Origin of the sequence: Pseudomonas sp. P5_109 (genome assembly GCF_034009455.1) — a bacterium.
Classification (GTDB): Bacteria; Pseudomonadota; Gammaproteobacteria; order Pseudomonadales; family Pseudomonadaceae; genus Aquipseudomonas.
Genome location: NZ_CP125380.1, coordinates 3,595,092 through 4,517,837, shown reverse-complemented (window position 1 = coordinate 4,517,837; position 922,746 = coordinate 3,595,092). Strand labels below are relative to the sequence as shown.

The 922,746-nt window shown below is 60.5% G+C and carries 784 protein-coding genes, 4 tRNA genes, 17 pseudogenes and 2 riboswitches (2 of these 807 running past the window's edge); of the genes and pseudogenes, 371 read left to right on the top strand and 434 right to left on the bottom strand.

Translation table 11 applies throughout. The features are described from left to right. Positions 1–1,466, bottom strand: the 5' portion of a protein-coding gene (locus QMK54_RS20150) for a M10 family metallopeptidase C-terminal domain-containing protein (protein WP_263295966.1). It extends 760 nt beyond the left edge of the window; 1,466 of the gene's 2,226 nt are visible here — the first part of the coding sequence; it begins with the start codon at positions 1,464–1,466; its stop codon lies beyond the left edge, outside the window. Positions 1,467–2,239: 773 nt separating this feature from the next. Between QMK54_RS20150 and QMK54_RS20145 the strand changes: the two genes are divergently transcribed. The 3 genes from QMK54_RS20145 to QMK54_RS20135 all read left to right on the top strand — a co-directional run bounded on the left by QMK54_RS20145 (position 2,240) and on the right by QMK54_RS20135 (position 5,197). Continuing rightward, on the top strand, positions 2,240–3,598 hold the full coding sequence (locus QMK54_RS20145; RefSeq protein ID WP_110661136.1) for an MATE family efflux transporter: 1,359 nt from the start codon (positions 2,240–2,242) through the stop codon (positions 3,596–3,598). 220 nt (positions 3,599–3,818) lie between these two features. Further along, a complete protein-coding gene (locus tag QMK54_RS20140) occupies positions 3,819–4,490 on the top strand; it encodes a phosphoribosyltransferase (RefSeq protein WP_320401218.1) in 672 nt (223 codons plus the stop codon). Between the two features lie 137 nt (positions 4,491–4,627). Next, the gene (locus tag QMK54_RS20135) at positions 4,628–5,197 is read left to right on the top strand and encodes a YceI family protein (RefSeq protein WP_110661138.1); all 570 of its coding nucleotides are present in this window, start codon (positions 4,628–4,630) and stop codon (positions 5,195–5,197) included. A gap of 890 nt (positions 5,198–6,087) precedes the next feature. Here the strand turns inward: QMK54_RS20135 and QMK54_RS20130 are convergent. After that, positions 6,088–9,468 carry an Ig-like domain-containing protein gene (locus QMK54_RS20130; RefSeq protein WP_223588082.1) on the bottom strand — a complete coding sequence of 1,127 codons (3,381 nt, stop codon included), beginning with the start codon at positions 9,466–9,468 and terminating at the stop codon, positions 6,088–6,090. 391 nt (positions 9,469–9,859) lie between these two features. Here QMK54_RS20130 and QMK54_RS20125 point away from each other — a divergent pair, with 391 nt between their 5' ends. Further along, entirely contained in the window at positions 9,860–10,582 is a 723-nt protein-coding gene (locus tag QMK54_RS20125; RefSeq protein ID WP_110661978.1) for a GNAT family N-acetyltransferase, read from the top strand. A 137-nt stretch (positions 10,583–10,719) separates the two neighbouring features. Here QMK54_RS20125 and QMK54_RS20120 read toward each other — a convergent pair whose 3' ends face one another. Beyond that, positions 10,720–11,160 (bottom strand): hotdog fold domain-containing protein, encoded by a 441-nt coding sequence (locus QMK54_RS20120; RefSeq protein WP_103395578.1) that lies wholly within the window; start codon positions 11,158–11,160, stop codon positions 10,720–10,722. Positions 11,161–11,324: 164 nt separating this feature from the next. Between QMK54_RS20120 and QMK54_RS20115 the strand changes: the two genes are divergently transcribed. Next, positions 11,325–11,945, top strand: coding sequence for a TetR/AcrR family transcriptional regulator (locus QMK54_RS20115; RefSeq protein ID WP_223588084.1), 621 nt, complete (start codon positions 11,325–11,327; stop codon positions 11,943–11,945). Positions 11,946–12,258: 313 nt separating this feature from the next. On the opposite strand, the gene QMK54_RS20110 is transcribed toward QMK54_RS20115, so the two are convergent. Then, entirely contained in the window at positions 12,259–12,885 is a 627-nt protein-coding gene (locus QMK54_RS20110) for a TetR/AcrR family transcriptional regulator (protein ID WP_110663139.1), read from the bottom strand. Between the two features lie 85 nt (positions 12,886–12,970). Between QMK54_RS20110 and QMK54_RS20105 the strand changes: the two genes are divergently transcribed. Next, complete coding sequence (locus tag QMK54_RS20105) at positions 12,971–13,576, top strand: NAD(P)H-dependent oxidoreductase (protein ID WP_320401217.1); 606 nt, start codon at positions 12,971–12,973, stop codon at positions 13,574–13,576. Between the two features lie 22 nt (positions 13,577–13,598). Here QMK54_RS20105 and QMK54_RS20100 read toward each other — a convergent pair whose 3' ends face one another. Then, positions 13,599–14,717: a P1 family peptidase gene (locus tag QMK54_RS20100; RefSeq protein WP_110662133.1), complete on the bottom strand. Its 1,119-nt coding sequence runs from the start codon at positions 14,715–14,717 to the stop codon at positions 13,599–13,601. A gap of 167 nt (positions 14,718–14,884) precedes the next feature. Further along, the gene (locus QMK54_RS20095) at positions 14,885–15,988 is read right to left on the bottom strand and encodes an extracellular solute-binding protein (RefSeq protein WP_320401216.1); all 1,104 of its coding nucleotides are present in this window, start codon (positions 15,986–15,988) and stop codon (positions 14,885–14,887) included. 110 nt (positions 15,989–16,098) lie between these two features. Between QMK54_RS20095 and QMK54_RS20090 the strand changes: the two genes are divergently transcribed. Next, a complete protein-coding gene (locus QMK54_RS20090; protein ID WP_320401215.1) occupies positions 16,099–16,872 on the top strand; it encodes a helix-turn-helix transcriptional regulator in 774 nt (257 codons plus the stop codon). 4 nt (positions 16,873–16,876) lie between these two features. Here QMK54_RS20090 and QMK54_RS20085 read toward each other — a convergent pair whose 3' ends face one another. Further along, on the bottom strand, positions 16,877–17,218 hold the full coding sequence (locus QMK54_RS20085) for a DUF6124 family protein (protein ID WP_320401214.1): 342 nt from the start codon (positions 17,216–17,218) through the stop codon (positions 16,877–16,879). Positions 17,219–18,000: 782 nt separating this feature from the next. On the opposite strand from QMK54_RS20085, the gene QMK54_RS20080 reads away from it, so the two are divergent. Beyond that, positions 18,001–20,889, top strand: a complete 2,889-nt coding sequence (locus tag QMK54_RS20080) for an RHS repeat-associated core domain-containing protein (RefSeq protein ID WP_320401213.1) — start codon at positions 18,001–18,003, stop codon at positions 20,887–20,889. 286 nt (positions 20,890–21,175) lie between these two features. On the opposite strand, the gene QMK54_RS20075 is transcribed toward QMK54_RS20080, so the two are convergent. Continuing rightward, on the bottom strand, positions 21,176–22,117 hold the full coding sequence (locus tag QMK54_RS20075; protein ID WP_320401212.1) for a class I SAM-dependent methyltransferase: 942 nt from the start codon (positions 22,115–22,117) through the stop codon (positions 21,176–21,178). A 262-nt stretch (positions 22,118–22,379) separates the two neighbouring features. Here QMK54_RS20075 and QMK54_RS20070 point away from each other — a divergent pair, with 262 nt between their 5' ends. The 8 genes from QMK54_RS20070 (at position 22,380) to QMK54_RS20035 (ending at position 31,326) form a co-directional block, all read left to right on the top strand. After that, the gene (locus tag QMK54_RS20070; protein WP_110660845.1) at positions 22,380–22,997 is read left to right on the top strand and encodes a cytochrome b/b6 domain-containing protein; all 618 of its coding nucleotides are present in this window, start codon (positions 22,380–22,382) and stop codon (positions 22,995–22,997) included. Then, a complete protein-coding gene (locus QMK54_RS20065) occupies positions 22,994–23,779 on the top strand; it encodes a molybdopterin-dependent oxidoreductase (RefSeq protein WP_110660846.1) in 786 nt (261 codons plus the stop codon). The genes QMK54_RS20070 and QMK54_RS20065 overlap by 4 nt, the downstream gene beginning before the upstream one ends. Positions 23,780–23,832: 53 nt before the next feature. Continuing rightward, positions 23,833–24,117 (top strand): pentapeptide MXKDX repeat protein, encoded by a 285-nt coding sequence (locus QMK54_RS20060; protein WP_110660847.1) that lies wholly within the window; start codon positions 23,833–23,835, stop codon positions 24,115–24,117. Positions 24,118–24,172: 55 nt separating this feature from the next. Beyond that, on the top strand, positions 24,173–26,434 hold the full coding sequence (locus QMK54_RS20055) for a hypothetical protein (RefSeq protein WP_320401211.1): 2,262 nt from the start codon (positions 24,173–24,175) through the stop codon (positions 26,432–26,434). Between the two features lie 313 nt (positions 26,435–26,747). Next, the gene (gene fae / locus QMK54_RS20050) at positions 26,748–27,260 is read left to right on the top strand and encodes a formaldehyde-activating enzyme (protein ID WP_075948975.1); all 513 of its coding nucleotides are present in this window, start codon (positions 26,748–26,750) and stop codon (positions 27,258–27,260) included. Positions 27,261–27,270: 10 nt separating this feature from the next. Further along, positions 27,271–28,305: an aldo/keto reductase gene (locus QMK54_RS20045; RefSeq protein WP_320401210.1), complete on the top strand. Its 1,035-nt coding sequence runs from the start codon at positions 27,271–27,273 to the stop codon at positions 28,303–28,305. Beyond that, entirely contained in the window at positions 28,302–29,735 is a 1,434-nt protein-coding gene (locus tag QMK54_RS20040; RefSeq protein ID WP_320401209.1) for an NAD-dependent succinate-semialdehyde dehydrogenase, read from the top strand. The genes QMK54_RS20045 and QMK54_RS20040 overlap by 4 nt, the downstream gene beginning before the upstream one ends. 226 nt (positions 29,736–29,961) lie before the next feature. Next, positions 29,962–31,326, top strand: a complete 1,365-nt coding sequence (locus QMK54_RS20035) for an MFS transporter (RefSeq protein ID WP_320401208.1) — start codon at positions 29,962–29,964, stop codon at positions 31,324–31,326. Between the two features lie 136 nt (positions 31,327–31,462). On the opposite strand, the gene QMK54_RS20030 is transcribed toward QMK54_RS20035, so the two are convergent. Next, on the bottom strand, positions 31,463–32,338 hold the full coding sequence (locus QMK54_RS20030; protein ID WP_223596458.1) for a LysR substrate-binding domain-containing protein: 876 nt from the start codon (positions 32,336–32,338) through the stop codon (positions 31,463–31,465). Between the two features lie 268 nt (positions 32,339–32,606). Here QMK54_RS20030 and QMK54_RS20025 point away from each other — a divergent pair, with 268 nt between their 5' ends. Both QMK54_RS20025 and QMK54_RS20020 read left to right on the top strand, forming a co-directional pair. Further along, the gene (locus QMK54_RS20025; protein ID WP_320401207.1) at positions 32,607–33,014 is read left to right on the top strand and encodes a response regulator; all 408 of its coding nucleotides are present in this window, start codon (positions 32,607–32,609) and stop codon (positions 33,012–33,014) included. Positions 33,015–33,074: 60 nt separating this feature from the next. Continuing rightward, complete coding sequence (locus QMK54_RS20020; RefSeq protein WP_223596456.1) at positions 33,075–33,737, top strand: HAD-IA family hydrolase; 663 nt, start codon at positions 33,075–33,077, stop codon at positions 33,735–33,737. A 109-nt stretch (positions 33,738–33,846) separates the two neighbouring features. Here the strand turns inward: QMK54_RS20020 and QMK54_RS20015 are convergent, their stop codons facing one another. Both QMK54_RS20015 and QMK54_RS20010 read right to left on the bottom strand, forming a co-directional pair. After that, a complete protein-coding gene (locus tag QMK54_RS20015; RefSeq protein WP_320401206.1) occupies positions 33,847–34,506 on the bottom strand; it encodes an isoprenylcysteine carboxylmethyltransferase family protein in 660 nt (219 codons plus the stop codon). Positions 34,507–34,619: 113 nt separating this feature from the next. After that, a complete protein-coding gene (locus tag QMK54_RS20010; protein ID WP_110659763.1) occupies positions 34,620–35,567 on the bottom strand; it encodes a GlxA family transcriptional regulator in 948 nt (315 codons plus the stop codon). A 124-nt stretch (positions 35,568–35,691) separates the two neighbouring features. On the opposite strand from QMK54_RS20010, the gene QMK54_RS20005 reads away from it, so the two are divergent. Continuing rightward, positions 35,692–36,483, top strand: coding sequence for an SDR family NAD(P)-dependent oxidoreductase (locus QMK54_RS20005; RefSeq protein WP_223595382.1), 792 nt, complete (start codon positions 35,692–35,694; stop codon positions 36,481–36,483). Positions 36,484–36,585: 102 nt separating this feature from the next. Further along, entirely contained in the window at positions 36,586–37,518 is a 933-nt protein-coding gene (locus QMK54_RS20000; protein WP_223595380.1) for a pyridoxal-phosphate dependent enzyme, read from the top strand. A gap of 53 nt (positions 37,519–37,571) precedes the next feature. On the opposite strand, the gene QMK54_RS19995 is transcribed toward QMK54_RS20000, so the two are convergent. After that, positions 37,572–37,892, bottom strand: a complete 321-nt coding sequence (locus QMK54_RS19995; protein ID WP_110659766.1) for a DUF2388 domain-containing protein — start codon at positions 37,890–37,892, stop codon at positions 37,572–37,574. Between the two features lie 190 nt (positions 37,893–38,082). On the opposite strand from QMK54_RS19995, the gene QMK54_RS19990 reads away from it, so the two are divergent. Continuing rightward, the gene (locus QMK54_RS19990) at positions 38,083–39,192 is read left to right on the top strand and encodes an NAD(P)/FAD-dependent oxidoreductase (RefSeq protein WP_320401205.1); all 1,110 of its coding nucleotides are present in this window, start codon (positions 38,083–38,085) and stop codon (positions 39,190–39,192) included. A gap of 72 nt (positions 39,193–39,264) precedes the next feature. Beyond that, positions 39,265–39,861: a DinB family protein gene (locus QMK54_RS19985; protein ID WP_110659768.1), complete on the top strand. Its 597-nt coding sequence runs from the start codon at positions 39,265–39,267 to the stop codon at positions 39,859–39,861. Positions 39,862–39,871: 10 nt separating this feature from the next. On the opposite strand, the pseudogene QMK54_RS19980 reads toward QMK54_RS19985, so the two are convergent. Both QMK54_RS19980 and QMK54_RS19975 read right to left on the bottom strand, forming a co-directional pair. Beyond that, a pseudogene (locus QMK54_RS19980) lies at positions 39,872–40,096 on the bottom strand (LysR family transcriptional regulator); the annotation flags it as partial. Between the two features lie 564 nt (positions 40,097–40,660). Further along, entirely contained in the window at positions 40,661–41,560 is a 900-nt protein-coding gene (locus QMK54_RS19975) for a LysR substrate-binding domain-containing protein (RefSeq protein ID WP_320401204.1), read from the bottom strand. A 165-nt stretch (positions 41,561–41,725) separates the two neighbouring features. On the opposite strand from QMK54_RS19975, the gene QMK54_RS19970 reads away from it, so the two are divergent. From QMK54_RS19970 to QMK54_RS19960, 3 genes are read left to right on the top strand one after another with little or no spacing between them, the layout of a single operon-like run. Further along, positions 41,726–42,742, top strand: a complete 1,017-nt coding sequence (locus QMK54_RS19970; protein WP_320401203.1) for an aldo/keto reductase — start codon at positions 41,726–41,728, stop codon at positions 42,740–42,742. 2 nt (positions 42,743–42,744) lie between these two features. Beyond that, positions 42,745–43,542 carry an SDR family NAD(P)-dependent oxidoreductase gene (locus QMK54_RS19965; protein WP_320401202.1) on the top strand — a complete coding sequence of 266 codons (798 nt, stop codon included), beginning with the start codon at positions 42,745–42,747 and terminating at the stop codon, positions 43,540–43,542. Between the two features lie 26 nt (positions 43,543–43,568). Continuing rightward, positions 43,569–43,979 carry an SRPBCC family protein gene (locus QMK54_RS19960; protein WP_223595371.1) on the top strand — a complete coding sequence of 137 codons (411 nt, stop codon included), beginning with the start codon at positions 43,569–43,571 and terminating at the stop codon, positions 43,977–43,979. 141 nt (positions 43,980–44,120) lie between these two features. Here the strand turns inward: QMK54_RS19960 and QMK54_RS19955 are convergent, their stop codons facing one another. Next, positions 44,121–45,524 (bottom strand): sensor histidine kinase, encoded by a 1,404-nt coding sequence (locus tag QMK54_RS19955; RefSeq protein WP_223595369.1) that lies wholly within the window; start codon positions 45,522–45,524, stop codon positions 44,121–44,123. Then, positions 45,502–46,185, bottom strand: a complete 684-nt coding sequence (locus QMK54_RS19950; protein ID WP_103395605.1) for a response regulator transcription factor — start codon at positions 46,183–46,185, stop codon at positions 45,502–45,504. Before QMK54_RS19950 ends, QMK54_RS19955 begins: the two co-directional genes overlap by 23 nt. Positions 46,186–46,318: 133 nt before the next feature. Here QMK54_RS19950 and QMK54_RS19945 point away from each other — a divergent pair, with 133 nt between their 5' ends. Further along, positions 46,319–46,669 carry a hypothetical protein gene (locus QMK54_RS19945; protein WP_320401201.1) on the top strand — a complete coding sequence of 117 codons (351 nt, stop codon included), beginning with the start codon at positions 46,319–46,321 and terminating at the stop codon, positions 46,667–46,669. Between the two features lie 179 nt (positions 46,670–46,848). Next, on the top strand, positions 46,849–47,778 hold the full coding sequence (locus tag QMK54_RS19940; RefSeq protein ID WP_110662443.1) for a hypothetical protein: 930 nt from the start codon (positions 46,849–46,851) through the stop codon (positions 47,776–47,778). A 229-nt stretch (positions 47,779–48,007) separates the two neighbouring features. On the opposite strand, the gene QMK54_RS19935 is transcribed toward QMK54_RS19940, so the two are convergent. Then, positions 48,008–48,613 (bottom strand): glutathione S-transferase, encoded by a 606-nt coding sequence (locus tag QMK54_RS19935; protein WP_320401200.1) that lies wholly within the window; start codon positions 48,611–48,613, stop codon positions 48,008–48,010. Positions 48,614–48,983: 370 nt separating this feature from the next. Between QMK54_RS19935 and QMK54_RS19930 the strand changes: the two genes are divergently transcribed. From QMK54_RS19930 to QMK54_RS19920, 3 genes are all read left to right on the top strand, one after another. After that, complete coding sequence (locus QMK54_RS19930) at positions 48,984–49,388, top strand: TraR/DksA family transcriptional regulator (RefSeq protein WP_007907888.1); 405 nt, start codon at positions 48,984–48,986, stop codon at positions 49,386–49,388. 243 nt (positions 49,389–49,631) lie between these two features. Next, positions 49,632–51,239, top strand: a complete 1,608-nt coding sequence (locus tag QMK54_RS19925) for a methyl-accepting chemotaxis protein (RefSeq protein WP_413787342.1) — start codon at positions 49,632–49,634, stop codon at positions 51,237–51,239. 129 nt (positions 51,240–51,368) lie between these two features. After that, entirely contained in the window at positions 51,369–51,572 is a 204-nt protein-coding gene (locus tag QMK54_RS19920; protein WP_110660385.1) for a hypothetical protein, read from the top strand. 5 nt (positions 51,573–51,577) lie between these two features. Here QMK54_RS19920 and QMK54_RS19915 read toward each other — a convergent pair whose 3' ends face one another. The 3 genes from QMK54_RS19915 to QMK54_RS19905 all read right to left on the bottom strand — a co-directional run bounded on the left by QMK54_RS19915 (position 51,578) and on the right by QMK54_RS19905 (position 52,538). Further along, the gene (locus tag QMK54_RS19915) at positions 51,578–51,814 is read right to left on the bottom strand and encodes a DUF2789 domain-containing protein (protein ID WP_103395758.1); all 237 of its coding nucleotides are present in this window, start codon (positions 51,812–51,814) and stop codon (positions 51,578–51,580) included. Between the two features lie 130 nt (positions 51,815–51,944). Continuing rightward, positions 51,945–52,175, bottom strand: a complete 231-nt coding sequence (locus tag QMK54_RS19910; RefSeq protein ID WP_007973761.1) for a hypothetical protein — start codon at positions 52,173–52,175, stop codon at positions 51,945–51,947. Positions 52,176–52,337: 162 nt separating this feature from the next. Further along, the gene (locus QMK54_RS19905; RefSeq protein WP_110660384.1) at positions 52,338–52,538 is read right to left on the bottom strand and encodes a hypothetical protein; all 201 of its coding nucleotides are present in this window, start codon (positions 52,536–52,538) and stop codon (positions 52,338–52,340) included. 435 nt (positions 52,539–52,973) lie between these two features. On the opposite strand from QMK54_RS19905, the gene QMK54_RS19900 reads away from it, so the two are divergent. The 4 genes from QMK54_RS19900 (at position 52,974) to QMK54_RS19885 (ending at position 55,297) form a co-directional block, all read left to right on the top strand. Continuing rightward, a complete protein-coding gene (locus tag QMK54_RS19900; protein WP_181432065.1) occupies positions 52,974–53,423 on the top strand; it encodes a hypothetical protein in 450 nt (149 codons plus the stop codon). Then, positions 53,423–53,626 (top strand): hypothetical protein, encoded by a 204-nt coding sequence (locus QMK54_RS19895; RefSeq protein ID WP_110660382.1) that lies wholly within the window; start codon positions 53,423–53,425, stop codon positions 53,624–53,626. Before QMK54_RS19900 ends, QMK54_RS19895 begins: the two co-directional genes overlap by 1 nt. Before the next feature lie 118 nt (positions 53,627–53,744). Next, a complete protein-coding gene (locus QMK54_RS19890) occupies positions 53,745–54,758 on the top strand; it encodes an ABC transporter substrate-binding protein (protein ID WP_320401199.1) in 1,014 nt (337 codons plus the stop codon). A gap of 101 nt (positions 54,759–54,859) precedes the next feature. Next, positions 54,860–55,297, top strand: coding sequence for a DUF3995 domain-containing protein (locus QMK54_RS19885; RefSeq protein WP_110660380.1), 438 nt, complete (start codon positions 54,860–54,862; stop codon positions 55,295–55,297). Between the two features lie 142 nt (positions 55,298–55,439). Here QMK54_RS19885 and QMK54_RS19880 read toward each other — a convergent pair whose 3' ends face one another. From QMK54_RS19880 to QMK54_RS19850, 7 genes are all read right to left on the bottom strand, one after another. After that, the gene (locus QMK54_RS19880; RefSeq protein WP_110660379.1) at positions 55,440–55,802 is read right to left on the bottom strand and encodes a Na+/H+ antiporter subunit G; all 363 of its coding nucleotides are present in this window, start codon (positions 55,800–55,802) and stop codon (positions 55,440–55,442) included. Further along, positions 55,799–56,077 carry a K+/H+ antiporter subunit F gene (locus QMK54_RS19875; RefSeq protein ID WP_103395616.1) on the bottom strand — a complete coding sequence of 93 codons (279 nt, stop codon included), beginning with the start codon at positions 56,075–56,077 and terminating at the stop codon, positions 55,799–55,801. Before QMK54_RS19875 ends, QMK54_RS19880 begins: the two co-directional genes overlap by 4 nt. Beyond that, positions 56,074–56,562, bottom strand: a complete 489-nt coding sequence (locus tag QMK54_RS19870; protein WP_110660378.1) for a Na+/H+ antiporter subunit E — start codon at positions 56,560–56,562, stop codon at positions 56,074–56,076. Before QMK54_RS19870 ends, QMK54_RS19875 begins: the two co-directional genes overlap by 4 nt. Continuing rightward, complete coding sequence (locus QMK54_RS19865; protein WP_110660377.1) at positions 56,559–58,244, bottom strand: monovalent cation/H+ antiporter subunit D; 1,686 nt, start codon at positions 58,242–58,244, stop codon at positions 56,559–56,561. Before QMK54_RS19865 ends, QMK54_RS19870 begins: the two co-directional genes overlap by 4 nt. After that, positions 58,241–58,585, bottom strand: coding sequence for a Na+/H+ antiporter subunit C (locus tag QMK54_RS19860; RefSeq protein ID WP_007986256.1), 345 nt, complete (start codon positions 58,583–58,585; stop codon positions 58,241–58,243). The genes QMK54_RS19865 and QMK54_RS19860 overlap by 4 nt, the downstream gene beginning before the upstream one ends. Then, positions 58,585–61,503 (bottom strand): monovalent cation/H+ antiporter subunit A, encoded by a 2,919-nt coding sequence (locus QMK54_RS19855; RefSeq protein ID WP_223595359.1) that lies wholly within the window; start codon positions 61,501–61,503, stop codon positions 58,585–58,587. Before QMK54_RS19855 ends, QMK54_RS19860 begins: the two co-directional genes overlap by 1 nt. Before the next feature lie 237 nt (positions 61,504–61,740). Then, the gene (locus QMK54_RS19850; protein ID WP_223595356.1) at positions 61,741–62,676 is read right to left on the bottom strand and encodes a DMT family transporter; all 936 of its coding nucleotides are present in this window, start codon (positions 62,674–62,676) and stop codon (positions 61,741–61,743) included. A gap of 84 nt (positions 62,677–62,760) precedes the next feature. Here QMK54_RS19850 and QMK54_RS19845 point away from each other — a divergent pair, with 84 nt between their 5' ends. After that, positions 62,761–63,324, top strand: coding sequence for an XRE family transcriptional regulator (locus QMK54_RS19845; protein WP_320401198.1), 564 nt, complete (start codon positions 62,761–62,763; stop codon positions 63,322–63,324). A 14-nt stretch (positions 63,325–63,338) separates the two neighbouring features. Beyond that, the gene (locus tag QMK54_RS19840) at positions 63,339–64,745 is read left to right on the top strand and encodes an FAD/NAD(P)-binding protein (RefSeq protein WP_320401197.1); all 1,407 of its coding nucleotides are present in this window, start codon (positions 63,339–63,341) and stop codon (positions 64,743–64,745) included. Between the two features lie 16 nt (positions 64,746–64,761). On the opposite strand, the gene QMK54_RS19835 is transcribed toward QMK54_RS19840, so the two are convergent. From QMK54_RS19835 to QMK54_RS19815, 5 genes are all read right to left on the bottom strand, one after another. Continuing rightward, on the bottom strand, positions 64,762–65,496 hold the full coding sequence (locus QMK54_RS19835) for a substrate-binding periplasmic protein (protein ID WP_320401196.1): 735 nt from the start codon (positions 65,494–65,496) through the stop codon (positions 64,762–64,764). A gap of 1,358 nt (positions 65,497–66,854) precedes the next feature. Continuing rightward, positions 66,855–68,303, bottom strand: coding sequence for a curlin (locus QMK54_RS19830; protein ID WP_110662228.1), 1,449 nt, complete (start codon positions 68,301–68,303; stop codon positions 66,855–66,857). 27 nt (positions 68,304–68,330) lie between these two features. Then, positions 68,331–68,792 carry a curlin gene (locus QMK54_RS19825; protein WP_223588101.1) on the bottom strand — a complete coding sequence of 154 codons (462 nt, stop codon included), beginning with the start codon at positions 68,790–68,792 and terminating at the stop codon, positions 68,331–68,333. 60 nt (positions 68,793–68,852) lie between these two features. Further along, complete coding sequence (locus QMK54_RS19820) at positions 68,853–71,102, bottom strand: Ig-like domain-containing protein (RefSeq protein ID WP_223588103.1); 2,250 nt, start codon at positions 71,100–71,102, stop codon at positions 68,853–68,855. A gap of 35 nt (positions 71,103–71,137) precedes the next feature. Next, positions 71,138–72,484 (bottom strand): hypothetical protein, encoded by a 1,347-nt coding sequence (locus QMK54_RS19815; RefSeq protein WP_223588106.1) that lies wholly within the window; start codon positions 72,482–72,484, stop codon positions 71,138–71,140. Positions 72,485–72,766: 282 nt separating this feature from the next. Here QMK54_RS19815 and QMK54_RS19810 point away from each other — a divergent pair, with 282 nt between their 5' ends. The 5 genes from QMK54_RS19810 to QMK54_RS19790 all read left to right on the top strand — a co-directional run bounded on the left by QMK54_RS19810 (position 72,767) and on the right by QMK54_RS19790 (position 81,333). After that, positions 72,767–74,212, top strand: coding sequence for a sensor histidine kinase (locus tag QMK54_RS19810; protein WP_223593460.1), 1,446 nt, complete (start codon positions 72,767–72,769; stop codon positions 74,210–74,212). Between the two features lie 185 nt (positions 74,213–74,397). Further along, positions 74,398–77,205, top strand: a complete 2,808-nt coding sequence (locus QMK54_RS19805; protein ID WP_223593462.1) for a multicopper oxidase domain-containing protein — start codon at positions 74,398–74,400, stop codon at positions 77,203–77,205. Positions 77,206–77,222: 17 nt separating this feature from the next. Next, entirely contained in the window at positions 77,223–78,335 is a 1,113-nt protein-coding gene (locus tag QMK54_RS19800) for an SCO family protein (RefSeq protein WP_320401195.1), read from the top strand. Positions 78,336–78,437: 102 nt separating this feature from the next. After that, positions 78,438–79,931: a HAMP domain-containing sensor histidine kinase gene (locus tag QMK54_RS19795; RefSeq protein WP_320401194.1), complete on the top strand. Its 1,494-nt coding sequence runs from the start codon at positions 78,438–78,440 to the stop codon at positions 79,929–79,931. Continuing rightward, positions 79,900–81,333 (top strand): sigma-54-dependent transcriptional regulator, encoded by a 1,434-nt coding sequence (locus QMK54_RS19790; RefSeq protein WP_110659085.1) that lies wholly within the window; start codon positions 79,900–79,902, stop codon positions 81,331–81,333. Before QMK54_RS19795 ends, QMK54_RS19790 begins: the two co-directional genes overlap by 32 nt. 27 nt (positions 81,334–81,360) lie before the next feature. Here QMK54_RS19790 and QMK54_RS19785 read toward each other — a convergent pair whose 3' ends face one another. Further along, the gene (locus QMK54_RS19785) at positions 81,361–81,738 is read right to left on the bottom strand and encodes a hypothetical protein (protein WP_110659087.1); all 378 of its coding nucleotides are present in this window, start codon (positions 81,736–81,738) and stop codon (positions 81,361–81,363) included. 171 nt (positions 81,739–81,909) lie between these two features. On the opposite strand from QMK54_RS19785, the gene QMK54_RS19780 reads away from it, so the two are divergent. Next, positions 81,910–82,716, top strand: coding sequence for a class I SAM-dependent methyltransferase (locus QMK54_RS19780; RefSeq protein ID WP_320401193.1), 807 nt, complete (start codon positions 81,910–81,912; stop codon positions 82,714–82,716). A gap of 133 nt (positions 82,717–82,849) precedes the next feature. On the opposite strand, the gene QMK54_RS19775 is transcribed toward QMK54_RS19780, so the two are convergent. The 19 genes from QMK54_RS19775 to QMK54_RS19685 all read right to left on the bottom strand — a co-directional run bounded on the left by QMK54_RS19775 (position 82,850) and on the right by QMK54_RS19685 (position 105,700). Then, complete coding sequence (locus QMK54_RS19775) at positions 82,850–83,548, bottom strand: N-acetyltransferase (protein ID WP_223593466.1); 699 nt, start codon at positions 83,546–83,548, stop codon at positions 82,850–82,852. Between the two features lie 304 nt (positions 83,549–83,852). Continuing rightward, on the bottom strand, positions 83,853–84,647 hold the full coding sequence (locus QMK54_RS19770) for a ChbG/HpnK family deacetylase (RefSeq protein ID WP_320401192.1): 795 nt from the start codon (positions 84,645–84,647) through the stop codon (positions 83,853–83,855). Further along, positions 84,619–85,836, bottom strand: coding sequence for a GNAT family N-acetyltransferase (locus QMK54_RS19765; RefSeq protein ID WP_223593468.1), 1,218 nt, complete (start codon positions 85,834–85,836; stop codon positions 84,619–84,621). Before QMK54_RS19765 ends, QMK54_RS19770 begins: the two co-directional genes overlap by 29 nt. A 4-nt stretch (positions 85,837–85,840) precedes the next feature. Beyond that, on the bottom strand, positions 85,841–86,530 hold the full coding sequence (locus QMK54_RS19760) for an N-acetyltransferase (protein WP_320401191.1): 690 nt from the start codon (positions 86,528–86,530) through the stop codon (positions 85,841–85,843). Positions 86,531–86,617: 87 nt separating this feature from the next. Beyond that, a complete protein-coding gene (locus QMK54_RS19755; protein WP_320401190.1) occupies positions 86,618–88,537 on the bottom strand; it encodes a hypothetical protein in 1,920 nt (639 codons plus the stop codon). Continuing rightward, positions 88,534–89,838 (bottom strand): lipopolysaccharide biosynthesis protein, encoded by a 1,305-nt coding sequence (locus QMK54_RS19750; RefSeq protein ID WP_223593475.1) that lies wholly within the window; start codon positions 89,836–89,838, stop codon positions 88,534–88,536. The genes QMK54_RS19755 and QMK54_RS19750 overlap by 4 nt, the downstream gene beginning before the upstream one ends. After that, a complete protein-coding gene (locus tag QMK54_RS19745; protein ID WP_110659201.1) occupies positions 89,835–90,836 on the bottom strand; it encodes a polysaccharide deacetylase family protein in 1,002 nt (333 codons plus the stop codon). Before QMK54_RS19745 ends, QMK54_RS19750 begins: the two co-directional genes overlap by 4 nt. A gap of 12 nt (positions 90,837–90,848) precedes the next feature. Continuing rightward, positions 90,849–91,985, bottom strand: coding sequence for a glycosyltransferase (locus QMK54_RS19740; protein WP_320401189.1), 1,137 nt, complete (start codon positions 91,983–91,985; stop codon positions 90,849–90,851). Continuing rightward, positions 91,978–92,946 carry a glycosyltransferase gene (locus tag QMK54_RS19735; protein ID WP_223593479.1) on the bottom strand — a complete coding sequence of 323 codons (969 nt, stop codon included), beginning with the start codon at positions 92,944–92,946 and terminating at the stop codon, positions 91,978–91,980. The genes QMK54_RS19740 and QMK54_RS19735 overlap by 8 nt, the downstream gene beginning before the upstream one ends. Next, the gene (locus QMK54_RS19730; protein ID WP_110659198.1) at positions 92,943–94,310 is read right to left on the bottom strand and encodes an O-antigen ligase family protein; all 1,368 of its coding nucleotides are present in this window, start codon (positions 94,308–94,310) and stop codon (positions 92,943–92,945) included. Before QMK54_RS19730 ends, QMK54_RS19735 begins: the two co-directional genes overlap by 4 nt. After that, a complete protein-coding gene (locus QMK54_RS19725) occupies positions 94,307–95,401 on the bottom strand; it encodes a glycosyltransferase family 4 protein (RefSeq protein WP_320401188.1) in 1,095 nt (364 codons plus the stop codon). Before QMK54_RS19725 ends, QMK54_RS19730 begins: the two co-directional genes overlap by 4 nt. Next, complete coding sequence (locus tag QMK54_RS19720) at positions 95,398–96,990, bottom strand: GumC family protein (protein WP_320401187.1); 1,593 nt, start codon at positions 96,988–96,990, stop codon at positions 95,398–95,400. The genes QMK54_RS19725 and QMK54_RS19720 overlap by 4 nt, the downstream gene beginning before the upstream one ends. Positions 96,991–97,006: 16 nt before the next feature. Beyond that, the gene (locus QMK54_RS19715) at positions 97,007–98,044 is read right to left on the bottom strand and encodes a polysaccharide biosynthesis/export family protein (protein WP_320401186.1); all 1,038 of its coding nucleotides are present in this window, start codon (positions 98,042–98,044) and stop codon (positions 97,007–97,009) included. Between the two features lie 22 nt (positions 98,045–98,066). Beyond that, positions 98,067–98,714, bottom strand: a complete 648-nt coding sequence (locus QMK54_RS19710) for a CpsD/CapB family tyrosine-protein kinase (protein WP_223593488.1) — start codon at positions 98,712–98,714, stop codon at positions 98,067–98,069. After that, positions 98,715–99,461 carry a sugar transferase gene (locus QMK54_RS19705; RefSeq protein WP_110659193.1) on the bottom strand — a complete coding sequence of 249 codons (747 nt, stop codon included), beginning with the start codon at positions 99,459–99,461 and terminating at the stop codon, positions 98,715–98,717. It lies immediately after the preceding gene. A gap of 212 nt (positions 99,462–99,673) precedes the next feature. Then, positions 99,674–100,678 (bottom strand): NAD-dependent epimerase, encoded by a 1,005-nt coding sequence (locus QMK54_RS19700; RefSeq protein WP_110659192.1) that lies wholly within the window; start codon positions 100,676–100,678, stop codon positions 99,674–99,676. After that, on the bottom strand, positions 100,675–102,027 hold the full coding sequence (locus QMK54_RS19695) for a UDP-glucose dehydrogenase family protein (protein ID WP_223593490.1): 1,353 nt from the start codon (positions 102,025–102,027) through the stop codon (positions 100,675–100,677). The genes QMK54_RS19700 and QMK54_RS19695 overlap by 4 nt, the downstream gene beginning before the upstream one ends. Positions 102,028–102,563: 536 nt before the next feature. Then, positions 102,564–104,534: an acyltransferase family protein gene (locus tag QMK54_RS19690; protein ID WP_241511324.1), complete on the bottom strand. Its 1,971-nt coding sequence runs from the start codon at positions 104,532–104,534 to the stop codon at positions 102,564–102,566. A 125-nt stretch (positions 104,535–104,659) separates the two neighbouring features. Then, positions 104,660–105,700: an AraC family transcriptional regulator ligand-binding domain-containing protein gene (locus QMK54_RS19685; protein ID WP_320401185.1), complete on the bottom strand. Its 1,041-nt coding sequence runs from the start codon at positions 105,698–105,700 to the stop codon at positions 104,660–104,662. A 71-nt stretch (positions 105,701–105,771) separates the two neighbouring features. Here QMK54_RS19685 and QMK54_RS19680 point away from each other — a divergent pair, with 71 nt between their 5' ends. Then, positions 105,772–106,686 (top strand): LysR family transcriptional regulator, encoded by a 915-nt coding sequence (locus QMK54_RS19680; protein WP_223593494.1) that lies wholly within the window; start codon positions 105,772–105,774, stop codon positions 106,684–106,686. A 136-nt stretch (positions 106,687–106,822) separates the two neighbouring features. On the opposite strand, the gene QMK54_RS19675 is transcribed toward QMK54_RS19680, so the two are convergent. Beyond that, on the bottom strand, positions 106,823–107,743 hold the full coding sequence (locus QMK54_RS19675; RefSeq protein ID WP_223593496.1) for a LysR family transcriptional regulator: 921 nt from the start codon (positions 107,741–107,743) through the stop codon (positions 106,823–106,825). Between the two features lie 94 nt (positions 107,744–107,837). On the opposite strand from QMK54_RS19675, the gene QMK54_RS19670 reads away from it, so the two are divergent. The 5 genes from QMK54_RS19670 to QMK54_RS19650 all read left to right on the top strand — a co-directional run bounded on the left by QMK54_RS19670 (position 107,838) and on the right by QMK54_RS19650 (position 115,855). After that, entirely contained in the window at positions 107,838–108,677 is an 840-nt protein-coding gene (locus QMK54_RS19670) for an AraC family transcriptional regulator (RefSeq protein WP_110662889.1), read from the top strand. Between the two features lie 1,112 nt (positions 108,678–109,789). Further along, positions 109,790–111,616 carry a DUF1302 domain-containing protein gene (locus QMK54_RS19665; protein ID WP_223593500.1) on the top strand — a complete coding sequence of 609 codons (1,827 nt, stop codon included), beginning with the start codon at positions 109,790–109,792 and terminating at the stop codon, positions 111,614–111,616. Between the two features lie 11 nt (positions 111,617–111,627). Next, a complete protein-coding gene (locus QMK54_RS19660; protein WP_320401184.1) occupies positions 111,628–112,965 on the top strand; it encodes a DUF1329 domain-containing protein in 1,338 nt (445 codons plus the stop codon). A 158-nt stretch (positions 112,966–113,123) separates the two neighbouring features. After that, complete coding sequence (locus QMK54_RS19655; protein ID WP_320401183.1) at positions 113,124–114,473, top strand: DUF1254 domain-containing protein; 1,350 nt, start codon at positions 113,124–113,126, stop codon at positions 114,471–114,473. Next, the gene (locus QMK54_RS19650) at positions 114,470–115,855 is read left to right on the top strand and encodes a DUF1254 domain-containing protein (protein WP_223593506.1); all 1,386 of its coding nucleotides are present in this window, start codon (positions 114,470–114,472) and stop codon (positions 115,853–115,855) included. Before QMK54_RS19655 ends, QMK54_RS19650 begins: the two co-directional genes overlap by 4 nt. A gap of 701 nt (positions 115,856–116,556) precedes the next feature. Here QMK54_RS19650 and QMK54_RS19645 read toward each other — a convergent pair. Beyond that, positions 116,557–118,530 (bottom strand): alkyl/aryl-sulfatase, encoded by a 1,974-nt coding sequence (locus QMK54_RS19645; RefSeq protein WP_320401182.1) that lies wholly within the window; start codon positions 118,528–118,530, stop codon positions 116,557–116,559. Positions 118,531–118,666: 136 nt separating this feature from the next. Here QMK54_RS19645 and QMK54_RS19640 point away from each other — a divergent pair, with 136 nt between their 5' ends. From QMK54_RS19640 to QMK54_RS19620, 5 genes are all read left to right on the top strand, one after another. Further along, a complete protein-coding gene (locus QMK54_RS19640; protein ID WP_320401181.1) occupies positions 118,667–119,335 on the top strand; it encodes an ABC transporter ATP-binding protein in 669 nt (222 codons plus the stop codon). Position 119,336: 1 nt separating this feature from the next. Further along, positions 119,337–121,808: an ABC transporter permease gene (locus QMK54_RS19635; protein WP_320401180.1), complete on the top strand. Its 2,472-nt coding sequence runs from the start codon at positions 119,337–119,339 to the stop codon at positions 121,806–121,808. Continuing rightward, positions 121,798–122,871: a lipocalin-like domain-containing protein gene (locus tag QMK54_RS19630; protein WP_320401179.1), complete on the top strand. Its 1,074-nt coding sequence runs from the start codon at positions 121,798–121,800 to the stop codon at positions 122,869–122,871. Before QMK54_RS19635 ends, QMK54_RS19630 begins: the two co-directional genes overlap by 11 nt. Positions 122,872–122,988: 117 nt before the next feature. Then, positions 122,989–123,567 carry a hypothetical protein gene (locus QMK54_RS19625; protein WP_110662025.1) on the top strand — a complete coding sequence of 193 codons (579 nt, stop codon included), beginning with the start codon at positions 122,989–122,991 and terminating at the stop codon, positions 123,565–123,567. A 393-nt stretch (positions 123,568–123,960) separates the two neighbouring features. Continuing rightward, on the top strand, positions 123,961–124,227 hold the full coding sequence (locus QMK54_RS19620) for a hypothetical protein (RefSeq protein WP_320401178.1): 267 nt from the start codon (positions 123,961–123,963) through the stop codon (positions 124,225–124,227). Positions 124,228–124,552: 325 nt separating this feature from the next. On the opposite strand, the gene QMK54_RS19615 is transcribed toward QMK54_RS19620, so the two are convergent. The 3 genes from QMK54_RS19615 to QMK54_RS19605 form a co-directional block, all read right to left on the bottom strand. Next, complete coding sequence (locus QMK54_RS19615; RefSeq protein ID WP_320401177.1) at positions 124,553–125,959, bottom strand: VOC family protein; 1,407 nt, start codon at positions 125,957–125,959, stop codon at positions 124,553–124,555. Positions 125,960–126,233: 274 nt separating this feature from the next. Continuing rightward, complete coding sequence (locus QMK54_RS19610) at positions 126,234–127,190, bottom strand: alpha/beta fold hydrolase (protein ID WP_110661108.1); 957 nt, start codon at positions 127,188–127,190, stop codon at positions 126,234–126,236. A gap of 22 nt (positions 127,191–127,212) precedes the next feature. After that, complete coding sequence (locus QMK54_RS19605; RefSeq protein ID WP_223593521.1) at positions 127,213–128,667, bottom strand: flavin-containing monooxygenase; 1,455 nt, start codon at positions 128,665–128,667, stop codon at positions 127,213–127,215. Positions 128,668–128,866: 199 nt separating this feature from the next. On the opposite strand from QMK54_RS19605, the gene QMK54_RS19600 reads away from it, so the two are divergent. Further along, entirely contained in the window at positions 128,867–129,940 is a 1,074-nt protein-coding gene (locus QMK54_RS19600) for a diguanylate cyclase (protein WP_110661110.1), read from the top strand. A 187-nt stretch (positions 129,941–130,127) separates the two neighbouring features. On the opposite strand, the gene QMK54_RS19595 is transcribed toward QMK54_RS19600, so the two are convergent. The 3 genes from QMK54_RS19595 to QMK54_RS19585 form a co-directional block, all read right to left on the bottom strand. After that, complete coding sequence (locus QMK54_RS19595) at positions 130,128–130,997, bottom strand: isocitrate lyase/PEP mutase family protein (RefSeq protein WP_007975765.1); 870 nt, start codon at positions 130,995–130,997, stop codon at positions 130,128–130,130. A gap of 142 nt (positions 130,998–131,139) precedes the next feature. Then, entirely contained in the window at positions 131,140–132,174 is a 1,035-nt protein-coding gene (astA, locus tag QMK54_RS19590) for an arginine N-succinyltransferase (RefSeq protein WP_320401176.1), read from the bottom strand. Between the two features lie 49 nt (positions 132,175–132,223). Beyond that, positions 132,224–133,240, bottom strand: coding sequence for an arginine N-succinyltransferase (locus QMK54_RS19585; RefSeq protein ID WP_320401175.1), 1,017 nt, complete (start codon positions 133,238–133,240; stop codon positions 132,224–132,226). Between the two features lie 564 nt (positions 133,241–133,804). Between QMK54_RS19585 and QMK54_RS19580 the strand changes: the two genes are divergently transcribed. Both QMK54_RS19580 and cobF read left to right on the top strand, forming a co-directional pair. Beyond that, entirely contained in the window at positions 133,805–134,377 is a 573-nt protein-coding gene (locus QMK54_RS19580) for a histidine phosphatase family protein (RefSeq protein WP_110663263.1), read from the top strand. After that, positions 134,377–135,132 carry a precorrin-6A synthase (deacetylating) gene (gene cobF, locus QMK54_RS19575; protein WP_320401174.1) on the top strand — a complete coding sequence of 252 codons (756 nt, stop codon included), beginning with the start codon at positions 134,377–134,379 and terminating at the stop codon, positions 135,130–135,132. Before QMK54_RS19580 ends, cobF begins: the two co-directional genes overlap by 1 nt. A 107-nt stretch (positions 135,133–135,239) precedes the next feature. Here the strand turns inward: cobF and ftrA are convergent, their stop codons facing one another. Further along, the gene (gene ftrA / locus QMK54_RS19570; RefSeq protein WP_223596049.1) at positions 135,240–136,214 is read right to left on the bottom strand and encodes a transcriptional regulator FtrA; all 975 of its coding nucleotides are present in this window, start codon (positions 136,212–136,214) and stop codon (positions 135,240–135,242) included. Positions 136,215–136,315: 101 nt separating this feature from the next. Here ftrA and QMK54_RS19565 point away from each other — a divergent pair, with 101 nt between their 5' ends. Beyond that, a complete protein-coding gene (locus tag QMK54_RS19565) occupies positions 136,316–136,750 on the top strand; it encodes a rhodanese-like domain-containing protein (protein WP_223596051.1) in 435 nt (144 codons plus the stop codon). A 162-nt stretch (positions 136,751–136,912) separates the two neighbouring features. On the opposite strand, the gene QMK54_RS19560 is transcribed toward QMK54_RS19565, so the two are convergent. Further along, on the bottom strand, positions 136,913–137,554 hold the full coding sequence (locus tag QMK54_RS19560; RefSeq protein ID WP_110661595.1) for a type 1 glutamine amidotransferase: 642 nt from the start codon (positions 137,552–137,554) through the stop codon (positions 136,913–136,915). A gap of 330 nt (positions 137,555–137,884) precedes the next feature. Between QMK54_RS19560 and QMK54_RS19555 the strand changes: the two genes are divergently transcribed. From QMK54_RS19555 to QMK54_RS19545, 3 genes are all read left to right on the top strand, one after another. Continuing rightward, positions 137,885–138,664, top strand: a complete 780-nt coding sequence (locus QMK54_RS19555; protein WP_110661597.1) for an ABC transporter substrate-binding protein — start codon at positions 137,885–137,887, stop codon at positions 138,662–138,664. Between the two features lie 205 nt (positions 138,665–138,869). Continuing rightward, entirely contained in the window at positions 138,870–139,982 is a 1,113-nt protein-coding gene (locus QMK54_RS19550) for a M14 family metallopeptidase (RefSeq protein WP_320401173.1), read from the top strand. A gap of 211 nt (positions 139,983–140,193) precedes the next feature. Beyond that, a complete protein-coding gene (locus QMK54_RS19545) occupies positions 140,194–140,910 on the top strand; it encodes an alpha/beta hydrolase (protein ID WP_110661601.1) in 717 nt (238 codons plus the stop codon). 3 nt (positions 140,911–140,913) lie between these two features. Here the strand turns inward: QMK54_RS19545 and QMK54_RS19540 are convergent, their stop codons facing one another. From QMK54_RS19540 to QMK54_RS19525, 4 genes are all read right to left on the bottom strand, one after another. Beyond that, positions 140,914–141,480, bottom strand: a complete 567-nt coding sequence (locus QMK54_RS19540) for a hypothetical protein (protein ID WP_110661603.1) — start codon at positions 141,478–141,480, stop codon at positions 140,914–140,916. Positions 141,481–141,762: 282 nt separating this feature from the next. Beyond that, a complete protein-coding gene (locus QMK54_RS19535) occupies positions 141,763–142,434 on the bottom strand; it encodes a glutathione S-transferase family protein (protein ID WP_110662573.1) in 672 nt (223 codons plus the stop codon). 83 nt (positions 142,435–142,517) lie between these two features. Then, entirely contained in the window at positions 142,518–143,435 is a 918-nt protein-coding gene (locus QMK54_RS19530) for a DMT family transporter (protein ID WP_223596055.1), read from the bottom strand. A 58-nt stretch (positions 143,436–143,493) separates the two neighbouring features. Next, positions 143,494–144,288 carry a hypothetical protein gene (locus tag QMK54_RS19525; RefSeq protein ID WP_223596065.1) on the bottom strand — a complete coding sequence of 265 codons (795 nt, stop codon included), beginning with the start codon at positions 144,286–144,288 and terminating at the stop codon, positions 143,494–143,496. 1,236 nt (positions 144,289–145,524) lie between these two features. Here QMK54_RS19525 and QMK54_RS19520 point away from each other — a divergent pair. Further along, a complete protein-coding gene (locus tag QMK54_RS19520; RefSeq protein WP_320401172.1) occupies positions 145,525–146,847 on the top strand; it encodes an Nramp family divalent metal transporter in 1,323 nt (440 codons plus the stop codon). Positions 146,848–147,155: 308 nt separating this feature from the next. Here QMK54_RS19520 and QMK54_RS19515 read toward each other — a convergent pair whose 3' ends face one another. From QMK54_RS19515 to QMK54_RS19505, 3 genes are read right to left on the bottom strand one after another with little or no spacing between them, the layout of a single operon-like run. Beyond that, entirely contained in the window at positions 147,156–148,337 is a 1,182-nt protein-coding gene (locus QMK54_RS19515; RefSeq protein WP_320401171.1) for an acetyl-CoA C-acetyltransferase, read from the bottom strand. Positions 148,338–148,348: 11 nt separating this feature from the next. Continuing rightward, entirely contained in the window at positions 148,349–149,014 is a 666-nt protein-coding gene (locus QMK54_RS19510; protein ID WP_057399619.1) for a CoA transferase subunit B, read from the bottom strand. A 36-nt stretch (positions 149,015–149,050) separates the two neighbouring features. Then, the gene (locus tag QMK54_RS19505) at positions 149,051–149,749 is read right to left on the bottom strand and encodes a CoA transferase subunit A (protein ID WP_110662269.1); all 699 of its coding nucleotides are present in this window, start codon (positions 149,747–149,749) and stop codon (positions 149,051–149,053) included. A 265-nt stretch (positions 149,750–150,014) separates the two neighbouring features. Here QMK54_RS19505 and QMK54_RS19500 point away from each other — a divergent pair, with 265 nt between their 5' ends. Next, positions 150,015–150,917, top strand: coding sequence for a LysR family transcriptional regulator (locus QMK54_RS19500; RefSeq protein ID WP_110662270.1), 903 nt, complete (start codon positions 150,015–150,017; stop codon positions 150,915–150,917). Between the two features lie 133 nt (positions 150,918–151,050). Here the strand turns inward: QMK54_RS19500 and QMK54_RS19495 are convergent. Together QMK54_RS19495 and QMK54_RS19490 are read right to left on the bottom strand one after the other, a co-directional pair. After that, positions 151,051–151,894 (bottom strand): annotated as a pseudogene (locus tag QMK54_RS19495) (NAD-dependent protein deacetylase). 125 nt (positions 151,895–152,019) lie between these two features. Beyond that, positions 152,020–153,066 (bottom strand): class I SAM-dependent methyltransferase, encoded by a 1,047-nt coding sequence (locus QMK54_RS19490; protein ID WP_223596061.1) that lies wholly within the window; start codon positions 153,064–153,066, stop codon positions 152,020–152,022. Positions 153,067–153,519: 453 nt separating this feature from the next. Between QMK54_RS19490 and QMK54_RS19485 the strand changes: the two genes are divergently transcribed. Continuing rightward, complete coding sequence (locus tag QMK54_RS19485) at positions 153,520–154,350, top strand: DUF692 domain-containing protein (protein ID WP_320401170.1); 831 nt, start codon at positions 153,520–153,522, stop codon at positions 154,348–154,350. A 3-nt stretch (positions 154,351–154,353) separates the two neighbouring features. After that, positions 154,354–155,130, top strand: coding sequence for a DUF2063 domain-containing protein (locus tag QMK54_RS19480; protein WP_320401169.1), 777 nt, complete (start codon positions 154,354–154,356; stop codon positions 155,128–155,130). A 717-nt stretch (positions 155,131–155,847) separates the two neighbouring features. Here QMK54_RS19480 and QMK54_RS19475 read toward each other — a convergent pair. Both QMK54_RS19475 and QMK54_RS19470 read right to left on the bottom strand, forming a co-directional pair. Beyond that, complete coding sequence (locus tag QMK54_RS19475) at positions 155,848–157,158, bottom strand: ATP-binding protein (RefSeq protein ID WP_110661684.1); 1,311 nt, start codon at positions 157,156–157,158, stop codon at positions 155,848–155,850. Next, a complete protein-coding gene (locus tag QMK54_RS19470) occupies positions 157,155–157,895 on the bottom strand; it encodes a response regulator (RefSeq protein ID WP_008050458.1) in 741 nt (246 codons plus the stop codon). The genes QMK54_RS19475 and QMK54_RS19470 overlap by 4 nt, the downstream gene beginning before the upstream one ends. Positions 157,896–158,201: 306 nt before the next feature. Here QMK54_RS19470 and QMK54_RS19465 point away from each other — a divergent pair, with 306 nt between their 5' ends. The 3 genes from QMK54_RS19465 to QMK54_RS19455 all read left to right on the top strand — a co-directional run bounded on the left by QMK54_RS19465 (position 158,202) and on the right by QMK54_RS19455 (position 160,091). Beyond that, entirely contained in the window at positions 158,202–158,465 is a 264-nt protein-coding gene (locus QMK54_RS19465; protein ID WP_110661686.1) for a DUF2790 domain-containing protein, read from the top strand. Between the two features lie 48 nt (positions 158,466–158,513). Next, positions 158,514–158,726 carry a hypothetical protein gene (locus QMK54_RS19460; protein WP_110661688.1) on the top strand — a complete coding sequence of 71 codons (213 nt, stop codon included), beginning with the start codon at positions 158,514–158,516 and terminating at the stop codon, positions 158,724–158,726. A gap of 147 nt (positions 158,727–158,873) precedes the next feature. Further along, positions 158,874–160,091: a cytochrome c biogenesis protein DipZ gene (locus QMK54_RS19455; protein ID WP_223593169.1), complete on the top strand. Its 1,218-nt coding sequence runs from the start codon at positions 158,874–158,876 to the stop codon at positions 160,089–160,091. A 17-nt stretch (positions 160,092–160,108) separates the two neighbouring features. Here QMK54_RS19455 and QMK54_RS19450 read toward each other — a convergent pair whose 3' ends face one another. Beyond that, the gene (locus tag QMK54_RS19450) at positions 160,109–160,570 is read right to left on the bottom strand and encodes a GNAT family N-acetyltransferase (protein ID WP_320401168.1); all 462 of its coding nucleotides are present in this window, start codon (positions 160,568–160,570) and stop codon (positions 160,109–160,111) included. Between the two features lie 68 nt (positions 160,571–160,638). After that, positions 160,639–161,616 (bottom strand): AraC family transcriptional regulator, encoded by a 978-nt coding sequence (locus QMK54_RS19445; protein ID WP_320401167.1) that lies wholly within the window; start codon positions 161,614–161,616, stop codon positions 160,639–160,641. Positions 161,617–161,795: 179 nt separating this feature from the next. Here QMK54_RS19445 and QMK54_RS19440 point away from each other — a divergent pair, with 179 nt between their 5' ends. Both QMK54_RS19440 and QMK54_RS19435 read left to right on the top strand, forming a co-directional pair. Beyond that, positions 161,796–162,065: a DUF4242 domain-containing protein gene (locus QMK54_RS19440; protein WP_223593155.1), complete on the top strand. Its 270-nt coding sequence runs from the start codon at positions 161,796–161,798 to the stop codon at positions 162,063–162,065. 45 nt (positions 162,066–162,110) lie between these two features. Further along, positions 162,111–162,923, top strand: coding sequence for a class I SAM-dependent methyltransferase (locus QMK54_RS19435; protein ID WP_320401166.1), 813 nt, complete (start codon positions 162,111–162,113; stop codon positions 162,921–162,923). A gap of 150 nt (positions 162,924–163,073) precedes the next feature. On the opposite strand, the gene pcsA is transcribed toward QMK54_RS19435, so the two are convergent. Then, complete coding sequence (gene pcsA, locus QMK54_RS19430; protein WP_110662524.1) at positions 163,074–163,796, bottom strand: phosphatidylcholine synthase; 723 nt, start codon at positions 163,794–163,796, stop codon at positions 163,074–163,076. Positions 163,797–164,053: 257 nt separating this feature from the next. Between pcsA and QMK54_RS19425 the strand changes: the two genes are divergently transcribed. Further along, positions 164,054–164,776, top strand: a complete 723-nt coding sequence (locus tag QMK54_RS19425; protein ID WP_320401165.1) for a tellurite resistance TerB family protein — start codon at positions 164,054–164,056, stop codon at positions 164,774–164,776. A 268-nt stretch (positions 164,777–165,044) separates the two neighbouring features. Next, positions 165,045–167,000 (top strand): DNA ligase D, encoded by a 1,956-nt coding sequence (gene ligD / locus QMK54_RS19420; protein ID WP_320401164.1) that lies wholly within the window; start codon positions 165,045–165,047, stop codon positions 166,998–167,000. A gap of 141 nt (positions 167,001–167,141) precedes the next feature. Here ligD and QMK54_RS19415 read toward each other — a convergent pair whose 3' ends face one another. From QMK54_RS19415 to potE, 7 genes are all read right to left on the bottom strand, one after another. After that, positions 167,142–167,816: a DUF3313 domain-containing protein gene (locus tag QMK54_RS19415; RefSeq protein ID WP_110661973.1), complete on the bottom strand. Its 675-nt coding sequence runs from the start codon at positions 167,814–167,816 to the stop codon at positions 167,142–167,144. A gap of 47 nt (positions 167,817–167,863) precedes the next feature. Then, complete coding sequence (locus QMK54_RS19410) at positions 167,864–169,132, bottom strand: OmpP1/FadL family transporter (RefSeq protein WP_320401163.1); 1,269 nt, start codon at positions 169,130–169,132, stop codon at positions 167,864–167,866. Between the two features lie 68 nt (positions 169,133–169,200). Beyond that, entirely contained in the window at positions 169,201–170,814 is a 1,614-nt protein-coding gene (locus QMK54_RS19405; RefSeq protein WP_223593145.1) for an arylsulfatase, read from the bottom strand. 200 nt (positions 170,815–171,014) lie between these two features. Next, the gene (locus QMK54_RS19400) at positions 171,015–171,554 is read right to left on the bottom strand and encodes an HD domain-containing protein (RefSeq protein ID WP_110661976.1); all 540 of its coding nucleotides are present in this window, start codon (positions 171,552–171,554) and stop codon (positions 171,015–171,017) included. Beyond that, entirely contained in the window at positions 171,554–171,955 is a 402-nt protein-coding gene (locus tag QMK54_RS19395; RefSeq protein ID WP_110661977.1) for a hypothetical protein, read from the bottom strand. Before QMK54_RS19395 ends, QMK54_RS19400 begins: the two co-directional genes overlap by 1 nt. Positions 171,956–172,146: 191 nt before the next feature. After that, a complete protein-coding gene (locus QMK54_RS19390; protein WP_110662121.1) occupies positions 172,147–174,432 on the bottom strand; it encodes an Orn/Lys/Arg decarboxylase N-terminal domain-containing protein in 2,286 nt (761 codons plus the stop codon). After that, positions 174,429–175,838 carry a putrescine-ornithine antiporter gene (gene potE, locus QMK54_RS19385; protein ID WP_110662120.1) on the bottom strand — a complete coding sequence of 470 codons (1,410 nt, stop codon included), beginning with the start codon at positions 175,836–175,838 and terminating at the stop codon, positions 174,429–174,431. The genes QMK54_RS19390 and potE overlap by 4 nt, the downstream gene beginning before the upstream one ends. A 184-nt stretch (positions 175,839–176,022) precedes the next feature. Between potE and QMK54_RS19380 the strand changes: the two genes are divergently transcribed. Both QMK54_RS19380 and QMK54_RS19375 read left to right on the top strand, forming a co-directional pair. Then, entirely contained in the window at positions 176,023–176,352 is a 330-nt protein-coding gene (locus QMK54_RS19380; RefSeq protein WP_320401162.1) for a hypothetical protein, read from the top strand. A 121-nt stretch (positions 176,353–176,473) separates the two neighbouring features. Beyond that, on the top strand, positions 176,474–176,890 hold the full coding sequence (locus tag QMK54_RS19375) for an organic hydroperoxide resistance protein (protein WP_110662118.1): 417 nt from the start codon (positions 176,474–176,476) through the stop codon (positions 176,888–176,890). 596 nt (positions 176,891–177,486) lie between these two features. Here the strand turns inward: QMK54_RS19375 and QMK54_RS19370 are convergent. The 5 genes from QMK54_RS19370 to QMK54_RS19350 form a co-directional block, all read right to left on the bottom strand. Then, positions 177,487–177,996: a copper chaperone PCu(A)C gene (locus QMK54_RS19370; RefSeq protein WP_320401161.1), complete on the bottom strand. Its 510-nt coding sequence runs from the start codon at positions 177,994–177,996 to the stop codon at positions 177,487–177,489. A 1-nt stretch (position 177,997) separates the two neighbouring features. Continuing rightward, on the bottom strand, positions 177,998–178,603 hold the full coding sequence (locus QMK54_RS19365) for an SCO family protein (RefSeq protein ID WP_110663101.1): 606 nt from the start codon (positions 178,601–178,603) through the stop codon (positions 177,998–178,000). A 337-nt stretch (positions 178,604–178,940) separates the two neighbouring features. Further along, the gene (locus QMK54_RS19360) at positions 178,941–179,825 is read right to left on the bottom strand and encodes a ChaN family lipoprotein (RefSeq protein WP_320401160.1); all 885 of its coding nucleotides are present in this window, start codon (positions 179,823–179,825) and stop codon (positions 178,941–178,943) included. A gap of 54 nt (positions 179,826–179,879) precedes the next feature. After that, entirely contained in the window at positions 179,880–180,647 is a 768-nt protein-coding gene (locus tag QMK54_RS19355) for a heme ABC transporter ATP-binding protein (protein WP_320401159.1), read from the bottom strand. After that, positions 180,647–181,630, bottom strand: coding sequence for an iron ABC transporter permease (locus QMK54_RS19350; protein WP_320402934.1), 984 nt, complete (start codon positions 181,628–181,630; stop codon positions 180,647–180,649). Before QMK54_RS19350 ends, QMK54_RS19355 begins: the two co-directional genes overlap by 1 nt. Positions 181,631–181,959: 329 nt before the next feature. On the opposite strand from QMK54_RS19350, the gene metE reads away from it, so the two are divergent. After that, the gene (gene metE / locus QMK54_RS19345) at positions 181,960–184,248 is read left to right on the top strand and encodes a 5-methyltetrahydropteroyltriglutamate--homocysteine S-methyltransferase (protein WP_320401158.1); all 2,289 of its coding nucleotides are present in this window, start codon (positions 181,960–181,962) and stop codon (positions 184,246–184,248) included. A gap of 462 nt (positions 184,249–184,710) precedes the next feature. Here the strand turns inward: metE and QMK54_RS19340 are convergent, their stop codons facing one another. The 15 genes from QMK54_RS19340 to QMK54_RS19270 all read right to left on the bottom strand — a co-directional run bounded on the left by QMK54_RS19340 (position 184,711) and on the right by QMK54_RS19270 (position 200,017). Further along, positions 184,711–185,385, bottom strand: a complete 675-nt coding sequence (locus tag QMK54_RS19340) for a class I SAM-dependent methyltransferase (protein ID WP_320401157.1) — start codon at positions 185,383–185,385, stop codon at positions 184,711–184,713. A 111-nt stretch (positions 185,386–185,496) separates the two neighbouring features. Further along, entirely contained in the window at positions 185,497–185,715 is a 219-nt protein-coding gene (locus QMK54_RS19335; RefSeq protein ID WP_110662087.1) for a DUF4287 domain-containing protein, read from the bottom strand. Positions 185,716–185,825: 110 nt separating this feature from the next. Beyond that, positions 185,826–186,347: a cytochrome C gene (locus tag QMK54_RS19330; RefSeq protein ID WP_110662088.1), complete on the bottom strand. Its 522-nt coding sequence runs from the start codon at positions 186,345–186,347 to the stop codon at positions 185,826–185,828. Positions 186,348–186,567: 220 nt separating this feature from the next. Then, complete coding sequence (locus QMK54_RS19325) at positions 186,568–187,089, bottom strand: methylamine dehydrogenase light chain (RefSeq protein ID WP_007978110.1); 522 nt, start codon at positions 187,087–187,089, stop codon at positions 186,568–186,570. Positions 187,090–187,107: 18 nt separating this feature from the next. Continuing rightward, the gene (gene mauD / locus QMK54_RS19320) at positions 187,108–187,734 is read right to left on the bottom strand and encodes a methylamine dehydrogenase accessory protein MauD (RefSeq protein ID WP_110661145.1); all 627 of its coding nucleotides are present in this window, start codon (positions 187,732–187,734) and stop codon (positions 187,108–187,110) included. Between the two features lie 5 nt (positions 187,735–187,739). Then, positions 187,740–188,279, bottom strand: coding sequence for a MauE/DoxX family redox-associated membrane protein (locus QMK54_RS19315; protein WP_320401156.1), 540 nt, complete (start codon positions 188,277–188,279; stop codon positions 187,740–187,742). Between the two features lie 11 nt (positions 188,280–188,290). After that, positions 188,291–189,439: an amine dehydrogenase large subunit gene (locus tag QMK54_RS19310; protein WP_320401155.1), complete on the bottom strand. Its 1,149-nt coding sequence runs from the start codon at positions 189,437–189,439 to the stop codon at positions 188,291–188,293. A gap of 170 nt (positions 189,440–189,609) precedes the next feature. Beyond that, complete coding sequence (locus QMK54_RS19305; RefSeq protein ID WP_320401154.1) at positions 189,610–190,158, bottom strand: hypothetical protein; 549 nt, start codon at positions 190,156–190,158, stop codon at positions 189,610–189,612. Further along, positions 190,155–190,391 (bottom strand): hypothetical protein, encoded by a 237-nt coding sequence (locus QMK54_RS19300; RefSeq protein WP_320401153.1) that lies wholly within the window; start codon positions 190,389–190,391, stop codon positions 190,155–190,157. The genes QMK54_RS19305 and QMK54_RS19300 overlap by 4 nt, the downstream gene beginning before the upstream one ends. Continuing rightward, positions 190,388–191,227: a tetratricopeptide repeat protein gene (locus QMK54_RS19295; RefSeq protein WP_320401152.1), complete on the bottom strand. Its 840-nt coding sequence runs from the start codon at positions 191,225–191,227 to the stop codon at positions 190,388–190,390. Before QMK54_RS19295 ends, QMK54_RS19300 begins: the two co-directional genes overlap by 4 nt. Positions 191,228–191,282: 55 nt before the next feature. Then, positions 191,283–192,647: a phosphatidylserine/phosphatidylglycerophosphate/cardiolipin synthase family protein gene (locus QMK54_RS19290; protein ID WP_320401151.1), complete on the bottom strand. Its 1,365-nt coding sequence runs from the start codon at positions 192,645–192,647 to the stop codon at positions 191,283–191,285. Continuing rightward, positions 192,644–193,480: a tetratricopeptide repeat protein gene (locus QMK54_RS19285; RefSeq protein WP_320401150.1), complete on the bottom strand. Its 837-nt coding sequence runs from the start codon at positions 193,478–193,480 to the stop codon at positions 192,644–192,646. The genes QMK54_RS19290 and QMK54_RS19285 overlap by 4 nt, the downstream gene beginning before the upstream one ends. A gap of 55 nt (positions 193,481–193,535) precedes the next feature. After that, the gene (locus QMK54_RS19280) at positions 193,536–195,725 is read right to left on the bottom strand and encodes a phospholipase D-like domain-containing protein (protein WP_320401149.1); all 2,190 of its coding nucleotides are present in this window, start codon (positions 195,723–195,725) and stop codon (positions 193,536–193,538) included. A gap of 17 nt (positions 195,726–195,742) precedes the next feature. Then, positions 195,743–198,103: a type VI secretion system tip protein VgrG gene (tssI, locus tag QMK54_RS19275; protein ID WP_320401148.1), complete on the bottom strand. Its 2,361-nt coding sequence runs from the start codon at positions 198,101–198,103 to the stop codon at positions 195,743–195,745. A 423-nt stretch (positions 198,104–198,526) separates the two neighbouring features. Continuing rightward, positions 198,527–200,017, bottom strand: a complete 1,491-nt coding sequence (locus QMK54_RS19270; RefSeq protein ID WP_320401147.1) for an ATP-binding protein — start codon at positions 200,015–200,017, stop codon at positions 198,527–198,529. A 332-nt stretch (positions 200,018–200,349) separates the two neighbouring features. Here QMK54_RS19270 and QMK54_RS19265 point away from each other — a divergent pair, with 332 nt between their 5' ends. The 9 genes from QMK54_RS19265 (at position 200,350) to feaR (ending at position 208,259) form a co-directional block, all read left to right on the top strand. After that, on the top strand, positions 200,350–201,513 hold the full coding sequence (locus tag QMK54_RS19265; RefSeq protein ID WP_320401146.1) for an acyl-CoA dehydrogenase family protein: 1,164 nt from the start codon (positions 200,350–200,352) through the stop codon (positions 201,511–201,513). A gap of 31 nt (positions 201,514–201,544) precedes the next feature. Next, on the top strand, positions 201,545–201,916 hold the full coding sequence (locus QMK54_RS19260) for a hypothetical protein (RefSeq protein ID WP_057715413.1): 372 nt from the start codon (positions 201,545–201,547) through the stop codon (positions 201,914–201,916). Positions 201,917–201,919: 3 nt separating this feature from the next. Beyond that, positions 201,920–202,390 (top strand): nuclear transport factor 2 family protein, encoded by a 471-nt coding sequence (locus tag QMK54_RS19255; RefSeq protein ID WP_223593112.1) that lies wholly within the window; start codon positions 201,920–201,922, stop codon positions 202,388–202,390. Further along, complete coding sequence (locus tag QMK54_RS19250) at positions 202,387–203,535, top strand: amidase (RefSeq protein WP_223593110.1); 1,149 nt, start codon at positions 202,387–202,389, stop codon at positions 203,533–203,535. The genes QMK54_RS19255 and QMK54_RS19250 overlap by 4 nt, the downstream gene beginning before the upstream one ends. 23 nt (positions 203,536–203,558) lie before the next feature. Continuing rightward, a complete protein-coding gene (locus QMK54_RS19245) occupies positions 203,559–204,842 on the top strand; it encodes an aromatic ring-hydroxylating oxygenase subunit alpha (protein ID WP_110661755.1) in 1,284 nt (427 codons plus the stop codon). Then, positions 204,839–205,339: an aromatic-ring-hydroxylating dioxygenase subunit beta gene (locus tag QMK54_RS19240; RefSeq protein WP_320401145.1), complete on the top strand. Its 501-nt coding sequence runs from the start codon at positions 204,839–204,841 to the stop codon at positions 205,337–205,339. Before QMK54_RS19245 ends, QMK54_RS19240 begins: the two co-directional genes overlap by 4 nt. A 10-nt stretch (positions 205,340–205,349) precedes the next feature. Then, on the top strand, positions 205,350–206,090 hold the full coding sequence (locus tag QMK54_RS19235; protein ID WP_320401144.1) for an SDR family NAD(P)-dependent oxidoreductase: 741 nt from the start codon (positions 205,350–205,352) through the stop codon (positions 206,088–206,090). 144 nt (positions 206,091–206,234) lie between these two features. Further along, on the top strand, positions 206,235–207,185 hold the full coding sequence (locus QMK54_RS19230) for a PDR/VanB family oxidoreductase (RefSeq protein WP_320401143.1): 951 nt from the start codon (positions 206,235–206,237) through the stop codon (positions 207,183–207,185). A 153-nt stretch (positions 207,186–207,338) separates the two neighbouring features. Then, positions 207,339–208,259, top strand: a complete 921-nt coding sequence (gene feaR / locus QMK54_RS19225; RefSeq protein WP_223593101.1) for a transcriptional regulator FeaR — start codon at positions 207,339–207,341, stop codon at positions 208,257–208,259. A gap of 442 nt (positions 208,260–208,701) precedes the next feature. Here the strand turns inward: feaR and QMK54_RS19220 are convergent. Next, a pseudogene (locus QMK54_RS19220) lies at positions 208,702–209,759 on the bottom strand (IS110 family transposase). 614 nt (positions 209,760–210,373) lie between these two features. Next, complete coding sequence (locus tag QMK54_RS19215; RefSeq protein ID WP_085728180.1) at positions 210,374–211,003, bottom strand: response regulator transcription factor; 630 nt, start codon at positions 211,001–211,003, stop codon at positions 210,374–210,376. Positions 211,004–211,262: 259 nt separating this feature from the next. On the opposite strand from QMK54_RS19215, the gene hpaC reads away from it, so the two are divergent. Beyond that, on the top strand, positions 211,263–211,775 hold the full coding sequence (hpaC, locus tag QMK54_RS19210; RefSeq protein WP_103395704.1) for a 4-hydroxyphenylacetate 3-monooxygenase, reductase component: 513 nt from the start codon (positions 211,263–211,265) through the stop codon (positions 211,773–211,775). Between the two features lie 100 nt (positions 211,776–211,875). Here hpaC and QMK54_RS19205 read toward each other — a convergent pair whose 3' ends face one another. The 14 genes from QMK54_RS19205 to QMK54_RS19140 form a co-directional block, all read right to left on the bottom strand. Continuing rightward, on the bottom strand, positions 211,876–212,277 hold the full coding sequence (locus QMK54_RS19205) for an ExbD/TolR family protein (protein ID WP_110662335.1): 402 nt from the start codon (positions 212,275–212,277) through the stop codon (positions 211,876–211,878). 1 nt (position 212,278) lies between these two features. Continuing rightward, the gene (locus QMK54_RS19200) at positions 212,279–213,001 is read right to left on the bottom strand and encodes a MotA/TolQ/ExbB proton channel family protein (RefSeq protein WP_110662336.1); all 723 of its coding nucleotides are present in this window, start codon (positions 212,999–213,001) and stop codon (positions 212,279–212,281) included. A gap of 84 nt (positions 213,002–213,085) precedes the next feature. Beyond that, positions 213,086–213,898 (bottom strand): energy transducer TonB, encoded by an 813-nt coding sequence (locus tag QMK54_RS19195; RefSeq protein ID WP_320401142.1) that lies wholly within the window; start codon positions 213,896–213,898, stop codon positions 213,086–213,088. 57 nt (positions 213,899–213,955) lie between these two features. Beyond that, positions 213,956–214,750, bottom strand: a complete 795-nt coding sequence (locus QMK54_RS19190) for an ABC transporter ATP-binding protein (protein WP_320401141.1) — start codon at positions 214,748–214,750, stop codon at positions 213,956–213,958. Between the two features lie 11 nt (positions 214,751–214,761). Then, positions 214,762–215,523, bottom strand: a complete 762-nt coding sequence (locus QMK54_RS19185) for an ABC transporter permease (protein ID WP_110661669.1) — start codon at positions 215,521–215,523, stop codon at positions 214,762–214,764. A 9-nt stretch (positions 215,524–215,532) separates the two neighbouring features. After that, positions 215,533–216,294 (bottom strand): ABC transporter permease, encoded by a 762-nt coding sequence (locus QMK54_RS19180; RefSeq protein WP_223593084.1) that lies wholly within the window; start codon positions 216,292–216,294, stop codon positions 215,533–215,535. A gap of 237 nt (positions 216,295–216,531) precedes the next feature. Continuing rightward, entirely contained in the window at positions 216,532–218,994 is a 2,463-nt protein-coding gene (locus QMK54_RS19175) for a TonB-dependent receptor (RefSeq protein ID WP_320401140.1), read from the bottom strand. Positions 218,995–219,274: 280 nt separating this feature from the next. Then, on the bottom strand, positions 219,275–221,545 hold the full coding sequence (locus tag QMK54_RS19170; protein ID WP_223593080.1) for a TonB-dependent receptor: 2,271 nt from the start codon (positions 221,543–221,545) through the stop codon (positions 219,275–219,277). A gap of 384 nt (positions 221,546–221,929) precedes the next feature. Then, positions 221,930–222,988: an ABC transporter substrate-binding protein gene (locus tag QMK54_RS19165; RefSeq protein WP_110661677.1), complete on the bottom strand. Its 1,059-nt coding sequence runs from the start codon at positions 222,986–222,988 to the stop codon at positions 221,930–221,932. A 36-nt stretch (positions 222,989–223,024) separates the two neighbouring features. Next, positions 223,025–224,077, bottom strand: a complete 1,053-nt coding sequence (locus tag QMK54_RS19160) for an ABC transporter substrate-binding protein (RefSeq protein ID WP_110661679.1) — start codon at positions 224,075–224,077, stop codon at positions 223,025–223,027. A gap of 20 nt (positions 224,078–224,097) precedes the next feature. Further along, positions 224,098–225,258, bottom strand: a complete 1,161-nt coding sequence (locus QMK54_RS19155; RefSeq protein WP_320401139.1) for an LLM class flavin-dependent oxidoreductase — start codon at positions 225,256–225,258, stop codon at positions 224,098–224,100. A 536-nt stretch (positions 225,259–225,794) separates the two neighbouring features. Beyond that, a complete protein-coding gene (locus QMK54_RS19150; protein WP_320401138.1) occupies positions 225,795–227,663 on the bottom strand; it encodes an ABC transporter ATP-binding protein in 1,869 nt (622 codons plus the stop codon). Further along, positions 227,656–229,437, bottom strand: a complete 1,782-nt coding sequence (locus QMK54_RS19145) for an ABC transporter ATP-binding protein (RefSeq protein ID WP_320401137.1) — start codon at positions 229,435–229,437, stop codon at positions 227,656–227,658. The genes QMK54_RS19150 and QMK54_RS19145 overlap by 8 nt, the downstream gene beginning before the upstream one ends. A gap of 152 nt (positions 229,438–229,589) precedes the next feature. Beyond that, positions 229,590–230,855 carry an acyl-CoA dehydrogenase family protein gene (locus QMK54_RS19140; RefSeq protein ID WP_320401136.1) on the bottom strand — a complete coding sequence of 422 codons (1,266 nt, stop codon included), beginning with the start codon at positions 230,853–230,855 and terminating at the stop codon, positions 229,590–229,592. A gap of 433 nt (positions 230,856–231,288) precedes the next feature. On the opposite strand from QMK54_RS19140, the gene QMK54_RS19135 reads away from it, so the two are divergent. From QMK54_RS19135 to QMK54_RS19100, 8 genes are all read left to right on the top strand, one after another. After that, on the top strand, positions 231,289–232,344 hold the full coding sequence (locus QMK54_RS19135; protein ID WP_320401135.1) for an ABC transporter substrate-binding protein: 1,056 nt from the start codon (positions 231,289–231,291) through the stop codon (positions 232,342–232,344). Positions 232,345–232,359: 15 nt separating this feature from the next. After that, positions 232,360–233,106 (top strand): class II aldolase/adducin family protein, encoded by a 747-nt coding sequence (locus QMK54_RS19130; protein ID WP_110662565.1) that lies wholly within the window; start codon positions 232,360–232,362, stop codon positions 233,104–233,106. Positions 233,107–233,590: 484 nt separating this feature from the next. Next, a complete protein-coding gene (locus QMK54_RS19125; protein WP_223594284.1) occupies positions 233,591–234,790 on the top strand; it encodes an LLM class flavin-dependent oxidoreductase in 1,200 nt (399 codons plus the stop codon). A gap of 10 nt (positions 234,791–234,800) precedes the next feature. Further along, complete coding sequence (locus QMK54_RS19120) at positions 234,801–236,372, top strand: ABC transporter substrate-binding protein (protein WP_320401134.1); 1,572 nt, start codon at positions 234,801–234,803, stop codon at positions 236,370–236,372. Beyond that, the gene (locus tag QMK54_RS19115; RefSeq protein WP_223594272.1) at positions 236,365–237,426 is read left to right on the top strand and encodes an ABC transporter permease; all 1,062 of its coding nucleotides are present in this window, start codon (positions 236,365–236,367) and stop codon (positions 237,424–237,426) included. The genes QMK54_RS19120 and QMK54_RS19115 overlap by 8 nt, the downstream gene beginning before the upstream one ends. Before the next feature lie 10 nt (positions 237,427–237,436). After that, complete coding sequence (locus tag QMK54_RS19110) at positions 237,437–238,282, top strand: ABC transporter permease (protein WP_110660388.1); 846 nt, start codon at positions 237,437–237,439, stop codon at positions 238,280–238,282. Then, positions 238,279–240,093, top strand: coding sequence for an ABC transporter ATP-binding protein (locus QMK54_RS19105; protein WP_320401133.1), 1,815 nt, complete (start codon positions 238,279–238,281; stop codon positions 240,091–240,093). Before QMK54_RS19110 ends, QMK54_RS19105 begins: the two co-directional genes overlap by 4 nt. A gap of 229 nt (positions 240,094–240,322) precedes the next feature. Beyond that, on the top strand, positions 240,323–240,781 hold the full coding sequence (locus QMK54_RS19100; RefSeq protein WP_320401132.1) for an REP-associated tyrosine transposase: 459 nt from the start codon (positions 240,323–240,325) through the stop codon (positions 240,779–240,781). A 133-nt stretch (positions 240,782–240,914) separates the two neighbouring features. Here QMK54_RS19100 and QMK54_RS19095 read toward each other — a convergent pair whose 3' ends face one another. The 6 genes from QMK54_RS19095 to QMK54_RS19070 all read right to left on the bottom strand — a co-directional run bounded on the left by QMK54_RS19095 (position 240,915) and on the right by QMK54_RS19070 (position 249,891). Continuing rightward, positions 240,915–242,000 (bottom strand): LLM class flavin-dependent oxidoreductase, encoded by a 1,086-nt coding sequence (locus tag QMK54_RS19095; protein WP_320401131.1) that lies wholly within the window; start codon positions 241,998–242,000, stop codon positions 240,915–240,917. A 40-nt stretch (positions 242,001–242,040) separates the two neighbouring features. Next, on the bottom strand, positions 242,041–244,623 hold the full coding sequence (locus QMK54_RS19090) for a TonB-dependent receptor plug domain-containing protein (RefSeq protein WP_320401130.1): 2,583 nt from the start codon (positions 244,621–244,623) through the stop codon (positions 242,041–242,043). A 141-nt stretch (positions 244,624–244,764) separates the two neighbouring features. Continuing rightward, on the bottom strand, positions 244,765–246,351 hold the full coding sequence (locus QMK54_RS19085; protein ID WP_223594262.1) for an ABC transporter substrate-binding protein: 1,587 nt from the start codon (positions 246,349–246,351) through the stop codon (positions 244,765–244,767). A 4-nt stretch (positions 246,352–246,355) separates the two neighbouring features. Beyond that, positions 246,356–247,564, bottom strand: a complete 1,209-nt coding sequence (locus tag QMK54_RS19080; RefSeq protein WP_320401129.1) for an LLM class flavin-dependent oxidoreductase — start codon at positions 247,562–247,564, stop codon at positions 246,356–246,358. 15 nt (positions 247,565–247,579) lie between these two features. Next, entirely contained in the window at positions 247,580–248,803 is a 1,224-nt protein-coding gene (locus QMK54_RS19075) for a lipase family protein (protein ID WP_110661801.1), read from the bottom strand. A gap of 14 nt (positions 248,804–248,817) precedes the next feature. Beyond that, positions 248,818–249,891 (bottom strand): ABC transporter substrate-binding protein, encoded by a 1,074-nt coding sequence (locus QMK54_RS19070; protein ID WP_320401128.1) that lies wholly within the window; start codon positions 249,889–249,891, stop codon positions 248,818–248,820. Between the two features lie 424 nt (positions 249,892–250,315). Between QMK54_RS19070 and QMK54_RS19065 the strand changes: the two genes are divergently transcribed. Both QMK54_RS19065 and QMK54_RS19060 read left to right on the top strand, forming a co-directional pair. Further along, on the top strand, positions 250,316–251,398 hold the full coding sequence (locus tag QMK54_RS19065; RefSeq protein WP_320401127.1) for a sigma-54 dependent transcriptional regulator: 1,083 nt from the start codon (positions 250,316–250,318) through the stop codon (positions 251,396–251,398). Positions 251,399–251,744: 346 nt separating this feature from the next. Then, a complete protein-coding gene (locus tag QMK54_RS19060) occupies positions 251,745–252,041 on the top strand; it encodes a DUF6124 family protein (RefSeq protein WP_110661798.1) in 297 nt (98 codons plus the stop codon). A gap of 192 nt (positions 252,042–252,233) precedes the next feature. On the opposite strand, the gene QMK54_RS19055 is transcribed toward QMK54_RS19060, so the two are convergent. The 6 genes and pseudogenes from QMK54_RS19055 to QMK54_RS19035 all read right to left on the bottom strand — a co-directional run bounded on the left by QMK54_RS19055 (position 252,234) and on the right by QMK54_RS19035 (position 259,732). After that, positions 252,234–253,265 (bottom strand): phosphotransferase enzyme family protein, encoded by a 1,032-nt coding sequence (locus QMK54_RS19055; RefSeq protein WP_223594252.1) that lies wholly within the window; start codon positions 253,263–253,265, stop codon positions 252,234–252,236. A gap of 10 nt (positions 253,266–253,275) precedes the next feature. After that, positions 253,276–254,556 (bottom strand): aspartate aminotransferase family protein, encoded by a 1,281-nt coding sequence (locus QMK54_RS19050; protein WP_320401126.1) that lies wholly within the window; start codon positions 254,554–254,556, stop codon positions 253,276–253,278. Next, positions 254,549–255,862 (bottom strand): amino acid permease, encoded by a 1,314-nt coding sequence (locus tag QMK54_RS19045; protein WP_320401125.1) that lies wholly within the window; start codon positions 255,860–255,862, stop codon positions 254,549–254,551. Before QMK54_RS19045 ends, QMK54_RS19050 begins: the two co-directional genes overlap by 8 nt. 366 nt (positions 255,863–256,228) lie before the next feature. After that, entirely contained in the window at positions 256,229–257,482 is a 1,254-nt protein-coding gene (locus QMK54_RS31255) for a methyl-accepting chemotaxis protein (protein WP_411740863.1), read from the bottom strand. Between the two features lie 144 nt (positions 257,483–257,626). After that, positions 257,627–258,136 (bottom strand): annotated as a pseudogene (locus QMK54_RS31250) (cache domain-containing protein); the annotation flags it as partial. A 273-nt stretch (positions 258,137–258,409) separates the two neighbouring features. Continuing rightward, a complete protein-coding gene (locus QMK54_RS19035; RefSeq protein ID WP_320401124.1) occupies positions 258,410–259,732 on the bottom strand; it encodes a hypothetical protein in 1,323 nt (440 codons plus the stop codon). A gap of 282 nt (positions 259,733–260,014) precedes the next feature. Between QMK54_RS19035 and QMK54_RS19030 the strand changes: the two genes are divergently transcribed. Both QMK54_RS19030 and QMK54_RS19025 read left to right on the top strand, forming a co-directional pair. After that, positions 260,015–260,404: a c-type cytochrome gene (locus QMK54_RS19030; protein ID WP_320401123.1), complete on the top strand. Its 390-nt coding sequence runs from the start codon at positions 260,015–260,017 to the stop codon at positions 260,402–260,404. A 136-nt stretch (positions 260,405–260,540) separates the two neighbouring features. Continuing rightward, complete coding sequence (locus tag QMK54_RS19025) at positions 260,541–262,031, top strand: aldehyde dehydrogenase family protein (RefSeq protein WP_223594240.1); 1,491 nt, start codon at positions 260,541–260,543, stop codon at positions 262,029–262,031. A 1,051-nt stretch (positions 262,032–263,082) separates the two neighbouring features. Here QMK54_RS19025 and QMK54_RS19020 read toward each other — a convergent pair. The 4 genes from QMK54_RS19020 to QMK54_RS19005 all read right to left on the bottom strand — a co-directional run bounded on the left by QMK54_RS19020 (position 263,083) and on the right by QMK54_RS19005 (position 268,031). Next, entirely contained in the window at positions 263,083–265,470 is a 2,388-nt protein-coding gene (locus QMK54_RS19020; RefSeq protein WP_110662546.1) for a DUF3772 domain-containing protein, read from the bottom strand. 108 nt (positions 265,471–265,578) lie between these two features. After that, on the bottom strand, positions 265,579–267,009 hold the full coding sequence (locus tag QMK54_RS19015; RefSeq protein WP_320401122.1) for a heavy metal sensor histidine kinase: 1,431 nt from the start codon (positions 267,007–267,009) through the stop codon (positions 265,579–265,581). 8 nt (positions 267,010–267,017) lie between these two features. Beyond that, complete coding sequence (locus QMK54_RS19010) at positions 267,018–267,689, bottom strand: heavy metal response regulator transcription factor (RefSeq protein WP_046040381.1); 672 nt, start codon at positions 267,687–267,689, stop codon at positions 267,018–267,020. An 84-nt stretch (positions 267,690–267,773) separates the two neighbouring features. Next, positions 267,774–268,031, bottom strand: a complete 258-nt coding sequence (locus QMK54_RS19005; RefSeq protein WP_320401121.1) for a DUF2790 domain-containing protein — start codon at positions 268,029–268,031, stop codon at positions 267,774–267,776. A 341-nt stretch (positions 268,032–268,372) separates the two neighbouring features. Between QMK54_RS19005 and QMK54_RS19000 the strand changes: the two genes are divergently transcribed. From QMK54_RS19000 to QMK54_RS18990, 3 genes are read left to right on the top strand one after another with little or no spacing between them, the layout of a single operon-like run. Continuing rightward, entirely contained in the window at positions 268,373–269,338 is a 966-nt protein-coding gene (locus QMK54_RS19000; RefSeq protein WP_110662469.1) for a Bug family tripartite tricarboxylate transporter substrate binding protein, read from the top strand. A 1-nt stretch (position 269,339) separates the two neighbouring features. After that, positions 269,340–269,825 carry a tripartite tricarboxylate transporter TctB family protein gene (locus QMK54_RS18995; protein ID WP_110662468.1) on the top strand — a complete coding sequence of 162 codons (486 nt, stop codon included), beginning with the start codon at positions 269,340–269,342 and terminating at the stop codon, positions 269,823–269,825. A gap of 15 nt (positions 269,826–269,840) precedes the next feature. Then, positions 269,841–271,349, top strand: a complete 1,509-nt coding sequence (locus QMK54_RS18990; protein WP_320401120.1) for a tripartite tricarboxylate transporter permease — start codon at positions 269,841–269,843, stop codon at positions 271,347–271,349. Positions 271,350–272,204: 855 nt separating this feature from the next. Here QMK54_RS18990 and QMK54_RS18985 read toward each other — a convergent pair. Continuing rightward, a complete protein-coding gene (locus QMK54_RS18985; RefSeq protein ID WP_223594885.1) occupies positions 272,205–273,092 on the bottom strand; it encodes a LysR substrate-binding domain-containing protein in 888 nt (295 codons plus the stop codon). A 161-nt stretch (positions 273,093–273,253) separates the two neighbouring features. Here QMK54_RS18985 and QMK54_RS18980 point away from each other — a divergent pair, with 161 nt between their 5' ends. Further along, entirely contained in the window at positions 273,254–274,555 is a 1,302-nt protein-coding gene (locus tag QMK54_RS18980) for an FAD-binding oxidoreductase (protein ID WP_320401119.1), read from the top strand. 54 nt (positions 274,556–274,609) lie between these two features. After that, positions 274,610–275,698 carry a polyamine ABC transporter substrate-binding protein gene (locus QMK54_RS18975; RefSeq protein ID WP_320401118.1) on the top strand — a complete coding sequence of 363 codons (1,089 nt, stop codon included), beginning with the start codon at positions 274,610–274,612 and terminating at the stop codon, positions 275,696–275,698. 184 nt (positions 275,699–275,882) lie between these two features. Here QMK54_RS18975 and QMK54_RS18970 read toward each other — a convergent pair whose 3' ends face one another. After that, positions 275,883–276,401, bottom strand: a complete 519-nt coding sequence (locus QMK54_RS18970; protein WP_110659860.1) for a carboxymuconolactone decarboxylase family protein — start codon at positions 276,399–276,401, stop codon at positions 275,883–275,885. A 133-nt stretch (positions 276,402–276,534) separates the two neighbouring features. Here QMK54_RS18970 and QMK54_RS18965 point away from each other — a divergent pair, with 133 nt between their 5' ends. The 4 genes and pseudogenes from QMK54_RS18965 to QMK54_RS31240 all read left to right on the top strand — a co-directional run bounded on the left by QMK54_RS18965 (position 276,535) and on the right by QMK54_RS31240 (position 279,946). Next, a complete protein-coding gene (locus QMK54_RS18965) occupies positions 276,535–277,350 on the top strand; it encodes an AraC family transcriptional regulator (protein WP_320401117.1) in 816 nt (271 codons plus the stop codon). Positions 277,351–277,564: 214 nt separating this feature from the next. After that, positions 277,565–278,239, top strand: a complete 675-nt coding sequence (locus QMK54_RS18960) for a DUF2238 domain-containing protein (protein WP_320401116.1) — start codon at positions 277,565–277,567, stop codon at positions 278,237–278,239. Between the two features lie 72 nt (positions 278,240–278,311). Further along, positions 278,312–279,088, top strand: a pseudogene (locus QMK54_RS31245) (MCP four helix bundle domain-containing protein); the annotation flags it as partial. Next, complete coding sequence (locus tag QMK54_RS31240) at positions 279,083–279,946, top strand: methyl-accepting chemotaxis protein (protein WP_371925841.1); 864 nt, start codon at positions 279,083–279,085, stop codon at positions 279,944–279,946. The pseudogene QMK54_RS31245 and the gene QMK54_RS31240, both read left to right, overlap by 6 nt. 157 nt (positions 279,947–280,103) lie before the next feature. Here the strand turns inward: QMK54_RS31240 and ilvD are convergent, their stop codons facing one another. Then, positions 280,104–281,786, bottom strand: coding sequence for a dihydroxy-acid dehydratase (gene ilvD / locus QMK54_RS18950; RefSeq protein ID WP_320401115.1), 1,683 nt, complete (start codon positions 281,784–281,786; stop codon positions 280,104–280,106). Between the two features lie 468 nt (positions 281,787–282,254). Between ilvD and mqo the strand changes: the two genes are divergently transcribed. From mqo to QMK54_RS18935, 3 genes are all read left to right on the top strand, one after another. Then, positions 282,255–283,901, top strand: coding sequence for a malate dehydrogenase (quinone) (mqo, locus tag QMK54_RS18945; protein ID WP_320401114.1), 1,647 nt, complete (start codon positions 282,255–282,257; stop codon positions 283,899–283,901). 542 nt (positions 283,902–284,443) lie between these two features. Further along, positions 284,444–285,685: a molybdopterin-dependent oxidoreductase gene (locus tag QMK54_RS18940; protein WP_320401113.1), complete on the top strand. Its 1,242-nt coding sequence runs from the start codon at positions 284,444–284,446 to the stop codon at positions 285,683–285,685. Between the two features lie 10 nt (positions 285,686–285,695). Further along, positions 285,696–286,343 carry a c-type cytochrome gene (locus QMK54_RS18935; RefSeq protein WP_223594902.1) on the top strand — a complete coding sequence of 216 codons (648 nt, stop codon included), beginning with the start codon at positions 285,696–285,698 and terminating at the stop codon, positions 286,341–286,343. A 591-nt stretch (positions 286,344–286,934) separates the two neighbouring features. On the opposite strand, the gene QMK54_RS18930 is transcribed toward QMK54_RS18935, so the two are convergent. The 10 genes from QMK54_RS18930 to QMK54_RS18885 form a co-directional block, all read right to left on the bottom strand. Beyond that, complete coding sequence (locus tag QMK54_RS18930) at positions 286,935–287,723, bottom strand: glycosyltransferase family 2 protein (protein WP_110662371.1); 789 nt, start codon at positions 287,721–287,723, stop codon at positions 286,935–286,937. 229 nt (positions 287,724–287,952) lie between these two features. Next, entirely contained in the window at positions 287,953–289,533 is a 1,581-nt protein-coding gene (locus QMK54_RS18925) for an arylsulfatase (RefSeq protein WP_320401112.1), read from the bottom strand. 192 nt (positions 289,534–289,725) lie between these two features. Beyond that, positions 289,726–290,358, bottom strand: coding sequence for an SDR family NAD(P)-dependent oxidoreductase (locus QMK54_RS18920; protein WP_110662970.1), 633 nt, complete (start codon positions 290,356–290,358; stop codon positions 289,726–289,728). Further along, a complete protein-coding gene (locus QMK54_RS18915) occupies positions 290,355–290,999 on the bottom strand; it encodes a TetR/AcrR family transcriptional regulator (protein WP_110662968.1) in 645 nt (214 codons plus the stop codon). Before QMK54_RS18915 ends, QMK54_RS18920 begins: the two co-directional genes overlap by 4 nt. A 205-nt stretch (positions 291,000–291,204) precedes the next feature. After that, a complete protein-coding gene (locus QMK54_RS18910; RefSeq protein ID WP_110662922.1) occupies positions 291,205–292,029 on the bottom strand; it encodes an SDR family NAD(P)-dependent oxidoreductase in 825 nt (274 codons plus the stop codon). Positions 292,030–292,059: 30 nt separating this feature from the next. Next, the gene (locus QMK54_RS18905; protein ID WP_320401111.1) at positions 292,060–292,476 is read right to left on the bottom strand and encodes a MaoC family dehydratase; all 417 of its coding nucleotides are present in this window, start codon (positions 292,474–292,476) and stop codon (positions 292,060–292,062) included. 14 nt (positions 292,477–292,490) lie between these two features. Further along, entirely contained in the window at positions 292,491–292,931 is a 441-nt protein-coding gene (locus QMK54_RS18900) for a MaoC family dehydratase N-terminal domain-containing protein (protein ID WP_110662918.1), read from the bottom strand. A 29-nt stretch (positions 292,932–292,960) separates the two neighbouring features. Further along, positions 292,961–294,145, bottom strand: a complete 1,185-nt coding sequence (locus QMK54_RS18895) for a lipid-transfer protein (protein ID WP_223594908.1) — start codon at positions 294,143–294,145, stop codon at positions 292,961–292,963. A gap of 27 nt (positions 294,146–294,172) precedes the next feature. Continuing rightward, complete coding sequence (locus QMK54_RS18890; protein ID WP_320402933.1) at positions 294,173–295,273, bottom strand: acyl-CoA dehydrogenase family protein; 1,101 nt, start codon at positions 295,271–295,273, stop codon at positions 294,173–294,175. Between the two features lie 285 nt (positions 295,274–295,558). Then, positions 295,559–298,381, bottom strand: coding sequence for a LuxR C-terminal-related transcriptional regulator (locus tag QMK54_RS18885; protein WP_320401110.1), 2,823 nt, complete (start codon positions 298,379–298,381; stop codon positions 295,559–295,561). Between the two features lie 215 nt (positions 298,382–298,596). Between QMK54_RS18885 and QMK54_RS18880 the strand changes: the two genes are divergently transcribed. The 12 genes from QMK54_RS18880 to QMK54_RS18825 all read left to right on the top strand — a co-directional run bounded on the left by QMK54_RS18880 (position 298,597) and on the right by QMK54_RS18825 (position 315,936). After that, complete coding sequence (locus QMK54_RS18880) at positions 298,597–299,400, top strand: enoyl-CoA hydratase/isomerase family protein (RefSeq protein ID WP_320401109.1); 804 nt, start codon at positions 298,597–298,599, stop codon at positions 299,398–299,400. A gap of 51 nt (positions 299,401–299,451) precedes the next feature. Further along, a complete protein-coding gene (locus QMK54_RS18875) occupies positions 299,452–301,008 on the top strand; it encodes an acyl-CoA synthetase (RefSeq protein ID WP_110660998.1) in 1,557 nt (518 codons plus the stop codon). A 4-nt stretch (positions 301,009–301,012) separates the two neighbouring features. Continuing rightward, entirely contained in the window at positions 301,013–302,536 is a 1,524-nt protein-coding gene (locus QMK54_RS18870; RefSeq protein ID WP_320401108.1) for a long-chain fatty acid--CoA ligase, read from the top strand. Positions 302,537–302,755: 219 nt separating this feature from the next. Beyond that, the gene (locus tag QMK54_RS18865; protein WP_150718276.1) at positions 302,756–303,895 is read left to right on the top strand and encodes an acyl-CoA dehydrogenase family protein; all 1,140 of its coding nucleotides are present in this window, start codon (positions 302,756–302,758) and stop codon (positions 303,893–303,895) included. Positions 303,896–303,923: 28 nt separating this feature from the next. Continuing rightward, positions 303,924–305,123 (top strand): lipid-transfer protein, encoded by a 1,200-nt coding sequence (locus tag QMK54_RS18860; protein ID WP_320401107.1) that lies wholly within the window; start codon positions 303,924–303,926, stop codon positions 305,121–305,123. A 167-nt stretch (positions 305,124–305,290) separates the two neighbouring features. Further along, positions 305,291–307,123, top strand: coding sequence for a DUF1302 domain-containing protein (locus QMK54_RS18855; RefSeq protein ID WP_223594927.1), 1,833 nt, complete (start codon positions 305,291–305,293; stop codon positions 307,121–307,123). 26 nt (positions 307,124–307,149) lie between these two features. Further along, complete coding sequence (locus QMK54_RS18850; RefSeq protein ID WP_320401106.1) at positions 307,150–308,517, top strand: DUF1329 domain-containing protein; 1,368 nt, start codon at positions 307,150–307,152, stop codon at positions 308,515–308,517. 129 nt (positions 308,518–308,646) lie between these two features. Continuing rightward, positions 308,647–310,848 (top strand): helix-turn-helix transcriptional regulator, encoded by a 2,202-nt coding sequence (locus QMK54_RS18845; protein ID WP_320401105.1) that lies wholly within the window; start codon positions 308,647–308,649, stop codon positions 310,846–310,848. A 132-nt stretch (positions 310,849–310,980) separates the two neighbouring features. Next, a complete protein-coding gene (locus QMK54_RS18840; protein ID WP_110662486.1) occupies positions 310,981–312,330 on the top strand; it encodes a coniferyl aldehyde dehydrogenase in 1,350 nt (449 codons plus the stop codon). A 29-nt stretch (positions 312,331–312,359) separates the two neighbouring features. Continuing rightward, positions 312,360–313,442 carry a Zn-dependent alcohol dehydrogenase gene (locus tag QMK54_RS18835; protein ID WP_110662487.1) on the top strand — a complete coding sequence of 361 codons (1,083 nt, stop codon included), beginning with the start codon at positions 312,360–312,362 and terminating at the stop codon, positions 313,440–313,442. Between the two features lie 145 nt (positions 313,443–313,587). Beyond that, positions 313,588–314,781, top strand: a complete 1,194-nt coding sequence (locus QMK54_RS18830) for an acyl-CoA dehydrogenase family protein (RefSeq protein WP_320401104.1) — start codon at positions 313,588–313,590, stop codon at positions 314,779–314,781. A gap of 12 nt (positions 314,782–314,793) precedes the next feature. Then, positions 314,794–315,936, top strand: coding sequence for an acyl-CoA dehydrogenase family protein (locus QMK54_RS18825; protein WP_223595633.1), 1,143 nt, complete (start codon positions 314,794–314,796; stop codon positions 315,934–315,936). Between the two features lie 374 nt (positions 315,937–316,310). On the opposite strand, the gene QMK54_RS18820 is transcribed toward QMK54_RS18825, so the two are convergent. Next, positions 316,311–316,940, bottom strand: a complete 630-nt coding sequence (locus QMK54_RS18820) for a dihydrofolate reductase family protein (protein ID WP_223595638.1) — start codon at positions 316,938–316,940, stop codon at positions 316,311–316,313. 216 nt (positions 316,941–317,156) lie between these two features. Here QMK54_RS18820 and QMK54_RS18815 point away from each other — a divergent pair, with 216 nt between their 5' ends. Next, positions 317,157–317,873: a class I SAM-dependent methyltransferase gene (locus QMK54_RS18815; RefSeq protein WP_110662123.1), complete on the top strand. Its 717-nt coding sequence runs from the start codon at positions 317,157–317,159 to the stop codon at positions 317,871–317,873. 882 nt (positions 317,874–318,755) lie between these two features. Here QMK54_RS18815 and QMK54_RS18810 read toward each other — a convergent pair. Next, positions 318,756–319,802, bottom strand: coding sequence for an ornithine cyclodeaminase (locus QMK54_RS18810; protein WP_110660777.1), 1,047 nt, complete (start codon positions 319,800–319,802; stop codon positions 318,756–318,758). A 599-nt stretch (positions 319,803–320,401) separates the two neighbouring features. Here QMK54_RS18810 and QMK54_RS18805 point away from each other — a divergent pair. From QMK54_RS18805 to ctlX, 6 genes are all read left to right on the top strand, one after another. Further along, complete coding sequence (locus QMK54_RS18805) at positions 320,402–321,181, top strand: transporter substrate-binding domain-containing protein (RefSeq protein WP_320401103.1); 780 nt, start codon at positions 320,402–320,404, stop codon at positions 321,179–321,181. Between the two features lie 59 nt (positions 321,182–321,240). Then, positions 321,241–321,966 (top strand): ABC transporter permease, encoded by a 726-nt coding sequence (locus tag QMK54_RS18800; protein WP_110660775.1) that lies wholly within the window; start codon positions 321,241–321,243, stop codon positions 321,964–321,966. Then, positions 321,963–322,673 carry an ABC transporter permease gene (locus QMK54_RS18795; protein ID WP_320401102.1) on the top strand — a complete coding sequence of 237 codons (711 nt, stop codon included), beginning with the start codon at positions 321,963–321,965 and terminating at the stop codon, positions 322,671–322,673. The genes QMK54_RS18800 and QMK54_RS18795 overlap by 4 nt, the downstream gene beginning before the upstream one ends. Before the next feature lie 56 nt (positions 322,674–322,729). Beyond that, a complete protein-coding gene (locus tag QMK54_RS18790) occupies positions 322,730–323,491 on the top strand; it encodes an ABC transporter ATP-binding protein (RefSeq protein WP_320401101.1) in 762 nt (253 codons plus the stop codon). A 12-nt stretch (positions 323,492–323,503) separates the two neighbouring features. Further along, complete coding sequence (locus QMK54_RS18785; protein WP_007974731.1) at positions 323,504–323,983, top strand: Lrp/AsnC family transcriptional regulator; 480 nt, start codon at positions 323,504–323,506, stop codon at positions 323,981–323,983. 252 nt (positions 323,984–324,235) lie between these two features. After that, entirely contained in the window at positions 324,236–325,174 is a 939-nt protein-coding gene (ctlX, locus tag QMK54_RS18780; RefSeq protein ID WP_320401100.1) for a citrulline utilization hydrolase CtlX, read from the top strand. 65 nt (positions 325,175–325,239) lie between these two features. On the opposite strand, the gene QMK54_RS18775 is transcribed toward ctlX, so the two are convergent. The 3 genes from QMK54_RS18775 to QMK54_RS18765 all read right to left on the bottom strand — a co-directional run bounded on the left by QMK54_RS18775 (position 325,240) and on the right by QMK54_RS18765 (position 329,392). Then, positions 325,240–326,106 (bottom strand): patatin-like phospholipase family protein, encoded by an 867-nt coding sequence (locus tag QMK54_RS18775; RefSeq protein ID WP_223595640.1) that lies wholly within the window; start codon positions 326,104–326,106, stop codon positions 325,240–325,242. Between the two features lie 167 nt (positions 326,107–326,273). After that, positions 326,274–327,674, bottom strand: coding sequence for a GABA permease (gabP, locus tag QMK54_RS18770; protein WP_110657883.1), 1,401 nt, complete (start codon positions 327,672–327,674; stop codon positions 326,274–326,276). Between the two features lie 551 nt (positions 327,675–328,225). Continuing rightward, positions 328,226–329,392 carry an MFS transporter gene (locus QMK54_RS18765; protein WP_048392538.1) on the bottom strand — a complete coding sequence of 389 codons (1,167 nt, stop codon included), beginning with the start codon at positions 329,390–329,392 and terminating at the stop codon, positions 328,226–328,228. A 94-nt stretch (positions 329,393–329,486) separates the two neighbouring features. Here QMK54_RS18765 and QMK54_RS18760 point away from each other — a divergent pair, with 94 nt between their 5' ends. Then, entirely contained in the window at positions 329,487–330,380 is an 894-nt protein-coding gene (locus tag QMK54_RS18760) for a LysR family transcriptional regulator (RefSeq protein WP_320401099.1), read from the top strand. A gap of 383 nt (positions 330,381–330,763) precedes the next feature. On the opposite strand, the gene QMK54_RS18755 is transcribed toward QMK54_RS18760, so the two are convergent. From QMK54_RS18755 to QMK54_RS18740, 4 genes are all read right to left on the bottom strand, one after another. Next, positions 330,764–331,639, bottom strand: coding sequence for a hypothetical protein (locus tag QMK54_RS18755; protein WP_320401098.1), 876 nt, complete (start codon positions 331,637–331,639; stop codon positions 330,764–330,766). Positions 331,640–331,844: 205 nt separating this feature from the next. Beyond that, positions 331,845–332,459, bottom strand: a complete 615-nt coding sequence (locus tag QMK54_RS18750; RefSeq protein WP_110657887.1) for a LysE family translocator — start codon at positions 332,457–332,459, stop codon at positions 331,845–331,847. A gap of 297 nt (positions 332,460–332,756) precedes the next feature. Next, positions 332,757–333,245 (bottom strand): GNAT family N-acetyltransferase, encoded by a 489-nt coding sequence (locus QMK54_RS18745; protein WP_223595642.1) that lies wholly within the window; start codon positions 333,243–333,245, stop codon positions 332,757–332,759. 309 nt (positions 333,246–333,554) lie between these two features. Next, on the bottom strand, positions 333,555–334,928 hold the full coding sequence (locus QMK54_RS18740; protein ID WP_218498467.1) for a transposase: 1,374 nt from the start codon (positions 334,926–334,928) through the stop codon (positions 333,555–333,557). Here QMK54_RS18740 and QMK54_RS18735 point away from each other — a divergent pair. The 6 genes from QMK54_RS18735 (at position 334,927) to QMK54_RS18710 (ending at position 340,995) form a co-directional block, all read left to right on the top strand. Beyond that, positions 334,927–335,403, top strand: a complete 477-nt coding sequence (locus tag QMK54_RS18735) for a hypothetical protein (RefSeq protein ID WP_320401097.1) — start codon at positions 334,927–334,929, stop codon at positions 335,401–335,403. The genes QMK54_RS18740 and QMK54_RS18735 overlap by 2 nt on opposite strands. Positions 335,404–335,646: 243 nt before the next feature. Next, positions 335,647–336,861, top strand: a complete 1,215-nt coding sequence (locus QMK54_RS18730) for an SfnB family sulfur acquisition oxidoreductase (RefSeq protein WP_320401096.1) — start codon at positions 335,647–335,649, stop codon at positions 336,859–336,861. A gap of 10 nt (positions 336,862–336,871) precedes the next feature. Then, entirely contained in the window at positions 336,872–338,245 is a 1,374-nt protein-coding gene (locus tag QMK54_RS18725) for an LLM class flavin-dependent oxidoreductase (protein WP_320401095.1), read from the top strand. Then, positions 338,242–338,907, top strand: a complete 666-nt coding sequence (locus QMK54_RS18720; RefSeq protein WP_223595650.1) for a methionine ABC transporter permease — start codon at positions 338,242–338,244, stop codon at positions 338,905–338,907. The genes QMK54_RS18725 and QMK54_RS18720 overlap by 4 nt, the downstream gene beginning before the upstream one ends. Positions 338,908–339,005: 98 nt before the next feature. Next, complete coding sequence (locus tag QMK54_RS18715) at positions 339,006–339,776, top strand: MetQ/NlpA family ABC transporter substrate-binding protein (RefSeq protein ID WP_110657897.1); 771 nt, start codon at positions 339,006–339,008, stop codon at positions 339,774–339,776. Positions 339,777–339,948: 172 nt separating this feature from the next. Further along, complete coding sequence (locus QMK54_RS18710; protein ID WP_320401094.1) at positions 339,949–340,995, top strand: methionine ABC transporter ATP-binding protein; 1,047 nt, start codon at positions 339,949–339,951, stop codon at positions 340,993–340,995. 31 nt (positions 340,996–341,026) lie between these two features. On the opposite strand, the gene QMK54_RS18705 is transcribed toward QMK54_RS18710, so the two are convergent. Genes QMK54_RS18705 through msuE form a run of 4 tightly spaced genes read right to left on the bottom strand, consistent with a single transcriptional unit; the run spans position 341,027 to position 345,103 of the window. Then, positions 341,027–342,130, bottom strand: a complete 1,104-nt coding sequence (locus QMK54_RS18705) for a sigma-54 interaction domain-containing protein (protein ID WP_223595654.1) — start codon at positions 342,128–342,130, stop codon at positions 341,027–341,029. A 12-nt stretch (positions 342,131–342,142) separates the two neighbouring features. Further along, positions 342,143–343,330 carry an acyl-CoA dehydrogenase family protein gene (locus tag QMK54_RS18700; protein WP_320401093.1) on the bottom strand — a complete coding sequence of 396 codons (1,188 nt, stop codon included), beginning with the start codon at positions 343,328–343,330 and terminating at the stop codon, positions 342,143–342,145. A 55-nt stretch (positions 343,331–343,385) separates the two neighbouring features. After that, positions 343,386–344,531 (bottom strand): FMNH2-dependent alkanesulfonate monooxygenase, encoded by a 1,146-nt coding sequence (gene ssuD / locus QMK54_RS18695; protein WP_110657904.1) that lies wholly within the window; start codon positions 344,529–344,531, stop codon positions 343,386–343,388. An 11-nt stretch (positions 344,532–344,542) separates the two neighbouring features. Next, positions 344,543–345,103 (bottom strand): FMN reductase, encoded by a 561-nt coding sequence (gene msuE, locus QMK54_RS18690; protein WP_223595658.1) that lies wholly within the window; start codon positions 345,101–345,103, stop codon positions 344,543–344,545. 390 nt (positions 345,104–345,493) lie between these two features. On the opposite strand from msuE, the gene QMK54_RS18685 reads away from it, so the two are divergent. The 3 genes from QMK54_RS18685 (at position 345,494) to QMK54_RS18675 (ending at position 348,055) form a co-directional block, all read left to right on the top strand. Continuing rightward, positions 345,494–346,267, top strand: a complete 774-nt coding sequence (locus tag QMK54_RS18685) for a ParA family protein (RefSeq protein ID WP_223595663.1) — start codon at positions 345,494–345,496, stop codon at positions 346,265–346,267. Between the two features lie 114 nt (positions 346,268–346,381). After that, positions 346,382–346,978, top strand: coding sequence for a DJ-1/PfpI family protein (locus tag QMK54_RS18680; protein ID WP_223595661.1), 597 nt, complete (start codon positions 346,382–346,384; stop codon positions 346,976–346,978). Between the two features lie 270 nt (positions 346,979–347,248). Continuing rightward, entirely contained in the window at positions 347,249–348,055 is an 807-nt protein-coding gene (locus QMK54_RS18675) for a lytic transglycosylase domain-containing protein (protein WP_110662236.1), read from the top strand. Positions 348,056–348,101: 46 nt separating this feature from the next. Here the strand turns inward: QMK54_RS18675 and mhpT are convergent, their stop codons facing one another. After that, a complete protein-coding gene (gene mhpT, locus QMK54_RS18670; protein WP_110662237.1) occupies positions 348,102–349,319 on the bottom strand; it encodes a 3-(3-hydroxy-phenyl)propionate transporter MhpT in 1,218 nt (405 codons plus the stop codon). 346 nt (positions 349,320–349,665) lie between these two features. Between mhpT and QMK54_RS18665 the strand changes: the two genes are divergently transcribed. The 3 genes from QMK54_RS18665 to QMK54_RS18655 all read left to right on the top strand — a co-directional run bounded on the left by QMK54_RS18665 (position 349,666) and on the right by QMK54_RS18655 (position 351,558). Next, on the top strand, positions 349,666–350,973 hold the full coding sequence (locus QMK54_RS18665; RefSeq protein WP_320402932.1) for an OprD family porin: 1,308 nt from the start codon (positions 349,666–349,668) through the stop codon (positions 350,971–350,973). 81 nt (positions 350,974–351,054) lie between these two features. Beyond that, positions 351,055–351,189 carry a hypothetical protein gene (locus QMK54_RS18660; RefSeq protein WP_320401092.1) on the top strand — a complete coding sequence of 45 codons (135 nt, stop codon included), beginning with the start codon at positions 351,055–351,057 and terminating at the stop codon, positions 351,187–351,189. Positions 351,190–351,432: 243 nt separating this feature from the next. After that, positions 351,433–351,558 (top strand): hypothetical protein, encoded by a 126-nt coding sequence (locus QMK54_RS18655; protein WP_320401091.1) that lies wholly within the window; start codon positions 351,433–351,435, stop codon positions 351,556–351,558. A gap of 660 nt (positions 351,559–352,218) precedes the next feature. Here the strand turns inward: QMK54_RS18655 and QMK54_RS18650 are convergent. Next, on the bottom strand, positions 352,219–352,707 hold the full coding sequence (locus tag QMK54_RS18650) for a MarR family winged helix-turn-helix transcriptional regulator (protein WP_110663343.1): 489 nt from the start codon (positions 352,705–352,707) through the stop codon (positions 352,219–352,221). Positions 352,708–352,921: 214 nt separating this feature from the next. Here QMK54_RS18650 and QMK54_RS18645 point away from each other — a divergent pair, with 214 nt between their 5' ends. From QMK54_RS18645 to QMK54_RS18630, 4 genes are all read left to right on the top strand, one after another. Continuing rightward, the gene (locus tag QMK54_RS18645; RefSeq protein WP_110662549.1) at positions 352,922–353,752 is read left to right on the top strand and encodes a p-hydroxycinnamoyl CoA hydratase/lyase; all 831 of its coding nucleotides are present in this window, start codon (positions 352,922–352,924) and stop codon (positions 353,750–353,752) included. Positions 353,753–353,835: 83 nt separating this feature from the next. Beyond that, the gene (locus QMK54_RS18640; RefSeq protein ID WP_320401090.1) at positions 353,836–355,284 is read left to right on the top strand and encodes an aldehyde dehydrogenase; all 1,449 of its coding nucleotides are present in this window, start codon (positions 353,836–353,838) and stop codon (positions 355,282–355,284) included. 90 nt (positions 355,285–355,374) lie between these two features. Then, the gene (locus QMK54_RS18635; protein ID WP_223595409.1) at positions 355,375–357,258 is read left to right on the top strand and encodes a feruloyl-CoA synthase; all 1,884 of its coding nucleotides are present in this window, start codon (positions 355,375–355,377) and stop codon (positions 357,256–357,258) included. After that, the gene (locus tag QMK54_RS18630) at positions 357,255–358,496 is read left to right on the top strand and encodes a thiolase family protein (RefSeq protein WP_110660109.1); all 1,242 of its coding nucleotides are present in this window, start codon (positions 357,255–357,257) and stop codon (positions 358,494–358,496) included. The genes QMK54_RS18635 and QMK54_RS18630 overlap by 4 nt, the downstream gene beginning before the upstream one ends. Positions 358,497–358,563: 67 nt before the next feature. On the opposite strand, the gene QMK54_RS18625 is transcribed toward QMK54_RS18630, so the two are convergent. Beyond that, complete coding sequence (locus QMK54_RS18625) at positions 358,564–359,481, bottom strand: LysR family transcriptional regulator (protein WP_110660110.1); 918 nt, start codon at positions 359,479–359,481, stop codon at positions 358,564–358,566. Positions 359,482–359,606: 125 nt separating this feature from the next. Here QMK54_RS18625 and QMK54_RS18620 point away from each other — a divergent pair, with 125 nt between their 5' ends. The 6 genes from QMK54_RS18620 (at position 359,607) to QMK54_RS18595 (ending at position 365,328) form a co-directional block, all read left to right on the top strand. Then, positions 359,607–360,365 carry a 5-oxoprolinase subunit PxpA gene (locus QMK54_RS18620; protein ID WP_110660111.1) on the top strand — a complete coding sequence of 253 codons (759 nt, stop codon included), beginning with the start codon at positions 359,607–359,609 and terminating at the stop codon, positions 360,363–360,365. A 59-nt stretch (positions 360,366–360,424) separates the two neighbouring features. Further along, entirely contained in the window at positions 360,425–360,670 is a 246-nt protein-coding gene (locus QMK54_RS18615) for an acetyl-CoA carboxylase (RefSeq protein WP_110660112.1), read from the top strand. Positions 360,671–360,680: 10 nt separating this feature from the next. Continuing rightward, the gene (locus tag QMK54_RS18610; protein WP_320401089.1) at positions 360,681–362,054 is read left to right on the top strand and encodes an acetyl-CoA carboxylase biotin carboxylase subunit; all 1,374 of its coding nucleotides are present in this window, start codon (positions 360,681–360,683) and stop codon (positions 362,052–362,054) included. Continuing rightward, positions 362,051–362,923: a 5-oxoprolinase subunit B family protein gene (locus QMK54_RS18605; protein WP_223595403.1), complete on the top strand. Its 873-nt coding sequence runs from the start codon at positions 362,051–362,053 to the stop codon at positions 362,921–362,923. The genes QMK54_RS18610 and QMK54_RS18605 overlap by 4 nt, the downstream gene beginning before the upstream one ends. Further along, positions 362,920–363,894 carry a biotin-dependent carboxyltransferase family protein gene (locus QMK54_RS18600; RefSeq protein WP_223595401.1) on the top strand — a complete coding sequence of 325 codons (975 nt, stop codon included), beginning with the start codon at positions 362,920–362,922 and terminating at the stop codon, positions 363,892–363,894. Before QMK54_RS18605 ends, QMK54_RS18600 begins: the two co-directional genes overlap by 4 nt. Positions 363,895–364,005: 111 nt before the next feature. Further along, positions 364,006–365,328 carry an allantoin permease gene (locus tag QMK54_RS18595; protein WP_320401088.1) on the top strand — a complete coding sequence of 441 codons (1,323 nt, stop codon included), beginning with the start codon at positions 364,006–364,008 and terminating at the stop codon, positions 365,326–365,328. A 78-nt stretch (positions 365,329–365,406) separates the two neighbouring features. Here the strand turns inward: QMK54_RS18595 and QMK54_RS18590 are convergent. The 3 genes and pseudogenes from QMK54_RS18590 to QMK54_RS18580 form a co-directional block, all read right to left on the bottom strand. Continuing rightward, positions 365,407–365,571, bottom strand: a pseudogene (locus tag QMK54_RS18590) (taurine dioxygenase); the annotation flags it as partial. A 73-nt stretch (positions 365,572–365,644) separates the two neighbouring features. Next, a complete protein-coding gene (locus tag QMK54_RS18585) occupies positions 365,645–366,673 on the bottom strand; it encodes an AraC family transcriptional regulator (RefSeq protein WP_320401087.1) in 1,029 nt (342 codons plus the stop codon). A 214-nt stretch (positions 366,674–366,887) separates the two neighbouring features. Beyond that, on the bottom strand, positions 366,888–367,925 hold the full coding sequence (locus QMK54_RS18580) for an AraC family transcriptional regulator (RefSeq protein WP_320401086.1): 1,038 nt from the start codon (positions 367,923–367,925) through the stop codon (positions 366,888–366,890). Between the two features lie 570 nt (positions 367,926–368,495). Here QMK54_RS18580 and kynB point away from each other — a divergent pair. Beyond that, positions 368,496–369,140 carry an arylformamidase gene (gene kynB, locus QMK54_RS18575; protein WP_320401085.1) on the top strand — a complete coding sequence of 215 codons (645 nt, stop codon included), beginning with the start codon at positions 368,496–368,498 and terminating at the stop codon, positions 369,138–369,140. Between the two features lie 66 nt (positions 369,141–369,206). Here the strand turns inward: kynB and antC are convergent, their stop codons facing one another. Genes antC through antA form a run of 3 tightly spaced genes read right to left on the bottom strand, consistent with a single transcriptional unit; the run spans position 369,207 to position 372,130 of the window. Continuing rightward, positions 369,207–370,229, bottom strand: coding sequence for an anthranilate 1,2-dioxygenase electron transfer component AntC (gene antC, locus QMK54_RS18570; RefSeq protein ID WP_320401084.1), 1,023 nt, complete (start codon positions 370,227–370,229; stop codon positions 369,207–369,209). 18 nt (positions 370,230–370,247) lie between these two features. Beyond that, positions 370,248–370,739: an anthranilate 1,2-dioxygenase small subunit gene (gene antB / locus QMK54_RS18565; protein ID WP_110661014.1), complete on the bottom strand. Its 492-nt coding sequence runs from the start codon at positions 370,737–370,739 to the stop codon at positions 370,248–370,250. A 2-nt stretch (positions 370,740–370,741) separates the two neighbouring features. Beyond that, entirely contained in the window at positions 370,742–372,130 is a 1,389-nt protein-coding gene (gene antA / locus QMK54_RS18560) for an anthranilate 1,2-dioxygenase large subunit (protein ID WP_110661015.1), read from the bottom strand. Positions 372,131–372,504: 374 nt separating this feature from the next. Here antA and QMK54_RS18555 point away from each other — a divergent pair, with 374 nt between their 5' ends. After that, on the top strand, positions 372,505–373,512 hold the full coding sequence (locus tag QMK54_RS18555; RefSeq protein ID WP_110661016.1) for an AraC family transcriptional regulator: 1,008 nt from the start codon (positions 372,505–372,507) through the stop codon (positions 373,510–373,512). Between the two features lie 185 nt (positions 373,513–373,697). Here QMK54_RS18555 and QMK54_RS18550 read toward each other — a convergent pair whose 3' ends face one another. After that, the gene (locus QMK54_RS18550) at positions 373,698–374,171 is read right to left on the bottom strand and encodes an Lrp/AsnC family transcriptional regulator (protein WP_320401083.1); all 474 of its coding nucleotides are present in this window, start codon (positions 374,169–374,171) and stop codon (positions 373,698–373,700) included. Positions 374,172–374,357: 186 nt separating this feature from the next. Between QMK54_RS18550 and kynU the strand changes: the two genes are divergently transcribed. From kynU to QMK54_RS18530, 4 genes are all read left to right on the top strand, one after another. Then, positions 374,358–375,608, top strand: a complete 1,251-nt coding sequence (gene kynU, locus QMK54_RS18545; RefSeq protein WP_320401082.1) for a kynureninase — start codon at positions 374,358–374,360, stop codon at positions 375,606–375,608. A 99-nt stretch (positions 375,609–375,707) separates the two neighbouring features. Continuing rightward, complete coding sequence (locus tag QMK54_RS18540; RefSeq protein ID WP_320401081.1) at positions 375,708–377,021, top strand: OprD family porin; 1,314 nt, start codon at positions 375,708–375,710, stop codon at positions 377,019–377,021. 86 nt (positions 377,022–377,107) lie between these two features. Then, on the top strand, positions 377,108–378,517 hold the full coding sequence (locus tag QMK54_RS18535) for an amino acid permease (RefSeq protein ID WP_223595389.1): 1,410 nt from the start codon (positions 377,108–377,110) through the stop codon (positions 378,515–378,517). Positions 378,518–378,720: 203 nt separating this feature from the next. Continuing rightward, positions 378,721–379,152, top strand: coding sequence for a glycine zipper domain-containing protein (locus QMK54_RS18530; protein ID WP_223588317.1), 432 nt, complete (start codon positions 378,721–378,723; stop codon positions 379,150–379,152). Between the two features lie 186 nt (positions 379,153–379,338). Here QMK54_RS18530 and QMK54_RS31235 read toward each other — a convergent pair whose 3' ends face one another. The 6 genes and pseudogenes from QMK54_RS31235 to QMK54_RS18505 form a co-directional block, all read right to left on the bottom strand. Beyond that, positions 379,339–380,169 (bottom strand): methyl-accepting chemotaxis protein, encoded by an 831-nt coding sequence (locus QMK54_RS31235; RefSeq protein WP_413787376.1) that lies wholly within the window; start codon positions 380,167–380,169, stop codon positions 379,339–379,341. A gap of 27 nt (positions 380,170–380,196) precedes the next feature. Continuing rightward, positions 380,197–381,222 (bottom strand): annotated as a pseudogene (locus QMK54_RS31230) (cache domain-containing protein); the annotation flags it as partial. Positions 381,223–381,349: 127 nt separating this feature from the next. Beyond that, a complete protein-coding gene (locus tag QMK54_RS18520; RefSeq protein WP_320401079.1) occupies positions 381,350–382,870 on the bottom strand; it encodes an aldehyde dehydrogenase family protein in 1,521 nt (506 codons plus the stop codon). 126 nt (positions 382,871–382,996) lie between these two features. Next, the gene (gene phnX / locus QMK54_RS18515; protein WP_110662077.1) at positions 382,997–383,824 is read right to left on the bottom strand and encodes a phosphonoacetaldehyde hydrolase; all 828 of its coding nucleotides are present in this window, start codon (positions 383,822–383,824) and stop codon (positions 382,997–382,999) included. Positions 383,825–383,863: 39 nt separating this feature from the next. Beyond that, the gene (locus QMK54_RS18510; RefSeq protein WP_110662076.1) at positions 383,864–385,207 is read right to left on the bottom strand and encodes an MFS transporter; all 1,344 of its coding nucleotides are present in this window, start codon (positions 385,205–385,207) and stop codon (positions 383,864–383,866) included. A gap of 277 nt (positions 385,208–385,484) precedes the next feature. Further along, positions 385,485–386,651: a 2-aminoethylphosphonate--pyruvate transaminase gene (locus QMK54_RS18505; RefSeq protein ID WP_110662075.1), complete on the bottom strand. Its 1,167-nt coding sequence runs from the start codon at positions 386,649–386,651 to the stop codon at positions 385,485–385,487. A gap of 375 nt (positions 386,652–387,026) precedes the next feature. Between QMK54_RS18505 and QMK54_RS18500 the strand changes: the two genes are divergently transcribed. The 5 genes from QMK54_RS18500 to QMK54_RS31225 all read left to right on the top strand — a co-directional run bounded on the left by QMK54_RS18500 (position 387,027) and on the right by QMK54_RS31225 (position 392,429). After that, the gene (locus QMK54_RS18500) at positions 387,027–387,779 is read left to right on the top strand and encodes a hypothetical protein (RefSeq protein WP_413787341.1); all 753 of its coding nucleotides are present in this window, start codon (positions 387,027–387,029) and stop codon (positions 387,777–387,779) included. Positions 387,780–387,911: 132 nt separating this feature from the next. Further along, positions 387,912–388,754, top strand: coding sequence for a DUF6502 family protein (locus tag QMK54_RS18495; protein ID WP_320401078.1), 843 nt, complete (start codon positions 387,912–387,914; stop codon positions 388,752–388,754). After that, on the top strand, positions 388,751–390,373 hold the full coding sequence (locus tag QMK54_RS18490) for a DUF5666 domain-containing protein (RefSeq protein ID WP_320401077.1): 1,623 nt from the start codon (positions 388,751–388,753) through the stop codon (positions 390,371–390,373). The genes QMK54_RS18495 and QMK54_RS18490 overlap by 4 nt, the downstream gene beginning before the upstream one ends. Before the next feature lie 102 nt (positions 390,374–390,475). After that, positions 390,476–391,225, top strand: coding sequence for a hypothetical protein (locus QMK54_RS18485; protein WP_103392924.1), 750 nt, complete (start codon positions 390,476–390,478; stop codon positions 391,223–391,225). Positions 391,226–391,526: 301 nt separating this feature from the next. Next, entirely contained in the window at positions 391,527–392,429 is a 903-nt protein-coding gene (locus tag QMK54_RS31225; protein ID WP_413787340.1) for a hypothetical protein, read from the top strand. Positions 392,430–392,583: 154 nt separating this feature from the next. On the opposite strand, the gene QMK54_RS18475 is transcribed toward QMK54_RS31225, so the two are convergent. The 7 genes from QMK54_RS18475 to QMK54_RS18445 all read right to left on the bottom strand — a co-directional run bounded on the left by QMK54_RS18475 (position 392,584) and on the right by QMK54_RS18445 (position 398,634). Next, entirely contained in the window at positions 392,584–392,790 is a 207-nt protein-coding gene (locus tag QMK54_RS18475; protein ID WP_320401075.1) for a co-regulatory protein PtrA N-terminal domain-containing protein, read from the bottom strand. Between the two features lie 81 nt (positions 392,791–392,871). Then, on the bottom strand, positions 392,872–393,525 hold the full coding sequence (locus QMK54_RS18470) for a hypothetical protein (protein WP_320401074.1): 654 nt from the start codon (positions 393,523–393,525) through the stop codon (positions 392,872–392,874). Positions 393,526–394,287: 762 nt separating this feature from the next. After that, a complete protein-coding gene (locus tag QMK54_RS18465) occupies positions 394,288–395,097 on the bottom strand; it encodes a DUF2092 domain-containing protein (RefSeq protein WP_320401073.1) in 810 nt (269 codons plus the stop codon). 167 nt (positions 395,098–395,264) lie between these two features. Then, complete coding sequence (locus tag QMK54_RS18460; RefSeq protein ID WP_320401072.1) at positions 395,265–396,158, bottom strand: polysaccharide deacetylase family protein; 894 nt, start codon at positions 396,156–396,158, stop codon at positions 395,265–395,267. Then, positions 396,158–397,030, bottom strand: coding sequence for a GNAT family N-acetyltransferase (locus tag QMK54_RS18455; RefSeq protein ID WP_320401071.1), 873 nt, complete (start codon positions 397,028–397,030; stop codon positions 396,158–396,160). The genes QMK54_RS18460 and QMK54_RS18455 overlap by 1 nt, the downstream gene beginning before the upstream one ends. A gap of 113 nt (positions 397,031–397,143) precedes the next feature. Beyond that, positions 397,144–397,596: a thiol-disulfide oxidoreductase DCC family protein gene (locus tag QMK54_RS18450; protein WP_320401070.1), complete on the bottom strand. Its 453-nt coding sequence runs from the start codon at positions 397,594–397,596 to the stop codon at positions 397,144–397,146. Between the two features lie 144 nt (positions 397,597–397,740). After that, positions 397,741–398,634, bottom strand: coding sequence for a LysR family transcriptional regulator (locus QMK54_RS18445; protein WP_110657762.1), 894 nt, complete (start codon positions 398,632–398,634; stop codon positions 397,741–397,743). A gap of 258 nt (positions 398,635–398,892) precedes the next feature. Between QMK54_RS18445 and QMK54_RS18440 the strand changes: the two are divergent. Together QMK54_RS18440 and QMK54_RS18435 are read left to right on the top strand one after the other, a co-directional pair. After that, positions 398,893–399,096: pseudogene (locus QMK54_RS18440) on the top strand (alpha/beta hydrolase); the annotation flags it as partial. A 45-nt stretch (positions 399,097–399,141) separates the two neighbouring features. Then, complete coding sequence (locus QMK54_RS18435; RefSeq protein WP_320401069.1) at positions 399,142–400,353, top strand: MFS transporter; 1,212 nt, start codon at positions 399,142–399,144, stop codon at positions 400,351–400,353. A gap of 74 nt (positions 400,354–400,427) precedes the next feature. Here QMK54_RS18435 and QMK54_RS18430 read toward each other — a convergent pair whose 3' ends face one another. From QMK54_RS18430 to QMK54_RS18415, 4 genes and pseudogenes are all read right to left on the bottom strand, one after another. Next, positions 400,428–400,982: a YdeI/OmpD-associated family protein gene (locus QMK54_RS18430; protein WP_320401068.1), complete on the bottom strand. Its 555-nt coding sequence runs from the start codon at positions 400,980–400,982 to the stop codon at positions 400,428–400,430. A gap of 347 nt (positions 400,983–401,329) precedes the next feature. Further along, positions 401,330–401,549, bottom strand: a pseudogene (locus QMK54_RS18425) (transposase); the annotation flags it as partial. Between the two features lie 35 nt (positions 401,550–401,584). Then, a complete protein-coding gene (locus tag QMK54_RS18420) occupies positions 401,585–401,995 on the bottom strand; it encodes a DUF4440 domain-containing protein (RefSeq protein ID WP_223590334.1) in 411 nt (136 codons plus the stop codon). Further along, positions 401,976–403,343, bottom strand: coding sequence for an MFS transporter (locus QMK54_RS18415; RefSeq protein ID WP_320401067.1), 1,368 nt, complete (start codon positions 403,341–403,343; stop codon positions 401,976–401,978). Before QMK54_RS18415 ends, QMK54_RS18420 begins: the two co-directional genes overlap by 20 nt. Positions 403,344–403,448: 105 nt before the next feature. On the opposite strand from QMK54_RS18415, the gene QMK54_RS18410 reads away from it, so the two are divergent. Both QMK54_RS18410 and QMK54_RS18405 read left to right on the top strand, forming a co-directional pair. Continuing rightward, a complete protein-coding gene (locus QMK54_RS18410; protein WP_223590367.1) occupies positions 403,449–404,336 on the top strand; it encodes a LysR family transcriptional regulator in 888 nt (295 codons plus the stop codon). Positions 404,337–404,505: 169 nt separating this feature from the next. Next, positions 404,506–405,486 (top strand): methyl-accepting chemotaxis protein, encoded by a 981-nt coding sequence (locus QMK54_RS18405; protein WP_413787339.1) that lies wholly within the window; start codon positions 404,506–404,508, stop codon positions 405,484–405,486. A gap of 82 nt (positions 405,487–405,568) precedes the next feature. On the opposite strand, the gene QMK54_RS18400 is transcribed toward QMK54_RS18405, so the two are convergent. The 8 genes from QMK54_RS18400 to QMK54_RS18365 all read right to left on the bottom strand — a co-directional run bounded on the left by QMK54_RS18400 (position 405,569) and on the right by QMK54_RS18365 (position 415,165). Continuing rightward, positions 405,569–408,442 (bottom strand): multicopper oxidase domain-containing protein, encoded by a 2,874-nt coding sequence (locus tag QMK54_RS18400; RefSeq protein WP_320401066.1) that lies wholly within the window; start codon positions 408,440–408,442, stop codon positions 405,569–405,571. A 378-nt stretch (positions 408,443–408,820) separates the two neighbouring features. Beyond that, entirely contained in the window at positions 408,821–409,399 is a 579-nt protein-coding gene (gfa, locus tag QMK54_RS18395; protein WP_223590329.1) for an S-(hydroxymethyl)glutathione synthase, read from the bottom strand. Between the two features lie 143 nt (positions 409,400–409,542). Beyond that, positions 409,543–410,025 (bottom strand): HIT family protein, encoded by a 483-nt coding sequence (locus tag QMK54_RS18390; RefSeq protein WP_320401065.1) that lies wholly within the window; start codon positions 410,023–410,025, stop codon positions 409,543–409,545. Positions 410,026–410,072: 47 nt separating this feature from the next. Then, positions 410,073–410,864 carry a 2-oxo-tetronate isomerase gene (otnI, locus tag QMK54_RS18385; RefSeq protein ID WP_320401064.1) on the bottom strand — a complete coding sequence of 264 codons (792 nt, stop codon included), beginning with the start codon at positions 410,862–410,864 and terminating at the stop codon, positions 410,073–410,075. 34 nt (positions 410,865–410,898) lie between these two features. Further along, on the bottom strand, positions 410,899–411,549 hold the full coding sequence (locus QMK54_RS18380) for an aldolase (RefSeq protein ID WP_320401063.1): 651 nt from the start codon (positions 411,547–411,549) through the stop codon (positions 410,899–410,901). Then, positions 411,546–412,844, bottom strand: coding sequence for a 3-oxo-tetronate kinase (gene otnK, locus QMK54_RS18375; protein ID WP_320401062.1), 1,299 nt, complete (start codon positions 412,842–412,844; stop codon positions 411,546–411,548). Before otnK ends, QMK54_RS18380 begins: the two co-directional genes overlap by 4 nt. 20 nt (positions 412,845–412,864) lie before the next feature. Next, entirely contained in the window at positions 412,865–413,839 is a 975-nt protein-coding gene (gene denD, locus QMK54_RS18370) for a D-erythronate dehydrogenase (protein ID WP_320401061.1), read from the bottom strand. Positions 413,840–413,854: 15 nt separating this feature from the next. Further along, the gene (locus QMK54_RS18365) at positions 413,855–415,165 is read right to left on the bottom strand and encodes an MFS transporter (protein ID WP_110657791.1); all 1,311 of its coding nucleotides are present in this window, start codon (positions 415,163–415,165) and stop codon (positions 413,855–413,857) included. Between the two features lie 159 nt (positions 415,166–415,324). On the opposite strand from QMK54_RS18365, the gene QMK54_RS18360 reads away from it, so the two are divergent. Continuing rightward, positions 415,325–416,110 carry a FadR/GntR family transcriptional regulator gene (locus QMK54_RS18360; RefSeq protein ID WP_413787338.1) on the top strand — a complete coding sequence of 262 codons (786 nt, stop codon included), beginning with the start codon at positions 415,325–415,327 and terminating at the stop codon, positions 416,108–416,110. Positions 416,111–416,533: 423 nt separating this feature from the next. Here the strand turns inward: QMK54_RS18360 and QMK54_RS18355 are convergent. Together QMK54_RS18355 and QMK54_RS18350 are read right to left on the bottom strand one after the other, a co-directional pair. Next, positions 416,534–417,591 (bottom strand): annotated as a pseudogene (locus QMK54_RS18355) (IS110 family transposase). Between the two features lie 510 nt (positions 417,592–418,101). Continuing rightward, entirely contained in the window at positions 418,102–418,644 is a 543-nt protein-coding gene (locus tag QMK54_RS18350) for an adenylate kinase (RefSeq protein WP_320402930.1), read from the bottom strand. A gap of 471 nt (positions 418,645–419,115) precedes the next feature. On the opposite strand from QMK54_RS18350, the pseudogene QMK54_RS18345 reads away from it, so the two are divergent. After that, a pseudogene (locus QMK54_RS18345) lies at positions 419,116–421,624 on the top strand (putative bifunctional diguanylate cyclase/phosphodiesterase). A gap of 70 nt (positions 421,625–421,694) precedes the next feature. Here QMK54_RS18345 and QMK54_RS18340 read toward each other — a convergent pair. Beyond that, positions 421,695–422,423 carry a Crp/Fnr family transcriptional regulator gene (locus QMK54_RS18340; RefSeq protein WP_223590300.1) on the bottom strand — a complete coding sequence of 243 codons (729 nt, stop codon included), beginning with the start codon at positions 422,421–422,423 and terminating at the stop codon, positions 421,695–421,697. 340 nt (positions 422,424–422,763) lie between these two features. Further along, complete coding sequence (locus QMK54_RS18335; protein ID WP_320401059.1) at positions 422,764–431,436, bottom strand: GH36-type glycosyl hydrolase domain-containing protein; 8,673 nt, start codon at positions 431,434–431,436, stop codon at positions 422,764–422,766. Between the two features lie 401 nt (positions 431,437–431,837). On the opposite strand from QMK54_RS18335, the gene QMK54_RS18330 reads away from it, so the two are divergent. Beyond that, the gene (locus QMK54_RS18330; protein WP_110661350.1) at positions 431,838–433,355 is read left to right on the top strand and encodes a sensor domain-containing diguanylate cyclase; all 1,518 of its coding nucleotides are present in this window, start codon (positions 431,838–431,840) and stop codon (positions 433,353–433,355) included. A gap of 688 nt (positions 433,356–434,043) precedes the next feature. Here QMK54_RS18330 and QMK54_RS18325 read toward each other — a convergent pair. From QMK54_RS18325 to QMK54_RS18315, 3 genes are read right to left on the bottom strand one after another with little or no spacing between them, the layout of a single operon-like run. Further along, on the bottom strand, positions 434,044–434,631 hold the full coding sequence (locus tag QMK54_RS18325) for an ATP-binding protein (RefSeq protein ID WP_223590296.1): 588 nt from the start codon (positions 434,629–434,631) through the stop codon (positions 434,044–434,046). Positions 434,632–434,636: 5 nt separating this feature from the next. Next, a complete protein-coding gene (locus QMK54_RS18320) occupies positions 434,637–435,770 on the bottom strand; it encodes a response regulator (protein WP_223590292.1) in 1,134 nt (377 codons plus the stop codon). 48 nt (positions 435,771–435,818) lie between these two features. Then, a complete protein-coding gene (locus tag QMK54_RS18315) occupies positions 435,819–440,681 on the bottom strand; it encodes a HAMP domain-containing protein (RefSeq protein ID WP_223590289.1) in 4,863 nt (1,620 codons plus the stop codon). A gap of 291 nt (positions 440,682–440,972) precedes the next feature. Here QMK54_RS18315 and QMK54_RS18310 point away from each other — a divergent pair, with 291 nt between their 5' ends. Both QMK54_RS18310 and QMK54_RS18305 read left to right on the top strand, forming a co-directional pair. Further along, a complete protein-coding gene (locus QMK54_RS18310) occupies positions 440,973–441,614 on the top strand; it encodes a response regulator transcription factor (RefSeq protein ID WP_110658273.1) in 642 nt (213 codons plus the stop codon). A 186-nt stretch (positions 441,615–441,800) separates the two neighbouring features. Continuing rightward, positions 441,801–442,100 carry a hypothetical protein gene (locus QMK54_RS18305; RefSeq protein ID WP_110658274.1) on the top strand — a complete coding sequence of 100 codons (300 nt, stop codon included), beginning with the start codon at positions 441,801–441,803 and terminating at the stop codon, positions 442,098–442,100. Between the two features lie 54 nt (positions 442,101–442,154). Here the strand turns inward: QMK54_RS18305 and QMK54_RS18300 are convergent, their stop codons facing one another. From QMK54_RS18300 to QMK54_RS18290, 3 genes are all read right to left on the bottom strand, one after another. Then, the gene (locus tag QMK54_RS18300) at positions 442,155–442,808 is read right to left on the bottom strand and encodes a hypothetical protein (RefSeq protein WP_110658275.1); all 654 of its coding nucleotides are present in this window, start codon (positions 442,806–442,808) and stop codon (positions 442,155–442,157) included. A gap of 277 nt (positions 442,809–443,085) precedes the next feature. Then, positions 443,086–443,364, bottom strand: a complete 279-nt coding sequence (locus QMK54_RS18295; protein ID WP_320401058.1) for a DUF2790 domain-containing protein — start codon at positions 443,362–443,364, stop codon at positions 443,086–443,088. A gap of 298 nt (positions 443,365–443,662) precedes the next feature. Next, a complete protein-coding gene (locus QMK54_RS18290) occupies positions 443,663–444,613 on the bottom strand; it encodes a LysR substrate-binding domain-containing protein (protein ID WP_110658277.1) in 951 nt (316 codons plus the stop codon). 132 nt (positions 444,614–444,745) lie between these two features. Here QMK54_RS18290 and QMK54_RS18285 point away from each other — a divergent pair, with 132 nt between their 5' ends. The 5 genes from QMK54_RS18285 to QMK54_RS18265 all read left to right on the top strand — a co-directional run bounded on the left by QMK54_RS18285 (position 444,746) and on the right by QMK54_RS18265 (position 449,038). Next, on the top strand, positions 444,746–445,915 hold the full coding sequence (locus tag QMK54_RS18285; RefSeq protein WP_110658278.1) for a M20 aminoacylase family protein: 1,170 nt from the start codon (positions 444,746–444,748) through the stop codon (positions 445,913–445,915). A 59-nt stretch (positions 445,916–445,974) separates the two neighbouring features. Beyond that, positions 445,975–446,763: an ABC transporter substrate-binding protein gene (locus tag QMK54_RS18280; RefSeq protein WP_320401057.1), complete on the top strand. Its 789-nt coding sequence runs from the start codon at positions 445,975–445,977 to the stop codon at positions 446,761–446,763. Positions 446,764–446,850: 87 nt separating this feature from the next. Beyond that, complete coding sequence (locus QMK54_RS18275) at positions 446,851–447,540, top strand: histidine ABC transporter permease HisQ (protein ID WP_320401056.1); 690 nt, start codon at positions 446,851–446,853, stop codon at positions 447,538–447,540. Continuing rightward, entirely contained in the window at positions 447,537–448,250 is a 714-nt protein-coding gene (locus QMK54_RS18270) for an ABC transporter permease (RefSeq protein ID WP_320401055.1), read from the top strand. The genes QMK54_RS18275 and QMK54_RS18270 overlap by 4 nt, the downstream gene beginning before the upstream one ends. A gap of 20 nt (positions 448,251–448,270) precedes the next feature. Further along, a complete protein-coding gene (locus QMK54_RS18265; RefSeq protein ID WP_320401054.1) occupies positions 448,271–449,038 on the top strand; it encodes an ABC transporter ATP-binding protein in 768 nt (255 codons plus the stop codon). 93 nt (positions 449,039–449,131) lie between these two features. Here QMK54_RS18265 and QMK54_RS18260 read toward each other — a convergent pair whose 3' ends face one another. The 6 genes from QMK54_RS18260 to QMK54_RS18235 all read right to left on the bottom strand — a co-directional run bounded on the left by QMK54_RS18260 (position 449,132) and on the right by QMK54_RS18235 (position 457,342). Continuing rightward, positions 449,132–450,622 carry a DUF1254 domain-containing protein gene (locus QMK54_RS18260; RefSeq protein WP_320401053.1) on the bottom strand — a complete coding sequence of 497 codons (1,491 nt, stop codon included), beginning with the start codon at positions 450,620–450,622 and terminating at the stop codon, positions 449,132–449,134. A gap of 14 nt (positions 450,623–450,636) precedes the next feature. Next, entirely contained in the window at positions 450,637–452,103 is a 1,467-nt protein-coding gene (locus tag QMK54_RS18255; protein ID WP_320401052.1) for a DUF1254 domain-containing protein, read from the bottom strand. A gap of 195 nt (positions 452,104–452,298) precedes the next feature. Then, positions 452,299–453,600 (bottom strand): MFS transporter, encoded by a 1,302-nt coding sequence (locus QMK54_RS18250; protein WP_223590271.1) that lies wholly within the window; start codon positions 453,598–453,600, stop codon positions 452,299–452,301. 47 nt (positions 453,601–453,647) lie between these two features. After that, entirely contained in the window at positions 453,648–454,805 is a 1,158-nt protein-coding gene (gene tcuB, locus QMK54_RS18245) for a tricarballylate utilization 4Fe-4S protein TcuB (RefSeq protein ID WP_320401051.1), read from the bottom strand. Then, positions 454,792–456,246 (bottom strand): FAD-dependent tricarballylate dehydrogenase TcuA, encoded by a 1,455-nt coding sequence (gene tcuA, locus QMK54_RS18240; RefSeq protein ID WP_320401050.1) that lies wholly within the window; start codon positions 456,244–456,246, stop codon positions 454,792–454,794. The genes tcuB and tcuA overlap by 14 nt, the downstream gene beginning before the upstream one ends. A gap of 160 nt (positions 456,247–456,406) precedes the next feature. After that, the gene (locus QMK54_RS18235; RefSeq protein WP_320401049.1) at positions 456,407–457,342 is read right to left on the bottom strand and encodes a LysR substrate-binding domain-containing protein; all 936 of its coding nucleotides are present in this window, start codon (positions 457,340–457,342) and stop codon (positions 456,407–456,409) included. Between the two features lie 397 nt (positions 457,343–457,739). On the opposite strand from QMK54_RS18235, the gene QMK54_RS18230 reads away from it, so the two are divergent. The 9 genes from QMK54_RS18230 to QMK54_RS18190 all read left to right on the top strand — a co-directional run bounded on the left by QMK54_RS18230 (position 457,740) and on the right by QMK54_RS18190 (position 467,457). Beyond that, complete coding sequence (locus QMK54_RS18230) at positions 457,740–458,516, top strand: transporter substrate-binding domain-containing protein (RefSeq protein ID WP_223590260.1); 777 nt, start codon at positions 457,740–457,742, stop codon at positions 458,514–458,516. A gap of 64 nt (positions 458,517–458,580) precedes the next feature. Further along, a complete protein-coding gene (locus QMK54_RS18225; RefSeq protein ID WP_027923846.1) occupies positions 458,581–459,258 on the top strand; it encodes an amino acid ABC transporter permease in 678 nt (225 codons plus the stop codon). Next, positions 459,255–459,989 carry an amino acid ABC transporter ATP-binding protein gene (locus QMK54_RS18220; protein WP_317851663.1) on the top strand — a complete coding sequence of 245 codons (735 nt, stop codon included), beginning with the start codon at positions 459,255–459,257 and terminating at the stop codon, positions 459,987–459,989. The genes QMK54_RS18225 and QMK54_RS18220 overlap by 4 nt, the downstream gene beginning before the upstream one ends. Before the next feature lie 20 nt (positions 459,990–460,009). Next, entirely contained in the window at positions 460,010–461,245 is a 1,236-nt protein-coding gene (locus QMK54_RS18215) for a cysteine desulfurase-like protein (RefSeq protein WP_223590257.1), read from the top strand. A 36-nt stretch (positions 461,246–461,281) separates the two neighbouring features. Beyond that, positions 461,282–462,151: a MurR/RpiR family transcriptional regulator gene (locus QMK54_RS18210; RefSeq protein WP_320401048.1), complete on the top strand. Its 870-nt coding sequence runs from the start codon at positions 461,282–461,284 to the stop codon at positions 462,149–462,151. Between the two features lie 54 nt (positions 462,152–462,205). Beyond that, complete coding sequence (locus QMK54_RS18205) at positions 462,206–463,102, top strand: allantoinase PuuE (protein ID WP_223590252.1); 897 nt, start codon at positions 462,206–462,208, stop codon at positions 463,100–463,102. 57 nt (positions 463,103–463,159) lie between these two features. Then, positions 463,160–464,596 (top strand): dihydropyrimidinase, encoded by a 1,437-nt coding sequence (gene hydA / locus QMK54_RS18200; RefSeq protein ID WP_223590249.1) that lies wholly within the window; start codon positions 463,160–463,162, stop codon positions 464,594–464,596. Further along, positions 464,593–465,339: a fumarylacetoacetate hydrolase family protein gene (locus QMK54_RS18195; protein WP_320401047.1), complete on the top strand. Its 747-nt coding sequence runs from the start codon at positions 464,593–464,595 to the stop codon at positions 465,337–465,339. Before hydA ends, QMK54_RS18195 begins: the two co-directional genes overlap by 4 nt. Positions 465,340–466,005: 666 nt before the next feature. Next, positions 466,006–467,457: a DUF1254 domain-containing protein gene (locus QMK54_RS18190; RefSeq protein WP_320402929.1), complete on the top strand. Its 1,452-nt coding sequence runs from the start codon at positions 466,006–466,008 to the stop codon at positions 467,455–467,457. Positions 467,458–467,614: 157 nt separating this feature from the next. Here QMK54_RS18190 and QMK54_RS18185 read toward each other — a convergent pair whose 3' ends face one another. Genes QMK54_RS18185 through QMK54_RS18170 form a run of 4 tightly spaced genes read right to left on the bottom strand, consistent with a single transcriptional unit; the run spans position 467,615 to position 469,437 of the window. After that, complete coding sequence (locus QMK54_RS18185; protein WP_223590240.1) at positions 467,615–467,794, bottom strand: DUF1289 domain-containing protein; 180 nt, start codon at positions 467,792–467,794, stop codon at positions 467,615–467,617. Positions 467,795–467,796: 2 nt separating this feature from the next. Further along, positions 467,797–468,168 carry a hypothetical protein gene (locus tag QMK54_RS18180; protein ID WP_320401046.1) on the bottom strand — a complete coding sequence of 124 codons (372 nt, stop codon included), beginning with the start codon at positions 468,166–468,168 and terminating at the stop codon, positions 467,797–467,799. Positions 468,169–468,208: 40 nt separating this feature from the next. Continuing rightward, entirely contained in the window at positions 468,209–469,141 is a 933-nt protein-coding gene (gene dmeF / locus QMK54_RS18175) for a CDF family Co(II)/Ni(II) efflux transporter DmeF (RefSeq protein WP_320401045.1), read from the bottom strand. A 20-nt stretch (positions 469,142–469,161) separates the two neighbouring features. Beyond that, positions 469,162–469,437, bottom strand: a complete 276-nt coding sequence (locus QMK54_RS18170; protein ID WP_320401044.1) for a metal/formaldehyde-sensitive transcriptional repressor — start codon at positions 469,435–469,437, stop codon at positions 469,162–469,164. Between the two features lie 342 nt (positions 469,438–469,779). Here QMK54_RS18170 and QMK54_RS18165 point away from each other — a divergent pair, with 342 nt between their 5' ends. Genes QMK54_RS18165 through QMK54_RS18150 form a run of 4 tightly spaced genes read left to right on the top strand, consistent with a single transcriptional unit; the run spans position 469,780 to position 474,021 of the window. Then, on the top strand, positions 469,780–470,931 hold the full coding sequence (locus tag QMK54_RS18165; protein ID WP_320401043.1) for an efflux RND transporter periplasmic adaptor subunit: 1,152 nt from the start codon (positions 469,780–469,782) through the stop codon (positions 470,929–470,931). After that, positions 470,928–471,614, top strand: a complete 687-nt coding sequence (locus QMK54_RS18160) for an ABC transporter ATP-binding protein (RefSeq protein WP_223590232.1) — start codon at positions 470,928–470,930, stop codon at positions 471,612–471,614. The genes QMK54_RS18165 and QMK54_RS18160 overlap by 4 nt, the downstream gene beginning before the upstream one ends. Beyond that, entirely contained in the window at positions 471,614–472,825 is a 1,212-nt protein-coding gene (locus tag QMK54_RS18155) for an ABC transporter permease (protein WP_320401042.1), read from the top strand. The genes QMK54_RS18160 and QMK54_RS18155 overlap by 1 nt, the downstream gene beginning before the upstream one ends. After that, positions 472,825–474,021 (top strand): ABC transporter permease, encoded by a 1,197-nt coding sequence (locus QMK54_RS18150; protein ID WP_320401041.1) that lies wholly within the window; start codon positions 472,825–472,827, stop codon positions 474,019–474,021. Before QMK54_RS18155 ends, QMK54_RS18150 begins: the two co-directional genes overlap by 1 nt. Before the next feature lie 409 nt (positions 474,022–474,430). On the opposite strand, the gene QMK54_RS18145 is transcribed toward QMK54_RS18150, so the two are convergent. From QMK54_RS18145 to QMK54_RS18060, 18 genes are all read right to left on the bottom strand, one after another. Continuing rightward, positions 474,431–475,564 carry an aminotransferase class V-fold PLP-dependent enzyme gene (locus QMK54_RS18145; RefSeq protein WP_320401040.1) on the bottom strand — a complete coding sequence of 378 codons (1,134 nt, stop codon included), beginning with the start codon at positions 475,562–475,564 and terminating at the stop codon, positions 474,431–474,433. Positions 475,565–475,786: 222 nt separating this feature from the next. Further along, complete coding sequence (locus QMK54_RS18140) at positions 475,787–476,695, bottom strand: MurR/RpiR family transcriptional regulator (RefSeq protein ID WP_223590222.1); 909 nt, start codon at positions 476,693–476,695, stop codon at positions 475,787–475,789. 118 nt (positions 476,696–476,813) lie between these two features. Next, entirely contained in the window at positions 476,814–477,578 is a 765-nt protein-coding gene (locus QMK54_RS18135; RefSeq protein ID WP_110661020.1) for an ABC transporter ATP-binding protein, read from the bottom strand. Between the two features lie 18 nt (positions 477,579–477,596). After that, the gene (locus QMK54_RS18130; protein ID WP_320401039.1) at positions 477,597–478,709 is read right to left on the bottom strand and encodes a M14 family metallopeptidase; all 1,113 of its coding nucleotides are present in this window, start codon (positions 478,707–478,709) and stop codon (positions 477,597–477,599) included. Between the two features lie 9 nt (positions 478,710–478,718). After that, positions 478,719–479,417 (bottom strand): ABC transporter permease, encoded by a 699-nt coding sequence (locus QMK54_RS18125; RefSeq protein ID WP_110661022.1) that lies wholly within the window; start codon positions 479,415–479,417, stop codon positions 478,719–478,721. A 13-nt stretch (positions 479,418–479,430) separates the two neighbouring features. Next, entirely contained in the window at positions 479,431–480,120 is a 690-nt protein-coding gene (locus QMK54_RS18120; RefSeq protein WP_320401038.1) for an ABC transporter permease, read from the bottom strand. Positions 480,121–480,219: 99 nt separating this feature from the next. Continuing rightward, on the bottom strand, positions 480,220–480,996 hold the full coding sequence (locus QMK54_RS18115; RefSeq protein ID WP_320401037.1) for an ABC transporter substrate-binding protein: 777 nt from the start codon (positions 480,994–480,996) through the stop codon (positions 480,220–480,222). Positions 480,997–481,309: 313 nt separating this feature from the next. Further along, positions 481,310–482,098 carry an SDR family oxidoreductase gene (locus QMK54_RS18110; protein ID WP_223596089.1) on the bottom strand — a complete coding sequence of 263 codons (789 nt, stop codon included), beginning with the start codon at positions 482,096–482,098 and terminating at the stop codon, positions 481,310–481,312. Between the two features lie 266 nt (positions 482,099–482,364). Then, positions 482,365–483,912 (bottom strand): amino acid ABC transporter permease/ATP-binding protein, encoded by a 1,548-nt coding sequence (locus QMK54_RS18105; RefSeq protein WP_320401036.1) that lies wholly within the window; start codon positions 483,910–483,912, stop codon positions 482,365–482,367. A gap of 64 nt (positions 483,913–483,976) precedes the next feature. Continuing rightward, positions 483,977–484,771 (bottom strand): ABC transporter substrate-binding protein, encoded by a 795-nt coding sequence (locus QMK54_RS18100; RefSeq protein WP_110658421.1) that lies wholly within the window; start codon positions 484,769–484,771, stop codon positions 483,977–483,979. Between the two features lie 44 nt (positions 484,772–484,815). Next, positions 484,816–485,886 carry an isopenicillin N synthase family dioxygenase gene (locus QMK54_RS18095; RefSeq protein ID WP_110658422.1) on the bottom strand — a complete coding sequence of 357 codons (1,071 nt, stop codon included), beginning with the start codon at positions 485,884–485,886 and terminating at the stop codon, positions 484,816–484,818. Between the two features lie 14 nt (positions 485,887–485,900). After that, entirely contained in the window at positions 485,901–486,752 is an 852-nt protein-coding gene (locus QMK54_RS18090; protein ID WP_320401035.1) for a sugar phosphate isomerase/epimerase family protein, read from the bottom strand. 361 nt (positions 486,753–487,113) lie between these two features. After that, a complete protein-coding gene (locus QMK54_RS18085) occupies positions 487,114–487,521 on the bottom strand; it encodes a response regulator (RefSeq protein ID WP_223596095.1) in 408 nt (135 codons plus the stop codon). A 480-nt stretch (positions 487,522–488,001) separates the two neighbouring features. Continuing rightward, positions 488,002–488,457 (bottom strand): VOC family protein, encoded by a 456-nt coding sequence (locus QMK54_RS18080; protein WP_223596096.1) that lies wholly within the window; start codon positions 488,455–488,457, stop codon positions 488,002–488,004. A gap of 76 nt (positions 488,458–488,533) precedes the next feature. Further along, positions 488,534–489,229: an arsenical resistance protein ArsH gene (arsH, locus tag QMK54_RS18075; RefSeq protein ID WP_223596098.1), complete on the bottom strand. Its 696-nt coding sequence runs from the start codon at positions 489,227–489,229 to the stop codon at positions 488,534–488,536. An 11-nt stretch (positions 489,230–489,240) separates the two neighbouring features. Next, positions 489,241–489,711, bottom strand: coding sequence for an arsenate reductase ArsC (locus tag QMK54_RS18070; RefSeq protein WP_223596100.1), 471 nt, complete (start codon positions 489,709–489,711; stop codon positions 489,241–489,243). Between the two features lie 28 nt (positions 489,712–489,739). Continuing rightward, positions 489,740–491,023 carry an arsenic transporter gene (locus QMK54_RS18065; protein ID WP_223596102.1) on the bottom strand — a complete coding sequence of 428 codons (1,284 nt, stop codon included), beginning with the start codon at positions 491,021–491,023 and terminating at the stop codon, positions 489,740–489,742. 23 nt (positions 491,024–491,046) lie between these two features. Then, positions 491,047–491,394 (bottom strand): metalloregulator ArsR/SmtB family transcription factor, encoded by a 348-nt coding sequence (locus tag QMK54_RS18060; protein ID WP_223596104.1) that lies wholly within the window; start codon positions 491,392–491,394, stop codon positions 491,047–491,049. 153 nt (positions 491,395–491,547) lie between these two features. Here QMK54_RS18060 and QMK54_RS18055 point away from each other — a divergent pair, with 153 nt between their 5' ends. Beyond that, positions 491,548–492,048, top strand: a complete 501-nt coding sequence (locus tag QMK54_RS18055) for a GNAT family N-acetyltransferase (protein WP_223596105.1) — start codon at positions 491,548–491,550, stop codon at positions 492,046–492,048. Positions 492,049–492,100: 52 nt separating this feature from the next. Here QMK54_RS18055 and QMK54_RS18050 read toward each other — a convergent pair whose 3' ends face one another. The 8 genes from QMK54_RS18050 to QMK54_RS18015 form a co-directional block, all read right to left on the bottom strand. Further along, complete coding sequence (locus tag QMK54_RS18050) at positions 492,101–492,943, bottom strand: DUF2950 domain-containing protein (protein ID WP_223596112.1); 843 nt, start codon at positions 492,941–492,943, stop codon at positions 492,101–492,103. An 80-nt stretch (positions 492,944–493,023) separates the two neighbouring features. Further along, positions 493,024–494,565 carry a DUF3300 domain-containing protein gene (locus QMK54_RS18045; protein WP_110661531.1) on the bottom strand — a complete coding sequence of 514 codons (1,542 nt, stop codon included), beginning with the start codon at positions 494,563–494,565 and terminating at the stop codon, positions 493,024–493,026. Positions 494,566–494,725: 160 nt separating this feature from the next. After that, on the bottom strand, positions 494,726–496,003 hold the full coding sequence (locus QMK54_RS18040) for a flavohemoglobin expression-modulating QEGLA motif protein (RefSeq protein WP_320401034.1): 1,278 nt from the start codon (positions 496,001–496,003) through the stop codon (positions 494,726–494,728). A gap of 72 nt (positions 496,004–496,075) precedes the next feature. Next, on the bottom strand, positions 496,076–497,614 hold the full coding sequence (locus QMK54_RS18035; RefSeq protein ID WP_320401033.1) for a DHA2 family efflux MFS transporter permease subunit: 1,539 nt from the start codon (positions 497,612–497,614) through the stop codon (positions 496,076–496,078). Beyond that, the gene (locus tag QMK54_RS18030; protein ID WP_223596110.1) at positions 497,607–498,674 is read right to left on the bottom strand and encodes an HlyD family secretion protein; all 1,068 of its coding nucleotides are present in this window, start codon (positions 498,672–498,674) and stop codon (positions 497,607–497,609) included. The genes QMK54_RS18035 and QMK54_RS18030 overlap by 8 nt, the downstream gene beginning before the upstream one ends. Then, positions 498,667–499,131 (bottom strand): MarR family winged helix-turn-helix transcriptional regulator, encoded by a 465-nt coding sequence (locus QMK54_RS18025; protein ID WP_110663207.1) that lies wholly within the window; start codon positions 499,129–499,131, stop codon positions 498,667–498,669. The genes QMK54_RS18030 and QMK54_RS18025 overlap by 8 nt, the downstream gene beginning before the upstream one ends. Before the next feature lie 654 nt (positions 499,132–499,785). Then, a complete protein-coding gene (locus tag QMK54_RS18020; protein WP_320401032.1) occupies positions 499,786–501,912 on the bottom strand; it encodes a TonB-dependent receptor family protein in 2,127 nt (708 codons plus the stop codon). 108 nt (positions 501,913–502,020) lie between these two features. Then, the gene (locus QMK54_RS18015; RefSeq protein WP_413787375.1) at positions 502,021–502,248 is read right to left on the bottom strand and encodes a Mut7-C RNAse domain-containing protein; all 228 of its coding nucleotides are present in this window, start codon (positions 502,246–502,248) and stop codon (positions 502,021–502,023) included. Between the two features lie 127 nt (positions 502,249–502,375). Between QMK54_RS18015 and QMK54_RS31220 the strand changes: the two are divergent. Next, positions 502,376–502,480 (top strand): annotated as a pseudogene (locus QMK54_RS31220) (dihydrofolate reductase); the annotation flags it as partial. A gap of 25 nt (positions 502,481–502,505) precedes the next feature. Here the strand turns inward: QMK54_RS31220 and QMK54_RS31215 are convergent. The 4 genes and pseudogenes from QMK54_RS31215 to QMK54_RS17995 form a co-directional block, all read right to left on the bottom strand. Continuing rightward, positions 502,506–502,778 (bottom strand): annotated as a pseudogene (locus tag QMK54_RS31215) (gamma-glutamylcyclotransferase); the annotation flags it as partial. A 174-nt stretch (positions 502,779–502,952) separates the two neighbouring features. Continuing rightward, the gene (locus tag QMK54_RS18005) at positions 502,953–503,912 is read right to left on the bottom strand and encodes an alpha/beta hydrolase (protein ID WP_320401030.1); all 960 of its coding nucleotides are present in this window, start codon (positions 503,910–503,912) and stop codon (positions 502,953–502,955) included. Between the two features lie 16 nt (positions 503,913–503,928). Beyond that, the gene (locus tag QMK54_RS18000) at positions 503,929–505,341 is read right to left on the bottom strand and encodes an NAD(P)/FAD-dependent oxidoreductase (protein ID WP_320401029.1); all 1,413 of its coding nucleotides are present in this window, start codon (positions 505,339–505,341) and stop codon (positions 503,929–503,931) included. 135 nt (positions 505,342–505,476) lie between these two features. After that, positions 505,477–505,947 (bottom strand): annotated as a pseudogene (locus QMK54_RS17995) (hypothetical protein); the annotation flags it as partial. A gap of 172 nt (positions 505,948–506,119) precedes the next feature. Between QMK54_RS17995 and QMK54_RS17990 the strand changes: the two are divergent. Together QMK54_RS17990 and QMK54_RS17985 are read left to right on the top strand one after the other, a co-directional pair. Next, on the top strand, positions 506,120–507,076 hold the full coding sequence (locus tag QMK54_RS17990; protein WP_320402927.1) for an AraC family transcriptional regulator: 957 nt from the start codon (positions 506,120–506,122) through the stop codon (positions 507,074–507,076). Continuing rightward, entirely contained in the window at positions 507,073–507,360 is a 288-nt protein-coding gene (locus tag QMK54_RS17985; protein WP_320401028.1) for a hypothetical protein, read from the top strand. Before QMK54_RS17990 ends, QMK54_RS17985 begins: the two co-directional genes overlap by 4 nt. A gap of 727 nt (positions 507,361–508,087) precedes the next feature. On the opposite strand, the gene QMK54_RS17980 is transcribed toward QMK54_RS17985, so the two are convergent. Beyond that, positions 508,088–508,789, bottom strand: a complete 702-nt coding sequence (locus tag QMK54_RS17980; RefSeq protein ID WP_223590924.1) for an EthD domain-containing protein — start codon at positions 508,787–508,789, stop codon at positions 508,088–508,090. A 268-nt stretch (positions 508,790–509,057) separates the two neighbouring features. On the opposite strand from QMK54_RS17980, the gene QMK54_RS17975 reads away from it, so the two are divergent. The 3 genes from QMK54_RS17975 to QMK54_RS17965 all read left to right on the top strand — a co-directional run bounded on the left by QMK54_RS17975 (position 509,058) and on the right by QMK54_RS17965 (position 515,294). Further along, positions 509,058–510,215 carry a two-component system response regulator gene (locus QMK54_RS17975; protein WP_320401027.1) on the top strand — a complete coding sequence of 386 codons (1,158 nt, stop codon included), beginning with the start codon at positions 509,058–509,060 and terminating at the stop codon, positions 510,213–510,215. A gap of 51 nt (positions 510,216–510,266) precedes the next feature. After that, positions 510,267–514,664 (top strand): response regulator, encoded by a 4,398-nt coding sequence (locus QMK54_RS17970; RefSeq protein WP_320401026.1) that lies wholly within the window; start codon positions 510,267–510,269, stop codon positions 514,662–514,664. Between the two features lie 102 nt (positions 514,665–514,766). Further along, positions 514,767–515,294 carry a GNAT family N-acetyltransferase gene (locus tag QMK54_RS17965; protein WP_223590939.1) on the top strand — a complete coding sequence of 176 codons (528 nt, stop codon included), beginning with the start codon at positions 514,767–514,769 and terminating at the stop codon, positions 515,292–515,294. Between the two features lie 57 nt (positions 515,295–515,351). On the opposite strand, the gene QMK54_RS17960 is transcribed toward QMK54_RS17965, so the two are convergent. The 5 genes from QMK54_RS17960 to QMK54_RS17940 all read right to left on the bottom strand — a co-directional run bounded on the left by QMK54_RS17960 (position 515,352) and on the right by QMK54_RS17940 (position 520,045). Then, positions 515,352–517,091: a dipeptidase gene (locus QMK54_RS17960; protein ID WP_223590909.1), complete on the bottom strand. Its 1,740-nt coding sequence runs from the start codon at positions 517,089–517,091 to the stop codon at positions 515,352–515,354. A gap of 159 nt (positions 517,092–517,250) precedes the next feature. Further along, positions 517,251–517,550 carry a hypothetical protein gene (locus tag QMK54_RS17955; RefSeq protein WP_110662799.1) on the bottom strand — a complete coding sequence of 100 codons (300 nt, stop codon included), beginning with the start codon at positions 517,548–517,550 and terminating at the stop codon, positions 517,251–517,253. 168 nt (positions 517,551–517,718) lie between these two features. After that, a complete protein-coding gene (gene gltS, locus QMK54_RS17950) occupies positions 517,719–518,933 on the bottom strand; it encodes a sodium/glutamate symporter (protein WP_320401025.1) in 1,215 nt (404 codons plus the stop codon). 190 nt (positions 518,934–519,123) lie between these two features. Then, positions 519,124–519,684, bottom strand: a complete 561-nt coding sequence (locus QMK54_RS17945) for a YSC84-related protein (protein WP_223590905.1) — start codon at positions 519,682–519,684, stop codon at positions 519,124–519,126. A gap of 202 nt (positions 519,685–519,886) precedes the next feature. Next, positions 519,887–520,045, bottom strand: coding sequence for a hypothetical protein (locus tag QMK54_RS17940; protein ID WP_181431978.1), 159 nt, complete (start codon positions 520,043–520,045; stop codon positions 519,887–519,889). Positions 520,046–520,213: 168 nt separating this feature from the next. On the opposite strand from QMK54_RS17940, the gene QMK54_RS17935 reads away from it, so the two are divergent. Next, complete coding sequence (locus QMK54_RS17935) at positions 520,214–522,262, top strand: acyltransferase family protein (protein ID WP_320401024.1); 2,049 nt, start codon at positions 520,214–520,216, stop codon at positions 522,260–522,262. A 115-nt stretch (positions 522,263–522,377) separates the two neighbouring features. Here the strand turns inward: QMK54_RS17935 and QMK54_RS17930 are convergent, their stop codons facing one another. Further along, a complete protein-coding gene (locus QMK54_RS17930) occupies positions 522,378–523,448 on the bottom strand; it encodes an acyltransferase family protein (RefSeq protein ID WP_223590893.1) in 1,071 nt (356 codons plus the stop codon). Between the two features lie 258 nt (positions 523,449–523,706). After that, positions 523,707–524,813 (bottom strand): acyltransferase, encoded by a 1,107-nt coding sequence (locus QMK54_RS17925; protein WP_320401023.1) that lies wholly within the window; start codon positions 524,811–524,813, stop codon positions 523,707–523,709. 339 nt (positions 524,814–525,152) lie between these two features. Here QMK54_RS17925 and QMK54_RS17920 point away from each other — a divergent pair, with 339 nt between their 5' ends. Next, positions 525,153–525,629: a VOC family protein gene (locus tag QMK54_RS17920; RefSeq protein WP_223590888.1), complete on the top strand. Its 477-nt coding sequence runs from the start codon at positions 525,153–525,155 to the stop codon at positions 525,627–525,629. Positions 525,630–525,699: 70 nt separating this feature from the next. On the opposite strand, the gene QMK54_RS17915 is transcribed toward QMK54_RS17920, so the two are convergent. Continuing rightward, positions 525,700–526,068, bottom strand: coding sequence for a hypothetical protein (locus tag QMK54_RS17915; RefSeq protein ID WP_223590886.1), 369 nt, complete (start codon positions 526,066–526,068; stop codon positions 525,700–525,702). A gap of 209 nt (positions 526,069–526,277) precedes the next feature. Between QMK54_RS17915 and nirB the strand changes: the two genes are divergently transcribed. The 3 genes from nirB to QMK54_RS17900 all read left to right on the top strand — a co-directional run bounded on the left by nirB (position 526,278) and on the right by QMK54_RS17900 (position 529,767). Further along, positions 526,278–528,839, top strand: coding sequence for a nitrite reductase large subunit NirB (gene nirB, locus QMK54_RS17910; protein ID WP_320401022.1), 2,562 nt, complete (start codon positions 526,278–526,280; stop codon positions 528,837–528,839). Continuing rightward, positions 528,839–529,225, top strand: a complete 387-nt coding sequence (gene nirD / locus QMK54_RS17905) for a nitrite reductase small subunit NirD (RefSeq protein ID WP_320401021.1) — start codon at positions 528,839–528,841, stop codon at positions 529,223–529,225. The genes nirB and nirD overlap by 1 nt, the downstream gene beginning before the upstream one ends. Positions 529,226–529,326: 101 nt before the next feature. Beyond that, on the top strand, positions 529,327–529,767 hold the full coding sequence (locus tag QMK54_RS17900) for a CBS domain-containing protein (protein ID WP_223590866.1): 441 nt from the start codon (positions 529,327–529,329) through the stop codon (positions 529,765–529,767). A gap of 71 nt (positions 529,768–529,838) precedes the next feature. Here the strand turns inward: QMK54_RS17900 and QMK54_RS17895 are convergent, their stop codons facing one another. Then, positions 529,839–530,633: a helix-turn-helix domain-containing protein gene (locus QMK54_RS17895; protein WP_110657074.1), complete on the bottom strand. Its 795-nt coding sequence runs from the start codon at positions 530,631–530,633 to the stop codon at positions 529,839–529,841. 129 nt (positions 530,634–530,762) lie between these two features. Here QMK54_RS17895 and QMK54_RS17890 point away from each other — a divergent pair, with 129 nt between their 5' ends. The 8 genes from QMK54_RS17890 (at position 530,763) to QMK54_RS17855 (ending at position 543,933) form a co-directional block, all read left to right on the top strand. Further along, positions 530,763–531,578 (top strand): carbon-nitrogen hydrolase family protein, encoded by an 816-nt coding sequence (locus tag QMK54_RS17890; protein ID WP_320401020.1) that lies wholly within the window; start codon positions 530,763–530,765, stop codon positions 531,576–531,578. Positions 531,579–531,684: 106 nt separating this feature from the next. Beyond that, positions 531,685–532,785, top strand: a complete 1,101-nt coding sequence (locus tag QMK54_RS17885; RefSeq protein ID WP_320401019.1) for a polyamine ABC transporter substrate-binding protein — start codon at positions 531,685–531,687, stop codon at positions 532,783–532,785. 52 nt (positions 532,786–532,837) lie between these two features. After that, a complete protein-coding gene (locus QMK54_RS17880) occupies positions 532,838–534,472 on the top strand; it encodes an amidohydrolase (protein WP_223590857.1) in 1,635 nt (544 codons plus the stop codon). 183 nt (positions 534,473–534,655) lie between these two features. Continuing rightward, positions 534,656–535,981, top strand: coding sequence for an alginate export family protein (locus tag QMK54_RS17875; RefSeq protein WP_320401018.1), 1,326 nt, complete (start codon positions 534,656–534,658; stop codon positions 535,979–535,981). Positions 535,982–536,127: 146 nt separating this feature from the next. Then, a complete protein-coding gene (locus tag QMK54_RS17870) occupies positions 536,128–537,462 on the top strand; it encodes an APC family permease (protein WP_223590851.1) in 1,335 nt (444 codons plus the stop codon). Between the two features lie 232 nt (positions 537,463–537,694). Beyond that, entirely contained in the window at positions 537,695–541,498 is a 3,804-nt protein-coding gene (locus QMK54_RS17865) for a M10 family metallopeptidase C-terminal domain-containing protein (protein ID WP_320401017.1), read from the top strand. 760 nt (positions 541,499–542,258) lie between these two features. Next, on the top strand, positions 542,259–543,005 hold the full coding sequence (locus tag QMK54_RS17860) for an EcsC family protein (protein ID WP_320401016.1): 747 nt from the start codon (positions 542,259–542,261) through the stop codon (positions 543,003–543,005). Between the two features lie 67 nt (positions 543,006–543,072). Next, on the top strand, positions 543,073–543,933 hold the full coding sequence (locus QMK54_RS17855) for a hypothetical protein (RefSeq protein WP_320401015.1): 861 nt from the start codon (positions 543,073–543,075) through the stop codon (positions 543,931–543,933). A 104-nt stretch (positions 543,934–544,037) separates the two neighbouring features. Here the strand turns inward: QMK54_RS17855 and QMK54_RS17850 are convergent, their stop codons facing one another. From QMK54_RS17850 to QMK54_RS17815, 8 genes are all read right to left on the bottom strand, one after another. Beyond that, on the bottom strand, positions 544,038–545,087 hold the full coding sequence (locus QMK54_RS17850) for a tyrosine-type recombinase/integrase (RefSeq protein WP_320401014.1): 1,050 nt from the start codon (positions 545,085–545,087) through the stop codon (positions 544,038–544,040). A 1-nt stretch (position 545,088) separates the two neighbouring features. Continuing rightward, positions 545,089–545,331: a DUF4224 domain-containing protein gene (locus tag QMK54_RS17845; protein ID WP_320401013.1), complete on the bottom strand. Its 243-nt coding sequence runs from the start codon at positions 545,329–545,331 to the stop codon at positions 545,089–545,091. Continuing rightward, positions 545,321–545,863, bottom strand: a complete 543-nt coding sequence (locus tag QMK54_RS17840; protein ID WP_320401012.1) for a hypothetical protein — start codon at positions 545,861–545,863, stop codon at positions 545,321–545,323. The genes QMK54_RS17845 and QMK54_RS17840 overlap by 11 nt, the downstream gene beginning before the upstream one ends. A 51-nt stretch (positions 545,864–545,914) precedes the next feature. Beyond that, positions 545,915–546,232, bottom strand: coding sequence for a pyocin activator PrtN family protein (locus QMK54_RS17835; RefSeq protein ID WP_320401011.1), 318 nt, complete (start codon positions 546,230–546,232; stop codon positions 545,915–545,917). Positions 546,233–546,390: 158 nt separating this feature from the next. Beyond that, complete coding sequence (locus tag QMK54_RS17830; RefSeq protein WP_320401010.1) at positions 546,391–546,675, bottom strand: phage antirepressor KilAC domain-containing protein; 285 nt, start codon at positions 546,673–546,675, stop codon at positions 546,391–546,393. 10 nt (positions 546,676–546,685) lie between these two features. Continuing rightward, positions 546,686–547,276: a hypothetical protein gene (locus QMK54_RS17825; RefSeq protein WP_320401009.1), complete on the bottom strand. Its 591-nt coding sequence runs from the start codon at positions 547,274–547,276 to the stop codon at positions 546,686–546,688. Positions 547,277–548,194: 918 nt separating this feature from the next. Beyond that, positions 548,195–549,577, bottom strand: coding sequence for an AAA family ATPase (locus QMK54_RS17820; RefSeq protein ID WP_320401008.1), 1,383 nt, complete (start codon positions 549,575–549,577; stop codon positions 548,195–548,197). Positions 549,578–549,609: 32 nt separating this feature from the next. Next, positions 549,610–550,341 (bottom strand): S24 family peptidase, encoded by a 732-nt coding sequence (locus tag QMK54_RS17815; RefSeq protein ID WP_320402926.1) that lies wholly within the window; start codon positions 550,339–550,341, stop codon positions 549,610–549,612. Positions 550,342–550,420: 79 nt separating this feature from the next. Here QMK54_RS17815 and QMK54_RS17810 point away from each other — a divergent pair, with 79 nt between their 5' ends. The 30 genes from QMK54_RS17810 (at position 550,421) to QMK54_RS17665 (ending at position 576,532) form a co-directional block, all read left to right on the top strand. Next, positions 550,421–550,681, top strand: coding sequence for a hypothetical protein (locus QMK54_RS17810; protein WP_320401007.1), 261 nt, complete (start codon positions 550,421–550,423; stop codon positions 550,679–550,681). A gap of 335 nt (positions 550,682–551,016) precedes the next feature. After that, a complete protein-coding gene (locus tag QMK54_RS17805; RefSeq protein ID WP_320401006.1) occupies positions 551,017–551,535 on the top strand; it encodes a phage regulatory CII family protein in 519 nt (172 codons plus the stop codon). After that, positions 551,528–551,755: a TraR/DksA family transcriptional regulator gene (locus QMK54_RS17800; protein ID WP_320401005.1), complete on the top strand. Its 228-nt coding sequence runs from the start codon at positions 551,528–551,530 to the stop codon at positions 551,753–551,755. Before QMK54_RS17805 ends, QMK54_RS17800 begins: the two co-directional genes overlap by 8 nt. Beyond that, the gene (locus tag QMK54_RS17795) at positions 551,745–553,961 is read left to right on the top strand and encodes a VapE domain-containing protein (RefSeq protein ID WP_320401004.1); all 2,217 of its coding nucleotides are present in this window, start codon (positions 551,745–551,747) and stop codon (positions 553,959–553,961) included. Before QMK54_RS17800 ends, QMK54_RS17795 begins: the two co-directional genes overlap by 11 nt. Then, the gene (locus QMK54_RS17790; protein ID WP_218495633.1) at positions 553,954–554,319 is read left to right on the top strand and encodes a hypothetical protein; all 366 of its coding nucleotides are present in this window, start codon (positions 553,954–553,956) and stop codon (positions 554,317–554,319) included. Before QMK54_RS17795 ends, QMK54_RS17790 begins: the two co-directional genes overlap by 8 nt. Before the next feature lie 526 nt (positions 554,320–554,845). Further along, positions 554,846–555,193, top strand: a complete 348-nt coding sequence (locus QMK54_RS17785) for a phage holin family protein (RefSeq protein ID WP_320401003.1) — start codon at positions 554,846–554,848, stop codon at positions 555,191–555,193. After that, positions 555,190–555,921 (top strand): hypothetical protein, encoded by a 732-nt coding sequence (locus tag QMK54_RS17780; RefSeq protein ID WP_320401002.1) that lies wholly within the window; start codon positions 555,190–555,192, stop codon positions 555,919–555,921. Before QMK54_RS17785 ends, QMK54_RS17780 begins: the two co-directional genes overlap by 4 nt. A 189-nt stretch (positions 555,922–556,110) precedes the next feature. Then, positions 556,111–556,608 (top strand): hypothetical protein, encoded by a 498-nt coding sequence (locus QMK54_RS17775; RefSeq protein WP_103393064.1) that lies wholly within the window; start codon positions 556,111–556,113, stop codon positions 556,606–556,608. A 37-nt stretch (positions 556,609–556,645) separates the two neighbouring features. Further along, positions 556,646–558,646 carry a phage terminase large subunit family protein gene (locus QMK54_RS17770; protein WP_320401001.1) on the top strand — a complete coding sequence of 667 codons (2,001 nt, stop codon included), beginning with the start codon at positions 556,646–556,648 and terminating at the stop codon, positions 558,644–558,646. Positions 558,647–558,649: 3 nt separating this feature from the next. Then, entirely contained in the window at positions 558,650–558,871 is a 222-nt protein-coding gene (locus tag QMK54_RS17765; protein ID WP_103393066.1) for a DUF6148 family protein, read from the top strand. After that, positions 558,868–560,478: a phage portal protein gene (locus QMK54_RS17760; protein ID WP_320401000.1), complete on the top strand. Its 1,611-nt coding sequence runs from the start codon at positions 558,868–558,870 to the stop codon at positions 560,476–560,478. The genes QMK54_RS17765 and QMK54_RS17760 overlap by 4 nt, the downstream gene beginning before the upstream one ends. Before the next feature lie 2 nt (positions 560,479–560,480). Further along, complete coding sequence (locus QMK54_RS17755) at positions 560,481–561,836, top strand: S49 family peptidase (protein WP_320400999.1); 1,356 nt, start codon at positions 560,481–560,483, stop codon at positions 561,834–561,836. Between the two features lie 41 nt (positions 561,837–561,877). Continuing rightward, complete coding sequence (locus tag QMK54_RS17750; RefSeq protein WP_320400998.1) at positions 561,878–562,291, top strand: hypothetical protein; 414 nt, start codon at positions 561,878–561,880, stop codon at positions 562,289–562,291. A gap of 39 nt (positions 562,292–562,330) precedes the next feature. Further along, on the top strand, positions 562,331–563,275 hold the full coding sequence (locus QMK54_RS17745) for a Mu-like prophage major head subunit gpT family protein (RefSeq protein ID WP_103393070.1): 945 nt from the start codon (positions 562,331–562,333) through the stop codon (positions 563,273–563,275). 35 nt (positions 563,276–563,310) lie between these two features. After that, a complete protein-coding gene (locus QMK54_RS17740; protein ID WP_320400997.1) occupies positions 563,311–563,553 on the top strand; it encodes a hypothetical protein in 243 nt (80 codons plus the stop codon). Continuing rightward, on the top strand, positions 563,543–563,731 hold the full coding sequence (locus QMK54_RS17735; protein WP_218495645.1) for a hypothetical protein: 189 nt from the start codon (positions 563,543–563,545) through the stop codon (positions 563,729–563,731). Before QMK54_RS17740 ends, QMK54_RS17735 begins: the two co-directional genes overlap by 11 nt. A 34-nt stretch (positions 563,732–563,765) precedes the next feature. After that, a complete protein-coding gene (locus tag QMK54_RS17730) occupies positions 563,766–564,011 on the top strand; it encodes a hypothetical protein (protein WP_218495646.1) in 246 nt (81 codons plus the stop codon). A gap of 4 nt (positions 564,012–564,015) precedes the next feature. After that, positions 564,016–564,468 (top strand): hypothetical protein, encoded by a 453-nt coding sequence (locus tag QMK54_RS17725; RefSeq protein ID WP_223594486.1) that lies wholly within the window; start codon positions 564,016–564,018, stop codon positions 564,466–564,468. 12 nt (positions 564,469–564,480) lie between these two features. Next, a complete protein-coding gene (locus QMK54_RS17720; RefSeq protein ID WP_320400996.1) occupies positions 564,481–565,236 on the top strand; it encodes a hypothetical protein in 756 nt (251 codons plus the stop codon). After that, positions 565,233–565,583: a hypothetical protein gene (locus tag QMK54_RS17715; RefSeq protein ID WP_103393076.1), complete on the top strand. Its 351-nt coding sequence runs from the start codon at positions 565,233–565,235 to the stop codon at positions 565,581–565,583. The genes QMK54_RS17720 and QMK54_RS17715 overlap by 4 nt, the downstream gene beginning before the upstream one ends. Before the next feature lie 65 nt (positions 565,584–565,648). Further along, on the top strand, positions 565,649–565,840 hold the full coding sequence (locus QMK54_RS17710) for a hypothetical protein (RefSeq protein ID WP_320400995.1): 192 nt from the start codon (positions 565,649–565,651) through the stop codon (positions 565,838–565,840). A gap of 61 nt (positions 565,841–565,901) precedes the next feature. Beyond that, on the top strand, positions 565,902–566,225 hold the full coding sequence (locus QMK54_RS17705; RefSeq protein WP_320400994.1) for a hypothetical protein: 324 nt from the start codon (positions 565,902–565,904) through the stop codon (positions 566,223–566,225). 143 nt (positions 566,226–566,368) lie between these two features. Then, positions 566,369–568,264, top strand: coding sequence for a hypothetical protein (locus QMK54_RS17700; protein ID WP_320400993.1), 1,896 nt, complete (start codon positions 566,369–566,371; stop codon positions 568,262–568,264). Positions 568,265–568,273: 9 nt separating this feature from the next. Beyond that, entirely contained in the window at positions 568,274–568,924 is a 651-nt protein-coding gene (locus tag QMK54_RS17695; RefSeq protein WP_320400992.1) for a DUF2460 domain-containing protein, read from the top strand. After that, positions 568,921–569,784 (top strand): DUF2163 domain-containing protein, encoded by an 864-nt coding sequence (locus QMK54_RS17690; RefSeq protein WP_320400991.1) that lies wholly within the window; start codon positions 568,921–568,923, stop codon positions 569,782–569,784. Before QMK54_RS17695 ends, QMK54_RS17690 begins: the two co-directional genes overlap by 4 nt. Then, positions 569,781–570,239 (top strand): NlpC/P60 family protein, encoded by a 459-nt coding sequence (locus QMK54_RS17685; RefSeq protein WP_320400990.1) that lies wholly within the window; start codon positions 569,781–569,783, stop codon positions 570,237–570,239. Before QMK54_RS17690 ends, QMK54_RS17685 begins: the two co-directional genes overlap by 4 nt. Beyond that, positions 570,223–572,760 carry a phage tail protein gene (locus QMK54_RS17680; protein ID WP_320400989.1) on the top strand — a complete coding sequence of 846 codons (2,538 nt, stop codon included), beginning with the start codon at positions 570,223–570,225 and terminating at the stop codon, positions 572,758–572,760. Before QMK54_RS17685 ends, QMK54_RS17680 begins: the two co-directional genes overlap by 17 nt. Before the next feature lie 12 nt (positions 572,761–572,772). After that, positions 572,773–575,727, top strand: coding sequence for a hypothetical protein (locus QMK54_RS17675; protein WP_320400988.1), 2,955 nt, complete (start codon positions 572,773–572,775; stop codon positions 575,725–575,727). 98 nt (positions 575,728–575,825) lie between these two features. Then, positions 575,826–576,251, top strand: a complete 426-nt coding sequence (locus QMK54_RS17670) for a cell wall hydrolase (protein ID WP_320400987.1) — start codon at positions 575,826–575,828, stop codon at positions 576,249–576,251. An 86-nt stretch (positions 576,252–576,337) separates the two neighbouring features. Next, complete coding sequence (locus tag QMK54_RS17665; RefSeq protein ID WP_320400986.1) at positions 576,338–576,532, top strand: hypothetical protein; 195 nt, start codon at positions 576,338–576,340, stop codon at positions 576,530–576,532. Between the two features lie 109 nt (positions 576,533–576,641). Here the strand turns inward: QMK54_RS17665 and QMK54_RS17660 are convergent, their stop codons facing one another. After that, complete coding sequence (locus QMK54_RS17660) at positions 576,642–577,013, bottom strand: hypothetical protein (RefSeq protein ID WP_320400985.1); 372 nt, start codon at positions 577,011–577,013, stop codon at positions 576,642–576,644. 266 nt (positions 577,014–577,279) lie between these two features. Here QMK54_RS17660 and QMK54_RS17655 point away from each other — a divergent pair, with 266 nt between their 5' ends. Continuing rightward, positions 577,280–578,074 carry a DNA adenine methylase gene (locus tag QMK54_RS17655; RefSeq protein WP_320400984.1) on the top strand — a complete coding sequence of 265 codons (795 nt, stop codon included), beginning with the start codon at positions 577,280–577,282 and terminating at the stop codon, positions 578,072–578,074. 162 nt (positions 578,075–578,236) lie between these two features. Here the strand turns inward: QMK54_RS17655 and QMK54_RS17650 are convergent, their stop codons facing one another. From QMK54_RS17650 to QMK54_RS17630, 5 genes are all read right to left on the bottom strand, one after another. Continuing rightward, a complete protein-coding gene (locus tag QMK54_RS17650; protein ID WP_320400983.1) occupies positions 578,237–579,907 on the bottom strand; it encodes an ATP-dependent nuclease in 1,671 nt (556 codons plus the stop codon). 154 nt (positions 579,908–580,061) lie between these two features. Further along, positions 580,062–580,724, bottom strand: coding sequence for a hypothetical protein (locus tag QMK54_RS17645; protein ID WP_320400982.1), 663 nt, complete (start codon positions 580,722–580,724; stop codon positions 580,062–580,064). Then, the gene (locus tag QMK54_RS17640; protein WP_320400981.1) at positions 580,724–581,599 is read right to left on the bottom strand and encodes a nucleotidyltransferase; all 876 of its coding nucleotides are present in this window, start codon (positions 581,597–581,599) and stop codon (positions 580,724–580,726) included. Before QMK54_RS17640 ends, QMK54_RS17645 begins: the two co-directional genes overlap by 1 nt. Positions 581,600–581,834: 235 nt before the next feature. Further along, on the bottom strand, positions 581,835–582,044 hold the full coding sequence (locus tag QMK54_RS17635) for a hypothetical protein (RefSeq protein WP_320400980.1): 210 nt from the start codon (positions 582,042–582,044) through the stop codon (positions 581,835–581,837). Positions 582,045–582,251: 207 nt separating this feature from the next. Beyond that, positions 582,252–582,339: transfer RNA gene (locus tag QMK54_RS17630), tRNA-Ser, on the bottom strand. A gap of 123 nt (positions 582,340–582,462) precedes the next feature. Here QMK54_RS17630 and QMK54_RS17625 point away from each other — a divergent pair. Then, a complete protein-coding gene (locus QMK54_RS17625) occupies positions 582,463–583,134 on the top strand; it encodes a Bax inhibitor-1/YccA family protein (protein WP_103393095.1) in 672 nt (223 codons plus the stop codon). A 59-nt stretch (positions 583,135–583,193) separates the two neighbouring features. Here QMK54_RS17625 and QMK54_RS17620 read toward each other — a convergent pair whose 3' ends face one another. Together QMK54_RS17620 and QMK54_RS17615 are read right to left on the bottom strand one after the other, a co-directional pair. Then, positions 583,194–583,523, bottom strand: a complete 330-nt coding sequence (locus QMK54_RS17620; RefSeq protein ID WP_110657088.1) for a YceK/YidQ family lipoprotein — start codon at positions 583,521–583,523, stop codon at positions 583,194–583,196. A 56-nt stretch (positions 583,524–583,579) separates the two neighbouring features. Then, positions 583,580–584,017, bottom strand: coding sequence for an Lrp/AsnC family transcriptional regulator (locus tag QMK54_RS17615; RefSeq protein ID WP_015094848.1), 438 nt, complete (start codon positions 584,015–584,017; stop codon positions 583,580–583,582). 136 nt (positions 584,018–584,153) lie between these two features. Here QMK54_RS17615 and QMK54_RS17610 point away from each other — a divergent pair, with 136 nt between their 5' ends. Continuing rightward, entirely contained in the window at positions 584,154–585,047 is an 894-nt protein-coding gene (locus QMK54_RS17610; protein WP_110657089.1) for a DMT family transporter, read from the top strand. Between the two features lie 15 nt (positions 585,048–585,062). On the opposite strand, the gene QMK54_RS17605 is transcribed toward QMK54_RS17610, so the two are convergent. Both QMK54_RS17605 and QMK54_RS17600 read right to left on the bottom strand, forming a co-directional pair. Then, entirely contained in the window at positions 585,063–586,112 is a 1,050-nt protein-coding gene (locus tag QMK54_RS17605; RefSeq protein ID WP_223590935.1) for an FUSC family protein, read from the bottom strand. A gap of 35 nt (positions 586,113–586,147) precedes the next feature. Next, entirely contained in the window at positions 586,148–587,773 is a 1,626-nt protein-coding gene (locus tag QMK54_RS17600) for an NADP-dependent glyceraldehyde-3-phosphate dehydrogenase (RefSeq protein WP_320400979.1), read from the bottom strand. Positions 587,774–588,038: 265 nt separating this feature from the next. Here QMK54_RS17600 and QMK54_RS17595 point away from each other — a divergent pair, with 265 nt between their 5' ends. From QMK54_RS17595 to QMK54_RS17585, 3 genes are all read left to right on the top strand, one after another. After that, on the top strand, positions 588,039–588,425 hold the full coding sequence (locus QMK54_RS17595; protein WP_320400978.1) for a c-type cytochrome: 387 nt from the start codon (positions 588,039–588,041) through the stop codon (positions 588,423–588,425). 117 nt (positions 588,426–588,542) lie between these two features. Further along, positions 588,543–589,841: a D-arabinono-1,4-lactone oxidase gene (locus tag QMK54_RS17590; RefSeq protein WP_413787374.1), complete on the top strand. Its 1,299-nt coding sequence runs from the start codon at positions 588,543–588,545 to the stop codon at positions 589,839–589,841. A gap of 74 nt (positions 589,842–589,915) precedes the next feature. Beyond that, entirely contained in the window at positions 589,916–591,124 is a 1,209-nt protein-coding gene (locus QMK54_RS17585) for a DSD1 family PLP-dependent enzyme (RefSeq protein WP_320402924.1), read from the top strand. Between the two features lie 105 nt (positions 591,125–591,229). On the opposite strand, the gene QMK54_RS17580 is transcribed toward QMK54_RS17585, so the two are convergent. Continuing rightward, positions 591,230–592,177: a transporter gene (locus QMK54_RS17580; protein ID WP_110657101.1), complete on the bottom strand. Its 948-nt coding sequence runs from the start codon at positions 592,175–592,177 to the stop codon at positions 591,230–591,232. A gap of 208 nt (positions 592,178–592,385) precedes the next feature. Between QMK54_RS17580 and QMK54_RS17575 the strand changes: the two genes are divergently transcribed. The 11 genes from QMK54_RS17575 (at position 592,386) to QMK54_RS17525 (ending at position 603,229) form a co-directional block, all read left to right on the top strand. Beyond that, positions 592,386–593,426 (top strand): AraC family transcriptional regulator, encoded by a 1,041-nt coding sequence (locus tag QMK54_RS17575; protein ID WP_320400977.1) that lies wholly within the window; start codon positions 592,386–592,388, stop codon positions 593,424–593,426. 265 nt (positions 593,427–593,691) lie between these two features. After that, on the top strand, positions 593,692–594,579 hold the full coding sequence (locus QMK54_RS17570) for a Dyp-type peroxidase (RefSeq protein WP_110659647.1): 888 nt from the start codon (positions 593,692–593,694) through the stop codon (positions 594,577–594,579). Positions 594,580–594,595: 16 nt separating this feature from the next. Then, a complete protein-coding gene (locus tag QMK54_RS17565) occupies positions 594,596–595,564 on the top strand; it encodes a Gfo/Idh/MocA family protein (protein ID WP_223590848.1) in 969 nt (322 codons plus the stop codon). Between the two features lie 231 nt (positions 595,565–595,795). Then, on the top strand, positions 595,796–596,548 hold the full coding sequence (locus QMK54_RS17560) for a GntR family transcriptional regulator (RefSeq protein WP_320400976.1): 753 nt from the start codon (positions 595,796–595,798) through the stop codon (positions 596,546–596,548). After that, on the top strand, positions 596,545–598,275 hold the full coding sequence (locus tag QMK54_RS17555; protein ID WP_223590839.1) for a fumarate reductase/succinate dehydrogenase flavoprotein subunit: 1,731 nt from the start codon (positions 596,545–596,547) through the stop codon (positions 598,273–598,275). The genes QMK54_RS17560 and QMK54_RS17555 overlap by 4 nt, the downstream gene beginning before the upstream one ends. Positions 598,276–598,301: 26 nt before the next feature. Beyond that, positions 598,302–598,547, top strand: coding sequence for a ferredoxin family protein (locus QMK54_RS17550; protein WP_007946457.1), 246 nt, complete (start codon positions 598,302–598,304; stop codon positions 598,545–598,547). 280 nt (positions 598,548–598,827) lie between these two features. Beyond that, a complete protein-coding gene (locus tag QMK54_RS17545) occupies positions 598,828–600,252 on the top strand; it encodes an ABC transporter substrate-binding protein (protein ID WP_320400975.1) in 1,425 nt (474 codons plus the stop codon). A 115-nt stretch (positions 600,253–600,367) separates the two neighbouring features. Beyond that, positions 600,368–601,150: an ABC transporter permease gene (locus tag QMK54_RS17540; protein WP_160386270.1), complete on the top strand. Its 783-nt coding sequence runs from the start codon at positions 600,368–600,370 to the stop codon at positions 601,148–601,150. Further along, a complete protein-coding gene (locus tag QMK54_RS17535; protein ID WP_223590834.1) occupies positions 601,150–601,998 on the top strand; it encodes an ABC transporter ATP-binding protein in 849 nt (282 codons plus the stop codon). The genes QMK54_RS17540 and QMK54_RS17535 overlap by 1 nt, the downstream gene beginning before the upstream one ends. After that, positions 601,995–602,957 carry a HEAT repeat domain-containing protein gene (locus QMK54_RS17530; RefSeq protein ID WP_320400974.1) on the top strand — a complete coding sequence of 321 codons (963 nt, stop codon included), beginning with the start codon at positions 601,995–601,997 and terminating at the stop codon, positions 602,955–602,957. Before QMK54_RS17535 ends, QMK54_RS17530 begins: the two co-directional genes overlap by 4 nt. Next, positions 602,954–603,229, top strand: a complete 276-nt coding sequence (locus QMK54_RS17525; protein ID WP_320400973.1) for a DUF971 domain-containing protein — start codon at positions 602,954–602,956, stop codon at positions 603,227–603,229. The genes QMK54_RS17530 and QMK54_RS17525 overlap by 4 nt, the downstream gene beginning before the upstream one ends. Positions 603,230–603,330: 101 nt before the next feature. Here QMK54_RS17525 and QMK54_RS17520 read toward each other — a convergent pair whose 3' ends face one another. Continuing rightward, positions 603,331–604,050, bottom strand: coding sequence for an AAA family ATPase (locus tag QMK54_RS17520; RefSeq protein WP_320400972.1), 720 nt, complete (start codon positions 604,048–604,050; stop codon positions 603,331–603,333). 1,480 nt (positions 604,051–605,530) lie between these two features. Here QMK54_RS17520 and QMK54_RS17505 point away from each other — a divergent pair. The 6 genes from QMK54_RS17505 to QMK54_RS17480 are packed head-to-tail and all read left to right on the top strand — an operon-like array spanning position 605,531 to position 612,648. Next, a complete protein-coding gene (locus QMK54_RS17505) occupies positions 605,531–606,772 on the top strand; it encodes an MFS transporter (protein WP_223590807.1) in 1,242 nt (413 codons plus the stop codon). Then, a complete protein-coding gene (locus QMK54_RS17500) occupies positions 606,756–606,878 on the top strand; it encodes a hypothetical protein (RefSeq protein WP_263296078.1) in 123 nt (40 codons plus the stop codon). The genes QMK54_RS17505 and QMK54_RS17500 overlap by 17 nt, the downstream gene beginning before the upstream one ends. A 38-nt stretch (positions 606,879–606,916) precedes the next feature. Continuing rightward, positions 606,917–607,534 (top strand): transcriptional repressor LexA, encoded by a 618-nt coding sequence (gene lexA, locus QMK54_RS17495; RefSeq protein ID WP_007987463.1) that lies wholly within the window; start codon positions 606,917–606,919, stop codon positions 607,532–607,534. Next, on the top strand, positions 607,534–608,151 hold the full coding sequence (gene imuA, locus QMK54_RS17490; RefSeq protein ID WP_223590804.1) for a translesion DNA synthesis-associated protein ImuA: 618 nt from the start codon (positions 607,534–607,536) through the stop codon (positions 608,149–608,151). Before lexA ends, imuA begins: the two co-directional genes overlap by 1 nt. Before the next feature lie 7 nt (positions 608,152–608,158). Next, on the top strand, positions 608,159–609,574 hold the full coding sequence (locus QMK54_RS17485) for a DNA polymerase Y family protein (RefSeq protein ID WP_320400970.1): 1,416 nt from the start codon (positions 608,159–608,161) through the stop codon (positions 609,572–609,574). Continuing rightward, on the top strand, positions 609,550–612,648 hold the full coding sequence (locus QMK54_RS17480; protein ID WP_320400969.1) for an error-prone DNA polymerase: 3,099 nt from the start codon (positions 609,550–609,552) through the stop codon (positions 612,646–612,648). The genes QMK54_RS17485 and QMK54_RS17480 overlap by 25 nt, the downstream gene beginning before the upstream one ends. Before the next feature lies 1 nt (position 612,649). Here QMK54_RS17480 and QMK54_RS17475 read toward each other — a convergent pair whose 3' ends face one another. From QMK54_RS17475 to QMK54_RS17440, 8 genes are all read right to left on the bottom strand, one after another. Further along, positions 612,650–613,636, bottom strand: a complete 987-nt coding sequence (locus tag QMK54_RS17475) for an alpha/beta fold hydrolase (RefSeq protein ID WP_320400968.1) — start codon at positions 613,634–613,636, stop codon at positions 612,650–612,652. A 316-nt stretch (positions 613,637–613,952) separates the two neighbouring features. Continuing rightward, complete coding sequence (locus QMK54_RS17470; RefSeq protein ID WP_110659207.1) at positions 613,953–614,615, bottom strand: flavin reductase family protein; 663 nt, start codon at positions 614,613–614,615, stop codon at positions 613,953–613,955. A gap of 12 nt (positions 614,616–614,627) precedes the next feature. Next, entirely contained in the window at positions 614,628–616,115 is a 1,488-nt protein-coding gene (locus QMK54_RS17465) for an amidohydrolase family protein (protein WP_320400967.1), read from the bottom strand. Continuing rightward, on the bottom strand, positions 616,112–617,308 hold the full coding sequence (locus QMK54_RS17460; protein WP_110659205.1) for an amidohydrolase family protein: 1,197 nt from the start codon (positions 617,306–617,308) through the stop codon (positions 616,112–616,114). Before QMK54_RS17460 ends, QMK54_RS17465 begins: the two co-directional genes overlap by 4 nt. A gap of 125 nt (positions 617,309–617,433) precedes the next feature. Continuing rightward, a complete protein-coding gene (locus QMK54_RS17455; protein WP_320400966.1) occupies positions 617,434–618,495 on the bottom strand; it encodes an extracellular solute-binding protein in 1,062 nt (353 codons plus the stop codon). A 14-nt stretch (positions 618,496–618,509) separates the two neighbouring features. After that, positions 618,510–619,298 (bottom strand): ABC transporter permease, encoded by a 789-nt coding sequence (locus QMK54_RS17450; protein ID WP_110659203.1) that lies wholly within the window; start codon positions 619,296–619,298, stop codon positions 618,510–618,512. Beyond that, positions 619,295–620,212, bottom strand: a complete 918-nt coding sequence (locus QMK54_RS17445) for an ABC transporter permease (RefSeq protein WP_103393125.1) — start codon at positions 620,210–620,212, stop codon at positions 619,295–619,297. The genes QMK54_RS17450 and QMK54_RS17445 overlap by 4 nt, the downstream gene beginning before the upstream one ends. Position 620,213: 1 nt before the next feature. Beyond that, positions 620,214–621,299, bottom strand: coding sequence for an ABC transporter ATP-binding protein (locus tag QMK54_RS17440; protein ID WP_110659202.1), 1,086 nt, complete (start codon positions 621,297–621,299; stop codon positions 620,214–620,216). 140 nt (positions 621,300–621,439) lie between these two features. Between QMK54_RS17440 and QMK54_RS17435 the strand changes: the two genes are divergently transcribed. Together QMK54_RS17435 and QMK54_RS17430 are read left to right on the top strand one after the other, a co-directional pair. After that, positions 621,440–622,129 carry a GntR family transcriptional regulator gene (locus tag QMK54_RS17435; protein WP_007973313.1) on the top strand — a complete coding sequence of 230 codons (690 nt, stop codon included), beginning with the start codon at positions 621,440–621,442 and terminating at the stop codon, positions 622,127–622,129. Positions 622,130–622,282: 153 nt separating this feature from the next. After that, on the top strand, positions 622,283–624,394 hold the full coding sequence (locus tag QMK54_RS17430; protein WP_320400965.1) for a PAS domain-containing sensor histidine kinase: 2,112 nt from the start codon (positions 622,283–622,285) through the stop codon (positions 624,392–624,394). Positions 624,395–624,430: 36 nt separating this feature from the next. Here the strand turns inward: QMK54_RS17430 and QMK54_RS17425 are convergent, their stop codons facing one another. Beyond that, complete coding sequence (locus tag QMK54_RS17425; RefSeq protein ID WP_110662010.1) at positions 624,431–624,952, bottom strand: DUF4142 domain-containing protein; 522 nt, start codon at positions 624,950–624,952, stop codon at positions 624,431–624,433. Between the two features lie 218 nt (positions 624,953–625,170). Between QMK54_RS17425 and QMK54_RS17420 the strand changes: the two genes are divergently transcribed. After that, positions 625,171–625,398 (top strand): hypothetical protein, encoded by a 228-nt coding sequence (locus tag QMK54_RS17420; protein ID WP_110662011.1) that lies wholly within the window; start codon positions 625,171–625,173, stop codon positions 625,396–625,398. A gap of 115 nt (positions 625,399–625,513) precedes the next feature. Next, a complete protein-coding gene (locus QMK54_RS17415) occupies positions 625,514–625,675 on the top strand; it encodes a hypothetical protein (RefSeq protein WP_181432128.1) in 162 nt (53 codons plus the stop codon). 135 nt (positions 625,676–625,810) lie between these two features. Here QMK54_RS17415 and QMK54_RS17410 read toward each other — a convergent pair whose 3' ends face one another. The 5 genes from QMK54_RS17410 to QMK54_RS17390 all read right to left on the bottom strand — a co-directional run bounded on the left by QMK54_RS17410 (position 625,811) and on the right by QMK54_RS17390 (position 630,358). After that, positions 625,811–626,890: an SMP-30/gluconolactonase/LRE family protein gene (locus QMK54_RS17410; RefSeq protein WP_320400964.1), complete on the bottom strand. Its 1,080-nt coding sequence runs from the start codon at positions 626,888–626,890 to the stop codon at positions 625,811–625,813. Continuing rightward, positions 626,887–628,032, bottom strand: a complete 1,146-nt coding sequence (locus QMK54_RS17405) for a sterol desaturase/SRPBCC family protein (protein ID WP_320400963.1) — start codon at positions 628,030–628,032, stop codon at positions 626,887–626,889. Before QMK54_RS17405 ends, QMK54_RS17410 begins: the two co-directional genes overlap by 4 nt. A 106-nt stretch (positions 628,033–628,138) precedes the next feature. Then, positions 628,139–629,002 carry a LysR family transcriptional regulator gene (locus tag QMK54_RS17400; RefSeq protein WP_223590749.1) on the bottom strand — a complete coding sequence of 288 codons (864 nt, stop codon included), beginning with the start codon at positions 629,000–629,002 and terminating at the stop codon, positions 628,139–628,141. 266 nt (positions 629,003–629,268) lie between these two features. Beyond that, positions 629,269–629,583, bottom strand: a complete 315-nt coding sequence (locus QMK54_RS17395) for an SCP2 sterol-binding domain-containing protein (protein ID WP_007976511.1) — start codon at positions 629,581–629,583, stop codon at positions 629,269–629,271. 64 nt (positions 629,584–629,647) lie between these two features. Beyond that, positions 629,648–630,358: a histidine phosphatase family protein gene (locus QMK54_RS17390; protein ID WP_110662637.1), complete on the bottom strand. Its 711-nt coding sequence runs from the start codon at positions 630,356–630,358 to the stop codon at positions 629,648–629,650. Positions 630,359–630,559: 201 nt separating this feature from the next. Here QMK54_RS17390 and sohB point away from each other — a divergent pair, with 201 nt between their 5' ends. Further along, positions 630,560–631,582, top strand: coding sequence for a protease SohB (sohB, locus tag QMK54_RS17385; protein WP_110662636.1), 1,023 nt, complete (start codon positions 630,560–630,562; stop codon positions 631,580–631,582). A 955-nt stretch (positions 631,583–632,537) separates the two neighbouring features. On the opposite strand, the gene QMK54_RS17380 is transcribed toward sohB, so the two are convergent. Further along, positions 632,538–633,125, bottom strand: a complete 588-nt coding sequence (locus QMK54_RS17380) for a hypothetical protein (protein ID WP_110659114.1) — start codon at positions 633,123–633,125, stop codon at positions 632,538–632,540. A gap of 289 nt (positions 633,126–633,414) precedes the next feature. Here QMK54_RS17380 and QMK54_RS17375 point away from each other — a divergent pair, with 289 nt between their 5' ends. Further along, on the top strand, positions 633,415–637,302 hold the full coding sequence (locus tag QMK54_RS17375) for a dermonecrotic toxin domain-containing protein (protein WP_320400962.1): 3,888 nt from the start codon (positions 633,415–633,417) through the stop codon (positions 637,300–637,302). Positions 637,303–637,354: 52 nt separating this feature from the next. Here the strand turns inward: QMK54_RS17375 and QMK54_RS17370 are convergent, their stop codons facing one another. Continuing rightward, positions 637,355–637,849 carry a DUF934 domain-containing protein gene (locus QMK54_RS17370; protein ID WP_110659110.1) on the bottom strand — a complete coding sequence of 165 codons (495 nt, stop codon included), beginning with the start codon at positions 637,847–637,849 and terminating at the stop codon, positions 637,355–637,357. Then, on the bottom strand, positions 637,833–639,491 hold the full coding sequence (locus QMK54_RS17365) for a nitrite/sulfite reductase (protein WP_223592242.1): 1,659 nt from the start codon (positions 639,489–639,491) through the stop codon (positions 637,833–637,835). Before QMK54_RS17365 ends, QMK54_RS17370 begins: the two co-directional genes overlap by 17 nt. A 523-nt stretch (positions 639,492–640,014) precedes the next feature. Here QMK54_RS17365 and QMK54_RS17360 point away from each other — a divergent pair. Continuing rightward, positions 640,015–641,100 carry an ABC transporter substrate-binding protein gene (locus tag QMK54_RS17360; protein WP_110659106.1) on the top strand — a complete coding sequence of 362 codons (1,086 nt, stop codon included), beginning with the start codon at positions 640,015–640,017 and terminating at the stop codon, positions 641,098–641,100. 6 nt (positions 641,101–641,106) lie between these two features. Here the strand turns inward: QMK54_RS17360 and QMK54_RS17355 are convergent, their stop codons facing one another. Next, the gene (locus tag QMK54_RS17355; RefSeq protein WP_103393137.1) at positions 641,107–641,325 is read right to left on the bottom strand and encodes a DUF2970 domain-containing protein; all 219 of its coding nucleotides are present in this window, start codon (positions 641,323–641,325) and stop codon (positions 641,107–641,109) included. A gap of 133 nt (positions 641,326–641,458) precedes the next feature. Here QMK54_RS17355 and QMK54_RS17350 point away from each other — a divergent pair, with 133 nt between their 5' ends. Further along, positions 641,459–648,094: an NEL-type E3 ubiquitin ligase domain-containing protein gene (locus tag QMK54_RS17350; RefSeq protein ID WP_320400961.1), complete on the top strand. Its 6,636-nt coding sequence runs from the start codon at positions 641,459–641,461 to the stop codon at positions 648,092–648,094. A 120-nt stretch (positions 648,095–648,214) separates the two neighbouring features. Here the strand turns inward: QMK54_RS17350 and metH are convergent, their stop codons facing one another. Further along, positions 648,215–651,925, bottom strand: coding sequence for a methionine synthase (gene metH, locus QMK54_RS17345; RefSeq protein WP_110659101.1), 3,711 nt, complete (start codon positions 651,923–651,925; stop codon positions 648,215–648,217). Between the two features lie 156 nt (positions 651,926–652,081). On the opposite strand from metH, the gene QMK54_RS17340 reads away from it, so the two are divergent. Both QMK54_RS17340 and nfuA read left to right on the top strand, forming a co-directional pair. Beyond that, the gene (locus tag QMK54_RS17340) at positions 652,082–654,391 is read left to right on the top strand and encodes a fatty acid cis/trans isomerase (RefSeq protein WP_320400960.1); all 2,310 of its coding nucleotides are present in this window, start codon (positions 652,082–652,084) and stop codon (positions 654,389–654,391) included. Positions 654,392–654,624: 233 nt separating this feature from the next. Continuing rightward, positions 654,625–655,209, top strand: a complete 585-nt coding sequence (nfuA, locus tag QMK54_RS17335; protein ID WP_007912592.1) for a Fe-S biogenesis protein NfuA — start codon at positions 654,625–654,627, stop codon at positions 655,207–655,209. Between the two features lie 193 nt (positions 655,210–655,402). Here the strand turns inward: nfuA and cobM are convergent, their stop codons facing one another. From cobM to QMK54_RS17315, 4 genes are all read right to left on the bottom strand, one after another. Then, the gene (gene cobM / locus QMK54_RS17330; RefSeq protein WP_320400959.1) at positions 655,403–656,149 is read right to left on the bottom strand and encodes a precorrin-4 C(11)-methyltransferase; all 747 of its coding nucleotides are present in this window, start codon (positions 656,147–656,149) and stop codon (positions 655,403–655,405) included. Positions 656,150–656,232: 83 nt separating this feature from the next. After that, on the bottom strand, positions 656,233–656,646 hold the full coding sequence (locus QMK54_RS17325) for a cobalamin biosynthesis protein (RefSeq protein WP_223592248.1): 414 nt from the start codon (positions 656,644–656,646) through the stop codon (positions 656,233–656,235). After that, entirely contained in the window at positions 656,643–657,350 is a 708-nt protein-coding gene (locus QMK54_RS17320) for a CbtA family protein (RefSeq protein WP_320400958.1), read from the bottom strand. Before QMK54_RS17320 ends, QMK54_RS17325 begins: the two co-directional genes overlap by 4 nt. 11 nt (positions 657,351–657,361) lie before the next feature. After that, positions 657,362–657,553: a CbtB domain-containing protein gene (locus QMK54_RS17315; protein WP_110663347.1), complete on the bottom strand. Its 192-nt coding sequence runs from the start codon at positions 657,551–657,553 to the stop codon at positions 657,362–657,364. A 120-nt stretch (positions 657,554–657,673) separates the two neighbouring features. Beyond that, positions 657,674–657,900: riboswitch (cobalamin riboswitch) on the bottom strand. 222 nt (positions 657,901–658,122) lie between these two features. Next, a riboswitch (cobalamin riboswitch) is annotated at positions 658,123–658,336 on the top strand. 101 nt (positions 658,337–658,437) lie between these two features. On the opposite strand from QMK54_RS17315, the gene cobW reads away from it, so the two are divergent. The 4 genes from cobW to QMK54_RS17295 all read left to right on the top strand — a co-directional run bounded on the left by cobW (position 658,438) and on the right by QMK54_RS17295 (position 665,128). Next, a complete protein-coding gene (gene cobW, locus QMK54_RS17310; RefSeq protein WP_320400957.1) occupies positions 658,438–659,505 on the top strand; it encodes a cobalamin biosynthesis protein CobW in 1,068 nt (355 codons plus the stop codon). 3 nt (positions 659,506–659,508) lie between these two features. Continuing rightward, a complete protein-coding gene (gene cobN / locus QMK54_RS17305; protein WP_320400956.1) occupies positions 659,509–663,393 on the top strand; it encodes a cobaltochelatase subunit CobN in 3,885 nt (1,294 codons plus the stop codon). A gap of 62 nt (positions 663,394–663,455) precedes the next feature. Next, positions 663,456–664,463, top strand: coding sequence for an ATP-binding protein (locus tag QMK54_RS17300; protein WP_110657591.1), 1,008 nt, complete (start codon positions 663,456–663,458; stop codon positions 664,461–664,463). Positions 664,464–664,582: 119 nt separating this feature from the next. Then, positions 664,583–665,128, top strand: coding sequence for a vWA domain-containing protein (locus QMK54_RS17295; protein ID WP_181431986.1), 546 nt, complete (start codon positions 664,583–664,585; stop codon positions 665,126–665,128). A gap of 120 nt (positions 665,129–665,248) precedes the next feature. On the opposite strand, the gene QMK54_RS17290 is transcribed toward QMK54_RS17295, so the two are convergent. Continuing rightward, entirely contained in the window at positions 665,249–666,472 is a 1,224-nt protein-coding gene (locus tag QMK54_RS17290) for an NADH:flavin oxidoreductase/NADH oxidase family protein (protein ID WP_110657585.1), read from the bottom strand. Positions 666,473–666,548: 76 nt separating this feature from the next. Here QMK54_RS17290 and QMK54_RS17285 point away from each other — a divergent pair, with 76 nt between their 5' ends. Beyond that, positions 666,549–666,953 (top strand): MerR family transcriptional regulator, encoded by a 405-nt coding sequence (locus QMK54_RS17285; protein WP_110657583.1) that lies wholly within the window; start codon positions 666,549–666,551, stop codon positions 666,951–666,953. 72 nt (positions 666,954–667,025) lie between these two features. Here the strand turns inward: QMK54_RS17285 and QMK54_RS17280 are convergent, their stop codons facing one another. From QMK54_RS17280 to wecB, 5 genes are read right to left on the bottom strand one after another with little or no spacing between them, the layout of a single operon-like run. Beyond that, positions 667,026–668,108, bottom strand: coding sequence for a GGDEF domain-containing protein (locus tag QMK54_RS17280; RefSeq protein WP_320400955.1), 1,083 nt, complete (start codon positions 668,106–668,108; stop codon positions 667,026–667,028). After that, positions 668,092–668,970, bottom strand: coding sequence for a DUF4434 family protein (locus tag QMK54_RS17275; RefSeq protein WP_320400954.1), 879 nt, complete (start codon positions 668,968–668,970; stop codon positions 668,092–668,094). The genes QMK54_RS17280 and QMK54_RS17275 overlap by 17 nt, the downstream gene beginning before the upstream one ends. Next, positions 668,970–672,134, bottom strand: a complete 3,165-nt coding sequence (locus tag QMK54_RS17270) for an NfrA family protein (protein ID WP_320400953.1) — start codon at positions 672,132–672,134, stop codon at positions 668,970–668,972. Before QMK54_RS17270 ends, QMK54_RS17275 begins: the two co-directional genes overlap by 1 nt. Beyond that, positions 672,131–674,305 (bottom strand): cyclic di-3',5'-guanylate-activated glycosyltransferase NrfB, encoded by a 2,175-nt coding sequence (gene nrfB / locus QMK54_RS17265; protein ID WP_110657576.1) that lies wholly within the window; start codon positions 674,303–674,305, stop codon positions 672,131–672,133. Before nrfB ends, QMK54_RS17270 begins: the two co-directional genes overlap by 4 nt. Continuing rightward, positions 674,302–675,456, bottom strand: a complete 1,155-nt coding sequence (gene wecB / locus QMK54_RS17260; RefSeq protein WP_110657574.1) for a non-hydrolyzing UDP-N-acetylglucosamine 2-epimerase — start codon at positions 675,454–675,456, stop codon at positions 674,302–674,304. Before wecB ends, nrfB begins: the two co-directional genes overlap by 4 nt. Before the next feature lie 370 nt (positions 675,457–675,826). Between wecB and QMK54_RS17255 the strand changes: the two genes are divergently transcribed. The 8 genes from QMK54_RS17255 (at position 675,827) to QMK54_RS17220 (ending at position 682,530) form a co-directional block, all read left to right on the top strand. Continuing rightward, positions 675,827–676,675, top strand: coding sequence for a transporter substrate-binding domain-containing protein (locus QMK54_RS17255; RefSeq protein ID WP_223592270.1), 849 nt, complete (start codon positions 675,827–675,829; stop codon positions 676,673–676,675). A gap of 51 nt (positions 676,676–676,726) precedes the next feature. After that, positions 676,727–677,389, top strand: a complete 663-nt coding sequence (locus tag QMK54_RS17250) for an amino acid ABC transporter permease (RefSeq protein WP_033063194.1) — start codon at positions 676,727–676,729, stop codon at positions 677,387–677,389. 8 nt (positions 677,390–677,397) lie between these two features. Then, entirely contained in the window at positions 677,398–678,060 is a 663-nt protein-coding gene (locus QMK54_RS17245; protein WP_110657570.1) for an amino acid ABC transporter permease, read from the top strand. Beyond that, complete coding sequence (locus tag QMK54_RS17240) at positions 678,057–678,851, top strand: amino acid ABC transporter ATP-binding protein (protein WP_110657568.1); 795 nt, start codon at positions 678,057–678,059, stop codon at positions 678,849–678,851. Before QMK54_RS17245 ends, QMK54_RS17240 begins: the two co-directional genes overlap by 4 nt. A gap of 30 nt (positions 678,852–678,881) precedes the next feature. Further along, entirely contained in the window at positions 678,882–679,271 is a 390-nt protein-coding gene (locus QMK54_RS17235) for a RidA family protein (protein ID WP_034147161.1), read from the top strand. 172 nt (positions 679,272–679,443) lie between these two features. Next, positions 679,444–680,208: an IclR family transcriptional regulator gene (locus QMK54_RS17230; RefSeq protein WP_110657589.1), complete on the top strand. Its 765-nt coding sequence runs from the start codon at positions 679,444–679,446 to the stop codon at positions 680,206–680,208. A 39-nt stretch (positions 680,209–680,247) separates the two neighbouring features. Beyond that, positions 680,248–681,465, top strand: a complete 1,218-nt coding sequence (locus QMK54_RS17225; protein WP_110657566.1) for an amino acid deaminase — start codon at positions 680,248–680,250, stop codon at positions 681,463–681,465. 129 nt (positions 681,466–681,594) lie between these two features. Continuing rightward, on the top strand, positions 681,595–682,530 hold the full coding sequence (locus QMK54_RS17220) for a sugar kinase (protein WP_320400952.1): 936 nt from the start codon (positions 681,595–681,597) through the stop codon (positions 682,528–682,530). 159 nt (positions 682,531–682,689) lie between these two features. Here the strand turns inward: QMK54_RS17220 and QMK54_RS17215 are convergent, their stop codons facing one another. From QMK54_RS17215 to QMK54_RS17160, 12 genes are all read right to left on the bottom strand, one after another. Continuing rightward, positions 682,690–682,965: a peptidylprolyl isomerase gene (locus tag QMK54_RS17215; RefSeq protein WP_007898282.1), complete on the bottom strand. Its 276-nt coding sequence runs from the start codon at positions 682,963–682,965 to the stop codon at positions 682,690–682,692. 54 nt (positions 682,966–683,019) lie between these two features. Beyond that, positions 683,020–685,557, bottom strand: coding sequence for a PAS domain-containing protein (locus QMK54_RS17210; RefSeq protein WP_320400951.1), 2,538 nt, complete (start codon positions 685,555–685,557; stop codon positions 683,020–683,022). A gap of 193 nt (positions 685,558–685,750) precedes the next feature. Continuing rightward, positions 685,751–687,706, bottom strand: coding sequence for an acetoacetate--CoA ligase (locus QMK54_RS17205; protein ID WP_320400950.1), 1,956 nt, complete (start codon positions 687,704–687,706; stop codon positions 685,751–685,753). A 212-nt stretch (positions 687,707–687,918) separates the two neighbouring features. After that, positions 687,919–688,692: a 3-hydroxybutyrate dehydrogenase gene (locus tag QMK54_RS17200; protein ID WP_110662403.1), complete on the bottom strand. Its 774-nt coding sequence runs from the start codon at positions 688,690–688,692 to the stop codon at positions 687,919–687,921. Between the two features lie 7 nt (positions 688,693–688,699). Next, positions 688,700–690,091, bottom strand: coding sequence for a GntP family permease (locus tag QMK54_RS17195; RefSeq protein WP_110662402.1), 1,392 nt, complete (start codon positions 690,089–690,091; stop codon positions 688,700–688,702). Between the two features lie 285 nt (positions 690,092–690,376). Next, positions 690,377–691,792 carry a sigma-54 interaction domain-containing protein gene (locus QMK54_RS17190; protein WP_320400949.1) on the bottom strand — a complete coding sequence of 472 codons (1,416 nt, stop codon included), beginning with the start codon at positions 691,790–691,792 and terminating at the stop codon, positions 690,377–690,379. Positions 691,793–691,920: 128 nt separating this feature from the next. Next, positions 691,921–693,498 (bottom strand): ABC transporter ATP-binding protein, encoded by a 1,578-nt coding sequence (locus QMK54_RS17185; RefSeq protein WP_223592278.1) that lies wholly within the window; start codon positions 693,496–693,498, stop codon positions 691,921–691,923. A 13-nt stretch (positions 693,499–693,511) separates the two neighbouring features. Then, positions 693,512–694,534, bottom strand: coding sequence for an ABC transporter permease (locus QMK54_RS17180; protein WP_223592279.1), 1,023 nt, complete (start codon positions 694,532–694,534; stop codon positions 693,512–693,514). Then, the gene (locus tag QMK54_RS17175; RefSeq protein WP_320400948.1) at positions 694,534–695,595 is read right to left on the bottom strand and encodes a microcin C ABC transporter permease YejB; all 1,062 of its coding nucleotides are present in this window, start codon (positions 695,593–695,595) and stop codon (positions 694,534–694,536) included. Before QMK54_RS17175 ends, QMK54_RS17180 begins: the two co-directional genes overlap by 1 nt. Further along, positions 695,595–697,463 carry an extracellular solute-binding protein gene (locus tag QMK54_RS17170; RefSeq protein ID WP_223592285.1) on the bottom strand — a complete coding sequence of 623 codons (1,869 nt, stop codon included), beginning with the start codon at positions 697,461–697,463 and terminating at the stop codon, positions 695,595–695,597. The genes QMK54_RS17175 and QMK54_RS17170 overlap by 1 nt, the downstream gene beginning before the upstream one ends. A 135-nt stretch (positions 697,464–697,598) precedes the next feature. Then, entirely contained in the window at positions 697,599–697,880 is a 282-nt protein-coding gene (locus QMK54_RS17165; protein ID WP_007984657.1) for a peptidylprolyl isomerase, read from the bottom strand. Positions 697,881–697,987: 107 nt separating this feature from the next. Then, positions 697,988–698,869 carry an esterase/lipase family protein gene (locus QMK54_RS17160; protein WP_110660363.1) on the bottom strand — a complete coding sequence of 294 codons (882 nt, stop codon included), beginning with the start codon at positions 698,867–698,869 and terminating at the stop codon, positions 697,988–697,990. A 337-nt stretch (positions 698,870–699,206) separates the two neighbouring features. Between QMK54_RS17160 and QMK54_RS17155 the strand changes: the two genes are divergently transcribed. After that, positions 699,207–700,271 carry a hypothetical protein gene (locus QMK54_RS17155; RefSeq protein ID WP_320400947.1) on the top strand — a complete coding sequence of 355 codons (1,065 nt, stop codon included), beginning with the start codon at positions 699,207–699,209 and terminating at the stop codon, positions 700,269–700,271. A 57-nt stretch (positions 700,272–700,328) separates the two neighbouring features. On the opposite strand, the gene QMK54_RS17150 is transcribed toward QMK54_RS17155, so the two are convergent. Then, positions 700,329–701,408, bottom strand: a complete 1,080-nt coding sequence (locus QMK54_RS17150; protein ID WP_223592288.1) for a 3-deoxy-7-phosphoheptulonate synthase — start codon at positions 701,406–701,408, stop codon at positions 700,329–700,331. A gap of 626 nt (positions 701,409–702,034) precedes the next feature. Between QMK54_RS17150 and QMK54_RS17145 the strand changes: the two genes are divergently transcribed. From QMK54_RS17145 to QMK54_RS17095, 11 genes are all read left to right on the top strand, one after another. Continuing rightward, on the top strand, positions 702,035–702,793 hold the full coding sequence (locus QMK54_RS17145; protein WP_320400946.1) for a carbon-nitrogen hydrolase family protein: 759 nt from the start codon (positions 702,035–702,037) through the stop codon (positions 702,791–702,793). Continuing rightward, entirely contained in the window at positions 702,793–703,266 is a 474-nt protein-coding gene (locus tag QMK54_RS17140; RefSeq protein ID WP_110660367.1) for a GNAT family N-acetyltransferase, read from the top strand. The genes QMK54_RS17145 and QMK54_RS17140 overlap by 1 nt, the downstream gene beginning before the upstream one ends. A gap of 97 nt (positions 703,267–703,363) precedes the next feature. Beyond that, positions 703,364–704,005, top strand: a complete 642-nt coding sequence (uvrY, locus tag QMK54_RS17135; protein WP_008015884.1) for a UvrY/SirA/GacA family response regulator transcription factor — start codon at positions 703,364–703,366, stop codon at positions 704,003–704,005. Positions 704,006–704,007: 2 nt separating this feature from the next. Beyond that, positions 704,008–705,831: an excinuclease ABC subunit UvrC gene (uvrC, locus tag QMK54_RS17130; RefSeq protein WP_103393169.1), complete on the top strand. Its 1,824-nt coding sequence runs from the start codon at positions 704,008–704,010 to the stop codon at positions 705,829–705,831. Between the two features lie 32 nt (positions 705,832–705,863). Further along, on the top strand, positions 705,864–706,424 hold the full coding sequence (gene pgsA / locus QMK54_RS17125) for a CDP-diacylglycerol--glycerol-3-phosphate 3-phosphatidyltransferase (RefSeq protein WP_110659118.1): 561 nt from the start codon (positions 705,864–705,866) through the stop codon (positions 706,422–706,424). Positions 706,425–706,487: 63 nt separating this feature from the next. Continuing rightward, a tRNA-Gly gene (locus tag QMK54_RS17120) sits at positions 706,488–706,563 on the top strand. A gap of 46 nt (positions 706,564–706,609) precedes the next feature. Then, positions 706,610–706,683 (top strand) — tRNA-Cys (locus tag QMK54_RS17115). 195 nt (positions 706,684–706,878) lie between these two features. Further along, positions 706,879–706,965, top strand: a tRNA-Leu gene (locus tag QMK54_RS17110). A gap of 322 nt (positions 706,966–707,287) precedes the next feature. Next, a complete protein-coding gene (locus QMK54_RS17105) occupies positions 707,288–707,722 on the top strand; it encodes a DUF2511 domain-containing protein (protein ID WP_181432020.1) in 435 nt (144 codons plus the stop codon). An 813-nt stretch (positions 707,723–708,535) separates the two neighbouring features. Further along, on the top strand, positions 708,536–710,083 hold the full coding sequence (locus QMK54_RS17100) for a phospholipase D family protein (RefSeq protein ID WP_320400945.1): 1,548 nt from the start codon (positions 708,536–708,538) through the stop codon (positions 710,081–710,083). Positions 710,084–710,232: 149 nt separating this feature from the next. Next, positions 710,233–710,838: a hypothetical protein gene (locus QMK54_RS17095; protein ID WP_223595496.1), complete on the top strand. Its 606-nt coding sequence runs from the start codon at positions 710,233–710,235 to the stop codon at positions 710,836–710,838. Between the two features lie 111 nt (positions 710,839–710,949). Here QMK54_RS17095 and QMK54_RS17090 read toward each other — a convergent pair whose 3' ends face one another. Both QMK54_RS17090 and QMK54_RS17085 read right to left on the bottom strand, forming a co-directional pair. Continuing rightward, positions 710,950–711,144, bottom strand: coding sequence for a hypothetical protein (locus QMK54_RS17090; protein ID WP_110659126.1), 195 nt, complete (start codon positions 711,142–711,144; stop codon positions 710,950–710,952). 92 nt (positions 711,145–711,236) lie between these two features. Beyond that, positions 711,237–712,079, bottom strand: coding sequence for an SDR family oxidoreductase (locus tag QMK54_RS17085; protein ID WP_320400944.1), 843 nt, complete (start codon positions 712,077–712,079; stop codon positions 711,237–711,239). A gap of 179 nt (positions 712,080–712,258) precedes the next feature. Here QMK54_RS17085 and QMK54_RS17080 point away from each other — a divergent pair, with 179 nt between their 5' ends. After that, positions 712,259–712,924, top strand: coding sequence for a TetR/AcrR family transcriptional regulator (locus QMK54_RS17080; RefSeq protein WP_320400943.1), 666 nt, complete (start codon positions 712,259–712,261; stop codon positions 712,922–712,924). 11 nt (positions 712,925–712,935) lie between these two features. Here the strand turns inward: QMK54_RS17080 and QMK54_RS17075 are convergent, their stop codons facing one another. From QMK54_RS17075 to QMK54_RS17030, 10 genes are all read right to left on the bottom strand, one after another. After that, a complete protein-coding gene (locus tag QMK54_RS17075; protein WP_110659132.1) occupies positions 712,936–713,358 on the bottom strand; it encodes a hypothetical protein in 423 nt (140 codons plus the stop codon). Between the two features lie 74 nt (positions 713,359–713,432). Then, entirely contained in the window at positions 713,433–713,717 is a 285-nt protein-coding gene (locus QMK54_RS17070; RefSeq protein WP_110659134.1) for a hypothetical protein, read from the bottom strand. A 206-nt stretch (positions 713,718–713,923) separates the two neighbouring features. Then, the gene (locus tag QMK54_RS17065; RefSeq protein ID WP_007975977.1) at positions 713,924–714,154 is read right to left on the bottom strand and encodes a hypothetical protein; all 231 of its coding nucleotides are present in this window, start codon (positions 714,152–714,154) and stop codon (positions 713,924–713,926) included. A gap of 130 nt (positions 714,155–714,284) precedes the next feature. Beyond that, positions 714,285–714,506 carry a hypothetical protein gene (locus tag QMK54_RS17060; RefSeq protein ID WP_110659136.1) on the bottom strand — a complete coding sequence of 74 codons (222 nt, stop codon included), beginning with the start codon at positions 714,504–714,506 and terminating at the stop codon, positions 714,285–714,287. A 72-nt stretch (positions 714,507–714,578) separates the two neighbouring features. Further along, positions 714,579–715,604, bottom strand: coding sequence for a DNA topoisomerase IB (locus QMK54_RS17055; protein WP_223595505.1), 1,026 nt, complete (start codon positions 715,602–715,604; stop codon positions 714,579–714,581). Between the two features lie 67 nt (positions 715,605–715,671). Further along, positions 715,672–716,751 (bottom strand): molybdenum ABC transporter ATP-binding protein, encoded by a 1,080-nt coding sequence (modC, locus tag QMK54_RS17050; RefSeq protein ID WP_320400942.1) that lies wholly within the window; start codon positions 716,749–716,751, stop codon positions 715,672–715,674. 3 nt (positions 716,752–716,754) lie between these two features. Further along, a complete protein-coding gene (gene modB, locus QMK54_RS17045; RefSeq protein WP_223595510.1) occupies positions 716,755–717,435 on the bottom strand; it encodes a molybdate ABC transporter permease subunit in 681 nt (226 codons plus the stop codon). Then, complete coding sequence (modA, locus tag QMK54_RS17040) at positions 717,436–718,203, bottom strand: molybdate ABC transporter substrate-binding protein (protein WP_320400941.1); 768 nt, start codon at positions 718,201–718,203, stop codon at positions 717,436–717,438. A 126-nt stretch (positions 718,204–718,329) separates the two neighbouring features. Beyond that, positions 718,330–719,397: a nitronate monooxygenase gene (locus QMK54_RS17035; protein WP_320400940.1), complete on the bottom strand. Its 1,068-nt coding sequence runs from the start codon at positions 719,395–719,397 to the stop codon at positions 718,330–718,332. A 104-nt stretch (positions 719,398–719,501) separates the two neighbouring features. Then, positions 719,502–721,955 (bottom strand): autotransporter, encoded by a 2,454-nt coding sequence (locus tag QMK54_RS17030; protein ID WP_320400939.1) that lies wholly within the window; start codon positions 721,953–721,955, stop codon positions 719,502–719,504. Between the two features lie 179 nt (positions 721,956–722,134). On the opposite strand from QMK54_RS17030, the gene QMK54_RS17025 reads away from it, so the two are divergent. Further along, positions 722,135–723,118 carry an MDR family oxidoreductase gene (locus QMK54_RS17025; RefSeq protein ID WP_320400938.1) on the top strand — a complete coding sequence of 328 codons (984 nt, stop codon included), beginning with the start codon at positions 722,135–722,137 and terminating at the stop codon, positions 723,116–723,118. Here the strand turns inward: QMK54_RS17025 and ada are convergent, their stop codons facing one another. The 5 genes from ada to QMK54_RS17000 all read right to left on the bottom strand — a co-directional run bounded on the left by ada (position 723,119) and on the right by QMK54_RS17000 (position 726,264). Beyond that, positions 723,119–724,183 carry a bifunctional DNA-binding transcriptional regulator/O6-methylguanine-DNA methyltransferase Ada gene (ada, locus tag QMK54_RS17020; RefSeq protein WP_320400937.1) on the bottom strand — a complete coding sequence of 355 codons (1,065 nt, stop codon included), beginning with the start codon at positions 724,181–724,183 and terminating at the stop codon, positions 723,119–723,121. Between the two features lie 87 nt (positions 724,184–724,270). Then, on the bottom strand, positions 724,271–724,951 hold the full coding sequence (alkB, locus tag QMK54_RS17015) for a DNA oxidative demethylase AlkB (protein WP_320400936.1): 681 nt from the start codon (positions 724,949–724,951) through the stop codon (positions 724,271–724,273). Continuing rightward, positions 724,941–725,645 carry a 2OG-Fe(II) oxygenase gene (locus QMK54_RS17010; protein ID WP_320400935.1) on the bottom strand — a complete coding sequence of 235 codons (705 nt, stop codon included), beginning with the start codon at positions 725,643–725,645 and terminating at the stop codon, positions 724,941–724,943. Before QMK54_RS17010 ends, alkB begins: the two co-directional genes overlap by 11 nt. Before the next feature lie 117 nt (positions 725,646–725,762). Next, entirely contained in the window at positions 725,763–725,930 is a 168-nt protein-coding gene (locus tag QMK54_RS17005) for a hypothetical protein (RefSeq protein WP_223595527.1), read from the bottom strand. Positions 725,931–725,961: 31 nt separating this feature from the next. Beyond that, the gene (locus tag QMK54_RS17000; protein ID WP_110662529.1) at positions 725,962–726,264 is read right to left on the bottom strand and encodes a DUF1883 domain-containing protein; all 303 of its coding nucleotides are present in this window, start codon (positions 726,262–726,264) and stop codon (positions 725,962–725,964) included. 201 nt (positions 726,265–726,465) lie between these two features. Here QMK54_RS17000 and QMK54_RS16995 point away from each other — a divergent pair, with 201 nt between their 5' ends. Both QMK54_RS16995 and QMK54_RS16990 read left to right on the top strand, forming a co-directional pair. Then, complete coding sequence (locus tag QMK54_RS16995; protein WP_223595529.1) at positions 726,466–726,822, top strand: hypothetical protein; 357 nt, start codon at positions 726,466–726,468, stop codon at positions 726,820–726,822. Between the two features lie 72 nt (positions 726,823–726,894). Further along, the gene (locus tag QMK54_RS16990) at positions 726,895–727,125 is read left to right on the top strand and encodes a hypothetical protein (protein ID WP_223595531.1); all 231 of its coding nucleotides are present in this window, start codon (positions 726,895–726,897) and stop codon (positions 727,123–727,125) included. A gap of 11 nt (positions 727,126–727,136) precedes the next feature. Here the strand turns inward: QMK54_RS16990 and QMK54_RS16985 are convergent, their stop codons facing one another. Beyond that, positions 727,137–727,418 (bottom strand): hypothetical protein, encoded by a 282-nt coding sequence (locus QMK54_RS16985; protein WP_110662526.1) that lies wholly within the window; start codon positions 727,416–727,418, stop codon positions 727,137–727,139. A 455-nt stretch (positions 727,419–727,873) separates the two neighbouring features. Beyond that, entirely contained in the window at positions 727,874–728,062 is a 189-nt protein-coding gene (locus QMK54_RS16980) for a hypothetical protein (protein WP_110660849.1), read from the bottom strand. A gap of 289 nt (positions 728,063–728,351) precedes the next feature. Here QMK54_RS16980 and galU point away from each other — a divergent pair, with 289 nt between their 5' ends. Continuing rightward, on the top strand, positions 728,352–729,191 hold the full coding sequence (gene galU / locus QMK54_RS16975; RefSeq protein ID WP_007975949.1) for a UTP--glucose-1-phosphate uridylyltransferase GalU: 840 nt from the start codon (positions 728,352–728,354) through the stop codon (positions 729,189–729,191). Between the two features lie 130 nt (positions 729,192–729,321). Continuing rightward, entirely contained in the window at positions 729,322–730,680 is a 1,359-nt protein-coding gene (gorA, locus tag QMK54_RS16970) for a glutathione-disulfide reductase (RefSeq protein ID WP_320400934.1), read from the top strand. Here gorA and QMK54_RS16965 read toward each other — a convergent pair. Continuing rightward, positions 730,677–731,687 carry a DNA-binding protein gene (locus tag QMK54_RS16965; protein WP_320400933.1) on the bottom strand — a complete coding sequence of 337 codons (1,011 nt, stop codon included), beginning with the start codon at positions 731,685–731,687 and terminating at the stop codon, positions 730,677–730,679. The two genes, gorA and QMK54_RS16965, sit on opposite strands and share 4 nt — an antisense overlap. 161 nt (positions 731,688–731,848) lie before the next feature. After that, positions 731,849–731,941, bottom strand: a pseudogene (locus QMK54_RS16960) (outer membrane lipoprotein carrier protein LolA); the annotation flags it as partial. Between the two features lie 38 nt (positions 731,942–731,979). Here QMK54_RS16960 and QMK54_RS16955 point away from each other — a divergent pair. The 3 genes from QMK54_RS16955 to ahpF all read left to right on the top strand — a co-directional run bounded on the left by QMK54_RS16955 (position 731,980) and on the right by ahpF (position 735,322). Continuing rightward, positions 731,980–732,918, top strand: coding sequence for a site-specific integrase (locus tag QMK54_RS16955; RefSeq protein WP_320400932.1), 939 nt, complete (start codon positions 731,980–731,982; stop codon positions 732,916–732,918). A gap of 138 nt (positions 732,919–733,056) precedes the next feature. After that, complete coding sequence (ahpC, locus tag QMK54_RS16950) at positions 733,057–733,620, top strand: alkyl hydroperoxide reductase subunit C (RefSeq protein WP_110660853.1); 564 nt, start codon at positions 733,057–733,059, stop codon at positions 733,618–733,620. 139 nt (positions 733,621–733,759) lie between these two features. After that, positions 733,760–735,322 (top strand): alkyl hydroperoxide reductase subunit F, encoded by a 1,563-nt coding sequence (gene ahpF, locus QMK54_RS16945; RefSeq protein ID WP_223595535.1) that lies wholly within the window; start codon positions 733,760–733,762, stop codon positions 735,320–735,322. A gap of 175 nt (positions 735,323–735,497) precedes the next feature. On the opposite strand, the gene gloA is transcribed toward ahpF, so the two are convergent. After that, on the bottom strand, positions 735,498–736,019 hold the full coding sequence (gene gloA / locus QMK54_RS16940; protein ID WP_320400931.1) for a lactoylglutathione lyase: 522 nt from the start codon (positions 736,017–736,019) through the stop codon (positions 735,498–735,500). A 144-nt stretch (positions 736,020–736,163) separates the two neighbouring features. On the opposite strand from gloA, the gene QMK54_RS16935 reads away from it, so the two are divergent. Beyond that, positions 736,164–736,682: a DUF4946 domain-containing protein gene (locus tag QMK54_RS16935; RefSeq protein WP_320400930.1), complete on the top strand. Its 519-nt coding sequence runs from the start codon at positions 736,164–736,166 to the stop codon at positions 736,680–736,682. 163 nt (positions 736,683–736,845) lie between these two features. Here QMK54_RS16935 and QMK54_RS16930 read toward each other — a convergent pair whose 3' ends face one another. From QMK54_RS16930 to QMK54_RS16920, 3 genes are all read right to left on the bottom strand, one after another. Then, positions 736,846–737,211 carry a histone-like nucleoid-structuring protein, MvaT/MvaU family gene (locus QMK54_RS16930; protein WP_008051761.1) on the bottom strand — a complete coding sequence of 122 codons (366 nt, stop codon included), beginning with the start codon at positions 737,209–737,211 and terminating at the stop codon, positions 736,846–736,848. A gap of 233 nt (positions 737,212–737,444) precedes the next feature. Next, positions 737,445–738,977, bottom strand: a complete 1,533-nt coding sequence (locus QMK54_RS16925; protein ID WP_320400929.1) for an EAL domain-containing protein — start codon at positions 738,975–738,977, stop codon at positions 737,445–737,447. 112 nt (positions 738,978–739,089) lie between these two features. Next, positions 739,090–739,962: a LysR family transcriptional regulator gene (locus tag QMK54_RS16920; protein ID WP_110660786.1), complete on the bottom strand. Its 873-nt coding sequence runs from the start codon at positions 739,960–739,962 to the stop codon at positions 739,090–739,092. Between the two features lie 77 nt (positions 739,963–740,039). Between QMK54_RS16920 and QMK54_RS16915 the strand changes: the two genes are divergently transcribed. Beyond that, complete coding sequence (locus tag QMK54_RS16915; protein ID WP_320400928.1) at positions 740,040–740,984, top strand: DMT family transporter; 945 nt, start codon at positions 740,040–740,042, stop codon at positions 740,982–740,984. 250 nt (positions 740,985–741,234) lie between these two features. Then, on the top strand, positions 741,235–742,311 hold the full coding sequence (gene hppD / locus QMK54_RS16910) for a 4-hydroxyphenylpyruvate dioxygenase (protein WP_103393203.1): 1,077 nt from the start codon (positions 741,235–741,237) through the stop codon (positions 742,309–742,311). A gap of 142 nt (positions 742,312–742,453) precedes the next feature. Here hppD and rarD read toward each other — a convergent pair whose 3' ends face one another. The 3 genes from rarD to QMK54_RS16895 form a co-directional block, all read right to left on the bottom strand. Next, the gene (rarD, locus tag QMK54_RS16905; protein ID WP_320400927.1) at positions 742,454–743,335 is read right to left on the bottom strand and encodes an EamA family transporter RarD; all 882 of its coding nucleotides are present in this window, start codon (positions 743,333–743,335) and stop codon (positions 742,454–742,456) included. A gap of 190 nt (positions 743,336–743,525) precedes the next feature. Further along, positions 743,526–744,539: an aldo/keto reductase gene (locus tag QMK54_RS16900; protein ID WP_320400926.1), complete on the bottom strand. Its 1,014-nt coding sequence runs from the start codon at positions 744,537–744,539 to the stop codon at positions 743,526–743,528. Positions 744,540–744,734: 195 nt separating this feature from the next. Beyond that, positions 744,735–746,045: an MFS transporter gene (locus tag QMK54_RS16895; protein ID WP_320400925.1), complete on the bottom strand. Its 1,311-nt coding sequence runs from the start codon at positions 746,043–746,045 to the stop codon at positions 744,735–744,737. 170 nt (positions 746,046–746,215) lie between these two features. Between QMK54_RS16895 and QMK54_RS16890 the strand changes: the two genes are divergently transcribed. The 3 genes from QMK54_RS16890 to QMK54_RS16880 all read left to right on the top strand — a co-directional run bounded on the left by QMK54_RS16890 (position 746,216) and on the right by QMK54_RS16880 (position 750,149). Then, a complete protein-coding gene (locus QMK54_RS16890) occupies positions 746,216–747,337 on the top strand; it encodes a sugar diacid recognition domain-containing protein (RefSeq protein ID WP_110662276.1) in 1,122 nt (373 codons plus the stop codon). Between the two features lie 223 nt (positions 747,338–747,560). Further along, positions 747,561–748,703, top strand: a complete 1,143-nt coding sequence (locus tag QMK54_RS16885; protein ID WP_320400924.1) for a glycerate kinase — start codon at positions 747,561–747,563, stop codon at positions 748,701–748,703. 258 nt (positions 748,704–748,961) lie between these two features. Continuing rightward, on the top strand, positions 748,962–750,149 hold the full coding sequence (locus QMK54_RS16880) for a pyridoxal phosphate-dependent aminotransferase (protein ID WP_320400923.1): 1,188 nt from the start codon (positions 748,962–748,964) through the stop codon (positions 750,147–750,149). Between the two features lie 4 nt (positions 750,150–750,153). On the opposite strand, the gene QMK54_RS16875 is transcribed toward QMK54_RS16880, so the two are convergent. The 10 genes from QMK54_RS16875 to QMK54_RS16830 all read right to left on the bottom strand — a co-directional run bounded on the left by QMK54_RS16875 (position 750,154) and on the right by QMK54_RS16830 (position 762,342). Then, positions 750,154–751,131, bottom strand: a complete 978-nt coding sequence (locus QMK54_RS16875; protein ID WP_320400922.1) for a D-glycerate dehydrogenase — start codon at positions 751,129–751,131, stop codon at positions 750,154–750,156. Between the two features lie 21 nt (positions 751,132–751,152). After that, on the bottom strand, positions 751,153–752,451 hold the full coding sequence (locus QMK54_RS16870) for an MFS transporter (protein ID WP_223596486.1): 1,299 nt from the start codon (positions 752,449–752,451) through the stop codon (positions 751,153–751,155). A 103-nt stretch (positions 752,452–752,554) separates the two neighbouring features. Beyond that, on the bottom strand, positions 752,555–753,541 hold the full coding sequence (locus tag QMK54_RS16865) for a sugar kinase (protein ID WP_320400921.1): 987 nt from the start codon (positions 753,539–753,541) through the stop codon (positions 752,555–752,557). Continuing rightward, entirely contained in the window at positions 753,534–754,316 is a 783-nt protein-coding gene (locus QMK54_RS16860; protein ID WP_223596488.1) for a sugar phosphate isomerase/epimerase family protein, read from the bottom strand. Before QMK54_RS16860 ends, QMK54_RS16865 begins: the two co-directional genes overlap by 8 nt. Before the next feature lie 183 nt (positions 754,317–754,499). Then, positions 754,500–755,525, bottom strand: a complete 1,026-nt coding sequence (locus QMK54_RS16855) for a LacI family DNA-binding transcriptional regulator (RefSeq protein ID WP_110658405.1) — start codon at positions 755,523–755,525, stop codon at positions 754,500–754,502. Between the two features lie 140 nt (positions 755,526–755,665). Continuing rightward, positions 755,666–756,274: a LysE family translocator gene (locus tag QMK54_RS16850; RefSeq protein WP_320400920.1), complete on the bottom strand. Its 609-nt coding sequence runs from the start codon at positions 756,272–756,274 to the stop codon at positions 755,666–755,668. A gap of 38 nt (positions 756,275–756,312) precedes the next feature. Then, the gene (locus QMK54_RS16845; protein ID WP_110658403.1) at positions 756,313–757,167 is read right to left on the bottom strand and encodes an AraC family transcriptional regulator; all 855 of its coding nucleotides are present in this window, start codon (positions 757,165–757,167) and stop codon (positions 756,313–756,315) included. A 76-nt stretch (positions 757,168–757,243) separates the two neighbouring features. Continuing rightward, complete coding sequence (locus tag QMK54_RS16840) at positions 757,244–757,885, bottom strand: DUF1345 domain-containing protein (RefSeq protein WP_320400919.1); 642 nt, start codon at positions 757,883–757,885, stop codon at positions 757,244–757,246. Between the two features lie 185 nt (positions 757,886–758,070). After that, positions 758,071–761,169, bottom strand: coding sequence for an efflux RND transporter permease subunit (locus QMK54_RS16835; protein ID WP_320400918.1), 3,099 nt, complete (start codon positions 761,167–761,169; stop codon positions 758,071–758,073). A gap of 15 nt (positions 761,170–761,184) precedes the next feature. Then, positions 761,185–762,342: an efflux RND transporter periplasmic adaptor subunit gene (locus QMK54_RS16830; RefSeq protein ID WP_110658408.1), complete on the bottom strand. Its 1,158-nt coding sequence runs from the start codon at positions 762,340–762,342 to the stop codon at positions 761,185–761,187. Positions 762,343–762,634: 292 nt separating this feature from the next. On the opposite strand from QMK54_RS16830, the gene QMK54_RS16825 reads away from it, so the two are divergent. The 3 genes from QMK54_RS16825 to QMK54_RS16815 all read left to right on the top strand — a co-directional run bounded on the left by QMK54_RS16825 (position 762,635) and on the right by QMK54_RS16815 (position 765,029). Beyond that, positions 762,635–763,336 (top strand): response regulator transcription factor, encoded by a 702-nt coding sequence (locus QMK54_RS16825; RefSeq protein ID WP_007985461.1) that lies wholly within the window; start codon positions 762,635–762,637, stop codon positions 763,334–763,336. Positions 763,337–763,340: 4 nt separating this feature from the next. Continuing rightward, positions 763,341–764,642, top strand: a complete 1,302-nt coding sequence (locus QMK54_RS16820; protein WP_110658400.1) for an ATP-binding protein — start codon at positions 763,341–763,343, stop codon at positions 764,640–764,642. Positions 764,643–764,753: 111 nt separating this feature from the next. Further along, the gene (locus QMK54_RS16815; protein WP_110658399.1) at positions 764,754–765,029 is read left to right on the top strand and encodes a hypothetical protein; all 276 of its coding nucleotides are present in this window, start codon (positions 764,754–764,756) and stop codon (positions 765,027–765,029) included. Positions 765,030–765,074: 45 nt separating this feature from the next. Here the strand turns inward: QMK54_RS16815 and QMK54_RS16810 are convergent, their stop codons facing one another. The 3 genes from QMK54_RS16810 to QMK54_RS16800 form a co-directional block, all read right to left on the bottom strand. Then, on the bottom strand, positions 765,075–765,836 hold the full coding sequence (locus tag QMK54_RS16810; RefSeq protein ID WP_320400917.1) for a transcriptional regulator: 762 nt from the start codon (positions 765,834–765,836) through the stop codon (positions 765,075–765,077). Further along, positions 765,836–766,318: an RNA polymerase sigma factor gene (locus QMK54_RS16805; protein WP_241511285.1), complete on the bottom strand. Its 483-nt coding sequence runs from the start codon at positions 766,316–766,318 to the stop codon at positions 765,836–765,838. Before QMK54_RS16805 ends, QMK54_RS16810 begins: the two co-directional genes overlap by 1 nt. A 66-nt stretch (positions 766,319–766,384) precedes the next feature. Then, positions 766,385–766,927: a tetratricopeptide repeat protein gene (locus QMK54_RS16800; protein ID WP_110658396.1), complete on the bottom strand. Its 543-nt coding sequence runs from the start codon at positions 766,925–766,927 to the stop codon at positions 766,385–766,387. 250 nt (positions 766,928–767,177) lie between these two features. Between QMK54_RS16800 and QMK54_RS16795 the strand changes: the two genes are divergently transcribed. After that, the gene (locus tag QMK54_RS16795) at positions 767,178–767,951 is read left to right on the top strand and encodes a methyltransferase domain-containing protein (protein ID WP_320400916.1); all 774 of its coding nucleotides are present in this window, start codon (positions 767,178–767,180) and stop codon (positions 767,949–767,951) included. A gap of 124 nt (positions 767,952–768,075) precedes the next feature. Here QMK54_RS16795 and QMK54_RS16790 read toward each other — a convergent pair whose 3' ends face one another. The 5 genes from QMK54_RS16790 to QMK54_RS16770 all read right to left on the bottom strand — a co-directional run bounded on the left by QMK54_RS16790 (position 768,076) and on the right by QMK54_RS16770 (position 772,587). After that, positions 768,076–769,029: a D-2-hydroxyacid dehydrogenase family protein gene (locus tag QMK54_RS16790; protein ID WP_110658394.1), complete on the bottom strand. Its 954-nt coding sequence runs from the start codon at positions 769,027–769,029 to the stop codon at positions 768,076–768,078. Positions 769,030–769,042: 13 nt separating this feature from the next. After that, the gene (locus QMK54_RS16785) at positions 769,043–770,068 is read right to left on the bottom strand and encodes an alpha/beta hydrolase (protein WP_320400915.1); all 1,026 of its coding nucleotides are present in this window, start codon (positions 770,066–770,068) and stop codon (positions 769,043–769,045) included. A gap of 85 nt (positions 770,069–770,153) precedes the next feature. Then, positions 770,154–770,588, bottom strand: a complete 435-nt coding sequence (locus QMK54_RS16780; RefSeq protein WP_320402923.1) for a YqaA family protein — start codon at positions 770,586–770,588, stop codon at positions 770,154–770,156. Further along, on the bottom strand, positions 770,588–771,034 hold the full coding sequence (locus QMK54_RS16775; RefSeq protein ID WP_110658392.1) for a DUF411 domain-containing protein: 447 nt from the start codon (positions 771,032–771,034) through the stop codon (positions 770,588–770,590). The genes QMK54_RS16780 and QMK54_RS16775 overlap by 1 nt, the downstream gene beginning before the upstream one ends. 557 nt (positions 771,035–771,591) lie before the next feature. Further along, positions 771,592–772,587 (bottom strand): aldo/keto reductase, encoded by a 996-nt coding sequence (locus QMK54_RS16770; RefSeq protein WP_320400914.1) that lies wholly within the window; start codon positions 772,585–772,587, stop codon positions 771,592–771,594. Positions 772,588–772,704: 117 nt separating this feature from the next. On the opposite strand from QMK54_RS16770, the gene QMK54_RS16765 reads away from it, so the two are divergent. Next, positions 772,705–773,631, top strand: coding sequence for a LysR family transcriptional regulator (locus tag QMK54_RS16765; RefSeq protein WP_320400913.1), 927 nt, complete (start codon positions 772,705–772,707; stop codon positions 773,629–773,631). Between the two features lie 7 nt (positions 773,632–773,638). On the opposite strand, the gene QMK54_RS16760 is transcribed toward QMK54_RS16765, so the two are convergent. Further along, positions 773,639–773,776, bottom strand: a complete 138-nt coding sequence (locus QMK54_RS16760) for a hypothetical protein (protein ID WP_181432155.1) — start codon at positions 773,774–773,776, stop codon at positions 773,639–773,641. A 156-nt stretch (positions 773,777–773,932) separates the two neighbouring features. On the opposite strand from QMK54_RS16760, the gene QMK54_RS16755 reads away from it, so the two are divergent. Continuing rightward, positions 773,933–774,121, top strand: coding sequence for a hypothetical protein (locus QMK54_RS16755; RefSeq protein WP_007983579.1), 189 nt, complete (start codon positions 773,933–773,935; stop codon positions 774,119–774,121). A gap of 8 nt (positions 774,122–774,129) precedes the next feature. Here QMK54_RS16755 and QMK54_RS16750 read toward each other — a convergent pair whose 3' ends face one another. Further along, complete coding sequence (locus QMK54_RS16750; RefSeq protein WP_110662520.1) at positions 774,130–774,501, bottom strand: fe2+ zn2+ uptake regulation protein; 372 nt, start codon at positions 774,499–774,501, stop codon at positions 774,130–774,132. Between the two features lie 653 nt (positions 774,502–775,154). Between QMK54_RS16750 and QMK54_RS16745 the strand changes: the two genes are divergently transcribed. Continuing rightward, entirely contained in the window at positions 775,155–777,500 is a 2,346-nt protein-coding gene (locus QMK54_RS16745; RefSeq protein WP_320400912.1) for an acylase, read from the top strand. Positions 777,501–777,557: 57 nt separating this feature from the next. On the opposite strand, the gene QMK54_RS16740 is transcribed toward QMK54_RS16745, so the two are convergent. Beyond that, complete coding sequence (locus QMK54_RS16740) at positions 777,558–778,559, bottom strand: FecR family protein (RefSeq protein WP_320400911.1); 1,002 nt, start codon at positions 778,557–778,559, stop codon at positions 777,558–777,560. Between the two features lie 227 nt (positions 778,560–778,786). Further along, positions 778,787–783,625, bottom strand: coding sequence for a dermonecrotic toxin domain-containing protein (locus tag QMK54_RS16735; protein ID WP_320400910.1), 4,839 nt, complete (start codon positions 783,623–783,625; stop codon positions 778,787–778,789). A 234-nt stretch (positions 783,626–783,859) separates the two neighbouring features. Between QMK54_RS16735 and QMK54_RS16730 the strand changes: the two genes are divergently transcribed. Continuing rightward, entirely contained in the window at positions 783,860–784,900 is a 1,041-nt protein-coding gene (locus QMK54_RS16730; protein ID WP_320400909.1) for an Ldh family oxidoreductase, read from the top strand. A 132-nt stretch (positions 784,901–785,032) separates the two neighbouring features. Here the strand turns inward: QMK54_RS16730 and QMK54_RS16725 are convergent, their stop codons facing one another. After that, entirely contained in the window at positions 785,033–785,350 is a 318-nt protein-coding gene (locus tag QMK54_RS16725; protein ID WP_110659552.1) for a DUF883 family protein, read from the bottom strand. Positions 785,351–785,514: 164 nt separating this feature from the next. On the opposite strand from QMK54_RS16725, the gene QMK54_RS16720 reads away from it, so the two are divergent. Beyond that, positions 785,515–785,769 (top strand): hypothetical protein, encoded by a 255-nt coding sequence (locus QMK54_RS16720; RefSeq protein ID WP_057400121.1) that lies wholly within the window; start codon positions 785,515–785,517, stop codon positions 785,767–785,769. 9 nt (positions 785,770–785,778) lie between these two features. Here QMK54_RS16720 and QMK54_RS16715 read toward each other — a convergent pair whose 3' ends face one another. Continuing rightward, positions 785,779–786,687 carry a LysR family transcriptional regulator gene (locus QMK54_RS16715; protein ID WP_320400908.1) on the bottom strand — a complete coding sequence of 303 codons (909 nt, stop codon included), beginning with the start codon at positions 786,685–786,687 and terminating at the stop codon, positions 785,779–785,781. Positions 786,688–786,771: 84 nt separating this feature from the next. On the opposite strand from QMK54_RS16715, the gene QMK54_RS16710 reads away from it, so the two are divergent. The 6 genes from QMK54_RS16710 to QMK54_RS16680 all read left to right on the top strand — a co-directional run bounded on the left by QMK54_RS16710 (position 786,772) and on the right by QMK54_RS16680 (position 793,535). Further along, on the top strand, positions 786,772–787,695 hold the full coding sequence (locus QMK54_RS16710) for a carbon-nitrogen hydrolase family protein (protein ID WP_320400907.1): 924 nt from the start codon (positions 786,772–786,774) through the stop codon (positions 787,693–787,695). A 135-nt stretch (positions 787,696–787,830) separates the two neighbouring features. Next, entirely contained in the window at positions 787,831–789,495 is a 1,665-nt protein-coding gene (locus tag QMK54_RS16705; RefSeq protein ID WP_320400906.1) for an AMP-binding protein, read from the top strand. Positions 789,496–789,511: 16 nt separating this feature from the next. Then, positions 789,512–790,273, top strand: a complete 762-nt coding sequence (locus QMK54_RS16700) for an SDR family NAD(P)-dependent oxidoreductase (protein WP_223592368.1) — start codon at positions 789,512–789,514, stop codon at positions 790,271–790,273. 12 nt (positions 790,274–790,285) lie between these two features. Beyond that, entirely contained in the window at positions 790,286–791,479 is a 1,194-nt protein-coding gene (locus QMK54_RS16695; RefSeq protein WP_223592366.1) for an acetyl-CoA C-acyltransferase, read from the top strand. 141 nt (positions 791,480–791,620) lie between these two features. Beyond that, positions 791,621–792,748 carry an acyl-CoA dehydrogenase gene (locus tag QMK54_RS16685; protein WP_223592364.1) on the top strand — a complete coding sequence of 376 codons (1,128 nt, stop codon included), beginning with the start codon at positions 791,621–791,623 and terminating at the stop codon, positions 792,746–792,748. A 13-nt stretch (positions 792,749–792,761) separates the two neighbouring features. Further along, positions 792,762–793,535, top strand: coding sequence for an enoyl-CoA hydratase (locus QMK54_RS16680; RefSeq protein WP_008023124.1), 774 nt, complete (start codon positions 792,762–792,764; stop codon positions 793,533–793,535). A 108-nt stretch (positions 793,536–793,643) separates the two neighbouring features. Here the strand turns inward: QMK54_RS16680 and QMK54_RS16675 are convergent, their stop codons facing one another. The 3 genes from QMK54_RS16675 to QMK54_RS16665 all read right to left on the bottom strand — a co-directional run bounded on the left by QMK54_RS16675 (position 793,644) and on the right by QMK54_RS16665 (position 796,963). Further along, complete coding sequence (locus QMK54_RS16675) at positions 793,644–794,795, bottom strand: acyl-CoA dehydrogenase family protein (protein WP_223592362.1); 1,152 nt, start codon at positions 794,793–794,795, stop codon at positions 793,644–793,646. A 3-nt stretch (positions 794,796–794,798) separates the two neighbouring features. Further along, entirely contained in the window at positions 794,799–795,905 is a 1,107-nt protein-coding gene (locus tag QMK54_RS16670; RefSeq protein WP_320400905.1) for an enoyl-CoA hydratase/isomerase family protein, read from the bottom strand. Positions 795,906–796,069: 164 nt separating this feature from the next. Next, on the bottom strand, positions 796,070–796,963 hold the full coding sequence (locus QMK54_RS16665) for a LysR family transcriptional regulator (RefSeq protein WP_110662080.1): 894 nt from the start codon (positions 796,961–796,963) through the stop codon (positions 796,070–796,072). A 101-nt stretch (positions 796,964–797,064) separates the two neighbouring features. On the opposite strand from QMK54_RS16665, the gene QMK54_RS16660 reads away from it, so the two are divergent. Continuing rightward, a complete protein-coding gene (locus QMK54_RS16660) occupies positions 797,065–798,156 on the top strand; it encodes a polyamine ABC transporter substrate-binding protein (RefSeq protein WP_110662079.1) in 1,092 nt (363 codons plus the stop codon). Between the two features lie 21 nt (positions 798,157–798,177). Further along, positions 798,178–799,137 (top strand): agmatinase, encoded by a 960-nt coding sequence (speB, locus tag QMK54_RS16655; protein WP_320400904.1) that lies wholly within the window; start codon positions 798,178–798,180, stop codon positions 799,135–799,137. Positions 799,138–799,251: 114 nt separating this feature from the next. Here the strand turns inward: speB and QMK54_RS16650 are convergent. Beyond that, positions 799,252–799,377, bottom strand: a pseudogene (locus QMK54_RS16650) (aldo/keto reductase); the annotation flags it as partial. Between the two features lie 172 nt (positions 799,378–799,549). Continuing rightward, positions 799,550–800,602 (bottom strand): aldo/keto reductase, encoded by a 1,053-nt coding sequence (locus QMK54_RS16640; RefSeq protein WP_320400903.1) that lies wholly within the window; start codon positions 800,600–800,602, stop codon positions 799,550–799,552. A gap of 158 nt (positions 800,603–800,760) precedes the next feature. Here QMK54_RS16640 and zapE point away from each other — a divergent pair, with 158 nt between their 5' ends. The 3 genes from zapE to QMK54_RS16625 all read left to right on the top strand — a co-directional run bounded on the left by zapE (position 800,761) and on the right by QMK54_RS16625 (position 803,096). Continuing rightward, entirely contained in the window at positions 800,761–801,879 is a 1,119-nt protein-coding gene (zapE, locus tag QMK54_RS16635) for a cell division protein ZapE (RefSeq protein ID WP_320400902.1), read from the top strand. Between the two features lie 26 nt (positions 801,880–801,905). Then, positions 801,906–802,487, top strand: a complete 582-nt coding sequence (locus QMK54_RS16630) for a DinB family protein (protein ID WP_110661075.1) — start codon at positions 801,906–801,908, stop codon at positions 802,485–802,487. Between the two features lie 117 nt (positions 802,488–802,604). Further along, positions 802,605–803,096, top strand: a complete 492-nt coding sequence (locus QMK54_RS16625; RefSeq protein WP_320400901.1) for a GNAT family N-acetyltransferase — start codon at positions 802,605–802,607, stop codon at positions 803,094–803,096. 637 nt (positions 803,097–803,733) lie between these two features. Here the strand turns inward: QMK54_RS16625 and QMK54_RS16620 are convergent. The 3 genes from QMK54_RS16620 to QMK54_RS16610 form a co-directional block, all read right to left on the bottom strand. Then, positions 803,734–803,943: a hypothetical protein gene (locus QMK54_RS16620; RefSeq protein ID WP_110661072.1), complete on the bottom strand. Its 210-nt coding sequence runs from the start codon at positions 803,941–803,943 to the stop codon at positions 803,734–803,736. Between the two features lie 156 nt (positions 803,944–804,099). After that, positions 804,100–805,836, bottom strand: a complete 1,737-nt coding sequence (locus tag QMK54_RS16615; protein ID WP_223592354.1) for a phosphoethanolamine transferase CptA — start codon at positions 805,834–805,836, stop codon at positions 804,100–804,102. 199 nt (positions 805,837–806,035) lie between these two features. Next, on the bottom strand, positions 806,036–806,218 hold the full coding sequence (locus QMK54_RS16610; protein ID WP_110661070.1) for a DUF6026 family protein: 183 nt from the start codon (positions 806,216–806,218) through the stop codon (positions 806,036–806,038). A gap of 249 nt (positions 806,219–806,467) precedes the next feature. On the opposite strand from QMK54_RS16610, the gene gnd reads away from it, so the two are divergent. Both gnd and zwf read left to right on the top strand, forming a co-directional pair. Continuing rightward, positions 806,468–807,472 (top strand): phosphogluconate dehydrogenase (NAD(+)-dependent, decarboxylating), encoded by a 1,005-nt coding sequence (gene gnd, locus QMK54_RS16605; protein WP_347232999.1) that lies wholly within the window; start codon positions 806,468–806,470, stop codon positions 807,470–807,472. Then, the gene (zwf, locus tag QMK54_RS16600; protein ID WP_110661068.1) at positions 807,469–808,983 is read left to right on the top strand and encodes a glucose-6-phosphate dehydrogenase; all 1,515 of its coding nucleotides are present in this window, start codon (positions 807,469–807,471) and stop codon (positions 808,981–808,983) included. Before gnd ends, zwf begins: the two co-directional genes overlap by 4 nt. A 114-nt stretch (positions 808,984–809,097) precedes the next feature. On the opposite strand, the gene nhaB is transcribed toward zwf, so the two are convergent. From nhaB to QMK54_RS16585, 3 genes are all read right to left on the bottom strand, one after another. After that, positions 809,098–810,600 (bottom strand): sodium/proton antiporter NhaB, encoded by a 1,503-nt coding sequence (gene nhaB, locus QMK54_RS16595; protein WP_320400900.1) that lies wholly within the window; start codon positions 810,598–810,600, stop codon positions 809,098–809,100. A 78-nt stretch (positions 810,601–810,678) separates the two neighbouring features. Further along, on the bottom strand, positions 810,679–811,968 hold the full coding sequence (locus QMK54_RS16590; RefSeq protein WP_223592343.1) for a hypothetical protein: 1,290 nt from the start codon (positions 811,966–811,968) through the stop codon (positions 810,679–810,681). A gap of 284 nt (positions 811,969–812,252) precedes the next feature. Then, complete coding sequence (locus QMK54_RS16585) at positions 812,253–812,519, bottom strand: hypothetical protein (protein ID WP_110662460.1); 267 nt, start codon at positions 812,517–812,519, stop codon at positions 812,253–812,255. A 342-nt stretch (positions 812,520–812,861) separates the two neighbouring features. Between QMK54_RS16585 and QMK54_RS16580 the strand changes: the two genes are divergently transcribed. Beyond that, positions 812,862–814,187, top strand: a complete 1,326-nt coding sequence (locus QMK54_RS16580; RefSeq protein ID WP_320400899.1) for a sigma-54 dependent transcriptional regulator — start codon at positions 812,862–812,864, stop codon at positions 814,185–814,187. Between the two features lie 1,065 nt (positions 814,188–815,252). Here QMK54_RS16580 and QMK54_RS16575 read toward each other — a convergent pair. From QMK54_RS16575 to pnuC, 8 genes are all read right to left on the bottom strand, one after another. Beyond that, complete coding sequence (locus QMK54_RS16575) at positions 815,253–816,560, bottom strand: transporter (protein ID WP_223592341.1); 1,308 nt, start codon at positions 816,558–816,560, stop codon at positions 815,253–815,255. 45 nt (positions 816,561–816,605) lie between these two features. After that, complete coding sequence (locus QMK54_RS16570) at positions 816,606–817,367, bottom strand: hypothetical protein (protein WP_110662172.1); 762 nt, start codon at positions 817,365–817,367, stop codon at positions 816,606–816,608. Positions 817,368–817,393: 26 nt separating this feature from the next. Next, positions 817,394–818,074, bottom strand: coding sequence for a C39 family peptidase (locus QMK54_RS16565; RefSeq protein WP_110662173.1), 681 nt, complete (start codon positions 818,072–818,074; stop codon positions 817,394–817,396). 61 nt (positions 818,075–818,135) lie between these two features. Beyond that, entirely contained in the window at positions 818,136–818,963 is an 828-nt protein-coding gene (locus tag QMK54_RS16560) for a heme utilization protein (protein WP_110662174.1), read from the bottom strand. 65 nt (positions 818,964–819,028) lie between these two features. Further along, on the bottom strand, positions 819,029–819,631 hold the full coding sequence (locus tag QMK54_RS16555; RefSeq protein ID WP_320400898.1) for an adhesin: 603 nt from the start codon (positions 819,629–819,631) through the stop codon (positions 819,029–819,031). Between the two features lies 1 nt (position 819,632). Beyond that, positions 819,633–820,079 carry a hypothetical protein gene (locus QMK54_RS16550; RefSeq protein ID WP_223592329.1) on the bottom strand — a complete coding sequence of 149 codons (447 nt, stop codon included), beginning with the start codon at positions 820,077–820,079 and terminating at the stop codon, positions 819,633–819,635. A gap of 344 nt (positions 820,080–820,423) precedes the next feature. Beyond that, on the bottom strand, positions 820,424–820,948 hold the full coding sequence (locus QMK54_RS16545; RefSeq protein WP_223592320.1) for an AAA family ATPase: 525 nt from the start codon (positions 820,946–820,948) through the stop codon (positions 820,424–820,426). Then, positions 820,945–821,508, bottom strand: a complete 564-nt coding sequence (gene pnuC, locus QMK54_RS16540; RefSeq protein ID WP_320400897.1) for a nicotinamide riboside transporter PnuC — start codon at positions 821,506–821,508, stop codon at positions 820,945–820,947. The genes QMK54_RS16545 and pnuC overlap by 4 nt, the downstream gene beginning before the upstream one ends. Positions 821,509–821,742: 234 nt before the next feature. On the opposite strand from pnuC, the gene QMK54_RS16535 reads away from it, so the two are divergent. Together QMK54_RS16535 and QMK54_RS16530 are read left to right on the top strand one after the other, a co-directional pair. Further along, entirely contained in the window at positions 821,743–822,573 is an 831-nt protein-coding gene (locus tag QMK54_RS16535; RefSeq protein ID WP_110661090.1) for an undecaprenyl-diphosphate phosphatase, read from the top strand. Next, the gene (locus QMK54_RS16530) at positions 822,570–822,998 is read left to right on the top strand and encodes a DUF1294 domain-containing protein (RefSeq protein ID WP_320400896.1); all 429 of its coding nucleotides are present in this window, start codon (positions 822,570–822,572) and stop codon (positions 822,996–822,998) included. The genes QMK54_RS16535 and QMK54_RS16530 overlap by 4 nt, the downstream gene beginning before the upstream one ends. 11 nt (positions 822,999–823,009) lie before the next feature. On the opposite strand, the gene QMK54_RS16525 is transcribed toward QMK54_RS16530, so the two are convergent. Next, positions 823,010–823,369, bottom strand: coding sequence for an MmcQ/YjbR family DNA-binding protein (locus QMK54_RS16525; protein ID WP_320400895.1), 360 nt, complete (start codon positions 823,367–823,369; stop codon positions 823,010–823,012). After that, positions 823,366–824,274, bottom strand: a complete 909-nt coding sequence (locus tag QMK54_RS16520; RefSeq protein ID WP_110661087.1) for a LysR substrate-binding domain-containing protein — start codon at positions 824,272–824,274, stop codon at positions 823,366–823,368. Before QMK54_RS16520 ends, QMK54_RS16525 begins: the two co-directional genes overlap by 4 nt. A gap of 131 nt (positions 824,275–824,405) precedes the next feature. On the opposite strand from QMK54_RS16520, the gene QMK54_RS16515 reads away from it, so the two are divergent. Together QMK54_RS16515 and QMK54_RS16510 are read left to right on the top strand one after the other, a co-directional pair. After that, positions 824,406–825,017: an FMN-dependent NADH-azoreductase gene (locus QMK54_RS16515; RefSeq protein WP_223592307.1), complete on the top strand. Its 612-nt coding sequence runs from the start codon at positions 824,406–824,408 to the stop codon at positions 825,015–825,017. A gap of 169 nt (positions 825,018–825,186) precedes the next feature. Then, a complete protein-coding gene (locus tag QMK54_RS16510) occupies positions 825,187–826,224 on the top strand; it encodes an alpha/beta hydrolase family protein (protein WP_103393273.1) in 1,038 nt (345 codons plus the stop codon). Positions 826,225–826,322: 98 nt separating this feature from the next. Here the strand turns inward: QMK54_RS16510 and QMK54_RS16505 are convergent, their stop codons facing one another. Beyond that, complete coding sequence (locus tag QMK54_RS16505) at positions 826,323–827,510, bottom strand: MFS transporter (protein WP_223592305.1); 1,188 nt, start codon at positions 827,508–827,510, stop codon at positions 826,323–826,325. Between the two features lie 226 nt (positions 827,511–827,736). Continuing rightward, complete coding sequence (locus QMK54_RS16500) at positions 827,737–829,323, bottom strand: ABC-F family ATPase (RefSeq protein ID WP_103393275.1); 1,587 nt, start codon at positions 829,321–829,323, stop codon at positions 827,737–827,739. 472 nt (positions 829,324–829,795) lie between these two features. Here QMK54_RS16500 and lpxO point away from each other — a divergent pair, with 472 nt between their 5' ends. Beyond that, positions 829,796–830,695 carry a lipid A hydroxylase LpxO gene (gene lpxO / locus QMK54_RS16495; RefSeq protein ID WP_110661828.1) on the top strand — a complete coding sequence of 300 codons (900 nt, stop codon included), beginning with the start codon at positions 829,796–829,798 and terminating at the stop codon, positions 830,693–830,695. Between the two features lie 125 nt (positions 830,696–830,820). On the opposite strand, the gene QMK54_RS16490 is transcribed toward lpxO, so the two are convergent. Then, positions 830,821–831,681, bottom strand: coding sequence for a Ku protein (locus tag QMK54_RS16490; protein ID WP_223594537.1), 861 nt, complete (start codon positions 831,679–831,681; stop codon positions 830,821–830,823). 192 nt (positions 831,682–831,873) lie between these two features. Between QMK54_RS16490 and QMK54_RS16485 the strand changes: the two genes are divergently transcribed. Continuing rightward, positions 831,874–832,221 (top strand): hypothetical protein, encoded by a 348-nt coding sequence (locus QMK54_RS16485; protein WP_320400894.1) that lies wholly within the window; start codon positions 831,874–831,876, stop codon positions 832,219–832,221. Between the two features lie 67 nt (positions 832,222–832,288). Next, positions 832,289–833,437 carry a PQQ-dependent sugar dehydrogenase gene (locus QMK54_RS16480; protein ID WP_320400893.1) on the top strand — a complete coding sequence of 383 codons (1,149 nt, stop codon included), beginning with the start codon at positions 832,289–832,291 and terminating at the stop codon, positions 833,435–833,437. A gap of 217 nt (positions 833,438–833,654) precedes the next feature. Here the strand turns inward: QMK54_RS16480 and QMK54_RS16475 are convergent, their stop codons facing one another. Further along, entirely contained in the window at positions 833,655–833,990 is a 336-nt protein-coding gene (locus QMK54_RS16475; RefSeq protein WP_223588849.1) for a DUF2834 domain-containing protein, read from the bottom strand. Positions 833,991–834,237: 247 nt separating this feature from the next. Here QMK54_RS16475 and ilvA point away from each other — a divergent pair. After that, positions 834,238–835,233, top strand: a pseudogene (gene ilvA / locus QMK54_RS16470) (threonine ammonia-lyase, biosynthetic); the annotation flags it as partial. A gap of 75 nt (positions 835,234–835,308) precedes the next feature. Here ilvA and eco read toward each other — a convergent pair. Then, a complete protein-coding gene (eco, locus tag QMK54_RS16465; protein WP_320400892.1) occupies positions 835,309–835,791 on the bottom strand; it encodes a serine protease inhibitor ecotin in 483 nt (160 codons plus the stop codon). A 281-nt stretch (positions 835,792–836,072) separates the two neighbouring features. Here eco and QMK54_RS16460 point away from each other — a divergent pair, with 281 nt between their 5' ends. Continuing rightward, a complete protein-coding gene (locus QMK54_RS16460) occupies positions 836,073–836,339 on the top strand; it encodes a DUF1652 domain-containing protein (RefSeq protein ID WP_110662426.1) in 267 nt (88 codons plus the stop codon). Here QMK54_RS16460 and QMK54_RS16455 read toward each other — a convergent pair. The 13 genes from QMK54_RS16455 to QMK54_RS16395 form a co-directional block, all read right to left on the bottom strand. Next, complete coding sequence (locus tag QMK54_RS16455; protein WP_320400891.1) at positions 836,336–836,731, bottom strand: hypothetical protein; 396 nt, start codon at positions 836,729–836,731, stop codon at positions 836,336–836,338. The two genes, QMK54_RS16460 and QMK54_RS16455, sit on opposite strands and share 4 nt — an antisense overlap. A gap of 91 nt (positions 836,732–836,822) precedes the next feature. Next, on the bottom strand, positions 836,823–837,089 hold the full coding sequence (locus QMK54_RS16450) for a DUF2790 domain-containing protein (RefSeq protein ID WP_110662424.1): 267 nt from the start codon (positions 837,087–837,089) through the stop codon (positions 836,823–836,825). A gap of 237 nt (positions 837,090–837,326) precedes the next feature. Continuing rightward, complete coding sequence (locus QMK54_RS16445; protein ID WP_320400890.1) at positions 837,327–838,271, bottom strand: carbohydrate kinase; 945 nt, start codon at positions 838,269–838,271, stop codon at positions 837,327–837,329. Between the two features lie 13 nt (positions 838,272–838,284). Then, entirely contained in the window at positions 838,285–839,781 is a 1,497-nt protein-coding gene (xylB, locus tag QMK54_RS16440; RefSeq protein WP_320400889.1) for a xylulokinase, read from the bottom strand. 145 nt (positions 839,782–839,926) lie between these two features. Next, the gene (locus QMK54_RS16435; RefSeq protein ID WP_320400888.1) at positions 839,927–841,399 is read right to left on the bottom strand and encodes a mannitol dehydrogenase family protein; all 1,473 of its coding nucleotides are present in this window, start codon (positions 841,397–841,399) and stop codon (positions 839,927–839,929) included. A 16-nt stretch (positions 841,400–841,415) separates the two neighbouring features. Then, complete coding sequence (locus tag QMK54_RS16430) at positions 841,416–842,519, bottom strand: sn-glycerol-3-phosphate ABC transporter ATP-binding protein UgpC (RefSeq protein ID WP_320400887.1); 1,104 nt, start codon at positions 842,517–842,519, stop codon at positions 841,416–841,418. 132 nt (positions 842,520–842,651) lie between these two features. Next, the gene (locus QMK54_RS16425) at positions 842,652–843,482 is read right to left on the bottom strand and encodes a carbohydrate ABC transporter permease (RefSeq protein ID WP_223588832.1); all 831 of its coding nucleotides are present in this window, start codon (positions 843,480–843,482) and stop codon (positions 842,652–842,654) included. An 8-nt stretch (positions 843,483–843,490) separates the two neighbouring features. Beyond that, on the bottom strand, positions 843,491–844,417 hold the full coding sequence (locus QMK54_RS16420; RefSeq protein ID WP_413787337.1) for a carbohydrate ABC transporter permease: 927 nt from the start codon (positions 844,415–844,417) through the stop codon (positions 843,491–843,493). Positions 844,418–844,562: 145 nt separating this feature from the next. Further along, entirely contained in the window at positions 844,563–845,873 is a 1,311-nt protein-coding gene (locus QMK54_RS16415; RefSeq protein ID WP_320402921.1) for a sugar ABC transporter substrate-binding protein, read from the bottom strand. 341 nt (positions 845,874–846,214) lie between these two features. After that, the gene (locus QMK54_RS16410; protein WP_320400886.1) at positions 846,215–847,120 is read right to left on the bottom strand and encodes an AraC family transcriptional regulator; all 906 of its coding nucleotides are present in this window, start codon (positions 847,118–847,120) and stop codon (positions 846,215–846,217) included. 150 nt (positions 847,121–847,270) lie between these two features. Then, complete coding sequence (locus tag QMK54_RS16405) at positions 847,271–848,176, bottom strand: phospholipase (protein WP_223588827.1); 906 nt, start codon at positions 848,174–848,176, stop codon at positions 847,271–847,273. Between the two features lie 189 nt (positions 848,177–848,365). After that, a complete protein-coding gene (locus tag QMK54_RS16400; protein ID WP_223588825.1) occupies positions 848,366–849,658 on the bottom strand; it encodes a glycosyltransferase in 1,293 nt (430 codons plus the stop codon). A 73-nt stretch (positions 849,659–849,731) separates the two neighbouring features. Further along, on the bottom strand, positions 849,732–850,094 hold the full coding sequence (locus tag QMK54_RS16395; protein WP_110658436.1) for a response regulator: 363 nt from the start codon (positions 850,092–850,094) through the stop codon (positions 849,732–849,734). A 258-nt stretch (positions 850,095–850,352) separates the two neighbouring features. Here QMK54_RS16395 and QMK54_RS16390 point away from each other — a divergent pair, with 258 nt between their 5' ends. The 5 genes from QMK54_RS16390 (at position 850,353) to QMK54_RS16370 (ending at position 856,897) form a co-directional block, all read left to right on the top strand. After that, the gene (locus QMK54_RS16390) at positions 850,353–853,844 is read left to right on the top strand and encodes a response regulator (protein ID WP_320400885.1); all 3,492 of its coding nucleotides are present in this window, start codon (positions 850,353–850,355) and stop codon (positions 853,842–853,844) included. Further along, the gene (locus tag QMK54_RS16385) at positions 853,844–854,677 is read left to right on the top strand and encodes a protein-glutamate O-methyltransferase CheR (RefSeq protein ID WP_320400884.1); all 834 of its coding nucleotides are present in this window, start codon (positions 853,844–853,846) and stop codon (positions 854,675–854,677) included. The genes QMK54_RS16390 and QMK54_RS16385 overlap by 1 nt, the downstream gene beginning before the upstream one ends. Next, a complete protein-coding gene (locus QMK54_RS16380; protein ID WP_110658433.1) occupies positions 854,674–855,267 on the top strand; it encodes a chemotaxis protein CheB in 594 nt (197 codons plus the stop codon). Before QMK54_RS16385 ends, QMK54_RS16380 begins: the two co-directional genes overlap by 4 nt. Beyond that, the gene (locus QMK54_RS16375) at positions 855,261–856,442 is read left to right on the top strand and encodes a hybrid sensor histidine kinase/response regulator (RefSeq protein ID WP_320400883.1); all 1,182 of its coding nucleotides are present in this window, start codon (positions 855,261–855,263) and stop codon (positions 856,440–856,442) included. The genes QMK54_RS16380 and QMK54_RS16375 overlap by 7 nt, the downstream gene beginning before the upstream one ends. 77 nt (positions 856,443–856,519) lie before the next feature. Then, positions 856,520–856,897: a response regulator gene (locus QMK54_RS16370; protein WP_110658431.1), complete on the top strand. Its 378-nt coding sequence runs from the start codon at positions 856,520–856,522 to the stop codon at positions 856,895–856,897. Between the two features lie 4 nt (positions 856,898–856,901). On the opposite strand, the gene QMK54_RS16365 is transcribed toward QMK54_RS16370, so the two are convergent. The 3 genes from QMK54_RS16365 to QMK54_RS16355 form a co-directional block, all read right to left on the bottom strand. Beyond that, positions 856,902–858,572, bottom strand: a complete 1,671-nt coding sequence (locus tag QMK54_RS16365; RefSeq protein WP_320400882.1) for a response regulator — start codon at positions 858,570–858,572, stop codon at positions 856,902–856,904. Then, the gene (locus QMK54_RS16360; RefSeq protein WP_320400881.1) at positions 858,569–860,071 is read right to left on the bottom strand and encodes an ATPase domain-containing protein; all 1,503 of its coding nucleotides are present in this window, start codon (positions 860,069–860,071) and stop codon (positions 858,569–858,571) included. Before QMK54_RS16360 ends, QMK54_RS16365 begins: the two co-directional genes overlap by 4 nt. Positions 860,072–860,184: 113 nt before the next feature. Beyond that, the gene (locus QMK54_RS16355; protein WP_320400880.1) at positions 860,185–861,240 is read right to left on the bottom strand and encodes a tetratricopeptide repeat protein; all 1,056 of its coding nucleotides are present in this window, start codon (positions 861,238–861,240) and stop codon (positions 860,185–860,187) included. A gap of 196 nt (positions 861,241–861,436) precedes the next feature. Between QMK54_RS16355 and QMK54_RS16350 the strand changes: the two genes are divergently transcribed. From QMK54_RS16350 to QMK54_RS16335, 4 genes are all read left to right on the top strand, one after another. Then, the gene (locus tag QMK54_RS16350; protein WP_320400879.1) at positions 861,437–865,720 is read left to right on the top strand and encodes a hypothetical protein; all 4,284 of its coding nucleotides are present in this window, start codon (positions 861,437–861,439) and stop codon (positions 865,718–865,720) included. An 88-nt stretch (positions 865,721–865,808) separates the two neighbouring features. After that, positions 865,809–867,944, top strand: a complete 2,136-nt coding sequence (locus tag QMK54_RS16345; RefSeq protein WP_320400878.1) for an FUSC family protein — start codon at positions 865,809–865,811, stop codon at positions 867,942–867,944. After that, positions 867,934–868,134 (top strand): DUF1656 domain-containing protein, encoded by a 201-nt coding sequence (locus tag QMK54_RS16340; protein WP_008001544.1) that lies wholly within the window; start codon positions 867,934–867,936, stop codon positions 868,132–868,134. The genes QMK54_RS16345 and QMK54_RS16340 overlap by 11 nt, the downstream gene beginning before the upstream one ends. Before the next feature lie 4 nt (positions 868,135–868,138). Further along, positions 868,139–869,086, top strand: coding sequence for an HlyD family secretion protein (locus QMK54_RS16335; RefSeq protein WP_110658425.1), 948 nt, complete (start codon positions 868,139–868,141; stop codon positions 869,084–869,086). 479 nt (positions 869,087–869,565) lie between these two features. Here the strand turns inward: QMK54_RS16335 and QMK54_RS16330 are convergent, their stop codons facing one another. The 4 genes from QMK54_RS16330 to mexE all read right to left on the bottom strand — a co-directional run bounded on the left by QMK54_RS16330 (position 869,566) and on the right by mexE (position 876,845). Beyond that, the gene (locus tag QMK54_RS16330; RefSeq protein WP_320402920.1) at positions 869,566–870,624 is read right to left on the bottom strand and encodes an IS110 family transposase; all 1,059 of its coding nucleotides are present in this window, start codon (positions 870,622–870,624) and stop codon (positions 869,566–869,568) included. Positions 870,625–870,978: 354 nt separating this feature from the next. After that, a complete protein-coding gene (locus QMK54_RS16325; protein WP_320400877.1) occupies positions 870,979–872,400 on the bottom strand; it encodes a TolC family protein in 1,422 nt (473 codons plus the stop codon). Then, positions 872,400–875,579, bottom strand: coding sequence for an efflux RND transporter permease subunit (locus tag QMK54_RS16320; RefSeq protein ID WP_223588804.1), 3,180 nt, complete (start codon positions 875,577–875,579; stop codon positions 872,400–872,402). The genes QMK54_RS16325 and QMK54_RS16320 overlap by 1 nt, the downstream gene beginning before the upstream one ends. Before the next feature lie 12 nt (positions 875,580–875,591). Beyond that, positions 875,592–876,845, bottom strand: a complete 1,254-nt coding sequence (gene mexE, locus QMK54_RS16315) for a multidrug efflux RND transporter periplasmic adaptor subunit MexE (protein WP_320400876.1) — start codon at positions 876,843–876,845, stop codon at positions 875,592–875,594. Between the two features lie 354 nt (positions 876,846–877,199). On the opposite strand from mexE, the gene QMK54_RS16310 reads away from it, so the two are divergent. After that, complete coding sequence (locus QMK54_RS16310) at positions 877,200–878,207, top strand: Ldh family oxidoreductase (RefSeq protein ID WP_223588801.1); 1,008 nt, start codon at positions 877,200–877,202, stop codon at positions 878,205–878,207. 112 nt (positions 878,208–878,319) lie between these two features. Here QMK54_RS16310 and abaF read toward each other — a convergent pair whose 3' ends face one another. From abaF to QMK54_RS16260, 10 genes are all read right to left on the bottom strand, one after another. Continuing rightward, the gene (gene abaF, locus QMK54_RS16305; RefSeq protein WP_223588799.1) at positions 878,320–879,714 is read right to left on the bottom strand and encodes a fosfomycin efflux MFS transporter AbaF; all 1,395 of its coding nucleotides are present in this window, start codon (positions 879,712–879,714) and stop codon (positions 878,320–878,322) included. Positions 879,715–879,782: 68 nt separating this feature from the next. Further along, positions 879,783–880,700, bottom strand: a complete 918-nt coding sequence (locus QMK54_RS16300) for a dihydrodipicolinate synthase family protein (RefSeq protein ID WP_102701650.1) — start codon at positions 880,698–880,700, stop codon at positions 879,783–879,785. Between the two features lie 126 nt (positions 880,701–880,826). Further along, positions 880,827–881,855 (bottom strand): trans-3-hydroxy-L-proline dehydratase, encoded by a 1,029-nt coding sequence (locus QMK54_RS16295; RefSeq protein ID WP_110662499.1) that lies wholly within the window; start codon positions 881,853–881,855, stop codon positions 880,827–880,829. Positions 881,856–882,012: 157 nt separating this feature from the next. Continuing rightward, complete coding sequence (locus QMK54_RS16290) at positions 882,013–882,735, bottom strand: amino acid ABC transporter ATP-binding protein (protein ID WP_320400875.1); 723 nt, start codon at positions 882,733–882,735, stop codon at positions 882,013–882,015. After that, on the bottom strand, positions 882,728–883,378 hold the full coding sequence (locus QMK54_RS16285) for an amino acid ABC transporter permease (RefSeq protein ID WP_110659585.1): 651 nt from the start codon (positions 883,376–883,378) through the stop codon (positions 882,728–882,730). Before QMK54_RS16285 ends, QMK54_RS16290 begins: the two co-directional genes overlap by 8 nt. Positions 883,379–883,388: 10 nt before the next feature. Then, a complete protein-coding gene (locus QMK54_RS16280) occupies positions 883,389–884,054 on the bottom strand; it encodes an amino acid ABC transporter permease (protein ID WP_110659584.1) in 666 nt (221 codons plus the stop codon). After that, positions 884,047–885,825, bottom strand: coding sequence for an aconitase family protein (locus QMK54_RS16275; protein WP_320400874.1), 1,779 nt, complete (start codon positions 885,823–885,825; stop codon positions 884,047–884,049). Before QMK54_RS16275 ends, QMK54_RS16280 begins: the two co-directional genes overlap by 8 nt. A 10-nt stretch (positions 885,826–885,835) precedes the next feature. Continuing rightward, positions 885,836–886,654, bottom strand: coding sequence for a transporter substrate-binding domain-containing protein (locus QMK54_RS16270; protein WP_110659583.1), 819 nt, complete (start codon positions 886,652–886,654; stop codon positions 885,836–885,838). 352 nt (positions 886,655–887,006) lie between these two features. After that, on the bottom strand, positions 887,007–887,690 hold the full coding sequence (locus QMK54_RS16265) for a GntR family transcriptional regulator (RefSeq protein WP_320400873.1): 684 nt from the start codon (positions 887,688–887,690) through the stop codon (positions 887,007–887,009). A 106-nt stretch (positions 887,691–887,796) separates the two neighbouring features. Then, positions 887,797–888,711, bottom strand: a complete 915-nt coding sequence (locus tag QMK54_RS16260) for a LysR family transcriptional regulator (RefSeq protein ID WP_095942189.1) — start codon at positions 888,709–888,711, stop codon at positions 887,797–887,799. Between the two features lie 268 nt (positions 888,712–888,979). Between QMK54_RS16260 and QMK54_RS16255 the strand changes: the two genes are divergently transcribed. The 4 genes from QMK54_RS16255 to pgm all read left to right on the top strand — a co-directional run bounded on the left by QMK54_RS16255 (position 888,980) and on the right by pgm (position 895,232). Then, entirely contained in the window at positions 888,980–890,002 is a 1,023-nt protein-coding gene (locus tag QMK54_RS16255; protein WP_110659582.1) for a zinc-dependent alcohol dehydrogenase family protein, read from the top strand. A gap of 553 nt (positions 890,003–890,555) precedes the next feature. After that, on the top strand, positions 890,556–892,031 hold the full coding sequence (locus QMK54_RS16250) for a hypothetical protein (protein WP_110659581.1): 1,476 nt from the start codon (positions 890,556–890,558) through the stop codon (positions 892,029–892,031). 40 nt (positions 892,032–892,071) lie between these two features. Beyond that, positions 892,072–893,472 (top strand): PLP-dependent aminotransferase family protein, encoded by a 1,401-nt coding sequence (locus QMK54_RS16245; RefSeq protein WP_110659580.1) that lies wholly within the window; start codon positions 892,072–892,074, stop codon positions 893,470–893,472. A gap of 113 nt (positions 893,473–893,585) precedes the next feature. After that, entirely contained in the window at positions 893,586–895,232 is a 1,647-nt protein-coding gene (gene pgm, locus QMK54_RS16240; RefSeq protein WP_110659579.1) for a phosphoglucomutase (alpha-D-glucose-1,6-bisphosphate-dependent), read from the top strand. 230 nt (positions 895,233–895,462) lie between these two features. On the opposite strand, the gene QMK54_RS16235 is transcribed toward pgm, so the two are convergent. Further along, positions 895,463–896,158 (bottom strand): pirin family protein, encoded by a 696-nt coding sequence (locus QMK54_RS16235; RefSeq protein ID WP_110659578.1) that lies wholly within the window; start codon positions 896,156–896,158, stop codon positions 895,463–895,465. Between the two features lie 245 nt (positions 896,159–896,403). Here QMK54_RS16235 and QMK54_RS16230 point away from each other — a divergent pair, with 245 nt between their 5' ends. Next, positions 896,404–898,878, top strand: coding sequence for a UvrD-helicase domain-containing protein (locus QMK54_RS16230; RefSeq protein ID WP_320400872.1), 2,475 nt, complete (start codon positions 896,404–896,406; stop codon positions 898,876–898,878). A gap of 458 nt (positions 898,879–899,336) precedes the next feature. Here QMK54_RS16230 and QMK54_RS16225 read toward each other — a convergent pair whose 3' ends face one another. Continuing rightward, complete coding sequence (locus QMK54_RS16225) at positions 899,337–899,609, bottom strand: DUF1652 domain-containing protein (RefSeq protein WP_008050083.1); 273 nt, start codon at positions 899,607–899,609, stop codon at positions 899,337–899,339. A gap of 265 nt (positions 899,610–899,874) precedes the next feature. Here QMK54_RS16225 and QMK54_RS16220 point away from each other — a divergent pair, with 265 nt between their 5' ends. From QMK54_RS16220 to QMK54_RS16205, 4 genes are all read left to right on the top strand, one after another. Further along, positions 899,875–900,690 carry a helix-turn-helix transcriptional regulator gene (locus QMK54_RS16220; protein ID WP_110659187.1) on the top strand — a complete coding sequence of 272 codons (816 nt, stop codon included), beginning with the start codon at positions 899,875–899,877 and terminating at the stop codon, positions 900,688–900,690. 50 nt (positions 900,691–900,740) lie between these two features. Then, the gene (locus tag QMK54_RS16215) at positions 900,741–902,147 is read left to right on the top strand and encodes an NAD(P)/FAD-dependent oxidoreductase (protein ID WP_110659186.1); all 1,407 of its coding nucleotides are present in this window, start codon (positions 900,741–900,743) and stop codon (positions 902,145–902,147) included. A gap of 43 nt (positions 902,148–902,190) precedes the next feature. Further along, on the top strand, positions 902,191–902,532 hold the full coding sequence (locus QMK54_RS16210; protein ID WP_223588784.1) for a cupin domain-containing protein: 342 nt from the start codon (positions 902,191–902,193) through the stop codon (positions 902,530–902,532). 71 nt (positions 902,533–902,603) lie between these two features. Next, the gene (locus QMK54_RS16205; protein ID WP_223588781.1) at positions 902,604–903,689 is read left to right on the top strand and encodes a polyamine ABC transporter substrate-binding protein; all 1,086 of its coding nucleotides are present in this window, start codon (positions 902,604–902,606) and stop codon (positions 903,687–903,689) included. Between the two features lie 45 nt (positions 903,690–903,734). On the opposite strand, the gene QMK54_RS16200 is transcribed toward QMK54_RS16205, so the two are convergent. Together QMK54_RS16200 and QMK54_RS16195 are read right to left on the bottom strand one after the other, a co-directional pair. After that, on the bottom strand, positions 903,735–904,394 hold the full coding sequence (locus QMK54_RS16200) for an MliC family protein (protein WP_223588778.1): 660 nt from the start codon (positions 904,392–904,394) through the stop codon (positions 903,735–903,737). Between the two features lie 162 nt (positions 904,395–904,556). Continuing rightward, entirely contained in the window at positions 904,557–904,784 is a 228-nt protein-coding gene (locus QMK54_RS16195; RefSeq protein ID WP_223588773.1) for a YgdI/YgdR family lipoprotein, read from the bottom strand. Between the two features lie 209 nt (positions 904,785–904,993). On the opposite strand from QMK54_RS16195, the gene QMK54_RS16190 reads away from it, so the two are divergent. Genes QMK54_RS16190 through QMK54_RS16180 form a run of 3 tightly spaced genes read left to right on the top strand, consistent with a single transcriptional unit; the run spans position 904,994 to position 910,864 of the window. Then, positions 904,994–906,646: a VRR-NUC domain-containing protein gene (locus QMK54_RS16190; RefSeq protein WP_320400871.1), complete on the top strand. Its 1,653-nt coding sequence runs from the start codon at positions 904,994–904,996 to the stop codon at positions 906,644–906,646. Then, complete coding sequence (locus QMK54_RS16185) at positions 906,643–908,931, top strand: ATP-dependent DNA helicase (RefSeq protein ID WP_320400870.1); 2,289 nt, start codon at positions 906,643–906,645, stop codon at positions 908,929–908,931. The genes QMK54_RS16190 and QMK54_RS16185 overlap by 4 nt, the downstream gene beginning before the upstream one ends. 13 nt (positions 908,932–908,944) lie before the next feature. Then, a complete protein-coding gene (locus QMK54_RS16180) occupies positions 908,945–910,864 on the top strand; it encodes a PAS domain-containing sensor histidine kinase (RefSeq protein ID WP_223588766.1) in 1,920 nt (639 codons plus the stop codon). On the opposite strand, the gene QMK54_RS16175 is transcribed toward QMK54_RS16180, so the two are convergent. From QMK54_RS16175 to QMK54_RS16160, 4 genes are all read right to left on the bottom strand, one after another. Further along, positions 910,842–912,203: a cation:proton antiporter gene (locus QMK54_RS16175; protein ID WP_110659177.1), complete on the bottom strand. Its 1,362-nt coding sequence runs from the start codon at positions 912,201–912,203 to the stop codon at positions 910,842–910,844. The two genes, QMK54_RS16180 and QMK54_RS16175, sit on opposite strands and share 23 nt — an antisense overlap. Beyond that, the gene (locus QMK54_RS16170) at positions 912,203–912,814 is read right to left on the bottom strand and encodes a Yip1 family protein (RefSeq protein WP_110659175.1); all 612 of its coding nucleotides are present in this window, start codon (positions 912,812–912,814) and stop codon (positions 912,203–912,205) included. The genes QMK54_RS16175 and QMK54_RS16170 overlap by 1 nt, the downstream gene beginning before the upstream one ends. Before the next feature lie 74 nt (positions 912,815–912,888). Further along, entirely contained in the window at positions 912,889–913,746 is an 858-nt protein-coding gene (locus tag QMK54_RS16165) for an SDR family oxidoreductase (RefSeq protein ID WP_320402919.1), read from the bottom strand. Between the two features lie 209 nt (positions 913,747–913,955). Next, positions 913,956–915,110, bottom strand: a complete 1,155-nt coding sequence (locus tag QMK54_RS16160; protein WP_320400869.1) for a PatB family C-S lyase — start codon at positions 915,108–915,110, stop codon at positions 913,956–913,958. Positions 915,111–915,433: 323 nt separating this feature from the next. On the opposite strand from QMK54_RS16160, the gene fdnG reads away from it, so the two are divergent. The 6 genes in view from fdnG to selB are tightly spaced (at most 51 nt apart) and all read left to right on the top strand, a layout consistent with a single transcriptional unit that may run on beyond the window. Beyond that, on the top strand, positions 915,434–918,499 hold the full coding sequence (fdnG, locus tag QMK54_RS16150) for a formate dehydrogenase-N subunit alpha (protein WP_320400868.1): 3,066 nt from the start codon (positions 915,434–915,436) through the stop codon (positions 918,497–918,499). Next, on the top strand, positions 918,500–919,435 hold the full coding sequence (gene fdxH, locus QMK54_RS16145) for a formate dehydrogenase subunit beta (protein ID WP_320400867.1): 936 nt from the start codon (positions 918,500–918,502) through the stop codon (positions 919,433–919,435). It abuts the gene before it with no gap. After that, positions 919,432–920,097 carry a formate dehydrogenase subunit gamma gene (locus QMK54_RS16140; protein ID WP_320400866.1) on the top strand — a complete coding sequence of 222 codons (666 nt, stop codon included), beginning with the start codon at positions 919,432–919,434 and terminating at the stop codon, positions 920,095–920,097. Before fdxH ends, QMK54_RS16140 begins: the two co-directional genes overlap by 4 nt. Before the next feature lie 3 nt (positions 920,098–920,100). Continuing rightward, positions 920,101–921,027 (top strand): formate dehydrogenase accessory protein FdhE, encoded by a 927-nt coding sequence (gene fdhE, locus QMK54_RS16135; RefSeq protein ID WP_320400865.1) that lies wholly within the window; start codon positions 920,101–920,103, stop codon positions 921,025–921,027. A gap of 51 nt (positions 921,028–921,078) precedes the next feature. After that, positions 921,079–922,509, top strand: coding sequence for an L-seryl-tRNA(Sec) selenium transferase (selA, locus tag QMK54_RS16130; RefSeq protein ID WP_320400864.1), 1,431 nt, complete (start codon positions 921,079–921,081; stop codon positions 922,507–922,509). Continuing rightward, a protein-coding gene (selB, locus tag QMK54_RS16125) for a selenocysteine-specific translation elongation factor (RefSeq protein ID WP_320400863.1) crosses the window boundary here: on the top strand, positions 922,506–922,746 show its start. Its footprint extends 1,667 nt past the window's final position; the window shows 241 of its 1,908 coding nt (coding positions 1–241); the start codon lies at positions 922,506–922,508; the stop codon falls past the right edge of the window. The genes selA and selB overlap by 4 nt, the downstream gene beginning before the upstream one ends.

Here is a 922,746-nt window from a genome sequence, read left to right as displayed (position 1 = left end):
GCCAATCCCTCTGCTGCGTAGGACAGGGTATCGATGCCCTCACCGCCGTCCAGAAAGTCGTCGCCAAGACTGCTGATCAGCAAGTCATTACCGGTGCCGCCCGATAATACGTCGTCTCCCAGGCCGCCATTCAGAGTATCGTTTCCGGCGCCCCCCTTGAGGATGTCATAGTTGTCGCCACCATCGAGCTTGTCGTCGCCAATGCCGCCCTCCAGTGTGTCGTTACCATTGCCACCGAACAAACTATCGTTACCGCTGCCACCCACCAGCAGGTCGTAACCATCGCCGCCCTCAAGGGTGTCAGCGCCGCCTTCGCCGAACAGGCGGTCGCTGGACGAGGAGCCAACGAGACGGTTGTTGCCAAGGCCACCGAACAAATCGCTTTTGCCAGTGGCGAACTGACTAGAGTTGGCCGTGCTGGTATTGAGGAGCAGGTTGCTCGTTGTCAGGTCGGCGATCGATACTCCCGTGAGCACCAGCTCAGCCGAGTAGCCGCCGTTCCAATTTGTGATGACATCGCCACCTTTGTCGTCCCCCGCCTCAACCAGGCGCTTGAGGCTATCGATATCACTGATCCCGAGCGCGCGGACATCGAGCTTGTCCTGCTCCGCGAGACTGAAATCGACGACTCGGGTCGCGTCGTAATAATTGCTTCCCTGCTGAGCGATGAATACGTCGCTACCAGCCCCGCCGATGAGCTGATCGCTCCCGGTGCCACCGTTCAGGATATCGTTGCCACTACCGCCTTCGAGCACATCTCCATCGGCGCCACCGTTCAGGGTATCGTTGCCGGCACCACCGACCAAAAGGTCATTCCCAGCCATGCCGAAGAGGGTGTCATTGCCGCTTTCGCCAAAAAGGCGGTCGCCGGACGAGGAACCTGTAAGCCTGTCATTACCCAACCCGCCGAACAGGTCGCTCTTTGAGGTAGCGGTCAGAATATCGTCTTTGACGGTCGTATTGAGAAGTACATTGGACGCATCCAACTCGCCAATCCCGGTGGCCCAAAGATTGTTCAGCGTGGTCGTCGAATAATAACCGTTAGTATTGATCGTTAATAAAAGCTTGTCATAGTAATTGACTTCAAACAGGCGATTAAGCGTATCGATGTCGGAGATGCCGACCTGACGAAGATCCAGCCGATCTGCGGATACGTCAAAATCCGTGATGGTTTGCTCTATATAATTGGCGCCACGATTTATGACGAAAGTATCTGCCCCTGCGCCGCCTGTAAGGACGTTATTACTGCTAGTGCCCGCGTCCAGGATATCGTTGCCGTTGCCGCCATACAGGTTGTCCGCCCCACTGCCACCATAGATCGTATCGTTACCATCATCGCCATAAATGGTATCGTCACCATTATCGCCATAAATCACTTCGGCGATGTTGCGGCCATAAATTATATCGTAGCCAGTGGTTCCATAAATGGTGGACCCGTTTACCGTCTTTCCATTAACTGTTGCCAATTAGACTCTCCTGTCTTTACTGCTAAAAAAGCGGCTTCTGCCACGGGCTAAATTCCAAGCAGTAACTCGAGGCGCAACCCATCCTCGTACATGCTCATGTCAAACGCTTGCTTGGTTTGAAAAGTCGGTTCGCCTACTATTCTCAATCCTGCTGCAGTTGCGTGGTTACAATCCAAAGCCGACGTTGGCGACTAGCCAAGTTCGATCAATAGTCGACTATTAGATGTAACTACGAACCAAGGGGATTCACTACACCCGTTCACAGATGGCAGATGGCAGATGGCAAGTAGGGGGCGTAAATCGACCCGGCTTCCACATTGGCTTTGGAAAAAAATGCCCCGTACGTGGGTGCCGCAGGGGCTTTTTGACGCCATTTCACTACGCCTGACTACCCTGACCTCATTGTTCAGAATGGATCAGCAGAATTTTTTCGGCTGTTACTCCTCATGCGGTCCCTGTGCCGAGATAACATCAAAACGATATCACTGGGGGTATGGACTGTGTCAAGTGGATTACACATGGAGGATAGATCGCCACGACTGTGACACGCACCAAGCCGAGCGGAGATGGGGTCCGTTTGGCTAAGCCGCACGAGATCAGCGCGGTAGTGAGGCATTTCGAGCTTCATGTAGGACTCGCGACGATGAAACTTCAGGCCTTTCACCTCAGGTCGCTGGAAATATAAACACAGACCTGAGATGGTCACGCCCTTGGTTTCAGCCACCAACGCTATCCTTAATTATCGCTCCCGCCGTCGAGATGGATCTTCGCCCATGCAAACCCCCAGCCCCCAGCGCCCCCTCTGGAAAACCTACCTGTTTTTCCTCGCCCCGATGGTCCTGTCTAACTTCCTGCAATCGATGTCCGGCACGGTCAACAGTATCTACATCGGCCAGATGCTCGGCACCCAGGCGCTGGCGGCGGTGTCGGGGATGTTCCCCATCGTGTTTTTCTTCATCGCCCTGGTGATCGGCCTCGGTGCGGGCGCGGGGGTGTTGATCGGCCAGGCGTGGGGGGCGCGGGAGACGCATCTGGTGAAGGCGATTGCCGGGGCGACGGTGTTGTTGGGGGTGTTGATCGGGTTGGTGGCGGCGGTAGTGGGCAGTGTGTTTGCGCGGTCGGCGTTGGAGGGGTTGGGGACGCCGGCAGATGTGCTGGACGATGCGGTGGCGTATGCCCATGTGATGTTGTGGATCATGCCGTCGCTGTTGGTGTTTGTGTTGTTCACGCAGTTGTTGCGCGGGGTCAGCGATACGTTGTCGCCGTTGTTGGCGCTGGTGGTGTCGACCATTGTCGGGCTGGCGCTGACGCCGGCGTTGATTCGCGGGTGGTTGGGTTTTGCGCCGATGGGCATTCAGAGTGCGGCAATTGCCGGGTTGGTGGGTAATCTGGTGGCGATGGGGTTGCTGGCGTGGCGCTTGATTGGCAAGGGCCATCCACTGGCGCCGGACCGCGAGTTCTTTGCGGCGATGAAGCTGGACATGGCGATCCTCGGCAAGGTGTTGCGTATCGGTTTGCCCACCGGGTTGCAAATGGTGGTGTTGTCGTTGTCGGAGCTGGTGATTCTGGCGCTGGTGAACCAGCACGGCTCCCAGGCGACGGCGGCGTATGGCGCGGTGACGCAGATCGTCAATTACGTGCAGTTCCCGGCGCTGTCGATTGCGATCACGGCCTCGATCCTCGGGGCGCAGGCGATCGGGGCGGGGCGCATCGAGCGCATCGGGCCGATCCTGAAGACCGGGCTGATGATCAATGTGTGTCTGACCGGTGGCCTGGTGGTGCTCGGGTACTTGTTGTCGAGTTGGCTGCTGGCGTCCTTCCTCACTGAAGAGGCGACGCTCAACATGGCCGAGCACCTGTTGCACATCATGCTCTGGAGCCTGTTGGTGTTTGGCTTCCAGGCGATCATCGGCGGCATCATGCGCGCCAGTGGCACGGTGATGGTGCCGGTGGCGATTTCCATTGTCTGCGTGGTGGGGATTCAGTTGCCGGCGGCGTATCTGCTGGATGCGAAGTTCGGGCTGCAAGGGGTGTGGATGGCGTTTCCGGTGGCGTATCTGGGGATGCTGGTGTTGCAGACGCTGTATTACAAGCTGGTGTGGCAACATCAGAAGATCGAGCGGTTGGTGTAGGCGGGACGCAGCGGGAGGGGCATGCTGTTCACTGAACTTTGTGGCGAGGGGGCTTGCCCCCGTTCGAGTGCGAAGCGCTCGCAAAAAATTGTACTGATCGCGATATTTTTGGGGGCTGCTGCGCAGCCCAACAGGGGCAAGCCCCCTCGCCACAAAACCCTCGCCACAAAAGGACGGTGTGACTGAAAAAGACAGGCGCAATCGCCTGGGGAGGTTTCCGATGAGCCCCTTGTCCCATTCCATCCTGCAAGACCGGCCAGCGGCCGGGCGGCGTTTGATCGAGCCGCTGCTGCCTTACGCCAATCGCCCCGACGTCATCGTTCTGGCCTTGCCCCGTGGCGGCGTGCCGGTGGCTTATGCAGTGGCCACGGCCCTGAAGGTTCGCCTGGACCTGATGCTGGTGCGCAAGCTCGGCGTGCCGTCCCGTCCGGAGTACGCCATGGGGGCGATTGCCGGCGGCGGTATCCAGATTCGTAACGAAGAGGCACTGCGCGTGCACCCGATTGATCGCGCCGCGTTCGACGCCGTGGTTGAGCGGGAAACCCGCGAGCTGCTGCGCCGCGAGAAGGTCTACCGGGGTACACGGCCGCCGGTGCAACTCAAGGATCAGGTGGTGATCCTGATCGACGACGGCCTGGCCACTGGCGCGTCGATGCGGGCGGCAATCCAGGCGCTGCGGCTGCAGGCGCCTGCGCGCATCGTGGTGGCGGTGCCGGTGGCGCCGATCGAGACAGTGGAGGCCCTGCGCAGCGAGGTGGATGAACTGGTCTGCCCGTTGATGCCCGAGTGGTTCACCTCGATTGGCCATTGGTACGTGGACTTTTCCCAGACCCGGGATGCCGAGGTGATCGAACTGTTGCAGCGGGCGTGGCAACGCGGGGAGTGCGGATAGCGCGGACGGCCAGTGGCAGGTGGTCGCAAATCAGCGCGTGAAGTGGAATAAACGCCGGTTGTTTGCTTTAGTCCATCTGGTACCGGCCTTCGTATGCGGCACGCCAACTCAAGACGGGAGCCCTCCCGGAGAGTGTCATGAACCTTAGATCCGCGCGTTGCGTCGCTCTGGCCGGCACGTTGGTGTTCGGCCTGGTGCCGTTCGCTGAAGCCGTGGAATACAAGGAAGTCAACGCCAAGGCCAGTACCTTGAGTTTCACCTATCAGCAGATGGGTACGAAAAACTACGGCACCTTCGGCAAGTTCGAGGCCAGGCTCGACTTCGACACCGATAACCCAAGTGCCGCCCACGCCGCGCTAACCATCGATCTCAAGAGCATCGAAGCCGGCAGCAATGACTCCAACACCGAGCTGCAAAAACCGGCGTGGTTCGACACGGCGACCTATCCGGTGGCGACCTTCGAGTCGACGTCCATCAAGGCCCTTGGCGATAACCGCTACACCATTACCGGAAAGCTGTCCTTGCGCGGGCTCACTCGGGAGGTGAGTGTGCCTGTGCAGCTGAAATCGGAGAGCTCCATAGGCATCTTCGTTGGCGATCTGGTGCTCAAGCGTGACGACTTCAAGATAGGCGAGGGTGAGTTGGCGGACAGCATGGTGTCCAACGAGATCAAAATCCGCTTTCGCATGGTGGCGCCGCAGCGCTGACTGGAGCCTGCTCGCGAACGCGTTCTGACAGTCATCGCAAAAAAGGTTCTTCACACAATCCCGGGAAACACCCCCGATAACGCAATACCTGTAGGAGCCGGCTTGCCGGCGATGGACCCAAGCGCGCTGCGTTTATCCATTTCACACGCGTTATCGTTCACGACCATCGCCAGCAAGCCGGCTCCTACAAGAGGCCGCGTCCGGGTCGAAATGATGTGAACGCCAAACTGTAGGAGCCGGCTTGCTGGCGATGGCCTCAAATGCGCCGCGGTTATCCAGGTCACACGCGTTTTCGTTCACGACCATCGCCAGCAAGCCGGCTCCTACAAGACACCGCGTGACGTTCAAACCCTGTAGGAGCCGGCTTACCGGCGATGGACCCAAGCGCGCTGCGTTTATCCATTTCACACGCGTTTTCGTTCACGATCATCGCTGGCAAGCCAGCTCCTACAATGGGCCGCGTCCGGGTCGAAATGATGTGAACGCCAAACTGTAGGAGCCGGCTTGCTGGCGATGGACCCAAGTGCGCTGCGTTTGTCCAGGTCACACGCGTTATCGTTCACGACCATCGCTGGCAAGCCAGCTCCTACAATGGGCCGCGTCCGGGTCGAAATGATGTGAACGCCAAACTGTAGGAGCCGGCTTGCTGGCGATGGCCTCAAATGCGCCGCGGTTATCCAGGTCACACGCGTTTTCGTTCACGACCATCGCTGGCAAGCCAGCTCCTACAAGGGACCGCGTGTCGTTCAAACCCTGTAGGAGCCGGCTTGCCGGCGATGGACCCAAGCGCGCTGCGTTTATCCAGTTCACACGCATTATCGTTAACAGTGAAAGTCCCAAAAAAAAGCGCCCGGTCCACATTGCATGGACCGGGCGCCGATCAAGCCGCTCTAGTGCACTGGCACTGTCACGGTTTTGCCGAAGGCTGATGTGATGGTCGCTGTCGGGCTAGTCGATGGCGGACTGCCGACGGTCGTCACGGCTATGTTCCAGCGTGCGCCGGTAGCCGTAGGCGTCAGGGTGGCGGTGCCAAGGTTCACCGTACCGGTTGTGGTCGTGGCAGTCGCCGTGATGCTGTTGCCCGGGCCACGCGAGGTGGTGCCGGACAGCACCCAGTAGTAACGGCCGTTGCTGCGAGCGGTGACGGTAGCGCTGGTAACGATCAGGTTCTCGACCACCGCTGCCGAGACCGCCACGGATACCGTTGCCGGTGTCGATTCCGCACCCTTGGCATCGGCGGCCTTGTAGGTGAAGGTCGCGGTGAACGGTGCGGGGACCGTGGCCGGTGGCGTGTAGATCACGCGCGTGCCATCGGTGCTGACGCTGCCCTTGCCGGAGTCCGGTTGCTCCAGGCCCACCACTTTAAGCGGCACGTTGCCGTCAGGGTCGGAGTCGTTGGCCAGTACGTTGATGGTCACCGGTTGGCCGTTGCTCGTGGCGCTGTCGGGGTTGGCGATTGGTTTTTTGTTGTCGCCATCGTTGTTGCGTGTATCGCCACTGCGGAAGGTTGGCAGCGCGGCGGAGTTCACATAGTTGACGCCGTCCCAGCCGGGCAGGGGCGTTGGCATCAACTGGAACTGGCCAGGGTGCTCGATATCCCAGCGCAGCAGCATGGAGTTGTCCTCGTGCTGGGTGTTGTGGCAGTGCTCCATGTAGGTCCCGGCGAATTCACGGAAGCGGATCGCCATTTCCACCTCAGTCGAACTGTCGATGCCTTCACCGATGCGATAGACGTCCTTGCGTGCCCATTTTTCCCATTCAGGCGGCGCCTTGCCGTCGCGGGTGAGGATGGTGCCTTCTTCGAAGTGCACATGAACCGGGTGGTTCCAGCCGTTGCCGCCGTTCTTGATTTTCCACACTTCCAGGGTGCCGTCGCCGGAGAAGCCGGCATCGGTCGGACCGTTGGCCAGTTGCGGCGCGGCGCTGATCCGCCGTGGGTCCATGTTGTAGCCCAGACCACCGTCGGACTTGATGGTCCAGGGGGCTTCGTCGGTGCCGTCGGAGCGGCCGAAGATGAACTCGCGATGCCGTGCCACCTTGAGCTTGGCCTGCATCGCCGGGTCGTCGCGGTTGATCGTCAGCGGGATCATGACCTTGCCCACCGGTTTACCCGGTTTGGCGGGTTCGTAGTCGGCGGGGTTCATGCTCACGTCCTGGCCGGCATAAGGCTGCACCACCATCTGCATGAACTTGCCCACCACCGGGTCGCCCTTGTCCCATTCCAGCCCTTTGCTGCCTTGCTTGAGCACTGCTTTGTACTTCTCGGACAGTACGTCGGCCAGGCTCAGCGGAGTTTTTTCCGGCTGCTTGCCGGTCTGGTGCTCCATCAGGTTGACGAAGTACAGCTTGTCGCCGACAGAGATCCCGTTTTTCGCGAAGTTGACGATGATGTCGAAGCGCTCGGCGATGCCCATGGTGGGCAGGATGGCGTTGTGGTTCTGCACATTGCCGTCACCGTCCAGGTCCATGCTGCCGTCGAACGGCACGGCGTGTTCCATGAGGTTGCCGTCGTTGGCGATCATGTGGAACGGCACGCGGGTATACGACACGCCGGAACCTGCCGGGCCGGGGAATTCGCCACCGGTGCCGGCGACTTCACGCACCAGCGCGATCTTGAGGTAGCGCGACACCGAGCCGTTGAGGATGCGGAAGCGATAGCTGCGCGCGCGCACTTTCAGGCGCGGCTGGTACTGCCAGTTGACCAGGATCTGATCGCCGAGGAAGCCATCGGTGTTGAACGGGTTGAACCACAGTTGGCCATTGGCGTCCCAGGCCTTGTCGGCGATCATCAGGTTGACGTCATAGTCGCGGTTGCCCCAAGGCAACGCCGAACCGCTGGGCAGACGCAGATTGACGCCGTCCTGGAAGGCTTCGTTACCGCGGTCCAGGGCGCTGTAGTAATTCATCATCACCGCGTTGCCTTTGTAGACGTTCTGCGCGGTGAAATCGAGCATGTGGTCATGGAACCAGTGGGTACTCATGGTTTCATGCCAGTCGCCACGAATCTTGATGCTGCCGTTGTTGCACGTCTTCAGGCCCGGAGTGGCGTCGTTGACATACAGGGTTTCGCCCGGGGCGCAGGGGAACGCCGCGCGTGGGTCTTCAGCCTTGGTGTTGATGGTGTCGTAACCGGCCAGTTGCATCGGCCAGCGATAGTCGTAGTACTGGCCCGGAAAGAAAAACGCATTGGCAAAGCCGTCGCTTTCGGCCGGGGAGTGACCGTTGTGTTCGTGGGTTGTAATAGTGTGCAGGCCAAACCCCATGTTGGCCGCCGGATCGATCGGCAGGGCGTTGTAGTGCCGCATCAGCGTCGGTTGACCGTAGCGCACCATCAGCAGTTTTACCGGAAAGGTGCCGTCGAAAGTCCATAGCGCCTTGTGGTTCTGGATCGGCATGTTGGGGTGAAAGCGTGTATCGATGCCTTTGGTGGTGCCTATCGTGGTCGGAATGTCCGAGGTCTGGTAGTACAGCCCGCCAGGCCCGAACTCACCGACGGCGTAGTTGTGCAGCTGACGGCGGTCGCGCATGCCGCCGTTGAGCTTGGCGCCCGCTTGCACGGTCTTGAACGCGACCTGTGGGTAGAACTCGTTCCAGCGCTGGTGCGACCAGCCTTTTCCTGGCGGACGACCTTCAGCCGGCGAGCCGACAGGTTGGCGGTTGAGGAAAGCTTCGATCTGCGCTTTCCACGGGTTGCGGTCCAGTACGTTGGAATACTGTGACGGGAACGGGTACAGCCCCGGCTGGCGCATAAAGGCTTCCAGCGCCGTGGCCGAAGGGCCGCTGCGGGCGATGCTGTTCGGGTCCTGATTGGGCGCGGGGCCGACGGTCGGAACCGGGAAGGTCAGGGGCGGCGCGGGCAGTGTCGGGTCGAGCTTTTCCGTGCCGAATTCTTCGAACAGCAGCAGTTGCTGAGTGTACGGCTGCGCCCCGAACAATGGGCTGGGCTTGCCATTGGTGGGGATCTTGAACGAAGTCTGCAGGGCTGGCGGCAGCACGTTATCGGCTGTTGGCGTGCCGCGGTTGCCATACACACCGTTGGGATAGGCGATGGAACCCTGGTTAGAGGGTGGCAAGGTCAATATGGCATCCAGTGCGGCCTTGGGGTCGGCCGCAGGGTTGGAGTACGCCGAGGGGTCGGTCGGTGGGGGTTGGTTGACATCGTCAAGCGGTACGGCGTTGGCGTTGCCGAAGCTGACGTTGATCAACATCACAGCGGCGATGCCCGGTTTGCTGAAAAAACAGAGCGATTTGGGGGCAGGCAGGCTTTTCATCTTGTTTCCCTCGGGGCGCGCCGGTGTGGCTGACGTTCGCAAAGCGGTCGATGCAAGAGGTGCGCCAAACGAGGGGAGGCTTGGAGAAGGTGCAAGTTTGATTTGTATCAAAAGGTTTAAGGCTGTGGTGATCGCGCCGCAGTGGGTGGGAATCCTCAAAATCGGGGGCCTTCACCCACCCATTTTCCCCACCCATGCCACTGATCGGCGTGGTGGTGGACGCTATCGGCGCGATTAGCGAAAACGCCGGCTCGCCCAGCACAAAGTGTGCCTGCTTCACTGCTGTCAGCCTCGAGCACGCAACGCCTCGACGGCAGGGGTAATACAGCGGACCGCGGGTATCAGGCGCGCTATCATAGGCGGCCCTCGACCTTTAGAGCCTGTCACCGCAATGCCCCTGATCAGCCATTTCAAGACCCCGTGCCCCGAGCACATCAATAGCCAGATCCTGCAAATGGTGGTCGACAACCTGACCGACATCAGCATGGTCGCGATCCCGCCCAGCAACCTGCTGTACAACCTTTATCAATACGCGATTGGCTATGAGGTGCACCTGTATCTGCAGGCGCTGAACGGTGAAAAGGGCATTGCCGTCGAGCTGATCGTTGCCACCGACGAAGACGACCCGGACAAGGTGATCGGCTTTGTGCTGTACCTGCCGGTGCAGGACGATCCCGAGGCATGCGGCGTGGCGTACATGGCAGTGCAGGGCGAGTATCGGCGCCAGGGCGTGGCCCGGCGGATGCTGCGGGAAATGGTCGGCCGCTATCCCCATGCCGAGCTGACTTGCGCGGTGGCCAAGGTGCCGTATTTCGAGGCGATGGGCTTTGAGGTGGTGGGTGTGCGTGCGACCCAGGTGTTGATGAACACCCGCGATCACGTCACCGATGGCTTGATGGCATTGCTGGATGTGGCGTCGATCTACAGTTCGCTGGAAGTGCGGCAGATTCATACCTACCTGCTGCAAAAACACGGAAAACGGGCCATGACCGATGCGGAAAAACAGCGCGACCGGCACCTGGACCAGTTGACGCGCAAGGCCCAGGAGTTTGTGCGGGAGCGGCTCGGGGAAGATGCCGTACCGGCTAGCGGACCTCGATTGCGGCTGGTCTGAGCACACTCTCCCATACACCATAACTCCACCTGTGGGAGCGGGCTTGCTCGCGAAGGCGGTTTGTCAGCCAACATATGGGCGACTGATACACCGCTTTCGCGAGCAAGCCCGCTCCCACATTTAACGGCGGTCAGTCTTCACGCCAGCTTCACATTCATGGTAATCCGCGCCGTGAACACCTTCTTGCCTTCGGCATCGTGAATGTCCACTGGCACGATCTTGTCGCCTTCGGTGGTCCAGTCCACTGCATCTCCCTCGGCTATCGCCGTCACATCGCTCTTGGCCTTGGCCAGGTATTCCACGGTCATGCCTTTGGGAATCCAGCGCGCGCCGGCGGGAATTGAAACGTCGGTCATCATCCCGGCGGCGAGTTCCGCGGCGTTGCACATGGCGATCGCATGCACCGTACCCAAATGATTGGTGATCTCCCGGGCAAATGGCACGTGCACGGTGGCGCTGCCTTTGCGCAAATCCTTGACCAGCGGGTTGATGGTGGAGAAGTAGGGCGCCACCTGGCAGGCCATTTTGCTGAACGCTTCTGGCCCTGCGCTGTTGAACATGCTGAGGAACTGACTCATTTTTTTGCCTCTAGAGGATGTCGGTTTGCAGAATGTTGCTCCGTTACAGAATATTGTTCTGTAACGGAACAGTATTCTGTCGAGGAGAAATCTGTCAACCTAGCGCGAATAGTTCGCTGGCCACGGCCAGCCTCCATAGATGACTTTCTGGATTGTTTTTCTGCATGGAAACCGCCGATCTGCTCGAACGCTGTTACCCCGGACGACGCGCCGAACTCAAGCGCGACATCTTCAGAAAGGCCCTCGGCCTGTTCAACGAACAGGGGATCGAGGCCACGACCATCGAAATGATTCGCGCCGAATGCGACACCAGTGTCGGCGCGATCTATCACCATTTCGGCAACAAGGAAGGGCTGGTGGCGGCGCTGTTTTTTACCGCCCTCGACGATCAGGCCCGATTGCGTGACAGCTACCTGGCTGAGGCCCAGACCACACAAGCGGGGGTGCACGCGCTGGTGCACAGCTATGTGGATTGGGTCGACAGCCAGCCGGAGTGGGCACGGTTCCAGTACCACGCACGGTTTGCCGTCACCAAGGGGCCGTTCAAGGACGAGCTCGCCACCCGCAACAAGGCGCGCAACAAGCAGTTGCTGACATGGCTGGGCGCTCACGGCGATGAACTGGGGAGTTTTCCGGGGGAATTGATGCTGTCGTTGATCATCGGCCAGGCAGACAGTTACTGCCGCGCCTGGTTGTCGGGCCGGGTCAAGGGTAGTCCGAAGGCGTACCGGGACATGCTGGCGCAAGCGGCGTGGCGGTCCCTATGCACGACCGAGCCCCAATGAAAATCCCCTTGTGGGAGCGGGCTTGCTCGCGAAAGCGGTGTGTCAGCCAACATCCAGGGCGACTGACACGACGCCTTCGCGAGCAAGCCCGCTCCCACATTGGAGATGTGTTGTTGGGTAGATGTTTTTCAGAGGCAAAAAAAAGAGCCTCAAAGCTCTTTGATGGGGAGGAAGTAGAGCCGTTGAGGCTCAAGATGCGCATGAAGCAGGCGGTGAGCTTGGTAGGGGTTCAGATCACTCACCACCTACGCAGCGGCTTGTTGAGCAACCAAGCGGCTGCGTAACTCCATCCTAGAAAGACCGAGCGTTTCACTCAAGTACCGCTAGTCGTGTTGCTGCGTGTGCTTCTTTCGACCATCGCTTTGATGATTTCAAACAGTTCGTCCTGTGCCTGCCCTGCGCTGATCTCGTCATTCGCAGCGGCGTGGGACAAGGCTTCGGCGGCGCCGAGCATCGCGTGCAATCCGGCTGGCCTGGTGCCTCCCGCCGCAGCGAAGGGGGAGAGCACGTTTCGGCACTTTTCGAGGAAGATCGCTTCGTACTCGCGCTTGATCTTTTCCAGTTCCGGCGAACCCGCCAGCGCGGCGATCACGCCGGGTATCTCATTGCCCTGAAGCAGCACGCAATCGACGTACGAGGTGGCAATCACCCGTGCGGTGTTGGCCAGGGTCGGTTCGCAATGTTCCAGCGCGGCATCCATCAACGCAGTCTGGCGCGTGTCGAAATCCTGGTAGAGCGCGGCCAGCAATCCGGATCGAGTGGTGAAGTGATCGTAAACCACCGGTTTGGTAATCCCGGCCAACTCGGCGAGGCGGCCCAGGGTCAGGGCGTCCGTGCCTTCCTTGCGCACGAGTTGCCAGGCAACGTCCAGCAACTGCCGCAGTCGATCTTCCCGCGACATCCGGCGACGCGGCTGTTCTTTTGATTCGATGGTTGACATGGCTATGTACCAAAAGTAACTTACTATTCGTAACTTACCAAGAGTATATAGGGTCCGCCCCGTGCTCTCAATCAGGAGTTCCAGCATGCACACGCTTATCGTTGTCGCTCATCACGATCCTCTTTCGCTTACCCATGGCGTGGTCACGCGGATTGCTGACGGCCTGGCCCTGGCCGATCCCGATAACACGGTGGAAATCGCCGATCTCTGGGCCGAAGGTTTCGACCCGAGGTTCGGGCCTGCGGATTGGGCGGTGCATCACCGGGAGGCATCACCGCCGGCCGATGTGATCGCCGAGCAGGCACGGATAGATCGCGCCGACGCGGTGATACTGGTCTACCCGGTGTTCTGGTGGTCGATGCCGGCGCTGCTCAAGGGCTGGATTGACCGAGTGTTCGCCAATGGCTGGGCTTTCGATTTCGGGGCGGATGCCAAGCTGGTGAAAAAGCTGGATCGTCTGCGGGTACACCTGATCGGAGTCGGGGGAGCCGACGCGCGAACCTATGCCCGACATGGATATGCAGACGCCATGAAGACTCAGATTGACCATGGCATTTTCGATTACTGCGGTGCGCAGGTCGTGACGTCGCAATTGCTGCTGGAGTCGGAAATTCAGGATCCGGCCGTGCACTTGCAGGTCGCACACGCCTTGGGTCGTGGCCTGTATCGGCAAGATGTCGAGGCGGTATGAGCCACATACCGCCCCGATATCACTAGACCTGTTCGCCCGGCCAGCCGGCGCGACGCAACGCCTTGAGCAGGGTGTCGGCATCCAGCCCCGATACCGCATGCCCGTTGCCTTCGGTCGTTTCGCCGGCAAGCAGGGCGTTGATGATGGCTTCTTCCACGGCCTCGGTGGCGGCCAGGAACAGCTCGCTGATGTGGTCGTTGTTGACCATGCTCAGGTGGTCGGTGGTCGGCGCTTTCTTGCTCTCGTAGGCGGCCGGTGGCACATCATTGCCGGTGGCGAACGCGATGAAGATGTCGCCGCTGTGGTCTTCGTTGCCGCCGCCGGTGCGGGCCAGGCCGAGGCTGGCGCGCTGGGCCAGGCGGGTGCACTGGTGCGGCAGCAACGGCGCATCGGTGGCCAGGCAGACCACGATCGAACCCATGCCCGGATGAGGCAGCGAGGCCTTGAGGAACGGCGAATCGGCCTGTTCCATGTAGCGCCCGACCGGGTAACCGTCGACCCGCAGTTCGTTACGGATGCCATGGTTGGCCTGGACAATCGCCCCCACCGTCCAGCCGCCCTGGGCACTGTTCAAGCGTCGCGACGCGGTGCCGATACCGCCCTTGAATTCGTGGCAGATCATGCCGCTGCCACCGCCGACATTGCCTTCGGTCACCGGGCCGCTCTCGGCGCTGCGCACGGCCTGGGCCACGTGCTCGGGCTTGACGTGAAAACCGTTGATGTCGTTGAGCAGGCCGTCGAAGGTTTCCAGCACCACCGGCATGTTCCAGTAGAGGCGCCCGTCATCGGGTTGCTGCTCGCGATCGAGGACGATCAGCGCATCGCGCACCACGCCCAGGCTGTGGGTGTTGGTGAAGGCGATGGGGCTGGTCAGCAAGCCTGCTTCGCGAATCCACTCCAGCCCCGTGGCATCGCCATTGCCGTTGAGCACATGCACACCGGCAAAGCACGGTTGCTGGCTGGTGGAACCGGCGCGCGGCTCGATGACGGTGACACCCGTGAGGATGTCGCGGCCACTGGCGGTGCGTCCCCGCACATTGCTGTGGCCGACCCGTACGCCGGGGACGTCGGTAATGGCGTTGAGCGGGCCGGGTTGCAGTTGGCCGAACTGGATGTTGAGGTCGCGGGCGCGTGGTTTCATGGGTTTTCTCATCGTTGATTCATGGCAGAAAAAGGGTGTTTCGGGCAACGCAATTCCAATGTGGGAGCGGGCTTGTTCGCGAAGACGTAGTGTCAGTCGCTATCAATTTTTGCTGATCCACCGCTTTCGCGAGCAAGCCCGCTCCCACAGGGTTTTGTGGTGTCCGGTCATTGACCGTTCTTGACCTTGCTCCAGATCCGCGTCCGCACCCGTTCCGTAGCTGGCGGCAGTGGCTGGAGGGTGAACAGGGTGGCCATGGCTGCGGCTGGCGGGTAGACGGCCGGGTTGCTGCGGGTCGCTTCGGCCACCAGCGTGGTCGCGCTGCGGTTGCCATTGGGGTAGTTGAGGTGGTCGCTGACCGGGGCGATGACTTCAGGGCGCATCAGGTAGTCGATGAAGGCCAGGCCTTGTTCCGGGTGCGGGGCGTCCTTGAGCAGCACCAGCGTGTCGAACCACACCGGCGCGCCTTCCTTGGGCAGGCTGTAGGCGATCTTCACACCGTTGCCGGCCTGCTCGGCGGTGGTCTTGGCTTCGAGCATCGCGCCGGACCAGCCGACCGCTACGCAGATGTTGCCGTTGGACAGGTCGCTGATGAATTTCGACGAATTGAAGTAGGCGATGTGCGGACGCAACTTGAGCAGCAGCGCTTCGGCCTTCTTGTAGTCTTCGGGGTTGGTGCTGTTGGGCGGCAGGCCGAGGTAGTGCAAGGCGACCGGCAGCATCTCCGACGGCGAATCGAGCATGGCCACGCCACATTCACCGAGCTTGGCCAGGTTCTCCTCCTTGAACACCAGGTCCCAGGAGTCCACCGGCGCCTTGTCGCCCAGCACCGCGCGCACTTTGTCGATGTTGTAGCCGATGCCGTTGGTGCCCCACAGGTAGGGCACGGCGTACTGGTTACCCGGATCGTTGTTGGCCAGTTTCGCCAGCAGATCGGTGTCCATGTTCTTGAAGTCCGGCATCTGCGCACGGGGCAGTGGGGCGAGGGCGCCCGCCTTGATCAGCGTGGGCAAGCTGAAGTTGCTCGCCACCACCACGTCGTAGCCGCTGCGGCTGGTGAGCAACTTGCCTTCGAGCACTTCGGCGCTGTCGAAGGTGTCGTAGACCAGCGCAATCCCGGTGTCTCGCTTGAAATCCTGCAGGGTAGTCGGGCCGATGTAGTCGTACCAGTTGTACACGTGCACGGTCGGCGCATCGACGGCAAAGGCCGACAGCGACACCGCCAGGCTGGCGCCAAACCCCAGATTGAAATACAAGCGGTGACGACTCATGATGCGGCACTCCTGGCCTGTTGCGGCCGGTGGTAATCAGGAGATTGCAGCGTATCGACCGGGGTGCTCTTCACCCATTCCCATCATGGGTTACTCAAAAGGGGTAGTGCGTGGACGCGTTGTTGAAAGAGTTGCCGGTGCACCAGGGGCTGGCGCGGGTGTTCACGGCGGTGGGGCGGGACGGCTTCTGGCGGGCGCTGGTCGATACCCTGCGCTTGCTGGTGCCGCTGGACAACGCGCTGGTGGCGCTGATGCGCCCGGGCCATGTGCCGCGTCTGCTGATTGATTTCGATGCCAAGGGCAATGCTGACGAGCAGGAAGAACTGGCGGACTACCGCGCCGGCATGTACCTGCTCGATCCGTTCTATCAGGCCGCCTGCGCGGGCATCGCCGACGGCTTGCACAGCCTCGAATCGGTGGCCCCCGACCAGTTCCAGCACAGCGAGTACTACCTGAGTTACTTCAGTACCGTGGTGGGTGGGGACGAGTTGCAGTTCATGGTCAACGTCGATGGCGCCGTGCTCGGCTTGTCACTCGGGCGCTCGACGCGCTTCAGCCTCGAGGAGCAGGGCCGCTTGATTTGCGTGCGTGACTGGGTGCTGGCAGCGATGCGCCGACACCTGGATTTGCTGCCGCTGGAAGGGCCGGTCGCCGAACCACCGGCCGGCGATCTGGCGACCTTGCTCGATCGCTTCGACGCACGCCTGACGCTGCGCGAGATCGAAACGGCGCGCCTGATCCTCCAGGGTTTCTCCAGCAAGGCCATCGCGCAGCAACTGGGCATCTCCCCGGAAACGGTGAAAGTGCACCGGCGCAATGTCTACCACAAGCTCAACGTCAACGGGCATGGCGAGTTGTTTGCGCTGGTGCTGCAGCCGCGTTGAGCTCTCATGGCGCGTGTTGTTGCCGATCCACCATCGCCTTGGCAATCTCCAGCAAATGCCAGATCGAAAACACCAGGGCCCGATCAGCGCCCTTGAGTTGATCGCCACACTGATACGCCGTGACCGAAGCGCAACGCAGCAGGTCGGCGATATAGAGCTGGGTATCTTCAAAGCTCACGTCGTTGCTGACGTTGTAAAAGCGCAGTTCATCGGGGCGGGCGGGGTGGTCGCCGGTCAGGTGGAAATCAATCGCACGGTAGAGCGCTGATCGATCCCTGAGTCGGTCTTCAGTGACGGTTTCGTTGGTGGAGGTTTCGGGAGGTGGATCGGGTACGGATTTTTCCATGAGTGTTGCTCCTATTGCTGCATGGGAGCCATCACTTATCGCCTACTAAACGATTGGGTGGCGGCTGTACGCAGGTTAGTAGGCCGGTCAATAGGAAAAACCGGTGCACCCGAAAGTGCCCCACGCACAGCCACCATATTCTGCATGCGGCAAAATGTGCCGGACATGAGCATGGAATCGCTATGCGCCTATTGTTCCGGGCTACTAAACCCGATCAATGATGAGCAGTGACGGACCGAGACTAGCCATGGAAAATGGCAGGCGCAAGCGAGCGAAATGATCTAGGAAATGTCCTGCAAAAGAAAGGGAGCAGGCCTGCAAAGCCGCTGATTTTCCTGTACGAAAACTTCCCTGCCAGGTGTGGTGATCACCTGTGGCGAGGGAGCTTTTGTGGCGAGGGGGCTTGCCCCCGTTCGACTGCGCAGCAGTCGTAAAACCAGCAACCTCGTTTTTTCTGACACACCTCATTGAATGATTTTAGGGCCGCTTCGCGCCCCAACGGGGGCAAGCCCCCTCGCCACAAAAGTACGGTGACCTTCAGCTCGTCAGCGTTTGTTCAACCCCCGCGCCAACCGATCCCACCCAACTGAATCATCGTCACCATGATCTGGCTGACAAACCACTGATATCCATTCGGCGCGATCCATTGTGGGAGCGAGCCTGCTCCGGGCGGCGTTCCGACGATGGCCATTTCACGGACATCGACCTGTAACTTCTTACAGTTTCGGGGCGGTGAAAAAAGGCTCAGTCTTCGTTGATCAAAGTGAAAGGCCGTCAATGCCGTGAACGCTCACCACCACGCCGCGACACCGACGCTGTCGGTCATCGATCCGCGCGCCCTGGCGATTCGTGGCGTCGGCTATTACCGCCATCCCGACAGCCCGGAGATTGACCCACGCATCACCCGGCAACGCTTCGACGCGGCGGGGCGGTTGGTTGAATCCTGGGATCCACGGTTGTGGGGCACGGCGCCAAAGCCGAACCTGACCACGGTATACGGCTTGAGTGGTCAACCGTTGCTGACGGACAGCGTCGATGCCGGGTGGCAGTTGAGCTTGGCGGATCAGGCGGGTTTGCCTGGTGCGTTCTGGGATGCACGCGGGAGTCAACGCCACACCGGTTTCGACGAACAACAGCGGCCGATCACCGTCACCGAACAGGCTGTGGGAGAACGGCCACGCGTGTTGGAGCGCTTGACCTACGGTGACTCCGGTCCTGCGTTCGCCGGGCACAACCAGTGCGGGCAGTTGATCCGCCATGACCACCCGGCAGGCACTCAATGCACTATTGACTACGGTCTTTTGGGTGCAGTGCTGGTTGAAGAGCAACGCTTTCTCGCTGATCTCGAAACACCTGATTGGCCCTTGGACCTCGATGAACGCGAGACGTGGCTGGAAGCTCAATCGTTCATCACCCTCCACACCTTCAATCCCGGCGCAGAGCTTCAGCGACAAACCGATGCAATGGGCAACGTTCGTACCTTTGGCTATGACGTAGCGGGCAAATTGAGTGAGGCCTGGCTGCAACTGACTGCCTCTGGAAAACCGCCACAACGGCTGGTTAGCGACATCCATTACAACGCCCAGGATCAGGTCGAACGTGAAACCGCTGGCAATGGTGTAGTGACCCGTGCCGCGTACGCTGCCGATGACGGGCGTCTGATCAGGCTGATGGCGGCGGTCGGTAACCAGAAACCCTTGCAGGATCTGAACTACGTCTACGACGCGGGGGGCAACATCGTCGAGCTGCAAGACCAGTCCCAATCCGTGACCCATTTCAACAACCAGCGCATCGAGCCGATCAACCGTTACCGCTACGACAGCCTGTATCAACTGGTCGAAGCCAAAGGATGGGAGGTCAGTCAGCCGAGCCACGGTCCGACGTTGCCGGAGCTGCAGCCCACACCGCTGGACCCCAATCAACGGCGCAATTACACCCAACGCTTCGAGTATGACCGAGGCGGGAATTTGATCACTCGCCGGCACAGCGATGCGCCGGGCTTTTTGATGTTCACCTCGGCACGCAGCAACCGTAGCCTCGCGCAACGTGACGACGGTTCGCTACCGGGGGAGCCTGAAATCGCCTTGGGTTTCGACGCCGCTGGCAATCAACAGGAACTGCAACGCGGGCAAGCCATGGCCTGGGACAGTCGCAACCAACTACACCAAGTCACGTTGGTCAACCGCGAAAGCGAGCCCGATGATTACGAATGCTATCGCTACTCCCATCCCGGCCACCGCTTGCGCAAAGTGGGATTCGCCCAAAGCAGCGGCCGCATCCTGCGCAGCGAAATCCGTTACCTCCCGGGACTGGAAGTCCATCGCCAGGCCGGTGGCGAAGAACACCACGTTATCAGTTTCGAAGCGGGGCGCAGCAAGGTGCGGGTGCTGTTCTGGCCCCAAGGTGAGCATGATGATCAATGGCGCTACAACCTCAGCGATCACTTGGGCTCCAACATTCTGGAACTTGACCATGAGGCGGGCGTACTGACGCAGGAATACTATTACCCCTTTGGCGGTACGGCGTGCTGGGCGGGAAGCAGTGTTTTGGTGGCTAAGTACAAGACCATTCGTTATTCGGGCAAGGAACGGGATGCAACTGGGCTTTATTACTATGGCTTCCGGTATTACGCGCCGTGGATGCAGAGATGGATAAGTCCAGATCCGGTCGAGGATGGGTTAAATGTATTTCAGATGGTTGCTAACAACCCACTTAATTTAATAGACCGTAACGGCTTGACGGGGGAGACCGCCAAGAGGAAATGGAGAGCGGCATATGACCGCGTGCTGGCGACTAATGTTGGAGTTCGGGTTAGAACAGTCACTTCCGGGGTAATTGCCGTCGATGTAGTAGGTGGGAATGACCTTTTCGAACGTTTGGGCATCGGACTAGAGCGCGCCGTGGATGATGTTAGAAAGCTGTCCTACCTGTCTATTGACTCTTCTTTACAAGGAAAAATCGCGGGCGGAGACCGGTTGTTTTATCTATATCGAGAGTCGGGCGCGGCTATCAAGGAAGAAGCCAGGCTTGAGAGTGCCGGAACGCTAGCCTATATCAATGGTGGTTTCTTCAATATGGGAGGGGGATTCATAAAAAATGCTCCAGATTATGCCTCTATCGGTAGAAATTTAATTGATGGCGAACAAAAAGAAAGTGTCTTGGAACCACTGAGGTATAGCGATGATTACACGAAGGTTTCTATGCATGACGGCTCCTGGATTCGCTCCGGGCCTCTATTGGCAGTAGGCGAAACAGCCACCTTTTCTCAAGGAAGGCTCAAAAATCCGTTGTACCAATTCTCCTCTGGGAGTAACAAACCTGGTTGGTTTGGACATGCCAGCGAACCCAATTCTCGCTCTGGTATAAGCATGGGCGGCGACGAAAACCCCGAATCGCGTACACGATTGGCAATGGGGGGAACCTGGGGACGAGATGCTACATCACCAGGCTACACTATGCCCGAATGGGCCTTGGTTATGACCAGGCTTAATAGCTTGAACAGAGCCAGCTTCTCGACTCAGGCAGTGAACCTTGATGGAGGTAACTCAAGCGCTTTGGGCGTGATCAGCTCTTCAGGAGAGTCGTTGATGACTCGGTCTCAGACTGATGGTCTGGACAAGTCTGTCGGGAATTTCATAGTGTTTTATCGTAAATCTACCGGATCTATTTGAAGATTGATTGCTGGACAAATGGTCTGTGCATTCGGGTTGCCAACAGCAACTGTTAGAGTTTCCAGTAAGTATCATGCGGAGAGCATCATTGGTCGGTTGGTACTTTCAGATGAACTAATTTAAGCATGAAACATAACCCGTCTACTGAACTGATGTGATAAATGTTATCAACTATCAGCAATGATGAATCGAAGCGCGCCACAGAGAAAACCCAAGGGACCTTCGCTTTTGGATTTTTCTTGGCAAGCGTTGAACGGAGGGTAAATACCGTTCGCGATAGCTCTCTTTATTTTTCCTGCCTGAACACCAACGCCTTTAACCCACACTCTAAATCCGCATCGGGAAACTCCGGAGGGTTCTCCAGCCGCTGCTCGAACCGCAGGCTCGGTGCTTCGCGGGTGACACCGTCGATCAGAAAGTCGGCACCAAACGCCGGGTCGTTCATACAGGCCAGCACAGTGCCATTTTCAGTGAGCAGTTCGGGTAGCCGGCGCAGCACGCGCTGGTAGTCCTTGGTCAGCAGGAAGCTGCCTTTCTGGAACGACGGCGGGTCGATGATCACCAGGTCGTACGGGCCTTTGCCGATCACTTTGCCCCAGGACTTGAACAGGTCGTGGCCGAGGAAGCTCACCTTGCTCAGGTCGTGGCCGTTGAGCCGGTGGTTGTCGCGACCACGGCTCAGGGCCGGGCTCGACATGTCGAGGTTGACCACATGCGTCGCGCCACCTTCGATGGCCGCCACCGAGAAGCCGCAGGTGTAGGCGAACAGGTTCAGCACCCGTTTGCCCTCGGCATTGGTGCGGACCCAATCGCGGCCGTAGCGCATGTCGAGGAACAGCCCGGTGTTCTGTTTGCGGCCCAGGTCCACCCGGTATTTCAACCCACCCTCGGTGATGGTCATTTCCTCGATGACGTCGCCGAGCAGCCACTCGGTGGTGCTTTGCAGCAGGTAGCGGTGTTGCAGCAGCAGGGTATGCGCGGCGGATTTTGCCCACTGTTCAGACTGGGTGATAGCCATCAGCACCTGCTTCAAGTCTTCCAGTTGCGCAGCCTCCGGTTCCTTGAACAGCGCCACCAGCACCACGCCCTGCAGCCAGTCCACGGTCACTTGCTCCAGCCCCGGCCAGCAGCGACCACGGCCGTGAAACAGGCGACGGGTTTCGGCGGGGGCGGCTGACAGGGCGGTCAGCAGGTGCTCATGTAGGGTGGCGAGGGCGTCTGGGTTCATTGGATCGGGTCGGTGGCGTGGAAAGGGGCGGCATTTAACCATAATTGCGCAGTCGGCGGACCACACAACCCCCATTGTGGGAGCGGGCCTGCTCGCGAAGGCGTCGTGTCAGTCGCCATTAATGTTTGCTGGCACACCGCTTTCGCGAGCAAGCCCGCTCCCACAAGTAGTTATCACATTAAATTTAACTTTACGTGAGGATTTGGCGATCTTCCGGCTCCCATACTCGGCTCCAACGAACAACAACAAACGGGAGCCGGACATGTCGCAGAGCACTGCTTCACCCAAGCCCAGTCATCCACGCTGGCTCCGCCTGACCCACTGGCTCAACGCCCTGGCGGTGCTGGTGATGGTCACCAGCGGTTGGCGCATCTACAACGCCTCGCCGATCTACGAATTCAGTTTTCCCAAGGCGATCACCCTCGGTGGCTGGCTGGGCGGCGCGCTGCAATGGCATTTCGCGGCGATGTGGTTCCTGGCGATCAACGGCCTGATCTACCTGGCCTTCAACCTGTTCAGCGGACGCCTGAAACGGCGTTTCTTCCCGGTTTCGCCCAAAGGCGTGCTGCATGACCTGTGGGCTGCCTTGCGCGGAAAACTGGGGCATGCCGACCTCAGCCATTACAACCAGGTGCAGCGCGTCGCCTACCTGTTCGTGATGGTCGACATCACGCTGCTGGTGCTCTCCGGGCTGGTGTTGTGGAAGTCGGTGCAGTTCCCGTTGTTGCGTGAATTGCTGTTCGGTTACGAAGGCGCGCGTCGTGTGCATTTCTTCGCCATGGCGCTGTTGGTGGCCTTTGTGGCGGTGCATCTGCTGATGGTGGCGCTGGTGCCGAAAACGCTGTTGGCCATGATCGTCGGCCGCAAGGAGCAGGTATGAAAAAGCGCATTCAGATCCCGGGGCTGGACGAAGCATCGATCCTCACCGATGCCCACAAGATCCTCGCCCCGCAAATCGAAGACCGCTCGCGCCGCTCGTTCCTGCTGCGCGGCCTGACCCTCGGCGGCGTGGCGATGTTGTCCGGTTGCAACATCACCGACAACGAAAGCGTCGAGACCGCGTTGTCGTCCATGTCGCGCCTCAACGATCGGGTCCAGGGCTGGCTGTTCAATCCCAATGCGCTGGCGCCGACCTATCCCGAATCGATGATCACCCGGCCATTTCCGTTCAATGCCTTCTACGGCATCGACGAAGCACCGACGGTGGAAGAGGAGGGTTATCGGCTGGAGGTCACCGGCCTGGTCGCCGACAAGCGCAGTTGGCGCCTCGAAGAACTGCGCGCCATGGCCCAGACCGAGCAGATCACCCGGCACATTTGCGTCGAAGGCTGGAGCGCGATCGGGCGTTGGGGCGGCGTGCGCTTCAGCGATTTCCTCAAGCGCATCGGCGCTGACACCGATGCCAAATACGTCGGCTTCAAATGCGCCGACGACTACTACACCAGCATCGACATGGCCACCGCGCTGCATGCACAGACTCAGTTGACGCTGACTTACGACGGCGCCGTGCTGCCCCGCGAGTATGGCTTCCCGATGAAGCTGCGCATGCCCACCAAGCTCGGCTACAAGAACCCCAAACACATCCAGGCGATTTTCGTCACTAACACCTATCCAGGTGGCTACTGGGAAGACCAGGGCTACAACTGGTTCGGTGGCAGCTGATGAACGTGCGAACCATTCACCGTCCACAAACCCGTGCTTCAAGGAGATTCATCATGAAAAAGTTGACCACCGTTGTCCTGTCCATGTGCCTGGCCGTTGGCGCCGCCAGTGTTTTTGCCGCCGACACCATGAGCAACGACAGCATGAGCAAGGATTCAATGTCCAAGGACGCCATGTCCAAGGATGCGATGAAGAAGACCGATTCGATGTCCAAAGATGCAATGTCCAAGGACGCGATGAAGAAAGACGCGATGTCCAAGGACTCCATGAGCAAGGACGGCATGAAAAAAGATGCCACGTCCAAAGATGCGATGAAAAAGGACGCCATGTCGCAGTAAATATCAGCAACCTCCAGTGGGAGCAAGTTCGCCTCCACTGGGGGAGCGGTAAGCGATGGGGACGGTGTGCCGCAGCCAACAAACAATTAGTTACCATACCAGACTTGCCGAAAGTGCACGCGCAACCAAAACTGCAGGTTTAAAGTGTTGTACACAATTCGCGGTAGAAAAAAACAACATGTTCCCATCTGGTATTTCATCTTCAAGTCGTGCGCCCATTGATAATCAATCCGGCGCATTGGCAGTGACGGCAACATCCTCCGAACACTATTTTCATTCTTCTTTTTTTCCCGCCAAAGGCGATCTGGTGTTAGGTCAGCCATCCGTTGCAAGCAAGCAAGACTCAGTGTGGACGCCCGGTCGTCTGCGGGAAAGTCTGTTGTCAATGTTTAATATAATGTTTGAGCAGCCTGAGCTGTTTGGTTTTCAAGACGCGAAGTGCACGAAAATAAACGATAGGCCAGATTCGATCGTGGATTTGGTGGGCACGATGGATATGGTCTTGAAGGAGGAAAGGCAGCGTAAAAAATCCAGTGTGAATAGCGAACCTGTCAGGCAACCCGATAGTAAGAGTATTCACAATGCTAACGTTGATTTGACGGGGGAGGTAGTCGGTGAGAGTGCTTGCGTCAGAAACTTTTGTAATGGTTTTCTTGAAGCGATGAATGAGATTGAGGGAAGTATACGAGGCTCCAATTCAAGTGATGAAGTCGTATTGACGGACTACCACGGTATTTTTTTACGCAGTAATCTTGACCAATTATTTTCAGGGTTGTGTGAGCACTCTCGTTACATTCCGGCAGCCAAGCTTCTCGAAACTGCAAGCAATCAGAAAGAACCCGTCGATGGAACATCATGGCAACGTATTCATAAACCCGCCGCCCATTTATTCTCGACTATCAGTAAGGACATGATTGATGGGTTTATTCGGCAGCCAAGCAAGCCAGAGCCTACAGCCCGCATTCATTATTTTCTGGATGACATCCAGATGCATGATGTGGTTGACAGGACTGGTGCAGATGCCAATGGAGCAACGTCTGAGGAACTGCGTCATCTATATCAATACAAGGATGAGTTGGGCGATAGAGTGAGGTTCTATCAAGATAACCTGGTGGTACCAGCGCCGTGGGAGCAGGATCCGAAATTGTGGAGTCGATGCGCAATCGATGCCACTGTGGCTTCAGCGCCGTCAGCACCTGAAAAAGCGATAGCCACAAGCGTTCAAGCTGACTCAAAGGGAAAAATGAGTGCATCGGTTTCATCCCCGCTGACAGATATTTATTATTTGAATTTTCGTGATTTCGATCTTGGAGACGAGTACGCCAAACGTAATGTAGGTTTTCCGGCGGAAATTAGTAAGTCGTATCATGAAGAAAAATGGGAGGTTATTATTACTCAGGAAGAATATGCCTCTCTTTTAGCCTATAAAAAGGGATTTGATAAGCATATAGATCCTTGCATGGGTGTGGTGAATTCAGAGAGGAAGGGTTTTAATACAGTAGTGTCCTACATAGTGTCCGCGTTGGATAAATTGAGGGAGTTGGGTCAATTGGAATATTGCAACGGGTTTCGCATATACAGGTTTTTTGCGAAATATCCGGAGCTGCCAATTAAATTTCTTGAGGCAAGCTATTTGCACAGTTCTATTGTGCCGATAAAGCAGCTTCCTGATTTTCCTGAAGAAAAAGCAGCGAGCCCTGATCAGGTATTCGACTTCAAGAAAAATGATAAAGATGAGTATGAATTCATCCGGAAAAGTGATGGCGAAAGCTGCCAGCTGAATGGCGTGTTTACCTATGTCATCCTTCCAGATGAGCCTGATCATGTTTATTGCGGTGTGGGAAATGGTCAGCAGAATTCGAAAGGGGAGCCGAACGAATATCGGCATCGTAATATTTACTACGTAGAAGGTCACAGTTCACTGGCTCAAGGTAAAGATGTGCTGTTTGCTGGTGAATTTTTGTGTTTGGACGGTCAACTGAAACTCTGGACTAATGGCAGTGGTCATTATGAGCCAATAGCTGAGCTTCGTTTAACTAATCTAACGGAAGTGGTTAAGCGCATACTTCCTGATAACTTGTTTAGAGATCACGATGGGCTGACGGCAACTGAAATTCAGGCGCTCAACGCGTATATACAGATTCCGGAGAGTGACGAAGTCATTTTGACGGATAGCGACTCCGCACCTGCCGACTCTGATTCCGACTCCGACTCTATAACCGATGCAGATGTCTACAGGAAATCAATGATGGATAGAGGGTTGGGACGCCGGGTGCGCGTACGGTCTGTTGGTCCGACAAACGCAGGCGCAGTATGAAGAAAAAATGAGATGAAGTAATCGCTCCCATCGACGCCGCCACGAGCTGAGTACTCTGATGGTATGACTTGAAGTCATACCATCATGACTTTTAATGGTTACAGCCCCGCCAACCCCCGGTGTTAAAAAATCGCAAACCAGCTCATCAACAACAAAAAAGAGCGTTTGCAACCATGACTCATCATCACTGCCGCGTCTTCGCCAGCTTGCTGCTGCGCTCTTCAAACCCAGACATCTGCCACGCCAGGCCTCGTGCTTGCGTGCGCTGCTGAACACCCAAACAAATCCCTCTGCGTCCCAAAGAGTAATGATCATGAAAGAACTCGACCTGTACATCGGTGAAGGTTTCGAAGGCCCTGGCGTGAACGCCGCGCACATCAACATTCTGATCGGGCCGCGTAACGGTCCGGCAGGCCAGGCGTTCGCCAACAGCCTGGCCTCGCCAAGCCAGGGTCATTGCCCGTTCATGGTGATCGCCCAGCCGAACATTCCGGTCAAGCCGATGACCCTGTATGTGAACAAGGCTGCGATCGGCAGCGACCTGCATGGCAACGCCACCTGGGGCGCATCCCAGGCCGGTATTGCCAAGGCTGTTCTCGAAGCGCTGCTCGACGGCACCTTGCCGCCGGAAGCCGAGGACGAGTGGGCCATCGTGACGGCCAACTGGGTCAACCCGGCCTGCGACGACCTCGATGCGGTGTACCTGAACAACTACAACGCCTGCCGCACCGCGATCCGCGCCGCCCTGACCGGCAAGCCGGAAACCGCGCAGCTCAAGGATGTGGTCAATCACATCAGCAACCCTTTCTACACGCCAAAAGCCTGAGGTCCGCGCCATGCAATACATCCGTTTGGGCAACTCCGGCCTCGAAGTCTCCCGCCTGTGCCTGGGCACCATGAACATGGGCACCCCGGACTGGAAACCGTGGATCTTCGATGAGAAGAAAAGCGAGCCGATCGTCAGGCACGCGCTGGACAACGGCGTGAACTTCATCGACCTGGCGGACTTCTATTCCGCAGGTGTCGGCGAAGAAGTGGTAGGGCGCATCGTCAAGCGCCTGGCCCATCGCGAAGACCTGGTGATCACCACCAAGGTCGGCTACGGCACCCGCAGCGGCATCAACGCCAGCGGTCACTCGCGCAAGCACATCATGGACAGCATCGATGCTTCGCTGATGCGCCTGGACATGGATTACGTCGACGTCTTCATGCTGCATTACTTCGACGTCAACACCCCGGTCGAAGAAACCATGAGCGCCATGAACGACATCGTGCGTTCCGGCAAGGCCCATCACATCGGCGTGTCGACCATGCTCACCGGGCAGTTGGCAAAAATCCTCATGGCCTGCGAGCGCAATGGCTGGGTCAAGCCGATCAACATGCAGTTGCAATTGAACTGCGCCTACCGCGAAGAAGAGCGTGAGATGATCCCGTTCTGCCGCGACCAGGGCTTGGGTGTTTCGGTGTTCAGCCCGCTGGCCCGTGGCCTGCTGACCGGCGACGCGCAGTCGACCCGCAACCAGACCGATTTCTTCACCCAGCAGATGTACAGCGACGAAGCCTCGTTCGAAATCGCCCATTCGGTGCAGCGCGTGGCCCGTGCCCGTGGTGTGTCCAACGCACAGATTGCCCAGGCGTGGGTGGCCAACCATCCGGGCGTGGATTGCATGCTGGTCGGGGCCGACACCACTGAACAATTCGACAGTGCCCTGGCGGCCCTGGAGACCAAACTCGATGCCGAAGAGCTGCATGAGCTGGAGCGTAACTACACGCCGTGCGACGTGATCAACGATTACACCGCCGGTAAACGTATCCTGCGTTCGGCCCGCCCGGGTCTGGAACGCTTCAACCTGACCGAGGCCGTGGCATGAGCACGTTGATCCGTCACGGCAATTTCATCGATGGCCAATGGTCCAGCGGCGGTGCGACTTATCCGGTGCTGAACCCGGCCAATGGCGAGCTGATCGCCGAGGTGCAAGAGGCCGGCGCTGAAGAGACTGATTTGGCCATCGCAGCCGCCAACCGCGCCTTGCCGGCCTGGCGCAAGCTGACCGCCAAGGAACGTAGCCAGCGCCTCAAGCGCTGGAGCGAGTTGATGCTGAGCAATCAGAAAGAACTGGCCACGCTGCTCAGCCGCGAACAGGGCAAGCCATTGGCTGAAGCCATGGGCGAAGTGGTCTACGCCGCCAGCTTCCTGGAGTGGTTCGGCGAAGAAGCCAAGCGTGCCTACGGCGATGTGATCCCGAGCCACAAGGCCGATGCACGGATCATCGTGGTCAAGGAAGCGATTGGCGTGGTCGCGGCGATCACCCCGTGGAACTTCCCGTTGGCCATGGTCACCCGCAAGGTCGGTCCGGCGCTGGCAGCCGGTTGCACGATGATCCTCAAACCGTCGGAGGAAACCCCGTTGTCGGCGTTCGCCCTGGCGGTGCTGGCCGAGCAGGCCGGGATTCCGGCCGGTGTGTTCAACATCGTCTCCGGTGATGCCGTGGCGATTGGTGGTGCGCTGCAAGCGTCGAGCGTCGTGCGCAAACTGTCGTTCACCGGCTCGACCCGCACCGGCAAGTTGCTGATGCGCCAGGCCGCCGACACCCTGAAAAAGGTCTCGCTGGAGCTGGGTGGCAACGCGCCGTTCATTGTGTTCGACGACGCCGATCTGGACGCGGCCGTCAAAGGCGCGATGGCCTCGAAGTTTCGCAACACCGGGCAAACCTGTGTCTGTGTAAACCGCTTCTTCATTCAGGATAGTGTGTACGAAGCCTTCACCGGAAAACTGGCCGAAGCGGTCGCAGCGATGCGTGTCGGCAGCGCCCTGGACGGAGAAACCGAGCAAGGTCCGTTGATCAATAGTGCAGCGCTGGCCAAGGTCGAACTGCACGTGAGCGATGCGGTGGAGAAGGGTGCCAAGGTTCTGTGTGGTGGCCGTCGTCATGCCCTGGGCGGCACGTTCTACGAGCCGACCATTCTTGCCGAAGCCAGCAGCGACATGCTCATCGCCCAGGATGAAACGTTCGGTCCGGTGGCTGCCTGCTTCCGCTTCAAGGACGAGGCCGAAGTGCTGCAACGGGCCAACGACACACCGTTCGGTCTGTCGGCCTACTTCTACAGCCGCGACATCGGCCGCGTCTGGCGCATGGCCGAAGGGTTGGAGGCGGGCATGGTCGGGATCAATGAAGGGATTATTTCCACGGAAGTGGCGCCGTTCGGCGGTATCAAGGAATCGGGCCTGGGTCGCGAAGGTTCGAAGTACGGTCTGGATGACTACCTGGAAATCAAATACCTGTTGATGGGTGGTCTCTAACCCCAGCCAACCCCCTGTAGGAGCGGGCCCTGTGGCGAGGGGGCTTGCCCCCGTTGGGTCGCGAAGCGGCCCCGGCATTTCCGGCCTTTAATCGGATGTTCCGGGTTTACGGTCGCTTCGCAGCCGAACGGGGGCAAGCCCCCTCGCCACAAAGGCTTGCTCCCACATTGGGTAATCAGTATTAGCAGTTTTCTTTCTCCATCAAGAACAACAATTGGAGATTTACATGTCCGTTAAACCGGTAAAAATCGACGACCTGCCCATCGGCCGTTTTCACATCAAGATCGCCGGCCTGACCTTCGGCGCGCACTTCACCGACGGCTACATCCTCGGCCTGATCGGTATCGCTTTCACCCTGCTGAGCCCACAGATGCAGCTGGACGCATTCTGGCAGGGCCTGATCGGTGCTTCGGCCTTGATCGGCCTGTTTCTCGGCAGCCTGTTCTTCGGCTGGATCTCCGACAAGGTCGGCCGGCAGAAAATCTTCCTCGTCAGCTTCGTGCTGATCACCATCGCCTCGGTGATGCAGTTCTACGTTGAATCGGCCATGGCGTTGTTCCTGTGCCGGGTGCTGATCGGTATTGGCCTGGGCGGTGACTACAGTGTCGGCCATGCGATGCTCGCCGAGTTCGCGCCGAAGAAACACCGCGGTGTGATGCTCGGTTCGTTCAGCGTGGTCTGGACGCTAGGTTATGTCGCCGCCACCTTCATCGGTACCGCCATGCTCGGCCTTGGCGATGATGCCTGGCGCTGGATGCTCGCCTCGTCGGCAATTCCGGCGGCACTGATCCTGATAGCCCGTATCGGTACTCCGGAGTCGCCGCGCTGGCTGGTCAATCAGGGCCGCATCGCCGAGGCCCGGGCCGTCGTCAAGAAACACCTGGGCGAACACGTCGAACTCGACGAAACCCCGTCCACCGAAACCCGTTCCGGCTACGCGGTGCTGTTCAGCCGTGAATACCGCAAGCGCACGGCGTTCAACTGCCTGTTCTTCGTGTGCATCGTGATGCCGTACTTCGCCATCTACACCTTCCTGCCGTCGATCCTGCAGACGATGGGCCTGGCCGAAGGGTTCGGCACCGAACTGATGTTGAACATGTTGCTGATCCTCGGCGCGATGATCGGCATCTGGTGCACCGTCAAGTTCACCCGACGCGGCTTCCTGATCAACTCGTTCATCATCCTCGCCGTGGCGTTGTTCCTGTTGGCTGTGTTGCCGGGTAGCGCGGCGTGGCTGATGGTGCTGGTGTTCGGCGTGTTCACCCTGGTGTTGTCGGCGGTGAGTAACCTGGTGGGCGTGTTCCCGGCCGAAAGTTTCCCGACCGAAGTGCGTGCCAGCGGTATCGGCCTGGCCACGGCGGTGAGTCGCCTGGGTTCGGCGATCAGCACCTTCCTGTTGCCGGTGAGCGTGGCGGGGATTGGCATGAGCCCGACCATGGGCATTCTCGCGGCGATCCTGGCCATTGGCGGGTTGTTGTCGTGGGCCTGGGCTCCGGAGACCAAGTCGCTGACCCTGAGCCAGGCGGGCAAGGCGCAGAGTCCGGTGGAGGGTGGTGCGAAGGTAGCGGCGAAAGGGGCTACCCCGGTCTAACAGGCGGTCGCCGATCCAATTGTAGGAGCGAGCTTGCTCGCGATGGACTTCAACAAAACGCTGGGTGCCTGACACACCAATGCGCTCTCTAGTCCATCGCGAGCAAGCTCGCTCCTACACAGGGGATGCCGGTGACTTAAGGCTTACTGACCAACCCCAACCACTCGGTAAACAACCGCACCTTCGACAAGCCCTGCTTGTCATTAGCGATATCCAGCCAATAGCCATACGGCCCGACCACTTCCACCGGGGTGATCGGCAGCAGGCTGCCATTGGCCAGTTCCTTTTCGATCATCTGCCGGTCGATCACCGCCAGCCCGCCGCCCGCCAATGCGGTGTGGATCACCTGGTCCAGGGTGCTGAATTCCAACCCTTGCCCCGCGTCGACATCCTCACGGCCCATGGCCGCCAGCCAGTTCTCCCAGACCTTCAGGCGCTTGCCGTCGTGCAGGATGTGCAGCAACGGAAATTGCCGCAGGTCCGGCGGCTCGCCGTTGCTGAACAGCTCCGGACTGGCCACGGCGATGTGCCGTTCCATGACCAGCAAGCGGCTGCTGCAATGGCTGGCGGCTTCGAGGCCGAAGCGGATGTGGCAGTCGATTTCCGCGAGGCTGTCGTGGCCCAGCGAGTTGGTCACGCTCAGGCTGATGTCGGGATAGCGTTGCACGAACGCCCGTAGGTGCGCCGACAGCCAGCGTGTCGCCCAGGTCGGTGGCGCGACGATGCGCAGGCGTTGCCGAAGATTGGGTACGCGTACGGCTTGCAGGGCGCGTTCGATATGGTCGAAAGCCTCGCTCAGGTGTGGGGAAAGGGCGGTGCCCGAGTCGGTCAGTGACAGGCCCTGGGGGGTGCGGATGAACAGCGCGACGCCGAGGTAGTCTTCCAGTTGTTTGATCTGCCGGCTGACGGCGCCCTGGGTAACATTCAGACTCAATGCCGCCTGACTGAAACTGCGATGCCGGGCGACTTCTTCGAAGATTCGCAACATGTTGAGCGAGGGCAGTTGACGCATGAAGAAAGGGCTCCGCACCGGCCTCCAGTGTTGCGTGGGGCAGGTTGAATGTACGACATTTCAGAAGGCCCTATCTGACTATCAGTGATGGGCTGATGCAAGTGTTGTTTGAGATGACGCCATCGCTGGCAAGCCCAAGGATGTAAAAAGCCCGGATCGGTCACCTGCTGTATCAAAAATGAATTTCCGCGGAGTCCGCTGCTCATACCTTTAAGGTAGCGGATTAGAGCCCGCGAAATCATTGAGGCAATCAGGGAGCGGCACGGTCATGAGTCGAATACCGACGGCGGGTGGAGATCTTCCTGGTGGATTGATTCTGGTGGTTGAGGACGATCCGCTGATCCTCGAGTTCCTCTGTGAGATTCTTCAGGAGGAAGGTTTTGTCGTCGAGCCGCAGATCAGTGCGGACGCAGCAATTATCTATCTGGAGCAGCATGCGCCGCAGGTGGGCATGCTGCTGACGGATATCACCATGCCCGGCACGCTCAATGGCGCGGACCTGGCCAACCAGTTCGGCGATCGCTGGCCGGACAAGCCGATCATGATCATGTCCGGTTTCGAAACCCCTGAAAGCGCGGGCGTGCGACACGAGGTCGCTTTCATCAAGAAACCCTGGATGATCGGCGGGCTGCTCGATTGCGTGGGCCAGACCTTCAAGTCCAAACGACTCAACTGACCCGCGCGCAGATGCTACATTGCCGGGCAAATCCGTCCGGCACCTGCGAGGTCATTTTCCTTGTCCGATCACTCTGTATTCAACGCGACTTACCGTGCCTTTCTGTTCGACATGGATGGTACGGTCCTGACGTCCATTGCCGCCGCCGAGCGGGTCTGGACAACCTGGGCCGTGCGCCATGGTGTCGACGTCGAGACTTTTCTGCCGACCATTCACGGTGCCCGCGCCATCGACACCATCCGGCGCCTGAACTTGCCCGGGGTGGATGCCGAGGCTGAAGCCGCGTGGATTACCGAAGCGGAAATCGAGGATGTCGACGGGGTATTGGAAGTGGCTGGCGCAGCACGTTTCCTCAAGTCATTGCCGGTTCATCAATGGGCCATCGTCACTTCCGCCCCACGGGAACTGGCGTTGCGGCGGATGGCGGCAGCGGGCATTCCCGAGCCCGGGGTGATGGTCACGGCCGAAGACGTCACGGCGGGTAAACCCGATCCGGCGGGGTACCAACTCGCAGCCCGGCGCCTGGGCGTCGAACCTGGGCAGTGTCTGGTTTTTGAAGACGCCACGGTGGGGATTCTGGCGGCCGAGGCGGCGGGGGCGGATTTGATGATTGTCACGGCGACTCCTGAGCAGCCTGTTGAGACGCCTCATGCGACGTTGGCGGGTTATGAAGCGGTGCGGGTTCTGGTGGATGCCGCTGGACTGCGCCTGCTCACCGTCTAATGTGGGAGCGGGCTTGCTCGCGAAGGCGGTGTGTCAGGCAATTGCAATGTCGACTGACACTCCGCCTTCGCGAGCAAGCCCGCTCCCTCAGGGGGGGAAAAGGGTTGTTTCAGTAGAGTCCGGGGATCAGTCGCCAGGTGCGGCTGTAGTAGGCGTCGTATTCGCTGCCGAACTGCGCCCGCAACAAGGCTTCCTCCGAATGAATCCGGGCGATCAGCGGGATCAGCGTCAATGCGGCCAGCAACAGGCCGACGCTCGATCGAAAGGCCAGCGCCCAGCCCACGGCAATGACCATCATCCCCAGATAACTGGGGTTGCGCAGGTTGCGGTAAATACCTTCGGTGACCAGGCGATGCCCCGGCTGGATGGCCACCAGTCCGCTGAAGCGCTTGCCCAGCACAAACACCGGCCACAACCGCAGCGCGCCGCCGACGATGAACAGCAGCGCCCCGAGCCAGCGCACGCCTTCACCACCGAAGGTCCAGAAATCGATGCGGTCGGTGTAGGCCGGCACAAATCCGCTCAGCAAACCGATCACGCCGAAGGCCGGAATGACCCAGCGATTGGCCCGGTCTTCGCGTTCCCCCGAACTCAGGTTGACCTCGGTGAACAGTGACGCGACGGCCATGATCAGGGTGGCGAGGGCAACGACGACCAGTGAGCCGTGGCTGAAATAAGCCGCGAAACCACCCAGTCCCCAGATCGCCAAGGCGAGGTAGGCGAGGGTGCTGACGACAGCGAAAAACGCCAGTTTGGCCGAGATTTTCATAAGTACCTCACACGAGGATTAGCACCTACCTTCATTGTAGGAGCTGGCTTGCCAGCGATGGCGTTTCCAGAACTCAACCCATCCTTCAGAGGCAATCGCCGGCAAGCCGGCTCCTACACAGATATCTCTGCCCTGGCATTGCGCCGAATCACCTGTGGGGGTTGACCGAAAACCCGCAGGAAGGTTTCGCGCAGGCGACGACGGTCGCTGAACCCGGTTTCCAGGGCGATCTGGTCGAGGGTCAGGCGTCCGCGTTCAAGCATCTGTCGCGCCGCTTCCAGACGCAGGTTTTCGATGGCCTTGGCCGGCGATTGCCCGGTTTCGGCGCGAAACGCCCGGCTGAATTGTCGGGGGCTGAGATTGGCCACTTGTGCCAGTTGTTCCACCGAAAGCGGCTGGGCGAGGTGTTCCCGGGCGTAGCCGAGCACGGTTTGAATGCGGTCGGATTTCGGCTCCAGCTCCAGCAGCGCCGAGTGCTGCGACTGGCCGCCCGCGCGGCGGTGGTACATCACCAGTTTCTGCGCCACGGCCCGGGCCAGCTCGGCACCGTGGTCCTTTTCCACCATGGCCAGTGCCAGGTCGATACCCGCTGTCATGCCGGCGGAGGTCCAGATCGAACCGTCGATCACATAGATGCGATCGGCCTCGACCTTGATCGCTGGAAACCGCGCCTGCAGTTCCCGGGCGTAGGCCCAGTGGGTGGTGGCCCGCCGCCCGTCGAGCAGGCCGGCCTGGGCCATGACGAATGCCCCGGAGCAGATCGACGCCGTCCTGCGCGCCGTGTTGATGCTGGCCCGCAGGTAATCCAGCACGGCCTCGGGTGCCTGTTCGACGATGGAGTCGCCGCCGACCACGATCACCGTGTCGAACATGCGCCCGTCGAATGCCTCGGTGCCGACGCTCAAGCCGCCGGAGGCGCGCAGGTTGTGGCCGTGTTCGGACAACACGCGCACGTCATACAGAGCCTCTGCGGCACTGAAATTGGCGTACTCGAACACCGGCATGGCGGCCAGCGCCATGGACTGGAACCCCTCGAAAACCACGAACGCCACGCTGATCATCGGCCTGTCCTCAAATGCTTGTGTCCTAAAAACGTACTTTAAACGTCATTTGAGACAAGCGTAAGTGCCTTTATAACAGTGTGCACCCGGCGAATCTCTCGCCTCACCGTAGAGGAATTGCACCATGGCACTCTCATCCAAAGGCACCGCACTGATCACCGGCGCTTCTTCGGGCATTGGCGCGGTGTATGCCGATCGCCTCGCCCGGCAGGGTTACGACCTGATCCTGGTGGCCCGCAGCCAGGGCAAGCTCAACGCCCTGGCCAATCATTTGAGCGACGAAACCGGGCGCACCGTGGAGGTGGTGGCCGCCGACCTGACGAACAGGGTGGATTCGCTGCGGGTCGAACAGATCCTGCGCAGCGACGCCAGCATCAGCTTGCTGGTCAACAACGCCGGGGTCGGTGGCGTCATGCCGCTGCTCGGCAGTCCCGTGGACGACATGGAGGCGATGATCAGCCTCAACGTGACGGCGTTGATGCGCCTGGCCTATGCCGCCGTACCCGGCTTCGTCGCCCGGGGCAGCGGCACCGTGATCAATATCGCCTCGATCGTCGCCACCGCCCCGGAAATCCTCAACGGCGTGTACGGCGGGACCAAGGCGTTCGTCCTGGCGCTGAGTCAGTCGATGCAGCATGAGCTGGCGGACAAAGGCGTGCGCATCCAGGCGGTGCTGCCGGGGGCGACCGCCACCGATTTCTGGAGCGAGGCCGGCAACCCGGTGGAAAATCTGCCGAAGGAAATCGTCATGTCCGCCGAGGACATGGTCGATGCCGCGCTCGTTGGTCTGGCGGCCGGCGAAGTGGTAACCATCCCGGGCCTGCACGATGGCGACCAGTGGGACCGTTACGAAGCCCAGCGCCAGACGCTGTCCGGGTTGTTTGGCAACTGCGAGGCGGCGCCGCGTTATCGCTGAGACGATTGCCCCGGGTCCGGGTGAACTAAGCTTGGGAGAGAGGACCGTTCACCACTGGCTCGTGGTAGCTCGACGAGCCGGTGGCGTGTAACAGGAGCCCATATGCTGCACATCCGCACGCCCCTGATCCTGCACCCTGGCCTGTCGACCCCGACACGGCGTATCTGGCTGAAACTGGAAAACCTGCAACCTGGCGGCTCGTTCAAAATACGTGGCATCGGATTGCTGTGCAGCCGGGCGGCGCAGCAGGGCAAGCGCAAGGTGGTCTGTCCCTCCGGCGGCAACGCGGGGCTGGCCACGGCCATGGCCGCGGCATGCCTGGGGCTCAAGGCCTGCATCGTGGTGCCGCACACCACCCCGCAAAGTACCCGGACGCGGATCAGCAATACCGGCGCCGAGGTGATCGTGCACGGCAAGGTCTGGGACGAAGCCAATCAACGGGCACGGGAACTTGCCGAGGACCCGCGCTGTGAATTTGTGCCAGCCTTCGACCACCCGCTGTTGTGGGAAGGGCACAGCACCATGGTCGATGAAATCCTTGAAGACTGCCCGCCGGTGGATGTGCTGGTGACATCGGTCGGCGGCGGTGGCTTGCTGGCGGGGCTGCTCACCGGCCTGATTCGTCATCGGCACACCGATTGCCGCATCGTCGCCTGCGAAACTGCAGGCGCGGCGTCGTTCGCCGCGGCGGTGGCGGCCGGGTACCCGGTCAAACTGCCGAAAATCGACACGGTCGCCACATCCCTGGGCGCCGCGCAAGTGGCGGCCTGGCCAGTCAGGCACATCGGCGCTTTTTCCCATGAATGCGTGGTGCTCAGTGATGATGACGCGATCATGGGCGTGGTGCGCTACGCCAATGATTTGCGCCAGCTGGTCGAGCCGGCGTGCGGGGTGTCATTGGCGATTGCCTACCTGGATCACCCGGCGATTGCCGACGCCCGTGACGTGGTGATCGTGGTCTGCGGCGGGGTGAGTATCAACGCGCAACTCGTGGCCGGGTGGGCACGCATGTCCACTGGCACGCAAGCCAGGTAGGGCTGCAAACGCTATCCCGGTGTTACAAGCCCCACCGCTGGCGATGACGGTCTTCAGTGATCGGTGGCAACGCCTTCCTGGACGAGGATGGCGCGGGCCAGGTCTTCGTCGCTTACGTTGTTGAGCGCAGGATTGTCCTGACGGACTTTTTTCAACACCGCCTCCAGATAAGCACCACGAATCGCACCGCCACTGGCCACGAAGCTGGAGGCGTCATCCCGGGCGGGAATCATGAGTTTGTGGTCTTTGAACGTCGAGTACAGCGAGGCGGAAACCCCGGCGGAAGTGGCGACGTCACCCGCATCCACTTTGGCCAGAGCCGAGCCTGCGGGCAAACAAAGTACCAGCGTAGAAATGATAAACAGACGGCGCATGACGGTGTCCTCCGACAGCATGAAGCATAAGGGAAGTACCACATAGTTTAGGATGCGCGGCGGCCACCGAGAGTTCCCTGATGCTGTCGACTCTGCGTTTGGACGGGTGGTTTCATGGCCTTGCCGCTGGCGATTTTCTCCGGCCTGATCGACTATCGACAGCCAGAACAGGTGTGAGAGGTCAGGGACGTTGAACGTCGATATCCAAAGCGTGGTGATCGGGGCCGGTGTCGTCGGGCTGGCGGTAGCCAGGGCCCTGGCCATGAGCGGCCGGGAAGTGCTTGTGGTCGAGGCCGGTGCGGGCATCGGCACGGGTGTCAGCTCACGAAACTCGGAAGTGATTCACGCCGGCATCTATTACCCGAGCGGCAGTCTCAAGGCCCGGTTGTGCGTGGAGGGTAAGCAGCGTCTCTATGCGTTTTGCGATGAACATGGCGTTGAATACCGGCGCGTCGGCAAGCTGATCGTGGCCACTGATGAGCAGCAGTATTCGGCTTTGCAGCGTCTGTTGGAGCAGGGGCGCCTCAATGGTGTCGATGACCTGCAATGGCTGGATGGCCCGCAGGCCCGGGCGCTTGAACCGGCGTTTTCCTGCGTCGCGGCGCTGTGGTCGCCGTCTACCGGCATTGTCGATTCCCACGCCCTGATGCTGGCGCTTCAGGGCGATGCCGAAAGGTTTGGCGCGACGCTCGCCCTGCACACGCCGTTGCTGTCGGCCCGTTGCAGGGAGCAGGGCTTCGAACTGCACATGGGCGGCAGCCAACCCATGACCCTGCGCTGCCGCGAATTGATCAACTGTGCGGGGCTGTCCGCTCCCGAAGTGGCGCGCGCTATTGTCGGTCTGCCTGGGTCATTCATTCCCGAGGCGCATTTGTGCAAGGGCAGTTATTTCAGTTTCAGCGGCCGGGCGCCGTTTCGCCACCTGGTGTATCCGGCCCCGGAGAGCGCGGGACTGGGCGTGCACATGACGCTCGACCTGGGTGGGCAGGCGCGCTTCGGGCCGGATGTGGAATGGGTCGAGCACATTGATTACCGCGTCGAACCCCGCCGGGCCGAGGGGTTTTATCAGGCGATCCGCCGTTATTGGCCAGATTTGCCGGACAACAGCCTGCAACCGGCCTACAGCGGCATTCGCCCGAAAATCACCGGGCCGACGGAACCGGCCGCCGACTTTCTTATCAGCGGATGCGCCGAACATGGCGTGCCGGGACTGGTGAATCTGTTCGGCATCGAATCACCGGGGCTGACCAGTTCCCTGGCGCTCGCCGGGCACGTGGTGAAGCGCCTGAACGACCGATGATCAGTGCTGGCGCTGCTTTGCGGTCATCGGGTCTATGCTAGGGAGTGCGCTTACTGCCATCGGAGAACTCTGATGATCACCGTACGCACTGCCTGTCTGCTGGCCGATTACAAACGCTGGGCCAATCAGCGCCTGTTTGACAGCCTTGCGGCACTTCCTCCGGGCGAAGTCAAAAAAGAACGGGTGTCGGTGTTCAAAAACATGATCGGCACCCTCAATCACGTCTATGTGGTCGATTGCATCTGGCGGGCGCACCTTGAAGGCCGGGGGCATGGCTTCAAGACTTCACACGACCTGCTGCATGCCAACCTGTCCGAACTGCGCATGGCGCAAAAAGAAATCGATCGCTGGTACTGCGACTGGAGCGCCCGGCAAACCGATGCCTCCCTGGACAAGCCCGTGGAGTTCACCTTTGTCTCGGGCGAAAACGGCGTCATGAGCGCCGGCGCGATGCTGATGCACGTGGTCAACCACGCCAGCTATCACCGTGGCTGGGTGGTGCAGATGTACTTCGAGATCCCGGCCATGCCACCGGTCACCGACATGCCGGTGTACCTGCGCGAATCGGAACCGGTGGTCCTGCACTCGATCAATGCCCCGACAGTGGCGCCGCCATGTGCTGTGCAATTTTCGAGCGCAACCAGCGTTCTGCCGGATCGTTATCGTTGACCCCGTTCCAGTCGTCGGACAGGCCGATGCGAAACACATCGCGGCTGGTGGACGGCTCGAAATCCTTGGCATGGCTGACCGCCCCGGAAATGGTGTCCATCGCCGGCTGCAGTTCCTTGAGAATCTGCAACGCCCGCGGGGTTGGCTCCAGGGTTCGTCCGTTGCGCACCGGCAACGGGTCGTCGAACAGATCGCGCAACTTGGCCAGCGACGCGCTGACGGCGGGTTGGCCGAGGGCTCGCAGGGGGCGGAGGTGTTTTCAGTAAAGCACCAAGCCCTGCGCAATCTGCAGTTCGCTGATGACCTGTGGGAGCGGGCTTGCTCGCGAAGAGGGCGTGTCAGTGACTTCAATGTTGCCTGACCTGCCGCTTTCGTGAGCAAGCCCGCTCCCACACTGGATCTCCAGCGAGCAAGAATACTGGGTACGACATCAATCAACGGTGGGAGCGGGCTTGCTCGCGAAGAGGGCATATCAGTGACTTCAATGTTGCCTGACCTGCCGCTTTCGCGAGCAAGCCCGCTCCCACACTGGATCTCCAGCGAGCAAGAATACTGCGTACGACATCAATCAACGGTGGGAGCGGGCTTGCTCGCGAAGAGGGCGTGTCAGTGACTTCAATGTTGCCTGATCTGCCGCTTTCGCGAGCAAGCTCGCTCCCACACTGGATCTCCAGCGAGCAAGAATACTGGGTACGACATCAATCAACGGTGGGAGCGGGCTTGCTCGCGAAGAGGGCGTGTCAGTGACATCAATGTTGCCTGACCTGCCGCTTTCGCGAGCAAGCCCGCTCCCACAGGTTCATGGGGTGGATTCAGGTTCTGTCAGCACCTTCCTGAATGTCTCCACCAGCGGCCGCAGGTTGATCCGGTGCCACGCCACCCACAGCGGACGGGTGAGGGCAATCCACGGCACTTCCCGCAGCACCACGCCTGGCGGGGCATTGCGGCTCAAGCCTTTCTGAATCATGGCGATGCCCAGGCCCGAGGCCACCAGAGCCATTGCCGTGAAGGGGCCGGTGGCTTCCATGCGGATATCGGGGGTGAAGCCTGCGCGGATACAGGCGCTGACGAAGTTTTCGCGGCTGGTGATGTTCTGGTGGTGTTGCACGCCGATCCACTCCTGGCCGGCGAGATCCTCCGGAGTCAGCACGCTCTGCTGCGCCAGTGGATGGTGCTCGGGCAGGGCCAGCAGCATCGGGTCGTCCAGCACCTGAAAACCCAGCAAGTCCGGGTCGTCATCCGTCGGCGGCTCACTGACCAGGGCAATATCGAGGCTACGCTGGCGCAAGCCCTCAAGTTGGTCGGCCGAGCTTTGGTTGTACAGCGCCACGTGTACGTTCGGCCGGTCGATCCGCAATACGCGCAAGGCATTGGGCAGCACGCCAGCGTGCATGGCGTTTTCGATGTAGCCGATGCACAAGCCGCCTTCTTCGCCGCGCCCCAGGCGTTTGCCGAGGGATTCCAGGCGACTGGCGTGGGTCAGCAGGGCGCGGGTTTCGGCGAGGAAGGTCTGGCCGTCGCGGGTCAGGCGGATGCGTTGCTGGCTGCGCTCGAACAGGGTCAGACCCAGGCGTTCTTCGAGCTGGGCGATCTGCCGGCTCAGGGGCGACTGGGAAATATGCAGGCGTTCGGCGGCACGCCCGACGTGTTCTTCCTCGGCGACGGCGACGAAGTAGCGCAATTGGCGGATGTCGATCATATCAGACCTTCAGGGACTCAAGTGCTGCGGATTATGTCTTGGACGGTCCGATCCTCGCAATCTAGGATCTGCTCAACGGTCATCCGCAAAGCGGTGACGCCCTTGCGGCGCCATCGCCGGCAAGCCGGCTCCTACAGGGTTACTGATAATCGAGAGGATTCATCCATGAGCTTGAAAGACAAACTGCCCGGCGCGCTGGGCTTCGGCACCGCACCACTGGGCAACATGTTCCGCGCTATCCCGGAAGAGGAAGCGCAGGCGACTGTCCACGCCGCCTGGGACGCCGGCGTGCGGTACTTCGATACCGCGCCGTTCTACGGTTCGGGCCTGTCGGAGATTCGTCTTGGCGCCGCGTTGTCGCGCTACAACCGTGACGACTATGTGCTCAGCAGCAAGGTCGGCCGGGTGATTCTCGATGAAATCGAAGACGCCGCTGCCCGTGACCTCGGCGAGAAGAGCGGGGTGTTCGAACACGGCCTGCCGAACAAGATCGTCAACGACTACAGCGCCGACGCGACCCTGCGTTCGATCGAGGACAGCCTCAAGCGCCTGCAAACCGATCGCCTGGACATCGTCTGGGTGCATGACATCGCCCAGGATTTCTACGGCGATCAGTGGCTGGAGTACTTCAACCAGGCCCGTACCGGTGCCTTCAAAGCGCTGACCCGCCTGCGTGAAGAAGGCGTGATCAAGGGCTGGGGCCTGGGCGTGAACAAGGTTGAGCCCTGCGAGCTGACCCTTGATCTGAGCGAGGCGCGACCGGACGGTTTTCTGCTGGCGGGTCGCTACACTCTTCTCGATCATGATCGCGCCTTGCAGCGCTTGATGGACGCCGCCCTGGCGCAGAACGTTGAGATCGTGGTCGGCGGTCCCTACAGCTCGGGCATCCTGGCCGGTGGCGCACACTTCGAGTACCAGAAGGCCAGCCCGGCGATCACCGGCAAGGTCGAGCAGATCAAACGCATCGCCGCGGCCCACGGTGTCGATATCAAGGCAGCAGCGTTGCAATTCTCGTTGGCTAACCCGGCGGTGGCGGCGGTGATTCCGGGTTCCAGCCGCCCGCAGCGGATTGCCGAAGACGTGGCGGCGTTGTCGGCGGTGATTCCCGCGGCATTCTGGCAAGCGATGCGTGAGGCGAAGCTGGTTTCCGAGCGCGCACCCTTGCCCCTCATTGGAGCTTGAGCATGAAGATTGATTTGAGCGGAAAATTGGCAATCGTCAGTGGCAGTACCGCCGGCATTGGCCTGGGCATCAGCCAGGCACTGGCCGAGGCGGGCGCCACGGTGGTGGTAATCGGCCGCGACACGGCCAAGGTCGAGCAGGCGCTGGCGAGCATTCGTCAACGCGTTCCCGCTGCGCAATTGCGTGGGGTGACCGCCGACCTCGGCACCGCCGAAGGCGCCGAAATATTGTTCGCCGCCGAACCTCGGGCCGACATCCTGGTAAACAACCTCGGGATCTTCAACACGGTGGATTTCTACGACGCCCCGGACAGCGAATGGGCGCGCTTCTACGAAGTCAACGTGATCTCCGGCGTGCGCCTGTCGCGGCATTACACACCGGACATGGTCAAGCAGGGCTGGGGGCGGGTGATCTTCCTGTCTTCGGAATCCGGCGTGGCGACGCCGGCGGACATGATCAACTACGGCGTGACCAAAAGCGCCAACCTGGCCGTGTCCCATGGATTGGCCAAACGCCTGGCCGGCACCGGTGTGACGGTCAATGCGATCTTGCCCGGCCCGACCTTTACCGATGGCCTTGAGGAGATGCTCAAGGACGCCACCGCTGAATCCGGGCGCAGCGCCCGGGACGAAGCCGATGCATTCGTGCGCAAGGCCCGGCCGACGTCGATCATCCAGCGCGTGGCGGATGTCGAGGAAGTCGCCAACCTGGTGGCCTACATTGCTTCGCCGTTATCCTCGGCCACCACCGGCGCTGCCTTGCGGGTCGACGGCGGTGTGGTCGACAGCCTGGCCATCTGAACCTTATTGATTAGAGAGAGCATTTCATGGCAACTGCATCAGCAACGATCGAAGTCCCGGCCTCGGCCGATCAGGTCTGGCAATTGATTGGCGGATTCAACTCGCTGCCGGACTGGCTGCCGTTCATTCCCAAGAGTGAACTCAGCGAAGGCGGGCGCGTGCGCCGACTGGAAACCAGCGATGGCGCGGTGGTGGTCGAGCGTTTGCAAGTGTTTGACAACGCGGGTCAAACCTACAGCTACTCGATTTTGCAGGCACCCTTTCCGGCGACTGATTATCTGGCGACGATCAAGGTCGAGGCGCAAGGCGAGGGCGCGCGGGTGACCTGGTCCGGGCGGTTTGAACCGGTGGGTGTGAGCAACGAGGAAGTGGAGGCGTTGTTTACCGGCATCTATCAGGGTGGGCTTGAGGCGCTGCGGGCCAATTACCCGGCTTGATCCACGCAGCGGAAATCACCACCAATCCCCTGTAGGAGCGAGCCTGCTCGCGATGGACGCAAGGTCGACGCGTTGAATCAGACTGCACGCGTTATCGTTGACGTCCATCGCGAGCAGGCTCGCTCCTACAGGGATTCAATTTCAGGCTTGAGGAATCAGGCTCTCCCGACAATCGAGCACCAGCCGCGCGCCACCCAGTTCGCTGCTGCCCACCTCAAGTGTAAAACCGTGCAGGCTGACAATCGCCGCGACGATGGACAGTCCGAGCCCGAAGCCGCTTTTCTGATTGCCCGCCTCGGCGCGATAGAAGCGCTGGAACACCGCCTCGCGTTCTGCCTCGGGAATGCCCGGGCCGGAGTCGAGCACTTCGATCCGCGTGTGCCCGCCGGCATTGACCCCGCGCAAGATCACCGCGCCACCGGGCGGGGTGAATTTGATCGAGTTGCTCAGCAGGTTCGCCAAGGCTTCGAACAGCAGTGCCCGGTCGCCATTGAGGGGTGGCAAGGAGGCGGGCAGGTGCAGTTGGAACACCAGCCCATCGTCTTCGGCCAGGGGCAGATAGAACTCATGCAGCTCCTGCAACAACGCCACCGGGTCCACTTGCACGAAACCGGAGCGGCGCTGGCGGTCTTCCAGTTCGGAAATCCGCAGCAAACCACGGAAACGCGCCATCAGCGTATCGGCCTCGGCCAGTACCAGATCCAGTTGCATGGCCTGCGGCGAGCCTTCGCCGGCTTGCTGTTGCATGCGGTAAAGCTGCGCGCGCAGACGAGTCAGGGGCGTACGCAGGTCATGGGCGATGTTGTCGCACACGCCCTTGACCTCGTTCATCAGGCGCTCGATGCGTTCGAGCATGGCGTTGACGATGGCGGCGAGCATGTCCAGTTCGTCACGCCGATTGGACAGTGGCAACCGCCGGCTCAGGTCACCCGCGACGATGGCTTCGGCACTGGCCTGAATCCCGCGAATGCGCCGCAACGGCCGGCGTCGCAGCAAGTACCAGCCGACGATGCCCGGAATGATGGTCAGGGTCACTCCCCAGAACAGGGCGTGAAGAATGATCCGGGTCACGGCGAACAGCGAACCGTTGTCGCGCACCAGCACCAGCCAGCGGCCGTCGAGGGTGCGGGTCGCCACGGCGTCGCAACTGTCGGCGGGCAGCGTCTGGTCGTCGGTGTCGTCGGAGGCATCGCAGTCGCGCAGCATGTGGATCTTGCCATCGAGCGGCAGGCCGTCCGGAATGTAGCGCAGGGCACCGCTGAGGTAGCGATGTTGGGCATCGAACAGGCCGTAGGCGTCGATGCCACGGATGTCGAAGGTCATGCTGACGGCGAGGGCGTCCACCAGTTGCTCGCCGGAGAAGCGCGAAAACAGGTGCTGGCGCTGCATCAGCGAATGCTTGGCGAGGTTGTCCAGGTAAGCGGAAACCTCGTAGTACATGACCCCCATGAGAATCCCGCTCCAGATCACGAACAGCGAGCTGTAGAGCGCCAGCAGTCGGCTGCTGGAGGAGCGCCAGCCTTTAGACGGGTTCGGCAATGACATAACCCGAGCCTCGCACGGTCCGAATCAGTGGGACATTGCCAGGCGGGTCGATCTTCTTGCGCAGACGACCGATGTGGACATCGATCAGGTTGGTGCCGGGGTCGAAGTGGTAACCCCAGACCTCTTCGAAAATCATCATCCGCGAGAGGATTTGCCCGGTGTTGCGCATCAAGAATTCCAGCAGCTTGTACTCGGTGGGCAACAGCGTCAGCAGTTGACCGTCGCGGCTGGCTTCGTGGCTGATCAGGTTCAGCTCCAGGTCCGCCACCCGCAGCGTGGTGGCCTGGGCGGTCACGGTGTTCTGCCGGCGCAGCAGGACTTCGACCCGGGCGGCCATTTCATCGGTGGCGAAGGGTTTGGTCAGGTAGTCGTCACCACCGGCGCGCAAGCCGCGCACGCGCTCATCGACGTCGGACAGTGCGCTGATCATCAGGATCGGCGTGGCCACGCCCATGGTCCGCAGCGTGGTGACAATCGCCAGGCCATCGAGCTCGGGCAACATGCGATCGAGGGTGATCAGGTCATAGTTGCCGCTGACCGCACGCTCCAGCCCTTCGCGGCCATTGTCGACCCAGTCGACGTCGAGGCCGTGGTTACTCAGTTCGGCGACAATTTCCCGGGCGGTCACGGCGTCGTCTTCGATGGTCAAGATGCGGGTCATAAGGCTGGCCTGATAAGCAGTTCAATACGAAGTTGCAAGCATTTTGCCAAGAATTGTCCGCGACTTAATAAATTAACTTTCATCTGGCTGGGGTCGCTGTTCGATACGTTGATATCATTGGGCCATAACTTCGATGGGGGGCTGCATTGTGCGTAAATCGATCCGGTATGGCTGGATGCCGATTTGTCTGTTGCTGCTCAGTGTTTTCAGTTCAGCGGCCTGGGCTGGCAATACACCCTGCTCCGGCAAGAAGGGTGGAATCGATCGATGTGATGGCGACCTGTTCCTGTGTAACGACGGCTCCATCAGCGGCTCGAAAAAAAGTTGCTCGGCCATGTTCGGCGGTCAGACCCAGGCACGTCCACAAGCGTTTATCCAGGACACGCAAGGCTGCTCCTGTGGCACCGGTTCGTTTTGTACCGGCCCCAGAGGGGGCGTTTACTGCCTGACCCCCGGTGGCAACAAGAGCTATAAGCGCAAATAACCCATGCATAAAACCCGTCAGGGCAACCTGTTCGTTGCAATATGCATGGGTTCAGGAAGTTCAAACTTCCTAAGTGATTGAAGCACAACGGTTTATTTAAAGTGCGCGACTGGCACGGTGACTGCAATTCCTTCCTTGAAGAGTTGTAACACCATCTTTCTGCCTGGAGCGATAAAACAATGAATAGATCCTCTGATGGTTTCTATCCTGCCATGGACGAGTCCACCACGCTGTCCGGCGTGTCCTGGGGAGCGATTTTCGCGGGTGCCGCTGCTGCGGCGGCGTTGTCGCTGATCCTGGTGTTGCTCGGTTTCGGCCTGGGTTTTTCGGCGGTATCGCCCTGGGCCAATGAAGGCGTGAGCGCCAAAGGCCTGGGGATCTCGACCATTGTCTGGCTGGCTTTTACTCAGATCATCGCTTCCGGACTTGGCGGTTACATCGCCGGGCGGCTGCGGGTGAAGTGGGCGTACATGCATGGCGATGAAGTTTACTTTCGCGACACGGCCCATGGTTTTCTGGCCTGGTGCGTGGCGACGCTGGTGACGGCCACGCTGGTCGCCGGCTCGGTCAGCAGCCTGGTGGGCGGTGGCGTGCAGGCCGGGGCGAACATGGTCGGTGGAGCGGCGAGTGCCGCGACGCAAGCCGTGGGCACTGCGGCGGGCAATACCAATAGCGATCAATACGGTTACTTCGTTGACAGCCTGTTCCGTGATGATCGTCCGGGTGCCGTCAGCGATGATGCGGCCCGGGGTGCCGTCACCCGGATCTTTGTACGTTCCCTGAGCATGAATGGACTGGCCAGCGAAGACCGGACTTATCTGGCGCAACTGGTCGCGCAGCGGACCAACCTGACTCAGGCCGACGCCGAACGTCGTGTCGATGAGGTGTATGCCCGCACCCAAAAAGCCGTGGCCGATGCCAAGCAAGCCGCACAAGAGGCTGCCGACACGGCCGCCAAAGTGGCGGCGTGGACCACGCTGTGGATGTTCGTTGCGCTGTTGGCCGGTGCGTTTTTCGCCAGCCTTGCCGCGACCTTCGGCGGTCGCCGTCGGGATGCGGTGGTGTATCTGGAAACCGACGCTTACGTCACCACGATTCCTGTTCGCTAACCCAGGAGAATCATCATGCGTTCATTACTGCTGTTCTTTCTCGGCGTGCCGATCCCGATCATTATTTTGATTGCGTTGTTTGTGCATTGATTCAACTGCCGCTTCTTCCCTTGGGTGAAGCGGCGTTTTTGCTGAAGCCATCGCGAGCAAGCTCGCTCCTACAGGGATATGCGGGCTTGCTCCGGGCGGCATTCCGACGAAGACGTTAGATCAGGCAAAGCGAATCTATCTATTCGATCGGTGTACTCAAAAACACCTCAAGTCCTTCGGCATACGCAGTGAATGCGGCGATTCGCGGAAACTGCGCCGCACTCACCTGGTCCGGCACCACCAGGTTGGTGAAGCTCCAGGCTACGGCGAGGGTGATGCCGTCCTGCTCAATCGAGCCGTCAGTCTTCAGCGGCTGTTTTTCCAGCTCCCGTTCCAGCGCCGAATAGGCCGCCACCAGCTGTCCTTCGACCCGCTGCACCCAAGGTTCGAATTGAATTTCCGCCGGCCGCAGGTTGCGCTCGTAGTAAAGCTGCACGGATTTTTCGCTGGCGGCCAAGGCCAGGCCAACCAGGCGCAACGCGCGCAGGCGCTGACTCGCTTCGACAGGCATCAGGCTGTTGTCGGCCAGGGTTTGCAGGTAATCGATGATCAGTGTCGAATCCATCAACACTTCACCATCCTCCAGCACCAGGGTGGGCGCCTTGACCACCGGGTTGATCAGCTGGAATTGTTCGAAGTGGCGGAACACCGAGACCGATTGATGTTCCAGGGTGATTCCCAGGCATTTGGCAGAAATGGCGACGCGCCTGACATAGGGCGAGTCCAGCATACCGATCAGCTTCATGGTCCTTTCCTTTATATGGCCATTTCGGGAGGGACAACCTTAGCTGAGGTTCGCAGCCCTGCAAATGACAGTGAATATTGCCCGGTGCAGGCCGTTTGTCTTCTATATACCTCCGCTCGATTGAATTTCTTGCTATAAACGCACTCCGATTACCGCCTCAAAGCCTGCCGTAGAGCATTTTCAGGGCTTTGTCGGACAAATTCGCTGTCTTTTCAGTTGCTGAGGCCTCAAGTCGGCCTTAGACTGCCGCCCCTCGTAAATTGAGTGCCGGGTGGCGCTTGGAACAAACGGCGCCTTTCCGATGGCCTGCCCAGGTCTGCCGGAACGCTCCCTTATTCGCCTTAATGCACGTTTTTTTATAGAGATATCAATGACAAAGGACAAGTTGCTGGCCATGCCGGCGGATGACTACATGAATGCCGAGCAACATGCTTTTTTCTCCGAGCTGTTGCAGAACATGAAAGTCGAAACCCATGAGCGCATCGAACAGAACCGCATCGCCATCGAAAGCCTGGACACCCCGGCCGATCCGGCAGACGCGGCTTCGGTCGAAGAAGAGCGCACCTGGCTGGTAAACGCGATCGATCGCGATCAGCGCATGCTGCCTCAGTTGGAACAAGCCCTTGAGCGCATCAAGGAAGACAGCTTCGGCTGGTGCGACGACAGCGGCGAGGCGATTGGCCTCAAGCGCCTGCTGATCAGCCCGACCACCAAGTACTGCATCGAAGCTCAAGAGCGTCACGAGCAAATCGACAAGCACCAGCGTCAGGCCTGATTCTGCGAGGCAGCCCCTTTTTAACGGGGCGGCCCTGAAAAGATCGCAGCCTGCGCCAGCCCCCTGCGCAATTGAAGCAGGGCGCTGGCGCAAGCTGCGATCTTTGTTTTGTGCTGTCTGCGATTTCCCCCCCCCGGTTCTTCTATTGATCTGTTGCAACGTTCGCGACTAAAGGCTCATGGATAATGGCTTTATGGTGGCGTTTAATGCGAAGACAACAATTAGAAGTTTTCCGGGGTGACGATGATGACGAGAGACGGGTCTCTGGTTGCGGCAGTGCCTGCGCCAGTGCTGTTGCCGAAAAGCCGCTGGCTGGCACCGACGCTGCAAAGCATCGCCCTGATGCTGTTGTTATGTGGCATGACGCTGGGTGAATGGTCGCTCTACCTTGGCCTGCCCCTGGCCGTATTGATTATCTGGCTGCCTCGCCTGCGTTCGCGCGCGACCCCTGAGGCTGCTTCCCCCGACAACCCCGACGCCATCGGCGAGTTGACTCGCGATCTTTCCTACACCACCAGCCATAACGCGCTGTCAGCCGCCGGTGTGGCGTTTTCGGTTCGGCAACTGGCGGACAAGCTGCAATCGCAGCTCACGGCGGCGGCACAGATCGTCAGCAACGCCGAGGTCATGATCACCACCGAACAAGCCACCTCGACACTCAGCCGCCAGGCGCTCAGTGCCGCCAGCGAGGCTCATCAAAGTGGTGCGGTCGGGCGTACGGAGCTGATCGAGTCCATCGCGCGCATGCATCAGCTCAGCCAGCGCGCCAGTAACAGCCGTGAACTGATCGAAGCCTTGAGCCTGCGCAGCGATGATATCCAGCGCGTGACCCTGGTGATTCAGTCCATCGCCAGCCAGACCAACCTGTTGGCGTTGAACGCAGCCATTGAAGCGGCGCGGGCGGGGGAGCACGGTCGCGGGTTTGCAGTGGTGGCCGACGAGGTCCGCGGGCTCGCCGCACGTACGGCGACCGCGACGGGAGAAGTGGGCGAGATGGTCGCCGATATCCGGCAACGCACGGCGCAGGTGGTGGAGCAGATCCGCCAACTGTCCAGCGACCTCGACACTGGCGTCGAACAAGTCGAACGGACGGGACAGCACCTGGAGAACATTGCTCGTCTGGCGGCCAGTGTCGAGTCCCAGGTCGGGGAAATCGCCCAAGGGGCCGACACCAACCGTGAGCAACTCGACAGCCTGTTTCACGCCATCGAACAGATGCGCAGCGATCTGGCGGTCAGCGACCAGCAGACTCAACGCCTGGCCCAGGCGGCGGTGCAAATGGAAGGGCAGGCCGAAACCATCAGCGAGCGTCTTGCCGAAGTGGGGCTGGATGACTATCACCAGCGAATCTATGACCTGGCCCGGGAAGGCGCGAGTCAGATTGCTGCGCGTTTCGAGGCGGATATCGATGCCGGTCGAATCAGTCTCGACGATCTGTTCGACCGCCATTACCAGACTATTGCCCATACCAGCCCGGCCAAGTACCAGACGCGTTTCGACCGCTACACCGATCAGGTTCTGCCAACGATCCAGGAGCCGTTGTTACCGCGCCACGAAGGATTGGTGTTCGCCATCGCCTGCACCCAGCAGGGTTATGTGCCGACCCATAACAACGCGTTCAGCCAACCGCTGACCGGGGACGCACAAATCGATGCCGTGCAGAACCGCACCAAACGCAAGTTCGCTGACCGTACCGGGATTCGCTGTGGCAGCCATCAGAAGGCCGTGTTGCTGCAAACCTATACCCGCGACACCGGCGAGCTGATGCACGATCTCTCGGTGCCGATCATGCTCAAGGGCAGGCATTGGGGCGGTTTGCGCCTGGGCTACAAGCCGCAAAAGCCACGCTAGAAACCCCGGGCCGGCGGGTGATTGTTACAAATCCTGTAATGAATCTGTGCAGGGTTTGGCTGTTTCCTCGACGGAAAACTAATTAACATACCTATTAATTAGGTTGCTAATGAAGCTCGGGAGATCAGCATGCAAGGCAAAGTTGATATCGCGGTCATGATCGGCAGCGGAGTGCCTGCCAATCTGCGCTCCATGGGGCGCAAGGTCTGCTGGGTGGTGCTGCTCAATGGCGAGCGCCGGGGCACGGCGTTCTCCAGTCGCGAAGAGGCGCAAGAGTGCAAGGCTGCCTGGTTGGCGCAATTGAACGCCGAAAGGCCTGACAGCCTGCATTGAGGTTGTCAGTGCGTTTGGTGCATGCGCAGGTTCAGGTCGTCGACCACTCGGGCCCAATCCGCGTCTTCGCGCAATTGTTCCTTGAGGAAGCCGGCCTGTTGCGGTGACCAGAATTCGGCGTCGATGAGTTTCTTGTCATCGGGCAGGGAATGGCTGGCAATGAAGTCGTCGATCGCTTTCTGGCTGGAGTCCAGGCCGAGCTGGTCGAACAGGCCTTTCAAGTCGTGTGTCGGTGATTCCATGTTCATCTCCTTGCAGGTCTCGGTCGGGTCGAGGGCGAAGCGCGGTACCCTGGCTTCGAGGGCGCCGCACCAGCGAAGTTCGAACGCGATGTTCAAGCGCAACGATGAGCATAGACCGCCAAACCGACGATCAGGCTTTCAATGCCCCCGCATCGACCGCTGCCTTGAGTTCCCTGGCCGATTCCTGAGCCGCAATGGCGGCGACATCCGGGGTCTTGAACCAGCGATCTTTTTCGACCTGGTGATAGGTTACGGTCTTGAGCGGTGGTTTGGCGCGCATGACAATCACGGCCTGGAATTCACCTTCGACTTCTCTGGCTTCGCCCCGGATAAAAAACTCGCCGATATCAAATTCCGTCACGTTGCAGACTTCCCCTGGAAAAACATTATTGTTGTCGACGCAACCCGATTTTTTGCGGATTGGTTTTATATGGCGGGCAGTATGGCAGTAGTTGCCCGTCGACGGCTGAGATAAGTCGACGGGCAGACGAAACGTCGAAGGCAGTGAGCGCGGTGGGGCATGTCAAGGGTGTGATTCAAGAAACCGGGCAAGGGCACAGGCTTCGTTATGACTGGCTCGGAAACCTCTGACGCAGCCTGTAGAAATATCCTTGATATGAAAGAAAGCATTCCCCGCCATCACCACCTGAAATCGCGGGCGATTCGGGGCGCCGTGAAGCGGTTCAGGCTCCAAGGGATAAGCAAAGTGTGTCAACGTGCACATATGAAGTCCTTTTCATGGTTTTAACGACGTATGTACGTCGTTTTGGCTAGTCTCCAAGAGCATCGCTGCTCTAGAATCACCCTCACTGGTGGGTGAGTGATGTTTATCTAAAGCAATTTTTTGCGGACGATATGTAGGAAAAGATTTTATCTTGATGAGATTTTTCCCCGAAGTTGATAGTCCATAATTTTCTGGCAGCAGGAAGGGTGTTTTCCTTCAGCCTGTGACGAACGCCAGTCAGGACGACGCGAGTGACGTTCCAGTAGTCTTCTCAAGCTTCGTGAAGGGTGAGCGCTCTGCTCATTCAGGACTTCAATCCGGGTTCTTCGGCTACAACCGTCGGCATTGCCGCTTTTTTGGCTATGCGTCTGTTTTTCGCGCATGGCACCATTTTTCAGATGTGGGGATGTTTCCTTGGCAGTAAGTAATCTCGATATGCATGCTTTGTTCGTGCTGGGTGATTTGCGCGCAAAGCTGGTCAAGCAGTTTCAGTCACGTTTCGTTTACATCACCGAACAGAACGCTGAAGGCATTTACATTGCCGAAATCGACACCGAATCAGCCCTGGTGGTGGACGACAAACCCGGACTCAAACTCAAGGTCGGCGATCATTTCAGCGCGTCAGTGTTGCCCAGTCGCGAAGGCGGCAAGCTGGACATCAAATTCCGCGACATCAAGCTGACGGTTTACGGCATTGGCGATTACGCCTTCGTGACCACGGCCGACGGTCAGGGGGTCGTATTCAAGGAAGGTCACAGCGTGGTGATGGTATTTGCCGCGCATCAACAGTTGCAGGAAGGCCTGACCAAGACCCTGAAAGCCGTGACCACCAAAGTGGCCAAGTGGCGCAAGGGCGAACTGGTGACCTTCAAGGCCAGCGAGTGATGACCCTGACCCGCGCCGACTTCCACGAACATAACCTGGCCAGCGCTCAAGACGAAGCGCGGCAGCTGTTCGAGCAGAAGACCATTCTGCAGGGAGCCTGGCTGAATTGGGTGGCGTCACGGCTTTACCAGCTGCAACCGGCGCCTTACGCCAGCATGGTCAGGCGGGAGCTGATGCGTTTGCAGGAAACTTCCGAAAATTGATCCACGCACCTCGAAAGCAGGAACCTCTACTACAGTCATTGGACTGAGTATTCAGAGGCTTCGCGGTCTACTGCCAGGCCATCCTGCTATTGCTGTGAACAGCACGAGGTGCAAAAGCATGAACGGATTTCGACGGTTGCTGGCCGCTGTCCTGGCCACTTTCGGTTTGCTGGCGATACCCGCCCCGGTGTTTGCCGCACAGGCGCCGATCCACTTCGCCGACCTGAACTGGGAAAGTGGCAGCCTGATTACCGATGTCCTGCGCATCATTGTCGAGAAGGGCTACGGGCTGCCGACCGATACCTTGCCGGGTACCACCATCACCCTGGAAACCGCGCTGGCCAACAATGACATCCAGGTCATTGGCGAAGAGTGGGCCGGTCGCAGCCCCGTGTGGGTCAAGGCGGAAGCCGAAGGCAAGGTCGTCAGCCTCGGCGACACGGTCAAGGGCGCTACCGAAGGCTGGTGGGTGCCGGAGTATGTGATCAAGGGCGACCCGGCCAAGGGCATCAAGCCGCTGGCGCCGGACCTGCGCAGTGTCAGCGACCTGCCGAAATACAAGGACGTGTTCAAGGATCCGGAAGCCCCGACCAAGGGACGCTTCCTCAACAGCCCCATCGGCTGGACCTCGGAAGTGGTCAACAAGCAGAAGCTCATGGCCTATGGGCTGGATGACAGCTACGTGAATTTCCGCAGCGGTTCGGGCGCGGCACTGGATGCCGAAATCAGTTCGTCGATTCATCGTGGCAAGCCGGTGCTGTTTTACTATTGGTCGCCCACGCCGTTGCTCGGCCGCTTCAAGCTGATCCAGCTCGAAGAGCCACCGTTCGACGCCGAAGCCTGGAAGACCCTGACCGACGCCGACAACCCCAACCCACAGCCAACCCGCTCCCTGGCCTCCAAGCTGTCGATCGGTGTGTCCACTCCGTTTCAGAAACAATATCCGCAGATTGCCGAGTTCTTCGCCAAGGTCGAGTTTCCGATCGATCCCCTGAATAAAGCGCTGGCCGAAATGAGCGAGAAACATACACCGCCACGTCAGGCCGCGGAGGCCTTCATGAAGGCTCATCCGGACGTCTGGCGGGCCTGGCTGCCCAAGGACGTGGCGGATAAAGTCTCCGTCGGAATGTGAGCGGGCGCGGGTATGCACTTTTGGTCTTGCACTTGCTCGCGCACTTCGGGAAAAGCCGACTAGCCTGTTCTGTTCATATCCCTTTCAAGGATCTCTGAACCATGACCTTGTTGTTGGCTCAGTGGCTGGTGACGATCTTCGCGGCGATCAGTCTGGTGCATGTGTATTGGGCGCTGGGTGGTGAGTGGGCGGCGGTGGCGGCGGTCCCGCAAGTACCGCAGGAGGGCAGCGCGCAACTGCGACCGGCGTTCAAGCCACGCGGCTGGATCACCCTGGTGGTGGCCGGGATGTTGCTGTTGATTGCCGTGCTGGTGTGCTTTCGGGTGGGTTGGTGCCTGCCACCCTTGCATCACTGGTCATTGCAGTGGTTGATCAGCGCGATTGCGATTTTGCTGTTTGCCCGGGCCATTGGCGATTCGGAGCTGGTGGGGTTTTTCAAGGAGGTCAAAGGCTCGAAGTTTGCCCGGCTCGACACCTGGGTTTACTCGCCGTTGTGTGTGGTGCTGGGGGCGGGGTTGTTGGCGGTGGCCTGGATTTGAGACAGGCCGGTCATGATGTATTGGCTGGTCTATAGCCTTCGCGAGCAAGCCCGCTCCCACAGTGATCGAGGGTGACCACACATAACCTGTGGGAGCGGGCTTGCTCGCGAAGAGGCCGGCCCAGTCAATACAAATCCTTGGTCTAACTACCGCTCTCGGTCCGCCGACTGCTCACCTCGGCCGGCACATCATCCCCAGCCATGCGTTTGCGGAACAGCGCCGCCCGGGCCAGCAGCAAGGTGGTCACCGGCACGGTAATCGCCAGCAGGATCGGAATCAGCCAGGCGTGCAGTACCGGCGCGGACTTGAGCGCCGAAAAGTAGATGATCGAAGCCAATGCCACGCACCAGGCCCCGAGTGTCGAGGCCAGGGCCGGCGGGTGCATGCGCTGGAAGTAGTCTTTCATGCGCAGCAGGCCCGTGGCACCGATCAATGCGAACAGGCTGCCGAGCACCAGCAGGATCGCCACCGGGACTTCCACCCACAACGACAATGGCGTATTCATTCGATCACCTCACCACGCAGCAGGAATTTCGCCAGGGCGAACGAGCCGACGAAACCAAACAGTGCAATCAGCAGCGCCGCCTCGAAGTAGGTGTCACTGGCATAACGGATACCCAGCGTCAGCATCATCAGCATCGCGACGATGTACAGGTAGTCCAGCGCCAGGACCCGGTCCTGGGCCGACGGCCCCTTGAACAGGCGGATCAGGGTCAGGATCATCGCCAGGGAAAAGAAGAACAGGCTCAGCAGGATCGCGTTCGACAGCAACGGGCTCATTCGAAGATCTCCATCAACGGACGTTCGTAGGTCGCCTTGAAGTGCTGGATGAACAGCGCCTCATCGTCCAGGTCGAAGACATGCAACAGCAGGATGCTGCGGTCCAGCGCCAGCTCCGACCAGACCGTACCGGGCACCACCGTGGTGATCATCGACAGCGCGGCCAGGCCGTTGGCGTCGCGCAAGTCCAGTGGCACCTTGATGAATCGCGAGCGGGGCGGGCGGCGACCGGCGTTGAGTACGTTCCAGGCCACGGCGAGGTTGGACACCAGCACATCACGCCCGACCACCAGGACCAGGCGCAGGATCACCCCGGGACGACGGATGCGCACCGGCAGCGGGCGCAGCCTGCGCATCATCAGCGGCGCACAAAACCCCAGCGCCGCCCCCAGCAGCAGATTGCCGGGGCTTGTCGACAGGTTCAGCAACAGCCACAGCAGCCCCAAGGCCAGCGACAGCAAGGGCGCAGGAAACAGGCGCTTCATGGTTGCACCTCCTGCGGGGTCGCCTTGGCCGTCGGGTTCGGTACGACGCGCGTGTCGAGCACCGCCATCACGTATTGCTGCGGGTTGTACAAGGCATCGGCGGCGGCCTGGGTGTAACGCAGCAGCGGGTCGGCCTTGAAGGTCAGCGCAATGCTCAAGGCCAACAGTGCAAAGATCGGCACGCATTCGAAGCGTCGCAGCAGGGGGGAGGGACGTTCCGCTGGCGTCCAGAAGCGCTGGATACCCAAGCGCGAGAACGCGATCAGCGATGCCAGGCCGGACAAGATCAACAACGCCAACAGGCCCCACGCCGCGTTGGAAATCGGTTCGTCGCCGCTGTTGCCCAGGCCGAGCGGATTGAGCAGCGCACCGATCAGCCCGAGTTTGCCGATAAACCCGGAGAGCGGCGGCATGCCGATGATCAGCAAGGCGCAGGCGATGAAGCTCAAGCCGAGAAACGCCATGGTCCAGGGAATCACCTGGCCGACCACGGCTTTTTGTTCGTCGTCGAGGTTGATGCCTTTGGGCGGATGCAGGGATTCCAGTGGCCGGGGCAGCAGTTCGGTTTCATCTTCGAGCAGGACTTCGTTGGCCGAGCGCGAGCGCTCGATCAGTTCGGCCAGCAGGAACAGTGCGCTCAACGCCAGGGTCGAGCTGAACAGATAGAACAGCGCCGCGCCGACCAGGTTCGGCTGGGCGAAACCGATGGTCGACAACAGAATGCCCGCCGACACCAGGATGCTCAGGCTGGCCATGCGCTCCAGGCGTTGCGCGGCGAGGATCGCAATGGCGGCGCAGACGATCGTCGCCATGCCGCCGTAGATCAGCCATTCACCGCCAAAGAATGCCGACGCCCCGGCCTGGGCGGAGAACAGCAACGTCCACAGGCGCAGCAAGGTGTAGATGCCGACCTTGGTCATGATCGCGAACATCGCCGCCACCGGCGCGCTTGCTGAGGAATAGGCCGGCACCAGCCAGAAGTTCAGCGGCCACATGCCGGCCTTGGCCAGGAACGCGACGGCCAGGATCCCCGCGCCGGCGTGCAGCAAGCCGCGATCGGCTGCGGACACCAGGGGGATTTTTACCGCCAGGTCGGCCATGTTCAGGGTGCCAGTGACGCCATAGATCAGCGCCGCGCCAATCAGGAACAGCGACGAAGCCAGCAGGTTGATCGAGATGTAATGCAGCCCCGACGACACCCGCGCCCGGCCCGAACCGTGGAGCATCAGCCCGTAGGACGCGGCCAGCAACACCTCGAAGAACACGAACAGGTTGAACAGGTCGGCGGTGAGGAACGCGCCGTAAAGGCCCATCAACTGGATCTGGAACAGCGCGTGAAAGCTCGAACCGGCGCTGTCCCAGCGGGCCATGGCAAACAGCAGGGCACTGACACCGATGATGCCGGTCAGCACCAGCATCAGCGCCGACAGGCGATCGACCACCAGCACCAGGCCGAACGGCACTTGCCAGTTGCTCGGCAGGTACACACCGATGGAGCCGGGCACGCCGGTGGTTTGTGTCCATTGCAACAACGCCACGGCAATGCCCAGCCCGAGCAGGCTGGAGAACAGATTGATTTTCGCCTTGAGCGGGCGGTGCTTCTCGCCGAGCATCAGCATGATTGCGGCGGTCAGCAGCGGCAGCAGAATGGGCGCGACGATCAGGTGGGTCATCGCCATCATTCCTTAGGCTCCCGGCCATCTACATGGTCGGTGCCGGTCAGGCCCCGGGACGCCAGCAACACCACCAGGAACAGCGCGGTCATGGCGAAGCTGATGACGATCGCGGTCAGCACCAGGGCTTGCGGCAACGGGTCGGTGTAGTGCAACAGGTCCTGCGGTACGCCGTCCTTGATGATCGGCTCCTTGCCGATGAACAGGCTGCCCATGCTGAAGATGAACAGATTGACGCCGTAGGACAACAGGCACAGGCCCATGACCACCTGGAACGTCCGTGGGCGCAGGATCAGCCAGACACCGGACGCGGCCAGTACGCCGATGGCGATTGCGATGACTTCTTCCATCAGACGGCTCCCTTGGCGGCAACGGATTTGGGCTGGGCAGCGGTTTTGTGACCCCGTACCGACTGGTGGGCGAGGGCGGTGAGGATCAACAGGGTCGAGCCGACCACCACGCCGTACACGCCGATGTCGAAGAACAGCGCGCTGGCCAGGTGAATGTCACCCAGCAGCGGTAACGAGAAATGCCAGGTGTGGGTGGTCAGGAACGGATAACCGACCACCATCGCACCCAGCCCGGTGGCGGTGGCGAACAACAGCCCGGTACCCATCCAGCGCAGCGGCCGCAGGCTCATTTGCGCTTCGACCCACTGCGTGCCGGCGACCATGTATTGCAGGATGAACGCCACCGACATCACCAGCCCGGCGACAAAGCCGCCGCCCGGTTGATTGTGCCCGCGCATGAACAGGTAGAACGACACCACCAGCGCCACCGGCAACAGCAGGCGCACCAGCACCGCCGGCACCATCATGAAGCCGAGCGCGGTGTCGCTGGCGTGACGCGGGTTGACCAGGTCGGTGACCACGTCCGGCGCGAGCAAGCGTTGCTGGGCCGGCAGTTGCAGGCTTTCTTTCGGCGGACGGAAGCGGCGCAGCAGGGCGTACACGGTCAGGGCCACGGCTACCAACACGGTGATTTCACCGAGGGTGTCGAAACCACGGAAGTCCACCAACATCACGTTGACCACATTGCTGCCGCCGCCCTCGGGCAAGGCGCGACTCAGGTAGAACGAGGAAATGTCGTTGGGAGTCTGGCGCGTCAGCATGGCGTAGGCCAGCAACGCCATGCCGACACCGACCGCGGTCGACAGCAGCAAGTCGCGGATCCGCCGCACCCGCGCCCGGCGCAGGCTGCTCGGCAACGGCGAGACTTCTTCGATCCGTCGTGGCAGCCAGCGCAGGCCCAGCAGGATCAGCACCGTGGTCACCACTTCGACCGCCAGTTGCGTCAGGGCCAGGTCCGGCGCGGAAAACCAGACGAAGGTGACGCAGGTCATCAGGCCGCAGACGCTGACCATGGTCAGGGCCGCGAGACGGTGATACTTGGCTTGATAGGCCGCGCCAAGGGCGCAGGCGATGGCCAGCAACCACAGGGTGACGAAGACGATCGACCCGGGGATTTTCGGCCGGTCGCCCCAGTGCAGGCTGCTGTGCAGCATGGGGATCAACCCGGCCAGCACGGCGGCGAGTACCACCAGGAACAACTGCATTTGCAGGCGCCGGGTGCCAATGCGCGGCTCCAGGCGACGGGCCAGGCGCATGCTGGCGACCAGTGCCCATTCGAACAGGTGCTTGCCGTCCAGGCGGCCAATCACGGGCGGGCGGTTGAAGCGTCCACGCTTGAGTTGATTGCGCAGCAGCAGATAGAGCGCGGTGCCGCAGGACAAGGCGATCAGGCTCATGATCATCGGCGCGTTCAGGCCGTGCCAGATGGCCAGGCTGTACTCGGGCAGTGTGCCGCCGACCACCGGTTGCGCCGCCGCCGCGAGCAGCGGGCCGACCACTTGCGCGGGGAAAATCCCCACCAGCAGGCAGGTGAACACCAGCAATTCCACCGGCGCGCGCATCCAGCGCGGTGGCTCGTGGGGGGTATGAGGCAAGTCGGTCGCGGGCGGACCGAAGAACACATCCACGGTGAAACGCAGGGAGTAGGCCACGCTGAAGGTACCGGCAATCGTTGCCACGATCGGCAGGCTCAACTCGACCCAGCGCGTGGCATTGATGAATACGGTTTCGGCGAAGAACATCTCTTTGGAGAGGAAGCCGTTGAGCAACGGCACACCCGCCATCGAGGCGCTGGCGACCATGGCCAGGGTGGCGGTGAACGGCATCAGTTTGTACAGGCCACTGAGCTTGCGGATGTCGCGGGTGCCGCTTTCGTGGTCGATGATCCCGGCGGCCATGAACAGCGAAGCCTTGAACGTGGCGTGGTTGAGGATATGGAATACAGCGGCGACGGCAGCCAGCGGGCTGTTCAGGCCGAGCAACAGGGTGATCAGGCCGAGGTGGCTGATGGTCGAGTAGGCCAGCAAGCCCTTGAGGTCGTTCTGGAACATCGCGCAATACGCCCCGAGCAACAGGGTGCAGGCGCCGGCGCCGCTGACGATGTAGAACCATTCTTCACTGCCGGAAAGCGACGGCCATAGCCGCGCGAGCAGAAACACCCCGGCCTTGACCATGGTCGCCGAGTGCAGGTACGCCGATACGGGCGTCGGCGCGGCCATGGCGTGGGGTAGCCAGAAGTGGAAGGGGAATTGCGCGCTTTTGCTCAAGGCGCCGATCAGGATCAGGGGCAACAGAATGGGGTAGAGGGCATGGGCACGAATCTGCTCGCCGGCGGCCAGGACCTTGTCCAGGTCATAGCTGCCGACCACATGGCCGAGCAGCATGACCCCCGCCAGCAGGCACAAACCGCCCGCGCCGGTCACCATCAGCGCCATGTAGGCGCCGCGCCGTGCATCGGCGCGATGGTGCCAGTAGCCGATCAACAGGAACGAGAAGAGGCTGGTCAGTTCCCAGAAAAACACGATCTGGATCAGGTTGCCGGAGATCACCAGCCCGAGCATGGCGCCCATGAAGGCCAGGAAAAACGCGAAGAAACGCGGCACCGGATCGTTCGGCGACATGTAGTAGCGGGCGTACAGCGAAACCAGGGTGCCGATGCCCAGCACCAGCATGGAGAACAGCCAGGCGAATCCGTCCATGCGCAGGACGAAGTTCAGGCCCAGGCTGGGCAGCCAGGTAAACTCTTCGCGGATGACGCCGCCATGGGCGATCTGCGGGTACAGGAACGCGACCTGGGCGGTGCCGATCAGGGCGATCAGGCCAGCCAGCAGGGATTCGGCGTTACGGGCGTTGTGCGGCAACACGGCCGCCAAACAGCTGCCTATGAAAGGCAGAAGCAGTAGAACTATCAGGGACATAGGCTTCTAATCTGCGGAAGTTTGTGAAGCATCATACGTGCCAGCTCCCGGATCACCAAACGCCAAGCTGTCGCAGAATCCTACACGGTAGACGGAAAAGTCCTGATTCACATTGTTTAAGAGAGGGGGCGCCTGTGCCGGCCCCTTCGCGAGCAAGCCCGCTCCCACAGACGCGGTCAAATGTGGGAGCGGGCTTGCTCGCGAAGGCGGCCTATCCAGCCATGCAGAACCAGCGGTCTATCGCTGAGTTTCCTCTTCCAGCGCTTCCTCCGCCGCAGCCGCCTTACCCTTGGTCTTCAACTCACTGACTATCACCGCCGCCACAATCAACCCGGCGCCGACCAAGGCAATCGCCGGCAGGCGTTCCCCGGCAATGCGCCCGACAATCCCGGCCCAGACCGGCTCGCCGGCATAGATCAGCGTGGCGCGGGTCGGTGACACGCTTTTCTGTGCCCAGTTCATCGCTACTTGAATCGCCGCGCTGGCCGCACCGAGGCCCAGCGCGCTGCACAGCAGCAACCAGGAGAAGTTCGGAATCGCCTCGTTGGTCGGCACCACCATCAAGAACGACAGCACCGAAGTGACCGCCAGTTGCACCACCGTCACCCGACGCACGTCGACCTGGCCGGCATAGGTGCTGATCAGGATGATCTCGGCCGCAATGGCCACGGCACTGATCAAGGTGGCGATTTCACCGGGGCTGAAGTTGAACGATGCACCGGCCGGCCCGGACAACAGCATCAGCCCGGTAAAGGCCAGCATGATGCCGATGCTCGGCATCAACCCCGGGCGTCGCCCCAGCACCAGCCATTGCAGCAACGGCACAAAAGGGACGTACAGCGCAGTAATGAACGCCGACTGGCTGCTGGGAATGCTTTGCAGGCCGACCGTCTGCAAACCGTAGCCGAGCATGATCGCCACGCCGATAAACGACCCGGCCTTGAGTTCGAACCAGGTCAGGTCGCGCAGGTGACGCCAGGAAAACAGCGCGACGATGCTCGCGGCGGCGGCAAAGCGCAGGCCGACGAAAAACATCGGGCCGCTGACGGTCATCGCGTGCTGGACCAGCAGGAAGGTACCGCCCCAGACCATGGTGATCAGCACCAGCACGCACTCGGCCTTGCTGAACCTTGTAAAACGGGAAGAAGCCTTTGGGGAGTTCACCGACGTCATGACCTTGCACGCTACTGGAGGGGGACGCACAATGCGTCGAATGTTGCGCAGTATACTGCCCAACCCCACTCAGTGAGCAATATAGTGCACAAAGATTCTACCCAGCGGGCATCAGTCCTCCAGCACGTCAGTCAAAACGTCCGTCGTTTGCGTCATGCCGCCGACCTGAGCCAGACGGCGCTCGCCGAAAAGTCCGGTGTCAGCCGGCGAATGCTGGTGGCGATCGAGGCGGGGGAAAAGAACGTCAGCCTGACCACCCTCGATCGGGTGGCCGAAGCCCTCGACGTCGCCTTCAGTGATTTGATCCAGGCGCCCGACGCCCGCGATCCCAGCCGTATCAACGAGCTGGCCTGGACCGGCACCATCCCCGGCAGCAAGGCGGTGTTGCTCTCCAAGGCCCAGGCCAGCCGTGAAGTCGAGCAGTGGGAGTGGTGCCTGCAACCGGGCGAGGTGTATCCGTCGGAACCGGACGCCGATGGCTGGAGCGAGCAGATTTATGTCTTCGAAGGTTGCCTGACCGTTATGCTCGGCGACCAGCCACAGCATATCGCCACCGGTGAATTCTTCATGTTCGCCAGCAACCAACCGCACTGTTATCGCAACGATGGGGCGGTGGCGGCGCGTTTTGTGCGCAATGTGGTGATCTGAACAGGGAGAGCAGGATGGGCCAGACCTTGACCAATGACGCCGAGATCCTGATTGTCGGTGGCGGCCTCAGTGGCGCGATGCTGGCGGCGCAGTTGATGCGTTTGCCAGGCCGGCGCCGGGTGCTGGTGATCGAGCCCCGGGCCGAGTTGGGGCGGGGCGAAGCCTACAGCGCGGTGGAGTTGGGCCATACGCTCAATGGCAACGCGGCACGGATGAGTGTCGACCCGGACAACCCCGACGACCTGACCCAATGGTTGACCGAATACATCGAGGCGGGCGGCTGGCCGGAATCGGACCGGCAGCACGTGCCGATCAGCGAACTGTTTCCACCGCGAGGGATTTTCGGCCTGTACGCCCGGCAGCGCCTGGCAGAAGCGCAGGCGGTGGGCGCACTGAACGGTTCGACGGTCGAGCATGTGCAGGCCGAGGTGGTCGATTTGCAAGCCGATGCCGACGCCGTACGGTTGACCTTGAGCGATGACCGATGCTTGCAGGGCGCTTTTGCGGTACTGGCCACCGGAATGTTTCCCGCCGCGCGCACGCCACAAACCCGGTCCAGTGGCTTGAACGCCGCCGCCCTCGATCCTTGGGACGTAGCGGCCATGCAGCGGCTCGATCCGCAATCGACGGTCATGATCATCGGCTCGGGCCTGACCATGGTCGACGCCGTGGTCTCCCTCGAACAGGCCGGGCATCGCGGGCCGATCGAAGTGTTTTCCCGCCATGGCCTGCTGCCCCATGTGCGCCGCCAGCCACCGGCCTGGGTGGATTTTCTCGCCGAGGACCAGGACATCCGCACACCCCGGCAGTTGATGCGTGAACTGCGTCGACACTGTCGGGACGCCATCGCCCAGGGCATTGACTGGCAGGCACCACTGGACACGGTGCGGGCCCATATCGGCCGCTTATGGCATCAGGCGACGGATGCGCAGCGTCGGCAGTTCGTGCGACATGTACGGCCGTGGTGGGAAAGCCATCACCACCGCTCGCCACCCTTGAGTGCCGAACTGGTGGAGCGCCTATATAAAGAAGGGCGGCTGTGTATTCACGCGGCTTCGTTCAAGGGGCTCGAGCCTTCAACGGGCGACGGCGTCAGTATCCGCCTGCGGCGGCGCGGCGAGGCGCAGACCTGTGTGGTCAACGGTGCCGCCCTGATCAACTCCAGCGGTATCGAATACGACTGGCGCCGGGTCGCGCGACCGTTGCCCCGGCAACTGCTCGCCCGTGGCCTGGTGCGGCCCGGGCCGTTGGCATTGGGCATTGCCGCAGAGGTTGATGGCGTCGTCCTGAACGCCGAGGGCCAGCCCGTCAGCCGATTGTTCGCCATGGGCCCGCCGTTGCGCGGCATGTGGTGGGAAAGTACCGCCGTCACCGATGTGGCGAGCCAGGCCAAGGCGTTGGCCGGGCGGCTGGTGCGCTAGCCGTCCGTTCTGGTCTTCAGCGCGGTGTGTTGGGGCTCAGCCAGCGTTGCTTGAGTTGCTCCAGGCTTCCGTCCTGTCGCATCTGGTCCAGTGCTTGTTGCCAGCGCGCCACCTGGTGGGCATCGGTCTGCAGGGAAAACGCAATGTAGCTGCCTTGCCGCATCAGCGGGATCTGGTAGTGCAGTTGACTGGGCGGCACGCCTTCTTCACGGGCCAGGGTGGCAATGGACAAGGTGTCGGCCACCACATAGTCGGCACGCCCCAGACGCGCCAGGTGCATCATCTGCTCGGGTGTTTCGACGCCATACAGATTGTTCAAACCCTGCTGCTGCAAGTAGTTGTAGGCCAGCCATTTACGCGGCACTGCAATCGCGCCGTGGCTGCCGGCTTCCAGCAGGCTGCGCACTGGCTGGCGGGTGCTGTCGGCGGAATACAGGGCCGTTTCGACGTCCAGCAATGGGCCGACCCATTGGTACAGGCCGTCGCGCTCGGCCGTGCGCAATACGGTGAACACCCCGGTGGCCGGTTCGCTGTTGGCGACATGCAGGGCCCGCAGAAATGGCAGTTGTTGCAGGTGCACGCGATCCCCGGTGCGCTTGGCCAGTGTCCGCACCACGTCCACGCCAAAACCCGTCAACTCGCCGCCTTGCTGGAAATGCAATGGTGGATGGTTGTCGGTCAGCAGGTTCAGGTCAGCCGCGCATGCGCTGAAGGTGAGGAAATACAGCAGGCAAACGGCAAAGCGCTTCATGAATCGTCCTTGATGAAATGAAGCGCAGAGCTTAGTACGGGGGGCTGTGGCTGTCCTGCACAATTGTCGGACTTTTTTGGCTTACTTTGGGACTTTGGGGGGGGGGGGTTGAGTACATATCCGTTTTTTCGGTAACGGCGGCTTATGGTTTCGCCCTTACGGCGAGTCCCTTTTGGCAAACGCCCCAAAAGGAACCAAAAGGTCTCGCCCCTTGCGTACGGCCCCTCGCTAAGGCTCGGGGTTCCTTCGCTCCGGTATCCATCCGGGGACACTGCCCTCCGGTCGGCTTCGCTTCGACCTACATGCAGCGTGTTCGACTGCGTCGAACGGCGCTGCGCGCCAATCCCCGGATGAACACCTCCACTCAGCCTCCCGAGGGTGCGGGTGGATCAAGATCAAGAGCTGCAGGCGAGCTAACGCTCGGCCTGATGAGTGGTGAGGGGCGTGGGTGTACGCCGCTCTGCCTTTGCTCTTTTGTGGGAGCGGGCTTGCTCGCGAAGGCGGCCTGTCGGCCGACCAATTTCTTTCAGATGTACTCAATCCCTGTAGGAGCTGGCTTGCCAGCGATGACGGCCTACCAGCCAACCAATCCCTCGCAGGTACACGCCACTCAAACTGTGGGAGCGGGCTTGCTCGCGAAGACGACCTACCAGCCAACCAATCCCTCGCAGGTACACGCCACTCAAACTGTGGGAGCGGGCTTGCTCGCGAAGACGACCTGCCAGCCAACCAATCCCTCGCAGGTACACGCCACTCAAACTGTGGGAGCGGGCTTGCTCGCGAAGACGACCGACCAGCCAACCAATCCCTCGCAGGTACACGCCACTCAAACTGTGGGAGCGGGCTTGCTCGCGAAGACGACCTGCCAGCCAACCAATCCCTCGCAGGTACACGCCACTCAAACTGTGGGGGCTTGCTCGCGAAGACGGCCTGCCAGCCAACCAATCCCTCGCAGGTACACGCCACTCAAACTGTGTGGGCTTGCTCGCGAAGACGACCTGCCAGCCAACCAATCCCTCGCAGGTACACGCCACTCAAACTGTGGGAGCGGGCTTGCTCGCGAAGACGGCCTGCCAGCCAACCAATCCCTCGCAGGTACACGCCACTCAAACTGTGGGAGCGGGCTTGCTCGCGAAGACGACCTGCCAGCCAACCAATCCCTCGCAGGCATACCCGGCCCAACTGTAGGAGCTGGCTTGCCAGCGATGGCGCCCCGCCAGCCGCCCAATAATCTGCAGCCATGCCACTCAATGGATTTCGCCTGATCCAGGCACCGCTCCAATAACCTTTCCCTCAATCCATCCAACAAAAAAAACCGCGGCCCCCCTCCCGAGGCCGCGGTTCTACTTGTCGCACGATTACTGCTGCAGCACGGTTGCCTGGTTGGCCGAACCATACTGCTGCACGGTAGCGGTCTGGTTCATGCCGCTTTGGTCGACGCTGGCGATGTTGCCGGTGCCGCCTTGGGTCACGTACGCCACGTTCATGGTGTCGGCCTGTTTGACGGTGATCATGTTGTCGCTGCCGTACACCTGCTCGGTGTAGGCGCGGTTGCTGCTGCCTTCCTGATTGAACTCGGTGCTGTTGCCTATCCCGGTAGAGCTGCCGATGGCCAGGTTGGTCTCGCCGCGTTGATCGGAGATCAGGATGTTGTCACTGCCGTTCTGGTCGAAGTACAGCTCGTTATACGAATCGGCCTGGCTGATGGTGGTTTTGTTGCCGGTGCCGTTCTGGTTCGTCTTGACGATTTGGCCAATGCCGTTCTGGGTGAAGTTGGCGACGTTCTCGTTGCCGTTCTGGTTGATGGTCGCACGCTGGTTGCTGCCGAACTGGCCGCCGGTCTGCGGGCCTTTCCAGTTGCTGGCGTAGACCTTGTTGCCGTCACCTGTGGTGTTGACGTTGAGCACCTGGTTCGTGCCGTTCTGGTAGGTGAAATGCACGTTGCTGTTGCCTTGTTGATACAGCGCCAGGGTCGAGTTGGTGGATTCGTACTGGTCGGCATAGATGGCGTTGAGGTTGCCGACCTGCATCACCGAAGCCACGTTGTTATCGCCAAAGCTCTGGTCGACGATGGTTTCGTTGGTGTTCCCGTATTGATTGATGGTGGCTTGGCTGGCGACCTGAGTCTCTTGCCAGACTTCGGTGCCGTTGCCGTTGCCGTACTGGTTGATGCTCAGGTTGCCGCCCTGGCCGTTGCGCTGGTCGCCATAGGCATAGTTGCCGTCGCCGTTCTGGTTGATGTCCATCCGGGCACCGTTGTGCAGCACCTGTTCGGCGGTGCCGTAGTTCTCGTTACCGTGCTGGGTGACCGTCGCTTTGTTGTCGACGCCCACCTCCGTCTGTTCGATGTTGACCTCGTTATTGTCACCGAACTGGAAGCTTTTGGCGGATGTACCGTCCTGGCTGTCCTGATAGATGAGCGAGAAGTTGCCGTTACCTTCCTGTTGTTGCAAGGCATCGCTGATACCCACGCCGATTGACTGGCTGGCATGGGCGGAGTTGTACGTGCCGGTCTGCAGCTGATTGATGTTGCTGCCGTTGTCGGATAACTGCTCGGCGTAACCAGCGTTGTAACTGCCGGTCTGCAGCTGATTGATGGTGCCGGTGGCGTTGTCCTGAACCGCAGCCGCATCGTTGCCTTCACCCCACTGCTTCTGGCTGGTCGTGCTGGCCGGGGCAAGGTTCTGTTTCACATTGGCGATATTGGCGGTGCCGTCCTGGAATTGGTCGGACACGCTGTCTTCGGCCAACGCATGGGCACTGACCATGACCAGGATGGCTGCGGTGAGGGGCGTCAATTTGAACATGATTGAGTCTCCATGGGGTGCAGTGCTTCAGCGATATTGTTTGACCGAAACGCTCATGCCGTTCCCGGACTGGTTCACGGCGCTTTGCAGCCCCGTGCCGGCCTGGTCGATGCTGGCGCTGTTGTAGTTGCCGTTCTGCGAGATCTGCGCGCGGTTGTGGCTGCCTGTCTGGGTAATCGAGGCATCGTTACCGGAGCCTTGTTGATTGATCATTGCCATCAAGTCGCTTCCTTGTTGCAGGATGTAAGCCTCCTGATTGCTTCCCGACTGGACGATGGTGCCGAGCAACGACTGACCGTTCTGTTGCAGCATCGCGACGTTGGCCTGACCGTTCTGGTCGATCAGCGCGTGCTGGCCCACCGGTGGTGGCAATTCACCAAGATCGCCACCGGGGCCCAGGTCATCGTTTTCCATCAAATCGTCGGCGCGCACGCCTGCACTGCAGCAGAGCAAAAGCAGGCAGAGCAGGGCGGCGGTCGATGTCTTCATGGTCTTGTCCTCAGGGTTCAAACCGGCCCCATCAACCTGCGTGGCTGATGGGGCGCGGGCTCAGTTGGCGATCACCGGCACCGTCCGCACGGAGCCTTGGGACGAGCTGATCGTCGCGGTCGGGTTCGCCGACGGAACCACCGTGGTGATGTTGTTCACCGTCAACCGCCAGCGACCGTTCACCGGTACGGTGGTGGTGCCCAGCGTCACCAGCCCGGTAGGGGTAGTGACCTTGATGGTGATGGTGTTGCCGGTGGTCACCGATGAGGTGCCGGCAAAGTCCCAGGTGAAGCGGTTGTTGGAACGGGCGCTCACCGTTGCGGTGGTCACTGCGAAGGTTTCCGCAGCAGGCCGTGGCGAGACCTGCACCGTGACCGTGGCCGGCGCTATCGACACGGCGCCGAAGCTGTCCCGGGCAAAGTAGGTGAAGGTCGTGGTGAAGGCCGTGGTGACGTTGCCCGGAGGGGTGTAGGTGAGCACGGTGCCGTTACTGCTGACGGTGCCGCGATTTGCCGGTGGTTGAGTAAAGCTGGCGACCGCCAATGGCAGGTTGCCTTCCGGATCGGTGTCGTTGGCCAGCACGCTGATCGGAATCGCCACTCCCAGTGTCGTGACGGCATCGGCGACTGCCACCGCAGGCCGGTTAGGCGCCACGGTAATGGTCACGGTTGCCGCCGTCGTCGAGGCCAGGCCTTTAGAGTCCTGGGCCTTGTAGGTGAAGGTCGCGGTCAGCGGCGCATTGACCACGGCGGGAGGGGTGTAGACCACCGCCGTAGTACCGCTCAATGCCACGGTGCCCTGGCCGGTGGCCGGTGGGGTCAGCGCGGTAATGGTTAGCGGCGTATTACCGTCCGGGTCCCTGTCGTTGGCCAGCAGGTTGAGGGTGATCGGTACGCCGAAGCTGGTGCCGCCGGTATCGGCGACAGCGATCGGTGCCTGGTTCGCGCCGGTGTCCGGCGCAGTGCCGACGACGACGACCGGCTCGGTGTCACTGCCGCCAGCGGCGGATTTGATGGTCACAGTGGCCGGTGGTTGGGGCAGGTCAGACACCGTCAGGCGTTGCAGGGTGCCGGATTTCGTCAGCCGTCCGTATCCCTGGGCGACCATGTCCGGTATCACCACTTCGTCTGTGGAGGTGGCCTCGATCAGCAGGCTGTGGTTGCTCCAGCTGTATTGAGCGGTCTGGATTTTCACCACGTCCGAGAGCTTGCTCGACACCGCGGTCGGGCGGGTGGTACCGGCCGGGTTGGTGGCGGTGACCACCACGACCGGAGGCACGGTGCCGTTGGTCAGCAGATGCTGGGCGAAGAACGTACCGTTGTTATCGCTGACCATGTTGGTCTGGCAAGGCGATTGTGGCGGCCCGGGTACCAGGGCGATGCTTTCGCGCAAGCACAGGGTCGAGCCATTGCCGGCTTTGGCGAATACTTCGACCCGGGTGCTGTTGCCACCCGTGCCGGCGGTGCGCCGGTAGGTGGCACGGCTCATCTCCACCGCGGTTTGTGCGCGGCTGTCGAGTACCTTGCCGGCCACGGTGAAGAGGTTGGTCTGGATGGTCCCGGCCGGGCCCTGGATGCGTACGAAGTTGGTGTTGTTGGGGCTGCCGGTCACGGCCTCGGTGAGGTTCGGGTCGCCGATGAAGGTTTCGACGGCGCCGGTGTCCGGATTCACCGCGGTGTAGGGGCCGTTGACACTACGCAGGAACGGTCCGAGCGCACCGTTGACTGCACCGGTGAAAACCCCCGGTGCACCGATGCCGACGTCCCGGGTGATGTTGATCGCACGGCGGCCGGGGGTGGTGACGTTGACCGTTTCCACACCATAGGGGTGGGTAATGGTGTAGGTCCCGGCAGTAGGAATATTGATCCGCATGCGAATCCGCGCGAAGCTGATCTGGTCGCCATCCAGCGGGTTGCCGCCAGCAAATGCAGCCTCGATCCCGGCGACATAGGCGTCCATGCCATAGCCGGCGGCATTGTTGGGGATGGTGGTCTCGGCAAGGAACCAGAAGGCTTCGTCCGGCCAGTTATCCGGGAACACCATCGGCAGGGTGTCATCGAAAATGCCGGGTGTCGGCAGCAGGGTACACATGTAGGCCGGCGGCACACTGGCTCCCACCCGTGTGCTCACGGCGCGGGACTGGCACAGTTCCATCGACAGCAGGTTTTTGTCCTGATACCAGATCGGGAATTTCCCGGTGGCAAAGGTGTAAGGGCCGGGATCGACGGCGGCGAGTTGCGCGAAGGCACTGCCGGACAGCGATAGAGTCAGTCCCAGGGCGTTGACCGCCAAGCGTGGCCATTTGTTCATGATGCCTCCTGATGAGGATCTGGGCATGTGAGCGTTCATTGCACGATGACCACTTCTTCGGTATCGCTGCCGCCATTGGCTGACGTCACACGAACCTGGGCTGGCGGAAACGGCGTGATGCCGGTGGCCAGGCTTTTTACGGCGCCGTCGCCAATCAGGGCGCCGATGGCAAGACCGGTGCCGGTGGTAGCGGTGAGCACCGGTGGCGATGTTTCATCGCTGGTCGAGGCGGTGATGCTGATTTGCCCGGTGCTCAGGCTGTACTCGGCACGTGAGATGGTCACCAGGTCAGTCAGCGGCATGGGCAGGACGGTCGGCGTGCTGCTGGGTATGGCCAGGTGGTTGTCGGCGGTCACCTGCAAGGTACTCGGCAGCGCCGGGTTGGTCGGCGACTGCGCATACCAGTGGCCGGTGGTGTCCGCTTCGGAGAGGTTCAGGACCGGATTGTTGCTGGTCAGGGTCACGCTGGCCGGTGGCGGCGGGGCCATCACGAACACATCCTGCTGGGCCACCGGTGCGCTGGCGCCGGCATGTCGCGAGTAGGTGCTGCGTTCGGCGATCACCGGGGTCGGCCGGACTACCGTCGACAACTTGCCGGAAACGGCGAAGAGGGTGGTGCGCAAGTCCAGGCCATTGGGACCTTCGATGCGCACGTAGTTGGTGTTGAACGGGCTGCCGGTGACGGCCTCGTTGAGGTTCGGATCGCCGACGAATCTCTCCGCCTGGCCAGTGGTCGGGTTGGTCTCGGTGTACGGGCCGTTGACGCTGCGCAGGAACGGTCCGACGTCGCCCTTGAGTGCGCCGTTATAGGTTTTTGGCGCACCGATGCCGATGTCCCGGGTCATGTTGATCGCCCGCCGGCCGGGGGTGTCGACGTTGAATACTTCGACGCCGTAGGGGTGGGTGATGACATAGGTGCCGGCGGCGGGCACGTCGATGCGAATACGGATACGGGCGAAGCTGATCTGGTCGCCCTCCAGCGGATCACCGCCACTGAAGGCTGCTTCGAGCGCCGAGACATAGGTCAGGTCGATGCCTCGGGTGGCATCGACAATGGTCGTTTCGCCTGTGGCCCAGAACGCTTCGTCGGGGAAATTGGTCGGGAAGACCAACGGTTTGGTGTCGTCGAAAATACCGGGGTTAGGGATCAGCGAGCACATGTAAGTCGGGGCGCCAGGCGTGCTGGCAACCCTGGAACTGACAGCCTTTGATAAGCACAGGTCAAGTGTTCTACCGTGTGCATCCTGGTACCAGGCGGCGAAATTGCCATTGGCTGGCAGGTAGGGACCGGGGTCTACGGCAAACAGCGCAGCCTGGGCGATGCCTTGGGCTAGAGCGGTCACGACCAGGGCGGTCGCGGTTTTGCACAGTAAAGGGTGCATGAGTATTCCCTCTATCGAAGTACCTGCCCCTTGGGGATGGGCCAGTTGGCTGGGAGGATGGCAACTTCCATACCAATCAGCGAAAACGCCCGTAAGAGGCCCGGAATAGGGGGGTTGGCGCAGACACGGGTGACAGACCGGAAAGTTATTAAGCGGGCGGTTGTCCCCAACATTGGGGGTGATGTGGGCGCAGGGGCGGGTGGGGAATCGCAACCCCCAGATTCGGGCAAATTGCCATGAGTGGGCTATAAACCTATAGGGGGAAAACCGGGAACCAAGCCCATGACGACGATTGCCAAAATACTTGCGACCGATAGCGAAGTTCGCTTGAAAACACGCAAGCAGCCGTTCGATCTGCTGCGCTGGTTTTCGCTGGTCAGTATGGCGGTGATTGGCACGGTGGCAGTGGCGCTGGGGACGGTGTCCACGCGGTTCGTGGTTACCGAAAGCGTGCAGCGCGATGCGCTGTTGACCTCACAATTCGTCCAGGCGATTGCCCTGGCCGAAGTGCGCCATGTATCGATTCCCAACGTGCGGACCATGGGCGAGTTGCTCGACCCACGAAAAGACCAGGACTTGGGTGACGTCGACCCGCTGGCCCGCGCCAGTGCCCGTGATGAATTCCTCGACCATATCGGAAATTTGCCGGACGTGATCCTGGCCAATATCTATGCCCCCGATCGCATGGTGATCTGGTCGACCAACCCGGCCTTGATGGGCACCACGATTCATGACGATGAAGACCTCGAACGGGCATTCAACTCGAAGACCTCCGTGTCGGCCAGCTACCACGATGTGGACAAAGCCCGCACGGAACAGAAGTTCGTGGTGCCACCCAAGTACCTCTTCCTCGAAAACTACATTCCCCTGTTCGACGCCGATGGCACCACCGTCACGGCGATGGTCGAGATCTACAAGGAACCGCAGGACCTGATCAACCGCATGGAGCGCGGCCTGGTGTTGATCTGGCTGGCGACAGCCCTCAGTGGCGGCCTGATTTACCTGGGCCTGTACTGGATCGTGCGGCGTGCGGCGATCCAGTTGGCGACGCAGCAGAACCAATTGATCACCAACGAAACGTTCGTCGCGCTGGGGGAGATGTCCTCGGCGGTCGCCCACAGTCTGCGCAATCCGTTGGCGACCATCCGCTCAAGCGCCGAGCTGGCGATAGAGTTCGACGACGGTCCGGCACACGGGAACATCAACGACATCATTGGTCAGGTCGATCGCATGTCGAATTGGGTACGGGAGTTGCTCCAGTCCCTGCGACCGCTCAATGACGAGGCGGAACCGGTGAACCTGGTGGCCGCACTGCATGACAGCCTGCTGGCTTACGAGCGTCAGATCGCCAAGGCCAGGGTCAACGTGGTGTTCGAGCATGACCAGACGCCCATGGTCCTGAGCCAGCACGTGCAACTGACCCAGATCCTCAACAGCCTGCTGTCCAACGCGATTGAAGCCATGGACAGCGGTGGTACGCTGACCATCCGGATCGAGCCGCGCGATGCCCAGGATGTCAGCGTGACGGTGAGCGATACCGGCAAAGGCATGAGCGAAGAACAGCGAGTCATGGCCTTCCGCCCATTCTTCACCACCAAACAGAGCGGGCTGGGGGTCGGGCTGGTGCTGGTCAAGCGAATCATGGAGCGTTTTGGCGGTGTAGTGACCCTCGATAGCCGTGAAGGTGAGGGCACCACTGTCCGTCTGTCGTTTAAGCTGGTCCCCTGAAAACGGGGAGGAACTATCCCCGTTAGCGGGGGTCACTCCCCAGTCATTTCCCGGCTCATGGCACATTGATGTTGATAAGCCATTGTTTTGTCGAGTGTTAATACTTTTGTATAAAACAGTTACAAAACTGGCGAGGTCCTTGCAAAGCCACCATCACCCCCTTCACGACATCGAGGCGGCTGGTGATGGAAAGAAAAGCGCGGCACAACTTCAAACGTTTAAGACTGTTAACGCCTTTGGGCGTCTTGCTGACGATGGCGCTGAGCACAGCGACTCTGCGCGCCAGCCCCATCGATGACGAGCGACAGCCGGAACCTTCCGACCCTTCGGCGTATTACGACGAACCCGCGGATGAACCGGCGGCGCTCAATGCCATTTTGAGCATGCCGGAAGCCAACCAGGATTCCTTCGACTTGCCTGACGGGAACAAAGGCTCGCGGGATACCACCCGGGTGGAAAACAAACTTCCGCCGGCACAACAAACCAGTTTCAACTACCCCACCAATGGCAAGCCCAGCCCGTTGTTCGGCGCGCAGCCATTTACCCAGCAACTGGTGTTGTTCGAGGAGTTCGGGCCGGAAAAACTCGACCCCACCACGCCCTCGGCGCCGCTGCCGTTTCCACCACCGGCCATTGGCCCCTTGCCGCAACAGGACCCTACCAGCGCGGCGCGTAGCGCACCGCCGACCGCGGCGCTCGATACCTTCCTGCGCCAACCGGGGCTGACACCGTTTCCGAGCCAGTTTTCCAATGCGGTCGACCGCAATCCGTGGCAGGCGCAGATCGAGTATTTCCTCAACCGTCATATCGGTGCTTCCGCCGAAGGTCGTCCACCAGGAAAGGGCTGGTCCCATCAGCGCTGGAACGAGTTCTATCCGCAGACCGCCTACAAAACCGTGCAGACCGGCGCACGGGTCAATGGCGGTATCCGGGATGACCGGCAAATGCACCACTATGCCGTGGGCGAGTTCGGCCCCGGCGGCCTGTATCACAACGTCGCCGGTGTACCGGTAACGGAGGGCACCGCCAAGGGCGTCGATACGCGCTTCCATCCGGCGATGCCGGTGCAGAACCACAACTCGGTGTGGACCTTCGACGGCACCTTGCCGCCAAAACTGCTGATGGTCAGGTATGGCCAACCGGTGCTGATGCGCCACTACAACGGCTTGCCCATCGACCCGTCAGCGAACATGGGGTTCGGCCTGCACACCATCACCACCCACGAACACAACGGCCATTCCCCGGCCGAAAGCGACGGTTATGCCAACGCGTTCTTCTTTCCGGGGCAGTACTACGACTATCGCTGGCCGATCCAGTTGGCCGGCTATGACAGCATCAATACCGACGCTCAGGACCCGCGTGCGGCGTTCCCTTGTGCGCCGGGCGAAACCCTGTGGACCAACGATGGCAGCCCGGGCCGGAAAACCTGCGACCACGGCACCATCAAGATCCGTGGCGACTGGCGCGAAACCATGAGTACCCACTGGTTCCACGACCACATGCTCGATTTCACCGCGCAGAACGTCTACAAGGGCAACGCGGCGATGATGAACTACTACAGTGCCCTGGACCGTGGCAACGAGTCGGTGAACGACGGCGTCAACCTGCGTTTCCCCAGCGGCAGCGCCTTGCCTTGGGGTAACCGTGACTACGACGTCAACCTGGTTGTGGCCGACAAGGCCTGGGATCAGAGCGGCCAGTTGTGGTTCAACCCGTTCAATACCGACGGCTTCCTCGGTGACCAGGTGCTGGTCAACTGGCAGTGGAAACCGACCCTGGACGTGCGCGCCCGCAGCTACCGGTTTCGCATCCTCAACGGTTCGGTGTCGCGCTACTACAAATTTGCGCTTGTGCGTGAAATCAAGGGTTCCAGCGGCGAGTTCCAGGGCCCCAAAGGCTCCGGTGTGTCCTATGCCCGGGTGCCGTTCCACATGATCGCCAACGACGGTAATATCATGGAACACAGCGTGCCCTTCGACGGCACCATGGACCTGGACGCCGACGGCGACAAACAGAACCACAACGCCATCCTGCCCACCCAGGGCATTGCCGAGCGGTTCGACATCATCGTCAACTTCGCGAAAAACGGCATCAAGCCAGGCGACAAGATCTTCCTCGTCAACTTGCTGGTGCATGACGACGGTAAAGGCCCGAAAGAGCCGGTAGCGCTGGCGGACGTGCTCTCGGAAAAATACCTGGCGGTGATCAAGCAATCCAGCAAGGGACCGCAGTGGGACAAGGGTGATCCGGCGGTGGGCAAGATCCTGCAGCTCAACGTCAAGGCCTACACCGGCCAGGACCTGGCCATGGACCCAGCGCTGTACGAACCGGCCAAACCGGGCAAGGCTGAAGGCCTGGTGATGATCCCGCTGAAGATCCATCGCGACAACGCGGCCGACAAGGCGCTGCTGGCCCAGGCCCGCCATCGCACCTTCACCTTCGGCCGCTCCGACGGCACCGATGAGGCGCCCTGGACGGTCAAGACCGATGGTGGCTTCGGCTTCCACATGGACCCACGTCGCCTGAACACCGCCACTCAGTTGGCCAGCGGCCCGACCGATGCCGGCATCAAGGGTTTCGGCACCCTGGAGGTGTGGAACATCAAGCTCGGCGGCGGTGGCTGGAGCCACCCGGTGCATGTGCACTTCGAGGAAGGGATCATCCTCAGTCGCGGCGGCAAGGCACCACCGGAATGGGAAAAATGGGCGCGGAAGGACGTGTACCGCATCGGCACGGAAAAGGATGGCCTGGACAGTGTAGAGATGGCGATCAACTTCCGTGAATTCGCCGGGACCTACATGGAGCATTGTCACAACACCCAGCACGAGGACAACTCGATGCTGCTGCGCTGGGACATTGAACATCCGGGGCAATTCCAGTTGATGCCGACGCCGCTGCCGAGCTGGGATGGTGTGCGCTACGTGAATACTGCCGCGCTGCCAACCTTCCGTACCGGCGATGGTTACGGTCCGAAAGTGTCCGTCAAGAAATGAACCAGGAGGGTGTCGACATGAACACGAAGCTGCATTCACCACGCTCACGAGCTTTGGGCACGCACCTGGTGCTGGTGTTGGTGACCGGTTTGCTGTCCAGCCAGCTGCTGGTCGCCAGCCAGCCATTGTCGACGCCCGCGCCTGCTGGGCAGGCCACTTCCGAAACCGCCGTCGTTGAAGCCGACACTCCCTGGGGGGGCGACTATTTCCCCAACACCCTGCTGACCGACCAGGACGGTCACCAGATGCGTTTTTTCGATGACATGATCAAAGGCAAGGTGGTGGTGATCAACTTCATCTTCACCTCGTGCAGCGACTCCTGCCCCCTGGAAACCGCGCGCCTGCGCCAGGTGCAGAAACTGCTGGGAGACCGGGTCGGCAAGGACATCTTCTTCTACTCCATCAGCATCGACCCCTTGAGCGATACCCCCGAGGTGCTCAAGGCCTATGCGCAACGGTTCCAGGTCGGGCCCGGATGGAAGTTCCTCACCGGGGAGTTCGCCGACGTCACCGATCTGCGCAAGAAACTGGGGCTGTTCATCGAAGGCGTCGATAACGGCCGCAACAAGGACCACAACCTGAGCCTGATCGTCGGCAACCAGGAAACGGGGCGCTGGATGAAAGCCTCGCCGTTCGAAAACCCGTGGATCCTGGCCGACCAACTGGCCAATACCTTGCAGAACTGGAAGCAGCCCAGTGTCGAGGAAAGCTACGTCAATGCACCGCAAATCCGTCCGCCAAGCAATGGCGAAGAGCTGTTTCGCACCCGCTGCGCGTCTTGCCACAGCCTCGGCCCGCTGGACGGGCAGGGCATCGGCCTGCGCAGCATCGGCCCGGACCTGATCGGCGTGACCCATCAGCGTGATCCGCAGTGGCTCAACCGCTGGATCCGCGAACCGGATCGCATGCTCGCGGAAAAGGACCCGATTGCGATGGAACTGTTCGAACGCTACAACAGGATCTCGATGCCCAACCTTCGGCTGGACCAGAAGTCCGCCCAGTCCATCATCGAGTTCCTGCAGGCAGAAACCGACCGCCAACATCCGCCGGTGGAGCCGTTGGTCAGCGGTAACGAGGAGCCCGAACATCATCACGCCGTCGAACAACGGGACGTACCGCCGGTGCAATAGTGTCGAAATAGTTACCTGGGCCAGTCAATTGCTATCAATGTTACCTACACTGATTTGATACACGGCTGGAAAGGCTCGATTTCAAGGACTAAGGACACAGCCATGCAGATACTAGAACAACAAAAAGTACCTGCGCCGCAAGCTCCCGCAGCAACGCGCAAGGGGTGGCGGCCGCAGTTCAACCTGCTGCGCTGGTTCTCTCTGGCAAGTTTTTTCATCATTGCCGCGGTGGCGCTGGGGCTGGGTTACATCTCCACGCGCTTTGTGGTCGATGAAAGCATCGAGCGCGATTCGATGCTGACCGCGCAGTTCATCCAGGCCATAGGCGGGGCCGAAATCCGCCATGCCGGGATTACGCCGAACAGAACCATGGGCGAAATGCTCGACCCGCGCCTGGACCATGCCTATGCCGACGTCAGCCCGCAATCCCGGGCCGCCGCGCGTAGTGAGTTTCTCGACCATGTGGAGCATCTGCCGGACATCCTGCTGGCGACCGTGTACGCCCAGGACCGCACCGTGGTCTGGTCGACCAACCCGGAGTTGATCGGCGTGCGCATCGAAGACGACGATGAGCTGGATGAATCCTTCGAAATGAAATCGCCGGTGTCCACCAGCTACCACGAGATCGATGAGCAGCGTCCCGAGCAGCGCCTGCTGCACGAACCGGAATACCTGTTCGTCGAGAACTACATTCCGATGTTCAACGCCGACAAAAGCAAAGTGATTGCCATGGTGGAAATCTACAAGGAGCCGGTGGACCTGGTGGAACGTATCCAGCGTGGCTTCAAGGCGATCTGGCTGGCGACCCTGATTGGCGGGGCGGCGATCTACCTGGGGCTGTTCTGGATCGTGCGGCGTGCGGCGATGCTGTTGCAGAGCCAGCAGAAACAGTTGATCGCCAACGAAACCTTTGTCGCCCTGGGGGAAATGTCCTCGGCGGTCGCCCACAGCTTGCGCAATCCGCTGGCGAACATCCGTTCCAGCGCCGAACTGGCCCAGGACATCGCCAGCCAGCCCGCACAGAAAAACATTGGCGACATCATCAGTCAGGTCGATCGCATGTCGCGTTGGGTCCGTGAATTGCTGGTGTCGTTGCGGCCGATGAATGACGACTTTGAAACGGTCGACCTGGTGCTGGCCCTCGAAGACACCTTGAGTGCCTTCGAGCCCCTGATCAAGCGTTCGGACGTCGAAGTGCGCTTCCCTTCTGTCAGCGTGCCACCGGTCGTCAGCCACCAGGTGCTACTCACGCAAATACTCAATAGCCTGTTTGCCAATGCACTCGAAGCCATGCCCAAGGGCGGCGTGCTGACGATCGAGGTCGATTCCTCGGTGACCGGCTACCTGAGCATGATCCTGACCGATACCGGCAAGGGCATGTCCAAACAACAGCAGCAAATGGTCTTCAAGCCGTTTTTTACCACCAAACAAGGTGGATTGGGCGTGGGCCTGGCACTGGTCAAAAGAATAATGGAGCGGTTTGACGGCTCGGTCGAACTGACCAGCCGGGAGCAGGAAGGAACCCGCGTTTGTCTCAATTTCAAAGTGGCAACGGGAGGGGTATATGGATCACAGCATTCTGCTGGTCGAGGATGATGAAATCCTCGCCGAGAATATTCAGACTTACCTGGAGCGCAAGGACTTCGAGGTGACCGTCTGCCACTCGGCTGAAGATGCACTGGAGCAGTTGGGATCTTTCGCGCCGGACGTGGTACTGACCGACAACTCGTTGCCGGGCATGAGTGGTCACGACCTGATCCAGAAGCTGCGCGTCAGCGCGCCGGATCTGAAAGTGATCATGATGACCGGCTACGGCAACGTCGAAGACGCCGTGGTGGCGATGAAAGAGGGCGCTTTTCACTACGTCACCAAACCGGTGGCCCTGCCCGAGCTCAAGCTGCTGCTGGACAAAGCCCTGGCCACCGACCGCATGGAGCGCACGCTGTCGTTTTACCAGGAGCGCGAGGCCCAGAAGTCCGGGGTTCAGGCCCTGATTGGCGAGTCGGCACCGATGGTGTACCTCAAGGGCACCATCACCCAGCTGCTCGACGCCGAACGGCGGATGGCTAATAGCGATCTGCCGCCAGTCCTGGTGGAAGGCGAGACCGGTACCGGCAAGGAACTGGTGGCCCGTGCCTTGCACTTCGACGGCCCCCGCGCCAAAGGCCCGTTCATTGAGTTCAACTGCGCGTCGATCCCGTCCAATCTGGTGGAATCGGAACTGTTCGGCCACGAGAAGGGCGCCTTCACCGACGCCAAGGACCGTCGCATGGGGCTGGTGGAAGCGGCCGATGGCGGCACACTGTTCCTCGATGAAATCGGTGAAATGGACCTGCTGTTGCAAGCCAAGCTGCTCAAACTGCTGGAAGACCGGACCATTCGCCGGGTCGGTTCGGTGAAGGAGCGCAAGGTCGACCTGCGGGTGATCAGCGCCACCAACTGCAATCTCGAACAGATGGTCCAGCAAGGCAAATTCCGCCGCGACCTGTTTTTCCGCCTGCGCATCATTTCGATCAAGGTGCCGCGCCTGTATGCCCGTGGCGCCGACATCCTGCTGCTGGCCCGGCACTTCCTGGCAGCCCACGGCAAACGCTACGGCAAGCCGAACCTGTATTTCAGCAATCAGGCCGAAGAGTTGCTGCTCAGCTACAGCTGGCCGGGCAACGTGCGCGAATTGCGCAACATGCTGGAGCAAACCGTGTTGCTGGCGCAAAGCGACACCATCGCCGCCCATCAGTTGAACGTCTGCCTGAGCCTGGTGGATGAGCCACCGATGTTTCATCACGAGCCGCAGCATTTCAGCGAGCAGCGTCCATCCTACAACGGCAACGAATCGATGAACCTGCCGGAAGTGGAGCGCGACATGGTGCGCAAGATGCTCGACAAGACCGACTGGAACGTCACCAAATCGGCGCGCCTGCTGGGTCTTAGCCGTGACATGTTGCGCTACCGGATCGAAAAGCTTGGCCTCGCCCGTCCGGACAAACGCCAGTGGTAGGGAAACTGATTGAGAACGCCCCCTGGTTCATTGCAACACCGGGCCCTGCCTCAGGCAGGACAGCATGCAACCGGGATTCTCGACTTCCTGGTTCACGTAGACGCCACGCTCCGGATCGTAGGAGCGGATAAACACGCGAACCGTGGCGTCGGCCACGGTCGGCAGGCGCGAGTCGTAGAACACGTGCTCGCCTGAAACCGGAATGAAATCCCCGGGTGCGGTCGGGATGTACGAACCCGGCGGCACAGTGCTCATGGACTGCGGCACGGGGTGGGCGAAGGGTTGGTCGGCGCCGTAGTAGTTGAATTCACTGTTGTAGTTGGTGGTAGGCATGTCGTCGGCGTGGACGACAGCGGTCGCGCTCAGGCTGACGGCGAGCACAAGCATCAGGTTGGTTTTTTTCATGGCAGCACCTGCGAAATCGGTTTAACCGCATTTCCCCAAGGTCATTAACTATAGCTGCCGCCGTGGGCCGCTGGCGCCGCTGCGCGCATTACAACTTCGCAACACCTGCCAGGATGACGTTGATCTAGACTCCGACCGGTCAAATCGACCAGCCGAACCCTGGAGCGTGCAATGGAACTGCCGACAAAAGAACAAGCCATCGCCAGCAACCGCGAGGCCTGGAATGACTCCGCCCGTCACCACAAAGACTCCTGCGAATGGCAAGTCTTGCTGGAGGGCGTGGCACACGCGGATTTTTCCTGCCTGGATGACACCCTGACCGCTTTGCTGACCCAGACCGGTGTCGACGGCAAGGAAGTGGTGCAACTGGGTTGCAACAATGGCCGCGAAAGCCTGTCGCTGTTCGCCCTGGGGGCGCGCAGCGTGGTGGGCGTCGACCAGTCCGGCGCGTTTCTCGAGCAGGCACGGGAACTGGCGTCGCGCTCGCCCCATGCGCCGCAATTCATCGAAGCGGACATTCACCACTTGCCTGCGCAACTGCAGGAGCGCTTCGACCTGGCACTGATCACCATCGGCGTGCTGAACTGGATGCCGGACATCGGCGAATTCTTCCGCCATGTGGCGCGCACGCTGAAACCGGGTGGCGCGCTGGTGGTATACGAAACCCACCCGTTCCTGGAAATGTTCGACCCCGAGGCAGACGATCCCTTGCGCCCGGCCAGTTCCTACTTCCGTCGCGAACCTTTCGTGCAGCACGAACCAATCGTCTACGAAGGCAAGGTCGAACAGCCGGCCGCGCCGTCCTACTGGTTCGCCCACACCCTGGGCGACCTCTTCAGCGCCGCCATGGCGGCAGGGCTGCAGATCCGTCACTTCAAGGAATACCCGCACTCCAACCGCGAAGAACTCTATGACGGCTATCAACAGCAGGTGGCGCAGTTGCCGTTGTGTTTTACGTGGGTGGTGGTGAAGGGCTGAGGAATGTGTTGCTCAGACTGACGCCTTCGCGAGCAAGCCCGCTCCCACATTTGATCTGTGTCGTTCACAAATCCAGTGTGGGAGCGGGCTTGCTCGCGAAGGGCGCGCCGCGGTAAATCGGACAAACCCGAAATCAAGCCTCAGCCGAAGCCGCCGCCGTCACCACCGGCCGTCCCGGTTTGCGCAGCGGATCCAGGCGTGAGCCGCTGTAGCGGGTTTCGCGGAAAAAGCGCCAGCGGCCGAACAGGCCGTAGACATGGGTGACGCGGCCCTGTTCCTGATAGCCCATGCGAATGTGCAGTTTCAGCGCCGGGATGTTGTGGGTCTCGCAGACGTCCACCACCTTGTTGCAGCCTTGCAGCGCCATGGCTTCCCAGAGGGCCACCTGGACATCCACGGACAGGCGGGTGCCGAAGTAGGCGCGGGTCATCTCGCCGCCGAATTCGAAGAATTCGCCTTCCTTCACCGGGAACCAGCAGCCGTAATAGTGGCGATCGAAGTAGTCCCGGGTGCTGCCCCAGATGAACCCGATGGCATGCCCTTCGTCATCCAGGTACATGTGCCCGGTGTGACCTTCGGCGGCGAGCTCGGCCATGGTCCCGACGCGGTCGCCGAAGTTCTTCGCGAATGCGCTGGCGTTCTCCGGGGTGATCGTCACCTGGCGCACGGGAGAGTAGGGCCGCAGCTTGTGCGGCGGCACCGGGCTGACCAGGTCGCGCTCCATCCACAGCAACTCCCAATGGAAGAACACATAGCGTTTCCACAGCGTACCGAACGTGCGACCCAGGCCCTTGCGTTTGATGTGTTCTTGAAGCTTGTCGAGTACGCTCATGAAGCCCTCCTTTGTCGAGGATTGATGGTGCGTGATGAAGGTATTGATGGGTATAGATCACCGATGGCCAGTGCATGGCCATCTCCTTGCCAGCATTGTGTTTCAAGTTATGTATCAGACTTGACACAATTTTCAGGCGTCAAAAAGCTGCTCGTCCCGAACGAATTCGGGAGCAAAACAGCCGATTGAAAGGTGTACTACCTGTGGGAGCGGGCTTGCTCGCGAAGGCGCTGGCTCAGTCAACAAAGATGTTGAATGTACCGGCCTCTTCGCGAGCAAGCCCGCTCCCACAGGGGATTTCGGGTTATTCCAGGACGGCCTGTGCGCGGAGGGGCGTGGCTTCGCCAGCGGCGCTATAGGCCACCCGCGGCACACCCGGCAAACGCTGTTCCAGCAACGCACTCAAGGACTCTCCGGGTTCCAGATAGGCATCGCCGAAGTCGGCGCCGAGCTGGTTCGGGTGGGCGACGATTTCCAGCAGTCCGTCGGCTGGCGGCTCGGCGTTGCGCAGGTCCACCGGGGTGCACACGTAGTCGGCGGTGGCACCGGCCAGGTTGATCAGGCGACGGTTGAGCAGGTCCTTGAACAGGCGCTTGGGCAGGCTGAGGTTTTGCCCCAGGTTACGCGCCAGGCGCACTGGCACCCCCTGGCGGGCGGCGAAGCGCGCGACGATCTCGCCGATTGGCCAGATGTTGTGCACGTGTTGATGGGAGTCCAGGTGACTGGGACGCAAGCCGTTGTCCAGGCAGCGCTGCCACTGGGCTTCGAGTTCTTCGAGCACGGCGTGGCGATCCCGGCGCCGGAGCCAGAGGCGGGTGCGGGACAGGTTGAGATCGAACACGCCGTCGTCGTCGCAAAAGGTTGGGCGCTGCACAATGTTCCGGCTCAACGGACGGCCGTAAGTCAGGTTGAAGTGCAGGCCGATGCGACCTTCGAGCAGCGGATGCCGGGCCAGGACGCAGGCGGCTTCGAACGCCGGCATGTTGGCCATGGCGGTGGCGGAGCTGATGAGTCCGGCCTGGAATGCGCCCAGGATCACCGCGTTTTCGCAGGCACTGAGGCCAAAATCGTCAGCGTTGACTATCACTTGCCGAGGCATGTTCACCCTCCTTTTGTTTTTCCGTAGGCGCAGGCGTTTTGACAGCCGCTGTCGCGACGGGCGCCGGGGTTGCGATTGCGGCCGCCGCGCGCCGGGCGCGCCAGAGCTGCAATCGGGGTTTGAAGCGTTGCCAGACCCGCAAGGCCAGTCCCAGCACCAGTCCACCCGGGCGCCAGGAGTAAAAACTCCAGCGCCAGTGTTGCAGTTGCCCGGTCATGCGTTCGTGCAGTTGATGGCTGGAGTTTTCCAGGCTGACCCGTGACGCATCGATCCACTGCCAGTGGTCTTCCAGGCCCCAGCGAATCCACTCTTCGAGCAATACCCGGCCGCTGCCCAGGTCGGCGTACTGCGGCAGGAACGCCAGGTTGTAGTCGTACAGCCGGCCCTGTTCCAGCAGGCCGAGGCGATAGCTGATGCAGCGCCCCTCCAGCTCCAGGACCACCACCCGTACCAGGCCGCGGGCCGCCAGGGCGGTGAAGGCACGATCCATCCACTGGCGATGGCGTGCGTCGGAAAAGATCCCGACCCCTTCATCGCCTTTCCAGCTCACCGCTTCGACTTCACTGATTTCCTGCAACAGTGGGCCCATGGTCAGGGCGTCGGGGATAATGCGTCGCACCTGGGCACCGCACGCGGCGATGCGTTTGCGTGCGCGGCGCAATTTGTAGCGCGGGTCACCGGAGACTTCCTGATGGTCGGCCTCGCTGATCAGGTGCACCGGCACCCGGCAGCTGAGGCGTTGTTCGGCGGTCGAGCTGTGCGCCTGCCAGGGCGCCAGGGCCTGTGCATCGGCCGTGGCGCCTGCCAGTTCGTTGAGTTGCAGCACGGAGTGGGGCAGGCGTTGACGGATCTGCGTCAGCGCCTTGTGCATGGAGTCGCCGTCCAGCCTCGTCAGCAGGGCGAGGCGGTCAGCGAGGGGATAACCCAAATGATGCAGGACCCGAAATGGCAAACGCGCGAAGCGTTCCACGGACGCCACCAGCGGCAGGCACAGCACCAGTTCCTCACCCTGCCAGCCGAGCAATACGTGCAACGGCTCGCCGGGTTTGAGTGCCTGTTCCGATGCGCATAACCAGGCCAGGGTGTTGAACGGTGTGTGGTCCGTTACACGCTGGCGCAGCGCTTCGTAAGCCGCTGTCGGAAAGTCGTGGGCACACAGTGACGTGCGCCATTCGAATCGTACGGTCATGAGATCACGTCGCCTCGGCAGTGGCAGGTTCACGCACCGGTTTGCGCAAGGTATCCAGGCGCGAGCCGGTGTAGCGTGTTTCGCGGAAGAAGCGCCAGCGGCCAAACAGTTCGTAGACGTTCATGATGCGTCCCTGTTCGCTGTAGCCGGTGCGTATATGCAGCTTGAGCGCGGGGATGTTGTGCCACTCGCACACGTCCACGACCTTGTTGCAGCCCTGGGCGTACATGGCTTTCCACAGCTCGGTCTGCAGGTCCATCGACAATTTGGTGCCCCAGTAGGCCCTGGTCAGCTCACCGCCGAACTCGAAGAATTCGCCCGGCTTTACCGGGAACCAGCAGCCGTAGTAGTGCTTGTCGTGATAGTTGCGCGCGGCACCCCAGATGAACGCCACCGCGTCACCCTTGTCGTCCAGGTGCATTTGCCCGGTGTAACCCTCCCGGGCCAGTTCGGCCATGGTCTCTACCCGGTCACCGAAGTAGCGGGTGAAGGCCACGGCGTTTTCCGGGGTGATGCTGACCACCCGTAGCGGCGGGTAGGCCTTGAGTTTGTACGGTGGCACCGGGCTGACCAGGTCGCGCTCCATCCACAGCAGTTCCTGGTGGGAAAACACATAGTGCTTCCAGGCTTTTTTCAGGGTGGCGCTCAGGCCTTTTTGTCTGATGTGTTCGCTGAGTTTATGCATTGCACTCATGTTGTTGGCTCCTGACGGGATTGCCCGTGAGTGGAGTGATTCCTGCGCGCGGCGAAATGCCGACGCGGCCAAGCACAAGAAGGGCGGTCATGAGGCGATCCAGCTGAGGGCGAACAGGGTTTGCCCGGGCAGTTCGAAGCTCACGCGACCGTCCCGGCAGTTGAACGGTGCGTCGCGGCTGCGGTTGTCGGCGCCGAAATAACGCAAGGAACCCTTGCCCAGCGGACAGGCCGCACCGCTGAGGTCGACACGCTGCAAGCGCGTGCCCTTGTTCACCCCCAGCAGCGTGCGCTTGAGGTCGTCGGCCATGGCCAGCACATCGACTTCGAAGGCGTCGTTGTCCAGGCGCACCACATTGTGCAGCCAGTGTTGCTGGATGAACTGCTGGGCCAGGCCGACTGGTTTGAGTTCGAAATGATCGTTGCCGAGCACCCGCAGCATGCCTTTGGGGTACTCGGGCTCGTCGGCGGCCTGGAACCAGCCGAGCATGTCGAGCAGGCCGTCCTGGGAGGCATTGATCACCACCGAGGCCCACCACAATGACGCGTAGTGGGTTTCCTGGTCGTAAGGGCTGAGGCTGGCCCCGCTGGACATGTTGGTCTGGTCGAGCAACAAGGCCTTGCGCGGCCGACCCTGGGCGTCGAGCCCCACCAGTTCAGCGGCACGGCGTACGCTGTCGCGGTAGACGCGGGTGGCGAGCAGGTCGCGGATCATCCATTCGTGCCAGGCCAGGGCGTCAATCTGCTCGCCGTTGTCTTGCAACAGGCGCCGGGCCCAATCGATGCCGCGCCGCTCGCTGGCGTGGTCAGCCAACGGGCCGTTGATAAAACGCGAGCTGGCCGGGATGGCGATGCGCACGCCGGCCCTGGCGTTGTCCGGGTTGCTGCGCACCTGCCGGGCCATGCTGTTGAACACGGTCTGGAAACTGGCGTAGTCCGGGTAGTTGAGGTTCGGCTCGTCGGCAAAACCGATGTAGTGCGTGCCCTTGCCACCCAGGGCGCGTGTTGCGGCCAACCAGGCTTCGAGGCCGCCATTGCTGGTGCTGTCGGCGCGCAGTTCGGCCTGGCGCTGGCTGCCGGCCAGCAAGGTGATGTCCTGGGTGATGCCGAAACGGTCCTGGTACAGGCGCCGGAACGCGTCCTCGTAGTGCGGCCGCGTGGCCATGATGTCGACGAGGCTGTAGTAAGTCGCCGCCTGCGGTTTGAGCGCATCGAGCACGGCAAAACTGGAAGGCGGTGGCATCACGTAGGGGAGGGCGATGCCCAGGTTCGGCGTGTTGCCGAGCAGTTCCTTGTGCAGGGTCAGCCGGGTCCGGCCATCGTCCTCGCGCAGGGGCTTGAGCTGTTGCGGATTCTGCGCGAACAGATTGGCCGTGCCATCGAGCCAGAACGCCGCTTTGCCGCTGCCTTGCAGGCGCAGGCGCCAGACCTGATCGCTATTGGCGACCGGCAGCTCGGCCTTGTCGAACTGCCAGTAGGCACGGTAGGGCTTGAGGGTCAGCGTCAGTTGCTGGCCATCCCCCAGGCGCTGGGCTTGCAGGGCGCTGACACCGTCGTGGAACTTGCCGGCGAGCACCGCGTGTTCCCCGGCCGCGACCTTGAAATACAGCTCATCGCCGTCACGGGTTTCCGCGCTGAAATGCACCTTGGCCGGGGCGAACAGCGCCACCGTGCGTTCGTCGTGTTCCACGCGGTAGCGGCGGAAACTGTAGCCCGGAATCTCCAGGCGATAAGGGCTGGCGCCCGGTGCCAGTGGCCAGCGCTGGGTGCCCTGGGTCTCGGCGGCGGCGATCGCCCGCTCACCCTCGAGCTTGCCCTGGCCATCGAGCAGGTACAGGTGCTCTTCATTGGCTCCGGCCTGCCACGCCGGCACCCATTGCACGGTCAGGGTGTCGGGGCGATCGGTTTGCAGGTACAGGCTGCCGTCACGGATATCAGCCCAGCGCATCGGCCCGGCGTAGGCATCGACGGTCAGGCCAAGGCTCACCAGCAGGGCGAAATACTTCATGCCGACTTCCGCTGCAGGACCAACAGCATCGGCGCGATATCGCTGGGCAGGATGATCAGGGTTTGCCAGAACGGCACCTGGCTCAGGCGGCAATACATCACCAGCAGCGCGACCGTCACCGCCAGGTAGGCAATGGACGAGGCTGCCGCCGCGCCGACGATGCCGTAGGCCGGGATCAATACCAGGTTCAGCGCCAGGTTGAGCAAGGCACCGAGGCCCATCAACAGGGAAATCGAACCGGGCCGATTCTTGCCCAGCAAATCCAGGCGCAGGATGCTCGCGTAGCACAGCCCGAGCAGGCCCGGCAGCAGCGCGAGCAACGCCGGATAGGCCGGTTGATAGGCCACGCCGAACAGGGTGACGATCAGCCACTCGCCGATCAGAGCCATGCTCAGGCAAGCGCCGAGCATCACCGTGGCCGTCAGGCGCAAGGCCAGCGGCGTGACTTTGTCGATGCCTTCTTCCTGTTGCAGCAGGCGTTTCATCAGCGGCGTGGTCACCGCTTCCGGGACGATCAGCAGCAACTCGGCGGCGGCACTGGCCATGGCGTAATGACCCAGCGCGGTGCTGCCGAGCAGGGCGCCGATGAACAGGTAGTCGGAGCGCAGGATCACTTGCTGGAACAGCAGGTCCGGATGGCTGCGGGCACTGTAGCGCAGCAGTTCGTTCTGGCTGGCGCGGTCCCATTGCAGGGTCAGCGGCTGGTTGCGCTTGAGCCACAGCCAACCGACCAGCACCACCAGGCTGATGCCCGCCAGCCAGCTGATCAGCGCCGCTTCCAGTGCCGCGCTTTTCCACATCCAGAACAGGGCGAGGAACAGCAGCAGCGGCGCCAGCGATTCGATCAGGCGCAAGGCATTGAAGGCGACCACGCCGCCGGAAGCGTTGTGCAGGGTCAGCAAACCGCTTTTGAGCACGGTCAGCGGCACCGCCAGCAGCAACAGCCAGGCGAGCAGGCCCAGTTGCGTGGTGATGTCCAGTTCACTGCCGAACTCGCGGGTCAGCGCCACCACCAGCAAGGTCAGCAACGCCGCCAACAGGCAACCGAACACCAGCACCTGGCTGAGCAGCAGGCCCATCGGTCGTTGCTTGGCCGCCTGATAGCCCACCGCCGAATTCAAGCCGCCGCTGGTGGCGGCGCTGATCAGGTCGGGCAGGGTGCTGAGCAAGGCAAACAGACCCCGTTCGCTGGGGCCGAGAATCCGCGCCAGCAGCACGTTGCGCAGCAAGCGCAGGGCGATCATCGCCAGCTTGGTGCCCATGCTCAGGGCCAGGTGCTTGAGGTAATTGCTGCGGCTCATGGACGTGCCCCACGGTAGATGCGCCAGGACAACAGCTCGGGATTGCGCGCGGTACGCTGGCTGACGCCGAAGCGTGGCAGCGCCAGGGGATCCTCGGTTCCCCGATAAATGCCGGTGCCGGTGCCCAGGGCAAACGGGAAGTCATGCCGGGCCACCTGTTGCCGCACCCGCGCATCGTTGTCGCCATTGGGGTAGCAATACACCGGCAACGGCCGGTTGCAGCCGTGGCGCAGCGCATCGCGACTGCGGCTCAGTTCTTCTTCCAGGCGTTGATCGTCGAGACCGGTGAGGATGGCGTGGCTGGCCCCATGGGGGCCGAAGCGCACCAGGCCCGAGGCTTCCAGGTTGCGCACTTGCTGCCAGTCCAGCGCCTGGGGCAACGAGTCTTGCGGGCATTCGTCGGTCAGGCGATTGAGGTCCTGCGGCGACAGGGTTTTCAGGTTCTGCAAATAGTGCAGAAGCGCCAGGCTGCGGCGGTGCTCATCCGGGTCATCGCACAGGGTCGGTAACGGGCGGCCGAGATGTTTCAGGCATTCGACCAGGTGTCGGCGCGCGGTTTCGCCATGGCTGTTCCACAGGGTTTCGCCGATGCTTTCCCACCAGAACCGCTGGCGGCTGCCGATGAAATCGGTAGACAGGAAGATGCTCGCCGGCACCTGGTATCTGTGCAGAAACGGGAAGGCATTCACCGCGTTGTCGCGCCAGCCGTCGTCGAAGGTCAGCGCCACTTTCGGCCGCTCCGAGCGCAGCGCACCCGGTTGCAGAATGTCCATCAGCGGCACGCAGTCGAAGTGTTTTTTCAACCACACCAGCAGATGTTCAAAAGCCTTTGGCCCGACGCACAGTTCATTGCGGTGGGGCAGTGCGGCGGCCTGGTCGCTGGCGAGCACCCGGTGCAGCATCAGGATCACCCCGGCGCCGTGCAATTGATTGCGCCCGACCGGGGAGTTGAGGTACAGCCAGCCACTGGTGCGTTTTAACAGTTGCTTGATCGCCATGGCACACGCCTCTCATCGATTTTGCTCGGGGTTCCATTGGGCATAACGCTGGCCGCGCAGGAACTGCCACAGGCCGATGCTCATTCCGGCAAGGGTCACCAGAAGGAACGCGGCGAGGCTAAAGGGTTTGGGCAAGCGGTGTTGCGAATCCAGCAGGCCGGCAATGGCCACCGTGTAGCCGAGCAGTTGTGCGATCAGGCTCAGGCGATAAAAGCCGTGGTCCTCCCACAGCCAGAAATTGCTCAGCAGCAACGGCAGCAACAGGATCGGCGCCAGACGCCGGATCAGCTTGTGGCTGATCAAGGCAAGCGCATACAGGCCGTGGGTCAGCGGATTGAGCAGCTCACGGCGCTGGGCCAGGCTTTGCAGGCCACCGACCGTGACGCGCTGGCGGCGGCGCAATTGCTTGTCGGCTTCGTCCACGCCCTGGTCGATCACCCGGGCCTCTGGCACGTAGACAATCTTTTTGAACGCCACCGGCGCACAGGTACTGATGAAGAAATCGTCGTTGACCTCCGCCGGCACGTTCTGGAACAACTCGCGGCGCAGGGCGAGCAATGCGCCGTCGGCGGAAACCATGCAGCCGGTGCGATTTTCCACGTAGCGCAGCCAGCCTTCGTAGTGCCGATACAGGCTGTCGCCGATGCTCAAGCCCTTGCCAGTCACCGGGATCACCATGTGCCCGGCGCAGCCACCGACTTGCGGGTCGTTGAGCGGCGCGAGCAAGTGGCCGAGGGTGTCGGTGGACCATTGGTTGTCGGCGTCGGTGAACACCAGGATCTCGCCGCTGCTGATCGCGACCCCGGCATTGAGCGTCGCCGCCTTGCCCTGGCGGGGCAGGTCGAGCACGCTGATGCGCGGGTCTTCGATCTTGCGTGCGCAGGCCACGGTGTCGTCGGTCGAACCGTCGCTGGCGAGGATGATGTGCAGCGAACGGGCCTGGTAATCCTGGGCCAGCACGGTGCGCAGTTTTTCTTCGATATGCCGCGCCTCGTTGTGCGCGGCAATCACGATGCTCACGTCCATCGGTTGTGCCGGTCCGTGGCGCGGTGCGGGGTACAGCGGTGCCAGCAAGGTCAGCAACAGGGGATAGCCGAGGTAGGCGTAAACCGGCAGCAACAGGCACAACCAGAAAATGAATTCAGCCACGGGCGGGCCTCCTGGCATTCCAATGACAAAGACTGAGGATGAACGCGGCGCCCGCCAGGTGCAGGCGCACCCAGTGCAGGCCCCACAGTTGCAGGGTCAGGAGCGTGTCGTGGTGTTTGGCGCTTTGACGCAGGCTCAGCACCAATGCTGGCAGGCTGGTCAGCATCAGCATGAATACGGCGTGATGGGGGAAGCCGTTGAACAACGCGGAGATCGCCATGAAATCGAGAATCCAGGCACCGATCGACAGCAGCGGAAAGCGCAGCAAGCGCAGGCTCGGGCCATGGGTACGCAGCAGTTGCAGATGACTGCCCTGGCGCCACAATTCCTTGCCCATCCATTCCCGCCAACTGCCTTCGTAGCCCCAGTGCAACGCCACGCTCTGGTTGACCGAGAGCAGCTTGGCGCCCGCGTCGGCCAGGCGCATGGTCAGCTCCTTGTCCTCACCGGTGCGCAGTTGTTCGTTGAAACCGCCGACCTTGTCGAACCAGCCACGGCGCATCAGCAGGTTGGAACTGGGCAACCATTGCACGGCATGCGGCGACCGGGTGTTGGGGCGCAAGGTGCGACGCTGCCAGGCATCGGCGTACCACGGCGCTTCGGCCGGGGTGTGCAGGTCCAGGCCGATGACATCGGCCTGGCCGCCGGACTCGAGGTCGAGCAGCAGCTTGAGCCAGTTCTCGGGCATCTCGATGTCGGCATCGATAAAGGCCAGCCATTCACCACTGGCAATTGCCGCGCCGCGATTGCGCAAGGCGCCGATGAGCAGGCCGGGCAGCACCAGCACCTGGGCGCCGAACTGTCGGGCAATCTGCGGGCCCTGGTCGTCGGAGCCGTTATCGACCACGATCAACTCGCATTCGACGTTGGCGGTGTCGGCGGCATGTTGTGCCGCGAGCAGGGTCCGGGCGATGTGCCGGGCCTCGTTGTACATGGGGATGACGATACTGATGCGGTTCATACCCTGACCTCTTTGCGCGGGGCTTCTTCGGCTTTCATGCGCAGCACGCTGGTTAACGCGAGCATGATCCACAGGTACTTGTGGTTCGGTGCGCTGAGGAACATCAGGAACAAGGTCAACGACAGAAAACTCATGCTCAGGTGGGTCATTACAGCGGCCTGCGCGGCGTCCCCTCGCAACAGCCAGGCGCGGCGCGCGCGCATCAGGTTGTACAGCCCCAGGGCCAGCATGCCGACGAACATCAGGCCGGCGGGAATCCCCAGTTCACTGAAGATTTCCAGGTAGGTGTTGTGGGCGCGACGGTACAGGTCTTCGGTCTCGCCCTTGATGGAAAAGGCCTTGGCGTAGCCGGTGGTGGCGTAGTGCAGCGGGAACGTGCCGGGGCCGGTGCCGAGCAAGGGGTTCTCGGCGATCATGCCGCTGCCGACCACAATGTAGGAGGCACGGCGGCCCAGGGACGGGTCCTGGCTCTTGGCCCCGGAGCTCAAGATGCTCAGCGACTGGATACGCTCCACGTAACCGGCCGGCATCGCGTACAGCCCCAGCGGAATCACAATCGCCAGGCCGAGCATGGCAAAGCCCAGGTGACGCGGACGAATGCGTGGCAACTGCGCACGGTAATGCCACGCGCCGATCAACAGGCTGAGGAACAACACCACCAGCCCCGAACGGGATTCGGTCTTGGTCATGCCGCCCAACAGCAGGAGCGTGCAGCCGCCCCAGAACAACCGGTGCAACAGGTTCGGGCTGCGCACCACCAGCAACAGCGCCATGGGCACGGCGAAGGCGATCATCAGGGCAAAGTTGTTCGGGTCCTTGAGCAAGCCGGACGCACGGCCCGCGTCCTGGTACTTGGCCGAGAACATGGCCATGGCGCAGGTCACCGCGACACTGATGGCGACCAGCCGGGCGAACATGTCGAGGTTCAACTCACGCCCGACCAGCAGGGTGATGACAAACAGGATCAGGCCGACGCTCAGCTCGCGCAGGTGGCCCAGGGAGATGCCCATGTCGTCGGTGTTCAACAGGCTGAGCAGGTACAGCAGCATGAACCCGACCAGCAAGCGCCAGATATTGCTGCGCAGGCGATCGGCCGGCAGTTGGTGGATCGCCAGTTGCAGCATCAGGATCAGCGCCAGCGAGGCGCCGAGGAACTTGGAGCCCGACAGCATGTTGTCCTTGAACAGGCCCTCGAACGGCAGGATGGCGGCAATGCCCAGCAGGCCCCAGGTCGGCTTGCGGTACAGCACCGTGACCCCCACCAGGCCCAGTACCGCTCCCGGCGCCAGATACGGATAAGGGCTGGCCAGCAAACCGAGGCAGACCAGGCCGAGCAAACTGACGATCGAGAGCGGAAAAATCACGCGCGTGCCTCCCGTGCAGTACGGATGTAAAGCTGCGACCAGCGTTCGGCCAGGGCCTTGAGGTCGTAGCGATCGCGTTGCGTACGTTTTGCGTTGTCGACCAACTCGCCGGCCATGGCCGGGTCACGCAGCAGCGTGCCGATCTGGCGGGCGAGGGCGGCGCTGTCGGTGGGCGCGGCCAGCAGGCCGTTGTGGCGGTCTTGCAGGACATCGGGAATCCCGCCGACGCCGAAGGCCACCACCGGCACCCCGGCCTGCATCGCTTCGAGCAGAATCATCGGCGTGCCTTCGGTGCGCGAGCTGATCACCAGCGCATCGAGTCGCCGCCACCAAGCGCGCATGTCGTTCTGGTAGCCCGGCAATGTGATGCGCGCCTGCAATCCGGCCGCGTCGATGCGCGCCTGCAGGCTTTCGCGCTCCGGCCCGTCGCCGAGCATCACGGCATCCAGTTGCGGGTACTGCTGACACAACGGGATCAGCGCATCGAGAAACAGATCAGGGCCTTTTTCACTGCTCAGGCGCCCGACGTAGCCGGCCAGCCAGCGTTGCCGTTCGCCACTTTGCGGCTGCAAGTCGTTGGCCGCCGGCAGGCCGTTGGGGATCACCTGCAACTTGTCCGTGCGCACGTTGGCCTGGCGGTGCAGCAGCGCAATGCTTTCGGCGACACACACCACGCGGTCCACCGAGGCCGTGCGGCACAGTTGCAGGCTCAGCCAGGTGTAGAACTTCTGCTTGCGGCTGCGTGGGGTGAAGCCGTGCTGGGTGATCACCAGCGGCAGGCGCAACAGCGTGGCGCCGACCCAGCCGAACAACAGGCCCTTGAAGTTGTGCGTATTGATCAGTGGCCGCTGGTCACGGCGCTGGCGCAAGTGCCCCAGCAACGCGCCGAGGCCCGCACAGCCGAGGCAATCCACGCCGGCCTCGCGAAAACGCGCGATCAGCTCGGGCGGCGCATCGAGAAACAGCACCTGGTGCTGCCCCGGCGTCGCCAGGCAATGATCGAGCAGCATCCGCTCGGCCCCATAAAAGCCGCCGCTGCTGAGCAAGTGAATGATCGGCAGGTCGAGGGTGGTACCGAGCGGCGCGTTCAATTGCGCACCCAATGCACGAGGGCCGGAACGCTCCAGTTCCGGTGCGGATTGTTGGGCAGGGTGCTTTGATCGTTGATCACCAGCAGTACCGGCAAGCCCAGTTCATGGGTGATTTGCGCAGGGTGCTTGAAGTGGTGGTCGAAGAACTCACGCACGTAGACCAGGGCAATCGCCAGCAGCAGACCGGTGAACAGCCCGAACGGGATGATCAGCATCGGTTTGGGAAACGCCGCCTCGGTCGGCTCGAACGGCGGGCTGAGCACCCGTGCGTTGGACAGGTCGTTGTCCAGCGCGCGCGCGGTGCTGCTTTCGGCGAAGCGCTGGGCATAGGTGGAAAACGCCGCGTGCAGCGCATCGATCTCGGTGTCCATCTGCCGCAGCTTGCTCTGGGTTTCCTGCAACTGGTGGATGCGGTTCTTGAACTCGGCAATGCGCGCGGTTTTCTGGTCGATGACCGAGCTGATCGTCGCCAGGTCGCTGGTGCGCTCCTGAATCCGGTTGCTGACAATCTTCAGGAATTGCCCACGGGTCCGGGTGATTTGCTCGCGTGCCAGTTGCATCGGTTCACTGCCGGGCTGAAAGATCGCCAGGTCGCTCATGTAGCGGCTTACCAAGGTCGTCAGTTGCTCACCCAGTTGCTTGATCTCGCGGTCTTCGAAAGCGACGTTGTCGACCGTGGTGGTGAAGGTGTAGGGGAAGGTGTAGTCGTTGAACCTGGCGTTGTTGGCGGTGGCCAGATTGGTTTTCAGGTAATCGAGCCAGCGCTGGCTTTGCAACAGTCGGTCCTGATACAGATTGAGCGCTTGCTCCTCGGTGTTGATCGCGTTGAGGCGGAAAGTGATTTCTTCCTTGGGATCGGACGAGCCGATGCGTTCGAGCAAGGCCAGGCGATTGGCTTCCAGGCCATCGAGACGCACCTGGTATTGCAGTTTCTTGGTTTCGTAGAAACTCTGCGGCAGGTCGATCGATTGCATTTCCTGGCGGCTGACCAGGTAGTTCTGCAGCAGGGCGGCGACGAATTTGGTGCCTTGCGCCGGGTCAGGGAAGCTGTAGACGATCGAGATCACGTTGGAGCCCGGCAAGGTTTCCACCTTGAGGGCGTCGGACGCCTCCTGCGTGAGGGCATCGAGCACGGTGTCGCGGACCGGATCGGTCTGCAACCCGAGCAGGCTGCGAGCCGGGTTGATCACGTGCTCGCGAACGGGATTGAGCACAAACTTCTTGAACGGCTGCACCAGCAGTTTGTTGAAGACGCTCACTGGCGGCGTGTACTCACCCTTTTCCCGCAGCTCGCCGATGGTCTGGCGGATCAACGCCGGCGAACGCAGGATATTGCTCTCGGTCTCCATGTCCGCCAGCGATGGCGGAATGAAGGAAGCGTTTTCCTGATTGAGGGTGCTGGTGGCATCCCCCTGGGAGATTTTCTTGGACTGCACGATCACCTGGGCGGTGATATCGAAGCTCTGCTTGAGCATCAGCGGCAAGACCACGGCGATCACTGCAAAGACCAGGAAGACTCGCTTCACCAATTGCTTATTGGCGAAGAAGATCCTGAAGAACTCGTGCAGGTAATTTTCCTTTGGATTCATGGCGGTCACCTGAGAGTTAGTTGCTGCTGCTGTTGTCGTTTTTGTTGTCGACGCGGTAGCTGAAGCTGAACCCCACGCCCTGGAACAACACGACGTCCGCCAGTTGCCGTGCGAGCTCACCGGCGCTGGCCAGCTTGGTCTTGGGCACGTACAGCATGTCGTCTGCTTGCAGGTAGGCGATCTGCGAGGCATCGCCCGACAAGGCCTTCTCTACGTCATAACGATGAGCGACCACCTGGTTGCCGTTGCGCCGCATGATCATCACCGAGTCCAGCCGTGCCTTGATGTTCGAACCTCGGGCCATGGTCAGGGCTTCGAGCACCGACACCGGACGGCGGATCGGGTAGGAGCCCGGCTGGCCGACTTCACCCAGTACATAGATTTCGTTGCCGGCGGTGGACTTGAGCAACACATCCACGGTCATGCGGCCCGGCAAGGTGGCGTAGCGTTTGTTGAGGAAGGCCTCCAACTGGTTGACGGTCATCCCTTGCAGCGGCACGGCCCCGATCTCCGGAAAACTGGCGTAGCCGTCGGTGCCCACGGTGATCTCCCGGCTCATGCCGGTGCCGGGGTGGTTGAGCACGGACTTGAGGTTCTGTTCATTGGTCAGCGGGGTCACCAGGACCACCGACAGCTGATTACGGTTGGGCTGGAACAGTTGCTTGCGATCGTAGGCGCGTTGAATCGCCTCCCGTGCCTGATCGCGGGTCAGGCCTTCGATTTTCACCGTGGTGTTGGCGCCCGGCAGTTCGATGGTGCCGTCAGGCAGCACCAACTGGTTGCCGTTGAGCTGGCTGGCGGCGGTGAAATTCAGCGCGATCATGTCCCCGGATTGCACGCGATAGGCGTCCGAACCACTGGTGCTGATGTGGAAAATCACGTCCAGCACGTCTTGCGGCCGCAGGGTCTGCTCGACCTTGGGCACGTCGGTGGCCTGGGCATTGGCCGGCGGGGCCGTGAGGATCTGCACCGGCATGCTTTGCGATACATCGGTGGAAGTGCTGGAGCAACCTGCGAGGGGCAGCATCAGCAGGACAAGCATCTTGGCGTTCATGGCGTCATCCTTATCTGGTTGCTCACAGGTTTTTGTACAGCCACTTGGGCATGTAGTACTTGCGTCGGTTGAACACGCTGCCGACCAGTTTCGCTCCGGCCTGGCTCAGGCGCTGGGCCGCGGCCTGGGCCACTTCCCAGCGGGTGTCTTCGCAGCGCACGACCATGACCACACCGTCCACCTGGGTGCTGATGACCAGGGTGTCGGAATCCGAATACACCGCATCGCCGTCGATCACCACGAAGCGGTATTGACTGCCGAGTTGATCGAGCACCGGGCTCAGCTGTTCAGGTGTCAGGTGTTCGTTGCCACGGGAGTGGCGGCCGAATGGCAGGACGTGGAACGGCAGGCTGGACACGTTCACCACACAGTCCTGCAACAAGGGCGGGCTCTGGGTGTTGAACAACAAGTCGCGAAGCCCACGTTCCCGGGTCAGCCCCAACTGTTGCGTGAGGTTGGTCGCCGACTGGCTGGCATCCACCAGCAGCACCAGGCCGCTGCTCATCTGCGCCAGTTGACTGGCCAGCGCGAGGGCGCTGGTGGTGGTGCCTGCGCCGGGGTTGGCGGCAGTCAGGAACAGGATCCGCAGGTCCTGGTCAAGCACGGTCGATGTCAGGTTGGACTCGCTCGGGCTGGCAATGCTGAGGCTTTTAGCAGTTGAACCGTCCATTTAACTCGCTCCGTGGCCGCTGAACACTTTGAAAGGGGTTTTCAACAAGATCTTCAGATCAAGCAGCAGGCTCTGCTCGGCGATGTAGGTGAGGTCCAACTCAACGCGCTGGTCGAAGTCGATATTGCTGCGTCCCGAGATTTGCCACAGGCCGGTCATTCCGGGGTAGATGCTCAGGCGAGCGAGGTGATTGTCCTTGTAGCGGTAGGCATTGAACGAAGTCGGCCGGGGGCCTACCAGACGCATGTCGCCGGTCACCACGTTGAACAGGTTCGGCAGCTCGTCGAGACTGGTGCGCCGCAGGAAACCACCGATACCGGTGATGCGCGGGTCCTTGTCGATCTTGAAGTCGATGGCGTCGGCGCCGTGCTTGTTCAGGTGCCGCAAGGACTCCTTGAGCTCTTCGGCGTTGGTGACCATGGTGCGGAACTTGTACATGCCGAACAGGCGGCCGCGGTAACCGGTGCGTTTCTGCACGAACATCACTGGCCCCGGGCTGGTGCATTTGATGGCCAGCGCCAATCCCAGCAGCACCGGCGCAATCAGCACCAGGATTGTCAGCGCACCGGCGCAGGCCAGTACGCGGTTGGTGCGCGACAAGGTCCACGAGCGGCCACCATCGCGACCGGTAATCCAGCTACGGCCCTGCATGTGAATAGCGGCGTCCATGCGCATGCGGTGCTCGGGATCCAGGCGCTTGTCCCTGCGCATTTTGTCCAGGGGCACACTTCTCTCATGTCCAGTCATAAATCCTCCGCATAGTTCAGCCGCGTGCGGCGTGGGCGATAGGCAGCTACATAATTAATTGCGTAATTAATTATTTAGTTGTTTCTTGGTTACTACTTAGGTCTTATTACTTAGGTCTTATTACTTGGATCTAATTGCTTAGATCTTATTACTTAGGCCTTACTACTTAGGTCTTATTTGTTCGCTGTCTGGTTAATTACTTGGTTAATTAGTTAGTAGTAAGAGCGGAACCAGGCAACGAAGCGCCCAAGTCCCTCATCCAGCTCGATCCGTGGCTGGAAATCGGTCGCGCGGGCCAGGTCGCTGGCATCGGCGCAGGTGTTGAGGACATCGCCCGGTTGCAGGGGCAGCAGTTCGACCCGGGCTTTTTGCCCCATGTGTTTTTCCAGCAATGCCAGGTAGGCCTTGAGCTCTACCGGGTGCTGGCCGCCGATGTTGAAAATCCGCCAGGGCGCCATGCTTGTGGCCGGGTCCGGGTGCTCGCGGTCCCATTGCTCGTTGGCTCGCGGTGGACTCTCGATCAGGCGCGTGATGCTCTCGATAATGTCGTCGATGTAGGTGAAGTCCCGCTGGTGCTCGCCGTAGTTGAACAGTTTCAGTGGCCGTTCTTCGGCGATGGCCCGGGCGAACTGGATCGGCGACATGTCCGGCCGGCCCCAGGGGCCGTATACCGTGAAGAAGCGCAGCCCGGTGCAGGGAATACCGAACAGGTGGCTGTAGCTGTGGGCCATCAACTCGTTGGCTTTCTTGGTCGCGGCGTACAGCGACAGCGGATGATCGACACCATCCTGTACCGAGTAGGGTGTGTGCTGGTTGGCGCCATACACCGAACTGGACGAGGCGTAGATCAAGTGTTTGACCGGGTGCTTGCGGCAGCATTCGAGGATGTTCAGGAAGCCGCTCAAGTTGCTGTCCAGGTAGGCCCGGGGATTTTCCAGGGAGTAACGCACACCGGCCTGGGCCGCGAGGTGGATGACGATCTCCGGTTGTTCCCGGGCAAACAGTGCCTCCATGGCCGACGTATCGGCCAGGTCAACCGTTGCGAGCTGGAAAGGGCGTGCCTGCTCCTGCACCCAACGCACGCGATCGTGCTTGAGTTGCGGGTCGTAGTAGCTGTTGAAGTTGTCGAGGCCGAACACCTGGTGGCCATCGCGCAATAGTCGCAGCACGCAATGGGCACCGATAAAACCGGCCGCTCCGGTGACGAGAATCTTCATGGACGCACGGCCTCGGGCACGATGTGGCGCAAGCCAATCCCGCTGTAATGCAGGCCGGCAGCAGCCACCTGTTCCGGGTTGTAGAGGTTGCGCCCGTCGACGATCACCCGATGACGCAGTTTGCTCGCCAGCAGGTCGAAATCGACCACGCGGAAGTTTTTCCACTCGGTGCAGATCACCAGGGCATCAGCGTCTTCGAGCGTGTCATCGCGGGTAGCGCACAGATGCAGGTCGTTGCGGTAGCCGTAAATACGCCGGCATTCGGACATGGCTTCCGGGTCGTAGGCATGCACACTCGCGCCTTCGGCCCAGAGTGCCTCCATCAGGTAACGGCTGGGTGCTTCACGCATGTCATCGGTGTTGGGCTTGAACGCCAGGCCCCACACGGCGATGGATTTGCTGGCCAGTCCGCCGGGAAATTGCGCCTTGAGTTTGCTGATCAGGATATGCCGCTGGTGGTCGTTGACCTCGGTCACGCTACGCAGCAGACGCAAGGGCATGCCACTGTGCTCGGCGGTGTGCAGGAGGGCGCGCAGGTCCTTGGGGAAGCAGGAACCGCCGAAGCCGCAACCAGGGTAGATGAAGTGGTAACCGATGCGCGGGTCCGAACCGATGCCTTTGCGCACGGCTTCGATATCGGCTCCCAGCAACTCGGTGAGGTTGGCCAGTTCGTTCATGAAACTGATGCGCGTGGCCAGCATCGCGTTCGCCGCGTACTTGGTCAGCTCGGCGCTGCGGTTGTCCATGAACATCAGTTTTTCGCGATTGCGGCAGAACGGCGCGTAGAGGTCGCTCATCTGGCTGCGGGCTTCTTCGTCAGCGGTACCGACGATGATCCGGTCCGGGCGCATGCAATCGGCCAGGGCACTGCCTTCCTTGAGAAACTCCGGGTTGGACACCACCCGTACCTTCAGCGAGCCCTTGCCACGGCGCTGCAATTCTTCAACAGCGGTGGCACTGACCTGGTCCGCCGTGCCGACCGGCACCGTGGACTTGATGATCAGGGTGCGGTCGGCCTCCATGAAACTGGCGATCTGCCGGGTCACGTTGAGCACATGGCTGAGGTCGGCCGAACCGTCTTCGTCGGCGGGCGTACCGACGGCGATGAAGATCAAGTCGGCGTGCTCCACCGCATCGCTGGCCTGGGTGGTGAAGAGCAGGCGACCGGCCTTGATGTTTTCTTCAAGGGTGCCGGAAAGCCCTGGCTCACTGATCGGTGGCACGGCCTGTTGCAGTTGCCGGATCTTGTTCGGATCGATGTCGACACACAGGACACGATGTCCGACATCGGCCAGTGCCGCTGCTTGTATCAGGCCAACATAGCCCGTACCAAATACGCTCACGTCCATATTGGCGTGCCTCGTAAGACGGTGGAGAGTCGCGAAGTGAAGCTGTCAAAAGGGGTATAGACCAGCCTCGGCAAACCGTGTCAGCAATCCGGCATGTTAATCAGGCAAGACACCCCCAAATTTGGGGGCCAATTGCCATCAAAGTCGCACCACTATTGGGGTTTCCCCAATTTTGCCCACTCGCCGAGATTTTCAAGAAAGCGATAAACGGTCGTAAGCCGCGATTTACAAGGGTTGTAGCTGGTGGAGTGTGTCAGATTTGAGTCACCGGTTTATTGACGCTTTTTGCCGGAGTCCGACATTTTTCACATAAAAATGGCACATTGCCACTGTCAAAAGGCGACCGACAAATAATTGGCAAGGGCCCAGTGGGTCATTGCAAGATTCAATGACGCGAGCGGTCGAAGGTTGTGTTTTGTGCAGGCGGTTTTATGACTGGGGCCAAGCCATGGGGCAGGCACAAACGTGCCCCTGGCAACGCGGCTTCATCCGTGTGAAGGCGTTGACAAGGGCTCGCCGGTGAGTGGCAACGGGCGTCAATTGACCACGGTGGTATCCAGCCTGGCGTCGGCGGTTTGCGGTTTGACCTGGGGGTCGTGCAGCAGGGAGAAGCCACGGCCTTGCAAGGTGTGGCCGATAAACCGCGACCCCACTTCGTTCAAGTGTGAATCGTCCAGGTACAGCAGTTGACCCTCAATGATCGGACTGCACACGCCAGCCGGGCATATCACTTGATTGGGGTCGATAAAGCGGATCTGCGGGAACCTCGCCCGCACGTCCGCCCAATAGGGTGGCAGTGCACTCTGGGTGACCGAGCAGCTGCGGTCAGTGCCAAACATCAGCCGGCGAATCGGGCAACTCGCCGCCTTTTCAATGTGCTGGTTGCTCAGGATGACAATCACCTGGCCGCTGTTCTCCACCACCCGCTGGATACTCGCTTCGACCAGATCCCTGGCCCGTTCATCCTTCGGCCAGATCGCCGCCAGTACCACGTAGCGATACTTGTTCTGCTCGATCAGGCTGAACACCCGTTCGTTGCGTTTCGCACAATGGGCCGCATACACCGGGGGCATTTCGGCGGTGTAGCCGAGGATCGGCGGGCAGGAATCCATGGTGTAGTCCATGAGCATGATGTTGTTGGGCCTGGCCAGGATGTCGACCATGCCGGTGAAGTGGTTGGCAAACGAGTCGCCGATCATGATGCCGTCCAGCTCATCCTTGGTTGCGCCCAACCGGCAGTGCTCATTGGGTTCGGTCGCGTACAGCGCATTGGGCACGTGGCACCCGCGGCGAACATCGGCAGGCTTGTTCAGGGTCATTGCTTCAAGCGCTGAAACGCCGGCGTTGAAGCGTTGTGGAAAACCGTTGAACTGCACACTCAGACCCGCGAGCACGGCCAGCCCCAATGCCGGAAGGGCAAACCGGCGGGTGAAGATCCGGGCAAAGTGCAGGCTGGCCCCGCTGCGTCGAAACGGCACTTCGACGAAACGCCAGGACAGCCACGAAAGCAGGATCGAGGCCGCGATCAACAGCGCGCCCACGGGCAGGTCGATGGGGATTTCCACATAGTTCAGGAAGGCAATCAGCGGCCAGTGCCACAAGTACAGCGAGTAGGAGATCAGGCCGATAAACACCATGGGCCGGCTGGTCAGCAAGCGTGAATGGCGCTCACCACTGCCGGCCAGGATCAGCAGGGCGGCGCCCAGGCAGGGGATCAGGGCGTTGATCCCGGGAAAGGTGGAGTTGGGGTTCAAGGCAAACAGCGAGAAACCGATCAACAGGTAGCCCGCCAGCGCATAACCATGGGCCGTGAATTTGCCGATGACGCGCGGTTGATGCAGGTAGATCCCCAGCAGCCCGCCCAGCATCAACTCGAAAAAACGCGTGGGCAGCAGGTAGTAGGCGGCCGTGGCAAAGACTCCGGTCGCGTACTCGGAAACCCCCACCGCCAGCACAACGCCAACGGCCAGTACCGGCAGCACGTAACGCGGCGCCAGGCGATACAGCAACACGATGAACAGCGGCCAGATGACGTAGAACTGCTCTTCGATACCCAGCGACCAGGTGTGCAGCAAAGGCGCTTCGCTGGCATCGGCGGCGAAGTAGTTACCGTACTTGACCCAGATGTAGATGTTCGAGACACCCAGCAGCGAGAGCAGGGCGCTGACGTTGAGCCGGACCAGGTCGACCGGAGACAGGATGAAAGCCCCGGCGATCACCGTCGCCAGCAGCACCGTCGCCAGCGCCGGCACGATGCGGTTGATGCGGCGCTGATAAAAACCCTTGAGCGAAAACGTGTTGCGCTTGACCTCGGAAAACACCTGGGAAGTGATCAGGAATCCCGAGATGACAAAGAAGATGTCGACGCCAACGAAGCCGCCGGGCAACAGGCCGGCCTTGAGGTGATGCAGCAGCACTGCAATCACCGCGACAGCGCGCAGCCCATCAATGTCGGAGCGGTACTTGCCTTGAGCCATGCGCCTGACCATCCCTAAAAGCGATGCCATCCATCGACGTCCGCCCCGTGACACCCGCTGTCAGGATCCTGGACACCCAAACCACTCATCATTTGTAGCTGGAAAATGGGCGGACGCAAAAAACGAAGGCACCGGTGGCGCACGAGGGTGGTGTTCTATTGGCCTTGCCGGGTTCGCCAGGCGCCTGGTGCACACCCCAACCACCGCAGGCACGCGCGGTTGAAGCTTTGCACATCGCTGTAACCCAGGCGGTCGGAAATCTCCACCAGCTCCAGGTCCGTGCCCTGCAAAAAGTCTTCGGCGCGGTAGCGGCGGTATTCGTCGAGCAACTCGGAAAAACTCCAACCCAATGCCTTCAAGCGTCGGGCGGCGGTGCGCTCGAGCAAATGCTGGCTGTTACAGAATTGCTGCCAGTTGGCCTCGGCGAGGTTGGCGATCAAATAGTCGCAGACTTGCTCCAGCAAGGTCGGTTCGCTGTTGCGCCGGGTCTGCTCCAGCAGTTCGACCAGGGTGTGTTCAAGCTCATGATTGCCCGGCGTCAACGGGATGACGAACAGCTGTGGATCGAGGCGGATCGAGTGCTGCGCCTGCCCCCATTGCACCGGCGCGCGAAAGGCTTGTTCATGTTCTTGCGGGTTGACCGTGCAGGCACCGGCCAGCCCAACCCCCAGGATCGGATCACGCTCCAGGCCGCTGGCGAGGAACTTGCGCCGCAGCATGCTGCACAGGCTGATGAGGATGTAATCGGTGGTTGCCGCGTTGGTTCTCACGCTGCCACGGTCGAGCAGACGCAATTCGACGCGATCGTCGTCGCGCACGATCCTGGCCTGAAAGTGGCCGTTGAAAAACGGAAAGAAACGCACGAAATACTGACAGGCGCTGTCCAGTGAGTCGGCCACGTCGAACAGGTACGTCAGGCCATTGGTGGCGGTGGAGACGAAACGCCGACCGGCTGCCAGGCCGATCAGCGGGTCGCCGGTCTGTTCCAGGGCGAACGCCCAGAAGCGCCGCGACATGAACAGCGGAATGCGCATGAATGGCGTGCGCAACTCGAACAGGCTGCGACGAAACAGGCCTTCGATGCTGTCCCGGTCCACGCCGCGGGCCAGCAACTCTTCGATGGCCGGCAGCAGGGTTGGCGCGTAGAACGCATTGGGTATCGATGGGGCGTGCAGTGGCTGATCGCTTTTTGTCATGTAGGGCTCACAGCTTGTTCCGGAACACTGGTTAGGCTGCCCGACGTTAAGCGATTTGCCGGAGCAAGACCATGCTTGATTTACGCCAGCTCGATTTGAACCTGTTGCTCGCCTTCGATGCGATTTACCAGCAGCGCAGCGTGACTCGTGCCGCCGAGGTGATGTGCCTGTCGCAACCGGCCATGAGCAATGCGTTGCGGCGCCTGCGCGATTTGTGCGGCGACCCGCTGTTCATCAAGAGTCGCCTGGGCGTGACGCCGACATTGGTCGCCCATCGCCTGGCCGACTACGTGCGTGCGGCGCTTGAGTCATTGCGCGACGGCTTGCGCATGATTCCCGCCGCGCGACAGAACAATCCGCTGCTGCGCATCAGTTGTCTGGATTGCCTGCAACCGGTGCTGCTCGATGCCTTGCTCGAATCGCCCCACGCCGATTGGCAGGTGCGTTATTTCCAGCCCCGGCGCCGTGACGCCCTGCAGGACCTGGCCAGCGGCAAGCTGGATATCCTGATCGACCTCGACCAGCCTCTGGCCGGGCTTGCCGGCCTGCACAAACAGGCGTTGCCCGCCGACCATTACGTATTCGCCTACGGGGCTGCGCTCAAGGAGCCGCCGCGCAACCTGCAGGAGTATCTGCAGCAGCCACAGATTCAGGTGTCGAGCCGTCGCGACGGGCTCAGCCCGGTGGACTTGCAGCTTGGCTTGAAAGGCCTGCGCCGCAATGTGGCGATGAGCACCCAGAGCACCCTGGCCGCGAAGCTGATCGCCGATCGCCAGCCGTTCGGCGTCAGCCTGCCAAGCCGGGTCGCCAATGTGCTGGGCCTGCAACACGTGCCGCTGCCCCTGGACGAACCGGTGGAGCTGAAACTGGCGCTGTACATCGAGTCGCGCTACCGCTTCGAGCGCAGCCGCGAGGAGGCGATGCATTGCCTGCTGCGCGCCCTCGGCGAGCCGCGGGCGTTGCAGTCATTCGCCCGGCGTGCGTGATCTGATTGCAACGCCAAACCCTGTGGGAGCGGGCTTGCTCGCGAAAGCGGTGTGTCATTCACCAATGATTTCGACTGACACGGCCCCTTCGCGAGCAAGCCCGCTCCCACAGGGTTCGTGTGTCGTTCAGATGCACCTAATTCGACGCCAGCAAGCGCCGGTCAACCGTCAGCACCGCCTCGACCATCGCCAGCGCCGCCGGTGTCAGGGAGTGGCCGGCGCGGCTGACGATGCCGTAGTGCAATTGCAGGCCGGGGTCCTCCTTGGGCACATCGGCAAATTCCAGCAGGCGGATCAGGCCCTGGTCGACCAGTTCGGCCAAGGCCTCCATGGTGGCGATGCCCACCGCGTCGGAGCGCATCACCACGCGGCGGATGGCATCGAATTGCGCGCACTCCACGCTCGGGTTGAAGTCCGCCTCGCCCTGCACGTCGGCGAGGATCTTGCGGATCATCGGCGGCATTCGCGTGCCGACCACCGCGTAGTCGAGCAGGGCGCGCAGGGACAGGTTCGGCTGCTGCACCAGGGGATGACCGACACGGCAAAAGAACCGCCCGCGCCGTGGACGCAACAGCTGTACCTGATACTGCGGGTCGCCGGTGAAGTACCGCGCGTCGGCCACGAGGAATTCGATTTGCTGTTCGCGAAGCCAGACCGCCAGTTGCTCCCAGTCGCCCTGGTGGAAACTGATGCGAATCGCCGGATGGGCCTGGATGAATTCGGCCAGCGCCTCGGGGACCAGTAGCTGGGCCGGATACGGGCCGCAGCCGAAGTGTAACTCGCCACCGGTCAGGCCGTTGTATTGGGTCAGTTCGTTGTGCAGGGCCTGGCTGCCGGCGAGCAGGCGCCGGGCATGTTGCAGCACCAGTTCGCCCTGGCCGGTCAGGCGGAACTCGCGGCTGCTGCGTTCCACCAGTACGCAGTCGAGGTCGCGCTCCAGGGTCTGGATGCTGCGACTGAAGGCCGGTTGACTGAGATTGATCGCCTCGGCGGCACGGCCGAAGTTGCGGTAATCGGCCAGTGCGACAAGGTGGCGGAGTTGTCGTAGGTCCATCATGCGTCTCCTGCATCTGACAGATAATTTTAATGCATTGGATCGATATCATAGAGACTGGCATAAGTACACGCCTGTCTTCTCGCCGTAACTTGCCATGACCAGCCAGCCGTTCATTTCCAGCGCCTTCACCCGCACCATTCTCAGCCATGCACGGCAGTCCGGGCTGTGCCAGGACCAACTGCTGCAACGGGCCGGCATCTGCCTTTCGTTGCTCGAAGGGCAGGACTTGCACGTGCCTGCGCACCTGGTCGAGCGTCTGTGGAATGAATGCGAGCGTGCGGGGGCGGGGGTGTCGTTTGGCTGCGAACTGGTCAACGGCATGGCGACTACCACGCTGCGGGGGTTGAACATTCTGCTGGACTCCGCCGCGACCCTGCGTGCGAGCCTGGCGTGCTTCACCGAGTTCATGCCACGGGTGACCAACTGCGTGGTGGCGGAACTGGAGGAGGGTGGCGGGGAGGCTCGCTTGCACTTGCGCAGTGTTGGCCAGCAGACGCATTTTTTTGGCCTTGATGCGGCGACCCTGACGTTGGTGCGCAACATTGCCCGACGATTGGGGCGTGCGCCGGCCGAGGTGTTTGTCGCGGTTCACCTGACGCCGCGACAGGCTGCCGGGAAGTGGTTGCGTAGTGTTGGTGTCGAGGTGCAAACCGGTGGGCATCCTTGCCTGATCTTGTCGGCGGACAGTCTCGATGAACCACTTTTGGGGGCTAATGCGTTTTTGCATCAGAGCATGTTGCGGCACTGGCAGACGGCGGCGGTGCAACATGCTCGCAGTGACAGTCTGGAGATGGCGCGGCACTGGTTGACGGCGGGGGATCAGCCGATCGAGCGGATTGCCGAGCGGTTGGGGTATCGGCAGCCGAGTAATTTTATTCGGGCGTTTCGCAAGCAATTTGGGATTACGCCTAAGCAGTTTCGGCTTGGGTTGTAGTCTTGGTTGAGTACATATCCGTTTCTGCGGTAACGGCTGCTTATGGTTCCGCTCTTACAGCGGGTCACTTTTGGCAAACGCCCCAAAAGTAACCAAAAGGTCTCGCCCCTGGCGTCCGGCCCCTCGCCTAGGCTCGGCGTTCCTTCGCTCCGGCATTCATCCGGGGGCATCGCCCTCCGGTTGGCTTCGCTGGCACCTACATGCGATGAGTTCGACTGCGTCGAACGGCGCTGCGCGCCAATCCCCGGATGAACACCTCCGCTCAGCCTCCCGAGGGGGCGGGTGGATCAAGATCAAGAGCTGCAGGCGAGCTAACGCTCGGCCTGATGAGTGGTGAAGAGCGAAGGTGTACGCCGACCCTCTGTAGGAGCTGGCTTGCCGGCGATGGCGGCCTGACAGCCACCTAATCTCTCGCAGATAAACGCAAATCAAACTGTAGGAGCTGGCTTGCTAGCGATGGCGGCCTGGAAGCCAACCAATCTCTCTCAGATGTACTCAATCTCTGTAGGAGCCCGGCTTGCCGGCGATGGCGGTGTGTCAGGTGCCGCAGGGTTGGCTGGGATGGCGCCATCGCGGGCAAGTCGGATCGCCGCACCGCAGCTTCTACAAAGGAGGTATGTACAGCCTCGCGATCAGGCCGGCCGGTAGGCCGCCTCGCTTTGGCTTTGGCTTTTGATCTTCTTGCCCCCTCGAGAGGCCGAGTGGAGGTTCTGCGCAGTGGGCAACCCGGCATGGATGCCGGGTTAGCCGCCCCCGGCCATGGATGGCCGATGGCGGCGGGCCCACGGAGCAGGACCGGAGCGAGGGAATGCCGAGCCTAGGCGAGGCACCGAACGCCAGGGGCAAGAGCCCTTTGGTTACTTTGGGGCTTTTCCAAAGTGACCCGCCGTAAGGGCGGAACCATAAGCCGCCGTTACCGCAGCAATGGATATGTACACCCGCAAGCCAGCGTCGAATGACAGACCTTCGCGAGCAGGCTCGCTCCTACAGGTAGCCACAGCAGAAGCGCCCACAGATCCCCGATGATTATTTTTTGTCGGCCATCGCTTGCGTGTCACGGTCGATAGTTGGGCACCGTGTCCGGGCTGAGCAAATCTGACCGGAGCCCAATAATGATAAAAAAACGCTCGGCCACAGCCGGAGTCCGCCAACGACTTCACCGGCTTGGCCATACCCGCCCGCAACCCCTTGCGCTGGCGATTCTTGCCGTACTGACGGGGCCGACCTACGCCACCACCTTTGATATCAACGAAGACTGGAGCCTGTCGACCAAGACCAGCCTGAGCCTGGGCAGCAGCTGGTCGACGCAAAACCCCGACAAAAGCCTGATGACCCGCGCCAATGCCTTGCAGGCCCAGGGCGTGAATGCCAATGGCACCAGCGTCAGCGCGGACGACAACCGGCTGAACTTCGAGAAAGGCGATCCCATCTCGCAACTCTTCAAGGGCCTCACCGATTTCAGTCTCGATGGCCAGGGCCAGGGCGCGTTTATCCGGTTCAAGTACTGGTACGACCACGCCTATGAAACCGGCAATGGCCGCTTCAAGGATTTCGATGATTCGGGCTGGGACGACCTGGCCAAGTTCAAGGGCTTCCAGGTGCTCGATGCCTACGTCTGGAAAGACTTCCAGGTGGCCGAGCATCCGCTGAACGTGAAGGTCGGTAACCAGGTGTTGTCCTGGGGCGAGGCGCTGCTGATCCAGAACGGCATCAACGTGATCAACCCGCTGGACATCTCGGCGTTCAACCGTCCCGGTGTGGAGATCAAGGAAGGCCAGTTGCCGGTGGAGATGGTTTCTTTCAGCTTCGGCCTGACCGATACCACCAACCTCGAAGGTTTCTACCAGTACAACTGGCGCCCCAGCGTCCTCGATGGTTGCGGCACCTTCTTTGCCAGCAGCGATGTGATCCAGCCGGGTTGCGGGCCGCTGTACCTGAGCCAGGTGCAGACCGATCAACAGATGCAGGCCGCGGGTCTGTTCGCCACGTCTCGCGGCAACGAGTCACCGTCCGACAATGGCCAATTCGGTTTCGCCTTGCGCCAGATGATCCCGGCGTTGAACGATGCGGAGGCGGCGTTCTACTACATCAACTATCACTCACGCCTGCCTTATTTCACCATCAATGCCAGGAACACCGCGTTGCCCGGCACCTTTCCCGGTGGCATCCAGGGACCGAGCTATGCAGCGGCCTTCCCGGAAAACATTCACCTGTACGGCATCAGCCTCAACGGCGTCGAGCCGGTCACCGGGATCTCCCTGGCCAGTGAGCTGAGCTACCGGCCGAACATGCCGCTTGGCATCAACGCGCCCGACGTCAACGTCGCGGTGATTTCAGGTCCCGGGGGCAGTTCCTGGCTGCAGTTGCCGCCGGGCTTCAGCACCACCAATGGCAGCCAGTTCGATGCGTGGGAGCGCAAGGGTGTCTGGCAGTTCACCGGCTCGGCCACCCAGGCCATCGACAACGTACTGGGCGCCACGCGCCTGAGCCTGTTCGGTGAAGCCGGTGTCGTGCATATCGACGATCTGGGCGACGAGCGCCTGGGCCGCAACGCCGCATTCGGCCGCAGCGCTCCGCGCAACGGCACGCCGTGCAACACCGTGGCTTCTGGCGTCACCAACCAATACTGCACCGACAAGGGCTTTGCCACCGATTGGTCGTGGGGTTATCGCCTGCGCGCCAGCCTCGAATACAGCGACGTGCTGCCGGGCATCAACCTGATCCCGGCGGTCAACTGGCGGCATGACGTCTCGGGCTATTCCTACGATCCGCAAGGGCCGTTCCAGGAAGGCCAGCAAGCGCTGGGCCTGAGCCTGACCGGCGTCTACATGAACGATTACAGCGTGGAACTGGCCTACAACGCGTTCTTCGGTTCCAACGACTACAGCACCCTCGACGACCGCGATTTCGCATCCGTCAGCTTCAAGGCAGACTTCTAAGGAGAACCGTTATGCGTATGCAAATGTGCGTGCTGGCCCTGGCCTGCACCGTCGGCCTGGCCCAGGCCAAAGGCACCGATTCGGCGGTACTGGGCAAGACCCTGACCCCCATGGGCTCGGAAATGGCGGCCAATGCCGACGGCAGCATTCCGGCCTGGACCGGTGGCCTGGCGAGCAACGCCGGCACCGTCGACAGCAAGGGCGGCTACAGCGACCCGTATGCTGCCGAGAAACTGTTGTTCACTGTCACGGCGAAGAACGTGGCGCAGTACGAGAAGTTTCTCAGCCCCGGGCAAGTCGCGCTGTTCAAGCGTTTTCCCGACACCTACAAGATGAACATCTACCCGACTCATCGCAGTGCCAACCTGCCCAAGGATGTGTTGTCGGCGAGCCGCGACAACGTCGCCAAGACCAGCATGGCCGATGGCGGCAACGGTCTGCATGACTACGCCAGGGGCATTCCGTTTCCATTGCCCACCGAAGGCCTGGAGGTGATGTGGAACCACATGACCCGTTACCGCGGCGGCAGTTACGAGCGCATCAGCAGCTCGGCGCTGGTGCGTGAAAACGGCGCCACCAGTTACGTGCGCAACCAGTCGCTGATCAACTTCGCCGACACCGTCGGTGGGCTGGAACCCAATTCGAACATCCTGTTCATGTTCAAGAGCCGGGTGCTGGAACCGGCGCGCCTGTCCGGCGAAGCGGTGCTGGTGCATGAGCCGATCGACCAGGTGGCCGAGCCGCGCTCGGCCTGGCAATACCTGCCGGGGCAACGTCGCGTGCGTCGTGCGCCGATGATCGCCTACGACAACAGCGCCCGTTACAGCAACGGCCTGATCACCGCCGACAACATCGACGGCTACAACGGCGCGCCGGACCGTTTCGACTGGAAACTGGTGGGCAAGCAGGAGCTGTTCATCCCTTACAACAGCTACAAGATCGGCAGCCGCGACCTCAAGTACGACGCCGTGATCCAGCCCAACCACGTCAACCAGGACCTGGCCCGCTACGAGAAGCACCGCGTGTGGGTGGTGGAAGCGACCCTCAAGCCGGGCGCCCGGCATATCTATGCCAAGCGCCGCTTCTATGTCGATGAGGACAGTTGGCAGATCGCCCAGTCGGACCAGTACGACAGCCGCGGCGAACTGTGGCGCAGCGGTGAACTGCACGCGATTCAACAGTACGACCATGGCTTCACCTACAACGTGCTGGAAACCTCGTACGACCTGATCTCCGGACGCTACTACGCCGGCGGCCTGGCCAACGAAGAGACCGAGCCGATGCGCGTGGGCTTCGCCGCCAAGACCGACGACTACACCCCGTCGGACCTGCGGCGCTGGGCCAAGTAACCATTCGCAATGCCAGAGCAAGTCCAATGTGGGAGCGGGCTTGCTCGCGAAGGCGGCGTGTCAGGCAGCAATGTAGTCGACTGACACTCCCTTTTCGCGAGCAAGCCCGCTCCCACAGGGTTTGCGGTGAATCGTTGATTCCACAAGGGAGATCTACCGTGCGCAATTGGATATCCGCACTGGCCCTGGGCGCGAGCCTGGGCACTGTTCACGCCACAACCCTCGATCAATCCCAGGCGAAGGCATTGGCACAAGAGGCCTATGTGTTCGCCTACGCCACCGCCGAGCACGACAAAGTGCTCAGCGCCATCGCCGCCAGGCTGCCGTTCAACCGGCTCTACAGCGAGCCGCGCTTGCTCGGCCCGCAGGACAACAAAGTGGTGTCGCCGAACAACGACACCTTCTATTCCCGCGCCTTGCTCGATCTGCGCAGCGAGCCGATGGTGCTCGACGTGCCGGCGGTGCAGGGGCGTTACTACAGCTTTCAACTGGTCGACATGCGCACCGACAACCTCGACTACATCGGCACTCGCGCCACGGGCGATCAGGCCGGGCGCTACTTGATCGCCGGGCCGGATTGGCAGGGTGAAGTGCCGTCGGGCATCAGCGGGGTGATCCGCTCGCCGAGCCGGCTGGTGTTCCTGCTGGGACGCACCGAGGTCAAAGGCGAAGCAGACCAGACGGACGCGGCGAAAGTGCTGACGGGTTATGCCTTGCAGCCGTTGTCCAAAGTGAGTGGCGGCGTGACGCCTGAACCGTTGGCAGCGCTGCAACTGCCAGCGTATACGGACACCAAACAAGGGCCGGCACAGACGCTGTTCAACACTTTCAACGCGTTGGCGCCACTGCACCAATGGAGCGCCGCCGAGCAGGAAAAACTGTCCCGTTTCGCTGCCATCGGCGTGAAGCCGGGCGTTGCCTTCCTGGCACCGGCGGATTTGGCCGGAGCCATCGCCCAAGGCGCCGAAGCCGGTCGCGAGCAGGTGCGCGCAGCGTCGAGCCAGCTGTCGGTGGAGCAGCAGGGCTGGCTCCCTTCGCCTTCCAATGTCGGCAAGTTTGGCGACGACGACCTGACCCGTGCCGCGGTCGCCTGGCGCTACATCTATGCCAACAATGCGGTGGAAGCGCTGTACCCGATGGCGCTGCACGATGCAAAGGGGCAGATGCTCGACGGCCAGCACGCCTATCGCCTGCATTTCCCCGCCGGGCAATTGCCGCCGGTGAATGCGTTCTGGTCGCTGACCCTGTATGACGGCAAAACCCAACTGCTGGCGGCCAACTCGATTCAGCGGTACGCGTTGGGCGATCGCAGCCCTGGTCTACAATACGATGCCGACGGTGGCTTGACTCTGATCCTGCAAGCCGATGCGCCCAAGGCTACGCCGCAGGGCAACTGGCTGCCGACGCCGCAAGGTCCGTTCAACCTGCTGTTGCGCCTGTACCTGCCCAAGGGCGGGGCATTGGACGGGAGTTATCAGTTGCCGACGATAACGAGGATCGAATCATGAACCTGATTTTCAGTCGCCGCCGGGTGCTGGGCAGCATGGGGGTATTGGGAGGCAGCCTGATGTTTCCGAGCTGGTTGCTGGCCGCTGATTCCGATGACCTTCGGCAGATTGCCAAAGAGGCGTGGATTTACGCGTACCCCATGCTCATGCATTACCAGACCATGGAAAAACAGGCGCTCAACCCGGCTGCGCCGGAGTACGTCGGCGGCTTTAACCGCTTCCGCCACTACAGCGAGTTGTTCACCCCGAACAACCGCGACATCGTCACGCCGAATAACGATACGCCGTACTCCTGGGCCTGGCTCGATCTGCGCAGCGAGCCGCAGGTGTTGAGCGTACCGGCGGTCGATGACGACCGCTATTACGTGCTGCAACTGGTCGACCAGTACACCCACAACTTTGCCTATGTCGGCGTGCTCAGCACCGGCCGCGAAGCGGGCAATTACCTGATCGCCGGGCCCGGCTGGCAAGGCCCGACACCGGACGGCGTCAAGGCCGTGCTGCGCAGTGAAACCGAAATCGTCATGGTGCTGGGGCGCACGGGCCTGAAAAACGCCGGGGACTTGCCGGCGGTGCGCGCCTTGCAGAAGGAATACGGTTTGCGTTCGTTGCACGAATACATCGGCAGTGCACCGCCCGTGGCGGCGCCGGCGATCGCCTGGCGACCCTGGGACAGCAAGACCGGGTTGGGGCTGGAGTTTATCCCGGCGCTGAACCAGATCCTCAGCCTGTGTCCGACGCAACCGTCCGAGCAAGCCTTGCGTGCACGCTTTGCGCGGATCGGCATCGCGCCTGGCCAGGGTTTTGACCCGGCGACGTTGCCGCAAGCCACGCGCCAGGCACTGCTCGCCGGGATTCAGGACGCCCAGGCGCAACTGCAAACCGCGGTGAGCCAGGTGCGCACCACCCTCGGGCTGTTCGGCACTCGCGAAGCGCTGAACGGCAATTACCTCAACCGTGCCGTCGCGGCGAATGTCGGCATCTATGGCAACAGCGTGGAAGAGGCGTTCTACACCGGCACTCGCCTGGATAATCAGGGGCAACCCTTGCAAGGTGGGCGAAGCTATCGCCTGCGTTTTGCACCGGGACAATTGCCGCCGGCCAGCGAGTTCTGGTCGCTGACGTTGTATGACTTGCCGGACCGACAGCTGGTGGCTAATGCGATCAATCGCTACTGCCTGAGCAGCCGGGATCGTTTGCAAGCGGATGCGGATGGTGGGGTGACGTTGATCCTGCAGAATACCGCTCCACCTGCGCAGAGCAACTGGTTGCCGACGCCGGCAAGCGGGGCGTTCAGCCTGGTCCTGCGCCTGTATGGACCTGGGCAGCAGGTGGTTAATCAACGTTGGCAAATGCCGGTGGTTGAAGTGGTGTCTGCTTGACCGCATCGCGAGCAGGCTCGCTCCTACAGAGGATTTGCGCCGGTCAAAATCTTTGTGCACAACGGGGACCCTGTAGGAGCGAGCCTGCTCGCGAAGGTCTGTCATTCGACGCTGGCTTGCGGGTGTACATATCCATTGCTGCGGTAACGGCGGCTTAGGGTTCCGCTCTTACAGCGGGTCACTTTGGAAAAGCCCCAAAGTAACCAAAGGGCTCTTGCCCCTTTCGTTCGGTGCCTCGCCTAGGCTCGGCATGCCCTCGCTCCGGTCCTGCTCCGTGGGCCCGCCGCCATCGGCCATCCATGGCCGGGGCGGCTAACCCGGCATCCATGCCGGGTTGCCCACTGCGCAGAACCTGCGCTCGGCCTCTCGATGGGGCAAGAAGATCAAAAGCCAAATCAAAAGCCAAAGCGAGGCGACCTACCGGTCGGCCTGTTTGCGGGTTTCGTTCGCCCGTGATCGGCTGGTATGCAGCCGTCGCAAGCCCGCACCCTCAATGATCCAGGCTGTTCACAGCATGTGTGAGCAACACAGATCCAGTGTGGGAGCGGGCTTGCTCGCGAAGAGGGCATCACATTCAACATCATCGTTGCCAGACACACCGCTTTCGCGAGCAAGCTGCTCCCACAGGGATCCAGGCTGTTCACAGCATTTGTGAGCAACATAGATCCAGTGTGGGAGCGGGCTTGCTCGCGAAGACGGTATCAAGGCGTGACGATATTGAACTGTGGCGCAAAGGTATCGAGGCTGCTCATCAATTCCCCAAGCTTCTTGCCATTGCCTTGCAACTTGATCAGGCCTTTCTGGATTGCCGTCGGGAAGTCCAGTTGCTTGAGGCTGATCTGCTCCAGGGTTGCCTTGCTCATGCTCACACCGGCATCCGCCTGGGCGTTGAGGCCGGCGCGGTGGGTCAGTACGCCGTTGCGCAGGGTCAGGTTGAAGTCCTTGTTCTGGTCCTCGAAGGTCCAGTTCAGGGTCAGGTCATGGCCCACGGCTTTTTCGCTGTCCAGGCGAACTGCCAGGTAGTCGAAGAACATCTCCGGGCTCATCGCCCGCACCATGTCCACCGACACCGAAGTGCCCGCATGAGGTGGCACGCCGTTGCGCAGTTCCATGGCGCCGGTCAGGTACATGTTGCGCCAGGTGGCGTTTTCGCTTTGATAACCCATTTGCTCCAGGGCCTCGGCCTGGGCTTTGCGGGCATCGCCGTTGTCGGGGTTGGCGAACAGCACCTGATTGCCCAATTGCGCCGCCCAGCGGTACTCGCCCTTGGCGATCGCCCCGCGCATTTTCTCCAGCACCGCCGCTTCACCGCCCATGGCCTCGACCGTGCGCCGGGCTGTTTCCACCGGTGGCAGTGGATTTAGATTGGCCGGGTTGCCGTCATAGAAACCCATGTAGCGCTGATACACCGCGCGGGTGTTGAAACTCAGCGAGCCATAGTAGCCACGGGTGTACCACTTCTGGTCGAGGCTGCCGGGCAGTTTCTTGATCGAGTCGGCGATTTCCAGCGGGGTCAGGCCCTGGTTCAGCAGGTGCAAGGTGCGATCATTGAGGAAGGCGTACATGTCACGCTGGTCGGCGAGGAAGGTGCGGATGCGTTCGCCACCCCAGGTCGGCCAGTTGTGCTGGGCGAACAACACGTCGCTCTTGTCGCCGTAACGCGCCAGGCTGCTGTCCAGGTACTCCGCCCAGGCCTTGGCGTCACGCACTTGCGCACCGCGCGGGGTGAGGATGTTGTGCATCATTTGCGTGGCGTTTTCCGCCATGCACAAGGCGCGCAGTTGCGGCAGGTACAGGTTCATTTCCGCCGGCGCCTCGGTGCCCGGGGTCAGCTGGAATTCCACGTCGAGGCCGGCGATGGTGCGGGTTTCCAGTTCCTTGTCGATCAGGTCGGTGGGCGGGATCAGGGTGACGGTGCCGCCGTTGGGCGAACTTTTGCCCAGCCCGGCGTCGACCTGGCCATGATCGCCACGGGGCAGCAGGCTGCCGAACTGGTATTGCGCGCGGCGGCTCATGGCGGTGCCGGCGTAGACGTTCTCGCTCATCACGTGTTCCATGAAGCCAGCGGGAGCGAACACCTTGACCTTGCCGGCCTTGACGTCGGCCTCGTCGATCACGCCGCGCACGCCGCCGAAGTGGTCGACGTGGGTGTGGCTGTAGATCACCGCCACCACCGGTTTGTGCGGACGGTTCTGGTAGTACAGGTCCAGCGCGGCCTTGGCGGTTTCGGCGACGGTCAGCGGGTCGATGATGATCAGCCCGTCATCGCCTTCGATGATGGTCATGTTCGCCAGGTCGAGGCCGCGTACCTGATACAAACGCGGGCTGACTTCGAACAATCCGGCATGGGCGTTGAGCTGGGCCAGGCGCCACAGGCTCGGGTTGATCGAATCCGGAGCCTTGTCCTTGGCGAGGAAGTCATAGGCCTGGATGTCCCAGATGACCTTGCCCGAGGCGTCCTTGACCTGGCCCTTGAACGGCGCGATCAAACCCTTGGAGACCGATTCAAAGTCGGTGCGGTCGGTGAAGGGCAGTTGTTGCAGCACGGCGGCGTTACTGGTCGTGGTCTGCGCGCTGGCCGCGACCGGTGCATCGGCGGCGACTACCGATTGCGCCAGGCAGACGGTGATCAGGCAAGCGAGCAGCCCACGAGGGCTCAAGGTGAAACGAGGCATGGCGTCTCCGTTTTTATCGTTATGGTTAGACCAGCCTCGAGGGTAGGGCGATGGGCGGGCGGGGCGATGATCGTCACCGGACAAAAACCATTCAGGGCCGCTATCCTTGGGCCACGCATATCCAGCAGGTTGACCCATGCTTGAAGTCCACGGCGTTTTCAAAAGCTACGCCACACCGCAGGGGCCGCTGCCGGTGCTGCAAGGCGTCGACCTCACGCTCAAGCCCGGCAGCAGCCTGGCGCTGATGGGCGAGTCAGGCAGTGGCAAAAGCACCTTGCTGCACCTGATCGCCGGTCTGGACAAGGTCGATCGCGGCAGCATCCGCAGTGGCGGGCATCGTCTGGAACAGATGAATGAAGGACAACTGGCGAACTGGCGCCGTACGGAAATCGGCCTGGTGTTCCAGCAATTCAACCTGATCGGCAGCCTGCGGGTCGAAGACAACCTGGCGATCCAGGCGCGTCTGGCGGGGCGCCATGACCCGCGCTGGCAGGCGCATCTGGTGCAGCGCCTGGGCTTGGGCGAGCTGCTGCGGCGCTACCCGGAGCAACTGTCCGGCGGCCAGCAGCAACGGGTCGCGCTGGGCCGGGCGCTGGCGTCGCGCCCGCCATTGCTGCTGGCCGACGAGCCCACCGGCAGCCTCGACGAAGCCACCGGTGCCGAGGTGTTGCAGTTGCTCCTGGAGTTGCTCGACGACAGTCCCACCAGCCTGTTGATGGTCACCCACAGTCCCGGTGTGGCGGCGCGCTTGGCGGAAAAAGCGCTGCTGTGCGGTGGTCGCCTGGCCGGTGCGGGTGAGCGCTGACATGCGCATCTTCGGCGAAACCCTGCGCGCGCTGCTCAGCCACTGGCGGCAGCATCCGGTACAGTTTTTCAGTGTGCTGACCGGGTTGTGGCTGGCCACCAGCCTGTTGACCGGCGTCCAGGCACTCAACAGCCAGGCCCGCGACAGCTATGCCCGCGCCAGTCAGTTGATCGGCGGCGAGCCTCAGGCCAGCCTCAGTGCGCCCGGTGGCGGTACGTTCCCCCAGCAATGGTTTATCGATCTGCGCCGGTCCGGGTGGCCGGTGTCACCGGTGCTGCAGGGGCGGGTCACGCTCAAGGGCCATGAAGAGCAGCGCCTGCAATTGATGGGCATCGAGCCGGTGTCGCTGCCGGCGGGCGCGGCGGTGGCCGGGCAGGCCTTGGCGATTGAACAGGTGGTCGATTTTTTCAGCCCGCCGGGCGCTACCTGGATCTCCTCGCAAACCCTGCAGACACTGGGTTTTCGCGAAGGTGAGCAGCCACAGAACCTGGCGGGCGTGGCGCTACCGCCGCTGCATGTACAGGCCGATATGGCACCCGGCGTGCTGCTGGTGGACATCGGTTTTGCCCAGCGGATCCTGGGGTTGCCGGAGCAGTTGTCGCGTCTGCTGCTGCCGAAGGATTTCACCGCAACCCTGCCGGACGCGTTCATGGGGCAGCTGCAACTCAAGCGCGCCGGTGAAGAAAACAACCTGGCGCGCCTGACCGAAAGCTTTCACCTGAACCTCGAGGCCCTGGGGGTGCTGTCGTTCGTGGTCGGCCTGTTTATCGTGCACGCCGCCATCGGGCTGGCGCTGGAGCAACGGCGAGGTTTGCTCCGGACCCTGCGTGCCTGCGGCGTGAGTGCGCGGATGCTGATCGCTTGTCTGGCCGTCGAATTGGGTGGATTGGCCCTGATCGGCGGCGTGGCCGGGGTGGTCAGCGGCTACCTGCTGGCCGGCATGCTGTTGCCGGACGTCGCCGCCAGCCTGCGCGGCCTCTACGGTGCCGAAGTGGCGGGGCAGTTGAACCTCAGCCCTTGGTGGTGGTTCAGTGGTATCGGTTTGAGCTTGATCGGTGCGCTGCTGGCCGGAGTCAACAGCTTGTTGCGGGCGGCGCGGTTGCCCTTGCTGGCGCTGGCCGACCCACAAGCCTGGCATCAGGCCCATGCCCGCTGGTTGCGCCGTCAGGGTTGGGTGGCGGCAATCGCCGGGGTAATCGGGCTGCTGGCGCTGATCTTCGGCGACAGCCTGATCAGTGGCTTCGTGTTGATGGCGGCGCTGTTGATCGGGGCCGCGCTGGCATTGCCGGTGGTGCTCAGTGCGCTGCTCGGTTTCGTTTCGCAGCGCAGCCGCTCGGTGCTTGGCCAGTGGTTTGTCGCCGATTGCCGCCAGCAGTTGCCGGCCTTGAGCCTGGCGCTGATGGCGCTGCTGTTGGCCATGGCGGCGAACATCGGGGCCGGCAGCATGACCGCCGGGTTTCGCCAGACCTTCAGCGACTGGCTCGAACAACGGCTGACGGCCGAGCTTTACCTCAACCCGCAGAACCCGGACCAGGCCCGGGAGCTGCACGGCTGGCTCAACCAGCAGCCGCAACTGGCGGCGGTGCTGCCCAACTGGCAGGTGTCGATCCAGTTGCAGGGCTGGCCAACCGACCTGTCCGGCGTCATCGACCACCCGACCTATCGCCAGCACTGGCCGTTGCTCGAAGCCCTGGGCGACAACCCTTGGGAGCGACTGGCCAAGGACGATGCGGTGATGCTCAGCGAGCAACTGGCCCGGCGCCTGCGCGTGCAGCTGGGTGATCACCTGTCGCTGCCGACGCCTACCGGTCCATGGTCGCCACGGATCGTCGGGATCTACGCCGACTATGGCAATCCCAAGGGCCACATTCTGGTCAATATCAAGCACCTTTTGCGCGGTTGGCCGCAATTGACCCCGAACCGCTTCAACCTGCGCATCGAACCGGTGTCGATCCCGGCGTTCGTCACGGCATTGCAGGCGCGTTTTAGCTTGGACGACAGCCGCATCGTCGATCAGGCGCGGCTCAAGGGCTGGTCCACGCAAGTCTTCGAACGCACCTTCGCCGCCACCGCCGCACTCAACAGCCTGACGTTGTGCGTGGCCGGCGTGGCGCTGTTCATCAGCCTGTTGACCCAAAGCCAGAGCCGTCTCGGGCAACTGGCGCCGCTGTGGGCGCTGGGCGTGACGCGTCGGCATCTGATGTTGCTCAACCTCGGGCAAACCTGGTTGCTGGCGCTGCTGACCCTGGTGCTGGCGTTGCCGTTGGGCATCGCCCTGGCGTGGTGCCTGGACTCCGTGATCAATGTGCAGGCTTTTGGCTGGCGCCTGCCGTTGCGGCTGTTTCCATGGCAACTGTTGCAATTGATGGGGTTGGCGCTGGTGGCGACGCTGCTGGCGTCAGCCTGGCCGTTGTACCGTTTGTACCGCACGCAACCGGCGGACTTGCTGCGCACGTTTGCCCATGAAGATTAAGGCCTGTGTGTTGCTCCTGGCGCTGCTGGCGAGCGGTTGCGATCAACCGGCGCCGGTCGAAAAGGGGTTTGCCGGGCTGGGCAACCAGGCCGCTGCGTTCACCACGGTGGTGCCCGGTCGGGTGTTCAGCTTCCCGGCGGATCACGGCCCGCACGACGGCTTTCGCATCGAATGGTGGTACGTCACGGCTAACCTGAAAGACGATCAAGGGCATGAATTCGGCGCGCAATGGACGTTGTTCCGCAGCGCCTTGAAAGCCACCCCCGAGGTGGCGGGTTGGCAGAACCAGACGATCTGGCTCGGTCATGCGGCGGTGACGTCGGCGACGGCGCATCACGCGGCCGAACGCTATGCCCGTGGCGGCGTCGGCCAGGCCGGAGTCAGCCTCACGCCGTTCAATGCGTGGATCGACGACTGGCGCTTGAGCAGCCAGACGACGGCCGACAACCCGTTGGCCGACGTGCTGCTCAGCGCCCGCGACCCGCGTTTCAGCTATCGGTTGCGGTTGACCTCCACAGGTCCGCTGGTGCTTCAGGGGGAGCAGGGGTTCAGCCAGAAATCCGAACAGGGGCAGGCTTCCTACTACTACAGCCAGCCGTTTTTCCAGGCCAGCGGCACCCTCGACATCGACGGCCAGACTTTTCAGGTCAGTGGCCCGGCCTGGCTCGACCGCGAATGGAGCAGCCAACCGCTGACGAGCAACCAGACCGGCTGGGACTGGTTCTCCCTGCACCTGGACAGCGGCGAGCAGGTGATGCTGTATCGCATGCGGCAAAAGGACGGAGCGCCATACCTCACCGGCACCTGGATCGACGCCCGGGGGCACACGCAGTTGCTGCACGCCAACGACATCAGCCTCACGCCGCAGGACAGCGCCAGCGTAGCCGGGCGCGAGATGCCCGTTCGCTGGTCGATCAAAATCCCCGCCAAACACCTTGATGTCACCCTCACCGCACTCAATCCCCAGGCCTGGATGAATTTGCGCATACCATACTGGGAAGGCCCGGTGCGCCTCAGTGGCAGCCATGCAGGAAACGGATATCTGGAAATGACCGGGTATTAGAAAATCAGCGGCCCGCAGCGACCACTCGCCGAACAGCGTCTATGCTCATCCCACACATGGCGTTGAGCCTGGGTTCAACGCCGTCTGTTGCCATCTATCACAGGGAAAGTTCTGCTTATGAAACGCCACGCACTGACCAAAGCCATAACCCTCGCAACCTTGCTGTCTGCCGCCAGTTTTGGCGCGGTTGCCGCCGATATCCCGTTGTCCGAAGTCGTGGTGGCTGATCAGGTCAGCACCACCGTCGTTTCGGTTGATACCGCGAACCATTCCGTGGTCCTCAAAGGCCCACAGGGTAACGAGTTCCCTGTGCAACTGACCGACAAGGCGAAAAACCTCGGCAATCTCAAGGCCGGCGATACGGTCGACATCAGGGTCACCAGCGCCGTTGCGGCCTACCTCGACACCGATGTCGACAAAGGCCTGCCTGGCACCGCCGAAGCCACCGGTGAAATCCGCGCAGCGCCAGGTAGCGCCAACCCTGGCGGCGAAGCTTATCGTCAGGTGAAAGTGCAGCTGAAAATCACTCACATCGACCTGAAGAAAAACCAGGTGACCTTCGAAAACCCGGAAGGCAAGTCCAAGACCGTCGACGTCAAGCGACCTGAAGTCCAGGCCAAACTCAAGGACTTGAAAGTCGGGCAAAGCGTGAACGTGGTTTACACCGATATATTGACGGTGACCAGCAAGCACTAATATTGAGTATTGGCTCTATACGGGTTGATTGTTTTTGTGCAAGTTTTGTATAGAAATAATCAACTCGTATGTTCTAACTGGTGAGTTTGTAGTTCGGGGCGGGATTGGATTTGAGTCGACATTTTATTAAATATAATGTCGATAAATTTCATCTTTGCTGCACGGACATATTTAGCCACTTCTACTAAAATACCTTCCGTTCGCCCAGTGTAGGGCTCTTTACCAGTGCATGGATTGCCGAGGCCAGTGCACTGGGCGAACACTTTCTTTGCTGTATTGAAAGTTTCGGATACAAAAAACGGGCGACCTGCAGGTCGCCCGTTTTTTTTGACTTTCACTGGTTTGGAGGCTACTTCATTTTTGGCATGGTCACGGTCCCTTGTAGGAGCCGGCTTGCTGGCGATGGTGGTTAACGATAACGCATATGAACTGGATAAACGCGGCGCTGTAGGAGCTGGCTTGCTGGCGATGGTCGTTAACGATAACGCGTGTGACCTGGATAAACGCGGCGCTGTAGGAGCTGGCTTGCCAGCGATGGTCGTTAACGATTACGCGCATGAACTGGATAAACGCGGCGCACTTGCGTCCATCGCCAGCAAGCCGGCTCCTACAGTTTGGCGTTCACATCATTTCCACCCGGACGCCAGCGATGGTCGTTAACGATAACGCGCGTAAATCGGATAAACGCGGCGCTGTAGGAGCTGGCTTGCCAGCGATGGTCGTTAACGATTACGCGTGTGGACTGGATAAACGCGGCGCACTGGAGCCCATCGCCAGCAAGCCGGCTCCTACAGTTTGGCGTTCGGACGCGGTCCTTGTAGGAGCTGGCTTGCCAGCGATGGTCGTTAACGATAACGCGTGTGAACTGGATAAACCCGGCGCACTTGAGTCCATCGCCAGCAAGCCGGCCCCTACAGGTATTGCGTTACCGGTCTTTACCGGGATTGCGCGAAGAACCCTTTTTTGCCGAGTAGTGAGAAGTCGTTCAGTCCTGTTTTTCATTGGCTTGAACAACATCGGCCAACTCGGCGAAACACTGTTCGATCGAGCGCCGCTGGCTCTGGGCATACAGTTCCAGTTCATCAATCGTCGGGCGCCCCAGGGCTTTTTCGAATGCCTGCTGGTTGGAGTGCACGCCATAACGGGTTTGCGCGGCGTCCCCCAGGTTTGACTGGAAAATCCCCGCCGCGCTGACCGGCAGGAAGTCTTCGTACACCAGCGGTTCAACCCGCAGGTAACCGCCGCTGAGCAGGTCTTCCAGGGCGGCGTTTTTCAGGTCCTCCACGGCCAGGCCTTTTTCCGTCACAAAGTAGCGGAAGTAAGCCAGGCCCTGTTGGCGCATGCCTTCCCAAGTGTCAGGGAACTCGCTGAAATGCTGCGCCATCAGGGCGTTATAGCGCGCGGCATTGGCTTCGTTGGGGAAGTCCTTGAGTTCGTCCCGCGCGGCATTGAGCAAGCGGTCGTAAAGGGCGCGGCCTTTGGGCGTGAGGGCAGCACCGCGCTGCTCGATCTCGCCGAAACGGGCGCTGTGGCTGCCACGCGCCTCATTTTGATCGGTGAAGGCAATTGGCTCGTCCAGGGCCTTGAAACTGGTCTGGCGCAGCAGGATCGGGCACTGGCGGCGGGGCGGGCCTTCGATCACCGCCTTGGGGGTAATGCCATGGGCCGGCATTTGCGCCTGGACGATGTCGATATCCAGGGTTCGTGGAGTCAGGTGGTTGATGTGCGGGCCCTTGAACGCCACTACGTCGGCGATCAGACGATGCTGGGCGCTGAGTTGTTGATACTGCTCGGCAGTGACGGTGGCGCTGTGGTGCCAGCGGAATGTCTCCAGGGCCTGTTCGACGAACTCCAGGGCTTGCTGCTCGGTCAGGCCACCTTGGGTTTCAGCACGGTCGATGAGAGAAAGGGCCATGGGCGTGAAGATCGAGCGCCGGTCGAGCATCGACTGGGCGAACGCGCGCAGTTCCAGGTCTTCGATCAATTCCAGGCGCAACAGCGAGGTGAACACCCGGAACGGGCTGACCTGCAACGCCGCTTCATGCACCGCGCGAAAAGCCGTGGAATGCACCGGTACGCCGGCCGGTGTCAGGTCGTAGTAACCCACCGGTTGCATGCCCATCACCGCGAACAGGCGGGCGAGGGTCGCCAGCTCATCGGCCGTGCCGACGCGGATCGCCCCATGACGCTCCAGGTCCAGGCGCTCGATTTCGCCGGTGCTCGTGAGCTGTTGCGCGACTTGCGAATCGCTGTCCAGTACGTGACGGTTGGTCTGCTCCACCAGTTCCATCAACGCGCCGTACAACGGCACTTCCTCGCGATACATGTCGGACATCGCTTTGGAGAAGCGTTGGCGGATCAGGTCAGGGCTGACGAAGTTCGGCTGGTTCATGAACAGGATTCCTGGCGCGGTGACGTAAAGGATGCAAGAAAGATCGCAGCCTTGCGCGTCACCGACAAACGAAGTTTCTGACGAACTTCATTCTTCAAAGGACTGCGAGGGGGCGTTCTCAATTAGTTTCCCCACCGCGTTGTCGCCTTAAAGCTGGCCAGGCAAGGCGTAGGCCGCTGGGAATGGTTGTTCCCTTCCCAAGGCCTGCAACGCAGCATGGCCAGCTTTAAGGCACAACCCGGCGCGGTAGGGAAACTAATTGAGAACGCCCCCCCTAGTGCAGTCGTTGATCCTGTGGACTCTCCGATCGCAGCGATGCCAAAAACTCGCGATACAGGCGCGCCGAACCGGTAGGCGCTTCCACCATGGGCATGTGCCCGATGGCGTCCCAAATGTGCACGCGCAGGTCGGCGATGCCCTTGCTCCAGACCGCCACGCTGCTGACATCGATCAACCGGTCCTTGCGCCCCCACAGCAACAGCGCCGGGGCGCTGATGTCGGGCAGGTGCGGCTCCATCGGCGGGCTGGCGCGGAAATCCCGGAAGATTTCCTCCAGCTCCTCGCGGGACTGTTCATAGCGTTGGGCGACGGCATCGAGCACCAGCTTCGGTACCCAGGGCGGCGAAGCCATGGTCATCGCGTAGAAGCGCTGGAATTCTTCGCGCGAGTGAATCAGGAACGGGTTGTGGCCCTTGGCCAAATGCCGCTCCAGATCACTGGGCTCGGGCGCGGTAACCCCCGCCGGGTCGATCAGCGCCACGGACACAATGCGCTCCGGGTAATTGGCCGCGAGCCACGCCGCCATGTAGCCCCCCATGGAGTTGCCAATGACATGGACTTTCTCGACGCCGCACACGTCCAGCAACTGGATCATGCGCTTGGCCTGCAGTGGGATGTCATAGCCGCCACCGGCCTTGAAGCCGGTTTCGCCATGGCCGGCGATGTCCGGGATGATCACTCGATGGCTGCCGACGAAGTGCCGGGCGAAACGCAGCCAGAGGTTCTTGTCGGCGCTGAAACCGTGGAGCATCAGCACACTGCTGGTGGCTTCGTAGGGCCCGCCTTGCCAGGTCGAGACGGTCATCTCGGGGATGGGCACGACGATTTTGTGCAGCCGGTACAGCTTGGCCTCGGCCGCCATGTTCAAGTCATAGAGCCAGTAGCCGATGGCCGGGTAGGTAAGCCAGCTCCAGGTGACGAAAACTGCGAGAACGACGAACAACAAAAGCATCACGCGTCTCCTTTCTATCTGCTCAGGACAAAATGTGATCGGCGGGTTTCAGCGCTCGGGTCAAGCGATGAAAGCTGAAGCTGAACCCTGGAAACATGGCAATCACATGACCGCTCTTGCTTTGATACCAACTGTGGCAACCACCGGACTTCCACACGGTACGTTCCATTTCCCGGTGGATCATTTCAGTGTAGGTACGTTCCGCCTCATGGCGAACTTCGATGCTGCGCAAACCTTGAGTCTTCAAGGTGCGAATGCAATCGAGGATGTAGTTCATCTGCGATTCGATGATGAACAGCGCCGAGGTATGGCCGATGCCGGTGTTCGGCCCGGTGACGATAAACAGGTTGGGAAAGTCGGGCAGGGCAGTGCCCAAGTAGGCCCGTGGGTACTGCGCCCAGACATCCTTCAGGCGGGTGCCGTTTTTGCCCGTGACCGGGTAGGAAATCACCCCGTCGGTGGCGTCGTAGCCGGTGGACCAGACGATCAGGTCGAGGTCGATGTGCTGGCCATCGTGGGTAACGATGCCGGTTTCGTCGATGGCGGCGATGCCTTGTTCGCGGCTGTGCAGTGTCACGTTGCGGCGGGCCAGTGCCGGGTACAGCGTGCTGGACAGAATCACCCGCTTGCAGCCGATGGTGTAGTCCGGCGTCAGTTTGCGCCGCAGTTCGGCGTCCGGCACCTGGCGCTTGAGAAAACGCAGGGCCTGGCGCTGGACCATGTGCACCGCCGGCTTCGAATACTTGAAGGCAATCACCCGGGTTTCGAATTGCCAGTAGATCCCCCAACGCAGCAGCTTGTAGGCGGGTTTGAGCCCCAGCAGCCAGCGCTGGAAACGGCCGAAGCTGCGGTCAGCCCGGGGTAATACCCAGTGGGGTGTGCGCTGGAATACATGCAAGTGCCCGACGTCCGGGGCAATGGCCGGAATCACCTGGGCCGCACTGGCGCCGCTGCCGACGATGGCCACGCGTTTTTGCCGATAGTCGTAGCTGTGATCCCAGTTATTGGTGTGAAACGTCTTGCCGCCAAAGCGCTCCTGTCCGTCGAAGCGGGGCACCACCGGCTGGCTCAGCGGCCCGGTCGCATTGATCAGGAACTGCGCGCAAAACGTGCCTTTGCCGGCGGTGCAGACGATCCAGCGCTTGCTGGTGTCGTCCCACTCTATGCCCTCGACATTCGTGTCCAGTTCCACCTTGTCCCGCAGGCCGAAATGTTCCACCACATGGCGGGTGTAGCGATGCAGTTCGGCCTGTTCGGCGAACATTTGCGACCAGCGATACGGGGCGAAAGACAAGGAATACAGCGGCGAGGGCACGTCGACTGCCGCGCCGGGGTAGGTGTTCTGGCACCAGGTACCGCCGAAGAACGCCCGGCGCTCCAGCAGGCGAAAATCATCGATGCCGGCCTTGAGCAAATTGATTGCAGCACATTGGCCGCCAAATCCGCTGCCAATGATCAATACTTGAAAGGTCTGCATGGGCCTCCTCTTATGGTCATCGATCATCCCCTTCTTTCATGTATAGCCGTTTCTGCAGACGAGGCTTTTGCTTTTATGCGGGCGTGATGTCGCGATATTCAGTCTGCCGACCGGTGATGGCTATTTGATCTCGCCCTGATAGACTCCAGCGAACAGGCACAGGCTGTTATCGCATTCCGTCGAGTGGCACAGAGGCCCTATGGCAAAAGCGGGAGGAAAGGGATTTTCATTGGCCAGGAGGCTCTATACATCGCGAATCCTCGGGGTGGCCCTGGGATTGGTGTGCGTGAGCGCGGCGATGTATCCACTCGATCCGGCGCCGTGGGTCTGGGCATTCATGTGGTTCAACGGCGTGGTCTGGCCGCACCTGGCTTACCAATGGGCGCGCCGGGCCAGGACGCCTTATCACGCTGAACACCGCAATCTGCTGATCGATGCTTTCCTCGGCGGCTTCTGGATTGCCGCGATGCATTTCAATCCACTGCCCAGCGCGACCACCATTTCAATGATGGCCATGAACAACGTGGCCATCGGCGGCATGCGCTTCCTGTTGGCCGGGACGGCCGCGCAAGTGCTGGGCGTGGGTGTTGGCTTGCAGATTTTCGCCCCGGCGTTCATTCCCGCCACCAGCCCGCTGCAGCTCTATGCCTGTTTGCCGTTGCTGTGCCTGTATCCGCTGGCGCTGGGTTGGATCTGCTTCCGCCAGGCCCATACCCTCGGCCGTCAAAAGCGTGAACTGCTGGCACTGAGCCGTACCGACAGCCTGACGGGCCTGCTCAACCATGGCACCTGGAAGGACCAGCTGGAGGTCGAGTTTCAACGTTGCAAACGCCAGCAAAAGGGCGGGGCGATTGCCCTGATCGACATCGACCATTTCAAGGCCATCAACGACACCTACGGCCATGTCGCCGGTGATATCGTCTTGCGCCAGTTGAGCAAAATGCTCCGGCAGAACCTTCGGGCGACCGACGTGGCCGGGCGCTACGGCGGTGACGAGTTCTGCGTGATCCTCCCGGACCTGCCCCTGAACCGCGCCGCCGTGGTCATGGATGCCCTGCGCGATCGCTTCGCCACCTTGGGTTACGAGCAGAACCCGGCGCTGAAAGTCAGCCTGAGTATTGGCCTGGCGTCATTCAACCCGGCCCACGCCGACGCGACACTCTGGCTCAACGACGCCGATCATGCGCTGTACGAAGCCAAGACCACCGGGCGCAACCGCGTGATCTGTTGCGGCAACGGCAAACCCCATCGCGAATTGTTCAACTCGGTGTGACTAAGCCTGTGGGAGCGGGCTTGCTCGCGAAGGCGGTGTGTCAGGCGGCAGTGGTGTTGGATGTGCTGGCCCCTTCGCGAGCAAGCCCGCTCCCACAGTTGATTTCTGTTGAACACAAATTTTGTATTCACCCAAGATCCTTGTGGGAGCGGGCTTGCTCGCGAAGGCGGCGTGTCGGTTTAAACGATCATTCCTTCACGCTCATGAATTCCTCCGCGTAGCGGATGTATTCCTCGGGTTGCGTGTAGGTGTGGGTCAGTTCGGTCGCGCTCAGGTCCGAGGTCTGGGTGAGGATCTGGCGTTGTTCGCGCAGGCTGTCGTAAGTCGCCTTGATCGCGGCGAAGTAGGCGCCATGGCCGTCGATGGTCACGCGCACACCCAGTTCGGCCAGGCGCTTGTCATCGCGTAGCAGCGGGTTGCCGTAGGTCACCAGCATCAACGGCACGCTCAGGTGCTCGGCGATCTGCTCCAGATGGTCGAAGTCTTTTACGCCGACCATGCAAATCCCGTCGGCCCCGGCTTGCTGGTATTGCCGGGTGCGGCTGATGATTTCCTGCACCGGCAGGATCCCGGCGTGGGTACGGGCGATGATTGCCATTTCCTTATCGCAGCGGGCTTCGAGTGCCGCGCGGATCTTGCCGACGCCTTCGGCGACCGTGATCAGGTCGGTGGATTTGCGGCCGAACTGCGCGGGCAGCAGGGTGTCTTCGATGGTCAGCGCGGCGACGCCGGCACGTTCGAGTTCGACGATGGTGCGCATGACGTTCAGCGCGTTGCCGTAGCCGTGGTCGGCGTCGGCAATCACCGGCAACTGGGCGACACGGCCGATGCGGGTGGCCTGTTCAGCGAATTCGCTGAGGGTAATCAACGCAAAGTCAGGAGCGCCCAGCACTTGCAACGAGGCGACCGAACCACCCAGGATCCCGACTTCGAAGCCGAGGTCGGCGGCGATGCGCGCCGACATCGGGTCGAACACCGAGGCCGTGTGGTAGCAGGTGTTGGAGGCGAACAGTTGGCGAAAATTGCGGCGCAAATCTTGATGGGAAAGCCTGGACATATGAGTTCCACCAATGGAATGGAAGGGCTTGAGCAAAAGTGTCAACGCCGAAGAAATAAAAGGCTATCACGCGCGCAGGGAGAGAATGATGACGAATTTGCTGGGTAAGGACGATTGACGTCGCAACAATGAAGCTGATAAGTCACGCCGCCACGGCCTGCTGCCGTTGGTCAAGCAGCGGCACGGCGCGCACCGAGTCGCCGGGTTGCAGCTGCAAGCGCTTGGCGGTCAGGCGATCAACCACCAGGCTGTTGCCCATCTGCCTGGCCGGGGCGCAGGTGATGCGACAGTTTTCCAGGCGGCGATTATGGATCAGCCAGACGGGCGACTTATCGTCCAGCGAACCGATGACCAGTGACAGCGGCTGGCTATCGCGCACGGTGCGGATCCCGGAGACCGGGGCTTCAAGGACCGGTCCGCCGTCGAAGATATCGATGTAGCCCTTGTGGGCAAACCCCTCGGCGCTGAGGATTTTCAGCGCTGGCTCGGTATTGGGGTGAGCCTTGCCGATCACCGCCCGGGCCTGTTCGGTGAGCATGCAGGTGTACAGCGGCTGGCGCGGCATGAGTTCAGCGATGAAGGATTTGTTGCCGAGCCCGGACAAGTGATCGGCGTGGCTGAAATCCATCTTGAAAAAGTGCCGGCCGAGGCTGTCCCAGAACGGCGAGCCACCGCGTTCGTCGGCACTGCCGCGCAGTTCGGCGATGAGCCGGTTGCCGAACAGCTGCGTAAACTCGGCGACAAACAACAAGCGCCCGAGTGAAAGCAAACGACCGTTGCTGCCCTGGCGCTGATCGGGGCGCAAGTACAGCGAGCAGATTTCCGATTGGCCAGTCAATTCATTGCTCAGGAACAGGGTCTGCATCTGGCGCTGAATACCCAGGTCCGGTGCCGCGCTGACCGTCAGTCCTACCCGGTAGTTGTACCAGGGCTCGCGCAGGCCGATGCCACCCGTCAGCGCACTGACGCCCACCACTTGCTGCTCGTCGTCCTCGAGCACGAACAGATAATCGGCATCGGCGCGGTCGACCTGCCCGGCGAAGGTGCGTTGGGCCCAGCGGATCCGGTGGGCCAGGCGTTCTTCGTCGGCCGGCAGGCTGGTAAGCCCCGGGCTGGCTTGGCGCACCAGCGTGAACAGGGCGGGCAGGTCGGTGATCTGGACCGGGCGGACAATCATGCGGCTGTTCCTTGTTCGCGTGTGCTGGGGCGCTGAATCTGACGGCTACTCACAGGGCGATCATCCTGACCGGGCTGCCCTCGGTCACCTTCAGCGCCTCGCACATGGCGGCGTCAAGCGTGACGGGTTGCCCGCTGATGTACTCAAGATCGGCGACGATGGCCCGGTAATCCTGCAAGGAATCGTTGCTCACCAGATAGCTGCCACGGGGATCGATCACAGTTCCCGGCCGCGTGATGGCGCACTGGCTGTGGGCGATGGAACGAATGCCGGACGTGCGCGCATACAGGGTCGGGCCGCCGTCGAACAGATCGATGTAACTGTTGGTTTCGAAGCCTTCACGTTCAAGGATATCGAAGGCTTCCTGGCCGTCGGGGTGGATGCTGCCGATGCAGTCCTGTGCCGCCTGGGGCAGCATGGGCACGTAAATCGGATACTGCGGCATCAGTTCGGCGAGAAAGGTGCGGCTCTGCAGGCCGCACAGGCGTTCGGCCTCGACGTAGGGCAAATCGAAGAAATGCTTGCCCACGGCGTCCCAAAATGGCGAGTGGCCGTCATCACTGCTGTAGCCGACGATCTCGGTGATCACTGTTTCGGAAAAACGCCGGGCGTGGGCGGCGATGAACAGCAGGCGCGCCCTCGACAGCAGTTCGGACTGTGCGCTGCGTTCCCGTGCGGCATCGATATGGAAGCCGCGCAGCAGGGTGTGGCCACTGAGGTCGTGGCACAACGACAAGGCGGGTACGCCGTGCTCGATGTTCAGCTCCCTCGAAGCACTGGTGAAGTGCCGGTTGCGCAGGCTGTAGAACGGCTCGCTGTACCCCGCCGTGGCGAGGATTTCCGAACAGCCGACCAGGTGCTGCGTCGCCAGGTCTTCGAGCACAAAGAAATAGTTTTCCGGGCCATGAGCCTCGACGTCCTTCTCGAGCGACGCACAGGAATCGAGGATTTTACCGCGCAACCGTTCACTGTCGTCGGGCAGGGACGTTACGCCCACGAGACTTTCACGAGCCAGCCTCTGCAACTGGGGCAGGTCGGCCAACTCGACTGGACGCAAGACCAGCATGGAGACACTCCTGTATCAAACGATTCGGCGGCTTGAGCCGAACCTGACTATCACTGTCGGTTTTTCCACACATTAAATCGGTGGTCGCCGGAACGTTGTCAGGCGCCACGCTTGTTCTTGTCAGATGCTTCTTGTGCTGGACCGCATTAAACGAGGAACGGACAGTTCGGCCGGAGGTGATGCCTGGCCAGGCGCATTGATCGGGTGTTCGAGAAAGGCATCCGGGCTCCTGCTGGATGAGCGGGTTACAGTTTTTAACAGTCCGTTGAAAGGAGTATTTAATTATCGCGTACTGCCTGTCTAGTTAATTTTTGCGCCGTCAGGCAGTGCCCGAAAAAGGGGCGAAATGCCTGTGCCAAGGGGCTACACCGATGTCGCAAGGTCTTGTAGGTGGTTGCCTCAGTTGCCGTCAGCCATCACAGAAAATCTGCCAGGAAATGTCTGAAGGAACCCCTTTCAAGCGGGAAAATTAAACAACCCCCGGGGCCTGCTTTCTTGCGGCACAATTGCGCAATGGCGCTCACCTGTGGTCAGCGTTCCTTTCCATCCATAGAGTGATTCCTGGTGCAGGCAACCCGTTTAACCCTGATTTGCCACGCTCGAACCGTCGCACAGAAATTGGCGCGCTTTCCGTTGGACGAGCCTCTGGAGATGGATTGGCAAGCGCTCAGGCTTTCCCGTTGCCATCAGTTCGAGGGTACTCCACGGCTTGCTTGTGGCCCGGAATTGCGCACCCGGCAAACCGCCGGGCTTTTCGGCAGCGCAGCGGAGGTTGTCGATGCGCTGAAGGACTGCGATTTCGGGTGTTGGGGCGGTGTGCGCATCAGTGAGCTACAAAAGACTGCAGCCGAGGAACTCCAGCATTGGTTGGTGGACCCGGCTTCGGCGCCCCACGGTGGCGAGTCGCTGCTGCAATTGGAGGAACGGATCGGCGCGTGGTTGACCGCGTTGCAATCGACGCCAGGGCACATCGTTGCCATTACCCATCCCTTTGTCATCCGCGCCGCGCTGACGCACGTGTTGCAGGGGGCGTCGTCCAGCCTGATCGACGTTGAACCCCTGTCGGCCGTCGAGTTGCGGTTCCATGGTCGCTGGCGGCTGCGGTTGACAGGCACTGACCCCGAGGACCTGCGGTGATGAAAAAACTCCTGGTTATCGGCATCGGTGCCGGCAATCCCGACTACATCACGATGCAGGCGGTCAAGGCGCTGAATCAGGTCGATGTTTTTTTTCTCATGGACAAGGGTGAGAGCAAAGACAAACTCATCGATCTGCGGCGCGAAATCTGCGAGCGCTACATCAGCGACCCCGATTACCGTTTTGTCGAAGCCCACAGCCCGGAGCGCGAGCGCGGTGAGGTGGACTACAGGACCAGTGTCGACGATCTGAACCTGGCCAAGCAGCAGATCTTCGAACGGCTGATCAGCGAGGAATTATCCGACGGCCAGTGTGGTGGTTTTCTGGTGTGGGGCGATCCGACGCTGTACGACAGCACCCTTCGTATTCTTCAGGCGATCCAGGCCGCGGGCGCCTGCGCGTTCGAGTTCGAGGTCATCCCCGGCATTACCAGCGTCCAGGCATTGGCGGCACAGCACAAGGTGCCGCTCAACCAGATTGGCCGCTCGGTTGAAATCACCACAGGCCGGCGTTTGGCGGCGGGGCAGGTGAGCGATGCCGAGAGCCTGGTGGTGATGCTCGATGCTCAGGATGCTTACCGTCAGGTGGTGGATCAGGACACCGAGATTTACTGGGGCGCCTATTTGGGGACGCCGGACGAAATCCTGATCAGCGGCAAGCTCAAGGATGTGGCGGATGAAATCGAACGGGTGCGCAAGGCTGCGCGGCTGGCCAATGGCTGGATCATGGATACCTATCTGCTGCGCAAGCCTTGATTAGTCGGTGACCGGGCTGACGCCTTCGCGAGCAAGCCCGCTCCCACAGGGAACTGCATTTCAAATGTGGGAGCGGGCTTGCTCGCGAAGAGGCCCTCGAGAACACCTCAAAAACCAGCACTGCCCCCACGCCCAAACCGCTCCCGATACACCGACGGCGGCACACCAACCACTGTGCGAAAGGCCACCCGGAAGCTTTCCACCGAGCGATAACCACAACGTTCGGCAATCTGCTCGGTGTTCTGGTCGCTGCTTTCCAGCAGTTCGCGGGCGCGGCCCAGGCGTTCGTGCTGCAACCAGGTTTTCGGTGACTGCCCACTGGCCTCGGTGAAGCGGCGCAGGAAGGTGCGTTCGCTCATGGCGGCTTCGCTGGCCAGGTCGCGCACTTCCAGCGGCTCGTGCAGACGCTCACGGGCCCACTGCATGACGCGGGAAAGATCGCTGCGCGGTGTAGGACTGACCGGCGTCGGAATGAATTGCGCCTGGCCACCGCTGCGTTGCGGCGACATGACCAGGCGTCGCGCCACGGAGTTAGCCACCTGGGTGCCGAAATCCCGTGCCACCAGATGCAGGCAGGCATCGATGCCCGCCGCGCTGCCGGCGGAGGTGATCAACTGGCCGGAATCGACATACAGCACGTCCGGGTCCACCAGGATGCCGGGAAAACGCTCGGCCAGTTCCGAGGTATAGCGCCAGTGCGTGGTCGCACCGCGCCCGTCGAGCAACCCGGTGGCGGCGAGGACGAAAACACCGGAGCAGATCGACAGCAACCGGGCCCCCCGCGCATGGGCCTGGCGCAGGGCGGCGACCAGTTCCGCCGGCACCGCGGCACTGCGGTCGCGCCAGCCGGGGATGATGATGGTGCGGGCATCGGCGAGCATTTCCATGCCGCCATCGGCCAGGACCTGGATGCCGCCCATGGCACGCATCGGGCCTTGATCGACAGCGACGATACGATGCTCGTACCACGGGAAATCGAACTCGGGTCGTGCCAGGCCGAAGATCTCCACGGCAATGCCGAACTCGAACGTACAGAGGCCGTCGTAGGCCAGAATCGCGACCAATCCAGGGCTGGAGTGCATTTGGCGGAAAGTTCCCGGTGAGTGTCTTGTGCGCCACTTTAGCTGCAAGTGGCTGGCGGATAAAGTCTTCCTACACCCACCGATACTTTGGAGTACACAGCATGACCAGTCTGGTTCGCGAAATTCCCGCCGCCCCATCGGCCATCGCCCTGATGCATTTCAGTAACCGTCTGACTTTCGAAACTGATTGTTCCGACGTTCACGCCAGCCAGCAGGGCGCTGAAGTCGATTTCATTCTGGTGGATGTGCGCGGCCCGCTGGCGTTCGAACGCGGGCATGTACCGGGAGCGATCAACATTCCCGGGCGTTTGCTGACTGCCGAAGGCTTGGCCGATTATCCGAAGAACAGCCTGTTCGTGGTGTATTGCGCCGGGCCGCACTGCAACGGCGCGAACAAGGCAGCAGTGAAACTGGCGGCCCTGGGTTATCCGGTCAAGGAAATGATCGGCGGCGTGACCGGGTGGCTGGATGAAGGGTTTGAGTTGAGTGCCGGGGTGCAGCGGCCCGCTCGTGACGTGATTGGTTGCGAATGCTGATCTTCAAACACCGCTGATCATTGTGGCGAGGGGGCTTGCCCCCGTTGGGTTGCGCAGCAACCCCAGAATCTCGGAAATGGTCGAGAGTTTTGGGAGCGCTTCGCACTCCAACGGGGGCAAGCCCCCTCGCCACAGGCAAGCCCCTCGCCACAGCTATGTATTTCAGCTACAGGCAGCAGTCGCCCACCACTCATCCAGCGTCGCCTCCAGCCACCCGGCCACCGCTGCGTAATCCGCACCGTCCTGCGGCTCGCGTGGCAACGGCGACTCATCGCCAAAATGCGCATTGAGCATGGCCACCGACTCGGCGTTCCACTCCGGATGAAACTGCAACCCCAGCCGCGTCGGCCCGGCGCGGTACATCTGCTGCGCACAGTGCGCGCTGCTGGCCAACAACTGCGCGGCAGGCGGCAGGTCGATGGCGTCTTCGTGCCACTCCAGCACCTTCAGCGTTTGCCCATCGATAAAGGTCACCGTGGTCCATCCGGTTTCGGTCCGGTCCATTCGCCGGACATTCCCGCCCAGGCTCAACGCCAGCAACTGCGCCCCCAGGCAGATGGCGAACACGGCCGCACCCAGCTCCAGACTGCCTCCGAGCCATTGCCGTTCGGCTTCCAGCCAGGCCGGGCCGGCATTGGATTCATAAGGCCCGCCCAGCAGGATCACGGGATCGGCGTTGACGGGCGGCAATTGGCCGAGGTCGGCGCGAAACACCTTCAGCGCCAGCCCTCGGGATTCGGCCCAAACGGCGATGGCGCCGGGACCTTCGGCGCGGTGGTGCTGGATCAGGTTCAACGTGGGCATCGCGCTACTCTCGATGGGACGCAAGGGCGCTCAATGTGCCGTAAAACACCCGGTGTCGCCAGTCGTCCCGTTTTGTCGGATACAGCCGAAAATGCTGTAGGCCTGGCGTGAAAACGCGGCATGTCCGACAGACTTTGCACCGTCATGGCGCTTTAGCCTCTTGGGCTCGATCCCGGCGCCACTTTTTTATAAATATTTGTCGCCTCGGCGTAATTTACCCGCCTGTAGCCGCTCTAGACTGCCGGCCACTTCGGTTTGCGCCCACAAAGCCATGACCGAACGCTGCCAATCGAAGCTGCCAATAAAAGCCTCCGCACACAGGAGTTATAAATGAAGAAGCTAGTGATGTTCGGTGCCCTGGCACTGTCGATGTTGTCCCTGACCGCCGTGGCCGAAGACGCCAAGCCGATCCGCATCGGTATCGAAGCCGGCTACCCGCCATTCTCGATGAAAACCCCAGACGGCAAACTCACCGGTTTCGACGTGGACATCGGCGACGCCCTGTGCGAGCAGATGAAGGTCAAGTGCACCTGGGTCGAGCAAGAGTTCGACGGCCTGATCCCCGCGCTGAAGGTCAAGAAAATCGACGCCATCCTGTCGTCCATGACCATCACTGACGATCGCAAGAAGAACGTCGATTTCACCATCAAGTACTACCACACCCCGGCGCGCTTCGTGATGAAGGAAGGCACCGACGTCAAGGACCCGCTGACCGAGCTCAAGGGCAAGAAAGTCGGTGTCCTGCGCGCCAGTACCCACGACCGCTTCGCCACTGAAGTGCTGCAACCAGCGGGGATTGCCCTGGTGCGCTACGGCTCCCAGCAGGAAGCCAACCTGGACATGGTCTCCGGCCGCATTGACGCGCTGCTGGCCGACTCGGTCAACCTGGACGACGGTTTCCTGAAAACCGACGCCGGTAAAGGTTTTGCCTTCGTCGGCCCTGAGTACAACGATCCGAAATACTTCGGTGGCGGCGCCGGCATTGCCGTGCGCAAGGGCGATACTGCCCTGGCCGAGCAATTCAACAAAGCCATCACCGACATCCGCGCCAACGGCAAGTACAAGCAAGTGCAGGACAAGTACTTCAAGTTTGACGTTTACGGCGAGTAAGCGAGCGGGCTGAAAAAATGGCAATCGTTGGCGCGGTTGCCATTTTTTTTGTGCTTTCTTTCTATTGAAACGAGAAACCTGTGGGAGCGGGCTTGCTCGCGAAGACGTCGGTACATTCAGCATTGATGTTGCCTGACACGACGCTTTCGCGAGCAAGCCCGCTCCCACAGGTGATCTCACCGTACAGACATCAGGAGTCTCCCCCATGCAACGCATCGACCACCCATTGCCCTGGAGCCACCTGGGCACCGAGCGTACCCTCAGCGTGTTTCGTTATGGCGCAGGCCCGCGCAAGGTGTACATCCAGGCCAGCCTGCACGCCGACGAACTGCCGGGCATGCGCACGGCCTGGGAGTTGAAAAAGCGCCTGGCCGAACTTGAGCAGCAGGGCCAATTGAAGGGTGTGGTCGAACTGGTGCCGGTGGCCAACCCCATTGGCCTGGACCAGCACCTGCAAGGCAGCCACATGGGGCGCTTCGAGCTCGGCAGCGGCAAGAACTTCAACCGCTCGTTCGTCGAACTCAGCGCGCCGGTGGCCGGGTTGATCGGTGATCGCCTCGGCAGCGATGCCCAGGCCAACATCGCGTTGATTCGCCAGGCCATGGGCCAGGTCCTCGACGACTTGCCGGCAGCGACATCGCAGCTGGAAGCAATGCACCGCCTGTTGTTGCGCCATGCCTGCGACGCCGATATCACCCTCGACCTGCATTGCGACTTCGAAGCGGCGATCCACATCTACGCGTTGCCGCAGCACTGGCCTCAATGGCAATCCCTGGCGGCGCGCCTGAAGGCCGGCGTGGCGTTGTTGTGTGAAGATTCCGGCGGCAGCTCGTTCGATGAGTCCTGTTCTTCACCATGGTTGCGCCTGGCCAGGATGTTTCCGGCGGCGGCGATTCCACCGGCCAACCTGGCGACCACGCTGGAACTGGGCAGCATGGGCGACACCCGCATCGACCAGGCCCAGGCCAATTGCGAGGCCATTCTCGGTTTCCTCGCCGAACAGGGTTTCATCTCCGGCACCTGGCCGGCGGCACCGGCCGAATGCTGTGAAGGCATGCCGTTCGAAGGCACCCAATACCTGTTCGCACCGCATCACGGCGTGGTCAGTTTCCTGCGGGAAGCCGGGGAGTGGGTGGAGAAGGGCGATGCGCTGTTCGAGGTGGTCGACCCGTTGAACGACAAAGTCACCACCGTGCAGGCCGGCACCAGTGGCGTGCTGTTTGCCATCGACCGTGGGCGTTATACCCAGCCGGGGACCTGGCAGGCGAAAGTTGCCGGGCGCGAGGCGATTCGGGCGGGCAAGTTGATTAACGACTGAGCCGGGGATTTTTGCAGGCTGTTCGGGCCTCTTCGCGAGCAAGCCCGCTCCCACACTGGATCGTTGTTGCACACCTATTCTGTGTTCACTGAAGATCCAATGTGGGAGCGGGCTTGCTCGCGAAGACGGCATCCGCCACGCCCGAGATGTTCCTGCCTACTGACCAGTGTTAGGCTCTTCCCCGAATCCTGCATTCCGAGAAGGAAGACCCATGTTGAAGATTCTCGCGCTGCTCACGCTCCTGGCATCCTCTGCCGTCCACGCCCAAACCCCGCTGCAAACCGACCTGCCGCTCAAGTACCTGGAGCAGGCCAACGCCGATTCGAACCATCAACCCCTGGTGATTTTCCTCCACGGTTACGGCAGTAACGAGCAGGACCTGTTCGGCATCAAGGATGACTTGCCCGCGTCTTACACCTACCTGTCGGTGCAGGCACCCTTGGTGTTGGAGGCGGGCAGTTACCAGTGGTTTCGCAAGAAGGGCGAAGGGGCCTACAACGGCGAGACCGATGATCTGAAGTCCAGCGGCCAGGTGCTGCTGGATTTCGTCGCACAGGCCACGAAGAAATATCACACCGAACCCGAGAAGGTGTACCTGGTGGGATTCAGCCAGGGCGCGATCATGTCCTACGAGGTAGGCCTGCGACATCCCGAGGCGCTGGGTGGCATCGCTGCGCTGAGCGGACGGATTCTGCCAGTGCTCAAGGATGAGCTCAAACCGGATGAAAAGCGCCAGTCGCTGGCGATTTTCATCGGTCATGGCGAGCAGGACAAACGCCTTCCCTACAGCGACGGCAGCGAAGCCAACAGCTTGCTGCAGAGCGTGTCGCTCGAGCCTGAGTTTCACGGCTATCCCGGTGTCGGCCACAACATCAGCGCCGACGAGATCCAGGATCTGAGCGCCTGGCTGCAGCGTCTGAACCCTTGAGCCTTACTTTCCGCTGACGATCTGTTTGATCAGGGTTTCGTGGGCCGCCATGTCGCCGGGACGGGAGATCACCTGAATCACCGCCATGCGGGTGCCGGATGCTGCCATCAGCGTGGTGGTGAGGGTCATGCCGCCGCCCTGGGTGGCGGTGCCGTCTACCTGGCGCAGGCCCAGCCCGGTTTTCTGGGTCAGGCTTTTCTCGCTCAGTTTGTTGTAGTCGGGCAGGGACTTGTGTTGCGCCGAATCGAAGTCAGCCACGGTGCCGTCGAGGAACTCGCCGTCGTTGTCCTTGACGCTGATACCTTTGGGCAGGGTGTTTTCCGCGGCGATCACCACGGTCTTGGTGGTCGCATTGCTGTACAGGGTGCCGCTGGCGCCGTCCGGGCTGGCGGGCAGCGGGTTGGCGCTGAAACCCTTGGGCAGGTTGAAGGTGAACTTGCCGCCGAGCATCGAGACTTTCTGGGCCGGCGCATCGCTGGCAGTGGCCTGGGCGGCCTGCGCATTCAAAGCCCCCAGGCCGGTAACCGCTGCCAGCAGCAGGACAAGGGCTTTTTTACTCAACAATGACATCGAAATCTCCAGGGACGAACGCGCGGTGGGGCGCGATCATCCCATGGAGGATGTGATGCATTCCAGCGTGCTCTAACGAGCGGTCACTTGAGTGAGGTCGCTTACCTGTGGCGAGGGGGCTTGCCCCCGTTGGGTTGCGTAGCGACCCTCAAAATCTCGGGAATTGTCGGAGAGCTTGGGAGCGCTTCGCACTCCAACGGGGGCAAGCCCCCTCGCCACAGGCAAGCTCCCTCGCCACAGTGATCACTTTTTTCATCACCCTCGAAGGCTGAAACCTTCGGATTACGCCTGGTTTTGCGGGAACAGGTTGCGACGGGTTTCTTCGTCGAATTCGGCCTTGAGCACCAGTTGCTCTTTCAGGCCATGGGCACGCTGGGCGGCCGGGCGGGCGCTGACTTCATCGTACAGGCGCTTGACGTTCGGGTAGGCCGCCAGGCCGTTTTCGCCAAGGATGTAGGGCGCGTAGTTGGCCCAGCCCCACAGGGCCATGTCGGCGATGCTGTAGGTGTCGCCGGCCAGGTACTGATGCTGGGCCAGGCGTTCGTCGAGGATGCGGTAGTGGCGTTCGACTTCCTTGAAGTAACGGTTTTTCGCGTAGGGCAGATCTTCCGGAGCGTGGTGCAGGAAGTGCACCGCCTGGCCGGAGAACGGCGACAGGCCGGTGCCGATGAACATCAACCACGAGAGCATTTCGGCCTGGCCGGCAGCAGTGGTCGGCACAAAGCGCTGATGTTTCTGCGCCAGGTGCAGCAGGATCGCCTGGGAGTCGAACACAGTGGCGTCGCCATCCACCAGTGCGGGCACCTTGGCGTTCGGGTTGATTGCCAGGAAGGCTGGCTGGTGTTGCTCGCCCTTGAAGGTGTCGACGCCGATCAATTCGTAGGGCGTTTGCAGTTCTTCGAGCAGCAGGGCAACTTTCATCGGGTTCGGCGAAGGGTGGAAAAAGAATTTCATGGTGTAGGCCTCAGTCGGGTAGGGGGTGGAACTGAGGCTGATGTTGAAGCAAACCTGTTCGATTGACGTGCAAGGGTGTTGTTCTACTCGTGCGAAACAATCGAACGGGTTACCGGGGCTTTTTCGGGCGCCTGTGCGGTGGCAATCACCGCGCCGGCGATGATCAGCAATGCCGGCACGATCAGGATCGGGCTGGCGTGGCCATGGCCGACGACGATCAGCAGCATGGTCGAAATCAGCGGTGCCAGATAAGACAGTGCCCCCAGCGTCGCCAGGTTGCCGTGCTTGGTGGCGTGGTCCCAGGCGAAAAATGCCAGGCCTGCCGGGCCCAGGCCGAGGACGACAAGCGCCGCCCATTGTTTGATATCGGGCCACACAGTGGTTTCGAAGGCCAGGTGGCAGACCAGCCCGACAGCGGCCGACATGCCGCAGATTCCACCGATGATGCTGCTTGGCACCGCGCTGAAACGACGGTTGAACACCGAGTAGCCAGCCCAGATCAGTGCACAGCCGAACGCCGCCAGATACCCGGCGACCGGCATCGTCGCGGCCGAATGGGTCGCTCGTTGCTGCATGATGAACGCCGTGCCCGCCAGGCCCAGCACCGCGCCGAGCACCTGGCGCTTGTGCAGCTTTTCTCCGGCGGCGAAGGCCGACAGCAGTACCAGTATCAACGGCCACAGGTAATTGATCAGGCTGGCTTCGGCGGCAGGCGCGACCTTGAGCGCGAAGAAGTACAGCGCGTGATAGACGAAAATGCCGATGAAACCGGTGGCCCACACGGCCCAGGGTTGGCGCCAGCTGCTGAACCCGGCCAGACCGTGGCGGCCGAGGGTGATCAGGCTCGCGGCAAAGGCCACGCCGAAACTCAAGGTCAGCAGTTCAAAGGGCGGGATGCCTTCGGTGAGGGTGGTCAACAACGCCAGGCAAGACCAGAGGAAGATCGCAATCACGCCCACGGCGGTCGCCGAACGGGCATTGCGCAAGCGAGATGCAGTCATGTCTGTTCCTTCAGCGCGTAGAGGCGGGCAACATCCTGGCCCGATGACATCATGCAGCTTAGCGTTTGATCGCCGTTCCTCCAGTGTCTGTCGTCGGGCCGACCGGCCGCGCGAGCAAGCGTTTGGTCACGCCCAGCATGGCCACCGACACTGCGACGCCCAGCACAAACGCGTTCATCCCCAGCGTCGGCAAGGTCAGGGCCAACACCAGGCAGAACGCGGCGAACGAATACATGCCAGTGGCAGTGGCGCGCAGCAACGCGGCGGTAAAGGCCGGGCCACGGGTTTGCTGGGAGAACACCGCCATCACGCTGCCCAATACCGGGAACACCGCCAGCAGGCCGCTCCAGCGGTCGCCGACGGTGCTGGCCAGCAGTGTCACGACCAACGTGAGCAAGGCACCGGCCACCATGCGCAGCAGAAGCTTGTCGGATTTTGGCGGCGGGCCACTGAGTAGCGGTTGCACGGTGGGAAACAGGTACGGCGCGGCGAGCAGCGCGGTCGCGGCGGCGCACACCGAAAAAACCAGGGATGCCGGGATCAGCGACAGGACAACCGCCACCGCCGCCCAGACCGCCAGCGAGATCAACAACGCCAGCGGCCATCCGGCCCGTTGTGCGACCTGGGCGTAGGTCACGCAAAACGCAATCATCGCGAACATCGCCGACAGCGCGGCGGTAGCCGATTGCGCGGCGAACGCCTCGCCTTGCTCCAGGGCGAGGAACAACAGGATCGGCCCGACCACCACCGGCAACCCCGACAGCCAACCGGCCACGCTCGGCCCCCAGCGTTTGCCAGCCAGGGAAATCAGCAGCAGGAAGCCTGGGATTACCAGTAGTTTAAGGATCAACACGCGCATGTCTCCGACCTGTGTGAGGTGGCAACGGTAACATCGCATCGGCTGGATTTTGTATACAAAAATAAAAGCTTCTTCACGCAATCCCGGGAAACACCGATAACGCAACACCTGTAGGAGCCAGCTTGCTGGCGATGGACTCGAGTGCACCGCGTTTATCCGGTTTACGCGCGTTATCGTTGACGACCATCGCTGGCAAGCCAGCTCCTACACGGGACCGCGTGACCTACGCGCCCTGTAGGAGCCGGCTTGCTGGCGATGGACTCGAGTGCGCTGCGTTTATCCGGTTTACGCGCGTTATCGTTAACGACCATCGCTGGCAAGCCAGCTCCTACACGGGACCGCGTGACCTACGCACCTGTAGGAGCCGGCTTGCTGGCGATGGACTCGAGTGCGCCGCGTTTATCCGGTTTACCAGCGTTATCGTTAACGACCATCACTGGCAAGCCAGCTCCTACACGGGACCGCGAGACCTACGCGCCCTGTAGGAGCCGGCTTGCTGGCGATGGACTCGAGTGCGCCGCGTTTATCCGGTTTACCAGCGTTATCGTTAACGACCATCACTGGCAAGCCAGCTCCTACACGGGACCGCGAGACCTACGCGCCCTGTAGGAGCCGGCTTGCTGGCGATGGACTCAAGTGCGCCGCGTTTATCCGGTTTACCAGCGTTATCGTTAACGACCATCACTGGCAAGCCAGCTCCTACACGGGACCGCGAGACCTACGCGCCCTGTAGGAGCCGGCTTGCTGGCGATGGACTCGAGTACGCCGCGTTTATCCGGTTTACGCGCGTTATCGTTAACGACCATCGCTGGCAAGCCAGCTCCTACACGGGACCGCGTGACCTACGCACCTGTAGGAGCCGGCTTGCTGGCGATGGACTCGAGTACGCCGCGTTTATCCGGTTTATGCGCGTTATCGTTGACGACCATCGCTGGCAAGCCAGCTCCTACACGGGACCGCGTGACCTACGCACCCTGTAGGAGCCGGCTTGCTGGCGATGGACTCTAGTGCGCCGCGTTTATCCGGTTTACGCGCGTTATCGTTGACGACCATCGCTGGCAAGCCAGCTCCTACACGGGACCGCGTTGGCGATGGACCCAGGTGCGCCGGGTTTATCCGGTTCACACGCGTTATCCCTCGAAATTGTACGAAAGGGGCTTTTGCGTCTCCTGATTTTTGCGATGATCACCACCTGCCTGAGAGCCTTCCCACCTGTTGATGGATCATCGTGTGAACTTCAGTTTTTTGCCCAAGACCGCGACTGCGCCGTTTTGTCCGCCGGAAGTGGCCGGCAGCGTCGCCGTCGACCCGCGTGCGTCGTTCTTCAAACGTGTCCTGCGCTTTGCCGGGCCGGGGTTGTTGGTGTCCATCGGTTACATGGACCCGGGCAACTGGGCTACCGCCATCGAGGCCGGTTCGCGGTTCGGCTACAGCCTGCTGTTCGTGGTGCTGCTGGCGAGTCTGGCGGGAATGGTGGTGCAGTGCCTGTGTTCGCGCCTGGGCATTGCCACCGGGCGTGACCTGGCGCAATTGTCAAGGGAGCGCTACAGCACGCGCACCGCTCGCACGCAGTGGTTTCTGGCGGAGATCTCGATCATCGCCACCGACCTCGCCGAGGTGCTCGGCTGCGCGCTGGCGTTCCATTTGTTGCTCGGTTGCTCGCTGACCTTCGGCATCGCCCTCACGGCCTTCGACACCTTGTTGGTGCTGGCCTTGCAGAACCGTGGTTTCCGTCGGCTCGAAGCGATCAAGCTGGTACTGGTCGGGACCATCGGCGTGTGCTTCTTCGTCGAGTTGCTGCTGATCAAGCCCTACTGGCCCGATGTCGCCCGCGGTTTCACGCCATCGCTGTCGGCCATCGGCGATGCGGCGCCGCTGTACCTGGCCATCGGCATCCTCGGGGCCACGGTCATGCCGCATAACCTGTACCTGCACACGTCCATCGTGCAAACCCGGTTGATCGGCAAGGACCTGGCCAGCAAGCAGGACGCAGTCAAGCTGGCGCGTATCGACACCATCGGTTCCCTGGCACTGGCGCTGCTGGTCAACGCGGCGATCCTGATTCTGGCGGCGGCAGCCTTCCATCAGTCCGGGCACACCGATGTCGTGGACATCCAGGATGCCTATCACCTGCTCGACCCACTGGTGGGAGGGGCCTTGGCCAGTGTGTTGTTTGGCGTGGCATTGCTGGCCTCGGGGCAGAGTTCGACCTTCACCGGCACCATCGCCGGCCAGGTGATCATGGAAGGGTTCCTCAACCTGCGCATTCCCTGCTGGCAACGGCGCCTGATCACGCGCGGGCTGGCGCTGATCCCGGCGTTCATCGGCGTGTGGCTGATGGGCGATGACGCCATCGGCAAGTTGCTGGTGTTGAGTCAGGTGGTGTTGAGTTTGCAGTTGCCGTTCGCGTTGTACCCGTTGATTCGCATGACCAACGATCACTCGCTCATGGGGCCGCTGGTGAACCGGCTGCCGACGCGGGTGTTGGCGTGGGGGTTGTTTGTCGTGATCAGTGGGGCGAACAGTTGGTTGATTCTGCAGTTTCTGGGCTGACCCGTCGGGCCTCTTCGCGAGCAAGCCCGCTCCCACAGGGTAATGCGGTCAACTGTGGGAGCGGGCTTGCTCGCGAAGAACGATGACTCGGTCCACCTGAAAAAATGCAGGCAAAAAAGAACCCGGTGTGTGGCGAGGGGGCTTGCCCCCGTTGGGTTGCGCAGCAACCCCAGAATCTCGGCAATAGTCGAGTATTTTGGGAGCGCTTCGCACTCCAACGGCGGCAAGCCCCCTCGCCACAGGGCACCGGGTGTGTTGCCAGGCGGCGACAGATCTTCGTGGGTCCCCGCGCCGTCTGTTGAACGCTTTTAAGCCCTTTCGAGCGCCAGTGCCACGCCCTGACCACCACCGATACACAGGGTGGCGAGGCCTTTCTTGGCGTCGCGCTTGAGCATTTCATGCAGCAGGGTCACTAGTACGCGGCAACCCGAGGCACCGATCGGGTGACCCAGGGCGATGGCGCCGCCGTTGACGTTGACCTTGTTCAAGTCCCATTCCAGGTCCTTGGCTACCGCCAGCGACTGCGCGGCGAAGGCTTCGTTGGCTTCGATCAGGTCTAGTTGGTCGATGTTCCAGCCGGCCTTGTCCAGGCAACGACGGGTGGCCGACACCGGGCCGATGCCCATGATTGCCGGGTCGACGCCTGCGTTGGCGTAGGCGGCGATTTTTGCCAGCACTGGCAAACCCAGGGCCTTGGCTTTTTCGGCGCTCATCAGGATCACGGCCGCGGCGCCGTCGTTCAGTGACGAAGCGTTGCCGGCGGTTACCGAACCGTCCTTCTTGAAGGCTGGCTTGAGCTTGCCCAGGGACTCGGCGGTGGTGCCGGCCCGTGGCTGCTCGTCGGTGGCGAAGGACAGCGGATCGCCCTTGCGCTGCGGGATCAGGATCGGGGTGATTTCATCGACGAAGCGCCCGGCTTCGATGGCGGCCACGGCCTTCTGCTGTGAGGCTGCCGCGAAGGCATCCTGCTGCTCGCGAGTCAGGCTGTACTTCTCGGCCAGGTTCTCGGCGGTGATGCCCATGTGGTAGTCGTTGAACGCATCCCACAGGCCATCGCTGATCATGGTGTCGACGATTTGCGCGTGTCCCATGCGCAGGCCGGTGCGGGCGCCGGGCATGACGTAGTTGGCCAGGCTCATGTTTTCCTGGCCACCGGCGATGATCACCTCGGCATCGCCGCAGCGGATCGCCTGGGCACCCAGGTGCAGGGCCTTGAGGCCCGAGCCGCAGACCTTGTTCAGGGTCATGGCCGGCACGGCGAACGGCAGGCCGGCCTTGATCGCGGCCTGGCGCGCAGGGTTTTGCCCGGCGCCGGCGGTCAGCACCTGGCCCATGATCACTTCATCGACTTCGGCCGGATCCAGGCCGGTTTGCGCCAGCAACTGGCGGATCACCGCAGCGCCGAGGTCGACGGCGGACACATTGGCCAGCGATCCCTGGAAACTGCCGATCGCGGTGCGCGTGGCGGCAACAATGACGACTTCTTGCATGGAATGATTCCTCACTGGGCAGCGAACTGCATTTCCGGCACGTGGTCCGGCACGATCAGTTTACCGGCAGTCTTGGCGACGATCTCTTCGACGCTGACGCCCGGTGCACGCTCTTTCAGAATGAACGCGCCGTTTTCGATTTCCAGGTAGGCCAGGTCGGTCAACACGCGCTTGATGCAACCGGCGCCGGTCAGCGGCAGGCTGCATTGCGACAACAGCTTGGACTCACCGTCCTTGGACGCGTGGGTCATGATCACGATGATGTTGTCGGCGCCGGCCACCAGGTCCATCGCGCCGCCCATGCCCTTGACCAGCTTGCCGGGGATCATCCAGGAAGCGATGTTGCCTTGCACGTCCACTTCAAAGGCGCCCAGCACGGTCAGGTCGACATGACCACCGCGAATCATCGCGAAGGACTCGGCCGAGGAGAAAATCGAAGCGCCGATGCGCGCGGTCACCGTTTGCTTGCCGGCGTTGATCATGTCGGCATCGATGGTTTCTTCGGTAGGAAACGGACCCATGCCCAGCAGGCCGTTTTCCGACTGCAGCATGACCTCCATGCCTTCGGGGATGTAGTTGGCGACCAGGGTCGGAATACCGATGCCCAGGTTCACGTAGAAGCCGTCCTGCATTTCGCGGGCGACGCGTTGAGCCATTTGTTCGCGGGAAAGTGCCATTGTCGTTATTCCTTCATTCGGTCCGGGGGCAGGGGATCACTTACGCACGGTGCGCTGTTCGATGCGCTTCTCGAACGTGCCGCAGATGATCCGGTCGACGTAGATGCCAGGGGTGTGGATCTGCGCCGGGTCCAGCTCGCCGGGTTCGACGATTTCTTCGACTTCGACCACGGTGATCTTGCCGGCGGTGGCGGCCAGCGGGTTGAAGTTCTGCGCGGTATGGCGATAGATCACGTTACCGAAATGGTCGGCTTTCCAGCCTTTGACGATGGCGAAGTCGCCGGTGATGGACTCTTCCATCAGGTACTTGCGGCCATGGAATTCGCGCACTTCCTTGCCGTCGGCAACTGGAGTGCCAACGCCGGTGGCGGTGAAGAAGGCCGGGATGCCGGCGCCGCCCGCGCGCATTTTTTCGGCGAGGGTGCCTTGCGGGGTCAGGATGACTTCGATTTCGCCCTTGAGCAGTTGCTCTTCGAACAGCTTGTTTTCGCCGACGTAGGACGCTACCACTTTGCTGATCTGGCGGTCGGTCAGCAGTACGCCGAGGCCGAAACCGTCGACGCCGCAGTTGTTGGAGACCACGGTGAGGTCGCGAGTGCCCTTGCGCTTGATCTCGGCGATCAGGTTTTCCGGGATCCCGCACAGGCCGAAGCCGCCAGCGATCACGGTCATGCCGTCTTCAAGACCTGCCAGAGCTTCCTCGTAGGAACTCACGCGCTTGTCGAAACCTGCCATATGCACCTCTTTTATTCTTTGTGGGCGGCTGGCTAGCCGAATGGGATGGAGTGTCGCGCCGCTTGATTCATTTGTTAAGTTGTTTTTTAAGTCTGATTGATTGATAAAGCTCATTAAACGATGAAAAATGCAGACCTGTAGGAGCCGGCTTGCTGGCGAAGGCGGCGGATAAGGCCAACATCGATTTCGCCTGCCATATCGCTATCGCCGGCAAGCCGGCTCCTACAAGGTTCAGTGGTTCATTCATTCTGGAGCTAAGCGACCCATGACCGTCAAGCAGATCCGCGCCTTTCTGGCGGTGGCGCAAAGCCTGAGTTTTGCCGTGGCCTGCGAGCGCCTGCACCTGTCGCAATCGGCCCTGAGCCTGACCATCAAGGCGCTGGAAGAGGGCCTGGGCGGGCGCTTGTTCACCCGCAACACGCGCAACGTGGCACTCACCGCCGAGGGCGAATCCCTGGTGCCGCTGGCGCGCCGGCTGATCGCCGACTGGGACAATGTCGAGGATGAACTGCGTCAACGCTTCACCCTGCAGCGCGGTCGCGTGACCCTGGCGGCGATGCCGTCGTTCGCCGGCAACCTGCTGCCGCCGATCCTCAAGACGTTCCGCGCGCGTTATCCGAATGTCAACGTGACGGTCAACGACGTGATCAACGAGCAGGTGCTGGAAATGGTCCGTGACCGCCAGGTGGAACTGGGGGTGGCGTTCGAACCGACCATGAGTTCGTCGCTGCAATTCACGCCGTTGTACATCGACCGTTTCGTCGCGGTGGTGCCCCTGGATTCGGCATTGGCCGAACTCGATGACATCGACTGGCAGACCCTGCTCAAGGAACCGTTCATTACCTTGCAGCGTCCGTCGACGGTGCGGGTGATGCTGGAAGAACACTTGCAAGCCCGGGGCATGAAGCTGCCGGTGGAGTTTGAAAGCCATCAACTGGCGACGGTCGGGCGCATGGTCGCCAGTGGCCTGGGCGTGAGCGCGGTACCGGCGCTGTGTGCCGGGCAGATGCGCGAGCTGGGTGCGCGCTGCATTACCTTGCGCGACCCGGTGGTTGAGCGGGCGCTGGGGGTGTTGACGTTGCCGGGTGGAGAGCTGTCGGCGGCGGCGCAGGCGTTGTTTGATGTGCTGAAGGAGGAGAACCTGGGGCAGCGTTTCTCCACGAGCTGATCACAATCCCTGGTTCTGATCACAATACCTGTGGGAGCGGGCTTGCTCGCGAAGAGGCCGGCACATCCAATAGAGATATTGCCTGACCCACCGCTTTCGCGAGCAAGCCCGCTCCCACAGGGTTTTGTGTTGATCAGCTAGAGAGGCGTTCTGCCAATAAGGGGAGTAGTCGCTCGCACGACCCCTCGATCTTCAAATCCAGCATCTCATCTGCCCGGGTCTTGCCCAGGTTGATCGCGATCAGTGGCTTGCCCTGGTCCACCACCGCCCGGCACAGGCGAAACGCCGAATAGGCCATCAACGAAGACCCGATTACCAACAACCCGGCAGCCTGTTCAACGGCGGCCATGGCCTTGGGCTGCCGTGGCCTGCGCGACGTTCTCGCCAAAGAACACCACATCCGGCTTCATCCGCTCCCCGGCGCAATACGGGCAGTGCGGGACCCGGAAGCGTGCCTCGAAGGCCGGGTCGAGCAAGGTGTCGCCGTCCGGCGCCTGAACCGCGTCGACGCCGGCCAGGTACGGGTTCTGGGTTTCCATCAGGCGCTGGATCGAATCGCGCTCGCTGCGCTGGCCGCAATCCAGGCACAACACCCGGTGCAAACTACCGTGCAGTTCAATCACGTCATGGCTGCCGGCCTGGTCGTGCAGGGTGTCGACGTTCTGGGTGATCAAGGCGCTGATCTGTCGCGTGCCTTGCAAGCGGGCCAGGGTGTCGTGGGCCACGTTCGGCTGCGCCTGACGCACCCGTGGCCAGCCGAGCATCGCCCGCGCCCAGTAACGACGCCGGGATTGCGCGGCCGAGAGAAATTCCTGATACATCATTGGCTGCCGGCCACGGCGCACACCCTGGTTGTCGCGATAGTCCGGGATGCCCGAAGGCGTGCTGATACCGGCTCCGGTCAGCACGGCAAACGGCTGATTCGCCATGAGCTGATGGAGGTGATCGAGATGGTCACGGGTCTGACGGTCGAGCATGCCGGGAAACCTGTAGGAGCGAGCTTGCTCGCGATGGTAGCCAACGATAACACTGTAAGCCTGACACCCCGCGCAGTGATCACGTTTTTCGCGAGCAAGCTCGCTCCTACAGATGGCGGTGTGGGTTACTTGCGCGCCTCCAGGATCAGGTTGAACGGCGTTTCCGTGGCCCGGCGAAACGAACTGAACCCGGCCTCATTGAACACCTTGCGCAACCGCGCTTCACCGGCCTGGGCGCCGAGGCCGAGGCCGACTTCCTGGGACAGCGAGTTGGGTGTGCAGATGAAGGTCGAGGCGGCGTAGAACAGGCGTCCGACCGGGTTGATGTTGTCGTCGAGCGAGTCGTTGGCGTAGGGCTCGACCAGCAACACCGTGCCGTCTTCCTTCAGCGACTCATAGGCATGTTTGGCTGCGCCCACCGGGTCGCCCATGTCGTGCAGGCAGTCGAAGTAGCAGATCAGGTCGTAGTCGCTGCCGGGGAAGCTTTTTGCGTTGCCCTGGAAGAACCGGACCCGGTCGGACACACCGCCTTCTTCGGCCCGCTGGGTGGCGACGGTGACCGATGGCGCGTGGTAGTCGAAGCCGACGAAACGCGAATCCGCATACGCCTGGGCCATGATCACCGTGGACGCGCCATGACCGCAGCCGATGTCCGCCACTTTGGCCCCGGCTTCCAGCTTGGCCACCACGCCATCGAGGGCCGGCAACCATTCGGCGATCAAATGCGCTTTATAGCCGGGGCGGAAGAAACGTTCGGTGCCGCTGAACATGCACGGATGGTGATCGCCCCAGGGCAGGGCGCCGTCGCCGCGCATGGCATTGACCAGCTTGTCCTTGTCATGGAAAAACGACGCGACCACACCGATACCCCCGGCGATATAGACCGGTGAATCTTCGATGGCCAGTGCCAGGGCTTGCTCTTCAGGGAGGCGGAACTGGCCGTCGCGGTGTTCCATGTAGCCGGAGGCGGCGTGGGCGCTGAGCCATTCACGCAGCAGGCGGGTGTTGCAGCCGGTTTTTTCGGCAAGGGTTTCGGGAGTGATCGGCTGGCTGTCGGCCATCGCCCGGTACAGGCCGAGCTCTTCGCCAAGGATGACGTTGGCGAGCATCGCCGCGCCGCCCATGTCATTTACCAGTTTGCCCATGAAATCGTTGAGTCTGGCCTCGTCCATCACGTGTGCTCCTTTGGCAGGATCACGGTCCAGGGGCGCTGTATTGGCGAGGCGTTCGCCGCTGGGCGGTGGTCGTGGGAATGTGCAGGACGCTGAGCGGGTCCTGGGTGCAGTAAGTTTAGTCCGGGGCTTGTACCGCGCGGCCTGGTGCGACGAAAGCAACATGTTCCTGACCGACGCTGGACCCTGTGGGAGCGGGCTTGCCCGCGAAGGGGCCGGCACATTCAAAAGCGATGTTGACTGACCCACCGCCTTCGCGGGCAAGCCCGCTCCCACAGGGATCAGCAGTGCTCGCAAAGATCGTGTGTATCCCACTGTATCCAGAACCCTTCCTGACACAGTGACCTCCTGTTCCGCCCCCAGCCGAACACAGTCCCGATACACCCCTTCGATTAACTGTGTCTCAAGGCGGGCACTGGCTCGCGTCCTTGAACCTCTTGCGAGATCGACCCCATGCAGACACCCATTTCCCCCGTAGTCAAGGCCAGCGCAGGGCTTGGCCTGCGTCGCGGTTTACTCAAAGACCTGCAAGCGGCCCCGGCCGGCCATTTCGACTTTCTGGAGGTCGCTCCGGAAAACTGGATCGGCATCGGTGGCGCCCACGGCGCGGCATTGCGGGCGCTGGCCGAGCGCTATCCGTTGTCGTGTCACGGCCTGTCCCTGTCCCTTGGCGGACCGTCGCCGCTGGACGTCGGTTTTTTGCAGGAAGTCCGGGGTTTTCTCGATCACTACAACGTGCCGCTGTACAGCGAGCATCTGAGCTACTGCAGCGATGACGGTCACCTGTACGACCTGTTGCCGCTGCCGTTCACCGAAGAGGCGGTGCACCACGTCGCCGCGCGGATCCGCCAGGCCCAGGACATCCTCGGTCGGCGCCTGGCGGTGGAAAACGTGTCCTACTACGCGGCGCCCCAGCAGGACATGGACGAGGTGACGTTCACCAATGCGGTGTTGCGCGAGGCTGATTGCGACTTGCTGCTGGACGTCAACAACGTGTACGTCAATTCGATCAACCACGGTTTCGATCCGCAGGCGTTTCTGGCTGGCATCGATGCGGGCCGGGTGGTGGCGATGCATATCGCCGGGCATTTCGACGAGTCCGACACTTTGAAAATCGACACCCACGGCGCTTCGGTCAAACCGGCGGTGTGGGCGTTGCTGGCCCAGGCTTATGCCCGGTTCGGTGCACAACCGACGCTGCTGGAACGCGATTTCAACTTTCCGGCATTCGCCGAACTGGTGGCGGAACTGCAGACCATTCGCCGCCTGCAGCAGGAGATTTGAACCGTGAGCAAGCAATCGTTGCATCAACAGCAAAGCAGCATGGGCCAGTACTTGCGTGATCCCGAGCATTGCGCGCCCCCCGCGGAGATGGACCCTGCCCGGGCGCAGGTTTATCGCGACCTGGTGTTTGCCAATCTGTCGTCGTTGCTCAGTGGCACCTTTCCGGTGTTGGTGAGGATTCTTGGGGATGAGGATTGGCGTGCGCTGGTACGCATCTTCCTGCGGGACTACCGCGCGCGCACGCCGAAATTCGGTGAAATCGCCCAGGAGTTTGTCGAGTTTCTCGCGGACGGGCCTCAGGCGTTGAGTGATGGGTCGTGGCCGCCGTTCATGGTGGAGCTGGCGCATTACGAGTGGGTGGAAATGGCCTTGCAACAGTCGGACGCCGAGCCTTTGGTTGTCGGTGATGTTGCGTTGCTGCTGGATCGGGTTTTGCAGGTGTCGCCGCTGGCCTGGCCGTTGGCGTATGCCTGGCCGGTGCACAAGGTAGGGCCGGGGTATCTGCCGGATGTGTTGCCTGATCAGCCGACGTTGTTGTTGGTGCGTCGGGATGAGGACTGGAGTGTGAGGTTTTCCGGGTTGAGTCCGTTGGCTTGGCGATTGTTGCAGCGTATTGGTGAGTTTCCCGGGTTGACTGGGCTTGCGCAGTTGCAGGGGTTGGCGGTGGAGGTGGGGGTGGTGGGGGATTTGGGGTTTTTGGAGGGTGGGGTGGGGTTGTTGCGGCAGATGCATGGGGAGGGGGTTGTTGGGGTTTTGGGTACATATCCGTTACTTCGGTAACGGCGGCTTATGGTTTCGCCCTTACGGCGAGTCCCTTTTGGCAAACGCCCCAAAAGGAACCAAAAGGTCTCGCCCCTGGCGTACGGCCCCTCGCTTAGGCTCGGGGTTCCTTCGCTCCGGCATTCATCCGGGGGCATCGCCCTCCGGTTGGCTTCGCTGGCACCTACATGCGATGAGTTCGACTGCGTCGAACGGCGCTGCGCGCCCATCCCCGGATGAACACCTCCGCTCAGCCTCCCGAGGGGGCGGGTGGATCAAGATCAAGAGCTGCAGGCGAGCTAACGCTCGGCCTGATGAGTGGTGAAAAGCGAAGGTGTACGCCGATTTGCCTTTGCTCTTCTGTAGGAGCTGGCTTGCCAGCGATGGCGGCCTGCCAGCCAACCAATCCCTCGCAGGTACACGCCGCTCAAACTGTGGGAGCGGGCTTGCTCGCGAAGGCGGCCTGCCGGCCGACCAATTTCTTGCAGACATGCCCGGCCAAACTGTAGGAGCTGGCTTGCCAGCGATGGCGGCCGACCAGCCAACCAATCCCTCGCAGGTACACGCCACTCAAACTGTGGGAGCGGGCTTGCTCGCGAAGACGGCCGACCAGCCAACCAACATCTTGCAGATGTACCCAATCAAACTGTAGGAGCTGGCTTGCCAGCGATGACGCCCTACCAGCCGGCCATTATTTTACGCCTTGTCCGGCATTCTTCACCCCTGAACCGAAACGTTCTACCCCGGCAATCTCAACTCCGCACACAACCCGCCACCCTCACGATTGCTCAAGGTCAACGCCCCGCCAATCGCGATCGCCAGTTGCTGGGCAATCGCCAACCCCAGCCCGGTACCGCCGGTGCTGCGGTTGCGGGAGTTTTCCACGCGGTAGAAGGGTTCCATCACTTGCTTGAGTTCTTCCTCGGCGATCCCCGGACCACGGTCGAGGATTTTGATCGAGAGGTTGCCATTGGCCTGCTTTTCCACCCGCAACTCGGCGGCACCGGCAAACTTCAGTGCGTTGTCCGTCAGGTTGACCAGTACCCGGCGCAAGGCGTGGGGGCGGGTGTCGATGACGGCGGCACTCTTGCCGGTGAGTTGAACGTCCTTGCCCACGTCCTGGTAGTCGAACACCAGGCTGTCGAGGAATGAGTCGAGGTCGGTGCGGCGGCTTTCTTCGGTGGCGCCGTGGATGCTGCGGGCGTAGGCCACGCCTTCGCGCACCAGGTGTTCCATCTCGCCCAGATCGTTCCACAGTTTGTCTTTTTCGCTGGAGTCGTCCATGAACTCGGCGCGCAGTTTCATGCGGGTGATGGGGGTTTGCAGGTCGTGGGAGATGGCCGCGAGCAGTTGCATGCGTTCTTTCAGGTACGCCGCGATGCGTGCCTGCATCGAGTTGAAGGCCTTGGCGGCGTGGGCGACTTCGGTCGGGCCTTTTTCGTCGAGGAGCACGGGGTGGGTGTTGGGGTCGAGGGTTTCGACGGCGCCGGCGAGGCGGGTGAGGGGGCGGATGGCGATTCTGACCGCCAGCCAGGAGCAGGCCAGCATCAACGCCAGTTGCCCGAGCAGCACGATGGGCAGCCAGGGCGACAACGGGACCATCGCCGGGCGCACGTCGATGGTCAGCGGGCTGCCGTCCGCCAGGTTCAAATGCACTTGAAAATGCTTTTTCGGCCCGGGGATGTCGGTAAAGGTCATCGGGTAATCGTGGCCGATGGCGTCCTTGATCGAGGCCAGGGCAATGGGCGCATCGGGCATGTCGCTGCGTATCGGCGTGCCCGGTGAACCCTCATCGAGCAGGTAACTGTAATTGCGTCGCTCCAGTTGCTGCAGCCAACCGGCGCGCTCATCGGCGGGCAAGCGGTCGAGGATGGCAACGGAGGTAGAAACGTCGGTTTCCAGGTTGCCGAGCATGGTGTTTTTCGAGGATTCGTAGCGTTCGTAGTACTGTGCACCAAAGGACAAGGCCTGGGCGAGGATCAGGCCAATCAGGAAAATCAGCGACAGCCGCGAGGCCAGGGTGCGCGGCCAGTGCAGCGCCAGGGTCATGATTGATCGCCCAGGATTTCCACCGGCAGGGAAAACACATAGCCTTCGCTGCGCACGGTCTTGATGTAGGCCGGTTCGCGGGCGTCGTCGAGCAAGCGCTGGCGCAGGCGGCTGACCAGCAGGTCGATGGAGCGATCGAACAGATCGGCGTCGCGGCCCTGGGTCAGGTTGAGCAATTGATCACGGTTGAGCACCCGTTGCGGGTGGTCGAGAAACACCCGCAGCAATCGGTACTCGGCACCGCTCAGGGCCACCATGGTGCCGTCCTCATCGAGCAGGTGGCGGGCCGAGGTGTCCAGGCGCCAGCGGCCGAAGGCCAGCAGGCGACTGGCTTCGGTCACCACCAGGTTCGGCGGCAGCATGCGGGTGCGCCGCAGCACCGCGTTGATCCGCGCCAGCAGTTCACGGGCGGCGAACGGCTTGACCAGGTAATCGTCGGCGCCCATTTCCAGGCCGAGGATGCGGTCGGTTTCATCGTTGCGGGCGGTGAGCATCAGGACCGGCGTGGCCTTGTGTTTGCCCGCGCGCAGTTCGCGGCAGAGCAGCAGGCCATCGTCCCCCGGCATCATGATGTCCAGCACGATCAGGTCCACCGGCGTGGTTTCCAGAAACGCGCGCATCTGCCGTCCATCCGCCACGACGGTGGTGCGCAGGCCGTTCTTCTTCAGGTAATTGCCTACCAGTTCGCGGATTTCGCGGTCATCGTCAACGATGAGGATGTGATCAACGTGATCCATTGGGCCAAACCTCTGATGTATGGGGAATGCCACACAGTCTATCGAGCCCGGGCGGGCTCGCCTGCCGCCCTTTGTATTGCAGTGTATCTGGCTTGCCCGCGGATACACACGAAGGCAAAAAAACCGATTTTCAGCGGTTTTGTATTGCTCTGTATCTGCGCCCGGTTCTGATACGTACCGATTGATTGGCGTCGATTCCCGACACAGACGAGATACCTCACAGGCTTTTAATAGGTTCCATCGAGGCAAACCAGACCGCCTCGGCCAAACGAACCAACGACCTGTTGAAACTTTGAGGAATCCGCCATGAACACCAAGGCCATCTACGCCGCTTGCCTGTTTGCCGCCCTGAACATCTGCACCCTGTCGGCCCGTGCCGAAGCCGATGTCGCGCCTAAAACCTACACCTATGGCAGCCACCTCGACATCAAGAAAGTGGTGTCGCTGACCGAGGACTCTACGCCTTCCTGCGGCGTGGTGAATGCCCGGCTGACCTACCTCGACTCCCAGTCCGAAACCCGGGTGCTGGATTACAGCAAGTTCGCCGACAACTGCAACTCGCAGAACTGAGTGCTGCGATCAACCACTGTTTAATCCATTTGCAACAGGAAGGACATCATGAACAACGTTTCCCGCTTCTTGACCGCCATCGCCTTTTCCGTCGCTGGTGCCGCAGCCCATGCCAACGCCGCCGTCGAGCAAAGCGCCTGTGGTAGCAGCACCTGCTTCCAGCTCACGCCAGTGGCAGAGAAGGGTACCAATGGCTTCCTGGCGCAAGACGGTGCCAGCCGCACGCCGCAGGGGCAGTTGCTGGATGAACAGACCGCTTGAAAACACCCCCAATCCACTGTGGGAGCGGGCTTGCTCGCGAAAGCGGTCGTTCGGTTGATATCAATGTTGAATGGACCGGCCAATTCGCGAGCAAGCCCGCTCCCACAAGGATTCTGTGTCGTCCACTAATTTGCATTAGGTGATCCCATGTTACTCATCGCTTTCCTGGGCGGCATATTGACCGTCCTCAGCCCGTGCATCCTGCCGGTCGTGCCATTCCTGTTCGCCGGGGCCGACCGCACACGCTCCTCGATCCTGCTCACCCTCGGCGGCATGGTTCTGACGTTCGCCCTGGTTTCGAGCCTGGCCGTGGTCAGCACTGAGTGGGTGATACAAGCCAGCAACACCGGCCGCCACGTCGCCCTGTTCGTGATGGTGCTGTTCGCCCTGTCGCTGATTTCGGCCCGGGTCGGCGACTGGCTGGCGCGGCCCTTCGTGGTGCTGGGCAATCGCATCGACCCGAACTCGCGCAAGATGTCCGGACCGCTGGCTTCGATCATGATCGGTGTCGCCACCGGGCTGCTCTGGGCCCCGTGCGCCGGACCGATCCTCGGAGTGATTCTGACCAGCGCCATGCTGCAGGGCGCGAACGCCGGTACCAGTCTGCTGCTGGTGGCCTATGGCGCGGGCAGTGCGCTGTCCCTGGGTACCTTGATCTTTGCCGGTCGCGGCCTGGTCAATCGCTTGAAACCAGCGATTCCGGTCACTGGCTGGTTGCGTCGTGGCGCCGGGGTCGCGGTGTTGGGCGGGGCAGCGGTGATTGCCACGGGTGCCAATGACCAACTGCTGGCCAACACCTCATCCGAAGCGGTCAGCAGTGTCGAGAAAGGCGTACTGGAAACCGTGCCGAAAGTCGTCGATTACCTGGTCAGCAAGGTCAAGGCCGACAGCACCATGGGCAACGCCCAGGGCGCCATGCCGTCGCTGTCCGGCGCGGTGGACTGGATCAACTCGCCCGCACTGACCAACGAAGCGCTCAAAGGCAAGGTGGTGCTGGTGGACTTCTGGACCTTCGACTGCATCAACTGCAAGCACACCCTGCCGTACGTGAAGGACTGGGCGAAGAAGTACGAAAAGGACGGTCTGGTGGTGATCGGCGTACACACGCCCGAATACGGCTTTGAACGCATCATCGACAACGTCAGGGCCAAGGTGAAGGAATACGGCATCACCTACCCGGTGGCGATCGACAACAACTACGCGATCTGGCGCAACTTCGACAACCAGTACTGGCCGGCGCACTACATCATCGATGCCAAGGGGCAGGTGCGTTACACGCACTTTGGTGAAGGCAGCTACGACACTCAGGAACAAGTGATTCAGCAGTTGCTGGAAGAGGCCAAGGCCGGCACGCCCGCCGCGTAAACCGCTCGATCAATGGCTCACAGGTCTCGCGCCATGAGCCATTGATCCTTGTCCCACGCCCGAAAACGCTCCAGCACTACCCAACCGCGCCTGGCGTAGTAATCGCTCTGGTCCTGGGTGTGCAGGTAGATCCTCGTCTCGCCGCTGGCTTTGGCTTGCGCGCAAATCCCTTCGATCAACCGCTCCGCCAGGCCCTTGCCGCGTGCCTCGGGAGTAACGAACACGCAAGCGAGCCAAGGCCCAAGATCCGGGCGATGGGCCAGATCGGCCCGGGCCAGTGCCGCGCCGCCCAGCAGCTCATCATGGTCAAGGGCAATCAGACATTTCCAGTCGCCGCTGTGTTGGCCTTCGGCGAACTCTCGTTGCCAGTCGGGCAGTGGCTGCCCAGCGTATTCGTAGTGGAACTGCTGGTGGATCCACGCAGCGAATGTGTTGCTGTGCTGCATATGGCGAGCAAGCCAGTCCAGGCGGGGTGTCATGGTGTGAGTCCTTTCAGAGGTCAGTCGCGAGAGTAGCGGTCCTGGGTGGTGCTGTCGCCCCTACCGGCTCAGTGACCGCTCAAGTGATTCGAAGCCGCCTGCCCGCGCCGCCACGCCGCCGGCGGTGCGCCAAACTCGCGACGAAAAGCGCGGCTGAAGGCGGTATCGGTCTGGTAGCCGACTTCTTCGGCGATCCGCGTCAATGAGCTGTTGCTGCTGCGTAACAGGTTGGCGGCGAGCAGCATGCGCCATTGCGTCAGGTACTGCATCGGCGAGATCCCTACCAGTTGCTGGAAGCGTTCGGCCAATACCGATCTGGAGGTGCTGGCGGTGCGTGCCAGTTCGTCCAGCGTCCAGGCGTGGCAGGGTTTTTTGTGCAAGGCGTTGAGGGCGGCGCCGACAATGCGGTCGCGCACGCCGGCCAGCCAGCCGGTGCGGCCTTCGTCCTGTTCGTTCATGTACAGGCGCAGCACTTCGATGAACAGCACTTCGGCGAGTTTGGCCAATACGCCTTCGCCACCGGGGCGGGGCGAGCGGGCTTCGGCGAGGGCATAACGCACGGAAGATTCCAGCCAGATGCCGGCGCTCGAACCGCGCACATTGACCCGCACCACGGCCGGCAGGCCCTTGAGCAGCATGCCCGCCAGGCGCGTGTCGCACGCCAGGTAGCCGCACACCAGGCGGGTGACCGCGCCACCGCCGCCATAACTCAGTTGCCGGGGCCGCCGCGCCAGCACCGCATCCAGGCGCGCACCCGTGGCCGGGGGCAATCCAGGTCGGGAGCACATGCGATGGGCGTCACCCTGGGGGAAGATCACCACGTCGCCCGCGCTCAGTAGCAGTGGCGGATCATCGCCCAGTTCGACATAGCACTCGCCCTCGGTGATCAGGTGAAAGATCACCACCCGTTCCGCATCGGGCTCCAGGAACGGCGCCGCCGTGTCGGCACTGGGCGACTGGTAGCACCAGGGCGCGGTGAACCGGGCGTTGATGAAGATCGCGCCGACCAGGTGCACGACGCGCAGGGTCTGTGACAGAGCGTCCATAAGGAGTTCCCGTGCAAGGATTCCTGATTGTGAACGCGTCGGCGCGCATCGTGGAATCTCCGGACGATCGGACAAGGTTGGGCGACGATCGGGCAGGACGCCAACGCCCGCCAGGACGATAGTTTGTCTACAGGGTCAGCACCGACCCTGCCACCCAGAACAAGAAAAGAGAGGTTGCCATGCCGAAGTTCGTCATTGAACGCGAGATCCAGGGCGCCGGAGATCTGTCGGAAAGGGATTTGAAAGCCGCTTCGCAAAAGTCCTGCCGGGCGTTGCGGGATTTGCCAGAGGTGCAGTGGCTGCAGAGTTATGTCACCGGCGACAAGCTCTACTGCGTATACATCTCGCCGAACGAAGAGCAAATCAGGGAGCACGCGAGGATCAGTGGTTTTCCCGCCAACCGCATTTCCCAGGTGATGAACGTCATCGATCCGACGACGGCGGAGTAACCGCCCGTCAGGCCCGACTCGTGTTTCAGCCCAGAGATTGTCTCCATGAGTACACCCATTGATCTGACTGCCTTGAAAAACCGCCAGATGGCCTCCTGGGCCAGCGGCGACTACGCCGTGATCGGTACCACCCTGCAAATTGTCGGCGAGCAACTGGCCGAAGCCTGCGACCTGTTGTGCGATGAACGCGTGCTCGATGTCGCCGCCGGCAACGGTAACGCGACACTCGCCGCCGCGCGCCGTGGCTGCCAGGTGACGTCCACCGACTATGTCGCGGCCTTGCTGGAGCGCGGCGAAGAGCGGGCCCGGGCAGAGCACCTGATAGTCTCCTTCCAGGTCGCCGATGCCGAAGCCTTGCCCTTTGCCGACGGCAGTTTTGATGCCGTGCTGTCGACCTTCGGCGTGATGTTCACGCCGGACCAGCCCAAGGCCGCCGCGGAGCTGGCGCGGGTTTGCCGCCCGGGCGGGCGGATCGGCCTGGCCAACTGGACGCCGGAAGGTTTTGTCGGCCAGATGTTCAAGACCCTTGGCCAGCACCTGCCACCCGCGCCGGGAGCGAATCCGCCCTCGCGCTGGGGCACCGAAGCCTGGTTGCACGAGCACTTCGACGAACGGGAGTTCTTGCTCCAGGTGACGTGCCGCACCTTCAATTTCCGCTATCGCTCGACGGCGCATTTCATCGACACCTTCCGCCGCTGGTACGGGCCGATGCACAAGGCCTTCGCCGCACTGCCCGAGGACGGCGCCAAGGCGCTGGAAGCGGACCTGACCGAGCTGATCAACCGGATGAACCGGGCGGGAGACAAGTCGCTGGTGGTGCCGAGTGAATACCTGGAGGTGGTGATTACGCGGCGCTAATGGCCCTTGTAGGAGCGAGCCTGCTCGCGATGGACTCGAAAACACCGCGTGCATCCAGAAAACACGCGTAATCGTTATCGACCATCGCGAGCAGGCTCGCTCCTACAAGGGGGTAGTGTGATGCCTGCTAAATGACTTTCGCCGGCATGGCTACTTGAGCCGCGATTCGTCGAGCCACTCCAGCGCCGTGCGCCACAGGCAGATGCCCAGGAAGTACGCCGACATCAGTAGCCAAAGCCCCATCACCAACGGGTTGATGACGGGATGGTTGAGCACCAGCGACAAACTGCACAGCAACCAGATGGCCGTCACCGCAATGTTGATCGGCATGAACCGGCGCACGCGGAACGGATGCAGGAATTTCATCCGGGTCACGGTCAGCAAGGCCAGGCCAATGATCGTGAGGAAGGTGATCCACGCTGATGGGGCGATGATGTACAGGCACAGGGCAACCACGTTCCAGGCGGCGGGGAAGCCCTGGAAGTAGTTGTCCTTGCTTTTCATGTTGACGTTGCAGAAACAGAACAGCGACGACACCAGAATCAGCGACACGCTCAGCAGCAAGGTGTAGTCCGGCAACGGGATGTAGCGGTAGATGAACAGGGCAGGGATAAACACATACGTCAGGTAATCGATCACCAGGTCGAGGATCGAGCCATCGAAGCTCGGCAGCACCGACTGCACATTGACCTTGCGTGCCAGCGCGCCGTCCAGGCCGTCGACGATCAGGGCGACACCCAGCCATAACAGGCAATGGGTCGGCTGGTTATCCAGCAGGGACAGGGTGGCGAGGAAGGCGGTGACCACGCCAGTGGCGGTAAAACCATGGGCGCCCCAGGCTTTGAGTCTGGCGATGTAGAGGGTTGAAATCACAGGGGCGTTCTCCAGTGAATGAAGCAAGCCAGTTGTTACCCCGGTTACGGGGCGGTGGCAAACCGGGTCGGGTTGCAGGTATCGACCGGGTATCCGCGAATAAGGTTCACCACTCATGAATCTTAGTTGCGCCGCGAAGAAATACCCCGGACAAATCCGCGCTGGCGTGGGTACGTCAGCCCAACGGTGCTGGCACATTCGCCTGCGGGGGCTATCGTTGCCTGACTGGATAAACACCTGACAAAGAGGACTGCGTCATGAACACCAGCGATCTGCTCGAACAATTATTGCGTGCCGGCCAGGGCTCGATGGCGCAACAGGGTGGCGGTGGCGCGTCCGCCCAAGGCGGGCTCGGCGACCTGGGTGGATTGCTCGGCGGGTTGTTGGGCGGTGGCGCCGGTGCTGGCGGTGGTGGTGCAGGATTGGGCGGTTTGCTCGGTGGTTTGCTGGGTGGCGGTTCACCGATGGGCGGCGCGCCACAAAGTCGTTCCGGAGGCGGTACTAATTATGCGGCGCTGGCGTCCCTCGGCATGATGGCGTTCCAGGCGTACCAGACCTGGCAGCGCAGCCAGGCGTCGGCACCGCAGGAAGCACCACGCACCGTGGACTTGCTCGCCGGCCCGGAGGCCGAGGAGCACAGCCATGCGATCCTGCGGGCATTGATCGCGGCGGCCAAGGCCGATGGCCGAATCGATGACGCCGAGAAGCAGATGATCAGAACTGAAATCGGCCGTCACACCGACGATCCGCAATTGCAGCAATGGCTGGACGATGAGGTCGCCAAGCCATTGGACGCCAATGAAGTCGCGCAGTCGGCCACCGACCCGGCCATCGCCTCGGAGATGTACCTGGCCAGCGTGATGCTGGTGGACGATCAGCAGGACGCCGAGCGTAACTATCTGGATCAACTGGCCGCGGCGTTGCAGATCGACCCAGAGTTGCAAGTGCATCTGGAACAGCAGGCCAAGGGCGCTGCCTGACCCCATAAGCAAAGCTTCGCGAGCAAGCCCGCTCCCACAGGTTATTGGGCGATCCTGGCATTTGTGTCTGGCCGAGATCCCCTGTGGGAGCGGGCTTGCTCGCGAAGAACGATGACACGGTCAACCTGCTGAAACACCGGCCGTACCCCACGTCACAAGCCCGTCCGTCCGGGCATTCTCAACGCCAATTGAATTATTGCCCCGCTCGCTGGCTCTGCTGGGTTAGGAGACGTTTGCATTCAACGTCCTGGCGCGAAGCAGGTGAGCCATGCCCCGAAGCTCAAGCAAGGAAAAATCATCGCCACTGACGGGTGCGCGCAAAGCCAGGCTGCCGGACCTGCTCAAGCCTCAGCTGGCAACGCTGGTGGAAAAAGTCCCGGACGGCCCATGGCGTTACGAAATCAAGTTCGACGGCTACCGGATCATGGCGCGCATCGACCACGGCGAGGTGAAACTCATCACCCGCAATGGCCACGACTGGACCCACAAACTACCCCGGCAGGCCCAAGCCCTGGCCGCACTGGGCCTGGAATCGGCGTGGCTCGATGGTGAAATGGTGGTGGCCGACGACCAGGGTGTAGCGGACTTTCAGGCGCTGCAAAACGCTTTCGAGATGGATCGCAGCGACGGCATTCTCTACTACCTGTTCGATCTGCCGTACCTCAACGGCGTGGACTTGCGCGAAGTGCCGGTCGAAGAGCGCCGGACCGCGCTTTCAACGGTGCTCAACGGCAATGACCAGCCGTTGCTGCGCTTCTCCGAGTCATTTGGCGAGGAGCCACAGGCCTTGCTCAACAGCGCCTGCCAGATGCGCATGGAAGGGCTGATCGGCAAGCGCCTGGGCTCGCCTTATGTGTCCCGGCGCAGCAGCGACTGGATCAAGCTCAAATGCCAGCATCGCCAGGAGTTCGTCATCGTCGGTTTCACCGAACCGAAAGGCTCGCGCCATGCCTTCGGCGCACTGCTGCTGGGGCTGCATGACCGCGATAGCGGCGAGTTGCGTTACGCGGGCAAGGTCGGCACCGGGTTCAACGAGGCGACCCTGCGCAGCATCCATGAGCAGCTCAAGCCGTTGCAGGTGAAAAAACCGCCGGTGGTCAATCCACCCGGCGGTTCCGAGGCCAGGGATGTGCACTGGCTCAAACCCCGATTGCTGGCCGAAGTGGCCTTCGCCGAAATGACCAGGGACGGCTCGGTGCGGCATGCCGTGTTCCATGGCCTGCGCAATGATAAACCGGCACATGCCATCACCGAGGAGCGCGCGAAAACCGTGAAGACCTCCACTGCGAAAAAAACCACGCCCAAGAACACCGCGCCCGCACCGTCACAAATCGGCCTGGAGGAGGGCAAGGTGCGCATCACTCACCCGGACCGGGTGATCGACCCCGACAGCGGCACCACCAAACTGCAGCTGGCGCAGTACTACGCGAGTGTCGCCGAGTGGATCCTGCCCGAACTCAAGGATCGCCCGGTGGCGCTGGTGCGTGCGCCGGACGGCATCGGCGGCGAACTGTTTTTCCAGAAGAATGCCGAGCACCTGGCGATCCCCGGCATCACCACCCTCGACAAACAACTTACCGGCCAGCCGATCATGCTGATCAACAACGCCGAGGCGCTGATTGGCGCGGTGCAGATGGGTACCGTGGAGCTGCATACCTGGAATGCTACGTCTGACAAACTCGACAAGCCGGATCGTTTTGTCCTCGACCTTGACCCGGACCCGGCGTTGCCGTGGAAGCGCATGGTCGAGGCCACGCAACTGACGCTGTCGGTGCTGGATGAACTGGGGCTCAAGGCGTTTCTGAAAACCAGCGGCGGCAAGGGCATTCACGTGGTGGTGCCGCTGACCCGCAAGCTCGGTTGGGATGAGGTCAAGGATTTCAGCCATGCCATTGTCAGCCACATGGCCAATCTGTTGCCCGAGCGTTTTTCGGCGGTGTCGGGACCGAAGAACCGGGTCGGCCGGATCTTCATCGATTACCTGCGCAACGGTCTGGGGGCGACCACCATTTGTGCCTACGCCGCGCGCACCCGTGAGGGATTGCCGGTGTCAGTGCCGATCTTTCGTGAGGAGGTGGCCGAGTTGAAGGGGGGGAATCATTGGAACGTGCACAACGTGCACGAACGCCTTTCAGAAGTGGGGGACGCGCCATGGGCGCAGATGCCCGGAACCCGGCAGGCGATCACCGCCGAAATGCGTAGGCGGGTCGGAATGAAGAAGTGACCGCAAACGACGACCACCTGTGGCGAGGGAGCTTGCTCGCGCCCGACTGCGCAGCAGTCGCAAAATGGTCATTGTCGACCGGATTTTGGGGCTGCTACGCAACCCGGCGCGAGCAAGCTCGCTCGCCACAAGGGCAGGGTGTTACTTCAGGAATGCCTGGAAGTCGCTGCCCATCTTGTCGATCGCAGCTTTGAAGTCCTTGGCAGTCACCTTCTGGCTCTCGTTTTTCAGCTCGGTGCCAAACACTTTGCGCACCACTTTGGCCACGGTCTGATTGCTCTTCGCGTCGACGAACTCGGCTTCGATGAACAGAATGGTTTCCTGGTCACGGTGACCGGTGGCGGCCTGGGTTGCACCGACTACGGCGGCGATGGGGACCACTTCATACCACTTCATGCCTTCGTTTTCGGCGTTAACCCCGGTAATCGCCGCACGCATGATCAGCGGGCGCGAGCCCGCAGGCGCGGCAGAGGTGTTGGTCACTACGCGGTACTTCTGACCCAGTGTGGCCTTGGCTTTGCTGGTCATGTAGTTCTGGATGTCGTCCAGCGTCTGCTGGTTGACCCGCTCATTGGGCTTGGGGGCAGGGTAGAGCTCCAGTTTGTTGAACACCACAGTGTCATAGGCATTCGGGTTCCACGAAGGGCTGACCCAGCGCATCGCGGTGCCGCCGCTCGGCGTTTCGACTTCCTGCAGGTTGTTGTAGTTGGACAGGTAACCTGAGTATTGCTCCTTATCAGTCACTTTCGAGGTGCAACCGCCAAGCAACAGACTGGCCAGCGCGGTGCCGACGAGCAGTTTTCGGGATAGATTCATAGTGGTGTTTACTCCTTGGATGAAAGCGTCTTTTTTTGAGCCAGGCATTAGAATCGCCAAGTCATGTTTCCGGTTATAGCTTGAATCCAGGCATTGTCGAATTCTCCGGAAATTTGATTGCCCGATACGGATTTCGTTTGCTCGACCGGCATGTCGCCAAGCCAGACCATGGCCCAACTGACGTTGACATCGGTGTCCTTGTTCAGAGCATAGGTGGCTCCCGTGGCAATGCGCCAGGATTCGTTCATCGGCACCACCACACTGCGATTGCTGTCCGAGACGGCGCTGCTGTCGTAGGCCACGCCGAAGTTCCACAACAACTGTTCGGTGGCCTGGTATTGGGTGCCAAGGGAAAGGTGCCAGGTGTCCTTGAAGCCGGCGTCGACGGTTTTTGATTGCGAGCCAAGCGCGGTGGTGTCGACCTCTACGGCGATGTCGCCAAATTCCGACCAGTCCTGCCAGTTGACCGAGGCCAGCAGCGCCCATTGCCGGTCCAGTTGCTGGAACAGGCTCAGGGTCACGGTTTGCGGCACCTTCATGTCGAGTTCGGTGTTGGTGTTGTTGACCCTATCGAGCAGACGTCCGTCGCCCTTCACATCGAGACGGTCCTCGAAGTCCAGGTCGACCTGGCTGGTGTAGGTCAGGCCGATGCGCGTGCCGGGTTGCGGGGCGTAGATCACGCCGACGTTGGCGCCATAGCCCCAGTCGTTGTCGCGGTACTTGTATTGGCCGTCAGCGCGGTCAGTGAAGCCGAAAGGAGAACGGTCGATGGCGGTGTCTGCCTTCAACATGCCGTACATGGCCTTGATGCCCAGGCCGACCGACCACTGCTCGTTGAAGCGATACGCCACGCTGGGTACCAGTGACAAGCCGAGCAGGCTGGAGTTCTGTGTGAAGTAGCGGCCGGACCAGTCGTTGTCGTAATTGAGCGCCAGGCCGAAGTCACCGTACTGGCCGAAACCGACGCTCCAGTGCTCGTCCAGTTCATGGCTGATGAAGAAGCTGCCACCGGGCATTGGGTCAAGGGCATTGCCACTGCCGCTGCCCGGGGTGTTGGTACCGGCGTCGCGGTCGAAGCTCAGGTCACCGTACAGGACCTGCAGGCCGGCGGTGATTTGTGTACCGGGCAGAAAGCTCATGCCTGCAGGATTGCTGGCGATGGTCGAGGGGCCTTGGGCACGGGCGGCGGCGCCGGCGTTGGCCAGGCCGGCGTTATCGGTGCCGATTTCATAGAGCATGATGCCGCCGGCCCAGGCTTGCTGACAGCACAGGGCAAGTAGCGCAGAGGTGGGCAGGGCAGCTGTTTTTATTCGCATTGAAATCCCTCAGCAATTGTCCATTTCGAATACGGGTGGACTGCACCAGCCACCCGTGGATTCGGCTGTTACTTGGCCATCTCTGCTCGAGCCTTGGCGATCTTGGCTTTGACCGAGTCGAGGTTGAAACTCGCGCCTTTTTGCATCGGCGGGAACTCGATCGCTGTTTCAGCCAGTTTGGCCACCTGTTGCTGGACGAACACAAAGCGCCAGAACTGGAATTTGAACCAGTCGAAGTATTGTTGCGATCCCTGCGCGGCCTGGTTTTCCGGCCAGCCCATGCGCTCGAACGGGTCGAGTCGAAGATTGGTCAGGATCGGCACGTCCACATCAACTTTAGCCCCCAACCAGCCACCCGGTTGGTCAATGAAGCGATATTTGTAGTCGTCTATGCGCACTGCACCCAGGGCACTCTCTCCAAAGTAGAAGATTTCATGCCGGTTCGACGGACCTTTTCCGGTGATCATTGGCGTTTGATCATAGCCGTCCAGGTGAACTTTGTAGGTGGTGTCGCCCAATTGCTTGCCTTTGAGCAGTTCGGCGGTGATGTTCGGGTTGCCCGCCGCCGCGACCAGGGTCGGGAACCAGTCCATGCCGGACATGATGCCGTTGGCGATCTGGTTGGCCGGTACCTTGCCCGGCCAGCGAATGATCGCCGGTACCCGGAAGCCACCCTCCATGACCGTGCCTTTGCCCATGGCGAACGGGGTGGTGCCGCCATCAGGCCAGGTGAAGTTCTCGGCACCGTTGTCGGTGGTGAAGATCACGATGGTGTTGTCGTCCATGCCGTCTTTTTTCAGCTTCGCCAGGACATCGCCAACGACGTCATCGAGTTGCGCCATGCCGGCTTCCTGTTCCGACCAGCCATTCTCCGAGTTGCGCATGGCTTCATACTTGTCGGACAGGTGCGTGACGATGTGCATGCGGGTCGGGTTGAGCCAGACGAAGAAGGGTTTGTTGTCCTGCTTGGCCTTGTCGATGAACGAGAAGGCCTTGTCGCGAATCTCGTCGTCGACGGTTTTCATCCGGTCCGGATAGAGCGTGCCGGCGTCTTCGATTTTCTGCTTGCCGACCTTGCCCCAGCGCGGCATCACGGTCGGGTCATCGGTGCTGGTGGCCCAGCTGTGGACCATGTTGCGCGGGCCGACGGATTCCAACAGCTCCTTCGGATAATTGGGGTGCGCCGGGTCTTCCATGGCGTCGAGATGGTAGAGGTAGCCGAAGAATTCGTCGAAACCGTGGACGGTGGGCAGGAACTGGTTGAGGTCGCCCAAGTGGTTCTTGCCGAATTGGCCGGTGGCATAACCCATGGCTTTGAGTGCGGTGGCAATGGTCACGGCTTCGGCGGGAATACCCACCGGCGAGCCGGCCTGGCCGACGGTGGTCATGCCGGTACGAATCGGCAATTCGCCGGTGATGAAGTTGGCACGCCCGGCGGTGCAACTGGCCTCGGCGTAGTAATCGGTGAAACGCATGCCTTCATTCGCCAATTGATCAAGGTTGGGCGTTCTGCCGGCCATCATGCCCTGGTTGTAGACGCCAATATTCGACCAGCCAATATCGTCGCCCATGATCACCAGGATATTGGGGACTTTGTCGGCGGCCAGGACCAGGCCGGGAAGCGCCATTGCAGACAGCAATAGAGGGACTGCAAATATCGTCGATAAGGTTGTCCGGTTCATGTCGAGCTCCTGCGTACTAGCGTGAGTACATCGAGACGAGCCCCCTAACCGTCGTTGAATTTCGTAACCCCCGCGAAGAGCGTAGGTTTGAATTGCGAAATATCCAGTAATGGATAGTCAGAAAGTAAGTGTTCCAGGCACTTTTCCTGGAAATGGCGTTATGCAAACAGCGCTGTCACAGAGCAATACATCCGCCGGTATTACCAGCGAAACATGGGCAACGGCCGCAGTGGCGTGCGGATCAATTGCCGGGCGGAAAGCTTCATCAGCATCGAGTGGAAACCATGATCGGGAAAGGTCGATTGCACGGTTCGGACGAAGCTGCGGGGCAAGCCGAAACGCACCAGGCCCAGGGACACATCCACCAGGTCGGCCTGGCGAAAGAGTTCGACGCTGTCGGCGCAAGCGCCGCGATACCGGCGCAGCTTGTGATGCTCAAGTATCAACGCACTGACTTCATCCTTCAGCTCCGCTCGTCGATGGCTGTCGAGGTATTCAGTGGCCAGGGCGATGGAGGGCGGCAGGTAGTCAAGGGTGTCATCGGTCCAGATACCCAGGTCATGAAACGCCGCCGCGATTTGTACGGCGTCCGGGGGCAGGCCTTCGATGCCACTGAGGGCTCCATGGAAATTCAGCACCCGGTAAATGTGGTTGCGGTAGCCCTGCAGGTCGGCACCGATGGCCAGGGCGAACGAGGTGAGAATCTCGTCGGTGAGGGGAAACTCGAGAATGGGTTTCATCAGGCGTCACGCAACAGGTCGTTGGCATTGAGCAGCTCGTAGGCAATCTCCGGGCGTTTCTCCATGGCGCGGCGAATCGCGGCGGGGATGCTGGCGCGGGTCTTGCGGCACAGTCCTGGCAGCTCGCCAACCTGGATGCCGATGCCGCGCATGGTGCGCACTTCATTGAAGCCGGGGGCGATGTCTACGCGAATGCCCAACTGCTCGAACATGCGCCGCTGCACGAGCGCAAGATCGCTCAGGCTCTGCAGGTTTTCCAGGCGCTCGATCAGGCGTTTTTCTTCGTTGCGGGTCAGAAACAGAATGCGCAGGTCCGCCCCTGGTGTTTCCAGCAACGGGTCACGCCCGCAGTCGCAGGCGCCGGGCGGGCAGGGTGAGCGGATCGCAGCGGTGGTGGTCATGGGGATCAATCATAGAGCGCTGTGATTGAGTTTGCCCATAGGGATTTGGCGTTAAGGCGATCTAAAAATGTGGGAGCGGGCTTGCTCGCGAAGGCGTCCTGTCAATCGACAATTACGTCGACTGACACTACGCCTTCGCGAGCAAGCCCGCTCCCACATGAGTACTGCGTTTACAGTGAGCCTCGCTTACCTCACTTCAGGACCAGCATCCGACAAACGCCGTCTTCGACTTCGATCCCGTGGGTGTCATGGGTGAAGCCTGGGAAGGATCTGTCGAAGGCTTCCAGTGCCTTGAGATACGCCAGCAACGGGCCGTCCGCAGGGCCTGCGTTCTCACCTGGCATGAGCAACGGGATACCTGGCGGGTACGGCACGATACCGGTTGCCGCGAGGCGTCCGGCGGCCTCGTCGAGGGTGACCAGTTCGATGTCGTTGCGCACCAGTTTTTCGTAGGCCTCCACCGGGCTGAACTCGGCTTGTGGCAGGGTGCCGAAAGCCTGGGACATGTTGGCGGTGGTCTTGTGTTTCTTCATGGCGGCGAAGATTTCGTCGGCCAGGTCCTTCAGGCCCATGCCGGCATAGCGTTGCTGATGAGCGCTGTACAGGTCCGGCAGGCACAGCTCGAGCTCTGCGTTGTCGTCGTAGTCGCGCTTGAAATCGAGCAGGGCGTTGAGCAGCGTGCCCCACTTGCCTTTGGTGATGCCGATGGAGAACAGGAACAGGATGGTGAAGTCGGTGGTCTTCTCGACCACGATACCCTGGCGACCCAGGTACGCCGTGACCACACAGGCCGGGATACCGGAGGCGAGCAGGGTGCCGTCGTCGCCCATGCCGGGGCTCAGCACCGAGACCTTGATCGGGTCCAGCATGCAGTAGCCTTCTTCGATGTCGCCGAAGCCGTGCCATACCGCGTTCGGGTGCAGGACCCAGCAGTTCGGGTCGGTTTTCAGCGTGACAGGGTCGACTTCATGGAACGGTACGGTCGCTGCGCCCACCTGTACGGTCGGCGGCTGCCAGCAGGTGAAGAACCAGTTGTCCTTGCTGAGCATCTCGTTGTGCATGCGCGAGAGCACCTGGCGGAAGCTGATCGCTTCTTCGATCGACTCGCTGGTGAGGATCTGCCCGCTCGGTGCTTCCATCATGGCCGAGCTGACGTCGCAGGACGCCATGATCGCGTAGTTCGGCGAGGTCGAGGCGTGCATCATGTACGACTCGTTGAAGCGTGCGTGTTCGATCGGGTTACGGCCGTCGCGCACGTGGATCATCGAGGCCTGGGACAGGGCAGCCAGCAACTTGTGGGTCGACTGGGTGGCGAACACGGTCGGCTTGGACTTGTCGTGATCGGCCGGGTTGCCGTGCATGGCATGGCGCCCGGTGTACAGCGGGTTGAAGCGCGCATAGCCATACCAGGCTTCGTCGAAGTGCAGGCGGTCGACGCTCTCGCCCAGCAGGTCTTCAACACGGGTGACGTTGTAGGTCAGGCCGTCGTAGGTGGAGTTGGTGACAATCGCGTGCACCGGCGTCGGGTCGATGCCTTTCTTGACCAGCGGGTTGTTGGCGATGGCGGCTTTCACGCCTTCGGCGCTCAGGGTCTGCGGCAGGATCGGGCCGATGATGCCGTAGCGGTTGCGGGTCGGCACCAGGTAGGTCGGAATCGCCCCGGACAGGGTCATCGCATGCTCGGCGGACTTGTGGCAATTGCGGTCGCACAGGGCGATCTGGTTGCGCGTGACGCTGGCCATGAGGATGACGCGGTTGGACATCGACGAACCGTTGGTCACGTAGTAGGTGCGGTGGGCGCCGAAGACCTTGGCGGCATAACGCTCGCCTTGGCCGATGGGGCCGCTGTGATCGAGCAGCGAACCGAGTTCGCCGACCGAGATCGACAGGTCGGAACGCAGCAGGTTCTCGCCGAAGAACTCGTAGAAGGCCCGGCCTGCGGTGCTCTTCAGGAACGCGGTGCCGCCGGCATGGCCTGGGGTGTGCCAGGAGTATTCATAGTTGCGGGCAAACTTCACCAGCGCGCCGAACATCGGCGGCAGGGCGGCCTGGCGATAGCGTTCGATGGCCGCCAGGATGCGGCCGCTGAGGAACCGGGAGGTGTCCTCGGGCAACCAGATGAAGTCGTCGGCGTGTTGCATGACCAGCAACGGAATGCTCGACGCGGTGGTGCGGTCGCTGATCAGGAACACCGGTACGCGGGTGTTGCGCTCACGCAGTTTGACCAGCAGTTTGGTGCAGTCGGCGTGGCCTTCGCTGGTGTCCATTTCCCAGCGGATGAGCACGCATTGAATGGCCGGGTCCGAGCGCAGGATCGATGCGGCATCGGTGAGACTTTCCGAGGCCAGTACACTGACGCCCCGTCCCTCTACGTCGTGGACCAGTTGGTCCAGGGCACGGCCGAACACCGTTCGCTTGTCCGGCGGACTGCTGACCAATAGCGCCAGCATGCCCAGCGAGTGTTTATATTCCGTCATGCTTGAACCTCCAGAGTGGCTTTATTCAGATTGTTCACCGGCACTGGATCTGCAGTGAGGTGCTGCGCGCTGACGGTTTGCGTCGGTACGCTGTTGTTGAGTGCTTCGAGGCGGATCAGACGGTTGTTGACGAAGCCGAACAGGGTGTAACCAACGATAGTGGCCACGCCGCCCAGCATCAGGGCCTGCTCGCCGGAGCTGTAGAGCGCCAGGTAACTGTAGGCCGCTGCGATCAACGCAATGACGTTGGTCGCCAGTGCCTTGCCTTCCGGCACGTTGGAGACTTTCTGCATGGTCATCAGCGCGGCCATGGACAGGATGTACGGCACCAGGTTGGTCACCACCGCGAGGTTGACCAAGGTATCGAACTGCTTGCTCAAGTCGGGACTGATGGTGAGCAGGGCCAGCGCGGTCTGCGCCGCCAGCAGCACCAGCATGCCGACAATGGGCGTTCCCGCTTTGTTGCCCTTGGCGAAGATCGACAGAAAGTAACCGGTGTCGGCCGAGCTTTTGTACACCTGGGCAATCGTGAACTGCCAACCCAGCAGTGAACCGATGCAGGCGAGCACCATGGCCGCCATCACGATGTCGCCGACCATCGGGGTGAACATCTTGGCGAACACCAGGCCGAACGGCGCGGTGGACGCGACCAGTTCTTCGTTGCCGACGATACCGAAGATCACGTTGGTGGAAACGATATAGATCACCGCTGCACCCAAGGTGCCGCCCAGCACCGCGATCGGTACGTTGCGCTCAGGGTTTTCCACCGCGTCGGTGTTGGCGCAAGCCGATTCCAGGCCGAGGAAGGCCCACAGGGTAATGGCCACCGAGGCGCCTGCCGCTTCGAACCAGCCTTTGTCGTGGGGGTTCCAGCCAGCGGCGTAGACGCTGCTGTCGAACCAGAACCAGCCCACCGTGGACACCAATACCACCGGTGCAATCACACCCCAGACCGTGACCGCACCGATCCGGCCGGTAATGCTCGCACCGCCAAAGTTGGCGAAGGTGGTGATCCACAACAGAGCAATAGTCGCCAGGCCGACTTGCAGCGAATCAAGTTTTATCCCGAACAACACCTGGATATAGCCGACCGCGGTAATACTGATCGCCACGTTGGCAATCAGCAGCGAGAGGCCGTAGGTGTAGTTGGTGATGTAGTTACCTGCTTTACCGAAGGTGTATTCGGCGTAACCGCCCATGCCGCCGGTCTTTCGGCTGAGCATCCCGCATCGCGCAAAGGCGTAGGCCAGAGCGAGGGAGCCGGTGGCCGTGATCAGCCAGGAGAGGATTGAAATTGCACCGACTTCCGCGAGTTTCGTCGGTAGCAGGATGATTCCTGAGCCCAACATGTTGACGGCGGTCAACATTGTCAGTTGCCCCACACTCATTTTCTTTGCGACTGACATTCCGTTGCCTCACTTAGTTGGCGATTGAGAACCTTAGCTATAGCAAAGGTTTGAAAACTCGCAAGAAATTGACGACCCCACATCCGGCTTTTTCATTTATTTGCAGAAAAGGCAGGATGCTGGCCCCCAAGTTTCAAAGTTCTCTTCAAAATTACTTGGTTTTCAATTGGTTAGATAGGTCGAAATGCGCAAGATATGGATCGCATTAATCCCGCTAATAGTTACGGGCATAGCCAACTCGGCTCAAGCAAAAGAACTCGCCGCCAATGATCAGTACATGTGCAGTTGGGGCGCGGGCACCGCTGCAAGGGCACAGGAACTAAAGCTTTCTGGCGTTTCCTTGTATGCCGCCCGCCAGAAAATCCAGGTCTACAAGTTCGCCAAAAGCTGGATGCGCATGATGGCGCTAGGCATTACAGAACAAACTTATGACAGTCCGTCGCGATTCAAGCCGACGGCCGTACGGCAGAGCTTTTATGACGACTGCGTCAGGTACAAGTTGGCGCGTAAATGAAGAAGCGGGCGTCGGTCGGATAGATCACGGTGTGGCGCTGTGACGTCTATATTGATTGACCATCCCAGCGACCGGATGGGGTGTTAAGACCGGTTTCTTACAACTCAATCAGGAGGTCACCATGAGCCAGATCGATAAAGTGTTGTACACCGCCAAGACCCACACCACCGGCGGGCGCGATGGCGCGTCCCGCAGTTCCGACGGGATCCTCGATGTGAAGCTGTCGTCGCCAGGTGCGGGCGGTGGCGGAACCAACCCCGAGCAACTGTTCGCTGCCGGATGGTCAGCCTGTTTCATCGGCGCCATGCAAGTGGCCGCCAGGGAAATGAAAGTGGCGTTGCCCAAGGATGTGGCCGTCGATGCCGAAGTCGACCTGGGCACCAACGAAGGCGGCTATCTGCTCCAGGCGCGACTCAATGTCAGTCTGCCGGGGCTGGATCGCGAGACCGCGCAGAAAATCGTCGACACCGGGCACCAGTACTGCCCGTACTCGAAAGCCACGCGCAACAACATCAACGTCGTGCTCAAGCTGGTTTGAGTCGACGGGCTCGTTCCCACCAATATGTGGCCGGCCGCAGGACTCACATTCACTGAAGATCAAACTGTGGGAGCGGGCTTGCTCGCGAAGAGGCCGGCACATTCAGCATCGATGTTGCCTGACATGCCGCCTTCGCGAGCAAGCCCGCTCCCACAGGTTCGGTGGCTGTACGCAATATCCGCGAACTACCCAAATCACCGTGGGGCGGGCTTGCTCGCGAAAGAGGCCGGCACATTCAGCATCGATGTTGCCTGACATGCCGCCTTCGCGAGCAAGCCCGCTCCCACAGGTTCGGTGGCTGTACGCAATATCCGCGAACTACCCAAATCACCGTGGGAGCGGGCTTGCTCGCGAAGAGGCCGGCACATTCAGCATCGATGTTGCCTGACATGCCGCCTTCGCGAGCAAGCCCGCTCCCACAGGTTCGATGGCTGTACGCAATATCCGCGAACTACCCAAATCACCGTGGGAGCGGGCTTGCTCGCGAAGAGGCAGGCACATTCAACATCGATGTTGCCTGGCAAACCGCCTTCGCGAGCAAGTCGGATCGCCGCACCGCCGCTCCCACAGGTTCTGAGTTTTAACGGATGGAGCGATCAATTCATCTTGCTGTGATCATGCGTCATCGCACTGTGATCCATGGTACCGATCGCCTTGGTAACGGCTTCAACCTGAATCGACTCTTTCGCACCCTTGGCGTCTTCCACGGTCAGGGTCAGCGGCACCTTGTCGCCTTCCTTGATCTGGCCCGTCAGGTTCATGAGCATGATGTGGTAGCCGTTGGGATCGAAGCTCACTGCTTCTCCGGCCGGCAACGCAACGGACTGCACCTGCTGCATTTTCATCACATCGTCTTTCATGCTCATTTCATGGATCTGTACTAGCTCGGCAACCGGCGTTTGCACGCTTAGCAGTTTGCTGTCGCTGCTCGCAGTGACGGTCATGAAGGCGCCGCTCGACGGCTGGCCGGCCACGGTGGCGCGGACCCAGGCGTCCTTGACCTCGGTTTGTGCCGACGCCTGAAGGGCCAGGCCAACCAGGGACAAGCCCAGCGCCAGTTGCCTGCAACGTTGTGCGAAACGGTTTCTAGCCTGCGGTGCATTCATTTCAGCAAACCTCCATCACGGTGAGCAGGTCTTCTGCGCACTCTTGGGCCGTCAGGGACGCGGACAGTCCCAGGCGCAGATTGCCCCGGGAGTCGAAGACATAGCTGGTCGCGGTATGGGAGAGGGTATAGGTATCGCCGCTCGGTACTTTCTCGAAGAACACGCCGAATTCCTTGGCGGTGGCGGCGGTTTCTTCCAGGGTGCCGTACAGCGCTTCGAAACTCGGGTCGAATGCCTTGACGTACTTGTCGAGCAGCTCCGGGGTGTCGCGCTCGGGGTCCAGGGTGATGAAGACCACCTGCAGCCTTTCGCCATCGCGACCCATCAGCTTCTTGGCCTGCGCGGCACGGGCCAGGGTGGTCGGGCACACGGCCGGGCATTGGGTGAAACCGAAGAACACCATCGGCATCAAGCCACGATAGCTGCCCAGCATCCGGGTTTCGCCCTGGGTGTCCGTGAGCTTGAAGTTGCGCCCCATGATCTTGTCGCTGAGGTCTTTGCCGTACTTGAACGACAGCTTGCTGCTGTCGTCGCAACCGGCGAGCAGGCCCAGGCTCAACAGGCCCATGCCTTGCAAGACGGTTCGGCGGGTATACAAAGTACTCATGAAAAAAGCATCCTGTTGAACAGGCTGAACTGACAGCGTGGTGGCTGTACAGACGAAAAAATCGCGGGGATGTTAACAAACTGTGCCGGTGCCTGAGGGGCGGATGCGACCATTGGACCTTTGCTGCGGCGCGACATAGTGTCGCGCCGCAGCGGGGCTGGCTGCGCTCTTGTGGCGAGGGGGCTTGCCCCCGTTGGACTACGAAGTAGTCCCAAATACAGACAATGCGGTTTGTCAGGTAAACCGCATTCATCTGTTTCGCGACCGCTTCGCGGCCGAACGGGGGCAAGCCCCCTCGCCACAGGCAAGCCCCCTCGCCACAATGTTTCGTCTGGCTTTAACGACGCAGCTTCGCGCAATGATCCTGTTCCGGCTGTGCGGCGGTGTACCACACGTAATCCGCGCTGTCGGCGGTCACGGTCTTGCCCGCTTCGGCGAGGATCAGCACCGCATTGCCTTCACCGGCACCCAGGTCCTTGAGGTGCAGCGGCACTCCCAGATCCTTGCGTACGTGGAAGGCGCCGGCCAGCAGCAACGCAGGCGTTGGCGCGGCCATCAGGCGTTCGGCCATGCGCCGGTCACGCTGTTGCTGCACGGCGAGCATGGCCGGCATCTGTGCTTCGGGCAACAGCCCGCAATGGGATTCGCGGATGTCGTCGAGCAAGGTCGCCTGCACCTGTTGGGTGGTGGACGCTTCACCCGTGAGCAGCGGACGCTGTTTGTAGATCTGCATGATCTGCGCGCGATCCAGGTTCGCCGCCAGCAGTGGATAGGGTTGGCGCAACGCGTAGGTGACGAGGGCGCCATAGACGCTCCAATCCCAATTGGCCTGCCAGGCCAGCGCCTTGAACGCATCGGCCGGTGGCTGGCCGGCGCGGGTTTGAGTTTGCGCGGCATCGACCCTGGCCTGTTGATCGGGGTTGAGCATTTCCATCAGCAGGCTGCCCTGGGGGCGTTGTGCCGCCAGCTCGCGCAGCAACCACAATTGCAGGGCGTGGTGGTCCGGATTGTCGTGCTGTTCACCGACTAGAACCCGCGGCGCGGCGGCCAGGCGCTCGACCAGTTCCTGCGGGGTCAGCGTGCGACCGCTGGCGAGTTCGCGGATGACGCCAAGGTCGGCGTGATCGCGCCCTTGCGGGGCAATCGGTGCCGGGGGCGGCGTTACAGAATGGGTTTGGCAGCCAGCCAGCAGGCTGAACGCACACAGCAACAGAAAGCGCATCGGTTTTCCTTAAATAGATGGAAGCCCCCCGATCAAGGACGGAGGGGGGCGGAATCAGCGCGCGATGATCAACGGGTGGCCGCGCTCCGGATGCTGGTGAATCAGCACCTCCAGGCCATACACCGCCGCCAGCGCTTCGGCGGTCAGCACGTCTGCCGGAGGGCCATAGGCGTGGGGCAGGCCTTGTTGCAACAACAGCAGTTGATCGCAGTAGCGCGCGGCCAGGTTGAGGTCGTGCAGAATCACCAGCACGGCGGCCCCGCGCTCGGCAAAGTCGCGCACGGCTTGCAAAATGGTGTGCTGGTGCAGCGGATCGAGCATCGACGTCGGTTCATCGAGCAGCAGGGTTTGCCCTTCGGCACCCGGCCAGAGCTGAGCCAGCACCCGCGCCAGATGCACGCGCTGGCGCTCACCGCCGGACAGGGCCAGATAGCTGCGTTCGGCCAGGTGCAGGGCGTCGGCGCAGCGCAGCGCCTCGGCGACAAATTCGCCATCGCGCACACGACCGCTGGCGTGAGGCAAGCGCCCCATGCCGACGACTTCGTTGACCGAGAAGGCAAAGTTCAGGCTCGAGCTCTGCGGCAGCACGGCCAGGCGTTTGGCCCGCTCCTGACCCGGCCAGTCGGCGAGCGGACGCTCGTCGAGGCTGACCGTGCCTTCGCTGCTCGCCAGTTCGCCGCACAGTGCGGCGAGCAGGGTGCTTTTGCCCGCGCCGTTCGGCCCCAGCACACCGAGCACTTCACCCGGGCGCAATTGGACATCGATATTGGCCAGTACCGTGCGGTTGCCCCGACGTACCAGCAGGTTGTTTGCCCGCAGCATCAGGAACGCCCTCGTACCAGCAGATAGAGAAAGAACGGCGCGCCGATCAATGCCGTGACGATGCCGATGGGCAATTCAGCCGGCGCCAACACCAGGCGCGCGGCCAGATCGGCCAATAGCAACAGGCTGGCACCTGCCAGCAACGAAGCGGGCAGCAACACCCGGTGATCCGGGCCGACCAGCAGGCGCATCAGGTGCGGCACTACCAGGCCGATAAAACCGATCAGGCCGGCCGCCGCGACGGCCGCGCCGACGCCGAGCGCCGTGCACAACACCAGTTCAAGCTTGATCCGCTCGATGTCGAAGCCAAGGTGACGGGCCTCGGATTCGCCCAGCAGCATGGCATTGAGCGCCGCCGCGCGACGTGGCAACCACAACGCCACGCCCACGGTGACGATCAACAAAGGCCACAGGCGCGGGTAACTGGCACCGTTGAGGCTGCCCAGGTTCCAGAACGTCAGGGTGCGCAAGGTCGCGTCATCGGCCAGGTAGGTGAACAGCCCCACGCCGGCACCGGCCATGGCCGTCATCGCCACGCCCGCCAGGAGCATGGTGGCAACGTCGGTTTGCCCGTTGCGGCGGCCGAAGCGATACACCACCGCCGTGACGATCAAGCCACCGCCGAAGGCGCAGAGCGACAGCAGATAAGGCTCGATGGCCGGTGGCACGCCGCCGAGCAGGCTGCCGCCGACGATGGCGAGGGCGGCACCGAGTGCCGCACCGCCGGAAACGCCGACCAGGCCCGGATCGGCCAAGGGGTTGCGGAACAACCCCTGCATGGCCACGCCGGACAACGCCAGTACCGAACCGACGGCGATGCCGAGCAGGCTGCGTGGCAGGCGAATCTGCCCGAGGATCAATTCCGCCTGTTGCGTGTCGCCACCGTTCAGCGGCAACCCGAGCAGACGCATCCCGGCCAGCAGGGTATCGCCCAGCGGCAGGCTGACCGGCCCGAGGGCCAGGGACAACCAGAATACCAGCACCAGTAACAGCAACAAAAAGATCAAGGTGGGACGCGGCCGAAAAATGGCCGTCATGGGTTGATCCCGGCGGTCCGGGCCCGGGCCGACAGTGTCTTGATACGCATCGGGATTATTCCTTGGCCGATCAGAGGGCGGCGATCATCGAATTATTCGTAGCGGGTGATGATGCCATCGACATCCGGCTTACGCACAGGTCATGGTCGGTCAACTTGCAACCAGTGTTGATTGATCATGAGGATAACTCGTGATCATCACGATTAAAATGAGTTTGTCTCACCAAGGCTCAACTACCGACAATGGCTCCATTAACTATATGGAGTTTTATTGTCATGGCATTGGCCCATTCCCTTGGATTTCCGCGCATCGGTCGCGACCGCGAACTGAAAAAAGCTCAAGAGGCGTTCTGGAAAGGCGAACTCGACGAAGCCGGTCTGCGTGCCGTGGGCCGTGACCTGCGCAAGAGCCACTGGGACTTGCAGAAAAAAGTCGGGATCGAACTGTTGCCGGTCGGCGACTTCGCCTGGTACGACCAGGTCCTGACTCACTCGTTGATGTTCGGTGTGATCCCAGAGCGATTCCGCCCGCACGATGGCAAGGCCAGCCTGCAAACCCTGTTCGGCATGGCACGCGGTGTCAGCGACAGCTGCTGCGGCGGCGCCCACGCCCAGGAAATGACCAAGTGGTTCGACACCAACTATCACTACCTCGTGCCTGAATTCAGCGCCGACCAGCAGTTCAAGCTCGGTTGGGATCAGCTGTTCGAAGAAGTCGAAGAGGCCCGCGCAATGGGGCACGACGTCAAGCCGGTGATCATCGGCCCGCTGACTTACCTGTGGTTGGGCAAGGCCAAGGGCGCCGAATTCGACAAGCTCGAACTGCTCGATCGCCTGCTGCCGCTGTACGGCCAGATCTTCCAGCGCCTGGCGGCACAAGGCGTTGAATGGGTGCAAATCGACGAGCCGATCCTGGTGCTCGATCTGCCGCAAGAGTGGAAAAACGCCTTCGAACGCGCCTACAACCTGATTCAGCGTGACCCGCTGAAGAAACTGGTCGCCACTTACTTTGGTGGCCTTGAAGAAAACCTGGGCCTGGCCGCCAACCTGCCAGTGGACGGATTGCACATCGACCTGGTCCGCGCACCTGAGCAGTTCCCGACCATCCTCGACCGCCTGCCCGCCTACAAAGTGCTGTCGCTGGGCGTGGTGAATGGCCGTAACGTCTGGCGTTGCGATCTGGAAAACGCCCTGGCCACCTTGCAGCACGCTCATGAGCGTCTGGGTGATCGCCTGTGGGTCGCGCCGTCCTGCTCGCTGCTGCACAGTCCGGTCGACCTGGGGCGTGAAGACAAGCTCGATGCCGAACTGAAAAGCTGGCTGGCGTTTGCCGTGCAGAAGTGTGAGGAAGTGGCGGTGCTGGCCCAGGCCGTCAACGAGCCGGAAGCGCCGAAGGTGCTTGAAGCGCTGACTCAAAGCCGTGCCGTGCAGGCCAGCCGTGCTGCATCGCCACGCATCCACAAGCCGGCCGTTCAGGCTCGGGTTGCGGCGATCACCACCAAGGACAGCCAACGTCACTCGCCATTTGCCCGGCGTATCGAGAAACAACGCGCCGGCTTGAACCTGCCGCTGTTTCCGACCACCACTATCGGTTCGTTCCCGCAAACCGCGTCGATCCGTCTGGCTCGCCAATCGTTCAAGCAAGGCAAGCTGACCGAAGCCGAATACACCGAGGCGATGCACAGCGAGATCCGTCACGCCGTGCTGGTGCAGGAACGCCTGGGCCTGGACGTGCTGGTGCACGGTGAAGCCGAGCGTAACGACATGGTCGAATACTTCGCCGAGCAACTCGACGGCTACGTGTTCAGCCGTTTCGGCTGGGTCCAGAGCTACGGTTCGCGCTGCGTGAAACCGGCGGTGATCTTCGGCGACCTGAGCCGTGCGAAAGCCATGACCGTGGAGTGGATCCGCTACGCCCAAGGCCTCACCGACAAAGTGATGAAGGGCATGCTGACCGGCCCCGTGACCATGCTGATGTGGTCGTTCCCGCGTGAAGACGTGAGCCGCGAAGTGCAGGCCCGCCAACTGGCCCTGGCGATTCGCGACGAAGTGGTCGACCTCGAAGCCGCCGGCATCAAGATCGTGCAGATCGACGAGGCTGCATTCCGCGAAGGCCTGCCATTGCGCCAGGCGCAGTGGCAGCACTACCTGGACTGGGCGACCGAAGTGTTCCGCCTGTGCGCCTCTGGCGTGCGCGACGAGACCCAGATCCACACCCACATGTGCTACAGCGAGTTCAACGATGTGATCGAGTCCATCGCCGCCATGGATGCCGACGTGATCACCATGGAAACCTCGCGCTCGGACATGGAACTGCTGGACGCGTTCGAAGCCTTCGCCTACCCGAACGAAATCGGCCCGGGCGTGTACGACATCCACTCGCCACGGGTGCCGGACTCCGCGGAAATGGCCAACCTGCTGCGCAAGGCAGCCAAACGCATTCCCGCCCACCGCCTATGGGTCAACCCGGACTGCGGCCTGAAAACCCGTGGCTGGCCGGAAACCGAAGCGGCGCTGGTGCACATGGTCAATGCGGCGCGCCAACTGCGTAAAGAATGGGCCTGACGTAAAAGCGGCATGCCCCGACCGGAGCACTTCACTGTGCTCCGGTTTTTTTGTTGGCTGTGCCGACGTCATCGCTGGCAAGCCAGCTCCTACAGTTGAACTGCGTACACGCAAAGCCTGCTTACACCCCGCCCCCTGTAGGAGCTGGCTTGCCAGCGATAGCGGTGTGTCTGTGACATCAATGCTGGATGTGCCGGCCTCTTCGCGAGCAAGCCCGCTCCCACAATGATTTGGGCCGTTCGCAGATTTTGCGTACAGCCACCGAACCTGTGGGAGCTGGCTTGCCAGCGATAGCGGTGTGTCTGTGACATCAATGCTGGATGTGCCGGCCTCTTCGCGAGCAAGCCCGCTCCCACAATGATTTGGGCCGTTCGCGGTTTTTGCGTACAGCCACCGAACCTGTGGGAGCGGGCTTGCTCGCGAAGGCTTGATGTCAGGCGACATCAATGTTGAATGTGCCTCCTACAGGCGCCGTGGCTCGGCCACCAACAGCAATGACTGTGGCACGGGGCTTTGCGGGTGCTGCGGTTCCTGCAAGCCGGCCAGGGTAAAACCGGCCATGTCCAGGGCATTGAGCCAACTGGACAGGGTACGGAAATACCACGGCATCGGCTGCCACTGCCCCTTGAACCCGGCGAAGGTTTCTTCCCGCCAGCCATCCTGATAGTCACCTGCCGCAGCCGTCCACGGATGCAGTGTCTGGATCACCAGCGCGCCACCGGGGGCGAGCAGGGTGTTCATGGCGCCGAGCAGGGGGATGATGTCCTGTTGCAGCAGGGCGAAATTCGCGCAGATCAGGTTGTAGTCGCGGCCGATGTCGACTTGCGCTTCTGCCAGCGCTTCATAACTCGCCACATGCACCGGCGAAGAACCCGCCGCCCGCGCCGCCTCGACCAGCGTCGGATCGCCATCCACACCGACCGCATCGATGGCGCGGTCAGCCAATGCACGCAACAGCCAGCCTTCGCCGCAACCCAGGTCGAGCACACGCTCGGGCTGGCGGCCGAGTACCGCCAGCAGGATGGCCTGGTCGGTGACCTTCAGGCGGCTTTCGATGGAGCCCGTGCGGATGGCGTCGATCCAGGCCTGGGCGTTGTGGTGCCAGCTGTCGAGGAGGGTGGATTCGGAGGCTGACATGGTCGATGTCCGGCGAAATGGGTTGGATGAAAGGATAGGGCAACAGAAGATTAACGGTGGAGCCGGTGTTACCCGGCACCACCGACAGCGCAGACAAGGATGGACGCGTGGCTAGGCGCTTTTGCTGGCGGCCAGATGATAGGCAACCAGCGCATTGGCGTGGCCATGACCCATGCCGTGTTCGGTTTTGAGCCAGGCCACCAGTTCCATATGTTTCTTGTCAGTGATGGCTTTGAGCAGGTCCAGCCAATGGCTGATCGGCTGCCCATACTTTTTTTCAATAGACGGGAAATACGAAGCCGGTCCTTTGGTTTTTGTCTCTTCGGTCACGATGCAAACTCCCTTTCCAAATTGTGAGTTCGAATGCAGCGCCGATTACGTTACTTATTTGCCGTCAACGCGTCCACCGTCCGAGTGGTCGAACCTGGAGCACGTTGTTCTCAGTAGTTCATCCCGTCATCGATCGCGATGCCCTGGGCTCGCATGGCCTTGATCAACTCGCCACGGGTGCCGGGCAGGTTGAGCATGGTCTTGGCGCGCAACGCCGTGACTTCTTCGGCGGTGTAAGGCTGATAGTCGGCCGGCACGCTTTTGCCAGCCATGCCGTCCTCGCGCATCAGCCAGTTGAGCAAGTCCGCCAGTTGCGCGTTGTTCAACGCCGACTGCGACATGCCCGGTACCCGCACGAGGAATTCGCGGCCACCGGGGACTTTCAGGAAGTTGCCGACAAAGCCCTTCATCCGTGGTGTGTCGTTGGCGGCGGAACCCGTGCCGTCGCCCAGGTGGCAACCGGCGCATTGCAACTGGTAGTTCACGCCGACGCTGTACCCGGCCTGGGCTATCGGGGTTTGCGCTGATTCATTGCCCGGCGCGTGATGCTGGTTCGGATCGGGAATGGCCCGTGCCTGGGCGAGCGGGGCGCTCAAGGCGCAGACGAGACTGAGCAATATCAAACTACGCATGTAACCCAACTCCGCTGATGACCGGTTTGGCACCTGTAGGAGCGAGCCTGCTCGCGAAGGACGTCAACGATAACGCGGGCTATCTGGTTTAACGCGTCGCCCTTGAGTTCTTCGCGAGCAGGCTCGCTCCTACAGGTACACACACAAAGCAGTAAAAAAAGAAAAGCAGCCACAGGAAAAAAACCGCCGGTTGCGCGAGCAACCGGCGCAAAGAGCGCGTTTAGACGGCGACGCCGCGGATAACCGAAACGGTGCAGTGGTAGATGTGCGATTTGGCGGCCAGGCACCAGTTCACATCGTTGTTGTTGAACGGGCGGTAAGCCGGTTCTTCACTGTCGTTACGGGTGCAGGCGCACTGGGCGCAGCTTTGCTTACCGCAGCAGTCGTTATAGGAAATGATGTAGTCCTTGCCATCGGCCGGGTTGCGGCAGGTGCCGATCCAGGTCACTTGCGAGGCTTCGGTGCCCGGAGGGCAGGACGTCACCGACCCGCCGCAGCAGCTGCACAGAAAGCCGTCGATGGAGCAATAGCGCCAGTAGTCGCAGCTGTTCGGATCACCCGGGTCGCCAGCTTGCGCGGGCTCCGCGGCCAGGGCCTTGCTGGTGCGGTCCAGGGGCAGCAGCAGGGGCAGGGCGGCACCGGCCACCATCAGCGAACCCATGCGCGACAGCAATTTACGGCGCGACGTGGTGTCGGCCACGCGACGGGTCGAACGCTCAAACAACAGATCCAGCAGTTTCATAAAGGTCTCCCTGCCTTATCAGTGGCTATGGCCGTGGCTGTGGTCGTGATCGTGGGTGTGCGGCTGGGCATTGAGGTACTGCTGTAGCGTCGCGTGCTTGAGGTGCTCGACCTCGAACAGGCTGTCCAGGTGCTCGCGGGAGTTGACCAGGCCTTTGGCGCGCAGGGTGCCGGCCTTGTCGATCAGCGCGGCGTACGGCAGCTTGCCGATCTGGTAGGTCATGCCGACTTCCGGGCCGACCACATAAGTCGCGTCTTCCAGTTTGTGTTCGCGGATCAGCGCTTGCTGGGCGTCCATGTCGCCGTCGCTGACGAACACCACGTCGAGGTTGCCTGCTTGTTCCTTGGCGATGGATTTGATCGCCGGCAGCAGCGACTTGCAGATCGGGCAGGTCGGCGAGAGGAAGAACAGCAGTTGCGATTTCTCGCCGGCATAACCGAAGTTCACCGGGCGACCGTGACGGTCGGAGGCGGTGATTTGTGGTGCGGCTTCATTGACCGCCACACCTTTGTCAACCATCAGCGCGCCAGCCGGGGCCAGGCGACCGTGCAGCACGCCAATCTGCCGCACCAGGCCCATGACGACAAACGCCACGGCCACCAGCAGCACCCAGAGCAGAACGTTGGAAACAATCAAGCCTTCCATTTGGATTACCTACCAATCAATTTGAGCAGAAGAGGGGAATTCGCCAGCAAGCCATCGGCAGCGGCGTAGATGAGCAGCGCGACAGCGGCGGCGGCCAGGGTCACGAAACCATCGAACAGGTTGAGGTCGCGGGCCACCGGCGCCACGCTGGCCACCAACGCCAGGGCTACCAGTGCACTGTTGCGTGCCAGCAGTACCGGGCGCAGTGGTTGCGCCTGGTCGGGACCGGCGCAACCGCAGTCGATGTCCGCACGACCACGCCACAGGTTGATGCCGATGGCGGCGGCGTACAGCGCCAACAGGCTGGCGGCACTGAACGCGGCGTCGCCACGGCTTGCCGGTACCAGCAGGGCAAAGGCGATGGCCAGTTCCAGCAGCGGAACCAGGCGTGCCGTTGGGCGCACCAGCGCATCGGGCAGCAATTGGTAGTCCGCCAGTTGCCGGGTGAAGCGGGCCGGTGCGCGCAACTTGTGGGTCGCGGCACTGGCCAGCAACACCGCGATGGCGATGGCGCTGGCAATGATGAAGATCGGATCTGTGTGCATGGCCGAACCTCTTAGTAGCTCAGGACCTGAGTCGCGGTCTTCGCGACTTTCGGCATACTGCCGGTGAGCTTGTTGGTCTTCAGATCGAAAATCTGCAAACCGCCTTCCACGTCCGCACCCAGCAACAGCGGCTTGTCGTCGCCAGTGGCCTGCATGCTCCACACCGGAACCGGGGCTTCCAGGGTCGCTACCTTCTTGTGGGTCTTGAGGTCAAACGCCCAGATCAGCGGGCTTGGGTCTTCCCACTTCATGGCTTCGTGGGCGTCGTGCATCAGCACGTACAGACGATCCAGCTTCGGTGCCACGGCCATCAACTGCCAGCCACCCGGCGCCCAACCGGCCTTCTTGTCTTCGTCGGAAACCAGTGACCAGGACGGCAGGATCTTCGGCGCATCGCCGGCGAAATCCACCGGGCGCACGGTGCCGGTCGTGGTGGTGAAGTAGTAGGTGTCGCCGACGTTGACCGCGCGCTCTACCAGTTTTTCCGCGTTCGGATCAAAGAACGGCGTGCGGCTGCGCGCGGTTTCCTGGCCCTGGTCGTTGAGGGTCACCACTTGCAGGCTGCCGTCGCCGCACAGCGAGGCGAAGCGGCGGTTGCCGACCGGGTAGTTGAGTACGCAACCGGGGATGGCGATTTCCGTGGCAACGGCCTTGGCCTGGGTGTCGACCACAGTGACCGAGGTCGACGGGGTGAAGTTGTAGACGTAGACGAACTTGTCGTCGCCGCTTGGCTTGAGCGAATAACGCTGGGTCAGCGATTCGGCGCGCTTGTTCGGAATCAGCACTTCCCAGGCCGGCGACAGGGTCGAGCTGTCCCAGGCGGTCAGCACGTCGGTACGAGTGCCACGGGTACCACGGGAGTACCAGATGTCTGCACTGTAGAGAGTCTTTTTGTCATGGCTGAGGGTCGACGGCGCAGCAAAACCGGTCGGCACCATGCCGAGGATGCGCTTCTGGTCCGGGTCGACCACGGTCACGCGGCCAGCCACGAAGCTGTCGAACTCGACGTCGATGACAAACGCGCGGTGAGCTTCGGGTGGAAACGCCAGAACGGTCTGGCCAATCGTACCGGCGGGCAAATCCGCGCGGGCACTGTTCAAACCGAGTACAAGCAGGCTCAGGCCTAGCGCTGACTGTACGGAGATCCTGTTTGTTCGCATAAGGGGAACTTCCTGAATTGTTGGTAACGCGGATCGCGGGTGCTTTGGCAGATTTTTACCCTTTGATTCTGCCGTGCCCCGCGATCGGGAGAATTGCCCTGCCTGCCAAGTGTTTGTGTGTCTGTGCCAGTGTCATGAAACGGGTTGCACTAGCTGATAAGGCGGGGGCTTTAATGGCGCCAGAGAGAGGAGGTGCGAGGCTGCACCTGTGGCGAGGGGGCTTGCCCCCGTTCGGTGGCGAAGCCGCCGTAAATCCGGGCGATTCGGTCTGACTGAAGGGCCAGCGCCAGCATGTGTGCAAAGTTGGTATCGGGCGCTTCCCCTTGCATCAATCGATATAGGGTCGCCAGACACCCTTTCTCCGTGAGCATTTGCGGTCCGCGCAGGAGCGCGTTCAGCGGCGTTTCAATGGAGAAGTCGCGGGTACGAAACTCGACGTTCTGCATGCGTCCATCGTGGACGCGGTTGAACCATTCCCGCGTGTATTCCTCATCTTCAGGCGAATACGCAGGGGCGCCCGAACCTTTGAGTTTGTTGTAGCCACCTTGGCTGGTCAGTTGGTTTTCCACTTCAACCAGAATGGTCAGCAATTCCTTTTTACGTTGCTCATAGCGGTAGCCACTGGCGCCGTAAAAAGGCAGTTCGCCTGCGCGCAGTTTTGCCAATTCATGTTGGTGAACGGAGCGACGGTACTCCAGTCGCTGGCGATCTTCGATCAAGCGGTTGGACGCCGCCCGTCCCTTGGCAATGCCGGACCCTGCGGCAGTCCCGCGGGACCCAGCCAGGCATCGCCGATGATGGTGTTTTCAACAAAGTTGGCCAGCGCGTTTTTCCAGATCAGCACGCGAGTCTTGATGCCGTGGCGACCGCGAACATCCAGCAGTTCACCGATGCGATCGCTACCGGATTTGAAACGCATCGCCGGGTGGAGTCGCGGGATAAACTGACTCATAGCTCCGGTCTTCGATCCGGATGTTCTGCATCAAAACCTTGTATCGGGTGAGGGGGTAATGGATGGTCTTTTATGAGATTGGGGAAACGCAGATTTGGGTCGGCGCGGAGTTGCCCTAATAGACCGGAGTAGAAGTCATGAAGCGTTGGGTTTGGCTGGTATCCGAAGTTATGTATTGGTCGAGGTATAGCTTCGAAAGCTCCTTTTAAATTGCTTAACCCCGTAAAACTGCCCAGCGATGCTGCCCTCTGATAATAGAACAGCGAACGTGGTTTATTTTTTCTAGCTGTATCATAAAAACTTGCGGTTTTCTCTATGGCATCAAAATTGTCCTGAGCGCCCGCACATCGGTAATAGCGCTCAGCCATGTCATCGTCCTGCTTATCCCTTGGGAGCGCAAAAGCGAAGTATTGGCCGATTCGAACCTGGGCCAATGGACTGCCCAATTGCGCTGCCTGAAACATATAAGAGCTGGCCATTCGGTCCGACTTCAACACTCCTCGTCCATTTTCGGACACCACGGCCCAGTTGTAATAGCCCAGCGGAACCTTAAGCTTTACCATGCGTTCGTAAAGGTCGAGCATCTTGCTGGTGTCGACTTCTATTCCGGGGTTTTTTTCGGTTCCCGGTTCACCGACACGATAAAGCCGCGCCAGATTATGCATCGCCTTCCAATGATCTTTAGCAATGGCTTTTTCATAAAGCGCTACTACCTCGGGCCAATGCCCCAATTCTTCCTCTAGATAACGAGCTCGTTTAAACCATTGATCGGCCTCCGTATCCAGCGGTGGGTTGTTATCTTTTTCGTAAGCACAGGTAAAAGTGGGATAGGCCATAGCCGGAGCTCCGCTCAACAAGATAAAAAAAATAAGGGCACAAAGTGAGATCGCTCTAGTCAATGGCTTTAGCATATGGCGTCTCCACGTCCCAGAAACGAGTTAAATGCCTGATTAGAGGTTTGTTCTGCTCCTTTTTTTTCCAGTTCTCATCCATCACTTTATTCCATGCATCGAAGTTGGCCTCTGCATCGCAGCGCCCCTTATCATCGTTAAATGACTCCCCCACATGCAATTTCCACAACTCTTCCCGCCAATGTTTGGCCAACTCCCCATCTGGTGCAGCCAAACCCAACTCCGAGTCGGTATGCAAACTACGAGTATTAATATTCGCAGAACTGAGCAAACTAAAAACATCGTCCACCACCAACAGTTTGGAATGCACATAGATGTCTCGAAAATAAGCTTGCTGCCCCTCGGACAACCTGCCTCCGGGCTCTGGCGTGCAAGTCGTCAGCGTTGCGATAACCACTTTCAGACCGGGTAAATCCTGGAGGGTGTAGGGCTTGGGCTCTTCCTCTGCGCCATCTTTCGGATTGCCGAGTTCAGGGATATCTTTTGGCTTGAGGCCACCCAGACGCTCTTCGACCTCGGGAGTGACGCCTTTTTCTTCCAGCGCGGTAATTTCGCGCTTCAGCACCGCGGCTCGATTGAGCTGGGCCCGTTGCATATAGGCGTCGTTGTGCGGGTTGGCCTCCAGATACGCCAACTGGCTGCGTTTTCGCAGCATGTTCTCCGCCAGCGTGCGTTGCGCCTGCGGCATCAGTTGCTCCTGTCCCAGCTCCTGCAAGGTCGCATAGGTGGTACTGGAGAAGTCACCAGAGTTCGGGTTGTTGGTGACCACGAACAAATAGAGAGGTTTTTTACGTTTTTTGCTTCGGTAAGCCGCCGCCAATTCACGCAATTGCCTGGCAAACGCCGGGTAGCGGAAATACTGGTTTTCAAAATAGGCGTAGTTGCGCACGTTGCCCAAAGCCTTGTGGTACAGCTCCAGAATCGAGGTCTCCGCACCTTCTTGCGGTTGCGTACGGCAAATCTGCGCCATGGTTGAACCGGCGGCTTTGAAATGGTCCGGCTTGATGGCCTGGCGCTGTTCACGCAGACCGTCGTCAAACCATTTTTTGACCCAAAAGGTTTCCCGATCCCAGACGGTGCTGAAGTTGTGGTTCAGGTCGTGCAGGGCAGGGCCCTGTACTTTCATGGACAAATCCTGCCATGGACCGAAGCCCGGACTACGCCGCGCGGCTTTGTCGTCATACAGGTGTGCGTTGGTATCCCAGTAATTTCGGTGCATGTTGTGGCCCATGACGAAACCCACCGCGTTCGCGGTGTCTTCATAGTCCACCAAGACTATCTTCTGGTGGTGACTGGCTTGTCCAGGCAGGAATCTACGATTTTCTGGTTTGGTGAGATGACTCATATCTCAGGTCTGCGATCCGGATGCTCTGCATCAAAGCCTTGTTCGGGATGAGCGGGAAGTGGATGGTCTTTCATGAGGTTGGGGAAACGCAGATTTGGGTCGGCGCGGAGTTGCCCTAATAGACCGGAGTAGAAGTCATGAAGCGTTGGGTTTGGCTGGTATCCGAAGTTATGTATTGGTCGAGGTATAGCTTCGAAAGCTCCTTTTAAATTGTTTAATCCAGTAAAGCTGCCCAGCGATGCTGCCCTCTGATAATAGAACAGCGAACGTGGTTTGTTTTTTCTAGCTGTATCATAAAAACTTGCGGTTTTCTCTATGGCGTAAGAATTGTCCTGAGCGCCCGCACATCGGTAATAGCGCTCAGCCATGTCATCGTCCTGCTTATCCCTTGGGAGCGCAAAAGCGAAGTATTGGCCGATTCGAACCTGGGCCAATGGACTGCCCAATTGCGCTGCCTGAAACATATAAGAGCTGGCCATCCGGTCCGACTTCAATACTCCCCGTCCATTTTCGGCTACCACGGCCCAGTTATAATAACCCAGCGGAACCTTAAGCTTTACCATGCGTTCGTAAAGGTCGAGCATCTTGCTGGTGTCCTGTTCAACACCAGGCTGTCCTGGCCATCCCGTGCGATAAAGTCCCGCCAGGTTATGCATCGCCTTCCAATGATTTTTAGCGATGGCTTTTTCGTAAAACCCGACGATGGTTCGCCAGTCTTTGACCCCTCGTACTTTCTCCAGTGCGCGTGCCTGTTGAAACCACCGCTCGGCCTCTGCATCCAGCGGTGGGTTATTGTCTTTTTCGTAAGCACAGGTAAAAATTGGGTAGGCCATGGCCGGAGCTCCGCTCAATAAGATAGAAAAAATAAGGACACAAAGAGAGATGTATTTAGTCAATGGCGCTGGCATAAGGCGTCTCCACATCCCAAAAACGTGTCAAGTGGGCGATTAACGGTTCATTTTTATTTTTATTCTCCCAATTTTTATCCATCACGTCGTTCCAGTTTTTAAAGTTGGCCTCTGCATCACAACGCCCCTTGTCATCGTTAAATGACTCCCCCGTGTGCAACTTCCATAACTCTTCCCGCCAATGCTTGGCCAACTCAGCATCCGGTGCCGCCAGACCTAACTCCGAGTCGGTGTGCAAACTACGGGTATTGATATTCGCAGAGCTGAGCAAACTAAAAACATCGTCCACTACCAACAGTTTGGAATGCACATAGATGTCTCGAAAATAAGCTTGCTGCCCCTCGGATAACCTGCCTCCGGGCTCTGGCGTGCAAGTCGTCAGCGTTGCGATAACCACTTTCAGACCGGGTAAATCCTGGAGGGTGTAGGGCTTGGGCTCTTCCTCTGCGCCATCTTTCGGCTTGCCGAGTTCAGGGATATCTTTTGGCTTGAGGCCACCCAGACGCTCTTCGACCTCGGGAGTGACGCCTTTTTCTTCCAGCGCGGTAATTTCACGCTTCAGCACCGCGGCTCGATTGAGTTGGGCCCGTTGCATGTAGGCGTCGTTATGTGGGTTGGCCTCCAGATACGCCAACTGGCTGCGTTTTCGCAGCATATCTTCCGCCAGCGTGCGCTGGGCCTGCGGCATCAGTTGCTCCTGTCCCAGCTCCTGCAAGGTCGCATAGGTGGTACTGGAGAAGTCACCAGAGTTCGGGTTGTTGGTGACCACGAACAGGTACAAGGCTTTGTCTCTACCCTTTGCGATGTAAGCCGCCGCCAACTCACGCAACTGCCTGGCAAACGCTGGATAGCGGAAATACTGGTTTTCAAAATAGGCGTAGTTGCGCACGTTACCCAAGGCGTTGTGATAAAGCTCCAGAATCGAGGTCTCCGCACCTTCTTGCGGTTGCGTACGGCAAATCTGAGCCATGGTTGAACCGGCGGCTTTGAAATGGTCCGGCTTGATGGCCTGTCGCTGTTCACGCAGACCATCGTGAAACCATTTTTTGACCCAAAAGGTTTCCCGATCCCAGGCGGTGCTGAAGTTGTGGTTCAGGTCGTGCAGGGCAGGGCCCTGTACTTTCATGGACAAATCCTGCCATGGACCGAAGCCCGGACTACGCCGCGCGGCTTTGTCGTCATACAGGTGTGCGTTGGTATCCCAGTAATTTCGGTGCATGTTGTGGCCCATGACGAAACCCACCGCGTTCGCGGTGTCTTCATAGTCCACCAAGACCATCTTCTGGTGGTGACTGGCAAAAAGGGCCAGCGCCAGCATGTGCGCAAAGTTGGTATCGGGGGCTTCTCCTTGCATCAATCGGTACAGGGTCGCCAGACGCCCTTTTTCCTTGAGCATCTGCGGCCCGCGCAGGAGCGCGTTCAGCGGCGTTTCAATGGAGAAATCTCGGGTACGAAACTCGACGTTCTGCATTCGCCCATCGTGGATGCGGCTGAACCACTCTCGCGTGTACTCCTCATCTTCAGGCGAATACGCAGGGGCTCCCGAACCTCTGAGTTTGTTGTAGCCACCTTGCCCGGCCAGTTGGTTTTCCACATCAACCAGAATGGCCAGCAATTCCTTTTCGCGTTGTTCGTAGCGGTAGCCGCTGGTGCCGTAAAAAGGTAGTTCGCCTGCGCGCAGTTTTGCCAATTCATGCTGGTGAATGGTGCTGCGGTATTCCAGGCGCTGGCGGTCTTCGATCAAGCGGTTGGACGCCGCCCGCCCCTTGGCAATGCCGGACCCTGCGGCAGTCCCGCCGGAGCCGGCGAAGCCATCGCCGATGATGGTGTTTTCAACAAAGTTGGCCAGCACGTTTTTCCAGATCAGCACACGGGTCTTGATGCCATGGCGACCGCGAATATCCAGCAGTTCACCGATGCGATCGCTGCCGGGTTTGAAACGCATCGCCGGGTCGAATCCCCAACTGATGATTTCGACACTTTTTTGCGCCGCCTCGATGGCCTCGTGTACCGCGCCAAAGGCCTTCTCGCCGTTGATCAGCGGGGTGACCTGAATCCCCCCGCGTGGTGGGTAGATGGCTTTTTTCGCAAACCAGTCCATGGTCAAGGAAATCGACTTGTGCTCCTCAGGTGTCAGCTGGATCACTTCGTTGCTGTAATCAGTCGTCATTCGATGGCTCCTTGCGCTCAGAGGTTCTTCGGCTTGCTCGCCGGGTTCAAGCCCGCGCTACGGTAATCATCCGTCGAGCCCATCGGTTCGACCTGATCGGTCTGCGCGTGATAATTGCGGTGGCCTTGGCGCGCCAGTTGCTGGTTTGCCGACACGGCGTCCGTGCTTTGTGCTTTGGGTTCGATCTCGAAACGATGGCCGTTCACCAACTCCACCGCATAGGCTTGAGTGCCAGGAACATGCTCGAACCGGATCACGCCGTCGGCGCCGGTCAGGCCCTCCTGAATAGGCGCGCCATCGGCAAACAGGGTGTACGGCTCATCTTCGTAGCCCGGCAGTCCCGGTAGCGGGCTGATCACCGCGCTCAGTTTGTGGATCACATCCGGAGCAGGTTGCGAAACGGCGCGCTCCAGTAGTTCCCCCGCTTTGTCTGCATCCGCAGATAAAGGAATAACGGGCAATAACGCGGAAATCTCAGTGCCTTTACCTGGCGCGCCGCCGGCGTTGACCTTGACCACTGGCCCCAGCGCCGTGATACCGCCCCCATCGAGCTTGATGAAACTACCGCCCGCTTTGAGAGTGAGCTCCGTACCCGCCTCGATGACCATCTTCTGGCCCGCCTTGAGATGAATCTCGCGACCGGCATTCAACAACTGGGCGGTGCCCAACTTTATGTGCTGATTCTGGCCAACGACCAGGTGATCATCGGCTTTGACTTCGACTTTACGGTCAGCATGGGTAGTGCGATGTTCTTCGGCTTTGAGTTCGGTGTAGGCGTTCTTTTCCACGGTGTCGTGGCGTTCGTTGCCGACGCGGATTTTCTGGTCGCGCTCGATGTTTTCGTCCCAGTCGCGTTGGGCGTGGAGGAAGATCTGTTCGGCGCCTTTCTTGTCTTCGATGCGCAGTTCGTTGAAGCCAGCGCCGCCTGGTGAACTGAGGGTTTTGAACACGGAGCGGGTCTTGTTCGCCGGCAGGTCGTAGGGAACGACATTTTCCTTGTGGTACAGGCAACCGGTCACCAGCGGCTGGTCAGGATCGCCTTCGAGGAAGGTCACCAGCACTTCCATACCGACACGTGGAATGCTGATGCCACCGTAGCGGTCGCCAGCCCAACTGGAGGAGACGCGTATCCAGCAACTGGACTTGTCGTCGGCCAGTCCCTCGCGGTCCCAGTGGAACTGCACTTTCACGCGACCGTACTGGTCGCAGTGGATTTCTTCGCCCTTGGGGCCGGTGACTATTGCGGTCTGACTGCCGAGCACTCTGGGCTTCGGATGCTTCAGTGGTGGGCGGTAAAAGACGTCCCATGGAGTCGCGAGAAAGCGGTTGCGATAGCCCTGGTGGAAGTCATCCTTGTTGTCGGTGGTGTTGCTGGTCGCCGACTCTTCGAGGACTTGCGGCTGCCTGCCTTCGTGGACGACCTTGGTCAGCAGCCAGAGGGCATTGCACTCGGTGCGGGGGTGATCGGAGATCTCCAGGAAGTGGCCGCTGACGAGCCTGGTCTGGTCGCCATGCCCCTCAGCCTGGCGATAATCGGCACGATGACGTTCAAGGGCACGCTGGCTGAGAAACCTGCCGCGAGCACGGTCGGTGAAACGGCCCGGGTAATCATAATCTTCAAGATCCGGCTCCTCGTTTTCAGCTTCGCCGCGATGGGCCGCTGTCAGCGCCAGTCGAGGCTTCTCGAAGTCATAGTCACTGCGAGCGGTACGATTGGTTCGGGCCTCCATACGCAACTGGAACCCTTTGATCACCGGTTCATCTGCGACCATGCCGCTACCTTGTACATAGGCTGTCGGCTGGCCAAGTTTCGGGAACACGGTCTGATCATCACCAAACACCAGTTGGTGGCCGTCAGTACTGTGCTGGAAGTGAAAATGAACACCTTCCTCCTCGCACAGACGCTGGATGAAGTGCAGATCGGATTCGTCGTACTGCACGCAGAACTCACGATCCGGACACGGGGTGCCAATCCTGAATTGGTAGGCGTTGCCCTGGATGCCGTGTTCTTCAAGGAGCAACGCGATGATCTTCGGTGCCGACATCTGCTGGTAAATGCGCTGATTGACGCGATGGCACAGGTAGGCGAGTCGCGGCGCGAGCGTCAACGTATAACGAGTCAGGCGCTTACCGGCATCACCTTGGCCTATCCGGTAGATCTGCCCGTGAATGCCGCTGCCATTGGCGTCGAACGCCAGAAACGCTTGTTTGTGCAGCAGCGTTTCCAGGTCCAGGTCGGGGTTTTCGCTAACCAGTTCCACATCAAACGCATAGGGCGTGTTGATCGCCTCGGTGCCGGTAAACGAAAGTACTTGAAGATCATGCTCTAGATCATCGATGGTCAGACTGAAACGAGCTTGGTTGGCGGGACTGAACATCCAATGTTGCTCCTTGGCGTTATGTAGGTCTTCCGTAAAACCCGAGCTTACTTATGAGGCGTGGGGCTTAGTGCGAGCGGCAGATCATGAGACGCGCAATGATAGTTCGCTGGAACTGTGCAACAAGTTGCACAGTTCCCCGCAAAGCACCAGTACGTAAGGGATTCGAGAAATTGAAACAAAAAATTACTCGCTGCGATTGTGGGAATACATCAAGCGAGCCACTGACCCTCTCAATATCGCAACCATCAAACCGGCTTGATTCAGCAACCGTTTCAGTCGAGAGGTGATGTGAAAGGTTCAGCTGTACAGGGTGTAGGCCAGGACCTTGCGTCTTGGCTATCGCTGCGAGGTATCGATCCACCAGCGCCTGCACCTTGGCACCAATCATCACAACTATCGCTTGCCAGCGCCGGTTTGCTCCTATGAGGGGCAGAGGGTTGTTGCAAGGGGAAGGGAAAAGCTGAAGACGGCGCCACACGGCTCCAGGTTTTGCGCCCAGATATCGCCCCGATGCCGGCCGATGATGTTCTTGCACAGCGCCAGGCCAATGCCGTTGCCGCTGACCTTGGACGAGAAAAAGCCATCGAACAGCTTCTCTTGCGCCTGGGCCTGAATGCCACGGCCGCTGTCTTCGATGCGCACCAATGCCACATCGTTGTCGCGGCTGGCATGGATACGCAACAGACGCCGCTCGGCAGGCAGGTCGGCCATTTCTTCGATGGCGTTGAAGGCCAGGTTGAGGATCACCTGGCCGATCAGTACCTTCTCGCAACTGACCAGCAGCGGCTCGGGCGCGGTGACGACTTCCACGCGGACCAGGCTTGGATCGGCCCGCAGGCTGATGAAGTAGCGGGTTTCGTGCAGCAGTTCATTGAGGTCAACCCGTTCTTCGGTTTGCTCCAGCTTGACCACGTAGTCGCGCACGCTCTTGATGATCACCGACGCATGCTCGATTTGCCGCACGGCGCTCTGCAAACCCCAGGTGACTGCGGGGTCGGCATCGGCCACGTTGCCCAGGCGAATCACTGTTCCTTCAATGAAGTTGCGCGTCGCGGCCAGGGGCTGGCTCAATTCGTGGGCGATGGCCACGGCCATTTCACCCATGGCGTTGTAGCGCGCCAGGTACTCGAGTTTCTGCTCGCTGACCCGCCGCGCTTCTTCGGCCTGCACCTGTTCGGTGACGTCGCGGAACAGCAGCAGGTGGCCAACCAGATCGTCCTCGATCTCGATGTAGCGACAGGTTGCGTCATGCCAGCGCCATTCGCCATCGCGCCGCTGGATCTTGTAATGCACGTTGAACGGCGCGTGCTCCGGCGTCTCATGGGCAAGCTGTTGCAACAGGCGCTGGCCGGATGCGTCGTCGCACCAGGCCAGGAAGTTCTTGCCCATCAGCTGGTGCACTTCGCTGTTGAGCAGGTGCGCGCCGGAGTCGCTGATAAAACCGATATCGCCCTCGGGACCGAGCACCGCCACACCCTCGGCCAGGTCCTGCATGAAGGCCTTGAGCCGGCTCTCGAAACGCTTGAGGTCGCGCTTGACCTTGTCCTCCTTGGAAATGTCGCGGAACTGCACCATCAACACATCGCGCCCGTCCAGGTGCACCAGGGTCGCCACCGCCTCGGAAAGAATCTCCACCCCTTGCTTGGAGCGGTAGCACCACTCGATGGCCCGCTGGCCGGTGCGCGCGGCACCTTCGAGCCAGCGCAAACCCACGGAACGCCGGTATTTCGGGGCGTCGCGGGTCATGTCCGGGGCTTTCAGCGGCGTCAGCTCCTCCAGGGTAAAGCCCAGCGCCGCCAGGGCGGCGGCGTTGGCCCAGAGGATTTCCTTGGTGTGCGCGTCATGAAGAATGATGCACAGCGGCATGGCTTCGATCAGCGCATAAAAATCGTTCGGTTTTGGCAAGTACATCGCACGGCCCCTGGCGGCAGAGATTTGCAGTATGGCGTTTTATACCTGCTCGCACAGCGGGATGCGCTCAGAGGTAACCGGCGTGGGCCTAGGGGTTTTCTTTAGCGAGGGGGCTGCACGCACCAATAGTTGCGCAGGGATGCGGTTTTTACACTGGACCCCAATGCAAGGGCAACGCCCCTCCTTGTAGGAGCGAGCTCGCTCGCGATGGACGCCAACGATAACGCGTCCCGTCTGAATGACTGTGTTGTCCGGACGTTTTTCGCGAGCAAGCTCGCTCCTACAGGTACCGGTGCAGCCCACTAACAATAATCACAACGGAGAACTAGCCCATGCTGCGTTCAGCTGTCGCGCAACAAGACCCTGTGTCCGCCCCGGTCGTGCCAATGGTCGAGAGTCAGCTATTTCAGCAAGTGCTGGATGAGGTCCGTCAACGCCGCGAGGAATTCGACGCCGGCTCCCACGTGCCTCGGGACATGATCGAGCGATTCAAACAGGTCGGTATCTACCGCGCCGCCACGCCGAAATGCTTCGGCGGTGATGCCCTGGCGCCGGCGCTGTTTCTGCAAATGATCGAGCGCATCTCCGAAGCCGACGGCTCGGCGGGCTGGGTGGCCAGCTTCGGCAGCGCCGGTGTCTACCTGGCAGCCTTGCCGCGCGAAACCCTGGCTGAGCTCTACGCCGAAAGCCCTGACCTGGTATTCGCCGGCGGCCTGTTCCCCTTGCAGCCGGCCGAAGCAGTCGAAGGCGGCTATCAGGTCAACGGCACCTGGAAATTCGCCAGCGGCTGCAAAGGCGCAGACCTGTTGGGCGTTGGCATCGGTGCCGCTGGCGGTAAGCCGCGCACCGCTGTGTTTCGCCCGGAGCAGGTAGACATCGTCGAGAACTGGGAAGTGGTCGGCCTCAAAGGCACCGGCAGCCATGACCTGCGTGTTACCGACAAACGCGTTGAGGAGCGCTGGACCTTCATCCGTGGTGGTGCCGCGACCATCGACGAACCACTGTTCCGCTACCCGTCGATCGCCTACGCCGCGCAAGTGCTGGCGGTGGTCAACCTCGGCCTGGCCCGTGCGGCCCTCGACGAAATCAGCCGCATGGCGGGCGGCAGCGGCATCACCGGCGCGCCGAAATTGTCCGACCGCGCTTACGTGCGCATCGAGATCGCCAAGGCTGAAGCCAAGCTCAGCGCCGCACGCGGTTTCTTCTACAACGCCACCGAGCAGGTGTGGAACTCGATCCTGGCCGGCCACCCGGTGACGCCGGAGCAGACCAGCCTGCTGCGCCTGTCCGCGATCCATGTTTCCCAGGCCGGTGCCGAAGTGGTGCAAAGCGCCTACAGCCTGGCCGGCACCACCGCCATTTACCTGCGCCATCCGCTGCAACGCTACCTGCGTGACTCGATGGTGGTGACCCAGCACGCCTTCCTCAGCGAAGGCCTGTACGACGGCGCCGGCTCGGTGTTCCTCGGCGTCCCGCCGTTCCCGGGCTACATCTGAATCCCCATTACTTTTTCAAGGAATCGCACCCATGTCGCAAACCACTCAAGAGCCATTGCGCGTCGTCTTCTGCATCGGCATCACCCAGAACTTTTTCGACCTGCCGACCGGCGAAGGCCTGAGCGTGTGGAAAGGCTTCAGCCAGATGATGGGTGACCTCGGCGCCATGCCCGGCATCACCGTGCTCGGCGCGATGGACGACGACCGCCTGATGGTCGGCCCGTCCACTACTTCGCCCTGGACCGTGTACATCATGGCCGACGTCGACTGCCATCAGTCGGTGATCGATGCCTGCAACCTGTTCCGCACCACGCCGGTCGGCCAATACAGCCTGTGGCGCTACGCCAAGATCGAAGCGCGCATCGGTCGCCCGCTGACCATTCCTGACGCGGCCAAGGTGTAAGCCATGAACGAGGCCTTGCTGCAGCGTCTGGCGACGCTCGAAGGGGAAAGCGCAGTGCGTCGCCTGATGGCGCGCTACATGGACCTGTGCGATGTGCCGCGGGCGCCGATTCACCTGAGCCAGTTGGCGCAGTTGTTCACCGAGGATGCGATCTGGGAAGGCCTCGGCACCCAGACCGCACAGACCTTCGGCCAGCATCATGGACGTGCGGCGGTGGCGACGTTTGTCGGCGGTTACCTGCCGCCGTCCGATCACTTCAAGTTGAACCTGCATTACCTCACCAGCGAGTCGATCGTGGTCGACGGCAAGGCGGCGCAGGGGCAGTGGATCATGCAGCAGATTTCCACCTATGCCGATGGCCGCAACGAGCTGTTCGGCACGCGGCTGAACATCGATTTTCGTTGTGTCGACGGCGTCTGGCTGATCGCGCATTTCCGCACGCAACGCTTGTTCAATACGGAGCTGAGTGCATGAGTACTTTCATCAGCGAGTTCCTCCTCGGTGGCAACGGCAAACGCGTTGCCATCAAGGACTCCATCGACATCGCCGGTTATCCGACCCGTTCGGGCAGCCGTGCTTTTGCCGATGCCCCGGCCGCGACGAAAAACGCCGAAGTGGTCGACGCGATCCTCGACGCTGGCTGGCAGATCGTCGGCAAGACCAACCTGCATGAACTGGCGTTCGGCGTCACCGGCATCAACGACTTCACTGGTACGCCGATCAACCCGCAAGCGCCGGATCGCGTGCCGGGTGGTTCGTCCAGCGGTTCGGCGTCGGCGGTCGCGGCCGGCCTGGCGGACATCGCCATCGGTACCGACACCGGTGGTTCGGTGCGAGTGCCGGCAGCGTGCTGCGGCATCGCAGGATTGAAGCCGACTTACGGCCGTGTCAGCCGCGTCGGTGCCCATCCGTTGGAATCGAGCCTTGATTGCGTCGGGCCGTTCGCCCGATCCATGGACGACCTGATCGCGGCGATGCAGGTGATCTGCCCGGGCTTTGAAGTGCAGGGCCTGCCAAGCGCCGGTACCAAAGTCGCCTTCCTCGAAGTCGGTTGCGACCCGCACCTGGAAGCCTGCCTGGGTGCCGCCGCCGACCGCGCCGGATGGCGGCGCGGCAACCTGCACCTCAGCGAGTTCGAAGCAGCCTTCGCCGCCGGCCTGACCGTGATCAATTTTGAAAACTGGGCGGCCTTCGGTCACCTGACCGGCAAGGGCCTGATCGGCGCTGATGTGGAGACCCGCCTATTGGCGGCCAGCCGCACCACGCGTGAAGAACTGGCCCAGGCCGAAGCTGTGCGCACAGCGTTCACCCAACAAGTGGACGCGGCGCTGGAAGACTTTGCGGTATTGCTGTTGCCGACGTTGCCGACCCTGCCGCCGACCCTCAGCGAAGCCCGCGCCGGCAGCAAGGCCGTGGCCGGCATGACCCCGCTGGTTCGGCCTTTCAACCTCAGCGGCCACCCGGCGCTGACGGTGCCGGTGGAACTCGATTGCGGCGGGCTGAAAGTCGGCCTGCAAATCGTTGGCCGAAAAGGTCAGGACGAACGGGTCTGCGCCTTCGGTGCGCAGCTGCAACTCAGCATGGCCGGTCAACGACCGGCTGCTAAAACCAAATCATAAAAAGAAGCCATGAGGAGAACCGCATGAGCACTCATGAATACCGGCTGATCGCGACGTCGAAAAGCCCCGAAGACCTGGTCCAGCATGACCGCGTCGACGTCTCGCTGTACAACGACCCGGCGCTGTTCGAAGCCGAGCTGGAAAAGATTTTCTACCGCACCTGGGTGTGGGTTGCCCACGAGAGCGAAGTGCGCAACTCAGGCGACTTCAAGACCGCCACCATCGGCCGTCGCCCGGTGATCGTCGTGCGCGACAAGAAGAACAACATCAACGTCCTGGAAAACCGTTGCCGCCACCGTGGCGCCACCGTGTGCGAGAAGCACAAGGGCAACGCCACCGGTTTCACCTGCCCGTACCACAGCTGGTCCTATGGCCTGGACGGCAAGCTGCGTGCGCTGCCGTATCCGGATGGCTACGAAGGCATCCTGGAAAAGTCCGAACTGCCGCTGACCAGCCTGCGCGTCGAAAGCTACGCCGGCATGGTCTTCGCCAGCTACAACGACGAAATCGAACCGCTGGAAGACTTCCTCGGCGGCGCCAAGCACTGGATGGACCTGTTCATGAAGCAGGGCGCCGGCTACCCGATCAAGACCCAGGGCGAACACAAATTCAGCTTCAAGGGCAACTGGAAGATCCAGCTGGAAAACACCACCGACGGTTACCACTTCCCGATCGTGCACAAGTCGTTCATGTCGTCGGTGGATGAAGAAACCTCGGAAATGCTTTCGTTCATGACTGACGAGCAAGCCGTGACCCACTCGCTGGGCAACGGCCACAGCGTGATGGTGATGGTGCCGGAGCACGTCGACCTCGATCACGACGACGGCACCGAGCAGTTGCAGGAACGTTTTGCCCACGTCACCGAAGAGCTGTCGAAAACCCTGCCGGCCGATCAGGTCCGTCGCATCGTGCGCTCGCTGCACGGCGCCGGTTTCAACCTGAACCTGTTCCCCAACGTCGCCATGTCGATGTCGTTCTTCCGTGTACTGCGCCCGGTGTCGGTCACCGAAACCGAGATCCGCCACGTTGCCCTCGGCATGGACGGCGGCCCGGAAATCGCCAACCGCGAACGCATGCGCATTCACGAACACTTCCAGGGCCCGTTCGGTTTCGGCAGCCCCGACGATGCCGAGGCCTGGGACCGCGTGCAGCGCGGCTCGTATGCCGGCGTCGACGCGCCGATCCTGGTCAACCGCGGCCTGAACCGCGAAATCACCGCTGAAAACGGCGACAAGGTCAGCCACGCCACCGACGAAGGCGGCATGCGCGGTGCCTACGACATGTGGAAAAGGATGATGAGCCAATGAGCAATCACGACACCCTGAACGGTTTTTCCGGCCCGTTGGCCCAGGCCATCGAATTCATCTGGCGCGAAGCCGAACTGCTCGACCACAAGAACTACGCCGAATGGGCGACCCTGTGGAGCGAAAGCGGCAAATACATCGTGCCGATCGACCCGGACACCGAAGATTTCGAAGCGACGCTCAACTACGCCTACGACGATGCGCGCATGCGTGACCTGCGCATCGAACGCCTGACCGCCGGCTACTCGCCGTCGGCGGTCGACGCGGCGAAAACCATCCGCACGATCTCGCGTTTCCGTCTGGTGGAAGCGGCTGGCGACGTCGTCGAAGTGAACTCCGCGCAGTTGCTGTACGCCTACAAGCGTGGCGTGCACACGCCGTTCGTGGCCGACCTGAACCACCGTATTCGTTTCACCGACGGCGTGCCGAGCCTGGAGCGCAAAGTGGTGCGCCTGATCAACTCCACCGACAGCCTGAGCGCGCTCGGCTTCCTTTTGTGAGGGCAACATCATGAGTCGAGTAGCTCTGGTAACGGGTGCCTCGCGTGGACTGGGCGAGTGCATCGCCCGTCGTCTGCACGCGGCGGGTTATCGCGTCGCCCTGGCCGATGTGCGGCTTGACGGCGTGCAGCAATTGGTTGCCGAGCTCGACGGCAGCGGCGCCACCGCCGTCGCCATCGAGCTGGATGTGCGCAACAAGGCCGACTTCCAGCGTGCCCGTGACCTGCTCGCCGAGCGTTGGGGCGGCACCGACATCCTGGTGAACAACGCCGGTGTGTCGAAGGTCGCGGCGCTGATGGAGATCACGCCGGAAGAGTTCGACGAGTCGATGGCGATCAACCTGCGCGGCACTTTCGTCGCCTGCCAGGTGTTCGGCGCGCACTTCGCCGAGCGCGGCTTCGGGCGCATCGTCAACATCGCGTCCCTGGCCGGGCAGAACGGCGGCACTGCCACCGGCGCGCATTACGCGGCGGCCAAGGGCGGCGTGGCGACCCTGACCAAGGTCTTCGCCCGTGAACTGGCCCCGCAAGGGGTGACGGTCAACAGCATCTCGCCAGGTCCGCTGGACTTGCCGATAGTGCGTGAAAGTGTGGCGCCGGAGCGTCTGGAGCAGATCTTGAAAATGATCCCGGCCGCCACCCTCGGTGACCCGGGGTTCATCGCCGACAGCGTGCTGCTGCTGATCGCCGACAACGCGACTTCCGTGACGGGCGCGTGCCTGGACGTCAACGGCGGATTGTTCATGCGCTGATTGGCTCGCCGAAAAATAACCCTTGTAGGAGCCGGCTTGCTGGCGATGGCGGCCTTGAGTCATGCATCGCCTTTCAGGGCGCCTTCGCCAGCAAGCCGGCTCCTACAAGTGCTGTGTTAAACAAAAATATATTCAGGTGATGCAATGATGAAGGTGAAGATCGAAAGGATCGTCGACGAAGCGCTGGATATCCGCTCCTTTCGCCTCGTGCGCAGTGACGGCCAGCCGCTCGACACCTATGAACCGGGTGCCCACGTCGACCTCACCGGGCCGACCGGAGTGACCCGCCAGTATTCGCTGTGCAGTCCGCCGCAGGATCGCCGCGCCTATCTGGTCGCGGTGAAGAAAGAAGCGCAGTCGCGCGGTGGCTCGCTCGCGCTGCACGAGCAGGTGCAAGAGGGCATGGAGCTGGAAATGGGTGCGCCACGCAACCTGTTCCGTCTTGATGAAAGTGCCCGCGAACACGTGCTGTTCGCCGCCGGCATCGGCGTCACGCCACTGCTGAGCATGGCTTATCGACTGGCGGAAAGTGGCGAGCCGTACCGTCTGCATTATTTCGCCCGTTCGGCGCAGTACGCAGCTTTTACCGAGCTATTGGCGACGAATTTTGCCGATCACGTGGAATTCCACTACGGCGTGGAGCCTGCGGATCTGGACGGCGCATTGAGCGAATGCCTGGAACGCGCCGGTAGCGCCGCCCATGTCTACACCTGCGGCCCGGCACCGTTCATGAACAAAGTGGTGGAAGTGGCCGCGCGCACTCGTGCGGACGACGCCATTCACCTGGAACACTTCGCCGCGGACCCGGCGGCCAACAGCGCGCCGGCCGGTGGTTTCGAAGTGGAACTGGCCAGTTCCGGCGTGGTGCTGCACGTGCCGGCCGACAGCAGCCTGGTCGACGTGCTGCAAGCCCACGGCTGCGACATCGACACCGAGTGCCGCGAAGGCATCTGCGGCACCTGCATCGTCGAGGTCCTGGACGGTTTGCCGGAGCATCGCGACAACTGCCTGTCGAACAAGGAAAAGGCCTCCAACAAGCAGATCTGCGCCTGTGTTTCCCGGGCGCTTTCCGCTCGTCTGGTATTGGACATCTAAGACTAAGGAAAGCTGGAAAGCATGCGCCGGAGCCTGTTGAATGGGCGCCCGGCGGCCATCGAGGGAGGCGATGGCGACAGAAATAACCGTGTTACCGAACCGCACGCTGAAGCGGTCGAAAAATAACAACAAAAAACGTGAGGCTTTGCGGACATGATTACAGCATCGACGGTGCGCAACGAGGCGTTCGAAAGTTGGTTGAGCCAGGTGAACCAGGCCTGTGGGCGTTTCGATGCCCGGGCGCTGGACACTGATTTCTACGGCGAACTGGCGGAGTTTCGCAGCGGTGCGATCAACCTCAGTGTGGTCGACATGGCGCACGTGCATTTATATCGCACCAGCAAGGACGTCAGCACCAGCAGCGACGGCCACTACTACGCAGTGTTCCAGATGCGTGGCAGCTCACAGCTGGAGCAGGGCGACAACCGCGCGCAATTGGGCTGTGGCGACATCGCGCTGATCGACGCCAGCCGTCCGAGCGACATGATCTACAACGACGATTGCCGACAGCTGTCGTTGATTTTGCCGCGCCAGGTAGTCGAGCGCGGCTCGCACTTCAATGCCGTCAACTGCGCCACGCGCATCGCGGCCAGCAGTCCCCTGGCGGCAATGGCCAACAAGCTGGTGCTGGAGACTCGCCAGCAGGACGGGCTGGAGATGCAGGAGAGCGAGGCCGTGCTCGATGCCCTGGCCAGCCTGCTGCTGCCGGGCATCAGTGCCCGGGACGGCGCGGCTGATCCCCATGAACGGCAGTTCCGCAAGATCATCGCGTTCATTGATGCACACCTCAGCGACGAGGAACTGTGCCCCGAGCTGATCGCCCGTGAAGTGGGAATTTCCGTGCGCGGCCTGTACCGGATGTTCTCCAAGCGCGGCCTGGTGGTGGCGCAGTACATCAAGCATCGCCGCCTGGACTTCTGCGCCGAAAACCTGCGCCGCCATGATGTCGAGCAGAAGCTTTCGGCGCTGTGTTATGCCTGGGGCTTTTCCGATTCGAGCTACTTCTCGTCGGCGTTCAAATCGCGTTTTGGTGTTTCGCCGGGGGCTTATCGCAAGCGGTATAGCCAGAACTGACCGCCAACATCCATGTTGAATGTGCCGGCCTCTTCGCGAGCAACCCCGCTCCCACATTGAATCTCCGGTGAACACAGAGTCTGTGTCCGGCTTGGATCAAACTGTGGGAGCGGGCTTGCTCGCGAAAGCGGTGTGTCAGTCGCGATTGATGTTGGATGTAATGGCCTCATCGCTGGCAAGCCAGCTCCTATGTATGGACTCGCCCCCACTGTCTACCCGCTTTTGAAAAACCGCTGCCCCGTTGCATCTATGTATTAGGCCTATTCGTGGAAGCCGTCTTCGGCTTCTGGCCAAAATTGGAAAAGCTCGTGGTATGCCGATTACAGTCAGGCCTCGAAGGCCAGTAGGAGCTTAGGCATCAATCCACGCCGGTCTTACCTGGGGTCAATTTTTTTCAGCAGAGGGTCAGACGGTTAGTACCTCGGTGGCAGAACTCTGTCGCTCAGTGGCCCATCGTCGCTGGCTGGCCATCACCCGCGTGGCGACGATAAGTCTGGTCATTCTGTAGAAGCACCCAGACGATTCGCAGGTTGCGGTTGGCTAGCCTGATCGCAGCCTCCTTACGGCCCAACCGGCTCATCCAGTGCAACAAGCGGCGGTCATCGGGTTGCTGGGAATCAGGTCGTAGTTGTTGCAGCACCGCATGGGCCCCTGGATCATCAGGCTGCGTAAATAAGCATCACCTCGCTTGGTCATGCCCCCCAACCGGACCGTCTCCCCGCTGCTGTGCTGGTCAGGCACCATGCCAAAGTACGCGGCAAACTTGCGGGCATTGGGAAATCGCTCAGGCTTGGTTTCCTTTGGCCACCAGTGCCGTGGCAGTGACCGGGCCGATGCCGCGTACAGTCATTAGCCGCTTCGCCGTCATGTCAGCGTTGGCGGCCACTTCCAGGCGTCCCGTCAGTACGCTGATGCGCTCGCCCAAATGGCGCCACTCGGCCAACAGTTCGTCGATCAGTTCACGCAGCAGGCCCGGCACCGGTTGGGTGGCATCTTCCAGCACCCGCGGGATTTTCTGGCTGATCGCAACATCGCCCTGTGCCAAGGCTACGCCGTGCTCAAGCAGCAGGCCGCGCATCTGATTACTGAGGGCCGTGCGTCGACGCACATAGCCCTGGCGGGCACGATGCAACGCCTGCATTGCCAGCGCCGCAACGCTTTTGACCGGTACTGCGCAGATTTTTTCATCGCGATTGGCCCGCAGAATCGCCAGCGCATCGTTGCGATCATTTTTAGGCCCGCTGCGATGTGTGGCCACCAAACCGGCTGGAAGAATCCGCACCGGATTGCCTTGTCTTGCAGCTGCCGGGCCCAGGCCTGGGCACCCGGACCGGTCTCCATCAAAACCACGACATGCGCCGGCAACTGTCGGAGAAAATCATAAAACGCCTCGCGCGACTTGATCCGCTGCTCGTAGCGCACCTGGCCGAGGATATCTTCACCGGCGACCTGAAAGACCTGTTTGGCCAAGTCGACCGCCAAGGTTGTGCAGGCCGACAAATCGGAAGAAGACACGGATTGATCAAACGAACTATGATTTTTCATGGACTCGCCCTCGCTGTCGTTGGCTGTTTAGACTGCCACCGTGGCGCATTGACGCCTCGGCTTGGGCGAGTCCATCCAATTACAGGGATCTCCGGTGAACACAGTATTTGTGCCTGGCCGAGATCAAACTGTGGGAGCGGGCTTGCTCGCGAAAGCGGTGTGTCAGTCGCCATCAATATTGAATGTAATGGCCTCATCGCTGGCAAGCCAGCTCCTACAGGGATCTCCGGTGAACACTGTATTTGTGTCTGGCCTGGATCAAACTGTGGGAGCGGGCTTGCTCGCGAAAGCGGTGTGTCAGTCGCCATCAATATTGAATGTAATGGCCTCATCGCTGGCAAGCCAGCTCCTACAGGGATCTTCAGTGAACACAGTATTTGTGTCCGGCCGAGATCAAACTGTGGGAGCGGGCTTGCTCGCGAAAGCGGTGTGTCAGTCGCCATCAATATTGAATGTAATGGCCTCATCGCTGGCAAGCCAGCTCCTACAGGGATCTGCAGCGAACACTGTATTTGTGCCTGGCCGGGATCACCTGCTCGCGAACAGGCCTCATGACCGCCGCAGATTCCTCAGTGCCGCACCGGCTCATCCACCGGCAAATGCAGCACCTCGCGCACCAGCATGGCGATGCTGGACACGCCCATCTTTTCCTTGATCTTGGTGCGGTGCACGTCAACGGTCTTCACGCTGATGTTCAGCTCCCGGGCGATCACCTTGCTCGCCTTGCCATCGATCACCAGCATCAGCACTTCGCGCTCGCGGCTGGTCAGCAGCGCCAGCTTGCCTTGCAGGTTCTGCCGCTGCTGCTGATCGGCCTGGGCATGCACAGCGGTTTTCAGCGCGGCCTGGATGCGGTCGATCATCTGTTGCGGGTTGTAGGGTTTCTCGACGAAATCCAGCGCGCCGTTCTTCATCGCCGTGACCGACATCGGGATATCGCCATGGGCCGAGACGAAGATGGTCGGCAAGGTACTGCCGCGCTGGTTGAGGATTTCCTGCAACTGGAAGCCGCTGGTCTCGGGCATGCGCACATCGAGCACCAGGCAGGCGGGCTGCTTGGGGTCGTATTGGCTGAGGAATTCTTCGGCGCCGGCAAAACACTGCGCCTGCACGCTGACCGACTCCAGCAACCAGGCCAGGGAAGTGCGCAGGTCCTTGTCGTCGTCAACGATATAAACAATCGGTTTACGGGTTTCCATCGGGGCTGCCACGAAAGTTTTTTAATTATTGTTTTCGCACGCGAACGCGCGGCACGCATCGGCTCGTCTTTGCCGAGTCAGTAAGCAGAATACCCACTGTGGCCGGCCCTTGCGATAAAGAAACCACCTAGTCGACTAGCGGAAACCCAACCTCGTCATGGGGATCGTCAGAATGGTTGCGGCGCAGCCACGGCCTTAGTCTTGTTCCATCACCTACGGACCGCGCAACGCCGGTCCTCCAGAAGGAAGGGGCATCGACATGGCCGACCTGAGCCAGCAGCAAATCGACTTTCGCAACGCCATGGCGCAGCTGCCGGCGGCGGTGAACATCATCACCACCAACGGCCCGGGCGGGCGCTGTGGCATCACCGCCAGCGCCGTGTGCTCGGTGACCGACTCGCCGCCCACGGTGCTGGTGTGCGTCAACCGCAACAGCGCCACCCACGACGTGTTCCGCACCAACGGCCACCTGTGCGTCAACGTGCTGTGTGGCGAGCAGGAAGAACTGGCCCGGCATTTCGCCGGCATGACCCAGGTGCCGATGGCCGAGCGCTTCGCCTGGGACCTGTGGGACGACGGCGCGGCCGATGTGCCGGTGCTGCGCGATGCCCTGGTACAGCTGGAAGGGCGGATCAGCGAGTGCAAGGAAGTGGGCTCGCACTCGGTGATGTTCGTCGAGCTGACGAAGGTCGGCGTGCGCGAACCGCGCGACAGCCTGGTGTATTTCAACCGCCTGTTTCATCGCGTTGAGCATGCCAGCGCGCATTGCTGAGATCCAACCCCCCATACCTGTAGGCGCTGGCTTGCCAGCGATGTGGCCCTGAAGACCGCTATCGCCGGCAAGCCGGGCTCCTACAGTGACCGCGTGCGGTTTACCTCGCGGTGATCACCGACAGTTTGCTGATCCCCGCGCGCTCGATCGACGCCATGGCGCGGGCCACTTCGCCGTAATTCACGCCGTCATCGGCCTGCAATTGCACGCGCACTTCCGGGTCTTTGGCCTTCGCCGCCTTAAGGTTGAACTCCAGCAGATCCGGCTGGATTTCATCCTTGTTGATGAACAGTTTGCCGGCGCCGTCGATGCTCACCACCAATGGGTCTTTCTGCTCCACCGGCGCCACGGCTTCGGTCTTCGGCAAGTTGATCGGTATCGCATTGGTCAGCAGCGGCGCCGTGACGATGAACACCACCAACAGCACCAGCATCACGTCCACCAGGGGCGTGACGTTGATCTCGCTGAGTACTTCATCGCTGTCTTGTGTAGAGAAGGCCATATCAGGACGCCTCCTTGATTTTCTGCCCGGAGGTGCTGGCGGCGGATTTACCCGCGACAGGGCTCAGCAGCACACGGAACGCGTGTTTCTGCGCCAGGCTGTAGAAGTCGTGCGCAAAGTCATCCAGGTCTGCTGCCGTCAACTTCAGGCGACGCAGGAAATAGTTGTAGACCAGCACCGCCGGCACGGCGACAGCAATACCGACACCGGTGGCGACCAGTGCGGCGCCGATGGGGCCCGCCACGGTTTCCAGGCTCGCCGAACCCGCCGCACTGATCCCTTTCAACGCGGACATGATCCCCCAGACGGTACCGAACAGGCCGATGAAGGGCGAGGTGCTGCCGATACTGGCAAGGATGGCTAGCCCTGTTTCCAGCGAGCGCCGTTCACGCACGATCTGCTGGCGCAAGGCACGCTCAAGGCGGTCCTGATGATTGATCGACTGGCTGAGGTCAGCGTTCTGACTGTCACTGATCTGGATCGCGTTGTAACCGGCAAGCGCAACGCGGGCTGCAGCGCCAGGCAGGTTGTTGGCGAAATCGGCGGCCGATTCAAGGCTCGAAGCGGCCCAGAACTGCCGATGGAATTTTCGGTCCTGCGTCTTCAACCGGATGAACTGCAAGCCCTTGAGCAAGGCCAGGCCCCAAGTCGCGACGGAGAAGACAATCAGCAGCCAGATGACGGCGTGTTCGATGGATTCGAAGGGGGAGGTGAGTAGACTCATGGTCGGGTGCTCCAACAAGGCATTAGATCAGTTGTAGCGATGCGCCTTTTGCCAGGTAGCCCGCAGGGTTTCGATAGGTTTGAGTTACTTGATTTTGAAGTCGATGGGCACGCTGACCCAGCCGTCCAGCGCGGTGTCGCCTTGCTTGGCCGGGACGAAGCTCCAGCGTTTCACGGCGGCCAGTGCGGCGTCGTCCAGCGATTCGCGGCCACTGCTTTTTTGAATCTGGATTTCACCGGGCTTGCCGCTGGCCAACACATGGACGCGCAACAACACCGTGCCTTGCCAGCCCCGGCGCATGGCCTGGGACGGGTATTCCGGCGCCGGGTTGTGCAAGTACCCGGCCGTTGCCGAAGCCGGGGTCACGGGCTGAGGGGCAGGCGGTGCCGCAGGTGCGGGCGCCGCGGCCACCGGTTGCGGCGTCACGGCGGGGGTAGGTTGCGCTGTCACCGGTTTGGCCACCGGTTTAGGCGCGGGCTTGAGAGCAGGCTTGGGCTTGGGTATCGGCTTGGGCGGTGGCGGTTTCACGGCCAATTCATCTTCCACCGGTGGAGGTGGCTCCACCACGGGTTGGGCAATCGGCTCGGGCGCAGGTGGTTCGACAACGGGTGGCGCCGGCCGGGAGAACTCGATGGTCATCGGCGGGATTTCCGGGGGTACTACGGGCAGTTGCGGCGTGGGTGCCTGGTTGACCCAGACAATCACCGCGCCATGCAGGACCAGCGCCAACACCCCCAGCAAGACCACCTCGCGACGACTCAACAGCCGTTGCGGTGTGCGGTGCAGGCGAGACAGTGCCAAGGGTTCGCGAAATACCCGGCCAAGGTTGAGCAGCTCACCGAGGCCCGGGCCCTGGAACACTTGCGGCAGACTGGCGGGGCTTTGGACATTGCCCATTTGTTTACTCCTGTGAATCCTGTGGTTTTTCCACGCTTCGACGGACCGGTCCGGGCTTCAATGCCCCACCAGCTCCTCCAGCAGTTGTTCCTTGTAGCCTTGCAGCACGGTTGAAGCCCGATCCCGGGGATGGGGCAAGTCGACCTTGATTTCGTGCTTGATCCGTCCCGGATGGGCGTCCATGACGATCACCCGGTCACCCAGGTACAGGGCTTCTTCGATATCGTGGGTCACCATGATCACGGTGCAGCGTTGTTGCACCCAGATGCGCTGCAGTTCGTGTTGAAGTCGTACCCGGGTCAACGCGTCGAGCGCGCCGAGGGGTTCGTCGAGCAACAGCACTTTTGGTTTGTTGATCAGCGCCCGGGCAATGGCGGCTCGTTGCGCCATGCCACCGGACAACTGGTGCGGGTAGGCATTCTCGAAGCCCTCAAGGTTGACCAGGGCAATGTGTTCGGCCACCAATCGGTCTTTTTCCGTCTGGGACAGTGGATGGTTTTTCAAGGCCAGGGCAATGTTCTGGCTCAGGGTCATCCACGGAAACAAACGGTGATCCTGAAACACGATCCCGCGCTCCAGGCTGGTGGCCACGATCCGTTTGCCATCGAGCAGGATGTCACCTTCATAGTCGGCCTCCAGCCCGACGATCAGCCGCAGCAGCGTGGATTTCCCGCAGCCGCTGGCACCCACGATGCTGACGAACTCGCCGGGGCGAACGTCGAGGTTGATGTTGCGCAGCACTGGCAGAGGCTGGCCTTCGATCCGATAGGCCTTGCTCAGGCCGCGGATTTGCAGGGCGCCGGACTGTAGCGGGGTGCTGTGGGGCAGGACATGTTGGGCAATTGCGTTCATGGAGTGGCCTTTCAACGAATGTTGCGCCAGCGCAGCAAATGGCGGCTCAGAAGGGTGAATAGCAGGGTCATCAGGTAACCGCACAGACCGATGCACAACACGCTGAGGACGATGACTTCCATGCGTGAGCCGGCTTCGGCGTTCATCATCAGGTTGCCCAGGCCGGCTCCCGAAGACAGGAACAACTCGCTGCCCACTGCCGTGACCCAGGCAAACGCGAGCGCATGCAGCACACCGGTGGCGATGCTCGGCAGCGCCGCCGGTAGCAGCACATGACGAAACCGTTGCCAGCGGCTCAGCACCAGTACCTGGCCGACTTCGCGATAGCGCTGCTCGACATGGCTGAAGCCCTGGTAAGTGTTGAGCACCATGGGGTAGAAAGCCGCGAGGCTGACGATCAGCACCTTGGAGAACTCGCCGTTGCCGAACCACATGGCGATCAGCGGAATCCAGCCGAGCATGGGGACCTGGCGGATCGAATGAAACAGCGGCCCGATCAGCCGGTTGGCGAGTCCCGACAGCGCCATCAACACGCCCAACAGGACACCGAAGAAAATACCCAGCGCCAGCCCGGTGCTGGTACGCGCCAGACTGGCCAACAGGTTCACCAGCAACTCGCCATTGGCCAGCAACTCAAGCAAGGCGGCGCCGATGGTCGACAGCGGCACAAAGGCGTAAGCCCCCGCCGCGTCCTGGCGTGACAGGTATTCCCAGCCGCCGATCAACAACAGCGGCAGCAACAGGCCACGGGATTTGGCAATCAGTCCAGACATCGAAGGCTCCTAGCGGGTCTGCCAGCGGAACAGCCGCTGTTCCAGTTGGCGAAAGCTGAAATCCAGGGTGAAACCGATCAAACCGGTCACGACAATCCCGACCATCACCACATCGATGCGCAACATTTGCCGGCTCATTTCGATCATCTGTCCCAGGCCACTGTCAGCAGCGAGCAACTCGGTGGCCACCAGCACCACCCAGGCGCGGGTCAGGCTGATACGAAAACCGGTGATGATCGGGGGCGCGGCAGCGGGCAGGGCGATCTCCCGGACCAGTGTCGGCCAGCGCAGGCGGTAGACGTCAGCCACCTCGAAGTAGCTGCGCGGAATGGCCTTGACGCCTTCGCTGGCGGCCAGCGCGACCGGGAAGAACGCGGTTTTGGCAACGATGATGATCTTGAAGGTTTCATCGATGCCGAACAGCAGCACGAACATCGGGATCAAGGCGATGCTGGGAATCTGGCGCAAGGTGTGGAACAGCGGCGAGCAGTAGATCTCGACGTTTTTCGACAAGGCCATGAGCACGCCGAACGCCAGCCCGCACAGTGAACCAATGCCGAACCCCAGCCCCAGGCGCGACAGGCTGTTAAGCAGGTGTTCGAGCAGCTCACCACTGGCCGACAGCGCTTCGAAAGTCCGCCACACCTGAGCGGGAGGGACCAGCAGGTTGCGCGGGAAAATCCCGGCCTCGGCGACCACCGCCCACAGCAACAACAGGGCAACAGGAGAGATGAGCCAGCTTAGGGTTGAGAACAGACGTTGAGTACGCATGGCGGTTCTTATTTCGGCGAAGTACCGAAGGGGTATCGCAAGAGCTGTGCCAGCAAACACCGATCACGCCAAACAACCCTGTAGGAGCCGGCCTGCTGGCGATGGCGGCGGTGCAGGCGACACAAATCGTGCTGACCGCATCGCTGGCAAGCCAGCTCCTACAGGGCTCGTTGTCGCGGCAATTGATGCCTGATCAGCACCCGTTGCTGCCAGGGCAACACCCCGGCAGCAGTCCACTCAGAAGTCGTAACTGACGCTGGTGTAGTAGAACGCGCCCTGGGCGCCTTCGGGGCTGGTGATCGAGTACTTCGGCACGCCGTACAACTGCGCTCCGTCAGCCTTGTCCGGATGGGTGTCGAACAGGTTGATCGCTCCCACCGACACCTTCAGCGCCTTGTCGAAGGTGTATGACAGATCCAGGTCCGTCACCCATTGCGAGCTGTAGGTCTGGTCCAGGGTCGGGTTGGTCGAGTTAAGACTTTTCCATTCGCCATAGCGGCGCTGGGCCACGGTGACGCCCCAACCCTCATACAACCAATTGGCACTGAGGATCAGCTTGGACTCGGGCGTGCCATCCTCGATCAGGCCTTGGGTGGTGCGGCCGACAATCTGCGAGCCCTTGATGTTGCCGACGTCACGCAGGGCGGTGATTCTGGTGTTGTTCTGGCTCACGCCGGCATTGAGGTTCAGGCGTCCCCATTGCTGCAGGTCCAGCTGATAATTGCCGGCCAGCTCGACACCGTCGGTGCGGGTGTCGGCCACGTTGGTGTAGAAGGCCGCACTCTGGATGTTCGCGTAAGGGGTACCGGCGAAAATCGGCGAGACCACCGACGCGGGCAACTGGTCGGAGAGGGTGATGCGGTTGTCGATATCAATGCGGTAGGCGTCCAGCGTCACCGATGCATTGGCCAATGGACGCCAGACCAGGCCCAGGGAATAGCTGGTGGATTCTTCCGGTTTGAGCGATGTCCCTCCGAGCAGCGCTGCCTCTGGACTGTCGGCGCGCAACGTACGCTGCTGCACTTCGACAAAGTTGCCGCTGCCGGGCGGTTGCTCCACCACTTGCACGCTGAACGAGGACAGGCCGCTCTGCACCAGGGACGGCGCGCGATAACCGGTACTGGCGGTGGCTCGGGCGGCGATCTGCGGGGTGAAGTCGTAGCGCAGGGAGAGTTTGCCGTTGGTGGTGTCGCCGAAGTCCGAGTAGTGCTCGCTGCGGAGGGCGACACCGGCCTGGAATTTCTCGGTGACCTGGCCTTCGATGTCGACATAGGCGCCCGCTACGTTGCGGTCCAGCGAGGCTGCATCGACCTGGGTGATGCCCGAGTAGTAGCCCGGGATACGCCGTCGGGTAAGCGGGTCGACCGTGTTGAACAGCGGGCCGTTTTGCCAGCCAGCGGGCTCGCCTGCGCTGAGCTCGTAGTTTTCACGGCGCCAGGCCAAGCCGGCGGACAGTGTCAGGGGCTGGAACAACAGGTCGGTCGGGAAGTCCCGCACCCAATCGAGGGTGACGTTGGTCTGGTCGGCGTCGCGTTCGCCGGTAAAGATTTTTTCCGGGCTGTTGACACCCCAACTGGGGTTGATTGCGTTGCGGTCGGTGGACTTCAGCGTGTTGTCGCCGTGGTTGACGGCGAAGTCGAACTTGCCCAGTTGTTCATTTTCGTAGCGCAGGCCGCCGGTCAACGCATAGTCCTCCAGCGAGTAACGGGTGATCGGTACACGGCCGTCCGGGAAGCGTTGCAATGCGGTGCTGCTGTAGTTGTTGCGCAACGTCGTGGGCGGGTCGAAGAAGCCTTCGGCGTCGGTGTTCTTGTGCGAGTAGGTGGCAAAGCCGTAGGCCGTCAAACCGTCGCCAATGCCCATTTCACTGTTGGCGGCGAAGTTGTACTGGTCCGACACATTGCCCGAGCCCCAGCGCCAGGTGCGGTAGCGGTTGTTCTGCTCGCGGGGCGTGTTGATGCTGGTGGAGCCCGGGTAAAAAATCCGGTTGTCCGGGTTGGTGTCGCTGGCCGGGTCCTGGCTGCCGGCATCGAAGCTCAGGGTCAGGAAGCCGTCATTGGGCAGGGCAATGCCTTTCCAGCCGCTGAGTTTGCGCTGGATGCCATCGCCTTTGTCGTAGCCGCCGAAGCGATAACCGAGGTTGCCTCCGTCGTCGTTCTCCTTGAGCACGATGTTGATGACCCCGGCGATGGCGTCGGAGCCGTACTGGGCCGCCGCGCCGTCGCGCAGGATTTCCACGCGCTGGATCGAGCTCAGGGGTATCAGGCTCAGGTCGACTGCTGCCGCGCCACGTCCGTTGACCAGGCTTTGGCGAGTGACGTTGGCGCTGGTGTGGCGGCGCTTGCCATTGACCAGCACCAGCACCTGATCGGATGCCAGGCCACGCAATGACGCGCCTTGGGCGATGGAGCCGGCAAAAGCGCCCTGGGGCGACTGCGGATAGGTGAACGACGGTGACAGCGCGGTGAGGGCGCCGGACAGGTCACTGGCACCGGTCTGTTCCAACTGTTCGCTGGACAGCACATCAATGGGAGCGGCGCTTTCGAGCGCAGTGATATCGCTGCGCCGGGTACCGAGTACCACCACTGTGTCGAGGTGATCGCTGCTGGCGGAGGGTTGAGTTTCGGCAGCCACGACAGGCACGGCAAGGCTGCCAATGACCAGCGCGATAGCGCCGGCCAACGGAGTGTGATGGAACATGGATAAATTCCTTCCAGACGAATGAAGACCCCTGTAGGAGCTGGCTTGCCAGCGATGGCGGCCTTCAATGCGATGCAAGGCTTGCGGGCCCCATCGCCGGCAAGCCGGCTCCTACAGTGGATGTGTGGATGCCGGAGGTCCGGAAATCGATGGTTTTATGGGTGCGTACCGGTAGTCCGGATTCGATGATTTTTCTGTAGGAGCCGGCTTGCTGGCGATGGCGGCCAAGAGGGCGATGCAAGGCATGCGGGCCCCATCGCCGGCAAGGGGAGGTTTCAGGTCAGAAGCGGCTGGTCACGCTCAGGCCGACGGTCCGCGGGTCGCCGTAGGTGATCACGTATTGGCCCAGGGTGCCGTTCGGACGACCATGGACCTGATAGCGACGGTCGGTGACGTTGTTCACAAACCCGGTCACGCTGAGTTTTTCATCCGGGCTGTACCAGGTCAGGCGAGTATTGGCCAGGGTGTAATGCGGTTGGCTGAGGGTCTTGTCAGCACTGCTCTGGCGATCGGCGAGGAAGTATTCCTTGTCGCGGAAACTCACATCGCCGCCAGCCACCAGCTTGCCACCGACTTCCAGCGGGAACGTGTAGTCGCCACCGAGCGCCACCACGTTGCGCGGTGAACGCACGAAACTGTTGCCGCTGTAATCACCCGTGACCACCCCGGTGTTGGGGTTGGTGTTCTTGAAGTCGGTGTATTCGGTGTCGAGGAACGATACTGCGGCACGCAGGTGCAGGTAGTCAGTCGGCTGGGCTTCGAGTTCCAGTTCGGCGCCCTTGACCGTACCCTTGGCGCCGTTGGTCAGCGCCGTGGTCAGCACGCCGTTGTTGACCGTCAGCAGGTTCACCTGAATATCCGAATAGTCGTAGTAGAAGATGTTGGCGTTGGCCGTCAGGCGATGGTCGAACCACTCGGATTTGAGGCCGAGTTCGTAGGCGTCGAGTTGTTCCGGGTCGACCGTGGTCAGCTGCGACAGGCTGGTGGACAGGCCGGTATTGAAACCGCCGGAACGGAAGCCATGGGCGTAACGGAAGAACACCCGCACGTTATCGTTGATCCGGTATTCCGGCGTCAGGTCATAGGTCCAGGCTTCCCAGGTCTTGTCTTCCTGACGATTGCCGTTGGTGCCGACGCCAGGCAGCGGCACCAGCGGGCCGTTGGCCGTGAAGCGGGTCAGTTGCGTCAGGTCGAGGTCGATGTCTTTCTTTTCCTGGGTCCAGCGCAGGCCGCCAGTCACGCTGAAATCTTCGGTGAAGTCGTAGGTCAGGTTGCCGAACAGCGCGTAGCTGTCGGTCTTGTGGTCATAGCTCAGATCACGGAAGTCGGTGACGCCGCCGATCTGGTTTGAGCCGGTACCGTTAGGCGTCGGGCCGGGTGTGACAATGCGCTGGGCAGAGCTGTCGAGGTCTTCGTGGAAGTAATGCGCGCCCAGCAGCCAGCGCAGGGTTTCCTGCTGTGGCGATGCCAGGCGCAGCTCCTGGGTGTATTGAGCGTATTTGTTGTCGGAAATCGCTGCGCCGTTGACTTCATAAGGCGTGTAGTCGGCGTCGCTGGTCGCCTGGTTGCGAATGTAGTCATAGGCGCTGATGGAGGTCAGGGTGTAGTCACCCAGGTGCCAGTTCAGGGTCAGCGAAGTGCCGTCGTGATTGAGCTTGGAGTCTTCATTGACGTTGATTGCGATATCGCGTCCATTGGGTCTTACGTAGCCAACGTTGTAATAACGCCCGACCGCGAGCGAACCGTTGCTGCCGTCGCCTTTGAATTCGCGGCTGTGGACCTTGAGCAGTGCCTCGAGATCGTCATTTATCTGAGCAAGAAACTGCAGGCGGACGGCTTTCTTGTTGACGTCGCCATAGGTGTTGTCATCGACCAGGTTTTCCTGGAAACCGTCACGCTCCTCGGAGTACAGCGAGACCCGTGCCGCGAGTTTTTCATCCACCAGCGCTCCCCCCAGAGCGCCGCTGACGATGCGTTCGTTCTTGGTGCCAAACCCGATCGTGCCGAAGCCGTCAGTGTCGAAGGTTGGTTTTTTCGAGATGACGTTCACCGCGCCCGCGGTGGTGTTCTTGCCGTACAGGGTACCTTGCGGCCCGCGCAGGATTTCGATGCGCTCCAGGTCGAACAGAGGCCCGCCGCCGGCAACCGGTGCGTTGAGGTAGACGTCATCGGCGTAGATCCCCACCGGGAAAACGGTGGCTGCGCCGGTATCACCGGTACCGAGACCACGGATGTACCAACGTGGGCGACCATCGCCGTCCGGGTTTTTCGCCGACGTGTTGGGAACGAAGGTGGTGATGTCGCCCATGTTGCGCACGCCGTCGGCCACCAGGCTGGTGCCCTGGATCGCGGACACCGCCACCGGAATCTCTTGCAGGGTTTCCTCCCGGTGTTGCGCGGTGACGGTCACGGTTTTCAGCGAAGGCTCCGCAGCCGATTTGCTGCTGTCGGTTTCTGTGGTTTCTGCTGCCAGCAAACCCTCGCTGACGCCGCCCCCGGCGAGTAACAAGGTTAGCCAGATACTTTTGGTGATTGGATTAAGTTTATGCATTTGAGTCTCCCCCAGGAAAGTTTCACTAGTGGGGGTTGAGCAGAGATCGTGCCAAGTGCTTTTTTTGCGTGGTTAGTTTTATCAAGGTATTGAAAATAAAGGATTAATTGTATGAATAAGTTGTGCGTTCGGCGGATTTTTTTAGAGTTTGTTAGTTGGATTCAGTCTCCTGATAAGTGCCTGTCAGGCATTCAGCAGAAGTTGCTTGGCGGGTGTTGCTGGAGCAGCAGGAGTTGAGTGAGGGAGTGTTGCCTGGCCAACAATCCGTTGGCCTTGCGGACGCCATCGCCAGCAAGCCGGCTCCTACAGGCTTTGCGTTGAAACGGAATAAACATTGTAGGAGCCGGCTTGCTGGCGATGACGTCCTGACAGGCGCTGAAAAACTCAAACCGCCAATCGTGACGTGGAGCCGATGACCTTTTCCAGCACGCTGAAATCGATCCAGTCGCGCACATCGAAACGCCGCGGAATAAAGTCCCAGCGATGCAGGAAATCAGTGAAATCCTGCAACGCTTCAATGGATCGTGCATCCAGTGTCGTGCGCAAGCGCCGATGGGCGTCTTCGCCGTACGCGGCGGCGACCCAGTACTCGCTGGTGTTGAGTTCCCGTGCGAGAAAACGCCGGGTTTCGTCTGGGTTGGCCCAGGCCCATTGCTCGGTGCGCAGCACGGTATCAACGATGTTCACGCTGGCGTCGAAATGCTCATGCAGCAGGTGAGTGTCCACGGTCAGGGTCCGTGGCGTGCCGTTGTTCGAGCGAATCAGCGGGTCGGGGTGAGAGCCGGTATCGACGACCACCTGCAAACCGAATTCGTTGGCCAGGTGCACGGCGTGCGCGCCCTTGAGAAAAATCGCATCGATGTCGCCGCGCAACAAGCCGATCAGTTCGTTGTTGCGGCGGCTGACGCGCGTGACGTCGAGGCTGACTTCCGAGCCGTAGACATGCTGTTTCTGATCGTCGCTGTAGGTGCCGCCATAGGGGTAGTCCACCAACTCGACATCAGACACGTCCAGGCCTTCGAGCTTGAGGGCATTTTCCAGGCCGCGCAGGGCCTGGGCGCGAGTGAAGTCGATCTGCACGTTGGCCCATTTCGGCAGTCCGAAGCGGCGGTTTTTCAAGTCGCGAATGCTCTTCACACCGGATTCCGCGGTGGTCAGGATCAGCTGCACCTCGTCGCTCCAGGACAGCCCCAGCACGCGGGTCTGTACGCCGCTGGCATAGGCCCAGATGGCCGGGATATTGCCGCCGTGACGCACCGAGTTTTTCAGGTGATGGTCGTAATGGGCTTCGCGAACTTCCCGCTCACTGGACTCGCGCAGGGATTGGATATTCGTGCCGAACGGCGCAAAGGCTTGCGCCAGTCGACCGGATTGCACGGCGATGCCTAGCCCCGTGGGAACAGGGCTATGGGTATACCAAAGCGTATCGAGTGGTTTGCTCATAAAGTCCTTCAGTGCCGATCCATGAAGCCTGGCGGGTTAGCCTGCCAGTGCGGTAGGGGTTTGCAGCAACGCGTCCAGCGGACGAGGATCGATCCAGTCGCGCACGTCGAAGCTTTTCGGGATGAAGCGCCAGCGATGCAGGAAGTGTGTGAAGTCCTGCAGGGCGTCGATGGCCTGCTCATCCAGTTCGGTGCGCAAGCGCAGATGGGCATCGTTGCCATAGGCGGCGCTGACCCAGTACTCGCTGCTGTTGGTTTCCCGGGCCAGGTAGCGGCGGGTGTCTTCCGGATGGGTGTGGGCCCAATGTTCGGCGCGTCGAACGGAATCGAGAATGCCGGTGGCGACATCGAAATGGTTATCCAGCAGGTTCAGGTCCACGGCCAGTGTGCGCGGGGTGCCATTGTTGCTGCGAATCAGGGGCTCGGGGTGCGAGCCGGTGTCGATGACGGTGTGCAGGCCGAACTCATGGGCCTGCCGGGCGGCGCTGGCGCCTTTGAGGAAGATTGCATCGACCTCGCCGCGCAGCAGACCCACCAGTTCCAGGTTGCGCCCCTCGACTCGCTGCGCACTGACCGGCGTGCCGTTTACGGTGCTGACCTGCGGGTCGCTGAACGTACCTTCATAGCGAAAATTCACCAGCTGCACATCGCCAACTTGCAGGCCTTCCAGGCTCAGGGCGTTTTCCAGCCCGCGCAGGGCCTGGGCGCGGGTAAAGTCGATTTGCGCGCCGGCCCAGTCGGGCAAGCCGAAACGACGGCCCTTGAGGTCCTTGACGGTTTTGATGCCGCTGTCGGGAAGGGTCAGGATCAGTTGCACTTCATCGGCCCAGGACAGGCCAATCACCCGTGTCTCCCGGCCCTGGGCCCTGGCCCAGATGGCCGGGATGTTGCCGCCGTGGCGCACCGAGTTGCGCAGGGTGTGATCGAAGTGCGATTCACGCACGGCCTTGTCGGTGGATTCGCGCAGCGACTGCACTTGCGTGCCCAACGCGCCGACGGTGTCTTGCAGCCAGCCTTTTTGCACGGCAATGCCCAGCCCGGTGGGTACCGGGCAGCGGGTGTACCAAAGGGTGTCCAGAGCTTGAGTCATCAATGATTCTCCCGCAGCGCTCAGGCGCTGGCCTTCAAATGAGTTGCCGGTTGTACGGCAGGACGTTGGTGCACCAGTGGCAGTACCTCCTGGCCGATACGCAGGGCTTCTTCCAGGTGAGGATTGCCCGCCAGGATGAAGGTCGAGAAACCGGCATCGCGGTACTCCACCAGGCGTTCGGCGATGTTCTGGTGGCTGCCCACCAGGCCCACGGTTGGCCCCGGCTTGGCTTTGGCGAAGCCGGCCCACAGGTTTGGGCCGATGATCAGGTCGTCGAAGCGGTCGATGTTCTGGTGGTAGGCGGTTTGCCGTGCGCCACCTACCGAATCGGAGCCGCTGGTGAAACCCTTGGCGACCACGCTGCTCTTGCCTTCAAGTTTGTCGAACTGGCGACGCAAATCTTTCCACGCCAGCTCTTCGGTTTCCCGGGCGAACAGGTCGACACGCAGACCAAAGCGCACGCTACGACCCTGCTTGTCCGCCAGTTCGCGTACCCGATCGATATGCGGCTTGAGCTTGTCGATGGGCTCGGCCCAGTTCAGGTAGACGTCGGCGTGTTTGGCGGCTACATCAAGGGCGGCGTCAGAGAACCCGGAAAAGTACACGCCGGGTTTGCGCTCGTTCTGCAGGCCATGGGGCAGGGCACCGTTCTCCAGTTGGTAGATATCGCCTTCGTAGGAGAAGCGTTCGTTCTGCCAAAGGCCCTGGATGATGTCGAGGAATTCACCCGTGCGTTTGTAGCGCAGATCATGTCCGAGGAAATCGCCGTTGGCGCGCTGACTGGCCGGGTTGCCACCGGTGATGATGTTCCACTCCAGGCGACCGCGGCTGAGGTTCTGCAGGATGGCCGCTTGTTGTGCGGCATAGGCCGGCAAGGTCCAGGTGGCCTGGAACGCGATCAGGAATTTGATTCGACGGGTTTCACGGGCCAGGGCCGCTGCGGCAATCCATGGCTCCGGGCCGGTGGGCAACAAGGCGCCTTCGAAACCTGCCAGTTCTGCGGCTTTCGCGACCTGGGCAATGTAGTCGATGTAGGTGAAGTCGTCCGGTTCGCCATTGGGCAGTCGTCCCGGGGCGATGTTGCCCGGGCGATAGTGCGGATTGCCGCGGTTGTGTTTGTCGGTGGTCAGTTGCGGGCCGTCGGTGCCCAGTGGCAGGCGCCAGAAAAACTCAGTGCTCATGGGTTGCTCCTGATTCAAGTACGCGGTACGTCGCGCAGGTGCGAGGCTGTCTTGTCAGGGGGGGTTGCAACGGACATGCCATGGTTGGCCCGCCGGGTTTGGGCCAGCGGGGCCGGGGGAGTGGCGGGGGACGGGAGAGGGGGTGAAGGCGGGGGTGCTGCTGTAGCAGCAGTCCGTCAGCAATGGTTGTTCGGGGTGCAGCAGGCGGGTTTGGTTGTGCTCTGGAGATTGCCATCGCTGGCAAGCCAGCTCCTACAGGGGATGTGTGTTGCCCGCGATTCTGTAGGAGCCGGCTTGCTGGCGATGGCGATCTTGAATACGCCAATGTAGCCAATGGTTGTTCGGGGTGCGGCAGGCGGGTTTTGATGGTGTTCTGGATTGTCCGCGATTCTGTAGGAGCCGGCTTGCTGGCGATGGCGATTTTGAATACGCCGATGTAGCCAATGGTTGTTCGGGGTGCGGCAGGCGGGTTTTGATGGTGTTCTGGAGATTGCCATCGCCAGCAAGCCGGCTCCTACGGGCGATGGCGGTCTTGATTACGCCGGTGCCGTGGCGACGATGTCGTCAATCGAGGCGCCCGCTTCGGCACTGCGCAGGTAGGTCTGGTACAGCGCCGCATAAGCGCCACCCTGATCGATCAATTGGCTGTGAGGGCCTTGCTCGACGAGGCGACCGTGGCGGATGACCGCAATGCGATCGGCATCGCGAATGGTTGCCAGGCGATGGGCGATGATGATGGCCGTGCGACCTTCGCAAAGCCGGCGAAACGCCCGCTGGATGCGGCGCTCGGTATGGATGTCGACGGCCGAGGTCGCCTCGTCCAGCACCAATACCGCAGGGTCCGCGAGGTAGGCGCGCACCAGGCAGACCAATTGTCGCTGGCCATGGCTCAGGTGCCCGCCCAGTGGTCCGACTTCGGTCTGGTATTGGTGCGGCAACCGCTCCAGCACTTCGTCCGCGCCCAGCTCCCTGGCGGCCGCAATCAGGCTCGCGTCGTCGGCGTGGGGAGAGGCCAGGCGCAGGTTGTCGAGAATGCTGCCGCTGAACAACACATTGTCCTGCAGGACCACGCCGACATTACGCCGCAGTTCATGCTGGGTCAGGTTGCGAACATCAATGCCGTCCAGCCTGACGGCGCCCGATTGCACCTCGTAGAAACGCGTCAGCAACTGCACCAGCGTGCTCTTGCCATGGCCCGAGGGGCCGACAATCGCCAGTACTTCACCGGCAGGAATGTGCAGGTCAAGGTCGTTGATCACCGGCGTCGAACTGTTGGCATCGTAGCTGAAGCGCGCCTGTTCAAAGCTCACTTCGCCGCGGGCCCTGCCCACGCGTTGCGGTGTGGCGCTGTCGTTGATTTGCGCGCGCGTGTCGAGCAACAGGAAGATGCGTTGCGCCGAAGCCGATCCGGTGGCGTAGCGCTCGAACAGGTCCGACAGCTCCTGCAATGGCCCGAGGAACAGGAATACATAAAACAGACTCTCGGCGATCTGGCCCACGGTCACGTCCGCCTGCGCCAGACCGTAGGCGCCCACCAGCAACAGCACGGCCATGCCGGCCGAGCTGAGCAACGCGGTAAAGGGCGCGAACCAGCCAGACCGCAGGCTGCCACGGATCAGTGCCTGATTGAAGTCATCGAGCAGGCCGCGATAGCGCTGCAGGTTCGGTGCTTGTTGCGCACACTGCTGCAACATGCGCGCGCCGCTGACGCTCTCCACCAGATGCGCGGTGAAGCGGCTGCGGTTCTCGGCGACCCTGGCCCAGTTGCGCTGGGAGATGCGTTTGAAACCCCAGGTCGCCAGCACCAGCAGCGGCACCGTCGCAGCGAGGCTGAGAAAAAATCGCGGATCGATTCGCCACAGCATCACCGAGGCCAGCCCGCAGCGCAGCAGTGCGCCCAGCAACTCCGGTGGCCCCTGGATCAACAGCGGCTCAAGGGCATCGACATCACGGTCGACTCGGGAAATGATCCGACCGGCCTTGGTCCGGTCGAAATAACTGACGCTCAAGCTCTGGACATGGGCAAACACCCGCACCCGCAGGTCATTCAACACCCGGATTGCCGCACTGCCGGCGACGAACTGCGAGACCCCGGCGAGCAGGAAACGCCCCAGCCAACTGGCCGCCAACCCCAGGCCGAGCCAGAGTACCAGGCGCTCATCGAGCAACCAGTGACCGCTCTGTTGAATCAACCCGCGGTCGAGCAGTTCACGGACGAACCAAGGGCGCAGGAACACCGTGAATACCAGCAACAGCTCAATGCCGATGACCGCGAAAATGTGCCGGCGAATCGGCTTCAGCAGCGGTAATAGCCGACTGAACATGCTGCGGTCGAGGGTCTTCTTGGCCAGCATTTCTTCAATTTCGATATCGCTCAAGGCTTTGCCGGCGATTGGATTAGCCATGGTCGATCCCTAGCAGGTCGCGATAATCAGGAGAGGTATTCAACAGTTCGGCATGGGTGCCGCTGGCAGCGATCCGGCCGTCCTGAAGCATCAGCACGCGGTCCGCCAGGAGGATGGTCGAGAGCTTGCTGGAGATCACCAGCAAGGTGGTGGCACGCCCCTGTTCACGACGCAGTTGGCGAATGTTGTTCAGCACCTGGCGTTCGCTGATCGCATCCAGCGCGCTGGTGGCATCGTCCAGGCACAGGATGTCCGGCTCGCCGAGCAACGCACGGGCCAGGCTCAGGCGCTGGCGCTGACCGCCAGAGAGCGTCACGCCACGATCACCCAGCGGCGTGGCCAATCCCTGGGGCAGGCGTTCGAGTACATCTTCCGCGGCGGCCAGGCGCAGCCCGTGAAGCAATTGTTGATCGCTGGCGTGCGGTGCCGTCAGGCGCAGGTTGGTTGCGAGGGTGTCGGAAAACAGAAAGCTTTCCTGGGGGACCACGTGAACCCGCCGCCTGAGTTCGTCCAGCTTCAACTGACGAATGTCCTGCCAGCCGGCGCTGTCCGAGCCCAACGACAGGCGCCCGGAGCTGATGTCGCTCAGGCGTGGCAGCAGGCTGGCCAACAGGCTTTTGCCGGTGCCGGTCGCGCCGACCAGCGCGACGATTTCGCCCGGCTGCAGGGTCAGCGAACAGTCCTGCAGGATATCCAGGCCGCCGCCGGGAGCGCTGACGCAGACATGCTCGAGCTTCAAGCCCAGCGGCGTGTCGGGCAGGCTGGCATTGCCGCTGCGGATGGCGGCCGGCTCGTCCAGCAGTTGCCAGATCCGCTCGGCGCTGGAGCGCGCGTCGGCGAACGTCTGCATGACGCGGCCGATGCCCTCGATGCGAAACACCAGGGTGGTGGCAATCAGCAGCGAGGTGACCAGCTCACCGATGCCCAGCCGTTCGCTTGCCACCAGGTGGGCGCCGTAAACCAGAATCCACACATGCCCCAGCGCGACGACAGCCTGGGGCAGCGGTATCCGCGAACTGGAATAGGCGAGGGCGTCGCGGGCGTGGTCGGCGAACACCGCTACTTGCGTGGCGAAACGCTGGATGCGGTGGTGTTCCAGGCCAAACGACTTGATCACCCGCACGCCGCCAATACCTTCGCTGAGGTCCTGGTTGACCCGGTCGTAGGCTTGGCCAACGGCCCGGTCGAGACTGACCAGACGTTCGGTCTGGCGCACAAAGATCCACAGGCCGAACACCGTCAGCAAGAGTGGAACCAGTCCCAGCAACGGGTTGTACCAACCCAGCAGGCCGACGGTTGCCAGTACCACCAGCGGCGTTTCCACCACCTGCCGCCAGAAGCTGATCAGGGCATCGCGAACCTTGTCGGCATCACGGGTGGTGCGGGTGATCATTTCCCCCATGCCGTGTTGCCAGTGGTAGCCCAGGTGCAGTGTCTGTACCTGTTGCAGGATACGTTCACGCAGGCGCGTCAGCAGTTCCTGGCTGAGCACCAGCGACAACACGCTCGCGGCGTACTGCAACACGCCACGGCCCAGGGCGACGGCGAGCATCAGCCACAGCCAGTACCAGCCAAGACTTGCGTCGAGGCTGCCATCGGCTTGCCGGATCACCGCGCGACCGGCGCTGACATCGTTCACCGCGTGTCCGATCAGCCATTGTTGCCAGACCAGCCCGAGGTTCGCTGCAATGAACAGCACCGCCACCAGGGCGAAGCGCCAGGGCATTTCCCGATAAATCGCCAGGCAGCGTAATAGGGGATGTTTTTCGATCATGTAATAGCTCTGCAGGAGCCGGCTTGCCGGCGATGGGGCCTTTGGATTTGTACCGGTGTTGACGACGCCATCGCTGGCAAGCCAGCTCCTACAGGTCGGTGTGACGTTCGATCTCGTAGGAGCCGGCTTGCCGGCGATGGGGGCCGTCAGATCTATGCCGGGCTGGTGGCGCCCTGTTTTTCCTTGGCATTGAGGATCGCGGTGTATTCACCCGGATCGACACCATTGAGGTAGTAGTTACCGACGTGATGCAGGCGCCAGCGGATCGGATCGTGAGTGGTGTGGACCCGGGCGTTGCGCCAGAAGCGGTCGAGGTTCCACTTGGTCAGCGATGAACTGGCACCGAGCAGGGAGAAGATGTCACTGGAGATTTTCAGCGAGGCCGCGTCGGAGTGGGCGCGGGCGGTGGCCACCGAAAGAATCAGCTCGTCCTGCAACGCTTTGTTGTCCGGGTCCAGTTCGTGCTGGTCGAACACTCGCGCTGCGTCACGCAGCAGTGATTGCGCCCCACGCAAGGCCACGGCGTATTCACCGATCTGCTTGATGATGTGCGGCTCCTGATTGGCGTGGTCGACACCGCTTTCCACCCAGGGGCGGGCGTTGTGATTGAGGTAGTCCACCGCTGCCGACAACGCGCCTTCGGCAATGCCGGTGTCGATGGCGGCATGAAGAATCTGCGGGAAGGTCAGGCCGGTGCGCTTCATCGGTCCCTTGCGCTGGGAGACGAAGCCTTCGTCGAGTTCGATGTTGTCGAAGATCACTGTGCCGCTGACCGAGTTTTTCTGGCCGAAGGCTTCCCAGTCATCCACCAGGGTCAAGCCTGACGCATTGCGATTGAGCAATACGCCGGCGCCGCCGTCATCGCTGGCGGCGGTCAGGGAAATCCACTCGGCCAGGTAGGAACCGGTGGAGTAGAACTTGCTGCCATTGAGGATCAACTTGCCGTCGGCACGCCGTTCGACCCGGGTCTTGAGCGCAAACTTGTTCTTGCCGCCCACTTCAGCCAAGGCGTTGCCGAAACGTTTGCCGGCCAGCACATCGCGGATCAACCGGTCGCGGATGTCGTCGGAGTAGCCGGTGAAAATCCCGCGCAGCATGACGTTGTGGATTTGCAGCAATTGACCGACGCCGCCGTCGGCGATTGAAATGATGCGCACGGTTTCGACGATGGTTTCCACCGAGGCACCCAGTCCGCCAAATGCCTTGGGAACGCCAATGGCGGTCAGGCCGCTTTCGGACAGCAGCTGCGCCTGCCGCCGGGGCAGTTGACCGTTCTGACTGGCATCAGCGGCGATTTCGGCGATCTCCACGGCGATCTCCTTCGCCACGGCGATGGCTTGGGCTTCGCTCTGAAGCAAGCGGATTGGAGCCTGCTCCTGGATCAGTTGCCCGGCGGGGTTGTGTTCGACCTTGCTCATTGATGTACCTCTGATAATTGATCGGCTGATGGCCACGAAAAATCACACCTGTCCCCTGTAGGAGCCGGCTTGCTGGCGATTGGCCTTCGAGCCTTGCGCTGATCCCGTCGACGCCATCGCCAGCAAGCCGGCTCCTACAGGGGGGGGAGTTTTCCGGGCGTTGTGAGGGGCTGAGCAAGTTCTGCGCCAAGGGCTTTGGAGTCTGTTGACGCAGGGTTTATCAGTCTGCGAGAGGCACGGGTGCTGCTGTAGAAGCAGCCCCCTGCTCGATCAGCAGCAGTCGCCGCGCAATGCTGCTGGCAGGCCAGCAACTGAAGGCAGTCGGGCATCAGGGAACAGGCGCAAAGCCCCATAAACCGGGGCTTTCGTTTCTTGGCACGGGCGCTGCAATAGCTCCGGCAACAGTCACTTGCCAACCCAGATGGAGCTGCCCATGACGCTTGCTGCCAAACACACCCGACCCGACACCACAGCTGAACTCGAGCAGATCTGGTTCACCCGTTGCCCCGTGCCGACGGCTTCCGGAATCGCCTACAAACTCGGCTGGCTCAGTGAAGAGTTCGCTGCCGACGGCCTGCCGGTTTCGACCTTGCAGGAGGCCCGTCAACTGGGTCATCACCACTACGATCACGAACTGCCAGGGCTGTTTCGCGAAGGCGGAAACGTCCCGGCATTGGCCGCGCGGGCGGCCGGTGCGCCGAGTCGCCTGATCGGCCTGACCTGGATCGAAGAATGGCAGACCATCCTGGTTCGCCCCGACTCCGGCATTCGTCATCCGCAAGACCTCAAGGGCAAGCGCCTGGCGCTGCCAGCCTGGGGTGAAACCCGTCCGGGGAGCATTGCCCGGGCCATGAGCCTGCACGGTTACAAAGGCGCGCTGAGCCTGGCCGGACTGGGGTTCGACGATGTCGAGCTGGTGGAAGTCGCGTTGCAGGATCAGGAAGGCGCGGCGACCCCGCAAGAGGGCTTGCAACGATTGTGGTCGGGCCTCGATTACCTGGTGCGCGGTGAGGTGGACGCGGTCTACGTCAAAGGCGCTTCCGCCGCTGATGCCGCACGGCGTCTCGGGCTGGTGGTGGGCATCGACCTGGACCTGATCGCCGAGCCCCGGTATCGCATCAACAACGGCACGCCGCGTCCGATTACCGTCCACCAGAGCCTGCTCGACAATCATTTCGACCTGGTGGTGCGTTTTCTCGCCCAAACCCTCAGCGCCGCTGATTGGGCCGCCAACAATCGGGAGGCACTGAACGCCATTCTCGAGGAAGAAACCCGCGCCGGCAGCGCCGGGGTCGCCGAGGCCTATCGCGGCGAATTCCACACCACGCTGGCGCCGGACCTGTCCTCAGAGCGACTGGAATTTCTCGATACCCAGAAAGACTTTCTCTATCTGCACGGCTTCCTGGAACGCGATTTTTCCATCGCCGACTGGGTCGATCCGCGCCCATTGCAAGCCGCCCATGAACTGTTGGCCAAGCGCCGCGCCTGAATCCGGAGATCTGCCATGACCACTCTCGTCTACGAAAAACCAATCAACGAACAACTGATCAGCGAAGAACTGAAGAACTTCATCGACAAGGTGCTGATCGAGGCTGAAGAAGCCTTCACCGTGTTCCGTGAAACCAACACCATCACGGCTAATGGCACCGTCGGTTTCATCGAACGAGTGCCGGGCCAGGAGCTGCTGGTGTCGGTCAACTATGGCGGGCCGTGGAACTACCGCAAACCACTGCAGGCCACAGTCACCGACTTTGCAGGCAAAGTGATCTACGGCAAAGGCAAGGGCGGTTTGGGTCGCTACACCAAACTGTTCCAGCAGCACGCCGACATCACCACCGTGTCCCATGTGCACTCGCCGTACCTGGGCGCCTGGGCGCAGACCCATCGCACGCTGCCGTTCCACTACGTGCCGGTACAGCGATATCAACTGGCGCGGGAACTGCCGGTGTACATCGACCGACGTCAGCCGGAAGTCGATTTCATTCTCGACAAGATTGCCGAAAGCCCCTTCAACCTGGCGATCCTGGAAGCCAATGGCGGTTCCACCGTGTGGGGCAAGCAAGGTTTGCGCGCCACTGCTGAATTCATCCTGTTGCTGGAAGAGGGCGCGCAACTGCAATTGCTCGCCGATGCCCTGGGCGGTTCCCGTCCTTACGGCCCGGGCGTTCTGACCCAGCAATGGAAAATGAGCGGCCTGTACGACAAAGCCACCGAACTGGGCCTGGTACCTGCCATCGACCGCCGCAGCTGACAGGTCAAATTGCTGGTCACCCCAAATCCTTGTAGGGGCTGGCTTGCCAGCGATGGCGGCCGTGAGGTTGGCGCAAGGCCCGAGGGCCTCATCGCCAGCAAGCCGGCTCCTACAGGGGCGTATTCGCAAGATTGAACTGTAGGCGCTGGCTTGCCAGCGATGGCGGTCGTGAGGTTGGCGCAAGCCCCGCAGGCGCCATCGCCAGCAAGCCGGCTCCTACAGGGGCGTGTTCGCAAGATTGAACTGTAGGAGCTGGCTTGCCAGCGATGGTGGTCGTGAAGTTGGCGCAAGTTTCGAGGGCCCCATCGCCAGCAAGCCGGCTCCTACAGGGGCGTATTCGCAACATTGAACTGTAGGAGCTGGCTTGCCAGCGATGGCGGTCGGAAGAGCGGTACAAGATTCGAGGGCCTCGTCGCCGGCAAGCCGTTTCCTACAGGGGGCGATGGCGGTCGCAAGGTCGATACACAACTCAAGGAATACCACCATGGCTGTAAAAATCCTCTGGTACCTCACCACCCCCGACGGACCCTATCCGTGGGAGCCCGAAGGGCGCTGGAAAACCGATTTCGAGCATTTGAAGCAACTGGCCGTGGCCAGTGATCGCCTGGGGTATTACGGTTCGTTGCTGGGTTCCAGCCCTAACGAAAGCCTGGCTGTCTCGGCCGCGTTGATCGATGCCACCCAGCGTTTGCGTTTTCTGGTGGCGCAACATCCCGGCGAATTGTCGCCGGCGGTGCTGGCCAAGTGGGCGCTGACCTTCGATCAATTCTCCAACGGGCGCCTGTTGTTCAATGTCGTCAACGGCAACGACGCCGGCCTGGCCACGCTTGGCGTGCATTACCCCCACGATGAGCGCTATGACTTCAGTCTCGAATACTGGCGCGCCTTCCAGAACTTCTATGCCGGCGACACGTCGGGGCATGACGGTCGATACGTCAAGCTCGCCCCGCGCTCACCGGCTGCTTCCAGTCATCCCCTGGGCGGCTGGCATCCGCCCAAACAGAAACCCGGCATTCCATTGTGGGGCGCCGGCACCTCGGGGCCCGGCGTTGCCCATTCGGTGCAGTTGCTCGATGTTTACCTGAGTTTCGCCAATACCCCACCGAAACTCGGCGAGAAATTCCGCAAAGTGGCGGCAGAGGCTGCGAAGATCGGCCGCGAGCTGACCTTCGGCACGCGTCTGCAAATCATCGTCCGTGAGACCGAAGAGGAAGCCTGGGCCCACGCCGAAAAACTCTTGCAGCGCACCTCGCTGCAAACCGCACGCACGGCCATCGAACGGCAACTGCCCCCCGGCGAAACCTTGGACAGCTTCCACAGCGACGACCCGCAAATCCAGCGCAACGTCGACGCCGTCCGAGCAGGTCGCCTGCCCAAGGCTCGCGACCTGGAGATCTACCCCAACGTCTGGCTCGGTCCGAGCCTGTTCGGCTTCAACATCCTCGGTCCAGCCGCTGGCACCTATCTGGTGGGCAGCGCCGAGCAGGTTGCCGAGCGGATTCGCGAGTACGAAGCACAAGGCACGTCAGCGTTCATTCTCTCGGGTTTTCCGCTGATCGATGAAGCACACCGGGTCGCGGACTTGCTGTTCCCGTTGCTCGACCTCGATCACGGTTTCGACGTGCCGCGCCTGCGCGCCGACACGCCAGCGCCGCAACGCACCAACGTGGTCGAACGGGCCTGAGGAGTCTGGCATGAGTGAAGGATTTTCCCGTCGCAGGTTTCTCGGCAACGGCCTGGCGGTCGGCGGTGGCCTGATACTGGGCAGCAGCCTGCTCACCGGCTGCGACAGTGGAGCGGCCACCGGTGGCACCGCGACGTTGTCCAGCACACCGGTCCGGGGCGGGCGCTTGCGGGTCGGCATTATCGACGGCGATCAATCGGGCAACCTCGATGCGCACAAACCGGTGGGCGGCGGGATCATTCGCGGCTGGGCGCTGTACAGCAAGTTCTGGGAATGGAACACCGACGTCAGCACGCGCCTGGCCCTGGCGGAGTTTGCCGAGCCCAATGCCGATGCCAGCGCCTGGACCATTCGCATCAAGCCGGGGCTGGAGTTTCACCACGGCAAGAGCATCGGCGCCGACGACATGCTGTTCTCGATCCTGCGCCTGACGGACCCGAAACTGGCATCGCCTTTTGCCGGCCTGGTGGGGGCGATCGACCGCAATGCCTTGCGCAAACTGGACGAACGCACCATCGAGATTCGCTTCAAGGAAGGCCAAAGCTTCTATCCCCTGGATGAAACCCTGATCAGTTTCGGCGGCATCGTGCCGACCGATTACGACCCGGTCACCAATCCGGTCGGCGCCGGGCCGTACAAACTGAAAAGTTTCATCCCCGGTCAGCGCTCGCTCTACCAGCGTTTCGAAAACTACTACAAACCCGGTCAACCCTATGCCGATGAGCTGGAAATCATCGAGTTCAAGGATCAGGTGTCCCGCGCTGCGGCCCTGCGCGCCGGGCAGATAGACGTAGCCAGCGGCGTGCAGGCCGAGCACAGCGCGCTGCTCAAGGCTGACGCACGACTGAAGTTGTACGCATCGCCGAGCACTTCGTTTACCGGATTCAACCTGAACCTGGCCAAGGCACCGTTCCAGGATCAGCGAGTGCGCCAGGCATTTCGTCTGCTGGCCGATCGTCAAGAGCTGGTCGAGCGTGGGCTCAATGGTTTCGGGCGGATCGCCAATGACCTGTATTCGCCCCATGACCCGACGTACAACCGCAGCATTGCCCAGCGTCCGTACGACCTGGAGCAGGCGCGGTCGCTGTTGCGCCAGGCCGGGCAGAACGATTTGCGGGTGGAGCTGACCACCACACCGGGACCTGGCGTCAATGCGGCGCTGGTGTTCGCCCAACAGGCGAAGAAGGCCGGGGTCGAGATCAAGGTCACCCAGGTCGATGGCTCGGTGTTCAACGGTCCGCAACGGGAAAACTGGCTGTTATCGCCAGGCTCCACGCCGGCTCGGGGGTTCCTGGCTTCGGCGCTGCACAACGACGCACCCCAGGCCATCTACAACCGCAGTAACTTCCACGATGAGCGTTTCACTTCGTTGTACCAACAGGCGTTGGCGCAGCCTGATCTGGAACGGCGCAAAGTGCTGGTGCATGAAGCGCAAAGCATTCAACACGAGCGTGGCGGTCTGTTGATCTGGGGCTTCAATGATGTGCTGGACGCTGCTTCCGTGCGGGTCGGTGGACTGGCACCCGAACAGACGACGTTCGCCTCCTGGCGTTTCGATGAAATGTGGGTGAACCATGTCTGATCCGTCCTGCAAACCCCCACGCACACCGGCCTGGCTGTCGTGGTTCATCGGGCGGTTGGGCTATGGCCTGCTGACGGCGTGGGTCATCAGCCTGGTGGTGTTCATTGCCACCCAGGCGCTGCCCTCGGACCCGGCGAGGGTGATCCTGGGGCCCGATGCACCGCTGGAAAGCATCCTCACCCTGCAACGCCAGTTGGGCCTGGACCGGCCGATCATCGAGCAGTACCTGCGTTGGCTGGGACATGCCCTGAGTGGCGAACTGGGAGTGTCGCTGGACTCCAATGTGCCGGTGGGCAACATCCTGTTCGGGCGCTTTGGCTACACGTTGGCGCTGCTCGCCGGAGTGATTGCGCTGGTGGTGCCCGTGGCGTTGCTGCTCGGCGTGTCACTGGCCTTGCGGCGTGACAGTCGCCTGGATCGCTGGAGCCTGTCGTTGTTGATTTTTCTCAAGGCCACCCCGGGGTTTCTGTTGGCCATTGGCCTGGTCTTGCTGTTTTCCATGCCCCACATGGACGTGCTGCCAGCGGTGTCGATCCTTGATCCGGACAAGTCCCTGCTGCGCCAGTTGCAGTTTCTGGTGTTGCCGGTGCTGGCCCTGAGTCTGTCGGCGCTGCCGTACCTGACCCGCATGGTGCGGGCGTCGATGATCGAAGCGCTGGAGTCCGATTACGTCATCGCCGCCAGGTTGCGGGGCATTCCCGAATGGCGAATCGTCTGGCGCCACACGTTGCCCAATGCGCTCATTCCGGCCATCCAGGGCGTGGCCCTGACCCTGCGCACCCTGATCGGCGGGGCGCTGCTCGCGGAGGTGATCTTCAGTTACCCGGGCATCGGCACCTCGCTGAACTCGGCGATCCAGATGCGTGATTTGCCGATGGTCCAGGCCATCGTGCTGTTGATCACGCTGGGCGTGGTGCTGATCAACCTGTTCGCCGATCTGCTGACCGTGATGCTGACACCGAAACTGCGTACCGCCCGCCGGGTCACCATGATTCGACGCAACCGCCGGGGCATCCAGCCCTGGTGGCGACGCTCCCCATCCAAGGCTCCTTGAGAGGTTATGCATGACTGATTCGCGAGGCCTTCGTTGGCACAGGTGGCTGGATGAACCGCAAACCCGCAAGGGCGCGCTGATCACTTCGCTGGTGGTCCTGCTTGCGTTACTGGGCCCATGGCTGGCGCCCCACAGCCCGACGGAGATGGTCGGCCCGGTGTATGGCGCCCCCGTGGCGGCGGCGTTGCTGGGTTATGACTTTCTCGGACACGACGTGTTGTCGCGCTTGCTCAGCGGCGGCGTGTCGGTGCTGTGGATGTCATTGGCGGCCGCCTCGATTGCGCTGTTGGCGGGTAGCACCCTGGGCCTGTTGGCGGGGTTCTCCCGGCGTCGGCTGGATCAACTGATTACCTGGCTGGCAGATGTGTCACTGGCGTTTCCCGACCTGATCCTGGTGTTGTTGATCGTCTCCATGCTGGGTCGCGCGCCCTGGCTGATCGTGCTGACCGTGGCCATTGCATTCACCCCCGGCGTCATTCGCCTGGCCCGTGGCAGCGCGGTGGCGGTGGCGGGGCAGGAGTTCGTCGAGGCCGCGCAGATGATGGGGTATTCCAGGCGGCGGATTCTGTTCAAGGAGATCCTGCCCAATATCCTCACGCCGCTGCTGGTGCACTTCGGCAACATGCTGACCTGGGGCGTGGGCATGCTCTCGGGGCTGAGTTTTCTCGGTTACGGCGTGGCGCCGCCGACTGCTGATTGGGGGCTGATGATCAACGAGAATCAAGCGGGGTTGCTGGTTCAGCCCTGGGCGGTGTTGGCGCCGGCCATCCTGATTGGCATCTTCGCCTATGGCACCAACATTCTGGCCGAAGGCATTGGCCGCAGCAGCTCACGGATCGGAGAAAAACAGCCATGAACGCCATTGCCGGAATCGAGTCACGCTCCCCTGTGGTGAAGACGCACGTGTTGCAGGTTCGGGACTTGCGGGTCGAATTGTCGGAACAGATCGATGTGCTGTCCGGCGTGACCTTCAGCCTTGAGGCCGGAGAAATTCTCGGGCTGGTCGGGGAGTCCGGGTCGGGCAAGACCACCCTGGCCACTGCCTTGCTGGCCCATGCCCGAAGGGGCGCGCGGATCGTCGGCGGGGAAGTCGAAGTGTCCGGTCAATCGCTGCTGACGCTGCAGGGCGAAGACCTGCGCCGGGCCCGGGGCAGCCTGATCGGTTACGTCGCCCAGGACCCGGCGACCGCCCTGAATCCGGCACTGCGAATCGGCAGTTTGCTGCGCGAAACCCTGGGTGCCCATCAGATTGAACTGGACCGTGCCGCTCAACAGCAGCGCATCCTCGAGACCTTGCGTGATGTCGGTCTGCCCGACGATGCGCAGTTCCTGCGACGCTTTCCCCATCAACTGTCCGGCGGACAGCAGCAACGGGTGATGTTGGCACTGGCCTTTGTCTTGCGTCCGGCATTGATCGTCCTCGATGAGCCGACCACAGCACTGGACGTCACCACCCAGGCCCACATCCTCGCCACCCTGCGCCGGTTGTGCAAAAGCCTGGGTATCGCTGCGGTGTATGTGTCCCATGACCTGGCGGTGATCAAGGACCTGGTGGACCGGGTGATGGTGATGTATGCCGGGCGTATCGTCGAGGTTGCACAGCGCGAAATGCTGTTCCATCAGCCGGCTCATCCCTATACCCGAGGGTTGCTGGCGGCGATTCCCGATGTGGCGCAACGCCGGGATTTGCCGGCGATTGCGGGGCATGCGCCGGCACCGGGGCAGCGACCACAAGGGTGTGCCTTCGCGCCTCGGTGCCCCCGTCGCGTCGCGGCGTGCTCGGTGCTCGAGCCGCAATTGCAGGCCCTGTCATCACAGCAGCGGGTGGCCTGCCTGGCCCCGCATCTGCAACCCTTGCAACGGGTTGCCCAAGCGTCCGTTGCACCAGTCACCGACTCGGTGGAGCGCACGCCACTGTTGCAGATCAAGGACCTGAACGTGGCCTACGACCGCCAGGTACTGTTCGATGTTTCCCTGCACGTGGCTGCCGGGGAGTGCCTCGCGCTGGTGGGCGAGTCGGGTTCGGGCAAGACCAGCCTGGCGCGCGCCGTTGCCGGGCTGGGGGAAAACGCCGAGGGCGAACTGCTTTACGCGGGCGGTTTGTTGAGCCTGTCGGCGCGCCAGCGTGACGGGGCGCAACGGCATCAGATCCAGTACATCTTCCAGAATCCATACCGGGCGTTGAACCCCCGACAAAGTGTTTTGCAGACACTGAGTGCGCCTCTGGAGCATTTCTTCGGGATCAAGGGCGCTGCTGCACGGGAGCGAGTGGAGGCGGTGCTCAAGCGGGTTTCGCTGCCGGCCTCGGTGGCGGATCTGTATCCCCACAGCTTGTCTGGTGGTGAGCGCCAGCGCGTAGCGATTGCCCGGGCGTTGGTCTGCGAGCCACGGCTGTTGATCTGCGACGAAATCACCTCGGCCCTGGATGTATCGGTACAGGCGTCGATCCTGGCGCTGTTGCGGCAATTGCAAGGGGAAGGACTGACGCTGCTGTTCGTCACCCATGACCTGGGCGTGGTCCGCGCCATCGCCGACCGGGTGTTGGTATTGAAGTCCGGTCGTGTGGTGGAACAGGGGCGGGTGGATCAGGTGCTGGATCAACCGCAGGCGGCGTATACACGCACATTGCTGGAGAACTCGCCGACGTTGGCGGGCGGCGTTTTGTAGGTGCTGGTTTGTCAGCGATTCGGCGGTGAACGTCATGCCGCCATCGCCAGCAAGCCGGCTCCTACAGATCGTGGGTGTGCCGATATTATGTTGGCACACCCGAACCCGTAGGAGCCGGCTTGCTGGCGATGGCGGTCGTACTGTCACATCCAGAACCAGACTTTGACGACGTTCCTGATTCTGGCGCACTAGCCTTGTGTTTTTGTCTCGAACACAGGAGGGCAATGGATTGCCTGATCTTCCTCACGCCAATCGGCTTCGCACCGGACGTTATTCCCAATCCGGGCAAATCTATTTGCTCACTGCCGTCACTCATCACCGTGATCCGCTATTTGCCGATTGGCGCGTGGGGCGCCTGGTGGTGGATCAATTTCGCCAGGCCCAGACAGAAGAATGGGCCGACTCACTCGCTTGGGTGGTAATGCCCGACCATTTCCATTGGCTGGTCGAACTGAAGAACAGCACGTTACCGGCGCTGATGCTCGCCACCAAATCCCGCAGCGCCCAGGTGACAAATGCGTCTTTGAACCGTAGGGGACCGGTATGGCAGAGAGGTTTTCACGACCGTGCAATTCGACGGGAAGAGGATTTACAGGCTGTGGCCCGATACATCGTTGCCAATCCGTTACGTGCGGGCTTGGTGAGGCGCGTGCACGATTATTCTTTGTGGGATGCCAAATGGCTGTAGGTGGTGGCCGTTGTGACGCCATCGCCAGCAAGCCGGCTCCTACAGATCGTGGGTGAGCCGATATTATGTTGGCACACCCGAACCCGTAGGAGCCGGCTTGCTGGCGATGGCGTTGGTCAATATTGCATCGTACTTATGCCACACGCGCCTTTCGACGGCGTGCCTCTTCGCGCACCGCCGGGATGATCCAGCGCCCGTAATCAACCGTGTCGTACAGCGGATCGTAGCCACGGTTGAGAAATGTGGTCACTCCCAGGTCGACGTAGTCGAGCAAGGCCTGAGCCACGGTTTCCGGGGTGCCGACCAGGGCGGTGGTGTCGCCGTAGGCACCGACGGCGGTGGCGGTGGGCATCCATAGCGCACGGTCATGACGATCACCCGCCGCGGCGGCGGCAAGCAAGCGTTCGGAGCCGGTGCCCTTGATGCGTTTTTGCCAGGGGCTGCCGGCGGCAAACTGTGGGTTGGCCTTGATCTGATCGAGGATCTGTTGCGCCCGTTGCCACGCCAGTTCCTCGGTCGCGCCCAGGATCAAGCGCACGGACAGGCTGACCCTCGGCGCCTCCACGCCCGCCGCGCTGGCGGCTGCGCGCAGTTTGCCGATCTGCTCGGCGACACCGCTCAAAGGCTCACCCCACAAGGCATACAGGTCCGCGTGCTTGACCGCGATCTGATAGGCGATATCCGAAGACCCGCCGAAGGAGATCGGAATGTGCGGCTGCTGCAACGGCTTGACCGGCGAGAAGGCACCCTTGATGTTGAAGTACTGCCCTTCGAAGTCGAATGGTTCTTCCGCGGTCCAGGTGCGCCGGACGATTTCCAGGTACTCATCGGTACGTTTGTAGCGCTCTGTCTTGTCCAGCAGGAAGTCGCCTTCCTGGGGTTCGGCGGTGATGCCGGTAATGGCATGCAGGCGAATCCGTCCGCCGCCCGTGGTGTGATCCAGTGTCGCAAAGGCCCTGGCGGCGACGGTCGGGGAGGTGAGGGCCGGGCGGTGGGCGATCATGAACCCCAGGCGTTCGGTGTGCGCGGCGGCGTAGGCGGCGATCTGCAAACTATCCGCGCTGCCCGGGCCGCTGGCGATCAGCACCCGGTCGAAGCCGGCGTGCTCGTGGGCCCGGGCGTGATGGCGGATAAACTCCAGATCGAAATCCGGGCTGCGAACACCTCGGGTCTCGGACCACTGGCGGGGGAAGATCATGCCGACGAATTCAATGGACATGGGAACACTCCTGATTGCGGTAAGCGGGCAGGCCGCTGGCTTAGAACTGGTAATCGACCTGGGTCAGCAACGTGCGGCCGGGCATGGGTTGCAGGAAGGTGTTGGTGGAGCCGGCCAGGCCACTGACGAAATTCAGTTCGTTGGTCAGGTTGAGCACGCGCAAGGTGGTGCTCCACTGCGGCTGGCGGTAGTAAACCGCGAGGTCGAGGTTGTACTCGTCCGGGACCTTCACGGTCTTGCTCAGGTTCAGGTACCAGCTACTGGTCCACCACCCGGACAGCTCGGCACCAAAGCCTGAATCGAAGCGATAGTCGACGTAGCCGCTGGCGGTGTATTCGGGAATCTGCACCGCATCAAAACGCCCCGAAGGCCGCTGGTTGAGGCTGTTGTTGTCCCCAAACACCGTGCCGTTGTCGGGGATGAAGCCGGCCGAGGCAAAACCGGCCTGGGAGGCGAACTCGTTGTAGGCGGTGAGTTTCGTAAGGTTCAACGCCGTGCGCAGGTGATCGTCAGGCTGGTAGCGAATGGTCGACTCCACGCCCTTGATCACCAGTCGCGCGATGTTGTTGTTGCTGTCGGGTGATTGATCCCGCTCCTGCTTGAACGCTGCCAGGCTCATGAACAACTCGTTGGGCACGGCTTCGACTTTCAACCCGACTTCGTGCAAGACACTCAGGCTTTCGAACGCCAACGGATTGAGCAAATTCGCGCCCGCGCCGCTGCCCCAGCCAAGGCCATTGGAGAAGAACCCGGTGTTGACGGCCAGGGAGCGATCGAAGGTGTAGTACAGCGTGCTGTTTTCGGTCGGCTTGATGTAGGGGCTGACCTGAAAGGCAAACAGTCGGTAGTTGTCACTGTCCTTGCGCGGATTGCCACCGGCGAGCACGAACGGGTTATCGATTTCGGCATCGATCCAGCTGCGGCTCGCGCCGATGTTCAGGCCGACACGCTCACCCCATCGCAGGTTGTGCTGGGTGAACAATGTCTGGGTGGTCCAGGTACTTTCAGCGGTGTAGGGCGCGACGGACTCTGCGTACAAGCCATGGCCGGCCGGGTACATCGGCGGCAGGTTCAGCCAGCCGTAGAGGTTGGAAAACTGTGGTACGCCAGCCTGGCCGATCCAGGCACCGTTGCCGCCGGCCGGGTTGGAGCCGGTCAGCCCCAGAAGGCTCCCCGGGTTCTTGCCCGAAGGGTCCTGGGTCAGGTCATAGGCATTGATGGTTGAGCCGAAACTGTTATTGGCGGCGATCGACTGGTTGAGCTCGCGGCGGTAGATCAGCCCTGTGTTGCTGTCATCACGCAGGGTCAGGCCGCCCAGCTGCGTTTCGTTGCGCGAGCGAAACTCGAAGCGGTTATCGAAAATATTGTCCTTGGACTGCACCTGGAAAGACCCAACGGCGTCGGTCATGTCCCGCGAGCGCTGGTAAAACGTGTTGTTGGCCAGGGTGATGGTCGGCGTCAGATCAGCCTCCACTCGCAGTTGCGTGGTGAAGCGTCGCGAAGTGTTTTCATCCTCATCGCGCTGGCCGGTTTGTGACGACAGGGAGGTCAGGCCGTTGCCGGCGAGCGACGGGTCGTAGACCCAGCCACGCAGGCTGCCAGGGTTGCTGCGGGTGTTGGGGGAGGTGGTCTGGAAACTGCCGTCGACCACGCTGTATTTCCCTTGGGCATTACGTTGGCGTTTGACCCAGCCCAGGGTCGGCGCATCGGCCGCGCCGGAGGCCAGCACCGGCGACCACAGCGTGTTGCCGTTCTGGATGATCGGCGTGGCCCGTCCGGCGTAATACTTGCCGCTGTCCACCAGTTCCTGGTTGGCGCGGTTCCAGCCGTGGGTGATGTTGTAGTCGTAGTAGTCGTCGTAACTGGCATTCCAGTCGACGCGCACGCTGTCATTGCGCCAGGCCAAGGCGCCGTAGAACGCGTCGAAGTTGTTGTCGACGTTGTCGTAGAAGTCTTCCTGACGTTGTTTGGTGATGCTGATCCGGTAAGCCAGGTTGTCACTCAGTGGCCCGGTGTTGTCGACGCTGAATTTTGTCGCGTCGCGGGATTCACCGTCAGGCACCCAACTGCCCACCTCGCCGCTGAGCCTGGTCTTGAATTCATTGAAGTTCGGCTTTTTGCTCAGGTAATTGACGTAACCGCCACTGCCCGACACCGAGCCGTAGGTCACCGAGGACGGACCGGCGACAATGTCGGCGCCTTCATAGGCGTTGAAGTTGGCCGGGTGCCGCACACCATAAGCCCGCTGACCGTCCTGGAATACTTCAGAGCCCTGGGCGCGAAATTGCGGCGCGATCGCGGCGTTCTGGCCGCCACCGCGAGTGATACCGGGTGCGTATTTGACCAGATCGTCGGCACTGCGGATCGGGTCGTCGGCCAGCTGTTCGGCATTGATCTGAGAGATCGAGCGCGGGGTGTCGAGCACCTTGGTTTCGATGCCTCCGTAGATCGAAGACTCCGGCCGGGTGGGCAGGGCGTCATCGTCGGAATCACTGGCGCTGGCCTGAACCGTGACGGTTTGCAGTTGAGTGTCGGCGGCAAATGTTGCTGTCGACAGGGTAGAAACGAAGACCAATGCCAGAGCGTGGCCAGAAGCAGGACGAACGAAGCCGATAGAGGGCATGAAAATGTGCCTCGAAAGATAAATTCATTGAATTGCGTAAACACGCAGCACCTTGTAGGAGCCGGCTTGCCGGCGATGGCGTCGTAACGGCCACCATTGCCATCGCCGGCAAGCCGGCTCCTACAGGTCAGTGGTGTCTGGTTATGCCGTGTCTCTCAACCAGAGCTTTTCAAAGCGCCAGGTGCTGAACAGCGACTCTTCGGCCGCCGCGCCACCGACGCGGTTGGCCACGCTGTCGAGCAGATCGGCGTAACCCCAGATCAACATGCCGCCGCGTTCGTACTGGATCTGCTGGACCTGGTGGACCAGGGCCTTGCGCTTTTCCAGGTCGGGCTGGGCCATGGCCGCCAGGAACAATTCGCTGAACTGCGGATCGTTGAAATGGGTCTTGTTCGATACGGCAAACGGCGCGTCGGTGTGAATCGCACTGGCCAGGAATGGCGCGCCGATGCTGCCGCCGGTGCTCAGCGTCCAGTCGTTGCGTTGCGGCCCCTGGAATGTAGCCAGATCAACCTGCTTGACCTTGAGGGTCACGCCAATGCGCTTGGCCTGTTCGGCCAGCACCAGCGCCGAAGTCAGCCCCGGCCCCGGGGTCGTCACCAGTTCCAGTTCGAGGTTTTCATGCCCGGCTTCCTTGAGCAGTTGCGCCGCACGTTGCGGGTCGTGAGGGCGCGGCCCCAGGGTGTGGTTGAAGGTGGGGTCGCTGGGTGCGTACAGGTCATTGGCCACACGGCCCTGACCGTTGAGCGCCCGGCGCACCAGCTCCTCCCGGTCGGCCAACAGGCGGAATGCCTCGCGTACCCGTGGGTCGTTGAATGGCGGTTTGTCGAGGTTCATGTCGAACGACAGCCAGTTGCCGGTCACCGATTTGACTACTTTGAGTCGTGGATCGCGCTGCAGTACCTCCAGCTGTTCGGTGGGCATCACGTTGGCCATGTCGATCTGTCCGGAACGCAGGGCCGCCAGGCGCGAAACCTGATCCTTGAAGTCGATGATTTCCAGCTCATCGGCGTAGGGCTTGCCGTCCTTGTAGTAGTTCTCGAACCGCGTGAACAGCGAACGCTGGCCGGGAGTGAAGCTTTTCAGTTTGTAGGGGCCGGCGCCCACCGGGTTGGACACCGGGTGATAGTCCACCGGTACGATCCCGCCAAAGTTGACCCAGGTCTCCGCCAGCGGCATGTAGCTGCGGCCTTCACGAAAGTTCAGGCGCACGGTGCGTGAATCGAGCTTGACCAGGTTGTCGCGGTCTACCCAGTGCAACAGCGCGGCATAGGGCGAGGCCAGCTGCGGGTCGGTGAGGCGGCGGATGGAGAAAATCAGGTCATCGGCATCGATGGTCTTGCCATGGTGGAACTCCAGGTCCGGGCGCAGGCGCAGGGTCCAACTGCTGGCATCGGCGTTGGGTTCGGCGAACTCGGCCAGGGCCAGGCGCGGCTGCATCTGTTCGTCCCACTCCCACAGCTTGCTGTACAGCGCAAAGCCGCGAACGATGCCGCTGCCGATGGGCTTGTGCGCGTCGAGGTTACCGCTCTGGTTACCGTCGAGAATGCCCAGGCGCAGACGTCCGCCGTAACGCGGCTTGTCGTCGGTGGCGACGGCCACGGCCGGTTTGTCGTCGCTCGGACCGCAGCCGGTGAGCAGTCCGCCACCGAGCAGCAACCCACCGCCCAGCAGCGCGCTGTGGCCGAGAAAATCCCGGCGGCTGAATAATGAGTGATCGTCGCTCATGGCATCAGGCTCCGGCCGGGCCGTTGGCGGAACGCAATTCCAGCGGCGCTTCTGACGGGCGACTCAGTTGGACGCGCTCAGTGCGAAAGTGCGGGAGGATGTGTTCGCCCAGGCGATAGGCTTCTTCCAGGTGCGGGTAGCCGGCGAGGAAGAACAGGTCGATGCCGATGGCGTTGTACTCGCGAATTCGCGCCACGACATTTTCGTAGCTGCCCACCAGCGCGCAACCGGGCGGAATGCCGATGTAGCCGAAGCCGGTCCAGACGTTGGGGTGGATGAAGAAGTCGTCGAAGCCCTGGGTATCGGCCTTTTGCGCGAATTGGTTTTCGTAGCTGAGCTTGCGCGCGGTGCGCAGACCGGCATGCGCCGCCACAGCCTTGACCGCGCCCCTGGCGATGCCTTCGTCGAAGAAACGCTTGGCTTCGGTGCGGGCCAGTTCCTCGGTCTCCCGGGTGATGACGTCGATCGACAAGCCAAAACGAATGTCGGTGCGCCCGTACTTCAGCGCTCGTTCACGAATATCGGCAATCAGCGCGGCAATTTCATCCGGATGCTCGGCGCGCATCAGGTAGAAGTCGGCGTGTTTGGCCGCGAACTCCCGAGCCGGGATCGATGAACCGGCGGTGCAGATCAGCGGCAGCTCGGCCTTCTTCAATGGCCCGCGCAAACCACCGCCTTCGGCCTTGTAGAACTTGCCCTCGTAGTGGAAGTTCTCGTTGTGCCAATAGCCCTTGACCACGTCCATGAACTCGATGGCCCGTTCATAGCGCTCATCGTGGTCGCTGAAGTCACCGACCTGGCGCTGAATCGCATCCGAGCCGCCGTTGATGATGTTCCAGACCAGGCGATTGCCAGTGGCGCGCTGATAGGTCGCGGCTTGCTGCACCGCCACCCACGGCGTGTAGTGATAGGGCTGGAACGCCGTGACGAATTTCAGCGTGCGGGTTTCCCGGGCCAGCAGCGAGCAGACGGTCCAGGGTTCTTCGCCCGAGGGCGCATTGACCATCAGGGCGCCGCCGAAGCCGTTGATCTCCGCGGCCTTGGCGATCTGCCCGAGATAATCGATATAGGTGAAATGATCACCGACGCTGAACGCCGAGACCGCGCCGGTACTCGGGCCGCCGCGATGCCAGTCGCCACGGTTGCGCGGGTCGCCGGGGAGGAACTGGGTTTCGCCGTGAAGAGGCAGACGGGTGAAAAATTCAATGCTCATGTCGAGGGCTCCGTCTCACTGCACAGTGGGGCTGCAGATCGGGCTGATGGGCTGATCGTTGATGACCTTGTGGGCGAAGGGCACCGAGTCCTTGAGCGAGGCGTTGACCGTTTCGCTGTGGCCCAGCCCTTTGTAGAGATGGCCTTCGACCACCGAACCGGTTTTGCAGGCGTCCTGCATCAGCGCGACTTGAGTCGAGGCCGCCGGGGTTTTGTCTTCGGCACCGGTGCCGATGAAAATCGGCTGGGCCAGTTTCAGCGTCGGGTAGGACACCTGTTTCTGCCACAGGGCAAGCTGGTCGCCCTTGTAGTCTTTTTTCGCATTGGCCGGGGTCAGGCCGACACCGATCACGTCGCTGACCAGCGCCGCGAGGCAACTGGTGCGGGCCTGCTCGAACAGTGGCAGGGCCTTGTCGGTGTAGAAATCCCTGGGGTTGATGCTTGGGTCGTACTGCTGGGCAGCCAGCAAGGTGTAGAAGCCGTAGGCGAGGGAGGCATCGACTTTGTCCGGGTCCTGTTCACCGACGTTTTTCGCCCCCACGGTGTAAATCACGCCGGTGCCGATGCTGCCTTTGACGCCGAGGCCGGGCGCATAAGTCGGGGCATAGGCCGCCGAGGCGAATGCACCTGCACCGCCCTGGGATTGACCGACGATCAACACCTTGTTGGCCAGCCCCGGAACACCGGCGACCACGGCCTTGGCCGCATCGAGAATGCCGTAGGCGGCCATGCGATTGTTCAGCAACGGGTGGCCACCGGGAACGCCGAGGCCCTGATAATCGGTGGCGACAATGGCATAACCTTCGTCCAGCCAGCGGCTGAGGTACTGCACGTCGCGATAGGACCGGCCTTGCCAGGACGGCGCACAAACGTCCGCGACACCGACCGTGCCGTGCCCCCAGCTGGCGACCGGCCAACCACCGGCGGGCGCCTTGCCCTTGGGCAGGAACAACGTGCCGGAGACCACGATCGGGGTCTTGTTATCAATGCCGTCGGTGGAGCTATAGAGAATCCGCTGGGCGCTTGCCGCGTTGGGCAGGCTCAATGTCTTTTCCAATGGCTCGCTGCGCAGAAGCTTGCCCGGTGTGGCAGGAATCACCTCTTGCCAGGTGTAGAACGCCGAGACTCGGCCATCACCTTGCAGCGGATCGGGTTTCGGCGCGTGTGCACCCGCGGCCATGGCACTCATGGACAGCGCCAGGACACTCAGGCCGAAGACGAATTTATGCGGCAGTTTCATCAGAAATTCCCTATTCATGGATTGTTGCTGACCTGGCCACGCAGGGCCGGCCAGTAGTCGGTGAGCTTCAGATCGATCAGCGCCTGGTTGGTGAAACCGGTGGCCAGCGATGGGGTGATGTCGTAGTTGTCGCGAATCAGGTGATTGGCCAGGGCGTAGGCGGTCAGGGCCTGGTAATGCGCCTTGAGTTGCTGGTCGCTTTTTGGTGCCCAGCGTTCTTTCCAGGCCACGGGATCGTTCAAGTCATCACGACGCAGCACACTTTCAGCGGTGCCGGCGCGGGAGGAAAGTTGGTAATAGGCGTCTTGATTCTGTTCCTGGGAAATCCACCACGCCGCTTTGACCCAGGCCGTCGCCAGTAGCTGAGTAATGTCCGGATGTTGTGTGACGAAACTGTCGGTGCCCCAGAGATCGGACACCAGGCGCCAGTCATTGGCACCTTGCTTGGTTGACCAGATAATCTTGCCCACGCCTTTGTCTTCCAGGGCATAAGCCTCGCTGAGCAGCACCGCCGCATCCACTTTGCCGGCGGATACCGCCGCCGCGCCGACTTGCGGATTGAGGTTGGCGATCTTGAAGTCGTCGAGCTTCAGGTCCTTGCTGGCGAGGAAATTGCTGAAGGCGAACTCCCATGGACGACCGCGATGCAGGGCCAGGCGCTTGCCCTTGAGGTCTTCAATGTTCTTGGCCTCGGAGCCGGCCGGCACCACCAGATAGATATTGTTGCCGCTGCCACCCGGGACGATCAGCTTGCCCGGCACGCCGCCCGCGCCGGCGATCACCGAGGGCAGGTCGCCGCGCACGGCGAAGTCGATGCTGTTGTTGCTGAAGCCTTCGTTGATCTGCGGACCGGCGCCGGCGTGGGGCAGGGCGATCCACTCCAGCTTCACGCCGCGCTGGCTCAGTTGCTGTTCAAGCCAGCCATCCTCGATCACCCGGCCGGCGATACCGCCAAACACCGGCTTGCCGCCTTGGGTGTAAGCGACAATGGCGATCTTCACCGACGTCGGTAGCTGTTCGGCCAGTGCAGTGGCACTGAGTAGAAAACCGGTCAATGCGACCAGGCTGTTGCGCCAGAAACGTTTCATTGAAATCTCCCTGAGTCGACTGTAGGAGCCGGCTTGCCGGCGATGAGGCCTTCGAGCCTTGCGGCGCAATTGCGGACGCCATCGCTGGCAAGCCAGCTCCTACAGGTGCGTGTTGTGGATAGGTTGCAGCGGTGTCTGTGTGTTTGTGTTGGGAGGGGAGAGAGCAGATTGCATGCCATAGCATGAGAAAATGGCTGCAGGTCTTGTACTACGGGGCCTCTAGCGGGAAGGCCGGTCTCGCTGATGGGTGGCGGGTGCTGATCTGCAAGCAGGGTGATGCTTGCCAATTGCTGCTCTGGCAGCAGGGCAGGAACAACTGACTGGCATATTCATATTGGGAATATACAAATACTAATTAATAATTATTTAGTCTAACAATCTTCATGCACTATTGAGCACGCGCTTTTACTGCCAGGAATGCACCATGTCGCTGATCACTCATCCAAACGCTCGCGAACTGACCAAATCGGTGCGGGCCACCGTCCTGGTGTTCAAGGACCCGCGCTCCCAGGAACTGCTCAATCGCATCGAGCGCCTGGCCCCGAGTGAAGCCAATACGCTGATCATTGGTGAAACCGGAACCGGCAAGGAACTGGTCGCAAGGCATATCCACCACCTGAGCCGCAGGGGGCGTGAACCCTTTGTTGCCGTCAACTGCGGTGCGTTTGCCGAAACCCTGGTGGAAAGTGAACTGTTCGGCCATGAAAAAGGCGCGTTCACAGGCGCTACCACGACCAAGGCCGGGTGGTTCGAAGCCGCGAATGGCGGGACGCTGTTCCTCGATGAGATCGGTGATCTGCCGTTGAACATGCAGGTCAAGTTACTGCGGGTCTTGCAGGAACGTGAAGTGGTGCGCCTGGGGTCGCGCACCCCGATTCCAATCAACGTACGCCTGGTGGCCGCGACCAACGTCAACCTGGCGGATGCGGTGGTTGCCGGGCACTTTCGCGAGGATCTTTTTTACCGTTTGCACGTCGCCACGATTCGCCTTCCGCCCTTGCGCGAACGACCGGGAGACATCCTGCCGCTGGCTGAGTTTTTCCTCGAAGAACATTGCCAGCGACTGGGCTACAACCGCGCCACTTTGAGCATCGAGGCGGAACGTAAACTGCTGGAGCACAGTTGGCCGGGCAACATCCGTGAGCTGGAAAACTCGATTCACCATGCCTTGCTGGTCTGCCGCAATCAGCGGGTCGCTCCGGCGGATCTGCACCTGGTGGACATGCGCTCCTCGGGCATCCGCCATGAGCAGGAGCAGGCGGTGCAAACGGGCCATGCCGTTGCCGGACCGGTAGATCTGGAAGCGGCGCTCAACGCCTTGTTCGAGCAGAACATTCCAGACCTGTATGAACACATCGAGGAGACCATCTTTCGCGCAGCTTACCGATTCTGCCATGGCAACCAGTTGCAGACCGGACGGTTGCTGAACATCAGCCGCAATATCGTTCGGGCGCGGCTGGAAAAGATTGGTGAGCTGAACAAGCCATTGTCGGTCGGGGAGTCGTGAGCATGTTTAACGGCTGTAGGCGTAACGTCCTGCAAGCTACAACACCTTGCGGCATTGCCTACAGCTACGCCAGAATCCGCCGGCTTGTGCGCGTTGGACGCCATCGGTAACTTGGTCCGCGTCACTGATTCCCAGTGATCGGGTTTAGCAGCCCGGGGTGTTATGAAGCGTATTTGCAGTCCAGACAGTCAGGTATTCCCCATCCCTGCACTTGATGGCAGCTGTGCGCAGGGCGCCTTCGGGCGCGCCGGTTTCGTAACTCCCCGGTCTGCTAACCTGCGTACAGCCGCCACCCCTTCGTTTAGCAGCGATTCGGTGACGGCTCCAAGTTTCTGGAGTTCGAATCATGTTGAAAGTTACCCCCGATCCACCGGACAACGACGCTTGCCCCAACCCGGCCTTGCACATCATGGCCACCCCGCACAAACCCTCCACCCTGTTCACCATCAACCCCGACATCGATATCGAAACCCTGCTGGCCCACGCCTGTGAGTCGCTGGCCTCGGCGAGTGTCATGGCCAGTGACCTGGCGGGTTTTCTGCAAGGTACGCACCGCAACACCCTGCTGGGCATCGCGCAAGTGATCATGCTGGGGGAGTTGGCGGTGAATCGGGCGCTGGACAGGCTTGACCCGGCGGGATAGCCACTTTTGAAGCAGAAACTAATCCTGTGGCGAGGGGGCTTGTCGGAACGCCGCACCGCCCCGTTCGGCTGCGCAGCAGTCGTAAATCCAGTCAATGCGGTACATCTGAAGAACCGGGATTGCTGATTTTGGGGCTGCTTCGCAACCCAACGGGGGCGAGCCCCCTCGCCACAGGTGTGGCGGTGTCTTCAGTTATGAATGCAAATACTCCCGAGCCAACAAGCAAGCCCGCTCGATCAGCATCGGCGCCATCTCGATCGCCGTCGGCGTGCCCTGGCGGGTGTGAATCCAGCCAAGATACGTGGTGCCACGCAGCATCAGGAACAACGCCAGGGTCTTGCGATCCGCCTCGGTCAGCGGCTTGATCGCGTTGTAGCCGTCGAGCAATGCCGCCTTGATCTGCTCGTAACGCGGGTCATCCAGGCAAAAGTACAGCGCCGTGGCCAACTCGAACATGTGCCAGCCAAACCCGGCATCGTCGAAGTCGATCAGGCGCAGGCGCGGGCCTTCGATCAGCAGGTTTTCCGGCACCAGGTCGGCGTGGATCATGCCGAAGTTGCCCAGGTGGCGACCGTATTGGCGCAAGTCCTTGCGTGCCGTACGCCGTGCCTGTTGCAGAAGATCACGCTGCTCAGCGCTGAGCTGTTCCAGTTCCCAGAAACGCCCCCAGAACGGGTTGGCACCGATCAAGCCTTCCTCGTCCCAGGCATGCCGGACAAACTCGTCCGGCTGTTGCCACTGCGCCGAATGCAGGTGAATTCGCGCGGCAATTGCCCCGGCTTCCTTGAACAGGAAATCGATTTCGGTATCGGCTTGCACCCCGTTTTCCGAGGTGCCCGCAGTTGTACCGGGCAGCCAGGCGAGCATGTCGATGTGGCGTGGCTCGCCGATGTCTTGATGGGTGACTTCGATCAGATGGCTTTGGTTCTGCGCGCGGATGATTTGCGGCACGGTAATGCCGGCGCCGGCCAGCGCCTCCATCCATTGCAGCTCGGAACGCAGCGCGGCTTCGCAGTGATAGCCATTGCGATGGATGCGCAGGGCCACCCGCTGACCGTCGTGGCGGCGGGCGGAGAACACCGCGTTCTCGCGGAATTTCACCAGTTCGATGTCAGCGAACTCGCCTTCCCACTGTTGCAGGGCATGGCGCGCCAGTTCGTGCAGGCGGGCGACTTGCTGGTCATGGCTCAAGGTAGAGAATGCAGGGCTGTGGAATTCAGTCATGGCAAAAGCCTCAAATCGCGCTGAGCGCGTTATCCAGCGTGTCAACGAACAGGTCGGCGTGATCGCGGCCGAACACCAGCGGGGGGCGTAGCTTGAGAATGTTGTCGCCGGCGCCGATCTTGCTGATCAGCACGCCGTTCTCGCGCATGTCGTTGACCACCTTGCGCGCCTCCAGTCCGGCGGGCTCCTTGCTGGCGTGGTCACGCACCAGTTCCATGGCGAAGAACAATCCCTTGCCGCGCACGTCGCCGATGATCGAGTGCTTGCCGGCCAGCACTTGCAGGCGTTGCTGCACATAGGCACCGACGCTTTGTGCGTTGTTCAGCAATTGCTGTTCCTCGATCACATCCAGCACTGCCATGCCGACCGCTGCCGCGACCGGCGAGCCGCCGAAGGTGTTGAAGTACATGGCGTGGCGCCCGAAGGACTCGACCAAGGCCTTGTGGGTGATCAGCCCGGCCAGTGGATAGCCGTTACCCATCGGCTTGCCGAGGGTGACGATGTCTGGCACCACGCCGTGGGCCTGATGCCCCCACAGGTGATCGCCGGTACGGCCGAAACCGGACTGCACTTCGTCGGCGATGAACAGGCCGCCGGCATCGCGGATCAGCTTTGCCGCCTTGTTGACGAATCTGGCCGGCACCCGCGGCAGGCCTTCGTTGGCGAACAGGGTGTCGATCAGCAGCGCGGCCGGGCGAATGCCCTGGGCCTGCATCGAGGCAATCGCCGCCGCGATATTGGCCGCGTACTGCTCGGCCAGTTGCGCCTCCGTGGTACCGGCCGGTGCGTGGTACAGGCACGGAATCGGCACCGCCCGGGCATGGGCGGCGAAGGGTTCCGGCGAGGGCAGGGCGGTGGTGACTTCGGCCAGCGATGCCGAGTTGCCGTGGTAGTTGTAGTCGCTGACGATGATGCCGGTGCCGCCACTGGCAAAGCGTGCCAGACGCAGTGCCAGCTCATTGGCCTCGCTGCCGGTGCAGGTGAACATGGCGGTGTCCAGCGACTCGCCAAACGTCGCGGTCAGGCGCTCGGCGTAGCGCACCACTTGCTCATCCAGGTAGCGCGTGTGGATGTTCAGCGTGGTCGCCTGGCGGTGCATGGCCTCGGTCACGTGGGGGTTGCAGTGGCCGACGCAGGGCACGTTGTTGTAGACGTCGAGGTAGCGACGACCGTCGACATCGAACAGCCAGACGCCTTCGCCGCGCACCAGGTGCAAGGGTTTGTCATAGAACAGCGGCGAGGCGCTGCCGAGCACGCGATGACGGCGTTGCAGGAGAGTGTCTTCAGGCATGGTCTGGAACCTCGATGGCGGTGGTGCGACGGTTGCGCAGCAGGTAATTGAAAATGCACAGGGTGAAGGTCACGGCGAGGGCGATCAGCATCAGCATGTCGAGCTGGAAGCAGGCGGCGATCACCACCAGCGTCAGGGTCAGGCCGAGCCACGCAACCTGTTTGCCGCCGATCAGGGTGAACGGGCGTGGCAGGTCCGGTTGACTGGTCTTGATGCGCAGGTACGCGCCGAAAATGAACAGGTAGCAAACGTTGAGCAGCAACACGACCGCGAGCATCACCGTGGCCGGGTCCACTTCCGACAGCGGCAGGCCGATGGCACCGATCAGCAACAGCGCCGGCCAGGGCGTGCCGCGTTTGCCGGTCTTGCCCAGCCATTGCGGGAACAGGCCGTCGCGGGCCATGGCGAACAGTTGCCGGGAAGCGGCGTAGACCAGGGAAAAGAAGGTCGCGATCAAGCCGAACACCGCGCCGCAGCCAATCACCTTGGCCAGCCACGAACCGTCACCGAAGGCGCTGTTGCTGGACATCGCCGCGTACAACGGATCACCCGCGGACCCGACCAGTTCGACGCCACCGGCACCCGGTGCGCACACCAGCACCACCAGCGCGGTCACCAGCAAGGTGCCGATGGCTGCGAGAATGCCGCGGGGCATGGTGCGGCCGGGGTTGTGCGCCTCCTCGGCGGCCGAGCCGGTTTGCTCGACGGTGATGAACAGCCAGATGGCGAACGGCACGCAGGCGAAGATACCGCCGAGGCTCACCGGCGTTGCCACGTTGGCCGGCAATGCCAGCAGATTGGTCAGTTCGACATGGGGTGCCATGGCGACGCCGAACGTGAGCAAGGCGACCACGGCGATGATGCCTGCGATGAAGGTCAGGCCCATGGCCTCACCGACGCCGCGCATGTGGATGCCGATGATCACCGCGAACAGGGCGATCTTCACCGGCCAGCCGCCGAGGCCGAAAATCGACTCGGTGTAGGCGCAGATGAACGTCGCTGCCGCGCCGGTGCCAATGGTCAGCGCCAGTGCGCAGGCCACGCCGACCAGATAACCCACGAACGGCCCGAAAGCGCTTTGCGCATAGACGAATACACCGCCGGCGCTGGGCAGCGCCGTCGACAGCTCCGCCACGCACAACGCCAGGCCACCGCAGAGCAGGGCCATCAGCAACGTGGCGATCAGCATGTTCAACCAGCCACCGGCCGCCAGCCCGAAGTTCCAACCGGAAAACTGCCCGGCCACCACCAACGCAATTCCGAGGCCGGCAATCTTGGGCCAGCCCAGCGCACTTTTCTTGAGCACAGAAATCTCCCGCGACCCGAAGGCCGATTTATTGTTTTAGTGAGAAATGGAGGGGTTGAGCGTTGCATTGCAGGACACCCTGGAGCGGGTTGTGCCCTGAAGGTCGGTTTCGATACTACGCCGGGGGCGCGGCGGGGTATGTGTGCGCGCATGCCATGTCATTGGTTGTGGGTGCCAAATGTGGGATCCGGGTTGCTCACGATGGGGGGGGTGACAGGTGATGGTGATGGTGGATGTGCCGGCCTCTTCGCGAGCAAGCCCGCTCCCACAGGGGGGCTGCGGTGTATACGGATTTTGTGCACGGCAGAGATCAAAAATGTGGGAGCGGGCTTGCTCGCGAAGGCGGTGTGTCAGGCAACCCAAATCTCAGATCCGAAAACTCCCCACCAACTGATTCAATCGCCCGGCCTGTTGCTCCAGCTCGGTACAGGCGCGCAATGTCGATTGCAGATTCTCCACCCCTTGCTGGTTCAGGGTGTTGATCCGGGTGATGTCGACGTTCAGGGCTTCGACCACGGCGGTCTGTTCCTCGGTGGCGGCGGCGACGGACTGGTTGACGTTGTCGATCTCGCCGATGCGTTGGGTCACGCTGCCCAGGCGGGTGCCGGCGAGGTTGGCGATGGTGACGCTTTCTTCGCTGTGGCGCTGGCTTTCGGTCATGGTGGTGACCGATTCCCGCGCGCCCACTTGCAGTTCCTCGATCATCTGCTGGATCTCCAGCGCCGAGGCCTGGGTGCGTCCGGCCAGGCTGCGCACTTCGTCGGCCACCACTGCAAACCCACGGCCCGCTTCACCGGCCCGCGCCGCTTCAATCGCGGCGTTGAGCGCGAGCAAATTGGTCTGCTGGGAAATGCCCTTGATCACTTCGAGGATCTGCCCGATGTTCACGGTCTTGTCGTTGAGCACTTCGATGTTGGCGCACGAGGCACTGATCTTGCCGGACAGCTCGTTCATCACCTCGATCGTGCGCTGCACCACCTGACGCCCATCCTCGGCTTGCTGGCGGGCAGACGAAGCCTGTTGCGAGGCATCCGAGGCGTTATGGGCGATCTCCTGGGCGGCAGCGCCAAGCTGGTTGATCGCCGCCGCCACGCTGTTGGTGCGGGTCGATTGATCGTCGAAATTGCTCATCGAGGAGTTCGAAGCATCCAGTACGCGCCGTGCGCCTTCATTGACGCCCAGGGCGGCAGACGACACCTCGCGGATCGAATGGTGGATGCGCTCGACAAAGCGGTTGAACGCCGTCGCCAGCTGCCCGATTTCATCCCGCGATTGCACTTGCAGGCGCCGGGTCAGGTCGCCTTCGCCCAGGGAAATATCCTCCATGACCCGGGTCAGCACCTGCAGCGGCCGGGTGATGCGCAGCGCCGTGTACCAGATCAGCAGCAGGCCGAGCAGGGCCGAGCCGCCGCCGAGCAGCAGTTCCAGCGCGGTGCTTTGCACGCCTTGGGCATCGAGCTCTTTCTGCAAGGTGGTGACCGGCGCCAGCAACACCTTCTGCGGCACACCGACCAGCACGCCCCAAGGCGCGGCACCGGCAATCGGTGAAAGCGGTTCAAGCACCTTGATTTGTCGGGCGTCGACAAACACTTTGGGCTGGCCCTGACGCAGGCTGTCCATCACCTCGGCGTTGTCCATCGGTTGACCGAGGCGACCGACGTCCTGGCTGTTGGCGGAGATCACCCCGCGCGGGCTGACGATGCTGATCTGGCCGTTGCCATCGAACAGCTCACGGGCGCTGGCCTCGCTGCTTTGTTGCAGGGCGGCGAGGTTGATGTCCAGCCCGACCACCGCGATGACCTTGCCGTTCTCCATCAACGGGAACGCCACGCTGGTCACCAGCTTGCGGCTGCCGGAGGCCTCATCGAAATACGGTTCCAGCACGCAGGCCTGGCCGGTGTCACGGGCACAGGTGTAGAAGGCGTTGTACGGTGCGCCGCTGGGACCTGGCTCGGTGTTGGCGAGCAGGCCTTCGTCGCCGATGACCGCTTGCAGTTCGCCCGGTTTGCTCTGCACCCAATAGAGCGAAAATCGACCGGTTTCATTGCTGCCCAAGGCAGCCTGGCCGGCGAAGTCGGCGTCGGCACCGTCGAGTCCACCGGGTTCGAAAATGACATAAAGCCCGAGCAGGTCGGGCTTGTCGATCAAGGCTTGATGAAGCTGGGTGCTGAGTTCCTTGCGCAGTTGCGGGCGGGTCAGGCTGCCCCGTTGTTGCAGCTGTCGCAGGTACAACAGGTACCGCGATAACCCCTGGCCGTATTCGTGGGTCTGCATGAAGGTGCGTTGCACTTGCATGGCCTGCACTTTGCCCAGGGCCTGCATGTGTTCCCTGGCCGCATTGGCGAGCATGTCGCCGCTGGCCTCGGCCACTTGCTGGCTGCTCTTGTGGGTCTGATAGAGCGACAGCCCCATCAACAAGCCGACGACCAGCAGCAGGCAGAGGCCGGCGAGGAGGGCGATCTTGCTCTGGATCGTCAGGAATGTTCTGCGCATTGGAAATACCTTTTTCCACGCGGGCAATGGCGTGGCCACTGCCCGCGGCCGAGATTAGAAACCGGTGGCGAACACCACCTGGGCGTAGACGTTCCTGTCGTTGTTACCCAGTTGGGTACCACCGTTTTCGGCGCTCTTGTCCGGCTGGTAGATGCCCACCAGTGGCATCACGGTCAGGTGGTCGTTGACGTGCCATTCGGCGTACAGGTCGACTTCGTGGCCATCGGTGTTGCCCAGGTTGCGGTCGATGGTGTCGTAGTTGAAGTACATCGCGCCGACGTTGAGGTTTCCCAGCGGCGAGACTTTCAGCGTGACGTTCTGGATGCGCGAGTTGCTGTTGAACGGCCCGGCGTAGTTGCCCGCGACCTCGCCCTGGAACCAGGTGCCATAGCCACGGCTGAAACCGTAGAACAGGGTGTCGTAGTTTTCCGAAAAACGGCTGTAGCGGTAGCTGGCGCTCGGCGTCCAGAGCGCGTCGGAGAAGGTCCAGCCGGCTTCCAGGTACCAGGCGTCTTCGCTGGAGGTGTTGGGTTTGTCCTGCTTGGCGTACTCACCGGACAGGAATAGGTCTTTCACCCCGGCGTTGCCCGCCGCACGCAGGCTGTAGGTCTTCATGCCGTCGCGTTCGAGCTGGATCGGCGAGGCGTACTGTTCGTCGATATCGGTGGTCTTGATGACCGTCAGGCCGACTGTGCCGGCCTCGGCCACGTGCTCCAGGGTGCCGACGTACATTTCGGTCTTGGCCTGGGCGCGGTTGTCGGATTTTAGCCACATCAGGTCGCTGCGCCAGCCTTCCTTGCCGCCCAGACGCAATACGGCGGTTTCGTCGAAGGCTTTGCGCGCCGCCAGGTAGTAGGCGCCGCCACGGTTGAACTCGCCGTCGGCCAGGCCTTTGCCCATGTTCAGCGCGTCGCCGTCGATCAGGAAACCATCACCGACCACGATGTTCTGACGGCCGAAGGACAGGTCGACGCCGTCCTTGCCCAGTGCACTGAACAGGTCGGCCGAGCGCCAGCCGAGGTAGGCATCTTCGAACTTGGTGGTGCGTTCGGAGCCATCGCTGAAACCGGCGGCATCGCCGTCACCCCAAGTGCCGGAGCTGAGCATGTTGCCCGCGCCGTACGCGGTGCCCACACCGCCCAGGCCTTGATCGAAGCTCAAGCCGTATTTGATGTAGCCCTCGCGCCACGACGAGCTGCCTTCACTGAGGCGGCCGGACAGGGCGTAGTTTTCCTGGCTATGGAAAATGCCGAACACGGCTTCGAGGGTAGCGTTCAGGTGGCTGTCGTCATCGGCGTAGAGTTCATAGGCACCGGCATTGCCGGCACTGATCATCAGCGCGAGCGTCGTGAGACGAAGCAAGGGGGACTTGAGCATGGTGTGGCATCCGTTCTTGTTCTTGAGCGCAGGTTTGCGGTCTGCCCGGATACTAAGGCGCGGCTTTCGATTGCCCTTTTCCCTGTTTGCCAATTAGTTGGTTGTGCATGCCAGATTGGCCGGTTTGGCAGCCCGGCCAACACAACTGGCACGCAGGGCAAAACCTGCGTGCCGGCGACCACCGACAATCCCTACCAACCTGCCGAAGCACCGTTGCCTCGGCATTTTTAGTGTTGGTGTTCGTCTGCTGACGAACGCGTGGATTTTCAAGGTCGTTTTCCTATGTTCACTTCGCTGCGTTTGCCCCTCATCGGCTTGCTGTCGTTCACCCTGGTTCAGGCGGTGTCTGCCGCCGAGTGCGCCACGGATACCCGTCGTGGTGCCGAAGTGTTTGCCACCGAGTGCAGTGTCTGCCATGCGGTGACCAAGGGCACGACCGGCATGATGGGGCCGAACCTGTTCGGCGTGTACGGGCGCAAGTCCGGCTCGCTGGCGGGTTTCAGCTACTCCCAGGCCATGCGCGACAAAGACGTCGACTGGCAGGCCGAGAACATCACGCAATTGATCACCCAGCCCCAGGCCTTCGTGCCGGGCACCTACATGCCGTACATGGGCCTGGCGTCCGCCGACGACCGCCAGGCGGTCGCGTGCTTGCTCAAAGAACAACACTGATCAGACGGATTACCGCCTGACAACCAACCACCCCTGTAGGAGCTGGCTTGCCAGCGAGACGGCCTTGAGTCCTGCACTGCCCGTCAAGACGCTATCGCCAGCAAGCCGGCTCCTGCATCTGAATGAAAGGTGATTTATGAGCAACGTTGAAATCCTGCCCCAGGTTGCTGCATTCCTCGAGCGTCGTCACGGCTGCTTCATTGACGGCCAGTGGGTGTTTGCCGAGGGCGACAGCATCGCCGTGGTCAACCCGGCCACCGGGCAAACCCTGTGCGAAACCCTGGATGCGCCGCTGGAGATCGTAGAGCGCGCCGTGCAGTCGTCGCACAAGGCGTTCAAGTCCGGCGTGTGGTCGAACCTGCGCCCGGCCGACCGTGAACGCATCCTGCTGAACTTTACTCGCCTGGTCGAAGAACACGCCGAAGAGCTGGCCCAGCTGGAAACCCTGAGCCAGGGCAAATCGATCAACATGGCCCGCGCGCTGGACTTGAACGCCACCGTGGAATTCATGCGCTACATGTCCGGCTGGGCGACCAAGATCGAAGGCCAGACCTTCGACGTGTCGATCCCGCTGCCACCGGGCGCGAAGTTCACCGCGTTCACCAAGCGTGAGCCGGTCGGTGTGGTGGTCGGCATCGTGCCGTGGAACTTCCCGCTGCTGATCGCGACCTGGAAGCTGATGCCGGCCCTGGCCACCGGTTGCACGGTGATCATCAAGCCAGCGATGGAAACCCCGCTGACCGCCATGCGCCTGGCTGAGCTGGCGCTGCAAGCGGGCATCCCGGCCGGCGTGTTCAACGTGGTTACCGGTGGTGGTGCCTCGGTCGGCGGTGTGCTGACTTCGCACCCTCTGGTGAGCAAGGTGTCGTTCACCGGTTCCACCGCCGTGGGCAAGAGTGTCGGTGTGGCGTGCATGGAAAACATGACGCGCTTCTCCCTGGAACTGGGCGGCAAGAACCCGATGATCGTGCTCGCCGATGCCGACATCGAAAAAGCCGTGCAAGGCGCGATCCTCGGTGGCTTGCTGAACAACGGCCAGGTCTGCGCCGCTGCGTCGCGCTTCTACGTACACCGCTCGATCCACGACCAATTCGTCGAAGCCCTGGCCGCCGCCGTCTCGGCGATGCCGATCGGCGCCGGCATGAACTGTGACGCGGCGATCAACCCGCTGGTGTCGCGCAAGCAACAACAAAGCGTGCTCAAGCACATCGAATTGGCCCGCCAGCAAGGTGCGCGCGTAGTGACGGGTGGTGAGCTGCTCGAAGGCGACGGTTTCTTCGTGCAGCCGACCATTCTGGCGGACATCGACCACAGCATGGCCGTGGCCCGTGAAGAAGTGTTCGGCCCGGTGCTGGGCGTGATGCCGTTCGACGACGAAGACGCCGTGATCGAACTGGCCAACGACAACCGCTACGGCCTGGCCGCGAGCCTGTGGACCAATGACCTGGGCAAGGCGATGAACCTGGTGCCGCGCATCGAAGCCGGTACGGTGTGGGTCAACGCCCACGTGCTGCTCGACCCGGCGATGCCGTTCGGGGGCGTCAAGCAATCGGGCATGGGGCGTGAGTTTGGGCGTGCGGTGATCGAGGCTTACACCGAGCTTAAATCGGTGTGTATCGCGCATTGATAAACCTGTGGGAGCGACGTCAGGTTAATGCGGTCTTGTAGGAGCCGGCTTGCTGGCGATGGGCTCAATTGCGCCGCGTTTATCCCGCTCACATGCGTCATCGTTAACGACCATCGCTGGCAAGCCAGCTCCTACAAGGGACCGCGTCCGAGATGTGAACGCCAAACTGTAGGAGCCGGCTTGCTGGCGATGGACTCAAGTGCGCCGCGTTTATCCGGTTCATGCGCGTTATCGTTAACGACCATCGCTGGCAAGCCAGCTCCTACAAGGGACCGCGTCCGAGATGTGAACGCCAAACTGTAGGAGCCGGCTTGCTGGTGATGGACTCGAGTGCGCCGCGTTTATCCGGTTCATGCGCGTTATCGTTAACGATCATCGCTGGCAAGCCAGCTCCTACAAGGGACCGCGTCCGAGATGTGAACGCCAAACTGTAGGAGCCGGCTTGCTGGCGATGGACTCGAGTGCGCCGCGTTTATCCAGTTCACACGCGTTATCGTTAACGACCATCGCCGGCAAGCCAGCCCCTACAAGAGACCGCGTCCGAGTCGAAATGATGTGAACGCCAAACTGTAGGAGCCGGCTTGCTGGCGATGGACTCGAGTGCGCCGCGTTTATCCGGTTCACACGCGTTATCGTTAACGACCATCGCCGGCAAGCCAGCCCCTACAAGAGACCGCGTCCGAGTCGAAATGATGTGAACGCCAAACTGTAGGAGCCGGCTTGCTGGCGATGGACTCGAGTGCGCCGCGTTTATCCAGTTCGTACGCGTTATCGTTAACGACCATCGCCGGCAAGCCAGCTCCTACAAGGGACCGCATCCGGGTCGAAATGATGTGAACACCAAACTGTAGGAGCCGGCTTGCTGGCGATGGACGCAAGTGCGCCGCGTTTATCCAGGTCACACGCGTTATCGTTAACGATCATCGCTGGCAAGCCAGCTCCTACAGCGCCGCGTTTATCCTGCTCACATGCGTCATCGTTAACGACCATCGCTGGCAAGCCAGCTCCTACCGTTTGATTTACGTCGGATCGCCGCATCTCGCTCCCTCAATCACGCTGCCGGTGGCGGTTTCGCCAGTTCAATCCCGGCGGCGCCCAGCCGTTTGAGAATCTCGAAGAGCAGCTCGCTCTTGATCGCGCCGACCGTGCGTGGGCTGCCGACATAACCGGTGATTGTCAGGGTGATGCCTTCCGGTTTGAGCTGACTGAAGCGCAGGAACGGCGCCGGTTTATCCAGAATGGATTCATGCTCGGTGTAGCTGTCCATCAGCAGGTTTTGCACCAGCTCCGGATCGATATCCAGCGGGAACATCAGTTCGAGAATCACCACGCCCTGGGCGCTGCCGCCGAGGGTGACGTTGCGCAGGTTCTGCGAAATCAGGTGCGAGTTGGGTACGATCATGATCGAGCGGTCGGCTAGCTGTATTTCCGTGGCCCGCACGTTGATCCGTCGAATATCGCCTTCCACGCCACTGATGCTGATCAGGTCGCCGACCTTCACCGGGCGCTCGGTCAGCAGTATCAGGCCGGAGATGAAGTTCTTCACGATCTCTTGAAGACCAAAGCCGATACCCACCGACAAGGCGCTGACGATCCAGGCCAGGTTGGTCCACTTGATCCCAAGCGACGACAGTGTGAGGAGCACCACCGAGGCGTAGCCGATGTTGGCAAACAGCGTGCTCAGCGAGGCGCACATGCCCGGGTCCATCTCGGTTTTCGGCAGGAACTCCTTGTCCAGCCAACGGCGTAGCGTGCGAATCAGGTAGACGCCGATCATCAGCGTCAGGAAGGCACGCAGCAGGTTGTCCGGGACAATGTTCAGCTTGCGCAGCCCTTCACCGCCGAGGATGGCTACGGTGCCGGTGACCAGTTGTCCGAGCGTCGTCCCCACACCGCCGACAAACAGGGCGATGACGCCGATCAGCATGAGGATGGCGCGGCCTGCTCCGGAGAACACCGTGCAGATCTGCTCCAGTCGCGGGTTGCCGATGCCCAGCAGCTGTTTGATCGCCTTGCCGGCAGCTTGTCGGGGCGAGAAAAGGTAGTCGCAGGTGTCCTGGTAAACCTGGGTGAGCAGATAGAAACCGGAGAAGATGATGAAGACCCAGACCATTTCATAGGTGATGAAACGGGCCATCGTCACGTAGCCTGTCACCAGGGCGAGCAGGGACACCACCACGGCTGCGCCGGTAAGCGCATAAATCAGCCCGGCGGAAGTCGTCACGCCTTCGGGGGCTTCGCCGGCGACTATCAGCTCCCGGCGAGTCTTGCTGACGCGCAACAGCAGGGCGCCGATCACCAGCGCCGCGACCAACGCGACGATGCCCCGGCCGAACAACACCACTTCGGCGCTCATGCCGGTGACATTGCTCATCTGCACCAGGGTCACCAGTACCAGCAACAGGCTTGCCAGCAACCGCGGATAAGGCTCCATCGCCAGTGCCACCTCATCGGCAATGTCGGGCAGGCGCCAGGAGGGGTGTTTGGTCGACAACAGTGCGCGGCTCAATCCGGTGATCAGCACGCAGGTATAGGCCAGCTTTTCCAGGTACTGCGCGAGGTCGGCCAGCAGCGGCGAGTAGGGCAGTTGGCGGGTCCCGGCAAAGTGCAGCAGTTGCAGGGCGATGCCGGCGCTCAGCACCGTCGCCACTACCGAAGCCAGCGCAAGGGAGCTGCGCCGCAACCGCCCTTCAGGCATTCGATGGATGCACAACCATGCCAGAAACCGGCCGGCGAGCTTTCGCCCCACGGTCCAGATGACCAGGGCGAGCAGGAGCAGGGCGGCGGTGATCCCGCGTTGTCCGGGTTGCCAGGCGGCCCGGTGCGTGGCGTCGAGTTGCCCGATTAGCGTATTGAAACGTTGGCGGTCATCGTACGGAAGATCGAACAATGGCGACCAGAAGCCCGGGTTCAAGATACTGCTGGTTTGCTGGGTCACTTCCGCTTCGATCAGGCTTCGCCGAATACTGCCAATCTGGGTGATCAGCTCGGCGGCACTTATTTTCAGCGCGGCCAGGGTTTTGAGTTGGCCATCGATCTTGCTTTTTTGCTCGCTGAGGGTGTCTCGCTGGGTGGTAATGGCAGACGTTATCTGGGCGTTCTCGGCGAGCGGCACGGGTCCCAGCACGTTGAGTTGTGCCTGCAACTGCGTCTGTCCAGGCAGCAGCGATGTGGACAGGCGTTCAATGTCCTGAATCAGTACCTGCACCAGGTCCTGTGAGCTTTCCAGCTGGGTGTAGTTGCTCGCCTGGGACACCTGCTGCTTGAGGCTGTTGAGTTGGTTTTGCAACCCCAGCAGTTCGTCGTCGGCGATGCTGATGACCGGGGTCGTGGGATTGGGAGCCAGGGTGTCGGCCGTGGGCGCCGCCAACAGCCATCCCGGGCTTGCCGCCAGCAGCGCGAAAGCGAGGCAGATCATTGACTTCCATACATTGCGCATCGGCGAGCTCGACGGATTGTTAATCACATAGCCAATGAGGTTAGGCCATGACACGCACCCTAGAGCGATGTTTTGTCGGAAGTGCCCCGGGCGGTTTTCGCCCGGGGGCTACTCATGCTGTTGCCGCGCCGGGAAAAACAGTTCGAAGCAGGTGATGCCGTCGACGCTGCTGACATGGCAGGCACCGTTGTGCAGTTGCATGATCGTCGCCACGATCGACAGGCCCAGGCCGTTGGATTGGGCCGAGCGTTCGCGGGACTCATCGACCCGGTAGAAACGTTCGAACAGCCGTGGCAGATGCTGGGCCGGGATGGTCGGGCCGTGGTTGCGCACGTGGACCTGGATGCCGTCGGCGGTCGGCTGGGCGTGGATGTACAGCTCGGACTGCGGGGCGCCGTACTTGATGGCGTTGGCGCACAGGTTGGCCAATGCACGACGCAGCAACATCGGCTCGGCCCAGATCAGACCGCTGCCCCGGGCATTGATGCAGATGCCAACGTCGGTCGCCGGGCCTTCGAAGTAGTCGGCCATGCGTTGCATTTCGTCAGCGGCATCCAGCTCCTGACGTTGGCGCAAGGCACTGCGCGGGTCGGTGCGGGCCAGGAACAGCATGTTGTCGAGCATGCGCGCCAGGCGTTCGAGTTCTTCGACATTCGAAGCCAATAGCTGCTGATAGGCGTCGGTGCTGCGGTTCTGCTGCAGGGCCACCTGGGTTTCGCCGAGCAGGTTGTTGATCGGCGTGCGCAGTTCGTGGGCCATGTCGGTCGATACCTGGCCCAGTTGGATGAAGCCTTTGTCCAGGCGGTCGAGCATGGCGTTGAAGGCGTCGATCATCGGCAGCAGCTCCAGCGGCGCGCCCTGGCTGTCGAGGCGTTCGTTGAGGTTGCCGACGTCGATGCTCTGGGTGTGGCGGGCCAGGCGCCGCAGGGGCAACAGGCCGCGATGCACCAGCAGATAACCGGACAGCGCCAGCAGAATCGCCGCGACGCTGGCGAACAGGTACACATTGAAGCGGTATTCGGCGAGCACGGCGGTGCGCTCGGTCATCAGGCGCCCGGTCACCACTTGCAGGCTGCCCAGGTCACCGGAGTCGATGGTCGCCGCCAGGGCGGAAAACGGCACGCCATTGACGTTGGGCAAATGCTGCACGTCGTCCAGGGTCAGCCGATGATCCATCGCCACCGGGGTCAGCACCGGCATGTTCAGGTTGCCCGGGTTGACCACCAGCAACGGTGGCTGGCCAGGGGTGCCGATGGTCAGCAGGGCCTCACGGTTGCCCATCATGTTCTGGAACAGCGCCGGCTTGGCCTTGATCAGGTCGAGGGTGTTGCTGTCGTTGAGGAAAGTGCGCAACTGGTCGATGCGGGTGATCAGGGCAATGTCGTCGCGATGGATCAACTCGCGCTCCAGGTCGCGGTACAGCGCGACGCCGAGCAGCGCCAGCGAGACAAACGCCAACAGGGCAAACACCAGCGCCAGACGCAGGGTCAGGGAATGGCTGAGGCGGGAGGCGGATCGCAGCGGTGTCATGGCATTCATGGGAGCGTTCAGGGTTGAGTGTCGAAGCGGTAGCCGATGCCGCGTACGCTGTGGATCAGCTTGAGCGGGAACGGATCATCGATTTTCAGGCGCAGGCGGCGCACCGCGACATCGACGACATTGGTGTCGCTGTCGAAATTCATGTCCCAGACCCGCGAGGCGATCATCGAGCGTGACAGCACCTCGCCCTGATGGGTGGCGAACAGGTGCAACAGGGCGAATTCCTTGTTGGTCAGGGTGATGCGGTTGCCGGCGCGGCTGACGCGGCGCTTGAGCACGTCGATCTGCAGGTCGTCGACGTGCAGGTGTTCTTCTTCCCGGGTAGGGCCACGGCGGGTCAGGGTGCGCAGGCGTGCCACCAGTTCGGCGAAGGAAAACGGCTTGATCAGGTAATCGTCGGCGCCCAGTTCGAGGCCTTTGATGCGGTCGGCGATGTCATCCCGGGCGGTGAGGAACAGCACTGGCGTGTCGGCTTCCTTGCGCAGGCGGCGCAGGACTTCCCAGCCATCCATCTTCGGCATCATCACGTCCAGCACGATCACATCGAAATCGTGCTCCAGGGCCAGGTGCAAGCCATCGACGCCATCGCGCGCCAGGCTCACGGTGTATCCGAGTTCCTGCAGGCCGTTGAGCAGGTAATTGCCGGCCTTGGGTTCGTCTTCGACTACGAGGATGTTCATCGGGAGCGGCCTGTTTCGGTCGGGCTACGGGGGGGCATCAATGGCGCAAGTGTAGCCCGGCCAGTCGTCAATACAGGCATTCGATCAGTTCTCGCCAATGCAGCCAACGCCCTGGACTTGATAGTCCAGCTGGTGTTCGCGACCCTGGTGGTCGAGGTAGTTGAACTGCGCCGGCACGATGCCGCACTTGCCGTTGAGGTCGGTCATGGACAGCACTTTGGCCACATCCACCGGGACATAGAAGCCGTCTTTGTCATGGATGACCGGCGAGGTGGACTGGGTAGCGGCAAACGCCGAACCGGTGGCGAGCAGGGCGACAAAACCAGCAATCAACATTTTCATGACGAATCTCTCTCTGCAAGGGCTGGGTGGCTGCCGAAGGTTGGCCTGGCAGTGAGCTCAGGTTAACGAGGCGATCCGGACAGCCGACCAACAACTCGATTACAAAGTTGTAATGAAAGCCCCGCCCTTGTGGGAGCGGGCTTGCTCGCGAAGGCGGTGTGTCAGCCTGCATCCATGTTGAATGTGCCGGCCTCTTCGCGAGCAAGCCCGCTCCCACAGGGGTTTTGAGCAAAACCGGTCGAGCGCGGATCCATGGCCTAAGCTTGTTCGCAGGCCCATGTTCATCGAGCACCTCGATGGGCAAACGGCACCTATAAAAACAATGCAATCAGGAGATGCCCATGTCCGCCTTGATCCGTCGTTTCAGTCGCTGCATGGCCGCAGGTTTGACTGCTGCCGTGCTTGTCGCACCCGCCTTCGCGCTCGATACCGTCAAGTTCATGGCCCCGGGCTCGGTGGGCGGTGGTTACGACCAGACCGCCCGGGTCCTGGGCAAGGCCATGGTCGAAGCCAATACGGCCAAGGCGGTAACCTTCGAGAACAAGGGCGGAGCGGGCGGGACCCTGGGGCTGGCGCAATTTGCCAACAGCACCAAGGGTGATCCGAACGCCTTGCTGGTGGTCGGCGCGATCATGGTCGCGGGCATCGAGCAGAACAAACCGCAGATCAGCCTGAAGGATGTGACGCCCATTGCCCGGCTGTTCACCGAGTACAACGTGATCGCCGTGCGCAAGGAATCTGAATTCAAGACCCTCGATGACCTGATCAAGGCGTTCAAGGACAAACCGACCAGCATTACCTGGGGCGGCGGCTCCAAGGGCTCGGTCGACCACATCGGTATCGCCGAGCTTGCCGGCAAACTGGATGTTCCGGTCAACAAGGTCAACTACGTGGCCTTTGGTGGCGGCGGTGAGGTGGTTGCCCAGGCGCTGGGCGGCCAGCTCAAGGTGATCACCGGCGGTTACGCGGAGCTTGGCCAGTACATCAAGAACGGTCAGTTCCGTGTCCTTGCCATCGGTGCGCCGGAGCGTGTTCCCGGCATTGATGCGCCAACTCTCAAGGAAAGCGGCTACGACGTGATCATCGGCAACTGGCGCGGCGTTTATGGTGCGGCGGGCCTCACCCCGGAGCAGCGTAAAGAGGTGACCGACGCCGTCGTGGCCGCCACCAACAGCAAGGTCTGGCAGGACAATATCCAGGCCAACGCCTGGACGCCCAGCGTGCTGACCGGCGATGAGTTCGGCAAATTCGTCGAGGAAGAACACGTGCGGTTGCGCGCCATGCTGGTCAAGGTCGGGCTGCTTTGAGATGGCCACACAGCGCGCCGTGGTGCCGACGCAATTGGCGGTCGGCATCGGCCTGATCGCCATCAGCGTCATATTGGCGATGGGTGCCTACCGTTTTCCGCCTGAAATGGGTTTCGTCATCCTCCCGGCCTACGTTTACCCCTATGTGGTGGCGGCGTTTATCGGCGGCGTGGGCCTGTTGCTGAGTTATCAGGCGTTCAGCGGTGGTTTTCGCGAACTGGATAACGACGACACGGGCACGGTGCCCGGTGGAAAAGCCGGTGCGGCCTGGGTGACCGGGGGGCTTGTCGGGGTGGCGGTGCTGATCAACCTGATCGGTTTCGTGCTGGCCGCCGGGTTGCTGTTTGCCTGTTCGGCGCGGGGGTTCGGCAGCCGTCATCCGGTGCGGGACCTGGCCATCGGCATTGCCTTGACCCTGCCGATCTACTGGCTGTTCAACGCCGGACTCGGGGTTTCCCTGCCGTCGCTGATCAACATCTGGCTTTGAAAGGAGAGCGACGCCGTGGACATTCTTTCAAGCCTGGAGATGGGATTTTCCTCGGCGCTGACGCCGATCAATCTGATGTGGGGGTTCATCGGCTGCCTGCTCGGCACTGCCATCGGCGTGTTGCCCGGGATCGGTCCGGCACTGACGGTGGCGCTGCTGCTGCCGATCACCGCCAAGGTCGATCCCACCGGGGCCTTGATCATGTTCGCCGGTATCTACTACGGCGCGCAGTTCGGTGGCTCCACTACCTCGATCCTGCTCAATACCCCCGGCGAATCGTCGTCGATGGTCACGGCCCTGGAAGGCAACCTCATGGCGCGCAACGGCCGCGCCGGACCTGCGCTGGCAACGGCGGCGATCGGTTCATTCGTCGCCGGCACCATCGCCACGATTTTGCTGACGCTGTTCGCGCCCATCGTGGCCAGGCTGGCGCTGAATTTCGGCCCCACCGAATACTTCGCGATCCTGGTGCTGTCGTTCACCACCGTGTCGGCGGTGCTCGGCGCTTCCATGCTGCGCGGGTTTGCCTCGCTGGGCGTCGGCTTGACCATTGGCTTGATCGGCCTGGATTCGACCTCGGGCATTGCCCGCTACACCCTCGGTGTGCCTGAACTGGTGGACGGCATCGAAGTGGTGCTGGTGGCGGTCGGTCTGTTCGCGGTGGGCGAGGCCTTGTACAGCTTGCTCTATCAAACCGAAGCCAACGAAGGCCGGCATCGCCTGACCTCGTTGTGGATGACCCGCGCCGACTGGAAACGCTCGGTGCCGGCGTGGCTTCGCGGCACGCTGATCGGTTTTCCGTTTGGTTCGATTCCGGCCGGTGGCGCCGAAATTCCGACCTTTCTGTCCTATTCCACCGAACGCAAGCTGAGCAAGTACCCCAAGGAGTTTTCCGCCAACAAGGGCGAGGGCGCCATCGAAGGCGTTGCCGGCCCGGAAGCGGCCAACAATGCCAGCGCGACCGGCTCGCTGGTGCCGTTGCTGACCCTGGGCATCCCGACGTCCGCCACCGCCGCGATCCTGCTGGCGGCGTTCCAGAACTACAACCTGCAACCCGGGCCGATGCTGTTCGAAACCTCTGCCGACCTGGTCTGGACGCTGGTGGCTTCGCTGTACATCGGCAACGTGATTCTGCTGGTGTTGAACCTGCCGCTGGTGGGCCTGTGGGTCAAACTGCTGCAAATCCCCCGGCCGTACCTGAATGCCGGCATCCTGGTATTCGCCACCATCGGCGTTTACGGCATGCGCCACTCATCCTTCGACCTGATCCTGATGTTGGCCATTGGCTGGGGCGGGGTGCTGATGCGGCGGTTCGACTTTCCCGTCGCCCCGGTGATCGTCGGCATGCTGCTGGGACCGATGGCCGAGAAACAGCTGCGCAACGCCTTGTCCATCGGCGAGGGCGACTGGACAGTGTTCCTCACGCAACCGATCTCGGCGTTCTTCCTCGCCCTCACGCTGCTGGTGCTGGTGGTGCCCCACGTGCTGCATAAACGCGGCATCAAGTTGCATGAGGATGATTGAGCCCCCCTGTGGGAGCGGGCTTGCTCGCGAAGGCGGTGTGTCGGTCGATATTGATGTTGAATGTGAGGGCCTCTTCGCGAGCAAGCCAGCTCCCACAGTAATTGCGGTTGTTCACGGAATTTTCGTATGCCCACAAATCCTGTGGGAGCGGGCTTGCTCGCGAAGGCGGTGTGTCAGGCGACATTGGTTTTGAATGTGAGGGCCTCATCGCTGGCAAGCCAGCTCCTACAGTAGTTGAGGTTGTTCACGGAATTTTCGTATGCCCACAAATCCTGTGGGAGCGGGCTTGCTCGCGAAGGCGGTGTGTCAGGCGACATTGGTTTTGAATGTGAGGGCCTCATCGCTGGCAAGCCAGCTCCCACAGTAATTGCGGTTGTTCACGGAATTTTCGTATGCCCACAAATCCTGTGGGAGCGGGCTTGCTCGCGAAGGCGGTGTGTCAGGCGACATTGGTTTTGAATGTGAGGGCCTCATCGCTGGCAAGCCAGCTCCTACCGTAATTGCGGTTGTTCACGGAATTTTCGTATGCCCACAAATCCTGTGGGAGCGGGCTTGCTCGCGAAGGCGGTGTGTCAGGCGACATTGGTTTTGAATGTGAGGGCCTCATCGCTGGCAAGCCAGCTCCCACAGTAATTGCGGTTGTTCACGGAATTTTCGTATGCCCACAAATCCTGTGGGAGCGGGCTTGCTCGCGAAGGCGGTGTGTCAGGCGACATTGGTTTTGAATGTGAGGGCCTCATCGCTGGCAAGCCAGCTCCTACCGTAATTGCGGTTGTTCACGGAATTTTCGTATGCCCACAAATCCTGTGGGAGCGGGCTTGCTCGCGAAGGCGGTGTGTCAGGCGACATTGAGGGTCAGGCAGTGGTTTGTGCGGTGAACCATTGCATGACCGGTGCGCAGGCCGGATGCGATGCCGCCGAAGGTTGCAGGCACAGCGAGTAAATCCCCCGGGTCTTCAACGGTTCGCCGAACGGAATCACCAGTTCGCCGCGCTGGATCGACTCTCCGGCCAGGGTCATGTCGGTCATCGCTACGCCCAGGCCCCGGGCGGCGGCGTCGAGTGCCAGTTCGTCGAGGTTGAAGGGGATGTGCCGATAGTCATGCAGCGCCTTGCCGCCGTTGGCTGACAGCCAGACCTGCCAGTCATTCTGGTCGCTTGAGCGGTGCAGCAAGGCGTACCCCGGCAAATCTTCCAGCGCCGCCAATGGCCTGCCCGGGCTGCCCAGGCCCGGCGCGCACACCGGCACCAGCGCTTCCTCGAACAGGGTCAGGCAATCGGGCGCCGTGGACGGCTCAGGCAGATAGAGAATGTAGGCGTCGCTGTCACTGGCCGGCTCCACCACTTCGGTGGCCACGGTTTCTATTGCCAGGGAGACGTCCGGGTGATGCCGGTAGAAATCGCTCAGCCTGGGCAGCAGCCAGCGCACCGCCAACGACACGTGCATGCGAATGCGGAACGGGCGTTTTTGCGGCGCCAGCCGGTCTTCGAGGCTGCGCAACTGTTCGAGGATGCTGCGGGCGCTGGCCAGTACCTGTTCGCCCTCCGCGGTCAGTTGCAGGCTGCGACTGCTCCTGACAAACAGCTGCACGTCGAAGTGGCTCTCCAGTTGCTGGATCTGTCGGCTCACGGCGCTTTGCGTCAGGCAGAGCTTCTGCGCCGCCTGGGTGAAGCTGCCCGAGTCCGCAACCTCAACCAAGGCCTGCAAGCCCTGCAGCGAGGGCGCGTGGCGAATCTTCTCCATGCGTTTTCAGAATGCCTCGATGATTTAATAACGTTGGTTGTACCTGTGAGGAGCCTTTAAATTCTAGTCATGGCTACCGTCATCGAAAACCGCTCATGCGAATCATGCATGCAAAGCAGTTGATTCGCCACGGTTCGCAGAACAAGAAAACGAGGTGACGCATGGAAAATATCTGTGGCTGGATCGCGCAAGCGGGGAGTTCACCGCTGCGCGAGCCGCTAAAGGGCACGCAACAGGCCGACTGGCTGGTGATCGGCGCCGGCATCACCGGGCTGAGTGCCGCACACGCCCTTGCGCAAATGCATCCGCAGGCACGCATTGTGGTGGTTGACCGCCAGCGGGCTGCGCAGGGTGCATCGGCGCGCAATTCCGGGTTTGTGGTGGCCCACGAACATCCAGCTACCGGAGAGTTGCTGGGCAGCGAAGGGTTCGCCGGCTATCAAGTGGACACCTCGATCGGCCGCGCCGCCGCCGATGAAGTGCGCAAGCAGATCGCCCGGCTGGGCATCGAATGCGACTTCAGGGAGTCGGGTTATTTCTTCGCCGTCAGCGATCCACGCAAGCTGACCCACGTCGAGGCCAAGCTGCAGACCCTGCGTGCGGTTGGCGCCAGCGCACAGTTTCTGCAAGGCGAGCCATTGATCGAGAAACTCGGCACCCGCCACTATCGCGCCGGGATCTGGTGCGGTAACGGCAATGCGCTGCTGCAACCGGCCAAGTATGTGAAAGGCTTGCTCGATGCCTTGCCGCAGACAGTGACGGTCCATGAGAACACCGATATCACCGGTATCGAGCGCCTGGGCGACGGCCGAATTCGCGCTCGGGGCCAAAACGGCTGCGTCGAGGCCAAACAGGTCTTGGTCTGCCTGAACGCCTTCATCCCTCGTGCGGGTATCGATGACAGCGGCACATTCGCGATGGAGCTCAGCGCCAGCCTCACGCGGCCGCTCAGCGATCAAGAGTTTCAAGCCCTGGGTGCGCCCGCGTCCTGGGGCGTGCTGTCGACCCGGCCGCTGGGCGCCACGGTGCGCCTGACCCCGGATCGCCGGGTGATGATCCGCAACACCGCCGAATACCGCTCGCGGGATTTGTCCCCGGGCGAATTGTCGACCCGCCGCCAGCACCATGTGCTGGGCTTGCAACGGCGTTTCCCGATGCTCGGCGAGCAGGACATCGAATACACCTGGACCGGTCACCTCAGTGCTTCGCGCTCCGGCCAGCCGTATTTCGCCAAGGTCGAGGAAAGCGTGTTTGCCGTGGCCGGCTGCAACGGCTCCGGCGTGGCGCGCGGCACGCTGTGGGGCCGCCTGCTGGCGGAGTGGGCCTCGGGTCGGGATTCGCCGCTGCTGCACTCGGTCATTCAACGGGCACAGCCCGGCTGGCTACCGCCCAAGCCGTTGCTCGACATCGGTGCCATGCTGCGTATGCGCGTGGAAACGGTCCGGGCCAGAAGCGAAATCTGACAACACCCGCTTCACAACAAGAACAAAAGCACTTCCCATCGAAGTTGATTCAACATGCGCGTCAATACGCTTTCCCTTGTGGCCCTGATCTCGACGTTTTCCGCCGCCACCTATGCCGACGAAACCGTCAACATTTCCAACTGGAACGGCTACATCGCCGACGACACCCTGGTCAACTTCAACAAGGACACAGGGATCAAGGCGACCTACGACATCCACGACAGCAACGAAGTGCTGGAATCGAAGCTGATGACCGGCAACACCGGCTATGACGTGGTCAGCCCGTCCAACCACTTCCTGTCGCGCCTGATCAAGGCCGGCGCGATCCAGAAGCTCGACAAGAGCCAGTTGCCCAACTGGAAAAACCTCGACCCGGCGTTGATGAAAAAACTTGAGGTCAACGATCCGGGCAACCAGTACGGCTTCCCCTACATGTGGGGCACGGCGGGCATCGGCTACAACGTCGAGAAGATCAAGGCGATCTTCGGCAATACCGACGTCACCCGTTCCTGGAGCCTGTTCTTCGACGAGAACAACATCAAGAAACTCAGCGAATGCGGCGTGGCGATCATCGACAACCCGACGCAAATCCTGCCGATCACCCTCAATTACCTGGGCCTGCCACCCCACAGCCACGAACCGGCCGACTACAAGAAAGCCGAGCAGGCGCTGCTGAAGATCCGGCCATACGTCCAGTATTTCCATGCGTCGAAGTACATCAGCGACCTGGCCAACGGCAACGTCTGCGCGGTGATCGGTTTCAACGGCGATATCGTGCAGGCCGCCGCCAGCGCCAGGGAAGCCAAGAACGGGATCGATATTGCCTACTCGATCCCGGATGAAGGTTCCACCTTGTGGATGGACATGGTGGTCATGCCCAAGAACGCGCCGCACGAGAAGAACGGCTACGCCTACATGAACTACCTGCTGGAGCCGAAGGTGATCGCCAACATCAGCAACAGCATCCACTACGCCAACCCCAACAGCGCCGCGGATGCCTTCGTCGACCCGGCGGTGAAGCAGGACCTGGCGATCTATCCGCCGAAAACCGTGATGGACAAGCTGTTTACCGTCGAGGACTTGCCCGCAGCCATTGCACGCCTCAGCACGCGCTTGTGGACCAGGCTGAAAACCAATACCTGACCGCGACGTCATGCGCATATCTGTCGCTTGAGCAAAATCATTGTGGGAGCGGGCTTGCTCGCGAAAGCGGCGTATCAGACACCTATGCTGGCGACTGACACAGCGCCTTCGCGAGCAAGCCCGCTCCCACAGGTTTCGGTTCGCTCCGACAGTCTGTTTCAGACAGGATTGACGCTAGAGGGGTTCAGGCCTCGATAACCGGGAAGTCGATGTCGGTCAGCGCGGCATTGTTCAGGTAGTTGGTCAGCGTCTGCGAAGCGACATGGGCGATCACTTCGATGATCTTGGCGTCGTCGATACCGGCGGCACGGGCGGCGGCGAGTTGCTCGGCGCTCAGGTGCCCACGGCTTTCAGTGATCTGGCGGGCGAGGGCGGCAATGGCGTTGAGCTCGCCGTGTCGTGCACTGAGGATGTCCTCCTGCGACAGCCCGACCTTGTCGGCGAAGAATGTGTGAGCTGCCACGCAGTAGTCGCAACCGTTGACCTGCGAGGTGGCAAGGAACACCGCTTCTTTTTCCGTGGCGCTCAAGGAGGTCTTGGCCAGGGTTGCCGAAATTTGCAGGTATGAGGTCAGCGCGACGGGGGCGTTCGCCAGCACCCCGAACACATTGGGCAGAAAGCCGATTTTCTTCTGCACGCCTTCCAGCAGCGGGCGGGTGGCGTCGGTGGCGTGTTCCAGGCTGATCGGGGCAATGCGGGTCATGGTGATACTCCGTAGTGTGAAGCGCGGTATGCGCTGGGTACGGCGCTGATGTTAGGGGCAGCATCTGGCTTGTTGGGTGCAAATCGTCGAGGATATGCGACAGATCGTCCAGAACTGCTTCCGGGAGCCTGTCATGGATCGCTTGTCGACGTTGCTCACTCACTTCGGCGTCAATGCCGGCACCTTTCACAGCGGCACGTTTTGCGGCACCGCCGCCTACGACGGCCAGCAAGCCAGCGGTCATTTGCACCTGCTGCAGGCCGGTGAACTGCTGCTCAAGATGGGCGAGCAGCCGGATCTGCAACTGAGTGAACCGAGCCTGATCTTTTTCCCCCGGCCTTATCGACATCGCCTGTTTGCGTCGGAAGCGTCCGGCACGCAACTGGTCTGCGCGACCCTGGACTTCGACGGCGGTGCGGGCAACGCCCTGGCGGCGGCGCTGCCGGATTACCTGGTGCTCAAGCTCGATGAGATGCCGAGCCTGGCCGGGACCCTGGAATGGCTGTTCAACGAGGCGTTCGACGGTACCTGCGGGCGTGAAGCGGTGATGGATCGCCTGTTCGAACTGCTGGTGATCCTGTTGCTGCGGCACATCCTGAGCAGCACTGGCCAGCAGCCGGGCATGATGGCCGGCCTCGCCGATGCGCGCCTGGCGCGGCCCCTGAGCCTGATGCATGAAACCCCGGCCAAGGCCTGGAGCGTGGCCGAACTCTCGGTCGCCGCCAACATGTCGCGGGCCAGTTTCGCCGAGCACTTTCGCCGAGTGGTCGGGCAGACGCCGGTGGATTACCTGGTGAGCTGGCGCATCAGCCTGGCGCAGAAACGCTTGCGCGAGGGCCGGCCGATTGCGCTGATCGCCGAGGAAGTCGGCTACGAAAGCCCCTCGGCGCTGGCCCGGGCGTTTCGGCGCAAGACCGGGCTGAGCCCGAGGGAGTGGAAGGGTAACTGACCCACACAGCCCCCTTGTGGGAGCGGGCTTGCTCGCGAAAGCGTTGTGTCATTCAACGGTGATGTCGGCTGACATGGCCTCTTCGCGAGCAAGCCCGCTCCCACAGGGTCTGTGTCGCCAGAAGGTCGTCGGCTCATCGGAAAAAACGAACTTTGCGCGAAAGCTTTTCCTCGAACTGAAAGGGCCATTGTCCAGCCTTCGAGGAGCTCAAGCCATGCAGTCCAGCCAACATTCACGGTACGACCTGACGTTGCTGATGGTGTTTCTGCTGATCGCCGTGGTGTCGGGTTTTTCCCCCCGCAGCCGGGTGGACTGGGCGCTGGAAAACCTGCTGGTGCTGTTGCTGGTGGGGACGCTGGTGGCGGTTGCTCGCCGGTTCCGTTTGTCGGCGACGTCGATCACGCTGGTGTTTGCGTTTCTGTGCGTGCATGAATTGGGCGCCCACTACACCTATTCCCTGGTGCCTTACGAACACTGGTCTTCGACGTGGTTGGGGTTCAGTTTCGAGCACGCGACCGGTATCCATCGCAACCATTACGACCGACTGGTGCACCTGAGCTACGGGCTGCTGCTGGCTTATCCGGTGCGCGAAGTCCTGTGGCGCCTGACGCCGCTGCGCGGGTTCTGGCTGTTTTTCGTGACCCTGAACATCATGCTGTCGACCTCCGCCCTGTACGAGTTGGTGGAGTGGATCGGCGGGGCCTTCCTGGGCAATGACACGGCGAACGCCTTCGTCGGCGCGCAAAACGATCCGTGGGACTCGCAAAAGGACATGGCCATCGCGGTGCTCGGTGCCTGTGCCACCCTGGTGCTGGTGTCCGTGCGCGGCATGGCGCAGAAACAACCGATGACGACCGCATGTCGCAAAAACAACAATTTGTGGGGGTAGTCTTCAATTACTGCCCGATCCCGTCGATAACCTCTTGAAGCCATCCGCGCGGGGCAAACCCTGCCGCCAAACGTGCCAGAGAGGAACCACAGAGTGTCCATAAAACTGCGTTTAATATTGCTGATCGGCACCGGATTGCTCACTGCGTTGATCATGAGCCTGGTCAGTTACCTGGGAAACACTCGGATGGCCGGGGCCGTGGACGACAACAACGTCAGCATGGCCGCGCTGCGCAATCACCTCGAAGCCGACATGATGCACGACGCGCTGCGTGCCGACGTGCTGTCGGCCATGTTGGTAGGCTTGAACAAAAGCACCAGCAGCAAAGCCGAGGTGCGCAATTCCATCGAAGAGCACGCCCAGCGCTTTCGCGAAGTGCTCGGGGAAAACCTCAAGCTGCCGGTCAACGACACCATCAAGGCCGGCCTGAACAAGATCAAGCCCAGCCTCGACACCTACATCAGCTCCGCCGAGCGCATCGCCGGGCTGGCGCTGGAGAACCCGGAAGCCGCGCAACAGGAAGTGGGCAGTTTCAACAGCGCCTTCAGCCAGCTGGAAGACCAGATGGCCGCCCTCAGCGAGTTGATCGAACGCGATACGCAACAGACCAGCCAGGGCACGGCGCAAGCGATCAGCAACGCCAACCTGACCCAGGGTGGCGTGTTGATCGCCAGCCTGTTGCTGCTGCTGACCCTGGGGCGTTCGGCGATCCTGAGCATCATGGGCCCGCTGCAAACCGCCAGCCGCATTGCCGAGAGCATCGCCCATGGCAACCTCAGCGAGCCGATCGTCGAGCCCACCCGCAATGATGAAGCCAGCGCATTGATCCGGAGCCTGGCGACCATGCAACGGGACTTGCGCGGCATGATCGAGGTCGTGCGCAGCAATGCCCACGGCGTCAGCGGCATGAGCAAGCAACTGAGCAACGGCTGCCATGAAGTGGCCGGCAGCAGCCAGCAGCAAAGCGCGGCAGCCAGCACCATGGCTGCGGCCGCCAGCGAAATGACCGCGAGCATCGAGGAAATCACCCGCCACGCCGAGCGGGCGCTGGACATGGCCAACCAGGCAGAATCGCTGGCCAAGGACGGTGGCCGCGTGATCCATCAGGTGGTCAGCGACATGGACGGCATCGCGCGGTCGGCGCAGCAGTCGGCCCAGGTGATTCGTACGCTGGACAAGGAGTCCGAAGGGATTTTCAACATCATCCAGGTGATCAAGGGCATCGCCGACCAGACCAACCTGCTGGCACTCAACGCCGCCATCGAAGCCGCCCGCGCCGGCGAGCAGGGACGCGGTTTTGCCGTGGTGGCCGATGAGGTTCGCAGTCTGGCGGGGCGCACCAGCGCGTCCACCCAGGAAATCGCCAGCATGGTCGCACGCATCCAGCAAAGCACCCGCGAGGCGGTGATCAGCATGGAGGAGGGCGTGGCCCAGGTCGACAAGGGCATGGCGGTGACGGCCGACGTCGAGCGCGCCATCCGCGAGATCCTCGAGGCCACGCTGCACACCACGCAACTGGTCAATGACATCAGCCGCACCATCGGCGAACAAAGCCTGGCCAGCAACGAAATCGCCCATCAGGTGGAGATGATTGCCGGCATGTCCGAAGGCAACAGCAAGGTGATCGGGCAGACGGCTTCGACCACCGATGAGTTGTCGAGCCTGGCGGGGCAGTTGTCGCAGTCGGTGGATCGGTTTCGGCTGTGAGGTTGATGTACTGATTTAAGAGATTTGCTGTTTGTAATGGCCTCTTCGCGAGCAAGCCCGCTCCCACAATTGACCGCGTTCTCATGGTAGAACACCGTCGAATGTGGGAGCGGGCTTGCTCGCGAAGGCGGCAGACCCGGCAATGCAAAACGACGGGCTAAAGGTACTTATCCGTCACAGCCCCCTCCGAAGCACTGGACACCGTCTTCGCATATTTGGCCAGCACCCCGCGCTTGTATTTCGATTCCGGCCGCACCCAACGGCCCTTGCGCTCGGCCAACACGGCATCGGAGACATCCACGGTAATCTGCCGTGTTTCAGCATCGATGATGATCCTGTCGCCATTCTCGACCAGCGCAATCGGCCCGCCCTCAAAGGCTTCCGGCGTGATATGTCCCACCACGAAACCATGTGAGCCACCGGAAAAACGCCCATCGGTGATCAACGCCACGTCCTTGCCCAGCCCCTTGCCCATGACCGCCGACGTCGGCGAAAGCATTTCGCGCATGCCCGGCCCGCCCTTGGGCCCTTCGTAGCGGATCACGATCACTTCGCCGGGCTGTACTTCGCCGTTGAGAATGCCCGCCAGCGCACCTTCCTCGCCGTGATAGACCCGGGCCGTGCCTTCGAAGCGCAAGCCTTCCTTGCCGGTGATCTTGGCCACGGCGCCGGTGGGCGAGAGGTTGCCGCGCAGAATGACCAGGTGGGAATCCTTTTTGATCGGCTGGTCGAACGGCCGGATCACGTCCTGGCCGGCCGGGTAGTCGGGCACGCTGGCGAGGTTTTGCGCCAGGGTCTGGCCGGTGACGGTCAGCGCATCGCCGTGCAACATGCCGGCATCGAGCATGCGTTTCATCAGCGGTTGTATGCCGCCGATGGCTACCAACTCGCTCATCATGTACTTGCCGCTGGGGCGCAGGTCGGCGACCACCGGCGAGATCTTGCCCAGTTCGACGAAGTCATCCAGGGTCAGTTCGACATCCACCGCATTGGCCATGGCCAGTAGATGCAGCACGGCGTTGGTCGAGCCGGCGAGGGCGATCACCACGCGGATGGCATTCTCGAAGGCTTTGCGGGTCATGATGTCCCGAGGCTTGAGGTCGAGCTTGAGCAGCTCCATAACCTGCTGGCCTGCGCGGAAACTGTCCGAGGCCTTGTCGCCGCCAATGGCATCCTGGGAACTGGAGCCGGGCAGGCTCATGCCCAGTGCCTCGATGGCCGAGGCCATGGTGTTGGCGGTGTACATGCCGCCACAGGAACCGGGACCGGGAATCGCCACTTCCTCGATCTGCTTGACCTGGATCTCGCTGATATCGCCGCGCGCGTGCTGGCCCACGGCCTCGAACACGGAAATGATGTCGGTATGCCCGGCACCCGGCTGGATGGTGCCGCCATAGACAAAGATCGACGGGCGATTCAGTCGTGCCATGCCGATCAGGCAGCCCGGCATGTTCTTGTCGCAACCGCCGATGGTCACCAGGCCGTCGAAACCCTCGCAACCGACCACCACTTCAATGGAGTCGGCGATCACCTCGCGGGACACCAGCGAATACTTCATGCCTTCGGTGCCGTTGGCGATGCCGTCGGAAATGGTGATGGTGTTGAAGATCACACCCTTGGCGCCCGCGGCATTCGCGCCTTTTTCGGCTTCGAGCGCCAGCTTGTCGATGTGCATGTTGCAGGGCGTGACCATGGCCCAGGTCGAGGCGATGCCGACCTGCGGCTTGTTGAAGTCTGCATCGGTAAAGCCCACGGCCCGCAGCATGGCGCGTGCCGGCGCGGCCTCTACGCCGTCGATCACTTGAGAGGAGTACTTGCGCAGATCGTCTTTGTCGCTCATGACTTGTCCTCACCGGCTCATCTGAAGACCACTGAGTATAGTCGCCGATCCGCCGTCACCCTGTAGGAGCTGGCTTGCCAGCGATGGCGCCCGAACGATCGATACACGGCCCAAGACCGCTATCACCGGCAGGCCGGCTCCTACAGATCCATCAGTGAGCGGACCAGGCAGTCGCGAACAGACGCGCGGGTAAGCCTTGTCGTGATATTCTTTGCGCCAACTTGGTTTGACCTATTCAGTTTGCATGTCCTCAAGACGTGCCGACGGAATCACTGTCGCTCAAGTAGCTGAAGCCAATAAAGATAAAAAGTCAGTTCAGAAGGGACATTAAACTGGGGTCGATGCGGTTCGTCGGCCTTGTGTGCCCACCCTGCAATCCTTGAGTGCCGCACCCGTGACTGCCGTGAAACATGGGGCTGAGCGCGTGAGGATGGAAGGGCGGATGGCGTTTTATCATAGGTGCAACAGATGTTTAAAAAAGTGAACACGGCCCTGCTGGGGCTGGCTTTGTCGATGGGGATGACTTCCGTCCACGCGGAAGAGACAAAGAAAGTCGATGTGCTGCTGATTGGCGGCGGCATCATGAGCGCAACCCTCGGTGTCTGGCTCAATGAGCTGGAGCCTGCTACCTCGATGCAGATGATCGAGCGCCTCGACGGCGTCGCCCAGGAAAGCTCCAACGGCTGGAACAACGCCGGTACCGGTCACTCCGCCCTGGCCGAGCTGAACTACACCCCGGAAGACGAGAACGGCAAGGTCTCGATCCCGAAGGCCGTTGAAATCAACGAAGCCTTCCAGATCTCCCGCCAGTTCTGGGCCTGGCAGGTCCAGCAAGGTGTGCTGAAGAACCCGCGTTCGTTCATCAACTCCACGCCGCACATGAGCTTCGTGTGGGGCGATGACAACATCAAGTTCCTGAAAAAACGCTACGACGCCCTGCAAGCGAGCCCACTGTTCGCCGGCATGCAGTACTCCGAAGACCCGGCTGTGATCAAGCAGTGGGTGCCGCTGATGATGGAAGGGCGTGACCCGAACCAGAAAATCGCAGCCACCTGGAGCCCGATCGGCACCGACGTGAACTTCGGCGAAATCACGCGTCAGTTCGTTGCGCACCTGCAAACCACGCCGAAGTTCGACTTGAAGCTGTCCAGCGATGTGCAGGACATCACCAAGAACGAAGACGGCAGCTGGCGCGTCAGCTACAAAAACCTGAAAGACGGCAGCAAGACCGAAACCGACGCCAAGTTCGTGTTCATCGGCGCCGGCGGCGGTGCCCTGCACCTGCTGCAGAAGTCCGGCATTCCTGAAGCCCGTGAATACGCAGGCTTCCCGGTAGGCGGCTCGTTCCTCGTGACCGAGAACCCGACCATCGCCGAACAACACCTGGCCAAGGCCTACGGTAAAGCCTCCGTTGGCGCACCGCCGATGTCGGTTCCGCACCTGGACACCCGCGTGCTGGATGGCAAGCGCGTGATCCTGTTTGGCCCATTCGCGACCTTCAGCACCAAGTTCCTCAAAGAAGGTTCGTACCTGGACCTGCTGACCACCACCACCACGCACAACGTGTGGCCAATGACCAAGGTCGGCATCAAGGAATACCCGCTGGTCGAGTACTTGGCAGGCCAGCTTATGCTGTCTGACGAAGACCGCATGAACGCCCTGAAGGAATACTTCCCGAACGCCAAGGCTGAAGACTGGCGCCTGTGGCAAGCCGGCCAGCGCGTGCAGATCATCAAGCGTGACGAAGCCGCCGGTGGCGTGCTGAAACTGGGCACCGAAATCGTCGCTTCGCAAGACGGCACCATCGCCGGCCTGCTGGGCGCCTCCCCAGGCGCTTCGACCGCCGCACCGATCATGCTGACCGTGCTGCAGAAAGTGTTCAAGGACAAGGTCGCGAGCCCTGAGTGGCAGGCAAAACTGCACCAGATCGTACCGAGCTACGGCACCCAGCTGAACGGCAGTCCTGAGAAGGTTGCCGAGGAGTGGGCCTACACCGCCAAGGTGCTGGAACTGACTCCGCCACCCGCGGTGATCGCGCCGGCTGTGACTCCGGTTACTGTCGATACCAATGCGAAAGCACCGAAGGCTAATGCTGCGAGTGATATGGCTCTGTAACCAGACGCCTGATACGAAAAAGCCCACTGAACCGGCGACGGTCAGTGGGCTTTTTTGTGGTTCTTCACGCAATCCCGGGAAAGACAGATAACGCAACACCTGTAGGAGCCGGCTTGCTGGCGATGGACTCAAGCGCGCCGCGTTTATCCATTTCACACGCGTTATCGTTAACGACCATCGCCGGCAAGCCGGCTCCTACAAGGGGCCGTGACCGCGCTCGAAATACCCCGGATTCCCTGTAGGAGCGAGCCTGCTCGCGAAAAACTCCAGGGCAACGCGTTTTACCCGATTTACGCGTTATCGTTGACGATCTTCGCGAGCAGGCTCGCTCCTACAGAAGAACGCAACATAGCCCCCTGTCATCAATTGCCAAGTCTCTGACGCCCAATGTGAAGCAGCCCGCTTGCACGTGTCGATACTGGTTGGCTCTCCGACGTCGAACAGTACAGCGAAACCGCACTGGCACAAAAAGGCCGATGCCTCTTCACCCTGACAAGGGACTGTCAGTTGCATCTCAATAAAACAATCATAGAGAGCGCAGAATGAAGTTCAGTTTTTTAGACAGCCGCCAGCCGAGCCGCCGGCGGGTTTTACGCGATGCATTCACGCTGGCCGTGGCGGCCTCGCCTTTGGCAAACCTCGCCAGGGCAGCCGATGAAAGCGCGGAAGAAGTGACCTTTGCCGCAGGCCCACGCCCGCTAGTGCAATACCCGCAGAAGCGCCCATTGACCCTGGTGACCACGCGCCCGCCGCACCTGGAGACGCCGTTCCCGGTGTTCAACGAAGGGCCGATCACGCCCAATGACGCATTTTTCGTGCGTTACCACCTGGCGAATTTTCCGACCAGCATCGATCCCGACACCTACCGCCTGACGATCAAGGGCTCGGTCGACACGCCGCTGTCGCTTTCCCTCGCCGAACTAAAGGCCCTTGCCGAGCCGGTGGAAGTGGTGGCGGTCAATCAGTGTTCGGGCAACAGCCGTGGCTTCTCGATGCCGCGGGTGTTCGGCGCCCAGCTGGGCAATGGCTCGATGGGCAATGCGCGATGGGTAGGGGTACCGCTCAAGGCGGTATTGGAAAAGGCGGGTGTGAAAGCCAGCGCCGCGCAAGTGACTTTCCGTGGGCTGGACAAACCCGTGCTGTCGAGTACACCAGAGTTCATCAAGGCGCTGGACATCAGCCATGCCATGGACGGCGAGCCGATGATCGCCTGGTCCATGAACGGCACAGACCTGCCGTTTCTCAACGGTTACCCGATTCGGCTGGTGGTGCCAGGCTATTTCGGCACGTACTGGGTCAAGCACCTGAGTGAGATCGAAGTCGTCGACACGACCTACGACGGTTTTTTCATGGCCAAGGGTTACCGGGTTCCGGACAACGATTGTTTCTGCATCGCGCCCGGCACCACGGCGGCGAAAACCCAGCCAATTTCGAAATTGCCGGTACGCAGTTTCATCACCAGCGTCAAACACGGTGATGTATTGCCGCTGAACAAAAGCCTGGTGCTCAAGGGCATTGCGTTCGACGGGGGCGTTGGGGTCAACAAGGTGGAGGTCTCGATCGACGGCGGAAAAACCTGGCGTGAAGCCACGCTCGGGCAAGACCTTGGCCGTTTCTCCTTTCGTCAATGGACACTGCCGATCACCTTGACCAGCAAGGGCGCCACACCGCTGATGGTGCGAGCGAGCAACAGTGCGGGCGAGACGCAACCGCTGCAGGCCGACTGGAACCCCGCGGGCTACCGCCGTCACGTCGTCGAAACCACCCACGTGACCGTCGCCTGAGGAGGGCCGCATGAAACTCATTAAATTCATGACCACCTTGCTCTGCGCGGCTCAGGTTGGTTTGGCCACCCTGGCCAGTGCAGCGCCGCTTTCGATCACGTTGCCGCCCGAAACGGCGGCGTTCAAGCCCAGCACGATGCCTGGTTACGCTTTGGCGCAGCAGAAGTGTTCGGTCTGCCATTCGGCCGATTACATCAACTTCCAGCCGCCAGGCCTGAGCCTGGCGCAGTGGACCGCTGAAGCGGGCAAGATGCAGCATGTGTACGGTGCGCCGATCAGCGACCAGGATGTGAGTGTTATTGGCGCGTACCTGGCGGTGACCTACGGCAGTGCGAAGGTCAATGATGCCGATGTTCAGGCTGCCTCGAACGTCCCGGCGGCCCAGCCCCCGGAGGTGGCTGTGGCAAAAGTCGACGCCAAGGCCTTGTTGCAGAACAACGCCTGCCTGTCCTGCCACGCGATCGATCACAAGGTCGTCGGCCCGGCCTACCGCGATGTGGCGGCCAAATATGCCAAGGACCCGCAGGCAATGGACCGGCTTATGTCCAGCATCCAGCACGGCGGTAGCGGAAAGTGGGGGGATGTGCCCATGCCGCCGTTCGCGCAGTTGAGCCCGGAGGATCTGAAAAGCCTGGCGACGTTCATCATGAACCAGTGAACCTGATGCAAAAAAGCCCACTGAACCGGCGACGGTCAGTGGGCTTTTTTGTATGGTTCCTTACGCAATCCCGGGAAAAGCAGATAACGCAATACCTGTAGGAGCCGGCTTGCCGGCGATGGACTCAAGTGCAGCGCGTTTATCCAGTTCACACGCGTCATCGTTAACGACCATCGCCAGCAAGCCGGCTCCTACAAGGGACCGTGATCGCCAATGACTACCCTCGAAATACCCCGGACTTCCTGTAGGAGCGAGCCTGCTCGCGAAAAACTCCAGGGCAACGCGTTTTACCCGATTTACGCGTTATCGTTGACGACCATCGCCAGCAAGCCGGCTCCTACAAGGGACCGTGATCGCCAATGACTACCCTCGAAATACCCTGGATTCCCTGTAGGAGCGAGCCTGCTCGCGAAAAACTCCAGGGCAACGCGTTTTACCCGATTTAGGCGTTATCGTTGACGACCATCGCCGGCAAGCCGGCTCCTACAAGGGACCGTGATCATATCCAAAGGCCCCAGATTTTTAGCCTGATGTGAAAAAGCCCACTGAATCGGCGACGGTCGGTGGGCTTTTTTGAGGGCGCAGGTTAGTTCAAGACATCGAGGTGTTGGCGGCACCGAAGCGCTTGAGAATGTCCTGGTACATCTTTGTCCGCCGATGACCCTGGCCATATCCTCCAGCGGCAGCAACGGTGCCGGCCTGCACGTGATCCAGGTACTTGAAGATCTTGCCGGGCGAAAGAAACATGACCTTATAGCCAAGGTTGATCACGCGGTCTTGCAGCTCATAACCGGGCACACGATCATCGATCTGGAAATGCAAACCCTGCTGCTTCATCAGCTTGCAATTCCACAGGGTGCAGAAGCTTTTCAGGTAAGTCTCGGTGTAGGGTTTCGGTTCTTTTGAACGCAGGCCCAGGGACAGTTTCAGGCGGCGGAAATGGTGCTTGGCGAAGCGTGAGCTGAAGCGCCAGACAGTCCTTGGCAAGCCGCGATTGAGTTGCTCGGTGCAGCCGACCGCGATGACCTTTCGATCCCTGGTGCAGTGGTCCAACATCATCGCGAAGACGTCTGCATCGAAGACGAAGGTGTCGGTGTGCATCAGGAACAGATAGTCGGTATTGACCCTGGCCAGTGCCATGTCCAGCGCCTTGCCATGGGCGATGTGGCCCGGCTCTTTGCTGGGGGCGTCGCGTTCGATCAGGTTGATCCAGTCGAGTGAGCGCAAATACTCGCTGCTGGCGTCCGCCGAATCGTTATCGACCACCCAGACCGGGATTCCGGCTTTTCGTGCAGGCTCGCGTAACAGGTCCAGGCAGATCCTGGTCAAATCAAGGGTTTTGTAATTCACCAGAACGATGCTGAACGGAGGTTTTGCCATCTTCGAAATGCTCGACTAACCGAAAGTGTCGAAGATTAAACAGGCAACCTTAGCCCAAGCTTAATTTCACACCTCGACGACAAAGCACCGATTGTGGCGAGGGAGCTTGCTCCCGCTGGGGCGCGAAGCGGCCCCAAAAAAGTGGGCCAGCTGCGCAGTCCAGCGGGAGCAAGCTCCCTCGCCACAGGTACGGTGTTTGTCCTCCAGGACTTTTTGAGTGAAGTGCGGTTTACGGTTTGGCCTGGCTTTTCATCTTCTCTTCGATTTTCGCGTCTACCGCAGCGCGGATCTGGTCAATGCTGAAGCTCGCGGGTTTCTGGCTCGGCGGGTATTCGATGAAGGTTTGCAGGAAGCGCGCAGCCTTGGCCACGCCGGCGGCCAGCAGGTAGGAGTTTTTCACGAGCCAGTCGTTGTACTGATCCGAGACCAGGTCAGCCCGCTCATAGGGGTCCATGCGCAGGTTGAACAGCTTGGGCACGCGCAGCGGCACGAAGGGGCTGCTCCACACTGCAAAGCCGCCGGGTTCGCGCTGTTCGGCGAACACCACTTTCCAGTTGTCGAAGCGCATGGAGACCAGCACGCCGTCGTCGTTGAAGTAGTAGAACTCGCGGCGCTCACCCTTGGGTGCTTGGCCGGTCAGGTATGGCAACTGGTTGTAGCCGTCCAGGTGCACCTTGAAGCTGGTGCCGCCCGAGGTGGGTGCCCAACCCTTGAGCAGTTTGTCCTTCACCTCGGTATCGCCCGCCGCGGCGAGCAGGGTAGGGAACCAGTCCATGCCCGAGAATATCTCGTTGGACACTTCACCGGCCTTGATCTTGCCCGGCCAGCGCACGATTGCCGGCACCCGGTACGCGCCTTCCCAGTTGGAGTTTTTCTCGTTACGGAACGGCGTGGTCGCCGCGTCCGGCCAGGAGAACTGGTTCGGGCCGTTGTCGGTGGTGTAGACGACGATGGTGTTGTCGGCGATCTTCAGGTCGTCGAGGGTCTGCAGCAGTTTGCCGACGTCGCCGTCGTGTTCGAGCATGCCGTCGGCGTACTCGTTGCCGGGCATGCCGCTCTGGCCCTTGATCGATTCGCGCACGTGGGTGAACACGTGCATGCGCGTGGTGTTCATCCAGACGAAGAAAGGCTTGTCCGACTTGGCCTGTTTCTCGATGAACGCTTGCGCGGCCGCCGTGGTTTCGTCGTCGATGGTTTCCATGCGCTTGGTGGTCAGCGCGCCGGTGTCTTCGATCTTGCCGTCGGCGTAGCTGTGGATCACGCCCCGTGGGGTGCGGGATTTGACGAAGTCCGGGTCATCCTTGGGCCAGTACGGGCGCTCGGGTTCTTCTTCGGCGTTGAGGTGATACAGGTTGCCGAAGAACTCGTCGAAACCGTGGTTGGTCGGCAGGTATTCGTCGCGATCACCGAGGTGGTTCTTGCCGAACTGGCCGGTGGCGTAGCCCTGGGACTTGAGGGCCTGGGCGAGGGTGATGTCGCGCTTCTGAATGCCGATGGGTGCACCCGGCACGCCGACTTTAGTCAGGCCGGTGCGCAGCGGTGACTGGCCGGTGATGAACGACGAGCGCCCGGCGGTGCAGCTGTTTTCCGCGTAGTAGTCGGTGAACAGCATGCCTTCGTGGGCGATGCGGTCGATGTTCGGGGTCTTGTAGCCGACCACGCCCATGGAATAGGCGCTGATGTTGGTCTGGCCGATGTCATCGCCGAAGATCACCAGGATGTTGGGTTTGTCAGCGGCATTCGCCGCGATTGCCATGACCGTTGTCGCCATGAAGGCGAGTTTCGGCAGCCACTTTTTTATGCGAGTCATCTGACTGGCTCCTTGTTGACGGGCGTCGCGCAGGGCGACCGATCCCGATGTTCAAGGGTTGCCCGCGACGACACGCCACCCAAATCAGGTGGCACACATCCCTTGTAGGAGTTGGCTTGCCAGCGATGAGGCCCGAAAGATCGCTGCACAATTCAAGGCCGCCATCGCGAGCAAGCCGCCTCCTACGTCTGTTCAGATATTGCGGTTGTCGACGTGCAGCACCGCGCCGGTGACGCTGGCACCGGCGCCGCTGGCCAGCAACAACAAGGGGCCGTTGAGCTCTTGCAGCCCTGCGTCCTTGCCGCGTCCGGCGGCAATCACGTTGACCCGAATCCGGTGCGGCGTCAGCGACTGGGCCATGGCCCGGCTCATGCGGATCAGGCTGCTGTTGGCGCGCAAACACGGGTTGGGCTCGCTGATCGGGCGCGGTGGCGGGTCGATGTTGACGATGCTGCCGCCACGCTCGGCCTTGATCATGTGCCGGCTGGTGCAATGGACCAGGTGGTTGTTGCGCGCCAAATGTTCGCGCTCGGCGCTGTTGTTGATCAGCACATCGACGCTGCCGAAGCGCTCCTCGACGGCATCGAGTGCCGCCTCGATGCTGGGACGGCGGGTGCTGTCGAGGCTGACGATCAGCACTTCGCCGCCATCCCAGCGCAGGTCGGCTTGTAACTGCTCAAGCTGCGCAGGACATTGCGCGCCGAGGGCCACCCGGGCGCCTGCGAGGCTGATCAGCCGGGCGAAATGGGCACCGAGTTGCGTGGTGGCATCGGCCACCAGCACGGTTTTACCGGCCATGGAAAAGGGTTGCATGAGGTCGCTCATGAAACGGCCTCCAGTGGCGCGGCGCGGCGGGTAATGGCCGCACGGCGCACGGGTGTGCGAGGTGATGCGATGGGCATGGCGCCGAGCATTTTCAGCACCAGTTCCGAGTAATGGCGGATGACGTCGTCGATGCTCCAGCGGCCATCGGCCTGATACCAGACACAGGCGTGGGTGAGCATGTTGAACAGGGTCCGGGCCATCAATTTCGGTTCGGCGCAGCTCAGCGAACCTTCCCGAATGCCTTGTTCGAGTAGGTCTTGCAGGTCTTTGAGGTACACCCGGCGGGCCTGGCGCACCAGGGCCAGGGACTCTTCGTCCAGGCTCCGGTATTCCAGGTTGCCGAGTACTGCCTGGTCCTGATGTTCCAGGTGATAGCGCACATGGCAGGCCACGAAAGCGCGGAGTTTGCCATCGGCACGCGCTAAGGCAGGGCGGCATCGAGCCCACTCCTGGGACATTGTCTCGAAGTATTCGAGGATCAGCTCCAGCAGCAACTCACCTTTGCCCTGGTAATAGAGGTACAGCGTCGAGGAGTTGATCCCCGATTCGGCAGCCAGCTGACGCAGGCTCATCGACCCGTAGCCGTTACGCGAGATCAGTTTGATGGCTGCCAGGCGGATGGTGCTTTCAGTCATGTTCATGGTGTGATCCTGCGGTCATCAAACTCAATCAGAGTTGTGGCGAAAGAGCTTTTGTGGCGAGGGGGCTTGCCCCCGTTCGGGTGCGAAGCACCCGCAGAACCGGACAATGAGATGCGTCAGAAAAAATGCGATTGCCGGGTTTGGGGGGCCGCTGCGCAGCCCAACGGGGGCAAGCCCCCTCGCCACAAGGATTGGTGCTTATCGGTTATTGCAGATTGCCCGCCACCGCGATGGTCTGCGCCGTGATGTAGTTCGACTCCGGCGAGCAGAACAGGTACACGGCGTCGGCCGCTTCCTGCACGGTGCCCGGACGGCCCAGCGGGTTGCGCTGGGCGAACGACTTGGCGGCTTCCGGGCTGATGCCGACGCGGATGTCACGGCCTTCGATGTTCACCGTGGCGCCGGCGTGGGCATCAGCCTTGGTCATGCGGGTTTCGATGAAACCGAAGGCCACGGCGTTGACGTTGACCTTGAAGCGGCCCCATTCGCGGGCCAGCGCGCGGGTCATGCCGATCACACCGGCCTTGGCCGAGGAATAGTTCATCTGCCCGGCGTTGCCGTTGAGAGCCGAAACCGACGAGATGTTCACCACTTTGCGGAACACTTCACGCTCGGCTGCCGCGTCCGCCAGGGCCTGGGCCTTGATGATCGGGTAGGCCGCACGCAGGATGCGGAATGGCGCGGTCATGTGGCAGTCGAGAATGGCGTACCACTGCTCGTCGCTCATCTTCTGGATCACGTCGTCCCAGGTGTAGCCGGCGTTGTTGACGATGATGTCGATGCTGCCGAAGTTGTCCATCGCGGTCTTCACGTAGCGGTCACCGAAGTCCGGGGCGCTGACGTTGCCGTGGCACACGGCGGCTTCGCCACCCATCTTGCGGATCAACTCAGCGGTCTCGTGGGCCGGATCGGCGTCCAGGTCGTTGATCACGATGCGCGCGCCTTCGCTCGCCAGTTTCAGGGCGATTTGCTGACCGATGCCACGACCGGAACCGGTGACCAGTGCGACTTTGCCTTCGAGTTTTGCCATGGGGTGTTGCTCCTCAATTCTTGGGTTTGTTTACAGAGCGATCACGGCGTCACCAACGATCTTGGTCTCGCCGTATTGGTTGGTGGTGCGCACTTCGACCTTGATCCGTTGCTCGCCTTCGATGTCGAAGCGCTCAACGACGGTGCCGGTGCAGTTGATCTGGTGGCCCAGGTGGGTAATGCCGAGAAAGCGCACGCCGAACTCGCGCAACTGGCGCTGATCGACCCACTGGGTCAGCAAGCGACCGAGGTAGGCCATCGACAACATGCCGTGGGCGAACACGTCGGGCATGCCGGCCTTGCGTGCGTAATCGGTGTCGATGTGAATGGCGTTGTGGTCGCCCGACGCGCCGGCAAACAGCCCCAGCGTGGTGCGGTTGATCGGCGGTATCGCCAGCGGTGGCAGGCTGTCGCCGATGTTGATTTTTTCCAGGCTAATCGCGTTCATCAGTGTTCTCCGCTTCAGCTGTTGCGCTGCACGAGCACGCTGCGCAGGTCCGCGACGTGCTCACCATGCTGGTTGGTGACTCGGGTTTCGCGCACCACGAATTCCAGCGCGCCGCCTTTTTTGTCGTAGATGTCGGCGATGCGCACATCGAAACGCAGGGTGTCGCCGGCATAGGCCATGCGGTGATAACGGAACGACTCTTCACCGTGCAGGATGCGCGCGGTGACGATGCCCAGTTCGTCGCGCCAGGCGTTGGACGGGATCTGGAACTCCAGCGAGAACAGGAAGGTTGGCGGCAGCGGCAGGGCTGGATGCCCGGCGTCGCGAGCGGCCTGCTCGTCGAAGTAGACCGGGTTGGTTTCCCCGGTGGCCTTGGCGAAGAAGCGCAGTTGCCCGGCTTCGGCGGTGACGAGGAAGGTGGGCAACTGCTTGCCGATGTGTTTTTTGTCGATCATCTGAATGACTCCCTGGATCGCTGGCCGTTTCAGTTTTTCTGGTACACGGTGACGACGCAGGCGCCGCCCAGGCCGAGGTTGTGTTGCACGGCGATGCGCGCGTTCTGCACCTGGCGTTGCTCGGCGGTGCCGCGCAACTGGTGGGTCAGCTCGTAGCACTGCGCAAGGCCGGTGGCGCCCAGCGGGTGGCCCTTGGAGAGCAGGCCGCCGGACGGGTTGGTCACCCATTGGCCGCCGTAGGTGTTGTCGCCGTCGTTGACCAGTTGCTCGGCGCCGCCTTCGGCACACAGGCCGAGGCCTTCGTAGGTCAGCAGTTCGTTCTGCGCAAAGCAGTCGTGCAGTTCGATCACGTTGATGTCTTCCGGGCCGATGCCGGCCTGGTTGTAGGCGATATCAGCAGCCATGCGCGTCATGTCGAAACCGACCACGCGGATCATGTCCTTGGCGTCGTAGGTGCTCGGCAGGTCGGTGGTCAGGGCCTGGCCGGCCATCAGCACGTCGGTGCGCAGGCCATGCTTTTTCGCGAAGGCCTCGGACACCACGATGCTCGCGGCGGCGCCGCAGGTCGGCGGGCAGGCCATCAGGCGCGTCAACACGCCTTCCCAGAGCATCGGCGCGGCCAGCACTTCTTCGGTGCTGACCACGTTGCGGAACACGGCCAGCGGGTTGTTGGCCGCGTGACGGCTGGCCTTGGCGCGGATCTTGGCGAAGGTTTCCAGGCGGGTGCCGTACTTCTGCATGTGCGCGTAGCCGGCGCCGGCGAACTGGCGGATGGCGGTCGGCAGGTCGGGCATGCCCACCAGTTCGTTGGTCAGCTTGAGGGCGCGTTCGGTGGCCGGGGCGCGGTCGGTCCAGGCGGATTTCAGCGCACCCGGATTCATTTGTTCGAAGCCGAATGCCAGGGCGCAGTCCACCGCACCGCTGGCCACGGCCTGACGAGCCAGGAACAGCGCGCTGGAACCGGTGGCGCAGTTGTTGTTGACGTTGACCAGTGGGATGCCGGTCATGCCGACGCGGTACAGGGCTTTCTGGCCGCAGGTGGAGTCGCCGTAGACGTAACCGGCGTAGGCCTGCTGGATGTCACTGAAGTCCAGGCCGCAATCGGCCAGGGCCAGGCGAATCGCCTGCTCACCCATGATGTCGTAGGGCTCGTTGGTCCCCGGTTTCTTGAACTGGATCATGCCGACGCCAGCAACGAACACTTTATTGCTCATCGTTGTTTTCCTTGTTGTTTGAGAGATTCAGAGCTTGCGCGCGATCATTTCGCGCATGACTTCACTGGTGCCGCCGTAGATGCGGTTGACGCGCATGTCGACGAACGCGCGGGCGATCGGGTACTCCATCATGTAGCCGTAGCCGCCGTGCAACTGGACCATGTCGTCGATGCATTTCCACACGGTTTCGGTGGTGTGCAGCTTGGCGATGGCGGCTTCTTCGAGGGTCAGCCGGCGACGCATGTGTTCGCCCAGGTAGTAGTCGACCATCACCCGCAGGGCGGTGGCCTGGGCCTTGATGTCGGCGAGCTTGAATTTGCTGTTCTGGAAGTCCCACACGGTCTGGTTGAAGGCCTTGCGGTCCTTTACGTACTCGATGGTTTGCTCAAGCAGGCGCTCCAGCTTGGCGGCGGCGGAGACCGCGATGGAAAAACGTTCTTGCGGTAGTTCGCCCATCAGGTAGGTGAAGCCCAGGCCTTCCTCGCCCAGGCGGTTACCGACCGGCACGCGGACGTTGTCGAAGAACAGCTCGGCGGTGTCCTGGGCGTGCTGGCCGACCTTTTCCAGCTTGCGGCCATGCTTGAAACCGGCGCGGCTGGTCTCCACGGCAATCAGGCTGATGCCCTTGGCGCCAGCGGCCGGGTCGGTCTTGCACACGACGATCACCAGGTCGGCGGTCAGGCCGTTGCTGATGAAGGTCTTGCTGCCATTGATCACGTACTCGTCACCCTCGCGCACGGCGCTGGTGCGCACGGCCTTGAGGTCGCTGCCGGTGCCGGGTTCGGTCATGGCGATGGCGAGGATGATTTCGCCTGAGCAGATGCCTGGCAGCCACTTTTGCTTTTGCTCTTCATTGCCGCAGCGATTGATGTATGGGGCGATCACGTCGGAGTGCATGCCGAAGTAGGCACCGCTCACGCCGGCCCGGGCGAACTCTTCGTTGAACACCGCACAGTGGCCGAAGTCGCCGCCGCCACCGCCGTACTCGGTGGGCAGGGTGATGCCGAGCAGACCTTCGCGACCGGCCTTGAGCCAGGTTTCCCGGTCGACCTGGCCGGCCTTGTCCCAGGCCGCCTGGCGCGGCAGGCATTCACGCTCGAAAAAACGGCGCACGGTGGTGCGGAACATCTCATGGTCGTCGCGGAAAACGGTTCGGGCGATGTGCACGCAAGACTCCTCAAAGATAGCGGGCCGGCATTGGGCCAAGCGCCTGTGATTTGAGGGTTACGATAGGTGGGGGGCCGCGAGCGAACGCCACCCGAGGTGGGTGGCGGGCGGAAATTCAGAAGAACAGAGCGCGTAGTCCTGTAGGAGCGAGCTTGCTCGCGATGAACTCAAGGACACCGCGTTCATTCTGCGAGGGCGCGTTATCGTTGACGTCCATCGCGAGCAGGCTCGCTCCTACAGAGTGCTCTACAGGCCGGTATCGCTTTGCGATTCCAGATCCCGCACCCGCGCCACCGCTTCATCGCGGCTGCTGACGCCGAGCTTGCTGTAGATATGGCTCAGGTGCCATTTCACGGTTTCCGGGGACAGCCCCAGGGCGCGGGCGATTTTCTTGTTGGGCAGGGCCTGGGCCAGCAGGCGCACGACTTCGATTTCGCGCTCGCTCAGTGGCTCGATTCCGGCCGCCAGTGGTTTGCTGGTGGTCGCTGTCGCCGGCTTGGCCTTCGAGACCGTCGGGGCCGTGGCCTCGGCCGCCTGCAGGCGCTCGACGTAAAACGCCAGCACCGGGTCCAGGGCTTCACGGCTGGCGATATCGCCGATCAGTTTCAATGCATTCGGATGGGCGTCGAGCAGGCTGCGCACCAGGCCGAAGCGTTGGCCCCGGCGCAAGGCTTCCATGACCTTGTCCCGCGCCTGCTCATGGCGGCCCCGTTCGGTCTCGATCACCGCACTGAGCACCATCAGGCGTACCGTCCCAAGTTGGCGGCGGTGTTTTTCACACGTCTCGATCAACTGTTCGATGCGGATGGAGGCTCCGTCCAGGTCGCCCTGGGCGAGTTGCCAGCGAGCGCGGGCGTTCTCGGCCAGGATGTGGATTTCCTTGAGCGCCGTGTGCCCGGCATCCGGGTAACGCGCGTCGATGGCTTCCAGGCGCGCCAGCTTGGCCTGGGCTTGTGCGCTCTCCCCGAGAATCAGCAGCCAGCGCACCTGCCAGGTCAGGCAGTAGGCTTGCAGGCGCTCCAGGCCGAGTTTGATCGCGTACTCATCCAGGCGCTCGACAAACGCCAGGGCCTCCTGCTGGTTGCCCGCCAGCCATTGCACATTCCACAGCACTTGCAGCACACGCAGCACGGAATCGGGAATCGAAATCCGTTCGAGGATGTCGATCCAGCCCGAGAGCATGTTGAATGCGGCGTCGACATCGTTGGTCTCGTACAGCACCTCACCGAGCAGCGCGGCGGAGAGGTAGGTCGCGTCGGCACCGGCCTTGCCGCACTGGTTGGCCTCATGCAGCACGTCACGGTAAACCCGTTCCGCCTGGGTCATCTGGCCTTCGAGGGCCAGGCTCAAGCCAATCATGCAACGACCCTGAAGGCTGCCGGCGGTGGTCCCCAGCAGCGGCTGGCCATTGATCAGCAGGTTCGGGCGGTCGAGTTGTACCTGCCGGGCCTTTTCGTATTCGCCACGATGCATGTACAGCCAGGACAGGATGTTGGCGCAGGAACCGATGGCCACGCTGTTGCTGCCCGGCGGCGGGTTGAGCAATTGCGGCAGGACCGTCATGGCCGCGTCGGTGTCATCGCGTTGCAGGGCGAGGGAGGCGCGCAGCAGCGAGATCATGAAGCGGTCATGCACTTCGCTCTCGGGAACGTCGCGGAACAGTTGTTCGAGGCTGGCGGTGCAGGCCGCGAAATCCCGGGCATACAGCTGCATCCGCGTCTTCAGGATGCGCAGCTTGATCCGGGCCTGGACCTGCTCGACCGGCAACAGCCGCACCAGCTCGATCAACATGCGCAGGTCACCATGGGCGTACAGCGCTTCGGCGTGTTGTTCCACCAGGTCGGCGGCGGCAGCCGGGTCGCCGCCCATGACTGCATGGTGCACCGCTTCATCCAGGTGATTGTGCTCGCGGAACCAGTTCCATGCCCGCACGTGCACCGCTTGTTGCTCGGCCTTGCTGCGCGAGTCGAAATACTTGAGCAGGGTTTCGCGCAGCAATGGGTGCAGGCGATACCAGGTTTCACGCTCGGCGCTGTCGACCGGGATCAGGAACAGGTTGTCCCGCTCCAGCCGCGCCAGCAGCGCATTGGCGTCGTCGACCGCTTGCGGGTGACCGCTCAAGGCGGCGCACAACGAGGCGCAGAAGCGGTTGCACACGGCCATGAGCAGCAGCAGGTCGAGGTCGGTTGGCGACAGGTGGGACAGTACTTCGATTTCAAAGAACCGGGCGAAGGCCTGATTGTCCCGTAGCTCTGTTTGCACCGACGTGGTGTCCGTGACGGCGGGCGGGCGGTTCTTTTTGCGGCTGACGGCGAGCAGTTGCAGGCCGGCGACCCAGCCATCGGTCAGCTCGTGCATGAGCTTGGCGTCGCGGGCGTTGATCTCGCCCAACTGCGCCTTGAGGAACTGTTCAGACTCAACCGGGGTGAAGCGCAAGTCCCGCAGGTTCAGCTCCAGCACCAGCTCCTGGCTGCGCAACCGCGCCAGGGACAATGGCACGGCACTGCGCGACACCACCGCCAGATGCAGGTTGGCCGGGGCGTAGTCGATCAGCCATTGCAGGGCCTGGTGAATGCCCACGTCGGTGAGGTGGTGCAGGTCATCGAGGACCAGCACCAGTTCGCGGCCCCGGCTGGCAATGCTGCGCACCAGGGTGATGACGGTGCGCTCCACGGCTTCGCTGTCGATGCCGCGACCTTCCAGTTGCGTGGCTTCACGCACGAGCAGCGGGTCGATCTGGCCGAGGCTTGCCAGCAGATAGTCAAGAAAGCGCGTCAGTTCGTTGTCATCCGCCGACAGCGTCAGCCACGCCACGTCGAACCCCAACGGCAACAGCGCCTGGCGCCAGGCAATCAGGGTCGAGGTCTTGCCGCAGCCGGCCGGCCCCTTGAGCACGATGCAACGCAGGCGGCGGGCCTTGAGCATTTGATCCTGCAGGCGCTCGCGGGAAATCAGGCGTCCGGCGCTGCGCGGCGGAATCAGTTTGGTGCTGACGATCGGGGACTGTGTCGGATTCAAGACCTGGCTCGCGATAGTGTCCGATGCATTGGACTTGCGGTGTTTGTCCATGGGGCTGTCCGAATCATTTTTGTTTTAAGAGGGCACGAATCCACTCGAGTGTAACCCAGAGCCCGCCAGTCATGACCCTGACTTGTGCATCCACCACCCGATGCGGGTGGTCGTCGGCGAATCACGGATTGATCTACTGGACGGCATAACAACAGGAGTGCCGCGTGGCGCTCCATCAAAACCGCGGAGCAGCAGTGGAGCGCAGGAGTTAGCCCATGGCCATTCAGTTCAAGATCATCGATCACGTGGCACTGATCACGCTCGATGCGCAACAGTCGAACAATGCGCTGAGCGCCAGCGACCTGACGCACCTGCGCAAGACCCTGGGTGCCTGCCAGGATGACGAGCAGGTGCGGGTCATCGTCCTGACCGGTGCCGGTGAGCGCGCGTTCTGCAGCGGTGCCAGCCACAAGGAATCGCTGCTGGCGGCATCCGGTTTTGTCGCCGGTACCCTCAAAAGCCGCGAGACCGAAGCCGAGGAGGGCGGCTACAGCCGGCTGTTCGACCTCAGCGACCTGGACATCTGGAAACCGGTGATTGCCGCCATCAATGGTGCTTGCCTGGGCGGCGGACTTGAGCTGGCGCTGCAATGCGATCTGCGCATCGCGTCGATCGGCGCCACGTTCGGGCTGCCCGAAGTGTGCGACGCGACCATTCCGGCTGCCGGTGGCGTGCAGTACTTGCTGCGGGCGATTCCAGCGGCCCACGCCATGAAAATGGCCCTGACCGGGGAGTCGATCAACGCCGAGGAGGCCTTGACGATTGGCTTGATCATCGAGCGCCTGCCCCAGGACCGTGTCCTGCCGGCGGCCCTGGCCCTGGCCGAACGCATTGCCGCCAACGGCCCGCTGGCGGTGCAGTCGATCAAGCGCCTGGCCCTGCAGACCGCCCACCTGGCCCCCCGGGACTTCGTCACCCAGGCCCATCTGCATTGGGGCCTGCTGCGCGACAGCGAGGATCACAACGAAGGGCGCATGGCCCAGGTCGAGCAACGTCTACCGAAATACACCGGCACCTGATCCGCAGCGTCGCGTTCGTTACCTGACAACAATAATTCACAGGAGCACCTCATGTATCTGACCCAAGGCCTGCATCGCATGCTGCAGCAAAGCCCTCATGCCCTGGCGACGGTCTTTCGCGACCGCCGCCGCACCTATGCCGAACAGGCCGACCGGGTGGCGCGCCTCGCCGGGGCCTTGCAGCAACTGGGCATGCACACCGGCGACCGCGTCGGCCTGCTGGGCCTGAACTCCGACCGCTTCCTCGAGTATTTCCTCGCGACCTGGTGGGGCGGCGGCGTGGTCAACCCGGTGAACATTCGCTGGAGCGTGCCGGAAATCGTTTATTCGCTGGACGACTGCGACACGCGCATCCTGCTGATCGACGACACCTTCCTGCCCATGGCCGAGGGCATCGCCAGCAGCGCCAAAGTGCGGCCGTTGCTGATTCACATCGGTGACGGGCCATTGCCGCAGGGCATGCTGTCGTACGAACAGCTGATCCGTGACGCCACGCCCGTGGACGACGCCTTTCGTGGCGGCGACGACCTGGCGAGCATCATGTACACCGGCGGCACCACTGGCCGGCCGAAGGGCGTGATGCAGTCGCACATGAACCTGTGGTCGGCCGCCGTGGCCCGTGCGGCCGATGTGCCAGTGCCGACGGACGCCCTGACCCTGCACATCGCGCCAATGTTCCACCTGGCGGCACTGTCACGGGTGATCCTGATTTCCCTACTGGGTCTGCCGAGCATTTTCGTCCCGGCCTTCGATGCGCTGGACGTGATGCGCACCATCGAGCGCGAGCGCATCACCGAAATACTGATCGTGCCGACCATGCTGCAAGCGCTGATCATGCACCCCGATTTCGCCAAGCATGACCTGAGTTCCCTGCAAAGCCTGACTTATGGCGCCTCGCCGATTGCCGTGCCCTTGCTCGAACTGGCCCTGAAAGCCTTGCCGAACGTCGAGTTCACCCAGGGCTACGGCATGACGGAAGCGGCGCCGCCGATTTCCGCCAACGGTCCGGAGAACCACAGCGCCGAGGGCATTGCCAATGGTCGCCTGCGCTCGGCCGGGCGGCCGGGGCTGGGCGTCACGGTGCGCATCGTCGACGAAAATGACAACGAAGTGCCATGCGGTACTGTCGGCGAAGTGGTGGTGCGTGGCCCGAACATCATGCTCGGCTATTGGAACAATCCCGAAGAAACCGCCAAGGCCTTGCGCGGCGGCTGGATGCACACCGGTGACGGCGCCTACATGGACGCGGATGGCTTTATCTACATCGTCGACCGCTTCAAGGACATGATCGTCAGCGGTGGCGAGAACGTGTATTCCGGCGAAGTGGAAAGCGCTATCGCCAGCCACCCGGCGGTCGCCGCCTGTGCGGTGATCGGCATTCCCTGTGCCCAGTGGGGCGAAGCCGTGCACGCGGTGGTGGTGCTCAAGCCGGATAACGAGGTGGCAAGCACCCAGATCATCGAACACTGCCGTCGCCAGATTGCCGGCTACAAGACCCCGAAATCCGTGGAGTTCCGTACGGCGTTGCCGCTGTCCGGCGCGGGCAAGGTGCTCAAGCGCGATCTGCGCGAACCGTTCTGGGCCGGTAAAGACCGGGGCGTGAGCTGACAGCATGTACATGACCCAATGCCTGCAACGCACCCTGCAACAGGACCCGGAACACCTCGCCACTATCTTCGGTGACCGCCGTCAGACCTATCGCGAATTTGGCGAGCGCGTCGCGCGCCTGGCGGGGGCCTTGCAGACACTGGGCATGGCGGCCGGTGACCGGGTGGGCATGCTCGCGCTCAATTCCGACCGCTACCTGGAATACATCATGGGCGTGTGGTGGGGCGGCGGGGTGCTCAACCCGGTGAATGTGCGCTGGAGTGTGCCGGAGATTGTCTATTCGCTGGACGATTGCAGCACCGGCATCCTCATCGTCGACGAACACTTCACTGCGCTGGCCGAAGGCATTTGCGCCAGGGCGCGTCGTGCGCCGCTGTTGATTTACGCGGGGGACGGTGACGTGCCGGCCGGCATGCTGGGTTTCGAGCAACTGATTGCCGAATCCGCGCCGGTCGAGGACGCCGGGCGCGGCGGTGAAGACCTCGCCTGCATCATGTACACCGGCGGCACCACCGGGTTTCCCAAGGGGGTGATGCAGTCGCACCTGAACCTGTGGTCGGCGTGCATGCCACGCATGGTGGACATGCCGCCGATCCGCGACGGCCTGCTGATGCATGTCGCGCCGCTGTTCCATGTCGCCGGCATGGCCCGAGCGTTGATCCAGTTTCTGGCCGGCGAAAGTCATGTGCTGGTGTCGAGTTTCGATCCGCTGCAGACGTTGCAGATGATCGAGCGCGAACGGGTCACCGAGACGTTGCTGGTGCCGACCATGATCCTCGCGCTGTTGGCTCATCCCGACTTCGCCAATTATGACCTGAGCAGCTTGAAGCGCCTGACCTACGGCGCATCACCGAGTGCCGGGGATATGGTCGAGCAAGTGCTGGCGAAACTGCCGGACATCGAGCTGTCACATTCCTACGGCCTGACCGAGGCCTGCCCTGTGGTGTCGAGCAACCTGCCATGCAACCACACGCCAGAGGCGCGCATCAGCGGCCTTTCACGCTCGGTGGGGCGTGGCGGCCTGGGCGTCAATGTGAAGATTGTCGACCCGCAAGGCCAGGAGGTTCCGCGCGGCACGGTAGGCGAGATCGTCGTGCGCGGGGCGAACATCATGCAGGGCTACTGGAACAAACCCGAGGAAACCGCCAGGGCGTTGCGCGAGGGTTGGCTGTACACCGGCGATGCGGCGTGGATGGACGAGCAGGGCTATCTGTACATTGTCGATCGCTTGAAGGACATGATCGTCAGTGGTGGGGAAAATGTTTACTCGGCGGAAGTCGAGAATGTCCTCGCGCGGCACCCGGCCGTGGCGATGTCCGCGGTGATCGGTATTCCCCATGCGCAGTGGGGCGAGGCGGTGCATGCGGTGGTGGTGCGCAAACCGGGTGCCCGGGTCGATGAAGAGCAACTGCGCCTGCATTGCCGCGAATTCATCGCGGGCTACAAGTGCCCCAAGAGCGTGGAGTTCCGCGATGAACTGCCGCTGTCGGCGGCCGGCAAAGTCCTCAAGCGCGAACTGCGTATGTAGGAGCGAGCTTGCTCGCGATGGACGTCAACGAAAACGCGTACTGCCTGAATTGACGCGTCGTCCTTGCGTCCATCGCGAGCAAGCTCGCTCCTACAGGGAGCCGTGTTTCAAACCTTCTATTTCGCTACCCGATCCGGGTGGCTTCACCACCCACCCGCATCAATACAGTGGACTCACGAACCAGGCGCTTGTCTGCCTGGCAATCCACTGGAGATTCCGATGCACATCAACCGTACCGTCTACCGTGAAGACCACGAAATGCTGCGTGAAACCGCGCGCCGTTTCTTCGAGCGTGAATGCCTGCCCAAGCAGGCGCAGTGGGACGAGGCCGGGCAGGTCGATCGGGAAACCTGGCTCAAGGCCGGGCGCCACAACCTGTTGTGCCTCACCGTACCGACCGAATACGGCGGTGGCGGCGGTGACTTCGGGCACTCGGCGGTGCTGATCGAAGAGCTCTATCGCTCCGGGGTCTCGGGCTGGAGCCTGGGCGTGCATTCGGACATCGTCGCGCCGTACATCGTGCGCCTGGGCACCGAGGAGCAGAAGCAGCAATGGCTGCCGAAAATCTGCTCCGGCGAAACCGTGCTGGCGGTGGCCATGACCGAACCGGGCACCGGCTCCGACCTCAAGGCGATCCGCACCACCGCCGTGCGCGACGGTGACGAATGGGTGATCAACGGCAGCAAGACCTTCATCAGCAACGGCCTGACCTGCGACATGGTCGTGGTGGTGTGCAAGACCGACCCGAGCGCGGGCGCCAAGGGTTGCAGCCTGATCATGGTCGAGTGCAATCGCGAAGGCTTCCGTCGCGGGCGCAAGCTGGAGAAGGTCGGCCAGCACGCGGCCGACACCGCCGAGCTGTTCTTCGACGACGTGCGTGTGCCAGTCGGCAACCTGCTCGGTGAGGAAAACAAGGGCTTCATGCACCTGATGGAAGAGCTGCCGCAAGAGCGCCTGGTGATCGCCCTGTACAGCGCCGCCAAACTCGAACGCCTGCTGGAGCAGACCGTCGAGTACGTCAAGGATCGCAAGGCCTTCAACCAGACCGTCTGGGACTTCCAGAACACCAAGTTCAAGCTCGCCGACATCAAGGCCAAGGCCACCGCCGTGCGCCTGACCATCGACCACTACATCGCCGAACACATGCGCCGGCGCCTGACCGTGCAGGAATCGGCGATCGCCAAGCTGTACGCCACCGAGACGCTTTGGCAATGCATCGACGACATGGTCCAGCTGCACGGCGGCTACGGCTACATGCTCGAGTACCCGATTGCCCGCGCCTTCGTCGACATGCGCGTGACGCGCATCTTCGGTGGCACCAGTGAAGTGCTGCGCGAACTGATCGCGCGCCAGTTGTGATCCTTCCCCCTCATTTCCAGGTGACACCATGAGCGAAAAAGTACTGGTTGCCGGCGTCGGCATGATCCCTTTCCGCAAGCCCAGCGACAGCCCGAGCTATGTGCAGATGGGGGCCGAAGCGGTGCGTCGCGCCCTGGCCGATGCCGGCATCGACTACAACCTGGTGCAGGAGGTGTACGCCGGTTACGTCTACGGCGACTCCACCTGCGGGCAGACCGTGCTGTACGAAGTGGGCATGACCGGGATTCCGGTGGTCAACGTCAACAACAACTGTGCCACCGGTTCCACGGCGCTGTACCTGGCGCGCAAGGCCATCGAAACAGGTTCGGCCGATTGCGTATTGGCGGTGGGTTTCGAGCAGATGCAGGCCGGCGCGTTGAAGTCTCACTGGGACGACCGCCCGCCAACCCGTGAGCGTTTCCTGCCGATCCTGCGCGGCCTGACTGCCGACATGGACGGCATGCCCCAGGCGATCCGCACCTTCGGCGGTGCCGGGCGCGAGTACATGGACAAATACGGCACCCGCATGGAGACCTTCGCCGCTGTGCGCGCCAAGGCCAGCCGGCATGCCGCCAACAACCCGCTCGCCTTGTTTCGCAAGGTGCTCAGCGTCGAAGACGTGATGAACGACCCGGTGATTCTGCCAGGCGTGATGACCCGCCTGATGGCCTGCCCGCCAACCTGCGGTGGCGCGGCGGCGATCCTGGTGTCCGAGCGTTTTGCCAAGAAGCATGGCCTGCGCCGCGACGTGGAAATCGTCGCCCAGGCGATGACCACCGACACCCCCGAATCCTTCAATTTCGAAAAACCCTCGATGCTCGATTGGGTCGGCACCCACATGACCCACGCCGCCGTGGGCCAGGTCTACGAGAAGGCCGGCGTCGGCCCGCAAGACATCGATGTCTGCGAGCTGCATGACTGCTTCGCCCAGAACGAAGTGATCTGCTACGAGTCGCTGGGTTTCTGCCCCGAGGGCGGCGCCGAGAAGTTCGTCATGGACGGCGACAACACCTACGGCGGACAGACCGTGATCAACCCGTCCGGCGGCCTGCTTTCCAAGGGCCATCCCTTGGGCGCCACCGGCCTGGCGCAGTGCTACGAGCTGACCCAGCAATTGCGCGGCAATGCCGAGCAGCGCCAGGTCGACGGTGCACGCCTGGCCATGGCGCACAACCTCGGCCTGGGGGGGGCCTGCGTGGTGACGCTGTACGGAAAAACCGGCGGGTGAATGTCACCGAGCGTAACGCCCGGCGAGCACTGCGCTCACCGGGCTGTTACGTCGGACCCAACCCGGCGAACAACACCGTTTCAAATCACCCGTTCGGGTGTGAGGAGCGGACCAGAGCCCCACTAGCATGGGCTCTCCAACACTTAATCCTTAACCGGAGAAACCGCATGACAACAAAAACAATGCGCGGAGTCTTCCAGCCGAGTCTGCTGGCCGTCGCTGTGATGGTTGCCGCTTGCGCGAGCAATCAGGCTCACGCTGTTGATTTCAACATCGGGGAAATCCAGGGAAATTTCGATTCGTCGCTGTCGATCGGTGCGAGCTGGTCGACGGCTGATCCAGACAAGCAATTCATCTCCAACTTCAACTCCCAGGGTGTCACCGGCGGCAAGTCCTCGTCCCGGACCACCGATGACAATCGCCTGAACTTCAAGAAGGGTGAGACCTTCTCGAAGATCTTCAAGGGCGTGCATGACCTGGAGCTGAAGTACGGCGACAGCGGCGCCTTCGTGCGCGGCAAGTACTGGTACGACTTCGAGCTGATGGACGAGAGCCGTCCGTTCTATGACATCAACGACTCAGGACGCGACCGTGCGGCCAAGTCGTCCGGCGCGATGTTCCTCGACAGCTTCGTCTACCACAACTACACGATCGGCGATCAGGTCGGCAACGTGCGCCTGGGCAAGCAAGTGGTGAGCTGGGGCGAGAGTACCTTCATCGGCAACTCGATCAACAGCATCAACCCGATCGACGTCGCGGCACTGCGCCGCCCGGGCGCGGAAGTGAAGGAGGGCCTGATTCCGGTCAACCTGCTCTACGTGTCCCAGGGCTTGGCCGACAACATCACCGCCGAAGCGTTTTATCAGCTGCAATGGGACAAGTCGGTGGTGGACAACTGCGGCACGTTCTTCGGCAGCGACGGCGTACCCCAAGGCTGCGACGACCGCCTGGTGATCGCCGGTCTCGACCTGCCGCCGGGCGTGGCGAAGAACACCGGTGGCTTGGCAGCCATTGCCGCGGGCACCGATGACGCCTTCATTCCGCGCCTCAAAGACAACGATGCACGCGACAGCGGTCAGTACGGCCTGGCCTTGCGCTGGTACGTGCCAGAGGCCAATGACACCGAGTTCGGTGCCTACGCGATGAACTACCACAGTCGCAGCCCGTTCCTCAGTATCAACCAGATGAGCAACCCGGCCGGTGGCGTCGCTTCGGCGCGCAGTGCCCGCTACTTCATCGATTACCCGGAAGACATCCGCCTGTATGGCTTGAGCTTCCAGACCAACGTCGCCGGCGTCTCGCTCGGTGGCGAAGTCAGCTACCGGCCGAACATGCCGCTGCAACTGAACACCGCTGACCTGCTGTCTTCGGCAACCTTCGGTGCGACGTCGCCGCTGATCACCACCGGTTTCGCCGGACGTACCCTGGGCGGCGAGGTCAATGGCTACAAGCGCATGCCGGTGACCCAGGCACAGGTGACCGCCACGCAGTTCTTCGATCAGGTCTTCGGCGCCAGTCGCCTGACCCTGGTGGGCGAGGTGGGTTACAACAAGATCAACGGCCTGGGCAAGGCGGACGGCACGGACTTGCGCTTCGGTCGCAGCCCGGCCTTCGGTTCCGGTGAACTGCCGGGTGCTGTGGGTGCCGCCACTTGCCGTGGCACCGCAGCGGGCCTGCCCAACGCCAGCAACCCGGCGCAGGAATGCAACAACGATGGTTTCTACACCAGCAGCAGCTGGGGCTATCGCCTGCGCGGCAAGCTCGATTACCCGAACGTGATCGCCGGCATCAACCTGTCGCCGAACATCGCCTGGTCCCATGACGTCCAGGGCTACGGCCCGAACTTCGATGAAGGCTCCAAGGCGGTCAGCGTCGGTGTCGATGCCGACTACCAGAACACCTACACCGCCAGCCTCAGTTACACCAACTACTTCGGTGGCGATTTCAATACCAACGTCGACCGCGACTATGCCGCGCTGAGCTTCGGCGTGAATTTCTGATGCAACCCTGCCAGAGGAACCTGAACATGAACGCACGTTTAATGCTGCGCGCTGGCGCACTGAGTCTGTCATTGCTGGCCAGCGGTGTAATGGCCGCTGTTACCCCGCAGGAAGCCGCGCAACTGGGTACCACTCTGACGCCACTGGGCGCGCAGAAAGAGGGCAATGCCAACGGCAGCATTCCTGCCTGGACCGGTGGCCTCAAACCCGGTGCGGCGGCACTCGACAATGGTTTTCTCGGCGATCCGTTCGCCGGTGAAAAACCGCAGTTCGTGATCACGGCAGCCAACGTCGACCAGTACAAGGACAAGCTGACCCCCGGCCAGCTGGCGATGTTCAAGCGCTACCCGGACAGCTACAAGATCCCGGTGTTCAAGACCCAGCGCACCGCAGCCTCGCCGCAGAACATCTATGACATTGCCAAAAAGAGTGCGGTGACCACCGAACTGACCCCCGATGGCAACGGCCTGGAAAACTTCACCCAGACCCGCTATTACCCGTTCCCGATTCCAAAGAACGGTGTGGAGGTGTACTGGAACCACACCAACCGCTATCGCGGCGGCAACATGGAACGCATAGCGGCCCAGGCCGCTCCGCAAACCAACGGGTCTTATTCCATCGTCGAGTACGAGGACAAACTGGCCTTCCCGCAATTGATGGAAGGCGTCGATGCCGGGCAGGCCGACAATGTCCTGTACTACTACAAACAGGAAATCACCGCGCCGTCACGCATGGCCGGCAGCGTGATCCTGATCCACGAGACCATCGACCAGGTCAAGGAACCGCGCCTGGCGTGGGTCTACAACGCCGGTCAGCGCCGGGTGCGCCGTGCTCCGCAAGTGGCGTATGACGGGCCGGGCAACGGCTCCGACGGCATGCGCACCGCCGACAACACCGACATGATGAACGGCGCGCCGGATCGTTATGACTGGAAGCTGGTGGGCAAACAGGAACTGTACATCCCGTACAACAACTACAAGTTGCAATCGCCGAAGGTGAAATACGACGACATCATCAAGCCGGGGCACATCAACCAGGACCTGACGCGTTATGAGCTGCACCGCGTCTGGCACGTGCAGGCCACGCTGAAGCCGGGGCAGCGCCACGTGTACGCCAAGCGTGACATGTACTTCGACGAAGACACCTGGCAACTGGCCGAAGTCGATCACTACGACGGTCGTGGCCAGCTGTGGCGTGTCGCGGAAGGTTATGCGGTCAACGATTACGAGCGTGGTGCGTCGAACTTCGCCATGCTCGGCATCTACGACCTGATCGCCGGGCGCTACAACGTGTTGGCGATGACCAACCAGTCCAGGCATGCCACCACCTACGGCATGACCGCGAAAATGACCGACTTCACCCCGGCGGCGCTGCGCAACGACGGCATTCGCTGACCGCTTGTCCCGCTTCGCACAACGCCCTGCTTGCAGGGCGTTGTGCGTTGATACCCACCTGATGCGGGTGGCGCCTGAACAGCCGACTGGCCCAATGATGGAGTTCACTTTCCATCCATGAGGTCCGCCATGTTGGTGCCACGACCGCATCTGTGCGACGTACTCGAGAGCAAACCTTGCCGCTTGCAACTGCTTTGCGCGCCTGCCGGGTATGGCAAGACGTCGGTTTTGCAGGAGTATTTGCAGGGTGTCGCGACGGTGGGGCGGGTGGTGTGGGTGTCTTTGGGTGGGCAGCTTCAGACGCTGGAGCACTTCATTGCACGATTGGCGGGGGCGTTGGGGTTGGCGGTTGATACGGCGGCGGATGGGGTGCTGGCGTTTCTCGATTCAGGAGTGTCGGTGCCTGTTACACCCCTTTCGCGAGCAAGCCCGCTCCCACAGTTGACCGCGTTCCCCTGTGGGAGCGGGCTTGCTCGCGAAGAGGCCCTTGCTGACAGCGAAGATCTCAAGCTAAGCCTGATCTTCGACGACCTGCCGGCACAGCTGCCGCCAGACCTGAACCACTGGTTCGACCAACTCCTGTCCCTGAAAAAACCGCACCTGCAAGTGCTGGTCACCTGCCGTCAACGCCCGGACTGGAATTTGCCGCGCCTGATGCTGACCGGCCAACTGCTGGAGCTCGATGCCCGGCAACTGGCCCTGCGCCCCGACGAATTCGAATCGCTGATCGATGCCCTCGCGCCGCACACCGATGCACTGTCCAGGGAAAAGCTCTGGCATGAGACCGGCGGGTGGTGCGCCGGTGTTCGCCTGTCGCTTTCGGCTCCCTTGCTCGGTCAGTACCTTGAGCGTGAACTGCTGTCGCGGCTCAGTGAAGAGCAGCGCGAGGTCTTGTGTGGCCTCGCGCATTTGTCTCGGGTCAGTGCCGACCTCTGCGAACAGTTGTGGGAAGGCCAGCAGGGCGGTCGGGTGTTCGACAGCCTGCTGCACGGCCAGGCCTTTGTGTTCCCGATCGATCAACAACCTGGCTGGTTCCGGCTGCTACCCGTCGTAGCCCGGGTGCTACAGCAGCAGATGACCGGCCTGGCACTGAACCGCTTGCGCTTGCGAGCCTGCCAGTTGCTCAGCGTGCTGGGGCATGTCGACGATGCCGTCGAGCAGGCGTTATGCGCCGATCAGCCCGAGGTGGCGGCCAATTACATGGAGCGCTTGTGGCTGAGCTGGATCCTCGGCGAACGGCATCTGAACAAGCTGATGGACTGGCGCGAGCGTATCGAACCGCAATTGCTGCACAGCAGCCCGCGCCTGATTTACCTGTGTGCCAAGGCGTTGTTGTTCAGCGGGCGGCTGGACGAAGCCGGTGATTGCCTGATGCGACTCGGGCACTTTCTGCCGTTGGCCGATACGCGGCGCAACCAGCGCCTGCTGGCAAACTGGCAGGCCTTGTACGGCACCTTGCAGGCACAGCGCGGCCATGTCGATCCGGCGCGCCTGCATTGTCGTGCGGCCCTTGACTACCTGACGGCTGAGGATTGGCTGTCGGTGCTGTTGTGCCATTGCATCCTGGCACGCATCGCGATGGATGCCGGCGACCTCGTCGAGGCCCAGTCGCTGCTGGATCACTCGCTGGAGCTGGCCCGACGCCAGGGCAGCCATGAATCGGAGGTGCTGGTCAACGTCGACCGGGTGCGCTTGCTGATGCTTCAGGGGCAGTCGCGGCTCGCGCAATCGCTGGTGCGCAGCGAGCTCAACCGGTTGACCGTCAGTACGGGACAGCCTTATCCGTTGCGCGGTCGACTGTTGTTCCAGCAAGGCGAGTTGTTGTTGCAACAGGGCCACGTCAACGAAGCCGAGGTGGTGGTGCAGGCGGGGCTGTTGCAGGTTCGCGACTGTTGCGCGCCTTTTGTGCTCAACGCCTATCTGCTGTTATCGGAAATCGCCGCTCGCAGCCATGACCTGGAAAAGGCCCGCTGGCATTTGCATGAAGCCGAGCGGCGCATGCATTGGGGCAAGGTCCACGCGGCGTGCTACCAGGGGCCGATCGCGCGACAGCAAGCCAGGATCGCCGCCCGCGAGCAACCGGCCAACGACGACAAAGCCTCGCCTGCGCGCACGAGCGGCGTGCCGGATTACCAGGACGACCTGACACCGCGCGAGGTGTCGGTGCTCAAGTTGCTCGCCGAAGGCATGTCGGTACGCGAAGTTGGCAGCCGCTTGTTCATCTCGGAAAACACCGTGAAAACCCACGCCAAGAACATCAACGTCAAGCTCGGCGCATGCCGTCGCACCCAGGCGATCAACAGTGCCAAGGCCATGGGCATCCTGGCTTGAGTCCATCGACGTGACGCCACCCACCCGGTCCGGGTGGCGGCGCGGCGCCAGCGATGATCAACCATGCAGCCAGACCCTGCGCATCGCAGCCCCGCTGGTGGCCGCGTCCCGAAAAAAACAAGAGAGGTAGTGATGAGTGCCATCGAGCGTTCGACGAACTGTGAAATCCGCACGATCCTGGAAAAGCAAAGGGCGGCCTTCCTGGCCCGCGAACCCTATAGTTTCGAGGAGCGTTGTGAGTTGCTCGACCGGGCCATTGGTTTGCTGGTCGAACATGAGCAGGAAATCATCGACGCCCTGACCGCCGATTTCGGCCATCGCAGCCCCGGTTTCTCCAAGGGTAGTGAAGTGCTGTCGCCGTTGGCCACGCTCAAGCAGACCAAGGCCGAACTGGCGTCATGGATGCGCCCGGAACAACGTCAGGCCCGGGCCGGTGAAGCCTGGGTGCAGTATCAACCGCTCGGCGTGGTCGGCATCGTCACCGCGTGGAACGTGCCCGGCTACATGGTGTTCAGCGGGCTGGCCGGTGCTTTGGCCGCAGGCAACCGAGTGATGATCAAGCCGTCGGAATTCAATCCGCACACCTCGGCGCTGATCGCCAGGCTGATTCGTTCGGTGTACGCCGAAGAGGAAGTGGCGGTGGTCCTGGGTGACGCGCAGGTCGGCCAGGCGTTCTGCGGCCAGCCGTTCGACCATCTGCTGTTCACCGGTGCCACCAGCATCGGCAGGCACGTGTTGCGGGCGGCGGCGGAGAACCTGGTGCCGGTAACCCTGGAGCTGGGCGGCAAGTCGCCAACGATCATCTCGCGCTCGGCGGACTTCAACGACGCGGTGGCCAAGGTGGTGATCGGCAAGCTGCTCAACGCCGGCCAGTTGTGCGTGGCACCGGATCATGTGTTCGTCCCGCAAGAGTCGGTGGACGCCTTCATCGGCGTGGCCAAGGCCGTGGTCGCAAAGTTCTTCCCGACGCTCAAGGACAACCCTGACTACACCTCGATCATCAACGCCCGCCATGTCGAACGCTTGCAGGGTTACCTGAGCGAGGCCCGCGCCGCCGGTGTCGAACTGATCGAACTGAACGCCGCGGCGGAAGACTTCAGCCAATCGACGCTGAACAAGATCGTACCGACGCTGCTGCGCAACCCCGGCGACGATCTGCAGGTGATGCAGGACGAAATCTTTGGTCCGCTGCTGCCGATCAAACCCTACGCAACCCTCGACGAAGTCATCGCCCAGATCAATGCGCGGCCGCGTCCGCTGGCGCTGTACTACTTCGGCAAAGACGCCAGCGAAGAAGCGCAAGTGCTCACGCGTACCTGCTCTGGCGGCGTGACCCTCAACGGCGTGATGAGCCACGCCAGCACCGAAGGCCTGCCGTTCGGCGGCGTCGGCCCGAGCGGCATGGGCGCCTACCACGGCATCGACGGTTTCCGCACCTTCAGCCACGCCAAAGCCGTTTTGCGCACGGCCAACCCGGCCTGAACCCCACATCATCTCTCGAGAGAACTGCCATGAAAGCTGCCGTATTCCATCAGGTTGGAGCCCCGCTGGTCATTGAAGAAGTGGGCATCAGCAAACCGGGTCCGCGCGAAGTGTTGATCCGCACCAAAGCGGTCGGCGTTTGCCACTCGGACCTGCACGTCATCGACGGTTCGTTCCCGTACCCGGGCCCCATGGTGTTGGGCCATGAAGCCGCTGGCGTGGTCGAGCAGGTCGGCTCCGAAGTGCGCTCGGTCAAGCCCGGCGACCATGTGGTCACCTGCCTTACCGTGTTCTGCGGTCACTGCGATCACTGCGTGACCGGTCACCTGGCGCGCTGCGTGTCGCCGGAAACCAAGCGCGGCAAGGACGAAGAGCCGCGCCTGACCTACGTGCACAAGCCGATGCCGCAATTCGTCAACCTGTCCGGGTTCGCCGAGCAGATGTTGGTGCACGAAAACGCCTGCGTGGCGATCCGCCGCGACATGCCGCTGGACCGTGCGGCATTGCTCGGTTGCGCGGTCACCACCGGCACTGGCGCGGTGTTCAACACCGCCAAGGTGCGTCCGGGCGAGACCGTGGCCGTGATCGGCTGCGGCGGTATCGGCCTGGCCGCGATCAATGGCGCGGCGCTGGCCGGGGCAGGGCGCATCATCGCCATCGACATGCTCGACTCGAAGCTGGAACTGGCCAGGCAGTTCGGTGCCACCGATGTGATCAACGGCCGCGACGGCGATGCCGCCAAGCAGGTGCTGGAGCTGACCCGTGGTGGCGTGCACCACGCGTTCGAATGCATCGGCCTCAAGCAGACCGCCGAGCAGGCGTTCGCCATGCTCGCGCGCGGCGGTACCGCCACCGTGATTGGCATGCTCAAGCCGGGCCTGAAAATCGAAATCGACCCGCTGCAGTTGCTCCACGAACGGCGCATCCAGGGCTCGCTGATGGGCTCCAACCGCTTCCCGGTGGACATGCCGCGCCTGGTGGATTTCTACATGCAGGGTCGGCTCAAGCTCGACGAGATGATTTCCCAGCGCATCCGCCTGGACCAGATCAACGAGGCGTTCGATGAGTTGCGTCGCGGTGAGCTGGCGCGCTCGGTCATCGTTTTCGAATAAACACTGTAATTCCCCCTGTGGGAGCGGGCTTGCTCGCGAAGGCGTCGTGTCAGGCAATACAGATGTTGAATGTGACGGCCTCTTCGCGAGCAAGCCCGCTCCCACAGGGGGATGTGGGTATGCCCCAAGGTTTTGGAGTGGATGGATGGACATTGAATTCTCGGTGCACGAACAAGCCTTTCGCCAGGAGGTCCGGGCCTTTTTGCGTAATAACTTGCCGAAGGAGTTGTCCGAGCGAATTATCCTCGGCAAACGCCTGAGCAAGGAGCATCAGGTGCAATGGATGCAGATACTCGACCGCCAGGGCTGGCTCGCGCCGGGCTGGCCGGTGGAGTTCGGCGGCACTGGCTGGAGCGCCGTGCAGAAGCATATTTTCGACGAAGAATGCTTCGCCGCCGGTGCGCCGAAGGTAGTGTCCTTCGGCTTGAAGATGGTCGCTCCGGTGATCATCAAGTTCGGCACGGCAGAGCAGAAAGCGCACTTCCTGCCACGCATACTGTCCTGTGCAGACTGGTGGTGCCAGGGCTACTCCGAACCCGGTGCCGGTTCTGACTTGTCGTCGTTGAAAACCCGCGCCGTACGCGATGGCGATCACTATGTGGTCAATGGCCAGAAAACCTGGACCACGCTGGCGCACTTCGCCGACTGGATGTTCTGCCTGGTGCGCACCGACCCCGAGGCCCGTCAGCAACGGGGTATTTCATTTCTGCTGATCGACATGAAAACCCCGGGCATCACCGTGCGACCGATCATCACCCTGGACGGCGAACATGAAGTCAACGAAGTGTTCTTCGACAATGTGCGGGTGCCGGTGGCCAATCTGGTCGGGCAGGAAAACGAGGGCTGGACCTGCGCTAAGTATTTGCTGACCCACGAACGCACCAGCATCGGCGGGATCGCGCAGAACAAGGCCTTGCTCACGCGGCTCAAGCGCATTGCCAGTCAGGAAGTGCGTGACGGGCGGCCACTGATCGAAGACCCGCTGTTTCGTGCGCAGATCGCCGAAGTCGAGATGCAGCTGATGGCCGCCGAGATGAGCAACCTGCGCACGCTGGCGGCGACCCAGAACGGCGATGTACCTGGTGCCGAAAGCTCGTTCCTGAAGATCAAGGGCACTGAGATCCGCCAGGCGATTACCTACCTGATCAGCAAGGCCGTGGGGCCGTACGCGTTGCCGTTCATTGAAGATGAACTGGGTTATGGCAGCGAACCGTTGCTCTACACCGACTACAGCAGCGCGGCCACCTACCAGTATCTGGATGCACGCAAGGCCTCGATTTATGGCGGCGCCAATGAAATCCAGAAGAACATCATCGCGAAAATGATCCTCGAACTGTAAGGCGCCACGATCATGGATTTCAAACTGACAGAAGAGCAACAGATGCTGCAGGACACCGCCGCGCGCCTGGTGCGTGACGTGTATGGTTTTGAGCATCGCGAGCAATACCGCCAGGGCCGGGACGGTTTCAGCGGCCCGTTCATGCAGCAACTGGGCGAGTTGGGCCTCTGCGCCGTGCCCTTTGCCGAGGCCTATGGTGGTTACGGCGGCAGCGGTGTGGAAAACATGCTGATCATGACCGAACTGGGCCGGGGCTTGTGCCTGGAGCCCTACCTGCAGTCGGTGATTTTCGCTGGCGGCCTGATCGAGCAGTTGGGCACGGCGGCCCAGAAAGACCAACTGTTGCCGCCAGTCGGCAGCGCCAGCCTGCAACTGGCCGTGGCCCTCGATGAGCCGCAGAGTCACTACCTGTTGCACGACGTGCAGACGATCGCCGAGGCGGTCACCGGCGGCTGGAAACTCAATGGTCGCAAGTCGGTGATCATCGGCGGCCAGAGCGCCGGGCTGATGCTGGTTTCGGCACGCACCAGCCACGGGGTTCGGGACGAGAAGGGCATCAGCCTGTTCCTGGTCGATCCGCAAGACAGGGGTGTCAGTCGACGCACCTTCGACACCCTGGACGGGCGGATGGCCTGCGAGTTGTACCTTGAAGACGTGTTCGTCAAAAGCACTGCGGTACTCGGCGAAGTGGGGCAGGCCTTGCCGGCGCTGCGATATCAGCAAGGCCGGTGCATCGCCGCGCAATGCGCCGAAGCTGTCGGCAGCATGGAAGCGGCGTGCGCGTTGACCCTCGATTACCTGAAGACGCGCCAGCAGTTCGGCCAGGTCATCGGCAAGTTCCAGGTGCTGCAACACCGCATGGTCGATATGCGCATCGAACTGGACCAGGCCACCTCGATGACCCTGCTCGCCGCCTGCGTGGCCGATCAGGCCGACAGTGACGAGCGCAGCCGCGTCCTGGCCGCCGCCAAGTTCATCGTCAGTCGCGCCAGCCGTTTTGTCGCGGACCAGGGCATCCAGTTGCACGGCGGTATCGGCCTGACCTGGGAGTACATGCTGTCGCACCACGCCAAGCATCTGCTGATGGTGGCGCGTCAGTTCGGCGACGACGATCACCATCTGCAGGCCTATGCGAAGTTGATGCAGGTGGCCTGAGCACCCCTTTGTGGGAGCGGGCTTGCTCGCGAAAGTGGTGTGTCAGCTACATCAATGTTGGCTGATCCGCCGCCTTCGCGAGCAAGCCCGCTCCCACATTTGATCGGCATCGACCACAAACTCAGCCCACAACCAACATCCCCTGTGGGAGCGGGCTTGCTCGCGAAAACGTTGTGTCAGCTACATCAATGTTGGCTGATCCGCCGCCTGCACGAGCAAGCCCGCTCCCACATTTGATCGGCATCGACCACAAACTCAGCCCACAACCAACATCCCCTGTGGGAGCGGGCTTGCTCGCGAAAGCGGTGTGTCAGCTGCATCAATGTTGGCTGATCCGCCGCCTGCGCGAGCAAGCCCGCTCCCACAAAAGCGGATTACTGCCGGACGCCTTCGAAGCTGCCGGTTCGTACTTCGCCGCTGCGGATGTAGCGGGCGATCAGCACGCCGGAGGGCGAACTGATCGAACTTGCCAGCGTGAAGGCCGATGCTTGTGCGTTGTCGTCGAACAAGCGCTTGCCGCGCCCCAGCAGGATGGGGTGAATCATCAGCCGCAACTCGTCCACCAGGCTTGCGGCAAGCAGTTGGCGCACGAGATCGCCACTGCCTTGTGTCAGTAGCCGGGGGCCGTCCTGGCGCTTGAGCGCGCTGATCGCCTCGACCAGGTTGCCCTCCAGTGCATGACTGTTCTGCCACTCCAGCGAATCGCCGCGATGGGTGGCCACATGCTTGGCTACGCCGTTGAACAGGTCGGCGATGCTGTGGTGGGTTGAATCGGACCGAATGTGCGGCCAATAGGCGGCGAAGATGTCGTAGGTACGACGTCCCAGCAGCAACTCGAACGGCTGGGAGAACAGGTCCTGTACGGCCTGGCCGGTGGTTTTGTCGGCGTAGGGCACTATCCAGCCACCGAAGCGGAACCCGCCACTGGGGTCCTCCTCAGGCCCGCCGGGCGCTTGCATGACGCCGTCCAGACTCACGAACGCGGCAACGGTGAGCGTGCGCATGTTCTTCTCCTGATATGGGTTCTGGTTCAAGGGTTAAGGCAGGGAGGCCGGCGACACCGTGAGACCGTTCCCTGAAAGATAGTCGAACCAGACGCCGTGAAATCGACAGCAAGCTGCTTGGGTTTTATTCCTTTGGGGAATGCATTGCATAAAATTAATGAATTTTTATTATCGGTTTGGGTGGCGTAGTTTGATTTGAGGACATGGAGAACCGCCGTGAAATCATCCTCTACGCACACAGCTGAAAAATTTGATACCTCCCGGGCCAACGAGTACGCAAAGCAGAGCCGTATTGCGTTGGCAGGGTATGACGCCTGCCACGACCTTGCCGCGTGCATGCTGGCGGCAAGCCTGGGCAACAGGCCTTCGGCCAACGTACTGGCCGTTGGCGCGGGCGGCACGGCCCGGGAAATCATTGCGATGGCCTCGCTGGAGCCCAATTGGCGCTTCATGGCCGTCGATCCTTCCGGACCGATGCTGGAAGCCGCGACACAGCAGTTACAGGCAAACGACTTGCTGGAAAGAACGGACGTGCACCATGGGCCTGTTGAAGACCTGCCGGCCGGCGAGTCGTTCGACGCGGCGACCTTGATCGGTGTGCTCCATCATCTGCCGGGCGATGACGCCAAGCGCGAACTACTACGCTCGGTTCGTGCCCGCCTGAAACCCGGTGCCCCGTTGATTGTGGCGGGAAATCACTATGCCTATGCCAGCCAACCGCTGTTGCTTGCGGCCTGGGGGCAACGGTGGCGCCAGCATGGAGCCAGCCCGGACGAGGTGAAGATCAAGCTTGGGAAAATTCTTCAAGGCGCCGATCCCCCGCATTCCGAGGCGGCGGTGCAAAAGCTGTTGCACGACTGCGGATTCACAGACGCCACGCGTTTCTTCAGCAGCCTGTTCTGGGGTGCCTGGCTGACGTGCAAGACTGGCTGAGGCGACCGATGTCTTGTGCTCGCAGCTTGGTTGTTGCCGGCGAAAACCTTAACGGGTGTCCAAGATTACTTGACCAGTTCAGCTTGCCGGCGATGGACTCAAGGGCGCCGCGTTTATCCAGTTCATACGCGTTATCGTTAGCGACCATCGCTGGCAAGCCAGCTCCTACAAGGGGATCGCGTCCGAGTCGAAATGATGTGAACGCCAAACTGTAGGAGCCGGCTTGACTGGCGATGAACTCCAGTGCGCCGCGTTTATCCCGTTCATACGCGTTATCGTTAACGACCATCGCTGGCAAGCCAGCTCCTACAAGGGACCGCGTCCGAGTCGAAATGATGTGAACGCCAAACTGTAGGAGCCGGCTTGCTGGCGATGGACTCCAGTGCGCCGCGTTTATCCAGTTTGTACGCGTTATCGTTAACAACCATCGCTGGCAAGCCAGCTCCAATTACAAGGGACCGCGTCCGAGTCGAAATGATGTGAACGCCAAACTGTAGGAGCCGGCTTGCTGGCGATGGACTCCAGTGCGCCGCGTTTATCCGGTTCGTACGCGTTATCGTTGACGATCATCGCTGGCAAGCCAGCTCCTACAAGGGACCGCGTCCGAGTCGAAATGATGTGAACACCAAACTGTAGGAGCCGGCTTGCTGGCGATGGACTCAAGTGCGCCGCGTTTATCCTGTCCACACGCGTTATCGTTAACGACCATCGCTGGCAAGCCTGCTCCTACAAGGGACCGCGTCCTGGTCGAAATGATGTGAACGCCAAACTGTAGGAGCCGGCTTGCTGGCGATGGACGCAAGTGCGCCGCGTTTTTCCGGCTCACCCGCGTAATCGTTAACGACCATCGCTGGCAAGCCAGCTCCTAACTGTCGAGTGGAATCAAGCCCGCAGCCTTGTTTCGGCTGTCGTTGAAGGCAGCAGCAGCGAGAACAGGTCCTTGGGATCTTGCAGCTCTGGCACCAGTTGGATGTCGCTGCCAATGTTGAGCTCTCTTGCAACATCCAGCACATAGCGCAAGGCGGAATAGTCCTCGATGGCGAAGCCGACCGAGTCGAACAAGGTGACTTCCCCGGCATGTTGGCGACCTTGAGTCTGACCGGTGATGACTTTCCAGAATTCGATAACCGGTGAGTCGGCGGGCATCTGCTGAATTTCCCCTTCAATGCGGCTTTGCGGCTCGTACTCCACCATGACCCGCGCACGCTCGACGATGTCCCGGTGCAATTCGGTCTTGCCGGGGCAATCGCCACCCACGGCGTTGAGGTGCATGCCGGGCTCGATCATCTCAGGGGTTAAGATCGTTGCGTAGGCCTTGTCGGCCGTGACCGTGGTCACGATGTCGGCGCCACGTACCGCTTGCGCGACGGATTTGGCAATGCTTACCTGAATCGCAGGGTAGGCCCGCAGGTTGGCTGCCAGCTTCGCTGTCGCGGCCGGATCGATGTCGTAGAGGCTGATTTCAGTGATGCCTGACAAGGTATGAAAGGCCACCGCCTGGAATTCGCTCTGTGAACCGTTGCCGATGAGCGCCATTCGGCGACTGTCCGGTCGGGCGAGGTAGCGGGCGGCGAGCGCGGAAGTGGCAGCGGTGCGAATGGCGGTGGTCAGCGTCATTTCACTGAGCAAAACAGGCTTGCCGGTATCGACGTCTCCCAGTGCACCAAAGGCCATGACCGTCAGCATGCCGTTGTGCGTGTTCTTCGGATGACCATTGACGTACTTGAAGGCATAGAGCGCTGCATCCGACACGGGCATCAGCTCGATGACGCCTTCGGGTGAGTGGTTCGCCAGGCGCGCGCACTTTTCGAAATCCGGCCAGCGTACGTAGTCCTGGCGGATGTACTCGGCCATTTCGCTCAGGCAACGAGGCAAGCCTTTTTCCTGGACGAGGCGGCTCAGATCACTGACGTCGATGTAACGGGTCATATCGGGTTCCTTGGGCGATGTTGGGTGTGCCGGTCTGGACTGCCTGGCGCTTTGGCGGCGGAGACTCGGGAGGCGGTCCACGTATTTGCAACGGACCTATTGTCGAGGCGATGCAGAGAAGATTTCGGCCAATACTGACCCTGGATACAGCCAGAGAAGTCGAAAAAAGAGAGTGCACAGCGGAATCGGTCACGGCTGGAACGCCACCTGCTTCACGAAGCTTCATCATGCAGATAAAGAAGGCCGTAAAGACCCTCTAATGTCCTGTCCCGCTCCCTTCAAGTGCAGCCACAGTGACTTGCATCAGACGACAGAATCGGCTGTGAAAGCCCTTCGTTCAGCACAGGCACGCTGTTTCAACCCGGGGTTACGACACCCGCAACATCCCGGCACTTGGCATTCTGGCGGTCCGTTTCAAGCACGTGTTGTTCGCTGCCTGAGATGGAGTGCAACTGCGACGACTGCTTGCTTGCGGTCGAAAACAACAACAAAAAACGGCTGCGGTGAAGACCGCTTCGATTCTCTGCCCCTGTCAAAAAAGTGTGGTCCGACGCAGGCGCCGGATCGCGATAAATCCAAATAATCCGGGACTCAAGAAGATGAACATCAAATGGCTGACTTTGCCGGCACTCGCGTTGCTGTGCTGCACCACGGGCGCCAGTGCCAAGGAATGGAAGGAGCTGCGATTTGGCGTCAACCCAAGCTACCCACCCTTTGAATCCACCACGGCCGATGGCGGGGTCCAGGGCTTCGGCGTGGATCTGGGCAATGCGATTTGTGCCGAGTTGAAGCTCACCTGCGTGTGGGTCAGCAATGATTTCGACGGGCTGATTCCGGGGCTCAAGGCCGGCAAGTTCGATGCCATCGAATCGTCGATGACCGTGACCGACGCACGCAAGAAACAGATCGACTTTACCGATCAACTGTACGCCGGACCGACCGCCATCGTCACCCGCAAAGACTCCGGGCTGTTGCCTACTGCCGAATCGCTGCGCGGCAAAACCATCGGCTACATGCAGGGCACGATCCAGGAAACCTACGCCAAGGCCAAGCTGGCGCCGGGCGGGGTGAAACTGCGCGCCTACCAGAATCAGGATCAGGTCTATGCCGACCTGGTCTATGGCCGTCTCGATGCGTCGATCCAGGACAAGTTGCAGGCGCAGATGAGTTTCCTCACCACGCCACAAGGGGCGGACTTCCAGAACAGTGAAGGCATCAGCGACCCGTTGGTGCCGGCGGAAATCGCCATTGGCGTGCGCAAGGACAACGAAGAGCTCAAAGGCATGCTCAATGCCGCCATCAAGGCCCTGCACGACAAGGGCATCTACGCGCAGATCCAGCAGAAACACTTCGCTGGCCTGGATCTCTACAACAACTGATCCTCGAACCCCGGTCGCTGTGCCGCAGCGACCGGGGCGCATCAAGACAGGTGACTGGCGTGAATTCCTTCCTGAATGTTCTGGGGCTCGACCTTTCGGCCCTGCAAGGCTATGGCCCTTTGTTGCTGCACGGCACCTGGGTCACCCTGAAACTGTCGGCGCTCGCGCTTTTGGTGAGCATGGCGCTGGGGCTGCTCGGCGCGGCGGCCAAGCTGTCGCCGCTGAAGCTGTTGAACCTGCCGGCGACCTTCTACACGACGCTGATCCGTGGCGTGCCCGACCTGGTGTTGATGCTGCTGATTTTCTACAGCCTGCAAGGCTGGCTCAGCGCCCTGACCGAGGCCATGGGTTGGCCCTACATGGAGATCGATCCGTTCGTGGCCGGCATCATCACCCTTGGTTTCATCTACGGGGCGTATTTCACCGAGACCTTTCGCGGGGCGATTCTCAGTGTGCCGCGCGGGCAACAGGAAGCCGCGGCGTGCTTTGGCCTGAACCGCTGGCAGCGCTTTCGTTTCGTGGTGTTCCCGCAAATGATGCGTTTTGCCTTGCCGAGCCTTGGCAACAACTGGCTGGTGCTGCTCAAGGCCACGGCGCTGGTATCGATCATCGGTTTGTCAGACCTGGTCAAAGTCGCGCAGGAGGCCGGCAAAAGCACGTTCAACATGCTTGATTTCCTGTTGCTGGCGGCAGCACTCTACCTGCTGATCACCAGTGCTTCGAACTACCTTTTGCGCGTGCTGGAACGGCGCTACAACCAGGGTGTACGGGGGATGGCGCGATGATCGAGTTGATTGCCGAATACTGGAAACCCTTTCTGTTCAGCGACGGCGAGACCCTCACCGGGTTGGCCATGACCCTGTGGCTGCTGGTGGCGAGCATTGCCATGGGCTTTGCCTTGTCACTGCCCCTGGCGATCCTGCGGGTTTCGCGCTGGGGCTTGCTGCGTTGGCCAGTGCAATTGTTCACCTACGTGTTTCGCGGCACGCCGTTGTACATCCAGTTGCTGATTTGCTACAGCGGGATCTACGGCATCGCCGTGGTCCGTTCGCAGCCCTTGCTCGAAGCGTTTTTCCGTGACGCGATGAATTGCACGCTGTTGGCGTTCATCCTCAACACCTGCGCCTACACCGTGGAAATTTTCGCCGGAGCGATCCGCAGCATTCCCTATGGTGAAATCGAAGCGGCGCATGCCTATGGCCTGAGTGGCTGGCGCCTGTATCTGCAACTGATCCTGCCTTCGGCGCTGCGTCGCGCGCTGCCGTACTACAGCAACGAAGTGATCCTGATGCTGCACGCGACTTCGGTGGCCTTTACCGCAACGATTCCGGACATCCTGAAAATCGCCCGGGACGCCAACGCGGCGACCTTCATGACATTCCAGGCCTTCGGTATTGCCGGTCTTTTGTACCTCGTGCTGTCGTTCGGGCTGGTCGGCGCGTTCCGCCTGGCGGAGAAGCGCTGGCTGAGCTTTCTCGGCCCGGCCCACTGACTTCCATCATTCATCCAGAGCGGCGCCGATAAGCGTGCCGCTCCAGGAGCATTCGCATGTACAAACTCACGGTTGAAAATCTGTATAAACGTTTTGGCGACAACGAAGTGCTCAAGGGCGTCTCGTTGAATGCACGGGCAGGGGACGTGGTGAGCATGATCGGCGCCAGCGGTTCGGGCAAAAGCACCATGCTGCGCTGTATCAACTTTCTGGAGCGGGCCGACGAAGGCGCCATTGCCCTGGATGGCGAGCGAGTCCTCACCCGTCAGGGCGTCGGCGGCATGCGCGTGGCCAATCCGAAGCAGTTGCAGCGGCTGCGCACACGACTGGCGATGGTGTTCCAGCACTTCAACCTGTGGAGTCACCTGACCGTGCTGGAGAACATCGTCCTGGCGCCGTGTCGAGTCCTGGGCATGAGCCGCAAGGCCGCCGAAGAGAGCGCACGGGCGTATCTGGACAAGGTCGGCCTGGCGCAACGGGTGGCCGACCAGTACCCGGCGTTTCTGTCGGGCGGGCAACAACAACGGGTGGCGATCGCCCGTGCCCTGGCGGTGGAACCGGAAATCCTGCTGTTCGACGAGCCCACCTCGGCGCTCGACCCGGAACTGGTGGGCGAAGTGCTGAAGGTGATTCAGGCGCTGGCCGAAGAAGGCCGGACCATGTTGATGGTGACCCACGAAATGGGCTTTGCCCGGCAGGTCTCAAGCCAGGTGTTGTTCTTGCATCAGGGCCGTGTCGAGGAGCAGGGTGATGCTACGATACTCGACCGGCCAAACAGCGAACGTTTGCAGCAATTTCTATCGGGTCGTTTGAAGTGAGGCAAGGCGTACATGGCGGATATCCGCGATCTGTCGATCGTGCTTGATCGTATCGATCAGGCAATCATTGAAGTGTTGCGTCACGAAGGGCGCATCACCTATCAAAAGCTGTCCGAACGTGTGCACCTGACTCCCAGGCCTTGTCTGGAACGGGTACGCAAGCTGGAACAGCTCGGGGTCATTCGCGGCTATGGTGCGATTCTTGACGAGAAGAAACTGACGCCGGGCTTGTCGTTGCTGGTGCTGGTGGCTTTGTCGAACCAGAGCGGACGCGCGGCGCAAAAAGCCTTCGAGGCCAAGGTCCGCGCCTGCCCGCAGGTACTGGAATGTCGCTTGATCAGCGGCGCGTTCGACTACAGCCTGCGCATGCGCTGCCGTGACATGGAGCATTACCGGGTGTTGACCGAAGTCTGGTTTGACGACCCGGATCTGCACATCGACAAACTGGTCAGCCACCCGGAGCTAGCGATGGTCAAGACCACGATGGAATAGGTGTCGAACGAAGTACAACCTGTGGGAGCGGGCTGCTCGCGAAGGCGATGTGTCATCCAGCATCAATGTGGACTGACACGACGCCTTCGCGAGCAAGCCCGCTCCCACATTTGATTTGTGTTGTTCACCAAATCGGCTGATGGGATCAGAATCTTCAGCCGTTTCCATCACTACAACAGCCGTTATCAACCGGGTTTTTCCCCCCTCGAAACAGACAATGAGCCTCTCTGAACCCTCATTGAGTCTGTGCCCATGCAAACCACCAATACGGTTTTAATGATTCGTCCGACACGTTTCTCCTTCAATCAGGACACGGCGGCGAACAACCGTTTCCAGCGTCCGGCGGCCGTTGCCGAAGACGTACAGCTCAAGGCCCTTGCCGAGTTCGATGGTTATGTCGATGCGTTGCGTCGGCACGGCGTCGAGGTCCTGGTGCATAACGATCGCGAAGCACCGCATACCCCGGACTCGATCTTCCCCAACAACTGGTGGAGCAGCCACCCGGACGGCACCCTGGTGCTGTACCCGATGCAGGGCCACAACCGGCGTCTGGAACGGGATAAAGGTGTACTCGACGGGTTGTTGGGTCAGTACCGGGTCGAGCAGGTGCTGGACCTGTCCAGCCTCGAAGAGCAAGCGGTTTTCCTGGAGGGCACCGGCAGCATGGTGCTGGATCGGCAACAGCGGATTTGCTACGCCGGGTACTCGACCCGGACCCACGCCCAGGCCCTGGAACAACTGGTCAGCCATCTGGGCTATGAACTGTGCGCGTTCAACGCGGTGGACCGCCAGGGCGTGGCGATTTATCACACCAATGTGATGATGAGTGTCGGCACCCGCCTGGCCGTGGTTTGCCTGGCGTCCGTGGCCGATCCGGACGAACGTGCGGCGTTGCGTAAACGGCTCGAAACCAGTGGCAAACAGCTCATCGACTTGAACTGGGCACAGTTGGAGTCCTTCGCCGGCAACATGCTCGAAGTGCACAGCCTAGCGGGCGAGCCGCTGCTGGTGATGTCGCGCACCGCCTGGCAATCGCTGGATGCCGATCAGCGTCGCTTGATCGAAACCCGCACCACGCCATTGCCGGTGAACATCGACACCATCGAGCGCATCGGTGGCGGCAGCGCACGCTGCATGCTGGCCGAGGTGTTCCTGCCCAAGCATTTGTCCGCCCTGGAACACGTGCGCTGATCGTCCGCCTGGCATCGACCTGAAGGTTCGCGGCTGCGCGCCTCTTTTTTGGTCACTCACATCACTCAATGCTCATGGGCATGCGAATGGAGGGTGAGGGCACCAGGTACCTTGGTGCGTTCGAGCCCCCCACGTTCCATCCACCGGAGGGTCTGATCATAGGCACGCTGCAGCAAAGACTCGGTCTGGTCAAAGTTGAAAACCGAGACGTCCACCGGGCACAAGGGCGGGACGATGTGCAGACTGGTGAGTGTGCGGAAGTGTTCGATGTCGCTCACCAGTTGACGCATGCTCATCAGGTTGACGGTGTGCAGGGCCAGGGCGACCAGTCCGCGGGGAGGTTGCGTCAGGTCGCAACTCACTCCGGTGGGGATTACCACGACGTTGGTGGCTCCCAGGGCTACGGCAGTCGAAATAGGTGTATTGCTTGCCACGCCGCCGTCAACCAGGAACTGATCGGCGATTTGTACGCAGGGGAACACCAGCGGAATGGCAGCGCTGGCCAGTAACGCCTGTTCGAGTTCGCCACTGGACAGAACCGTCTCGGCACCACTGAGCAGGTTGGTGGTGACGATGTACAGGGGCAGCACCGCATCCTCGATGCGGTGAATGGGCAGTGCCTGGCCCAGCAGCCGATTCAGTGCCTGCGGCTGCAACAGATAGCCACGCCGTTTGATCAATCCTCTACAGGTATCGATCCAGGAGAGGGGGAAGATGTCGGTTTTGCTCAGCCCGCGCCAGAATCCGGCGAGCGCCTCGACGCCATCGGAATCGGGTCTTGCGGCAAAGTAGGCACCGTTGATGGCGCCTACCGAAGCACCCACCACCATGTCGAATCGAACATTGGCTTCGACCAGGGCCCGCAACATACCCACCTGCACCGCCCCCAAGCTGCCACCGCCAGCGAATACGATTGCGGTTTTGGTCGCCATGACGGAAGTCTCTGTGCGCAAATGTATCGAATGAGTGTAGCTGGCGGATCGGCACTCCTTCCGGCAGCCGGTCACACGCACCACGCCCATCCGCGAGTTGAGCACGCTGGTCGGGGCTCGGCCCAGGTCCGGTTACTGGTACGCCTTGTCCCGGTCACAAGGCACTGTTATCCCGCTGACGTCACGCTCGCAGCCTGCGCAGGGTGACGCGACGTCACCAGGCCGATAAAGGAAATTGCCAGCGCCAGGCCAATGGTCGTGCTCACTTCGGTACGGTGCTCCGGGGTGATCATCATGACCGCCAGCGCTGCGCAAATGAACACGATCACCAGCCACGTCAGCCATGGAAACAGCCACATGCGAAAGGTCAGCTCGACGTTCTGCCGACGCAACATCCGGCGCATGCGCAGCTGCGACACCGCAATGGCCAGGTACACCAGCAAGGCAATCGCGCCGGAGCTGGCCAGCAGGAAGTCAAACAGCCCGGCGGGCATGAAGTAGCTCCACACGGTGATCGCCGCGCCCAGCACGGTGCTGGCGATGACGGCTGCCCGTGGCACGCCTTCGGAGGAGGTCGCCTTCAGCGCCTTCGGCGCATCGCCACGACGGCCCAGCGAGTACAGCATGCGCGAAGCAATGTAGATCGAGGAGTTCATGCAACTGGCCACGGCGATCAGCACCACCACGTCCACCATGAACTTGGCGTGGGGAATGTTCATGATTTCCAGTGCCCGCTGGTAGGAACCTACCTGGGCGAGCAGCGGATCGTTCCAGGGCACCACGGAGATGACCACGAAAATCGACAACAGGTAGAACACACCGATACGCCAGATCACCGAACGCGTGGCCTTGGCAATGTTCTGCGAGGGATTGTCGGATTCGGCGGCGGCGATGGTCACAGCTTCAGTCCCGATGAAGCTGAACATGATGGTGATGAAGGCGCCGACTACCGCTGACAGGCCGTTGGGAGCAAATCCGCCGTGCTCAGCCATCAGGCCGCTCAATCCGCTGACTTCCCGATCGGGAACCCAGCCCATCAATACGGCAAAACCCACGCCGATGAAACCGATGATCGCCACGACCTTGGCCATGGCGAACCAGAATTCGAATTCACCGTACTTGGAGACGCTGAACAGATTGGTGATCACCAACGCAATGATCGACACCAGGGCGAACAGCCAGGCATCGACCTGGGGAAACCACTGGTTCAACACATGGCCGGCAGCCAGTGCTTCGATAGGAATCACCAGTACCCAGAACCACCAGTACAACCAACCGATGGTGAAGCCTGCCCAGCGACCTATTGCCTGGTCGGCATAGGTGGAGAACGAGCCAGTGTCCGGATTGGCCACCGCCATTTCCCCGAGCATGCGCATGACCAGGACGACGAGCAAGCCTGAGAATAGATAGGCCAGGAGGACCGCTGGCCCAGCCGCTGCAATGGCATGCCCTGAGCCAACGAACAAACCGGCGCCGATAATGCCGGCGATTGACAGCATTGTTACGTGACGAGGCTTGAAGCCCTGCGCCAATTGGCCACTCGAATCCTTGGAGCTCGGGCTAATCATTGGTTTTTTTCTCTGCTGATCGACATTTAAGCGAATTGACAGGGGCAACGGATCACCACTGTTGCCTGCCGGGCTTTCCAAGGGAGGCACCGTTCAAACGCTGCAGTTCTTATTAAACCCATCTTCACGATGTGGTTACTTCGATGAAAAGATGCGCCACCTTAACCGTCTTGTCCGACAATTCAGTTACCTGTTCGCGTCGCCTCCTTGTCTGATATCGACACGAGCAAATTCAGCGTTCACGGTTAATACCGATGGGTCATGATATGGCCATGCGCAATAATTTTGTTTTTTTAGGATTCTGAAAGCAGCAACGGATGGGGATAACCTGGAAGGTTCGAGCGGGCGAGAAGGTTTCGGGAGGAGAGTCGCCAGATCTCTCTGGGAAGAGCGGATTGGATGATTACTGCCTGTCGCGAACGGTTGAGAACGACCCAAAGCTGCCGGTCAGCAATGGCTAAAATTGACCGATTGCCGCGCCTCGCCAAGGGCAGCAATTTTACTACTTGCCGCCACTCATCGATGGTAACGAACCACTCCCCCCATCTTCGTCACACCACTGCTGCTTCAATCGTTCTGGAACGCCAGGCATAAGCCAACACCATCAGCAGCCCCAGAGCAGCCATCGCCGCTCCGGCCAGGGAAATCGCCGGATAACCCAGACCAGCGTTGATCACCGCTCCGCCCAGCGCTGCGCCAATCGCGTTGCCAAAATTGAAGGCGCCAATGTTCACCGCAGAGGCAAGATTGGGCGCGTCCTTCGCTGCTTCCATGACGCGCATCTGTAGCGGCGGCACCAGGGCGAAACTGGCGATACCCCATATCAGGATGGCCAGAGCAGCCGGCACCGTCCAACGCATCAGCAGGGTGAACGCCAGCAAGACGAGAATCAGAACGCTTAGCGAGACGATCAAGGTGCGATCTATCGAGCGGTCGGCGGCCTTGCCGCCCCACATATTGCCCAGCGTCAAGCCCACACCAAAAAGCACCAGCATGGCGGTGATGTAGGCGGTGGAACTATTGGTCTCGCTGCTGAGGATCGGCGCGATGTAGGTGAAGACGGTAAACATTGCGCTCGATCCGACTACGGTCAGGGCCAACGCGCCCAGCACCGGACCACGCCCCAGTACCCGAATTTCGGCCATTACACCGACGCTTTGCGGCGTCTTCAGGTTAGGCAGGGCGAACCACAACGCGGCCATGGTTACCACGCCTAGGCCGGTAATTCCCCAGAAAGCGGTGCGCCAACCGAACAGTTCACCAAACCAGGCGGCTAGCGGCACACCGCCGATGGTCGCCAGGGTCAGGCCCATGAACATCGCCGCAACCGCACCGGCACGTTTCTCCGGGGCGACCACGCTGGCGGCGACGATGGAGCCAACGCCAAAAAATGCACCATGGTTCAGTGAGGTCACCACCCTGGCGACCATGAGGCTGTAGTAATCGGTGGCCAGGGCTGACATCAGATTACCCAGGGTGAAAATCGCCATGAGCCCGATCAGCAGATAGCGCCGGGGAATCCTGCCGGTGGTCAGGGTCATCAGCGGTGCGCCGAGCAATACGCCCAGCGCATAGGCACTGACCAGCAAACCGGCGGCGGGAATGGAAACGCCCAGATCCGCAGCGATACCTGGCAACATGCCCATGGGGGCGAACTCTGTAACGCCGATGCCAAAGGCACCAATGGCGAGTGCGACAAGTGGTGGATTGATACGCATGGAAGGCTCCTTATCTATGCCGCTGATGCTACGATCCAGTCTTTTCAGGCGGTAGATAGCATTTTTGGTAATCACCTTTGCGCAGGAGGCACAAGTGGATTTCAACGGCAGGTCAGGTGAAATGAGCGTGTTCACCACCGTGGCGCAGGAAGGCAGCCTGTCGGCCGCCGCGCGTGCATTGGGCCTGACACCCTCGGCAGTCAGTCGGATCATCGCGCGTACCGAGCAACGTCTTGGCACCCGCCTGCTGTTGCGCACCACCCGAGCGATCACCTTCACTGCCGAGGGCGAAGCGTTCCTGCGCGGCGCCCGGCGTATCCTGGCCGACATGGACGAGGTCGAAGAAGCCATCGCCGACCAGGGCGTACCCAGGGGGCGATTGCGGGTCAGTGCCGCCCTTGGCCATGGGCGGCTGGCCATCGTTCCCTTGGTCGCAGCATTCAGCGCCCGTTACCCGAACATCGTCGTCGACCTCACCCTCGGCGACGAAGTGGTCGACATTCTCGGCGGGCAGGCCGACGTCGCGGTCCGCTTTGGCCATCTGCCCGACAGCCCGCTTACCGCGCGCAGGATCGGCCACACCGGCCAGGTAGTGGTGGCATCGCCCGAGTATCTGCAGCGCCACGGCATCCCCCAGGAACCGGAAGACCTGCTACAGCACAACTGCCTGCGCTTCAACTTCCGGCGTGCCGAACCCAACTGGCCGTTCATCCGCGATGGAAAAGAGTTTTCCCAAAAGGTCAGCGGCAACATCGAATGCAGCAGTGGTGAAGCGCTGGCACAACTCGCGCGAGTAGGTGCCGGCATTGCACGTATCGGTGAGTTCAGCGTGAGCGAGGATTTGCAGCGCGGCGACCTGATTCCGCTGTTGGAAGCCTGGAACCCCGGGGACCAGGAACCGATTCATGCGGTGTTCGTCGGCGGGGCGGCAATGCCGGCGCGGGTGCGATTGTTCGTTGACTTCTTGCTGGAACATCACCGGATGTGAGCGGAGGCGTAAGCTGATATTTCCGGGTACCTGTGATTTCGAAGTGACCAAAACATTTTTGGGTGCACTATCAATAGGTGGTTTGCCTTACTGGAACAATCGTGAGCTCTGGCATTGATGGGTCGTCCGCTCGTCTTAAATGGCCGTCGTGAAAGACCGCTTTTGGCCTATTACTGCCTCTTGCGACGGGCTGAAAACGACCCAAAGCTGACGGTCAACTATCGCCTAAGCGGCATTCATCTATCCGATGGCCATACGCATTCTGTGTCTCGCATTAAAAGGTCCGTTCTCGCTGGATCACAGGGTGGCAGTCGGCGTAAGGCAGATGCTCAGTAAGCGGGTGGCAGGGGAAATGACAGCGTGTTCGAGTGTGGGGGGCCGCTTTACTTTTTCCCCCACTGCCACCATTTTTTACTATTGGCCTGCACTTCATAGCCAGCAAACCACGTCGCGTAGTTCTTGGCGTCCGGGATGATCCCCTCGGGAATGCTGGCAGCCAAACGGAAACGATTGATGGACACTTTGCCTCGAGCTAGCTTTTTACGCTCTTTCCGCAGCTGTACCCCTTGCTCATCCAACATCTGGCATAGCGTCATGCTGAAAAACAGCGCTTCATCAGTGTACCTAGCCATGCTCTTCATACAGTCCATGTAGCCGGCGTGGCAGGAACCATCCTTCGGTACCCCGAAATACATGTGGTGGAAATCCATACCTGGCGGGTATTGCTTGTGCAAAAACATATCTGTTAGCTCGTTGCGAATTGTCAGCGCGTGGTTCAGGCAATTCATCGATTCGACTACCTGCAATACCGCCCGAGTGGCGGAGCCTGGCAGAGTGAGGCGTTCTAGGGTAGCGGTGCGCAACGCGTCGAGCGGCGCGTTTATCGGGCTGACTTTCTGTAGGTTTTGCGTCTCCGAGGCAGCGCCAACCTTCGGATCCAGATACTCATTACGAGCTTTGTTATAGGCATCTGTTATGGGTTTTACCGCATCAATCTTTAGCGATAGGGCAAGACCGAAGGCTTGTTGAGCCAGCAGCATTGCTAAGTTGCAAGCCCGAATTTCCTCGTTAACGGAATCGTATCGTTTGTCCCTCTTGGCGATCCATCCTGCGGCCCAGGCCCCGAAACCCGCGCCAATCATGCCACCGATAACAGCCGAACTTAGCGGCGAATTAGCCCATTTTTCAAGCCATCCTAGGCTTGCAAGAAATGGTGTCGCAGCCATAAACACGCCGTTAATCGGCTCCCAGACCGCCATCGCACCCCCCTTGATCTGATCGTAGCAAATAGCCAGCGATCATAGCTGTGGTGCCTTTCAGGAACAATCTTGAGCGTCATGCCGCCGTTAGTATTCCCTGAGCATGCGCAACAGCGCGCTCATGAATACATCTTGGCGCTCACTCTCGACCGACCGCTTTTGGCCGATAGCGGAGTCTCCCCACCTCTCGCGGTCGATTCAATACTTAGGTCAGCTGTCGTACTCCTAGGCCCAGAATCAGACCACCACACAGGCGATCAATCACTTTCCGAGCCTTCTGATACGCCGAGGAAATCCTTGGTTGCGACAAAGCCACCGCAACCAGTCCATACCAGGTCAGCGAAACGACCACCACAACCGCCAGCATTGAGACGAAGGTGCTGACCGAGGGGTGGGCGGGGGCTGCTGCTGAAAAGACGGCGGCGTAGAAGGCCATGGATTTAGGATTGCCGATGTTGGTGACGACACCCTGAAAGAAAGATTTCCGGACGCTGCCAGTCGTGCCCTCACAAGGCCGTAAGGCGGGATGTTTGCCTGCTTTAACGATCAGGCGTACGCCAAACCACATCAGGTACGCCGCACCCATTATCTTCATAACCAGTACTGCCCATGGGAAGGCTGCAAACACAAGGCCCAGACCTGTGATCGCACAGCCAGACCAGAGCAGGTTCACGGTCACTATACCAGCGACCAAGGCCAACGCCTCGGCACGTGTTGCGGCTACTGCCTTGTGAACAACGGCGACGAAGTTCGGCCCCGGAATCACTACGCCCGCCAGATAAACCCAGAAAACAGTGAGTACCGCAGTACTGTCGAACATTTCGATCCCTCTTAGCGCTGATCGGTATCAGCGTCTGGTTGAAGATTTCATCACGTTTTCGACCGCGAGAGCATCCATGCTAGCGGCGAAGGGGCTGACAGTCAGACACAGATTCCACAATAAACTCCGATACAGTGACCTTTTATGCTAAGTAAACCCTGCCCGGCGATGCGGTGGTCAGGGATCGCTTTGGCCTGGAGAGGAATGCTTCGCTGTTAAGGGCGGATGTGTACTGTCGGCAGTGTCCGCAATCGGCCGTTTTCTGCCTGTCATCCAAGGTAGCAATCGATGGTGTATTCAATCTGTCGAGCTTCTGCTGCGCGTCATGTGTATGAGGGCCGATCGGCCGTTTCCCAAAAAAGGTCGCTCCTCAATGGCATAAGGCACAAACCCAAGCTTGGGGTAGAGCAGCAGGCCTGCCGTGTTTTCGTTGAAACAGGAAATCTGCACCTCCTCGGCTCCGTAACGCTCGAATGCCAAGCCGGTCATCGTCTCCACGATAAACGTGGCCACTCCTTCGCCCCGAGCGCTCGGCGAGACGATGACATTGCCGATACAGCAAACGCCATTGCGTTCAGCTCGATAGAAATTGGCAAACCCAACGACAGTCCCATTGATCTCCACGACGGTAGAGTCGAAGCGTTGGGAGATCGCGGCATGCAACTGCGTTTCCGTTAGCGGGAAGTGCGCCTTCGGAAACATGAAAAACAACTCTTGAGCATTCTGAGGAAAGCCGCAGATCATTTTTACGTCGTTAGCCTTCACTGGCCTGTGGTTCAGTTTCATTGCTGGTCTCTAAGTTCCATGAGTCAGTACTTTAGCGGCTAGCTCAGGGTGATGGAAAGCAATGGCATGTACGCAAATGGCTGATGGCTGCCCTTGGTGAGAGGCAGCTTTTGGCCGACTGCTCTCTTTTGCGAAGGGCAGTTTCTGGCCGATTCTGTTGAAAAAGTCGGATTTTCAGCTGGCCTGAACTAAGGCACGACCACCATCGGAGAACCTACTCACCACATCGAGTGGTTTCTCGGCTCTTCGTTGACCTTTGCTGCTCTGTTATTGGGTTAATTTGAGGTTTTTTGCTTCGTGCAGGCGCACCTATCCCGTGGCAGGTGGCCCTTGAGATGTAAATTTGGCCAGCCGTCGCAGGTTCTGCACCGCAGCGGCCAGCGTGAATTCATCAGTCGCGCCACTCATGCCACGTAGTCGCAGGCGATCCAATTTCAGGATGCGCTTGAGGTGGGCAAACAACATTTCGACCTTCTTACGTTCGTGGCGAGAGCGCACGTACCCAGGTGTCGCTGCGATTCGCCGAGCCACATCGCGCGCGGCTTCATGGACGCTGCGGGCGATCTTGCGGCACGCAGTGTTCGGGCAGCACTTGGCTTTCATCAGACAGGCAACGCAGTCGGTCTGCCGGGATCGGAAGATAATGGTGTTGGCTTTGGTGACGTGTGAACGCTCATTTTTGAAGGCTCGCCATTCGCTGCGCAATGGGTTTCCGGCCGGGCAGCGGTATTCCTCAGCCTCTTCATTCCAGTGGAAATCGTTGCTCGAAAAACTGTTGTTCTTGCGCTCGGTTTTGTCCCACACCGGCACATGCGGCTCGATGTCTTTTTCCTCCACCATCCAGGCCAGCATCGGCGCGGTGCCGTAAGCGGTGTCGCCAATAAGGCGCTCCGGCTTGATGTCGAACTGCGCTTCGACCCGTTCGATCATCGTCTTGGTGCTCTCGACTTCTGCGGTTCGATGAGCCGGTGTGGGTTCCACGTCCATGATCACGCCGTGCTCGGTATCGATCAGATAATTCGTGGAATAAGCGTAGAACGCTGGGCCACCTGGAGCTGCGGTCCAGCGGGCTTGAGGATCAGTCAGCGATAGGCGCTTCGGTAGCGTTTCGGCCAGAGCCTCTTCATCGAGTGCCTCAAGATACTCACGCACGGCGCGGGTGCTCAGGGCCGGATCGTTCCAGTTGACCGGTTCATCACCCGGTACACCGCGCTGCCGGCTGGCATCCGCTTTGATGATGCTGGCGTCCACGGCAAAGCCTTCGCCCTTGACCAGGCCGGCGTCCATGCAACGACGCAGCACTTCGTTGAACAGCCAGCGAAACAAATCGCTGTCCCGAAAACGGCCGTGCCTATTTTTGGAAAAGGTCGAGTGATTGGGGACTTCATCTTCAAGGCTTAACCGGCAGAACCAGCGATACGCCAGGTTCAAATGGGCTTCTTCGCACAGCCGACGCTCTGAGCGAATGCCGTAGCAATAGCCCACGATCAGCATGCGGATCATCAACTCAGGGTCAATCGACGGACGCCCAATTGGGCTGTAAAAATCGGCGAGGTAATGGCGCAAGTCGCTCAGATCGAGACACCGATCAATGCTACGCAGAAGGTGATTGGCGGGGATGTGGTCTTCAAGGTTGAACGAGTAAAACAGCCGTTCCTGCCCACTCGATAACTGTCCCATCATGCTGCGTGCTTCCCTGCTGGCCAATGCAGAGATTTTGCCGCAGGCCAGACAGGGGAGCTACTTTTTCAACAGAATCGGCCAATTGCTACCCGCCACAAAAGGCAGCAACCAACCCAAAACAACCCTTGGCGATAATCCGCAACCCATCTTTTTCAATCAGGCTGACGCAACAAATGTCCTGCGCGCATCTGCTTCGTGCGGTGCCTTATTGCTCCACCTGCAGATGTCGGTACCCGGCCGCCTGTATGAAAACGGCCAAGTGCCAGATCGTCCCGTTGGCGGCCCAGAATCCGCCGTCGACTTCTTCAAGGATGATCGAAGTCATGATGATCCGCGGGTCATCCTTGGCTTGCGAACTCGCATCCGCGTCGGATACAGGGATGCTACATCGCCTGCGGCGACTGATGAAAAAAATGCTCAACGCCACGCCACGGCAACTGCGTTGACGGCGGCGAGTGTTTTTTCAATTCAATGACCCGATCGGGCCAGTCGCCGAGAAAAACCGGGAATGGCCCGACCACTGTTGAATTCTCAACAGTACTTCAACAGCAAGTGTCCGGTTACCTACTCCAGTTTCTGCTGATTTATATAAGTTATTGATATTTAACGTTTAAGTTTCATGGCATGGATCGTGCTCATTCTGATCAAGGCTCCGTGCCGACAGTCATTTGCAAGACTGTGCGGCCGTTGGCGGAGCCACCGTTAGAGTGAGGAATCCATGTCAGTTTCAGCCGCATACCCGATCAATCCACCCTCGGCCCACGTGATCCGTGATGACGCCGAAGCCATTGGCATCGCCCATGAAATCGCTGCGCTGTTGCAGGTTGGCGCCAGCGAGCGCGATCTGACGCGCCAGGTGCCGGCCGAGGTGGTCGATGCTTTTTCCAACAGCGGACTCTGGGGCATTACGGTGCCTCGGGAGTACGGCGGCGCCGAGGTGTCTTATGCGACCCTGGCCCAGGTCATCGCGATTGTCTCGGCGGCCGACCCGTCCCTTGGCCAGATCCCGCAGAATCATTACTGCCTGCTGGAAGACATCCGCTTGCAGGGCAGCCACGAGCAGAAGCAGTTCTTCTTCGGGCTGGCCCTGGCGGGAAATCGATTTGCCAATGCGCTGTCGGAAACCGGCGGCAAGAACGTGCAGGACATCCGTACCCGCCTGGTCGCGGAGGGCGAGGGTTATCGCATCGATGGGCGCAAGGGTTATTGCACCGGATCGCTCTATGCCCATTGGCTGGGTGTGTTGGCCCTGGACAGCGAGGACCGTGCACAACTGGCCTTCGTACCGCGTCATACCGAGGGTTTGAATGTGGTGGACGACTGGGACAGTATCGGTCAGCGCACCACGTCCAGCGGTACCGTGCTGGTCGAGGGGTTGTGGGTGCCGGCCTTCAATCTGTTCCCGACTTACCGCTCCTACGAGCGTCCGACCCTGGCCGGGCCCTTTGCGCAGATCACCACGGCGGCCATCGATGCCGGCATTGCCCGTGCAGCACTGCGCGACACCATCGGTTTTGTGCGTGAGCAGGCGCGGCCATGGATCGATGCCGGGGTGGAAAAGGCCAGCGAAGATCCGTTGACCATCATTCAGGTCGGCGCACTGGATATCCGCCTGGAAGCCGCCGAAGCGTTGCTCGAGCGTGCCGGCCTGGTGCTCGACCAGGCCAGGTCGGCACCCGATGAACACTCCGTCGCGCAGGCATCGCTGGCGGTCGCCAGGGCCAAAGTGTTGACCACCGAAATCGCCATCGAGGCCAGCAACAAGCTGTTTGAACTGGGCGGTACCCGGTCGACGCTGCGCAAGCACAACCTCGATCGCCATTGGCGCAACGCGCGGGTCCATACCCTGCACGACCCTGTGCGCTGGAAGTACCACGTGATCGGCAACTGGCTGCTCAACGGCATCAAGCCGCCACGCCATGACTGGTCTTGAGGTCGCGCACATGCCCAAGCAAATTCGTCTCAACGCCTTCAGCATGAACACCGTAGGGCACTTGTCGCCCGGCCAGTGGCGGCACCCGCGTGATCAGTCCACGCGCTACACCGACATCCATTACTGGATCGAGCTGGCGAAAACCCTGGAGCGCGGCAAGATCGACGGGCTGTTCATCGCCGATGTGCTCGGCGTGTATGACGTCTACCAGGGCAGTGCCGACGAGGCGCTGCGCAGTGCCGCGCAAGTACCGGTCAATGACCCGTTGCAACTGGTGCCGGCGATGGCTGCGGCGACTCGTCACCTGGGGTTTGGCGTGACGGCGTCGGTGTCGTTCGAGCATCCGTTTCCGTTCGCCAGGCGAATGTCGACCCTCGATCACCTGACGTCGGGGCGTGCGGGCTGGAACATCGTCACCTCCTACCTGGGCAGTGGCGCGCGAAACATGGGCCAGCAGCGGCAGTTGTCCCACGATCAGCGATATGCGCTGGCCGAGGAGTACCTGCAGGTTTGCTACAAACTCTGGGAAGCCAGCTGGGAGGAGGGCGCGGTACAGGCCGACCGCGCCAGTGGCGTTTACGCCGATCCACGCAAGGTGCACGGCATCGCTCACCAGGGCGAGTTTTTCACGGTGCCCGGCTTCCACCTCAGCGAGCCATCGCCGCAGCGCACGCCGGTGATCTATCAGGCCGGCGCTTCGAGCCGTGGCCGGGTCTTCGCCGCCGCCAATGCCGAGTGCGTGTTTGTTGCCGCGCCGAGCAAGGCAGTCCTGAAAAAGCAGGTCGCGGATCTGCGTGCCGCGGTCCGGGCTGCCGGTCGCGAGGCCGATCAGGTGCTGGTTTTCGAACAACTCACGGTGATTGTCGCCGCGACGGACGCCGAGGCCCTGGAGCGCTTGCGCGAGTACCGCGAGTACGCCAGTGCGAGCGGCGCCCTGGCCTTGATGTCGGGATGGACCGGGATCGACTTCGGCGAATACTCGCCGGACCAGGTGCTGCGTGAAGTGCCCAGCGATGCCATCCAGTCGACCGTAGAGGCATTTACCCGCGCCGACCCGAATCGAACCTGGACCACTGCGGAAATTGCCGACTACTGCGCCATCGGTGGCGATGGCCCGGTGCTGGTCGGCTCGGCGCAGACCGTGGCCGATCAGCTCCAGGAGTGGGTCGAGGAAACCGATGTCGATGGCTTCAACCTGGCCAGCGTGGTCGCGCCCGAGACCTTTGAGGCGGTGGTCGATCTGCTGGTGCCGGAGTTGCAGGCACGCGGGCTGTTCAAGCGCGAATACGAGGATGGCACCCTGCGCCACAAGCTCTTCGGGCAGGGCGATCGCCTGGCCGCTCCGCACCCGGCGGCGGCCTTGCGTGTGGGAGAACGGCGATGAACGAATGGTTCGCTCACGTCAATTGGGGCGAAGTGGCCGAGGCTTGCCTGGACACCACGAGCATGCTCGGCGTGGCGTTGGGCTGCACGGTGTTGCTCGGGATGCCGCTGGGTGTGCTGCTGTACCTGACGGGCCAGCGCCAGTTGCTCGAATCGCCCAGGCTGTACCGGCTGTTGTCGGTGGTGGCCAACGTGCTGCGCTCGATGCCCTTCATCATCCTGTTGATCGTGCTGATCCCGGTGACCACCCTGGTCACGGGAACCTCGCTGGGCGTGCGCGGCGCGATTCCGCCCTTGGTGGTCGGGTGCACGCCGTTCTTCGCCCGGCTCGTGGAAAGTGCCTTGCGTGAAGTCGATCGCGGCCTGGTCGAGGCCGTGCAATCGATGGGCGCCAGTACCCCGCAAATCATCCTGTTTACCTTGTTGCCCGAAGCCCGGACCGGGCTGATCGCCGCCGTCACGGTCACCGCCATCGTGTTGGTGGATTACACCGCCATGGCCGGCGTAGTCGGCGGTGGCGGCCTGGGCGACCTGGCGATTCGTTTCGGTTACCAGCGTTTCCAGACCGATGTGATGGTGGTCACCGTGTTGCTGCTGATCCTGCTGGTGCAGGCCTTGCAGATGAGCGGCGATCGCCTGGTACGACATTACACACGGCGTTAAACGCCGGACCTACCCGAACGCAGTAGCCGGGTACCGCTGCTGCAGGCCCTACGTCCACCTCACGACGGCCACTTTCTGATCATTCTGGAGTCATGAGCATGAAAAAGACCCTGGCCGCCCTCGCTGCCGTTTTATCCCTGAGCGCCCACGCCAATGAAAAACTGGTGGTGGGTGCCACCCCGGTTCCCCACGCGGAGATACTGGAGTTCGTCAAACCGGCGCTGGCCAAAGAAGGTGTCGATCTGGATATCAAGGTCTTCAGCGACTTCATCCAGCCCAACCTGCAACTGGCCGAGAAAAACCTCGACGCCAACTACTATCAGTACCGGCCGTTCCTCGATGACTTCAACAAGACCCGGCACACCGATCTGGTGCCGGTCGTGGGCGTGCACATCGAGCCGTTCGGCGCCTATTCGACCAGGATCAAGAAACTCGCTGATCTGCCCGAAGGCGCCAGTGTCGCCATCCCCAACGATCCGGTGAATACCGGGCGCGCCCTGGTGTTGTTGCACGAGGCCGGGTTGATCAAGCTCAAGGACCCGAGCAATACCCTGGCGACGCAACACGATATCGTCGAGAACCCGCACAAGCTGAAGATTCGTGAGCTGGAAGGCGCGTTGTTGGCCCGTGCGGTCAGCCAGGTGGACTTGGCCTTCGTGTTTGCCAACTACGCACTGGAGGCCGGTATCGACACCAACAGCGCGCTGATCGTCGAGAAGGGCAAGGACCTGTACGTCGAGTTCCTGGTCGCCCGTCCGGACAACATCAACGACCCTGGCATCCAGAAGCTGGCCAAGGCACTGAACTCACCGCAAGTGCGCGATTTCATCCTGACCCGCTACAAGGGCCAGATCGCTCCCGGTTTCTGATCGGCAGCAAAACCGTTCACTCAAAGACGAACACCCTTCCGTGGCGAGGGAGCTTGCTCCCGTTGGGTCGCGCAGCAGCCCCAAAAGATGGGACTGCTACGCAGTCCAACGGGAGCAAGCTCCCTCACCACAGGGGGGCAGGGTCACTTATGTTTGTGCAGGACTTTCGTTCATGGTCAGTTTCAATCCTCAGGCCCTGGCTGCCGCCGTGCATATACGCCTGGTGGGCCTGGGCAAGCATTACCGGCTCGGGTCGCAGAGCGTGCACGCGCTGCAGGACATCAACCTGGACATTCGCCGCGGTGAGGTGTTCGGCATCATGGGTCGCAGCGGCGCCGGCAAATCCTCGCTGCTGCGCTCGCTCAACCGCCTGGAGCAGCCGAGCAGCGGCCAGGTATTGATCGACGGCGAGGATATCGTCGGCTTCGATCGTGCGCGCCTGGCGGGTTTGCGCCAGCGTACCGGGATGATCTTCCAGCACTTCAACCTGATGGCCTCGCAAACCGTCGGCGACAACGTAGGGTTGCCGCTGCGGCTGGCGGGCATCGGGCGTGCCGAGCGTGGGCGAAGAGTTGACGAGCTGTTGCATCTGGTCGGACTGCAGGACAAGCGCGACGCTTACCCGGCGCAACTCTCCGGCGGGCAAAAGCAGCGGGTCGGCATTGCCCGTGCGTTGGTGTTGCAGCCCGATTTACTGCTGTGCGACGAGGCCACCTCGGCACTCGATCCGGAGAGCACCCAGGCGATTCTGGCGTTGCTGCGCGATATCAACCGACGCCTGGGGCTGACCATCGTGCTGATCACCCACGAGATGGAAGTGATCCGCGATCTCTGTGACCGCGTGGTGGTTTTGGAACACGGGGAGGTGGTCGAGCAGGGCGACGTCTGGCAAGTGTTCGGTGACCCGCGACACGACGTCACCCGCGCCTTGCTTGGCACGCTGCAGTCCGCCGAGCATGACGTGCCGTCTACGCCTGAGTCGACCGAGGTGCTGCTGGACCTGCACTACACCGGTGCCCGTGGCCACGAGCCGGAATTGTCGGCGATCGCCGCACTGTTCGGCTGCCGGACGCACCTGGTGCAGGGCGGTATCGAGCGCATCCAGGGCCGTGCATTGGGCTGCCTGCGGGTGCGCGTGGAAGCATCCAGTGGCGGGTTGGAGGCGTTGCTGCAACAGGCGCACCAGATAGCCGATCGGGTCGAGCGGGCCGGTGCCTGAGGTTGCAATTGGCGGCGGCTACGCCGGGCGATCATATCGAAAGCTGGATAACCCGATTGTCCGGCTCGTCATCGATGGCGCGGCGCTTGTTGACCACCAGTTCACCGATGGCAATCAGGCGTGCGCGGGTCACGTTGCGGGACAGGCCGAGCAAGCTGGCGGTATGCACCTGGTTGTGATGGCAGAACTGATACGCGGCGCGCAGCAGGCTGTCCTCAACCTTCTCGTAAAGCGCACCCTGGTGTTCTTCGAAGAGTCGTTTGAACGCCCTTTGCAGGAGCGCCTGGGCAGACTCTTCAGTTGAGTTGACTCGTTCCTCCTGGCGCTCGATACGCAAGTTCGACAGGCGCAAGTCCTCCTGCCGGACCAGACCGTCCCGGCAGATCAGCAAGGTGTGGTGGATGACGTTTTCCAGTTCGCGAATGTTGCCGGGCCAGCCATAGCCGGCCAGCTTGCGTTCGGCGTCGGCGCTGAGGGCAATCTGGCCGTATCCGAGGCGTTCGCTGTAGGTGCGGATGAAGTGTCGGGTCAGGGGCAGGATGTCGCCGGGGCGGTCGCGCAGCGGATGCAAATGCAGGCTGACCACGTTGAGGCGGTAGTAGAGGTCCTCGCGGAAATGCCCGGCGTTGATCGCTTTCTCCAGCTGCACATTGGTCGCCGCCAACACTCGCACGTTGATCGCAATGCTCTTGCGCGAGCCCAGTCGCACCACTTCACGCTCTTGCAGGACACGCAGCAACTTGACCTGGATGGGCATCGGCAAGTCGCCAATCTCATCGAGGAACAAGGTGCCGCCATTGGCCTCTTCGAACCAGCCCGGCTTGGCGCTGATGGCGCCGGTAAAGGCGCCTTTCTCATGGCCGAACAATTCGGCCTCGACCAGTGATTCGGAGAAGGCGCCGCAGTTGACGGCCACAAAAGGACCCTGGTTGCGGCGGCTGAGGTTATGGATATGGCGTGCGACCAACTCCTTCCCGGTTCCGGTTTCACCAATGATCAGCACGCTGGCCTCGCTCGGCGCGACCTGTTGCAAATGGGCGAGCAGGGCCTGCGACTTGGGGTCTTCGAAGACCTGGGCGGTGGCCCGGATCGAGGTGGCTAACGATGGAGATGGGGGCAGAGTCAGCAGTTGCATGGGCTCCCTCGCTTATGAGTAGAAAGTGGGAGTGGGGCGGTTCTGGTTCAGCGCCCAGTCACCCAACTCGTGAATTTTGTAGTCCACCGGGTCATGCAGTGTCTGGGTGCGCAGGTTGCGCCAGTAACGGTCGAACCGCAGTGAGGCGTGAGTCGCGCGCGCCCCGGTGACTTCAAACAAGCGGGTGCACAGATCGAGGCCGGTACGGGTCGCTGCCACTTTCGCGCAGGCGATCGACAGCGCCAGTTGCGCACGCTCTTCGCTGCCCAGGGCGTGTCCCTTGCGCCAGGCTTCGTCGAGTTGTGTCGCGGCGCGTTCAACCAGGACACGCACGCTTTCCAGGCCGACCCAGAACTCGCCGTAGTGACGCAGGATGTAGGGATCCTCGCTGACATGGCGGGCCTTGGAGGTGAACCACGGGCGTCCCTCCTTGAGGGTGTAATGCCGTGCTTCCTCGAAAGCCCCTTCGGCGATGCCCAGGAAAATGTGCGCGAAGTGCAGTTGGGCGATCAGCGGGCGCAGGCAGGCGAACGGGGTGCTCAACGGACCTGGATCGAGCAGCAGTTCAGACTCCTCCACGCGCACCCGCTCAAAGGTGGCGCTGCCACTGTCTGTCTGGCGCTGGCCCATGTTGTCCCAGTCGCCATGCAGGGTGATGCCGGTGCGACCGCTGGGAATGGCCGCGATCAGTAGCTTGCCGCCGGCGCTTTCGTCGACCGCCGAGGCAATCAGCATTTCCGAGTCGCTGGCGCCGGAGCAGAAACTTTTCTTGCCGGAAAACTCACGCCAGCCATCGAACTTCTTCACCACTGTGCGGGTGTCGAGGGGGTTGAGTGCGTTGCCCCAGAACCAGTTGTTGCGCGCGGTCTGTTCAAACCAGGGTTGCCATTGCTCGGGTCGCGAGAACAGACGCACGGTGGCCAGCATCAGGTGCTGGAAACCGAAGACGTGGGCGATGGAGCTGTCGACCTTGGCGAACTCGCGGACCACGCCGAGTGTCTCGCTCCAGTCGGCACCCAGGCCACCGAACTGGGTGGGGATGCTCAGGGCCAGCAAGCCGCTGTGGCGAAGGGCATCGCGCTCGGCTTTCGGCGTACCGCCGTGCTCGTCCCGTTCGGCGGCCGTTTGCGCAAAGGTGGCGGCCAGTTTGCGCGCGATCTGCAAGGGGCTCAGTACAGAAGTTTGTAATTGGGTGCTCACTCGCCATTCCTCGATTTTTCTTGGGTGCCCGCCAGGCAGGTCGTTGACGACAGGCTCATGCGTTGTGTGTCCGTGGCAGGACATCGTTGGCGATCATTTCGCCAAACGGCCCGGTGAGATTGGTCACGCCGCGACCTGCCAGGCTGGCATAGGGTTCGGGTAACAACGGGAAGACCAGTTCGGCGAAGCGATAGGCTTCTTCGAGATGGGGATAACCGGAAAAGATGAAGCTTTCGATGCCAAGGTCGGCGTACTCCTTGATGCGCGCAGCCACCTGTTGTGGATCACCGACCAGTGCCGTGCCGGCGCCACCGCGCACCAGGCCGACGCCGGCCCACAGGTTGGGGGCGATTTCCAGATTGTCCCGGCGCCCGTCATGCAGCGCGGCCATGCGCCGTTGGCCTTCGGAGTCGAAACGTGCGAATGACTTTTGCGCCGCGGCAATGGTCTCGTCGGATATGTGCTCGATCAGTCGGTCGGCGGCCTGCCAGGCCTCGGCAGCCGTCTCGCGCACGATCACGTGCAGGCGGATGCCGAACTTTACGGTCCGCCCATGCCTGGCTGCCCGGGCGCGGACATCGGCGATCTTTTCGGCCACCGCGGCCGGCGGCTCACCCCACGTCAGGTAGACATCGAGCTGCTCGGCGGCCAGGTCGTGGGCCGCGTCCGAAGAACCGCCGAAATACAGCGCAGGGTAAGGCTTCTGCACCGGTGGGTAGAGGGCCTTGGCGTTTTCCACCTGGAAATGCTTGCCATGGAAGTCCACGGCTTCACCTTGCAGTACGCGGCGCCAGATCCGCAGGAATTCATCGGTGACTTCATAGCGCTCGGCATGGCTTTGGTGGATGCCATCGCCACGGTTTTCGTCCGGATCACCGCCAGTCACTACATTGATCAGCAAGCGCCCGCCAGATAACCGGTCAAGGGTGGCGGCCATGCGTGCGGACACCGTTGGCGAAATAATCCCCGGGCGAATCGCAACCAGATAGCGCAGGCGTTCGGTCAGCGGGGTCAGGGCCGATGCGATGACCCAGGAGTCCTCGCAGGAACGTCCGGTGGGAATCAGCACCCCGTAGTAACCCAGGCCATCCGCCGCTTGGGCAATCTGCTTGAGGTAGTTGAGGGTCACCGGGCGAGCGCCCTGGCTGGTGCCAAGGAAGTGCCCGTCGCCGTGGGTCGGGAGGAACCAGAAAACATTCATCGTGCTGCTCCTCAGGCGCTCTGGCGCAAGCGTTGGTGGCTGCTGAAAAACGGCAGGGCGCGCTCTACGGCCAGGCCGATGCGAGCCTGGAGCAAGTCGCAACTGATGCGGTAATTGCTGAAGTCGGATTCGCTGGCGTACACGCCCAATGGCAGGGTCAGCGATTGGAAGAAACTGAACAGTGGCCGTAGCTGGTGATCGATCACCAGCGCGTGGCGAGGGCTGCCACCCGTAGCGGCAAGCAGTACCGGCGTGTCGATCAGGGCATCCTGGTCGATCAGGTCAAACAGGTGCTTGAGCTGGCCCGGATAGGCGCCGCGATAGACCGGCGAAGCGACAATCAGCAGATCGGCGTTCTCGATGGCTTGCAGCTGTGCCTCGACTTCCGCAGACAGTTCCTTACGGCTGAGGGCGCCACCAACAGGGCGGGCGAGATCGGCAAGCTCGATCACCCGGCCAACAATATTCAGCTTGCTTGCGACCTCGTCGAGAATGGCCTGGCTGAGTACCTGGGTACGCGAAGGGCGATAGGCACCGCCGGATACTGCGATTACGTTCAAGGGGGCAGTCATTGTTTGATTCCTGTGCTGTCGCTCTACAAACAGAGTCGGTGGCAGTACTCAGCAAGAACCGAACCAGTTTTTATCTATATGAAACTAAAGGGTTTTGTTTGATTTTCTGGGTTGGTGTGTGGCTGCCAGGCCACTTTTTGTTGAAGTGCTGTTGGCCAGGGAACACTTGCGAGCTGTTCGATTTCGGACAGTTATAGGAGATTGTTTATATTCTTCAAAGGAATTAATAATTATTTTGATATTCCTTTTGGTTTGTATGCGGGGGAGGAGTCTGCGTGACCAGCGCGGTGGGAGGGTGTCTTAAAAATGAAACAAAATTGTCGCGTAGAAATATTACTGAAATGTTTCAAACCTATGATCGAGGCAGATCTTCTTCAGGTTACCTCTCTCATGCGTCGAGCTGTGTTCAATCAAAAAGGGGGCGTTGGCAAATCAAGCATCGCCTGCAATCTCGCGGCTGTCAGCGCTGCCGAAGGCTACAGGACGCTCCTCGTGGATCTCGATCCCCAGGCTAACTCGACCCAATACCTGACTGGGCTGACAGGCGATGATATCCCCGTGGGGATTGCCGATTTCTTCAAGCAAACCTTGTCCAGTGGCCCGGCCAGCAAAAAGAATCGGGTGGCCATCACTGATACTCGCTACGACAATCTGCACCTGGTCACGGCAAGCCGCGAGCTTGCTGACCTGCAGTCAAAGCTTGAGTCAAAATTCAAGATCAATAAGCTGCGCCGCTTGTTGGTGGAGCTGTCCGAAGATTACGAGCGGATTTACATCGATACGCCGCCGTCCCTGAATTTCTACACGATCAGCGCACTCATCGCCGCCGACCGCGTGCTGATTCCTTTCGATTGCGACAGCTTTTCCCGTCAGGCGCTCTACAGCGTCATCGCGCAAGTGGCCGAGTTGCGAGCTGACCATAATGAGTCGTTGATCGTCGAAGGCGTGGTGGTCAACCAGTTTGTCGCGCGTGCCAGCTTGCACCAGACGCTGATCGACGAGTTGGTGGCCGAGGGCTTGCCCGTATTGCCGGATTATTTGAGTAGCACGGTCAAAATGCGTGAGTCCCATGAAACGTCGGTGCCGATGATCCACCTGGCGCCACGCCATAAGCTTTCATTGGAGTTCGTCAGCCTGTTTTGCGCATTGGAGCGGGCCAGTTGATCGCCACAGCAAGGTTGCTGTAGTGGGTCTGAATGTATCCATGACAATTTTTTGAATGTACTGGTTGTTCGATTTTATGCTGGGTCTCAAGACTTCACTGCCCCGGGGCTCACCATGCACATCGCCATCCTTACCTTCGAAGGTTTCAACGAACTTGATTCGCTGATCTCGTTCGGCATCCTCAACCGGGTTCAACAGCCTGGTTGGCGAGTGTCTATCGCCAGCCCCAGCGACAAGGTGCTGTCAATGAACGGCCTGATGATCGAGGCGCAGACATCGTTGGAGGACGCATGCGCAGCGGACGCCGTGCTGGTGGGTAGCGGGAGAATGACCCGGGACGTCGTCGCGAATGCCGCGCTGATGTCTCGCCTCAAGCTTGATCCTGCGCGTCAACTGCTGGGCGCCCAGTGCTCGGGCACGCTCATACTGGCAAAGCTGGGCCTGCTGGATGACGTGCCGGCCTGCACGGATCTGATCACCAAGCCATGGGTTGAAGAGGCCGGTGTGGCGGTACTCAATCAACCGTTCGTGGCCAAGGGCAATGTCGCAACCGCTGGCGGGTGCTTGTCGTCGCAGTATCTGGCCGCCTGGTTCATCTCGCGTCTTGCCGGTGTCGAGGCCGCACGCAATGCGCTGCACTATGTTGCCCCGGTGGGGGAGAAGGACATTTACATAACGCGGGCGATGGCGAACATTTCGCGGTTTCTTTAAGGCGGGCGAGCGTCGGGGCTTGGGGGGGAACTGACTCGGGGCGGCAAATTCTCATCTCTGCGGTACGTTCGCGGGCATGAGTTTTTCAATGCGTATCTGGATGAGCGCGTCCGGCCCAGGCAGTCCGTACGTCAATGCGAGTTCCAAGGCCGGTTACAAGGGGTATAACTATCAGAACAAAAGGCGGGTCACCCGGAATAGGCCCTCCAAAGGCAGCGTCCGGGCCAGGCGCCCCTGGCCTGATCGACGCCTGCGGCGCGGAGCGATGTGATGAGTTCCAGAACATGGCGATGGGCTCGCAAGAGCCTTCTTGGCTGCATCGAGCTGGCCTTGCTGGTCGCTCCACTGTGCGCCAGCGCCATGTTCAAGTGCCAAGCCAGTGACGGAGCCATCAGCTACACCAGCCAAGCCATCGCCAGCGCCCGCTGCACTCGCGTGAATGGCATGGCAGGCGCCGGTGTCGGCGCCAAGGCAAAGCCCCTGCCACGGCTTATGCAGGACGACGACCCGGGCGCGGTGCGGGTCCGGGTCTTCACCTTCATCCACAAGGGTAAACGTCAATATGTGAGCCGGCGCCCCGTCGGGATCTCCGCACGGGTCGATGTCCTTGAGCTCTATGTCATCAAGGGCTGCTACCTATGTATGGTGCCGAAGGATTTCAAGGTCACCTCACTGCGCCTGGACACCCAATCCTATCGACGGGAGATCGAAGCGGCTTCGGGGGATTATGGTGTCGACAGGGCGCTGGTCCGCGCAGTGATGCATGCCGAATCGGCGTTTCGCCCCAACGCCATTTCCGAAGCCGGTGCCCAGGGACTGATGCAGTTGATGCCCGCCACCGCCGAGCGCTTCGCCGTGGCCGATCCGTTCGACGCACGTCAGAACATTCGTGGCGGCGTGCGCTACCTGGCCTGGCTGCTCAAGCGCTTCAACGGCAACCAGGTGCTGGCGTTGGCAGGTTACAACGCCGGCGAAGCGTCCGTGGTCGAGTACAACGGGGTGCCTCCCTACGCCGAGACGCAATCCTACGTCAGCCGCGTGCAGTCCTTGACCGAACGCTATCGCAATCATCGCTAGAACCGTAGGGCGCATAACCCGAAACAGGTGATACGCCGGGCGGGGCTCAGTTTGCCGCTTGCGGTTGAGACTTGGTGGTCGCTCCGGTGCGGGTGATCACGGTCAGGATCGACAGCGCGGCAATCACCAACCCTGGTGAAGTTGCGAGCAGTACGCCAGTGGTGCCGGCGCCGGCGGCGAGGATCTGGCCGGCGGCCAGGGGACCCGCCACCGAACCGAGCCGGCCGATGGCCACGGCGGCGCCGACACCGGTGGCGCGCACCGAAGTCGGATAGGAAGGGGGCGCCAGGGCGTACAGCACCAGCTGTGCGGCCATGACGAACAGCCCGACGGCAAACCCGGCGATTGCCATCGGCACGATACCCACTGACAGGCCGACCCCGGCCAGCGCCGCCAACACTCCGGCGTACACGAACAGGACCACTTTCAGGCCGTTGCAGCGGTCCAGCATCACCCCGCCGAGCAGTGAACCAATGGCACCGCCGATGTTGAACAGCATCTGCACCATGCCTGCCTGGGGCTTGGTGAAACCCTGTTCCAGCAACAGCGAGGGCAGCCAGTTGAGCAGCATGTACATCACGGTCAGGGTGAAGAAGTAGCTCAACCACAAGGCCAGCGTGCAGCGTGCGCGTCCTTCGCCGAACAGTGCCTGGGCGGTGGACGAGCGTGGGCTGCTGGTCGAGACGTGTTGCTGGCGGAACGCCGTGGATTCGGGCAACAGCAGGGCCATCAGCGGCACCACCAGCAAGGGCGTCAGACCGCCGATGATGAAGGTGGTTTGCCAGTGTTCACTGGAAAACATCGCCACCACCGCCGCCAGCGCGCCACCCAGGGGGACGCCGCAGTACATGACGCTGATGGCGGTGCCGCGATGGCGCTCGCTCACCGCCTCGGCACACAGGGCAATCAGGTTGGGCAGGGCGGCACCCAGGCCCAGGCCGGTCATGAAGCGCACCAGCAGCAGGCTGGAGTAGCTCTCGACATAGGCAGTGCAGAGCGAGAAGACACCGAACAGCAGCACGGCGCCGACGAGGATTTTCTTGCGGCCGATACGATCGGCCACCCAGCCGCCAAAAAACGCGCCGGGCAGCAGGCCGATGATCCCGGCGCTGAACACCCAGCCCATCATCTTCGGGTCCAGGGCAAAGCTCTGGCGCAATCCTGCGGCAGCGGTGCCGGCGGCCTGCAGATCGAACCCCTCGATCAACGCAACGATAAAGCACAAAGCGATTGTCAGCGTCGAGCGACGCGATGGACTGTCCATGGGTGAACCTCATTGTTGTTTTTGTTATGCAGTCGAGCCCTTCGTGCGTCGGGTGCGCCGTCAGTGACCGCTGGTGATTAAGATAACAAAGATAACTAAAAAAAGAATCGCATCGTAAAAACTGCCGAAAACAACAAATAAAACCTTCAAAAACAAATTCTTATGTATTCGTTTTTGGTAGAAATGAAAAATAGATAATAATATTAATGTTCGATTATCGGTCACTTGCAATTGACGACGAGCCTTGGCTGTTTCCATTCTCTGTTCGTGAAGCCGGTACTCCCGTGTGGGGCCGGCACCCGAAAACAACAATAAGAAGTGGACATCGAACATGCCAAAACGCCCCATGAACACCGGTTCATCAGCATCACTCGCCTGTCTCTCCCGCACCCATCCAGGGTGGGTCGTGGCACTGCTAGGCGTCAGCGTTCTGCCCTCTCAACTGCGGGCCGAGGGGTTTATCGAGGACAGCCACGCAAACTTGACCCTGCGCAATTACTACCTGGACCGTGAATATCAGGACGGCGGCGCCAAGTCTGCCGCGCGGGAGTGGGCCCAGGGTTTCATCCTGGGCATGGAGTCCGGGTTTACCCAAGGGACTGTAGGCTTTGGCCTGGATGTGCGCGGGCTGCTAGGGGTCAAGCTCGACTCCGCGCCGGATCGCAGCGGCACCGAACTATTGCCGGTATCGGCCAGCGACAAGCGCGCGGCGGATGACTATTCGCGGCTGGCGCCGACGGCCAAGCTGCGGTTTGCCCAGACAACGGTCAAGAGTGGCGATGTCTCGATCTTCCTGCCGTTCGCCTTTGCCAGCCCGTCGCGACTGCTGCCACAGACCTTTCGCGGTACCACGCTCAGCTCCAGGGATATCGATGGCCTGACCCTGAATACCGGTTACATCGATCGCATCAACAAGCGCGATTCCACGGACTACCAGGCCATGACCATCGCCTCGCCGAACCGGCGTTTCAACGGCGCTGCCACCACCTCGCACATGGCGTATCTGGGCGGTGATTACCAGGTCAACAAGGACCTGAGCCTGCGCGCCTACCATGCCGAGGTGGCTGACCTGTACCAACAGGACACCCTGGCATTGCTGCATAACCTGCCGCTCGGCGACGGGGTGTTCACCAGCGACTTGCGCAGTTTTTTCAGTCGCGAGGATGGCAGCGCCAAGGCGGGCGAAGTGGACAACCGTAACCTCTCGGCATTGTTCGGCTACCGCTTCGGCGGGCACAGGGTGAGCCTTGGCTACATGCACGCCAGTGGCGACACGGCGACGCCGTACATCTCTGGCACCGAGCTGATGGGCATGAGCGAACTGACCATGGCTTCGGATTTTCTCAACGCCAAGGAGCGCACCTGGCAAGCGATCTATGACTACGACTTCGTCGCGTCCGGGGTGCCCGGTTTGAAGGGAAGATTGCGTTACGTGCGCGGCGACAATATCGAGTTGGCAGCCTACAACGCCGAGGACCGCAAGGAGCGCGAATTCCAGATGGAGCTGGGTTATGTGATTCAGAGCGGCCCGCTGAAAAACGTCGGGCTGTTGGCGCGCAAGGCGATCTATCGCAATGACTTCCCGAGCGGTACGGCATTCCGCGATGAAAACCAGACCCGCTTCCTGGTGCTCTATACCTTACCCATCTGGTAATCCCGGGGCCTTTGATGTTGCCCGCCGGCCGTCCCTTTTTTTTGGTTCTTCACGCAATCCCGGGGAACTGTAGGAGCCGGCTTGCCGGCGATGGTCGTCAACGATAACGCGGGTGAACTGGATAAACGCGGCGCACTGGAGTCCATCGCCAGCAAGCCGGCTCCTACAGTTTGGTGTTCACATCATTTCCACCAGGACGCCAGCGATGGTCGTTAACGATAACGCGTGTGACCGGGATAAACGCGGCGCGTTGGAGTCCATCGCCAGCAAGCCGGCTCCTACAGTTTGGTGTTCACATCATTTCGACCCGGACGCGGTCCCCTGTAGGAGCTGGCTTGCCAGCGATGGTCGTCAACGATAACGCGTGTGACCTGGATAAACGCGGCGCACTGGAGTCCATCGCCAGCAAGCCGGCTCCTACAGTTTGGTGTTCACATCATTTCCACCAGGACGCCAGCGATGGTCGTTAACGATAACGCGCGTAAACCGGATAACCGCGGCGCACTGGAGTCCATCGCCAGCAAGCCGGCTCCTACAGTTTGGCGTTCATATCATTTCCACCCGGACGCCAGCGATGGTCGTTAACGATAACGCGTATGACCTGGATAAACGCGGCGCACTCGAGTCCATCGCCAGCAAGCCGGCTCCTACAGTTTGGCGTTCACATCATTTCCACCCGGACGCCAGCGATGGTCGTTAACGATGACGCGTATGAATTGGATAAACGCGGCGCACTGGAGTCCATCGCCAGCAAGCTGGCTCCTACAGTTTGGCGTTCACATCATTTCCACCAGGACGCGGGCCCTTGTAGGAGCTGGCTTGCCAGCGATGGTCGTGAACGATAACGCGTGTGACCTGGATAAACGCGGCGCACTTGCGTCCATCGCCAGCAAGCCGGCTCCTACAGTTTGGTGTTCACATTATTTCGGCCAGGACGCGGTCCCTTGTAGGAGCTGGCTTGCCAGCGATGGTCGTGAACGATAACGCGTGTGACCTGGATAAACGCGGCGCACTTGCGTCCATCGCCAGCAAGCTGGCTCCTACAGTTTGGTGTTCCCATCATTTCGGCCAGGACGCGGTCCCTTGTAGGAGCTGGCTTGCCAGCGATGGTGGTTAACGATGACGCGTATGAATTGGATAAGCGCGGCGCGTTGGAGTCCATCGCCAGCAAGCCGGCTCCTACAGTTTCTCGGTAATCCGTGATGGACCTTTTTTTTGGAAAGGGGGCGTGCTGGCAGCGTTGGTTCAGTCCTGGTAAACCTTTCTCAGCAAGCGCAGCAGCTCCTCGCGCTCTTCGCCGGTCAGCGATGCAGTGGAGTCGAAATCGCTTTGCGCGGCGATCTGCTTGAGCTCCTTGAGCAAGGTTTCGCCGGTCTTGCTCAGGAAGATTCCGTAGGAGCGTTTGTCCGGCTTGCAACGCACTCGCACCGCCAGCGCGCGGCTTTCCAGTTTGTTGAGCAGCGGCACCACCTGCGGCGGTTCGATGGCCAGGGCGCGGGCCAGGTCGGCCTGCATCAGCCCTGGATTCTGGTCGATGATCGCCAGGGCCGAGAACTGTGCGGGGCGCAGGTCGTGGGCTGACAGACGGCCGATCAGGTTCTGGAACAGCTTGAGTTGAGCGCGCCGCATCGCGTAGCCGATCAGGTCGTCCAGTGCCGAATCCAGCGGTGCCTGCAGCTCGGCGGTGGCGGACGGGGACTCGCTCTGGTCGGCGAGGGGAGAAGGCTTGGCCATTGCGGGTGAATCCTGAAGAGGTGGAGGTTAACAAGCCTATCTAGTTTGCCGGGGTTGGCCGCTGATAGCTATGCCCGTCGTTCATGGCGATGGGGTGGGAGGATATTTGCGGGCGGATAAAAAAATGGTTAATTCGATTAATGGTTAATTGACATAACTATATCGGTCCTTTAATTTCCAGTCATCTTCAAGCCAAGAACAAGAGAGCATCGCCATGAGCAACTACGAAGGTCGCTGGACAACCGTCAAGGTCGAGATCGAGGAAGGCATCGCCTGGGTCATTCTCAATCGCCCGGAAAAACGCAACGCCATGAGCCCGACACTCAACCGGGAAATGATCGATGTGCTGGAAACCCTGGAGCAGGATCCAGCAGCCGGTGTGTTGGTGCTGACCGGTGCCGGCGATGCCTGGACGGCGGGCATGGACCTCAAGGAATACTTCCGCGAAGTGGACGCAGGCCCGGAGATCCTTCAGGAAAAGATCCGCCGCGAAGCCTCGCAATGGCAATGGAAACTGCTGCGCATGTACGCCAAGCCGACCATCGCCATGGTCAACGGCTGGTGCTTCGGTGGCGGCTTCAGCCCGCTGGTGGCCTGTGACCTGGCGATCTGCGCCGACGAAGCGACCTTCGGCCTCTCGGAAATCAACTGGGGCATCCCGCCGGGCAACCTGGTGAGCAAAGCCATGGCCGACACCGTGGGCCACCGCCAGTCGCTGTACTACATCATGACCGGCAAGACCTTTGGCGGGCAGAAAGCCGCCGAAATGGGCCTGGTCAACGACAGCGTACCCCTGGCGCAACTGCGTGAAGTCACCGTGGATCTGGCGCGCAACCTGCTGGAGAAAAACCCGGTGGTGCTGCGTGCGGCCAAGCATGGTTTCAAGCGCTGCCGCGAGCTGACCTGGGAGCAGAACGAGGACTACCTGTACGCCAAGCTCGACCAGTCGCGCCTGCTCGACACCGAAGGTGGCCGCGAGCAGGGCATGAAGCAGTTCCTCGACGAAAAGAGCATCAAGCCCGGTCTGCAGGCCTACAAACGCTGAAGCTGATCGCCGGGTGCATGTCCGCCCCGGCGCGCTGCATCGCTCGACTGTATTCCCGATAAAGACAATAAAGAGGAATCACCATGCTGGACGTGCCCCTGTTGATTGGCGGCCAGTCGCTGCCTGCCCGCGACGGTCGAACCTTCGAACGCTGCAACCCGGTGACCGGTGAGCGGGTATCGCGGGTTGCCGCCGCCACCCTGGAAGATGCCGATGCCGCGGTGGCTGCCGCCCAGGCAGCGTTTCCCGCCTGGGCCGCCCTGGCGCCCAATGAACGCCGCAGCCGTTTGCTCAAGGCCGCCGAGCAGTTGCAGGCGCGCAGTGCCGAGTTCATTGCAGCGGCTGGCGAAACCGGGGCCATGGCCAACTGGTATGGATTCAACGTGCGACTGGCATCGAACATGCTGCGTGAAGCGGCATCGATGACCACCCTGATCAATGGCGAAGTCATCCCCTCGGATGTGCCGGGCAGTTTTGCCATGGCCCTGCGTCAACCTTGCGGTGTGGTGCTGGGCATCGCCCCGTGGAATGCCCCGGTGATTCTCGCCACCCGCGCCATCGCCATGCCGCTGGCGTGCGGCAATACCGTGGTACTCAAGGCTTCCGAGCTGAGCCCGGCGGTGCACCGGCTGATCGGCCAGGTGTTGCAGGATGCCGGACTGGGCGATGGCGTGGTCAATGTCATCAGCAATGCCCCGGCGGATGCCGCGGCGATTGTCGAGCGGCTGATCGCTAACCCGGCGGTGCGGCGGGTCAACTTCACCGGTTCAACCCATGTCGGGCGCATTGTCGGCGAGCTCGCGGCGCGACACCTCAAGCCGGCTCTGCTGGAACTGGGCGGCAAGGCGCCGTTGCTGGTGCTCGATGATGCCGACCTGGATGCGGCGGTCGAGGCAGCCGCTTTCGGCGCTTACTTCAATCAGGGGCAGATCTGCATGTCCACCGAACGCCTGATCGTCGATGCGAAGGTCGCCGACGCCTTTGTCGTCAAGCTCGCCGCCAAAGTCGAAACCCTGCGTGCTGGTGACCCCGCGCTGGCAGATTCGGTGCTCGGTTCGCTGGTCGATGCCAGTGCCGGCACGCGCATCAAGGGGTTGATCGACGATGCCCTGGGCAAGGGCGCGCGGTTGGTGGTCGGCGGACAGCTGGACGGCAGCATTTTGCAGCCGACCCTGCTCGATGGCGTCAACGAGAGCATGCGCCTGTATCGCGAAGAGTCCTTCGGCCCGGTGGCGGTGTTGCTGCGCGGGGAGGGCGATGAAGCGTTGCTGCGCCTGGCCAACGATTCCGAGTTCGGTTTGTCGGCGGCGATTTTCAGTCGCGATACCGGGCGCGCCCTGGCGCTGGCCCAACGGGTCGAGTCGGGTATCTGTCATATCAATGGCCCGACCGTGCACGACGAAGCGCAAATGCCCTTCGGCGGGGTCAAGTCCAGCGGCTACGGCAGCTTTGGCGGCAAGGCATCCATCGAGCATTTCACCCAGTTGCGCTGGGTCACCCTGCAGAATGGACCACGGCATTACCCGATCTGAACCGCAGAAATAACAATAAAAAAGGCTGCAGCCACTACCATGCCCATCCGTGCGGCTTGGTGGTAGCGTGCCTTGATGGAGAACAAGCACGTGAGTTCCGAATTCAGATCGCAACCCCACACCCAGATCAGCGCGCCGCGCTACCGTCACGTGTCCATCGGTCGCGCAGCGGTCGAGGTGACAGAACAACAGGGCGCCTTGCACATGCGCTCCCTGGAGCCATTGGCCGAGTATCCGCCGCGACTGCTCGACCGTCTGGTGCATTGGGCCAATGTGCGTCCCGAGCAGACCTTTATCGCCGCCCGCCAGGCCGACGGTGAGTGGCGTCGGGTCAGTTACGCGCAGATGCTCGACAGTGTCCGGGCCATCGCCCAAAGCCTGTTGCGCTACGGCCTGTCGGCAGAAAAACCGCTGGTGCTGCTCTCGGGCAATGACATCGAGCATTTGCAACTCGCCTTCGGCGCCCTGTACGCGGGCATTCCCTACTGCCCGGTGTCACCGGCCTATTCGCTGCTGTCCCAGGATTTCGCCAAGCTGCGTCACGTCTGCGATCTGCTGCAACCCGGTCTGGTGTTTGTCGGTGATGCCGCAGCCTACCAGCGCGCCATCGATGCCGTGCTACCCGCAGCAACGCCCATGATTACCGTCCGGGGCGAAATCGCGGGGCGTCGCCAGGTCAGCTTTGCCAGCCTGCTTGAGCAGCCGGGCGGAGCCGAGGCCGAGGCCGCGTTTGCCGGCACGGGGCCGGACAGCATCGCCAAGTTCCTGTTCACCTCCGGCTCGACCAAGCTGCCCAAGGCGGTGATCACCACTCAGCGCATGCTGTGCTCTAACCAACAGATGCTGTTGCAGACATTTCCGGAGTTTGGCGAAACACCGCCAGTGCTGGTGGACTGGCTGCCGTGGAACCACACCTTCGGCGGCAGCCATAACGTTGGCATCGTGCTGTACAACGGTGGCAGCTTTTACCTGGACGATGGCAAACCCACGGCGCAGGGTTTCGCGCAAACCCTGCGCAACCTCAAGGAAATATCGCCCACCGCCTACCTGACCGTGCCCAAGGGCTGGGAAGAATTGGCCTCGGCACTGGAGCAGGACGCGGAACTGCGCGAGGTCTTTTTCAAACGCATCAGCCTGTTGTTCTTTGCCGCGGCCGGTCTGTCGCAAAGTGTCTGGGATCGGCTCGATCGAGTCGCCGAACTGCACTGCGGTGAGCGTATCCGCATGATGGCCGGGCTCGGCATGACCGAGGCTTCGCCGTCCTGCACCTTCACCACCGGGCCGTTGTCCATGGCCGGTTATGTCGGCCTGCCGGCACCCGGTTGCGAGGTGCGCCTGGTGCCGGTGGACGGCAAGCTGGAAGGGCGCTTTCGTGGGCCGCACATCATGCCCGGCTACTGGCGGTCAGCGCAGCAGACCCTCGATGCGTTCGACCCGCAGGGCTTCTACTGTTCCGGTGATGCGCTCAAGCTCGCCGACCCGCGTGATCCGCAATTGGGGCTGATGTTCGACGGGCGCATCGCTGAAGATTTCAAGTTGTCATCCGGGGTGTTTGTCAGCGTCGGGCCTTTGCGCAGCCGCGCGGTGCTCGAAGGTTCGCCCTATGTCCAGGACCTGGTGGTGACCGCGCCGGATCGCGAATGCCTGGGGGCGCTGGTCTTTGCGCGGATGCTTGAGTGTCGACGACTGTCAGGGCTGGCGGCCAGTGCCAGCGACACCGAGGTGCTGGCCAGTGCGCCGGTGCGCGAGTGGTTCGCCGGCTGGTTGCAGCGACTCAATCGCCAGGCCACCGGCAATGCCAGTCGCCTGGAGTGGATCGCCTTGCTCGATGAGCCGGCGTCCATCGACCGGGGTGAAATCACTGACAAGGGCTCGATCAATCAGCGTGCGGTGTTGCAGTGGCGCGCGGAGCAGGTCGAGGCGCTGTATCGCGGGCTCGATCCGGCCATCCTGCGCGCCGGGGCGAAGTCGTGAACGCAGGCGGGCAGTACTCGGCCTTTGCCGATGCGGCGATTTTCGATGCGCTGCGAACGCCGTGGGTAGACCTCGGCGGGGCACTGGCCGAGGTGTCGCCGATCGACCTGGGCATCAAGGTCGGGCGCGAAGTACTGGCGCGCGCGCAAGTCGATCCGCTGGCGGTCGACAGCGTGCTGGCGGGCTCCATGGCCCAGGCCAGCTTCGATGCCTACTTGCTGCCACGGCACATCGGCCTGTACAGCGGCGTGGCGCAATCGGTTCCGGCACTGGGGGTGCAGCGCATCTGTGCCACCGGTTTCGAACTGCTGCGCCAGGCCGCCAGGCAACTGGATGACGGCGTGCAATTGGCGTTGTGCGTGGCCACCGAATCGATGTCGCGCAATCCGATTGCGGCCTATACCCATCGCGGCGGTTTCCGTCTTGGCGCGCAAGTGCAGTTCAAGGATTTTCTCTGGGAGGCGTTATACGACCCGGCTCCCGGGGTGGACATGATTGCCACCGCCGACAACCTGGCGCGGCGTTATGGGCTGAGTCGCGAAGCGGTGGACGCCTACGCCTGCGCCAGTCATCAGCGGGCCTTTGCGACGCAGCAGGCTGGCTGGCTGGCAGCCGAGATCGTTGCCGTGGGGCATCAGGTGTTTGAACTGCAAGGCTACCAGCCGCGCAGCATCCGCCTGCCACGCGGTGTCGACACGGTGAGTGAAGACAGCCACCCACGGCCCGGGGAAATCGCGGCTTTGGCCCGGTTGCGCAGCGTGCACGAAGGCGGGGTGCAAACCGCCGGCAACAGTTGTGCGGTGGTCGATGGCGCGGCGGCGGCCCTGGTCGGGCGCGCTTCGGCCTGTCGGGATACACCGTTGGCCTTGCTGCGGGCCAGCGCAGTAGTCGGGGTGGCGCCAGAGTTCATGGGCATCGGTCCGGCACCGGCGATTCGCCTGCTGTTGCAGCGCAGCGGCTTGAGCCTGGAGCAGATCGACCGCTTTGAAATCAACGAAGCCCAGGCCGCCCAGGTCCTGGCGGTGGCACAGGAACTGGAGCTGGATCATTCGCGCCTGAACGTCCAGGGTGGTTCACTGGCGCTCGGGCATCCCTTGGCCGCCAGTGGCTTGCGTCTGGTGTTGACCCTGGCGCGACAACTGCGTGAGCACAATCTGCGCTACGGGGTCGCCGCGGCCTGTGTTGGCGGCGGGCAGGGCATGGCGCTGTTGATCGAGAACCCGGCCTGGCGTGCCTGAGACTCAGCCAATCTGCTGCATCGACCCGTTCAATCCAGCGCTCCACCCGAACAGGTTTTCGTTGCGCCTAGCGGCGCGCAGAAAACTGTTGCGGTGCCAGAAATGCATCGTGGAAATAATTGCGCAAAGCGTGCATTGCCGGACTGAATTCACGCTCGCGATGCCAGGCCAGGCCGACGCTCATGGGGGTCACCTTGTCGGTGATCGTCAGGGTTTCGATGCGTTTTCCCTCCAGTGACCAAGGGCGGTGGACCAGGTCCGAGAGGATCGCCACGCCGTTGCCGTTGGCCACCATGCTGCGCACGGCCTCCACGGAACTGGTTCGAACCCTCACGTTCGGCCGTTGGTGCGCGTGTTCCCAATAGCGCATGGCGCTTTGTTCGGCTTCGTCGACGGTCAACAGGATGTAGGGTTCCCTGGCGACGTCGGCGAGGCTGACGGCGGAGCGTTCGCACAGCGGGTGATGGCTGGGCAACCATAGCCGGCGCTCGGAATTGAAGAGGGTTTCCGAACCGATGTCCGGGTGGGTGAGGTTCGCCGTGAGCACCACGGCCATGTCGAAGCGGCCTTCAAGCAGGCCTTGCTCAATGGCTTCACGTTCTTGCTCGTGAACTTCGATGGCCACGTCCGGATGCCAATGCTCCAGACGTTGCAGATGATGCGGCAGGAAGTAGCCGATCACCGTGTAACTGGCGGCCAGGCGCAACAGGCCGCTGGCACGCATATCGGGTAACGGGCTGTTGAGGGCGTCGTCAACGCTGCGCAAAATCACGTAGGCCCGATTCAGGAAGTGCCGCCCGGCATCGGTCAGGCTCATGCCCTGGGCCGAGCGCTGGAACAACAGTGTGCCGAGGATGCCTTCCAGTTCCTTGATCGCGGTGGTCACCGCCGATTGGGAAATGTTCAGGTGGATCGCCGCTTGCGAGATCTGCCCGATCTCGGCGGTGGCGACGAAATAACGAACCTGGCGCAGGGTCAGTGACATGAAAACTCCAATCGACGAGGTATCTGATTTTCAGAAGATACCCTATCTAATAATAGATCTTCCCAAGGGGTTCGCGGAAATCTAACGTGGTCTGCATGAAGTCACAAGCGTCAGGAGCAAGCGTCATGCAGGCAGTAGATTTCAATTCGGACATGGGCGAAGGCTTCGGTCCGTGGACCATCGGCGATGGCGTCGACAACGAACTGATGGGCTTCATCAGTTCAGCCAACATCGCCACCGGGTTTCATGCCGGCGATCCCGGCACCATGCGCCGCACGGTCGAGCAGGCCAAGCGCCTGGGCGTGGCCATCGGCGCGCATCCAGGGTTTCGCGACCTGGTCGGTTTCGGTCGCCGGCACATCAATGCACCGGCCCAGGAGCTGGTCGACGACATGCTCTATCAGTTGGGTGCCTTGCGTGAACTCGCCCGGGTTCAAGGCGTGGCGCTGCAACACATCAAGCCCCACGGCGCGCTCTACATGCACCTGGCACGGGACGAAGAGGCTGCGCGTTTGCTGGTGGAAAACCTCCAGCGCCTGGAGCCTGAGTTGCTGCTGTATTGCATGCCCGATTCGGTGATCTGGCGAGTTGCCAAGGAACTTGGCCAACCAGTGATCCGAGAGTTCTATGCCGACCGCGAGTATGACCTCAGCGGCTCGATCGTCTTTACCCGCAACGTCCGTGCCTACGACCCGGCCCAAGTCGCTGCACGCGTGCTGCGTGCCTGTCGGGAAGGCGTGGTGCGCACGGTCGAGGGCGAAGACCTGGCGATCGAATTCGACTCCATCTGTTTGCACAGCGACACACCGGGTGCCCTGGCGTTGGTTGCAGCCACGCGCCAGGCACTCGACGCCGCCGGGATCACAGTGCGCGCACCGCGCTGAGTCCGAGCCCCGATTCTTTTTTTGCCTGCCTTTCTACAACTATTCCAAGAGGAACAGACATGGCCGAACACACCGTTATCACCCCGTTGCCCGGGACCTTCTACCGCAGAGCCACGCCTGAATCGGCGAACTACGTCGAGGCGGGCGCGCACGTCACTGCCGACACAGTGATTGGCTTGATCGAAGTCATGAAACAGTTTTCCGAACTGACCGCCGGGACGGCGGGTCGCCTTGGCGCATTCCTGGTGGAAGACGGCGATCCGGTGGAACCGGGTCAGGTCATCGCAACGCTCGACGATGAGTGAGGGCGAGATCATGACTCAAGCTATTCGCAAATTACTGATCGCCAACCGTGGCGAGATTGCCGTGCGCATCATCCGCGCCGCCAAGGCCCTGGGGATTCCCACCGTTGCCGCGTGCAGCGAAGCGGACGTCGACTCCCAGGCGGCGCGCCTGGCTGACGAAGTGCACATTCTCGGCCCGGCCCGCGCCGACAAAAGCTACCTGAACGTCGAGGCATTGCTCGGTGCCTTGCAAGCCACCGGCGCCAATGCGGTGCATCCCGGTTATGGCTTTCTCTCGGAGAACGCCGACTTTGCCGAAGCCGTCCTCGCCGCCGGAGCGATTTTTGTCGGACCGAGCCCGGAGACGATCCGGCGCATGGGCGACAAGGCCGAAGCGCGGCGCACCGCGCAAGAGGCCGGGGTACCGGTGGTTCCGGGTTCTCCCGGTGAACTGTTTGATCTCGCATCAGCGCTCAAGGCCGCCGAATCCGTTGGTTTCCCACTGTTGATCAAGGCCTCGGCCGGAGGTGGCGGACGCGGTATTCGCCTGGCGGAAAACGCCCAACAGCTGAGCGAAGAATTTCCCCGTTCCCAGCGCGAGGCCCAAGCGGCGTTCGGCAATGGCGCGGTGTACCTGGAGCGTTTTATCAGCAAGGCCCGCCACATCGAAGTGCAGGTATTGGGCGACGGTCAGCACGCCGTGCACCTGTTCGAGCGCGAGTGTTCGTTGCAACGCCGGCGGCAGAAAATCTTTGAGGAAGCGCCGTCGCCGGTCCTTTCTCAGCAACAGCGCGAAACGCTCTGCGCGAGCGCCGTGCGCCTGACCGAGTCCTTGGGCTACAAGGGTGCCGGGACCCTGGAATACCTGTATGACGACGCCACTGGCGAGTTTTTCTTCATCGAGATGAACACGCGAATTCAGGTCGAACACCCGGTCAGCGAGTTGGTCACCGGTATCGATCTGGTGCAGGCAATGTTGCGCATTGCCGGTGGCGAGCCGTTGGGTCTCCAGCAAGGTGACATCCAGCTCAACGGCGCCGCCTTGCAGATGCGCCTGAACGCGGAAGACCCGGCGCGGGATTTCTTCCCCAGCCCGGGGCTGGTGGAGGCATTGGTATGGCCGCAAGGCGAGGGGGTGCGTGTCGACAGCCATCTGTATCAAGGCTACCGCGTGCCGCCTTACTATGACTCGTTGCTGGCCAAACTGATCGTCCATGGTCGCGACCGCGCCGAAGCGTTGGCCCGCGCCCGCCTGGCAGTGCAGCAGACTACCCTGACCGGCATGGCCAGCACCTTGTCGCTGCATGGCGAACTGCTGGAACAACCGTGGCTGCACAGCGCCGACTTTCATACCGGCACCCTTGAAACCTGGCTGGCCGAGCGCCGTAGCGGAGGTGAGGCATGAGCAATCCAATCCGTTACAGCTTTGGCGCCGATGAACATTTGTTTGCCGAAGTCAGCGACAGCATGTCCCTGGAAGCGTTCTTCAAGGGCATGGCGGTGACGCGTGCGGTCGAGCGCCTGGCCCTCGACGGGGTACTGGATGTGTGCCTGGCCAATGCATCGTTCCAGATTCGTTTTGATCCGGACCGTATCGACCCTTACGCGCTGCTCGAAGCGGTCAAGGGCGCCGAAGCCGAGGCCGTCGCCGAACGCACCCTGCACACGCGGATCATCGAGATTCCGGTGCTGTACAACGATCCGTGGACCCACGAAACACTGATGCGTTTTCGCGACCGCCACCAGGACCCGAGCGCCACGGATCTGGAATACGCCGCACGGATCAATGGCCTGGCGGATGTCGAAGCGTTCATCGCCGCCCACAGTGGTGCGCCGTGGTTTGTCTCGATGGTCGGTTTTGTCGCGGGCCTGCCGTTCATGTTTCAGATGGTCGAGCGCGAGCGTCAGTTGCAGGTGCCCAAGTACCTGCGGCCACGCACCGATACGCCGAAACTGACCCTGGGTCACGGCGGCTGTTTTGGCTGCATCTATTCGGTACGCGGCGCCGGTGGCTATCAGATGTTCGGCGTCACGCCGGCGCCGATCTACGACCCGCAACAGAGCCTGAGTTACCTCAAGGAACACATGGTGTTTTTCCGTCCGGGTGACATCGTGCAGTTCAAACCGATGGATCGCGAGGCCTATGACCAGGCTGTCGCCGAGGTGGAAGCAGGGCGTTTTGATCTGCGGATTCGTTCGGTGGAATTCTCGCTGGATGCGTTTCTGGCCGATCCCGTTGGCTATCCCAAGTCGTTGCAGGAGGTGCTGGCATGATCAAGGTACTCAAACCCGGTCTCGCCACATCGGTGCAGGACCTGGGACGCGAAGGCTATTACCACTTGGGTATCCCGCCTTCCGGTGCGCTCGATCAGTACGCGTTGAGCGCAGCCAACCAGTTGGTCGGTAACCCGGCGGGCGCGGCGGCGCTCGAATGCACACTGCTCGGCCCTGAGCTGGAATTCCAGCAAGACGCCTTGGTGGCGGTGTGCGGTGCGTACATGACGGCCAAAGTCGATGGTGTGGACATGCATCACGACACCGCGTTCACCGTCAAGGCCGGGCAAGTGCTGCGCTTCGATTTTCCCAAGGCCGGGGCCAGGGCCTATCTGGCAGTCGCCGGTGGCATCGATGTGCCGCTGGTGCTCGGCAGCCGCTCGACCTATGCGTTGGGTGCGCTGGGTGGTTTTCAGGGCCGTCGCCTGGTTGCCGGGGATCAATTGCCGGTCGGGGTTGCCAGTGGTAAAAGCCGCGCCGGCGCCAGCTTGCCCATGGCCTTGCGTCAGTCGTTGGGTGGCGAAATCACGCTGCGCGTGGTTCCGGGCTTGTATTACGAGCGTCTGACGGCGTCAGCGGCCGACAGCTTTTTCGCCGAAGCCTGGACCGTGGGCTCGGAAGCCGACCGTATCGGTTATCGCTTCAAGGGCGGTAGCGCACTGAGCTTTCAACCACGTGAACAACCGTTCGGCGCCGGCTCCGATCCGTCGAACATCGTCGACAGTTGCTACCCGATTGGCTCGATCCAGGTCCCGGCCGGGCTCGAACCCATCGTGTTGCACCGCGACGCGGTGTCCGGTGGCGGCTACGCGATGATTGGCACGGTGATCAGTGCGGACCTCGACCTGATCGGCCAGATGCAACCCAACCAAAAGGCCCGTTTTGTTGCGGTCACACTCGAAGAGGCGCTGCAAGCGCGACGTTCCTACAAGAAAAAACTCAGCTGCCTGAGCAAGCTGTTCCCTTCCTGATTCTGCCCGCCGCATTGCGCGGGTAATGCCAAACGGTACGCCAACGCCGCACTTCGGTGCGGTGCGGGCTGCCCGCGCTTCAACCTTTGACTGGTTCTGGAGTTCACGCATATGGCTGCTTTATCGCAAGCGAATCATTCCGGGCAGGACCCGGCAAACCATCCCGTTGCGCCGACCGCCCGTATGGGCCGGTTGTCCCTGACCATGGCCTGGTGGGCGGTGTGCAGCGCGATGTTCTACATCGTGGTCGGGGCGTCGCTGGCCCTGTCTTATGGTGCACGCAATGCACTGATCGGCATGGTGTTGTCGGTGATCAGCTATGGACTGGTCAACAGTGTGCTCAGCCGGTTCGCTATTCGCAGTGGCCTGTCGGTGGCGTTGTTTTCACGGTTGTTGTTTGGCAGCACCGGTGCTTGCCTGGCCACGCTGATCTTCTTCTCCACGGCGATCTACTACGCCGTGTTCGAAGGCTCGGTGATTGCCGTTGCGCTCAATCACTTGTATCCGGAGCTGGTGTATCCCCTGGCCGCGTTGTTGGTGGTGCTGTACAGCGTGCCGTTGATCCTGGGTAGCGTTCAACATTGGCTCGACAAGCTCAACGGTGTGTTGTTGCCGGTGTACCTGGCAGGTTTGCTGGTCGCGGTGGGGCTGTCGATCAGCCGTTACGGCTACCAGCCACATTGGCTCGATTTCGGGCCGGACATGCCCAGCGCCTTTGGCTGGTGGGATTGCTTCGTGGCCTACATGGGCGTCTGGGTGCTGATGCTGTTCACCTTTGATTACGCACGGTTCGGCAAGCCCGAGGATGCCGGGTACCACGGTCGCTGGAATTTCGGCATGCCGTTCTACGCGGTGACGTTCCTGCTCAACGGCGCGGCGGGCATCTATCTGGTCAGCAGCATTCCCCATGAAGGTGCGCTGAACGAAGTATCGGTGGTCATGGCGATCCTGCAGTTGATGGGGCTGTGGGGACTGTTGTTCGTGTGGGCCACGCAAACCCGGATCAACACCGCCAACTACTACCTGGCGACCTTGAACATGCAGGCTTTTTTTGCCCGTTTCGGCCTGCGTGGTTCTTACTTGATGTGGGCGCTGGCGGTCGGGATGATCGTGTATGGCCTGATGCTCGCGGATGTCTTCGCCTATCTGCTCAAGGCGTTGGCCTATCAGGGCATATTCGTGGTGGCCTGGGTCGGCGTGGCGTTGGCGCAAATTGTCTACGGACGCCATGACATGGCCGCGCTGGACAGGGTGCCCGCGTTCAATCCGGTAGGTTTGACGGCCTGGTTCGGCGCCACGGCGTTGGGACTCGCCTTGATGTTTTTCGGCGGTGGGCTGAGCAGCTTTTCCGCACCCTCGACTGTGTTGTTTGCCTTCGCCTTGCAAGCAGGTTTGTCCCGCCGTAGCCGGTTGCTTTTGCAGTCGGTGGAGTAGGGCGCCAGCCGCCCAGAGGAGACGCTCGGCAGCGTTTCCTTTGGGCTGTTTTACTGATCAGTAGGGTTTGTCGCCGATCCCCAAGCGCATGGAAAATGCCTCATGGTCGCGCAGGAACAGCACCTTGTATTTCAACAGCGCTGCGTAGATTTCGTTGAACAGGCCGTCATCGCGCACTGCGTCGCCGAGGTTCACATTGAGCAGTTCCGCGCCAAGGGCACAGGTCAGTTGTTCGACTCGCATTGCGTCTCCCTTTCGATGGTTTTTGGCCGGGCCGTGGGCAGGTGAAGTCGTGCCTTGATTCACGGCGGCGGTATTAGCCGGGGGAGGGGCGATCGGACTGTTTCTGTGTGTCACGCCATACCGCCGGCGGCATACCGAACTGGTTGATGAACCAGCGGGTAAAGGAACTCGCCATGGAGAAGCCGAACATGTCGGCAATCTGGCTCATCGAGTTGTTCGGGTTTTCCAGATAACGCAGCACCAGGGCGCGGCGCACATCGTTGATCAGCTCGTTGAAGGCACAGCCGTCTTCCTTGAGGCGACGTTGCAGGGTGCGCACGTTCATGTCCTGGGACTGGGCGATCTGCTCGATGGTGGCGCGGCCCATAGGCAACAGCAGGTAGAGGGCCTTGCGCACTTCGAACAGCATCGAGGTGCTTTCAGTGCTTTGCAGCGAATCAAGATGGCGCTGGGCATGACGGGCCATGGCCGGGTCGGCATTGGCGTTGATCATGTCGAGGCTGGCGCCGGGGCAGACGATGCCGTTGAACTCGCTGCCGAACTCCAGGTTGCAGCCGAACAGGCGCCGATGCAGGTGCAGGTGCAGGTTGTCCGGCGGTAGGTGCATGAAGTTGACGCTGTAAGGCTGCCAGTGCGAACCGAGCAGGGTCGAGCACAGACGAAATATCACGCCGATGGCCAACTCCGTAGCCTGGCGACCGGGCATCGGTGACTCGGTGACCATTTCTATTCGAATGATCGCCATCTTGCCGGCCTCTTCAACGAAGATCGCCAGTGAATCGTTCATCAAATGACGGTAGCGCACCATTACCTGCAACGCTTCGCGCAGGCTGCGCTGATGGCTGAGCAGGAGGCTGGTCACACCGAAGTCCGAAAGTTGGCGCGCCCCGGCCATGCTCAGGCCGAAGGTCTGGCAACCGCTGGCGGCGGCCGAATCTTCCAGCAGGCGCACGGCGGCATCGATGGAAATGAGCTGTTCGGGAGCATGTAGCTGAGCCTTGCTCAGCCCGATGTCTGCCATGACGTCGTGCGGGTTGAATCCCAACTGCTGGGTGACTTCCAGGTATTTGGTCAAAACGGCGGCGCGAACAAGCTTGGGCATACGCAGGATTTCCCTCGGCCGATGGCGGTGTTGCATTTTTCATCGACGATGTATTGAGCGAGAGGATGGAGAGATGTTGCTAGCGCCTTCCCATGGAGGAGAGGCTGCGGGCCTATGGTAGGTGGCAGGAGAGTGAGGCGATGCGCATTGGGGGACAAAATCTTCGCGTATTGGGACACCAGCAGACTGAGCGTCTTCGAACCTGTTTTTCTATTTATTGAGGCGAGACAGGTTCGACTGCCGCCTTGCTCTCTCGATAGGCGACGGCCCAGGCCGAGGGTGTCTTGCCAAAACGGCTGCGGAACCAGCGTGAGAAGTCACCGGCAGAAGAGAAGCCGAGGAGTTCGGCGACCTCATACAATCGGCGCTTGCGGTTAGCCAGGTACTCTTCGGCGAGTTCGGCGCGTACAGCATTGATGATCGTCGAGACACTCTCACCCTCGATCGCCAGGTGCCGGTTGAGCGTGCGTCGATGCACGCCAAGATGCTGGGCCACGCCATCGACCGAACACAGACCGCTTGGCAACAGCATCTTGACGATCTGACGCACCCGCTGCGTCGGCTCATCGCGCAGGTTGGCCAGCAGCATGTCCAGCGACCGCTTCACTTCGCGATGCAGCGCCGGGTCTGCTTCAGGGATTGCCATATCGAGATCGCGTGCGCGGCAAACGATGGCGTTGAGCTCCTGGGAAAACTCGATGGCTGTTCCCAGCACGCGGTGGTGCACCTCCAGGCTGGCAGGGCCTTCATGGGTGAAACAGACCCTGACCGGCCGGAAAGTATGGCCGCTCAGAATGCTCAACGTGCGCAACATGATACCGGTGGCCTGTTCTATCGCCTGGCGCCAGACGCCATGATGGCCCTGCATGTTCACACCCACCTGCAGCAAAGTCAGGTCGCCTGCATCCTCAAGCCACAACTGCACGCCGGCGTTATGCAGTCGCGCATAGCGCAAGCAAGCCTGCAAGGCTGCCCGCAGTGTGGGTTCTTCGCGGATAAGCAGCGCCAGCATGCCAAAATTGGACAGCTGGCGCTTTTCCGCGAGCAGCAGGCCGAAGGCCTCCTGGCCGGACAGGTGGGCGGACTCCTCCAGTAGCCAGCCTAACGAATCGCTACTGATCATTATGTTCGGGTCGTCGAGGACACTGGCCGGCAGCTTGGCCATGCGCAGCATGCGAAAAGGGTCGAGCCCCACTGAACGGGCCACTTGCTCATAGCTGGTAAGGCTGGCGCTTCGCGTCAAGGTGTACATGCTTACCCTCGTGTCCCGGATTGACCAGATTGGGTCCTGAGAAGCTTAGTGCAGCACACCCCGTCAGGGTTACCTCAGGATGGACAAGCACAACCGGATGTTCAGCGGCGGGAGTCTTCAGGGCTATCGCCAGACGCTCTTCACGGGGCAACTGGGCGCCAAAAGGTCTGCTCGGCACCATGTTTTGCGTACAAACCGTGGATCCGTTGCTTGATGGCCTCATAGTAGGTATCCCGGGCTCGAGGTTATGGGCACAGAGGAACAGTTTCTTGGCATTTTGGGACGCAGAGGCGGGACCAGGACAAAACTGAATAATGCCCACGCCCGGCGCAGTCTTGCCTGCCAGACCGGAATTTCTGGAGATGGACGGTATGCATATCGTCAGGACAATCGAGGACGTCGACAATCCACGCTCAAAGAAGTGGCAAAGCGTTTTGAAATTTCCTGCCGAAATCCCACCCATACATGGCGGTTTGTGCGAAATCCCACGGGCTTTCCCACGGTTTTTGCACGAATCTTCACCGCTGCCGCTCGTATCATTTCACTCGGAAAAAACGGCGAGCATTGGCGATGACAAAAAATACAACGTTGTGGGATATCAGCCCGTTCCTGAGTACCGAAACGCCGACCTGGCCAGGTGACACGCCTTTTCAGGAGGAACGCGTCTGGACTTACGGTCCCGAGTGTCCGGTGAATGTCGGGCGCATCACGCTGTCGCCGCATACCGGCGCCCACGTCGATGCGCCGCTGCATTACAGCGCCGACGGCGCGCCGATTGGCGAGGTGGCGTTGGACGTCTATATCGGGCCTTGCCGCGTTCTGCATTGCCTGGACAGCGGCGAGCTGGTGCAGCCCGGGCAACTGCAAGGACGTTTGCACGATGTGCCCGAGCGTGTGCTGCTGCGAACCTATCGACAAGCGCCGCAGACAGCCTGGGATTCGGGTTTTACCGCGGTTGCCAGGGAAACCATCGATTTGCTGGCGAGCCTTGGTGTGCGCTTGATTGGCATTGATACGCCGTCACTGGATCCGCAGCAATCCAAGACCCTGGATTCACACGGCGCCGTGGCCCGCCACCACATGGCGATCCTTGAAGGCATCGTGCTGGACGAGGTCCCGGAAGGCGATTATGAGTTGATCGCCTTGCCGCTGCGGTTTGCGCATCTGGACGCGAGTCCGGTCAGGGCGATTCTGCGGCCGCTGAGCAGGTCGTAACGCGGGTAACCCATTCAGCACACCCGACCGGAACGCCTGCCAGGCGTTCCGGTCGAGTGAGGGCTGTCAGGTATTGCTCTCGGTGAATTTTTCGTAGTACAGGTGCACGCTGTCCGGTGCCTGGGCCTGTAGCCAGGTCTTGATCGACTCCACCATCGGCGGTGGCCCGCAGACGTACATATCGACCTCGCCATCGCGCAGTTCAGCGGCGTCGAAGTGCTCGGCAATGTAGCCGCGCTTGCCAGTCCAGTGCGGCGACGGATCGCTGATCACCTCGGTGTAGCGAAACCCCGGGATGCGTTGCGCATAGGCCTGGATGCGCGCCTGTTCGCACAGGTCGGCCGCCTCGCGCACACCGTAGTACAAATGCACGGGTTGCTCGCAGCCGCGCTCCGCCAGTTCGTCGAGCATGCCCAGCAATGCCGAAAGACCGGTGCCACCGGCCACCAGGATCAGCGGCCTGCTGACGTGGCGCAGATAGAAAGCCCCCAGCGGTGCCTCCAGGGCGATCTGGTCGCCCACCTGGCAGCGTTCGCGGATGTAGTTGCTCATTACCCCATTGGGCAGCAGGCGAATCAGGAACTGCAGCTGATTGCTGGCGCTCGGCCGATTGGCGAACGAGTAGGAGCGTTTGTTCCCGGTACCCGGAATCAGCAGCCGGGCGTACTGCCCGGGCAGGAAATCCAGGGATTGCCCGACCTGACCCAGGTCCAGATGCAGGATCGCCGTGCTGTCCGACACCTGTTTGACGGCGCTGACCGTTGCCGTGAGTTGATCGGGGCCGGCGGCATTGCACAGGCTGGAGGCGAAGTCGAAATAGAACGCCGCGTCGGATTTGACCCGGGTCTGGCAGGTGAGCATCTTGCGTTGTTGCAGGTCCTGGCTGGAGAGGGCTTCCTCATCCACATAGTCCTGGCTGTACTCGCCCGACTCGCAGCGTCCCTGGCAGGTTCCGCAGACGCCTTCGCGGCAATCCAGGGGAATGTTGATGCCGTTGCGCAGGGCTGCGTCGAGCAGGATTTCGTTGGGTTGTACGGGAAAGAACAGCGTTTTGCCGTCGGCAAAACTGAACGCGACCTTATGGTTCATGCCCCGGTCTCCTTGGATTCAGAGGTGGTAGAAATCGAGCACCGAGTTGATGGTGTCGTTGAGCAGCAGCACATGCTTGCGGGTGATCAACCAGCTATCGGCGTGGGGCTTGAGGTGATAGGTCGCGCGGCCAAAGAACTGCTCGGACGTCGCCAGGCGGTAGTACAAGGTTTGCCAGTTCAGCCGCACCTCCAGCTCGCCATTTGCAAGCTCGCCGATGCGCACGTTGTTGATCTGGTGCAAGGTGCGCGGCATCGGCGTCGAGGAGGCGGACTTGCCGGTGCGCAGGCGGAACACGCGGTCTTCCAGGCCCGAACGATTGGGGTAATAGATCAGTGACATTTCGCGCTTGGGGTCGCGGGTATGGACGTGTTCGGAGTCCCATTGCGGCAAGTGGAACTCGCTGTGCCCGGCGAACAACTGGAGGTAGGCGTCCCAGTCCTGGGCGTCGCACAGTTCGGATTTGCGATAGAAAAACTGTTCGATCTGATACTGCAATTGCGCATTCATCATTACACCTCACGGAGTTTCAGGGATTTGGCGTCCAGGCCGTCGAGCAGGAATTGCTGCCAGTTGCGGTGCTGGTTGACGTAAAGCCCTTCGTGGGTGAATTCGGTGCCGGTCATGGCCGGGGCAATGCCGATCGCTTCGCTGTTGGGCGTGGCGCCAGTGGCCCAGCGGTGACTGCCGCGGGAAATATCGCTCCAGCGCTCCAGGCGTGCCTGGAAACCGCGCTGGGCCTCCCGGAATTCCACCAGGTCATCCGGCGTGCCCAGGCCCGAGACGTTGAAAAAGTCTTCGAACTGGCGAATGCGGTTTTCGCGGTCGGCATCGGACTCGCCCTTGACGCCGATGCATTGGCTGACGATTTCGGTCTTGTTCCACGCCACCGGGCGGATGATGCGCAGTTGCGAGCTGATTTGATCGAGGAAAAACAGGCTCGGATAGATGTTCAGGTTGCGCAGGCGATGCATCATCCACTCGGCCTTTTGCTGGCCGTGTGCTTCGATCAGGCGCGGCATGATCGTTGCGTAGCCGGAGCGTACCGAAGGGTTGGGCATGTCGCTGAACAGCAGGCTGTGGCCATTGTTGAAGGCGAACCAGCCGTCATCGGTATTGGCGTCGCCGGCGCCGAGTTTGCTGTAGTCGAGGGTGCCGCTGGCGGCGCTGCCGTTCTCGCTGTTGACCTGCTGGCGATGTTGCACCGTGGCCACGTAGTTATAGTGCACCGTGCTGACGTGGTAACCATCGAGGCCGTTTTCGTTCTGCAGCTTCCAGTTGCCGTCGTAGGTGTAGGCCGACTTGCCGGGCAGTACCTCCAGCTCACCGGTCGGCGACTGGGCGACCATCATGTCGAAGAACACCCGGGCATCGCCGAGGAAGTCTTCCAGGCTGTTGTCCGCGTGCACATCCAGGCTGATGAACACGAAGCCCTTGTAGCTCTGGATGCGCGCTTTTTTCAGGCCGCGCGTGGCTTTGTCGAAGCCTTCCGGGTACTCGCCAGGGGCCTTGACCTTGACCAGGCGACCATCGCTTTTGTAGCACCAGGCATGGAAGGGACAGGTGAAGGTCGACTGATTGCCCTTGCCGACGCGGGTCAGCGTCGTGCCGCGATGCTGGCAGGCATTGATCAGTGCATTGAGTTGGCCGTCACCGTCGCGGGTGATGATCATCGGCTGGCGACCGGCGCGCATGGTCACGAAGTCGTGGTTGTTGGCCAGCTCGCTTTCGTGGCAGGCGTAGATCCAGTTCTTCTCGAAGATCAGTTCCATCTCCAGGTCGAACAGCTGCGGCTCGGTGAAGATGTCCCGGGCGATGCGAAATACACCTTCTGCCGGGCGGAAATCCAGGCAGCCCTGGATAAACGTTTTCCACTGCTCGACGTTTTTTTCGCCACTCATGGTGTGCACCTTTTTTATTGGGCTAATCGGTGTGCTCATTAGAGAAGCGGGGCGGGTGGCGGTCTATCCGATAAGTTGGCGAAGGCAGTCCGTAAAGTTGGGGGGCAGGTAACAGCCTGTTGGGCAGCGATGACACAAATTGCGCACCAGGTGATAAACGGCTGCACCTGAATGCGCCAATCGGATACTGTTTTGCAATGCGTCGAGTGCGCATCGAGTGTTTTTCCGGCTGCGCCAGCCATGCCTTATCCGCATAGTTGCCGATCACTATCCGTTAAGTGGGCGCCGGTGTTTTATGGCGTGGAAGTTGCTCCTTTCCAGCCTGGTACGCGCCGTCAGAGCGCGCCGAAAATATTGCCTGTGAGTGCACCGTGATGAGTAGCAAAGTTGATCCGCAGTTTCGCGACATTCGTGTCGACAGCGATGACCTCGAGGCTGCCAGAAGCTGGATGTCCGGTATCTGCGGACCCCATCGACTGGTGAGCGCGACCCCCGAACGGATCCGCTTTCATCACAGCGCCAACATGTTCAAATCAATGGCCACCACCCTGGGTACTATCGAATACGGGACCGATGTCACCATCGATATCGAAGACGCCGAGCACTTCAGCAGCTACAGCCTGAGCTTGCCGCTGGTGGGCCAGCAGGAGCTGAGCAAGGATGGCAGCGTGATCAGGTCCGACCGCGATCAAGGGGTGATCGTTTCGCCCAATGAAAACCAGCTGCTGGCGATCTCCGGTGACTGTCGCAAGGTTCAGGTGGTGATTACCCGCAGCGCCATGAGCGAAGCGCTGGAGGGGATGTTGCAACGGCCGTTGGACGTACCGCTGCGCTTCGAGCCGGTGATGGATGCGATCGATGGCGCATCGGCGTCGTGGTGGCGCATGGCGCGTTATTTCATCGACGAGCTGGAACGCAGCAGCGAACTCTTCGAACAGGTGGCCTTCACCCGGGACATCGAAAGCTCGCTGATCAAAGGCTTGATCCTCGCCCAGCCCAACAACTACTCGCAGGAGTTGCGGGATGCGCTGGGTGTGAAGTTGCCGCACTACCTGATCAGGGCTCGACAGTACATCCACGACAATGCCCGCGAAGCGTTGCACCTGGAGGACATCGAGGCCGCTGCCGGCGTTTCGCGCTTCAAGCTGTTCGATGCGTTCAAGAAGTACTTCGCCATGTCGCCGATGGTCTACCTGAAAAAGTACCGCTTGAACGCCGTGCGCCAGGAGATTCTCGAGCACGGCTCGGCACGCAATATTTCCGGGATAGCCATGGGCTGGGGGTTCATGCACCTGGGGCGTTTTTCCACCGAGTACCGCAAGCTGTTCGACGAAACCCCGAGCATGACCTTACAGCGCAACGAAGCCCGGCGCCTGCGGTAATGCTGTTCACTTAAGATATAGGGCAAACAATAAGCAGCCTGTGGCGAGGGAGCTTGCTCCCGTTGGACTGCGCAGCAGTCCCATTTTTAGGGCCGCTTCGCGCCCCAGCGGGAGCAAGCTCCCTCGCCACAGGTTCTCACTGGCTCAAGATGCTCTTGAGTGAGCAGCATTGGGCGCCAACGGCGTTATTTGCGTACCACCAGATCCAGCAATTCCTCGCGCTCCTTGATCTTTTGCAGGACGATTTCCGAACGTATATCGGTGACGCCGGCGGTGCGGTTGAGGTGGTTGACGATGAAATCCGAGAAGTGCTTGAGGTTGCGGGCCTGGACCCGCAACACATAGTTGCTCGCCCCGGTGACGACATACGCGGTGACCACTTCCGGCCACTGCTGGACCTTCTTGATGAAGGTCTCGTGCCAGTCCTCGACGTCCTGTCGCAGCGACACATGAACGATGGCTTCCAGTTCAATGCCCAGCCGCTCGGCGTTCAGCACCGCGCGATAGCCGGTGATGATTCCTTCGCTTTCCAGCAGGCGCAACCGGCGCAGGCAAGCCGACGGTGACAAAGCGACTTTCTCGGCCAATTCCTGATTGCTGATACGGCCATCCTGTTGCAATTGATACAGGATTCGCAGGTCTGTGGAGTCAAGATTCATGGTTTGAATAAATCCGCGTTTATTGGGCTTTGATTCGAATAATCTGCGAGATAACTACTATAACGCTGCGCACTTTGCACGAAAATTCTGCAAAGGTTCGTTCATTATCTCTCCATCGAAAGGCAAGCGAATGGCCTTGATTCAAGGCGCCCGGAGGGCGCCGCATAACAAAAAACAGGACACCCAATGACCACAAGAAACGATTGTCTGGCGCTTGATGCCCAGGACACGCTGGCGCACCTGCGTCAGCAATTTGCGCTCCCTGAAGGCGTTATCTATCTCGATGGCAACTCCCTGGGCGCGCGGCCGGTCGCCGCGTTGGCGCGGGCTCAAGCGGTGGTCGCCGAGGAGTGGGGCAATGGCTTGATCCGCAGCTGGAACAGTGCAGGCTGGCGCGAGTTGTCCGAGCGTCTGGGCAACCGCTTGGCGGGCTTGATCGGGGCAGGGGACGGTGAAGTCGTGGTGACCGATACCACCTCGATCAACCTGTTCAAAGTGCTCAGCGCTGCCTTGCGCGTACAGGCCAGCAGGTCGCCGCAGCGGCGGGTGATCGTCAGCGAATCGAGCAATTTCCCGACTGACCTGTACATCGCCGAAGGCCTCGCGCAAATGCTGCAACAGGGTTACACCCTGCGCCTGGTCGACAGTCCTGAACAGTTGCCGCAAGCGATTGACCAGGACACGGCGGTGGTCATGCTCACCCACGTCAACTACAAGACCGGCTACATGCACGACATGCAGGCCCTGACCGCGCTGACCCACGAATGTGGCGCGCTGGCCATCTGGGACCTGGCCCACTCAGCGGGCGCGGTACCGGTCGACCTGCATCAGGCGGGTGCCGACTACGCGATCGGCTGCACCTACAAGTACCTCAACGGCGGGCCGGGCTCGCAGGCCTTTGTCTGGGTGTCGCCGCAGTTGTGCGATCTGGTGCCGCAGCCACTGTCCGGCTGGTTCGGCCATTCGCGACAGTTCGCCATGGAGTCGCATTACGAGCCGAGCAGCGGCATCGCGCGCTACCTGTGCGGCACCCAGCCGATCACCTCGTTGGCGATGGTCGAGTGTGGCCTGGACGTGTTCGCCCAGACCGACATGGCCAGCCTGCGGCGCAAATCCCTGGCGCTGACCGACCTGTTCATCGAGTTGGTCGAGCAGCGTAGCGCGACTCACGAACTGACACTGGTCACGCCGCGTGAGCACGCCAGGCGTGGCAGTCACGTCAGCTTCGAACACCCCGAAGGTTATGCGGTGATCCAGGCCCTGATCGACCGTGGCGTGATCGGTGACTACCGCGAGCCGCGCATCATGCGTTTCGGTTTCACCCCGCTGTACACGACCTTCACCGAAGTCTGGGATGCCGTGCAGATTCTCGGCGAGATCCTCGACCAGAACACCTGGTCGCAAGCGCGATATCAAGTTCGCCACAGCGTGACCTGAACCTTGCGGCGTGCCGGTCCAGCCGCGGGTTTTTCCCGCGGCGGGCTTTCGCTCGCCCATACACCAGTTCTGCAAACACAATAATAAGGAGCACGCAGAATGAAACCGTCCCTCTGGCCTGCCTTGCCGCTCGCCATTTCCAGTTGTCTTGGGCAAATGGCCTATGCCGCCACTGACAACGGGTTTGTCGAAGACAGCAGCCTGACCCTGACCAACCGCAACTTTTATTTCTACCGCAACAACCTCAACAACCCGGGCGGCCAGAACTATCGGGACGAGTGGGCCCACGGGATCATGCTCGATTACCGCTCCGGCTACACCGAGGGAACGCTGGGGTTCGGGGTCGATGCCTATGCGCAGTTGGGCATCAAGCTCGACAGTGGCAAGGGCCGCACGGGCACGGGTTTGCTGCCGGTCGATTCCGCTGGCAATCCCGAGGATGAGTATTCCGAAGCCGGTGGTGCGGTGAAGGCGCGGATTTCCCGGACCGAGCTCAAGTACGGCAACCTGACACCGCTCAATCCGGTGTTCGGCACCGGCAATGCGCGACTGTTCACCAGTGTCGCCACCGGCTTTCAGCTGACCAGCAATGAGCTCGAGGCATTGAAACTGGACATCGGCCACTTCACCGCCGGCAACGACAATAACTCGACCAATGCCGATGGCGCGCTCAAAGCGCTGTACGCCGGTGTGGAAACCCGCAGTGTCGATTACCTGGGCGGCAGCTATGCGCTGAGCGATCAGTTGAGTGTCAGCCTCTACGGCTCGCAGTTCACCGACATCTGGCGGCAGTACTACGGCAACGCCAACTACACCTTTGCACTGGGCGAAGGCCAGTCGCTGAACCTGGATTTCAATCTCTACCGCACCAACGACAGCGGCGACAGCCTGGCCGGCAAGATCGACAACACCACCTGGTCGCTGTCCACCGCGTACACCTTCGGTGCCCATCGCCTGACCCTGGCGTACCAGCGGGTCGATGGCGACGAACCGTTCGATTACCTCGGCTTCGACCAGCAGCCAGGCACGTCGATCTTTCTCGCCAACTCGATTCAGGTCCTCGACTTCAACGCCCCCAACGAACGCTCCTGGCAACTGCGTTATGACCTGGACATGGCGCCGTTCGGCATCCCGGGCCTGAGCTTCATGTCGCGCTACGTCAGTGGCGACCACATCGACGACAGTCATTACGACGGTGGGCCCAATGGTGCCTATGGGCGTTATGGCGATGACGGCAAGCGCTGGGAGCGCGACATCGAAGCGCGCTACGTCGTGCAATCGGGCAAGGCCAGGGACCTGTCGGTGCGCATACGCCAGGCCAGTGTGCGTTCCACCGCGCAAGTCGCCCGCGCCGACACCACCGACAACAACGAAGTGCGCGTCATCATCGAGTATCCACTGAGTATTTTCTGATCCGTGTCCTGCTGTGCGTGGCTGATCCCCACGGCAAAAAACAACAACGTGCTCTTCAAGAAAGACAACATCCAGAGGACATACAAATGACCGACAACGCCGGTTTCGAAACGATATCCAACCGTGAACACGGCCTGCGGCGTCAGCTGACGTCGGGGCAGATGAGCATGATCGCCATTGGTGGTGCGATTGGCACCGGGCTGTTCATGGGCAGCGCCTATGCCATCGGTTATGCCGGGCCGAGCGTGCTGCTCAGCTATGGGATTGGCGCAATCATCACCTTGCTGCTGATGGGCTGCCTGGCGGAAATGACCGTGGCCCATTCGACCTCGGGTTCGTTCGGTGCCTACGCCGAGTTTTATGTCAGCCCGCTGGCCGGGTTCCTGGTGCGCTATGCCTATTGGGCGGCGATTGTGCTCGCGGTCGGTACGGAAGTGACGGCGGTGGCGATGTACATGAAGTACTGGTTTGCCAACGTGCCGGAGTGGATCTGGATCGTCTCGTTCTCCAGCGTGTTGATCGTGCTCAATGCCATCAGCGTGAAGACCTTCGGCACCTTCGAGTACTGGTTCTCGACCATCAAGATCGGCGCGATTGTCGGTTTCATCATCCTGGCGGTGTACGTGGTGTTCGGTTCCGGCAACCCGGAATACGGCGTGCACAATTACACGGCTCACGGTGGCTTCTTCCCCAATGGCCTGCAAGGGATGTGGGTAGCGGTGATCGTGTCGATCTTCAGCTACCTGAGCGTGGAGATGATTGCGGTGGCCGCCGGTGAGGCGAAGGACCCGGAGCAAGCGGTGAAAAAAGCCTTTCGCGGGACTATCGTGCGATTGGTGGTGTTCTACCTGCTGACCCTGGCGTTGATGCTGGCGATCGTGCCGTGGGTCCAGGCCGGTCATGCCCAGAGTCCGTTCGTCACGGTGATGCAAGCCATCGGCATTCCAGGCGCCACCGGCGTGATGAATTTCGTGATCCTGATTGCCGCGTTGTCAGCGATGAACAGCCAGTTGTACATCACCACGCGCATGATGTTCAGCCTGTCGCGTGCCGGCTATGCGCCAAAATCCATGGGGGTGCTGAGCAAGACCGGGATCCCGTTGAACGCACTGTTGCTCTCCAGTTCAGGTATCGCCCTGGCGACCTTGCTCAACATCCTGTACCCGGAGAGCTCGTTCACCCTGATGATGGCGATCTCTATGTTCGGCGCGATCTTTACCTGGTTCATGATCTTCCTCACGCACTACTGTTTCCGTCGTTATCACCAGCGTAATGGCAACCGCAAACTGTCGTTCCGCATGCGTCTGTTTCCCTTCAGCACACTGCTGGGGTTGGTCCTGATGGGGGCGGTGATGATCACGACCTACTTCACCGAAGCCTTCAAGATGACCCTGGTGTTCGGCGTGCCGTTCCTGTTGGTGCTGTCGATTGTCTATGGCATTTTCTTCAGGAAAACCAGGGCGGTTGCGGTGCTGAGTGCGCAGCCCAAGCTCTAGCCTGAAGGGGGCTCCGCCATGGCGGGGCTTCTTGGTTTTCGGGGGGGCGCCGAGGGTAGGGCGGGTAGGGCAGTTGATCGATAAGCGGTCCTGCTACTCACTGATCGGTTGATCCAGATTAATGCGCGGCCGAATATCTGTTGACCTGAGTGCCTGGTAGCAACAGACTTTTCTGCTCTCGTTTATTTCCAAAGGTCTGTCTGATGCGTAAGTCATTCACTGTCATTGCATTAAGTCTGCTTGTATCGCAGTACTCCCTCGCTGGCGAAACCACCAACACGGCGATCGGTGGCGGTCTCGGCGGCGCCCTCGGAAGCGTGGTCGGTCAGGCTATGGGAGGCAGTACTGGCGCTGCGATCGGAGCCGGCGTGGGTGGCGCGGCCGGGGGCGCAATGACCGCGAAGAGTGGCAAGAAGACCGAGACGGCGATTGGCGGCGGTCTCGGTGCGGCGGGTGGTCAGGTCATCGGCAACAGTGTCGGTGGTTCCACCGGTGGTCTGATCGGCGCCGGGCTGGGCGGCGCGGCAGGGGGTGCTGTCGGCAATAATCTGGCCGATGACGACGACCACCACGACTCCGACTACAAGCATAAGAACAAATACAAGAACAAACATAAACACAAACATCACGACTGATCCCGGGCGCCGTGACGGGGCATTTTTGGAACTTTCACTGGTCACGGTCCCTTGTAGGAGCCGGCTTGCTGGCGATGGTCGTTAACGATAACGCGTGTGAACTGAATAAACGCGGTGCACTTGAGTCCATCGCCACGATGCGGCGACCCGACAAGCCGGCTCCTACAAGTGACCGTGGTGCCGGATTCAGATTCTGAAGCGGCTGAGAAGCCTGTCTTGCTGGCCTACATGGTCCCCCATCACTGAGCATTGGCGGACCTGCTTCTCGGCACTGCCGGACACCTCCAGGCTGATATCGCGGATGTTGCTCGTATTGCGATTGATTTCCTCGGTCGTGGCGCTCTGTTCTTCAGCGGCGGCGGCAATCTGCAGGTTCATGTCATTGATGCGGTAAATGGCTTCACGTATGCGTTCGAGCGTTGCATTGGCCGCATCGGCATCGCCTGCCGTCTTGCTGGCAGTGTCGCGGCTTTGCTGCATTCGCACTTGGGCGTGTTTGACCCCCGTCTGCAGTTGCTCAATCATCAGGCGTATTTCCTGAGTGGATTGCTGGGTCCGCGAGGCCAGCGAGCGCACCTCGTCGGCAACCACGGCAAAGCCCCGTCCCGATTCACCGGCGCGTGCTGCTTCGATGGCCGCGTTGAGCGCGAGAAGGTTGGTCTGGTCGGCGATGCTGGTGATGACCGCCACGATCGATTCGATGCTTTGACTGAGCGTGGACAATTCATTGATCGCATGACCGGTGTCGTCCATCTCGTCAGCCAGACGCTTGATGGCCCCCGTTGACCTGGAGACCAGGGCGACTCCGTCCGTTGCTTGCCCGGTGGCAACGATCGCCGCCTCGGCCGCGGCCTGAGCGTTGCGTGCCACATCCTCCGCTGTCGAGGCCATCTCGGTCATGGCCGTGGCGAGTTGATCCAGTTCCTGCAATTGAATCTGTACGCGGCTGGCTGCCTGATCCGCTTCAAATGACGTCGCGGTGGTGCTCTCGCGAACCTGGTGCGAGCTGCTTTTCACATCGCCAATGAGTGCCTTGAGGTTGTGCAGGAACTGGTTGAATTCCCCGGCGACCAGCGCCACTTCATCGCTGCCGGTCACTGGCAACTGGCGGGTCAGGTCGCCTTCTCCGCGGTTGATGTCTGCCAGCGATTCCTTGAGTTGATCCAGAGGCCGGAGCAATCGCCTGACCAGCAGCCCCAACACCAGCAGGCTGAGCAACACGCCCAGGCCGGTACCGATGACGGCTCGCCAGGTCAGGGTATGGGCTGCGGCCATGACGATGTCCTGATCCAGTACGACGCCGATGTACCAGTCCATGCCCCTGAGATCGGTGAGGGGGATGAAGGAAACCAGCAGGGACTTTCCATCGCCACTGACTTCCTGAAGCCGGCTGTCGAGCGCAAGGGCGTTTCCAGCGAAAAGCTGACTGTAGGGCTTGCCGTTCAGTTCGGCGTTCGGGTGGGAAATGATGTTGCCGCTTTTACTCAGCAGAAACGCATAACCGGCCCCGCCGAAATCCAGCGTATTGATGGCGTCGGCAACCGAAGTCAGGCGGATGTCACCGCCAAACACCCCGAGCAATTGACCCGCATCGCTGATCCGGGCAACCGCGGAGATCAGGATTTCACCGGTGGTGGAGTCCTTGTAGGGTTCGGTCAAAACAGCCTGGCTGCCTGCCTTGCCGGTCGCGTACCAAGGGCGGGTGCGACCGTCATAATCGGGTTTCGGATTCCACGATGCCGTGTTCTTGATGGGTTTTCCGTCGGATTCGAGCGCGCCGAAAACCAGCTTGAATTCATCTTTCAAAACGGGCGAGTCGATGACTCTTTGGGTCGCTTGCGCACTGTACTGACGGTCGATCGCCTGGGCGGCCAGATCCATCAGGCGAAGTTTGCCGTTCAGCCAGTTTTCGATCTGTCGCGCCACTGCATTGCTCGATTCGGAGATACCTTCCTCGACTTGCGTGCGCAAAATAGAACGGACCTGACTGACCTGGACCAGCGACAGCAGACTGGTCGTCACGAACAGCACACAAGCAGCCACAAGGCTTACCTTGTAACGGATTTTCATCGACAGCTCCGCGCGGCGGGAAGGTGATTTTTTTGTGTTTTGAGACCGTCATCGCTGGCAAGCCAGCTCCTACAGGTTTTGCGTGATCCTGTAGGAGCCGGCTTGCTGGCGAATAGCCGTTACGCGATTAGAAGAAGCCCAGCGGATTGATGTCGTAGCTCACCAGCAGGTTTTTGGTCTGCTGATAGTGGTCGAGCATCATCTTGTGGGTTTCACGGCCGACGCCGGACTTCTTGTACCCGCCGAACGCGGCGTGCGCCGGGTACAGGTGGTAGCAGTTGGTCCACACACGACCGGCCTTGATGGCGCGGCCCATGCGGTAGGCGCGGTTGATGTCGCGGGTCCAGAGGCCGGCACCGAGGCCGAACTCGGTGTCGTTGGCGATGGCCAGGGCTTCGGCTTCGTCCTTGAAGGTGGTGATGCTCACCACCGGGCCGAAGATTTCTTCCTGGAACACGCGCATCTTGTTGGTGCCCTTGAGCAGGGTCGGCTGGATGTAATAGCCGCTCGCCAGGTTGCCCTCGAGCTTTTCCACCTTGCCGCCGGTCAGCAGCTCGGCGCCTTCGCCCTTGGCGATTTCCAGGTACGAAAGAATCTTGTCGAATTGCTGCTCGGACGCCTGGGCGCCGACCATGGTGTCGGTGTCGAGCGGGTCGCCACGTTTGATTTGCAGGACCTTCTTCATCACCACTTGCATGAATTCGTCGTAGATCGACTCCTGCACCAGCGCGCGAGATGGGCAGGTGCAGACTTCGCCCTGGTTGAAGAACGCCAGCACCAGGCCTTCAGCGGCTTTTTCGATGAAGGACGGTTCGGCCTTCATGATGTCTTCGAAGAAGATGTTCGGTGACTTACCACCCAGCTCCACGGTGGACGGGATGATGTTTTCGGCGGCGCATTTCATGATGTGCGAGCCGACCGGGGTCGAGCCGGTGAAGGCGATCTTGGCGATGCGTTTGCTGGTGGCCAGGGCTTCGCCGGCTTCGCGACCGAAACCCTGGACGATGTTCAGCACGCCGGGTGGCAGCAGGTCGCCGATCAGTTCGACCAGCACGGTGATGCCCAGCGGGGTTTGCTCGGCAGGCTTGAGCACCACGCAGTTACCGGCGGCCAGGGCCGGGGCGAGTTTCCAGGCGGCCATCAGGATCGGGAAGTTCCACGGGATGATCTGCCCGACTACGCCCAGTGGTTCATGGAAGTGATAGGCGGCGGTGTGTTCGTTGATTTCCGCTGAGCTGCCTTCCTGGGCACGGATGCAACCGGCGTAGTAGCGGAAGTGGTCGGCCGCCAGCGGGATGTCGGCGTTAAGGGTCTCACGCACGGCCTTGCCGTTGTCCCAGGATTCGGTGATCGCCAGCAGTTCGAGGTTCTGTTCGATGCGGTCGGCAATTTTCAGCAGCGCCAAGGCGCGGTCCTGCACCGAGGTCTTGCCCCAGGCATCAGCGGCTGCATGGGCAGCGTCCAGCGCCTTGTCGATGTCTTCGGCGCTAGAGCGGGGGAATTCGGCAATCGGTTGGCCATTCACGGGAGAAGTTGTAGTGAAGTATTGACCATTGACCGGTGCGACGAACTCACCGCCGATGTAGTTGCCGTAGCGGGACTTGAAGGAAACGACGGCACCGGGAGTGCCAGGATGGGCATAGATCATGATGAGGTTCTCTTGTTGTTATCGGTTGAACAGGCGCAGGCCCGTATCGATGCCATGCAATGCAGAAGGGCCGTAGTCCAGCTGTCGCTGGCCGCTTTTTCGGCGGCCAGCGATAGCTGGAACCTGTCAGCAGCCCTGCGGAGTTTCGCCGCGCGCCAGACGGGCATTGATGTCGTCAATGACGGCCGGCAAATCGACGATGGTGTCGATCAGGTAGTGCGGGCGCGAGTCCTTGAACATCTTGATGATGCGTGTGCGCTCTTCGGCCAGCTCCTCCAGGGACAAGTCCTTGAACTCCTCGTAGGTCAGGCCCAGTGCGTTGCCGGAGCAGGTCAGTGCGACCGTCCACATGCCCGCGCTGCGGCCTTCGAGGATGCCCGGCCAGGTGTCGTCGACCTTGACGCAAGCCGCGACGTCACTGATGCCCAGGGCAATCACGTTAGCCAGGGCTTGCGCAGGATGTGGCCGGCCGTTGGGCACTTCGTCGGTGGCAACCACATGATCGGTGACGTAACCGTTCTTGCGCGCCAGTTCCACGACCTTCTCCATGACCACGGCCGGGTAACCCGAGCAGGAACCGATTTTCAGGCCCTTGTCACGCACGGTCTCGATGGCTTCCAACGCGCCGGGAATCAGCGCTGAGTGCAAGGCGATCTTCTCGATCTGCAGCGGCATGAAGCGTTCGTAGAGGGCGGTGACATCCTCGTCCGTCGGCAGGCGACCAAAGGCTGCGTGATAGCGCTCGGCGATCTGCGGCTCGTTGCACAGCGTGCGGATGTGGTCCCACTTGCCCATGCCCATCGGCCCACGGGCTTCTTCCAGAGAGACCGCAACGCCGAACTCGGCAAAGGCTTCGACAAAAATCTGCGTCGGGGCGAAGGAGCCAAAGTCCACGACGGTGCCTGCCCAGTCCAGTACCACGGCTTGCAGTTGATCAGGTTGTTGGTAGTGCATGGTGATTGCTCCAGTGATGGGGAGGTTGGACGTTCGGGTTCAGGAAGTGGTGCCGACGATGACCGGCTGTATCGCCAGCGAGTCGACCGACTTGGTTTCCAGTGTTTTCGGGCGGCTGTTCCAGAAGGGCACCAGCATCAAGCTGGCCAGGAGCGCAGCGCCGGTGAAGACCAGGAACACGGTGATGGTGTCGAAGTAACCTGGCAACAAGCCGCCGAGGATCGCGCCTATCGAGCCGCAGCCATTGACGAAGCCCGCGGAGGAGGCCGCGCCGTCCTTGCTGCCGAAATCAATGGCAGCCGAGCCGCTGATCATCGAGTCCGGGCCGTAGAGGGTCATGCCCATCATGAACAGCAGGCCGACCACCATGTAAAGACTGCCGCTCTGCATGGCGGGAACGAACAGCCCCAGGGAGATGGTCAGGACAACCAGGCTCAGCACGCAGGCCGGGATACGACGCGCGCCGAAGTACTTGTCCGATGCGAAACCGATGAGGATGGGACCCACCAGGCCTGCCAGTTCAAACGCCGTAGGGACGATGGCGGAGGCCACTTTGCCGATCTCGGGCATGCGCTCGTAGATAATCACCGGGCCCCACAACAGGATTGCATAGCGCGCGGGCTTGAGCATGAAGTAGGCAAGACCGAGCACCAGCACGGTGCGGTTTTTCATCACGGTGCGCAGACCGGCCCACAGGCTTTCACGCGGGACGACGACATTGCTGACAGGCTCGATTTCGATCTCGACGGGAGGCAGGCCGACATCCTCCGGCCGGTTGCGCTGCAACCAGAAGAACAACAGCGCCACCACCAGCACGACCACCGCGCTGCTGATGAATGCCAGACGCCAGTCGTGGTATGCGCTATAGGCCCACCAGCCGGCAAATGGGGTGGCGACCAGCCCGCCGAATGCGTAGCAGGTACACCAGTAACCCATCACGCGGCCACGTTCGCCGGTACTGAAGAAGCTGCCAACGTTCTTGCACAGGCCCGACCAGCCGGTGGATTGGGCAAGACCCTGGACCAGCATGCAGGAGACGAATATCGGCAGCGTGGCATAGGTGCCCATGAGCAGCGCCGCCAGCGCCGAGATGACCAGGCCGCTGAGCACCACGACCCTCGGTCCGAAGCGGTCGGCAAAATTGCCCCAGAGAAACTGGCCCACGGCGTAAGCGGTCAGGTAGAGCGCATCGAGGTTGGCCATCATGGCCTTTTCGAGCATGAAATTCGGGTCCTCGCCAATACCCAGCTTGGCCACGGAAAACGCCTTGCGGGTGAAGTAGAACGCGGCATAGGCGAACCAGGTGATGAGGAATATCTGCAGGCGCCAACGCTGCAACGATTTCCACCCGGTCGCGAGAGGACTTGTGGTGTTCTTGTTCATGGAGTTCTGATCCCGTATGAGGTGCCAGACAGCGCAATTAATTGGTTTTTGTTTTTGTTTTTGGTGCAGAAGACCTGTCCACGCACACGCCATCGTCTGGATGGCCGTGTGGATGGCATCAGGCTTCATGAATTAATGAATTGCTGTGATCGCTGACTCCTGCCCGGCACTGCCGAGCGATAAGTCACCGCATCCATTGTTTAAAAAAAGATCCCCGCCCAAAGGTGCTACCCATTGCACCTGTGCTCGAATCGGCCGGGACCTTTAAAGGGGTCGATCAGGCTGCCGGCTTTTGCATGTCGACGTTCATCGCCAGAAGGCTGTCGGCGATGGCGCGCAGCAATTGGTGGACGATGTGTTCGTCGATCTGGCCGATGCAGCCGATGCGGAAACTGTCGGCTACCGTCAATTTGCCCGGGTAGATGATGAACTGACGGGCTTTGAGCTCATCGTAGAAACGCTTGAACTCGAAATTCGGATGTTCCGGACTGAAGAACGTGGTGATGATCGGCGACAGCCAACGATCTTCCAGCAGGGTCTTGAAACCCAGCTCGCGCATGCCTGAGACCAGGACATCGCGGTTGCGCGTGTAGCGTGCCAAACGGCCGTGCACACCGCCTTCTGCGCTGTGTTGTTCCAATGCCTTGTGAAACGCCACCACGCTATGGGTCGGAGGCGTGAAGCGCCATTGGCCGGTGCGCTCCATGTAGGTCCATTGCTCGTAGATATCGAGGCTCAGCGAATTGGCGCGACCCTTGGCGGCTTCTATTACAGAGCGGCGGATGATCACGAAGCCAAAGCCTGGAATGCCCTCGATGCATTTGTTGGCCGATGACACCACCACGTCAAAAGCGATGTCGTCGATGGTCAGCGGCACGGCGCCGAAAGAGCTCATGGCGTCAATGATCAAACTCTTGCCATGCGCCTTCACCACATCGGCGATTTCGCGCAATGGGTTGAGGATGCCGGAGCTGGTTTCGCAATGAACGAGAAAGACATTGGTGACGTCGGGGTTGGCCTTGAGCAAGGCGTCCACTTCCTCGGGTTGCGGGGGCAGGTAATCGCCCTTGTCGAGGGTGATGAAGTCACGCCCCAGGTATTCCAGGGTCTTGGTGGCACGCTGGCCATAAGCGCCGTTCATCAGCACCAGAGCCTTGCCGTCTCTAGGGATGGCAGTGGCCAACGCAGCCTCCACCGAGTAACTGCCGCTGCCTTGCAATGGCACGCAGGCGAAGCTGTCATCCTCGACGCCGGCCATGCTCAGCAGATGCTGGCGAACTTCAGCGGTCACCTGGTTGAAAGAAACGTCCCATGAACCCCAATCGCGCAGCATCGCTTCCTTGGTAGCCTTGGACGTGGTCAGTGGGCCTGGTGTCAGCAGGTAGGGTTCACCCAGGGCGGGTGTTGCCAGGGCATGGGTGGTGGGAAATTCAGCTTTGGTCATGATCTTCTCCGGCGATGTTGTTTTTGTGGGGAGTGATGCATGGCGCAATAAAATCACTTAAAGAAAAATAATTGAAATCGATTAATCACATGTCATAAATAAGCTGAGCTTATGGGCTTGTCGTCTATAGCTGCACTGACGGGTAACGCCCCTCCAGCCCTTCTGGTGGTGCCCGAGCCGCTGGTGTGTGCACCGTCGGTCGCCTTTCTCCTGTGCAGGTTGACCTGACGCCAGAAAGGGCTAGCTTTCACTGGGTGGGAAAATTTCCCACGTAGATGATTAAGGATAATCGTAAAGCTTGCTCCCATGCCGCCTTCGGATTGCAACGCGAATCGCGTTGACACGGTTCGCGGTCAATCTCCAGGAGAATGCACGATGAATACTTACCTGCTGTTCAAAAAAGGTTTACTGGCGCTGGCAATCGGTGGCGTCCTCTCGGCTTCCGTCGTTTTGGTCCCGGATTCCATTTCCCATGACTCCAGTGCCTATGCCAAGGATGGTGGTGGTGGTGGTGGTGGTGGTGGTGGCAACGGCGGTGGCGGTGGTGGCGGCAACGGCGGTGGCGGTGGTGGCGGTAACGGTGGTGGCGGTGGTGGTGGCAACGGCGGTGGCGGTGGTGGAAGCCACGGCGGTAACGGCGGTAACGGCGGTGGCGGTGGCGGTAGCGGTAGTGGCGGCCACGGTGGTAACAGCGGTGGCGGCAGCGGTAGTGGAGGCCACGGTGGTAACAGCGGTGGCAATGGCGGCAACAGTGGTGGCGGTGGCAACAGTGGGAATGGCGGCAACAGTGGCCATAGCGGCAGCGACCATGGCAGTGGCAATGGGAATTCAGGCCATGCCAGCTCTGGAAACTCGAACTCCGGTCGCAGTGGTACCCATGCAGAACCGGGTGACGACCATGGCGTTCACGTCGGTGGCGAGCCAGGTGACGATCATGGCGTCCATGTCGGCGGTGAGCCGGGTGACGATCATGGCGTTCATGTCGGTGGTGAGCCGGGTGACGACAATGGCGTCCATGTCGGCGGTGAGCCGGGTGACGACAATGGCGTCCATGCTGGTGGTGAGCCGGGTGACGACAATGGCGTCCATGCTGGCGGCGAACCTGGCGACGACAACAGCCGGACCTGAAGCGGCCTGACGACCTCATACAAAACCCGGGGGAGCGGTTTTGTATGAGGCACCGCAAAAAATACGCGCGTGGGCTCATGGGATTAATTCCCACATGGCTATACTTGGGTTATCTATCCAGGAATTCGCTGAATGCAATCGTCCACGCTGCCCATCTCCGTCCTCAAAGCCCTGCGGCATGTCATGCGGCCGCTGGTGCGCCTGATGCTGCGCAAAGGCGTCACCTATCTGGTGTTTGCCGATCTGCTCAAGGAGGTTTTTGTCGATGTGGCGGACCGTGAGTTCCGTCTGGACGACAAGGCACCGACCGACAGCCGCATCAGCCTGCTCACCGGCGTGCACCGCAAGGATGTACGGCGTTTGCGCAACAGCAGCGACCCCGCTTCTTCCACGCTTCCGGAAAACATCACCTTCGGTGCGCAACTGGTCAATGCCTGGACCAGCGCACCTTTCTGCAACGACGCTGGCCAGCCACTGCCGCTGCCTCGATTGGCCAGTGTCGGCGGCGACCGTTCCTTTGATGCCCTAGTGGCGAAGGTCAGCACGGACATCAGGGCGCGGGTGGTCCTGGATGAGTGGTTGCGCCTGGGGGTCGTGCGCCTTGATGAACAAGAGTGCGTGCACCTCGAAGCCCAGGCCTTCGTGCCGCAAAAGGGCTTCGATGAGAAAGCGGCTTACCTGGGGCATAACCTGCACGATCATGCCTGCGCTGCGGTACACAACCTGAGCAGCGAGGGGCCGGCCTTTTTTGAACGCAGCGTCCACTATGACGCACTGTCCCCGATGAGCGTCGAGGCGTTGCGCGAGGCCGTTGCCAGCGAGGGGATGCAGGCCCTGTTGAGCTTCAATCGACTCGCCGCCGAGCTGGAATTCCGCGATCTGCCCAGCCTTGAGTCGCGCCAGCGCATCACGGTCGGCCTGTACTTCTACACTGAAGCTTCCGATCCCGACTTACCGACGGCTCCCAAGCCATGACCATCAATCTGCACCTGATTCGCGCAGTTGCCCTCGTTATGGGCCTGGGGTTTGCGATTGTGTTGCAAGCCGCCCCAGGCTGCGTGAGCGAGAATGACGTGGGCACCATTGAAGTGCCGGTCATCCAGGCTCCGGGTGGCACTGGCGGTACGGGCGCGGCGCCTGGTGGCATGGGCGGTACCGGCATCAGCACCGACAACGGCGGTGTGGGCGGTACCGGTGCGCCGCTGAAAAAACGCCCCGGCGGCATTGGCGGCACTGGTGCCGTTGCAGGCGGCGTGGGTGGCACGGGCATCAGCAATGACAACGGCGGGATCGGTGGCACTGGCATTGTCGGCACCATCACCGGGTTCGCCTCGATCTGCGTCAATGGCGTGGAAGTGCACTTCAACAAAAACGTCCCAGTCAGCGAGAACGGCATTGCCGCCACCAGCACCCAGCTGGCAGTCGGCCAAGTGGTTGCCGTGCAAGCGTTCAATTCCACGCGCGGTCTGGAAGCCGGGCGCATTTCGATCCTGCACGTCTACGAAGGCCCTTTGACAGCCTTGCCTCGAGACTCCTTGCCCATGCGTGTCATGGGGCAACCGGTGCGTCTGGCCAGCGGTGCTCAAGTCGCTACCGGCCTGCGTGCGGGTGATCCCGTGCGGGTCAGCGGGCTGCGCGATGCCCGTGGTGAAGTGGTGGCCAGTCGCATCGACCGGGCGCCCGGCCTCAAGGAGGCCAGTGCCATCGGTCCGGTGGATCGCAGCGGTTATCTGCAGGGCCTCAAACTCAGCAATCACCCAGGTCCGGCCCAGGAAATGCTGGTGCGCGGCCAGTGGTCCGGCCGCGAGCTGGACGTCAGCCAAAGTCGCCCCGACCCGAGCCTGCCCTTCATTGGCCGGGCACACAATGCGGTGATCGAGGGTCTGGTACAGGGTCGGCAGGACCACCGCCTGGTGGTGGGTGGCTTTAACGTGACACTGGCGCGCGACACCACGTTTGTCGGTGTGCAGCCTTCGGAGCTGGGGCTGGATCGACGCGTGCGGGTCATCGGCGTGTTCAGTGGCGCACGTGACGTAACGGCCACGCGTATCGAATTGCCCCGCGAGCGCTCCGATTCGCCAGCCAGCAACCAGCACGGGCGAGTTCGAGGCAGCGAGCAAAATACGGACGACTCAAGTGGCTCGGGCAATTCGGGCGACTCGAGCGGCTCCAATAGCTCTGGCAACTCGGGGGATTCCGGCAACTCGGGGAACTCGGGCAGTGACAGGAGCGGCCGCTCCGGGAGCGAAGGCAGCGGTGTCGAGGATACTCGCCACGGGGGCAATGACAGTCATGGCGGTGGCGACCAGATAGAACGGGTGAACGTGGACAACTCCGGCAAGTCAGAGCGTGTCGAGAAGGTCGACCAATCCGGCAAAGTCGAGAAAGTGGAAAAGGTCGAGAAGGTCGAGAAGGTCGAAAAAGTAGAGAGGGTGGAGAAAGTCGAAAAAGTCGAACGCCCGGAGAAGGTTGAAAAGGTCGAACGCCCGGAGAAAGTCGAGAAAGTTGAGCGACCAGAAAAAGTCGAGAAGGTAGAAAAAGTCGAAAAGGTCGAGAAAGTTGAAAAAGTCGATCACTCTGGCAGGTCGGGTTAAACAGTGCGGGGATGATGCACTTTTGCCATAAGTCACTAGGCTGTGTAAGTCACGCAACAAAGCATGCGTGTGAACTTCGATGACGCAAGACACGAGGTGAACATGGACCCCAAGCGCATCCTGCTCGTCGGTTGGCTTGCCAGCCTGGCCCTGCCGGCGCTGGCCGATACCTTCTCGACCTCGATCGGAACCGACTACTCCCGGGGCGATTATGGCACTGGCACTACCTCCGAAACCTGGTATGTCCCGCTGGTGGGGAAATACGAAACCGGTCCCATGACCTACAAGCTAACCGTGCCCTGGCTGCGCATCACCAATCCTTCGGTCGGCCCTGATGGTGAGCCGTTGCCCGGCGGTTGCGACAAGGTGGAAAGCGGTTTGGGCGACACGGTCGCCGGTGCCGACTATGCCGTGCTTGACGGCAATATTGGCGGGCTGTTCGTGGACCTGATCGGCAAGGTCAAGTTGCCCACCGCCGACGAAGACAAGTGCCTGGGCACCGGCAAAACCGACTATTCCGCCCAGGTCGATGTCGCCAAGGCCTTCGGCCGGGTGACCGGTTTCGCCACCCTGGGCTGGAAAAAATTCGGCGACCCGTCGGGCTCCGACTTCGACAACCCGATATTCGCCGGCCTGGGACTCGCCATGCCCGTGTTCGCGCGGACCTCGGCGGGGGTGTCCTACGACTGGCGGCAGAAGGTCGTTTCCACGGGCGACCAGATCAAGGAACTGACCCTCTTCCTCACGCATAAGCTCAATCAGAACTGGAAATTTCAGTTATATGCCGTCAAGGGTTTTTCCGACGCCAGCCCGGATGCCGAGGCTGGGCTGGTTTTCACCCACACCTACTGATACCCGCCTGGTTCCCTGCGCTGATGCGTTTCACCGCCTCGGCCCGGACCATCGTCTGCGTGAGTCCGGATGTTCGGTCGTTGACACACGGGCTGACAGAACTAATCTATAGGTGTGGGAATATTTCCCACGCATAGATGCTGACTGGCTCTGAAGGATCGTTCGGAAAGCGCAGTTGCTCGATTTTGCTGCAGATTAATGGCCGTGCCGGTTGGCTGGCCGCTCCAATGGGCGGCCGGGAACTCACTGGACATTGCGTTCGATACGGAGATGACGGCGCAACTCCAAGCGGAGGTGCATCATGCTTCTCAAGAAATGTTTGTTGGCTCTGGCAATTGGTGGGGTCCTGTCGGCCTCGACTGTCCTGGTACCTGATTACATCGGTAGCTTCTCCAGCGTGTACGCCAAAGATGGCGGCAGCGGTGGTGGGGGCGGCGGCGGAGGCGGTGGTGGTCACGGCGGTGGCGGTGGCTCTGGTGGCTCCGGAGGTGGCGGTCACGGTGGTGACGGCGGAGGCGGCCACGGTGGCGGCAACGGCCATGGCGCTGGTGGTGATCATGGCGCTGGAGGCGATCATGGTGCTGGAGGCGATCATGGTGCTGGAGGCGATCATGGTGCTGGAGGCGATCATGGTGCTGGTGGTGATCATGGCGCTGGTGGCGATCATGGTGCTGCAGGAAATGGCGGCCCGGGGCGCGGCGACGCTGACCATGGTGCTGTGGCGGGGAACAGAGGCCCAGGTAATGCCCGTGGCAACAATAACAATAACGACGATGCCGCGGATGCAGCCAGGGACGCTGCAAAAAATGATGCAGATGCAGCCAGAGACGCTGCCAGGGCTGATGCGGATGCCGCCCGGGATGCGGCAAAAGCTGATGCGGATGCAGCCAGGGACGCCGCCAGGGCTGATGCGGATGCAGCCAGGGACGCTGCAAGAGCTGCTGGCGTAGTGGGTGCAGATGCGACCAGAGATGCAGCGAGGGCTGCTGCAGATGCCGCCAGGGATGCCGCGAAGGCAGACGCAGATGCAGCCAGAGATGCCGCGAGGGCAGCTGCAGATGCAACCAGGAACGCCGCCAAAGTTGATGCGAACGCGGCCAGAGAGGCGGCCAAGGCCGAGGCCAGGGCAGCCAGGCAGGATGTCGCGGATGCCCCAGACGCCCCAGACGCGCCGGATGTAGACGTGCCTGAGGTACAGAACTAGGCCTGCACGCTACGCAACGGCAGGCATACCCGTAGAAAACGTCCTGGCAGTTTCAAGGACGTATAAAAAAAGTCGCAAACCCTGCAGGGTTTGCGACTTCTTTTTGCCATCGTGTTACGCGGTCCGAAACATCGACCGGGACGCGCTACATCGATTAGCCGTTGGTGCGATTGCTCGCCTTGGCCTTGCTTTGAGCGACAGCGGCTTCAGCCTTCTGTTTCTGCGCAACCTGGAAGGCTTCCATCGAGACTTTGCGGGACGCCTCCATGCGATTGAAATTCTTGTCACCACCACCCGTGGCCATGGCCAGGGAAGAAGCGGTCAGAGCGGCGATTACGAAGAGAGCTTTCATGGATTTCATTTGATTATCCTCAAGGGAAAAAGTGAGATTTAGTAAACAATTAACAGCGAATTCGTGGGCTAAAGCTGAACGGGCTTAGCGTTACCATCCAGCCAGGGCAGCGTTTCTGCTGTCCCAGGTGCGTTGCTCCATACGGCCTTCAGCGTCTTTGTTTTTTGCCCAGGCGGTGAGCAGTACCATCGCGCCAAATCCACCGACGATGAGCACTGGATAGGCGGCCAGCAACTCGACCAGCGAGTACTTCCAGGCCAATGGGCGACCAACACCGAGCATCGCGGCATAGAACCACGACACACCAGAGAGGGCGCCGGAGAACAGCGCGAGCATGCGCAAGTTGAAGGAAAGTTTGAGTATCGAACCGGCCTTTTTCAGTGCCGGCAATACAGCGCTATGCAACAGGAAGCCATTAAAAGTCAGCAGTACAACGATGCCGATCTTGGCTTGTAACTTTGGATTGAGGAAATACTCCATCCCTTTGCCAGCATAATCGATGCCGATAATACCAATGCCGGTAATCCAGAGCGCTACAAGTGCAAGCGATACGGTTTTTTGAAGGCTTTCCATGTGCGCGTCATCCTGGTGACCCGACACATCTCCCTTCAGGAGTTGCTTGACCATTGCAATATCACTGGTCAAGACCAGCCCGATTGCCACACAGCAGGCGATAAGATGGAAATATACAACGCCCAAGCGCACATATTCCGCGGCTGGCGCAGACAGTATACCAAGCTCCATGACTACCTCTTTGTACTAATAGTGGATCAACATGACTTCAGCACGGCTTAATTGGATTTTTCCGTTGCTGACCGCAGTCAGGATCCAGCAATTTCTATTATTTAATCTTGCGGCATTACGCTGCGAAGAAAAAAGCGAGTTTCTCGAATGAACTTTTAATCATTCGACCAGTTCCATTTCAGGTAACAAAAAACCTCATTCGCACTTGGTGCATACATGAGGTTTAACTTCCGCTTCTGGGGGTCAGGTGAGGCTCGCAGCCCGTGTCACCTGTTGCGTATTCTGAACGATAAAAAACGAATCCGTTCATTTTTTGATCAGTTTTGCTGACCAACGGCAGTGCCGTGGTTGATCGCATATTGCTATCACTGAAAGGCGCAGCCACCACCCTTACTGGCTTTCGGCGGGTCGGGAGACAGATTAACGCCATGCCGATTTTTTCGTGTTTTTTTGCATATTCCATGGGAAAAATCGGAGGTTATAAGCCATTCAACCATCAAAAAAGCCCTGGCCGGGGTAAAAACAAGGTCAAGGAACGCCCATTTTTCCCTCGAAAAAAGCACCTTCCGGACAGTTAATTGCGTCGTGCAGTGCGCCTCGCCACGCCGGCAACGCTTACGGGGGTAAGAGGGCGCCCGACCACAGCCTCGGCTTGAGGAATGAAACTGTGGACACCGGGGATCGACAAAGTCTCTCCCAGTTCAAGCGCGCACATCACGACGAATCCCCCCAGGAGCAGGCCAGCCGACTTCATCAAGAGGTTCATTTGGTTTTTCCTCGCACAAAATTGCTCGGCAAGTCCTCGGCGTTGGGCAGGTCCTTGAGTTCGATTTTTTTCGCGTCCGTCGGGTTTTTAAAAGCAAAGTCATCAGCTGCAACGGTATCGCCGCTTTTCCAGTCGCTTAGCTGGATGCTGTACTGCGGGCCTCCGGCAATCTGTTTGGACGTGATGGAGTATCGGCAGGGATAGGGCCGGTCGCCCTGGGCAATCCAGATCTGCCAATCCACCTCTTTCTTCCTGAAGGCCAGGTGATCGCATTCCACGCCACCGATAACGCCACTGCCCAGATCCTTGATGTTGTTCACGCCGGCCATCAGTTGTTCTTCAGGATTGGACATGAACAGGTCCGCGCCGGGAAGTGGCCTGTTGTATTTATCCCTCAGCACATCGAGGAGATGATCAAGCGTGCCCGGTACTTCGACCTGCGAGTAAATATTCTTGCCTTTTCCCAACAAGGTCAGCGTCTTGCCATCGAATAACATCTCGATATCTGTAAAACCGCTGGAACGCGTACTGCGCAACTTGTCGGGTCGGTTGATAGCGACAGTGCCGGAACCCGCCAGTGAGAGCCGTTGCTGATCTTTAGTGACGACTTCAAGAATGGTGTCGTAGTTGAACGATATGCTTTTTTGCGCTGACATATAGTCGGACATGTTCTTGAGCAAACTCTTGGCATAGGCCTCATCGGCTAATACTCCTGCCGGCGCGCCAAGACCAATCAACAATGCAAGTCCCGCCCCGGTGATGCGGGTCATAGAGGACTCGATCAATATCCGGGCGATCTTTTCCATAGGAGTCACCACTACAGTGTGCAAGAGGAGGAATGCGGATATACAAAGTTAGTCCCATCAGCGGTTGCGCGCTGTTTATCGGGGCACCACTCATCTGATATCAAGTGTGAAATATTCGCCGAACACTGGGAGCGTTCTCCGCTTTTTGTAGTTGTCGGGAAAGACTCTCAGGCGGGGAATCGGGCTATCCAGTGCCGGGCAATCTCTTCGCGCCGGCAGATCCACACCGCGTCGTGGCCTTGCACGTAATCGAGAAAGCGCGCCAGCGCCATTGCACGTCCAGGATGGCCACTGATCCGCCCATGCAGGCCGATGCTCATCATCTTCGGGTGATGCGCACCTTCCTGCCACAGCAGGTCGAAAGCATCCTTGAGCAGCCGGAAGAAATCTTCACCGCAGGCGAAACCATTGGGCAGCAGATAGCGGGCGTCGTTGTTGACCAATGTGTAAGGGATGACCAGGTGGGCGGGCGCGCCTGGGAGCCAATAGGGCAGGTCATCGTTGTAGGCGTTCGAGCTATAGAGAAACCCGCCTTCTTCACGCAACAGGCGGCGGGTGTTCTGGCTGACCCTTCCGGTGTACCAACCTACGGGGCGTTTACCGCAGGTCTGCTCGATCACGTCGAGGGTCAGGCGAATATGCTGCCGCTCCTGGTCTTCAGGCATGTCGCGATAGTCCAGCCAACGGTAGCCATGCCCGGCAATCTCATGACCGGCATTGCAGAGCGCATGGCCAATCGCCGGGGTGAGTTCCAGGGCACGGCCGACGGCAAAAGCGGTCAGCGGCAGGCCGCGGGCGCTGAACAGTTGCAGAATGCGCCACACACCTGCGCGCGCTCCGTATTCGTACATGCCCTCGACGCTCAGGTCCGCTTCCCCCACACGCGGCGGGCGCCCCGGTAACTCGTGCAGCCAGGCCTCCGACTGCGCATCGCCATTGAGGATGCATGACTCCGCGCCTTCTTCGATGTTGAGTACGAACTGCACCGCGATGCGCGCCTCACCGGGCCATTGCGGGTGGGGCGGGCAGCCGCCATAACCGGTCAGGTCGCGAGCGGCCATCAGCCCAGCTCGAAGGTCGTGACGCCGAACACACGTTCGTGCGCGATCGCCGGAGGAGGGCCGAGGTACATGCGTGCGCAACCGAAAACCTCGATCATGCCCTGTTGCTGCACGAGCGCCATCGCGGCGGGATTATTCTCCGGGGCATCGAGAAACAGCGGGCCACCCTGGGCAAATTCCGCCAGGCGTGCGTAGAGGGCATTGGCTGCCAGGGCGTCATCGGCGAACAAGGGGCCGATCTTGTAGCCTTCCCGGCAGCGCCTTGCTACGCCATAGCCGCCTAGCCTGCCCTCGCGACGGCAACCCACGGCGAGGGCATCGGCCTGGGTTATCCAGCCGCTCAGGAAGCTTGCGCGCGCGGCGGGAAAACAGGTGCGGTCGTATTCGACAACCTGATCGAACGGGAAGGCGGCCAACGGGACGATGTCCTCGTCGCCTGCCTGCGAGGTCATCGGGCGGGCGGTGAGATTGGCACGAAAACGCATGTTGCGATGGGAGAAGACGAAACCACCCTTGGCGTAGTAGTCCTGCATCGCGAAGACGCCGTCCATGCCGATGCTCGCGCTTGGGTGCAGGCGGGCGAGGAGGCGCTCGCGGCGTGCATGCCAGAGGGTATTGCCCAGGCCTTGACCGCGATATTGCGGCCGGACAATGAAAAAACCCATGAAACCGAATTCGCCATTGTAGGAGGTGATGGCACCGCCGCCGATCAATTCGCCGCCCCGGGTCGCCGCGATGAAGGCGGCAGGGTCCGTCGCCCAGAACAGCTCGGCATCGTGAACGCCTGGATTCCAACCTTCATGGGCAGCCCACTCGACGAGCTCGTCCAGCTCGGGACGGGTCATGTTGCGTATGACCAGCTGATTCGACACCGCGAAGTTCTCCCCAGTCGCTAATCGAGCGTGTGGTCGATCCCCACTCCGGACCTTTTCGGTATAGCTTCAACCCGAGTATTGATCCAGCTCGTCACGTCACCTGAAGGCGTTCATGGGGGCGCTTTCAAAAAGCGCTGTTCATGATCAGGCTGCGGCAACAGGCAGGTGTCGTATTTCCCAAAGAGCCGATAACGGTTTAGCGCAATGCGGTCGTAGGCCCAATCCAGAAATTTGCGAGGGAAGATGCGCAACAGGTTCACGGGGCGCCAACGTGCGGGCAATTGGGCAAAGACTTCGAAATAGGCATCCGAACGCTCCCAGAAGTGTCGGTCGCGGATCACCGCCATGGTGTCGAATTGATCCAAGGGCAAACCCGCCCATGCGAGCAGAGCCTGCCCCTCGGGTGACTGAACCGCCGCCAGGCGCAGACGCCGCTGGCGGTCATGGCGAATCACGAACCGCACCCAGCCATTGCACAGCTTGCAGACACCGTCGAACAAGACCACCGTCTCTCCGGGTTCGAGCAGTGGCGCGGGTGTGGGGCGGATTTGCGAGGCTGGCATAAACGTGGGTCCAAGGGCGCCTGGTTGTTCCGGATCATAACCGCGTGCCAGCGTTGTTAGTCTGCATTTGGTCGATTGCCCCCAGGTTACGAAGGGGGGCAATCGATCCATGGCAGACGTTGCAGCGAGTCGACTATAGAGCGCTCAGCTTCTATATTTCAGCGCCTCCACCAATGCAGAAAAGGCGGGCGACGCCTGGCGTCTGTTGGGGTAATACAAATGGTAACCCTGAAACACAGGACACCAGTCGGCCAGGACTTCTTTGAGTCGGCCGTCGGCCAGATACGGTGCGACCAATTCCTCTGGTACATAGGCCAGGCCAACGCCATCAACGGCGGCATTGAGAACATGCATGATGCTGTTGAAAACGAGTTGCCCCTCTGCCTTGACCGTAAACGCCTGGCCATCTCGCTCAAACTCCCAGGCGTAGATCGCCCCTGATGGCCTGTGTCGGATATTCACGCAGTCATGGGCGGTCAACTCATGGGGCGTCGCGGGTGCCGGATTGCGTTCGAAATATGCTGGAGATCCCACCACCGCCAACCGCCAATCCGGCCCTATGCGAACGGCGATCATGTCCTTGCTGATCGATTCGCCCATGCGAATGCCGGCATCAAAGCGCTCCTCGACCACGTTGGTGAATCCATAGTCGACGTAGAACTCCAGTGTGATATCCGGGTAACTCTTCAGGAAGCCTGCAAGCATCGGCCGAATGCACAACTCAATCTGATCGTCAGTACAGGAAATACGAATCGTGCCACTGGGCTTGTCCCGTAATTCGCTCAAGGCTTCAAGCTCAACAGCGATCTGATCAAAAAGCGGGGCGATCGAGCGCATCAATCTTTCTCCCGCCTCTGTCGGCGACACATTGCGTGTCGTGCGGGCCAGCAGACGTATCCCCAGTCTTTGTTCAAGTGCCCGGATCGTATGACTTAGCGCAGAAGGCGTAACCCCCAGTTTGGCGGCGGCCTTGGTAAAGCTTTGATCGCGCGCCACTGCCAGAAAAGCCTGGAGATCGTTGACTTTGGTATGGGCCATTGCTGAATTTTTCTCAAAACCACATGAAGATTACACCCACTAATCAGGGTATCTCGAATCCGTCAAGCTCTGTCATCTATCCGGAACGGAGCGCTGACGATGAGCGAGACACCTGTAACCCTCCCTGAAGCCATAGAAGCCTTGACCCCTCCTGGGCTTGATCGGCGCGAATTCGTAAAGGCCAGCGTGAGCATGTACGACACGGGCGCCGTCACCCGTCATGGTCCGGGGCGCTCAGTGACTGTCGAGCAACGCCAGGCCCCGCGTCCGCTGCTGTTCATCACAGGCCATCAGGCGCACTCCAGAGCGTTCAGCGAGGACGCCTACCAACGCGCCGCCGAACCCAAGGAACTGGCCTGGGTTCCCGGCGCGGGTCACGTGGATCTGTACGACCGCGTGAACTTGATTCCCTGGACCAAGCTCACCGCCTTTTTTACCCGGCACCTGACGGCGGTTGGCTAACAGGCCAGTGCTTCAGCCAACAACTGTTTGATAAGAGGTTTTTGCATGACGGCTCAAGTATTCGACACCCCGGTAAGTGATGCCCTCGGCACGCCGGGGACTGGGGAACTGCCGGCTTACTGGAGTGGCATCTTTGCGATGACGCTGTGTGTATTCGCGCTGATCGCCTCGGAGTTCATGCCGGTCAGTTTGCTCACGCCGATTGCGTTGGATCTGCAAATCAGTGAAGGACTGGCCGGGTATGGGATCGCCATTTCCGGCGCCTTCGCGGTGCTGACAAGCCTTTCGATTTCCAGGCTTGCGGGCGCAATGGACCGCAAGACGCTGTTGCTGCTACTGACCGGGATCATGTGCGTGTCGGGGCTGGTGGTCGGTCTGGCGCCAAACTATACGGTGTACATGATGGGGCGTGCGCTGATCGGCGTGGTGATCGGCGGGTTCTGGTCGATGTCGGCGGCAATGGCCATGCGCCTGGTACCGTCCCATAGCGTGCCCAAGGCCCTGGCAATCTTCAACGGCGGCAATGCTTTGGCAACCGTAGTGGCCGCGCCACTGGGAAGCTATCTGGGGAGTGTCATCGGTTGGCGGGGGGCTTTTTTCTGCCTGATTCCGGTCGCGATCATCGCGTTGACCTGGCAATGGATCAGCCTGCCAAGCATGAAGGCGGCGCCGCGCAAAGCGGGCGCTGGCAATGTCTTTCGACTGTTCAAGAGCCCATTGGTCAGTTTCGGCATGTTGAGTGTGGGCGCTTTTTTCATGGGGCAGTTTGTACTGTTCACCTATCTGCGCCCGTTCCTGGAGACCGTCACGGGTATAGATGTTTCCACGTTGTCGATGATCCTGTTGGTCATCGGCGTGGCGGGTTTTGTCGGAACCATCCTGATCGGCACTTTCCTGAAACTCGGCATGTACCGCGTCCTGGTCTGCATTCCACTCTTGATGGCTGCCATTGCACTTTCCTTGATTGTCCTTGGCGACGGAGTCGTGGCAGCGTTTGTATTGCTGGGGCTGTGGGGGCTGATCGCGACGGCGGCACCTGTGGGGTGGTGGTCGTGGTTGGCCAGGGCGTTGCCCAAGGACGCTGAAGCCGGTGGCGGTCTGATGGTGGCAGTCATTCAGCTATCCATTGCGCTGGGTTCTACCCTCGGTGGGCTGCTGTTCGACGGGAGCGGCTATCGCATGACCTTTTTCGCAAGCGCTGTCTTGCTGGTACTCGCCGCCGTGATGGCCTTGTTCACATCGCGACACCAGGTCTAATAGAAGGCCGGCTTTAGCCGGTCCCGGTGAGCGAAGCGAACGCATTGTCAGGCGTATTCAACGGAGTCTTCCATTTAACTATTTTCTGCCTCGGGTGCACGGAAGGCCTTGCTGTAGTAGCCGGACTGGTCGAAACAGCAAACCTTCTTCTTGCCGGATGCAAGCATATCGCAGGCATCACCAATTCGTTTTGCGCGCGTCTTGAGTTGCTTGGCTGAGGTGATCCAATGTATCCAGTCTACTCGTGCGATGGTCGTCGTATTGTTCCAGACTTCACGAGCCTCAGGAGTGGCTGCCAGTGCCTCCTGAAAGTCTGCCGGGATGTCAGGCTCTGGCTCCTTCTTCACAGGGGTTAGCGCTAGCGTAACGACATCCCCAACGGCCACGCCCGCGGCTTCGAGTAACTCGCTACTTACCGGCAGCCAATGGCTCAGCTGACCATCCGGCTCAAGGGTTGCCTGGAAACGGTGCCCATTGATGGTGCCTTCAACGCTCGTCCTTCCCCGCCTCGGAAGCTGTTCACTCGCGTCTCTTGGCAGTACTACGAACGCCCACGACGTATCATTGCCAGGCTTTGCCGGACGAAGAAGCTTTGCTTCGAATCGGGATTTCACATCGATTGATGTCATTGCAACTCCTTCCACCAATACGCCTGACTACCATTTGGCGGCATCACTGTCGGTTTTAAACGCGACATTGATGGCGCCAAGCTCAGTTGCGGTAAAGATTCAGTGCAGAAGGTGGAAGCTACCTAGTGTCCGCTAGCCTGTCCAGCGGGTGCTTCTGGCCCAGAGTGCTGCCTGTCGCGAAGGGCAGCAGTCGACCGCTTCTGTTGAAACAGTCGGATTTTCAGCTCGCCTGAACTCAGGCACGACTACCACCGGAGAACCTACTCACCACATTGAGTGGTTTCTCGGCCCTTCGTTGACCTTTGTTGCTTTGTTATTGGGTTAATTTGAGGTTTTTGGCTTAGTGCAGGCGCACCTATCTCAAGGCTCAACCGGCAGAACCACCGATACGCCACGTTCAAATGGGCCTCTTCGCACAACCGCCGCTCTAAGCGAATGCCTTAGCAATAGCCCACGATCATCATGCGAATCATCAGTTCAGGATCAATCGACGGACGCCCGATCGGGCTATAAAAAATCGGCGAGGTAATGGCGCAGGTCGCCCAGATCGAGACACCGATCAATGCTGCCGGCAATCGGTGATTATGTAGTTCATACGAGAATCAGCTTTCCTGGCTTAGCGGCGTTTCATGCAGGTAGATCCATTGGGCGTTGTGGTGATGCATGCTTATGATCGCCACCGAAACCCGTGAGCTTTCGCGCTGGCCGAGGCGATGGGTTTCCTTGTAGCGAATCGCCACGCTGTTGCCTTCCTGCCAGACCGTCTGCAGATCGCTGATGACGATCTCCAGGCCTGGCTTGGCGCCGACTGCACCTTTAAACATCTGTTCGACCGTCGCCCGGCTGACAATGGCGGCCGAGGTGGTGACCATGGTGAAGTCCTCGGCAAAGGCCGATATCAGTGGTTCAAGCGTGGCCTGCCCCTTACCGTTTGCGTCGGTGAACAGGGTGTGGATCAGCTCGTGCACGTGATGAATGCTGTGGTGCGCCTGTTCAACTATTTTGTTGTGCATGACAGTCCTTTTGAGTGTTCAACTGACTCAGTTGAAAGAGTGGGAACAGGCCCACCAGCGCGGCGATGGCAAAGGTCACGTGGTAGGCCTGGGTGGTATCGAAATGCTTCAAGAGCAGGTTGAAAACCATCAGGAAGAGGGCAGCGCCGATGCTGAATGACATCTGTCGGTTGATGTTCCAGATGACACTGGCCTTGTGGGTGTCATTGCCCTTGAAGTCCATCAGCGACGTGGTTTGTGCTGTGTTGACACCGATGCCGCCGCCGATCCCCATCAAGCTGTAGGCGATGACGATCACCAGAAAGTCAGAGGGATCGTTCACCAGTAACAGAGTGGCGATGCCGGCGCTGTGCAAGAGCATGCCGAGGGCAAACAGCCGCTTGGCGCCCATCCGGTTATAGACCCGGCCACAGATCAGCATCGCGATGAACGCGCCGATGGCGTAGAGGATCATGAACATCCCTGTCAGTCGGGCGCTGAAGCGCAGGGTGTTTTGCAGGAAGAAGAGGCTAATCAAGTTGACCCCCGTGAATACACCGGGAATCGCGTAATAGATCAAGATGGAGGTGCTGAGTTTTTTGCTTTTGAGCAGGCTCAGTTCAATGATCGGTTTTTTGCATGTGCGGTAGTGCAGCCCGTACAGCACGACGAAAGCAACGCCGGCCATCACGAAGAGGGCGGCCACCCATGCCGGAGCGTCGCCGCCATACAAAGACATGCCCATCAGCAGGCTGCCGAGTGCCGCGCTGACCAGCAGCAAGCCCTTGATGTCGGGCCGGGGCAAACTCGTCGACCGCGCTTCGTTGATCCAGGACCAGGACAGCAATGCCGCGATCAGCGAGAACGGGATGTTGCTGTAAAACACCCAGCGCCAGGAGCTGCTGTCGACGATGATGCCGCCGATGGTCGGTGAAATGGCGGGCGCAATCAGGGCAACGGCCATGACCAACGTGGATACTTTCGCCCGCTGCTCGCCCTTGAACAGGTTGAACGTCAGTGCCTGTCCGACAGGAATCAACAGGCCGCCGCCAATCCCCTGGACGAAGCGCCAGATCACCAGCTCGTTGAAACTGTTGGCCAGCCCACACATCCACACGGAGGCTGTAAACACGATCATCGAGGTGGTGAGGATTTCCCGACTGCCAAAACGACCGGCCAACCAGGTGCTGACCGGAATGATCAGTGTCAGCCCCAGAATATAAGCGTTAGCCACCCAGGCAACGTCTGAAGTACTAACGTGCAGCGCTGCCGATATACTCGGTAATGCGACTGCTGACATAAAGACGTTAATGCAGTCTATAAAAAAGCCGATCAGAAATATCAGTGCAACTTTGTAGCGATAGGTCATGTTGTTTCCCCTTTGCCGCAAAGCATAAGGGGGGTGGACTTGAACTGTCGATACGACTATCCTTGAAACAATGTTTGACGGGATTTAACAGTGAGCCATATTTCTATGCACACTCATCTTAATCGGGTCCAGACATTCTTGGCCGTGGTCGATTTTGGTTCTTACACCAAGGCTGCCAATTACCTGAACATCAGCAAGGCCATGGCCAGCCTGCATGTCAAGGCGCTGGAGGAAGTGCTGTCAGCGACGTTGTTGATTAGAAATACCCGAAATATATCCCTCACCGAAATCGGTCAGGACTTTTATGAAGAATTCAAAGGTATTGTCGCGGACATCGATAACGCTTTCGACAATATATTAAAAGGGCGTAATCGGGTGTCCGGAAAGTTGCGCTTCAGTTCCACCGGCGAATACGGCGAGGCCTATATTCTTCCATTGATACCGCAATTTATAGAGCGCTATCCGGAAATAAAACTCTGTTATAACTTCAACTCGTCACTCAATGATCTGGTGGCGGAAAAGTTAGACTTGGTAATCCGTTTGGGCAATTTGGCGGACTCGGCTTTCAAGAGCCGTAAACTGGCGGATTATGAAATTGTCCTGGTGGCTACCGAGACGTTTCTTGCACGTCACCCGGTGCAGAATCCTCAGGACCTGAATTCGGTGCCGTGGATCGCCAACAGCAACCTGCAGGCACCGACCCAGTGGACGTTGCGCCATCCGCACTTGGGGACTGTCGAGATCAACGGGATCAATCAGTTTGAATCCAACTCTTCCACGGCCATCCGCTCCATGACGTTGTCGTCGCTAGGCGTCTCGGTGCTGCCCGCCTGGGTGATCAAGGACGATATCGCCAGCGAGCGGCTGATCCGGTTGTTGCCCGACTATTCGCTGCCCTCGCAGTCCGTCAACGTGGTGTTTCCCAACAGCCCGCATTTGCCCCACAAATCGAGGGCATTCATCGATTTCCTGTTGCTACATCTGGCGCAGTAAGCACCAAATAAAAGGTTCTTCACGCATTCCCGGGAAACTGTAGGAGCCGGCTTGCCGGCGATGGACTCAAGTGCGCCGCGTATATCCGGTTTACGCGCGTTATCGTTAACAGCCATCTGTGCTGTTCAGCCTGTTGGGGCCTAAACGGCTTGCGCAAAGGTTGAGCGAGATGACGGGTGTGATCAGGACCATCGCCGAGGGTGAGGGCAACCTTCGTCAACGTCTGGACACCACGCGAATGGCCAACGATGAGACCGGTGACATGGGGCGCTGGATCAACAGCTTCATCGATAATCTGGACTCGGTTGTCGGGCAAGTGGTGAAGGCCAGTCGCACCGTCGGTGCCACCAACCAGATGATGTTGGGGCGCAGCCAGGAGGCTGGCGTCACTTCGGCCGAGGTGGCCGACGCGGTGCATCACATGATGATTATCGTTGAAGACCAATTGGGTGAGATCCAGCAGGCCTCTGCCAGCGCCGAGCAAATGAAGCAGGCAATGGACGAGGTCGTCACCCGTGCCCGCGAGCAGTTTCTCGCTGTGCAGGCAGGCACCCAGTCGATTCGGGATGTGGTCGAACGCTCTTCTTCAAGCGTGCAGTTGCTCGACAGCCGCATGACGCACATCGGCAACATTACCGGCCTGATCAGTGACATCACCAACCAGACCAATCTGTTGGCCCTCAATGCCGCCATCGAGGCCGCGCGCGCCGGCGAACATGGGCGAGGTTTTGCGGTGGTTGCCGATGAGGTACGCAGTCTCGCCTCACGCACCTCTCGGGCTGCCGATGATATTCGACAGATGGTCGAGGGCTTGCAGAACGAAACGCAAACCGCCGTCAGCTTCATGAAGGAGGGCGTCAAGGACGTCGATAACAGCTTGCGCCTGGCCGAAGATGCCTCCTCGGAAAACGTGCAGTTGCATCAAGCGGTGGAAAGTATGTTTGCGATCATTCAGCAGCTCAACAAACGCAGCCTCGATTACGGCAAGACGATCAAGCAGGTCGACCAGTCTTCCGCGCAAATGCGTCAGACGGTGGTGGTGTTGCAAGGCAGTGCCGAGACCGTGAGGCTCAATGCCAATAAACTGCAAAAACTGGTGGGGCAGTTTGAGGTGAGCAACAACAGCAACGCACGCGTGGCGGCTGCTTGAAAAGGCAGGCGAGGGCGGGGTGACCATGACGGTAGCCCGCATTTTCGAAGGGAACATGCACCGGCAGGTTTGACAGGCGACGCTAGCCTTTGCCTCCGCTGACACTACTGCCGCCACTACCGCTGCCACTGCCGCTATTGTTGACCTTGACCTGCGGCCCGACGCCATCTCCGGTACGGAATGTCGGTAACGCAACCGAGTTGACGAATTTCACGCCGTCCCAGCTGGGTAATGGCGTGGGCATCAACTGGAACTGGCCCGGGTGCTCGGAGTCCCAGCGCAGCAGCATCGACGTGTCCTCATGCTGTGTGTTGTGGCAGTGCTCCATGTAGGTACCGACAAATTCACGGATGCGCATGGCTATTTCGACATTGTCGAGGCTGTCAGGATCGGAACCTATGCGGTAGACATCCTTGCGCGCCCATTTTTCCCATTCTGGTGGTTTTTTGCCACCTCGACTGAGAATGATCCCTTCCTCGAAATGCACATGCACCGGGTGAGTCCAGCCATTGCCGCCGTTCTGGATCTTCCAGATTTCCAGCGTGCCTTCACCCTTGAACCCAGCCGGTGTCGGGCCGTTGGCCAGTTGTGGCGCAGCGGAAATCCGGCGCGGGTCCATGTTGAAGCCTGGGCCGCCATCGGTCTTGATCGTCCAGGGCGTTAGATCCGTGCCATCGGAGCGGCCAAAGATAAAGGTGCGGTGCCGCGCCTGGGCAAGTCGGGCGATATCGGCAGGGTCATCACGGTGCAAGGGCAGCGGGATCATGACCTTGCCCTCGGGCTTGCCAGGCTTGGCGGGCTCGAAGTCGGCCGGATTCATGCTGACATCCTGGCCGGCGTAAGGCTGGACGTTCAGTTGCATGAACGCGCCCACGCCCGGGTCGCCGTTGATCCACTGTGGCCCGTGGCTGGTTTGCCTGACGACGGGCAGGTACCTCCCGGAAAGTACATCGGCCAACGGAACGTCACGCTTTGGAAGCTTGCCGTTTTCATGCTCCTCGAGGTTGACGAAGAAAATCTTGTCGCCCGGCTTGATGCCGTTCTTCGCGAAGTCGACGACGATGTCATAGCGCTCGGCTACGCCCAGCATCGGCAGGATGGCATTGTTGTCCTGTTTGTCGCCGTCGCCATCGAGGTCCAGGCTGCCATCGAACGGCACAGCGTGCTCCATGATATTGCCGTCGTTGGCAATCATGTGGAACGGCACCCGGTTATATGAAACCCCGGAGTTGTTCGGGCCGGGAAACTCGCCGCCATTACCATTGACCTGTCGCACCAGCGCCAGCTTGAAGAAGCGAGAAACCGATCCGTCGAGAATCCGGAAACGGTAGCGGCGGGCACGTACGTCCAGGAAGGGCTTGTACTCCCAGTTGGTCAGCACCTGGTCACCGAGAAAACCGTCGGTGTTGAAGGGGTTGAACCACAACTGGCCGGCCTGGTCCCAGGCCTTGTCGGCGATCGTCAGGTTGATGTCGTAGTCGCGGTTACCCCAACCGAGCCCCGAGCCGCTGGGCAAGCGCAGGTTGACCCCGTCGTCGACCGACTCGTTGCCACGGTCCACGGCGCTGTAGTAGTTCATCATCGTCGCATTGCCTTTGTAGACGTTCTGCGCGGTGAAATCGAGCATGTGGTCGTGGAACCAGTGGGTGCTCATGGTTTCGCGCCAGTCGCCACGGATCTTGATGGTGCCGTGGTCGCAGGTCTTGAAGCCGGGGCTGGCGTCGTTGACGAAAATCTTTTCACCGGGGTCGCACGGGAATGCGGCCCGTGGGTCTTCGGCCTTGGTATTGATGGTGTCGTAACCGGCCAACTGGATCGGCCAGCGATAGTCGTAGTACTGGCCCGGGAAGAAGAACGCGTTGGTAAAACCGTCGCTTTCCGCGGGCGCGTGTCCGTTGTGTTCATGGGTGCTCAAGGTGTGCAGGCCAAAGCCCCGGTTCGCCGATGGGTCAATGGGCAAGGCATCGTAATGACGCATCAGCATCGCCTGGCCATAGCGCACCAAGAGCAGTTTGGGTGGGAAGGTGCCATCGAACGTCCACAACGCATTGTGGTCCTGGACAGGGAAGTTGGGGTGAAACTGCACCAGAATGCCCTTGGTCGTGCCCTCGTTGTCCGGGCTGCCGTCGGTGTTGTGATAGAGCCCGCCTGGCGCGAATTCCCCCACGGCGTAGTTATGCCGTTGCATGCGATCACGCAAGCCGCTGTTGACGTGCGCGCCGGCTTGCACGGTCTTGAAGGCGTCGCGCGGGAGAAACTCATTGTAACGCTGGTGCGACCAGCCTTTTCCCGGGGGCCGGCCTTCTGCGGGCGAATCGACCCGACGATTGAGGAAGTCCTCGATCTGCGCCTTCCAGGGGTTGCGGTCCAGCACATTGGAGAACTCTGTCGGGAAGGGCGTCAATGCGGGCTGCCGGAGAAAGGCATCCAGCGCCGTCGGCGACGGGCCGCTACGCGCCACCTTCAATGGATCTTGCGCCGGTGCGGGACCTACCGTCGGGACCGGAAACGGAACGGGTGAGGGTGGGTCGGTCGGATCCAGTTTGTTCGAGCCGAACTCTTCGAAAAGTTCGAGCTTCTGTGTGAACGGTAGAGCCCCGAATACCGGGCTGGCATTACCGTTAGAGGGGATGTTGAAGCTGGTTTGCAGATTGGGTGGCAGCACATTGTCGGCCAAGGGGGTCTTGCGGTTACCGCCGACTCCATTGGGTAAGTCGAAAGCGCCGACGTTTGCGGGAGGCTGCTTTTGCAAGTCCCTCAATGCGGCATTGGGGTCGGCGGGCGGATTGGTGAACGCCGATGGGTCGGTAGGTGGCGGTGGATCGGTGTTGTCGAGGGGGACTGCCTGGGCCTGGGACAAGCCCAACCCGAACATGATCGCGGCAGCAGAGATACTCAGCGCCAGCCTGGTTTTGAACAATGGACTAGGGTTCGACCTTGCGGTATCTAGTTTCATCGCAAACACCTCTGACGGGTTCCTCGAAGCGCGTGGCGAAGCATGGACAACGAGCCACTGCTTCTAGCCCAACGTGCGAAATGTTTTATTTCGAGCCGGGATGGGAGCGATGCAAGTCTCCTACCAGAAGTGACAGGTGGTGACTATGGCTCAATGCCACGCCGCCCCCGTGTCTGCTGGCGTTTAGCGTGCGTAAGAGAAGCCAGGGTGAAAGCCCCGATGACGGGGAATAATCCCCAATACAGGGTGCGATTTTGGGAGTGTTTGGGCCAGGAAAAGTGGCCATTTCCTGACTGTTTCGATGGCGGCTTCTGGACGCACGACATCAACGGTGGATCGCCGCCACGGTCCGCAAAAGAAACCGCGGCGACCGATCGATCAGGCGGCGGGGAGCAGGCCTTTCTGTTTGGCGACATGCGTCGCCAGTGCGTCCATCAGGTCCGGGGACAGGCAGTCGTAGGGTTCCAGGCCGATCGAGCGCAAGCGCTCGCGGATGGCCTTCATTTGCGCAGGCGGTGTGCCGGTTTCGATGATGGAGGACACGAACGCGGCGAATCCCGGCGCAGCCCATCCGCGCTGTGGCGAAAGCTCGGTATGGACGAAGTCCAGGCCATAAAACGCATGGTCCTTGTTCTCGATGCGCCCAAAGAGATGGGCGTGACATTGCTTGCAGGCGTGGCGCTGGATGGTGGCGGATTCGTCGACAATCGCCAGTTTTTCGCCGTGGGCAATGACGCTGACCTTATCTCGAGGCACCACGGCGATGACGGCGAATGTGGCGTTTTGTGGTTTCCAGCATTTGCTGCAGCCGCAGGCGTGGTTATGCAGGGTTTGTGCGTCGATCTTGACCTCGACCTTGTCGGTCGCACACAGGCATTGCAGGGTGCCACCGGTGAAATTCGCGGCGGCGGGTTGGAGCCCGTTGTCCAGTGCAGGGTGAAGTTGCAAGGTGCTCATGCTGGCGTCTCCGTTTCAGGGGGGCAGACAAAAGTGCCTGGGGCCATGTCCCAGACCGGTCGGTTACCCTGATAAAGAATAGTCTGCGATGACGCCTTGAGCGCGGCCAGGGCCGGCGCACGGGCGGGTCTGCCGACGCTCGATCAAATGAATGCGCTACGCAGGCTCTGGATCACTTCGCCAATGGAGGGGCCTTGAGTCTTTGGTGGTGTTGGGTTTTCAGCAAATTCTCGCCAGATAAACAACGTCAGCTCTGCACCGTCAGTTGAAGAGAGCGCGTTTTCAGCATAGGCAAAGGTTTCAAGTTGCCGATAGCGGGCATCGTTCCAGAAGAGGTCTTCGACCCAGTCATAGACCGGTATGAAATGGAAGTGGATGGGCCAGCCCGGATCATGACCAAAGCGCCCGATGTAGAGGCGCTTGGGCAGCAGTTGCTGTTCGATTGCCTGCTGAGTCCTGGCGAGCAGGACTCCCAGTTCTGCAAGCGCAGCAGACGATAGTTCGGCCAGCGATGAAGTGTGCATTTTCGTCGCTAACATCAGATAGCCGGGAAGCGCGCTGGCCAGATGGTGGTTGATGATCCAGTGGTCGGTTTCATGAATGATGAACTGCGGGGCAATTTCCATATGCCGTATGTCCTGGGTGATTGACACGCCAGAATAGCAACGTCACTTCACAATGTCCGCGCCTGCCAATCGCGCAGCCACTGCAGCCCCTCGGACGTATCCCCGCGCGGCCTGTACTCGCAACCCACCCAGCCGTCGTAACCCAACTGATCGATCAGCTCGAACAGGTAGGGGTAATTCAACTCGTTGTTCAAGTCCGGTTCGTGGCGATCCGGCACGCCCGCGATCTGGATATGGCCGATGCCGGCGAAATCCCGTCGCAGCTTCGTCGCTACGTCGCCCTCGACGATCTGGCAATGGTAGACGTCGAACTGGACTTTGAGGTTGGCCTGGCCGACCGCTTTGCAGATGGCCTGGGCCTGGTGCTGGTGGTTGAGGAAAAACCCCGGCATGTCGCGGGTATTGATCGGTTCCAGCAAGACGGTGATGCCAGCCTTGGCGGCTTGTGTCGCCGCGTGGCTGAGGTTTTCCAGGTAGGTTTGCTGGTGCCGGGCGCGATCCGCTTCGTTCGCCAGCAGCCCGGCCATGACGTGAATGCGCTCGTTGCCCAGTACTGCCGCGTATTCCAGGGCCTGGTCGAAACCTGCGCGAAACTCCGCTTCACGGCCTGGCAAGGACACGGTGCCTTTTTCGCCTGCGGCGATATTGCCAGGCGGGGCGTTGAACAGGGCCTGGACCAGGCCATTGTCGTCGAGCCGCTGTTTCAATTGCTGCGCGCTGTAGTCGTAGGGGAACATGTATTCCACGGCCTGGAAACCATCGGCGGCGGCTGCGGCGAAACGGTCGAGAAAAACATGTTCGGGGTAGAGCATGCTGAGGTTGGCAGCGAAACGAGGCATGAAGATTCCTTCGGTCAAAGTATCAATCTGTGGGTTACCACTGGACACCAAAGGCCTGGTGCAATTCATCCAGCGCCGCCTGGTGCAACGGGGTCGGTCGTGGATGGCTCATCAGCCACAGGCGTGCGGTTTCTTCCAGCTCTTCCAGGGCATAGCTGGCCTTGGACACCGAGCTTTCCCAGACCACCGGGCCCAGGCGTTCAAGCATCACGCCGCGCACTTGGTTGGCCAGTTGCGCGACACGTTCGGCCACTTTCGGTGAGCCGGGACGCTCATAGGCGATCAGCGGGATGTGCCCGACCTTCATCACCTGATAGGGGGTCAGCGGCGGCAGGATGTCATCCTCATGCCAGACCCCGGCCAGCGTCAATGCCACCAGGTGGGTCGAGTGGGTGTGTACCACGCCGCCAACCCCCGGGTTGCGATCGTAGACCTGGCGGTGCAGGGCCAGGGTCTTTGACGGTTTGTCGCCGCTGACCCATTCCCCCGCCAGGCTGACCTTGGCAATCGCGGCCGGGTCGAGGCGTCCCAGGCACGCGTCCGTGGGTGTGATCAGCCAGCCATCCTCCAGCCGGGCGCTGATGTTGCCGGCGCTGCCCACCGTGTAGCCACGGGCATACAAGGAAGCGCCGACCTCACAGATCTCTTCACGCAAGGCGTTTTCGTTGTTCTTGCCGGTGCTCATGCCGGTGCTCCTGCCAGTGCCAGTTGCTTGAGGGCCTTGTCGAAGAAGTCCGCGCCACCGAAATTGCCCGACTTGAGGGCCAGGGCCAGCGGTTCCCCGGGCATGCTGACGCAAGCGGGTACCCCCGGGTCGATTTGTGCGCCGATCTGCAACAGTTGGATGTTCAGTGCCTGGACCACGGCCCCCGAGGTTTCCCCCCCGGCGACCACGAAGCGCCGCACATCTGTGTCGCGCAGCCTGCTGGCGATCTGGCCCAAGGCCTGCTCGACCAGATGCCCGGCGCGTTCGGCGCCCAATTCACGTTGTACCGCCTTGACCTCATCCGGGGTGCTGGTGGCGTAGATCAGCACTGTTTGCGCATGGTCGGCGACAAAGGCCAGGGCCTCTTCGATGACCGGTTGTCCTGCCGCCAGGGCCAGCGGGTCGACACGAAAGGCCGGGCGACCTGCCTGCAGCCAGGTCGCGACCTGAGCATTGGTGGCCTGCGAAGCGCTGCCGGCGAGCACCACTTCACCGCCTTCGACCGCAGGCACGTGGGCGGCGTCCAGGTCGCGCAACTTGCCGGCTCGACGAAAGTTGTCCGGCAAGCCCAGCGCCAGTCCGGAACCGCCGGTGAGCAGCGCCAGGTCGGCGCAGGCTTCGCCCAGCACATGGAGATCGGCATCGGACACGGCATCGGCGACGGCCATGCGGACCCCGTCGGCGCGAAGCCGGGCGATGCGCGCTCGAATGCTCTCGACGCCCCCGGACACGCTGTCATGGCGCAACAGGCCGACCTTGCCCCGGGTCTGCGCTTGCAGCACGCGAACCAGGTTGGCGTCAGTCATCGGCGTCAGCGGGTGATGCTGCATGCCCGACTCGCTGAGCAATTGGTCCTGTACGAACAAATGCCCGCGAAAGACCGTGCGACCGTTTTCCGGGAAGGCCGGACAGGCGAGGGTGAAATCGCTGTCCAGAGCCTCGAGCAAGGCTTCGCTGACCTGGCCGATATTGCCGGCCGGGGTAGAGTCGAAGGTCGAGCAGTATTTGAAGAAAATCTGTTCGCAGCCACGCTCACGCAGCCAGCGCAACGCTTCGAGCGATTCCTTCACGGCATCAATGGCCGGCACGGTCCGCGACTTCAGGGCGATGACGATAGCGTCGGCGTCGAGCTGGCCGGCGACATCGGCAGCGGGTATGCCGATGCTCTGGACGGTGCGCATGCCGCCGCGCACCAGCATGTTGGCAAGGTCGGTGGCACCGGTGAAATCGTCGGCGATGCAGCCCAGCAGCGGCCGGGCAGGGGCATTCGACATGTTGAACTCCTCAATCCGGTTTAGCCGGGCAGGTACTCATTGATGAACTGCTCGATCACATCGGTGAAGTTTTCATCCGCGGTGAAGCCAAGGTCCCGAGAGTAGGTGGCGCAGAATGCGCCTGGCCAGGAGCCGACGATGCGCTCGATCGCCGGATTGCGTTCCATGCGAATCAGTCCAGCCACGTCCGCGCCTGCCGTCTGGCGCAGGGCGTCGATCATGCGTTCGACGGTAATCGACAGGCCCGGCATGTTGATCACCCGACCTTCAGTCATTTGCTCGGCGGACAGTTCATGGCCATGGATCAGGTTGCGAATCGCCTGCGCTGGCGACATCAGCCAGAGCCGGGTATCGAGCGGTACCGGGCATACGCTGGGTTGGCCGTTGAGCGGTTCGCGGATGATCCCGCTGGCAAAGCTGGAAGCGGCCAGGTTGGGCTTGCCCGGGCGTACCACGATGGTCGGCATGCGCAGGCTGCGGCCATCGACGAACGCACGCCGGCTGTAGTCGGCGAGCAGCAGGTCGTTCATGGCTTTTTGCGTGCCATAGGAACTCTGCGGCGCCCAGACCTGATCGTCGCGGACACGTTCCGGCAACTGCCCGCCGAACACCGCAACCGAACTGGTCATCACCCATTTCGGGCAGGTGCCGAGCGTGCGAACGCGTTCGAGCATGTTCTGGGTCGCGGTGAAGTTGATGCGCATGCCCAGTTCGAAGTCGGCTTCAGCCTGGCTGGAAACCACTGCGGCCAGGTGGAAGATGCTGTCGGTGCTGGCATCGATCAGGCGCTCCAGCACTTCAGGGTCGGCGATATCGCCACACACCACCTTGACCCGGGGATCGTCGATCCCTGTGAGTTCGACCATGTCGAAGGCGACGATTTGCCCGATGGGCCGGGACTCACCAGTACGGTCGGTGAGCGAGCCACGCAGCAACAGCGCTTCGATCAGGCGGCGGCCAAGGAAGCCGGCTGCACCGGTCACGAGAATATTCATGAGTTACTCCAAACGTCAGCGGTTGACGAGTTTTCCGGGAATTCTGAAGACCAGCAGGGCGCCGAGGAACAAGGCACTTGCCATCACATACATGCCGATCGTGGTGCTGTGGGTTGCGTCCTTGAGGAAACCCATCAGGTACGGCGAGACGAAGCCTGCGAGGTTGCCCCAGGAGTTGATCAGGGCAATGCCGGCTGCCGCCGCCGTGCCGCCGAGGAAGGCAGTCGGCAGGCTCCAGAACAGTGGCAGGGTGCTCATGGCCCCCATCGAACCCAGGGTCAGGCCGATCATCGAAACCGTGAAGTTGTCGCTCCAGGTGGCGGAGATGAACAGGCCGATACCGCCGAGCACGGCGGTCAGCGCCAGGTGCCAGCGCCGTTCGCGCAACCGGTCGGCGCTGCGCGATACCAGGATCATGGTCATGGCTGCTGCGGCGTAAGGGATGGCGGTGAGCATGCCGACCTGCAGGACATCGCTGACGCCGGCCTGGCGGATAAGGGTCGGCAACCAGAAACCGACGGTGTAGAAGCCGGCGATCATGCAGAAGTAGATGGCCGTCAGCAGCCAGATGCGCGGTTGCAGGAACACCTCTTTGAGGCTGTGTTTCTGGTGGCCGGCAGTTTCCGCGTCGATGCGCGTCTGCAGCAGGGTCTTCTCTTCCCGGGTCAGCCAGCCGGCACTGGAGATGCGGTCGCTGAGGCAGAAAATCACCAGGATACCGACGGCGATCGAGGGCAGTCCTTCGAGAAAGAACAGCCATTGCCAGCCGGCAAACCCGTGGGCACCGTTGAAGGCGCTCATGATCCAGCCGGACAAGGGCGCGCCGATCAGCCCGGACAGCGGCACGGCGGTGGCGAACAGGGCGTACATCTTGCCGCGGCGGTGGGTCGGGAACCAGTAGGACAGATAGAGGATGACACCCGGGTAGAACCCGGCCTCGGCGATCCCCAGCAGGAAGCGCATGATGTAGAAGGACATTGGCGTATTCACCAGTGCCATGGCCGAGGAGATGATGCCCCAGGTGATCATGATGCGTGCGATCCACAACCGCGCGCCGACACGATGCAGGATCAGGTTGCTGGGAATTTCCACGAGGAAGTAGGCAATGAAGAAAATCCCTGCGCCAAGGCCGTAGACCGCTTCGGAAAACTGTAGATCGTCGGACATCTGCAACTTGGCGAAACCGACGTTCACCCGGTCCAGATAGGCGACCAGGTAGCACAGCAACAACAGCGGCAGGATACGCCACGCCACTTTGCGGTACGCCAGATCCTCGAAGCGATCGGCGGGCACGGCGGCACCGGTTTGAATCACTGATTCAGTCATGTGTTTCCCCCATCCTTATTTTTGTAGTGGGTGACTTTGTTTTGTCGGATTACATGATGTGGCATTTTTTATCATAATACGTCATACGAATTCAACGCCTAAATCCAGAGAGGACGGCGGGTCTAAAATGCAGTACCGTTCACCGATTTGAGCCCAGAGATGCCTATGCCCATTCCTGACAAATCTTCCTGTAACACCGATGCGCTGGGTGTCCTGAAAGACTCCGCCAAGGGCACGCTGTCCGATCAGGTGACGGCGGCCCTCAAGGCCTTTATCGCCAGCGGCGAAGCGCTGCCGGGCGATCGCCTGCCCACCGAACCCGTGCTCTCGGAGCGTTTCGGGGTCAGCCGGACTGTCATCCGCGAGGCGATCTCGCGCCTCAAGTCAGCCGGCCTGGTCGAAGTCCGCCAGGGCAGCGGTACCGTGGTCAGCGAAGGTGCGCACATCAAGGCGTTCACGATTGATCTGGATGTCGGCGGGTCGATCGAGGCGGTCTTGAGGGTCACCGAACTGCGCCGCGGCATCGAAGGCGAGGCGGCGGCACTGGCGGCCCAGCGGCATTCACCGGCGCAGCTGGAAGCCATCCACCAGGCACTGAAGGCCATTGATGCCGCCGAGCTGGCGAGTCGCGACGGGGTGGAGGAAGACCTCGCGTTCCATCACTCGATTTCCCGGGCGACGGGCAATCCGCTGTACCCGTCGTTGCACGAATTCATCGCGCAATACATCAAGGAGGCGATCCGCATCACGCGCTCCAACGAGGAGCGCCGCCGGGATCTGGCCAAGACCGTGCGGGCCGAGCACTTTGCCGTGTACGCGGCCATCGCCGCACGTGACCCCGAAGGCGCGCGCCATGCGGCGCTCAACCATATCAATAATGCTGTCGAGCGGCTCAAGAGTGCCGACCCCTCGTTCTGGCAGAACCCGGGGGCGAGAAAGTCCTAGCATCCGCACATGGCCGGTATCGAGCATTTCGACCACCACCTCCTGGCCCGGGCAACACAGGCAACGCAATACCTGTAGGAGCCGGCTTGCTGGCGATGGACTCAAGTGCGCCGCGTTTATCCGGTTTATGCGCGTTATCGTTAACGACCATCGCTGGCAAGCCAGCTCCTATGTATGGACTCGCCCCCACTGTCTACCCGCTTTTGAAAAACCGCTGCCCCGTTGCATCTATGTATTAGGCCTATTCGTGGAAGCCGTCTTCGGCTTCTGGCCAAAATTGGAAAAGCTCGTGGTATGCCGATTACAGTCAGGCCTCGAAGGCCAGTAGGAGCTTAGGCATCAATCCACGCCGGTCTTACCTGGGGTCAATTTTTTTCAGCAGAGGGTCAGACGGTTAGTACCTCGGTGGCAGAACTCTGTCGCTCAGTGGCCCATCGTCGCTGGCTGGCCATCACCCGCGTGGCGACGATAAGTCTGGTCATTCTGTAGAAGCACCCAGACGATTCGCAGGTTGCGGTTGGCTAGCCTGATCGCAGCCTCCTTACGGCCCAACCGGCTCATCCAGTGCAACAAGCGGCGGTCATCGGGTTGCTGGGAATCAGGTCGTAGTTGTTGCAGCACCGCATGGGCCCCTGGATCATCAGGCTGCGTAAATAAGCATCACCGCGCTTGGTCATGCCCCCCAACCGGACCGTCTCCCCGCTGCTGTGCTGGTCAGGCACCATGCCAAAGTACGCGGCAAACTTGCGGGCATTGGGAAAGCGCTCAGGCTTGGTTTCCTTGGCCACCAGTGCCGTGGCAGTGACCGGGCCGATGCCGCGTACAGTCATTAGCCGCTTCGCCGTCATGTCAGCGTTGGCGGCCACTTCCAGGCGTCCCGTCAGTACGCTGATGCGCTCGCCCAAATGGCGCCACTCGGCCAACAGTTCGTCGATCAGCTCACGCAGCAGGCCCGGCACCGGCTGGGTGGCATCTTCCAGCACCCGCGGGATTTTCTGGCTGATCGCAACATCGCCCTGTGCCAAGGCTACGCCGTGCTCAAGCAGCAGGCCGCGCATCTGATTACTGAGGGCCGTGCGTCGACGCACATAGCCCTGGCGGGCACGATGCAACGCCTGCATTGCCAGCGCCGCAACGCTTTTGACCGGTACTGCGCAGATTTTTTCATCGCGATTGGCCCGCAGAATCGCCAGCGCATCGTTGCGATCATTTTTAGGCCCGCTGCGATGTGTGGCCACCAAACCGGCTGGAAGAATCCGCACCGGATTGCCTTGGTCTTGCAGCTGCCGGGCCCAGGCCTGGGCACCCGGACCGGTCTCCATCAAAACCACGACATGCGCCGGCAACTGTCGGAGAAAATCATAAAACGCCTCGCGCGACTTGATCCGCTGCTCGTAAAGCACCTGGCCGAGGATATCTTCACCGGCGACCTGAAAGACCTGTTTGGCCAGGTCGACCGCCAAGGTTGTGCAGGCCGACAAATCGGAAGAAGACACGGATTGATCAAACGAACTATGATTTTTCATGGACTCGCCCTCGCTGTCGTTGGCTGTTTAGACTGCCACCGTGGCGCATTGACGCCTCGGCTTGGGCGAGTCCATCCAATTACAAGGGACCGCGTCCGAGTCGAAATGATGTGAACGCCAAACTGTAGGAGCCGGCTTGCCGGCGATGGCCTCAAATGCGCCGCGGTTATCCAGGTCACACGCGTTATCGTTAACGACCATCGCTGGCAAGCCAGCTCCTACAAGAGACCGCGTCCGAGTCGAAATGAGGTGAACGCCAAACTGTAGGAGCCGGCTTGCCGGCGATGGCCTCAAATGCGCCGCGGTTATCCAGGTCACACGCGTTATCGTTGACGACCATCGCTGGCAAGCCAGCTCCTACAAGGGACCGCGTCCTGGCCCGGGAAACACGGGCAACGCAATACCTGTAGGAGCCGGCTTGCTGGCGATGGACTGAGGACGCGCCTCTGCCGTTCCGGTTTCGAGCTATGGCGCTACTTGCGACAAAGCATGAATGACATCCGCAGCCATCTTTTCAGCGCTGTTCATCCCGGCAATCCGTAAGACCGGAGCGGTTTGCTCTGATAGCCACGCCTCGTGCCACGCCCGGTTGCGTCCTGAAAAGTTCGCATCGTCATACTGCGAAGCCCATTCCCGAAAGGCCACATGTATCTCATGCATGTCACCACCCGGTGCTATCCGATCTCCAAAGCGCTCCTTTTCACGTGCGGCCAGCCGTTCAAGGCGAACGGGCGTTGGCGTTACAACGAACACAATCAGATCGACCTGAGTAATCAGCGCTTCTCCCCAGGCCATACAAGAACCGGTCAGCACCCAATCGTCGTCACCGAACTTTTGCTGGATCAATGAAACGCGCTCACCGGGAGGTCGCTTGGTCGTAAAAGGAGGGTTAGTGGGCATCCAGAAATAATCATCGACATCGACCTGTCGTACACCAAGCAGAGTTGCGACGTTTTGACCCAAAGTAGTCACGCCCGCACACGAAGCACCTGTAATGTAAATCCGCAATTTTTCCTCCATGAATACAAGCCGGTTTCGAGGCAGGCAAGATATCCCATACTCGGTTGGGTCTCAGTTTTTTCTGGGCTGTAAATGACCGTATATGGGCCGCTTCTGGGCCGAAAGCTGCCGACCATCAAGGGCGCTGCTACCGACCTGGAGTAGTCGGCGACCAGAATAATGGCAAATTAGTGGCTATGCTTGGTCTGCTGACGAAACTGATCAGGCAGTCCGGCAGGCTGCGCGGAAATGACCCGCAACGTTCGCCCCAGGCATGCTGGCCAAGTTCTGCACGCTCGTCAGAGGCGCAGAACGAGGCTGAAGAAATTGAAAGGAACAGAACATCTGGCAAAAGTGAATGCCGACATTCAGTTCTACACTGGAGAGCGAGGACAATCGTTGTCGGCACAAAAGGTTAACGGGTTTCCGAATACCGCTTCTATTGCTCAATTTAGAAGGATTATGTTTGGAGATTGTGAAATGGATTCTTTCAGGAATAAAAGCGCCGCACAGCAAGCCATACCCACCCTTTCAAATAAGCCGCGCTCGACCAAATGGCACCGCATGTACTTTTTTCTTGCGGGATTCGACGTGCTGGTTGTTGTGCTGAGCGTGCTATTGAATCACCTGATCGTCGATACCTATCACCGCTCCATCAAGGCAAACCAGTCGTGGGTCCAACAGCTGTCGAGCTATTCAACGCTGGGCAGCCTGGCTTCCACAGTCAATGCGCCGGGCAATAATGTGTTCGACACACATAATGTTGAAGCCGAATCGCGGAACATGAATGAAGCCTTGCGCGCCTTCAACGAGCATTTGGCTATGACCAAAAAACAGTTGGAAGTACGGATCGCCAATGAGGCTGAACACAGTGCAGATATCCAAGCCTTTATCCTTGCATTGAAGGATGAGGTGGCTGCAGTTGATGCCGCGATGGTCGAAATGGTGAACGAGGCCTTGCTGATCTTTTCCTACTTCAGGGAAGGGCAGTCGGATAATGCCGGCAAACGCATGGCAACGATGGACAGGAAGTTTGCCCTGGTGCTCGCCTCACTCAGTACCGTGCGCGATCGCGTTGGCCTGGTTCAAAGCAAGCTTCTGGAGGAGGAGCTTGAGTCGGTCGAAGAACTGCGCCGGGTCGAATACGCGATCATGGTGTTCGTGCTACTGATGGTCAGTGCGGCCGTTATCTACGGAGGCAAGATCAGGCGCGAAATGGAGTCGCAAGCAGCCGAAAGGGAAGGTTATCTGGCAGTGCTGCGCGAAAGCGAGATGCAGGCCCGCCAGCAAGCATCGCTGCTGGACAAGGCCCAGGACGCCATTGTCGTTCATGGGATGGATAACCGCATCCTGTACTGGAACAAAAGTGCCGAGCGTCTCTACGGTCTGTCAAAGGAAGAGGCACTCGGCAAGTCGGCACAGGAGTTGATCTACCAGGGTAGCGCCGCTTTCAATGCGGCCACTAACAGCCTGATAGAAACGGGTGACTGGGCGGACGAAGTTACACTTCGACGCCGGGATGGCTGCACCATCACGTTCGAAAGTCATCGAACCCTGGTGCGAGACGATGAGGGCCAGCCGCAATCCGTTCTGTCGATCAATACTGACATCACCCACCGTAAGACCGCTGAGCAAGAAGTCCAGCGTTTGGCCTTCTACGATCAGTTGACCGGGCTGGCCAACAGGCGGCTCATGTTGGACCGGTTACAGCATCTGCTGGCGGGCAGCCCCCGTATCCTGCAGACGAGCGCGATCATTCTCATTGACCTGGATAACTTCAAGGCACTGAACGACACGCTGGGGCATGACAGAGGCGACATGTTGCTGCAGCAAGTTGCTCTGCGCCTTTGCGGCTGCATACGCGAGAGCGACACCGTGGCTCGCCTGGGCGGAGACGAGTTCGTCGTCCTGCTGGATGGCCTTAATGAGAATCCTCCAGAAGCAGCTATCCAGGCCAAGGCTATTGGCGAAAAAATTCTCAACGCTCTGAACATTTCCTACCAGCTGGATGGATATGAGCACCACAGCACCCCCAGCCTCGGCATTGCGCTGTTCCAGGGGCAGCTGAGCACAGTGGACGATATTATGAAGCGCGCTGACCTGGCGATGTATCGCGCCAAGGCGGCGGGCCGCAATACCATGCGCTTCTTCGATCCGCAAATGCAGGCGGTTGCCACGGCACGCGCCAGACTGGAAGTAGACTTGCGCCGAGGCTTGCAGGACAACGAATTCCTTCTTCATTACCAGCCGCAGGTGAATAGTGAGGGCCGTATCATTGGCGCAGAGGCACTGATGAGATGGCAGAATCCTGAGCGCGGAGTCGTGTTTCCAGGCGATTTCATTCCATTGGCAGAGGAAACGGGGTTGATTCTGCCGTTAGGCCGTTGGGCGCTGCAGGCAGCCTGCGCTCAGCTGGTTGCCTGGGCAAAGCATTCGCAAACCGCCCGACTGGGTATGGCTGTGAATGTCAGCGCCCGCCAGTTTCACCATCCGGACTTCGTCGAGGAGGTACTGCAAGTACTGAGACACACGGGGGCCGATCCGAAGAAATTGAAACTGGAACTGACCGAAGGCCTGCTGATAGAGGATATGGAAGGTACTGTCGCTAAAATGATCGAGTTGAAAGAGATCGGCATAGGCCTTTCGCTGGATGATTTCGGAACCGGCTACTCGTCACTGTCATACCTGAAGAGCCTTCCGCTGGATCAACTCAAGATCGACCAGTCGTTTATCAGAGATGTGCTGGTTGATCCCAGTGACGCCGCCATCGCCTGCGCGATTGTGAGCATGAGCCAGATATTGGGGCTTTCGGTGATTGCGGAAGGTGTGGAGACAGAAGCTCAGCGGACCTTTCTGCTCAAGCATGGCTGTCAGACCTACCAGGGCTTCCTGTTTTCCCCGCCACTGCCAGCCGAACAATTTGAGGCGTATGTTCACGAAAGATTAATGGCGAGCACTGATTTCCAGGACCAAGACTAAATCGCCATAACTTCGCAGGTGCCTGGCAACTTTGCAGAACCACACTTCATGGTTCTGCAAATCGCGCCCTTCGGACATCTTCATGAGTCACGTCGCAATGGAAAGTAAGGCAGCAATCGTTCGGTCTCTCTTCTGACCACGGCGTAGCATTCGCAACTCAGCGCCTCCAGCCGAGCCCTGTCGAGGATCTTGATGTGTCCCCGACTGTATTCGATAACACCCAGGCGCTGTAGCTTGCCGGCGGCGTCGGTCACGCCTTCCCGGCGTACACCCAGCATGTTGGCGATCAATTCCTGGGTCATGGTCAGTTCATTGCCTTGCAGGCGATCGAGCGACAACAGCAACCAGCGGCACAGTTGCTGGTCGATGGAGTGGTGGCGGTTGCACACCGCCGTCTGGGCCATTTGCGTGATCAGTGCCTGGGTGTAGCGCAGCATGAGCAGAAGCATCTCTTCATGGCGGTTGAACTCGTCCTTGAGCTGCTGGCCGGGTAACCGCAAAGCATGCCCGGCACTTTGCACAACGGCCCGACTCGGCGTGCTTTCACCGCCCATGAACACTGCAACACCGATCAAGCCTTCATTGCCGACAACTGAAATCTCGGCCGAGGCGCCGTTCTCCATCACATATAACAGCGACACGATCGCGTCGGTGGGGAAGTAGACATGCCGTAGAGCGCCACCGGACTCATAGAGCACTTTGCCAAGTGGCAGTTCGACCGGTTCGAGGTGGGGTAGCAGACGCTCCAGCGCTTGCGCGGGAAGCGCCGCCAGGAGGTAGTTCTGTTGTGGCTTGGGTACAGCAAACATATCAGCCACCGTTCAAGGGCGAATACCCTGATCGGGACAGGTTACTCCAAAGCGCACTATGCGGGGCAACGCACCGAAGCAAGCCCGGCAATCTGCGATGCTCAAGGGTACGACGCTGCATCTGCAGCGTCTAACGTTGGAGGTTGTCATGAGCAAGCACATTGACCCGAATCTTCGCCAGGGTCCCGGCAAGCCCACTGCGAAACAGCCACAGAACATACCGGTCCCCCTTCATTACAAGCCTGGCCAGCCGGTACCCATCAAGCTGAGTGAGGCCGTGCAGCCGCACCACCAGGGCCCGAATCTTCCTGTCTGAATCCAGGGCCAAGAGCGCTGTTTCTCAGCGCTCAAGATCGGCTTCGACAGTTCTATCCCACCCTGGGGTTTCTGGCTGCAGCGCTTTTACCTGGCATGTCACCAGGACCTGGTGTTCTTTACCGTCATCGAGCAATTCCAGCGCGTCATTGCCCAGCAGCTCACCGTCCAGCGTGGTCGAAGTGGTCGTGCCCGGACGTACATTGATATGGTAATTCGTCTCCCCATGGCGGTAGCGCAGCGTGTAGCCAGGCCAGCCCTGCGCAAGCAGCGGTACGATATGCAATGACGTACCGACACGCTGCAATCCGAGCAATGACTCGACGATGAATCGGTACATCCAGCCGGCCGACCCGGTGTACCAGGTCCACCCCCCACGGCCCGCATGTGGCGGCGTGCCGTAGACGTCGGCAGCCATGACATAGGGCTCGACCTTGTAGGTTTCGATCCGGCTGGCGATTTCATTGCCAGCGGGGTTGATCATGTTGAGCAACCGCCAGGCCCTGACGTTGTCGCCAAGCTCGGCGAACGCCATGCCGGCCCAGACCGCGGCGTGGGTGTACTGGCCGCCATTTTCCCGTACGCCCGGCACATAGCCCTTGATATAGCCGGGTTCGAGCGAGCCCGCGTCGAAGGGCGGATCGAGTAGCAAAACCGCGCCTGTGTCGGGGCGTACCAAGTGCTGCTCGAATGAAGCCATGGCCGTGCGGCGCCGGGTTTGCGAGGCGGCACCCGACAGTACGGACCAGCTTTGCGAGATCGAGTCGATGCGGCATTCGTCATTGTTGGCCGAGCCCAGGACCTGGCCGTCGTCAAACCAGGCGCGCCGGTACCATGAACCGTCCCAGGCATGCTCCTCCAGACTGGCCTGCAGCAGGGCGGCCTGCTGGGTACAACGCTGTGCGAAAACCGGGTCGCCATGCAATTGGGCCGTGATGGCAAACTGTTGCAGGACCTCGAATCCGAAGAAGCCCAGCCACACGCTTTCCCCTTGGCCCAGATGGCCGACCCGGTTCATCCCGTCGTTCCAGTCGCCCGTGCCGATCAAGGGCAAGCCGTGGCTGCCACGCTGCAGGCCGTGTTCGATGGCGCGTACACAATGCTGATAGAGGCTTTCTTCAAGGTGCGACTTGCCCGGCAGGTCGTAGTAGGACTCCTCCCCGGCATTGAGCGGGCGGCCTTCAAGGTAACCCACGGGTTCGGCCAGCACGCTGAGGTCTGCGGTGACGTTGACATAGTGGCTGGTCGCCAGCGCGAGCCACAGGTAATCGTCCGAACAGCCACTGCGCACCCCCCGATCGAGCGGTGGGTGCCACCAGTGTTGAACGTCGCCTTCGGCATATTGATGGGCTGCACACAGCAACAAATGGCTACGCACGCTGGCGGGATCGGCATGGATCATCGCCATGCTGTCTTGCAGTTGATCGCGAAAGCCGATGGCCCCGCCGGACTGATAGTAGCCACTGCGGGCCTGGAAGCGACAGGCGATCACCTGGTACATCAGCCAGCCATTGACCATGACATCGATGCTCGGGTCGGGGGTCTGGACCTGAATCACGCCCAGCTGCGAACGCCAATGCTCGCGGACCGCCTCGAGTTGCGCGGTTGCCGCCCCCAGGCCCCGGTACTGCTGGACCAGGCGCAGGGCTGACGCCGTATCCCTGGCGGCACCGAGCCGGAAAACCACGTCCTGGTCATCACCGTTGTCGAGGTCGAGGGCCACCTGTATCGCCGCACAGGGATCCAGGCCTCCACCGGTACGGCCCGACAGCCGTGCCTGCTGTAATCCGGCAGGCGCCTTGAGGCTGCCGTTGCGGCCGATGAATTCACTGCGATCGCCGCTGATGCTGGTGTCGGTCGAATCGGTATCGAGGAACGCCACCCGTTCGCAAAACTCGATCGAATAGGCGTTCCTGGCAAAAAATGCGCCGCTGCTGGGGTCGGCTTCCGTCACCACATGCATCGCTGATTTACTGCGCAAGTCGCCCAGCACCCACTCGACATAGCAGGTCGCCGACAGACGTCGGGCGCGGCCTGAGCGATTGCGAATCTGCAAATGCGAGAACTTGATCGAAGCATCCAGCGCCACATACACCCACAACTCGGTGTGGATACCGTCTTCATCGTGCTCGAAGACGCTGTAGCCGAAGCCGTGCCGAGTACGGTACGGACCCGTACCGGGACAAGGCTGTGGCGTCACCGACCAGAAATGCCCGGTTTCTTCGTCACGCACATAGATCGCCTCGCCGCTGGCGTCGGTGAGCGGGTCGTTATGCCAGGGGCTCAGGCGAAATTCGTGAGCGTTTTCCATCCAGGTGTAAGCGCCACCACTTTCGGACATCACCGTGCCGAAATGCGCATTGGCCAACACGTTGGCCCATGGCGCCGGTGTCGGCCTGCCAGGCTGCAAGGTCATGACGTACTCGCTGCCATCGGCACTGAAGCCGCCATAGGCGTTGCCCAGGAGCAAACCTTCGATCGCGGGCAGGGTAGCGGCCGCCGTTGCCTTTGCCTGGCGCTTGAGTGTGGGGACCAGCGCCGGGTACACCGGGCTGGCGTGACGCCGATGAACCTGCTCGGCAATGCCGCCGTTGCCTTCGCTCAGTACCAGGCGCGCCACCGACAGGATCAGCGTCCGATCCTCGTTCGACAACTGCTGTGCCGGACGCACGAAAATGCCCCCGGGATGGTCGATCAACGAGGCCTCGCTGCCGGACGTCACCACACCCATGATCAAGTCCTGGAGTTGCTGGCGATAGCCGGCCTGGTCTTCGTTCCAGATGACCAGGTCCACCACCAGCCCCTTTTGCCGCCAGTAGGCATGGGCCTTGACCATCTGCTGCACGAGCTCGATGTTCTCGACGGTGGCGATCTGCAGCAGAACGATGGGCAGGTCGCCGGAGATCGCCTGGCCCCAGAGGCTCGATTGATTACGTCGATTGGCCATCAATACGCTATTTTCCGCGCGCAACGAGGCATTGGCGTAGAGGATCGAAGCGGCCATCTGTTCGAACAGGCGGGCTTCTTCCTGCGATACGTTGAGTTGGCGCAGCAGCACCTGACTGTGGGTCCATGCCAGGTCGAAGACGCGATCGGCGAGGTGTCGGTCGCGGTATTTATTGATCAGGTACAGGCAGTCCTCACGGCTGTCCGCGATGCCGGTCACCAGGTCGATGGTCGCCGTTTGCCCGGGTTCCAGGGCGATACGGCAGCGGATGGCGACGATCGGATCAAGCACCGAACCTGCGGTTCCTGACAGCTGCTGGACATTGCCATCGAGCGCGGCCGGTGCTGCAACGTTGCGTCCTCGACCGATGAATCGCGCTCGATCGGTTTCGTAGGAAATGGCGTCGATGTCCACGCCATGGGCGGCCAGCAGGTGGCACATCCAGGGGACTGCTTCCTCACTGGAACGCCGCCTGCGGGTGCAGACGATTGCCTGCAGCTCCGGCAACAGTTCGGTCTGCACGAACAGGTTGCTGAAGGCCGGATGAATGGCATCACTGATTGCCGGCGCCAGGACCACCTCGGCGTAGGTGGTGATCTCCACGCTACGACGCATGCGGCCGCGGTTGGTGATGTGCAGCCTGCGCAGTTCGATATCGTCTTCGGGCGACACGACGATCTCGGTGTGCGTATCGAAGTCGCGCTCGCGAACACGAAACTCGGCCCGGGCATCGCTGAAAATCGCTTCATGGCTTTCCGGTCGGTGCAGGGTCGGCTGGTGGGCCGAGGACCAGAATACGCCGCTGCTGACATCGCGCAGGTAGCAGAACATGCCCCAGTTGTCGCGGGTCGCGTCTTCATGCCAGCGGGTCACGGCGATGTCGTTGCAGCGGCTGTAACCGCCGCCCGCACTGCTGAGCATGACGTGGTAACGGCCGTTGGAAAGTAGCTGGACGGCGGGGCGCTTGCGCCCGGGATCGGCGAATACGCGAAGCCTGGTTTCCTGCGTGCGTGCGTTTTCCCCTGTGGCAGGCGCCTGGGTCGCATGCAGGTACGGCGCGGCGGTTTTCGGTACGCGCTCCTGCAGCAGCAAGACCGTCGCCTGGAATGACGGGATCGACTCGAAACGACGCTGCATGGGCCGGTCCAGCAGCAGGCTGGTCAAGGCCAGCAGGCTCATGCCCTGATGGTGTGCCATGAACGAGCGCACGACCGCATAGCGCTGGCCGCGTGGCAGACGTGCCTCGGTGTAGTCGACCGCTTCGTACAGACCATAGCGACCGGCCGACCCCTGGGCTGCCAGGCGTTGCAGGTTGTGGCAGGCCGCTTGCGGCTCGACCATGAGCGCCAGGGCGCTGGCGTACGGCGCAATCACGGTATCCTCGGCCAACCCGCGCTTGAGGCCAAGGCCCGGAACACCGAATGCCCGATACTGATAATTGAAGTGGGCATCCAGGGTGTTGTAACCCGACTCGGACACGCCCCAGGGGATGCCCAACTGATTGCCATGCTCGATCTGCAAGGCGACGGCCGCGCGGCACGTCTGCTCCAGCAGCGTACCTTCATAGCTGGGCATTACCAGGTTCGGCATCAGGTACTCGAACATCGATCCGGACCAGGAAAGCAGTACCGGCACCCCGCGATTGTTGCTGAGCAAGCGTCCAAGGGTGAACCAGGCCTGTTGCGGCAACTGGCCCTGGGCGATGACCACGAAATTGGTCAGGCGAACCTCTGAAGCGAGCAGGTCGTAATAGCCGTTGTCCAGCCTGCGTTCGTCGGCGTTGTAGCCTATCGAGAACAGGTCACGCTGGGCATCGTAAAGGAAGGTGAAGTCCATGCTGGCCAGTGACGCGGACAATTCGGCCAGGCGCTCGACGTGGATGATCCGTGCGCGAGCCAGGCGTTGCACCGCCTGCACTTGCGCCTGATCGGCAGGCAACCACAGGGTGCAGTCGAGCTCTGCCATTTGCCGCAGGCTGAGTGCGGGTGTCGGTGTCGATGTCGGCGCCTTGGCCCGGGCGGGTGCCAACGGCAGCTCGAAGCGCAGTCGCTCCGCCCGCAGGTCCGCACACTGCGCCTGCAATGCCTGCAGCCAGTAGTGTGCTTCTTCAGCAGAGGTGGCCGCAGTGTCGATGGCCAAGGCCTGCGCCTGATCGAGTAACGGCAGGAGGTTGTCCGGGGTGTCGTGGACAATCGCCGCCTGCACCCGTGCGCGCAGTTCAAGCACGGCAGCGTCATCGAGGTCCGCGTCCTGCAACGCCTGCTGCAGCACATCGAGGGTGTCGCCCAGGCCGTCAAGGGTACGTTGATCGAACAGGGGCGTGTCGACCAACCCCAGCAGCCCCGGCCGCAGGGTGAGCAACAGGCCCGCCAGGTTGCCGCTGTCCACGGTGGACACATACCGAGGTGCCAGTGGCTGCAGTGTCTGGGTGTCGTACCAGTTGTAGAAGTGCCCATGATGACGCTCAAGGCCGGCCATGCTTTCAAGCGTTGCCGTGATGCGTTCGAGCAAGCGTCCGCTGCTCAGATAGCCGAAATCGTGGGCCGCCAGGTGAGAGAGCAAGGCCATGCCCATGTTGGTCGGTGAGGTCCGATGGGCAATGGTCGGCTTGGGTATTTCCTGGACGTTGTCCGGCGGCAACCAGTTGTCCTCGGGGCCCACATAGCGATCGAAGAACGCCCAGGTCTGGCGTGACAGCATGCGCAGGAATCGCAGGTCTTGCGCTGACGGGGCAAACCCCGCCGGTGTTGTCGGCAGGCTGATCCACCAGGCAATCGCCGGGCTCGCCAGCCACACCAGCAGCAAGGGTGCCGCCAGAGCGAGTACATGGAGAGTGGGGAGCAGGGCGGCGAATAGCAGCAGCGCCAGCGCAGGGGCAATCCACATGCTTTTATACATGCCGGACAGCGCGTTGCCACTGGAGCGCTCCACCTCACGAGAAGGTTGCCATTGCAGGAGGCGGCGCTTGCTGACCAGCATGCGCCACAGTGAGCGGCCAATCGCATCGAAGCTCAACAACGCATCGGAGGGCAACCAGACAATCGACAACAGCGCCCGCATGAAATGTTGGCCCGAGGTGCGCAATGCAGCAGTCAGGTGTTGCCCCAATGGAATATCGGCAGCTTTCTGTACCAGCGCCAGTACCGACTGCAGCACGGGTTGCAGGCAGACCAGAATGACCACCGCCAACGTCCAGGAGGCGGCCTCGTTCGTACCCAGCCAGCCCCATGCCAGCATGGCCAGGAAGGCACCTGGCTCGAGGCTGCGGCGCAGATTGTCAAAAATCTTCCAGCGGGCCAGGTTGCTCAGGCGATTGGCTGCGAATCCGCCCTGGGGTTTCGGTGCCCACGGCAAGGCCCAGTACAGCACTTGCCAGTCTCCGCGAATCCAGCGGTGTCGGCGTTTGGCATCGGCGCTGTAGCGAGACGGGTATTCCTCATACAGTTGTACATCGCTGAGCAGCCCGCAGCGGGCGTAGCACCCTTCGATCAAGTCATGGCTGAGGATGCGGTTGTCGGGCAGGCAGCCTTCGAGTGCCTGTTCGAAGGCGTCGACGGCATAGATGCCCTTGCCGATGAAGGAACCGTTGTGGAACAGGTCTTGATAAACATCGGAGACAGCGCGGGTATAGGGGTCGATACCCGCATCGCTGCCAAACAGGCGAGCGTAGGTCGAGCGTGCCGTGCTCGGCAGGCTGATCCCCACGCGGGGCTGGAGGATGGCGTAACCGCTGACGATCTTGCCGCTCTGTTCATCGAACACCGGATGGTTCAGCGGGTGCATCATGGTCCCGATGCACTGATGCGCGACATCCCGTGGCAGCAAGGTATCGGTGTCCAGGGTGATGACGAAGCGCACCGCACTCAGTGGCGTGATATCACCGACGATCAATGCAAAGCGTTCATGCCCTTTGCCACGCAGCAATGCGTTGAGCTCGGCGAGTTTGCCACGCTTGCGCTCATGCCCCATCCATACCCGCTCGGTAGAGTTCCAGTGCCTGGGCCTGTGCAGCAGGAAGAAGCGGTCGACCTGGCCATCGGCATATTTGTGGTTGAGCGCCTCGATCAGTTGGCGCGCCAGTGTGAGCAACTCCGCATCCTCGGGCATCACCTCGGCAGGGGCGTCCATGAAGTCACTGAGCAGCGCAAAATGCAGGTGGGCATCGCGATTGGCCAGGAATCGCACTTCCAGGCCTTCCGCCAGAGCCTCGATGTCGCCCGCGTTGGCGAACATCGTAGGCACCGCCACCAGCGTACGCGCTTCGGCCGGTATGCCCTTGCTGTAGTCCAGGCGGGGCAGTAGCGATGGGGCCACAGTGAGGGTCACCAGCCAGTTGACCAGCCCGATCGCCAGACGACTGGTCATCAATAACGCGGGCACGGCGAGCAGGACCAGACACCAGGTTGGCGTGCCACTGCGCCAAGCGCTGCTGAGAAATGGCCAGGCCAACAGCAGCGTCAGCAGCAGTGCAGGGCACAGGTAGAACTTCAACGGGGCGCTCTGCAGCAAGCGCTTCCATCGTTCGAGCAGCGGCACGCTGGCGTGCAGCACCTGTTCCAGGCTGAGCAACCCGTCAGCCACCAGGTAATAGCCCACGTGTCCGGTTACACCGGCCGTGGGCTGTGTGGTGCTGGCCAGTTCGATGGCGACTTGTGCCACCCTGGTTTCAGACTGCACACAATGCCGTGCGAGGCGTTCGACCACATGGCGGTAACGATCCCGGGTGGCAAAGTCCATGTTCGCGTAGATGCCCGCCGGGTCCGCGCACAATACCTGTTCGACATGACTGAGCAGCTCGACGAACTCACGCCAGTCGGTCGCCGCCAGCAATCGCAGGCTGGCGATGCTGTTGCTGATGGACACCTGGTCACCGGATTGCTGCTGGGCATCCATCTGCACCAGGCGTTCGACGGTAAGGCCGGACTCACCGAGCGTTTGTTCTATCCACGCCATGGGCAATATCAGCGCGGCGCTTTGCCCGTGCAGGCGGCGCGCCAGTTCGGCAACGAATGAAGGCGTCATCGGCGGTGCCGATCGCGCCATGTCGGCAACGGTCAATACCACGCTCTTGGCGTCGCGCTCGGCCATTTCGATCAATCGATCGGCCCAGTCATCGGCAAGGTTACGGTCATCCCGGTTGGCCATGACCCGGGACGCCACGCGCCGCAGGTTCTCGATCAGCGCCAGGCGCAGCATGATCGGGATTGCCCATAGCTCGCCCAGGGCCAGCGGCGTGATGGTCTGATAAGAGGCGATGAAACAATCCAGGCTCGGCGCGTCGACCCGGCCATCGCCGTGAGCAATGGTTTCCAGGGCGATGTCGTAGACCCGCGGCAGGCCTGCCGAAGGACCTTCGGCCAGGCGTGGCAACTCGCGACTGTAGCCATCGGGCAGGTGAGTCCTGGCAGTACGGATGTTTTCTTCGATGAGGTAGAAGTTGTCCAGCAGCCATTCCGCCGCAGGGGTGGCGCGTCGGCTGGACAGTTGTACGGTCTTGAGCGCAGCGCAACTACGTTCCAGAAGCAGTTGGTTGTCAGTCAGGCGGCCCAGCAAGGCGTCCTTTCTGGAAAGACGCCCCAGCACATGTTGGCGTGCCAGTACGATACCGTGGTCTGCCATCTGCTGCGCATTGAACAGGTCGGAACGCAGGATGGGCTCGTACTCGAACTTGTGCCGCGCGGCACTCCACCTGAGCCAGATGGCCGGTGAGCGCCAAAGGCTGGACAGCGTGCGAGTCAGGAAATTTTGCATGAATTCCTTCGTACGACCCGCGCAGGGCAGGTCGCATGTGGAATGAAGGCGGTTCTACGCCAGGCTAGGTGTGCGGGCGTTGCGCCGCCGGGCGCAGCATTCCACCGATGATTGTGGGTTATTCATCGGGGCGAAGTCTGTTCGCTAGCGAACATAGGCCATGTTGGCGGCAAGGGGCTGTGTGATAGGCGAACGATCCAAGAGGCCGCTTTTGGGCCGGTTGTAGCCCTTCGTGACCGGGAGAAACGGTCTGAATGTACCTTTTCCCACCTCAAAATCACTTGCTGCAGCGATCCACCACTACTTGTATCCTTGTTCAAGTAGAGGACGAATGGCTGCAGCTATTGGCTTGGCCCAATAGTCGCCGGAACGGAAAAATGGACTTTCCATAAGGTAGTAACGTGAAGCGTGATACCCATCTTGTTGTGCTTTTGCTGTTGGTTATCGGTTGTTCCCTGGCGTCACTGACTGTCTGGAAGGTATTGGCCTCTCGAGATCGAGCACTGGAGGACGTGGATGTCCATGGCTTGAACCTTACCCAGGCGCTTGCCACTTATTCCGAAGGCATTGTCCGGCAAAGTTCGCTGCTTTTGCTCGGGCTTGTCGAACGCCTGGAAACCGAAGGTAGCGGTCCTGCGCAGATTCAGCGGCTCAGTGCATTGGTCAACCGCCAGGTGCCGCTGATGCCACAGCTCAGTGGTATCACGATCTACGATAATCAGGGACGTTGGTTGATGTCCTCCAACCGGCCGATTCCAGCCGGGGTGAACAACACTGATCGTGCCTATTTCATTCATCACCGCGACGATCCATCCCGTGAGCCCTTTATCGGTCCGCCAATCCAGAGCCGTTCCAATCACGAATGGGTGATCACCGTCAGCCGTCGTTTCAATGGTCCTCGCGGCGAATTTGCCGGCGTAGTGGCGGTCACCTTGGGGATCGAAAACTTCCTGCGGTTGTTTGGAAAGATCGACGTAGGGCAGGAGGGGGCTATCGGATTGTCCTATACCGACGGTACGTTGCTGGTTCGCTATCCTTTCCGCGAGCAGGATATGGGGCGCAACTTTTCCACGTCGCCCATCTACACAAAGTATCTCGTCGATCGATCAGTCGGCACCGCATCGTTTACCTCCAGCCTGGACGGCGTGGAGCGGCTATACGCCTTCCGCAAGAGTGACCGGCTGCCACTGGTCACTACGGTGGCACTCGGCAAGCGCGAAGCTCTCGCCGCGTGGCGAACGGAGGCATTGCTGTCCGCGGTGGTGGTGACGGGGCTGCTGGGACTTACCGGACTCATCGGTTGGTTTTTGATCCTGGATATCCGTCGGCGTACCAAGGCAGAAGAACAGTTGCGTGGGGCTCAGCAGCAGTTGCTCTCATCGAATCGGCAACTTGAACTGCTTGCGATGAAGGATGCCCTTACCAGTTTGGCAAATCGACGCTGTTTCGATGAGAGCCTTGCCATGGAAGCTCGGCGAGCACAGCGTGAGGGAACGACGTTGGCATTGCTGATGATTGATATCGACTACTTCAAGCGCTTTAACGACTCGTTCGGGCATGTGGCTGGAGACGCATGCCTGCAGACGGTTGGCAGGATTTTCGAGGCGTGCGTAAGGCGACCGTCAGATCTGGTGGCGCGTTATGGTGGAGAGGAGATGGGTATCATCATGCCTGACACCGACAGTGACGGTGCCGCGGTGGTGGCGCAACTTATTCTCGACCGTTTGAAGCAAGAGAACATTGCGCACAACTCCAGCCCGTTCGGACGGCTAAGTGTGAGCATCGGGATTGCTACAGCCACGGGTTCCCAACTGAACCCTTTGCAAGGGTTGATCGAGGTAGCAGATCAGGCTCTGTACAATGCCAAGGCGTTGGGACGTAACCGGTTTGTGAGGGGGGAGATCGTTCCCCATGACTAGACGGTCTATCCTGGCGCTTCTCGTCGTAATTACCGAACATAGATAGCAAAAGATCAGAAACCTGCTATTACGTTAGTAATTGCCTCTTCATTCATTGCAAGTCGTCACAGGTGCGGCCCACCATGCGAAACGCACTTAAGCGTTCGAGAGTTTGTTTTGGTTTTTTACTGGGTATTATCTCAATTGGGCTGACCGCTTGCGTCAGCGACGAGAACGTTACTGCACCTACCAAAGAAATTACTCGACCACCTATCGATGACAGCGAGACTTCGTCTGTGCGAGTCACTACTAGTTGGCTACAACACTCACTTAACCAAACTGGCTGTCTGGAGCACGCCAGAGCGGCTCTTACAAAAGCGAGATATTTTGTTGAAGTAGGAGACAGATCAGTCTATGGGTTGCGTGAAGGTATGACTTTTTCGATTCGCTGCGACTACGAAGGCGTTGCTTTTTTCGCAGTAGCTTATCGCCATAGGCCAAGTACTCAAACCCAGGATCGGATCTTGAATGAACTCACCAGGCTATTTTAAGGACTACAGGCGAGAGGTATAGCGGCTCGCCCGCAGCGAGACCAATGCTGGTCCTCTACTCTGAGGCAAAGAATTGGACTTACCCCTCCCAGCCGGTACCTGAAATACATCTTCGAAGAACTCTGGGTGGGGCGTGGCTGCGCTGAGATCAATCTCGGTTAATTAATGGGGCGAGGAAAGATTGCAGTGAATGTTGTACCGGTGGTGAGAGTGGAAGTTACAGTCACTTCGCCGTAGTGCGCCCTTACAATCTCCCGAACGATGAACAGACCCAACCCGACACTTCTGAGTTCGGCATTGTCATGACTGACAATCCCGATAAGTTGCTCGGCGAACAGGGCCCTGTCCTCAACCGCCGCGTAGGTGATACGCAACTTGTCTTGGGTCATATCCAGTACGCGCTGGTCCTTGAGGTGTTTCGCCAAATGCCTTTCGGCAAGCATTCGGGCGTTGAGCAGTTCGCGCGCGTACCTTAGGTTGTCCGTGGCATTGAACAGCGTCATTTCATGAAATATGCCAGCAGAATGCTCACAGCTGATGGCGCTGAGCATCATTGGAATGAAATGTCCGTTGTAGTGAATGAGGTCGAACTTCACGTCGGCAACGACGCCCTGTATCTGCATGAGGGGCGCCCAGTACATCTTGTGGAACGTCCTTCCCTCGTGTTTCATCAAGTCCTGGATGTTTTGCAGTGATTGGCCTCGACGTTCGGGGGGAGGTACGGGAAATAGCACTTTCAGTGCCATCCAGATCAGTCGAGTGGCAGCGATATGGTTAATGTCGTTCCTTTGTCCGGTGCGCTGTCGATCGTGAATTCCCCGCCCAGCATGCTGATGCGTTCCTTCATACCCACCAGCCCGAACGAGTTCAACTTTTTGCCATCCGTCATGCCTACGCCGTTGTCCTTGATCTGCAGGTAAAGCCGCCGACCTTCCCTGGAGAGTTCGATATGCACCTGTGTCGCTTGCGCGTGCCGGGCGATATTCGATAGCGATTCCTGCACGATGCGGAACAGTGTCGTGGCGGATTTTTCATGCAGGTCGCAGCGAAAATTTTCTTCTTTCGCCGACATCGTGCAATCGATCCCGCTGCGCTGCCGGAACTCTTCCAGTTGCCACTCGATCGCAGCCTGCAATCCCAGGTCGAGTACCGGCGGGCGCAGATCATTGATGATACTGCGGACACTGCGGATGGCTGTGTCGAGGTGATTCAGGGCATCGCTGACCTTTTCGTTGAGCCTGGGGTGCCTGGTAACGGTGCGCGCCTGCAGCATGGAGACATCGATTCGCAACGCCAGCAGGCTCTGTCCCAACTCATCATGGATGTCGCGTGCGATGCGCTTTCGCTCTTCTTCCTTGATGTGCTCCTGATAGGACGCCAGTTCGCGCAGCTGCCGCTTCGACTGCAGCAATTCTTCGGCCTGCATCGTCAGTTTGCGCTGCAAGTAGAACAGGTCGACAAACACCTGGATCTTGGCGTGAAGCACCTCGGCCACAATCGGCGAGAAGATGTAGTCCACTGCGCCGGACGTATAGCCGCGGAAACGCTCGGAATCCGTGTCGGCCTCCGCCGTGACGAAGATAATCGGTGTGTGGGCCGACTTCGGGCGGCCGTGAATGAGTGCAGCGGTTTCAAAGCCGTCCATCACCGGCATTTTCACGTCGAGCAGAATGGCTGCGAAGTCGCGCTGCAATAGCAGGCGCAGCGCCTCGCGGCCGGAAGTCGCCGTGGCAATGTCGAGGCCCATGTCGGCAATCACTGCGGCGAGCGCCGTGAGCTTGGCGGGATTGTCATCGACCAGCAACACCGATGCTGGCACGCCATCAGGTGGGAGCGGTTGCCACGCCTGGGTTCTCTCGTTGAATACCGGGGGTTCCTGCTGCATGTTTATGCCACTTCAGTTTGCGCTGGCCGCCATGGGCGCGGTACAGCGTCATCGATAGAGCCATTTACGCATCAGTGACAGCAGCTGGTCGGTATCCACCGGCTTGCTGACGTAGTCCGAGGCGCCTGCCTCGATGCACTTTTCACGGTCACCCATCATCGCCTTGGCCGTCAGCGCAATCATGGGCAGGGTTTCAAATCGCTTGAACGTACGGATCTGGCGCATGGTTTCAAAACCATCCATCTCGGGCATCATGATGTCCATCAGCACGATGTCGGTATCGGTCTGCTGCTGCAGCAGTTCGATGGCGGTTCGACCGTTCTCGGCCGTGGTCACCAGCATTTTGTAGCGCTCCAGCACGCTGGTCAGGGCAAAGATATTGCGCACGTCATCGTCGACCACCAGGGCCTTTTTACCCTCGAGACTGTCCGAACCTTCATAGAGTTTTTCCAGCATCCTGCGCTGGGTCTGCGGCAGCTTGCCTATGACACGGTGGAGAAACAGTGCGGTTTCGTCGAGTATGCGCTCGGGGGACTGAACGGCCTTGATGACGCCTTTGCCGAGCAGTGTCCGGAAACGCTCCTGCTGCGCCTTGGTCAGTGCCTGCGCACCATAGACGACAATTGGCAACTCACCCATGGCGGGGTCTTGCTGCAACGCCTCGAGAAAGCTGATGCCGGATGCGTCGGGCAGTTGGAGATTGATGGCCAGGCAGTCGTAGCGTTTCTTTGCCAGTTTCTTCAAGGCTAACGCGCCGCTGGCGGTCGTTTCGATCTTCACGTCGGAGTTGCCGAGCAGATCGAGGATGCGGGCGCGGCTCCCGTCGTCGCCATCGATGAGCAGCAGGTTCCTGGTCTTGCGTCGGGCGAACTTCACGATGTCGACCAGCGCATTTTCAATCTCGTCGGCTGTGACCGGCTTGAGCAGACAGTCGAAAGCGCCATAGCGCAGCCCGCGCGCGTGGTCGTCAGCGGTCGAGATGATCTGGACCGGGATGTGCCGCGTGGCGAAATGGCGTTTCAACTGTTCGAGCAGCGCCCAGCCATCGATGTCCGTCAGGCCCGGGTCGAGCGTGATCGCGGCGGGTTTGAAGCGCTCGACAAGCTCCAGTGCCTCCGCGCCACGGCTCGTGACGATAGCCTTGAAGCCCTTCCGGTGCGCGGCTTCGAGCAGAATGCTGGCGAATCGGGTGTCGCCCTCGAGCATCAGCAGCACCTGGTCCCCGGGTTGGACAGACTCGCGGTCGTCCAGTATCTGTGCCGACGGACTTGAGATGAGGTCACGCCTGACCTGGCCAGGTACTGCCTCTGTCGTCGATTCGTCCAGCGCCTGGTGCTGGGCATCCTCGGTACGCAAGGGCACGTACAGCGCAAAAGTACTGCCCTTGCCGATCTCACCGGCGAGCAGGCGCAACTCACCGCCCAGCCGGTGCGCAAGCTCGCGGCTGATCGACAGGCCGAGGCCGGTGCCGCCGTATTTTCGTGAGGTGCCGGTATCTGCCTGCTGGAACGCTTCGAAGATGAGCTTCTGCTTGCCGGCAGATATGCCAATGCCGGTGTCGGTGACCACGAAGGCGACCACCTCATCGGCACGATTGAGCTCGCTGTTATCCACGCTCCATCCGGACACAGCGGGCGCGATGCTGAACTTGACGCTGCCTTGCTCAGTGAATTTGAAGGCGTTGGACAGCAGGTTCTTGACCACCTGCAGCAGGCGCTTTTCGTCGGTCCAGATGACGCGGGGCAGGGTAGGTGCCAGTTCGATCGTGAAGGTGAGGCCGCGGTTTTCGGCGACTGGCCGGAACGTGCGTTCGATCTGGGCGTGCAGATCGGCGAACAGCGCTTCATTGAAATCCAGTGTGACCGTGCCCGACTCGATCTTGGACAGATAGAGAATCTCGTCGATCAGCTCCAGCAGGTCTTTGCCCGCGCTACGGATGGTCTTGGCATATTCGACCTGCCTGGGCGTGAGATTGTGTTCCGCGTTGTCGCTGAGCTGCCGGGCGAGGATCAGCAAGCTGTTCAATGGCGTCCTGAGCTCATGGGACATGCTGGAGAGGAATTCGGACTTGTACTTCGAGGTCAGCGTCAGCTGCTCCGCCTTCTCCTCGAGGGACAGCTTGGTGATTTCGACTTCGCGGTTCTTGCGCTCGACTTCGGCTTTCTGCTCGGCCAGCAGTCCAGCCTTGTCCTCCAGTTCCTCGTTGGTCTGGCGCAATTCTTCTTGTTGCCTTTGCAGCTCATGCGCCAGCGATTGCGACTGCTTGAGCAGTTCTTCGGTGCGCATGTTGGCTTCGATCGTGTTGAGCACGATGCCAATCGATTCAGCCAGCTGATCAAGGAAGGTTTGATGAATGATGCTGTAGCTGGTGAACGAAGCCATTTCGACGACGGCCTTGACCTTGTTCTCGAACAGGATCGGCAACACGATGATATTCAGCGGGGCAGCGGCACCCAGTCCCGATGAAATCGCCACGTAATCGGCGGGGACATCGGTCAGCAGGATGCGCCGCTTCTCGTAGGCGCATTGTCCGACCAGGCCCTCGCCGAGCCGCCACTCATCGTTGACATTGATGTTGCCCTTGTACGCATAAGCGGACAGTAGCTTGAGTTTCGCAGGATCGGACGGGCTCTCGTTCATCATGTAGAACACACCGTGCTGGGCGTTGATCAGCGGCGCCAGTTCCGACAGCACCATCTTGGAGACCGCCGCCAGATCGCGCTGGCCTTGCAGCAGGCGATTGAATTTCGCGAGATTGCTCTTGAGCCAGTCCTGCTCGGCGTTTTGCCGCGTGGTTTCGCGCAGGTTGCGGATCATCTCGTTGACGTTGTCCTTCAGTTCCGCCACTTCGCCCTTTGCTTCCACCTCCACGTAGCGAGTCAGGTCGCCCTTGGTCACGGCCGTCGCCACGTCGGCGATTGCGCGCACCTGGTTGGTCAGGTTGGCCGCCAGGCCGTTGACGTTGTCGGTCAGGTCGCGCCAGGTGCCGGCAGCCCCCGGCACGTTGGCCTGGCCCCCCAGCTTGCCCTCGACGCCCACTTCACGCGCCACCGAGGTCACCTGGTCGGAGAACAGCGCCAGCGTATCGGTCATGCCGTTGATGGTGTCGGCCAGTTCGGCGATCTCGCCCTTGGCTTCCAGGGTCAGTTTCTTCTTCATGTCACCGTTGGCTACCGCGGTCACCACTTTGGCGATGCCGCGCACCTGGCTGGTCAGGTTGGCCGCCATGAAGTTCACGTTTTCGGTCAAATCCTTCCAGGTGCCGGACACGCCTTGCACCTGTGCCTGTCCCCCGAGCTTGCCTTCGGTGCCGACTTCGCGCGCCACCCGCGTCACTTCGGCGGCAAAGCTGTTGAGCTGGTCCACCATGGTGTTGATGGTGTTCTTCAGCTCCATGATTTCGCCCTTGGCTTCCACGGTAATCTTGCGCCCCAGGTCGCCTTTGGCCACCGCCGTCGTCACGTCGGCGATGTTGCGCACCTGATTGGTCAGGTTGGCCGCCATGCTGTTGACCGAGTCGGTCAAGTCTTTCCAGGTGCCACCGACGCCCGTCACCCTGGCCTGGCCACCGAGCTTGCCGTCAGTCCCCACTTCGCGAGCCATGCGCGTCACTTCGTCGGCAAAGGTCGAGAGCTGGTCGACCATGGTGTTGATGGTTTCCTTGAGTTGGAGAATTTCACCTTTCGCTTCGGCGGTGATCTTGCGCGACAGGTCGCCGTTGGCCACCGCTGTCGTCACGTCGGCAATGTTGCGCACCTGGGTGGTCAGGTTGGCCGCCATGCCGTTGACCGAATTGGTCAAGTCCTTCCAGGTACCGGACACGCCGGTCACTTCGGCCTGTCCGCCCAGTTTGCCTTCGGTACCGACTTCCAGCGCGACGCGTGTCACCTCCGAGGCGAAGCTGGAGAGCTGGTCGACCATCGTGTTGATGGTGTTTTTCAGTTCGAGAATCTCGCCCTTGGCTTCAACGGTGATTTTCTTGCCGAGGTCACCGCGCGCCACCGCCGTCGTCACCTGTGCGAGGTTGCGTACCTGGGTGGTCAGGTTGGCCGCCATGCCGTTCACCGATTCGGTGAGGTCGCGCCAGGTGCCGGACACGCCGCGCACTTCCGCCTGACCACCCAACTTGCCTTCGGTACCGACCTCCAGCGCCACGCGGGTCACCTCCGCAGCGAAGCTCGAGAGTTGGCCGACCATCGTGTTGATGGTGTTTTTCAGCTCGAGAATCTCACCCCGGACCTCGACGGTAATCGTCTTGCCCAGATCGCCCTTGGCCACCGCGGTCGTCACGTAAGCGATGTTGCGCATCTGGGTGGTCAGGTTGGCGGCCATGTAGTTGACGGAGTCGGTCAGGTCTTTCCAGGTGCCAGACACCCCTTTGACATTGGCCTGCCCACCGAGAATCCCTTCAGTACCGACTTCGCGCGCCACGCGGGTGACCTCGGAAGCGAAGGAGCCCAGGCGAGTCACCATGGTATTGACGATTTTGGCGGATTTGAGGAACTGGCCGCGCAGTCTCAGGCCGTCGAGTACCGGTGGTACCTGCTGGCTCAGGTTACCTTCGGCAACCGAACCGATGACACGAATCATCTCGTTCATCGGGCTGATGAGGTCGCTGGTGAGCGCATTGCTCGAGTTGACGATCTTTTGCCATGAGCCTTTCACCATGGGCAATTGGATACGCTCATCGACCTTGCCCTGCTTGCCGATCAGTCGCGCCACGCGCTCGAATTCGGTGGCGGTGTCGGCCGCCATGTCGATGATCTCGTTGAGTGTGTCGGCGATCTTGCCCGGCATGCCGGTCCAGTCTTCCGGCATGCGCGTGGTGAAGTCACCATTGCGCAACGCCTTCAGCGCTGTCAGCAATGTCGTCATGTCGAAAGCTTCGGTCGGTGTCGTCACTGTGGCCATGTCGATGTCCAGTCAGGATTGATGCCCCGCGCAAGGCGTCATGCAGGCGCCGGCATTGCAGTATTGACCATGCCGGGTACGGAACGTTGGCTTACGAAATATTAGCAAGGTTGGCGCAATGCCCCGGATCCCGGGGAAATTGGCCGGGAACAGGCCGTTGCGACGGGTTGCAGCCGCAGTATGGGAGGTGAGCGCTAACGCCTGAGGCAAAGGTGCAAGTGCGCTCTGCGCCTGCTAACGTGGGAGTGCATAAGTGCGCCAGGGCCTTGCGGGTGCGAATGGAAAATACCGATGATTGACCACAAAATCAGAGTCTTGCTGGTGGATGATCACAGCATCGTGCGCAGTGGCGTGCGACGCATGCTGGAGACTGCCGGCGAGATCGACGTTACGGGTGAAGCCGAGACAGCACAGGACGCAATGCTCCTGGTCCGGGAGCAGGATTTCGACGTGGCGCTGGTCGATATTCAGCTTCCCGACAAGTCCGGCCTCGAACTCCTCAAGCTCATGCGTGCGCACAAACCCAAGCTCGCGATTCTGATGTTGAGCATGCATTCGGTCGAGGCCTATGCGTTACGCGCAATCAAGCAAGGCGCAGCGGGCTACCTCACCAAGGATATTTCCGCAGCCACCCTGGTGGCGGCGGTGCGCAAGGTGGCCTCGGGCGGCAAGCACGTCAGTCCCGAGCTTGCAGAAAAACTGGTCAACGCTATCGGCGGAGGTGACGCGGCCCCCCACGAAGCACTATCGGACCGGGAGCTTGAAGTACTGAAGCTCCTCGCTTCGGGCGAGAAGATTGTGCGCATCGCGCAGATATTGCACTTGAGCCCGAGTACCGTCACGACGTACCGGGCACGTATCCTGGAAAAAACAGGCATGGACAGCAACGCGAAACTGGCCCGTTATGCACTTGAAAACGGCCTGTTGACTTAGACATCCTTCACACTTTGCGTTAAGCGTGTAGTGGAACCACTACAAGCGCCTGGCCGATAACGCCACAACGATGTCCTGCTAACGTCGATAGCGCTGGCCGTTGCAATCAAGCATATTTACCCCTCGGTTTAAATCATGCAGTTCGCCAACACTGATGTTGAATCAGAGTTCTAACTGAAGGGAGTCATGATGATAGGTTATTGGTTATGCGCATTGCTGTGGGGCGTAGTGCTGCTGGAAGAGATCCAGCGCATGCCCCTTCAGGAATGGAAAGACGAGGGTCTGAAAAAGGTTCTGCTGCTGCGCCGGACCCGGAACCGGACCGGCTACTTCATGGCGTTGATCGCGGGCGCGATGTGCCTTTACAGCGAAATCCTGGTGGCGCCGGCCGATCAGAACATTCTCAGTCCGGAGTTGATACTTGCCGTATGTGGGTTGCTTTGGGGCGTTTATCTTTCCGTCGTCTGTATGAAGGGCAAGCGATAGGCGCCTGCCTCCATGACGACTGGGGATAGCTGAACGTCCTTGTTCAAGCTGACTTTACCATCCAGCCAGGGCGGCGTTTCCTGTAGTCCTGGTGCCGTGGCCCATACGCGCTTCGGTGTCTCGGTCTTTTGCATAGGCGGTGAGCAGTACCATCGCGCCAAAGCCGCCGACGATGAGCACCGGATAGGCGGCCAGCAACTCGACCAGCGAGTACTTCCAGGCCAGCGGACGACCGACACCGAGCATGGCGGCATAGAACCACGACACGCCAGAGAGGGCGCCGGAGAACAGCGCGAGCATGCGCAGGCTGAAGGAAAGTTTGAGTAACGAACCGGCTTTTTTCAGCGCTGGCAATACAGCGCTATGCAACAGATAGCCGTTGAAGGTCAACAGCACAACGATGCCGATCTTGGCTTGCAGTTTTGGATTGAGGAAATATTCCATCCCTTTGCCGGCATAATCGATCCCGACAATACCAATGCCGGTAATCCAAAGGGCTACAAGTGCGAGCACTACGGTTTTTTGAAGGCTTTCCATGTGCGCGTCATCGTGGTGACCCGACACATCCCCCTTCAGGAGTTGCTTGACCATTGCAATATCGCTGGTCAACACAAGCCCGATTGCCACACAGCAGGCGATAAGATGGAAATATACAACGCCCAAACGCACATATTCCACGGTGGACGCAGAGAACATACTTAGATCCATGGTTACCTCTTGGCTTCAATAGTGAATCAGTGGCTTCGATACGGCTTTATTGGAATTTGCCGTTGCTGACTGCCATTTAGATCCAGCAATTGTTATCAATTAATCTTGCGGCCGTTACGCCATCAAGATAATGGTGAGTTTCGCGAATGAACTTTTAGTCATTCGATCATGTCCATTTTTCAGGTAACAAAAAACATCATCCGCACTCAGTGCATATGAGGTTTAACTTCCGCTTCTGGGGTGGGCGGCGAGGCCCGGAATCTGATCGACGGGTTGATCAGGCAATGCTGGTTGGGTCGGCGGGGCTGCCTCCCCATTCGAGGAAACGGATCTTGTGGAGTTCGCCCTCGCTGTCTTCGTAGACCAGGGTCACCGGCACCACGCCGGTCTTATCGGATGTATCGGTGCGCTGCAGCACCCGTTTCACATCGATGTCCATTCCGTAGTGGTATTCGACGGCTGAGATATGCGCGCCGGGTTCCTGCAGGCTGTTCTGGTCGAAGACGCTGGGTGCGAGACTGGAAATTACTGCACTGACAATCGTGGTCATGCTCATAAGACTGTACCTCCACTGCGTTTGCTTGACATGGACTTAATGTGACACGTCGTTAAATCGAAGTTCACTTGTCAACGACGAACGTGCCCTCCTGAAAAGCCTGTAGTGGCTGTAAACTCCCGGCAATTCCCCGCGCTTGACGCCTCTTGACCATTCGTCCTTTAAGCCCCGTATTTGTTGGTCAAAGTCCCTTTTTGGAAGAGGTCATGACATGTCATGACGGATTTTTAGGCGAGGTGAGCCAGTGCCTTCCATTCAATCGGCTGAGCGCAAACGCCTGCTATTTGGCCAGGGTCACTCACCGCAGCCTTAGGGTTTCAAACAGCGCGCGGTCTTCTTTTTTTGCCGAGCGCGCATGGCGCCGAATGACCTGCAACAGGCATTCGGTGAAGCAGACCGCCGGATTACTCAGTGCGCCATTGCGGCGCGTCACGATGCTCAGCTGTCGGGGCTCGAACTGCTCGGTCAGCCCGAGGGAGACCACGCGCCCCAGAAATGGCGGGGCAGTGCTCACGATGGAAGGCCCCCAGGTGCACATGTCAGCCCGCTCGACCATCATCTGCAAAATGGCCAGTGAATGAGCACGCACGATTCGATTCTCATCAATCTGCGCGCCGTGTTTCCAGAACAGTTCCTGCATCAGCCCATCGTGCCCGTCCGGCGCGTAGTTCAGGGTCCAGTTTTCTTCCAGTAACTCGTGGATCGATCGCGCATGCTGTCGGGCGTGCCCCTCGCGGACCAGCACCGAAGTCTGGTAATCGAGCAAGGTTTCGCAGGCGAATTCCTGGGTCGATTGTGTGGGATGGAGTTGGCCAATCGCGAAGTCCATGCTGCCGTCACGCAACAGCGGTTGGGCAACGGCCATCAGGCTTTCGAACAGTTCCAGCTTGATTTGTGGCATGCGTTGGCGAAAAACCAATACGACTTCGGGCAGGAAGGTCAGGGCGACCCATGGGGTGATCCCGACGCAGAGCCGGCCTTGAGCCTTCCCACGCATGTGATCAAGCTCGGTCTGGGCGTGCTCCAGTTGCTTGATCACCAGCCGGGCGTGAGTCAGCAGCACTTTGCCGTATTCGGTGAAGTTCAGACCGCTGGCGGTTCGGTTAAACAGCGGTAGCTGCTGACTGGTTTCCAGCTCGCGCAGCGCCTTGGTCACAGCGGCCTGGGAAATCTCCAGCGAACGCGCCGCCGCGCGGATACTGCCGGTTTCGGCGCTGGCAATCAGCGCCTGTAATTGATGCAGTTTCATCTGCTCACCCTAATGACAACCAATGGTTGTCATCATAACCAAACTGCGCCTCCCCAGCCCAGCGCCAGTTCCCTAAGATCGACTCCAACAGCGCTTTCGCTGCTGCACAGTCCCTGTCGAAGGAGAACACTCATGAATGCCGGTTTGGTCCTGCCTGGTATTGCCGCGATGCAAGCTGAAATGATCGCGATACGTCACAGCATTCACGCGCACCCTGAACTGGGTTTTGAAGAGTTCGTCACCAGTGAGCGGGTTGCCGCGTGTTTGACCGAGTGGGGCTTTGAGGTCAGCACCGGGGTGGGCAAGACCGGGGTCGTTGCCACCCTGAAAAATGGTGAGGGTCGGTCCATTGGTTTGCGCGCCGACATGGATGCGTTGCCGATCCAGGAAACCTCCGGTCTGCCTTATGCCAGCCGGATCGACGGGGTCATGCATGCCTGCGGTCACGACGGTCATACCGCCGTCCTGCTGGCTGCCGGTCAGTACCTGGCCCGTACACGGGCATTCAATGGCACGGTGCACCTGATTTTCCAACCGGCCGAAGAAGGGCTGGGCGGTGCGAGGAAAATGCTCGAGGAAGGGCTGCTCGAACGCTTTCCGTGCGACGCGATCTTTGCCATGCATAACGTGCCGGGTTATCCCGTCGGGCATTTGGGTTTCTACAGCGGACCGTTCATGGCTTCCGCCGACACGGTGAACATCAAGATCATCGGCAACGGTGGCCATGGCGCGGTGCCGCACAAGGCCGTCGACCCGGTGGTCGTCGGCGCCTCGATCGTGATGGCCCTGCAAAGCATCGTCTCGCGCAACGTCAACCCGCAGGAGATGGCGATTATCACCGTGGGTTCCCTGCAGGCCGGGAGCGCCTCGAATGTCATCCCGTCCAGCGCCGACTTGAGCCTGAGCGTACGCGCCCTGACCCCCGAGATTCGCCACTTGCTGGAGGTCAGGATCACTGAATTGGTCAAGGGCCAGGCCGAGAGTTTCGGCGCCCGGGTCCACATCGACTACCAGCATTGCCACCCGGTATTGATCAACGATCCCGAACAGACGGCGTTTGCCCATGAAGTCGCCCGCGACTGGCTGGGAGAGGAACACCTGATCGATGACTTGCGACCGTTCACGGCCAGCGAGGACTTTGCTTTTGTCCTGGAAAAATGCCCCGGCAGCTATCTGGTGATCGGCAACGGCGAGGGCGAAGGCGGGTGCCTGCTGCACAACCCCGGTTATGACTTCAATGACGACTGCCTGCCGGTAGGCGCGAGCTATTGGGTAAAGTTGGTCGAACGTTTTCTGAGTTGAGACGGCGCATTTTCGCCCGTTGTGCCTGTAAAAAACCTGCGGCCCGAAGAGGAATAAAAATGAACAAGATGATTGCAGCCGTTTCCCTGGTGTTCCTGACGGCTTCGAGCCTGGCGGGTGCGGCCGACTGGTCTGGCAAGGTGTTGAAGCTGGGGGTGGACCCGACGTATCCACCGCTGGAATACAAGAACCAGGATGGCACGCTGACCGGCTTTGGGGTCGACATCGCCGAGGCGTTGTGCGCCGAACTGAAAGCCCGATGCGTCTGGGTGGAAAGCAGTTGGGACGGGATGATCCCGGCACTGCTGGCGCGCAAGTTCGATGCGGTGGCGTCTTCGATGACCATCACACCCAAACGCCTTGAGCAGATTGCGTTTACCGACAAGGTATCCAATGCCCCGGCACGCTTGGTGGCCAAACGTGGATCGGGATTGCAGCCGACCCTCGAATCGCTCAAGGGCAAGCGCATCGGCGTGGAGCAGGGCTCGACCCAGGAGTCCTATGCCAAGGCAGTTTGGGGTTCCAAAGGCGTGGACGTTCTTTCCTATCAAAATCAGGATCAGGTGTACGCCGACCTGGTAGTGGGGCGTCTTGATGCCTCGTTGCAGGGTTCCATTCAAGCCAGTTACGGCTTCTTGAAAACAGCGGCGGGCAAGGACTATGAATTTGCCGGTGCCACGCTGGATGACCCGGGCTTCTTCGGCGTCGGTGATGGCCTTGGTCTGCGCAAGGAGGATGTCGCGTTGCGCGAAGACTTGAACAAAGCCCTGGCAACCCTTCTCGCCAACGGTACCTACGCGCGGATCAACGACAAGTACTTCGATTTTGACGTCTACGGCGCCAGGTAACGCGTCGTCGTTGCCTTCAACAGGGCGCTCGTTCTCGCGCTCTAATGCCCCCTTCACCTCACGCTAACAAGAAAAAAGGAGAGTGAGATGCTTCTGGAAGGTTTTGGCCCGCAGATCCTGCTGGGCACCCTGGCTACCATCAAACTGGCGCTTTGTTCATTGCTGATCGCCGTCCTGGCCGGACTGATGGGCGCCAGTTCCAAGTTATCGTCCAATCGTTTGCTGCGCACGCTGGCCACGGCGTACACGACCGTGATCCGCAGCATGCCGGACCTGGTGATCATGTTGCTGCTGTTCTTCAGCCTGCAGATGTTGCTCAACCGGATGACCGATTGGCTGGGCGTCACGCAGATTGACATCGACCCGTTCCTGGCCGGTGTCGTGACGCTGGCGTTCATTTACGGGGCCTACTTTACCGAGACGTTTCGCGGCGCCTTCCAGGCAGTCCCGACAGGGCAGATCGAGGCGGCGAAGGCTTACGGCATGACCCGTGGGGAAACCTTTCGCAAGGTCCTCTTTCCACAAATGTTGCGCCACGCCTTGCCGGGCATTGGTAACAACTGGCAGGTGCTGATCAAGTCGACGGCCCTGGTGTCGATCATCGGCCTGACCGATGTGGTGAAGGCCACCCAGGATGCGGGCAAGGGCTCGATGCAGTTCTTTTACTTCACCCTGGTCGGCGGCCTGATCTACCTCGCCATTACCACGGTCTCCAATGGCGTGTTGCTATGGCTTCAACACCGCTACTCGGTTGGCGTCAGGAAGGCTGTGCTATGACCGCCATTCTCGACAATTACTGGCAGGCTTACCTGTGGAGTGATGGGCCGCACTTTTCCGGGTTGGTGGTGACCTTGTGGCTGCTGATTCTGGCGGTGGCGATCGGTTTTATGCTTGCGGTGCCGTTGTCGATTGCCCGCGTCAGCCGCAACCCGCTGCTGCGCCTGCCGGTCTGGTGTTACACCTACGTGTTTCGTGGCACCCCGTTGTACATCCAGCTGCTGTTCTTCTACACCGGGGTGTACAGCTTGCATGTGGTGCGGTCCCAGGACTTTCTCAACGCTTTTTTCCGTGACGGCTTCAACTGCACGGTACTGGCGTTCGGGCTCAATACTTGCGCCTACATGACCGAGATTTTTGCCGGCGCCATCAGGGCGACTGCCCACGGTGAGGTCGAGGCCGCCAGTGCCTACGGCATGAGCCGGTTCACGCTTTATCGGCGGATCATTCTGCCGTCGGCGTTGCGTCGCGCGCTGCCGTTTTTCAGCAATGAAGTTATTTTGATGCTGCATTCCACTTCGGTGGCCTTTACCGCCACGGTGCCTGATTTGCTGAAGATCGCCCGGGATGTCAACTCGGCGACCTATGCATCCTTTACCGCCTTTGGCATTGCCGGGGTGTTGTACGCCGCCTGTGCTTTTTTCCTGATCTGGCTGTTTCGACGCGGCGAGCTGCATTGGCTGGCCTACCTCAAACCGCGGACGCACTGACCCCTATCGGAATGGCTCGAATGTATAAATTGATCGTTGAAGATATCCATAAAAACTACGGCAACCATGAAGTGTTGAAAGGCGTTTCGCTCAAGGCCGGGGCGGGTGATGTGATCAGCATCATTGGCTCCTCGGGGTCCGGCAAAAGTACCTTCCTGCGTTGTATCAACCATCTTGAACAACCGTCGGCCGGGCGTATTGTCGTCAATGACGAAGAGTTGCTCACCCGCAGAAACTCAAGGGGCGAGTTGTGCGTGGTCAACCCCGGGCAGTTACGGAGCCTGCGCAGCCGGTTGTCGATGGTGTTCCAGCACTTCAATTTGTGGAGCCACATGACCGTGCTGGAAAACATCATCGAGTGCCCGATGAGCGTGCTCGGTATCAGTCGGGCGCAGGCACTGGATCGGGCACGGCATTACCTTGCCAAGGTAGGGTTGCCACAAAAAGTCGAGGCCCAGTACCCGGTGCATCTGTCCGGCGGCCAGCAACAGCGGGTGGCTATTGCACGAGCGCTGGCCATGGAGCCTGAGGTGATGCTGTTCGACGAACCGACCTCAGCCCTCGACCCTGAACTGGTGGGCGAGGTGCTCAAGGTCATGCAGCAACTCGCCGAAGAGGGCAGGACGATGGTGGTGGTGACCCACGAAATGGCGTTTGCCAGGCAGGTGTCGAACCACGTCATGTTTCTGCATCAAGGGCGGGTGGAGGAGTCGGGTGCGCCAGGCACGCTACTGGATCAGCCTCAAAGCGAGCGGTTGCAGCAGTTCCTGGCCGGGAGTCTCAAATAGGTACCCTTGAATCTGCGAAAGAAAGTCACCGCATTGCCGGTTGCCCGGAGATATGAGCGCTCCCACGCTCCTATCTCCGGGTTGCATTGATGGTTACTGCTTGTGCAGGTCTCCAGGCTTCCACTCCTTGTTGAAGAAAGCCTTGGTCGGGCCATACAGGCGCAGGATCACGAAGTAGCCTTTGCCTGGCAGGGTGCGAATCCAGTTCTTGCCTTCACCCGGTGAATCCGGCCCGAAGTGCACGTCAATCGAACCGTCGGCATTCACCAGGGGTTTGTCCATGGTGTTCAACGACGGGAACGGCTGACCGTTGTCCACGCCCGAAGCGGTGATCGAGTCGTACACGGTCACCGACCAGAACAACGCCGCTGGAATGCCTTTGGGCAGGTTCAGCGTGTAGCCGTTGCTGCCCGAAAGGAACTCGCCCTTGGCATCGACGAACGTCGCCGGGTACTTGGCGCCGACGTTTTCCATGTTCACCGCCATGCCCGGACTGGCCGAGTAGGCGTTGGTGAAGAAGCCGGTGCGCGGATCGATGTAGTTGAAGGTGTCGGCGGTGAACGTGGCGTTGCCCGGGAAGACGTTCAGCCACTTGCGGTCCGGATACCAGGTGCCGTTGGCGACGATGGTTTGCGGGGTGTAGGACGTGGCGTGACCCATTTTGCTCGCGGTCTTCGCGGCCTTGTCGAGCAGGTCGCGGGTTGCCGCGTCCGGCTGGAACGGCTTGCCCTTGATAATGCCCAGGGCGGCAAGCATGCCGCGCATTTCCATGTCTTGCGGATCGACATATTCATGGTCGATAAACCGCGAAAGCATGTCGAACGCGCTGCCATCGGTGGGGTAGAGCATGTTGATCGGGGTTTGCGAGGCGTTGGGGAACTCCATCTTCTTCGCCGTGGCTTCTTTACCCAGCGGATAGATGCGCGTCTGTTCCATGAGCTTGACCGGTGCGTCGAGCTGTTTCGGGTCCTTGAAGAAACCGCGCCAGAACACAAACACGTTGTAGGTGCGCGAACGGTAGGTCAGGTAGCCCGCAGGCACGTCGCCCGTGTAATCCGGTGGCAGCACCAGGTACTTGGCGCCCTTGCCTTTGTCCGGGCCGGGCAGGCCGACATCGCCGCACCACTGGCGACCTTCGATCTGGCCTTCGGAGCAGATCGGACGCTGGAAGAAGTCGTCGAGAATGCCCTGCATGCCTGGCGGCACCTCGATCACCATCGGACCTTCCTGCTTCAGGTCCAGGTAACCCATGGCATAGATCACGTCGGAGTTCGGCGTGGTCACCAGGGTCTTGGCGTTGAGCCGGTCTTTCCAGATCGGCAACACGTTGTAGCCGGCGCCGAAGGTTTTCTCCGAGCCTTCTTTCATGGCGTACATGTTCAGGGCCGGCAATGCCCAGATGTAGGACTGCACGGCGCGCTGGAACAGCAACTCGTTCTTGAGCTGGGCCACGCCTTCGAGGGTCGGATAGCCGCCAGCGAAAGGCAGGTCCGCCAGTTGTTCATAGTGCGTGGCGGCCTGGGCGCCGAGGCTGACCGAGATGGCCAATGCCAGTGCGGTCAGCGTTTTGCTGGCTGCGTTCATCGTTGAAGTCCTGTTCAATGGGTTTTCACCACGGCCGGTGGCGTCCAGTTGCCGTCGAGGGCATCGGCTTGCGGCCAGTAGGCGCGAATGTACAGCGAGAATTCGGCGCCTTTGGGCGATGGCAGCCAGTTGCTTTCCTTGTCCTTGCCCGGTGATTCACTTTGCACGTAAAGGGTCAGCGAGCCGTCAGGGTTGGTTTGCAGGGATTTGTTCTTGGTGCCGATGGAATAGCGCTTGAGATCATTCGGGGCGAAGAAGTGCTGTTCGTTGTACAGCGTCAGCGACCAGAAACCCTTCACCGGCGGCAGTTTGCCCTTGGCGAAGGTCACGCTGTAGCCGTTCTGGCCATTGAGGCGCGTGCCGGACTGATCCAGGTCCTGATAGAAGTATTTGGTTTCTTTCTGCGAGTTGACGAAGATATTCGAGCGTGCCACGGCGGTACGGCTGAAGTAATCGGTGCCGAACGCCGCGCCGTTGCTGACGGTGCTCCAGTGATCCGGCAGCTGCAGGCCATAGTTGCGGAACTGCAACAGCGGGTCGATCACTTCGCTGTCGGCTTTTTTCGCTTCGTCGATCATCGCGGCGCGCAGTTGCGGGTCGGCCTTGGCGATGGCCGCGAGGGCAGCCATTTGCGCGTAGCGGGCTTCTTCACCCGGCAATGGCTTGGCATCCTTGAGCAAGGCTGGCAGTTCGTCGAAGAACTTCTCCGGGATCACCCACTTGGTTTCGGCGTTGCCATCGGCAGCCTGGGCCGGGAACTTCGGCAGTTTGGCCCAGTCGCGTTTCTTGACCTTGCCGTCGTATTGGGACAGCGGGTACATGTCGATACCGGCGAGAGTCGGTTGAATCGCCTCGCGGTCGGCGACGGTGTCGTCCTGGAACACCCGGGGGATCACGAAACCGGTGTTGGTGCGCGCACGGAACACCTTGGTAATGCCGGCCGGCACCTTGCCGTTCCAGTCCGGGCCCACCAACAGGTAGAAGCCGGGCTTGGTACCGTACATCTTGCCCAGCTCGGCGAAGCTGTCGGAGCGCAAGTCCACCACCTGATACACCCAGAAGCGGCTGCCGAAGTCCGGCACTTGCAACACGACCGGCTCAAGGTCCAGGGCGATACTGCCAGCGCCATACACCACGTCCTGGTTCGGGCAGGCCACCAGCCGCTCGGCCGGGTCAATGTAATCGCTGAGCATCGACAACCGGTTGATCGGCGCCACCGGTACGATGTCCCCCATCAAACCGGGTTCGGGCAGGTCTTTGAAGGCCTGGCGGCGGTTGAAGATGTTGGCCATCGGCCAACCCCAGAAATACGCCTCGCGCGCCATCATGCGCACATAGGGCTCGGTCACCTTGGTGCCGGCGACGGGCCCCGCGATGGTGGCTGGCGCCGCAGGGATCTGGGCGGCCAGCACGGAGGTTGCGACGAGCGTACTGAGGAGCGTCAGTGCAAAGAGGGCGTGGCGATGGGGCAACCGTTTCATTCAGCATCCTTACTAGATGGTTATCACTTGATACAAGTGAGTCGGCTGACAAGATAAACCATCTACTTCGCGTAATCATGATTCTCTGAGATGACGGTCATTGGTTGTCTGACGAACGACTGTAATCGACCTCATGCCACTCTAATTCGGTTCCCGCCGTGGATCGACGCGTGGTAAGCGTCGGCGATCGAGGAACTAAACGGTTCTGACTGCCAAAGCTTTTTGCCGACGATACAGAATGGTCGTCGCCGTGAACCCGCACAACGCTGCGAACATCAGCCAGTAGGCAGGTGATGCCTTGTCGCCCGTGGCCTGGACAAGCAGCGTCGAGATTGCCGGGGTAAAACCGCCAAACACCGCGGTAGCCAAACTGAAGGCCAGTGAAAACCCGACCACTCGCACGTTCTGTGGCATGACTTCGGTCAGTGCCGCGACCATGGCGCCGTTGTAAATGCCAAAGAAGAATGAGAAGTACAGCAGAACAGCGAGCAGTCGTTCGAAACTCGCCGCCTCTGCGAGCCAGTGCATGGCGGGATAGGCGGTGAAGATGCACAGCAACGATATCGCCAGCAACAGTGGCCGACGGCCAATGCGGTCGGAGAGGGCGCCGCCGATAGGCAGCCAGATAAAGTTGCTGATGCCGACCAGCAGTGTGACCACCAGGCTGTCGGTGGTGCTCAGGTTCAGTACTGTCCTGCCAAACGTCGGTGTGTAGACCGTAATCAGGTAGAACGTGGTGGTGGTCATGGACGCCAGCAAGCCGCCCGCCAGGACGGTGCGCCAGTTGTCACGCATCGAGCGAAAAACTTCGCGAGTGGTTGGACGATGGCTGCGAGCAGTGAAGGCAGCGGTTTCTTCCAGTGAGCGGCGAATAATGAAAATGAACGGGATGATCACGCAGCCAATGAAGAACGGAATACGCCATCCCCAATCGGCGATTTCAGCGGCTTGCATCGTGGCATTGATCGTGTAGCCCAACGCGGCCGCGACGACGATCGCCACCTGTTGGCTGGCCGATTGCCAACTGGTGTAGAAACCGGTGTGACCGGGGGTGGAAATTTCCGCCAGATACACGGACACGCCGCCCATTTCCGCGCCGGCGGAGAAGCCCTGGAGCAGCCTGCCCAACAACACCAGAATCGGTGCCGCCACGCCGATGGCGGCATAGCCCGGCACCAGGGCGATCAATACGGTACCGGCGGCCATGATCGACAGCGTCACGATCAGCCCCTTGCGACGACCCACCTTGTCGATGTACGCCCCCAGCACAATGGCGCCCAGTGGGCGCATCAGGAACCCGGAGCCGAATACCGCGAAGGTCATCATCAGCGAGGCAAACTCGCTGGTGGCTGGAAAGAACGTCTGGGAGATGTAGGTCGCGTAGAACCCGAACAGAAAGAAGTCGAACTGCTCGAGAAAATTACCGCTGGTGACCCGCAAAATGGCGCCCAATTTGGACCCCTTGGCTCGGGTTGTTGCCGTCGTCGTTTTCATCATGGCTACCGTTATGCTCACTATTGTTTTTGGAATGAGTGCTTTAACCGTCAGTCGCTGCCGGCGTTGATCGGGTTGGGTTGACGCTTCTCGATGGCGTGTTTGAGCAGCGCTGCGCTGCGGAAGATTCCATGGGCGAATTTGCTGTAGGGCATGGTCAGGAAAAACGCCATGACCAGGCCCAGATGGATCGCCAGCATCAAGCCCAAGGCGCTGGTTTCACGAAAAGCCAGGAGCGCCAGGCCGCTTGCGCTGACCAGCAACAGCAGCGCGATGAAGCCGCGATCCATGGGTTTTTGGTTCTCATCGCCGTGCGCTGGGTTGCGACGCAGGTTCAGCCAAAGAAGACCCGCCGGGCCGATCAGCAGGCCGATGCCGCCGGCAATACCCAGCATCACCGGCAAGCTGAGGATCGGATAAGGCGCCGACCACTTCAGCAGATAGTGAAAGAGCGTGGCGACGCCGGTGGCGGCGAAGCACAGCATGAAGCCATAGAAGGTGAGGTGGTGGAATCGGCGTCGCCACAAGGTGAACTGATCGTCGGCGTTGTTGCAGCCTTCGCCATGGCCGCCGTCCAGGTACTTAAGCTTGGCGACGTTGGCCGTAGCCTCCAATGCAGCGGACGTTTTCAACGGCAGTGGCGCTGCGACCGGTGAAACGTTGCGCCAGAAGCGCCGTACACCCAGGGTCAGGGCAAGTACCGCAAAGCCGAACACTGAGCCGAACATCAGCGCCAGGGTGTTATGCGGGAAAATCTTGTAGAAGTTGCCCCCTGGAATGGCCGCGAACAGGTTGCCCATGAGCATCAGGGTCAGGCATAAAAACAACGCCAGTCCCCCACCGGAAGCCAGTGCCAGGGTCAGGCCGTTGCGCTGATACAACTTGCCCAGCGCTTGCGGCCAGGCGTATTCGGCGTAAGTATCCAGGCGCACTTTGGCCATGGCTTTGGGTATGTTGACGTCGAATTCGTGTGGGGCGGCGTACTGGCAGGCGTGCAGGCACGCGCCGCAGTTATGGCACAAGTTCGCCAGGTAATGGATGTCGGCCTGAGTGAATTCCAAGCGCCGGGTCATCGCCGGAAATACCGCGCAAAAGCCTTCGCAATAACGGCAGGCGTTGCAGATGGTCATCTGCCGCTGGACTTCACTTTCGTCAAGATTCAACACCGGGATCAACCCGCCCGATGCTTGGGGATCAAACAGTTGCATGTCGAGACTCCGTGTTTGCAGATGAAACGCCAAAGCCCACCGAAGCGGCCGCCTGCACACCGGCGATGCGGCCAAACGCGGTACCGATGGCCATGCCGATGCCGGCGGTGTAGCCCTTGCCCAGAACATTGCCGGCCATCATTTCTCCCGCGACGAACAGGTTGGGGCTCGCTTTGCCGTTGAAATGCACGGCAGCGGTTTCGTCGGTGGCGAGGCCGAGGTAGGTAAACGTGACACCCGGTTTAAGCGGGTAGGCGTAGAAAGGTGGTTTCACCAATGGCCGCGCCCAATGGGTTTTGGCGGGCACCAGTCCTTGGGTGTGGCAGTCGTCCAGCGCCGTGTGATCGAACGTGCCAACGCGGCAGGCGCGGTTGTAGTCCTCGAGCGTCTTGACGAATTTTTCTTGAGGCAGCTTCAACTGGCGGGCGAGGTCTTGCAGCGTATTGGCGGTGGTGCCGGGAAAGACCGGCGGCATGAAGCGGCCGATGGCTTGTTGATCGATGATCGAATACGCCTGCTGACCGGGTTGTCCGGCCACCAGACGCCCCCAGATCGCATAACGTTTTGGCCAGAAATCCTCACCTTCGTCGTAGAAGCGTTCGCCATCACGATTGACCACCACACCCAGCGATACGCAGTCGATTCGGGTGCAGATGCCGCCGTCGTAGAGTGGCGCACGGGCATCAATCGCGACCATGTGTGCTTGCGTCGGATCGCCGATCACATCGGCGCCAAGGTCGAGCATGCGCCGGAGCAAAATGCCGGTGTTGAATCGGGTGCCCCGGATCAGGAAATTGTCCGATGGCCATTCACCGCGTTCGTTCTGGCCCCAGGCTTCGCGCAGCCATTCACGGTTGGATTCGAAGCCGCCGGCCGCCAACACGCAGGCCCGGGCTTCAATGCGTTCGGCGGCGAAACGCTGACCATCGACCTCATGTTCGCCCACATGGGCGGCGACGAATTTCCCCTCGTCCAACTCGATGTCGGTCACTTGGGTGTTGTAGCGAACTTTTACACCCAGTCGCTCGGCGCTGCGGAAATACGCATTGACCAGCGCTTTGCCGCCGCCCATGAAAAAAGCGTTGGTCCGCGCCACGTGCAGCGCGCCGGACAGCGGTGGCTGGAAATACACGCCGTGTGAACGCATCCAGTCGCGGCAAGAAGACGATGCCCGAATGGCAATACGTGCAAGCTTTTCATCCGTGAGGCCACCGGTGACCTTCAACAGGTCTTGCCAGTATTCTTCTTCCGGATAGGCATCGATCAGCACGTCCTGCGGTTCGTCGTGCATGCACCGCAGGTTACGGGTGTGTTGGGAGTTGCCACCGCGCCAGATTTTCGGAGAGGCTTCCAGCAGCATCACGCTGGCGCCTGCTTCTCGCGCCATCAGAGCGGCGCACAAGGCAGCGTTGCCACCCCCTATGATTAAGACATCGATCATTATCGCTCCTCGATTGGCAAGGAAGCGGGAACGAAGTGCTCCTTGCGAGTGGGGAGAACGATAGGGTGGGGAAGGAGTGGCCGAAAGGCTGCTTTTGACGCGGGGTGTTTAGTTTTTCTAAAGGCTTTGTCGTCAGGAGTTGTCCGGGGTTGAAGGAGGATTACGCGTCTACCCCTTCTATCCACGTAGCTCCAGGCCACTGTTTGTCGACGACCAGATGACGCGCCACATCGACGATGACCAACCGCGTTGCCAGCGCCGCCGGAGAGAGTTCGTCGTCAGCCAGCGTCGCCAGAAGATTACGCCGGCCCACATGGGGATCGGTAATCCTGATCAGTGAAAGTCCGGACCCGTCTTTCAATGCCGCGGCCGCCCCCGGTTGTATCGTTGCCGCATGACCGGCCCGAACGGCGTTCATCAAAACAGCGAGACCGTCGACTTCCATAATGACATTGGGCGTTAGCCCGACCCGCTCGAACGCGCTGGTCAATGTCGAACGCAATCCATGCTGCACGCTGGGCATCACCAGCGGCAGGCCGCCGAGGTCGGCTAACTGCACGCTGTCACCTGAAGGCGCTTGAGGCAGGCTGGGCGAGGCAATGACAAACAGCTTTTCATCCAGCAGCGGCGTCACGCTCCAGCGTTTACCCCCTTCGAGCTGGAACAGGATGGCCAGGTCAATTTGCCGTGCGTTGAGCTGCGCCGCCAAGTGGCCGGAAAGCATTTCCACCAAATGCAGTTGTATGTCCGGATAACGCGTACGCATTGCGTTGATCAACGGCAACGCGAGCACCGTCGCGGTAGTCGGTGGCAAGCCGACGCTGACATAACCGCTCATTCGCCCGCGATGGGCGGCCATGATGGCGTTTTCCGCCTGGCGTAGCGTCAGTTGGGCATGGTGTAAAAACGCAAATCCGGCGCTAGTGGGTGTCACGCCGGTGGAGGTTCGATTCAGGAGGCGGGTGCACAGTTCGCTTTCCAGCTTGGAGATTTGCTGACTGAGGGCTGACACACCAACATCCAGTTCAAGTGCCGCACGCCCCAGGCTGCCAAGCTCGATGATTTTTACGAAATAGCGCAGTTGTCTCAATTCCAATGTGGCTGCTCCCCGTGAATGAGTTATTCAAATACCTGAACGTTTGCCACGCAAGTTACGAAGCCCGAAGAGGCAGCATTGTCGCAGGTTTGGGTTGACCGTTGAGCGCGTGCGCTTTGTCGAGGACTGGTAGCAGTTGACCCGAAGCTGTCATCGAGACTGTGGCCACTGATTCTGGATTTCATACCTGGGCGCCTTAGACGTCACTTCGCAGCACGCTGCCATAGCTGGTAAACGCTGCCCCATGACGTTTAAGGAAAACTGAAGACGGTCTTGGAGTAAAAAATTCACAGACAAGCGGTGTTGAAATAAATGATCCAGTGATTTACTCTCGATCCCACGTTGTACGAGTTCACCTGCTGTTAGCACCTAAAAAAACAAACAATCGGGAGCAAACATGAAAGCGAAAATGATGCTGGGACTGTTCATGACGGCCGCAGTTTCTCTGCCAGCCTGGGCCGCGGACTGGACCGTAGGTGCTAACGTTGGCAACGTGCCTTGGGAATTTCAGGATTCCAAAGGTGAGTTTGTCGGCTTCGAAGTCGATGTTGTAAATGAGGTGGCCAAACGCGCCGGAAAAAGCGTCGAGTTCGTCAACATTCCTTTCAACGGCCTGTTCAGTGCCGTGCAATCCAAACGCGTCGACATCGCTATTTCATCCATCACCATCACTCCGAAACGTCTGGAGTCGGTAGCCTTTGCGCAGCCTTACTTCGACAGCGACCAGTCGCTCACCGCACTGACCACTTCCAAGGTCAAAAGCCTGGCCGACATGAACGACAAGGTGGTTGGTGTCGACACTGGCTCTACCGGCGACATGTGGATCGGCCAACACAAGGACGAGTACAAGTTCGCCGATGTCTCGCGCTATGAAGGGCTATCGCCGGCCATGCTTGATCTGGCTTCCGGGCGAATCGATGGCTATATCAGTGACATTCCTGCGGTGCTCTACTACATCAAGGACAAACCGCAGTATTCCATCGTGGCGCGTATTCCCACCGGTGAGCGCTACTCGCTGATGCACGCCAAAGGATGGGCGATGAGCGATCAGGTCAACGACATTATCAGCAAGATGAAAGAAGACGGTACCTTGGGGAAAATCCACAAACAGTGGTTCGGCGCTGACGCCGATAAAGATTCGAGTACCATGAAAGTAACCGCCGTTCTCAAGTAAGCCCTGCTGATGATGCATGTAAGTGGCGACGCCCGTTCGCCACTTGTATTGACCGAGGTATCCCATGGATCTTTTGCAGACATTCTTCAACTGGAACGTGCTCGTCGATTCGCTTCCGCTGATGATGCGCGGTTTGGGCGTGACCATTTTGCTGGGGGTGGTGAGCATTGCCCTGGGCCTGGTGGGCGGGCTGTTGCTGGCATTGCTGCGGTTGTACTCCTACGCACCTGTTCGAGCGCTTGCGCGTATCTACATCGATATCATGCGCTCTATTCCACTGCTGGTTTTATTGGTACTCATCTATTACGCGCTGCCTTTTGTCGGCATTCGACTGTCGTCTTTTGCGGCCGCTGCCAGTGCGCTCTCGCTTGTCTCCTGCGCCTACAGTGCGGAGATTTTTCGTTCGGGCATCGAGGCCATTCCCCGTGGCCAGTTCGAAGCATCGGCCTCTCAAGGCATGAGCTTCTTCAATACCATGCGTGACGTCGTTTTACCCCAGGCCATCCGCATCGTAATGCCCCCTATGACCAGCAACTGCATCAACGTCATGAAAGACACGGCGCTCGCTTCAGTCGTCGCCATGCCCGACTTGTTGAAGCAGGCAACCCAGGCTCAGGCACTGGCCGCCAATCCGACGCCACTGGTGGGCGCTGCCTTGCTGTACCTGTTGCTATTGCTGCCGCTGGTACAAATGGTCAGCTGGGTTGAACGTCGTAACGCCTCTGGAGGAAAAACCGCATGAGTACGTTGATTGACATCGAAAAACTCGACAAGTACTACGGCAGCTTCAAGGCGTTAAGCAATATCAATTTGCAGGTTGAAGAGGGTGAAGTGGTGGTCATTCTTGGCCCGTCCGGTTCGGGAAAATCGACCTTGATTCGCTGCATCAATCTGCTTGAAGACTACCAGCAGGGCGATATTCGGGTGGGGGGAGAGCGGGTTGAAAACGGTCCGCGACTGAGCGCCATCCGTAGCGAAGTAGGTATGGTGTTTCAGAGCTTCAACCTCTATCCGCACCTCACTGTTCTCGACAACGTGTCGCTGGCGCCGATCCGCGTTCGCGGGCTGAGTCGGCGTGAAGCTCACGCCAGGGCCAAGGAACTATTGGTGAAGGTCGGTATGGGCGATCACGCTCACAAATACCCGAGTCAATTGTCTGGCGGCCAACAGCAGCGTGTCGCTATTGCCCGCACCATGGCCATGGAGCCGCGGGCAATTCTGTTCGACGAACCGACTTCGGCGCTGGACCCGGAGATGGTTGGCGAAGTACTCGATGTCATGCAGAACCTTGCGCGCTCCGGCGTCACGATGGTCGTGGTGACTCACGAAATGGGCTTTGCCCGTCGGGTCGCCGACCGGGTGATCTTCATGGAAAGCGGACGCATTGTTGAGCAGAACATCCCTGAACCGTTTTTTACCGCACCTAAGGAACCTCGCACACAAGCGTTCCTGCAGGCCATCTTGCATCATTGACTCAGGCTGGAGAAAGTAGAGTGAATCCTCTCGATATCGATTACGTTCGCAAGCAATTTCCAGGTTTGGCCGATGGTTATGCCTACATGGATAACGCCGGTGGTTCGATGGTACTGAACTCCGTGGCTGAGCGTGTCTGTGATTACCTGCTGAACAACAGTGTGCAACTGGGTGCGTCCTACCAACCTTCCGTTGTCGCTGGCGAGCGAGTGATGCAGGCGCGCCACTCGGTCATGCAGTTGATCAACGCCGAGCACCCCGAAGAAGTGATCATGGGCGGCTCGACCACCCACTTGTTGCAAATACTGTGTCGCGCCATCGCCCCGTCAATCGTTCCAGGCGATGAAATCATCGTCACCAATTGCGATCACGAGGCCAACATCGGACCCTGGGTCAAGCTGTGCGAAAGCCGTGGGGCGACCTTGCGCGTGTGGCAGGTCAATCTCGACAGTTGTGAGTTGGAGCTGGATGACCTGCAGGTCTTGCTCAATGACAAAACCCGTTATGTGGCCATGACCCACACCTCGAATATTCTCGGCTCGGTCAATCCAGTCGCCGAAGTTGCGCGGCGTGTGCATGCGGTGGGTGCGAAACTGTGTGTGGACGCCGTCGCTTATGCGCCACACCGTCTGGTGGATGTTCAGGCGAGCGGCGCCGACTTCTACGTTTATAGCTTCTATAAAACCTTCGGCCCGCACTTTGCCGTACTCTGGGGACGTCGCTATCTGTTGCTGGAGTTGCCGAGCCTTAACCACTTTTTCATCGGCCAGGACGTGGTGCCTTACAAATTGCAGCCGGGCAACGTCAACTACGAGTTGTCATTTGGTTGCATCGGCATTACCGACTATTTGCTCGACATCGGCACCCGGCTTGGAGCGCAAGGCAGCGAGCGCCAGTGCATGCAGACTGCGTTCGATGCTTTTGAGGTGCAGGAGGATTTGCTCGCCGAGCGTCTGCTGGCGTTTTTGCGTCAGCGCGAGGGCGTTCGGATCATTGGTAAAGCAAGTACCCGCAATCGAGTGCCAACGATCAGTTTCGTGGTTGAGGGCGTTCAGTCAGAGGCTGTTGTGCGTAGGGTCGATGAGCACCGGATTGGCATTCGGTTTGGTGACTTCTATGCACGGCGACTTATCGAAGCCCTTGGGCTTGACCAGTTTGGCGGGGTAGTGCGGGTGTCGTTGGCGCATTACAACACGCTGGAAGAAGTCGACCGCCTCATCACTTCGCTGGATCAAGCCATCAATGCGTTGCGTTGACCGGCGTACACACTTCTAATTTTACGAGCCTTCATCATGGCCTTACCTGAAACCCTTGCAGAGCTGCGTGACTGTATCGCGGCCCAGCACGAACAACTGACCGGTCGTCTACGCGATGCTGCCCGATTCCTGATCGACAACCCGCATGAGATTGCACTCAATACGGTGGCCGAACTGGGTAAGCGCTCAAACATCGCGCCTTCCGCTTATATTCGGCTGGCTCAGGCCCTTGGCTTTGCAGGTTTCAAGGATTTGCAGCGGCTGTTTCGAGCACCGCTGCAACAGGCTGCCGACACCCACAGCGAACGTATTCGGCACTACGGCGGTGAGACGTTGCTGGAGGACCCGAGTGACGTCGGCGCGATTTTGCGTGAGTTCAGCCAGGCCAATATCGTTTCTCTGGAGCATCTGGCGGAGGGCGGTGAACAGGCCAATATCGAAGCGGCTATCGCCCACTTGCAAGTCGCTCGGACCACCTTCGTCATCGGCATGCGCCGCGCTTTTCCGGTGGCGGCGTACCTCAGTTATGCATTGAGCCGCGTCGGTCAGCGCACCGTGCACATCAGCGGCGCAGGCGGCACGTTGCACGAACAGGTCAGTGCCATTGCCGATGATGATCTGTTGATCGCCGTCAGCTTTCCGCCGTACGCCCATGACACTGTTGAGGCCTGCCGTCAGGCGAGGGAAGCGGGGGTGACGCTGGTTGCGATCACTGACAGCGTTCTGAGCCCGATCGGGCAGATGGCCGATACGGTCATTGAGGTCAACGACGCCGAGTTACTGGGCTTTCGTTCGCTCACGGCTTCGTTCTGCATTGCGCAAACCCTGGCGATGGGGCTTGCGTTCAGCGAGTGGCAATCGGACAGCACCTTCAGCCATGACCGGCTGAAAGAGATCGACTGCTAAGTCGCAACTTTCGCCACGTACTTATTTAACCAGTCACTTCAGGAGAATATCCCGATGGTTTCACCTGCACGCGATTTAGTGGGTTACGGTAGACAACGCCCGCAAGGCACCTGGCCGAATGGCGCACGTTTGGCCATCAGCCTGGTGATCAACTACGAAGAAGGCTCCGAACGCTCGCTCGCCATGGGCGACCCGGACCAGGAATCAATGACCGAATGGGGCAGCTATTCAATACCCGACGGCACACGCAATCTGGCGATGGAATCGATGTACGAGTACGGCTCGCGCGTGGGGATCTGGCGAATTCTGGATATTCTCGACCAGCAATCGGTTCGCTCTACCTTTCATGCCTGCGCAGTGGCCTTTGAGCAGAACCCTGATGTGGCTCGCGCCGCCGTCGCCGGTGGCCATGAGATTTGCAGTCACGGGTATCGCTGGGAGGAAGTGTTTCGCCTGACTGAAGAGCAGGAGCGTGAGCACATGCGCCTGGCAATCGAGTCATTCGAACGTACCTGTGGCAAGCGTCCCGTTGGCTGGTATTGCCGGTATGGCGCCAGTGTCAATACACGTCGACTGGTCGCTGAAGAGGGCGGTTTTCTCTACGATTCCGATGCCTACAACGACGATGTTCCCTACTTTGTCGAGGTCGAGGGTAAGCGTCATCTCGTGGTGCCTTATACCGCCGACGTGAACGATTTCCGCTACTGGAATTCTCCGGGGCTTTCGCAGGCATCGGACTTTTTCGAGTACATGAAAGAAAGCTTTGAGGTCCTTTATGAGGAGTCGGCTGAAGGACCACGCATGATGTCCATCGGGTTGCATCCACGCATGGTGGGCCGTCCCGGGCGGGTCAGGGCGATCAAGCAATTCATCGAGTATGCCAAGCAACAAGGCGGTGTCTGGTTTGCTACGCGCGAAGAAATCGCCCGTGCCTGGCTTGAACGAACTTGATTGAAGACACGCGCCACCTGATCGGCGCGGGCCGGTTACTTCTGGAAGAGGCCTGATATGCAACCTTTTGATACGGTGATTCGCAACGCCCGCGTGGTAACCGCCGCGGACACGTTCACCAGCGATATCGGTATTCGTGATGGGCGCATCGTCTCCCTCGGTCTGGACCTGCCGCAAGGCCACCAGGAAATCGACGCGGCAGGCCGGCATGTTACCCCCGGTGGCATCGACAGCCATGTGCACCTCGACCAGCCGACTGGCGACGGCTCGGTGATGGCCGATGACTTCTTCAGCGGCACGGTCTCGGCGGCCTGCGGCGGCACCACCACCGTCATCCCGTTCGCCTGTCAGCAGAAGGGCGAAAGCCTGCGCGCTGCCGTCGATGACTACCATCGTCGGGCGGGTAACAAGCCGGTGATCGATTATGCCTTCCACCTGATCGTCACCGACCCCACCCCGCAGGTGCTGCGTGAAGAACTGCCGGCCTTGATTGCTGAAGGCTATACATCGTTCAAGATCTACATGACCTACGATGCGCTGAAGCTGGGTGATCGGGAGATTCTCGAGACGTTGTCGGTCGCGCGCCGTGAGGGCGCCATGGTGATGCTCCACGCCGAGAACAGCGATTGCATCGCCTGGCTCACCGAACGACTACTGGCGGCCGGCCTGACTGCGCCGCGCTACCACGCCGCGTCGCGGCCGATGCTGGTGGAGCGCGAAGCGACCCATCGTGCCATCGCCCTTGCCGAGCTGGTGGACGTGCCGATCCTGATCGTGCACGTGTCGGGTCGCGAGGCCGTGGAGCAGATTCGCTGGGCCCAGAGCCAGGGGTTGAAGGTGTACGCCGAAACCTGCCCGCAGTACCTGTTCCTGACCGCCGACTCGCTGGGGTGTGACGACAGCTTCGAAGGTGCCAAGTGCATCTGCAGCCCGCCGCCGCGCGATGCCGCAAATCAGCAGGTGATCTGGGATGGCCTGGAGAACGGCTCGTTCGAGATTTTCTCGTCAGACCACGCACCCTTTCGCTTCGATGGCCCGAATGGCAAGAAGGCCCACGGTGAAGAGGTGTCGTTCGACCAGATCGCCAACGGCATTCCCGGTGTCGAAACCCGCATGGCACTGCTCTGGTCCGAAGGCGTGCGCAGTGGGCGCATCACCCCGCAAAGCTTTGTTGCGCTGACCTCCACTAATGCCGCCAAGATGTATGGGTTGTATCCGCGCAAGGGCAGCATCGCTATTGGTGCCGATGCCGACCTGGTGATCTGGAACGAAGGTGAGTCGGTGCACCTGTGCAACGAAATGCTGCACCACAACGTCGATTACACGCCTTACGCCGGCATGACGCTGAGCGCCTGGCCGGCCATGACCCTGTCTCGCGGTGAGGTGGTCTGGGACGGTGAGCCGCGCGGTGAGGCGGGTCGCGGCCGGTTTCTGCCGTGCGAGCGCCCGGCGCCCGCGCAACTGCGCCGACGTAAGACTGAGTTGGCATTGTGAGTGCGGTCGCGCAGGTGGCCGCCACCCTGATTCGTGGCTGGCGTGAGGGGCGCCAACAACGGTTGCCAGCCCTGGAACTGGCTAGCGAAGCCGAAGCCTATGCCGTGCAGCGCCAGGTAGCGGATGCCCTCGGCTGGTTCGCCTCCGGGCCGCCAACGGCTTGGAAACTGGGTGGCGCTCCGGGAGGGCTGATCAGCGCCGCGGGGGTACCGGCATTGGCGGTACACCCGTCGGGTTGGCAGGTTCCGCCGGGCGATGCCTTCGGTTTCGGGATCGAGGGTGAACTGATCGTGCGCCTGTCGCGCGACCTCGACCAGCACACTGATCTGGCCATGGCCTGTGCGGCGGTCGATGTGTGGATGCCGGGCATCGAACTGTGTGGCACGCGCTGGCTGCAGGGCGATCAGGCCGCGCCACTGCTTCGGCTGGCCGACCAGCAACTCAACCGCGCGCTGGTACTCGGTGCACCGCAAACGCTGGGGGAATTGCCGGATTGGTCAAGACAACAGGTGGCGTTGCGGGTGGCCGGGGTGCCTGAATTCGTCGGCGTTGGCAGCCATCCATTCGGTGAGCCGCTGAGTTCGCTGCCGTGGCTGGCGCGTCACGCTGCAGCACTGGGCAGCCCGTTGCGAGCCGGTGACCTGGTGGCTTGTGGTAGCTGGACCGGTATCTACTGGGCGTCGGCCGGGGTGCAAGTGGAAGTTGAGTTTGCCGGGATAGGACCGGTTACCTTGTCGACTTGATGCGTTTAAACGGCTTGCTGATTTTCAGTTTACAGAGCCAGGCGGCGCATTGCTCCTGCTTGAAAGGCGTGGGCTTTTGAGGCTTGCCTCTGGGCACTCCCTCAGGCTCCTGTCCCTACGTTGGCTTGCGAGTTGGAAGCGTTCTGCAAGACACCACGCTGTTAGAGATACGCCAGCGGCCATTCCAATCAGTCAGATCCTCGTTCGCCGCCATAGCCAACATCTCAGCTCTTTAGTTTTATAAGCGGTTGATTGCCGCGCAGCAGCGGTTCAGCTATGCGCTCCACTTTACCTTTCGTTGCTTCTCTCGCTACCGGCCAAATGCGATCTGCCACGTCAGACTGAAATCGGCCCATAGCGGTCTTTGGCGGACCTCTAAAGTGAGTCTCTGACTATCCGCTTTTTGGCTGCTGATCACGGTTGGCTGTCTAGAAGCCAGATGGTCCGTAACGGCAGCGCGTAAGTATTACGGAATTGATTCGGAGTTGATCAGCTGCGCAAAGGTGATACTGGCTTATTGTGATCTACACTCCCTGAGCGCGTGAGTAGACGCTTCGCCACAAGAAGTATTCAAACTATTTCACCGTGACCATGAACGCTCACGGTGCCAGCTTGCTCAAAACTAACGAGGCAGAAATGAACAGGAAGTTTAACCGGGGCTGGACAATGGCTGCGGCACTCGTCGTAGTGGGTTCAACGCTTTTAGCGGGGTGTGCGAGCAAGAACGATCCGATCACGCAGGCAGACAAGACGGATGTGACCAAGGGCGTACCCGCGCCAAGTCTGGAGCAGACCAAGGCAATCGCCGAGGAAGGCTTTATTTACGGCTTACCGCTGGTCATGAACTACGCCGTAATGCACGAATATGCCGTGGACAAGGGCGGCCCGCAATACAAGGCGCCGTTCAACCAGATCAAGAACGAGCCTCGCGTCTACACCTACCAAGACACGGCCATCATCACTCCGAACAGCGACACCCCGTACTCGTTTGTCTGGCTGGACCTGCGCGCGGAACCGATGGTGATCTCGGTGCCGGCAGTGGACAAGCGGCGTTACTACTCGGTGCAGATGATCGACGGCAACACTTACAACTACGGCTACATCGGCAGCCGTGCCACCGGCAACGAGCCAGGCCAATACATGGTGGTCGGTCCCGATTGGAAAGGCGCGCCCCCTCCCGGTATCAAAAAGGTCTTCACCTCGACCACTCCCTTCGCCGTGAGCGCCATTCGGACTCAGCTCTACAATGCCAAGGACATGCCGAATGTCGAGAAGGTGCAAGCGGGCTACAAGGTCCAGCCGCTCTCCGCCTTCCTCCATCAACCCGCGCCGCCCACTGCGCCGAAGATTGATTTCGTACCGGCTACGACGGAAGGCATCAAGGCCAACTTCTTCGAGTACCTGTCGGCCGCGATGGAGTATGTGCCGCCATCGGCTGACGACCAGGAGATCCGGGCCAAGCTGGCGAGCATTGGGGTGGGACCCGGTCGCACCTTCGAATTCAAGGACCTCTCGCTCGAGCACAAGGCCGTGGTCCTGCTCGGGATGAAGGCCGGTGACGAGAAGGTCGACAAGTTCCTCGCGAGCGGGACGAAGATAATCAACGGCTGGAACGTAGGCGCGTACTTCGGCGACCAAACGTTCTACAAGGCCGACTGGCTGAAGCGTGCCGGTGCCGCGAAAGGCGGCCTCTACGGCAACGACGCCGTCGAGGCGATGTATCCCAACACGCGCACCGACGGCACCGGCCAGACGCTGGATACCAGCAAGCGCAAGTACACGCTGACTTTCCCGGCCGGCAAACTGCCGCCAGTCAATGCCTTCTGGTCGGTGACCATGTACGACGGCAAGAGCCAGTTGCTGATCAAGAATCCGCTCAACCGTTACCTGATCAACTCGCCAATGCTGTCGGCGATGAAGAAAAACACGGATGGTTCACTGACGCTGTACATTCAGAAAGATTCCCCCGGCAAGGCTAAGGAAGCCAACTGGTTGCCCGCGCCCGACGACACGGTCTTTCTGGTAATGCGCCTCTACTGGCCGAAGACCGCACCGCCTTCGATTCTTCCCGCTGGCGACGGCAGCTGGCAGCCACCGGCGCTGGTGGTCTCGAAGTAAATCTTGCGGCCCATTGCTGACACTCGCTGTAGGTCGGTGTCGGCCTGTGCTGCCTTTTTGCCAATAGCAGAGCAGCCAATCATCAAGGGCTGTTATTGGACCGATTGCAGCCCGTGAAGGGCTGCAACCCAAAGCGATCATCAAGGACAAATGACTATCACTGTGTTTTCTTCAGCCCTTTCAAGCGCACATTCGCCCTTTGCACAGCGGCCATTTTTTCGGGTCGCTTCATGCGTTTCCACTTTCTGATGTCTTCCTTGCTTCGTCCGCAGCTCACACACAGGTCACCACTGAGCTGGCAAACCGAGATGCAGGGATTCTCGATTTCTTTAGCCATTGTCAGCCACCGTTGGCCACGCGTGATTGAGTCAGGCGGATTTTCCAGTCGCCTCTGTGAGTTCGCTGACACTCCTCCTCGGAGTCGAAGCGGACACTATGGTCTGAAGGGGTCAGGTCGATGTTCGCCTCCTTCAGCGCGATGGCCGTCAACTCAAAGATGCGCGCCTTGGCGTCAACCTGGGCGAGCTTGCTGTCAGCCAGGGTTTCGAATACCCAGGTTACCTTCAGGGTTGCAGCCAACGCGTTCAGGTCAGCGGTGTGGGTGAGCCAGGCAAAGCCTTTGATTTCACCTTTTGCTGTTTCGCACGCTTCGGTGAGCGTGGTTATCAATCGGCGCCCGATTCGCGCCAGTTCACGTTTCCCTGGGGGCATTGCAGGTTCCTTTGGAGACAATCAAGGGGGAGGCGCTGAATCAGACCGGTCGAAACTCGACCGTCAGATGGCTGACTTCGTGAACCGGCTTGAGACGTTCACGAATGCTATCGGCGTTCGCAGTGGCCTCACCAAGGACGCTGACGATGGCCGCATGGGCTTGCGGTCCAACCCGCCAGACGTGCAAGTCCGTGATGGTGGCATCCCCCGGTTTCTCAACCAGTTCGCGGATTTCCTCGGCAACGTGCGCATCGGTCTGATCGAGCAGTACACCTGCGGTGACCCCCATCAAGGTCCATGCCCAACGCGCGATAACGATGGCGCCGACGATGCCCATGACCGGGTCCAGCCATACCCAGCCGAGATACCGGCCGGCGAGCAGTGCAGCAATGGCCAGAACCGAAGTCAGTGCGTCTGCGACGACGTGGACGTAGGCCGATTTCAGATTGTTGTCGTTCCCGTGATGAGCATGGGGATGGCCATGATCGTCATGATCGTCATGATCGTGCCCATGGCTGTGCCCATGGCCCAGCAGCAGGGCACTGACGATGTTGACGATCAAACCGGCAATCGCGATGAGCGTAGCGGTGCCGAACTGCACTTCCGTTGGCTGCAAGAGGCGCATGACGGACTCAACGCCAATTCCCAGGGAAACCATGCCGAGAATCAGCGCCGAGGCGAACCCGCCCAAGTCTCCAACCTTTCCGGTACCGAAACTGTAGCGCTGGCTGGAAGCGTGGCGTTTAGCGTATCCGTAAGCGGCTGCCGCGATACCCAATGCGCCGGCATGAGTTGCCATGTGAAAGCCATCGGCCAATAACGCCATCGAACCCGTGATATACCCGGCGGTGATTTCGCCAACCATCATCACAACAGTTAGCGCCACGACCCAAAGCGTACGCTTGGCATTTTCGTCGTGGGCTGAGCCAAGGAACACGTGGTCGTGCGTGTAGTTGATGTTCGTGCTGTTCAAGGGGGAGTGCCTGGATGTGTTCACTTGGAGTAACGGCGAATGGCTTCAAGAAGCTCTTCGACGCCCTTGTTTCGCTCCTCTTCACTGAGCCCAGGGCTCGCAACATGCTCCCGCGCGTGATCCTCGATGATTTCCTCCATCAAGCCGTTGATGGCTCCGCGAGTGGCAGCAACAAGGTGCAGTGTTCTGGCGCAATCGAGATCCGATTCCAATGCGCGTTCAACGGCCTGGATTTGTCCGGCGATGCGTTTTACGCGTTTGAGAAGATCGTCCTTGTTTGCTGCGATATGACCCATTGGATACCCCCCCTACCTATGTTGTGCGCATGATAGGCATACCCCCTATACCTATGCAAGTTTGGTGGGCGGAGAGATCATCCACCGCTTCTGGCCGCTTGAAACATTCGGATATGGGCAAAGCGTGGCACAGTTTCCGGGAATATTTCGACGTCGTAGCGTCGCCGCGGCATGGAATTTTATGAACCCGGCATGGCAGGGCAACAGCAGTTACGAGAGAAATAAATCTCATTACGCCATTTATCTGACGCTCGTCTGAAAATCGTCGGATAAATGACGTTTCGCGTTGAGCTTTTACCCTCCTGACCTAGGCTCAAGCCATGTGGGGAGGAGGTTCAGTCCATGCGCAAATTATTGATTGGCTCGTCGATGCTGGCCTGTCTGGTGGTACTGGGCGGCTGGTTGAGCCGACCACAGCCGTTGCCGGTCAGGCTGCTGGAGGTTGAGCGGGGGCCGGTAGAGACGCTGGTGGCCAATACTCGCGCGGGTACGCTGAAGTCCTGTCGACGCTCGCATCTGTCCTTCAATGTCGGCGGCCAGGTTGCCGAGTTGCTGATCAGCGAGGGCCAGCGGGTCCAGGCGGGTCAGGTGCTCATGCGCCTGCGGCAGGTCGAGCAACAGGCCCGGCTGCAGGAGGCCGAGGCGCGTCTGGAGGCCAAACGCAACGCCGGCGAACAGCGCTGCCAGCAGGCGCATCTGGACCGGCGCGACCTCGATCGCCTGGGCCAGTTGGCCGACCGCAAGCTGGTTGCCGCCGATCGCCTCGACCAGGCCGAGACCAAGGCTCGCCTGGCGAAGCTGATGTGCAGTGCCAGTGCCGTGCTGATCCGCGAGGCCGACGCCAACCTGCAGTTGCAGCGTTCACTGCTGGAGCAGGCGACCCTGCGTGCGCCATTCGCCGGCATAGTCGCAGAAATCAACGGCGAACTCGGCGAGTTCGTCACCCCTTCGCCGCCGGGTATTCCCACGCCGCCGGCGGTCGACCTGATCGACGACAGCTGCCTGTATGTCGAAGCGCCTATCGATGAGGTGGACGCTGCCCGGGTTCGCCCCGGAACCGCCGTGCGGATCAGCCTGGATGCCTTCCGTGGCCAGCAATTCGCCGGCCGCGTCAGCCGCATCGCGCCCTATGTGCGTGAACTGGAGAAGCAGGCGCGCACCGTCGATGTCGAGGTGCGCTTCGACCAGCCGCCGGCCGATCTGGTCTTGCTCACCGGCTATAGCGCCGATGTCGAGATCCTCCTGGAGCAGCGCCCACGTGCTTTGCGCATCCCCACTGAGACCCTGCTGGAGGGACAGCGCGTGCTGCGATATGACCCGAACGCCCGGGTGTTGCGCGAGGTGAAGGTGCAAACCGGGTTGAGCAACTGGCGCTGGACCGAGGTGCTCGCAGGGCTGGACGAGGACGCGCGTATAGTCGCCAGCCTCGAGCAGGAAGGGCTCAAGGACACCGTGGCGGTGATCCCGGTGGATGCGCCGGAGACTAAGCAATGATCCGCCTGCGCGGCGGCAGCCGCACCTTCCAGTTGGGCGAGCAGCAGGTGATGGGGCTGGACGGCCTGGATCTGGACATCGCCGCCGGTGACTACATGGCAGTGATGGGCCCATCGGGCTCGGGCAAGTCGACCCTGCTGAACATCCTCGGTTTGCTCGATGCGCCGAGCGCCGGCGAATACTGGCTGCAGGGTGAGGCTACGGCGACGCTGAGCGAGGCGCGGCGCGCCCAATTGCGCAGCCAACTGATCGGTTTCGTGTTCCAGTCCTACCACCTGATCGCACGGCTGACGGTGCTGGAAAACATCGAGCTGCCGATGGTCCTCGCCGGCATCGGCGCGGCGCAACGGCGCAAGCGCAGCAGCCAATTGGTGGCGCGCCTGGGGCTGGGCGAGCGCATTGCCCACCGCCCGGCCGAGCTGTCCGGTGGTCAGCGCCAGCGCGTCGCCATCGCCCGGGCGATGATCATGCAACCGGCGCTGTTGTTGGCCGACGAACCCACCGGCAATCTCGATAGCCAGGCCGGCGCCGAGGTCTTCAGCTTGCTGGAGGAGCTCAACGGCGAGGGCCTGACCCTGATAGTGGTGACCCACGACGCCAGCCTGGGCGCCCGCGCGCAGCGCCAGTTGCACATGCGTGACGGGCGGATCCACAGTGCTGCGCCGCAGCCGGCGCTGGCCTGATGCGCGCCGCCGATGCCCTGGGTTTCTGGCTCGGCGCCTTGCGTGGGCATCGCTCGCGCAGCCTGATGCTGCTGCTGGCCATCGCTATCGGGGTGGTTGCGGTCAATCTGCTCACCGGTCTCGGCGCGGGGGCGCGGGCCTTCGTCCTGAACGAGTTCTCGCTGCTCGGACGCGACATCCTGATCGTTTTCCCGGGCCGCAAGGAAACCACGGGGCGCATGCCGCCGCTCACCGGCCTGACGCCGCACGAGTTGACCTTGCAAGACGTCCAGGCCATTACCCAGTTGCCGGGCATCCGCCGGGTCGCGCCGATGCAGGCGGGGCAGATGGAGGTGATAGTCGGCAACCGCAATCGTGAGGTGCTGACCCTGGGCACCACCCGGGACTTCTTCGCCATTCGCCAACTGACGGTCGTCCAGGGTCAGCCCCTGCCGGCGCTGGACCCTGGGCAGGCCGAGGCCGTCTGCGTGATCGGCGGCAAACTCCGGCGCGAGCTATTCGGTGCGCGCCCGGCCCTGGGTGAATGGTTGCGCGCCGGCGACCGGCGCTTCCGGGTGGTCGGCATCCTCAGTGAGCGGGGCGAATCCCTGGGGATGGATTTCGCCGAGATGTTGATCATCCCGGTGGCCAGTGCCCAGGCCTTGTTCAATCGCGAGGGGTTGTTGCGGGTATTTGTCGAGGTGCGTGGTCCGAGTTTTCTCGACCGTAGCAAGCGGCTGATACTCGCCGCGCTCAAGGAGCGCCACGAGGGTAAGGAAGACATCACCCTGATCAGCCAGGACAGCCTGCTCAGCGCCTTCGACGAGATACTCGCGGTGCTGACCCTGGCGGTGGCCGGGATTGCCGCGATCAGCCTGCTGGTGGCCGGCATCCTGATCATGAACGTGACCTGGATTGCGGTGAGCCAGCGCAGCGCCGAGATCGGCCTGCTCAAAGCCATCGGTGTGACGGCAGCGCAGCTGCGCCTGCTGTTCCTCGGCGAGGCGGCGCTGCTCGCCCTGACGGGGGCGCTTGCGGGGCTACTGCTGGCCGAAACCTTGCTCTGGCTGGGGCGCCTGGCGTTCGATCTGCCGCTCTATGCACCCTGGTGGGCGCGGGTTAGCGCGGTGCTGCTGGCACTCGGCACGGCGCTGCTGTTCGCCTGGCTGCCGGCCGCTCGGGCCTCGGCGCTGGAACCGGTGGCGGCGCTACGCCCGCCGGGAGCGCACTGATGCGCTGGCAAGATGGTTTGCGGCTGACCAGCTCGGCGCTGACCTGTCGACCCTTGCGCAGCCTGCTGACCCTGCTCGGGATAGCGATCGGGATAGCCGCCGTGGCGCTGCTCACGGCCATAGGCGAAGGCGTGCGCGGCTATGTGCTGGAGAACTTCTCGCAGTTTGGTACGCGGATCATCACCGTGCGCCCGGGCAAGACCCAGACCAGCGGCCTCGGCGGTCTGCTCGGCAGCGTACGACCCCTGACTATCAGGGATACCGACGCCCTGCGGCGCTTGCCGCATGTCGAGGCGGCGGTGCCGATCATTCCGGGCAGCGGGGATATCCAGTTCGGTCAACTGAGCCGGCGCAGCGACATTCTCGGTGGCGGCCATCAGCTGGCGCAGGCCTGGCGCATGCAGCTGAGCCTGGGCGAGTTCCTGCCCGCGGCCCGTGACGGTCATTCGCCGCCCTATGTGGTGCTCGGCCATCAGCTGCGTGTCGAACTGTTCGGTGCACGCAATCCGCTGGGCGAACTGATCCGCGTCGGCGGCGTGCGTTTCCGGGTGATCGGCGTGATGGCGCAGAAGGGCCAGTTGCTCGGCTTCAACCTTGACGATATCGCCTACATCCCGGTGGATTGGGCCGAAAGCCTGTTCAATCGCACCGGGGTGGTCAAAGTCCATGTGGTGTTCGGTGCCGGCACCACTTCGCGAACGTTGAGTCGGCAGATTCGCCAGGTGCTTGGCGAACGGCACGGCGCGGAGGATTTCAGTCTGACCACCCAGGACGACATGCTGCGCAGCTTCAACCGCGTTCTCGGCACCCTGAGCCTGGCCATCGGTGCCTTGGGGGGTATTTCCCTGTTGGTCGGCGCCGTCGGCATTCTCACCATCATGACCACCACTGTGGGCGAGCGCACGGCGGAAATTGGCCTGTTGCGGGCGATTGGTGCCAGTCCGCGGCAGGTGCTCGGGCTGTTTCTCGCCGAAGCGACGCTGCTGTCCCTGGCCGGTGGTCTGCTGGGTCTGCTGTTGATGGGCCTCCTGCTCGGACTACTGCACCTGGCGATGCCGAGCCTGCCCTTGGCGCTGCAACCGCTGTATCTGCTGCTGGCGCTGCTGCTGGCGGCGGTGCTCGGCATTCTCGCCGGCCTGGCTCCGGCACTGCGGGCGGCCCGCCTGCATCCGGTGGCGGCTCTGCACAGTGAATAGTGGCCAGGCCAATGAGTCTGACGGGCTAGCTGTACGCTGCGTGACGATAGCGAACACGCCGGCGCTGGGCTGGTGGTTTTTTTCGGGCTTTCACAGGTTTGGAGGTCACGCGGTCCCTTGTAGGAGCTGGCTTGTCGGGTCGCCGCATCGCAGCGATGGTCGTTAACGATACCGCGTGTAAACCGGATAAACGCGGCGCCCTTGAGTCCATCGCCAGCAAGCCGGCTCCTACAGGTATTGCGTGTTTCCCGGGATTGCGTGAAGAACCATTTTAATGGGTTGGCGGCGGCAAAAACTGAGTCCAACACCTGACCGCTTAGGGTCGATCCAAGTCATACAGCCAGTGCCCATGGCAGGATGCCTGCCTGGAATTCACCGGTTCGGTATGTGCTGTGGGCAAGATGAGGGCTTAGTTAACCATCACCTCGTCCAGTGCCTGCTCGAGGGTGCTGACCGTGCGCTCGATATTGTGCAGTTTTTCGAGTCCGAACAGACCGATGCGGAAAGTCTGGAAGTCGGCCGGCTCGTCGCATTGCAACGGCACGCCGGCGGCGATCTGCAGGCCGTGGTCGGCAAATTTCCTGCCGTTCTTGATGTCGGCATCATCGGTGTAGCTCACTACTACACCAGGGGCCTGAAAGCCGGCGGCGGCCACGCTTTTGATGCCTTTGCCGGTCAACATCGCGCGCACCCGATCGCCCAGGGCCTGTTGTTCGCCGCGGACCTTGTCGAAACCGTAGGCTTGCGTCTCTTTCATCACTTCGTTAAAGCGCGCGAGGGAATCGCTGGGCATGGTCGCATGGTAGGCATGTCCGCCCTGTTCGTAGGCCTGCATGATCTGCAGCCACTTTTTCAGGTCGCAGGCGAAGCTGCTGCTCTGCGTCTGCTCGATGCGCTCGAGGGCCAAAGCACTGAGCATCACCAGGGCGCAGCAAGGGGAGGCGCTCCAGCCTTTCTGCGGTGCGCTGATCAGCAGGTCGACTGCGCATTTGTGCATATCGACCCAAATCGTGCCTGAGGCGATGCAGTCCAGCACGAACAGGCCACCCACCGCATGCACGGCATCGCCGACGGCCCGCAGGTAGTCGTCGGGCAGGATAATCCCTGATGAAGTTTCAACGTGGGGGGCGAAGACAATCTGCGGCCTCGAAGCCGCAATGGCTGCCAGCACTTCGTCCAGAGGGGGTGGGGCGTAGGCAGCCTGGCGACCCGTGTCGACCGGTCGGGCTTTGAGCACCGTGGTGGCCGCCGGGATGTTGCCCATCTCAAGGATCTGGCTCCAGCGATAACTGAACCAGCCGTTGCGTATCACCAGGCATTGCTGGTCGGTGGCAAACTGTCGCGCCACCGCTTCCATGCCGAATGTGCCGCTGCCCGGGACCACCGCGACAGCCTGGGCGTTGTAGACCTGTTTCAAGGTCCTGGAAATGTTCTTCATCACGGCTTGAAATGACTGCGACATGTGGTTGAGCGAGCGGTCGGTGTAGACCACTGAGTACTCGACCAGCCCCTCAGGATCGATACTGGGATATAGCTTTGACATGGGGTGACTCCTTTGGCAGAGATGTCAGTGCTATCGACCCTGCCCTAAGCCTTGGCAAATGACAAGATTGCCCGGGATTGAAATGCGACTTCTGTCGAGCGGCTGGCAGCACCTGTGGGCGGCAACTGGTTCTGACTGCACAGATTGCGCCGCTTTCGACTGTGGACTCAACCCATGGCTGCCAATGGCGGCACGGGTCTGTCAGGCAAATCCAGTACGCAATCACTTTTTCGCTGGTTTACCGCTGGCCGGGATGTGCAGGTACGACATCACGCTTTCAGTCAGTTCGGTGGCCAGTTTGACCGCTTCTTTGTTGCGCGCCATCACGCCGGCGACCAGGCCTTCGATCAGGGCCAGCACGGCGATGTTGGAGCTGGTCAGCACCGGGTGATCGCAAGGCGCGAACAGCGTGTGCTCGGCAATGCCGGTGAGTGGCGAGGCGGGTGAGTCGGTAATTGCCAGCACCGTTGCGCCGCGTTCATTGGCGAAGCGTGCCAGTTGCAGGGTGTCGAGGGAGTAGCGCGGCAGGGCGATGGCCAGCAGCACGTCCTGGTCGGTGATTGCGGCCAGTCGGTACGCGGCGTTTTCGTTGCCGCCCTCCATGCTGATGGCCGTGGCGTCCGCACAGAAGGGCATCAGGGTCGAGGCGGCGAGGCCGGCGAAGTAGACGCTATTGCCAAAGCCCAGGATGTAGATTTTGCGTGCCGTGGTCAGGCGAGTGACGAAGGCTTCAAAGGTGTCGGCGTGGTTGTTGGTCACCGCCGTGGCCAGGTTGCTGCTGGCGCTCTGGAGTTGTTCATGCAGGCCAAACGCGCCGCCCGGGCGGTGGGCAAGTTCGTTGCGCAGTTTGTCGACCGGCGAGACCATCTGCTGCAACGTTGCGACCAGTTCGGCCTTCATGCCGCTGTAGCCACCGAGGTCCAGCGCTTTGGCCAGGCGATTGACGGCGGCGGGTGAGGTCAATGTTGCGTGGGCCATCTCTTCGATGGTCAGCGTCGCGGCCTTGAGCGGATGACGCAGGATAAAGTCCGCCACCTTGCGCAGTGACGGTGGCAGTTCGGAAACTATTTCCGTGAGTTTGCGCATGACCGGCGCGGCATAGACCGTGGTGTCTTTCGATGGGGTGGGCATATCCGGCTCAACAGTTCCTGAGGGTGGGAGAAGGGCTGTGCCTGATGCCCTGACAAGGTTGGCTGGAGTGTATCCGAAGCCAGCCCTGTCAGGGCAGCGCCGAGCAGTGGGTGGGGGGTTACTTCAAGCTCCCGGCCAGAAACTGCTGGAGGCGTTCGGACTGCGGGTTGATCAGCACTTCACGAGGGTCGCCGCGCTCCTGGACGACGCCCTTGTGCAGGAATACCAGTTGGTTGGAAACCTCGCGGGCAAAGCCCATTTCGTGAGTCACCACCACCATGGTGCGGCCTTCCTGCGCCAGGTCCTGCATGACCTTGAGCACTTCGCCAACCAGTTCGGGGTCGAGCGCCGACGTCGGCTCATCGAACAGCATCACTTGCGGTTCCATCGCCAGTGCGCGGGCTATGGCCACGCGCTGTTGCTCGCCACCGGACATATGCGCCGGCCAGGCGTTCATGCGGTGCGCCACACCGACTTTGTTCAAGTAGTGCTCGGCCTTTTCCCGTGCCTCTTTCTTGCCAAGGCCCAGCACATGCACCGGGGCTTCCATGACGTTTTCCAGGGCGCTCATGTGTGACCACAGGTTGAAGTGTTGAAACACCATCGACAGCTGCGAACGCATGCGTTGCAACTGCCTGGGCTCGGCCGCCTTCAGTCCGCCGGACTTGTTGGCCACCAGCTTGAGCGGTTCGCCATTGAGCACGATATTGCCGGCGTTGGGTTGCTCCAGCAGGTTGATGCAGCGCAGGAAGGTACTTTTGCCAGAGCCGCTGGAGCCGATGATGCTGATCACGTCTCCGGCCTGTGCTTGCAGGGACACGCCCTTGAGCACCTGGTGCGCGCCGTAGCTTTTATGCAGGTCCTGAACTTCAAGTTTGTACATGGTTTGAACTCTCTGGAATCAGTCGCTGAGCAAGCGACCCTGGCGAATGGGGGTAGAACCTGCAACCTTGGCCAGCCACAACCCCGGCTGGGCAAAGCGCAGCCGTTCGCGGGCATAGAGAATGCCGTCGGTGCTGGCGCGCACCACGCTATGGCGGTCGGTCAGCGGGTCGATGACCTCGAATAGCGGATCGCCAACCTTGACCTGCGCGCCCAGCGGTTGCAGAAAACTCACCACACCCGGATGGGGCGCACAGGCGTACTGCGCGCCAGCGAATGGCACGGCCAGGCAATGGCTCGGCGGTACTGCTGGCCAGTCATCACTGATCAGGCCTTGATCGGCGAGATAGCCGAGAATGGCGTGGGCGCTGTCGACGCATTGCTCGCGTTCGGTGTCCGCCATGCCACGCAATTCGATGGTGGTGGCGGTGCACGCCAGGGGGATATTGGCTTCAGGAAACCGCTCGGCCAGGCGTAGCCAGGTGATTGCGCAGGCTTCGTCGAAGGCACTGCCGCCGGCATCTTCGGCCAGCAGCGTGACCCCGGCGCCGAGGCGAGCGGCCAGGGACTGCAAACGCGGCCAGTGTTGCGGCATTGCGTACAGCAACATGATCGATTCGAAATCGCAGTGCAGGTCCAGCACCACATCGGCGTCACAGGCATGCTGCAGCAACAGGCGGCGCAGACCGTCGAGTTCCGAGTCCGCTGCCGGCATGGCGGCGAGGGCATCACCCATGGCGCGGCGGATGAGTGCGATGTTGGCGTCGGCATCGTCTGCCAATCGGCCTTCGAGCAGCGGTGCGATGGCATCGACCAACGCCGGGAAGTCGCGATTGAAGTTCTTGCCGCTGGAGAACTCGAAGCGCCCCTGATGGGTGGCCTGGAACATCTGGGCGATACCGATCGGATTGGCCATGGGCACCAACTCGATCACCCCGCTCAGGCGGCCTTGTGTTTCCAGTTCCAGCAGACGGCGCTTGAGCTCGACGGCGACGCGCATCCCCGGCAGCTCGTCGGCATGCAGGGACGCCTGGATGTAGGCTTTGCGTGGTCCGCTGCCAAAACGAAACAGCGACAGCTTTCGTTCAGTGCCCGAGGCACTCCACGGCAACAAATATTGAATGTGCTCCATAGCAGCTCCTTAGTGCTTGCGCGGTGCCAGATACGCCAGCCAGCGGCGCTCGGCCAGCTTGAACAGACGCACCAGAATGAAGGTCAGGGCGAGGTAGATAAGCCCGGCGGTGATAAACGCCTCGAAGGGCAGGTAGAACCGTGAGCTGACCGTGCGTGCGGCGCCGGTGATGTCGACGAGGGTGACGATGGAGGCCAGGCTGGTGGTTTGCAGCATCATCAGCACTTCGTTGCTGTACTGCGGCAATGCCCGGCGCAAGGCCGACGGCAGCAGAATGCGGCGGTACAGGGTCAGGCGTGACATGCCCATGGCCCTGGCGGCTTCGATCTCGCCAGGGTGGGTGGATTTCAGACTGCCGGCCAGCAGCTCCGCGCTATAGGCACTGGTGTTGATCGCGAAGGCCAGGCAGGCGCAAAAAGTGGCACTGGAGAGGTAAGGCCAGAGCACGCTTTGGCGCACCGCTTCGAACTGCGCCAGGCCGTAATAGATCAGGAACAATTGCACCAGCATCGGCGTGCCGCGAATCACGTAGGTATAGAGCCAGGCCGGGAAGTTGATCAGCGGCGATCGCGACACCCGCATCAGCGCCAGTGGAATCGCCAATACCAGGCCCAGGGCCAGGGAAATCAGCAGGACTTTGAGGGTCACCAAGGCGCCGTTGAAGTACAGCGGCAGGTTTTCCCAGATCAGGTTGTAGTCGAGAATCATGGGCGGCTCCCCCTCACAATTCGGCGGCGTTGATGCCGACCGAGTAGTGTTTTTCCAGATAGCGCAGCACCAGCAAGGACAGGCTGGTGAGCATCAGGTACAGCGCCGCCACCGCGAGGAAAAACGTGAATGGCTCGTGTGTGGCATCCGCTGCGTTCTTGGCTTTGAACATCATGTCTTGCAGGCCGATCACCGAGATCAGCGCGGTGGATTTGGTCAGCACCAACCAGTTGTTGGTGAACCCGGGAATGGCGAAACGAATCATCTGTGGAACCAGGATTCGCCAGAACACCTGCGCACCCCCCATGCCATAGGCCAGGCCAGCCTCGGCCTGACCCTTGGGGATCGCCATGAAGGCGCCGCGAAAGGTTTCCGAGAGGTAGGCACCAAAAATGAAGCCCATGGTGCAGACACCGGCGATGAAGGGGTTGATGTCGATATAGCGGGTGTAACCGAGCGCCAGGGCAATGCGGTTCACCAGGTCCTGGCCGCCGTAGAAGATCAGCAGGATCAACACCAGGTCAGGAATGCCGCGAATCAGGGTGGTGTAGCTTTCCCCGAGCATGGCCAGCCATTTCAGCGGCGACAAGCGAAAGGCCGCACCGATCAGGCCCAGGGCAATCGCCATCGACATGGAGGTCAAGGCCAGGTTTATGGTCAGCCAGGCGCCATCGAGAATGCTCGATCCGTAGCCGTGGAGCATGATGAAGTTCCTCAAGCGAGCGCCGCGAGGCGCGCAAGACAAGCCCCGGAAGACGCCTGCAAAGGGCCGGCGCCGGGGCTGGGGTCAGGGGAGTAAGGCTTACTCGCCGTAGATATCGAACGCGAAGTACCGGGCCATCACTTGCTGGTACTTGCCGTTGGCGCGGATGGCGTCGATCGCGGCACTCAGGCGCGCAACGTTGGCACTGTCGCCTTTGCGCACGGCGATCCCGGCGCCCCGGCCGAAGTATTTCGGGTCGTTGATGTCGGGCCCTGTCAGTGCGAAGCCCTGGCCAGCCGGTGTCTTGATGAAGCTCTCATCGGTGTTGACGATGTCGGCGAGGGTGGCGTCCAGGCGGCCTGAGGCCAGGTCGAGGAAAGCCTCGTTCTGTGAGCCGTAGCGCACCACGACGACGCCGGCTTTTTCCAGTTGCTCGGTGGCAAAACGGTCGTAGGTCGAGGAACGTTGCACGCCGAGTTTCTTGCCCTTGAGGTCCACCAGCGGGTCATTGATCACGCTGCCGGCCTTCATCGCGAACTTGCCTGGTGTGTGGTAGTACTTTTTGCTGAAGTCCACGGACTTCATCCGGTCTTCGGTGATTGACATCGACGACAGCACGGCATCGATCTTGCGCACTTTGAGCGACGGGATCATGCCGTCGAACTCCTGAATGACCCACTCGCATTTGACTTTCATTTCTTCGCACAAGGCGTTGCCGATGTCGTAATCGAACCCGCTGACGTTGCCCTCCGGTGTCTTGAAGGAGAAGGGCGGGTAGGCGGCTTCGATACCGATGCGCAGGCTGTCTTCGTCGGCATGTGCCAGCAAGCTGAAAGCGCATAGCGCCAGAGCACCTAGAAGTTCTGTCTTGTTCATATTGTTGACTCCCTGGAGGGCATTGGGGGGGGAACGGGTGCCCGCCATCCGGGGTGGCGCGGTGGATCAGTCCTGTGATCGGCGGGACTATAAATGACACAATAAAAATCTATATGCAATACAACTGAAAAAAAACATATCAGTTTTGGGCGTAGTGAAGCGCGCCAGTGTCTGTTGGTGCAGGCACTCGTGAGCGGTTTTGTGGGGTATCACAAGGATTGTTTCGGGGCGGGTGGCGAAGGTTTGGAGAGGGGAGAAGCAGGGGCGGATGACGAAAAAAACTGTGCCATCCGCGCCCATGGTGCGCGGGTGATTACTGGCTGGAGCGAATGGCCCCGCCATCGATCAACAGGTTCTGCCCGGTCAGGTAGCTCGCATGGCTGCTGCACACGAAGGCACACAGCGCACCGAATTCCTCGGGTGAGCCGAAACGCCTGGCCGGAATTTCGCGACGGCATTCGTCGAGGAATGCCTCACTGTCTTGCCCCAACTCTTCGGCGGCAGCGACCAGGTTGCCGCGCAGTCGATCGGTGTCGAACGAGCCCGGTTGCAGGTTGTTGATCGTCACGTTGCGACTGGCAATGTTGTCTTGCCTCGCAATCCCTGCGATGAATCCCGTCAGGCCACTGCGCGCGCCATTGGACAGGCCCAGGCTTTCGATCGGGGACTTCACGGCACTCGAGGTGATGTTGATGATCCGGCCAAAACCGCGTGCTGCCATGCCGTCTACCGTGGCCTTGATCAGCTCGATGGGGGTCAGCATGTTGGCATCCAGCGCCTTGAGCCAGGCGTCACGATTCCATTCGCGGAAATCCCCGGGGGGAGGGCCACCAGCGTTGTTGATCAGGATATCGAAATGCTCATGGGCCGTGAGCGCTGCCGCCCGACCTTCGGGCGTGGAAATGTCTCCGGCCACGGCGATCACCGTCACTTCAGGGTTTATCGCCCTGAGCTGACGGGCCGTTTCATTCAGCGTGTCCTCGCCCCGTGCGGTGATCACCACGTTCACACCTTCGCTGACGAGTGCCTGTGCGCAGGCTTTGCCCAGGCCTTTGCTGGCGGCGCACACCAGCGCCCAACGTCCTGCAATTCCAAGATTCATGCGTGTGTTCCTTGTCTAGTCCTGAAATAGGTTTACACCTGGATCAAACTGCGGATCGAGATCGATGCCGACTGTGCCGGTAAACACAACCTGAGGGCAGGGACCACCGCTAGCCCCTGTGGGAGCGGGCTTGCTCGCGAAGGCGGCGTGCCAGGCTATACACCTGTCTACTGACACACCGTGTTCGTGAGCAAGCCCGCTCCCACAAAGAGACTTCATGGCTTTTGAAAGTGGCAGAAAGTAGCCCAAGGAAAGTCGTTGCCTGGTCATGCGTGATCCACTGCCGCGGACAGGTTTGGCGATCGGGCTTCGATACCCATGAAGCGCCGCACGCGTTCTCCCTCGGCATCGCAGCGGATGGTTTCAGGAGCGGCATCGAGTTGAATATTGCCGTTCTCCATGAAAATTACCCGATCGGAGATCGACATGGCAAAGTCCATTTCGTGGGTCACGATCAGCATGGTCATGCCTTCCTTCGCCAGGTCGCGGATTACGTTGAGCACGTCGTTGACCAGTTCCGGGTCGAGGGCCGAGGTCGGCTCGTCGAACAGCATGATCTGCGGTTCCATCGCCAGGGCCCGGGCGATCGCCACCCGTTGTTGCTGCCCGCCGGAGAGCTGGTGCGGGTACTTGTGGGCATGGGCCAGCAGGCCGACCTTGTCCAGCAGCGCATAGGCACGATGTTCACTCAGATCGCCCGGTTGGCCGTGGTAACGCGGCGCCAGGGTGACGTTGTCGAGAATGGTGCGGTGCGGGAACAGGTTGAAGTTCTGGAACACCATGCCGATGTGCCGCACGCCTTTGCGCAGGCGGGCGCTGTTGGGTTTGTCCGAGGCCTCGATGAACTTTTCGCCGAACAACTGGATGTCGCCGGTATCGATGCTTTCCAGGCCGTTGACCGTGCGGATCAGCGAAGTCTTGCCGGAGCCGGATGGCCCGATGATCGAGACCACCTGGCCGTAATCGACATTCAGGTCGATGCCCAGCAGCACCTTGTGCGTGCCATAGCTCTTCTGGATGTTGTTCAGTTGCAGGATCGGCGTGGTGTTGTTGCCGGCGGCCTTGCGCGCAGTGTCGGGCAAGGCTTCGGCGCTGGCCTTGAACCTGGCGATGGTGGCCTCGTCGAGGGTGTGTGGCTTGCGGAAGTTCAGGTCCAGGTAGCGCTCCAGGCGCTGCAGGAAGTAGCCGAACACGGTGACGATCAACACGTAGTAGACGCCGACCGCCGCCAGGGTTTCCATGACCAGGAAGTTGGTGGCGTAGAGGCGTTGGCCGACCGTGAGGATTTCGGTCAGGGAGATGACGGAGACCAGCGACGTCAGCTTGACCACGGTGATGTATTCATTGATCAGCGTGGGCAGCGAAATACGGAAAGCCTGGGGAATCACGATCAGGCGCTGCATGCCGAACAGGCCGACACCCAGCGCGCGTCCGGCTTCCTTTTGGCCCTTGGCCACGGAAATCAGGCCGCCACGATGGATCTCCGCCATGTACGCCGCTTCAGTGACCACCAGGGCCAGCAGGCCTGAGTAGAAAGGGTTGGACAGAATCGGTCCGCTGCCGGGAAACAATTGCGGCAGGTTGTAGACGAACACCACCAGCACCAGCAACGGGATGCTGCGGAAGAACCAGATGTAGACCGCCGCGGGAATGCGCAGCAAGGGCGACTGGGACAGTTTGGCCGAGGCCAGGACAAACCCCAGCAGCATGCCGATGAACCAGGCCAGGGCGCTGAGCTGGATCACCGTGACGCAGGCATTCCAGAAGTCCGGCAGGGAGAACAGGGAGAAGAAATACGACCAATCGAATTGCATGGGGCACCTCGATCTGCCGCCCCCGTGCAGGAGCGGCAGATAACCAGACTACAAGGACAGGTTCTTAGTTGGCGGTCGGCTCTTCCAGGCCATATTTCTTGAGGATTGCGGCATATTCTCCGCTCTTTTTCGTCTCCTCGAAGGCCTTTTGCACGGCCTGGTAGGTTTCGTCGTTGCCTTTCTTGACGAAGATGCCCAGGGTCTGCTGATAGATCGGATGCTCGGTGGTGATCACGACCCGGCCGTTGGTCTTTTCCGCGATCATTTTGGCGGCGCCGGCGATTTCGACCTGGGCCTGGATGTTCTTGGACAGCAGGGCCTGGGTCACTTCGGGGGCCGAAGGGTACTCGCTGACGGTGATCGCGCCTTTGTTGTTCGGCACGCAGTATTCGTCGGACAGCTTCCTGAATTCCTTGACCCAGGTGGTGCCCTGTTCCAGGCCCAGCTTCAGGCCGCACAGGTCTTCAGGTTTCTTCGCGTTGATCTCGCTGCCCTTGGGCACCATGACCGCGGCGCCGGTGTTGGCATAGGCGATGGTCTGGGCCTGGGTCTGGCGCTCCGGCGTGATGTACATGCCGGAAATGATCGCATCGTACTTGCCGGAGTTCAGGCCCAGGATCAGGCTCGGGAACTTGGTGTCGACGAACTCCACCTTGGCGTTCATGTGTTTGGCCAGCACCGTTGCCAGCTCGGGGTCGGAACCCACCACATTCTTGTCCTTGTCATAGGACTCGAAAGGCGGGTAGGTGATTTCCATGCCGACCTTGAACGTGTCACCGGCGGCCATGCTCATCGAGGCGCCGAACATGCCGGCTGCCAATACAGCCAGGCTCAAAAGGTTTTTCTTATTGTTTTTCATTTTACTGACTCCGGCGTAGGTAGGGGTTTAACTGAAAACTTCAATCAGGACGGTTGCGCCTGATTTTTCAAATGTCCGAAACTGGCGGGCTTACGTGCCTTGCCTGGCAGTTGAACGTCCCCGTTGGCCACCCTCTGGCGCAGATACTGATAGGTCTGCAGCGCCTGGCCATACATGTGTTCGCCGATCGTGATTTCTTCGTAGTCGTTGCCTGCCTGGGCGAAGCCGGGCAGCGGTTTGATCTGGGTGTGATAGTCGCAGGCATAAAACAGCGGAAAGGAATATCGCTCCTCCTTCACGCTGCGCACCCGGTGCGCCGTGGCCACGAATGCGCCTGCGGTCATCACTTCCAGCATGTCGCCGATGTTGACCACAAAGGCATCGGCAATCGGTGGTGCATCGATCCATTGGCCGAGATTGTTCATCACCTCAAGGCCCGGTTTGTCGGCCAGGAGGATGGTGAAGCACTCGTAATCAGTATGGGCGCCAAGTCCCGGTGCGTCATGGGCCGCACCGTCGAACGGGTAGTGGATCAGGCGCAATTTGGACGGCGGCCGGGTGACCAGGCTGTCAAAGTAGTTTTCTTCCAGGCCCAGGGTCAGGGCGAAGCCGCCGAACAGGCGCCGGCCCAGGGCGAAGATCGCTTCGTAGTAGGCCTGTACCGATGCCTTGAAACCTGCCAGCTGCGGCCAGTCGTTGGGCCCCAGCAATGGCGTGTTGGCCAGCACCAGCGGGTCATCGGCCGGGACTTCGAAGCCGACGTCGAAGGCTTCCTTGTGGTCCGGCTTGCCCTTGGAATAGACCTCTTCGCCTTCGGGCACAAAGCCCTTGTGGGTTTGCGAGGTGCCGATGTAGTGGCGCATCTTCTCGTCCAGGGGCTGGTCGAAGAAGTCTTTGGCCGCCTTGCGCAGGTTGGCGATCAGTTGCGGGTCGATGCCGTGATCGGTGATGTAGAGGAACCCGACGTCGCTGGCGGCGCGCCCCAATTGTTCGGCCACGGCCAGGCGGTGTTCCAGTTCAAAGCTGAACAGGCCGGCGATGTTGACCACCGGGATGCTGTTGAAGTTGGCTTTTTGTGTGTCAGTACTGGCGCTGTTGTTTTTATTGTCAGGCATGACGCATCGGCTCCCTAAGGATGGCTTGAGTGGTGGAATCGCTCGAAATGTTCGCGTTCGGTCTGGCCCATCCACATGTTCAACGACCACAGGTCGGCGACCGGGACATTGGTGAAGGGCAGGTGATGCAGGTAGCCGTCGGCACCGAATTCCGGGGTCAGGGTGCTGACCTGGTAACCGCGGGCCTGCTGCGAGCGCCAGATGCTTTCCCAGTGCTGCTGATGGAAGGCCAGTTCCCTGGCATATTCGGGCGCGGCAGGGTGCGGAACCTGCGGCCCCTGGTCGTAACCGACCCGGGCCTGGATGTGGTGGACCCGCTCGACGAAAGCGCTGAGGTCATCGACCGGGTCGTTCAACAGACGCTCGCAGGTCACCACCCAATGGCTGATGTCACTGGTGAACAACAGATCAGGCAGTTGCCGGATCAGCTCCAGGGTCACCCAGGGGTTGAACAGCGAACGCGAGCGGTGAGTTTCGAAACTGCAGACCTGGCCGTGCTTGCGCGCCAGATCCAGCGCCTGGCCAAAAAACTCCACTTGTTGCGGCAAGGACCAACGGTCGTTACCCGCCAGCACGTTGACGAAACGCGGGGAGAGATCAGCGGCCAAGGCGAGTTTGTGGTCGAGGTCAACGAGGTGCACGGCAGGCGTTGCCGACTGTTCCGGCAGCACGTCGTACGCGGTGAAGACAGTGCTGATATAGCCCACGCGGTTGGCCTTCAGAAAGGCAGCAAACTCGGCCCGTTCACGGGCGTCCAGTGGCAGGCGTGCTTCCATGCCGTCAAAGCCCGCTTGCAGCAACTCTTCGAGTGCCTGAGCCTTGCTGGCGGTGTAACCCCACAGCGTGCGAAAAATTTCCAGCTTCATCGGTGATCCTCAAAAATCCCAGGGCCTACTGCAAAAGCACTTCGACGGCACCCGCCGATCAAATGGCTGGTTCGCTGTGGAGCCGATGTTAGGCACAGGCCGTGCGGTGAAAGAATCCGAAAGTTCAAATGAATACTTCAGACTTTCGTCAACAAATAGCTGGCTACTTATCGCGCTTGCAAGGAGGGATTTTGTGGGCGAATACGTGTCTACGTTGGGTGTTAGCGAGGAATGATGGTGTTGCGACATCATTTTGAAGACTGCCAAGCGACAGCTCTCAAAACAATCTACCTGGGGTGGCCCTCACGCCAGGATGTAAAACGCAGCGCCAGGCAAACTCACGGTTCGCAAACCGTCACGACTATTTTCCGAAGGGGCGATCAGGCTGTAGCAGGTTTGCTACAGCCCTCACCAGATCATCTTTAGACCAGGGCTTAGCCAGGTACGTCGTTGAGTAGGGCACTATTGAGGCCTCCAGCACGGAACCGGAGGTGAGAATCGAAGCGGTAGCGGGCCATTTCTCCTTCACCATCCTTATGAATTCCGCTCCTTGGAGTTGACCTCGCAAGGCTTGATCCGTGATCACCAGCAGGCAACCGTCCGGCATGCACCGCAGGTAGGTCAAGGCGTCATCGGCAGTGTCGAAGTCCAGGGTAAGGAGACCGATCTCGTTCAGGATATCGACGATCAACTTGCGAATTGCCGGGTCGTCCTCAACAACGACCGCCCATTCCATTACCAGCGAGAGCTTTCCCCGTTCTCTGTGCACGCATGGCTCCTTAATCGGCGAATTCCGAAGTAGGCGAGATAACGTGTCAGTGTAGGTGCTTTCAACGGGGTATTACGGATCCAATCTGCTGAAAAAAATGCGTTATATTGAGAAGGACTCTTAAAGTTTGGGGCCTAAAAAAGTTCTTCACGCATTTCCGGGAAACTGTAGGAGCCGGCTTGCCGGCGATGGACTCAAGTGCGCCGCGTTTATCCAGGTTATACGCGTTATCGTTAACGACCATCGCTGGCAAGCCAGCTCCTACAAGGGACCGCGTCCGAGTCGACAATGAGGGTTCCTCCAAGCCAGTGAAAGCCCCCAAAAAAAGCTGTGCCAGCAATGCGGCGTCGCCAAAGCGGCTGGAACACTTCCCCCCAATCCCTGTTTTTTGTCAATTGTCCGCGGACAATGCTGGGGTACGAGGCGGGATCATGCGCTTCGTTCCAGTCGACTCAAAACAGACGTTCATCGCCGCATCACTCAGGAAAATGCAGCTTCTACAAATGCCTCTAGCGCCTTGTCTTCCAGGATTTCGATAGAGAAGTGCCCGAAGCGCTTGGGCAACCAGATAATGCGTGTCCCGGACGGGGATTGCAGGTTCGCGCGGGCCAATGGCTTTCCGTTTTCGTCTTCTGGCTGAACACCGGCGACCATCAGTTCGTCGTAGGCCTTCTCGATATCCGGCGTCGAATAGCAGTGGCGATAAATCATCCCTTCTCCCGAGGAGTCTAATAGCTCCCTCAGGTTCCCCGCCAATGGCTGTACCAACATGAAACGCTCTTGACCGATCAGCGCAATCGCGTAGCGCACGTGCAGACCACCTCGTTCCCAGACGAGCGTTTTGGAGATCCTGGCATTGAGTATCTGTGCGTAGTAAGCACAGGCTTCTTCGAGATTATTGACCAGTACATCGACGTGACTGAACTTCAGATCCATTGCAGCCCTCCTGTTGAACCGACGTCCATGTTAAGCCCGACACGCCCAGAATTCGATGGATTCCATGAAGCAATATTCAGATCGACCGCTGATTCACACGCTGAGTCAGTTCCTCTGCGGACTCTTTTCGTTCCGAGTAGCGGTCAACCAGGTCGGGGCGATCCCGCAGCAGCAGGGTAAATTTCACCAGTTCCTCCATGACGTCTACCACCCGGTCGTACAGCGACGAGGGCTTCATGCGATTGGCCTCGTCGAACTCCAGAAAAGCCTTTGGCACGGAGGATTGATTGGGGATGGTGAACATGCGCATCCAGCGCCCCAACACACGAAGTTGATTCACCACATTGAAGGACTGGGAACCGCCGCAGACTTGCATGACCGCGAGGGTTTTTCCCTGGGTTGGGCGAACGGCGCCCAACGCCAACGGCACCCAGTCGATTTGCGCCTTGAACACCGCCGACATGGAGCCGTGGCGCTCTGGCGAGCACCAGACCTGTCCTTCAGACCACTGCATCAGTTCGAGCAGTTCCTGGACTTTCGGGTGGTCGGAGGGCGCGTCGTCCGGTAGCGGCAGGCCGGATGGATTGAAGATCCGCGTCTCGGCGCCGAAGTGTTCGAGCAACCGGGCTGCTTCCTCGACCAGCAGGCGACTGAACGACCGCGCACGAGTCGAACCGTATAACAACAGGATGCGCGGTTTGTGCTGGTCGTCGCGCCCGTTGGCGATGGGCTGGGTCAGTGATGTGTCGAGATTGGGCAGGGGGTGGGTCATGGGGGCTCCGGTCAAAGCGTGCCGATGCGGTCGAGTTCGTGCTTCAGCGCATCGCGGTCAAGTTGTGTAAAAGGCAGGTCGAGCAATGCCCGGCAGCGCGTTTCGATGCGCGCCAGGGTTGAGTGGAACGCCGCCGCTACCGTTGCTTCATCGCCCTTGATGTCCGATGGGTCTTCCAGGCCCCAATGGGCTTTGAGTGCCGGCCCGAAGTACACCGGGCACGCCTCGCCGGCGGCCTTGTCGCAGACCGTGATGACGATGTCCGGCGGGTTGGCTTCGAACGCCTCGTTGCCTTTGCTGCTCAAGCCGTCGATGGCAATGCCGGCTTCCTGCAAGGTGCTCAGGCTGCGGGGCAGCACTTGTCCCTTGGGGAAGCTGCCGGCACTGATTGCCTGAAAACCTTCGGGGGCGAGATGGTTGAACATGGCTTCGGACAGGATGCTGCGGCAGCTATTGGCGGTACACATAAACAGAACGCGCATGATGACTCCTCTTGGCGGACGCACAGGGCTAGACGCTCAGGCGCATGGCCAGGGCGGACAAGGTGATGAGCAGAATCGGCAGGGTCAGCACCACGCCGACCTTGCAGTAGTAACCCCAGGTAATGCGGATGCCCTTGCGCTCCAGCACATGCAGCCAGAGCAGGGTGGCCAGGCTGCCGATGGGGGTGATCTTGGGGCCCAGGTCGGAACCGATGACATTGGCGTAGATCATGGCTTCACGTACTACACCGGTGGCATCACTGGCTTGAATCGACAGCGCTCCCACCAACACCGTGGGCATGTTGTTCATGCCCGATGACAGCAAGGCCGTGAGCAGGCCAGTGCCCAACGCAGCGCCCCAGATGCCGAACTCGGCCATGCGGTTCAGTGCCATGGTCATGTAGGTAGTCAGCCCGGCATTTTTCAGCCCGTACACCACCAGGTACATGCCCAGCGAAAAGATCACCACCTGCCAGGGCGCTTCACGCAGCACCCGTCGCGTCGAGATCACATGCCCGCGCGCCGCCACGGCGAACAGCAGCGCGGCACAGACCGCTGCGATGGCGCTGACGGGAATGCCCAGGGGCTCCAGGGCAAACAGCCCGATCAACAACAGGGCCAGGACGATCCAGCCGACACGGAAGGTCAGGGGATCACGCACGGCGCGTCGCGGATCCATCACGTCATCGAGGGAGTAGTGCCTGGGAATGTCCCGGCGGAAAAACCGGTACAGCACCACGAGCGTGGTCGCCACGGCCACGAAGTTGACCGGCACCATGATGGCGGCGTATTCGCTGAAGCCCAGGTCGAAGTAGTCCGCCGAAACGATGTTGACGAGGTTGGACACCACCAGGGGCAGGCTCGCCGTGTCGGCGATAAAGCCGGCCGCCATGACGAACGCCAGGGTAGAGGCTGGCGAAAAACGCAGGGCGAGCAGTATTGAAACAACGATGGGGGTCAGGATCAGGGCGGCGCCGTCATTGGCAAACAATGCGGATACGCCGGCCCCCAGCAGTATCGTGAAGACGAACAGACGGCGCCCGTCACCCTTGGCCCAGCGCGCCACATGCAAGGCGGCCCACTGGAAGAACCCGGCCTCGTCGAGCAACAGGCTGATGATGATCAGCGAGATGAACGTCGCCGTGGCGTTCCAGACAATGGCCCACACCAGCGGAATATCGTGCAGCGTCACGACGCCTGCCAGCAGGGCGAGGACGGCGCCCAGGGAGGCGCTCCAGCCGACGCCCAGACCCTTGGGTTGCCAGATGACCAGCACCATGGTGAGCAGGAAAATGGAAAATGCAGTAAGCATGCGCAGTCTCGACGGTTGAAGGGTCAGCAGCAGGGGGAGGTGTTGAGCGGACGGTCGCCCATCACGGCAAGGCGAGTGCTGTTTTGCGCAAGCCAGTCGGCGTTCGCCAGCAAGGTTGTCTCCAGAACGTCGCGAACCCACGCGGGTAGATCGGGGTTGAGCCGGTAATACACCCACTGCCCCTGGCGGCGGTCGAGAAGCAGGCCGCAGCCGCGAAGCTGGGCAAGATGGCGGGAAATCTTCGGCTGACTGTCGTCCAGGGCGCAGACCAGCTCACACACGCACAACTCGCCTTCCCGAGTGATGAGCAGGGTGGCCCGGGCGCGGGTTTCGTCGGACAGACATTTGAATACGGCGGCAGGATTGAGCATTGGCTTGGCTCGATACATATGGTTATCCGAATATACGATTTTCCATATGTATTGCGCAAGCCACTCGGTCTAGAGAAAGGGAAGGCTCGTCCTGGCCAAATTGCATGAGATAGACTCGAGCCAATACGGCACAAGACCCAGGAGAGGTGATGAATGGAATCATTTAGCGTACGTGAGCTGAAAATGACTGACGCTCAAGCATTGCTCGCTTTCGAAATCCAGAACCGTGAATGGTTCGAATCCCATATCGATGCGCGCGAGCCTGGTTTTTACTCGTTGCAGGGTGTCGCCGATCATATCGAAAGCTATTTGTCCGGATTTGCCGTCGGCGCCTGGCACCCGTTTGTCATCGAGGATTCCAGCCAGAGAATCGTCGGTCGAGCCAATCTGAAAAGCATCGACCCGTCGACGGGGTCAGCGCAAGTCGGCTATCGGATTGATCAGCACGCGTGCGGGCAGGGGCTGGCCACACTGGCGTTGAGGCATCTGATAGAGCAAGCCAGGACGCGCTGGGGGCTTACGCAACTGGTTGCCTTTGCCTACAAGGAAAACCTGGGCTCAAGAAAGGTCCTTGATCGCTGCGGATTCCAACTGCAACAACCCTCCTGCAATGAAAGCACGGGGAACGAAGACCGGTTCGTCCTGTTGATCTAGATAAGATCGCCCTGGCGATTGCGAGCGTCGGCAGCAGGGCGATGACGTCCGGTCACTCCTGCTGCGCTTGATCTTCAGGCACCTCTTTCCAGCTGTCATCCGGATCAAAGCGCTTCATCGCTATCGCCAGTTTTTCACCACCGGGTCCCAGGTCTTTCTCGAACACCTGGCCTTCATGGCTGATCATGAAACTCATCACCCCGGTGTCGTTGTATTTCGCCGGCCAGGCGATCAACGCAAAGCCCCGGCTCATCTTGTCACCGATGAGGTAGCTGTAGGCGCCACCTGGTGCCGAAGGGCCCTGGCCATGCAGGATGCGGAAGCGGTAGCCATGCCACTCTTCGTCGGCAATGGCTTTGCCGAATGAAGGCCCCAACGGGCTGATCTGGTCGCTGTCGTCTTCCGCCCAGTAGAGTCCGTCGTGCTTGCCGGGGCTGCTGACGATTTTCTGCGCATACTCGAGTGCGCCGTCACCGTCGCGATCGACTGACGCGTAGTCCATCTGGGCGTCGTGATAGGCCAGCACCGATTGCACGGCAGCCAGTTCATTGCGGCCGATTTGACGGGCACGGATCTCGGCACTGCCGGCCTTCATGTCGAAGCGCCAACCGCTGGCGTCTTTTGTCATGGGGATCGGTAGTGTCCAGTTGTTGCTGCCGACTGCCAGGATTGCCTTGCGTTCGCTGGGGTTTTCAATGTGATGTTGCTCGCGGTATTGCTGCAAAAACGCATCCACGTCTTCGCGCTGCACACCTTCACGGGGAATGTAGCTGTGCCAGTCGCTGCCCAGCAACTCGGTCAGGCGGGCCTGGTCGGAGTGTTCCGTGCCCAGTGCTTCGACGAAGGCTTCTGCGGCTTTTTCTGGCGTTGGGAAAGCCTGCTGCGCCGTCGCCATGCACGACCACAACAGGCCGGCAGCTATCGCAAGGACATGTGGGAGCAAGCCCGTCAGTCCGTTCACTCGAGGATGGTTGTTCAACGGCGGCCCCCCCTTTGACGCGCTGGTGGATTGGACGGCCGGCTGATCTGGTGACCGGCCGATCGCGAGGCACTGGGGCGTTGGGCGGATGCCTGGCTGGCCCGGCCACGATTGGCCTGGAGATTGGCCTGGGACGGTGAACGTGCGCCGGCGAAGGCATTGTTGCGGGCACTGCCGGCACTGGCGGCCGGTCGTTTGTTCGCCGTTTGACGTGTCTGCGCCTGGCCCTCCCTGCGCTGATTCAGCTGAGCGCCCTGGTTGCGGGACTGCAGATTGCCTTCAGAAGCTTGTCTACGGGGTTGCTGGTTTTCCCGGGTGTTTCTGGCCGTACCCTGGCCCCTGTCAGCCGCCTTGGGTCTGTCTGCACCGGCCTGCATCCGATTACCGCCCGCCGTTCCGGACTGGAGTTTGCGCGTTTGATCGCGGGCTTCGAGGTTGCTGGTGGCAGGTCGTTCGATCCCGTGCCGGTCCATCGAACTGCGGGCGTTTTCCCGTGCCTGGGCGCGCTGGGCGTTGTCCCCGCGATAGGCTTGACGCTGATTGGCGCCGTTGAGTTGGCGGCCGTACTGTGCGCGGCTCGCGTTGTCTCGATAGGGAACGCCATTGCGGTGCACCGGGTTGTGCTGCCATTTGTTGTTGCTGATCCGGTTGTTGGCGTTGATGTTGTTGTAGCGATTGACGTCGATGTCGACGTCGTTATTGCCCCAGTCACATTCACCCCACAACGATCCAACGATCGCCACGCCGGCGCCAAACGCGAGCCCGGCCATCAGCGCCTGACCAGGGTAATAGGCCGGTGGCGGTGGATAGTACGCGGGCGGCGATGCCGGGTAGGGCCAGGTGCCGTAGGTGGTCGTCGGGTTATAGGTGGGTACGTACACCACCTGCGGATCGGCAGGCTGGATGATGATGGTGGAGTTGCTGGCAGGTGCCGGAGCCGGTTCAGGGGCTGGAGCCGGTGCCTGGGTTGTGGCCGCGGGGGCGGGTGCCGGCGCGGGCGCCGCGACATTCTGGATCGTCACGTTCTGATACTGGTTGCTCTGCAGATTGCCGGCTGCCTGCGCCTGGCGACGCAAGCGCTGCGCGCTTTCCATGACATCGTCGGGCTGCGCCAGGAAGGCATCACCCAGGCGTTGGACCCAGACGGGGTCCTGCCCCAGCAGTGCCAGAGCCTGGGGGAAGGCCACCAGAGCCTGCACGCTCGGATCCCAAGGCTGGTTCGCCACCTGTTTGACCGCATCGTCACCCTTGGCGTCCGGGTGAGCTTTGGACCAATTGACCGCCTCGCCGACTTCCCCGGGGTAGGTGGTGGCCATCAGTACCTGTGCAAACAGCGGGTCCGGGTAAAGCGCAATGGGCGCCAGCATTTGATCCAGCTGTTCCTGGGTAAACACCGGATCTTTGGCAGGCGCGGTGGCGGGCGCTGTATCGGCAGCGGGTGCCGGTGCGGCGGCGGGTGCATCCGCCGCCAGTGCCAGGCAGGCAGATCCACTCAGAAACAGTACGGCTGACAACGCGTAAAGAAATGGAATGCGCATTGCACCCCCTATGTGGTCAGGCAGGCTTGAAATGAGTGAGTCAATACACGGATGGTCAGAGCTGACTATGCAAGCCACAAAGCTCAGCTTCGTTACAGCTTCCTAATGGTAGCAGTTCATTTGAACAATCAAGGTTGCCTTGAAAATAGCGTCACGCCGATCACTGGGCGCTGGCATCGCTTTCGTGTTCTTCGGCAAATGCCATGAACACCTCCAGGTCCAGCACATCCAGTTTGATCTGGGCGATGAACGCCGAGAAGGCCAGATTGGCCGCCAGCAGGCGCAGATCGGAGGCCCAGGCTGGAAGGTAGGTTGGCCCCTTGAGCCAGCCGGACTCGAACAGCGGCGCCAGGCGCACGGTGTCCCCCAGGCTGAGGCGCCCGGCAAACAGATGCCCCACCAGTTCCGGTCGGTTATCGCGGATTGCAATGCGCAGCAGGGTATGGACGCCGAGCAGCCCGGTCAGGTAGGCAGCGTCCTTGGTAAACGCCGAACCACCCCGCAGGTCGGCGCCGCGAAACACCCGTTGGGTTGAGCGAAAGGACTCCTCTTGCGACTGCCCGGCCGCCAGGAAACCTTCGAACACCTGGATAAAGTCGGCACCCTCCAGCGCCTGCTGGACGGCCAGTACGCGCAGGGCCAGGCGCCGCAGGCGGTTGATGTCCATGCTGCCGGTGAACAGTTCGGCCAGGGTGGCAATGCCCTCCTGGGTCTGGGTGGTGCGGGGTGCTCCCAGGCCTAGGCTTGTGAGGTTCGGTTGCCGCGCGCCGTTTTGTGCGGTAGCGACATGCACGAAGGCTTCGTGTTGCAGCAGTTGGTTCTTGTCCAGCTCCGAGAACAGGGCGCTGGCCCGCAGCCGGATGCGGCTCGATCCGGCGATGGCCTTGGCGGCCAGGTTCGGATCGAGCACGACGGTGATCTGGCCGACGCCGAAGAAACGGTCCAGTTCCGGCTGAATCCAGGCGGCGAACGCCTTGGCCGGAATCTCGGCCGGGCTCGGTGGAATGCGCGCACCGCCGAGCAGGGCGTCGGTGGTCTTGAGGAAGAAACGGGCGGCGTCGAGCATGCTCAGTTGCAAGCGCGTGTAGTAGAAGTCCGGGCGCCGGTACAGCGCGGACGAATAGTGTGTAAAGGCAGGCGTGCCAATGGCCCCCAGCATGTGCCCGGCGGTGGCATAGCTACGGGCGGTCATGGCGAGGAAGTTCCCGGCAGGATGGCCCACATCGCAACGGCTGATAAAGGTTTCCAGGGCGGCGATGTCGACGCTGTGGTCGCGGGGCAGCAACTCGACCTTGGGTAACTGCGCACGTCCGCCGCGCCATTTTTCCAGGAAGTCTTCCTCGACTCCATCGGGCCAGGACAGGGCATCGAGCACGCGGATCTTGCGGGTCAGGCCGGGCAGGGCGGCATCGAGTTCGGACAGGGCGGCGGCGCTCATGGATATCTTCCTGAGGGACGAAGTGGCGTTACAAAAGCTTAGTCGTCGCGCGCGTTACGTGTTGATCCGGGATTACTCCATGACCGCTGCCGGCTCTTCATGTGCCTGGGCTTTTGGAGTCTTGATAATCAGCAACAACGGCATCACCGCCAGCGACAACAGCATCAGCAACTTGAAGTCGTCCACGTAGGCGACCCAGCTGGCTTGCACGTTGACCATTGCGTCCAGGGCGGCGCGGCCGGAGGCGGCCATCGGGTCCAGGTAATTCTTGATCGCACCAGCGTCGAAGGCGCGGTTGAAGGGCGTGACGTAGGCCCCGATCTGCTCGTGGTTGGCCTGGATGTTCTGGGTCAGCAGCACGGTGACGATGGAGATGCCGACGCTGGAACCGACATTGCGCGACAGGCTGTAAAGCCCGGTGCCTTCGGCGCGCAAGGCAGCGGGCAGGGTCGCGAAGGCCACCGTGGTCAGTGGCACAAACAGCATGCCCAGGCTGGTGCCCTGGATGAAGCCGACCCAGATGACGGTTTGCATCGACACGTCAGGTGTCCAGCCGGTCATCAGCCCCATCGACAGCGCCGACAAGCCCAGGCCCGTCAGCAATAACAGGCGGGTATCGACTTTGCCCAACAGTCGACCGGCGAGGAACATGGTCAGCATCGTGCCCAGGCCTCGCGGGCCCATGACCATGCCGGCGGTCAGCACCGGATAGCCCATCAGGGTTTGCAGGTAAGGGGTCATCAGCGCCAGTGAGGCCAGGTAGGTGATGCCGACGATAAAAATAAATACGACGCTGATGGAAAAGTTACGGTCCTTGAACAGCTTCGGGCTGATAAAGGGCGTGTCGGTGGTGAAGGTGTGGACCACAAACACATACAGGGCGACAGCGGCCACTATCGCTTCGACGAGGATTTCCCCGGAAGCGAACCAGCCCAGCTGCTCACCCCGGTCGAGGAACAGTTGCAGGGCCATGATCGCCACGCTCAGCGAACCGAAGCCGAGCCAGTCCAGGCGGGTCGAGGTGTCGGTGGGGGTTTCGCTGACGTAATAGACGATCCCGGCCAGTGCCAGTAAACCGATGGGCAAATTGATGAAGAACACCCAGCGCCAGCTGAAATTATCGGTCAGCCAGCCACCGAGCATCGGCCCCAGCACCGGGCCGACCATGACCGACACGCCGAACAGCGCCATGGCCGAACCGCGTTCCTTGAGGCTGTAGATGTCCAGCAGAATGCCCTGGGACAGCGGCACCAGCGCCGCGCCCGCCAGGCCCTGCAGCAGGCGGGCGAGGATGATTTCTTCCAGCGACTGCGCCAGGCCGCAAAGGATCGACGAGACCACGAAGCCGACTATCGCCCACAGCAGCACGCGTTTGCGCCCGAAGCGCCGGGCCAGGAAGGCCGACGGCGGCGTCATGATTGCCGCAGCGACGATGTAGGAGGTCAGCACCCAGTTGATCTGGTCCGAACTGGCCGAGATGCTGCCTTGCATGTAGGGCAGGGCGACGTTGGCGATGGTGGTGTCGAGCGCTTGCATGATCACCGCCAGCACGACGCAAGCGGTGATCATCCCGCGATGGGCCACCGCTTCGCTCGGTGCATCGCTACTCATGGGGGGCGGCCTTGCTCGCCAGCAGCCCCGAGAACAGATGCGGCAGGCCCCGCGCCGAGCCGGTATCGATTTCTGCCTGTACACTCATGCCGGTGCGCAGCGGCGGTTTTTCCCCGGCATCATCGATGCTGATGCGCACCGGAATCCGTTGCACGACCTTGACCCAATTGCCCGTGGTGTTTTGCGCGGGCAGCAACGAGAAGCTTGCACCCGACGCCGGGCTGATGCTGTCGACGGTGCCGTGCCACTGCACGCCGGGATAGCTATCGACACTGATCTCGACGGACTGACCGGGCTTCATGTGGGTCAGTTCGGTTTCCTTGGGGGAGGCGGCGACCCACAGGTGATCGGCCGACACCAGGCTGATGCCCGATTGTGGCGGTTGCAGGTAGGAGCCGACCTGCAGTGAATCAACGTTGGTCACGATACCGTCGAACGAAGCCCTGACCACCGAGTTGTTGAGGTTGCGTTGCGCTTCGTCGACGGCAGCCTGGGCGATCAGATACGTGGACTGTTGTTCGACGGGGGTGTCGATGTTCCCGCCCAATTGCGCCAGCACCATTTGGGCGGTGGCCCTGGCCACGGTGATTTTTTGCCGGGTACTGTCCAGCGCGTGCTTGGCATCGTCGTAATTGGTTCTGGACACTGCCGAGACGCTGAGCAGGGTTTGCTGGCGCTGGAAGCTGGCCTGGTAGTACGCGAGGTCGATCTGTGCCTGATCGATTTCGGCCTGCGCCTGCTTGTAATTGGCCTGCAGGTTGAGGATCTGGTTACGCACGTTGCTCAGTTGCGCCCTGGCACTGGCCAGCGCGATCTCAAAGGGCTCCGTCTTCAGGGTGAACAGGACCTGGCCCTTGACCACCCGCTGGTTGTCTTTGACATCGACCGAGGCGACCAGGCCCGAGACATCGGTGGAGACGCCGACACGATCGGCCTGTACGTAGGCATTGTCGGTGGAAATGATCTGCCCGCCGGTGACATACAAATAGCCGCCGACTACCAGCGCGATGGGTAGCAAGGCAAAGAGCGTGGTACGCACGAGTTGCCGTCTCTCAATCATGACGATGCTCCTGTTCTTCGATGGGGAGACTGCAGGCTTCGATCAGGTTGGACCTCATGCGCTTCATCATCTGCAGCAGCAGTTGTTCCTCCTCGGCCGAGAATCCGCGCGTGGCTTCCTGGCGGGTCGTGCGGCCCATGTCACGCATCAGTTCCAGCAGCGGATGGGCCTGCTCCGTCAGAAACAGCAGGGACAGGCGTCGATCCGTGGGATGACTACGGCGCTCGACCAATCCGCGTTCGGCCATTTTGTCCAGCAGGCGCACGAGGGTGATCGATTCCAGTTCCAACAGATCCGCGAGGCCTTTTTGATGGATGCCCTCGTTGGTCGACAACATGGCCAGCACTTGCCACTGCGAGCGAGTGAGGCCGACATGCCGCGCGCGTTGCTCGAACCGCTTGCGCATCAGCCGGGCGCTGTCATGCAGGGCAAAACCAAGGGTCAATGGGTCGGTCATGGTGATATCTGCTGCTGGAGAGTTAGCTCATCATAGTTGAGCTTGTAATTAGTCAGCTATCTATATTTGCGGAATAATTCAGATGAATCGATTCTCTAGATGGGGGCCCACCGCCATCGCTGGCAAGCCAGCTCCTACAAGGGACCGCGTCATGGTCGAAATGATGTGAGCGCCAAACTGTAGGAGCCGGCTTGCTGGCGATGGACTCAAGGGCGCCGCGTTTATCCAGTCCACACGCGTCATCGTTAACGACCATCGCTGGCAAGCCAGCTCCTACAAAGTGGATTGCGGCCAGGCACAAATCCCGGGAACGTCCAATAAACCTGTGGGAGCGGGCTTGCTCGCGAAGAGGCCGGCACAGCCAACATCTCCATTGCCTGACACACCGCCATCGCTGGCAAGCCAGCTCCTACAAGGGACCGCGTCATGGTCGAAATGATGTGAGCGCCAAACTGTAGGAGCCGGCTTGCTGGCGATGGACTCAAGGGCGCCGCGTTTATCCAGTCCACACGCGTCATCGTTAACGACCATCGCTGGCAAGCCAGCTCCTACAAAGTGGATTGCAGCCAGGCACAGATCCCGGGAGCGCCCAATAAACCGGTGGGAGCGGGCTTGCTCGCGAAAAGGCCGGCACAGCCAACATTCAATCCGGCCTCAGAGCAGGCTCCACGACACCCCGACGTACATCGCCATGCCCTCGCCGGGCGTGGATCGTGCGGCGTCCAGCCCTTTGTCGTCGTAGCCCGGCGTGACCGTGGCGGCATAGTGCTTGTCGGTCAGGTTGCGCAGGTCCAGCCAGGTCTGCCAGTCACCCTTGGGTGCGTTGTAGCCCAGTGTCGCGCCGAATATGGCGTAAGGATCGGCGTAGTAGCTGTTGGCGTAATCGACCGCCACTTTCGACACCCATTGCGTGTTGAACGCGGCGAAAAACCCCTGGGGCCAGTCGTAGCGCAGTTCGCCCTGGTAATAGTGCATCGGCAGGCCGGGCAGGCGGTTGTCGCCGAAGCGGTCATCGTCGCGGTAGTGGAAGTCACTGAAGGTGTAGCTCTGGCGCAGGCTCAACTGGCCGCCATCGCCCGGCGACCAAAGGGGACTCAGCAGGCTGGCTTCCACGCCCTGGTGCACGGTGGGGCTGGCGTTGAGTTCGTAGGGCGTGGTGGCGTTGGCATCCGGCAACACCGAAAGCAGTTCGTGGTGTACCTGGGCGTAGTACCAGGCCAGGCTCCACTGCCCCAGCGAACTGTCGCCACGGCCGCCGATTTCCAGGGTGGTAGCGGTCTGGTTTTGCAGCTTGACCGGATCACGCTGGGCGCCTGTGGCGGGGCCGCTGCCTGCCGGGAATCGAATGTTCGAGCTATAGATCAGCGACCACGGGTGCGGTGCTTCGACCGAGCGACTGAGATTGCCGAACAGTTGCAGGTCAGGTGTCAGCTGATAGCGCAGGCCCACGCGCGGGGCGTAGTCCCAGTCGTGCAGGCTGGTCTTGCCACCACTTTGCGGGTAGGTGACAGTGCTTTCACGGCGGGTGTAGATGGCGGCGAGGCCGGTGGTCAGCCACAGGTCGTCGGCGATCTCCAGGTCATTGCCCACATGCAGGACGCTGTCCGAACCCTGGTAGGTGAAGTTGCGCATCAACGTACCCGGCGCATAGCCGGCGATGTTGCCGGTGGGGATGCGCACGAACTCGCTGGCGCCGGCATTGGGCAGGTGTTTGGTTGTTCGCAGGCCCACAGTGCTGACGCTTTCCAGGCCCCAGAGCGTGTCGCGACGCTTGTAGTCGAACGTGCCGCTGACATCCGTGTACGCCACCTTCAGGCGGTTGGGCCCCTCACGCAAATCCATTGGGTAGTCGTGGTAGACCAGGCCGGCCTGGATGCTGGAATCGTCATCGATGTAGTAGGTGGTCTTGTTGCCGATAAAGGTGCTGCCCGGCTCGTCGCGGCGGTCGTCCCGCGCCACGTACGCAGGGTTGGCCGCCCGTGGATCGTGCTCGATGGAATGCTTGGTCACCCGTCCCGCGAGGTCGTTGTCGGTCTGGCGGTGGCGCAGGTAGAAGCGCGTTTCCAGGTTGGGATTGAAGCGATAACCGAAGTTGGCGATGACGCCCTGGCTCTCGCTGGCCGTGTGGTCCTGGTAGCCATCGGCGTTTGCGTCGGTCATGGCCAGGTAGTAATCGAAGTCCCCCAGCACCTGTCCGGAGCTGACCTGACGTTGCTGATAACCATGGCTACCGGTCGCGTAGCGCACCTGCAACTTTGGCGCGTCGTAGCCGGTGTGACTGACGTAATCGATGGCTCCGCCCAGGGCCAGGGCGCCGCGATCGAAACCGTTGGCGCCGCGCAGCACTTCCACATGGTCGAGCCACAGCGGCTCCAGCAGTTCATAAGGCGTGCCGCCAGGGCCGGTCAGCGGCAGGCCGTCGAGCAGGGTGTACAGCCCCGAGGCATGGGCGCCCGGGGCGCGGTTGATGCCCGATCCACGGATCGAAATCTTCACCCCTTCGTTGCCCGCCGACTGGGCATGGATTCCCGGCTGGTAAGCCAGCACATCCTGGTTGCTGGCGACGCGACCCTGCAGCGGGCGGCGCATGTCGACCACGTTGGTGCCGCCGGGCACCTGGGCCAGCCGAGCCCTGGCGTCCTCGATCACCTGGTCCTCATCACTCTGGTCCTCGGCCCCGATCAGCACTTGTCCCAGTTCCAGGCCCTGAGCCTCGGCCATGGCCGGACAAACAAGGGCCAGGCCCAGCAATGCAGTGGGCAAGTATTGAAGCGGGGGCATGGGGAAAACTCCAGACGTACGGGAACGGGCAATGAACAGTGCGACGCAAGAAGGAACGAAGGGAGCACATGGCAATTTTGTTTTTTTGTGTCCGCCTAGGGCTGGCGGCTAGCGGTTCAGCAGCGGTGTCAGCAATGCGCACATGCCGCGCCAGTGCGAACCTTCCCAGTAAATCCGTTGGCAGGCATCGCAGCGCAGGAAGTGCGAATAAAGGGCGCCAATGCGTGGCGGCACCCGCAGCCGGGCCAGTTCCGGACTGATCTCGTGCAGGGTGTGATTCAACCTTTCATGAACAGTCAATTCGCGTCTGTAACGCTTCCTGCTTGTTATCCGCAGCCTTGAAAACCAGCCAAGAAATTTATCTATATAGTCGTTTCGCTGTCCTCATTGCGGTCAGCCATGCGTCGTTTAAATAAGGAGACTCCGATGACCACTGCACATGTTTTCATCGCCACCAGTCTGGATGGCTTTGTCTCAACAGTTGGCCGACTCGCAGGTGCCTGAGGCGCTAGAGGGCAAGGTGCGTTTTTCCAACCTCTCTCCTTCAGACCTGTTGGCGGAACTGGCGAGGCGTTTGCGTCTATTTCCCGGACCATCAACTGCCCCAATTGCTTGAAATGGTCTTGCGCTGGAAGCCGGTACGCCAAGCCGTTGCAGCTTCCGCCCCGGTCGAGGGCCAACATCAGCGCTGGCAGTTCGCGTGTGCCGCGCCAGCGAGTCAGTTTGAGGCAGAACGATCGATGCCAGCCGAAGGCGGTGGCGCTACGGCTCTCCAGAAAATCGAACTCCGGATTCCAGATAAGCGAGCCATAGGCAAAGATCCAAAGCTCTTGTGGTTTGTATTCGTACAACAGTGCCTCCACCATCGCATCAAACTCTGCCTTGGTGTGTTCGGCCGTGCCCGGTTCGGGACCGGGATCGGGCTCAAAACACTCAACGCGAGCGACAAGTTCTGCCGTCAGGTCCAGTCCTTTGGCGGGCTTGGTTCTCAGGGGTGCCATATCGGTCCTCCCGCCATGGGTTAAACATTGAACGCGTGGTCAGAGTTTTTTCAGGAAACCCAGTAACAGCTCATTGACCTTGGTCGCGCGTTCTCGCTGTATCCAGTGGCCGGCGCCTTCAAGGATATGGCACCCGCGCAGTCCTGGCAGTGTCTGCGCGAAGGCTTCGATCTGCCGCGCGGAGCCCGGGAACTTCAGCACCGCGTCGCGGCTTCCGGCAATGAACATCGACGGCTGCCGGATAATGCAATCGCGCCAGGGCGCCAGCAGTGCCCATGAGCGTGTCATGTTGCGGTACCAGTTCAAGCCGCCGCGAAATCCGCTGCGGGTGAATTCGCGGGTGTAGTAGGCGATGTCCTCAAGGGTCAGCCAGGCGGGCAGGGTTTCGGGCTCGATCGTCCCCACCAGGAAGCCTTTGCCCGGCTGCAGTTGACCGAACACAAGCGCATCGGGGCCGTCACCCGAGCCACTGAAGTAGATGCGCCGGATCGACGATTCGACATCCCTTTCCAGCTCGGCCTCGGCCACACCCGGCGTCTGGAAATACTGGATGTAGAAGTCGCTGATACCCCGCGCGGCAAGCGCGCCCAGGAGTTCCACGCGCCCGGGGGGCGAGAAGGGGACGCTCATGCCGACCACTGCGCGGAACATATCGGGTCGCATCAATGCGGCGCTCCAGGCCACCAGCGCGCCCCAATCATGACCGACGATCACGGCTTGCTGTTCGCCGAGTGCGTTGACCAACTCGACCATGTCGCCTACCAGGTGGAGTGTGGTGTAGGCGTCGGGTTCGGCCGGCGCATCCGTGCCGCCATAGCCACGCATGTCGGGCGCGACCGCTCTATAGCCGGCCGCCGCCAGCGCAGCAAGCTGATTGCGCCATGAGTACCCTAGCTCCGGGAAACCGTGGCATAGCAGGACCAACGGGCCTGAGCCCTGGATTGCGACCTGCATGCGGATGCCATTGATGTCGAGTATTTCGAGGTGTGGCTGATTCATGTGTGCTTCCTGCAATTCAAGCGATGGACTCCAGCAACCGCGGCAGATTCGTCAGGGCCTGTTGTTTGCTGACAGAGAGCCGGTGCAGCTGTGCCAGTTTCTCGGTGTCGGTTACTTGCAAGCCCCTGACCACCGCGGTCAGAAAGTACAAGCGCGACTGCCTGATCCAGTGGGTCAGGCCTTCATGCTCTCCCCAGCGTAGTTGGTTACCCAGGTAGACCGCCCACATTCTGATCCAGTCCGTGGGGACGTGGGGGGTGGGGACCATTGTGCAAAGCGCGTTCATTTGCGCTTGATCGTCCAGATGGCTTTCGACATAGGCGATCAAGGCCGCGCTGAACAACGGTTGGCAACTGCTTAACATCCACAGGTTGATCTTGCTCCCATCGAACACCTTCATATCCGGCATTGTCGGGATGCCACTGGCACTGCAGTCAATGTGCAGGGCATTTGGACTTGTGGCGATGCTGCCTTGCTCGAGCACGATGCGAGTTGGCTCGATCACCTGTACCTTGCCCAGGCGCACAATGTTGTCGATGCGTCGAAGCTCACTTAATTCTGCCTGGGTGACAGTGGCGCAGCGGTAAGCCGTGGGTTCGACGGACTTATCCATGCGCAGCAGCTGACCGGATGCCTCAAGCCTTGCGAACAGGTCAGGGATCGAATCTGCGGCGGCGATGGCCTTGAGTTGTGCCGTGAGGCCGCCGATGGTTCGTTCGAAGTTATCGAGGCCAGGTTGCAGGTTGGCGCGGTCGATCAACCAGGGATCGCTCGGCATGATCCAGCAGATTTTTTCGGGCGCAATACCGTTTTGCAGACACCACAGGCAAGCGTCGATCCCGGTCTTGCCCGATCCCACCACTACGTAGCTTGCGTGTGGCTGCTGGATCTTCGGCAGGTTGTTCAGTGGCACGCATTGCACGCCGGGCTCCACCTTGTACCTGGGCGGATGGGTCGAGGGCACTGCCGTCTGGGCATGGGTGGCGTCTACCACCTTTTTGTCGACCTGGACCTGATGGTTTGCGCCGCTGACCAGCGAGGTAAAGCGGTGCTCGTCAATGCCGTCGCCGGTGTAGTTGCACATGGGGAAGTAACGGACCCGACCTGACGACAGAAACTGCTGATTCATCACCTGGTCGTAGTAGCTGACCACTTCGGCGCCGGAGGCTAGCTCATACAAGCCCTCGTTCAGTCGGGCATGGTCTTTGGTTCCACTGCCCAGTTCCCGTGAGTTGACGCCATAGAAGGCCGAGGGCTGGTGTAATCGGACAAAAGGGTAGGCATCATTCCAGTGCCCGCCTGGTCGGTCGTGTCGATCCACCATCACGATCTGTGCATTCGTTTCCTTGAGCAGTGTATCGACGAAAGCCATGGCCATCGCGCCAGCACCGATGATCAGATAGTCGGTTTCGATCAGGTTTGCTTCCATATGCTGTCGCCTTTCTGAAGGTTGCTCCTTTTGACCTCAGTAGATTAGCTAGCAATACCTGGCCGTATAGAACGAATACTCCTCACACGCATAACTGATGGAACTGAATTACGCCTCACCAGCCGTTTCTGCGGCACTGGCCGCCAGTACCGCGCGTGCCACTTCATTGGGATCGGCCGCCTGACGATACCCCGCCGGTAATTGCGACCCCATCATCGTTTCCATGCGCCGGAACAGTTCCTGGTGCTTGATCTCGTCGTTGGAAAAACGCACCAGCGCTTCGAGTGCGAGTTGATTGTCGAATACATGGGCCCGACCTTGATCGAGCATTTTCGCACTGATAAATCGCTCGACCAGGCCAAAGATGTACGCATAGGTTCGGCCCTGGATCTGGCTGAGCAGGCGTGCCTCGGCCGTGGCGAGAAAGCCCAGGCGGTCGACCAGCGAGAGTCCGTCGGGCAGGAACTTGCGCGAGAAGTCGAAACGGCGGTCCTGTAGCAAATCACGGTCGATCTGCCATTCGGTTTTTTTCGATGACCTGACCATCTGCGCATAGCGGGCGGTGTTGCCTGACTCAGAGTCGGGTAGGGTGACGACGCTGTTCATTTGGATCTCCTGTTGCACTGGGGTTGACGTCGGAGCCTCTGACCATGGAAACCGCTGGGGACAGTCCCGATCGCTGAGTCCGCGTTGGTGCTAATCTAGGCGTCGCAGTTCAGGCGGTGAATGACCAGTGCGCCTGAAAACCTGCTCAGGCGTCCGGAAGGAGGGCTGGCAATTGCTGGATGCGCTTTCTGATGTATTGCGTGTGATTCGGCTGTCTGGAGGGGTCTTCCTCGAGGCGGAACTCACTGCGCCCTGGTGCATCAACGGAAGACTCTCGGCGGATGATTGCAAACCGTTCCTGGCGACACCCCGACATATCATTGCCTCGCATTTTGTCGCCGCCGGAAGCATGCAAATACAAATCGACGGTGGTGCCGTCATGGACGTGGGGGCAGGCGAACTTATCCTGCTGCCTCGCAACGACGCCCATTCGTTTGGCAGCGATCTGAGCATTGCGCCCATGCCGGCGCGCGAAGTGATCCAGCCGCCGGAAGTTGGCGGCATATCACGGATCAAGTACGGCGGGGGCGGCGTGGCCACGCAGCTATTGTGTGGATTCCTCGGCTCTGAAACACCCTTCAGTCCGTTGCTGTCGTCGCTGCCTTCCTTATTGAAGCTGGACTTGCGTGCGACGGCTTCCGGCGTCTGGATCGAAAGCTCATTCCGTTTTGCCGTCAGTGAAATCGCGGCCGGGCGCGTCGGCTCGACAACAGTCATCGCCAAGCTGTCGGAATTGCTCTTCGTCGAAGCTGTCGGCCAGTATGTCGCCAGCCTCCCCGCCGAGCGGCGCGGGTGGCTGGCGGGGTTGCGCAATCCGCATATCGGGCGTGCACTGGCGCTGCTCCATGCCCGTCCGACCGAGGGCTGGACGGCTGAAGCCCTGGCGCTGGAGGTGGGCATGTCGCGCTCGGTGTTCGCGGAGCGCTTCACGGCGTTGGTCGACCAGCCACCGATGCAATACCTGACGCTCTGGCGTATGCATGTGGCGGCTCAACAGCTGCGTGAAGGTCGTGGCAATGTGGCGCAAATCGGCTTTGCAGTGGGCTATGAGTCCGAAGCCGCGTTCAGCCGCGCCTTCAAGCGCCAGTTCGGTACATCCCCCGGCACTTGGCGCAGGCAATCGGTATGAAAGCGTTTGGTACCAGCCGTAATGTTGTTCGCTTGAGTTTTGTTGCGTCAGGCAAGCATTTCGCAATGCCGGATCAATCGAAAGTAACCCTGGTGCTCCTTTGTGGGGGCGAGCCTGCTTGCGAAGGCGGCCTGACAGCCGGCCTGTCTTTTGTTTTGATTGTGTACATATCCGTTGCTGCGGTGATGGCGGCTTATGGTTTCGCCCTTACGGCGAGTCCCTTTTGGCAAACGCCCCAAAAGGAACCAAAAGGTCTCGCCCCTGGCGTCCGGCCCCTCGCCTAGGCTCGGCGTTCCTTCGCTCCGGCATTCATCCGGGGGCATCGCCCTCCGGTTGGCTTCGCTGGCACCTACATGCGATGAGTTCGACTGCGTCGAACGGCGCTGCGCGCCAATCCCCGGATGAACACCTCCCCTCAGCCTCCCGAGGGGGCGGGTGAGTCAAGATCAAGAGCTGCAGGCGAGCTAACGCTCGGCCTGATGAGTGGTGAGGGGCGTGGGTGTACGTCGATTTGCCTTTGCTCTTCTGTGGGAGCGGGCTTGCTCGCGAAGGCGGCCTGTCGGCCGACCAATTTCTTTCAGATGTACTCAATCCCTGTAGGAGCCGGCTTGCCGGCGATGGCGGTGTGTCAGGTGCAGCAGTGTTGGCTGGGATGACGTCATCGCCGGCAAGCCAGCTCCTACAGGGAGGTGTGTACAGCCTAGCGATCAGGCCGGCCGGTAGGCCGCCTCGGTTTGGCTTTGGCTTTTGATCTTCTTGCCCCCTCGAGAGGCCGAGCCTGGGCGAGGCACCGAACGAAAGGGGCAAGAGCCCTTTGGTTACTTTGGGGCTTTTTTTCCAAAGTGACCCGCTGTAAGAGCGGAACCCTAAGCGGCCGTTACCGCAGAAACGGATATGCACACCGCCCCACCACGTCTTAAGTGAACAACATTTCGGTGCCAGCCGGACATTCTGGACATAATCAAGGTCCAGATCTCGATTATCCGGCTTCACGCATGACGATTCCCGGCCCTACAGGCAGTACTGGCTGGTGGGCAGCACATCGATTTTGTCGAAATCGAGGAAGCGGCTGCAGCTGTCCATCATCACGGCCAGGTTGTGCTGGAATTTCGCTTCGTCGCCCACCGCATCGAAAAAGGCCATGGGATCGGTCATGGCCGCCGGCGGAAAACATTCTTCGACGATGGCATCGATCCGTGGAGCGCCGTGCGTCAAAGCCAGCACCACCAGGTTTTGCACGTATTGGAAGTTATCTTGCGTGTCCACGGCCACCGCCGTGTGATGGTTGCGCCAGATGTCCAGCCAGGCCTCGGGAGTCAGGCGTGGAGGGCGGGTCAGCAGGGCCAGTTGGGCGAACCCGTGGGTACGTTCACCGGGCGTTGCGCGGAAGCGAGTATTGGCGATAGCGACCGACTCGCAGACCAGGTAGGCGGCCATGCGCGCCGTTGCCGCATTGATCACGTCGTCGAAAGGGCGACGAGCCGGCCCGTTGGCGCTGTCCAGCCACAGCGACAGGCTGCCATCGGGCAGTGGTCGATTGTTTTCCTGGCGCAGGCCGGCTGCAGGCTGCACATCGGCATCGGACAGGTTCAGTTGCACAGCACGGGCACCGAGTGCCTGCAATTGCCCGGCGACCTCACTGCGCAGGCGATGGGCGAAGGTATCAGGACTGACTTGAGTATCACGCCACAGCAGGTAGATGACTTTTTCCATAGCTATCGAGCTCCTCGTTGCGGTTGATGGATGGAGCAGCGGTCGTGCTGCCTGGTCCACCCGAATGACCGAAAATCCCTGGCGTCATAGTCAATCAAGGTCAGCCTTGGGTAATACCTCAAACAGACTATTGACCAACGATATGAGGGCAATGGCTTCGCTCGACGTCGGGCAGCCCTGCAAAACAGCAGCTAAGCTTTCGTGCGCTGGGGCGGCAGTGAGACGTGTTGCCTTGGAGTATCTATGTCGGGCAAGGGAGCCATCCGCCATGAGTGCCGAACAGAGTCATTACAGCCCGCCGACCCTCCTGGTGGTCGATGACACACCCGATAACCTGATGCTGATGACTGATCTGCTCAAGGATCGCTACCGGGTCAAGGCCGCCAATAGCGGTGAAAAGGCTTTACGCGTACTTCAGGGCGACACACTTCCGGACCTTATCCTGCTAGATGTGATGATGCCCGGGCTATCGGGCCATGAGGTGGCGCAGCAGCTCAAGCGTGACGCGCGTACCCGCGACATTCCGATCATCTTTCTGACGGCCATGGCCGCGACCGAAGACGAGATCCTTGGCCTGGAGCTGGGCGCTGTCGACTACATCACCAAACCGATCAGGCCGGCGCTGGTCCTGGCGCGGGTGGATACCCAGCTCAAGCTCAAGGCCGCGCAAGACTTCCTGCGTGATCACAACGACTATCTGGAAAAGGAAGTGGCGCGCCGGACCCGCGAGGTGATTGCGATCCAGGATGTGGCCATCCAGGCCATGGCTTCACTGGCCGAGACTCGCGACAACGAAACGGGCAACCATATCCGGCGGACCCAGCACTACATCAAGGTGCTGGCCGAGCATCTGCGTGATCATCCGCGTTTCAGTCATTTTCTTACCGACGACACCATCGCGTTGTTGTTCAAGTCGGCGCCGCTGCACGACATCGGCAAAATCGGCATTCCCGACCATATCCTGCTCAAGCCGGGACGCTACACCGAGCAAGAGTTCGAGATCATGAAGACTCATACGACGCTCGGGCGTGACGCCATCCAGCATGCCGAGGACCAGCTCGGCATTCGCTGCGAGTTCCTCAGCCTGGCCAAGGAGATTGCCTACAGTCACCAGGAAAAGTGGGACGGCAGCGGGTATCCCCAAGCGCTGGCGGGTGACGACATCCCCATCAGCGCCCGGTTGATGGCAGTAGCGGACGTCTATGACGCGTTGATCAGCCGTCGGGTCTATAAATTGGGGATGCCTCACGCGCAGGCCGTCGAGATTATTCGTCAGGGGCGAGGCACGCACTTCGATCCGGACGTCTGCGATGCCTTCCTCGATTGCGTTGAACAGTTCCAGACCATTGCCGCGCGTTTCGCCGATACCGATCAGGACATGGCCGCCAAGCGGGCGGCCCTGGAGCGTACCGGCCAGACTCCGTGAACCCGCTGTTACCCCTTTGTCAGTGTTTTCACCAGGTCCTTGAGGATAGTCATGGCCCGATTGCGCAACCTGCTTGAGCGCCTGGCGCTGCTTCACAAACTGATCCTGGGTTTCGCTGCGCTGCTGCTGTTGGTGCTGGTGCTCGGCGTGCAAAGCCTGCGCACGCAGCAATCGCTGAAGCAGGACATGCAGAACCTCTATCTGCAGGAACTGGTCGGCATGGAGCACCTGCAGGAAGCACGGGTGCTCCTGCCGCAAATGATGCAAGGATTGCAGCGTGCGGTGGGCACCGACAGCGCACAGATTCGCGTCGAATCCCTGCAGCGGTTGCGTGATACCCAGGATCGCCTGCAGCAGGCGGTGGCCCATGCAAAAGTGACCCTCAAGCGTGCGGAAAACCTGGCGCGTCTGGCTGAATTCGACCTGCTGTTGCAACAATTGCAGGGCCAAAGCGACCGGGCCTTCGTGTTGATCGACCAGGGCCAGCAGAGCAAGGCGCTTTTGCTGCTCAATAGCACTGAGTTCCAGCAAATCGCCGAGCAGGCCGACGCCCTTTTGTATGCGATCGCCCAGATCAAGGAAGCCTCGATTCGCGACACGGCCAAGGACATCGCCGAGTTTGCCGAGCACAGCACCATGCTCACTTACGTACTGTTGTTCGGTGGCTTGTCGCTGGCATTGCTGTTGTCCTGGGTCGTCAGCCAGTCGATTCGCAATCCGCTCAACCGGGTGCGAGTGGCGGTCGATCACTTGGCCTCGGGGCAGCTCGATCAACCGATTCCCCATACCGACCTGAACAACGAAACGGGTGATCTGGCGCGGGCCATCGCCAAACTGCAGACCGAGTCCCAACAACTTGAGCGTCAACGCTGGATCAAGGCGCATACCGCACAATTGCAGGTCGATCTGCAGCAGGCAGAAACGCCGGAGGAACTGGCGCAGGTGTTCCTGCAATGCATGGCGAGCCTGCACGGAATTTGCCAAGGGGTGCTGTACAGCGCACAGGAGGACGCCGGGACGCTGCAGCTGATGGGGCGTTATGCCACCGATTCCGAGCGGCCACCCGAGGCGCAAGTCATGTTCGGCGATGGCCTGCTGGGGCAGTGCGCGGTGGATCGCCTGCCACGTCAGTTTCAGGCGATGCCGGAGCAATACTGGCGCTTGCGCTCGCCGCTGGGCGAGGTCCCGGCCCGCTGCCTGCTGCTGCAACCCATTGTGCGTGGCGAGCGCTTGCTGGGAGTGCTCGAACTGGCTGGCCTGGAACCCTTGGGCGAGCGCGAATTGCTGCTGTTGCAGGAAGCCACCCCACGTTTGGCCGCAGCCATGGCGATTCTCGAGCGTAATCAGGCGGTCAAGACCCTGTTGGCGGAAACCCGGCGCCAGGCCAACGAAATGGCGGAACAGGCGCTGCAACTGGAGCAGCAGGCGCAAGCACTCGAATCCCAGCAATCGGCGTTGCGCGCCACCGAAGCCTGGTATCGCGGGATTATCGAAGCGGCGCCGGACGGCATGCTAGTGGTGGATGCCGAAGGACAGATCCTGCGCACCAATCGCCAACTGGATCAGTTGTTCGGCTATAGCGCCGGTGAGCTGCTCGGCGAGTCCATCGATCGCCTGGTGCCGTTGGCCAGTCGAGGGCGCCACGTGGCGCTGCGCAAAGGCTTCATGGCCCACGGCGAAACCCGCCAGATGGGCGCCAACCTCGACGACCTGCAAGGCGTGCGCAAGGACGGCAGTCTGTTCTCGGCAGAGATCAGCCTGTCACACCTGCCGAGCCTGGAAGGGGGTGGAGCATGCGTGTGCGCATCGGTGCGTGACGTGAGCGAACGCCGTCATCTGCAGGCGGCACTCAAGGCCAGCGAGGCACAGTTGCGCTCGGTCCTGGACAGCAGCCCGGTGGCCATGGTGATCAGAGACGTCGATGGCCGTCCGACCTACTGCAATCCGCAGTTCGACAGCTTGTTCGGAACGCGTCTGGCTGAGCTCGAGGGTGTGGATCCGGGGCAGTTCTGGGTCGACCCTGCGGCGCACCAGCGCTTTCTTGAAGCGGCATCGCAAGGTCCGGTGCTGAACTTCGAGACGACCCTGAAACGTGCCACAGGCGGGCGCGTCGACGTACTGGTTTCGTCCGTCACGATGACGCCGGGAGAGCGGGGCATGGGGGCCAACTGGTACTTCGACATCACCGCGCGCAAGATCGCCGAGGCCGAGGTACAGCGCGCCCGCGAGGCCGCAGAAGAGGCGACCCGGGCCAAGAGCAATTTCCTCGCCACCATGAGTCACGAGATCCGCACGCCGATGAACGCCATCATCGGCATGAGCTACCTGGCACTGCGAACCGAACTCGACCATCGCCAACGCAACTACATCGAAAAGGTCCATCGCTCGGCGGAGTACCTGCTGGTGATCATCAACGACATCCTCGACTTCTCGAGGATCGAGGCCGGCAAGATGCACCTGGAACACATTCCTTTCCACCTTGAGGACGTGCTCGACAGCTTTGCCAGCATGATTGGCCTGAAAGCCGAGGATAAAGGCCTGGAATTGCTGTTCAGTACAGATGCCGAACTGCCGACCGCCTTGATCGGCGATCCATTGCGACTTGGCCAGGTGCTGATCAACCTGGGCAACAACGCGACGAAGTTCACCGAGCAGGGCGAAATCGTGCTCGGAGTAGAGCGGCGCGGCTCGGCAGCAGAGCAGGTACAGTTGCATTTCTGGGTACGTGACAGCGGGATCGGCATGAGTACCGAGCAGTGCTCGCGCCTGTTTCAACCGTTCAGCCAGGCCGATAGCTCCACCACCCGCAAGTACGGTGGCACCGGGTTGGGCCTGGCCATCTCCCGGCATCTGGTGGAATTGATGGGCGGACACATCTGGGTCGAGAGTGAGCCGGGCCTTGGTTCCACTTTTCATTTCGAGGTGAGCCTGGGCGTGCAGCGCGACAATCAACTGCGGCGCATGGTGACCGCCGACGAATTACTGGGCAGCCGTGTGCTGGTGGTCGATGACAACGCCAGCGCGCGCGAGATCCTGTCCAGCATGGCGCGCAGCTTTGGCGTGGAAGTGGACGTTGCGCACAGTGGTCGGGCCGCACTGGACATGCTGGTGGAGGCCGAAGCCAAGGTGCTGCCCTATGATCTGGTGCTGATGGATTGGCGCATGCCCGGCATGGACGGTGTGGAGACGGTACGGCAGATGCGTGCCGCCAAACTGGCGCAAACGCCGTCGGTGATCATGGTCACGGCTTTCGGTCGCGAAGAGGCTCGCGAAGTGGCCAGCCGGCACGGCATTCAACTGCCGGTGGTACTGACCAAGCCAGTGACGCCGTCCACTTTGCTTGAGGCGCTGGGCACAGTGCTCGGCAAGATACCCCAGGCCGATACCCGCACCAGCGAACGACTCGGTCAGAGCGCCAGCGCCATGGCCAGCCTGCGTGGCGCGCGATTGCTGTTGGTGGAAGACAATGAGCTGAATCGCGAGCTGGCCGGTGAACTGCTGGAGAGCGCCGGGATCGAGCTGTGTCTGGCCATTCACGGTGAAGAGGCACTCGCGCAACTTGAGCGTGACGGGCAATTCGATGGTGTATTGATGGACTGCCAGATGCCGGTGATGGACGGGTATACCGCGACCCGCAAGATACGTGAGCAGTCACGTTGGGCGAATCTGCCAGTGATCGCCATGACGGCCAATGCCATGGCGGGAGACCGCGAGCGGGCGCTGGCCTGCGGCATGAACGACCACATCTCCAAGCCCTTGAACGTCGACGACATGTTCGCCACGTTGGCCAAGTGGATACATCCGCGAGCTGACCGTGGCGCGAAGTCGGCCGATGTTTCAGCGCTCACCACGGAGTCAGCGGCGAGTCTGCCAGCCAGCCTTCCCGGTATTGATTTGAACGCGGGCCTGGGCACCTGCATGGGCAAGGTCGAACTCTATCTGCGCCTGCTGCGCAAGTTTCGCTCCAGCCACCAGGCTTTTTGCGCCGAGTTCCTGGCTGCCCGAGGTCAAGGCGATCCTTCGGCGGTGGTCAGGCTGGCCCACACCTTACGGGGTACGGCGGGCAACATTGGTGCCGTTGAAGTGGCGAACGCCGCCGCCGCGCTGGAGCAGGCATGCCAAAGCGATGGGGCGCAGCAGGAGCTGGCCGACCGGCTGGCGGAGGTTGAACGCTGCCTGACACCGGTGCTGGAAGGATTGTCGGTGCTCGGCGAAGCGACATCGTCCGCAGACTCATCGAGCGTGCCACCGGGCAGCGAGTGGCATGTGCAATTGGCCCACGCCCGGTCTCTGCTGGCCGAGAGCGACACCCAGGCGCTGACGGCCTTGCTCAAACTGCAGGGGCTGGCTTCAGACCCGCGGATGACCGAGCAGTTGCTTCGGGTTGTGCGGCAAGCGGAGTGCTTTGACTTCGATCAGGCGCTGGAGTTGCTGGAAAACCTGTCCTGATCCATCGCCATGAGCGGACATGCGAGTCGTGTTTCCAACAATCCTCATACCCGGCTCAGGCCGTGTAGAATTTCAGGCCAGCACCCCATTATTTCGAAAAAAATGCCTGCACACATTCGCCTGGCTTTACCCGATGACGCGCATTTGTTGCCCCGTATTGAACGGAGCGCTGCGCAAGCATTCCGTTCGATCGAAGAACTGGGTTGGCTGGCGGACGCCGCCACCATGACAGTCGAACGTCACAGGCAGTTGATCGCGTTTTCAACGTGCTGGGTGGCAGTCGATGCTGATGCCCGGCCTCAAGGTTTCCTGAGCGCAGAACGCCACGGCAGCGATCTTCATATCTACGAGTTGTCGGTCAGGCGGTCCGCGCAGGGGCAGGGCTGGGGGCGAAAACTGGTGGAAACGGCGATGGACTATGCGCGATTGCAACAGCTGGCTTTGGTGACGCTGACAACGTTCACACAGGTGCCCTGGAACGCGCCCTTTTACCGGCGGCTGGGGTTTGAGCATTGTGCGGGGGCAACGTTGGATAAGCGCCTGGCAGAGATCCTGGCTCAGGAATATGCCTGCGGTTTTGCACCCGATAGTCGCTGTGCAATGTCATGGCGGGTGCCCCAGGTGCCATAGCGTGCGCCAACCACAGGTCTGCAATCGGACCCGCCAGGAAGGCGGGCCCGAAGGGGGTCAGAGCTTCGGCAATTGCCCGATGCGGCCCATCATTTCGGTGACGATCTGCAAGTCCAGCAGGAACTGCTCGGTGGTCTTGAACTCGTTGTCGTTGTGACCGGTGTATTTGACGTCCGGCATGGCCAGGCCGAATTGCACGCCGTTGGGCAGTTCATGCACGGACGTAGCACCTGCGGAAGTGCCGAACTTGTGTTCCATGCCGAGGTTTTCGCTGGCCACCGCGAGCAGGGCCTTGACCCATTCACCCTCGGGGTTGCGGTACATCGGTTCGGCGATCGACAGGTCGAAGACCGGTGCGATGCTGGTCTTCTTGCTCCAGGCATCCAGCTTGCCGGCGATTTCGGCTTTGAGCGCCTCCGGCGACTTGCCCTTCGGTACGCGCAGGTTGACCGCGAGTTTGAAGGTTTTGTCGTCCATCCCGACATAGGTCAGGGACGTGGTCAGCGGGCCCATGAACTCATCGGCAAAACCAACCCCCAACTTGCCACCCAAGTAGTCCAGTCCCCAGTTGTCGGCGGCGTAGCGGGCGGCGTCAGTGATCTGGTTGTGCTTGAGCGCCACCTTGCCGTCGAGGCTATTGATGAAGTCGAGCATCCTGGCCACCGGGTTGACGCCGGACTCGGGCTCGGAGGAGTGCGCGGACACGCCGGTGACCGTCAACTTGACGTCCTTGCCGTCGACCTTGGCCGTCACTTCGAAGTTGCCGCCGTTGCGCTTGGCATATTCGCTGCCGGCGGTTTGCAGGCTGGCGGCCAGTTCGGCGGGCTTGTCGGTTACCAGGGTCGCGACCGATGTTGACGGAATCTGGTTGGTGGCCAGGCCGCCGGTCATCGAGATGATCTCCGCGCCTTTGCCCTCGCCAGCGCGCTTGGCGAAGCTGGCCATGACGGTGCCGTAGCCTTTTTCGGCGATCACCACCGGGTAGCCGCCATCGAGCGCCAGGTTGTAGTTGGGCGTCGGGTTGCGTTCGAAGTAGTAGGGGATGGCGTCGCCCGTGGTCTCTTCGGTGGTGTCGACCAGCAGCTTGAAGTTGCGCGCCAGCGGCAGCTTTTCTTCCTTGATGATCTTCATGGCGTAGAGCGCCACCACGATGCCGTTCTTGTCATCCTCGGTGCCGCGGCCATACATGCGATCGCCAATCAGGGTGACCTTGAACGGGTCGAGGCGGGTGCCGTCCTGCAGCACCCAGTTCTCCGGTGTCACCGGCACCACATCGGCGTGGGCGTGAATGCCCACGACTTCATCGCCGCTGCCTTCGAGGGAAATCTCGTAGACGCGGTTGTCGATGTTGCGGAAGTTCAGGTTGAACGCCTGGGCGAGGCCCTTGATCTTCTCGGCGATCTTGAGGAATTCGGGATTGTCGTGCTGGGCCACCCCTTCCACGTTCACTGTCGGAATGGCCACCAGTTCCTTCAAGGTTTCGGTGGCGGCGCTGCCGTATTTCACCCGGGCATAAAGACCGAGCAAACGATGGATTTCGTTCTGCTGCTCGGCGGACAGCGTCTTGTTGTCGAGGAAGGCACCGATGGCCGCGCCGAGGTTGTCGGTCCTGGCGATATCGCTCTTGGCCAGGCTGGCGAGGAACTGCCTGAAATCCTTGACCGACGCATCATTGAAAGTCTTGAGGATGACCGCGCTCTGTTCTGGCGTGATGTTGGCTTGCGCAGCCGTGGTGAACGACGAAAGGCTGGCGAGCATGAGGGTGGTCGCAGCCAGGTGCTTGAGTGAAAAATCCATTGCTGGGGGCATTCCTTTGCAGGCGGGTTGTAAGAAATATCTGATCGCTTTGTCAGAAACATCTCAAAACTAACACCACGAGCCTGTGAAGCGGGAGCCCCTGAAGTGGGATCTGTCGCACAGAAACGCAAAAGCGGCGCAGAAACGAAAAACCGCCCATCAGTGCTTACATTCTGCCAGCACCACTTGGCAGGTGCTCGGTGTGCCGCCCGATCGGCCGGCATAGCGGGCGCAATTGCTCAGGGATTTCTGCCGGGCCATGCTCAAGGTGTCGCCCCAGGCGAGGCCACCTTCGCCGACGGTGGGGAGTGCTTTTGCATAGCAGGCCGAGCCAATATTTGCGGCGGAGTAGCGAGCCGCGCTGGATTTGCCTGAACAGCCGGCTATCAACGCCAGATCGACGGCGAGCAGGGATAGCAGGATCCATGACGAGCATTGGCGTACAGTATGTCCCGTCATCCCGGTTCCCCTGTAGCAACAGGCGCATTTGCGATCGTACCTGGCCGGATCAGGGCTGGGGGCACACTCTTTCCCTGAGCCTATCCTTGCGGCATCGATCCTGCTGCTCCTTTCGTCTGCTTTCCCAAGTTCGGCGTGTCTGGCCGTCCGAGAGTCGAGTTGAGCTCGCTACAGGCCACTGAACATACTGATGATCACGGCATTGACCAGGTCAATGAAAAAGCCGCAGACCAACGGCACGATCAGGAACGCCTGGTGCGCCGCGCCGTACTTTTGCGTCACGGTCGACATGTTGACGATGGCCGTCGCGGTGGACCCGAGGGCAATCCCGCCGAATCCCGAAGCAATCACGCAGGCTTCGTAATCACGCCCCATCAAGCGAAACACCACAAAGTACGTATAGGCGACCGTCAGCAGAATTTGCAGGGTCAATGCGCACAGAATGAACATCAATGCGCCGCTCAGTTGCCATAGCTGAAGCCCCATCAGGGCCATGGTCAAGAACATGCCCAGGCAGATGTCGGAGATCAGCGAAAGGCCCTGGCTGGCACCGCTCCAGCTTTTCAGGCGTTGATCACCCACAACGGCGAGAACGATGTGGTGAATGACGATGCCCGCGAACAGGCAACTGACAAATTTGGGCAGGGTGACGCCGGCATCGACCAGCAGCAGGTTGAGCCCATAACCGGCCATCAGGGTCAGGTTGAGCCACATCCAGGCCCAGAGCACGTCGTAGTAGTCCAGTGGCTTGCTCGGTTGCTGGTCGAGAATGCCAACTTCCAGTGCAGCATCCCCCGACGTCGATAGCTGATAACGATGTATCAGTCGGTTGGCGATCGGGCCGCCGATGACGCAAGCGGCAATCAGGCCGACGGTGTTGCTGGCGATGCCCAGTTCGTGTGCGTTACTGATCCCCAGCTTATCGATGAACAGCGGCGCCCAGGCCAGGGTCGTGCCCACCCCACCGGTGAGGGAAATGGAGCCCACCATCAAGCCCGCCTTGGGATCAAGCCCAAACGCCTGGGCCACACCCATGCCCAGCGAGTTCTGCAGGAGAATGAACACAGCGGCGAGTAACAGCAGGATCAGCAGCGGGCGCCCACCCTTGAGCAGTTGGCGCATGTCCGACTTCAAGCCAATGCCGGCAAAGAAATAGAGCAGCAGGGTGTCGCGAACCTGCAGGTCGAATTCGATCTGGATATTCAGGCCGAAGTAAAGCAAGGACGTCACCGCCGCACAGACGAAGCCGCCGACCACCGATTCGGGAATACAGTATTGACGCAGGAAGGTGTTGTGTTGGACGAGGGTCTTGCCGAGGAAAAGCAGGAGGATGGCGAGTGTAAAACTCACGAGGCCGTGAACCTGGAAGAGCTGTGAAGTCATTTAAGGCCTACCTGGAGAACTGAAAAATCATTATCAGGATTCGGTCATTCAATGTCTGGACCTGTATCAATGAACGGTCGATACAGACCGGTTCGGCAATCACCAGGTACGTTTGTGCGCTGGGAGTGATGACAGCGTAGCCTAGGCCTGGCCGTCATCACGCTCCCGATGGTCAATCAAACGACGGACATCAGCGCTTGATCAGGGAAATCTTCGTTCCCTCGATACTGACACCCGCCATCAGCCCTTGCTGGTCGAAGATGAACGCGTAGGCGTCGTCTTTCAGCGTCGAACTGGACAGGTTCTTCGCAACCCCTTCGTCAACCACAACAACCGTTGGCCCCACACCGATTTCCCAGCCCTTGGTTTCGGCTACATATTTCACGGCTTTATCGGTCATCAGGAAAACCACATAGCCGTACGACTGGGCGCCGGCCTGCAGCCCCCAGGAACCGCTGACGGAGTTGTAGTAGTTCTCGACTTTGCTGCCTTTCATTAAAACGCCTTCACCGTAGCTGCCGCCGAACACAAGACCTGCCTTGATGATTTTCGGAAAAACCAGCACAGCCTTGGCTTTGTGCGAGATGGTTTCGGAAAAAGGATGGGTCTTGTACAGCGTTTGCAAGGCTTGTCGAGCATCGGCGTTGAGATCCTCGGCGGTGGCCGCTCCTGCATTGTTCAGTAAACCGGCCGATGCCAATGCTGCAGTCGCGAGGAAGAACGAGAGGAACAAGCGTATTGATCGAGTCATTTGCGTACTCCGCTGAGGGAGCATGGGATGAGAGCAGCGGTAAGCCCCTGCGCCAGGCAGGAACCGAACCCACTGAGGTTATCCGGCGCACCCTGAAATGTGTGAAATGCAAGCATCGCTTGTGAATGAAGCTGGCCGAGGCCACTGATCATTTGCGATGCCATCAACTGTTGTGACCACTGTGTGAGGGCCAGGTTCGTTGTCAGTTCTGATAGCTGCAGAACCCGGCGTTGCGCGGCTGCACGGCACACGTGAGCTTGACGGAATTCTCGCTTGCCTTGGTGTATTCCCGGGCATGGCGCAGTTGATCGAAGGTCAGCATCTGGAACCACGGATCTGTGCATTTATCTTCAATCAGCATTGCTGCGCCAAATTCGGGTATGGCTCTCGGGCCGGCAGACAATAGTTGTTTAGGGCGCGCGGGACTGAGCTAGAATGCGACGTTTTTTTGGTTTGTTCTCCGCGCCCACTCATTCCTATGTGCTGAACAAGATTGCGTCTTGCACATCGCCAGAGAGTTCTATCCTCAATGCCAGCTTCGCATCCACATCTGTCGCACCCAAAGTACCGACCGGACATCGATGGCCTCAGAGCTATTGCTGTATTGGCTGTCGTAGCATTTCATGCGTTTCCAGGCTTGATTCGTGGAGGATTCATTGGAGTTGATGTTTTTTTCGTCATCTCCGGCTTTTTGATCTCTACGATTATCTTTAAAAGCCTGGACAGGGATGCGTTCAGCTTTAGGGAGTTTTACGCCCGCCGCATCAAACGCATTTTTCCAGCATTACTCTGTGTGCTGATCGCCAGTTTTACGTTTGGCTGGTTTGCCCTGCTGGCTGAAGAGTATAAACAACTGGGTAAGCATATTGCCGCTGGTGCGGGGTTTGTTTCTAACTTTGCCTTGTGGAGTGAAGCTGGGTATTTTGATATCGCCGCAGATGTAAAGCCGCTGTTGCATTTGTGGAGTCTGGGGATTGAAGAACAGTTCTATATTGTTTGGCCGTTCGTGCTTTGGTTTTCGTGGCGGCGCAAATTCAATCTTTTTGCTTTGACTTTGCTTGTTGCGGCTATATCTTTTTGCCTTAACGTTTATGGGGTGAGCAAAGATTCTGTGGCTACCTTCTATTCACCGCAGACCCGGTTTTGGGAATTGTTGTGTGGAAGCATGCTGGCCTGGCTTGCGTTGTATAAAAAAGATTTTTTTTCTCGGGTTGGGCTAAGGCTCGACGGCATGCTGTGCTCTGTCATTGGTCGGGAACGGTCCGGGAGTGACGGAAAAACGCTTGCTAACGTTTTATCGGTTATTGGTTTTTTGCTAATTCTTATTGGCTTTTGGTGTGTCAGTAAGAAAGTAGACTTTCCAGGGAAGTGGGCGTTACTTCCGGTTTTGGGAGCTGTATTAATTATAGCTTCAGGTTCCGGTGCTTTTCTGAATCGCTGGGTGTTATCAAACAAAATCGCCGTTTGGTTTGGTTTGATCAGTTTTCCCCTTTACCTGTGGCATTGGCCGATATTGTCCTTTCTTCGTATCATGGAAAGCGGGGTGCCAAGCCGGCGCGCTCGGATAGCAGCGGTTTTGCTGTCTATTGCATTAGCCTGGATCACCTACAGATTCATTGAGCGTCCTATTCGTCTGGGCGTTCAAAGCAAAATGAAGGTTTGTGTATTGGCTGTGCTGATGTTCGTTTGCGGGCTTGCTGGGTATGGAGTGTACAAGGCTGATGGTCTTGGCTCGAGAGCGAGCCTGGACAAGCACTATGGTTCTATCGAATTGGCCGCAGCGTATCCACATATGCCTTATCGCAACGAGGCTTGCGATAATCTGTATCCTGAACTCAAAGGTTACTTTTTTTGCCTGGTATCCAAGGATTATGCCCCGGAAATATTGATTATGGGTGATTCTCATAGTAATCAATATTACAAGAGCCTGGCGCGTAAGCTGCCTGATAAGTCAGTTATGAATTTGGGGGCGCAGAGTTGCATTCCTTTTTCATCGGTCACGCATATGTCTGCCAGTGGCTGTGAGAATAACCTCATCGTAGCATTAAAATTTGCGGCGGAAACTTCGAGCATTAAGACTGTCTATCTCGCCGGGTACTGGAGTTATCTCGCTTCTGGTGGGTTCGGTATTTATAATGAGAATTATCGACTTCCTCGTGCATTGACTGATAAAGAGGCTGATTCATTTGTCGAGGTTGGGCGGAAAGTCTTGGCCGAGCTTGTGCGCTCTGGAAAGGAAATCATATTTTTAAGTGATAACCCTGATCTAGAGTTCAATGTAAGAAGCTGCTTTGAATATCGACCTTTGGTGATTGGAGGTAATAAGGTCAGAGAAGTCTGCGGTATGAGTCGCGTGGATTACGAAGCGAGATATAAGGTTTACTCTGATATGTTTTCCAAACTGGTTTCAGAGTTTCCTTCGGTGAAGGTCTATAGCCCGAAAAATGTTTTCTGTGATGATAAATATTGTTATGGGTCTTCTGGTGGTAAGCCGCTCTACTATAATTCCGACCACTTGACTATATTTGGCGCTGATCTAGTTATTGATGATTTGTTGGGTAAGTATCCAGTGAAATAGCTCGGTAACCCTTTGAGGTCATTAGCCTCAAAGGGGGCTCCGTGATACCAAATTAAAGCCCGACCATCGTGTCGGGCTTTTGCATTCCTGGTTCCACAACTCATTGTGCGGGCAATCAGTCGGCTTTCGTAACCGATTCGGTCGAAACCCTGTTGCCAAGGAGGCGCTGGAGTAAAGCACGAAGACGCGTAGACATGGGTTTTTCGATGAGCTGATTCACCGCGTAAGCAGCGGCCAGAACCAGCACGATGACACCCCAGAAGAGCAAATGGACGTTGACCTTGTCGTATAGCAGGTTGAACGTCATGAAGCCTATGAATTGGTGCAGGAGGTAGAGCGGGTAAGTCAGCGCCCCGAGCGTTGTCCAGTTTGTCCGGCCAAAGAATCCGGTGTTGCGAGTAGCGCTGAGCAACATTGCAACGAAGCAGCTCGTAACGATCGCAATGACCACGAGTGGGTCTACTTCCAGCTTGAAAACACCGGTCAATACGCTGGCTTGCTTCAACGCTTGATACATCGCCAAGGCAAAAGAAAGAGCGATAGTCGCGGTACGGATGATGGAAAATCCATTTTTCCAGACCATGAACATTGAAGCGCCCGCAATGAAGAATGCCGCATATTCGGAAATCAAATACACAGACAGCTTGTCAGCCCCAAATAGTGCAGTCTTCGCTGTATAGGCGAGCCAGGCAATCATGAAATATTCTGCATTTCGCATCTGTTTAAATGCCAGCAGAATGGCAATCAAAAGATAAAAGCGAATTTCGATGAAAATTGACCAGTAGGCACCATCGATAGACGGGACCTTCATGAACTCGCTGAACATGGTCATGTTGGCGAGATACTGAGTGAATGTGGCCGAAAAGCGTCCATTGCCCATTAACAGGATCGCAATAAATGTAATGCTGCAACACGCCCAGAATGCAGGGTAGAGCCGGACGATCCTGGATATTGCGAACGACTTCAGGTTCGCATTTGAAGCCGTCATGAATATCACAAAGCCGCTGATCATAAAAAACAGCTGAACACCAAGATACCCATACTTTGCGGCTGGAACTATCCAGGGGTAAGACATGACAGACAGATCGTCGTAGGCATGTCCACGAAAGGAATAATGAAAGAATAGGACGGCAATTGCCGCGAGGAACCGAAGTAGATCGATTTCGTTTATGCGGTCTTTAGTCATGGTTACAGCCAATTGGATGACCCTGGTGCGTGATGAGTATTTTGTTGTTGGGCGCGTATCCTACCGCCAGGCCCAATGAAAGCGAAGCCAAGTCTGGTGCTGTTATGGACCGGCGGTAAATCCCGGGTCGACCGGTCGCCATGGCCTGGCCCCTCTGCAACGAGTGAGCAATGGCAAGGCCCGGGGCGGCGCTCGACAGGACGTTCGCAGGTTTTTACTGTGCAAAAAGAAGGCCCGCTGATTTAGCGGGCCTTTTTACTACACGAGCGCTGGGCGCTCTTTCTGTGGTTCTGACTCCGGTTCTGGAGCTGGCAATGCGAAGCTATCGGCGAAGTTTTTCTGGCGAGGCTCGCGATGTCCACCTTCGGACACCAACCGGATAACCTTCCGTGCCGGCTCTTCAATGCAGTGGTACAGGAACATCGAGAAGGCGATGATGATGGGGATCTCATATTTCAGGTCCATCATGCCAAACAGCTTGCGCTCAACAAACAGCACCATGATGTGACACATGTAGAGGCTGAAACTGATTTTCCCGAGGTAGACCGATACTGGGTTGGAGTACGCCCAAATCGGTCCTGCACGGAACAGGCTGGCAATCATCACGATCACGAGGAACGGGAAAAGCATGTTGAAGTAGTACTGGATGCTGGTTGCCCATAGCATCAGCAAGATCAGTGGGGCTATCGCGATTGCGGTGACTCTCCAGAGTCTGGAGTCCGGCAGGTCACGGCATACCTGGTAGGTGCAGTATCCGGCTACAAAGTAGACGATGCACTTGATGGTCCAGATGCCATTGGCAAGCAATTTAGGTTGCAGGAAGGGCGCATAGAGTGCCAGACCGATCAAAAGCAGTGAGAACGAAATCTTTCCCCACTTTCTCGTGAAGTAGGCGATGAACGGAAAGGTCAGGTAGGCCGCCCACTCGCAACTGATCGACCACGAAGGCTGGTTGAATGTCAGTTCGGGGGTTACGCCCCACGCATGCACCAGAAACAGGTTCGCGTAGAACGTGTAGGCGGAATCGACCGGCGACCACTCATAGAGACGATGCATCGGCAGAATGAATGCTGTAATGACCAGCATGAACAAGTGCACCGGGTAGATCCGTGCCAGCCTGGCTACCCAGAACTTCATAGCTCCCCGTGGGCTAACACCGTCTGCAAAGTCTTTCCCGTGGACATAGGCCAGAATGAAACCAGACAGGATAAAAAATATGTCGACTCCGAGGCCTCTCGTCTGGAAGAGAAATGCCAGGCCATCGTACGCATTGGCGAGGTCGCCGTATCGAATGTGAAGCAGCAGGACTGACAGGGCGGCGAATCCCCGTAGCCCGGTCAGGTTTTGTATGTGTGCGGCGCGCATCAAGCACTCCATTGCAGTTGTCTGGCAGGTCGAGCCTGGAAGGAGGGCGGCGATTAAATCACAGCTTTATAACAAAGCATATAAATGGCCACTACATTGATTCCTCCTACTGTCAGAAAGTCATCATGCCGTCGGTTGGTCGCGAATTTCGTACCACTTTTTGCACCACTGGTCGGAGTTAAGAGAGTGGAAGGCGTGCTTTGAAAAGGGGAGGCAGTCGCCGGTTTCGTTGGTTTTGCGTCTTTTGCCAACCGTTGTCGGCTTAGCCCCGCTTGTGGCTGTTTCTTTCAGGGCCGCTGGCCCAGTTTATTTCGTCGTCCTGGACGCCAAGGAGACATCATGACGGTCAAGCGTATGGATAACGTCGGCATCGTTGTAGAAGACATCGACGCCGCCATAGAGTTTTTCACCGAGTTGGGGCTTGAGCTTGAGGGGCGCGCTCCAATCGAAGGCGACTGGGCGGATGGCGTTACCGGATTACGCGACATGCGTGTCGAAATTGCGATGATGCGTACGCCGGACGGTCACAGCCGGCTCGAGCTGTCACGCTTCCTCGCACCACCTGTGGTCGCCGATCACCGCAGCGCCCCGGTGAACGCTCTCGGTTACCTGCGCGTCATGTTCACCGTGGAGGACATCGACGACACGCTCGCCAGGCTCCAAAAACGCGGCGCGGAGCTCGTCGGCGAAGTGGTCCAGTACGAAGATTCATATCGTCTCTGCTACATTCGGGGCCCCGAAGGAGTTCTCATCGGACTAGCCCAGCATCACGTGGCTGCACTCAAGATAAACGGCCCGCCCCAAGTAGCGCACTAGTCAATCCTTGTGTTTGTCTAACTTGCCTCGGCCCATTTTAGCGTCACTCGCCAGCCGGGTGTGGGAAGCATCATCTTGAGCGGCGTCCACAGGCGGCTATCACCGAGTCGGATTTCGCCTTTACCTGAGTGATCGGTGCATTTGCACGGCTGGAAACGATGAAGCCCTGAATGATCAGGGCTTTGTCGTATAACGACGGGTCGCGGCAATACGGATTGCCAGAAACAGGTTTGAGTTCGAACGAGCTGTGGAATCGAACTGTCCTTGCACTTTTATAAAGCGCCATGCGCAACAACGTGCACCAGTCGGAAGCGCCGCGACGCGCTTTCGCCCGCAGTAGCTCCAGCGCCGTAACCATCCCCCAGGCCCAAGAGTCAGTGTTTGCAGACAGTTGAAGTCTCTCTGTGGCTGGCTGGCACAAAGGCTGCAAGGCTGACATCAGGTCCACCTTGAACGCATTCGAGTGGACAGCCCCCTCGGTCAACGACGATCGATTGGCCGAACAGGTCGTGGGCAGCATCGGTGGATCAGGCATAGCCGCCTGGTTTAAACACCGCAAAAGAACAGGCAAAGACGCCTGGAACCGCAAGGTTTCAGGCGTTTTTTTTTGCTTTTAAAACCGTGATTGGCTCGGGCTGGGTGCTTTCTATGAATTCCAATGTTGCCACGTTGAACAAGATGCAAACGCTGATCGTGATCGGTAATGGCATGGTCGGACATCATTTTGTCGAACAGCTGATCGAGCGGGGAGCGCTTGAGCATTACCGGCTGCACGTCTTCAGTGAAGAACCGATGCGCGCCTATGACCGTGTGCATCTTTCCGAGTACTTTTCCGGTCGTGATGCCGAGTCGCTGGCGCTGTCCGATGCTTCGCTTTACCAGGTGCCCGGCGTTACCCTGCATCTGGGCATGCCGGTACTGGAAATCGACCGCGTCCGTCGCCAGGTGATCACCGCGCAAGGTTGCGTCACGTATGACAAATTGGTCCTGGCCACCGGGTCTTATCCGTTTGTTCCGCCAATCGAAGGCGCCGAAGGTGAATCGCGTCTGGTCTATCGCACCCTGGAAGACCTCGATGCCATTCGCGCTGCGGCGGCCAATGCCCGGCGCGGCGTGGTGGTCGGCGGTGGCTTGCTGGGCCTGGAAGCCGCGAACGCGTTGAAGAGCCTGGGCCTTGAGGCCCACGTGGTGGAGTTCGCGCCGCGCTTGATGCCGGTACAACTGGATGACCTCGGTGGTCAGGCGCTCAAGGCGCAGATCGAACGATTGGGCGTCGGTGTACACCTGTCCCGCGCCACGCAATCGATCGGCGCGGGCGAGCAGTACCGCTATCGCATGAATTTCGCCAATGACGAATTCCTCGAAACCGACCTGATTGTGTTTTCCGCCGGTATCCGTGCGCAAGACGCGCTGGCTCGTCAATGCGCGCTGGAGATCGGTCCGCGCGGTGGCGTGGTGATCGACGACACCTGCCTCAGTTGCGACCCGAACATCTACGCCATCGGCGAGTGCGCTTCATGGAACGGCAGCCTGTTCGGCCTGGTCGCGCCGGGCTACCAGATGGCGCGCAGCGTCGCGGCCCGCCTGTGCAACGAGGTCGCCGAGCCGTTCACCGGTGCCGACATGTCGACCAAGCTCAAGCTGCTGGGGGTGGATGTCGGCTCCATCGGCGACGCCCACGGCAACACCCCGGGCGCGCGCAGCTATCAGTTCATCGACGAAACCAGCGCCAGTTATCGCCGCCTGGTGGTCGATGCAAGCGGCAAACACGTCCTCGGTGCAGTGCTGGTCGGTGACAACAGCTATTACGACACCTTGCTGCAATACATGCAGAACGGCATCGCCTTGCCAGCAGAACCCGCCAGCCTGATTCTGCCGTCCTCCGAAGGCGCGCCGACCCTGGGCCCGGGTGCGCTGCCCGAGTCAGCCACGGTGTGCTCCTGTCATAACGTCACCAAGGGCTCCATTTGTTCGGCCATCGACGGCGGCTGTACCGACCTGGGCCAGCTCAAGTCGCAGACCAAGGCCTGTACCGGCTGCGGCGGTTGCGCCGGGTTGCTCAAGCAAGTGTTCGAGCATGAGCTGATTGCCCGTGGCGTCAGTGTCGACAAGAGCCTGTGCGAACACTTCGCCTACACCCGCCAGGAGCTTTATGCGCTGGTACGGGTAGAGGGCGTGATCACCTTCGACGAACTGTTGGCCAAGCATGGTCGTGGCCACACCGGTTGCGACGTCTGCAAACCGGCGGTGGGCTCGATCCTCGCCTCGTGCTGGAACCAGCCGATCATGGACAGGTCGCTGGTGCCGTTGCAGGACACCAACGACACCTTCATGGCCAACATGCAGAAAAACGGCACCTATTCGGTGGTGCCGCGCATTCCCGGGGGTGAGATCACCGCCGACAAATTGATCGCGATTGGCGTGGTGGCGAAGAAATACGACCTCTACACCAAGATCACCGGCGGCCAGCGTATCGACCTGTTCGGCGCTCAGTTGCATCAGTTGCCGGACATCTGGGCCGAGCTGATTGCAGCGGGTTTCGAAACCGGGCACGCCTATGGCAAATCGACCCGCACGGTGAAGTCCTGCGTCGGCAGCACCTGGTGCCGTTACGGCGTACAGGACAGCGTGCAAATGGCCCTGACCCTCGAAGATCGCTACAAGGGGCTGCGCTCGCCACACAAGCTCAAGTTCGCGGTCTCCGGTTGCACCCGTGAGTGCGCCGAGGCGCAGAGCAAGGACGTGGGCGTGATCGCCACCGAGAAAGGCTGGAACCTCTATGTGTGCGGTAACGGCGGCATGCGTCCGCGCCACGCCGAGTTGTTCGCCACCGACCTCGATGACGCCACCCTGATTCGCTACATCGACCGGTTCCTGATGTTCTACATCCGCACCGCCGACAAATTGCAGCGCACCTCGGTCTGGCGCGAGAGCCTGGAGGGCGGCCTGGATTACCTCAAGGACGTGGTCATCCACGACAGCCTGGGGCTTGGCCTTGAGCTCGAATCGCAGATGCAACGGGTGGTCAACCGCTACGAATGCGAATGGGCCAACGCCCTGAAAGACCCGGAAAAGCTCAAGCGCTTCCGCACCTTCGTCAACGATCAACGCCCGGACCCGGACATCCATTTTGTCCAGGAACGCGGCCAGCGCCGGCCGATCATGGCCGCTGAACTGCACCTTATCCCTGTCATCGAGGAGATTGCCTGATGAGCCAGTCCGATACCCAGATAGCTTATTCCAGTTCCGCCCTGGTCAATCCAGATGCCTGGCAAACGGTGTGCCGCCAGGAGGATCTGGTGAGCAATTCCGGCGTCGTCGTCTGGCTCGACGGTGCACAAGTGGCGCTGTTCTACCTGCCGGCCGCCGAAGGCAAGACCCTCTATGCCATCGATAACCATGACCCGCAATCCGGGGCGAATGTCATCGGTCGCGGGCTGATCGGCAGCATCAAGGGCGATCTGGTGATTGCCTCGCCCCTCTACAAACAGCATTTCCGCCTTGAGGACGGCAGTTGCCTGGAACATCCGCAGCAGCGCCTGCGGGTCTGGCCGGTGCGCCTGAACGCAGGCCAGGTGGAAGTCGCGGTGGCCTGAGCAGATGGATTTCACCGGGGTCTGGGCGCTCATTCAATCGATGATTCATTCCAGGCCCCGGCGGAGTCGATGATCAATGACAAACAGTATCGGAGGTTCGCATGAAAACAGCCGCACAACTGCTCAAGCTCAAGGCCGTGCAAAACCAGCGGGTGCATAGCATCGCGCCAGACCAGATGGTGCTTGAAGCGTTGAAAATGATGGCGGAAAAAAACGTCGGTGCTCTGCCCGTCATGGAACAGGGCCAGGTCATCGGCGTTATCAGCGAACGCGACTATGCGCGCAAGGTCGTTCTACAGGGGCGCTCTTCGGTCGGTACACCGGTCCGGGCCATCATGAGCGCGCCCGTCGTGACAGCCGACAGTCAGCAAAGCATCGAGCGGTGCATGGCGGTCATGACCGACAGCCATCTGCGCCATCTACCGGTGGTGGAGGGCGACCAACTGATTGGCCTGTTGTCGATTGGTGATCTGGTCAAGGAAGCCATCGTCGAGCAGGCCGAGTTGATTCGGCAGCTGGAACACTACATTCGCGGACATTGAAGCGCCCGGGGCAGGGTGCCACTGCCGATCTGTTCAACGTGACAAGGTCAAACGGGCCAGGGCGATTGCCCTCACGGGGTTTCAACCTGCGCCTTGAGAAATAGTGAAAACAGCTCCTGCGGCGACTTTATGTTCAGCTTCGCGTAGACGTGCCGGCGGTGGACCTTGACGGTCTCGGCCGAGATGCTCAACTTGCTGGCCACTTCCTTGTTCGAGCAGCCACTCAGGATCAAACGGATCACGTCGAGCTCTCTGGCGGTCAGGGGAGTGCCCAGGCGCACCATTGCCTCTTCCAGATTGTCTTGCCAGCGCGGTGCCTGGCGAGGGACGCTTTCAGCCATCGCGCTCTCGAAAAACATGCGCTGGCGCATCAGGCCCACGACCCAGGGGCGGATCATTTCCAGCAGCGAAATCTGTTCCGGCGTGAACAGCTGACGACTTCCCAATGACAGGCACACGCTGCGGGCCTCGTCGAGTTTCACGTTGTATTGCACTTCGTCCTGCTCTACGTAGTGGGTGAAGTAGCGCTCGTAGTATTCCGTCTCCTTGAAGCGTTCCGGTGCCACGTCCGCCAAGCGGTACAGCCCGGTGGCGGGTTGCTCGCGATTGGCGATGTAGAAGGGGTCGAGCAGGTACAGGCCCTTGATGTAATCGTGGAACAGCGGGTCCGGTCCCTCGCCTTGATACGGGCTTTCGGCGAAGGCAAAAGGGCGGCCGTCGCTGAACAGCAGCACCGCCCAGGTATCGACCGGTACGTATTCGCCTATCAGCCGGCTCAGGCTTCGCCAGAAATCAGCCTTGTCCAGGTGTTCGATCAATTGGCCGGCTGAGCGATGCCAGGCCATGTCCTGGAGCGTTGGTGTCATGCATGTACCCCCTGGGGTTAATCACTCGACGTGATAGGAAATTCGCTGGCAAAACGCATAATTGCATCGACCTTTTGCAAAAGTCACTTACTTCCTGGCCGGGATTTACCCTGATAACAAGGTCCGAATATGAAGCTCGAACTCGTACAACTGGCGGGGCGTGATGGCGATACCGCGTACAATTTGCGACGCACTCTTGATGCCATCGCTCAATGCGCGCCTGACACCGATATCGTGGTGTTTCCCGAGGCGCAAATCACCGGTTTCCTGAACTACCAGAACATTGCCGAACAGGCCCTGTCGCTGGATAACCCCAGTGTCCAGGCCATCCTGCAGGCCGCGCATGAGCGTAACGTCGCGGTGGTGGTGGGGCTGATCGAAAACGATGGCGGGAATTTTTACAACACGACGCTTTTCATCACCCCCGAAGGTATTCAACTGAGCTACCGCAAGACCCACCTCTGGGTCTCCGAGCCTGGCCTGGTATTGCCCGGCAACCGCTATGGCACCGTGGAGTGGCGTGGTGTGCGTATCGGTCTGTTGATCTGCTACGACACCGAGTTCCCGGAAACAGCCCGCGCCGTGGCGGCCCTCGGCGCAGAGCTGATTTTGGTCACCGATGGCAACATGGAGCCTTACGGTCACGTACACCGCACCTCGGTTACCGCCCGAGCCCAGGAAAACCAGGTGTTTGCCGTGGTGGTGAACCGGGTCGGCCCGGGTGATGACGACACGGTGTTCGCCGGAGGCAGTGCGGTGATTGACCCCTTTGGTCACGTATTGCTCGAAAGTGGGCGCCAGGAGAGTCGCCATGTGATCGAGCTGGACATGTCGCAACTCGCCGATGCCAGAGCCGTCTACGACTATCGCAAAGACCAGCGCTTCCAGTTAGCGGGAGAGCGTATTGAGCATGCGGATGGCCGACGCGAACTGCTGATTCCTTAATACAAGACGCTAGATCCGCAGGCGTCGCTCAACCCACAACAATAATTCAGCAACAGTCAGCTGGGGGCGCGTTTGGCAAAAACGTGCAGTCAGCCAGGAGCATCCCATGAAGTTTCCCCGCTTGATGAAGTTCAGCCTTGTCGCATTGTTCGTCACCGGAATCGGTGTCGCGTGGGCCGAACCGCCGCGTGTGCACTTGTATAACTGGTCGGATTTCCTGGCACCGGAAACGCCCAAGGAGTTCCAGGCGGACACGGGTATCTCGCTGATCTGGGATGCCTTCGACAATGCTGAAGTGATGGAAAGCAAGTTGATGGCCGGACGTACCGGTTATGACGTGGTGATGGTGCCTGACGACCTGTTGCCCAGCCTGACAAAGGCTGGAGTGATTCAGGAACTGGATCGTGAACGTATGGGCAACTGGTCGCACCTGGCCCCGGATGTTCTGGCAAAACTTCAAGGCAATGATCCGGGTAATCGCTACGCGGTCCCCTATATGTGGGGCACGACAGGGATTGGCTATGACAAGACCAAGGTCGAACAACTGTTGGGCGCCAACGCTCCGGTAGATTCCTGGGACCTGATCTTCAAGGAAGAAAACATCTCAAAACTCAGCCAGTGTGGCGTAGCGATGCTGGATGCACCCGTAGAGATCGTACCTATCGCGCTGCACTATCTGGGCCTGCCACCGAACAGCAAAAAACCCGAGGATTACCTCAAGGCCGAGGAATTGCTGCGCAAGATCCGCCCATACGTCCGTTACTTCGATTCCTCGAAATTCACCACGGACCTGGCCAATGGCGATATCTGCGCCGTGGTCGCATGGGGTGGCTCCGTCTACAACGCGAAAGTCACTGCAGACCATGCCAACAACGGCGTCAAACTGGCCTACAGCATTCCGCGAGAGGGCGCGCCGGTCTGGTTTGAAAACATGGTGCTGCTCAAGGATGCTCCCCACCCGCAGCAGGGCTACGACTTCATCAACTACATGCTGCGCCCGCAAGTGATTGCCAAGAGTTCCAACTACGTCGGCTATCCCAACGGCAACAAGGACGCCTCGGCCTTCATCGATCCGCAGTTGCGGGACAACCCGGGTGTGTACCCAACCAAAGAAGTCATGGCCACGCTCTACCCCCTCGAAACGCTGCCGCTCAAACTGGAACGCGTGCGTACCCGACTCTGGAGCAAGGTGAAAAGTGGCACCTGAGTGTCGCCCCACAACCCTTCGCATAACAAGAAATCGAACGACCGGAGTTGCCATGACTATCGCAGCAGACTTGATCATCACCCACGCTGACATCCACACCATGGACCCGAGCCTGCCCAGGGCCCAGGCCATTGCCGTGCATCAAGGGCGCATCGTCGCCGTGGGCGACAACGTGGACATCGAACGCATGGCCGGCGTCGAGACGCGCCGCATCAACGCACAAGGGCAATTGATGCTGCCCGGTTTGCAAGACACCCACGTGCACTTTCAACTGAGCAGTGCCGACCTTTATCACAATGCGTCGTTGTACGCCGCCGCCAACCTTGACGAACTGCTGGCCGCCATTCGCGAGTTCGCCGAACGCCATCCCGACAAGGCCTGGATTCGTGGCGTCGGTTTCTCCTCCAGCGTGTTCAACCCGGACGAACTCACCAAGGAATTGCTGGACAGCGTGACGGGAGGGCGCCCGGCGCTGATGCTCGCCAACGATTACCACAACGGCTGGGCCAATAGCGCCGCCTTCGAGATCGCCGGGGTGACCGCAGGCAGCCCCGAGCCTGCGAACGGTAGCTATGTGCGCAACGCCGACGGCACACCCAAGGGGTGGCTGTTGGAGGATGCCATCTGGGCGATGAACCGCATCGCACCCGGGTACACGGACGAAGAGTACCTGGAGGCCATGCAGCACTACAGCAAGGAGTTCAACCGTCGCGGTATCACCGGCGTGCTGGATGCCATGGTCAATCGCAATTACATGAAAAACTACCAGGCCTCCCATGATCGCGGTGATTTGACGCTGCGGGTCCGCGCTACCTCAAAGGTTTTCGCGCACAAGCCGCTGGACGAGCAACTTCGCGAACTCAAGGACCTGCGCGAAATCTACCGGGGCGACCGGGTCAGCATGCACTCGGCAAAGTTTTTCCTCGACGGCGTGCTGGAAAGCGGTACGGCCGTGTTCCTGCAACCGCGTTGCGACACGGGGGGGAATGCCGAGTTGATGTTCACCCAGGAACAGATCAACACCTGCTTTGCGGCGTTTGATCGGGAGAAGTTCCAGTTGCACGTTCACACCATTGGCGACGGCGCGGTACGCGCCGCCGTGGACGGAATCGAGCATGCCCGCCAGATAAATGGCCAGTGGGATTCGCGTCACCAATTGGCTCACCTGCAAGTCGTGGCGCCGGCAGACATTCCCCGCTTCACGTCCCTGGGCATTCTGGCCAATTTCCAGCCCTTGTGGGCCCAGCCGCAACCCGAGGCCGACGCCATCGCTGAAGCCATGCTTGGCGCGGAACGCAGCGAGTGGATCTTCCCCATCGGTGCTTTTGTGCGTAAAGGGGTGACCTGCATGATGAGCAGCGACTGGGGCGTCAGTACCTATGATCCGTTCGAGATCTTGCAGTCGGCCGTCACCCGCCAAAACGTCGGTGCCGGTCCCGACGATCCGGTACACAACCCGCAACACCGCATCAGCATCGAGGATGCGATCCGTGGTTACACGCTCAATGCTGCCCATGCTGCCTGGCGCGATGACTGCACCGGCAGCCTCAGCGTGGGAAAGTACGCGGACCTCATCCTCCTCGACCGCAATCTGTTTGAAATCGATCCCGGCGAAATCGCCCAGACCCAGGTGTTACTCACCCTGCTGGAAGGGCAAGAAGTCCATCGGTCGCCAGACTTCGGCTGACTGATCGCCCCTGAACGGGGCCTTCCACGCCAATCAATTCACATCACCCTCTGTTTCGGGCCGCCAGGCCTGGGGGTTAGTGCGTGCGCGTGAATCGCGGCAGGGGGGCTGCGGTCGCAGCCGTGGACGCATTCGCAGGCAGCAGATTTGCCATTACAACAAGAACAATCGGGAGAAATCAGTATGTCCTTCATCACCCAGGTGCGGGCGCTTTCGGCGCTCGGCGCGTTGATCAGCCAGTGTGCCTTTGCGGGGTATGCATTCGAGGCGGGCGACGTCAAAGGGGAGGCTACACTGGCCGCCGGCGCGGCCAGCATCAACGCCGCTAACGTCAATTTCGGAGCCGGGCGCGTAGACCTGCGCAACGGCCGTAACACCGGTGAGCGTGCCGATTGGCAGGAGATGTATCTGAAACCCGGCGCGACCCTCGGCTACGAACTCGACTCGGGCCTTGAAGTATTCGCCGGTGCGTCGGCCGTAGGGGCCACCACGTTTGGCGACGGCGATGCCGGTGGCTACACCCGCAGTTCAGACCATGACCTTTCTGTTGAGGCGTTCTATGCCGGCGTGCGCAAAGGCGACTGGACGCTCAGCGCCGGACGACAGGACTTCAAGGTCGGCACAGGGTTCATCGTCATGGATGGCAACCTGGATTTCTTCGACGATGGCGCCTACTGGATTGGCCCGCGTACGGCGTTTCGCGACTCCGCCATCGTGCGTTACGGCCATGATCGCCTCAGCGCCCAGGCATTCAGCTTGCGCACAGACGACGATCTCGGTGACTTTCGCATGAACGGCCTGAACGTCGACTACGACCTGGCCGGCGCGGCGACACTGGGGGCCATGGCCATGAAGGTGAACTCCCTGGACCGACAAGCCAATAGCCAGAACCCACGCGAGGGGATGCAGGTCTATAACCTGCGTGCGTTGCAAGGCAAGGTGCCTGGCCTGGATGACCTGACGCTACATGGCGAATACGCTGTCGAGCGCGGCAGTGGCGCCGGTGTCGACTACGATGCCCGCGCCTGGTACGCCCAGGCCGACTATGCGTTCCCCGCAATTGCGTTACAGCCACAGTTGAGTTACCGCTATGCCTACTTCTCCGGTGACGAAGACCCCTCCGATGCAAAGAAGAAAGCCTGGGATCCGCTCAGCAAGGGCTACGTCGACTGGGGCACCTGGCTGATTGGCGACGTCGTCGGCAATTACCTGCTGTTCAACAGCAACGAGCGCGTCAGTCAGTGGACGCTGCGCACTCATCTGACACCTACCGTCAGTTTGGGCGGCATTCATTACCAGTTCAGCCTGGACGAAAAGGTGCTCAACGGTGTGCCGGTCAGCGACCGTCGCTTCGCCGACGAGAATGTCGTGTTCCTTGAATGGATCCCGACACCCAGCGTCTACACCAGCGTGTCGTACAACTGGGTCAAGCCACTGGCGGCCGCCCGCGAAACCTACGGCAACGACGACTTCAGTGCGCTCGAGATGTTCATCTCCTACCGCTATTGAACCAACCCGAAGATGGACTCGGCCCTGGCCGGCTGCGTCCGTTTTCGTCAACAACAGGAATTGCGCCGTGATCAATACAGTTGCAGGGCTCTTCAAAGCCCCACCCATCCATCTCTCAACGCTGACCCTCGGCATGGAGGTTTGAGATGCCTCACAAACCCGTCAACTTGACCGCCAGCCTTAGCCTGACTTCGGTGGTGCTGTTTGGCCTGGCGTACATGGCACCCAGCCTGGTGCTGGTGATTTTCGGTGTCATCGCCCAAGTCAGTTCCGGCACGGCGCCCAGCGCCTTCCTGCTGGCCACCGGCGCCATGCTGTTATCCGCATTGAGCTACGCCAAGATGGCCAGGCTCTTTCCCGTTTCCGGCTCGGCCTATTTTTATGCCCGGCAGATGCTGGGCAGCCAGTTCGGATTTCTGGTCGGCTGGTTGATCTTGCTCGACTACCTGTTCATGCCCATGGTCGCCTGGCTGGTTCAGTCGGTTTTCCTCAACGTGCAGTTCCCGGCAATACCTGTGTGGGGCTGGATGCTCGTCAACATACTCCTGACAACCCTGGTCAACGTCATGGGGCTGAGCCTGGCCGACCGGACGAACAAATTGCTGACCGGACTGGGCATTCTCCTGGTGTTGTTGTTCGTGGTTTTCTGTCTGATTTTCCTGATGCGTCAGTCACCCGTCTCCTTGACTGAACCGTTATGGAACGCCAGCAGTACGCTCGCCGGTGTGTCTGCGGCTGCCGCTGTGGCGGCCTATTCCTACCTCGGTTTCGACGCGGTCACCACGATGGCCGAGGACACGCGAGACGCAAAACGCAACATTCCTCGGGCCGTGGTGTTGGTGATGGCAACGGCGGGGCTGCTGTTTGCGCTGGTGGCGTACATCATGCAACTGGTGCATCCCGGGGGCGTGTTCGAAGACGCGCAGATTGCTTCCTACCTGATGTCCGTTGAGGTCGGCGGGCAAGCCTTTGCGGATTGGCTCAACCTCGGATTCATCGTCTCCGGATTCGCCTCGGGTCTCATCGTACAGCTGAGCACCAGCCGTCTGCTGTACTTCATGGGACGGGCAGATGTGCTGCCCAGGCCGCTGTTCGGTACATTGCACCCCAAGACAAGAACTCCGGTTTTCAACCTGCTGTTCACGAGTGTCATCGGGTTGATCGGCTTGAACATCACGGTCGAAATGGCAACCTCATTCATCAACTTCGGCGCCTTCCTCGGTTTTACCGCGGTGAACCTGTGTGTCATCTGCTACTTCTACCGAACCCGCCGAACCCGCCCACTCGGACTGTTCGGGTATCTGCTGTTTCCGCTGCTGGGTATGTGCGTGAACCTTTACCTGGTGAGCCAGCTGAGTTCGACTGCGATCACCATCGGGCTCTGCTGGCTGGCAATTGGCGTGATCTACCTCATTTGGCTGACACGCGGCTTCCGCCGATCCGCACCGGAGCTGAACATGACCGAGCGAGCAGGGGGGTAGTGTCAGCGGTTGTTTTCGAGGGCTTCTGTAGGCCTGCCTGCAGTTGTGCGCACAGCTTGCCCAAGTGATGGGAGGCGACGACCGGACAAGCGGGGTGGCAAATGGCTATATACAATGAGTGCCACGAAAATGAGTGCTGACCTGCGGCTTCACCTCGCCTGTTACTGGTGACAAATAACAACACCGCCGCGTGGGTTGCCACTTGCGGCCCTGAATGAAGGAACAATCGCACATGGCCGTGATAACAGGCACTACGAGCAACGATGATCGTTTGGGGACAAGTGAGGCCGACAGCATTACCGGCCTGGCCGGAGATGACATTCTCGACGGCGGTGCGGGCCAGGATAAGGCTATCTATATGGGCAACGCCGGCGACTACCGCTTTGGCTGGAGCAACGGCCAGCTGACGGTCACCGACCTGAATGTCGCTGATGGCGATGAGGGTACCGATTACCTGCGCAATATCGAAAGCCTGCAATTCGCCGACAGGATTCTGAGCGTCAAGGCGGGCGGCGAAAGCCGGGTCAGTACGCTGACGCCGATGACTGTGGACAGTATCTCCATTACCGGACTGGCCGACGGTGGGTGGCTGGTGTCCATGCAGTCCTCTGATTCGGGCGATATTTTAATCCAACGTTACAGTGCAGCAGGCGAGAGGCTGGGCGATGAGATTACTGTCGCGCCTTTGAATTCGCTATACGCTCAGCAAAATTCCGATGTCGCCGGGCTGGCTGACGGTGGCTGGGTGGTTACCTGGTTCTACACTGGGGGGAGTGGTGACATCTATGCCCGGCGGTTCAGCGCGGCTGGTGATCCCATGGGCGATGAATGGCGCGTCAATACCCACACGGTTGAAAGCCAGGACAGCCCGGCTGTTACAGCACTGAATGACGGTGGTTGGCTGGTGGTATGGATGTCCCGGGACGTCGCTGGCAATAACTTCACGATCGAGTCCCAACGCTATAACGCAGCGGGCACGGCTGTGGGGGGGGAAACCCAGGTCAACACGACGACTGGGGATAATCAGATCGTACACGGCAGCTCTGACGTGACGGCCCTGAAGGACGGTGGCTGGCTGGTGACCTGGCATGCGACTCACCCGGGCGACAACCTCTTCGATATTTATGCCCAGCGTTACGATGCAACAGGTAACAGGGTAGGCAGCGAAACTCAGGTAAACACCAATACGCTGAATGACCAGTACTTTCCTGCGGTCACGGCCTTGAACGATGGTGGCTGGCTGGTGAGCTGGTCATCCTTCAGCGTAGCTGCCAATGGTAGCGATATCTACTTCCAGCGCTATAACGCCAATGGTCAGGCGGTCGGCGGTGAAACCCACGTCATAAACAGCCCTGACTATGCCACTCAGTCTCAGAGTTTCTCCGATGTAACGGCATTGGCTGATGGCGGCTGGGTGGTGACCTGGGAAGCGGGCGGCGCGCAGGATGGCAGCGATATGGCTATCTATTCACAGCGCTACAACGCCGCGGGCCAAACCGTCGGTGGCGAAACGCTGGTCAACACCACCACCGACGGCTATCAGGTTGTCGCCAAGGTCACGTCTCTGGAAGACGGCGGCTGGGCGGTGACTTGGGTGTCTCAAGGACAGTCCAGTCATGTCAATGACGGTATCCATGTCCAGCGCTTCAGTGCCGATGGCACCGCGGTACGGCTGGAGGTTACTGGCGGGAGCGCTGATGACACGCTGAACGGTCAGGGCAACATGCTGCTGGCCGGGGGCGCTGGCAATGATACTTATGCAGTGGGCGATAGCCTGATTCAACTTCGTGAAGAGCTGGGTGCCGGCACTGACACGGTCAAGTCGGCGGTGAGCTGGGTGCTGGGGGCCAACCTGGAGAACCTGACGCTTACCGGAACTTCGGCGATCAATGGCACCGGTAACGGCCTCGCCAACACGCTGACCGGTAACGCCGCCGCCAATACGCTCAACGGCGGTGCCGGCGCCGATGTGATGATCGGCGGCCTGGGCAATGACATCTACTACGTCGACCATGCCAGCGACGTGGTCAGCGAAACCTCCGCCACCGGCGGCGTCGACACCGTCGTTTCCAGCGTCAGCCGCACCCTCGGCAACTACCAGGAGAACCTGACCCTCACGGGCAGCGCGGCACTCACAGGCACCGGTAACGATCTCGCCAACACGCTGACCGGCAACGCCGCCACCAATCACCTCTACGGCGGTGCCGGCAATGACTTTTTGAATGGCGGCGCAGGCGTCGACAGGATGACGGGGGATGATGGTTCCGACATCTACTACGTCGACAACGCGGCTGACGTCGTGGTTGAAACCAATGCCACGGCCAGCACCGGCGGCAGCGACACGGTCTACAGCTTTCTCAACGCCTACACCCTCGGCGCCAACGTCGAGAACGGGCGCGTCCTCGCCACCGGGATCGCCGGCCTGACGGGTAACGGCCTCGACAACACCCTCTATGCCGGGGTCGGCAACAACGTCCTCAATGGTGGTACCGGCGTCGACACCGCCTCCTACCTCTATGCCGCCAGCGCAATCACCGCCAGCCTGGCCGTGACCACAGCCCAGGCCACCGGCGGCTCGGGCGCCGACACCCTGATCGCCATCGAAAACCTCACCGGCTCCAGCTACAACGACACGCTCACGGGTAACGCCGCCGCCAACCTGCTGAGCGGTGGCGCCGGAAACGATACGCTCGCCGGTGGTGCGGGCAATGACGTGTTGAATGGCGGCACTGGCGCCGACGGCATGACGGGCGGTGATGGCTCCGACATCTACTACGTTGAGAACGCCAGCGACGTCGTGGTTGAAACCAATGCCACGGCCAGCACCGGCGGCAGCGACACGGTCTACAGCTCTCTCGGCGCCTACACCCTCGGCGACAATGTCGAGAACGGTCGTATCCTCGCCACCGGGGTCGCCGCCCTCACGGGAAACGGCCTCAACAACATCCTCTATGCCGAAGTCGGCAACAACGTCCTCAATGGCGACACCGGTGTCGACACGGCGTCCTACCACTATGCCGGCAGTGCCGTCACCGTCAGTCTCGCCGTGACCACGGCCCAGGCCACCGGCGGCTCAGGCGCCGATACCCTGATCGCCATCGAAAACCTCACCGGTTCCAACTACAACGACACGCTCACGGGCAACGCCTCGGCTAACTTGTTGAGCGGTGGCAGCGGTAACGATACGCTCGACGGTGGGGCGGGCAATGACGTTCTGGATGGCGGCGCAGGCGTTGACAGGATGACGGGCGGCGATGGTTCCGACCTCTACTACGTCGACAACGCCGGCGACGTGGTTATCGAAACCAATGCCACGGCCAGCACCGGCGGCAGCGACACGGTCTACAGTTTTCTCAGTGCCTACACCCTCGGCGCCAATGTCGAATACGGTCGGGTCCTGGCCACCGGGGTCGCCGACCTGACAGGCAATAGCCTCAACAACACCCTCTATGCCGGGGCCGGCAACAACGTCCTCAATGGCAGCACCGGCGTCGACACCGCCTCCTACCTCTATGCCGGCAGCGCCGTCAGCGCCAGCCTGGCCGTGACCACGGCCCAGGCCACCGGTGGCTCAGGCTCAGACACCCTGCTGGGCATGGAAAACCTCACCGGTTCCAGCTACAACGACACCCTCACGGGCAACGCCGCCGCCAACCAGTTGAACGGCGGCGCCGGCAGTGACGTCCTGATCGGCGGGATGGGCAAGGATGTTCTCACCGGCGGCGCCGGCAACGACATCTTCGATTTCAACGCCCTCGCTGAAACGGGGCTGACCAGTGCCACCTGGGACATCATCAGCGACTTCGTCCAGGGAGCCGACAAGATCGACCTGTCGACGCTCGATGCCAACACGGCGACGGCCACCAATGAAGCCTTCACCTCAATCATCGGCAGTACCGCAGCCTTCAGTGCGGCTGGCCAGTTGAAGGTTTCAGGGGGCGTGCTCTACGGCAATACCGATGCCGACAGCGCCGCCGAGTTCGCTATCCAGATAGTCGGACTCAACAGCGCGACCACGGCGGACTTTATTCTTTAACGGGCGGATCCAGCATCTGACAGGGTGGCGCGTAGCGGTCACCCTTGATTTTCCAGATGCTCCAGGGCGAGTTGGTTTTCGTTGATCTTGAAAAGCCGGGAAGGGAGCCGGTCTGAGAAGCGGCTCAGGAATTTTTTTGCCGAAGGTTTTTTAGGGGATTGCGGAAATTGGCAAAAAAGATGCGCAAACGATGGGATCGCCGACGCAGCCTTGACCCAAACCCCAGAAACGACAAAGCCCTGAATAATCAGGGCTTTGTCGTATAAAGATGGCGGAGGCGATGGGATTCGAACTCATGGACCTGTTACAGTCGACGGTTTTCAAGTCCGAGATACAAGCGCCCGTAATTCGTGGTCTGTAGCTTGTTTTCGTTCTAATACGATCATTTTTTGGCTCCGCTGCAGGCCCCATTCTACAAGGGCCGGTTTCAGCGTTTTGTAACGCGTTTTTCCGCTATTTTGATGGCTTCGCCATGGCGCTGACGCGACGGTAAACATGTTCAGTTATGCCGCCCTTTGTATGCCCCCAAGAGAAGGCTCGCTTCTAAGCGTTCGCTCAGAAGCGAGCCTTCGACCTAAAGCTGCCACTCAACTTCGTGAGTGCTCCACGAAGACTGATCGAGATCAGCCAGAATGCTTGGCAGCATCACTTGCCTTTTTCATAGGGTGAAGGCATCTTGATATCAATGTCGCGACAGGGATGCGTTGGAGCTGTTGGTCTCTGCGAGTTGTCCCGCCAACCCAGTATTGAGTACGGATAGATGAGCATCCTCGAAGAAGACCGGAAGGAACTGCAGTCCGCGAAGAATTTGCTAGAGAACCCGGGTTTCGCTGCAAAGGTGACGAGCGTTATTGGTATGCCCATTGAGATCGCTTTAGAACACTTGCCCGAAAGTGTCACTAAAAGAATTGGAAGCATCACTAGCTCAGCGTTAGAGAAGGCTCTCGATGCTGCGGTTTTTACTATGAAGGATGTGCCTGGTGAGGAGTCCTCTAACATCTGGCACAAGGCAGGCGTAGCCGTTAGCGGAGGAGTCGGGGGCTTTTTCGGCTTCGCCGGGCTAAGTGCGGAGTTGCCCATCTCAACTTCAATAATGCTTCGATCCATTGCAGATATCGCAAGGAGTCATGGAGAGCGCGTTGAAACCGACGAAGCGAAGCAAGCTTGCCTTACTGTCTTTGCGCTCGGCGGTAAATCAACGGAAGATGATGATTCAGAAACTGGTTATTACACAGTGCGTGCAGCTTTGGCGAAGCATATGTCGGATGGCTCAGTACTTAAGTTGATCGCTACCATTGCAGAGCGTTTCGGCTTCCAAGTCGGTGAGAAAGTCGCTGCACAAGCTGTACCGGTGATAGGAGCAGCGGGCGGTGCCATCATTAACCTGGCATTCATCGATCATTTCCAAGACATGGCGCGCGGGCACTTCATTGTTAGAAAGCTAGAAAGGCGGTACGGACAGGAGCTGATCCAGCAGATATACGGGGACCTTCCAAAGCGTGGGTAACAAGGCCATCGCAGTCTTCGCACCATCCTTAGCGCTACTGCCGCCCCGATCTGGACCGAGGAAAAAAGTGAATCAAGCACAATACCTAGCCAACTCGGTTGCAGCCTTCCGTGATTGGCTTGCTCAACGGCTTTGTGGTCAACCAATTAGTTTCGCAGTACCTGGTGCTGTTGCGTACCCCGATTTGCCAAGTGCACTTGCCACCTACCGCTGGCCGCGCCGAGCAAGAAATGGTCTGCCAAATCCACACCTCAGCCTGCCACACGTTCACCCGGTGGTGCCAAGACTTGCTGCCCATAGTTCCCTTGCTACCAATGAGGCCGTTTTGCAAACCATCCAGCGCCAGATGCGTACCGCCTACGCGGCAGGTCCGACCAGCGCAAACCAGCTCTCGGGCGCCGTTGCTGCTGTCCTCTATTGGGGCGGTGTCTATACGAAGCGAGGCAACTTGGGTTGGCTTTCTGCTAACCAAGCCAACCTGTTGGTAATCCTACAAACAGTGGTTAATGATCATGCCCGAGGGAGTGATACGAGCGCTGTCACCAATCTCCGGTTTAACTCTGGTATGACAAAGGTTTATTCGCTTTTGATCGATGGCTTCATCATATACGACAGTCGAGTAGCAGCGGCTCTAGCGTGGTTGGCTAAAAGATGGTGGACTATCGATTGTGGCCAGCCGGCGTTAACCCTACCTTCACTCCTGCGATTCGCCTGCCTTCCAGCAAATGGGGCGATGGCACGTTACCGCAACCCCGACCTAGCATTGTTCCCATTGCTTGCTGTGAACCCCTACGAGCACTACACCTGGAACGTTAGGACCAATTGGCTGTTGGCGGACTCGTTACGAGTAGCCGGCAATAGCAATCTGTTTGGCTCGCTGCGAGAGGTGGAAGCGGCGCTTTTCCAGATGGGCGATCGCGTGATTTAGCACCAAAAGCAGCCATTGCGACGACGAGATATAGCTGGCCTCCGACGTCAAGAGAAACGCCAGGGTCATCTTGATGAACTCAGCGTCTTGCAATACGTTTTCCGTTATTTTGACGGCTTCGCAATGGCGCCGACGCGACGGTAAACGCGTTCAGTTATGTCACCCTTGGTATGCCCCAAGAGCAGGCTTGCCTCTCCGATGTCAGTAATTTCCGACGCGGCTTTTGGCCTGATGTCCCGAAACTGAAAGCTGCTGATTCTTCCAGCAAGCAGTGTGTCGCCAGTCTCGATCGCTTCATTCTTGGCCTTTTCCCGGGCCTTATCCCAGCGGTCGCGAAGCATCTTGGCAGTCATACGCTTCCCACGCGCACTCACAATCAGGTAACTCGAAACGTGCTGAGCGTTACGCTCTGCGATTTTTGCGATCAGCATGCCCAGGCTGTTTGCCGAGCCGCTGGCAGTTATCTGGATACGCAGCTTCTTGTGTGTTTTGTTCTGCTGCACCATTAAATACCCCCCTTCGATATCATCTTTACGCATGACCAGGACGTCGGCCGGCCGCTGCCCTGTCAGGTAGGCAAGGTCCATCGCATCTTTCAGCTCTTGAGCTGCTTTCTTATAAACAGCATCCCAAACCACATCGTTCGCGTAATAGTCTCGAGGCGTCTCCTTGTTCTTCCGTACACCCTGGCAGGGATTTTCTTTGGAGGTCAGACCCCATTCACGCGCCATATTGAATACATGTGAGAGCGTGGCTATCTCACGGTTGGCCCGAACCTTTGCAGTTCGAGCGTCCCGATACCCGGCGATCGTGGCAGGTGTGATTGAGTCGATGGGGGCATTGTCGAAAAGTGGACGCAGCTGTTTGATCTCTGAAAGGTTGTCTCTCTGCGTGCGGGCCGCCTTCTTCGGGACGATGTCGCGGACATAGCGGTCAAAGATCCCTTTCATAGTCCGCAAGTCCAGTGGTATTTCCTTGGCTTCGAGTTCCGCCCACTTGAGCCTAGCTTTGTCGAGATCCTTGCCCAGTGGGATCGCCTTTCCTGTGGAGTCCAGGTAGTAATAGGCGATCCAGGTTTTCCCGCTCTTTCTTGGTCGCGTCCATTGATACATCCGGGGCGGTAAATGGCGGGTTGCGGTTTTGCGGGGGCGCATATCAGTTCACTCGCGAGAAGTCGGGCGTCCATGCGGGCGCGGCTGGCGATGGAGTGGGGGTAATATTGGTTGGTGTGATCACGCCGAGCTTCATCCGGGCGTACATCCTTCCCACCAATGGGCGTTTGCCACGACTTTCGACATAGAGCCATTGGCGATCATCCAACCAGCGACGTTGGTAGGCCCTGGCCTTGTAGCCAGTGATATTCGCTAGCTCTTCGTCCGAAAGGATTTCAGTTTCCATGATTGATCTCCCCGGCGCGTCGCTTGATGCCGTCGGTCGGGCGCTGCTCAATGCATTTATGGTGGTTGGCGGGCTCGACAGACCCGATCAACTGGCTATCGGATTCATTGGGCACTAATCTCGCGACTAATGGGGGCGTATACCCCACAGCAGGCTGCGCGGGCGGGCGACTTTGAGCGATTAGCGTTGCATTAGGATGCCCTGCCTCGCGCAGCTTTTCGTGGGGTATAAGTGTCTCGACAGTGGTGCTGACAGGCTTAGTAATGCCTGCTGCTGCGCAGCAGAGACTCTTTGTTTCTTGTGCGTTGACCATGCCGACGTTGCGGAGCAAAGCGGTAGAGGCTTCGGTGGTGTGCTGTTCGCTCTTTATGCCGCTTTCCACCGATGTTCGATCGCCAGTTGGTCCATCAGTCGCTGATGGTCGGTGGCCCTCGGCACGGCCATCGATCAAGCCGCCTCGATAACCGACCCAGTAGAGAAGGGTGGCGCCCAATATGAGACTGAGCGGTGCGCAGATTTGTATTGCGGTCATGTGGTGTGCTCCTGGTGGTTTTGTTTGACTGGTGGTGACAGCCCTTTCGGTTTACTCGGTTGGTTCATCCTGCGGTCGCGGCATCTCCGAATCCGCCTTGTAAGCGCGGATGTCGATCAGTGAGGCGACGTGCCGGATGTGTGCGTACTTCGGTGCCTTGCGACTGGTGTCCAACGTGGTGATGGGAAGCTGGATTCGGCCGCTGTTGATCTCCGTGACAAACGACTGCTCGTTGAGGTTGCGGAAGTATTGTTCGCGCACTTTCTCTAGCGGAATTAGCACGTCGCCGAAGATGCGGTAGAGCAGCTCTACGGTTGCTGCTTCGGGGGCCGGTTGCAGTCGGAGCGGCGTTTGGGCTGTGTTAGTCATGGGCTTGCTGAGCCTCCTTGCGTTGTATTCTTGCCGGATGGTTCCAGGCGTTCAGGCAGTGGCGTCTGGTCAGCTCGCGCAGATGTGCAGGTACTTCGAGGAGCGCGGCGTTGCGCTCCTCGCGTGTCCGCATGGCGATGATCTGGCGGGCGTATTCCCTAGGCCACGTCACGGCGGTCTGCCGGGATGGCGGGCAGTTCAAGCCCTAGTTGCTCTGCCAACCAGCGGATGCCGACCTGTCTGACCCTGGTCGACTGGCTGTACTGCAGGCCGTACCTTTCGTGAAACCACTGGCCGTCCTTGACCCGCAGGTACTCGCGGTCGCGGGTGGGGTAGGCCGGCAATCTGCGTTTGTTAAGCAGACTTTTTTCCTGCATCAGGGTAATCAGCCGTGGCCGGGTCAGGCCGAGCTCGGTTGCGGCTTGAGCGAGGGTGCGTTCCATGGTGTCGTCCTCATGCAGCGTGCGCGGCAGGAGTTGCCGCTGCAGTGAGGTGGTTGATGGACTCGGTGACCTTGCTGTAGATCTCGACATCGGTGCCGCACACGGTAAAGCACCGGGTGTGTGGGCTTTTATTGCCAATGCACAAAATGGCGGTGACGCCGGGGCGTGTATGGGTGCGATGCAGAGCCACGTGCAAGGGGAGGTCGAAGCCCATGTCGAGGCTCAGCATGCCACCGGTGCGCACCAGCTCGAACACGCGCTGCTTGTCCTGGACTTCAAAGCGGCCGTATTCGCGATCTGCATGGGGACGGTGCACCAGATCGCCGGTGATGCTCGGGTCGAGCGGGCCGTTTGCAATTTCTTCGATGAAGTCGGCCAGCTTGAGGTGCATCTTCTTTTCGTTGTTTAAGGTCAGCGTGTGGCGTTCGTTGCCCAGTTCAACGACGAAGACGGTTTCGGTGGTGCCGCGTTCTACCTTGAGGCGGAACGCCAAGGCTTTACGCTTTGGTGCAGACCTCAGTACGTGGTTGAAGGTCTCGCTCAAATTGACCTGGGCGTTGAGTAACTGCAGGGTGCGGTTGTCGAGATTGAATTTGTTCATGCCGCGTGCCCTCCGCCATTCGGGCTGGATGGGGCGGGCGCTACACCGGCTTTCTGCTTTGGTTTGGTGGTGACAAACGAGCAGCTGCATTCGCGGGCCAATCGGCGAATCTCGAAGATGCGAAAGGGGTCAGTAGCGGTCGGATGGACGTGCAGGGTTGCTGTGGTGTGCATGATTTTGCCTCGCTCTGTGGTGGAAGAGTGAGGCAAATATCGGATGAGGTGGGATTTTTGTCAACTGACGGTTGATATTTTTTCGAGCGATCAAAGCATCATGCTTAAGTCGGCTTTCAATGATTCCAAAATCCGAGCTTTCTGAGTCGCTGACCTTGATTCTATGAATGCGGTCATTTTGCTAACTAGATCGGCGTCATCTACGAAGTTGTCGTCCATATTAAAATTTTGGTGGAAATATCTATTAAGTTTGCACATGACAATCGTATTTCCTCCTTTGGTTGTCTTGTCAATGTATTGATAACCAAATCGCATTAAGTGGTCATCCCACTCGTCATAATGAGGGTGGACAATTAAAAATGCGTTAGAACTAGTTGGGTAACGAATTCGTTGTCTGCCGCTGGTAAGCGGGGATAAAGTGTCAGGAACTTCATTTAGTACTTCTTGACTTCTCTTTATTTCGTTGCAGTCAGCGCAAATGACACATAGGTTTTTAGCTTCAAATATAAAATCTCTATATAAAGATTTTGCAACAATGTGTTCGATGTGTGCGTTGTTTGCGGACCTCACCGATACCGTATTCTTGCAATATGCACATAGCCCTTGTTGTTCATCGCGATAATATGCTCTAACGTGGGATCGGAATTCAAGTAGGTCGTCACATCCCCATTGATTGTGAGTAAAGCTAGGGTCGTTAATTTTTTGTTGTATGGTTAATGTGAGGGGCGCGTCACACGTTACTGGGTTAGTAATGAGGGGCATAATATTCACACATTTCTGAAACAGTATTAATCAACCCCAGTAATGGATCTTTTGCTTCGATTTTATCAATAAAGCTAGTTAGCTTGTTAAGTTCTATTAGGTCTTTGCTAGTGACCTCTTTGTTTGATTTTACTCGAGACATTAATCCAAATGCCATCCGAACAAGATATTCGTTCATAGCTCCTGGAGTGTCGAACAATTCCGCTAGTTGATAGTCAGCGGATCTATCCATGTAATCTGCTGCGCTATATATGGTATGTTTTGTTAATGATGTTATGTAGCAGTTTCGTTGGTCAAGTTTTGCTATTATTTGGGGGGAGTGCGTTGCAATGAAAAAATTGCACCCTGTGTAAGTCGAAAAAACCTCAATTAGCAAACTCATAAATTTTTCTTGCCATTGCGGGTGTAAACTAATTTCTGGCTCGTCAATAAAAATTTGTGAGTAGTCGGTAATGTGGCCAGCTATACCTAACATTATTACAAGCATGCACTGTTCGCCTGAGCTAGCGCGACGAAGGGACATTTCCATTTCTATGTGCATTTTAAAAAGCTTTAAATCCATCAGCTTTATTAGTTCGTACTTTAATAACGTTAACGTTGCATTTAAAATCTGATGGTTGGCACCATGCTCAAAATCAAAGGCGTAATGCCAGTGATTGGTGTAACTGGCACGAAGTCTAAAATGTCCTCTACGGTCACTGAATTCAGAAAATATGTATAAGGCGTTACGGATTTCATCTAGAGAGTAGGGGTCTAAGTCTCTAATTATATAGTGGAGTTTTCGATCGAGTTTCACTCCGAGCATCTTTTCAATGTCTAACTCATCAGCATCCTGGGAGTCGAATATTGATCGTTGCGATGCTGCTTCGTTGTGGTTGAATCGAAACATAGGTTTGAATATGAATTCAAGACTAGGTTCAAATCCCAAAACTTCGAATATTTTCGCTAGTCTATCGAAGCCTTGACTATTGAGAAGTTTGTCTAGAAGTCCGATTGCGGCAGAGGAGATTAATGAGATAGAACTTGAATTTGAAAATGTTCCTCTCATGCCGATATAGTGGTAGTTAAAGCTTTCCTGGAATCGCCTATTTGTTTTGCTTGGAAGTTTGAAGGTGTCAAACGGGCTTGTAGAAACTGTAATTACTTTGGGTTGGTTGGCGAGAAGTTTATTTTCATATGCATAGTCAGCGACATTAGTTGGGGTGCTAATGGTTTTCTCTATTAAGGAGCCCGATAGGCCGCTAAGTAATCGGCTTTTTCCAACTCCATTGCTTCCGATAAGTACAGTAAAGCTGTTAAAGTTTGGATTGTAATCATTTGGGATGATTAGCTGTATTCCATTGTACGAAAACGGTACTCTATCCATGTTGTAAGCTTCCAGCTATTTAGGTAATAGAATTACTCTGGTATAAAAGATCCCACAACTTTCCCGCATATATGGGTTTCCTCAGTTATTAGTATTATAGGGTATTGAGGGTTTATTGGTTTCAAGAACTGTCGTCCGGCATCTTCCACAAGGACCTTGAACGTAGCTTCATTAGTACGTGGCAACCTAGCGATCACACGATCCCCTGTCTTGGTTTCCGCCTCTGGATCGACAAAAATGATACAGCCGGTAGGGTAGCTACGCCCCGGCCCAGGATTTGTCATTGAGTCCCCTAGGACTTTGAGTGCGTATCCGTGGTTGCTAATAGGAACAGGGCACGAAAGCCATGAATCGGCATCATACGACTCAAAATTTGAAATCGCCTCGCACCATGCCCCTGCTTGAACCCAAGAAATCAACGGAACCTTTCCAAACCGCCGATTAATTTCGCTGACGTTGCTCTCATCTCCGGCAACAAGCGGGCGTACATTGGTTTCGCCGGTTAATTCCTTAGGCAGCACGCCGTATTCCAGCCACTCCCTTCGTACCTTCAACCACGAGCACAGTGTAACCATACTGTCCGCTTCGGCTATTGCCTCGCCGTTGAGCCATTTGCTAATTGCTTGCGTGGTCTTTTCGACCCCTAAGCTCTTCAACTGACGATGGATGTCCACGCCACGACCCCGGCTGCGTACGCCGGCATCGTCGAGGGCTTCGTGTAAGCGCGAGCTGAAAGCGGCGCGTAATGCATTTTTATCAACCATAGGTTGAGAGTGCCACGGAGCTTGCGCAATAGTCAGTTGAGGTTTAATATCAACCAGAAGTTGATAAAAGGAGGTTGCCATGTTGGACCCCGCAGATTTTCCGAATGCAGTTGCGTTCGCTTTTGAAGCAGTAGGTGGCATTGGGGCCGCCGCTAAGGTTTGCGATAGGAGTTATCAGGCGCTCAACAAGTGGCGTCAGGCGGCCAGTCTTCCGCGAACGGACTACACAGGTGAAACCAGATACGCGGTGCTATTGGCGACCGCTGCAAAGCAAAAAGGTAATTCGTTTGAGGCCACCTGGTTGCTCAATGAATCGGCACTGCACAAAGCTGCTGCATAGCATAGCTAGAAAAAAGGCGACCCAAGGGCCGCCCAGTTCCTCCTGGCACACACCACCACAGTGCTGCCGGGGCACGGTAAAGGTAGGCGGGCACACCACATGCGAACCGTCGACCGTTACCGCGATTTCCAAGGCACGGATGCCTTGGTGTTGCTGCCTTTTCCACCACAGATAGAGCAGCTGTTGCGCCTGGGGTGAACAATGGATTGTTCGCCCCGGCACGGTGCCGGTGTCGATCCTGTAGATCTAGCCGGCGTTTGGGCCCTTTCAAGCCACGCGGCAAATGTATCACCACTGCATGTCGCGCGGCACTGGCAACTTCAAGGATTAATGCCATGAGCCGAATCGCTCTGAGTTGTATCGAACGGGCGCAGCGGGAAGTCCTGCCGCTCGATCTAGCGCTTTACCATGCTGCCCGGGATTACCCAGGTGGCGCCGCTGCAATTGCCGTCACCACCGGCAGAAACCCCACCACGCTGCAACACAAACTTTCACCCACCCATCCCAGCCACTCTGTGAACATCCAGGAGTTTGGCGAAATTCTCGAACTGACCAAGGATCGCCGCATTCTCGATGCAGTGCATGCGTTGGTCGGCGACACGACTTGGCAGGAGTTGGCCGAGGCTTATACCAACGACATGCCTGAGACGTTGACTACGGGCATTGCAGAGTACTTCAGACAGGTCGCGGATCTGGCTGATACCTGGGCCAAGAGCATTGGCGACGGTGTAGTGACGGATCGTGAACTGGCCGAGATTCGCCTGCAGGTGTTTCGCGGCATTCAAGGGCTTCTGGGGATGTTCAACCGAGCCACGTACGTCAATCAGACAACGCGGGTGGCTGACCATGGCTGATATTGCTGATTTTGCGAATGACCTGGTTCAGGACCATCTTGATCAAGCCCTCGCTGCACGCAACGCCGCCAAGCCTGTGTTGGCGGCGCATTCTTTCCTGTTTTGCGTAAGTTGCGACGATCCGATACCGGAGGCTCGCCGGCTTGCCCTATTGGGTTGCGATCTGTGTGTTGTTTGCCAGTCCGTTGTTGAATCGAGGGAGGCCCGCCATGCTCGATGAAGTATTGGGGCAATTCGCAGATTACGGCCTCGAGCCTGAGCAACCGTTGGTATTCGGCAAATTGACCCGCTGCAAAACCTCCCAGGACAAGGGCAAGGAAAAGAACGGCTGGTATGTAGTCCATGAGCACCGGACCGAGAAAAACGAAACGCTGATCTTCGGCAGCTTCGGTGACTGGCGTTCCGGCGAGACCCAGAAAATTAAGGTAAAGGCTGGACGTATGAGCCCCGAAGAGCGCGAGGTTATGCGCGCTCGTCAGGAAGAGGCAAAGCGCAAGGCTACTGAGATCGCAGCCAACGCTGCACGTCGAGCGGCCAACCGTGCTACAGGTCTGTTCAAACGCATGCCTGAGAAGGGCAAAAGTGCTTATCTGGATCGAAAGCAGATTGTCGGCTTCAAGGTTCGTTATGCGCCCCGTACCGGCGCATTTTTAGTGCCTATGTGTAACGTGCGGGATCAGATTGTCGGTCTGCAGGTGATTTTTCCGGAAAAGCAAGACGACACCGGGCGCGACAAGGCTTACTGGCCTTACGGCATGTCGAAAGAGGGTGCCTTCCATTTGATTGGCCCGCACCCTGAACCCGGTGAGCCGGTGCTGGTGTGTGAGGGCTACGCCACGGGTGCCAGCTTGCACATGGCGACGTCGCTGACGGTCGCAATCGCGTTCGACGCGGGCAACTTACTCCCTGTCTCCAAGGCCATGCGCGAGCGTTTCCCCGGTTGTCCGCTGATTCTCTGTCGGGACGATGATTGGAAAACCAAGCGCCCCAATGGTGAGCCTTGGAATCCCGGGGAAGAGAAAGCCAGCAACGCAGCGTTGATCGTCGGTGGTCAGGTGGTCGCACCTGTCTTCTCGGGTGAGCGTGAGACCAAGTGGACCGACTTCAACGACCTGCACGTTGCCGAAGGTTTGGAGGCTGTCCGTCGCCAGGTGTTGGCGGTGGTCAAGCCTCCTGCAGCTGGTGGCTGGAAGGATCAACTGGCCCGCACCGAAAACGGCTCCCTGATTGCGCACATGCAGAATGTCGAGCTGATCCTGGGAAATGACGAGCGCTGGGCCGGCGTGATCGGTTACAGCGTGTTCAGCTCCAAGATCGTCAAACTGCGGTCCGCACCCTTTGGTGGCGGTGCCGGGGATTGGGCCGACATCGATGACATGCGGGTGATGAAATGGCTCGCGCAGCAGTACAACTTGCGAGTGAAAGCGTCCCATGTGATCGAGGCGGTCAGCGTGGTTGCCCACGATCATTCTTTTCACCCGGTGCGCGAGTACCTGGAGAAGCTGGAGTGGGACCGGGTGCCCCGGCTGGAAAGCTGGTTGACCGATGTGCTGGGCGTCCAGGCCAGCGAGTATTCCGCCAAGGTCGGCAAGCGTTGGCCGATCTCTGCGGTGGCTCGGGTGATGCGCCCAGGCTGCAAGGCCGACTCGGTGATGATCCTCGAAGGCGGGCAGGGTGAAGGTAAGTCCACGGCCATGGGCATTCTTGGCGGCGAGTGGTTTATGGACACGCCTTTTGCCCTCGGCGACAAGGACAGCTTTCAGGCAATTCGCGGCAAATGGATTGTCGAGCTGGGGGAGCTGGACAGTTTCAACAAGGCTGAGAGCACCAAGGCCAAGCAGTTCTTCTCGGCGTCCACCGACACCTATCGCGAGAGCTACGGCCGCAGAACAAACGATGTGCCACGCCAGTGTGTGTTCGTGGGTACCACCAACCAAGAGGAATACCTTAAGGACGCCACCGGCAACCGCCGTTACTGGCCGGTGTTCTGCAACAAGGTCGACCTGGAACAACTGCGCGAGATCCGTGACCAGCTGTGGGCTGAAGCGGTGTTCTGCTTCGAGGCTGGCGATATCTGGTGGGTGACGAAGGATGAGTCATGGATGTTCGCCGAAGCACAGGATGAGCGCTTTGTTGTGGACGAGTGGGAAGGGCCGATTCTGACCTGGTTGGAGGAGTCGCAGATCGGCGAAACCGCCACCGGCAACGAGATCTTGACCCAGGCTCTCAAACTGGATTTTGGTCATTGGGGTAAGCCTGAACAAATGCGAGTCGGCGCGATCATGCACCGGCTGGGCTGGCGGAAGAAGCGTATGCCGGCGTTGGCAAAAAGCGGTGTCCGACAGTGGGCCTATCAGAAGCCTGCAACGTGGGCGCGTGCGGCTGCATTGCAGCAGGCGGTGGTAGAGGAGCCTTGCTTTGATTAAGCGAATCGATGAAATGCTTAAGCTCTGGGCGCAGGATCTGCATTCGCCAATTCCTGAAACTTATGGTGGTGCGAGCGGAGGCAACATGATTGCCATGTTGATGGAGTGCAAGGGCGAGCTGATACGTGGCACTCGGGGTAGTCGGGTGCTGTTGGACGAATCGGCGGATATTGAGCTGATCGTCAACAAGCACCTGGCGCCAGAGCTTGCCTTGGTGGTGATGGAGCACTACTGCAACCACGAAAGCTTTCTCTCACAGAAGATGTTGCACTGCGGATGCAGCGCGCCGACCTACTACCGCCGGCTGCATGATGCCCATGTGAGCATCGATGGCTTGCTGATGGGGAAGGCTGCATGACCCCTAGCGTCACTCCGGTTGTTGTTGTCCTACTGTCCGGCCTTGTCCGACTGCCGTTTAAGGTAGTCGGACAAGTGCAGGCCGCGCCGTTGCTGGCCTGTCCTACTGTCCAACCTTTGCCCGCACCATGCACACGTAAGCATAGCGGGCACGTAGTCGCGCCCATGGCGCGCACGCGTGCTTTTAGCTTTCTGTCTATACACAAGGAAAAGTTAAATAAGGTAGGACAGTAGGTCAGAGCCCCGAATTTAGGCGCCTGTAGCTGTCCCACTTCGATTTTGAGTAGTGGGACAGGTAGGACAGGGCAACAGAAGCGATAGCCGAGGTGATGTATTCACCGACATTCGCTAGACGTTCACCCTGCGTTACCCACTTATTCACCGGGTGGCATTAAAGTAGGGTTGCTGCCATGAGAATCCACCTGTAAAAAGTACCCATCTTCGATAGGTGCGACCGCAGAGAGCGGCAGGCACCACACACCAAACCCGGCCATTGCGCCGGGTTTTTGCGTTTATGGAGTAGGGCGATGACGAACGAGCAGCAAGCGCTGGCAGAGATGCCAATCTGGTTAGTGATCGTCCTGGCCCTGGTCGGTGGCGTGTCGGGCGAGATGTGGCGAGCGGACAAGGATGGAGCACGAGGCTGGGTGTTGTTACGACGCCTGGCCCTTCGGTCCGGTGCCTGTATCGTCTGCGGCGTGTCGGCCATGATGTTGATGATCGGCGCCGGCATGACGATCTGGACAGCAGGGGCCTTGGGTTGCCTGACTGCCATGGCCGGGGCTGATGTCGCCATCGGGCTGTACGAGCGATGGGCCGCCAAGCGTCTGGGCGTTAACGAGTCGTCCGCCACTGGCGGCGAACCAGGGCAATGATGCGGCTTGAGATGCGCGACAACATCGACAAGATCGTGAAGGGCCTGCGAGGGCTCAGCCGCAACAAGGTGCCAACTGCTGCGGCCAAGGCGTTGACCTTCACCGCCGAACGGGTGCAGATCGCAGAGAAGGAAGAGATTGCCCGGGTGTTTGATCGTCCTACCCGCTGGACGTTGAACTCGATCTATAAGCGAAGTGCCACAGCCACCCGGTTGTTCGCCCGCGTGTGGGTCAAGGATGAGGCCAGTTCGGGTGTTGCGGCATCGAAGTACTTGCCGGTGCATATGGACGGCGGCAATCGTCCGCACAAGCGCTTCGAGAAAGCGCTGATCCACTATGGCCTGATGCCGGCTGATATGTACGCGGTACCGGGCAGGCGCGCTCGAATGGATGGCAACGGCAACATCAGTCGTGGGCAGATCGTGCAGATACTCTCCGCCCTCGGTGCTGCCGAACGTGTATCGGGCTTCATGGCTAACCGCACGGCTCGCAGTAAACGCCGCAATCGCAATGCCCCTGACTACTTTGCGGGTCGCCCGGGCAACGGCACCGGCCCTTTGGGTATTTGGCAGCGTATCGGCAACGGTGCGCGGCCCATCCTGATCTTCGTTAAGCGTCCGACCTATCGTCGTCGCTTCGACTTCTACGGTGTGGCCAACCGCGTCGCCGCTGCCGAGTTCGAACCGCTGTTTCGCCGGGCATTGGCCCGCGAGATGGCTCGCGACTGAGGGCTTCGTCGATTCTTCAGCGTTTTCGCCCTGGGTTGGTGCGGTTCAGGCACGGGGCGGGGCCTCTTCCCTGTTTTCAATGGGTCCTTCCGGCGACCTGAGAGATTGGGGTAATTCGAACCCCGATCTTTTTGCAGATTCAACCCGACATAGGGGGTTCCGCTTCCTGTCCAGTCCTAGGAGATGACCATGCCAACACAGCGCGAGATAGCCGATCACCTGGACATGAGCGAGCGCAATGCCCGCGATGTGTTGAAGGGGTTGGGCATCAGTGACTGGCAGGCTGCCAGCCTGGACGAGATCCGGACAGCGTACATCCGCGACCTGCGCAACAAGGCGGCGGGGCGCGGAGGCAGCCAGTTGGAAGAACTCAACGCCGTGCGGATTGACGAAGGGCGGGTCAAGGCGGCGAACGGGCGTCTGCTGTATCACGAGAAATTGCGGTCGCTGATCCCCAGCATGGAAGCGGAGCGAGTGCTGTCCGACTGGTCAGCCTTTGCCAACCGGGAATACCTGGGCGGCGTTGAACGATTAATTCAGGAAATCGAGAACGTGCAGAAACTCACGGTTGATCGATCTGTGGTGGCCAAAGTTGCTGGACCTACAACCGAGCGAATTGCAGGCTACGCGCGAAAACTTGGCGCAGAGCTTGTTGGCAGCAGCGGGGAAATTCAACCCGCCGCGTGATGTGCCCACGGCGGAGTACTTGAGCACGGAGTTTTACTTGCCCGCCGAAAGCGGTGTGCTGCACGGCCTGTACGACTTCCACTACACGCCGTACTTTCTCGGTGTTGCCGCGGCGCTGGATGATCCGCGCGTCAGCGAAGTGGACCTGATGAAAGCCGCGCAGATCGGCTGGACCTGGTTCCTGATCGGGTACCTGTTCAAGTTTGTCCAGTTCCTGCCCCGGCCGATCATGATCCTGTTTGCCAAGGAAAAGGACGGGAAGAACTTCCACGATGAGAAGCTAAAGCACGGCGTGATGGCGAACAGCGAGGTCAATCGGTTGATGCCGGTCGACACCAGCCGGTCCTCCGGCAACCGCTGGGACCATAAGAGCTTCCCGGGCGGCTTCCTCAAATTGGTGGCATCGAATTCCCCCGGCAACGTGAAGTCGACCTCATCCGTGGGACTGTCGGTGGTCGAAGAGCCGGACGATACCAGTGATGACGTGAAGGGGCAGGGCGATGCGATCGCTCTGCTGGAAGAACGTGGGAAACGCTACCCGGGTTCGAAAATGCTGGTCGGTGGAACCCCAGCGATCAAAGGCGCGAGCAAGACCGAAGCGCGCCTGGCACAGACCGATTGCCGAGTGCTGCCGATTGTCTGTCATACCTGCGGCCAGGCTCATGTGCTGGACTTCGCCCATATCAAATACCTGGACATCAATGAGGGGGTCGAGCCGCACGAAATATATGGTCGTGCGGATCCCGACACAGCCGGCTACGCCTGCCCACATTGCGGAGAAATCTGGGACGACTACCAGCGCAAAGAGAACATCCGCAACACGGTGTTCAACGCCGTCGAGGCGGGTGATCCATTATGCGGTTGGGTAGCGACCAAACCCTTTGCCGGCCGTGCCGGGTTCATCGAACTGAACGAACTCTATGCGTGCCTGCCTGGTACCAGCCTGGCGAACATCGTGCGCGAGCAGCTCAACGCCGAGCACCAGGCCGCCATGGGCAACCTGTCGCTGCTGATCAAGTTCGTCAACCAGAAACAGGGTCGCGCCTACGAGTACAAATCGGATCTCCCCGAAGCCGACAAGCTGTCGGAGCGGGCCGAGGATTACCCGGAGCTGTTCGTGCCCATGGGTGGGCTGGTGATCACCGCAGGTGTCGACGTGCAGCACGATCGCCTGGCGGTCGTTCTTCGCGCCTGGGGCCGTGGCGAGGAGTCATGGTTGCTCTACTGGGGTGAGATCTACGGCGAAGTGGTGTTGCCAGGGCAGGGCGTTTGGCTGGACCTGGAAAAGCTGCTGTTCTCGCCGATCACCCATGCCTGCGGTGCGAAGCTGAAAGTCCTGGCGGTCTCGCTGGACACCTCGGACGGCACCGTTACACAAGATGCAGCCTATGCGTTTTGCCGTAAGCATCAGCAACGCGGCGTGATGGCAATCAAGGGGGCCAGCGAGCGAGGCAACAGCCGGGATGATGAACGAAAAGAAATCTTCAGTGCACCTCGTCAGGGGGTGGACACCGACAAAGAGCAAAAGGCCTCGAAGTACGGCCTGCGTCCATACATCGTCGGTACGTCCCGGGCCAAGGATCTGTGGATTGAGGGGCGACTGCCGCTGACTGGAGACGGTCCAGGTCGGATGCACTTCTACAAGACAGTGCGTCCCGACTACTTCAGGCAGATCACCGCCGAAGTGAAAGCCCCCAGCCGGCGGCACCACTACCGCAAGGTCTGGCAGAAAAAGGCGGGCGAGCCAAACGAAGCCACGGACTGCGAAACCTACGCTCTGCATGCGGCCCGTTCGCTGAAAACGCACCTGCTCAATGAACACGACTGGGCGGCGCTGGATGCTCAGATCCGCCAAGGCGGTTTGTTTGATTCGCCACCACCGGAATCGGACATCGAGCCGGATTCGGATCCCGCACCGGCGCCGGAAAACCCGGTACCGAAACCATCCGCTGAACCCAACGAGCTCCCGCCTTCTGGCGGGAGAGTTGTTTCTGGGCGCCGCACTGCTATGCGCGTGCTCTCTCAACGCAGGAATTAATCTATGGCCATCACCCTGGAACAGGCGCAAAGCCAGCTTCAAGCCTGGCTCGACGCAAGCATGAAGGTCAGCCAGAAGCAGAGCTACCGCATCGGCACCCGTCAGCTGAACTACGCCGACGCGGCAGAGATCACCAAGATGATCGATTACTGGCAGCTCCAGGTGGATCGACTGGCCAGCGGTCGCCCTCGCGGCATTGTCTTGCGCGGGATCACGCCGTTATGAGTCGTTCGCTCAAGGCTCCCGAGCCCACGTTGCTGGATCGGGCAATCAGTTGGTTTAGCCCCGAGAGCGGCGCCAAGCGTATGCAGGCGCGTATGACGATGACGGCAATGGGGGGTTACAGCGGCGCCTCAAAACGCAAGCGCTCCCTTAGTGCCTGGAATCCATCGGCCGGAAGTGCAGCTGCAGATCTGCTGCCGGATCTGCCGACTCTTCGGGAACGATGCCGCGACCTGGAGCGCAATAACCCCATCGGTGGTGGCGCGATCAACACGGTGGTGACCAAAACGGTCGGTACCGGACTGGCGCTGAAGTCTGTGGTTAACCGTCAGATCCTCGGTTGGGATGAGGACACCGCGCGTGATTGGCAGCGCAACACCGAGTCGCTGTTCAAGTCATGGGCCGAAACCACGGCGTGCGACATCACCCGCGAACAGAACTTTTACGGCTTGCAGGATCTGGCGTGGCGTTCGGTGTTGAGCAGCGGTGATGTCTTTCCGTTGTTGACCCACAAAGAGCGCCCGGGTCAGCACTACTCGGCCTGCATCCAACTGATCGAAGGCGATCGGGTGTGTAACCCGGACAACAAGGCCGATACCGAAACTCTGACCGCCGGAATCGAGCGTGATGCCGATGGGGAGCCGATCAAGGCTCACATCCTACGCAGCCACCCGGGTGCACTGGGTGTGAGAGAGCGGAAGTGGGATGAGCGACCCTTCTTCAATGAACGGGGTGGTCGGGCGCTGCTGCATTTGTATCGGCGCAAACGTGTCGGTCAGCCTCGCGGAGTACCGTACCTGGCACCGGTGATCGAGAAGCTCAAGCAACTTGATCGCTACACCGATGCAGAGCTGGAAGCCGCCGTGGTGTCGGCGTTCTTCGCGGTGTTCATCAAGCCCGGGCCTGGCGGGGATCTCAGCCCGTTGGCCTCCGCTGCGACCGGCAACACGCCGGTTGGCGGTGATCGTCCTGCAGATCGTGCGGACGGTGGCTGGGATGGCACGCTTAGCGGCGGCATTGTCGCCGAGCTGGATCAAGGCGCATCGATAGATTCGGCCGCGCCCGGGCGTCCGAACCTGGCGTTCGATCCGTTTGTATTGGCGATGTTGCGCCAGATCGGCATGGCGTTGGAGTTGCCGTATGAAGTGCTGATCAAACACTTCACCGCCAGCTACACCGCCGCGCGTGCCGCCGTAATGGAAGCCTGGCAGTTCATCCGCGGCTGTCGTGATTTTCTGGGCAACGATTTCTGTCAGCCGGTGTACGAGCACTGGCTGGAGGAGGCCGTTGCCCAAGGTGACGTCGATGCCCCCGGTTTTTTCGACCATCCGTTGTTGCGGTATGCCTACTGCGGCTCGATTTGGGTCGGCGATGGTCCGGGTACGGTGGATCCGCTCAAGGACATCAACGCGGCCAAGGCGCGTGTCGATCTTGGCGTCAGCACGCTGGCCAAGGAATCAATGCTCTACGACGGCAGCGACTGGGAAGAAAACCACGAACAGCGCGCGCTGGAAGTAAAACGTCGAATGGAAGACGGCCTATCTGCCACGCCGGCCTCTCAACCTGAAGACCAGTTGCCGCAAAACCCCGATTTACCCGAACGGACCTGACCATGACCGATAAACCAACCGACGCTCCACCGGCGCATCGGGTGACGGCGTTCGACCTGGTGTCGCGCGAGCCCTGGGCGATCACCCCGGACATGCTGCACACCATCGCGGCGATCGCCCGTCGTGAAAACGATGGCCCCGAGGCTGTAGAGGCCAGGCAGGGGCGGCCACTTCAGAACACCCGCAACGTGACCCAGCGCGGCAGTGTCGCGCTGGTTCCGGTCACCGGGCCGGTGTTTCGTTACGCGAACCTGTTCACCGCCATGTCCGGCGCGACTTCGCTTGACGTGTTGGCGAAGGAGTTCACCGCGGCGGTGGATGACCCGCGCACCGACAGCATCATCCTGGTGATGGACACGCCCGGCGGCCAAGCCAGCGGCATCGCCGAGTTCGCCCAGATGATCCGGGCATCTCCGAAACGGGTGGTCGCCTACGTGTCGGGCAATGCCGCCAGCGCGGGTTACTGGATGGCGGCGGCAGCCCACGAAATCGTCATGAGTCGCACCGGCGCGGTCGGCTCCATCGGCACGGTGCTCTCTGTGCGCACGAACAAGGATGACGGCAGCGTCGAGATCGTCAGCAGCCAGAGCCCAAACAAGCGTCCCGATTTTTCGACAGAGCAAGGCCGTGCGTTGGCCCAGAACCATGTCGATCGCTTGACCACCATTTTCGTCGAGGACGTCGCGAACTATCGCGGTGTTGACGTCGATACCGTCCTTTCCGACTTCGGTCAGGGCGACATGCGGATCGGCTCAGACGCTGTTGCCCTGGGCATGGCCGACCGTGAATCCACCCTTGAATCTTTGATTGCCGAACTCAACGGCAGCAACTCCGGAGATCGTTCTATGACTACAACCACCGCAACCCAGCCAAGTACGACCGCTGCCGATAAGCCAACCATCGATCGCGCTTACCTGGCGGCCAACCACGCCGAGTTGCTGGCGACGCTGGAGCATTCCGCTCACGCCGCCGGTGCGAAAGCTGAGTGTGAACGTATTCAGGCGGTCGAGGCTGCCGGCCTTCCCGGTCATGAAGAGTTGATCGCCTCCCTGAAGTTCGACGGCAAGACCTCTGGTGCTGAAGCAGCCAGCCAGGTGATCACCGCCGAAAAGTCCAAGCGCACTGCCGCGCTGGCGGATATCCGCAGCACGGCGACCAAGCCAGTCCCTGCCGCAGCCGCACCGGACACTCCGGCGGCCGCGGCTGATCAGGAAGATCCCGAGGCGCCGCTCGAGGAACGGGCCAAGGCGACCTGGGACGGCAACAAGGAGCTGCGGGCTGAGTTCGGCGATTTCGGTGCGTACCACGCGTACCGCAAGGCCGAAGACAAGGGCCTGATCAAAGTCCTGAAGAAGTAACCCGGCCCACACCCACCACCCTTTAGGCTTTGGAGATCCCTATGCCTCTTACTCTCGACACTCCCCGCGCTTACGAGACGGGCGACATCAATGATCTGGCTGTCGCTGCCAGCGTGCAGATCTTCGAAGGCTCGGCCGTCGGCATCAACTCGGCGAATGGCCTGGCGCGTCCGCTGGCTGCTGGTGATCTGTTCGTCGGCTTCGCTGACTGCGGCGTAGACAACCGCACTGGCGCTGCCGGCGCGGCGCGCGTTCGCTTGCGTGAAGCGGGCAAGGTGCAACTGCCGGTCGCGGCCCTAGCTATCACCGATATCGGTAAGGCCGTATACGCCAGTGACAGCGGCACCTTTGTCCTCACTGCTGCGGGTAATAGCCGGATCGGCCATGTGCACCGCTTTGTCAGCGGTGGCGCGGGTATCGTCAAGTTCGCCGCGCAGGCCGTCCCGGTCGCGTAACACGCCGGATTACCAAGTCTTTCATCAGGAGATACACCCATGGGTGCTGAAGTACTTTCCAGCCGTGCCGTCATTGGCACGTTTTACGAGCTGCTCGAACAAAACGCCGGGGCGACCTGGATCGATCTGATCTCCAACCTCTTTGACTCCGACCAGGCGAAGGAAACTTATCCGTGGATCGGCGCGGTACCGACGCTGCGTGAGTGGATCGGCGGTCGCCACGCCAAGGGCTTTGTTAGCGCTGACCTCGAAATTGAAAACCTGCACTACGAAGCGACGATCGAGGTCCTGGTCAAGGAGCTGCGCCGCGACAAAACCGGGCAGCTGCGCATTCGTCTCGGTGAGCTGGCCGATCGCACCAACTCGCACTGGGCCCGTCTGCTGTCGGCTCTGGTGCTGAACGGCGAAAGCCAGATCTGCTACGACGGCCAGTACTTCTTCGATACCGACCACGAAGAGGGCAACAGCGGCCCGCAGTCGAACAAGATCACCACGGACATCAGCGAGTTGGCGGCCACGCTGCACGGCACCCCCTCGCGCCCGAGCCCTGAAGAGTTTCAGCAGGCCGTGGCCAAGTCAGTTACCCAGCTGACCAGCCTCAAGGACGATCAGGGCGAGCCAATCAACGAACTGGCCCGCGAGTTCCTGGTGATGGTGCCTTTCGGTTTGCTGAGCGTGGCCCAGTCGGCGCTGACCGTACCGCGCGGTACCAACATCAGCGAGATCGTCATGCCGGACAACGTCAACGTGCGGGTGATTGGTAACGTCCGCCTGAATGCCTGGACCGACAAGTTCGTGACCTTCCGCACCGATGGGCGCCTGAAGTCGTTCATTCGTCAGCAGGAAACCGACGTGGTGATGAAGGCTAAGGCCGAAGGCTCGGAGTACGAGTTCGACAACGACGCGCACCAATACGGCGTCGACACCTGGCGCAACGTCGGTTTCGGGCGCTGGCAGTACGCCGTCCTGAACCAACTGGTGTAAGCCTTCGGGCTTGCACCTCATTCGAGGACATCACGATGCCGAAATACACAGTCGATCAGAACATCACCTTGTTCGGTGGCGAACTGATCCTGACGGCTGCTCAGGCCGGTGCGCGAGCGCACTGCCTGCAGGAGCTCAAGAAAGGCCGTTACGAGATCATCAGCCCGGTCCAGTTCAAGAAGGGGGAGGTGATTGTCATCCCCGGTGAGCCGGACAAGGCGCTGGCTCAGAAGGTCACCAAGCTCGAAAAGGATGCAGGGGGCGGCAATGGCGAATAAATCCTACCGGGTGCTCAGCGGTTCATTCCGCAAGCCCAACGACGAGTTGGTCGAAGTCGGTGGGACGATCGAGTTGCCGGTCGACGTTGCGGAGCGTTTCCGTAACCAGCTGAGCGAAGTTTCCCCCGCCGAGTCGACCAAAAAAGCCGGTCCGGCCAAGGCTGAAGGCGATGTTTGAGGAGGACCTTTCGGCCTTCCTCGAGGATTTCAATGTGGGTGGCCTAGTCGACGGCCAGCCCTTCCTGGCGGTGCGGGACATGCCGGATGAGATCCGCGCCATGGCCGGTATCAACAGTCAGTCGACCTACTACGAAATCCTGATCATCACCGCCGAGGCTGAGCGCCTGGGCATCGTCAACGGCAAGTTAATCAGTGTGGGTGGCGTGTCTTACAGGGTGCGCGACCGGCTGATGATCGATGACGGGGCATTCAGTCTCGCTTCACTCACCAAGGTCTAACCCTATGCCTTCCATTCAAGAGCGCATCGTCGATCGGGCGAAGGTGCTGATTCTTGGCGGCGGTACGTTGGCCGGCGACCGGGTGTTTCGCAGTCGTACGGAAGCGATCACCCGGGACATGTCGCCGGCCATTGTGATTCGTCCGAACCTGGAAACCACCGAACGCGAAAGCCAGTCAGTGGACCGCAACCAGTTTGAGCTGTCGGTGGAAATCCTCGCCCGCGAGGACACCACCACGGGCGATGCCTGGGACCAGGTCGCGGATCTGGTCAAGGTTGCTGTGCACGCGGTCCTGATGGAGGAGGACGCCTTTCCCGAGGCTGACCGCATTCAACGTTTCTACATCGACTGGATCGAGGACGACGGCGACAACACCGCGGGCAACTGCATGGTGCGCTACCGCTTCACCTATCTGTGCAACACCGGCGACTTGTTGTCGGGACCCACTATTTATTGAGGAATACCTCTCATGCAAATTGCATTCGGTAGCGGGCTGTTTTATGCCACCCCGCTGATGGACGCCTATGGCAATGCGTTGGCAGCACCAACCCCCATCCTGCTGGGCATCATGCAAGAAGCGTCGATTGACCTGTCCTTCGACTCGAAAGAGTTGTTTGGCGGCGAACAGTTCGCGGTCGATGCGGCGCGTGGTCAGGGCAAGCTGTCCGGCAAGGCCAAGGCGGCGCAGATCAGCCTTTCGCAATGGAATGCCCTGGTGTTTGGCCAGCAGTTGCAGCCCGGTCAAGTGTTGGTGCATCACGCAACCACACCGACGCCTATCCCCGTAGGGGGCAAAATCATTGTCGATCCACCAGCGGGTGGTTTGTTGGCCGGTGACCTGGGAGTTCGCGGCGGTGGGGCGGTAGCTTTTCAACGCGTCCTGACTGCGCCAGTCACAGGTCAGTACACCTACAACGCCACGACCGGTGAGTACGGCTTTGCGGTGGCGGACGCCAATACCCCGGTGTTTATTGACTATCGCTACTCGGTGGCCACCGGCAAAAGTCTGTCCGTGCGTAACCTGCCGATGGGCGATATGCCGGTGTTTCAGGGCGAGCTGTACCTGAAGTACAAGGGCAAATCGATTTATGTCCGGGTTCCGAACTTTGTCAGCAACAAGCTGGGGATTGCGACCAAGCAGGATGACTACACCATCCCCGACTTCGAATTCACCGGTTACGCCGATGAGTTCGGTGAGGTCGTTTACTGGAGTGCCAGCGAATGACGCCCGTCAACGTACCTGGTGTTGAGTTCCCGTTTCCGGGCAAAACACTGGTGATACCGCCAATGGCGCTGGGGGATCTGGAACAGTTGCTCGATCGCATCAATAACGTCATGTCCGGTCGAATGGACAAGGACAGCATCGCCACCGTCATTGACGCCACGCATGCCGCCTTACGCCGCAACTACCCGGACATGGATCGTTCTGAAGTGGCGAGCCTTCTGGACCTGAAGAATATGCGTGCCGCCTTGGACGCGGTCATGAGCGCCTCAGGGATGGAGGCGCAACCCGTGAACGAGTCGGGGGAAGCTCTGGCCCCCTCGACTGGGGCCAGCTCTACGCACACCTGATCGCCTGCACAGGCCAGAGTCCGGTCACGCTTCGGCGTGATTGGGACATGGTCATGGTGGGCCACATGACGGACTACTGGAATCACCATCCGCCCGTTCATGTGCTGGTGGCAGGGTACCTGGGATACAAGCCGACTCAGTCGGTCACCGGTGCCCCAGATTTGGCTACCAACATGGCGGCACTCGCCGCGGATATGCGTAGCGAACTGCCAGAGCACTTGCGCGGTGCTTTGGATGCGTTTTGTCCATTGAGTTAGAAACTGGACCCTGATAGCAGCTATCGGTAGCCTTCTCCGACTTTTAACAGGGAGGCTACCCATGCGTAATGGAGTTTTGTTTTTGTTGTTGCTAGCAGTTGGCTCGGCCCAGGCCGAGACCACGGAAGTGTATTTGCTTAAGGAGAAAGCACGCGAGCTGGTGCGTGCACGCTTGAAGGATCCTGATGCTGCGAAGTTTCAGAAACTTGAACCGCATAAACTGGAAAACGGCGCCACGATTATCTGCGGTGAAGTGAATTCTAAAAATGGTTATGGCGGTTACGCAGGGTTTGAAAAATTCTTCAGCACCGGGAGTAGTGTTCGTTTTAAAGCCGATTCGCCATCAACCTTTGAAGGTGTTTATCAGGCAGTTTGCAGTAAGTGATTTAAAGCTGGTCCAACAAACTCCGCCATGGCGGAGTTTTTTATTGTCTGCATTTTGGGTGCCGGTATGGATAGGAACATCGCGTACCAGTTTACTGCTGGTACTCAGGGTTTTGATCGTGCGGTATCAGCCTGAACAAAACCTTGGCCGAGACAGCGAGTTGGTTCACCGGTGTGTTGAAGGGGTTGACGGGCGCGGGCGTGACGGTTGATGAGGTGGCCGGGAACGTCAAGCGCCTTGAGGCCATGCTGGACAACCTGGGTAACAAAGGTGCGCGCGGTGGCGGCGGTAAAGCGCAGTTGGAGGGCTCGTTGCAGGAAGAGCGGTTGCTCTTGGAAGCCATGCAGTTGACCTCCAACAAAATCGATCAGGTCGATGCCGGCATGAAGGCGCGATTGGCTCGAATCGAAGAGCAGCGACGTAAAGTCGCTGAAATGGCAGCCACAGGCGATACACGTCTTTCTACCCAGCAGCAGGCGCAGCAACGCCCGACGGCCTACGGCCTGGAGGTAATGCGTCTGACAAAACTTGAAACAGCTTATGCGGCTGCCATTGAGCACCGTAAAGAGCTGGAGAAGGGGAGCACGCCACCACCACCAGCCAAGCCGGACACAGCGACAGGTGGGGGGGCTTCGAAGTCACGGGTCAGTCAATGGGCGGAAGTTCTGGACGCGCAGAAGGTTGCGCACACCCAGCAGCAGGCTGAGCAGGGGACGTTCCAGCAGTTTTCCTTGCAGAAGGAAGTCGACTATTGGCAGGCGGTCCTGCAGCGCACCGATCTCAGTGCTGCCGAGCGGTTGGGCGTGCAGCGCAACTACCTGGGCGCGCTGACCAATTTGCGCAAGCAGGACGAAGGTTCTGCTTTTGCAGACCTGCAGGCGCAGGCTCAGATGTACCGTAACAACATGGATGCCCGGTTGCAGATCGCCCAGCAGGTACTTGATCGCAGCCGCCAGTTGTACGGACAGGACAGCGAAGAGTATCGCCAGGCAGCCTCTGAAGTGGTTGCGATCGAGCGTGAGAAGCAGCAGCAAATCACCAACATGAAGCAGCAACAGTTGGCGGCTGATCAACAAGCGCGGCTCGCAGACATTACCCATGCCGAGCAGATGGCCCAACTGGATCTGCAAGCGAACCTGATCACTCAGGGGCAGCTGCTGCAATCGCAGGCCGAGTTCGAGCAACAGCGATACGCAATCGAAGCGGCGGCTCTGGAGCAGCGCAAGAAGTTGCTGGAACAAGATCCTGATCGTAATCCGGTCGCCCTGCAGCAGGTGCAGCAACAGATCCTGGCGCTGGAACAGACCCACCGCAACAGCATGGCGGTCATCGGCCGTCAGCAAACGATGGAGTCTCAGAGTAACTGGACCGGGATGGTCGGCAGTGTTCGCTCCAGTTGGGCTGGCGGCCTGAATGGCATTTTGACCGGCACTATGTCCACCCAAGGTTTGCTCAACGGGATATTTGGCAGCATCGGTAACGCGTTCATCGAGAACATGGTCACCGCCCCTGTAATGGCCTGGATGTTCGGGGAAACCGCCAAGACTGGAGCGACCGTGGCCGGCGTTGGTGTGCGTACTGCGGCCGAGGCGGGTGGTGCGGCGATGTCCGTGGCGATCTGGGGCGCGGCCACGATGAAGAACATCATCGCCAGTGCCTGGCAAGCGATGGCAGGGGCCTTCGCGGCCATGTCGGCGATTCCCATTATCGGTCCCGTGCTGGGAGTCGCTGCCGCGGCGGCGGCCGGCGCCTTCGTGTTTGGCATGGTGAAAAATGTGGCGTCGGCCGAAGGCGGCTACGACATTCCGGCGGGTACCAACCCGATGACCCAACTTCACGAACAGGAAATGGTGCTGCCCAAACAGTACGCCAACGTCATCCGCCAGGCGGCGAATGGCGACGGACAACTGGGGGGCGGTGGCACCTACCACTACAACGATTACAGCGGCCGGATGACGCCGGCAGACATCCGGCGCAATGCCCGGGCGTTTGCCGAAGAAATGCAAAAAATGCGGCGCAACGGTGCCATCAAGGCATAGGGGGGAATCATGCCATTAGGTCCGTTCTGGCCACCACGCTGGATCGCCAGTTATCCAGACGTGGGTGAGGTGAGCGACGGGGTGTTGCCGCGCATGCCGGGGCAAACACTGCTGTCGAAAAAGGCACCGGAGTGGAGTACAGGGGTGCAAAGGGCGGCCAGCGGCCGACGTCGCACCACCGCGTATTACTCGGCGCCCTTGTGGTCGTTCCAGATCAGCTACAACGCGGTGCGCAAACGGCCGGGTCTGGATGAGTGGACGCGGCTGATGGACTTCTTCAACAGCCGCAAAGGCCAGTTCGGCGAGTTCCTGTACTTCGATCGCTCCGATCACCTGGTGAAACTTCAGCGATTCGGTACCGGCGACGGAACCACCGTCACCTTTCAGCTTTCCCGTGCCATTGGCAGTTGGGTCGAGCCAGTGTATGGCGTCGTCAACATCGATGCGCTGACGGTCGGTGGAGCACCGGTTTCGAGCTACAACGTGGACGAGCTGGGGCGCATCACTTTTGCCGTGCCGCCGCCCAACGGGGCGTCACTGGTGTGGAGCGGCGCGTTCTATTTCCGCTGTGCCTTCGATGCCGACTCGCTGGATGGCGCCCAGCCGTTTCGGACGATTTGGGAAATGAAGAACATCGCCTTTACGAGTATCAAACCATGATCGATGCCAGCCCAGAGTTGAAACAGTTCTTGGCCACGGCGCGCAGCTTCGTGATGGCCGACCTGTACACGATTGCCTTGGCCAGCGGCCAAGTGCTGCGCTACACCGATGCCGGCCTGCAGATTTACCACGCCGGGCAGAACTACTCGGCCAGCGGCCCGCTGATCAAGCGCACCGGGGTGCGGGCGGTGCGCGGCATTGAGGTCGATACCTTGAACGTCACCTTCACCGCCGGGCTGAACGACACGGTGCTGGGGGAGTCGGTGCTGCCGTTCATTGCCGGCGGCGGCTTCGATGGCGCGACGTTAAATCTGGCCCGAGCCTTCATGGCGGACTGGGGGAAGCCGGTGATTGGAACGGTGACGCGCTTCATCGGCCGGGTGGCGGAGGTCGATCCCGTCGATCGTGAGCAGGCAACCGTGACAGTCAAGTCGCCGATGGAGTTGCTGGATACCAAAGTCCCTCGGGGCGTGTATCAGCCGTCGTGTTTGCGCACGGTGTACAGCGCCGATTGCGGGGTGAATCGGGCGTTGTTCCAGACAGCCGGCACCGTCCAGGCCGGCAGCAATACCGCCCTGCGGATCAACTCCAACGTGATAGCGGAGCAGGGCTGGTTCGACCAGGGGGTGATTCGATTCGTCAACGGGGCGAACGCCGGTGTGGCCCGCACGGTGCGGCGGCAGACCGGTGACGGCGCGGTCACGATGATCCTCGGCGTGCCCGCGGTGCCCGTCCCGGGCGACCAGTTCCTGATTTATCCGGGCTGCCCGCGCACGCTGGATGCCTGCACCAACAAGTTCGGCAACCGCGTGCGTTATCGCGGCATGCCCTTCATCCCGGTCGCGGAGACGTCCATATGAATGCGCTTGAAGCTCAACAGCGGGCGGCCGTTGTGGCCGAGGCCGAACGCTGGCTGCGTACACCGTACCAGCACCGTCAGCACTTGCTGGGTGTTGGTGTCGACTGTGCCTGGCTGCTGATCGAGGTCTACAACGCGGTCGGGCTGATGCCCATGATTGACCCCGGACCCTATGCCCAGGACTGGCACCTGCATCGCAGCGAGGAACGCTACCTGGACTGGCTCGACCGGTACGGCCACCCGGTGGAGACACCGCAGCGCGGCGACATGGCGGTGTGGCGTTTCGGTCGCACGTACAGCCACGGCGCGGTGGTGATCGATGAACACCGGGTCATCCATGCCTACCGCGATATCGGCGTGGAATACGCAGACATGCGCGAGGAACGGCTGGCTAGCCAGCTGGTGCGTTATTACACACTCAACCTATATGGAGTCAGCGATGGGGGGCAGCAGTAGCACCATTTCCACCAGCGCCACGCGCATCAATGCGCTGCAAGTGCAGAGCAGTGCCAGCGGCAAGCCGATCGCCTGGATTGCCGGCCGAAATCGCATCAGCCCCAACCTGATTTACTACACCGACTTCGAAGCCGTGGCGAAGACCACGAAGAAGAAATCGGGCGGCAAGGGCGGCGGCGGGGCGACCCAAAAAGACACCACCTACACCTACTACGCGGCGCTGATCCTCGCGATTGGTCGTGGGACGTTGGGTGCGGTTCACCGCATTTTTCGTGACAAGGAAGTGTTTACTGAAAAGGTCATCAACGGGGTAACTCAGTCGGCCTTGGCTCAGGCGGGTTTCAGCTTTGCCCGGGGTGATCGGGACCAACCGGTGTGGGGCTTTCTTCAAACCAAGCATCCCGCCGAGGCCATCGCCTACGCGGACACCGCCTATGTGTATGCCGGTCGGTACCTGCTCAACGATAGCGCCGGGGTGCAGAACCACACGTTCGAGGTGGACGGTCCCTATCAAGTGCCAGGGTTGCCGGACGCCAATCCCGGGGAGTTCTTGCCAGGGTTACTGCTCGATCCTTTGGACGGCATTGGATTCAACCCATGGTGGGTGGCCGACCTGAGCAATTATCGCAATTACTGTTTGGCTGAAAACCTGTTGTTGAGCCCGGTGCTCGATGAGCAGTCACCGGCCAGTGAAGCGATCGCTCGCTGGCTGCAACTGACCAACAGCGAGTTGGTCTGGTCGGCCGGTCAGCTCAAGGTCATTCCCTATGGCGATCAGGTCGTGACCGGCAACGGCGTGACCTGGTACCCGGATGTCACGCCAGTGGCAGATCTGACCGATGATGATTTTCTCGCCGAGGAGGGCGAGCCACCGGTCTCACTCAAGATCAAGAGCCAGGCGGACAGCTACAACGAAGTCTCGCTGGAGATCCTCGATCGCGCTCACGAGTACAACACCGATGTGGTGCGCGGCACCGATCAGGCGGCCATCGAGCAGTTCGGCTCGCGACCGATGGAGACGATCAAGGCCTATGAGATTTGCGATGTGGCGATCGGCGCGCATGCCGCGCAGTTGCTGGTGCAGCGCAAGCTGTACGTGCGCAATGAATACCAGTTTTCCCTGGGTTGGCAGCATGTGCTGCTGGAGCCGATGGATCTGGTCACCATCACCGAACCAGGCTTAAACCTGCAGCAGCGCTTGGTCCGTTTGATCTCGGTCGAGGAGGACGAAGAGGGTAAGTTGGCGGTGGTCGCCGAGGACGCGTTGTTGGGTGTCGGCAGCGCGCCCAATTACCCGGTGCAAAGCAAAAGTGGTTTTCAAAGCAATCAGAACGCCGCACCCGGTCCGGTACTGGCACCGATCATGTTCAACCCACCCGAAAGCCTGTTGCTCGCCGGTGAGTTGCAAGTGTGGGGCGCCGTGGCCGGTGCGAGCCCCAACTGGGGTGGCTGTGAGATCTGGATCAGTGCCGACGGTGACAGCTATCGGATGGTTGAAACCATCTATGGTCGGGCACGTATGGGGCAGCTTTCAGCCGCCCTGGCGGACGGCAACGATCCGGACACGGTCAATACCCTGTCCGTGCAACTGGCGGCACCGGACGAACTGGCGGCCGCGACTACCGCCGAGGCTGACAGCGGCGCCACCCTGTGCTGGGTGGACGGAGAACTGCTCAGTTATCGCGATGCCACGCTGACCGGCGTGGGGGCTTATCAGTTGGGCTACCTGCGACGCGGGCGGCTGAGCTCGGCGGTGGCCAATCATCCCAGCGGAGCACCGTTTGTACGCCTGGACGACGCGGTCTGGAAATACAGCTACGCCCGGGATCAGATCGGCAGAACGGTATGGGTCAAGTTTCGCTCGTTCAACGTGTACGGTCGGGCGTTGGAGGATCTGGCGGACGTCACGGCGTACAGCGTCACCTTGTCGCCCGCGCGGGTGGTCCCTGCGCCGGCGCAGAACCTGGCATTGGTCGGTCCATTCGAAGCGCCGTATTTCACCGTCAGCTGGACGGCGGGGGCTCGTGCGGAGGATCGGCTGGTGCGGATCCGCAACGCGGGCAGCAATGTGCTGCTGCGTCAGGTGACGACCACCAGCACGGCCTTCACCTACCAACGCGACGATGCGCTGGTCGATGGTGCGCTGATTCGCAGCTACCGCGTCGAGATCATCGAGCGCAACGCAGCTGGCGGTGCTCCATCGGCCTCGCTGCTGGTCTCCAACAGCGCACCGGCCGCCGTGAACGGGACCGCGGCCACCGTGAGCGGTACCTCGGCTGATGTGAGTTGCGATGCTAGCAACGCTGCAGACGCTGCCGGCTACCTGTTTGTGTACTCAACGGCCGCCGATTTTGATCCGGCCATCGCCGGGACCGTTGGCTACCAAGGCATGTCGCGAACGGCACAGATCACTGGCTTGACCGCCGGCACTACCTACTACCTTTGCGCCGCCGCTTACGACACCTGGAGCAGCACCCGCAGTCAGCTCAACTTTGCCCCGGCAATTACCTTCAACACCTGACAGAGACTCGATATGCAACCTATTCAATTCTTCGCCGCCAGGGCTGAGGACGGCGCTCTGCTGCCTGGTGCAACGATAAACGTGTACATCAGCGGCACCTCGACTCTGGCGAATTTGTACAGTGACGAGAACACGTATGTGCCGCTGGCGAACCCTGCGTATGCCGATGCCAATGCGGGAGTGTTCTTCTATACGAAAGAGCGAAAGATTGACGTTGCGATCAGTCGCGGTGGTTATGTGGCGCCGTTGCTGCGAGGGATCGTCACCACCGACCCCGGCGACGTTTTGAACGCGGCGGTCTCCGCTGCCGACCGTGCGGAGGCCGCCAGGGATGCGGCCCAGCTGTCGTCGGGGATCTACCCCAATACCTCAGCGGGCATCAGCAACACCGCATCCGGTCGCTATTTCAGCGTGCCCAGCCCTGAGTGGAGTCAATCGCTGATCCTGTATTTGAACAACGGCGGCGTACCACTTGAAATTAAACGTTATCCCAGTAGCGCCATTCTGGACATTGCCCGGCGGAGTAACTATCAGTTGTCCGGGCGCACGACGAAGGTCGAAAAGGGTGCCTTGAGTCTGGATTTCACGGTGAGCTGGGGCCGGCTCTATATCTTTACCGGCACCGGCAAGGCCCGAGCCAACGTTCAGGCCGTGACTGACCTGGTGGTACCCGACGGAAAATGTGCTTATGTGGATCTGGCTGAGCCCTTGGTCGGCGGCGAGTACCTGGTGCACGTGTCGTCGCTCCCACTGACGGCGATTGCTAACCCGCCGGGCTCCTACATCGAAGACAGCAAAATTATTCTGTTCACCTGCCTCAACGGCGTCGTCGGTGGGGCGCTGTATCCCCAGTACCACTCCGTGGGCGATGGGGTCGTGTCGCGTGCGGCCTTGACCGGCGCGTTGCAGAACACCCTGGACCGGGCCGGCTGGCACGTGGTGGGCCGGGCGACCAAGCTGCAGCGCAACGTGGGTACGCCAAGCACCTACTCAATCAGTTTTTCGGAACTGACGGTCACCGGTGGTTTGACCTTTTCGTCGAAAAAGGTAGCCCCAGTCAGTGGGCAGAATGTGCCGTTCGGCGAAGCGATCTATGTGGATCTTGACAGTGCTCCCAATGAGAGCGGTCAGCTGGTTCCGCAAGTAACGACCGGTGGTTTTACGGCCGGGATGTTGGCCTCTGGTGCGTTCGTCACGGATCGGAAGGTGTATCTGTTGATCAACGGCACCTCCGGGCTTGGTGGCCCTCTGGCCCGGCAGGAAGCCTCCGTTGATTCCATTGATCAAACGTTGAAGAACCGCACGGTGCGTGCGGCCTATCAGGTGATTGGCGACATTAGCCGGTTCCTTCTCAGCGGAACGGCGTGCGTTATGTCGTTTGGCGATCTTCGTGTTGCGCGGGGTGTGGGCAACACTACGCTGGTGATCGCGGGTCTTACAGATGTGACGGTCCCCCTAGGCCAGGCGCTTTACGTCGATCTGGGCGCCGAGCTGGTCGGCGGGAAGTTGGTGGCCGAAGTCACCACCGCCGGCTATTCGAGTGTTGGCGGTAGCATCGCTTCGGGCGCATTCGTCGATGACAACAAGCTCTACCTGTTTATCAATGATGGGGCTGGGTATGGCGGTGCGCTGGCCAATCGAAGGCCGCTGAACACGTACCTGGGCGAAGTCTGGCTGAAACAGGCGCCGATCAATATCACCTTTGACCCGACTACCCGAACGCTGGCCTGGGACAACTATTTGATTCTGCCCACTAACAGTGGGCAGGGGCGGATCAAGATCACCCCAGGCTCGTTTTCTTTCACCAGCACCGGCTTCAACGTTGCCTACCTTGACCTATCGGCCGCGGTAACGACCGGTGACACCCCGGCTACGGCAGTGAAGGGAGGGGTCTATTACGAGTCTCCCAGCCCGGACCGCTTTCGAGGCCTGCCCAATCAGCTACCGATGTTCTACTGGAACGGCGCTAACGACTTCGGCTCGCTCTGTGGTTTTCCGCGCGCCTCCGAGCCAGGCGCGACGGTGGTTTCGACACTGGCGCCGGATGATGTCGTGGTCAAGGTCGGGGCGACTCTGGTCAGCACCTTTATCAAAGGCAGCAAGGCCACCTCGAAAAAGTACTTGGAGTTCACTCTGGGCTATGAGTACAAGCCGTTTGACCCTACCGGGGCGGATGCCTATGGCAATGCGGATTTGTGGCGGTTGAAACACGCCTACGAGGCCGACTTGGACCCGGTGGCGATCTCGTTCGTCCGCTCGCGCTCGGGCAAGGCGCTGCTCAATGGCGGCGAGATTACTTGCGCGATCAAGGAACAGGGTGCGCCGGACTACATCGGTGGCTTTCACGGCGATGAGGTCAAGAGCACGGCGATATTGCTGCTCGATGGCGTCGAAATCCCGATGGGCACGGTGGCGACCTACGTCGGCAAGAAGTTGCAGTATGTCCAGCGCTCGACGCTGTTCAAGTGCAACACCCAAACGGCGGTGGCCACGCGGTCGCAGAGCTTGGTGCTCAGTCATGAAAGTGGCCACGCGAAGATCGACATGTCACAAAAGGTCGTGTGGTCGCAATCGCTGGTGCTGGAGGCCGCAATGCTCACCATGCTGCCAATCAAGCGCCTGCTGGATGACTCGACGGGCGAGGTGATTACCAATACCGCGCTGCGCTCGCCCTATGTTGGCAAAGAGGATGTGTCTGTCGAGGGCTTTCCGCAGATAGCCACTTTGGGGTGGCTGCCTGATTCCCAGATTTGGGGGCCTACCGGGATCTCCGCGAGCGTTCAGATCTTGAAGCACCCAGGTTATGCCGATTGCGGTTTCTACGTGGCCAACGCGCCCTACTACAACAAGGACTATTACAGTGTTGCCGGCAGCGCGGTCAGCACCATGGGCGGCGTCACGCACACGACTCAGCCCGGAGAAACCTGGAACGTGGACAGCGTCATCAAGATGACTACCAATCTCTGATCTAGCGCCAGACAGGGACGGAATTCCGTCCGGCAGTGCCGTTTCGTAGAAGAACCATGCCCGCCAAATGCGGGTTTTTTTTCGCCTGGAGAAAAGTGATGACTGCAACAGAAAGAGACCGCGACATCCTTGCCCGCACGCTGTGGGGTGAGGCCCGCGGTGAGAGCCTGGCCGGCCAGATCGCGGTGGCTTGGACCATCCGCAACCGGGTGAACGATGGCAAGACCCAGTCGTGGTGGGGGGAGGGCTATGCCGGTGTGTGCCAAAAGCCCTACCAGTTCAGCTGCTGGAACAGGAACGACCCGAACTTCGCTTACCTGAGTGGCGCGAAACAGATTCCTTTCCGCGAGTTTGCCCAGGCGCAGATCGCTGCCGAGCAGGTGATGGCGGGCAAGGTGTCAGATCCGACCGGTGGGGCGACCCATTACTACGCGACCACTATGCCAAAACCGCCTACGTGGATTAAGGGCGCGAAGCAGACGCTGAAGCTCGGGCACCACATTTTCTTCAGGGATGTGCCGTGAGCCCCACGGCACTGATGTTTGCGTATAACCAGGTCGCGCTGAAGACGCGGGCCTGAACCTTTCCCAGCCATCCGAGGCAACAAAACATGCAACTGATTAGTAATTGGAAAGACGCGTTGAAAATGTCCAGCGTTCAGACTGGCGGCGCGATTGCAGCACTGGGTATTGCTGAGCAACTGCTGCCTCAGTTGCAGGCGGTATTGCCGCCTGCGGCTTATGGCGTGCTGGGTATCCTGGTGATGCTGGCACGGGTGATCCTGCAGCCCAAACTGAGTAACTAGGGAGGGACTGGCGCGAGCTCAAAGAATTGTCGCCATCACCGATGCCGGTGACCAAGGATTGATCGCCCTGGCTGTGTGTCAGGCCTATGTGTGGGCGCTGATGCCGGATTTACCTGTTGCCCGGTAACCCGACGGGCTGATCTTGGCAGGTGAGGGCGCGTAGCTTTGCGGTGAGCTCGCTGATGTGCTTGTCCTTGGCCATCAACTCCCAGTTGCTCCGGGTTTCGATCTCGTTCGCGAGGCTGTTCGCATCGGCCGCTTCAGCTTTGGCAGTGGCCAATTGAGAGCGAAGCGTATCGCGCTCATTGGCAGCTTCGGTGTGCATCTCAACCAGCTTGAAGATGTTTTGTCGGGCCTGGCGTATTTGCAGGGTCAGTTCCTGAATTTCGTTCTCGAGCATTCGAAGCTGATGCCGGCAGGTATCGAGCGGCGTCGGGCAGCCAAGCCAGTCGCTGGTGTCTTCGATTTCGTACGGGTCCACGGTCACACCTTACGGAAGCTGGTTTTATATACAGTAGTTGAGGCGTGACGATTCGGCGAGAGTAAGGTGACGAACTGCTTGGCCATTCCGGCTTTGCAACCTCAACACTAAAGTTAAAAAGAGCGACCGAGCTGGGTGCGTCAACACCCAGCCTGGCCGCCGTCCCTGCAGATTGTCCCTGCAAGTCCAGCCAAGGCTCTTGCTCCGTGCACAAAGCGCGGCGAGCCTAGCACCTGTTTATATATACAGTAAAGGTCTTGCTATCTATGTCCACACCCATCATTCCTTGGATGGGCGGCAAACGCCGCCTGGCCGCCCGTCTCATTCCACTTTTTCCGCCCCACGAATGCTACGTCGAAGTCTTTGCCGGCGGCGCCGCGCTCTACTTCATGCGGCCCCAGGCTGCACCCGTTGAAGTCCTCAACGACATCAACGGCGACTTGGTTACGCTGTACCGCGTCGTGCAGAACCACCTCGAAGAGTTCGTTCGCCAATTCAAATGGGCGCTGAGCTCGCGCCAGGTGTTCGAATGGCAGAAGATGACCCGCCCCGAAACCCTCACCGATATTCAGCGCGCCGCGCGATTCTTCTATCTGCAGCACCATGCGTTCGCGGGCAAAGTGACTGGGCAGACGTTTGGCACGGCGACCACCGGCCCGGCCATCAATCTGCTGCGGATCGAGGAGAACCTCTCGGCTGCCTGGCAACGACTGTCCGGTACCTACGTGGAAAATCTGCCCTGGCTGGAATGTGCCGAGCGCTATGACCGACCGCATACTTTCCACTACATGGACCCGCCTTACTGGCAGACCGCCGGCTATGGCGTGGACTTTCCGTTTGAGAACTACGAGCGCATGGCTGATTTCATGCGTCGCTGTAAGGGTAGGGTGATGGTCAGCATCAACGATCACCCGGATATTCGGCGGGTGTTCGAAGGTTTTCACTTCGAGACGCTGGATATCCGTTATTGCAACACCAATCAACGGCAGGGCAAAGCTGAGGTCAGCGGCGAACTGGTGATCATGAACTGGGTACCGGCATCTTTGGGGGGGTTGTTTTAGTTGCCAAAACTGCTCATTCGTGTAGTCGGGTGAAGGGAATCGAACCCTCGTTATCAGCTTGGGAAACCGATAACGAGGAAAGGCAGAATCAATTTTTGGAATTACTTGTGTTCTACAGGGGTTGTCGAAATTTCAATAAACTAATTTATAGTTTTGGAGTGTTTATAACGGAATGCCCTTGCGGTTTGCATCAACATTCCATGCTCTTATTTTAGACAAGAACTCCCACACGTCACCTTCGGCCGGTTTTATATAGTCATCCGATGAAGGGTCTTCCCCCATCTTTTCAAATACCTCAATAAGCCATGAAGGGCCATGCCCGGAGGCCTTCGTGAACGGCAGCCATGACTCCAGTTCCCCTCTAGGGACGACAAACATTCCGTAGTCGGCCAATTGGTCTAAAAGGTTTATAGCAGCTTCTTTTTCCGCCGCATTGAGTATGTCAATGCCTCCGTCTCGCTTCATATTAAGACCAGTGGCATCCATCGCTTGCTTAACCGCTATTCTCATGGTGGCAAGTGCGTTGTGTGATATGGTCGGGATGTTGGCACTCGTAAGTATGTTTGCCCAGGTGCTACCGCCATCTTTCAATACGTCTATGTCAACAATTCCTGCTGCGGGAATGCCTAGTTCTCGTAATGGACGTATTATTGTTTGAATCGTTTGCTTGTTTTGGGCGTTAATAAATAAGCAGTTTGGGATTCCACGGTTTGGGCAAAATCGTAATAACCGTTCATTTATCTCTTGATAGAAGGCACGGTCAGCATCAGATTCAGTAACAACAACAAATTCATAGAATAATCCGCTAAGAACACCAGTGGATCGGAGTAGTGGGTTTCTCATCAGTTCCAGAATGTCTGCGCTTGGAAGTATTCGTGAAGTTGCAATGCCTCCTCTATATGTAAGCCTTACAATATTGACAGGTGCCCCGGAATGTATGCACCCCATGACGAAGGTAGGGCTATGAGTAGAAACAAATACTCGTTTATCCTCGGATAATGCGGCCCTTGAGATCTCATATCCTAGCTTCGAGGCAAGCGAAGGGTGCAGAAATGCTTCTGGCTCGTCAATTAGAATCACGCGGGGATCACCTGCGATTAGTTCTGTGATTATGCCAGTAAAAGCTTTGACTCCGTCGCTTGCGATTCCTATTGGTAGGGCCTTCGAGTGAAAGTCGACTGCTTCCGCATGTATTCCTCGCTCTTCCATATTATCCAGTGGGGCTCGTGGCGAGAGGCGGATTCTCAGATGTCCGAGATGTGTAGGGTCGACTACAAAATGTGTATCAAAAGCCTCGTAAATTATACGCCTTACTTCGTGCCTTTTATCGTCATCTCGCAGTAAGACTTGTAGGCTTGTTTGTGGTGGTTGTTGTAAGTCACCGGCTTCCTGATCATTGATAAGATTGATTCGGCTGCGGCCGTCAAGCATTAATGTTGCATGTGTCAGAAACCATTGGCAGTAAGTATTGCTCTCAATTTGGGGGTTTTGTATTAAGTATTGTAACCTCTCAATTGGGACTTGATTTCGACCATATTTGCTGCCTATTAGAATGTATCCAGGCAACATCTGCTCACCCTGATGCTGGGTAAGTGTAAAGTGTTTAATTGCTTCTAAGGTTTTTTCCTTATCTAATCCGTCGAAGGCAACGTCCTCTAAGATCAGCGCATTAGCATCTTTTAATCCGGTCCGGCAATATTGTGTTATTTCGGCTATTACTTTGCTTTTTCCTGAGTTGTTAGGGCCCACAAATACTGTTACTGCTGGGGTCGATACCTCTTCTGCTTCAGATGTCGGTGTGCGCCCAAACCGGAACTTTAATTTTGAGATCATGGACAGTCCAAATAAGCTTGTGGTGGGTGGCTGACTTTAAATAAGAGTAGGCTTCCAGCAACCCAGTTCGTAGTTGATCGCGCCGGCTTCATCCAGTCGTATTGCGAACCAAGAAGCGGGCGTTTAGTTGGCTTATTGATACAGTAGCGCCTTGTTAGCGTCGATTTTCATATTCTGTTACAGGATGCTCGCCCAAGTCTTCTGGAAGCTCATCTAGAAGCTCTTTTGAGTAGTAGTGAAGAATTATTTCACCTTTAGTTAATCTTTCCGTCCAATACCTACCAACTAGCTTTTGTTTTTGCTTCTCAATGATCTGGAACACTGCTGTTCCATCATGGGGAATACTCCGCTCGTTCAAGCTCAGTCTGGGTTTGCTAGTATATGTATACGCTACGCTTTTAATCTGTCGATCAGGGTCAATAAGAAAGCCCTCAGAATACGAAGAGCTTTCCATTTCACTCGTGCGCATCATGCAGCTAATGTGGAAGAAGGACTGATTCACGGTCAGCATTACGGGTATAGGAGGAGGCTTTGCGCCCGTCTCTGGATTTTTCCAATCTGAATATATAAAGCCCACCCAGCTTCCGTTTAAATTCGGAAATGGAACAAGCCAACCTCTAAATATTTTAAATTTCCACCCCCACTTAACAAACACCGCTATCACCAAAAGATCAATGCTCACCACTTTTGGAATAAGCCCAAAAAAATCTAGTACCTTTGATAGATCTAGCCCGCTAAAGTAGGCAATCGAAAACCAAGCAACTGCTGAAATTCCGACCAACAGATACAGCGAGCTTTTAAGTGTTACATTGCGCATTATTTGAACCCGAAGTAGTTCCAAGCTGCTTTTGAAAACTCGCGCCCATCTTCACGAGTCCATTTTTGATTTGAATGAAATAGGTGAAAGAATTCATTCACTTCTACCCAGCGCCCGGAGTCCGGCTCATCACCTTGTAGGTTGTTCCAAATATGAACAAGCATGGCTCTGAGGCACTCTGTCCATGTTGAATGAGCAAACACAGTGTCTGGACAGTTGTAGGCTAGGCATTCCATAAAGAAGGATGGCAATTCGCGGAATGTTTTATCTTCTGCCATTGCGTTTTCAATGCGCTTTAAGAGTCGTGCTCCTTTTTTATAGCTATTACCAGTTCGCTTGTTCTTAGCTATTCCGTATGCCATTTGCTGGGCCGGGTAGTTGACGATACTATTGCCATCTGTCTTGAATATTTTAGTTCCGTCTCTCACCTCGCCGCTTATGTGATACTGAAAGCTAAAACATGGTACGACATCAGCATCTACGCGGGCTGAGCTAGAATTTATCTGTATTGCGGTAGAACCCGTGGAATCTACTTGGTCGGGAAACTTTGCCTCCATTGCGGAAAGAAGTTCGGCTCTCAGCTTTGCTGGGGTCCATATCCCCTCATATGCTTTGCCTGGCGTATGGTTCCCTTTTTCAAACTCGTCCCAATATAGAGCTTCTGTACATTCTACAGCTATATCGACATCACTATCTGAGCGCACATTAGTGTTGTTAGCATAAGATCCTTTCGCATAAATCCTCAATGAGCAATTGTTGAATGGTTCGTGTGAATCTATCGCTTGGCGAATCATTCGCTCCGTTCTATCCTGCTTGTCCTGCTCGGTGTCACTCGAAGGTCCAGTCCATCTGGCCAATTGATCTTCCAGGCTCATTGCTTATCCTTTGAAAACGCAAACTATGAGTAGGCGACACACTTAGCGTAATTTTTACGCTACATGCGTCGCATAACGTTCCTTGTCCATGCGTAATCCCTGGAGCCAAATGAGTCATGGGCATAAGAGAAAAAGCGACAAGACCTGCATGTAGATTACGAAGTCGTTGACGGTGTGTCTATGGCCGGCTTGGGTTGATCGCCCCGTCAGTAAACGTCTGCTTTTGGCTGTGCAGTCACTCCGGTGTCATCATCACCGCGAGTGTCATTTTGATGAACTCCTCGTTGCGGTCGATCGCATCTAGGGCACTGCGCACGTTTTCGGCGACATCTGCGGCTCCCCGCTGTTCCACCCAGTTCGTGAGCTCCATGATGGCCGCTTCTAAAGCGAGTTGATTTTCATTGATCTTGAACAGCAGGGAAGGGAGCAGGTCTGAGTTTGGCATAGTGAATCCTCCGTGGAGTTTTCAGCGTAGCAGCAGGATTTCTCGGACGGTGATCGGGGGGTGTTGGCAGGATGTGGGAAGGCGGGAAAACGGGATAGTTTTGTAACGACACCCGAAAAGTTTTGTAACGTTTTGGGTGTGGTCGGATTTTCGCCAAATCCCAGAAACGAAAAAGCCCTGAATAATCAGGGCTTTGTCGTATAAAGATGGCGGAGGCGATGGGATTCGAACTCATGGACCTGTTACAGTCGACGGTTTTCAAGACCGTTGCCTTAAACCACTCGGCCACACCTCCGTTTGCGTTGCGGGCGCCATAATACCTGAATGAAACACACTGTCAAACTCTCTGCATAGCTTGTTACAGGGCGTCTGTTATGATCTTTGCGACTGAACGTTTCAAACCAACAGGAGTGTCGCCATGCGCGAACAGGATTACGCAGTTAATAACAGCGTGCAGGCTGAGCAGCTAGAGGTTAGCCGCGTCCTGCGCAACACATACGGCTTGCTCGCCCTGACCCTGGCTTTCAGCGGTGTGATGGCCTTCGTTGCCCAGCAGATGCGTGTTGGCTACCCGAATATTTTCGTGGTGCTGATCGGCTTCTACGGTCTTTTCTTCCTCACCAACAAACTCCGTGATTCGGCCTGGGGCCTGGTGTCGGCATTTGCCCTGACCGGTTTCATGGGTTTCCTGCTCGGCCCGATCCTCAACCGTTACCTGGGTATGCAGGGCGGCGCTGAAGTGGTCAGCTCGGCATTTGCAATGACGGCGCTGGTGTTCGGCGGTCTGTCGGCGTATGTGCTGATCACCCGCAAGGACATGAGCTTCCTCGGCGGTTTCATCACGGCAGGCTTCTTCGTGCTGCTGGGTGCGACGCTGGCGGGCATGTTCTTCCAGATCAGCGGCCTGCAACTGGCGATCAGCGCAGGTTTCGTGCTGTTTTCCTCGGTCTGCATCCTGTTCCAGACCAGCGCCATCATCCATGGCGGCGAACGTAACTACATCATGGCCACCATCAGCCTGTATGTATCGATCTACAACCTGTTCATCAGCCTGTTGCAGCTGTTCGGCATCATGGGCCGCGATGATTGATCGTCAGCATTAAGTAAAAAACCCGCCTAGGCGGGTTTTTTATTACCTGGAATTCAGGGTCACTCGACAATGACAATGCTGCCGTCGGCTTGTTGACGGTAGATGGTGTAGGGCAGCAGCAGTGTATCCATCGCTCCGGACACGACCACGTCGAGTAGCACAATAGCCGGGGCGAAACTATGTACCTGCGCATCCCGACCCTCTTCGAGGGGCGCATTCAGGTAGCAGAAATCGTAGGTCACGCCGCTATAGATTCGCGGTACCGCGCCGCAATAACTCTTTTGTTCCTTGAGGCTTTTTGCGGCCGCTTCGTCACTGCGTACAACCGTCTGAATCGTGCCACAACCCGCCAGCATCATTGCCACGAGTAGCATTGCCTGAGTTTTCATGCCGTCAATCCTTCGCCGGAAACCGTCAATCTACTTCAGTCGCAAACAAATATCACTCACGCCATGGGCGGCAACCGGCGCTTGACCGGGGTTTTCTTGACGATCGCCGTATTGGTTTCGGCGTGGGTGTTGAGGCGGTCGAGCAGGGTGTCCAGTTGTTCCATCGAGCGCACATGCAGGCGTGCGATGAAGCAGTCGTCGCCGGTGACCTTGTCGCACTCGGTGAACTCGGGAATGGCCATGATTTGCCGTTCCACTTCCTGCAGTTGCCCCGGCAACGGGCGAATGCGCACGATGGCCTGGAGTTGATAGCCAAAGCTTTTCGGGTCGATTTCTACGGTGTAGCCCTTGAGCACACCACGCTCTTCCAGGCGGCGTAGTCGCTCGGCGACGCTGGGGGAGGACAGGCCGCTGATTTGCGCCAGGGCCTTGAGCGAACGTCGCGAGTCTTGCATCAGGGCCGTGATCAGCACCTGGTCGATGTCATCGGTCATGGCGAAATCCTCTGTAAGGCGTTTTTTCATAATCGCCTTTATAAAAAAGGCAGATTCAGAGTTTAGCCTGCTTTTTGCTATGGAGTGACGCCTGGGTGCATTGGCATACTTTGCCCACAAACACAGGAGTCTGATGATGGACAAATCCCTACGCCGCGGTTCGTTCGAGATGACGGCCGCCATGCTGATCTCCGGCACCATCGGCTGGTTCGTGCTGGTGTCCGGGCAACCGGTGCTGGATGTGGTGTTCTGGCGCTGCCTGTTCGGTGCCGGCACCTTGCTGCTGATTTGCGCGGCTTTCGGCTTTCTGCGCCCTGGCATCCTGACCCGCACCACGTTCTTGCTCGCCGTGCTCAGCGGTGTGGCGATTGTCGGTAACTGGGTGCTGTTGTTCGCGTCCTATTCCCGGGCGTCGATTGCCATCGGCACCGCTGTCTACAACGTCCAGCCGTTCATGCTGGTCGGGCTGGCGGCGCTGTTTCTTAATGAAAAGATCACCACGCAGAAGTTGACCTGGCTGGGCGTGTCGTTTCTCGGGATGCTGGCGATCGTCAGCGCCCATGGCAGCCAGGGCGAGAGCGGCAGCGATTACCTGACGGGCATTGCCCTGGCGTTGGGCGCGGCGTTTCTCTACGCGATTGCCGCGCTGATCATCAAGCGCCTGACCGGAACCCCGCCGCATTTGATTGCGCTGGTCCAGGTCAGCACTGGCGTGCTCTTGCTCGCGCCATTCGCGAATCTCTCCGTATTGCCGCAGGCGCCGAGCGCGTGGGCCAGCCTGGTGACGCTGGGCATGGTGCACACCGGTGTGATGTACGTGTTGTTGTACGGCGCGATTCAAAAACTGCCGACTGCACTGACGGGGGCGCTGTCCTTCATCTACCCGATTGCAGCGATCTTCGTCGACTGGTTTGCCTTTGGCCATCGCCTGGAGCCGCTGCAATGGATCGGGGTCGCGGCGATTCTGCTGGCCGCTGCCGGCATGCAACAAGGTTGGTCATTGAAGTTTCGGCGCACGGTGACGCCGTAACCCGCGACCCAGGCGTCAGATGTTCCAGCGCGGCGCGCTCTTGGCCAGCCGCTGGCGCATCTCGCCGATGTTGGCGGCCAGTTGTTGGGTCAACAAGCGGTACCCGTCCAGGGTGTTGTAGACCGGCGCATCAAGGCTGACCAGTGGCAAATCCATGGACCGGTTGAGCCGCTGGGCGGCGCCTGATTTCAGCGCCCGGGCCATGCCGATCAACTGCACGCGAATCTGTCGATGCTCGGCTTTGAGTGCCGTTTGCAGCAGTCTCATTGCCTCGGGGTCATTGGCATCCGGTCGGGTATTACCGAGGATTTCCAGGGTGCTGACGCACATGCGCAGGTTGCGCTGGAGGGCATCGAGTTCGGTCATGGAGATCTTCACTTCCTTGGACACCGACGGCATCAATGAGCGAAGTTGCACCATCGCCGCGTTCAGGCGAGTCATGAGCTTGAGGTGTTCGTCAGCGGTGATGGCCTGGCCGTCAATGATGCGTCCGTAGATTTTCGCGCAATCTCGCAGCGCATCGGCCAGGTTGTAGCGCCAGGAGTAAACGGCGTACAGCGGCAGGGCGAAGGAAAACGCCAGGGCCAGGGCAATGCCGATCAGGATGTCCACCCCGCGCCACAAGCCATCGGTGACCGGGTTGTCGCCGTGCCCCGCGACGATAAACACGGTAATCGCCGACAGCAGCGCGGTGTAGCCGCCCTTGCCGATGGCGTGGTACGAGAAAAACCCGCAGACCACCGACATCGCGAAATAGGTCAGCCACGGCATCCCGAGCCAGGCCTGTTGCGCCACCAACACCAGGCCGACCCCGGCGCCGATCAAGGTGCCAATGGCACGCTCGGCGGCTTTCTTGCCGATATTGCCATGGTGCTGCAAGCCGCCGATCACCACCAGCATCGTCACCGATGCCCACTCACCGTGGGGTAGCTTGATCCCGGTGGTGAGCAGGATCGTCGCCAGCAATCCGAGTGACACCCGCACCGCGTGGATCAACCGGGCGTGGCGATAGCGCTGGTACGGGTCCAGCAACGGACGCAGCAATCGGCGCAGTAGCGGTGGCAATCGTTGGGCTATGGATGTACTCAGGCTGGATCTCCTCAGAAGATGTAGTCGGTGGTCAGGAAGCTCGAACTGCGGCCGCTGATGATCTCGCTGATCAGGTCCTTGTTGGTTTCCTGGAACTTGGTGGCCACCAGGGTGCGGATCGAAAACACCCGCAGTGCGTCATGGACCGACAAGGTGCCTTCGGCGGAGTTCTTGCGACCATTGAAAGGATAGGTGTCCGGGCCGCGCTGGCATTGGGCATTGAGGTTGATGCGCCCGACCTGATTGGCGAAAGTGTCCACCAGCCGGCCGACCGCCACCGGGTTGGTGCCGAAGATGCTCAACTGCTGGCCAAAGTCCGACTCCAGTACGTAGTCGATCACGGTATCCAGATGACGGTACGGCACGATGGGGATGACCGGGCCGAACTGTTCTTCCTGATAAACGCGCATCTGCGGCGTGACCGGGTACAGCACCGCCGGGTAGAAGAACGACGCCCGGGCCTCACCGCCGTTGGGGTTGACCACCTTGGCGCCTTTGCTCTCGGCATCCGCCACCAGTGCATGCAGGTAGTCGACCTTGCCCGATTCCGGCAGGGGTGTCAGGGAGACGCCGCTTTCCCAGGGCATGCCGGGTTTGAGGTTGGCCAGCCGGGCATTGAATTTTTCGATGAAGGACTCGACCACGTCCTCGTGGACAAACAGGATCTTCAGCGCGGTGCAGCGCTGGCCATTGAACGATAGCGAACCGGTCAGCGCCTCACTGACCGCATTATCCAGATCCACTTCCGGCAGGACGATGCCCGGGTTTTTCGCATCCAGGCCCAGCGCCGCGCGCAAGCGGTGAGGTCTGGGGTGGAGTTTTTTCAGGTCGCTGGCGGCCTTGTTGGTGCCGATGAAGGCAAAGATGTCGATCTTGCCGCTGGCCATCAGCGCGCTGACCGTCTCGCGACCGCTGCCATAGATGACGTTGATCACCCCGGTCGGGAAGCTGTCGCGGAAGGCTTCCAGCAGTGGGCGAATCAGCAGCACGCCGAGTTTGGCCGGCTTGAACACCACGGTGTTGCCCATGATCAGTGCCGGGATCAGCGTGGTGAAGGTTTCGTTCAACGGATAGTTGTAAGGCCCCATGCACAGGGCGACGCCCATCGGCACGCGCCGGATCTGGCCGAGGGTGTCCTGTTCCAGTTCGAATCGGCTGGAGCGGCGGTCGAGTTCCTTCAGCGCGTTGATGGTGTCGACGATGTAGTCGCAGGTGCGATCGAACTCCTTTTCCGAGTCCTTGAGGTTCTTGCCGATCTCCCACATCAGTAACTTGACCACGGCGTCGCGCTGCTCGCGCATGCGCCCGAGGAAGGTTTCGACGTGCTGGATACGTTCGGCCACGCGCATGGTCGGCCACAGGCCCTGACCACGGTCGTAGGCGCGGACCGCGGCGTCGAGGGCGGTCAATGCGGTGTCGGCATCCAGCAGCGGCGTGCTGCCGAGGATCACTTGCTCGTCGCCATTCGGGCCGCTCAGGTACACCGGGCTGCGGACCTGGGCCAGTGGTCCGTTCCAGGTTCTCAGTTGGCCATCGACCAGGTACTCACGCTGCTCGGTCTGGCCGTCCAGGCGGTACTTTTCCGGGATGTCGGCGAGGCTCGGGAACAGGTTCTGGAGAATATTGGCTGTGGTCATGTCGCTACCCCTCTGGATTGGGTGATGCACTGATGAATCGTTTTAGCAGACCTCGGCAACGCTTGTCATGACTCATCTCAGGGTTTTGCCGCACGGCGTGATCGATCGCGGATTTACCGGCGCCGCCGTCATGGCCTCAGAAGCGCCCCTTGTTGGCCCCCAATGCCCTCAACCCGCCCACGCGGGGTGCCTTAGTGTTGACTCTCCTTGATCACAACAAAAAAAGCTGTACCCGGCTGGCCGGGCAGCCAATGAGAGGACAGCCATGCGGGCAAGCCGATTAACTGAAAAGCCTAGCCTTTGTTTGGCCCTGGTGGGGTGCGTCTTTGCGGTGTTGCTGGCGGGGTGCGGGGAAGAGCCGAAAACCGCGCCGAGCCGTAGCGAAGCGGGCGCCGCGAGGCCCGCCGATACCGAGCTGGCGCAGGTCTACGACAACAGCTGCAAGCTTTGCCATGCCAACCCGTCGGCCGGGGCACCGCTGACCGGCGACATCAAGGCCTGGGAGCCACGGGTATTGCAGGGCGCCGACACGCTGCTCGATCACGCGATCAACGGTTACAACGGCATGCCGCCGATGGGCATGTGCATGCAGTGTTCGCAGGAGCAGTTCCTGGCGCTGATTGCCTTTATGTCCGGCCAGCAAATCCAATAATAAGAAGGCAGGGTGCGATTCATGACGATGGACCTGACACGGCGTCAACTGTTGCAACGGGCGAGCGTCATCGGCGCCTTTACCGCGCTCGGCTCAACGCCGGCACTGGCCGAGCTGATGCGCGCGCCACGACTGATTCCCTGGCGCAACTGGTCGGGTGGCCAGAGTTGCCTGCCGGCGGCGCGGCTGGCGCCGAGGAACCTCGATGAGTTGACGCAAGTGGTGCGCCAGGCTCCCGGCAAGATTCGTCCGGTGGGCTCGGCGCATTCCTTCAGCGCGCTGGTGCCCACCGACGGCACCCTGCTGTCGCTGAGCTATTTCACCGGATTGCTCGATCACGACCCGCAAGCGCTGCAAGCCGAGTTTGCCGCCGGCACACCGATGTCACGCATGGGCACGCCGCTCAAGGACATCGGCCAGGCCCTGCAAAACATGGCCGACATCGATTACCAGACCCTGGCCGGTGCGATCTCGACCTCGACCCACGGTACCGGCAAGCACTTTCAATCGTATTCGGCGCATGTCTGTGGCTTGCAGTTGGTGACTGCCAGCGGCGAGGTGTTGGACTGCGACAGTACGCGTCATCCGCAGGTGTTCAACGCGGCGCGGGTGTCGCTGGGCGCACTCGGGGTGGCCACGAAAATTCGTCTGCAGAACCGCCCGGCCTATCGGTTAAGGGAGCGCCAGTGGATTGCCAAGACCGAAGAGTTGCTGGAAGACCTGGACAAGAACACCCGGGAAAACCAGCACTGGGAAATGCTCGTGGTGACCCATTCCGACTACGCCTTGTCGATCGCCCTGAACGAAACCACCGACCCGGCCACACCACCGGTGCCGGCGGATGAGGAGGGTGGCAACGAGTTTGTCACGCTGATCGAGAAGATCGACAAATACGCCAGCGACTTCCCGGACCTGCGCCGCACGATGCTCAACAGCCTGCGCCACCTGGCCAGTTTCGATGACCGGGTGGGCGACTCGTTCGACATCTACGCCAACGTGCGCACGGTGCGTTTCAACGAAATGGAGTATTCCGTGCCGGCCGAATACGGCCCGGCGTGTTTGCGCGAGATCCTCAAGCTGATCCAGGACAAAGACCTGAGCACCTGGTTTCCAATCGAATACCGTTACGTCAAGGCCGACGACATTCCCCTGAGCATGTTCGAAGGCCGCGACAGCTGCTCGATCTCGGTCCACCAGCACTACCAGATGGATCATCACAACTTCTTCGCCGCCATCGAGCCGATTTTCTGGAAGTACAACGGCCGGCCGCACTGGGGCAAGTTGCATACCCTTAACGCGAAAAACCTGCAGCCGTTGTACTCGCGCTGGCAGGAATTCATCCAGGTGCGGCAGGAACTCGACCCCAGCGGCAAATTCCTCAATGCGCATTTGTCATCGATTCTGGGGGTGAGCTGATGGCCGTCAATCGCCGCAGTTTCTTGCTCGGCACTGCGGGTGTCGGCGTCTTGTTGGTCGGTGTCGGGGCGTGGCTGCGGCCGGGTGACCGGGGTGAACCGTACAGCGATTACTTCCGTATGCTGAACCGCGAACTCAAGGACCACGGCCCGATGCGTCCGGTGATGCTGATCGACCTTGATCGGCTCGATCACAACATCGATGTGGTGATGCAATCGGTCAAGCGCGGTGGCAAACACCTGCGGCTGGTGGAAAAATCGCTGCCGGCGCCGGGGCTCTTGAGCTACATCGCCCAGCGTGCCGGCACACAACGCCTGATGTCGTTTCACCAACCGTTTCTCAATCATGACGCCGTGCAGTTTCCCGGCGCCGATATTCTGTTGGGCAAGCCGCTGCCGGTGCGTTCGGCCGAGTTGTTTTATCAGCTGCACAAGGGGCCTTTCGACCCTTCCAGGCAATTGCAATGGTTGCTCGACACACCGGAGCGCCTGCAGCAATACCTCGCCCTGGCCCAGGGGCTGGGCACGCGAGTGCGGGTGAACATCGAACTGGATGTCGGCCTGCATCGCGGTGGCGTCAGCGACCTTGGCGCACTCGGGCAGATGCTCGCGCTGATCAGCCAGCACCCGCAGCATTTGGAGTTCGCCGGGTTCATGGGCTACGACCCGTTCGTGGGCATGGGCGTACCGGGGATTCTGGGCTCGCATGAGGAGCTGTTCGCCAAGGTGATGCTGATCTACAACCGCTGCGTCGATTTCACCCGTCAGCAATACCCCGCTTTATGGCGCGAAGGGTTGACCCTCAATACCGCCGGCAGCCCGAGCTATGGCATGCATGAGCACGAACAGCTCAGCAGCGAAGTGTCGGTGGGGACGGCGATGCTCAAGCCCACTCACTATGATTTGCCGTCGCTGGTGGAGCATGTGCCAGCGGCATATATCGCTACGCCGGTATTGAAAAGCATCGGGGCGGTGAACATTCCGGCGCTGGATGACAAGTCCAGGCTGTTTTCCTGGTGGGACACCAATCAGCGCGAGACCTTTTTTATCTATGGCGGTAACTGGATGGCCGAGCTCGAATCGCCAGCGGGGTTGCAGAGCAATGGGGTGTATGGCCGCAGCTCGAACCAGGAAATGGTCAATGGTTCGGCGGCGGTGGGGCTGGCGGTTGAGGACCAGGTGTTCTTGCGGCCGACCCAGACGGAGTCGGTGTTGTTGCAGTTCGGGGATTTGCTGGCGGTTCGGGGTGGGAAGATTGTGGATAGCTGGCCGGTGTATTCCTGAAGTTTGTTGGGTGATTGTTCCGACGCCTTCGCGAGCAAGCCCGCTCCCACAGGGGAATGCATTCCAAATGTGGGAGCGGGCTCGCTCGCGAAGGCGTCCTTTCAGTCAAAACGCATAGGGAATACTCACCTTCGCCCAAAGCATTTCCCCTTCAGGCCGGTTTTCCACGTCGAACTCCTTGGCCCAGCGAATCTCCGCGCTGGCGTATTTGAGAAAGGTCCAATGCAGCGCCGGACCAATCGCAAACACCTGGCCGCGCACCCCGTCGTTGACGTCCTCGCCATTGAACTGCACGGTGTGGCCGAACTGTTTGTCGTCGGTGGTTTGCTTGAGGTAGTAGCCGTTCAACCCGAGCATCAGGTCGTCGGTGATCTTGAAACTGGCGGAATAATCGAAGTGGAAAATCTGCCCTGACTTGTAGTCGGTGTCCTTGTTTTTTTCGTTGAAGCTGTAGGTGGTCTTCATCGACACCTCGGTCCTGTCCGTCGGCAGCCAGGTGAAGGAAAACAGCGGTTTGTAGGTGTAGAAGTTGTTGCTGGTATTGGCCAGGCGATCGACGCTGTATTCGCCGGTCGGCACCGTGACTTCAATGGCGGCGCCGAGGGTCAGGTTCGGGCCCATGTCCCAGAGAATGATCGGCGCAACTGTGGTGTCGCCCATGCCTTCGCGGGTGTCCTGCGGCAGGCCGAACACCGAGACTTCCTGCTTGAGCCAGGGCTGCGCGATGTAGCCCGCCAGCCGGCCGCCAAACACGCGCACCGGGCTGAGGTAATCCAGGCGCGGAATGACCGCCGTGGATTCGATCTCGACGTTCGGCACCTTGCCGCCGAGCGAGCTGATGTTCAGCTTCGTGGCCTTGTAGTGGTTGTAGTAGAGGTTGAAGGCAACCATGTTGTCCGGAAGGCTGTCGGGCGACAGCGGCAACATGAAAAAGCCGTCGGTGCCGGGGCCGATGTTGTCCACGCCAGCCTCGGTGGCCAGTGCCGGTTGCAGGGCGCAGACGCCGGCCAGGCTGAAGACCAGTAGGGGAAGTGTCGTGCGGGTCGGGGTCATGGGTGTACTCGTTATTATTGTTAGCGGGCTTTTCGGCATCCATACGAGGGCCGCAACATAGAAATAAGCTGTCTGCGCCCCGCAAGGCAGGGTATTGGCGGCCATTTAGGGGGACTTCTGCGGACAGCCTTTGAACCCTGTGCTAACTTCCTTCGACATAACCGGTTACAAAAATAAGAATGCAGCTTGACCCGGAATGTATAGCCCCATGCAAATGAAAGTGACTGATCCCACCTTTGAACTGGCGCTGGTGTCGCCGTTTCTCCTGCAAACCCTGGCCGAAGTCGCCGAGCAAAAAGGCATCCACCCCGAGAGCCTGTGCCGAGGGCTGGGTTTTACCTTCGAGGACCTGCAGGACCCGGCGCAGCGTATTTCCTATCGCCAGGCCGTGGCGATGATTCAGCGTGCGCTCAAGGCCTTGCCCAATCAGGGCCTTGGCTTGTGGGTCGGCGCGCAGAATGTGCTTGGGACGCTGGGGTTGCTCGGGCATGTGTTGTCGCTGTGCAAGACCCTGCGCGATGCTTTCGAACTGGGTATTCGCCATCAGCACACCTCGGGCGGCATTGTCGTGTCGAGTGTGGAGGAGGCGGGTGACCGGGTGTTTGTCGACGTTGAATGCCGCTTGCCGTTCGCCGACGTGCAGTTGTTCGCGGTCGAGGAGTTTTTCGCCAGCCTGCTGGTGTACGGCCGGGCGCTGGCCGGGGCGGATTTCAAACCGATGGCCGTGGAGTTCATGCATGCCGCGCCGGACTATCTCAACGAATATTCACGACTGCTGGGGCCGGACGTGCGTTTCGGTTGCCTGCAAAACCGCATGGTGATCGCTGCGCACTGGCTGGACGTTCAGTTGCCCAACCACCATTCCCTGGCCCTGCGTCAGGCGGTGAAACTGCTCGAACTGGAAGCCGCGCAAGTGCACCAGAAAATGGATCTGATCCAGGCGGTGGAACGGGCGATTGCCCGGGACCTGACCGAGGGCAGCCACATCGAGAAAATCGCCTGCGACCTGAACATGAGCAGCCGCACCTTGCGCCGCCGCCTCACCGAACACGCGCTGACGTTTGAAACGCTGCTGGAACAAGTGCGCCAGGCCCGCACCATGAGCCTGCTGGCCAACCCGGACATGTCCATCGAGCGCATCACCGAGGAAGTCGGCTACAGCGACGTACGCAGCTTTCGCCGGGCGTTCAAGCGCTGGACCGGCATGAGCCCGAGTGCGTATCGCAACGAAAGCCCCAGCGTGGTTTGATTTCCTGTGGCAAGCGGCTTCTGTGGAGAGCGGGCTTTTGTGGCGAGGGGGCTTCTGTGGCGAGGGGGCTTGCCCCCGTTGGGTTGCGAAGCAGCCCCAAAATCTGTTGACTCGGTATGACTGAAAATAGAGGGGAGCGCTACGCGCTCCAACGGGGGCAAGCCCCCTCGCCACAGAAGCCCCTTTGCCATAGGTTCCTGGGCCCGGATGGCACACAAACCCTCGTACTCCGGTTAAACTCCGTGCTCTTTTTCAAGGAGTTCATATGAGTCATTACCAGCCGGGCATTCTCGCCACCCCCGTTCCGCCTCAAGCCCGCCATATGTTCTTCGCCCTCGAATCGGTCGAGGCATTGCCGGCCGCGCTCGACAACTTGATGCAGCTGGTGGACGGGAAATCGGCTGTCGTCGGCTTTGGTGAATCGCTGGTCAAGGCGCTGGATGGGCAGATCGAAGGCCTGCGAGCGTTCCCGGCATTGACCGGTGTCGGGGTCGATAACCCGTCGACCCAACACGCACTGTGGTGCTGGCTGCACGGTGAAGACCGTGGTGAGTTGCTCAACCGCAGCAACGCCATTGCGGCGGCATTGGCCCCGGCCCTGCGCCTGGTGCAGATGAATGAAACCTTCCGCCATATGACCGGCCATGACCTGACCGGTTACGAAGACGGCACCGAGAACCCCCACGACGCAGCCGCTGTTGCCGCCGCCCTGGTGGCTGAGGGCGTCGACGGCACGATCGGCGGCAGCTTCGCCGCGATCCAGCAGTGGCAGCATGACCTCAAGGGCTTCCATGCGATGCCGTCCCATGAAAAGGACAACATCATGGGCCGCCGCTTGAGCGATAACGAAGAGATCGACGACGCGCCGGTCTCCGCTCACGTCAAACGTACCGCCCAGGAAAGCTTCGCGCCTGAAGCCTTCGTGGTGCGCCGCTCGATGCCGTGGATCGAAGGCGAGCGAGCCGGCCTGATGTTCCTGGCCTTTGGTTTTTCCCTTGATGCCTTCGAAGCCCAACTGCGCCGCATGAGCGGTCTGGAAGACGGCATCACCGACGGTTTGTACCGCATCAGCCGTCCAATCACCGGTGGCTACTACTGGTGCCCGCCGCTCAAGGACGGTCGACTGGACCTGCGCGCATTGCGCATCGGTTGAGAATCAAGGAGAGCCTATGAATCGGGTGCGCTGGGGCATGATCGGTTGTGGCAGTGTCGCTGAACGCAAAAGCGGCCCGGCCTTCTACAAGGCACCCGGATCGGCGTTGGTGGCGGTGATGGGCCGGCGCCTGGAAGCCGTCACCGACTACGCCGCGCGCCACGGTATCGCCCGGGTCTACACCGATGCGCAAGCCTTGATCAACGATCCCGAGGTCGACGCGGTGTACATCGCCACGCCGCCCGACAGCCATCACGCATACGCCCTGCAGGTGGCCGCCGCCGGCAAGCATTGCTGCGTCGAAAAGCCGATGGCGCTGAACGCCGGGCAAAGCCGCGAGATGCAGCAGGTGTTTGCCGATGCCGGGCTGCACTTGTTCGTGTCCTATTACCGGCGTTCGTTGCCACGCTTCCGGCAAGTGCGGCAATGGCTGGAGGAGGGGCGGATCGGCGAGGTCCGGCACCTCAGCTGGACCCTCACCAAAACCCCGTCGGCGGCAGATCAGAACGGCAGCGAAAACTGGCGCACCGATCCGGCGATTGCCGGCGGTGGCTACTTCGCCGATCTGGCCAGCCATGGCCTGGACCTGTTTCAGTACCTGCTCGGCGATATCGTCGAAGTCGCCGGGCTCACCGCACGGCAAGCCGGTTTGTATGCCGCCGAAGATGCCGTCAGCGCCACCTGGCGGTTTGCCAGCGGAGCACTGGGCATGGGTTGCTGGAACTTTGTCGCCGATCGCCGCGAAGACCGGGTCGAAGTGATCGGCAGCCAAGGCCGGATCACTTTTTCCGTATTCGATGAGCACCCGATTGAGCTGCACGCCGATGAGCACCTGAGCCTGGCCATCGAGCATCACGCCCACATTCAGTGGCACCACGTATTGGGCATGAACGCGCATATTCGTGGCGAGGCGCAGCATCCGGCCGTGGCCGGCGAAGCGCTGAAAACCGATTGGGTGATGGACCAGATCCTCAAGCGCCACTGATTCTTCAGGCCACACATAACCCCCTGTAGGAGCGAGCCTGCTCGCGATGGTCGTCAACGATAACGCTGGAAGTCTGACACCCCACGGCGTTCTCGGGTTTATCGCGAGCAAGCTCGCTCCTACAGTTTCGGATTGCGTTGCGCATCTAACCTTATGCGCATTCGGTATTTCTCAAGCCTGCCATAACCTCTCTAAGATCACGTCATAACTCGTTATAACAAGCGATCTGCCATGACCGATAACGTTCTATCCCTGAGCAGCGTCCCGTTGCACACCCAGCTGCGAGACGTGCTGCGCGCCCGTATCCTTGACGGCGAATACCCGCAAGACAGCCAGATGCCTTCCGAAAGCGAGCTTGGCGCGTTGTTCAAAGTCAGCCGCATCACCGTGCGCCAGGCCTTGGGTGATCTGCAAAAGGAAGGGCTGATCTTCAAGATCCACGGCAAAGGCACCTTCGTCGCCAAACCGAAAACCTTCCAGAACGTCAGCACCCTGCAAGGCCTGGCCGAGTCCATGACCGGCCGCGGCTACGAGGTGATCAACCGTCTGCGCAGCTTCAAATTCATTGCCGCCGACAAGCACGTCGCCGAGCGTTTGCAGGTGGCCGAAGGCGAGATCGTGGCGCAGGTCAAACGGGTGCGTCTGATCAACCGCGAGCCGATTTCCCTGGAAATCACTTACCTGCCCAAGGCCATTGGCGAGCGCCTGGAAAAAGCCGACCTGATCACCCGCGACATTTTCCAGATCCTGGAAAACGACTGTGGCCTGGCCCTGGGGCACGCCGACCTGGCCATCGATGCGGTACTGGCCGACAGCGACCTGACCCAGGCGCTGAATGTCGAACCTGGCTCGCCGATCATGCGCATCGAGCGCCTGACCCACGATGTCGACGGTCGGCCGCTGGACTTCGAACACCTTTACTACCGTGGCGATGCCTTCCAGTACCGCCTGCGGATCGACCGGCAAAAAGGGGGTCAGGCATGACGCGCAGCACGTTGGAGCAGGAATACGACATCGTCGTGATCGGTGGCGGCACCGCCGGCCCCATGGCGGCGATCAAGGCCAAGGAGCGCAACCGCGACCTGCGGGTGCTGTTGATCGACAAGGCCAACGTCAAGCGCAGCGGCGCGATCAGCATGGGCATGGACGGCCTGAACAACGCGATCATTCCCGGCCACTCGACGCCGGAGCAGTACACCAAGGAAATCACCATCGCCAACGACGGCATCGTCAACCAGGCCGCGGTGTACGCCTATGCCACCCACAGTTTCGAAACTATCGAGCAACTGGACCGCTGGGGCGTGAAATTCGAGAAGGACGAAACCGGCGACTACGCGGTGAAAAAGGTCCACCACATGGGCGCCTACGTGTTGCCGATGCCGGAAGGGCACGACATCAAGAAGGTCCTCTATCGCCAGTTGAAAAGGGCGCGGGTGAGCATCACCAATCGCCTGGTCTGCACCCGTTTGCTCACGGATGAAGAGGGCGCGGTCAACGGCGTGATGGGCTTCGATTGCCGAACCGCTGACTTCCATGTGATCAAGGCCAAGGCGGTGATCCTCGCCTGCGGCGCCGCCGGACGCCTCGGCTTGCCGTCCTCGGGCTACCTGATGGGCACTTACGAAAACCCGACCAATGCCGGCGACGGCTACTCGATGGCCTACCACGCCGGGGCCGAACTGGCGAACCTGGAGTGCTTCCAGATCAACCCGCTGATCAAGGATTACAACGGCCCGGCGTGTGCCTATGTCACCGGTCCCTTGGGTGGCTACACCGCCAACAACAAGGGTGAACGCTTCATCGAGTGCGACTACTGGAGCGGGCAGATGATGTGGGAATTCCATCAGGAGCTGGAAAGCGGCAATGGTCCGGTGTTCCTCAAGCTCGATCACCTGGCCGAGGAAACCATCCAGAACATCGAAGAGATCCTGCACAGCAACGAGCGTCCGAGCCGTGGCCAGTTCCACGCCAATCGCGGCACCGACTACCGCACGCAGATGGTCGAGATGCACATCTCCGAGATCGGCTTTTGCAGCGGGCATTCGGCGTCGGGGGTGTGGGTCAACGAAAAGGCCGAGACCTCGGTCAAGGGCCTGTACTCGGCGGGCGACATGGCCGCGGTGCCGCACAACTACATGCTCGGCGCGTTCACCTACGGCTGGTTCGCCGGTAACAACGCGGCGGATTTTGTCGCCGGGCGCGAGTTTTCCGCCCTGGATACGGCACAGATCGAAACCGAAAAACAACGGGTCTACGCGCCGCTGGACCGCGAACATGGCCTGCCACCGGCCCAGGTCGAGTACAAGCTGCGGCGCTTCGTCAACGACTACCTGCAACCGCCGAAAGTGACGAAGAAGATGCAGATCGGCCTGCAACGCTTCAGCGACATCCAGCGCGACCTCGACCAGATCAAGGCCCACAACGCCCACGAACTGATGCGCGCCATGGAAGTCAGCATGATCCGCGACTGCGCCGAAATGGCTGCCCGCGCTTCATTGTTCCGCGCCGAAAGCCGCTGGGGGCTGTACCACCATCGCGTCGATCACCCGCAGCGCAACGACCGCGACTGGTTCTGCCATTGCCACCTGAAGAAGGACGAAAACGGGTTGATGAGCAGTTTCAAGAAAGCCGTCGAGCCTTACATCATCCCGCTGGATGCCGACGAGATGCAGGCCTACGACCGGTTGCGGGTCGGTGCCGATGCGGCTTGATGCCGACAACAAGAGAGAGACTGAACATGGCTTACCAACCCCAGGAAATCTTCTTCCGCTCCAACGCACCGGTCACGGTCGATGAGGACCTTTGCATCGCCCACAAAGGCTGCACCGTGTGTGTCGACGTGTGCCCGATGGACCTGCTGGCAATCAACCCGGCCACGCAAAAGGCCTACATGGCCTTCGATGAATGCTGGTACTGCATGCCCTGCGAAAAGGACTGCCCGACCGGGGCGGTGAAAGTCGAGATCCCGTACCTGCTGCGCTGAAACACAGTCCATGTGGGAGCGGGCTTGCTCGCGAAGAGGCCGGCACAGCTGGCATCCCCATTGACTGACAGGACGCCTTCGCGAGCAAGCCCGCTCCCACAGGGGATGGTGGCCAGTCGCAGGTCTTGTGTACACCAGAAAAACTGTGGGAGCGGGCTTGCTCGCGAAGAGGCCAGCACAGACAACCCAAAACGCCATCCGGCAACCACCGGACGCCTGATTCACAACACCCCTCGTTTCCCACCACGCCCTGATCGTGGCGGAGACGAACATCCTATAAATGATTCGAGGGGAAACACTCATGTTGCGTGCAACTTTGGCCGGTCTGGTACTGGCTTCATTCACGTTGTCGGCCTCGGCCGAAACCATCCGCATTGCCATCGGCACCCAGGACACCACCATCAACTGCGCCGCCGGCGGTCTGTTGATTCGCGAACTCGGGCTACTGGACAAATACCTGCCCCACGACGGCCCCTACAAGGACGCCCATTACGACGTGCAGTGGAAAAACTTCACCAGCGGCGCACCGCTGACCAACGAGATGGTCGCCGGAAAACTCGACTTCGGCGCCATGGCCGACTTCCCCGGCGCGTTCAACGGCGTGGCGTTCGAAACGGCAGGCAAGCACAGTCTGTTTATCAGCGTGCTGTCGGGCAGCACCAAGGGCAGTGGCAACGGTATCGTCGTACCGAGTGCGTCGGGCGTGCAGTCGCTGGCCGAACTCAAGGGCAAGACCATCTCCGTGCCGTTCGCCTCCACCGCCCATGGCATGTTGCTGCGAGCCGTGGCGGCCCAGGGCTGGGACCCGCTCAAGGACGTCAACATCATCGCCCAGCCGCCGGAAGTCGCCGGCTCCGCGTTGCAGGCTGGAAAGATCGATGCTCACGCCGACTTCGTGCCATTCGCCGAACTGTTCCCCAGCCGTGGCTTCGCCCGCAAGATCTATGACGGCTCCCAGGCCAGTGCGCCGACCTTCCACGGCGCGCTGGTCGACCAGGCCTATGCGCAGAAGTACCCGGAAATCGTCGTCGCTTACCTGCGCGCGAGCATCGAAGCCAACCAGCTGCTGGCGGCTGAACCGGAGAAATACAGCGAGCTGATCGCCAAGGTCACCGGGGTCGATGCCGAGGTCAACTACCTGTTCCACGGCCCCCTCGGCGTGCAGACCCGCGACCTGAGCTGGAAGCCGGAATACCGTCAGGCCGTGGGCACCGCCATCGATACCCTCAAGTTGTTGAAGAAGGCCGATCGCGGTCTCGATCTCAACACCTTCATCGACGACCAGTACATCCGCGCCGCCTTCAAGGCCTCGAACCTGGACTACAGCGCGCAGCTTGCGAACTACCAGCAGACACCGCTCACAGCCGTCGATGCCGCCAGCGGCAAAGCCATCACCGACTTCAGTCACGTGGCGGAAATCTGGGTGCGCGGCGAGCCGAAAGTCCGTCAGTACGCCTCGGCGCAAGCGGCGTTTGCCGCGCTGGCAGCCTTGAAGCAGGAAGGCAAAAACATCCGCGCGGTGTACGCCCAGGCCAGTGACAGCGGGATCAAGTTGCTGGCGGATCAGGCGTGGTTTGCCACCGATGGCAAAGGGCAGCTGAATGCGTTCCTGCTCAAAGGCCAGGCCCAGCAGTTCGCCAGCGCGCAAGGCGGCAAAGTCTTCGATTTCACCGATGCCACAGCGCAGGCCGTGGCCACCCGCTAACCCTGTAGGAGCCGGCTTGCTGGCGATTGCTGACTGACATTCAACATTGATGTCGATGACCCGCCGCTATCGCCAGCAAGCCGCTCCTACGGGTTTTTGGTTGAGAGGAATAATTGTGTACCGATCCTATTCTCGCTGGCTCCCCAGGGCCGCTTCACTGCTGCTCTGCCTGCTGTTCTGGCAACTCGCCGCCAGCCACCACTGGAACCTCGGCCTGGTGACCTTCGCTAACGTCCCGACACCCGTGGCGGTCGTTGAAGCCGCCCTCGGCCTCGGCGACTCCGGCAAGCTCGCGCAGCACCTGGGCAGCAGCCTCGGCCGGGTGTTCGCCGGTTACCTCGCAGCGCTGGTCATTGGCGTTGCCCTGGGCCTGGCCATCGGCCGCTCGAAATGGGCCGAAGATCTGCTGCTGCCGCCCCTTGAAGTGTTGCGCCCGATTCCGGCGGTGGCGTGGATTCCCCTGGCCATCCTGATGTTCCCGTCATCGGAACTGTCGATGGTGTTCATCACCTTCACCGGCGCACTGTTCCCGATCCTGCTCAACACCGTGCATGGCGTCGAAGGCGTCGACCCACGGCTGATCGCCTCGGCGAAAAGCCTCGGGGCAGGGCGCCGGGCCATCCTGCTGGAGGTGATTCTTCCGGGCGCCGCGCCGAGCATCATCACCGGCCTGGCCATCGGCATGGGCACCTCGTGGTTCTGCCTGGTGACGGCGGAAATGATCTCCGGCCAATTCGGCATCGGCTATTACACCTGGGAGTCCTACACCATCCAGAACTACGCCGACATCGTCGTCGGCATGTTGCTGATCGGCGTGCTCGGCATGGGCAGCAGCCTGCTGATCAAGCGTCTGGGCGGGCTGTTCACGCCCTGGCATCGACCACGAGGAAAAGCCTGATGAGCGTTTTTCAACACCTGGAAGGGCGCATCGACATTCGCGGGCTGTCGATCAGCCTGGGCGAAGGGGCCGCGGCTTTCGAAGCGGTGCAGGGCCTCGATTGCCAGATCGAACCGGGGCAGTTCGTGTGCATTCTCGGGCCGTCCGGTTGCGGCAAGTCCACCTTGCTCGGCGCTCTGGCCGGCCACCTGCAACCGCGCACCGGCACCTTGAACGTGGATGGCGCGCCGGTGTCGGGGCCATCGCCACAACGCGGCATGGTGTTCCAGCAGCACACCCTGTTTCCGTGGCGCACGGTGCGTGACAACGTGGCGTTCGGCTTGAAGATGCGCGGTGTCGGCAAGCTTGAACGGCACAAGGCGGCGGATGAAATTCTCGCCCTGGTGGGCCTCGAAGGTTTTGCCGGGCGCTGGCCCGATCAGCTCTCCGGCGGCATGCAGCAACGGGTGGAAATCGCCCGGGTGCTGGTCAACCGCCCGCGCCTGTTACTGATGGACGAACCCTTCGGCGCCCTCGACGCCCTGACCCGGTTGAACATGCAGGAACTGCTGCTGGACATCTGGACGCGCATCCGCACCACCGTGGTGTTCGTCACCCATGACATCGACGAAGCGCTGTTCCTCGCCGATCGCTTGCTGGTCATGAGCACGCGCCCCGGGCGAATCATCGAAGACCTGCGCCTGGAGTTCCCCCGGCCGCGCAGCACGGAACTGATGACCCGCCCTGAATTCTCGCACCTCAAGCGTCATTGCCTCGAACTCCTGCGCCACGAAGACGGCCGGCAACTGCCGCGCCTGAACCCGCTCGGACTTCCCCCTGAAAACAAACTGCCGCGATTTGCCCTATGACCTCACTATTCGATGTAACCGATAACGACGACATTCTTGCCCTGCAACCGCGCCTGACCGATGACGACCCCGGCGTACGCCGGATCGCGCTGATCGAACTGGCCGATCTCGAGGAGCCGGACGGCCTGCTGTGGTTGACCGATCGACTGGCCGAAGACCCGATTGCAGACGTTCGCGCCGAAGCCGCGCGGTTGCTGGAAGCCTGGGAGGACGAGCCGGTGGTCGAGGCGTTGTGCCAGGCGCTGACGGACCCGTCGCCGGCGGTGCAGGCAGCCGCTGCGCAGAGTCTCAGCCTGCTCAAGAGCGAGGCGGCGGGCCGGGTCATTCTGCCGTGGACCGGGCACGCCGACAGCGGCGTACGCATCGCCGCGTTCAGGGCGTTGCGCGAGTTGCGCTGCCCTGATGCCGCCGATGCCGCTACCCGGGCATTGATTGATGAAAGCGCCAGCGTGCGCCGCGAGGCGGTGGGCGTGCTCGGCTGGCTCAAGCAACTCGATGCCTTGCCGGCACTGGCGCAGTTGGCCAGCGCTGACCCGGACACCGAGGTGCGGCGTGCCGCCACCGGCGCATTGGGTCTTGCGTCTGACGCACAAGTGCTGCCAGCCCTGCGCCAGGCCTTGCGCGACGCAGCCTGGCAAGTCCGCGAAGAAGCCGCCACCACCCTGGGCAAGGTCGGCCACCCCGACGCCGGCCCGGCCCTGATCGATGCCTTGGGCGACGACTACTGGCAGGTGCGTCTGCGCGCCACCCGCAGCCTCGGCCGCTTGCGTTTTGTACCGGCGCTCGAAGCCCTGATCGACACCCTCGGCCACCGCATCAGCAACCTGCGCAAGGAAGCCGCGCTGGCCCTCGGCGAATTGAGCGACCCCCGGGCCATCGCGCCGTTGCAGGCCGCACAGGACGACGGCGACCCTGAAGTACGCAAGGCCGTGCGCATTGCCTTGAGCCAACTGCAATGAACCCGCTGGCGATTGGCAATTCCCGCAGCAAACAGCAGTTGCGCCTGAACTGGCCGGATGGCCGCGAGCAGGTGCTGGATCATGCCGAACTGCGCCGGCAGTGCCCGTGTTCGCAGTGTCGGGCGTTTCGTTTGCGGGGGATGGCGCCGATGGTCGATGCGCGGGTTCAGGTGATCGAATTGCATTCGCAGGGGTATGGCCTGCAACTGGTGTTCAGTGATGGGCATGAGCGGGGGATTTATCCGTGGGCGTATCTCTCTGCTCTGACCTGATCCCTGTAGGAGCGAGCCTGCTCGCGATGGACGTGAACGATAAAGCGTGCCGTTGGAGGAATCGGTACGCCTGGACGCTTTTCGCCAACAGTCGACCGGCTTTATGCGGTGAATACAGGCTCAGTAACGGCTCGGATAAACGCATCGTCCACAGTCTTCACGTTATACCGATGCATGAACTCCCTACCATTGGCAAAGCGATTGAAGCGCTTCTGGCTAATCATGTAGAAATAATCACAATGGTTAATGACTTCATCAACATTGTGCGAGGAAACCAGAATAGCGGTGCCCTCACTGGCGGCGCCGCGTAGGCACTGCCAAATATAGCGCCGAAATTCCGGATCTACACCGGCGGTAGGTTCGTCGAGAATCACGAAGTCTGCAGAAATTGAAAGAAGAGTGAGCGTAAAGAACCAGCGTGTCTCTCCGTAGCTGCATAGCGATGATTTTTTGTTCCATATGTCTTGATATCGGTCAACTATTGCAGGGCTCCACGCACTTAGTTTTTTTAAGGTCTTATCCTGTGTCATAGGCTCGCTTGATGACAGCGCAGTCACCATTTTAAAAATGTCGCGCATGCGCAGCGGCGGGGGAGTGGTGATGATTTGAGAAAGGTATAAAAACTGACTGAAGTCGTTTTTTATCAAGCCGGACTTTGCTTTTTTAAGCTTGCAGACGATATCGAAAAAAGTTGTTTTTCCAGATCCATTGGGTCCCAGAATACCGACAATGTTGCCTTGAGCAACCTCAAGAGATGCCTGGGTCAAGAGGGGGTTGTCTGTATAGGAGAAGTCAATGCCCTGCGCCGTGAATTTTTTCATCAGTATCGGCTCCATACGGGATTGATTCTTAGGTGTTTGAAGGTTTTGTGCAGTACTAAGATAAATACAATAATTATTGCTGTTGTGATGAGTTTGTTGGATTCAAGGCCCTGTTCCATTATCCGGCTTGCAAGTGTCAGTGGGTTTGCGAGGTTCAAGGCGTCGGTGATGGGGTTTGATCTGCTTGCACTCATTACTCCGAGAATCAGCATGCAGAACGAAAAAATGGAAAGCAAAGTGTTCGAATTCTGAAAGTTGATCGGCAATAATGAGAAAACAGCTCCGATCGTGCAAAACATGATGAAGCAGATGTAAAAGCGTGGTGTGATATTCAGTAGTTCATTGAGGTCGTAGTTTCCAAATGGTAATTTGGTCGTTAAGTAAAAAGTTGCGCAATAAGATATTGATATTAATGAGTAGGCTGTGAAGTGCGATAAAAGAAAAATCAGTTTCGATTCCTTGGAGTAAATAAATGATCGGGTGAATCCGCTTTCTCTTCTTCCGATTATGTAAAAGGCGAATCCGAATAATGCAACGCTGGAAGAGATGTAGGCATAAAACCATGCTGAAGCTGTAACGTAATTGCTGGAAAAATAGTTGGGGTCTTGTCTGGTTATTGCAAAAAAATAGAACATCGCGCAAGGTGATATCATGATCCAGAAAAGGGCGATGGGTTCTTTTAATTGTTCTTTTATGAATATTGATGTTAGGGTCGAGGCTCTGGGTATGATATTTTTAGTCATTGAGTGGCGATTTTCCGTTCTTGTTGTTTTTATTTTTTATGGAAGGGCGAACCATTTGGTATTAAGTGGTGCTGCAAGGATTAGTTCATTTTAGTATTGGGCGCAAGTGAGGGGGTTTTGTGTTGTAGGGTTTTTCCTATGGGCTTTTAAGATGGGTCCTACATGATGTTAGGATGTCTTAATGGCTTTGTTTTGTTCTGGTGCGACTGGTTTCTAGCGTGGAGCTGTGGAATTCTTTTTTGAAACTGTATTTTGGTTTTCGGTAAAACAGAAATGATCTTGCTATATTGAGTAAGGTATTTCTGTAGGAGTAAATGTGCGGTTTGTACTTTTTTATGGGTTTTTTATTTTCTTCAGATGCTATTTTTTTTAGAAAGTCGACGGACGGTAGGCCTATCTTTTTTTGATCGTCCGTTTTGTTCGAATAAGGAGCACTGGGCGTTTATCGAGCGGCACGCCAGGGCTATGGCCTGCAACTGGTCTTCAGCGATGGGCATGAGCGGGGGGATTTATCCATGAGCGTATCTGGCACAACTCATCCCCGAAGCCGCCCCAATCTGATATGTGTGCCTGCTCGCGAAAGCAGCCAATGAAGTATCGACTGACATACTGCTTTTGCGGACAGCCGCTCAAGGTCTCGATTCTCGGTCGAGGAGAACTTGAAATCCGGAGAGGGGGATTGAAGCTCGCTATGCACTTAAACCAGGACGCAGCATAGGTCTCAAGGAGGATTACTTATGATTTCCATTGCTGATCGCTTATCACCTTATACCGAAGCGCTGAGCGTCTCGTCTTTTCGCAAGTTGCTGATTGGCCAAAGTCTCTCGATGGCCGGCGACGCTATTTGTCTAGCCGCACTGCCGATAGCGCTTATCCGGACCGGCTACGGAGGACAAGTATTTGGTTTTGTTATGGCGGCAGTTGGGGTAGGGAGCGTGATCGGGGCCTTGGTCGGAGGTTTGCTGGCGGATCGAAAGTCGCCGCAGCGAATACTGATTTACACCGACATGGCGAGGGGGTGTGCGCAACTGGCCGCAGTGGCGCTGATCTTCTCCGGTACACCGTGGTGGTACTTGGTCTTTGCCTATCTGATATTTGGCATCGGCATCGGAGTTTCCCGCCCGTGTGCTCAGGTACTGCTAGTCAATTTGCTGCCCAAACAAGCACTGGTGGCAGGCAATGGTGCGATGAACTTTGTCGACAACCTGGTCGCTGTGCTGTTTCCCGCGACGCTGGGTGTATTCATCATTTTCTGGGATCCGGTCTGGGGCATATTGATCGATGGTCTGACATTCTTCTGCGCCGCCATTTACACGGCGATGTTGCCTAATGTGGAGCCCCATGAGTTCGAGGAGGAGTTCTCGATTCGAGAAGCGGTCAATGGCATTGCCATCGTTACCGGCAACTCCAAGCTTTTGCTGGGCTTCGCGGCCACCCTCGTGGTGAACGTATTGTGTTTCCCGATTTTCCTGGTCGTCGCTCCCTATGCCATCAGCGATCGATTCAATGAAGAAATGTGGGGGGTGTGTCTGGCCGCCTCGGGATTCGGTGCGTGCATTGGATCAATCGTCACGGTGCTTGTTTCCGGGCATGAACGACTGATCGGGCTTGCAGTGACCTGCGGCTTGTTCCTGGCTGGCGCGATGGCACTACTCGGCATGGGAAGCTCGTCCTGGATGGCGATACTGGGGGCGACCCTGGTAGGTGTCGTCGAAGCGTCCTGGTTGACTGGTTGGGCCACAGCGATGCAGACACTGTCTCCCGAAAAGGACCTCGGTAAAGTGGTGGCAGTCGATACGTTTTTTACCAGTGGCCTGCACCCCTTTATTTATCTTGGAAGCGGAATCGTCGGCGGGCTGGTTGGTTACTCCCAGACCCTTTCCCTCACGGCAATCCTTAGTGCAGTGGGTACCCTGTTCATTGTTCTGGCGGCCTATACGCTCATGCCAAGGAGTGCTCAAAATGATCAAGTGCAATAACGTGCTAGAGCAGGCCCAAGATCTTTCGGCCCTGATTTTGAGTGGGGCGGCGATCCGGCTTACCCGCGAAAAGGTCATCACAGCCGCCGCTAATTTGCGCCACTGACTGGTGGCCCTTGCCAGAAAAAAGTCAAAAGAGTACAAATGTACTCCATGACGACTCTGACTCCCCGCCGTACCGCCATCCTGACCTTTATCCGCGATCGCATCGCCGAGCACGGTCAGCCTCCGAGCCTTGCTGAAATCAGCGAGGCGTTCGGTTTTGCCTCCCGCAGCGTGGCGCGCAAGCATGTGCTGGCGCTGACCGAAGCCGGGTTTATCGAGGTCAACCCGCATCAGGCCCGGGGCATTCGCCTGCTCGGGCAGCCGCCGCGGCCCGAGTTGCTGGACATCCCGGTGCTTGGCCGGGTGGCGGCCGGTGCGCCGATCGGGGCTGATGCCGAGGTGCACAGCCGCTTGCTGCTCGATCCGTCGATCTTCTCGCGGGTGCCGGACTACATGCTGCGGGTGCGCGGTGATTCGATGATCGAGGACGGCATTCTCGACGGCGATCTGGTGGGCGTGCACCGCAACCCCGAGGCGCTCAACGGCCAGATCGTCGTCGCGCGGCTCGACGGCGAGGTCACCATCAAGCGCTTCGAGCGGGTCGGCGATGTGGTTCGACTGTTGCCACGCAACCCGGCCTACCAGCCGATCATTGTCGAGGCCGATCGGGACCTGGCCATCGAGGGCGTGTTCTGTGGCCTGGTGAGGCAAGGCTGATGGGTGCCGTCGTTGCGCTGGATACGCTGTTCAATGGCGGCCAGGTCTGGAGGGGCCGGCCTGCGCCACCGGCCGCCAGCCCGCAACCCACCGGGCATGCCGCGCTCGACGCGGCATTGCCAAGCGGAGGCTGGCCGGAGGCGGCGCTGACGGAGATCCTGTTGGCCGGGCAGGGCGTGGGCGAGTTGCAACTGGTGTGGCCGACGCTGGCACGGCTGTCGGCGGCGGGCGAGCGCATCGTGCTGGTGGCGCCGCCTTATGTGCCGTATCCCCAGGCGTGGCAGGGCGCCGGGGTCGATCTGCGCCAGTTGTCGATCATCCGGGCCAGCGAGCGCGATGCGCTGTGGGCCGCCGAACAATGCCTGCGGTCGGGCAGTTGCGGCGCGGTGCTGTGCTGGCCGCACAAGGTCGATGACCGCGCCTTGCGCCGCTTGCAGGTGGCGGCGGAAACCGGCCAGACCCTGGCCTTCGCCTATCGTCCCCTCAGTGAAGCGATCAACCCTTCGCCAGCGGCCTTGCGCATTGCCATCGATGCCCAGCCGGCACAACTGCGCGTGCTCAAGTGCCGCGGCGGCCTGGCCCGTTCGGCGCCGATTGCCTTCGCCGTGGGGCATTGAGGTTGCCATGCGCTGGGTCTGCATTGTTTTCCCGCAATTGGCGCTGGACGCGGTACTGCGTCAGCGCGCCGATCCCGATGAGCCCCTGGCGTTGCTGACCGGCCCGGCCCAGCGCCGGGTGCTGCAGGCGGTCAACGACGCGGCGCGGGCGCTGGGCTTGCGTCCCGGCCAGTCCATGAGCGCGGCACAGGCCTTGAGCAAAGGCTTTGCCACGGCTGAATACGACGCCGCTGACATCGAACACTGGCAGCAGTTTCTCGCCGCCTGGGCCTATCGCTTCAGTTCCCAGGTCAGCGTGCATTACCCTCGGGCCGTGGTGTTCGAGATCGAATCCAGCCTCGGCCTGTTCGGCGCCTGGCCGCAGTTCGAAGCGCTTTTGCGCCGAGAGCTCGGCGAACTGGGGTTTCGGCACCGCATCGTGGCCGCGCCCAACCCGGTGGCGGCGCGGGTGCTGGCCAATGCCTATGACGGCCTGGTGGTGCCGGATGATCAAGCCTTGCAGCATCACCTGGGGCAAATGCCCGTCGACCGGGTCGGTCTCGAAGCCTCGGTCGCCACGGCCTTGTCGCGCATGGGCCTGCGCACCTTGAGCCAGGTGCAGGCGTTGCCCCGGCATAGCCTGGCCCGGCGTTTCGAAGCCCAGGTGCTCAAGCATCTGGATGCCCTGTTCGGTGTGCGACGGCTGGCGCTGGCGTTCTACTTGCCACCGGACCGCTTCGATGTGCGCATCGAGCTCAATTTCGATGTGCAGTCCCATCAGGCCTTGCTGTTCCCGTTGCGTCGATTGACCGGCGACCTGTCGGCGTTCCTCTGTGGTCGCGACAGCGGCGTTCAGCGTTTCGACCTGCATCTGGAGCACGCCGGGTTGCCGGATACGCTCATCAAGGTCGGCCTGCTCAGCGCCGAGCGCGACCCGGCGATGCTCTTCGAGCTGGCCCGGGGGCGACTGGAGCAAGTGCAGGTCGAGGCGCCGGTGCGCGGTTTTCGCCTGCGTGCCGAGGATTTGCCGACCTTCGTGCCCCAGCATCAGGAACTGTTCGACGATCGCCCGCAGCAGTCCTTGCCCTGGGAGCAACTGCGCGAACGCCTGCGTGCACGGCTGGGGGATGACGCAGTGCATGGCTTGCGCTTCCAGGCCGATCACCGCCCCGAGTGCGCGTGGCAGGCCAGTGCCGACAGCCAGCCTTGCGCGGTGCCGGCCGCGGTGAAGCGGCCGGGCTGGCTGCTGACCGAGCCGCAGGCCGTGCATCAGGGCTCGGCACGCATCCTCATGGGGCCGGAGCGTATCGAGTCCGGCTGGTGGGACGGCGACGACGTACGCCGTGACTACTACCTGATCGAAACCCGTGCCGGCCAACAGGGCTGGGCCTACCGGGCGGTCGGTGAGGACGGCCCGTTGTGGTTGCAGGGTTGGTTCGCATGAGCATCGACTATGCCGAGCTGCACTGCCTGTCGAACTTCAGCTTCCAGCGCGGCGCCTCCAGTGCCCTCGAACTGTTCCAACGCGCAAAAAAACAGGGCTATCAAGCCTTGGCGATCACGGATGAATGCACCCTGGCGGGTATCGTTCGTGCCTGGCAAGCGGCGAAGTCCGTGGAGTTGCCGCTGATCATCGGCAGTGAAATACGCATCGAGAACGGCCCGAAACTGGTGCTGCTGGTGGAGAGTCTCGAGGGCTATCAGGTGCTGTGCAGATTGATTACCCGTGCCCGGCGTCGCACGCAGAAAGGCCAGTATCAGGTGCTGCGTGAAGACTTCAGCGAACCTTTGCCGGGGTTATTGGCGTTGTGGGTGCCGGACGCTGTCGATGCCTTTGAACAGGGCCGCTGGCTCAAGCAGGTCTTCGCCGAGCGCCTGTGGCTGGCGGTGCAATTGCACCGCGGTCAGGACGATGCCAGGCGCCTGGACGATCTGCTGACCCTGGCCAGGGAATTGCGCATAACGGCCGTGGCCAGTGGCGATGTGCACATGCACGCCCGGGGCCGACGCGCCTTGCAGGACACCATGACCGCGATCCGTCATCACCTGCCGGTGGCCGATGCCGGATTACGCCTGCACCCCAACGGCGAACGCCATCTGCGCAGCCTCGACGTGCTGCAGGCGCTTTATCCGCCAGCCTTGCTGGCAGAAACACTGAATATCGCCCGGCGTTGCACCTTTGATCTTGGCCAGTTGCGTTATCAATATCCCCGTGAGCTGGTGCCGCAAGGGCACTCGGCCTCCTCGTGGCTGCGTCATTTGACCGAGGAAGGCATCGAGTGGCGCTGGCCAAAAGGGCCGAAAAGCGAAGTGCTGGTGCAGATCGACAAGGAGCTGCAACTGATCGAGGAACTGGGCTATGAAAGCTATTTCCTGACGGTCCACGACATCGTCCGCTTTGCCCGCCAACAACAGATTCTTTGTCAGGGTCGTGGTTCTGCCGCCAACTCGGCCGTGTGCTTCGCCCTGGGGATCACCGAAATCGATCCGGATCGCACCACGTTGCTGTTCGAGCGCTTTCTGTCCAAAGAACGTAACGAACCGCCGGACATCGACGTCGATTTCGAGCACGAGCGCCGCGAGGAGGTCTTGCAGTACGTGTTCCAGCGTTATGGCCGGGCCCGGGCCGCGTTGACGGCGGTGGTCAGCACTTACCACGCCGCCGGTGCGGTACGGGATGTGGCCAAGGCACTGGGCTTGCCGCCGGACCAGATCAATGCCCTGGCCGATTGTTGCGGTCACTGGAGCGATGAAACACCCCCCGTTGAACGCCTGCGTGAAGGTGGTTTTGACCCGCAGAGCCCGGTGCTGCACCGGGTGCTGAGCCTGACGGGGCAGTTGATCGGCTTCCCCCGGCATTTGTCCCAGCACCCCGGCGGTTTCGTGATTTCCGAGCAACCGCTGGACAGTCTGGTGCCGGTGGAGAATGCCGCCATGGCCGAGCGCACCATCATCCAGTGGGACAAGGATGACCTCGACGCAGTGGGCCTGCTCAAGGTCGATATCCTGGCGCTGGGCATGCTCAGCGCGATTCGCCGATGTTTCGATCTGCTGCGCCGGCACCGGGGCCTGGACCTGAGCCTGGCGACCATCCCGTCCGAAGACGCGGCCACCTACGAAATGATCGGTCGGGCCGACACCATCGGCGTGTTCCAGATCGAATCCCGGGCGCAGATGTCGATGTTGCCGAGGCTCAGGCCAAAGACGTTTTACGATCTGGTGATCGAGGTCGCCATCGTTCGACCGGGACCGATCCAGGGCGGCATGGTGCATCCGTACCTGCGACGACGGAACAAGGAAGAACCGGAGGTGTATCCGTCACCGGAACTGGAGGTGGTACTCAAGCGCACCCTCGGCGTGCCGCTGTTTCAGGAGCAGGTCATGCAGATCGCCATCGTCGCCGCCGACTACAGCCCCGGCGAGGCCGACCAGCTACGCCGCTCCATGGCTGCGTGGAAACGCCACGGCGGGCTCGAACCGCACAAGGAACGGTTGGCCGCCGGGATGAAGAAAAACGGCTACACCGCCGAATTCGCCGCGCAGATCTTCGAGCAGATCAAGGGTTTTGGCAGCTACGGTTTTCCTGAGTCCCACGCGGCCAGTTTTGCCTTGCTGACCTACGCCAGTTGCTGGTTGAAATGCCACGAACCGGCGGCCTTCGCCTGTGCGCTGATCAACAGTTGGCCGATGGGGTTCTACAGCCCGGACCAGATTCTGCAGGACGTGCGGCGTCATCATTTGCAGGTTCGCCCGGTGGACGTGCGCGCCAGTGACTGGGATTGCAGCCTGGAACCGATCGCCGCTGCGCAACCGGCGATTCGCTTGGGGCTGCGCATGATCAAGGGCTTTCGCGAGGACGATGCCCGACGCATAGAGGTGGCCCGTTCCAAAGGCGCGTTTGCCGACATCGCCGACCTTGGCGAACGGGCGCGACTCGATGCCCGCGCCCAGGAGCAGCTGGCCGATGCCGGTGCGCTGCGAGGCCTGGCCGGCGACCGGCACCGGGCACGCTGGGAGGTGGCCGGGGTACAAAAGCAGCTGGGTCTGTTTGCCGGCCTGCCAAGCCAGGAAGAGGACGTGGTGGCGTTGCCCAAGCCCACCGTGGGCGAGGACCTGCAAGCTGATTACGCCAGTGTCGGCACCACCCTCGGGCCGCATCCGTTGGCCCTGTTGCGCGCTGAGTTGACGGCGCGACGCTGCCGCAGTTCGAAGGCGTTGCTGGACGTCGAACATGGTCGGCCGGTCAGCGTCGCCGGCCTGGTCACCGGCCGACAACGCCCGGCCACCGCCAGCGGCGTGACGTTCGTCACCCTTGAGGACGAGTTCGGAAACGTCAACGTGGTGGTGTGGCGTGACCTTGCCGAACGGCAGCGCAAGGTGCTGGTCGGCTCGCAGTTGCTCAAGGTCGATGGGCGCTGGGAGAAGGAGGGTGAGGTCCGGCATCTGATTGCCGGACGCTTGAGTGACCTGAGTTCATTGCTCGATGGGATCAACGTACGGAGCCGGGACTTTCATTGAGTCACAGGGCTTCGGGTGGTTGAGTGCCGGCAGCAAAGTCGCTGAGTAGCTGCCCCGTTGCCACAGGACGTTCGAGCATGGGCAAGTGGTTGCAACCTTCAAGGGTGACAGCCTTTTCGACCCGGCCATCGGGCAGACCGTTTTGCATTGTCTCCAGGGCGGAGATATCGATCACCTTATCCTCGCGGCAACCGATGCCAAGTACCGGCATGGTGAGCTGCGCCAGTCGATGGTCCAGCGCGAGCCATTGGGACGGCGGGCGGATCTGCGCCAGGGTGGACTCGATAAAGCTGCGCTGGTGCCGATTGCCTGCAATGGCATTTTCTACCTCTTGATCGGACATTTCGGGAGGATCGAGATAGACAAGTCGGGCAGTGCGCTCGACGCCCACACGGTCATCGTAGATAAACGGGTTGTCACCCGCATTCAGCGCCCGGATGAAATCGTTTTCGGCAAAGCTCAATCCCAGCGGGCTGATCAGCACCAGGCGAGCAATACGCTCCGGTCGCTCGGCTGCAAACACTCCGGCAATGGCACCGCCCATGGAGTGGCCCACCAGATTGATTTCACGCAGGTCGAGCGCAAGCAAAAAATCATTGAGCCGTGCCGCTTGTGCATCAATGTCATAACTTCCGCCTGCAAGGCGCGTCGAATCACCCCAGCCGGGAAGGTCGGGAATGACCACGTGAAAGCGTGCGCCGAGGTCTTCGCCCAGTGGGCGCCAGACTTCCTTGTTTGAAGAAAAGCCATGCACAAGCAACAGGACCGGACCGTTTTTTTCGCCCTCGTAATACGACCAGGTCGTGTCGCCTGCCTGGATTGACCTGGTCTGCAGGGAGGACTTTGCTGTCGGGTTGATATCCGCGGGGGTTGAGTGTGCGGTGCCCGAAAACGGGAGTGTTGCAAGGATGAGTATCACGGTGAACAGAAGGATGTACCTGCTGCTTCGAATGGTATGGAAAAGGGAAAATCGCTGACGGATATCCATGTCATTAACGTCCTGATTACGCTGATCGGTTGTTTTGTCTTGCCAACGAATGGATCGATGAGCTGCGCAGCAAGAAAGGTCGATTTGATGTTGAAGATGGCGTGGCAACAATACTGGCAACCGGGAAATGTACGACCTCAGGTTTCAGAGTAAGCATGCCGCACCACCCCGTTCGGCGGCGAAGCCGTCGTAAAATCGGTGAATGCAGCGTGCCTGAAATTATTGCGGTGATTGGTTTGGGGGCTGCTCCGCAGCCCAACGGGGGCAAGCCCCCTCGCCACAAAAGCCGCTCCCACAGGGTTTTTGTTAATGCCTGTTATTTGCTCAGCGGCCAAAACCGCTCCCCACCCCCTGGCGCTTCCGTCCACGCTTGCAACGAGCGTGTCGGCAAATCGAAGTAATCCCGTGTGCGCGCATAACCATGCCCGCCCATGCGTCCGATCGCATCCAGGCGCAATTGATCGATGTACAGGGTTTTCGGGTCGATCAATTCGTCCCGCACATGAGCCATCAGCACTTCACCAAAGATAATCTCCCGGGATTGGCCGATGGACAGCGCCATCATCCGCCGGCACTCCAGCGCCACCGGAGCTTCGCCGATGCGCGGGCATTTGACCGTGGTGCCGGGGATGGCGGTGAGGCCGGCGGCGGTCAACTCGTCGAAGCCGGGGGCGAAGGGCACGGCGCAGACGTTCATGGCTTCCACCAGTGCATCGCTGACGATGTTCACGGTGAATTCCTGGCTGAGTTGAATGTTGCGGGTGGTGTCCTTGGGGCTTTGGTCGCCGTAGTTTTCCACGCCCAGGGCGAGGATGGGCGGGTCGGCCGACAGTGCATTGAAAAAGCTGAATGGCGCCGCGTTGATCCGGCCTTCGCCGTCGACGGTGGTGACCAGGGCAATCGGCCGTGGCACGACGCTGCCGATCAGAATCTTGTATTTGTCCCGTGGGCTCAGTGTGCTGAAGTCGAAGCTTTGCATAGGCAGAATTCCCTAAAGGAGAGGGTCAATCGTACTCAGTGGTGTGTCTGCGCTGTAGCCGTCGGCAAACGGGATGGCCGGTTGGAACAGGCTTTTCCAGTCCGGCTGGCCGAAGGCCCGGTCGCTGTGGCTGCGCATCAGTTTTTCGAATTGGCGTTGGGCCTGGCGTTGCAGGGCGGGGTAGTCGACGTTTTCGACCTGACCGTCCTGCATCACGCAACGGCCGTCGATGTAGCTGGCGATGCAGTCATCACCGCGCCCGGCCAGCACCAGGTTTTTCAGCGGATCGAACAGCGGTCCCAGGTGCATCCCGCGCAGGTTGAACACCGTGATGTCGGCCTTGCAGCCAGGCGCGAGGCGACCGATATCGTCGCGGCCCAATGCCTTGGCACCGCCCAGGGTCGCAGCGTTGTACATATCCAGTGTGCTGGTCAGGTCGTTACCGCCCTCCATGAGGCGAGCGATGTTCAGGCCCTGGCGCATGTTGTCCAGCAAGTCCGCCGGCCAGGTGTCGGTGCCCAGGGCGAAGTTGATGCCCTTGGCCCGATAGCGTCCGAACGAGTTCAGCGCCTCGCCATCCCGGGCAAACACCACGGGGCAATGCACCAGGCTGGCGCCGCCATCGACCACGCGTTGCAGGTCGTCATCGCCGCGGGTGTAAATGCCATGGGGCAACAGGCTGCGCGGGGTCAAAAGCTCAAGCTGCTGCAACCAGCCCAGTGGCGAGGTGCCGCGCAGTTGCTCGACCATCGCCACTTCACCCTGGCCCTGACAGCAATGCAGACGCACCGGCGCATTCAGTTCCCGACTCAGGGCAGCGGTGCGTTGCAGCAGCGCCGGGGTGCAGGTCTGGATGCGATCGGGCAGCAGCGCAGCGCGAATCAGGCCGTTGCTCGCACCGTCGAAATCGTGGAAAAACCGTTCGGCGGCATCGAGTCCGGCCATGCCCCGGGTTTCGTCCCAGTGGTGCGCCAGGGTGCCATCGGCGCGCCAGTAACTCATGCCGCTCATGTAGCAGGGACCGAGGTAAGTGCGCAGCCCGAGTTCGGCTGCCACACCGGCTACTGCCGCAAATTCGTCGTAGGTCTCGGCCCACTCGCGGTAGTACACCGAGGTGATCGGCATGGCCGTGGTGATGCCGTTGCGGATCAGTTGCGTGAAGGCGTAGCGGTATTTGAAGATTTCTTCTTCGGGGGTGTAGGTTTCCCGCGATCCACGCGCCAGATATTGCGCCGACCACATCCGGCCCATGTCGCGCTCGTCGCCGTTGTCCAGGGTCAGCACCGTGGAGTCGAGATCGCCGAGGGCATCCAGATCGATGAAGCCGGGGCCGATCAGCGCATTGCCGTAATCGATCCATTGATCCACTGGCCCCGGATAACCGCGCCCGACAAACTCAATGCGCGAGCCTGCGAACACCACTTCGCCGTCGCGCCACAGCACATGCCGGGTGCCGTCGAAGCCGACCACGCAACTGGCTCGCAAGCCAATGCGCTTCACAGGCGGCTGTCCAGCAGACGACCACCCGCGGCGATCAATTGGCCCGCGCGATAGACCTGGCGCTGTGGCCGCGAGACGACTGCCTCACCCAGGGTTTGCACTGGCATCAGCAGGAAGTCCGCCGGCTGGCCGATTTCCACGCGATTGGCTTGGCAACCCAGCGCCTGGGCGCCGTTGACGGTCGCCGCCGCGAACGCCGCCGCCAGTTCTTCGTCCTTGTTCAGGTCGAAGCGGAACGCCAGCAGCATCGCCCGTTCGAGCATGTCGCCGTTGCCCATGGGCGACCAGGCATCACGTATGCCGTCCGAACCCAGGCACACATTCACGCCGGTTTCGCGCAGGGCCAGGAACGGCGGCACCGCGCAATCGGCCGGGGCCGAACTCATCAGCGAAATGCCCAGCGCTGCCAGGCGCTCGGCCACCGGTTTGACCTGGCTCCATGGCAGCATCCCCAGGCAGTAGGCATGGCTGATCATCACCCGGCCTTGGCGGCCGAAACGCTCGGTGTAGTCCGCGATCAGGGCGATCTGCCACAGGCCCAGTTCACCCTTGTCGTGCAGGTGGATGTCGACGCCACGGTCGAATTCGCTGGCCAGTTTGAACACGAAATCCAGTTGCGCAATCGGGTCGTTGTCGATGCCGCACGGGTCCAGGCCGCCGACGTTCTCCACGCCCAGGGCCATGGCTTCGCGCATCAGTTCGGCGGTGCCGGGGCGACTGATCAGGCCGGTCTGCGGGAACACCACCAGTTGCAGGTCGATCAGGTCGCGGTAGTGTTCGCGCAGTTGCTGCATGGCCTCGACATGGCGCAGGCCGAACTCCGGGTCGATGTCGACGTGGCAACGCATGGTCAGCGAGCCACGGGCGATGCAGTTTTCCAGCAGGGCGCCGGCGCGTTGCGCAATCGGGGTGGTGACTTCACGCAGGATGCGCCGTTCGTTGGCGATGTAGTCCTTGAGGGTCGGGCCGGCGCTGTTGGGGCGCCAGGGCTGGCCCCAGAGGGTTTTGTCCAGGTGCACGTGGCTTTCCACCAGTGGCGGGGTGAGCAGATGGTTCTGGCCGTCGATGTCGGTGGGGAGCAGCTCGGTGGTCGAGGCGGGGCGGCGTTGGGTGAAGCGACCGTTTTCGATCAGCAGGTCTTCGGCGGTAGAGCCGTAGGGGCGCACGTTGCGCAGCCAGCGGGGTTGGGTCATGAGTAACCTCAATGAATTCTCTGGTGTCTGTGTTGGCCTCTTCGCGAGCAAGCCCGCTCCCACAATGGAATGCATTTCAAATGTGGGAGCGGGCTTGCTCGCGAAGGCCGCGACTCGGTCTCGGATCAGCCCTTGAGCTTCGCCCAGATCCGGTCCTGGAGTTCGCGTGCCTTGTTGCTGCACTCCTTCTCAGGGCGCAGGCGCGAGGCGAATTCGTCGGGCATGTTGATGGCGTCCATCACTCGCCACTTGGCGTCGATCAGCTTGTCGCTCTGGATGCCGTTGTCGTAGGCGATGGCGTTGGAGACGGCGGCGGCGTTTTCCGGTTTCATCATCCAGTCGATGAAGATCTTCGCGTTGCCGGGGTGTGGCGCGCTTTTCGGTACGGCGAAGTTGTCCTGGAACATCGCCAGGCCTTCCTTCGGATACACGTACTTGATGGTGCTCTTCTGCAGGGTGGCCCGGGCAGTGGAGCCGTTCCAGTTCTGCATCATGATCACCTCGCCGGAGGCCATGCGGTCGACGGTGTTGTCCGAGCTGTACATCTTCAGGAAGGGTTTCTGTTTTTGCAGCAGTTCGAGGATGCGCTTGGCGTCCTGCGGGTTTTCGCTGCACTCGTCGACATTAAGGTAATGGCTGGCGGCGTTGATCACGCTGCTGGAGGTGTCGAGGGCGGCGAGTTGGCCTTGCAGTTCCTTGCGTGGTTCGAAGAACTCTTTCCACGAGTCGTCGAGCTTGCCGCCGGGCACTCGCGCGCTGTCATAGGAGAAGCCGGTAGTGCCCCACAGGTACGGCGCCGAGAATTTGCGACCCGGGTCGAAGCTCGGGTCGCGGAACGCCGATTTCACGTACTGGAAGTTGGGCAGGGCCGAGGCGTCGATTTCCAGCAGCAGGTCCTGGTTGATCAGCGTGCGCATGATCGATTGCGACGGCACGATCACGTCATACGCCGCACCGCCGGCCTGCAACTTGGCCAGCAGGGTTTCGTTGCTGTCGTAGCCGTCCATGGTGACCTTGATCCCGGTCTCCTTTTCGAACTTGGCCAGCAGCTCGACCGGGTAGTAGTCGGTCCAGTTGTAGAAGAACAGCTCCTTGGGCTCGGCGGCCTGAGCGCCGAACGCAGTGATTGCGGTGAAGCAACTCAGGGCCAGACCGGCTACAGCGAAACACATGCTTTTTGTTTTCATGCTTTGCTCCAGGATCATTGGTTTTTGCCGCGCTGCCCCAGCCAGAAGGCCAGTACTACCAGCACGATGGAAATCACCAGCATCAGGGTCGAGATCGCGTTGATCTCCGGCGTCACGCCGGCCTTGATCGCCGAGAAGATGTACACCGGCAGGGTGGTCGAACCCGGCCCGGCGACGAAGAAGGTCATGATGAAATCGTCGAGGCTGACCACGAATGCCAGCACCGAACCGGACAGCACCGCCGGCCACAGCAACGGCAAGGTCACCCGGCGAAACACCTGCCATGGATTGGCGTACAGATCGTTCGCCGCTTCCAGCAGGCTCTTGTCCAGGTCATTGAGCCGCGCACGAATCGGCAGGTAGGCAAAGGGAATGCAGAAACCGATGTGGGCGACGATCACCGTCAGCAGGCCGAGCTTGATCCCCAGCGCCATGAACAGCAGCAGGGTGGCCACGGCCGTGACGATCTCCGGCAGGATCAGCGGCAGGTTGATCCCGCCCTCGACCATTTTCTGTCCGTAGAACGGCCGGTACGTTGCCAGCGCCGCGAGCAGGGCAATCGCCGTGGCGCAGACCGTGGCGATGCTGGCAACGATGATCGAGTTCAGCGCGGCGGTCTGGATCGACGGGTTGGCCAGGATGCGTCCGTACCAGGCGAACGAGAACTCGGTCCACACCGTCGCCGAGCGGTTGGCGTTGAAGCTGTAGGCAATGAGCACGAAAATCGGCAGGTACAGATAGGCCAGGATCAGCAGGCTGACTTCACGGGTCAGCGGCAGTTTCTTCAGGTGCAGGGCAATCATGCTTGGGCTCCTGGGCGTTGGGTCTTGGCGGCTTTGCGGCTATAGAGGGCGTACAGCACCAGGGACAGCAACATGATCCCCAGCAACAGGAACGACAGCGAACTGCCCAGCGGCCAGTTGCGCGCGGTGCCGAATTGCTGCTGGATCAGGTTGCCGATCATCAGCGTCTTGCCGCCGCCGAGGATCGCCGGGGTAATGAAGGCACCCAGGCTCGGCACGAACACTAGCAATGCACCGGCAATTACCCCTGGCATCGACAGCGGCAGGATGATCCGGCGCAACGCGTGCCAGCGATTGGCGCCCAGGTCGTAGGCCGCCTCTACCAGGCGCCAGTCGAGTTTTTCCAGGGTCGAGTAGATCGGCAGGATCATGAACGGCAGGAAGCTGTAGACCAGGCCGACGCTGACCGCGAAGTCGTTGTAGAGCAGGGTGATGCCACCGGCCTGCGGGAACAGCGCGTTGAGGCTCTGGGCCACCCAGCCGTGTTCGCGCAGGATGATCAGCCAGGCGTAGTTGCGGATCAGCAGGTTGGTCCAGAACGGGATGGTGATCAGCAATACCATGAGGTTGCGTCGGCGCGGTGTCAGGCTCGACATCCACAACGCCACCGGGAAACCGAACAGGAAACACAGGACCGTGGTGCCACCGGCCTGGAACACCGAGCGCAACAACGCTTGGGCGTAGACCCAGTTCAACTCCAGTTCACCGTCGAAGCCTTCCTGGAAAAACAGCTGCACGTAGCTTTGCAATTGCCAGTTGGCCTGCCAGTCGACGCCGCCATAGACGTTGCGCGGCAACAGGCTGATGTAGCCCATGATGCCCAACGGAATGGCGATCAGGGCCAGCAGGGTCAAAACCACCGGGCTGAGCAACAGCGCACGGTTGAGGGCCGGGGAAGTGCTGCTGACGCTCATCTCAGGCCTCCATCAGCAGGCAGGCATGGGGCGGCAGGTGGACCGCGACGCGATCACCCACCACCCGGCCGTGGTTCAGGCCTTCGTTGTTCTCGCGCAGCATGACCTTGATGTCGTTGTTCAGGCGGCATTGGTAGAGCGTGGCCGTGCCGACATACAGCACGGCCTCGATCACACCGCGCAGATGATGTGGCTGCGTCGGCTCGACCAGTTGCGAACGCTCGGGGCGGAACGCCAGTTGCACCTTGCTGCCGTCAAAGCCCTGGGCCGGGCAGGGGATCTCCACTGGCATGCCGTTGGGCACGAAAAGCTTTTCGTTCTGCTGGCCACGCTTGAGGTGGCCGGGAAGGAAATTGATGTCGCCGATGAACTGCGCGACGAACTGGTGTTGCGGCCGCTCGTAGATATCGTTGGGCGTGCCGATTTGCAGGATCTTGCCGGCGGACATCACGGCGATGCGATCAGACAGGGTCAGCGCTTCTTCCTGGTCGTGGGTGACGAAAATGAAGGTGATCCCGGCTTCTTTCTGCACGCGCTTGAGTTCGACCTGCATTTCCTTGCGCAGCTTGAGGTCCAGCGCCGACAGCGGTTCGTCCAGCAACAACACTTTTGGCTTCGGCGCCAGGGCCCGGGCCAGAGCCACCCGCTGCTGTTGGCCGCCGGACAGTTCGGCCGGTTTGCGCTTGGCCAGGTGCTGCATTTGCACCAGTGCGAGCATTTCATTGACGCGCTGGGGGATCAGTTTGCGATCAAGGCCCTGCATCTCGAGGCCGAAGGCGATATTCTGCGCGACACTCATGTGCGGAAACAGCGCGTAACTCTGGAACACCGTGTTGACCCGACGCTTGAACGGCGGTAAATCGTTGACCGGCTCGCCCGCAAGGCGGATCTCACCTTCGCTGACGTGCTCGAAGCCGGCGATGGTGCGCAACAGGGTGGTCTTGCCGCAGCCTGAGGGGCCGAGCAGGGTGAAGAATTCGTTGTCGGCAATGTCGACCGAGACGTTGTCCAGGGCGGGTGCCAAGCCTGGATCGTCGGAATATCGTTTTGAGACGTTTCGCACTTCAATTGCAACTGGATGACCCATATTGGTGCATTCCTCTAATTATTGTATGCAAAATCTGGATGCAATTTAGAAATACCCGGATTAATCTGCCCGTGCAAGCCCCTTTTTCATAGGCTGTTCATTCGCCAGGGTTGGTTGCACAGGGCGCCAGGAGTTGATGAATGACGGAAAAGAAACTGGAAACCACGGTCGACCGCGTCTACCAAGGGGTTTACGAGGCGATCAGCAAGCGCTCGTTGCGTCCGGGAATGAAGCTTGGCGAAGCTTCTTTGGCCGAGCTGTTCAATGTCAGCCGCACGTCTGTGCGAGCTGCGCTCAAGCAATTGGAAGCCGACGGACTGGTCACCACCGAGCCCAATAAAGGTGCATCGGTATCGCTGCCCAGTGACGAGGAGATCCGCTCGCTGTTCGAAACCCGGCGTCTGGTCGAGATCGGTATCGTCAGTGAACTGTGCCGTCGTCGCGATACGGCGGTGACCCAGGACCTGCGCGATCATTTGCTGCTCGAAGATGAAGCGCATCAAAGCGGCGACCACGAACGGCTGATTCACCTGCTCGGCGAGTTCCACATCAAACTGGCCCGCAGCCTGAACAACCCGGTGCTGCTCGACTGGTTCCAGAAGCTGATTTCCCGGGCGTCGCTGTATGCCGCCGCGCTGGATGACGACAGCCATGAGGCCTGTCGCGACGATGAACACCTGCGGCTGATCGAATACATCGAAGCGGGCAACCAGAGCGCAGCCATCGAGCTGACCTGCATGCACTTGAATGGTATCGAGAAGGCCATCCTGGATGTCGCGGCGACCCTGAAAAGCAGTTACAACCCGCTCAAGCATTTGATTGAGGTCTAGGCCACACCGAAGATCAAAATGTGGGAGTCGCTGCCGGCCGCAAGTTCCCGACTCGACAAAGGCTCCCGCGAGAATCAGCTATACCTCTATGAAACGAATCGCGTCCGAAATGCTCGAAACAAACGGGTGCAATTTCCGGGATAGAGCCAGCCGATGCAGTTTCTAGCGGATAGCCACGGGTGTGCCGGGTGGAATGGCGAAATGGCCGGGCGCATTCGTGCGTTCGACTGGAGCCTGACCGAACTCGGCCCGCTCGACTCATGGTCCAAGAGCCTGAACAGTGCGGTGCGGTTGATGCTCGCCTCGCCGTTGCCGATGGTCATGCTCTGGGGCCAGTCCGGGTACATGATCTACAACGACGCCTACTCGAAGTTTGCCGGTGGACGTCATCCGTATCTGCTCGGCTCCGCTGTGGAGTTGGGCTGGCCGGAAGTCGCCGAATTCAATCGTAACGTGGTGGATACCTGCCTGGCGGGTGGCACCCTGTCCTATCGCAATAAAGTCCTGGTATTGCTGCGCGATGGCGTTCCCGAGGATGTCTGGCTCGACCTCTATTACAGTCCGGTGGCCGACGATGACGGGCGCCCGGGCGGGGTCATGGCCATGGTGGTGGAAACGACGGAGCGGGTGATATCCGAACGCCGGCGACAGGCGGCCGAAGACGCCTACCGCGCCGACAACGAACGGGTGCGCCTGGCGCTGAACGCCGGTGCCTTGCTCGGTTCCTTTGTCTGGAACATAAAAACCAACGTACTGTCGGGTGATGAGCGCTTCGTCCGCACGTTTTCCTATCCACCCGGGCAGGATCTGCAAGACCTGTCCCAGGAAATCGCTGAAAGCCGGATCCATCCGGATGACCGTGGCTGGGTCCAGGAGCGGGTCACACTGTCGGTCGAGACAGGTGAACCGTACAACGTCGAATACCGGATCCAGCGTCCCGACGGCAGTTACCTCTGGGTGCTCGCCAGCGGTTGTTGCGAGTTCGATGAGCAGGGCGAGGCGTTTCGTTTTCCCGGTGTGCTGATCGATATCCACGAGCGCAAGACCGCCGAAGAATCCCTGCTCAAGTTCACCCGCAACCTCGAACAACGGGTGGCCGAAGAGGTCGAGGCGCGGCTGGCGGCGGAGGAGCAACTGCGCCAGTCACAGAAACTCGAAGCCATCGGCGGCCTCACCGGTGGTGTGGCCCATGACTTCAACAACCTGTTGCAAGTGATCGCCGGCAACCTGCACCTGCTCGCGCGCCATGAGCCGGATAACCCCAATGTGCAGCGTCGGGTATCGGCGTCCATTGCTGCGGTCGAGCGCGGTGCCAAGCTGTCCTCGCAATTGCTTGCCTTCGCCCGACGCCAACCGTTGTCGCCTGCGGTCTTTACGTTGCGGCAGATTTTCGATGGCCTGGCGGAGCTGTTGCTGCGTGCCTTGGGTGAAACCCTTCAAGTTCAAATGACGGCACCCGAAGACTCCTGGAATGTGTTTGTCGATCGCAACCAACTGGAAAACGCCATTCTCAATCTGGCGATCAATGCCCGTGACGCCCTTCAAGGCGAGGGCCGGATTGATCTTTGTGCGGAAAACATCGTCCTGGGTCACCAATTTTGCGCCGGCAAGGGCATCTCCGCCGGGGACTATGTACGGGTGTCCGTGACGGATACTGGCGTCGGCATGCCGCCGCAGGTGCTGGCCCAGGCGTTCGAGCCATTCTTCACCACCAAGGCCGACGGTCAGGGCACCGGATTAGGCTTGAGCATGGTGTTTGGTTTCGTCAAACAGAGTGGCGGACATATCGAAATTGCCAGCGACGTCGGGCAGGGCACCCGGGTGCAGCTGTATTTTCCGCGCACCTTGCGCGCGGCCTCCAGTGAAGCGCCGGGCCCCGGTGTGTCGCAGCGGGGCGGGCACGAACGCATCCTGGTAGTCGAAGACAATGAGGCCGTGCGGGTGTCGGTGGTGGAACTGTTGCGTGAAGAAGGTTATCAGATCCTCACGGCCACCAACGGTGACGTCGCCATGCAGATGTTGCTGGAAGGCCTGGCGGTGGACCTGATATTCACCGACGTGGTCATGCCAGGCCTGATCAAGAGCTCGGACCTGGCGGCCTGGGCGAAAGTGCAGGAGCCACCGGTGGCCGTGCTGTTTACCTCGGGGCATACCCGCGACATCATCTCGCGCAATCACCAGCTCAGCCCCGACACCCACTTGCTGAGCAAACCCTACAATCCCGATGCGCTCAGGCAGATGGTGCGCACGGTGCTTAGCGGCTAAGCACCCTTTGCCACATCGGTCGCATTGTTGGCCCTGCTATTTGCCTGGATGGGCGGCCTGAAGTGTCTTCGCCATCCCGAGGTGTTTTTCCAGGGCCGGCAGCATTTTTTGCGCAAAGCCCTTGAGCTCGGTGGCACCTTTGACCCGGTCGTCCGTCACTGTATTGGCCTCCTTCTTGAACAGCTCGATGGCTTCTTCATGAGCCTTGACCTGATTGTCGGCATAGGCTGCGTCGAAGGACTCGTCACGCATATCGAGGATTTTTTCCTTGGCTTGTTTGGTCAGTGTCGTGCTGTCCGGCACTTCGATGTCGTATTTTTTCGCCAGTGCGGCCAGTTCATCGTTGGCCTTGGAATGATCGGTAATCATCATGTTGGCGAATTCCTTGACGTCGGCTGATGCACTTTTTTCCAGGGCCAGCCGGCTGGCCTCGACTTCGGCGATGCCGCCAGCCGCGGCTTTGTCGACAAAATCATTGGAAGTGGCAGCCAGGGCGCTGCCGATGCAACTGCCAAGGGCAACAGCGAGGACCAGGTGACGCACGTTGAATCCGTCCATAGGTGATTCTCCACGCAGGTTGCAAAAGGTGATCGAATGATCGTTAACCGGTGGAGGCGCTGGCGCAGGCAAAGGTTTTATCGCATTTGCGACACGACGACGAACGGACACCGCTGGTCTGACAGGTGGTCGACAGAACCGCCTAACCAAGGCCATTCTGATAGTTGGTGAACGCAATAGATCGCGTTTCGCTGCCGATCAACAAACGGAGGTGTTCCATGCCGGTGCCCCATGACCTTTATCAGGATCTGAAACGCTCAAAGGAAGAAATCCAGCAGAAACGCACCAAGGATCCGTTACTGGATTCACTGCTTAACAAGTATTCCCAGGCGGATGCCGAAGTGGTGAAGGCAGAGGAGGCCAAATCCAACGATGACATGGTAAGGAAGCTCAAGGAGGTGCGTTTGCAGGTCAAGGACAAGATCGTCAAGCAACTGGGCTCGTAGCCCTGCCTCACCGAACCTGCCACCGACGATCGGTGGCTGAAAAGTTGGAACGGCAAACCGAACCGGCACCTCGAATGCTCAGAGACCGATGCTACGGCTCTCAACGAGGTGCCTCATGACCCAGCCCAAATACCCAAGCGAACAACAGGGTGGCTACGACCCGATACCCACTCATCCCGAACCGCTGAGCCCCGAACACACCACGGCCAATCCCGAGGAAGAGCCGGGCATTGATGAGTTTCCGGAGGATGAGGGTGTCGACGTCGATTCAGAATGAACACCGTCCCTTGTGGAAGCGGGCTTGCTCGCGAATGCGGTTGGTCATTCAAAAGTGATGTCGACTGACACTACGCCTTCGCGAGCAAGCCCGCTCCCACATGGGGGCTTCGGTGAATTCAGGAAGGGGGACTGCTCATTGCAATGCCTTGCTCAAAGGCAACCGCGCCATGTTCTGCGCTTTCAGTGAGCCGAAATACAACCAGTCCCCGTACTCGCGCACCGTGGTGATCGGTGAGTAGTTGTCGCTGCTGTCGTCCTGCAGATTGGCGATCACTTTGCCTTCAAGGTCCAGGCCCAGGACAAACCCGCGCTTTTCCACGGGGTTGGGCAAGACGGTCATGGCCCGCACGATCATCTTGCGCACGAACGGATGCGCCGCCGTGCCATCGAGCAAGGCGTTGCGGGGGGCATACAATGCTACCCAGAACCGGTCGTGGCCATTGAACGACAGGTTGTCCGGGAGCCCCGGCAGGTTATCGATGAACAGGTCGTGGGTACCGGCCTTGGGGCCGCTGAGCCAATAGCGACTGATGCGGTAGGCGCCGGTTTCATTGACCAGGACATAGGCATCGTCCGGTCCCAGGGTCACGCCGTTGGCAAACTCCAGCTTGTCCAGCACAACCGATGTCTTGCCGGTCTGGAAGTCGTAGCGCAGCAGGCGACCGTCACCGCCGTGTTCGAGCACGGCCTCACCGTCGTGACCATAGCCGAAGCGGCGCGACGCATCGCTGAAATAGGCGTAATGACCCGGTTTGTCGATAGCCACATCGTCGGTAAAGCCGAAGGGAACGCCGTCAGACTCTGTGGTCAGGGCCACCAGGCGCCCCTGGGCGTCGAGTGACAACAAGCCTTTGACTGCATCGGCGATCACCAGCAGGCCATTCGGATGCCGGGCCAGGCCCAGTGGCCGGCCACCGGTATCGGCCAGGACTTTCCGGGTCTTGCCATCCAGGCTGGTGCTGATCAGGCGACCGTCGTGCAGGCCGGTAATGAGCATATCGTTTTCCAGCAACAAGGCTTCCGGCCCGTCGATGTCGGTGGCACCGATGCGCTCCACGCCCTTGAGCCGCTGATTCGCGGCGTAGATTCCGCTGGACAGGGATGGCGCAGGCTGTGGCGTCCAGGCCACCGGTCGCACCTTGGTCGGCATCAGCAGCAGGAAGGCGCCGATGACGACGATGATCAGCAACAGGCACTTGAAGGTTCTGCTCACGCGCTGACCCCTGTGGTCACCAGGTAATTCTGCGCCTTGTCGCGCAACGCCTGCAGCGAAGCCGCCGATTCCCGGTCGATGCGCCGCTTGAGCAGCAACCGGTTGGCGATCCGCATCGCCAGACCGCTGAATTGATACTCCAGGGTCCGGACGAAATGTGTGTTGTCGCCTGTGGCATCGCATTCATAGGTGACCACCAGCGACAGGCCATGATCACCCTCGGCCCGGGCGCTCCAGCGCCGTCCGGGCAGGTACTCGGCCACCTCCCAGCTCAAGTGCCCGTCGCGGCCGCCGGCACGGATGTCCTCCTCGAAACGTGCGCCGGCATGCAACGGGCCTTTTGGCCCATCGATATGCAGCGACGAAGGGTGCCATTGCGGCCAGAGGGTCACGGTGCTGGCGTAGGCCAGTACTTCGATCGGGCGTCCGGCAATGACAATCTGATGCTGCATGCGGGTCATGGGCGTTCTCGTCGGGTTGAGCGGCGCAGGTTCCGGCTCCCAATAAAGGGTGCCGAACAGGTAATCCATCAGCGGGAAAACGATGTTGAAATTACGCTCTTGCATCAGTTCGCGGCGGTGGTGCAACTCGTGCAGCCGGCGCATCTGGCGGATCCACGGCAACCGCGTGAGCGGGTTGCGCGGCGGCAGATGCTCGCAGGCATGAAATACTTCATAAGCCAGGTAGCCGAGGACAAGAAAGCCGCCGACCAGTCCGGCGACGTTGGTATTCAATTGCTTGAGCAGCCACCAGAGGGGCAGGGCGACGGCGAGCGTGTGCAGCACGATCAGCCAGGCCGGAAACAGAATCACCCGCCAGTCGCGCGCGCTGTCGTAGGTCATGTGGCCGGGGGTGAAAAAACTGTGGTGGTCGCCGGCGTGACGGGCATAAAACAGCCGGGCGAAGCTCTTTTTATGATGCCCCAGATGGCGATGCACCATGTACACGCCGAGGTTGAACAACAGCAGCGTGACGGGCACCGCCAGCCATTCTGTCGGCCGCACCTGGTGCACGTTGCTCCAGAACGCGCTGATCGCCAGTGCCCCGAACACCAGGACAAAAGCGCCATGCAGCCAAGGGTTGTAGAGTGGACGAATGTCGGCACGGTAGCGGCTGCGGAATCCTTCGGTGGTCTGCCTCACTGCAATCACCTGTCGTTTTTGTTATCTCCTTAAGATTAGCCGATCCCGATGATTTGACGGGCTGAACCTCAAGGACACAACGGCCATGATCCGGTGCAAACCGGTCTCAGGTCAGCGGGTCCCAGCGTTGCGACCAGTCTTCGTCGGAATCGATGACTTTACGCAGCAGGTCGAAGGCGCGTTGCAGTGTCGGCGAGTCACGATCGCGCGAATAGACCAGATAGGTCGGGTAGTTGAATTCGGGAGCCTTGGGCACCCGTTCCAGGGCGCCGCTGTCGAGATAACTCTGTACGACACGGGTGCGGAAGTAACCACTGCCGCCGTTTTCGAGAAGGTACTGCAAGCCCAGCGGGCCGAGGTTGAAGCTCAGGGCAGCCTTGGCTTTTTCCGGCAGGGCGGCATCGTGCTGGCGCCGGAAATCAGCACCCCAATCGATGTACACATAAGGATCGGGCCTGTCGGCCAGGCGCACGAGGATCAGTTTTTCTTCGAGAATCTGCTCGACCTGCAGACGCGGCCAATACTCGGGCTGATACACCAGCGCGGCATCCAGAACGCCCAACTCCAGTTGGCGCAGCAGGTTTTCGCCGTCACGGATTTCCATACGCAAGGCGTGGCTGGGGATGTTCTTGCGGATTTCGCCGGCCCAGCCGAGCATCAACGGGTTACACAGGCTCACCTCGCCACCGATGTGCAGCACGTCGCGGTAGCCCTCGGGTAATGGCAGATCACGCCGCGCGGCTTCCCAGGTTTGCACCAGTTGATTGGCGTACACCACGAACGCTTCACCGTTGGGCGTCAGGCGCGCGCCGGCACGATTGCGCACGAACAGGGTGCTGCCCAGTTGGCTCTCGAGTTTCTGCACCCGCGCGGTGATCGCGGTCTGGGTGACATGCAGCTTTTGCGCGGCGGCAGCGAGGCTGCCATGGCGAACGATTTCGAGGAAGGTACGGGCGAGGTCGATGTCCATGGGGTGGCCGGTGGTGTAAGTGCTCGCATTGTAAGAGCACCACCGAACTTGTGGCGAGGGGGCTTGCCCCCGTTCGGCTGCGAAGCAGTCGTCGATCCGAAGCCCCGCTATGTTTGAGCGGGTCTAAAGGGCCGCTTCGCGCCCCAACGGGGGCAAGCCCTCTCGCCACAAGGGACAGTGACAAGCAGGCAAAAACGACAAATCCCGCCACTAAGGGCGGGATTCGTTTGCAGCAGGCACGCCCCCGAAAATCGGGAGCCCGGTGCTTACGACGGGAACAGTTCGGACAGTTTCATCGCCAGCATCATGTCGCCTTCAGCGCGCAGCTTGCCGCCCATGAACGCTTGCATGCCGTCAGTCGAACCGTCGACGATGCCTTCCAGGGTTTCGCCGTCCATCACCAGAGTCACCTGGGCGTCCGGGTTCTCGCCTTCCTGCAGCTCGCAAGTGCTGTTCTTGACGATCAGCGAGAAGTTCTTGGTGTCGTCGATGCGGAAACCGAAGACCAGGTCCAGACCGGCAGCAGCGGCTGGGTTGAACTTGGCTTTCATTGCTTGTACGGCGTCTGCTACGGAGGTCATGGTTCAATCCTTTCTTGGGTAATAAGAGCTGGGTGATTACAGCCAGGGTCACAATAGTCCGGACTCAGCGAAACGTGATGAGTTCCGGTGCCTTCAACAGTTGCAGGTGCGCATGACCGTTGAAGGAAGCCAGGGCCACCTCGCGACCACGAAACTTAAGCTGGTTGAGCGAGGTGTTGACGATTTGCCAGTTCAATTCAAAGGCCTGCCGGGCAGGCATTTGCGTAATCAGGTGGAGCAGGGCAGTGATGGTGCCGCCGGAGGTGAACACGGCGATTTTCTGGGTGTTGTCGGCCTGGTCGAGAATACGATGCAAGCCGGCCCGCACCCGCTCGACAAAGCCCAGCCAGCTTTCCAGCCCCGGTGTGTCATAGGTGCCGGCAAGCCAGCGCTCGATGATCAGGGCGAAGATACGCTGGAACTCACCACGGTTTTGCGCGGCGTTGCGCAAGATGTTCAGCGCTTCGGGCTCGTCCGGCAGCATGGCCGGCAACAACGCGCGGATCACTGCATCGGCGTCGAATTCGTTGAAGGCGGAGTCGGTTTCCAGGATCGGCACCGGCAGGCCCACCGCGGCGAATTGTTCCAGCGCGCTGTTGGCCGTGTGCTGCTGGCGGCGCAGGTCGCCCGCCAGGCAGCGGTCGAAGCTGATCCCCAGTTCGGCCAGGTGACGGCCAAGGATTTCAGCCTGACGAATGCCGGTCGGCGACAGGACGTCATAGTCGTCTGCACCAAAGGAGGCCTGGCCATGTCGAATCAGATAGATACTGCCCACGTCCGCGTCTTCCCGGTACGTTGAAGGTTTGGCGAGGTTATGAGGATGGCGGTGAGCTGTCAATGAAAAAACATACGCTTGTTTGAAATGCCCGTTACACGCCTGTTGCCTGAGGTTTCACGGCTGGTCGCAAGGTCGACGCATGGGTATGCTGGAGGTATCCCGCGCGCGTTCAAGCCGCGCATCGTTTGAGGAGTCCCCGTGGAGTTTTTTTCCGAGTACGCCATTTTTCTGGCCAAGACCGTGACCCTGGTGATCGCCATCCTGGTGGTCCTGGCCAGCTTTGCGGCCCTGCGCAGCAAAGGGCGGCGCAAGTCGGCCGGCCAGTTGCAGGTCAGCAAGCTCAATGATTTCTACAAAGGACTGCGCGAGCGCCTGGAGCAGACCTTGCTCGACAAGGACCAGCTCAAGGCCCTGCGCAAGACCCAGGCTAAAACCGACAAGAAACAGAAGAAAAAGCCCGAAGCCAAACCCCGGGTGTTCGTGCTGGATTTCAACGGCGATATCAAGGCTTCGGCCACCGAAAGCCTGCGCCACGAAATCACGGCATTGCTGACCCTCGCCACTCCGAAGGACGAAGTGGTGCTGCGCCTGGAAAGCGGCGGCGGCATGGTCCACAGCTACGGCCTGGCCTCCTCGCAACTGGCGCGTATCCGCGAAGCCGGCGTGCCCCTGACCGTGTGCATCGACAAGGTCGCGGCCAGCGGCGGCTACATGATGGCGTGCATCGGCCAGAAGATCATCAGCGCGCCGTTCGCGATCCTCGGCTCGATTGGCGTGGTCGCACAGTTGCCTAACGTCAATCGCCTGCTGAAAAAGCACGACATCGACTTTGAAGTGCTGACCGCCGGTGAATACAAACGCACCCTGACGGTGTTTGGCGAAAACACCGAGAAGGGCCGGGAGAAGTTCCAGCAAGACCTGGACATCACTCATCAACTGTTCAAGAACTTCGTGTCGCGGTATCGCCCGCAACTGGCGATCGATGAAGTGGCCACCGGCGAAATCTGGCTCGGTGTCGCGGCGCTGGACAAGCACCTGGTCGACGAACTCAAGACCAGCGATGAATACCTCGCTGAACGTGCCAGCAAGTCCGAGCTCTATCACTTGCACTACGCCGAACGCAAAAGCCTGCCAGAGCGCATCGGCATGGCCGCCAGCGGCTCGGTCGATCGCGTGCTGCTGAGTTGGTGGAGCCGTTTGACCCAGCAACGCTTCTGGTAGCAGGGCAGGAGATCGTGCAAAACATCCAGCCGGGGCATTAGCCCCGGTTTTTTTGGAGGCTTTCACTGATTTGTAGGGCACGGCCCTTTGTAGGAGCCGGCTTGCTGGCGATGGTCGTTAACGATAACGCGTGTGGGCTGGATAAACGCGGCGCACTTGAGTCCATCGCCAGCAAGCCGGCTCCTACAGTTTGGTGTTCACATCTTTTCGACCAGGACGCAGTCCCTTGTAGGAGCTGGCTTGTCAGCGATGGTCGTCAACGATAACGCGTGTGACCTGGATAAACGCGGCGCACTGGAGGCCATCGCCAGCAAGCTGGCTCCTACAGTTTGGCGTTCACATCATTTCGACCAGGACGCGATCTCCTGTAGGAGCTGGCTTGCCAGCGATGGTCGCTAACGATAACGCGTGTAAACCGGATAAACGCGGCGCACTGGAGGCCATCGCCAGCAAGCCGGCTCCTACAGTTTGGCGTTCACATCATTTCGACCAGGACGCGGTCCCTTGTAGGAGCTGGCTTGCCAGCGATGGTCGTTAACGATAACGCGTGTGACCTGGATAACCGCGGCGCACTGGAGTCCATCGCCAGCAAGCCGGCTCCTACAGTTTGGTGTTCACATCATTTCGACCGGGACGCGGTCTCCTGTAGGAGCTGGCTTGCCAGCGATGGTCGCTAACGATAACGCGTGTAAACCGGATAAACGCGGCGCACTGGAGTCCATCGCCGGCAAGCCGGCTCCTACAGTTTGGCGTTCACATCATTTCGACCAGGACGCGGTCTCCTGTAGGAGCTGGCTTGCCAGCGATGGTCGTTAACGATAACGCGTGTGAACCGGATAAACGCGGCGAACTTGAGTCCATCGCCAGCAAGCCGGCTCCTACAGTTCCCCGGGAGTGCGTGAAGAACCTTTTTTATGGAGACTAATACCTTAAGAGGCAAGTGTTTATCCGTTGCTCAGTGCTGCCATGTTATTTTTGGAGTTCGAACAAGACGGTTGCTGATATTCCAATCCAGGACCCTTCCATTATCGCCATAAGTGCCCAGCGCCTTGATCAGTGAGTCAATGTTGGCAAAGCGAATTTCATCCATGGCGCTGATCAGTCCTTTTTGCAAATAAACACTATCGCCATCAACCGATATTGGAAACGCCGATGGTCCTGGCGCGAAAGCATCAAACTTAAACTGGAATTTATAACGGCGGTCGAGCATAAACATCCCGGGTTCATTGAGTTGCTCTTGTAATGTAGTCGGGAGGTCAGGGTATGAAGACCATGGCAGCTCTATGCTGTCCATTTCACCTGGAACCTGTTTAAAACCATTTGACTCCAAGGCATCAAGCAGGCTCTCAAGGCTGTTGAAGCGAACTTGGTCAATGTTTGGCCATGCTTCGTGTTCAATATGGATTAGAGTATTGTCAGTCTTTATGGGGGTGTAGCCAATATCGCCATTGGCATCGCAGTATAAAATGGCGAGATAACTAAAATCTTCTTCTTCCCACAGTATTTTGAATGCGGAGTTGCGGGCTTCATCTGGTGTATACATTGTGCAAAATCCTTTTGCGGTTGGTTTGGGTGTTTCAAGCTATATCGCGGAAAACAAAAAATGCATGACGCGGAATGTATTGCTGGAGTTTTCAAGTTTATATTGTGATGTTGGTTTTCTGGCTGGTCAGTTAGTTTGAGTTGTGCTCCGCTTTTTTGCCTGCAACTACTTGCCCGATGTCCTCCACCGCACGGCGAAATCTCTGTAGGCAGCAGGCGACCGTTCCTGCTTTCGGCAACGCGGTGGCTGGCTATGTTGGTGTTCCAAAAATAGTTGCCATGGAATGCACATGAATGACCATCCGACACCGCTTCATCCTGAGCCTGCGTCGCTGCGCGAAACACTGAAGTCTGTGGTGAGCACGGCTCTGCCGCAGTCTCCCGAGCAATTCGGTGCACAGTTGATCAAGGAGAAATGGGGGCAAGACATCGACCCGCAAACCGCCATGCTGGTCACCCTGGATTACCGCTACCACGGGCACCCTGCGCAAGACGGTATCGAGCAAGGTCAGGTGGCAAACACGCAAGCGTTGGTGCAGGCGCTGCTGGCGAACTACCAGACCGTTGGCGACGGGCGTTTCGCCGAAAGCGCATTTGGCTTGTACACACCGCCCGATGTCGGCCCGTCCATTCGTATTGTGGAGCATGTCGATGAATTCGCCGACCACGGCAATGGCAACCACCATACCTACGAAGGCGTCTATCGCCAGACCACGCCTCAGGCGTATGGACCGGCAACACAAATTGCCCTCAGGCCGGCCGCGTTCAAGCAGTGGGTGTGGGAACTGGATTTGCAAACCCGCTATCAGGCGTACCTTGATCGTGCCTGGCCCTCAGACAAGCGAATCGCCCAGGCGGCGCCTTACGACCTGAGAACCTCGACCAAGGCTGCCTTTATCATGAGCGCCTGCCTGCAGCATCAGGAGGGCAGTTTGACACGGGAGGGCCTGGCCCTGGCCATGCAGGCCGCCGGGTTGCCAGCAGAGCAGGCGTGGAGTGCGTTGACCCTCGATCAGGTACAGGCACCCACCCGTGTCGGCGCGCCGATCGAGGTCGGTCGGCTGACGATCTATCGCTACACATCGAACGATATCTGGTGTTATCGCCACCGTCACAGCGGCCGGGTCTTGCTGAACATTCCCGGTAACTCCTCACCCTTGCATGAGTTCGCCGATTTGCCGCACCTGCGCCAATGGATCGTGGCCCAAGGCAAAGAGGCCGCCACACGGCAAGCACTGGTCGCGCATTTTGCCGAGGACGATCGTGAAGATGGCACCTTCCACGCAGGCGTATTGACAGCATTGGAGGGCATGGCGCTCTACCCGAAGGAACACTGGCTGACAAGGAGCGCAGGGCTGTTCAATGACGACGGCTTCTGGGACCCACAGGATTACATCGATCTTGAGCGTGCGTCCTCAAGCACCGATCCGTTCGCCCAGTTGGTACTGAGTATGAAGCAGTCGTCCATGGCCGGCGTCAAAACCATCCGTGACGATGCCCAGGTCAATCGCGACAACCTGAGCGCGGTGGTGGAGCCTCTGGTGCAATGGATCAACCGGTTGGGGCCATTGGCGTTGTTCATTCCGGGAGGCGAGGGCATCCTGGTGCTGGCCGGCCTGATCGACGCCGGTTACGGCCTTGATCAGGCCGTCAACGGCAAGACACCGGAACAGCGCTCCGAGGGTGTGACGCGCACGGTGTTCGGCTTGCTCAATGCGCTCCCGCTGGCCGGGGCGGCGATGGCACTCAAGGGCGAAGAGAAAATCGCCGGATCGCTGCACGCGCCTCGGGAGCCCGGGAGCGGGCTGCATCTCGAAACACCACCCGAGCCCGCACCCGGATCGATTCCGGTGTCCGTGTCAACACGCGTGGAGCTGATACGTGGTGTTTGCGCGCCGCTGGCTGACTTCAGCGATGAGGTGGTGGCGCAGATCGCCCGGGTCAGCACGGTCGACGACGATATGCTGCGCTTGATGCAGTCAGGCCACCCGCCAACACCGATGTTGGCTGACACCATCACCCGCTTCAAGCTCGATCAGGCGCTCGAGACCGTCGCCGACCCGCAAACACGGGCTGGATTGTTCAACGCCCGCTATCAGGCATTGCAGCACACGGACCAGCAATGGGTTCGTCTGTTTCAGCGCGAATACCCCGGATTACCGAAAAGTGTGGTGGAGCAGATTCTCGACCGTTCGGGGATCGACATCGAGCGGTCCGTCGATGCTGACGAGGCGCTGCAACTGTTCAAGCGTCTGGACAACAAAGCGCGCGAGTACCAACAACATGTTCGGCTCAACCGGGCCTATGAAGGCCTCTACTTGCGTTCGGTCTCGCCTGCCGAAACCGATGTGCTGGCGTTGCATTCCCTGGAGCGCCTGCCCGGTTGGCTCAAAGGCCTGCGAGTCGAAGTGCTCGACGGCTCCATCAGTGGTCGGGTCCTGGACCGCTGCGGTCCGCTGGATTCCGAGGATTGCCGGCGTTTGATCAAGGTCGGTGATGGTTATCGCTACTGCGCAGTGGCGGCTACCGACGGCGAAGGTGCGGATGTGTTTACCGCGCTGGTCGATCTGTTGTCCGGGGAGGAACGTGCTGCGCTATCGCTGGACTCGCCAGCTGCGGCCAGGCAGTTGCGGTTGCGTATTGGCGCGCATGCCTTGTCCCGCTCCGAGTTGAGGGTCGGCCTCGATCGAATGGATTCGCGTCTGCCCTTCGAAGCACGAGGGTTGCGCGGTGGCAGCTTCCCGAATACGCCACAGGCCGCGGCGCTGACCCACGGCGTCATGCGTCTGCAGATCAAGGATGTTTACCCGGATTTCACCGATGCCCAGGCGGATGAGCTGCTGATTAACGCAGGTGCCGGGGCGCAAACGCTGGTGGGTCGCCTGATTTTCGAGATGCAGCAGTTGCATTCCGATCTGCGCCTATGGGTCGACCAGTCCGTGCTGGATGTCGATGAAATGGACGTGGATTTTCTGACTGTGAACGATGACGAGGCCGCGGGCATGAGTCCCCAGCAGATCGCAGCGCACAATGTCGAACTGCTGCAAACCGTGATCGATTGCGAGCGTGAAACGCGAATCGAGCTGGGCGATGAACTGATGAGCATTTGGCAAAAATGCCCGCCCCAGATCAATAGAGTGGTGTCGGGCGAGGTGTTTTCCGGCTACAGGCTGGATTTGGGGTTCGAAGATTACCATCGGTTGCCGACGATGAACGTGCGCTTCAATGAGGTCGTCGAGCTATCGATGCAGGGCCTGAGCCTGGTCGAGCGCGAGAGCTTGGGCAACTTTCTCGAAAGTTTTCCGAATCTGCGTTCCCTGAACCTGGAGCGTGTCGACCTGCGGCGGTTAAACGCAGACGGCGTGCTGGAAGGTGTGCTGCCTCGATCGATTCGGCAAATGAACCAGCTCACAACGCTCAACCTGCGTTCCACTCTACTGCAGCTTGAGGAGAACACGGCCGCACAGTTTGCTGATCTGCTGAGCTTGCAAACGCTGGATCTGAGTGACAACCCTTTGACCGTCCCGCCTGTTGTTCTGGGGCTCAAGGAGTTGCGTGTGCTGAACTTGAGAAACACCGGCATACGCCATTGCCCGATTGGCATTGCCGATCAGCCGTACCTCACCTCGCTTGACTTGCGAGGCAACCGGATCAGCCGGGTTCCCCACGCGATCCTGAATCAGGCGGTCTCCCGGGATCGGGTGAAGCTGTGGGGTAATCCATTGACGGATGAAGAGACGTTGTTGCGCCTGGTCGATCATCGTGAGCGCACTGGAATCAATCTGTGGTTGAGTGAACCGGGTGCCGATTATGGCAGTGCGACGCCCTGGCTGGGGGAGGGCGATGAAAGCGTGCGCGAGGCGCGGCAACAGATCTGGCAACGATTGGCCGGCAAGCCATCGGGCAGTGCGTTGCTCCGGGTCATGGATGGATTGAGCCTTACGGCGGATTTCCAGGTGGGTTATCGGTCGCTGCAGGCACGCGTGTGGCGCTTGCTCGACGAGGCGGATACATCAGAAGAGTTGTGGGGTTGGCTGCGCCAGTGCGTCGAAACGCGGATGGCCGATGGGCAAAACCCGTTCAGGTTGTTCGTGGTGCTGGAGGATCGAGTCCGGCTCTACCGCGACTGGGTCGCCATGGGGCGGCCGATACCGCTGGTGGATCATCCGGTGTTCTAGCGCGAAGGATAAAACCCCTTGAACCCCGGGGCCGGGGTCCAAGGGGTGACAGTCAGCGGCGACGGAACAGCGGCAGCGGTTCGTCGGTAGCGGCCTGATAGGTCACCGAGAAGTCCTTGAGGCCTTCAAGGGCTTCGTGCGGATCTTTGTCGGCGCGAATGGCGAACGCGTCGAAACCACAGCGATGCATGTAGAACAACTGGTCACGCAGCACGTCGCCAATGGCCCGCAATTCGCCCTTGAAACCGTAACGGTCACGCAGCAGGCGGGCGTTGGAGTAGTTGCGGCCATCGGTGAAGGCCGGGAAGTTCAGGGCAATGACCTGGAACCGCGCCACGTCTTCGCCGATTTCCTCGGCTTCTTCATCGGCATCAAGCCAGATACCCAGGCCGCCGTCGCGGGCCAGGAGCATGCGGCTGTGTTCGCGCCACAGCTGCAAGGGCACGATGAGGTCGTCGCAGTTGCTGATTTCGTCGATGTTGAAGTCCTTGGGCAGCAGGTGCCAGGTTTCGTCGACGACCTCGTTGTTCTTAATGATTCGCTGCATAGACACGCTCCTTGAAGAGGTCGATACCAATACGCTGATAGGTGTCGATGAAGCGTTCGTCTTCGGTACGTTGTTCGATGTACACGTCGATCAGCTTTTCGATCACGTCAGGCATGGCTTCCTGGGCAAAGGACGGGCCGAGGATCTTGCCCAGGCTGGCGTCACGGCTGGCGCTGCCGCCGAGGGAAACCTGATAGAACTCTTCGCCTTTCTTGTCCACCCCGAGGATGCCGATGTGGCCGACGTGGTGGTGACCACAGGCGTTCATGCAACCGGAGATGTTCAGGTCCAGTTCGCCGATGTCGAACAGGTAGTCCAGGTCGTCGAAGCGGCGCTGGATCGATTCGGCGATCGGGATCGACTTGGCGTTGGCCAGGGAGCAGAAGTCGCCACCCGGGCAGCAGATGATGTCAGTCAGCAAACCAATGTTCGGCGTGGCGAAGCCTTGCTCGCGCAGCTCGCCCCACAGGACGAACAGCTTGTCCTGCTCGACATCGGCCAGAATGATGTTCTGCTCGTGGGAGGTGCGCAGTTGCGCGAAGCTGTAACGCTCGGCCAAATCGGCCACGGCGTCGAGCTGCTTGTCGGTGATGTCGCCCGGGGCAACGCCAGTAGGCTTGAGGGACAAGGTCACGGCCACGTAGCCCGGCTTCTTGTGGGCCAGGGTGTTGCGCACGCGCCAGCGGGCAAAGCCCGGGTGCTGCTGGTCGAGCTCGGCCAGTGCGGCGGCCTGGTTTTCCAGGGCCTTGTAGTCGGGATCGACGAAGTGCTTGGCGACGCGATGCACTTCGGCTTCGGTCAAAGTGGTCTGGCCACCGCGCAGGTGCTCCATTTCCGCATCGACTTTCTGTGCGAAGACTTCAGGCGTCAGCGCCTTGACCAGGATCTTGATCCGCGCCTTGTACTTGTTGTCGCGACGGCCGTAGCGGTTGTAGACCCGCAGGATGGCGTCGAGGTAGCTCAACAGGTCTTGCCATGGCAGGAATTCATTGATGAATGCACCCACCACCGGCGTACGGCCCAGGCCGCCACCGACCAACACACGGAAGCCCAGTTCGCCAGCGGCGTTGTGCACCGGCTCAAGGCCGATGTCATGGACTTCGATGGCGGCACGGTCGGAAGTCGAACCGTTGACGGCGATCTTGAATTTGCGCGGCAGGTAGGCGAATTCCGGGTGGAACGTGGTCCACTGGCGAACGATCTCGCACCATGGGCGCGGGTCGATCAGCTCGTCGGCGGCGACGCCGGCAAACTGGTCGGTGGTGACGTTGCGCAGGCAGTTGCCGCTGGTCTGGATCGCGTGCATCTGCACGGTGGCCAGTTCAGCCAGGATGTCCGGAATGTCTTCCACGGCCGGCCAGTTGAACTGCACGTTCTGCCGGGTACTGATGTGGGCATAGCCCTTGTCGTAGTCGCGGGCAATCCTGGCCATCATTCGCATTTGCCGCGAAGTCAGTTGGCCGTAAGGCACGGCGACTCGCAACATCGGCGCGAAACGCTGGATATAAAGGCCATTTTGCAGGCGCAGGGGGCGGAATTCTTCTTCGCTCAGCTCGCCTGCCAGATAGCGTCGGGTCTGATCACGGAACTGCTTGACGCGGTCCTCGATGATCCGCTGATCGTAATCGTCGTATACGTACATATAAGTCCTGTTCTCAGGCTTGGGCCGGTCGGAAACAGCGGCGTTTTTTGGCTTGCTGGCGTCCGATAAAACCTCGGCAATTCTGCGCGCACGGCCGCGCACTCCCTATGGAGCCGGGGCACGATACCAGTTTGCGTTTATGCGTAAAAGTGATGTTTGAGCATATGTAAAGAACCAAATCGCCTAATGAGAATCGTTGTTGCAAAGACCCTGTTTGTGATGCGGGCAATCGTCGTCTTTACTCTGCTCGTGTCTTTATGCAATCACCGATAAAACCGACAAGAGGCGATGCAATGAGCAACCCAACCAAAGCAAGGAAAAGCGATAGCAGCGTTGATGCCTGGGCAATTTTGTTCCTGATCATTCTGGTCGTGGGGACGGCGGTTTTCTGGGTCAGCCACCAATAAACGACCCGGTCCGGGCCCGGTTCCGACGATTGTCCGACAAAAACCGGAAAAATCGCCGTTTTACGGAAGTTCGCTGGCTATAATGCGCGGCGAATTTCCGGGGGCTCGGACGACCAATGTTGAAGTTTCTGTATGGCGTATTGCTGACGCTGGGCATGGTCGTGGGACCTTGTGCCCAGGCGGAGTCAGTGCTGTTCCTGAATCCTGGAACCCCTACGGAAGCTTTCTGGGCGAGTTACTCGCAGTTCATGCAGGCCGCGGCGACCGACCTGGGGATGGACTTGCGCATCCAGTATTCGGATCGCGTCCCGGAAAACACCATCCACCAGGCTCGTGAAGCCCTCAAGGGTTACCATCGCCCCGACTACCTGGTGTTCGTCAACGAGCAATACATCGCCCCCGAAATCCTGCGCCTGGCCAAAGGCAGCGGGGTGAAGCTGTTCATGGTCAACAATGCCCTGACCCCGGATCAGATGAAGCTCGTTGGCGCACGACCCGACAAATATCCCGATTTGCTTGGCAGCCTGGTGCCCAATGACGAAGAGGGCGGCTACCTGATGCTCAAGGAACTGATCCGGCAGCACGGCCCGGTAGATCCCGGCCAGACCATCGAGTTGCTGGCTTTTTCCGGTTTGAAGATCACCCCCTCCGCGCAGTATCGCGAGAAAGGCATGCGGCGCGCCCTGGCCGAGCACCCCGAAGTGCATTTGCGCCAGTTGGTGTACGGCGGCTGGACCCGGCAGCGCGCCTACGAGCAAGCCAGGCTGTTGTTCAAGCGCTACCCGCAGACGTCGCTGGTCTGGGCCGCGAATGACGAGATGGTGTTTGGTGTGATGCAGGCGTATGTCGAGGCCGGCGGTGTGCCAGGCCAAGGCGTGTTGTTCGGCGCGATCAACAATTCACCCGCCGCGCTGCAGGCACTGCTCGACCGTCGCCTGAGTGTGTTGCTGGGCGGGCACTTCAGTCTCGGTGGCTGGGCACTGGTGCAATTGCATGACTACGATGAAGGCGTGGACATCAGCCAGTACGGCGGCCGTGATCGGCAGATTCCGTTGCTGCAACTGATCGATCGGACACAGGCCAAGCGGCTGCTGGCGATGGGGGCCGCGCAGGACTTCGGTGTGGACTTCCACAAGCTCTCGGCCAAGGGGCGTCCTGCGTCCTGGCGCTACCCGTTCACCCTGCAAACCCTGATGCACTGAGTCGCATCAAACCCCGGCCAGAAGCAGCACCAGCTTGACGATGCCGAACAGCGCCAATGCAAACACCACCGTGAACACAATCCCCAGAATCACGAAATGACTCGGCTTGCCGTGAGTGAAGTCACGCGCGCGGTTTTTCCCGCTCTGCACTCCGAACGCCGCTGCCATGACGCTGTGCAGCATTTGCCAGAAGGTCGGCGGCTTGTTGTCGACTGGATCGTCCATAAATCCCTCGCCTTTGAGTAGGTCTTCAAAGCATAGCCAAAACGGCGGCTGGCATTTTAGCTGGCTGACGCATTTCGAAATGGGTATGGGTCGATGTAGTAACTATCTACCGCAGTTGCGGCTCCCTGGAGTGATGTTCTGTCGTTCCACTTTCAGGAGCAACAGTATGTCTACCCTTCCTCCATCTTTACCCCGTCAACATAGGGTTGCGGGACAAAGCAGCATTCATAGCGATCTGCTCGAGCAGATGACACCGGCCTGGCTGGTCGATGCCACGTCAGCAAGGCGGGCCGCGTTAAAGGAGACAGGCACGCTTTCAGCGGATTGGTATCAGCGCGCATCGGTCACGCAACAGCAGATACTGAAGAACAGATTCAATGCCAGTTTTACCTCGCAGGCCAGTCTGGACAAGACGATGTCCTCGCTTGCGGATATCGACACTTTCGCCGGGCCGATTCTCACCAAGGCCCTCAAGGAACGGTTCGCCATTGAACTGGACGTCAACAAAACCCTGCTGTGCCTCAGGCGACCGCTGGAGATTGGTGATCTTGACATCGAACTTGCATCGTTCGAGGTATTGAAGCTTTCGTTGTTACAGGCTGCGCTGCATAACTTTGAAGCATCCGAGTGCGAGGAGGGTGCCTTCCATCGTAAATCCGGCTTTTTGATCGAGACGTCCACCCCCGGCACGTTTGAGGTCGCAAGCCTCGACATCACGGTCAAACAGTTTCTGTCACTGTGTCGCGAGCTGGATATCGGCGCGCAGTATCAAACCCATGTGATGGCGTTTTTCCAGCCAGTGGGGGCTCAGAAAGAAACGACACTGCGCCAGCAATTCATTGCCAGTCAGAAAGCGGCCATGAGCGCAGCTGCCGAGCTGGCCCTCTTGAAGAAGGACATCGAGCCCGAAGACTACACAATGATCCTCTCGGTCGTTAACGGCGAGGTCCATCCCCGAGTCGGTAACACGCCCGTCTGGTTTCGTGACTTGAGTTTGATGAAGCGCCGGATGACAGGCTGCGTCGTGTTCAGTATCAGTGAGCAGTATCGCTATAGCAGCGACTTCATCGTTTACATCCCCCATGATCCCGAGCATCCGCTCAAACGCTATACCTCCGGGCAGTTGAGTGAAGAATTCAAGCGGCAGTTCACGCACCGGGGCACAACACAGCCCGGCGGTGATGGGCCGACGGCTCACCAGCGTTTTTTCAGCCAGTTCGTTGCCTACGCCGATCGTCCTTACTACTTCAGTCAGTTCACCCGAAAAGCCGCGGATGCTCCAGTCGATCCCTTGCATTCCGTCTGGGTGAAAGTCGCGCAATACATTCCGCTATTGTCTAACGTTGTGCACATCAAGGAATTGCCGCCAGAGCGAGCTGGCAAGCGCGAACCGGTCGAGGATCCCTACCTCAATCCTTTCGGGATCATTCGCGAAGGCGTGGACGGCATCTGGTCCGCCAACACGGATCTGTGGACCTACCTCTACGAACAGAACCGTGCCAAGGTGATCGCCGATGCACGCAGCCATGCGGTCCCCACGGCTGACGTCGATGCGAAAGTGCGCGCGGAAAAGCTCAACCATCTGCTGGAAATCGGCATGCTCGGATTGAACATGGTGTCGATGTTCGTGCCGGTGCTGGGGGAGATCATGCTCACGGTCATGGCCGGTCAACTCCTGTATGAGTCCTTCGAGGGTGCGATCGAGTGGAGTGAGGGCGATCGCAACGCAGCCAAGGCGCATCTGATCGATGTGGCCGAGAACCTGGCGCTGATCGCCGTGATGGCGGGGGCTGGCAAAGGGTTGAGCAAATTGGCTCCAGTGACACCCGAGCCGGTGGTCGAGCGCCTGGCACCGGTCACGCGTGCCGACGGCGACACCCGATTGTGGAAACCTGAGCTGAGCGCCTATGAGCGTAATGTCATTCTCGACCGCAATTCCGTCCCGGATGCGTTGGGACAACATCGGGTAAACGGAAAAACCTACATCCGGCAGAGCGGCAAGGTCTATGAAACAACCTTTGACCCTTCGCTGAAAAAGTGGCGCATCCAGCATCCGACCGATACGCACGCCTGGCAACCCATACTCGAACACAACGGACACGGTGCCTGGCGTCATTCGCTGGAGCGGCCGCTGGCGTGGGATCGCCTGACGCTACTGCGGCGTATGGGGCATATCACCGAAGCTTTTTCTGATGAGCAACTGCTCAATATCGCGGATGCCAGTGGTGTCGGCGACAATGCCTTGCGCAAGATGCACATGGATCATTTGCCGCCGCCACCGGAACTGGCGGACGCCTTGCGGTTGTTCGAGGCCGATCCTGGCAGCGGCGGGCCACTGATCGAAAAATTGCAGCGTGCCAGCCCGGGACTGAGTGTGTCCGCCGCCCGCAGGGTTCTGCTCGACGCCAATGCTGAAGAGCTCACCCGCCTGAAAACGTCTCGACGAATACCGTTGAAGATGCTGGAGGAGGCGCGTTGGTATACGCAGCAGGGGCATCAGGCCAAGGCCTTTTCCGGCCTGTACACGCAGAGCATGGCCTCGGCTGACAGCCGATGGCTCGCGCTGCATGCACTGGAAAAAATGCCTGGTTGGTCCGGCGAGGTACGCCTGGAGGTGCGCGACGGACACATCGATGGCCCGCTCATTGATGGTATCGGCAGTGAATTGGCAGGCCGTCGCAAGTATGTGGTGAAACAGGGGCCTTCTTTTCAGGCCTTCGATGAACAGGGAGAAACGCTCAATAGCGTGCCCGCCAGTGGCGACAATTTTTTCGCCTCGATCATGCACGCCTTGCCTGATGAGTCCCGCCAGGCACTGGGCGTCCCACACGTCAGTCAGAGTGCCGGCCTGCGCCAGGCTGTCATCGACTCGGCTATCGAGCATCGACAGGAATTGTCACAGCGGCTGGCGAAACGAGCGGGTAGCCGCCAGTCGTTCAAGCCACCTGTCCGTGTCTCCGAGCGCAAGGTGGGTTACTACGCCAGCGGTCGCGGGCAAGGGTTCAATCCTTCGCTGGTGGCCCGCGTGCAGGATGTGCATCCAGGGCTTACCGATCAGCAAGCCAATGGATTTATCCTGGCGCAGTTGCGGGCGGGTAAAACCGAAGCACAGATCTACAGCCTCATGCAGGAGCGCATGCGCCAGTGGGAGCTACTGGAATCAACGCTCGATCAATGGGTTGGCGAGCCTGTTCCGGAATCCGCATTGCAATCGATGCCCGGAGGCAGGGCCTCGGTTGCGCAGAACCTCAAGCAAAGCTGGCGCAACTCACCCTTGGCTGAGAGTCGCCCCACGTACAGGTTGCTTGATTTGGTCTGTGACGACCCGATACCTGCATTGTCGGCGGATTTCTCCCATGTGCGTGATTTGTATGTCCGTGGCCGGTGTATCACTGACGCCAATGCCGATGTCCTTTTGGCGAATTTCCCCAAGCTGAAAAGACTGCGAATAAATGCCACCGGGGATGAGTTCAGCAACGTACCCGCAGCATTGAACGGAATGCGCGAACTCACCGACCTGTGCCTCTATTCAGCCACTCCATACGCCGTGGACATGCCCTCGAGATTAAACGCGTTGGCGACGCTTGAGGATCTCGCTGTCTCTTCCTCCAGTTACGCATCGCTAGCTCTGGATGTATCCGGATTACGCAAACTGCGCCGCCTGGAAGTCCTTGCTCCTTCGATGTTCGAATGGCCTGCCGGGGTTCTCGAACTGCCACGCCTTGAGCGCTTGGATCTCAGGGGGACTGGTATCAGGACATTACCCGACGGTGTTTTCGGCGGGCATAAAAAACTCTGGTCCGGACTGTCCCTGGACTGGGCAAACTTCCTGCGTGAAAACTTCAAGCCAGCGTATGAATACGTCAAGAACCACCCTGAACACCTGGTTGATCTGGATGAAATGGTCAGGGCTTACAGCAAGGGGGAGTTGCGGCGTCTTGGCGAAGGTCTGTACGACTCGGTCGAGGTGATATTCAATCAGTTTACCGAGCAATGGCCAGGCGCCGAAGCAAGGTTCGAGGCCCTGGAGGCATTGAGCGATGGGTACAGGGCACTCGGCCAGCAACTCTATGACTGGTACCACTCGACAGCGACGCCAATAGCAATCAATGAGTCGATGGCGCGCGTGTGGTTGGACCAGTCCCTGAGAGCCAGTTGGCGTCATGGTGCCTTCAAACGTTATGGCGCTACTGCCGATGCCTCGGTGCTCGAGGTGCCGAATCTGCAACTGAGTGAATTTCCAGTGCTACCGGCCGGTGAATTCTCGCATGTGCAGACGTTGAATCTGCGGGGTACTAAAGCGCCTGCGGAACAGATCCGCCGCTTTGTCGGCAGTTTTACCGAACTGCAAAGGCTCGGCTTGCTCAATGTCGATTTGACTGAGGTGCCGATTGCGCCTGGCGAACTAGGCAAATTGACTTATCTGGATCTATCCGGCAATCGCATCGGTGCCGGCTCGGCCGAACCACAAAGTTTCGCAGGGCTACAGAGTCTCGAATACCTGGACCTGAGCAACAACCCGCTGCACGCGTTGGACGTCAGTGCATTGACTCGTCTCAAGGCCTTGAACCTGCGCGGCACGGATCTGCAGGAGTGGCCAGCAGGGTTGCAGGACTTGCCAGAGCTGAGCTGGCTCGATTTACGTGACAGCAAAGTCTCCGAGCTGCCCACGCCGCTTGCCGATGACATGCTGCTCAAAGCCAACCTGACCGGCACACCCTTGACCCCGCAATCCATCGTAGAACTCGATTTGGCCCGGCAGCGAGTGGAAGTTGCCAAAGGCTTGCCAGCCGGAACCCTGGAGCGGTTTGACCTGGAGGAGGTGCCAACGACTTTCCCACCGTCCGAGAGCGGGGAGTCGATCGCAGGCCATTTGCTGCCGCTGACAGCAGTCCCGGTGGGAGAAGGGCTGGCGGTGTTGGGAAAACGCCTGCAACGACTCAAACCGAATCTGGCCGATGATGACGCCTTGCAAGTGATCGAACAGATGCGCGAGAGCGGAGCAGCGCAGGTGCAAATCAGTGAACGATTAGCCGAATGGGAGCAAGCTTTTGAAGTGCTCACCCGTCGTTTGAATGGTTGGCTGTATACGCGCGGTAAACAGGGCCCTGGCTGGATGACGTCGTCGAGCACTCGCAGGCTCGCTGCCTTGCGAATCCTTGAATGCTGGCGCGAAGGCCTGATCGGCACGCCGGGTGTTGCAGACGTTGAGTTGAATCTCAATGGGCTGCAACTGGGCGATCTGCCCGAGCTGCCCGATCTGTCGGCAGCGTTCGATCATGTGGGTAGCTTGAACCTGACGAGCGTAAAACTTAGCGCTCAAGGTTCTGACGGGTTCCTCCAGGCGTTCACTCAACTGACGACACTTGAACTCAATGGCAATGGGCTGGAGGTTGTACCCGACCCGGTTCAATACATGGAAAAGCTCGAGCGCCTGGAACTCTCCTCGAACCGTATCAGCGATACCGGGCGCTTGTACGCCACGTTGAGCAGTCTGGAACGGCTGCAATGGCTGGACCTGAGTTACAACGAACTGGATACCTTTGATGTCGGTGTTGTCAGGGATCTGGAGACGCTTAATCTGCGCAACAACAATCTAACCGATTGGCCGGACGGCGCGCTCAATGCCAGTCGTCTGAGAACGTTGAACCTCAGTGGCAACGACATCACGTCGATTCCCGAGGAAGTTCTGGATGGCAACCACGAGGTTCTGCTCGCAGGTACGGACCTGAGCGACAACTACAGCCTGTCGCTGGAAAGCCTGGAGCAATTGAGGGCCTATCGCGAAGAGGGTTTGCACGACACCGTGCTGGGATTCACGCGCAGTGATCTTGATGAATTGATTGATGATGCTCATGGCTATGACGAAGGCGGCAGCGAAAGCGTCGAGTCTGATGAAGAATTGCCTGAGGCCGAGCCTGATTCCGCTCAAAGGGAACCCTGGCTGGCCAATGCTCCCCCCGAGGAGTTGGCCGGCAAAAAACAGATCTGGAATCAATTGGTGGAGGAACCGGACAATGCAGCGTTCTTCCATTTGATTGCGCGATTGCAGGACACGCAGGAGTTCAGGGTGGCGAATGCCGATCTGACCCGGCGAGTGTGGACCGTCATGCAAGCCGCCGCCGACAACAGTGAACTTCGTGAGGTCCTGTTCGCCAGTTCCGCTACCCATGGCACCTGTGTCGACGGTCGGATCCTGACGTTCAGCGGGCTGGAAAGCACAGTCTTCACCCACAATGCCCTGCTCGATATTCCGCCCGGGCGCCTGAGTGTGAAAGGCCAGGCACTTTTGAAGTTGTCCAGACAGTTGTTCCGCCTGGACAAAGTCGATGAACTGGCGAAAAAAGCCGGTGCGCGTACCGGTCATGATGAAGCAGAGGTACGCCTGGGCTATCGAATCGGTCTGACCGAGGGCTGGGACGACGGCCTGACCCTGCCAGGACAACCCAAACACATGACCTACGCCTCGGGCGTGACGCCCGGGCAACTGGCGCAGGCGCGCATCGAGATCGTCAATGCAGAGCGCTCCGACGGGTTTTTTGAGGACCTGATTCAGCGTGACTACTGGGTGAGTTATCTCAAGGAGAAATACCCTGAAGACGTCAGGGCACTCGATGAGATGGATGTCCAGGAAATGGATACGGACGAGGCTGGCAACGCTGACGACCCTGCGTTCCTGAGTGTGCTTTTTGATCAGGCGGCGGCACGCAATGCGAAGATGATCGAGTTGTCTCGAAAAGAGGTCGCGGAACTCGCCTCAAACGGCTGACTCATTCTCCCTGTAGGAGCGAGCTCGCTCGCGATGGTCGTTAACGATAACGCGTGTTTACTGGATAAACACAGCGCTCATGAGTCCATCGCGAGCGAGCTCGCTCCTACAAGGGGTCACTCAGTTGTCGTAGCCCAGGTTCGGGGCCAGCCAGCGTTCGGTCACACTCAACTCCTGACCTTTACGCGAGGTGTAGCTCTGCACCTGGTCCTTGTCGACCTTGCCCACGGCAAAGTATTGCGCCTGCGGGTGGGCGAAGTACCAGCCGCTGACCGCTGCCGCCGGGAACATGGCGTAGTGCTCGGTGAGGAACACACCGCTGCGGCCTGCGCGCATTTCCTCGGCCTCTGGATCGAGTAGGGCAAACAACTGGGCCTTCTCGGTGTGGTCCGGGCAGGCCGGATAACCCGGTGCCGGACGAATGCCGGTGTATTGCTCCTTGATCAGCGCCTCGTTATCCAGTACTTCATCCTTGGCGTAGCCCCAGTGCTCTTTACGCACCTGCTGGTGCAGCCATTCGGCGCAGGCCTCGGCCAGGCGGTCGGCCAATGCCTTGACCATGATCGAGTTGTAATCGTCGCCAGCGTCCTGGTAGGCCTTGGCCACTTCTTCGGCGCCGATACCGGCGGTGGTGATGAAACCACCCACGTAGTCAGTCACTTCACTGTCTTTCGGCGCGACAAAGTCGGCCAGGGAGAAGTTCGGCTTGCCATCGGTCTTGATGATCTGCTGGCGCAGGTGATGCAGCTTGGCCATTGGCTTGCCGTCATCGCCATAGAGTTCGATGTCGTCGTCATGCACCTGGTTGGCCGGCCAGAAGCCGAACACCGCGCGAGCGCTGATCAGCTTTTCGTCGATCAATTTGCGCAGCATTTCCCTTGCGTCGTTGTACAGCGAGGTAGCGGCTTCACCGACCACTTCGTCCTGGAGGATGCGCGGGAATTTGCCCGCCAGGTCCCAGGAGATGAAAAACGGCGTCCAGTCGATGTATTCGGCCAGAACGTCGAGGTCGATATTGTCCAGCACCCGCGTGCCGGTGAACGTTGGCTTGACCGGCGTGTAGCTCGCCCAGTCGAATTGCGGCTTCTTGGCGATGGCCGCGCCGTAGCTCAGGCGTTCGGTGCGGGCGCTGCGGTTGGCGGTACGCTCGCGAACTTCGATGTAGTCCTGGCGGGTTTTCTCGACGAAACCGGCCTTGAGTTCCTTGGACAGCAACTGGGTCGCCACGCCCACGGCGCGGGAAGCGTCGGTGACGTAGATCACCGCGTCGTTGCTATACTTGGGCTCGATCTTCACCGCCGTGTGCGCCTTGGAGGTGGTCGCGCCACCGATCATCAACGGCAGGTGGAAGTCCTGGCGCTGCATTTCGCGGGCGACGTGGACCATCTCATCCAGCGACGGGGTGATCAGGCCGGACAGGCCGATGATGTCGCACTTCTGTTCCTTGGCCACCTGGAGGATTTTTTCCGCCGGGACCATCACGCCGAGGTCGACGATGTCGTAGCCGTTGCAACCGAGCACCACGCCGACGATGTTCTTGCCGATGTCGTGCACGTCGCCTTTCACCGTGGCCATGAGGATCTTGCCCTTGGCTTCCGGCTTGTCGCCTTTCTCCAGTTCGATGAACGGGATCAGGTGCGCCACGGCCTGTTTCATCACTCGGGCGGATTTCACCACCTGCGGCAGGAACATTTTGCCGGCGCCGAACAGGTCGCCGACGATGTTCATGCCAGACATCAGCGGGCCTTCGATCACTTCGATCGGACGGGCGAACGACTGGCGTGATTCTTCGGTGTCCTCGACGATGTGGGTAGTGATGCCTTTGACCAGCGCATGTTCCAGACGCTTGTTGACGTCCCAGTTGCGCCACTCTTCAGTCTCGGCTTCCTTGACGCTGCCGTCGCCCTTGTACTTGTCGGCGATGGCGAGGAGGGCGTCGGTGCCTTCCGGGGTGCGGTTGAGGATCACGTCCTCCACGGCGTCGCGCAGCTCCATCGGGATCTGGTCGTAGATCTCCAGTTGGCCGGCGTTGACGATACCCATGGTCAGGCCACTGCGGATCGCATACAGCAGGAACACCGAGTGGATCGCCTCGCGTACCGGGTTGTTGCCACGGAACGAGAACGATACGTTGGACACACCGCCCGAGGTCAGCGCGTACGGCAGTTCGTCGCGGATGTAGGCACAGGCGTTGATGAAGTCCACAGCGTAGTTGTTGTGTTCTTCGATACCGGTAGCCACGGCGAAGATGTTCGGGTCGAAAATGATGTCTTCCGGCGGGAAGTCCACTTCGTTGACCAGAATGTCGTAGGAGCGTTTGCAGATTTCTTTCTTGCGCGCTTCGGTGTCGGCCTGGCCGGCTTCGTCGAAGGCCATCACCACCACCGCGGCGCCGTAGCGCTTGCACAGCTTGGCGTGATGGATGAACTGCTCGACGCCTTCCTTCATGCTGATCGAGTTGACGATGCCCTTGCCCTGGATGCACTTGAGGCCGGCTTCGATCACTTCCCATTTGGAGGAGTCGATCATGATCGGTACGCGGGAGATGTCCGGTTCACCGGCGATCAGATTGAGGAAGGTCACCATGGCCTTCTTCGAATCGAGCATCCCTTCGTCCATGTTGATGTCGATCACCTGGGCGCCGGCCTCGACCTGCTGCAGGGCGACTTCGAGGGCTTCGGTGTAGTTGTCTTCGCGGATCAGGCGGGCGAACTTGGCCGAGCCGGTGATGTTGGTCCGCTCGCCGACGTTGACGAACAGCGAGCTGCGATCGATGGTGAAGGGTTCCAGGCCCGAGAGGCGGCAAGCCTTGGGAATGTCCGGAATCTCGCGCGGCGCATAACCGGCCACGGCCTTGGCGATGGCTTCGATATGGCCCGGCGTGGTGCCGCAGCAGCCGCCGACGATGTTGAGGAAGCCGCTTTGGGCGAACTCTTCGATGACCTTGGCGGTTTGTGACGGCAACTCGTCGTACTCGCCGAATTCGTTCGGCAGGCCGGCGTTCGGGTGCGCGGAAACGTGGGTGCCGGCCTTGTTCGACAGCTCTTCGAGGTACGGGCGCAATTCGCTGGCGCCGAGGGCGCAGTTGAGTCCGACGGAAATCGGCTTGGCGTGGGCCACGGAGTTCCAGAACGCTTCGGTGGTCTGGCCGGACAGGGTACGGCCCGAGGCATCGGTGATGGTGCCGGAAATCATGATCGGCAACTCAATGCCCAGTTCCTCGAACACGCCTTGCACGGCGAAGATCGCGGCCTTGGCGTTGAGGGTGTCGAAAATGGTTTCGATCAGGATCAGGTCGGCGCCGCCTTCGATCAGGCCTTTGGTGGACTCGGTGTAGTTTTCCACCAGTTCATCGAAGGTCACGTTGCGGTAGCCGGGGTTGTTCACGTCCGGGGACAGCGAGCAGGTGCGACTGGTAGGACCGAGCACACCGGCGACGAAGCGCGGCTTGTCCGGGGTTTCCAGGGTCTTGGCGTCGGCAACCTTGCGCGCCAGGCGTGCGCCTTCTACGTTTAACTCATACGCCAGGCCCTGCATGCCATAGTCGGCCAGGGAGATCTGGGTGGCGTTGAAGGTGTTGGTTTCCAGAATGTCGGCGCCGGCGTCGAGGTAGGCTTTTTCAATGCCGCCAATCACGTCCGGGCGAGTCAGAACCAACAGGTCGTTGTTGCCTTTGACATCGCTCGGCCAGTCAGCGAAGCGTTTGCCACGGTAATCCTGCTCTTCGAGCTTGTAGCTCTGGATCATCGTGCCCATACCGCCATCGAGAATCAGGATGCGCTCTTTGAGGGCGTGCTTGAGAGCTTGAAGGCGAACGCTGCGATCGGACATTTGGACTACTCGGTAAGACCATGACGAAGGGCCGGGATGATAGCAAACCTGTGCGCTTTTAGAGCATGACTCGAATTTGCATGAATATCGTTCATGTTGGCAGGGATGACAGACCGGTAGAATCGCGGCGTTTTTTCAGGATTCAGGACCAGGGACATGTCGTATCGCTTCGTCATCAGCACATTGCTGTTGTTTTTAAGCTGGGGCGCCGTGGCGCAAAGCCCGGCGATTTCCACTGCCATTTCACCTTCTATTTCCTACAGCCGCGACATCCAGCCGATCTTCACTGAAAAGTGCGTGGCTTGCCACGCCTGCAACGACGCCGCCTGTCAGCTCAACCTGGGCAGTGGCGAAGGCGCGGCGCGGGGCGCGACGAAAATCCCGGTCTATGACGGTGACCGCACGAAAGCGGTGGCACCGACGCGGCTGTTTCTGGACGCCTCCGGAAAAACCGCCTGGCAGCAAAAAGGCTTCTATTCGGTGCTCGATGCCCAGGGCAGCCAGGCTGCATTGATGGCGCGGATGTTGGAACTGGGCCACAACACCCCGTTGCAACCCAATGCCAAATTGCCGCAAGACATCGTCCTGGGCCTGAACCGGGAAAACATGTGTGCCATGCCCGCGGAGTTCGGCGCCTATGCCGCCGCGCACCCGAAGGAGGGCATGCCGCTGGCGGTGACCGGCCTGACCGACCAGCAGTACCAGACGCTGCAACGCTGGCTGGCGGCCGGGGCACCTATCGACCAGCAGGCCTTGGCCCCGAGTGCAACAGAGACGCAGGAGGTGATCCAGTGGGAAAACCTGCTCAATGCGCCGGGCGCCCGGGAAAGCCTGGTGGGGCGCTGGCTGTATGAGCATTGGTACCTCGCCCATCTCTACTTCAAGGATGGCGAGCCAGGGCATTTCTTCCAGTGGGTGCGTTCGCGCACGCCGACCGGCCAGCCGATTGACCTGATCAACAGCCGTCGCCCCAACGATGACCCAGGCACGCAGTTCTACTATCGTTTGTGGCCGGTGCAGGGTGTGATCGTGCACAAGACCCACATTACCTATGCGCTGAGTGCGGCGAAGCTGGCGCGGGTCAAATCGCTGTTCTATAGCGGCAACTGGCAGGTCGACGCATTACCGGGCTACGGGCCGCAAAGCCGGGCCAACCCGTTTGCCACCTTCGAAGCGATTCCGGCCCAGGCGCGTTATCAGTTCATGCTCGATAACGCCGAGTACTTTGTGCGCACGTTTATCCGCGGCCCGGTGTGCCGCGGGCAGATCGCCACGGATGTCATTCGCGACAACTTCTGGGCACTGTTCCAGGCGCCTGAACACGACCTCTACATCACCGACCCGAACTATCGCGGGCAGGCCACGCCGTTGCTGGCGATGCCGGGGCAGAATGACGATGTCGGCAGCGTCCTGAGCCTGTGGCACGACTACCGCGACAAACGCAACGAGTACGAGGCCCTGCGCCGCGACAGCTATGCCGACCAGCCGGCGCCGAGCTGGTCGACCCTGTGGGCCGGCAACGACAACGCACTGCTGAGTATCTTCCGCCATTTCGATAGTGCTTCGGTGACCAAGGGCCTGATCGGCGACGTGCCGCAGACGATGTGGCTGTTCGACTATCCGCTGCTGGAGCGCACCTACTATCAACTGGCGGTGAACTTCGATGTGTTCGGTAACGTGTCCCACCAGGCCCAGACGCGCCTGTATTTCGACCTGATCCGCAACGGTGCCGAGCAGAACTTCCTGCGCCTGATGCCGGCCGATTCCCGGGATGGCTACCTCGATGACTGGTATCAGAACAGTGGCAAATTCAAGATGTGGCTGGACTACGAGTCCATCGACGACGACAAACCGACTGCGCTGAAGCTTGATCCGCAGGATCCCAAGCGAGATTTCGCCCGGCAATTGCTGGCCCGTTATGGCGATCTCAATGCCAGGCCCGATCCGATCAACCGCTGCGACGGCGCCTACTGCTCGCGGCCGAACATCGATTCGGACCTGCAAAGTGCCGAGCAGGCGCTGAGCCGCCTGACCTCGCGTCCGGCGGCCGGATTGAAAGTGATTGATCAGCTGCCGGAAGCGACCATGCTGCGTATCGAAACCGCCAGCGGCAAACGAGAGGTCTACAGCCTGCTGCGCAACCGTGCCCACAGCAACGTGGCGTTCCTGCTCGGCGAATCGCTGCGCTATCAGCCGGGGCTCGACACCCTGACGATTTTCCCCGGCGTACTCAGCAGCTACCCGAACTTCATGTTCAACATCCCCGCCGGGCAGGTGCCGGCGTTTGTCGATGCAATGGAAAATGCCAAGGATAGCGACAGCTTCGAGAAAATCGTCGAACGTTGGGGGATACGGCGCAGTCATCCGCAATTCTGGGTGTATTTCCATGACCTGAGCCGCTACATCCACGAAACCGATCCAGTGGAAGAGGGCGTGCTGGACATGAACCGCTACGAGAACCTCTGATCGGACGCAGATCCCCTGTGGAGAGGGCTTTTGTGGCGAGGGGGCTTGCCCCCGTTGGACTGCGCAGCAGGCCCGTTTTTTGGGGCCGCTTCGCGACCCAACGGGGGCAAGCCCCCTCGCCACAAAGCCCGCCGACACAGGGTGATCGGTGTTTCTTTTCCCGACAAAAATACTAGGACTTTGTCCGGCGCGTCGATTGGCGTAAACTGCGCCCAAGCCTGCGAGGAGTTTCCATGACCGCTATTACCATCACTGACGCCGCCCACGATTATCTGGCTGATCTGCTCTCCAAGCAGAACACCCCGGGCATCGGCATCCGCGTCTTCATCACCCAGCCTGGCACCCAGTACGCCGAAACCTGCATTGCCTACTGCAAGCCGGGCGAAGAAAAACCCGAAGACACCGCGCTGGGGCTGAAAAGCTTCACCGCCTACATCGACCACTTCAGCGAAGCCTTCCTGGACGATGCCGTTGTCGACTACGCCACCGACCGCATGGGCGGCCAACTGACCATCAAGGCGCCAAACGCCAAAGTACCGATGGTCAACGCCGACAGCCCGGTCAACGAGCGCATCAACTACTACCTGCAAACCGAGATCAACCCTGGGCTGGCCAGCCACGGCGGTCAGGTCAGCCTGATCGACGTGGTCGAAGACGGCATCGCCGTCCTGCAGTTCGGTGGCGGTTGCCAGGGCTGCGGCCAGGCCGACGTGACGCTGAAGGAAGGCATTGAGCGCACCTTGCTCGAGCGCATCCCTGAGTTGAAAGGCGTTCGCGACGTGACCGACCATACGCAGAAAGAAAACGCCTACTACTAAGGTGTTCGCTGCGAAACGAAAAAACGGCGCCCCGTGAGCGCCGTTTTTTTATGGGTGATTGGAAACCTGTGGCGAGGGGGCTTGCCCCCGTTGGGCTGCGAAGCGGCCCCGGCTTTTATACGGGTACACAGATTTTGCGACGGCTACGCCGCCGAACGGGGGCAAGCCCCCTCGCCACAGGGTTGGTGGTGAATCAGGGTCTGTAAAGATGCGCATGCCCCGCGCGATACAGCGATGACTCGCTGAAGTGGTCATTGCCCAGCACCCGACCGACCAGAATCAACGCCGTACGGCGAAAGCCCTTGGCTGCAACCTTCCCGGCAATGTCCTCAAGCGTTCCCACCACCCAATCCTGATCCGGCCAGCTCGCGCGGTGAACCACCGCAATCGGGCAATCGGCACCGTAATGCGGCAGCAGCTCCTCAACGATCTTCGCCAGATGATTGACCCCCAGATGAATCGCCATGGTCGCGCCGTGCTGCGCCAGGCTGGAGAACGCCTCTCCAGGTGGCATGACGGTCTTGTCGGCGTAGCGCGTCAGGATCACGCTCTGTGAAATGTCCGGCAACGTCAGCTCCGCGCCCAAAAGCGCCGCGCAAGCGGCTGTGGCCGTCACGCCGGGTACGATTTCGAACGCAATGTCCAGCTCGCGCAGGTAGCGAATCTGCTCGCCAATGGCGCCATACAGGCTCGGGTCGCCGGAGTGCACCCGGGCAACATCCTGACCTTTGGCGTGGGCGCTTTTGATCAGGTCAATGATCTGTTCCAGGTGCAGTTCGGCGCTGTTGACTACCTGTTCGGCGCAATGACCTTCCAGTACGGCGGCAGGCACCAGGGAGCCGGCGTAAATGATCACCGGGCAGCTGCGAATCAGCCGCTGGCCCTTGACGGTAATCAGTTCGGGGTCGCCGGGACCTGCGCCAATGAAGTAGACGGTCATCGTCGGTTCCTGTGGGAAAAAAGGGGCTGAACAGGCCTTCAGATGAAGAATGTTCATGATCGAGGCGGGGATTATCGGGGATTTTATGCCGCGCCGGCCAATGCCAGGGTTGCCTGGGCATATTTTTGTCGGGGAATCAGCAGTTTTGCCGGGGACTGGGTCAGTTGTTCGGCCAGGGCCAGTGCGGCGCTTTCCGCCACGCCGTAGCAACCGGTGCGTTCAAACGCTATTTGCGATTGATGACTGAGTTGCGGCTCATAGACGGCCAGTTGTTCACTGCTGAAATACATCAGTTCAAGACCTAGCTGTTGTGCCAGTTCGATCAGCGCGGGTTCGTCGCGCTTCAAGTCGATGCTGGCCAGCGCCTTGATTTCATGACGGGCAATCTGGTGTGCCTCCAGCGCCTGGTCGAGCAGCGCCAGCAACGTGCTGACGGGGCAGCCTCGCTGGCAGCCCAGGCCGACCACCAGGGTCGGCGCTGTGCTGACGTCAGTCATGCGTGGTATTGGCCATCGCTTTTGCGGCGGAACAACCAGGCGCTGATCAGGCCCAGGGCCAGCCAGAATGCCACGTTGGTCAACTGCGAAGCGATTTTGAACTGGGCTTCCAGTACTTCAGGAGCGAGCATCGAATGCACTTCCGGTTGCGGTGCGCCAATCACATGGGGAACGGCAAGGATTGCCACACCGAGGACTTTCATCAGCCAGTGACGGCTGAATACGATCAGGGCGATACCGACGGCGGTGGAGGCAGCAGTACCGATCCACCACAGTTGCCGTTGCGCCAGATCGGCTGCGGCAGTGCCCGGCAATTCAGGTGGCAGGCCAAGGGTCGGCGCGAGCACGAAGGTCGCATAACCGGCCAGGCCCCAGAGCAGGCCCTGAGAGGTTTTGGTCGGCGCACGCAAGGTGTACAGGCCGGCCAGCATCAGGGCGAAACCAACGGCCACCACCAGGTTGCCGCCGGTGGTCGACAGCACGCGCTGCCAGCCGTCTTCCGGCTCCCAGGCTTGCGCATCGTGGGTGTGGGCCGCCATCGCACCGTCGGCGTGCTCATGCATTTCAACAACCGCCGGTTCGGCTTTTTCGTAGGTTTCGGCCTGCAGGATCAGGGGCGAGACCCAGAAACTTTGCAGCAGGGTCAGCAGCAGGGCGGCCAGCAGCCCGGTGAAACCTGCGGTTTGTGCAATACGCTTGATCATGTCGTCAGGTCTCAATGGCACGGGAACGCAGAGCTGTGACGGGTATCGTGGGCGGCATTGTGCACCGCTTCGATGTGCGAGAAACCGGCGAAATACACAAGGCAGGCGCCAAGGATCGACGCGCAGGCGGCGGCGGTCAGGCGTTGGGCCAGGGTAGAGGTGGTGCTGGTTGTGGTGTGGCCGGTGCTGCTGATGATCGACATGGCGTTTCCCTCTGGTCTGTCAGCGGGGAATAAGAGCGCATGCAAAAACCTGCACGACCAGGCGCGCAGCGTTTCAAACAGCGCCCGCCCACCGCGGGTTTGTTGTTTCAGTGATCGTACTGGTCACTTTGTGTTGCGGGCCGGTCTCCGGGCTCACGAGGGGCGCAGGCAGATGCCTGATCCTGAAAGCATCACCTTCCCATACCGTAATGGCACAGTGGATCTGACGCTTCGCTCGCTTACCGTTGCGGGGGCAGCACCGGACTGACATGGCTTAAGAGTAAAGCACATGATTCACCGGTTTCCCGTTTCACCCTGTGAAGGGCACCCGTAACAAGATGCGTAGGAGAGCATGGGCGGGGGTTTGGCGTCAATTGGCAAGTATTCTCAACTCGAGACCTGTGGCGAGGGGGCTTGCCCCCGTTCGGCGGCGCAGCCGTCGCAAGGCCTGAGTGCAGGATTTGTCAGAAAGATTGTCGGGGGTCGCTTCGCAACCCAACGGGGGCAAGCCCCCTCGCCACAAGTGACCGCATTCTGAGCATGAACATTGACCCGCCCCAAGACCATGCGTAGCCTTGCGCTTTCGAGGTTCTTCGGCGTTTGTCGAAGCTAAGAAGGGAACGCGGTCGATGCCGCGGCTGCCCCCGCAACTGTGAACGGTGATGTTCGTTGCCACGCCACTGCTGACTCAATCCATGAGGCCGGCGGGAAGGCGCAGCGAATGCCAGGCTCAAGGCCGGCACACCGTCAGCCAGGAGACCTGCCTCGACACAGATTCTCACTTTCAACCGGGCGGGGTGATCCGGTGGCGAACTCTTCAGGCACACGCGCCCGCGGTGCCGGTTGTCGTCCCGTATGCCCGCCACCTAGCCATAGGGCATCCGATGAAAACACTGGCCAAACTCCCCGTCACCATCGTCACAGGCTTTCTCGGCTCGGGTAAAACCACGCTGCTGCGGCACATGCTCGATAACGCCCAGGGTCGCCGAATCGCGGTGATCGTCAACGAATTTGGCGAACTGGGCATCGACGGCGAAATCCTCAAGCAATGCTCCATCGGTTGCACCGAAGAAGAAGCCAACGGCCGCGTCTATGAGCTGGCCAACGGCTGCCTGTGCTGCACCGTTCAGGAAGAGTTCTTCCCGGTGATGCGCGAACTGGTGGCCCGTCGCGGCGATCTCGACCATATCCTCATCGAAACCTCGGGCCTGGCCCTGCCCAAGCCGCTGGTGCAAGCCTTCCAGTGGCCGGAAATCCGCAGCGCCTGCACGGTCGACGCGGTAATCACCGTGGTCGACAGCCCGGCCGTGGCCGCCGGCACCTTCGCAGCCTTCCCGGACCAGGTCGATGCCCAGCGCAAACTCGACCCGAACCTGGACCACGAGTCGCCGCTGCACGAATTGTTCGCCGACCAACTGGCCAGCGCTGACCTGGTAATCCTCAACAAGTCCGACCTGATCAGCCCGGCCGATCTGGCCCGCGTGCGCCTGGAAGTTGCCGAAGAATTGCCGCCAGCGGTGAAAATCATCGAAGCCAGCAGCGGTCGCCTGCCACTGGACGTGCTGATCGGCCTGGGTGCCGGCTCCGAGGAGCACATCGACAGCCGTCATAGCCATCACGATCACCACCACGACGGTGATGACCATGACGACCACGATCACGACGCCTTCGATTCGATCTCCATCGAACTGCCGCAAGCCGACGAAAGCCTGCTGATGGACGCGCTGACCCAACTGGTGGTCCAGCACGGCATCCTGCGCGTCAAGGGCTTCGCAGCGATCCCGAACAAACCGATGCGCCTGCTGATCCAGGGCGTGGGCACGCGTCTCGACAAGCACTTCGACCGCCAGTGGCGCGCCGAAGAAGCGCGCATTACCCGGCTGGTGCTGATCGGCCAGGAACTCGACGCCGCTGCGCTCGAAGCGCAACTGCGCGCCGCGCTCAGCGTGTAAGCCATGCACCTGCTCAGGACCCAGCCCGGCGGTTTCGTGTCGGATGACAACATTGCCGACCTTGGACAAACCCCCGCCGAGCTGGTGGTCCTGTGCAGCGGCGATTCCAGCCTGGCGCTGCTCGCCGAAGCGGCGCAGCAGTTGCCCGACGATTACCCGAGCGTGCGCCTGGCCAACCCGATGCAGGTGCAAAACCATGCCTCGGTCGACTTGTACGTCGATGAAGTGCTGCGTCATGCGAAGGTGATCCTGATTTCGCTGCACGGCGGCATCGCCTATTGGCGTTACGGCATCGAGCGCCTGGTCGAGCTGTCGCAACGCGGCGTGCAGGTGATCCTGGTGCCGGGTGATGATCGCCCGGACCCGGAACTCAGTGACCTGAGCACCGTCGGCGCCGAGGATCGCGACCGCCTCTGGCAGTTTCTGCGCCAGGGCGGGATGGGCAATGCCCTGGATTTCTTCCGCTGTCTGGCCAACCGTTGGCTGGCCCGTGATTACACCTGGGGCGAACCGCAAACCCTGCCACGCACGGCGATTTACCATCCGCACAAACATTCTGCCGCGCTGAGCGACTGGCAGGCCGACTGGCAAGTGGGTCAACCGGTGGCGGCGGTGCTGTTTTACCGCTCGCATTTGCAGGCGGCGAACACCGCGTTCATCGATGTTTTTTGCCAGCGTTTGCAGGCGGCGGGGTTGAATCCGTTGCCGATTGCGCTGGCCAGCTTGAAAGAGCCCGGCTGCCTTTCGGTGGTCGAGGACTGGCTGGATGAAGTCGAAGCTTCAGTGATTTTGAACACCACCGGCTTCGCTCAATCGAGCCCTGAAGCACCGCATCTTCGCCCGTTTCGCCGCAATATCCCGGTGATACAGGCGATTTGCGCCCAGGACAACGAACCCGGTTGGCGCGCCAGTGAACAGGGGCTTGGCCCGCGTGACCTGGCGATGCACATTGCCTTGCCGGAACTGGACGGGCGCATCATCAGCCGCCCGATCAGCTTCAAGGACCTGGCGTGGCGCAGTGAGCGCAGTCAGTCGGATGTGGTTTGCTACCGGCCCGCACCTGCGCGCATGGATTTCGTTGCCGAACTGGCGCGGCGCTGGGTCGATCTGGCGCGGGTGCCTAATGCTGACAAACGCATTGCCTTGATTCTCGCCAATTACCCGACCCGCGACGGTCGCATCGGCAACGGTGTCGGCCTCGATACCCCGGCCGCGGCGCTGAATATCCTGCGGGCGCTGCATGCCGAAGGTTATCCGTTGCCGGGTGAGTTGCCGGATAGCGGCACCGCGCTGATCCAGCAGTTGCTGGGCGGCGTCAGCAACGATCTCGATACCCTCGATCTGCGTCCGTGCCAGCAAAGTCTGGCGATGGATGATTATCTGGCGATGTTCAACGCACTGCCCGAAGCCAATCGTGCGGCGGTGCTTGAGCGTTGGGGCGCACCGGAAAACGATCCGATGTGTCGCAGCGCAAGGATGATGATCGCCGGCCTGCGTTTTGGCCTGACCTTCGTCGGCATTCAGCCGGCGCGGGGTTATCAGGTCGACCAGAGCGCGGTGTATCACGACCCGGACCTGGTGCCGCCCCACGGCTATCTGGCGTTTTATTTCTGGCTGCGTAACACCTACGGCGCCCACGGCGTGATTCACGTGGGCAAACACGGCAACCTCGAATGGCTGCCGGGCAAAGGCGTGGGGCTGTCGGAAAACTGCTGGCCGGATGCATTGCTCGGGCCCCTGCCAAACATCTATCCGTTCATCGTCAACGATCCGGGCGAGGGCGCCCAAGCCAAGCGACGCACCCAGGCCGTGATCATCGATCACCTGATGCCGCCGCTGACCCGTGCCGAAACCTACGGCCCGCTGCGCAACCTCGAACTGTTGGCCGACGAATACTACGAAGCGCAGCTGCTCGATCCGCGCCGCGCCCGCGAGTTGCAACGCGACATCCTGCAACTGGTGCGCGACACGCACATCGACCGTGAACTGCAACTGGAAGAACAGCTCGACAGCGATGCCGACGCGGCGATCTGGTTGCCACGACTCGACACTTACCTTTGCGACCTGAAAGAGTCGCAGATCCGCGATGGCCTGCATGTGTTCGGCGAATCGCCCACCGGGCGTTTACGTATCGACACCTTGCTGGCACTGCTGCGCATCCCCAGGGGCGATGGCCGTGGTGCGCAATCGAGCCTGCTGCGGGCGCTGGCCAAGGCCTTCGCGCTGGGTTTCGACCCACTGGATTGCGCGCTGGCTGAGCCCTGGACCGGGCCGCGTCCCGAACCGCTTTTGCTGATCAGCGATGACACCTGGCGTACGGCGGGTGATACCCGCGAGCGCCTGGAATTGTTCGCCGCGCAGCTGATTTCGGATGCGTTGAACAGCCCTTGTGGGAGCGGGCTTGTGTGGCGAGGGGGCTTGCCCCCGTTGGGTTGCGAAGCGACCCCGAAAAAAGGGACTGCTGCGCAGTCCAACGGGGGCAAGCCCCCTCGCCACAGCGGCTCGCTCCTACAGGAGGCGGAGTGGATTGAGGTGCAAGCCATCATCGACAACCTGCGCGAGGTGGTCGCTCCGCGCCTGGACGCCTGCGGTCCGGCGGAAATGTGCGGCTTGCTCGATGCCCTCGGCGGGCGCTTCGTCCCGGCCGGTCCCAGCGGCGCGCCGAGTCGTGGTCGTCTGGACGTACTGCCCACCGGGCGCAACTTTTACTCGGTGGACGTGCGTAACCTGCCGACCACCACGGCGTGGCGCATCGGTTTCCAGTCGGCCAACCTGATTCTAGAGCGGCACCTGCAAGACCACGGCGATCACTTGCGCCAGCTCGGACTGTCGGTGTGGGGCACCGCGACCATGCGTACCGGCGGCGATGACATCGCCCAGGCCATGGCGCTGATGGGCGTGCGCCCGGTCTGGGCCACCGGCAGCCAGCGAGTCGATGATTTCGAGATTCTGCCGCTGAGTTTGCTCGACCGTCCGCGGGTGGACGTGACCTTGCGGGTGTCCGGTTTCTTCCGCGATGCCTTTGCCAATCTGATTCGTTTGTTCGACGCAGCGGTGCAAGCGGTGGCCGACCTCGATGAGCCGGACGACCTCAATCCACTGGCGGCCAAGGTACGTGCCGAGCGTGAGGCCTTGCGGCAGACGGGGCTCGATGAAGAGGCAGCACGACGTCAGGCCGGCTGGCGGATTTTCGGGGCCAAGCCCGGTGCCTACGGCGCGGGCGTGCAGGGCGCCATCGACGGTCGCCTGTGGCAAAGCCGCGAGGACCTGGCCGAGGTTTACCTCAACTGGGGCGGCTACGCTTACGGCGGTTCCGACGAAGGCACCGCCGCCCGCGAACAGTTCAGCCAGCGACTGAGCCAGGTACAGGCGGTGCTGCAAAACCAGGATAACCGCGAGCATGATTTGCTCGACTCCAACGATTACTACCAGTTCCAGGGCGGAATGCTCGCGGCAGTGGAAAGCCTGAAGGGCGAGGCGGCGGCCAGCTATCACGGCGACCACAGCCAGCCGGACCTGCCGAAGATTCGCACCTTGAAGGAAGAACTCAACCGGGTGATCCGCTCCCGGGCGGCCAATCCGAAGTGGCTCGAAGGCGTTAAGCGTCACGGCTACAAAGGTGCGTTCGAAATGGCCGCGACGGTCGATAACCTGTTTGCTTTCGACGCCACCACGCAATTGATCGATGATCACCAGTACGCTTTGCTCGCAGACGCCTATTTGCTCGACCCGGACACTCGGGATTTTGTTCGCGAACACAATCCCAATGCCCTGCGCGACATGACTGAACGCATGCTCGAAGCGCAACAGCGGGGGATGTGGAAGGAGCCGGGCGAGTACCGCGAGGCACTGGAGAATCTGTTGCTGGATATAGAAGAAGACGGCTAATCACCGCTCCCACAATGATTGAGGTGCCTGTGAAGATCACCGACCATGACCGAGATAAAATAGTGACCGACACCCCGCATTTCCCGCTCTCCGCCGTGGTCGGCGCCGACGATCTGAAGCTGGCCCTGTACCTGACCGCCATCGACCCGAAAATCGGCGGTGTATTGATCGAAGGCCCGCGGGGCATGGCCAAGTCGACCCTGGCCCGTGGTCTGGCGGACCTGCTGGCCAGCGGTCAGTTCGTCACCTTGCCGCTGGGCGCTACCGAAGAGCGCCTGGTCGGCACCCTCGACCTCGACGCCGCACTGGGTGAAGGTCGCGCACAGTTTTCCCCCGGCGTACTGGCCAAGGCTGACGGTGGCGTGCTCTACGTCGACGAGGTCAATCTGTTGCCTGATCACCTCGTTGACCTGCTACTCGATGTGGCCGCCAGCGGCACTAATCTGGTGGAGCGCGATGGCATTTCCCATCGGCACTCGGCGAAGTTCGTGCTGATTGGCACCATGAACCCGGAAGAGGGTGAGCTGCGACCGCAATTGCTCGACCGTTTCGGCTTGAACGTCGCCCTCGGTGGCCACACCGCGCCGGCCGAGCGCGGGCAGATCATCCGCCGTCGCCTGGATTTCGACAGCGATCCGCAAGGTTTCTGCGTCGAATGGGAGTCTGCGCAGGCGTCTCTGCGCGAACGTTGCCAGAATGCGCGCAACGCACTGGCAGGCATTCCCCTCGACGATCAGGCGCTGGAGCACATCACCGAACGCTGCTTTGCCGCTGGCGTCGATGGTTTGCGCGCCGATCTGGTCTGGCTGCGGGCCGCCCGGGCTCACGCTGCCTGGCGCGGGGCGAACGCCATCGCCGAGGAGGATATCGATGCAGTCGCCGAGTTCGCCTTGCGCCATCGTCGTCGCGAGCATCCGGCACCGGCGCCGCAGCCATCCCACGCACCGCAATCCACCGCCCCACAGCACGCCAACCCGAGCGAAGGGCAGGGTCAGTGGGGTGAGTTGCCTGCCCAGGCGCTGGCGGTCGGCGCACGACGTGAAGTGCCGAGCTGGCCAAAAAAGCCCTAGGCATTCGCCCTCGCTCTGACGCGGGGGCGAATGCCAGACCCCGTGCCGGGGGCCTGAACCACGGCAAACAGGGCAAGCGCCATGCGGCGCGCAGCGGCTCGATCAACTGGCCTGGCACATTGCTCAATGGCCGGCCGCGTCAGCGCGACGACCTGTTGTTTGAGCTGCGTACTCGTTCGCCCCATGAACTGTGGCTGGTGATCGTTGACGCCTCCGCTTCAACCCGCCGTCATCAGGCATTGAGCGATGCCAAGGGCTTGCTGGCGCAGTTGTTCGACGATGCCTATCGCCAGCGTGCGCGACTGGCCTTGCTCACGGCCAGCGGTGCTGCACCCAGGTGGCAGGTGCAGGGATTGAAGGCTTCCACGGGATTGCGCCAGTGGCTCGATGGTCTTGGCGCCGGGGGCGGCACGCCTTTGTTGGCGGCGCTAGGTGAGGCAGGCCAATGGCTTGCGGTGCGGCAAAAGCGATTTCCGGCAGAGCAGCAGCGGTTGTTGCTGGTGACCGATGGGCGGTTGAAGGACTGGCCGTTGCTGCCGACGCTTGCGTGTCCGGGGTTGTTGATCGACATCGAACGCGGGCCGATCCGGCTTGGGCGCAGCCAGGTGTTGGCGGCGCAGTTGCAGGCTGAATACCGGCATATCGACCAGCTGCTTCCGGGCTGAATGCTCCTTCGTCCGGACCGGCCTCTTCGCGAGCAAGCCCGCTCCCACAGGGGAACGCCTTCCAAATGTGGGAGCGGGCTTGCTCGCGAAAGCGGTGGCTCAGTCACCACCCAATTCGGATCACTTGCCCATCGCCTGCCGATACTGCCGGGTGCGCTTGCCAATGTATAACCGGTCGAGAATCAACGCCCATAGCGCCGAGACTTCAGGTCGGGTCTTGCGCCCACGGCTCAAGCGCTGCAGCTGGAACTTCACCACCGCCATGCTCGCCAGCGCCGCCAGGGGCTTGCGTTTCCAGCGGATTGGCGGCAGCTGCGGGTGACTGTCCCGGCCTTCACGCCAATGCTTGACCAGGTGCGGTTCCACGGCCAGTGCCGTGCCGATGCCGGCCATGGCGATGCCGCTGTCGAGGACCTGCTGGACGATTGCCAGACGCCTGATCCCGCCAGTCACCATTACCGGCATCCGTGCCACGCTGGCCAGTTCACCGGCCATGTCCAGAAAGTACGCTTCGCGCGCCAGGGTCCGGCCATCGCGCGCTTCGCCTTGCATGGCCGGTGCTTCGTAACTGCCACCGGAGAGCTCCAGCAGGTCGATCGCTTGTTCGTTGAGCCACTGGATCACCTGCCGTGCATCATCGGCATCGAACCCCCCGCGCTGGAAATCCGCCGAGTTGAGCTTTACCGACACACAAAATTGCGGCGACACCACCTGGCGAACCGCCTCGACGACGGACAACAGCAGACGTGCACGATTTTCCAGGGAACCGCCCCATTGATCGGTGCGCCGATTGGTCAGCGGCGACAGGAACTGACTGATCAGGTAGCCGTGGGCGGCGTGGATCTGCACGCCGGTGAAACCGGCTTTCTCCGCCAGTGCGGCGCTGGTGGCGAAGCGTCGGATCACTTCCTGGATGTCGTCCTCGCTCATGGGTTTGGGCTCGGCGAACATTTTCGAGAACTGGCCCAGATCCAGTGCAACCGCTGACGGCGCCAAGGCTTGCTGGCCGAGGTTGGCCATGGTCTGGCGGCCAGGGTGGTTGAGCTGCACCCAGAACTGCGCACCACCGGCCCGGCCGGCAAGAGCCCACTGGCGGAAGCGTTCCAGATGGCGCTCGTCCTCCAGCGCGACGCCACCGGGCCCGGTCATGGCACGGCGGTCGATCATCACATTACCCGTCAGCAACAAGCCGGCTTCACCCTCGGCCCAGGCCTGATACAGGCGCAACAGTGCCTGGTCGGGCACCTGATCGGTGTTGGCGAGGTTCTCTTCCATCGCCGCTTTGGCAATGCGATTGCCGATAGTCTGACCGTTAGGCAAATTCAACGCTTGAAAGGGCGACATGCTTGACTCCTCGTAGTGATGAGCAGAGCCTAAGCTTAAAGTTAACTTTAATGTCAAGCAGGCAAATGAGGCCGCAATGAAGATTGGTGAGTTGTCACAGTTGAGCGGGTTGACCGCATCGCGCATCCGTTTTTACGAGTCTCAGGGCTTGATCCGGCAGGTCGAGCGTTCTTCCAACGGATATCGGCGTTACTCGCAACAGGCGCTGCAAACCCTGCAGCTCATCCAGTGCGCACAACAAGCCGGTTTCAGCCTGGATGAACTCAAGCAATTACTGCCGGACAATGTGACGGGCGCCTTCAAGCACGATGAACTGATGGCCGGCTTGCACCGCAAGGTGGAGCAGATCGAAGAGATGCAACGGCACCTGGCCCATAGCAAGGCGCAGTTGCTGGGGTGGATCGACACCATCCAGGCCAAGCCCGAGGGCATGAGCTGCGATGAAAATGCCGAAAGGCTGATGACGTCATTCAAGCACTAGGCCGGGCAGGGACGCGGCACTTGGGTGGGAGCGAACCTGCTCGCGATGGCGGCCTAATGGACGCCCGATAACTCAAGCCTGACGATGAAAGGTATACCGATTCTTCCCGGTATGTTTTGACTCATACAAAGATTCATCGGCCTTGACCAGTGCCTGGTTCAGCGTGTCGCCGTCGAGCACACGGGCCAGGCCGATGCTGATGGTCACCGGGTGGCTGCCGGGGTGCTCGCGCACCACTCGACACAACTCGCCTGCCAGCGCCTCGACGTCTTTATGGCGCACGCCGGCCAGGTAAATCGCGAACTCCTCGCCACCCAGCCGCGCATATTCGTAGTCAGACATCACCGACTTGATGTCCTGGGCGATGCGCTTGAGCACCTCGTCGCCAATGTCATGGCCATAAACGTCGTTGACCTTCTTGAAGTTGTCGATATCGACCATCGCCAGGTAGTGGTCGTTTTCCCGTGGCACAGTGTTCAACTGCTGGTTGACGCGGGTCATGAATGAGCGGCGATTGGGGATTTCGGTGAGGGTGTCGATGTAGGCCTGGTCCAGCAACAGCTTGGACATGATGAAGTTGTAGAGCTTGGCTTTGCGCAACGTCAGGAAGCTGTAGATGGTCAGGCCGCAGATGAATGCCGAGTAACTGCCGGCCATCACCCCCCTCAATTCCATGTGTTCGATACCTGTGTCGTAAAAAGGGTTGAGAAACGACCAGGTGATGATCTGCGCGGCAAAGAATGACCAGCGACTCAGCGGCAGTACCGAGGCGGTGAACAGGGTGGTCGACGCCGCCAGCAACAGCCAGGCGGGTTGGTGATCGCCGGACAGGCCCTCGGTCAGCAGTCGCGTGCCGAGAGCCATGGCGAATACAAACAGCAGGTTCAGCTTCTGGAAATGCCGGGCATCGCGGATCAACCGCAGGATGATGACGAGAATCGAAACAACACCGACAAACACCAGCGAACGCCAGGTGATTGGCTGTCCGCCGATGAAACTGAGGATCAGGTCGTAGGCAATCCAGACGGCAATGCTGGCGATGTAGATCATTACGCAAAAGGTGCGTAGCCGATCAAATTCATGCTGGAGAAATTCGGCCTTGAGCTTGGCCGGCGCCGATTTCTTCAGCACTTCATCTTCAATGGTTTTGTACATCGCCGACCTTGCTGCTGTGCTGGTTGTCGAGAATCACCTTACCCCAGGGTCGGTAGCGCAGGGAGAAAACCGACGTCGGGTGGCAACCCGGCGATGCGGTTTGCGGGGGCATCGATTCGGCACGGAAGGGTTGCCCGGCCGTGCTGGTTTGCCGGAACGCTTCCCTGACGATACCGATGGAGCAGGGCAGTGCATCGGCATAGCCGTTGCGAACCAGCAGTGGCAAGCGCCCGGTGCCGGCGCCGTCCTGCCACCACACCTGGATCCCGGCGTTGGCCAATTCGCCCAGCCACTGGCCATTGACCTGTGGCGCAAGTTTGCCGACGTTGAACACGCTGATGTGCAGCGGCGCGTCGAGCCTGGCGGAAAAGTCCTTGAGCTGGCGTTGCAGCGTTTGCCGGCGATCGAGCGGCAGAAAGTGCAGGTCATCCAGCTCCATGGGCAGGTACCAGCCGCTGACCGGGAGTTTCCACTCTTTGCGCAGTGTCTGCTGGCGGGCCAGCGACTGCCCCAGTTGCGTCTGCCAGTAGGTTGCCAGCCCGGCGCTGTCCAGTTCATTGATGCGCTGGTAATAGGCCGGGTCCATGCGCAGCCCCAGTACCAGATTCAGGCCTTGGGCCCTGGCGAGTTTGAGGCTGCCGGCGAGCCAGCCATTGGCGCCGCCGAAGTCGGAGTCGCCGTAGGCCGTCCATTGCACGATCACCGTGTGCGCGCCCTGGCGGGCGGTGTCCTGCCAGATGCGCAGCCATTGCGCCTGGCTCAGGTTGGCATCGGCATTGAGTGGCTGATAGAAAATCCGCTCGTCGGCATGGGCCGTCACGCCGCCCAGCAGCACGCACAAGGCCAGTAATAGTCGGCTCATCAGAAATTCAACTCCACGCCCAGCAGCACGCCATTGGCGCTTTCATACAGATTCCCGCCCAATGATTGCTGATACTCGGTGCGGACCGTCAGGTGCGCGCGATAGGCGTTGTAGACATTGTCGTTGAACCACCATTGCCAGCGCAGGCCCAGGCCGGTGCGCAGGTCCTGGCGCCAGTCGTTGCTCGGGTCCTGGCTGGCAAACTCGAGAAAGCCGTACGGCATGAGCGTTTGTGCGCTGTTGAACGGCAGTTTCCAGGTGTGTCCTTGCTGGAAACGCGACAACCATTGATGGTCGCCGGCCTTGGTCCACCATGCCGCGTCGAGATAGAGAAAACGTTCTTCCCAATCGCTTTCGTCGACGCGCCAGTCGTTGCGATAACGCCCCTGATCGAGGAACGACGCCGTAGCGCGCAGGAGGTAGTCCGTGGTGGTGTGCCCATCCTCACGATGATCCTCAGCCTGGTCGTTGACCTTGTCGGGGATCAGCATCTGGCCGAGGCTCAAGCCGTGGTTGTCCTGATCATTGAACTGGCTTTGCTTGTAGACCTCGCCGTAGAAGTTGATGTTGGCCGTACCCCAGGGCTTGTAGCGCAGGCCCACGCCGGTGGCGACGGACTCTGCATAACTGGAGCGACTCTGGCCGCCGAGCAGCACCCGTCCGTAGGCCGACAGCGAACTGCCAGCGCGGCTCGGTTCTTCGCCGAGCGCATGGTCCCACATGGCCAGTTGCACGTTCTGCGAGGTCGTGCGCCGTCGAGTACCGGTGCTTTCGTCGGGCCGCACGAAGTCGTTGGTCGAAACCCCTGCCGGCGACCAGGTACTGGCGAAGGTCAGGGTATCGCGCCGGGACAGGGATTCATGGGCGCGCCGCTGGCGATAGCGCCGGGCTTCCATGCTGCCGTCCTCGTCGTCGGCCGCGACCGGGTTTTGTTCCAGGTCGATCACGCGTTCCAGTTCCTTGCGCGCCGAGGCGCTGTCCTCGACCTCGTCATACCGCCAGGCCAGGGTTTCGCCGAGGCGATAGTCTTCCGGGAAGTCCTGGATGGCGCGTTGCAGGTACGGGATGGCGCGGGCACGTTCAGCCTTGGTCTCGGCACCGGCCAAGCGCACGCCGTAGTCGGCGCGATAACGGGGGTTGGCCGGATCGCGACGCACGGCCTCGGCCAGCCATTCGGTACTTTGTTGCAGCTCGCCGGCCTTTTGCGCCGTGACCGAAGCCGCATAGTAATGCTCGGCATCCGGTACCAGCTGCAGGGCGGAACGCTGGCGTTGCAGTGCGAGCGCGTGATCGCCCCGGGCATCGGCAATCGCCGCGCCCAACGTCCACTCATTGGCACCACGGGTGCGGCTCAGTTGCCAGTAGCGTTCGGCCGTTTGCGTGTCGCCGATGTTCAGGGCGCCGCGGCTGGCAGTGAGGCGGGCATTGTCGCTGAGTTCGGCGTCCGGAATGCTGCGCCAGATGGCCAGGGCACCGGCCGAATCGCCGGCGGCTTCCAGGGCGTAGGCCAGTGGCAGGCGACTGTTTCGGTCACCCAGTTTTTCGGCGGTCTGGTAGTACACCACCGCTTCGCCGGGACGCTCGGGCATTGCACAGCGACCGAGGGCGCGGTAATCACCCGCTGCTTGCGGATGATCGCCAATCGCCTGTTGAACCGCGCCGCACTGGCCGTTTTCCGCCAATTGCGCCAGCAATTGTCCGCGGGTGGCGGGATCGACGCGGTTGAGCAGTGAAGCGATGCGTTGCTGTTGTGCCGCGGTCGGTGTCGAGGCGGCATACAACCCCGCCAACCGTTGCAGCAGGGGCGTCGGCAGCTTGCCGCCGTGGCGGTCGTAGGCGTTCTCGAGCAACTGTTGCGCATGTTCCCGCTGGCCGGCTTTCAGCGCCAGGTAGGTCGCCTGATCAAGCGAGTTGAGGTTGCCGGTCTGCTGGTAATGCCGCTCCCAGAATGCCGCCGCTTCGGTATCGTGATCCGATGCCTGGAGCAGTTCAGCGCGACGCTTGACCACGTCGGCGGTCTGCGGCTGGCTGGCGAGGTAGGCCATGATTTTGTCGCTGCGGCCTTCACCCTGCCAGACGTCGAGCAACTGTTCGCGACGTCGCGTGTCCCAAGGCTCTGGCAGACGGGTCTCTTGTAGCAGGTCGGTGGCTTGCAGGCGCTGGGCGAGGACCAGCCACGTTTGCGGATTTTCTTCGGGCTGACAACCTTTCAACTGGGTCAGCGCCGCTTGCGGATCACGGCGAGACAGCCAGTCGGCGGTCTCCAGGCACGGCCGCTGCAACTCGGCGCTCAAGCGTTGCACCGTGGCGCTGTCACCGGTTTGCCGCGCCAGTTCCCACAGACGCTGGCGTTGCGTCGGATCGGCAAGGTCGGCGGGCGGCAGCGATTGCATCCAGCGTTGCGCCTGCTGGGTGTGACCCATGGCGATCGCCCGGTCGATCATAGCCAGGCGAGCCTTGCGCGCGGCCTGCGGACTGGGCGCTGTTAGTAGCAATTGCTGCAAGGGTTGCTCGTCGAGGCGTTGCACGTAGGCGTTGGCCAATCGTTCCCAGCCTTGCGCGTCGAGCTGGTTCTTCGCGGCAAGCGGAGCCAATTGCTCGATGGTGCCGTTCCAGTCGTGCAACTGCTCGGACCAGTTGGCCCGGGCCAGGTGCAGGATGCGTTCATCGCCCTTGGGCGCCAGGTGCGCCAGCCAGTCATGGGCACGCGCCGCGCCGCCGAATTTGGCCAGGCTCAGGCTGTAGGCCTGCCACAAACGGATGCGCTGATTGAGGTTACTGGTGGCGATCCACTGTTCCACCTGGTCGCTGCCGGGCGGGTCCTGTTCGATCCAGGTCAGGCGCAGGTTGAGCAGCGCGTCGCTGTTGGCCGAATTGTCGGGCAACGCCTGCACGGCTTCCTTGTAGCGTCGTTGCCTGGCCAGTGATTGCACCAGCAGCGCCCGCGCTTCATCGTTGTTCGGCACCTTGCTCAGCAGATGACGCATCAACTTTTCGACTTCGCCCCAGTTGCCTTTTTTCGCCTCACGGTAGCTGCGGTCCATGTAGGGATAACTGCGAAACTGCTCGAACTCGGTCAGCGGTTCGGCGTGCACAGCAGTGGCCGAACTCAGGCTCAGCAGCAGGCTGCCCAGTAAAAGGGTGTAGCGGTGGCCGGCTGTCATGCGACCTCCCGGGCAATGCGGTAAGCCGCCTGTTGTTCGCTGGCCTGATCGGCCAGGGCTTGTTCGAGGACTTCCCGAGTGATCATGCCGCGTTCTATCAAGTGTTCGCCCAGTGACATTTTTTCCGCATCGAAATCGATCAACGCCTGATTGAACAGGGTTGGCGGCACCATGCCGCGTACTTGCAACAGATTGCCCAGCAGCACCTGGTGGTGGCTGACGCGCTCGATCAGGTCTTCGTCGTCCTGATGTTGCTCAAGCACCTCGAGCATCCGATGGACTTCTTCGCTTTGACGAGGGCTGGCGTACCAGTAACGGATCCCCAGCGTCACCCGGCCTTGTGGCGCAAGGCGGCAACGCACCGGGCGCTTCAGTTGACGGCTGATGGCGCCGAGGGACACCTGGCTCACCGGGCCTTCGGACGCCAGCACCAGGGTGTCGCCTTCCTCGGCAACCGGCAGCACACCGTAGTGCGTGGCAATCTTGCGGGGTACTGCAGCGATCAGGTGCTGGTCGAGTTTGAACGGATTCAGCGGTGCCCACTCCAGGTCCAGTTGTTCTGCCAGCTCTTGCACAAGCTGCGTGGTGTCGATGTGCCCGCGCAGCAGCAGTTCACGACCCAGGCGCCGACGCACAGGGTTGGTCACCGCCGCTTCCAGCTGCTCTTCGCTCAGCAAACCTTTTTCCACCAGTCGATGCCCGAGCGGGGTGCGCTGGGCCTGGGTCAAGGCGGGGAATTCGTGGGTGGTCTTGTCCCAGGCCACGCGGCGTGAGTCGCCCATCTCCATGACCTGACGCAGCGCGCGCAGGTTGGCGAAGAAGTTGACGAAGTTGCTCCACATCATTCGCGGGGCGGACAGCAGCCCTTCGACCAGACCGTAATAGCGGGTGACGAACCAGCCGCGCTGGAACAACCGATTGAGCAGCATCAGGCCATTGAGCCAGAGCAAGGTCGTCAGCAGCGAACTGCCGGCAAGGATCGACGGATAACGCCAGGCGTTCGGTGAAATCACCGTCACCAGCCACATGGCCAACAGCACCACGAACAGTAGATTGACGAGGAAACTCAACAGGTACGCAATCAAGCCGCGACGGTCGCGCCACAGGAAATAATTGAGCAGGCCCTTGGGGCTCCAGCCGAGGTTCTTGGTGCCCTGGAACACGATGCCGACGATCCAGCGCGACTTCTGCCGGATCGCGTGCTGCAAGTCCCGGGGAAAGTGCTCGCGCACGCAGATCACCTGGGAGAAAGCGCGGTTCATGCCGAACACCCAGGGCTGCTCCAGCGCCAATTTCGGATCGGTCACCGAATAGCGGGCGAAGATGCACTTCATGCCTTTTTGCTTGAGGCGAAAACCGATGTCGTAGTCTTCGGTCAGGCTCTGCACGTCGAAGGCGATACCGTCACCGTCCTCGAGCAGGGCACTGATCGCCTTGCGGCTGAAGCAGGTGCCGACGCCGGCGCTGGGCACTTGCCCGGTCAGCGCTTCGCGCACGATGACGTCCTTGCCGTGGTTCTCGGCGAATTCGTCGACGTAGTGCCCGGCGGTGAAGCCTTTCCATTCCGGCGCGTAGGGGTAGACCGGAATCTGGATCAGGTCCTTGGCCGGCAGCAGGTAGTTGAACAGGCGCAACTCCATGGGCGAAATCACGTCCTCGGCATCGTGCAGGATGAAGCCGGCGAACTGGATCTTTGCATCGCTTTCAAAACGCAGGATGGCGTCGATCACGTTGTTCAGGCAGTCGGCCTTGCTGGTCGGGCCGGGGCGGGCGCATACCACCTTGTGCACGTTGGGATAGTGCAGGCAAACGGCATCGACGTCGGCCTGGGTCTCGGCGTCGTTGGGGTAGGTGCCGACGAAAATCTGGTAGTTCTCGTAATCGATGGTCGAGGCGGCCAGGCGCGCCATTTCACCGACCACGCCGACTTCGTTCCACGCCGGCACCATGATCGCCAGGGGTTTTTCGCCGATGGTGTACAGCCGCTCTTCATCGGCGCGCTCGAATTTTTCATAGATCCGCCAGCGCCGGATCAGTTTGCGGGTCCAGTACACCAGGTCGATGAACAGGTCATCGAGCCCGAGAATGAACATCAGCAGGGCGAGGATAATCGCGAGGTATTTGAGTCCGAACAGCACGTAGGCAAAAAAATCGACCAGCTCCAGGCTCATACGGCTTTTCCCGAGGCCGCGCGATGTTTGAGCCAGACGCCGAGACGATTGGCGATCCGTTCGCTGGCGTGGCCGTCGCCGTACGGGCTATGGATACGGCTCATGCGCTGGAACGTGGCCTGGTCATCGAGCAACAGGCAGGACTCCTTGACGATCCGGTCGGTGTCGGTGCCCACCAGCAGCACCGTTCCGCCTTCGAGCACCGATGGCCGCTCCGTGACATCGCGCAGCACCAGCAGCGGTTTGCCGATGGCCGGGGCTTCCTCCTGGATGCCGCCGGAATCGCTGAGGATGAAGTACGCACGCCCCATCAGCCAGACGAAATGCTGGTAGTCCTGCGGTGCCACCAGATAGATGTTGGGCTTGTCCGACAGCACGCTGTACACCGCGTTTTGCACCTGTGGGTTGAGGTGCACCGGGTAGACGAACTGCACGTCGGGATAGCGCTGGGCGAGGGTGGCCAACGCCAGGCAGATATTGCGGAAGCCACCGCCGAAATTTTCCCGCCGGTGCCCGGTGATCAGCACCATGCGCCGGCTGTCGTCGAGCACGGCAAGTGGCGAGTCACTGGCCGGGTGCCACTGGCTCGCCTGTTGGTGGTCGCGCATCCATACCAGGGCGTCGATCACGGTATTGCCGGTCACTTCGATATTGGCCTTGGGCACACCTTCGCGCAGCAGGTTGTCTTCGCTCTTGGTGGTCGGAGCGAAATGCAGGTCGGCGATAACGCCGGTCAGGTGCCGGTTGGCTTCCTCCGGCCAGGGTGCGCGCAAATTGCCGGTACGCAAGCCGGCCTCGACATGGCCGATGGGTATCTGGCGATTGAAGGCGGCGAGGGCGGCAATGAAACTGGTGGTGGTGTCGCCGTGCACCAGCACGATGTCCGGCTGCACTCGCTCGTAGGCTTTGTCGAGATGCGCCAGCAATTGTTCGGAGAGGCCATTGAGCGTCTGGCCCTGGGTCATCACCTGCAAGTCTTCGTCGACCACCAATTCGAAAGAGTCGAGCACTTGCTTGAGCATTTCCCGGTGCTGGCCGGTGGAGCAGATGTTCAGATCAATACCGGGCCAGTTACGCAGGACCCGAGCCAGCGGCGCCATCTTGATGGCCTCCGGACGTGTGCCGAAAACCATCATGACTTTGAATGACATGAACCCTCCTGGGACTGCGCACGCCGAAGCGACGCGGCTGTTAAGACCGGTTATCACTTGAACATTGAATAAAGCAGTCGGATGGGGGGTTGTCCAATGAACTGCACTGGCTCGCAGGTTCTGCCTGGAATGGGGCAATGGGCGCCCGGTTGTGAACCACATACCCGCCTCTTGTAGCCAACGGTAGCGTCTGCCTGCCCGTGCGTTTGGTAACGCTTTTTTCTGTCTGCACGCATCCCTCTGATTCAAAACAAATTTCAATCCTCCTCACATTCCCCTCACATCCTGTGGCACACTTTCTGCTGTCTATTCCGTTGTTACATACCTGGTTCCGGTATAGCGGAATAAACATCACCCTGGAGTGCTTGCCATGCATCGCCGACCATCCTTGTTCAAAGCGTGTGTTTTTCTTTTCGCAGCTTCAGCCGCTGCCATGGGCGTGGCCCAGGCGGCGGACAGCAAGCTCGACAGCGTTCTGGCCCGCGGCAAACTGATTGTGGGCACCGGCAGCACCAACGCGCCGTGGCACTTCCAGGGCGCGGACGGCAAGTTGCAGGGCTTTGATATCGATATCGGGCACATGATCGCCAAGGGGTTGTTCAACGACCCGACCAAGGTTGAGTACGTGGTGCAGTCGTCCGATGCGCGGATTCCGAACCTGCTGACCGACAAGGTCGACATCAGTTGCCAGTTCATCACCGTGACCGCCAGCCGCGCGCAGCAAGTGGCGTTTACCCTGCCGTACTACCGCGAAGGTGTTGGCCTGTTGTTGCCAGCGAACAGCAAGTACAAGGAAATTGATGACATGAAAGCCGCCGGTGACAGTCTCACCGTGGCGGTGCTGCAAAACGTCTATGCCGAAGAGCTGGTGCACCAGGCGCTGCCCAAGGCCAAGGTCGACCAGTACGACAGCGTGGACCTGATGTACCAGGCCGTGAACTCCGGCCGCGCCGACGCGGCAGCCACCGACCAGTCTTCGGTGAAATACCTGATGGTGCAGAACCCTGGCCGTTATCGCAGCCCGGCCTACGCCTGGAGCCCACAGACCTATGCCTGCGCGGTCAAGCGCGGCGATCAGGACTGGCTGAACTTCGTCAACACCACCCTGCATGAAGCCATGACCGGCGTGGAGTTCCCGACTTACGCGGCGTCGTTCAAGCAGTGGTTCGGCGTAGACCTGCCAAGCCCGGCCATCGGTTTCCCCGTCGAATTCAAATGATCCCGTGAGAGTGGGGCGCCCCTAAGCGCCCCGCTCAAGGTACTGCTGACCATGAACTATCAGTTGAACTTTGCCGCCGTGTGGCGCGATTTCGACACCTTGCTGGCGGGGCTCGGCCTGGGCCTTGAACTGGCCCTGGTGTCGATCGCCATCGGCTGCGTGATCGGCCTGATGATGGCGTTTGCCTTGCTGTCCAGGCATCGCGCATTGCGGGTGCTGGCGTCGGTGTATGTCACGGTGATTCGTAACACGCCGATCCTGGTGTTGATCCTGTTGATCTACTTTGCGTTGCCGAGCCTGGGGATCCGTCTGGACAAGATTCCTTCGTTCATCATCACCCTGTCGCTGTACGCCGGGGCTTACCTGACCGAAGTGTTCCGCGGCGGTTTGCTGAGCATTCCCAAGGGCCAGCGTGAAGCCGGCCTGGCCATTGGTCTGGGCGAGTGGCAGGTCAAGGCCTACGTCACCGTGCCGGTGATGCTGCGCAATGTCTTGCCGGCGCTGTCGAACAACTTCATTTCGCTGTTCAAGGACACCTCGCTGGCGGCCGCGATTGCGGTGCCGGAGCTGACCTACTACGCGCGCAAGATCAATGTCGAGAGTTACCGGGTGATTGAAACCTGGCTGGTGACCACTGCGTTGTATGTCGCGGCCTGTTACCTCATTGCCATGATGCTGCGTTACCTCGAACAGCGTCTGGCGATTCGCCGATAGGAGGCCCCATGTACGAATCTCCCAGTTGGTTGCATGAGTTGTGGGTGGCGCGGGAAGTGCTGTGGCAAGGCTTTCTGACCAGCGTCCAGGTGTCGGTGTTGGCGATTTTGCTCGGTACGCTGCTTGGCGTGGTCACCGGACTGGTGTTGACTTATGGCAAGTTCTGGATGCGTGCGCCGTTTCGTTTTTATGTCGATGTGATTCGCGGCACGCCGGTATTCGTGCTGGTGCTGGCGTGCTTCTACATGGCCCCGGCGCTTGGCTGGCAGATCAGTGCGTTCCAGGCCGGCGCGCTGGGTTTGACGCTGTTCTGCGGCTCCCACGTCGCCGAGATCGTGCGCGGTGCCCTGCAGGCATTGCCGCACGGGCAGATGGAAGCGAGCAAGGCCATCGGCCTGACGTTCTACCAGGCCCTGGGTTATGTGCTGTTGCCCCAGGCGTTGCGGCAGATCCTGCCGACCTGGGTCAACTCGTCCACCGAGATCGTCAAGGCCTCGACCCTGTTGTCGGTGATCGGCGTGGCGGAATTGCTGCTCAGTACCCAGCAGATCATCGCCCGGACCTTCATGACCCTGGAGTTTTACCTGTTCGCCGGTTTCCTGTTCTTCGTCATCAACTACGGCATCGAGTTACTCGGCCGGCACATTGAAAAGCGGGTGGCTTTGCCATGACTCAGACTCAAACCAATGCACAAGACGGCCAACCGTTGCTGGACATTCGCGGCCTGCACAAGCGTTACGACCAGCTCGAAGTGCTCAAGGGTGTCGACCTGACCATGCAACGCGGCAACGTGGTGACGTTGATCGGCTCCAGCGGCTCGGGCAAGACCACATTGCTGCGCTGCGTGAACATGCTCGAAGAGTTCCAGGGCGGGCAGATCCTGCTCGACGGCGAATCCATCGGTTACGACGAGGTCAACGGCAAGCGCATTCGCCACCCGGAAAAGGTCATCGCCCGCCATCGCGCCATGACCGGCATGGCGTTCCAGCAGTTCAACCTGTTCCCGCACCTGACCGCGTTGCAGAACGTCACCCTGGGCCTGCTCAAGGTCAAGAAGCTGCACAAGGACGAGGCGGTGGCCCTGGCCGAAAAATGGCTGGAGCGCGTCGGCCTGTTGGAACGGCGCGATCACTTTCCCGGTCAGTTGTCCGGCGGCCAGCAGCAGCGCGTGGCGATTGCCCGGGCGATTGCGATGAACCCGAGCCTGATGCTGTTCGATGAAGTGACTTCGGCGCTGGACCCGGAACTGGTGGGTGAAGTGTTGAACGTGATCAAGGGCCTGGCCGAAGACGGCATGACCATGCTGCTGGTGACCCACGAAATGCGCTTTGCCTTCGAGGTTTCGGACAAGATCGTCTTCATGAATCAGGGGCGCATCGAAGAGCAGGGGCCTCCCAAGGAACTGTTCGAGCGCCCGCAATCGCCGCGACTGGCGGAATTTCTCAAGAACACGCGTTTTTGATCCTTCAATTTTCAATCAGGAGAAACACTCATGAGCATTACTCGTTACGGCACCGGCAGCGCCGCTGCAGGCGGCACGCCTCGCCCTTTCGCCCGCGCCGTTGAAGCCGATGGCTGGCTGCACGTTTCCGGGCAGGTGCCGGCGGTGGATGGCGAGATCATTACGGGCGGCATTGTCGAACAGACCCACCAGACCATGAAGAACCTGATCGCGATTCTGCAAGAGGCCGGTTACGGCCTGGAAGATGTGGTGCGTGCTGGCGTGTGGCTGGAGGATCCGCGGGATTTCACCAGTTTCAACAAGGTCTTCTCCGAGTACTTCAAACCCGAACACGCCCCGGCCCGTGCCTGCGTGCAGGCGAACATGATGGTCGACTGCAAGGTCGAGATCGACTGCATTGCGTACAAGAAAAAGGCCTGAACCGAGTCGCGCCCATCGCGGGCAAGCCACGCTCCCACAGGTTCTGTGTGCTGCCACAGATTGCAGACACACCATCAATCCTTGTGGGAGCGGGCTTGCCCGCGATGGCGGCCTGACAGTCACCACTGCATTCTCGGTAGAATCCTGGCGACTTTGAATGGGAACCACTGAAATGACCGAAGACACCATCAAGCGCCGGGCACGCGGCCTGGACCGGGCGTTCGATATCCTCGATTTCCTCAAGGAGATCGGCCAGCCCCTGCGCCCGAACGACATCGCCAACGGCATCGGCAGCCCCAAATCCACGGTCTACGAACTGGTGGCCTCGCTGCTGGAACGGCGGATCCTGGAGCCGGTGGGCACGGACGGTCACGTCTACCTCGGTCGTCAGTTGTACTTTCTCGGCCAGGCCCACTTGCGCCATTTCGACCTGACCCGCGAGGCCGATCATGCCCTGCAGGAAATCGTCAGCCAGACCCATGAAACCGCGCAGATGTGCCTGCTCAACGGGCGCAAATACACCGTCGCCCTGATGAAGGAGGGTGAGCGGCATTTCCGCATTTCCTCGGACATCGGCGAAAACGCGCCCATCCCCTGGACCGCCTCCGGCCGCCTGTTGCTGGCGCACCTGAGCGACCAGGAAATCGTCGACCTGATCGACCACGACGACTTCATCCTGCCCGATGGCGAACGCTTGCCTCTGGAGCAGTTCCTCAAGGAAATCCGTCAGGCCGGCATCGATGGTTTCTTTTCTTTCGATAGCGTCGCCGACACCTTTACCCATTGCTTCGCCGCGCCGGTCAAAGACCCCGGTGGCGTGGCCATCGCGACCCTGTGCATCGTCGCCCCGCGCGCCGATGCGAAGAAAAACTACAACGACTACCGACGGGTGCTGATCGAAAGCGCCAACAGCCTGGCCCGTCGCATCAACGAATAACAGCGGCTGCCTGCGGCCGCGTGAACGAGGAGTTCGACCATGTCTTCTGTTTCCAACACTGCCAACGTGGATAAAGGCGCAGCCCCGACCGGCGCCAGCCTGGTGCGTGACGTCAGCCTGCCGGCGCTGGTGCTGCACCGTGAAGCGCTGGAGCACAACATCCGTTGGATGCAGGCCTTTGTCAGTGACAGCGGCGCCGAATTGGCGCCCCATGGCAAGACCAGCATGACCCCGGCGTTGTTCCGTCGCCAACTGGACGCCGGTGCCTGGGGCATCACCCTGGCCAGCGCCACGCAAACCCGTGCGGCCTACGCCCATGGCGTGCGCCGGGTGCTGATGGCCAACCAGTTGGTCGGCACACCGAACATGGCGCTGATTGCCGACCTGTTGGCCGACCCGACGTTCGACTTCTATTGCATGGTCGATCACCCGGACAACGTCGCGGACCTCGGCGCCTATTTCGCCTCCCGTGGCGTGCGCCTGAACGTGATGATCGAATACGGCGTGGTCGGTGGGCGTTGCGGTTGCCGCAGCGAGCAGGAAGTGCTCGACCTGGCCAAGGCCATCGCCGCGCAACCGGCGCTGGCCCTGACCGGCATCGAGGGCTACGAAGGCGTGATCCATGGCGATCACGCCGTGACCGGTATCCGCGATTTCGCCGCGTCGCTGGTGCGCCTGGCGGTGCAGTTGCAGGACAGCGGCGCGTTCGCCATTGCCAAGCCGATCATCACTGCCTCGGGTTCGGCCTGGTATGACCTGATTGCCGAGTCCTTCGAAGCCCAGAACGCTGCTGGACGTTTCCTCAGCGTGCTGCGTCCCGGCAGCTACGTGGCCCACGACCATGGCATCTACAAGGAAGCGCAGTGCTGCGTGCTCGACCGTCGCAGCGACCTGCACGAAGGCCTGCGTCCGGCGCTGGAAGTGTGGGCGCACGTGCAGTCGTTGCCGGAGCCGGGGTTTGCGGTGATCGCCCTGGGCAAGCGCGACGTGGCCTACGACGCCGGTCTGCCGGTGCCGTTGCAGCGTTACAAGGCGGGCGTAGTGCCGGCCAGCGGCGATGATGTGAGTGCATGCAAGGTCACCGCCGTAATGGACCAGCATGCGTTCATGACCGTGGCACCGGGGGTTGATCTGCGAGTGGGCGACATCATTTCGTTCGGCACCTCGCACCCGTGCCTGACGTTCGACAAGTGGCGTGTCGGCTGTCTGGTGGACGAGCAACTGAACGTCATCGAAACCATGGAAACCTGTTTTTAAGACTTCAGACCGAGGCGCTCCCTTCGCGAGCAAGCCCGCTCCCACAGGGTTTTGTGTACACCGAAGATCCAATGTGGGAGCGGGCTTGCTCGCGAAGAGGCCCTACCAGACAAAAAGAGAAATCCGCGTATGAACACCATCAACACCCTCGGCCCCGACGCCCCGCGCATCGCCCTGATCGGCGAATGCATGATCGAATTGCAGCATCGCGCCGACGGCAGCCTGCAACAGAGCTTCGGTGGCGACACCTTGAACACGGCGGTGTACCTGTCCCGGGAACTGGGCGAGGACGGCGCCGTGGACTACGTCACTGCCCTGGGCGATGACAGTTTCAGCGACGCGATGTGCCAGGGTTGGGCCGCGGAAAACGTCGGGCTCGGCATGGTCCAGCGCCTGCCCGGACGCCTGCCGGGTTTGTATTGCATCCAGACTGACGCGGCCGGTGAGCGGCGCTTTCTGTACTGGCGCAATGAAGCGGCGGTACGCGATTGCTTCACTACGCCAGCCGCGGCGCCGATCCTCGCGGCGCTGCCGGATTACGATGTGCTGTACTTCAGCGGCATCACCCTGGCGGTACTCGGTGTGCAAGGTCGGGAAAAATTGCTGGAGACCCTGATCGAAGCCCGCCAGCGCGATGCGCGGATTGTGTTCGACAACAACTACCGGCCACGGCTGTGGGCATCGGTCGAGGACGCCCGGGCGGCGTATCGCCGTGTGCTACCGCAGGTTGATCTGGCGTTGCTGACCGTGGATGACGAACAGGCGTTGTTTGGTTATGTCGACTGTGAGGCGGTGTTTGCCGTGTATGAGCAGATCGGTACGCCGGAAGTGGTGCTCAAGCGCGGCGCGCAAGCGTGCCTGATTCGATGTGCTGGCGAGTCGTTCGAAGTGCCGGCGCAAAAGGTCGAGCGGGTGGTGGACACCACGGCGGCAGGGGATTCGTTCAGTGCGGCGTACCTGGCTTCGCGGCTCAAGGGTGGCAGCCCCGAAGAAGCTGCCGAGGCCGGGCATCGGTTGGCGAGCCGGGTGATTCAGGTGCCGGGGGCGTTGATCCCAAGGGATTAACGCGAATCCTGTGGCGAGGGGGCTTGCCCCCGTTGGACTGCGAAGCAGCCCCAAAACCTGCCGACCAGGTTTGTCTGACATACCGAGTGCATCGATTTTACGACTGCTGCGCAGCCGAACGGGGGCAAGCCCCCTCGCCACAGGGGCCTGACCAAACCCTCAATCCCGGTAAAACACCTGCACCAGGTGATAACCGAATTTGCTCTTGATCGGCCCATGCACCACCCGCAGTGGTTTCTTGAAGATCACCGCATCGATCACGCCGACCATCTGTCCCGGACGTACTTCGCCGAGGTCTCCACCGCGCTTGCCCGAGGGGCAGGTCGAGTACTTCTTGGCCAGCACATCGAACGCTTCGCCCTTGGCGATGCGTTGTTTGAGCTGCTCGGCTTCTTCCGAGGTTTTCACCAGGATATGGCGGGCTTGAGCTTTCATGGGACAGTTACCTTGCAACGGTAGTGACAACGAGGCGCGCGATTATGCCTCAACTCAGTTCGGTTGACTGATCATCGTGCGAATCTTGTTGGCCAGCAGGTCGATGGAAAACGGTTTAGCCACCATGTCCATGCCTTCTTCAAGGAAACCCTGGCGCTCGGCGGCGATTTGCGCATAACCGGTCATGAACAGTACTTTCAATTCCGGACGATGCTGGCGGGCGATTTCCGCCAGTTGTCGACCGTTCATGCCCGGCAACCCCACGTCGGTCACCAGCAGGTCCACCCTCAGGTCCGACTCCAGCACCGGCAGGGCGCCCTTGGCATCTTCGGCTTCATGGGCGCGGTAACCCAGCTCCTTGAGCAGGTCCATTACCAGCATGCGCACCGCGGCATCGTCCTCGACCAGCATCACGGTCTCGCCAGCAATCGCCGCCGGTGCCTCACCGACGATGGGTGAGAGGACGTTGTCCGGCTCGGTCGAATGCAGGCGCGGCAGGTACAAACGCACGCTGGTGCCCCGTCCAGGCAAGCTGAACAAGCTGACGTGGCCCCCCGATTGCTGGGCAAATCCGTAAATCATCGACAAGCCCAGACCGGTGCCCTGGCCGATGGGCTTGGTGGTGAAGAACGGATCGAATGCCTTGGCCAGCACAGAGGGGGTCATGCCGGTGCCGTTGTCACTCACCGAAATCATCACGTAGTCGCCGGCCTTGACCGGTTCCAGGGTCGTGATGTCGTTGCCGTCGAGATAGACATTGGCCGTTTCGATCTGCAGCTCGCCGCCATCGGGCATGGCGTCCCGGGCGTTGATCACCAGGTTGAGCAAGGCGTTTTCCAGCTGACTGAGGTCGGTGCTGACCCGCCAGATGTTCTCGGCCAGTTGCAGTTTGAGTGCGATGTGGTCGCCCTTGGTGCGACTGAACAGGTCTTCGAGCGAGTGAATCAAGTCGTTGGGGTTCAGCGGCTTGCGGTTGAGCGATTGGCGCCGGGAGAACGCCAGCAAGCGATGGGTGAGGGCGGCGGCGCGGTTGGCCGAGGACACGGCGGCCTCGGTGAATCGGCTGATCTCGTTGGTGCGTCCGTCGGCGATGTAGCGTTGCATCAGGTCAAGGCTGCCAATGATGCCGGTGAGCATGTTGTTGAAGTCATGGGCGATGCCGCCGGTAAGCTGGCCGACTGCCTCCATTTTCTGCGCATGGCGCAAGGCGTCCTCGGCACGCTCACGCTCGAACATCTCGTTTTGCAAACGCTCGTTGGCCTCGGCCAATTGGCGGGTGCGCGCGGCAACCCGTTCCTCAAGGGTTTCGTTGAGGTTGCGCAGGGCTTCTTCGGTCTTTTTGCGTTCGGTTTCGTCGATCACGAAGATGTAGAAACCGTTCACCGCACCGTCTGCACCGTGGCGTGGCAGGTAGTTCATAAGGGCCTGACGGATGCTGCCGTCGCGATGGGGCGTGCTGATGCTGAAACAGCAGGGCCGGCCGGACAGCGCCTCGGTGATGTACGGCGCGCGCAACGCATAGGCTTCTTCGCCAAGCACTTCAAGAATGGTTCGCCCGTAAAGCTCTTGCGGTGTCAGCCCGTACCAGTCGAGGTACGCCGCATTGTTCAGGCGAAAACGTTCTTCGCGGTCGACGTAGCTGATCAGGATCGGCATGGCGTTGATGATCAGTTGCAGTTCGGTCTGGCTCTGGCGCAGGGCCTGTTCGGTGTGTTTGCGCTCGGTGAGGTCCAGGGCGGCACCGAGGAAACGCATCGGCCGGCCGTGGTGGTCCTTGTAGCAGCGGCCGCGGGCAAACACCCAGCGCATCTGGCCATCGGTTTGCAGCAGGCGATATTCCTCGGCGTATTCGCTGCCATGGGTGATGCAGTGTTTGATGCTGCGGGCGATCAGGGCGCGGTCTTCGGGGTGTACGCCGTGCAGGTACTCGCTGATCGGCAACTGGCTGGCCATGGCCGGGTCGATGCCGTGCAGTTGGGCAAAATGCGCATCGGCGATGAAACGGTCCTCGCTGATGTCCCAGTCCCAGGTGCCGACCGCATCGGTGGCGGCGAGGGCCAGTTGCAGGCGCTCCTCGGTTTCACGCTGGGCCTTGAGGCTGGCCGCCGAGCGCTGTTCGAGTTCGAGGGCGATGCGCCGGCGCTCGTTGGTTTCGATGGCGGTAACCAGGATCCCGGCCACTTCGGCACTTTCGTCGCGGATCGGGCTGTAGGTCAGGTCGAGCCAGAAGTCGGAATCGCGGCCTTCACGTTGCAGGGTAAAGCGCTGCTCGCTGTAGGTCCGCACCTGGCCTTGCAAGACGGCGCTGTAGATCGGGTCGGTAAAGTCTTTCAACTCCGGCCAGATCAGGTGTGTCGGTTGTCCGAAAGCGTGCGGATGTTTGCTTCCGGCGAGCAGGGCGAAGCCGTCGTTGTAGATCTGCGTCAGTTGCGGACCCCACAGCAGCAACATCGGCATCGGTGAGTGAATCACGATGTCCACGGCGGTTCGCAGGCTCTGTGGCCAAGTGCTGGCCGCGCCCAGCGGGCTGCTTGCCCAGTCGATTCGGGCGATCAAGGCCTGGGCTTCGCTGGCGGTGGGTGTCGCGTTCATCAAGGAGTCCTGGGCCTGAGTCGATTTGGTTGGCATCTATTCTTGCACAGGTGAAAGGCACAGGTTGATTCGAAGGCTTGAGCGGTTACTGTGGGAGCGGGCTTGCTCGCGAAGAGGGCGTGTCAGTCGACATCTTCGCTGGCTGACCTGCCGCCTTCGCGAGCAAGCCCGCTCCCACAGGTTTTGCGCTGCTTCAGGACTGCAGTTCGGGTCTGTTTCGGTACTGCTCCAGCGCCTCGGGATTGGCCAGCGCATCGGTGTTCTTCACCGGCTGCCCATGCACCACATTGCGTACCGCCAGCTCGACGACCTTGCCGCTGATGGTCCGGGGAATGTCGGTCACTGCAACAATTTTCGCCGGAACATGACGCGGCGTGGTGTTGGCGCGAATGGTCTGGCGGATCTGCTGTTGCAGCGCCTCGTCCAGTTCGAGCCCGTCGCGCAGGCGGACGAACAGCACCACTCGCACGTCGTCCTGCCACTGCTGACCGATGGCCACGCTGTCGAGCACCTGTGGGATTTTTTCCACCTGGCGATAGATTTCCGCCGTGCCGATGCGCACGCCGCCGGGGTTGAGCACGGCATCCGAGCGGCCGTGGATCATCATCGCGCCATGGGGCAATTGTTCGGCGTAGTCGCCCTGAGCCCAGACACCGGGGAACAGGCTGAAATAGGATTGGCGCAGCTTTTCACCATCGGCATCGTTCCACAGACCCACGGGCATCGCCGGGAAATGGCGGGTGCAGACCAGCTCACCTTTTTCGCCGATCACCGGTTGGCCTTCGTCGTTCCACACTTCGACGGCCATGCCCAGGCTCTTGCCCATGATTTCGCCACGCCTGACCTGCGACATCGGGTTGCCGTTGACGAAGCACGAGACGATGTCGGTGCCGCCGGACATCGAGGCCAGGCACACGTCAGCCTTGAAGTCGCGATAGACAAAGTCGTAACTCTGCGGCGACAGCGCCGAGCCGGTGCACAGCAAGGTCTTGAGGCTGCCCAGGTCATGGCTGTCACGCGGCTTGATGCCGCTGCTTTCCAGGGTCGCGAGGTATTTCGGGCTGGTACCGAAGACGTTGATGCCTTCGTCGTCGATCAGGTCGATCAAGCGTTGCGGGTCGGGGTGGAACGGCGAGCCGTCGTACAGCACCACGGAGCTGCCTGTCGCCAGCGCCGACACCAGCCAGTTCCACATCATCCAGCCGCAGGTGGTGTAGTAGAACAACCGCTCACCGGGGCCGAGATCGCCATGCAGGCCGTGTTCCTTGACGTGTTGCAGCAACACGCCGCCAGTGCTGTGGATGATGCATTTGGGCACGCCGGTGGTGCCGCTGGAATAGAGGATGTACAGCGGATGGGCGAAGGGCACCGGGACGAAATCCGGTTCGCCGCCCGGTTCGTAGAAATCGTCCCAAAGCGTCACGTTGGCCTGGGTGTGGAAGTGTTCGATGTGCGCCTGTGGGCGTGCGTAAGGCACGACGATCAGCTGTTGCAGCGAAGGCAGGCGCTGGAGGATTTCGTTGACCTTGGCGGTCTGGTCGATCTCTTTGCCGGCATAGCGGTAACCGGCGCAGGTCACCAGCACTTTCGGTTCGATCTGGCCGAAACGGTCAACCACCCCCTGGGTGCCGAAGTCCGGCGAAGAACAGGACCAGATGGCGCCAAGGCTGGTGGTGGCGAGCATGGCCACCAGGGTTTGCCAGGTGTTGGGCATGCACGCGGCGACCCGGTCGCCAACCCCGACACCGGCCGCTACCAGACCGTTTTGAAAGCCGGCGACATGTTCGGCGAGTTCGCCCCAGGTCAAATGTTCACGCTGACCGTTTTCGCCAACGGCGACCACGGCGATGGCATCATCGCGGCGCTGCAGCAGGTGTTCGGCAAAGTTCAGCGTTGCGCCGGGGAACCACTGGGCGCTGGGCATCTGCGGGCCTTCGAGCAGCACGGCGTCGGGTTGTTCATGGAAGCGGATGTCGAAAAAATCGACAATGGCCTGCCAGAAATCCGTGCGCTGATCGATGGACCACTGGTGCAGGGCCGGGTAGTCGTCGATCTTGAGGTGGTGACGCTGATTGATGAAGCGCCGGAAGGCCTCCATGCGGGTCTTGCCAATGCGCTTGGCGTCGGGTTGCCAGAGGATGTCGGACATGGTTTGCCTCTTCTTTTTATTACATTTACAGAAGTGGAGCAGGCTGTTGTGGCGAGGGAGCTTGTGTGGCGAGGGGGCTTGCCCCCGTTGGGTGGCGAAGCCGCCCCAAAAACTTGCCCCGATTTCAATTCATATACCGCGAGTATTGAATTTACGACTGCTGCGCAGCCGAACGGGGGCAAGCCCCTTCGCCACAGGGGTCTATCGGCCAGTCACTGCGCCAGCCAACCACCATCAACATTCCACGCCGCGCCACGCACCTGGCTGCCAGCTTCGCTGCACAAAAACAGCACCAGTTCACCCAGTTGCGGCGGTGTCACGAACTCCAGGGACGGTTGCTTTTCCGCGAGCAAATCATGCTGCGCCTGCTGCGGATCAACCCCGCTGGCGGCACGATCATCGATCTGTTTTTGCACCAGTGGCGTCAATACCCAGCCCGGGCAGATCGCGTTGCAGGTGACCTGGGTGGTCGCGGTTTCCAGCGCGACCACTTTGGTCAAGCCGATCACCCCGTGCTTGGCGGCGACATAGGCTGACTTGCCCACCGAGCCCACCAGGCCGTGCACCGAGGCAATGTTGATCACCCGGCCCCAACCCTTGGCGCGCATGCCCGGCAGGCTCAAGCGGGTGCTGTGGAACACCGACGACAGGTTGATCGCGATGATCGAATCCCAGCGCTCCACCGGGAACTCATCCACCGCTGCCACGTGTTGAATGCCGGCGTTGTTGACCAGGATGTCGACGCCGCCGAACTCGCGCTCGGCGTAGGCGATCATGTCGGCAATCTGCGCCGGATCGCTGACATCGGCCGGGTGATGGCCGACCTTGCCGCCGAACTGCTCCACGTCGGCGATGACTTTGGACGCATCGCCAAAGCCATTGAGGATCAGGTTGGCTCCCGCCTTGGCCAGGCTGAGGGCGATCCCCAGGCCGATGCCGCTGGTGGAACCGGTGACCAGTGCGGTCTTGCCCGAAAGAGTCGTCATGAATACCTCACACAATGCCAGTGGCGTAGAAAGTGCCGATCACCACGAAAACCGCCAGGGTCTTGATCAGCGTAATACAGAAAATGTCTTTATAGGCTTCGCGGTGGGTCAGCCCGGTCACCGCCAGCAGGGTAATCACCGCGCCGTTGTGCGGCAGGGTGTCCATGCCGCCGCTGGCCATCGCGGCGACCCGGTGCAGCACTTCCAGCGGAATGTTCGCTGCGTGCGCAGCGCTGATGAACTGTTCGGACATCGCCGCCAGCGCGATGCTCATGCCGCCCGAAGCAGAACCGGTGATGCCGGCCAGCAGGGTCACGGTAATCGCTTCGTTGACCAGTGGATTGGGAATGCTCTTGAGCCAGTCGGCCAACACCAGAAAGCCCGGCAAGGACGCGATCACCGCGCCGAAACCGTATTCCGAGGCGGTGTTCATCGCCGCCAGCAACGCACCGCTGACCGCGCTTTTGCTGCCTTCGGCGAGTTTGCTGCGAATCGCCTGGAAGCCAAACACCAGCACCATGAGGATGCCGACCAGCAAGGCTGCCTGTACTGCCCAGATCGCCGTGAGCTTGGCGATTTCGGTGGTCACCGGCGTGGCCATGCCCGGCAGCGCGAGGCTGTGGGTCTTGCCATACACCTGCGGAATCCAATGGGTGAACAGCAGGTTCATGATGCCCACCGCCAACAGTGGCGACAGCGCCAGCCACGGGTTGGGCAGCTTGAGATCGGCGGCGGTTTCCGGTTCGTTGCGCAGGTCAGTGCCATAACCTTCACCGGCGCGCTGTGCCTTGTTGCGCTGGCGCTGGAGAAACAGCATGCCGGCACAGAACACGAAGATCGTGCCGATCACCCCCAGCCACGGCGCCGCCCAGGCGGTGGTGTTGAAGAAGGTGCTGGGGATGATGTTCTGGATTTGTGGCGTGCCGGGCAGGGCGTCCATGGTGAACGAGAACGCGCCCAGGGCAATGGTCGCCGGGATCAGGCGCTTGGGGATGTTGCTCTGGCGGAACATCTCGGCGGCAAACGGATAGACCGCGAACACCACCACGAATAGCGACACGCCGCCGTAGGTCAGCAGTGCGCAGACCAGCACGATCACCAGCATTGCCTGGCGGGTGCCGAGCAGGCCAATCGCCGCCGCGACGATGGAACGGGAGAAACCGGACAGTTCGATCAACTTGCCGAACACCGCGCCAAGCAGGAATACCGGGAAATACAGCTTGATGAAGCCGACCATTTTTTCCATGAACACCCCGGTGAAAGCGGGGGCGACGGCAGAGGGGTCGGTGAGCAGGACCGCGCCGAGGGCGGCAATCGGGGCAAAAAGGATAACGCTGTAGCCACGGTAGGCAGCCAGCATCAGCAGCGCGAGGGCTGCCAAGGCAATGATCACACTCATGGTGTGTCTCCTGGGTTGTTATTTTTGTTGGGTGAAACTTTGTAGGAAAGGCATATAGCGAGTTTTGTGCCAGATGATTAAGTTGTTGAAATATAAGGATATATTTTCAGGATGAAGAGCTTGTCAAGTGGTTTTGTCTCTGGTTTGAGACTTGCTTTGGCAGTGCTGGCCTCTTCGCGGGCAAGCCCGCTCCCACAGTTGACCGAGTTGGTCAGGAGAGCAAGGCCTCCTGTGGGAGCGGGCTTGCTCGCGAAGGTCTGTCTAACAATGGAGATGCATGTCTCCTTATTGAGACTCGACAATCCCCAGCGCCACCATCTTCTTGTACAGCGTCGACCGTCCAAGCCCCAGACGCGCCGCTGCTTCAATTACCTTGCCCCCGCATTGCGCAAGGGTGGTTTCGATCAGTTGCCGGTCAAAGCGCTCCCGCGCCGCACTGAACGTTTCATGGGCAAGCGGTTCGATGGTCAAGGGGGTCACGCGTTCCACCGGCGTGAACGTACCAATCGCCGCGCGGATGTCCGCTGTCGTCAGGCGCAAGTCGTCACTGAGCAGCGCGGCCCGCTCCAGCACATTGCGCAGCTCGCGGATGTTCCCCGGCCAGGCGTGTTGCCCCAACAGATCCAGGGCTTCGTGGTGCAGTTCATGCTGGCTGCGCAGTTCCTCGAGAATCGCTTCACTGAGCGCCGGCACGTCATCGAGGCGGTCACGTAGAGGCGGAACCTGGATCGGCAGCACGTTGAGCCGGTAGTACAAGTCAGCGCGGAATTCGCCGCGCTTGATCGCGGCTTCCAGGTCCGTGGAGGTCGCGGCGATCACCCGCACATCGCTCTGGATCACTTCATTGGAGCCCACCGGCTCGAATTCCTTTTCCTGCAACACCCGCAGCAGTTTGCTTTGCAGGGGCAGCGGCATGTCGCCGATTTCGTCGAGGAACAAGGTGCCGCCCTGGGCGATCTGCAATTTGCCGGCGCGGCCCTTGCGATCCGCTCCGGTAAACGCGCCGGGGGCGGTGCCGAAGAACTCGGCCTCCAGCAGCGATTCGGGAATCGCCGCGCTGTTGATGCTGACAAACGCCTTGTGGGCACGGGGCGAGGCATTGTGGATCGCCTGGGCCAGCAACTCCTTGCCGGTGCCGGTTTCGCCGAGCAGCAGCACCGGCGATTCGGTACTCGCACTGCGTCGGGCGCGGCGTTTGACTTCCAGGCTGGCGGCGCTGGTGCCAATGAAGTGGGCGAAGTTGTATTTGGTCTGCCGCGCTCGTAGCAGTGAGCGGGTGGAGGCCAGTTCTTCCTGCATGCTCATGTAGCGCTTGAGCATCGGCGACAGGCTGCGCAGTTCGTCGAACAGGGCGAAACCGATGGCGCCGATCACCACGCCGGAGTCATCGTGAATGGGCAGGCGCATGACCACCAGCGGCTCTTTGGAGGTGTCTTGCATATCCAGCAGAATCGGTCGGCCGGTGCGCACCACTTCACGCAACAGGCTGCCGGGGATCACGCTTTCGCAGGCCTTGCCGATTGCGCCTTCTGCCGATTGCAGGCCGAAGCGCCGGGCATAGCGTTCATTCATCCAGACGATGTTGGCATCGCGATCGACAATCACCGTGCCCTCGCTCGATTGCTCGATGATCTCGAACAACGAGCGGATCGCCAGCAAGCGAACGCGCTGGTAGTCCTTGAGGCTTTCGGTGGTGTTCATGGGTTTGATCCTGATGATTTATTACCTGTGCCGGCCTCTTCGCGAGCAAGCCCGCTCCCACATGGAAATGCAATCCCCTGTGGGAGCGGGCTTGCTCGCGAAGGCCGCGATGCGGTCTAACGGCCAGATTATGCCTGCCCCAACAACGCCGCCGCCAACAGCTCCTTGGTGTACGGATGCTGCGGTGAGTCGAACACCTCATGACTGGCGCCGCGTTCCACCACTTTGCCGTCCTTGATCACGATCATGTCGTGGGCCAGGGCGCGCACTACGGCCAGGTCGTGGCTGATGAACAGGTAGGTCAAGCCGTGTTTTTCCTGAAGCTGGCGGAGCAGGGCGACTACCTGTTTTTGCACCGTGCGGTCCAGCGCCGAGGTCGGTTCGTCGAGCAGGATCAGCGCCGGTTTCAACACCAGCGCCCGGGCAATGGCGATGCGCTGGCGCTGGCCGCCGGAGAACTCGTGGGGATAACGATGACGACTTTGCGGGTCGAGGCCGACTTCGCTCAGAGCCCGGATCACTTCGGCGTTGCACTCTTCGGTGCTCAGCGTGCTGTGCACCTCCAGCCCTTCGCTGATGATCTGCGCAACCGACATTCGCGGGCTAAGGCTGCCGAAGGGGTCCTGGAACACCACCTGCATCTTCTTGCGCCACGGCCGTAGCTGTTTTTGCGTCAGGCCGTCCAGCGCCTGGCCCTGAAAGCGGATGCTGCCTTCGGAGTCGAGCAAGCGCAGGATCGCCTGGCCAAGAGTGGACTTGCCCGAACCGGATTCGCCGACAATGCCCAGGGTCTTGCCGCGCTGAATGTTCAGGCTGATGCCATCGACGGCACGCAGCCAGGTCTTGCGCTGAAACAGGCCACCACTGACGGGAAAGCGTACCTGCAGGTCGTCCACCTCCAGTACGTTTTCGCGCTCGTCCCGGGGCAAGGCTTCGCCCTCGGGTTCGGCGTGCAGCAACACGCAGCTGTAAGGGTGCTTGGGTTCGGTGAACAGGATTTCGCAAGGCGCCTGTTCGACGATTTCCCCGGCCTTCATCACGCACACGCGCTGGGCGATGCTGCGCACCAGATTGAGGTCATGGCTGATCAGCAGCAACGACATGCCCAGGCGCTGTTGCAGGGATTTGAGCAGCAGCAGGATCTTGCGCTGCACCGTCACATCCAACGCGGTGGTCGGTTCGTCGGCGATCAGCAGTTCCGGCTCGCACGCCAGGGCCATGGCGATCATCACCCGCTGGCGTTGGCCGCCGGACAATTGATGGGGGTAGGCCTTCAGGCGCTCTTCGGGTTTCTGGATGCCCACCAGGTGCAGCAATTCGAGGATCCGCGCCTGCGCCGCCTTGCCCGCCAGGCCTTTGTGCACCAGCAAGGTTTCACCGATCTGTTTTTCGATGCTGTGCAGCGGGTTCAGGGAGGTCATCGGCTCCTGGAAGATCATCGCGATGCGGTTGCCGCGCAGTTTGCGCAACTTGCCGTTGTCGGCGCCCACCAGTTCCTGGCCGCGATAGCGAATGCTGCCCGTTGTCTCGGTATCGTTTTGCGGCAGCAGTTGCAGGATCGAGTGGGCCGTCACCGACTTGCCCGAACCCGATTCGCCCACCAGCGCCAGGCATTCGCCGGGGCGGATGTCCAGGCACAGATTGCGCACCACGGTCTGGCCGCTGAAGGCCACGCTGAGGTCACGGATTTCGATCAGGTTGGTCATATCAACATCCGCATCAAGATCGTGGATCAAAGGCGTCGCGCAGCGCTTCGCCAATGAACACCAGTAAGGAAAGAATCAGCGCCAGGGTGAAAAACGCCGTCAGGCCCAGCCACGGCGCTTGCAGGTTCTGCTTGCCCTGGCCGATCAGTTCACCCAGCGAAGCACTGCCCGCCGGCATGCCGAAGCCGAGGAAGTCCAGCGCCGTCAGGGTGGAAATCGCCCCGGTGAGGATGAACGGCAGGTAGCTCAAGGTCGCGTTCATGGCGTTGGGCAGGATGTGCCGGACGATGACTTTGCGGTCGGTCAGGCCCAGCGCCCGCGCGGCCTTGACGTATTCCAGATTGCGCCCGCGCAGGAACTCGGCGCGCACCACATCCACCAGGGCCAGCCATGAAAACAGCGCCATGATCCCCAGCAACCACCAGAAATTCGGCTCGACGAAACCCGACAGGATGATCAGCAGGTACAGCACCGGCAATCCGGACCAGACCTCCAGCAGACGCTGGCCGAGCAAGTCCACCCAGCCGCCGTAATAGCCTTGCAGGGCCCCGGCCGCGATGCCGATCAGGGCACTGACAAACGTCAGCATCAAGGCAAACAGGATCGACACCCGGGCCCCGAAGATCACCCGGGCCAGAACGTCCCGTGCCTGGTCATCGGTGCCCAGCCAATTGACGCTGGTGGGCGGACTGGGGGCGGGTTTGTTCAGGTCATAGTTGGGCGTGTCGTCACTGAACGGAATCGGCGGAAACAGCAACCAGCCGCCGTCCTTCTTGATCAGTTGCTGCACGTAATCGCTGCGGTAATCGGCCTGGAACGGCAGATGTCCGCCGAACTCCTGTTCGGTGTGGCGCTTGAAGACCGGGAAGTACCACTGGCCCTGATAGCTGACCATCAGCGGTTTGTCGTTGGCGATCAGCTCTCCGCCCAGGGTCATCAGGAACAGGCCGATAAACAGCCAGAGCGACCACCAGCCGCGACGGTTTTTCTTGAAGCGCTCGAAGCGCCGACGCGCCAGCGGTGAAAGCTTGAGCATCAGGCGTTCCTCGCGGCGAAGTCGATACGCGGGTCGACCAGGGTGTAGCAGAGGTCGCCGACCAGTTTTATCAAGAGGCCAAACAGGGTGAAGATGAACAGCGAGCCGAACACCACCGGATAGTCCCGCGATACCGCCGCTTCGTAGCTCATGCGGCCCAGGCCGTCGAGGGAGAAGATCACTTCGATCAGCAGGGAACCGGCAAAAAACACGCTGATGAACGCCTGGGGAATGCCCGACACCACCAGCAGCATGGCATTGCGGAACACGTGCCCATAGAGCACCCGTCGTTCACTCAAGCCTTTGGCTCGGGCAGTGACCACGTACTGGCGGGTGATTTCATTGAGGAACGAGTTCTTGGTCAGGATGGTCAGCGTGGCGAAACCGCCGATCACCAGCGCGGTCACCGGCAACACCAGGTGCCAGAAATAGTCGGCCACCTTGCCGATGGTCGACAGGGAGTCGAAGTTGTCCGAGACCAGCCCGCGAACCGGAAACCAGTTCAGCGAAGTGCCACCGGCAAAGACCACGATCAGGAACATCGCAAACAGGAACGCCGGCATGGCATAGCCGATGATGATCGCGGTACTGCTCCAGATGTCGAAATGGCTGCCATGGTGCACGGCCTTGCGGATGCCCAGGGGAATCGACACCAGATAGGTGATCAGCGTCGCCCACAGCCCGAGGGAAATGGTCACCGGCATTTTTTCCAGGATCAGGTCGGTGACGCTGGCGCCGCGGAAGAAACTCTTGCCGAAGTCCAGGCGCGCGTAGCTGGTGAGCATCAGCCAGAGGCGCTCGTGTGCCGGCTTATCGAAACCGTACTGTTTTTCAATGTCCTTGATCAGCTGTGGATCGAGCCCGCGACTGGCCCGGGACTTGCCACTCACGGCTTCGCTGGAGCCGCCGCCCACCGTGGCGCCGCCAATGCCTTGCAGGTGCGCGATGGCCTGTTCGACCGGTCCGCCCGGCGCGGCCTGGACGATGACAAAGTTGACCAGGAGAATGATCACCAGGGTCGGAATGATCAGCAGCAGGCGTCGCAGTATGTAAGCCCACATCAGTGCGGCCCTCCGGGTTTGCCACGGCTGATACGCTCGGCCGTCATCTGTTGGTTGGTCAATGGCGTGGTGCTCATCTCCCACCAGCTCTCGATGGCTTCGTCATTGCTTGCCTGCACGTTCGGGATGCCAAAGCGGTTCCACCACACCGTCGAGGTGCCCGGGGGGTAATAGTTGGGAATCCAGTAGTAATTCCATTGCAGCACCCGGTCCAGGGCGTGGGCGTAATGCAGCATGTCTGCCTGGGTCGTGGCGCGGATCAGCCCGGTGATCAGGGTGTCCACCGCCGGGTTTTTCAACACCATGTAGTTGTTGGAGCCTGGGTCGGTGGCCGCCGCCGAACCGAAGTAATTGAGCAGTTCGTTCCCAGGAGAAGTGGTGACCGGGTAGCCGGTGACGATCATGTCGTAGTCGCGGCTCATCAGGCGGTTGACGTACTGGGACGAGTCGATGCGGCGGATGTTGAGGTCGATGCCGATCTGTTTCAACGTGCGTTTATAGGGCAGCAGCAGACGGTCCATGCCATTTTGACTGACCAGGAAGGTGAAGCTCAGCGGCTCGCCGTCGGCATTGACCAGTTGATCGCCATCGGGTTTCCAGCCGGCTTGTTCGAGCAAGTCCAGGGCTTGCAGCTGCTTGTCGCGGATCACGCCGCTGCCATCGGTCTTCGGCGCTTCGAACACCTGGGTGAAGACTTCGTCGGGGATCTGCCCGCGCAAGGGTTCGAGAATCGCCCGCTCCCCCGCATCCGGCAGTTGCCGGGCCGCCAGATCGGTATTGGAGAAAAAGCTCTGCTGGCGGATGTACATGTCACGCATCATCTGCCGGTTGCTCCACTCGAAGTCCCACAGCATCACCAGCGCCTGGCGCACGCGACGGTCCTGGAACATGGGCTTTTGCAGATTGAACACAAAGCCCTGGGCCGGCTGCGGTGCCTCGGTGGCAAGGTGGGCCTTTTGCAGGCGACCGTCGCTCAGGGCCGGGCTGTCGTAGCCGATGGAGTAGCCAGTGGCGGAAAATTCGCGATTGTAGTCATAGGCGCCACCGCGCAATACCTGGCGCGCCACGTCGGTATCGCCGAAGTACTCGATGCTGAAATGGTCGAAGTTGTACAGGCCACGGCTGACCGGCAGGTCCTTGCCCCACCAGTCGGGGTTGCGCTCGAACGTGATGCTGCGCCCCGAATCGATCTTGCCGACTTTATAGGGGCCACTGCCCAGCGGCGCTTCATAGCCGCCGCCACCAGCGAAATCGCGGCTCTTCCACCAGTGTTCGGGAAACACTGGCAAGGTTGCGATATCCAGCGCCAGGGTGCGATTTTCGTTGTTCCTGAAATCAAAGCGCACGGTCAGCGGCGATTCCACCTCGACGTCCTTGACGTCGGCGAACTGCGTGCGGTAGCGCAGGCTGCCCTGGGTCATCAGCAGGTCGAAGGTGTAGCGCACGTCTTGCGCGGTAATCGGTTTGCCATCGGCAAAACGCGCCTTGGGGTTGAGGTGGAAACGCAGGGACAGGCCGTCCTCGGAGCGCTCCATTTTCTCTGCCACCAGACCGTACACGGTGTACGGCTCGTCCAGCGAGCGCTGGGCCAGTGGTGAATAGAGCAGTCCGTCGATCTGGGTGACGCCGATGCCTTTGTCGATGTAAGGCAAGACATGGTCGAACTGACCGATTTCGATTGCCGAACGCCGCATCGTGCCGCCCTTGGGGGCCTGCGGGTTGGTGTAGGCAAAATGACTGAAGCCGGCCGGGTACTTTGCCGGTTCGCCGTAAACGGTCAATGCATGCCGCGGTTCAGCATTCACACCGGCGGTACCCATCAGCAGGGCCACGGCAGTGAACAACAAGGTAGAGAAAGCCAGTCGCATTGTCAGCCTTAGAGCCGGGTGGTCGTTAACGACAATTTGTACGCTAGCGGCGCGTCCCTCGCCAGCCGAATTACGCGTCACAAACACAACGGCCCACCAAAAGGCGGGCCGTTGTGAGAGTAGCTCAAGCGTCGATCAGTCCTGACGGCTGGTCACTTCCAGCAGGTGGTAACCGAACTGGGTCTTGACCGGGCCCTGGACCACGTTGATGGGTGCGCTGAAGACCACGGTGTCGAACTCCTTGACCATCTGGCCCGGACCGAACGAACCCAGGTCACCGCCCTGGCGGCTGGAAGGGCAGGTGGAGTTTGCCTTGGCAACTTCGGCGAAATCGGCGCCAGCCTCGATTTGGGCCTTGAGTTCGTTGCACTTGGCTTCGGAAGCAACAAGGATGTGACGGGCGGTGGCTTTGGCCATGGGAAAATACTCCTTTCAATATTCAGTAAAGTGCTGAGCCTACCGGATTCAGTGAGCTATTTCTCCTCAAAGTTCCGTTCCACGCGGGAGCTACGGCAGGTGGCGCCTCAAAGGCCGGCGTCTTTCAGGCGCTCGGCATGCTGGACATACAGTTCAATCGGGTCCACACCTGCACACAACTGGCCGGCGGGTTGGCCAATGGTGTCCAGATGATCCAGCGCATAGTCGGAACGGATAACCGTTCCCAGATGAGAGCTGAAGCGACCGACCACCCCGTCGTTCTGCTCGCCTTCGGTGACGAAATAGCTGGAAAGAGCCCGACAGTAGGCGTGGAGTGGATCGAGCGCATTGAACCCTTCTTCGAGAACATTCGACGGCAGCACGCCGCTCCACGAATAGTAACGAACACCGTTAACCCGTTCGCACCCTTTGCCACCCCAGGTGGTGGGCAACCCTTGCGGGTATTTGTCGTTGAATGCGCCTACGCCTTCGGTGGTCAGCGCGTTGAGGGCCGCAATGGCGTTCTTCGGTTGGTATTGATTGTCGCTCAATGTCGCGAGGAAGTCGGCGAACAGGGTCATTGCGGTCTCGGCCACATGTTCCGGCAGACTGCCCGGTGTCAATGCCTTGCGCAGGAAATCGGCCAGTTCCGAGCCATGGTTCGGCCCGCTGACGGAGGTGACCGACGCCACATGGTGTGGCGCAATCGCTGCTGCATAACGTGCGCTCAGTGCGCCCTGGCCATGGCCGATGAGGTTGACTTTGCGTGCACCGGTTCCTTCCAGCACCCGCTTGATCTGTGAGAGCAATAGGTCACCGCGCACCTCGTTGCCATGGCTGCCCGCCAGGTGAGGGACGAACACCCTTGCTCCGGCGTTCCTCAGCGCCTGCCGGATGTCATGAAAGAGCTCGAATTTGCCGATCTTTTCGAAGCCGAAAAGGCCGTGGACCAGCAGTATTGGATTACAAGTGCTTGCATTCCTTTGCATATTGATACCTTCGCACAGTAGTTCGTTGGGACTGCATGGCGTTTCACTCTAAGGCACTTGAGGTTGACGCGATGTATGAAAAGTCCGTCGAACCTTGCGGAAAGCGGAATAGAGCAAGTGTGAATGCTCAAAAGCGACTGAGGTTTTAGTCGGAATAGTTTGAGGATTTTCCAGGCGATCTGCTTGCAGTTGATCAAAAACCTACTTCGTATGTATCGATTTTCCCAGCGAGCCGGAGTGAGAGGCCGACATCACGGCCGTTTGCCGCGGGGTTAAATAGGCTTCATCCAAAGCCGGCCACCCGTTCGGCGTTTATTCCAGGGACTGGAGCGAATGAATGACTGTTTATGAACCCGACACCTTGAATCTCGTGCAGCAACCACTCGCCGCTCCCTTGCTTGAGCAGGCGGAAAACGGCGTTCTGAACCCCTCCGACAAAAAGGCCGTGATCAGGGTGCAGCCTTATCCAGGCATGACCTGCGGCGACAAATTGCTATTGAATTGGGTGGGTCTGGATGCCGAAGGTCGAGCCTGCAATCATCAGGTGGCGCGCTTTGTCAGTGAGGACCGGGTCGGCGAGGACGTGATCTTTGCCGTGGGTAGCGCACATATCGCGGCGCTCGACGGTGGTTCACTCGAAATCAGTTACTCACTCATGAGCACCCTTTGCGCCGGGCCCATGCACTCCCATCGTTTGCAACTGAGTGTCGGTGATGTGCAAGCCGACCTGTTGCCGGCGACGGTAAACGATGCGGTGGGTAGAACGCTTGATCCGGATCGGGTGAAAGAAGGGGTGATCGTTACGATCAAGCCCTATGCGCGCATGTCGGCGGGCGACTGGGTGATGCTGACCTGGGCTGGTGTTTCGATCGAAGGCAGTTTCAGTGATGCACTCAAGGTCGAGTCCTTTGCCGTGGGGGAGGAACTGTCGTTTTGGGTCGACCCGGAGTGCATTGCGCCCAACCTGGGCTCGTGCGTTTCCGTCGATTATTGCGTCAAGCAAACAGGGCATAACCCTCGTTACTCGGAAGTAACGGCACTGATGATTGGCAGGCTGGAACGGGGGCCACTGCTGCCACCCATTGTGCTGGAAGTCGATGAAGGTTGGGTGGATCTGCACGATGCGCAGGATGGCGTGACCGTCGTCATCGAAAACCCCAGGGCTGATAAAGGCGAGCTGATCTGCCTGAGATGCGACGGGGAAAAATTCAATCACCTTGATGAGCGTGAAGTAACCAGAGACAGTGCGGGAGAGCCGTTGGTGTTCATCGTTCCCTACCGGTTCTGGAGGGAGCATCGGGATTGTGCGATCCGTGTTTCCTATTCAGTCGAGCGCTGTGACGGTTCCCGCCAGCAATCCGCGGCGACACTGGTTCAGGTGCAGTCCATGATGGGGCTCTGATTTCCTTTTGCCCTCCAGACTTCCCATGAAGGCCGGAGGGCGGACGGATAATGCCGGCTATCGGGCGTTGTCTTGCGCTCGCAGCCGGTCTGCCGCTTCAAGCAACAGTTGTTCTGTCCCGGCCCAGCCGAGGCAGCCGTCGGTCACTGATACGCCGTATTGCAATGACGAACTCAACGGCTGGCAGCCCTCGAACAAGTGGCTCTCGATCATCATGCCAATCAGCGAACGATCACCTTGCAGGCGTTGTTCAAGTACGTCGTTGAACACCGCCGGCTGGCGCAACGGGTTTTTGCCGCTGTTGGCGTGACTGCAATCGACCATGATTCGAGCCGGAATCCTGAGCCTGGCCAGGTCACTGTTCACTTGGGCGACGCTGGCGCTGTCGTAGTTCGGCCCCTGATGGCCGCCGCGCAATACCAGGTGAGTGTCCGCATTGCCCGGTGTTTGAATGATCGCCGGATGTCCCTGGCTATCGACACCGAAATGACGATGGGGGTGGGCGGCGGAACGCATGGCATCGCTGGCGACAGTGACACCACCGTCAGTCCCGTTCTTGAACCCTACAGGCATGCCCAGGCCGCTGGCCATTTCGCGATGGATCTGCGACTCCGTGGTCCGGGCGCCAATGGCCACCCAGCTCAACAGATCATCGAAATAGCCGGCCGCCATCGGTTGCAGCAGTTCAGTGGCAACGGGCAGGCCCAGGCGGAGCATTTCGCGCATCAGCTCGCGGGACAGCGTCAGACCGGCGGCCATGTCATCGCTGCCATCCAGGTGCGGGTCGTAGGCCAGGCCTTTCCAGCCAACCGTGGTGCGGGGTTTTTCGACGTAGGCGCGCATCACCAGGAGCATTTCGTCGCTGACTTCGGCGGCGAGGCGGGCAAGGTTGCCGGCGTATTCGAGGGCTGATTTCGGGTCGTGTATCGAGCATGGGCCGACGATGACCAGCAGACGGGAATCTTCACCGTTGAGGATCGCGCGAACCGCTTGGCGGTGGGCGGTGACTTGCTGGGTCAGGGTGTTGCTGAGTGGCAATTGCTGCTTGAGCTGCAATGAGCTGGGCAGGCGCAGGGTCAGCGCTTCATTGGCAGGGCTCAAGGTGGACAGCGGCAGTGCAGAGACGGACGAGTTCATATTCAAGGCTTCCTGGGCTGGTGGCGGGTTCATGCCCGCGCGCTCGGCCCTACTGGGGTGTTCGACAATTGGCCAAATTGGCTGCGTGTGTGTGCTTGCCACCTGTGGGTGACCGATCGGAGGCGGCAGGCTGTCCCGAGCGGAGGCTGGTAAATCGCCAGGCGGTAAAACTGTCGTAACGGTAATAAGTGGCGTAGTTCATGTTCTTGATCCTCTGGATGTCTGGTGTGTCGCTAAAAAGGTTGGGGCTGAAAAAACAAAACCCCCGGTCGGGAGGCCGACCGGGGGTTGAGAATTCTCTGGTGGCGACCCGTTAAAAGTGGGCGCCGTGTGGGTATCAGGCGCGCCAGTGGCTAAACCAATACCCAAAATAAAAGCTGACCGGAGCACAACCGTCATTCACCCGGGCAGCCGCAACCGAGCGCAGGGCGCTGGCGGTACGAAGCTGTAAGAGGGCGTTGAACATGGTCTGTCTCCGATGGATGGACCGAGCTTACTAGAGGCCGGTGCGCAGATTCAATCAGAAAATGCTATTGGCCAACGACAACGCTTTCTATCGCTTGAGTGCCCCGAAGGTTGTGACACACACTGCGCCTCAACAAAACACCTCGGCACAAGGACCTACCATGACGGCTCTGACCCTCGCCGCTGCGCAATCGATTTCCATCCCTGGAGATCTCGCCGGCAATATCGCCAGACATCAACGTTTCATTCAGGTGGCTGCGGATCAGGGCGTGCAATTGCTGGTGTTCCCGGAGTTATCGCTGACCGGCTACGAACGGGGGCTCGCGGCGCAGCTGGCGATTGCTCCGGACGCCGCTGTCCTGCAACCGCTGCGTGATGCTGCCCGGGAAGCCGGGGTGACGGCTGTCGTCGGCATGCCGATTCGGCTGATGGACACCTCGCCTGTGCTGATTGGCGCGCTGATACTGGGTGCCGATGGTTCTCTCGGGGTCTACAGCAAGCAGTATCTGCATCCGGGGGAGGAGGAGGCGTTTGCGCCGGGAACGGGGGGCGAGCCTCTGACCATCGGCACCGACACGATTGCGTTGGCTGTGTGCGCAGATTTCACCCATGCCGATCATGCGGCTAACGCTGCACTGAACGGTGCCGGCGTATACGCCGCTGGCGTGCTGATCACGGCAAAAGGCTACGACCCGGATACCGCGTTGTTACAGGGCTACGCCGCTGTCCATTCAATGATGGTGTTGATGGCCAACCATGGCGGTGCAACGGGTGGCTGGGAGTCGGCAGGGCGTAGTGCGGTGTGGTCCCCGGACGGTTCGCTGGTTGCAGCCGCCGTCGGTACCGGCAACCAGATGGTCGTTGCCCGGCGTGATTGTGCGGGTTGGACCGGGAAGGTATTGGCAGTGGAGCTGGAATGATGGAGCGCCAATGGCGTCCGGCAACGCCTGATGACCTGGATTTCGCCCGCGAACTGACCTGTAGAGGCATGCTGCGTTACTACATTGAGCATGATCTGCCATGGCAGGACGAAGCGTTTGACGTGGCCTGGGCCGGGCGAGACAACCGGGTGATCACATGGGACGACCATATCCTGGGGTATGCCAGCCTGAGCCGTGATGCCAGGGCCTTGTACATACGCGAGTTGCATATCGTCGAAGCGTTTCGTGGGCAGGGTACCGGATCCTGGGCGATCGATCAGGTGCTGGCTCTGGCGCGCCAGGAGCGGCGCCCGGCGTTGCGCCTGACGGTTTTTGAAAACAACCCGGCGCAAGTGTTGTACGAGCGCAAGGGATTCAAGGTGGCGGGCAAGGACGAATGTTTCCTGAGGATGCAGCTGGATATCCCCGGCCCGGATTGCTACAACACGCTTGCGACAAGCCTTTCAAGATGAATTGAAACTTTTAATCTGATGCTTTCCGCTAGGTCTGCCAGATGCTTTTTGCTAAGGTGTCTGGCAACCCAATAAGACCATATCGCGAGGTGTCTGCTTGATTAGGGTGCTAGTAGTCGATGACCATGATCTCGTTCGTACAGGCATTACACGAATGCTGGCTGACATCGATGGCCTGCAAGTAGTCGGCCAGGCCGAGTCGGGTGAGGAATCCCTGCTCAAGGCGCGTGAGCTGAAACCCGATGTGGTGTTGATGGACGTCAAGATGCCGGGCATCGGCGGTCTTGAAGCCACTCGCAAATTATTGCGCAGTCATCCGGATATCAAGGTCGTCGCGGTGACCGTGTGTGAGGAGGATCCGTTTCCTACACGGCTGTTGCAGGCCGGGGCGGCGGGTTACCTGACCAAGGGGGCAGGTTTGCCGGAAATGGTCCAGGCCATTCGCCTGGTGTTCGCCGGGCAACGCTACATCAGCCCGCAGATTGCCCAGCAGCTGGCGATCAAGTCCTTCCAGCCCACCAACGATTCGCCTTTCGATGCCTTGTCGGAGCGGGAAATCCAGATCGCGCTGATGATTGTCGGCTGCCAGAAAGTACAGATCATTTCCGACAAATTGTGCCTGTCCCCAAAAACCGTGAACACCTACCGTTACCGCATCTTCGAAAAGCTTTCGATCAGCAGTGATGTCGAGTTGACGCTGTTGGCGGTTCGTCATGGCATGGTCGACGCCAGCCTCTGAAAATGACCGAAACCTTTGATCCGAGCGCCTTTCTGTCGACCGTTAGCGGGCGCCCCGGCGTGTACCGCATGTTCGACAGCGAAGCGCGTCTGCTTTACGTCGGCAAGGCGAAAAATCTCAAGAATCGCCTGTCGAGTTACTTTCGCAAGACCGGGCTGGCACCCAAGACCGCTGCACTGGTAGCGCGTATCGCCCAGGTCGAAACGACGATCACGGCCAACGAAACCGAAGCCTTGTTGCTTGAGCAGACGCTGATCAAGGAATGGCGCCCGCCCTATAACATCCTGCTGCGCGACGATAAATCCTACCCCTACGTCTTTCTCTCCGACGGAGAGTTTCCGCGCCTGAGCATTCATCGTGGCGCGAAAAAGGCCAAGGGCAAATATTTCGGGCCTTACCCGAGCGCCGGTGCGATTCGCGAAAGCCTGAGCCTGCTGCAAAAGACGTTTTTCGTTCGGCAATGCGAAGACAGTTATTACAAGAACCGCACCCGTCCTTGCCTGCAATACCAGATCAAGCGCTGCAAGGCGCCCTGCGTCGGGCTGGTGGAACCCCAGGTGTATGCCGAAGATGTGCGCCACTCGGTGATGTTTCTTGAGGGGCGCAGCAACGCGCTGACTGACGAGTTGTCCGCCGGGATGGAAGAAGCGGCGATCAATCTCGAGTTCGAACGAGCGGCCGAGTTGCGCGACCAGATTGCGCTGCTGCGCCGGGTTCAGGATCAGCAGAGCATGGAAGGCGGGACCGGGGACGTCGATGTGATTGCCGCCTTCGTCAATCCAGGCGGTGCCTGTGTCCACTTGATCAGCGTACGGGGTGGGCGGGTTCTGGGAAGCAAGAACTTCTTCCCTCAGGTAGGTATTGAAGAAGACGTTTCCGAAGTCATGGCCGCGTTTCTTGGCCAATACTTCATCAGCAGTCCTGAGCGCGACTTGCCGAGCGAGTTGATCGTCAATGTGGTTCACGATGACTTTCCGACACTGATTGCCGCCATCGACGAGTTGCGCGGACGTGAACTGACCATCAGCCATCGCGTGCGGGGTACGCGGGCACGCTGGCAGCAATTGGCGGTGACCAATGCCGAGCAGGCACTGAGTGCGCGCCTGGCGAATCGTCAGCACATTACGGCACGGTTCGATGCACTGGCCGAGGTACTCAAGCTCGACGAGCCCCCTCAACGACTCGAGTGCTACGACATCAGTCACTCCAGCGGCGAGGCAACGGTGGCGTCCTGCGTGGTGTTCGGCCCCGAAGGTCCGATCAAATCCGATTACCGTCGGTACAACATCGAAGGCGTTACGGCTGGCGATGATTACGCGGCGATGCATCAGGCATTGACCCGACGCTTCAGCAAACTGAAGGACGGGGAGGGCAAGCTGCCGGATATCCTGCTGGTGGACGGCGGTAAGGGGCAGTTGTCCATGGCTCGCGACGTACTCGATGAGTTGGCCGTGCCTGACCTGATTCTGCTGGGTGTGGCAAAAGGCGCGACGCGCAAGGCCGGTTTCGAAACCCTGTACCTGAACGACGCTGCACATGAATTCACGTTGCGCGGCGATTCTCCCGCGCTGCACCTGATCCAGCAGATTCGCGACGAAGCCCACCGATTTGCCATCACCGGGCACCGCGCCCGGCGTGGAAAAACCCGTCGGACGTCTACACTGGAAGGCGTCGCTGGCGTCGGACCGACACGTCGGCGGGATTTGTTGAAACATTTTGGTGGATTGCAGGAGCTGTCTCGTGCAAGCATCGAAGAAATTGCCAAAGCCCCCGGGATCAGTAAAAAGCTCGCAGAGTTGATTTATGCAAATCTGCACAGCGAGTAGAATGCCCCCTCACCTCGTAGCCAGTTGTGCCGATGAATATCCCTAATCTGATTACCGTTCTACGCGTTCTGCTCATACCGATCTTCATTTTGCTGTTCTACCTGCCTTACCAGTGGAGCTACATGGCCTCGGCCTCGGTCTTCGCATTCGCTGCCGCGACCGACTGGCTGGACGGGTACCTGGCCCGCCGCCTGGAACAAAGCACACCGTTCGGGGCTTTCCTCGATCCGGTTGCCGACAAGCTGATGGTTGCGGTTGCATTGGTACTGTTGGTGCAGGAACACGGCAACCTGTGGCTCACGCTGCCAGCTGCCGTGATCATCGGTCGCGAGATTGTCGTCTCGGCACTGCGCGAGTGGATGGCCGAACTGGGCGCTCGTGCCCATGTCGCCGTGTCCAACCTGGGCAAATGGAAAACCGCCGCGCAAATGCTGGCGCTGGTGATCCTGCTGGCCAATCCCAAGGACTTCAGCTTCTGGGTCTTGCTCGGTTATACCTTGCTGATGATCTCGGCTGGCCTGACTTTGTGGTCGATGGTCCAGTACCTGCGGGCCGCCTGGCCACATCTGAAGACTGACGTTGAAAAGAAATAAAACTTTTTTGAATCAAGGGGTTGACGGCGCTTCTGAATTCTATAGAATGCGCCACACCAAGACGCGGGAATAGCTCAGTTGGTAGAGCACGACCTTGCCAAGGTCGGGGTCGCGAGTTCGAGTCTCGTTTCCCGCTCCAAGTTTGCACGCATTTGATGTCGCGCTACTGACAACAAATGTTTTGAGGCCGAGTAGCAAAATGGTTATGCAGCGGATTGCAAATCCGCCTACGCCGGTTCGATTCCGACCTCGGCCTCCACTAATAAACAAGCTCCGTAGATCTATGATTTACGGAGCTTTTTTATTTGCAGTAGCCTGCAAGATTTAGATTTGAAAAGGCTATTTGCGAACTTGCTTCACTGGGGCGGGATGTATATATTTCCACCTCTGCTGCACAAGCGTCAGAACTGCCAGATCGTTGTTTGGCAAAAACTCGACGCTTCACCGCGCTACCGCCCGAATGGCGAAACTGGTAGACGCATGGGACTTAAAATCCCCCGCTCGTAAGGGCGTGCCGGTTCGATTCCGGCTTCGGGCACCATGAATATCAAGGGCTTGCGTGAGATACCTCATGCAGGCCCTTAGTTTTTTTATTGCCGCAATTCGCCCGCAAATCGCGCATTTGGAAGTCGGCTTCGGTTCCCTTGGGTGACCTATCTACGCAAGAGCACCAGGTCCTTGATATGTATCGCTCTCTCCCCGAAAGCGATAAACTCCATATTCACCATTCGCTCAGTGCGTTCGCTGAGTTGGCGTCGCGACACAACCGATAAATGCTTCAAACCCAATGGTCCGGAAGGCACCTTGGGAAGGAAAACTACGTCTGTCGTTTTGGCAGAACTCAGGATGAGAGGGAAACACAAATGGGTTTGGCAGCCTCCAAAGAGCGCATGCATCAAATTTCACCATCCGCGAATGCGTGCCCCCACTGCGGGGCAAAAAAGAAACCTTTGATACCTTCAAAGCTGGTAGGACTCGCAGCCACCGCGGGAGTAATTTACTGGTTTACTTTTCATGTCTTGTTCCCGGGCATGACTGCCTCCGTTACCCGAGCTGAGTACGGCGAGAAATGGCCTCTGACCATCTCCGAAGGAAAACTTTCCTGTGTGGATCCGTCCTCGGTTCTGCTCGAGTTCCAAGGCGTAACTTATGCAATGAACGATTCTGCGAGCAGCCATGCGAAGCAGTTCGGCTGGACCGAAGTCAATAGAATTTGGCGTAATGATCCCGAAAACAAAGGATCGAAAGTGGCGATGACACCACTTATCGAGAAAGGGCTTGCGCTCTGCGCGAAATAACCGAGTAAAGCAAAGGGGCCGCTGCAATGGCGGCTCCCGTTTAGTGCACATTGTTAGTCTCTACATCAATCTCGACACACCGACACTTTCGTTGCTCAAAGGGCTGTTGGCATGCCCGTGTTCTTTGCAACGCAAAATAAAAAGTCTGTACCAGACTCGTCAGGGCACTGTTCCAAAGGTCAACTCCATCGCTACTACAGCGGACAACCCCAGCATAATCAGCAACGCGAAAAGCAATAGGCTCAACTCAGCGAGCTGCTTATAAAGGGGCATCGGCCATTTCGTGACTCGAGCAATTGCTCTCTCAGTGGAAGCCATCACCAATTCTCACCTCTCGCGTCATACCGAATCTTGCGAGTCCAGCCGTCTCCATGATGCCCGGGACGACCGCTGTTGCGGGTCCCAAGGGGTGGTGCAACTAATGAGCCATTTCAATAGAGCGAGGATGATGCCCAATTAATTAACAGGCTGTTGGCGAGGGGCTCAAGCAAGAGAAAGGGGGAGTGGGGGAATATTCCTCAAATTTGGTGGTGAATGCCTGGTTGGGTGGGTGTAGTTCCCCATTTATGGAGAGTGTAGCGACCTTGTTTCACCCGCTTTTGGTAGCGGCTGCTTGCCTTGAGGTGGCGTGGAAGTATCGGCCTCAGGGCCTTTCAAGCTCTGGGTGTAGCTGCCGGAAAATTTCGACACGCTGCTTGAAGCGGGCTTTACTGGAACAAGTCGTGCGGATTACCGAGGGCTGCATGTTCTCGGCAGCCAGTACTGGCTGGATGCCGAGCGAAAACCACACCCTTCGAGGTTGAGGGCCAGCCCATGTCCCGGTTCCTCTGTGCCATGTTGTTCGCGCTGTTGCTCGTCGGCTGCGCTACCACGCGGCTGCCCCGCGAATTCAGCGAGGCGATACCCGCCAGCGAATCGGCTTTCGGGCGCTCGATCCAGGCTCAGGCCGCTGCGCATGAGGGGCGCTCGGGTTTTCGTTTGCTGCCCAACAGCAGTGAAGCGTTCCGGGCGCGCGCGGAGTTGATCCGCAATGCGCAGAAAACCGTCGATCTGCAGTACTACATCGTGCACAACGGTCTCAGCACCCGGGCACTGGTGCGTGAAATGCTGCTGGCTGCCGATCGCGGCGTACGGATACGTATCTTGCTCGATGACACGGCCAGCGACGGCCAGGAAGAAGTCATCGCGACCCTGGCGGTGCATCCGAACATCCATATCCGCGTCTTCAACCCTTTGCATCTGGGGCGCAGCACCATGGTCACTCGAACCATGGGCCGCCTGCTTGATCTTTCCCAACAACACCGACGCATGCACAACAAACTGTGGCTGGCCGACAACAGCGCAGCCATCGTCGGCGGACGCAACCTGGGGGATGAGTATTTTGACGCCAAGCCCGATCTCAACTTCACCGACATGGACCTGCTGTGCATCGGCCCGGTCGCCGAGCAGTTGGGACACAGCTTCGATCAGTACTGGAACAGCGCCTTGAGCCAGCCGATCACGGACTTCCTGCTCAATAAGCCGACAGCCCAAGACTTGCTCGAGAGCCGTCAACGCCTGGAGCAATCGCTGCAGGCCTCGCGTATCGAGAGCAGGGCGTTGTACAACCATCTCATGACTTACCAGACTCAACCGCAATGGGAGACTTGGCGCAAGCAACTGATCTGGGCCTATAACACGGCGATGTGGGACGCTCCGAGCAAGGTCCTGGCTGACGGAGAGCCGGCACGCGCGCTATTGATGGCCACACAACTGCGGCCTGAACTCGATGGCGTCAGTAACGAGCTGATCATGATTTCGGCTTATTTCGTCCCGCAAAAACCGGGCATGGATTATCTGCTGGGGCGTGCCGATGCCGGCGTTGATGTGCGCCTGCTGACCAACTCACTGGAAGCCACCGATGTGCCGGCGGTGCATGGCGGCTATGCACCGTATCGCAAGGCTCTGCTCGAGCATGGCGTGAAGCTCTATGAGCTGCGGCGCCAGCCGGACGATCCCGGCCGCAGCTCTTCGTTTGGTTTCAGTGGCGGCTCGGACTCCAGCTTGCATACCAAGGCCATGATCCTGGACAAGCAGAAAGTGTTTATCGGCTCGTTTAATTTCGACCCGCGTTCGGTGTTCTGGAACACTGAAGTCGGGGTGCTGGTCGACAGTCCCGAGCTGGCCGGCTACGTGCGCCAGCTGGCGCTTGAGGGCATGGCGCCGGTCATGAGTTTCCAGGCCCGACTGGAAAACGGCGAAATCGTCTGGCTCACCGAGGACGACGGTCGCCTGCATACTTTGCGCAAGGAGCCCGGCAGCAAATGGCGCAGCTTCAAGGCCTGGCTCAGCGACAAGATCGGTCTGGAGAAAATGCTCTAGATCAGCAATAGGGAATTACAAAGAAGCCTCTCGAAAAGGGTGACGCGATCAGGCCGGATGTCTTCTGAGGTTTTTGCCTGCACCTGCGTGATTCAGGCTCCTTGCAGTAAACGGAGGGTTCTTTATGCCCTTACTTTTGAGGGTAATGAATGAAACAAGGACAAGTTTTGTTGTTGGCTTTGTTGTTTATCTTTTTAACGGGTTGCATGACCACGCCGCCAAAAGACCAAGGCAATCTCTGCAGTATTTTTCGTGAGTATCCCGACTGGTACGAGGACTCGCTGCAAATGCAGAGTGAATATGGGACGCCTGTGCATGTGGCCATGGCGATCATGAAGCAGGAAAGCAGTTTCGTGGCAGATGCATTGCCGCCGCGTGACTACCTGCTCTGGGTGATCCCTTGGGGGCGAGTCAGTTCGGCCTACGGCTATGCGCAGGCTCAAGATCCAGTGTGGGGTGAGTACAAGGGCAATACGGGCAACGGTGGTTCGCGTGACAGCTTCGACGACGCGATCATGTTTATCGGTTGGTACACCACTGGCACCCAGCGTCAGCTCGGAATCTCCAAATGGGACACCTACAATCAGTACCTGGCTTACCACGAAGGGCGTGGGGGCTTTAGCCGTAATACCTATCGCGCTAAACCGTGGCTGATGCAGGTTGCCCAGAAAGTGCAAAAGCAGTCAGAGGTTTACAACGCCCAACTCAAGCAATGTCGCCAGGAGCTGGAAGACGAACGTAGTGGGTGGTTTTAGCGCGGTAGTCGGGTGTTATGCGCAAACAAGGGTTTGCCAGCGAAGGCCAGGCAAACCCTTGTTTGTTTCTGCTCCATCACTTGCATCCTGATCGTGGTCGCCTGATGCTTTTCAGGATGCAGGGTCTGCCTTGCGGCGATCGTTGCCGGTTGGGTTGCCGGTGTTGATCAGCCTTCTTTCCAGCAGTACGTTTTCCAGAGCCTGGCGGTCTGATGGGTTCATTTGATGCTCTCGCTCCTTGAGTTCCAGCAGGATCGGGGTCGACCACTGGCGGTAGGTTTGTTCGGCACTGGATTTGAGTGACATGGGTTCCTCCTTGATCAGGCTCCTGCCAATTAAGGTGCCGCGGTTCGATACGCAAGAGACCCTAGTTGACGAAGCCTGTTGTCGCCAATGCTTTACGTCGGACGCTCATTTCCCCAGATGCCCGCAGCCGCAGTGCGCTGCACGTAGTCGTTGAAGTCGCGCGCCGGCCGCCCCAGTGCCCGCTGTACGCCATCGGCCACGGATGTATTGCGGCCGTCGAGCACGGTCGTGAACAGATACAGCACCAGATCGATTAACTGCGCGGGCAGTTGTTCCTGTGCCAATGCCTGCCGATAGGCATCCGCGGGTACGGCCACGAAATCGATCTCGCGCTGGGTGGAGCGGGCGATCTCGGTGACGGCTTCGGCAAAGGTCAACGCCCGGGGGCCGGTCAACTCGTAGAGCTGGTTGGTGTGTCCGGGCTGGGTCAGGGCTGCGACGGCACACTCGGCAATGTCCTCTGCATCGATAAAGGGCTCGGCGATATTGCTGACAGGGAGTGCGAGTTCGCCTTGTACGATTGGTTCGAGAAAGTGCGCCTCGCTGAAGTTCTGGCAAAACCAACTGGCCCGCAGAATCGTCCAGTCAAGCCCGCTGTCCTGTACGACGCGTTCGGCCTGTTGTGCTTCGATCTCACCGCGGCCGGATAACAGAACCAGTTTGCGGACTGCACTTTTCACCGCCAGGTCGGTGAACGCCTGGATGGTCTGCAGGGCGCCGGGAACGGCGAGGTCAGGCTGGAAGGAAATGTAGACCGCATGAACACCCTCGATCACCGCGTCCCAGGTGGATCGATCTTCCCAGTCAAAAGGGGGATTGGCGTCGCGGGAGCCTCGGCGAACGGGCAGGCCGGCGGCCTCGAGTCGTTGGGTGATTCGGCGTCCGGTTTTGCCGGTGGCGCCGAGGACCAGGGTGATTGGTTGAGTGGGTTTCATCGCGTTCATCTCCATCGGTTAATGTGAGTGATGCTCATGTTTAAAAGATGATAGATCCTCATGTTTTTTCGTCAACCCACTGGATCGAGTTCCCCGACGTATGGGCATCTGTTGTTGGGCACAGGGTGTGGCGATGCTAAGGTGAGTACATGTCACGTTATTGATCGGGAAATTCACTCGTGCGCAAGAAGACCCCAGAAGCCCTTGAACAGCCTGCTGTAGAGTCTGTTCGGCGTAATCCCACGCAACAACGCAGCCGCGAACGTCAGGAGCGGATTCTGACAGCGGCGACGCAATTGATTGCGGACAAGGGCAGCGACCAACTCAAGATGAGTGAAATTGCCGAGCGCTGCGGGATCTCGATCGGTTCCCTCTACCAGTATTTCCCCGACAAGAGTTCCGTCATTCGCACGCTGGCCGAACGCTACAACGCTGAAAGCCGTCGTTGCATTACCGAGGCGATGGCGGCTGTCGAGGATGTCCAGGGCTTGCAGACGGCCTATTCGCAGTTGCTCGATCTGTACTACGAGATCGTGATGGCGACACCGGTGATGCGTGACATCTGGTCCGGCATGCAGGCCGACAAGCAGTTAATGCAACTGGAACTGGTGGAGAGCCGGGTGGCCGGAGCACTTCTGGCCCAGGCGATGCTTCGCGTGTATCCAGACCTCGATCAACAACAGGTTCAGGAGTCGGCGTTTTTGATCTGGCACCTGGGCGAGGCGACCATGCGCCTGGCGGTCACTTGCGCACCGCAGGAAGGGCGAGCACTGGTCGAGGCGTTCAAGCGTATGTCCCTGCGCGAGATCATGCAGCCCGTGCGCAAGGATGCCGACCAGCAGTAACCACGTCGCGGCTATTTCGATTTCCCGAGACCACCGCCGGTTTCACACTCGATTCTCGATTGTGCCAGGTGTTCCGTGTCGTGGTAGTAGGTGATGATCCGGGCGTTGCCAGGGATGTTGACCGATTTGCTGTTTTTGTCTTTGCTGATGGGCCGTGGGTTGGCCAGGGCTTCTTGCGACAAGGCGGCAAGGCAGCTGGCCCGATAGTCATCAGCGCATTGTCCGACGCTGCTTGTGCTGCTGGGCATCTCCTTGCCCGGGTTGCTGCAAGACCCGTTCATCGACTCCACGGGCATGCCTTGGTACTCAGGACAGGAGTGGCTTTCGATCGCCGAAACGGAGGCGCTCTGGGAGCGGGTGACAAGGTCGCAGCCTTGAGCGAATGCCAGGGCCGGGCACAAGCTGGCGATGATGATCAGGATTTTTGTGTTCATGGCTTTTGCGCTCCGATTGAGCCCTTGTGCAATGCAAGGGCCCATGGATTAGCAAATCCTGTTTCAGTCCAGACCTAAACGAAGGGCTGGCCGGCAAACCCCCGTGGCAAGCGTTGCAGGCCGGCCATCGCGGTCAGTCGCTCGGTCCAGGCCGAACGCCAGGTAACGGCGCTGTGCAGGGCTTTGGCTTTGCGCGCTGCGCGGCGGGCGGCGTTGCGTTCGGCCTTGCGTGCTTCTTTGTAGACCTCGGTGTTTCGGCAACTCCGGCATTTCACCCGATTGAGTTCACGGGTTGATACGAGGTTATTGCCGTTGTGGCCGCAGGCCAGGTGCCCGCTGACTTTGAAGTGAGTGACCATTGGAACGTCTCCTTCGTGACGTGTGAGCGGTTGACCTCACGTGAGCGGTGACGTTCGATTGGTTTTGCCCAACAAAAATCCCGGCGCCAGGCCGGGTTGTGAGAGAGGGTGAAATCCTGACAGACAGCCAGGCATCCGGAAACGTCACCGTCACCGGTCATGCTGCCCGAATCGGGCCTGTCCTCGTACCGCAAGTCCGTGACGGATCACCTGAACCGCGGCAGAGGCCGGTCAACAGGTTGCAGAGACGACAGCGTGTGCCGGATCAGCGGTGTGTCCTTCTCGATGTCGTTCAGGCGATCACGAATTCTAAGAGCGGTGGGGTGCCCGCCTTGATGATCGACCCAGTCGGCGATTTCCTTGCAGGCCGCGGCCAAGCGAGCCTGACGGGAGTCCAGTAAGGTGAGCAGGGTGGTGATGGACTCTTTTTCGGACATGGGAGACACCTCCGTTCAAGAAACCTGGGTGTGGCAGCAAAAAGCCCGCCGGGAGCGAGCTTTCTGCCGTTGGGGTCGCTGATCCTTCAGCCATTTCAGTATAGACCGGTTAAAAACCGCTGGCAGGCCCTCAGCTTTGTCGGGCTGTCACTTGTGATTTAGCGTTCAGCAGCTGGCAAACACGCTGGGCGTCTTCTTCTACGTCGTAGCCGTCTCCGATGAAACCCTGGGTACGGGTATCGGCGATGCGGTACCAGACCGCGGCATCCGGTGGCAGGTGGTCATACTCACCCTCACGGCGACCATGGATGATGATCTTGTTGCACCGCTTCACGACGAAAATGTCTTCCATGGCGTCTCCGCAGCTGATTCGTGTTCAGTTCAACTATAGAAGCCATTGCTGATCGTGCAAAAAATAGACAGGTCAATTCGTCGGTTCAGGCGCTGCCGCTATCCGCTCAAGGAAGATCGCCAGCCCGACTTCCTCGGCCGAAAGCCCTTTGCGCGCCCTCGGCCTGGGCAGTTGTGCCAGGTCGCCGAGAAGGAAACCGTCCAGCACCGCCGGGTGGATGTAGCACTTGCGGCACACGGCCGGGGTATTGCCCAGTTGCCTGGCAACGTTCTTTATCATCTCCACCAGGTGCCGCCTGGCGTCCGTTTCAGGCTGCCAGTGCAGCTTGCGCAATATCGCCAGCGCCAGCACGCTGCCGGCCCAGGTGCGGTAATCCTTGGCGGTGAAATCGGCGCCGCTGAGCGTTTGCAAATAGCTGTTGATGTCGGAGGAACTGACAGTGCGCCGGTCACCGTTTTCATCCAGATACTGAAACAGGTTCTGCCCGGGCATTTCCTGGCATCGCTTGATGATCCGGGCCAGTCGCCGGTCTTTCACGGTGATCTGGTGTTCGACGCCACTTTTGCCGCGGAACTGGAACAGGATGGCACTGCCGTTGATCTCTACGTGGCGGCTGCGCAAGGTCGTCAGGCCGTAGGAGCGGTTGTCCCGAGCGTATTGGCTGTTGCCAATACGGATCAGTGTCGTGTCGAGCAGGGTAATGACCGTGGCCATGACTTTGTCGCGACTGAATCCCGGTGCCGCCAACACGGCTTCCAGGCGTTGGCGCAGTTTCGGCAAAGCCAGCCCGAAGTCACGCAGGCGCAAGTATTTGTCGGCGTCGCGTACCTCTCGCCAGCGGGGGTGATAACGGTATTGTTTGCGCCCCCGGGCATCCCGGCCAGTGGCCTGCAGATGCCCGTGTGGATCGGCGCAGATCCACACCTCGGTATAGGCAGGTGGCACCGCGAGTGCGTTGAGACGGTCGATTGCGTCGGGGCCAGTGATGCGTTGTCCCGTCGGGTCGAAATAGGCGAATTTTCCGCGCAGCTTCCTGCGGGTGATGCCCGGTTGAGTGTCATCGACGTAATGCAGGTCAGGAGGCAGAACATCGGGCATGGCGATTGTCCCGGGCGATGGTCGTTACAGCCATTGACCCCGCACCGCTGCAGTCGTGCCGGCGGATTTACGCCAGCACCGCGACAGCTTTGATTTGTGCCCAGAGTTGTTGGCCAGGGTGGACGTTGAGTTGGTCGCGGGAATAACGCGTGATCCGCGCCAGCAACGGCGAGCCTGCGGCGTCGAGGCGAATCAGCACGTGAGCGGCGTTATCGGCGCTCATTTCACTGACCACGGTGACCGGCAGGCGATTGAGAATGCTGCTTTGCCCGGCACTGTCCAGGCTCAGGCTCACGTCTCGCGCCTGGACCTTGCAGCGCAGTGCCTGGCCCGCATCCATAGGCGTATGAGGCACACGAATATTGAGGGAAGTGTCGGGCAATTGCAGGCTGAGCAACTGATACTCGGCGTCATAGGCGCTGACACGACCTTCGATCACCACGCCGGCGTCATCCCCCATCGCCAGCGGCAAGTCGAGGCGCGCGAGGGTCTGGCCGATCGGGCCGCTGGCCAGTGCCTTGCCGCTGCTGAGCAAGACGATATGGTCGGCCAGCCGCGCAACTTCATCCTGGGAGTGGCTGACGTACAGCACCGGGATGTCGAGCTCGTCGTGCAGGCGTTGCAAGTAGGGCAGGATTTCATTCTTGCGTTGGGCATCCAGCGCGGCCAAAGGCTCGTCCATCAACAGCAAGTTCGGGCTGGTGAGCAAGGCGCGGGCCATGCCGACCCGCTGCCGCTCACCGCCCGATAGGTGTTGCGGGTGCCGGTCGAGCAAATGGCTGATGCCCAGCAACTCGGTGGCGTGGGCCATGTCGACCCGGCGCTGCGGCTTGGGGATGCGCTTGAGGCCGAACTCCAGGTTGGCCAGCACCGACAGATGAGGAAACAGGCTGGCTTCCTGGAACACGTAGCCCAGTGCGCGTTTGTGTGGCGCGACGAAGACCCTGTTTTCGCTGTCTTGCCAGACTTCATCGTTGACCTGGATAAAGCCTTGATCGGCCCGTTCCAGGCCGGCGATGCAGCGCAGGCAAGTGGTCTTGCCCGAGCCGGAATGACCGTAAAGCGCGGTGACGCCACGGCCCGGCAGTTGCAGGTCGACGTCGAGGGCGAACCCCGGGTAATCCAGTTTCAGGCGCATTTGAATCATTGATCAGCTCCAGCCCGCTTTGGTTTTTCGGCTGGAATACAGCGCCAGCAAGACGGCAAACGAGAACACCAGCATCGCCCCGGCCAGCCAATGGGCCTGGGCGTATTCCATGGCTTCGACGTGATCGTAGATCTGCACCGAGACCACGCGGGTCTTCTCGGGAATGTTGCCGCCGATCATCAGCACCACGCCGAACTCGCCGACGGTGTGGGCGAAACCGAGAATGGCCGCGGTAATGAAACCTGGGCGCGCGAGGGGCAGCGTTACGCTGAAAAAGGTGTCCCAGGGATTGGCCCGCAGCGTCGCGGCCACTTCGAGCGGGCGCGTACCCATCGCGGAAAAAGCATTTTGCAGCGGCTGGACCACGAACGGCATTGAATACAACACCGAACCGATCACCAGCCCCGCGAAACTGAAAGTGAGGGTGCCAAGGCCGAGTGATTGGGTGAACTGGCCAACGAACCCGTGAGGGCCGAGCGCCAGCAACAGATAAAAACCAATCACCGTCGGTGGCAGCACCAGGGGCAGGGCGACAATCGCCCCGACCGGGCCGCGCAACCAGGAGCGGGTGCGCGAGAGCCATAACGCAATCGGAGTGCCGACAATCAGCAGGATGACGGTCGTCAGGGACGCCAGTTTCAGGGTCAGCCAAATGGCGGAAAAATCGGCACTCGATAGCGACATTTAGATTTCGTAGCCGTAGGACTTGATGACAGCGGCCGCTTTCGGCCCCTTGAGGTAGTCAACCAATGCCTTGGCGGCCGGGTTGTCCTTGCCCTTGTTGAGAATCACCGCGTCCTGTTTGATCGGGTCGTGCAGGCTGGCTGGAACGATCCAGGCCGAACCGCTGGTGATCTTGCCGTCCTTGTAGATCTGCGAGAGGGCGACAAAACCCAGCTCGGCGTTGCCGGTGGAGACGAACTGGTAGGCCTGGCTGATGTTCTGGCCTTCCACGATCTTGTCCTTGACCTTGTCGGTCAGACCTTCCTTGGTCAGCACCTGGGTAGCCGCCAGGCCGTAAGGTGCAGCCTTCGGATTGGCGATGGACAGGTGCTGGTACTCGTTCTTCTTCAACACATCGCCCTTGGCATCGACGTAACCTTCCTTGGCCGACCACAGCGCCAGGGTGCCGACTGCGTAAGTGAAGCGCGAACCCTTGACGGTGTCGCCTTCGGCTTCAAGTTTTTTCGGCGTGCTGTCGTCTGCCGAGAGGAACACTTCGAACGGAGCGCCGTTCTTGATCTGAGTGTAGAACTGGCCGGTGGCACCAAAGGAGGTCACCAGTTTGTGCCCGGTGTCTTTTTCGAAATCAGCGGCGATGGCCTGGATCGGCGCGGTGAAGTTGGCGGCGACAGCCACCTGGACTTCGTCCGCCTGGGCTGAGCCGAAGGCGAATACGGCGAGAAGGCTCGCCAGGCAGGTAGGGGCAAAACGTGAGGCACGAATGGTCATGAAACGGCTCCGTTAAAGGCAATTGCAGCAGGGGGGTGATTCGTTATGTAGGGAAATATATAGCGAATTGCCTTTAAACGGAATGTGCGCGCATAAAATTGTATACAATTTCACTGCGGATGACCCTCAGGGGCGACGTAGCAGTCTCGCCAATCCTTCCTCAGCCAGTTGCCGGGTCAGTGCCGCGGTGGTCAATTCGGCTCCGAGGGTAAATGCCTGGCCGGCCCAAAGGTTGCTGAAATCCGCTTCGTCCTTGGCCCGCAACGGCATCAGCGCGCCACCGGCAAGGGGGAAGGCCGGAGCCTTGGCGCTCATCGGCCCCAGTTCACGCATCACTCGATTGAGGATGCCCCGGGCCGGGCGACCGGTGAACACGTTGGTGACCGCCGTCTCGCTTTCCTTGGCGGTACGCAACGCTTTGTGATGGGACGGGCTGACCTTGGCCTCAGGCGTGAACAGGTAGGCCGTACCCACCTGCACCGCCGAAGCGCCCAGCATGAAGGCAGCGGCGACGCCTCGGGCGTCAGCGATGCCGCCGGCGGCAATCACCGGCACTTTCACGGCATCGACGACTTGCGGCACCAGGGCGAAAGTCCCCACCTGGCTACTCAGGTCATCGCTGAGAAACATCCCGCGATGGCCACCGGCCTCAAAACCCATGGCAATGATTGCATCGCAACCATGCTCCTCCAGCCACACGGCTTCGGCGACGGTGGTGGCCGAGGACAGCACTTTCGCACCGGTGGCCTTGACCCGGTCGAGCAGGGATTTTTCCGGCAGGCCAAAGTGGAAACTCACCACTTCGGGGCGAAATTCCTCGACCACTTCGCAGGCCGCATTATCGAACGGCGCCCGGTTGGACACGGGGGTTGGCGCAGCGAAATCGGCGCCGAGTTCCTGGTAGTACGGCTGCAGCAGGTTTTTCCAGTCCAGCGCGCGTTGCTCGTCAGGGGCTGGAGGTTGATGGCAGAAGAAATTGACATTGATCGGGCGCTGGGTGTGCTGGCGGATGGTTTTCAGCTCTTCGCGCAGTTGATCGGTGCTGAGCATCGCCGCCGGCATCGAACCCAGGCCACCGGCATTGCTGGCTGCAATCACCATGGCCGAATTCGTGGCACCGGCCATCGGTCCCTGGATGATCGGCAGTTCGATCCCGAGCAGGTCAAGAATGCGGGTATCTGGCCATTGGTTCATGTGCTGTGTTCTCCGACGTTGAAACAGGGCAGGGACGGTAGAACAGGATTTGTAGCGCAACGACTGGCGCAAGGCCAGTCGTCATTTCAGCTTGCCGGGTTTCTTCAGCGGCGGTGGAAGCCTCCACCGCCACCACCGAAGGAGTGATTCATCACCTGGGAAGAATTGTGGAAATTGTTGAAGCGATCATTGCCGAAGGAGCGGGCATCGTACTCACGATTGAGATTCTGCACCTGGCTGGTATTGGCTGGGGCGGCACGGGTTGCACCGCCCTGGACCATGGATTGCCAGCCGCTGTCGGTCCGCTTGTAAACGTTGCCATCATGGCCGGCGTACACGTTGTCGCCGACATGCGCCACGCCGCCGTTGCGATCATGGATGCCGCCGTATTGAGTGGTGTTGCCAGTATTGGGATTGTAGACGGCACCGCGATTGGCGCTGACCTGGGTGCCGGTGCGAACGTTGCCGGCCGTCACATGCTGGCCGGCAATGGCGCCACCGTCGGGACCGACGGCCACGCCGCTGCGGCCAGCGGCGTAGTTGCCGGTATAGACGTTATGTACCGCGCCGCGCTGGCCTGCCGCGGCGACGCCGGTCCGCGAGTTGTAGGAGGCGCCAACCTGGCCGGCCCAGCGATTACCGGTCCAGGCGTTGTAACCGGCGCCGTAGCGGCTGACCGAAGCGCGGTCGCCCCACTGGCGGTAGATGTTGCCAGTGGTGCCGGCCCAGCCGCCGGGGCCCCAGGCGACAGCGCCACCATGATAGCCGTAAGCGGCTCCGCCCCAAGGCATTGGCGCAGGGTACAGATGCGGCCCCCAGGCGTAACCCCAGCCGTAATTGCCCCACCACGGATAGGCGCCCCAGCCCCAACCGACGGCGACTGTGCTGCCGCCCCAGCTCCAGCCGAAGCCGAAGCCGAACGTCCAGCCCGTCCACGGGGTGTAGCGAATCGCCACGCCAAAGCCATAGGTCACCGGCGGGCCGTACCAGACACTGCCCACCCACGGCGTATACGGATAACCGGTGCCATACACCACCACACCGCTGTCAGGGTCCAGTGTCGAGCCCTGATAGCCCGGCGTGTAACCGACGACGACGGTATCGCCGCTGGCTTCGTAGACTTTCACGTAAGTGATGTAGTGCATCGGTGAACTGGGTGGAATCGAATAGATCACCGCCGGTACTGAAGAGGCGACCTCCCAGGGGCCTTGCACCGACGTGGCGACGAACCAGACACCGTTCTCCACCGCGTACCAGCTGTGTGCATCGACCATGATGATCGGCATCGGGCTGTTGACCACGTATTGCAAGGGCGTGCCCTGGATGGCCTTGAGTTGCGGTTCGCCGTCGATCGGCGGCTTGCTCATTTTTACCTGGCTTTTCTTGATCGCCGAGGTCTGCGGGATGGTCGCGGCAATGGCGGCTTCCTTGGCCTGCGGGGTGCCGGCCACCGAGGCTTTCACGTTTTCCTTGGGGCTGTCATCGGGAATGTTGGCGAAGTCTGCGGGTAGTTTGTCCGCGCCCACAAAGGTCCAGGGGCCTTTCATGTCACTGGCGCGGAACCAGCGTCCCGAGATCAGCACATAGCTGTCCTGATCGCCGATTTCCTTGAAAATATGCCCGGTGGTGTTGGTCACATACAGCAGTTTGGTGTTCTGGATCGGCTGCCATTGGGGCGCGCCGTCAGTAACGATCAGCTCGGTCGGGACCGTGGCGATGTAGATTTGCGGAATCGGCGGTTTGGCCAGCGTCGGTATCTTGTCCTTCGGGTCGCTCTGGCCTGTCAGCAGGTCCACCTGGCGACTCTGGATGGCGTCTTTTTTGGCTTTTTCCAGCTCGGCGGACGGCGAGGGCAGGGGCGCATACTGCCCGCCCAGGTTGTCCGCGACCATCCAGCCATCGAATACGTGCAGGTAATGCTTGCCCTGTGCGTCCTTGAGCAGCAATGGCCGGGTGTTGATCACCCGTTGCAGCGAGGTGCCATCAACCGGGCGATAGGCGGGTTCGCCATCGATGTACACCAACAACGCTGGCACCTCGGACGAAATAATCGTCGGCGGAGTATTTTCCAGTGGCGCGCTGCTGGACTTCTGCTCGGCGGCGATCACGCCGAGCGCGGCTTCGAGTTGGTCCAGGGAAATGGTTTTGGTGCGCTTCTCGGCGTCTTGCTTCACCGCGGCGACCCAGCTGTCAGCCTTGGTTGCGCTATCGGGGAAGTCGGCCTTGGTGAGGGTGTACTGGTCGAGCGCCACCCAGCGAGTGGCCTTGTCGACCAATGTGTGGGCGCTGAACTGCACGATGCCATAAGTGGATTTGCCATCGGTGCCCGTGGCCTCCACAGCGGCCCGCGCGTTCAGGGTGTAGCCGTCCCAGCTGTCCAGTTGCGGCTGGTAGATGGTCAATTTGGTGTCGCCAGCAGCCAGCACCTGTGGCCAGCTGGGGGCCGCCGGCGCCTGAGTCGCGGGTGGTTGGGCGGGTTGCGCGGGTGCCGCCTGCGTACCGCTGAGCGGAAGCAGGCAGAGCATCAGTAAAACGGTGAATAAACGCAGTTGAGGCATTGTCAGCTCCATCGACAAGACAGGTTCTTGCGGCATTTCAAGGTTGCGAAAAAGCATAGCCGCCGTCAATGAAAACGCCCGGCGGTCTGCCGGATTGGCTTAAAGTCGGGTACGGCAATCGGTTGCCATGTGTTATTTCATTTGCACCACCACCAGACTGATTCCATTGAGAGGCCGTAATGTTCAAAGGTATTTTGATCGACAAAGACGACAGCGGTTATCGGGCCACACTGCAAGAGATCGAGGACGATCAGTTACCCGAGGGCGATGTCACGGTGCGTGTTGCCTACAGCACGCTGAACTTCAAGGATGGCCTGGCGATCACCGGCAGCAGCCCGGTGGTGCGCAAATTTCCGATGGTGCCGGGCATCGACCTGGCCGGGGTCGTCGAGGCCAGCGGGCATCCGGACTACACGGTCGGTGACGCCGTCCTGCTCAATGGCTGGGGCGTGGGCGAAGGGCATTGGGGAGGATTGGCCCAGAAGGCTCGCCTCAATGGCGACTGGCTGATTCCACTGCCCAAGGCTTTTACCGCGGCCCAGTCGATGGCCATCGGTACGGCGGGTTATACGGCCATGCTGTGCATCCTGGCCCTTGAGCACAATGGCGTGACGCCCGGGCAGGGCGAAATCCTGGTCACCGGCGCCAACGGTGGCGTCGGCAGTTTCGCCATCGCGTTGCTCAGCAAGCTCGGCTACCGGGTGGTTGCCTCCACCGGCCGGACCTCGGAGCACGATTACCTGAAGCAGCTGGGGGCTGGCGAAATCATCGATCGCGCCACCTTGTCCGAGCCAGGCAAGCCGTTGGCCAAGGAACGCTGGGCGGCCGTCATCGATTCGGTCGGCAGCCACACCCTGGCCAATGCGTGCGCCAGCACCAAGGCCAACGGCACCGTCGCGGCCTGCGGTCTGGCCCAGGGCATGGACTTTCCGGCTTCCGTTGCGCCGTTCATCTTGCGCGGCGTGACCCTGGCCGGCATCAACAGCGTGACCCAACCCAAAGCCAAGCGGGTGCAAGCCTGGAATCGCCTGACCACGGACCTGGACTTCAATCTGTTGCCGCTGATCAGCCATGAAATCGGCTTGAGCGAAGCCATCGATGCCGCGCCGCGCTTGCTGGCCGGGCAATTGCGCGGGCGCGTGGTGGTGGATGTGAATCGCTGATTACGTCGACTCACGCTCCAGCAACTGGCGCTTGCGCTCGACACCCCAGCGATAGCCCGACAGATTGCCATCGCTGCGCACCACGCGATGGCACGGGATCGCCACGGCCAGGCTGTTCGCGCCGCAGGCTTGAGCCACGGCGCGAACGGCTTTGGGCGAACCGATGCGCAGGGCGACATCGGCGTAGCTTGCCGTGCTGCCGACCGGAATCTCCCGCAGCGCTTGCCAGACCCTTTCCTGAAAAGCGGTACCGCGCACGTCCAATGGCAGGTCCAGGCCAATCGCCGGCGCCTCGATAAAGCCGACGACCCTGGCAATCAATTGCTCAAATTCATGATCGGCACCAATCAAGTTGGCGCGCCGGAACTTGTCTTGCAGATCACAAACCAGTTGGTGCGGATCATCGCCCAGCAGGATCGCGCAAACTCCGCGCTCGCTCTGCGCCACCAGGATCGCGCCCAGCGAGCACTGGCCAATGGCAAATCGAATGTCGTTGTTTTGACCGGCGGCGCGGTAATCCCCGGGCTTCATCCCGAGCAGTTGGTCTGCCGCTTCATAAAATCGGCTATTGGAGTTGAAGCCGGCGTCATACAGGGCATCGGTCACCGAGCCGCCGTCTGCCAGGCGCTCGCGCACCTTGCGTGAGCGATGGGCATCGGCGTAGCCCTTGGGTGTCAGGCCGGTGACGGCTTTGAACACGCGATGGAAGTGAAAGCTGCTCAGTCCCGCCGCCTCGGCCAATTCGCCCAGGGTGGGCAGCGTTTCGGCGCTTTCGATCTGGCGGCAGGCAGCGGCCACGGTGGCGGCATGCTGCGCGGCGATTTCGCTCTGATCCTTTGCCGCGCGCTTGCTCGGACGATAGCCCGCGGCCCGGGCCTGTTCGGCGCTGTCGAAGAATTCGACATTCTGTGGTTTGGGCAGGCGCGCGAGGCTGCTGGGGTTGCAGTAGATGCCGGTGGTCTTCACGGCATAGACAAACTGCCCGTCAGCCTTGGGGTCGCGGGCGACCACGGCGGCCCAGCGCGGATCGTTTTCGATGGTGATCTTGGTCGATTGGGTTGTCATGGCGTCACGTCCATTGAGGGGGTGCCTGCACATTAACCATGGGGCAATTGCCACACACTCCGGCGCTTGCGGTCAAATTCGCAATCTTTACCCAGCGGTACGGAAGGTGAAGTTGATGCGCTGCTCGCCGAGTTTCGGGTGATGCCCGTCCTTGATCGGCAACACGCCGTGATAACGCAGGCGATCCACGCCACCCCAGACCACGATGTCGCCATGCAGCAGGGGAACGCGCTGGCTTTTGTCGCTGCGCGCAAAGCCGCCAAACAGGAACATCGCCGGCAACCCCAGCGAGACCGAAACGATGGGCGCTGCGTAGGAATGTTCGTCCTTGTCCTGATGCAATGACATTTTTGCCCCGGGAATGTAGCGGTTGATCAGGCAGGCGTCAGGCGCAAAATCGCTGAAGCCTGCTGCCTGCGCCGCCGCTTGCGCCAGCTGCAAAAACACTTCGGGCATCATCGGCCAGGGCCGGCCGGTCTGCGGATCGTGGCGGGTGTACTGATAACCGCTGCGGTCGGTGGTCCAGCCGAGTGTGCCACAACTGCTCAAGGCGACCGACATGGTAAAGCCGCCGGGCGTGACCATCTGCCGAAACGGCGCGGCCGCCAGCACTTCTTCCAGGGCGGGCAGCAAGCGCTCCAGCCAGGGCAGGGCAAAGCCTCTGAGTACGTAGGACTGTTCGCCGATCTGCTCGCGCCTGGGCTGTTGCGCGGGTTCTGCATCGGTAAACAGATCGAAAGTCAGCGGATTCATGGGGTCATGACGCATCGTGAAAGATGATTCCAAGGGTATGCCGTTTGCCGCCGTGCAGGCGACTCACGCCGTGACGCAGGGTCACGCGGTAGTAACCACGAGTCCCTTTGACCGGCCGCTGGTTGACGGCAAAGATCAGCCCGTCACCTTTGTTCAGGCCGATGACCATCGGGCGTGACTGCATGCGCGGACGCTGTTCGGTCATGACAAATTCACCGCCGGTGAAATCTTGCTCGGGGTCTGAAAGCAAAATCGCCACCTGCAGTGGGAAAACGTGCTCACCGTACAGATCCTGATGCAGGCAGTTGTAGTCCTGCGCACCATATTGCAGCAACAACGGCGTCGGACGGTTCTGACCGGCGGCATGGCAGCGTTCGAGGAAGGCCGGATGAGATTCGGGAAAGCGCCCCGGCAAACCCATCTGCTCATGCCAGCGATTGGCGATGGGCACCAGTCGTGGGTAGAGTGCGCTGCGCAAACGGGCCACGAGTTCCGGCAAAGGGTAGCTGAAATACTTGTACTCGCCCCGGCCAAACCCGTGGCGAGCCATCACCACGTGCGAGCGAAAAGGCTCGGTTTGGGGGTACAAGGCGCTGATTTGCCCGCAAGCCTTGTGGCTCAGCAGTGCCGGGATGACGGCGTAACCGTCCTGATCAAGTTGCTGTTCCAGCAGGGGCCAGTCCAGCCTGTCCAGATAGTGTTCGCTCATTGCCGGGCCTCTTGTTGTTGAGGTGGCCAGTCTGGACGGCAAGGATGACGCAGGCACTCCGCTGCTTGCGGTCGAATTGCGAGTGGGAGCCGACGTCCATTGTCGCTCCGGATCGCGTTACAGCGCTTTGCTGACGCTGATGTCGCTGATGACGTCGTCTTGTCCATGAATGGCATCCAGCGCCGCTTTGGCTTCTTCTGCGGTACCCTTTTCAAGCTGGGCAAACTCGAAGCGGCGCTCACCGTTGAGTTTGTATTTGATGACGTACTTGGTCGTTTGGGCCACGGTAGTATCTGCCTGTCTTGTGTTTCGTTGATCAGCTCAGTTTCGTGCTGGAACGGCGAATGATTTTGATCGAGTGAGTCAGGGTGGGTTTGCGTGTCACGCTGATCGCGCGGTGACTCACGGTGTCGATGGTGATGTTCCAGAAACCGGTGCTCGGCGCGGTGATGCGGGCCGGAAAGGTGTCGAAGGCTCCACCGTGATAGGTGTGACGACCGCCATTCTTGAAGCTGCGGAAGTTGGCGTCGTTCATTAAACGGATGTTGCACATTTGGGAGCATTGAATGACGACAATGTCGTCCTCATTGAGGTGCTCGCGCTGATGGATAAATTTCATGAGGCGCCTCCAGAAGGGCTTTTTCTACAAAATCAAAACGATAGCATGGGCGATTGGCGCAGTTTATCAGCCCGAAGGCCTTATTATCCGGCCACTTTGACAATTAAAAACGCTAATTTCACGTTTGATGAGCGATAAAGCAGTTTGTCTCGGAGAAAAAACGCATCTGCGTTGTCCGAGCCTCTTTATCGGAGGTTTTGTATGAAGTGGGGTTTGTCGATTCTTTCCCTGGCGGTGTTGGTGAGTGGTTGTGCGAACGTCTCTGATATCAATGAGACGCTGCCGACCATGAGCGTGATTTCTGGCAAGAAACCCCATGAATACGCACAATGCCTCAGCGAAAAACTGGCTGACAGTCGCGGCGCCTTGCAAATCGAGCCGCACAAGGAGGGCTTGCGTGTGATCGTACCGCTCAAGTACTCCTCGGGGCCGTCTGCCGTATTCGACATTGAAGAGCGCTCGGGCGGCAGCAGCATCAAGTTGCACGAGAGCATGTCCAATGTCCCGGTGCGTCCAAAGGATGTACAGAAGGCTGCCACCGAGTGCATTTCCGGCTGATAAACTATCGACAATCAGCACCGATGCCGCCAAAGCCAGGCTTTGGCGGCATTGTTATTTCTGGAGTCGAATATGAAGCGTGAGCAGGTCCGGGAACGCCATGCAGAGGGGTTAATCTCTGCCACCCATGTGATTCAGAATCCGGCGGAGCGGGGGGAATGGATCGTGTTCTTCAAGAAGAGCGCCGGGCGCAGCTATTTCCTGGTGGATGACAATGATGAAGTCGAGTCCTTCAGTCGTCTTGATGACCTGATCGATACCGTGCGCGCGCTTGGAATCAAATTCGCCGAAATCCATATTTAGGGCGCGGCGCCTTATTTGCACATCACCACGACGTTGCGGCTCTTGTAGTTGCCGACATCGGCGCCGAGGGTCTTTTCGCTCTGCTTGAGCGAGGGTGTGCCATCGGTACCGACAATCTTGTAGCCGGTGCCTGCACAGGACGCTTCAGCCTTCTCGTAGCACGCAGCCCAGGAATTGGCTTCCCCGGAGCAATCAATCGACAGGCCGTGCTCTCCGTTGCCCAGGTAGGTTTCTTCCGACGTTGCGCAGCCACTCAGGGCCAATATTGCGATCAGGGGCAAAAATTTTTTCATGGCGTGGTCGTCGTCAGGATAGTGGGCTAAGGCTCAGACAGCGCCGGATTGAAAAGGTTATAGCCAAAGGCCACTTCTTTTCGTCATTCACAAAAAAGCTTCTTCACGCGATCCCGGGAAACACCGATAACGCAATCCCTGTAGGAGCCGGCTTGCCGGCGATGGGCTCAAGTGCGCCGCGTTTATCCGTTTGCACGCGTTATCGTTAACGATCATCGCTGGCAAGCCAGCTCCTACAAGGGACCGCGTCCGAGTGGAAATGATGTGAACGCCAAACTGTAGGAGCCGGCTTGCTGGCGATGGACTCCAGTGCGCCGCGTTTATCCAGGTCATGCGCGTTATCGTTAACGACCATCGCTGGCAAGCCAGCTCCTACAAGGGCCGGGTCCGAGTTGAATCCAGACCAGTGAAAAAAAGCCCTGCGCAATGGCAGGGCTTTTCGCATCGGACGTCGATCAGTTCTTGTCCTTGCCGCGTCGCTTCGGTTCCGGGTGCTCCAGCTCCAGCACCGAAGCCACCTCGATTGCCAGGGCTTCGGAAGGGAAAGGTCCGGCGATGTTTTCACCGCCGACACTGGCCACCCACCATTGACCGTCTTTCAGCTTGTTGATCAGGAATCCGTTGACGCTTTTTGCTTCCGACATCTATTTGCCTCGTTGTCTGGTTCAATCGCGCCATGATACCGGCAAACGCACGCAACGGGTGCCAATGGGCGTAGGGCAGGTCGCTGCGGATCAGTGAAAACCGTGCAATTACGCAGGTTTCTGCTATGCATAATAGGTTGCGAAGTGACCTGTGCACGTCCGCAGGGAACTATCGGCAAGAATATTTCTCTATGTTGACATCGGTTAGCCAGCGCGGGGCATTGTAAGGTGCACGCCGCCTGATTAGACTGCGCCGAAACTCGTACACACAGCCCTTTCAAGGACTTATATGATCAAGAAATGCTTGTTCCCAGCAGCCGGTTACGGTACTCGCTTCCTGCCAGCGACTAAAGCCATGCCCAAAGAAATGCTGCCGGTGGTGAACAAGCCACTGATCCAGTACGGCGTCGAAGAAGCACTGGATGCCGGCTTGAACGAAATCTCCATCGTTACCGGTCGCGGCAAGCGCGCCCTGGAAGACCACTTCGACATCAGCTACGAGCTGGAAAACCAGATCAAGGGCACCGACAAGGAAAAATACCTGGTCGGCATCCGCCGCCTGCTGGACGAGTGCTCGTTCTCCTACACCCGCCAGACTGAAATGAAAGGTCTGGGCCACGCGATCCTGACCGGTCGTCCGCTGATCGGCGACGAGCCGTTCGCCGTGGTGTTGGCGGATGACCTGTGCGTCAACCTGGAAGGTGACGGCGTCCTCAAGCAGATGGTCAAGCTGTACAAGCAGTATCGCTGCACCATCGTCGCGATCATGGAAGTCGACCCGCAAGAAACCAGCAAATACGGTGTGATTGCTGGCGACCTGATTGGTGACGACCTGTACCGCGTGCGCAACATGGTCGAGAAGCCAAAGCCGGAAGATGCCCCGTCGAACCTGGCGATCATCGGTCGTTACATCATGACGCCGGACATCTTCAGCCTGATCGAACAAACCGAGCCAGGCAAAGGCGGAGAGATCCAGATCACTGATGCCCTGATGAAACAGGCGCAGGACGGTTGCGTGATTGCCTACAAGTTCAAGGGCAAGCGTTTCGACTGCGGTGGCGCCGAAGGCTACATCGACGCGACCAACTTCTGCTTCGAGAACTTCTACAAGACGGGCAAGGCTTACTGATAGCCGGCGACCTGATTGTTTTGAAAAGCCACCTTCGGGTGGCTTTTTCATTTTCAGGCCCCATATCGACTGCAGCGCTTGCCCCACAAATGTCCGCAGGTATGCTGTTGGCCTGCCGAGGAGATTGAAAATGGCCTACGATTTTGACCTTTATGTGATTGGTGCCGGTTCCGGTGGTGTGCGGGCTGCTCGATTTGCCGCCGGTTTCGGCGCGAAAGTGGCGGTGGCCGAGAGCCGCTACCTGGGCGGTACCTGTGTGAACGTCGGCTGCGTGCCGAAAAAATTGCTGGTCTACGGTGCGCACTTCGCCGAGGACTTCGAGCAGGCCTCCGGTTTTGGCTGGAGCCTGGATGAGGCGCAGTTCGACTGGGCGACGCTGATCGCCAACAAGGACCGCGAGATCAATCGCCTCAATGGCATTTATCGCAACCTGCTGGTCAACAGTGGCGTGACCTTGCATGAAGGCCACGCCAGCATCGTCGATCCACATACGATCGAGATCAATGGTGAGCGCTTTAGCGCCAAAAACATCCTGATCGCTACCGGCGGCTGGCCACAGATTCCGGAAATCCCGGGACACGAGCATGCCATCAGCTCCAACCAGGCGTTCTTCCTTAAAGAGCTGCCCAAGCGTGTATTGGTGGTGGGCGGTGGCTACATTGCCGTCGAATTTGCCGGGATCTTCCATGGCCTGGGCGCACAGACCACGCTGCTGTATCGCGGCGAGCTGTTCCTGCGCGGCTTTGACGGGGCTGTGCGCAAGCACTTGCAGGAAGAGTTGACCAAGCGTGGCATGGACCTGCAGTTCAACGCGGACATCGAGCGCATCGACAAGCAGGCCGATGGCAGCCTGAAGGTCACGCTCAAGGATGGTCGCCAGCTGGAAGCCGATTGCGTGTTCTATGCCACGGGGCGTCGTCCGATGCTGGACAACCTCGGGCTGGAAAATACCGGGGTCAAACTCGACAAGAAAGGTTTTGTCGAGGTCGATGAGCTGTATCAGACCGCCGAGCCGTCGATCCTGGCGCTGGGCGATGTGATCGGTCGTGTTCAGCTGACACCGGTTGCCCTGGCGGAAGGCATGGCGGTGGCGCGACGCCTGTTCAAGCCGGAGCAGTATCGTCCGGTGGACTACAAGATGATCCCGACGGCGGTGTTCAGCCTGCCAAACATCGGCACCGTCGGTTTGACTGAAGAGGAGGCTCGCGAAGCCGGCCACGACGTGCAGATCTTCGAAAGCCGCTTCCGGCCGATGAAGCTGACCCTGACAGAGTGCCAGGAGCGCACGCTGATGAAGCTGGTGGTGGACGCCAAGACCGACAAGGTGTTGGGTTGCCACATGGTCGGTCCGGATGCCGGCGAGATCGTCCAGGGGCTGGCGATTGCCTTGAAGGCCGGCGCCACCAAGCGCGACTTCGACGAAACCATCGGGGTGCACCCGACGGCCGCCGAAGAGTTCGTCACCATGCGTACGCCAGTCGCCGGTTAATCCTTCTTCGCTGCGTCTGCCGCTGCCGCAAGGGTTGCGGCCAGACGTACGCGTTCTTCCAGATCCGTGCGGGTCTTGGCCAGATCCATTTCCAGCGCCTTGTTGAGCTGCGACTGCTCATCGACGTTCTGTTTGAGTGCCTGGCTTTCCAGCAGGGCGACGCGCAGGCGTTCCTGGAGGAGGGTGCGCTCGCTGTCGACGCGGGTCGCCTGATCCAGCAACTGATCCTGGCGGGTATTGCTTTGCTTGAGCTGTTCCTGCAGCAGGCTCAGCTCGCGCAACGTGCCACGGTTTTCAGTCAGCAGGCGTTCATTGTCGCGGTGCAATTGGGTGATTTCATCCTGGCGTACCAACGCGCTTTGTTGAGCCTGTCGCAGTTCCATCTGTATTTGTTGCACCTGGCCTTCATGGCGACTCAATTCCTGTTCGCGCTGTTCCTTGACCGCATTGCGGTAGTGCTCCAGCGCGTCGCGAGTGTGCAGGTGTTTTTCTTCAAGGGAGCGGATCTGCTCGTCCTTGTCTTTCAGGCGCAGTTCGAAATCGGCCAGCGCCTGGTTTAGCCCGGCGTTGCGGGTTTGCTCCGATTGCAAACTGGCGCGGGTTTCCTGTAGTGCCTCGGACTCCTGGGTCAGCGCCAGGCTCTGAAATTCGTATTGCTGGTGCAGTTCGCTGTTGGCCTCCTGCGCTTCGCCGAGCTGGTTTTCCAGCGTCTTGCGTTGTTCTTCGTACTGCGTGCGCGCCTGGTCGATGGGTTCCTGCGCCTGCTCCTTGAGTCTTTGTGCAAGCCGCGCCACCAGCGCCATCAGTTCGTCGTCGATCGGCTCCGCCGGCGCTTCGGCCGGTTCGTGCCTGTCATCGAGCTCTTTGAGATAGCGATGAATCGTGGTTTTCGAGCCGGTATTGCCCATCTCGATCCGTACGGCATCGATGCTGGGGTTTTCGCCGCGAGCGAGGATCGCCAACCGAGCGGCTTGAACCACCGCTTTATTTACACCGCCGCGTGCCATGAGTTCTCCCGGGTTTTAATGATGTGGTACGTACCACGTAAATACACATTGTACCATTCAATCTATAAAGTTAAATAATGAATGTAACTGACACGGGATATACTGGTATTACCCCGTGTGATAGCGCTTTTCAGGTATCCTCACTCTATTTCTCCGTACACAAACCCTGTAGGAGCGAGCTTGCTCGCGAAAAACCTGAGAGCGCCGTGTGAATGCAGATAGCCAGCGTCATCGTTAACGGTCAGCGCGAGCAAGCTCGCTCCTACAGTCGGTCAAGACAGGTTTGTTTCCCATGAGCGAGCTGGATCGCTATCTGCAAGCCGCGACACGCGACAACACCCGTCGCAGCTATCGCGCGGCCATCGAACACTTTGAGGTGACCTGGGGCGGTTTTCTGCCGGCCACCAGCGACAGCGTGGCGCGTTATCTGGTGGCCCATGCCGGGGTGTTGTCGATCAATACGCTGAAACTGCGTTTGTCGGCATTGGCGCAGTGGCACAACAGCCAGGGGTTTGCCGATCCCACCAAGGCGCCGGTGGTGCGCAAGGTGTTCAAGGGCATCCGCGCGCTGCACCCGGCCCGGGAAAAACAAGCCGAACCCTTGCAGCTTCAGCATCTGGAGCAGGTGGTCGGTTGTCTGGAGCAAGAAGTGCAAACCGCCAGGGTCGAAGGCGACCGACCGGGTTTGCTGCGTGCCAGGCGCGACATGGCGTTGATCCTGCTGGGCTTCTGGCGCGGCTTTCGTAGCGACGAGTTGTGTAGGCTTCAGGTTGAACACGTGCATGCCAGCGCCGGTTCCGGCATCAGTCTCTATCTGCCGCGTAGCAAGAGTGATCGCGACAACCTCGGCAAGACTTATCAAACACCGGCCTTGCAACGCTTGTGTCCGGTGCAGGCTTATATCGACTGGATCACCGAGGCGGCACTGGTGCGTGGGCCGGTCTTCCGTGGCATCGATCGCTGGGGGCATTTGGGCGAGGAGGGATTGCACGCCAACAGTGTGATTCCGCTACTGCGCCAGGCGTTGGCGCGGGCGGGTATCGCCGGCGAGCTCTACACCAGTCACTCCTTGCGCCGCGGCTTTGCGAGCTGGGCGCATCAAAGTGGCTGGGATTTGAAATCCCTGATGAGTTATGTGGGCTGGAAGGACATGAAGTCGGCCATGCGTTACATCGAAGCCAGCCCGTTCCTCGGGATGGCACGCATTACGGAAAGGCCGGTGGAGTCCTAGATACCGTTTTCTTCTATTAATACAGCTGGCTAATAGCGAAAGCCAATCAGCAGTATGAGGTTTGCCAATGAGCCTTCCGTTCGTCGAGTCGGTAAAGTTCTCTCCATCAACTTCTTAACCCCTGACGGAGAGTCAACGATGCCTATCATCAACAGCCAAGTTAAACCGTTCAAAGCTGATGCATTCAAAAATGGCGACTTCGTAAAAGTCTCGGACGCTGACCTGAAAGGCAAGTGGTCCGTGGTGTTCTTCTACCCGGCCGACTTCACCTTCGTCTGCCCGACCGAACTGGAAGACCTCGCTGACAACTACGACGCATTCCAGAACCTGGGCGTCGAGATCTACAGCGTTTCCACCGACACCCATTTTGCCCACGCTGCCTGGCACAACACTTCGCCAGCCATCGGCAAGATCCAGTACACCATGATCGGCGACCCGACCCACGCCATCTCCCGCAACTTCGACGTGCTGATCGAAGAAGCTGGCCTGGCTGACCGTGGCACTTTCGTGATCAACCCTGAAGGCCAGATCAAGATCGTTGAACTGAACGACGGCGGTGTAGGTCGTGACGCTTCCGAGCTGCTGCGCAAGATCAAGGCCGCCCAGTACGTTGCTGCTCACCCGGGCCAGGTTTGCCCAGCCAAGTGGAAAGAAGGCGAGGCCACTCTGGCGCCGTCCCTGGACCTGGTCGGCAAGATCTAAGTCTGTGATCGCACCATCAGGGCGGAACTCCGCACCTACCCGGTAAGCTGCACCGCCCAATAAAAACGCCCGGGCGAGATTCGCTCGGGCGTTTTTTTATGCCTGCTTTATACGAAACAGCAAAAAGGAAATCGCCCGTATGTTGGACACCAATCTTAAAGCCCAGTTGAAATCGTACCTGGAACGGGTCACTCAGCCGATCGAGATCGTTGCTTCCCTCGACGACGGTGCGAAATCCCAGGAAATGCTCGAACTGTTGAAAGACGTTGCCAGTCTTTCCACCCAGATTACTTTGCTCGACAACGGTGATGATGCACGCAAGCCATCGTTCTCGATCAATCGCCCCGGGGCCGATATCAGCCTGCGTTTCGCCGGCATCCCGATGGGCCACGAATTCACGTCCCTGGTACTGGCCTTGCTGCAAGTCGGCGGTCACCCGTCGAAAGCCAGTGCCGAAGTGATCGAACAGATCCGCTCGCTCAAAGGCGAGTTCAGCTTCGAGACCTACTTCTCGCTGTCCTGCCAGAACTGCCCGGACGTGGTCCAGGCGCTGAACCTGATGGCGGTGCTGAACCCGAACATCCGCCACGTCGCCATCGACGGCGCGCTGTTCCAGGCCGAAGTCGATGAGCGTCAGATCATGGCGGTCCCAAGTATCTACCTGAACGGCGTGAACTTCGGCCAGGGCCGCATGGGCCTGGAAGAAATCATCGCCAAGATCGACACCAGCGGCATCGAACGCCAGGCCGAGAAAATCAGCGCCAAGGATGCCTTTGACGTGCTGGTGGTCGGCGGTGGCCCGGCCGGTGCTTCGGCGGCCATCTACGCAGCCCGAAAAGGCATTCGCACCGGTGTCGCGGCCGAACGTTTTGGTGGCCAGGTGCTGGACACCATGGCCATCGAGAACTTCATCTCGGTGCAGGAAACCGAAGGGCCGAAACTGGCCGTGGCCCTTGAAGAACACGTCAAGCAGTACGACGTGGACATCATGAACCTGCAGCGCGCAGACAAGTTGATCACCGGCAAAGAAGGTGAGTTGCACGAGGTTCACTTCGCCAGCGGCGCGAAGCTCAAGGCCAAGACCGTGATCCTCGCAACTGGCGCACGGTGGCGTGAAATGAACGTGCCGGGCGAGCAGCAATACCGCAACAAAGGTGTTGCCTACTGCCCGCACTGCGACGGTCCGCTGTTCAAGGGCAAACGCGTGGCGGTGATTGGCGGTGGTAACTCCGGTGTCGAAGCGGCCATCGATCTGGCCGGTATCGTGGCCCATGTCACGCTGCTGGAGTTCGATGTGCAGTTGCGCGCCGATGCGGTGTTGCAGCGCAAGTTGCACAGCCTGCCGAATGTCACCGTGATCACCAGTGCGCAAACCACTGAAGTCACCGGTGACGGGCAGAAGGTCAACGGCCTGCGCTACAAGGATCGTCAGAGCGACGAATTGCGCAGTGTGGAACTGGAAGGGATCTTTGTGCAGATCGGTTTGCTGCCCAACACCGATTGGCTCAAAGGCACCATCGAGTTGTCACCCCGTGGCGAGATCATCGTCGATGCTCGCGGTGAAACCTCGGTGCCGGGTGTGTTCGCTGCCGGCGACGTGACGACTGTGCCGTACAAGCAGATCGTGATCGCAGTGGGCGAGGGCGCCAAGGCTTCTCTCAGCGCCTTCGATCACTTGATCCGCACTTCCGCTCCGGCATAAACGCCGGCGCTGAAAACACAAAAAACCCATGAGCGATCATGGGTTTTTTTGTGCCTTACACATTACCAATGTGGGAGCGGGCTTGCTCGCGAAGGCGTCGTATCATTCGACATTGAAGTGACTGACACTACGCCTTCGCGAGCAAGCCCGCTCCCACAAGGATCATCGGCGGATTTTAGAGGGGCGCCGGCTGAATGATCTCGACCCAGTAAGCGTCCGGGTCCTTGATGAACGCCAGGCTCTTCATGCGGCCATCGCTCAGGCGTTTCTGGAAATCGCAGCCCAGTGCTTCAAAACGCTCGCAGGCGGCGACGATATCCGGCACCGAGATGCAGATGTGGCCAAAACCGCGCGGGTCAGTGTTGCCATTGTGGTAGGCGAAATCCGCGTCGTTCTCGGTGCCGTGGTTGTGGGTCAGCTCCAGGATGCCGGGGATCGACTTCATCCACTCGGTGCGTGCGGCGGCATCGGCCGGGATCTGGTTTTTGTCGACCAGCGCGAGGAAATACAGGCTGAACTCGGCTTCCGGGAAATCGCGCTTTTCCACCAGCGTAAAACCCAGGACGCGTGTGTAGAAGTCCAGGGACTTGGTGATGTCCTTGACCCGCAGCATGGTGTGGTTGAAGACGAATTTCTGCGTCGCGGTGTCGGGTTGAGCGGTGACGCCGGGGAAGGTGTTCAATTCGTGCAGGCTCATGGGCCCTCCGGGAAATGTATGGGCTAACGAATGGCGACAATGATACGCAAGGGTTCGGACATCACCAAACCCAAACAGTCGGCTATTGCCTGACAGCCGGCCTGGGCCCAGACTTTACGGCTTGATCCGTGAGTGCCCATTGTAATGATTCGACTCCGTAAAATGCTGTTCATCCTGCTAGGCGTGCTTTCGCTGGCTGGCGTTGCTCGCGCCGATGCGCCAGTGGTGACCTGGCCGCAAGGCTGGCAGATCGAAGCCCTGCCTGACTCTGCGTCGGGGGTCAGCCGCCAGCGGGCGGTCAAAAATGATCAGAATGGAGCGCCGCTCCTGGTGATGGAGCTGACCATGAGTCCGGTGCAAAGCGATCATCAGGTAAACCTCGAAGGCGTATTGCTGGAAATGCGCAAGTCAGTACAAAAAGACTTCTTTCAGGGTGGGTACCAAAGTGTCTGCACGCGAATTCATTCGACTACGCTGAGTCGATTGGCTGCGTTGGAAACAACCTGCACCGTCACGCAAAACGGCAGGCACGTGCTTTCTCAAACATTGGTGGCCGCGGTGGATGCCGATAAGGCCTATGTTCTTTCCTACGCAGGACAGGCCGAGGCTTATAAGGCGAGTCAGGAGGAAATAGACGCTGCCCGTAACAGCTTGAAACTTTAGTTAGCGACAGTGCTTTTTTGATGCATGAAGAATATTTTAGATATCCAAATGGATTAAGCACAAAGTAGTTGGCGGTCGGGTAATTGTCTGGCGCTCGCCACGGCATTTTAGATAATCCATGAAAAAGCCCTGCATAAGCAGGGCTTTTTTGTCGCCGCGGGAGTTAGCCGCGCAGCCAGGAATCAACGGTGGCTGCACCGTACTGTTCTTTCCAGGCTTTCAGGCCGCGGTGATTGCCACCCTTGGTTTCAATCAGCTCGCCGGTGTGCGGGTTCTGATAAACCTTGACCACACGGGCGCGACGGGTTTTAGGTGCGGCCGCCTGCAGCAGGCCGGATTTTGCCGGATTTGGATCGAGTATGGCGATGATGTCGCGCAGGCTCTTGCCATAGGTTTTCATCAAGCCCTGGAGCTTCTCTTCGAATTCGATTTCTTTCTTGAGCCCGGCATCGTTCTTCAGGGACTCCAACTGCTTGAGCTGTTCTTGAAGGGCCTTTTCGGCTGCACGGAATTCAGCGAGTCTGGACAATATCTTTACTCCAATAGTGTGTTTGGTTGATGCCAACCGCAAACAAAGCTATAAGCCAAGAGCCTTGAAGCGACTCGGTGATAGTGGCTCACCCGCCAATTTAGCGCAGGCATGAAAAATTGTAGTAGTTAATTGCCCAAGAGTAAATCCTGTCTTTTTCTTCATGTAACGGCAGTAGTGTTTTGATTCAAATTGGTGCGTGTAGTCGTTGTTTTATCGATTAAATTTTCGAGTTAATGGTCGCTTAATGCACTAATGAATTCCGCACCTGGCATGGGTTTGCCGAACAGATAACCTTGCAGGAAGTTGACCTGGTGAGCGCTCAGGTAATCACTTTGCTCGCGGGTTTCGACACCTTCGGCCACCATGGCCAGGTCGAGCTTGACGGCCAGTTCGATGATGCTGTCGAGGATGTGGCTGGAGAGTGTGTCGATACCGATCATGGCGACAAAACTCTGGTCTATTTTCAGGAAGTCCACATTGAACTGCCGCAGGTAGCCAAGGCTTGAATGACCGGTGCCGAAATCGTCGATGGCGATTTTCACGCCCAGTTCGCGAAGTTGCTCGAACAATTGCAAGGTAATGGCCGTGGGCTCGATCAGTTCGCGCTCGGTCAGTTCCAGCACCAGATGGATCGAGCCTGGTTCGAACGCATCGAGAAATTCGCGACAGTCTTTGATCAGATCCAGGTCATGGCAATGACTGGCGGTGATGTTGATGCCGATGTGAAACGGTTTGTTGAACCTGGCGGATTGCGGCCCGAGCAGGGCGGCGGTTTGTTTCATCAGCGAACGGGTCATCGGCACGATCAGTCCCGAGTGCTCGGCAAACGGGATGAACAGGTCCGGACGCACCAGGCCTTCCTTCGGATGTTTCCAGCGCATCAGCACTTCAGCGCCGGACCAGCTTTTGTTGTCGCCATGCACGACGGGTTGGAAATACGGAATGAACTCTGCGGCTTCCAGTGCCCGTTGCATTTCCTGGGTCGGTGCCGAGGCGCGTTTTTGCAGGAAATGACCGATTGACCCGGCAATCACGCTGAAGAAAATCAGCAGGCTGAACAGGGGTGGATACTCGCTGCTCATGTATCGCCAGGTTTCGCCCTCGGGGAAACCGGCTTCCACGGCAAATGCGTAGTGCCCGGAGCTCAAACGACTCTGCGCAACCGGCATTGCCGGCGCAGTACCGCTGTGAACCTTGCCGTCGGCGGACATCCAGTCCGGGCCAACCTGCAGCAACAGCAGGGTGTTGCGGCCGATCAAGCGCAGGATATTGCTCAAGTGATAACCGTCGAGGGTCGTCAACGCGCCTTTTTTGCCTTCGCTCAGCCGGTACACCAGCAAGGCGGTGTTGGGCGTCACCGGGTTGCCATTCATGAGCCATAAGGCGCCCTGGGTGTAGTCACCGGAATTGACCTTCTCCTGAAAGTCTCCGAACAACGAACTGCAATAGAGGTTGTTGTCCCACACCAGGTTGGTTGAGCGTACGAATGGGCGGCGAGTGACCTGCTCGCGCAGGGCCAGATTGACGTCGCTGCAACTCTGGCCAGCCATCGGTAACAGCACGCGAGCGGCCTGGGCGGTGTTGTCGAGCATCAGTTCGAACTGGCGAACAGCGTCCTCGGCGGTCTGTTCGGTGTCTTGTTTAAGCGCACGCCCTGCTTGCATGTAAAGAATGGCGGCTCCCAGCACCACCGGGAGCAATCCACTGATCAGGGTGACCGCAATTTTTGTGCGGCGACTGCGGGTTTTGGCTTTCAGTGGCATTCGCGAATCCTGTCACGAAGAAGTAAGGCTCTCAAACGCTGGCAGGGCAAGACGCCTCCCATGAAGAGTTCGAATATGGGCCATGATAGTTGGCCCTTGGCGGTTATGCCGCTCAACGCAGGTCGAGACTTTCGGCGACCTTGATAAAGGCCAGTGTCGCCGGAGATGCCTGGCGTCGATCGAGTACCGCCAGGCCAACCTGGCGCAACACCGCCGGCGACAGCGGTTTTTTCACGCAGCGGCGGTCAATTTGGTTGGGCAAAGAACCTTCGGCAACCACCGTCACCCCGTCGCCACGAGCGACGACATCCAGGGTGCTCATCAACTGCGAGCAGCGATAGCGGATGTTGGGCGTCAGTCGGGCCGTGGTGAACAGGCGTGAAACCAGTTCCGAAGAACCGGCCTCGGTCAGTACAAACGGGGTGTGACACAGGTCTTTCAGACTCAGGCTGTCGTAACTGGCCAGCGGATGTCCGGCGGGCAGCAACGCGACCATCTGGTCTTCGACCAGCGCGACCGTGTCGAAACGCTCCTCGGGCAACACCACAAAGCCGATGTCGATCCGTCGCTCCTCCAGCCACTGCAGCACCTGGCGGTCGGGGCCTTCGTCGATATGCACCTCGATGCCGGGATGAGTGGCGCGGTATTGCTGCAGAATCAACGGCAACAATTTGATCGAAGAGGTCGGGCCGAAGGAGCCGATACGCAGCGTGCCGCGCTTCATGCCCCTCGCGTCCGCCGCTTCCTGGCGCAGGGTGTTGGCCAGGCCCAGCATCGCTCGGGCGCGCAGCAACAACTGTTGGCCAATGTCGCTCAACTCGATTCGGGATTGATGCCGGCGCAACAACTCGACGCCCAACTCCTGCTCCAGGGACTTCAAGGCATGGGACACCGCCGATTGGGAAATACCCAGGCGATTGGCCGCTGCCGTGAAGCCGTGGAGTTCGGCCACGAGGGAGAAAATCTCCAGTTGAGTGAGGGTCATGAGTGTTTGCTCATTTTACGATGACTAAGTATTAGTCGAATGATACGTCATCTCTCTGACATGCGGTCCTGGAAACGATGACGATCTGCGAGCAATCCCTGTCAAAACCCTCGGATCTGCCGGTCTACCTGAAACTGGCGGCGGTCACCATGGTGTGGGGCGGCACCTTTGTTGCCGGACGCTATCTGGCCGACAGCCTCAGTCCGATGCTGGCGGCCAGCCTGCGGTTTCTGCTGGCCAGCGTGGCGTTGCTGCTGTTTGTGCGCATGGCACGGATAACGCTGGTCTGGCCCAGCCTGCGGCAATGGCGGCAACTGCTGTTGCTTGGCTTTTTCGGGATCTTTTTTTACAACCTGTGCTTCTTTTATGGCCTGCACTACATCAACGCTTCGCGGGCCTCTTTAATCGTCGCGTTGAATCCGGCCGTGATCGGCCTCGCTTCCTGGCTGCTGTTCAAGGAGCGCCTGAACCGGGCCAAAGTTGTCGGAATTGCCGTTTGTATCGCGGGCGCGAGCGTGGTGATCGTCAGCCGCAACCCGCAATTGTTGACCGGGGGTGCCGACGCCTGGCTCGGTGATCTGCTGATCTTCGGTTGCGTCCTCGGCTGGGGTGTCTATTCGCTGTGCTCCAGAGAACTGAACCAGACCCTGGGACCTGTGCAAACGGTGACGTATTCGATTTTGCTGGGCACCGTCATGCTCTGGATGACCTGCATCGTGCGCGATGAGGTGAGTGTCGCCGCGATCACCCAACTGGGGGCGCAGCAATGGTTGAGCCTTTTATACCTGGGCGTGCTGGGGTCGGCGCTGGCCTATATCGGCTATTACGACGGCATCCGCAAAATCGGCGCGACACGTTCCGGCGTGTTCATTGCCTTGAACCCGCTGACGGCGGTGATCCTTGGCGCGCTGCTGCTGGATGAGCCATTGACGCTGGCCATGTGCCTGGGCGGCGGGCTGATTCTGGCGGGGATTTTCCTGTGCAATAAACCCCTTGCGCGAGGAGGGAAAAAGGGGATTTGATACAGAAGGCGGACAAACTGATTTACGCTGTGTAGAATCGGGTTACGCATACAATAATAATCGTCTTCTGGCAGCAGAAGCCTCGCCCGCAAGAGCCTTGGGTCGACAATGAAGATATTCGGGTTTCAACTGATCTACGGTGACTTTCTCGCCCGCAGTGTGCGGGGCATCTCCTGTGCGCCACCCGCCGGTCTCAGCATTGCTAGCAACTAACATTAGTTAATTCCAAAAGCATGATGAGGCGCCAACCATGGCCGATCTATACGAAAACCCAATGGGCCTGATGGGCTTTGAATTCATCGAGCTCGCATCGCCGACCCCGAACACCCTGGAGCCGATCTTCGAGATCATGGGCTTCACCAAGGTGGCGACCCACCGTTCCAAGGACGTGCACCTGTATCGCCAGGGCGCGATCAACCTGATCCTCAACAACGAACCCCACAGCGTGGCCTCGTACTTTGCCGCCGAGCACGGTCCGTCGGTGTGCGGCATGGCGTTCCGCGTCAAGGATTCGCAAAAAGCCTACAAACGCGCCCTGGAAATCGGCGCCCAGCCGATCCACATTGAAACCGGCCCGATGGAGCTGAACCTGCCGGCGATCAAAGGCATCGGCGGCGCGCCGCTGTACCTGATCGACCGCTTCGGCGAAGGCAGTTCGATCTATGACATCGACTTCGTGTTCATCGAAGGCGTTGACCGTCACCCGGTCGGTGCCGGCCTGAAAATCATCGATCACCTGACTCACAACGTGTATCGCGGTCGCATGGCCTACTGGGCCAATTTCTACGAGAAGCTGTTCAATTTCCGTGAAATCCGCTACTTCGACATCAAGGGCGAGTACACCGGCCTGACCTCCAAGGCCATGACCGCACCCGATGGCATGATCCGCATTCCGTTGAACGAAGAATCGTCCAAGGGCGCTGGGCAGATCGAAGAGTTCCTGATGCAGTTCAACGGCGAGGGCATCCAGCACGTTGCTTTCCTGTCCGATGACCTGCTCAAGACCTGGGATCACCTGAAAAGCATCGGCATGCGCTTCATGACCGCGCCGCCGGAGACCTACTACGAAATGCTCGAAGGCCGTTTGCCGAACCACGGTGAGCCGGTGGGCGAATTGCAGGCACGGGGTATCTTGCTGGACGGTTCTTCCGAGTCGGGCGACAAGCGTCTGCTGCTGCAGATCTTCTCGGAAACCCTGATGGGGCCGGTGTTCTTCGAGTTCATCCAGCGCAAGGGTGACGACGGTTTCGGCGAAGGCAACTTCAAGGCACTGTTCGAGTCCATCGAGCGTGACCAGGTGCGTCGTGGTGTTCTCTCCACCGACTAACTTGTTGACGCTGTAAAAAACTGTGGGAGCGGCGGTGCGACGATTCGACTTGCTCGCGAAGGCGTCGTTTCAGTCTACTTAAATAGTGACTGATACACCGCTTTCGTGAGCAAGCCCGCTCCCACATTTGTTTTGTGTGTGCTTAAGGCCTGCGCTGCCGCACCAGATGCTTGAACCCTTCAAACACCAGCACCAGCACGGCCATCCAGATCGGGATGTAGGTCAGCCATTCGCCGGTCTTGATACTTTCCCCCAGCAGCAACGCCACCCCCAGCAGCAACACCGGTTCGACGTAGCTCAACAAGCCGAACAGGCTGAACGGCAGCAGGCGACTGGCAATGATGTAGACCACCAGCGCCGAAGCACTGATCACGCCGAGCAGCGGGATCAACAGCGACAACCATGGATGCTGGTCAAACACACTAAAACCTTGCGCGCCGCTCTGAACGAACCAGAACGCCACCGGCAGGGTCAACGCCATGTCCAACCACAAGCCACCGAGATTGTCCGTTGCCAGCCGTTTGCGCACGACGAAGTAGGTCGGATAACCCATGCAGACCAGCAAGGTCGCCCAGGAAAAACCACCCACCTGGTACACCTCGTTGATCACGCCCAGGCAGGCGAACACCACGGCGATTTTTTGCAGATAGGACAGGCGCTCGCCATAAGCGATCCGCCCGGTCAGGACCATGGTCAGCGGCAGCAGGAAGTAACCGAGGGACACATCCAGGCTGTAACCGTTCAGCGGCGCCCACATGAACAGCCATAGTTGCACGGCGAGCAGGGCAGAGGAGAGGATCAGCGCACCAATCAGTTTCGGATTGGCCATGGCGCGCCGAACGATCTCCAGCACGCGCTTCCACTCGCCGGATACCACCATGAACACGGTCATGCACGGCACGGTCAGCAGCATGCGCCAACCGAAGATTTCCACGCCGCTCAAGGGGGTGAGCAGCGATGTGTAGTAATACATGACGGCAAACAGCACCGAGGCTGAAACCGATAGAGCGATACCTTTAGACAAGCTGTCCTCGCGATGTTGAAGGTGAAACGGGGGGGCGGAGGATACGTGGTTTTTGGGCCGGATATTGACCAATCAATCAACACCGCCCAACTGTAGGAGCGAGCCTGCTCGCGATGGTGTGTCAGTTGACATCTATGTAGCTGACCCACCATCGCGAGCAGGCTCGCTCCTACAGTGGTTTTGTGTTGATTCAGGGAGTGCGCGGTTTGCGCCCCGGCACAAAATGGCTCACATCATTGAACCCCGGTGTCGACGCATGCCCCGGCGTCACCATCGAATCGATGAACGCCTCGTCCTCGGCCGTGATCTGCACCGCCTGCGCCTTAGTGTAGGCGTCCCATTGCTCTTCGGTACGTGGCCCGACAATGGCCGAGGTCACGGCGCTGTTGTTCAGCACCCAGGCAATTGCGAACTCGACGATGCCGACGCCGCGCTGCCGGGTGTATTCCTGGATTTGCTGGGCGATGCGCAGGGATTCGACGCGCCATTCGGTTTCCAGGATGCGTTTGTCCTGGCGCCCGGCACGGCTGTTGGCGTCCGGTTTCACATCCGGTGCGTATTTGCCGCTGAGCACCCCGCGTGCCAGCGGGCTGTAGGGCACCACGCCCAGACCGAAGTTTTGCGCCGCCGTGATCTGCTCGGTTTCCGCCTGGCGGTTGACGATGTTGTACAGCGGCTGGCTGATCACCGGGTGGTCAACGCCCAGTCTGTCGGCCACGCGGATGACTTCGGCAATGCGCCAGCCACGGTAGTTCGACAGACCCCAATAGCGGATTTTACCCTGGCGGATCAAGTCGCCGATGGCCGATACCGTGACTTCCAGCGGCGTGTTGTGGTCTTCGCGGTGCAGGTAGTAGATGTCGAGGTAGTCGGTGCCCAGGCGCGTCAGGCTGGCCTCGAGACCGTTGAACAGGTGCTTGCGGCTCAAACCACTGCGGTTCGGTACGCCATCCACCGGACCGAAGCCGACCTTGGTCGCCAGCACCCATTCATGACGGCGGCTGGCGATGGCCTCGCCGACGATTTCTTCGGAGCGGCCATTGGTGTAGACGTCGGCGGTGTCGATGAAATTGATGCCCTGGTCCCAGGCCTTGTCGATGATTTGCAGGGAATCTTCGGTGCTGGTCTGTTCGCCGAACATCATGGTGCCCAGGGTCAGGGTGGACACCTGCAGACCCGACTGACCGAGTGTGCGATAGCTCATGAGCAAATCCTTTTACCAGTGGGAAAGGCTCAATCAGATACCAGAACGATCGCGAGGATCAAACGGAAATATCGAACACCGCAGATCAAACTGTGGGAGCGGGCTTGCTCGCGAAGGCGGTGTATCAGTCGACGTTGATGTGACTGACACTCCCTCTTCGCGAGCAAGCCCGCTCCCACAGGGGATTTGCGGTGCTTAGGCGCGCAAGGTGCGGGTCATGCGCAACGCCAGCAAACTGCCGCAGACAATCACACCCGCCAGCAGATACAACGCCGCATCGGTCGAACCGGTACTGTCCTTGACCCAACCCACCAGGTACGGGCTGAGGAAGCCAGCCATCTGCCCCATGGAGTTGATCAGCGCCAACCCACCCGCCGCCGCACCAGCACTGAGCAGCGCGGTCGGCACCGGCCAGAACATCGGCAAGCCGGTGAGGGCGCCCATGGTGGCGATGGTCAGGCCGAGAATGGCGATGGCCGGGTTGGCGGCGAAGTTCACCGCGATCAGCAGGCCGAGCGCGCCCATCAGCATCGGCACCACCAAGTGCCAGCGGCGCTCTTTGCGCAGGTCCGCCGAGCGGCCGACGATCAGCATGAACACCGCGGCCAGCAGGTACGGAATCGCACTGAGCCAGCCGATCACCAGGTTATCGCTGAAGCCGAGGTTCTTGATGATCGATGGCAACCAGAAGTTGATCGCGTAGACACCGCTCTGGATGCAGAAGTAGATCAGGCCAAAGGCCCAGATCGCCGGGTTCTTGAACACCGCCAGCAGCGAATCGGTCGTGTTTTTCGGTTTGTTGGCCAGGTCCTCAGCGTGGTCGGCTTCCAGCACCGAACGCTCGAACGGAGTCAGCCATTTGGCATTGGCGTAACTGTCGCTGAGCAGGAAATAAGCCAGTGCGCCGAGGATTACGGTCGGAATGCCTTGCAGCAGGAACATCCACTGCCAGCCAGCGAGGCCGCCCTGGCCTGCGGCGAAGTGGTTGAGAATCCAGCCGGAGAACGGGCTGCCGAGCAGGCCTGAAACCGGTATCGCCGACATGAACAGCGCCATGATGCGGCCACGGCGGAAGGTCGGGAACCACTGCGAGAGATACAACACCACACCCGGGAAGAAGCCGGCTTCGGCGGCGCCAGTGAACAGGCGCAAGGTGTAGAACTCGGTCGGGGTGGTGACGAACAGGAGGCAGGTCGACAGGGTGCCCCAGGTGATCATCATCAGCGCGATCCAGCGTCGCGGGCCGAACTTGGTCAGCGCAAGGTTGCTGGGCACGCCGCACAGCACGTAGCCGATAAAGAAGATGCCGGCGCCGAGGCCGTACACGGTTTCGCTGAACTTCAGCGCGTCGAGCATCTGCAATTTGGCGAAGCCAACGTTTACCCGGTCGAGGTAGTTGAACAGGTAGCAGATGAAAATGAAGGGGATCAAACGCAGGGTGATGCGCTTGTAGACGGCGTTTTTGTCGTCAGCGATGGCCTCGGACGCTACGGCGCTCTGTGTCATGGCGGCTCTCTCTTTATTATGATTTTTTGCGATGCAAAGGGTAACGTTGATCGCCCTGAGAGTCTCGACCACCCTCAGGGTGGCTGTCTTTGTGCCTGAGCACAGGGTTTGCCACCAAGGCCTGTGCGGGTGAACAATCCGTTCCATTACCGTCTTCAAGGATCACGTGCATGTTCGAACTCGATCACGACCTGGCCCAGGACATCGTCGACCGGGCGATGGCCATTTTGCCGTACAACGTCAACGTCATGGACAGCCAGGGCCTGATCCTGGGCAGCGGTGAACCGGAGCGGGTCAACACCCGGCACGAAGGCGCGCAACTGGTCCTGGCCAACGGCCGGGTGGTGGAGATCGATGCGCAGACGGCGATTCATCTCAAGGGCGTGCAGCCGGGTATCAACCTGCCGCTGATGCTCGACCAGCGCCTGATCGGCGTATTGGGCATCACCGGCGAACCCGAGCAACTGCGTACCTACGCCGAATTGGTGCGCATGACCGCCGAAATGCTGGTGGGCCAGCGCAACCAGCAGGCCGAGCTGCAATGGCGGCGCCAGCGCTGCGATGATCTGCTGGCGCTGCTGCTCAGCGAAGCCGGGGACTCTCCGCGACTGGTCGATGAAGCGGCCCAGTTGGGCCTCAAGCCGCAATTGACCCGGGTGCCGTATCTATTCGAACTGGGCCTGGAGCACGCACCGGGGCAAACCGTCGAGGCACTCAGCGCCTGGTTGACCAGCCGCCACCCCGACAGTTGGTGCGTGAGCTCGGCCAAGACCTCGTTGCTCTGGTGCCGGCCGGCCAGCCAGTCGGTGGAGAACGAGCGCTTGCTGGATAAGCTCGACGGCCTGGGCTGGAACATCCTGCGTATCGCCGTGGGTGGGCAGGCCGACGGGCTGACGGGGTTGCGCCGCTGCTATCGTCGGGTCGGTGACTTGCTGGCCTACGGACGCGAGGTGTTGCCGCGCTGCCGATTGCTGACGCTCAACCGCTACCGGCTGCCGGTGATGCTCTGGCGCCACCGCAACGACGATGCTCTCGATGAATTGCTCAACCCGCTGCGCAAGGTCATTGCCAAGGACGGCAACGGCCAACTGCTGGCGACCCTGCGCAGCTGGTGCGAACACGGCGGCCAGAGCCAGGCTTGCGCCGATGCACTGGGCATTCATCGCAACAGCCTGCGCTATCGCATGGAGCGGATTGCCGAGCTTAGCGGGGTTGATCCGTTGCGACTCGATGGCATGCTGGCCCTCTATCTCGGCGTGCAACTCCTGCCCCAGACAGACGCGCCCACCTGAACCACGCACACACATTCCCTGTGGGAGCGGGCTTGCTCGCGAAAGCGGTGGGTCAAACAACATTGATGCTGCTGACACACCGCTTTCGCGAGCAAGCCCGCTCCCACAAAAAGCAGGTACTTTGTGGAAATGAACAATAATCCTCATCGCCGTTTGTGCAGCGGACCGGCGTTATTGTTCATGGCGGCTGGCAGCATGTGGACATTGGAACTGGAGAATTCCCATGAAAATCGTGATCGCCCCCGATTCGTTCAAGGACAGCCTCAGCGCTCAAGGCGTGGCCGATGCCATTGCATTGGGATTGGCACAGGTGTGGCCGGATGCACAATTGATCAAATGCCCGATGGCCGACGGTGGGGAAGGGACTGTCGAGTCGATTCTTGCCGCGTGCGAAGGCCAATTGCGTCGTACCCTGGTGCGCGGGCCGCTGGGGGCCACGGTGGAAGCCGCCTGGGGCTGGTTGCCGCAGAGCCACACCGCAATCATCGAAATGGCCGAGGCCAGTGGTTTGCAGTTGGTCCCGGTGGCGCAGCGGGATGCGTGCATCAGCAGCACCTTCGGCACCGGGCAATTGATCCACGCCGCGCTGGATGCCGGTGCTCAACGGGTGATCCTGGCGATTGGCGGCAGTGCGACCAATGACGGCGGCGCCGGTGCCATGCAGGCGCTGGGTGTGAAATTGCTGAACGCCCAGGGGCAGACGCTGTCACCGGGTGGGCTCGCCCTTGCGCAACTGGCCCGCGTCGACCTCAGCGACCTCGATCCGCGTCTGGCGCAGGTGCGCTTCGACATCGCCGCCGACGTCAATAATCCGCTGTGCGGCCCCCACGGTGCCTCGGCGATTTTTGGCCCGCAAAAAGGTGCGTCGCCCGTGCAGGTCGAACAGCTTGACCGGGCACTGGGGCACTTTGCCGAGCATTGCGCGACTGCCTTGGGCAAGGACGTTCGCGACGAACCGGGCAGCGGCGCGGCGGGTGGCCTGGGGTTTGCCGCCAAAGCGTTCCTGGGCGCGCAATTCAAGGCCGGGGTCGAGGTGGTCGGTGAACTGGTAGGCCTGGCCGAGGCGGTTGCAGGCGCCGATCTGGTGATCACCGGCGAAGGACGTTTCGATGCGCAAACCCTGCGCGGCAAGACGCCGTTTGGTGTGGCGCGTGTCGCCAGCCAGCACGCCGTGCCGGTCATCGTCATCGCCGGCACACTGGGCGACGGGTACCAGGCACTCTATGAGCATGGCATCGACGCTGCGTTTGCCCTGGCAAGCGGGCCGATGACCCTGGAGCAGGCCTGTGCCGAGGCGCCGCGTCTGCTGCGTGAACGGGCGACCGATATCGCGCGTGTCTGGCGGATGGCTGTCCGCTGCGGCTGAGAGTTTTTCTGTGGCTTTCTGTGGCGAGGGGGCTTGTCGGAACGCCGCATCGCCCCGTTCGGCTGCGCAGCAGCCGCAATACGTATACGGGATTTACCAGGCAAAAAGCGGGACTGCTTCGCAGTCCAACGGGGGGAAGCCCCCTCGCCACAAAAGCTCCGCCAGCCGATTTGGTGGTGGAATTGAAAGCCATGGTGGCGTGTTTCGTGATTTGAGATAGGGTTGTGGCTGGGAGCACCCGCGCGATAGGAGACCGACATGCGCTACTCAGCCTTGACCCAACGAATTGCCGGTGACGGAGCGGCGGCCTGGCAGATTCACGATCGAGCGCTGCAATTGCGCGAACAGGGCGTCGATGTCCTGTTGCTGTCAATCGGCGACCCGGATTTCGATACGCCACAACCCATCGTCCAGGCCGCCATCGCCAGCCTGTTGGCCGGTGATACGCACTACCCCGAAGTCCGCGGCAGTCGAGGGCTGCGCGATAGCATCGCGCGCCGGCATCGGCAACGCAGTGGCCAGGTGGTGGATGCCGAACATGTGATCGTCTTTCCGGGCGCGCAGTGTGCGGTGTATTCGGTGGCGCAATGCTTGCTCGATCCGGGCGATGAAGTGATTGTCGCCGAGCCGATGTACGTGACCTATGAAGGCGTGATCGGTGCGTGTGCGGCCACAGTGGTCCCGGTGCCGGTACGCCCGCAGAACGGTTTTCGCGTCGACCCGGCGGATGTCGCGGCGCGGATCACGGCGAAGACACGCGCCATCCTGCTCAACAGTCCGAACAATCCATCCGGCGCCAGTTTGCCGCTGGCCATCTGGCAGGAGTTGGCGGCGCTGTGCATTCGTCACGATTTGTGGCTGATCAGCGATGAGGTCTACAGCGATCTGCTGTTCGAAGGCCAGCACATCAGCCCCGCGAGCCTGCCGGGTATGGCCGAGCGGACGGCGACGATCAACAGCCTATCCAAGTCCCATGCCATGAGCGGTTGGCGGGTGGGCTGGGTGATCGGGCCCAAACCCATGGCCGGGCACCTGGTCAATTTGTCCCTGAGCATGCTGTTCGGCATTCCGGATTTCGTGCAGAACGCCGCGCAGTTGGCCCTGGACCGGGACCTGCCGGAAGTGGCCTCGATGCGTGAAGAGTATCGCCAGCGGCGTGACCTGGTGTGTGCCAGCCTGGGCCAATGTCCGGGCCTCAAGCCGATTCGCCCGGATGGCGGCATGTTCGTGATGGTCGATGTACGCCAGACCGGGTTGTCGGCCCAGCGCTTCGCCGAATGCCTGCTGGAGGGCTATGGCGTGTCGGTGCTGGCCGGTGAAGCCTTCGGCCCGAGCGCGGCGGGGCATATCCGCATCGGGCTGGTGGTGGACCGCGGCAAACTGGCGGATGCCTGCCGACGCATTGCCCTGTGCGCGGCGGATTTGCTGGTCGCGCGCCGCGCCTGATCCCTCAAGCTTTCCACGCTCGGGCGTTGACCAGATTGGCCGGACGTTCCCCCGCCAGCGCTGCCAACAGATTGTCCACCGCGCATCTGGCCATGGCCTCCCGTGTTTCATGGGTGGCCGAGCCGATGTGTGGTGTCGCCACCAGGTTGTTCAACTGCAACAACGGCGAGTCCCGGTTCAACGGTTCGCGTTCGAATACATCCAGCCCCGCCGCGCGAATCCGCCCCGCACGCAAGGCTTCGATCAGCGCTGTTTCGTCCACTACCTTGCCCCGTGAAATATTGATGAAGATGCTCTCGGGACGCATCTGGGCGAACTGTTCTGCACCGATCAGCCCTTCGGTTTGCGCAGTCAGCGGCAACGTCAGGCAAACGAAGTCGGCCTGTTGCAACAGCTCCGGCAGGCTTCGGTATTGCGCATTGAACCGCTGTTCCACCGCCGGTTTCGGTGACTGGCTGTGATAGATCACCGGCATGCCAAAGCCGAAATGCCCGCGCTGCGCGAGGGCCTCGCCAATGCGGCCCATGCCAATGATGCCCAGGGTCTTGCCGTGCACGTCGCTGCCGAAATGCGCGGGGCCGATGTTGCGGGTCCACTTGCCTTCGCGAATCATGTTTGCCAGTTCCACGACGCGCCGGGCCGTTGCCAGGATCAGCGCGAAACCAGTGTCGGCGGTGGTTTCTGTCAATACATCCGGCGTGTTGCTGAGCAGGATGTGCCTCTGGGTCAGGTAGTCGATGTCGTAGTTATCGACACCCACCGAGACGCTGGCAATGGCTTGGAGGTCGGGTGCCAGGTCGAGCAGTTCGGCATCCAGTTTCAGGCTGGCACCCAGCAAACCGTGGACGCGGGGCAGGGCATCGCGCAGTTTGCCCAGGCCCTCGGCATCAAGGTTTTCGATCAGCGTCACTTCGGCCTGCTCGTGCAGGCGAGCCATCAATAGCGGCGAGAGTTTCTTGTACAGGACGACCTGCTTTTTCATCTTAGAGATCTCAACTTCAATTCAGGAATGTGCCGTGGCGGTGCGCGTTACCGTGGCCGTGGGCCGCTCCCGATCGCTGGCGCCGGGCTTGAGGAAAGTCGTCAATACCACCGAAAACATCAGTGCGCCGCTCATCAACAGGTACGAGGCGCCGGGCGAACCGGTGGAGCTGTTCAGGTAACCGACCAGATACGAACCGCCAAAGGAACCGAGGGCGCCCATGCTGTTGATCAGCGCCATGGCGCCGCCGGCGACGTTGGCCGGGAGGATCTCCGGAATGATCGCGAAGAACGGTCCGTAAGGCGCGTACATGCAGGCGCCGGCAATCACCAGCAGGGTGTAGGACCACCAGAAGTGTTCGGCACCCAAGGCGTAGGAGCCATAGAAGGCAATCGAGGCAATCAGCAGTGGCGGCCAGACGAAACGTTTACGTTTTTGCAGCTTGTCCGAACCCCAGGACACCAGCAGCATGCCGATCACCGCCGCCAGGTAGGGCAGCGCCGACAGCCAGCCGGCCTGGACCATGTCCATCTGCGCGCCGGCCTTGAGGATCGACGGCAGCCACAGCACGAAGCCGTACACGCCAATGCTCCAGCAGAAAAACTGCAGGGCCAGGATGATCACCTTGGGTGAGCGGAACGCTTCGGCGTAATTCTTCACGGCCTTGATGCCAACCTGTTCGGCGGCCAATGCGCATTCCAGGTCCTGTTTTTCCTGGTCGTTGAGCCACTTGGCCTGGGACGGACGATCATCGGCCAGGCGCCACCAGATGAATGCCCACAACACCGCTGGCAAACCTTCGACGATGAACATCCAGCGCCAGCTGTAGTGCTGCACCAGATAGCCCGAGACCACCGACATCCAGAGCATGGTCACCGGGTTACCGAGGATCAGGAAGGTGTTGGCCCGCGAGCGTTCGGCGCGGGTGAACCAGTGGCACAGGTAGATCAGCATCGCCGGCATCACTGCGGCTTCGACCACGCCAAGCATGAAGCGGATGACGATCAGCCAGTAGGCATTGGAGACAATCCCGGTCAACGTCGCCAGGCTGCCCCAGAGGATCAGGCTGACGAAAATCAGCTTCTTCACACTGTGTTTCTGCGCGTAGATCGCGCCGGGGACCTGGAAGAAAAAGTAGCCGAGGAAGAACAGCGCGCCGAGCATCGACGACAGGCCTGGGGTGATCATCAGGTCGGCCGCCATGCCGGAGGCGGCGGCGAACCCGTAGTTGGCGCGATCGAGGTACGCCAGGCTATAGGTGATGAACACGATGGGCATGATGTACCACCAGCGGCGGGTGGCGAGCGTTGCGGTTTTCATGGTGGTGCTCCTGAGCTTGTTGTTTTTGTCGCAGCAGGTAACGGTTTAAATCTTCAGTGACTGCACGGGCCTCATCGCGGGCAAGCCCGCTCCTACATTGGATCTACGTTCGACACACATCCCTTGTGGGAGCGGGCTTGCTCGCGATGGCGATCTCAAATTCGCTGACCATTTCGGATCGTGTGGGCAACCCCTCCATATCCCCCCGACTCTGCACCGCCCGGCTGCCAATCCAGTTGGCCCGCTTCACGGCTTCGGCAACGCTTTGGTTTTCCAACAGCGCGCTGATCATGCCGACGGCAAAACCATCGCCGGCACCCACCGTATCGACCACCGTTGCCACCGGCACGCCCGCCACGAAACCTTGATCTACATGTGTGCGGTAGTAAGCCCCGTGCGGGCCAAGCTTGATCGCCACGGCTTCGGCGCCCTGGTCGAGGTAGAAGGCGGCGATGTCGGCCGGGTCTTCGAAACCGCTCAGCAAGCGACCTTCGCTCAACCCCGGCAGTACCCAATGGGCGAGGGCGGCGAGGCGGTTGATCTCGGTGATCATTTGTCGTTCGCTGGCCCACAGGCTCGGGCGCAGGTTCGGGTCGAAGGACACACTGCGCCCGGCCTCGCGCATGCGGGTCATCAATTCGAACGACATCTGCCGCGCCGACTCCGACAGCGCCGGGGGAATGCCGGTGGCGTGCAGATGTCGGGCCTTGAGCAATTCGGGCACGATCGAGTGCGGCGACAGGTGACTGGCCGCCGAACCACGACGGAAGTACTCGACCACCGGATCGCTGCCATCGTCGGTGCGCGACTTGAGTTGAAAGCCGGTCGGGTGGGCGGTGTCGATGTCGACGTGGCGGCAATCCAGGCCTTGTTTTTCCAGGGTGTCGACCACGAACCGGCCCAACGAATCGGCACCGACACGGCTCAGCCATGCCACGTTGAAGCCCAATCGGGAAAGGCCAATGGCGACGTTGCTGTCAGCGCCGGCAATGCGTTTGTGGAAAGCACCTACACTGGCCAGATCACCGGCCTGGTCGGCGACGAACATCGCCATGGTCTCGCCAAAGGACAGAATATCGATCTCAGACATGAGCACTCTCCAGCTGCGATTGGCCGAGGTGGGCGAGGGCAGCGACGTGCTCGGTGGTCAGTTGCACCAGGTCATCGCCTTGCAGCGGATATTCCGCGGCCCGCATAACGCCTTGGGCCATGTGCCGCAGCAGGTGTTCCCACTGTTGCAGGTCACTGACGGCGGGTGGGATGGCGACGAGTTTGCCGTCGGCACGGCGCGTGACCGCCTTGCAATGCACATAACCGACGTGACGACCAAGCAACCGCGCGGCGCTGGCGGCGCACTGGTCCTGCCAGTGCCAATTGCCGATATCGAAGGTCATTTTGATCGGCAGCCTGTGCTGCTCGACGTCCGCGAAAAAACGCTGGAAGGGTTCAATGCGGCCGCCGTGCAGGGTCTGGTCGTTTTCCACCAGCAACTGCACGGCGCTTTCGCCCAGCACTCGGGCGAGGGTTTGCAGATCGCTGTTTTCGGTGAAGTAGCCCAGCGACACCTTCAGCCATTTGGCGCCGAACGCCCGGGCGCGTTGCAGGGCCGTGAGCAGTTCGGGGTTGGGCCTGGATTGGCCGGCCAGCCATAGCTCCATGGGTGACGAATACACGCTCTCAAGACCTTCTGCTTGAGTGGCATCGGCCAGTTGAGCAGGGTCCTCGAGGGTCAGCAGTTCTTCGCGCCACTCAATGCGCGTGGCGCCGGCGGCGGCGAGAATGCCGATGAAGCTGCCCTGGCCACGTTGACGCACAAGGTCGGCGCCGTAGCTGGAAAGGCTGATGGAAACGGCTGGTCTGTTCATTGTTTTTATACCTCTGAAACCGGTTTCATTTTTGTTCAAAAAAATATCAGGCAATTGTGTGTTGGTCTTTCGGGCCTCTTCGCGGGCAAGCCCGCTCCCACAGGGGGGTGATGTCGTACACAAGATGAGTGTTCTACTCCGATCACTGTGGGAGCGGGCTTGCCCGCGAAGAGGCCGGGACATTCACCGAAAATTTCCAAGGGTCGACCCCCTAACAACCAGCCGCGCCGAAAAATCCAGCGTCCGCACCGCCCCGTCATCCCCGCGCAGTCGCTTGAGCAGACACTCAAACGCACTGGCGCCGATCTCGGTGGTCGGCTGCGCGAGGGCGGTAATGCCGCTGCCCACCAACGGGTACCAATCCAGGTCATCGAGGGCGATCAGGCCCAGGTCATCAAACAGGTTGATCTTGAGTTCACGCAACGCATGGGTGCTGGCCAGCGCCGCGATCCCGTTCGCGCAAAACAGCGCTTTCGGACCCGGGCCAGGCGTGTCGAGGAAGGTTTTCAGGCGAGTGGTCAGTTCGCTGCCGGTTTCGATCGAGGTGCCGCGAAGCGCCGGGCGCTGTTCGATTTGCGCCTTGAAGCTGTTGACCCGCTCGATCCGCGAGCTGGTACCGTCAAACGGTTCAGTCACCAGCAACACATCGCGATAACCGCGCTCTTCAAGATGGGCGAGGGCCATCTCGACGGCCTGCGGGTTGTCCAGCCCGACCATATCGCTTTCAAGGTGCTCGACCTTGCGATCCACCAGCACCAGGGGCATTTCCCGGTGCAGTTCGTGCAACTCGTCACGGTGATGACCGAGGGTGTTCACGATCAGGCCTTCGATGTTGTACGAGCGCAGCAGGGCCAGGTGTTGGCGCTCTTGCTCGTCGTCGCGGTCGGTGTTGCACACCACCAGGCTATAGCCGTGCTGACGGCAGGCGGTTTCAACCCCGTGCATCACGGCAATTGAATAAGGGTTGCGGATATCGGCCACCAGCATGCCGATCAGGCGGGTGCGCCCGCGTTTCAGGCCGCGGGCCATCTGGTTCGGGCGATAGCCGAGTTCGGCAATGGCCTGTTCGATGCGCTGGGCGATGGCATCGGAGAGCAGGGCACGATCCTCGCCAATGAACCGCGATACGCTGGCCTTGGAGACCTTGGCGTGTTCGGCCACGTCGAGCATGGTCACGCGGCTGCGCTGGGCGGCGGAGAAATCATTCACGGTCTGAAACCTTCTTATTGGATTTATAAGGTCGAGTGCTTCGTGAGACAGCACTGAAACCGGTTTCAGAAGACACCAAAAGCCGATTCGCCGTCAAGTCCCCAATGCTTGATTGTCGAACAATGATCGACAAGTGGGGTTCAGGCCAGCACGCTCAACCACGCTGAACCCAGCAACAACAGGCCCATGCAGCGATTGAAGCGTTGCATTGCAGAGGGTGAGCGCAACCAGCGGCTTGAACCGGCGCCGAGCAGCGCCCAAACACCCAGGCAGGGCAAGGAAGTCAGGAAAAACACCAAGGACAGGTTCATCACGTGCACGAAGCGGTCTTCGCCAGCGCCGGCGAAGACGCTGACTACAGCCAGCGCCATCATCCAGGTTTTCGGGTTGATCCATTGCAGGCTGGCGGCGCCCATCCAGCCCAATCGATCTTCGGTTTTTCCCAGGCTGATGGCTGCAGCCGGGGCGCGGAAAATCTGCCAGGCCAGATAACTCAGCCACGCTACCCCGACCCACTGCATGACGCTTTGCAGTGCAGGCCATGCCGTCAGTGACGAACCAACGCCAGTACCCACCAGCAGCACGAGTGTCGCGGCACTGGCGCAGGCACCGAAGATGATCGGCATGGCGGCGCGCAAGCCGTATCGGGCACTGTTGCTGAGCACCAGGATGTTGGTCGGGCCGGGGGTGATCGAAGCGACAAAGGCAAACAGCAAGAACGGCAGTAACGTCGGGAAAGAGGACAGCATTGCAGGCTAACTCCAGTGAAGATCTGTGAAGTCGATCTTCACAATCCACGGGCCTGCCTGTCTGGAAGATTTGAGCAGCGTTTGCGGTACAGCGCCGGTGTCAGGCCGTAGGCGCGCATGAACCAGCGCCCCAGATGACTCTGGTCGGCAAAACCCAACTGCATCGCCACCGTGGCCGGTTGTTCGCCACGGGCCAGCAGTCGGCGGGCGGTGGCCAGGCGCAATTGCACCAGGTACGCGTGGGGCGCCATGCCGTAAGCGGCCTTGAACGCGCGGGTCAGGCGGAAGCGGTCGACGCCTGTGACGGCGGCCAGTTGGTCGAGGCCGATGTCGTATTGCGCGTTGGCATGCAGGTATTCCCGGGCCTTCTGCGCCACTCGTGGCAGACGCGGGTCCTGGCCATCGCGAGCGCGCCAGTGCAAGTGGCTGGTCAGGCGTTCGAGCAAACCGTCGAGGGCGGCCTGGCGGATGATCTTCAGCTCGCCATGGTGCAAGGTTTCAAACGCCAGGCTGGTGGCCTGGGCCAGGCGGGCATCGCAGGCCAGGGTGGCGGCGAAGCTCAGCTGGCTGTTGTCGGGGGCATGCTCGAACACGGCGCCGAGTTCGCGCTGCAACCACTGCGGGTCGAGGTACAGCATGCGGTAGGTGAAACCATCGACGGTCGGCGCTTCACCGTCATGGATGTCACCGGGCTCGAGCAGGAACACCTTGCCCGGCGTGCTCTGGTGCCTGGCCCTTCGGCAATTGAATTGCTGAACGCCTTGCTCGGTGACCCCCACCAGATAACTGTCGTGCCAGTGCGGGTCATAGGCATGGCCTTCGAAATGCGCGCGCAGGGTCTCGATGCCGGTGTCGGCGTCCTGGGTCAGGTCGATCCAGTTGTGAGAAGTCATGGGGCACCTGCGATACGGTTTACCGGGCTATTTAACCTCCGGACCGAGGGCCATGCCTAGAACGTTTGTGCAGTCGTCAGCCGAACAGGCCCGCGGCGATGTTGATCGAGAACCCGAGAATGGCGGTGTTGAACAAAAAACCGATCAACGACTGCGCGAGCACTATCTTGCGCATACCCTGCGTGGCGACGCCGACATCCGAGGTTTGCACCGCCACGCCGATGGTGAACGAGAAGTACAGGAAGTCCCAGTAGTTGGGGGACGTCAGCCCTTCGGCAAAACGCAGCGCCGGCTCCTTGCCGTCCCAGAGGTAATACAGCCGCGCGTAATGCAGGCTGAAGATGACCCCGATCAGCAGCCATGAGCCGATAACGGTCAGCGCGGTGAAGCCGTAATGCATCAACTTGCGCGTGGTTTCCAGGTCTTTGCTGCCGGCCAGTTCGAAGGTGATGGTCGCCAGGCTGGCCAGTGCCGCAATGCTCACCAGCGCCAGTACCAGCCCGGCGTTTTCGTCTTCGATTTCGGCGATGCGTTTCACGTCGGTCGCTTTCGAACGCACAGTGAGCCAGACCATCAGCAGCAGGTAGACCCAGACACCGGTATTCCAGCCGATGAGGATCTTGCTGATCGGCGAATCGGCCGGAACCAGCAAGCCCACCACGATGCCCAGCAGGATGGCGGCGGACAGGCGAGGGTGGGTGCGGGTGAGGAAGGACATGGAGGCTCGATGGGCTTTGGGCTATGCCAACACCTTAGCCCAGGTAACCACAATCTTGAAACCGATGAGGCCCCCCCTGTGGGAGCGGGCTTGCTCGCGAAGGCTGCGTGTCAGTCACCATCATCGTCGACTGACACGGCGCTTTCGCGAGCAAGCCCGCTCCCACATTGGGACAGTGGTGTTGATCAGGTGGTTTTGTGGCGCTTGCGCACCAGTTTCATCACCACCACAAAAAACACCGGCACGAACACCACGGCCAGGGTCGCCGTGATCATCCCGCCGATCACCCCGGTGCCGATGGCCTGCTGGCTCGCCGAACTGGCGCCCGTCGCGATTGCCAGCGGCACCACGCCAAGGATGAACGCCAGGGAGGTCATGACGATCGGCCGCAACCGCAGGCGCGCGGCTTGCAGGGTCGCGTCGATCAGGTCGTGGCCTTCGTCATACAGGCTCTTGGCGAACTCGATGATCAGGATCGCGTTCTTCGCCGACAGGCCGATGATGGTGATCAGCCCGACCTTGAAGAACACGTCGTTGGGCATTCCGCGCAGGGTCACGGCCAGCACCGCACCGAGCACACCCAGCGGCACCACCAGCAACACCGAGGTCGGGATCGACCAGCTCTCGTACAACGCCGCCAGGCACAGGAACACGATCAACAGCGACAGCCCCAGCAGGATCGGTGCCTGGCTGCCGGACAAGCGTTCCTGCAACGACAACCCGGTCCATTCCTGGCCCAGGCCCGCCGGTCCTTGCGCCACCAGCCGCTCGATCTCGGCCATGGCCTCGCCGGTGCTGTGGCCTGGCGTCGGCTCACCGGAAATGCTGATCGCCGGGTAGCCGTTGTAGCGGGTCAACTGCGCCGGGCCCTGGGTCCATTTGGCCTGCACGAAGGCCGACAACGGCACCATTTTCCCGTGGGTGTTGCGCACGTGAATCTTCAGCAGGTCTTCCACCTGGCTGCGCTGATCGCCCTCGGCCTGGACCACCACGCGCTGCATCCGCCCCTGATTGGGGAAGTCGTTGATGTAGGCCGAGCCCACGGCCGTGGACAGCACGTTGCCGACATCGGCAAAGGACACCCCCAGCGCGTTGGCCTGCTTGCGGTCGACGATCAGTTGCACCTGCGGCGCTTCGGCCAGGGCGCTTTCGCGCACGTTCATCAGGATCGGACTTTTTTCCGCCGCGGCGAGTAACCCGGTGCGGGCCGCCATCAACTGCTCATGACCGAGGCCGCCGCGATCCTGCAGGCGGAACTCGAAGCCGCTGGACGTACCCAAGCCATCCACGGGCGGCGGCAGTACGGCAAAGGTCACTGCGTCCTTGATCTGGCTGAGGGCGACGTTGGCCCGGTCGGCAATCGAAGCCGCCGAGTCGTCGCTGCCGCGCTCGGACCAGTCCTTGAGCGTGCTGAACGCCAGCGCCGCATTCTGCCCGCTGCCGGAGAAGCTGAAGCCGAGGATCACCACGCTGTCGCGGATGCCCGGTTCGCCGGCGTTGTGCGCTTCGACCTGTTCGGCCACCTGCACCGTGCGGTTCTTGCTCGCGCCCGGTGGCAACTGGATGTCGGTGATGGTGTAACCCTGGTCTTCCACCGGCAAAAACGACGAGGGCAAGCGACTGAAGGCCACGCCCAGGCCGATCAGCAGCACGCCGTAGATCAGCAGGTAGCGCCCGGTGCGTTTCAACGCATAGGCCACCCACCCCTGATAACGCTCGGTCAGTCGCTCGAAGCCGCGATTGAACCAGCCGAAGAACCCGGTCTTTTCGTGGTGCTCGCCTTTGGCGATCGGCTTGAGCAACGTCGCGCACAGGGCTGGGGTCAAGGTCAGGGCGAGGAACGCCGAAAACAGGATCGAGGTGGCCATCGACAGCGAGAACTGCTGGTAGATCACCCCGACCGAGCCTTGCATGAACGCCATCGGAATGAACACCGCGACCAGCACCAGGGTGATGCCGATGATGGCCCCGGTGATCTGCTGCATGGCCTTGCGCGTCGCTTCCTTGGGCGACAAGCCCTCGGTAGCCATGATCCGCTCGACGTTCTCCACCACCACGATGGCGTCGTCCACCAGAATGCCGATGGCCAGCACCATGCCGAACATGGTCAGCACGTTGATCGAAAACCCCAGCGCCAGCATCGTCGCAAAGGTGCCCATCAACGCCACCGGCACCACCAGGGTCGGAATCAGCGTGTAGCGAATGTTCTGCAGGAACAGGAACATCACCGCGAACACCAGCAGCATCGCCTCGCCGAGGGTGTAGACCACCTTGGTGATCGAAACCTTGACGAAGGGCGAGGTGTCGTACGGGATCGAATACTCGACGTTCGCCGGGAAGTAGCGCTTGAGTTCATCCATCTTCGCCCGCACCAGGGTCGCGGTGTTCAGCGCATTGGCGCCAGGCGACAACTGCACGGCGACGGCGGTGGACGGTTTGCCGTTCAGGCGCGTGGAAAACTGGTATTCCTGGCTACCGATCTCGACCCGCGCCACATCGCTGATGCGCACGGTCGAACCGTCCGGGTTGGCCTTGAGGACGATGTCGGCAAACTCCTCAGGCGTCGACAACTGACCCTTGACCAGAATGGTCGCGGTGATTTCCTGGGTGGTGCGGGTCGGCAGATCGCCGATGCTGCCGGCCGACACCTGGGCGTTTTGCGCGATGATGGCGGTATTGACGTCCGCCGGCGTCAGGTTGAACGCGAGCAGTTTCTGCGGGTCGATCCAGATCCGCATCGCCCGTTCGGCGCCGTACAACTGCGCCTTGCCGACGCCGTCCAGACGCTTGATCTCGTTCATCACGTTGCGCGCCAGGTAATCACTGAGCGCCACGTCGTCGAGTTTGCCGTCGCTGGAGGTCAGGGTGATCAGCAGCAGGAAACCGGAGGAGACTTTCTCCACCTGCAAACCTTGCTGGATCACCGCTTGCGGCAGCCGTGACTCCACGGCTTTGAGGCGGTTCTGCACGTCTACCTGGGCCAGCTCCGGGTTGGTGCCCGGCTGGAAGGTGGCCTTGATGGTCGCGCTGCCGAGGCTGCTCTGGGATTCGAAATACAACAGGTGATCGGCGCCGTTGAGTTCTTCCTCGATCAGGCTGACCACGCTTTCGTCCACGGTTTGCGCCGAAGCGCCCGGGTACACGGCATAGATTTCGATTTGCGGCGGCGCCACATCGGGGTATTGCGCCACCGGCAGTTGCGGAATGGCCAGCGCACCGGCCAGCAGGATGAACAGGGCAACCACCCAGGCGAACACCGGGCGGTCGATAAAAAACTGCGGCATAAAAAAGCGTCCTGCTTACTGACCAGTCACCTGGGCGAGTGGAAGAGGGGTGTCGTCGATCTGCACTTTCTCGCCGGGGCGGGCGTGCTGCAGGCCCTCGATGACGATGCGGTCGCCAGCCTTCAGGCCGCCGGTGACAATCCAGCGATCGTTTTGCACGGCGCCGAGCTCGACCGGTTGCTGCCCGACTCGCTGCTCAGAGTCGAGCAGCAACACCTGGGCGATGCCGGCGCTGTCGCGCTGGACGGCCCGTTGCGGCACGCTGATGCCCTGCTGGTTGACCGCCTGTTCCAGGCGCACGCGCACGAAACTGCCGGGCAGCAGGTCGAGGTCGGGGTTGGGGAACTCGCTGCGCAGGATGATCTGGCCGGTGCCCGGGTCGACGGTAATGTCGCTGAACAGCAGTTTGCCCGGCAGGGGATAGAGGCTGCCGTCATCCTGAATCAACGTGGCCTTGGCCTGGCCCTGGCCGACCTGCTGCAGCTGGCCGGAACGGAAGGCCCGGCGCAGTTCGTTGAGTTCGCGGGTGGACTGGGTCAGGTCGGCATGAATCGGGTTCAGTTGCTGAATCAGCGCCAGGGGCGTGGTTTCGTTCTGTCCCACCAATGCGCCTTCGGTGACCAGTGCGCGGCCGATACGACCGGAAATCGGCGCGGTGACGGTGGCGTAGCCGAGGTTCAGTTTCGCTCGTTCCACGGCAGCTTTATTGGCGGCGACGTCGGCGGCAGTCTGCCGTGCGTTGGCCCGGGCGTTGTCGTAGTCCTGGCCGCTGATGGCCTTGTCGTCGATCAACTGGGCGTAGCGTTGCTCCTGCAAACGGGCCTGGAACGCGTTGGCCTCGGCCTTGCGCAACGCTGCTTCGGCGCTGTCCAGGTCGGCCTTGAACGGCGCCGGGTCGATGCGGAACAAGACATCGCCCTGTTTCACGTCACTGCCTTCACGGAAGGTCCGCTGCAAGACCACGCCGGCCACGCGGGCGCGCACTTCGGCCATGCGCGGTGCGGCAATCCGCCCGCTCAGTTCGCTGCTGATGGTCAGTGGCCGCGCTTCGATGGTTTCGATGCGCACCGTGGCCAGCGGTGCCTGTTCCTCGGCGTTCGAGGATTTGTCACACGCGCCCAGTGTCAACGCCAGAGCAATCAGACTGAGCCTGGCAAGCAGATTCTTCGACATGTAGTACCCCATTAAAGACTCCCGGCATGCTACCGGGCGCTGGCGAGGGTAGCGGTGAAGCTTTGTTGGTGCTGTGTGAAATTGTGTAAGGGTTTTACTCAGGAACGAGTGAGGGCGTATATCCTTCAGTCCTTGATTTCTATTGCACCTGTCAGACCGCTATCGCTGGCAAGCCAGCTCCTACAGGGATTGGATGTGACCACAAAGAATGTGAACACCACCCACCACTGTAGGAGCTGGCTGCCAGCGATAGGGCCGGACCAGGCGCCACAGCACTTTCTGGAAACACCCCATGCCCAACATCCTCCTGGTCGAAGACGACACCGCCCTCGCCGAACTGATTGCCAGCTACCTGGAACGCAACGGTTATTCCGTCAGCGTGATCGGTCGCGGTGACCATGTGCGCGAACGTGCGCGGCTCAATCCGCCGGACCTGGTGATCCTCGACCTGATGCTGCCCGGCCTCGACGGCTTGCAGGTCTGTCGCCTGCTGCGCGCCGATTCGGCGACTTTGCCGATCCTGATGCTCACCGCCCGGGACGACAGTCATGACCAGGTCCTGGGCCTGGAAATGGGCGCCGACGACTACGTGACCAAACCCTGTGAGCCGCGGGTGTTGCTGGCCCGGGTGCGGACCCTGTTGCGCCGCAGCAGCCTCAGCGAGCCGCAGACCGCCAACGACCGCATTCTGATGGGCAACCTGTGCATCGACCTGTCCGAACGCACCGTCACCTGGCGCGAGCAACTGGTGGAGCTGTCCAGCGGTGAGTACAACCTGCTGGTGGTGCTGGCCCGGCATGCCGGTGAAGTGTTGAGCCGCGACCAGATCCTGCAACGCCTGCGCGGCATCGAATTCAATGGCACTGACCGTTCGGTGGACGTGGCGATTTCCAAATTGCGGCGCAAGTTCGACGACCACGCCGGCGAAGCGCGCAAGATCAAGACCGTGTGGGGCAAGGGCTACCTGTTCAGTCGTTCCGAATGGGAATGCTGAGCCGATGTTCAGAATCCTCTTTCGTCTGTATCTGGTGACCATCGTTTCCTTCAGCGCCGCGATTTACCTGGTGCCGGATCTGGTGGTCAAGGTGTTCCACGAGCGCTTTGTGACCTACAACCTCGATTACTCGCGCGGTTTGCAAACGCTGATCGTCAAACAGTTTCACGCGGTTCCGACCGAGCAGTGGCAGGCCCTGGCCGCGGAGATGGACAAGGACTTCAATCCGCTGCACATCGTGCTCAGCAGCAATGACGACAGCGGCCTGACACCCGATGAGCAGCAGCGTTTGCAGCGCGGCGAGAACGTCGTGCGCGTGGGCGACTGGGGTTGGCGCACGCTGGCGGTCGCGCCGCTGAACGAGCGCACCGTGGTGCAAATGGTGGTGCCGCCGGACCCGCTGGACGTCAACCTGTTGTACTGGAGCATCAACGTACTGATCGGCGCGACCATGCTCGCGTGCCTGTTGTTGTGGCTGCGCCCGCACTGGCGTGACCTGGAGCGCCTCAAGGGTGCGGCCGAACGCTTTGGCAAGGGCCATCTGGGCGAGCGCACGCAAATTTCCCCGAGTTCCAACATCGGCAGCCTGGCCAGTGTGTTCGACACCATGGCCGGCGATATCGAGAACCTGCTCAACCAGCAGCGCGATTTGCTCAATGCGGTGTCCCACGAGTTGCGCACGCCGCTGACGCGCCTGGATTTCGGCTTGGCGCTGGCGCTCTCGGACGACTTGCCGGCAGCCAGTCGTGAGCGCCTGCAAAGCCTGGTGGCGCACATTCGGGAACTCGATGAGCTGGTGCTGGAGCTGCTGTCCTACAGTCGCCTGCAAAACCCGGCGCGGCTACTGGAACAGGTCGAGGTGTCGCTGGATGAGTTCATCGACAGCATTCTTGGCAGCGTCGACGAAGAAATGGAGTCCCCGGAAATCGTCATCGACGTGCTGCTCCATGGTCAGCTCGAACGCTTCAGCCTGGACCCGCGCCTGACGGCCCGCGCCCTGCAAAACCTGCTGCGCAACGCCATGCGCTATTGCGAGAAGCGTATCCAGATCGGTGTGCAGGTCTACGCCGGCGGCTGTGAGATCTGGGTCGACGATGACGGCATCGGCATTCCGGACGACGAGCGCGAGCGGATTTTCGAACCCTTCTACCGCCTCGACCGCAGCCGCGACCGCGCCACCGGTGGCTTCGGCCTGGGGCTGGCAATCAGCCGCCGCGCACTGGAGGCCCAGGGCGGCACGCTGACGGTGGAAGCCTCGCCGCTGGGCGGGGCGCGGTTTCGCTTGTGGTTGCCGCCTTCGGCTTGATTACGACAAGCGGCAGCATCATCTGTCAGGTTTTACAGTAGCAAGACGCTGCACTTGCGCGTTTCATTAGTCTGCAACGTCAGGAGAAGGCAGCAAGGCTGGAGGAGACGAATGAGCGCGCCAACAATAAAAACCAGCGGGCAGGGTACGATCAGTGCAATCAGGGACGTCAAGGTCGAAAGCCTGTCGACCAAGTTTGCGATGGTCAGGCCTGATGGTGGCTTCAGCACCGTGGCCATCAGGATCGGGCCCAACCTGACCGCAGAGGGAAACGCCTGTTTCCTGGTGGGCGATGCGGTGAAATATACGATGGCGAAAGGGACGAGTGGAGAGCCGCCAAAGGCTTATGGCCTTGAGAAGTCGGGCGTCGACAGCTGGAGAGCATGACGAACTGCGGGGCCTTTCACTACCCCGCGTGCCGGTGTCGCCCTATCAAGTGGTCAGCCGACCTTGCAACAGCGTGGCCATCTCCTCCAGGTCCGTCATCGGCTGATGCCCGATCAGCATCCAGGCGTGTTCCTTGTCAGCCCAATACACGATGTTCAGTTCGCGCCGCTGTTCCCGGGCTAAATGCCGGCTGCCGCTGTTGGAGCGGGTAACGCACAGCGCCATGGGGCCGTGCGCGGGATCAAGGTAGGTGATCTGGGCGATGGGCGCGCCGTCGTACTCGAGGATTTGCGCGCGCTTGAACTCGGCATGGGGCAGGCTCAGTTTGGCCAGCGCGAGGTCGAGGCCCAGGCGCGCATCGATGGTCCGCAGTTGTGCCCGTTGGGTGGCTTCATCACCGGGCAGGTGATCCAGGGTTTCCGGCACGTAGAGCGCCATGTAATCGGCCACCAGGCCGCGCCAGTTATGTGTCTGCTGACTCGCTTGCCAGCCGAGGAACAAACGGTCCGCCAGCACGCCACCGGCCAGCAGCCCGGCCGCGGCGGCCAGGAACCAGCGCCGATTGAGTCCGGGGCGGGCGGGCGAAGGCAGCGTGGCGAGCATGCCTTGCAGACGATCCACCGGCGCCTGCCGGGCCAGTTCATCGTAGGCGTCCTTGAATGGCAGGCTGCTGCGGTCCAGCCATTGCAGGCGCAGGCCGAGCATCGGGTCGGCAATGAGGGCCGCGTCGATGCGCGAGCGCTGCTCGGCATCGAGTTGGTTGTCGAGGTAAGCCACCAGTTGTTCGTCCGAGGGTTTCGCGTTCATCAATGTTCTCCTCGGTAAGGGTGGGGCACCGTGTGCAATGGTGGATATTCGGCCAGTTTCGCCCGGGCGGCAGCCAGGCGACTCATGACCGTGCCGATGGGCACTTGCAGCACATCGGCGACTTCGCGATAGGACAGGCCTTCGACGTAGGCGAGAAACACCGTTTCGCGCTGGGCCTCGGGCAACGCATCGACGCGGCGGATGACCTGTGCCGCCAACACGTGGGTCTGGGCCACGGATTCGCCATCGAACGACAAGGCCTGATCGGCATCCACCTGGCCTTGCCCCTGACGCACTCGCTGGGCGCGGACTTCATTGAGCCAGATCGAATGCAGAATGCTCAGCAGCCAGCGGTCCATGCGCGTTCCCGGCACGAATTGAGCGGCCCGCTCCAGCGCTCGCACACACGTGGCCTGCACCAGGTCATCGGCGATATGCCGTTGTCGGGACAACAGCAGGCCGTAGCGCCATAAACGCGCCAGATGCTGGTTCAGTTCCGTTCGTATTGCCTGATCGCTGGCGATGGCGACCTCCGTCCGCTCGGGTTGTCAGGTTTTCGATGAACCGTTGATGGCTTCGGCCAGGTCCTCGTACTCCTCGCACTGGGTACTGCCACAGATGGATTTGATCTGCTGCAGTTGCTCCTGCGCGAGATCCAGCCGGCCTTTGATCACATAGGCCTCGCCGAGGTATTCGCGGACTTGCGCGTACTGCGGGTCGAGTTTCACCGATTGCAGGTAATAACCGATGCCTTCGTCGGTACGCCCTAGTTTACGCGTGGCGTAGCCGCGATAGTTCAGCGCTTTTGCGGTATTTGGTTGTTTCAGCGTGTCGAGCAGCGCCAGGGCTTCTTCATAACGCCCGTCCTTGGCCAGTTGATAGGCATAGTTGGTACGGTCTTCGTCAGGCACCAGGTTGCTGGTCTGCTTGACGCAGCGCTGCGACCGGGTATCCAGCACCTGGCCCTTGGGGCAATTGGGTTTGGCCGGCGGCTCGTCACCGCCACCGCCCCCGTTGGCCAGGGCGAGCGAGCCGGACAGCGCAACGGTCAGTAAAAGCGGGGTCATCAGAACGGCAAAACGAATATTCATGGGCTTTGCTCCATCGATTCATGCGTTTGAGATCATGTTGCGCCCCGCCGGATGCAGCGCAAGGTTGAGACAGCCAGCGGCCTGAACATTTGAATGGACCGGCTGCGCCGGCAATCTCATGTTCATGGTGAATGTCATGAGAACACCGCAGCATGAACAATTATTCATTACGTTCTGCCAGTGTTTTCAAGGAAAGCTTACATCCAGGCGCTATGCTCGTGCGCATTCGCCATTGCAGTGGAGAATTGCCATGAGAGATCAAGTCCATCATTCGACAGCCGGGTACAAGTTCGCTGCCGACACCTACGTGCGCGGACGCCCGGACTATCCGCCACAAGTGGCCGACTGGTTGAGCGCAACCCTGGATTTGAATGCGGATAAAACCGTGATCGACCTGGGCGCCGGTACCGGCAAGTTCACCGCTCGACTGCTGAGCACCGGGGCCCAGGTGATTGCCGTGGAACCGGTGCCGCAGATGCTGGAAAAACTGTCCACGACGTTTCCCGGGGTGCTGGCGGTCAACGGTACGGCCACGGATTTACCCCTGCCGGATGCCTCTGTGGACGTGGTGGTGTGTGCACAGGCCTTTCACTGGTTTGCCAGTGCTGATGCGCTGACCGAGATCTCCCGGGTGCTCAAGCCTGGAGGCAAGCTGGGGCTGGTGTGGAACCTGCGCGATACCAGGGTGGGCTGGGTGCCGAAACTGGATGCGATCGTCAATGCACTGGAAGGCGATACTCCTCGCTTCTACACCGGAGCCTGGCGCCACGCGTTCCCGCATCCGGCCTTCGGACCGCTGCGTGAGCAGCATTTCAGCCACAGCCACACAGGCGCGCCGGAGGACGTGATTTACAACCGGGTGCGTTCCACCAGTTTCATTGCAGCGTTGCCGGCGCAGGGGCGGGCGCGGGTCGATGAGCAGATACGAGCGCTGATCGCCAATGAACCTGAATTGCGCGACAAGGACGTGGTGACCGTTCCCTATGAGACAGTCGCGTTCGTCGCGGTGAAGAAGGGGCGCTGAAGTTCCCTGTGGGAGCGGGCTTGCTCGCGAAGGCGGAGTGTCAGGCAGCATTGATGTTGCTTGACCCACCGCCTTCGCGAGCGAGCCCGCTCCCACATTGGATTTTCGTCGAAATGATGCGGTATCACCCCAGCAAACGTATCGGAGCCCCTGCCGACCAGGCCTGGATATCCTCGATCATCTGCGAGAAAAACAGCTGGTAGTTCTGTTGACTGACGTACCCGACATGGGGCGTCGCCAGCACGTTGTCCAGGGTCCGGAACGGATGGTGGGCGGGCAGCGGCTCATGCTCGAAGACGTCCAGTGCGGCGCAGGCCAGCCGCCGTTTCTGTAGCGCCTTGATCAGCGCCGCTTCATCGACAATCGGCCCGCGAGCGGTATTCACCAGCAGCGCCGTGGGCTTCATCCAGCCCAGGGCTTGTGCATCCACCAGGCCCCGGCTGCGCTCGCTGAGTACCAGGTGCACTGACAGCACATCAGCCTGCTCGAACAGTTCCTGCTTGCCGACATAGGTCACACCGACCTGCGCCGCGCGTTCGGCGGTGAGGTTTTCACTCCAGGCGATGACGCGCATGCCGAACACCTGGCCGAACTGCGCGACACGCTGGCCGATGCTGCCAAGGCCGAGGATCGCCAATGTCTTGCCGTGCAGGTCGCCGCCCAGGCCTTGTTGCCACTGGCCGGCACGCAAGGCATTGGCTTCGACCACCAGGTTGCGGGTCGCCGCCATGATCAGCGCCCAGGTCAGTTCCGGTGCGGCGTGTTTGTAGCTGTCGGTCCCACTGACCTGAATGCCCAGCGCCGCGGCGGCTTTCAGGTCCAGGGCCGCGTTGCGCATGCCGCCGGTCACCAGCAGCTTGAGCTTCGGCAGGCGACGCAGCAGGTCTTCATCGAAGCGGGTGCGCTCACGCATCACGCAAATCACCTCAAAGCCGGCCAGGCGCTCGGCCAGGGCCTGGTTGTCGGCGGGGTAGTCGTGGAGAAAACTCACCTGGCCGACGCTGTCCAGCGCCGACCAGTCCACCACATCCCGCGCCACATCCTGCCAATCATCAAGCACTGCAATCTGTACAGGCATCAGCCTTTCCTCTTCAACGCACGGGGTTGGTCTTGTTCAGCCAGGCGAGCAGGGCCTGGTGGAATTGTGCCGGTTGTTCCATCTGCGGCGCGTGGCCCATGCCCGGGAATTCGACCAGCGTGGACTGGGGAATCAGCCTGGCCACTTGCTTGCCGAGGACGTCATAGTGGCCGATCTTCGCCTTGACCTCGGGGGAGGCGATGTCACTGCCGATGGCGGTGGTGTCGGACGTACCGATCAACAGCAGGGTCGGCATCTTCAGGTTGTGGAATTCGTAGTACACCGGTTGGGTGAAGATCATGTCGTAGATCAGCGCCGAGTTCCACGCGACTTGCGTATGCCCCGGGCCTTTGTTCAGGCCGGCGAGCATGTCGACCCAGCGATCGAATTCCGGTTTCCAGCGGCCGCCGTAATAGGTGTTGCGCTCGTAGGTGCGGATCCCGTCGGCGCTGAGCTTGAGTTCGCGTTCGTACCATTGGTCAACGGTGCGATAGGGGACGCCCAGGGCTTTCCAGTCTTCCAGGCCAATGGGGTTGACCAGCGCCAGTTGCTCGACCTGTTCGGGGTATTGCAAGGCATAGCGGGTGGCGAGCATGCCGCCGGTGGAATGCCCCAGCAGGGTGGCTTTCTGGATGCCCAGCGCCTTGAGCAATTGCTGGGTGTTCGTCGCCAGTTGCTGGAAGCTGTACTGATAGTGCGCCGGTTTGCTGGAGGTGCAGAAGCCGATCTGGTCCGGGGCGATGACCCGATAGCCGGCGTCGCTGAGGGCCTTGATCGAGGTGTCCCAGGTGGCGCCGCAGAAATTCTTGCCGTGCATCAGCACCACGCTGCGGCCATTGGCCTTGCCGTGGGCGGCGACGTCCATGTAGCCCATTTGCAGGGATTGGCCCTGGGATTCGAAGGCGAAGTGCTTGAGTGTGTACGGATAGTCGAAACCCTGGAGTTGCGGGCCATATTCCGGCCCTTCGGCGTGGGCGATGACGGGCAGGGCGGCGGTCAGCAACAGGCCGGATAACCAGCAGGAGAAGGGGCGCGGCATGGGACAGCTCCATGGAAAATCCGCCCATGCTGGATCGGTTCGATTAGGGCGGCATTAACCACAGGCAATCGCCGCCCTCGAAGGTTCAACCCATCCAGCCCAATGTCACCAGGGCCAGCACGCCGTAACGGGCGCCTTTGGCCAAGGTGACGATCAGCAGGAAGCGCCCTGGGGGCTCGCGCATGACCCCGGCGACCAGCGTCAGCGGATCGCCGATCACCGGCAGCCAACTGAGCAGCAACGACCAATGACCCCAGCGTTGATAATGCAGCCGGGCTTTTTCCAGGTGTCGGGGGCTCACCGGAAACCAGCACCGGTCGCGGAACCGTTCGATTCGACGCCCCAGCCACCAGTTAAACAGCGACCCCAGGACGTTGCCAAGCGTTGCCACCGCCAGCAGTGCCCAGAGCCAGTACCGATCGCTGAGCAGCAGTCCGACCAGCACGGCTTCGGATTGCAACGGCAGTAGCGTGGCGGCACCGAATGCCGCGAAAAACAGCCCGAAGTACGCACCCCAAATCAATGGGCGGGGTAGTCCGCAACCACCACGTCAGTGCCGTCCTTTTTCAGGCCGATGACCTGATAGGCATCGCTCATGCCGTCCATTTCCATACCGGGCGACCCCATGGGCATGCCAGGGGCCGCGACACCCAACAGGTCGTCGCGCTTGCTCAGGGCCACGACCTGGTCGGCCGGGACATGACCTTCGACGAATTTTCCGTTGATCAACGCCGTGTGGCACGACGCCAGGCGCGGTGGCACGCCGTGCTGTTGCTTGAACTCACTCATGTTGGCTTCGACGTGGTCCTCGACCTTGAAACCATTGGCTTCCAGATGGGTGATCCACTTTTTGCAGCAACCACAATTGGCGTCGCGATGAACCTCGATCGGAATGAGGTCGGCGGCCTGGGCCAGCGAGGAGATGAACAGGGCGCTCAGGGCGATCAGACGCAGAGGATTTCGCATGGGATTCGTCTCGGCTAACTGGCAAAAAAACGCATTCTGACCATTTTTTCCGGTCAGGCATTCAAGGAGTGTTTCGAATTGCTACAAGGATCCGCGCTTCGATGATGGTAGATCAAGGCTGTCGGGCAGATGAGGGGCACATTACAAATTCGTCAGGTTCAAATGCCGAAGGTGCGTGTCTACTTGATTCCCGGTTTCAAAAAAGTTCTTCATGCAATCCCGGCGAACACCGATACCTGTAGGAGCCGGCTTGCTGGCGATGGCGGCATCGCGGCTGGCGTATTTTGTTGGTGGTGTATATATCCACTTTTGCGGTAACGGCGACTATTGGTTCCGCCCTTACGGCGGGTCACTTGGCGCAAAAGCACCGCGAGGCGAGCTAACGCTCAACCTCGTTGTTTGGTGGTGCACGCGTTCCCCTGTAGGAGTTGCCGAAGGCTCGGGCCGCGTTCGGACGATCTTTTGATCTTGCTTTTGCGATCTGGAATTGGTCTCCCGGCCAAGGCTTGACGCCATGTTGCCCGGCCCGCCCGGTTCATTGAGCGGGCCGGTGACCCTTAGCGGTCCAGCAGTTTCATGACTTCTTCCGGATAACGCAGGCCAGCGGTGGCATTCGCCGGAAAGATCGCCTCCAGCGCCTGCAGTTCCTCGGCGTTCAGCGTCACCTCCAGGGCGGCCACGTTTTCTTCCAGGTATTTGCGTTGTTTGGTGCCAGGAATCGGAATCACATGGTCACCTTGGGCCAGCACCCACGCCAGCGCCAGTTGGCCCGCCGTCACGCCTTTTTCCGCCGCCAGCGCTTGAACCTGTTGCACCAGCAGCAGGTTTTTCGCGAAGTTTTCGCCCTGGAAACGCGGGCTGAAACGGCGGTAGTCGTCTGCCGCGAAATCATCCGGGCTGGTCAATGCGCCGGTCAGAAACCCTCGACCCAACGGGCTGTAGGGCACAAAGGCAACACCCAGGCGCTGGCAGGCCGCCAGGCAACCGTTTTCTTCCTGATCACGGCTCCACAATGAGTATTCACTCTGTAGCGCACTGATCGGGTGAACCTTGTGCGCCCGTTCCAGGGTTGCCGCCGAGGCCTCGCTCAAGCCCAGATAACGCACCTTGCCAGCACGGACCAGTTCGGCCATGGCGCCGACGGTTTCTTCAATAGCCACCTGCGGGTCGATGCGGTGCTGGTAATACAGGTCGAGGGTGTCCACGCCGAGGCGCTTCAAGCTGCCGTCGATGGATTGGCGAATGTACTCCGGCCGACCGTTGACGCCCCGGGCAACAGGGTTCGCCGGGTCACGGACGATCCCGAACTTGCTGGCCAGGAACACCTGGTCGCGCTTGCCGGCAATCGCCTTGCCGATCAGTTCTTCGTTGGTGTGCGGGCCGTAAATATCGGCGGTGTCGAGCAGGGTGACGCCCAGTTCCAATGCGCGATGCAGGGTCGCCGTGGCTTCGCGGGTATCCGTGCCGGTGGTGTAGAAGTCCGTCATGCCCATGCAGCCGAGGCCAATGGCCGAGACCTGCGGACCGTTCTTTCCCAATTGACGTGTGTACATGAAATCAGCTCCCTGTGATGTGAATGGCCATTGTTCGCCTCGACAGAAACAAGATAAACACGCTAAAACGGCTATCACTATTCGTAATTTCTAAACAATCCAGTGGTGGAGCCAGCAATGGACCGTTTCAACGCCATGCGCGTCTTTACCCGAATCGTCGAGCTCGGTGGCTTTGCCAGGGCCGCCGACAGCCTGCAATTGCCCCGGGCTTCGGTGACTATCCTGATCAAGCAACTGGAGGCGCATCTGGGGGTGCAACTGCTGCAACGCACCACGCGGCAGATCAGCCTGACGCTCGACGGTGCGGCCTACTACCCGCGTTGCGTGCGCTTGCTGGCGGATCTTGAAGAGACCGAAGCGGTGTTTAGCGCCGCACGCCACAATCCCAAGGGGTTGCTGCGCGTGGACATGCCGGCGGGAGTGGGGCGCCAGGTGGTGATTCCGGCACTGCCGCAATTCACGGCCCGCTATCCGTTGATCGAACTGGAAATCGGCTTGAATGACCGCCCGGTCGACCTGATTCGCGAGGGCGTCGATTGTGTATTGCGCGGTGGCTCGCCGCTGGACGATTCACTGGTGGCGCGGCCGCTGGTAATGATGGATCAGGTGACCTGTGCCAGCCCCGACTATCTGCAACGGCACGGGACGCCCCATACACTGGATGACCTGCACGGTCACCAGATGGTCGAATACTTCTACAGCAGTAGCGGTAAACGTTATGGGCTGGAGTTTGTCGTCAATGGCCAGGTGCAGCAGGTTGACCTGCCCAAGCAGGTGGCGGTCAACAGTGCCGATGGTTATCTGGCCGCGTGCGAAGCGGGATACGGGTTGGTGCAGACGCCGTACTATCACGTGGCGCGGCAACTCGAGGAGGGGCGTTTGTGTGAAGTGTTGAAGGCAGTGCCGCCACCGGGCATGCCGATGACAGCGCTGTATCCGCCGCACCGCCAGTTGTCCCGGCGGGTGCGTGTGTTTGTCGATTGGCTGGTGGAGCTATGTGCCCAGCCTGGCAATGACTTCTACAGGAAGGATTCTGCAGGTTGAACAACTGTTAACGATGTTGGTAGTAACCCGGCCCGCCATGGCCGTCGTAGTGGTCGTGGTGCCAGCCCCCGTGGGGGAAAACAATGCAGCCGCTCAGGGTCAGGATGGCCAGCAGGGGAATCAGCAGTGTGATTCGACGCAACATTTGAAAGTCCTCATGGTTATCGCCGCAATGAAGCTAAAACTCTTCATCGGCTGTAACATGAGACCCCGCTTGTAGCCGCTTATCCCCGAAACAGGGTAAGCGCTTGGCATGCGCGTCGATACAAACCGGATACATTTTCAGATTCAGGAACCCGCAATGACTCAGTCGCAACGTTTGAAATACTCGATTCTGATCTCCCTGGTAGTACTGGGGATCATGTTTGGCCTTTCCTGGTTGCAGAATACCGGCGTCATCAGCGAAAAGATGTTCCAGTACATCGCCATTGGCGTGGCGGTGATCGTGGTGGTCGTCAATGGTGTGATGCGCCGCAAGGTCAAGCCCTGATCATTGGATCACTGGTTGCGCAGGATGGCGGCAGCCTGTGGATGCAGGCTGTAGCTTTTGTCCGGGTTGAGCACAATCACGCCTTCGCTACACAAGCGCTTTAGCACTTCACGCACGCTGAGAAAAGACAGCGGAATGTCAAGGTCCAGCAATTGGCTGTGCACACCACGCACACCAAGGCTGCGGTCGCTTTCGGCGGCCGTCAGCAGGGCATCGATGACTTTCAGGCGAATCAGACTGGTACGCAGGCCATAGCTCTTGAGCAGGATTCTGATCCGCTCGTTGCCGTGGCGATCGCTACGCGGCTCGAATACGCCGACTCCCATGGAAGTACCCTTTGGCGCGTTGCTACCGTCCGTTGGCAGTTGCGAGTTGTACATTGCAAAACTCCTTTTCAGAGCCTGATCAGGAAAAAAGTGGGCGCTCTTACATGACTAGACGTATGAGCCACCCAAATCATGAAGGCTCAAATGTAGAAATTTTGTCGCCGTCGTGTGATCAACCTGTCAGTTCGCACGCCAACGTGCGCTAACCGCTAAATTTTGGTTCTTCACGCAATCCCGAGAAACTGTAGGAGCCGGCTTGCTGGCGATGGCCTCAAATACGCCGCGTTTATCCGGTTCACGCGCGTTATCGTTAACGACCATCGCTGGCAAGCCAGCTCCTACAAGGGACCGCGTACTTCCCGGGTAGTTGTAGGAGCCGGCTTGCCGGCGATGGCCTCAAATACGCCGCGTTTATCCGGTTCACACGCGTTATCGTTAACGACCATCGCTGGCGTCCGGGTGGAAATGATGTGAACGCCAAACTGTAGGAGCCGGCTTGCCGGCGATGGCCTCAAGTGCGCCGCGTTTATCCGGTTCATACGCGTCATCGTTCACGACCATCGCCAGCAAGCCAGTTCCTGCAAGGGCCATGTCCACGCTGAAAATAAAGCCGCTAAATTTTTGCCGTGAGCTTCGTCCCTAAAGGGAGGCACCGCGCGCGTGGGTACGCGCAACGGTGGCCATGATTTTTTCGATCAGGAGCGAGCGTGATTATTTCCAGCCAGTTAACCAGGTTGAGCCTGGCGGGTTTGACTCTGGGGTTGAGCCTTGCGGCGAGCGCAAGCACTGCGCCTGCGCAGACATCCGCCGACATCCGCCGAACCAGTTTTGGCGTGCCGCACATCCGCGCCGCCGACGAGCGCGGGCTCGGCTACGGCATCGGCTATGCCTACGCCCAGGACAACCTGTGCCTGCTGGCCAACGAGATCACCACGGTGAACGGCGAACGTTCGCGCTATTTCGGACCGGATCAGTTCACCGTTGAAGAGCGTGAGAATCTGGTCAGCGATGTGTTTTTGACCTGGCTGAACACCCCGCAGGCCGTCGCCGGTTTCTGGCAGGCCCAGACCCCGGAGGTGCGTGAACTGGTTGAAGGCTATGTGGCGGGGTACAACCGCTCCTTGAGCGAACGTCGCACCCAGGGTTTGCCGCCACAGTGTCAGGGTGATTGGGTCCGGGACATCACGGCAATGGATCTGGTCAAGCTGACCCGGCGCCTGCTGGTCGAAGGCGGTGTCGGCCAGTTCGCCGAAGCCCTGGCCGGTGCCACGCCGCCCAAGGCAGAGACACAGGCGTCGAACGCCCCGGCAGCGTTCCAGGTGGCCGCCACGCGCATGCAGCGCTTTGCCCTGGATCGCGGCAGTAACGCGGTGGCAATCGGCAGCGAGCGTTCTTTCAACGGACGCGGCATGTTGCTGGCCAATCCGCACTTCCCTTGGGTGGGCGGCATGCGTTTTTATCAGATGCACCTGACCATTCCAGGCAAACTGGATGTGATGGGCGCGGCGTTGCCCGGCCTGCCGCTGATCAACATCGGTTTCAATCAACACCTGGCCTGGACCCACACCGTAGATTCCTCCAGGCATTTCACCCTGTATCGCCTGCAACTCGATCCCAAGGATTCGACCCGTTACCTGCTCGACGGCCAGTCCTTGCCAATGGACAAGCAGACCGTGACCGTCAACATCCGGCAGGCGGACGGGCAGGTCCAGGCGATTCCCCACGTGGTCTACAGCTCGAAGTTCGGTCCGGTGGTGCAATGGCCAGGCAAACTGGATTGGGATCATCAGTACGCCTTCAGCCTGCGCGACGCCAACCTGGATAACGACCGCGTCCTGCAGCAGTGGTACGCGATGAACCGCGCAGAAAACCTCGAGGATTTCCAGGCCTCGGTCCACAAGATCCAGGGCATACCGTGGGTCAACACCCTGGCGGCGGACGATCAGGGGCAGACGCTGTACATGAACCTCTCGGTGGTGCCCAACGTCAGCGTCGACAAGCTGGCGCAATGCAGCGATCCGCGGATCGGCCTGCAGATGATCATTCTCGACGGTTCCAACAGCGCCTGCGCCTGGGACATCGATCCGCAGGCGCCACAGCAGGGCATCTATGCCGCGGACAAGTTGCCGCAATTGCTGCGCAAGGATTTCGTCCAGCACTCCAACGATTCGGCGTGGATGGCCAACCCCGCGCAACCGCTGACCGGCTATTCCCCGCTGATCAGCCAGGACAGCCAGCCATTGGGCCTGCGTTCACGCTTTGCCCTGGACCGTTTGAGTACGCTGGGCCAGGCGGGCAAGATCGCGGCGGCGGACTTGCAGCACATGGTCATGGACGATCAGGTGTATCAGGCGGCGCAAGTGATGCCGGACCTGCTGCAATTCTGCGCGGCGGATCTCGGTGCCGAGGCCAAAGCGCTCACACCGCTGTGTGCCAGCTTCAAGGCGTGGGACCGCAAGGCCAACCTGAACAGCGGCCTGGGCTTTGTGCACTTCCAGAATGTCATGGAGGCACTGGAGCAAGCACCGGACATCTGGCGTGTCGCCTTCGATCCGCTGGATCCGCAACATACCCCGCGCGGCCTGGCGGTTGATCACCCGCCAGTGGCGAAGGCGCTACGGGCCGCGATGCTGGCTTCGGCGGAACAGGTCAAGGCGTCAGGCCTCAAGCCGAACAGTCGCTGGGGCGATATCCAGGTGGTCAGCAGCGGTGGCCAACAGACGCCGATCCATGGCGGGCCGGGTACGCTGGGGGTCTACAACGCCATCCAGAGCGTGCCGCGCAGCGATGGCAAGCGTGAAGTGGTCAGTGGCACGAGTTACCTGCAAGTGGTGACTTTTGACGAAAACGGACCGCAGGCCAAAGGGCTGCTGGCGTTCTCATTGTCCAGTGACCCGGCGTCGAAGTTCTCGCGGGATCAGACCCAGGCCTTTTCGAAGAAGCAATGGAGCGTGTTGCCCTTTACCGAGCAACAGATCCTGTCCGATCCGAACTATCAGGTACAGACGATCAATCAGCAGGACGCAAAGGCTGCCAAGGTCGCCGCACAGTAAAGAAATGGAGCGTTGAATGGATACTGAAGGCCGCACCCCGCAAGGGTGGCGGCCTTTTCAGCTTTTCGGGTTCTTTTGCGGAATCGCGTTAACCACCAGGTTGCCGTCCTGGTTACGGGTCAGGTAGACCGGCAGGACCCGCGGCAAGGACTTCACCAGGCCGTTAATCTCCTTGATGTTGTAGATGCCGCCGATGTGGATCGAACCGGTGCTGTTGTCCGCGACCATCAGTGGTTTGTCCAGGTAACGATTGATCAGCGGCAGCGCATCGTTCAGGGCCAGGTCGTCGAGCACCAGTTTGCCCTGGCGCCAGGCCAGCGAACTGTCATTGTCATAAGTCTGGCTGATGCGCGGGCTGAAGTCACCGTGGCGATAACTGGCCTGCATCGCGGGGCCCAGGCGCAAACCGTCGCCGGGCATGTCGTCGTTGCTGCTGACCAGTACCGAACCCTCGATCAGATTGACCTTGACCTGATCTTCATACATCCACACGTTGAATTGGGTGCCGGTCACCCGAATCCGGCCTTCGGCGGCCTTGACCACAAAAGGGTGACGGGTGTCATGGCTGACACTGAAGAAGGCTTCGCCTTTCTTCAGCGTGACTTGCCGCTGATCCTTGTAGTTGCTGTACGTCAGCTCACTGCCCAGGTTCAGCTCCACCTGGCTGCCATCTTTCAAGGTGACCGTGCGAACATTGTCGGTCGCTTCGAAGTGCTGGTACGCGTTCGGTACCCAGCCCAGGTGCCAGCCGCCATAACCCGCCAGCGGCAGCGCCAGGGCGCAGACCGCCGCGGCGATCGCCAGGCGGCGCCACGGATGTTCGGGTTGGGGGCGAACCAGCGGCACGACGGGCTCGGGAGGGGGCAAGTCGCCAGCAACCTCCCAGATCTCCAGCATCGCTTCGTACTCGAAGGCGTGGAGCGGGTGCGCGTCACGCCATTGCTCGAACGCCTGGCGCTCTTGCCCGGTGCAATCATTGGCGTGCAGACGCATGCACCAATGCGCGGCGGCATCGGTGATGGCATCGTATTCGGCTTCCGAGAGCGTGTGTTCGGTCATTGGCTCATCCTGATTTCGTGCATTCTAACCTTTGGGGCAAGCCTGCGAGAACATCAGTCATGGCATTTAACCATCAATGTGTAGTTTTTTTTCAACGCATCGCCTGGGGATAGCCTGTCGTCGACTGGCAGTATCCATAGGGAGGCGTGAAAAAAGATCAAAATAATCATCACAGTGCCATCGCGAGCGATATGCCGCGCAGGTCCGGGGACCTGCGCGTTGTGATGTCAGGATCCGGTTGCGGAGGCCGTTGCGGGCGGCACCGGGTCCAGTTGTCGGCCCATTTCGCAGATCAGGAACGCGAGGGAATCGGCGTTGTGCAAAATGACATCGGTCCTGAAGGTCGCATTTTCCACGTCCAGGAACGCTTCCCGTGCCTGCTCCATGGTATCGCTGCCCGTCAGCTTCAAAACGGCCTTGCCGACGTGATAGGCATCCGGAATCGAGTCCAGGCTGATCCACGTTTGCAGCCCACGGTTCCAGCGTGCAAACAGTTCCTCCTTTGGCGTCTCCATCGACAAGGCCACACGCTGGAAGTCCAGTTGAGACTGTTTCATGGCGATGCCAAAGGCGCTGTTCGGCGCCACCAGATCGCTGAACGGCCGCCTGGCCTCAAGGGACGCAATGTCCAGGGCCTTGGAAAACAAATGGGCGAATTCGTGGATCAGCGTGGCGGCCTGGCTGTGGCCGTCGACGTTGAAAGGTTCAGTCAGGCAGGATTTGTACCAGTCGAGCTGCTGATCGAAAAACCGTTCGGTGAAATGCACGTTGCGCTGTAGATCCTTTTCCAGGACAAACGCGATGAGGTTTTCCTGCGGGTCCCGGTTTGAACCCACGATAAAGCGATGGGAGTTCATCCAGTCTTCATCGGGGTCGACCAGCGCATTGCAGATGGGAAGAATGGCGCTCTTGATTTTGTCGATCAGCGCTGTGTTCACCTGGCTTACACCAAAGAAACGTTTGAGGAAGGTGTCCAGCCGGGTCCCGGGGACTAACTTCCGCAGCTGCGCCATGTTGTGCAAGCTGTTGAACGCGTAGTAACGGGCCATGTCGATGGCCTGCACGATCATTCGGGCTTTTTCGGGATGCCTGGCGCGAATGTCTTCCATGCCCCGGGCTTCGATGTTCAGCACCTCCCTGGCGATATGGGCATGGGCAAGCCGGTTTTGCATGGTCGACATGGCCTTGCCGAAGTGGACCGTATGGATGTCCGGGTCGATCACCAATTGCTTGTCTGGCGCAGTCAGCAATACCGGGCCTGCTTCCTTGCCTTTGATCATTCGCCAGGCTGCCCCGGTTTTTTCCACGGCGTACACCTTGCCGGCGATGGGGGCGTAGGTTTTTTTGCTCGCCGCATCGAGGTAGGTACCGTCAGCGCTGTTTTTCGTCAGGTTCTTGAGTTCGACCGTGGTTTCGAACGGTTGCAGCCGCGTGCGCAGCGGCGCCGTCGAGTCGACCTCGGACCACTTTGGCGCGACGATCGGGGTGGCAACCGGCGGGGCAAGGGTTTCGTGGCTGACTTGGGCTGTTTCAGTCCACCCCTCCAGCGACAACTTGCCCAGCGTGATGAGTTGCACCGCACCGGCAATAAAGTCCTCCAGCGCGACTTTCCAGTGATGGTCCTGCAGCGCTTCAGCCGAGTTGAGCGCGTCCCGGTAAGCGTTCCAGAGAAATTGCAGATAAGCGAGCTTGCCGGGCAACAGACCCAGGACGCGCTGGATACCGGCGCTGAACAGATGTTTGACCGCCTCCCAGTCTGCCTGTCCGACTGCCTGCAACTGGCTGCCGAGCATGTGCGACAGCAGTTTTGTGTTGTCGTGGAACAGGTGGGTGAGCAAGTTGCCGCCAATGGGGTTGGACGCCAGGGTGATCTCGCTCAATTGCCCAGCGGTCGATTTGAACAGGTTGCGAAAGACGGACTGCTCGCTGTCCGGCAGGCGGCGGATCAGCATTTCCTGCAAGAGCCCCGGCGTGTTCAGCGCCGAGACAACGCTGGCCTCGGTGTCGAACTCGATGAAAGGAGAACCGCCAGGGAGGTAAGGGGCATAGAGGATGTGCGGCCCGGTCTTTGCGATGCCGGGGCTCACCAGGTACAGGCCCAGCGCTTTGACGGCGCCGCCGCCGGTGGTCTTGATCAGCTCCAGTGGCCGGGCAATCGCGTGTGCTCCTTGCACGGCCGCGCGGGCAGTGGCGTCCGGCATGTCCAGCACCTGTCGAAGCAAATCGAACGCGCTATGGGATAGCCTTTGCAACAGCTTCAGTTCGTGAGCGTGTTGCAGCAGCTGCCAGGGCAGTTGTTTGACGAAGCGCTGTATCCGGCTTTCGACGTCGGCCGTTGCACCGGACAATTTCTGCTCTACCTGTGTCGCGTAGCTTTGCACGATGTTCAATGACTGCAGCAGTTGGCGGACCGCAGCCTGGTCCAGCCCCTTGGGCAGCGTCTGAGTGGCTGTCGAGGCGACCTGGAATCCGGAACCTTGCGCGACGCTGACATGGTTCAGGGCAAACTCGGTCAAGTTTCGGGCGGGGCCGATCAGGTTGAGGTCGGGGATGATGTCAATATCGTCGGGGTTCAGCTTGCTGTCAGGGAAACGGTTGGCGAGCAGCGTCGTCAACCGTTCATGCACATACGACCTGAGGGGAGTGATCCCGTGCAAGTAGTCTTTGTCCTCCTCGACGCTGTTGCGGTATTGCTCCAGCAGTTCAACGTGCAGCCGCTGATCCTCGAGCGCAGCCATTCCAAGCCAGGTGGGCAGTGACTGCTGCAGGGACATCGCCCGGGCAATCGAGGTGGCTCTTCGCAGGTTGGTGTTGATCCCGTTTGCGGTCAGCGCGCTCAGCGCCTTTTTCTGCTTCGTGTCGTCCAGTTTGAAGCTGCGCACCTGTTCGCAACGAGCCAGAAAATGATCGAAGGACGAGCGTGCGACCAGCTCCAGTACAGGCCCTTCGATCAGTCGCAGCGCACCCAGTGAGTAGCTTTGGTGGAAGAGGTGTTGGCTCGGCGTGAGGTTTTCCAGGAGCGCCAGGCGTTGTTGCGGGTCGAGCAAGCGCCGGTTCAGCTCCTGCCGGGCACGACTCAAGTTGTCAAAGGCCTCCACCCCGTTGGCGGGCGTCCACAGGATCGTCCGGCCGGAGTGGGAGGGGTCGAGTCCGCCACGCTCGGTCAAGAGCAGGCAATGGGCTAGCGGCAGGACATTTCGCAGACCGGAGCACTCAAGGGTCAGTGAGTAGGCATCGGGCCGGAACCCCTTCAGGGAAAGACGGTTACGCCGTTCGCCATGATCCGGGTTGAACACCGTTTCGACAATGCTCCGGTCCGCCTCCCGCAGTGTCGCGCCAAGCCGGCGCAGACTGGCTTCGCCGCGGATGCCGACGGAAAGCGTGTGGGCCAGGCGAGGCAGCAGGTTTATCAGGCTGACCCGCTGCAACGCCAGGGAAGCGAGCGGTTGTGCGGTAAAGTCCGTGTTGATCAACGTTTCGATGTCGCTGAAGCTCTTGACGAACGTTGCCGCCGTGTCGGCCCGTACCATGGCGGGACGCTGGTCGCCGGACAACACCGGCCTGGTGCTCCAGCGTCCGTCGGTTTCCAGCGCCAGCAGGCGCTCGCTGATCATCGAACGGATATCCAGCGCCTTGTCGAACAGCGCATGGATGTCCACGGCACCGTCACTGTGACGAAACACCTGCAGGGTGTAATCCATGTTCTGCAGTTGCTTGGTGACGATGGCGTCGAGGAGCTTGCTGAAGATTGCGCCGGAGATCACTTCTCCGGTCACTTTCGGCCGATTAAAACCAATGAATCGCTGGCGTTCGTCCAGGCTCAGCAGGCCATAGAGCTCATCTTCGTGACCGGCCGCGCTGAACTTGGCGAGCAAGGTATCGCGCAAGTCCTGATAGTTGCTGAGCACCTGCAAACCTTCGGTGGGCGTGTAGAGATACGCATGGCTGGCGCTGATCATCAGTGAACCGGCCAGCTCCACGTTATTGGCCGGGTACTCCCACAGGCGCGGGGTTTCGATCGTCATTGATGCGTTTGCCCGGCTCGCCGTCGAGATCAACGCGTGCAAGTCCCGGCTTTGCTCCGGGGTGATGATTGCGGCTTCGCGCTTGAGCAGCAGTTGCACTCGCCACTGATCGGCGATGGCCCGGCCGAAGAACTCGCGGCGCGATACGCCATCGGCGCTCGCCGCGTTCCAGTACTGTTCGAGCTGCCCGACCAGCAAGTGGACCAGCTTGCGCGAGACTGTCGTAACCGCAGTTTCCCAGTGGCTCTGGTCAGCTTTTGCCGGGGACTGTTTCGAATGGGAAAATTCATGGGTCTGCCCGGATGGCCAACGCTGATGGCGATAGTGCAGGAGCACGGCGTCACTCAGCGACAGGCAATTGATCCAGCGTCGCATCGGCCGGCTTGCATCATCGTTGCCTTCAGTCGCAGCCAGGTGGAAATTCACCTGGGTCTGACGCTGATCCACGCCGGGAAACGCCCCTGCCAGTTGTTCGGCCAGCAATGCATCGAGCAGCGACGTCAGGGACGGTAGCGTTTTCAGTTCATCGAGCAAGGCTTGGTCGTTGAGCTGCTGATTGTGGGAGAGGGTGTTGCGCTGGTCTTCGAACACGTCACCTTCGATGGATTGAAAGTCCAGTTCGATTGTGCTGGCATCCGCCACGGCCTTGCGTTGTGACAACGCCATGAAGGCCAGCAGATTGTCGTCTTCGTCGGCCGCTTTGAGTTGCTTCACCAGCTGTTCGGTCATGGCCGATCGGTCAGTGAACTTCTGTATCCCGGCGTACGGAGTGTAGAGAATCACGCCGTTGTCATCCGGCGTCGCAGTCAGCAAAAAGCTGCCGGCCAGTGGCAAAGGTTCCAGGCCCGGAATTTTCAGCACGATGGTTTTCGCCAACATGGGCGGTGTCTGCTTATCGCGCAGTGCCTGGCTGGCCAATTCGATATGGCTGAACCATTGGAAATCCTTTTGCGTCAGCCCGTGGGTTTTGCCAAGTTCACCCCAGAGGCCGGGTAACGTCAGTGCCTCGGGGAAAAACAGCGGAATTACTGGAGTAGACATCGTCGAGTCTCGTTCAAGGTGCCATTCAAATGCGCCTGTGGATTGAGCTTCGAGCCTAAAAGCCGGTGGGTTGACGCAGGTGGTAAATAGTTAACACACGGGGCGGGGGCATTCGTGGCACGGAAAAACGCGATCGACCCTGAGCGAAAGGTTGACAGGTCGCTCGCCGCGCGTTGTTAATCGGCGGGTCTTTGTACGCTGTTGTTCCCTCCAATAATTAGTCTGGAGCTTCAGATGTCTGCGCCAAGCGATCACGCGTCTACTGCGGTCTCGTCACACCTGTCACTCCAAGCGCTGAGCGCTTTGCTGGAGAAGATTTTTCTGCGTCACGGCACGTCGGGCGACGTTGCCAGGGTGCTGGCTCAAAACTGCGCCGGTGCCGAGCGCGATGGCGCCCACAGTCACGGGGTATTCCGGATTCCTGGTTATGTTTCGACGCTGCAAAGCGGCTGGGTCAATGGCCAGGCCGTTCCGGTGGTTGAAGATGTGGCTTCAGGGTTTGTGCGGGTCGATGCCAATAACGGTTTTGCGCAACCGGCCCTGGCGGCGGCGCGCGAGCTGCTGGTGCAGAAGGCCCGTAGTGCCGGCATTGCGGTGCTGGCGATCCGTAACTCGCACCACTTCGCGGCCTTGTGGCCGGATGTCGAACCCTTCGCTGATGAAGGCCTTGTCGCAGTGAGTGTGGTCAACAGCATGACCTGCGTGGTGCCCCATGGCGCCGACCGGCCGCTGTTCGGCACCAACCCGATTGCCTTCGCTGCGCCGCGGGCCGATGGCGGACCGATTGTCTTCGACCTGGCCACCAGTGCCATTGCCCATGGCGATGTGCAAATTGCTGCACGCGAGGGCGAGCGTTTGCCGGCAGGGATGGGCGTGGACAGTCTTGGCCAGCCGACCACCGACCCGAAAGCGATTCTTGAAGGCGGCGCGTTGCTGCCTTTTGGCGGGCACAAGGGTTCGGCGTTGTCGATGATGGTCGAGTTGCTCGCAGCGGCACTGACCGGCGGCAATTTTTCCTTCGAATTCGACTGGAAGAACCACCCTGGTGCCAAGACACCCTGGACGGGTCAATTGATTATCGTGATCGACCCGAGCAAAGCGGCTGGGCAAAGTTTTGCCGAACGCAGCCAGGAATTGGTGCGGCAAATGCACGGTGTCGGCCTGAAGCGTTTGCCGGGTGACCGGCGTCATCATCAGCGCGCCAAGTCGCAGGTCAATGGCATTGAACTGGATGCCCGGACGCTGGCGAACCTGCGGGAGCTGGCGGGGGAGTGAATGCCTGATTAACGCACCCTCTGTGGGAGCGGGCTTGCTCGCGAATGCGGTGTGTCAACAAAGTTGATGCCGACTGACACGACGCTTTCGCGAGCAAGCCCGCTCCCACAGGGGTTCTGTGTTTGCCAGTACTTAGCGCCGGCCCAGCAACAACCCCACCACCAGGCCAAACCCGGCGGAAATCGCCACGGTTTGCCATGGATGCCCGCCGATATAGGTTTCAGTGGCCTCGACCGCGGGCAAGGTGCGGTCGCGCACGCTGGTCACCGAATCCCTGGCTTGCTGGAGTTTCAGGGCGATTTGCCCGCGAAGGGTCTCCGCTTCCTCCCCGACCAGTGAAGCGCTGCTTTTCAGCAGTTTTTCCGACTCTTCGATCAGCGTTTGAAGTTCGCTGAAGGCTTGATCCTTGATTTGATCTTCGGCGGCTTGCGCGGCGGTTTTGCGGGCCATTGAGGTACTCCTTGCAGGTAAGTGGACAGTGAACAATGGAGTCTGCCGTCGTCGGAAAAGTTGCAGCTATTTTGCCCGGGGAGGCCATCTTGCTGAAAAACCGGCGCAGGAAATTTCGTCCTACAGTGTAAGATGTCGCCTATTTTACGCAGCAGGAACTTCCCATGAGCTTCAATCTGGCCGACAAACCCCTCGCCGAGCGCGCTGCGCTGGAAGACGAGAAATCCCGTCTGTTCGAACTCTGGCAAAACAACCTGGGCAAAGCCAAGGGTGAGGCCGCGCGGTTGTTCGGCGAACGGGCCAAGCGCAAAGGCAAGTGGGCGGAATGGGTTCGCGCCGAACTGGACGGCATGTCGCCGCCGGAATTCGCCAACATGGTGCGCAGTGAAGTCAATCGCCTGATGGCGGCCAACAAGTAACCCCGGTGGTCACGGGAAACTCGCGACAATCGCTTCACGCACTTTCAACACTACCGGATCGAGCTGGTTACTGGTGCGCCAGCCCAGCTCGATCGGGTAACGCGGCAACGTCAGGGGGCAGGGCAGCAACGCCAGTCCGCTGAGCGTTGCGATGCTTTGCGCCGCATGGGCCGGAATGGTCGCCACGGCCTGGCTGCCCTTGAGCAGGTGCGGCAATGCGGCAAAGTGCGTGGTCGAAGCGCATACCCGCCGACTCAACCCCAGCGCCGCCAATCCCTCATCGGTAATGCCGATAAAACCGCCGGACGACACCAGAATGTGTTCGCGGGCCACAAACTCCTCAAGACTGATGCTCTGCTGGCCCTCGACCAGGCTCGCCGGGTCCACCAGACACAGGTATCCGCCTTCCCCCAGCACCTGGCGGCTGAGCAGCCGCTCGGCGAATCCGCCCGCGGCAATCGCCAGGTCGATGCTGCGTTCCGTCAATGCCTGGGCGACGATCTGGCTGTGGGTCTGGCGGAAAATCAGGCGCAATTTCGGCGCGCTGCGGGCGATTTCTTCGATCAGCCGCCGGCCGTAGGCAATTTCGAAATCATCCGACATTCCCACGGTGACCGAGCGACCTTCGTACTGCTGCGCAGCCGGATCGACCATCGCCAGGCTCTGCCGGCATTTGTTCAGGGCATCGCTGACCACCGGCTTGAGCTGGTTGGCCTTGAGCGAGGGCGCCAGGCCACGCCCGGTGCGCACGAACAACTGATCGCCATACACCTGGCGCAGTCGACGCAAGGCCGCGCTGACGGCCGATTGTGTGACCCCAAGGCGCAAGGCGGCGCGGCTGGCGCTGGACTCTTCGTGCAGGGCCTCGAAGACTTTGAGCAGATTGAGATCGACGTCGGTGATATTCATATGGCTCATATCATTCAGCAGTGAATGGGGCTTTATTGATGATCACGTGGCACTAGAGAATGAGCAACACCTGATGCGAACGGAGTTTTCGAGATGCCCAAGTCAATCGTTGCCGCCCTGCAGATCGGCGCCTTGCCTGGTGGCAAGGCCGACACCCTGGAACAGATCCTGTCCTATGAAAACGCGATCATCGAATCCGGCGCCGCGCTGGTGGTGATGCCCGAAGCGCTGCTCGGCGGGTATCCAAAAGGCGAGGGCTTTGGCACGCAGTTGGGCTATCGCCTGCCGGAAGGACGCGAAGCCTTTGCCCGCTATTTTGCCAATGCCATTGACGTGCCCGGCGCGGAAACCGACGCGCTGGCGGCGCTGTCCGCACGCACCGGTGCCAATCTGGTGATCGGCGTGATCGAGCGCGCCGGCAGCACCTTGTACTGCACCGCGCTGTACTTCGATCCCCAGGCCGGGCTGCTGGCCAAACACCGCAAGCTGATGCCTACGGGCACCGAACGGCTGATCTGGGGCAAGGGCGATGGCTCGACCTTGCCGGTGATCGACAGCCAGGTCGGACGCATTGGTGCGGTGGTGTGCTGGGAAAACATGATGCCGCTGCTGCGCACGGCGATGTACGCCAAAGGCGTGGAGGTGTGGTGCGCGCCGACCGTGGACGAACGGGAGATGTGGCAGGTCAGCATGCGCCATATCGCCCATGAGGGGCGCTGTTTCGTGGTCAGCGCCTGTCAGGTCCAGGCATCGCCCCAGGCCCTGGGCCTGGGCATCGCCAACTGGCCGGCGGATCGACTGCTGATCGCCGGCGGCAGCGTGATTGTCGGCCCCATGGGCGACATTCTCGCCGGACCGTTGCGCGACAGCGCCGGCCTGCTCACCGCGCAAATCGACACTGACGACCTGGTGCGCGCCCGCTACGACTTTGACGTGGTCGGTCACTACGCTCGCCCGGACGTGTTCGAGCTGACCGTGGACGAGCGCGCTAGACCGGGGGTGCGCTTCACTTCCTGATGCCTGGGGGCTTTGGCCAAACCAGTCAGGCAACTTGATAACTTTGACCATTGCCCGGTACCCCGCGCAGAGCGAGTATTTCCCTGTTGATTACGGTTCCCCCAACCTAATAAGAAACACAGAGGGATTCTGGCAATGCGCGATTACTTGTCTGCTACTTCTCAGTTCAATTACCAGCAAACCGTCGATGCCGCACTGGCAGGTCACCTGACGGCCCTCAACGCCTGTATCGAATGCTGCGACCGGCATGCCTTGCCAGGCCGCATCGCGCTGTTCTGGGAAGGGCGCGACGGCAGCAGTGCGGCCTACACCTTCACCGAATTGCAGGACAAGGCCGCGCGCTTTGCCAACTTCCTGCTGGCCCAGGGCGTGAAGAAAGGCGACAAGGTCGCCGGCCTGTTGCCACGCAATATCGAATTGCTGATAACCGTGTTCGCCACCTGGCGCATTGGCGCCGTGTATCAACCGCTGTTCACCGCGTTCGGTCCCAAAGCCATCGAGCACCGTCTGAGCTGCTCTGGCGCGAAAGTGGTGGTGACCGATGCGGTGAACCGGCCGAAACTTGCCGAAGTCGCCGATTGCCCGACCACGGTGACCGTCACCGGTCCCAAAGGGCAGGGCCTGGTTCGTGGCGATTTCAGTTTCTGGGCCGAGCTGGCCAATTTTTCCGCCGACTGCGAACCGGTGCTGCTGAGCGGGGAAGATCCGTTCCTGCTGATGTTCACCTCGGGCACCACTGGCCCGTCGAAAGCACTGTCGGTGCCGCTCAAGGCCATCGTTGCGTTCCAGAGCTACACCCGCGACGCGGTGGATCTGCGCCCGGAAGACGCGTTCTGGAACGTCGCCGATCCGGGTTGGGCCTACGGCATTTACTTCGGTGTCACCGGGCCGATGGCCATGGGGCATCCGATCACCTTCTACGATGGCCCGTTTACCCTCGAAAGCACCTGCCGGGTGATCAACAAGTACGGGATTACCAACCTCACCGGTTCGCCGACGGCCTACCGTTTGCTGATTGCCGGCGGCGACGAGTTCGCCAGGTCGATCAAGGGCAAGTTGCGTATCGTCAGCAGCGCCGGCGAGCCGCTGAACCCGGAAGTGATCCGCTGGTTCGCCGATAACCTCGACGTGGTCATCCACGACCACTACGGCCAGACCGAACTGGGCATGGTGCTGTGCAACCATCACGGCCTTGAGCACCCGATCCACATGGGCGCCGCCGGCTTTGCCTCGCCGGGCCACCGTATCGTGGTACTGGACGACGAATACAAGGAGCTGGGTGTCGGCCAGCCGGGCATTCTGGCCATCGACCGCAGCCAATCGCCGATGTGCTGGTTCGCCGGCTACGAAGGCGGGCCGACCAAGGCCTTTGTCGGCAACTATTACCTGAGTGGCGACACCGTCGAGTGGAACCCGGACGGCAGCATCAGCTTCGTCGGGCGCAGCGACGACGTGATCACTACCTCCGGCTACCGGGTCGGTCCGTTCGACGTGGAAAGTGCACTGATCGAGCACCCGGCGGTGGTCGAGGCCGCCGTGGTTGGCAAGCCTGATCCGGAGCGCACCGAACTGGTCAAGGCCTTCGTCGTGCTCAGCCCGCGGTACCGCGCCGCCCCCGAGTTGGCCGAAGAACTGCGACAGCACGTGCGCAAGCGCCTGGCGGCGCATTCCTACCCCCGCGAAATCGAATTTGTCAGCGAATTGCCGAAAACCCCAAGCGGCAAATTGCAGCGCTTTATCTTGCGCAACCAGGAAATCGCCAAGGCTCAAGAGGCCGCGGCGAAGAACGTTCCAGCTTGAATCCAGGGAAACAATGATGCAGATCGAGAACAAGATTTTTATCGTCACCGGCGGCGCTTCAGGCCTCGGTGCAGCTACCGCCGAGGTGCTGGTTGCCGCTGGCGCGAAAGTGATGCTGGTGGACATGAACGCCGAAGCCGTTGCAGCCCAGGCCGAGCGCCTGGGCGCGCACAGCGTGGTGGCGGACATCAGCAACGAAGCGGCGGCCGAAGCCGCCGTGCAGGCGACGGTCAAGGCCTTTGGCGGCCTCAATGGCCTGGTCAACTGCGCCGGCATCGTGCGTGGCGAGAAGATTATCGGCAAGAACGGTCCGCACGCGCTGACCAGTTTCAGCCAGGTGATCAACGTCAACCTGATTGGCAGCTTCAACATGCTGCGCCTTGCGGCAGCGGCGATTGCCGAGACCGAAGCGGATGCCGATGGCGAGCGCGGGGTGATCATCAACACCGCGTCAGCTGCGGCATACGACGGTCAGATCGGTCAGGCGGCCTACTCGGCGTCCAAAGGCGCCATCGTCAGCCTGACGTTGCCGGCGGCTCGCGAACTGGCGCGCTTCGGCATCCGCGTGATGACCATCGCCCCGGGCATTTTCGAAACACCGATGATGGCCGGCATGACCCAGGAAGTCCGCGATTCCCTGGCCGCTGGCGTGCCATTTCCGCCGCGCCTTGGCAAACCCGCCGAGTACGCCGGGCTGGTCAGGCATATCATTGAAAACAGCATGCTCAATGGCGAGGTGATCCGTCTCGACGGTGCCTTGCGCATGGCCGCCAAATAAGGAGGATTTGTCATGACAATGTCCAACGATCCGATTGTTATCGTCAGTGCCGTCCGTACCCCGATGGGTGGTTTCCAGGGCGATCTGAAAAGCCTGACCGCGCCGCAACTCGGCGCTGCTGCGATCAAGGCCGCGGTTGAACGCGCCGGGGTCGCCAGTGACTCCGTCGACGAAGTGCTGTTCGGCTGTGTACTGCCGGCGGGCCTGGGCCAGGCGCCTGCACGCCAGGCGGCGCTGGGTGCCGGGCTGGATAAATCGACTCGCTGCACCACCCTGAACAAGATGTGCGGTTCGGGCATGGAAGCGACGATCCTGGCCCACGACATGCTGCTCGCTGGCAGCGCCGATGTGGTCATCGCCGGTGGCATGGAAAGCATGACCAACGCGCCTTACCTGCTGGATCGCGCTCGTAGCGGCTATCGCATGGGCCATGGCCGGGTGCAGGACTCGATGTTCCTGGACGGCCTCGAAGACGCCTACGACAAGGGGCGCTTGATGGGCACCTTTGCCGAGGACTGCGCCGAAACCCATGGTTTCAGTCGCGAAGCCCAGGATGCCTTTGCCATCGCCTCGACCACCCGCGCGCAACAGGCGATCAAGGACGGCAGTTTCAAGGCAGAAATCGTTCCGCTGACCGTGACGGTGGGCAAAGAACAGGTCGTGATCAGCAATGACGAACAGCCGCCAAAAGCCAAGCTGGACAAGATCGCTTCGTTGAAGCCGGCATTCCGCGACGGCGGTACGGTGACGGCGGCCAACTCCAGTTCGATCTCAGACGGTGCCGCCGCGCTGGTGCTGATGCGCCAGTCGCAGGCACAGAAACAAGGCTTGAAGCCGTTGGCGGTGATTCATGGCCACGCTGCGTTCGCCGACACCCCGGGCCTGTTCCCGGTGGCGCCGATCGGCGCGATCAAGAAACTGGTGAAGAAGACCGGTTGGTCGCTGGACCAGGTCGACCTGTTTGAAATCAACGAAGCGTTTGCGGTAGTCAGCCTGGTGGCGATGACGCAGCTGGAAATCCCTCACGAAAAACTCAACGTGCACGGCGGCGCTTGCGCCCTCGGTCACCCGATCGGGGCGTCCGGTGCGCGGATTCTCGTGACGCTGCTCTCGGCCCTGCGCCAGAAAGGCCTGAAACGCGGCGTTGCGGCGATTTGTATCGGCGGCGGTGAAGCGACGGCCATGGCCGTGGAATGTCTCTACTGACTACGCAATCCCTTGTAGGAGCGAGCCTGCTCGCGATGGGCGTTAACGATGACGCGGGGCGCCTGGATGAACGCGGTGCCCTGACGTTCTTCGCGAGCAAGCTCGCTCCTACAGGGGGCAATTAAATTTTAAGGATTCACCATGATCCCCAATGACGACCAACAACAGATCCGCGACATGGCCCGGGACTTTGCCCAGGAACGGCTGAAGCCGTTTGCCGCCGAATGGGATCGCGAGCACCGTTTTCCCAAGGAAGCCATCGGCGAGATGGCCGGGCTGGGCTTCTTCGGCATGCTGGTGCCGGAGCAGTGGGGCGGATGCGACACCGGTTACCTGGCCTATGCCATGGCCCTGGAAGAAATCGCCGCTGGCGATGGCGCCTGCTCGACCATCATGAGCGTGCATAACTCCGTGGGCTGTGTGCCGATCCTCAACTACGGCAATGACGACCAGAAAGAGCGCTTCCTCAAGCCTTTGGCCAGCGGTGCGATGCTCGGCGCCTTTGCGCTGACCGAGCCCCAGGCCGGTTCCGACGCCAGCGGCCTGAAAACCCGTGCGCGCCTGGAAGGTGATCACTACGTACTCAATGGCTGCAAGCAATTCATCACTTCCGGGCAGAACGCCGGGGTGGTGATCGTGTTTGCGGTGACCGATCCGAACGCCGGCAAGCGTGGCATCAGCGCGTTCATCGTGCCCACCGACTCGCCGGGCTACAAAGTCGCCCGGGTCGAAGACAAGCTCGGTCAGCATGCATCCGACACCTGCCAGATCCTTTTCGAAGACGTGAAGGTCCCGGTGGCGAACCGCCTGGGTGAAGAGGGCGAAGGCTACAAAATTGCCCTGGCCAACCTTGAAGGCGGCCGCGTCGGCATCGCTTCGCAATCGGTGGGCATGGCCCGCGCCGCCTTCGAAGCGGCTCGCGACTATGCGCGGGAACGCGAAAGCTTCGGCAAACCTATCATCGAACATCAGGCCGTAGCCTTCCGCCTGGCGGACATGGCGACCCAGATCGCCGTGGCGCGGCAAATGGTGCACTACGCTGCCGCCCTGCGTGACAGTGGCCAGCCGGCCCTGGTCGAGGCCTCGATGGCCAAACTGTTCGCCTCGGAAATGGCCGAGAAGGTATGCTCCTCGGCGCTGCAAACCCTCGGTGGCTACGGTTATCTCAACGACTTCCCGCTGGAGCGCATCTACCGCGACGTGCGGGTCTGCCAGATCTACGAAGGCACCAGCGATATTCAGCGCATGGTCATTTCGCGCAATCTATAAGAAGGAGTCCCCTGTGAGCTATGAAACGATTTTGCTGGAAACCCACGGCCGCGTTGGCCTGATCACCCTCAACCGTCCGCAGGCGCTGAACGCGTTGAACGCGCAGATCGTCAGCGAACTGAACCAGGCCCTTGATGGTTTCGAGGCAGACTCCAACATTGGTTGCATCGTCCTGACCGGTTCGAAAAAAGCCTTCGCCGCCGGTGCCGACATCAAGGAAATGGCCGAGCTGACCTATCCGCAGATCTACATCGACGATCTGTTCAGCGACAGCGATCGCGTGGCCAATCGCCGCAAGCCGATCATCGCGGCGGTCAACGGTTTTGCCCTGGGTGGCGGCTGTGAGCTGGCGTTGATGTGCGACTTCATCCTGGCTGGCGACAATGCGAAGTTCGGCCAGCCGGAAATCAACCTCGGCGTGTTGCCGGGCATGGGCGGTACCCAGCGCCTGACCCGTGCCGTGGGCAAGGCCAAGGCCATGGAAATGTGCCTGAGCGGGCGTTTGATCGATGCCGTGGAAGCGGAGCGTTGCGGCATCGTGGCGCGTATCGTGCCGAGCGATGAACTGCTGGATGAAGCGCTGAAAGTCGCGGCGCTGATCGCCAAGAAGTCGCTGCCGATCGCGATGATGGTCAAGGAAAGCGTCAACCGTGCCTTTGAAGTGAGCCTGGCTGAAGGCGTGCGCTTTGAGCGCCGGGTGTTCCATGCGGCGTTTGCGACGCAGGATCAGAAGGAAGGGATGGCGGCGTTCATTGCCAAGCGGGAAGCCGAGTTCCAAGGTAAGTAAAATGGCGGTCTGACTGACGCCTTCGCGAGCAAGCCCGCTCCCACAAGGGACCTCATAGACGCTGAGATCCAATGTGGGAGCGGGCTTGCTCGCGAAGCTTTTGAGCTTTTAAACCAGATAGTTCTTCAGTTCGCGGGCAATCACCATCCGCTGAATCTCACTCGACCCTTCGTAGATCTGCGTGATCCGCGCATCCCGGTAGTACTTCTCCACCGGATAGTCTTCCAGGTAGCCGTAGCCGCCATGAATCTGAATGGCCGACGAGCAGACCTTTTCCGCCATTTCCGATGCAAACAGCTTGGCTTGTGAGGCCTCCGACAGGCAGGGTTTGCCCGCCGTGCGCAGGCGCGCGGCGTGCAGGATCAGCAACCGTGCGGCGTTCAACTGCATGTGCATGTCGGCCAGCAGGTTGGCGATGCTCTGGTGTTCATTGATCGTCTTGCCAAATTGCACCCGATCACGGGAGTAGGCCAACGCCGCTTCGAACGCCGCGCGGGCGATGCCCAGCGCCTGGGCGGCGATGCCGATGCGACCGCCTTCGAGGTTGGACAGGGCGATGGCCAGGCCCTTGCCGCGCTCACCCAGCAGGTTGGCTTCGGGGATGGTGCAGTTGTTCAGGGTGACGGCGCAGGTATCGGAAGCGCGGATGCCCATCTTGTGTTCGGTGCGATCGACGATAAAACCAGCGGTGTCGGTCGGTACCAGGAACGCTGAGATGCCACGCTTGCCCAGGTCCGGATCGGTCACGGCAAACACGATCGCCAGCTTGGCCCGCTTGCCGTTGCTGACGAATTGCTTGGCGCCGTTGATCACCCACTGGCCGTCGCGCAGTTCGGCGCGCGTGCGCAGGTTGTGCGCCTCGGAACCGGCCTGGGGTTCGGTCAGGCAGAAGCAGCCGATGGCCTGGCCGCTGGCCAGGTCCGCCAGCCAGGTCTGTTTCTGTTCTTCGCTGCCGTAGTTGAGCACCGGCCCGCAACCCACTGAGTTGTGGATGCTCATGAAGGCGCCGGTAGCGCCGTCGCCGGCGGAGATTTCTTCCACGGCCAGGGCGTAGGCCACGTAGTCGACATAGGTGCCGCCCCATTCTTCGGGGACCACCATGCCGAGCAGGCCCAGCTCACCCATCTTCGCCACCAGGCCGTCGTCGATCCAGCCGGCCTTTTCCCAGGCCTGGGCATGGGGCGCGATTTCGCCACGGGCAAAATCCCGGGCCATGTCGCGGATCATGACTTGCTCTTCGCTCAATTCGATATCGTGCATGGCTCAGCTCTCGCTCCGGTCAAACCCGCTGAAGAAGCTCGCCACGTGTTCGGCGTCAAGCGCCTCGAGGGTAGGCGGGTTCCAGCGTGGTGTTTTGTCTTTGTCGATCAGCAAGGCGCGCACGCCTTCGATCAGGTCGCCGCGTTCGAACCACTGGCGGTCCAGATGCAGCTCCAGGGCGAAGCATTGCTCAAGCGGCAGCTCGCGTCCGCGACGGAGCATTTCCAGGGTTACGGCCATGGCCAGCGGCGAGCGGGTTTGCAGCAGGTCGGCGGTGCTGACGGCCCACGCATGGCTGTCGGCGACCGTAACCTGACGCAGTTGCTCCACAATACTCGGCACATCGGGTTGGGCGAAGAAGTGGTCGATAGCCGGGCGCAAAGTCGCCAGTGGCGCGTCGGGCAGTTGCTGCACGGCGAATTTCGCCAGCAGGCCTTGCAGGTCCTTGAGCGGCGTGTCGTGCCATTCGAGCTGGTCGAGATGTTCGTCCAGCGTCCCCAGTTTGTCGCTTTCCAGGTACCAGTCGGCCAAGCCGCAATACAGAGCATCGGCGGCGCGAATCTGTACGCCGCTGACGCCGAGGTAAATCCCCAGTTCACCGGGGATGCGCGGCAGGAAGTAACTGCCGCCGACGTCCGGGAAGTAGCCGATGCCGACTTCCGGCATGGCCAGGCGGCTTTTCTCGGTAACCACGCGCAGGTCCGCGCCCTGCACCAGGCCCATGCCGCCGCCGAGGACAAAACCGTCCATCAGGGCCAGCACCGGTTTGCGGTAATGGTGGATCGCGAGATCGAGGGCGTATTCCTCGACGAAGAAATCTTCGTGCAAGGTGTCGCCGCTTTTGAAGCTGTCATGCAGCGAGCGAATGTCGCCGCCGGCGCAGAAGGCTTTTTCCCCGGCGCCACGCAGGACTACGGCATGCACTTGCGAATCCTGAGCCCAGGCATCGAGCTGGCGGTGCAGGTTGCGCACCATGTCGAGGGTGAGGGCATTGAGACCGGCGGGGCGGTTGAGGGTCAGATGACCAATGTGGTTGCGCACTTCGGCCAGCACTTCGTTTTGCATGGCATCCATGGACTGAGTCCCCGGAGAAAACACCTGAGCAGTCATCACTAACTCCCTGCTTTTATTGTTCTTTATCGAGATGCTCGCGCGCGAGCGGTGAGGGATCGTATCAGTGCAAATTTGCCTTGTACAACCGGGATAAGTGCAGGTTATCTGTGCATTTTTGCATGTACGTGTCCGATACTGTTACAGCGTAGACCAAGACGATTTCAGGCAAACGCCGCGAGCAGGTCCTCTTCGAAGGCCTTCTGCGCATCACCGGCCACCTGCGCCCGGTGCCGGGCCAGGTGAAACGCGACATCGAAACTCATGTCGCTGCGCCGCACGGAGCGGAGCAAGCCTTGGTTTTCCCAGGTGCGGGCAAAGTGGTTGGGCAGATAACCGACATGTTTGCCGGACAGGATGAAGGCGAGGGTGCCTTCGACCTGTTCCGAACGGGCCGAACACAGCTTTCCCTGAAAGGGCTCGTCACTGCGCAGAAAACGGTAGGGGTGGTCGACCCGGTCGCAGGCCTGCAGAGCCTGATCGTCCGGGGACCTGTTGTTGAACAGCGGATGGCCGGGGGCGCAATACAGATGCTGGGTTTCAATGAACAGTTCACGGTAGTCGAACGCGCTTTGCACTTGTGAGAAATAGCCGATGGCCAGGTCCAGCCGCTGTTGCAGCAGCAAGCGTTCCATTTCACCGGGCATGGCGCTGATCAGTTCGATACGCACGGACTCGTCCCGCTCACGAAAGCGCCGGATCGCCTCGGCCACCCGTTGCAGCACCGATTGATCGAGGGCTTCGGACAGCCCCAGACGTACCTCGCCGATCAAACGCCCGGCCACGCCGTTGGATTGATGGCGGAAGGCTTCGATGGATTGGAACAGGGTGCGCGTGGCGTTGAGCAGTTGTTCGCCCTTGGCGGTGATCTTGAATCCGCCCTTTCCGCGACTGCACAAGCGATAGCCCAGACGGGTTTCCAGTTTGGCCATTTGCTGGCTGATGCTCGACTGGCTCAAGCCCAGTTCGCCCTGGGCGGCGCTGAAACCGCCGCACTCCACCACGCTGACAAACAGACGCAGCAATTGCAGATCCAGATCGTGGAGTTGGCCGAGCATCAAACATTACTCCGTCATAAAGTCAGGATAATTAACTTGGTATTTTACCAATGTATCCGACGACGCATCCTGCAACCACTTCCTCTGGTCAGGTGTTCGTCATGGCTCCCATGTTCAAGCTGTGTTTACCCGCGCTGTTGTTCGCCGTCGCCGTTTCGGCCCAGGCCGAAGACAAGGTGGTCAATCTGTACAGTTGGGCCGATTACGTCGCCCCCGAAACCCTGCAACGGTTCGAGCAGGAAACCGGCATCCATGTGCGCTACGACACCTTTGATGCGCCGGAGGTACTCGAAACCAAGCTGCTCACCGGGGGCAGTGGGTACGATGTGGTTGTCCCGTCGTCCAGTGTCCTGGCTCGCGGCCTGGCGGCAGGTGCGCTCAAGGCCATTCCTCATGAAGGCCTGAAGGGCTACGCCAATCTTGATCCCGACCTGCTGGAGAAAATGGCCGCGGTCGACCCCGGTAATCGTTATGGCGTGCCCTATACCTGGGGCACTCTGGGGCTTGGGATGAATGTCGAGGCGGTGCGTAAACGCTTGCCGAATGTACCGCTCAACAGCCTGGACCTGCTGTTCAAGCCCGAATACGCCAGCAAGCTGAAGGACTGTGGCATCGCGGTCATTGACTCACCGCAGGAGGTAATCGGCCTGGCATTGCATTATCTGGGCAAGGATCCGTACAGCACCGACAAGCAAGATCTCGATGCGGCTCAAGCGTTATTGCATCAATTGCAGCCTTCAGTGCTTTATGTCGCCAGTGGGCGGCAGATCAACGATCTGGCCAATGGCAGCCTCTGCCTTGCATTGACTTACAACGGTGACGCCAGCATGGCGGCCGATCAGGCGCGCAAGGCCAACAAACCCTATGAAATCGCCTACCGGATTCCCAGGGAAGGCACCATCGTGTGGCAAGACAATCTGGCGATCCCCAAGGACGCGCCACACCCCGAGGCCGCCCGCCAGTTCATCGAATTCATGCTGCGCCCCGAGTCCGTTGCGGCGCTGACCAACACGCTGTTTTTTGCCACCGCCAACCAGGCTGCCACGCCGCTGGTGGATGAAGCCGTGCGCACCGACCCGGACATTTACCCGCCCGCCGAGGTACGTGGCCGGCTGTACGCCGACCGCAGCATGAGCCTCAAGGACATGCGCCAGCGCACCCGCTTGTGGACCACTTTCCGTAGCCGCCAATAACTAGAAATGAAGGAGCCTCAAATGGACGTCCCTGTGCAGAACGATCAAGCCCTTACCCGTGACAGCCTTTACGGCACGGCCGCCGAAAGTACCTACGGCGGCATCACCAGCTTCATGCGTCGGCGCTACAGCCGCGACTTGCGCGGGGTCGACGTGGCCGTCAGCGGCGTGCCGTTCGATACGGCAACCAGCAATCGTCCCGGTGCGCGTTTCGGGCCACGGGGCATTCGTGCGGCGTCCACCGGCATTGCCTGGGAGCGGCATTGGCCATGGACCTTCGACCCATTCGACCATCTGGCGGTGATTGATTACGGCGATTGCGACTTTGATTTCGGCTCGCCGCAATCGACGCCCGAGATGATTGAGGCCCACGCCGAGCACATCCTCAATGCCGGTACGGCGATGCTGACCTTTGGTGGCGACCACTTCATCACCTATCCGTTGCTCAAGGCCCATGCGCGCAAGCACGGTGCGTTGTCGCTGATTCACTTCGACGCCCACAGCGACACCTGGCCGGACGAAGAGGGCAAGCGCATCGACCACGGCACCATGTTCTGGCACGCGGCCAAGGAAGGGCTGGTCGACCCGTCGCGGTCGGTGCAAATCGGTTTGCGCACCACCAATGACGATCACCAGGGCTTTCAAGTACTCGACGCGCGGCAAGTGCATCGCCGTGGCTGCGAAGCGATAGTCGAGGCGATTCGCGCACGGGTCGGCGACAACCCGGTGTACCTGACATTCGACATCGACTGCCTCGATCCGGCGTTCGCGCCAGGCACCGGAACACCCGTGTGCGGTGGCTTGAGCACGGTGCAGGCGCTGGAGATTCTCGGTGGTCTGCGCGGGATCAACCTGGTGGGCATGGACGTGGTGGAAGTGGCCCCGGCCTATGACAGCGCAGAGATCACCTCACTGGCGGCGGCGACACTGGCGATGGAAATGCTGTGTCTGTATGCGGCCAAACACAAGGTCGATAAGTAAAACTCGATCGAAATGTGGGAGCGGGCTTGCTCGCGAAGGTGGTGTGTCATTCAACAACAATGTCGACTGACATGACGCTTTCGCGAGCAAGCCCGCACACAGTTTTGATTTGTGTCAGGCCACTGGAACGATTGGCAAGTCGAGGATCTGACCACCGCTGAAGCGTGCGAACGAACCGGAAATGGATTCGTGAGGCACACCTTCGGCCACGTCACTGACGCCATCGAGTCGCGCCAATTGCTCGCGTGTGCGGGAACGCTGTGTCTGTATGCGGCCAAACACAAGGTCGATAAGTAAAACACAACCCCCTGTGGGAGCGGGCTTGCTCGCGAAGGCGGTGTGTCATTCAACAACAATGTCGACTGACATGACGCTTTCGCGAGCAAGCCCGCTCCCACAGTTTTGATTTGCGTCAGGCCACTGGGACGATTGGCAAGTCGAGGATCTGACCACCGCTGAAGCGTGCGATTGATCCACTGATGGATTCGTGCGGCACACCTTTGGCCACGTCACTGACGCCATCCAGTCGCGCCAACTGCTCAGCACTCATCTGCACATCCAGCGCGCCCAATGTGGCGTCCAGCTGTTCACGGGTACGGGAACCGAGGATCGGGATCAGCGCCGTGGTCGAGCGCTTGGCCTTTTCCCGCAGCCAGGCAATGGCCACGTGGGTCGGGCTGACTTCGAGAGCGACGGCGACGTCGATCAAGGTGTCGAGCAGGGCGGTTTCGCGGGCGCTTTTTTCAGCGTGGATCAGCACGCCGAGTTTGTTCGCGCGGTTGTCGCCTTCACTGTTGCGGTATTTGCCGGTCAGGAAGCCGCCACCCAGGGGCGACCATAAGGTCGCGGCCAGGCCCAGGGCTTCGGCCATCGGCAGTTGTTCGCGCTCGGCGGTGCGTTCGGCGAGGCTGTACTCGATCTGGATCGCGGCAATCGGCGCAAAACCACGTACCTCGGCCAAAAGGTCGGCGCGGGCGATGCGCCACGCGGGGAAGTTCGACAGCCCGGCGTAATGAATCTTGCCGGCACTGACCAGATCGTCGAAGCCGCGCAGGATCTCTTCCATGGGCGTCACGCCGTCGCTCATGTGAGCCCAGAACAGGTCTATATGATCAGTCTTCAGCCGTTTCAGGCTTTCTTCGACGGCGCGCACCATGTTCTTGCGGCTGTTGCCAGTGTGGGAAATGCCGTCTGCCGGTGTAGTCCCCAAGGTGTACTTGGTGGCGATGACCAGGCGATCCCGTTCTGCGGCGATGAATTCGCTGAGCATGGCCTCGGACTGCCCGCCCTGATAGCCATTGGCGGTATCGATGAAGTTGCCGCCGGCTTCCAGGTAGCCATCAAAAATGCGCTTGGCTTCGTCACGCTCGGCGCCATGCCCCCAACCGGTGCCGAAATTACCGGCGCCCAACGCCAGTTCGGAAACACGCAAGCCGGTTTTACGACCGAAAACTTTGTAATGCATGGGATGACTCCAGAGAGATGGCGACGGGGTTAATAAATTACTAACAACATCTATTAAATATGATGATAGTAATCTAGCGCGTCAAGGCGCTTTTTCTTGCTGTACAAAAATGCCGATCACCGGTCGCGTTATCCATGCGCAATGGCATACTGCCGCCCATGACTATCGAATCCCCCCTAAGCGCCTGGCAGCACGCCATCGAACAAAAGGGCTTCGTCCAGGACGAGGCCCAGGAACATGCCGTGTGGGCGCTGCAAAAATGCCACGAAGCACTGCACGAAGGCCGCTCGCCAATTTCCGGCGTGTACCTGTGGGGGCCGGTGGGGCGGGGTAAAACCTGGTTGATGGACCAGTTCTACCAAAGCCTGCGCGTACCGGCGCGGCGCCAGCACTTTCACCATTTCATGGGCTGGGTGCACCAGCGCTCGTTTCAACTGACCGGCACCGCCGATCCGCTCAAGGCGTTGGCCCGTGAATTGGCCGAAGAAGTGCGCGTCCTGTGTTTCGACGAGCTGTTCGTCAATGACATCGGCGACGCGATCATTCTCGGGCGCCTGTTCCAGGTGATGTTCGAACAGGGCGTGGTGGTGGTCTGCACGTCCAATCTGCCGCCGGACCAGCTGTACGCCGATGGTTTCAATCGCGACCGTTTCCTCCCCGCTATCACGGCGATCAAGCAACATATGCAAGTTATTGCGGTGGATGGCGGGGAAGACCATCGCTTGCACCCGGGCGTCGGTTCGCAGCGCTACTGGGTGGCCGAGCCCGGTGAGCCCGGCGCGCTGGATCAAGTGTTCCAGGGGTTGAGCGTCGGCCAGTCAGTGTCGAGCGAGCCGATCCAGGTCGGTTACCGCTCGCTCGACGTGGTCAAGGCCAGCCCGACAGTGCTCTGGGCCCGCTACGCCGCGCTGTGTGAGCAACCGTTCGCAGCCATGGATTTCATCGCCCTGTGCGATACCTACAGCGCTATTCTGTTGAGTGATGTCCCCAACCTCAGTGCGCAGAAGCGCGCCGGGCGCATTGCCCGTGGCACCGAAGACGGCATCGAGCGGGTGGAGGCGGGGGATCGCGAATTGCCGCAGTTGTCGGTGCATGACGACGGTGTGCGACGCTTCATTGCCCTGGTGGATGAGTGCTATGACCGCAAGGTGCCGCTGTACCTTGAAGCGCAAGTGCCAATGGCGTCGCTGTACACCGAGGGTTACCTGGAGTTCCCGTTCCGTCGCACCCTCAGTCGATTGCAGGAAATGCAGTTGCAACGGTTTGCCGAAGTTTGATCGGGATTCGATCGGGAGCAGCGAACATGAATCAGCCCTTGTCCCACCATTTGCTGACCATGGCCTACCAGAACGCCTGGGCCAATCACCGATTGGCCAAGGCCTGGAGACAATTGACCGCGCAGGAACTGAGCGCACCCCGGGTCAGTTTTTTCCCCGGCATCCGCGTCACCCTCAACCACATCCTCACCTGCGACTGGTTTTATGTGGATGCACTGGAGCGCGAAATGCGCGGCGACGATCCGCATCCCAATTACCAGGTCTTTTTCAAGGAAGACGAACCCTGCTTGCTCGCGATCGACCTCGTTAGCGAGCAGGCCCAGGTCGACCGTCGGTTGATCGCCTATTGCGAGCAACTGCGCGATGCCAGTCTCGGCAAAATCGTCACCATCGCCCGCGACACGCCGCAGTACGACAGCCGTTTGCGCCTTCTGTCCCACTTGTTCGAACACCAGATCCATCATCGCGGCCAGGTTCACGCCATGCTCAGCGGCACTTCGGTCAAGCCACCGCAACTCGACGAGTTTTTCTGCGCCGGTGAATCGCACTTGCGGGCCGAGGATTTTGCCGAACTGGGATGGACGGAAGCCCTGATCTGGGGCGCTTGAGCGCCAAGCAATTGTGCGGTTGCGATTGTCGACACCACGGTGCTCGCGCTATGGTCGGCGGGCACTTCAGCGTGACATGCATGCTGGGGGCTACTTCATGTGTGATCGAGGATGGAAATGGACTCCGCAGAAATTCTTGTGCTTCAGGCCAGTTACACCAATCCGGTGCATGCCGAGGCTATTTGTCTGGTGTTGAACCACTACGCCGAGGACCCGATGGGAGGCGGGCAGTCGTTGCCGGCCGCTGTACTGGAGCAACTTCCGGCAGAGCTTGCCCGGCGTCCCCACGCCTTCAGTGTGCTGGCCTTTGTCGGCGGCGAACCGGCCGGGCTGGTCAATTGCTTCGAGGGATTTTCCACTTTTGCCTGCCGGCCGTTGGTCAATGTGCACGACGTGTCGGTGGTGAAAAAATTTCGCGGCCTGGGTTTGAGCCAGAAGATGCTGCAAAAGGTCGAGGACATCGCCCGTCAGCGCGGTTGCTGCAAGCTCACCCTGGAAGTGCTGGAAGGCAACGCCGTGGCGCAGGGCTCCTATGAAAAAGCCGGTTTCGCCGCCGGCATGTTCGACCCGGTCCATGGGCGAATGCTGTTTTGGACCAAGAGCCTCTAGCTCGACAGGACCTTTGGAGGTCACTTCATTTCCAGCGTGTTGTAGGAGCTGGCTTGCCAGCGATGGTCGTTAACGATAACGCGTGTGAACCGGATAAACTCGGCGCACGTGAGTCCATCGCCAGCAAGCCGGCTCCTACAGTTTGGCGTTCACATCATTTTGACTCGGACGCGGGCCTTGTAGGAGCTGGCTTGCCAGTGATGGTCGTTAACGATAACGCGTGTGGACTGGATAAACTCGGCGCACGTGAGTCCATCGCCAGCAAGCCGGCTCCTACAGTTTGGCGTTCACATCATTTTGACTCGGACGCGGGCCCGCGGGCGATGGTCGTTAACGATGACGCGTGTGGACCGGATAAACGCGGCGCACTGGAGTCCATCGCCAGCAAGCTGGCTCCTACAGTTTGGCGTTCACATCATTTCGATCAGGACGCGGTCCCTTGTAGGAGCCCGCTTGCGGGCGATGGTCGTTAACGATGACGCGTGTGGGCTGGATAAACGCGGCGCACTGGAGTCCATCGCCAGCAAGCCGGCTCCTACAGTTTCCCGGGAATGCGTGAAGAACCCAAAAAAAGGGCGTCCATCAGGACGCCCAGCAATCATCTCCAACTGTAGAGTCGCAGTCAGAGGCACATGGATCATTTCGGTCTGTAGGTTTCAGTCATTTGTGCGGTTTGATCGTCTGGAACCCGCAACTCAGTACTTTGGATTGGGTGACCCAGGGCTTGTTGCTGGGCCAGTCGTAGACTTTCGAAGTAATAGCGCATGCGTTCAGCTCCGCCTTCGGCAAAAGCGCTGGTCGAACCCAAGGCCAACAGGCCGGCGAGGATCATTGCGGTGCGTTTCATGGTTTGCCTCCCACTACAGATGTCGGATGCCTTTCGTCCATGAATCTATGAAGCAGTGTCGAAATGGCATTATCCGCCGATTCCGTTAAAAGGGAATTAACTCCGGTTGCTGGAAAGCCAGCATGAAAAAGGGGCCGGAATCGGCCCCTGGAAGGATTACTGCTGAACGACCGCGGGTGGCGTCTTTGGCTTCATCAGGCTGAAGTCGATCAGCGCGCGTTGCTCACGCTCATACGGGTTGCCGATCATCAATGGCCGGGCCTTGAAGCTATCGCTGACCAGACTTTTGCTGCGATCGAGTTCGTCGAAGCTCAGGCCCGCCAGATCGGCCCAGGTGTGGATCAGGTGCGAGCTGCTGTAAGGACGCGAGAGATCGCCGGCGAGGTTCCAGTCATGGCTTGCTCGCCATTTCGGCGAGGCCCAGGCCATGAACGGAATGGTGTACATCGGCGCCGTCGGCTTGTTCTCGTTGCGCCCCAGGGTGCTGTGTCCTACGGAATCGAACACGTCTTCGCCGTGGTCGGACAGGTACAGCAGGAAGCCGTTCGGATCGCTCTTGGCGTAGTCCTTGATCAGGCTCGATACCACGAAATCGTTGTACAGCACGGCGTTGTCGTAGCTGTTGTACGTCGGCAACTGGTCATCGCGAATGCCGGCAGGCACACCCGTGCGATCCTGGAACTTGTCGAAGGTCGACGGGTAGCGGTACTGGTAGCTCATGTGCGTGCCCAGCAAATGCACGACGATGAGTTTGCGCGGTGCCGCATCGGCCAGGGCCTTGTTGAACGGCTCGATCACGTCGCCATCGTACTGGGCGGCGTTCTGGTTGCGGTTGTTGTTCAGGTACACCTGTTCGTCGGCCTGTTCGGAGAAGGTCGTGAGCATGGTGTTGCGCTTGGTCATGGTCTGCTGGTTGGTGATCCAGAAGGTCTTGTAACCGGCCTGTTTCATCATGCTGACCAGCGATGGCGTCGACAGGTACAGGTCCGGGTTTTCTTCGTCGGCGAAGGTCAGGACCTGCTGCAGCGCTTCAATGGTGTACGGGCGCGGGGTGATGACGTTGTCGAAAACGTCCAGTTGATCCTTGAGCTTGTCCAGTTCCGGCGTGGTTTGCCGTGGGTAACCGTACAGGCTCATGCGCTGGCGGTTGGTGGACTCGCCGATCACCAGCACCAGGGTCGCAGGCTGGTTGGCCATGGCATCCTTGAGGTTGTGCAGCGGTGGAATCTTGCTGGCGCTGTCGAGCATGTCCTGCATGCCGGCCAGGGTTTCCAGGTAACGGTGATAGGCCACGGCCATCTGCCATGGCACAGCCGGCTCGATGCGGGTTTCGAACTTGTCGAAGCCTTCGGCGAAACTGCCGGTGCGCGAGGTCTGCTTGATCAGCGGATAACCGACCACCGCCACCACGATGGCCACGGCTGCCGCGATGGCCTTGCCACGGGGCAGGTACACCGGGCGCAGGCGAGTCCACAGGAACCAGGCAAAAACAGTGTGGGCCAGGAATGCCGGAACCATCCACCAGGCAAAGTACTGGGTCATGTACTCGCCGGCTTCAGCCACGTTCGACTCGAACATGATGAAGATGACGCTCTGGGAAAATTCCTGCTGGTAAATGAAGAAGTAGCCCAGGCTCGCCATGGAACACGCCCACAGCACAACGCCGATCACGGCGGCCATGACACGGGTCTGCTTGGGGAACAGCAGCATCGGCGCCAGCCAGATCGCGCTCATGACGAAGGCCTGGCGGAATCCGGTAAAGCCGGAGGTGCCCGTCAACTGGATCAGTAGCTGGGTAATGCCGGAAAAGTACCAGAAAAATACAAACAGCCAGATGAACCCGGCCCAGTCAAAACCTGCCGCAGTCGTTTTGCTGCGTTTGAACAAAGACATTCAGCGCTCCAGCCGAGAATTCACTACCACCGCCGGGACTTGGAGATCGCGGACGACGAACGAGGGCCGCGCGGAATCGGGCGGCCTTAAACGCGTAATTATCGTGAAACAATTGTGAAAATTTTGTGAGTTGCCGAAAATGGCAGGGCGTGAGCCAGTGCGGAAGCAGTGCAGACTGCTCCCGCTTGCAAGGGAAGCGTCAGGCGAGTGGGGCGCGCTGTGTCACAGCCAGGGGGTGGGTCTGGCCGGCTTGCAACAGCAGGCGTAACTGCGCCAGCTCCTGTTTCAACTGATCGCGTTCTTCTTTCAACTGACGCAATTCATCGCGACGGATAGTGACGTAAAGGGTTTGTGCTGGCAGTGCGGTATGTACTGTGCCCATTGCTCACCTCGCAAATGGCGTGTCTCAACTGTAGAGCCGCCTCGAAATCAACGGCTGATCTACTATCGGCGCCAATTTTGATTTCTTTTGCCCCCAAAGGGAACTTTTTTATTTTTCATTGTCGTTGTGTCTTCGGCTTGATTCCCGACGTTATCCATCAGGATCGGGCACAATGCCCGGAAACTTCACGCCAACGCTCTGGACTAACCTCATGAGTCGCGTTGGGCTATAACCTTTGACACACATTTTATTTGTAGTAGGGAGCATCAGCACATGCAACTCGGGATTATTGGACTGGGCCGCATGGGCGGCAATATTGCACGGCGCCTGATGCTCAACGGGCACACCACCGTTGTATATGACCGCAATACCGCCTTTGTCGAAGCCCTGGCCGCAGAGGGTTCCACCGGCGTCACCGATCTGCCTGCGCTGGTCGCTGGCCTGGCCAAGCCGCGTGCGGTGTGGGTCATGCTGCCAGCTGGCGCGCCGACCGAAGACACCATCGACACCCTGGGCACCTTGCTCGAAGCCGGCGACACCATCATCGATGGCGGCAACACCTTCTATAAGGACGATATCCGCCGGGCCAAAACCCTGTCGGAAAAAGGCCTGCACTACATCGACGTCGGTACGTCCGGCGGCGTCTGGGGCCTGGAGCGCGGTTACTGCATGATGATCGGCGGCGATACCGAGACCGTTAAGCGTCTCGATCCGCTGTTCGCCACCCTGGCCCCTGGCATGGGTGACATCCCGCGCACCAAGGACCGCAAGTCCGACGACGATCGTGCCGAGCGTGGCTACATTCACGCAGGTCCCGCCGGCGCCGGGCATTTCGTCAAGATGATCCACAACGGTATCGAGTACGGAATGATGCAGGCCTTCGCCGAAGGCTTCGACATCCTGCAAACCAAAAACAGCGAGAGCCTGCCGCCAGACCAGCGTTTCGACCTGAACGTCGCCGACATCGCCGAAGTCTGGCGTCGTGGCAGCGTGGTGTCCTCGTGGCTGCTCGACCTGACCGCCGATGCCCTGGCCAGCGATCCGAAACTCGACGGTTTCTCCGGGTCTGTGGCTGACAGCGGTGAGGGCCGCTGGACCATCGAAGCCGCAATGGAGCAAGCGGTGCCGGTACCGGTGCTGTCGAACTCGCTGTTCTCGCGCTACCGTTCGCGCGGGCAGGGCACCTTTGGCGACAAGGTGCTCTCGGCCCAGCGCTTCGGCTTCGGCGGCCACGTGGAGACCTCGAAAAAATGACCCACTTGATCCGCAAGAAATCCAAGGCTGAGCCCGCACCCGCGACGACGCTGTTTCTGTTTGGCGCCCATGGTGACCTGGTCAAGCGTCTGTTGGTGCCAGCGCTGTATAACCTCAAGCGCAACGGCCTGCTCGGGGATGGACTGCGGATCATCGGCGTTGACCACAACGCCATCAGCGATGAAGGTTTTGCGCAAAAGCTCGAAGACTTCATTCGCGGCGAGATGGCTGGCAAGGGTGACCACACCCTTGATCCAGCGGTCTGGTCGAAACTTGCCAAAGGCATCAGCTACGTCCAGGGCGACTTCCTGGACGACAGCACTTATCAAGCGCTGGCGGCGAAAATCGCCGACAGCGGAACCGGCAATGCGGTGTTCTACCTGGCCACCGCGCCGCGTTTCTTCAGTGAAGTGGCACGCCGTCTCGGTGCCGCCGGCTTGCTGGAAGAAACTCCCGAGGCGTTCAGAAGGGTGGTGATCGAAAAGCCCTTCGGCTCCGACCTGCATACGGCCGAGGCCTTGAATGCCTGCCTGCTCAAGGTGATGACGGAAAAGCAGATTTACCGGATCGATCACTATCTGGGCAAGGAAACGGTACAGAACATTCTGGTCAGCCGTTTTTCCAACAGCCTGTTCGAAGCGTTCTGGAACAATCACTACATCGACCACGTGCAGATCACCGCCGCCGAAACCGTCGGCGTGGAAACCCGTGGCAGTTTTTATGAGCACACCGGCGCGCTACGGGACATGGTGCCCAATCACCTGTTCCAGCTGCTGGCGATGGTGGCGATGGAGCCTCCCGCCGCGTTTGGCGCCGATGCGGTGCGCGGCGAGAAAGCCAAGGTCGTCGGCGCGATCAGGCCCTGGACGGTCGAGGAGGCTCGCGCCAACTCGGTGCGCGGTCAATACGCCGCCGGTGAAATCGACGGTAAGGCACTGCCGGGTTATCGCCAGGAAGACAAGGTTGCGCCCGATAGCAATACCGAAACCTATGTGGCCCTCAAGGTCATGATCGACAACTGGCGTTGGGTCGGGGTGCCGTTCTACCTGCGTACCGGCAAGCGCATGAGCGTGCGTGACACCGAGATCGTCATCTGTTTCAAGCCGGCGCCCTATGCGCAGTTTCGCGACACCGAAGTCGACGAATTGCAGCCGACCTATCTGCGGATTCAAATCCAGCCGAACGAAGGCATGTGGTTCGACCTGTTGGCCAAGCGCCCTGGTCAGGCCCTGAAGATGGACAACATCGAATTGGGGTTTGCCTACAAGGACTTCTTCGAGATGCAGCCGTCCACCGGCTACGAGACCCTGATCTACGATTGCCTGACAGGCGACCAGACGCTGTTCCAGCGCGCCGACAACATCGAGAACGGCTGGCGTGCCGTGCAACCGTTCCTGGAGGCCTGGCAGCAGGATTCCAGCGTGCAGAGCTATGCCGCCGGGGAAAACGGCCCCAAGGCCGGCGAAGAATTGCTCACCCGTGACGGTCGCGTCTGGCACCGTCTTGGATAACCCGTATCTCCTGTGGGAGCGGGCTTGCTCGCGAAGAGGCCGCCACATTCAACATTTGAGTTGACTGGCAGTCCGCTTTCGCGAGCAAGCCCGCTCCCACATTTTTGGTTCGGGTTACAGCCAGTAACTCACTGCATACCACCCTAGCAAGCCCATCACCACGGTGTACGGCAACGCCATCCAGACCATCCGCCCGTAAGACAGGCGCACCAGCGGTGCAATGGCCGACGTCAGCAAGAACAGAAACGCCGCCTGGCCATTGGGTGTCGCCACGCTCGGCAGGTTGGTGCCGGTATTGATCGCAATGGCCAGCGTCTCGAAGTGCTCACGGGTCATCTCACCCGCCATGAAGGCGCGCTTCACTTCAGTGATGTAAATGGTTGCCACGAACACGTTGTCGCTGATGGCGGACAGCAGGCCGTTGGCAATGAACAGCATGCCCGGCTGTTGATCCGCCGGCAGCGCCAGTACCCAGTGGATCAGTGGGGCGAACAATTGCTGATCGTGAATCACCGCGACCACCGCGAAAAACACCACCAACAATGCGGTGAACGGCATGGCGTCCTTGAACGCGGTGCCGAGGCGGTGCTCGTCGGTGATGCCGGTAAACGCGGTGATCAACACGATCACCATCAAGCCGATCAAGCCCACCTCGGCGATGTGGAACGCCAGCCCGACAATCAGAATCAACGCGGCAGCGCCTTGCACAAGAAGCGCGGCACGTTGGCGTGGGGAGCGCTCGGCATCATCTTCAGCGGCATAGTTGGCCAGCACCGCGCGGACGTTTTCCGGCAGCAGCGTGCCGTATCCGAACCAGTGCAGCTTTTCCAGCAGGACGCACGTGACCAGCCCGGCAACCAGTACCGGCAGGGATACCGGCGCAACCTGGGTAAAGAACTCGGAGAAGTGCCAGCCCATTTCATGGCCGATCAGCAGGTTCTGCGGTTCACCGACCAGCGTGCAAACACCGCCCAATGCAGTGCCCACGGCGCCGTGCATCAGCAGACTGCGCAGAAAGGCGCGGAACTGTTCGAGATCACCCTGATGCAGGGTCGGCAGGTGTTTGTCGTCGCTGTACTCACTGTCCTGGCGCGGATCGTTACCCGAGGCGACGCGGTGATACACCGAGTAAAAGCCGACGGCGGCACTGATGATCACGGCCGTCACGGTCAAGGCATCGAGGAACGCCGAGAGAAAGGCCGACAGAAAGCAGAACATCAGCGCCAGCAGGGCCTTGGAGCGAACGCCTAGCAGCAGGCGCGAGAACAGGTACAGCAACAAGTCCTTCATGAAATAAATGCCGGCCACCATGAACATCAGCAGCAGGATCACCGGGAAGTTGTGCTGCAACTCATCGTACAGCGCCTGGGGCGTGGTCATCTTCAGCAGCAGGGCTTCAATCAACAACAGGCCGCCGGGCATCAGCGGATAACACTTGAGCGCCATGGCCAGGGTAAAGATGAACTCCAGCACCAGCAGCCAGCCAGCGGCCACCGGGCCCACGGTCCACAGCACCAGGGCATTGAGAATCAGAAAGCCGACGATGCAGGCCTTGTACCAACGGGGCGAGTTCCCGAGAAAGTTGTGCGCGAACGCCTGGGCCATTGAACCGGACATCGGCTGCTCCTTGTTTTAAGAAGCGCGCAAGTTGCCGTAAGCGGGCGAGAAGATCAAGCACACGAATAATGCATCGGTTCAGCCCAGATATCGCGCGACGATTGCCTTGTAATTCCCATGCAGCGAATAGCCGCCCACGACGATATTTCCATCGCTCTGCGCCGCGATACAAGTGGCGGTATCCAGGCTGGGGCCGAGGCGGGTACGGGCATAGCCGCAGCCTGCGTTGAAGCGGCTATCGAGATGGCCGTCGGGCAGGTATCGCCCGACAATGAAGTCTGCTTCAACGCCGCCGATGGTTGCGCCGACTGTGAGCACACGGCCATCGGGCTGTAACTGCGCGGCATTCCACTGGCAGCCACTGTGGCCAATGACCAGGCGTTGCGGCTGGCCACCGTTACAGTGGTTGTCGGGGCGGCCGTTGCTGTGCATTTTATAGGTCAGGCAGTGCATCGGCTCGTGACTGCTGCCTACACACAGGATGTCGCCATTGATTTGCTGGACCACCTGACTGATCTGGGCACCATGCCCGTGCGCCTTGAAAGTCATGAATCCATCCACGGCAAAACTGTCGTCGAGGTGGCCGTCAGCCTGGTAGCGCGCCAGCAAGCCTTCCTCAGGGAAGTTGATCGAGCCACCCACCAGAACCCGGCCGTCGCGCTGTACCGTCAGGCTGCTGAGCCAGGTGTTCATCAGCAGGTGCCTGACCACGACAAAGCCGCGGCCATTGAACGAGCAGTCCAGCGAGCCTTCGACATCCAGCCGAATCAACAGACCGACATGATCGGCCAGTTCGAAGTGATGATTGGCCAGGATCAGGATCCGGCCGTCTTGCTGTACGTCCACATCGCAGGCTTCTGCACCCGGCACGCCGGGAGGCAGCCAGACATCGCGCATGCCCAGGGACAGGCCGCCAGGCAATCGCACGACACGGCGACCGTTATCGCCAAAGCCTTGAACCAGGCGCCCCTCCTGATCGAACAATGCCAGGGCCGGGAGCGTGCGATGGGCGTTTTCGTATTGCAGGCCGGCCAACAGGATATTGCCGTCGGGCATGACCAGTACCTTGGCGCCCATGGCTTCGAAACCCGATTCGAATTGCCCGATGACACTGCCTTGCTTGCCGAACGCAAGGTCTGCCGAACCATCCTCCAGCAAGCGGGCCAGGCCAAAGCGACTGCCTTCGGCCATGGCGACCTTGGCCGCCACCAGCAAGCGGCCTTGGCCATCGATGGCGACGTCATTGGCCAGGCTGGAAAGGCTGTCGGCGAAATACACCTGGGTTTTGCCGTTGGCGGCAAATGTCGTATCGAGAGTACCGGCAATATTCCGGGTGGCGGAGTAGGCAATGGCGGACTGGATTGGCATGAACCGCATCTCCTTGCGAGTCGTCCTGATCCAGAAGTTTGGGTGGCGACTATATAAGGAGAATATTCAATCCCTGAATGGGGAGATGCACAACTGCAATAACTAACAGACGGAGAGTCGCTGTGTGCCACAACAGTGTCTTTTCGAACCAATGGCAAGCCTGCAAAGAATCCGCTGCACAAAAGTTCAAACTAACGGGGCAATTAGTGTAGAAGGGCGAGAGCGAGCAGCCCAACTAAAAACGGGGGAGGGCGCGGATTACCCCGGAGTAATCCGCAAAACGATTAGTACGGCATCGACCACGACTGCAGTGCGTAACCTTCCTGGCTCAATTCGGCGCGGGCCTGTTCCAGCAGCAATTCGAGTTGTGCAGGATCGGAATAAGCACTGCTTGGGATCTGCCTGCGGCCAATGCTGGTGCTGGTCCGGTCGATCACGGTCAGGCTGAGTTCGCCATTACCGTCCTGTGGAGCCCAGGCCACGCATGTGAATGGTTTAAATGCGCGGTCGGCAATCAGAAGTGCTTCGTTGATACGCAGCGGGGCGTTCATAGGGTCTTCTCTCTGTATGCCCAATCAAGTGATGTGCCGTCGGTTGGGCTTACCGTTCGGCTGGTTACTTGTACTGATGCCCGCAACCCGGAGTTGGGTCACACAAAATCAAAAGAAATTTCGACTTTATTTCATATGCCCGGGAATGAGCCCGGCATTGAAAGCTGAATGAAAGGAAAGAGTCGTTAGGTGACTATCAAAAGCACTTCTTATAACTGGATGTATGGCAACCCTATAGTCAAACGGTACAAGGATCCGTCAAGTTCTTGCTAACGTTACAGTCAGGTCCGCCAAATGACTGTTTTTAATAAAATTTCTTAATTTTGGCGCCAAGGAATAGTCATGAGTGATGCGCCTGTTTCACGACGTCTATTAGTGGTGGACCCTTGCGACGATTGCTATCGTCTGCTCCCCGGATTGCGCGCTATCGGTTGGGACGTTGATAGCTGCGCGCTGGAACACGCCGCTGACCGAACCTGTGACGTGGGCTTGTTACGCCTGCAGCCTTTTCACCTCGAACACCCCGAGGCCGTCAAGGAGTTGATCAGCCGCAGTGGTACCGAGTGGATAGCCGTCCTCAATCAGGAAATGCTGCGATTGCAAAATGTGGGCGACTTCGTCTGTGAATGGTTTTTTGACTTTCATACTTTGCCATTCGATGTGTCCCGGGTTCAGGTAACGTTGGGCCGGGCATTTGGCATGGCGCGGTTGCGAGGCCAGGGTACGGTCCATGTTGACCAACCCGAGCACGAATTGCTCGGCGACAGCAAACCTATCCGTGAACTGCGAAAACTGTTGAGCAAACTGGCTCCAACCGAATCTGCGGTGTTGATTCGCGGTGAAAGCGGCACTGGCAAGGAACTGGTCGCACGCACCCTGCATCGCCAGTCCCAGCGTCACAGCAAACCCTTTATTGCAATCAATTGCGGCGCGATTCCCGAACACTTGATCCAGTCCGAGTTGTTTGGTCATGAGAAAGGCTCATTTACCGGCGCACACCAACGCAAGGTCGGACGGATCGAAGCCGCCAACGGTGGCACTCTGTTTCTCGACGAGATCGGGGACCTGCCCCTGGAACTACAGGCCAACCTGTTGCGGTTCCTCCAGGAAAAACACATCGAGCGAGTGGGCGGCAGTCAGCCGATTGCCGTGGATGTGCGGATTCTGGCGGCGACGAATGTCGACCTGGAAGCCGCTATCGAGAAGAAACGCTTTCGCGAAGATTTGTATTATCGCCTGAACGTACTGCAGGTGGTGACCGTACCGTTGCGCGAGCGCCATGGTGACTTGTCGATGCTGGCCAACCACTTCTCCCATTTCTACAGCCGTGAAACCGGGCGTCGCCCACGCAGTTTCAGCGAAGATGCCTTGATTGCCATGGGCAAACACGACTGGCCAGGCAATGTTCGTGAACTGGCCAATCGCGTTCGTCGCGGGCTGGTGTTGGCCGAAGGCCGGCAGATCGAGGCCCGCGACCTGGGGTTGATCAGCCAGCATACGATCGCCGCGCCGATGGGCACCCTGGAAGAATACAAGACCCGGGCCGAACGCCAGGCGTTGTGCGATGTATTGAACCGCCACAGCGATAACCTGAGTGTCGCCGCCAAAGTACTGGGGGTGTCGCGACCGACCTTCTACCGGTTGTTGCACAAACATCAGATTCGCTGAACCCCAACTGCAAAAAAAGCTTCTTCACGCATTCCCGGGAAACTGTAGGAGCCGGCTTGCTGGCGATGGACTCCAGTGCGCCGCGTTTATCCAGTCCACACGCGTTATCGTTAACGACCATCGCTGGCAAGCCAGCTCCTACAAAAGACCGCGTCCGAGTCGACAATGATGTGAACGCCAAACTGTAGGAGCCGGCTTGCTGGCGATGGCCTCAAGTGCGCCGCGTTTATCCAGTCCACACGCGTTATCGTTAACGACCATCGCTGGCAAGCCAGCTCCTACACGGGACCGCGTCCTGGTGGAAATGATGTGAACACCAAACTGTAGGAGCCAGCTTGCTGGCGATGGACTCAAGTTCGCCGCGTATATCCCGGTCACACGCGTAATCGTTAACGATCATCGCTGGCAAGCCAGCTCCTACAGGGGGCCGCGTCCGAGTCGAAATGATGTGAACACCAAACTGTAGGAGCCGGCTTGCTGGCGATGTACTCAAGTTCGCCGCGTTTATCCAGCCCACACGCGTTATCGTTGACGACCATCGCTGGCAAGCCAGCTCCTACACGGGGCCGCGTCCTGGTGGAAATGATGTGAACACCAAACTGTAGGAGCCGGCTTGCTGGCGATGGACTCAAGTGCGCCGCGTTTATCCAGCCCACACGCGTTATCGTTGACGACCATCGCTGGCAAGCCAGCTCCTACAAAAGACCGCGTCCTGGTGGAAATGATGTGAACGCCAAACTGTAGGAGCCGGCTTGCTGGCGATGGACTCAAGTGCGCCGCGTTTGTCCGGTTTACGCGCGTTATCGTTAACGACCATCGCTGGCAAGCCAGCTCCTACACGGGACCGCGTCCTGGTGGAAATGATGTGAACACCAAACTGTAGGAGCCGGCTTGCTGGCGATGGACTCAAGTTCGCCGCGTATATCCAGGTCACACGCGTCATCGTTAACGATCATCGCTGGCAAGCCAGCGCCTACAAGGGATCGCGTCCGAGTCGGGCCTCCAAACCAGTGAAAGCCCCTAAAAAAACGCTGCGATGAAAGTTGCTGCGGTTTTTTGTTTGGGTCAGAAGTAGTAAGGGAATTTCAGGCTGAACTGGAAGTCCGGGGCATCGTCCGTCAGGCCGATGGACAGGTTGGGGACGATGGTCAGGTTGTCGGTGGCCGCAATGGTCATGCCGATGTTGAAGTAACCGGCGTTGGCATCGCTGGACACCACTGATTGCCAATCTCCGCCATCTTCCTTGAGCTTGCTTTTGCGTTGCACCAGGTCAGAGACCGAGAACGACATACTCATCTTTTCGTTCAGGGCAAACGCAATACCGGCGCCGATCTGGAAACTGTCGCCAATGCGTACTTTGCCCGGCGTCTTGAGCGCCGGATTGGAGCTGATGTCGTCGAAAGACTCTTCCAGGTTGTGCGTGTACGACAGGCTGCCGAACAGCACTGCCGGATCGAAGGTCTTGACCAAAGAGATCCCCGGCGTGATCGACCAGACCCCATTACCGGTAGGCAAGGACTCAGGCACGGCAAGGTTGGAGTTGGTGTCCACCCGAACCAGCTTGATGCCGAACGGGTCTTTGCCAGTCGGTGCCTTGACGCGCAAGGTCGCCACGGCATCCGGCGTGTTGGCCGACTCGTCGAGGAATTTGTAGGCGATACCGAAGTTGACGTCGCCAATGGCCGGGTCTTCCTTGACGGTATCTTCGGTCGTGACGTTTGCCGCGCCGTTATTGCCGCCACCGGACTGGTACGTAGATTGACGGTAGACCACCGGCACGTTCAGGTCGAACTGCCAGCGATTGTTGAAGTTGTAGCGGCCGGTGAGGTCCAGTGTCCAGGTGTCGGCCTTTATCCGGTCCAGGTTGATGGCGCCGAGAAATATCGAGTCCAGGGCGAGAAAACCGTTGAGGACCAACTGGCGGGTATCGTACCGGGAGTAGGTTATCCCGGTTTCGACGCTGAACTTGCCACCGCCGAAGAACCCGCTGGCCTCGTCATACAGGTTTGAAACGCTTTGCGCCGGTTGTGAGTCATCGGCCAGCGATTGTCCATACGAACTGCCGCTGCCCCCGACGGCCCCCCCTGAAGCCGCCGCGGCACCGGTGCCGGTGGCGACGTTTGGATTGCCCTTCAGGTCCGCTGGGGACTTGACCAGGCGTTTGGGCGGGGGCGAAGCGGGCTGCTCTTCGACCTGGCGGACCCGTTGCTCAAGAACCGCCAAGGCTTTTTGCTGGACTTCGTATCGTTGTTTCAACTCCAGAAGCTCTCGTTTGAGAGCCTCCAGTTCCGGGTCAGGTGCTGCCTGCACCATCGCCATCGGGAGTAGAGAGCACAAGCATATAACTGCACGCAGTGATACCAATCGGTACATGAAAAAGCCGCCCATTTGTGCCCAATGCTCGTGTCTCAGCGTAGCTCAATACCCCAAGGTCCGTAATGCAGCGAGTTGGTTCAGGTTGTAGCCCAATGCACCAGCACTCGGGCTTTTATTGTCGAGCACGACGCTGAGTCGAGTCAGGTTGTTGACCACATTGCTGCTGCCCAGCAACCGGGTGTCTTGCAGCAACCCGCCTTGGGCGACCTGTTGCAGGCTTGAGCCCTGGTTGTTGTTGGCGGTAATGGCCACCTGAACGCCGCCGCCGGTCGCGGACACGGCGACACTGCCTGCAGCATTGCTGCCGGTGATGGTTTCACCGGCTATCAGTGCCTGGCCCCGGCTCGGCACCGGCGCAGGGGCCGTGCTGGCCTCTTTGACGTTGATGGCGATCTTGTTGTTTGAACTGTTGCCATCGCCTGCAGCCCGTGTGACCTGGGTGATGCCCTGAGAGGTGCCCAGCCCGGCGCCACCCGTTACACGACCGGTACCCGAGTTGGGCGAACCGCCTTTACCGTTGTGTTTGATGGTTGAAACGTAGAACTCGGGCTTGACCGTTGCGGCTTGAAGTCGCATCGAGGTGGTTGCCCCGATCAGATCACCACTGGCGTTGCGCCAGGTACTGCTCATGACAACACCGAAGCTGATGATCCGCCCCGGCATCACATACCGGCCACGCAACTCGGCCAGTTCCTGGTCCTTGATTTCGATGGGACTAAACTCATCAGCAAAACCTAAAGTGTTCGCTGCCAGACAGGTAGCGAACACCCAATACGAGGTTTTCATTTGCTGCTCCCGGAGCATCCTGCCCCCAATCATCTTATTGGCGATTAAAAGAAATCGCTCTGTATGAAACCAAAATCCATCAGTTCAGCATCCTTGACCGGGTTGAAGTTATCCATCTTGTTCTTGGCAGTCAGCGGCTCCGGTGGACTGCGTAACGCATTGGTTTTGTCGTAACCGGGGCCGATGATAGCGAAGACAATGCCATTCCAGCCTTTGACAAAATCATCATGGGAGTAGCGTTTGTGACCGAGCACCGGGTCGCCGATGTAGACCCAGTTCTTGTCCGCCCGTTGCAACACCACGAAGTGCTTGTAGCCGCGAATTTCCATCAGTACCACCACCGGAATCGTCACCGCATCGAGTCTTTCAGGCGGGATCTTGTAGCCCCGGGCGCGCATGCCGATGCGCTCTATGTAGCGCTTCATGTCCAGCATGGAAAAACCCTGGGTACGCACAAGGTCCTGGTCTGCGGTGACCAGCATGCCCTTGATGATGTGCTCTTCATCGACGTCAAGCCAATAGGCCTGGCGCAGTATTGTTGCCAGCGCGGCGGCACCGCAGCTGAAATCGGTTTTCTGTTCGACGATGTCGCTGAACCTGCGCTCACGCAAACTCTGTACGTGCTTGTACACCAGCACGCCGCCCGGCAGGGCGGCAACCGGCATCTGTGCGGCCTGGGTCAGCCCAGACAGGCAGAGCAGGGCGAAAAGGGCCGTCTTATGCATGGACGATACGCCTTCAGACCGAGGAAAAGCGCCGTCGCCGAGGCTTTCATGACGGTCGCGATTATGGGCATGATTTGCAGCCTGCGGCGATGGACAGCGAGTTGCTTTGCTGGTTGCCGACGCCGGACGATACGTTGGCTCCGCCGTTGCCGGAGAAGTTGTTCATCGAGCTCGTGATCGAAGCATTGTTGGTTACAGGGGGTTTCCAGCCTTCCAGCGTCATCACTTGTTGAGTGGTTATGCCGGACAGACCGAGTACGCCCACGGGTACGAAATCAGTCCTGGCGTTGTTGGTGACGTTCAGCCCGGACGTGCTTTGGTTAGCCGCCGCTGCGGCAACTGCTACACGGCCGCCCGAAACGGCAATCGCCAGGTTGTTTTTCTGTTGGTTGAAGTCGCCGGTGGTCACATTGATGCCGATGTTGCCGGAACCGCTGTTGCCAGCGTTATTGAGCGTTGTGTTGTTGGTGTTGGAGTGGTTCCTGGCGGTGTTGCCGGTGCTCTTCTGAGTCGCGCTGGAGACGGTGACGGCGGAGCCGAAGATGAAGGCTTCGTCCGCGGTGGCAAGGGCGGCGGCGTTGTCTTGCTGGTTGCCGTTACCGGCTGCAACGTTGGCGCCCATGTTGCCGTTGGAGTTGTTCAGGGAGTTATCGATTATGGCGTCGTTTTTGGTGCCCCGGTTCACTACCCCGCTGTCACTGCTTTCCTGCGAGTCCAGCACGGCGGCCCCGGCGCCTGAGGTAATCTGCAGAATCTGATCCAGCGACGGGCCATTAGGCTGTTGGTTGCCGCCCTGTCCATTGCCCTGCACGGGATCAGCCTGGGCTGCGAATGCCATCACTGCTGCCAGGGCGAAAGCCAGTGGTTTGAGAGCAGTTGTCGGGTTCATGGTGATTCTCCGTGCTCATTTGTTGGTCAAGTGTTGGTACTTCCCCATTCGCACTGTATCGGGGGTCAGTCAGAGACCCGGATACTCAGGGTGTTAGCCATTCGGTTCCCCACCCCGGCACTTTGGTTCACCTGGATCACGCCCCGGCTGCCAGTGAAGGCCTGGTCGCTCGTCACGACCTGGCGACTGCCGTTTGGTGTGCCAGTTGCTCCCGAGCCCGGTAGCAACGCCACGTTCTGTTGAGAAAGAGTGCTGTCGTCGATGGCTTGCGGTGCAGCGCCGATGCTGATACGCAGGGCGTTGGCCATCTGGTTGTTCGCCCCGGCACTCTGGTTGACGCCCAGTACGCCGTTGCCATTACTGAAAGAGGTGCCGCCGATATTGGCCGTCGCATCCATCGACGGATTGGCGGGCGTGGTGATTTTCTGCCTGACGCTGGTGGTCGCGCCGACTTCGGTACCAATGGCGATCGCGCGGACGTTGGCCTGCTGCTGTTGATCACCTGCCGCCTGGTTGACGCTGAAGTTACCTCGGTATTGGGCACCGGAATCCAGGAGGGTGGCGTTGTTCACCGAGCTGACGCCCGAATCGGCCATCACGCTGGTGCCGCCGAGCAGGGCAAGTAGCAGGGCAGTTAACAGGGCAGGTAAAAGAAGGGAACGATCCATCTCATTGCCCCCCCGCCATTCTGCCCAGTGAGCCCAGGCCGGTGCTCATGGCGCGGTTGATTGTTCCGGAAATGGCGCCGCCACTGCCACCACCGTGTCCGACGGACATGCCAGGCAAACCGTTGGGGTTGGTGACGACATTCAGGCCTTGCATGCCGCCCGGGTTTTGCCCGAAGTTGTTATGAGGGGTCGTTCCGGTGGTTACCCCGGCGATATCGGCGTCGCTGAGTTCCCCGGTGACGCGGGCAGAAGGATTGGCACTGATGGTGGCCGGGTTCGGATCCCTGCCGCCACTGCGACCGATGAGCGTTGGGTGAACGGTACGATCAAGCACGATGACACCGTTGCCTTCGGCTTGAACGTTGAAACTGAGAACAGTGCCGGCAGCGCTCGCGATCAGCAGGAGGCACATCAAGCCTTTTTTTTTGAATATCTCCACGACATTCATTCCTTCATTTGTAAGCTGGCCCCGGTCAGCTGTGTAAGGCATAGAGCGAAAGCTGTGCCGCCTTTTGAATATCGAGTTGATTCAATGGCTTACAGACTTGGATCGGGAACCTTTTGTCGAGGGTGTACCAACGGTGAGACAAAACCCTGCGCAGGCAACCCGTAATTGCGGAGCAACCCCTCTGGAACAAGGGTTCTAGCGTTTTTGTAACAACGCCTTAACACATTGGTGAGCAAACGAGGCAGGGCGTTGAAATGGGTAGTTTCAGGCAGGGAGGTTGTTTCAGGATCGGACACTTCCCCCCCACAGCAGGGGGAGGATGGGGAAAATGCCCCAAACGCCGGTCAGGCGTCGAGCAATCGGGTCACGGCATTCAGTGCCTGGAGTCGGCGTTGCGCCCAATCTCCGCGCAGTACTTGAACCGGTTGTGCGTGGCGCTCAAGCCACGTCAGGGTCTGCTCGAAAAAGGCCTGGCGCTCACTCAATCGGGGCTGGCAACGCTGGCCGTCATCCGTCCAGTCGACGTGTTCCGGCGACAGCAGCAAGTGCAAGTCGTAATGCCGGTCCAGTAATGCTTGCTCAATCCAAACGGGGCATTCGCCAAACAGGGTGTGACTCCAGAGGATGTTGCTCAGCAGGTGCGTGTCGAGGATGAGCAATGGCGGTTGTTGCGCCCGAGCCTGGTCTTCCCATGCCAATTGACCGCGGGCGATGGGCGTGATGTCGGCCAGCGTGGTGTCCCGCGGATTCTGCTCAATGAACCAGCGCACATACTCGTCAACCAGAATCCCGCCGAAACGCTGTTGCAACTCCGCCGCCAGCCAGCTTTTACCGCTGGATTCGGGGCCTGTGAGGACCAGGACTTTCATGCGCGCAATGCCGGATCGGAGCGCCATTCGCGCCAGCCCTGCACGGCGATAACCGCGAACAGCCCATACAGGGTGGCGGTCAGGTACAGGTCCTTATAGATGAACAGCCCGACGAAAATCACATCCAGGGCGATCCACAACGGCCAGCACTGCACGCGTTTTTGCGCCATCCAGACTTGCGCCACCAGGCTGAACCCGGTCAGCGCCGCATCGAGCCAGGGTTGCGCGGCATCGGTCCAGTGGGCCATGGCCGCCCCCAGCAACAGACTGCCGACTGCGCCAATGGCAAGGCTCAACACCACGGATCGAGCGTCGAGCCGGCTGACTTCGCGGCCATGGGTCGTTTCACCCACCCGCGTCCACTGCCACCAGCCGTAAAGTTGCAAGGCGGCATAGACGATTTGCAGCAGCATGTCCGAATACAGCTTCACCTCAAAAAAGATCCAGCTGTATAGCAGCACCATGACCAGGCCGATGGGCCAGCACCAGGGGTTCTGTTTGACTGTCAGCCAGACGGCAATGACACCGAGGGCGGCGGCAAACAGTTCAAGCCCGGACATGGAGGTTCCTTGGGGAAAAATGAAGAAGGGGGCGGATTGTAACCGTCGATCGGACTTGTCTGATAGGATTTCGGCCCCGCACGGATAAACCCGACTCAGGGTGGTTTTTTCACAGGGTTTTTACGGTTCTGTGGTGATCATTGAGGCGCGGGGGATCAGCTACGCTGGTCGCATTGTAAGTTTTTGAAAAATACTAACGGGGCATGCCGGCGCGCATAGCCTTTTGGGGGATTGATGGATCTTTGGACCGCCTTTCAGGCATTGATTCTTGGGGTTGTAGAAGGGCTGACCGAGTTCCTGCCCATTTCCAGTACGGGCCACCAGATCATCGTGGCCGACTTGCTCGGCTTCGGCGGCGAGCGGGCGATGGCGTTCAACATCATCATTCAACTGGGTGCCATCCTGGCGGTGGTGTGGGAGTTTCGCCGCAAGATCTTCGACGTGGTCATCGGCCTGCCGACCCAGCCGGGGGCCCGGCGGTTTACCGCGAATCTGTTGATCGCGTTCTTGCCGGCCGTGGTGTTGGGCGTCATCTTTGCCGACCTGATCCACGAGTACTTGTTCAATCCGATCACCGTGGCAACGGCACTGGTCATAGGCGGCATCATCATGCTGTGGGCCGAGCGCCGTCAGCATGAAGTGCACGCCGAAACCGTGGACGACATCACCTGGAAAGATGCCCTGAAAGTTGGCTTCGCCCAATGCCTGGCCATGATTCCGGGCACTTCGCGTTCGGGCTCGACGATCATCGGCGGGTTGCTGTTCGGCCTGTCGCGCAAGACCGCTACCGAGTTCTCGTTCTTCCTGGCGATGCCTACCATGGTCGGCGCGGCGGTGTACTCGGGTTATAAATACCGCCACCTGTTTGTCCCGGCGGATTTCCCGGTGTTCGCGATCGGCTTCGTCACCGCGTTCATCTTCGCGATGATTGCCGTCCGCGGGCTGCTCAAGTTCATCGCCAACCACAGCTATGCGGCGTTTGCCTGGTATCGCATCGTGTTCGGCCTGATCATCCTGGCGACCTGGCAATTCGGCTGGGTTGACTGGAGCGCGGCCAAGCCGTGAGTGACTCGCGCTCGCGCAATAACCCCGGACGCCAGTCCGGGGGACAGGTCCGTTATCCACGGCTGAAGTGGCTGGTGTTTGCCATCCTGTGCGCGTTGCCGCTGTCGGGTTCGGTGTCGTTCTGGCTGCATGGGGAGTCTCTGATTCCCCTGGCGGCCTACGGCATCGTCAGCGTCGTGACGTTTATCCTGTACTGGAGCGACAAGCGCAAGGCGCGCGCCGAGCAATGGCGCACACCGGAGAATGTCCTGCATGCGCTGGAACTCGCCGGAGGCTGGCCCGGGGCGTTGTTGGCCCAGCAAGCGTTTCGACACAAAACGCGCAAGGTGTCGTTTCAGTTGGTGTTCTGGCTCATCGTGCTGCTGCACCAAGTGTTCTGGATCGATCACCTGTTCCTCGGCGCAAACCTGTTCGCCTTGTTCTGATAAAGAAGGCTTTATAACAGGAGTCCGACTTGAGTCCGCTTTGGCAGTCTGCTCACCACCAATTGATGGGAGCGCTGCAGCAAACCCTGTAGTTCTTCGCTACCGAGCGGGTAGGGCGTTTCCATGATGATCCACTGCGCGCGCGCCAGATAAGGCGCCGGATGAATCCCCGGGCGGTCGCAATAGCCGAGAAACAAGTCCTTGTCGACCTTGAAGGCCAGGGAATCACCCCGTAACCCCTGCAAGGCGAACATCTTGTTCCCGGCAATCGAAAACACCCGCACGCCTCCCCATTTATAGTCTTCCCGAGCGCCGGGCAGGGTCAGGCAATACTTCGCGACATCCTCTTCGCTCATCCGTCCAGCTTTCATAACAATCTTTCCCCACAGGCATTGAAGGATTCGACCAAATGGTCAATCCAGGCGCGTACCGCCGGCATCACTCCGCGTCGATGAGGATAGACCGCTTGCAGCCAGCCACCGGGCAACGACCAGTCGGGTAACAACTGCACCAGCGAGCCGTTTTCCAGTTCCTGCTCGCAATACATCATGGGCAGCATCGTAAAGCCCAGACCGGAGAGGGTGCTGGCCTTGCGCACGATAAAGTCGTCGATGCCCAGCCGTGCCTCGAGCGCGAGTTCACAACTTTTACCCTTTTGATCCAGCATGCGGATGTGCACCATGCGGTCGGGTTCGAGGGCACCAAGTACCGGCAGGCTTTTCAGATCCTCGGGATGATTGATCTCGCGGCCAACGAGAAAACCGGGGCTGGCGACCATCAGCATCTGCGCCTGGCGCAGGCGGCGGGTGACCAGCAGCGGATCTTCGTCGCCCAGTTCGCGCACGCGCAGGGCCACGTCAATGCCTTCGTTCACCAGGTCGACCCGCCGGTTGAGCAGCATGACCTCCAGCTGGACTTGCGGAAACCGCTCCAGAAAGTCGCTGATCACCCCCGGCAATATTTCGTGGGCCAGCCCGACCGGGCAGGACACCCGCAAGCGTCCACGGGGCTCGCTGGACATGCTGGCCACGGCCTCGTCGGCCATTTCCGCCTCCAGCAGCATCGCCTGACAGTGCCTGAGGTAGCGTTCACCCACGGCAGTCAGTTTCAGCTGTCGGGTGGTGCGTTGCAGTAATCGTGCGCCAAGGCGTTCTTCCAGTTCGGCGATGCGACGTGACAGTCGGGACTTGGGGATGCCCAGCAAACGCCCGGCTGCCGCGAATCCCCCGGCTTCCACGACTTTGGCGAAGTAATACAGGTCGTTGAGGTCTTGCATGATGTGAATCCGATTGTTCTATCTGTGAGACGAACTATCGCATTGTTGCCGTCTAATCAGCTATTGGTTTCGTCTGTAGGATTAGTCCCATCAGATCGCCCTTGTGGGCGATCCTCACCTGGAGATCCCACATGAAACTGCTGCATATCGATTCGAGCATCCTGGGCGACAACTCGGCTTCCCGTCAGTTGAGCGGTGAAGTCGTCAAGGCCTGGCAAGCCGCCGAGTCAACCGCCGTGGTGACCTACCGTGACCTGGCCGCCGACGCGATCAGCCACTTCTCGGCCAACACCCTGGTTGCCGCCGGCACCACTGCTGAACTGCGCGACGCCGCACAACAGCACGAAGCCGAACTGAGTGCCTCGACCCTGGCCGAATTCCTCGCCGCCGATGCCGTGGTGATTGCCGCACCGATGTACAACTTCACCATCCCGACTCAGTTGAAGGCCTGGATCGACCGTATCGCCGTTGCCGGTCAGACCTTCCGCTACACCGAAGCGGGCCCTGAAGGCCTGTGCGGCGGCAAGAAAGTGGTGATCGTCTCGACGTCTGGCGGCATGCACGCCGGTCAGGCAACCGGTGTTGCCCACGAAGAATACTTGAAGTTGCTGTTCGGTTTCATCGGCGTCACCGACATCGAAATCGTCCGCGCCGAAGGCCTGGCTTACGGTGACGACGTGCGCAACAAAGCCATGAGCGCTGCCCACGCGCAAATCAGCGAGCAGTTGTTCGCCGCCGCGTAAGGCTTGCGTAAAAGTAAGCAACCGTTCAGGTAATGCCCCAAAAAACTCTGTATTCTGGTTACGCAAGTACCAGCTACGGAGTTTTTTGTTTCTGGTCGTTTCAGATTGTGGCCCGACTTATGCTTTCCAGGGTCTACGTCTCAAGTCCGGTAACAAGGTGGGGCATCCCATGGTGCGTCTTTGTGCAACTTTACTGATTTGCCTGCTCAGCAGCCTGAATACAGTGCACGCCGCGCCTGCGCCGCATCCTCACTGGAGCGTCGGCTTCCATGAGATGACCTTTCTCGATCCGCTGGACCTGCAGCCGATGCGCGCCATCGCCTTCTATCCTTCCAGTGACTGGGAGCACACCAGCAAACTCGAGGGTTACACCGTCGAAGCCGGGGAGGACACCAAGGTCGCCATTGGCCGCTTCCCCATGCTGATGCTGTCCCACGGGAACACCGGCACGCCACTGGCGTTGCACGACCTCGCCACCTCTCTGGCACGCAAGGGCTTTGTCGTGGTGGCAGTGATCCACCCGGGTGACAACTCCAGGGACCACAGCCGCCTCGGTACTTTGAGTAACCTGTATGGTCGACCGATCCAGATTTCCGAAGCCATAACCGCGACTTTGGGCGACCGCATGCTGTCGCCTTTCGTCAATGCCAATCAGGTGGGGGTCATTGGCTATTCGGCCGGTGGCGAGACCGCATTGATTCTGTCCGGCGCGACACCGGACCTGGATCGCCTGCGCCGTTATTGCCAGGAGCGTCCGGATGACCGCGATGCCTGCAACACCCAGGGCGAACTGATTGTCGACCGCGACGACCTGCAACCGGTGGCCGATCCGCGTGTCCATGCCTTGATGCTGATGGCGCCGCTGAGCCTGAAGTTCGGCCGTCACACCTTGGCCGATGTGCATGTGCCGGTGCTGCTTTACAGCGGCGATGGCGACAAACTGGTGGCGGTCGACAAGAACGCCGCAGCCCTGGCGCGCAAACTGCCGACAGCGCCGGACTTCAAGTTACTGGCCGGGGCAGGGCACTTCGTATTCATGGCGCCGTGCAATGACGAGCAGATTGCGATCATGCCCGCGTTGTGTACCGATGCCGATGGTGTCGACCGGCAAGACATTCACCGCAATTTGATCTCTGAAGCCGGAAGTTTCTTTTCGCGTACTTTGGGCAGGGCGACCCGCGCCGGGATGCAGACCGCCGATCAGTAATGCGCCAGATATCCTGTGGGAGCGGGCTTGCTCGCGAAGGCGGTGGCACCTGCGCCACATTAGTTACCGTCAGACCGCTATCGCGAGCAAGCTCGCTCCTACACCATTGCGCGGCGCTTGAGCAGCAACGTCAGGCCCAAACCTGTCACCGACAACAACGCCGCACAGAAGAAAATCCACCCGTAACCCAGGTTCAACGCCACTGCACCCATCAACGGGCCGGCGATTGCCAGCGCCAGGTCGAAAAACACCGCATAAGCACTCAAGCCCGCGCCCCGGCTGGAGTTAGGCACCTGTTTAATGGCTTCGACACCCAGCGCCGGGTACACCAGGGACAGACCGAACCCGGTCAGGCCGGCGCCAATGAGCGCATACCCGGTCGAAGGAGCCAGCCACAGCAACACCAGGCCAACCGTCTCGATGCACATGCAGGCAATGGCCGAGGTGAACCCGCCGAAACGGCTGATGGCGGAAATGAACAGTAGCCGCGATAGAATGAAACACACGCCAAACACGGTCAGGCAGTAGGCCGCGCCGGTCCAGCCGCGATTGACGTAATACAGGGTGATAAAGGTCGTCAGCGTGCCGTAGCCAATGGATGCCAGGCTCAGGCTCGCGCCAAACGGCGCAATGCGCCCGAATACCGCCCAGAACGGCAGGCGCTCACCGCGTACCACGGGTACCGAGGGCTTGTTGCGAATCAGCATCAGTGCGGCCAGGGCCAGCAGCGACAGGACGATGCCCAGGCTGGCGAAGCCGAGTTGTTGCACCATCACCACGCCCAGCGGCGCACCAATGGCAATCGCCCCATAAGAGGCGATGCCGTTCCAGGATATCGAGCGCGCAGTGTGCTCGGCGCCAACCTGGCCCATGCACCAACTGATGGTGCCGACGCCGATCAAGCCTTGGGCAATCCCCAGCAGCAAGCGCCCTGCGATCAAAATCAGCAGGCTGAGCAAGGGAATGTCTTGCAACAGGGTCGAGAGCAAGGTCAGCACGCCACTGAGCACAATCCCCGACAGGCCATAGATGATTGCGCGCTTGGTGCCGACGCTGTCCGACATCCGCCCGGCCATGGGCCGGCTGAGCAGGGTAGCGAGGTATTGCGAGCCGATGGTCAGCCCGGCCACGACGGCGCTGAACCCGAGCTGTTCGTGGACATAACCCGGCAATACCGCAATCGGCAAACCGATGCAGAGGAAGGCAATGAAGGTGTAGAAAACGATAGAGACGATCTGCAAGGTGATCGCCATGGAGCTTTGCGGGGCAGCTTGCGGCGCAGACATGAGGGCTCGTTCGCGGGCGGCGGTGGGAGAACTGCATCATGGCGCGGCGTTGGGATAAAAGGAAGCAGGCTAACGATATTTCAGGGGCAACCCGACTGTAGGAGCAGCCGGTCGACGCTCGATCGCTCGCGAAAAACGTCTGGATAACGCGTTCATTCAGGTTGCACGCGTTATCGTTGTCGTCCATCGCGAGCGAGCTCGCTCCTACAAGTGCAGCGAGGTTGTTTTAGAACACCACACCCTGGCTACGCAGGTAGTCGTCGTAGGTGCCACTGAAGTCGGTCACGCCGTTCGGGCTCAACTCGATGATGCGGGTGGCCAGGGACGATACGAACTCACGGTCGTGGCTGACGAAGATCAGCGTGCCCGGATAGTTTTCCAGCGCCAGGTTCAGCGCTTCGATCGATTCCATGTCCAGGTGGTTGGTCGGTTCGTCCATCACCAGTACGTTCGGCTTTTGCAGGATCAGCTTGCCGAACAGCATGCGGCCTTGCTCACCACCGGAGATGACCTTGACCGACTTGAGGATCTCGTCGTTGGAGAACAGCATGCGGCCCAGGGTGCCGCGAATGACCTGCTCGCCCTGAGTCCACTGGCCCATCCAATCGAACAGGCTGACGTCGTCTTCGAAGTCATGGGCGTGGTCCTGGGCGTAGTAGCCCAGCTCCGCGCTTTCGGTCCATTTCACGGAACCGGCGTCCGGGGTCAGCTCACCCATCAAGGTGCGCAGCAGGGTGGTCTTGCCGATACCGTTCGGGCCGATGATCGCTACGCGCTCGCCGGCTTCGACGGTGAAGCTGAAGTTCTTGAACAGGGTCTTGCCGTCGAAGCCCTTGGACATCTGCTCGATGGTCACGGCCTGGCGGTGCAACTTCTTGGTCTGTTCGAAACGGATGAACGGGCTCACGCGGCTCGATGGCTTGACCTCGGCCAGCTGGATCTTGTCGATCTGCTTGGCACGGGAAGTGGCCTGCTTGGCTTTCGAGGCGTTGGCCGAGAAGCGGCTGACGAACGTTTGCAGTTCCGAGATCTGGGCTTTCTTCTTGGCGTTGTCCGACAGCAATTGCTCACGGGACTGAGTCGCCGCGGTCATGTACTCGTCGTAGTTGCCCGGGAACAGACGCAACTCGCCGTAGTCCAGGTCAGCCATGTGAGTGCAGACGCTGTTGAGGAAGTGACGGTCGTGGGAAATGATGATCATGGTGCTGTTACGCGCCTTGAGGATCGTTTCCAGCCAGCGGATGGTGTTGATGTCCAGGTGGTTGGTCGGTTCGTCGAGCAACAGCACTTCCGGATCGGAGAACAGCGCCTGAGCCAGCAACACCCGCAGTTTCCAGCCCGGAGCCACTTCGGACATCGGACCGAAATGCTGCTCCAGGGGAATACCCAGGCCCAGCAGCAGTTCACCGGCGCGGGATTCGGCGGTGTAGCCGTCCATTTCGGCGAATTCGGTTTCCAGCTCGGCCACGGCCATGCCGTCTTCTTCGCTCATTTCCGGCAGCGAATAGATGCGGTCGCGCTCGGCCTTGACCTTCCACAGTTCTTCGTGACCCATGATCACGGTGTCGATCACGGTGAATTCTTCGTAGGCGAACTGGTCCTGGCGCAATTTACCCAGGCGCACGTTCGGCTCCAGCATGACCTGACCGCCGGACGGCTCGAGGTCGTTGCCGAGAATCTTCATGAAGGTCGACTTGCCGCAACCGTTGGCGCCGATCAGGCCGTAACGGTTGCCACCGTTGAACTTGACCGAAACGTTTTCGAAGAGCGGCTTGGCGCCGAACTGCATCGTGATGTTAGCTGTAGAAATCAAAGGTTTTTCCTGCGAAGCATTCAGAGTAGCTAGGGTTGCGGCAGTACCGGTTCAGTACCCGTTTCCACTGATCGGACCCCGGGACGTTCATCCCGATCGGCAGTGGAAGATCCATCTGGCATTAAGTGGACAGCAGCATGTGGCGCGCTTGGCCCGAGTCAACGTGCGCTGAAAGGGGATTTTTCCCGCTCTCAACCTGGGGGCGCGTAAAGTTTGGCGGCGATTGTACTGGTCTGGCTCTTCAAGCGATAGAGCGTTGAGGCCAGAGCAAGGTTCCGACGGATTTTGTGGACACATTGTCACAGTTACAGGTTAACTATTGGTTACAAACCGTGGCTAAAATGTCGTCCGTCAGCCGGACACCGACCATCGGCAAGGCTCGAAGGCACTAGGGGGCCGCTGTTTCGTAATCAGTCGCTGCACAAGACCCGGGAGGGCGCAGTGTGTTTACTTCTGACGTGTGACGATTTCCGTGAAACTGATCATTGCCGTTATCTACCTTGTCTCTATCGCGTATGTCCATCTGCGTGGCCAAGTGCGCCATAAGTTGGGTCGCCAGTTGAGTGATCACTCGACGTTTCTGGCGCCGATCAACTGCTTTCTTTATCTGTTTTCGAAAATCCCCAACAAAGCCTATCTCGACCCGGCCGACTTCCCCGACCTGAGCCCACTGCGGGCGCATTGGCAAGAAATTCGTGCCGAAGGCCAGAATTTGCTTCGGGCCGGCGAGATCAAGCGCTCGAACCAATTCGATGATGTCGGTTTCAACTCGTTTTTCAAGACCGGTTGGAAGCGCTTCTATCTCAAGTGGTACGGCGATAGCCATCCGTCGGCCATGAAGCTTTGCCCGCGCACCACCGAACTGGTGCAGGGCATTGGCTCGATCAAGGCGGCAATGTTCGCCGAACTGCCTCCTGGCTCCAGGCTGGTGCGTCACCGCGACCCTTACGCCGGTTCGTACCGATATCACCTGGGCCTGGAAACACCGAACGATGCCGGTTGCTACATCAATGTCGATGGCCAGGACTATCATTGGCGCGATGGCGAAGCGGTGATGTTCGATGAGACCTACATTCATTACGCAGAAAACACCACGCCACACAATCGCATCATCCTGTTCTGCGACGTCGAGCGGCCGATGAAGTATCGGTGGGCGGCGGCCTTCAATCGCTGGTTCAGTCGCAATGTCATGTCGGCGGCGGGTGCACCGAACGAGGCGGGCGACAGGACCGGCGGGCTCAACCGACTGTTCGGCAAGGTCTACAAGGTTCGCCTGCGCGGCAAGGAACTGAAAAAGCGCAACCGCAAGCTTTACTACCTGCAAAAGTGGTCGGTCTTTGCCGGGTTGTTGGCGGTGTTCATTCTGATCTGATTTTTGCGTGTGGGCGTAATCTGCCTTCGCGAGCAAGTCGGATCGCCGCACCGCCGCTCCCACATTGAAATGCATTCCACTGTGGGAGCGGGCTTGCTCGCGAAGAGGCCGGAACATCCAGCCAATCACTTGCTGGCTTTCTTCCTCGTTGCCGGTTTGCTGCTCGCCTTTGGCTTGGCCGCTGCTTTACCAGCACCTTTGTTGCCAAGGCTGCGCTTGAGCAACTCGGTCAGGTCAATGACGTCCGCCGTTTTGCGCTCATCCTCGCCAGTGGCGGTTTCGACGTCTTCGATCTTGCCTTCATGGGCCTTCTTGTCGACCAACGCCATGATCTTGTCTTCAAAACCATCCCGATAATCTTGCGGCGCCCACTCGGCGCTCATGTCGTCCACCAGGCGTTTGGCCATGTCCAGTTCGCCCTTGGCCAGTTCCGGGCTGGTCACCTCGCTGCCCAGCGCCAACTCATCGAGACTGCGCACCTCGGCCGGCCAGCGCAGCATCACCAGGACCAGCGCCGACTCCAGCGGCATCAGCGCGGCCAGGTGTTGGCGGGTATGCAAGACCACCTGGGCGAGAGCGACCTTGCCGGTTCGGCTCAGGGTTTCGCGCAGCAGTGCATAGACCTTGCCGCCGCGTTTGTCGGGTGCCAGGTAGTAAGGCGTGTCGATGTTCTGCAGGGGAATCTGCTGGGCATCGACAAAGGAAAAAATGTCGATGGTCTGGGTCGATAGCGGGTGAGCGGAACGTATCTCCTCTTCGCTGAGCACCACATACCGACCCTTTTCGTATTGCACGCCCTTGACGATGTGCTCCTTGGTGACTTCCTTGCCCGTGACCTTGTTGACACGCTTGTAGCCCACCGGATCCATGCTGCGGCTGTCCAGCCAGTCGAAATCGACGCCTTGGGAGGACGTTGCCGAGACCAGCGCCACGGGGATGTGCACCAGTCCGAAGCTGATTGCGCCTTTCCAGATTGCCCGTGCCATGGTCGTCTACTCGCGAGTGATGTTCAGGTGACCTGCGGCCTTGGGCAAAAGTTTCCGTGGTCTGCGTGGCTGTTCCTTTGCCCGGTTCAACGTCGTGTTACATCTTGCCGGGGAGGTTTTTGTTAACAAATACGAACCCCGGGCGTAGCGTGGTATCGAAGTCCTTATCCACGTGACGTAGAGAGGCACCCCATGAACCGATACGTGTTTGGCGCCATTGCGCTGGCCTTGAGTGCCGTACTGGGCCCACTGGTGCGGGCCGACACCTCTGCTTCGTGGCAATTGGCCCAGAACCTGCCGGGCAGCACCAACAACAATCCTTACAGCAGCCCGATCAACCGGGCCAACCCCAACAGCATGCAAGGCACCCGACCCAGCGCCCCGGCAATTCGCGGGCCGAACACCGTGCCGGTCCCGCGCCCGCCGACCCTGGACAATGGAGGCATCGGCAATCGCTATCCCGACCGGACCGCTCCCGCCAGCGCACCTAAATTCATCCCCAATCCTGCTCCAAGAGATACGGGCACCGGCAACCGTTGAGTGGCGGGCATCACGTCGGTCCGCTATTTTTCACCAGACCTCATGTTCATCGGAAAAGGAATCCTGCATGTTGCGTAAAACCTTATTGGCAACCCTCTGCGCCAGTGCATTGGTCACCACTGTCCCTGTGCTTGCCGCGTCCACCCAGACGATGAAAAGCGAAGAAGGCACCCTTGAAGTCACCCCTGTCGTGACGGGACTGGAACATCCTTGGGCGCTGGCATTTTTGCCGGATAGTAAAGACATGCTGGTGACCGAACGGCCCGGCAATCTGCGCCTTGTCACTGCCGACGGCAAACTGTCGGCACCGCTCAATGGCGTGCCGACGGTCTGGGCCAAGGGGCAGGGCGGTTTGCTGGACGTGGCATTGTCACCGGACTTCAGGCAGGACCGGATGGTCTATCTGTCCTATGCCGAAGGGGGTGGTGAGGGTAACAAGGCCGGTACTGCCGTGGGTCGCGGCCGGCTCTCCGACGATATGACGGCGCTCAAGGATTTCCAGGTGATCCTGCGCCAGCAACCAAAACTCTCGGTCGGCAACCATTTCGGCTCGCGGCTGGTGTTCGACCGTGACGGCTACCTGTTCGTGACCCTGGGGGAAAACAACGATCGCCCGACCGCCCAGGACCTCGACAAACTGCAAGGCAAAGTGGTGCGAATCTACCCGGACGGCACGGTGCCCAAGGACAACCCCTTTGTCGGCCAGGCCAACGTCCGTCCGGAGATCTGGTCCTACGGGCAGCGTAACCCGCAAGGCGCGGCGCTCAATCCGTGGAACGGTACACTGTGGGAAAACGAACACGGTCCCCAGGGCGGCGATGAAATCAACATCATCGAGCGCGGCAAGAATTACGGCTGGCCACTGGCGACCCATGGCGTCAACTACTCCGGCCAACCGATTCCCGAAGCCAAGGGCGATACCGCCGAAGGCACCGTTGCTCCGAATCATGTCTGGGAAAAGTCCCCGGGCCTGAGTGGCATGGCATTCTACGATGCCGATCGTTTCAAGGCCTGGCAGCACAACGTGTTCATCGGTGCGTTGGTCAGCGAGGAACTGATCCGCCTGGAGTTCGATGGCGACAAGGTGATACACGAGGAGCGCTTGCTCGGCGATTTTAAAAAGCGCATTCGCGACGTGCGCCAAGGGCCCGATGGTTATCTGTATGTGTTGACCGATGAGGAGACGGGCGGGTTGTACAGGGTGGGTTTGAAGTAGCCAGTAGCGGGTTTCCTACCCGTTGCTCCTGTCGGCGATGATGCTCGGGGCGGGGGCGATGGTGGTCGGGCTGAAGCGGTTGGCGAAGTGAGATGTCGGCGGCTTTCAAACCGCCTTCGCTGGCAAGCCAGTTCCTACAATGTTTATGTGGTCGCCACAGACCCTGGAGGAGCTGGCTTGCCAGCGATGGCGATCTGTAGCCGCCGCCATTCCCGGATCAGCCCACTTGCCCGACATTCAGCAATTTTTTCCGATTCTGCAGCCCTCGCACCACCAGATACAACAATGGCCCAATCGACACAAACACCGCGGTAATCAATAGATAAGGCACCACCGAAAGCGCCGATTGCCCGCGCTTTCGTGCATCCCGGTACATCCAGATGCCCGCCAGTGTCGCCAGCAGGTAAAGATCGATCACAACTTGCGCGGTATCAGGTCGTGACATCAGGCTGATGCCGAACTCGATCAGCGATTGCTCGGCCTGGAGCATCACCGAAACGGTATAGCCGGCAAAGGCGATCAGGGCGATCAGGGGCAAGGCAATGGCATTCATGTGTTCCTTCCTTGGGCAATGACTGGAATCAGCAGCCTATAGCGACCACCACAAATTTGCCATTGACTTGCCATCAGCGTCCGGCTAATTTCGAGCCATGACTTCCACCGTATTGCGCTGCCAGCCAAGCATTATTACCGCCATTCCTCATTTGGCGGGCTAGCTCACGACTGCAGCACCCAACCCGCCCTAGAGGCGGGTTTTCATTTTCTGTCTCCGGGGCCCAGATCAAATTCAGGAGACGACCATGAGCTTTACCACCGACCAGCAAGCCCTGCTTGAACGCTACGTGAAAAAAATCCTTGCCGCGCCGGTGTATGAACTGGCTGTGCGCACGCCGTTGCAGGCGGCACCCGCGTTGTCTGAAGCCTTGGGTAATCAGGTCCTGCTCAAGCGCGAAGACCTGCAGCCGACCTTTTCCTTCAAGATCCGCGGCGCCTACAACAAGCTGGTGCAACTGAGCGACGCGCAAAAGGCTCGCGGCGTGGTCACGGCTTCTGCCGGCAATCATGCCCAGGGCGTGGCACTGGCCGCGCGGGAGTTGGGGATCAACGCCACCATTGTCATGCCCAGCACAACACCGCAACTGAAGGTCATCGGGGTGCGCAGTCGCGGTGCCGATGCGGTGTTGCATGGCGAAAGCTTTCCGTTTGCCCTGGCCTATGCACTGGGCCTGGCCGAGGAAACCGGTCGAACCTTTGTTTCGCCTTTCGACGACCCGGAGGTGATCGCGGGGCAAGGCACGGTGGCGATGGAAATCCTGCGCCAGCATCAAGGTCCGCTGGATGCGATCTTCGTGCCGGTGGGAGGCGGGGGGCTGATCGCGGGCATCGCCGCTTACGTCAAGTACCTACGGCCGGAGGTGCGCATCATTGGCGTCGAGTCGGAACATTCCGCGTGCCTGCAAGCGGCGATGCAGGCCAGCGAACGGGTGGTGCTGCCGAGCGTCGGCACCTTCGCCGATGGGGTGGCGGTGGCACAGATCGGCGCTTACGGCTTCGAGGTCTGCCGGTTTTGCGTGGATGAGGTGCTGACGGTAAGCAACGACGAGCTTTGCGCCGCGATCAAGAATATCTACGACGATACCCGCTCGATCACCGAACCTTCCGGCGCGCTGGCGGTGGCCGGAATCAAGAAGTACGTGGCACGGAGCGGGGTTCGTGGTCAGACCCTGATCGCCATCGACTCAGGAGCCAACATCAACTTCGACAGCCTGGGGCATGTGGCCGAGCGCGCCGCGTTGAGTGGCGCCCAGGCATGACGCTTGTCCCTGTGGTGAGGCAGCAAGCTCCCTCACCACATTGCGGCGGATGCCCGGTTATTCCTGAACGGCTTTCTCGACCTTGTTCGATGCCGACCAGATTCGGTAGCGCACTTCGATGTCCTTGGGCACGTACAGCACCAGCGGCAGCTTGCTGTTGTAACGCAGCAGGAAGCCGTCGCCGACCACCGGGACAAAATCCTCTTTGCTCGTGCCGGCAGGGCAGGCCATCAGCGTGCTCATCGGGCCAATGACTTTTTCCAGGCGATAGAACGGGTAGCCCCAACCCTCGAGGTTCTTCTCCTCGAGAATGCCGCCCAGGCGGGGGTGATTGCAGTCAACGGTCATTGTCTTGCCGGCCAGGATCTCGACCTGGAAGTCGTCTTCCCGAGCCTGTGGCGCAAGGTGGATGACCTGGCGGGTAAACCCGCTGTCGGCCTTCGGATAGGGCGCGGTGTCTTCGAGTTTGGCGGCATGTGCAACGCAAGCAAGCCCCAGTGCGAACAGCGCTGCGCTCGCGTTGACGGTCAATGAATTCATGTTGCCTCCTTGCTTGAAGTGAAGGACGGCATTTTCACTGTCGTGTGCAGTGAATGCAAACCCGCAGGGCCGAGCGTGCAAATTGCGGGTTCGTCAGGGGTGTTTATTGCAATCTGCATGACAGGCTTTACCGGTGATTTGCCTAACCTCTTGATTTGCCGATGAGCTGCACGGCGAAATCCGGGGCATGTTTTATGCTGTAGCTGTCCTTGAAGCTTGCCGGGATTTCACATGAGCGAGCATTGACCATCATTGGCAGTCTCACAAAGGAGAGGGTCGCCATGTTTCTTTCTGCCTTGGAAATTCGCAACATCATCGAAAGCAGCTTTTTACCCCAGCGTTGCCAGTGCACGTTGTCACCGGATCTGTCGATGACCGTCAAGGTCTATGCCGACGGGCAAACCGATCACCTCGACCTATTGGTCACTGGCATCGATGCCTCCGGGCTCAATGGTTGTCGGGAAATAAACGAGTTGATCGGCCAACTGCGTTCCAGACAGCATCACGTAGAGGTCGAGCCGCACTCGATGCTGGGCAAAGCGCTCTAGCCTGCGGTTTCATGCTCCACCGACACGCGCCGGGTCTGGAAGAATGCCAGGCCCAGCGCCAGTTCAAGGGCGACCGCCAGTAAAATGCCGGGCCCGGCATGACCATTGAGCCATTCGCCAAAGCCCAGCGCAGCCAATCCCCAACAGCCGACCACGAAGCCATGGCTCAATGCATTTCGGACTGAGGACGGGGGTTCATGGCGAACCAGATAGAACATCACGCTCAATGCTGCAAACAGCACAGCCGTGCGTCGTGCGATCAAGCCTGCGGCGAATGAAAACTCCATATCCCAGAGCGACAGTAACCGCTGCGGCACGAGACCCCACACCAGGGCCAGGAAAAAGCATAGAGCGGCGGTAAACGTCGACAATGTACGAAACGACAACTGCATGGCGAATCCTTGCGGGCAGTGAGGGAGGCGCTAGAGCATAGCGCCGCAACCCTCAAAGGAATACCGGCAGGTGCCAAATCAGACGTTTCGCTCAGCCCTGGTTCTCGCAGGCGTCGGAAAGTTTACGGTAGGTAATTTCTGCAGGTTTTCCCGCGTCATCGATGTACTTCATGTCGGCCTTCACCACTTTGCACTCCATGGTGTCGGGCTCGGTCAGTGAAATCACTTTGCTGACATGCAATGGCATGCCGTAGTGATAAGGCACGGCCTGGGAAGTAGTGGTGTCATTGGCTTGAGCCAGCCCGGCAAATGCGGTGCAGGCGAGGGCGGCGGTAACCAGCAGGGTGCGAGTGTTCATCAGTGATCTCCGGTGCGGACGGAAAGTCAGTTCGATGTGTGGCTTGTCGAACCTGCCGCACTGGGCGTCAGAACAGTCTGAGGGCGTGCGGTCCAGTGAAGTGTTGGACCACACGGTTAAGCGAGGGTTAATTCGGCTGAACGCCGCCTGTCGCAACGCTGTGGTCACGGGTATCAGTTAAGACCATCAGGCGCCGGATGGAAAGCCTTCGCAAGCAAGTCGAAGAGGCCCTCGAATTCAGCACAAATCCAGATGCTTGCGATAAGGCAAATCCGGTCCTGTCTTGCTGCACGTCAACGCCGCCGCCTGCACCGCGAACTTCAGCATGCGGTCGATCTGCTCGCGGCCAAGTTGCTTCAAACCCTCCACCGAGTCCAGCTGCTGTTCGGTGAGCCAGGTAATCAGCGCCGCCTGAAAGGTATCGCCCGCGCCCACGGTGTCGGCGATTTCTACCGAGCAGGCGGGTGTCGACCAAGAACCATGAGCCCGGCTGAACACGCTCGCGCCTTCGCCGCCGCGGGTCAGGAACACCAACTGACAGCGGTGCTGCAACCAGCCTGCGATGACCTGCGCCGGATCCTGGTCGGGGTACAACAGATGCAGGTCCTCGTCACTGACCTTGATCAGGTCGGCCAGCTCCACCAGCGTCGCGATACGTTTACGCCACAGGTCTATGTCCGGCTGCGGGTTCAGGCGCACGTTCGGATCGAGGCTGATCAGGCGCTTGCCGCTTTCCCTGCGTACCAATGCCAGGAGCGTGTCGGCAATCGGCTGCACCACCAGGGAAAACGAGCCGATATGCAGGCCACGCACCTCAGGCCCGAGTGTCGGCAGGTGCTCCGGTTGCAATTGCCGATCGGCGCAGCCTTCGCCGCGGAAGCTGTACTGCGGTGAGCCATTGGCGCCGACCGCAACCATCGCCAGGGTGGTCGGCGCGGCAAAGTCCAACAGGTAGTCCGGCCGCACGCCTTCATCTAGCAGCACCTGCAGCAGGCGTCTTCCCAGGTAGTCAGTGGACAACCCGGCCAACAGTGCCGAGTCCACGCCCAACCGGCGCAAGCCCACCGCCACGTTGAACGGCGAGCCACCGGCGATGGCTTTGAAATTCACGTTGGACGCCAGACCGCTGGCGTCGTTTTCACTGAAAAAATCGAACAGCGCTTCGCCACACACCAGGTACATAATTGTTCACTCTTCAAAGGGTTGCGACATGCTGTTGATAGCGTTCATAAGCTTGCTGACTGGCTTGGACATTGCCCGTGACCGGCAGGGTTTCACTGGCCGGGTCGAGTTTCACGCAGCGTTCGCACAAGTGCGCCAGACTGTCTTCGTGTCCGTTTGCCCGGGATACGCACCAGGCCGCCTGAATCGCCGCACCCAGGGCCGCGGCCTCGCTTTGTTCGGTGCAGATCACTGGTGTATTCATGGTATCGGCGACGATCTGCCGCCACACCGCACTTTTCGAACCGCCACCGATCAGCCGAATGCTGCGGCTTTGTAAGCCATTGTGACGTAGCAGGTCCAGTCCGTAACGCAAACCGAACGTCGTGCCTTCGACCACCGCGCGGCACAGGTTGGCCCGGGTCAGGTTGGTCATGGTCAGGCCCGACAGGCTGCCGCTCGCATGGGGCAGGGCGGGTACCCGCTCGCCGTTGAAGAACGGCAGCATGCACACACCTTCGGCACCGATCGGTGCCTGGGCAATAAGCTCGTTGAATTCATCGATGTCGAGTTCCAGCAGGTCGCGAATCAGCCCGGTGGCATTGGTCAGGTTCATGGTGCAGATCAACGGCAGCCAGCCACCGCTGGAAGAACAGAACGTGGCGACTGCGGACTGCGGGGCAACGTTCGGCTGATCGGCATAGGCGTACACCGTGCCCGACGAACCGAGACTCATGGTGATTGCGCCGGGCTGGATGTTGCCGGTGCCGATGGCGCCCATCATGTTGTCGCCGCCGCCACTGGACACCAAGGCCCGCGGGTTGATGTCCAGGTGTTCGGCAATCCCCGGCAGAATCGTGCCGACCGGCTGATGGGCATCGATCAGTTCCGGCAGGGCGGCTTGCAGGCGTCCGCCCGGATCGATGTCACGCAACAATTGCAAATCCCACTGACGGGTTCGAATGTTGAAATACCCGGTGCCGGAGGCATCACCGTATTCACTGCAACTGCGTCCGGTGAGCCAATGGTTGAGGAAGTCGTGGGGCAACAATATGCGGGCGATCCGGGAAAACACCTCGGGGTGCTGCTCTTTGGTCCATAAGAGCTTGGACGCGGTGTAGCCCGGTGCGATGACCACGCCGAGGCGTTCCAGCGAACCCTTTTCGCCGCCCAGGTGAGCCAGCAGGCGTTCATTCTCCGGGGTGGTTTCGGTGTCACACCAGAGTTTGGCCGGGCGCAGCACCTTGCCCTGATCGTCGAGCAGCACCAGGCCGTGCTGCTGGCCGGAGACGCCAATGCCCAGGATCGACTGGCCATCGACCTTGGCCGCGAGCAAGGCGCGGCGGGTGGCTGTGGCGAAGGCTTCCAGCCATTGATGGGTGTCCTGTTCGCGACGGCCGTTGGCGCCGCTGATCATCGTGTGGGTGGCTGCGCCCTGGCCGAGCACTTCACCACTGGCCGCGTCGAGGATGATGGCTTTGGTGCCCTGGGTGCCGCAGTCGATGCCGAGGAAGTGTTGTTGGGTTGTCATGCTGAATCCTTGATACACGTCTGGATTGAGTATCCCTGGTGCCTGTCAGGCCGCCTTCGCGAGCAAGCCCGCTCCCACAGGGGAATGCATTCCAAATGTAGGAGCGGGCTGGCTCGCGAAGGCGGCGGCAGCTTCACCGCAGGACTTACGCCAACACTCGTTCCAGCGTCCGCGACACCCCCACCTCACGCAAACTGTTGCAGCACCACTCGAACGCCGCGACAAATGCTGGGGAGTGCGCGATCGCCGCACCAAAAATCTCTTCAACCGCCAGCAAGCGCTGGGTAATCAGCACATCATCGGCTACCAGTGCCTGGCAGAACGCTGCGCGCGGGTCAGGAATCGAGTAGGTCTGGCCATGCTCGTCCACTCCCTTGAGGTACAGCGCCCACGCCGCTACCACCAACGCTGCACGCTTGGTCTCGCGGCCATCGGCGATCAATCGGTTGATGGTCGGCACGGTGAATTTCGGAAACTTCGACGAGCCGTCCGAACACACCCGTTCAAGCTGATCGGCAATCGCCTGATTGGAGAAGCGCGCCACCAGCGTGTCTTTGTACTGGGTCAGGTCGATGCCCGGCACCGGCGCCAGTTGCGGGGTCACGTCCAGATCCATGTAAGCGCGCATGTAGCGCACGAACAGTGGGTCGTTCATGGTCTCGTGGACGAAGCGGTAACCCTTGAGGAATCCCAGGTACGTCAGCGCCAGATGACTGCCATTGAGCAGCTTGATCTTCATTTCTTCATAGGGCGTGACGTCGTCGGTGAACTGTACGCCGACCTTTTCCCAGGCCGGACGACCGTTGACGAACTTGTCTTCCAGCACCCATTGCACAAAGGGTTCGCAGACCACCGGCCAGGCATCGTCCAGCCCATGCTGGTCGGCCAGTTGCAAACGGTGTTGGGTGCTGGTCATCGGCGTGATGCGATCGACCATGGCGTTGGGGAAACTGACGTTGGCGGCGATCCAGTCGCGCAAATCTTTGTCGTGCAAGGCGGCGAAGGCCAGCAGGGCCTTGCGGGTCACCGCGCCGTTATGCGGCAGGTTATCGCAGGACATCAGGGTGAACGCCGGCGTGCCCGCGGCGCGGCGCCTGGCCAGTGCCGCACAGAGAAAGCCGAACACGGTTTTCGGGGCGTCGGGGTGCGCCAGGTCATGCTGGATCTGCGGCAAGTGCGCCATGAACTCACCGCTGCTGTCGTCGATGCAGTAGCCACCTTCGGTGATGGTCAGCGAGACGATGCGGATCTCGGGGTTGGCCAGCTTGTCGATCAACGCCTGGGCACCGTCTTCAGCCAGCAGCATGTCGCGAAGGGCGCCGATCACCCGCACTTCGGTGGCGTTGCTGTCGCCGAGTTCGAACAGGGTGAACAGGTAATCCTGTTCCTTGAGATCGTCACGGGCGCGGCGGTCCTCGGCGCGCAGGCCGACACCGCAGATGGCCCAGTCCAGCGCTTCTCCGGTGTTCATCAGGGCATCGGTGTAAAACGCCTGGTGGGCGCGATGGAAACCGCCGACGCCGATGTGCGCGATACCTTGGCGGGTATCGCCCAACCCATAGGCGGGCAGGACCACTTCGGGAGCGAGGCGGTTGAGGTTCTGTTTGTTCAGTTTCATCGCAGGCACTCGCAAATCAGGCAGCAATGCGCAACGGGCGGGTCAACGCCACGCCGTCGGCATCGAATAAATGGCAGTGTCGGGCGTCCAGGTGCAGGCTCAGGGTTTCGCCGTAGCGACTGGCCAGATCGCCGCGCACGCGCATAGTCAGGGCTTCGCCGGATGCCGTGCGGACGTGGCAGAAGGTGTCGCTGCCCAGGCGTTCGCTGACATCGGCGGTGACCTGCAAGGTGCAGTCGCCGGGTTTGGCCAGTTCCAGGTGTTCCGGGCGGATGCCCAGCGTCACCGCGCCGCCGACGCTCAGTTGCCGACCGCTCAAGGGCAGGTTGATGCGGGCTCCGGCGTCCAGCTGCACTTCACAGTCCTGGCTGTCTACACGGGTAACCTTGCCCTTGAGGAAGCCCATTTTCGGTGTGCCGAGAAAGCCGGCGACGAACAGGTTGGCAGGCTGGTGGTAGAGATCCAGTGGCGAACCGACTTGCTCGATCTTGCCGCCATTGAGCACAACCACCTTGTCGGCCATGGTCATCGCTTCGACCTGGTCGTGGGTGACGTAGATCATCGTCGCTTGCAGGTCTTTGTGCAGGCGCAGCAGTTCCAGGCGCATCTGCACGCGCAGGGCGGCATCGAGGTTGGACAGCGGTTCGTCGAACAGGAAGATCTTCGGGTTGCGCACGATCGCCCGGCCAATCGCCACGCGCTGGCGCTGGCCGCCGGAGAGCTGCTTGGGCTTGCGCTCCAGCATCGGCCCCAGTTCGAGGATGCGCGCCGCTTCGCTGACCTTTTTCTCTACTTCGGCTTTCGCCACGCCGGCCAGGTCGAGGGCGAACGACATGTTCTTGCGCACGCTCATGTGCGGGTACAGGGCGTAGGTCTGGAACACCATCGCCAGGTCGCGCTTGGCCGGGCTGACTTCGGTGATGTCGCGGCCATCGAGTTCGATGGTGCCGCCGCTGACTTCCTCCAGCCCGGCGATCAGCCGCAGCAGCGTGGATTTACCGCAGCCCGAGGGGCCGACGAAGACCACGAATTCCTTGTCGTTCACCTCAAGGTCAATGCCCTTGATGATGGAAAAACCTTCGAAACCTTTTTGCAGATTCTTGATTTTCAGGTTGGCCATGGTGATGGGCCTCCGTTTATTTTTCTGTAGGAGCGAGCTTGCTCGCGATAAATTTGTAGGCGGAGCGTTCCTCCTGTCTGCACGCGTTATCGTTCACGTCCATCGCGAGCAAGCTCGCTCCTACAGGAATCTTCATTTCACGGCGCCGAACGAGAGGCCGCGCACCAGTTGTTTCTGGCTGATCCAGCCGAAGATCAGGATCGGTGCACAGGCCAGGGTCGAGACCGCCGACAACTTGGCCCAGAACAGCCCTTCGGGGCTCGAATACGAAGCGATCAACGCGGTCAGTGGGGCGGCTTTCGAGGAGGTCAGGTTCAGTGACCAGAACGCCTCGTTCCAGCACAGGATCAGCGACAACAGCACCGTGGACGCCAGGCCGCCCTTGGCGATCGGCAGCAACACCCGCAGCATCTCCTGCGCCAGTGTGGCGCCGTCGAGGCGCGCGGCTTCGAGGATGTCCTTGGGGATGTCCTTGAAGTAGGTGTAAATCATCCAGACCACGATCGGCAGGTTGATCAGCGTGTAGATCACGATCAGCGCGATCCGCGTGTCGAGCAGGCCAAAACTCTTGGCCAGCAGGTAGATCGGCATCAGCACGCCCACCGGCGGCAGCATCTTGGTCGAGAGCATCCACAGCAGCGTGCCCTTGGTCCGCTGGGTCTCGTAGAACGCCATGGAATAGGCCGCCGGTATCGCGATCAGCAGGCACAGGGCGGTGGCGCTGAAGGAAATCACCACCGAGTTCCAGGCGAAACTGAAGTAATCGCTGCGCTCATTGATGTGCAGGTAGTTCTCCAGCGTTGGCATGAAGAGGAACTGCGGCGGCGTGGCGAAGGCATCGATTTCGGTCTTGAAACTGGTCATCACCATCCAGAAGATCGGGAAGAAAATCAGGATCGCGATGGCCCAGGCCAACGTACCGAGCAACAGGCTTTGCAGGCGACGGGATTGTTGAAGAGTCATGGCGGGCCTCAGGCTTTGTCGGTCAGGTTTTTGCCGATCATTCGCACCAGAATGATCGCGGCGATGTTGGCGATGACCACGGCGATCAAGCCGCCCGCCGAGGCCATGCCGACATCGAACTGCACCAGCGCCTGGTTGTAGATCAGGTAGGCGAGGTTGGTCGAGGCGTAGCCGGGGCCGCCGTTGGTGGTGGTGAAGATTTCGGCGAACACCGAGAGCAGGAAGATGGTTTCGATCATCACCACCACCGCAATCGGCCGCGCCAGGTGGGGCAGGGTCAGGTGCCAGAAAATCGCGATCGGCCCGGCGCCGTCCAGGCGCGCGGCTTCTTTCTGCTCCTGGTCGAGGGACTGCATGGCGGTCATCAGGATCAGGATCGCGAAGGGCAGCCATTGCCACGAGACAATGATGATGATCGACAGCAGCGGGTAGTGCGCCAGCCAGTCCACCGGTTGCGCGCCGAACAGCTTCCAGACGTAGGCGAGAATCCCCGACACCGGGTGGAAAACCAGGTTTTTCCAGATCAGCGCACCGACCGTGGGCATGATGAAAAACGGCGAGATCAGCATCACCCGCACGACGCCGCGACCGAAAAACTCACTGGCCTCCAGCAGCGCGCTGATCAGCACGCCGAACACCACACTGATCAGCAGCACGCTGCCCACCAGCAATAGCGTGTTGGTGGCGCCGGGCAGGAAGCCCGAGTCCGTCAGGAAATAAGAGAAGTTCTCCAGCCCGACAAATTCGTTTTCACCCGGATTTAGCAGGTTGTAGCGGATCATCGAGAAGTAGAGGGTCATGCCCAGAGGCACGATCATCCACAACAGCAGCAGCGCTACCGAAGGGCTGACCAGGAACCAGCCGGGGTTGGCCACGCGGCTTTTGCGCTGGGGCTGGGCAATGTCCATATGAGCTTTGGCAGTTGAAGTATTCATGGCGATCAAAACCGATTATTTACAGGCATATGAAGATCAACCGTGGGAGCGGGCTTGCTCGCGAAGAGGCCAGTACATCCGACACAGCTTTTGCGATTGGAATACCGCTTTCGCGAGCAAGCCCGCTCCCACATTGGATACGGGGCTACTTGGGATAACCCGCGCGCTTCATTTCGCGTTCAGTGGTTTGCTGGGCCGCCGCCAGGGCCTGGTCGACCGTGGTCTGGCCGATCAGCGCCGCCGAGAAGGATTTGCCGACCTGGGTACCAATGCCCTGGAACTCGGGAATGGTCACCAACTGAATCCCGATGTAAGGCACCGGCCTGGCGCCCGGCTTGCTTGGGTCCGCGGCTTTGAGCGACTCCAGGGTGACCTTGGCGAACGGCGCGGCGTTCATGTACGCCTCGCTGTAGGTCGAGGCCCGCGTGCCCGGTGGTACGTTGGCGATGCCGTCTTTTTCCGCGACCAGAGCGCCGTATTCCTTGGACGTGGCCCAGGCGCTGAAAATTTTCGCCGCGTCCTTGGCTTTGGAACTGGTGGGAATGGCCAGGGCCCAGGAGTACAACCAGGCCGAGCCCTTGTCGGTGACTTGATGCGGCGCATAGGTGAAACCGACGTGATCGGCGACCTTGCTCTGGGTCTTGTCGGTAACGAACGAGCCGGCGACGCTGGCATCGACCCAGATCGCGCATTTGCCACTGTTGAACAGTGCCAGGTTCTCGTTGAAACCGTTGCTCGACGCACCCGGCGGACCGGATTTCTTCATGGTATCGACGTAGAAGTTCAGCGCGTTTTTCCATTCGGGGCCGTTGAATTCCGGCTGCCACTTTTCATCGAACCAGCGCGCGCCATAGGCGTTGGCAACGGTGCTGATCAACGCCATGTTCTCACCCCAGCCGGCCTTGCCGCGCAGGCAGATGCCGTACTGCTCTTTATCCTTGTTGGTGAGTTTGCCCGCGAGGTCGCCGATCTGCTCCCAGGTCGGACGCTCGGGCATGCTCAGGCCAGCGTCCTTGAACAGGTCGGTGCGGTAGTAGGTGATCGAGCTTTCGGCGTAGAACGGCAGGGCGTACAGCGAGCCCTTGACCGAAAGGCCTTCACGCACCGACGGGAACACATCGTCGAGGACATAGCTGGCCGGCAAGTCCTTCATCGGCTCCAGCCAACCCTTCGCGCCCCAGAGTGCCGCTTCGTACATGCCGATGGTCAGCACATCGAACTGCCCGCCCTGGGTGGCGATGTCGGTGGTCAGGCGCTGGCGCAGGACGTTTTCTTCGAGCACCACCCAATTGAGCCTGATGTCAGGATGCTCGGCCTCGAAGGTTTTCGAGAGCTTCTGCATGCGGATCATGTCGCTGTTGTTGACGGTGGCGATGGTCAAGGTCTGGGCGCCAAGACTGACGCTGCTGAGGGTCATGCAGGTGAGGGCAAGCAGGGCTTTTACCGAAGGTTGCATCATGCACTCCTTTTCTGCACCCGGTGGGTTACAGAAGGACAGTTATTGTTTTTGTGTCTTCCTGCGAAGGGAAGAATGTGCACTGATTACAACCTTCAATGGAGAGCGAAACAAATCATCCATCGCACTTTGATCGATACTATTTTGCACTGGAGTTTTGGGGTGTAGACGCAGGGAAGGGCTTTTCAGCGATGGCACGCTATTGAATCCGTATAGGTTTCAAGGCCTGGCGGGGTACCTGTGGGAGCGGGCTTGCTCGCGAAGGAGGTGTGTCAGTTTGCAAAATGTCGTCTGACACGACGCATTCGCGAGCAAGCCCGCTCCCACAGGGAGGTGAGGGGTCAACCCAGGTTTTGCTCGGTCAGCCGCTGCACCACCAGCCGCCGGTAGTGCGAAGGCGTCATGCCCTTGAGTTGCTGGAAGCGCCGGTTGAAATTGGAAATATTGTTGAAGCCCGATTCGAAGCAAACATCGGTCACCGGCTTGTCGCCATCGGCCAGCAACTCGCAGGACTTGCTGATGCGCAGGCGATTGACGAATTCGATGAAATTGCGCCCGGTGGCCTGCTTGAATACCCGGCTGAAATACGTCGGTTTCATGCCCAGGTGTTCGGCGACCTCTTCCAGCGTCAAGTCCCGGGCGTAATGGGCGAAAATGTAATCCACCGCGCGGTTAGTGCGGTCGATGTTGTTCTCGTCGGCCAGTTGCGGGGTCGTGGCGCCAGAGAGCAATTGGTAGTCGTCGGTGGCCGCAAGCAACTCCAGCAAAATGAAAAAATGCCCGAGACGGGTCGCACCGGTGGTATCGGCGATGCGCTGCATCAGATCCATCGCCTTGCCGATCGTGTGCTTGCAGCGAAACTCGATGCCGTACTGCGCGCGTTCCAGCAACGGCGCCAGGGCCTTGAGTTCGGCGAATACCTGATAGCCGCTGTCGAACAACTCGTCGGTGAAATTGACCAGCATGTCGCGCTTGGGCACCACTTCGTCCTCGGCCACCTGGCTGATCCAGTTGTGGGGCAAATTGGGGCCGGTCAGGAACAATGTTTGCGGATAGAAGTTACCGATGTAGTCGCCAATGAATACCTTGCCTGAGCTGGCAACGATCAGGTGCAGTTCGTACTCCTTGTGGAAATGCCAGCGCACCAGCGGGCAGGGAAAACCATGCTGGCGGTAAATGATGGACAGGCCGTTGTGGTCGTCCATCAATTCATAGGAAGGATCGGTAACTCTGGCGGTGCGGGTCATGACAGGGGCGCTTGTGTTGTTATCCCGTCCTGATCATGCCTTCAGCCGGGTGAAAAATGCTACTGCCGCCTGTTTGCCCGCTCATGCAAGGCATGGCCGTAAACCGCTTTGACTCTGCCCATCGAACAAACCAATGCCTCATGGCCGCTATTACTTGAGGCGGGATTGGGCTTTCATTATGTTTGCCGCACGGCAGAGGTGAACCAGGTTTGACTCTTCAAAGAAATCCGCATTGATAATGCTGCACTTGTGAATCCATGGTTTGTTGACATCGAACCAATCATTCAGCTTTTTAGGGATGCTAACCGGCCCCCCTGCGACGGAGTAAGCGGTGGCAGAGAGAGACCATGGGGAACTTGAAGACGGAGGACTTGCCATGACCGTTCCAATAAAAGATTCGAGGTATTGGACATCGGTGATGGCGGTGCCGCTCCATTTGTGTTGAATACTCCTGCCAAAGGCTTGTGGGTCCAGGTCCGGGTGATAATCGGCGGCGAGCAGTACCCGTTGAGTCTTGCTGATGCGTTTCAACTCTCCAAGCGTCTTACGGCTGTGTTCAAGAGGAATGATGAGTTCGCCTAAACCACCTACCAGGCGATCACTGAACTCCTTGAAGTTAAATGGACGATTTCCACGATCCAGTTTATGGAAGTCGAGGATTATGAACTCATCGGGATTAGCCACTAGAAAACTGGAGACGTCCTGAGTTAGCTGAGAGAGCTCGCGATAGGAGCGTACGCCGTTATGGTGGAAGTAAAAATGCAAGTGGTTGTTGCCATTTCTGACGTTTATATCAAATTCAAGTCTGACGTCGAATGCCCTGGCGCCGTTTATCAGTTGATAATAAAACGAGTCGTTTTGGCAGACTGCCCAGTGCGTGGCTGGTGCCAAGATATAGTTACCGTTCTTGTCTGATCCGGTGTTGTGTGCACCAGGCAGAATCAACTCGCCGAGGGTAAGATTATCAATGACTGGAATGTTACTCATCCAGTCGTTGAGGGTCGGGGCGTAATTGCCATATTCAAAGTTTGGTCGTGTTTCGTTATTGTCGTTCATGGTGCGTCCGTGCAGTGAGGTTGGATAGGGTTATTTGTGAACTAAATGCTTTATCGCATTTGGTGGAGAGGAATTTATAGCAATCAGAAAATAGAAAAGCCACTCTTGCGATTCAAGCAAGAGTGGCAGGCTGTTTCGTATTGTTAATAGGTTGTTAGTTAGGTTTTATGTAAAGTTTTTTTATGTGATTCATTGAGCCCGGCTTTTCGCTTCAATCCATTGCGCCATGTATTGAGTACTTTTGTGGTGGTGATGGCGCAACATGCTGCCGGTAAAGTTATCTCGCCTGATGTTAGCCAGATCCCGCTGGCATTCGACCAGCCGCTGGATCAAGGCCGGGCCATGCACGGATTTGCGGTAACGGCTGGCAAGCAGGGTTTGCGCGTGCGCCTGGGCATGGAGCCAACGCGTCTTGTCATTGTGGAGTTGCACGGCTTGATCTGCGAATTCGCGGGCCGAACGGGTCACTGCACCGGGCCACGCCTCGTCGCCATGCATCGCCTCGGCACCGACCGGGGTCGTCACATTCGGTGTACCACAGAGCATCGCATCGACAATCTTGCCTTTGATGCCCGCGCCAAAACGCAGGGGCGCCATGCAGACCCGCGTCGACGACATGACTTGCAGGGCGTCCTCGGCCCAGTTCATCACATGAAATCCCTGGGTCGGGTTATGCAGGGCGGTCGCCTTGGGCGGTGTGTAGGCACCATAGATATGCAATTGAGCACTGGGCAATTGCTCGCGAACCAACGGCCAGATAGCGGTTTTCAACCAGAGCACGGCATCCCAGTTGGGTGCGTGGCGAAAGTTACCGATATGCAGAAAGTGTGCCCGGTCTTCGTACTCGACTGGCGCACGGGTCGGCAGATCGACCATCAATGGACACCAGTGCAACAGGCTGCGCGCAATCCTGAATTGCTCGACCAGCAATTCGATTTCCACCTCGGAAACCATCAGCGTCAAATCACAGCGAAAAAACGAGGCGATCTCGCGCTTCGCCAGATCGGTATTGGCCATGTGCTCGAATTCTTCTCGCGACGCCTTGGCGAACAGGTCGCTGAAGTCATTGTTGTCATCGTTGGCCTTCAAACGCTCCTTGAGGCGTTGATGCCGACCATGCCTGAGACTTTGCAGGTCGCAACTTTCGAGCACGCGCAAGGCATCGGGACACTGCTTCTCGACACGCCAGCCGAACTGTTCCTCCATCATGAATTGATCGAACAGCACGATGTCCGGCGCCAGTTCGCTGATGAACGTGTCGAAACTGCTGTTGTTCAGCTCGATGGGAACTTCGTGAATTCCCATCGCCGTCAGGTCTGCACGTTGCTCGCCGAAGCCCGCCGGGCTGCTGAACGTGACGTCCCAGCCCTGTTGCAGAAAAACCTCGAGAATTTGCATGACATGCCCGCTGGCCGCGGAAGAGCGGGGCTCGGGCCAGACGTAACCAATGACCAGGACTTTGGTTGCGTTGGGCTCAATCATGTACGGGAATTCCTTGAAGCGAAGACAGGGCAGGGACGAAAAAGGCGCGCATTAAACCACAGGGCGCACAGGGTCACCCGAGAATGCTTTTGACCTTGTCGCGCAACTGATCAATGGAGAAGGGTTTGCCGATCAGGTGCATGCCTTCAGGCACTTCAATGTTTTCGGCGTAGCCGCTGGCAAACAGGATGGGCAGGTTGGGGCGTATCGTGCGGGCGTGGGTGGCCAGTTCACGGCCGTCCATGTCCGGCAGGCCAACATCAGTCATCATCAGGTCAATGTCCTGGTTCACGTCCTTGAGCCTCAGCAGCGCCTCTTCGCTGCCATCGGCTTCCAGTACCTTGAACTCCAATTCCTCCAGTACGTCGACGATCAGCATGCGCACGATGGCATCGTCTTCGACGACCAGGATGATGGGGGCGTTGGCGGATGACATAGTGGAATTCCCGATAAAGATTGGTGTTGTCGGTCGTTGCAAATTGCCGGCTTATTGCATGAGTAAGTGGCGGATCCCGACAAGTTCCCAGGACGATGCAAAAAAGAACCTGGCGCAGGTCAGGCTAGGATAACCCGACGCTTTGCGCGGGCGCAGCGCAATGTAGGACCTTGCGCGAAAACATGTCAGAAAATTGGATCAATGTGCCAGTTTTGGGGCAAACTCCCTGCATCCTGACAGTTCGACAAGGCCTGCCCCATGACCTCTGTGTCCACGGTTGATGAGCAACGATTTCGTAAACTCCTGAGCCGCAACATCAGCCTGCCGTTGGGTCTGGGCGTCATCAGTGCCGTGTTCTTCGTGTCGCTGATCACCTATCTGCTGTCGACGATCCAGTGGGTGGAACACACCGACCGGGTGATCAATAACGCCAATGAAGCGGTCAAGCTGACCGTGGACCTGGAAACCGGGATGCGCGGTTTCCTGCTCAGTGGCGACGAACATTTCCTCGATCCCTACGAAACCGCCAAGCCGCGAGTTGCCGTGGCACTCAATACCTTGCTCGAGTTGACCGCCGATAACCCGGTGCAAACCGACCGCTTGCTGCGGTTGCAGGCATTGCAGTTGGAGTGGACCAGCTATGCGCAGTCGATGATCGATTTGCAGCGCAGCAGCGGTGACTATCGCTCCGCGGTCAAGGCCGGGCGTGGCAAACGCCTGACCGATGAAATTCGCAAGCAGTTCGAGGAAGTGATCGACACCGAACAGCAACTACGCGCATCGCGCAATGATGAGGTGCGACGCACCACGGTCATGAGCATCAGCCTCTATCTGTTGCTCATCGCCGGCGTCAGCGGCTTGCTGGCGTATGTCGGGCGCCGCGATTTGCTCAATCTTTCGCAAAACTACAGCGTCAATCTCGCGGCCCAACAAGCCAGCGCCCATCGCCTGCAGCAACAGGCCTGGCTGCGCAACGGTCAGACCGAGCTCGCTGAGCAGGTACTGGGGCAGTTGAGCTTGAACCTGCTGGGACGCAACATCCTGCAATTCTGCGCGCAGTACCTCGGCACGGCCGTAGCGGCTATTTATGTGCGCGAAGATCACGGCGGCCTCAAGCGCATCGCCACCTACGGGTTTTCTCGTGAGCAAGAAGAGCGTGAACAGCAGATTTACAGCGACGAAGGCATTGTCGGCCAGGTAGCGCAGCAGGCACGACTGATTCGCCTGGACGAGGTTCCGGGGGATTATTTCAAGGTCAGCTCCGGCCTCGGTGACGGTTTGCCGCGCAGTGTGCTGGTGGTGCCGACCAGCGACGACGACCGGGTCAATGGCGTGATCGAGTTGGGCTTTCTGCGTCCACTGATGGACCGTGACATTGAATTGCTGGAACTGATTGCCGGCAACATCGGCACCTCGATCGAAGCTGCACGCTATCGCCAGCGTTTGCAGGATGTGTTGGCCGAAACCCAGCAACTCAATGAAGAATTGCAGGTACAGCAGGAAGAGCTCAAGACCGCCAACGAAGAGCTCGAAGAACAGTCGCGGGTTCTCAAGGAGTCTCAGGCGCACCTGGAGACCCAGCAGGTGGAACTGGAGCAGACCAACGAACAACTCGCCGAGCAGGCCTTGGCCCTGGCCGAACAACGCGACGCCATGGACCTGAAAAACACCGAGCTCAATCAGGCCCAGATCCAGCTTGAGGATCGCGCAGAAGAATTGCAGCGTTCGAGCAAGTACAAGTCGGAATTCCTCGCCAACATGTCCCACGAACTGCGCACGCCGCTGAACAGTTCGTTGATTCTGGCCAAGCTGCTGGCGGAAAACCCGGAGGGAAACCTCAGCGCCGAGCAGGTCAAGTTCGCCGATTCGATCTATTGCGCCGGCAATGACTTGCTCAACCTGATCAACGACATTCTGGACATTTCCAAGGTTGAGGCCGGCAAGCTGGAAATCCGTCCGGAGAACACCAGCGTCACGCGTCTGGTGGAGGGGCTGCGCGGAATGTTCCAGCCCCTGGCCACGGACAAACAGCTGGATTTCCAGCTCGATGTGCGGGACGGCGCGCCGCTGATGCTATTCACCGACCGCCAGCGCCTGGAGCAAGTGCTGAAGAACCTGCTGTCCAACGCCGTGAAATTCACTGAAAGCGGTATTGTCAGCCTGTCCGTCGCCACGGCGCCGAACGACGGCATTGCGTTCAGCATCCATGATTCCGGGATTGGCATAGAGCGGGATCAGCACGAAAGCATCTTTGAAGCGTTCCGGCAGGCCGATGGCACCACCAATCGGCGTTATGGCGGCACCGGGCTGGGTTTGTCGATTTCCCGTGATCTGGCCGCCTTGCTTGGCGGCTCCATCAGCGTGACCAGCACGCCGGGGCAGGGCAGTGCGTTCACCCTGGTGCTGCCTCAGCAGTACGTGGAACCGGGCGATGTGCCTGTCGAACCGATGCGCGCGGCTCCCGTGGCGGCTGCACCAAGTGTATTGCCACCCACGTTGTCGCCACTGATCGCCGACGTCGATATTCCGCGGTTTGACGACGATCGCAACAAGGGTCCGTTTACCGGCCGCTGCATTCTGGTGGTGGAGGATGAGTCGAACTTTGCGCACATCCTCTACGACCTTGCGCATGAACTGGGTTATCAGTGCCTGGTGGCCCACGGCGCCGATGAAGGTTATGACCTGGCCAAGGCGTTCATCCCCGATGCGATCCTGCTGGACATGCGCCTCCCGGATCATTCCGGCCTGACCGTGCTGCAGCGCCTGAAGGAACACGCCGAAACCCGGCACATCCCGGTGCACGTGATTTCCGTCGAAGACCGGGTCGAAGCGGCGATGCACATGGGTGCCATCGGCTATGCGGTCAAACCGACCACCCGCGAGGAACTCAAGGACGTGTTTGCGCGCCTTGAAGCCAAGCTGACCCAGAAGGTCAAGCGCGTGCTGCTGGTCGAGGACGACGACTTGCAGCGCGACAGCATTGCCCGCCTGATCGGCGACGATGACATAGAGATCACTGCCGTTGGCCTGGCTCAGGAGGCGCTGGACCTGCTGCGCACGTCCGTTTTCGATTGCATGATCATCGACCTCAAATTGCCGGACATGCTCGGCAACGATTTGCTCAAGCGCATGTCCACCGAAGACATCTGCTCCTTTCCGCCGGTCATCGTCTATACCGGGCGCAACCTGACCCGGGATGAAGAGGCCGAACTGCGCAAGTATTCGCGCTCGATCATCATCAAGGGCGCACGCTCGCCGGAGCGGCTGCTGGACGAGGTGACACTTTTTCTGCACAAAGTCGAATCGCGGTTGTCCCATGAACGGCAGAAGATGCTCAAGGTCGCCCGCAGCCGCGACAAGGTCTTCGAGGGCCGCAAGGTGCTGCTGGTGGATGACGATGTACGCAACATTTTCGCCCTCACCAGCGCGCTGGAGCAAAAGGGCGCAGTCGTGGTCATTGGCCGCAACGGTCGCGAAGCGATTGAACGATTGAATGAGGTGGAAGACATCGATCTGGTGTTGATGGACGTGATGATGCCGGAGATGGATGGTTATGAAGCCACCGTTGAAATCCGCAAGGACCCGCGCTGGCGCAAGCTGCCGATCATTGCGGTGACGGCCAAGGCCATGAAGGACGATCAGGAGCGCTGCCTGCAGGCCGGCGCCAATGACTACCTGGCCAAGCCCATTGACCTGGATCGCCTGTTTTCACTGATTCGTGTGTGGTTACCGAAGATGGAACGTATCTAGTGGAGCGCAATTTTTCAGTGGAGCGAAACAGCGAAATCGAATTGCGGTTGTTGATCGAGGCGATCTACCTCAAGTACAGCTACGACTTTCGTGATTACTCCGGCGCATCGATCAAGCGCCGGGTCAACCATGCGTTGAGCCAGTTCGAGTGCAGCACCATCTCGGCGTTGCAGGAAAAGGTCCTGCACGACCCCACCGCGTTCATGCAACTGCTGCAATTGCTGACCATTCCGGTCAGCGAGATGTTCCGCGACCCCTCGCACTTCCTGGCCATCCGCAAGGAAGTGGTGCCGCTGCTGCGAACCTACCCTTCGATCAAGATCTGGATCGCCGGATGCAGCACCGGTGAAGAGGTCTATTCGATGGCCATTCTGCTGCGCGAGGAGGGCCTGCTCGACCGCACGATCATTTACGCCACCGACATCAATCCGCGTTCTCTGGAAAAAGCCAAGCAAGGGATTTTCTCGATGGAGAATGTCCGCGCCTACACTGCTAATTACCAGCAGGCCGGTGGCCAGTGTTCGTTTGCCGACTACTATACGGCGGCCTATGGTTACGCGATTTTCGACAAGACGCTGCGCGAGAACGTCACTTTCGCCGATCACAGCCTGGCGACGGATAGCGTGTTTTCAGAAACTCAATTAATTTCGTGTCGTAACGTATTGATTTACTTCAATAAAAAACTTCAGGATCGGGCGTTCGGATTGTTTCATGAGTCCCTCTGCCATCGCGGGTTCCTGGTGTTGGGCAGCAAGGAAACCCCGGATTTCTCAGCCTTCGGCGATCAGTTCGAGCCGCTGGTCAAACAAGAACGGATTTACCGAAAATCATGAACAGTGCAACGGGTCTGCCAGCGATCGAAGCGATTGTAATCGGTGCCTCCGCCGGTGGCGTCGAGGCGCTGCTGAGCATCCTCGGGCCGTTGCGCGAAGGCTTCGCGCTGCCAATCATTGTCGTGCTGCACTTGCCGGATGAGCGCCGCAGCCATCTGGCGGACGTGTTTTCCCGTCGGGTTGCCCTGCCAGTGCTGGAGGCGTGCGACAAGACCCTGGTGGAAGCCGGCACGCTGTATTTTGCTGCACCGGGCTATCACTTGTCGGTGGAGCGGGACCGCAGCTTTTCCCTGAGCCTGGAGCCTCGAGTGCATCATTCGCGACCCGCCATCGATTACCTGTTCGAATCGGCCGCCGATGCGTATGGCGCCAATCTGGCCGCGGTATTGCTCACCGGCGCCAACCGCGACGGCGCACGCGGGCTGGCCCAGGTCAAACGGCACGGTGGCATGACCATCGTCCAAGACCCGCAAGAGGCTCAGGTCGCCACCATGCCCCAGGCTGCACTGGACCTGCACCAGCCAGACCACATACTTCCCGTACGCGGCATCGGCCGTCTGCTTGTCGAGCTGGAACGAATCGCATGCTAAGTCATATAAAGGCCAAACTGCTGATCGTCGACGATCTGCCGGAGAACCTGCTGGCGCTCGAAGCGCTGATCAAGCGTGAGGACCGGATCGTGTTCAAGGCGCTGTCCGCCGACGAAGCCTTGTCATTGCTGTTGCAACACGAATTCGCCATGGCCATCCTCGATGTGCAGATGCCGGGCATGAATGGCTTCGAACTGGCCGAATTGATGCGTGGCACGGAAAAAACCCGGAACATCCCTATCGTGTTCGTCAGTGCCGCCGGGCGTGAAATGAACTACGCGTTCAAGGGCTATGAAAGCGGCGCTGTGGACTTCCTGCACAAACCGCTGGACATCCACGCGGTCAAGAGCAAGGTCAATGTGTTCGTCGACCTGTATCGCCAGAGCAAGGCGATGAAGGAACAAGTGCTGGCCCTTGAGGAAAGTCGCCGCGATCAGGAAACCCTGCTCAAGCAACTGCAAAACACCCAGCTGGAACTGGAGCAGGCGGTGCGCATGCGCGATGACTTCATGTCCATCGTCGCCCACGAAGTGCGCACGCCGCTCAACGGCCTGATCCTTGAAACCCAGCTGCGCAAGATGCACCTGGCCCGGGATAACGCCGCGGCTTTCACCCTGGACAAGATGCACGCCATGGTCGACCGCGACGAGCGGCAGATCAAAAGCCTCATCCGCTTGATCGAAGACATGCTCGATGTCTCGCGCATTCGCATTGGAAAGTTGTCGATCCGGCCGACGAGGTTCGATCTTTCGACGCTGGTTCGCGATGTGCTGCACAACTTTTCCCAGCAGATCGACGCCGCCGAGACATCGGTCACCCTCGATGCCGAACAACCGGTGATCGGAAATTGGGACGAGTTTCGTATTGAACAGGTCATTTCCAACCTCCTGACCAACGCCTTGCGCTACGGGGCCAAGAGCCCGATCACGGTGAAGGTATACAGTGAAGGCGGCCAGGCGCTGGTGGACGTGCAGGACCAGGGGATCGGCATTAGCGAAGAAAACCAGAAACGCATATTCCAGCAATTCGAACGCGTATCGGCCAAGCACGCCGTCGCCGGACTGGGCCTGGGTTTGTTTATTTCAGAACAAATTGTTGCCGCTCATGGCGGTACTATTACGGTCCAGAGCAGGATTGGCGAAGGCGCCTTGTTTCGCGTTTGTCTGCCGCTGTAGGAAAACAGCCAGATAAACGCAACCTCTGATCGACCTCACGGTCGTATCAGCAGCAATTGACCGAACAAAGGCTTCCCATGAGCGAAGATGCACAAGATGTAGTACTCGTCGTCGAGGACGACCCCTCGATTCTGATGGTGCTGTCCGCTTATCTGTCGGGCGAGGGTTACCGCGTATTGCAGGCCGAAAACGGCGAACAGGCTTTTGAGATCCTGGCGAGCAAACCACACCTGGACATGATGATCACCGACTTCCGCTTGCCTGGCGGCATCTCCGGCGTGCAGATCGCCGAGCCCGCCGTGAAACTGCGACCGGAACTCAAGGTGATTTTCATCAGCGGCTATGCCCAGGAAATCCGTGACACCGACAGCCCGATCACCCGCAAGGCGCCGATCCTGGACAAACCGTTCGATCTGGACAAATTGCAGGAGCTGATGCAGGACATGCTTTCGTAAGCGTTCAGGCGCTGAGCATCTCCCTGACCTTCGCCGTCAACAGGTCGAAGGTAAATGGCTTGGTGATCATCTGCATGCCCGGATCGAGGAACCCGCCGCGCACCGCGGCATGCTCGGCGTAGCCGGTGATGAACAGCACCCGGAGATCGGGCCGCAGTTGCCGGCCGATTTCCGCCAGTTGCCGGCCATTCATGCCGGGCAGGCCGACATCGCTGATCAGCAGGTCGATGCGCTGGGCGGAATCGAGGATCGGTACCGCGCTATCGCCATCACAGGCCTCGACGAAGGTATAACCCAGCTCGCTCAACACCGTGCTGACCAGCACCCGCACCGCCGGATCGTCCTCGACTATCAGCACCGTCTCGCCATTATTGGCAAAGGGCGGGTATTCGACGTTGATCGGATGCTCCTGGGGCAGGTCACCCCCAAAGCGCGGCAGAAACAGGCTCACCGTGGTGCCTTCGCCCACGACGCTGTGGATGGCGACGTGACCTCCCGACTGCTTGCTGAAGCCATAGATCATGGATAAACCCAGCCCGGTGCCTTGGCCGATGGGCTTGGTGGTGAAGAACGGATCAAAGACGCGGTTGATGATGCTTTGCGGCATACCGCAGCCGGTATCGGTCACGCTGAGCACCACGTAATCCCCTGCATCGAGATTGCCTTGTGCTTGAGTGAAATCCTCGTCGAGGCATTGGTTCGAGGTGGAGACCACCAGTCTGCCGCCATTGGGCATGGCATCGCGAGCATTGATCACCAGGTTGAGCAGGGCGCTTTCCAGTTGATTGGGATCGGCTTTGGCCACCCACAGTTGCTCATCGAGTTGCATGTCCAGGTGAATGCTTTCGTTGATGCTGCGTTGCAGCAGTTCGCCCATGGAAATCACCAGGGTGTTCATCTCCACGGGTTTCGAATCCAGCGACTGCCGCCGGGAAAAAGCCAGTAGCCGGTGAGTCAGGCCCGCCGCACGGTTGGCTGAAGTCACCCCTAGATCGATCAGGCTGTCGAGGTCTTCGGTTCGCCCCCGGGCCAGGCGTCGACGCAACAACTCGAGGCTGCCGATGATGCCGGTCAGCATGTTGTTGAAGTCGTGGGCGATACCGCCGGTGAGCTGGCCGACGGCTTCCATTTTCTGCGACTGGCGCAACGCTTCTTCGTTGTGGCGAAGTTGCGCAGTGCGCTCTTCCACTTGCTGTTCAAGGGTTTCAAGGGTGTTTTGCAGGCGCAGTTCGCTCTGGCTCAGGTCAATCAGCCGATCCCTGGCTTCGTACTGCCGTCGACGCCCGCGCAGGGCCGTGGTGACCAGGCTGATCAGCGTGACCGGGTGAAAAGGACGTTCGAGGAAGGTCACGTTGCCCAATTGCGGGCCGAAGCGTGATGCCGGGTTCTGTTGTGGGCCGCCATGGTGCGTCATCAATACGATCGGCAGGTCCGACCATGCGGGCTGCTGTTCGATCAAGCGGATCAGCGGTTCCAGATCACCACCGAGCAGTGCCTCGGAGGAGATCAGCAGCAGGCCGGCTCCCAGTTCCAGTTCGGCGCACAACCCTGGCAGGTCGCGACTGATCACCCCGTGAACCCCGGCCTCGTTGAGCATCATCAGGGCTAACTGGCTGTCGCGCCCTCGTGGTGCAAGGATGATTGCGTGTTCGGGCGTCGCTTGCATGACCGTCACCGGATCTCGTCCGCGAGCAACGGTTTGCTGGCCCCAAGATAGGTGGGGACGCCACGCAACACGCCCTGGAAGGCTTCCAGCGGTTCACCGATGGTCATGCCCTGGGCGCTGATGCGGTATTCCCGGATGGTCGATTCATGGCTGCCGGTACGTTTCTTGATGATCGAAATCGCCCGGCGCACCTTGCCCAGTGCTTCGAAATAACGCAGCAGAATGACCGTATCGGCCAGGTAAGTGATGTCGACCGGGGCCTGCATGTCACCGACCAGGCCATGCTGGGCAACCGTCATGAAGGTCGCGGCGCCCTGGCGATTGAGGTACAGCAGCAACTCGTGCATGTGCAGCACCAGGGCGTTCTCTTCCGGCATTGCCGCCTGATAGCCATTGATGCTGTCGATCACCACGGTTTTGATATTGCCTTCGTCGACACAGCGCCGGACCCGGTGGGAGAACTCGCCGGGAGAGAGTTCCGCCGCGTCCACTTGTTCGATCAGCAAATTGCCGCTGTCTTGCAGGGCCTGCAAATCGATGCCGATGTTCTTCATGCGCTCGAACAGCAACCCCATCTCTTCATCGAAAATGAACAACGCGGCTTTTTCACCCCGGGCCACGGCCGCGGCGGCGAACACCATGGAGATCAGCGATTTGCCGGTACCGGCCGGACCGAGAATCAAGGTGCTGGAACCGGTTTCGATCCCGCCGCCCAGCAGCGAATCCATTTCGCGGATGCCGCTGGTCAATTGCTGGCGCAGGTATTGACCGCGATGTTCGGCGGCCACCAGGCGCGGGAAGACATGTACGCCGTCGGCCATGATGGTGAAGTCATGAAAGCCGCCCCGGTATTTCTGGCCGCGGTACTTCACCACGCGGATGCGACGTCGTTCGGCGCCATAGTTTGGCGTCAACTCTTCCAGGCGAATCACGCCGTGGGCGACGCTGTGCACGGTTTTGTCCAGGGACTCGGTGGTCAGGTCATCGAGCAGCAGCACCGTGGCGTCGTACCGCACGAAATAGTGTTTGATCGCCAGGATCTGCCGGCGATAGCGCAGCGAGCTTTGCGCCAGCAGGCGAATCTCGGAAAGGCTGTCCAGCACAACCCGGGTCGGTTTGACCCGTTCGACCACTTCGAAGATCTGGCGGGTGGCTTCGCCCAATTCAAGGTCGGAGGAATAGAGCAGCGACTGCTGCTGTTCGGCATTGAGCAGGCTTTCCGGGGGCGTCAGCTCGAAGATATGGACGTTGTCATCCATCTCCCAGCCATGGGACAAGGCGCCCTGGCGCAGCTCGCGTTCGGTTTCGGACAGCGTGATGTACAACGAACGTTCACCGGCTTGCGCACCTGCCAACAGGAAATGCAACGCCACGGTGGTCTTGCCGGTGCCAGGTTCGCCTTCCAGCAAAAACACATGACCGCGAGACAGTCCGCCATTGAGGATATCGTCAAGACCTTCGATACCGGTGGCTGCCTTGGTAAAGTTCAATTCGTTGAATAGAGACAAATGAGTGTCCTCTCCTGGCCTGGGAACGAGGCAGCCATGGGAAACATGGCGTTAGGCTGCCTTTTCACTTGACCCTTGGCCGGGACGACGGTTCAACGAAATGTCAGTCGGGGTCAGAGCCCCTGTTGCAGCGCCGGATCATCGGGGTTCATTTGTTCGAGCTGGGCCGAGAGGATCTGCACGTTTTGCAGCTGCCCGCTTTCCTTCCAGTAATTGATCAGCAGCACCCGGGCCTTGCGATCGTTCGGATGGCGCTGAACGATTTCCTGCAACTGATTCTGCGCCGCTTCGAGCTCCTGCTCACCGTGCAACGTGGTCGCCAGGTCGTAGCGGTAATCGCGGTTGTTCGGCTCAAGTTCAACGGCCTTGGACAGGCCGAGCAGGGCGAACTCGCTTTGCTCGTGATGCAGCAGCCAGAGCCCCAGGGCATGTTGCAGATAGGCCGAGTCGGGTTGCGCCTGGAGTTGTTTGGCCAACAGCTGCCGGGCGGCGTCGTTTTGGCCCTGTTTATCCAGCACTTCGATTTGCAGCACCAGCGCCGGCAGGTTGTCCGGCGCCAGGCGCAGGGTGTTGTCCAGGGCCTGTTGCGCTTCCTTGAGCTCGGCGTTGTGCAGGTGCAGTCGGGCCAGTTGGTACTGATTGTCGGCGCTTTGCGGCTCGCTCTTGAGCACTTGTTCCCAGGCGTCGATGGCTTGCTCCAGCGGCCCGAAATACAACCCCAGGTCGTCCGGGGACAAGCCCAGCAGCGCATTGATTGCGGCCAGTCGAACGCTTTGTTCGCTGTCATCGAGCAATGGCCCCAGCAACAGACTGCGCTGGCCGTTCGGCACCAGGGCGCTGATGCTCTTGATCGCGGCGATACGCACTTCGGGCGACTCGTTCTGCAAGTCGGAGTCCGCCAGTTTCAGGGCCACCGAGCTTGGATAATTCGGCAGTTCGGCATGCAGCCAGACGCGCCGCTTGGGCGACAGGTCCGGGCGACCCAATTGCTGATAGAGCACCCGCGCGGCCCCCGGTTGACCGGCCCGGGCAGCAGCCAGCGCTTCGCTGTAACCATGCTTGATGGCTTCGGGCACCGCCGGGGTGGTATCGCGCAGGGAATACCACGCAAGTCCGATGGCGAACAGGATAGAGAGACTGATGAGCAGGTTGCGGCGGGACTTGGGCATGCAGAATCCGGAAGCTGGCAAGCTTTGGCAAAGTTGCCAGCTTCGGTCAGGCAAGGCTGTGAGTCAAACGTTGAGTTGGGTGAATGCGACCTTGGCCGGTCCCCTGATAGAACGACTCAATAAGCGTTTTTTAAAAGTTGTGCGGGAGACGGGTGTTTAAGCTGGATGGAAATGTCCAGCACCCACGGAAAAAACAATGCCACCTTTTCGTAACGTAACCTCTGCCGCGGGCTCTTCGACTGCACATTTTCAGGTTAACGATAATCGACCCGAAACCCGACTCTCCCATGAGTTTTCAAGGGCCAGGAATAACCCTGAGATCCTGCGCTTATTACAAAACGCCACAAGATCGAATGCTGACTTGCCGCCACCGGTATTGGCAGGTCCGACATTCCAATCTTCTGCAGATTTTGCCAATCAGGCAGGTCTCGATCGGGCGTGGTCTGCGCTCACGGAGCATTTGAGAACGACAACGCTGTCGGAGCAGGAAATGCTGGACATTCTCAGCAGCGGCATCTTGCAAACAAAGACAGGCCAGGTCCTTGCCGGATTACTTGCTGACGCGATGTTGCGCTCGATTCGTCCTGTTGGTGAGCTGACAAAAAGTCGGCTGCAAGTCATCGTAAAAGTAATTTGCGATCTACCGCCGAGTCAGTGGCAAACAGCGTTGGGAGAAAATATCAGGTTTCCAAGTGGGCAAAACGGGGAGGGCGTGACCGGGTTTATCCAGTCCCATTTGAATCGTTCAAGTGCACAGCGGGATGAGCGGATTGCAAACAATGAGTTAATGCCGGATGAGCAATGGCAGGCAATCAAGCAGATCGCCAAACAAGCCCGGAGCTATATTCGCGCAAGTGATGGCGCGCTTGATGGCAAACTGTTGATGCTTGAAGACCTGTCCAAGGTACGCCCCACGCCCCACAACGCGCACGAGGCATTGCGCGATTTCATTCACGAACTCAAGAATCCATCGCAAGTGGCGCGCGTTCGCTGGCCCGATGGGTTTGCGAAGACTGTCGAAGCTGTTCTCGCACAAATCAGCCCCGTCGAAGTCATTAAGCCGACTTGGTTCGAGTGGATCGTCGGCCCCAGTTGGCTCGATAGTTTTTCTCAGGGCGCCGGGACGTTATGGGCCCTGTTGAATCAGACAAAAGTGCAAGATGCGCGCGCCTCAGATGAGCGTGGGCCAACCCTGCTGTCGCACTTGCAGACCATTGAGCGCAACGCGGACTTTTACACAGCAGTCTCCACGAAAGGCCCGAGAGTGCCTGAAGGATTCGTTGGCAAGCTTTTATACGTGTGCAATGCGCTGAATACTGCCCGCCTACTGAGGCTGGACAGTAGCCACATTTCAACATCCCGTCCCAATCCTGAGCCCGGCAGTCACTCGAGGAGATCCGAACCGGGCGGCCACGCCTGGAAAAATGGTGCAACTGATCTTCCTTCCCGATCATTCACTCCAGCACCCGAGCATCCAGACGTTGTTACTCAAAGCCTCATGAACCAGATCTCGCCAGCGCAATTCGCCGCGCAAGTCGACGAGGTTGCAACCTGGCTCATCAACACCATCACGCCCTGGAATACCGCCTATGCCAGTGAGCTAGAGAAGGTTGTAGTCATGCTCGACCCACTGAAGATTCGGGTAGACAACCCAGCAGTCGAGCATTCTCACGCCAGTGCGATATGGAGCCGCACACCCGATATGGAGGCGCTGAGACAGCAACTGGGTGAGTGGCTCAGCAGGATGAGTGGGACTTTGATCAGCACGGGTGCTGCCGTAATAAGCCGAACGGGTGATTTGATCGAGCGCCATCCGCGTAGTGCCGTGGGCATCTTCGCGGCGTTCATGGGAATCAGCGGTCTTTACACCAACTGGTTTCAGCCTGTGCCTGAAATAATTGATCCTTCCCGGATAGGAGCACCCGAGCTTGAGGTCATGCCTGATGAAGCCGCGCTTATCTATGAAGCTATTCTTGAGGATGTAGAGGACCTATTTGAGGAACAACCAGATTTTGCGGCCGAGATTGCGCAGCGTGTCAGCCAGTCCGAGTACCTGGATCCGGTCGACGATCCACAATTGATAGAGGACGTAGAGGAGCTTCTACAACAATCCTTTCCGGATATGCCCGACATGACTTATCAGTCCATGCTCGCAGAAATGATGGAGCTGTCGACTTCAGATGTTGAAGGCGAGTCGGAGGATGACCTGGATGATGAAAATGTTATGGAAGCACAGGTCTTTGCTAACCCGTTTCGGGACAGCGAGGAAATGGCCGGCGTTCGTAATAAACGCGACGTAGAGGTCAACGTGGGGCCTAAGGGAGTATTTATACGCATTATCATAGCGAAAGCAGTCGTTGATGCGTCGAATCGACGGTTGCAGGAAGTCACTCCCGTGCAACAGCCTGATGAGGAAATTGCTCCGGGTGTAACAGTCGATCAAGCGGCGCAAAAAGTCATTGCCACATTTGAGGCTGCTCAGAAAATCTCGGACCCCTACAAGTTTCTCGCCGCCTCCATCAGCAATCTATTCGCTGAACACAGCTCTTTGCGGGATAAAGCGGCAGGAATTACAGCCAATACGTCTGTCAACGTTGTTTATACAAGCGTAAAACCATTTTCGCTTCCTCCGTTCAGTATTGAAGTAAAAAAATTCACTCTGGCGGAGGTGTGCATTGATGCTCATTTAAGGGGAAGTTCATTTAACGAACGGGTTGAGGTCGCGTGGCCGCAAGGTATGTCATCGGAATTAAAAGACGCCATTTCCTCGGCAAATTTCCAGGACGATTACAAAAAACTGATCAATGAGGTAATCAATCGTCCGGATGTCGCTGCGCTATGGAGGTTAAAAAAAGAAAAAGACGTGGAATTCGCGCTAGATAGCTACTTAAAGACTGAGACGCGTTCTACGGAAGGCGCCACCATCGCGAATGATTTTTTGAGTGGCGATCTTCACGGGGAACTTGTCTTCGCGAACTCTAAGGAAAGAAGGGAGCGATGGCCATTGAGCGATGCGATTTATCTTTCTGGCAAATCTGGTTATGGGTTATTGGTTTTATTGAATGAACGCAAAGTTGTCGAGGTGCCGAAGAGCTGGGCAGAAGGTGAAGAAAAAGCCTTTGTTCCTAGTGATTTGAAGAAAGACATTGCGGATCGAATAAGGATTGAAGAAAGTTATGGTCGTGTGGATGCCGATTACGAACCACAGTGGGCCTTTAAAGAGGGGGGGCGTTATTATTGGTCTTATGAACCACTCGTACCAAGCGGCCATCCGGATGAAAATATTATTGAAACGCTCTATAAAGTGCAGGTTGATAAGGTTCTATCGGACGTGGACGCGTTGGTATCAACAGGTTGGGAGCGTTTAGCGGACGGAGCGCTGGATGCTGCGGGCAAGTTACTCGTTGCACTTTCCATCGCCGTAGGTTTCGTACCGGTTGCTGGAGTGCCTGTATCCGCGGCGACTCGTGCTGCGGGAGCTTTCCTTCTAGGCTTGCCATCAACAGGAACGGACGCCGTACGTGCCATCCTGGCTGATGATCCCGCAACCAGAGAACTTCATGAAAAAAATGCAATGAGGGGCGTGATTATGGACTTTGCCGGCCCCTTGGCGAGCAAATTATTAGGTAGCGCCTTTACCAAGGTGGCGAATTCGAAGATTACACATAAAGTTTTGGAAATACTGGACTTGAAGCGCATTCCTCGCAGCTTGGCTAAACAGTTTAACGATATACCGAAATGGATACCTGCCAAAGTGAGGAGTAGTTCAAAAATCCAGGCTTTGAGGGACCGAAAATTCCGAAATCATAACGTTATTGATAAATTGAATCACCTGGCTGATGGGCCGCGCGTAGCGGAAAAACTAGCGAAACAAACGGGCGTTAGATATTTCGCCAATCCTCAATCTGGTTATGTTCACGAGGGTTTTCTTTTGCGTGGTGAAAAGTTTCGCAACGGGATGCCTACTTTTAAAGAAAACGCGGAATATGCTTTTGAACATGGCTTCGAATTAACCCATCCGATTAAAAATGTGAAACAAGTGAACGGCATGAAGGGTGGTTTTGGCGGCGGAAAAAATCAAGCAGACTGGGATGGTCGAGGAATTTCAACATCTCCTTATCTTTCCGAAGGAGGCGCAGGCGCGCATCACTATGGTGCGGGGAGACCAGAGGGGGGAATCACATACGTTATCGATGCCAGGGGCACACCGGGTTTTGATTTGTATGCGAATCGTAACTACGCCGACCGACCGCCAATAGAATTGGGTTCTAAACCGTTGGAGATTAACTTTGGGGAAAAAATTCCAGGATCGAGAGTGCTGGGTGCTTATGACAAACTCAATAAATTTTGGCCAAATCCGCTTGCGTTGCAGGAAGCCATTCGTAACAGCGTTCCCATCATGGACGGCGCTGTCCACGGCTTGGTAAAACCGTTGGTAAGGTTTGTAAACGTCACTTCGGCGGCGAAACCAGCGGTGTAATTGCCGGCCAGGTTTTGAAGCCACTCAAACCTGTCGAGAGCCCAAAGCTGTGACTACGCTTGCATGAGATACCTCGACAGGCATTCCCATGCAAGCGTTGCTTCAATACTTCAAGGCGATCATCAACCCCGGCCCCGGGGTGCTGTTGTTTGCCTTGCGAACCATGGCGGCCGGGTTGTTGACCCTGTACCTGGCGTTTTTGTTCGACCTGGACCAGCCCAAGTGGTCGATCATGGCCGTGGTCATCATCAGCCAGCCACTGGGCGGCATGGTGCTGGCGCGCAGTTTTGGCCAAGTCATCGGTACCACCATGGGGGCGGTCGTAGCGGTGACCATCATGGCGATATTTCCGCAGGCGCCGTTGCCGTTCATCACCACCCTGGCCCTGTGGCTGGCATTGTGCACCGCCGGTGGCACGCTGTTGCGCTACACCAGTTCCGGGGCATTCGTGCTCAGTGGCTACACCGCCGTGGTTATCGCGTTGCTGGCGATTCCCGATCAGGACGGCACCTTTTTGCTGGCGGTGACCCGCGTCACCGAAACTTTGCTGGCGGTTGCCTGCGTGTGCGTGGTCAGCCTGCTCACCGCCAGGCCGGAAGCCGTGGCCCGGGACTACTTCGCCAGGATCGATCAGATCACCCGGTTGCTGGCCACCCATGCCAGCGCCGTCATTCGCACCGAAGAGAGCGAGGCCGATTTCCAACAGCGGCAAATGCAGCTGTTGGGCCAGATCAGCGGCCTGGAGGGCGTGCGCCGGCACATGTACTACGATGCCCCGCGCTTGCGCAGTGCCAACGGTCTGGTGCAACTGTTAGGCAATCAATTGGTGCTGTTGACCGCGCGATTGACTGCCTTGCGCCATCAGCGGTTGCTGTTGACCGAGCGCTGGGAGGGCGAGTTGCCTGAGGAAATTCAACAGATACGCGCCGAAGAACTGGCGTTTCTTGATGAATTGGCGCAGCAGGGGCGCTCGCTGTCCAGCGAAAGGCGTCACTATTTCACGGTGCTGCAACAACGCTTCGATGCACTGGCCTACAGGGCCGAACAATTGACCGAGCCGCTGCCGGCCACCTTGCGCTCGCTGGCCTGGTCGCTGCGCTGGGAGCAGGCGCGCCTGCTGCAGCAACTCGAACAGATTCTGGAACTGAGTGATGCGATCCAGAGCGGCCGACCTGCCAGCAGCGTGTTTCGCGGGCGGGAAAACCCGCTGCACCTGGACTTCACCCTGGCGACCATGAATGCCATCCGGGCCTTTTCCGCGTTGTTGATCGCTGGCTTGATCTGGATCGAAACCGGTTGGGACGGTGCGCGAGGCGGGATGGTGCTGGTGGGCATCCTTTGCTCGCTGATGTCGACCTTTCCCCGGCCGTTGCTGGCCGTGCAAAGCTATGCCAGGGGATTTGGGCTGGCGCTGGTGGTCTCGGCGCTGCTGCAGTTCATGTTTGTGCCGATGATCAGCAATTTCGAGATGCTTGCCTTGCTGCTGGCGCCCTTGCTGTATGCCGTGTCGGTAGGGTTGGCCAACCCAGCCACAACGGGAACCGGCATTGGCCTGGGGCTCACGACCTTTCTGTTGCTCGGCCCGTTGAACGTGGGAATCGGTCAAAACACCGCCATCCAGTGGTTCGAGTTTGCCGGGGCTTATACCTGTGCGACGGTGCTGGCGCTGAGTGTCTATGCGCTGATCTTTCCGTTCAGGCCGGATCTGCGCATGCGCAGGCTCTACAAGGAGAACTGCGAGCAGGTGTACGCCTTGCTGAAGACCTCGGCGACCGACGAACAGCAGTTTGCTTTCGAGAGCCGCATGGTTGATCGCCTGACCATGATGTTGGGGCTGCTGCCAGCGACCCAGGAGCCGCAATCGCGTGAACTGTTTCAAGTCAGCCTGGGCTGTATGGCACTGGGTATTGCCCTGAATCAGCTCAGGCAGCAGGGACAGAACAACGCCTTGTTGAATCCCGATCTGCAAAGCCGCCTGTTTTCGACAGTCCGGGAAACGGGAAGGCTGGTCGCCGCCCGGCCCGGGGTCGAAGTGGCGCAGGTGCTGGATAACCTGCACACCCTGGGCGACGAACTGGATGCCTTGCATACCAATGTCCATGAGCACTTGTGGTCAGTGTTCCGTATGCGTGTGGCGCTGCTGATCGTGGTGTCGTTCGTCGAGCGTTATCGCGGTTACTTTCAACCCGCAGGCCTTGAAGGAGACCCTGTCCTTGCCCATTGATCTGGAAGTAGGGGGGGCCTATCTGCCCCCGATTGCCCAGGCGCTGCTGCTGGGTTTGCCGATTTTCCTGTTGCTGGACTGGACGTTGCGGCGCCTTGGCGTGCTGCAGTTCGTCTGGCATGAAGCGTTGTTCGAAGGCGCGCTGTATGTCTGTGTCTGCGCCACGTTGATCCTGGTGATGGGAGCCTGATGCCTTGAAGAACATCCTTTCCCGACTCACGACCGTCGCGGTGGTGCTGCTGGCCGTCATCCTGGGTTGGTTCGCCTGGGAGCACTACACCCGCGCCCCCTGGACCCGGGATGCCCGGGTGCGTGCCGATGTGGTGACCTTGTCCGCCGATGTTTCAGGGCGAATCGTCAGCCTGTCCGTGCAGGACAACCAACACGTGGACAAAGGCCAGGCGCTGCTGCAGATCGATCCGGCGCGTTACACCCTGGCGGTGGAGCATGCCAAGCGTGCCGTTGAAGTATCGAAAGCCTCGCTCGGACAAGCCCAGGCGGCCATTAGCGCCAGCGAAGCGTTGCTCAAGCAACGCCAGAGTGAGGAGCAACGGCGGCGCACGCTCAAGGATCGTTCGGCGATTTCCGGCGAAGAATGGGAGAAAGCCAACACCGATGTGTCGGTTGCCCAGGCTGACTTGCTGCGCAATCAGGCCAATCTGGTGTTGGCCCAGGCCAACGTGCAATTGGCCATCGCGGCCTTGACCCAGTCCGAGCTCGATTTGCAGCGTACCCATGTCGTCTCCCCGGTGACCGGCTTTGTCACCAATCTGCTGACCCGGGAGGGCGACTACGCTTCGGCCGGCGGCCCGTTGCTGGCGCTGGTTGACAGCGACTCGTTCTATGTCAGCGGTTACTTTGAAGAAACCAAGTTGCCGCGGATCGAGGAGGGTGACCGGGTCAAGATCGAGTTGATGAGTGGCGAGACGTTCGGCGGCAAAGTGCAGAGCATTGCCTTCGCCATTGCCGACCGGGAAAACCTGCCGGGCGGTCGCCTGCTGGCCAACATCAATCCCAGTTACACCTGGATCAAACTGGCGCAACGAGTGCCGGTGCGGATCGAGATCGATGCCGACTATGCCGGTAAGAAAAACCTCAGGGCGGGGACCACGGCCACTGTGACCGTCCAGGAAAACCGCTAACCCTTGTAGGAGCCGACTTGCCGGCGATGGGCTCAAGGGCGCCGCGTTTATCCAGTTTGCACACGTCATCGTTGACGACCATCGCTGGCAAGCCAGCTCCTACAACGGGCAGCAGGTCGCGCAATACCTGTAGGAGCCGGCTTGCTGGCGATGGGCTCAAGGGCGCCGCGTTTATCCAGTTTGCACGCGTTATCGTTGACGACCATCGCTGGCAAGCCAGCTCCTATGTATGGACTCGCCCCCACTGTCTACCCGCTTTTGAAAAACCGCTGCCCCGTTGCATCTATGTATTAGGCCTATTCGTGGAAGCCGTCTTCGGCTTCTGGCCAAAATTGGAAAAAGCTCGTGGTATGCCGATTACAGTCAGGCCTCGAAGGCCAGTAGGAGCTTAGGCATCAATCCACGCCGGTCTTACCTGGGGTCAATTTTTTTCAGCAGAGGGTCAGACGGTTAGTACCTCGGTGGCAGAACTCTGTCGCTCAGTGGCCCATCGTCGCTGGCTGGCCATCACCCGCGTGGCGACGATAAGTCTGGTCATTCTGTAGAAGCACCCAGACGATTCGCAGGTTGCGGTTGGCTAGCCTGATCGCAGCCTCCTTGCGGCCCAACCGGCTCATCCAGTGCAACAAGCGGCGGTCATCGGGTTGCTGGGAATCAGGTCGTAGTTGTTGCAGCACCGCATGGGCCCCCTGGATCATCAGGCTGCGTAAATAAGCATCACCTCGCTTGGTCATGCCCCCCAACCGGACCGTCTCCCCGCTGCTGTGCTGGTCAGGCACCATGCCAAAGTACGCGGCAAACTTGCGGGCATTGGGAAAGCGCTCAGGCTTGGTTTCCTTGGCCACCAGTGCCGTGGCAGTGACCGGGCCGATGCCGCGTACAGTCATTAGCCGCTTCGCCGTCATGTCAGCGTTGGCGGCCACTTCCAGGCGTCCCGTCAGTACGCTGATGCGCTCGCCCAAATGGCGCCACTCGGCCAACAGTTCGTCGATCAGTTCACGCAGCAGGCCCGGCACCGGTTGGGTGGCATCTTCCAGCACCCGCGGGATTTTCTGGCTGATCGCAACATCGCCCTGTGCCAAGGCTACGCCGTGCTCAAGCAGCAGGCCGCGCATCTGATTACTGAGGGCCGTGCGTCGACGCACATAGCCCTGGCGGGCGCGATGCAACGCCTGCATTGCCAGCGCCGCAACGCTTTTGACCGGTACTGCGCAGATTTTTTCATCGCGATTGGCCCGCAGAATCGCCAGCGCATCGTTGCGATCATTTTTAGGCCCGCTGCGATGTGTGGCCACCAAACCGGCTGGAAGAATCCGCACCGGATTGCCTTGCTCTTGCAGCTGCCGGGCCCAGGCCTGGGCACCCGGACCGGTCTCCATCAAAACCACGACATGCGGCGGCAACTGTCGGAGAAAATCATAAAACGCCTCGCGCGACTTGATCCGCTGCTCGTAGAGCACCTGGCCGAGGATATCTTCACCGGCGACCTGAAAGACCTGTTTGGCCAAGTCGACCGCCAAGGTTGTGCAGGCCGACAAATCGGAAGAAGACACGGATTGATCAAACGAACTATGATTTTTCATGGACTCGCCCTCGCTGTCGTTGGCTGTTTAGACTGCCACCGTGGCGCATTGACGCCTCGGCTTGGGCGAGTCCATCCAATTACAAGGCAGGCCGCGCAATACCTGTAGGAGCCGGCTTGCTGGCGATGGGCTCAAGGGCGCCGCGTTTATCCAGTTTGCACGCGTTATCGTTGACGTCCATCGCGAGCAGGCTCGCTCCTACAGGGACCGGGCAAGTTTCGGGCAAAAAAAGCCCCGCGACCGAATGAGACGCAGGGCTAAAAAATTGGTTGGTTACGGCCAACCAAAGGAGCGCTTTAAAACTTCAAGTCAGTTGCTCGCAACCGTCTCCGGCTGCCAGCCGCCACCGAGGGCCTTGTAGATCGCGACGATGCCGCGATACAGGTCGACCTCGGCCTGGGCCTGGGTGTCTTCGGCGGCCAGGCGTTCACGCTGGGCGTCGAGCAGCACGAGGAAATCGGTGTTGCCTTCGCGGTAGCGGATCTCTGCGAGGTCGGCGGCCGAGCGGCTGGACTCGCTCTGGCGAATCAACGAGATCAGGCGCTGCTGGCGTTTGCCGTAGTCGCTGAAAGCGTTTTCCGACTCTTCCAAAGCCAGCAATACTTGCTGCTCATAGGTCGCCAGGGCGCCTTCGGCATCGGCGTCGGCGCCGCGCAAACGGGCCTTCACACTACCCAGGTCAAACGCCGCCCAGGTGATGCTCGGGCCGAGTGCCCAGGCGTTGGCCGCCGAGGAGCCGATCTGCGAGCCGCGCCCGGCCGTAAAGCCAAGGAAGCCGCTGAGGCTGACACGCGGGAACAAATCCGCCTTGGCCACGCCGATACGCGCGGTGGCCGAGGCCAGCTTGCGTTCGGCACTGCGAATGTCCGGACGGCGCTGCAGCAGTTCACCCGGATCACCGATCGGCAGGGCCTTGGCGATCGCCGGCAGGTCTTTCGGGCTCAAGTCAACGGTCAGCTTGTCCGGACGTTCACCCAGCAGGGTGGCGATGCGGTTTTTCTGCCGAACCTGTTCAGCCTGCAGCTGCGGCACGCTGGCTTCGACCGAGGCCAAACGGGCATCGGCACGCTCGACATCGAGCTGATCGCCAACGCCGGCATCTCGCAGGCTGATGGTGATCTTGCGCGACTCCTGCTGGTTCTGCAGGTTGGCCAGGGCGATCTTCTCCCGCAACTGCGCACCGCGCAGTTGACCGTAGGAGTCCACCAGTTCGGCAATCATGCTGACTTGCAGTTGGTACAGATCGGCTTCAAACGCCTGTTGCTCGGCGTTGGCCGACTCCAGGTTGCGCTGGATACGGCCGAACAGGTCGATCTCCCAAGCCATGTCCAGGCCCAGGTCGTAGCGTTCGCTGTTGACCCGGTCGGTGGTCTGGCCCGGAATCTGGCCTTTGCCCAGGTCACTGCTGACGCGGCTGGTGATGGTCGGCATGGCGTCGTTGCTGACGTCATCGCGGATCGCCCGCGCCGCTTTCCAGCGGGCGAAGGCGACGCGCAGATCGCGGTTGCCTTGCAGTGATTGCGTCACCAACTGGTTGAGGGTCGGGTCTTCGAACTGCTGCCACCAGATGCCTTCGAAACGTGAACGGTCAAAGTTCTTCTGGCCGGCCGCACCATCGGTGGCGGTGGTGATGTTGGCCGGTTCAAGGGCTTCGGTCTTGTAGTCCGGACCCACGGCACAGGCGCTCAGGGCCAGTACCAGCAGGCTCGGCAGGAAGGCTTTCAAACTCATCAATGCGACTCCAGCTTCAGGGTGGCCTTGGCAGCTTTGCGCTTCTCGCCGCGCTCGACAAAGTTACGAATCAGGACGTAGAACACCGGCGTCAGCAATAGACCGAAGAAGGTCACCCCGAGCATCCCGGAGAACACCGCTACACCCATGGCGTGGCGCATTTCGGCGCCGGCACCGCTGGAGAACACCAGTGGCACTACACCCATGATGAACGCGAAGGAAGTCATCAGGATCGGCCGCAGACGCAGGCGGCAAGCTTCCAGGACCGCTGCCAGCGGGTTCATGCCTTCAAGCTGTTTATCCTTGGCAAACTCGACGATCAGAATCGCGTTCTTACAGGCAAGCCCCACCAACACGATCAAACCGATCTGGGTAAAGATGTTGTTGTCGCCACCGGAGGCAATCACGCCGGTAATGGCCGACAGCAGGGTCATCGGTACGATCAGGATCACCGCCAGTGGCAGGCTCCAGCTTTCGTATTGAGCCGCCAGTACCAGGAACGCCAGCAGCACACAGAGCGGGAACACGAACAGCGCGGTGTTGCCGGACAGAATCTGCTGGTAGGTCAGGTCGGTCCATTCGTAGGTCATGCCGTTGGGCAGTTCTTCCTTGAGCAGTTTCTCGATGGCTTTTTCGGCCTGGCCGGAGCTGTAGCCGGGGGCTGCCGCACCGTTGATTTCAGCGGTGATGAAGCCGTTGTAGTGCATCACGCGGTCCGGCCCCGAGGTATCGCTGACCTTGATGAAGGTCGCCAGCGGGATCATCTCGCCTTTGTTGTTGCGCACTTTCAACTGGCCGATCTGGTCGGATTCGAGGCGGAACTGCTGCTCGGCCTGAACGTTGACCTGATAGGTGCGACCGAAACGGTTGAAGTCGTTGGCATACAGCGAACCCAGGTAGATCTGCAGGGTGTCGAAGATGTCGCTGACGGCCACGCCGTGGGTCTTGGCTTTCTCGCGGTCGATGGCGGCATCGACCTGGGGCACGTTCACTGTGTAGCTGGTGAACAGGCCGGCCAGTTCCGGCACGTTGTGGCTCTTGTTGATGATGTTCATGGTTTCCTTGTACAGCTCTTCGTAGCCCAGGTTGCCCCGGTCCTCGATCTGCAGGCGGAAACCACCGATGGTGCCCAGGCCTTGTACCGGCGGCGGCGGGAAGATCGCCATGTAGGCTTCCTGGATGTTCGCGTACTGGCCGTTCAAGGCCCCGGCAATGGCCCCTGCGGACATGCTCGGGTCTTTACGTTCGTCGAACGGCTTCAGGGTCACGAACACAATGCCGGCGTTCGGGCTATTGGTGAAACCATTGATCGACAGGCCAGGAAAGGCCACTGCGCTTTCCACGCCAGGCTGTTTCAGCGCCAGCTCGGACATGCGCTTGATCACGTCTTCGGTACGGTCAAGGCTGGAGGCGTCCGGCAGTTGCGCGAAGGCCACCAGGTATTGCTTGTCCTGGCCGGGTACGAAACCGGTCGGGGTGCTGGAGAAACCGAAGAAGGTCAGGACCATCAGGCCGGCGTACAGCAGCAGGGCGATACCGCTGGAGCGGATTACACGGGCAACGGTGCCGACATAACCATGGCTGGCCTTTTCAAAGAAGCGGTTGAACGGACGGAACAACCAGCCGCCAAACATCTTGTCCAGAATCCTCGAGAAACGGTCCTTCGGTGCGTCGTGGCCTTTGAGCAACACCGCAGCCAGTGCCGGCGACAGGGTCAGCGAGTTGAAGGCCGAGATCACCGTCGAAATCGCAATGGTCAGGGCGAACTGCTTGTAGAACTGCCCCGTCAGGCCGGAGATGAACGCAGCCGGCACAAACACCGCACACAGCACCAGCGCCGTGGCAATGATCGGGCCGGTGACCTCACCCATGGCTTTTTTGGTCGCTTCGACCGGCGTCAGTCCGAGTTCAATGTTCCGTTCGACGTTCTCCACCACCACGATCGCGTCGTCCACCACGATACCGATCGCCAATACCAGGCCGAACAGCGACAGGGCGTTGAGCGAGAAGCCGAACAGGTGCATCACGGCAAAGGTACCGATCAGCGAGACCGGCACAGCGACCAGCGGAATGATCGAGGCGCGCCAGGTTTGCAGGAACAGGATCACCACCAGCACCACGAGGATCAGCGCTTCGAAGAGGGTGTGAACCACCGCCTCGATGGAGCCGCGCACGAAGATCGTCGGGTCATAGACGATGCTGAAGTCCATGCCTTCAGGGAAGCTCTTCTTCAGTTCGGCCATTTTGGCCCGCACTTCGTTGGAGATCTCGATGGCGTTGGAGCCGGGGCGCTGGAAGATCGGGATCGCCACCGCCGGCTGGTTGTTCAGCAGCGAACGCAGGGCGTACTGGCTGGAGCCGAGTTCAACCCGGGCGATGTCCTTGAGGCGAGTGATTTCACCGTTGTCGCCAGAGCGAATGATGATGTTCTCGAACTCTTCCTCAGATACCAGACGGCCCTGGGTGTTGACCGACAACTGGAAACTCTGGGCATTCGGGGCAGGGGGCGCGCCCAGTGCACCGGCGGCCACCTGACGGTTCTGTTCACGAATGGCGGTGACAACGTCAGTTGCGGTCAGGTTGCGCGAAGCGGTCTTGTTCGGATCGAGCCAGACACGCAGCGAGTAGTCGCCCATGCCGAACAGTTGCACGTCACCCACACCGCCCAGCCGCGCCAGCTCATCCTTGATGTTGAGGATCGCGTAGTTGGACAGGTAGAGCATGTCGTAGCGTTTGTCCGGCGAGGTCAAGTGCACAACCATGGTCAGGTCGGGCGACGCCTTGTCCACGGTGATACCGATGCGCGTCACTTCCTCGGGAAGTTTCGGCTCGGTGCGGGTCACGCGGTTCTGCACCTGCACCTGTGCGTTGTCCAGGTCGGTACCCAGGGCGAAGGTGATGGTCAGGGTGATCTTGCCGTCGGCGGTCGACTGCGAGGACATGTACAGCATGTTCTCGACACCGGTAATGGCTTGCTCCAGTGGAGCGGCCACGGTTTCACCGATGACTTTCGGGTTGGCACCCGGGAAGTTGGCGCGGACCACTACGGTCGGCGGCACCACTTCCGGGTACTCGCTGATCGGCAGCTGGAACAGCGAGATCGCACCGGCGATCAGGATCAACAGCGAGAGAACCGCTGCGAAGATCGGCCGCGAAATGAAGAATTGGGAAAAATTCATCGTAAAAATCCCTTAACCGCGTGGGGTCGTGGCAGCCAGTTTCACAGCCGTGCCCGGTGCAACCCTGGCAGGCGCGACTTGGGGCAGGTTGCTGGCTTCCAGCGCTTGGCGTTGTTGTGCGAGTGCCGCGAGGGTCTGTTCACTGGCCATCGGAATCACTTCAGGGGTGACCGGTGAACCCGGGCGTACCCGTTGCAGACCCTTGACGATGATCGTGTCGTCCTTGTTCAGGCCGCTGCGCACGATGCGCAAGCCTTCGATCTTCGGACCCAGTTCCACTGCGCGGTAGGCAGTCTTGTTGTCGGCATCCATCACCAGCACGAACTTCTTGCCCAGGTCGGTGCCGACGGCTTCGTCGTTGATCAGCATGGCGCTGTAGGTGCCGCTGCCCACCAGTTTCAGGCGTGCATAGAGGCCCGGGGTGTAGCTGCCATCGCTGTTGTCGAACACGGCGCGACCACGGATGGTGCCGGTCTTCGGGTTGACCTGGTTGTCGACGAAGTTCATCACGCCCTGGTGCGGGTTGCCGTCCTCGTTGGACAGGCCCATGTAGACCGGGGTGGCGGCGCCGCGTTTGCCCTGGCGAGCGAGCTCGGTGTACTTGAGGAACACACGTTCGTCCGCGTCGAAGTAGGCGTACACCTTGTCGGTGGAGACCACGCTGGTCAGCGGGGTAGTGTCCGCGGTCACCAGGTTGCCGGCGGTGATTTCCGCACGGCTGACGCGGCCGCTGATCGGTGCAGTGACGCGGGTGAAACTCAGGTTCAGCTTGGCCAGATCAAGCTGTGCTTGCAGGGCACCAACAGCGGCGCGGGCTTCCTGGGCGGCGCTGGTACGCGAATCGGCCAGCTCGGCGGAAATGGCGTTGCTGGTACGCAGGCGTTCACCGCGCTGGGCTTCGTTTTCGCTGCGGGTGGCATTGGCGCGCGATTGGGCGACCAGTGCTTCGAGGCGGCGGACCTCAGCCTGGAACGGACGCGGGTCGATCTGGAACAGCAGGTCGCCTTTCTTGACCAGTGCACCTTCAGTGAACGCCACCTCATCGATCTGGCCGGAGACCCGTGGACGAATCTCGACAGTTTCCGGGGCTTCGAGGCGCCCGGTGAATTCGTCCCACTCGTTGACCGGTTGTTCCAGCACCTTGGCCACGCTGACCTTGGCTGCTGGCATCGTGGCGGCGGTTTCCGGGACCTTGCCGCAAGCGCTGAGCACCACTACGGCCAACAGAGCCAACGGGAAGCGCAAATGTTTGAGTGACTGTTCCATGGATGCATCCGCCAATGTGTTGAGATTGGCGAATGATGCGCGGCGGGTTTGTATCTCACGAATCGAATGGGGCGAAGGTAACTATCATTCGGAATGATATAAGAGCCGAGCCAGCCCTCTAGCATGCACCTTTGATTAGCGGGCTATCAATCAGATCGATGGAATTTCTGTGTTGCTGAAAAAGCATCAATAGGACTTGAGACCGAGGTGCGGCCATCGCGAGCAGGCTCGCTCCTACAGTGGATCTCGTCAGCCACCTGCGCTGTGCCGGTTTCGTCACCGCCGATGCCCAAACCCATCAAGCCATGACGCCTCGGATAGACCACGCTGACCGGTCTTTCCAAGGAGATGACCATGATCCGACTGACCCTGATCGAAGCCCGCGAGTTGGCCGAATCGATCCTGTTGCACAACGGTTTTAATCTGGCCCATGCACAAGCGGTGGCGGCGACGGTGGTTGTCGGCGAGCGTGATGGCTGTGCCTCCCACGGTTTGTACCGGATTCTGGGGTGTGTGAATTCCCTGCGGGCCGGCAAGGTGTCAGCCGATGCCGAGCCACAGGTGATCGACCAGGCGCCGTCGATTGTGCGGGTGGATGCTGGCGGTGGCTTTTCGCAGTTGGCGTTTCAGGCTGGATTGCCGTTGTTGGCGCACAAAGCCCGGGCCAACGGCATTGCGGCGTTGGCAATCAACCGCTGTGTCCATTTCTCGGCGCTGTGGGTGGAGATCGAGCAGTTGACGGCTGCCGGCCTGGTGGCACTGGCGTGTAATCCGAGCCACGCCTGGGTGGCGCCGGCGGGAGGACGACTGCCGGTGTTCGGTACCAATCCCATTGCCTTCGGTTGGCCGCGTGCGGGGCAGGATCCGTTTGTGTTCGACTTCGCCACCAGCGCGATTGCCCGTGGCGAGATCGAACTGCACCGGCGTGCTGGCAAGGCGATTCCCGAAGGTTGGGGCGTGGACGCCCAGGGCCGGCCGAGCACCGACGCCAACGTGGTGCTCGACAGCGGCGCGATGCTGACGTTCGGCGGGCACAAGGGTTCGGCGCTGGCCGCGATGGTGGAATTGATCGCCGGGCCGCTGATCGGTGACCTGACCAGTGCCGAGTCGTTGGCTTACGACGGGGGCAGCAAGTCGTCGCCGTACCATGGCGAGTTGATCATCGCCCTGGACCCTCGGCGCTTTCTCGGGGACGCCACAGAAGAACATCTGGCCCGGGCCGAAGCCTTGTTCCAGGGCATTGAGGGGCAGGGGGCGCGCTTGCCGTCGCAACGACGTTACGCGGCGCGGGTACGCAGCCTGGTGGAAGGCGTGCAAATTCCCGAGGCGCTGTACAACGACCTCAAGGCCTTGCTCGCCTGATTCAGTAGGAGCGAGCTTGCTCGCGAAAAACGCAAGGACAACGTTTCCATTCAGGCAACACGCGTTATCGTTGACGTCCATCGCGAGCAAGCTCGCTCCTACAGGGATTTACTCAGGCCACAGAATCGGCCCGGCGTGGGCTGGTCGGGGCTGGGTCCAGTGCAGCAATCCGCGCCTGCGACTCGGCATCCACCTGGCGCAACGACTTGCCACGGGTCTCGCGGGTCAGGCCGACAGCCACCACGGATATCAGCGCGGCGCCTACCAGATACCAGGCGATCGGAGTCGAGCTGTGGTACTTGTTGAGCAAGGTGATGGCGATCAGCGGTGCCAGGGAACCGGCGAAGATCGGCGCCACCTGGTAGCACAGGGACAGAGCGGTGTAGCGTACGTGGGTCGGGAACAGTTCAGCCATCAGCGCCGAGTAGGGCGCATAAGTCATCGACTCGATGGCCAGGCCCAGGGTGATGGCGGCCATGATCAGCCAGTTGTTGCCGGTGTCCATCATCGGGAAACCGATGAACCCCCAGAACGCTGTCAGCACCGCGCCGGTCAGGTACACCGGCTTGCGCCCGATGATGTCCGACAGATAGCCCATCAACGGGATCAGGAAAAAGTGCACCAGGTGCGCGCCGAACATCAGCAGCAGAATTTGCGACGTGTCCTTGTGCACCACCAGTTTCAGATAAGTAATCGAGAACGTCACCACGGTGTAGTAGAGGATGTTCTCGGCAAAGCGTGCGCCGATTCCCACCAGCACCGAACGCCAGTGATGACGCAGCACCTCCACCACACCGAGCTGTTGCTGTTTGGTCTGTGCCTGACGGGCCTGGGCTTCCTTGAAGATCGGCGCGTCGTCTACGCTGGTGCGAATCCAGTAACCGATCAACACGACTACCGCCGAGAACCAGAACGCCACGCGCCAGCCCCAGGCAAGGAACTGCTGCTCTGACAGGTTCGACGACAACAGCAGCAGGGCGACCGTGGCCACCAGGTTGCCGGCCGGCACCCCGGCTTGCGGCCAACTGGCCCAGAAGCCCCGACGATTGTCCGGGCAGTGTTCGGACACCAGTAGAATCGCGCCGCCCCATTCGCCACCGAAAGCGAAGCCCTGGATCAACCGCAACAGCACCAGTAGCACCGGCGCTGCATAACCGATCTGGTCGAAGCCAGGCAGGCAACCCATCAGGAAGGTGGTGATGCCGACCACTACCAGGCTCAGTTGCAGCAGGCGCTTGCGGCCGAATTTGTCACCGTAGTGACCGAATACCAAACCGCCCAACGGCCGGGCGAGAAAGCCGACCGCGTACAAGGCGAAGGCGGCGATGATGCCGTCGATGGGGCTGTCGGTCTGGCGGAAGAACAGCTGGCCGAAAACCAATGCCGAGGCGGTGCCGTAGAGAAAGAACTCATACCATTCAGCGACGGTGCCAGCCATGGCGGCGGCCACTACGCGTTTGAGTCCCGAGGGTGTGGTTGCGCTTTGCGTGTGTTGAGGATTCGACATGCTGACGTACCTTGTTAAGGCGCAGAAAAATGGGCAGCCGGGCCGGTAAGGGCCTGCCCGGCAATCACTCAGAGACCGACGTCCGGCAGTTCCGGGCGGTTGGCCAACGCCTTGGCCATGATCTGCTCGACGAATACGCGGTCGGCTTCCGGCAGGGCCAGGCGTGGCGGACGGGTCAAGGCGCTGCCGCGACCGGCAATGGCTTCACACAGCTTGATGCACTGCACCAGGTCGGCACGGGCATCGAGGTGCAGGATCGGCATCAGCCATTCGTAGATCGGCATGGCTTCGGCGAAACGACCGGCCTTGGCCAGGCGGAAGATGGTTTCGCCTTCTTTCGGGAATACGTTCGACATGCCCGAGACCCAGCCTTCGGCACCCACGGCGATGCTTTCCAGCACCACGTCGTCGAGGCCGGCGAACAACACGAAACGGTCACCGACTTCGTTGCGCACGTCAATGAAGCGACGGGTGTCGCCGGAGGAATCCTTGAAGCACACCACGTTGTCGCAGTCGGCCAGGGAAATCAGGATGTCCGGGGTGACGTCGTTTTTATAGATAGGCGGGTTGTTGTAGACCATCAGCGGCACGTCGGCGTTTTTCGCCACGTAGCGGTAATGCTCGGCGGTCTCGAACGGCTTGGAACCGTAGACCAGCGCCGGCATCAGCATCACGCCATCGACGCCGACCCGGCGTACGGCATTGGCGACCTTGGCCGCTTGCAGGCTGGTAAACTCGGCCACGCCGCAAATCACCGGTACGCGACCACGGGCGGCATCGACAGCGACCTCGGTCACGGCGATTTTCTCTTCGGCGCTCAGCGAGGTGTTTTCACCCACCGAGCCGCAGACCACCAGGCCTGACACGCCGTCGCGGATCACGTTGGAAATCACCTGATGGGTTTTTTCCAGGTTGATGGAAAAGTCATCGTTGAATTGAGTGGTCACCGCTGGGAAGACGCCACTCCAGTTAATGCGCTTGCTCATTGTTGTCTCCGCTTGGTTAATAGTATTTCGTATACGCTGTTAAAAATGACAATGCTCGACCAGTGCTTGTTTTGCTTTTCAGGGGGTTTTACTGGCCGTTGACATGGGGGTTCAGGGATGGCGTGATCAGGCACCGGGCCAAGTGTCGGACAGGCGATAGCCTTGTGGCCACGGATCGCTTGGGTCGAGCAGCAATTGATGGGTGCCGGTGATCCACGCCCGGCCGGAAATGCACGGGTAAATCGCGGCGCGGCCGGCGACTTCGGTCAGCGAATCAATGCGGCAGTGGAACTCGGAGCCGATAATCGAACGGCCGACAAAGCGCTCGCCAACCTGCATCAAGCCTTTGGCCTGCAACACCGCCATGCGCGCCGAGCAACCCGTGCCGGTGGGGGATCGGTCGATCTTGCCCGGTTGAATCACCACCGCATTGGCGCCGGTGGCGATGCCGTTCTCATGGACGATGGGCGCGGCGATCTGGCAGAAGGAAATGTGCGACCACTCGGGATTCAGCGGATGCACGAAGCCCAGTTGTTCGTTGGCCGCTCGAGTGATTTTCAGCCCGACCGCGACCAGATCGGCCGCTTCATCCGGGCGGATGGAGAAACCCAGGCCTTTGGCATCGGCAATCACGAAACTGTCGCCACCATAGGCGGTGTCAACCTGCAGCGAGCCGATGCCTTCGACTTCAATCCACGCATCCAGTCGATCAGCGAAGGACGGCACGTTTTTCACTTCCACCCGTTGCACCTTGCCATCCCGGCAGTCGGCCACGGCTTCGATCAGGCCACCGGGCGCTTCCAGCACCAGGCGGGTTTGCGGCTCGGTCATGGGCAGGATGCCGCTGTCGAGCAATACCGTGGCGACGCACAACGAGTTGGAGCCGGACATCGGCGGGGTGTCAGCCGGTTCCATGATGATCCAGGCCATCTGCGCACGTGGGTCCTTGGCCGGAACCAGCAGGTTGACGTGGCGGAACACGCCGCCGCGGGGTTCGTTGAGGACGAAGTTGCGCAGGGTTTCGTCCCGGGCGATCCAGCGCGACTGCTCCCACACGGTGGCGCCGGGCGGCGGGGCGACGCCGCCGACGATCACATCGCCGACTTCGCCTTCGGCGTGGCAGCTGACTACATGAATGACTTTTGAAGAACGCATGGTTTGCTCCTTGTGTTGTCTGTCAGGACCTCGATCACTGTAGGAGCTGGCTTGCCAGCGATGGACGTCAACGATGACGCGTGCATGCTGGATAAACGCGTCGTCCTTACAACCTTCGCTGGCAAGCCAGCTCCTACAGGATTGCTTTGGCCTTGGGTTATTTCACAGATTTCAGAAACGCCGCCGTCTCCGCATGCAGCGGATTACCAATGACTTGGTCAGGCGTCCCGATCTCATGCACCAGGCCATTGCGGAAAAACGCCACACGGTCGGACACGTCCCGGGCAAAGCGGATTTCGTGGGTCACCAAGACCATGGTCATGCCGTCTTCGGCGAGCATGCGCATGGTGTCCAGCACTTCACCGACCAACTGCGGGTCGAGGGCCGAGGTGGCTTCGTCAAACAGCATGTAGTCCGGTGACATGGCCAGGGCGCGGGCGATGGCCATGCGTTGTTGCTGTCCACCGGACAGCTTGCCGGGGAAGGTCTTGAGCTTGTCGCCCAGACCGACGTGGGTCAGTTGCTTTACGGCCAGCTCTTCGGCTTCAGCCTTGCTTTTGCCCAGCACTTTGCGCGGCGCGAGCATGACGTTTTCCAGCACCGTCAGGTGCGGGAAGGCATTCCATTGCTGGAACACGATGCCGATTTTCTGCCGCAGGCGATTGAGGTCGGTGGCGCTGTGATGGACCTCGACGCCGTCAACGCGGATGTTGCCTTTCTGGATCGGTTCCAGGCCGTTGATGCACATCAGCAAGGTCGATTTGCCGGAGCCGGAGCCGCCGATGATCGACACCACTTCGCCCTTGTTCACCGTCAAGTTGACGCCCTTGACCACTTCGAGGTTGCCGAAGGATTTATGTACGTTGTCGATCTCAATCATTTTCTTGCCACCTTCTTTCCAGACGAGCGCCCAGGCGTGCGACCACCAGGCTCATGACGTAGTAGATAAGGCCCGCGATGCACAGCACCAGCAACGGTTCCTGGATGCGGGTGACGATGGTTTGCGAGGCGCGCAGCAGTTCGACGATGCCGATCCACATCACCAGCGCGGTGTCTTTCATGACACCGAGCACCAGGTTCAGCCAGCCGGGGAACGCTACCCGGGTGGCCATCGGCAGGACGATCCAGCGCAAGTCCTGCAAGAAGCTCAGCCCCAGCGAACGGCTGGCCCGGCGCACGGTGAACGGCACCGCCAGCACGCCAGCACGCACGATCTCGGTGAAGTACGCCGCGGCGTAAACCCCCAACACAATGCAGCCGACGCTGAAGGCGCTGATGTCCAGGCCGACGATGCTTTTGAGTGAGTTGAACAGCACGAACTGGATCAGCAACGGCACGCTGCGAAACACGTCCAGCACCCAGGCCAACGGCAGGCTCGCCCGTGGCAACAAGGCCCGCAGCAGGCCGAAGAACAACCCGGCCAGGGAGCCGAGGATGATCGACCAGAACGTCAGTTGCATCGTGACCCACGCACCGTTGAGGAGGAACATCAGGTCATTCGAGGAAAAATCGGTGGAAAACATGGACAGCTCCTCAGTAACGGAACAACCGCCAGGCCATCAGCCGGGCTGCCGCGACGATCGCCTTGGCAATCAAGTAATACAGCGCCGCTGCAATGGCGAAATACTCGAAGGTGCGGAAGGTTTTGACGTTGTATTCCTGGGTCACACCGGTCAGGTCATTGTTCAGCCCGACGATCACCCCCAGCGACGTCATCAACACCGCCCAGACCATCTGGTTGGTCAGCGGGTAGAACACGATCCGCAGCAGTTGCGGGACGATGATCATGCGGTAGGCCTGGAAGGCACTCATGCCGAGGGAACGCGCCGCACGCACCTGCGTGTTCGGCACGGCCTTGAGGCCGCCGCGAAAGTTCTCCGCCAGGTACCCGGCATTGTTGAAGGTGATCCCGGCCAGCAGGGCGAACCACGAACTGACGTGCAGGTTCAGCGAGCCGAGGCCGAAGTAGAGGATGTAGATCTGGAACAGCGACGGGGTGTTGCGGGCAATCGATACCCAACCGTTGCCGAACCCGCGCAGCAACGGGTGTTTGGCCTCGCGCATCACCGTCAGGGCCAGGGCGATCAGCACGCCGAATATCATCGACAGCGCGGCGGTTTCGAAGGTGACGATGGCACCGGCAAGCATGTCCGGCAGGGCGCGCAGGGCGGAGCGCCATTGGAAGCTGTAGTCAAACATGCGCAGGGCTCTCCAGTAGGGCAGCAGGTTGTAACCAGGCCGGCAAACGTCCGCTGGCCGTTGCGGTGCAGGCCGCGTCGACGCATTCGGCAAGGCTGGCGAAGTGCACCTTGCGGCCGACCAGGCCCGGTGCGTAGTGGGCGTATTTGCCCGAGTTGGTCATCAGGGTTTCAGCCGCCAGGGGGATGACGGGTTCGCCGAGCATGCACCAGCAGGTATCGGTGACCAGGGTCGCGCCAAACGCTTCGATCACGGCGATGTGCCCGGCCTCGCGGGCCTGCTCCAACACGGCACGCCCGCAGGTGATGGCAAGCACCACCTGCGGGTGTCTGTGTCGTCCCCGGCACAGTCGCGCCAGGTGAGCGAACTCGCTGAGGGAAAAGTGCGGGTTACCCAGCGACACCACATCCACCCGGTGATCGCGAGCACTGTTGAGTTCGCGCCAACTCGACAGCAGGTCCTTCAGGCGGATTTTTTCCACGGCAATGCAAGTGTCCGCATCCAGCACCTGCGCCGGGTCCATGGCCTCCGGGGTGACCCCGGCGATGTGGAACAGTGGCGCCGCAGAGGTGGTGGCGAAGGCCGCGCCAAAGGCTTTGAGGTCGTCCAGGCTCGGCTTGCGTTGTTCCAGTCCCAGCACCAGTGGCACGCGACTGCCGGCCAGGGCACCAACGTGGTAACCGAGCAGCGGGTAGAAGGCATCGTCCAGTTCATCGAGGGCCGGCAACTCGATCTGCAACCGGGCCTTGCGTTGCGCGTCCAGGTGGCAGCCGATCAGCGGGGCGCGACCGGTGAGGGCGATGGCGATGTCCAGGTAATCCGGGTATTTCAGGGTGCGTGCAGCGAGCACGCTGTTGGCGTAGACCACTGCGTTGGATTCCGCCCAGACGATTTGCTCGCCAGCCTTCGGTGCAGTGTCGAGCAGGTAGGGCGCGCAGGTGAAACTGAGCTGTGCGCCCATCGCCATATAGGCATCGCCCAAGGCACTGGCCGGTTCACCCAGTGCCGGGTCGATACCCAGTTCGCGCCAACGGCGCTGGTCGACGGAAATTGAATTGAGGGTGGTGGGCACTCGCACTTTTGCGCCCCATTGCACCAGTTGCTCGGCAAAGCGCAGGCTCGCAGGTCCGGTGTAAATGCAGCCGTCGATGTGTGCTTGAGTGACATCCACCAAGTGCTCGGCACCCTGCAGTTCGGCCATACGCAGGACGATCTGCATGGCCATTTGCGCGGCCTTGCCATGCCGGCCATCGAGCAGCGCCCGATCGTGCTCGGTGAGCCTGATCGAGGCAGTGCTGTCAGTGTTTGCCAATGGGCTGTCGAGCGCCTGCCAGGCGTCGCCCGGCAGGTGATCGAACAGGCTCAGCGTTGTATTTTCGACCCGGGCGAAGGCTTGGCCGCGCAAGGCGGCGAAGGCCTCCCGACCGATGCACAGCACCGGCAGGGAACGGGCAAAAATGGTCTGCGCCACCAACACGCCCAAGGTCAGGATCTCGTCGGCTTCGGCCAGCACCAATGCCTCCGGTGCATGGCCGTTGCTGATCAGCTCCATCAACACGCTGCTGCCGGTGCACGAGCCGCGACCACTGGGAATCGCCAGCACGCGGCCGGCCAGGTGTTGGCCGCTGAGCGGGTGATGGCGGTCGATGACTTCACCCGTGCAGGGATCGACGCCGCCCCAGAAGCTCAAGCCAACATCGGCGAACAGCAAGGCGCCCTGCGCGGCACCCGCGACCAGGCTGCGCCCGGTCAGAGACATTGGCCCAGGCATGCCGGACATCTCAGTAGTAGACCTGAGGCACGGTCAGGTTGGTCGGCGGGATCTCGGTGCCGACCCATTTAACGAACAGCTCCTTGTAGCGACCGGTACGCACCTGTTGGTTGACGAACAGGTTGAGGTAGTTGAGCAGGCCGAACTCGCTGCGCTTGGCACCCAGGGACACGTAGTCGATGACGTACGGGGCGTTACCGGCGACTTTGAGGTTTTTGTATTTGCCCGACTTGAGGGTGGCGGCGGCCACGGTATTGGTGACCACGGTGGCATCGATGTGGCCTTGGGCGATGGCCAGCAGGGTATCGCTCTGCGACTGGTAGGCCCGGAAACTGCCGGAGCCCCAGTTCTTCACGTCTTTCTCCAGGGCGATGGCCTCATAGGTGCCGCTGGTGTTGCCCACTGCCTTGCCCTTGAGGTCGTCGAAGCCGTTGATGCCGGTGTCGTCGCGGGTTAGCACCACCATCTGGAAGGCAAAGTAGGGCACGGTGAGGCCAACGGTCTTGGCGCGTTCGAGGGTGTCGGAGGTGGACGCGACGATCACGTCAGCCCGCCCGGAGACCAGTGCCGGAATGCGATCCGGGAACGGCGTTTCCACCACTTCGGCCTCGACGCCGAGGATCTTCGCCAGGTCGCGGCAATAGTCCACATCGAAGCCGGCCGGCGAGTTGCTGGCATCGCGAAAGCCCATGGGCGGGAAGTCCAGGGTCACGGCGCAGCGCAGCTTGCCCGAACCGATGATGTCGTCGAGCTTGTCGGCCTGGGCTGTGGCGATAAAGGAAGTACTGAGAACAGCGCTGAGGGCTACGGCAAATGCGGGGTTTTTCATAGAGGCCTCGTTGATGTGAAGTGCTGTTGAATATCGTATTGGGGATTTCGTATACGATATTAACAATAGCAATCAACGTGCCCGATTCCAGTACTGACCGTGAATAAATCGTCAGGCCTTGAAGTAGAGGTCTTGCGGGGGAGCAACGGGCGGGAGAGAGGAAGCCTGGGCAAGCGATGGCAGTGTTACAGATGGGAGCAATGGGTGTGTGGGCGCACCTTTAGGGAACACTGGCAGGTGCTCCCACAATTGACCGCGTGCGCCGATCCCCTGTGGGAGCGAGCTTGAACTCGCGATGAGGCCCGGAAGAACACTCTTCATCTCCTGCCTAACGGCACGGCATCCGCAGCGGTCAGTGGGTGTGCGGCAGGTGCTCGAACAGGGTCGTGCAGACGCCGGCAATGTGCTCGTCCAGAAGCTTCACCGCCAGGTCCACATCCCCGGCGCGGCAGGCTGCCAGGATCTCGCGGTGTTCATGATCGGCCCGTTCCTTACCCGCCGACAAGCTCATCTGCATGCGTAGATAACGCTCAAGCTTGTCATTGACCGAACGGATCAGACTCACCAGAAACGGCCGCTGCGCCGGCTCGTACAGGCAGGAATGCAGCTCCCAGTTGAGCACGGCCCAGCGCCCCACGTCGTCCTCGCCGATGAACTCCTGGCAGATGCGCTCGGCACGGGCGAAGGTCTCTTCTGTCATGTTCGGAATGGCCAGGCGCAGAATCTTGTCCTCCAGCAACATCCGCACTTCGAACATCTGCGCCAGTTCCGCATCGGAAACCCGCGTGACCATCGCCCCGCGATTACGCTGGAACATCACCAACCCTTCGGCCTCCAACCGCTTGAGGGCTTCGCGCACCGGGATCTTGCTGACATTGAACTGGCGGGCGATGTCGTCCTGGCGGATCGGCTCATCCTCGGCAAAATGCCCGGCGACAATCGCATCCCGCAGATGGCGGGTGATGATCTCCGACGTCGAAGGCGTGTTACCAAGGTCGGGGGCGTTGAGTTTGGTCAGGTTCACGGCGGCGGTCATTTGGAGTGAGATAGCGCTAGGGTATACGAAATTCTTTTGCTGATCCGCTACAACAAAACGGGCGCCTGTAAAGGCGCCCGTTTTCATTCAGGCCTGCGCCGTCTTCTCAGAGGCTATCCGGATCCCCGAAGAACATCTGAATCCGCGAGCGCAACCAGCGTTCACCCGGATCGTTATCCTGCGACCCGCGCCAGGCCATGTGCAGTTCGAAGCTGCGCACCGGCAACGGCGGATCTTCCGCGCGCACACCGCCGGCGGCGGTCAACGCATCGGCCGTGTAGTCCGGCACCGTAGCCACGATGTCGGTGCCGGCGAGCAGAGTGCTCAGCCCGTTGAACTGCGGCACGGCCAATACGACATGGCGCTTGCGCCCGAGCTTTTCCAGCTCTTCATCAATGAAGCCGCTGAGATCGCCGGCGAACGACACCAGCGCGTGGGGGCGAGCGCAGTAATCATCCAGGCTCAATGGCCCTGGCACGGTGTCGGCGCGCAACAGCTTCGGCTGACTGCGGCGCAGCACCTTGCGCTTGGCATTGGCTGGCAGGTCGGTGGTGTAACTGACGCCGATGGATATCTCGCCGGACGCCAGCAATCCCGGCATCAGGATGTAGTTGACCCGGCGCACCACCAGGACGATCCCCGGCGATTCGGCGCGCAGGCGCTTGAGCAGCATCGGCAGCAAGGCAAACTCGACATCGTCCGAAAGGCCGATGCGGAACACCGCGGTACTTGTGGCAGGATCAAACTCGGCCGCACGGCTGACCGCAGTGGAAATCGAGTCCAGCGCCGGAGAGAGCAGGGCGAAGATCTCGACTGCCCTGGCGGACGGCTCCATGCTGCGGCCGGTACGCACGAACAACGGGTCATCGAACAACCCGCGCAGGCGCGAGAGCGCCGCACTGATGGCTGGCTGGCCGAGGAACAGTTTTTCCGCAGCACGGGTCACGCTGCGTTCGTGCATCAATGTTTCGAATACGATCAACAGGTTCAGGTCGACACGACGCAGGTCATTACGATTCATCTGGAGTCCTGGCAGAGTCAGCAAACTTGACGTGAGCGGCCATATGAGAACAATGGCCAGCAGGAATATTACGGGGAAAGGCTGGTACTCTGCACCGGGTAATTCAGATTTCCTGCAAGGCGGCTTCGGTTTCTCGCGGCATTTGACGATGTTGCCGCCGTTATGGAATCAATGACAGGCATGTCGACTATTAATAGCCACAGATAGTGTTGGGTTGAAAGCCCAGCTAGAGTTCAAGGCATTAGAAGTTCAATTGGCGAGGTTTGCGATGTCCCGCACGATTCGTTTTCACAAGTTTGGTCCAGCCGAGGTGCTCAAATGCGAAGAGCATGCGGCGGCTCTGCCTGCACCGGGCGAAGTGCAGGTGCGCGTCGAGGCGATCGGCATCAGTTGGTACGACACTCTGTGGCGCCAGAACCTGGCTTCGTCCCATGCCCGACTGCCTTCGGGCCTTGGTCAGGAGATGGCCGGTATCGTCACCGCTGTCGGTGAGGGCGTAGATGACCTGGCGGTCGGTGACAAGGTTGCCAGCTTTCCGGCCCAAAGCCCGAACGACTACCCGGTTTACGGCGAGCAGATCGTATTGCCTCGCTCGGCGGTCACCCGTTATCCGGATATCCTCAGCCCGATTCAAGCCAGCGTGCACTACACGCCGTTGTTGATTGCCTATTTCGCCTATGCGGATCTGGCACGGGTCAAGCCCGGGCAGTTTGCCTTGGTGACCGACGCCAGCCATTGCGCCGGACCTTCGTTCGTACAGCTGGGCAAGGCCCTGGGCGTTCGAGTGATCGCCGCGACCAAGTCAGCCGAGGAACGTGAGTACCTGCTGACGCTGGGTGCCGAGAAAGTCATCGTTACCGAGGAAGAAGATCTGCTGATGCGGATCAACAAAATCACCGATAACCGTGGCGTGGATGTGGTCTTCGATGGTTTGGGCGGTCCACAGATGTCGTTGCTGGGCGATGTGCTGGCGCCTCGCGGCAGCCTGGTGCTGTACGGCCTGCAAGGTGGCAACCAGACGCCTTTCCCGGCCTGCGCAGCGTTCCAGAAGAACATTCAGTTCTTCGTACACTGCATCGGCAACTTCACGGGCAAGCCGGAACTGGGCATCATCCAGGACCAGGTCGCACTGCAACGTGCCTTGCGCGACATCAACCAGCTGACCGCCGATCGCGTTCTGCTGCCGCTCAAGACTCGGGTCTTCCCGTTTGCCGAGTTTGTCGAGGCACACCGCTACATGGACGAATGCCCGTGTCGCGAAAGGGTCGCGCTCCAGGTCGAGCCGGCATAACAACCGCCGCAATAGCCCACCCAAGAGTCCGTGCCCGCACGGACTCTTTCGTTTCAGCCCCAGAAACCCATCGATCCGCAGACCAGTCCAGCAACTGAACTGGTTTTTGCCCGTAATCTGTAGCTTCTAATCAGCCACTAAGCCCTGATAATTGAATGATTACTTTCATCTCAAGGAATGAGTCATGGCTGGTAGTCAGGCTAGAACTTTTCAATGCGCACCCTTGGTGCACCTCTATAAATTAATTAGTTGCTGTGTAGTTGCCAAAAAGACAGAGACAACTTCCTTCTTTATTTCTTGTGTTAAGTGTCTGTGGGACGTTGTCGGACGTTTCCTAGGACTCCGCTTTCAATTGAACAAACCCTTGCCAGCCGGGCGCTATAGCCTCGTCGTTGGCGTTCGCTAGCAAAGCTGTTGCGATCGTTTCAAATGATTTCAAGAAAATTCAAGTGCTAGCATTTGGCAATAAAGTCCATGACTCCATTCGTGCAGGTAGCCCAGCGAAATGTGCTGTCTGCGCGATATTGAACTTACGAGTACCAGGTAAATAAAGATGACCAGCATCCATGACCAAGCGATGAACTATGTCTATCAACAAGTACTGCAGCGATTGCTGGGTTTCTTCTCCCGTGCCGAACGCACTGCATTGCAATTGTTGATTCAGCGCCTGGCGGTCGCGGCGGGGGGCATGGAGCGCATTGGCGATTACAAGGTGTTGGCGATCCAGTCCGGGGCCCGTGACAACTGCTACTCCCTGGCATTGTTGCGTGCCGCGCAGTTGACCATCGCCACGCGGTCGCCGGCGACATTCCAGTTGCGCATTGCCTCGTTGCGATTGAACGGGACAAGCGCGGCGGCCGTGGAAAACATGCACCGGACCAACAGCGCATTGTTTGTCTATGACGATCCCCGGGTCGAGATGTTGATGGTCGATGATCGGGAGGTCTTGCCGTTCAACCACCTGACGCTGATCTCCGACGCCGGGCGCGAGTCCAGCCGCCTGAACCAGCTGATGATCGGCCATCGCCGGGAATGGCGCGGCGGGTTCGACCTGTGGGATGACGGTTATCTGGCCACGGGAGAGTTCTACGGGCAAATCGCCCGCTGGGATGGTGGCGTCGACGCTTTGCTCATCGGTGACACGCCGCGTCAGCAGAAGCAGTTCATCGACGGTTTGAAGCGTGCCGCCACCAAGGCCGGGCTCAAGCCTTCGCACGCAGGCGAGGCCGGTTTTGCCGGGTTATTCGCTTTGCTCGATGAATTGGGTAGCGATTGTTATCACGCATTCTATGCAGATTACGGCCAGGCTCGATGGCGTCCACAAGAGCGCTTTGAGACCTGTCGTCGTACGGCCTGCATCGACATTCACGACCTGCTGGTCGGCAACCTGGAAGAGCGCTGGACATTGCTGACTGAATTCCTTGGGTTCCAGCCTGACGAACTGTCTGCGCAGATCAGCGACAACGAATTCGTCAGTCCGTCAATCTCGGCGCACGTCCGGGGGTTGCACGCGTGCTTCGTGCAGGGCCGCGATTACGAGGCCGGCGTTGCGCAATACCTGCAACACGCCTTGGTGATGATGCGCCGCAAACACTTGCCCGAGCGCTTGTGCGAGCAGGCCATGGAGGTGTTCGGCAACCCGGCGACATTCAAAGGGCAACGCGCCCGGGCGACGGCCGAGGCGCAAAAGAACCTGGGCCTGAGCGAGGCACAACTGGTGTGCCTGCTTTTCTCGCCTTTTATCGAAAAAGGTGCAGGGCTTGAGCGTTTTCTGCGCCAGTGCCATCCGGGCATGCTCGTGGCCATGCCCGAGTTGCACCGGGCCATGCAGGGGCATCCGGTCGCCGAGCAGATCATGCAATGGATGATGGATGTCAGCGGATTGCCCGTCAGCCTGATTGGCCAGCTTTATCGCATGGAGTGGACCCCGGGAGTCGATAGCGGGGCGCCTGAAGCACTCATCCAAACGGCCGTGGGCGATCCTGACGCTGGCATCACTCTGGTTGATGAATGGAAAGCGGGTCACTGAGCGTGGGCGGATTTTCAGCCCGTGCGGTCGGTCTTCACCCATGAAAGGTCCACGAGAAACGGATTTCGCCTATCAGGCGGTTTATCGATACCTGGCCAGCCTGATCATCGAGTCCGAAGGGGATGCGCGCATCCGCCTGCCGTCGCTGCGGCAGCTGGCGGATCGCCTCAATGTGTCGATCTCGACCATTCAGTACGCCTATTCGCTGCTGGAGAAAGAAGGGCGCGTCTATTCGGTGGCCAAGTCCGGTTACTACGCGTTGCCAGTGTCCTCGATCAACCCCCAGGACAGCGGCAGCGACCTGTTGGAAGCGGTCTACGTCAATGCCAGGCGCCCGGGGATGCTGGTCCTGAGCGCCGATGATCCGGCGTTGCTGCAGCCGCTCGACAGTCCACTGTTACTGCTGGAGCGAGAATTGCTGCGCCAGTATCCCCGACAGCCGCAGTCGCCTTCGCAACCCTGCGGCGAGCTCGAATTGCGCACGGCCCTGGCGGCACGCTACACCACGTCGCCCATGCGTTACTGGCATGCCGATGATGTCTACATCGGCGCCGACCTTCGCGGCGTACTGGAAATCCTGATCGCCGTGCTGGGTTTGAAAGACGCCACGGTGGTGGTTGAGTCGCCGTGCGACTGGGCGATTCTGCGTTTGCTTCAGGCCGCCTGCGTGCGCGTGATCGAGTTGCCCGTGCAAGCCGATGGCGGCCTCGATCCGCAATGGTTGAAAGTGCTGCTGGCGACCGAACCGGTGCGCCTGGTGATGCTGTCATCGGCCCTGAACATGCCCCGTGGCAGCCTGGCGCCTGACGAAAACAGGCAAGCCATTGCGCGGGTATTAGCCGCGCATGACTGTTGGGTGCTGGAAAACGACTGTTATGGCGAGCTCGGATTCGACCCGGGCGGCGTGCGTTTTCGCGACTTGCTGGACCCTGAACGGCTGATGGTGTTTTCCACGTTCGAGAAAACCATTGGGCCGGAAGCACCTTACGGTTACCTGCTTTCAAGGCATTGGAGTGCTGAGTTGCAACGGCACTTCCTGTTGCGCTCCTTTCGTCTCTCACCGATACGTCAGAAAGCCATCGCCCGCTTGTACAGCAGCGGCCGCATCGATCAACACCTGCTGGTGCTGCGACGGCTGCTGAAGGAGCGCAAGAGTCAAATGACCCAGTTGCTGCAGGAGCGGCTGGGAGATGCCTTGCATTTCGTCGAGCCGCAAGGCGGGGCAACGATTTGGCTGCGCTCGTTGCGTCGAGTCAATGTCCGCCGTGTGTTCCAGCGCCTGCTGGTGCATCAGGTAGTCATCGCGCCGGGCGAACTGTTCAGCCTGCACGGTCTGCACGGGCAGCATTTGCGCCTGAGTCATACCTTCGGTGGCGATCACAACCTGGCGGCCGCACTGGGATTGCTGGGGGATGCCCTGCGCCTGGAATCAATCGAGTGACTGAGACAAAAACTAACATCCTTGACTCTGATGGATCGATCCCATCGCGTTGCGGTCAAACTGCCAGTAAACTGCGACCCAATTCCTGAACCACTCTATTCCAGAGGTTTTGCATGACACTCAGTCCTTTTGCGGGTAAACCGGCACCGGCAGAATTGTTGGTCGATATCCCGCGACTGGTAACGGCCTATTACACCGGCCAGCCTGATGCCGCCATTTCGACCCAGCGCGTTGCCTTTGGCACCTCGGGGCACCGCGGTAGCTCGTTTGACTTGAGTTTCAACGAATGGCACGTGCTGGCGATCAGTCAGGCAATCTGCCTGTATCGCGAAGCTCAAGGCATCGATGGCCCGCTGTTTGTCGGTATCGACACCCACGCGCTGTCCACGCCGGCCGGCGCCAGTGCCCTTGAAGTGCTGGCCGCCAACGGCGTGACCGTAATGATCGCCGCGGGTGACGAGTACACGCCGACGCCGGCAATTTCCCATGCGATTCTCTGCTACAACCGCGGGCGCACGACGGGCCTGGCGGACGGCATCGTCATTACGCCGTCCCACAACCCGCCGCAAAGCGGTGGCTACAAGTACAACCCAACCAACGGCGGTCCGGCCGATACCCACATCACCAAGTGGATCGAAGCCAAGGCCAACGAACTGCTGGCCAACAAGCTCGCCGGGGTCAAGCGCATCAGCTACGAGCAGGCACTGAAGGCCAGCACGACTCATCGTCACGATTACATCAACACCTATGTCGCCGACCTGATCAACGTGATCGACTTCGACGCCATCCGCGATGCCAAGCTGCGCCTGGGTGTCGATCCGCTGGGTGGAGCGGGGGTGCGCTACTGGTCGGCGATTGCCGAGCACTACCGCCTGGACCTGGATGTGGTGAACAAAGCGGTCGACCCGACTTTCCGCTTCATGACCGTCGACTGGGACGGCCAGATCCGCATGGACCCATCGTCCAGCCACGCGATGCAAGGCTTGATCGGCCTGAAAGAACGCTTTGACGTCGCATTTGCCTGTGATCCGGACCACGATCGCCATGGCATCGTCACGCCGTCCGGTGGTCTGCTGGCGCCGAACAACTACCTCGCCGTTGCCATCGACTACCTGTTCCAGAACCGTCCGCAATGGCGCGCCGATGCCGCCGTGGGTAAAACCGTGGTCAGCAGCGGCTTGATCGATCGCGTGGCCAAGCGCCTGGGTCGTCGCCTGTACGAAGTGCCGGTTGGCTTCAAATGGTTTGCCGATGGCCTGTTCGATGGCTCCCTGGGTTTCGGCGGTGAAGAAAGCGCCGGCGCCTCGTTCCTGCGCAAGGACGGCGGTGTCTGGAGCACCGACAAGGACGGTTTGATCCCGGCCCTGCTGGCTGCCGAGATGACTGCCCGGACCGGTCGCGACCCGAGCCAGGCGTATCGTGCCTTGACCGACGAACTGGGTGAACCGTTCTCGGTGCGAGTCGACGCCAAGGCCAACCCGGAGCAGAAAGCGCTGTTGAGCAAGCTGTCGCCACAACAGGTCACCTCGACCCAGCTGGCCGGCGAACCGATCCAGAGCATCCTCAGCCACGCACCGGGCAATGACCAGGCCATTGGCGGTCTCAAGGTCATGACCGAAAACGGCTGGTTCGCGGCGCGTCCGTCGGGCACGGAAGACATCTACAAGATCTACGCCGAAAGCTTCGTCAGCGACGACCACCTCAAGCAACTGGTGGCCGAAGCGCAAACGCTGGTGGATGGCGCGATTTCCGCGAAATAAACACAGACTTTTGTGGTGAGCGACACTGTGGCGAGGGGGCTTGCCCCCGTTCGGCTGCGAAGCAGTCGTAAATCCAGACGATGCGGTGCTTCAGGAAAACCGCGTTTGCCGGTTTCAGGGTCGCTTCGCAACCCAACGGGGGCAAGCCCCCTCGCCACAAAGGATTTCGCAGCAAGTAAAAAAGGGGCGACCAACACGGTCGCCCCTTTTTTGCGATTGCGCTCAGCGAATCAAGCCAGGTCCACCAGAACGATCTCGCTGTCCTCGATGGCCGTCACACGTAGAACCTGCTCATCGACAACCGCGACACCGTCTCGAGCTTGTGCACGCAAGCCATTGACTTCAATGATTCCGGTGGCCGGCACCAGGTAAGCACGACGCCCCTTGTCCAACGGGTATTCGGCAGTCTCACCGGCCTTCAGGTTGGCCGCTACCAGCCGGGCATCGGCGCGGATGCGCAGGCTCTGTTCGTCGCCTTCCTTGCCGCTGGCCAGGGTGACAAAACCTTCGCGTTCGCCTTTCGGGAACGGCTTGGCGCCCCAGGAAGGGGCCAGGCCGGACTCGTTCGGGATGATCCAGATCTGGAAAATCCTGGTCGGCGTCGCTTCCAGGTTGTACTCGCTGTGGGCGATCCCGGTACCGGCACTCATGACCTGGACGTCACCGGCTTCGGTACGACCCTTATTGCCCAGGTTGTCCTGGTGGCTAATGGCGCCTTCGCGGACGTAGGTGATGATCTCCATGTCGCGGTGCGGGTGTTGCGGGAAACCGGTGCCGGGCGCGATCACGTCGTCGTTCCAGACCCGCAGGTTGCCCCAGTTCATGCGCTTGGGATCGTAGTATTCGGCGAACGAAAAATGGTGGTGAGCATCCAACCAGCCGTGGTTAGCACCGCCGAGCGAGTTGAAAGGCCTGAGTTCGAGCATGATCGTCTCCTGAAAAGCTTCGTCGGTGAGTGATGACGGCCATCATCCAACAGGCAACAATCGATAAAAAGCGTAAAAAATGCAGCATTCCCATCGAATCGATAGATATGAAATCATCTCGAAATTTTCTCATCCAACCTTCAATTCATCGCATAAGCCAATGAGTCATAAGCAATTGACTAGAACTCAAGGGCAAATGCAGACACCATAGCGTCCAACAGCCTCACACCCTGGAGTCAGTCCGCGTGCCGCAACACACCCCCGATCTTCCTCCTGAACTTCGTCCCCTGGCCGAGATGCCGCTGATCAAGCGATTGCTCGCCCGGTTCTTCGGCTACAGCCTGACCCGCCTGCACGCACAGCACCGTGCGTCGTGGTTGCACGGCCAGGCTGATGGTTTTCGCAGCGGACACAGCGCCGGGGTCGATTACGGCTACAAGGAAGGCAAGCTCGAAGGGCTGGAGGAGGGTCGGCAGGTCCTGCTGATCCGCGACTCGCGCTCAACTGAACACCGACCACCGAATGTCGATGAGCTGTTGTTCGATAATTGGCGCCTGCCGTTGAGTGCCGAGTTGAAAAAGCGCATGAAGGCTGATGTCGCCCGGTTGTTGCCGGCCCATGCCCAGCCGAGCGCCGCCCAATGGAAAATGATCTTCAGCGACACGCCATCCACCTCGGTGATCGCCGGTGCCGGTGCAGGCAAGTCGACCACGCTGGTGCTGCGCATCCTGCTGCTCACCCATTACCTGGGTTTCGAGCTGGGTTCGATGACCGTGGTCACCTTCACCCGCGAGTCGCGCAAGGACTTCATCAACAAGCTGATCGAACTGTTTGCGCTCTGGGGCCGCGCGATCAGTTTCAAGGAAGCGCGGGACCTGGTGCGCACCTTTCACTCGCGGATCCTGCCGATGGTGCGCAGCCTTCCGGGGTTCGAGCGTTTGCAGGCTTTCGAGAACCTCAGCCTGCGGGCGGCACAGGGGGACGATGAGGTCGACAGCAATCCGTTCGACCTGCGCATCAACGACGCTCAACGCCAGCAACTCAACGCCTGCTTTCACCGTCTGCACAGTAGCGATGAGCGTTTTCGCGAGCTGATCAAGCCGTTGTCCCGGCATGCCCTGCAACTCAAGGAGCTGGAGCGCGATCATCCGGATGTACAGAAGCGCATGGGTGTGACCGAACTGGCGGCCAAGCGCGATGAAGAGTTGTGCGACACCCTTGAGGACTTGTGGATTCGCGCCGGTGCCTGGCCGATCAAGGGTATCGAGCCGAATCGCCAGTCGTTCGATATCAATGGCGCGAAATTCCATTGTCACGGCTACATTCCATCCCTGGATGCCTGGGTGGTGCTGGGGTTCGATCCTCGGGAAAGCCCGCAGTTGGCCCGGCCAAACGCCAAGCTGTCGGTGCGCGCAGAGTGGGCGGTAAAACGCACCCTGTTTCAAGCTTTCTGTCGTAAGCCATTGATATGGCTTGATAGTTACGAATCATCAAAGCGAGTCCTGGCTTCGCTTGCCGGCGATGCCAGCGCCGGGCCGGGCTTCGATTACAAGGTCAAGGGCGAGCTCGCATCCGCGCCGTTGCTCGATTGCTTTGTCGCTGCCGCCGGATTCATTGAAAACCTCGGCCTGGATGTGCCGGGCGCGGTGGCTCAGATGAGTTTCGCCAAGGACGATCCCGACCGGTTCTTCTTCGAAGCCTTGAGCCTTTACTGGCGGGCGCTGGAAGATCATTTGCTCGACCAGAAACCGCCGATCATGACCTACAACCGGATGTTCGCCCTGTTCAGCGAGCATTCGCCGGAGAATCTGAAACTGCTCGGCGATGAACTGCTACGTCCGCTGTCGCACCTGATGATCGACGAATTCCAGGATGTCTCGCCGCAAATCGTCTCCTGGATCAGGGCCAGCCTGGCAGAGATCCGCAGTCGCGGCCCGGCCATGCACGTCGGGCGGGGCGCCCAGCGTTCCTCGCTGCTTTGCGTGGGGGATGACTGGCAATCCATCTATGGTTGGCGCGGCAGTTCGCCGACCTACTTCATGGAATTCAACAAGGAGTTCCCGTCGCCGAGCACCACCAAGGTCATGCTCAGTGACAACTACCGCAGCCACCAGCACATCATCGATGCCGCCGAACACATCGTGCGTGCAGCACCGGCGATTGCCGGGAAGAAAGCCAAGGCCAGCGGTGAACCCAAGGCATTGCTGCCAGTTAACGTGCTTGACCGTGATGACCAGGGCATGGCACAGCGTCTGATGGAGCATTACCGAAAGGGCGATTCGATCTTGATGCTTTATCGAAAAAGTAGCGATAAGTCATTGATAGAAGAACATATTCAGCCTGTAGTTAATGTTGATTCTAGCTTGCCGCATGAGGCTCGCAGGCTCAAGCAACTGACCTATCACAGTGCCAAGGGCCTCCAGGCCGATGCGGTGTTCCTGCTCGGCGATTGCCAGCACTTGACCAGCTCGCCTTACAAGAATCAGGTTTACCGCATGGCGGGCCTGGGCAAGGCCGGTGACAGCGAACCCTACGACAACGCCCAGAAGGACGAGATCCTGCGACTGGCGTACGTCGGGATTACCCGCGCCGTCAGCCATTGCTACTGGTACGTCGATGCGCAAGACACCCAGGCTGCGAACATGCCCAAGGCATCCGACCGGATCGGCAAGGGCAAGGCGTTCTTTGTCGATCATCGTAAAAGCCAAACCACCGCCTGAATCGAGACCCTGTAGGAGCCAGCTTGCCGGCGATGGACTGTAGGAGCCAGCTTGCTGGCGATGAACTCCAGTGCACTGCGTTTATCCAGGTCACACGCGTTATCGTTAACGACCATCGCTGGCAAGCCAGCTCCTACAGGTGTTCGCGTACTTCCCGGGTAACTGTAGGAGCCGGCTTGCTGGCGATGGACTCAAGTGCGCCGCGTTTATCCGGTTCATGCGCGTTATCGTTAACGACCATCGCTGGCAAGCCAGCTCCTACAAGGGACCGTGTCCTGGCCGAAATGATTTGGACGCCAAACTGTAGGAGCCGGCTTGCTGGCGATGGACTCAAGTGCGCCGCGAATATCCAGTTCATACGCGTCATCGTTAACGTCCATCGCGAGCAAGCTCGCTCCTGCAAGGAATTGCGCTCAACAAAAAGCCCACTCGAAGTGGGCCTTTTAATGACTGAACCTTCAGGCATAACTTCTGAGGGCTTGGGGTGGAACGAAGGCTTCAAGCTCATCCTCAACCGCTTCGATTATTCGTTCTACATCCGCGGCATTCATGACGGTGGCGCACGGAATGCCGGCAATGGCGATCATGGTCTCGCCAGTGGCACGATCAAAAAGACGGGCAATCATGCTGCCCGGCGCGTCCATGCTCGCCTCGAAACCCATGGGATGAAAATGCCAGCGCATCAGCTGGCAGGCGTTTGGAAACGTGACCTTACTGAACCCTTTATTCATGTGTTGCCCGCCTTCATTATCGAGCGCTTCCTTTAGCTCATGGTAGGAGGGAAGAACCTTCAATGGCTCAACCAGTGACAGTCTTTAAAAGTAGCACCCGGATGTGAAAAGAATGTGGATTTTTCAGGCCATTTGGCGATTGCCGCCATTTTTTTGATTCAGGTCACGCTTCATTCGCATTTGCAGCCAAAGGCGGTCATCCGTTTAGTCGTTGAAGACAAAACGGAAGTTGGGCAAGCTCGGTCTTTTCCCGTTGAGATTTTCCATGCACGCCGATGATGATGGCCCCCTGCAAACCCAGGCCACGGGCGAGACGGTCATGCGCTATCACTTGCGCTGGAAGCACCGGGACCTGGACGGCGTCATGGCGCTCTATCACCCTGAAGTCCAGTACAACGACTTTTTCCAGAACCGGGTCATGGGCCTGGCCGAACTGCGCGAATACGTGCGCAGCAGCATGCCCCGGGACCCGGATGAGGCGCTGGAGCACTCCGACCGCATTCGCCTGGACGGCAATACCGCCTTCATCCAGTACCGCATCACCTTGCGCGGCGGTGAGGGGCTGGTGTCGTTCCGCGCCAGTGAAGCGATTACGGTCAAGGACGGGCTGATCTGGCGGGTCAACGAATACGCCTCATTGGTGCATGAGCAAGCCGCAAGCAAAGCTTCCGGCAATCAGCGCCCGGCCGTCAGCCGGCTCGGCCTGTCGCCACGTCAATTGAGCTTCATGGCCGAGGACCTGCAACAGTATTTCCAGCGCCAACAACCGTATCTCGACCCGGAGCTTGATCTGCAACGGGTGGCAAAGGAATGCGGCTACAGCCGCAACCAGATTTCCTATCTGTTGAACCAGGTGCTGGGGCAAAGCTTCTACCGCTACGTCAACCAGGCGCGCCTGCAACATCTGCTGGCTGCGCTGGATGCCGCCACGCCACCGTTGCGTATCGATGAGCTGGCCTTCGCTGCCGGATTCAATTCGCTGTCGGCGTTCTACAGCTGTTTCCGCCAGCACACCGGCCAGTCACCCAAGGCCTACGTCAAACAAATTTCTTTGCGTGCACGCGCGCAAGACAGCGCCTGAGCCCACGCACTAGGATCGACGCCATCGAAGTTTGAGTGGCGGAGTCTTGCATGCCGGCGTGGCGCACTATCAGTTTGTGGATGGACCAGCTCGACGAGCCTCTATTGGCGCGTCCGGCGCTGGAGCGGGACCTGGATGTGGACGTGGCGATTATCGGCGCGGGTTACACCGGTCTCTGGACCGCGTACTACCTCAAGCGGCAGAAACCTGACCTGAACATCGCCATTGTCGAAGCGCAAACCGCCGGTTTCGGCGCGTCTGGGCGCAATGGCGGCTGGTTGATGGGCAATTTGCTGGGTGAAGATCGCCTGCTGGCCGATCTGCCGACGCAAGAGCGCCGTGCTTCCTACAACTTGTTGCACAGCATTCCGGATGAAGTGGCGATCGTCCTCGAACGCGAGGGCATCGACTGCGATTACCGTAAAGGCGGGGTGCTGTATTGCGCTGCGCGCTATCCGGAGCAGGAGGCCAGCCTGCGTCACTATCTGGACGATCTCCATCGCCAGGGCCTCGACGACAGCCACTATCGCTGGCTCAGCCCGGAACAACTGGCGCAACAGATCAGGGTCGCCAAACCCTATGGCGGTATCTACGCACCACACGTGGCGACCATCCACCCGGCCAAGCTGGTACGCGGGCTGGCCCGGGCTGTAGAGCGCCTGGGGGTGAAAATCTACGAAAACAGCCCGGTCACCCATTGGCAGTCAGGCAGCCTACGCACGGCAAAGGCGTCGGTGCGCAGTCGTTGGGTAGTGCCGGCGGTTGAAGGCTACTCCGTCACCTTGCCGCCATTGGGCCGTTACCAGATGCCGGTGCAGAGCCTGATCGTCGCGACCGAGCCTTTGTCGGCGGCCACCTGGGACGAAATCGGCCTGAGCCGCGGCCAGGCGTTCAGCGAGGCCAGTCGCCAGGTGACCTACGGCCAGCGCACCGCAGACAACCGTTTGATCTTTGGCGCCCGTGGCGGCTATCAGTTTGCCGGCAAGCTGCGCCACGACTTCGACCTGACCACGGATGAAAAAGAGCTTCGGCGCTATCTGTTCGGCGAGCTGTTCCCGCAGCTGAAGAACGTGCAGATCACTCATTCCTGGGGCGGCAACCTGGGCATGTCCCGGCACTTCCAGCCACACATGCTTTGCGATCAGGCCAGCGGCATCGCCTTGTCTGGCGGTTATGGCGGGGAGGGAGTCGGCGCCAGCAACCTGGGGGGGCGCACGCTGGCCGACCTGATCCTCGGCCGCGACAGCGATCTGGTGCGCCAGCCGTGGGTCATCCCGCAGCGCGGGCTCGACGCGCTCCGGGCGTGGGAGCCGGAACCGATCCGCTGGCTCGGCTACAACGCAATCATCCGCAGCTTTGTCCATGAGGACCAGACCCTGGCCAACCCGGCTACCGCGCCCTGGCGGCGCAAGCTGGCCAGCGGGGTGGCTGGCTTCATGGAAGGTTTCATGCACTAAACGGCGCGCTCTTCATCTACAGGCTACATCGACAGGTATTCCCATGAGCATCACGCAATTCAAGAACACCGCAACCCTGAAACTGGACGAATCCAATCCGGTCGCCGTGCCCCTGGGTACGCCCGTGGCCGTGGCGTCGACCACCAGCATCGAACGCGACGACGGCGTCGAGACCGGCGTCTGGGAATGCACCCCCGGGCGCTGGCGGCGGCAGATCGTCGCCCAGGAATTCTGTCACTTCATCCAGGGCCGTTGCACCTTCACGCCCGACGGCGGCGAACCGCTGCACATCGAAGCTGGCGACGCGCTGATGCTGCCAGCCAATAGCCTCGGGATCTGGGACATCCAGGAAACCGTGCGCAAGACCTACGTTTTGATTTTTTGAATGCTTTTGACATTTGAAAGCTGATCTTTTGATTGCCTGCCAATAACAACAACCCCTACAGGAATCGACTCATGATCCGAAAGACCCTGACGCTGGCTCCGCTGATGCTGGTTGCATCCATCAGCCAGGCGGCCGAAACCGTCAAAATCTACAACTGGTCGGATTACATCGCGCCAGACACCACGAAAAACTTCCAGAAAGAAACCGGCATCGGCTTCACCTACGACGTCTACGACAGCAACGAGACCCTCGATGGCAAGCTGATGACCGGCAAATCGGGGTACGACGTGGTGTTCCCGTCCAACCACTTCATGGCCCGGCAGATTGAAGGCGGCGCCCTGAAGAAGCTCGACAAGAGTCAGTTGCCGAACTGGAAGAACCTCAATCCCGTGTTGCTCAAGGCCTTGCAGACCAACGACCCGGGCAACGAGCACGGCTTCCCGTACCTGTGGGGCAGTACCGGAATCGGCTACAACATTGCCAAGGTCAAGGCCGTGCTGGGCGACAACGCCCCCGTGGATTCCTGGGACCTGATCTTCAAGCCCGAGAACATGCAGAAGTTGCAGAAGTGTGGCGTGGCCATCCTCGACAACGGCCCCGAACTGCTGCCGGCGGCGTTGAACTACCTCGGTTTGCCCCATCACAGCAAGAACCCGGAAGACTACAAGAAGGCTGAAGCCTTGCTGCTGAAAGTGCGGCCGTATGTCAGCTACTTCCACTCGTCCAAGTACACCAGTGACCTGGCCAATGGCGATATCTGCGTGGCGGTCGGGTTCTCCGGCGACATCCTGCAGGCGGAAAACCGTGCCAGGGAAGCCAACAATGGCATCGACATCGGTTATGCGATTCCCAAGGAAGGCGCCGCGATCTGGTTCGACATGGTCGCCATGCCGGCCGATGCTCCGGATGAAAAGGCCGGCTACGCCTTCATGGACTACCTGCTGCGTCCGGACGTCATGGCCGGCGTCAGCAACTACGTGCATTACGCCAATGGCAACGAGAAGGCCGACAGCCTGATCGACCCTGCGATCAAGAACGACACCAAGGTTTACCCCAGTCCTGAAATGATGGGCAAACTGTTTGCGCTGGAGGCCATGCCACTGAGCATCGATCGGGTACGTACCCGGGTCTGGAACAAGATTCGCACCGGCAGCTGAAACATCGAGCGGTCATCGGGACAGGATGTCCCGATGTCATCGGTCTCAGCCGACCGGCTCGGCTGCGCAAGTCATCTGTCCTGAGCCGGGTATCTGCAAGAACACGTCATTGCCGATTTGCCAGAAGCTGTAGGTGCCTTTGTAGTCCTTGCCCGTGTACTGGGTTCCGGAACTGCTCGGCACCTGGCTCAGGGTGACGGAGGTGTTCGCCCACTTCAGGAACACAACGCCCGGTTCGACGGTATAGAACGTGGCGGCAATCAGCGGGCTGAAGCCGGCGCAATGGTAGGCAAGGGGGCCTTCGGTGCGTCGGCTGGGGTCCTTGGTCCTGGCAATGGCCGAGCCCTGGCGCAGTTGATGCGCGCGTTCGGCATAACTGCGAATGACGCAAGCCTTGGCTTGCGGGTCGCTGCCACACTGATTGCGGGCGGCGATCCAGAACCGCTGGTCAACCTCGACCTTGTCCGGGCGCGGCACGGCATGGTCATCGGTGAGCACCAGCAGATAAAGGCGATTGAGTTCCAGGTCCATCTGCGCCAGTTGGGCGTCGTGGCAGATGAGCTTTTCGACGGGCGCCTGGTTGCCGCTGCAGTCGAAGCTGGTTTTGTAGGTGGGTGAAGGCTTGGTGGCGGCCGAGCAAAGACTGGCTGTCACGCACGCGCTGGCAGCAAGGATCGAGACCAAAAGTGGCGTGACCATGTTCATTTCGGCTTCACCTGAATCATGACGTGATGCCCCTGTTGCAGCGGACTCCATCATAGCGCTGCGTAGTCATTCGGTCGCCCCGGGTCTACGCAGTGTAAGGCAGTGTTGGAAACCTGCCACCGAGGGGGAAGGTGAAGCATCGAGTCGCATCAAGTGGTGCTCTCAGTCATCTTCCGTGCGAATCGTCGCCACTTCGTCGGCCCTGACTCTCACGGTCGCACCGGAAATGTCCTCGAACTCGAAGAACCCGTCCTTGGTTTTGGTCTTCGGCATGTCTTTTGTCAGGTACTGGGTGCCGTTCTGCAGCGTCACAACCGTTGGTGTCGAGCAACCGGCCAGCGTCAGCATGGCCGCTATCGCCAGGGGCAAACCCAAAGTCTTGATGTCCATTATCACCTCCACGCGTTCTGAAGCAGTGCCTTCAGCTTGAGGCTGGCACTGCACATCTATGGCGGTTGGTGCCGCCAGGGGGCAGAAAGTTCTACTGCCCGGGAAATATTCCGTACAGCGCCGCCTTTTATCCTTTTCCCGTTGCACCGGACAGGGTGGAACTGGTATCTGTACGCATAACCAGTACTCGCTCGCCATGGCCCATTTCTGTGACTGCAAATCCCCTCGACAATCCGTTCTATTACCTCAACAACTTCATGCAAGTGCTTGATTGGCTTGAGCAACGCTGTGCCGATGTGCTGAGCGTCGACGAGCAGTGCTTCATACAAGAGTTTAAGCTGTTGCCCGGTGAATCGCAGGCACTTCTGGTCAGAATGGTCATGCGCAAAGGCGTTCATTTCAGGGCGAGCAAGCTGCATTACGACGAAATCGGCGATATCGTCAGCGCCGCCGGCCCGTTGTTGAAGCTCGGTTGGGTCGATGAGCGAATGCCGCTGGCGATCGAAACGCTGTTCGACCTGTTGCTCAAGGAAGAAATCCTCCAGGCCTTTGGCCCTGTCATCGATCAACCCAAGGGCAAGAAGGCCGATTGGTTGCCAGCGCTGTGCGAACAATTTCCTCAGGTGCAAAGCTTCAACGACTGGTGTCCGATGCTGGATGAGCGCTTGCTCAGCCTGACCATCATGGAGTTGTGCGATCGCCTGCGCCTGATGTTCTTCGGCAACCTGTATCAGGACTGGTCGGAGTTCGTGCTGGCCGATCTCGGCATTTATACCTACGAAAAAGTCGAGTTCTGCGCCGAGTCCCGGGGTTTGCGCAGTCGCGAAGACGTGGACGCCTATCTCCTCCTGCACGCGTACCAGCAACAATTCGAGGCCGGTGAAGCACTGGAAGAGGTGGCCGAACGGATCAACGGGCTGGCGCTGGACAACCCATGGTTGCAACGGCGGCGCGGCAAACTGTTGTTCCAGATGGGCCAATATTGCGAACGCATCGCCGATTTCGCCATGGCCCTGAACCTCTACCGCGAATGTGCCTATCCGGGCGCGCGTGCGCGGCTGATCCGCGTGCTGGAGCGCAGTGGCGAGTTTGAGCTGGCGATGGAACTGGCCGCACTCGCCGAACAATCCCCGGAAAGTGCCGCCGAACATCAGCAGTTGCTCCGCGTACTGCCACGCCTGCGACGCAAGCTCGGCGGGCCGCCCATCAAGCGGGCTGCGCCTCGGCAAATGCAGCGTCTGGACCTGCAATTGCCCAGAACGGATCAGGCGTTATCAGTGGAGTCTTACGTACAGGTACATTTGGCAGAAGAGTCGGCACCGGTGCACTACGTCGAGAACAGCCTGGTCAATTCACTGTTTGGCCTGCTGTGCTGGCCGGCGATTTTCGCGCCGTTGCCGGGTGCCTTTTTTCACCCGTTCCAGCGCGGGCCGGTGGATTTGCTCAGCGAAGACTTCCATGCCCGCCGGGCCGAACTGTTCCAGGCCTGCCTGGCCGAGCTCGACGACGGGCGCTACCGGCAGACCATCCGCGAACGTTATGCCGCCAAGTGGGGCGTGCAGTCGCCGTTCGTGTTCTGGAGCGTGCTCAGCGAAGAGCTGCTGGAACAAGCCCTGGATTGCCTGCCGGCCGAGCACCTCAGGCACTGGTTCAACCGCCTCTTGCTGGACATCAAGGCCAATCGCGCCGGCATGCCGGACCTGATCCAGTTCTGGCCGCAGCAAAAGACCTACCGCATGATCGAGGTCAAGGGCCCGGGCGACCGCCTGCAAGACAACCAGTTGCGCTGGCTCGAGTTCTGCCATGAGCACCAGATGCCGATTGCCGTGTGCTATGTGCAATGGGCGGAGCAGGACGCTTGAGCTACAGCATTGCAGTGCGGGCGCTGTGTGAGTTCACCGCCAAGGTCGGCGACCTCGACCTGCGCTTCACCCCGTCACCGACCGCGCTGGAAGGCATCGCCGGGCACCGCACGGTGGCGTCGCGGCGCAGCGAGGGCTACCAGAGCGAAGTCGCCCTTGAAGGCCAGTATCAAACCCTGACGGTCAAGGGCAGGGCGGATGGTTATGACCCCGGGCAAAACTGCCTGGAGGAGGTCAAGACCTATCGGGGCGACTTGAGCAAGCAACCGGCCAACCACCGTCAGTTGCATTGGGCCCAGGCGAAAATCTACGGCTGGTTGATGTGCCGCAAGCTGGATCTTGGGCAAATCAATCTGGCGCTGGTGTATTTCGACATCGTCAGCGAAAAGGAAACCTGCCTGGTCGAGTCATTCGAGGCCGCGCAACTGCAAGGGTTCTTCGAACAGCATTGCGCGCGTTTCCTGCAATGGGCCGAACAGGAAGTCGTCCATCGTGACGGGCGCAATCTGGCGGCGCAGCGCCTGGCTTTTCCCCATGCCGACTTTCGGCCGGGGCAGCGCCACCTGGCCGAGTCGGTGTTCAAGGCCGTCAGCACGGGGCGCTGCCTGATGGCCCAGGCGCCCACGGGAATCGGCAAGACCCTGGGCACCTTGTTCCCCATGCTCAAGGCGCTGGCACCGCAGCAACTGGACAAGGTGTTCTTCCTTACGGCGAAAACCCCGGGACGCAAACTCGCCCTGGACGCTGCGCAAGTGCTTCTCGCCAGCACCGCTGCGCCGCCGTTGCGGGTGCTGGAGATGATCGCCCGGGACAAGGCCTGCGAACACCCGGACAAAGCCTGCCACGGCGAGTCGTGCCCGCTGGCCCGGGGATTCTACGATCGCCTGCCCGCGGCGCGTCAGGCGGCCAGCCAACTGAGCCTGTTGCACCAGGGTGCCCTGCGCGAGGTCGCCCTGGCGCATGACGTCTGTCCGTATTACCTGAGCCAGGAAATGGCACGCTGGGCCGACGTGGTGGTGGCCGACTACAACTATTACTTCGACTTCAGCGCGCTGCTGTTCGGTCTGGCCCAGGCCAACAACTGGAAAGTCGCGGTGCTGGTCGACGAAGCCCATAACCTGGTGGAACGCGGCCGGCAGATGTACAGCGCGAGCCTTGACCAGGCGACCTTCAACGGCGTGCGCAAAACCGCGCCTGAGGTGCTGAAAAAGTCGATGCAGCGGGTCAACCGCGAGTGGAATGCCTTGAATGGTACGCAAACCGGAGCCTACCAAGCCTATGACAAGGCGCCGGAAAAGCTCCTTCAGGCACTGTCTTCGTGCAGCGCCAGCATCGGTGACTACCTGAACGATCACCCGCAAGGCCTGGATAGCGCACTGCAGGGTTTCTACTTCGACATGCTGCATTTTTGCCGGGTGGCCGAACTGTTCGATGAGCAGTTCCTGTTCGACATCAGCAAGCGCGACCTCGAACGCAAGCGCAGCCTCTCGCAGTTGTGCCTGCGCAACGTGGTTCCCGCCGGGTTCATCCGCCCGCGCCTGACCGCCGCGCGCAGTACGGTGCTGTTTTCCGCGACCCTCAGCCCCCGGCACTATTACGCCGATTTACTGGGGACACCGGCGGACACGGTTTGCATCGACGTCGAGTCGCCGTTCCATGCCGATCAACTGCAAGTGCACATCGTCAACCAGATCTCCACGCGGTTCGTGCATCGCCAGTCCTCCCTCGAACCGATCGTGGAGTTGATTGCCAAACAGTTCTGCGCGCGCCCCGGCAACTACCTGGCGTTTTTCAGCAGTTTCGATTATCTGCAGCAGGTGGCGCAGTTACTCGCCGAGAAACACCCGAACATCCGTCTGTGGTCGCAGTCCCGCGGCATGGACGAAGCGCAACGTCAGCAGTTTCTCGATCAATTCCACGCCGACGGCCAGGGTGTCGGTTTTGCCGTGCTGGGCGGGGCCTTTGGTGAAGGCATCGATTTGCCCGGTGCCCGGTTGATCGGCGCATTTATCGCCACCTTGGGGCTGGCCCAGCTCAATCCGGTGAACGAACAACTGAAACGACGCATGGCCGCCATTTTTGGCGCCGGTTACGACTATACCTATCTGTTTCCCGGCGTACAGAAAGTGGTGCAGGCCGCCGGGCGGGTTATCCGCACCCAGCAGGATCAAGGGGTCGTGATGTTGATCGACGACCGTTTTGGCGAGAGCAAGGTCAGGCAACTGCTGCCGCGTTGGTGGGCTTTCCAAATTCCCGCTATGACGCATACTCCAGAGAAACAATGAATTGGTGGGATCAATGAGCGAAGATCGAAACAAGGTCAGTGCCATCGAAGACGGCCGTTTTCGGCTATTGATCGATGCGGTGATCGACTACGCGATCTACATGATTGATCCGGACGGCATCATTACCAGCTGGAATGCCGGCGCCAGGCGTTTCAAGGGCTATGAGGAGGCCGAAATCCTCGGTGAGCACTTCTCGCGCTTCTACACCGATGAGGACCGCCGTGCCGGCTTGCCCCAGCGGGCACTGGACACGGCGATCCGTGAAGGACGTTTCGAGGGAGAAGGCTGGCGGGTGCGCAAGGACGGCACGCATTTCTGGTCCCACGTGGTGATCGATCCGATCCTCGATCCGTCGGGCACCTTGCTGGGTTTCGCCAAGATCACCCGGGACCTCACCGATCGCAAAATGGCCGAGGAAGTCCTCAAGCAAAGCGAACAACAGTTCCGCCTGCTGGTGCAGAGCGTTACCGACTATGCGATCTACATGCTTTCCCCGGATGGTCGGGTCAGCAACTGGAACCCCGGCGCCCAGCGCATCAAGGGTTACTTGCCGGAGGAGGTCATCGGCCGGCACTTTTCGATGTTCTACACCCCGGAGGATCGCGCTGCCGGCGAGCCGCAACGGACACTGGAGATCGCGGTCCGTGAGGGGCGCTTTGAAAACAAGGGCTGGAGGATGCGCAAGGACGGAACGCGGTTCCTCGCCCATGTGATTGTCGATCCGATCAGGGGGGACACCGGCAAATTGCTCGGTTTTGCCAAGATTACCCGGGATATCACTGAGGCCACGCACGCGCAGCAGGTTCTGGAGCAAACCCGCGAAGCCTTGTTCCAGGCGCAGAAAATGCAGGCCATCGGCCAGCTCAGCGGCGGGATCGCCCACGACTTCAACAACCTGCTGACGGTGATCCTCGGCAATCTGGAGATCGTACGGAAACGGGTGACAGAAGATGCAAAAGTTACCCGCCTGATCGACAACGCCACCCAAGGTGCCTTGCGCGGTGTTTCCCTGACCCAGCGCATGCTGGCGTTTGCCCGACGCCAGGAACTCAAGTCGGAACCTGTGCGGATACCGGCGTTGGTGGAAGGCATTTCCGGGCTATTGCGCAGTTCCCTCGGGCCTTCGGTGAACGTCGAAACGCGCTTTCCCGAGGGTCTCGAACCGGTGATGGCTGACCTCAACCAGCTTGAGCTGGCGGTATTGAACCTGGCGACCAATGCCCGTGATGCCATGCCCAACGGCGGGACCATCATCTTCAGTGCCAGGACCGATGCAGTGAACGACAGCGCCACCTCATCCCTTGCGCCGGGGCGTTATGTTTGCCTGAGTGTGACCGATACCGGCGAGGGCATGGATGAAACCACGCTGGCCTCGGCAATGGACCCGTTCTTCACCACCAAGGGCGTCGGCAAGGGCACCGGCCTGGGGTTGTCGATGGTCCACGGTTTTATCGAACAATTGGGTGGGCGCTTCATCCTCAAAAGCAACCAGAACCAGGGTACGACGGCCGAGTTGTGGCTGCCGGTCGCCACCCGGGATTCAGCGACCCGACCTGTCGTCGAAACACAGGCCGTGAGCGTGCCGCGCATAAGCGTACTGGTGGTCGACGATGACAGCCTGGTGTTGACCAGCACCAGCTTGCTGCTCGAAGACCTCGGACACAGGGTGATCAGTGCGGCATCCGGTGCCATGGCGCTGGAGCTGTTTGTCAGTGAGCCGGATATCGATCTGGTCATAACCGACATGGCCATGCCGCAAATGAATGGTGCACAACTGGCCCATGCCATCCGGATCATACGGCCGAATGTGCCGATCATCCTCGCCACCGGTTATGCCGAGCGCCTGGAAGGCTTTGCCGCTCACTTGCCGCGCTTGCCGAAGCCATTTACCCAACTCAACCTGGTCGAGATCATTGCCCAGGCGATGAAATGACGCGGCGATTGTGCTGTTCATAACGGGCCAGCATCGGCTGGGTGCTGATGCCGTGGAGCAGGATGCTCATGGCTACCACCGAGAGCGTCAGGTCGGCACACAAGGTGGCCACTGATGGCAACAGATCGTGGTTCAAGGCGTAGAACAGGTAGTAGAAACTGCCGATGCCGCGAATGCCGAACCAGCCGATCAACCAGCGTTGCGGGCCGTTGAGCAGCGAGCCCCATGGCATCAGCCAGACCATCAGCGGACGAATCACCGCGAACAGCATCAGCGCGACCACCAGCGCCCGCCAGTCCCAGTGTGCAGTCAGCACGACCCCGAGCAAGGTCACCAGAAACACTTCCATGGCCCGTTCCACCAGGCTGCCGAACGACAGCATGTCGCCCATCATGATCCCGGCGGCGACTTGCTTGTCTTCCAGGTGGTCGACATTGCCGGCCACGGCCGCCTCCGGTTCGACATGCTGATGACCGACCACCGGCTGGACCAGATGTTCGGCCGGTGTACGGGTGTCACTGCTGGTACTGACCTCGGCCTGGCGCAAGCCAAGGCCGGCGGCGAATACCGAGAGAAACCCGTAGCCTTGAAGGGTTTCGGCCACGACATAGGCCAGTGCGATCAAGGCCAGGGCCAGGTAATCATTGGGGGAAAAGGTGCTGTCGGCATTCTTGATGCGCATGAACAGGGTCAGGCGGCCGATACCGCGCCCCATCCAGTAACCGGTCAGCAATCCGGCGGGCACTGCCCATAGCAGCCGCTTGAGCGCCCATTCGTCGAGCCATGGACCCGCGTGCTCACCTTGTTGCAGAATCAGCAAACCGAGGATGACAAAAGGGAATGCACTGCCGTCGTTGAGACCGGCTTCGCCCGTGAGCCCGAACCTGACCGGGTCGTAGTCCTTGGCATCGCTGACCTGCACCAGGGAGGCCAGGACCGGATCGGTGGGTGCCAGAATCGCCCCGATCAACAGCGATGGCCCCCAGGCGAATCCAAACCCGAAATGCAGCAACAGGCTCACACCGGCAATCGTCAGGATCATCACCGGTCCCGCCAGCGTAAATGCCACCCGCCATCGGCGATCGCCCAAGGGCAGGCGCAACTTCAACCCGCAGACGAACAGGGAAAAAAGCACCGCTACTTCCGACAGATGCTCCATCCAGAAGGCGGCGTCCTTGATATCCAGCCTGAGCAAACCCAGGCCCGACGGACCGATGGCCACGCCCAGCACCAGACAGACCGCCGAGGTGGTCACGGGCAACCAGCGCAAGTAGGACGAGGTGAGCGCCAGTGTCAGCAATACGGCGCCCAGCACCGCCACCCACGCCGTGAAGCCCATCAACCGACAGGCGCGCGCAGGTACTCAGGGGTGAGCACGTTGAACCACACCAGGATCATCGTGACCAGGATCGTTACCAACACCAACAGCCCGACACCCCACACGCAGGCGGCGTTGAGCAGACCTTGCTCCTTGCGCTCGTGCATGAAGGTCGGCAAGCCGATGAACAACAGGAACGTCGAATAAGCCGATGCTGCCGCCAGCACCGCAATCGCCAGCCAGCGACTGGGGTACAGGCCTGCCAGGCCGGCAATGAAGAACGGCGTTACGATGTAGGCAGCAAAGCCGATGCATTGATTGAGCGTTGGCTGCGCCTCGAAGGTGCGAGACATCCAGCGGATGAACGCGCCGATGACCACGACGCCGGCAACGATGGTCAGGTACAGCAACACACACAGTTGAAGTGCGCTGTGGGTGCTGAGCCGCACGGTTTCGTTTTCCGCCAGGCTCCAGCCCACGTAAGTCGTACCGAAAAACAGGCAGACGGCGGGAATCAGGGCCAGCAGCAACAGATGCGCGAGGTAATGACGTGGATGGGCTTCTTCTTCCTTGCGAATATCCAGCCAGGCGAAGTTCGGTTGAGTGAACAGTTTGACAATGGGTGCGGACATGACGACCTCCAGCGATCAGTGTCTATACGCTGTGGAGCGCCGGAGGACGTCGCCGGTTCAATTTTTCGATGCGGTCACAGGATCGGTTTGCCGCCGGTGACGCCGTAGCGCTGGCCGGTGATGTAACTGGCCTCATCCGAGGCCAGCAGCACGTAGATCGGCGCGACTTCCACGGGTTGGCCCGGCCGCCCAAGGGAGGTGTTGGCGCCGAAGTTCTGTACCGTCTCCTCAGGCATGGTCGAGACGATCAACGGCGTCCAGATCGGTCCGGGGGCGACGCTGTTGACGCGGATGTTCCTGGGCCCAAGCATTTGCCCGAGGCCGGCGCTGAAATTGGCGATCGCGCCCTTGGTGGTGGCGTAGGCCAGCAGTGTCGGGTTCGGCAGGTCGGAATTGACCGAACTGGTGTTGATGATCGAACTGCCGGGCTTCATGTGTTTCAGGGCTGCCTGGCAGATCCGGAAGATGGCGGTGATGTTGACGTCGAAGGTCATCACCCATTCCTCGTCCGATATGTCTTCGAGGCTGTCATGCGTCATCTGGTACGCGGCATTGTTGACCAGTACGTCGATGCGGCCAAAGCGCTCCACGGTTTTCTCCACCAGGGCCTGGCAGTGTGCCTTTTGCGCCAGGTCTCCCGGCAGCAACAGGCACTGACGGCCGGCCTGTTCGATCCAGTGCGCGGTTGCCTCGGCGTCTTCATGTTCGTTGAGGTAGGCGATGGCCACATCGGCGCCTTCACGGGCGAAGGCGATGGCGACCGCACGGCCAATGCCGCTGTCGCCGCCGGTGATCAAGGCGATTTTGTCGGCCAGGCGACCGGTGCCCTTATAGGAATGCTCGCCGCAATCCGGAACGGGGTCCATGGTGCGCTGAGTGCCGGGAACCGGCTGATGTTGTTTGGGGAAGGGCGGTTTTGGATAGTCGGTCATCATCGATCTCCAGTCTCGAGGCCAGGGTGTCAGAAGGTTGACCCTGGCGTTTTGGCTGGAGTTCGACTGGATTTTCGATATCGGAAAAACACCAATCTCCCTGTAGGAGCGAGCTCGCTCGCGATGGTCGCTAACGATAACGCGTGTTTGCTGAATAAACGCGGCGCTCTTGAGTCCATCGCGGGCAAGCCCGCTCCTACAGGGATCGATCAGGCCTTGAGATTGCGCAAGCTGCGCTCCATCCGCGCAATGCCTTCTTCCAGCAACGACCGTGGGCAGCCGAAGTTCAGGCGCACGAACTGCTGGCAGTCATCGCCGAAGTCCAGGCCGGCGCTCAAACCGACCTTGGCCTGTTCGAGGAAGAACTGTTGCGGATTGTCCAGGCCCAGGGCCGTGCAGTCGAGCCAGGCGAGGTAGGTGCTTTGCGGCAGGTTCATGGTGACGCCCGGCAGACGAGTGCGCACGGCCTCGGCGAGGAAATCGCGGTTACCTTGCAAATAGGTCTTCAGCTCGGCCAGCCAGGGCGCGGCTTCGCTGTAGGCGACGCGGGTGGCTTCCATGCCCAGCGGATTGACGCTGTCGACCATGCCGCAACGGGCGTGGTTGACCTTCTCGCGCAGGTGGCGGTCCTGGATGATCATGAACGAGGTCTTCAGGCCGGCGATGTTGTAGGCCTTGCTCGCCGACATCAGCGTGATGGTGCGCTGGGCCACTTGCGGGCTCAAGGTGGCCATCGGAATGTGTGTGCGGCCGTCGAAGCACAACTCGGCGTGGATCTCGTCGGAAATGATCCAGGCATCCTGCTCAAGGCAAATGTCGGCAATGGCTTGCAGCTCTGCGCGGGGGAAGGCCTTGCCCAGCGGGTTGTGCGGGTTGCTCAGGAGCAACGCGCCGCCACCTTGCAACGACTGGCTCAAGGTATCCAGTGGCGTCGTGTAGGTGCCATCGGCTTGCACATCGAAACTCAGTTCGACCTTGTTCAGGCCCCAATGCCCGGGGGCGTGGCGCAGCGGAGGGTAGTTGGGCACCTGCACGACGACGTTCTGCGGCGCCTGCACCAGGGCCTTCAACGCCATGTTGAAGCCCGACTCGACGCCCGGCAGGAAGATCAGCTCTTGCGGTTCGACGCGCCAGGCGTACTTGTTCCAGAGGTCGGCGACGATGGCCTCGCGCAGGTCATCCTGGGCCACGCTGTAGCCGACCATCGGGTGTTCCAGGCGTTTTTGCAGGGCCTGGACGATCACCGGCGGCGCGGCGAAATCCATGTCGGCGACCCACATCGGCAACACATCGGCCGGGTAGCGGCTCCACTTGGTGCTGCCGGTGTGGTGGCGGTCGAACACCTGATCAAAATCGAAAGTCATGCGGGATCTCGTGAAGGCGGGGTTAATCATGCCGGCCATGATAAGCGCGCAAGCAAGTCTGCACACCCCCCCAGTGGGAGCGGGCTTGCTCGCGAAGAGGGCGTGTCAGCCGACATCAATGCTGACTGACACACCGCATTCGCGAGCAAGCCCGCTCCCACAGGTTTTGTATCAACCCCGGGCAGAGGGGCCGACGGTCGGCTGTCATGGTGAATTCGACAGCATTGACTAAAGTTTTTAGTGTCGGCAGCCAGACTGCCGAAACCGTGTTTGTTCAAAAAGGCCCGGCCACGTACCGGGTCCCACCTGATCAGGAGTGCACGATGGATCTCAGCCGTCGTCAGTTCTTCAAGGTCGCCGGTATCGGCCTTGCAGGCTCTAGCCTGGGTGCGTTGGGCATGGCCCCGACGCTTGCCTTTGCCGAACAGGTGCGTCATTTCAAGCTCGCCCACACCCATGAAACCCGCAACACCTGCCCGTATTGCTCGGTCGGTTGCGGCTTGATCATGTACAGCCAGGGCGATACGGCCAAGAATGTCGCGCAAAACATCATCCATATCGAAGGTGACGCCGACCACCCGGTCAACCGCGGCACCCTTTGCCCCAAAGGCGCGGGCCTGCTGGACTTCATACACAGTCCCGGGCGCCTGCAATATCCGCAGGTGCGTAAACCCGGCAGCACTGAGTGGACCCGCATTTCCTGGGATGAAGCGCTCGATCGCGTCGCCGACCTGATGAAGGCCGACCGTGACGCCAATTTCATCGAGAAAAATGCCCAGGGCCAAACAGTGAACCGCTGGCTGACCACCGGTTTCCTCGCGGCCTCGGCGGCGTCCAACGAAGCCGGCTACATCACCCACAAGGTGGTGCGCAGTCTCGGCATGCTGGGGTTTGATAACCAGGCGCGTGTCTGACACGGCCCGACGGTGGCAAGTCTTGCCCCGACGTACGGCCGTGGTGCCATGACCAATACCTGGACCGATATCGCCAACGCGAATCTGGTCCTGGTGATGGGCGGCAACGCAGCAGAAGCGCATCCGTGCGGCTTCAAATGGGTGACCGAAGCCAAGGCGCACAACAAGGCGCGGCTGATCGTGGTCGACCCGCGTTTTACCCGGACCGCCTCGGTGGCCGACTACTACGCGCCGATCCGTACCGGCACCGACATCGCCTTCATGGGCGGGTTGATCAATTTCCTGCTGACCGAGGACAAGATCCAGCACGAATACGTGCGCAACTACACCGACGTGTCGTTCATCGTCAGGGCCGGCTATGGCTTCGAGGACGGGATCTTCAGCGGCTATGACGCCGAAAAACGCCTGTACACCGATAAATCCGGCTGGGGTTATGAACTCGGCGAGGACGGTTTTGCCAAGGTCGATCCGACTTTGCAGGACCCACGCTGCGTCTATCAATTGATGAAGCAGCACTACAGCCGCTACAACATCGACCTGGCGAGCCAGATCTGCGGCATGCCGGTCGATGCCATGCAGAAGATCTGGGACGAGATCGCCACTTGCTCGCAACCCGGCAAGACCATGACCATCCTCTATGCGCTGGGCTGGACCCAGCACTCGATCGGCGCGCAGATCATCCGCAGCGCGGCGATGGTGCAACTGTTGCTGGGTAACGTCGGCATGCCGGGCGGGGGCGTGAATGCCTTGCGCGGCCACTCCAACATCCAGGGGCTGACGGACCTTGGGCTGTTGTCCAACTCACTGCCGGGCTACCTCACGCTGCCGGGCGATGCCGAACAGGATTACAACGCCTACATCGTCAAGCGCACGCAGAAACCGTTGCGCCCGGGGCAGTTGTCCTATTGGCAGAACTACGGCAAGTTCCACGTCAGCCTGATGAAGTCCTGGTACGGCGCCAATGCCACGGTCGAGAACAATTGGGCCTACGACTACCTGCCGAAGCTGGACATCCCCCAATACGACATCCTCAAGGTGTTCGATCTGATGGGGCAAGGCAAGGTCAACGGCTACATGTGCCAAGGGTTCAACCCTATCGCTGCACTGCCGGACAAAAACCGCGTGATGCTGGCGCTGGCCAAGCTGAAGTGGCTGGTGGTGATGGACCCGCTGGCCACCGAGACCTCGGAGTTCTGGCAAAAGGTCGGGCCGTATAACGATGTCAAGAGCGCCGACATCCAGACCGAAGTGATTCGCCTGCCCACTACCTGCTTTGCCGAGGAGGACGGCTCGCTGGTCAACAGCAGCCGCTGGCTGCAATGGCACTGGAAGGGCGCCGACGGCCCTGGCGAAGCTCGCACCGACATTCGGATCATGAGCGAATTGTTCCTGCGTCTGCGCCAGCGCTACCAGGCCAATGGCGGCAAGTTTCCCGACCCTCTGCTCAAGTTGACGTGGCCGTACAAGATCCCCGAAGAACCTTCGCCGGAAGAACTGGCCAAGGAAATCAACGGCTCAGCCACGGCGGACTTTACCGACGCCACGGGCGCTGCGATCAAGGCCAACGCGCAGTTGGCCGGTTTCGGCCAGCTCAAGGACGATGGCAGCACCGCGTCCGGCTGCTGGATTTTCTGTGGCAGCTGGACCGAACTCGGCAACCAGATGGCCCGGCGCGACAATGCCGATCCTTACGGCATGCATCAACACCAAGGCTGGGCCTGGGCCTGGCCGGCCAACCGGCGGATTCTCTACAACCGCGCCTCGGCCGACCTGCAAGGCAAGCCATGGGACCCGAAAAAACGCCTGGTGTGGTGGAACGGCAAAGCCTGGGCTGGCACCGACGTGCCGGACTACAAGGCCGACGTGCCGCCGGAAGCCGGGATGAACCCGTTCATCATGAACCCCGAGGGCGTGGCGCGGTTCTTCGCCGTCGACAAGATGAACGAAGGCCCGTTCCCCGAGCACTACGAGCCATTCGAAACGCCAATCGGGATCAACCCGCTGCACCCGAACAACAAGAAAGCCACCAGCAACCCGGCGGCGCGGATCTTCGATTCGGTCTGGGATTCCCTCGGCGTGGCCAAGGACTACCCGTACGCCGCCACCAGTTACCGGCTGACCGAGCATTTCCACTTCTGGAGCAAGCACTGCAAGCTCAACGCGATTGCCCAGCCCGAGCAGTTCGTGGAAATCGGCGAAGTACTGGCCAAGGAAAAAGGCATCGCCGCGGGCGACCGGGTACGGGTCAGCAGCAAGCGTGGCTTCATTGAAGCGGTAGCGGTGGTGACCAAGCGGATTCGGCCGCTGCAGGTCAACAATCAGGTGGTGCACCAGATCGGCATTCCGCTGCACTGGGGGTTTACCGGCCTCACGCGGCACGGTTACCTGACCAACACCCTGGTGCCGTTCCTCGGCGATGGCAACACCCAGACCCCGGAATCCAAGTCATTCCTGGTCAACGTGGAGAAAGTCTAAATGGCCAGCCAAGACATCATTGCCCGCTCGGCCACCACCACACCCGCGCCCTCGGTGCGCGGCATGGAGGAAGTCGCCAAGCTGATCGACACCACCAAATGCATCGGCTGCAAGGCCTGCCAGGTTGCCTGCTCGGAATGGAACGAGCTGCGCGACGAAGTCGGCCACAACCATGGTACCTACGACAACCCGCAGGACCTCAGCGCAGAAACCTGGACCTTGATGCGCTTCACCGAGCACGAGACCGACGCCGGCAACCTCGAATGGCTGATCCGCAAGGATGGCTGCATGCATTGCGCCGAACCCGGTTGCCTGGCGGCGTGCCCCAGCCCCGGGGCGATCATCAAGCACGCCAACGGTATCGTCGATTTCGATCAGGACCATTGCATCGGCTGCGGCTACTGCATCACCGGGTGTCCGTTCAACATTCCACGGATCTCGCAGAAGGATCACAAGGCCTACAAGTGCACCTTGTGCTCGGACCGGGTGGCGGTAGGGCTGGAACCGGCCTGCGTGAAAACCTGCCCGACCGGTGCCATCGTGTTCGGCTCCAAGGACGACATGAAGGAGCATGCCGCCGAGCGCATCGTCGACCTCAAGAGCCGGGGCTTTGAGAACGCCGGCCTGTACGATCCCGAAGGCGTGGGTGGCACCCACGTGATGTACGTGTTGCACCACGCCGATACGCCAAGACTGTACGCCGGCCTGCCCGATCACCCGGCGATCAGTCCGTTGGTGGGGTTGTGGAAAGGCATCAGCAAACCACTGGCGCTGCTGGCCATGGGCGCGGCGGTGCTGGCCGGGTTCTTCCACTACGTGCGCGTCGGGCCGCAAATCGTCGAAGAGGATGAGCATCCGGAGCCGCAAGACAACGCCGTGCATGAAGTCGATCCGTCGGTGCACACCTTCGATCCCCGTGGGGAGGGCAGGCCATGAGCAACAAGACGATCCTGCGCTACACCAGCAACCAGCGCACCAATCACTGGCTGGTGGCGATTCTGTTTTTCATGGCCGGGTTGTCCGGGCTGGCGCTGTTCCACCCGGCGCTGTTCTGGCTGAGCAACCTGTTCGGCGGCGGGCCATGGACACGCATCCTGCATCCGTTCATGGGCGTGCTGATGTTCCTGTTGTTCCTTGGCCTGGTGATTCGCTTTTGGCGCGCCAACTACTTCATCACCAACGATCGGCTTTGGCTCAAGCACATCGACCGGGTGATGCTGAACCAGGAGGAGGGCGTCCCGCCCATCGGCAAGTACAACCCCGGGCAGAAGCTGCTGTTCTGGACTTTACTGCTGTGCATGCTGGGGCTGTTATTCACCGGGCTGGTGATCTGGCGTGCGTATTTCAGCGCTTATTTCGGCATTACCGTGATCCGTTGGGCCATGCTGTTGCACGCACTGGCCGGGTTTGTGCTGATTCTGAGCATCATCATCCACATTTACGCAGGCATCTGGATCAAGGGCTCCGTCAGCGCCATGGTGCATGGCTGGGTCAGCCGCGGTTGGGCGAAAAAACACCACGAACTCTGGTATCGCCAAGTGACTCAAGATGAGACCCGCGACGAAGCTCCCTCGCGACCGATCACCAAGAAGGGCTGACATTTGCCAACCATCCTCGAACCCGGAGAAATCGAAGCGGCGGCCAGTTCACCGCCGTTTCTGTACATGCCACCGCATAACCTGTTCAGCCTGCGCGCCCAACGGCTGGAGCAACTGACCGAAGGGTACGCGCTGGCCGATTACCTGCGCCTGATTGCCGGATTGTGCCGGGTGCAGCAACAGGTGCTGGACGACCCGCCCTCAAGCGAACCCCTTGACCGACAACGCATCGAGTTATGCCAGCAACACGGCTTGCCGCCGTTCGCGGCCGACAGCCTGGCGCGTGAAGATGATTGGCAGCTTTACCTCGATGCCTTGCTGCAGCGCTATCGCGCACCGTCGCCATCCGCCGTGGCCGATGCCGTACAAACCTTGCGCCTGGCCAGTGCCGGGCAACGCCGCGCATGGGCGGTGGCGTTGGTCAGCGGCCAGTATTCGCTGGTGCCGGCGGCGTTGGTGCCGTTTCTCGGCGCGGCGTTGCAAACCGCCTGGAGCCACTGGCTGTTGAGCACGCCCAATCTGCAACTGACCCCCGGCGACAGCCTCAGCCAGTGCCCGGCCTGTGGCTCGCCGGCCATGGCCGGGGTCATCCGCCATCGCGGCAAGCACAATGGCTTGCGTTATCTGGTCTGTTCGCTGTGTGCCTGCGAGTGGCATGTGGTGCGGGTCAAGTGCGTGTATTGCGAGCAGAGCAAGGGCCTGGAATACCTCAGCCTGGAAGATGACCGCCATGCCGCCAACCAGGCGCCGTTGCGCGCCGAAGTCTGCCCCGGTTGCAACAGCTATCTGAAGTTGCTCTATCTGGAGAACGATGCGGACGCTGAGGCGTTGTCGGCGGACCTGTCCAGCCTGATGCTCGACATGCGCCTGGCGCAGGACGGTTATCAGCGCCTGGCACCCAATCTGTTGCTGGCACCGGGAGACGAGTAACCGCAGCGTCTACACTCTGGCGCGACGGCCATTCGTTTTCAGGAGCGCCAGATGTCTGCACGCGGTGCCAGCCAACCCCTGCGTCTACCTTCCATTGACAGTCTGTTGCGTCATCCCGCGTGCCTGCCACTGGCCGAGCGCTATGGACGCGACACGTTGCTGGGTGCCTTGCGGCTATTGCTGGATGAATTGCGCGAAGGGGTACGGCAGGGTTTGCTCGAAGCGGTTGAAGTCAGCCCTGAGGTACTGGCGGGCAGGGTCGGCGAGCGATTGGCAGTGCAGCATCGCAGCCATGTACGCAGGGTGTTCAACCTCACCGGCACGGTCTTGCACACCAACCTCGGCCGCGCGCTGTTGCCCGAAGAGGCGATTGAAGCGGTGCAAATGGCCGCGCGCTATCCGCTCAACCTCGAATTTGACTTGCGCAGCGGCAAGCGCGGAGATCGCGACGACCTGATCGAGGGCCTGATCCGCGAACTGACCGGCGCCGAAGCCGTGACTGTGGTCAACAACAATGCTGCCGCGGTCCTCTTGAGCCTCAACAGCCTGGGCGCGCGCAAGGAAGGGATTATTTCCCGGGGCGAACTGATTGAAATCGGCGGCGCCTTCCGCATCCCCGACATCATGGCCCGCGCCGGGGTGAAGCTGCATGAGGTCGGCACCACCAACCGCACCCATGCCCGCGACTACGAGGCCGCGATCGGCCCGCGCAGTGGTTTGATCATGCGCGTGCATGCCAGCAACTACAGCATCCAGGGCTTCACCACGAGCGTGCCGACCGCCGAACTGGCGCAACTGGCCCACCTGCACGGTCTGCCGCTGCTCGAAGACCTCGGCAGCGGCAGCCTGCTGGACTTGACCCGTTGGGGTTTGCCCGCCGAACCGACGGTACGCCAGGCGCTGCTCGATGGCGCGGACATCGTCACCTTCAGTGGCGACAAACTGCTCGGTGGGCCGCAAGCCGGGCTGATTGTCGGCCGCAAGGAACTGATCGCCAGGATCAAGAAGAACCCGCTCAAGCGTGCGCTGCGGGTCGACAAAATGACCCTGGCTGCGCTGGAAGCGGTGTTGGGTCTGTATCGCAACCCGGAGCGACTGGCCGAGCGCTTGCCGAGCCTGCGCCTGTTGACCCGGCCACAGGCCGATATCCTCGCCCAGGCCGAGCGCTTGCAGCCAGCGCTGGCCCGGGTGCTGGGCAATGGCTGGAGCGTCAGCGCCATGCCGGCACTGGGCATGATCGGCAGCGGCAGCCAACCGGTAGCGCGGCTGGCCAGCGCCGCGCTGTGTCTGCGCCCACTGACATCCAAGCGCTTGCGCGGGCGCTCGCTGTTGACGTTGGAAGTAGCCTTGCGCGCCTTGCCGATTGCGGTCCTCGGGCGTATCGACGATGACGCCCTGTGGCTGGACCTGCGGCAACTGGACGACGAGCCGGCATGGCTGGCGCAACTCGATCAATTGCAAGTGGAGGGCCGGGCAGGGTGATCGTCGGCACCGCAGGGCACATCGACCATGGCAAGACGGCGCTGCTCCAGGCACTGACCGGCCAGGCCGGGGACCGGCGCCGGGAAGAGCGTGAACGCGGCATGACCATCGACCTCGGCTACCTGTATGCCGCGCTGGAGCCGGGTGCGCAGTTGACCGGTTTCATCGACGTTCCTGGGCATGAACGCTTCACCCACAACATGCTCGCTGGAGCGCAGGGTATCGATCTGGTGTTGC

Coding starts and splice junctions, on each gene's coding strand:
- QMK54_RS20145 (WP_110661136.1), top strand. CDS start 2,240: ATGCAAACCCCCAGCCCCCAGCGCCCCCTCTGGAAAACCTACCTGTTT.
- QMK54_RS20140 (WP_320401218.1), top strand. CDS start 3,819: ATGAGCCCCTTGTCCCATTCCATCCTGCAAGACCGGCCAGCGGCCGGG.
- QMK54_RS20135 (WP_110661138.1), top strand. CDS start 4,628: ATGAACCTTAGATCCGCGCGTTGCGTCGCTCTGGCCGGCACGTTGGTG.
- QMK54_RS20130 (WP_223588082.1), bottom strand. CDS start 9,468: ATGAAAAGCCTGCCTGCCCCCAAATCGCTCTGTTTTTTCAGCAAACCG.
- QMK54_RS20125 (WP_110661978.1), top strand. CDS start 9,860: ATGCCCCTGATCAGCCATTTCAAGACCCCGTGCCCCGAGCACATCAAT.
- QMK54_RS20120 (WP_103395578.1), bottom strand. CDS start 11,160: ATGAGTCAGTTCCTCAGCATGTTCAACAGCGCAGGGCCAGAAGCGTTC.
- QMK54_RS20115 (WP_223588084.1), top strand. CDS start 11,325: ATGGAAACCGCCGATCTGCTCGAACGCTGTTACCCCGGACGACGCGCC.
- QMK54_RS20110 (WP_110663139.1), bottom strand. CDS start 12,885: ATGTCAACCATCGAATCAAAAGAACAGCCGCGTCGCCGGATGTCGCGG.
- QMK54_RS20105 (WP_320401217.1), top strand. CDS start 12,971: ATGCACACGCTTATCGTTGTCGCTCATCACGATCCTCTTTCGCTTACC.
- QMK54_RS20100 (WP_110662133.1), bottom strand. CDS start 14,717: ATGAAACCACGCGCCCGCGACCTCAACATCCAGTTCGGCCAACTGCAA.
- QMK54_RS20095 (WP_320401216.1), bottom strand. CDS start 15,988: ATGAGTCGTCACCGCTTGTATTTCAATCTGGGGTTTGGCGCCAGCCTG.
- QMK54_RS20085 (WP_320401214.1), bottom strand. CDS start 17,218: ATGGAAAAATCCGTACCCGATCCACCTCCCGAAACCTCCACCAACGAA.
- QMK54_RS20075 (WP_320401212.1), bottom strand. CDS start 22,117: ATGAACCCAGACGCCCTCGCCACCCTACATGAGCACCTGCTGACCGCC.
- QMK54_RS20070 (WP_110660845.1), top strand. CDS start 22,380: ATGTCGCAGAGCACTGCTTCACCCAAGCCCAGTCATCCACGCTGGCTC.
- QMK54_RS20065 (WP_110660846.1), top strand. CDS start 22,994: ATGAAAAAGCGCATTCAGATCCCGGGGCTGGACGAAGCATCGATCCTC.
- QMK54_RS20060 (WP_110660847.1), top strand. CDS start 23,833: ATGAAAAAGTTGACCACCGTTGTCCTGTCCATGTGCCTGGCCGTTGGC.
- QMK54_RS20055 (WP_320401211.1), top strand. CDS start 24,173: ATGGGGACGGTGTGCCGCAGCCAACAAACAATTAGTTACCATACCAGA.
- fae (WP_075948975.1), top strand. CDS start 26,748: ATGAAAGAACTCGACCTGTACATCGGTGAAGGTTTCGAAGGCCCTGGC.
- QMK54_RS20045 (WP_320401210.1), top strand. CDS start 27,271: ATGCAATACATCCGTTTGGGCAACTCCGGCCTCGAAGTCTCCCGCCTG.
- QMK54_RS20040 (WP_320401209.1), top strand. CDS start 28,302: ATGAGCACGTTGATCCGTCACGGCAATTTCATCGATGGCCAATGGTCC.
- QMK54_RS20035 (WP_320401208.1), top strand. CDS start 29,962: ATGTCCGTTAAACCGGTAAAAATCGACGACCTGCCCATCGGCCGTTTT.
- QMK54_RS20030 (WP_223596458.1), bottom strand. CDS start 32,338: ATGCGTCAACTGCCCTCGCTCAACATGTTGCGAATCTTCGAAGAAGTC.
- QMK54_RS20025 (WP_320401207.1), top strand. CDS start 32,607: ATGAGTCGAATACCGACGGCGGGTGGAGATCTTCCTGGTGGATTGATT.
- QMK54_RS20015 (WP_320401206.1), bottom strand. CDS start 34,506: ATGAAAATCTCGGCCAAACTGGCGTTTTTCGCTGTCGTCAGCACCCTC.
- QMK54_RS20010 (WP_110659763.1), bottom strand. CDS start 35,567: ATGATCAGCGTGGCGTTCGTGGTTTTCGAGGGGTTCCAGTCCATGGCG.
- QMK54_RS20005 (WP_223595382.1), top strand. CDS start 35,692: ATGGCACTCTCATCCAAAGGCACCGCACTGATCACCGGCGCTTCTTCG.
- QMK54_RS20000 (WP_223595380.1), top strand. CDS start 36,586: ATGCTGCACATCCGCACGCCCCTGATCCTGCACCCTGGCCTGTCGACC.
- QMK54_RS19995 (WP_110659766.1), bottom strand. CDS start 37,892: ATGCGCCGTCTGTTTATCATTTCTACGCTGGTACTTTGTTTGCCCGCA.
- QMK54_RS19985 (WP_110659768.1), top strand. CDS start 39,265: ATGATCACCGTACGCACTGCCTGTCTGCTGGCCGATTACAAACGCTGG.
- QMK54_RS19975 (WP_320401204.1), bottom strand. CDS start 41,560: ATGATCGACATCCGCCAATTGCGCTACTTCGTCGCCGTCGCCGAGGAA.
- QMK54_RS19970 (WP_320401203.1), top strand. CDS start 41,726: ATGAGCTTGAAAGACAAACTGCCCGGCGCGCTGGGCTTCGGCACCGCA.
- QMK54_RS19965 (WP_320401202.1), top strand. CDS start 42,745: ATGAAGATTGATTTGAGCGGAAAATTGGCAATCGTCAGTGGCAGTACC.
- QMK54_RS19960 (WP_223595371.1), top strand. CDS start 43,569: ATGGCAACTGCATCAGCAACGATCGAAGTCCCGGCCTCGGCCGATCAG.
- QMK54_RS19955 (WP_223595369.1), bottom strand. CDS start 45,524: ATGTCATTGCCGAACCCGTCTAAAGGCTGGCGCTCCTCCAGCAGCCGA.
- QMK54_RS19950 (WP_103395605.1), bottom strand. CDS start 46,185: ATGACCCGCATCTTGACCATCGAAGACGACGCCGTGACCGCCCGGGAA.
- QMK54_RS19945 (WP_320401201.1), top strand. CDS start 46,319: ATGGGGGGCTGCATTGTGCGTAAATCGATCCGGTATGGCTGGATGCCG.
- QMK54_RS19940 (WP_110662443.1), top strand. CDS start 46,849: ATGAATAGATCCTCTGATGGTTTCTATCCTGCCATGGACGAGTCCACC.
- QMK54_RS19935 (WP_320401200.1), bottom strand. CDS start 48,613: ATGAAGCTGATCGGTATGCTGGACTCGCCCTATGTCAGGCGCGTCGCC.
- QMK54_RS19930 (WP_007907888.1), top strand. CDS start 48,984: ATGACAAAGGACAAGTTGCTGGCCATGCCGGCGGATGACTACATGAAT.
- QMK54_RS19925 (WP_413787342.1), top strand. CDS start 49,632: ATGATGACGAGAGACGGGTCTCTGGTTGCGGCAGTGCCTGCGCCAGTG.
- QMK54_RS19920 (WP_110660385.1), top strand. CDS start 51,369: ATGCAAGGCAAAGTTGATATCGCGGTCATGATCGGCAGCGGAGTGCCT.
- QMK54_RS19915 (WP_103395758.1), bottom strand. CDS start 51,814: ATGGAATCACCGACACACGACTTGAAAGGCCTGTTCGACCAGCTCGGC.
- QMK54_RS19905 (WP_110660384.1), bottom strand. CDS start 52,538: ATGTGCACGTTGACACACTTTGCTTATCCCTTGGAGCCTGAACCGCTT.
- QMK54_RS19900 (WP_181432065.1), top strand. CDS start 52,974: ATGCATGCTTTGTTCGTGCTGGGTGATTTGCGCGCAAAGCTGGTCAAG.
- QMK54_RS19895 (WP_110660382.1), top strand. CDS start 53,423: ATGACCCTGACCCGCGCCGACTTCCACGAACATAACCTGGCCAGCGCT.
- QMK54_RS19890 (WP_320401199.1), top strand. CDS start 53,745: ATGAACGGATTTCGACGGTTGCTGGCCGCTGTCCTGGCCACTTTCGGT.
- QMK54_RS19885 (WP_110660380.1), top strand. CDS start 54,860: ATGACCTTGTTGTTGGCTCAGTGGCTGGTGACGATCTTCGCGGCGATC.
- QMK54_RS19880 (WP_110660379.1), bottom strand. CDS start 55,802: ATGAATACGCCATTGTCGTTGTGGGTGGAAGTCCCGGTGGCGATCCTG.
- QMK54_RS19875 (WP_103395616.1), bottom strand. CDS start 56,077: ATGAGCCCGTTGCTGTCGAACGCGATCCTGCTGAGCCTGTTCTTCTTT.
- QMK54_RS19870 (WP_110660378.1), bottom strand. CDS start 56,562: ATGAAGCGCCTGTTTCCTGCGCCCTTGCTGTCGCTGGCCTTGGGGCTG.
- QMK54_RS19865 (WP_110660377.1), bottom strand. CDS start 58,244: ATGATGGCGATGACCCACCTGATCGTCGCGCCCATTCTGCTGCCGCTG.
- QMK54_RS19860 (WP_007986256.1), bottom strand. CDS start 58,585: ATGGAAGAAGTCATCGCAATCGCCATCGGCGTACTGGCCGCGTCCGGT.
- QMK54_RS19855 (WP_223595359.1), bottom strand. CDS start 61,503: ATGTCCCTGATAGTTCTACTGCTTCTGCCTTTCATAGGCAGCTGTTTG.
- QMK54_RS19850 (WP_223595356.1), bottom strand. CDS start 62,676: ATGACGTCGGTGAACTCCCCAAAGGCTTCTTCCCGTTTTACAAGGTTC.
- QMK54_RS19840 (WP_320401197.1), top strand. CDS start 63,339: ATGGGCCAGACCTTGACCAATGACGCCGAGATCCTGATTGTCGGTGGC.
- QMK54_RS19835 (WP_320401196.1), bottom strand. CDS start 65,496: ATGAAGCGCTTTGCCGTTTGCCTGCTGTATTTCCTCACCTTCAGCGCA.
- QMK54_RS19830 (WP_110662228.1), bottom strand. CDS start 68,303: ATGTTCAAATTGACGCCCCTCACCGCAGCCATCCTGGTCATGGTCAGT.
- QMK54_RS19825 (WP_223588101.1), bottom strand. CDS start 68,792: ATGAAGACATCGACCGCCGCCCTGCTCTGCCTGCTTTTGCTCTGCTGC.
- QMK54_RS19820 (WP_223588103.1), bottom strand. CDS start 71,102: ATGAACAAATGGCCACGCTTGGCGGTCAACGCCCTGGGACTGACTCTA.
- QMK54_RS19815 (WP_223588106.1), bottom strand. CDS start 72,484: ATGCACCCTTTACTGTGCAAAACCGCGACCGCCCTGGTCGTGACCGCT.
- QMK54_RS19810 (WP_223593460.1), top strand. CDS start 72,767: ATGACGACGATTGCCAAAATACTTGCGACCGATAGCGAAGTTCGCTTG.
- QMK54_RS19805 (WP_223593462.1), top strand. CDS start 74,398: ATGGAAAGAAAAGCGCGGCACAACTTCAAACGTTTAAGACTGTTAACG.
- QMK54_RS19800 (WP_320401195.1), top strand. CDS start 77,223: ATGAACACGAAGCTGCATTCACCACGCTCACGAGCTTTGGGCACGCAC.
- QMK54_RS19795 (WP_320401194.1), top strand. CDS start 78,438: ATGCAGATACTAGAACAACAAAAAGTACCTGCGCCGCAAGCTCCCGCA.
- QMK54_RS19790 (WP_110659085.1), top strand. CDS start 79,900: ATGGATCACAGCATTCTGCTGGTCGAGGATGATGAAATCCTCGCCGAG.
- QMK54_RS19785 (WP_110659087.1), bottom strand. CDS start 81,738: ATGAAAAAAACCAACCTGATGCTTGTGCTCGCCGTCAGCCTGAGCGCG.
- QMK54_RS19780 (WP_320401193.1), top strand. CDS start 81,910: ATGGAACTGCCGACAAAAGAACAAGCCATCGCCAGCAACCGCGAGGCC.
- QMK54_RS19775 (WP_223593466.1), bottom strand. CDS start 83,548: ATGAGCGTACTCGACAAGCTTCAAGAACACATCAAACGCAAGGGCCTG.
- QMK54_RS19770 (WP_320401192.1), bottom strand. CDS start 84,647: ATGCCTCGGCAAGTGATAGTCAACGCTGACGATTTTGGCCTCAGTGCC.
- QMK54_RS19765 (WP_223593468.1), bottom strand. CDS start 85,836: ATGACCGTACGATTCGAATGGCGCACGTCACTGTGTGCCCACGACTTT.
- QMK54_RS19760 (WP_320401191.1), bottom strand. CDS start 86,530: ATGAGTGCAATGCATAAACTCAGCGAACACATCAGACAAAAAGGCCTG.
- QMK54_RS19755 (WP_320401190.1), bottom strand. CDS start 88,537: ATGAAGTATTTCGCCCTGCTGGTGAGCCTTGGCCTGACCGTCGATGCC.
- QMK54_RS19750 (WP_223593475.1), bottom strand. CDS start 89,838: ATGAGCCGCAGCAATTACCTCAAGCACCTGGCCCTGAGCATGGGCACC.
- QMK54_RS19745 (WP_110659201.1), bottom strand. CDS start 90,836: ATGGCGATCAAGCAACTGTTAAAACGCACCAGTGGCTGGCTGTACCTC.
- QMK54_RS19735 (WP_223593479.1), bottom strand. CDS start 92,946: ATGAACCGCATCAGTATCGTCATCCCCATGTACAACGAGGCCCGGCAC.
- QMK54_RS19720 (WP_320401187.1), bottom strand. CDS start 96,990: ATGAATCCAAAGGAAAATTACCTGCACGAGTTCTTCAGGATCTTCTTC.
- QMK54_RS19715 (WP_320401186.1), bottom strand. CDS start 98,044: ATGAACGCCAAGATGCTTGTCCTGCTGATGCTGCCCCTCGCAGGTTGC.
- QMK54_RS19710 (WP_223593488.1), bottom strand. CDS start 98,714: ATGGACGGTTCAACTGCTAAAAGCCTCAGCATTGCCAGCCCGAGCGAG.
- QMK54_RS19705 (WP_110659193.1), bottom strand. CDS start 99,461: ATGACTGGACATGAGAGAAGTGTGCCCCTGGACAAAATGCGCAGGGAC.
- QMK54_RS19700 (WP_110659192.1), bottom strand. CDS start 100,678: ATGAAGATTCTCGTCACCGGAGCGGCCGGTTTTATCGGTGCCCATTGC.
- QMK54_RS19695 (WP_223593490.1), bottom strand. CDS start 102,027: ATGGACGTGAGCGTATTTGGTACGGGCTATGTTGGCCTGATACAAGCA.
- QMK54_RS19690 (WP_241511324.1), bottom strand. CDS start 104,534: ATGGCATCGCTTTTAGGGATGGTCAGGCGCATGGCTCAAGGCAAGTAC.
- QMK54_RS19685 (WP_320401185.1), bottom strand. CDS start 105,700: ATGACAAAAAGCGATCAGCCACTGCACGCCCCATCGATACCCAATGCG.
- QMK54_RS19680 (WP_223593494.1), top strand. CDS start 105,772: ATGCTTGATTTACGCCAGCTCGATTTGAACCTGTTGCTCGCCTTCGAT.
- QMK54_RS19675 (WP_223593496.1), bottom strand. CDS start 107,743: ATGATGGACCTACGACAACTCCGCCACCTTGTCGCACTGGCCGATTAC.
- QMK54_RS19670 (WP_110662889.1), top strand. CDS start 107,838: ATGACCAGCCAGCCGTTCATTTCCAGCGCCTTCACCCGCACCATTCTC.
- QMK54_RS19665 (WP_223593500.1), top strand. CDS start 109,790: ATGATAAAAAAACGCTCGGCCACAGCCGGAGTCCGCCAACGACTTCAC.
- QMK54_RS19660 (WP_320401184.1), top strand. CDS start 111,628: ATGCGTATGCAAATGTGCGTGCTGGCCCTGGCCTGCACCGTCGGCCTG.
- QMK54_RS19650 (WP_223593506.1), top strand. CDS start 114,470: ATGAACCTGATTTTCAGTCGCCGCCGGGTGCTGGGCAGCATGGGGGTA.
- QMK54_RS19645 (WP_320401182.1), bottom strand. CDS start 118,530: ATGCCTCGTTTCACCTTGAGCCCTCGTGGGCTGCTCGCTTGCCTGATC.
- QMK54_RS19640 (WP_320401181.1), top strand. CDS start 118,667: ATGCTTGAAGTCCACGGCGTTTTCAAAAGCTACGCCACACCGCAGGGG.
- QMK54_RS19635 (WP_320401180.1), top strand. CDS start 119,337: ATGCGCATCTTCGGCGAAACCCTGCGCGCGCTGCTCAGCCACTGGCGG.
- QMK54_RS19630 (WP_320401179.1), top strand. CDS start 121,798: ATGAAGATTAAGGCCTGTGTGTTGCTCCTGGCGCTGCTGGCGAGCGGT.
- QMK54_RS19625 (WP_110662025.1), top strand. CDS start 122,989: ATGAAACGCCACGCACTGACCAAAGCCATAACCCTCGCAACCTTGCTG.
- QMK54_RS19615 (WP_320401177.1), bottom strand. CDS start 125,959: ATGAACCAGCCGAACTTCGTCAGCCCTGACCTGATCCGCCAACGCTTC.
- QMK54_RS19610 (WP_110661108.1), bottom strand. CDS start 127,190: ATGCTTTTGTTGTTCGTCGTTCTCGCAGTTTTCGTCACCTGGAGCTGG.
- QMK54_RS19605 (WP_223593521.1), bottom strand. CDS start 128,667: ATGCAGACCTTTCAAGTATTGATCATTGGCAGCGGATTTGGCGGCCAA.
- QMK54_RS19600 (WP_110661110.1), top strand. CDS start 128,867: ATGGCAAAAGCGGGAGGAAAGGGATTTTCATTGGCCAGGAGGCTCTAT.
- QMK54_RS19595 (WP_007975765.1), bottom strand. CDS start 130,997: ATGTCCAGGCTTTCCCATCAAGATTTGCGCCGCAATTTTCGCCAACTG.
- astA (WP_320401176.1), bottom strand. CDS start 132,174: ATGATTGTCCGCCCGGTCCAGATCACCGACCTGCCCGCCCTGTTCACG.
- QMK54_RS19585 (WP_320401175.1), bottom strand. CDS start 133,240: ATGCTGGTCTTGCGTCCAGTCGAGTTGGCCGACCTGCCCCAGTTGCAG.
- cobF (WP_320401174.1), top strand. CDS start 134,377: ATGAAAAAACTCCTGGTTATCGGCATCGGTGCCGGCAATCCCGACTAC.
- ftrA (WP_223596049.1), bottom strand. CDS start 136,214: ATGCACTCCAGCCCTGGATTGGTCGCGATTCTGGCCTACGACGGCCTC.
- QMK54_RS19565 (WP_223596051.1), top strand. CDS start 136,316: ATGACCAGTCTGGTTCGCGAAATTCCCGCCGCCCCATCGGCCATCGCC.
- QMK54_RS19560 (WP_110661595.1), bottom strand. CDS start 137,554: ATGCCCACGTTGAACCTGATCCAGCACCACCGCGCCGAAGGTCCCGGC.
- QMK54_RS19555 (WP_110661597.1), top strand. CDS start 137,885: ATGAAGAAGCTAGTGATGTTCGGTGCCCTGGCACTGTCGATGTTGTCC.
- QMK54_RS19550 (WP_320401173.1), top strand. CDS start 138,870: ATGCAACGCATCGACCACCCATTGCCCTGGAGCCACCTGGGCACCGAG.
- QMK54_RS19545 (WP_110661601.1), top strand. CDS start 140,194: ATGTTGAAGATTCTCGCGCTGCTCACGCTCCTGGCATCCTCTGCCGTC.
- QMK54_RS19540 (WP_110661603.1), bottom strand. CDS start 141,480: ATGTCATTGTTGAGTAAAAAAGCCCTTGTCCTGCTGCTGGCAGCGGTT.
- QMK54_RS19535 (WP_110662573.1), bottom strand. CDS start 142,434: ATGAAATTCTTTTTCCACCCTTCGCCGAACCCGATGAAAGTTGCCCTG.
- QMK54_RS19530 (WP_223596055.1), bottom strand. CDS start 143,435: ATGACTGCATCTCGCTTGCGCAATGCCCGTTCGGCGACCGCCGTGGGC.
- QMK54_RS19515 (WP_320401171.1), bottom strand. CDS start 148,337: ATGCAAGAAGTCGTCATTGTTGCCGCCACGCGCACCGCGATCGGCAGT.
- QMK54_RS19510 (WP_057399619.1), bottom strand. CDS start 149,014: ATGGCACTTTCCCGCGAACAAATGGCTCAACGCGTCGCCCGCGAAATG.
- QMK54_RS19505 (WP_110662269.1), bottom strand. CDS start 149,749: ATGGCAGGTTTCGACAAGCGCGTGAGTTCCTACGAGGAAGCTCTGGCA.
- QMK54_RS19500 (WP_110662270.1), top strand. CDS start 150,015: ATGACCGTCAAGCAGATCCGCGCCTTTCTGGCGGTGGCGCAAAGCCTG.
- QMK54_RS19490 (WP_223596061.1), bottom strand. CDS start 153,066: ATGGACGAGGCCAGACTCAACGATTTCATGGGCAAACTGGTAAATGAC.
- QMK54_RS19485 (WP_320401170.1), top strand. CDS start 153,520: ATGCAGACACCCATTTCCCCCGTAGTCAAGGCCAGCGCAGGGCTTGGC.
- QMK54_RS19475 (WP_110661684.1), bottom strand. CDS start 157,158: ATGACCCTGGCGCTGCACTGGCCGCGCACCCTGGCCTCGCGGCTGTCG.
- QMK54_RS19470 (WP_008050458.1), bottom strand. CDS start 157,895: ATGGATCACGTTGATCACATCCTCATCGTTGACGATGACCGCGAAATC.
- QMK54_RS19465 (WP_110661686.1), top strand. CDS start 158,202: ATGAACACCAAGGCCATCTACGCCGCTTGCCTGTTTGCCGCCCTGAAC.
- QMK54_RS19460 (WP_110661688.1), top strand. CDS start 158,514: ATGAACAACGTTTCCCGCTTCTTGACCGCCATCGCCTTTTCCGTCGCT.
- QMK54_RS19455 (WP_223593169.1), top strand. CDS start 158,874: ATGTTACTCATCGCTTTCCTGGGCGGCATATTGACCGTCCTCAGCCCG.
- QMK54_RS19450 (WP_320401168.1), bottom strand. CDS start 160,570: ATGACACCCCGCCTGGACTGGCTTGCTCGCCATATGCAGCACAGCAAC.
- QMK54_RS19445 (WP_320401167.1), bottom strand. CDS start 161,616: ATGGACGCTCTGTCACAGACCCTGCGCGTCGTGCACCTGGTCGGCGCG.
- QMK54_RS19440 (WP_223593155.1), top strand. CDS start 161,796: ATGCCGAAGTTCGTCATTGAACGCGAGATCCAGGGCGCCGGAGATCTG.
- QMK54_RS19435 (WP_320401166.1), top strand. CDS start 162,111: ATGAGTACACCCATTGATCTGACTGCCTTGAAAAACCGCCAGATGGCC.
- QMK54_RS19425 (WP_320401165.1), top strand. CDS start 164,054: ATGAACACCAGCGATCTGCTCGAACAATTATTGCGTGCCGGCCAGGGC.
- ligD (WP_320401164.1), top strand. CDS start 165,045: ATGCCCCGAAGCTCAAGCAAGGAAAAATCATCGCCACTGACGGGTGCG.
- QMK54_RS19415 (WP_110661973.1), bottom strand. CDS start 167,816: ATGAATCTATCCCGAAAACTGCTCGTCGGCACCGCGCTGGCCAGTCTG.
- QMK54_RS19410 (WP_320401163.1), bottom strand. CDS start 169,132: ATGCGAATAAAAACAGCTGCCCTGCCCACCTCTGCGCTACTTGCCCTG.
- QMK54_RS19405 (WP_223593145.1), bottom strand. CDS start 170,814: ATGAACCGGACAACCTTATCGACGATATTTGCAGTCCCTCTATTGCTG.
- QMK54_RS19400 (WP_110661976.1), bottom strand. CDS start 171,554: ATGAAACCCATTCTCGAGTTTCCCCTCACCGACGAGATTCTCACCTCG.
- QMK54_RS19395 (WP_110661977.1), bottom strand. CDS start 171,955: ATGACCACCACCGCTGCGATCCGCTCACCCTGCCCGCCCGGCGCCTGC.
- QMK54_RS19390 (WP_110662121.1), bottom strand. CDS start 174,432: ATGACGGAATATAAACACTCGCTGGGCATGCTGGCGCTATTGGTCAGC.
- potE (WP_110662120.1), bottom strand. CDS start 175,838: ATGTCAGTCGCAAAGAAAATGAGTGTGGGGCAACTGACAATGTTGACC.
- QMK54_RS19380 (WP_320401162.1), top strand. CDS start 176,023: ATGCGCAAGATATGGATCGCATTAATCCCGCTAATAGTTACGGGCATA.
- QMK54_RS19375 (WP_110662118.1), top strand. CDS start 176,474: ATGAGCCAGATCGATAAAGTGTTGTACACCGCCAAGACCCACACCACC.
- QMK54_RS19370 (WP_320401161.1), bottom strand. CDS start 177,996: ATGAATGCACCGCAGGCTAGAAACCGTTTCGCACAACGTTGCAGGCAA.
- QMK54_RS19365 (WP_110663101.1), bottom strand. CDS start 178,603: ATGAGTACTTTGTATACCCGCCGAACCGTCTTGCAAGGCATGGGCCTG.
- QMK54_RS19360 (WP_320401160.1), bottom strand. CDS start 179,825: ATGCGCTTTCTGTTGCTGTGTGCGTTCAGCCTGCTGGCTGGCTGCCAA.
- QMK54_RS19355 (WP_320401159.1), bottom strand. CDS start 180,647: ATGCTGCGGGCAAACAACCTGCTGGTACGTCGGGGCAACCGCACGGTA.
- metE (WP_320401158.1), top strand. CDS start 181,960: ATGGCATTGGCCCATTCCCTTGGATTTCCGCGCATCGGTCGCGACCGC.
- QMK54_RS19340 (WP_320401157.1), bottom strand. CDS start 185,385: ATGTCAGCCTCCGAATCCACCCTCCTCGACAGCTGGCACCACAACGCC.
- QMK54_RS19330 (WP_110662088.1), bottom strand. CDS start 186,347: ATGCGTAGTTTGATATTGCTCAGTCTCGTCTGCGCCTTGAGCGCCCCG.
- QMK54_RS19325 (WP_007978110.1), bottom strand. CDS start 187,089: ATGAAACTGCTGGATCTGTTGTTTGAGCGTTCGACCCGTCGCGTGGCC.
- mauD (WP_110661145.1), bottom strand. CDS start 187,734: ATGGAAGGCTTGATTGTTTCCAACGTTCTGCTCTGGGTGCTGCTGGTG.
- QMK54_RS19315 (WP_320401156.1), bottom strand. CDS start 188,279: ATGCACACAGATCCGATCTTCATCATTGCCAGCGCCATCGCCATCGCG.
- QMK54_RS19310 (WP_320401155.1), bottom strand. CDS start 189,439: ATGCGAACAAACAGGATCTCCGTACAGTCAGCGCTAGGCCTGAGCCTG.
- QMK54_RS19300 (WP_320401153.1), bottom strand. CDS start 190,391: ATGAGTCAGTTTATCCCGCGACTCCACCCGGCGATGCGTTTCAAATCC.
- QMK54_RS19295 (WP_320401152.1), bottom strand. CDS start 191,227: ATGGCCTATCCCACTTTTACCTGTGCTTACGAAAAAGATAACAACCCA.
- QMK54_RS19290 (WP_320401151.1), bottom strand. CDS start 192,647: ATGAGTCATCTCACCAAACCAGAAAATCGTAGATTCCTGCCTGGACAA.
- QMK54_RS19285 (WP_320401150.1), bottom strand. CDS start 193,480: ATGGCCTACCCAATTTTTACCTGTGCTTACGAAAAAGACAATAACCCA.
- QMK54_RS19280 (WP_320401149.1), bottom strand. CDS start 195,725: ATGACGACTGATTACAGCAACGAAGTGATCCAGCTGACACCTGAGGAG.
- tssI (WP_320401148.1), bottom strand. CDS start 198,103: ATGTTCAGTCCCGCCAACCAAGCTCGTTTCAGTCTGACCATCGATGAT.
- QMK54_RS19270 (WP_320401147.1), bottom strand. CDS start 200,017: ATGTACTTGCCAAAACCGAACGATTTTTATGCGCTGATCGAAGCCATG.
- QMK54_RS19265 (WP_320401146.1), top strand. CDS start 200,350: ATGCTGCGTTCAGCTGTCGCGCAACAAGACCCTGTGTCCGCCCCGGTC.
- QMK54_RS19260 (WP_057715413.1), top strand. CDS start 201,545: ATGTCGCAAACCACTCAAGAGCCATTGCGCGTCGTCTTCTGCATCGGC.
- QMK54_RS19255 (WP_223593112.1), top strand. CDS start 201,920: ATGAACGAGGCCTTGCTGCAGCGTCTGGCGACGCTCGAAGGGGAAAGC.
- QMK54_RS19250 (WP_223593110.1), top strand. CDS start 202,387: ATGAGTACTTTCATCAGCGAGTTCCTCCTCGGTGGCAACGGCAAACGC.
- QMK54_RS19245 (WP_110661755.1), top strand. CDS start 203,559: ATGAGCACTCATGAATACCGGCTGATCGCGACGTCGAAAAGCCCCGAA.
- QMK54_RS19240 (WP_320401145.1), top strand. CDS start 204,839: ATGAGCAATCACGACACCCTGAACGGTTTTTCCGGCCCGTTGGCCCAG.
- QMK54_RS19235 (WP_320401144.1), top strand. CDS start 205,350: ATGAGTCGAGTAGCTCTGGTAACGGGTGCCTCGCGTGGACTGGGCGAG.
- QMK54_RS19230 (WP_320401143.1), top strand. CDS start 206,235: ATGATGAAGGTGAAGATCGAAAGGATCGTCGACGAAGCGCTGGATATC.
- feaR (WP_223593101.1), top strand. CDS start 207,339: ATGATTACAGCATCGACGGTGCGCAACGAGGCGTTCGAAAGTTGGTTG.
- QMK54_RS19215 (WP_085728180.1), bottom strand. CDS start 211,003: ATGGAAACCCGTAAACCGATTGTTTATATCGTTGACGACGACAAGGAC.
- hpaC (WP_103395704.1), top strand. CDS start 211,263: ATGGCCGACCTGAGCCAGCAGCAAATCGACTTTCGCAACGCCATGGCG.
- QMK54_RS19205 (WP_110662335.1), bottom strand. CDS start 212,277: ATGGCCTTCTCTACACAAGACAGCGATGAAGTACTCAGCGAGATCAAC.
- QMK54_RS19200 (WP_110662336.1), bottom strand. CDS start 213,001: ATGAGTCTACTCACCTCCCCCTTCGAATCCATCGAACACGCCGTCATC.
- QMK54_RS19195 (WP_320401142.1), bottom strand. CDS start 213,898: ATGGGCAATGTCCAAAGCCCCGCCAGTCTGCCGCAAGTGTTCCAGGGC.
- QMK54_RS19190 (WP_320401141.1), bottom strand. CDS start 214,750: ATGAACGCAATTGCCCAACATGTCCTGCCCCACAGCACCCCGCTACAG.
- QMK54_RS19185 (WP_110661669.1), bottom strand. CDS start 215,523: ATGTCTGGACTGATTGCCAAATCCCGTGGCCTGTTGCTGCCGCTGTTG.
- QMK54_RS19180 (WP_223593084.1), bottom strand. CDS start 216,294: ATGCGTACTCAACGTCTGTTCTCAACCCTAAGCTGGCTCATCTCTCCT.
- QMK54_RS19175 (WP_320401140.1), bottom strand. CDS start 218,994: ATGTTCCATCACACTCCGTTGGCCGGCGCTATCGCGCTGGTCATTGGC.
- QMK54_RS19170 (WP_223593080.1), bottom strand. CDS start 221,545: ATGCATAAACTTAATCCAATCACCAAAAGTATCTGGCTAACCTTGTTA.
- QMK54_RS19165 (WP_110661677.1), bottom strand. CDS start 222,988: ATGAGCAAACCACTCGATACGCTTTGGTATACCCATAGCCCTGTTCCC.
- QMK54_RS19160 (WP_110661679.1), bottom strand. CDS start 224,077: ATGACTCAAGCTCTGGACACCCTTTGGTACACCCGCTGCCCGGTACCC.
- QMK54_RS19155 (WP_320401139.1), bottom strand. CDS start 225,258: ATGAGCACTGAGTTTTTCTGGCGCCTGCCACTGGGCACCGACGGCCCG.
- QMK54_RS19150 (WP_320401138.1), bottom strand. CDS start 227,663: ATGGCTAATCCAATCGCCGGCAAAGCCTTGAGCGATATCGAAATTGAA.
- QMK54_RS19145 (WP_320401137.1), bottom strand. CDS start 229,437: ATGATCGAAAAACATCCCCTATTACGCTGCCTGGCGATTTATCGGGAA.
- QMK54_RS19140 (WP_320401136.1), bottom strand. CDS start 230,855: ATGAGCAAGGTCGAACACAACCCCGCCGGGCAACTGATCCAGGAGCAG.
- QMK54_RS19135 (WP_320401135.1), top strand. CDS start 231,289: ATGACGCTTGCTGCCAAACACACCCGACCCGACACCACAGCTGAACTC.
- QMK54_RS19130 (WP_110662565.1), top strand. CDS start 232,360: ATGACCACTCTCGTCTACGAAAAACCAATCAACGAACAACTGATCAGC.
- QMK54_RS19125 (WP_223594284.1), top strand. CDS start 233,591: ATGGCTGTAAAAATCCTCTGGTACCTCACCACCCCCGACGGACCCTAT.
- QMK54_RS19120 (WP_320401134.1), top strand. CDS start 234,801: ATGAGTGAAGGATTTTCCCGTCGCAGGTTTCTCGGCAACGGCCTGGCG.
- QMK54_RS19115 (WP_223594272.1), top strand. CDS start 236,365: ATGTCTGATCCGTCCTGCAAACCCCCACGCACACCGGCCTGGCTGTCG.
- QMK54_RS19110 (WP_110660388.1), top strand. CDS start 237,437: ATGACTGATTCGCGAGGCCTTCGTTGGCACAGGTGGCTGGATGAACCG.
- QMK54_RS19105 (WP_320401133.1), top strand. CDS start 238,279: ATGAACGCCATTGCCGGAATCGAGTCACGCTCCCCTGTGGTGAAGACG.
- QMK54_RS19095 (WP_320401131.1), bottom strand. CDS start 242,000: ATGTCCATTGAATTCGTCGGCATGATCTTCCCCCGCCAGTGGTCCGAG.
- QMK54_RS19090 (WP_320401130.1), bottom strand. CDS start 244,623: ATGCCCTCTATCGGCTTCGTTCGTCCTGCTTCTGGCCACGCTCTGGCA.
- QMK54_RS19085 (WP_223594262.1), bottom strand. CDS start 246,351: ATGAGCGACGATCACTCATTATTCAGCCGCCGGGATTTTCTCGGCCAC.
- QMK54_RS19080 (WP_320401129.1), bottom strand. CDS start 247,564: ATGAGCATTGAATTTTTCACCCGTCTGCCTCTTCACGGCGAAACCCAG.
- QMK54_RS19075 (WP_110661801.1), bottom strand. CDS start 248,803: ATGAAACTGCCGCATAAATTCGTCTTCGGCCTGAGTGTCCTGGCGCTG.
- QMK54_RS19070 (WP_320401128.1), bottom strand. CDS start 249,891: ATGAAACGTTTCTGGCGCAACAGCCTGGTCGCATTGACCGGTTTTCTA.
- QMK54_RS19065 (WP_320401127.1), top strand. CDS start 250,316: ATGTCGCTGATCACTCATCCAAACGCTCGCGAACTGACCAAATCGGTG.
- QMK54_RS19060 (WP_110661798.1), top strand. CDS start 251,745: ATGTTGAAAGTTACCCCCGATCCACCGGACAACGACGCTTGCCCCAAC.
- QMK54_RS19055 (WP_223594252.1), bottom strand. CDS start 253,265: ATGACTGAATTCCACAGCCCTGCATTCTCTACCTTGAGCCATGACCAG.
- QMK54_RS19050 (WP_320401126.1), bottom strand. CDS start 254,556: ATGCCTGAAGACACTCTCCTGCAACGCCGTCATCGCGTGCTCGGCAGC.
- QMK54_RS31255 (WP_411740863.1), bottom strand. CDS start 257,482: ATGGACAGCCTGCGTCAGGGCCAGCCCAAAGTGTTTGTCGACGCCCGA.
- QMK54_RS19035 (WP_320401124.1), bottom strand. CDS start 259,732: ATGCTCAAGTCCCCCTTGCTTCGTCTCACGACGCTCGCGCTGATGATC.
- QMK54_RS19030 (WP_320401123.1), top strand. CDS start 260,015: ATGTTCACTTCGCTGCGTTTGCCCCTCATCGGCTTGCTGTCGTTCACC.
- QMK54_RS19025 (WP_223594240.1), top strand. CDS start 260,541: ATGAGCAACGTTGAAATCCTGCCCCAGGTTGCTGCATTCCTCGAGCGT.
- QMK54_RS19020 (WP_110662546.1), bottom strand. CDS start 265,470: ATGCGCAATGTATGGAAGTCAATGATCTGCCTCGCTTTCGCGCTGCTG.
- QMK54_RS19015 (WP_320401122.1), bottom strand. CDS start 267,009: ATGAATGCCATGACACCGCTGCGATCCGCCTCCCGCCTCAGCCATTCC.
- QMK54_RS19010 (WP_046040381.1), bottom strand. CDS start 267,689: ATGAACATCCTCGTAGTCGAAGACGAACCCAAGGCCGGCAATTACCTG.
- QMK54_RS19005 (WP_320401121.1), bottom strand. CDS start 268,031: ATGAAAATGTTGATTGCTGGTTTTGTCGCCCTGCTCGCCACCGGTTCG.
- QMK54_RS19000 (WP_110662469.1), top strand. CDS start 268,373: ATGTCCGCCTTGATCCGTCGTTTCAGTCGCTGCATGGCCGCAGGTTTG.
- QMK54_RS18995 (WP_110662468.1), top strand. CDS start 269,340: ATGGCCACACAGCGCGCCGTGGTGCCGACGCAATTGGCGGTCGGCATC.
- QMK54_RS18985 (WP_223594885.1), bottom strand. CDS start 273,092: ATGGAGAAGATTCGCCACGCGCCCTCGCTGCAGGGCTTGCAGGCCTTG.
- QMK54_RS18980 (WP_320401119.1), top strand. CDS start 273,254: ATGGAAAATATCTGTGGCTGGATCGCGCAAGCGGGGAGTTCACCGCTG.
- QMK54_RS18975 (WP_320401118.1), top strand. CDS start 274,610: ATGCGCGTCAATACGCTTTCCCTTGTGGCCCTGATCTCGACGTTTTCC.
- QMK54_RS18970 (WP_110659860.1), bottom strand. CDS start 276,401: ATGACCCGCATTGCCCCGATCAGCCTGGAACACGCCACCGACGCCACC.
- QMK54_RS18965 (WP_320401117.1), top strand. CDS start 276,535: ATGGATCGCTTGTCGACGTTGCTCACTCACTTCGGCGTCAATGCCGGC.
- QMK54_RS18960 (WP_320401116.1), top strand. CDS start 277,565: ATGCAGTCCAGCCAACATTCACGGTACGACCTGACGTTGCTGATGGTG.
- QMK54_RS31240 (WP_371925841.1), top strand. CDS start 279,083: ATGCAACGGGACTTGCGCGGCATGATCGAGGTCGTGCGCAGCAATGCC.
- ilvD (WP_320401115.1), bottom strand. CDS start 281,786: ATGAGCGACAAAGACGATCTGCGCAAGTACTCCTCTCAAGTGATCGAC.
- mqo (WP_320401114.1), top strand. CDS start 282,255: ATGTTTAAAAAAGTGAACACGGCCCTGCTGGGGCTGGCTTTGTCGATG.
- QMK54_RS18940 (WP_320401113.1), top strand. CDS start 284,444: ATGAAGTTCAGTTTTTTAGACAGCCGCCAGCCGAGCCGCCGGCGGGTT.
- QMK54_RS18935 (WP_223594902.1), top strand. CDS start 285,696: ATGAAACTCATTAAATTCATGACCACCTTGCTCTGCGCGGCTCAGGTT.
- QMK54_RS18930 (WP_110662371.1), bottom strand. CDS start 287,723: ATGGCAAAACCTCCGTTCAGCATCGTTCTGGTGAATTACAAAACCCTT.
- QMK54_RS18925 (WP_320401112.1), bottom strand. CDS start 289,533: ATGACTCGCATAAAAAAGTGGCTGCCGAAACTCGCCTTCATGGCGACA.
- QMK54_RS18920 (WP_110662970.1), bottom strand. CDS start 290,358: ATGAGCGACCTCATGCAACCCTTTTCCATGGCCGGTAAAACCGTGCTG.
- QMK54_RS18915 (WP_110662968.1), bottom strand. CDS start 290,999: ATGAACATGACTGAAAGCACCATCCGCCTGGCAGCCATCAAACTGATC.
- QMK54_RS18910 (WP_110662922.1), bottom strand. CDS start 292,029: ATGGCAAAACTCGAAGGCAAAGTCGCACTGGTCACCGGTTCCGGTCGT.
- QMK54_RS18905 (WP_320401111.1), bottom strand. CDS start 292,476: ATGAACGCGATTAGCCTGGAAAAAATCAACATCGGCGACAGCCTGCCA.
- QMK54_RS18900 (WP_110662918.1), bottom strand. CDS start 292,931: ATGATCGACAAAAAACACATCGGCAAGCAGTTGCCCACCTTCCTCGTC.
- QMK54_RS18895 (WP_223594908.1), bottom strand. CDS start 294,145: ATGAGCAATAAAGTGTTCGTTGCTGGCGTCGGCATGATCCAGTTCAAG.
- QMK54_RS18890 (WP_320402933.1), bottom strand. CDS start 295,273: ATGTTCCGCACCACCGTGCGCCGTTTTTTCGAGCGTGAATGCCTGCCG.
- QMK54_RS18885 (WP_320401110.1), bottom strand. CDS start 298,381: ATGGACAAACACCGCAAGTCCAATGCATCGGACACTATCGCGAGCCAG.
- QMK54_RS18880 (WP_320401109.1), top strand. CDS start 298,597: ATGGCCATTCAGTTCAAGATCATCGATCACGTGGCACTGATCACGCTC.
- QMK54_RS18875 (WP_110660998.1), top strand. CDS start 299,452: ATGTATCTGACCCAAGGCCTGCATCGCATGCTGCAGCAAAGCCCTCAT.
- QMK54_RS18870 (WP_320401108.1), top strand. CDS start 301,013: ATGTACATGACCCAATGCCTGCAACGCACCCTGCAACAGGACCCGGAA.
- QMK54_RS18865 (WP_150718276.1), top strand. CDS start 302,756: ATGCACATCAACCGTACCGTCTACCGTGAAGACCACGAAATGCTGCGT.
- QMK54_RS18860 (WP_320401107.1), top strand. CDS start 303,924: ATGAGCGAAAAAGTACTGGTTGCCGGCGTCGGCATGATCCCTTTCCGC.
- QMK54_RS18855 (WP_223594927.1), top strand. CDS start 305,291: ATGACAACAAAAACAATGCGCGGAGTCTTCCAGCCGAGTCTGCTGGCC.
- QMK54_RS18850 (WP_320401106.1), top strand. CDS start 307,150: ATGAACGCACGTTTAATGCTGCGCGCTGGCGCACTGAGTCTGTCATTG.
- QMK54_RS18845 (WP_320401105.1), top strand. CDS start 308,647: ATGTTGGTGCCACGACCGCATCTGTGCGACGTACTCGAGAGCAAACCT.
- QMK54_RS18840 (WP_110662486.1), top strand. CDS start 310,981: ATGAGTGCCATCGAGCGTTCGACGAACTGTGAAATCCGCACGATCCTG.
- QMK54_RS18835 (WP_110662487.1), top strand. CDS start 312,360: ATGAAAGCTGCCGTATTCCATCAGGTTGGAGCCCCGCTGGTCATTGAA.
- QMK54_RS18830 (WP_320401104.1), top strand. CDS start 313,588: ATGGACATTGAATTCTCGGTGCACGAACAAGCCTTTCGCCAGGAGGTC.
- QMK54_RS18825 (WP_223595633.1), top strand. CDS start 314,794: ATGGATTTCAAACTGACAGAAGAGCAACAGATGCTGCAGGACACCGCC.
- QMK54_RS18820 (WP_223595638.1), bottom strand. CDS start 316,940: ATGCGCACGCTCACCGTTGCCGCGTTCGTGAGTCTGGACGGCGTCATG.
- QMK54_RS18810 (WP_110660777.1), bottom strand. CDS start 319,802: ATGACCCGTTACATCGACGTCAGTGATCTGAGCCGCCTCGTCCAGGAA.
- QMK54_RS18805 (WP_320401103.1), top strand. CDS start 320,402: ATGAACATCAAATGGCTGACTTTGCCGGCACTCGCGTTGCTGTGCTGC.
- QMK54_RS18795 (WP_320401102.1), top strand. CDS start 321,963: ATGATCGAGTTGATTGCCGAATACTGGAAACCCTTTCTGTTCAGCGAC.
- QMK54_RS18790 (WP_320401101.1), top strand. CDS start 322,730: ATGTACAAACTCACGGTTGAAAATCTGTATAAACGTTTTGGCGACAAC.
- QMK54_RS18785 (WP_007974731.1), top strand. CDS start 323,504: ATGGCGGATATCCGCGATCTGTCGATCGTGCTTGATCGTATCGATCAG.
- ctlX (WP_320401100.1), top strand. CDS start 324,236: ATGCAAACCACCAATACGGTTTTAATGATTCGTCCGACACGTTTCTCC.
- QMK54_RS18775 (WP_223595640.1), bottom strand. CDS start 326,106: ATGGCGACCAAAACCGCAATCGTATTCGCTGGCGGTGGCAGCTTGGGG.
- gabP (WP_110657883.1), bottom strand. CDS start 327,674: ATGATTAGCCCGAGCTCCAAGGATTCGAGTGGCCAATTGGCGCAGGGC.
- QMK54_RS18765 (WP_048392538.1), bottom strand. CDS start 329,392: ATGCGTATCAATCCACCACTTGTCGCACTCGCCATTGGTGCCTTTGGC.
- QMK54_RS18755 (WP_320401098.1), bottom strand. CDS start 331,639: ATGGCGGTCTGGGAGCCGATTAACGGCGTGTTTATGGCTGCGACACCA.
- QMK54_RS18750 (WP_110657887.1), bottom strand. CDS start 332,459: ATGTTCGACAGTACTGCGGTACTCACTGTTTTCTGGGTTTATCTGGCG.
- QMK54_RS18745 (WP_223595642.1), bottom strand. CDS start 333,245: ATGAAACTGAACCACAGGCCAGTGAAGGCTAACGACGTAAAAATGATC.
- QMK54_RS18735 (WP_320401097.1), top strand. CDS start 334,927: ATGCTGCGTGCTTCCCTGCTGGCCAATGCAGAGATTTTGCCGCAGGCC.
- QMK54_RS18740 (WP_218498467.1), bottom strand. CDS start 334,928: ATGATGGGACAGTTATCGAGTGGGCAGGAACGGCTGTTTTACTCGTTC.
- QMK54_RS18730 (WP_320401096.1), top strand. CDS start 335,647: ATGTCAGTTTCAGCCGCATACCCGATCAATCCACCCTCGGCCCACGTG.
- QMK54_RS18725 (WP_320401095.1), top strand. CDS start 336,872: ATGCCCAAGCAAATTCGTCTCAACGCCTTCAGCATGAACACCGTAGGG.
- QMK54_RS18720 (WP_223595650.1), top strand. CDS start 338,242: ATGAACGAATGGTTCGCTCACGTCAATTGGGGCGAAGTGGCCGAGGCT.
- QMK54_RS18715 (WP_110657897.1), top strand. CDS start 339,006: ATGAAAAAGACCCTGGCCGCCCTCGCTGCCGTTTTATCCCTGAGCGCC.
- QMK54_RS18710 (WP_320401094.1), top strand. CDS start 339,949: ATGGTCAGTTTCAATCCTCAGGCCCTGGCTGCCGCCGTGCATATACGC.
- QMK54_RS18705 (WP_223595654.1), bottom strand. CDS start 342,130: ATGCAACTGCTGACTCTGCCCCCATCTCCATCGTTAGCCACCTCGATC.
- ssuD (WP_110657904.1), bottom strand. CDS start 344,531: ATGAATGTTTTCTGGTTCCTCCCGACCCACGGCGACGGGCACTTCCTT.
- msuE (WP_223595658.1), bottom strand. CDS start 345,103: ATGACTGCCCCCTTGAACGTAATCGCAGTATCCGGCGGTGCCTATCGC.
- QMK54_RS18685 (WP_223595663.1), top strand. CDS start 345,494: ATGCGTCGAGCTGTGTTCAATCAAAAAGGGGGCGTTGGCAAATCAAGC.
- QMK54_RS18680 (WP_223595661.1), top strand. CDS start 346,382: ATGCACATCGCCATCCTTACCTTCGAAGGTTTCAACGAACTTGATTCG.
- QMK54_RS18675 (WP_110662236.1), top strand. CDS start 347,249: ATGAGTTCCAGAACATGGCGATGGGCTCGCAAGAGCCTTCTTGGCTGC.
- mhpT (WP_110662237.1), bottom strand. CDS start 349,319: ATGGACAGTCCATCGCGTCGCTCGACGCTGACAATCGCTTTGTGCTTT.
- QMK54_RS18665 (WP_320402932.1), top strand. CDS start 349,666: ATGAACACCGGTTCATCAGCATCACTCGCCTGTCTCTCCCGCACCCAT.
- QMK54_RS18655 (WP_320401091.1), top strand. CDS start 351,433: ATGGTCGTTAACGATAACGCGCGTAAACCGGATAACCGCGGCGCACTG.
- QMK54_RS18650 (WP_110663343.1), bottom strand. CDS start 352,707: ATGGCCAAGCCTTCTCCCCTCGCCGACCAGAGCGAGTCCCCGTCCGCC.
- QMK54_RS18645 (WP_110662549.1), top strand. CDS start 352,922: ATGAGCAACTACGAAGGTCGCTGGACAACCGTCAAGGTCGAGATCGAG.
- QMK54_RS18640 (WP_320401090.1), top strand. CDS start 353,836: ATGCTGGACGTGCCCCTGTTGATTGGCGGCCAGTCGCTGCCTGCCCGC.
- QMK54_RS18625 (WP_110660110.1), bottom strand. CDS start 359,481: ATGTCACTGACCCTGCGCCAGGTTCGTTATTTCGTCGCCACCGCCGAG.
- QMK54_RS18620 (WP_110660111.1), top strand. CDS start 359,607: ATGCAGGCAGTAGATTTCAATTCGGACATGGGCGAAGGCTTCGGTCCG.
- QMK54_RS18615 (WP_110660112.1), top strand. CDS start 360,425: ATGGCCGAACACACCGTTATCACCCCGTTGCCCGGGACCTTCTACCGC.
- QMK54_RS18610 (WP_320401089.1), top strand. CDS start 360,681: ATGACTCAAGCTATTCGCAAATTACTGATCGCCAACCGTGGCGAGATT.
- QMK54_RS18605 (WP_223595403.1), top strand. CDS start 362,051: ATGAGCAATCCAATCCGTTACAGCTTTGGCGCCGATGAACATTTGTTT.
- QMK54_RS18600 (WP_223595401.1), top strand. CDS start 362,920: ATGATCAAGGTACTCAAACCCGGTCTCGCCACATCGGTGCAGGACCTG.
- QMK54_RS18595 (WP_320401088.1), top strand. CDS start 364,006: ATGGCTGCTTTATCGCAAGCGAATCATTCCGGGCAGGACCCGGCAAAC.
- QMK54_RS18585 (WP_320401087.1), bottom strand. CDS start 366,673: ATGCCCAAGCTTGTTCGCGCCGCCGTTTTGACCAAATACCTGGAAGTC.
- QMK54_RS18580 (WP_320401086.1), bottom strand. CDS start 367,925: ATGTACACCTTGACGCGAAGCGCCAGCCTTACCAGCTATGAGCAAGTG.
- kynB (WP_320401085.1), top strand. CDS start 368,496: ATGACAAAAAATACAACGTTGTGGGATATCAGCCCGTTCCTGAGTACC.
- antC (WP_320401084.1), bottom strand. CDS start 370,229: ATGAACCATAAGGTCGCGTTCAGTTTTGCCGACGGCAAAACGCTGTTC.
- antB (WP_110661014.1), bottom strand. CDS start 370,739: ATGAATGCGCAATTGCAGTATCAGATCGAACAGTTTTTCTATCGCAAA.
- antA (WP_110661015.1), bottom strand. CDS start 372,130: ATGAGTGGCGAAAAAAACGTCGAGCAGTGGAAAACGTTTATCCAGGGC.
- QMK54_RS18555 (WP_110661016.1), top strand. CDS start 372,505: ATGAGTAGCAAAGTTGATCCGCAGTTTCGCGACATTCGTGTCGACAGC.
- QMK54_RS18550 (WP_320401083.1), bottom strand. CDS start 374,171: ATGAATCTTGACTCCACAGACCTGCGAATCCTGTATCAATTGCAACAG.
- kynU (WP_320401082.1), top strand. CDS start 374,358: ATGACCACAAGAAACGATTGTCTGGCGCTTGATGCCCAGGACACGCTG.
- QMK54_RS18540 (WP_320401081.1), top strand. CDS start 375,708: ATGAAACCGTCCCTCTGGCCTGCCTTGCCGCTCGCCATTTCCAGTTGT.
- QMK54_RS18535 (WP_223595389.1), top strand. CDS start 377,108: ATGACCGACAACGCCGGTTTCGAAACGATATCCAACCGTGAACACGGC.
- QMK54_RS18530 (WP_223588317.1), top strand. CDS start 378,721: ATGCGTAAGTCATTCACTGTCATTGCATTAAGTCTGCTTGTATCGCAG.
- QMK54_RS18520 (WP_320401079.1), bottom strand. CDS start 382,870: ATGATCTATGCCCATCCTGGCACTCCCGGTGCCGTCGTTTCCTTCAAG.
- phnX (WP_110662077.1), bottom strand. CDS start 383,824: ATGCACTACCAACAACCTGATCAACTGCAAGCCGTGGTACTGGACTGG.
- QMK54_RS18510 (WP_110662076.1), bottom strand. CDS start 385,207: ATGAACAAGAACACCACAAGTCCTCTCGCGACCGGGTGGAAATCGTTG.
- QMK54_RS18505 (WP_110662075.1), bottom strand. CDS start 386,651: ATGACCAAAGCTGAATTTCCCACCACCCATGCCCTGGCAACACCCGCC.
- QMK54_RS18500 (WP_413787341.1), top strand. CDS start 387,027: ATGAATACTTACCTGCTGTTCAAAAAAGGTTTACTGGCGCTGGCAATC.
- QMK54_RS18495 (WP_320401078.1), top strand. CDS start 387,912: ATGCAATCGTCCACGCTGCCCATCTCCGTCCTCAAAGCCCTGCGGCAT.
- QMK54_RS18490 (WP_320401077.1), top strand. CDS start 388,751: ATGACCATCAATCTGCACCTGATTCGCGCAGTTGCCCTCGTTATGGGC.
- QMK54_RS18485 (WP_103392924.1), top strand. CDS start 390,476: ATGGACCCCAAGCGCATCCTGCTCGTCGGTTGGCTTGCCAGCCTGGCC.
- QMK54_RS31225 (WP_413787340.1), top strand. CDS start 391,527: ATGCTTCTCAAGAAATGTTTGTTGGCTCTGGCAATTGGTGGGGTCCTG.
- QMK54_RS18475 (WP_320401075.1), bottom strand. CDS start 392,790: ATGAAATCCATGAAAGCTCTCTTCGTAATCGCCGCTCTGACCGCTTCT.
- QMK54_RS18470 (WP_320401074.1), bottom strand. CDS start 393,525: ATGGAGCTTGGTATACTGTCTGCGCCAGCCGCGGAATATGTGCGCTTG.
- QMK54_RS18465 (WP_320401073.1), bottom strand. CDS start 395,097: ATGGAAAAGATCGCCCGGATATTGATCGAGTCCTCTATGACCCGCATC.
- QMK54_RS18460 (WP_320401072.1), bottom strand. CDS start 396,158: ATGGCCGCTCGCGACCTGACCGGTTATGGCGGCTGCCCGCCCCACCCG.
- QMK54_RS18450 (WP_320401070.1), bottom strand. CDS start 397,596: ATGCCAGCCTCGCAAATCCGCCCCACACCCGCGCCACTGCTCGAACCC.
- QMK54_RS18445 (WP_110657762.1), bottom strand. CDS start 398,634: ATGGCCCATACCAAAGTCAACGATCTCCAGGCTTTTCTGGCAGTGGCG.
- QMK54_RS18435 (WP_320401069.1), top strand. CDS start 399,142: ATGACGGCTCAAGTATTCGACACCCCGGTAAGTGATGCCCTCGGCACG.
- QMK54_RS18430 (WP_320401068.1), bottom strand. CDS start 400,982: ATGACATCAATCGATGTGAAATCCCGATTCGAAGCAAAGCTTCTTCGT.
- QMK54_RS18420 (WP_223590334.1), bottom strand. CDS start 401,995: ATGCACAACAAAATAGTTGAACAGGCGCACCACAGCATTCATCACGTG.
- QMK54_RS18415 (WP_320401067.1), bottom strand. CDS start 403,343: ATGACCTATCGCTACAAAGTTGCACTGATATTTCTGATCGGCTTTTTT.
- QMK54_RS18410 (WP_223590367.1), top strand. CDS start 403,449: ATGCACACTCATCTTAATCGGGTCCAGACATTCTTGGCCGTGGTCGAT.
- QMK54_RS18405 (WP_413787339.1), top strand. CDS start 404,506: ATGACGGGTGTGATCAGGACCATCGCCGAGGGTGAGGGCAACCTTCGT.
- QMK54_RS18400 (WP_320401066.1), bottom strand. CDS start 408,442: ATGAAACTAGATACCGCAAGGTCGAACCCTAGTCCATTGTTCAAAACC.
- gfa (WP_223590329.1), bottom strand. CDS start 409,399: ATGAGCACCTTGCAACTTCACCCTGCACTGGACAACGGGCTCCAACCC.
- QMK54_RS18390 (WP_320401065.1), bottom strand. CDS start 410,025: ATGGAAATTGCCCCGCAGTTCATCATTCATGAAACCGACCACTGGATC.
- otnI (WP_320401064.1), bottom strand. CDS start 410,864: ATGCCTCGTTTCGCTGCCAACCTCAGCATGCTCTACCCCGAACATGTT.
- QMK54_RS18380 (WP_320401063.1), bottom strand. CDS start 411,549: ATGAGCACCGGCAAGAACAACGAAAACGCCTTGCGTGAAGAGATCTGT.
- otnK (WP_320401062.1), bottom strand. CDS start 412,844: ATGTCGAATGCCCCTGCCCGGCCGCTGCTGGGCTGCATCGCCGACGAT.
- denD (WP_320401061.1), bottom strand. CDS start 413,839: ATGAATATTCTCGTGACCGGTGCAGCCGGCTTCCTTGGCCGCCGCCTG.
- QMK54_RS18365 (WP_110657791.1), bottom strand. CDS start 415,165: ATGACTGAATCAGTGATTCAAACCGGTGCCGCCGTGCCCGCCGATCGC.
- QMK54_RS18360 (WP_413787338.1), top strand. CDS start 415,325: ATGCCTATGCCCATTCCTGACAAATCTTCCTGTAACACCGATGCGCTG.
- QMK54_RS18340 (WP_223590300.1), bottom strand. CDS start 422,423: ATGTTTGCTGTACCCAAGCCACAACAGAACTACCTCCTGGCGGCGCTT.
- QMK54_RS18335 (WP_320401059.1), bottom strand. CDS start 431,436: ATGCAAAATTTCCTGACTCGCACGCTGTCCAGCCTTTGGCGCTCACCG.
- QMK54_RS18325 (WP_223590296.1), bottom strand. CDS start 434,631: ATGGCACTGAAAGTGCTATTTCCCGTACCTCCCCCCGAACGTCGAGGC.
- QMK54_RS18320 (WP_223590292.1), bottom strand. CDS start 435,770: ATGCAGCAGGAACCCCCGGTATTCAACGAGAGAACCCAGGCGTGGCAA.
- QMK54_RS18315 (WP_223590289.1), bottom strand. CDS start 440,681: ATGGCCACAGTGACGACACCGACCGAAGCTTTCGACATGACGACATTG.
- QMK54_RS18310 (WP_110658273.1), top strand. CDS start 440,973: ATGATTGACCACAAAATCAGAGTCTTGCTGGTGGATGATCACAGCATC.
- QMK54_RS18305 (WP_110658274.1), top strand. CDS start 441,801: ATGATGATAGGTTATTGGTTATGCGCATTGCTGTGGGGCGTAGTGCTG.
- QMK54_RS18300 (WP_110658275.1), bottom strand. CDS start 442,808: ATGGATCTAAGTATGTTCTCTGCGTCCACCGTGGAATATGTGCGTTTG.
- QMK54_RS18295 (WP_320401058.1), bottom strand. CDS start 443,364: ATGAGCATGACCACGATTGTCAGTGCAGTAATTTCCAGTCTCGCACCC.
- QMK54_RS18290 (WP_110658277.1), bottom strand. CDS start 444,613: ATGAAACTGCATCAATTACAGGCGCTGATTGCCAGCGCCGAAACCGGC.
- QMK54_RS18285 (WP_110658278.1), top strand. CDS start 444,746: ATGAATGCCGGTTTGGTCCTGCCTGGTATTGCCGCGATGCAAGCTGAA.
- QMK54_RS18280 (WP_320401057.1), top strand. CDS start 445,975: ATGAACAAGATGATTGCAGCCGTTTCCCTGGTGTTCCTGACGGCTTCG.
- QMK54_RS18275 (WP_320401056.1), top strand. CDS start 446,851: ATGCTTCTGGAAGGTTTTGGCCCGCAGATCCTGCTGGGCACCCTGGCT.
- QMK54_RS18270 (WP_320401055.1), top strand. CDS start 447,537: ATGACCGCCATTCTCGACAATTACTGGCAGGCTTACCTGTGGAGTGAT.
- QMK54_RS18265 (WP_320401054.1), top strand. CDS start 448,271: ATGTATAAATTGATCGTTGAAGATATCCATAAAAACTACGGCAACCAT.
- QMK54_RS18260 (WP_320401053.1), bottom strand. CDS start 450,622: ATGAACGCAGCCAGCAAAACGCTGACCGCACTGGCATTGGCCATCTCG.
- QMK54_RS18255 (WP_320401052.1), bottom strand. CDS start 452,103: ATGAAACGGTTGCCCCATCGCCACGCCCTCTTTGCACTGACGCTCCTC.
- QMK54_RS18250 (WP_223590271.1), bottom strand. CDS start 453,600: ATGATGAAAACGACGACGGCAACAACCCGAGCCAAGGGGTCCAAATTG.
- tcuB (WP_320401051.1), bottom strand. CDS start 454,805: ATGCAACTGTTTGATCCCCAAGCATCGGGCGGGTTGATCCCGGTGTTG.
- tcuA (WP_320401050.1), bottom strand. CDS start 456,246: ATGATCGATGTCTTAATCATAGGGGGTGGCAACGCTGCCTTGTGCGCC.
- QMK54_RS18230 (WP_223590260.1), top strand. CDS start 457,740: ATGAAAGCGAAAATGATGCTGGGACTGTTCATGACGGCCGCAGTTTCT.
- QMK54_RS18225 (WP_027923846.1), top strand. CDS start 458,581: ATGGATCTTTTGCAGACATTCTTCAACTGGAACGTGCTCGTCGATTCG.
- QMK54_RS18220 (WP_317851663.1), top strand. CDS start 459,255: ATGAGTACGTTGATTGACATCGAAAAACTCGACAAGTACTACGGCAGC.
- QMK54_RS18210 (WP_320401048.1), top strand. CDS start 461,282: ATGGCCTTACCTGAAACCCTTGCAGAGCTGCGTGACTGTATCGCGGCC.
- QMK54_RS18205 (WP_223590252.1), top strand. CDS start 462,206: ATGGTTTCACCTGCACGCGATTTAGTGGGTTACGGTAGACAACGCCCG.
- hydA (WP_223590249.1), top strand. CDS start 463,160: ATGCAACCTTTTGATACGGTGATTCGCAACGCCCGCGTGGTAACCGCC.
- QMK54_RS18190 (WP_320402929.1), top strand. CDS start 466,006: ATGGCTGCGGCACTCGTCGTAGTGGGTTCAACGCTTTTAGCGGGGTGT.
- QMK54_RS18185 (WP_223590240.1), bottom strand. CDS start 467,794: ATGGCTAAAGAAATCGAGAATCCCTGCATCTCGGTTTGCCAGCTCAGT.
- QMK54_RS18180 (WP_320401046.1), bottom strand. CDS start 468,168: ATGCCCCCAGGGAAACGTGAACTGGCGCGAATCGGGCGCCGATTGATA.
- QMK54_RS18170 (WP_320401044.1), bottom strand. CDS start 469,437: ATGGGTCATATCGCAGCAAACAAGGACGATCTTCTCAAACGCGTAAAA.
- QMK54_RS18165 (WP_320401043.1), top strand. CDS start 469,780: ATGCGCAAATTATTGATTGGCTCGTCGATGCTGGCCTGTCTGGTGGTA.
- QMK54_RS18160 (WP_223590232.1), top strand. CDS start 470,928: ATGATCCGCCTGCGCGGCGGCAGCCGCACCTTCCAGTTGGGCGAGCAG.
- QMK54_RS18155 (WP_320401042.1), top strand. CDS start 471,614: ATGCGCGCCGCCGATGCCCTGGGTTTCTGGCTCGGCGCCTTGCGTGGG.
- QMK54_RS18150 (WP_320401041.1), top strand. CDS start 472,825: ATGCGCTGGCAAGATGGTTTGCGGCTGACCAGCTCGGCGCTGACCTGT.
- QMK54_RS18145 (WP_320401040.1), bottom strand. CDS start 475,564: ATGTCAAAGCTATATCCCAGTATCGATCCTGAGGGGCTGGTCGAGTAC.
- QMK54_RS18140 (WP_223590222.1), bottom strand. CDS start 476,695: ATGCCCACCCCATCGAAAGACACCACGGTCTATGCCGCGCCGGTCATG.
- QMK54_RS18135 (WP_110661020.1), bottom strand. CDS start 477,578: ATGTACAAACTTGAAGTTCAGGACCTGCATAAAAGCTACGGCGCGCAC.
- QMK54_RS18130 (WP_320401039.1), bottom strand. CDS start 478,709: ATGGAGCACATTCAATATTTGTTGCCGTGGAGTGCCTCGGGCACTGAA.
- QMK54_RS18125 (WP_110661022.1), bottom strand. CDS start 479,417: ATGATTCTCGACTACAACCTGATCTGGGAAAACCTGCCGCTGTACTTC.
- QMK54_RS18120 (WP_320401038.1), bottom strand. CDS start 480,120: ATGCTCCACGGCTACGGATCGAGCATTCTCGATGGCGCCTGGCTGACC.
- QMK54_RS18115 (WP_320401037.1), bottom strand. CDS start 480,996: ATGAACAAGACAGAACTTCTAGGTGCTCTGGCGCTATGCGCTTTCAGC.
- QMK54_RS18110 (WP_223596089.1), bottom strand. CDS start 482,098: ATGAATCTTGGAATTGCAGGACGTTGGGCGCTGGTGTGCGCCGCCAGC.
- QMK54_RS18105 (WP_320401036.1), bottom strand. CDS start 483,912: ATGCAATTCGATTGGTCGTATTTCTTCTCCCTGTTCTCCCTGCCGGAC.
- QMK54_RS18100 (WP_110658421.1), bottom strand. CDS start 484,771: ATGAAAAACAATAAGAAAAACCTTTTGAGCCTGGCTGTATTGGCAGCC.
- QMK54_RS18095 (WP_110658422.1), bottom strand. CDS start 485,886: ATGCCTGACAATAAAAACAACAGCGCCAGTACTGACACACAAAAAGCC.
- QMK54_RS18090 (WP_320401035.1), bottom strand. CDS start 486,752: ATGAAGCTGGAAATTTTTCGCACGCTGTGGGGTTACACCGCCAGCAAG.
- QMK54_RS18080 (WP_223596096.1), bottom strand. CDS start 488,457: ATGGATCTGAAGTTCAGTCACGTCGATGTACTGGTCAATAATCTCGAA.
- arsH (WP_223596098.1), bottom strand. CDS start 489,229: ATGACCCACCCCCTGCCCAATCTCGACACATCACTGACCCAGCCCATC.
- QMK54_RS18070 (WP_223596100.1), bottom strand. CDS start 489,711: ATGCGCGTTCTGTTTATGTGTACCGCCAATAGCTGCCGCAGCATCCTG.
- QMK54_RS18065 (WP_223596102.1), bottom strand. CDS start 491,023: ATGCTTACTGCATTTTCCATTTTCCTGCTCACCATGGTGCTGGTCATC.
- QMK54_RS18060 (WP_223596104.1), bottom strand. CDS start 491,394: ATGCTCAATCCTGCCGCCGTATTCAAATGTCTGTCCGACGAAACCCGC.
- QMK54_RS18055 (WP_223596105.1), top strand. CDS start 491,548: ATGGAATCATTTAGCGTACGTGAGCTGAAAATGACTGACGCTCAAGCA.
- QMK54_RS18050 (WP_223596112.1), bottom strand. CDS start 492,943: ATGGCGACGGCGCAGCAGGCTTTCCCAACGCCAGAAAAAGCCGCAGAA.
- QMK54_RS18045 (WP_110661531.1), bottom strand. CDS start 494,565: ATGCGCATTCCATTTCTTTACGCGTTGTCAGCCGTACTGTTTCTGAGT.
- QMK54_RS18040 (WP_320401034.1), bottom strand. CDS start 496,003: ATGAGCGCCGCCGCCCTGTCCGAACTCGATGCCGCCCTGCCCGGCCTG.
- QMK54_RS18035 (WP_320401033.1), bottom strand. CDS start 497,614: ATGAGTAGCGATGCACCGAGCGAAGCGGTGGCCCATCGCGGGATGATC.
- QMK54_RS18030 (WP_223596110.1), bottom strand. CDS start 498,674: ATGATTGAGAGACGGCAACTCGTGCGTACCACGCTCTTTGCCTTGCTA.
- QMK54_RS18025 (WP_110663207.1), bottom strand. CDS start 499,131: ATGACCGACCCATTGACCCTTGGTTTTGCCCTGCATGACAGCGCCCGG.
- QMK54_RS18020 (WP_320401032.1), bottom strand. CDS start 501,912: ATGCCCCCGCTTCAATACTTGCCCACTGCATTGCTGGGCCTGGCCCTT.
- QMK54_RS18005 (WP_320401030.1), bottom strand. CDS start 503,912: ATGAATCAGCCACACCTCGAAATACTCGACATCAATGGCATCCGCATG.
- QMK54_RS18000 (WP_320401029.1), bottom strand. CDS start 505,341: ATGGAAGCAAACCTGATCGAAACCGACTATCTGATCATCGGTGCTGGC.
- QMK54_RS17985 (WP_320401028.1), top strand. CDS start 507,073: ATGAAAGCGTTTGGTACCAGCCGTAATGTTGTTCGCTTGAGTTTTGTT.
- QMK54_RS17980 (WP_223590924.1), bottom strand. CDS start 508,789: ATGGAAAAAGTCATCTACCTGCTGTGGCGTGATACTCAAGTCAGTCCT.
- QMK54_RS17975 (WP_320401027.1), top strand. CDS start 509,058: ATGAGTGCCGAACAGAGTCATTACAGCCCGCCGACCCTCCTGGTGGTC.
- QMK54_RS17970 (WP_320401026.1), top strand. CDS start 510,267: ATGGCCCGATTGCGCAACCTGCTTGAGCGCCTGGCGCTGCTTCACAAA.
- QMK54_RS17965 (WP_223590939.1), top strand. CDS start 514,767: ATGCCTGCACACATTCGCCTGGCTTTACCCGATGACGCGCATTTGTTG.
- QMK54_RS17960 (WP_223590909.1), bottom strand. CDS start 517,091: ATGGATTTTTCACTCAAGCACCTGGCTGCGACCACCCTCATGCTCGCC.
- QMK54_RS17955 (WP_110662799.1), bottom strand. CDS start 517,550: ATGACGGGACATACTGTACGCCAATGCTCGTCATGGATCCTGCTATCC.
- gltS (WP_320401025.1), bottom strand. CDS start 518,933: ATGACTTCACAGCTCTTCCAGGTTCACGGCCTCGTGAGTTTTACACTC.
- QMK54_RS17945 (WP_223590905.1), bottom strand. CDS start 519,684: ATGACTCGATCAATACGCTTGTTCCTCTCGTTCTTCCTCGCGACTGCA.
- QMK54_RS17940 (WP_181431978.1), bottom strand. CDS start 520,045: ATGCTGATTGAAGATAAATGCACAGATCCGTGGTTCCAGATGCTGACC.
- QMK54_RS17935 (WP_320401024.1), top strand. CDS start 520,214: ATGCCAGCTTCGCATCCACATCTGTCGCACCCAAAGTACCGACCGGAC.
- QMK54_RS17930 (WP_223590893.1), bottom strand. CDS start 523,448: ATGACTAAAGACCGCATAAACGAAATCGATCTACTTCGGTTCCTCGCG.
- QMK54_RS17925 (WP_320401023.1), bottom strand. CDS start 524,813: ATGCGCGCCGCACACATACAAAACCTGACCGGGCTACGGGGATTCGCC.
- QMK54_RS17920 (WP_223590888.1), top strand. CDS start 525,153: ATGACGGTCAAGCGTATGGATAACGTCGGCATCGTTGTAGAAGACATC.
- QMK54_RS17915 (WP_223590886.1), bottom strand. CDS start 526,068: ATGTCAGCCTTGCAGCCTTTGTGCCAGCCAGCCACAGAGAGACTTCAA.
- nirB (WP_320401022.1), top strand. CDS start 526,278: ATGAATTCCAATGTTGCCACGTTGAACAAGATGCAAACGCTGATCGTG.
- nirD (WP_320401021.1), top strand. CDS start 528,839: ATGAGCCAGTCCGATACCCAGATAGCTTATTCCAGTTCCGCCCTGGTC.
- QMK54_RS17900 (WP_223590866.1), top strand. CDS start 529,327: ATGAAAACAGCCGCACAACTGCTCAAGCTCAAGGCCGTGCAAAACCAG.
- QMK54_RS17895 (WP_110657074.1), bottom strand. CDS start 530,633: ATGACACCAACGCTCCAGGACATGGCCTGGCATCGCTCAGCCGGCCAA.
- QMK54_RS17890 (WP_320401020.1), top strand. CDS start 530,763: ATGAAGCTCGAACTCGTACAACTGGCGGGGCGTGATGGCGATACCGCG.
- QMK54_RS17885 (WP_320401019.1), top strand. CDS start 531,685: ATGAAGTTTCCCCGCTTGATGAAGTTCAGCCTTGTCGCATTGTTCGTC.
- QMK54_RS17880 (WP_223590857.1), top strand. CDS start 532,838: ATGACTATCGCAGCAGACTTGATCATCACCCACGCTGACATCCACACC.
- QMK54_RS17875 (WP_320401018.1), top strand. CDS start 534,656: ATGTCCTTCATCACCCAGGTGCGGGCGCTTTCGGCGCTCGGCGCGTTG.
- QMK54_RS17870 (WP_223590851.1), top strand. CDS start 536,128: ATGCCTCACAAACCCGTCAACTTGACCGCCAGCCTTAGCCTGACTTCG.
- QMK54_RS17865 (WP_320401017.1), top strand. CDS start 537,695: ATGGCCGTGATAACAGGCACTACGAGCAACGATGATCGTTTGGGGACA.
- QMK54_RS17860 (WP_320401016.1), top strand. CDS start 542,259: ATGAGCATCCTCGAAGAAGACCGGAAGGAACTGCAGTCCGCGAAGAAT.
- QMK54_RS17850 (WP_320401014.1), bottom strand. CDS start 545,087: ATGCGCCCCCGCAAAACCGCAACCCGCCATTTACCGCCCCGGATGTAT.
- QMK54_RS17845 (WP_320401013.1), bottom strand. CDS start 545,331: ATGGAAACTGAAATCCTTTCGGACGAAGAGCTAGCGAATATCACTGGC.
- QMK54_RS17840 (WP_320401012.1), bottom strand. CDS start 545,863: ATGACCGCAATACAAATCTGCGCACCGCTCAGTCTCATATTGGGCGCC.
- QMK54_RS17835 (WP_320401011.1), bottom strand. CDS start 546,232: ATGACTAACACAGCCCAAACGCCGCTCCGACTGCAACCGGCCCCCGAA.
- QMK54_RS17830 (WP_320401010.1), bottom strand. CDS start 546,675: ATGGAACGCACCCTCGCTCAAGCCGCAACCGAGCTCGGCCTGACCCGG.
- QMK54_RS17825 (WP_320401009.1), bottom strand. CDS start 547,276: ATGAACAAATTCAATCTCGACAACCGCACCCTGCAGTTACTCAACGCC.
- QMK54_RS17820 (WP_320401008.1), bottom strand. CDS start 549,577: ATGGATAGAGTACCGTTTTCGTACAATGGAATACAGCTAATCATCCCA.
- QMK54_RS17815 (WP_320402926.1), bottom strand. CDS start 550,341: ATGGTTGATAAAAATGCATTACGCGCCGCTTTCAGCTCGCGCTTACAC.
- QMK54_RS17810 (WP_320401007.1), top strand. CDS start 550,421: ATGTTGGACCCCGCAGATTTTCCGAATGCAGTTGCGTTCGCTTTTGAA.
- QMK54_RS17805 (WP_320401006.1), top strand. CDS start 551,017: ATGAGCCGAATCGCTCTGAGTTGTATCGAACGGGCGCAGCGGGAAGTC.
- QMK54_RS17800 (WP_320401005.1), top strand. CDS start 551,528: ATGGCTGATATTGCTGATTTTGCGAATGACCTGGTTCAGGACCATCTT.
- QMK54_RS17795 (WP_320401004.1), top strand. CDS start 551,745: ATGCTCGATGAAGTATTGGGGCAATTCGCAGATTACGGCCTCGAGCCT.
- QMK54_RS17785 (WP_320401003.1), top strand. CDS start 554,846: ATGACGAACGAGCAGCAAGCGCTGGCAGAGATGCCAATCTGGTTAGTG.
- QMK54_RS17780 (WP_320401002.1), top strand. CDS start 555,190: ATGATGCGGCTTGAGATGCGCGACAACATCGACAAGATCGTGAAGGGC.
- QMK54_RS17775 (WP_103393064.1), top strand. CDS start 556,111: ATGCCAACACAGCGCGAGATAGCCGATCACCTGGACATGAGCGAGCGC.
- QMK54_RS17765 (WP_103393066.1), top strand. CDS start 558,650: ATGGCCATCACCCTGGAACAGGCGCAAAGCCAGCTTCAAGCCTGGCTC.
- QMK54_RS17760 (WP_320401000.1), top strand. CDS start 558,868: ATGAGTCGTTCGCTCAAGGCTCCCGAGCCCACGTTGCTGGATCGGGCA.
- QMK54_RS17755 (WP_320400999.1), top strand. CDS start 560,481: ATGACCGATAAACCAACCGACGCTCCACCGGCGCATCGGGTGACGGCG.
- QMK54_RS17750 (WP_320400998.1), top strand. CDS start 561,878: ATGCCTCTTACTCTCGACACTCCCCGCGCTTACGAGACGGGCGACATC.
- QMK54_RS17745 (WP_103393070.1), top strand. CDS start 562,331: ATGGGTGCTGAAGTACTTTCCAGCCGTGCCGTCATTGGCACGTTTTAC.
- QMK54_RS17740 (WP_320400997.1), top strand. CDS start 563,311: ATGCCGAAATACACAGTCGATCAGAACATCACCTTGTTCGGTGGCGAA.
- QMK54_RS17735 (WP_218495645.1), top strand. CDS start 563,543: ATGGCGAATAAATCCTACCGGGTGCTCAGCGGTTCATTCCGCAAGCCC.
- QMK54_RS17725 (WP_223594486.1), top strand. CDS start 564,016: ATGCCTTCCATTCAAGAGCGCATCGTCGATCGGGCGAAGGTGCTGATT.
- QMK54_RS17720 (WP_320400996.1), top strand. CDS start 564,481: ATGCAAATTGCATTCGGTAGCGGGCTGTTTTATGCCACCCCGCTGATG.
- QMK54_RS17715 (WP_103393076.1), top strand. CDS start 565,233: ATGACGCCCGTCAACGTACCTGGTGTTGAGTTCCCGTTTCCGGGCAAA.
- QMK54_RS17710 (WP_320400995.1), top strand. CDS start 565,649: ATGACGGACTACTGGAATCACCATCCGCCCGTTCATGTGCTGGTGGCA.
- QMK54_RS17705 (WP_320400994.1), top strand. CDS start 565,902: ATGCGTAATGGAGTTTTGTTTTTGTTGTTGCTAGCAGTTGGCTCGGCC.
- QMK54_RS17695 (WP_320400992.1), top strand. CDS start 568,274: ATGCCATTAGGTCCGTTCTGGCCACCACGCTGGATCGCCAGTTATCCA.
- QMK54_RS17690 (WP_320400991.1), top strand. CDS start 568,921: ATGATCGATGCCAGCCCAGAGTTGAAACAGTTCTTGGCCACGGCGCGC.
- QMK54_RS17685 (WP_320400990.1), top strand. CDS start 569,781: ATGAATGCGCTTGAAGCTCAACAGCGGGCGGCCGTTGTGGCCGAGGCC.
- QMK54_RS17680 (WP_320400989.1), top strand. CDS start 570,223: ATGGGGGGCAGCAGTAGCACCATTTCCACCAGCGCCACGCGCATCAAT.
- QMK54_RS17675 (WP_320400988.1), top strand. CDS start 572,773: ATGCAACCTATTCAATTCTTCGCCGCCAGGGCTGAGGACGGCGCTCTG.
- QMK54_RS17670 (WP_320400987.1), top strand. CDS start 575,826: ATGACTGCAACAGAAAGAGACCGCGACATCCTTGCCCGCACGCTGTGG.
- QMK54_RS17665 (WP_320400986.1), top strand. CDS start 576,338: ATGCAACTGATTAGTAATTGGAAAGACGCGTTGAAAATGTCCAGCGTT.
- QMK54_RS17655 (WP_320400984.1), top strand. CDS start 577,280: ATGTCCACACCCATCATTCCTTGGATGGGCGGCAAACGCCGCCTGGCC.
- QMK54_RS17650 (WP_320400983.1), bottom strand. CDS start 579,907: ATGATCTCAAAATTAAAGTTCCGGTTTGGGCGCACACCGACATCTGAA.
- QMK54_RS17645 (WP_320400982.1), bottom strand. CDS start 580,724: ATGCGCAATGTAACACTTAAAAGCTCGCTGTATCTGTTGGTCGGAATT.
- QMK54_RS17640 (WP_320400981.1), bottom strand. CDS start 581,599: ATGAGCCTGGAAGATCAATTGGCCAGATGGACTGGACCTTCGAGTGAC.
- QMK54_RS17635 (WP_320400980.1), bottom strand. CDS start 582,044: ATGCCAAACTCAGACCTGCTCCCTTCCCTGCTGTTCAAGATCAATGAA.
- QMK54_RS17625 (WP_103393095.1), top strand. CDS start 582,463: ATGCGCGAACAGGATTACGCAGTTAATAACAGCGTGCAGGCTGAGCAG.
- QMK54_RS17620 (WP_110657088.1), bottom strand. CDS start 583,523: ATGAAAACTCAGGCAATGCTACTCGTGGCAATGATGCTGGCGGGTTGT.
- QMK54_RS17615 (WP_015094848.1), bottom strand. CDS start 584,017: ATGACCGATGACATCGACCAGGTGCTGATCACGGCCCTGATGCAAGAC.
- QMK54_RS17610 (WP_110657089.1), top strand. CDS start 584,154: ATGGACAAATCCCTACGCCGCGGTTCGTTCGAGATGACGGCCGCCATG.
- QMK54_RS17600 (WP_320400979.1), bottom strand. CDS start 587,773: ATGACCACAGCCAATATTCTCCAGAACCTGTTCCCGAGCCTCGCCGAC.
- QMK54_RS17595 (WP_320400978.1), top strand. CDS start 588,039: ATGCGGGCAAGCCGATTAACTGAAAAGCCTAGCCTTTGTTTGGCCCTG.
- QMK54_RS17590 (WP_413787374.1), top strand. CDS start 588,543: ATGCGCGCGCCACGACTGATTCCCTGGCGCAACTGGTCGGGTGGCCAG.
- QMK54_RS17580 (WP_110657101.1), bottom strand. CDS start 592,177: ATGACCCCGACCCGCACGACACTTCCCCTACTGGTCTTCAGCCTGGCC.
- QMK54_RS17575 (WP_320400977.1), top strand. CDS start 592,386: ATGCAAATGAAAGTGACTGATCCCACCTTTGAACTGGCGCTGGTGTCG.
- QMK54_RS17570 (WP_110659647.1), top strand. CDS start 593,692: ATGAGTCATTACCAGCCGGGCATTCTCGCCACCCCCGTTCCGCCTCAA.
- QMK54_RS17565 (WP_223590848.1), top strand. CDS start 594,596: ATGAATCGGGTGCGCTGGGGCATGATCGGTTGTGGCAGTGTCGCTGAA.
- QMK54_RS17560 (WP_320400976.1), top strand. CDS start 595,796: ATGACCGATAACGTTCTATCCCTGAGCAGCGTCCCGTTGCACACCCAG.
- QMK54_RS17555 (WP_223590839.1), top strand. CDS start 596,545: ATGACGCGCAGCACGTTGGAGCAGGAATACGACATCGTCGTGATCGGT.
- QMK54_RS17550 (WP_007946457.1), top strand. CDS start 598,302: ATGGCTTACCAACCCCAGGAAATCTTCTTCCGCTCCAACGCACCGGTC.
- QMK54_RS17545 (WP_320400975.1), top strand. CDS start 598,828: ATGATTCGAGGGGAAACACTCATGTTGCGTGCAACTTTGGCCGGTCTG.
- QMK54_RS17535 (WP_223590834.1), top strand. CDS start 601,150: ATGAGCGTTTTTCAACACCTGGAAGGGCGCATCGACATTCGCGGGCTG.
- QMK54_RS17530 (WP_320400974.1), top strand. CDS start 601,995: ATGACCTCACTATTCGATGTAACCGATAACGACGACATTCTTGCCCTG.
- QMK54_RS17525 (WP_320400973.1), top strand. CDS start 602,954: ATGAACCCGCTGGCGATTGGCAATTCCCGCAGCAAACAGCAGTTGCGC.
- QMK54_RS17520 (WP_320400972.1), bottom strand. CDS start 604,050: ATGAAAAAATTCACGGCGCAGGGCATTGACTTCTCCTATACAGACAAC.
- QMK54_RS17505 (WP_223590807.1), top strand. CDS start 605,531: ATGATTTCCATTGCTGATCGCTTATCACCTTATACCGAAGCGCTGAGC.
- QMK54_RS17500 (WP_263296078.1), top strand. CDS start 606,756: ATGATCAAGTGCAATAACGTGCTAGAGCAGGCCCAAGATCTTTCGGCC.
- lexA (WP_007987463.1), top strand. CDS start 606,917: ATGTACTCCATGACGACTCTGACTCCCCGCCGTACCGCCATCCTGACC.
- imuA (WP_223590804.1), top strand. CDS start 607,534: ATGGGTGCCGTCGTTGCGCTGGATACGCTGTTCAATGGCGGCCAGGTC.
- QMK54_RS17485 (WP_320400970.1), top strand. CDS start 608,159: ATGCGCTGGGTCTGCATTGTTTTCCCGCAATTGGCGCTGGACGCGGTA.
- QMK54_RS17475 (WP_320400968.1), bottom strand. CDS start 613,636: ATGGATATCCGTCAGCGATTTTCCCTTTTCCATACCATTCGAAGCAGC.
- QMK54_RS17470 (WP_110659207.1), bottom strand. CDS start 614,615: ATGCAAAGCTTCGACTTCAGCACACTGAGCCCACGGGACAAATACAAG.
- QMK54_RS17460 (WP_110659205.1), bottom strand. CDS start 617,308: ATGACCCAACCCCGCTGGCTGCGCAACGTGCGCCCCTACGGCTCTACC.
- QMK54_RS17455 (WP_320400966.1), bottom strand. CDS start 618,495: ATGAAAACAAAAAGCATGTGTTTCGCTGTAGCCGGTCTGGCCCTGAGT.
- QMK54_RS17450 (WP_110659203.1), bottom strand. CDS start 619,298: ATGATTGCCCTGCACCTGAAGAAACTGCCGCTGACCCGTGAAGTCAGC.
- QMK54_RS17445 (WP_103393125.1), bottom strand. CDS start 620,212: ATGAGCGTCAGCAGCACTTCCCCGGCCCTCAACCGTGCGCTGTTGCTC.
- QMK54_RS17440 (WP_110659202.1), bottom strand. CDS start 621,299: ATGGGTCATCCAGTTGCAATTGAAGTGCGAAACGTCTCAAAACGATAT.
- QMK54_RS17435 (WP_007973313.1), top strand. CDS start 621,440: ATGACGGAAAAGAAACTGGAAACCACGGTCGACCGCGTCTACCAAGGG.
- QMK54_RS17430 (WP_320400965.1), top strand. CDS start 622,283: ATGCAGTTTCTAGCGGATAGCCACGGGTGTGCCGGGTGGAATGGCGAA.
- QMK54_RS17425 (WP_110662010.1), bottom strand. CDS start 624,952: ATGGACGGATTCAACGTGCGTCACCTGGTCCTCGCTGTTGCCCTTGGC.
- QMK54_RS17420 (WP_110662011.1), top strand. CDS start 625,171: ATGCCGGTGCCCCATGACCTTTATCAGGATCTGAAACGCTCAAAGGAA.
- QMK54_RS17415 (WP_181432128.1), top strand. CDS start 625,514: ATGACCCAGCCCAAATACCCAAGCGAACAACAGGGTGGCTACGACCCG.
- QMK54_RS17400 (WP_223590749.1), bottom strand. CDS start 629,002: ATGGACATCGACCTCGCCCGTACCTTCCTCGAAATCGTTCGCCATGGC.
- QMK54_RS17395 (WP_007976511.1), bottom strand. CDS start 629,583: ATGACCTCCGTAGCAGACGCCGTACAAGCAATGAAAGCCAAGTTCAAC.
- QMK54_RS17380 (WP_110659114.1), bottom strand. CDS start 633,125: ATGTATACACCAGATGAAGCCCGCAACTCCGCATTCAAAATACTGTGG.
- QMK54_RS17375 (WP_320400962.1), top strand. CDS start 633,415: ATGAATGACCATCCGACACCGCTTCATCCTGAGCCTGCGTCGCTGCGC.
- QMK54_RS17370 (WP_110659110.1), bottom strand. CDS start 637,849: ATGCAGCGAATCATTAAGAACAACGAGGTCGTCGACGAAACCTGGCAC.
- QMK54_RS17365 (WP_223592242.1), bottom strand. CDS start 639,491: ATGTACGTATACGACGATTACGATCAGCGGATCATCGAGGACCGCGTC.
- QMK54_RS17360 (WP_110659106.1), top strand. CDS start 640,015: ATGTTGAAGTTTCTGTATGGCGTATTGCTGACGCTGGGCATGGTCGTG.
- QMK54_RS17355 (WP_103393137.1), bottom strand. CDS start 641,325: ATGGACGATCCAGTCGACAACAAGCCGCCGACCTTCTGGCAAATGCTG.
- QMK54_RS17350 (WP_320400961.1), top strand. CDS start 641,459: ATGTTCTGTCGTTCCACTTTCAGGAGCAACAGTATGTCTACCCTTCCT.
- metH (WP_110659101.1), bottom strand. CDS start 651,925: ATGTCCGATCGCAGCGTTCGCCTTCAAGCTCTCAAGCACGCCCTCAAA.
- QMK54_RS17340 (WP_320400960.1), top strand. CDS start 652,082: ATGTCGTATCGCTTCGTCATCAGCACATTGCTGTTGTTTTTAAGCTGG.
- nfuA (WP_007912592.1), top strand. CDS start 654,625: ATGACCGCTATTACCATCACTGACGCCGCCCACGATTATCTGGCTGAT.
- cobM (WP_320400959.1), bottom strand. CDS start 656,149: ATGACCGTCTACTTCATTGGCGCAGGTCCCGGCGACCCCGAACTGATT.
- QMK54_RS17325 (WP_223592248.1), bottom strand. CDS start 656,646: ATGACTGACGTCAGCACAGCGCCGACCCTGGTGGTCGGCCTGGGCTGC.
- QMK54_RS17320 (WP_320400958.1), bottom strand. CDS start 657,350: ATGATCAAGCGTATTGCACAAACCGCAGGTTTCACCGGGCTGCTGGCC.
- QMK54_RS17315 (WP_110663347.1), bottom strand. CDS start 657,553: ATGTCGATCATCAGCAGCACCGGCCACACCACAACCAGCACCACCTCT.
- cobW (WP_320400957.1), top strand. CDS start 658,438: ATGAAAACACTGGCCAAACTCCCCGTCACCATCGTCACAGGCTTTCTC.
- cobN (WP_320400956.1), top strand. CDS start 659,509: ATGCACCTGCTCAGGACCCAGCCCGGCGGTTTCGTGTCGGATGACAAC.
- QMK54_RS17290 (WP_110657585.1), bottom strand. CDS start 666,472: ATGTCGCCCTTTCAAGCGTTGAATTTGCCTAACGGTCAGACTATCGGC.
- QMK54_RS17285 (WP_110657583.1), top strand. CDS start 666,549: ATGAAGATTGGTGAGTTGTCACAGTTGAGCGGGTTGACCGCATCGCGC.
- QMK54_RS17280 (WP_320400955.1), bottom strand. CDS start 668,108: ATGTACAAAACCATTGAAGATGAAGTGCTGAAGAAATCGGCGCCGGCC.
- QMK54_RS17275 (WP_320400954.1), bottom strand. CDS start 668,970: ATGAGCCGACTATTACTGGCCTTGTGCGTGCTGCTGGGCGGCGTGACG.
- QMK54_RS17270 (WP_320400953.1), bottom strand. CDS start 672,134: ATGACAGCCGGCCACCGCTACACCCTTTTACTGGGCAGCCTGCTGCTG.
- nrfB (WP_110657576.1), bottom strand. CDS start 674,305: ATGAGCCTGGAGCTGGTCGATTTTTTTGCCTACGTGCTGTTCGGACTC.
- wecB (WP_110657574.1), bottom strand. CDS start 675,456: ATGTCATTCAAAGTCATGATGGTTTTCGGCACACGTCCGGAGGCCATC.
- QMK54_RS17255 (WP_223592270.1), top strand. CDS start 675,827: ATGCATCGCCGACCATCCTTGTTCAAAGCGTGTGTTTTTCTTTTCGCA.
- QMK54_RS17250 (WP_033063194.1), top strand. CDS start 676,727: ATGAACTATCAGTTGAACTTTGCCGCCGTGTGGCGCGATTTCGACACC.
- QMK54_RS17245 (WP_110657570.1), top strand. CDS start 677,398: ATGTACGAATCTCCCAGTTGGTTGCATGAGTTGTGGGTGGCGCGGGAA.
- QMK54_RS17240 (WP_110657568.1), top strand. CDS start 678,057: ATGACTCAGACTCAAACCAATGCACAAGACGGCCAACCGTTGCTGGAC.
- QMK54_RS17235 (WP_034147161.1), top strand. CDS start 678,882: ATGAGCATTACTCGTTACGGCACCGGCAGCGCCGCTGCAGGCGGCACG.
- QMK54_RS17230 (WP_110657589.1), top strand. CDS start 679,444: ATGACCGAAGACACCATCAAGCGCCGGGCACGCGGCCTGGACCGGGCG.
- QMK54_RS17225 (WP_110657566.1), top strand. CDS start 680,248: ATGTCTTCTGTTTCCAACACTGCCAACGTGGATAAAGGCGCAGCCCCG.
- QMK54_RS17220 (WP_320400952.1), top strand. CDS start 681,595: ATGAACACCATCAACACCCTCGGCCCCGACGCCCCGCGCATCGCCCTG.
- QMK54_RS17215 (WP_007898282.1), bottom strand. CDS start 682,965: ATGAAAGCTCAAGCCCGCCATATCCTGGTGAAAACCTCGGAAGAAGCC.
- QMK54_RS17210 (WP_320400951.1), bottom strand. CDS start 685,557: ATGAACGCGACACCCACCGCCAGCGAAGCCCAGGCCTTGATCGCCCGA.
- QMK54_RS17205 (WP_320400950.1), bottom strand. CDS start 687,706: ATGTCCGACATCCTCTGGCAACCCGACGCCAAGCGCATTGGCAAGACC.
- QMK54_RS17200 (WP_110662403.1), bottom strand. CDS start 688,692: ATGACGACTCTTTCGGGCAAGACCGCACTGGTCACCGGTTCCACCAGC.
- QMK54_RS17195 (WP_110662402.1), bottom strand. CDS start 690,091: ATGAGTGTGATCATTGCCTTGGCAGCCCTCGCGCTGCTGATGCTGGCT.
- QMK54_RS17190 (WP_320400949.1), bottom strand. CDS start 691,792: ATGAACACCACCGAAAGCCTCAAGGACTACCAGCGCGTTCGCTTGCTG.
- QMK54_RS17185 (WP_223592278.1), bottom strand. CDS start 693,498: ATGACCAACCTGATCGAAATCCGTGACCTCAGCGTGGCCTTCAGCGGC.
- QMK54_RS17180 (WP_223592279.1), bottom strand. CDS start 694,534: ATGCTCAAGCTTTCACCGCTGGCGCGTCGGCGCTTCGAGCGCTTCAAG.
- QMK54_RS17175 (WP_320400948.1), bottom strand. CDS start 695,595: ATGTGGGCTTACATACTGCGACGCCTGCTGCTGATCATTCCGACCCTG.
- QMK54_RS17170 (WP_223592285.1), bottom strand. CDS start 697,463: ATGCGACTGGCTTTCTCTACCTTGTTGTTCACTGCCGTGGCCCTGCTG.
- QMK54_RS17165 (WP_007984657.1), bottom strand. CDS start 697,880: ATGGCCAAAGCCACCGCCCGTCACATCCTTGTTGCTTCCGAAGCCAAG.
- QMK54_RS17160 (WP_110660363.1), bottom strand. CDS start 698,869: ATGCAAAGGAATGCAAGCACTTGTAATCCAATACTGCTGGTCCACGGC.
- QMK54_RS17155 (WP_320400947.1), top strand. CDS start 699,207: ATGACTGTTTATGAACCCGACACCTTGAATCTCGTGCAGCAACCACTC.
- QMK54_RS17150 (WP_223592288.1), bottom strand. CDS start 701,408: ATGAACTCGTCCGTCTCTGCACTGCCGCTGTCCACCTTGAGCCCTGCC.
- QMK54_RS17145 (WP_320400946.1), top strand. CDS start 702,035: ATGACGGCTCTGACCCTCGCCGCTGCGCAATCGATTTCCATCCCTGGA.
- QMK54_RS17140 (WP_110660367.1), top strand. CDS start 702,793: ATGGAGCGCCAATGGCGTCCGGCAACGCCTGATGACCTGGATTTCGCC.
- uvrC (WP_103393169.1), top strand. CDS start 704,008: ATGACCGAAACCTTTGATCCGAGCGCCTTTCTGTCGACCGTTAGCGGG.
- pgsA (WP_110659118.1), top strand. CDS start 705,864: ATGAATATCCCTAATCTGATTACCGTTCTACGCGTTCTGCTCATACCG.
- QMK54_RS17105 (WP_181432020.1), top strand. CDS start 707,288: ATGGGTTTGGCAGCCTCCAAAGAGCGCATGCATCAAATTTCACCATCC.
- QMK54_RS17100 (WP_320400945.1), top strand. CDS start 708,536: ATGTCCCGGTTCCTCTGTGCCATGTTGTTCGCGCTGTTGCTCGTCGGC.
- QMK54_RS17095 (WP_223595496.1), top strand. CDS start 710,233: ATGAAACAAGGACAAGTTTTGTTGTTGGCTTTGTTGTTTATCTTTTTA.
- QMK54_RS17090 (WP_110659126.1), bottom strand. CDS start 711,144: ATGTCACTCAAATCCAGTGCCGAACAAACCTACCGCCAGTGGTCGACC.
- QMK54_RS17085 (WP_320400944.1), bottom strand. CDS start 712,079: ATGAAACCCACTCAACCAATCACCCTGGTCCTCGGCGCCACCGGCAAA.
- QMK54_RS17075 (WP_110659132.1), bottom strand. CDS start 713,358: ATGAACACAAAAATCCTGATCATCATCGCCAGCTTGTGCCCGGCCCTG.
- QMK54_RS17070 (WP_110659134.1), bottom strand. CDS start 713,717: ATGGTCACTCACTTCAAAGTCAGCGGGCACCTGGCCTGCGGCCACAAC.
- QMK54_RS17065 (WP_007975977.1), bottom strand. CDS start 714,154: ATGTCCGAAAAAGAGTCCATCACCACCCTGCTCACCTTACTGGACTCC.
- QMK54_RS17060 (WP_110659136.1), bottom strand. CDS start 714,506: ATGGAAGACATTTTCGTCGTGAAGCGGTGCAACAAGATCATCATCCAT.
- QMK54_RS17055 (WP_223595505.1), bottom strand. CDS start 715,604: ATGCCCGATGTTCTGCCTCCTGACCTGCATTACGTCGATGACACTCAA.
- modC (WP_320400942.1), bottom strand. CDS start 716,751: ATGATTCAAATGCGCCTGAAACTGGATTACCCGGGGTTCGCCCTCGAC.
- modB (WP_223595510.1), bottom strand. CDS start 717,435: ATGTCGCTATCGAGTGCCGATTTTTCCGCCATTTGGCTGACCCTGAAA.
- modA (WP_320400941.1), bottom strand. CDS start 718,203: ATGACCATTCGTGCCTCACGTTTTGCCCCTACCTGCCTGGCGAGCCTT.
- QMK54_RS17035 (WP_320400940.1), bottom strand. CDS start 719,397: ATGAACCAATGGCCAGATACCCGCATTCTTGACCTGCTCGGGATCGAA.
- QMK54_RS17030 (WP_320400939.1), bottom strand. CDS start 721,955: ATGCCTCAACTGCGTTTATTCACCGTTTTACTGATGCTCTGCCTGCTT.
- QMK54_RS17025 (WP_320400938.1), top strand. CDS start 722,135: ATGTTCAAAGGTATTTTGATCGACAAAGACGACAGCGGTTATCGGGCC.
- ada (WP_320400937.1), bottom strand. CDS start 724,183: ATGACAACCCAATCGACCAAGATCACCATCGAAAACGATCCGCGCTGG.
- alkB (WP_320400936.1), bottom strand. CDS start 724,951: ATGCGTCATGACCCCATGAATCCGCTGACTTTCGATCTGTTTACCGAT.
- QMK54_RS17010 (WP_320400935.1), bottom strand. CDS start 725,645: ATGAGCGAACACTATCTGGACAGGCTGGACTGGCCCCTGCTGGAACAG.
- QMK54_RS17000 (WP_110662529.1), bottom strand. CDS start 726,264: ATGAAATTTATCCATCAGCGCGAGCACCTCAATGAGGACGACATTGTC.
- QMK54_RS16995 (WP_223595529.1), top strand. CDS start 726,466: ATGAAGTGGGGTTTGTCGATTCTTTCCCTGGCGGTGTTGGTGAGTGGT.
- QMK54_RS16990 (WP_223595531.1), top strand. CDS start 726,895: ATGAAGCGTGAGCAGGTCCGGGAACGCCATGCAGAGGGGTTAATCTCT.
- QMK54_RS16985 (WP_110662526.1), bottom strand. CDS start 727,418: ATGAAAAAATTTTTGCCCCTGATCGCAATATTGGCCCTGAGTGGCTGC.
- QMK54_RS16980 (WP_110660849.1), bottom strand. CDS start 728,062: ATGTCGGAAGCAAAAAGCGTCAACGGATTCCTGATCAACAAGCTGAAA.
- galU (WP_007975949.1), top strand. CDS start 728,352: ATGATCAAGAAATGCTTGTTCCCAGCAGCCGGTTACGGTACTCGCTTC.
- gorA (WP_320400934.1), top strand. CDS start 729,322: ATGGCCTACGATTTTGACCTTTATGTGATTGGTGCCGGTTCCGGTGGT.
- QMK54_RS16965 (WP_320400933.1), bottom strand. CDS start 731,687: ATGGCACGCGGCGGTGTAAATAAAGCGGTGGTTCAAGCCGCTCGGTTG.
- QMK54_RS16955 (WP_320400932.1), top strand. CDS start 731,980: ATGAGCGAGCTGGATCGCTATCTGCAAGCCGCGACACGCGACAACACC.
- ahpC (WP_110660853.1), top strand. CDS start 733,057: ATGCCTATCATCAACAGCCAAGTTAAACCGTTCAAAGCTGATGCATTC.
- ahpF (WP_223595535.1), top strand. CDS start 733,760: ATGTTGGACACCAATCTTAAAGCCCAGTTGAAATCGTACCTGGAACGG.
- gloA (WP_320400931.1), bottom strand. CDS start 736,019: ATGAGCCTGCACGAATTGAACACCTTCCCCGGCGTCACCGCTCAACCC.
- QMK54_RS16935 (WP_320400930.1), top strand. CDS start 736,164: ATGATTCGACTCCGTAAAATGCTGTTCATCCTGCTAGGCGTGCTTTCG.
- QMK54_RS16925 (WP_320400929.1), bottom strand. CDS start 738,977: ATGCCACTGAAAGCCAAAACCCGCAGTCGCCGCACAAAAATTGCGGTC.
- QMK54_RS16920 (WP_110660786.1), bottom strand. CDS start 739,962: ATGACCCTCACTCAACTGGAGATTTTCTCCCTCGTGGCCGAACTCCAC.
- QMK54_RS16915 (WP_320400928.1), top strand. CDS start 740,040: ATGACGATCTGCGAGCAATCCCTGTCAAAACCCTCGGATCTGCCGGTC.
- hppD (WP_103393203.1), top strand. CDS start 741,235: ATGGCCGATCTATACGAAAACCCAATGGGCCTGATGGGCTTTGAATTC.
- QMK54_RS16900 (WP_320400926.1), bottom strand. CDS start 744,539: ATGAGCTATCGCACACTCGGTCAGTCGGGTCTGCAGGTGTCCACCCTG.
- QMK54_RS16895 (WP_320400925.1), bottom strand. CDS start 746,045: ATGACACAGAGCGCCGTAGCGTCCGAGGCCATCGCTGACGACAAAAAC.
- QMK54_RS16890 (WP_110662276.1), top strand. CDS start 746,216: ATGTTCGAACTCGATCACGACCTGGCCCAGGACATCGTCGACCGGGCG.
- QMK54_RS16885 (WP_320400924.1), top strand. CDS start 747,561: ATGAAAATCGTGATCGCCCCCGATTCGTTCAAGGACAGCCTCAGCGCT.
- QMK54_RS16880 (WP_320400923.1), top strand. CDS start 748,962: ATGCGCTACTCAGCCTTGACCCAACGAATTGCCGGTGACGGAGCGGCG.
- QMK54_RS16875 (WP_320400922.1), bottom strand. CDS start 751,131: ATGAAAAAGCAGGTCGTCCTGTACAAGAAACTCTCGCCGCTATTGATG.
- QMK54_RS16870 (WP_223596486.1), bottom strand. CDS start 752,451: ATGAAAACCGCAACGCTCGCCACCCGCCGCTGGTGGTACATCATGCCC.
- QMK54_RS16865 (WP_320400921.1), bottom strand. CDS start 753,541: ATGTCTGAGATCGATATTCTGTCCTTTGGCGAGACCATGGCGATGTTC.
- QMK54_RS16860 (WP_223596488.1), bottom strand. CDS start 754,316: ATGAACAGACCAGCCGTTTCCATCAGCCTTTCCAGCTACGGCGCCGAC.
- QMK54_RS16850 (WP_320400920.1), bottom strand. CDS start 756,274: ATGCTGTCCTCTTTCCCGACGTTACTGCCGTTCTTGCTGTTTGCCTTT.
- QMK54_RS16845 (WP_110658403.1), bottom strand. CDS start 757,167: ATGACTTCTCACAACTGGATCGACCTGACCCAGGACGCCGACACCGGC.
- QMK54_RS16840 (WP_320400919.1), bottom strand. CDS start 757,885: ATGTCCTTCCTCACCCGCACCCACCCTCGCCTGTCCGCCGCCATCCTG.
- QMK54_RS16835 (WP_320400918.1), bottom strand. CDS start 761,169: ATGCCGCAGTTTTTTATCGACCGCCCGGTGTTCGCCTGGGTGGTTGCC.
- QMK54_RS16830 (WP_110658408.1), bottom strand. CDS start 762,342: ATGTCGAAGAATCTGCTTGCCAGGCTCAGTCTGATTGCTCTGGCGTTG.
- QMK54_RS16825 (WP_007985461.1), top strand. CDS start 762,635: ATGCCCAACATCCTCCTGGTCGAAGACGACACCGCCCTCGCCGAACTG.
- QMK54_RS16820 (WP_110658400.1), top strand. CDS start 763,341: ATGTTCAGAATCCTCTTTCGTCTGTATCTGGTGACCATCGTTTCCTTC.
- QMK54_RS16815 (WP_110658399.1), top strand. CDS start 764,754: ATGAGCGCGCCAACAATAAAAACCAGCGGGCAGGGTACGATCAGTGCA.
- QMK54_RS16810 (WP_320400917.1), bottom strand. CDS start 765,836: ATGAACGCGAAACCCTCGGACGAACAACTGGTGGCTTACCTCGACAAC.
- QMK54_RS16800 (WP_110658396.1), bottom strand. CDS start 766,927: ATGAATATTCGTTTTGCCGTTCTGATGACCCCGCTTTTACTGACCGTT.
- QMK54_RS16795 (WP_320400916.1), top strand. CDS start 767,178: ATGAGAGATCAAGTCCATCATTCGACAGCCGGGTACAAGTTCGCTGCC.
- QMK54_RS16790 (WP_110658394.1), bottom strand. CDS start 769,029: ATGCCTGTACAGATTGCAGTGCTTGATGATTGGCAGGATGTGGCGCGG.
- QMK54_RS16785 (WP_320400915.1), bottom strand. CDS start 770,068: ATGCCGCGCCCCTTCTCCTGCTGGTTATCCGGCCTGTTGCTGACCGCC.
- QMK54_RS16775 (WP_110658392.1), bottom strand. CDS start 771,034: ATGCGAAATCCTCTGCGTCTGATCGCCCTGAGCGCCCTGTTCATCTCC.
- QMK54_RS16770 (WP_320400914.1), bottom strand. CDS start 772,587: ATGTACACACGTCAATTGGGAAAGAACGGTCCGCAGGTCTCGGCCATT.
- QMK54_RS16765 (WP_320400913.1), top strand. CDS start 772,705: ATGGACCGTTTCAACGCCATGCGCGTCTTTACCCGAATCGTCGAGCTC.
- QMK54_RS16760 (WP_181432155.1), bottom strand. CDS start 773,776: ATGTTGCGTCGAATCACACTGCTGATTCCCCTGCTGGCCATCCTGACC.
- QMK54_RS16755 (WP_007983579.1), top strand. CDS start 773,933: ATGACTCAGTCGCAACGTTTGAAATACTCGATTCTGATCTCCCTGGTA.
- QMK54_RS16750 (WP_110662520.1), bottom strand. CDS start 774,501: ATGTACAACTCGCAACTGCCAACGGACGGTAGCAACGCGCCAAAGGGT.
- QMK54_RS16740 (WP_320400911.1), bottom strand. CDS start 778,559: ATGACCGAACACACGCTCTCGGAAGCCGAATACGATGCCATCACCGAT.
- QMK54_RS16735 (WP_320400910.1), bottom strand. CDS start 783,625: ATGTCTACTCCAGTAATTCCGCTGTTTTTCCCCGAGGCACTGACGTTA.
- QMK54_RS16730 (WP_320400909.1), top strand. CDS start 783,860: ATGTCTGCGCCAAGCGATCACGCGTCTACTGCGGTCTCGTCACACCTG.
- QMK54_RS16725 (WP_110659552.1), bottom strand. CDS start 785,350: ATGGCCCGCAAAACCGCCGCGCAAGCCGCCGAAGATCAAATCAAGGAT.
- QMK54_RS16720 (WP_057400121.1), top strand. CDS start 785,515: ATGAGCTTCAATCTGGCCGACAAACCCCTCGCCGAGCGCGCTGCGCTG.
- QMK54_RS16715 (WP_320400908.1), bottom strand. CDS start 786,687: ATGAGCCATATGAATATCACCGACGTCGATCTCAATCTGCTCAAAGTC.
- QMK54_RS16710 (WP_320400907.1), top strand. CDS start 786,772: ATGCCCAAGTCAATCGTTGCCGCCCTGCAGATCGGCGCCTTGCCTGGT.
- QMK54_RS16705 (WP_320400906.1), top strand. CDS start 787,831: ATGCGCGATTACTTGTCTGCTACTTCTCAGTTCAATTACCAGCAAACC.
- QMK54_RS16700 (WP_223592368.1), top strand. CDS start 789,512: ATGCAGATCGAGAACAAGATTTTTATCGTCACCGGCGGCGCTTCAGGC.
- QMK54_RS16695 (WP_223592366.1), top strand. CDS start 790,286: ATGACAATGTCCAACGATCCGATTGTTATCGTCAGTGCCGTCCGTACC.
- QMK54_RS16685 (WP_223592364.1), top strand. CDS start 791,621: ATGATCCCCAATGACGACCAACAACAGATCCGCGACATGGCCCGGGAC.
- QMK54_RS16675 (WP_223592362.1), bottom strand. CDS start 794,795: ATGCACGATATCGAATTGAGCGAAGAGCAAGTCATGATCCGCGACATG.
- QMK54_RS16670 (WP_320400905.1), bottom strand. CDS start 795,905: ATGACTGCTCAGGTGTTTTCTCCGGGGACTCAGTCCATGGATGCCATG.
- QMK54_RS16665 (WP_110662080.1), bottom strand. CDS start 796,963: ATGCTCGGCCAACTCCACGATCTGGATCTGCAATTGCTGCGTCTGTTT.
- QMK54_RS16660 (WP_110662079.1), top strand. CDS start 797,065: ATGGCTCCCATGTTCAAGCTGTGTTTACCCGCGCTGTTGTTCGCCGTC.
- speB (WP_320400904.1), top strand. CDS start 798,178: ATGGACGTCCCTGTGCAGAACGATCAAGCCCTTACCCGTGACAGCCTT.
- QMK54_RS16640 (WP_320400903.1), bottom strand. CDS start 800,602: ATGCATTACAAAGTTTTCGGTCGTAAAACCGGCTTGCGTGTTTCCGAA.
- zapE (WP_320400902.1), top strand. CDS start 800,761: ATGACTATCGAATCCCCCCTAAGCGCCTGGCAGCACGCCATCGAACAA.
- QMK54_RS16630 (WP_110661075.1), top strand. CDS start 801,906: ATGAATCAGCCCTTGTCCCACCATTTGCTGACCATGGCCTACCAGAAC.
- QMK54_RS16625 (WP_320400901.1), top strand. CDS start 802,605: ATGGACTCCGCAGAAATTCTTGTGCTTCAGGCCAGTTACACCAATCCG.
- QMK54_RS16620 (WP_110661072.1), bottom strand. CDS start 803,943: ATGAAACGCACCGCAATGATCCTCGCCGGCCTGTTGGCCTTGGGTTCG.
- QMK54_RS16615 (WP_223592354.1), bottom strand. CDS start 805,836: ATGTCTTTGTTCAAACGCAGCAAAACGACTGCGGCAGGTTTTGACTGG.
- QMK54_RS16610 (WP_110661070.1), bottom strand. CDS start 806,218: ATGGGCACAGTACATACCGCACTGCCAGCACAAACCCTTTACGTCACT.
- zwf (WP_110661068.1), top strand. CDS start 807,469: ATGACCCACTTGATCCGCAAGAAATCCAAGGCTGAGCCCGCACCCGCG.
- nhaB (WP_320400900.1), bottom strand. CDS start 810,600: ATGTCCGGTTCAATGGCCCAGGCGTTCGCGCACAACTTTCTCGGGAAC.
- QMK54_RS16590 (WP_223592343.1), bottom strand. CDS start 811,968: ATGCCAATCCAGTCCGCCATTGCCTACTCCGCCACCCGGAATATTGCC.
- QMK54_RS16585 (WP_110662460.1), bottom strand. CDS start 812,519: ATGAACGCCCCGCTGCGTATCAACGAAGCACTTCTGATTGCCGACCGC.
- QMK54_RS16580 (WP_320400899.1), top strand. CDS start 812,862: ATGAGTGATGCGCCTGTTTCACGACGTCTATTAGTGGTGGACCCTTGC.
- QMK54_RS16575 (WP_223592341.1), bottom strand. CDS start 816,560: ATGTACCGATTGGTATCACTGCGTGCAGTTATATGCTTGTGCTCTCTA.
- QMK54_RS16570 (WP_110662172.1), bottom strand. CDS start 817,367: ATGCTCCGGGAGCAGCAAATGAAAACCTCGTATTGGGTGTTCGCTACC.
- QMK54_RS16565 (WP_110662173.1), bottom strand. CDS start 818,074: ATGCATAAGACGGCCCTTTTCGCCCTGCTCTGCCTGTCTGGGCTGACC.
- QMK54_RS16560 (WP_110662174.1), bottom strand. CDS start 818,963: ATGAACCCGACAACTGCTCTCAAACCACTGGCTTTCGCCCTGGCAGCA.
- QMK54_RS16555 (WP_320400898.1), bottom strand. CDS start 819,631: ATGGATCGTTCCCTTCTTTTACCTGCCCTGTTAACTGCCCTGCTACTT.
- QMK54_RS16550 (WP_223592329.1), bottom strand. CDS start 820,079: ATGAATGTCGTGGAGATATTCAAAAAAAAAGGCTTGATGTGCCTCCTG.
- QMK54_RS16545 (WP_223592320.1), bottom strand. CDS start 820,948: ATGAAAGTCCTGGTCCTCACAGGCCCCGAATCCAGCGGTAAAAGCTGG.
- pnuC (WP_320400897.1), bottom strand. CDS start 821,508: ATGTCCGGGCTTGAACTGTTTGCCGCCGCCCTCGGTGTCATTGCCGTC.
- QMK54_RS16535 (WP_110661090.1), top strand. CDS start 821,743: ATGGATCTTTGGACCGCCTTTCAGGCATTGATTCTTGGGGTTGTAGAA.
- QMK54_RS16525 (WP_320400895.1), bottom strand. CDS start 823,369: ATGAAAGCTGGACGGATGAGCGAAGAGGATGTCGCGAAGTATTGCCTG.
- QMK54_RS16520 (WP_110661087.1), bottom strand. CDS start 824,274: ATGCAAGACCTCAACGACCTGTATTACTTCGCCAAAGTCGTGGAAGCC.
- QMK54_RS16515 (WP_223592307.1), top strand. CDS start 824,406: ATGAAACTGCTGCATATCGATTCGAGCATCCTGGGCGACAACTCGGCT.
- QMK54_RS16510 (WP_103393273.1), top strand. CDS start 825,187: ATGGTGCGTCTTTGTGCAACTTTACTGATTTGCCTGCTCAGCAGCCTG.
- QMK54_RS16505 (WP_223592305.1), bottom strand. CDS start 827,510: ATGTCTGCGCCGCAAGCTGCCCCGCAAAGCTCCATGGCGATCACCTTG.
- QMK54_RS16490 (WP_223594537.1), bottom strand. CDS start 831,681: ATGGCACGGGCAATCTGGAAAGGCGCAATCAGCTTCGGACTGGTGCAC.
- QMK54_RS16485 (WP_320400894.1), top strand. CDS start 831,874: ATGAACCGATACGTGTTTGGCGCCATTGCGCTGGCCTTGAGTGCCGTA.
- QMK54_RS16480 (WP_320400893.1), top strand. CDS start 832,289: ATGTTGCGTAAAACCTTATTGGCAACCCTCTGCGCCAGTGCATTGGTC.
- QMK54_RS16475 (WP_223588849.1), bottom strand. CDS start 833,990: ATGAATGCCATTGCCTTGCCCCTGATCGCCCTGATCGCCTTTGCCGGC.
- eco (WP_320400892.1), bottom strand. CDS start 835,791: ATGAATTCATTGACCGTCAACGCGAGCGCAGCGCTGTTCGCACTGGGG.
- QMK54_RS16460 (WP_110662426.1), top strand. CDS start 836,073: ATGTTTCTTTCTGCCTTGGAAATTCGCAACATCATCGAAAGCAGCTTT.
- QMK54_RS16455 (WP_320400891.1), bottom strand. CDS start 836,731: ATGCAGTTGTCGTTTCGTACATTGTCGACGTTTACCGCCGCTCTATGC.
- QMK54_RS16450 (WP_110662424.1), bottom strand. CDS start 837,089: ATGAACACTCGCACCCTGCTGGTTACCGCCGCCCTCGCCTGCACCGCA.
- QMK54_RS16445 (WP_320400890.1), bottom strand. CDS start 838,271: ATGTACCTGGTGTGTGGCGAAGCGCTGTTCGATTTTTTCAGTGAAAAC.
- xylB (WP_320400889.1), bottom strand. CDS start 839,781: ATGACAACCCAACAACACTTCCTCGGCATCGACTGCGGCACCCAGGGC.
- QMK54_RS16435 (WP_320400888.1), bottom strand. CDS start 841,399: ATGAAACTGAACAAACAGAACCTCAACCGCCTCGCTCCCGAAGTGGTC.
- QMK54_RS16430 (WP_320400887.1), bottom strand. CDS start 842,519: ATGGCCAACCTGAAAATCAAGAATCTGCAAAAAGGTTTCGAAGGTTTT.
- QMK54_RS16425 (WP_223588832.1), bottom strand. CDS start 843,482: ATGACTCTTCAACAATCCCGTCGCCTGCAAAGCCTGTTGCTCGGTACG.
- QMK54_RS16420 (WP_413787337.1), bottom strand. CDS start 844,417: ATGAATACTTCAACTGCCAAAGCTCATATGGACATTGCCCAGCCCCAG.
- QMK54_RS16415 (WP_320402921.1), bottom strand. CDS start 845,873: ATGCAACCTTCGGTAAAAGCCCTGCTTGCCCTCACCTGCATGACCCTC.
- QMK54_RS16410 (WP_320400886.1), bottom strand. CDS start 847,120: ATGACCCGCACCGCCAGAGTTACCGATCCTTCCTATGAATTGATGGAC.
- QMK54_RS16405 (WP_223588827.1), bottom strand. CDS start 848,176: ATGAACGACAATAACGAAACACGACCAAACTTTGAATATGGCAATTAC.
- QMK54_RS16400 (WP_223588825.1), bottom strand. CDS start 849,658: ATGATTGAGCCCAACGCAACCAAAGTCCTGGTCATTGGTTACGTCTGG.
- QMK54_RS16395 (WP_110658436.1), bottom strand. CDS start 850,094: ATGTCATCCGCCAACGCCCCCATCATCCTGGTCGTCGAAGACGATGCC.
- QMK54_RS16390 (WP_320400885.1), top strand. CDS start 850,353: ATGACCTCTGTGTCCACGGTTGATGAGCAACGATTTCGTAAACTCCTG.
- QMK54_RS16380 (WP_110658433.1), top strand. CDS start 854,674: ATGAACAGTGCAACGGGTCTGCCAGCGATCGAAGCGATTGTAATCGGT.
- QMK54_RS16375 (WP_320400883.1), top strand. CDS start 855,261: ATGCTAAGTCATATAAAGGCCAAACTGCTGATCGTCGACGATCTGCCG.
- QMK54_RS16370 (WP_110658431.1), top strand. CDS start 856,520: ATGAGCGAAGATGCACAAGATGTAGTACTCGTCGTCGAGGACGACCCC.
- QMK54_RS16355 (WP_320400880.1), bottom strand. CDS start 861,240: ATGCCCAAGTCCCGCCGCAACCTGCTCATCAGTCTCTCTATCCTGTTC.
- QMK54_RS16350 (WP_320400879.1), top strand. CDS start 861,437: ATGCCACCTTTTCGTAACGTAACCTCTGCCGCGGGCTCTTCGACTGCA.
- QMK54_RS16345 (WP_320400878.1), top strand. CDS start 865,809: ATGCAAGCGTTGCTTCAATACTTCAAGGCGATCATCAACCCCGGCCCC.
- QMK54_RS16325 (WP_320400877.1), bottom strand. CDS start 872,400: ATGAGTTTGAAAGCCTTCCTGCCGAGCCTGCTGGTACTGGCCCTGAGC.
- QMK54_RS16320 (WP_223588804.1), bottom strand. CDS start 875,579: ATGAATTTTTCCCAATTCTTCATTTCGCGGCCGATCTTCGCAGCGGTT.
- mexE (WP_320400876.1), bottom strand. CDS start 876,845: ATGGAACAGTCACTCAAACATTTGCGCTTCCCGTTGGCTCTGTTGGCC.
- QMK54_RS16310 (WP_223588801.1), top strand. CDS start 877,200: ATGATCCGACTGACCCTGATCGAAGCCCGCGAGTTGGCCGAATCGATC.
- abaF (WP_223588799.1), bottom strand. CDS start 879,714: ATGTCGAATCCTCAACACACGCAAAGCGCAACCACACCCTCGGGACTC.
- QMK54_RS16300 (WP_102701650.1), bottom strand. CDS start 880,700: ATGAGCAAGCGCATTAACTGGAGTGGCGTCTTCCCAGCGGTGACCACT.
- QMK54_RS16295 (WP_110662499.1), bottom strand. CDS start 881,855: ATGCGTTCTTCAAAAGTCATTCATGTAGTCAGCTGCCACGCCGAAGGC.
- QMK54_RS16290 (WP_320400875.1), bottom strand. CDS start 882,735: ATGATTGAGATCGACAACGTACATAAATCCTTCGGCAACCTCGAAGTG.
- QMK54_RS16285 (WP_110659585.1), bottom strand. CDS start 883,378: ATGTTTTCCACCGATTTTTCCTCGAATGACCTGATGTTCCTCCTCAAC.
- QMK54_RS16280 (WP_110659584.1), bottom strand. CDS start 884,054: ATGTTTGACTACAGCTTCCAATGGCGCTCCGCCCTGCGCGCCCTGCCG.
- QMK54_RS16275 (WP_320400874.1), bottom strand. CDS start 885,825: ATGCCTGGGCCAATGTCTCTGACCGGGCGCAGCCTGGTCGCGGGTGCC.
- QMK54_RS16270 (WP_110659583.1), bottom strand. CDS start 886,654: ATGAAAAACCCCGCATTTGCCGTAGCCCTCAGCGCTGTTCTCAGTACT.
- QMK54_RS16265 (WP_320400873.1), bottom strand. CDS start 887,690: ATGACCGCCGCCGTGAACCTGACCAAACTCAACGCCCCCGACCTTGGT.
- QMK54_RS16260 (WP_095942189.1), bottom strand. CDS start 888,711: ATGAATCGTAATGACCTGCGTCGTGTCGACCTGAACCTGTTGATCGTA.
- QMK54_RS16255 (WP_110659582.1), top strand. CDS start 888,980: ATGTCCCGCACGATTCGTTTTCACAAGTTTGGTCCAGCCGAGGTGCTC.
- QMK54_RS16250 (WP_110659581.1), top strand. CDS start 890,556: ATGACCAGCATCCATGACCAAGCGATGAACTATGTCTATCAACAAGTA.
- QMK54_RS16245 (WP_110659580.1), top strand. CDS start 892,072: ATGAAAGGTCCACGAGAAACGGATTTCGCCTATCAGGCGGTTTATCGA.
- pgm (WP_110659579.1), top strand. CDS start 893,586: ATGACACTCAGTCCTTTTGCGGGTAAACCGGCACCGGCAGAATTGTTG.
- QMK54_RS16235 (WP_110659578.1), bottom strand. CDS start 896,158: ATGCTCGAACTCAGGCCTTTCAACTCGCTCGGCGGTGCTAACCACGGC.
- QMK54_RS16225 (WP_008050083.1), bottom strand. CDS start 899,609: ATGAATAAAGGGTTCAGTAAGGTCACGTTTCCAAACGCCTGCCAGCTG.
- QMK54_RS16220 (WP_110659187.1), top strand. CDS start 899,875: ATGCACGCCGATGATGATGGCCCCCTGCAAACCCAGGCCACGGGCGAG.
- QMK54_RS16215 (WP_110659186.1), top strand. CDS start 900,741: ATGCCGGCGTGGCGCACTATCAGTTTGTGGATGGACCAGCTCGACGAG.
- QMK54_RS16210 (WP_223588784.1), top strand. CDS start 902,191: ATGAGCATCACGCAATTCAAGAACACCGCAACCCTGAAACTGGACGAA.
- QMK54_RS16205 (WP_223588781.1), top strand. CDS start 902,604: ATGATCCGAAAGACCCTGACGCTGGCTCCGCTGATGCTGGTTGCATCC.
- QMK54_RS16200 (WP_223588778.1), bottom strand. CDS start 904,394: ATGAACATGGTCACGCCACTTTTGGTCTCGATCCTTGCTGCCAGCGCG.
- QMK54_RS16195 (WP_223588773.1), bottom strand. CDS start 904,784: ATGGACATCAAGACTTTGGGTTTGCCCCTGGCGATAGCGGCCATGCTG.
- QMK54_RS16180 (WP_223588766.1), top strand. CDS start 908,945: ATGAGCGAAGATCGAAACAAGGTCAGTGCCATCGAAGACGGCCGTTTT.
- QMK54_RS16175 (WP_110659177.1), bottom strand. CDS start 912,203: ATGGGCTTCACGGCGTGGGTGGCGGTGCTGGGCGCCGTATTGCTGACA.
- QMK54_RS16170 (WP_110659175.1), bottom strand. CDS start 912,814: ATGTCCGCACCCATTGTCAAACTGTTCACTCAACCGAACTTCGCCTGG.
- QMK54_RS16165 (WP_320402919.1), bottom strand. CDS start 913,746: ATGACCGACTATCCAAAACCGCCCTTCCCCAAACAACATCAGCCGGTT.
- QMK54_RS16160 (WP_320400869.1), bottom strand. CDS start 915,110: ATGACTTTCGATTTTGATCAGGTGTTCGACCGCCACCACACCGGCAGC.
- fdxH (WP_320400867.1), top strand. CDS start 918,500: ATGGCCAGCCAAGACATCATTGCCCGCTCGGCCACCACCACACCCGCG.
- QMK54_RS16140 (WP_320400866.1), top strand. CDS start 919,432: ATGAGCAACAAGACGATCCTGCGCTACACCAGCAACCAGCGCACCAAT.
- selA (WP_320400864.1), top strand. CDS start 921,079: ATGTCTGCACGCGGTGCCAGCCAACCCCTGCGTCTACCTTCCATTGAC.